The organism is Pseudonocardia sp. C8 (assembly GCF_014267175.1).
Classification (GTDB): domain Bacteria; phylum Actinomycetota; class Actinomycetes; order Mycobacteriales; family Pseudonocardiaceae; genus Pseudonocardia.
The window spans coordinates 5,053,057-5,966,815 of the sequence record NZ_JACMTR010000002.1; the positions used below are offsets into that span (position 1 = coordinate 5,053,057).

General features: G+C 73.7%; 857 protein-coding genes, 12 tRNA genes, 1 other RNA gene, 6 pseudogenes and 2 riboswitches (2 of these 878 running past the window's edge). Of the genes and pseudogenes, 444 read left to right on the plus strand and 432 right to left on the minus strand.

Going from position 1 to position 913,759, the window contains the following annotated elements:
• Positions 1–1,825 carry the 5' portion of an acetate--CoA ligase gene (acs, locus tag H7X46_RS24025; RefSeq protein WP_186361521.1) on the minus strand. 152 nt of this gene lie to the left of the window's left edge, so the window shows 1,825 of its 1,977 coding nt (coding positions 1–1,825); it begins with the start codon at positions 1,823–1,825; the stop codon falls past the left edge of the window.
• A 342-nt stretch (positions 1,826–2,167) separates the two neighbouring features.
• Between acs and H7X46_RS24030 the strand changes: the two genes are divergently transcribed.
• Entirely contained in the window at positions 2,168–2,920 is a 753-nt protein-coding gene (locus H7X46_RS24030) for an oxidoreductase (RefSeq protein ID WP_186361522.1), read from the plus strand.
• A gap of 435 nt (positions 2,921–3,355) precedes the next feature.
• On the opposite strand, the gene H7X46_RS24035 is transcribed toward H7X46_RS24030, so the two are convergent.
• Genes H7X46_RS24035 through H7X46_RS24045 form a run of 3 tightly spaced genes read right to left on the minus strand, consistent with a single transcriptional unit; the run spans position 3,356 to position 8,029 of the window.
• Entirely contained in the window at positions 3,356–3,973 is a 618-nt protein-coding gene (locus H7X46_RS24035; protein WP_186361523.1) for a TetR/AcrR family transcriptional regulator, read from the minus strand.
• Positions 3,974–4,025: 52 nt separating this feature from the next.
• The gene (locus H7X46_RS24040; RefSeq protein WP_186361524.1) at positions 4,026–6,506 is read right to left on the minus strand and encodes a PEP/pyruvate-binding domain-containing protein; all 2,481 of its coding nucleotides are present in this window, start codon (positions 6,504–6,506) and stop codon (positions 4,026–4,028) included.
• A complete protein-coding gene (locus H7X46_RS24045) occupies positions 6,503–8,029 on the minus strand; it encodes an MFS transporter (protein WP_186361525.1) in 1,527 nt (508 codons plus the stop codon). Before H7X46_RS24045 ends, H7X46_RS24040 begins: the two co-directional genes overlap by 4 nt.
• Positions 8,030–8,256: 227 nt before the next feature.
• Between H7X46_RS24045 and H7X46_RS24050 the strand changes: the two are divergent.
• Positions 8,257–8,458: pseudogene (locus H7X46_RS24050) on the plus strand (ISL3 family transposase); the annotation flags it as partial.
• Between the two features lie 50 nt (positions 8,459–8,508).
• On the opposite strand, the gene H7X46_RS24055 reads toward H7X46_RS24050, so the two are convergent.
• Positions 8,509–9,018, minus strand: a complete 510-nt coding sequence (locus tag H7X46_RS24055; RefSeq protein ID WP_186361526.1) for a DinB family protein — start codon at positions 9,016–9,018, stop codon at positions 8,509–8,511.
• A 162-nt stretch (positions 9,019–9,180) separates the two neighbouring features.
• Here H7X46_RS24055 and H7X46_RS24060 point away from each other — a divergent pair.
• Positions 9,181–9,656, plus strand: a pseudogene (locus H7X46_RS24060) (ISL3 family transposase); the annotation flags it as partial.
• 154 nt (positions 9,657–9,810) lie between these two features.
• Here H7X46_RS24060 and H7X46_RS24065 read toward each other — a convergent pair.
• Positions 9,811–10,686, minus strand: coding sequence for an HAD family hydrolase (locus H7X46_RS24065; RefSeq protein ID WP_186361527.1), 876 nt, complete (start codon positions 10,684–10,686; stop codon positions 9,811–9,813).
• 964 nt (positions 10,687–11,650) lie between these two features.
• Between H7X46_RS24065 and ssd the strand changes: the two genes are divergently transcribed.
• The 7 genes from ssd to H7X46_RS24100 all read left to right on the plus strand — a co-directional run bounded on the left by ssd (position 11,651) and on the right by H7X46_RS24100 (position 16,660).
• Positions 11,651–12,742, plus strand: a complete 1,092-nt coding sequence (gene ssd / locus H7X46_RS24070) for a septum site-determining protein Ssd (protein WP_186361528.1) — start codon at positions 11,651–11,653, stop codon at positions 12,740–12,742.
• The gene (locus H7X46_RS24075) at positions 12,739–13,893 is read left to right on the plus strand and encodes a TadA family conjugal transfer-associated ATPase (protein WP_186361529.1); all 1,155 of its coding nucleotides are present in this window, start codon (positions 12,739–12,741) and stop codon (positions 13,891–13,893) included. Before ssd ends, H7X46_RS24075 begins: the two co-directional genes overlap by 4 nt.
• Positions 13,887–14,732 carry a type II secretion system F family protein gene (locus H7X46_RS24080; protein ID WP_370588932.1) on the plus strand — a complete coding sequence of 282 codons (846 nt, stop codon included), beginning with the start codon at positions 13,887–13,889 and terminating at the stop codon, positions 14,730–14,732. Before H7X46_RS24075 ends, H7X46_RS24080 begins: the two co-directional genes overlap by 7 nt.
• A complete protein-coding gene (locus tag H7X46_RS24085; RefSeq protein WP_186361530.1) occupies positions 14,729–15,439 on the plus strand; it encodes a type II secretion system F family protein in 711 nt (236 codons plus the stop codon). The genes H7X46_RS24080 and H7X46_RS24085 overlap by 4 nt, the downstream gene beginning before the upstream one ends.
• Positions 15,440–15,505: 66 nt before the next feature.
• Positions 15,506–15,700 (plus strand): DUF4244 domain-containing protein, encoded by a 195-nt coding sequence (locus H7X46_RS24090; RefSeq protein ID WP_186361531.1) that lies wholly within the window; start codon positions 15,506–15,508, stop codon positions 15,698–15,700.
• Positions 15,678–16,259, plus strand: a complete 582-nt coding sequence (locus H7X46_RS24095) for a TadE family type IV pilus minor pilin (protein ID WP_186361532.1) — start codon at positions 15,678–15,680, stop codon at positions 16,257–16,259. Before H7X46_RS24090 ends, H7X46_RS24095 begins: the two co-directional genes overlap by 23 nt.
• Complete coding sequence (locus H7X46_RS24100) at positions 16,256–16,660, plus strand: Rv3654c family TadE-like protein (protein WP_186361533.1); 405 nt, start codon at positions 16,256–16,258, stop codon at positions 16,658–16,660. Before H7X46_RS24095 ends, H7X46_RS24100 begins: the two co-directional genes overlap by 4 nt.
• A gap of 379 nt (positions 16,661–17,039) precedes the next feature.
• Here the strand turns inward: H7X46_RS24100 and H7X46_RS24105 are convergent, their stop codons facing one another.
• The gene (locus H7X46_RS24105) at positions 17,040–19,493 is read right to left on the minus strand and encodes a DEAD/DEAH box helicase (protein ID WP_186361534.1); all 2,454 of its coding nucleotides are present in this window, start codon (positions 19,491–19,493) and stop codon (positions 17,040–17,042) included.
• 358 nt (positions 19,494–19,851) lie between these two features.
• Here H7X46_RS24105 and H7X46_RS24110 point away from each other — a divergent pair, with 358 nt between their 5' ends.
• The 5 genes from H7X46_RS24110 to topA all read left to right on the plus strand — a co-directional run bounded on the left by H7X46_RS24110 (position 19,852) and on the right by topA (position 27,372).
• Positions 19,852–22,152, plus strand: a complete 2,301-nt coding sequence (locus H7X46_RS24110; protein WP_186361535.1) for a sodium-translocating pyrophosphatase — start codon at positions 19,852–19,854, stop codon at positions 22,150–22,152.
• Between the two features lie 121 nt (positions 22,153–22,273).
• Positions 22,274–22,882, plus strand: coding sequence for a hypothetical protein (locus H7X46_RS24115; protein ID WP_186361536.1), 609 nt, complete (start codon positions 22,274–22,276; stop codon positions 22,880–22,882).
• Positions 22,883–22,963: 81 nt separating this feature from the next.
• Positions 22,964–23,566, plus strand: coding sequence for a hypothetical protein (locus H7X46_RS24120; RefSeq protein WP_186361537.1), 603 nt, complete (start codon positions 22,964–22,966; stop codon positions 23,564–23,566).
• Positions 23,567–23,617: 51 nt separating this feature from the next.
• On the plus strand, positions 23,618–24,265 hold the full coding sequence (locus H7X46_RS24125; RefSeq protein WP_222131410.1) for a hypothetical protein: 648 nt from the start codon (positions 23,618–23,620) through the stop codon (positions 24,263–24,265).
• Positions 24,266–24,597: 332 nt separating this feature from the next.
• Positions 24,598–27,372: a type I DNA topoisomerase gene (gene topA / locus H7X46_RS24130; protein WP_186362871.1), complete on the plus strand. Its 2,775-nt coding sequence runs from the start codon at positions 24,598–24,600 to the stop codon at positions 27,370–27,372.
• Between the two features lie 100 nt (positions 27,373–27,472).
• Here topA and H7X46_RS24135 read toward each other — a convergent pair whose 3' ends face one another.
• Positions 27,473–27,946, minus strand: a complete 474-nt coding sequence (locus H7X46_RS24135) for a GatB/YqeY domain-containing protein (protein WP_186361539.1) — start codon at positions 27,944–27,946, stop codon at positions 27,473–27,475.
• 38 nt (positions 27,947–27,984) lie between these two features.
• On the opposite strand from H7X46_RS24135, the gene H7X46_RS24140 reads away from it, so the two are divergent.
• Positions 27,985–28,935 carry a metallophosphoesterase gene (locus tag H7X46_RS24140; RefSeq protein WP_186361540.1) on the plus strand — a complete coding sequence of 317 codons (951 nt, stop codon included), beginning with the start codon at positions 27,985–27,987 and terminating at the stop codon, positions 28,933–28,935.
• 38 nt (positions 28,936–28,973) lie between these two features.
• A tRNA-Pro gene (locus H7X46_RS24145) sits at positions 28,974–29,050 on the plus strand.
• An 88-nt stretch (positions 29,051–29,138) separates the two neighbouring features.
• Here the strand turns inward: H7X46_RS24145 and xerC are convergent.
• The 11 genes from xerC to H7X46_RS24200 form a co-directional block, all read right to left on the minus strand.
• Positions 29,139–30,302: a tyrosine recombinase XerC gene (gene xerC, locus H7X46_RS24150; RefSeq protein ID WP_186361541.1), complete on the minus strand. Its 1,164-nt coding sequence runs from the start codon at positions 30,300–30,302 to the stop codon at positions 29,139–29,141.
• On the minus strand, positions 30,286–30,504 hold the full coding sequence (locus H7X46_RS24155) for a helix-turn-helix domain-containing protein (RefSeq protein ID WP_186361542.1): 219 nt from the start codon (positions 30,502–30,504) through the stop codon (positions 30,286–30,288). The genes xerC and H7X46_RS24155 overlap by 17 nt, the downstream gene beginning before the upstream one ends.
• A complete protein-coding gene (locus H7X46_RS24160; RefSeq protein ID WP_186361543.1) occupies positions 30,501–31,859 on the minus strand; it encodes a replication initiator in 1,359 nt (452 codons plus the stop codon). Before H7X46_RS24160 ends, H7X46_RS24155 begins: the two co-directional genes overlap by 4 nt.
• Before the next feature lie 101 nt (positions 31,860–31,960).
• Positions 31,961–32,617, minus strand: a complete 657-nt coding sequence (locus tag H7X46_RS24165; protein WP_255426207.1) for a hypothetical protein — start codon at positions 32,615–32,617, stop codon at positions 31,961–31,963.
• Complete coding sequence (locus H7X46_RS24170; protein WP_186361545.1) at positions 32,614–32,829, minus strand: hypothetical protein; 216 nt, start codon at positions 32,827–32,829, stop codon at positions 32,614–32,616. The genes H7X46_RS24165 and H7X46_RS24170 overlap by 4 nt, the downstream gene beginning before the upstream one ends.
• Entirely contained in the window at positions 32,829–34,277 is a 1,449-nt protein-coding gene (locus H7X46_RS24175; RefSeq protein ID WP_186361546.1) for an FtsK/SpoIIIE domain-containing protein, read from the minus strand. Before H7X46_RS24175 ends, H7X46_RS24170 begins: the two co-directional genes overlap by 1 nt.
• Before the next feature lie 101 nt (positions 34,278–34,378).
• Positions 34,379–34,567: a hypothetical protein gene (locus tag H7X46_RS24180; RefSeq protein ID WP_186361547.1), complete on the minus strand. Its 189-nt coding sequence runs from the start codon at positions 34,565–34,567 to the stop codon at positions 34,379–34,381.
• Between the two features lie 2 nt (positions 34,568–34,569).
• Positions 34,570–34,914, minus strand: coding sequence for a hypothetical protein (locus H7X46_RS24185; protein ID WP_186361548.1), 345 nt, complete (start codon positions 34,912–34,914; stop codon positions 34,570–34,572).
• A gap of 3 nt (positions 34,915–34,917) precedes the next feature.
• A complete protein-coding gene (locus H7X46_RS24190) occupies positions 34,918–35,106 on the minus strand; it encodes a hypothetical protein (protein WP_186361549.1) in 189 nt (62 codons plus the stop codon).
• Positions 35,107–35,394: 288 nt separating this feature from the next.
• Positions 35,395–35,658, minus strand: coding sequence for a hypothetical protein (locus H7X46_RS24195; protein ID WP_186361550.1), 264 nt, complete (start codon positions 35,656–35,658; stop codon positions 35,395–35,397).
• Complete coding sequence (locus tag H7X46_RS24200) at positions 35,655–36,074, minus strand: hypothetical protein (protein ID WP_370588933.1); 420 nt, start codon at positions 36,072–36,074, stop codon at positions 35,655–35,657. The genes H7X46_RS24195 and H7X46_RS24200 overlap by 4 nt, the downstream gene beginning before the upstream one ends.
• A gap of 150 nt (positions 36,075–36,224) precedes the next feature.
• Here H7X46_RS24200 and H7X46_RS24205 point away from each other — a divergent pair, with 150 nt between their 5' ends.
• Together H7X46_RS24205 and H7X46_RS24210 are read left to right on the plus strand one after the other, a co-directional pair.
• A complete protein-coding gene (locus H7X46_RS24205; protein ID WP_186361551.1) occupies positions 36,225–37,004 on the plus strand; it encodes a GntR family transcriptional regulator in 780 nt (259 codons plus the stop codon).
• Between the two features lie 2 nt (positions 37,005–37,006).
• Positions 37,007–37,651 (plus strand): 2'-5' RNA ligase family protein, encoded by a 645-nt coding sequence (locus H7X46_RS24210; RefSeq protein WP_186361552.1) that lies wholly within the window; start codon positions 37,007–37,009, stop codon positions 37,649–37,651.
• A 206-nt stretch (positions 37,652–37,857) separates the two neighbouring features.
• On the opposite strand, the gene H7X46_RS24215 is transcribed toward H7X46_RS24210, so the two are convergent.
• A complete protein-coding gene (locus H7X46_RS24215; RefSeq protein ID WP_186361553.1) occupies positions 37,858–39,747 on the minus strand; it encodes an ATP-dependent endonuclease in 1,890 nt (629 codons plus the stop codon).
• A gap of 855 nt (positions 39,748–40,602) precedes the next feature.
• On the opposite strand from H7X46_RS24215, the gene H7X46_RS24220 reads away from it, so the two are divergent.
• Positions 40,603–41,286 (plus strand): class I SAM-dependent methyltransferase, encoded by a 684-nt coding sequence (locus H7X46_RS24220; protein ID WP_186361554.1) that lies wholly within the window; start codon positions 40,603–40,605, stop codon positions 41,284–41,286.
• Between the two features lie 489 nt (positions 41,287–41,775).
• Here H7X46_RS24220 and H7X46_RS24225 read toward each other — a convergent pair whose 3' ends face one another.
• The 5 genes from H7X46_RS24225 to H7X46_RS24245 form a co-directional block, all read right to left on the minus strand.
• Positions 41,776–42,315: a pyridoxamine 5'-phosphate oxidase family protein gene (locus tag H7X46_RS24225; RefSeq protein ID WP_186361555.1), complete on the minus strand. Its 540-nt coding sequence runs from the start codon at positions 42,313–42,315 to the stop codon at positions 41,776–41,778.
• Between the two features lie 123 nt (positions 42,316–42,438).
• Positions 42,439–43,110 carry a hypothetical protein gene (locus H7X46_RS24230; protein ID WP_186361556.1) on the minus strand — a complete coding sequence of 224 codons (672 nt, stop codon included), beginning with the start codon at positions 43,108–43,110 and terminating at the stop codon, positions 42,439–42,441.
• A 2-nt stretch (positions 43,111–43,112) separates the two neighbouring features.
• Complete coding sequence (locus tag H7X46_RS30925) at positions 43,113–43,835, minus strand: DUF2306 domain-containing protein (protein ID WP_222131412.1); 723 nt, start codon at positions 43,833–43,835, stop codon at positions 43,113–43,115.
• Complete coding sequence (locus tag H7X46_RS30930; RefSeq protein ID WP_186361557.1) at positions 43,832–44,515, minus strand: hypothetical protein; 684 nt, start codon at positions 44,513–44,515, stop codon at positions 43,832–43,834. Before H7X46_RS30930 ends, H7X46_RS30925 begins: the two co-directional genes overlap by 4 nt.
• Positions 44,516–44,689: 174 nt before the next feature.
• A complete protein-coding gene (locus H7X46_RS24245; RefSeq protein ID WP_186361558.1) occupies positions 44,690–45,133 on the minus strand; it encodes a nuclear transport factor 2 family protein in 444 nt (147 codons plus the stop codon).
• A 51-nt stretch (positions 45,134–45,184) separates the two neighbouring features.
• On the opposite strand from H7X46_RS24245, the gene H7X46_RS24250 reads away from it, so the two are divergent.
• On the plus strand, positions 45,185–45,859 hold the full coding sequence (locus tag H7X46_RS24250) for a TetR family transcriptional regulator (protein ID WP_186361559.1): 675 nt from the start codon (positions 45,185–45,187) through the stop codon (positions 45,857–45,859).
• A 114-nt stretch (positions 45,860–45,973) separates the two neighbouring features.
• Here the strand turns inward: H7X46_RS24250 and H7X46_RS24255 are convergent, their stop codons facing one another.
• From H7X46_RS24255 to H7X46_RS24265, 3 genes are read right to left on the minus strand one after another with little or no spacing between them, the layout of a single operon-like run.
• Positions 45,974–47,176 carry a cytochrome P450 gene (locus H7X46_RS24255; RefSeq protein WP_186361560.1) on the minus strand — a complete coding sequence of 401 codons (1,203 nt, stop codon included), beginning with the start codon at positions 47,174–47,176 and terminating at the stop codon, positions 45,974–45,976.
• Positions 47,173–47,859 (minus strand): maleylpyruvate isomerase family mycothiol-dependent enzyme, encoded by a 687-nt coding sequence (locus H7X46_RS24260; RefSeq protein WP_186361561.1) that lies wholly within the window; start codon positions 47,857–47,859, stop codon positions 47,173–47,175. The genes H7X46_RS24255 and H7X46_RS24260 overlap by 4 nt, the downstream gene beginning before the upstream one ends.
• Positions 47,856–48,434 (minus strand): TetR/AcrR family transcriptional regulator, encoded by a 579-nt coding sequence (locus H7X46_RS24265; RefSeq protein WP_186361562.1) that lies wholly within the window; start codon positions 48,432–48,434, stop codon positions 47,856–47,858. The genes H7X46_RS24260 and H7X46_RS24265 overlap by 4 nt, the downstream gene beginning before the upstream one ends.
• 156 nt (positions 48,435–48,590) lie before the next feature.
• On the opposite strand from H7X46_RS24265, the gene H7X46_RS24270 reads away from it, so the two are divergent.
• Positions 48,591–49,322: an MBL fold metallo-hydrolase gene (locus tag H7X46_RS24270; protein ID WP_186361563.1), complete on the plus strand. Its 732-nt coding sequence runs from the start codon at positions 48,591–48,593 to the stop codon at positions 49,320–49,322.
• 12 nt (positions 49,323–49,334) lie between these two features.
• On the opposite strand, the gene H7X46_RS24275 is transcribed toward H7X46_RS24270, so the two are convergent.
• Positions 49,335–49,817 carry a quercetin 2,3-dioxygenase gene (locus tag H7X46_RS24275; RefSeq protein WP_186361564.1) on the minus strand — a complete coding sequence of 161 codons (483 nt, stop codon included), beginning with the start codon at positions 49,815–49,817 and terminating at the stop codon, positions 49,335–49,337.
• Positions 49,818–49,871: 54 nt separating this feature from the next.
• Between H7X46_RS24275 and H7X46_RS24280 the strand changes: the two genes are divergently transcribed.
• Complete coding sequence (locus H7X46_RS24280; protein ID WP_186361565.1) at positions 49,872–50,534, plus strand: helix-turn-helix domain-containing protein; 663 nt, start codon at positions 49,872–49,874, stop codon at positions 50,532–50,534.
• A gap of 168 nt (positions 50,535–50,702) precedes the next feature.
• The gene (locus H7X46_RS24285) at positions 50,703–51,062 is read left to right on the plus strand and encodes an MmcQ/YjbR family DNA-binding protein (protein ID WP_186361566.1); all 360 of its coding nucleotides are present in this window, start codon (positions 50,703–50,705) and stop codon (positions 51,060–51,062) included.
• Here H7X46_RS24285 and H7X46_RS24290 read toward each other — a convergent pair.
• Positions 51,029–51,430, minus strand: coding sequence for a DUF6223 family protein (locus H7X46_RS24290; RefSeq protein WP_222131413.1), 402 nt, complete (start codon positions 51,428–51,430; stop codon positions 51,029–51,031). The two genes, H7X46_RS24285 and H7X46_RS24290, sit on opposite strands and share 34 nt — an antisense overlap.
• Positions 51,431–51,627: 197 nt before the next feature.
• Here H7X46_RS24290 and H7X46_RS24295 point away from each other — a divergent pair, with 197 nt between their 5' ends.
• Positions 51,628–52,743 carry a sensor histidine kinase gene (locus H7X46_RS24295; protein WP_186361567.1) on the plus strand — a complete coding sequence of 372 codons (1,116 nt, stop codon included), beginning with the start codon at positions 51,628–51,630 and terminating at the stop codon, positions 52,741–52,743.
• Positions 52,740–53,402 carry a response regulator transcription factor gene (locus H7X46_RS24300; protein ID WP_186361568.1) on the plus strand — a complete coding sequence of 221 codons (663 nt, stop codon included), beginning with the start codon at positions 52,740–52,742 and terminating at the stop codon, positions 53,400–53,402. Before H7X46_RS24295 ends, H7X46_RS24300 begins: the two co-directional genes overlap by 4 nt.
• On the opposite strand, the gene H7X46_RS24305 is transcribed toward H7X46_RS24300, so the two are convergent.
• The 6 genes from H7X46_RS24305 to H7X46_RS24330 form a co-directional block, all read right to left on the minus strand.
• Entirely contained in the window at positions 53,403–54,242 is an 840-nt protein-coding gene (locus H7X46_RS24305; RefSeq protein ID WP_186361569.1) for an SMP-30/gluconolactonase/LRE family protein, read from the minus strand.
• A gap of 56 nt (positions 54,243–54,298) precedes the next feature.
• A complete protein-coding gene (locus H7X46_RS24310) occupies positions 54,299–56,347 on the minus strand; it encodes a hypothetical protein (RefSeq protein WP_186361570.1) in 2,049 nt (682 codons plus the stop codon).
• A 55-nt stretch (positions 56,348–56,402) separates the two neighbouring features.
• Positions 56,403–57,644, minus strand: coding sequence for an acetyl-CoA carboxylase biotin carboxylase subunit family protein (locus H7X46_RS24315; RefSeq protein WP_186361571.1), 1,242 nt, complete (start codon positions 57,642–57,644; stop codon positions 56,403–56,405).
• Between the two features lie 76 nt (positions 57,645–57,720).
• Positions 57,721–58,656: a DNA-binding protein WhiA gene (gene whiA / locus H7X46_RS24320; protein ID WP_186361572.1), complete on the minus strand. Its 936-nt coding sequence runs from the start codon at positions 58,654–58,656 to the stop codon at positions 57,721–57,723.
• Between the two features lie 113 nt (positions 58,657–58,769).
• On the minus strand, positions 58,770–58,973 hold the full coding sequence (locus tag H7X46_RS24325) for a hypothetical protein (RefSeq protein ID WP_186361573.1): 204 nt from the start codon (positions 58,971–58,973) through the stop codon (positions 58,770–58,772).
• A gap of 128 nt (positions 58,974–59,101) precedes the next feature.
• A complete protein-coding gene (locus H7X46_RS24330; protein WP_186361574.1) occupies positions 59,102–59,797 on the minus strand; it encodes a TetR/AcrR family transcriptional regulator in 696 nt (231 codons plus the stop codon).
• Between the two features lie 227 nt (positions 59,798–60,024).
• On the opposite strand from H7X46_RS24330, the gene H7X46_RS30115 reads away from it, so the two are divergent.
• The 3 genes from H7X46_RS30115 (at position 60,025) to H7X46_RS24345 (ending at position 62,197) form a co-directional block, all read left to right on the plus strand.
• On the plus strand, positions 60,025–60,918 hold the full coding sequence (locus H7X46_RS30115) for an excalibur calcium-binding domain-containing protein (protein WP_186361575.1): 894 nt from the start codon (positions 60,025–60,027) through the stop codon (positions 60,916–60,918).
• A 140-nt stretch (positions 60,919–61,058) separates the two neighbouring features.
• The gene (locus H7X46_RS24340; protein ID WP_186361576.1) at positions 61,059–61,487 is read left to right on the plus strand and encodes a DUF1707 domain-containing protein; all 429 of its coding nucleotides are present in this window, start codon (positions 61,059–61,061) and stop codon (positions 61,485–61,487) included.
• A 113-nt stretch (positions 61,488–61,600) separates the two neighbouring features.
• On the plus strand, positions 61,601–62,197 hold the full coding sequence (locus tag H7X46_RS24345) for a TetR/AcrR family transcriptional regulator (protein ID WP_186361577.1): 597 nt from the start codon (positions 61,601–61,603) through the stop codon (positions 62,195–62,197).
• Between the two features lie 3 nt (positions 62,198–62,200).
• Here the strand turns inward: H7X46_RS24345 and H7X46_RS24350 are convergent, their stop codons facing one another.
• On the minus strand, positions 62,201–62,611 hold the full coding sequence (locus H7X46_RS24350; protein ID WP_186361578.1) for a hypothetical protein: 411 nt from the start codon (positions 62,609–62,611) through the stop codon (positions 62,201–62,203).
• A gap of 75 nt (positions 62,612–62,686) precedes the next feature.
• On the opposite strand from H7X46_RS24350, the gene H7X46_RS24355 reads away from it, so the two are divergent.
• Positions 62,687–64,528 carry a prolyl oligopeptidase family serine peptidase gene (locus tag H7X46_RS24355; RefSeq protein ID WP_370588937.1) on the plus strand — a complete coding sequence of 614 codons (1,842 nt, stop codon included), beginning with the start codon at positions 62,687–62,689 and terminating at the stop codon, positions 64,526–64,528.
• 16 nt (positions 64,529–64,544) lie between these two features.
• Here H7X46_RS24355 and arsC read toward each other — a convergent pair whose 3' ends face one another.
• From arsC to H7X46_RS24370, 3 genes are all read right to left on the minus strand, one after another.
• Positions 64,545–64,889 carry an arsenate reductase (glutaredoxin) gene (arsC, locus tag H7X46_RS24360; RefSeq protein ID WP_186361580.1) on the minus strand — a complete coding sequence of 115 codons (345 nt, stop codon included), beginning with the start codon at positions 64,887–64,889 and terminating at the stop codon, positions 64,545–64,547.
• A 75-nt stretch (positions 64,890–64,964) separates the two neighbouring features.
• Complete coding sequence (locus H7X46_RS24365) at positions 64,965–66,458, minus strand: catalase (protein ID WP_186361581.1); 1,494 nt, start codon at positions 66,456–66,458, stop codon at positions 64,965–64,967.
• Positions 66,455–66,922, minus strand: coding sequence for a Fur family transcriptional regulator (locus tag H7X46_RS24370; RefSeq protein ID WP_186361582.1), 468 nt, complete (start codon positions 66,920–66,922; stop codon positions 66,455–66,457). Before H7X46_RS24370 ends, H7X46_RS24365 begins: the two co-directional genes overlap by 4 nt.
• A 91-nt stretch (positions 66,923–67,013) precedes the next feature.
• On the opposite strand from H7X46_RS24370, the gene H7X46_RS24375 reads away from it, so the two are divergent.
• Complete coding sequence (locus H7X46_RS24375) at positions 67,014–68,243, plus strand: MFS transporter (protein WP_186361583.1); 1,230 nt, start codon at positions 67,014–67,016, stop codon at positions 68,241–68,243.
• A gap of 76 nt (positions 68,244–68,319) precedes the next feature.
• Positions 68,320–69,342: an endonuclease/exonuclease/phosphatase family protein gene (locus tag H7X46_RS30935; RefSeq protein WP_186361584.1), complete on the plus strand. Its 1,023-nt coding sequence runs from the start codon at positions 68,320–68,322 to the stop codon at positions 69,340–69,342.
• Positions 69,343–69,374: 32 nt separating this feature from the next.
• Here the strand turns inward: H7X46_RS30935 and H7X46_RS24385 are convergent, their stop codons facing one another.
• The 3 genes from H7X46_RS24385 to H7X46_RS24395 all read right to left on the minus strand — a co-directional run bounded on the left by H7X46_RS24385 (position 69,375) and on the right by H7X46_RS24395 (position 72,259).
• Positions 69,375–70,457 carry an aspartate-semialdehyde dehydrogenase gene (locus tag H7X46_RS24385; RefSeq protein WP_186361585.1) on the minus strand — a complete coding sequence of 361 codons (1,083 nt, stop codon included), beginning with the start codon at positions 70,455–70,457 and terminating at the stop codon, positions 69,375–69,377.
• Positions 70,458–70,463: 6 nt separating this feature from the next.
• The gene (locus tag H7X46_RS24390) at positions 70,464–71,729 is read right to left on the minus strand and encodes an aspartate kinase (RefSeq protein WP_186361586.1); all 1,266 of its coding nucleotides are present in this window, start codon (positions 71,727–71,729) and stop codon (positions 70,464–70,466) included.
• 224 nt (positions 71,730–71,953) lie between these two features.
• Entirely contained in the window at positions 71,954–72,259 is a 306-nt protein-coding gene (locus H7X46_RS24395) for a hypothetical protein (RefSeq protein WP_222131414.1), read from the minus strand.
• Positions 72,260–72,542: 283 nt separating this feature from the next.
• Between H7X46_RS24395 and leuA the strand changes: the two genes are divergently transcribed.
• A complete protein-coding gene (leuA, locus tag H7X46_RS24400) occupies positions 72,543–74,339 on the plus strand; it encodes a 2-isopropylmalate synthase (protein ID WP_186361587.1) in 1,797 nt (598 codons plus the stop codon).
• A 57-nt stretch (positions 74,340–74,396) separates the two neighbouring features.
• Here leuA and H7X46_RS24405 read toward each other — a convergent pair whose 3' ends face one another.
• Positions 74,397–75,290 (minus strand): helix-turn-helix transcriptional regulator, encoded by an 894-nt coding sequence (locus tag H7X46_RS24405; RefSeq protein WP_186361588.1) that lies wholly within the window; start codon positions 75,288–75,290, stop codon positions 74,397–74,399.
• 232 nt (positions 75,291–75,522) lie between these two features.
• Here H7X46_RS24405 and H7X46_RS24410 point away from each other — a divergent pair, with 232 nt between their 5' ends.
• The gene (locus tag H7X46_RS24410; RefSeq protein WP_186361589.1) at positions 75,523–75,726 is read left to right on the plus strand and encodes a hypothetical protein; all 204 of its coding nucleotides are present in this window, start codon (positions 75,523–75,525) and stop codon (positions 75,724–75,726) included.
• 82 nt (positions 75,727–75,808) lie between these two features.
• On the opposite strand, the gene recR is transcribed toward H7X46_RS24410, so the two are convergent.
• Both recR and H7X46_RS24420 read right to left on the minus strand, forming a co-directional pair.
• The gene (gene recR / locus H7X46_RS24415) at positions 75,809–76,426 is read right to left on the minus strand and encodes a recombination mediator RecR (protein WP_186361590.1); all 618 of its coding nucleotides are present in this window, start codon (positions 76,424–76,426) and stop codon (positions 75,809–75,811) included.
• A gap of 1 nt (position 76,427) precedes the next feature.
• The gene (locus H7X46_RS24420; protein WP_222132378.1) at positions 76,428–76,742 is read right to left on the minus strand and encodes a YbaB/EbfC family nucleoid-associated protein; all 315 of its coding nucleotides are present in this window, start codon (positions 76,740–76,742) and stop codon (positions 76,428–76,430) included.
• A 128-nt stretch (positions 76,743–76,870) separates the two neighbouring features.
• Between H7X46_RS24420 and H7X46_RS24425 the strand changes: the two genes are divergently transcribed.
• Positions 76,871–77,650 carry an N-acetylmuramoyl-L-alanine amidase gene (locus H7X46_RS24425; RefSeq protein WP_370588938.1) on the plus strand — a complete coding sequence of 260 codons (780 nt, stop codon included), beginning with the start codon at positions 76,871–76,873 and terminating at the stop codon, positions 77,648–77,650.
• A gap of 3 nt (positions 77,651–77,653) precedes the next feature.
• Here H7X46_RS24425 and H7X46_RS24430 read toward each other — a convergent pair whose 3' ends face one another.
• Entirely contained in the window at positions 77,654–79,942 is a 2,289-nt protein-coding gene (locus tag H7X46_RS24430; RefSeq protein WP_370588939.1) for a DNA polymerase III subunit gamma and tau, read from the minus strand.
• Between the two features lie 67 nt (positions 79,943–80,009).
• Positions 80,010–80,104, minus strand: an RNA gene (gene ffs / locus H7X46_RS24435) — signal recognition particle sRNA small type.
• 80 nt (positions 80,105–80,184) lie between these two features.
• Between ffs and H7X46_RS24440 the strand changes: the two genes are divergently transcribed.
• A tRNA-Ser gene (locus tag H7X46_RS24440) sits at positions 80,185–80,272 on the plus strand.
• Between the two features lie 255 nt (positions 80,273–80,527).
• A complete protein-coding gene (locus tag H7X46_RS24445; RefSeq protein WP_186361592.1) occupies positions 80,528–81,247 on the plus strand; it encodes a dienelactone hydrolase family protein in 720 nt (239 codons plus the stop codon).
• Between the two features lie 12 nt (positions 81,248–81,259).
• On the opposite strand, the gene H7X46_RS24450 is transcribed toward H7X46_RS24445, so the two are convergent.
• The 6 genes from H7X46_RS24450 to H7X46_RS24475 form a co-directional block, all read right to left on the minus strand.
• On the minus strand, positions 81,260–81,904 hold the full coding sequence (locus H7X46_RS24450) for a dihydrofolate reductase family protein (RefSeq protein ID WP_186361593.1): 645 nt from the start codon (positions 81,902–81,904) through the stop codon (positions 81,260–81,262).
• Positions 81,905–81,948: 44 nt separating this feature from the next.
• Positions 81,949–82,488, minus strand: coding sequence for a putative immunity protein (locus H7X46_RS24455; protein ID WP_222131416.1), 540 nt, complete (start codon positions 82,486–82,488; stop codon positions 81,949–81,951).
• Positions 82,489–82,724: 236 nt separating this feature from the next.
• Entirely contained in the window at positions 82,725–83,840 is a 1,116-nt protein-coding gene (locus H7X46_RS24460; protein ID WP_255426211.1) for a DUF222 domain-containing protein, read from the minus strand.
• A 151-nt stretch (positions 83,841–83,991) separates the two neighbouring features.
• Positions 83,992–84,852: a metal ABC transporter permease gene (locus H7X46_RS24465; RefSeq protein WP_370589086.1), complete on the minus strand. Its 861-nt coding sequence runs from the start codon at positions 84,850–84,852 to the stop codon at positions 83,992–83,994.
• Positions 84,852–85,574, minus strand: coding sequence for a metal ABC transporter ATP-binding protein (locus H7X46_RS24470; RefSeq protein WP_186361594.1), 723 nt, complete (start codon positions 85,572–85,574; stop codon positions 84,852–84,854). Before H7X46_RS24470 ends, H7X46_RS24465 begins: the two co-directional genes overlap by 1 nt.
• Positions 85,571–86,461 carry a metal ABC transporter substrate-binding protein gene (locus tag H7X46_RS24475; RefSeq protein WP_370588940.1) on the minus strand — a complete coding sequence of 297 codons (891 nt, stop codon included), beginning with the start codon at positions 86,459–86,461 and terminating at the stop codon, positions 85,571–85,573. Before H7X46_RS24475 ends, H7X46_RS24470 begins: the two co-directional genes overlap by 4 nt.
• A 100-nt stretch (positions 86,462–86,561) precedes the next feature.
• Between H7X46_RS24475 and H7X46_RS24480 the strand changes: the two genes are divergently transcribed.
• Both H7X46_RS24480 and H7X46_RS24485 read left to right on the plus strand, forming a co-directional pair.
• Complete coding sequence (locus H7X46_RS24480) at positions 86,562–86,897, plus strand: YnfA family protein (RefSeq protein ID WP_186361596.1); 336 nt, start codon at positions 86,562–86,564, stop codon at positions 86,895–86,897.
• Between the two features lie 57 nt (positions 86,898–86,954).
• Positions 86,955–87,021, plus strand: a riboswitch (guanidine-III (ykkC-III) riboswitch).
• Positions 87,022–87,041: 20 nt separating this feature from the next.
• Positions 87,042–87,356, plus strand: a complete 315-nt coding sequence (locus H7X46_RS24485; RefSeq protein ID WP_186362880.1) for an SMR family transporter — start codon at positions 87,042–87,044, stop codon at positions 87,354–87,356.
• Between the two features lie 132 nt (positions 87,357–87,488).
• Here H7X46_RS24485 and H7X46_RS24490 read toward each other — a convergent pair whose 3' ends face one another.
• The 9 genes from H7X46_RS24490 to H7X46_RS24530 form a co-directional block, all read right to left on the minus strand.
• Positions 87,489–87,806 (minus strand): hypothetical protein, encoded by a 318-nt coding sequence (locus H7X46_RS24490; protein WP_186361597.1) that lies wholly within the window; start codon positions 87,804–87,806, stop codon positions 87,489–87,491.
• Between the two features lie 28 nt (positions 87,807–87,834).
• Positions 87,835–88,305, minus strand: a complete 471-nt coding sequence (locus H7X46_RS24495; protein WP_186361598.1) for a (2Fe-2S)-binding protein — start codon at positions 88,303–88,305, stop codon at positions 87,835–87,837.
• A 14-nt stretch (positions 88,306–88,319) separates the two neighbouring features.
• Positions 88,320–90,644 (minus strand): molybdopterin cofactor-binding domain-containing protein, encoded by a 2,325-nt coding sequence (locus H7X46_RS24500; protein WP_186361599.1) that lies wholly within the window; start codon positions 90,642–90,644, stop codon positions 88,320–88,322.
• 313 nt (positions 90,645–90,957) lie between these two features.
• Positions 90,958–91,947 (minus strand): electron transfer flavoprotein subunit alpha/FixB family protein, encoded by a 990-nt coding sequence (locus H7X46_RS24505; RefSeq protein WP_186361600.1) that lies wholly within the window; start codon positions 91,945–91,947, stop codon positions 90,958–90,960.
• Positions 91,947–92,753 carry an electron transfer flavoprotein beta subunit/FixA family protein gene (locus tag H7X46_RS24510; protein ID WP_186361601.1) on the minus strand — a complete coding sequence of 269 codons (807 nt, stop codon included), beginning with the start codon at positions 92,751–92,753 and terminating at the stop codon, positions 91,947–91,949. The genes H7X46_RS24505 and H7X46_RS24510 overlap by 1 nt, the downstream gene beginning before the upstream one ends.
• 1 nt (position 92,754) lies before the next feature.
• On the minus strand, positions 92,755–95,271 hold the full coding sequence (locus H7X46_RS24515; protein ID WP_186361602.1) for an FAD-dependent oxidoreductase: 2,517 nt from the start codon (positions 95,269–95,271) through the stop codon (positions 92,755–92,757).
• Between the two features lie 23 nt (positions 95,272–95,294).
• Positions 95,295–96,989: a formate--tetrahydrofolate ligase gene (locus H7X46_RS24520; RefSeq protein ID WP_186361603.1), complete on the minus strand. Its 1,695-nt coding sequence runs from the start codon at positions 96,987–96,989 to the stop codon at positions 95,295–95,297.
• 33 nt (positions 96,990–97,022) lie between these two features.
• Positions 97,023–97,874, minus strand: coding sequence for a methylenetetrahydrofolate reductase (locus tag H7X46_RS24525; RefSeq protein WP_186361604.1), 852 nt, complete (start codon positions 97,872–97,874; stop codon positions 97,023–97,025).
• 5 nt (positions 97,875–97,879) lie between these two features.
• Positions 97,880–99,088: a glycine cleavage T C-terminal barrel domain-containing protein gene (locus tag H7X46_RS24530; RefSeq protein ID WP_186361605.1), complete on the minus strand. Its 1,209-nt coding sequence runs from the start codon at positions 99,086–99,088 to the stop codon at positions 97,880–97,882.
• A gap of 245 nt (positions 99,089–99,333) precedes the next feature.
• Here H7X46_RS24530 and H7X46_RS24535 point away from each other — a divergent pair, with 245 nt between their 5' ends.
• From H7X46_RS24535 to H7X46_RS24545, 3 genes are all read left to right on the plus strand, one after another.
• Positions 99,334–100,188, plus strand: coding sequence for a LuxR C-terminal-related transcriptional regulator (locus H7X46_RS24535; RefSeq protein WP_186361606.1), 855 nt, complete (start codon positions 99,334–99,336; stop codon positions 100,186–100,188).
• A 146-nt stretch (positions 100,189–100,334) separates the two neighbouring features.
• A complete protein-coding gene (locus H7X46_RS24540; protein WP_186361607.1) occupies positions 100,335–101,234 on the plus strand; it encodes a hypothetical protein in 900 nt (299 codons plus the stop codon).
• Entirely contained in the window at positions 101,234–103,018 is a 1,785-nt protein-coding gene (locus H7X46_RS24545) for a GMC family oxidoreductase N-terminal domain-containing protein (RefSeq protein ID WP_186361608.1), read from the plus strand. Before H7X46_RS24540 ends, H7X46_RS24545 begins: the two co-directional genes overlap by 1 nt.
• A 47-nt stretch (positions 103,019–103,065) precedes the next feature.
• Here the strand turns inward: H7X46_RS24545 and H7X46_RS24550 are convergent, their stop codons facing one another.
• From H7X46_RS24550 to H7X46_RS24570, 5 genes are all read right to left on the minus strand, one after another.
• On the minus strand, positions 103,066–103,686 hold the full coding sequence (locus H7X46_RS24550) for an isochorismatase family protein (RefSeq protein WP_186361609.1): 621 nt from the start codon (positions 103,684–103,686) through the stop codon (positions 103,066–103,068).
• 64 nt (positions 103,687–103,750) lie between these two features.
• Complete coding sequence (locus H7X46_RS24555; RefSeq protein WP_186361610.1) at positions 103,751–104,686, minus strand: VOC family protein; 936 nt, start codon at positions 104,684–104,686, stop codon at positions 103,751–103,753.
• Positions 104,687–104,721: 35 nt separating this feature from the next.
• Positions 104,722–105,603, minus strand: coding sequence for a fumarylacetoacetate hydrolase family protein (locus H7X46_RS24560; protein WP_186361611.1), 882 nt, complete (start codon positions 105,601–105,603; stop codon positions 104,722–104,724).
• Between the two features lie 40 nt (positions 105,604–105,643).
• Positions 105,644–106,099 carry a nuclear transport factor 2 family protein gene (locus H7X46_RS24565; RefSeq protein ID WP_255426212.1) on the minus strand — a complete coding sequence of 152 codons (456 nt, stop codon included), beginning with the start codon at positions 106,097–106,099 and terminating at the stop codon, positions 105,644–105,646.
• A 6-nt stretch (positions 106,100–106,105) separates the two neighbouring features.
• Complete coding sequence (locus H7X46_RS24570; protein WP_186361612.1) at positions 106,106–107,884, minus strand: FAD-dependent monooxygenase; 1,779 nt, start codon at positions 107,882–107,884, stop codon at positions 106,106–106,108.
• Positions 107,885–108,083: 199 nt separating this feature from the next.
• Between H7X46_RS24570 and H7X46_RS24575 the strand changes: the two genes are divergently transcribed.
• A complete protein-coding gene (locus tag H7X46_RS24575) occupies positions 108,084–108,800 on the plus strand; it encodes a GntR family transcriptional regulator (RefSeq protein ID WP_186361613.1) in 717 nt (238 codons plus the stop codon).
• Positions 108,801–108,928: 128 nt separating this feature from the next.
• Here H7X46_RS24575 and H7X46_RS24580 read toward each other — a convergent pair.
• The 3 genes from H7X46_RS24580 to H7X46_RS24590 all read right to left on the minus strand — a co-directional run bounded on the left by H7X46_RS24580 (position 108,929) and on the right by H7X46_RS24590 (position 110,027).
• Positions 108,929–109,016, minus strand: a tRNA-Ser gene (locus tag H7X46_RS24580).
• Between the two features lie 21 nt (positions 109,017–109,037).
• Positions 109,038–109,511 (minus strand): nucleoside deaminase, encoded by a 474-nt coding sequence (locus H7X46_RS24585; protein WP_186361614.1) that lies wholly within the window; start codon positions 109,509–109,511, stop codon positions 109,038–109,040.
• On the minus strand, positions 109,512–110,027 hold the full coding sequence (locus tag H7X46_RS24590; protein ID WP_186361615.1) for a tRNA adenosine deaminase-associated protein: 516 nt from the start codon (positions 110,025–110,027) through the stop codon (positions 109,512–109,514). It lies immediately after the preceding gene.
• A 111-nt stretch (positions 110,028–110,138) separates the two neighbouring features.
• Here H7X46_RS24590 and H7X46_RS24595 point away from each other — a divergent pair, with 111 nt between their 5' ends.
• From H7X46_RS24595 to H7X46_RS24605, 3 genes are all read left to right on the plus strand, one after another.
• Positions 110,139–111,362 (plus strand): M20 family metallopeptidase, encoded by a 1,224-nt coding sequence (locus H7X46_RS24595; protein WP_186361616.1) that lies wholly within the window; start codon positions 110,139–110,141, stop codon positions 111,360–111,362.
• An 18-nt stretch (positions 111,363–111,380) separates the two neighbouring features.
• Positions 111,381–112,679 (plus strand): amidase, encoded by a 1,299-nt coding sequence (locus H7X46_RS24600; RefSeq protein WP_186361617.1) that lies wholly within the window; start codon positions 111,381–111,383, stop codon positions 112,677–112,679.
• A gap of 91 nt (positions 112,680–112,770) precedes the next feature.
• Entirely contained in the window at positions 112,771–113,721 is a 951-nt protein-coding gene (locus H7X46_RS24605; protein ID WP_186361618.1) for a prephenate dehydrogenase, read from the plus strand.
• A 13-nt stretch (positions 113,722–113,734) separates the two neighbouring features.
• On the opposite strand, the gene H7X46_RS24610 is transcribed toward H7X46_RS24605, so the two are convergent.
• A complete protein-coding gene (locus tag H7X46_RS24610; RefSeq protein WP_186361619.1) occupies positions 113,735–114,328 on the minus strand; it encodes a putative glycolipid-binding domain-containing protein in 594 nt (197 codons plus the stop codon).
• 41 nt (positions 114,329–114,369) lie between these two features.
• Complete coding sequence (ligD, locus tag H7X46_RS24615; RefSeq protein WP_186362882.1) at positions 114,370–115,305, minus strand: non-homologous end-joining DNA ligase; 936 nt, start codon at positions 115,303–115,305, stop codon at positions 114,370–114,372.
• A gap of 28 nt (positions 115,306–115,333) precedes the next feature.
• On the opposite strand from ligD, the gene H7X46_RS24620 reads away from it, so the two are divergent.
• Entirely contained in the window at positions 115,334–116,404 is a 1,071-nt protein-coding gene (locus H7X46_RS24620; protein WP_370588942.1) for a Ku protein, read from the plus strand.
• Between the two features lie 7 nt (positions 116,405–116,411).
• Here the strand turns inward: H7X46_RS24620 and H7X46_RS30420 are convergent, their stop codons facing one another.
• Positions 116,412–117,728, minus strand: coding sequence for an LCP family protein (locus H7X46_RS30420; protein ID WP_304633492.1), 1,317 nt, complete (start codon positions 117,726–117,728; stop codon positions 116,412–116,414).
• Positions 117,729–117,885: 157 nt separating this feature from the next.
• Between H7X46_RS30420 and H7X46_RS24630 the strand changes: the two genes are divergently transcribed.
• Both H7X46_RS24630 and H7X46_RS24635 read left to right on the plus strand, forming a co-directional pair.
• Positions 117,886–118,689 (plus strand): nucleoside phosphorylase, encoded by an 804-nt coding sequence (locus H7X46_RS24630; RefSeq protein ID WP_186361620.1) that lies wholly within the window; start codon positions 117,886–117,888, stop codon positions 118,687–118,689.
• Positions 118,686–119,051, plus strand: coding sequence for a PH domain-containing protein (locus H7X46_RS24635; protein ID WP_186361621.1), 366 nt, complete (start codon positions 118,686–118,688; stop codon positions 119,049–119,051). Before H7X46_RS24630 ends, H7X46_RS24635 begins: the two co-directional genes overlap by 4 nt.
• A gap of 6 nt (positions 119,052–119,057) precedes the next feature.
• On the opposite strand, the gene H7X46_RS24640 is transcribed toward H7X46_RS24635, so the two are convergent.
• Positions 119,058–119,477 carry a HepT-like ribonuclease domain-containing protein gene (locus tag H7X46_RS24640; RefSeq protein WP_186361622.1) on the minus strand — a complete coding sequence of 140 codons (420 nt, stop codon included), beginning with the start codon at positions 119,475–119,477 and terminating at the stop codon, positions 119,058–119,060.
• Complete coding sequence (locus H7X46_RS24645) at positions 119,474–119,857, minus strand: nucleotidyltransferase domain-containing protein (protein WP_186361623.1); 384 nt, start codon at positions 119,855–119,857, stop codon at positions 119,474–119,476. The genes H7X46_RS24640 and H7X46_RS24645 overlap by 4 nt, the downstream gene beginning before the upstream one ends.
• Positions 119,858–119,937: 80 nt before the next feature.
• Here H7X46_RS24645 and H7X46_RS24650 point away from each other — a divergent pair, with 80 nt between their 5' ends.
• The 3 genes from H7X46_RS24650 (at position 119,938) to H7X46_RS24660 (ending at position 125,195) form a co-directional block, all read left to right on the plus strand.
• Complete coding sequence (locus H7X46_RS24650; protein ID WP_186361624.1) at positions 119,938–121,233, plus strand: geranylgeranyl reductase family protein; 1,296 nt, start codon at positions 119,938–119,940, stop codon at positions 121,231–121,233.
• 483 nt (positions 121,234–121,716) lie between these two features.
• A complete protein-coding gene (locus tag H7X46_RS24655; RefSeq protein ID WP_186361625.1) occupies positions 121,717–123,036 on the plus strand; it encodes a serine/threonine-protein kinase in 1,320 nt (439 codons plus the stop codon).
• A gap of 125 nt (positions 123,037–123,161) precedes the next feature.
• Positions 123,162–125,195 (plus strand): cytochrome c oxidase assembly protein, encoded by a 2,034-nt coding sequence (locus H7X46_RS24660; RefSeq protein WP_186361626.1) that lies wholly within the window; start codon positions 123,162–123,164, stop codon positions 125,193–125,195.
• 8 nt (positions 125,196–125,203) lie between these two features.
• On the opposite strand, the gene H7X46_RS24665 is transcribed toward H7X46_RS24660, so the two are convergent.
• The 3 genes from H7X46_RS24665 to H7X46_RS24675 all read right to left on the minus strand — a co-directional run bounded on the left by H7X46_RS24665 (position 125,204) and on the right by H7X46_RS24675 (position 129,003).
• Positions 125,204–126,004 (minus strand): SRPBCC domain-containing protein, encoded by an 801-nt coding sequence (locus tag H7X46_RS24665; protein ID WP_186361627.1) that lies wholly within the window; start codon positions 126,002–126,004, stop codon positions 125,204–125,206.
• Entirely contained in the window at positions 125,997–126,611 is a 615-nt protein-coding gene (locus H7X46_RS24670; RefSeq protein WP_186361628.1) for a helix-turn-helix domain-containing protein, read from the minus strand. The genes H7X46_RS24665 and H7X46_RS24670 overlap by 8 nt, the downstream gene beginning before the upstream one ends.
• A 73-nt stretch (positions 126,612–126,684) precedes the next feature.
• Entirely contained in the window at positions 126,685–129,003 is a 2,319-nt protein-coding gene (locus H7X46_RS24675; RefSeq protein ID WP_370588943.1) for a heavy metal translocating P-type ATPase, read from the minus strand.
• A 113-nt stretch (positions 129,004–129,116) separates the two neighbouring features.
• Here H7X46_RS24675 and H7X46_RS24680 point away from each other — a divergent pair, with 113 nt between their 5' ends.
• Complete coding sequence (locus tag H7X46_RS24680) at positions 129,117–129,803, plus strand: thioredoxin domain-containing protein (protein WP_186361629.1); 687 nt, start codon at positions 129,117–129,119, stop codon at positions 129,801–129,803.
• A 157-nt stretch (positions 129,804–129,960) separates the two neighbouring features.
• On the opposite strand, the gene H7X46_RS24685 is transcribed toward H7X46_RS24680, so the two are convergent.
• Entirely contained in the window at positions 129,961–130,155 is a 195-nt protein-coding gene (locus H7X46_RS24685; RefSeq protein WP_186361630.1) for a hypothetical protein, read from the minus strand.
• A gap of 223 nt (positions 130,156–130,378) precedes the next feature.
• Here H7X46_RS24685 and H7X46_RS24690 point away from each other — a divergent pair, with 223 nt between their 5' ends.
• A complete protein-coding gene (locus tag H7X46_RS24690) occupies positions 130,379–131,239 on the plus strand; it encodes a helix-turn-helix transcriptional regulator (RefSeq protein WP_186361631.1) in 861 nt (286 codons plus the stop codon).
• A 2-nt stretch (positions 131,240–131,241) separates the two neighbouring features.
• On the opposite strand, the gene H7X46_RS24695 is transcribed toward H7X46_RS24690, so the two are convergent.
• Positions 131,242–131,436 (minus strand): DUF397 domain-containing protein, encoded by a 195-nt coding sequence (locus H7X46_RS24695; protein ID WP_370588944.1) that lies wholly within the window; start codon positions 131,434–131,436, stop codon positions 131,242–131,244.
• A gap of 148 nt (positions 131,437–131,584) precedes the next feature.
• Positions 131,585–132,544: a DMT family transporter gene (locus H7X46_RS24700; RefSeq protein WP_186361632.1), complete on the minus strand. Its 960-nt coding sequence runs from the start codon at positions 132,542–132,544 to the stop codon at positions 131,585–131,587.
• Between the two features lie 40 nt (positions 132,545–132,584).
• On the opposite strand from H7X46_RS24700, the gene H7X46_RS24705 reads away from it, so the two are divergent.
• A complete protein-coding gene (locus H7X46_RS24705; protein WP_186361633.1) occupies positions 132,585–133,157 on the plus strand; it encodes a CGNR zinc finger domain-containing protein in 573 nt (190 codons plus the stop codon).
• Between the two features lie 9 nt (positions 133,158–133,166).
• Here the strand turns inward: H7X46_RS24705 and pcaD are convergent, their stop codons facing one another.
• The gene (pcaD, locus tag H7X46_RS24710; RefSeq protein ID WP_186361634.1) at positions 133,167–133,937 is read right to left on the minus strand and encodes a 3-oxoadipate enol-lactonase; all 771 of its coding nucleotides are present in this window, start codon (positions 133,935–133,937) and stop codon (positions 133,167–133,169) included.
• A gap of 27 nt (positions 133,938–133,964) precedes the next feature.
• On the opposite strand from pcaD, the gene H7X46_RS24715 reads away from it, so the two are divergent.
• Positions 133,965–134,390, plus strand: a complete 426-nt coding sequence (locus H7X46_RS24715; protein ID WP_186361635.1) for an MmcQ/YjbR family DNA-binding protein — start codon at positions 133,965–133,967, stop codon at positions 134,388–134,390.
• Positions 134,391–134,399: 9 nt separating this feature from the next.
• On the opposite strand, the gene H7X46_RS30130 is transcribed toward H7X46_RS24715, so the two are convergent.
• The 9 genes from H7X46_RS30130 to H7X46_RS24755 form a co-directional block, all read right to left on the minus strand.
• Entirely contained in the window at positions 134,400–134,525 is a 126-nt protein-coding gene (locus tag H7X46_RS30130; protein ID WP_255426213.1) for a hypothetical protein, read from the minus strand.
• A gap of 347 nt (positions 134,526–134,872) precedes the next feature.
• Positions 134,873–135,775 carry a DUF6529 family protein gene (locus H7X46_RS29190; protein ID WP_222131420.1) on the minus strand — a complete coding sequence of 301 codons (903 nt, stop codon included), beginning with the start codon at positions 135,773–135,775 and terminating at the stop codon, positions 134,873–134,875.
• Between the two features lie 110 nt (positions 135,776–135,885).
• A complete protein-coding gene (locus H7X46_RS24725; protein WP_186361636.1) occupies positions 135,886–136,818 on the minus strand; it encodes a hypothetical protein in 933 nt (310 codons plus the stop codon).
• Positions 136,815–137,855, minus strand: coding sequence for a DUF4142 domain-containing protein (locus H7X46_RS24730; protein WP_186361637.1), 1,041 nt, complete (start codon positions 137,853–137,855; stop codon positions 136,815–136,817). The genes H7X46_RS24725 and H7X46_RS24730 overlap by 4 nt, the downstream gene beginning before the upstream one ends.
• Positions 137,856–137,882: 27 nt before the next feature.
• Positions 137,883–139,265: a ferredoxin reductase family protein gene (locus H7X46_RS24735; protein ID WP_186361638.1), complete on the minus strand. Its 1,383-nt coding sequence runs from the start codon at positions 139,263–139,265 to the stop codon at positions 137,883–137,885.
• A complete protein-coding gene (locus tag H7X46_RS24740) occupies positions 139,262–139,447 on the minus strand; it encodes a hypothetical protein (protein ID WP_186361639.1) in 186 nt (61 codons plus the stop codon). Before H7X46_RS24740 ends, H7X46_RS24735 begins: the two co-directional genes overlap by 4 nt.
• A gap of 290 nt (positions 139,448–139,737) precedes the next feature.
• A complete protein-coding gene (gene trpA / locus H7X46_RS24745) occupies positions 139,738–140,532 on the minus strand; it encodes a tryptophan synthase subunit alpha (protein ID WP_186361640.1) in 795 nt (264 codons plus the stop codon).
• Positions 140,529–141,794: a tryptophan synthase subunit beta gene (gene trpB, locus H7X46_RS24750; protein WP_186361641.1), complete on the minus strand. Its 1,266-nt coding sequence runs from the start codon at positions 141,792–141,794 to the stop codon at positions 140,529–140,531. Before trpB ends, trpA begins: the two co-directional genes overlap by 4 nt.
• A 157-nt stretch (positions 141,795–141,951) precedes the next feature.
• A complete protein-coding gene (locus H7X46_RS24755) occupies positions 141,952–143,193 on the minus strand; it encodes a CynX/NimT family MFS transporter (RefSeq protein WP_370588945.1) in 1,242 nt (413 codons plus the stop codon).
• A gap of 49 nt (positions 143,194–143,242) precedes the next feature.
• On the opposite strand from H7X46_RS24755, the gene H7X46_RS24760 reads away from it, so the two are divergent.
• Positions 143,243–143,992, plus strand: a complete 750-nt coding sequence (locus H7X46_RS24760; protein WP_186361642.1) for an FCD domain-containing protein — start codon at positions 143,243–143,245, stop codon at positions 143,990–143,992.
• Positions 143,993–144,048: 56 nt separating this feature from the next.
• Positions 144,049–144,453: a large-conductance mechanosensitive channel protein MscL gene (mscL, locus tag H7X46_RS24765; protein WP_186361643.1), complete on the plus strand. Its 405-nt coding sequence runs from the start codon at positions 144,049–144,051 to the stop codon at positions 144,451–144,453.
• Between the two features lies 1 nt (position 144,454).
• On the opposite strand, the gene H7X46_RS24770 is transcribed toward mscL, so the two are convergent.
• Both H7X46_RS24770 and H7X46_RS24775 read right to left on the minus strand, forming a co-directional pair.
• Positions 144,455–145,972 (minus strand): multicopper oxidase family protein, encoded by a 1,518-nt coding sequence (locus tag H7X46_RS24770; protein WP_370588947.1) that lies wholly within the window; start codon positions 145,970–145,972, stop codon positions 144,455–144,457.
• Positions 145,956–146,480, minus strand: a complete 525-nt coding sequence (locus H7X46_RS24775) for a hypothetical protein (RefSeq protein WP_186361644.1) — start codon at positions 146,478–146,480, stop codon at positions 145,956–145,958. Before H7X46_RS24775 ends, H7X46_RS24770 begins: the two co-directional genes overlap by 17 nt.
• A gap of 193 nt (positions 146,481–146,673) precedes the next feature.
• Between H7X46_RS24775 and H7X46_RS24780 the strand changes: the two genes are divergently transcribed.
• Entirely contained in the window at positions 146,674–148,086 is a 1,413-nt protein-coding gene (locus H7X46_RS24780) for an APC family permease (RefSeq protein ID WP_186361645.1), read from the plus strand.
• Positions 148,087–148,120: 34 nt separating this feature from the next.
• Here H7X46_RS24780 and H7X46_RS24785 read toward each other — a convergent pair whose 3' ends face one another.
• Together H7X46_RS24785 and H7X46_RS24790 are read right to left on the minus strand one after the other, a co-directional pair.
• Positions 148,121–149,110, minus strand: coding sequence for a TIGR03557 family F420-dependent LLM class oxidoreductase (locus tag H7X46_RS24785; RefSeq protein WP_222131422.1), 990 nt, complete (start codon positions 149,108–149,110; stop codon positions 148,121–148,123).
• Positions 149,107–150,504: an amidase family protein gene (locus H7X46_RS24790; protein ID WP_186361646.1), complete on the minus strand. Its 1,398-nt coding sequence runs from the start codon at positions 150,502–150,504 to the stop codon at positions 149,107–149,109. The genes H7X46_RS24785 and H7X46_RS24790 overlap by 4 nt, the downstream gene beginning before the upstream one ends.
• A 285-nt stretch (positions 150,505–150,789) precedes the next feature.
• Here H7X46_RS24790 and H7X46_RS24795 point away from each other — a divergent pair, with 285 nt between their 5' ends.
• Both H7X46_RS24795 and H7X46_RS24800 read left to right on the plus strand, forming a co-directional pair.
• Positions 150,790–151,206, plus strand: coding sequence for an anti-sigma factor antagonist (locus H7X46_RS24795; protein ID WP_186361647.1), 417 nt, complete (start codon positions 150,790–150,792; stop codon positions 151,204–151,206).
• 53 nt (positions 151,207–151,259) lie between these two features.
• Positions 151,260–152,063 carry a GntR family transcriptional regulator gene (locus H7X46_RS24800; RefSeq protein ID WP_186361648.1) on the plus strand — a complete coding sequence of 268 codons (804 nt, stop codon included), beginning with the start codon at positions 151,260–151,262 and terminating at the stop codon, positions 152,061–152,063.
• A 22-nt stretch (positions 152,064–152,085) separates the two neighbouring features.
• On the opposite strand, the gene H7X46_RS24805 is transcribed toward H7X46_RS24800, so the two are convergent.
• From H7X46_RS24805 to H7X46_RS24815, 3 genes are all read right to left on the minus strand, one after another.
• Positions 152,086–152,247: a hypothetical protein gene (locus tag H7X46_RS24805; RefSeq protein ID WP_186361649.1), complete on the minus strand. Its 162-nt coding sequence runs from the start codon at positions 152,245–152,247 to the stop codon at positions 152,086–152,088.
• Between the two features lie 223 nt (positions 152,248–152,470).
• The gene (locus tag H7X46_RS24810) at positions 152,471–153,589 is read right to left on the minus strand and encodes a cysteine--tRNA ligase (protein WP_186361650.1); all 1,119 of its coding nucleotides are present in this window, start codon (positions 153,587–153,589) and stop codon (positions 152,471–152,473) included.
• A gap of 32 nt (positions 153,590–153,621) precedes the next feature.
• Complete coding sequence (locus H7X46_RS24815) at positions 153,622–154,029, minus strand: hypothetical protein (RefSeq protein ID WP_186361651.1); 408 nt, start codon at positions 154,027–154,029, stop codon at positions 153,622–153,624.
• Positions 154,030–154,233: 204 nt separating this feature from the next.
• Between H7X46_RS24815 and H7X46_RS24820 the strand changes: the two genes are divergently transcribed.
• Positions 154,234–155,067, plus strand: a complete 834-nt coding sequence (locus tag H7X46_RS24820; RefSeq protein WP_186361652.1) for an SDR family oxidoreductase — start codon at positions 154,234–154,236, stop codon at positions 155,065–155,067.
• An 8-nt stretch (positions 155,068–155,075) separates the two neighbouring features.
• Positions 155,076–156,734 carry an NAD(P)/FAD-dependent oxidoreductase gene (locus tag H7X46_RS24825; RefSeq protein ID WP_186361653.1) on the plus strand — a complete coding sequence of 553 codons (1,659 nt, stop codon included), beginning with the start codon at positions 155,076–155,078 and terminating at the stop codon, positions 156,732–156,734.
• Between the two features lie 7 nt (positions 156,735–156,741).
• On the opposite strand, the gene H7X46_RS24830 is transcribed toward H7X46_RS24825, so the two are convergent.
• Complete coding sequence (locus H7X46_RS24830; RefSeq protein WP_186361654.1) at positions 156,742–157,002, minus strand: hypothetical protein; 261 nt, start codon at positions 157,000–157,002, stop codon at positions 156,742–156,744.
• A gap of 123 nt (positions 157,003–157,125) precedes the next feature.
• Between H7X46_RS24830 and H7X46_RS30940 the strand changes: the two genes are divergently transcribed.
• Both H7X46_RS30940 and H7X46_RS30945 read left to right on the plus strand, forming a co-directional pair.
• Positions 157,126–157,905 carry a GAF domain-containing protein gene (locus H7X46_RS30940; RefSeq protein ID WP_186361655.1) on the plus strand — a complete coding sequence of 260 codons (780 nt, stop codon included), beginning with the start codon at positions 157,126–157,128 and terminating at the stop codon, positions 157,903–157,905.
• Between the two features lie 99 nt (positions 157,906–158,004).
• Positions 158,005–159,762 carry a helix-turn-helix domain-containing protein gene (locus H7X46_RS30945; protein WP_186361656.1) on the plus strand — a complete coding sequence of 586 codons (1,758 nt, stop codon included), beginning with the start codon at positions 158,005–158,007 and terminating at the stop codon, positions 159,760–159,762.
• A 9-nt stretch (positions 159,763–159,771) separates the two neighbouring features.
• Here H7X46_RS30945 and putP read toward each other — a convergent pair whose 3' ends face one another.
• Both putP and H7X46_RS24850 read right to left on the minus strand, forming a co-directional pair.
• Positions 159,772–161,283, minus strand: coding sequence for a sodium/proline symporter PutP (gene putP / locus H7X46_RS24845; RefSeq protein ID WP_186361657.1), 1,512 nt, complete (start codon positions 161,281–161,283; stop codon positions 159,772–159,774).
• Between the two features lie 34 nt (positions 161,284–161,317).
• Positions 161,318–164,779 carry a bifunctional proline dehydrogenase/L-glutamate gamma-semialdehyde dehydrogenase gene (locus H7X46_RS24850; RefSeq protein WP_186361658.1) on the minus strand — a complete coding sequence of 1,154 codons (3,462 nt, stop codon included), beginning with the start codon at positions 164,777–164,779 and terminating at the stop codon, positions 161,318–161,320.
• A gap of 115 nt (positions 164,780–164,894) precedes the next feature.
• On the opposite strand from H7X46_RS24850, the gene H7X46_RS24855 reads away from it, so the two are divergent.
• Positions 164,895–165,788, plus strand: a complete 894-nt coding sequence (locus H7X46_RS24855; RefSeq protein WP_186361659.1) for a LysR family transcriptional regulator — start codon at positions 164,895–164,897, stop codon at positions 165,786–165,788.
• A gap of 52 nt (positions 165,789–165,840) precedes the next feature.
• On the opposite strand, the gene H7X46_RS24860 is transcribed toward H7X46_RS24855, so the two are convergent.
• The gene (locus tag H7X46_RS24860; RefSeq protein WP_186361660.1) at positions 165,841–167,271 is read right to left on the minus strand and encodes an MFS transporter; all 1,431 of its coding nucleotides are present in this window, start codon (positions 167,269–167,271) and stop codon (positions 165,841–165,843) included.
• Positions 167,272–167,505: 234 nt separating this feature from the next.
• The gene (locus tag H7X46_RS24865) at positions 167,506–171,036 is read right to left on the minus strand and encodes an indolepyruvate ferredoxin oxidoreductase family protein (RefSeq protein WP_186361661.1); all 3,531 of its coding nucleotides are present in this window, start codon (positions 171,034–171,036) and stop codon (positions 167,506–167,508) included.
• A 151-nt stretch (positions 171,037–171,187) separates the two neighbouring features.
• Between H7X46_RS24865 and H7X46_RS24870 the strand changes: the two genes are divergently transcribed.
• The 4 genes from H7X46_RS24870 to H7X46_RS24885 all read left to right on the plus strand — a co-directional run bounded on the left by H7X46_RS24870 (position 171,188) and on the right by H7X46_RS24885 (position 174,747).
• Complete coding sequence (locus tag H7X46_RS24870; protein ID WP_186361662.1) at positions 171,188–171,625, plus strand: Lrp/AsnC family transcriptional regulator; 438 nt, start codon at positions 171,188–171,190, stop codon at positions 171,623–171,625.
• A gap of 446 nt (positions 171,626–172,071) precedes the next feature.
• Positions 172,072–172,260 carry a hypothetical protein gene (locus H7X46_RS24875; RefSeq protein ID WP_186361663.1) on the plus strand — a complete coding sequence of 63 codons (189 nt, stop codon included), beginning with the start codon at positions 172,072–172,074 and terminating at the stop codon, positions 172,258–172,260.
• A gap of 4 nt (positions 172,261–172,264) precedes the next feature.
• A complete protein-coding gene (locus H7X46_RS24880; RefSeq protein ID WP_186361664.1) occupies positions 172,265–173,401 on the plus strand; it encodes a CdaR family transcriptional regulator in 1,137 nt (378 codons plus the stop codon).
• Positions 173,402–173,487: 86 nt separating this feature from the next.
• Positions 173,488–174,747, plus strand: coding sequence for an FAD-binding oxidoreductase (locus tag H7X46_RS24885; RefSeq protein ID WP_186361665.1), 1,260 nt, complete (start codon positions 173,488–173,490; stop codon positions 174,745–174,747).
• Between the two features lie 39 nt (positions 174,748–174,786).
• Here the strand turns inward: H7X46_RS24885 and H7X46_RS24890 are convergent, their stop codons facing one another.
• The gene (locus H7X46_RS24890; RefSeq protein WP_186361666.1) at positions 174,787–176,424 is read right to left on the minus strand and encodes an alpha-keto acid decarboxylase family protein; all 1,638 of its coding nucleotides are present in this window, start codon (positions 176,422–176,424) and stop codon (positions 174,787–174,789) included.
• A gap of 102 nt (positions 176,425–176,526) precedes the next feature.
• Between H7X46_RS24890 and H7X46_RS24895 the strand changes: the two genes are divergently transcribed.
• The gene (locus H7X46_RS24895) at positions 176,527–176,994 is read left to right on the plus strand and encodes an Lrp/AsnC family transcriptional regulator (protein ID WP_186361667.1); all 468 of its coding nucleotides are present in this window, start codon (positions 176,527–176,529) and stop codon (positions 176,992–176,994) included.
• Positions 176,995–177,003: 9 nt separating this feature from the next.
• Here H7X46_RS24895 and H7X46_RS24900 read toward each other — a convergent pair whose 3' ends face one another.
• The gene (locus H7X46_RS24900; RefSeq protein ID WP_186361668.1) at positions 177,004–177,156 is read right to left on the minus strand and encodes a hypothetical protein; all 153 of its coding nucleotides are present in this window, start codon (positions 177,154–177,156) and stop codon (positions 177,004–177,006) included.
• Positions 177,156–178,172, minus strand: a complete 1,017-nt coding sequence (locus H7X46_RS24905) for a TerC/Alx family metal homeostasis membrane protein (RefSeq protein WP_370588948.1) — start codon at positions 178,170–178,172, stop codon at positions 177,156–177,158. The genes H7X46_RS24900 and H7X46_RS24905 overlap by 1 nt, the downstream gene beginning before the upstream one ends.
• Positions 178,173–178,452: 280 nt before the next feature.
• On the opposite strand from H7X46_RS24905, the gene H7X46_RS24910 reads away from it, so the two are divergent.
• The gene (locus H7X46_RS24910; protein WP_186361669.1) at positions 178,453–179,961 is read left to right on the plus strand and encodes a potassium/proton antiporter; all 1,509 of its coding nucleotides are present in this window, start codon (positions 178,453–178,455) and stop codon (positions 179,959–179,961) included.
• Positions 179,962–180,042: 81 nt separating this feature from the next.
• A complete protein-coding gene (locus H7X46_RS24915; RefSeq protein ID WP_186362892.1) occupies positions 180,043–180,474 on the plus strand; it encodes an acyl-CoA thioesterase in 432 nt (143 codons plus the stop codon).
• 45 nt (positions 180,475–180,519) lie between these two features.
• Here the strand turns inward: H7X46_RS24915 and H7X46_RS30950 are convergent, their stop codons facing one another.
• The gene (locus H7X46_RS30950) at positions 180,520–181,914 is read right to left on the minus strand and encodes a histidine kinase (RefSeq protein ID WP_222131425.1); all 1,395 of its coding nucleotides are present in this window, start codon (positions 181,912–181,914) and stop codon (positions 180,520–180,522) included.
• A 130-nt stretch (positions 181,915–182,044) separates the two neighbouring features.
• Positions 182,045–182,734, minus strand: coding sequence for a response regulator transcription factor (locus tag H7X46_RS24925; protein WP_255426852.1), 690 nt, complete (start codon positions 182,732–182,734; stop codon positions 182,045–182,047).
• 110 nt (positions 182,735–182,844) lie between these two features.
• On the opposite strand from H7X46_RS24925, the gene H7X46_RS24930 reads away from it, so the two are divergent.
• The 7 genes from H7X46_RS24930 (at position 182,845) to H7X46_RS24960 (ending at position 189,505) form a co-directional block, all read left to right on the plus strand.
• The gene (locus H7X46_RS24930; protein WP_186361672.1) at positions 182,845–183,234 is read left to right on the plus strand and encodes a response regulator transcription factor; all 390 of its coding nucleotides are present in this window, start codon (positions 182,845–182,847) and stop codon (positions 183,232–183,234) included.
• Positions 183,235–183,375: 141 nt separating this feature from the next.
• A complete protein-coding gene (locus H7X46_RS24935; protein WP_186361673.1) occupies positions 183,376–184,977 on the plus strand; it encodes a multicopper oxidase family protein in 1,602 nt (533 codons plus the stop codon).
• Positions 184,974–185,450: a hypothetical protein gene (locus H7X46_RS24940; RefSeq protein WP_186361674.1), complete on the plus strand. Its 477-nt coding sequence runs from the start codon at positions 184,974–184,976 to the stop codon at positions 185,448–185,450. Before H7X46_RS24935 ends, H7X46_RS24940 begins: the two co-directional genes overlap by 4 nt.
• Positions 185,417–185,965, plus strand: a complete 549-nt coding sequence (gene lepB, locus H7X46_RS24945) for a signal peptidase I (protein ID WP_186361675.1) — start codon at positions 185,417–185,419, stop codon at positions 185,963–185,965. Before H7X46_RS24940 ends, lepB begins: the two co-directional genes overlap by 34 nt.
• Complete coding sequence (locus H7X46_RS30955) at positions 185,962–187,011, plus strand: CopD family protein (protein ID WP_186361676.1); 1,050 nt, start codon at positions 185,962–185,964, stop codon at positions 187,009–187,011. Before lepB ends, H7X46_RS30955 begins: the two co-directional genes overlap by 4 nt.
• 43 nt (positions 187,012–187,054) lie before the next feature.
• Positions 187,055–187,684 carry a copper resistance CopC family protein gene (locus H7X46_RS24955; RefSeq protein WP_186361677.1) on the plus strand — a complete coding sequence of 210 codons (630 nt, stop codon included), beginning with the start codon at positions 187,055–187,057 and terminating at the stop codon, positions 187,682–187,684.
• 153 nt (positions 187,685–187,837) lie between these two features.
• A complete protein-coding gene (locus tag H7X46_RS24960; protein ID WP_186361678.1) occupies positions 187,838–189,505 on the plus strand; it encodes a heme peroxidase family protein in 1,668 nt (555 codons plus the stop codon).
• Between the two features lie 49 nt (positions 189,506–189,554).
• Here H7X46_RS24960 and H7X46_RS30155 read toward each other — a convergent pair whose 3' ends face one another.
• Both H7X46_RS30155 and H7X46_RS30160 read right to left on the minus strand, forming a co-directional pair.
• Positions 189,555–191,135 (minus strand): lytic transglycosylase domain-containing protein, encoded by a 1,581-nt coding sequence (locus tag H7X46_RS30155; RefSeq protein WP_370588949.1) that lies wholly within the window; start codon positions 191,133–191,135, stop codon positions 189,555–189,557.
• 1,266 nt (positions 191,136–192,401) lie between these two features.
• A pseudogene (locus H7X46_RS30160) lies at positions 192,402–192,770 on the minus strand (C40 family peptidase); the annotation flags it as partial.
• Positions 192,771–193,384: 614 nt separating this feature from the next.
• Between H7X46_RS30160 and H7X46_RS30960 the strand changes: the two are divergent.
• Together H7X46_RS30960 and H7X46_RS24980 are read left to right on the plus strand one after the other, a co-directional pair.
• Entirely contained in the window at positions 193,385–195,349 is a 1,965-nt protein-coding gene (locus tag H7X46_RS30960) for a fibronectin type III domain-containing protein (RefSeq protein WP_186361679.1), read from the plus strand.
• Between the two features lie 306 nt (positions 195,350–195,655).
• Positions 195,656–196,588, plus strand: a complete 933-nt coding sequence (locus tag H7X46_RS24980; protein WP_186361680.1) for a glycoside hydrolase family 16 protein — start codon at positions 195,656–195,658, stop codon at positions 196,586–196,588.
• 57 nt (positions 196,589–196,645) lie between these two features.
• Here H7X46_RS24980 and H7X46_RS24985 read toward each other — a convergent pair whose 3' ends face one another.
• From H7X46_RS24985 to H7X46_RS24995, 3 genes are all read right to left on the minus strand, one after another.
• Positions 196,646–197,887 carry a sigma-70 family RNA polymerase sigma factor gene (locus H7X46_RS24985; protein ID WP_186361681.1) on the minus strand — a complete coding sequence of 414 codons (1,242 nt, stop codon included), beginning with the start codon at positions 197,885–197,887 and terminating at the stop codon, positions 196,646–196,648.
• 1 nt (position 197,888) lies between these two features.
• The gene (locus H7X46_RS24990; RefSeq protein ID WP_186361682.1) at positions 197,889–198,236 is read right to left on the minus strand and encodes a YciI family protein; all 348 of its coding nucleotides are present in this window, start codon (positions 198,234–198,236) and stop codon (positions 197,889–197,891) included.
• 108 nt (positions 198,237–198,344) lie between these two features.
• Positions 198,345–201,176 carry a LuxR family transcriptional regulator gene (locus tag H7X46_RS24995; RefSeq protein ID WP_255426857.1) on the minus strand — a complete coding sequence of 944 codons (2,832 nt, stop codon included), beginning with the start codon at positions 201,174–201,176 and terminating at the stop codon, positions 198,345–198,347.
• 43 nt (positions 201,177–201,219) lie between these two features.
• Here H7X46_RS24995 and H7X46_RS25000 point away from each other — a divergent pair, with 43 nt between their 5' ends.
• A complete protein-coding gene (locus H7X46_RS25000) occupies positions 201,220–202,227 on the plus strand; it encodes a nitronate monooxygenase family protein (RefSeq protein WP_186361684.1) in 1,008 nt (335 codons plus the stop codon).
• Positions 202,228–202,261: 34 nt separating this feature from the next.
• Here the strand turns inward: H7X46_RS25000 and H7X46_RS25005 are convergent, their stop codons facing one another.
• Both H7X46_RS25005 and H7X46_RS25010 read right to left on the minus strand, forming a co-directional pair.
• The gene (locus H7X46_RS25005; protein WP_186361685.1) at positions 202,262–203,683 is read right to left on the minus strand and encodes an FAD-binding oxidoreductase; all 1,422 of its coding nucleotides are present in this window, start codon (positions 203,681–203,683) and stop codon (positions 202,262–202,264) included.
• Between the two features lie 44 nt (positions 203,684–203,727).
• Positions 203,728–204,429, minus strand: coding sequence for a Crp/Fnr family transcriptional regulator (locus H7X46_RS25010; protein WP_186361686.1), 702 nt, complete (start codon positions 204,427–204,429; stop codon positions 203,728–203,730).
• 161 nt (positions 204,430–204,590) lie between these two features.
• Between H7X46_RS25010 and H7X46_RS25015 the strand changes: the two genes are divergently transcribed.
• Together H7X46_RS25015 and H7X46_RS25020 are read left to right on the plus strand one after the other, a co-directional pair.
• Positions 204,591–205,550 (plus strand): helix-turn-helix domain-containing protein, encoded by a 960-nt coding sequence (locus H7X46_RS25015; protein WP_186361687.1) that lies wholly within the window; start codon positions 204,591–204,593, stop codon positions 205,548–205,550.
• A gap of 123 nt (positions 205,551–205,673) precedes the next feature.
• Positions 205,674–206,693, plus strand: coding sequence for a carbon-nitrogen hydrolase family protein (locus H7X46_RS25020; RefSeq protein WP_186361688.1), 1,020 nt, complete (start codon positions 205,674–205,676; stop codon positions 206,691–206,693).
• Here the strand turns inward: H7X46_RS25020 and H7X46_RS25025 are convergent.
• Positions 206,668–207,597 (minus strand): LysR family transcriptional regulator, encoded by a 930-nt coding sequence (locus H7X46_RS25025; protein WP_370588950.1) that lies wholly within the window; start codon positions 207,595–207,597, stop codon positions 206,668–206,670. The genes H7X46_RS25020 and H7X46_RS25025 overlap by 26 nt on opposite strands.
• Before the next feature lie 86 nt (positions 207,598–207,683).
• On the opposite strand from H7X46_RS25025, the gene H7X46_RS25030 reads away from it, so the two are divergent.
• The 3 genes from H7X46_RS25030 to H7X46_RS25040 are packed head-to-tail and all read left to right on the plus strand — an operon-like array spanning position 207,684 to position 210,809.
• Positions 207,684–208,880, plus strand: a complete 1,197-nt coding sequence (locus H7X46_RS25030; RefSeq protein ID WP_186361690.1) for an acyl-CoA dehydrogenase family protein — start codon at positions 207,684–207,686, stop codon at positions 208,878–208,880.
• Complete coding sequence (locus tag H7X46_RS25035; protein WP_186361691.1) at positions 208,877–210,055, plus strand: CaiB/BaiF CoA-transferase family protein; 1,179 nt, start codon at positions 208,877–208,879, stop codon at positions 210,053–210,055. Before H7X46_RS25030 ends, H7X46_RS25035 begins: the two co-directional genes overlap by 4 nt.
• Positions 210,048–210,809, plus strand: a complete 762-nt coding sequence (locus H7X46_RS25040) for an SDR family oxidoreductase (protein ID WP_186361692.1) — start codon at positions 210,048–210,050, stop codon at positions 210,807–210,809. Before H7X46_RS25035 ends, H7X46_RS25040 begins: the two co-directional genes overlap by 8 nt.
• Before the next feature lie 61 nt (positions 210,810–210,870).
• On the opposite strand, the gene H7X46_RS25045 is transcribed toward H7X46_RS25040, so the two are convergent.
• Both H7X46_RS25045 and H7X46_RS25050 read right to left on the minus strand, forming a co-directional pair.
• Entirely contained in the window at positions 210,871–212,796 is a 1,926-nt protein-coding gene (locus H7X46_RS25045) for a maleylacetate reductase and hydroxyquinol 1,2-dioxygenase domain-containing protein (protein ID WP_186361693.1), read from the minus strand.
• A 205-nt stretch (positions 212,797–213,001) separates the two neighbouring features.
• Complete coding sequence (locus H7X46_RS25050) at positions 213,002–214,003, minus strand: LysR family transcriptional regulator (RefSeq protein WP_370588951.1); 1,002 nt, start codon at positions 214,001–214,003, stop codon at positions 213,002–213,004.
• Positions 214,004–214,012: 9 nt separating this feature from the next.
• Here H7X46_RS25050 and H7X46_RS25055 point away from each other — a divergent pair, with 9 nt between their 5' ends.
• Complete coding sequence (locus H7X46_RS25055; RefSeq protein ID WP_222131426.1) at positions 214,013–214,609, plus strand: hypothetical protein; 597 nt, start codon at positions 214,013–214,015, stop codon at positions 214,607–214,609.
• Between the two features lie 46 nt (positions 214,610–214,655).
• Here the strand turns inward: H7X46_RS25055 and H7X46_RS25060 are convergent.
• The 4 genes from H7X46_RS25060 to H7X46_RS25075 all read right to left on the minus strand — a co-directional run bounded on the left by H7X46_RS25060 (position 214,656) and on the right by H7X46_RS25075 (position 217,767).
• Positions 214,656–214,728, minus strand: a tRNA-Arg gene (locus tag H7X46_RS25060).
• A gap of 56 nt (positions 214,729–214,784) precedes the next feature.
• Positions 214,785–214,874: transfer RNA gene (locus H7X46_RS25065), tRNA-Ser, on the minus strand.
• Between the two features lie 97 nt (positions 214,875–214,971).
• On the minus strand, positions 214,972–216,969 hold the full coding sequence (locus H7X46_RS25070; RefSeq protein ID WP_186361696.1) for an acetoacetate--CoA ligase: 1,998 nt from the start codon (positions 216,967–216,969) through the stop codon (positions 214,972–214,974).
• Between the two features lie 102 nt (positions 216,970–217,071).
• Positions 217,072–217,767 carry a dienelactone hydrolase family protein gene (locus H7X46_RS25075; protein ID WP_186361697.1) on the minus strand — a complete coding sequence of 232 codons (696 nt, stop codon included), beginning with the start codon at positions 217,765–217,767 and terminating at the stop codon, positions 217,072–217,074.
• A gap of 60 nt (positions 217,768–217,827) precedes the next feature.
• On the opposite strand from H7X46_RS25075, the gene hisC reads away from it, so the two are divergent.
• Entirely contained in the window at positions 217,828–218,892 is a 1,065-nt protein-coding gene (gene hisC, locus H7X46_RS25080; protein WP_186361698.1) for a histidinol-phosphate transaminase, read from the plus strand.
• Here hisC and H7X46_RS25085 read toward each other — a convergent pair.
• Entirely contained in the window at positions 218,877–219,602 is a 726-nt protein-coding gene (locus tag H7X46_RS25085) for a response regulator transcription factor (protein WP_186361699.1), read from the minus strand. The two genes, hisC and H7X46_RS25085, sit on opposite strands and share 16 nt — an antisense overlap.
• Before the next feature lie 283 nt (positions 219,603–219,885).
• Here H7X46_RS25085 and H7X46_RS25090 point away from each other — a divergent pair, with 283 nt between their 5' ends.
• Positions 219,886–221,655 (plus strand): glycoside hydrolase family 16 protein, encoded by a 1,770-nt coding sequence (locus H7X46_RS25090; protein ID WP_186361700.1) that lies wholly within the window; start codon positions 219,886–219,888, stop codon positions 221,653–221,655.
• Positions 221,656–221,752: 97 nt separating this feature from the next.
• Here H7X46_RS25090 and H7X46_RS25095 read toward each other — a convergent pair whose 3' ends face one another.
• Positions 221,753–222,250 carry a GNAT family N-acetyltransferase gene (locus tag H7X46_RS25095; RefSeq protein WP_370588952.1) on the minus strand — a complete coding sequence of 166 codons (498 nt, stop codon included), beginning with the start codon at positions 222,248–222,250 and terminating at the stop codon, positions 221,753–221,755.
• Positions 222,251–222,293: 43 nt separating this feature from the next.
• Positions 222,294–223,778: a mycofactocin system GMC family oxidoreductase MftG gene (mftG, locus tag H7X46_RS25100; RefSeq protein ID WP_222131428.1), complete on the minus strand. Its 1,485-nt coding sequence runs from the start codon at positions 223,776–223,778 to the stop codon at positions 222,294–222,296.
• Positions 223,779–223,797: 19 nt separating this feature from the next.
• Here mftG and H7X46_RS25105 point away from each other — a divergent pair, with 19 nt between their 5' ends.
• Positions 223,798–225,054, plus strand: coding sequence for a M18 family aminopeptidase (locus H7X46_RS25105; protein WP_370588953.1), 1,257 nt, complete (start codon positions 223,798–223,800; stop codon positions 225,052–225,054).
• A gap of 12 nt (positions 225,055–225,066) precedes the next feature.
• On the opposite strand, the gene H7X46_RS25110 is transcribed toward H7X46_RS25105, so the two are convergent.
• On the minus strand, positions 225,067–225,471 hold the full coding sequence (locus tag H7X46_RS25110; protein ID WP_186362895.1) for a YccF domain-containing protein: 405 nt from the start codon (positions 225,469–225,471) through the stop codon (positions 225,067–225,069).
• 157 nt (positions 225,472–225,628) lie between these two features.
• On the opposite strand from H7X46_RS25110, the gene H7X46_RS25115 reads away from it, so the two are divergent.
• From H7X46_RS25115 to H7X46_RS25125, 3 genes are read left to right on the plus strand one after another with little or no spacing between them, the layout of a single operon-like run.
• Positions 225,629–226,813 (plus strand): FAD-dependent monooxygenase, encoded by a 1,185-nt coding sequence (locus tag H7X46_RS25115; RefSeq protein WP_222131430.1) that lies wholly within the window; start codon positions 225,629–225,631, stop codon positions 226,811–226,813.
• Positions 226,814–226,830: 17 nt separating this feature from the next.
• Positions 226,831–227,238: a hypothetical protein gene (locus H7X46_RS25120; protein WP_186361702.1), complete on the plus strand. Its 408-nt coding sequence runs from the start codon at positions 226,831–226,833 to the stop codon at positions 227,236–227,238.
• Positions 227,235–227,666 (plus strand): glyoxalase/bleomycin resistance/extradiol dioxygenase family protein, encoded by a 432-nt coding sequence (locus H7X46_RS25125; protein ID WP_186361703.1) that lies wholly within the window; start codon positions 227,235–227,237, stop codon positions 227,664–227,666. The genes H7X46_RS25120 and H7X46_RS25125 overlap by 4 nt, the downstream gene beginning before the upstream one ends.
• Here the strand turns inward: H7X46_RS25125 and H7X46_RS25130 are convergent.
• A complete protein-coding gene (locus tag H7X46_RS25130; protein WP_186361704.1) occupies positions 227,638–228,039 on the minus strand; it encodes a pyridoxamine 5'-phosphate oxidase family protein in 402 nt (133 codons plus the stop codon). The genes H7X46_RS25125 and H7X46_RS25130 overlap by 29 nt on opposite strands.
• Positions 228,040–228,115: 76 nt before the next feature.
• Between H7X46_RS25130 and H7X46_RS25135 the strand changes: the two genes are divergently transcribed.
• The 3 genes from H7X46_RS25135 to H7X46_RS25145 are packed head-to-tail and all read left to right on the plus strand — an operon-like array spanning position 228,116 to position 229,352.
• On the plus strand, positions 228,116–228,568 hold the full coding sequence (locus H7X46_RS25135; protein WP_186361705.1) for an SRPBCC family protein: 453 nt from the start codon (positions 228,116–228,118) through the stop codon (positions 228,566–228,568).
• A 55-nt stretch (positions 228,569–228,623) separates the two neighbouring features.
• Complete coding sequence (locus H7X46_RS25140; protein ID WP_186361706.1) at positions 228,624–229,091, plus strand: DUF2975 domain-containing protein; 468 nt, start codon at positions 228,624–228,626, stop codon at positions 229,089–229,091.
• Positions 229,092–229,352, plus strand: a complete 261-nt coding sequence (locus tag H7X46_RS25145; RefSeq protein WP_186361707.1) for a helix-turn-helix transcriptional regulator — start codon at positions 229,092–229,094, stop codon at positions 229,350–229,352.
• Positions 229,353–229,372: 20 nt separating this feature from the next.
• Here the strand turns inward: H7X46_RS25145 and H7X46_RS25150 are convergent, their stop codons facing one another.
• The 5 genes from H7X46_RS25150 to H7X46_RS25170 all read right to left on the minus strand — a co-directional run bounded on the left by H7X46_RS25150 (position 229,373) and on the right by H7X46_RS25170 (position 234,241).
• Positions 229,373–230,137: an SDR family NAD(P)-dependent oxidoreductase gene (locus tag H7X46_RS25150; protein ID WP_186361708.1), complete on the minus strand. Its 765-nt coding sequence runs from the start codon at positions 230,135–230,137 to the stop codon at positions 229,373–229,375.
• Positions 230,134–231,126: a transketolase family protein gene (locus H7X46_RS25155; RefSeq protein WP_186361709.1), complete on the minus strand. Its 993-nt coding sequence runs from the start codon at positions 231,124–231,126 to the stop codon at positions 230,134–230,136. The genes H7X46_RS25150 and H7X46_RS25155 overlap by 4 nt, the downstream gene beginning before the upstream one ends.
• Positions 231,123–232,013, minus strand: a complete 891-nt coding sequence (locus tag H7X46_RS25160; RefSeq protein ID WP_186361710.1) for a transketolase — start codon at positions 232,011–232,013, stop codon at positions 231,123–231,125. Before H7X46_RS25160 ends, H7X46_RS25155 begins: the two co-directional genes overlap by 4 nt.
• A 24-nt stretch (positions 232,014–232,037) precedes the next feature.
• The gene (locus tag H7X46_RS25165; protein ID WP_370588954.1) at positions 232,038–233,360 is read right to left on the minus strand and encodes an MFS transporter; all 1,323 of its coding nucleotides are present in this window, start codon (positions 233,358–233,360) and stop codon (positions 232,038–232,040) included.
• 218 nt (positions 233,361–233,578) lie between these two features.
• Positions 233,579–234,241, minus strand: coding sequence for a GntR family transcriptional regulator (locus tag H7X46_RS25170; protein WP_370588955.1), 663 nt, complete (start codon positions 234,239–234,241; stop codon positions 233,579–233,581).
• 90 nt (positions 234,242–234,331) lie between these two features.
• Here H7X46_RS25170 and H7X46_RS30965 point away from each other — a divergent pair, with 90 nt between their 5' ends.
• The 3 genes from H7X46_RS30965 to H7X46_RS25185 all read left to right on the plus strand — a co-directional run bounded on the left by H7X46_RS30965 (position 234,332) and on the right by H7X46_RS25185 (position 237,384).
• A complete protein-coding gene (locus H7X46_RS30965) occupies positions 234,332–234,820 on the plus strand; it encodes a GNAT family N-acetyltransferase (protein ID WP_186361713.1) in 489 nt (162 codons plus the stop codon).
• Positions 234,821–235,028: 208 nt separating this feature from the next.
• On the plus strand, positions 235,029–235,430 hold the full coding sequence (locus H7X46_RS25180; protein ID WP_186361714.1) for a helix-turn-helix transcriptional regulator: 402 nt from the start codon (positions 235,029–235,031) through the stop codon (positions 235,428–235,430).
• The gene (locus H7X46_RS25185; protein WP_186361715.1) at positions 235,423–237,384 is read left to right on the plus strand and encodes a cation-translocating P-type ATPase; all 1,962 of its coding nucleotides are present in this window, start codon (positions 235,423–235,425) and stop codon (positions 237,382–237,384) included. Before H7X46_RS25180 ends, H7X46_RS25185 begins: the two co-directional genes overlap by 8 nt.
• A 719-nt stretch (positions 237,385–238,103) precedes the next feature.
• On the opposite strand, the gene H7X46_RS25190 is transcribed toward H7X46_RS25185, so the two are convergent.
• A tRNA-Ser gene (locus H7X46_RS25190) sits at positions 238,104–238,189 on the minus strand.
• A gap of 31 nt (positions 238,190–238,220) precedes the next feature.
• Positions 238,221–238,934, minus strand: a complete 714-nt coding sequence (locus H7X46_RS25195) for a class I SAM-dependent methyltransferase (RefSeq protein ID WP_186361716.1) — start codon at positions 238,932–238,934, stop codon at positions 238,221–238,223.
• A gap of 84 nt (positions 238,935–239,018) precedes the next feature.
• Here H7X46_RS25195 and H7X46_RS25200 point away from each other — a divergent pair, with 84 nt between their 5' ends.
• On the plus strand, positions 239,019–239,894 hold the full coding sequence (locus tag H7X46_RS25200; RefSeq protein WP_255426215.1) for an AraC family transcriptional regulator: 876 nt from the start codon (positions 239,019–239,021) through the stop codon (positions 239,892–239,894).
• A gap of 99 nt (positions 239,895–239,993) precedes the next feature.
• Positions 239,994–240,926: a neutral zinc metallopeptidase gene (locus H7X46_RS25205; RefSeq protein WP_186361717.1), complete on the plus strand. Its 933-nt coding sequence runs from the start codon at positions 239,994–239,996 to the stop codon at positions 240,924–240,926.
• A gap of 1 nt (position 240,927) precedes the next feature.
• On the opposite strand, the gene H7X46_RS25210 is transcribed toward H7X46_RS25205, so the two are convergent.
• Positions 240,928–241,611, minus strand: coding sequence for a GNAT family N-acetyltransferase (locus tag H7X46_RS25210; protein ID WP_186361718.1), 684 nt, complete (start codon positions 241,609–241,611; stop codon positions 240,928–240,930).
• Positions 241,612–241,667: 56 nt separating this feature from the next.
• Between H7X46_RS25210 and H7X46_RS25215 the strand changes: the two genes are divergently transcribed.
• From H7X46_RS25215 to H7X46_RS25240, 6 genes are all read left to right on the plus strand, one after another.
• A complete protein-coding gene (locus H7X46_RS25215) occupies positions 241,668–242,660 on the plus strand; it encodes an NAD(P)H-quinone oxidoreductase (protein ID WP_186361719.1) in 993 nt (330 codons plus the stop codon).
• Between the two features lie 34 nt (positions 242,661–242,694).
• Positions 242,695–243,252 carry a bacterial proteasome activator family protein gene (locus H7X46_RS25220; RefSeq protein ID WP_370588957.1) on the plus strand — a complete coding sequence of 186 codons (558 nt, stop codon included), beginning with the start codon at positions 242,695–242,697 and terminating at the stop codon, positions 243,250–243,252.
• Positions 243,253–243,337: 85 nt separating this feature from the next.
• Positions 243,338–244,207: an ABC transporter permease gene (locus H7X46_RS25225; RefSeq protein WP_186361720.1), complete on the plus strand. Its 870-nt coding sequence runs from the start codon at positions 243,338–243,340 to the stop codon at positions 244,205–244,207.
• A 5-nt stretch (positions 244,208–244,212) separates the two neighbouring features.
• Positions 244,213–244,977: an ABC transporter ATP-binding protein gene (locus H7X46_RS25230; RefSeq protein ID WP_186361721.1), complete on the plus strand. Its 765-nt coding sequence runs from the start codon at positions 244,213–244,215 to the stop codon at positions 244,975–244,977.
• Positions 244,974–245,891: a glycosyltransferase family 2 protein gene (locus H7X46_RS25235; RefSeq protein ID WP_186361722.1), complete on the plus strand. Its 918-nt coding sequence runs from the start codon at positions 244,974–244,976 to the stop codon at positions 245,889–245,891. The genes H7X46_RS25230 and H7X46_RS25235 overlap by 4 nt, the downstream gene beginning before the upstream one ends.
• A 165-nt stretch (positions 245,892–246,056) precedes the next feature.
• Positions 246,057–247,007 (plus strand): type IV toxin-antitoxin system AbiEi family antitoxin domain-containing protein, encoded by a 951-nt coding sequence (locus tag H7X46_RS25240; RefSeq protein WP_186361723.1) that lies wholly within the window; start codon positions 246,057–246,059, stop codon positions 247,005–247,007.
• Between the two features lie 103 nt (positions 247,008–247,110).
• Here the strand turns inward: H7X46_RS25240 and H7X46_RS25245 are convergent, their stop codons facing one another.
• Positions 247,111–247,563: a GtrA family protein gene (locus tag H7X46_RS25245; RefSeq protein WP_186361724.1), complete on the minus strand. Its 453-nt coding sequence runs from the start codon at positions 247,561–247,563 to the stop codon at positions 247,111–247,113.
• 177 nt (positions 247,564–247,740) lie between these two features.
• Between H7X46_RS25245 and H7X46_RS25250 the strand changes: the two genes are divergently transcribed.
• Genes H7X46_RS25250 through H7X46_RS25270 form a run of 5 tightly spaced genes read left to right on the plus strand, consistent with a single transcriptional unit; the run spans position 247,741 to position 252,323 of the window.
• Entirely contained in the window at positions 247,741–248,952 is a 1,212-nt protein-coding gene (locus H7X46_RS25250) for an ABC transporter substrate-binding protein (protein ID WP_186361725.1), read from the plus strand.
• Positions 248,949–249,839 carry a branched-chain amino acid ABC transporter permease gene (locus H7X46_RS25255; protein ID WP_186361726.1) on the plus strand — a complete coding sequence of 297 codons (891 nt, stop codon included), beginning with the start codon at positions 248,949–248,951 and terminating at the stop codon, positions 249,837–249,839. Before H7X46_RS25250 ends, H7X46_RS25255 begins: the two co-directional genes overlap by 4 nt.
• Positions 249,836–250,858 carry a branched-chain amino acid ABC transporter permease gene (locus H7X46_RS25260; RefSeq protein WP_186361727.1) on the plus strand — a complete coding sequence of 341 codons (1,023 nt, stop codon included), beginning with the start codon at positions 249,836–249,838 and terminating at the stop codon, positions 250,856–250,858. Before H7X46_RS25255 ends, H7X46_RS25260 begins: the two co-directional genes overlap by 4 nt.
• Positions 250,837–251,625, plus strand: a complete 789-nt coding sequence (locus tag H7X46_RS25265) for an ABC transporter ATP-binding protein (protein WP_222131432.1) — start codon at positions 250,837–250,839, stop codon at positions 251,623–251,625. The genes H7X46_RS25260 and H7X46_RS25265 overlap by 22 nt, the downstream gene beginning before the upstream one ends.
• On the plus strand, positions 251,622–252,323 hold the full coding sequence (locus H7X46_RS25270) for an ABC transporter ATP-binding protein (RefSeq protein WP_186361728.1): 702 nt from the start codon (positions 251,622–251,624) through the stop codon (positions 252,321–252,323). Before H7X46_RS25265 ends, H7X46_RS25270 begins: the two co-directional genes overlap by 4 nt.
• 112 nt (positions 252,324–252,435) lie before the next feature.
• Here H7X46_RS25270 and H7X46_RS25275 read toward each other — a convergent pair whose 3' ends face one another.
• The gene (locus tag H7X46_RS25275; protein WP_186361729.1) at positions 252,436–253,038 is read right to left on the minus strand and encodes a DUF1707 domain-containing protein; all 603 of its coding nucleotides are present in this window, start codon (positions 253,036–253,038) and stop codon (positions 252,436–252,438) included.
• A gap of 29 nt (positions 253,039–253,067) precedes the next feature.
• Positions 253,068–254,885, minus strand: coding sequence for a hypothetical protein (locus H7X46_RS25280; protein ID WP_186361730.1), 1,818 nt, complete (start codon positions 254,883–254,885; stop codon positions 253,068–253,070).
• A gap of 75 nt (positions 254,886–254,960) precedes the next feature.
• Here H7X46_RS25280 and H7X46_RS25285 point away from each other — a divergent pair, with 75 nt between their 5' ends.
• The gene (locus tag H7X46_RS25285; RefSeq protein ID WP_186361731.1) at positions 254,961–256,367 is read left to right on the plus strand and encodes an FAD-binding oxidoreductase; all 1,407 of its coding nucleotides are present in this window, start codon (positions 254,961–254,963) and stop codon (positions 256,365–256,367) included.
• A 16-nt stretch (positions 256,368–256,383) separates the two neighbouring features.
• Entirely contained in the window at positions 256,384–257,139 is a 756-nt protein-coding gene (locus H7X46_RS25290; RefSeq protein WP_186361732.1) for a decaprenylphospho-beta-D-erythro-pentofuranosid-2-ulose 2-reductase, read from the plus strand.
• A 4-nt stretch (positions 257,140–257,143) separates the two neighbouring features.
• Here H7X46_RS25290 and H7X46_RS25295 read toward each other — a convergent pair whose 3' ends face one another.
• From H7X46_RS25295 to H7X46_RS25305, 3 genes are all read right to left on the minus strand, one after another.
• Positions 257,144–257,794, minus strand: coding sequence for a nitroreductase family protein (locus H7X46_RS25295; RefSeq protein ID WP_186361733.1), 651 nt, complete (start codon positions 257,792–257,794; stop codon positions 257,144–257,146).
• Positions 257,795–257,888: 94 nt separating this feature from the next.
• Positions 257,889–258,557, minus strand: a complete 669-nt coding sequence (locus tag H7X46_RS25300) for a hypothetical protein (protein WP_186361734.1) — start codon at positions 258,555–258,557, stop codon at positions 257,889–257,891.
• 265 nt (positions 258,558–258,822) lie between these two features.
• A complete protein-coding gene (locus H7X46_RS25305) occupies positions 258,823–260,844 on the minus strand; it encodes an acyltransferase (protein WP_186361735.1) in 2,022 nt (673 codons plus the stop codon).
• Between the two features lie 191 nt (positions 260,845–261,035).
• On the opposite strand from H7X46_RS25305, the gene H7X46_RS25310 reads away from it, so the two are divergent.
• Together H7X46_RS25310 and H7X46_RS25315 are read left to right on the plus strand one after the other, a co-directional pair.
• Positions 261,036–264,269: an arabinosyltransferase domain-containing protein gene (locus H7X46_RS25310; RefSeq protein WP_186361736.1), complete on the plus strand. Its 3,234-nt coding sequence runs from the start codon at positions 261,036–261,038 to the stop codon at positions 264,267–264,269.
• Positions 264,270–264,313: 44 nt separating this feature from the next.
• Positions 264,314–266,212 carry a glycosyltransferase gene (locus H7X46_RS25315; RefSeq protein ID WP_186361737.1) on the plus strand — a complete coding sequence of 633 codons (1,899 nt, stop codon included), beginning with the start codon at positions 264,314–264,316 and terminating at the stop codon, positions 266,210–266,212.
• Here H7X46_RS25315 and H7X46_RS25320 read toward each other — a convergent pair whose 3' ends face one another.
• The 4 genes from H7X46_RS25320 to glf form a co-directional block, all read right to left on the minus strand.
• Positions 266,213–266,908 carry a hypothetical protein gene (locus H7X46_RS25320; protein WP_186361738.1) on the minus strand — a complete coding sequence of 232 codons (696 nt, stop codon included), beginning with the start codon at positions 266,906–266,908 and terminating at the stop codon, positions 266,213–266,215.
• A gap of 290 nt (positions 266,909–267,198) precedes the next feature.
• A complete protein-coding gene (locus tag H7X46_RS25325) occupies positions 267,199–270,177 on the minus strand; it encodes an arabinosyltransferase domain-containing protein (RefSeq protein WP_186361739.1) in 2,979 nt (992 codons plus the stop codon).
• The gene (locus H7X46_RS25330) at positions 270,174–272,183 is read right to left on the minus strand and encodes a glycosyltransferase (protein ID WP_186361740.1); all 2,010 of its coding nucleotides are present in this window, start codon (positions 272,181–272,183) and stop codon (positions 270,174–270,176) included. Before H7X46_RS25330 ends, H7X46_RS25325 begins: the two co-directional genes overlap by 4 nt.
• 292 nt (positions 272,184–272,475) lie before the next feature.
• Entirely contained in the window at positions 272,476–273,681 is a 1,206-nt protein-coding gene (gene glf, locus H7X46_RS25335) for a UDP-galactopyranose mutase (RefSeq protein ID WP_186361741.1), read from the minus strand.
• Between the two features lie 143 nt (positions 273,682–273,824).
• Between glf and H7X46_RS25340 the strand changes: the two genes are divergently transcribed.
• The 4 genes from H7X46_RS25340 (at position 273,825) to H7X46_RS25355 (ending at position 280,986) form a co-directional block, all read left to right on the plus strand.
• Positions 273,825–275,945, plus strand: coding sequence for a DUF6541 family protein (locus H7X46_RS25340; RefSeq protein ID WP_186361742.1), 2,121 nt, complete (start codon positions 273,825–273,827; stop codon positions 275,943–275,945).
• Between the two features lie 139 nt (positions 275,946–276,084).
• Positions 276,085–278,283 carry a DUF6541 family protein gene (locus tag H7X46_RS25345; RefSeq protein ID WP_186361743.1) on the plus strand — a complete coding sequence of 733 codons (2,199 nt, stop codon included), beginning with the start codon at positions 276,085–276,087 and terminating at the stop codon, positions 278,281–278,283.
• 49 nt (positions 278,284–278,332) lie between these two features.
• A complete protein-coding gene (locus H7X46_RS25350) occupies positions 278,333–279,112 on the plus strand; it encodes a methyltransferase domain-containing protein (protein WP_186361744.1) in 780 nt (259 codons plus the stop codon).
• Positions 279,113–279,168: 56 nt separating this feature from the next.
• Positions 279,169–280,986: an arabinofuranosyltransferase gene (locus tag H7X46_RS25355; RefSeq protein WP_222131433.1), complete on the plus strand. Its 1,818-nt coding sequence runs from the start codon at positions 279,169–279,171 to the stop codon at positions 280,984–280,986.
• Between the two features lie 9 nt (positions 280,987–280,995).
• Here H7X46_RS25355 and H7X46_RS25360 read toward each other — a convergent pair whose 3' ends face one another.
• A complete protein-coding gene (locus H7X46_RS25360; protein ID WP_186361746.1) occupies positions 280,996–281,394 on the minus strand; it encodes a VOC family protein in 399 nt (132 codons plus the stop codon).
• Positions 281,395–281,491: 97 nt separating this feature from the next.
• Here H7X46_RS25360 and H7X46_RS25365 point away from each other — a divergent pair, with 97 nt between their 5' ends.
• A complete protein-coding gene (locus H7X46_RS25365; protein WP_186361747.1) occupies positions 281,492–283,057 on the plus strand; it encodes a hypothetical protein in 1,566 nt (521 codons plus the stop codon).
• 438 nt (positions 283,058–283,495) lie between these two features.
• Here the strand turns inward: H7X46_RS25365 and H7X46_RS25370 are convergent, their stop codons facing one another.
• Positions 283,496–284,383, minus strand: coding sequence for a glycosyltransferase family 2 protein (locus H7X46_RS25370; RefSeq protein ID WP_370588958.1), 888 nt, complete (start codon positions 284,381–284,383; stop codon positions 283,496–283,498).
• A 137-nt stretch (positions 284,384–284,520) separates the two neighbouring features.
• Here H7X46_RS25370 and H7X46_RS25375 point away from each other — a divergent pair, with 137 nt between their 5' ends.
• A complete protein-coding gene (locus tag H7X46_RS25375; RefSeq protein ID WP_186361748.1) occupies positions 284,521–285,603 on the plus strand; it encodes a hypothetical protein in 1,083 nt (360 codons plus the stop codon).
• Positions 285,604–285,635: 32 nt separating this feature from the next.
• Here the strand turns inward: H7X46_RS25375 and H7X46_RS25380 are convergent, their stop codons facing one another.
• Genes H7X46_RS25380 through pseB form a run of 3 tightly spaced genes read right to left on the minus strand, consistent with a single transcriptional unit; the run spans position 285,636 to position 289,155 of the window.
• Complete coding sequence (locus H7X46_RS25380) at positions 285,636–287,048, minus strand: lipopolysaccharide biosynthesis protein (RefSeq protein ID WP_186361749.1); 1,413 nt, start codon at positions 287,046–287,048, stop codon at positions 285,636–285,638.
• Positions 287,045–288,175 carry a DegT/DnrJ/EryC1/StrS family aminotransferase gene (locus tag H7X46_RS25385; protein ID WP_186361750.1) on the minus strand — a complete coding sequence of 377 codons (1,131 nt, stop codon included), beginning with the start codon at positions 288,173–288,175 and terminating at the stop codon, positions 287,045–287,047. Before H7X46_RS25385 ends, H7X46_RS25380 begins: the two co-directional genes overlap by 4 nt.
• The gene (pseB, locus tag H7X46_RS25390; protein ID WP_186361751.1) at positions 288,175–289,155 is read right to left on the minus strand and encodes a UDP-N-acetylglucosamine 4,6-dehydratase (inverting); all 981 of its coding nucleotides are present in this window, start codon (positions 289,153–289,155) and stop codon (positions 288,175–288,177) included. Before pseB ends, H7X46_RS25385 begins: the two co-directional genes overlap by 1 nt.
• A 38-nt stretch (positions 289,156–289,193) precedes the next feature.
• On the opposite strand from pseB, the gene H7X46_RS25395 reads away from it, so the two are divergent.
• The 7 genes from H7X46_RS25395 to H7X46_RS25425 all read left to right on the plus strand — a co-directional run bounded on the left by H7X46_RS25395 (position 289,194) and on the right by H7X46_RS25425 (position 296,313).
• The gene (locus H7X46_RS25395) at positions 289,194–289,952 is read left to right on the plus strand and encodes a cytidylyltransferase domain-containing protein (protein ID WP_186362901.1); all 759 of its coding nucleotides are present in this window, start codon (positions 289,194–289,196) and stop codon (positions 289,950–289,952) included.
• Between the two features lie 4 nt (positions 289,953–289,956).
• The gene (locus tag H7X46_RS30180) at positions 289,957–291,618 is read left to right on the plus strand and encodes a bifunctional UDP-2,4-diacetamido-2,4,6-trideoxy-beta-L-altropyranose hydrolase/GNAT family N-acetyltransferase (RefSeq protein ID WP_186361752.1); all 1,662 of its coding nucleotides are present in this window, start codon (positions 289,957–289,959) and stop codon (positions 291,616–291,618) included.
• A gap of 199 nt (positions 291,619–291,817) precedes the next feature.
• On the plus strand, positions 291,818–292,399 hold the full coding sequence (locus tag H7X46_RS25405; protein ID WP_186361753.1) for a biotin transporter BioY: 582 nt from the start codon (positions 291,818–291,820) through the stop codon (positions 292,397–292,399).
• Positions 292,396–293,913 carry an AMP-binding protein gene (locus tag H7X46_RS25410; RefSeq protein WP_370588959.1) on the plus strand — a complete coding sequence of 506 codons (1,518 nt, stop codon included), beginning with the start codon at positions 292,396–292,398 and terminating at the stop codon, positions 293,911–293,913. The genes H7X46_RS25405 and H7X46_RS25410 overlap by 4 nt, the downstream gene beginning before the upstream one ends.
• Entirely contained in the window at positions 293,910–295,013 is a 1,104-nt protein-coding gene (locus H7X46_RS25415; protein ID WP_222132561.1) for a thiolase family protein, read from the plus strand. Before H7X46_RS25410 ends, H7X46_RS25415 begins: the two co-directional genes overlap by 4 nt.
• On the plus strand, positions 295,010–295,687 hold the full coding sequence (locus tag H7X46_RS25420; RefSeq protein ID WP_186361754.1) for an energy-coupling factor ABC transporter ATP-binding protein: 678 nt from the start codon (positions 295,010–295,012) through the stop codon (positions 295,685–295,687). Before H7X46_RS25415 ends, H7X46_RS25420 begins: the two co-directional genes overlap by 4 nt.
• On the plus strand, positions 295,684–296,313 hold the full coding sequence (locus tag H7X46_RS25425) for an energy-coupling factor transporter transmembrane protein EcfT (protein ID WP_186361755.1): 630 nt from the start codon (positions 295,684–295,686) through the stop codon (positions 296,311–296,313). Before H7X46_RS25420 ends, H7X46_RS25425 begins: the two co-directional genes overlap by 4 nt.
• A 90-nt stretch (positions 296,314–296,403) precedes the next feature.
• Here H7X46_RS25425 and H7X46_RS25430 read toward each other — a convergent pair whose 3' ends face one another.
• From H7X46_RS25430 to H7X46_RS25440, 3 genes are read right to left on the minus strand one after another with little or no spacing between them, the layout of a single operon-like run.
• Positions 296,404–297,849, minus strand: a complete 1,446-nt coding sequence (locus H7X46_RS25430) for a hypothetical protein (protein WP_186361756.1) — start codon at positions 297,847–297,849, stop codon at positions 296,404–296,406.
• A 9-nt stretch (positions 297,850–297,858) separates the two neighbouring features.
• The gene (pseI, locus tag H7X46_RS25435) at positions 297,859–298,917 is read right to left on the minus strand and encodes a pseudaminic acid synthase (RefSeq protein WP_186361757.1); all 1,059 of its coding nucleotides are present in this window, start codon (positions 298,915–298,917) and stop codon (positions 297,859–297,861) included.
• A gap of 15 nt (positions 298,918–298,932) precedes the next feature.
• Positions 298,933–299,931, minus strand: coding sequence for a putative sugar O-methyltransferase (locus H7X46_RS25440; protein ID WP_186361758.1), 999 nt, complete (start codon positions 299,929–299,931; stop codon positions 298,933–298,935).
• 114 nt (positions 299,932–300,045) lie between these two features.
• Between H7X46_RS25440 and H7X46_RS25445 the strand changes: the two genes are divergently transcribed.
• From H7X46_RS25445 to H7X46_RS25455, 3 genes are read left to right on the plus strand one after another with little or no spacing between them, the layout of a single operon-like run.
• Positions 300,046–300,723 (plus strand): glycosyltransferase family 2 protein, encoded by a 678-nt coding sequence (locus H7X46_RS25445; RefSeq protein ID WP_370588960.1) that lies wholly within the window; start codon positions 300,046–300,048, stop codon positions 300,721–300,723.
• Positions 300,720–301,175, plus strand: coding sequence for a DUF2304 domain-containing protein (locus H7X46_RS25450; RefSeq protein ID WP_186361760.1), 456 nt, complete (start codon positions 300,720–300,722; stop codon positions 301,173–301,175). The genes H7X46_RS25445 and H7X46_RS25450 overlap by 4 nt, the downstream gene beginning before the upstream one ends.
• A 34-nt stretch (positions 301,176–301,209) precedes the next feature.
• The gene (locus H7X46_RS25455) at positions 301,210–302,157 is read left to right on the plus strand and encodes an NAD-dependent epimerase/dehydratase family protein (protein WP_186361761.1); all 948 of its coding nucleotides are present in this window, start codon (positions 301,210–301,212) and stop codon (positions 302,155–302,157) included.
• Between the two features lie 158 nt (positions 302,158–302,315).
• Here the strand turns inward: H7X46_RS25455 and H7X46_RS25460 are convergent, their stop codons facing one another.
• The 3 genes from H7X46_RS25460 to H7X46_RS25470 form a co-directional block, all read right to left on the minus strand.
• On the minus strand, positions 302,316–303,386 hold the full coding sequence (locus H7X46_RS25460) for a decaprenyl-phosphate phosphoribosyltransferase (RefSeq protein ID WP_255426219.1): 1,071 nt from the start codon (positions 303,384–303,386) through the stop codon (positions 302,316–302,318).
• Positions 303,387–303,390: 4 nt separating this feature from the next.
• Complete coding sequence (locus H7X46_RS25465) at positions 303,391–303,981, minus strand: phosphatase PAP2 family protein (protein WP_186361762.1); 591 nt, start codon at positions 303,979–303,981, stop codon at positions 303,391–303,393.
• Positions 303,982–304,210: 229 nt separating this feature from the next.
• Positions 304,211–305,032: an HAD family hydrolase gene (locus H7X46_RS25470; RefSeq protein ID WP_186361763.1), complete on the minus strand. Its 822-nt coding sequence runs from the start codon at positions 305,030–305,032 to the stop codon at positions 304,211–304,213.
• Positions 305,033–305,086: 54 nt separating this feature from the next.
• Here H7X46_RS25470 and H7X46_RS25475 point away from each other — a divergent pair, with 54 nt between their 5' ends.
• From H7X46_RS25475 to H7X46_RS30970, 3 genes are all read left to right on the plus strand, one after another.
• A complete protein-coding gene (locus H7X46_RS25475; protein ID WP_186361764.1) occupies positions 305,087–306,214 on the plus strand; it encodes a nucleotide disphospho-sugar-binding domain-containing protein in 1,128 nt (375 codons plus the stop codon).
• A gap of 777 nt (positions 306,215–306,991) precedes the next feature.
• Complete coding sequence (locus tag H7X46_RS25480) at positions 306,992–307,636, plus strand: endonuclease (protein WP_186361765.1); 645 nt, start codon at positions 306,992–306,994, stop codon at positions 307,634–307,636.
• A 269-nt stretch (positions 307,637–307,905) separates the two neighbouring features.
• Positions 307,906–311,193, plus strand: coding sequence for an SNF2-related protein (locus H7X46_RS30970; RefSeq protein ID WP_370588961.1), 3,288 nt, complete (start codon positions 307,906–307,908; stop codon positions 311,191–311,193).
• A gap of 19 nt (positions 311,194–311,212) precedes the next feature.
• Here H7X46_RS30970 and H7X46_RS25490 read toward each other — a convergent pair whose 3' ends face one another.
• From H7X46_RS25490 to H7X46_RS25500, 3 genes are read right to left on the minus strand one after another with little or no spacing between them, the layout of a single operon-like run.
• A complete protein-coding gene (locus H7X46_RS25490) occupies positions 311,213–311,665 on the minus strand; it encodes a DUF350 domain-containing protein (protein ID WP_186361766.1) in 453 nt (150 codons plus the stop codon).
• A 30-nt stretch (positions 311,666–311,695) separates the two neighbouring features.
• Complete coding sequence (locus H7X46_RS25495; RefSeq protein WP_186361767.1) at positions 311,696–312,859, minus strand: glutathionylspermidine synthase family protein; 1,164 nt, start codon at positions 312,857–312,859, stop codon at positions 311,696–311,698.
• Positions 312,860–312,862: 3 nt separating this feature from the next.
• The gene (locus H7X46_RS25500; protein WP_222131434.1) at positions 312,863–313,600 is read right to left on the minus strand and encodes a hypothetical protein; all 738 of its coding nucleotides are present in this window, start codon (positions 313,598–313,600) and stop codon (positions 312,863–312,865) included.
• Positions 313,601–313,839: 239 nt separating this feature from the next.
• Here H7X46_RS25500 and H7X46_RS25505 point away from each other — a divergent pair, with 239 nt between their 5' ends.
• Together H7X46_RS25505 and H7X46_RS25510 are read left to right on the plus strand one after the other, a co-directional pair.
• Positions 313,840–315,168 (plus strand): septum formation family protein, encoded by a 1,329-nt coding sequence (locus H7X46_RS25505; RefSeq protein ID WP_186361768.1) that lies wholly within the window; start codon positions 313,840–313,842, stop codon positions 315,166–315,168.
• Between the two features lie 2 nt (positions 315,169–315,170).
• Positions 315,171–315,521 (plus strand): metallopeptidase family protein, encoded by a 351-nt coding sequence (locus H7X46_RS25510; RefSeq protein ID WP_186361769.1) that lies wholly within the window; start codon positions 315,171–315,173, stop codon positions 315,519–315,521.
• Between the two features lie 14 nt (positions 315,522–315,535).
• Here H7X46_RS25510 and H7X46_RS25515 read toward each other — a convergent pair whose 3' ends face one another.
• From H7X46_RS25515 to H7X46_RS25525, 3 genes are read right to left on the minus strand one after another with little or no spacing between them, the layout of a single operon-like run.
• Positions 315,536–316,282, minus strand: coding sequence for a histidine phosphatase family protein (locus H7X46_RS25515; RefSeq protein WP_370588962.1), 747 nt, complete (start codon positions 316,280–316,282; stop codon positions 315,536–315,538).
• Complete coding sequence (gene pheA, locus H7X46_RS25520) at positions 316,279–317,226, minus strand: prephenate dehydratase (RefSeq protein WP_186361770.1); 948 nt, start codon at positions 317,224–317,226, stop codon at positions 316,279–316,281. Before pheA ends, H7X46_RS25515 begins: the two co-directional genes overlap by 4 nt.
• A 5-nt stretch (positions 317,227–317,231) precedes the next feature.
• Positions 317,232–318,140: a hypothetical protein gene (locus H7X46_RS25525; RefSeq protein WP_186362908.1), complete on the minus strand. Its 909-nt coding sequence runs from the start codon at positions 318,138–318,140 to the stop codon at positions 317,232–317,234.
• A 138-nt stretch (positions 318,141–318,278) separates the two neighbouring features.
• Here H7X46_RS25525 and H7X46_RS25530 point away from each other — a divergent pair, with 138 nt between their 5' ends.
• Positions 318,279–319,055, plus strand: coding sequence for a DUF2470 domain-containing protein (locus tag H7X46_RS25530; RefSeq protein WP_186361771.1), 777 nt, complete (start codon positions 318,279–318,281; stop codon positions 319,053–319,055).
• Between the two features lie 3 nt (positions 319,056–319,058).
• Here the strand turns inward: H7X46_RS25530 and H7X46_RS25535 are convergent, their stop codons facing one another.
• On the minus strand, positions 319,059–319,382 hold the full coding sequence (locus H7X46_RS25535) for a DUF3817 domain-containing protein (protein WP_186361772.1): 324 nt from the start codon (positions 319,380–319,382) through the stop codon (positions 319,059–319,061).
• The gene (locus tag H7X46_RS25540; protein ID WP_255426872.1) at positions 319,379–319,903 is read right to left on the minus strand and encodes a hypothetical protein; all 525 of its coding nucleotides are present in this window, start codon (positions 319,901–319,903) and stop codon (positions 319,379–319,381) included. Before H7X46_RS25540 ends, H7X46_RS25535 begins: the two co-directional genes overlap by 4 nt.
• 115 nt (positions 319,904–320,018) lie before the next feature.
• Here H7X46_RS25540 and H7X46_RS25545 point away from each other — a divergent pair, with 115 nt between their 5' ends.
• Both H7X46_RS25545 and H7X46_RS25550 read left to right on the plus strand, forming a co-directional pair.
• Positions 320,019–320,840, plus strand: coding sequence for a CPBP family intramembrane glutamic endopeptidase (locus H7X46_RS25545; protein WP_186361774.1), 822 nt, complete (start codon positions 320,019–320,021; stop codon positions 320,838–320,840).
• Between the two features lie 190 nt (positions 320,841–321,030).
• Positions 321,031–321,564: a ferritin gene (locus tag H7X46_RS25550; protein ID WP_186361775.1), complete on the plus strand. Its 534-nt coding sequence runs from the start codon at positions 321,031–321,033 to the stop codon at positions 321,562–321,564.
• Positions 321,565–321,628: 64 nt separating this feature from the next.
• Here the strand turns inward: H7X46_RS25550 and H7X46_RS25555 are convergent, their stop codons facing one another.
• A complete protein-coding gene (locus tag H7X46_RS25555) occupies positions 321,629–322,555 on the minus strand; it encodes a DUF5926 family protein (protein WP_186361776.1) in 927 nt (308 codons plus the stop codon).
• 21 nt (positions 322,556–322,576) lie between these two features.
• On the opposite strand from H7X46_RS25555, the gene H7X46_RS25560 reads away from it, so the two are divergent.
• From H7X46_RS25560 to H7X46_RS25570, 3 genes are all read left to right on the plus strand, one after another.
• Positions 322,577–323,788, plus strand: a complete 1,212-nt coding sequence (locus tag H7X46_RS25560) for a cytochrome P450 (protein WP_186361777.1) — start codon at positions 322,577–322,579, stop codon at positions 323,786–323,788.
• Between the two features lie 151 nt (positions 323,789–323,939).
• Positions 323,940–324,602, plus strand: a complete 663-nt coding sequence (locus H7X46_RS25565) for a hypothetical protein (RefSeq protein ID WP_186361778.1) — start codon at positions 323,940–323,942, stop codon at positions 324,600–324,602.
• A gap of 143 nt (positions 324,603–324,745) precedes the next feature.
• Complete coding sequence (locus tag H7X46_RS25570; RefSeq protein WP_186361779.1) at positions 324,746–325,171, plus strand: hypothetical protein; 426 nt, start codon at positions 324,746–324,748, stop codon at positions 325,169–325,171.
• Positions 325,172–325,890: 719 nt separating this feature from the next.
• On the opposite strand, the gene H7X46_RS30975 is transcribed toward H7X46_RS25570, so the two are convergent.
• The 12 genes and pseudogenes from H7X46_RS30975 to H7X46_RS25630 all read right to left on the minus strand — a co-directional run bounded on the left by H7X46_RS30975 (position 325,891) and on the right by H7X46_RS25630 (position 339,063).
• Positions 325,891–326,934 carry a DUF4328 domain-containing protein gene (locus H7X46_RS30975; protein ID WP_186361780.1) on the minus strand — a complete coding sequence of 348 codons (1,044 nt, stop codon included), beginning with the start codon at positions 326,932–326,934 and terminating at the stop codon, positions 325,891–325,893.
• 9 nt (positions 326,935–326,943) lie between these two features.
• A complete protein-coding gene (locus H7X46_RS25580) occupies positions 326,944–327,273 on the minus strand; it encodes a rhodanese-like domain-containing protein (RefSeq protein WP_186361781.1) in 330 nt (109 codons plus the stop codon).
• Positions 327,274–327,676: 403 nt separating this feature from the next.
• Positions 327,677–329,266: pseudogene (locus H7X46_RS25585) on the minus strand (cation acetate symporter); the annotation flags it as partial.
• The gene (locus tag H7X46_RS25590; RefSeq protein WP_186362909.1) at positions 329,263–329,607 is read right to left on the minus strand and encodes a DUF485 domain-containing protein; all 345 of its coding nucleotides are present in this window, start codon (positions 329,605–329,607) and stop codon (positions 329,263–329,265) included. The gene H7X46_RS25590 and the pseudogene H7X46_RS25585, both read right to left, overlap by 4 nt.
• 204 nt (positions 329,608–329,811) lie before the next feature.
• Positions 329,812–331,572: a cation acetate symporter gene (locus H7X46_RS25595; protein ID WP_186361783.1), complete on the minus strand. Its 1,761-nt coding sequence runs from the start codon at positions 331,570–331,572 to the stop codon at positions 329,812–329,814.
• Positions 331,569–333,491, minus strand: a complete 1,923-nt coding sequence (locus H7X46_RS29200) for a hypothetical protein (RefSeq protein WP_222131437.1) — start codon at positions 333,489–333,491, stop codon at positions 331,569–331,571. The genes H7X46_RS25595 and H7X46_RS29200 overlap by 4 nt, the downstream gene beginning before the upstream one ends.
• Positions 333,488–334,342, minus strand: a complete 855-nt coding sequence (locus tag H7X46_RS25605; protein WP_186361784.1) for a LytTR family DNA-binding domain-containing protein — start codon at positions 334,340–334,342, stop codon at positions 333,488–333,490. Before H7X46_RS25605 ends, H7X46_RS29200 begins: the two co-directional genes overlap by 4 nt.
• 162 nt (positions 334,343–334,504) lie before the next feature.
• Positions 334,505–335,398 carry a S49 family peptidase gene (locus H7X46_RS25610; protein WP_186361785.1) on the minus strand — a complete coding sequence of 298 codons (894 nt, stop codon included), beginning with the start codon at positions 335,396–335,398 and terminating at the stop codon, positions 334,505–334,507.
• 100 nt (positions 335,399–335,498) lie between these two features.
• Complete coding sequence (locus H7X46_RS25615; protein WP_370588963.1) at positions 335,499–336,734, minus strand: sensor histidine kinase; 1,236 nt, start codon at positions 336,732–336,734, stop codon at positions 335,499–335,501.
• Positions 336,735–336,761: 27 nt separating this feature from the next.
• The gene (locus tag H7X46_RS25620) at positions 336,762–337,640 is read right to left on the minus strand and encodes an Fpg/Nei family DNA glycosylase (RefSeq protein ID WP_186361786.1); all 879 of its coding nucleotides are present in this window, start codon (positions 337,638–337,640) and stop codon (positions 336,762–336,764) included.
• 8 nt (positions 337,641–337,648) lie between these two features.
• Complete coding sequence (locus H7X46_RS25625; protein ID WP_186361787.1) at positions 337,649–338,089, minus strand: hypothetical protein; 441 nt, start codon at positions 338,087–338,089, stop codon at positions 337,649–337,651.
• A gap of 176 nt (positions 338,090–338,265) precedes the next feature.
• On the minus strand, positions 338,266–339,063 hold the full coding sequence (locus H7X46_RS25630) for a cupin domain-containing protein (protein ID WP_186361788.1): 798 nt from the start codon (positions 339,061–339,063) through the stop codon (positions 338,266–338,268).
• Between the two features lie 186 nt (positions 339,064–339,249).
• On the opposite strand from H7X46_RS25630, the gene H7X46_RS25635 reads away from it, so the two are divergent.
• Complete coding sequence (locus H7X46_RS25635) at positions 339,250–339,753, plus strand: MarR family winged helix-turn-helix transcriptional regulator (protein WP_186361789.1); 504 nt, start codon at positions 339,250–339,252, stop codon at positions 339,751–339,753.
• Positions 339,754–339,755: 2 nt separating this feature from the next.
• A complete protein-coding gene (locus H7X46_RS25640) occupies positions 339,756–342,443 on the plus strand; it encodes an MFS transporter (protein WP_186361790.1) in 2,688 nt (895 codons plus the stop codon).
• A 64-nt stretch (positions 342,444–342,507) separates the two neighbouring features.
• On the opposite strand, the gene msrA is transcribed toward H7X46_RS25640, so the two are convergent.
• From msrA to H7X46_RS25655, 3 genes are all read right to left on the minus strand, one after another.
• The gene (gene msrA, locus H7X46_RS25645; protein ID WP_186361791.1) at positions 342,508–343,164 is read right to left on the minus strand and encodes a peptide-methionine (S)-S-oxide reductase MsrA; all 657 of its coding nucleotides are present in this window, start codon (positions 343,162–343,164) and stop codon (positions 342,508–342,510) included.
• Between the two features lie 54 nt (positions 343,165–343,218).
• A complete protein-coding gene (locus tag H7X46_RS25650; RefSeq protein WP_370588964.1) occupies positions 343,219–345,030 on the minus strand; it encodes a gamma-glutamyltransferase family protein in 1,812 nt (603 codons plus the stop codon).
• Positions 345,031–345,458: 428 nt separating this feature from the next.
• A complete protein-coding gene (locus H7X46_RS25655) occupies positions 345,459–347,312 on the minus strand; it encodes a TM0106 family RecB-like putative nuclease (protein ID WP_186361792.1) in 1,854 nt (617 codons plus the stop codon).
• 167 nt (positions 347,313–347,479) lie between these two features.
• On the opposite strand from H7X46_RS25655, the gene H7X46_RS25660 reads away from it, so the two are divergent.
• Positions 347,480–348,367, plus strand: a complete 888-nt coding sequence (locus H7X46_RS25660; protein ID WP_186361793.1) for a DUF6474 family protein — start codon at positions 347,480–347,482, stop codon at positions 348,365–348,367.
• Here H7X46_RS25660 and H7X46_RS25665 read toward each other — a convergent pair whose 3' ends face one another.
• From H7X46_RS25665 to H7X46_RS25685, 5 genes are all read right to left on the minus strand, one after another.
• The gene (locus tag H7X46_RS25665) at positions 348,368–349,774 is read right to left on the minus strand and encodes an NAD(P)/FAD-dependent oxidoreductase (protein WP_186361794.1); all 1,407 of its coding nucleotides are present in this window, start codon (positions 349,772–349,774) and stop codon (positions 348,368–348,370) included.
• A gap of 31 nt (positions 349,775–349,805) precedes the next feature.
• On the minus strand, positions 349,806–350,465 hold the full coding sequence (locus H7X46_RS25670; protein WP_186361795.1) for an NAD(P)H-binding protein: 660 nt from the start codon (positions 350,463–350,465) through the stop codon (positions 349,806–349,808).
• A gap of 10 nt (positions 350,466–350,475) precedes the next feature.
• Positions 350,476–350,949 (minus strand): DUF4442 domain-containing protein, encoded by a 474-nt coding sequence (locus H7X46_RS25675; protein ID WP_186361796.1) that lies wholly within the window; start codon positions 350,947–350,949, stop codon positions 350,476–350,478.
• 115 nt (positions 350,950–351,064) lie between these two features.
• Positions 351,065–352,210, minus strand: a complete 1,146-nt coding sequence (locus H7X46_RS25680) for a 5-methyltetrahydropteroyltriglutamate--homocysteine S-methyltransferase (protein ID WP_186361797.1) — start codon at positions 352,208–352,210, stop codon at positions 351,065–351,067.
• Between the two features lie 143 nt (positions 352,211–352,353).
• On the minus strand, positions 352,354–353,139 hold the full coding sequence (locus tag H7X46_RS25685; RefSeq protein ID WP_186361798.1) for an enoyl-CoA hydratase/isomerase family protein: 786 nt from the start codon (positions 353,137–353,139) through the stop codon (positions 352,354–352,356).
• Positions 353,140–353,278: 139 nt separating this feature from the next.
• Here H7X46_RS25685 and H7X46_RS25690 point away from each other — a divergent pair, with 139 nt between their 5' ends.
• The gene (locus H7X46_RS25690; RefSeq protein WP_186361799.1) at positions 353,279–353,905 is read left to right on the plus strand and encodes a uridine kinase; all 627 of its coding nucleotides are present in this window, start codon (positions 353,279–353,281) and stop codon (positions 353,903–353,905) included.
• A gap of 294 nt (positions 353,906–354,199) precedes the next feature.
• Here the strand turns inward: H7X46_RS25690 and H7X46_RS25695 are convergent.
• Positions 354,200–354,282 (minus strand) — tRNA-Leu (locus H7X46_RS25695).
• Between the two features lie 238 nt (positions 354,283–354,520).
• Between H7X46_RS25695 and H7X46_RS25700 the strand changes: the two genes are divergently transcribed.
• The 10 genes from H7X46_RS25700 (at position 354,521) to H7X46_RS25750 (ending at position 366,292) form a co-directional block, all read left to right on the plus strand.
• On the plus strand, positions 354,521–355,819 hold the full coding sequence (locus H7X46_RS25700) for a DUF3662 and FHA domain-containing protein (protein ID WP_186361800.1): 1,299 nt from the start codon (positions 354,521–354,523) through the stop codon (positions 355,817–355,819).
• A 109-nt stretch (positions 355,820–355,928) separates the two neighbouring features.
• A complete protein-coding gene (locus H7X46_RS25705; RefSeq protein WP_186361801.1) occupies positions 355,929–356,402 on the plus strand; it encodes an FHA domain-containing protein in 474 nt (157 codons plus the stop codon).
• A gap of 123 nt (positions 356,403–356,525) precedes the next feature.
• The gene (locus H7X46_RS25710) at positions 356,526–357,884 is read left to right on the plus strand and encodes a protein phosphatase 2C domain-containing protein (protein WP_186361802.1); all 1,359 of its coding nucleotides are present in this window, start codon (positions 356,526–356,528) and stop codon (positions 357,882–357,884) included.
• Positions 357,884–359,359 carry an FtsW/RodA/SpoVE family cell cycle protein gene (locus tag H7X46_RS25715; RefSeq protein ID WP_186361803.1) on the plus strand — a complete coding sequence of 492 codons (1,476 nt, stop codon included), beginning with the start codon at positions 357,884–357,886 and terminating at the stop codon, positions 359,357–359,359. Before H7X46_RS25710 ends, H7X46_RS25715 begins: the two co-directional genes overlap by 1 nt.
• Positions 359,356–360,825, plus strand: a complete 1,470-nt coding sequence (locus tag H7X46_RS25720) for a penicillin-binding protein 2 (RefSeq protein WP_186361804.1) — start codon at positions 359,356–359,358, stop codon at positions 360,823–360,825. The genes H7X46_RS25715 and H7X46_RS25720 overlap by 4 nt, the downstream gene beginning before the upstream one ends.
• A gap of 49 nt (positions 360,826–360,874) precedes the next feature.
• Positions 360,875–362,557, plus strand: coding sequence for a serine/threonine-protein kinase (locus H7X46_RS30980; RefSeq protein WP_370588966.1), 1,683 nt, complete (start codon positions 360,875–360,877; stop codon positions 362,555–362,557).
• Positions 362,558–362,660: 103 nt separating this feature from the next.
• Positions 362,661–364,691, plus strand: a complete 2,031-nt coding sequence (pknB, locus tag H7X46_RS25735) for a Stk1 family PASTA domain-containing Ser/Thr kinase (RefSeq protein WP_186361806.1) — start codon at positions 362,661–362,663, stop codon at positions 364,689–364,691.
• 17 nt (positions 364,692–364,708) lie between these two features.
• The gene (locus tag H7X46_RS25740) at positions 364,709–365,344 is read left to right on the plus strand and encodes an aminodeoxychorismate/anthranilate synthase component II (protein WP_186361807.1); all 636 of its coding nucleotides are present in this window, start codon (positions 364,709–364,711) and stop codon (positions 365,342–365,344) included.
• Positions 365,345–365,509: 165 nt separating this feature from the next.
• The gene (crgA, locus tag H7X46_RS25745) at positions 365,510–365,770 is read left to right on the plus strand and encodes a cell division protein CrgA (protein ID WP_093341293.1); all 261 of its coding nucleotides are present in this window, start codon (positions 365,510–365,512) and stop codon (positions 365,768–365,770) included.
• Positions 365,771–365,833: 63 nt separating this feature from the next.
• Positions 365,834–366,292, plus strand: a complete 459-nt coding sequence (locus tag H7X46_RS25750) for a PH domain-containing protein (protein ID WP_186361808.1) — start codon at positions 365,834–365,836, stop codon at positions 366,290–366,292.
• A gap of 242 nt (positions 366,293–366,534) precedes the next feature.
• Here the strand turns inward: H7X46_RS25750 and H7X46_RS25755 are convergent, their stop codons facing one another.
• Entirely contained in the window at positions 366,535–367,224 is a 690-nt protein-coding gene (locus H7X46_RS25755; RefSeq protein WP_370588967.1) for a rhomboid family intramembrane serine protease, read from the minus strand.
• Between the two features lie 346 nt (positions 367,225–367,570).
• Complete coding sequence (locus tag H7X46_RS25760; protein WP_186361810.1) at positions 367,571–368,116, minus strand: peptidylprolyl isomerase; 546 nt, start codon at positions 368,114–368,116, stop codon at positions 367,571–367,573.
• Positions 368,117–368,156: 40 nt separating this feature from the next.
• Between H7X46_RS25760 and H7X46_RS25765 the strand changes: the two genes are divergently transcribed.
• Positions 368,157–368,534, plus strand: a complete 378-nt coding sequence (locus H7X46_RS25765) for a hypothetical protein (RefSeq protein ID WP_186361811.1) — start codon at positions 368,157–368,159, stop codon at positions 368,532–368,534.
• Positions 368,535–368,540: 6 nt separating this feature from the next.
• Here the strand turns inward: H7X46_RS25765 and H7X46_RS25770 are convergent, their stop codons facing one another.
• Positions 368,541–369,689 (minus strand): alpha/beta fold hydrolase, encoded by a 1,149-nt coding sequence (locus tag H7X46_RS25770; RefSeq protein ID WP_186361812.1) that lies wholly within the window; start codon positions 369,687–369,689, stop codon positions 368,541–368,543.
• 217 nt (positions 369,690–369,906) lie between these two features.
• Between H7X46_RS25770 and H7X46_RS25775 the strand changes: the two genes are divergently transcribed.
• Complete coding sequence (locus H7X46_RS25775) at positions 369,907–370,701, plus strand: hypothetical protein (protein WP_186361813.1); 795 nt, start codon at positions 369,907–369,909, stop codon at positions 370,699–370,701.
• 97 nt (positions 370,702–370,798) lie between these two features.
• Here the strand turns inward: H7X46_RS25775 and H7X46_RS25780 are convergent, their stop codons facing one another.
• From H7X46_RS25780 to folP (H7X46_RS25790), 3 genes are all read right to left on the minus strand, one after another.
• Positions 370,799–371,359 carry a GNAT family N-acetyltransferase gene (locus H7X46_RS25780; RefSeq protein WP_186361814.1) on the minus strand — a complete coding sequence of 187 codons (561 nt, stop codon included), beginning with the start codon at positions 371,357–371,359 and terminating at the stop codon, positions 370,799–370,801.
• 71 nt (positions 371,360–371,430) lie between these two features.
• Positions 371,431–372,195 (minus strand): dihydrofolate reductase family protein, encoded by a 765-nt coding sequence (locus H7X46_RS25785; RefSeq protein WP_186361815.1) that lies wholly within the window; start codon positions 372,193–372,195, stop codon positions 371,431–371,433.
• On the minus strand, positions 372,192–373,058 hold the full coding sequence (gene folP, locus H7X46_RS25790) for a dihydropteroate synthase (protein WP_186361816.1): 867 nt from the start codon (positions 373,056–373,058) through the stop codon (positions 372,192–372,194). Before folP (H7X46_RS25790) ends, H7X46_RS25785 begins: the two co-directional genes overlap by 4 nt.
• A gap of 179 nt (positions 373,059–373,237) precedes the next feature.
• Here folP (H7X46_RS25790) and H7X46_RS25795 point away from each other — a divergent pair, with 179 nt between their 5' ends.
• A complete protein-coding gene (locus H7X46_RS25795; RefSeq protein WP_370588968.1) occupies positions 373,238–373,639 on the plus strand; it encodes a PaaI family thioesterase in 402 nt (133 codons plus the stop codon).
• A 7-nt stretch (positions 373,640–373,646) separates the two neighbouring features.
• Here the strand turns inward: H7X46_RS25795 and H7X46_RS25800 are convergent, their stop codons facing one another.
• Positions 373,647–374,390: a TetR/AcrR family transcriptional regulator gene (locus tag H7X46_RS25800; protein WP_186361817.1), complete on the minus strand. Its 744-nt coding sequence runs from the start codon at positions 374,388–374,390 to the stop codon at positions 373,647–373,649.
• 173 nt (positions 374,391–374,563) lie between these two features.
• Between H7X46_RS25800 and H7X46_RS25805 the strand changes: the two genes are divergently transcribed.
• Positions 374,564–375,916, plus strand: coding sequence for an MFS transporter (locus H7X46_RS25805; protein WP_186361818.1), 1,353 nt, complete (start codon positions 374,564–374,566; stop codon positions 375,914–375,916).
• Positions 375,913–377,871, plus strand: a complete 1,959-nt coding sequence (locus tag H7X46_RS25810) for an alkyl/aryl-sulfatase (protein WP_370588970.1) — start codon at positions 375,913–375,915, stop codon at positions 377,869–377,871. Before H7X46_RS25805 ends, H7X46_RS25810 begins: the two co-directional genes overlap by 4 nt.
• 30 nt (positions 377,872–377,901) lie before the next feature.
• On the opposite strand, the gene H7X46_RS25815 is transcribed toward H7X46_RS25810, so the two are convergent.
• Together H7X46_RS25815 and H7X46_RS25820 are read right to left on the minus strand one after the other, a co-directional pair.
• The gene (locus H7X46_RS25815) at positions 377,902–379,110 is read right to left on the minus strand and encodes an acyl-CoA dehydrogenase family protein (RefSeq protein ID WP_186361819.1); all 1,209 of its coding nucleotides are present in this window, start codon (positions 379,108–379,110) and stop codon (positions 377,902–377,904) included.
• Between the two features lie 31 nt (positions 379,111–379,141).
• On the minus strand, positions 379,142–379,699 hold the full coding sequence (locus tag H7X46_RS25820; RefSeq protein ID WP_255426222.1) for an SCP2 sterol-binding domain-containing protein: 558 nt from the start codon (positions 379,697–379,699) through the stop codon (positions 379,142–379,144).
• 70 nt (positions 379,700–379,769) lie between these two features.
• Between H7X46_RS25820 and H7X46_RS25825 the strand changes: the two genes are divergently transcribed.
• Positions 379,770–380,399, plus strand: coding sequence for a TetR/AcrR family transcriptional regulator (locus H7X46_RS25825; RefSeq protein WP_186361820.1), 630 nt, complete (start codon positions 379,770–379,772; stop codon positions 380,397–380,399).
• Positions 380,400–380,407: 8 nt separating this feature from the next.
• Here the strand turns inward: H7X46_RS25825 and H7X46_RS25830 are convergent, their stop codons facing one another.
• Positions 380,408–381,892, minus strand: coding sequence for a hypothetical protein (locus tag H7X46_RS25830; protein WP_186361821.1), 1,485 nt, complete (start codon positions 381,890–381,892; stop codon positions 380,408–380,410).
• A gap of 67 nt (positions 381,893–381,959) precedes the next feature.
• Positions 381,960–382,682: a deoxyribose-phosphate aldolase gene (gene deoC / locus H7X46_RS25835; protein ID WP_186361822.1), complete on the minus strand. Its 723-nt coding sequence runs from the start codon at positions 382,680–382,682 to the stop codon at positions 381,960–381,962.
• A 120-nt stretch (positions 382,683–382,802) separates the two neighbouring features.
• Between deoC and H7X46_RS25840 the strand changes: the two genes are divergently transcribed.
• Positions 382,803–383,273 carry an STAS domain-containing protein gene (locus tag H7X46_RS25840; RefSeq protein WP_186361823.1) on the plus strand — a complete coding sequence of 157 codons (471 nt, stop codon included), beginning with the start codon at positions 382,803–382,805 and terminating at the stop codon, positions 383,271–383,273.
• A gap of 77 nt (positions 383,274–383,350) precedes the next feature.
• Here the strand turns inward: H7X46_RS25840 and H7X46_RS30205 are convergent, their stop codons facing one another.
• The 5 genes and pseudogenes from H7X46_RS30205 to H7X46_RS25860 form a co-directional block, all read right to left on the minus strand.
• Positions 383,351–383,686, minus strand: coding sequence for an AmiS/UreI family transporter (locus tag H7X46_RS30205; protein WP_370588971.1), 336 nt, complete (start codon positions 383,684–383,686; stop codon positions 383,351–383,353).
• 100 nt (positions 383,687–383,786) lie between these two features.
• Positions 383,787–383,984: pseudogene (locus tag H7X46_RS30210) on the minus strand (AmiS/UreI family transporter); the annotation flags it as partial.
• A 3-nt stretch (positions 383,985–383,987) separates the two neighbouring features.
• Entirely contained in the window at positions 383,988–385,241 is a 1,254-nt protein-coding gene (gene fmdA / locus H7X46_RS25850; protein WP_186361824.1) for a formamidase, read from the minus strand.
• Between the two features lie 79 nt (positions 385,242–385,320).
• The gene (locus H7X46_RS25855) at positions 385,321–385,608 is read right to left on the minus strand and encodes a zinc ribbon domain-containing protein (protein WP_186361825.1); all 288 of its coding nucleotides are present in this window, start codon (positions 385,606–385,608) and stop codon (positions 385,321–385,323) included.
• Between the two features lie 243 nt (positions 385,609–385,851).
• Positions 385,852–386,937, minus strand: a complete 1,086-nt coding sequence (locus H7X46_RS25860; protein ID WP_186361826.1) for a substrate-binding domain-containing protein — start codon at positions 386,935–386,937, stop codon at positions 385,852–385,854.
• A gap of 65 nt (positions 386,938–387,002) precedes the next feature.
• On the opposite strand from H7X46_RS25860, the gene H7X46_RS25865 reads away from it, so the two are divergent.
• The gene (locus H7X46_RS25865) at positions 387,003–387,455 is read left to right on the plus strand and encodes a MarR family winged helix-turn-helix transcriptional regulator (RefSeq protein WP_186361827.1); all 453 of its coding nucleotides are present in this window, start codon (positions 387,003–387,005) and stop codon (positions 387,453–387,455) included.
• 7 nt (positions 387,456–387,462) lie between these two features.
• On the opposite strand, the gene H7X46_RS25870 is transcribed toward H7X46_RS25865, so the two are convergent.
• Positions 387,463–388,401, minus strand: coding sequence for an AraC family transcriptional regulator (locus H7X46_RS25870; protein WP_186361828.1), 939 nt, complete (start codon positions 388,399–388,401; stop codon positions 387,463–387,465).
• Positions 388,402–388,539: 138 nt separating this feature from the next.
• On the opposite strand from H7X46_RS25870, the gene H7X46_RS25875 reads away from it, so the two are divergent.
• A complete protein-coding gene (locus H7X46_RS25875) occupies positions 388,540–389,775 on the plus strand; it encodes a cytochrome P450 (protein WP_186361829.1) in 1,236 nt (411 codons plus the stop codon).
• A gap of 1 nt (position 389,776) precedes the next feature.
• Positions 389,777–390,802: a 2Fe-2S iron-sulfur cluster-binding protein gene (locus tag H7X46_RS25880; RefSeq protein ID WP_186361830.1), complete on the plus strand. Its 1,026-nt coding sequence runs from the start codon at positions 389,777–389,779 to the stop codon at positions 390,800–390,802.
• Between the two features lie 135 nt (positions 390,803–390,937).
• Here H7X46_RS25880 and H7X46_RS25885 read toward each other — a convergent pair whose 3' ends face one another.
• The 6 genes from H7X46_RS25885 to H7X46_RS25910 form a co-directional block, all read right to left on the minus strand.
• Positions 390,938–392,083 (minus strand): RNA polymerase sigma factor, encoded by a 1,146-nt coding sequence (locus H7X46_RS25885; RefSeq protein WP_186362916.1) that lies wholly within the window; start codon positions 392,081–392,083, stop codon positions 390,938–390,940.
• 8 nt (positions 392,084–392,091) lie between these two features.
• On the minus strand, positions 392,092–392,499 hold the full coding sequence (locus H7X46_RS25890; RefSeq protein ID WP_186361831.1) for a YciI family protein: 408 nt from the start codon (positions 392,497–392,499) through the stop codon (positions 392,092–392,094).
• Positions 392,500–392,619: 120 nt separating this feature from the next.
• Entirely contained in the window at positions 392,620–392,880 is a 261-nt protein-coding gene (locus tag H7X46_RS25895; protein ID WP_186361832.1) for a hypothetical protein, read from the minus strand.
• Positions 392,881–393,093: 213 nt separating this feature from the next.
• Positions 393,094–393,558, minus strand: coding sequence for a hypothetical protein (locus H7X46_RS25900; protein WP_186361833.1), 465 nt, complete (start codon positions 393,556–393,558; stop codon positions 393,094–393,096).
• A 147-nt stretch (positions 393,559–393,705) separates the two neighbouring features.
• Positions 393,706–394,140, minus strand: coding sequence for a DUF3592 domain-containing protein (locus H7X46_RS25905; protein WP_186361834.1), 435 nt, complete (start codon positions 394,138–394,140; stop codon positions 393,706–393,708).
• The gene (locus tag H7X46_RS25910) at positions 394,137–394,583 is read right to left on the minus strand and encodes a DUF3592 domain-containing protein (RefSeq protein ID WP_186361835.1); all 447 of its coding nucleotides are present in this window, start codon (positions 394,581–394,583) and stop codon (positions 394,137–394,139) included. The genes H7X46_RS25905 and H7X46_RS25910 overlap by 4 nt, the downstream gene beginning before the upstream one ends.
• A gap of 326 nt (positions 394,584–394,909) precedes the next feature.
• Between H7X46_RS25910 and H7X46_RS25915 the strand changes: the two genes are divergently transcribed.
• Positions 394,910–395,638 (plus strand): glycoside hydrolase family 16 protein, encoded by a 729-nt coding sequence (locus tag H7X46_RS25915; protein WP_186361836.1) that lies wholly within the window; start codon positions 394,910–394,912, stop codon positions 395,636–395,638.
• 74 nt (positions 395,639–395,712) lie between these two features.
• On the opposite strand, the gene H7X46_RS25920 is transcribed toward H7X46_RS25915, so the two are convergent.
• The 8 genes from H7X46_RS25920 to H7X46_RS25955 all read right to left on the minus strand — a co-directional run bounded on the left by H7X46_RS25920 (position 395,713) and on the right by H7X46_RS25955 (position 403,073).
• Positions 395,713–396,135 (minus strand): hypothetical protein, encoded by a 423-nt coding sequence (locus H7X46_RS25920; RefSeq protein WP_186361837.1) that lies wholly within the window; start codon positions 396,133–396,135, stop codon positions 395,713–395,715.
• 107 nt (positions 396,136–396,242) lie between these two features.
• Positions 396,243–397,124 carry a MurR/RpiR family transcriptional regulator gene (locus H7X46_RS25925; protein ID WP_255426223.1) on the minus strand — a complete coding sequence of 294 codons (882 nt, stop codon included), beginning with the start codon at positions 397,122–397,124 and terminating at the stop codon, positions 396,243–396,245.
• Positions 397,121–397,999, minus strand: coding sequence for a carbohydrate ABC transporter permease (locus tag H7X46_RS25930; protein ID WP_370588972.1), 879 nt, complete (start codon positions 397,997–397,999; stop codon positions 397,121–397,123). The genes H7X46_RS25925 and H7X46_RS25930 overlap by 4 nt, the downstream gene beginning before the upstream one ends.
• Positions 398,000–398,012: 13 nt before the next feature.
• A complete protein-coding gene (locus tag H7X46_RS25935) occupies positions 398,013–398,963 on the minus strand; it encodes a carbohydrate ABC transporter permease (RefSeq protein WP_186361839.1) in 951 nt (316 codons plus the stop codon).
• On the minus strand, positions 398,963–399,808 hold the full coding sequence (locus tag H7X46_RS25940) for a metallophosphoesterase (RefSeq protein ID WP_186361840.1): 846 nt from the start codon (positions 399,806–399,808) through the stop codon (positions 398,963–398,965). The genes H7X46_RS25935 and H7X46_RS25940 overlap by 1 nt, the downstream gene beginning before the upstream one ends.
• Positions 399,805–400,563, minus strand: coding sequence for a tyrosine-protein phosphatase (locus tag H7X46_RS25945; protein WP_186361841.1), 759 nt, complete (start codon positions 400,561–400,563; stop codon positions 399,805–399,807). Before H7X46_RS25945 ends, H7X46_RS25940 begins: the two co-directional genes overlap by 4 nt.
• A complete protein-coding gene (locus tag H7X46_RS25950) occupies positions 400,560–401,927 on the minus strand; it encodes an ABC transporter substrate-binding protein (RefSeq protein ID WP_186361842.1) in 1,368 nt (455 codons plus the stop codon). Before H7X46_RS25950 ends, H7X46_RS25945 begins: the two co-directional genes overlap by 4 nt.
• 36 nt (positions 401,928–401,963) lie before the next feature.
• Positions 401,964–403,073 (minus strand): ABC transporter ATP-binding protein, encoded by a 1,110-nt coding sequence (locus tag H7X46_RS25955; RefSeq protein WP_186361843.1) that lies wholly within the window; start codon positions 403,071–403,073, stop codon positions 401,964–401,966.
• 305 nt (positions 403,074–403,378) lie between these two features.
• Between H7X46_RS25955 and H7X46_RS25960 the strand changes: the two genes are divergently transcribed.
• Positions 403,379–404,758, plus strand: a complete 1,380-nt coding sequence (locus H7X46_RS25960) for a metallophosphoesterase family protein (protein WP_186361844.1) — start codon at positions 403,379–403,381, stop codon at positions 404,756–404,758.
• 32 nt (positions 404,759–404,790) lie between these two features.
• On the opposite strand, the gene H7X46_RS25965 is transcribed toward H7X46_RS25960, so the two are convergent.
• Positions 404,791–405,543: a DUF402 domain-containing protein gene (locus H7X46_RS25965; protein WP_186361845.1), complete on the minus strand. Its 753-nt coding sequence runs from the start codon at positions 405,541–405,543 to the stop codon at positions 404,791–404,793.
• A 108-nt stretch (positions 405,544–405,651) separates the two neighbouring features.
• Positions 405,652–405,927 carry a hypothetical protein gene (locus tag H7X46_RS25970; RefSeq protein ID WP_186361846.1) on the minus strand — a complete coding sequence of 92 codons (276 nt, stop codon included), beginning with the start codon at positions 405,925–405,927 and terminating at the stop codon, positions 405,652–405,654.
• 509 nt (positions 405,928–406,436) lie between these two features.
• Between H7X46_RS25970 and H7X46_RS25975 the strand changes: the two genes are divergently transcribed.
• The gene (locus H7X46_RS25975; protein WP_186361847.1) at positions 406,437–406,700 is read left to right on the plus strand and encodes a hypothetical protein; all 264 of its coding nucleotides are present in this window, start codon (positions 406,437–406,439) and stop codon (positions 406,698–406,700) included.
• Positions 406,701–406,757: 57 nt separating this feature from the next.
• Entirely contained in the window at positions 406,758–411,116 is a 4,359-nt protein-coding gene (locus tag H7X46_RS25980) for an HAD-IC family P-type ATPase (RefSeq protein ID WP_186361848.1), read from the plus strand.
• Between the two features lie 313 nt (positions 411,117–411,429).
• Here the strand turns inward: H7X46_RS25980 and H7X46_RS25985 are convergent, their stop codons facing one another.
• Positions 411,430–412,299: a MurR/RpiR family transcriptional regulator gene (locus H7X46_RS25985; RefSeq protein ID WP_186361849.1), complete on the minus strand. Its 870-nt coding sequence runs from the start codon at positions 412,297–412,299 to the stop codon at positions 411,430–411,432.
• 124 nt (positions 412,300–412,423) lie between these two features.
• Here H7X46_RS25985 and H7X46_RS25990 point away from each other — a divergent pair, with 124 nt between their 5' ends.
• Both H7X46_RS25990 and H7X46_RS25995 read left to right on the plus strand, forming a co-directional pair.
• Positions 412,424–413,605, plus strand: coding sequence for a cobalamin-independent methionine synthase II family protein (locus H7X46_RS25990; RefSeq protein ID WP_255426224.1), 1,182 nt, complete (start codon positions 412,424–412,426; stop codon positions 413,603–413,605).
• Positions 413,602–414,438 carry a YmdB family metallophosphoesterase gene (locus tag H7X46_RS25995; protein WP_222131439.1) on the plus strand — a complete coding sequence of 279 codons (837 nt, stop codon included), beginning with the start codon at positions 413,602–413,604 and terminating at the stop codon, positions 414,436–414,438. Before H7X46_RS25990 ends, H7X46_RS25995 begins: the two co-directional genes overlap by 4 nt.
• A gap of 69 nt (positions 414,439–414,507) precedes the next feature.
• On the opposite strand, the gene H7X46_RS26000 is transcribed toward H7X46_RS25995, so the two are convergent.
• The gene (locus H7X46_RS26000) at positions 414,508–414,948 is read right to left on the minus strand and encodes an ester cyclase (RefSeq protein WP_186361851.1); all 441 of its coding nucleotides are present in this window, start codon (positions 414,946–414,948) and stop codon (positions 414,508–414,510) included.
• An 88-nt stretch (positions 414,949–415,036) separates the two neighbouring features.
• Here H7X46_RS26000 and H7X46_RS26005 point away from each other — a divergent pair, with 88 nt between their 5' ends.
• Together H7X46_RS26005 and H7X46_RS26010 are read left to right on the plus strand one after the other, a co-directional pair.
• Entirely contained in the window at positions 415,037–416,092 is a 1,056-nt protein-coding gene (locus tag H7X46_RS26005) for a LuxR C-terminal-related transcriptional regulator (protein ID WP_186361852.1), read from the plus strand.
• 176 nt (positions 416,093–416,268) lie between these two features.
• Positions 416,269–416,973: a GntR family transcriptional regulator gene (locus H7X46_RS26010; protein WP_186361853.1), complete on the plus strand. Its 705-nt coding sequence runs from the start codon at positions 416,269–416,271 to the stop codon at positions 416,971–416,973.
• Between the two features lie 3 nt (positions 416,974–416,976).
• Here H7X46_RS26010 and H7X46_RS26015 read toward each other — a convergent pair whose 3' ends face one another.
• From H7X46_RS26015 to H7X46_RS26025, 3 genes are read right to left on the minus strand one after another with little or no spacing between them, the layout of a single operon-like run.
• A complete protein-coding gene (locus H7X46_RS26015) occupies positions 416,977–417,396 on the minus strand; it encodes a hypothetical protein (RefSeq protein ID WP_186361854.1) in 420 nt (139 codons plus the stop codon).
• Positions 417,393–418,979, minus strand: a complete 1,587-nt coding sequence (locus H7X46_RS26020) for a GMC family oxidoreductase (RefSeq protein ID WP_186361855.1) — start codon at positions 418,977–418,979, stop codon at positions 417,393–417,395. Before H7X46_RS26020 ends, H7X46_RS26015 begins: the two co-directional genes overlap by 4 nt.
• Entirely contained in the window at positions 418,976–420,310 is a 1,335-nt protein-coding gene (locus tag H7X46_RS26025) for an MFS transporter (protein WP_186361856.1), read from the minus strand. Before H7X46_RS26025 ends, H7X46_RS26020 begins: the two co-directional genes overlap by 4 nt.
• 182 nt (positions 420,311–420,492) lie before the next feature.
• Here H7X46_RS26025 and H7X46_RS26030 point away from each other — a divergent pair, with 182 nt between their 5' ends.
• Positions 420,493–421,992, plus strand: coding sequence for an aldehyde dehydrogenase family protein (locus H7X46_RS26030; protein WP_186361857.1), 1,500 nt, complete (start codon positions 420,493–420,495; stop codon positions 421,990–421,992).
• Between the two features lie 170 nt (positions 421,993–422,162).
• On the opposite strand, the gene H7X46_RS26035 is transcribed toward H7X46_RS26030, so the two are convergent.
• From H7X46_RS26035 to dnaN, 10 genes are all read right to left on the minus strand, one after another.
• Positions 422,163–422,235, minus strand: a tRNA-Ala gene (locus H7X46_RS26035).
• A 35-nt stretch (positions 422,236–422,270) separates the two neighbouring features.
• Entirely contained in the window at positions 422,271–422,381 is a 111-nt protein-coding gene (locus tag H7X46_RS29205; RefSeq protein ID WP_222131440.1) for a DLW-39 family protein, read from the minus strand.
• 38 nt (positions 422,382–422,419) lie between these two features.
• Positions 422,420–422,493: transfer RNA gene (locus tag H7X46_RS26040), tRNA-Ile, on the minus strand.
• A 79-nt stretch (positions 422,494–422,572) separates the two neighbouring features.
• Positions 422,573–423,400 (minus strand): DUF3566 domain-containing protein, encoded by an 828-nt coding sequence (locus H7X46_RS30985; protein WP_370588973.1) that lies wholly within the window; start codon positions 423,398–423,400, stop codon positions 422,573–422,575.
• A gap of 112 nt (positions 423,401–423,512) precedes the next feature.
• On the minus strand, positions 423,513–426,023 hold the full coding sequence (gyrA, locus tag H7X46_RS26050; protein WP_186361858.1) for a DNA gyrase subunit A: 2,511 nt from the start codon (positions 426,021–426,023) through the stop codon (positions 423,513–423,515).
• Positions 426,024–426,078: 55 nt separating this feature from the next.
• Positions 426,079–428,175 (minus strand): DNA topoisomerase (ATP-hydrolyzing) subunit B, encoded by a 2,097-nt coding sequence (gene gyrB, locus H7X46_RS26055; protein ID WP_370588974.1) that lies wholly within the window; start codon positions 428,173–428,175, stop codon positions 426,079–426,081.
• Between the two features lie 332 nt (positions 428,176–428,507).
• Entirely contained in the window at positions 428,508–429,218 is a 711-nt protein-coding gene (locus H7X46_RS26060) for a DciA family protein (protein WP_370588975.1), read from the minus strand.
• 63 nt (positions 429,219–429,281) lie between these two features.
• Complete coding sequence (recF, locus tag H7X46_RS26065; protein ID WP_186361859.1) at positions 429,282–430,481, minus strand: DNA replication/repair protein RecF; 1,200 nt, start codon at positions 430,479–430,481, stop codon at positions 429,282–429,284.
• Between the two features lie 7 nt (positions 430,482–430,488).
• On the minus strand, positions 430,489–431,424 hold the full coding sequence (gene gnd / locus H7X46_RS26070) for a phosphogluconate dehydrogenase (NAD(+)-dependent, decarboxylating) (protein ID WP_186361860.1): 936 nt from the start codon (positions 431,422–431,424) through the stop codon (positions 430,489–430,491).
• A gap of 164 nt (positions 431,425–431,588) precedes the next feature.
• A complete protein-coding gene (gene dnaN, locus H7X46_RS26075; RefSeq protein ID WP_186361861.1) occupies positions 431,589–432,743 on the minus strand; it encodes a DNA polymerase III subunit beta in 1,155 nt (384 codons plus the stop codon).
• A gap of 1,159 nt (positions 432,744–433,902) precedes the next feature.
• Here dnaN and H7X46_RS26080 point away from each other — a divergent pair.
• The gene (locus H7X46_RS26080) at positions 433,903–434,052 is read left to right on the plus strand and encodes a hypothetical protein (protein WP_186361862.1); all 150 of its coding nucleotides are present in this window, start codon (positions 433,903–433,905) and stop codon (positions 434,050–434,052) included.
• 800 nt (positions 434,053–434,852) lie between these two features.
• Here H7X46_RS26080 and dnaA read toward each other — a convergent pair.
• Positions 434,853–436,553 carry a chromosomal replication initiator protein DnaA gene (gene dnaA / locus H7X46_RS26085; RefSeq protein WP_186361863.1) on the minus strand — a complete coding sequence of 567 codons (1,701 nt, stop codon included), beginning with the start codon at positions 436,551–436,553 and terminating at the stop codon, positions 434,853–434,855.
• Positions 436,554–437,074: 521 nt separating this feature from the next.
• Between dnaA and rpmH the strand changes: the two genes are divergently transcribed.
• The 9 genes from rpmH (at position 437,075) to H7X46_RS26130 (ending at position 444,871) form a co-directional block, all read left to right on the plus strand.
• On the plus strand, positions 437,075–437,212 hold the full coding sequence (rpmH, locus tag H7X46_RS26090) for a 50S ribosomal protein L34 (RefSeq protein WP_186361864.1): 138 nt from the start codon (positions 437,075–437,077) through the stop codon (positions 437,210–437,212).
• Positions 437,213–437,240: 28 nt separating this feature from the next.
• Entirely contained in the window at positions 437,241–437,627 is a 387-nt protein-coding gene (gene rnpA / locus H7X46_RS26095) for a ribonuclease P protein component (protein ID WP_186361865.1), read from the plus strand.
• Entirely contained in the window at positions 437,624–437,992 is a 369-nt protein-coding gene (gene yidD / locus H7X46_RS26100) for a membrane protein insertion efficiency factor YidD (RefSeq protein ID WP_186361866.1), read from the plus strand. Before rnpA ends, yidD begins: the two co-directional genes overlap by 4 nt.
• 45 nt (positions 437,993–438,037) lie before the next feature.
• On the plus strand, positions 438,038–439,156 hold the full coding sequence (yidC, locus tag H7X46_RS26105) for a membrane protein insertase YidC (protein ID WP_186361867.1): 1,119 nt from the start codon (positions 438,038–438,040) through the stop codon (positions 439,154–439,156).
• Between the two features lie 105 nt (positions 439,157–439,261).
• A complete protein-coding gene (locus tag H7X46_RS26110) occupies positions 439,262–439,792 on the plus strand; it encodes a protein jag (RefSeq protein WP_370588976.1) in 531 nt (176 codons plus the stop codon).
• On the plus strand, positions 439,789–440,466 hold the full coding sequence (rsmG, locus tag H7X46_RS26115) for a 16S rRNA (guanine(527)-N(7))-methyltransferase RsmG (RefSeq protein WP_186361869.1): 678 nt from the start codon (positions 439,789–439,791) through the stop codon (positions 440,464–440,466). The genes H7X46_RS26110 and rsmG overlap by 4 nt, the downstream gene beginning before the upstream one ends.
• Entirely contained in the window at positions 440,466–441,419 is a 954-nt protein-coding gene (locus H7X46_RS26120) for a ParA family protein (protein WP_255426225.1), read from the plus strand. Before rsmG ends, H7X46_RS26120 begins: the two co-directional genes overlap by 1 nt.
• Position 441,420: 1 nt before the next feature.
• Entirely contained in the window at positions 441,421–442,401 is a 981-nt protein-coding gene (locus H7X46_RS26125; protein ID WP_186361871.1) for a ParB/RepB/Spo0J family partition protein, read from the plus strand.
• Positions 442,402–443,947: 1,546 nt separating this feature from the next.
• Positions 443,948–444,871 carry a phosphotransferase family protein gene (locus H7X46_RS26130; RefSeq protein ID WP_186361872.1) on the plus strand — a complete coding sequence of 308 codons (924 nt, stop codon included), beginning with the start codon at positions 443,948–443,950 and terminating at the stop codon, positions 444,869–444,871.
• A gap of 22 nt (positions 444,872–444,893) precedes the next feature.
• Here H7X46_RS26130 and H7X46_RS26135 read toward each other — a convergent pair whose 3' ends face one another.
• Positions 444,894–445,847: a D-alanine--D-alanine ligase gene (locus tag H7X46_RS26135; RefSeq protein ID WP_186361873.1), complete on the minus strand. Its 954-nt coding sequence runs from the start codon at positions 445,845–445,847 to the stop codon at positions 444,894–444,896.
• Positions 445,848–445,928: 81 nt separating this feature from the next.
• The gene (locus tag H7X46_RS26140) at positions 445,929–447,296 is read right to left on the minus strand and encodes a PLP-dependent aminotransferase family protein (RefSeq protein ID WP_222131443.1); all 1,368 of its coding nucleotides are present in this window, start codon (positions 447,294–447,296) and stop codon (positions 445,929–445,931) included.
• Between the two features lie 221 nt (positions 447,297–447,517).
• Between H7X46_RS26140 and H7X46_RS26145 the strand changes: the two genes are divergently transcribed.
• Positions 447,518–448,225: a GNAT family N-acetyltransferase gene (locus tag H7X46_RS26145; RefSeq protein WP_186361874.1), complete on the plus strand. Its 708-nt coding sequence runs from the start codon at positions 447,518–447,520 to the stop codon at positions 448,223–448,225.
• 64 nt (positions 448,226–448,289) lie between these two features.
• Here H7X46_RS26145 and H7X46_RS26150 read toward each other — a convergent pair whose 3' ends face one another.
• From H7X46_RS26150 to H7X46_RS26185, 8 genes are all read right to left on the minus strand, one after another.
• Positions 448,290–449,450, minus strand: a complete 1,161-nt coding sequence (locus tag H7X46_RS26150) for an N-acetylmuramoyl-L-alanine amidase (RefSeq protein ID WP_186361875.1) — start codon at positions 449,448–449,450, stop codon at positions 448,290–448,292.
• Between the two features lie 205 nt (positions 449,451–449,655).
• The gene (gene trxA, locus H7X46_RS26155) at positions 449,656–449,979 is read right to left on the minus strand and encodes a thioredoxin (RefSeq protein WP_186361876.1); all 324 of its coding nucleotides are present in this window, start codon (positions 449,977–449,979) and stop codon (positions 449,656–449,658) included.
• Positions 449,980–450,013: 34 nt separating this feature from the next.
• A complete protein-coding gene (gene trxB, locus H7X46_RS26160; protein WP_186361877.1) occupies positions 450,014–451,018 on the minus strand; it encodes a thioredoxin-disulfide reductase in 1,005 nt (334 codons plus the stop codon).
• A 186-nt stretch (positions 451,019–451,204) separates the two neighbouring features.
• Positions 451,205–451,741: a hypothetical protein gene (locus tag H7X46_RS26165; protein ID WP_186361878.1), complete on the minus strand. Its 537-nt coding sequence runs from the start codon at positions 451,739–451,741 to the stop codon at positions 451,205–451,207.
• Between the two features lie 248 nt (positions 451,742–451,989).
• Complete coding sequence (locus H7X46_RS26170) at positions 451,990–452,508, minus strand: sigma-70 family RNA polymerase sigma factor (protein WP_186361879.1); 519 nt, start codon at positions 452,506–452,508, stop codon at positions 451,990–451,992.
• A gap of 74 nt (positions 452,509–452,582) precedes the next feature.
• Positions 452,583–454,292, minus strand: a complete 1,710-nt coding sequence (locus tag H7X46_RS26175; protein ID WP_186361880.1) for a protein kinase family protein — start codon at positions 454,290–454,292, stop codon at positions 452,583–452,585.
• 214 nt (positions 454,293–454,506) lie between these two features.
• Entirely contained in the window at positions 454,507–456,795 is a 2,289-nt protein-coding gene (locus H7X46_RS26180; RefSeq protein ID WP_186361881.1) for a DUF6049 family protein, read from the minus strand.
• Positions 456,792–457,298, minus strand: coding sequence for an NUDIX hydrolase (locus tag H7X46_RS26185; protein ID WP_186361882.1), 507 nt, complete (start codon positions 457,296–457,298; stop codon positions 456,792–456,794). Before H7X46_RS26185 ends, H7X46_RS26180 begins: the two co-directional genes overlap by 4 nt.
• A gap of 212 nt (positions 457,299–457,510) precedes the next feature.
• On the opposite strand from H7X46_RS26185, the gene H7X46_RS26190 reads away from it, so the two are divergent.
• Positions 457,511–458,968, plus strand: a complete 1,458-nt coding sequence (locus H7X46_RS26190) for a CCA tRNA nucleotidyltransferase (protein ID WP_186362923.1) — start codon at positions 457,511–457,513, stop codon at positions 458,966–458,968.
• Positions 458,969–459,008: 40 nt separating this feature from the next.
• On the opposite strand, the gene H7X46_RS26195 is transcribed toward H7X46_RS26190, so the two are convergent.
• Positions 459,009–460,523 carry an MFS transporter gene (locus tag H7X46_RS26195; protein WP_186361883.1) on the minus strand — a complete coding sequence of 505 codons (1,515 nt, stop codon included), beginning with the start codon at positions 460,521–460,523 and terminating at the stop codon, positions 459,009–459,011.
• Positions 460,524–460,567: 44 nt separating this feature from the next.
• On the opposite strand from H7X46_RS26195, the gene H7X46_RS26200 reads away from it, so the two are divergent.
• Positions 460,568–461,164 carry a YqgE/AlgH family protein gene (locus tag H7X46_RS26200; protein ID WP_186361884.1) on the plus strand — a complete coding sequence of 199 codons (597 nt, stop codon included), beginning with the start codon at positions 460,568–460,570 and terminating at the stop codon, positions 461,162–461,164.
• An 858-nt stretch (positions 461,165–462,022) separates the two neighbouring features.
• Here H7X46_RS26200 and H7X46_RS26205 read toward each other — a convergent pair.
• Positions 462,023–462,502, minus strand: coding sequence for an SdpI family protein (locus H7X46_RS26205; protein ID WP_186361885.1), 480 nt, complete (start codon positions 462,500–462,502; stop codon positions 462,023–462,025).
• Positions 462,503–462,750: 248 nt separating this feature from the next.
• Here H7X46_RS26205 and leuS point away from each other — a divergent pair, with 248 nt between their 5' ends.
• Entirely contained in the window at positions 462,751–465,645 is a 2,895-nt protein-coding gene (gene leuS / locus H7X46_RS26210; protein WP_186361886.1) for a leucine--tRNA ligase, read from the plus strand.
• Positions 465,646–465,687: 42 nt separating this feature from the next.
• Here the strand turns inward: leuS and H7X46_RS26215 are convergent, their stop codons facing one another.
• Both H7X46_RS26215 and H7X46_RS26220 read right to left on the minus strand, forming a co-directional pair.
• Positions 465,688–466,122: a DUF1707 domain-containing protein gene (locus H7X46_RS26215; protein ID WP_186361887.1), complete on the minus strand. Its 435-nt coding sequence runs from the start codon at positions 466,120–466,122 to the stop codon at positions 465,688–465,690.
• A gap of 19 nt (positions 466,123–466,141) precedes the next feature.
• Entirely contained in the window at positions 466,142–467,077 is a 936-nt protein-coding gene (locus H7X46_RS26220) for a DMT family transporter (RefSeq protein ID WP_370588977.1), read from the minus strand.
• A gap of 82 nt (positions 467,078–467,159) precedes the next feature.
• Between H7X46_RS26220 and H7X46_RS26225 the strand changes: the two genes are divergently transcribed.
• The gene (locus H7X46_RS26225; RefSeq protein WP_186361888.1) at positions 467,160–468,086 is read left to right on the plus strand and encodes a LysR family transcriptional regulator; all 927 of its coding nucleotides are present in this window, start codon (positions 467,160–467,162) and stop codon (positions 468,084–468,086) included.
• Here H7X46_RS26225 and H7X46_RS26230 read toward each other — a convergent pair.
• The 4 genes from H7X46_RS26230 to H7X46_RS26245 form a co-directional block, all read right to left on the minus strand.
• A complete protein-coding gene (locus H7X46_RS26230; protein WP_186361889.1) occupies positions 468,055–468,807 on the minus strand; it encodes an SDR family oxidoreductase in 753 nt (250 codons plus the stop codon). The genes H7X46_RS26225 and H7X46_RS26230 overlap by 32 nt on opposite strands.
• A 122-nt stretch (positions 468,808–468,929) precedes the next feature.
• Positions 468,930–469,517 carry a C40 family peptidase gene (locus H7X46_RS30990; RefSeq protein ID WP_370588978.1) on the minus strand — a complete coding sequence of 196 codons (588 nt, stop codon included), beginning with the start codon at positions 469,515–469,517 and terminating at the stop codon, positions 468,930–468,932.
• A 355-nt stretch (positions 469,518–469,872) separates the two neighbouring features.
• Positions 469,873–470,952: an inositol-3-phosphate synthase gene (locus H7X46_RS26240; protein ID WP_186361890.1), complete on the minus strand. Its 1,080-nt coding sequence runs from the start codon at positions 470,950–470,952 to the stop codon at positions 469,873–469,875.
• Position 470,953: 1 nt separating this feature from the next.
• Positions 470,954–471,580 (minus strand): PadR family transcriptional regulator, encoded by a 627-nt coding sequence (locus H7X46_RS26245; protein WP_186361891.1) that lies wholly within the window; start codon positions 471,578–471,580, stop codon positions 470,954–470,956.
• Positions 471,581–471,756: 176 nt separating this feature from the next.
• On the opposite strand from H7X46_RS26245, the gene H7X46_RS26250 reads away from it, so the two are divergent.
• From H7X46_RS26250 to H7X46_RS26265, 4 genes are all read left to right on the plus strand, one after another.
• Complete coding sequence (locus tag H7X46_RS26250; protein ID WP_186361892.1) at positions 471,757–472,155, plus strand: DUF5318 family protein; 399 nt, start codon at positions 471,757–471,759, stop codon at positions 472,153–472,155.
• A gap of 450 nt (positions 472,156–472,605) precedes the next feature.
• Positions 472,606–474,912: a transglycosylase domain-containing protein gene (locus H7X46_RS26255; RefSeq protein ID WP_186361893.1), complete on the plus strand. Its 2,307-nt coding sequence runs from the start codon at positions 472,606–472,608 to the stop codon at positions 474,910–474,912.
• A gap of 113 nt (positions 474,913–475,025) precedes the next feature.
• Positions 475,026–476,429: a glycosyltransferase family 87 protein gene (locus H7X46_RS26260; RefSeq protein WP_370588979.1), complete on the plus strand. Its 1,404-nt coding sequence runs from the start codon at positions 475,026–475,028 to the stop codon at positions 476,427–476,429.
• A 51-nt stretch (positions 476,430–476,480) separates the two neighbouring features.
• Complete coding sequence (locus tag H7X46_RS26265; RefSeq protein WP_186361894.1) at positions 476,481–477,158, plus strand: CoA pyrophosphatase; 678 nt, start codon at positions 476,481–476,483, stop codon at positions 477,156–477,158.
• 1 nt (position 477,159) lies between these two features.
• On the opposite strand, the gene H7X46_RS26270 is transcribed toward H7X46_RS26265, so the two are convergent.
• A complete protein-coding gene (locus tag H7X46_RS26270) occupies positions 477,160–477,930 on the minus strand; it encodes a deoxyribonuclease IV (protein WP_186361895.1) in 771 nt (256 codons plus the stop codon).
• Between the two features lie 245 nt (positions 477,931–478,175).
• On the opposite strand from H7X46_RS26270, the gene rpsF reads away from it, so the two are divergent.
• The 5 genes from rpsF (at position 478,176) to dnaB (ending at position 481,878) form a co-directional block, all read left to right on the plus strand.
• Positions 478,176–478,490 carry a 30S ribosomal protein S6 gene (gene rpsF, locus H7X46_RS26275; RefSeq protein ID WP_186362927.1) on the plus strand — a complete coding sequence of 105 codons (315 nt, stop codon included), beginning with the start codon at positions 478,176–478,178 and terminating at the stop codon, positions 478,488–478,490.
• Between the two features lie 11 nt (positions 478,491–478,501).
• Positions 478,502–479,065 (plus strand): single-stranded DNA-binding protein, encoded by a 564-nt coding sequence (locus H7X46_RS26280; protein WP_186361896.1) that lies wholly within the window; start codon positions 478,502–478,504, stop codon positions 479,063–479,065.
• Positions 479,066–479,116: 51 nt separating this feature from the next.
• A complete protein-coding gene (gene rpsR / locus H7X46_RS26285) occupies positions 479,117–479,353 on the plus strand; it encodes a 30S ribosomal protein S18 (RefSeq protein WP_186361897.1) in 237 nt (78 codons plus the stop codon).
• A gap of 19 nt (positions 479,354–479,372) precedes the next feature.
• Entirely contained in the window at positions 479,373–479,819 is a 447-nt protein-coding gene (gene rplI / locus H7X46_RS26290) for a 50S ribosomal protein L9 (protein WP_186361898.1), read from the plus strand.
• Positions 479,820–480,462: 643 nt separating this feature from the next.
• Positions 480,463–481,878, plus strand: a complete 1,416-nt coding sequence (gene dnaB, locus H7X46_RS26295) for a replicative DNA helicase (RefSeq protein WP_186361899.1) — start codon at positions 480,463–480,465, stop codon at positions 481,876–481,878.
• Positions 481,879–481,995: 117 nt separating this feature from the next.
• Here the strand turns inward: dnaB and H7X46_RS26300 are convergent, their stop codons facing one another.
• On the minus strand, positions 481,996–482,379 hold the full coding sequence (locus tag H7X46_RS26300; RefSeq protein ID WP_186361900.1) for a hypothetical protein: 384 nt from the start codon (positions 482,377–482,379) through the stop codon (positions 481,996–481,998).
• Between the two features lie 191 nt (positions 482,380–482,570).
• On the opposite strand from H7X46_RS26300, the gene H7X46_RS26305 reads away from it, so the two are divergent.
• Both H7X46_RS26305 and H7X46_RS26310 read left to right on the plus strand, forming a co-directional pair.
• Positions 482,571–483,422: an alpha/beta fold hydrolase gene (locus tag H7X46_RS26305; RefSeq protein ID WP_222131445.1), complete on the plus strand. Its 852-nt coding sequence runs from the start codon at positions 482,571–482,573 to the stop codon at positions 483,420–483,422.
• Between the two features lie 111 nt (positions 483,423–483,533).
• Positions 483,534–484,760, plus strand: a complete 1,227-nt coding sequence (locus H7X46_RS26310) for a TerC family protein (RefSeq protein ID WP_186361902.1) — start codon at positions 483,534–483,536, stop codon at positions 484,758–484,760.
• Between the two features lie 22 nt (positions 484,761–484,782).
• Here the strand turns inward: H7X46_RS26310 and H7X46_RS26315 are convergent, their stop codons facing one another.
• Positions 484,783–485,088, minus strand: coding sequence for a DUF3040 domain-containing protein (locus H7X46_RS26315; protein ID WP_186361903.1), 306 nt, complete (start codon positions 485,086–485,088; stop codon positions 484,783–484,785).
• Between the two features lie 188 nt (positions 485,089–485,276).
• Complete coding sequence (locus H7X46_RS26320) at positions 485,277–485,825, minus strand: dTDP-4-dehydrorhamnose 3,5-epimerase family protein (RefSeq protein WP_186361904.1); 549 nt, start codon at positions 485,823–485,825, stop codon at positions 485,277–485,279.
• A gap of 180 nt (positions 485,826–486,005) precedes the next feature.
• On the opposite strand from H7X46_RS26320, the gene H7X46_RS26325 reads away from it, so the two are divergent.
• Both H7X46_RS26325 and H7X46_RS26330 read left to right on the plus strand, forming a co-directional pair.
• On the plus strand, positions 486,006–487,148 hold the full coding sequence (locus tag H7X46_RS26325; protein ID WP_255426227.1) for a class I SAM-dependent methyltransferase: 1,143 nt from the start codon (positions 486,006–486,008) through the stop codon (positions 487,146–487,148).
• Between the two features lie 61 nt (positions 487,149–487,209).
• A complete protein-coding gene (locus H7X46_RS26330; protein ID WP_186361905.1) occupies positions 487,210–487,572 on the plus strand; it encodes a BlaI/MecI/CopY family transcriptional regulator in 363 nt (120 codons plus the stop codon).
• A gap of 14 nt (positions 487,573–487,586) precedes the next feature.
• Here H7X46_RS26330 and H7X46_RS26335 read toward each other — a convergent pair whose 3' ends face one another.
• Together H7X46_RS26335 and H7X46_RS26340 are read right to left on the minus strand one after the other, a co-directional pair.
• Positions 487,587–489,128 carry an SDR family oxidoreductase gene (locus H7X46_RS26335; RefSeq protein WP_186361906.1) on the minus strand — a complete coding sequence of 514 codons (1,542 nt, stop codon included), beginning with the start codon at positions 489,126–489,128 and terminating at the stop codon, positions 487,587–487,589.
• A gap of 39 nt (positions 489,129–489,167) precedes the next feature.
• On the minus strand, positions 489,168–490,577 hold the full coding sequence (locus tag H7X46_RS26340; RefSeq protein WP_255426228.1) for an AI-2E family transporter: 1,410 nt from the start codon (positions 490,575–490,577) through the stop codon (positions 489,168–489,170).
• Positions 490,578–491,111: 534 nt separating this feature from the next.
• On the opposite strand from H7X46_RS26340, the gene H7X46_RS26345 reads away from it, so the two are divergent.
• Both H7X46_RS26345 and H7X46_RS26350 read left to right on the plus strand, forming a co-directional pair.
• Positions 491,112–491,591, plus strand: coding sequence for a hypothetical protein (locus H7X46_RS26345; RefSeq protein ID WP_186361907.1), 480 nt, complete (start codon positions 491,112–491,114; stop codon positions 491,589–491,591).
• A gap of 575 nt (positions 491,592–492,166) precedes the next feature.
• On the plus strand, positions 492,167–493,378 hold the full coding sequence (locus H7X46_RS26350; protein WP_186361908.1) for a D-arabinono-1,4-lactone oxidase: 1,212 nt from the start codon (positions 492,167–492,169) through the stop codon (positions 493,376–493,378).
• Here H7X46_RS26350 and H7X46_RS26355 read toward each other — a convergent pair.
• Together H7X46_RS26355 and H7X46_RS26360 are read right to left on the minus strand one after the other, a co-directional pair.
• Positions 493,375–494,706, minus strand: a complete 1,332-nt coding sequence (locus tag H7X46_RS26355; protein ID WP_186361909.1) for an amidohydrolase family protein — start codon at positions 494,704–494,706, stop codon at positions 493,375–493,377. The genes H7X46_RS26350 and H7X46_RS26355 overlap by 4 nt on opposite strands.
• Positions 494,706–495,350 (minus strand): NYN domain-containing protein, encoded by a 645-nt coding sequence (locus H7X46_RS26360; protein WP_186361910.1) that lies wholly within the window; start codon positions 495,348–495,350, stop codon positions 494,706–494,708. Before H7X46_RS26360 ends, H7X46_RS26355 begins: the two co-directional genes overlap by 1 nt.
• 65 nt (positions 495,351–495,415) lie before the next feature.
• On the opposite strand from H7X46_RS26360, the gene paaI reads away from it, so the two are divergent.
• Complete coding sequence (paaI, locus tag H7X46_RS26365) at positions 495,416–495,922, plus strand: hydroxyphenylacetyl-CoA thioesterase PaaI (protein WP_370588981.1); 507 nt, start codon at positions 495,416–495,418, stop codon at positions 495,920–495,922.
• Here paaI and H7X46_RS26370 read toward each other — a convergent pair.
• The 4 genes from H7X46_RS26370 to H7X46_RS26385 all read right to left on the minus strand — a co-directional run bounded on the left by H7X46_RS26370 (position 495,862) and on the right by H7X46_RS26385 (position 500,262).
• Positions 495,862–497,085: a nitric oxide synthase oxygenase gene (locus H7X46_RS26370; RefSeq protein ID WP_370589087.1), complete on the minus strand. Its 1,224-nt coding sequence runs from the start codon at positions 497,083–497,085 to the stop codon at positions 495,862–495,864. The genes paaI and H7X46_RS26370 overlap by 61 nt on opposite strands.
• Before the next feature lie 389 nt (positions 497,086–497,474).
• The gene (gene trmB / locus H7X46_RS26375; RefSeq protein ID WP_186361912.1) at positions 497,475–498,239 is read right to left on the minus strand and encodes a tRNA (guanosine(46)-N7)-methyltransferase TrmB; all 765 of its coding nucleotides are present in this window, start codon (positions 498,237–498,239) and stop codon (positions 497,475–497,477) included.
• Entirely contained in the window at positions 498,232–499,236 is a 1,005-nt protein-coding gene (locus H7X46_RS26380; protein WP_186361913.1) for a glycosyltransferase, read from the minus strand. The genes trmB and H7X46_RS26380 overlap by 8 nt, the downstream gene beginning before the upstream one ends.
• A gap of 60 nt (positions 499,237–499,296) precedes the next feature.
• On the minus strand, positions 499,297–500,262 hold the full coding sequence (locus H7X46_RS26385; protein WP_370588982.1) for a glycosyltransferase family 2 protein: 966 nt from the start codon (positions 500,260–500,262) through the stop codon (positions 499,297–499,299).
• Between the two features lie 241 nt (positions 500,263–500,503).
• On the opposite strand from H7X46_RS26385, the gene H7X46_RS26390 reads away from it, so the two are divergent.
• Positions 500,504–501,337 carry a hypothetical protein gene (locus H7X46_RS26390; protein WP_186361914.1) on the plus strand — a complete coding sequence of 278 codons (834 nt, stop codon included), beginning with the start codon at positions 500,504–500,506 and terminating at the stop codon, positions 501,335–501,337.
• Positions 501,327–501,704, plus strand: a complete 378-nt coding sequence (locus H7X46_RS26395) for a DUF6802 family protein (protein WP_186361915.1) — start codon at positions 501,327–501,329, stop codon at positions 501,702–501,704. Before H7X46_RS26390 ends, H7X46_RS26395 begins: the two co-directional genes overlap by 11 nt.
• 9 nt (positions 501,705–501,713) lie before the next feature.
• On the opposite strand, the gene H7X46_RS26400 is transcribed toward H7X46_RS26395, so the two are convergent.
• The gene (locus tag H7X46_RS26400) at positions 501,714–502,169 is read right to left on the minus strand and encodes a hypothetical protein (RefSeq protein ID WP_186361916.1); all 456 of its coding nucleotides are present in this window, start codon (positions 502,167–502,169) and stop codon (positions 501,714–501,716) included.
• A gap of 79 nt (positions 502,170–502,248) precedes the next feature.
• Positions 502,249–502,821: a TetR/AcrR family transcriptional regulator gene (locus H7X46_RS26405; protein ID WP_186361917.1), complete on the minus strand. Its 573-nt coding sequence runs from the start codon at positions 502,819–502,821 to the stop codon at positions 502,249–502,251.
• A 126-nt stretch (positions 502,822–502,947) separates the two neighbouring features.
• Here H7X46_RS26405 and H7X46_RS26410 point away from each other — a divergent pair, with 126 nt between their 5' ends.
• The 6 genes from H7X46_RS26410 (at position 502,948) to H7X46_RS26435 (ending at position 512,617) form a co-directional block, all read left to right on the plus strand.
• Positions 502,948–504,525 (plus strand): MFS transporter, encoded by a 1,578-nt coding sequence (locus H7X46_RS26410; RefSeq protein WP_186361918.1) that lies wholly within the window; start codon positions 502,948–502,950, stop codon positions 504,523–504,525.
• Positions 504,526–505,114: 589 nt separating this feature from the next.
• Complete coding sequence (locus H7X46_RS26415; protein ID WP_186361919.1) at positions 505,115–505,468, plus strand: hypothetical protein; 354 nt, start codon at positions 505,115–505,117, stop codon at positions 505,466–505,468.
• Between the two features lie 362 nt (positions 505,469–505,830).
• Complete coding sequence (locus tag H7X46_RS26420) at positions 505,831–507,654, plus strand: phosphoenolpyruvate carboxykinase (GTP) (protein WP_186361920.1); 1,824 nt, start codon at positions 505,831–505,833, stop codon at positions 507,652–507,654.
• Between the two features lie 177 nt (positions 507,655–507,831).
• Positions 507,832–510,030, plus strand: coding sequence for a carbon starvation CstA family protein (locus H7X46_RS26425; RefSeq protein WP_222131446.1), 2,199 nt, complete (start codon positions 507,832–507,834; stop codon positions 510,028–510,030).
• On the plus strand, positions 510,027–510,206 hold the full coding sequence (locus H7X46_RS26430; RefSeq protein ID WP_186361921.1) for a YbdD/YjiX family protein: 180 nt from the start codon (positions 510,027–510,029) through the stop codon (positions 510,204–510,206). The genes H7X46_RS26425 and H7X46_RS26430 overlap by 4 nt, the downstream gene beginning before the upstream one ends.
• A 323-nt stretch (positions 510,207–510,529) precedes the next feature.
• The gene (locus H7X46_RS26435) at positions 510,530–512,617 is read left to right on the plus strand and encodes a hypothetical protein (RefSeq protein WP_186361922.1); all 2,088 of its coding nucleotides are present in this window, start codon (positions 510,530–510,532) and stop codon (positions 512,615–512,617) included.
• Positions 512,618–512,625: 8 nt separating this feature from the next.
• Here the strand turns inward: H7X46_RS26435 and H7X46_RS26440 are convergent, their stop codons facing one another.
• The gene (locus H7X46_RS26440; RefSeq protein ID WP_186361923.1) at positions 512,626–512,970 is read right to left on the minus strand and encodes a hypothetical protein; all 345 of its coding nucleotides are present in this window, start codon (positions 512,968–512,970) and stop codon (positions 512,626–512,628) included.
• Between the two features lie 63 nt (positions 512,971–513,033).
• Between H7X46_RS26440 and H7X46_RS26445 the strand changes: the two genes are divergently transcribed.
• The 10 genes from H7X46_RS26445 to H7X46_RS26490 all read left to right on the plus strand — a co-directional run bounded on the left by H7X46_RS26445 (position 513,034) and on the right by H7X46_RS26490 (position 524,728).
• A complete protein-coding gene (locus H7X46_RS26445) occupies positions 513,034–513,612 on the plus strand; it encodes a peroxidase-related enzyme (RefSeq protein ID WP_186361924.1) in 579 nt (192 codons plus the stop codon).
• A 130-nt stretch (positions 513,613–513,742) separates the two neighbouring features.
• Positions 513,743–514,093 carry an antitoxin gene (locus H7X46_RS30995; RefSeq protein WP_186361925.1) on the plus strand — a complete coding sequence of 117 codons (351 nt, stop codon included), beginning with the start codon at positions 513,743–513,745 and terminating at the stop codon, positions 514,091–514,093.
• Positions 514,094–514,296: 203 nt separating this feature from the next.
• Positions 514,297–515,481 (plus strand): thiamine pyrophosphate-dependent dehydrogenase E1 component subunit alpha, encoded by a 1,185-nt coding sequence (locus H7X46_RS26455; RefSeq protein ID WP_186361926.1) that lies wholly within the window; start codon positions 514,297–514,299, stop codon positions 515,479–515,481.
• Between the two features lie 3 nt (positions 515,482–515,484).
• Positions 515,485–516,459 (plus strand): alpha-ketoacid dehydrogenase subunit beta, encoded by a 975-nt coding sequence (locus H7X46_RS26460; RefSeq protein ID WP_186361927.1) that lies wholly within the window; start codon positions 515,485–515,487, stop codon positions 516,457–516,459.
• 12 nt (positions 516,460–516,471) lie between these two features.
• Complete coding sequence (locus H7X46_RS26465) at positions 516,472–518,220, plus strand: dihydrolipoamide acetyltransferase family protein (RefSeq protein WP_186361928.1); 1,749 nt, start codon at positions 516,472–516,474, stop codon at positions 518,218–518,220.
• Between the two features lie 56 nt (positions 518,221–518,276).
• Positions 518,277–518,870: an FxsA family protein gene (locus H7X46_RS26470; RefSeq protein WP_370588983.1), complete on the plus strand. Its 594-nt coding sequence runs from the start codon at positions 518,277–518,279 to the stop codon at positions 518,868–518,870.
• A gap of 937 nt (positions 518,871–519,807) precedes the next feature.
• On the plus strand, positions 519,808–520,998 hold the full coding sequence (locus H7X46_RS26475) for an ATP-binding protein (RefSeq protein WP_186361929.1): 1,191 nt from the start codon (positions 519,808–519,810) through the stop codon (positions 520,996–520,998).
• Between the two features lie 194 nt (positions 520,999–521,192).
• Positions 521,193–521,513: a co-chaperone GroES gene (locus H7X46_RS26480; protein ID WP_186362934.1), complete on the plus strand. Its 321-nt coding sequence runs from the start codon at positions 521,193–521,195 to the stop codon at positions 521,511–521,513.
• Positions 521,514–521,587: 74 nt separating this feature from the next.
• Positions 521,588–524,212, plus strand: coding sequence for a VanW family protein (locus tag H7X46_RS30425; protein WP_186361930.1), 2,625 nt, complete (start codon positions 521,588–521,590; stop codon positions 524,210–524,212).
• Between the two features lie 90 nt (positions 524,213–524,302).
• Entirely contained in the window at positions 524,303–524,728 is a 426-nt protein-coding gene (locus tag H7X46_RS26490; RefSeq protein ID WP_186361931.1) for a CBS domain-containing protein, read from the plus strand.
• A 69-nt stretch (positions 524,729–524,797) separates the two neighbouring features.
• Here the strand turns inward: H7X46_RS26490 and H7X46_RS26495 are convergent, their stop codons facing one another.
• Positions 524,798–526,624 (minus strand): acyl-CoA dehydrogenase, encoded by a 1,827-nt coding sequence (locus H7X46_RS26495; RefSeq protein ID WP_186361932.1) that lies wholly within the window; start codon positions 526,622–526,624, stop codon positions 524,798–524,800.
• A gap of 365 nt (positions 526,625–526,989) precedes the next feature.
• Between H7X46_RS26495 and H7X46_RS26500 the strand changes: the two genes are divergently transcribed.
• Positions 526,990–528,153 carry an N-acetylmuramoyl-L-alanine amidase gene (locus H7X46_RS26500; protein WP_186361933.1) on the plus strand — a complete coding sequence of 388 codons (1,164 nt, stop codon included), beginning with the start codon at positions 526,990–526,992 and terminating at the stop codon, positions 528,151–528,153.
• 37 nt (positions 528,154–528,190) lie between these two features.
• Positions 528,191–529,414, plus strand: a complete 1,224-nt coding sequence (locus H7X46_RS26505) for a class I SAM-dependent methyltransferase (protein WP_186361934.1) — start codon at positions 528,191–528,193, stop codon at positions 529,412–529,414.
• Between the two features lie 13 nt (positions 529,415–529,427).
• Here the strand turns inward: H7X46_RS26505 and H7X46_RS26510 are convergent, their stop codons facing one another.
• Positions 529,428–530,060, minus strand: coding sequence for a 2-C-methyl-D-erythritol 4-phosphate cytidylyltransferase (locus tag H7X46_RS26510; protein WP_222131447.1), 633 nt, complete (start codon positions 530,058–530,060; stop codon positions 529,428–529,430).
• A gap of 91 nt (positions 530,061–530,151) precedes the next feature.
• Between H7X46_RS26510 and H7X46_RS26515 the strand changes: the two genes are divergently transcribed.
• Entirely contained in the window at positions 530,152–533,115 is a 2,964-nt protein-coding gene (locus tag H7X46_RS26515) for a LuxR C-terminal-related transcriptional regulator (protein ID WP_186361935.1), read from the plus strand.
• A gap of 629 nt (positions 533,116–533,744) precedes the next feature.
• Here H7X46_RS26515 and H7X46_RS26520 read toward each other — a convergent pair.
• From H7X46_RS26520 to H7X46_RS26535, 4 genes are all read right to left on the minus strand, one after another.
• The gene (locus tag H7X46_RS26520; protein ID WP_186361936.1) at positions 533,745–535,229 is read right to left on the minus strand and encodes a dynamin family protein; all 1,485 of its coding nucleotides are present in this window, start codon (positions 535,227–535,229) and stop codon (positions 533,745–533,747) included.
• A complete protein-coding gene (locus tag H7X46_RS26525; protein WP_186361937.1) occupies positions 535,226–537,031 on the minus strand; it encodes a dynamin family protein in 1,806 nt (601 codons plus the stop codon). The genes H7X46_RS26520 and H7X46_RS26525 overlap by 4 nt, the downstream gene beginning before the upstream one ends.
• 177 nt (positions 537,032–537,208) lie before the next feature.
• The gene (locus H7X46_RS26530) at positions 537,209–537,997 is read right to left on the minus strand and encodes an IniB N-terminal domain-containing protein (RefSeq protein ID WP_186361938.1); all 789 of its coding nucleotides are present in this window, start codon (positions 537,995–537,997) and stop codon (positions 537,209–537,211) included.
• A 121-nt stretch (positions 537,998–538,118) separates the two neighbouring features.
• Positions 538,119–538,925, minus strand: a complete 807-nt coding sequence (locus H7X46_RS26535) for a hypothetical protein (protein WP_186361939.1) — start codon at positions 538,923–538,925, stop codon at positions 538,119–538,121.
• Between the two features lie 268 nt (positions 538,926–539,193).
• Here H7X46_RS26535 and H7X46_RS26540 point away from each other — a divergent pair, with 268 nt between their 5' ends.
• The 7 genes from H7X46_RS26540 (at position 539,194) to H7X46_RS26570 (ending at position 545,041) form a co-directional block, all read left to right on the plus strand.
• Positions 539,194–541,311 carry an Hsp70 family protein gene (locus H7X46_RS26540; protein ID WP_186361940.1) on the plus strand — a complete coding sequence of 706 codons (2,118 nt, stop codon included), beginning with the start codon at positions 539,194–539,196 and terminating at the stop codon, positions 541,309–541,311.
• A 261-nt stretch (positions 541,312–541,572) separates the two neighbouring features.
• The gene (locus H7X46_RS26545; RefSeq protein ID WP_186361941.1) at positions 541,573–541,914 is read left to right on the plus strand and encodes a hypothetical protein; all 342 of its coding nucleotides are present in this window, start codon (positions 541,573–541,575) and stop codon (positions 541,912–541,914) included.
• 66 nt (positions 541,915–541,980) lie between these two features.
• A complete protein-coding gene (locus tag H7X46_RS26550; RefSeq protein WP_186361942.1) occupies positions 541,981–542,808 on the plus strand; it encodes a hypothetical protein in 828 nt (275 codons plus the stop codon).
• A gap of 9 nt (positions 542,809–542,817) precedes the next feature.
• A complete protein-coding gene (locus H7X46_RS26555; protein ID WP_186361943.1) occupies positions 542,818–543,540 on the plus strand; it encodes an alpha/beta fold hydrolase in 723 nt (240 codons plus the stop codon).
• Between the two features lie 43 nt (positions 543,541–543,583).
• Complete coding sequence (locus tag H7X46_RS26560) at positions 543,584–543,919, plus strand: MmcQ/YjbR family DNA-binding protein (protein ID WP_370588984.1); 336 nt, start codon at positions 543,584–543,586, stop codon at positions 543,917–543,919.
• 55 nt (positions 543,920–543,974) lie between these two features.
• A complete protein-coding gene (locus H7X46_RS26565) occupies positions 543,975–544,613 on the plus strand; it encodes a pyridoxamine 5'-phosphate oxidase family protein (RefSeq protein ID WP_186361945.1) in 639 nt (212 codons plus the stop codon).
• A 65-nt stretch (positions 544,614–544,678) separates the two neighbouring features.
• Positions 544,679–545,041 (plus strand): hypothetical protein, encoded by a 363-nt coding sequence (locus tag H7X46_RS26570; RefSeq protein WP_186361946.1) that lies wholly within the window; start codon positions 544,679–544,681, stop codon positions 545,039–545,041.
• Positions 545,042–545,239: 198 nt separating this feature from the next.
• Here H7X46_RS26570 and H7X46_RS26575 read toward each other — a convergent pair.
• Positions 545,240–545,310 (minus strand) — tRNA-Gly (locus tag H7X46_RS26575).
• Positions 545,311–545,475: 165 nt separating this feature from the next.
• On the opposite strand from H7X46_RS26575, the gene H7X46_RS26580 reads away from it, so the two are divergent.
• Genes H7X46_RS26580 through H7X46_RS26590 form a run of 3 tightly spaced genes read left to right on the plus strand, consistent with a single transcriptional unit; the run spans position 545,476 to position 548,204 of the window.
• Positions 545,476–546,645 carry a UDP-N-acetylglucosamine 2-epimerase gene (locus H7X46_RS26580; RefSeq protein ID WP_186361947.1) on the plus strand — a complete coding sequence of 390 codons (1,170 nt, stop codon included), beginning with the start codon at positions 545,476–545,478 and terminating at the stop codon, positions 546,643–546,645.
• Between the two features lie 23 nt (positions 546,646–546,668).
• Positions 546,669–547,253, plus strand: coding sequence for a dCTP deaminase (gene dcd / locus H7X46_RS26585; RefSeq protein WP_186361948.1), 585 nt, complete (start codon positions 546,669–546,671; stop codon positions 547,251–547,253).
• A 36-nt stretch (positions 547,254–547,289) separates the two neighbouring features.
• Positions 547,290–548,204, plus strand: coding sequence for a hypothetical protein (locus H7X46_RS26590; RefSeq protein WP_186361949.1), 915 nt, complete (start codon positions 547,290–547,292; stop codon positions 548,202–548,204).
• A 66-nt stretch (positions 548,205–548,270) separates the two neighbouring features.
• Here the strand turns inward: H7X46_RS26590 and H7X46_RS26595 are convergent, their stop codons facing one another.
• Complete coding sequence (locus H7X46_RS26595) at positions 548,271–550,721, minus strand: (Fe-S)-binding protein (protein WP_186361950.1); 2,451 nt, start codon at positions 550,719–550,721, stop codon at positions 548,271–548,273.
• Between the two features lie 566 nt (positions 550,722–551,287).
• Here H7X46_RS26595 and H7X46_RS26600 point away from each other — a divergent pair.
• The 6 genes from H7X46_RS26600 to H7X46_RS26625 are packed head-to-tail and all read left to right on the plus strand — an operon-like array spanning position 551,288 to position 558,751.
• Positions 551,288–551,563 carry a hypothetical protein gene (locus H7X46_RS26600; protein WP_186361951.1) on the plus strand — a complete coding sequence of 92 codons (276 nt, stop codon included), beginning with the start codon at positions 551,288–551,290 and terminating at the stop codon, positions 551,561–551,563.
• A gap of 3 nt (positions 551,564–551,566) precedes the next feature.
• The gene (locus H7X46_RS31000) at positions 551,567–552,283 is read left to right on the plus strand and encodes a hypothetical protein (RefSeq protein ID WP_186361952.1); all 717 of its coding nucleotides are present in this window, start codon (positions 551,567–551,569) and stop codon (positions 552,281–552,283) included.
• Positions 552,261–555,233, plus strand: coding sequence for an ATP-binding protein (locus H7X46_RS26610; protein ID WP_370588985.1), 2,973 nt, complete (start codon positions 552,261–552,263; stop codon positions 555,231–555,233). The genes H7X46_RS31000 and H7X46_RS26610 overlap by 23 nt, the downstream gene beginning before the upstream one ends.
• Entirely contained in the window at positions 555,230–557,137 is a 1,908-nt protein-coding gene (locus H7X46_RS26615) for a hypothetical protein (protein WP_186361953.1), read from the plus strand. The genes H7X46_RS26610 and H7X46_RS26615 overlap by 4 nt, the downstream gene beginning before the upstream one ends.
• Positions 557,127–557,726 (plus strand): hypothetical protein, encoded by a 600-nt coding sequence (locus tag H7X46_RS26620; protein WP_186361954.1) that lies wholly within the window; start codon positions 557,127–557,129, stop codon positions 557,724–557,726. Before H7X46_RS26615 ends, H7X46_RS26620 begins: the two co-directional genes overlap by 11 nt.
• On the plus strand, positions 557,723–558,751 hold the full coding sequence (locus tag H7X46_RS26625; RefSeq protein WP_186361955.1) for a C40 family peptidase: 1,029 nt from the start codon (positions 557,723–557,725) through the stop codon (positions 558,749–558,751). Before H7X46_RS26620 ends, H7X46_RS26625 begins: the two co-directional genes overlap by 4 nt.
• A 42-nt stretch (positions 558,752–558,793) precedes the next feature.
• Here H7X46_RS26625 and H7X46_RS26630 read toward each other — a convergent pair whose 3' ends face one another.
• The 6 genes from H7X46_RS26630 to H7X46_RS26655 form a co-directional block, all read right to left on the minus strand.
• Positions 558,794–559,591, minus strand: coding sequence for an ESX secretion-associated protein EspG (locus H7X46_RS26630; RefSeq protein ID WP_186361956.1), 798 nt, complete (start codon positions 559,589–559,591; stop codon positions 558,794–558,796).
• Entirely contained in the window at positions 559,588–561,234 is a 1,647-nt protein-coding gene (locus H7X46_RS26635) for a hypothetical protein (RefSeq protein WP_186361957.1), read from the minus strand. The genes H7X46_RS26630 and H7X46_RS26635 overlap by 4 nt, the downstream gene beginning before the upstream one ends.
• Before the next feature lie 11 nt (positions 561,235–561,245).
• Positions 561,246–561,623 carry a hypothetical protein gene (locus H7X46_RS26640; protein ID WP_186361958.1) on the minus strand — a complete coding sequence of 126 codons (378 nt, stop codon included), beginning with the start codon at positions 561,621–561,623 and terminating at the stop codon, positions 561,246–561,248.
• Between the two features lie 80 nt (positions 561,624–561,703).
• Positions 561,704–562,261: a DUF3558 family protein gene (locus H7X46_RS26645; protein ID WP_186361959.1), complete on the minus strand. Its 558-nt coding sequence runs from the start codon at positions 562,259–562,261 to the stop codon at positions 561,704–561,706.
• A gap of 285 nt (positions 562,262–562,546) precedes the next feature.
• Positions 562,547–562,711: a hypothetical protein gene (locus H7X46_RS26650; RefSeq protein ID WP_186361960.1), complete on the minus strand. Its 165-nt coding sequence runs from the start codon at positions 562,709–562,711 to the stop codon at positions 562,547–562,549.
• A 74-nt stretch (positions 562,712–562,785) separates the two neighbouring features.
• Positions 562,786–564,240, minus strand: a complete 1,455-nt coding sequence (locus tag H7X46_RS26655) for an MFS transporter (RefSeq protein ID WP_186361961.1) — start codon at positions 564,238–564,240, stop codon at positions 562,786–562,788.
• A 150-nt stretch (positions 564,241–564,390) separates the two neighbouring features.
• Here H7X46_RS26655 and H7X46_RS26660 point away from each other — a divergent pair, with 150 nt between their 5' ends.
• Positions 564,391–564,774: a DUF6632 domain-containing protein gene (locus H7X46_RS26660; RefSeq protein ID WP_186361962.1), complete on the plus strand. Its 384-nt coding sequence runs from the start codon at positions 564,391–564,393 to the stop codon at positions 564,772–564,774.
• On the opposite strand, the gene H7X46_RS26665 is transcribed toward H7X46_RS26660, so the two are convergent.
• Both H7X46_RS26665 and H7X46_RS26670 read right to left on the minus strand, forming a co-directional pair.
• The gene (locus H7X46_RS26665; protein WP_186361963.1) at positions 564,740–565,108 is read right to left on the minus strand and encodes a DoxX family protein; all 369 of its coding nucleotides are present in this window, start codon (positions 565,106–565,108) and stop codon (positions 564,740–564,742) included. The genes H7X46_RS26660 and H7X46_RS26665 overlap by 35 nt on opposite strands.
• A gap of 16 nt (positions 565,109–565,124) precedes the next feature.
• Positions 565,125–565,496 (minus strand): DoxX family protein, encoded by a 372-nt coding sequence (locus H7X46_RS26670; protein WP_186361964.1) that lies wholly within the window; start codon positions 565,494–565,496, stop codon positions 565,125–565,127.
• A 111-nt stretch (positions 565,497–565,607) separates the two neighbouring features.
• On the opposite strand from H7X46_RS26670, the gene sigJ reads away from it, so the two are divergent.
• A complete protein-coding gene (sigJ, locus tag H7X46_RS26675) occupies positions 565,608–566,537 on the plus strand; it encodes an RNA polymerase sigma factor SigJ (RefSeq protein WP_222131448.1) in 930 nt (309 codons plus the stop codon).
• On the opposite strand, the gene H7X46_RS31005 is transcribed toward sigJ, so the two are convergent.
• Positions 566,418–566,942, minus strand: coding sequence for a DUF3558 family protein (locus tag H7X46_RS31005; protein ID WP_370588986.1), 525 nt, complete (start codon positions 566,940–566,942; stop codon positions 566,418–566,420). The genes sigJ and H7X46_RS31005 overlap by 120 nt on opposite strands.
• Before the next feature lie 269 nt (positions 566,943–567,211).
• Between H7X46_RS31005 and dnaK the strand changes: the two genes are divergently transcribed.
• The 4 genes from dnaK to H7X46_RS26700 all read left to right on the plus strand — a co-directional run bounded on the left by dnaK (position 567,212) and on the right by H7X46_RS26700 (position 571,548).
• Complete coding sequence (dnaK, locus tag H7X46_RS26685) at positions 567,212–569,080, plus strand: molecular chaperone DnaK (RefSeq protein WP_186361966.1); 1,869 nt, start codon at positions 567,212–567,214, stop codon at positions 569,078–569,080.
• Positions 569,081–569,115: 35 nt separating this feature from the next.
• Complete coding sequence (gene grpE, locus H7X46_RS26690) at positions 569,116–569,799, plus strand: nucleotide exchange factor GrpE (protein WP_186361967.1); 684 nt, start codon at positions 569,116–569,118, stop codon at positions 569,797–569,799.
• An 88-nt stretch (positions 569,800–569,887) separates the two neighbouring features.
• Complete coding sequence (gene dnaJ / locus H7X46_RS26695; protein WP_186361968.1) at positions 569,888–571,108, plus strand: molecular chaperone DnaJ; 1,221 nt, start codon at positions 569,888–569,890, stop codon at positions 571,106–571,108.
• Positions 571,109–571,113: 5 nt separating this feature from the next.
• Complete coding sequence (locus H7X46_RS26700) at positions 571,114–571,548, plus strand: heat shock protein transcriptional repressor HspR (RefSeq protein WP_186361969.1); 435 nt, start codon at positions 571,114–571,116, stop codon at positions 571,546–571,548.
• 23 nt (positions 571,549–571,571) lie between these two features.
• Here H7X46_RS26700 and H7X46_RS26705 read toward each other — a convergent pair whose 3' ends face one another.
• Positions 571,572–572,846: an MDR family MFS transporter gene (locus H7X46_RS26705; RefSeq protein WP_370588987.1), complete on the minus strand. Its 1,275-nt coding sequence runs from the start codon at positions 572,844–572,846 to the stop codon at positions 571,572–571,574.
• A 157-nt stretch (positions 572,847–573,003) separates the two neighbouring features.
• Between H7X46_RS26705 and H7X46_RS26710 the strand changes: the two genes are divergently transcribed.
• Genes H7X46_RS26710 through H7X46_RS26725 form a run of 4 tightly spaced genes read left to right on the plus strand, consistent with a single transcriptional unit; the run spans position 573,004 to position 577,259 of the window.
• Complete coding sequence (locus H7X46_RS26710) at positions 573,004–574,551, plus strand: ABC transporter substrate-binding protein (protein ID WP_186361970.1); 1,548 nt, start codon at positions 573,004–573,006, stop codon at positions 574,549–574,551.
• Complete coding sequence (locus H7X46_RS26715) at positions 574,548–575,489, plus strand: ABC transporter permease (protein WP_186361971.1); 942 nt, start codon at positions 574,548–574,550, stop codon at positions 575,487–575,489. The genes H7X46_RS26710 and H7X46_RS26715 overlap by 4 nt, the downstream gene beginning before the upstream one ends.
• Positions 575,486–576,391: an ABC transporter permease gene (locus H7X46_RS26720; RefSeq protein ID WP_186361972.1), complete on the plus strand. Its 906-nt coding sequence runs from the start codon at positions 575,486–575,488 to the stop codon at positions 576,389–576,391. The genes H7X46_RS26715 and H7X46_RS26720 overlap by 4 nt, the downstream gene beginning before the upstream one ends.
• Positions 576,392–576,449: 58 nt before the next feature.
• Positions 576,450–577,259: a TauD/TfdA family dioxygenase gene (locus tag H7X46_RS26725; RefSeq protein WP_186361973.1), complete on the plus strand. Its 810-nt coding sequence runs from the start codon at positions 576,450–576,452 to the stop codon at positions 577,257–577,259.
• 87 nt (positions 577,260–577,346) lie between these two features.
• Here the strand turns inward: H7X46_RS26725 and H7X46_RS26730 are convergent, their stop codons facing one another.
• Positions 577,347–578,519: a globin domain-containing protein gene (locus tag H7X46_RS26730; protein ID WP_186361974.1), complete on the minus strand. Its 1,173-nt coding sequence runs from the start codon at positions 578,517–578,519 to the stop codon at positions 577,347–577,349.
• Between the two features lie 315 nt (positions 578,520–578,834).
• On the opposite strand from H7X46_RS26730, the gene H7X46_RS26735 reads away from it, so the two are divergent.
• Entirely contained in the window at positions 578,835–579,617 is a 783-nt protein-coding gene (locus H7X46_RS26735) for a pyridoxamine 5'-phosphate oxidase family protein (protein WP_370588988.1), read from the plus strand.
• Here the strand turns inward: H7X46_RS26735 and H7X46_RS26740 are convergent.
• Together H7X46_RS26740 and H7X46_RS26745 are read right to left on the minus strand one after the other, a co-directional pair.
• A complete protein-coding gene (locus H7X46_RS26740; RefSeq protein ID WP_186361976.1) occupies positions 579,614–580,657 on the minus strand; it encodes a tetratricopeptide repeat protein in 1,044 nt (347 codons plus the stop codon). The two genes, H7X46_RS26735 and H7X46_RS26740, sit on opposite strands and share 4 nt — an antisense overlap.
• Positions 580,654–581,949: an ATP-binding protein gene (locus tag H7X46_RS26745; RefSeq protein WP_186361977.1), complete on the minus strand. Its 1,296-nt coding sequence runs from the start codon at positions 581,947–581,949 to the stop codon at positions 580,654–580,656. The genes H7X46_RS26740 and H7X46_RS26745 overlap by 4 nt, the downstream gene beginning before the upstream one ends.
• A gap of 193 nt (positions 581,950–582,142) precedes the next feature.
• Here H7X46_RS26745 and clpB point away from each other — a divergent pair, with 193 nt between their 5' ends.
• The 6 genes from clpB (at position 582,143) to H7X46_RS26775 (ending at position 588,104) form a co-directional block, all read left to right on the plus strand.
• Positions 582,143–584,767, plus strand: a complete 2,625-nt coding sequence (gene clpB / locus H7X46_RS26750) for an ATP-dependent chaperone ClpB (protein ID WP_186361978.1) — start codon at positions 582,143–582,145, stop codon at positions 584,765–584,767.
• A gap of 51 nt (positions 584,768–584,818) precedes the next feature.
• Positions 584,819–585,142 carry a YbaB/EbfC family nucleoid-associated protein gene (locus H7X46_RS26755; RefSeq protein WP_186361979.1) on the plus strand — a complete coding sequence of 108 codons (324 nt, stop codon included), beginning with the start codon at positions 584,819–584,821 and terminating at the stop codon, positions 585,140–585,142.
• Positions 585,139–585,456, plus strand: coding sequence for a type VII secretion target (locus tag H7X46_RS26760; protein ID WP_186361980.1), 318 nt, complete (start codon positions 585,139–585,141; stop codon positions 585,454–585,456). The genes H7X46_RS26755 and H7X46_RS26760 overlap by 4 nt, the downstream gene beginning before the upstream one ends.
• Positions 585,453–586,301, plus strand: coding sequence for a WXG100 family type VII secretion target (locus H7X46_RS26765; RefSeq protein ID WP_186361981.1), 849 nt, complete (start codon positions 585,453–585,455; stop codon positions 586,299–586,301). Before H7X46_RS26760 ends, H7X46_RS26765 begins: the two co-directional genes overlap by 4 nt.
• A 96-nt stretch (positions 586,302–586,397) precedes the next feature.
• On the plus strand, positions 586,398–587,045 hold the full coding sequence (locus H7X46_RS26770) for a hypothetical protein (protein WP_186361982.1): 648 nt from the start codon (positions 586,398–586,400) through the stop codon (positions 587,043–587,045).
• 48 nt (positions 587,046–587,093) lie between these two features.
• Entirely contained in the window at positions 587,094–588,104 is a 1,011-nt protein-coding gene (locus tag H7X46_RS26775; protein ID WP_186361983.1) for an adenosine deaminase, read from the plus strand.
• A gap of 4 nt (positions 588,105–588,108) precedes the next feature.
• Here the strand turns inward: H7X46_RS26775 and H7X46_RS26780 are convergent, their stop codons facing one another.
• A complete protein-coding gene (locus H7X46_RS26780; protein WP_186361984.1) occupies positions 588,109–589,707 on the minus strand; it encodes an NAD(P)/FAD-dependent oxidoreductase in 1,599 nt (532 codons plus the stop codon).
• A 146-nt stretch (positions 589,708–589,853) separates the two neighbouring features.
• Here H7X46_RS26780 and H7X46_RS26785 point away from each other — a divergent pair, with 146 nt between their 5' ends.
• Genes H7X46_RS26785 through H7X46_RS26795 form a run of 3 tightly spaced genes read left to right on the plus strand, consistent with a single transcriptional unit; the run spans position 589,854 to position 591,828 of the window.
• Positions 589,854–590,627 (plus strand): SDR family NAD(P)-dependent oxidoreductase, encoded by a 774-nt coding sequence (locus tag H7X46_RS26785; RefSeq protein WP_370588990.1) that lies wholly within the window; start codon positions 589,854–589,856, stop codon positions 590,625–590,627.
• Positions 590,624–591,184: an orotate phosphoribosyltransferase gene (gene pyrE / locus H7X46_RS26790; protein ID WP_186361985.1), complete on the plus strand. Its 561-nt coding sequence runs from the start codon at positions 590,624–590,626 to the stop codon at positions 591,182–591,184. The genes H7X46_RS26785 and pyrE overlap by 4 nt, the downstream gene beginning before the upstream one ends.
• On the plus strand, positions 591,181–591,828 hold the full coding sequence (locus H7X46_RS26795) for an RNA methyltransferase (protein WP_186361986.1): 648 nt from the start codon (positions 591,181–591,183) through the stop codon (positions 591,826–591,828). Before pyrE ends, H7X46_RS26795 begins: the two co-directional genes overlap by 4 nt.
• Positions 591,829–591,870: 42 nt before the next feature.
• Here the strand turns inward: H7X46_RS26795 and H7X46_RS31010 are convergent, their stop codons facing one another.
• The 3 genes from H7X46_RS31010 to H7X46_RS26810 all read right to left on the minus strand — a co-directional run bounded on the left by H7X46_RS31010 (position 591,871) and on the right by H7X46_RS26810 (position 593,981).
• Positions 591,871–592,884: a DedA family protein gene (locus H7X46_RS31010; protein WP_370588992.1), complete on the minus strand. Its 1,014-nt coding sequence runs from the start codon at positions 592,882–592,884 to the stop codon at positions 591,871–591,873.
• 81 nt (positions 592,885–592,965) lie between these two features.
• Positions 592,966–593,319 carry a hypothetical protein gene (locus H7X46_RS26805; RefSeq protein WP_186361988.1) on the minus strand — a complete coding sequence of 118 codons (354 nt, stop codon included), beginning with the start codon at positions 593,317–593,319 and terminating at the stop codon, positions 592,966–592,968.
• Positions 593,316–593,981 (minus strand): RNA polymerase sigma factor, encoded by a 666-nt coding sequence (locus H7X46_RS26810; RefSeq protein ID WP_370588993.1) that lies wholly within the window; start codon positions 593,979–593,981, stop codon positions 593,316–593,318. Before H7X46_RS26810 ends, H7X46_RS26805 begins: the two co-directional genes overlap by 4 nt.
• A gap of 178 nt (positions 593,982–594,159) precedes the next feature.
• On the opposite strand from H7X46_RS26810, the gene fbaA reads away from it, so the two are divergent.
• The 4 genes from fbaA to H7X46_RS26830 all read left to right on the plus strand — a co-directional run bounded on the left by fbaA (position 594,160) and on the right by H7X46_RS26830 (position 597,689).
• The gene (gene fbaA / locus H7X46_RS26815; protein WP_186361990.1) at positions 594,160–595,191 is read left to right on the plus strand and encodes a class II fructose-bisphosphate aldolase; all 1,032 of its coding nucleotides are present in this window, start codon (positions 594,160–594,162) and stop codon (positions 595,189–595,191) included.
• 54 nt (positions 595,192–595,245) lie between these two features.
• Positions 595,246–595,659 (plus strand): DUF3151 domain-containing protein, encoded by a 414-nt coding sequence (locus H7X46_RS26820; protein ID WP_186361991.1) that lies wholly within the window; start codon positions 595,246–595,248, stop codon positions 595,657–595,659.
• 55 nt (positions 595,660–595,714) lie between these two features.
• On the plus strand, positions 595,715–596,872 hold the full coding sequence (locus tag H7X46_RS26825) for an aromatic acid exporter family protein (protein ID WP_370588994.1): 1,158 nt from the start codon (positions 595,715–595,717) through the stop codon (positions 596,870–596,872).
• Between the two features lie 139 nt (positions 596,873–597,011).
• Entirely contained in the window at positions 597,012–597,689 is a 678-nt protein-coding gene (locus H7X46_RS26830) for a lysophospholipid acyltransferase family protein (RefSeq protein WP_186361992.1), read from the plus strand.
• Positions 597,690–597,692: 3 nt separating this feature from the next.
• Here the strand turns inward: H7X46_RS26830 and H7X46_RS26835 are convergent, their stop codons facing one another.
• Together H7X46_RS26835 and H7X46_RS26840 are read right to left on the minus strand one after the other, a co-directional pair.
• On the minus strand, positions 597,693–598,310 hold the full coding sequence (locus tag H7X46_RS26835) for a GyrI-like domain-containing protein (protein WP_186361993.1): 618 nt from the start codon (positions 598,308–598,310) through the stop codon (positions 597,693–597,695).
• A gap of 14 nt (positions 598,311–598,324) precedes the next feature.
• Positions 598,325–598,894: a hypothetical protein gene (locus H7X46_RS26840; RefSeq protein WP_186361994.1), complete on the minus strand. Its 570-nt coding sequence runs from the start codon at positions 598,892–598,894 to the stop codon at positions 598,325–598,327.
• 218 nt (positions 598,895–599,112) lie between these two features.
• Between H7X46_RS26840 and H7X46_RS26845 the strand changes: the two genes are divergently transcribed.
• A complete protein-coding gene (locus tag H7X46_RS26845; RefSeq protein WP_186361995.1) occupies positions 599,113–600,387 on the plus strand; it encodes an adenylosuccinate synthase in 1,275 nt (424 codons plus the stop codon).
• A gap of 162 nt (positions 600,388–600,549) precedes the next feature.
• On the opposite strand, the gene H7X46_RS26850 is transcribed toward H7X46_RS26845, so the two are convergent.
• From H7X46_RS26850 to nth, 5 genes are read right to left on the minus strand one after another with little or no spacing between them, the layout of a single operon-like run.
• Positions 600,550–601,731: an MFS transporter gene (locus tag H7X46_RS26850; protein ID WP_370588995.1), complete on the minus strand. Its 1,182-nt coding sequence runs from the start codon at positions 601,729–601,731 to the stop codon at positions 600,550–600,552.
• A gap of 60 nt (positions 601,732–601,791) precedes the next feature.
• Positions 601,792–602,991, minus strand: coding sequence for a MarP family serine protease (locus H7X46_RS26855; protein ID WP_186362942.1), 1,200 nt, complete (start codon positions 602,989–602,991; stop codon positions 601,792–601,794).
• A 2-nt stretch (positions 602,992–602,993) separates the two neighbouring features.
• Positions 602,994–603,749: a CoA pyrophosphatase gene (locus tag H7X46_RS26860; RefSeq protein WP_370588996.1), complete on the minus strand. Its 756-nt coding sequence runs from the start codon at positions 603,747–603,749 to the stop codon at positions 602,994–602,996.
• The gene (locus H7X46_RS26865; RefSeq protein WP_186361996.1) at positions 603,746–604,399 is read right to left on the minus strand and encodes a TlpA disulfide reductase family protein; all 654 of its coding nucleotides are present in this window, start codon (positions 604,397–604,399) and stop codon (positions 603,746–603,748) included. The genes H7X46_RS26860 and H7X46_RS26865 overlap by 4 nt, the downstream gene beginning before the upstream one ends.
• Positions 604,396–605,196 (minus strand): endonuclease III, encoded by an 801-nt coding sequence (gene nth, locus H7X46_RS26870; RefSeq protein ID WP_370588997.1) that lies wholly within the window; start codon positions 605,194–605,196, stop codon positions 604,396–604,398. The genes H7X46_RS26865 and nth overlap by 4 nt, the downstream gene beginning before the upstream one ends.
• A gap of 226 nt (positions 605,197–605,422) precedes the next feature.
• Here nth and H7X46_RS26875 point away from each other — a divergent pair, with 226 nt between their 5' ends.
• The 3 genes from H7X46_RS26875 (at position 605,423) to H7X46_RS26885 (ending at position 607,844) form a co-directional block, all read left to right on the plus strand.
• Positions 605,423–605,671, plus strand: a complete 249-nt coding sequence (locus H7X46_RS26875) for a hypothetical protein (RefSeq protein WP_186361997.1) — start codon at positions 605,423–605,425, stop codon at positions 605,669–605,671.
• 171 nt (positions 605,672–605,842) lie between these two features.
• A complete protein-coding gene (locus H7X46_RS26880) occupies positions 605,843–606,517 on the plus strand; it encodes a Crp/Fnr family transcriptional regulator (protein WP_186361998.1) in 675 nt (224 codons plus the stop codon).
• A 64-nt stretch (positions 606,518–606,581) separates the two neighbouring features.
• Positions 606,582–607,844 (plus strand): MFS transporter, encoded by a 1,263-nt coding sequence (locus H7X46_RS26885; RefSeq protein WP_186361999.1) that lies wholly within the window; start codon positions 606,582–606,584, stop codon positions 607,842–607,844.
• Positions 607,845–607,929: 85 nt separating this feature from the next.
• On the opposite strand, the gene H7X46_RS26890 is transcribed toward H7X46_RS26885, so the two are convergent.
• Positions 607,930–608,718 (minus strand): MBL fold metallo-hydrolase, encoded by a 789-nt coding sequence (locus H7X46_RS26890; protein ID WP_186362000.1) that lies wholly within the window; start codon positions 608,716–608,718, stop codon positions 607,930–607,932.
• Positions 608,715–609,518: an NUDIX hydrolase gene (locus H7X46_RS26895; protein WP_222131449.1), complete on the minus strand. Its 804-nt coding sequence runs from the start codon at positions 609,516–609,518 to the stop codon at positions 608,715–608,717. Before H7X46_RS26895 ends, H7X46_RS26890 begins: the two co-directional genes overlap by 4 nt.
• A gap of 52 nt (positions 609,519–609,570) precedes the next feature.
• On the opposite strand from H7X46_RS26895, the gene H7X46_RS26900 reads away from it, so the two are divergent.
• Positions 609,571–610,476, plus strand: coding sequence for a Gfo/Idh/MocA family protein (locus tag H7X46_RS26900; protein ID WP_186362002.1), 906 nt, complete (start codon positions 609,571–609,573; stop codon positions 610,474–610,476).
• Here the strand turns inward: H7X46_RS26900 and H7X46_RS26905 are convergent, their stop codons facing one another.
• Genes H7X46_RS26905 through H7X46_RS26920 form a run of 4 tightly spaced genes read right to left on the minus strand, consistent with a single transcriptional unit; the run spans position 610,477 to position 615,023 of the window.
• Positions 610,477–613,758, minus strand: coding sequence for a hypothetical protein (locus tag H7X46_RS26905; protein ID WP_186362003.1), 3,282 nt, complete (start codon positions 613,756–613,758; stop codon positions 610,477–610,479).
• A 40-nt stretch (positions 613,759–613,798) separates the two neighbouring features.
• Positions 613,799–614,353, minus strand: coding sequence for a hypothetical protein (locus tag H7X46_RS26910; protein WP_186362004.1), 555 nt, complete (start codon positions 614,351–614,353; stop codon positions 613,799–613,801).
• Between the two features lie 47 nt (positions 614,354–614,400).
• Positions 614,401–614,856, minus strand: coding sequence for a RidA family protein (locus H7X46_RS26915; RefSeq protein ID WP_186362005.1), 456 nt, complete (start codon positions 614,854–614,856; stop codon positions 614,401–614,403).
• A complete protein-coding gene (locus H7X46_RS26920; protein ID WP_010241690.1) occupies positions 614,853–615,023 on the minus strand; it encodes a DUF4177 domain-containing protein in 171 nt (56 codons plus the stop codon). Before H7X46_RS26920 ends, H7X46_RS26915 begins: the two co-directional genes overlap by 4 nt.
• Positions 615,024–615,191: 168 nt before the next feature.
• Between H7X46_RS26920 and H7X46_RS26925 the strand changes: the two genes are divergently transcribed.
• Positions 615,192–616,244 carry an ArsA-related P-loop ATPase gene (locus H7X46_RS26925; RefSeq protein ID WP_186362006.1) on the plus strand — a complete coding sequence of 351 codons (1,053 nt, stop codon included), beginning with the start codon at positions 615,192–615,194 and terminating at the stop codon, positions 616,242–616,244.
• Entirely contained in the window at positions 616,241–617,374 is a 1,134-nt protein-coding gene (locus H7X46_RS26930; protein WP_186362007.1) for an ArsA family ATPase, read from the plus strand. The genes H7X46_RS26925 and H7X46_RS26930 overlap by 4 nt, the downstream gene beginning before the upstream one ends.
• A 34-nt stretch (positions 617,375–617,408) precedes the next feature.
• Here H7X46_RS26930 and H7X46_RS26935 read toward each other — a convergent pair whose 3' ends face one another.
• The gene (locus H7X46_RS26935) at positions 617,409–618,101 is read right to left on the minus strand and encodes a class I SAM-dependent methyltransferase (protein ID WP_186362008.1); all 693 of its coding nucleotides are present in this window, start codon (positions 618,099–618,101) and stop codon (positions 617,409–617,411) included.
• An 18-nt stretch (positions 618,102–618,119) separates the two neighbouring features.
• On the minus strand, positions 618,120–618,407 hold the full coding sequence (locus H7X46_RS26940; protein WP_370589088.1) for a WhiB family transcriptional regulator: 288 nt from the start codon (positions 618,405–618,407) through the stop codon (positions 618,120–618,122).
• Between the two features lie 226 nt (positions 618,408–618,633).
• On the opposite strand from H7X46_RS26940, the gene H7X46_RS26945 reads away from it, so the two are divergent.
• The 5 genes from H7X46_RS26945 to H7X46_RS26965 all read left to right on the plus strand — a co-directional run bounded on the left by H7X46_RS26945 (position 618,634) and on the right by H7X46_RS26965 (position 625,131).
• Positions 618,634–621,045: a penicillin-binding protein gene (locus H7X46_RS26945; protein WP_370588998.1), complete on the plus strand. Its 2,412-nt coding sequence runs from the start codon at positions 618,634–618,636 to the stop codon at positions 621,043–621,045.
• A gap of 172 nt (positions 621,046–621,217) precedes the next feature.
• Positions 621,218–621,703, plus strand: coding sequence for a hypothetical protein (locus tag H7X46_RS26950; RefSeq protein ID WP_186362010.1), 486 nt, complete (start codon positions 621,218–621,220; stop codon positions 621,701–621,703).
• A gap of 144 nt (positions 621,704–621,847) precedes the next feature.
• Positions 621,848–623,812: a dTMP kinase gene (locus tag H7X46_RS26955; RefSeq protein ID WP_186362011.1), complete on the plus strand. Its 1,965-nt coding sequence runs from the start codon at positions 621,848–621,850 to the stop codon at positions 623,810–623,812.
• The gene (locus H7X46_RS26960; RefSeq protein WP_186362012.1) at positions 623,809–624,960 is read left to right on the plus strand and encodes a DNA polymerase III subunit delta'; all 1,152 of its coding nucleotides are present in this window, start codon (positions 623,809–623,811) and stop codon (positions 624,958–624,960) included. Before H7X46_RS26955 ends, H7X46_RS26960 begins: the two co-directional genes overlap by 4 nt.
• 94 nt (positions 624,961–625,054) lie before the next feature.
• A tRNA-Thr gene (locus tag H7X46_RS26965) sits at positions 625,055–625,131 on the plus strand.
• 54 nt (positions 625,132–625,185) lie between these two features.
• On the opposite strand, the gene H7X46_RS26970 is transcribed toward H7X46_RS26965, so the two are convergent.
• The gene (locus H7X46_RS26970) at positions 625,186–625,770 is read right to left on the minus strand and encodes a TetR/AcrR family transcriptional regulator (RefSeq protein ID WP_186362013.1); all 585 of its coding nucleotides are present in this window, start codon (positions 625,768–625,770) and stop codon (positions 625,186–625,188) included.
• A 96-nt stretch (positions 625,771–625,866) separates the two neighbouring features.
• Between H7X46_RS26970 and H7X46_RS26975 the strand changes: the two genes are divergently transcribed.
• Positions 625,867–627,126, plus strand: coding sequence for an NADH:flavin oxidoreductase/NADH oxidase family protein (locus H7X46_RS26975; RefSeq protein ID WP_186362014.1), 1,260 nt, complete (start codon positions 625,867–625,869; stop codon positions 627,124–627,126).
• Positions 627,123–627,827, plus strand: a complete 705-nt coding sequence (locus H7X46_RS26980; protein WP_186362015.1) for a type 1 glutamine amidotransferase domain-containing protein — start codon at positions 627,123–627,125, stop codon at positions 627,825–627,827. Before H7X46_RS26975 ends, H7X46_RS26980 begins: the two co-directional genes overlap by 4 nt.
• A 99-nt stretch (positions 627,828–627,926) precedes the next feature.
• Here H7X46_RS26980 and H7X46_RS26985 read toward each other — a convergent pair whose 3' ends face one another.
• Both H7X46_RS26985 and H7X46_RS26990 read right to left on the minus strand, forming a co-directional pair.
• Positions 627,927–629,078 (minus strand): M14 family metallopeptidase, encoded by a 1,152-nt coding sequence (locus tag H7X46_RS26985; protein ID WP_186362016.1) that lies wholly within the window; start codon positions 629,076–629,078, stop codon positions 627,927–627,929.
• Complete coding sequence (locus H7X46_RS26990; protein WP_186362017.1) at positions 629,075–629,353, minus strand: hypothetical protein; 279 nt, start codon at positions 629,351–629,353, stop codon at positions 629,075–629,077. Before H7X46_RS26990 ends, H7X46_RS26985 begins: the two co-directional genes overlap by 4 nt.
• A 308-nt stretch (positions 629,354–629,661) precedes the next feature.
• Here H7X46_RS26990 and H7X46_RS30235 point away from each other — a divergent pair, with 308 nt between their 5' ends.
• The 3 genes from H7X46_RS30235 to H7X46_RS27000 all read left to right on the plus strand — a co-directional run bounded on the left by H7X46_RS30235 (position 629,662) and on the right by H7X46_RS27000 (position 632,236).
• A complete protein-coding gene (locus H7X46_RS30235; RefSeq protein ID WP_255426231.1) occupies positions 629,662–629,787 on the plus strand; it encodes a hypothetical protein in 126 nt (41 codons plus the stop codon).
• A complete protein-coding gene (locus tag H7X46_RS26995) occupies positions 629,784–630,830 on the plus strand; it encodes a methyltransferase (protein ID WP_186362018.1) in 1,047 nt (348 codons plus the stop codon). The genes H7X46_RS30235 and H7X46_RS26995 overlap by 4 nt, the downstream gene beginning before the upstream one ends.
• A gap of 104 nt (positions 630,831–630,934) precedes the next feature.
• Positions 630,935–632,236 (plus strand): erythromycin esterase family protein, encoded by a 1,302-nt coding sequence (locus H7X46_RS27000; RefSeq protein ID WP_370588999.1) that lies wholly within the window; start codon positions 630,935–630,937, stop codon positions 632,234–632,236.
• Between the two features lie 349 nt (positions 632,237–632,585).
• Here H7X46_RS27000 and H7X46_RS27005 read toward each other — a convergent pair whose 3' ends face one another.
• Both H7X46_RS27005 and H7X46_RS27010 read right to left on the minus strand, forming a co-directional pair.
• Positions 632,586–633,761 carry a serine hydrolase gene (locus tag H7X46_RS27005; RefSeq protein WP_186362019.1) on the minus strand — a complete coding sequence of 392 codons (1,176 nt, stop codon included), beginning with the start codon at positions 633,759–633,761 and terminating at the stop codon, positions 632,586–632,588.
• Positions 633,762–633,914: 153 nt separating this feature from the next.
• The gene (locus tag H7X46_RS27010) at positions 633,915–634,394 is read right to left on the minus strand and encodes a hypothetical protein (RefSeq protein ID WP_186362020.1); all 480 of its coding nucleotides are present in this window, start codon (positions 634,392–634,394) and stop codon (positions 633,915–633,917) included.
• A gap of 59 nt (positions 634,395–634,453) precedes the next feature.
• On the opposite strand from H7X46_RS27010, the gene H7X46_RS27015 reads away from it, so the two are divergent.
• Complete coding sequence (locus H7X46_RS27015) at positions 634,454–635,083, plus strand: TetR/AcrR family transcriptional regulator (protein ID WP_186362021.1); 630 nt, start codon at positions 634,454–634,456, stop codon at positions 635,081–635,083.
• A gap of 66 nt (positions 635,084–635,149) precedes the next feature.
• Complete coding sequence (locus H7X46_RS27020) at positions 635,150–635,626, plus strand: SSI family serine proteinase inhibitor (protein ID WP_222131450.1); 477 nt, start codon at positions 635,150–635,152, stop codon at positions 635,624–635,626.
• An 18-nt stretch (positions 635,627–635,644) separates the two neighbouring features.
• On the opposite strand, the gene H7X46_RS27025 is transcribed toward H7X46_RS27020, so the two are convergent.
• Positions 635,645–636,100: a carboxymuconolactone decarboxylase family protein gene (locus tag H7X46_RS27025; protein WP_186362022.1), complete on the minus strand. Its 456-nt coding sequence runs from the start codon at positions 636,098–636,100 to the stop codon at positions 635,645–635,647.
• Positions 636,101–636,175: 75 nt separating this feature from the next.
• Here H7X46_RS27025 and H7X46_RS27030 point away from each other — a divergent pair, with 75 nt between their 5' ends.
• The 3 genes from H7X46_RS27030 to H7X46_RS27040 all read left to right on the plus strand — a co-directional run bounded on the left by H7X46_RS27030 (position 636,176) and on the right by H7X46_RS27040 (position 638,333).
• The gene (locus H7X46_RS27030) at positions 636,176–637,036 is read left to right on the plus strand and encodes a sigma-70 family RNA polymerase sigma factor (protein ID WP_186362023.1); all 861 of its coding nucleotides are present in this window, start codon (positions 636,176–636,178) and stop codon (positions 637,034–637,036) included.
• 243 nt (positions 637,037–637,279) lie between these two features.
• The gene (locus H7X46_RS27035) at positions 637,280–637,621 is read left to right on the plus strand and encodes a hypothetical protein (protein WP_370589000.1); all 342 of its coding nucleotides are present in this window, start codon (positions 637,280–637,282) and stop codon (positions 637,619–637,621) included.
• Positions 637,622–637,937: 316 nt separating this feature from the next.
• Positions 637,938–638,333: a hypothetical protein gene (locus H7X46_RS27040; protein ID WP_186362024.1), complete on the plus strand. Its 396-nt coding sequence runs from the start codon at positions 637,938–637,940 to the stop codon at positions 638,331–638,333.
• Between the two features lie 67 nt (positions 638,334–638,400).
• Here the strand turns inward: H7X46_RS27040 and H7X46_RS27045 are convergent, their stop codons facing one another.
• Genes H7X46_RS27045 through H7X46_RS27055 form a run of 3 tightly spaced genes read right to left on the minus strand, consistent with a single transcriptional unit; the run spans position 638,401 to position 642,237 of the window.
• The gene (locus tag H7X46_RS27045; protein ID WP_186362025.1) at positions 638,401–639,120 is read right to left on the minus strand and encodes an alpha/beta hydrolase; all 720 of its coding nucleotides are present in this window, start codon (positions 639,118–639,120) and stop codon (positions 638,401–638,403) included.
• Positions 639,121–639,130: 10 nt separating this feature from the next.
• Complete coding sequence (locus tag H7X46_RS27050) at positions 639,131–641,677, minus strand: cation-transporting P-type ATPase (RefSeq protein WP_186362026.1); 2,547 nt, start codon at positions 641,675–641,677, stop codon at positions 639,131–639,133.
• On the minus strand, positions 641,674–642,237 hold the full coding sequence (locus tag H7X46_RS27055; protein ID WP_186362027.1) for a Chromate resistance protein ChrB: 564 nt from the start codon (positions 642,235–642,237) through the stop codon (positions 641,674–641,676). Before H7X46_RS27055 ends, H7X46_RS27050 begins: the two co-directional genes overlap by 4 nt.
• Positions 642,238–642,325: 88 nt before the next feature.
• Here H7X46_RS27055 and H7X46_RS27060 point away from each other — a divergent pair, with 88 nt between their 5' ends.
• On the plus strand, positions 642,326–643,288 hold the full coding sequence (locus tag H7X46_RS27060) for an aldo/keto reductase (RefSeq protein WP_186362028.1): 963 nt from the start codon (positions 642,326–642,328) through the stop codon (positions 643,286–643,288).
• A 52-nt stretch (positions 643,289–643,340) separates the two neighbouring features.
• Here H7X46_RS27060 and H7X46_RS27065 read toward each other — a convergent pair whose 3' ends face one another.
• Positions 643,341–644,300 (minus strand): helix-turn-helix domain-containing protein, encoded by a 960-nt coding sequence (locus H7X46_RS27065; RefSeq protein ID WP_186362029.1) that lies wholly within the window; start codon positions 644,298–644,300, stop codon positions 643,341–643,343.
• Between the two features lie 124 nt (positions 644,301–644,424).
• Here H7X46_RS27065 and H7X46_RS27070 point away from each other — a divergent pair, with 124 nt between their 5' ends.
• Together H7X46_RS27070 and H7X46_RS27075 are read left to right on the plus strand one after the other, a co-directional pair.
• Positions 644,425–644,985, plus strand: a complete 561-nt coding sequence (locus H7X46_RS27070) for a hypothetical protein (protein ID WP_186362030.1) — start codon at positions 644,425–644,427, stop codon at positions 644,983–644,985.
• Positions 644,986–645,134: 149 nt separating this feature from the next.
• On the plus strand, positions 645,135–645,974 hold the full coding sequence (locus tag H7X46_RS27075; RefSeq protein ID WP_186362031.1) for a hypothetical protein: 840 nt from the start codon (positions 645,135–645,137) through the stop codon (positions 645,972–645,974).
• 22 nt (positions 645,975–645,996) lie between these two features.
• Here the strand turns inward: H7X46_RS27075 and H7X46_RS27080 are convergent, their stop codons facing one another.
• From H7X46_RS27080 to H7X46_RS27100, 5 genes are all read right to left on the minus strand, one after another.
• The gene (locus H7X46_RS27080; RefSeq protein WP_186362032.1) at positions 645,997–646,467 is read right to left on the minus strand and encodes an Asp23/Gls24 family envelope stress response protein; all 471 of its coding nucleotides are present in this window, start codon (positions 646,465–646,467) and stop codon (positions 645,997–645,999) included.
• Positions 646,468–646,573: 106 nt separating this feature from the next.
• A complete protein-coding gene (locus H7X46_RS27085) occupies positions 646,574–647,047 on the minus strand; it encodes a hypothetical protein (protein WP_186362033.1) in 474 nt (157 codons plus the stop codon).
• Between the two features lie 109 nt (positions 647,048–647,156).
• On the minus strand, positions 647,157–647,993 hold the full coding sequence (locus H7X46_RS27090; protein ID WP_186362034.1) for a class I SAM-dependent methyltransferase: 837 nt from the start codon (positions 647,991–647,993) through the stop codon (positions 647,157–647,159).
• Between the two features lie 106 nt (positions 647,994–648,099).
• Positions 648,100–648,645 (minus strand): L,D-transpeptidase, encoded by a 546-nt coding sequence (locus tag H7X46_RS27095; protein WP_186362035.1) that lies wholly within the window; start codon positions 648,643–648,645, stop codon positions 648,100–648,102.
• 112 nt (positions 648,646–648,757) lie between these two features.
• On the minus strand, positions 648,758–649,081 hold the full coding sequence (locus H7X46_RS27100; protein ID WP_186362036.1) for a putative quinol monooxygenase: 324 nt from the start codon (positions 649,079–649,081) through the stop codon (positions 648,758–648,760).
• Positions 649,082–649,229: 148 nt separating this feature from the next.
• Here H7X46_RS27100 and H7X46_RS27105 point away from each other — a divergent pair, with 148 nt between their 5' ends.
• Positions 649,230–649,745, plus strand: coding sequence for a PadR family transcriptional regulator (locus H7X46_RS27105; protein WP_186362037.1), 516 nt, complete (start codon positions 649,230–649,232; stop codon positions 649,743–649,745).
• Between the two features lie 10 nt (positions 649,746–649,755).
• Here the strand turns inward: H7X46_RS27105 and H7X46_RS27110 are convergent, their stop codons facing one another.
• Positions 649,756–650,541, minus strand: coding sequence for an SDR family NAD(P)-dependent oxidoreductase (locus tag H7X46_RS27110; protein ID WP_186362038.1), 786 nt, complete (start codon positions 650,539–650,541; stop codon positions 649,756–649,758).
• A 53-nt stretch (positions 650,542–650,594) separates the two neighbouring features.
• On the opposite strand from H7X46_RS27110, the gene H7X46_RS27115 reads away from it, so the two are divergent.
• From H7X46_RS27115 to H7X46_RS27130, 4 genes are all read left to right on the plus strand, one after another.
• The gene (locus H7X46_RS27115; RefSeq protein ID WP_186362039.1) at positions 650,595–650,984 is read left to right on the plus strand and encodes a hypothetical protein; all 390 of its coding nucleotides are present in this window, start codon (positions 650,595–650,597) and stop codon (positions 650,982–650,984) included.
• A gap of 36 nt (positions 650,985–651,020) precedes the next feature.
• Positions 651,021–651,653, plus strand: a complete 633-nt coding sequence (locus H7X46_RS27120) for a class I SAM-dependent methyltransferase (protein WP_186362040.1) — start codon at positions 651,021–651,023, stop codon at positions 651,651–651,653.
• 63 nt (positions 651,654–651,716) lie between these two features.
• Positions 651,717–652,100, plus strand: a complete 384-nt coding sequence (locus H7X46_RS27125) for a hypothetical protein (protein WP_186362041.1) — start codon at positions 651,717–651,719, stop codon at positions 652,098–652,100.
• Between the two features lie 389 nt (positions 652,101–652,489).
• On the plus strand, positions 652,490–652,894 hold the full coding sequence (locus tag H7X46_RS27130) for a transglycosylase family protein (RefSeq protein ID WP_370589002.1): 405 nt from the start codon (positions 652,490–652,492) through the stop codon (positions 652,892–652,894).
• A 51-nt stretch (positions 652,895–652,945) separates the two neighbouring features.
• Here H7X46_RS27130 and H7X46_RS27135 read toward each other — a convergent pair whose 3' ends face one another.
• The gene (locus H7X46_RS27135) at positions 652,946–653,956 is read right to left on the minus strand and encodes a TIGR03617 family F420-dependent LLM class oxidoreductase (protein WP_186362042.1); all 1,011 of its coding nucleotides are present in this window, start codon (positions 653,954–653,956) and stop codon (positions 652,946–652,948) included.
• Positions 653,956–654,831: an alpha/beta hydrolase gene (locus tag H7X46_RS27140; RefSeq protein ID WP_186362043.1), complete on the minus strand. Its 876-nt coding sequence runs from the start codon at positions 654,829–654,831 to the stop codon at positions 653,956–653,958. Before H7X46_RS27140 ends, H7X46_RS27135 begins: the two co-directional genes overlap by 1 nt.
• Before the next feature lie 139 nt (positions 654,832–654,970).
• Between H7X46_RS27140 and H7X46_RS27145 the strand changes: the two genes are divergently transcribed.
• Entirely contained in the window at positions 654,971–655,681 is a 711-nt protein-coding gene (locus H7X46_RS27145; RefSeq protein WP_186362044.1) for an alpha/beta fold hydrolase, read from the plus strand.
• Positions 655,682–655,708: 27 nt separating this feature from the next.
• Here H7X46_RS27145 and H7X46_RS27150 read toward each other — a convergent pair whose 3' ends face one another.
• Positions 655,709–657,799 carry a chorismate-binding protein gene (locus H7X46_RS27150; RefSeq protein ID WP_186362045.1) on the minus strand — a complete coding sequence of 697 codons (2,091 nt, stop codon included), beginning with the start codon at positions 657,797–657,799 and terminating at the stop codon, positions 655,709–655,711.
• A 106-nt stretch (positions 657,800–657,905) separates the two neighbouring features.
• A complete protein-coding gene (locus H7X46_RS27155; protein ID WP_186362046.1) occupies positions 657,906–658,553 on the minus strand; it encodes a nuclease-related domain-containing protein in 648 nt (215 codons plus the stop codon).
• A gap of 460 nt (positions 658,554–659,013) precedes the next feature.
• Here H7X46_RS27155 and H7X46_RS27160 point away from each other — a divergent pair, with 460 nt between their 5' ends.
• Positions 659,014–659,502: a DUF1992 domain-containing protein gene (locus H7X46_RS27160; RefSeq protein WP_370589003.1), complete on the plus strand. Its 489-nt coding sequence runs from the start codon at positions 659,014–659,016 to the stop codon at positions 659,500–659,502.
• A gap of 186 nt (positions 659,503–659,688) precedes the next feature.
• On the opposite strand, the gene H7X46_RS27165 is transcribed toward H7X46_RS27160, so the two are convergent.
• Positions 659,689–660,081 carry an SRPBCC domain-containing protein gene (locus H7X46_RS27165; RefSeq protein WP_186362048.1) on the minus strand — a complete coding sequence of 131 codons (393 nt, stop codon included), beginning with the start codon at positions 660,079–660,081 and terminating at the stop codon, positions 659,689–659,691.
• A gap of 258 nt (positions 660,082–660,339) precedes the next feature.
• Between H7X46_RS27165 and nthB the strand changes: the two genes are divergently transcribed.
• From nthB to H7X46_RS27185, 4 genes are all read left to right on the plus strand, one after another.
• Positions 660,340–661,038, plus strand: coding sequence for a nitrile hydratase subunit beta (nthB, locus tag H7X46_RS27170; protein ID WP_186362049.1), 699 nt, complete (start codon positions 660,340–660,342; stop codon positions 661,036–661,038).
• A gap of 13 nt (positions 661,039–661,051) precedes the next feature.
• Positions 661,052–661,669 carry a nitrile hydratase subunit alpha gene (nthA, locus tag H7X46_RS27175; protein ID WP_186362050.1) on the plus strand — a complete coding sequence of 206 codons (618 nt, stop codon included), beginning with the start codon at positions 661,052–661,054 and terminating at the stop codon, positions 661,667–661,669.
• On the plus strand, positions 661,666–661,977 hold the full coding sequence (locus tag H7X46_RS27180) for a nitrile hydratase accessory protein (protein ID WP_370589004.1): 312 nt from the start codon (positions 661,666–661,668) through the stop codon (positions 661,975–661,977). Before nthA ends, H7X46_RS27180 begins: the two co-directional genes overlap by 4 nt.
• A gap of 603 nt (positions 661,978–662,580) precedes the next feature.
• Complete coding sequence (locus H7X46_RS27185; RefSeq protein WP_186362051.1) at positions 662,581–663,030, plus strand: MarR family transcriptional regulator; 450 nt, start codon at positions 662,581–662,583, stop codon at positions 663,028–663,030.
• A gap of 549 nt (positions 663,031–663,579) precedes the next feature.
• On the opposite strand, the gene H7X46_RS27190 is transcribed toward H7X46_RS27185, so the two are convergent.
• A complete protein-coding gene (locus tag H7X46_RS27190) occupies positions 663,580–664,263 on the minus strand; it encodes a DUF1707 domain-containing protein (protein ID WP_304633509.1) in 684 nt (227 codons plus the stop codon).
• A 166-nt stretch (positions 664,264–664,429) separates the two neighbouring features.
• On the opposite strand from H7X46_RS27190, the gene H7X46_RS27195 reads away from it, so the two are divergent.
• From H7X46_RS27195 to aroQ, 3 genes are read left to right on the plus strand one after another with little or no spacing between them, the layout of a single operon-like run.
• Positions 664,430–665,755, plus strand: a complete 1,326-nt coding sequence (locus tag H7X46_RS27195; protein WP_186362052.1) for a sensor histidine kinase — start codon at positions 664,430–664,432, stop codon at positions 665,753–665,755.
• The gene (locus H7X46_RS27200) at positions 665,752–666,420 is read left to right on the plus strand and encodes a response regulator transcription factor (RefSeq protein WP_186362053.1); all 669 of its coding nucleotides are present in this window, start codon (positions 665,752–665,754) and stop codon (positions 666,418–666,420) included. Before H7X46_RS27195 ends, H7X46_RS27200 begins: the two co-directional genes overlap by 4 nt.
• A gap of 17 nt (positions 666,421–666,437) precedes the next feature.
• Positions 666,438–666,902: a type II 3-dehydroquinate dehydratase gene (gene aroQ / locus H7X46_RS27205; RefSeq protein ID WP_186362054.1), complete on the plus strand. Its 465-nt coding sequence runs from the start codon at positions 666,438–666,440 to the stop codon at positions 666,900–666,902.
• Positions 666,903–666,963: 61 nt separating this feature from the next.
• Here the strand turns inward: aroQ and H7X46_RS27210 are convergent, their stop codons facing one another.
• Entirely contained in the window at positions 666,964–667,371 is a 408-nt protein-coding gene (locus H7X46_RS27210; RefSeq protein WP_186362055.1) for a VOC family protein, read from the minus strand.
• 128 nt (positions 667,372–667,499) lie between these two features.
• Between H7X46_RS27210 and H7X46_RS27215 the strand changes: the two genes are divergently transcribed.
• Positions 667,500–668,489 (plus strand): Gfo/Idh/MocA family protein, encoded by a 990-nt coding sequence (locus tag H7X46_RS27215; RefSeq protein WP_186362056.1) that lies wholly within the window; start codon positions 667,500–667,502, stop codon positions 668,487–668,489.
• A 606-nt stretch (positions 668,490–669,095) separates the two neighbouring features.
• Positions 669,096–669,566 (plus strand): hypothetical protein, encoded by a 471-nt coding sequence (locus H7X46_RS29215; protein ID WP_222131452.1) that lies wholly within the window; start codon positions 669,096–669,098, stop codon positions 669,564–669,566.
• Between the two features lie 113 nt (positions 669,567–669,679).
• Here H7X46_RS29215 and H7X46_RS27220 read toward each other — a convergent pair whose 3' ends face one another.
• Positions 669,680–669,961, minus strand: a complete 282-nt coding sequence (locus H7X46_RS27220; protein WP_186362057.1) for a hypothetical protein — start codon at positions 669,959–669,961, stop codon at positions 669,680–669,682.
• Positions 669,962–670,082: 121 nt separating this feature from the next.
• Entirely contained in the window at positions 670,083–670,553 is a 471-nt protein-coding gene (locus tag H7X46_RS27225) for an anthrone oxygenase family protein (RefSeq protein ID WP_186362058.1), read from the minus strand.
• A gap of 134 nt (positions 670,554–670,687) precedes the next feature.
• Here H7X46_RS27225 and H7X46_RS27230 point away from each other — a divergent pair, with 134 nt between their 5' ends.
• Positions 670,688–671,668, plus strand: a complete 981-nt coding sequence (locus H7X46_RS27230; RefSeq protein WP_370589005.1) for an AraC family transcriptional regulator — start codon at positions 670,688–670,690, stop codon at positions 671,666–671,668.
• 634 nt (positions 671,669–672,302) lie between these two features.
• Positions 672,303–672,680, plus strand: coding sequence for a hypothetical protein (locus H7X46_RS27235; protein ID WP_222131453.1), 378 nt, complete (start codon positions 672,303–672,305; stop codon positions 672,678–672,680).
• A gap of 253 nt (positions 672,681–672,933) precedes the next feature.
• Here H7X46_RS27235 and H7X46_RS27240 read toward each other — a convergent pair whose 3' ends face one another.
• From H7X46_RS27240 to H7X46_RS27255, 4 genes are all read right to left on the minus strand, one after another.
• Positions 672,934–675,276: a glycoside hydrolase family 65 protein gene (locus tag H7X46_RS27240; RefSeq protein ID WP_186362061.1), complete on the minus strand. Its 2,343-nt coding sequence runs from the start codon at positions 675,274–675,276 to the stop codon at positions 672,934–672,936.
• Entirely contained in the window at positions 675,273–676,280 is a 1,008-nt protein-coding gene (locus tag H7X46_RS27245; protein ID WP_186362062.1) for a carbohydrate kinase family protein, read from the minus strand. The genes H7X46_RS27240 and H7X46_RS27245 overlap by 4 nt, the downstream gene beginning before the upstream one ends.
• Position 676,281: 1 nt before the next feature.
• Entirely contained in the window at positions 676,282–677,760 is a 1,479-nt protein-coding gene (locus H7X46_RS27250) for a sugar porter family MFS transporter (RefSeq protein ID WP_186362063.1), read from the minus strand.
• Positions 677,761–677,947: 187 nt separating this feature from the next.
• Positions 677,948–679,117 carry an ROK family transcriptional regulator gene (locus tag H7X46_RS27255; protein ID WP_186362064.1) on the minus strand — a complete coding sequence of 390 codons (1,170 nt, stop codon included), beginning with the start codon at positions 679,115–679,117 and terminating at the stop codon, positions 677,948–677,950.
• A gap of 94 nt (positions 679,118–679,211) precedes the next feature.
• Between H7X46_RS27255 and H7X46_RS27260 the strand changes: the two genes are divergently transcribed.
• Both H7X46_RS27260 and H7X46_RS27265 read left to right on the plus strand, forming a co-directional pair.
• The gene (locus tag H7X46_RS27260) at positions 679,212–679,949 is read left to right on the plus strand and encodes an SDR family oxidoreductase (protein ID WP_186362065.1); all 738 of its coding nucleotides are present in this window, start codon (positions 679,212–679,214) and stop codon (positions 679,947–679,949) included.
• Between the two features lie 80 nt (positions 679,950–680,029).
• On the plus strand, positions 680,030–680,575 hold the full coding sequence (locus H7X46_RS27265) for a bifunctional nuclease family protein (protein WP_186362066.1): 546 nt from the start codon (positions 680,030–680,032) through the stop codon (positions 680,573–680,575).
• Positions 680,576–680,624: 49 nt separating this feature from the next.
• On the opposite strand, the gene H7X46_RS27270 is transcribed toward H7X46_RS27265, so the two are convergent.
• The 4 genes from H7X46_RS27270 to H7X46_RS27285 all read right to left on the minus strand — a co-directional run bounded on the left by H7X46_RS27270 (position 680,625) and on the right by H7X46_RS27285 (position 686,485).
• A complete protein-coding gene (locus tag H7X46_RS27270; RefSeq protein WP_186362067.1) occupies positions 680,625–682,493 on the minus strand; it encodes an ABC transporter ATP-binding protein in 1,869 nt (622 codons plus the stop codon).
• Positions 682,494–682,517: 24 nt separating this feature from the next.
• Positions 682,518–683,753: a multidrug effflux MFS transporter gene (locus H7X46_RS27275; RefSeq protein WP_370589006.1), complete on the minus strand. Its 1,236-nt coding sequence runs from the start codon at positions 683,751–683,753 to the stop codon at positions 682,518–682,520.
• A 90-nt stretch (positions 683,754–683,843) separates the two neighbouring features.
• Positions 683,844–685,796: an acyl-CoA dehydrogenase gene (locus H7X46_RS27280; protein WP_186362068.1), complete on the minus strand. Its 1,953-nt coding sequence runs from the start codon at positions 685,794–685,796 to the stop codon at positions 683,844–683,846.
• Complete coding sequence (locus tag H7X46_RS27285) at positions 685,793–686,485, minus strand: TetR family transcriptional regulator (RefSeq protein WP_370589007.1); 693 nt, start codon at positions 686,483–686,485, stop codon at positions 685,793–685,795. The genes H7X46_RS27280 and H7X46_RS27285 overlap by 4 nt, the downstream gene beginning before the upstream one ends.
• Before the next feature lie 93 nt (positions 686,486–686,578).
• Here H7X46_RS27285 and H7X46_RS27290 point away from each other — a divergent pair, with 93 nt between their 5' ends.
• The 9 genes from H7X46_RS27290 (at position 686,579) to H7X46_RS27330 (ending at position 697,374) form a co-directional block, all read left to right on the plus strand.
• Positions 686,579–687,880 (plus strand): acetyl-CoA C-acetyltransferase, encoded by a 1,302-nt coding sequence (locus H7X46_RS27290; protein WP_186362070.1) that lies wholly within the window; start codon positions 686,579–686,581, stop codon positions 687,878–687,880.
• Complete coding sequence (locus H7X46_RS27295; protein ID WP_186362071.1) at positions 687,877–689,238, plus strand: 3-oxoacyl-ACP reductase; 1,362 nt, start codon at positions 687,877–687,879, stop codon at positions 689,236–689,238. Before H7X46_RS27290 ends, H7X46_RS27295 begins: the two co-directional genes overlap by 4 nt.
• A gap of 1 nt (position 689,239) precedes the next feature.
• Positions 689,240–690,100, plus strand: a complete 861-nt coding sequence (locus tag H7X46_RS27300) for a MaoC/PaaZ C-terminal domain-containing protein (RefSeq protein WP_186362072.1) — start codon at positions 689,240–689,242, stop codon at positions 690,098–690,100.
• An 84-nt stretch (positions 690,101–690,184) separates the two neighbouring features.
• A complete protein-coding gene (locus H7X46_RS27305) occupies positions 690,185–690,325 on the plus strand; it encodes a hypothetical protein (RefSeq protein WP_186362073.1) in 141 nt (46 codons plus the stop codon).
• A gap of 140 nt (positions 690,326–690,465) precedes the next feature.
• On the plus strand, positions 690,466–691,635 hold the full coding sequence (locus H7X46_RS27310) for a pyridoxal phosphate-dependent aminotransferase (protein ID WP_186362074.1): 1,170 nt from the start codon (positions 690,466–690,468) through the stop codon (positions 691,633–691,635).
• 47 nt (positions 691,636–691,682) lie between these two features.
• Positions 691,683–693,308, plus strand: a complete 1,626-nt coding sequence (locus H7X46_RS27315; protein WP_186362075.1) for an adenylate/guanylate cyclase domain-containing protein — start codon at positions 691,683–691,685, stop codon at positions 693,306–693,308.
• Positions 693,232–694,875, plus strand: coding sequence for an acyl-CoA synthetase (locus tag H7X46_RS27320; protein WP_186362076.1), 1,644 nt, complete (start codon positions 693,232–693,234; stop codon positions 694,873–694,875). The genes H7X46_RS27315 and H7X46_RS27320 overlap by 77 nt, the downstream gene beginning before the upstream one ends.
• A 118-nt stretch (positions 694,876–694,993) precedes the next feature.
• On the plus strand, positions 694,994–696,502 hold the full coding sequence (locus tag H7X46_RS27325) for an NAD(P)/FAD-dependent oxidoreductase (RefSeq protein WP_186362077.1): 1,509 nt from the start codon (positions 694,994–694,996) through the stop codon (positions 696,500–696,502).
• A 71-nt stretch (positions 696,503–696,573) separates the two neighbouring features.
• Positions 696,574–697,374 carry an alpha/beta fold hydrolase gene (locus H7X46_RS27330; protein WP_186362078.1) on the plus strand — a complete coding sequence of 267 codons (801 nt, stop codon included), beginning with the start codon at positions 696,574–696,576 and terminating at the stop codon, positions 697,372–697,374.
• Between the two features lie 32 nt (positions 697,375–697,406).
• On the opposite strand, the gene H7X46_RS27335 is transcribed toward H7X46_RS27330, so the two are convergent.
• The 4 genes from H7X46_RS27335 to H7X46_RS27350 are packed head-to-tail and all read right to left on the minus strand — an operon-like array spanning position 697,407 to position 702,171.
• On the minus strand, positions 697,407–699,413 hold the full coding sequence (locus tag H7X46_RS27335) for a prolyl oligopeptidase family protein (RefSeq protein WP_186362079.1): 2,007 nt from the start codon (positions 699,411–699,413) through the stop codon (positions 697,407–697,409).
• 15 nt (positions 699,414–699,428) lie between these two features.
• Positions 699,429–700,202, minus strand: coding sequence for a putative hydro-lyase (locus tag H7X46_RS27340; protein ID WP_186362080.1), 774 nt, complete (start codon positions 700,200–700,202; stop codon positions 699,429–699,431).
• Positions 700,199–700,960, minus strand: coding sequence for a LamB/YcsF family protein (locus tag H7X46_RS27345; RefSeq protein WP_186362081.1), 762 nt, complete (start codon positions 700,958–700,960; stop codon positions 700,199–700,201). The genes H7X46_RS27340 and H7X46_RS27345 overlap by 4 nt, the downstream gene beginning before the upstream one ends.
• The gene (locus H7X46_RS27350) at positions 700,957–702,171 is read right to left on the minus strand and encodes an NRAMP family divalent metal transporter (protein WP_186362082.1); all 1,215 of its coding nucleotides are present in this window, start codon (positions 702,169–702,171) and stop codon (positions 700,957–700,959) included. Before H7X46_RS27350 ends, H7X46_RS27345 begins: the two co-directional genes overlap by 4 nt.
• Positions 702,172–702,273: 102 nt before the next feature.
• Between H7X46_RS27350 and H7X46_RS27355 the strand changes: the two genes are divergently transcribed.
• Positions 702,274–702,990, plus strand: coding sequence for a GntR family transcriptional regulator (locus tag H7X46_RS27355; protein ID WP_370589008.1), 717 nt, complete (start codon positions 702,274–702,276; stop codon positions 702,988–702,990).
• Between the two features lie 69 nt (positions 702,991–703,059).
• Here the strand turns inward: H7X46_RS27355 and H7X46_RS27360 are convergent, their stop codons facing one another.
• The 6 genes from H7X46_RS27360 to H7X46_RS27385 form a co-directional block, all read right to left on the minus strand.
• Positions 703,060–703,872: an rRNA methyltransferase gene (locus tag H7X46_RS27360; RefSeq protein WP_186362083.1), complete on the minus strand. Its 813-nt coding sequence runs from the start codon at positions 703,870–703,872 to the stop codon at positions 703,060–703,062.
• A 134-nt stretch (positions 703,873–704,006) separates the two neighbouring features.
• Positions 704,007–704,291 carry an HPr family phosphocarrier protein gene (locus H7X46_RS27365; protein ID WP_186362084.1) on the minus strand — a complete coding sequence of 95 codons (285 nt, stop codon included), beginning with the start codon at positions 704,289–704,291 and terminating at the stop codon, positions 704,007–704,009.
• A 40-nt stretch (positions 704,292–704,331) separates the two neighbouring features.
• Positions 704,332–705,852 (minus strand): fructose-specific PTS transporter subunit EIIC, encoded by a 1,521-nt coding sequence (locus H7X46_RS27370; protein WP_186362085.1) that lies wholly within the window; start codon positions 705,850–705,852, stop codon positions 704,332–704,334.
• Positions 705,849–706,298: a PTS sugar transporter subunit IIA gene (locus tag H7X46_RS27375; protein ID WP_186362086.1), complete on the minus strand. Its 450-nt coding sequence runs from the start codon at positions 706,296–706,298 to the stop codon at positions 705,849–705,851. The genes H7X46_RS27370 and H7X46_RS27375 overlap by 4 nt, the downstream gene beginning before the upstream one ends.
• The gene (gene pfkB, locus H7X46_RS27380) at positions 706,295–707,242 is read right to left on the minus strand and encodes a 1-phosphofructokinase (protein ID WP_186362954.1); all 948 of its coding nucleotides are present in this window, start codon (positions 707,240–707,242) and stop codon (positions 706,295–706,297) included. Before pfkB ends, H7X46_RS27375 begins: the two co-directional genes overlap by 4 nt.
• Before the next feature lie 35 nt (positions 707,243–707,277).
• Positions 707,278–708,039: a DeoR/GlpR family DNA-binding transcription regulator gene (locus H7X46_RS27385; RefSeq protein ID WP_186362087.1), complete on the minus strand. Its 762-nt coding sequence runs from the start codon at positions 708,037–708,039 to the stop codon at positions 707,278–707,280.
• Positions 708,040–708,136: 97 nt separating this feature from the next.
• Between H7X46_RS27385 and H7X46_RS27390 the strand changes: the two genes are divergently transcribed.
• The gene (locus tag H7X46_RS27390; RefSeq protein WP_186362088.1) at positions 708,137–709,792 is read left to right on the plus strand and encodes a phosphoenolpyruvate--protein phosphotransferase; all 1,656 of its coding nucleotides are present in this window, start codon (positions 708,137–708,139) and stop codon (positions 709,790–709,792) included.
• Between the two features lie 309 nt (positions 709,793–710,101).
• Here H7X46_RS27390 and H7X46_RS27395 read toward each other — a convergent pair whose 3' ends face one another.
• Entirely contained in the window at positions 710,102–710,419 is a 318-nt protein-coding gene (locus H7X46_RS27395; protein WP_186362089.1) for a metalloregulator ArsR/SmtB family transcription factor, read from the minus strand.
• A gap of 99 nt (positions 710,420–710,518) precedes the next feature.
• On the opposite strand from H7X46_RS27395, the gene H7X46_RS27400 reads away from it, so the two are divergent.
• Positions 710,519–712,459 carry a heavy metal translocating P-type ATPase gene (locus tag H7X46_RS27400; protein ID WP_186362090.1) on the plus strand — a complete coding sequence of 647 codons (1,941 nt, stop codon included), beginning with the start codon at positions 710,519–710,521 and terminating at the stop codon, positions 712,457–712,459.
• Between the two features lie 13 nt (positions 712,460–712,472).
• On the opposite strand, the gene H7X46_RS27405 is transcribed toward H7X46_RS27400, so the two are convergent.
• Positions 712,473–713,069: a TetR/AcrR family transcriptional regulator gene (locus H7X46_RS27405; RefSeq protein ID WP_186362091.1), complete on the minus strand. Its 597-nt coding sequence runs from the start codon at positions 713,067–713,069 to the stop codon at positions 712,473–712,475.
• Between the two features lie 91 nt (positions 713,070–713,160).
• On the opposite strand from H7X46_RS27405, the gene H7X46_RS27410 reads away from it, so the two are divergent.
• A complete protein-coding gene (locus tag H7X46_RS27410; protein ID WP_186362092.1) occupies positions 713,161–715,374 on the plus strand; it encodes a HAMP domain-containing sensor histidine kinase in 2,214 nt (737 codons plus the stop codon).
• Positions 715,375–716,044: 670 nt separating this feature from the next.
• Here H7X46_RS27410 and H7X46_RS27415 read toward each other — a convergent pair.
• Positions 716,045–716,734, minus strand: coding sequence for a response regulator transcription factor (locus H7X46_RS27415; protein WP_186362093.1), 690 nt, complete (start codon positions 716,732–716,734; stop codon positions 716,045–716,047).
• A 103-nt stretch (positions 716,735–716,837) separates the two neighbouring features.
• Between H7X46_RS27415 and H7X46_RS27420 the strand changes: the two genes are divergently transcribed.
• From H7X46_RS27420 to H7X46_RS27445, 6 genes are all read left to right on the plus strand, one after another.
• Positions 716,838–718,415, plus strand: a complete 1,578-nt coding sequence (locus H7X46_RS27420) for a carboxyl transferase domain-containing protein (protein WP_370589089.1) — start codon at positions 716,838–716,840, stop codon at positions 718,413–718,415.
• A gap of 19 nt (positions 718,416–718,434) precedes the next feature.
• Complete coding sequence (locus tag H7X46_RS27425) at positions 718,435–720,624, plus strand: biotin carboxylase N-terminal domain-containing protein (protein ID WP_186362955.1); 2,190 nt, start codon at positions 718,435–718,437, stop codon at positions 720,622–720,624.
• The gene (locus H7X46_RS27430; protein WP_186362095.1) at positions 720,621–721,772 is read left to right on the plus strand and encodes an acyl-CoA dehydrogenase family protein; all 1,152 of its coding nucleotides are present in this window, start codon (positions 720,621–720,623) and stop codon (positions 721,770–721,772) included. The genes H7X46_RS27425 and H7X46_RS27430 overlap by 4 nt, the downstream gene beginning before the upstream one ends.
• A 25-nt stretch (positions 721,773–721,797) precedes the next feature.
• Positions 721,798–722,817 (plus strand): NADP-dependent oxidoreductase, encoded by a 1,020-nt coding sequence (locus H7X46_RS27435; RefSeq protein ID WP_186362096.1) that lies wholly within the window; start codon positions 721,798–721,800, stop codon positions 722,815–722,817.
• A gap of 9 nt (positions 722,818–722,826) precedes the next feature.
• The gene (locus H7X46_RS27440) at positions 722,827–724,287 is read left to right on the plus strand and encodes a fused MFS/spermidine synthase (protein ID WP_186362097.1); all 1,461 of its coding nucleotides are present in this window, start codon (positions 722,827–722,829) and stop codon (positions 724,285–724,287) included.
• A gap of 158 nt (positions 724,288–724,445) precedes the next feature.
• Positions 724,446–724,874 (plus strand): hypothetical protein, encoded by a 429-nt coding sequence (locus H7X46_RS27445; RefSeq protein ID WP_186362098.1) that lies wholly within the window; start codon positions 724,446–724,448, stop codon positions 724,872–724,874.
• On the opposite strand, the gene surE is transcribed toward H7X46_RS27445, so the two are convergent.
• Both surE and H7X46_RS27455 read right to left on the minus strand, forming a co-directional pair.
• Positions 724,871–725,668: a 5'/3'-nucleotidase SurE gene (gene surE, locus H7X46_RS27450; RefSeq protein WP_186362099.1), complete on the minus strand. Its 798-nt coding sequence runs from the start codon at positions 725,666–725,668 to the stop codon at positions 724,871–724,873. The genes H7X46_RS27445 and surE overlap by 4 nt on opposite strands.
• Before the next feature lie 19 nt (positions 725,669–725,687).
• Entirely contained in the window at positions 725,688–726,518 is an 831-nt protein-coding gene (locus tag H7X46_RS27455; RefSeq protein ID WP_222131454.1) for a transglutaminase-like domain-containing protein, read from the minus strand.
• A gap of 232 nt (positions 726,519–726,750) precedes the next feature.
• Between H7X46_RS27455 and H7X46_RS27460 the strand changes: the two genes are divergently transcribed.
• Positions 726,751–727,203: a MaoC family dehydratase gene (locus H7X46_RS27460; protein WP_186362100.1), complete on the plus strand. Its 453-nt coding sequence runs from the start codon at positions 726,751–726,753 to the stop codon at positions 727,201–727,203.
• Positions 727,204–727,215: 12 nt separating this feature from the next.
• Positions 727,216–728,430, plus strand: coding sequence for an acetyl-CoA C-acetyltransferase (locus H7X46_RS27465; RefSeq protein ID WP_186362101.1), 1,215 nt, complete (start codon positions 727,216–727,218; stop codon positions 728,428–728,430).
• 52 nt (positions 728,431–728,482) lie between these two features.
• On the opposite strand, the gene H7X46_RS27470 is transcribed toward H7X46_RS27465, so the two are convergent.
• On the minus strand, positions 728,483–728,980 hold the full coding sequence (locus H7X46_RS27470; protein WP_186362102.1) for an inorganic diphosphatase: 498 nt from the start codon (positions 728,978–728,980) through the stop codon (positions 728,483–728,485).
• Between the two features lie 232 nt (positions 728,981–729,212).
• On the opposite strand from H7X46_RS27470, the gene dacB reads away from it, so the two are divergent.
• The 4 genes from dacB to hpt all read left to right on the plus strand — a co-directional run bounded on the left by dacB (position 729,213) and on the right by hpt (position 733,669).
• Entirely contained in the window at positions 729,213–730,625 is a 1,413-nt protein-coding gene (dacB, locus tag H7X46_RS27475; protein ID WP_186362103.1) for a D-alanyl-D-alanine carboxypeptidase/D-alanyl-D-alanine-endopeptidase, read from the plus strand.
• A 139-nt stretch (positions 730,626–730,764) separates the two neighbouring features.
• A complete protein-coding gene (locus tag H7X46_RS27480) occupies positions 730,765–731,865 on the plus strand; it encodes a zinc-dependent metalloprotease (protein ID WP_186362104.1) in 1,101 nt (366 codons plus the stop codon).
• Positions 731,866–731,897: 32 nt separating this feature from the next.
• Positions 731,898–733,052: a tRNA lysidine(34) synthetase TilS gene (gene tilS, locus H7X46_RS30240; protein ID WP_370589009.1), complete on the plus strand. Its 1,155-nt coding sequence runs from the start codon at positions 731,898–731,900 to the stop codon at positions 733,050–733,052.
• Between the two features lie 59 nt (positions 733,053–733,111).
• Positions 733,112–733,669, plus strand: a complete 558-nt coding sequence (hpt, locus tag H7X46_RS27490) for a hypoxanthine phosphoribosyltransferase (protein ID WP_186362106.1) — start codon at positions 733,112–733,114, stop codon at positions 733,667–733,669.
• Here hpt and H7X46_RS27495 read toward each other — a convergent pair.
• A complete protein-coding gene (locus H7X46_RS27495; protein WP_186362107.1) occupies positions 733,666–734,601 on the minus strand; it encodes a trypsin-like peptidase domain-containing protein in 936 nt (311 codons plus the stop codon). The genes hpt and H7X46_RS27495 overlap by 4 nt on opposite strands.
• Positions 734,602–734,937: 336 nt before the next feature.
• Here H7X46_RS27495 and ftsH point away from each other — a divergent pair, with 336 nt between their 5' ends.
• The 17 genes from ftsH to H7X46_RS27580 all read left to right on the plus strand — a co-directional run bounded on the left by ftsH (position 734,938) and on the right by H7X46_RS27580 (position 753,804).
• On the plus strand, positions 734,938–737,406 hold the full coding sequence (ftsH, locus tag H7X46_RS27500) for an ATP-dependent zinc metalloprotease FtsH (RefSeq protein WP_186362108.1): 2,469 nt from the start codon (positions 734,938–734,940) through the stop codon (positions 737,404–737,406).
• 20 nt (positions 737,407–737,426) lie between these two features.
• Positions 737,427–738,053, plus strand: coding sequence for a GTP cyclohydrolase I FolE (gene folE / locus H7X46_RS27505; protein ID WP_186362109.1), 627 nt, complete (start codon positions 737,427–737,429; stop codon positions 738,051–738,053).
• Between the two features lie 58 nt (positions 738,054–738,111).
• Positions 738,112–738,942 carry a dihydropteroate synthase gene (gene folP, locus H7X46_RS27510; RefSeq protein ID WP_186362957.1) on the plus strand — a complete coding sequence of 277 codons (831 nt, stop codon included), beginning with the start codon at positions 738,112–738,114 and terminating at the stop codon, positions 738,940–738,942.
• The gene (folB, locus tag H7X46_RS27515) at positions 738,939–739,307 is read left to right on the plus strand and encodes a dihydroneopterin aldolase (protein ID WP_186362110.1); all 369 of its coding nucleotides are present in this window, start codon (positions 738,939–738,941) and stop codon (positions 739,305–739,307) included. Before folP (H7X46_RS27510) ends, folB begins: the two co-directional genes overlap by 4 nt.
• On the plus strand, positions 739,304–739,819 hold the full coding sequence (folK, locus tag H7X46_RS27520; protein WP_186362111.1) for a 2-amino-4-hydroxy-6-hydroxymethyldihydropteridine diphosphokinase: 516 nt from the start codon (positions 739,304–739,306) through the stop codon (positions 739,817–739,819). The genes folB and folK overlap by 4 nt, the downstream gene beginning before the upstream one ends.
• Positions 739,816–740,346 (plus strand): DUF3180 domain-containing protein, encoded by a 531-nt coding sequence (locus tag H7X46_RS27525; RefSeq protein WP_186362112.1) that lies wholly within the window; start codon positions 739,816–739,818, stop codon positions 740,344–740,346. Before folK ends, H7X46_RS27525 begins: the two co-directional genes overlap by 4 nt.
• A gap of 28 nt (positions 740,347–740,374) precedes the next feature.
• On the plus strand, positions 740,375–742,051 hold the full coding sequence (locus H7X46_RS30430) for a PrsW family glutamic-type intramembrane protease (RefSeq protein ID WP_304633510.1): 1,677 nt from the start codon (positions 740,375–740,377) through the stop codon (positions 742,049–742,051).
• A 112-nt stretch (positions 742,052–742,163) separates the two neighbouring features.
• Complete coding sequence (locus H7X46_RS27535) at positions 742,164–743,801, plus strand: helix-turn-helix transcriptional regulator (RefSeq protein ID WP_186362113.1); 1,638 nt, start codon at positions 742,164–742,166, stop codon at positions 743,799–743,801.
• Positions 743,802–743,949: 148 nt separating this feature from the next.
• Positions 743,950–744,651 (plus strand): hypothetical protein, encoded by a 702-nt coding sequence (locus H7X46_RS27540; RefSeq protein WP_186362114.1) that lies wholly within the window; start codon positions 743,950–743,952, stop codon positions 744,649–744,651.
• A 191-nt stretch (positions 744,652–744,842) separates the two neighbouring features.
• A complete protein-coding gene (locus H7X46_RS27545) occupies positions 744,843–745,757 on the plus strand; it encodes a DUF2520 domain-containing protein (protein ID WP_186362958.1) in 915 nt (304 codons plus the stop codon).
• On the plus strand, positions 745,754–746,665 hold the full coding sequence (gene panC, locus H7X46_RS27550) for a pantoate--beta-alanine ligase (RefSeq protein WP_186362115.1): 912 nt from the start codon (positions 745,754–745,756) through the stop codon (positions 746,663–746,665). Before H7X46_RS27545 ends, panC begins: the two co-directional genes overlap by 4 nt.
• A gap of 16 nt (positions 746,666–746,681) precedes the next feature.
• Positions 746,682–747,092 (plus strand): aspartate 1-decarboxylase, encoded by a 411-nt coding sequence (panD, locus tag H7X46_RS27555; protein ID WP_186362116.1) that lies wholly within the window; start codon positions 746,682–746,684, stop codon positions 747,090–747,092.
• The gene (locus H7X46_RS27560) at positions 747,092–747,901 is read left to right on the plus strand and encodes a type III pantothenate kinase (RefSeq protein ID WP_186362117.1); all 810 of its coding nucleotides are present in this window, start codon (positions 747,092–747,094) and stop codon (positions 747,899–747,901) included. The genes panD and H7X46_RS27560 overlap by 1 nt, the downstream gene beginning before the upstream one ends.
• Before the next feature lie 114 nt (positions 747,902–748,015).
• Entirely contained in the window at positions 748,016–749,473 is a 1,458-nt protein-coding gene (gene lysS, locus H7X46_RS27565; RefSeq protein ID WP_186362959.1) for a lysine--tRNA ligase, read from the plus strand.
• Between the two features lie 268 nt (positions 749,474–749,741).
• Positions 749,742–750,086 carry an Lsr2 family protein gene (locus H7X46_RS27570; RefSeq protein WP_186362118.1) on the plus strand — a complete coding sequence of 115 codons (345 nt, stop codon included), beginning with the start codon at positions 749,742–749,744 and terminating at the stop codon, positions 750,084–750,086.
• An 80-nt stretch (positions 750,087–750,166) separates the two neighbouring features.
• Positions 750,167–750,991 carry a siderophore-interacting protein gene (locus H7X46_RS27575; protein WP_186362119.1) on the plus strand — a complete coding sequence of 275 codons (825 nt, stop codon included), beginning with the start codon at positions 750,167–750,169 and terminating at the stop codon, positions 750,989–750,991.
• A 266-nt stretch (positions 750,992–751,257) separates the two neighbouring features.
• Entirely contained in the window at positions 751,258–753,804 is a 2,547-nt protein-coding gene (locus H7X46_RS27580) for an ATP-dependent Clp protease ATP-binding subunit (protein WP_186362120.1), read from the plus strand.
• Between the two features lie 115 nt (positions 753,805–753,919).
• Here H7X46_RS27580 and H7X46_RS27585 read toward each other — a convergent pair whose 3' ends face one another.
• Complete coding sequence (locus H7X46_RS27585; RefSeq protein WP_370589090.1) at positions 753,920–754,582, minus strand: nucleoside/nucleotide kinase family protein; 663 nt, start codon at positions 754,580–754,582, stop codon at positions 753,920–753,922.
• A gap of 336 nt (positions 754,583–754,918) precedes the next feature.
• Between H7X46_RS27585 and adh the strand changes: the two genes are divergently transcribed.
• Both adh and H7X46_RS27595 read left to right on the plus strand, forming a co-directional pair.
• Entirely contained in the window at positions 754,919–756,442 is a 1,524-nt protein-coding gene (gene adh, locus H7X46_RS27590) for an aldehyde dehydrogenase (RefSeq protein WP_186362122.1), read from the plus strand.
• Positions 756,442–756,825, plus strand: a complete 384-nt coding sequence (locus tag H7X46_RS27595) for a DUF779 domain-containing protein (protein ID WP_186362123.1) — start codon at positions 756,442–756,444, stop codon at positions 756,823–756,825. Before adh ends, H7X46_RS27595 begins: the two co-directional genes overlap by 1 nt.
• 152 nt (positions 756,826–756,977) lie before the next feature.
• On the opposite strand, the gene H7X46_RS27600 is transcribed toward H7X46_RS27595, so the two are convergent.
• From H7X46_RS27600 to H7X46_RS27615, 4 genes are all read right to left on the minus strand, one after another.
• Complete coding sequence (locus tag H7X46_RS27600; RefSeq protein WP_186362124.1) at positions 756,978–757,727, minus strand: Sir2 family NAD-dependent protein deacetylase; 750 nt, start codon at positions 757,725–757,727, stop codon at positions 756,978–756,980.
• Between the two features lie 101 nt (positions 757,728–757,828).
• Positions 757,829–758,146, minus strand: coding sequence for an antibiotic biosynthesis monooxygenase (locus H7X46_RS27605; RefSeq protein WP_186362125.1), 318 nt, complete (start codon positions 758,144–758,146; stop codon positions 757,829–757,831).
• Positions 758,147–758,232: 86 nt separating this feature from the next.
• Positions 758,233–758,712, minus strand: coding sequence for a universal stress protein (locus H7X46_RS27610; protein WP_186362126.1), 480 nt, complete (start codon positions 758,710–758,712; stop codon positions 758,233–758,235).
• Between the two features lie 149 nt (positions 758,713–758,861).
• Positions 758,862–759,260: an MmcQ/YjbR family DNA-binding protein gene (locus H7X46_RS27615; RefSeq protein ID WP_186362127.1), complete on the minus strand. Its 399-nt coding sequence runs from the start codon at positions 759,258–759,260 to the stop codon at positions 758,862–758,864.
• A gap of 22 nt (positions 759,261–759,282) precedes the next feature.
• Here H7X46_RS27615 and H7X46_RS27620 point away from each other — a divergent pair, with 22 nt between their 5' ends.
• Positions 759,283–760,083, plus strand: a complete 801-nt coding sequence (locus H7X46_RS27620) for an alpha/beta fold hydrolase (RefSeq protein ID WP_186362128.1) — start codon at positions 759,283–759,285, stop codon at positions 760,081–760,083.
• A gap of 55 nt (positions 760,084–760,138) precedes the next feature.
• Here H7X46_RS27620 and H7X46_RS27625 read toward each other — a convergent pair whose 3' ends face one another.
• Entirely contained in the window at positions 760,139–760,633 is a 495-nt protein-coding gene (locus tag H7X46_RS27625; protein ID WP_186362129.1) for a 2'-5' RNA ligase family protein, read from the minus strand.
• Positions 760,633–761,496, minus strand: a complete 864-nt coding sequence (locus tag H7X46_RS27630; protein ID WP_370589011.1) for an A/G-specific adenine glycosylase — start codon at positions 761,494–761,496, stop codon at positions 760,633–760,635. Before H7X46_RS27630 ends, H7X46_RS27625 begins: the two co-directional genes overlap by 1 nt.
• Before the next feature lie 367 nt (positions 761,497–761,863).
• On the opposite strand from H7X46_RS27630, the gene H7X46_RS27635 reads away from it, so the two are divergent.
• Positions 761,864–762,658, plus strand: coding sequence for a MucR family transcriptional regulator (locus H7X46_RS27635; RefSeq protein ID WP_186362130.1), 795 nt, complete (start codon positions 761,864–761,866; stop codon positions 762,656–762,658).
• 53 nt (positions 762,659–762,711) lie between these two features.
• Here the strand turns inward: H7X46_RS27635 and radA are convergent, their stop codons facing one another.
• A complete protein-coding gene (gene radA / locus H7X46_RS27640; RefSeq protein ID WP_186362961.1) occupies positions 762,712–764,088 on the minus strand; it encodes a DNA repair protein RadA in 1,377 nt (458 codons plus the stop codon).
• Positions 764,085–764,819, minus strand: coding sequence for a copper chaperone PCu(A)C (locus tag H7X46_RS27645; protein ID WP_186362131.1), 735 nt, complete (start codon positions 764,817–764,819; stop codon positions 764,085–764,087). Before H7X46_RS27645 ends, radA begins: the two co-directional genes overlap by 4 nt.
• Before the next feature lie 358 nt (positions 764,820–765,177).
• Between H7X46_RS27645 and H7X46_RS27650 the strand changes: the two genes are divergently transcribed.
• The 3 genes from H7X46_RS27650 to ispF are packed head-to-tail and all read left to right on the plus strand — an operon-like array spanning position 765,178 to position 766,867.
• Positions 765,178–765,669, plus strand: a complete 492-nt coding sequence (locus H7X46_RS27650; protein ID WP_186362132.1) for a CarD family transcriptional regulator — start codon at positions 765,178–765,180, stop codon at positions 765,667–765,669.
• A gap of 8 nt (positions 765,670–765,677) precedes the next feature.
• Positions 765,678–766,403: a 2-C-methyl-D-erythritol 4-phosphate cytidylyltransferase gene (ispD, locus tag H7X46_RS27655; protein WP_186362133.1), complete on the plus strand. Its 726-nt coding sequence runs from the start codon at positions 765,678–765,680 to the stop codon at positions 766,401–766,403.
• Positions 766,400–766,867: a 2-C-methyl-D-erythritol 2,4-cyclodiphosphate synthase gene (gene ispF, locus H7X46_RS27660; protein ID WP_186362134.1), complete on the plus strand. Its 468-nt coding sequence runs from the start codon at positions 766,400–766,402 to the stop codon at positions 766,865–766,867. Before ispD ends, ispF begins: the two co-directional genes overlap by 4 nt.
• Here ispF and H7X46_RS27665 read toward each other — a convergent pair.
• Positions 766,858–767,286 (minus strand): glyoxalase/bleomycin resistance/extradiol dioxygenase family protein, encoded by a 429-nt coding sequence (locus tag H7X46_RS27665; protein WP_186362135.1) that lies wholly within the window; start codon positions 767,284–767,286, stop codon positions 766,858–766,860. The two genes, ispF and H7X46_RS27665, sit on opposite strands and share 10 nt — an antisense overlap.
• A 93-nt stretch (positions 767,287–767,379) precedes the next feature.
• Between H7X46_RS27665 and cysS the strand changes: the two genes are divergently transcribed.
• Both cysS and rlmB read left to right on the plus strand, forming a co-directional pair.
• A complete protein-coding gene (gene cysS, locus H7X46_RS27670) occupies positions 767,380–768,771 on the plus strand; it encodes a cysteine--tRNA ligase (protein WP_186362136.1) in 1,392 nt (463 codons plus the stop codon).
• Positions 768,772–768,776: 5 nt separating this feature from the next.
• Positions 768,777–769,748 (plus strand): 23S rRNA (guanosine(2251)-2'-O)-methyltransferase RlmB, encoded by a 972-nt coding sequence (gene rlmB / locus H7X46_RS27675; RefSeq protein ID WP_186362137.1) that lies wholly within the window; start codon positions 768,777–768,779, stop codon positions 769,746–769,748.
• A gap of 40 nt (positions 769,749–769,788) precedes the next feature.
• Here the strand turns inward: rlmB and H7X46_RS27680 are convergent, their stop codons facing one another.
• The 3 genes from H7X46_RS27680 to H7X46_RS27690 are packed head-to-tail and all read right to left on the minus strand — an operon-like array spanning position 769,789 to position 772,595.
• Complete coding sequence (locus H7X46_RS27680) at positions 769,789–770,634, minus strand: metal ABC transporter permease (RefSeq protein WP_186362138.1); 846 nt, start codon at positions 770,632–770,634, stop codon at positions 769,789–769,791.
• A complete protein-coding gene (locus H7X46_RS27685) occupies positions 770,634–771,485 on the minus strand; it encodes a metal ABC transporter ATP-binding protein (RefSeq protein WP_186362139.1) in 852 nt (283 codons plus the stop codon). The genes H7X46_RS27680 and H7X46_RS27685 overlap by 1 nt, the downstream gene beginning before the upstream one ends.
• Before the next feature lie 24 nt (positions 771,486–771,509).
• Positions 771,510–772,595, minus strand: coding sequence for a metal ABC transporter solute-binding protein, Zn/Mn family (locus H7X46_RS27690; RefSeq protein WP_186362140.1), 1,086 nt, complete (start codon positions 772,593–772,595; stop codon positions 771,510–771,512).
• A 150-nt stretch (positions 772,596–772,745) separates the two neighbouring features.
• Between H7X46_RS27690 and H7X46_RS27695 the strand changes: the two genes are divergently transcribed.
• Entirely contained in the window at positions 772,746–773,849 is a 1,104-nt protein-coding gene (locus H7X46_RS27695) for a LacI family DNA-binding transcriptional regulator (RefSeq protein ID WP_186362141.1), read from the plus strand.
• Between the two features lie 49 nt (positions 773,850–773,898).
• Here the strand turns inward: H7X46_RS27695 and otsB are convergent, their stop codons facing one another.
• Genes otsB through H7X46_RS27710 form a run of 3 tightly spaced genes read right to left on the minus strand, consistent with a single transcriptional unit; the run spans position 773,899 to position 777,641 of the window.
• Positions 773,899–774,657, minus strand: a complete 759-nt coding sequence (gene otsB, locus H7X46_RS27700; protein ID WP_186362142.1) for a trehalose-phosphatase — start codon at positions 774,655–774,657, stop codon at positions 773,899–773,901.
• Positions 774,654–776,105: a trehalose-6-phosphate synthase gene (locus H7X46_RS27705; RefSeq protein WP_186362143.1), complete on the minus strand. Its 1,452-nt coding sequence runs from the start codon at positions 776,103–776,105 to the stop codon at positions 774,654–774,656. The genes otsB and H7X46_RS27705 overlap by 4 nt, the downstream gene beginning before the upstream one ends.
• Positions 776,106–776,156: 51 nt before the next feature.
• The gene (locus H7X46_RS27710; protein ID WP_186362144.1) at positions 776,157–777,641 is read right to left on the minus strand and encodes a threonine/serine exporter family protein; all 1,485 of its coding nucleotides are present in this window, start codon (positions 777,639–777,641) and stop codon (positions 776,157–776,159) included.
• 146 nt (positions 777,642–777,787) lie between these two features.
• On the opposite strand from H7X46_RS27710, the gene H7X46_RS27715 reads away from it, so the two are divergent.
• Both H7X46_RS27715 and H7X46_RS27720 read left to right on the plus strand, forming a co-directional pair.
• Positions 777,788–777,859 (plus strand) — tRNA-Thr (locus tag H7X46_RS27715).
• A 341-nt stretch (positions 777,860–778,200) separates the two neighbouring features.
• A complete protein-coding gene (locus tag H7X46_RS27720) occupies positions 778,201–778,758 on the plus strand; it encodes a hypothetical protein (RefSeq protein WP_186362145.1) in 558 nt (185 codons plus the stop codon).
• A gap of 57 nt (positions 778,759–778,815) precedes the next feature.
• On the opposite strand, the gene H7X46_RS27725 is transcribed toward H7X46_RS27720, so the two are convergent.
• A complete protein-coding gene (locus tag H7X46_RS27725) occupies positions 778,816–780,042 on the minus strand; it encodes a M48 family metalloprotease (RefSeq protein ID WP_186362146.1) in 1,227 nt (408 codons plus the stop codon).
• Entirely contained in the window at positions 780,039–780,632 is a 594-nt protein-coding gene (locus H7X46_RS27730) for a hypothetical protein (protein WP_186362147.1), read from the minus strand. Before H7X46_RS27730 ends, H7X46_RS27725 begins: the two co-directional genes overlap by 4 nt.
• Positions 780,633–781,067: 435 nt before the next feature.
• Between H7X46_RS27730 and H7X46_RS27735 the strand changes: the two genes are divergently transcribed.
• From H7X46_RS27735 to H7X46_RS27750, 4 genes are all read left to right on the plus strand, one after another.
• Positions 781,068–782,105 (plus strand): LysR substrate-binding domain-containing protein, encoded by a 1,038-nt coding sequence (locus H7X46_RS27735; RefSeq protein WP_186362148.1) that lies wholly within the window; start codon positions 781,068–781,070, stop codon positions 782,103–782,105.
• 38 nt (positions 782,106–782,143) lie between these two features.
• Positions 782,144–783,121, plus strand: coding sequence for a class I fructose-bisphosphate aldolase (locus tag H7X46_RS27740; protein ID WP_186362149.1), 978 nt, complete (start codon positions 782,144–782,146; stop codon positions 783,119–783,121).
• 92 nt (positions 783,122–783,213) lie between these two features.
• Positions 783,214–784,197 (plus strand): fructose-bisphosphatase class II, encoded by a 984-nt coding sequence (locus tag H7X46_RS27745; RefSeq protein ID WP_255426232.1) that lies wholly within the window; start codon positions 783,214–783,216, stop codon positions 784,195–784,197.
• 39 nt (positions 784,198–784,236) lie between these two features.
• Complete coding sequence (locus H7X46_RS27750; RefSeq protein WP_186362150.1) at positions 784,237–785,370, plus strand: dipeptidase; 1,134 nt, start codon at positions 784,237–784,239, stop codon at positions 785,368–785,370.
• A 63-nt stretch (positions 785,371–785,433) separates the two neighbouring features.
• Here the strand turns inward: H7X46_RS27750 and pqqE are convergent, their stop codons facing one another.
• The 4 genes from pqqE to pqqB are packed head-to-tail and all read right to left on the minus strand — an operon-like array spanning position 785,434 to position 788,424.
• Positions 785,434–786,543 carry a pyrroloquinoline quinone biosynthesis protein PqqE gene (pqqE, locus tag H7X46_RS27755; RefSeq protein ID WP_186362151.1) on the minus strand — a complete coding sequence of 370 codons (1,110 nt, stop codon included), beginning with the start codon at positions 786,541–786,543 and terminating at the stop codon, positions 785,434–785,436.
• Complete coding sequence (pqqD, locus tag H7X46_RS27760) at positions 786,540–786,815, minus strand: pyrroloquinoline quinone biosynthesis peptide chaperone PqqD (RefSeq protein ID WP_186362152.1); 276 nt, start codon at positions 786,813–786,815, stop codon at positions 786,540–786,542. The genes pqqE and pqqD overlap by 4 nt, the downstream gene beginning before the upstream one ends.
• Positions 786,812–787,516: a pyrroloquinoline-quinone synthase PqqC gene (gene pqqC, locus H7X46_RS27765; protein ID WP_186362153.1), complete on the minus strand. Its 705-nt coding sequence runs from the start codon at positions 787,514–787,516 to the stop codon at positions 786,812–786,814. The genes pqqD and pqqC overlap by 4 nt, the downstream gene beginning before the upstream one ends.
• Positions 787,513–788,424 carry a pyrroloquinoline quinone biosynthesis protein PqqB gene (gene pqqB, locus H7X46_RS27770; RefSeq protein ID WP_186362154.1) on the minus strand — a complete coding sequence of 304 codons (912 nt, stop codon included), beginning with the start codon at positions 788,422–788,424 and terminating at the stop codon, positions 787,513–787,515. Before pqqB ends, pqqC begins: the two co-directional genes overlap by 4 nt.
• Before the next feature lie 275 nt (positions 788,425–788,699).
• Here pqqB and hxlA (H7X46_RS27775) point away from each other — a divergent pair, with 275 nt between their 5' ends.
• Genes hxlA (H7X46_RS27775) through H7X46_RS27795 form a run of 5 tightly spaced genes read left to right on the plus strand, consistent with a single transcriptional unit; the run spans position 788,700 to position 794,573 of the window.
• A complete protein-coding gene (gene hxlA / locus H7X46_RS27775) occupies positions 788,700–789,407 on the plus strand; it encodes a 3-hexulose-6-phosphate synthase (RefSeq protein WP_370589013.1) in 708 nt (235 codons plus the stop codon).
• Positions 789,408–789,444: 37 nt separating this feature from the next.
• A complete protein-coding gene (gene tkt, locus H7X46_RS27780; RefSeq protein WP_222131456.1) occupies positions 789,445–791,550 on the plus strand; it encodes a transketolase in 2,106 nt (701 codons plus the stop codon).
• A 27-nt stretch (positions 791,551–791,577) separates the two neighbouring features.
• Positions 791,578–792,162 carry a 6-phospho-3-hexuloisomerase gene (hxlB, locus tag H7X46_RS27785; protein ID WP_186362155.1) on the plus strand — a complete coding sequence of 195 codons (585 nt, stop codon included), beginning with the start codon at positions 791,578–791,580 and terminating at the stop codon, positions 792,160–792,162.
• Between the two features lie 55 nt (positions 792,163–792,217).
• Positions 792,218–793,159 (plus strand): class II fructose-bisphosphatase, encoded by a 942-nt coding sequence (gene glpX / locus H7X46_RS27790; protein WP_186362156.1) that lies wholly within the window; start codon positions 792,218–792,220, stop codon positions 793,157–793,159.
• A 28-nt stretch (positions 793,160–793,187) separates the two neighbouring features.
• The gene (locus H7X46_RS27795; RefSeq protein ID WP_186362157.1) at positions 793,188–794,573 is read left to right on the plus strand and encodes an ATP-dependent 6-phosphofructokinase; all 1,386 of its coding nucleotides are present in this window, start codon (positions 793,188–793,190) and stop codon (positions 794,571–794,573) included.
• Positions 794,574–794,668: 95 nt separating this feature from the next.
• On the opposite strand, the gene H7X46_RS27800 is transcribed toward H7X46_RS27795, so the two are convergent.
• From H7X46_RS27800 to hxlA (H7X46_RS27810), 3 genes are all read right to left on the minus strand, one after another.
• Complete coding sequence (locus H7X46_RS27800) at positions 794,669–795,883, minus strand: sodium:calcium antiporter (protein ID WP_186362158.1); 1,215 nt, start codon at positions 795,881–795,883, stop codon at positions 794,669–794,671.
• A gap of 222 nt (positions 795,884–796,105) precedes the next feature.
• A complete protein-coding gene (locus H7X46_RS27805; RefSeq protein WP_370589014.1) occupies positions 796,106–796,360 on the minus strand; it encodes a hypothetical protein in 255 nt (84 codons plus the stop codon).
• 36 nt (positions 796,361–796,396) lie between these two features.
• Entirely contained in the window at positions 796,397–797,104 is a 708-nt protein-coding gene (hxlA, locus tag H7X46_RS27810) for a 3-hexulose-6-phosphate synthase (protein WP_370589015.1), read from the minus strand.
• A gap of 74 nt (positions 797,105–797,178) precedes the next feature.
• On the opposite strand from hxlA (H7X46_RS27810), the gene rpe reads away from it, so the two are divergent.
• A complete protein-coding gene (rpe, locus tag H7X46_RS27815; protein ID WP_370589016.1) occupies positions 797,179–797,937 on the plus strand; it encodes a ribulose-phosphate 3-epimerase in 759 nt (252 codons plus the stop codon).
• On the opposite strand, the gene H7X46_RS27820 is transcribed toward rpe, so the two are convergent.
• Positions 797,872–799,248: a LytTR family transcriptional regulator DNA-binding domain-containing protein gene (locus tag H7X46_RS27820; protein WP_370589017.1), complete on the minus strand. Its 1,377-nt coding sequence runs from the start codon at positions 799,246–799,248 to the stop codon at positions 797,872–797,874. The two genes, rpe and H7X46_RS27820, sit on opposite strands and share 66 nt — an antisense overlap.
• A 478-nt stretch (positions 799,249–799,726) precedes the next feature.
• Here H7X46_RS27820 and H7X46_RS27825 point away from each other — a divergent pair, with 478 nt between their 5' ends.
• Positions 799,727–801,121 carry a DNA-binding protein gene (locus H7X46_RS27825; RefSeq protein WP_186362161.1) on the plus strand — a complete coding sequence of 465 codons (1,395 nt, stop codon included), beginning with the start codon at positions 799,727–799,729 and terminating at the stop codon, positions 801,119–801,121.
• A gap of 19 nt (positions 801,122–801,140) precedes the next feature.
• On the opposite strand, the gene H7X46_RS27830 is transcribed toward H7X46_RS27825, so the two are convergent.
• The 4 genes from H7X46_RS27830 to katG all read right to left on the minus strand — a co-directional run bounded on the left by H7X46_RS27830 (position 801,141) and on the right by katG (position 806,155).
• On the minus strand, positions 801,141–801,338 hold the full coding sequence (locus H7X46_RS27830; RefSeq protein ID WP_186362162.1) for a recombination activating protein 1: 198 nt from the start codon (positions 801,336–801,338) through the stop codon (positions 801,141–801,143).
• A 112-nt stretch (positions 801,339–801,450) separates the two neighbouring features.
• The gene (locus tag H7X46_RS27835; protein WP_186362163.1) at positions 801,451–803,133 is read right to left on the minus strand and encodes a PQQ-dependent dehydrogenase, methanol/ethanol family; all 1,683 of its coding nucleotides are present in this window, start codon (positions 803,131–803,133) and stop codon (positions 801,451–801,453) included.
• 16 nt (positions 803,134–803,149) lie between these two features.
• On the minus strand, positions 803,150–803,605 hold the full coding sequence (locus H7X46_RS27840; protein WP_186362164.1) for an MSMEG_3727 family PQQ-associated protein: 456 nt from the start codon (positions 803,603–803,605) through the stop codon (positions 803,150–803,152).
• A gap of 348 nt (positions 803,606–803,953) precedes the next feature.
• Positions 803,954–806,155, minus strand: a complete 2,202-nt coding sequence (gene katG, locus H7X46_RS27845) for a catalase/peroxidase HPI (RefSeq protein WP_186362165.1) — start codon at positions 806,153–806,155, stop codon at positions 803,954–803,956.
• 372 nt (positions 806,156–806,527) lie between these two features.
• Between katG and H7X46_RS27850 the strand changes: the two genes are divergently transcribed.
• On the plus strand, positions 806,528–807,985 hold the full coding sequence (locus H7X46_RS27850) for an amylo-alpha-1,6-glucosidase (protein ID WP_186362166.1): 1,458 nt from the start codon (positions 806,528–806,530) through the stop codon (positions 807,983–807,985).
• On the opposite strand, the gene H7X46_RS27855 is transcribed toward H7X46_RS27850, so the two are convergent.
• The 3 genes from H7X46_RS27855 to H7X46_RS27865 all read right to left on the minus strand — a co-directional run bounded on the left by H7X46_RS27855 (position 807,951) and on the right by H7X46_RS27865 (position 811,856).
• Positions 807,951–808,361 carry a PPOX class F420-dependent oxidoreductase gene (locus H7X46_RS27855; protein ID WP_186362167.1) on the minus strand — a complete coding sequence of 137 codons (411 nt, stop codon included), beginning with the start codon at positions 808,359–808,361 and terminating at the stop codon, positions 807,951–807,953. The genes H7X46_RS27850 and H7X46_RS27855 overlap by 35 nt on opposite strands.
• A 140-nt stretch (positions 808,362–808,501) precedes the next feature.
• On the minus strand, positions 808,502–809,761 hold the full coding sequence (locus tag H7X46_RS27860; protein WP_186362168.1) for an MFS transporter: 1,260 nt from the start codon (positions 809,759–809,761) through the stop codon (positions 808,502–808,504).
• Between the two features lie 88 nt (positions 809,762–809,849).
• Entirely contained in the window at positions 809,850–811,856 is a 2,007-nt protein-coding gene (locus H7X46_RS27865) for a glycoside hydrolase family 3 protein (RefSeq protein WP_370589018.1), read from the minus strand.
• 141 nt (positions 811,857–811,997) lie between these two features.
• Here H7X46_RS27865 and H7X46_RS27870 point away from each other — a divergent pair, with 141 nt between their 5' ends.
• The 4 genes from H7X46_RS27870 (at position 811,998) to H7X46_RS27885 (ending at position 816,572) form a co-directional block, all read left to right on the plus strand.
• Complete coding sequence (locus H7X46_RS27870) at positions 811,998–812,678, plus strand: TetR/AcrR family transcriptional regulator (RefSeq protein WP_186362169.1); 681 nt, start codon at positions 811,998–812,000, stop codon at positions 812,676–812,678.
• Positions 812,679–812,844: 166 nt separating this feature from the next.
• Positions 812,845–814,293, plus strand: coding sequence for a mercury(II) reductase (gene merA, locus H7X46_RS27875; protein ID WP_186362170.1), 1,449 nt, complete (start codon positions 812,845–812,847; stop codon positions 814,291–814,293).
• A 25-nt stretch (positions 814,294–814,318) separates the two neighbouring features.
• A complete protein-coding gene (locus H7X46_RS27880; RefSeq protein ID WP_186362171.1) occupies positions 814,319–814,873 on the plus strand; it encodes a TetR/AcrR family transcriptional regulator in 555 nt (184 codons plus the stop codon).
• Between the two features lie 301 nt (positions 814,874–815,174).
• Positions 815,175–816,572: an MFS transporter gene (locus tag H7X46_RS27885; protein WP_370589019.1), complete on the plus strand. Its 1,398-nt coding sequence runs from the start codon at positions 815,175–815,177 to the stop codon at positions 816,570–816,572.
• A gap of 16 nt (positions 816,573–816,588) precedes the next feature.
• Here the strand turns inward: H7X46_RS27885 and H7X46_RS27890 are convergent, their stop codons facing one another.
• The 4 genes from H7X46_RS27890 to H7X46_RS27905 all read right to left on the minus strand — a co-directional run bounded on the left by H7X46_RS27890 (position 816,589) and on the right by H7X46_RS27905 (position 819,980).
• Positions 816,589–817,311 (minus strand): FadR/GntR family transcriptional regulator, encoded by a 723-nt coding sequence (locus H7X46_RS27890; protein ID WP_186362172.1) that lies wholly within the window; start codon positions 817,309–817,311, stop codon positions 816,589–816,591.
• A gap of 54 nt (positions 817,312–817,365) precedes the next feature.
• On the minus strand, positions 817,366–818,043 hold the full coding sequence (locus H7X46_RS27895; RefSeq protein WP_186362173.1) for a hypothetical protein: 678 nt from the start codon (positions 818,041–818,043) through the stop codon (positions 817,366–817,368).
• A complete protein-coding gene (locus tag H7X46_RS27900) occupies positions 818,040–818,669 on the minus strand; it encodes an MBL fold metallo-hydrolase (RefSeq protein WP_222131457.1) in 630 nt (209 codons plus the stop codon). Before H7X46_RS27900 ends, H7X46_RS27895 begins: the two co-directional genes overlap by 4 nt.
• Before the next feature lie 582 nt (positions 818,670–819,251).
• A complete protein-coding gene (locus H7X46_RS27905) occupies positions 819,252–819,980 on the minus strand; it encodes a FadR/GntR family transcriptional regulator (protein ID WP_186362174.1) in 729 nt (242 codons plus the stop codon).
• 333 nt (positions 819,981–820,313) lie between these two features.
• Here H7X46_RS27905 and H7X46_RS27910 point away from each other — a divergent pair, with 333 nt between their 5' ends.
• The 4 genes from H7X46_RS27910 (at position 820,314) to H7X46_RS27925 (ending at position 824,767) form a co-directional block, all read left to right on the plus strand.
• Positions 820,314–821,501 carry a mandelate racemase/muconate lactonizing enzyme family protein gene (locus H7X46_RS27910; RefSeq protein ID WP_186362175.1) on the plus strand — a complete coding sequence of 396 codons (1,188 nt, stop codon included), beginning with the start codon at positions 820,314–820,316 and terminating at the stop codon, positions 821,499–821,501.
• Between the two features lie 66 nt (positions 821,502–821,567).
• Positions 821,568–822,494: a ketopantoate reductase family protein gene (locus H7X46_RS27915; protein ID WP_186362176.1), complete on the plus strand. Its 927-nt coding sequence runs from the start codon at positions 821,568–821,570 to the stop codon at positions 822,492–822,494.
• 149 nt (positions 822,495–822,643) lie between these two features.
• The gene (locus tag H7X46_RS27920; RefSeq protein WP_222131458.1) at positions 822,644–823,924 is read left to right on the plus strand and encodes an MFS transporter; all 1,281 of its coding nucleotides are present in this window, start codon (positions 822,644–822,646) and stop codon (positions 823,922–823,924) included.
• A 66-nt stretch (positions 823,925–823,990) separates the two neighbouring features.
• The gene (locus H7X46_RS27925) at positions 823,991–824,767 is read left to right on the plus strand and encodes an MBL fold metallo-hydrolase (protein WP_186362178.1); all 777 of its coding nucleotides are present in this window, start codon (positions 823,991–823,993) and stop codon (positions 824,765–824,767) included.
• Between the two features lie 86 nt (positions 824,768–824,853).
• On the opposite strand, the gene H7X46_RS27930 is transcribed toward H7X46_RS27925, so the two are convergent.
• Complete coding sequence (locus H7X46_RS27930) at positions 824,854–825,579, minus strand: helix-turn-helix domain-containing protein (RefSeq protein ID WP_186362179.1); 726 nt, start codon at positions 825,577–825,579, stop codon at positions 824,854–824,856.
• 358 nt (positions 825,580–825,937) lie between these two features.
• Between H7X46_RS27930 and H7X46_RS27935 the strand changes: the two genes are divergently transcribed.
• Positions 825,938–826,687: a sulfite exporter TauE/SafE family protein gene (locus H7X46_RS27935; protein ID WP_186362180.1), complete on the plus strand. Its 750-nt coding sequence runs from the start codon at positions 825,938–825,940 to the stop codon at positions 826,685–826,687.
• 5 nt (positions 826,688–826,692) lie between these two features.
• On the opposite strand, the gene H7X46_RS27940 is transcribed toward H7X46_RS27935, so the two are convergent.
• Genes H7X46_RS27940 through H7X46_RS27950 form a run of 3 tightly spaced genes read right to left on the minus strand, consistent with a single transcriptional unit; the run spans position 826,693 to position 831,074 of the window.
• Positions 826,693–827,340 carry a TetR/AcrR family transcriptional regulator gene (locus H7X46_RS27940; RefSeq protein WP_186362181.1) on the minus strand — a complete coding sequence of 216 codons (648 nt, stop codon included), beginning with the start codon at positions 827,338–827,340 and terminating at the stop codon, positions 826,693–826,695.
• A 21-nt stretch (positions 827,341–827,361) separates the two neighbouring features.
• Positions 827,362–829,821 carry a glycoside hydrolase family 3 protein gene (locus H7X46_RS27945; protein ID WP_186362970.1) on the minus strand — a complete coding sequence of 820 codons (2,460 nt, stop codon included), beginning with the start codon at positions 829,819–829,821 and terminating at the stop codon, positions 827,362–827,364.
• 5 nt (positions 829,822–829,826) lie between these two features.
• Positions 829,827–831,074, minus strand: coding sequence for an MFS transporter (locus tag H7X46_RS27950; protein WP_222131459.1), 1,248 nt, complete (start codon positions 831,072–831,074; stop codon positions 829,827–829,829).
• 460 nt (positions 831,075–831,534) lie between these two features.
• Between H7X46_RS27950 and H7X46_RS27955 the strand changes: the two genes are divergently transcribed.
• The 3 genes from H7X46_RS27955 to H7X46_RS27965 are packed head-to-tail and all read left to right on the plus strand — an operon-like array spanning position 831,535 to position 836,244.
• Positions 831,535–832,920, plus strand: coding sequence for an ABC transporter substrate-binding protein (locus H7X46_RS27955; protein WP_222131460.1), 1,386 nt, complete (start codon positions 831,535–831,537; stop codon positions 832,918–832,920).
• 13 nt (positions 832,921–832,933) lie between these two features.
• Positions 832,934–833,911 (plus strand): ABC transporter permease, encoded by a 978-nt coding sequence (locus H7X46_RS27960; RefSeq protein WP_186362183.1) that lies wholly within the window; start codon positions 832,934–832,936, stop codon positions 833,909–833,911.
• Between the two features lie 2 nt (positions 833,912–833,913).
• On the plus strand, positions 833,914–836,244 hold the full coding sequence (locus H7X46_RS27965) for an ATP-binding cassette domain-containing protein (protein ID WP_186362184.1): 2,331 nt from the start codon (positions 833,914–833,916) through the stop codon (positions 836,242–836,244).
• Here the strand turns inward: H7X46_RS27965 and H7X46_RS27970 are convergent.
• A complete protein-coding gene (locus H7X46_RS27970) occupies positions 836,198–837,010 on the minus strand; it encodes an MOSC N-terminal beta barrel domain-containing protein (protein WP_186362185.1) in 813 nt (270 codons plus the stop codon). The genes H7X46_RS27965 and H7X46_RS27970 overlap by 47 nt on opposite strands.
• 442 nt (positions 837,011–837,452) lie before the next feature.
• On the opposite strand from H7X46_RS27970, the gene H7X46_RS27975 reads away from it, so the two are divergent.
• From H7X46_RS27975 to H7X46_RS27990, 4 genes are all read left to right on the plus strand, one after another.
• Positions 837,453–838,103 (plus strand): DUF1326 domain-containing protein, encoded by a 651-nt coding sequence (locus tag H7X46_RS27975; RefSeq protein ID WP_222131461.1) that lies wholly within the window; start codon positions 837,453–837,455, stop codon positions 838,101–838,103.
• A gap of 65 nt (positions 838,104–838,168) precedes the next feature.
• Positions 838,169–838,951 carry a DUF2182 domain-containing protein gene (locus H7X46_RS27980; protein ID WP_255426950.1) on the plus strand — a complete coding sequence of 261 codons (783 nt, stop codon included), beginning with the start codon at positions 838,169–838,171 and terminating at the stop codon, positions 838,949–838,951.
• Between the two features lie 146 nt (positions 838,952–839,097).
• Positions 839,098–840,057, plus strand: coding sequence for a PDR/VanB family oxidoreductase (locus H7X46_RS27985; protein ID WP_186362187.1), 960 nt, complete (start codon positions 839,098–839,100; stop codon positions 840,055–840,057).
• 142 nt (positions 840,058–840,199) lie between these two features.
• Positions 840,200–840,883 (plus strand): helix-turn-helix domain-containing protein, encoded by a 684-nt coding sequence (locus H7X46_RS27990; protein WP_255426951.1) that lies wholly within the window; start codon positions 840,200–840,202, stop codon positions 840,881–840,883.
• A gap of 6 nt (positions 840,884–840,889) precedes the next feature.
• Here the strand turns inward: H7X46_RS27990 and H7X46_RS27995 are convergent, their stop codons facing one another.
• A complete protein-coding gene (locus H7X46_RS27995) occupies positions 840,890–841,954 on the minus strand; it encodes a substrate-binding domain-containing protein (RefSeq protein WP_370589020.1) in 1,065 nt (354 codons plus the stop codon).
• A gap of 413 nt (positions 841,955–842,367) precedes the next feature.
• On the opposite strand from H7X46_RS27995, the gene H7X46_RS28000 reads away from it, so the two are divergent.
• Positions 842,368–843,573: an acetamidase/formamidase family protein gene (locus tag H7X46_RS28000; protein WP_186362190.1), complete on the plus strand. Its 1,206-nt coding sequence runs from the start codon at positions 842,368–842,370 to the stop codon at positions 843,571–843,573.
• Positions 843,574–843,842: 269 nt separating this feature from the next.
• Here the strand turns inward: H7X46_RS28000 and H7X46_RS28005 are convergent, their stop codons facing one another.
• Positions 843,843–844,286, minus strand: a complete 444-nt coding sequence (locus H7X46_RS28005) for a MarR family winged helix-turn-helix transcriptional regulator (protein WP_186362191.1) — start codon at positions 844,284–844,286, stop codon at positions 843,843–843,845.
• Between the two features lie 497 nt (positions 844,287–844,783).
• On the opposite strand from H7X46_RS28005, the gene H7X46_RS28010 reads away from it, so the two are divergent.
• From H7X46_RS28010 to H7X46_RS28060, 11 genes are all read left to right on the plus strand, one after another.
• Positions 844,784–845,479 (plus strand): energy-coupling factor ABC transporter permease, encoded by a 696-nt coding sequence (locus H7X46_RS28010; protein WP_186362192.1) that lies wholly within the window; start codon positions 844,784–844,786, stop codon positions 845,477–845,479.
• The gene (locus H7X46_RS28015) at positions 845,476–845,766 is read left to right on the plus strand and encodes an energy-coupling factor ABC transporter substrate-binding protein (protein WP_186362193.1); all 291 of its coding nucleotides are present in this window, start codon (positions 845,476–845,478) and stop codon (positions 845,764–845,766) included. The genes H7X46_RS28010 and H7X46_RS28015 overlap by 4 nt, the downstream gene beginning before the upstream one ends.
• A complete protein-coding gene (cbiQ, locus tag H7X46_RS28020; RefSeq protein ID WP_186362194.1) occupies positions 845,766–846,497 on the plus strand; it encodes a cobalt ECF transporter T component CbiQ in 732 nt (243 codons plus the stop codon). Before H7X46_RS28015 ends, cbiQ begins: the two co-directional genes overlap by 1 nt.
• Complete coding sequence (locus tag H7X46_RS28025; protein ID WP_186362195.1) at positions 846,494–847,381, plus strand: ATP-binding cassette domain-containing protein; 888 nt, start codon at positions 846,494–846,496, stop codon at positions 847,379–847,381. Before cbiQ ends, H7X46_RS28025 begins: the two co-directional genes overlap by 4 nt.
• A gap of 189 nt (positions 847,382–847,570) precedes the next feature.
• Positions 847,571–848,638 carry a substrate-binding domain-containing protein gene (locus H7X46_RS28030; RefSeq protein WP_186362196.1) on the plus strand — a complete coding sequence of 356 codons (1,068 nt, stop codon included), beginning with the start codon at positions 847,571–847,573 and terminating at the stop codon, positions 848,636–848,638.
• A gap of 410 nt (positions 848,639–849,048) precedes the next feature.
• Entirely contained in the window at positions 849,049–849,573 is a 525-nt protein-coding gene (locus H7X46_RS28035; protein ID WP_186362197.1) for a hypothetical protein, read from the plus strand.
• Positions 849,574–849,945: 372 nt separating this feature from the next.
• Positions 849,946–851,451, plus strand: coding sequence for a tubulin-like doman-containing protein (locus H7X46_RS28040; protein WP_186362198.1), 1,506 nt, complete (start codon positions 849,946–849,948; stop codon positions 851,449–851,451).
• Between the two features lie 20 nt (positions 851,452–851,471).
• Positions 851,472–851,771, plus strand: coding sequence for a hypothetical protein (locus tag H7X46_RS28045; RefSeq protein WP_186362199.1), 300 nt, complete (start codon positions 851,472–851,474; stop codon positions 851,769–851,771).
• Positions 851,772–851,786: 15 nt separating this feature from the next.
• Positions 851,787–853,487 carry a tubulin-like doman-containing protein gene (locus H7X46_RS28050; RefSeq protein ID WP_186362200.1) on the plus strand — a complete coding sequence of 567 codons (1,701 nt, stop codon included), beginning with the start codon at positions 851,787–851,789 and terminating at the stop codon, positions 853,485–853,487.
• 131 nt (positions 853,488–853,618) lie between these two features.
• Positions 853,619–854,095, plus strand: coding sequence for a sigma factor-like helix-turn-helix DNA-binding protein (locus tag H7X46_RS28055; RefSeq protein WP_186362201.1), 477 nt, complete (start codon positions 853,619–853,621; stop codon positions 854,093–854,095).
• Between the two features lie 62 nt (positions 854,096–854,157).
• Positions 854,158–854,481: a hypothetical protein gene (locus H7X46_RS28060; protein ID WP_186362202.1), complete on the plus strand. Its 324-nt coding sequence runs from the start codon at positions 854,158–854,160 to the stop codon at positions 854,479–854,481.
• Between the two features lie 74 nt (positions 854,482–854,555).
• Here the strand turns inward: H7X46_RS28060 and H7X46_RS28065 are convergent, their stop codons facing one another.
• Both H7X46_RS28065 and H7X46_RS28070 read right to left on the minus strand, forming a co-directional pair.
• Positions 854,556–855,140 (minus strand): hypothetical protein, encoded by a 585-nt coding sequence (locus H7X46_RS28065; protein WP_186362203.1) that lies wholly within the window; start codon positions 855,138–855,140, stop codon positions 854,556–854,558.
• A gap of 3 nt (positions 855,141–855,143) precedes the next feature.
• The gene (locus tag H7X46_RS28070) at positions 855,144–855,437 is read right to left on the minus strand and encodes a hypothetical protein (protein ID WP_222132514.1); all 294 of its coding nucleotides are present in this window, start codon (positions 855,435–855,437) and stop codon (positions 855,144–855,146) included.
• 336 nt (positions 855,438–855,773) lie between these two features.
• Here H7X46_RS28070 and H7X46_RS28075 point away from each other — a divergent pair, with 336 nt between their 5' ends.
• The 4 genes from H7X46_RS28075 to H7X46_RS28090 all read left to right on the plus strand — a co-directional run bounded on the left by H7X46_RS28075 (position 855,774) and on the right by H7X46_RS28090 (position 858,841).
• A complete protein-coding gene (locus H7X46_RS28075; RefSeq protein ID WP_186362204.1) occupies positions 855,774–856,250 on the plus strand; it encodes a MarR family winged helix-turn-helix transcriptional regulator in 477 nt (158 codons plus the stop codon).
• Positions 856,251–856,523: 273 nt separating this feature from the next.
• A complete protein-coding gene (locus H7X46_RS28080) occupies positions 856,524–857,177 on the plus strand; it encodes a response regulator transcription factor (RefSeq protein WP_255426953.1) in 654 nt (217 codons plus the stop codon).
• Positions 857,178–857,437: 260 nt separating this feature from the next.
• Positions 857,438–857,911 (plus strand): VOC family protein, encoded by a 474-nt coding sequence (locus H7X46_RS28085; protein ID WP_186362206.1) that lies wholly within the window; start codon positions 857,438–857,440, stop codon positions 857,909–857,911.
• Between the two features lie 60 nt (positions 857,912–857,971).
• The gene (locus H7X46_RS28090) at positions 857,972–858,841 is read left to right on the plus strand and encodes a pyridoxamine 5'-phosphate oxidase family protein (protein ID WP_370589021.1); all 870 of its coding nucleotides are present in this window, start codon (positions 857,972–857,974) and stop codon (positions 858,839–858,841) included.
• On the opposite strand, the gene H7X46_RS28095 is transcribed toward H7X46_RS28090, so the two are convergent.
• Positions 858,834–859,991 (minus strand): MFS transporter, encoded by a 1,158-nt coding sequence (locus H7X46_RS28095; protein ID WP_186362208.1) that lies wholly within the window; start codon positions 859,989–859,991, stop codon positions 858,834–858,836. The two genes, H7X46_RS28090 and H7X46_RS28095, sit on opposite strands and share 8 nt — an antisense overlap.
• 318 nt (positions 859,992–860,309) lie before the next feature.
• Positions 860,310–861,185 carry an alpha/beta fold hydrolase gene (locus tag H7X46_RS28100; RefSeq protein WP_186362209.1) on the minus strand — a complete coding sequence of 292 codons (876 nt, stop codon included), beginning with the start codon at positions 861,183–861,185 and terminating at the stop codon, positions 860,310–860,312.
• Between the two features lie 192 nt (positions 861,186–861,377).
• On the opposite strand from H7X46_RS28100, the gene H7X46_RS28105 reads away from it, so the two are divergent.
• The 4 genes and pseudogenes from H7X46_RS28105 (at position 861,378) to H7X46_RS28120 (ending at position 864,838) form a co-directional block, all read left to right on the plus strand.
• Positions 861,378–861,932, plus strand: coding sequence for a CGNR zinc finger domain-containing protein (locus H7X46_RS28105; protein ID WP_186362210.1), 555 nt, complete (start codon positions 861,378–861,380; stop codon positions 861,930–861,932).
• A 57-nt stretch (positions 861,933–861,989) separates the two neighbouring features.
• Positions 861,990–862,198: pseudogene (locus H7X46_RS30255) on the plus strand (transcriptional repressor); the annotation flags it as partial.
• 229 nt (positions 862,199–862,427) lie between these two features.
• On the plus strand, positions 862,428–862,565 hold the full coding sequence (locus H7X46_RS28115; protein WP_186362211.1) for a hypothetical protein: 138 nt from the start codon (positions 862,428–862,430) through the stop codon (positions 862,563–862,565).
• Positions 862,566–863,134: 569 nt separating this feature from the next.
• Entirely contained in the window at positions 863,135–864,838 is a 1,704-nt protein-coding gene (locus H7X46_RS28120) for an alpha/beta hydrolase (protein ID WP_186362212.1), read from the plus strand.
• 36 nt (positions 864,839–864,874) lie between these two features.
• On the opposite strand, the gene H7X46_RS28125 is transcribed toward H7X46_RS28120, so the two are convergent.
• Together H7X46_RS28125 and H7X46_RS28130 are read right to left on the minus strand one after the other, a co-directional pair.
• A complete protein-coding gene (locus H7X46_RS28125) occupies positions 864,875–866,017 on the minus strand; it encodes a hypothetical protein (RefSeq protein WP_186362213.1) in 1,143 nt (380 codons plus the stop codon).
• A gap of 58 nt (positions 866,018–866,075) precedes the next feature.
• Entirely contained in the window at positions 866,076–867,392 is a 1,317-nt protein-coding gene (locus tag H7X46_RS28130) for an MFS transporter (protein ID WP_186362214.1), read from the minus strand.
• 175 nt (positions 867,393–867,567) lie between these two features.
• Between H7X46_RS28130 and H7X46_RS28135 the strand changes: the two genes are divergently transcribed.
• A complete protein-coding gene (locus tag H7X46_RS28135) occupies positions 867,568–868,800 on the plus strand; it encodes a M20 family metallo-hydrolase (protein WP_186362215.1) in 1,233 nt (410 codons plus the stop codon).
• Positions 868,801–869,079: 279 nt separating this feature from the next.
• Entirely contained in the window at positions 869,080–869,982 is a 903-nt protein-coding gene (locus tag H7X46_RS31015) for a helix-turn-helix domain-containing protein (RefSeq protein ID WP_186362216.1), read from the plus strand.
• 39 nt (positions 869,983–870,021) lie between these two features.
• Here H7X46_RS31015 and H7X46_RS28145 read toward each other — a convergent pair whose 3' ends face one another.
• The 3 genes from H7X46_RS28145 to H7X46_RS28155 form a co-directional block, all read right to left on the minus strand.
• A complete protein-coding gene (locus H7X46_RS28145; protein ID WP_370589022.1) occupies positions 870,022–870,861 on the minus strand; it encodes an aldo/keto reductase in 840 nt (279 codons plus the stop codon).
• A gap of 4 nt (positions 870,862–870,865) precedes the next feature.
• Positions 870,866–871,297, minus strand: a complete 432-nt coding sequence (locus H7X46_RS28150; RefSeq protein WP_186362217.1) for a CBS domain-containing protein — start codon at positions 871,295–871,297, stop codon at positions 870,866–870,868.
• Positions 871,298–871,364: 67 nt separating this feature from the next.
• The gene (locus H7X46_RS28155) at positions 871,365–871,988 is read right to left on the minus strand and encodes a carboxymuconolactone decarboxylase family protein (RefSeq protein WP_186362218.1); all 624 of its coding nucleotides are present in this window, start codon (positions 871,986–871,988) and stop codon (positions 871,365–871,367) included.
• Positions 871,989–872,013: 25 nt separating this feature from the next.
• On the opposite strand from H7X46_RS28155, the gene H7X46_RS28160 reads away from it, so the two are divergent.
• The 7 genes from H7X46_RS28160 (at position 872,014) to H7X46_RS30435 (ending at position 880,058) form a co-directional block, all read left to right on the plus strand.
• Positions 872,014–872,550: a MarR family winged helix-turn-helix transcriptional regulator gene (locus H7X46_RS28160; RefSeq protein WP_370589024.1), complete on the plus strand. Its 537-nt coding sequence runs from the start codon at positions 872,014–872,016 to the stop codon at positions 872,548–872,550.
• Between the two features lie 92 nt (positions 872,551–872,642).
• The gene (locus H7X46_RS28165; protein WP_186362219.1) at positions 872,643–873,605 is read left to right on the plus strand and encodes an MBL fold metallo-hydrolase; all 963 of its coding nucleotides are present in this window, start codon (positions 872,643–872,645) and stop codon (positions 873,603–873,605) included.
• A gap of 3 nt (positions 873,606–873,608) precedes the next feature.
• Positions 873,609–875,234: an FAD-dependent monooxygenase gene (locus H7X46_RS28170; RefSeq protein WP_370589025.1), complete on the plus strand. Its 1,626-nt coding sequence runs from the start codon at positions 873,609–873,611 to the stop codon at positions 875,232–875,234.
• Positions 875,209–876,408, plus strand: coding sequence for a homogentisate 1,2-dioxygenase (locus tag H7X46_RS28175; RefSeq protein WP_186362220.1), 1,200 nt, complete (start codon positions 875,209–875,211; stop codon positions 876,406–876,408). The genes H7X46_RS28170 and H7X46_RS28175 overlap by 26 nt, the downstream gene beginning before the upstream one ends.
• A gap of 17 nt (positions 876,409–876,425) precedes the next feature.
• Positions 876,426–877,622 carry a 4-hydroxyphenylpyruvate dioxygenase gene (gene hppD / locus H7X46_RS28180; protein WP_186362221.1) on the plus strand — a complete coding sequence of 399 codons (1,197 nt, stop codon included), beginning with the start codon at positions 876,426–876,428 and terminating at the stop codon, positions 877,620–877,622.
• A gap of 328 nt (positions 877,623–877,950) precedes the next feature.
• The gene (locus tag H7X46_RS28185) at positions 877,951–878,937 is read left to right on the plus strand and encodes a DUF222 domain-containing protein (protein WP_186362222.1); all 987 of its coding nucleotides are present in this window, start codon (positions 877,951–877,953) and stop codon (positions 878,935–878,937) included.
• Positions 878,934–880,058: an HNH endonuclease signature motif containing protein gene (locus H7X46_RS30435; protein WP_186362223.1), complete on the plus strand. Its 1,125-nt coding sequence runs from the start codon at positions 878,934–878,936 to the stop codon at positions 880,056–880,058. Before H7X46_RS28185 ends, H7X46_RS30435 begins: the two co-directional genes overlap by 4 nt.
• A 178-nt stretch (positions 880,059–880,236) precedes the next feature.
• Here the strand turns inward: H7X46_RS30435 and H7X46_RS28195 are convergent, their stop codons facing one another.
• The 3 genes from H7X46_RS28195 to H7X46_RS31020 all read right to left on the minus strand — a co-directional run bounded on the left by H7X46_RS28195 (position 880,237) and on the right by H7X46_RS31020 (position 883,803).
• Complete coding sequence (locus H7X46_RS28195; protein ID WP_186362224.1) at positions 880,237–881,634, minus strand: amidase; 1,398 nt, start codon at positions 881,632–881,634, stop codon at positions 880,237–880,239.
• A 49-nt stretch (positions 881,635–881,683) separates the two neighbouring features.
• On the minus strand, positions 881,684–882,709 hold the full coding sequence (locus tag H7X46_RS28200) for a 6-phosphofructokinase (RefSeq protein ID WP_186362225.1): 1,026 nt from the start codon (positions 882,707–882,709) through the stop codon (positions 881,684–881,686).
• A 191-nt stretch (positions 882,710–882,900) separates the two neighbouring features.
• Positions 882,901–883,803 carry a LuxR C-terminal-related transcriptional regulator gene (locus tag H7X46_RS31020; protein ID WP_222131462.1) on the minus strand — a complete coding sequence of 301 codons (903 nt, stop codon included), beginning with the start codon at positions 883,801–883,803 and terminating at the stop codon, positions 882,901–882,903.
• A 186-nt stretch (positions 883,804–883,989) separates the two neighbouring features.
• Between H7X46_RS31020 and H7X46_RS28210 the strand changes: the two genes are divergently transcribed.
• The 4 genes from H7X46_RS28210 to H7X46_RS28225 all read left to right on the plus strand — a co-directional run bounded on the left by H7X46_RS28210 (position 883,990) and on the right by H7X46_RS28225 (position 888,402).
• Positions 883,990–885,336, plus strand: coding sequence for an MFS transporter (locus H7X46_RS28210; RefSeq protein ID WP_186362226.1), 1,347 nt, complete (start codon positions 883,990–883,992; stop codon positions 885,334–885,336).
• Between the two features lie 51 nt (positions 885,337–885,387).
• On the plus strand, positions 885,388–886,305 hold the full coding sequence (locus tag H7X46_RS28215; RefSeq protein WP_186362227.1) for a MoxR family ATPase: 918 nt from the start codon (positions 885,388–885,390) through the stop codon (positions 886,303–886,305).
• Between the two features lie 65 nt (positions 886,306–886,370).
• Entirely contained in the window at positions 886,371–887,243 is an 873-nt protein-coding gene (locus H7X46_RS28220; protein WP_370589027.1) for a VWA domain-containing protein, read from the plus strand.
• A gap of 79 nt (positions 887,244–887,322) precedes the next feature.
• The gene (locus tag H7X46_RS28225; RefSeq protein WP_222131463.1) at positions 887,323–888,402 is read left to right on the plus strand and encodes an alpha/beta hydrolase fold domain-containing protein; all 1,080 of its coding nucleotides are present in this window, start codon (positions 887,323–887,325) and stop codon (positions 888,400–888,402) included.
• A 24-nt stretch (positions 888,403–888,426) separates the two neighbouring features.
• On the opposite strand, the gene H7X46_RS28230 is transcribed toward H7X46_RS28225, so the two are convergent.
• Entirely contained in the window at positions 888,427–889,047 is a 621-nt protein-coding gene (locus tag H7X46_RS28230) for a VTT domain-containing protein (protein WP_186362229.1), read from the minus strand.
• 143 nt (positions 889,048–889,190) lie between these two features.
• On the opposite strand from H7X46_RS28230, the gene H7X46_RS28235 reads away from it, so the two are divergent.
• On the plus strand, positions 889,191–889,331 hold the full coding sequence (locus H7X46_RS28235) for a hypothetical protein (protein WP_186362230.1): 141 nt from the start codon (positions 889,191–889,193) through the stop codon (positions 889,329–889,331).
• Here H7X46_RS28235 and H7X46_RS28240 read toward each other — a convergent pair whose 3' ends face one another.
• Positions 889,332–889,784 (minus strand): MarR family winged helix-turn-helix transcriptional regulator, encoded by a 453-nt coding sequence (locus H7X46_RS28240; RefSeq protein WP_186362231.1) that lies wholly within the window; start codon positions 889,782–889,784, stop codon positions 889,332–889,334.
• An 82-nt stretch (positions 889,785–889,866) separates the two neighbouring features.
• Here H7X46_RS28240 and H7X46_RS28245 point away from each other — a divergent pair, with 82 nt between their 5' ends.
• The 3 genes from H7X46_RS28245 to H7X46_RS28255 are packed head-to-tail and all read left to right on the plus strand — an operon-like array spanning position 889,867 to position 892,072.
• Positions 889,867–890,964: an LLM class flavin-dependent oxidoreductase gene (locus H7X46_RS28245; protein ID WP_186362232.1), complete on the plus strand. Its 1,098-nt coding sequence runs from the start codon at positions 889,867–889,869 to the stop codon at positions 890,962–890,964.
• Entirely contained in the window at positions 890,964–891,581 is a 618-nt protein-coding gene (locus tag H7X46_RS28250; RefSeq protein WP_186362233.1) for an FMN reductase, read from the plus strand. Before H7X46_RS28245 ends, H7X46_RS28250 begins: the two co-directional genes overlap by 1 nt.
• Positions 891,578–892,072, plus strand: coding sequence for a VOC family protein (locus tag H7X46_RS28255; protein ID WP_186362234.1), 495 nt, complete (start codon positions 891,578–891,580; stop codon positions 892,070–892,072). Before H7X46_RS28250 ends, H7X46_RS28255 begins: the two co-directional genes overlap by 4 nt.
• A 12-nt stretch (positions 892,073–892,084) precedes the next feature.
• On the opposite strand, the gene H7X46_RS28260 is transcribed toward H7X46_RS28255, so the two are convergent.
• Together H7X46_RS28260 and H7X46_RS28265 are read right to left on the minus strand one after the other, a co-directional pair.
• A complete protein-coding gene (locus H7X46_RS28260) occupies positions 892,085–893,185 on the minus strand; it encodes a HAMP domain-containing sensor histidine kinase (protein WP_186362979.1) in 1,101 nt (366 codons plus the stop codon).
• Between the two features lie 11 nt (positions 893,186–893,196).
• The gene (locus H7X46_RS28265) at positions 893,197–893,907 is read right to left on the minus strand and encodes a response regulator transcription factor (RefSeq protein WP_186362235.1); all 711 of its coding nucleotides are present in this window, start codon (positions 893,905–893,907) and stop codon (positions 893,197–893,199) included.
• Between the two features lie 89 nt (positions 893,908–893,996).
• Between H7X46_RS28265 and H7X46_RS28270 the strand changes: the two genes are divergently transcribed.
• A complete protein-coding gene (locus H7X46_RS28270) occupies positions 893,997–894,701 on the plus strand; it encodes a M15 family metallopeptidase (RefSeq protein ID WP_186362236.1) in 705 nt (234 codons plus the stop codon).
• 217 nt (positions 894,702–894,918) lie between these two features.
• On the opposite strand, the gene H7X46_RS28275 is transcribed toward H7X46_RS28270, so the two are convergent.
• The 5 genes from H7X46_RS28275 to H7X46_RS28295 form a co-directional block, all read right to left on the minus strand.
• Complete coding sequence (locus H7X46_RS28275; RefSeq protein WP_186362237.1) at positions 894,919–895,503, minus strand: hypothetical protein; 585 nt, start codon at positions 895,501–895,503, stop codon at positions 894,919–894,921.
• Positions 895,504–895,552: 49 nt separating this feature from the next.
• Positions 895,553–896,209, minus strand: coding sequence for a maleylpyruvate isomerase family mycothiol-dependent enzyme (locus H7X46_RS28280; RefSeq protein ID WP_186362238.1), 657 nt, complete (start codon positions 896,207–896,209; stop codon positions 895,553–895,555).
• Positions 896,210–896,266: 57 nt separating this feature from the next.
• Positions 896,267–896,974, minus strand: a complete 708-nt coding sequence (locus H7X46_RS28285) for a hypothetical protein (RefSeq protein WP_186362239.1) — start codon at positions 896,972–896,974, stop codon at positions 896,267–896,269.
• A 132-nt stretch (positions 896,975–897,106) separates the two neighbouring features.
• Positions 897,107–898,114 carry an NAD(P)-dependent oxidoreductase gene (locus H7X46_RS28290; RefSeq protein WP_186362240.1) on the minus strand — a complete coding sequence of 336 codons (1,008 nt, stop codon included), beginning with the start codon at positions 898,112–898,114 and terminating at the stop codon, positions 897,107–897,109.
• 7 nt (positions 898,115–898,121) lie between these two features.
• Positions 898,122–898,397 carry a hypothetical protein gene (locus tag H7X46_RS28295; protein WP_186362241.1) on the minus strand — a complete coding sequence of 92 codons (276 nt, stop codon included), beginning with the start codon at positions 898,395–898,397 and terminating at the stop codon, positions 898,122–898,124.
• Between the two features lie 323 nt (positions 898,398–898,720).
• Here H7X46_RS28295 and ectA point away from each other — a divergent pair, with 323 nt between their 5' ends.
• From ectA to thpD, 4 genes are all read left to right on the plus strand, one after another.
• Positions 898,721–899,320 carry a diaminobutyrate acetyltransferase gene (gene ectA, locus H7X46_RS28300; RefSeq protein WP_186362242.1) on the plus strand — a complete coding sequence of 200 codons (600 nt, stop codon included), beginning with the start codon at positions 898,721–898,723 and terminating at the stop codon, positions 899,318–899,320.
• Positions 899,317–900,570, plus strand: coding sequence for a diaminobutyrate--2-oxoglutarate transaminase (gene ectB, locus H7X46_RS28305; protein ID WP_186362243.1), 1,254 nt, complete (start codon positions 899,317–899,319; stop codon positions 900,568–900,570). The genes ectA and ectB overlap by 4 nt, the downstream gene beginning before the upstream one ends.
• A 7-nt stretch (positions 900,571–900,577) precedes the next feature.
• Positions 900,578–900,973 (plus strand): ectoine synthase, encoded by a 396-nt coding sequence (locus H7X46_RS28310; RefSeq protein ID WP_186362244.1) that lies wholly within the window; start codon positions 900,578–900,580, stop codon positions 900,971–900,973.
• A gap of 144 nt (positions 900,974–901,117) precedes the next feature.
• The gene (gene thpD / locus H7X46_RS28315; protein ID WP_186362245.1) at positions 901,118–902,032 is read left to right on the plus strand and encodes an ectoine hydroxylase; all 915 of its coding nucleotides are present in this window, start codon (positions 901,118–901,120) and stop codon (positions 902,030–902,032) included.
• A 92-nt stretch (positions 902,033–902,124) separates the two neighbouring features.
• On the opposite strand, the gene H7X46_RS28320 is transcribed toward thpD, so the two are convergent.
• Complete coding sequence (locus tag H7X46_RS28320; RefSeq protein WP_370589028.1) at positions 902,125–902,895, minus strand: SGNH/GDSL hydrolase family protein; 771 nt, start codon at positions 902,893–902,895, stop codon at positions 902,125–902,127.
• Positions 902,896–903,050: 155 nt separating this feature from the next.
• Between H7X46_RS28320 and H7X46_RS28325 the strand changes: the two genes are divergently transcribed.
• On the plus strand, positions 903,051–903,719 hold the full coding sequence (locus tag H7X46_RS28325) for a DUF3159 domain-containing protein (RefSeq protein ID WP_186362247.1): 669 nt from the start codon (positions 903,051–903,053) through the stop codon (positions 903,717–903,719).
• 158 nt (positions 903,720–903,877) lie between these two features.
• Positions 903,878–905,125: a hypothetical protein gene (locus H7X46_RS28330; protein WP_186362248.1), complete on the plus strand. Its 1,248-nt coding sequence runs from the start codon at positions 903,878–903,880 to the stop codon at positions 905,123–905,125.
• A gap of 121 nt (positions 905,126–905,246) precedes the next feature.
• On the opposite strand, the gene thiE is transcribed toward H7X46_RS28330, so the two are convergent.
• Entirely contained in the window at positions 905,247–905,930 is a 684-nt protein-coding gene (gene thiE, locus H7X46_RS28335; protein ID WP_186362249.1) for a thiamine phosphate synthase, read from the minus strand.
• Positions 905,931–905,965: 35 nt separating this feature from the next.
• Positions 905,966–906,052: riboswitch (TPP riboswitch) on the plus strand.
• 16 nt (positions 906,053–906,068) lie between these two features.
• On the opposite strand from thiE, the gene thiO reads away from it, so the two are divergent.
• Genes thiO through H7X46_RS28350 form a run of 3 tightly spaced genes read left to right on the plus strand, consistent with a single transcriptional unit; the run spans position 906,069 to position 908,181 of the window.
• Positions 906,069–907,217: a glycine oxidase ThiO gene (gene thiO, locus H7X46_RS28340; protein WP_186362250.1), complete on the plus strand. Its 1,149-nt coding sequence runs from the start codon at positions 906,069–906,071 to the stop codon at positions 907,215–907,217.
• 2 nt (positions 907,218–907,219) lie between these two features.
• A complete protein-coding gene (gene thiS, locus H7X46_RS28345; RefSeq protein WP_186362251.1) occupies positions 907,220–907,420 on the plus strand; it encodes a sulfur carrier protein ThiS in 201 nt (66 codons plus the stop codon).
• A gap of 2 nt (positions 907,421–907,422) precedes the next feature.
• Entirely contained in the window at positions 907,423–908,181 is a 759-nt protein-coding gene (locus H7X46_RS28350) for a thiazole synthase (RefSeq protein WP_186362252.1), read from the plus strand.
• Between the two features lie 21 nt (positions 908,182–908,202).
• Here H7X46_RS28350 and H7X46_RS28355 read toward each other — a convergent pair whose 3' ends face one another.
• From H7X46_RS28355 to H7X46_RS28380, 6 genes are all read right to left on the minus strand, one after another.
• Positions 908,203–908,805: a hypothetical protein gene (locus H7X46_RS28355; RefSeq protein WP_186362253.1), complete on the minus strand. Its 603-nt coding sequence runs from the start codon at positions 908,803–908,805 to the stop codon at positions 908,203–908,205.
• Between the two features lie 51 nt (positions 908,806–908,856).
• Positions 908,857–909,564, minus strand: a complete 708-nt coding sequence (locus H7X46_RS28360; RefSeq protein WP_370589029.1) for a response regulator — start codon at positions 909,562–909,564, stop codon at positions 908,857–908,859.
• The gene (locus tag H7X46_RS28365) at positions 909,561–910,955 is read right to left on the minus strand and encodes a GAF domain-containing sensor histidine kinase (RefSeq protein ID WP_370589030.1); all 1,395 of its coding nucleotides are present in this window, start codon (positions 910,953–910,955) and stop codon (positions 909,561–909,563) included. Before H7X46_RS28365 ends, H7X46_RS28360 begins: the two co-directional genes overlap by 4 nt.
• A 10-nt stretch (positions 910,956–910,965) precedes the next feature.
• The gene (locus H7X46_RS28370) at positions 910,966–912,240 is read right to left on the minus strand and encodes an iron-containing alcohol dehydrogenase (protein ID WP_370589031.1); all 1,275 of its coding nucleotides are present in this window, start codon (positions 912,238–912,240) and stop codon (positions 910,966–910,968) included.
• 145 nt (positions 912,241–912,385) lie between these two features.
• Positions 912,386–913,513 carry an XdhC/CoxI family protein gene (locus H7X46_RS28375; protein WP_186362254.1) on the minus strand — a complete coding sequence of 376 codons (1,128 nt, stop codon included), beginning with the start codon at positions 913,511–913,513 and terminating at the stop codon, positions 912,386–912,388.
• Positions 913,506–913,759: the final stretch of a VWA domain-containing protein gene (locus H7X46_RS28380; RefSeq protein WP_186362255.1), read on the minus strand. The gene runs 883 nt beyond the window's last position; the window shows 254 of its 1,137 coding nt (coding positions 884–1,137); its start codon lies off the right edge, out of view; the stop codon is at positions 913,506–913,508. The genes H7X46_RS28375 and H7X46_RS28380 overlap by 8 nt, the downstream gene beginning before the upstream one ends.

Genomic DNA, 913,759 nt, shown 5'->3' on the forward strand with positions numbered 1-913,759 from the left:
CGACGACCATGATCTGGCGCGGCTTCGCGATCGGGCCGATCTCCTTGGCGACGTGGTCGCGCAGCGCCTTGATCGCCTCCTCGCCCTTCGCCGCGTCGGTCGCCGACCCCCCGCGGAGGATCACGAACGCCACGATGCCCTGGCCGGTCGTCTCGTCGGACGCGCCGACGACTGCGGCCTCGGCCACCGACGGGTGGCTGACCAGCGCGGACTCCACCTCGGTGGTGGAGATGCGGTGCCCGGAGACGTTCATGACGTCGTCGACCCGGCCGAGCAGCCAGATCGCACCGTCCTCGTCGTACTTCGCGCCGTCGCCGGCGAAGTAGTAGCCCTGCTCGGCGAACCGCGACCAGTAGGTGTCCTTGTAGCGCTCGGTGTCACCCCAGATGCCGCGCAGCATCGACGGCCACGGCTTGTCGATGACCAGGTAGCCGCCCTCGCCGTTGCCGACCTTGTTGCCCGCGTCGTCGACGACGATCGCCGAGATCCCCGGCACCGGGCGCATCGCCGAGCCGGGCTTGGCGTGGGTGACGCCGGGCAGCGGCGCGATCATGGTCGCGCCGGTCTCGGTCTGCCACCACGTGTCGACGATCGGGCACCGCCCGCCGCCGACCTTCTCCCGGAACCACATCCAGGCCTCCGGGTTGATCGGCTCGCCGACCGTGCCCAGGACGCGCAGCGACGACAGGTCGTACTTGGCGGGGATGTCGTCGCCCCACTTCATGAACGTCCGGATCAGCGTCGGTGCGGTGTAGTAGATCGTCACGCCGTACTTCTGGACGATCTCCCAGTGCCGGCCCTCGTGCGGGGTGTTCGGCGTGCCCTCGTAGACGACCTGGGTGGCGCCGTTGGCCAGCGGGCCGTACACGATGTAGGAGTGCCCGGTGACCCAGCCGATGTCGGCGGTGCACCAGTAGACGCTCTCGCCGGGCTTGTGGTCGAAGGTCACGTGGTGGGTGTACGCCGCCTGCGTCAGGTACCCGCCGGAGGTGTGCAGGATGCCCTTCGGCTTCCCGGTGGTGCCCGAGGTGTAGAGGATGAACAGCGGGTGCTCGGAGTCGAAGGACTCCGGGGTGTGCTGGTCGGACGCGGCGTCGACGACGTCGTGCCACCACAGGTCGCGGCCCTCGGTCCACGGGACCTCGGTCTCGGTCCGCCGGACGACCAGGACCTTCTCGATCGTGGTGCCCTCGACGGCCTGGTCGGTGTTCTCCTTCATCGGTGCCGGCTTGCCCCGGCGGAACTGGCCGTCGGAGGTGATGAGGACCTTCGCCTCGGCGTCCTCGATGCGGGCCTTCAGCGCGCCCGGCGAGAACCCGCCGAACACCACGCTGTGCAGGGCACCCAGCCGGGCGCAGGCCAGCATCGAGAAGATCGCCTCGGGGATCATCGGCAGCTGGATCGCGACCCGGTCGCCCTTGCCGACACCGAGCCCGGCCAGCGCGTTCGCGGTCTTGGAGACCTCGCGCTGGAGGTCGGCGTAGGTGATCGTGCGGCTGTCACCGGGCTCGCCCTCCCAGTGGATGGCGACCCGGTCGCCGTTGCCGGCCTCGACGTGCCGGTCGGCACAGTTGTAGGCGACGTTCAGCTGCCCGCCGACGAACCACTTCGCGAACGGTGGCTCCCATTCCAGGACGGTGTCCCACTGCTTCGTCCAGTCCAGGCGGTTCGCCTGCTCCGCCCAGAAGCCCTCGCGGTCGGCGTCGGCACGGTCGTACCAGTCGGCCGTGGCGTTGGCCTGTGCCGCGAAACCCTCCGGCGGAGGGAACGACCGGCTCTCGGTGGACAGTGCGTCCAGAGCGCTGCTCTTCTCGGACTCGGCCATGTCCTCGTGTCCTCCTCGACGCGGCGGTGTTACGGGCCGTGATCACGGCCACAGGCGCACTCGGTGTGCGCACACGTGTGCGGACCGACGCTAGTGAACACGGTCCGTCTCCGCACCGTCTGAGGGGACAGGACGGCCGGTCGCCGGTGCAGGTGGGGATCGCGGCGGAGGCACGGCCGGTGCGTGCGGATCGCCGACCGCCCGGACCGGTGGCCGACGGGCGGTCGACGATCGGCCGACGAGCGGTCCCGCCGCCGGATCGGGCCCTCACCGGAGGGTGGGGTGGCGCGGCGGCCGCGGACCGCTACCCGACGGTAGGGCACCGGCTGCGACGATGACGCCATGGCCGGCACCTCCACCGACGATCCGCTCGCCCCGCTCGCGGCACTGCCCGGCGTGCCCGAGGCGGTCGCCCGGGCCAGGGACGCCGCGACCGAGGTGCACAACCAGCCCGTGAACCGGCGGGGCTGGCCGGCGACGGCGGCCGAGGCGGCCCTGCGCGCGGCCCGGTCGTCGGCGGCGCTCGACGGTGCGCCGCTGCGCCCGGCGACCTCCGACCACGTGTCCGACCCGGTCCTCGCGGGCGCGGTCCGGATCGCCGACGAGCGGGCCAAGCTCCTGGAGGTCTGGGGCCGTGCCCCGCTGCAGGGGCTGGCCCGGCTGCACGTGCTGGCGGCGACCGACCTGGTGCCGGTCGAGGCGCACGAGACCGACCTGGGCCGACCCCGTCCCGGCACGGCGGCGCGGCTGTCGCTGCTGGCCGACCTGCTCGGCGGCGGGACGTCGGTGCCGGCCCCGGTGCTCGTCGCGGTGGTGCACGGTGAGCTGCTGACGCTGCGCCCGTTCGGCACCGCGGACGGGGTGGTCGCCCGCGCCGCGGCCCGGCTGACGGCCATGTCGTCGGGCCTGGATCCGCGCGGCTTGTCGGTGCCCGAGGTCGGGTTCCTTCGCCGGGCCGCCGAGTACCGGGCGGCGGCCGAGGCGTTCGCGACCGGGTCCCCGGAGGGGCTGGCCCGGTGGATCACGCACACCTGCGCGGAGTGGGAGGCCGGCGGGCGCGAGGGGCTGTCGATCGCGGCCGCCCGGTCGGGCTGAGCCCGGTCGTCACCCCACAAACGAGAGCCGGGCGGCGCCCCCGAGAGAGCACCGCCCGGCTCGACGCGAGATCCGGCTCCTAGCGTGCACTACGTGTCGTGTCCGGTGGCCTCGGCGCCCGGCGTCCCGGTGCGCAGGCCCACGACGACATGCCTCCCGCGGCGTGCTCGGCGTTGGAAGTACCCGGCTCTCGCGTACGGAGCCCGGACGGGGGAGGCGGGCTCTTCTCTTCCGAACCGCCCCTGGCCTGACCGGGGTCCGTGCCTTCGTTCCTAGTCCCTGCAGTGTGGCCTGAGCAACCCTTCCGAACGGCTGCATCGATTCAGCCTCGGTGGGTGATCGGGCGCCGTCACCGTCCGGACCTGCGATAACGCCCGGACGGCGGTCGCGGACGGGTCCGGAGCGGTCCGTCCCGGGGCGGTGGCGGGTGTCCCGTCACCGGGGCGGGGCGTGCAGCAGCGGCAGGACGACCTCGTCCACGATCTCCACGATCGCCGCGTCCGTGATCGGGGTGCCGGCCATCAGGAACCGGTGACGCATCAGCGCCACCCCCGCCTCCAGCCGGCACGGCGTGACCGAGGTCGCGTCGATCTCGCCGCGCTCGACGGCGCGGCCGGCGACCACGCGCATCACCGCCACCCCGGTGCCCCGCGCTCCCGCCCGCACCTCGGCGGCGGTCTCCGGGGAGGTCAGCACCTCGCTGAGCAGTCCTCGGAAGGCCTCCCCGGCGGGCCCGTCGAGGCTGCCCGCGATGCTGCGGAACAACGCGAGCAGGTCGCCGCGCAGGCTGCCGGTGTCCTCGGGGTGCTCCGGCGAGGGCAGCAGGTGGTAGACGGCGTCCATCACCAGGCCGGCGCGGTTCGGCCAGCGCCGGTAGAGCGACGCCTTGCCCGCGCCCGCACGCTCCGCGACGCGCTCCATGGTGAGCCGCGCGTAGCCGCCGGCGGCCAGCTCGTCCAGGGTCGCCTCGAAGATCGCCGCGTTCAGCGCGTCGCCGCGGCGCCGGGTCCTCCGGGCCGCCGCACCACCCGGCGGGGTGCTCCGGTCGTCCACGCTCGGTGTCCCTTCCCGTCGTCGGGCGATCCGGCCCGGTCGGCGGAGGAGTCTAGGCGGGCCGCACCGTGCCGGTGTCGCCGTCGACCCGCACCCGGAGGCCGTCGGCGAGCACCGCGGTCCCGCGGCCGGTCCCCATGATCGCCGGGATGCCGTACTCGCGGGCGACGATCGCGGCGTGCGACCCGACCCCGCCGGCGTCGGCCACGACCGCGGCCGCCCGCTGGAACAGCGGCGTCCAGGACGGGTTGGTGTACGGGCAGACCAGGACGTCGCCGCTGCGCATCCGGTCGAACTCGTCGGCCGAGCGGATCACCCGGACCGGTCCCTCGGCGCGGCCGCCGCAGGCGGGGGTCCCGGCCACCAGCGCGTCCCCCGGGACGGTGCGGGTCGCGCCGAGGGCGTGCAGGTTCAGCATCGGGACGCCGGCCAGCTCCTCGCGGGCGGCGGCGCGGCGGGTCACGGTCGCGCGCAGCCGTGCGCGGCGCTCCGGGGTGAGCCCGGGCAGTCGCTCGATGCCCTCCAGCTCGTCGAGCCGCAGGTGGAAGACGTCGTCGGGGACGTCCAGCACGCCGTCGCCGGCGAGCCGGTGGCCGATCTCCAGCAGGGCATCACGCAGCGGCGGCAGCAGCCGGGTGAAGTGGAAGTGGGTGTCCTCGCGCAGCTTCATGCCCTCGCGCACCCGACCGACCAGCCGGCGCACCCGGCGCCGGGCACGCTCGCTGCGGAGCAGGGGGTGGCCGAGCAGCCGGTCGAGCGCCTTCCCGGCCCGGTCGGGCCGGGCGGCCGGCGGGTCGGAGGCGAGCAGCTGGACCAGGCTGAGCACGGTCTCCGGGCTGTCCCGCCAGGTCGGCGCGGAGACGTAGAGCGCGCTGAGCGTCTCGCGGTGCCCGTACTCGGTCAGGAACCCGCGGAACGCGGCGGCGAAGCCCGGGTGCTCGTCCAGCGCCGCGGCGAGCTCGCCGGGCGTCCGCGCGGCGAACGCGCCGGCCAGCTCCCGGTCGTCGCGGACCCGGCCGGCCAGCGCCTCCAGCCCCCGGTTGGCGTCCTCGGTGCGGGTGACCGCGCCGAACATCAGGTCACCGAGGTCCGCGCCGCGGTGCAGGACGGCCAGGAGCAGCCGCAGCTGCGCCATCGGCACCACCCAGCCGGCCAGGTAGTCCACCCGTAGCGCGGTCATGCCGGGCAGCAACGCCAGCACCGCGGCCGGGCGGCGGCGCAGCTCGACCCAGTCCAGGTCGGTGGCGGGCCGCGCGGCGAGCCCGGCGAGGTCGCGCTCGAACGCGGCGAACCGCGGGTCCTCGGTCCAGCGGGCCGGGTCGAACCTGCGGCTGCGCGCGTACAGCTGGAACGGCCGGGCCGGGGTGAGCGCGGTCGGCCGCGGGGACGGTGGCACGAACCGGGTGACCACCCCGTCCCGCTCCGGCAGCACGGCGCCGACCGGCGGGAACCGCGCGCCGGCCAGGCCGTGCAGCATCTCCGCGACCATGCCCAGCAGCGCGCCGGTCCAGGTCGTGACGTCCAGCGGGTACGGGCGGCCCTGGAACATGTCCAGCAGGATCGGCGCCACCCGCCGCTGGATCGGGTCGAGCCGCAACGGTTCCGGCGGCACGGCCGTCATCGGCCGGGCCTGCAGCAACAGCACCCGGTCACCGGCGGACGCCCACTCGACGTCCATCGGCCGCGCGTAGTGCTCGGCCACGGCCCGGCCGAGCCGGACGAGCTCGGCCAGCAGCGCGGCCGGCGGCCCGCCGGCCGGCCCGCCCTCACGGTGCGCGACACCGCCGCCCTCGACGGCGCCGACCACCACCTCGCCGCGCCCGGCGACGTGCTCGAGCACCGCACCGGCCGGGTCGAGCTCGTAGTGCTCCGGGGTGACCAGGCCGGACACCACCGCCTCGCCGAGCCCGCGCCCGGCCTCCACCACCAGCCGCTCGCGGTCGCCGGTCACCGGGTGCGCCGTGAACAGCACCCCCGCCCAGTTCGCCGCGGCCATCACCTGCACCGCCACCGCGATCCGCACGCCGGCCGGGTCGATCCCGATCCGCCGGCGGTAGGCGACCGCCCGGTCGGTCCACAGCGACCCCCAGCAGCGGCGGACGGCGTCCAGCAGGGCGGCCTCACCGGCGACGTTGAGGAAGGTGTCCTGCTGGCCGGCGAACGCGGCACCGGGCAGGTCCTCGGCGGTGGCGCTGGAGCGCACGGCGACCGGTCCGCCGCCCAGCGCGGCGTAGGCGTCGAGCAGGTCCTGCCGCAGGTCGTCCGGGATCTCGGCGCGGGCGAAGCCGTCCCGCAGCCGCGCCGCCGCATCCGGTGCCCCGGCGCGGGCCAGGTCGTCGAGCCCGTTGTGCGCGGCGACCCGCGCGTAGGCCGCGGTGGTCACGGCGAACCCGTCCGGCACCGGTAGCCCGGCCCGGATCAGCTCGCCCAGGTTGGCGGCCTTGCCGCCGACCGCCGGGAGATCCTCCCGGCCGAACGCGGCCAGCGGGGCGACGGCCCGCTCGGGGGTCGGGGCGGGACGCAGGTCGGTCATCTCGGCTCCTCCGGTCCGGTGGCGGGCGCGTGGGCGGTCTCGCGCAGCGGGCGCGCGGGCAGCAGGAGCGCCAGCACGAACGCCAGCGCCATGAGCGGGGCCGCGTAGCCGAGCAGCGGCGTGAACGCGTCACCGAACGCCGTGCCGACCGCCGCGCGGTCGCCGGGGTCCAGCCCGGCGAGCTCGTCCGGGGCCAGCCCGGCCGCACCGCCGACCGCGACCTGGTCGGGCGCCCGGGCCGCGAAACGCAGGTTCAGCAGCGCCCCGAAGATCGCGACGCCGGCCGTGGCCCCGATCTGGCGCAGGAACGTCACCGCCGCGGTCGCGGCGCCCAGGTCGCGGTAGTCCGCGGCGTTCTGGGCCACCAGGACCATCACCTGCATCACCAGCCCGATCCCGAGGCCGAGCAGCGCGAGCAGCGCGGCGACCAGCGACGCGGGCCCGCCGGCGCCGACGGACGCCAGCAGCACCAGCCCGATCGCCGCGACCGCCGTCCCGGCGATCGGGTAGGGGCGGTAGCGGCCGGTGCGGGTGATCAGTCGTCCGGACAGGATCGTGGTCAGCAGCACGCCGCCCATGAGCGCGGTGATCGGCAGCCCCGCCCCGGTCGCCGTCGTGCCGAGCGAGATCTGCAGGTAGGCGGGCATGAAGCTGATCGCGCCGAACAGGGTGAACCCGATCAGGAACGCGGTCGCGGCGGAGACGGCGATCGCCGGGTCCCGGAACAGCCGGCCGGGCAGCACCGGGTCCGCGGCGCGGCGGGCACCGAGCACCCACCCCGCGGCCCCGGCCAGCAGCACCGCGGCGGCCACCGGGACCAGCCAGCCGGGCGCCCCGTCCCGGCCCGGCGCCGTGCCCAGCACCGCCACCCCGGCGGCGACCGCGGCCAGCCCCGCGGCGCCGAGCACGTCCAGCGGGAGGCGCGTCCCGGCCGGTCGCGGCAGCCTCAGCGTGGCCGTGACCAGGACCAGCGCCAGCAGGCCCAGCGGCGGGTACAGGGCGAAGATCCATCGCCAGGACAGCGCGTCCACGACCAGCCCGCCGAGCAGCGGCCCCGCGACCGCGGCGACGACGTAGGCGGCGCCGATCACGCCGAGGTAGCGCCCGCGCTCGCGCGGGCTCACGATCTCGCCGATCACCGCCTGGGCCCCGATCATCAACCCGCCGCCACCGGCGCCCTGCACCACCCGGGCGGCGATCAGCCAGGTGATCGAGCCGGCGACCGCGCTCCCCACCGCGCCGGCGACGAACACCACGATCGCGGCCTGCAGCAGCGGGCGGCGGCCGTAGCGGTCGCCGAGCTTGCCGTAGATCGGCATCACCGCGGTCGCCGACACCAGGTACGCGGTCACGATCATCGACATGGAGTCGAGCCCGCCGAGATCGGCGGCGACGAACGGCAGGGCGGGGGCCAGGACGGTCTGGTCCAGCGCGCCCATCAGCATGACGATCAGCAGGCCGAGCACGGCGGCGCCGCGCGGCCGGTCTGCGCCCGGCGCGGCGGGTGGCGTGTCGCCGGGCATCGGCGCCCCCGAGGTGAACGGACCCCAACCCGGCCCGACGGCCGGGTTCACACCCGAAGCTAGACCCGCGCTGTAGTGAACGCAACGTTTCTTATTTCGATAGGCTGCCTGCTCACCCCGGAACGGCCGCGCGGGCCTTACCGGCTCCTCGCAGTTGAGGGTGTAGTCCGGTCGGCGCGTCGGTGGCCGGGTAGGGGTCGAGGTCTCCCGAGGATGGGGGTGACCATGATCTCGGGCTCGAAGTGCTCGCGCAGCGGTTGGAGCCCGATCGGGCGATTCTCCGGTGCCGGGTTGTCGAGCCCGACAAATGGTGTCGTCGCTGCGGATACCAGGGCGCGGCCAGGGACACGGTGGTCCGGCGGTTGGCGCACGAGCCGTTCGGGTGGCGGCCCACGGTGTTGGAGGTCAGCCTCCGCCGACACCGTTGTAACGCCGCCTCCGACGACCCGGAACACGGACCGACGACGCGCCGCGAGCCGTCAGTCGCCGACGCTGCCGTCGATCATCTCGCGCAGGACGTCCGCGTGGCCCGCGTGCCGGGCGGTCTCCACGATCACGTGCAGGTACATCCACGTCAGCTCCCTGCCCCGCGGGGTGGTGCCGGCGTAGTCGAGGCTGTGCTGGGCGGCGATCTCGCGGGAGCGGTCGCACTCCGCCTGGTAGGCGGCGATGACGTCGTCGAGCTTCTCGTTCGGCTCCAGCCGCAGGTCGGCCTCCGGATCTGCGTCGGTCCACGGCGGCGTGGGCAGCTCCGCGGCGGGGATCTGCCCGATCTGCTCGGCGAACCCGCCCAGTTCCACCCACCGCAGGTGTTTGATCAGGCCGCCGAGGTTGGTGCCGGTCGGCACCGGGCTGCGCCGGGCGTCCTCCTCCGACACCCCGCGGGCCTTGCGCACGACGGCGTCGCGCAGATAATCCAGGAACGTCTCGAGCTGCTCGCGCTCGCTGGCGGCGACCACGCTGCCGAGGATCTCACCGGGCCTGGTCATGGCCGGAACATAGCACGCGGGCCGACCCTCGCACCGGGGCCATTCTTGGGCTCTTCGCAGTCGCAATTGAGGGTGTAGTCCGGTCGGCGCGTCGGTGGCCGGGTAGGGGTCGAGGTCTCCGAGGATGGAGGTGACTATGCCGTCCATCTGGAAGACCTCGACGTGTCTGACGCTACCTTCGCCCGCCCTGACCTGACCACGTCCGCTCGTCTTGATGATCTCGGGCTCGAAATGCTCGCGCAGCGGTTGGAGCCCGATCGGGCGATTCTCCGGTGCCGGGTTGTCGAGCCCGACAAATGGTGTCGTCGCTGCGGATGCCAGGGCGCGGCCAGGGACACGGTGGTCCGGCGGTTGGCGCGAGCCGTTCGGAGTGGCGGCCCACGGTGTTGGAGGTCAGCCTCCGCCGATATCGGTGCACCGGGTGCGGTCACGTGTGGCGCCAGGACACGTCGCGGGCCGCCGAGCCGCGGGCGAAGCTGTCGCGACGTGGCCTGTGGTGGGCGCTGGACGCCCTGGTGCGCCAACACCTGAGTGTCGCCCGCGTCGCCGACGCTCTGGGGGTCTCGTGGAACACCGCCAACGACGCGGTCCTGGCCGAGGGTCGCCGGGTCCTGATCGACGAGGCGTCCCCAGCCCGTTCAGCGAGTGCGAGCACGTCGGCGGCGCGCTTGGTCAGGGTGCGGCCGAACACCTCCGCGGCTCCGCCCTCTCGATTGTGAAGAGCCGCTTTACCCTGCGCCGACCACCCCGGCACACGTCGCGGGCGGCGGTCGCGGGCGGGTCCGCCGGCGGTCAGCGCCGCGAGCGGGACACGGTCACCCCGACGGCGAGCACCGCGAGCACCCCGCCGGTCACCGCGGCCGCCCGCAGGACGGAGTTCGCGCCGCCGGAGAACCGGTCGGACAGCCGGTCGCGGAGCCGGAACAGCCGGTCCCGCCGCGACGCCGCCCGGACGAAACCGAGCACCGGCCACCCCCGCTCCCGGGCGACCGCGCGGAGCTCCCGGTCCGGGTTGACGACGGCCGGCATCCCGACCGCCTCCAGCAGCGGCAGGTCGGTGATCGAGTCGGTGTAGGCCGCGCACCGGGCGAGATCGAAGCCGCACTCCGCGGCGATCTCCCGTGCCGCCCGCGCCTTGCCCTCGCCGTAGCAGTAGAAGTCGATCTCGCCGGCGTAGCGGCCGTCCACGACCCGCATGGTCGTCGCCCGGAACCGGTCGACGCCGACCAGCGCGGCGATCGGCTCGACGACCTCCAGCCCGGACGCCGACAGCAGCACGACCGCCGAGCCCCGGGCCCGGTGGCGCTCGATCAGCCGCACCGCCTCCGGGTAGACGAGCGGGCCGATCACCTCCTGGAGGGTCCCGGCGACGATCCCACGGACCCGCTCGACCTCCCAGCCCTCGCAGACCAGGGTCATCCGCCGGCGCAGGGTGTCCATCGTGGCGGCGTCCGCGCCGGACAGGACGAGCAGCAGCTGCGCCCACGCGCCCCGGAGCACGGTGGCCCGGTCGATGAGGCCGTGTGCCGCGAACGCGCGGGCGAACGCCAGCGCGCTGGACCCCGCGATGATCGTGTTGTCCAGGTCGAGGAACACCGCCTGCGGCGCCTCGGCGGGACCGGGGGACGGTTCGGCGGCGGGATCCGCCGGGGCGGGGTCGGCAGGCACGCGCCCAGCGTGCCCGAGCCGCGGCTCCCCACCGGAACCGCCCCGGCCCCGGGGTCGCGCCCGGCCCGGACACGACCGCCGCGGAGGCGCTGCCGGGCCGGAACCACCGCCCGCACCGTCCGTCCCGCCGCACCGGCGGGGACGGCGCGGTGACCGGTGTGCGGGCCGATGCACAGCGTGACCGGCCGTACGCGACCGGTCGCCCGGACGCGCTCACCGGTGGCGGCGCCGATTCACCCGCCCGGGCCGGGTCTGCACGCCCCGCCCGAGACCGGTCGGCGCAGGCCACGGCCGGAGTATGGGCGGGAACGCCGGATTGCGGCTACAGTTGGGTGAGCTCGGACTTGGTCCGGGCGGGTTCAGCTCGACCCCCCGGGGCTGAACCAAACGACGGCCCCCGCCAATCCCCCCTGGCGGGGGCCGTCCCATGTCCGCACCGGCCGGCTGCCGCTCGGCCGCCGTTCGGCTCCCGCTCGGCCCACCGCCGACGCCGCTCGCCCGCGCCGGGTCCGGGGCCACGTGCCGGTCCGGGGGGCACGTGCCCCGATCTGCTCGCGCTCGGTCGTCGCGCTCCGTGCCCGCGCTCCGTACCCCACTCGGTGCCTGCGCTCCCCGCCGGCGCTCCGTGCCGCACTCGGTGCCCGCACTCCCCGCCGCGCTCCGGTGCCCGCACTCCCCACCGCGCTCCGGTGCCCGCACTCCGTGCCGGCGCCGGGTGCCCGCGCTGCGCTCCGTGGCCCGCGGTCGCAGCGGGTGTGGTGCCCGCGCGCGAGGGCCCACCCTCCTACCCGATCGTCCCGCACGGGACCGACGTCCTCGCCCGCCGACGGCCCGGTTGTCCACAGCCGCGGCAGTTGTCCACGAGTTGTCCACAGCCGGGAGAACTCGTCGTCGCACCGGGTCGTTCCGGCCCCACGCTGGTCCCCGGGGCCCGCGCCGGCGGGCCGGTGGGAGGTGCACCGCGATGGACCGGCACTGCCTGATCGTGGCCGACGACCCGGACCTGCTCGACGCGCTGCTGCGGCTCGCCGCCGCGGCCGACATCGACGCCCAGCGTGCGGTCGACGCCGCCGACGCCCGGCGCGCCTGGGCGGCAGCTCCGGTCGTGCTGCTCGACCGGGCCGGTGCGGTCCGGTGCCGGGACGCCGGCTTCCCCCGCCGGGAGTCGGTGGTGATCGTGGTGTCCGGTGAGCCCACCGGCGACGACTGGCGGACGGCGGTGACCCTCGGTGCGGACCGGGTGGTGCAGCTGCCCCTCGGCGAGGCCGGGCTGGCGGCGATGCTCGCCGACGTCCGGGAGCGGGCCGCCGCAGGTGGCCGGCCCGGGCGGGTGCTGGCCGTGGTCGGCGGCTGCGGTGGGGCGGGCGCGTCGGTGCTGGCGACCGCGGTCGCGGTGGCGGCCGCCCGGGGCGGTGCGGCGGCGCTGCTGGTCGACTGCGACCCGCTCGGCGGCGGGCTGGACCTGCTGGTCGGTGTCGAGCAGGAGGAGGGTCTGCGCTGGCCCGAGCTCGCGATCGGTGACGGCCGGGTGCGGGCGGCGCCACTGCGGGCAGCGCTCCCGCGGGTGGTGGCCGGGCGGGCCGAGCTGTCGGTGCTGTCCTGCGCCCGCACCCCGCACGGCCCCGAACCGGCGGCCGTCACCGCCGTGCTGGAGGCCGGGCGCCGGGCCGGCGGGGCGGTCGTCTGCGACCTGCCCCGCTACCCGACCGACGCGGCGCTCGCCGCGCTCGGGGCGGCCGATCTCACGGTGCTGGTCGTCCCCGCCGCACTGCGGGCCGGTTCCGCGGCCGGCCGGGTCGCCGACGTGCTCGCCGAGCACGCCCGCGCCGTGGAGCTCGTCGTGCGCGGCCCCTCCCCCGGCGGTATCACCCCGGAGCAGGTGGCGACCTCGCTCGGGCTGCCGCTGCTGCACGCGATGCGCGCGGAACGCGACCTCGCCGGCGCGCTCGACCGCGGCCGCACCCCGGGGTCGGGCCGCGGCCCGCTGGCCACCGCCGCACGTACGGTCCACGACCGGCTGGTCGCGCTCGACCGTCCCCGCCGGGCCGCGTCGTGAACCCGCTGGTGGACCGGGTCCGCGCCCGGCTCGCGGACGGTGGCGGCGGGACCGGGCCGGCCGCGGTCGCCGCGGCGGTGCGCGCGGAGTCCGGTGGCGTCGCCTCCGACCTCGACGTCCTGGCCGCCCTGCGGACCCTGCGCCAGGAGTTCACCGGCGCGGGGCCGCTCGACACGCTGCTGCGGGACCCGGCCACGACCGACGTGCTGGTCACCGCGCCGGACGCGGTGTGGGTGGACCGCGGGGACGGGCTGCGGCGCAGCTCCGTCACCTTCCCGGACGAGGCCGCCGTCCGCAGGCTCGCCCAGCGACTGGCCCTGGCCGCGGGACGGCGCCTGGACGACGCGAGCCCGTGCGTCGACGGCCGCCTCGCCGACACCGGGGTCCGGCTGCACGCCGTGCTGCCCCCGGTCGCCGCGGGCGGCACCGCGATCTCCCTCCGGGTGCTGCGGCCGGCGAGCCACGACCTGGCAGCGCTGCGCCGCACCGACACGGTCGACGCGACCGGGGAGGCACTGCTGCGGGCGATCGTGGCTGCGCGGCTGGCGGTCCTGGTCGCCGGCGGCACGGGCACCGGGAAGACCACCGTGCTCAATGCACTGCTCGGTGCCGTCGACCCGGGCGAACGCATCGTCACGGTGGAGGACGCCGAGGAGCTCCGGCCCCGCCATCCGCACGTCGTGCGGCTGGTCGCCCGGCCGCCGAACATCGAGGGCTCCGGTGGTGTCCCGCTCCGCGAGCTCGTCCGGCAGGCGCTGCGCATGCGGCCGGACCGCCTGGTGGTCGGTGAGGTCCGCGGGGCGGAGGTCGGGGACCTGCTGGCCGCGATGAACACCGGCCACGACGGTGGCGCGTGCACCGTCCACGCGAACTCGGTGCGCGAGATCCCGGCGCGGATGCGTGCCCTCGCCGGGCTGGGTGGCATGGCCCCGGCCGCACTGGACGGGCAGCTCACCGCGGCCGTCCAGGTCGTCCTGCAGATGCGCAGGCGCCCCGGCACCGGCCGGGTCCTCGACGAGATCGGGGTGCTGAGCCGCGGCGACGACGGCGGCCCGCGGGTCACGGCCGCGTGGACCCGCGACGGCGGCGGCCCGGGACTGGCCGAGCTGCGCGCGCTGCTGCACGACCGCGGGGTGGGTGCGCCGTGCTGACCCTGGCCGGCACGCTCCCGCTGCCGGCGACTGGCCGGTGGCCCTCCGTCGCCGCGCTCGCGCTCCTGGCGGCCGCGGTGCTCGCCTCCCCCGCCGCGAGTGCGCGACGGCGGCTGCGCGACCTCCCACCGGTCACGGCCCGGCCGCGGACCGGGCGTCTCCGGGCCGGGGTGCTCGGGTTCCCGGCCGCGGCCGGTGCCGGGCTCCTGGTGCTCGGTCCGGCCGGGGCCGCGTGCGCCGCCGGTGCCCTCTGGTTCGCCCGGCGCCGGTTCGCCGCCCGGCAGGCGGCAGCCCGGGACGCCGAGGCCGCCACGGAGCTCGCCGACGCGCTCGCCCGGATCAGCGACGAGCTGCGGAGCGGGGCTCACCCCGCGGCGGCGCTCGCCGGGCACGAGCACGACGGCCCGCTCGCCCGCAGGTTGCTGGAGCCCGCGGCCGCCGCCGCCCGCATCGGCGAACCCGTGCCCGACGCGCTGCGCCGGGCCGCGGCCGGTCCGGCCGGCGACGACCTCGGGCGGATCGCCACGGCGTGGGAGCTGGCCGACCGGCACGGGGCACCGCTCGCCACGCTGCTGGGCGCGCTGCGCGACGACATCCGGTGGCGGGTCACCCACGGCTCCCGGGTGCGCGCACAGCTGGCCGGGCCACGGGCCACCGCGTCCGTCCTGACCGCGCTGCCGCTGGCCGGGATCGGACTCGGCCAGCTGATGGGGATCGCGCCGCTGGCGGTGCTCCGTACCGGGGTGCACGGCCCCGCGCTGCTGGTCGTCGGGGTGTTGCTGACCGCGGCCGGTGCGGCGTGGTCGGACCGGATCCTGCGTGCGGCGGTGCCGTCGTGACCGCGGTGGCGCTCGGCCTGGCCGCCGGGGCGATCCTGCTCGGCGGTGCCCGGCCGGCGGCCGGACGGCTGCGCAGGTTGCGCGGCCCCGTGCCCGACCGGTCCGCCGGGCGTCCCCGGGCGGCGGTGCTCGCCGTCCTGCTCCCCTCCGGCGCGGCGCTCGGCTGGGTCCTGGGCGGCACGGCCGGTGCGGTGGCCGGCACCGCGGTGGGTGCGGGCTTGATGGTGCTGGTCCGGCGGGTGCCCGGGACGCACGCGCCCCGGGCCGACGACGCCGATCTCGCGGCCGCCTGGGACCTGCTCGCCACCTGCCTGGCCGCCGGGCTGACGGTCCCGGACGCGCTGGAGGCCGCCGGCCGCAGGCTGTCCGGCCGGGCCGGGGCGACCTTGCGCCGGGTGTCGGGGCTGCTCGCGCTGGGCGCGTCCGCGGAGGATGCCTGGTCGGCGGCGGCCACCGTCCCCGGTCTCTCCGGTGTCGCCCGCGCGGCCGGGCGCTCGGCCCGCACCGGCGCCGCGCTGGGCCGGGCCGCGTCGGCCGAGGCGGCCCGGCTGCGGACCGGCCTGGCCGACCGGGCCGAGGAGCGGGCCCAGCGCGCTGCCGTCCGCATCACCGCCCCGCTGGGGCTCTGCTTCCTGCCCGCTTTCCTGGTCCTCGGCATCGTGCCGGTCGTGATCGGGCTGGCCGGGGAGGCGTTCGCCCGATGGTGACCCCGATGGCGTCACCGGGCGACGACGGATCCGCATCCCGCGGGTCCCCGACCGAGGAGAACTTCGATGACCCGAACCGTCCTGCAGCACCGCCTGGCCACGCTCGTCACCTCCGACGACGGGATGTCCACCGTCGAGTACGCGGTCGGGACCGTCGCCGCGGCGGCGTTCGCCGCCCTGCTGTACGCGATCGTCAGCGGGGGCGAGGTCACGACCGCGCTCACCGGGATCGTGCAACGTGCGCTGTCCACGACGTTCTGATCTCCGCGGCGACACCGGAGCCGTCACCGTCGAGGCGGCCCTGGCGCTCGGCACCCTCGTGCTCGTCACCGCGGCCGCGGTGGCGGCCGTCGCCGCGGTGGCGGCCGCCGTCCGGTGCACCGACGCCGCCCGGGAGCTGGCCCGCCAGGCCGCACGCGGTGACGCCGACCGCGGTCGCGCCGCCGCCGCGGCGCTGGCCCCCGCCGGGGCGGAGGCCGACCTCCGGATCGACGGCGACCACGTCGTCGCGACGGTCCGAGCCCGGCCGGTGGCGCTGCTGCCGGTGTCGATCAGCGGCAGCGCGACCGCCGTCGCGGAGCCCGGGGTGTCCGCGACCGGACCCACTGCGGGCGGGCCCGCCGGGCCCGGGCCTCTCGGGTCCGCGTCCGCCGGGAGCGAGACCGCCGGGCCCCGGCCAGCCGGGCCCGCGTCCGTCGGGCCCGCGCCCGCCGGGGCGGGATCCGCCCGGTTCACGGGCCCCGAGGCCGGTCCGGCCGGAGCCGACCCGCCGGCCGGTGGTGGGCAGCCCGGGGCGGCGGCACCGGAGCCGGCGGGATGACTCCCCGGGCCCCCCGCCGGATCCGGCACGACGACGCCGGCGTCGCCTCGATGTGGGCCGCGACCGCCGCCGCGGTGCTGCTGCTCACCGCGACGGCGGGTGTCGACCTCGCGGCCGCCGTCCGGGCCCGGCACGTGGCCGGCGCAGCCGCGGACCTCTCGGCGCTGGCTGCCGCCGCGCACGTCGTGGAGGGACCCGCCACCGCCTGCCGGGTGGCGACGGAGCTCACCGCACGCAACGGCGCGGTGCTCACCGGATGCCGGCTCGACGGCTGGGACGCGCTGGTCGAGACGGAGGTCCGCTGGTCCGGCCTGCTGCCCACCCGCGGCCCGGCGACCGGGCGTGCGCGGGCCGGCCCGGCACCGGTCACCGACGCTCCCACCCGGCCCGCACCCCGTTGACGACGACCAGGAAGTGATCATGATCTCGGTGAGCGGTATCAGGCTCCGGATGAACGGACGGGTAACACCACAGCACGCGGCCATCACGGGCGGCCCGGCCGCACCGTCCGTCCCGGCGGCGCTTCGTCGTCGGGGCGGGACCGATCACCGACGTCGGCGCGCCCGGCTCTGGTCACCGGCGGCGACCTCGGGCCTACTGGAGGTCGTCGAGGGCACGGGCAGGGTCCGGCCCGCCCCGATACGCCAGACCACGCTCCCCAGACCGCGGTGGAGCCGGAGCGCGACGCGCATCCCCGTCCGGCTCCATCGCACGTGGTCGCCACCGGCCCGCCCGGTCCCCCGGCGGGCGGGCCGGTGGTACCTCGCAGCCCGCCGGACCTCAGCGCGCGTCGTCGCCGCCCTCGGCCAGTGCGCCGAGTACGAGATCGAGCACCTGCACCGCCCCCGCCTTGTCCAGCGGGTTGTTGCCGTTGCCGCACTTCGGCGACTGCACGCACGACGGGCACCCGGTGCGGCACTCGCAGTCCCGGACGGCGGCGCGGGTCGCGGCCAGCCAGCGCGCCAGTACCGCGTGCCCGCGCTCGGCGAGCCCGGCACCGCCCGGATGCCCGTCGTGCACGAACACCGTCGGCAGGCCGGTGTCCGGGTGCAGGGCCGTCGACAGGCCGCCGATGTCCCAGCGATCGCAGATCGCGAACAGCGGCAGCAGGCCGATCGCGGCGTGCTCGGCGGCGTGCAGGGCACCGGGCAGGCGGGCGTCGTCGATCCCGGCGGCGGCGAGCGCGTCCGGGTCGATCGTGTACCAGACCGACCGGGTGTCGAGGCTCTGCGCCGGCAGGTCGAGGGCGGTCTGGTCGAGCACCGTGCCGTCCGGTGTGCGCCGCCGGTAGGCGACGACCTGGCTGGTCACGGTGGTCCGCCCGAAACAGACGTGCACCGGCCCGTGGCGGCGGGCCTCGAGCACCTCCAGCACCGTCACGTCGGAGACCGACTGCGCCTCGGTCCGCCAGTCCGGGTCCTCCGGGTGCACCAGCGCGACACCACCGTCGAGATCGAGCTCGTCGACGACGTAGCTCTCCCCCCGGTGCAGGTAGACCGCGCCGGGATGCACGGTCCCCGGGGCGGCACCGCCGTCCACGGTTCCGAGCATCCGGGCGGTGGCCGCCTCGACGACCGCGACCTGGCCGAGCCCGGACCCGCGCAGGTCGACCTGCGCGGCCGGGGCGTCACCGGTGTCCGGCCAGAACCAGCCGTGCGGCCTGCGACGCAGCACCCCGTCCGCGACCAGCTCGTCGAGCACCTCCACGGCCGGCTGCCCGCCGAAGACCTCCTCGGCGTCGACCGTGGTGAGCGGCAGCTCGGCGGCCGCGCAGGCCAGCTGCGGCGCGAGCACGTACGGGTTCACCGGGTTGAGCACGCAGCTCTCGACCGGCGCCCCGATCAGGGTCTGCGGATGGTGCACCAGGTAGGTGTCCAGCGGGTCGTCCCGGGCCACCAGGACGACCAGCGCCTCGTCCGCGGCCCGGCCGGCGCGCCCCGCCTGTTGCCAGAACGAGGACCGGGTCCCCGGGAAGCCGGCGAGCACGACCGCGTCCAGCCCGGAGATGTCCACGCCGAGCTCGAGCGCGTTGGTCGTCGCGACCCCGAGCAGCTCGCCGGACATCAGCGCGGCCTCGAGGGCCCGGCGTTCCTCGGGCAGGTAACCGCCGCGGTAGGCCGCGACCCGGTCGGCCAGCTCGGGCGCGACGTCGGCGACCTGGCGCCGGGCTCCGAGCGCGGTCAGCTCCGCGGCCCGGCGGGACCGCACGAACGCCAGCGTCCGCGCCTCCTCCAGGACGAGGTCGGCGAGCATCCGCGCCGCCTCGCCCCCCGCCGAGCGGCGCACGGGCGCCCCGTTGTCCCCGGTGATCTCGGTGAGCAGCGGTGGCTCCCAGAACGCGACGGTCCGCCCGGCGTGCGGGGACCCGTCCTCGGTGAGGGCGACGACGTCGCGGCCGGTGAGCCGGGACGCGAACTCGGCCGGGCGGGCCACGGTCGCCGAGGCGAGGACGATCGTGGGCCGGGCACCGTAGCGGGCGGCGACCCGCAGGAGCCGCCGCAGCAGCAGCGCCACGTGCGAGCCGAACACCCCGCGGTAGGTGTGGCACTCGTCGACCACGACGAACTGCAGCCGCCGCAGGAAGGTGGACCACCGGCGGTGCCGGGGCAGCAGGGAGCGGTGCAGCATGTCCGGGTTCGAGAACATCCAGCGGCAGTGCCGGCGGATCCATTCGCGCTCCTCCATGGGGGTGTCGCCGTCGAACGCCGCCGGCCGGATCCCGGCCGGGGCGACGCCGTCGAGGGCGCGCAGCTGGTCCGCGGCGAGCGCCTTCGTGGGCGCGAGATAGAGCGCGGTGGCCCGCGGATCCTCGACCAGCCCGGCGAGCACCGGCAGCTGGTAGACCAGCGACTTGCCGGACGCGGTCCCGGTCGCCACGACGACGTCCGCCCCCGACCGGACCAGCTCCGCCCCGTCGGCCTGGTGCGCCCACGGCCGCTCGATGCCCCGCCCGGCCCAGGCCGCGCGGAGCTCCGGCGGAGTCCAGCTGGGCCAGTCGGCGGTACGGCCGGGTCGCGGCGGGATCCGGACGACGTGCCGCAGCGGGTCGTCGGGTGCCAGGTCCCCCCGTGCCGGGTCGCCCGATGCGTGGTCGCCCGGCTCCGGGTCCGTCCCGCCCGGCCCGAGCCACGTCGTCTCCGCCCGGTCCGGATCGACCTGCGAGCCCGCGAGGACCCGGCGCAGCAGCTCGACGCCACGCCGCGACCCGTCCACGCACTCCCCGGCCGATCCCACGACCACCACGTTGGCACAGACGTTCGAACGCGGCGCCGGCACCTCCCGGAACACGGTGCGTGGCGGATCCGGGCACAGGCCCGCGGCCGAGCAGCGTTGCACCCCAACCGAACCGGGCGTTCGCGCCGGGCACCGCGGGAAGTGTGTGTGTTCGATCACTTTGGGCGGATCGTTACGTCTTGTGATCCCTCTCGCACTGAGCGGTCGGACACACTTCTACACTGCACACCCGCCCGGTCACGGTCCCCACCGCCCGGGCCCAGTCGACGCCAGTGCCGTCGTCGGCGGCGAGGCACCCCACCGGTGCCCTCCCGCCGCGTCGGACCTGGTCGAACTTTTCGCTGAACCAGGAGGACGGATGTCCCAGTCCACCCTCGCCCAGGGCCTCGAGCTCGGTGCGGGAGACCTCACCGTGGTCGGTGTGGTCGCGGTGGTCGCCCTCGTCGCCCTGGCCGTCGGCGGTCTGCTGCTCAAGGAGGTTCTCGCCCACGGCGAGGGGACCTCCAACATGCAGGAGATCGGCCGCGCGGTTCAGGAAGGCGCGTCGGCGTACCTCAACCGCCAGTTCCGCACCCTCGCGGTGTTCGCCGCCGTCGTGTTCGTCCTGCTCTTCGCGCTCCCCGCCGAAGACCTCGGTGAGCGCATCGGCCGATCGATCTTCTTCGTGGTCGGCGCGGTCTTCTCCGCGATCATCGGCTACCTGGGCATGTGGCTTGCCACGCGCGCGAACATCCGGGTCGCGGCGGCCTCGCGCGAGCCGGGCGGCCGCGACAAGGCCACCAAGATCGCGTTTCGCACCGGCGGCGTCGTCGGCATGTTCACGGTCGGTCTCGGCCTGTTCGGCGCCGCCGTCGTCGTGCTCGTCTACGCCGGGCAGGCGCCCCGCGTGCTGGAGGGCTTCGGCTTCGGTGCCGCGCTGCTGGCGATGTTCATGCGTGTCGGCGGCGGCATCTTCACCAAGGCCGCAGACGTCGGCGCCGACCTCGTCGGCAAGGTCGAGCAGGGCATCCCCGAGGACGACCCGCGCAACGCCGCGACGATCGCCGACAACGTGGGCGACAACGTCGGCGACTGCGCCGGCATGGCGGCCGACCTGTTCGAGTCCTACGCCGTGACCCTGGTCGCCGCGCTGATCCTCGGCACCGCGGCGTTCGGCCTGCAGGGCCTGCTGTTCCCGCTGATCGTCCCGGCGATCGGCGTCATCACCGCGATCCTCGGCGTCTACCTGACCAAGGCCCGGGAGGGCGAGAACACGCTGCGGGCGATCAACCGCAGCTTCTACCTGTCGGCGCTGTTCGCCGGCGGGCTCTCGGTCGCCGCCGCCTACGCCTACCTGCCGTCGTCGTTCGGTGACCTCGTCAACCCGACCGACGGCGAGGTCGCGGGCCTCGCCGGTGACCCGCGCCTGGTCGCCGCGGTCGCGGTCGTCATCGGCATCGTCCTGGCCGCGGTGATCCTCAAGCTGACCGGCTACTACACCGGCACCGAGGACCGCCCGGTCCGCGACGTCGGCGAGTCGTCGCTGACCGGCCCGGCCACGGTGATCCTGTCCGGGATCTCGATCGGCTACGAGTCCGCCGTCTACACCGCGATCGTCATCTCGGCCGCCGTGTACGGGGCGTTCCTGCTCTCCGGCTCGGTCGTCGTCTCGCTGTTCGCGGTCGCGCTGGCAGGGACGGGCCTGCTGACCACGGTCGGCGTGATCGTCGCGATGGACACCTTCGGCCCGGTCTCGGACAACGCCCAGGGCATCGCGGAGATGTCCGGCGACGTGGAGGGCGACGGCGTCGACATCCTCACCGAGCTCGACGCGGTCGGGAACACCACCAAGGCGATCACCAAGGGCATCGCGATCGCCACCGCCGTGCTCGCCGCGACCGCGCTGTTCGGCTCCTACCGAGATGCCATCAACCACGCGCTCGGGGACGCCGGGGTTACCCTGGCCCAGGCCGGTTCGGCGTTCGCCTACGAGGTGTTCAGCCCGAACACCCTGGTCGGCGTGATCATCGGCGCCTCGGTCGTGTTCATGTTCTCCGGCCTGGCGATCAACGCCGTGACCCGGGCCGCCGGCGCGGTCGTGTTCGAGGTGCGCCGCCAGTTCAAGGACAAGCCCGGGATCATGGACCGCACCGAGCGGCCCGAGTACGGCCGCGTGGTCGACATCTGCACCCGGGACTCGCTGCGGGAGCTGGCCACCCCCGGCCTGCTCGCGATCTTCGCCCCGATCGCGGTCGGCTTCGGCCTCGGCGTCGGCCCGCTGGCCGGCTACCTGGCCGGTGCGATCGCGGCCGGCACGCTCATGGCGATCTTCCTGGCGAACTCGGGCGGCGCCTGGGACAACGCCAAGAAGCTGGTCGAGGACGGCAACCACGGTGGCAAGGGCTCCGACGCCCACGAGGCCACGGTCATCGGCGACACCGTCGGCGACCCGTTCAAGGACACCGCCGGCCCGTCCATCAACCCGCTGATCAAGGTGATGAACCTGGTCTCGGTGCTGATCGCCCCGGCGATCGTGCTGCTGTCGACCCCGGACGCCAACCCGGTGATCCGGATCCTCATCGCGCTGGTCGCGGTGGGCATCATCGCCGCAGCGATCGTGGTGTCGAAGCGCCGTACGTCGGCGATCACCGACACCCCCGCGGAGAGCTCGGTGGGCTGACCGCCGACCACCGACCGCGACGGCCGCTCGTCCCACCGGGGCGAGCGGCCGTCGTGCGTCGTCACCCGATTCGGCTACCCTGCCCCGGCCGGACCACGAAGATCGTCCGGCGGGAGGTGCCATGCGGACGGGTCCGGCGGTGCGTGCGGTGCTGGCCGCCTGGTCGGCGCTCCTGCTCGCCGGCTGCGGGTCCTCCGGCCCCACGCCGCAGGAGTGGACCGACGCCACGTGCACAGCGGTCCTCCCGTTCGTCCGGACGGCCGTCGAGGGCCCCGGTCTCGCCCCGGGGGCCGATGCCCGGCAGCGGGCGCTCGGCGACTACCTGGGCCGCACCACGGAGGCGCTGGACCGGACCCTGGGCGACCTGGACCGGCTCGGCCCTGCTCCGGTCGACGACGGCGACGTGCTCGCCGGGAACCTGGCCGGCGGGTTCGGCGAGCTGCGGTCCGCCTTCTCCACGGCGAAGGGCCGGGTGGACGCGCTCGACCCGGCCGACCCGGCGGCCGTCGAGCGGGGCCTGCCGGGCGCGCTGGAGCCGGTCTCGCGGCTCGGCAGCGTGACCGGCCCGCTCGCCCACGTCACCGGCAACCCGGATCTCGCCGCGGCGTTCCGGGCCTCGCCTCCGTGCACCGACCTGACCCGGCTCGCCGATGCCACCCGCGCGCGCCCACCGGACGGCGTAACTGGCACTGGTCCGAACGGGTCAAACAACGAGGGCGGCGGCGGCTGACCGGGATCCGCGTCCTACCGTCGTCATCCGTCCGTTATCTCCCGGGCCCGCTCCCACGGCCCCCGACCCTGGAGCCCGACGATGGCCACCCCCCGCCCGGCGCGTGCCGCACGGGTCCTGCTCCCCACGCTGCTCGCCGCCCTCCTGGCCGGCGGTTGCGCCCAGACCGTCGCCGGCACGCCGGCGCCGGACCCCGCGCCGCGCCCCACCGAGGGCGTCGGTGCCGACCCGGTCGCCTGGGGCGACAAGGTGTGCGGCGCGCTGCTGTCCTACTATCAGCCGCTCAGCGCCCGCCCCGACTACGGCGGCGCCGACCTGCCCGGCATCAAGTCCCGGCTCTCCGGGTACCTGGGCAACGTCAAGGGCGGGATCGACGCCGGCCGCAAGCAGCTCGCCGCGGCCGGGGCGTCCCCGGTCACCGGCGGCGAACAGTTCAAGTCGTCGATCAACGACCTGCTCACCCGCACGGCGCCGACCATCGACCAGGCCAAGGCCGAGGTCGACCAGGCCAACCCCGACGACGTCCCCGGTTTCCAGGCCCGGCTTAAGTCCGCCGAGGACAAGCTGCGCTCGATCGGAACCGCCCAGGGGCTCGACAAGCTCGGCGCCACCCCGCGGCTCGACAAGGCGGTCGCGACGGCGCCGAAGTGCAAGGAGCTCACGACGCTGACCAAGCCGAGCTGACGCCCGTCGGGCGCGCCGGGCTTGGGCGCCGTCGAACATCAGTTCTATGCTATGCGGGTGCCGCAGTTGTCGCTTTTCTCCGCGGAGGCCCGGCCGGCCGGTCTGACCGACCTGGTCGGGCTCCTCTGCGGGCCCGGACGGATCGAGCGGTTCGGTGCGGGCGACACGGCACGGTTCGACGTGCCGCTGCCGTTCGCGGGCCGCGAACGCGCCCTGGCCGCGCTGGCCGCCGCCCGCGGTGTCATCCTCACGCCGGCCGGGGCGGGCAGCGCCTCCGGCGCCGACCCGGCCGCCCCGGGTCCCGCCGGGATGCGCAGTGCCTTCCGCAAGGACCTGGCACCGCTGGCCCGGGCCTGGTGCACACCCGACGGGCGCAAGCAGGTCCCGCCCGACTTCCAGCTGGACGGGTCCGCGCTGCGGCTCTGGGCGCTCGCCGCCGGCCGAACCGACCTGCGCGGCGGCCACCTGCTGCTGCTCGACCCGGACGCGCCGTGGACGCACGGACCCCTGATCGCCGCGGCGACCCGGGCCGGGCTGCCGCCGGCCCGGGTCGCGGCCGGGGAACACGGGGCGCCCGGTCCGGCGTTACGGGTGCACGGAACCCGCCGCATGGCTCGCCTGGTCGAGCTGGTGGGCCCGCCACCCCGTGCGGTGATTTCCTCCGAATGGCCGTGCCATCGCAGCCGACCGGCCGCCTGACCTGCCGAACAGCGGGTACGGCTACGCTGTCGGCTCGCCCGGCCCAGGTGGTGCAACCCACGGCGGGGGATGGCGACGGTGTGAGATCGTGCGATCGTCGGCCGGGTAACGACGCGGAGAGCGACCGTTCCGGCACGCTCGAGATGCACCGCAGGATCGGGCAGGACGGGGCAGCCGGCACCAGCGCGATCGCACGCAGCGCGGCCGGAGAGATGAGGTAGGACCACGTGGCAGCAGCGACAACGGGAACGAGTTCGGCACGCACGTCGGGGGGCAGCACGCGGCGGCCCACCTCGGCGACGAGCGCGTCCGGCCGCCCGGTCCGCCGCCTGGTGATCGTCGAGTCGCCGAGCAAGGCCAGGAAGATCCAGCCCTACCTGGGCAGCGACTACGTCGTGGAGTCGTCGGTCGGTCACATCCGCGACCTCCCGCGCGGCGCCGCGGACGTGCCCGCCAAGTACAAGGGTGAGGCGTGGGCGCGGCTCGGCGTCGACGTCGACAACCAGTTCAGCCCGCTCTACATCGTGACGCCGGAGAAGAAGGGCACCGTCTCCGAGCTGCGCGAGGCCCTCAAGTCGGTGGACGAGCTGCTGCTCGCCACCGACCCCGACCGCGAGGGCGAGGCCATCGCCTGGCACCTGCTGGAGACCCTCAAGCCGAAGGTCCCGGTCCGCCGGATGGTCTTCCACGAGATCACCGAGTCGGCGATCCGGGCCGCCGCGGAGAACACCCGCGAGCTCGACCAGAACCTGGTCGACGCCCAGGAGACGCGCCGCATCCTGGACCGGCTCTACGGCTACGAGGTCTCCCCCGTGCTGTGGAAGAAGGTCATGCCGAAGCTGTCGGCGGGCCGCGTGCAGTCGGTGGCGACCCGGCTGATCGTGCAGCGCGAGCGGGACCGGATCGCGTTCCGCTCCGCCGAGTACTGGGACATCGCCGCCACGCTGGACGCCGGCGCCGAGGCCACCCCGCGGACGTTCGGCGCCCGCCTGGTGCAGGTCGACGACAAGCGGGTCGCGACCGGCCGCGACTTCGACTCGCTGGGCCGGCTGAAGAAGGCCGCCGACGTCGTCGTGCTGGACGAGGCCGCGGCCCGCCGGCTGGCCGACGGCCTGGAGGGCCGTGACCTCGCCGTCTCCTCGGTCGAGTCGAAGCCCTACACCCGCAAGCCGTACCCGCCGTTCATGACCTCCACGCTGCAGCAGGAGGCCGGCCGCAAGCTGCGGTTCTCCTCGGAGCGCACGATGCGCAGCGCGCAGCGGCTCTACGAGAACGGCTACATCACCTACATGCGGACGGACTCGACCACGCTGTCCGACACCGCGATCCAGGCCGCCCGTGCGCAGGCCCGCGAGCTGTACGGCGACGCCTACGTCTCCGACAAGCCGCGCCAGTACACCCGCAAGGTCAAGAACGCCCAGGAGGCCCACGAGGCGATCCGGCCGGCCGGCGAGTCGTTCCGGACCCCCGGCGACATCGCCCGCGAGGTCGACGGCGACGACTTCCGGCTCTACGAGCTGATCTGGCAGCGCACGATCGCGTCCCAGATGAACGACGCCCGCGGCACCACGGTGAGCGTCCGGATCTCCGGGACGGCCGGGACCGGCGAGGACGTCGTGTTCGCCGCGTCCGGCCGCACGATCACCTTCCCGGGGTTCCTCAAGGCCTACGTGGAGACCGTCGACGACGGCTCGTCCGCCCAGGCCGACGACGCCGAGTCCCGGCTGCCCGAGCTCACCGAGGGCCAGGCGCTGACCGCCGAGCAGCTGACCCCGGACGGCCACTCGACCAGCCCGCCGTCCCGCTACACCGAGCCGGCCCTGGTCAAGGTGATGGAGGAGCTCGGGATCGGGCGGCCCTCGACGTACGCGTCGACGATCAAGACGATCCTCGACCGCGGCTACGTCTGGAAGAAGGGATCCGCGCTCGTCCCGTCGTGGGTGGCGTTCGCCGTCGTCGGGCTGATGGAGGCGCACTTCGGCCAGCTCGTCGACTACGACTTCACCGCCGAGATGGAGGACGACCTCGACTCCATCGCCTCCGGTGACGACTCCCGGGTGCACTGGCTGAACGGCTTCTACTTCGGCGCCCACGACGGCGACGAGGGCTCCATCGCGCAGGCCGGCGGGCTGAAGAAGCTGGTGGGCTCGAACCTGGAGGAGATCGACGCCCGCACGGTCAACTCGATCCCGATGTTCACCGACGCGCACGACCGCGAGGTCGTCGTGCGGGTCGGCCGGTACGGGCCGTACCTGGAGCGGATCGTCGACGGCGAGTCGCAGCGCGCGAACCTGCCCGACGACCTGCCGCCGGACGAGCTGACCGAGGAGATCGCGGAGAAGCTGTTCTCCGTGCCGCAGGAGGGCCGCAAGCTCGGCACCGACCCGGTGACGGGGAACGAGATCGTGGCGAAGGAGGGCCGGTTCGGCCCGTACGTCACCGAGATCCTGCCCGAGCCGGAGGCACCGGAGGATGGCAAGAAGAAGCCGGCGAAGCCGAAGCCGCGGACCGGGTCGCTGTTCAAGTCGATGTCGGTGGACACCGTCACGCTCGAGGACGCGCTCAAGCTGCTGTCGCTGCCCCGGGTCGTCGGCAAGGACCCCGAGTCCGGTGACGAGATCACCGCGCAGAACGGCCGCTACGGGCCGTACTTGAAGAAGGGCACCGACTCGCGGTCGCTGGCCGACGAGGAGCAGCTGTTCACGGTGACGCTCGAGGAGGCCCTCGAGATCTACAAGCAGCCCAAGCAGCGCGGGCGGGGCCGGGCCACCGCCACGCCGCCGCTGCGCGAGCTGGGCGAGGACCCGTCGACGAAGAAGAAGATGGTGATCAAGGACGGCCGGTTCGGGCCGTACGTCACCGACGGCGAGACCAACGCCAGCCTGCGCAAGGGCGACTCGGTCGAGGAGATCACCGACGAGCGGGCGTCCGAGCTGCTGGCGGAGCGCCGGGCGAAGGCCCCCGCGAAGAAGAAGCCGGCCACGCGACGGACCGCGGCGGCCTCGAAGAGCGGGGGCACGACCGCGCGGAGCAGCGCCGCGAAGAAGACCGGGACCACGACGAAGAAGACGACGACGTCGCGGACCCGCAAGACGCCGACGACCTGACCCGCCGGACACGAGGGCCCGCCCGGAACGGAGCGGGCGGGCCCTCGCCGTCCGACACGGGCCGGCTTGCCTCGCGCCCGGTTCCCACGAGGGCGGGCGCTCAGCCGCCGGAGAGCGCCTTCTTCACCGCGGCAGCGACCCGCCCGCCCTCGGCCCGCCCGGCCGCGGCGGCGTTCGCCTTCTTCATGGCCTGCCCCATCTGCTTCATGCCCGGCTGCTCCCCCGTCTCGGCCGCCACCTCGGCGACGGCGGCGCGGGCCAGCTCGGCCACCTCGTCGTCGTCGAGCTGGGTCGGCAGGTACCGGGCCAGGACCTCGCCCTCGGCCCGCTCGCGGGCGGCCTGCTCGTCGCGGCCCGCTCCGGCGAACGCCTCGGCCGATTCGGCGCGGCGCTTGGTCTCCTTGGTGAGGACGGCGCGGACCTCCTCGTCGGTCAGCTCCCGCGCCGTGTCCCCCGCCACCTCGGCGTTCCCGACGGCGGTCAGTGCCGAGCGCAGGGTGGTCCGGACCAGCTCGTCCTTGGCCTTCATCGCGGCGGTGAGGTCGGCCCGCAGCTGCTCCTTGAGTGTGCTCACGGCTCGCCACGATAGCCGCGGGCCGTAGGCTGAACGGTGTGAGTACCGTCCGCGCCCTCGCCCGCCTCGCCACCGGAACCGTCGCGACCGGGGCGGCCGGGCTCGGCTACGCGGCCGGTGTCGAGCGGCGGCACTGGACGCTGCGCCGGGTGGAGCTGCCGGTCCTCGCCCCGGATGCGCGGCCGCTGCGGATCCTGCACCTCTCGGACTTCCACCTGACCCCCGGGCAGCGCAGCAAGATCCGCTGGATCGCCTCGCTGGACGAGCTGGACCCGGACCTGGTGATCGACACGGGGGACAACCTCGCCCACCCGGACGCCGTCCCCGGCGTGCTCACCGCGCTGGGCGGCCTGCTGGACCGCCCCGGCGCGTTCGTGTTCGGCAGCAACGACTACTACGGCCCGACGCCGAAGAACCCGGCCCGCTACCTGCGCCGCGGCAGCACCCGGCGGATCCACGGCGAACCGCTCCCGTGGACGGACCTGCGCGCCGCGTTCCGCGAGCGCGGCTGGGTGGACGCCACCCACAGCCGTCACCTGCTGGAGGTGGACGGGCGGACCGTCCGGATCGCCGGCGTCGACGACCCGCACCTCCACCGCGACCGCTACCCGCGGATCGCCGGGCACGACCCCGACGCGGACCTGCGCCTCGGCCTGACCCACTCCCCCGAGCCGCGGGTGCTGGACGGGTTCGCCGCCGACGGCTACGACCTGGTCCTCGCCGGCCACACCCACGGCGGCCAGCTGCGGCTGCCCGGCTACGGCGCGATCGTCACCAACTGCGGCATCGACCGCTCCCGGGCCCGCGGCGCGAGCCGGTGGGGCAGCCACACCCGGTTGCACGTGTCCGCGGGGCTCGGGACCTCGCCGTACGCGCCGGTCCGGTTCGCCTGCCCACCCGAGGCGTCGCTGCTGACCCTCGTCCCGAGGCCGACCAGTGCCGACGCGGGGAAGGGAACCCCCGCGCAGGCGGTCAAGGGCGTCGGGTAGAGTACTCAACGGCTCACGGGGAGACCGTGACAGCCACTCGGGGTGTGGCGCAGCTTGGTAGCGCGCTTCGTTCGGGACGAAGAGGTCGCAGGTTCAAATCCTGTCACCCCGACCACACAAAGGCCCTGGTCGGAGACTCAATCGAGAGTCCGAGACCAGGGCCTTCGTCATGTGCTGGACGCCCTGCGTGACTATCTGAGTGACTACGGCTCTGCGCGCGGGAACAGGCCGTCCATCGCGGTCGCGCCGTCGTCGATCACCGGGCGGATTTGCTTGCGGTAGATGAGTTCGGTGACCGTGCTGCCGCCGGTATGTCCGACCAGCCGCGCGATCTGGTCGATGGTCATGCCGCTGTCCGACAGCAGGGACACGAAGCTGTGCCGCAGCTCCCGCGGCGTCCACTCCCCCGCGTCCAGCCCGGCCGCCTTGAGCACGGTCCGGAACCCGCGCCGGACGTTGGCCGCGTCGAGTGGTGTGCCGGTCTCCGAGGCGAAGACCAGGCCGTGTTCCTGCCACTCGGCTCCCGCCCGTGAGCGGTGCCGGAGCTGCCGCTCGCGTTGGCTACGCAGCACTTCCACGGCGCGGCCCGGTAGGGCGATCGTCCGGCGGGACTTGCGAGTCTTGGTGTCCCCGTCGAGCCGGACCGAGCGCCAGACCTTCATGTGCGGCGGCACCGGCAGGTCTGTGTCCGGTTGTCCGAGGAGGTCGACGTCGTCCCAGATCAGGGCCCGCAGCTCCTCGGTCCGCGCGCCGGTCAGCAGGCCCACCACCACATACGCCCCGTAGGTGGTCGTGACGTCGAGTTCGAGTAGCGCTTGCGCCTGTGCGTAGGTGAGAGCTTTGGAGGGCCGGCCACGCTGCCCGGTCGGCGTGCTGCACAGCAGGACGACGTTGCGACGGACCTTGTCCCGGGCCTGCGCCCGCGTCACCGAGCGCAGCAGGATCGACCGGATGTCCTGCAGGGTCCGGGTACTCAGTGTGCGGGCCTTCCGGGCCAGCCAGCGGTCCACGTCCTCGGCGGACAGCTCGCGCAGCTTCCGCGCGCCGAGGGCCGGGATGACGTGCTGCTCGGCGAGGATGCGCCGGGTCTCGATCGTCGCGGGCGCGCGCCCGGTGAGCCCGTAGGTCAGCCAGTCCCGGACGGCGTGCTCGACGGTGTAGCCGTGTTCGGCGACGGCGTGTCCGTCCTCGACCGTGCGGACGATCTCGCGCAGCTTCTCCTTGGCCGCCGTCTTGGTCTTGCCACTCGCGCGCCGCACGATCCGCTTGCCGTCCGGGGTGTAGCCGGTCGTGACCGAAGCGATCCAGCGTTGCCGGCGCTCGTCCCAGTGCAGGCCGCCATCCCCGCGGCTACGCCGAGCGCTCATAACGGCCTCCGGTCTCGTCGGTGAGAAGTTGGACGTACTCGGCGATGGCCGAGGCAGGGATGAGCCGGGCCCGGCCCTGGTGGACCGAGCGCAGCCGCCCGGATCGCAGCTGCTCGTAGATCACCGAGCGGCTCATCGAGAGCAGCACCATTGCCTCGGAGACCCGGAACAGCCGCCACGGCGGGACCTCGTCGAGCTTCATGACGACCTCCCAGGCTCGGATCGGATGCGCCGTTGGGCGCGTTGGCGTTCGGCGATGCCGAGGGCGATCTCGCGTTCGGCGTCGTTGCGGTGCCCGAACGCGACGACCTGCCAGTCGTTGACCACCAACACCGACCCGGCATCAACCGGGGCATCCAAGGCGGCGAGAGTTTCACCGAGCCGGTAGGTGCGGCGTTCGCCGCGGATGGCGCCGAAGGTCGTGGAGTAGGCGCGGGACTTGGTCAGGAAGTGGCCGCGGAAGCCGAGCATGTGCGCCCACCGGCGCAGGTTCAGCCCCTCGTACTCGGCCAGGCCGCCGAGCTCCCACGCGGTCTCGATCAGCCGCCGGTGATGCTCGGTGAGGTCCAGGTGCCGAAGGTGGCTGATGTCGCGGATGGGCCGGTCAGTGGCCTCGCTCTTGCCGGTGCCCTTGGTGGCGTACTTGGCCACGTAGGCGGCGAGGGCGGTGTCGGTGATCTCGCCGTCGTCGTCCTCGAGCTGCGCGGCCGTGGTGGAGGTGATGGGTCGGACGTCGACCTGCCGCCCCCACGTGAGCGGCAGCGGTGTCCCGTCCGGGCGGTCCACCGTCAGCACCACCGAGCCGGCCGCCTCCCGGATCGCGGCATGGAGCCCGTCGGTGGTGATCCCGGCCGGGGCGCCGGTGGTCGGTCCGTCGGGTCCGTCGAGCCGGACCACGGCGTGGAAGTGCACCAGCCCACGGCGTTGGTACTCGGCGACCTTGGCGTAGGAGAGCCGGGCGTGGTGGCGGACGTCGCGGACCTTGACCCCGAGCACCTGTGCCAGCAGCCGCCGCAGCCGGATCGCGAAGCGGTTCCAGAGCTTGCCGGCGTGGGCCTGCCAGAGGATCGCCCCCTCGTAGTCGTGGCCGTCCGGGTCCAGCGCGGTGCCCACCCGGGGGTCGTCGCGGTGGTGCTTGTCCCCGCACACGCAGGGCACGACCAGGCCGCGGGCGGTGACCCGGCGGGTATGCACCGGCCCGAACGACGGCGCGGTGAGCGTGACGAACACCCGCGGATGCGCAGCCGCCGACTCGGGGACGCCCTTGCCGCCGGCCATCCCCGCGCGGATCAGGTGGTAGGCGTCGGAGGCGTAGCGGTCCGAGCAGGCCGGGCACACCGACGCCCGCCGGTTCCCGCACGGCGCCAGGATGTCGCCTGCCCGCTCGGCCAGGACGGTGCCGTCCCCCGTGACGATGCGGGACGAGCCGGTCAGATGGATCGGGGCCGCGCAGCCGCCGATGGCGGTGACCTCCCGGCGCCACTCCTGGAAGCCAGGCGATCGGAGCAGGTGCGAAAGATCGTGTTCGTGCTGGTCGTGCGGGGTTGTGGTCGTCATGACGGCATCCCTCCCGGGGATACGAAGCGTGGGGGCGGGTGGCGCCGGCCCCGCCGGGAGCCGGACTCACAGGCGGCGGGGCCGGGCCGGACCGGCCGGGGTCAGCGGCGCGGATAGGTGCGGTGTTCGTGCTCGATCTCGACCGGGCCCGGTGTGAACCCGTGGTAGCGGGCCAGCAACCTTGCGGCGGCCCGGTAGGAGCTGGCGTGGCCGACGAGGGCGCCGTGGTCGTCCTCGACCCGGTAGCGACCGCCGTCGCGCAGCACGGTGCCGCCGTGGCCGGTGGCGCCAAGGGTGACCAACGCCTTGCCCGGTTGGACGACGTCCACGCCGATCAGCCCGGTGGTCCGCTGCGGTTCCGCCCGGTCCGGTGCGGGCCGCGGGGCCGGGATCGGCCGGAGGTGGTCCCAGCGGGTCACCATGTCCCGGGTCAGCTTCGGGACCAGCACGGAGCGGGCCGGGCCCTCGTGGCCGGCGTGGTGGACGTGGTGGGTGCCGCCGAGCTTGAGGTGCCCGGAGTCGAGCAGCTGGGCCACGGTGTCGCCGTCGTGGCGCGACACCGCCTCGGCGCAGCCGGGCCGGGCCGGATCCGCCCGCAGGACCCGGCCGGTGCGCTCGATGACCAGGAACCCCGGATCCTGGGCGGTGGTGACGATGCGGGCGACCTCCCGCGGATCCTGGGTCGCAGCCGGACCGGGGTCGCAAGTCTCGACGACGGCCGGGTCACCGAACAGCGCCCCCTGGACGGTGCCGGTCATGCGGACCACCACCAGGTGGCGCGGGCCTCCCAGGACCATTCCCGGGCGAGCTGCCGGACGATGTACCACTCCGCCAGCAGCGCACCGCCCACGGCGACCCAGAACCAGCCCGAGCCAGTGCCCAGGTAGAGCCACGCCCCGCCGACCAGCAGCCCGAGCAGCAGGGTGAGCTTGGCCCAGGTGCGCAGCGCCCACAGGGTGGTCGTGCCCATCACGCGGCCCCCCGCTCGGCGTCGAGGTCGATCACATCGCCACCGGCATCGGTGTCGGTGTCGGCGGTTGGGGTGCAGCGGCAGACGAGTTCGGTGATGTCGTCGTCGCCGACGTAGGCGGCCCGGAACCGCACCGGCAGCCGCGAGCCCTTGTCGATGACGAACCCGATCCCGGCATGCCGGTCATCGCCGGGGATCTCGTCGGCCAGCGCGCCGCGTTCCCGGGCGCCATCGCCGAGCACCATGTCCACATGGCTAGCGGCGGTGACGCCGAGGCAGATCCGTTGGGTGAACAGCTCGCGGACGTCCAGGACATCCTTGGACGGTTCCTGGAGGTAGCCGTGGACGGCGAACAGGGATGCCCGTCCTTGGGTCATGATCTCGGCCAGCAGCCGCAGGGCGTCGCGGACCGCCGAGCGGTCGCCGTAGGCGGTGAGCATGGCCATCTCGTCGATCACCAGCAGCTCCACCGGCGTCCCCACACTCGGAGTGCAGGCGCGGATGCCCTGTTCGCGCATGTCGTCCTGCCGGTCTCGCATGGCGTCCCGGAACTCGGTCAGAAGCTCCAGGGCGTCGGGCATGGTGGTGGCGTAGCGGTGGAACAGCGGGGCGCCCTGTTCGGTCTCCACCCCGCCCTTGAGGTCGACCATCCACACCCGCACCACCCCGTCCCGCAGGCACGGCCCGATGCCGCGCAGGGTCGACCACAGCAGCGAGCCCTTCCCGGAGCCGGACGCGCCGGCCACGAGGCGGTGCCCGCCGATCACGGGGGCGGTGAACGGTTCGCCGCGTTCGTTGTCGCCGATCTCCACCGCGCCCAGGTCGACGTCGTCGACGTGGTCGGGGATGTCCGGGGCCGGGATGGTGCGGGTGAACGGCAACTCCCACTCGATCACGACCGCGACCACGCCGGGACGGTGGCGGGTGATCGCCACCCGGTGCGCGATCAACGCCTCCCACAGCACCGAGGCCTTCTCCTGCCAGAAGGTGACGTCCTGGCCGCGCACCAGGCGCACGTACACGGTGTCGATCGACGGCGAGCACGACCGCACCCGCAGCACCCGGGGCACCAGCGTCTCCCCGGTGTGCCGGTGCTCCCGGGAGAGCCCGCAGTCGGCCATCAGCCGCGCCCACCGGCGGCCGCGGTAGACCGTCCAGCGCCGCCAGGACGCGCGCAGCCACGGGCCGGCGAACCGGTCGAAGCTGGCCGGGTGCGCCCGATGCCACACCACGACAGCCAGGGCCAGGCCGCCGAGCAGCGCGGCCGTGGCCAGCGGGCCCACGGTCAGGGCCAGGCCGAGCACGAGCAGGGGGCCGGCGACGAAACCGGGATGGCGGGCCAGCCAGGCCAGGGCCAGGAACTCCCGGCCCGCCGGCCGGGTCGCCCGACCTCGATTCTGGCGAGCCGGGCCGTTCATCCGGGTCGCAGAACTACTACGCTTGGTCATTGCTACCAGTCCTCACGAGAGTTTGGGATCGGGTAGCGGGGCGCCCGCCATGTGTTTCCGCCAAGAATCGCCGCGGCGGGCACCCCACCACCCGAGATGGGTCATTTCTGTTCGCGCAACGCGCCCCGCGCCGAATCCAGATGCACCGTCAGCACCGCGACATCGCGGGCGAGATTGTCGTGGGTGTTCTTGAACCCGCCCGTCCGATACGGAATCCCGTGCAACGAGCGCTTGAGTTCACGCATGGCGGCGTCGAGTTCCTCCACGGTGCGATCCACGGCTTTCGACATGGCTACTTCCTCCACTCTCGGGAGACCAGCTCGGCCTCCCACTTCTTGGCCGAGGACGCCATCACCCGTAGCGAGCCGTGGGCCTTCTTCGCCGCCCCCGCGATCTCGTCCGGCGACGCCACCGACCAGTGCTGTCCATCGGCGCCGGCCTTCGCCGACGCCCCCTTCCCGCCCCGCCGGCCCTTGGGGGCGTCGGTGGCTTTGGCGGCGACCTTCTCCGCCTCGGCGAGGGCGTCGCCGACGAGCTGCAGGGCGCGCCAGAACTCGCCGTACTTGCGCAGGGCACGCCGGTTGACCTTCGGCAGGGTCTTGATCCGATCCCGGGCCCCGAGACTGAGGGTCGCCACGGCTCACACCCCCTTGCGGATCGCGATCTGCGCCAACCGCAGGCCCTCGGCGACCCCGGCCCGCCACGCCCGCTCGGTCGGCACCACCGGGTGCTCGTGGCGGGTCCAGCGGCGCCGCTCGATCTCCAGGCGGCGCACCAGCCGGCCCACCCCGGTCGTGACCCGGGGCCGGGTCTTCGTGCTCGTGTTCATCGGATTGCCTCCACGTCGTTCGGGTCCGGTTCGGTGGTCAGATCGACATGACCCCAGCAATGCGGGCACACCCCCGACCCACCGCATTCGGCGCATTCCAGGCCAAGAATCGAGTCGCCGTAACCACCGCACTCGTCACAGGCCCGACTGCCGCCGCATTCCACACACCCCATCGGATGCTCACCCCTCTTGGTTCGGGACACACGTGTCCCCGACTCGGAATTACTCACGGATTACTCAAGGACTGCCGGAAACGATCCGGCCGAGAGAAAAAAGTGCCGCGAAAAGTTACGCGGCCGGCCCGCGCACCACGCGAGGCCCGTTCTCAGTGTTCTGACGGGCGGTCAGCTCCCGCTCGGCCTGCTCCAGCACCCCGCGCAGCCGGGCGATCTCCGGACGGTCCAGGAACAGCACCACCGACCCGCCCGAGCCGTCCGCGTCGACGGTGACCCGGTCCTCAGCCGGATAGAAGCTGACCCGGTAGGCGGTCGTCTCGAAGACGTGCAGGTTCACCGACACCGTCGAGGACGGGAGCCAGTCCGGGCGACTCACTGCCCGCCCTCCCCGTCGTCCTTGCCACGCCGCACCGGCGCCGGGGCCGGGGCCGGGGTGGCGTGCTTGAGGCCCATCGCCTTGAACGAGATCCCCGAGACGGTGCGCCCGTCGGGGGTCTCGAACGAGTACGGGCTGACCTGCGGGTCGATCAGCTGCACCCGGGTGCCCTCGTCGAACCCCTCACCCGGGTCGCTCGCCAGCGTCACCTTGATCTCCTCGCCCTTCGGCGCCCGCTGCCCCGCCGGCACCAGCAGCTTGCAGAACAGCGACACCACGAACTGCATCACCCCGTCCTTGTCGATCACCGGCACCTCCGCACCGTTGGCGTCCTGCCGCGTCTTCGGTGCCGGCGGATCCACCACCGTCAGCTTCCGGCCGTCCAGCAGCACCGGAATATCCCTCATGCTCGTCATCGCTCGCCCCTCCTCAGGCTGTCACGTCCTCCACTCCTCATTAGGAGTATCACGAGTGTGCAACGTCACGCCCACGGTGTCAACAGGTCCTCATGAGGACTACAGTGGCGGCCGCGACGCTTGCCGGAACGAGCAAGGGAGAGAGCAAGCATGACGAGCGGTCTCGGTGCACGAGCGCCGAAGTACCAGCGGATCGCGGACGAGCTGCGGCGCGAGATCAGCGAGCGGGTCTACGCGCCGGGCAGCCGCATGCCCGCCGAGACCGACCTGACCGCCCGGTTCCACGTCAGCCTCCCGACGATCCGCCAGGCGCTCGGCGTGCTGCGGGCCGAAGGCCTGATCGAGTCCCGGCATGGCATCGGCACGTTCGTCCGCGAGAACCGGAAGCTCCAGCGGCGCTCCCGGCACCGCTACGGCCGCGCGCGTTCCGACAAGCAGCTCCTGACCTCGCACCTCGCGCACGAGATCCTCAGCGCCGGCCCGGAGGAGACCCCGCAGCACATCGCCGACGTCGTGGCCGACGCCCCGGCGTTCGTCGTGCGGCGCCGTCTCCTGCGCGACAAGGACACCGGCAGGCCCGAGGAGATCGGCGCCAGCTACGTGCCCGCCGAGTTCGCCGCCGGCACCTACCTGGAAGAGGCGACCGTCGTGCCGAAGGCCCTGTTCCTGTGCGTCGAGGAACTGTCCGGCAAGACCTACGCGTTCGCCCGCGACCGCTGGGACGTCCGCATGCCCAACCACCACGAGGCCGACCTACTCGACCTCGCCCCCGGCGCGGCCGTCGTACACCTGATCCACACCGCGCTCGCCGAGGACAGCACGCTCCTGGAGGTGTCCGAGTCGATCTGGCCGGCCGACCGCATCCAGATCCTCGACGAGTACGAGATCACCCCCGACAGCGACACCGGCCCCCGCGCCTCGGAGGTCTAACCATGCCCACCGACGCCCCGACGCTGCGCGATCACTGGTGGCCCCGCCCCGGCTGGCACCCCGGACGGCTGGTCTACACCTGGCACCTGACCTTCGACGACGCCCCCGAGCTCCACCGCCTCGCCGCCGCCTATCAACGCCAGCTCGCAACCCTGCCGGGCCTCAACCTGGTGCCGCTGGAATGGCTACACCTGACCGTGCAGGGCGTCGGCTATACCGACGAGATCGACGACGACGCCCTCCGTGCGGTCGTCACCAGCGTCCAGAAGCGCCTCGCCGGCGTCCCCGCCTTCGACGCCCGCTTCAGCCAGCCCACCATCTTCGCCGAAGCCATCGTCCTGACACCCGAGCCGAGCGAGCCCTTCCACGCCATCCAGACAGCGATCCGCGACGGCATCGCCGATGCACTCGGCGCCGACGCGGTCAACACCGGGCCCGCACAGTCCGCCCAATTCCGGCCGCACGTGTCCCTCGCCTACAGCGCAGCCGAGCACGCGTCCGAGCCGTACCGGGCTGCGCTCGACGCCATCGAGCCCGCGCCGGCTAGCACCCGCATCGCCCGCGCCACCCTCATCACCCAGAACCGCGTCCTCGCCCCCGAGTGGGTCTACCGCTGGACAACCGAGGCCGACGCCCCATTGCGCTGAGGCCGACCGCCCGACTGTCGCGTCTCCCCCGCTGGCGAACGTCAAGTATCAGCCGGGACACGACAACGACGCCCGAGCGCACTGTGTCTAGATTCTCCACTCAGTATCAAGGCGGCGCCTCCGGCGCCGCGCCGCTTGCGCCGCCCGGGGCGTGCGGCCTCCGGCCGGTCCCCGCTCGGCGCGCGGCTGCTCGACAGTCCGACTGGCTACGCCTGGCTCATCCCTCGCATCTTCTCAAGGCGAAGATTTAACATCGCTAACCCAGGCGGCATCGTCGTGGGCTCCTCTCGTATTGTGTGCGTAAGGGCCGATACGAGGTCGGCCGTGTTTCTGTATGGCGTATACTTGATAATTTCACCCAATGCACGTTTTCCGTCCATTAACTTAAACCAATCGCTGTCCCAGCGCTCGTCAAGCGATCCCTCGATATCGCGCGCGACTTCATCAAATAGGCCAAGCCGGCTCTGCGCTGACGCAATTTGCGCCCTCAGGTAGGCCCGTCGCTGCTCCAGCGGCGTATTGCTCTTGTCGAGTTCATAGGGAAAGCGTCGCTTGAGCTCAAGCTCGATTAGATCGGCCGTGATCTCATCGCGGTGACCGTCAGCTATGCGACGGAGAACATCTCTGACTTGGTCAACGTCAACCTCCCTGCCAGCGCGACTCAATGTGCGCGTTAGCAGGTCGGGGTCGAGCAATTCATTCTCAAGGGTACGGAAAGGCCAGACAAACAGGCGGGGTGATTGTCGGGTCATACCGGCGACGTCATCGTCGGACAGTAGGTCTCTATCCCGAATTGCAATCCAGGGGATTAGCGCGTTTCCGGACTCGAGGGATCGCGCCGTCGCTTCAACTCCCGAGCCGTTCCCGGCGACGTATATGGTTGAGCGGCTTAGTGCAAGTGCCAGTGCTGACAGAAGTCGGCGAGCATCGACCGATCCTTCGACCACGACAATCGAATCACTTTGAAGGACGTCCACTGGATGAACACCGAGATCGGACAGTAGGCGCCCGCGCAACTCCTCGTCGGACGCCTTCACAAGTTGGTTCGAGTCAGTCCCGTCCGTTGGAGACATATGCAGGACTGCGCTCAGTGGTGCGGAAGTCACGAGCTTTGGTGCGTGTGTAACGATCCAGACCTGGGCGCGTTCCGCAACTCGCTCCATCACCGAGAAAAGTAGTTGCTGGAGAGATGGATGAAGATGCAGCTCGGGCTCGTCTACGAGCAGTAGGCCGCCGCTTGCGTTCAGGCGGCGCACGAAGAACATCAGTGAGAGGACTTCCTGCTCACCACTTGAGAGCTGGTCCAATTCGTGTGTCGAACCAGAGGGGGTGTCGACTCGAAGCGAGGCACCGAACGGTGCCAGCGGGTCAATTATTGGACGATTGATCTTCTTGCGCGTCGCCGTCTCGAATGGGTCAGTAATTGCCTCGAAGTCGCCGCTGCGGGGCCGGCCTTCGCGATCCGCGAGCATGTCCAAGTAGTCGAGTGAGGCTAGGAACGGTTGAACGCCCGTCAGCGTCAGGATGGAGCGTTGTTGAACAAACGAATTGAAGACCTGCTGTCGAAGGCCTTCCGTCTGCTCGGCACTGAGCATCGCTGGGTTCACCTGAGCCTGCTCACCGCGCTGAATGCTTCGGTCTGCTGGCAAATAGTCGAGATGAGCAAAAGAGTGCGACGGGGCAAAATCCGCACTCCAGAAGATCTGCCCCCATCTACTGTCAACGACTGGCTCGATCGTACCGAACTGTCCTTCACGGCTAATTCGAGTATGGAGACTCATGGAACTGGGAGCATCTCCGTGCTCCGAATCAACCTTGTCAGCTCCAAAGGTTTGCAGTGCGGCTTGCTCCTCGGAGGTAAGGGAGAATACGGCCTTCAACTCGGCGCTGTCGCTCCATGGCCCGACTAGGCGCTTTACGTCAAGCTGCCCCCATGGAGTAGTGGAACGCCAGAGGACGGTCAGGGCTTCGAATAGCAGACTCTTGCCAGCACCATTTGGGCCAGAAACCGTCACAATCGACGCATCTGCCAGGTCGGAGATTTCCGCGTAGCGAATTCCGCGGAAATTTCTGATGTAGATGCTATCAATCCGCATTTGCTCACTCCCGATGTCCGCTGCAGTTGAACTTACACGGTGTGCACGGGTGCGAAGCACAAGAGCAGTGCGTGTCAGTCAAGATGTCAGGCGTCCAGGTCCAGTGCCTAGGGAACGGCCCTCGTCGCGCGGGCAGGTCTCCGGGATGGCCAGGGTGTGGCATCGCGTCGACCTCCCGGAGGGGCTACCACACGTACTCACCGATGGCGTCGTGGAGGGGACCGAGCGCGAGCCAGAGCGGGAGCTGTCAACTCCGGCTGAACCCTGACCTGCCTGGCCGTGCCAGACATGTACTCCCGGGTTCCTGGGGCGCAAGTGATTGACCGCGCGCCCTCGCCGGGCGGGCTGGTCTCCGGGATGGTGGGCGTGCCATCCCGCCGACCTCCCTCCGGGCTACCACACAGCCGACCGTGGGCGGAGCTCGGCACGGTTGACCTGCGGTTGCGTCGAGGGCCGCCCACGGCCGTCCGCGCGGTCGGCTTGCAGCAGGTCGACGGGATGGCACTCAGCAAGCGCAGGGGAGCGGGCCGCACCGGGGCACATCTGGGGCACATCCGGCCCATGACAGCCCGATATCCGCTGACACGGCGTGGCAGCGGTTGGGCTGGTGATCGCGGGTCCCGGAGCAGACGCGCAGGCTGCAACAGGGCGTGGTTCGCGTTAGGAGAGCGAGGGTCATTCGTCACTGCAGCCTGGTTTCACGCCGAGTCAGATGAGGCGGGGGTTCATCGTCACACCGACCAAGCCGATGACCAGCACGAACGGGAACGTGACGGCAGGCGGATGGTTGAACAGACCCAGGATGACCCCGCGCGCGGCGCTTCGGTGTCCGTGCTGTGCCCTACTGTCCGCCCCATGAACGAGCACGAGGCCGTGGAGCGAACACGCCGGGACTACGATGCCGTCGCCGAGCTCTACGACTCCATGGTGCGTCAGGGCGACGACGACGCCGGAACGCTGGCCAGGGCGATGATCAATGCGTTCGCCGGCCTCGTCCACGCCGGTGGGTCGGACAGCGCCGTGCTCGACGCTGGCTGCGGCCCCGGACAATGGGTCGACCACCTGGACCGGAACGGCACACGGGCCTACGGGATCGATGTGTCACCGGCCATGATCGAGATCGCCCGCCAGTATCGCCCCGACCTGTCCTTCGAGGTCGCGTCCATGCTCCAACTCAAGGCACCAGATGGGTCGATTGCCGGCATCCTGGCTCACTTCTCCCTGATCCACACACCGCCGGCCCTGCTGCCAGCTGTCCTGGTCGAGTTCGCCCGGGTGATCGAACCGGGCGGACCCCTGCTCGTCGCCGCGCAGATCACCGACTCCCCAGGCGACGAGGGCTGGACCCCTTACGACCACAAGGCCTCACCTGCCTACGTGTGGAGCCTTGATGCGCTCACTGAACAACTCCGAGCACACAACTTCAATGAGCTCGGACGAATGCGCATCGCCGCTCCAGTCCAAGGCAAGCCGCCGGCCGGCTACCTCCTGGCACGCCACGACGCCCACGGGGCTGCTCAGATTTCAGGTGACTCCTGACCTGTGAGGATGTGGCCGCCGGTGGAGGCCTGTGGACGTCGAGAACCCTTTACCTGCACAGAACCTGGCGCCCGACCACGCGGCGGCCCGGGGCGGCACGGAGCATCGACGGGATGCGACACGAACACCGGGCGCGGGTGCGTGACGAACTGAGTGACGATCGGTCCATACGGACCCGGAACACCGCGGACCTCCACGGACACCCGGACCCGCCTGAACAGCTGGTTCGATCTGCTCAGTCGGTTCCTCTCGTTGCTTCGGGACGAAGAGGTCGCAGGTTCAAATCCTGTCACCCCGACCACGAAAATCCCTGGTCACAGGCTCGGAACACCGAGCCGGACCAGGGCCTTCGTCGTTCCACCTCCCCGCATCGAGCCAGGCGGTCCCGAGCACGGTCCGGAACCCGCGGTGGACGGAGGTGCCGCGTCGAGCCGCCTGCCGGTCTTGGCCCCAGAGTGACGGCCCGGGATGGACCCGCGCGAACTCGCCTCAGACCGATGGTTGTTGGTCGAGCAGGCCGACGGGGTCGGCGCTGTAGGCGACCATCCAGCTGGGGTCGATGCGGTACCAGACGCTCTCGTCCCAGAACGGGTTGTCGCCGTCGTCGTCGTAGTGGTTGACGAGGTAGGCGCGGACGGCCGGCCAGGCCGGGTCGCTGCTCGTCCCCTCGGGGTTCAGCGGAACGGCGTGTCCATGCGTGAAGATGCCGAGCTGCTCGCCGCGCAGGAAAGTCGCGCTGATGCCGGGCCGCGCCGCGAGATGACGGGCTTTAGCGGCCTGGCGGTGGGTGCCGACGATCCAACGGCCGTGCAGGAGGTGCCCGTCGGCGCCGCTGATGCGTGGCTCACCGCGCCGGGTGACCGTGGCGATGGCCAGCGTGCACATGCCTTGACAGACGCGGACGACCTGCTCGGCGTCCAAGGCACTCTCACCTGGCCGGATGATCGACTTGAGGTGGCTGCTGGAGCCGGCCCACGACGTGTCGAGCAGGACTTGGAGGCTGTGGAGCTCGTCGGGAGTTTCGAACATTCGGCTAGCTAATCAGCTCCCACCGACAGCATCGGCTCGGTGCGCAGTCGCCGACTGCGCGTGGACGAGCCACCTGTAGAGCCGGAGGCATCGGCGGGGCTTCCGGCACCGCACGTGCCGATCTCAATGCGGTTCTCGTGCGGTCGTGCGGGGCAGCCGGATGGCTATGACGACTGCGGCGACCGCCAAGGCGGCTGCCGCGACGGGCTGCGCGAGGCTGAACAGGAATCCGGTCACGGCAAACAGCGGAAGCAGCACGGCGTAGCCGATCCCAGCCCAGCACACATCGCGTGCCGCGCGCGCAATCGCCGAGCCGAGGCAGATCGCGCCTGCGATGAGCATGAGGAGACCCACGCCGACCGTGGCCAGAAGCGGAGTGCCGTAGATGTCGTCGTACATCGCGGACGCGCCTGGCGTTCCGTTCAGGTAGGCACGACCGAGTGCCGGCTGCGCGAAGGCCGCAACGCCGAACACGGCGGTGGTGAGCACGTTTCCCGTGATGGTCAGGACCACCCCTGCCACAGCGGTGCGAACCGCGGGGCCGCGGAGAAGGAAGGCCAACGCGGCGACGGCTCCGATGGTCCCGAGCGCGGCACCGGCGATGCTCGCAAGCACGTGACTGACGAGAAAGATGTCGGTCGTGACGTAACGGGCGAACGCGTCGAAGTCGGTGCCGGGGTCGGGCTGATGGGTGAGTGTGCTCAAGGCGAGCAACACTGCGTAGACCGGCAACAGCCACAGTCCGGCACGAGCGGCGCTCACGGTGCCGCGCCCCTCTGAGCTCTTCGTGGTCATGCTCATCCGCCTCCCGGGAGGGATCGGCCGACCATCGAGCGACGAATGACCCATTCCGCGACGACGAGGTTGATCAACCAGCCCGCTCCGGTCAGCAGCGCCGCGCTCGGCTCGCCGGTGCCGAACGCGGCGCCGCCGAAACCGAGGGTGAAGATCTGCGTGCTCGCGCCCAGACCGATCGCGTAGGCGCGGATCATCCACGCTCGGTGCCGGTCGACGTCGTGCCGCCGGATCGCGATGAACCCCGCGAAAATGCTCGCCACCATCACGACGCCGAAGATCAGGCGGAGGACGTACAGCAGCTGCTCGGTGCCGTCGGCGTGGGAGTGGAAGAGCGTCAGCCAGAGCGCCGAGAGTGCCGCGGTCAGCCCGAGGGGCACGAGGACGCGTCCGATACGGGGATGCCAGCCGGAGCCGCGACCGCGCCGTCGCGACGCCGTCGGGAACTGGAACGCACCGAGCGCCGTGAACAGGGTTCCACTGGCCGCGTGCACGATCAGTGGCACCGACGCGACGGAGCGGGCGTCCACCGCAGGATCCGCGGCCAGTTCGACCAGCAGCCGGGCCAGAACTGGGAGGAGAGCGAAGAGGGCCAGCGTGGCCGACAGCAACCAGAGCCGTATGGCGCCGGCCGGCGTCGGCCGGTTCCGGTGGCCGCGGGCCCGGTCGACCGTCACCGGTGGTCGCCGCCACCGGTCCGCCTCCGGCCGCCTGCTCCTGGTCACGTCGCCGTGGACAGATCGAGCCGTGGGTCGGAGGAGCGTTGAGCAGCGACGGTGCGGCGCTCGGTCGCCCACAGGGAGTACCCGAGCCAGATCATGGCCAGCCCGACCGGTATGGCGGCGAAGCGCCCGATGGCGTGCGGGAGCAGGGAGACCACCGGCGTCAACAGCGCTCCGAGTGCGAGGAGCAGTGCGGCCCAGCGGTCGAGGACGCGAGCCCGGAAGGTCGCGAACCCGAACAGCGCGCCGCCGAGCACGTAGAGCACACCTGCCACCGGGTTGAGGGCAGGGAGCAACCCGAGGTCGACCTGAGCGCCGGCGCCGCTGAAGATGCCCAGGAAGCTGTCGACGAACCGGGGGGACTCGGCTGCCAGCGGCGGCATGATGAGCGTCTCGGCGAACGTGAATGCGGTGACGAGAAGGAAGAACAATCCGAACAACACGAGGCCGATCAGACCCAGCAGTCCCGACTCCGTGACCTGGCGCAGGTAGATGCCGGTCACTCCGATCAGCCCTAGGACAGCCATGGCGATCGTCATGTACCCGACGATCGCCCAGGCGTTTCCGGTGACCGTGGCGACGTTCTCCGCCGGATGGACGAACTGAATGATGATGTACAAGACCCCCGAGACCACGGCAAAGAGGCCGGCCGCCCGGGTGAGATGCGCGGCGGAAATGGTCACGCTCGGCCTCCTTGATCGAACATTTTCCGAGCATGTTCCGAGGAACGACCACACACGTTCCTCCAGGCAGGGGGTAGCCGCTATCGTCACTCTTGGGGAACCGACAATCGCCGGTATTGACGACCCGTCACGACCAGGATCTTCGTCGTCCGCAGCGCGGCGACGGGCCGCCGGTCAGACCGTGTCCGGACCGGACGTGACCGGGAAGTCCTCGCGGCTCGGGGGGAAGTCGCCGTGGCGGTGGACGATCCGCCACTCGCCGTCCTCCCGGCGGAAGACGTGGGTCGTGCGCAGCGTGTACGTCACCGGCTCGCCGCCACCCTCGGCGTACACGGTCTTGTGCTCGAACGCGACGGTGTAGGCGAGGTCGCCGGACGCCCCGGCCGCGACCAGCTCCTGCTTCTCGTCCACGAGCCCGGCGAACCGGCCGGCCACCCAGCTCTGGACCCGCCGCACCTCCTCGTGCCCGCTCGCCGACCCCGCGGCACCGAACAGGCTGACCGGGTCACGGGTGGACCAGATGGCCGCCCAGGGCTCGACGTCGCCGTTGCAGAGCGCCTGGTACGCGTGTTGCCAGCGTGGTCGCAGCTCCTCGAGGAACGCGTCGACCTGTGTCATGACGACCTCCGGTACAGTCACACTGTTTTCAATATAAGAAGGGTGGACCGAATGTCCGACGGCGTCAAGAGGCGCTACGACTCGTCCCGGCGGCAGGAGCAGGCCCGGGAGAACCGGCGGCGGATCCTGGCGGCCGCGCAGACGCTGTTCATCGACCAGGGGTACGGGCGCACGACGATCGCGGACATCGCCGGGGCGGCCGGGGTCGCCGCCGAGACCGTGTACGCGGCCTTCCGGAACAAGCCCACCCTGCTTCACCGGGTGTGGGATCTCGCCGTCGGCGGCGACGAGCAGGACGTGCACCTGCTCGACCGCCCCGAGCTGCGCGCCGTGTTCGCCGAGCCGGACCTCGTCACCCGGCTGACCCGCTTCGCCGAGGTCAACACCGCGATCATGCGCCGCACGGCCCCGCTGCTGCTCGCGCTTCGGGGCGCCGCGGCGAGCGATCCGGCCGCGGCCGCACTGGTGGCGCGGGCCGACGACGCCCGGCTGGAGGCGATCGGCACGCACGCGGCCGCGGCCGCCCGCACCGGCCGGCTCGGGGTTTCCGAGACCGAGTGCCGCGACGTGCTGTGGTCCACGACGGACGGGACGCTGTGGCACCGCCTGGTCGCCGAGCGCGGCTGGAGCGACGCACGCTACGCCGGCTGGCTCGGCCGGATGTGGGTGTCCGTGCTGGTCGCGGGGCACGAAGTCCCCTCGGCAGACCCGGGCGGCAGCCGGTAGCACCGGCCCTGGGCGATCACCGGACCGGCGCGGCGTGCTGGGCCAGGGCGCGCCCGCGTCGACCCCTCACCACCGGTGTCGTGGCGTCGTCGAGCGCGGCGGCCCTGGGTTCCCTCACCACACCACCCGCAGGCCGGACAGCCCGTGGATGAGCCCCACCGGCCGCAACGGCGCCTCGGCCGCCGGGTCGGCGAGCCGCAGCCCCGGGAACCGGCGCAGCAGCGCCAGCAGCGCGATGCGCAGCTCCGCCCGGGCCAGTGCCGCACCCACACAGTGGTGGACGCCGTGCCCGAACGCGAGATGGCCGATCTCGCCCCGGCACAGGTCGAGCTGCTCGGGGTCGGTGATCCACGCCGGATCGCGGTTCGCGGCCGACAGCGACACCATCACCAGCTCGCCGGCCTCGATGCGCTGACCGGCCAGCTCGACGGTCTCGGTGGCGACCCGGGGCGTGGCGGCGTTGACGATCGTGAGCCAGCGCAGGAGCTCCTCCACGGCGGCGTCGACCCGGTCGGGCCGCTCCCGCACGACGCGCAGCTGGTCGGGGTGGCGCAGCAGGGCCAGCGTGCCCAGGGCGAGCATGTTCGCGGTGGTCTCGTAGCCGGCCAGCAGCATCAGGTGGCCGATGGCGGCCAGCTCGTCGGTGGTGAACTCTGCGCCGTGCTCGCGGACCAGGTCGACCAGGAGACCCTCGCCGGTGCCGGGCCGGGTCGCGAGGTCGGCCATGTAGGCGCGGATCCGGCGGAAGTACGCCGCTCGTTCGTGCGGCGACAGCGACAGGTCGAGCGAGCGGTTCGCGAGGTGCTGGAACCGTTCCCGGTCCTCGCCGGACACCCCGAGCAGCTCGCCGATCACCAGTGACGGGATCGGGAGGGCGAACGCCGGGACGAGATCCGCCGGAGCACCCGCGCGTTCCATGCGGTCCAGATGGTCGTCGACGATCCGCTCGATCCACGGTTCCAGCCGGCGGACCTGGCGCATCCGGAACGCCCGGGCCACCGCCGCCCGCAGCCGGGTGTGCTCGGGCGGGTCCTGGGACAGCAGGTCGCCGGCGCGCTCCCGCCTGATGTCCTCGTCGGTCATGTCCTCGCCGGCGAGTCGGCGGGAGAAGTCGAACGGCTTCACGACGCTGAACCGCCGCGCGTCGGAAAGCACCTCCCGCGCGTCGGAGTGCCGGGTCACCAGCCAGGCGTCGTAGCCGAGCGGGGTGCTGACCTTCCCGATCCCGTCCTCCGACTGCAGTTTCAGCAGGCGCGGGTCGGGGTGGAACTCGGCGTGCCGGCACAGGTACGCGGGCGCGGCGGGCGCCGCGGTCACGACGCGTCCTCGGAGCGGGCCGTCGGCGCGGTCGCGGTGAGGCGGGCGGTGAGGGCGGCGGCGCCCTCACCGGACAGCTGCGGCAGCGCGACGAGCCGCCCGCAGATCACCAGCAGCAGTGCGGCCACGGGACCGCGCACCTCCGGGCCCTCGCCGGCCGACCAGGTCGTGTCGGTGGCGACGAGCCGGAAGCCGGCCGTGCTCCGGACCGACGCCGGGGGCGGCGGCATCCGCATCGACAGGTTCCGGTCGGCGGCAGCGGCCGCGGCGTCGGGGTCCATGTCGAGCCGGCGGCCGAGCGGGACGGCGATGTCCTGGCTGTGCACCAGGATGTCGGTGAGCGTCTCGAGGTGGGTCACGCCGAAGTTGCGCCGGCGCGAGCCGATCGTGCCGCGGATCTCCGCGACGATCTGCCCGGTGGTCAGCTCGGCGGCGCGCAGCCGGGCGACGTGCTGGATCGTGCGGTCCATGCTGCCCCGCCACTTGAGCAGTGTCCGCAGCACGTCACCGGGACCGAGCTGCTGGAGCGTCAGGTGGGCGGCGACGTCCCGCACCGTCCACCCCGGACACAGGGACGGCTGCTGCCACTCGTCGCCGGAGAGGTCCTCCAACACGGCGGCCAGCGCGGTGCGCTGCGCGTCGATCGCCTGCCAGACCCGGTCGCGGTCGAGGGAAACGGTCATGACGGAACCTCCGCGGATCGTGGCCGGATCACGGTCGTCACGAGCGCCGTGATCTGGTCGGTCGGGTCGAACGCCGGGTCCGGGATCGCGAGTTCGTGCAGGACGAGGCCGGTGAAGTGGTTCATGATGATCGGTGCGTCGCGCTCGGGATCGGTGGAGCCGGCGACCCGCAGCCACTGCAGGAACCACGCGTTGACCTCCGCGCCGGTGGCGGAGAGCTGCGCGCGCAGGGACGGGTGGATCCCGGACTCGACGAGGATCGCGTAGCGGGCCAGCGTCAGCGTGCGGTGCGCGCCGGTGGCCTCCCGGGCCGCGAGGACCAGCACCCGGGCCAGCTCGTGCGGTGTCGTCGGGTACGTCCGCCTCGCGAGGTCCTCCCAGGCCGCGCGCTCGCGGGCGGCGAAGCGCTCCACCACGGCGTCGAGCAGCGCGTCCCGGGTGCGGAAGTGGTTGGACGTGGAGCCCACCGGCAGGCCGGCCGCAGCGTCGACCGCACGGTGGGTCAGCGCACGGATCCCCCGCTCACCGAGGACGGTGATCGCTGCGTCGAGGAGCTCGTCCCGTCGCGTCCCCATGGCTCATACTACGACTGTAGTGATACAGACTACAAGTGTTGTTCCTGCCGACGATCATGGTGGAGCACGGTCATCCGCCTGCCCCTGGTCCCGGCTCGTCGTCCGGCCTAGCCTTGGCGCCCCGCCGGGTTCGCCGGCGACGAGAAGGGTCGTGCCATGGCCACTGTCGACGAGATCGCGCCCGACATCTTCCGGATCAATCTGGGTGCGATGCCGGGTGACCCGATCACGACGAGCTTCTTCCTCATCCGGGACGAGCAGCCGACGCTGGTCGAGACCGGGTACCGGAAGACCTTCGACGAGGCCTGGGAGGCCGTGAGTCGCCTGCTCGATCCGACCTCGTTGCGCTACGTGGTCGTACCGCACCTCGAAGGCGACGAATCGGGCGCGCTCAACCACTTCCTGGAGCGCGCACCGCACGCGCGTGCCGTCGGCAGCCCGATCGGGTCCGCGGTCAACCTGTCCGACTTCGCCGTCCGCGAACCCCTCGCGGTCGACGACAGCGACGCGTTCGACCTCGGGGCGCACCGGCTGCGCTTCCTCGTCACGCCGTACGTCCACCAGTGGGATTCGATGCTCGCCTACGACGAGACGACCCGAACGGTGTTCTGCTCCGACGTCTTCATCTCCCTCGGAGGCGGCCCGGCGATGACCGATCACGACGAGAGCGACGCGATGCTCGACGCGTACCGGATGATCGGCATCTTCCCGTCGAAGCGGCACCTCGATTCCGCGTTGGACAAGATCCAGGCCACGAACCCGGCGACGCTGGCCTGTCACCACGGCAGCGTGAAGGGCGGCCGCAGCGTTCAGGGCTACCTGCGCGCCATGCGCGAGAACGACGTGACCGGGCTGACGGAGTGGAACCCGATGGTGGAGGCCCGCTAGCGCGTCGGCCCGCTACGCGGCCGGCGGCGGACCGAGCAGCTCGATGCCGTGGCGGTGCGCGGCGTGCCCGAGCGCCACCGGGTCGATCGGACCCGGTTCGGGCAACCGCCGCTCCCGCGCCGGCTCGCCGACCTCGGCGGCGAACTCCTCGAAGCCCGACGGCGTGGTGATCTGGAGGGTGCGCAACGGCTCGGACCCGACGACGAAGGTGTGCGGCTCCCCGGCGGGCAGCAGCACGAAGTCACCCGGCCCGGCGTCGAGCACCGCCTCGCCGCACCGGAACTGCACGGTGCCGTCGAGCACGTAGAAGGCCTCGTCCTCGACGAGGTGACGGTGCAGCGGCGGCGCGAATCCGGGCGGGTTGACGATCTCGACCACGGTGAGCCTGCCCCCGGTCCGGTCCCCCGCCGCCTTGACGGCGACCAGGCTGCCGAGGAACCAGAGGGCCTGACCCTCGTCCGGTCGGGTCAGGTACGGGGCGACGGAGGCGGTCATGCCCACTCCTTTGATAGACACTGTCTACTGAATAGACGCCAGTATGATACCGGCGTGGGAGAAGTCAAGGAGCCGTCCGCGCGGCGCCCGTACCGGTCGGCGGTGCGGGAGGAGAACGCCCGCCGGACCCGCCGGGCGATCGTGTCGGCCGCCGGGCCGTTGTTCGTGGAACGCGGCTATGCCGCGACCTCGCTGGCCGAGGTGGCCCGTGCGGCCGGGGTCGCCCGCCCGACCGTCGCCGCGGCGTTCGGGTCGAAACCGGCGCTGTTGCGGCAGATCCTGAACGAGGCACTCGCCGGTGACGACGAGCCCGTCCCGGTGGCCGAACGGCCGTGGTTCGCCCCGGTCTGGCAGGCCGGGACGGCCGGCGAGGTGCTCGACGCCTACGCCGGGATCTGCACGCTCATCGGGCGGCGGGCCGCGCGGGTGTTCGAGACCGTGCGGCGCGCCGCGGACTCCTCCGCCGAAGTCGCCGAGCTCTGGGCCACCGCGCAGCGCAACCGCCGTGCCGGGGCCGAGATGGTGGTGCGCCGGGCGGCCGGGTTCGGCGCGCTGCGCCCAGAGCTCGGCCCGGCGCGCGCGGTGGACGCCCTCTGGACGCTCAACGACCCGGCGCTCTACGGTGCGCTCGTCCTCGACAGCGGCTGGCCCGAGGACGACCACCGCCGCTGGCTGGCCGGTCAGATGCGCACCGCGGTCCTCGCCGACGACCGCTGAGGACGGCCGTTGAGCACGCCCGGGCACCGGCGGGGCGTCACCACCGGCGGCGGGCTCCGGGACCACCGATGACTCCCGCACCCGGCCGCGGTCGACCCTGCGACGCGGTGCACGGCCCGGATGCCATGACGGGTCCACCCGCGCGTCACGACTGGGAGGAGGCCGGCGATGGCCGTGATCGAGGACGTCCGACCGCTGGGCACCGAGCTGGAACGCTCCTACGAGGCGTACGTCCGCGGAGCGCTGCGGTTCCGCGTCAAGCAGATCGTCTACGTGGCGTTCTCCCTCGACGAGACCGTGATGGGCTTCGCGTTCCCGAAGGAGGAACGGGCCGGGCTCGTCGCGAGCGCCCCGCACACGTTCCGGATGCCGTCGGCGTCGGAGATGCGCTTCAACTGGGTGCACGCCGACCTCCCGGCCCTGGACCCGGCCGAGGCGCGCGAGCTCGTGGTCGACGCGTGGCGCATGGTCGTGCCGAAGAAGCTCTCCTGCGCCTACGACCTCGCCCATCCCGAGGGTCCGGGCTGAGCCCGGCGGAAGCGGGCCAGGGCGAGCCCGGCGAGCACCGTGGCGGCCAGCCCGACGACGAGGGACACGTATCCGCCGACGATGCCGTAGCCGGTGCCGGGGCCACCCTCGGCCGCCGCCACGACCAGGCCGCCGACGACCGCACCGGTCACACCCGCGACGAGGGCGGCGACGCCGCCGCGCCGCCCGGTGCCGGGACGGCGGGCGGCGCGGGCCAGGGCCCACCCGCCGGCGGCGATCCCGGCCAGGCCGAGCACCGCGCCCACCAGGGACCAGACACGGCCGGAGGTCAGGGTGTACGCGTCGGCGGCATGCTGCATCGGAGCGACGGTCTCGAACGGCACCGCGGCGGCGAGGAGGAGGGACATGGCGTTCTCCCATGGTGAGGTTCCTGCGAGATCACCGGAGGATGCCCGCTCCCCCGGCCGCCGGTCGTCGTCCCGGCGCAGGCACTTCGGCGCTGCCGCGCCCGGCGCAGGCGTCGCGCACCTACTGCGCACGCGGTAGCCGACTGATCATCCGTGCGCAGGAGTCGCTCCGGCCCGCATCCGGCTAGGTTCTGCGCATGGGCAGCGGCCGGGCCGGGGACTGGGCGATCGCCGGTGCTACGGCGGCGGTCGTGCTGGCCACCGAGCTGTCCCCCGGGCAGCACGTCCCGTCGGCGCTCGACCCGCTGGGCTACTCCCTGCTCGCCGCCTCCGGCCTGGTGCTGGTCGCGCGGCGCCGGTTCCCGATCACCACGCTCGCGGTGGCCGGGGCGTGCGTGCTGACCTACCAGGCTCTCGGGTTCACGGCCCCGGCGGTCGCGTTCCTGGTCGCGGTGTACGCCGCCGTGCGGGCAGGGCACCACGTCGCGACCGCCGCGGTGTCGCTGGTCATGCTGGCCGCCGTGCCGCTGGCACTCCTGGCCGCCGCGGACGGCCGGCTGCTGGGCGAGGCGCTGCTGCAGTCCCGCGACGTCCTGCCGCTGGCCTGGCTGATCGCGGCCGCCGCGGCGGGGGAAGCGCTGCGGCAGGCCGAGCGCCGCGCCGACGAGGCCGAACGCACCCGCGAGGAGGCCGCACGGCGCAGCGCCGACGAGGAGCGCCTGCACATCGCGCGGGAGCTGCACGACTCGCTCACCCATCAGATCTCGGTCATCAAGGTGCAGGCCGAGGCAGCCGTCCACCTGGCCCGCAAGCGGGGCGAGCAGGTGCCCGAGTCCCTACTCGCGATCCGCGAGGCCGGTCGCGAGGCGGCCCGGGAGCTCCGCGCGACCCTGGAGACCCTGCGCGACGACGACCGCGATCCCGTGCGCGGCCTCGACCGGGTCGCGGACCTGGTGCAGCGGGTCCGGACGACCGGGCTGGACGCCACACTGACGGTCGGGGGCCGCCCGCGTGCGCTGCCGGCCGCCGTCGACCGCACCGGGTACCGGATCGTGCAGGAGTCGCTGACCAACATCGCCCGGCACGCCGGCGCGGGTACCGCGTCGGTCCGGATCGACTACCGGCCCGACGCCCTGGTCATCCGGGTCGACGACGACGGCCGGGCCACCGCGGACACCGCCCCGGTCCCCGGCGTGGGCCTGCTCGGGATGCGCGAACGCGTCACCGCCCTCGGCGGCCACCTGCAGGCCGCGCCCCGCGACGAGGGCGGGTTCACCGTCCGGGCCGAGCTGCCCGCGGAGCAACCGTCGTGATCCGGGTGCTGCTCGCCGACGACCAGCCGCTCATCCGCAGCGGTTTCCGCGCGCTCCTCGAGATCGAGGACGACATCGAGGTGGTGGCCGAGGCAGCGGACGGCCGCGAGGCCGTGGCGCGGGCCGCCGAGCACCGGCCCGACATCGCGCTCGTCGACGTCCAGATGCCCGTCATGGACGGGATCGAGGCCACCCGGCGGATCGCCGCGGACCCGGCGCTGACCGGCGTGCATGTCGTCATCCTGACGAATTACGGTCTCGACGAGTACGTCTTCCACGCGTTGCGCGCCGGCGCGGCCGGGTTCCTCGTCAAGGACGTCCAGCCGGACGACTTCGTGCACGCCGTCCGCGTCGCCGCCCGCGGGGACGCGCTGCTCGCGCCGTCGATCACCCGCACGCTGATCGACCGCTACGTCTCCCAGCCGCTCCGTCCCGCACCTGGCACCGGCCTGTCCGAGCTGACCCGGCGGGAGCGGGAGGCCGTCGCGCTGGTCGCGCACGGCCTGTCCAACGACGAGATCGCCGCACGCATGGTGATCAGCCCGCTGACCGCGAAGACGCACGTCAACCGGGCCATGGCCAAGGTGCACGCCCGCGACCGCGCGCAGCTCGTCGTGCTGGCCTACGAGTCCGGCCTGGTGTCCCGGCGCGCGCCGTGACTACCCGATCTCGGTGACCAGGATCCGCGCCGAGCGCCGCTGCTGCACGCTCACCAGCTGATCGACGCCCTCGAACTCGTTGCAGAGCAGGAACAGGTGCCGGCCCTCCGGGCCGCCCACGGCGCACGAGAAGCAGGGCAGGTCGGTCTCGACCCGGTGCGTGATCTCGCCGCCGTCGAGGACGCGCACGCAGGCGCCGGCCGGGGCGTCGGGGTCACCGGTGTGCGCCGCGACGTCCGCGGTCTGGGTCCAGATCGCCGGCCCGTCGACGCAGATGCCGTCCGGGCCGAGCCCGTCGGCCCAGCTCCGCCGGTTGCCGAGCGTGCCGTCCGGGGCGAGGTCGAACGCGGTGAGCCGCCCGGCGAACGACTCGGCGACGACCAGGGTGGCGCCGTCGGGGGTGACCACCATCCCGTTCGGGAAGTCGATGTCCCCGGCGACCTGCACGGCCGTGCCGTCCTCGGCGATCCGGCGGATCCAGCCCGGCTCGGGCGCCCCGCCACCCACGAAGTCGAAGTCGGCGCCGTTGACGAACACGTGCCCCCGCGGGTCGACGACGAGCTCGTTGCCCCCTTGCGGGTTCCAGGTCCGGTGGCCGCCGGGCTCGTGCACGACGGTCTCCGGCCCGGAGGTGAGCAGGCGCCCGTCGGGCAGCCAGTCGATCGCCCAGCCCATCTGCGGCGGGCCGGGCGCGACGACCTCGGCGTTGCCGTCCAGGTCGACGGCGACGACCTCGCCGGCACCCCAGTGGGCGAACCACAGGCGTCCGTCGTGCCAGCGGGCGGACTCGACCATCGCGAGCCCGGTGAGCAGGGTCCGGGGCGGGGGCAGGTGTTCCATCGGCACTCCTCGAGGACGGGGTCGTCGCTGTGGTCGACCGTCCGCGAGCGCGGAACTCACCGGACGGGGCCGCTCCCGGTGTCCGGGGTGGAAGGCTCGCGGGACGCCTGGAGCCCGCCGGCGGGCAGCCGGTCGGCCCCCCAGCTCCGCTCGATGTAGCCGACGATCCGCGCGATGTCCTCGTCCGGCACCCGGTCCGGATGTCCCCGCTCGAGCGGGTCGACGTGGAAGATGTAGAGCCGCGACGCGAACTGGTCGAACGGCAGGGACGCCTCGCCGAAGCGCTCCCCGTGGCCCGCCGTCGAGACGACGACACCGTCGCCCCAGTCCTGCCCGCTGTCGTTGTTGGGGTTGTAGAAGTACACCCGCATCACGTCCTGCGGGTCCGGGGCGACCCGCAGGATCGTGATCGCGTGCCAGCCGACGTAGCGGGCGGCGCTGTCGGTGACCGCGATGCCGGCCGGCTGCGGGTGGATCAGGGGCTGCCCCCCGTTGTACGACGGGTGGTAGCCGGCGTGGAACTGCCGCAGGAAGTCGTCGAGGTCGACCAGGTTCCCGGTCTCGACGTCGACGTCGATGTGGAACCCGCGGGCCGCCCACCAGCCGTGGAACTCCGGGTTCACCCACCGGTGCGGGTCCCCGGGCCGGCCGGCGCACCGGCGTCCCATCTCGACGTAGATCCGGTCCAGGTGCGGCACGACGACGAGCGACACCGGGTCGAGGTCGATCGGCAGCGTCTGCGCGACCCCCGCCGAGGTCTCCTGCGAGGAGATCCGCTGCCCCTCGAAGTGCATGATGATCTCGTCGTCCCGGGCCGCCCAGACGACCATCTGCAGCAGGTAGTCCGGGTCGTTGTAGGCCCACATCGACAGCGCGCGGGCCGCCTGGCAGGTGGGGTTGTCGCCCTGCCCGATCCCCAGGGGCTGGCCGAGCATCGCGAGCACGCCGGCCAGCAGCCGGACCTCCGGCCCCGGCTCGTCACCGAACGCCGCCACCAGCCGTTCCCGGGCCGCGGGTGACAGGTCGAGCGCGATCTGGCGCCACAGCGACGGGACGACCGGCGGTTCGTAGAGGATGCCCCGGTCGAGCAGCAGGGCGAGCCCGTAGATGCACTGGGCGGTCTGCGGGGTCACCGCCTTCTCGATCAGCCGGTGCACGAGGTCCCGGTAGCGGAGCAGGCAGTTCTTGCCGGTGTCGGAGAGGCCGAGCGCCTCGGCGACCAGGTAGTCGCTCTCGTGCCGGAGGAACTGCAGCAGCTCCGCGTGGTACGGCGAGACCAGCCCGGTGTCGTGCATCGCCCGGGCGAACCCGGAGGCCTCGTACTGCAGGCCGCCGGTGTCCATCGCCTCCAGCCGGGTCCGGAACACGTCGAGCCCGGGGTCGTCGCGGCAGGCCTCGGTGGTCCCGAACAGGGCCGTGATCAGCCGGTCCAGGCCGTGGCCGGACGACAGCTCGACGTCCGGGTCGCCGCGCCACACCGACAGCCGGGTGATCAACGATGTGACCTGGTCCACCTGGATGGGGCGCTGGCGCAGGATCCGCCAGATCTCCTCGACGAGCTTGTCCCCGACGACGTCGTATCCCACCTCGTCGGCGATGTGTCGGAACAGGTCCCGGATCAGCTGGGCGGTCCGGCCCTGCCGGGTCCGCTCCGCCTCGGTGGGCGGGGCGAACAGCAGCTCCAGGTTCATCGCCAGCACCTGGGACAGGAACTGGCGCGCGTCCTCGGCCGAGATCGCCGGGTGCTCGTACTCCCCGAGCGCGACGGCGAGCATCCGCAGCTCGCTCGTCGCCTCCATCACGACGGTGTCCGGGTCACCGCTGTGCAGGCCGGGCCCGACGAACGCCGGGACGAGGATGTCCGGGGAGGCCCAGTCCGTCCCGAGGAACAGGCCGGCCTCCTCCAGCGTCCGGGCCCGGGCCTGGACCGCGGAGGCGCCGCCCGGCTGCAGCAGGACCCGCCGCAGCTGCTCGAGGACCCGCCGCAGCTTCGTCGTCTTGCCGAAGTCGGCGGTCCGGTCCAGGTCCCGGGTGGCGTCGTCGAGCGAGGCCAGGCGCTTGTCCAGCACCGAGGCGCAACTCGCGGCGTCGGCGGTCGGTTTCACAAAGCTTCCCTCGTTCGGGTCTCCGGACGTCCCGTGGTTCCCGCCGGCGGGCACCTCAGACGTAGAAGTCGAGTTCTTCCTGCTGCTTGAGCAGGTCGCGCATGCGGTACGGGTCGTCGCCGAAGAAGTACAGCAGGCCCCAGTGGGTGCCGAACGCGGTCCGCTTCGTGACCGTCTCCTCGAGCGGGGCCGAGAGGTCGTGCGACTCGTAGTAGTCGTCGTCCTCGGTCTGCTCCGGGATCTCCAGCTTGCTCACGACCCGACGGCGCGGGTACACGCCGAAACAGCCGGCGACCCCGGTCGCGTCCTCGACCTCGGTCGGGAAGAACGCGTCGATCTCCTCCTCGGTGGTCTTCGGGTCGAAGGCCAGCACGAGGGCCTGGTAGGCGTTGAAGCCGTACGCCCGCTCGAGCAGCTCGAAGACCTTGAAGCCCGGCGGCCGGTAGGCGACCTCGCCGAAGTACATCTCGCCGTCGGAGGTGACGAAGTACTCCGGGTGCACGAAACCGAAGTCGATGTCGAACGCCTTGATCAGCTTCTCGATCTGGGCGGTGATCTGCGGCCGGTACCGCTCGAGTTCCGGGGTCGCCGGCACGAACACCGAGTACCCGAGCGTGACGTACTCGGAGATGTTGAGGAACTTGATCTTCCCCTTGTGGATCCAGGCCTCGACGGCGAATTCCCACCCGTCGAGGTGGGACTCCATCAGGACCGGGAACTCCTCGTCCGGGATCGTGTCGACCTCGTCCGGCGTCCGGATGATGCGGTGCCCGAGGCACCCGGCCTTGTCGAACGCCTTGAGATGGATCGGGTCGTTCGGGTCACCGTCGAGCTTGAGCAGGGTCTGGTTGACGCGCTTGAGGAACCGGATGACGTCGTCCCGGTCGTGGGCCTCCTCGAAGATCCCCACCCGGATACCGCCGAGCTGGGCCCGGCGCTTCATCAGCGCCTTGTCCCGCAGAAGCATGGCCTGGCCGAAGAGCCGCGGGTTGTCCATCAGGACGGAGTTGATGGCGCCGGCCCACTCGACGGTCTCCTCGAACAGCGGGATCGCGACGTCGACACCCATCTCCTGCAGCGTCTCGGCGATCTCCATCGAGCGGTCGTTGAGCCGCTCGAAGTTCCACGGGACGTACGGGATGCCGTGTTCGGAACAGTATTTCTCGGCCCAGTCCGGCGCGACGACGACGTACCGCCGATCGAAGCGGTCGAGTGCCTCGACAGCGGGCAGGCTCCAGCCGAGCAGCGCGACGAACCCCTTTTCGGGATCCTTCCGGACCGGTTCCGGTCGAGGCATACAGTAATTCCTCCCACGACGGTGCATTCACATTCGAATTCGGGCTCCGCGCCGACCCTACCTCGAATGGTGCCCGTCAGGCCTGCCCGGCGTGCTCCTCGGCGTAGGCGACGAGCCGCCGCAGCCGCCCGGCGACCGCGTCCTTGGACAGCGGTGGGTCCGCGAGCAGCCCCAGCCGGGACAGCGAGAGCGTCGTGTGCTCGACCCGCAGCATCCCGGCGGCACGCAGGTGCTCGGGCGCCTCCGGGCCCAGCACGTCGAGCGCCCACCGGACCCGGGCGGTCGTCCGGTCGGCCGCCTCGGCGGCCCGCCGGGAGTTGACCGACTCCAGGGTGGCGCTCGGCGCCGCCCGCGGTGCCGCCGTGCCCCCGCAGCGGCGCAGCGCGTCGGCGACGCCCGAGGCACCGGTCGCGCGCAGCAGCGTGTCCATGCTGTCCGGGTCCCGGACGAGCACCCGGTGCTCGGTCGCCGTCTCCTGGGCGGCCGCCAGCACCCCGAGCCCGCGGGCGGCTCCGACGAGCGCGAGGACGACCGCGGGCCCCGGACAGGGCACCTGGATCCGAACCCGCCCGGACGGGCGGACGATCCGGCCGCGGGCCAGCAGCGCACCGCGCCAGACCCCGGCGGCGACCGCCGCGCCACCCCCCACCACCGCCGGGGGCAGGCCGAGCACGGGCCGGCCGAGCCGGTCGACGAGCCCGGTCGCCCGTGCCAGGTCGGTGCCGTTGGCCGTCATGCGGAGCAGGTAGCGCAGCGGGCGGCCGTTCACGGCGACGACCTCGGCCCGGACCGGCATGCGGCCGTACAGATCGCCCATCTCGCGGCGGAGCCGGACCGCGGTCTCCGGCACGGCGAACTCGGCCCGCACGACCGTCCGGCCGCCGGTCGCGGCGACGTCGCCGGCGAGCCGCAGCTGGGTCACGACACCGGCGTGCCGGACGGCGGGCCGCTCCTCGCGGACGGCGCCGAGCTCGCGGTGCAGCTCCGTGGTGATGCGCTCGGGATCGAACACGAACCTCTCCTGCAGGTGCGCACGAGTGCGGGATGGGGCCACGCATCCCCCGAGGTGACCCCATCCCGCCGGCCGGACGTGGGCCGTGGGAAGGCCCCGTCGTGGTCGTGGGATCAGGCCGGCCCGTCCGGGCCGGCATGCATGGGACACCGCGGGTCGATCGAGGGATCCTCGACCGCCCCGGAGCGGTACGCGGCGTTCGCCAGGACCGAACACAGGCAGCCCTGGGCCTTCGCCCGTGGACCGCCCGGTGCCATGTCGTCCGGTGCGTCGCGTTTCGGCCGCTCGGCCTCCTGCCCGCTCGTCGCCTCCGTCATTGGTCCCCCTCCGGACACGGCGCGCCCCGGAGGAGCACGCCGCGTGTACGCGCAGTGACCGAATTGCGCCGTGACGTGGCGCATCGTGCCGGTCGGTCACGGAGGGTACCGTATACGTCGAGTAACGCCTATTTCGGCTCGACACCCGGCGGTAGCGGAGCGTCCGGATCGAGGACGACGCCGAGCTGCCGCGACAGGCCGTCGACCTGCGCCCAGATCAGTCTGACCAGGTGCTCGGTGACGACGTCGCGGTCCAGGTCGCGGTGCACCAGCCACCACTCGGCCGTCGTCTGGACGGCCCCGACCAGCGACTGCGCCCACACCTGGACGAGCTCGGGCTCGTGGATGCCGAACGACCCGAGGTGGTCGTCGAGCACGCTCGCCAACGCACCGGCGATGAAGTCCCGGCCGGCGTCCACGACCTCGTCGCCCTGGCCGGGCAGCCGGTGCCGGAACAGCAGGTGGACGTTCGGCGAGTCGTCGAGGAAGCACATGAACGCGTCCACCGAGGCACGGACGCGCTGCCGGAGGCCCACGTCGGCGTACAGCACGGGCATGAGCCGTTCCATCAGCCGGTTCGTCGCCCGTTCGGCCATCGCGTCGAGCAGCGCAGACCGGTCCCCGAAGTACCGGTAGATCACCGGCTTGGTCACCCCGGCCGTGAGCGCGACCTGGTCGAGGCCCCAGTCCCGGCCGTCGCTCCCCAGGACGGCCAGCGCCGCGTCGACCAGCTGTTCCCGGCGGCGGGCGCGGTGGGCGTCCCAGCGGGTGGAGCGGCCGTCGGTCGGAGCGGGTCGCTTGCCGGGATGGTCGACGTCGGACACGGTCGCGCTGACCCTCCATCGTGCCTCGGCACTGAACAGACAGTATCGCAAAGATGACGGGCGTGGCCGACAGTTGATCACGTCACCGCGCGCGGGCGACGACCGGGGGCGGGGCGTGCTCCCCCTCATCAACCCTGATGACGTGGGGTAACGGGTCGAACACGGTTCGCGAATACGCCGTTCGCCGGTGCGCTGCAGCGCCGGGAGGACGAACTCGTGAGGACAGCATGACCGCGACGCGGCCCTGGGCCACCGTTCCCGAACCTCCGCGCGACCGTCGCGGAAACGTCCCGGCGACCGTCGGGTTCTGGCTGGGCATCGCCGGTCTGGCCGTCGGCTTCCTGCCGCTCGTCGGTCTGCTGGTGACCGTGCCGGCCGCCGCGCTGTCGCACGCCGGCCGTGCGCGGTTCCGGACCGGTCGGGCACCCACGGCCGGCCGGTCGACCGCGGGGGCGGTGCTGGGCTGGACCGGGACGGCGATCTGCCTGCTGATGTCGGTCCTCGTGATCGTCGGCGCCGCGAACATGCCACCGCCGAGCGTCCAGCCGGCCGCCGCGCCCGCGCCGACGCTGTCGTCCGTGCCGAACGTGGTGGGGATGAGCGGCCAGCAGGCCCGCGACGTCCTTCGCGCCGCCGGCTTCACCAACGTCATGGCCGGCCCGTCGACCGGATCGGTCGCGGGCGTGGCGGCAGGGACCGTGACGACGCAGCTGCCCGGTGCGGCGGCACTCGCTTCGCCCACCGACCCCATCGTCCTCGGTGAGGCTGCGGCACCACCTCCTCCGCCGGCACCGGTGACACTCCCGCCGCCGGCCGCCGTCCCGCCGGCACCGGTCGCCGTCCCACGGGAGCCGGCTCCGGTGGCCGAGCCGGCACCGTCGACCGTCGAGCCCACTGCGGACGTGGACCTCGACCGTCCGTACGTGCCACCCGCACCGCGGCCACCCGCACAGCAGGCACCCGCGCCGCAGCCGCTCGTCTCGGCGCCGTCCGATGGCGGCTCGGCGTACTACCCGAACTGCGGTGCCGCACGTGATGCGGGCGCGGCGCCGTTGCACCGTGGGGATCCGGGCTACAGCAGCAAGCTGGATCGGGACGGGGACGGTGTGGCCTGCGAGTGACCGCCGTCCGGCGGTCGCCGTGCGACGGAGCACGGAACAACGCCCGCGAAGCCGCGACGGATCGACCGCCGGTGCCGCAGGCGTGGCCGAGTGGTGGAGTTCCTGGCCGGACCGGGTCCGGGCCGGGCATAGTCGGTGTGGTGAACGAGCCGGCGCACCCCGACGAGGTCCGGATCTCCGACGCCGACCGGAAGGCGGTCGCCGACCGGCTGCGCGCCGCGCACGACGAGGGCTACCTCGACCTGGCCGAGTTCGACGAGCGGGTCACCGAGGTCTGGCGGATGCGCACTCGCGGCGACCTCGCCCGGGTGACCCGCGACCTGCCGGCACCGCGGACGCCGCGCCCCGACGGGCTGCTGTTCGCGGCCTCGTCCGGCGGCGTCGCGATGCGGGTGCTGTCGATCATCTGGCTCTGCGTGACCGCCGCGACCGCGGCCGGATGGGGCGTCATCGCCCTGCTGACCGAGGCCTCCCCGTGGTGGTTCCTGGTGGTCGCCGCACCGCCCGGGGCGGTGCTGCTGGCGCTGTGGCTGGCCGGGGTCGGCCGCCCCCGGCGGCGCGACCGGTAACCCGCCGTACGGGCCGTCGGCCCACGTCACGGCCGTGCCCCCACCGGGTGACCCCGGCCGGGCGAGGAACGGCCGGTGTACGGGCGTCCGTTCCGACCGGATAGGTTCCGATCATGGGACACCGCGAGGAGCTGCTGGCCGGGGCAGCGCAGTGCCTCTACGAGAAGGGCTTCGGGCGCACGACCGCACGGGACGTCGTCGCCGCCTCCGGCACGAACCTCGCCTCGATCGGCTACCACTTCGGGTCCAAGGACGCGCTGCTCACCGAGGCCCTGCTGCAGGCCACCGCGGCGTGGGGCGAGGAGCTGGACCGCGCGCTGGGCGAGCCCGACGGCGTCGCGACGTCCGACCCGGAGCGGCGGGTGGAGGACACCTGGAGCCGGGTCATCAGCCTGTTCACCACCCAGCGGCGGCTGTGGGCGACCCACGTCGAGGCCCTCGCCCAGGCCGAGCGGCTGCCCGAGCTGCGGGCGCGGCTCGCCGAGGCGCAGCGGGAGGTCCGGGAGGGACTCGCCCTCACCTTCCACACCCTGCCCGACGACGACCCGGTGGCGGCCGACCGGCGGCTGCACGTGCTCGGGTCCGTCTACCAGGCTGTGCTCACCGGCGTCATGGTCCAGTGGATGCTCGACCCGGACACCGCCCCGAGCGGCGTGGACGTCGCCGAGGGCCTGCGCGCGATCGCCGAGCGCGCCGACGCGTTCGTGTGAGGGTCAGCGGCGGGGCTGGACGATCCCGATGACGGTCCCGCCGCGGTCCGCCCCCGGCTCGGCGACCCGCACCGACAGGGTCCCCAGCGCGAGGAAGCGGATCGTCACCGTGCCGCCCGCGGTCACGTCCACCGTGCGGCCCTGCTCCAGGACGAGCACGCGGCGGGCGATGTCGCTGCCGACGGTGAGCACCACCGTCGTCCCGCGCGGGACGATCACGGTGGGCACCGCCTCGACCGGGTCGGTGGAGCGGAAGTCGAACCGCACCGGGGTGAGGCCGTTCGCGTCGGTCGTCGCGGTCACGGTGGGCCCGGCCGGCCCGGACGGTCCCGCCCCCGCGACCGCGCCGCAGCCGGCCGCCGCCGGGGTCGCGACGAGCGCCGCGGCGAGCAGCAGGCCGACCCCCTTCCCCATGCCTCCATGCTGCCGCAAGGGGACTTGCGACCCCCAACGGGAACAGCCGATCGTGGCATTCGGCACGATCGCAGCGTGACCTCGCATCCCACCGCACCCGTGCCCGAGCGGCTCTTCGACGACGAGCGCGAGCAGCGCTGGCGGTCCCGGTTCACCGCGGTCCGGATGTCCCGGCCGTCCTGGGCCCGCGACGCACCCCGGCGGACGGTGTACGTCTCCAACGCGACCGGCACGTTCGAGATCCACGTGTGGGACCGGGACTCCGGGGACCACCGGCAGGTCACCGCCCGCCGCAACGGCACCACGTCGGCCGTGCTGCCGCCGGACGGCGAGCAGGTGTGGTGGTTCTCCGACACCGACGGCGACGAGTTCGGGCACTGGGTCGCCCAGCCGTGGTCGGCGGGTCCGGGCGCGGAGACCATGCCCGCCGTCCCGGGCGCCGGGGACGGCTACCCGGCCGGCCTGGAGATCGGGCGGCGGCGCAGCGCGGTCGGCGTGTCCACCGACGACGGCACGACGCTGCTGGTGCACGAGCGCGGGTCGGACGCACCGGCCCGCGTCGTCTACCAGCACACCGAGGACGCCGCGGTCGGTGCCCTGTCCGAGGACGAGACGCTGCTCGCGATCTCGCACTCCGAGCACGGCGACTCCCGGCACCCCTCGCTGCGGGTCCTCGACCTCGACGGCGGCACCACCGTCGCCGAGCTGCACGACGGGCCCGGCAAGGGCCTCGTCCCGCTGGAGTTCGCGCCGGTCGCCGGCGACCAGCGGCTGCTCGTCGGGCACGAGCGCCGCGGCCGCGACGAGCTCCTGATCTGGGACCCGACCACCGGCTCCGTCACCGAGCTCGAGATCGACCTGCCCGGGGAGCTGGTCGGCGGCTTCTACCCGGACGCGTCCGCGGTGCTCGTCGCGCACACCTACGCGGCCCGGACCCGGCTGTTCCGCTACACGCTGTCCGACGGCGCGCTCACCGAGCTCCCGACCGCCGAGGGCTGTGTCGGGTCGGCCGAGGTCCGCGACGACGGCACCGTCGAGTACTCGGCCTCCTCGGCCGCGGAACCGTCCCGGATCCGGGCCCTGCGCCCGGACGGCACCGACGACGTCCTGGTCACCCCGCCCGGCGAGCGGGCACCGGGGTCGCTGCCGGTCCGCGACGTCTGGACCGACGGCCCGGGCGGCCGGGTGCACGCGCTGGTCACGGTCGCGCCCGCGGTGGACGGGCGGCCCGCCCCGGCGGTGTTCGTGCTGCACGGCGGCCCGCACGCCGCCGACGAGGACCGGTTCGACGCCTCCCGTGCCACGTGGGTGGACGCCGGATTCACCGTCGTGGAGGTCAACTACCGGGGGTCGACCGGGTACGGCTCGGCCTGGCGGGACGCCATCGAGGGACGCCCGGGCCTCACCGAGCTGGCCGACGTCGCCGCCGTCCAGGACGCGCTGGTGGCCGAGGGCGCGGTCGACCCGGCCCGTTGCGCCGTCGACGGCTGGTCCTGGGGCGGGTACCTGGCCCTGCTCGCCGCGGGCACCCAGCCGGAGCGGTGGGCGGCCGCCGTCGCGGGGGTGCCGGTCGCCGACTACGTGGCCGCCTACGCCGACGAGATGGAGCAGCTCCGCGCGTTCGACCGGGCCCTGTTCGGAGGCTCCCCGGACGAGCTGCCCGACCTCTACCGGGAGGCGTCCCCGCTGACCTACGTGGACGCCGTCCGGACGCCGGTGCTGATCCTGGCCGGGGAGAACGACCCGCGCTGCCCGATCCGGCAGATCGACAACTACCTGGACGCGCTCGCCGCCCGCGGCGACGTGGCCTACGAGGTCAGCCGGTTCGACGCCGGGCACGGCTCGCTCGTCGTCTCCGACCAGCTGGACCTGATCGCCACCGAGGTCGACTTCGTCCGCCGGGCACTGGCCCGCTGACGCCGGTGGCCAGCAGTTAGCCCTCCAGCAGCGGCAGGACGTTCTCCGGCGGCCGGCCCAGGACGGCGCGGTCGCCGGAGCGCACCAGCGGGCGCTCCAGCAGCTTCGGCTCGGCCGCCAGCGCGTCGAGCAGGGTGTCCCGGTCGGCGCCCTGCAGGCCCTGCTCCCGGAACGCGGCCTCGCCGGTCCGGGTGATCGCCAGCGGGTCGTCGGTGCCGAGCGCGGCGAGGGCGTCCTCGAGCTCGGCCCGCGTCGGCGGGTCGTCCAGGTAGCGCCGCACCGTCGGCTCGACGCCGTGCTCCTGCAACAGGGCGAGGGTGGCGCGGCTCTTGGAGCAGCGCGGGTTGTGCCAGATCTCCACGGGAGGAGCGTAGGACTCGTGAGTGGTGACGAGGGCCCGGGGATTCACAGAGCCCTCGTCACCACTCACGACGGCCTAGTCGAACCGGCCGCCGCCCTTCACCGACTCGCCCTCGCCCCGCAGTTCCTTGATCGCCGCCTCGATCCGGTCGCCGATCGCCTTGTCGATGTTCTTCCAGTACTGGTAGACGCGCTCGCGGATCTCGTCGGACCGCACGCCGGCTGCCGCGCCCGCGACGTTGTGGACCAGCCGCTCCCGCTGACCCTCGTCCATCACCTCGTTGATCAAGGTGTTGGGCTGGCCGTAGTCGTCGTCGTCGGCACGCAGCGTGTAGGCCTGGCGCACCATCTCCCCGTCGACGGCGTACATGTTCGAGTAGACGGCGCGGGCCGGGTCGGCCGCCGGGCCGCCCGTCGAGTTGGGTGCGTACACCGGGTCGGTGACGTTCTCGACCCGCATGACGCCGTCCTTCGAGTAGCTGTGCACGGGCACCCGTGGCCGGTTGACCGGGATCTGCTGGTAGTTCACGCCGAGCCGGGCGCGGTGCGCGTCGGCGTAGGAGAAACCCCGGGCCAGCAGCATCTTGTCCGGCGAGAGCCCGGTGCCGGGCACGATGTTGTTCGGCTGGAACGCCGCCTGCTCCATCTCGGTGTGGAAGTCGGTGACGTTGCGGTCCAGCGTCATCCGGCCGACCTCGATCAGCGGGTAGTCGGCGTGCGGCCAGACCTTGGTGAGGTCGAACGGGTTGTACCGGTAGGTCTTCGCGTCCTCGAACGGCATGATCTGCACCTTGAGCGTCCAGCTCGGGTAGTCGCCGCGCTCGATCGCCTCGTACAGGTCGCGCTGGTGGGCGTCGCCGTCCTCGCCGGCGAGCTGGTCGGCCTCGGACTGGGTGAGGCACTCGATGCCCTGGTCGGTCTTGAAGTGGTACTTCACCCAGAACTGCTCGCCGGACGCGTTCACCCAGGAGTACGTGTGGCTGGAGTAGCCGTTCATGTTCCGCCACGTCTTCGGGATGCCGCGGTCGCCCATCAGCCAGGTCACCTGGTGGGCCGACTCGGGCGAGAGCGTCCAGAAGTCCCACTGCATGTCGGCGTCGCGCAGGTTGTTGCGTGCCAGCCGCTTCTGCGAGCGGATGAAGTGCTGGAACTTCATCGGGTCCCGGATGAAGAACACCGGGGTGTTGTTGCCGACGATGTCGAGGTTGCCCTCGGACGTGTAGAACTTCAGCGCGAAGCCACGGGGGTCGCGCCAGGTGTCCGGGCTGCCGCGCTCGCCCGCGACGGTGGAGAAGCGCGCGACCATCTCGGTCTCGGTCCCGGGCTGGAACACCGCGGCCCGGGTGTAGGCGCTGACGTCGCCGGTGACCCGGAACGTGCCGAACGCGCCGCCGCCCTTCGCGTGCGGCTGCCGCTCGGTGATGCGCTCCCGGTTGAACTGCGCCATCTGCTCGATCAGGTAGTTGTCGTTGAGCAGGATGGGGCCGTCCGGGCCGACGGTGAGCGAGTGCTCGTCGCTGGAGACGGGGTTGCCGGAGTCGGTGGTGGTGTACGGCTGCGAGTTGGTCACTGCCGTGCCTCCTCGTGGTGGGTGGGTGCGTTCGGGTCATCCCCGGTCCGGCAGCCGGCGCAGCGGCCCCAGAACACGACCTCGGCCTCCTCGACCGCGAAGCCGGCGACGTCGTGCGGGGTCAGGCAGGGCCGGGCGCCGACGACGCAGTCGACGTCGACGGTCCGGCCGCACTCCCGGCAGACCAGGTGGTGATGGTTGTCCCCGGTGCGGGTCTCGAACCGCGCCGGCGAGCCGGCCGGCACGATCCGCCGGACCAGCCCGGTGTCGGCGCAGGCGGCGAGGACGTCGTAGACCGCCTGCGTCGACACCCGGCCGAGACGCGCGCGGACCAGCCCCGTCACGGTGTCGGCCGTGGCGTGCGGGTGCTCCGCGAGGACCTCCAGGACGGCGACCCGCGGGGCGGTGACCCGCAGGCCGACGCCCCGCAGCCGGCCCGCCGCCGCGCTGCTCCGGTGTTCCATCACCGGTGGACTTCCCGGCTTTTCTGGAACCAAACCAGATTCTCCCCGGGCCGGCCGGAATCCGGTGGACGCGGCGTCGCAGGATGGACGGGTGTCCGACGCCGTCCGCACGACCGCACCGGCCCGCACCGGGATCGGGGCCTTCGCCGACGTCCTGCGCCGCCCCGGGATCGGGGCGGTCACCGGTATCGGGATGGCCGCCCGGATCCCGGCGACGGCCGTCGGCGTCACCCTGACGCTGCACACGGTCCTGACCCTCGGGTACGGCTTCGGCGCGGCCGGGCTGGTCGCGGCGGCCGTCCCGACCGGGATGGCGATCGGCGCCCCGCTGCTCGGCTCGGTGATCGACCGCTACGGGCTGCGGCCGGTCGTGGTGCTGACGACGGCGGCCGGGGTGCTGTTCTGGACGGTCGCGCCGCTGCTCGGCTACGCCGGGCTGCTCGGCGCCGCGTTCGCCGCCGGGGTGCTGTCGCTGCCGGTGTTCACCCTGGTCCGGCAGGTCATCGCGGCGGTCGTGCCGGCCGGGCAGCGGCGGCCGGCGTACGCGCTCGACTCGATGTCGGTGGAGATCTCCTACATGACCGGCCCGGCAGCCGGCGCGCTGCTGACCGTGTGGCTGGGATCCGCGGTGTCGATGCGGGTGATCGGGTCGGGGTTCGTGCTGGCCGGGCTGGCGCTGTGGTGGCTGAACCCGCCGGTCCGGGCGGGCGGCGCCGCGTCCGGGCCCGCGCCGGCCCGGCCGCCGGTGCGCACCTGGCTGTCCCGCCCGCTGGTGGGCGCGCTGCTGACCGTGACGGCCGCCGTCGTCGCGATCATGGGCACCGAGTTCGCGTTCGTCGCCGCGCTCACCGAGGCGGGCCAGGCGTGGGCGATCGCGCTGGTCAACGCGGTGTGGTGCCTGGCGTCGCTGGTCGGCGGGTTCCTCTACGGCGCCGCCCGGCGGGCCGTCCCGCTGCCGCTGCTGCTCGCGGTGCTGGGGCTCGCGACGCTGCCGGCCGCGCTCGCCGGGTCCTGGTGGAGCCTGCTGCTCCTGCTCGTGCCCGCGGGGCTCGCCATCGCCCCGACGCTGGCCGCCGGCAGCGACGCGATCGGCGAGCTCGCCCCGGACCGGGTCCGCGGGCTGGTCACCGGCCTGCAGGGCTCGGCGACGACGCTCGGGATCGCGCTCGCCGGCCCGCTGTCCGGTGCGCTCGTCGACGCCGCCTCCCCGGCCCTGGCGATCGTCGTGTGCGCAGCCGTGGCCACGGTGGTCGCCGGGGTCGCGGCGGTGCTGATGCGGTCACGGGGACCGGAACGCACCGGAACGCAACCCGGTGCCTGAGAGCCTCCACAGGCGATCGGCGCAGCGCGTGTCCCGCCGCCCCGCCGGGGCCCCGCGCTCCGGCAGACTGGACCGGGTGAGCGCCCCGCCCCGCCCCGACGCCGAGACCACCCCGATCCGCGGCGGCCGTGCCCGTCGCCGGTTCGGCCCGGTCCGGTGGGCGGTCGCGCTGCTGCTCGCCGCCGGTGCGGCCGGGGTGACCCTGCCCGACCTGGCCGGGCTGGACGCCCACTCGCCGTTCGCGCAGATCATCGCGTTCCGCCCGCTCGCGGTCGCCGTGCTGGCTGTCTTCGTCGTCCTCGGCCTGCTGGTCACGGCGTTCGTCCGGCGGTTCTGGCCGGTGCCCGTCCTGCTCGCGCTGGTCGCCCTGGTCGGGGCGTCCCTGGTGCTGCCCCGGACCACGGCCGAGGCCACCCCGCCGCCGGGGGGCACGCCGCTGAAGGTGCTCGCCCTCAACGTCTACGAGGGCGAGGCGGACGCCGACTCGGTGGCCGCGCTGATCGCCGCCGAGCAGCCGGACGTCGTGTCGATCCCCGAGTCCGGGGCTCGCTACGAGTCCGAGCTCGCCCCGCTGCTCGAACCGCTGGGCTACCGGACGGCCGCCAGCGTCGGGCCGTGGAAGCCCGACGTCCGCGGCAACACCGTCGCCTGGGCCGAGCGGCTCGGCGACGTGCAGACCCGGATCGGCGACGACGTCCAGTTCCCCTACATCGAGGCCACCGGCGGCCGCCTGGGCGAGCTGCGGTTCGTCGCGTTCCACTCGGTGGCGCCGGTGCCGCGCTCGGTCGGCCAGTGGCGCTCCGACCTGGCCACGGTGCGGGAGTGGTGCGCCGGGGAGGGCCCCGCGGTGATCGCCGGGGACTTCAACGCCAGCTTCGACCACTCGGTGTTCCGCGAGGCGGTCGCCGGGTGCGGCGACGCGGCCGCGCAGACCGGCAACGGGCTGCAGGGGACCTGGCCGACCTGGGCGCCGCAGTGGCTCGGCCCCCAGATCGACCACGTGCTCTCGACCGGCGGGATCACCGCGGAGTCGTTCGGGACGCGGGCCGTGCCGGGGACCGACCACCGGGCGATCGTCGCGACGCTTCGCGTCCCGTGAGTGGTTAGCGGGGTCAGGACCCCGCTAACCACTCACGGGGCCCGGAGGGCCACTGTCTCGGCGACCTCGTAGGTGTTCAGCGCGGCACCCTTGCGCAGGTTGTCGCCGCAGACGAACAGCTCCAGGGTGTTCGGGAAGTCCAGCGACTGCCGGATCCGGCCCACCACGGTCGGGTCCCCGCCGACGGCGTCGGCCGGGGTCGGCCACTCACCGGCGGCCGGGTCGTCCTTCACGACGATCGTCGGCTGCTCGGACAGCACCTTGCGGGCCGCCTCGACCGACACGTCCCGCCCGAAGGTGGCGTGGACCGCCAGCGCGTGCGTGGTGACCACCGGGACCCGGACGCACGTCGCGGACACCTTCAGGTCCGGGATGCCGAGGATCTTGCGGGACTCGTTGCGGACCTTCAGCTCCTCCGACGACCAGCCGTCGTCCTTGAGGGAGCCGGCCCACGGCACGACGTTCAGCGCCAGCGGCGCCGGGAACGGCGAGCCCGCCGCGGACCCGACCTTGACGCCGGCCTCGGTGAGCGTCGCGGCGACGTCACCGGAGACGTTGCCGACCTGCTTGCCGGCCAGCGCCTCGATCTCCGCGTAGAGCTGGTCGATGCCCGGCTGGCCCGCACCGGACGCGGCCTGGTACGAGGACACGACCAGCGCCTCGAGCCCGAACTCGCGGTGCAGCGCGCCCATCGCCGCCATCATCGACAGCGTCGTGCAGTTCGGGTTGGCGATGATGCCCTTGGGCCGATCGGTGACCTTCTCGGCGTTGACCTCGGGCACGACCAGCGGGACGTCCGGGTCCATCCGGAAGGCCCCGGAGTTGTCGACGGCGACGGCACCGCGGGCGGCCGCGATCGGCGCCCACTCGGCGCTGATCTCGTCCGGGACGTCGAACATCGCGATGTCGACGCCGTCGAAGACCTCGGGGGTGAGCTCGAGGACGGTGATGTCCTCGCCGCGGACCCGCAGCACCTTGCCGGCGCTGCGCGCCGAGGCGATCAGGCGGATCTCGCCCCACGGCACCGACTCGCGGCCGTCGATGATCTCGATCATGGTCGTGCCGACGGCACCGGTGGCGCCGACGAGCGCCAGTACGGGCTTGTCCATGGCCATGTCAGCTCACCGGCCCGTTCCCGCGGCGACCACCGCGTCGTCCTCGGCGCCCAGCTCGAACGCCTCGTGCAGGGCCTGCACCGCGGTGTCCAGCTGGTCGGAGCGGCAGATCACCGAGATCCGGATCTCGGAGGTGTTCATGGTCTCGATGTTGATGCCGGCGTCCGAGAGCGCCTCGCAGAACTTCGCGGTGACGCCGGGGTGGTTCCGCATGCCGGCGCCGACCAGCGACACCTTGCCGATGTCGTTGTCGTAGATCAGCTCGGAGAAGCCGATCTCGTCCTTGACCCGCTCCAGTGCCGCGACGGCCGCGTCCCCGTTGGACCGGGGCAGCGAGAACGTGATGTCGGTCTTCTTGTCGGCGACGTTGGAGATGTTCTGCAGGACCATGTCGATGTTGATCTCCGCGTCGGCGACCGTGCGGAAGATCTTCGCCGCCATGCCGGGGGTGTCCGGCACGCCGGTCACCGTGATCTTGCCCTCGGACCGGTCGTGCGCGACGCCGGTGATGATCGGATTCTCCAACGGGATCTCCTCGATCGAGCCGGAGACCAGCGTGCCCGGCTTGTCGTTGTAGGAACTGCGCACCCGCAGCGGGACGCCGTAGCGGCGGGCGTACTCCACGGCGCGCAGGTGCAGCACCTTCGCGCCGGACGCGGCGAGCTCGAGCATCTCCTCGTAGGTCACCGTCTCCAGCAGGCTCGCCTTCGGGACGATCCGCGGGTCGGCGGAGTAGACGCCGTCGACGTCGGAGTAGATCTCGCAGACGTCGGCCTCCAGCGCGGCCGCGAGCGCGACGGCGGTGGTGTCCGAACCGCCCCGGCCCAGCGTGGTGATGTCCTTCGAGTCGGCGCTCATCCCCTGGAAGCCGGCGACGAGGACGATGTGGCCCTCGGCCAGCGCCTCCCGCAGCCGGTAGGGGTTCACCTCGGTGATCCGGGCGTCGCCGTGCTTCGAGGTGGTGATCATGCCGGCCTGCGAGCCGGTGAACGACCGCGCCTCCGCCCCGAGGGCGTGGATCGCCATCGCCACGAGCGCGTTCGAGATCCGCTCGCCCGCGGTGAGGAGCATGTCCATCTCACGCGCCGGCGGCTTCGGGGAGATCTGCTCGGCGAGATCGGTCAGCTCGTCGGTCGTGTCCCCCATGGCGGACACGACGACGACGACGTCATGGCCCTCCTTGCGGGTACGGACGATCCGCTCGGCGACCTTCTTGATGCGCTCCGCGCTCTCGACCGACGATCCGCCGTACTTCTGCACGACGAGGGCCACGCCGACCTCCTGTCCCGGCTCCGCGAACCGGAGCCGTCGGGTGCTCTCATGGCCGCGGGAGGCGTGGACGACCGGCCCGCAGCGCTGGTCGGAACGGCACACTACCGCCGACGGGCACCCGATTTCAGGCCCTGGCCCGGCCTCGATGACCGATGCCACACGGGCGGGGCCGTCCGGCCGCCGCTCGCGTATCGCGCGCCGCGCGCGGGCCCGCGGGCCGCGGGCTACACCCGCCGCAGCAGGCGGACGACCACCGTCGTCACGACCAGCCACAGGACCGCCGCGACGCCGTAGTTCAGCGTCACCGCCAGCTTCGGCTCCTCGGGGGTGAACAGGTCACCGAGCCCCAGGTTGAACCGGGCCGCCCAGCCGGCGACGAACTCGGTCAGGAAGTTCTGCGGGTTCGCGTCGAGGAGCGTCAGCACGATGTGTGCCACGAGGATCCCGACGATCACCAGGCCGACGATCCGCACGATCGTCGCGATGATGCCGAGGCCCCGCCGCACGGTGGTCCCCACGGTTGCCGCCATCACACATCCCTCCGAAGTGACGGGCACCATGGTCGCACCCCCGGCGCCCTCGCTGCCCGTTCAACGAGGCGGAACGCCCGCAGTTGTGATCCCTTCGTTGCGGCCCGGTCTCGATCCGTTCGCCGCACCGGGTTGCCGGAACACGGGGGGTCGGCGCTACCGTGGACGCATGGCGCGCCTGCTCCTTCGCCGCCGCGGCGGGGTCTGACCGACCGGCCCCTCGTCGCGGGGTCTCGCGTGTCCGCCGGTCGACGACCGTCCGACACCCCCAGGAGCACCTTCCGTGACCACGTCTCCCGACGCCTACTCGTCCCGCGCCAGCAGCAACGTCCGCACCCCCGTGGGCCCGGCGCACCCGTCCCAGCCCGCGTGGAACCGCCAGCGCGGCTCGCAGATGCCGGTCCACCGGTACAAGCCCTTCGGACAGCTGGTCGAGCCGGTGTCGCTGCCGGACCGCACCTGGCCGGACACGGTGATCGACAAGGCCCCGCTGTGGTGCGCGGTGGACCTGCGTGACGGCAACCAGGCCCTGATCGACCCGATGAGCCCGCTGCGCAAGCGGCGGATGTTCGACCTGCTGGTACGCATGGGCTACAAGCAGATCGAGGTCGGCTTCCCGGCGGCGAGCCAGACCGACTTCGACTTCGTCCGGGAGATCATCGAGCAGGACGCGATCCCGGAGGACGTCCAGATCCAGGTCCTCACCCAGGCCCGGCCGGAGCTGATCGAGCGCACCTTCGCCGCCTGCGAGGGCGCGCACTCGGCGATCGTCCACCTGTACAACTCGACGTCGATCCTGCAGCGCCGGGTCGTGTTCCGGTCCGACCGGCCGGGCATCACCAAGATCGCCACGGACGGCGCCGAGGACGTCTCGCGGTTCGCCGAGAAGTACCCGGACACCGACTGGACGTTCCAGTACTCGCCGGAGTCCTACACCGGCACCGAGCTGGAGTACGCCGTCGAGATCTGCAACGCGGTCAGCGCGATCTGGCAGCCGACGCCCGAGCACCCGATGATCGTCAACCTGCCGGCGACGGTGGAGATGGCGACCCCGAACGTGTACGCCGACTCGATCGAGTGGATGCACCGCCACCTGGACCGCCGGGACGCGCTGGTGCTGTCGCTGCACCCGCACAATGACCGCGGCACCGGCATCGCGGCCGCCGAGCTGGGCTACCAGGCCGGCGCGGACCGGATCGAGGGCTGCCTGTTCGGCAACGGAGAGCGCACCGGCAACGTCGACCTGGTCGCGCTGGGCATGAACCTGTTCACCCAGGGCGTCGACCCGCAGATCGACTTCTCGGACATCGACGAGATCCGACGGACCGTCGAGTACTGCAACCAGCTGCCGGTGCCCGAGCGCCACCCGTGGGGCGGCGACCTGGTCTACACCGCCTTCTCCGGCTCGCACCAGGACGCGATCAACAAGGGCTTCGCGGCGATGGAGGCCGACGCCGCCGACGCCGGGCGCCCGGTCGCGGACCACCCGTGGGAGGTGCCGTACCTGCCAGTCGACCCGAAGGACATCGGCCGCACCTACGAGGCCGTCATCCGGGTCAACTCGCAGTCCGGCAAGGGCGGCATCGCCTACATCATGAAGACCGAGCACCACCTGGAGCTGCCGCGCCGGCTGCAGATCGAGTTCTCGCACGTCATCCAGGCCTTCACCGACTCCGAGGGCGGCGAGGTCGAGCCGAAGGCGATGCGCGACGCGTTCGACCTGGAGTACCTGGGCCGGGAGACGCCGCTGAAGCTGGTCCGCCACCGCGTCACCAGCGACGGCGAGGGCCGGGACGAGATCGTCGCGACCGTCCGGGTGGAGTCCGACCTGCACGAGATCACCGGCTCGGGCAACGGGCCGATCGCCGCGTTCGTCGACGCGCTGGCCGGGATCGGGTTCGACGTGCGGGTGCTCGACTACCACGAGCACGCGATGGGCGGCGGGGACGACGCCCGCGCCGCCGCGTACGTCGAGTGCGCCGTCGAGGACAAGGTGTTCTGGGGCGTCGGGATCGACAGCTCGATCACCAGCGCCTCGCTCAAGGCTGTCGTGAGCGCGATCAACCGCGCGATGCGGTAGCAGCGCGCCGGGGCGGTCCGGCCGCCCGCGTGGCGGCCGGACCGCCCGGTGCCGGGCTCACGCGCCGTGGCGGGACGCCGAGCGGTAGCGGTCGCGGTAGCCCGCGATGACGGCCCGGGAGGCGTCCGGCTCGAGGGCGAGCCCGCGGACGTCGGCGAGCACGGCCCGGTAGGTCTCCAGGTCCCCGGGCGAGTCCAGGAACGTCTCCCCCGCGTGACCCTCGGTGTGCACGAGGTCGGAGCCGAGCTCGTCGGGGATCTCCAGGACGGCGAGCCGCCCGGTGTGCGCCCGGTGCACGCCGGTCGAGAACGGCAGCACGAGCAGGATGACGTTCGGCAGCCGGGACAGCTCCAGCAGCAGGTCGAGCTGCTCGGCCATCACCTCCGGCCCCCCGCTGCCCCTGGCCAGCACCGACTCGTCGATCACCGACCGGAACCGCAGCGGCGGCGTGCCGGTGAGTGCCTCGTGCCGGCGCCGGCGCAGGTGCACGAGCTGGTCGATCTCCCAGTCGTCGTGTCCGGGCAGCCGCGCGCGGAGCACCGCACGGGCGTACTCGGGGGTCTGCAGCAGCCCGTGCAGCACGGACAGGTCGAACGCGTCGATGCCGGTCGCGTCGGTCTCGACCGCGGTGTAACGGCCGGGCGCGGGGAGCACGTAGCGGTCGGTGCGGAGCCCCTCGGTGAACGGTTCCCACCAGCCGCGGGTGCGGCTCTGCGCCACGAGCCGGTGCAGCATGTCGGCCTCGACGTCGGCGACCCCACCGTAGAGCGCGAGCAGGGCGTCGACCTCGGCGATCCGGGGCACCGCCTTGCCGTTCTCCAACCGGCTGATCTTGGACGTCGAGCAGCCGAGGCCACGTGCGGCGTCCTCCAGCTTCAGTCCCGCGTTGCCGCGCAGGCGACGCAGCTCCGCACCGAGACGCCGCCGCGCGCCGACCGGCTCCTGCTCCACCACGCCCTCCCGCAATCTCGCTCGTTATGCAAGTTTCATCGATTCTGCAATTGCAGGGCACCCCCCGGTCCGGCATCCTTGAGGTGTCCGGACGTGACGGGCACCACATCGCCCGGGGCGGCCGGGTGGGACCGGAGGATCAGCAGCGCAGGAGGGGGAACGAGATGATCCGCAGGGCACGGGTTCCGCACGCCGGCAAGCACGAGCGCGCCCGCACGGGGCGGTGGACACCGTGATCACGCTGGTGACGCTGGTCCTCGCCGGGCTGGCGGTGATCGTCCTGACGGCGATCGTGATCGGGGTGACCGACGCCCGGCAGCGCACGGCGTGGCGCCGGATCGCGGCCGAGCGGCGGCGGGCGTGGGAGCGGCGGCAGCGGCAGCTGCACGGCGGCCCGCACCACGTCGACGCCTGGGCCGACGAGGACACGGACTGACGACGCGCCCGGGCCACGGCCCGGGCGGGGACGGTCGGCGTGGCAACGGGGGGTTGCTGCGCCGCCCGGCCGGGCCGGTCCCCTACAGGGACCGGCGCCCGGCGAGCGCGCGGCCGAGCGTCATCTCGTCGGCGAACTCCAGGTCTCCGCCCATCGGCAGGCCGGAGGCGAGCCGGGTGACGGTCAGCCCCGGGAAATCACGCAGGAGCCGGACCAGGTAGGTCGCCGTCGCCTCGCCCTCGGTGTTGGGGTCGGTGGCGATGATGACCTCGGAGATGGCGGTCTCGTCCTCGGCCGGCCCGGTGCCGCCGAGCCGGGCGAGGAGCTCGCGGATCCGCAGGGTGTCCGGCCCGACACCGGCCAGCGGGTCCAGCGCGCCGCCGAGCACGTGGTAGCGCCCCTTGAACTCCCGGGTCCGCTCGACGGCCAGGACGTCCTTGGGTTCCTCGACCACGCACACGAGGGACGGGTCCCGGCGGGAGTCGGAGCAGTACCGGCACCGGGTGCCGGCCGCGACGTTGCCGCAGACCTCGCAGAACGCGACGCCCTGCTTGACGGTCTGCAGGACCTCCTGGAGCCGGGCGATGTCCGCCGGGTCCGCCGCCAGCAGGTGGAAGGCGATGCGCTGGGCGCTCTTCGGACCGACGCCGGGCAGGCGGCCGAGCTCGTCGATCAGGTCCTGGACCGGTCCCTCGAACACCTCAGGCGCCCGGGAGTCCCAGGCCGCCCATGTCGAGGCCGCCGGCGAGCGGGCCCATCTTCTGCTGCTGCAGCTCCTGCGCGCGCCGGACGGCGTCGGCGAGCGCGCCGGTGACCAGGTCCTGGAGCGTCTCGACGTCCTCGGGGTCGACGACCGTCGGGTCGATCTTCACCGAGCGCGGTTCGAGACCGGCGGTGACGGTGACCTCGACGAGGCCGTTCCCGGCCTGGCCCGTCACCTCCGCGGCGGCGAGCTCCTCCTGCACCTGCTGGAGCTGCTGCTGCATCTTCTGCGCCTGCTGCAGGATCGTCTGCATGTCGGGCTGACCGGGTTGCACGCGTACCCCTCGCTGTCGGTCCCGGCTCACGCGTCCAGGGGGCTTCCCCCGACACGGCCGGTGCGGGCGTCTCCCCCTCCAGCGTAGCCGTGTCAGGCTGTCCCACCGTGCACGCCCCGATCCGTTCCGCCGCCGCGCTCCTCGCAGCCACCGCCCTGTGCAGCGCCTGTGCCGCCGTGCCGGGCGCGTCGGCGACGCCACCCGCCCGGGCCACCGTGCAGTCGGCCGCCGCGACGGCCCCGGCCGCCCCGGTCGTGCTGCTCGACCCCGGGCACAACGGCGGCAACCGGGCCGCTAGGGACGCGATCGACCGCCCGGTGCCGGACGGTCGCGGCGGCACGAAACCGTGCAACACGACCGGGACCGCCACGGCGGCCGGCTACCCCGAGCACGCCTTCGCCTGGGACCTCGCCCAGCGGGTCCGGGCCCGGCTGGAGGCCTCCGGGGTGCGGGTGGTGACGACCCGCGGCGCCGACGACGGAGTCGGGCCCTGCGTCGATGCGCGCGGCGCGGCGGGCGGCCGGGCCGGCGCGGTGGCCGCGGTGTCCCTGCACGCCGACGGGGCCGCGCCGTCGGCCCGGGGCTTCCACGTCGCGCACGCCGACCCGCCGGTGCACGGCACCGGGCCCGCGTCCCGGCGGCTGGCGACCGCGCTGCGGGACGCGCTGCGCTCGGGCCGGTTCAGCCCGGCCGGCTACATCGGGCGGGACGGTCTCGACGGCCGCGACGACCTCGCCGGGCTGAACCTGTCCACGGTGCCGACCGCGCTGGTCGAGGCGGGGAACATGCGCAACGCCGAGGACGCCGCCGTGCTGGCGAGCGCCGCGGGCCGGGACCGCTACGCCGCGGCGATCAGCGCCGGCGTGCTCGCCTACCTCGGGCGGTGACCGTCACCGGGGTTCGATGGTCCGGGCGCCCAGCTGCTCCTTGAGGATGCCCAGCGCGGCGGCCTCCGGGTCCCGCCGGGCCGCCGGCGAGGCCGCCTCGGCAGCCGCCTCGGCGAGCATCGCCTCCTCCTCGTCGGCCTGGCTGGCCGGTGACGACCGGGCCGCGTCCCCGTTCCCGGACGGGCGCCGGGGCCCGGGCTCGTCGAGGTCCGGTGGGGCGTCCTCCGGCGGCGGTTCGGGCGGCAGCGGGATGTCGCCGTCCGGGGCCGGGGACCGCCGCGCGGGCCCGGCCTGCGGCGGAGGGGTCTGCTGCCGGCCGGGCTGCTGCGAGGGCCGCTGCGGGACCGGGCGCTGCGGCCGCTCCGGGGCGGCCCGGCGAGGCGGCCCGGCCGCCTCGCCCTGGTCGCAGCGCACCCGCCACTGCACGCCGAGCACCGCCCGCAGCGCCTCGCTGATGACGTCGGTGTTGCGTTGCTCCGAGAGCCGGCGCGCCAGCGGCGGCGCCGCGATGGCCAGGACGAGGGTGTCCCCGTCGACCGCCCGCACGGTGGCGTTGACCAGCAGCGCCTCGGTGCTGCGGCTGCGCTGCCGCACCGCGGAGAGGATCTCCGACCAGACCCGGCGGACGGCCGTGGCGTCCAGCGACCCGGCCGCCGGCGCGGGCTGCGCGGACGCCGGCGGGGCCGCGTCGGGGGGCGCACCGTCCCGGGGTGGGGCCGGGCGGGTGCGCTCCGGTGGGGTGGGTGCGGCCGCCTGCGCCTCGGGCGCCGTGGCCTCGCGTGGCCGGCCCTGCCCGGGCGCGTCCGCCGGGTGGGTGCCCCCGTCACCGGGGACGGGCCGGGTGGACGCCGGCGGGGTCGCCTCCTCGGACGGAGTGGTCGCGGCGGAGCCGTCGCCGCCGGGCCCTCCGCCGTCCGCGGCCGCACCGCTCGCCGCCTCGGACCCGGAGGCCGCCGGGCCATGCCCGGTGGCCGCGGCGCTCGCCGCCTCGGACGCGGCCGGTCCCGCACTCCCGGAATCGGCCGCCCCGGTGTCCCCGGGCGGTCCCGGGTCGGCTGGGCCGGCCGCCCGCTCGCTGGGGCGCACGAACCGCTTGGCGGGTGCGCCGCCGTCGTCGGCGCCGTCGGAGACGATCGCGTTCCGGCGTTCGATCCGTTCCAGCCGCTCGAGCAGCCCGCCGTCCGAGGTGGTGGCGGCGGGCAGCAGCATCCGGGCGCACAGCAGCTCGAGCAGCAGCCGCGGCGCCGTCGCACCTCGCATGTCGATCAGGCCCTGGTGCAGGATCTCGCCGTACCGGGTGAGGGTGGCCGCGCCGAGCCGGGCCGCCTGGTCCGCCATCCGCGACAGCTCGTCGTCCGCGCCGTCGACGAGGCCCTGCTCGGCGGCGTCCGGGACGGCCTGGATCAGCATCAGGTCCCGGAAGCGCTGCAGCAGGTCGCTGGCGAAGCGGCGCGGATCGTGCCCGGCCTCGACCAGGCGGTCCACCGCGCCGTAGACGGCGGCGGAGTCGGCCGCGGCGAGCGCGTCCACCGCGTCGTCGATGAGCGCCGAGTCGGTGACGCCGAGCAGGGCGACCGCCCGGTCGTAGGTGACGCCCTCCGGCCCGGCCCCGGCCAGAAGCTGGTCCAGCACCGACAGCGTGTCCCGGGCGGAACCCCCGCCGGCCCGGATGACCAGCGGGAACACCGGCGGCGCGACGGTGACGTGCTCCTCGCCGCAGATCCGCTCCAGCAGCGAGCGCATGGTCCCCGGCGGGATCAGCCGGAACGGGTAGTGGTGGGTCCGCGACCGGATCGTCGGGAGGACCTTGTCCGGCTCGGTCGTCGCGAACACGAAGACCAGGTGCTCCGGCGGCTCCTCGACGATCTTCAGGAGCGCGTTGAAACCCTGGTTGGTGACCATGTGGGCCTCGTCGACGACGAAGACCCGGTAGCGCGACTCGGCGGGCGCGTAGAACGCCCGGTCCCGCAGCTCGCGGGCGTCCTCGACACCACCGTGCGAGGCCGCGTCGAGCTCGACGACGTCGATGCTGCCCGGCCCCTCGGGTGCGAGCGCCACGCACGACGCACACTCCCCGCAGGGATCGGGTGTCGGCCCCTGCTCGCAGTTCAGCGAACGGGCGAGGATCCGGGCCGACGACGTCTTCCCGCAGCCACGCGGCCCCGAGAACAGGTAGGCGTGATTGATCCGCCCCGCGGACAGGGCCGTGGCCAGGGGCTCGGTGACGTGCTCCTGCCCCACGACGTCGGCCAGCTTGGCCGGGCGGTACTTGCGGTACAGAGCCAGAGCCACGGACGCGAGGCTACCGATGACCCCCGACTGTTCCCGACGACGGCAGGAACTCGAGAGGGCCCGGGACATGAGGGGACCCCGCGCACCCGCCAGAGCCTGCTGACCCTTGCTGCCTTCCGGCCCTGGGGGAGTTCACAGGATGGACGCCGCACGGGGTCCACGGACAGTGTGCCACGAACACCGCGCCGCGGGGACGAGGGGGCGGTGCCGCACCGCGTGCCACGGCGGGTAGCCTTGTTCGCGGAGGATTCGCCTAGTGGCCTAGGGCGCACGCTTGGAAAGCGTGTTGGGAGCAATCCCTCACGGGTTCAAATCCCGTATCCTCCGCCAGCCCGAACGGGCCGAGCGCCGGACACTCCACCGCGGGGTGCCCGGCGTTCGTCGTTTCCGGGCTCGTGCGCGGCCTCCGCAAATCCGTTGACGGACCGCGGGCGGCCGCTGCTAGCTTCCCGGAGGCCGTGCGAGAGATCGAGGAGGTGGTACCCGTGAACGCATCGACATGGGTGCTCCCCTCCGGGGTCACGGTCGGACGATAGGCAGGTCGTCCGGGAGCGCCGTTCGCGAGCACTCCCGAGAGGCACGACCATGCATGTCATTTCCGAGCAGCGGCTCGACGACACCGTTCTCGAACGCGAGTTCGTCCTCGGCGAGGTCCCCGGCACCCTGTGGACGCCGGGATCCACGGCGGCCCCGCTGATCCTCATGGCCCACAACAACGGCCTGCCCAAGAGCGACCCCCGGCTCGTGGCCCGGGCCCGGCAGTTCGCGACGCGCGGGTACGCGGTGGCCACCATCGACGCCGCCGGGTGCGGTGACCGGCCCCGGTCGGCCACCGAGGAACGGGCCCGCGCCGACCTCCGCCGGGCGGTGCAGGCCGGCGGACCGGTCGACGAGGTCTTCGAGTCCGTGGTCGGCCCGCTGGTCGAGCGGGCGGCACCGGAATGGCGGACCACCCTCGACACCCTCCTGTCGCTTCCCGGGATCGCCGGCCCGGTCGGGTACTCGGGGTGGACCGCCGTGGGCATCCGGCTGGCGGTGACCGAACCGCGAATCGCGGCCGTCGGCCTCTTCGCCGGGGGGTTCGTGCCCCGCACCCAACGCGAGGAGGCCCGCCTGGTCACCGTTCCACTGCTGTTCCTGCTGCAGTGGGACGACGAGGGGAACCCCCGGCAGCGGGCGCTGGACCTGTTCGACGCCTTCGGCAGCACGCAGAAGACGCTGCACGCCAACATGGGCGGGCACGTCGGCACCCCGTGGTTCGAGGTGGAGGACGCGGGTCGGTTCTACGACCGGCACCTGCGGTGATCGGGTCAGGGGTCACTTCCGCCAGAAGAGGTGGTGCGTGACCCCGCTCGAACTGGGCACGACGTCGAGGTGGAAGCGGTCACGGAGCTCGTCGGGAGACTCCCAGAGCCGTACCCCGGATCCGAGCTTCACCGGTGCGACCACGACGTGCATGGTGTCGACGAGGTCCGCGTCGAGGAACTCGCGGATGACGGAGGTTCCGCCGCCGAGACGGACGTCCTTGCCGTTCGCGGCCGCTCGTGCCCGTTCGAGGACCGTTGCCGGGTCACCCTGCACGAAGTGGAACGTCGTGTCGCCGAGGCTGAACGACGGACGCTCATGGTGGGTCAGCACGAACACGGGGGTGTGGAACGGCGGCTCGTCGCCCCACCAGCCGCGCCAGTCGTGGTCCGCCCAGGGACCACGCTGGGGGCCGAACTTGTTGCGCCCCATGATCTCGGCCCCGATGTTACGGGTGAAGTCCCGGGTGAAGTAGTCGTCGAGGCCGCGGCTTCCACCGGGATCCGTGCGGTTGGGCCAGCTCGCGGTGGCGCCGGCCCACGCGAACATCTCGCCGGGGTCGGCATGCCCGAACGGTCGCTCGAGGCTCTGGTTCTCGCCGGCGCCGAACCCGTCGCTGGAGACGGTGAAGTTCTGGACTCTGAGCATCTGGGTCACAGGGGGTACGACTCCCGGTGCCGCGCAAACTCATCGCCGCCCGCTCAGCGGGTGCGCAGCGCCGTGTCCAAGGCCGTCATGAGCCGGGCGACGCGGTTCACCCCGTCAGGCGGCGGTGGGTACCGGCGGACGATGTCGGCGAGCGCAGGCGTCGCACGCAGCCGGGCCCGCTCGATGTACAGGTCTCCGGTGGCAGGATCGCGCCCGGCAGCCAGCTCCGTAGCGCGCGCCGCGTGCGCGGCGGGGCGCAGGATGTGCCCGACCTGGGACGTCCGGGCCCGGATTGACGTCCACTCCCACACCGCCCCGGGTGGATGGAGGTACGCCGCCGCGGCCGCATCGCCGGCCGCGCGCGCCGAGTGCACAGCCGCCTCGATCGTCGCCTCCTTCGCGGCCCGGTGCGCGTCGAGAGAGGTGACGCGCTGCAGCCGGGATCGTGCCGCGCCGCCGACGAAGGCTCGCGCCGCGTCGATCGCCGCGCGCGGGCGTCGGTCGTGCGGATGCGGGTCCTCGAAGATCGGCAGGACGTCCTCGGCGCACTCGACGGCATAGCGGGTGACCACGCGGAGGTCCTCCGTCGTCAACCCGGCATCGTCAGGTCCGGCCTGCACCACGGGTGCATTGTGTCGGGCGGCCCCGTGACCGGTCAGGGTCCGGCGCGGCTGGTGTAGGTGTGCCCGGTCGGGGTGGTGGTCCGCACGGTGTGCGGCTGGTCGCCGAGTCCGTCGTGGATGACCTCGGCGGTCCAGCCGGGTAGTTCCTTGATCTGGTTGCCGCGTACGCAGGTGCCGCGGCCGTTGGTGTAGCTGGTGGGACCGCCTTATGCGTCGGGGTGGATGTGGTCGATGTTGCGGCACGGTGCCCCGCAGTAGGGGTCCCGGCAGCGGTCGTCGTCCCGGATCCGGATCAACGCCGCGAGCACGCCGTCGAAGTAGCGGCGCCGGGGGTCGGCGCCGATCAGCGGTCCGCCGGCCGGTCGGGTGAACAGGCGTCGCCACCAGCGGCGGCCCTTGGTGCCGGCCAGGACCTCGCGGGCGAGGCAGGCCGGGATCGGGCCGTGCCCGACCACCTGCGCGGTGGCCGGGGAGCGGGGGTCGACCAGGGCGTCGACCGGGATGACGATGCCGACCTCGACGTTCACATCGGCGGCTTCGGTTTGCCCGGTGAGGCGTTCGACCAGGGTGTCGGCCATGACCTGGTCCCGGTTACGGGGTTCGTCGCCGACCCCGACCGTGGTGTCGGCGTGCCGGCGCAACGCGGCCAGCGCGGCGACGCCTTGTTCGACCGGCACCAGGGCGGAGAGCACGGCCATGGTGTCCGGGGCCGGCCGCAGGGTGACCCGGCGATCCTTACGCGCGGTACGGCCCCGCTGGACATAAGCGGCCTTGTCCGCCCGGTAGGCGAGGTCGCGGACCTTCAACGCGGCCTGGCGCGGGTTCAGGTCCTCGATCCGGGTGGCGACGATCTGGGTGTCCACCTGCCGGCGCAGCTCCGCGGTCAGGTGCCGGGTCTCGGACACCACCTGGGTGGCGATGTCTTCGGAGATCCGCCCGGCCACCAGCAGGCCACGCACGCCGGGCAGGTCGGCGCGCAGGGTCCAGGCGGTGTTCAACCGCCGCGACCCGGCGGTGGGCGAGATGCGAGAAGCGAGGGCGATCTGGTCGGCGATCCCGCGCTGCACCTTGCTGGGGTGGATGTCGCCGCGGGCGAGCGTGTCTTCGACCTGGGCGCGGGCGAACCCGATCGCCTCGGTGTGCTGGGCCGCGGCGACCGCGCCACGGAGTTTCTCCAGCAGCGCGATCCGGTCGATCCGGGTCGCCGCGGTCACCCCGCCGGTGGGGTCGGTGTCGGTGTCGGCGAGCGTGGACAGCTGGTCGAGCATCGCCGACAGCGCGGCGGTGACCGGGTCCCCGCCGTCGCTCGACTTCGCTCGCATGTTCGAATTCTATCGTGTGGCCACGCCATCTTCTGGCCGTTCGGCGCACCGAAGGACCGCTCGCCGCAGGCTCACGGGGCGGTCCGCCACCTCCGACGAGGGCGGCACTCCGCGATCCGTGCCACCAGCGGGCCGTTCGTGGCAACGGTTCTCACGACGTCCGCGCGGACGGCGCCCTCGCCGCGAGCCGCCGCCGGCCCAGCAGCCCGTGTCGCGGGCCGAACAGGTACGCGAGCGTGAACTCCACCGTCAGGCAGACGACGACCGACCCACCGGTGGAGACGTCGAGGTGGTAGCTGAGGTAGGTGCCCGCCACCGCCGCAGCGACCGCGACCAGCACCGCGATCAGCAGCATCCGTTCCATCCGGTCGGTCAGCAGGTACGCCGTCGCCCCCGGCACGATCAGCACCGCGACGACCAGCACGATCCCCACCGCCTGCAGCGCGACGACGACGGCCAGCGCGAGCAGCCCGAGCAGCACCGCCTCGGTGCGGCGCGGGTCGATCCCGACCGCGTGCGCGTGCGTGCGGTCGAACGCGACCAGGGTGAAGTCGCGGTGCTTGACCGCCACGATCAGCACGGTCAGCGCGCCCAGCACGAGGATCTGGACGACGTCCGCCCCGGAGAGCCCGAGCAGGTTGCCGAACAGGATGTGGGCGAGGTCGGTGTCCGACGGCGTCGTCGAGATCAGCACCAGCCCGAGCGCGAACAGGCCGGTGAACACGACGCCGATCGCCGCGTCCTCCTTCACCCGCGACGTCCGCCGGACCACCCCGATCAGCGCCACCGCGCCCGCACCGAACACGAACGCGCCCACCCCGAACGGGATCCCGATGATGTAGGACAGCACCACCCCGGGCAGCACCGCGTGCGAGACGGCGTCGCCCATCAGCGACCAGCCGACCAGGGTCAGCCAGCAGGACAGCAGCGCCCCGACCGTCCCGGCGACCACGGCGACCAGCAGCGCCCGCTGCATGAACCCGAACTGCAGCGGCTCGACCAGCCAGGCGATCACGACGCCCCCCGCAGCCCGAACACCCGGCCGAGCACGTCGGGGGTGAGGACCTCGTCCGGGGTCCCGTCGGCGAGCAGCTGCCCGGCCAGCAGCGCCACCCGGTCGCACAGCCGGGACACCCCGCCGACGTCGTGCGTGGACACCAGGACCGTGCAGCCGGCGTCGCGCAGCTGGTGCAGCACGCCGGTCAGCTCGGCCTGCGTGCCGTGGTCGACGCCGGCGAAGGGCTCGTCGAGCAGCAGCAACGGCGCGTCCTGAGCGATCGCCCGGGCCAGGAAGACGCGCTTGCGCTGCCCGCCGGAGAGCCGCCCGATCTGCCGGTCCGCCAGCCCGGTCATGCCGACCCGGTCCAGGGCGGCCGCGACCGCCGCCCGGTCGGCCGGCCGTGCGCGCCGGGCGATCCCCATGCCGGCGTACCGCCCGGTGAGGACGACCTGGTGGGCGACGATCGGGAAGTCCGGGTCGATCTCCTCGGCCTGCGGCATGTAGGCGACGGCCGCCCGGCGGCGGGCTCCGGCCGAGGTCGTCCCCAGCACGCGGACCGTGCCCCGTTCCGGCGCGACCAGGCCCATCACCGCGCGGAACAACGTCGACTTGCCGGAGCCGTTGGGGCCCATCAGCCCGCAGACCGTGCCCGGGTCGAGCCGCAGCGAGACGTCGTCGAGGGCGAGCACGTCACCGTGCCGGACGGTCAGCCCGGTGACCTCGAGCGCGGTCATCGGCGGACCCCGGTGAGGCCTTCGGCGATCGTGCGGGCGTCGTCCCGGAGCAGGTCCAGGTACGACGGGACCGGGCCGCCCGGACCGGTCAGCGAGTCGACGTGCAGCGTCCCGGCCAGCCGCGCGCCGGTCTCCTCGGCCACCCGCCGCTGGGCGGAGTCGTTCACCGTGGACTCGCAGAACACCGCGGGGACCCGGTTCGCCCGGACGAACGCGACGACGTCGGTGATCTGTCGCGGGGTGCCCTCGCCCTCGCTGTTGACCGGCCACAGGTACGCCTCGCGCAGGCCGGAGTCGCGGGCGAGGTAGGAGAACGCGCCCTCGCAGGTGACCAGCACCCGCTGCGCCGGCGGGATCGAGGCCAGGTCCGCGGCCAGCTCGTCACCCACCGCCCGCAGCTGCGCGGAGTACCGCGCGGCGTTGGCGGCGTACGCGGCCGCGCCCTCCGGGTCCAGCCGGGTCAGCGCGGCCCGGATGTTCTCGACGTACCGGATGCCTGCGGAGGGGGACATCCAGGCGTGCGGGTTGGGCCGGTCCCGGTACTCCCCCGCCGCGATCGGCACGGGTGGCACGCCCTCGCTCGCCACGACCGAGGGCACCTCGGCCCGGTCGACGAACCGCTCGAACCAGCGCTCGAGCCCGAGGCCGTTCTCGATCAGCAGGTCCGCGCCCGCCCCGCGGACGAGATCGTCCGGCGACGGCTCGTAGTCGTGGATCTCCGCACCCGGACGGGTGATCGACTCCACCCGTACCCGGTCACCCGCGACCTGGCGGGTCATGTCGGCCAGCACGGTGAACGTCGTGAGCACGACCGGGCGCGGATCGTCGTCCGGCCGGGGCTGCCCCGAGCAGCCGGCGGCGAGCAGGCCCGCGACCAGCACGACCACTAATGTTCGCCATACCGAAGTCGAGCCGTTAGGCATAGCTAAACCATGCCGGAGAGCCCGGCCGTCGCACAACCCGGGGGCACGACGGCAGGATGCGGCCATGACCGTTCTGCGCTCGATCGTCCTGTTCGCGATCGCCGCCCTGTGCGAGATCGGCGGCGCCTGGCTGGTCTGGCAGGGCGTGCGCGAGCATCGCGGGTGGCTGTGGATCGGTGCCGGGGTGGTCGCGCTGGGCCTCTACGGGTTCGTCGCGACGCTGCAGCCGGATGCCCACTTCGGCCGCATCCTGGCCGCGTACGGCGGTGTGTTCGTGGCCGGGTCGCTGGCCTGGGGCGTGCTCGCCGACGGCTTCCGGCCGGACCGCTGGGACGTGACCGGTGCCCTGATCTGCCTGGCGGGCGTCGCGGTGATCATGTATGCGCCGCGTCCGGTGTAGACCTGGTCGGACCGGTCACCATCGCTTGCCCGTGCGCGCGGATCGCGCATCATGGGAGGTGGGCCGCCGCCCGGCGGCACCCCGGACGAGACGCGCCGTACCCGGAACGCCAAGACGACGCACTCGCCGGAAAGGGGTGTCATCGTGGCCTGGGTCTACCTGGTCGTCTCGGGTGTGCTGGAGACCGTGTGGGCGGCTGCCCTATCGCAGAGCAAGGGGTTCAGCCGGCTCGGACCGTCGGTCCTGTTCGCGGTCGCGCTGTTCTTCAGCATGGCCGGGCTGTCGCTGGCCCTGCGCGAGCTGCCGGTCGGGACCGCGTACGCAATCTGGGTCGGCATCGGCGCGGTCGGCGCCGCGATCTACGGGATGGTCGCGCTCGGCGAGCCGGCGACGACCGCGCGGCTGCTGTGCCTGGTCGCGATCGTCGGTGGCGTCGTCGGGCTCAAGGTCCTCCACTGAGGCCCGGCGGTCGAGGGCCGAAGCAGCCGCACTGAGGCCCGGCGGTCGAGGGCCGAAGCAACAACACTGAGTGCGGACGAGGACGGTGGGGCCGGCACCGTGGCGCCGGCCCCACCGCCTCCTGGGAGCCCCTTACTCGAAGGGTCCGTTGAGGAGCCCGCCGGCCGGGCCCTCGACGTATCCGGGGTTCAGCGCCGGGAACTCGGTCTCGGTGCCGTTGACCCCGTCGGGGCGGTTGCCCGGGAGGTGGCTGTCGGCCGCGTCGGCGAAGCCGCTCCCCGCGGTGCCGGTGAGGCCCTCCACCGCGCCGACGACCTGCGTCGGGCTCTGCGTGCTCGGGTAGCCGTGCCCGTCGCCCTCGTCGGCAGCGGCCGCGACCCCGGCCGGAAGCAGTCCCACGGCGCCCAGGGCGCCGGCGGCGATCAGCGAGCGCCGCGTCCGGTTCTTCATCAATCCGTCCTCTCCTCCAGCGACACCGTCACATGTTGTCGGCGCCGGCCTTGATCGCCTCGCGGATCCGGTTGTAGGTGCCGCACCGGCAGATGTTGCGGATCTCGTCGAGGGCGTCGTCGTCGATCGACCGGCCCTCCTCGGCGCACCGCTTCACCAGCGCCACCGCGGCCATGATCTGGCCGGGCTGGCAGTAGCCGCACTGGGCGACGTCGTTGTCGATCCAGGCCTTCTGCATCGGGTGCAGCTCGTCGCCGTCGGCGAGCCCCTCGATCGTGGTCACCTCGTCCGACTCGGAGAGCGCACCGACCGGCACCGAGCACGGGTTGAACGCCTTGCCGTTGATGTGCGACGTGCAGGCCTTGCAGACGTTGATCCCGCACCCGTACTTGGGGCCCTTGACCCCCAGCAGGTCACGCAGGACCCAGAGCAGCCGGACGTCGTCCTCGACGTCGACGGAGACGAGCTCGCCGTTGACCTTGAACGTGTGTGTCGACATGGACGGTCTCCTTCTCAGCGGGCGTAGTCGAGGCCGTTGGTCGGCGACGGCGGGACCGGCGGCACCGTCGGGTACGGCTCGAACGGGAGCGGCTCCTTGTGCAGGATCGGGAAGTACTCCGGCACCGTCCCGGTGGCACGGGCGTAGGCGTTGGCCACCGCGCCGCAGGTCGGCGCGACGCCGAGCTCCCCGACGCCGCCGGGCTCCGGCCGCCCGTTGTCGACGATGAAGATCTGCATGTCGAGCGGGGTGTTCCACTGCCGGGTGTAGAAGTAGTTGTCCCAGCTGGCCTCGATGAAGTGACCGTCCTCCAGGTGCAGGCCGGAGGTCAGCGTCATGGCGATACCGTCGTTGATCCCGCCCATGAGCTGGGCCCGGTACCCGAGCGGGTTGATGATCAGGCCGCCGTCACTGGCGAAGACCACCTTCGTGACGCGCGGGCCGGTGCGGGCCGAGCGGACCTCGCGGTTGACCGTCTCCGGCCGGCAGTCGATCTCGACCAGGCACGCGGCGTAGCTCTTGTACTCGACGTGGAAGCCGAGGCCCTGGGCGGTGCCCTCCTCCATGGAGCGGCCCCAGTTCCCCTCCTCCGCGACCTTGTCCAGCACCGCGCGCATGGCGTCGTTGCGCAGGAACTCGCGGCGGAACTCGTAGGAGTCCTTGCCCATCTTCGCCGCGATCTGGTCGACGATCAGGTCGCGCGCGGTGCACACGTCCGGCGAGTACACGTTGCGCATCGAGCAGGTGTTGAACCGCAGGTCGACCTCGGTGAGCGTCCGGGTCTGGGCCCCGAAGTCGTAGGGCGTGTTCTGGGTGAGCTCCCAGATCGCCTCGGAGACCCCGACCTGGCCGAGCGGCGCCTTGGCCGCCGCCGCGGTGACCGCGTCGCCGAAGCCGTGCCCGAAGTCGGTGGTGACGCTCGTGTGCCGCTGCTCGAAGCTGACGACCGACTCGCCGCTCACGACGGCCCGGATCCGGGAGGTCGCCATCGGGTGCGTGCGGCCCTGCCGGGAGTCGTCGGCCCGGGTCCAGACCAGGCTCACCGGCTTGCCCATCTTCTGCGAGACCTCGGCGGCCTCCTTGGCCGCGTCGCCGAACAGCCGGCGCCCGAACGAGCCGCCGCCCTCCACGACGTGCAGGGTCACCGCGCTGACCGGCATGCCGAGCAGCTCGGCGATGTCGTGCTGGACGGTGATCGGGATCTTCAGGGCCGACCAGATCTCGGCGGAGTCCTCGCGGACGTCGGCGATCGCGGCGTTCGTCTCCAGCGCGGAGTTGCTGCGGAAGTAGAACGCGAAGTCACCCTCGACGGTCTCGCCGGGCACGGACGGCACGGCCAGCGGCAGCTCGGCGGCGCGGACCTTCTCCAGCACGGACTCGTCGTTCTCGCCCTCGACGGTGCCGCCGTCCCACTGGACGCGCAGCGCGTTGACCCCGTCGATGGCCTGGCCGGTGGTCTTGGCCCGGACCGCGACGCCGGTGCTCACCATCTCCACGTCGGTGACGCCCGGCATGTTGCGGACCTCGTCGGCGTTCTCGACGCTCTGCGGCTCCGAGTTCAGGTACGGGCCCCGGCAGATCACGGTCGGCAGCGCGTCCGGGACCTGCATGTCGGCGAGGAACTCCTTCTTGCCGGTCACGATCGCGCGGGCGTCCGCCTTGGTCCGCTCGGTGCCGATGACCGTGAACTCCTCGCGCGGCTTGAGCGCGACCTCGACCTGCTTGGTCACGTCGCTGGCCGCGGCCTCGGTGAGGTCGGAGAACGGGATCGCGCTGCCGCCGGCTCCGGTGATCAGCCCGGAGCGGCTGGTGAGAGTGTCGACGTCCTGCCCGAGCATGTGGGCCGCGGCGTCGAGCAGCCGGCCCTTCGCGATGGCGGCGGCCACCCGGATCGGCGTGAACGTCGAGAACGTCGTGCTGGACCCGCCGGTGAGCTGGTTGAACACCAGCTCGGGGCGCGAGTCGGCCAGCGTGACGTGCACCTGGTCCGGGTCGAGGTCCATCTCCTCGGCGATGATCATCGCGGTGGAGGTGATGATCCCCTGGCCGTTGTCCGAGCGGGGCAGCGCGAACGAGACCGTGCCGTCCCGGTTGACCTCGACCTTGATCAGGTTGGCGGTGGGCCGGGACGAGTCGCGGATCGCGTCCAGCAGGTCGTAGACGTCCGCGGTCTGCGGCGGCGACGGGATCGCCGCCGCCGAGGCGTCCGGCGGGGCGAACAGCTGCTGGCGGCCGAGTTCGGCCGCGACCACCAGCGTGGGCGCGGCGACCAGGTATCCGAGGAAGCGGCGGCGGCTGACGTCGCGGCGCTTCTCGCGTGCACGTGTCGGGGCAGACATCGTCGTCCTCTCATCTCCTCCGGCGGCCCTGGTTCGGGGGAGCTGCCTGCCGGAGTCCGTCACGGGCAGAACGAAGCCCGGTGCGGCGGGATGCGGCGCCGGGACCGGCCCCGGCGAGGGCGCCGGTTCCGCACCGCGGACGGTGAGATGAGGGAGAACTGCAGGTCGGAGCAGCTGAGGTGAGGCACACTTCATCCGCAGATGCGGATGAATCCCGTCACGTTAATCCGTATTAACACGTTGTCCCGACAACATTGCGACGACCCGATCGGGTGAGTGCGGGCACCCCCGTCGGTGGGTAGTGGCGCGGGGCTCACGTCTCGGAGCGCGCGCTCACCCCCGCCGGCGGGGCGTGGCCGGAGCCGCGCACGCGCGCCCGCAGGGCGTCGACCAGCGCCGGGAGGACCTCGTGGAGGTCCCCGACGACCGCGTAGGTCGAGCGCGTGACCATCGGCGCCTCCGGATCGGTGTTGATCGCGAGGATGGTCCGGGCGTTCATGCAGCCGACCCAGTGCTGGGTCGCGCCGCTGATGCCGCACGCGATGTAGAGGTCCGGGGCGATCCGGGTGCCGGTCAGCCCGACCTGGTCCCGGTGCGGGCGCCACCCGTTGTTGGTCGCCACCCGGGAACAGCCCACCGCGCCACCGAGGAGGTCGGCGAGCTCCTCCAGCACGGCGTACCCCTCGGCGCTGCCCACCCCGCGCCCACCGGAGACGACGACCGGGGCGGTGGCCAGCGAGACGCCCTCGGCCCGCGGGACTCGCTCGACCACCCGGGTGCGGGCCAGTGCCGGGTCCAGCTCGGGGGTGAAGTCGACGATCTCCGGTGTCCCGGTGGCGGCAGGCGTCTCCGCTCCGGCGGCCGCGCCCGGTGCGACGGTCGCGAACGCGACCGGCGCGCTCAGCTCGGCGTCCTCGAGCAGGACCCCGCCGCTGCGCAGGCGGGTCAGCGACCACGGATCACCGGGCCGCAGCGCCACGCAGCGCGTGGCCAGCGGCACCCCGGCCCGCGCCGCGGCCTGGGCCAGGACCTCGTCGCCCCGCTCGGTCGCCGCGGCCAGGAGCCCCGCGGGGCCGGCCCGGGTCACGAGCTGGGCCAGGCTCTCCCCGTACGCCTCGGGGGCGTAGCCACTCAGCAGGTCGTGCCGGATCCGGTGGACGCACTCGGCGGGCAGCCCGTCCGGCACGGTCCCGATCACGACGGCGTGCACCGGCAGCCCGGTGCCGTGGGCCACCGCGAGCAGGTCATCGGTGCCCGGACCGGGCACGCCGTCCTCGTCGGTGTCGATCAGTACGAGCAGCATCAGAGCACCCCGAGCTCGGTCAGCTTCTCCACCACTGCGGGCACGGCCGCGGCCCCGGTGCCGAGCACGACGGTCTCCGGCCGGTCCTCGCGGGGGCACCGCAGCCCCACCGTGCGCAGCCCGCCGGGCTCCGTCCGGCCCGGGACGGTGCGCAGCTCCGCCTTCCGGGCCCGCATCCTGCCCTTGATCGTCGGGTAGCGCGGGAGGTTGATCCCCTCCTTCACCCCGACGGCCGCCGGTAGCGGCACCCGGTACACCTCGTTGCCACCGGGGGTCTCGCGGTGCAGCACGACTCCCTCACCGTCGATCTCCATGCCCTTGATCCCGGTGACCATCGGCAGCCCGAGCGCGCGCGCCACCCGGATCCCGGCCTGCGCGTTCCCGGCGACGGCCGAGTCGGTGCCGAACAGCAGCAGGTCGTAGCGGGTGCCCCCGTCGGCCGCCGCCCGCACGGCCGCCGTGATCGACGCCGCGGTCGGCTCCGGGGCCAGCTCCTCGGTGGGCACCTCGACGAGCACCCCGTCGTCGGCGCCCATGGCGAGCGTGTACCGGAGCTGCTCGGCGGCGTCCGGCGGCCCGACGGTCAGGACGGTGACCCGCGCGGTGCCGCCGCCGGCCCGGTGCTCCTCGGCGATCCGGACGGCGGCCTCGACCGCGCACTCCTCGTGCGGCCCGACGGTGAACCCGAGGTGGCGGGTGTCGATCGCCATCCGGTCCTCGGTGAGCGTGATCCGCGCGCCGACCGCCGGGGTGCGCTTGACGCACACCAGCACGTCGCGCCGGGCCGGGTCGTCGGCCGTGCTCATGTCAGCCCCGCATCCGGCTGTCGTCCGGGTCGAACAGCGGGGTCCGCCCGACCCGGGCGACGGTCACCGGATGGTCGTGGTTCATGTAGCGCACGGCCAGCCGGGTCCCCTCGACGGCGCGTTCCCGCGGCAGGTACGCCATCAGCAGGTGCCGGCCCAGCGAGGGGGCCGCGCCCGCGGTCGTCACCACGGACGGGCGGCCCATCCGGTCGACGAGCCGGTCGCCCTCGAGGGTCACGACGGGTTCGCCGCCCTGCGGGACGCGTCGCGTGCCGTCCGCGCCGGTGTGGTCGTCGACGGTGAGGGTGCACAGGATCGCGGCGGGGGCCTGCTCGCGGGCCCGCAGGTAGGCCTGTCTGCCGATGAAGTCGTGTGCCTTGACCCGCGGCAGCGCCAGCCCGGCCTCCACCGGGTCGTGCTCGGAGTCCAGCTCCGCGCCCATCAGGCGGTAGCCCTTCTCCAGCCGCCCGGTCGTGCCGTAGACGCCGATCCCGGCGGCGACGACGCCGAGCGGCTCCCCGGCCGCCCACAGCACGTCCCACAGCCTGCGGCCCTGCTCGAACGGGGCGTGCAGCTCCCAGCCCAGGTCACCGACGTAGGACACGCGCAGGGCCAGTACCGGGACGCCGTCGATCGTGATCCACTTCGCCCGGCCGAAGGGGAACCCGCCCGCCGAGACGTCGTCCGGCGTGACGGCCGCGAGCAGGTCACGGGCCCGCGGGCCCCAGACGCCGACCGTGCACACCCCGGAGGTGATCTCGGTCAGGCTCGCCGCGCCGTCGGTGGGCAGGTGGGCGGTGAACCAGGCCAGGTCGCGCGGCCCGTCGGCCGCCCCGGTGATGACCCGGAACCGGTCGCGGCCGAGCCGCACCACCGTGAGGTCGGAGCGGAAGCCGCCGTTCGGCGCCAGCACCGGGGTGTAGATCATCCGGCCGTCCGGCCTGTCGACGTCGGCCACCGTCAGGCCCTGCAGGTACCGGCACGCCCCGGGGCCGGTGACCTCGAACTGGGTGAACGCGGACAGGTCGATCATCGCCACCCGCTCGCGCATGGCCAGGTGCTCGGCGTCGATGATCGGGGACCACCACCGGGCGTCCCACTCGTGCGGCCGCTCGGAGATCCGGCCCGCGAACTCGGCGAGCAGCGGCCGGTTGGCCTCGTACCACTGTGGCCGTTCCCACCCGCCGACCTCGAAGAACTCCGCACCGAGCGCGGCCTCGGCTGCGTGGAACGGCGACAGCCTGCGGTCCCGGTCCGCGCTCCACTGCTCGCGCGGGTGCACGATCCCGTAGGTCTTGTTGAACCCCTCGGACGTGCGCGCCCGGACGTGCGTGGCCGCGCGCTGGTGCGGGCCGAACCGGGCGATGTCGGCGGCGTGCAGGTCGATCCCGGGGACGCCGTCGGTCATCCACTCGGCGAGCCTGCGGCCCACACCGGGCCCCTCCTTGATCCAGACCGCGGCGGCCGACCACAGCCCGCCCACCTCGGGCACCGGGCCGAGCACCGGGGCGCCGTCCGGGGTCAGCGAGAGCAGCCCGTTGATCGCGTGCCGGATCCCGGCGTCCGGCCGGGAGAGGATCTCCGGGAACGCCGCCAGCGCCTGCTCCAGCTGCGGGTCGAAGTCCGCCTCGGTGAACGGCAGCTGGGTCGGCGACAGGGCGGCGGCCGCGAGCGAGGGGATCTCGTCGGGCTCGTGCAGGATCGGCCGGTGGGCGTAGGAGCCGATCTCCAGGTCGGCCCCGGACTGGCGCTCGTACATCAGCGCGTCCATGTCCCGCACGATCGGGTAGGCGATCTCGCAGCCGGTGGCTTCCAGCTCCGGGATCGGCCCGACGTCGATCATCTGGTGCACCGCGGGGGTGAGCGGGATGCGGGCCCCGGCCATCGCCGCGATCCGCGGGCTCCACACCCCGCAGGCGACGACGACGGTGCCGGTCTCGATGTCGCCGCCGTCGGTGCGCACCCGGACGACCTGCCCGCCCTCGGTGTCGATGCCCAGGACCTCGGTGTTCGCCCGGACCGTGAGCGCGCCGAGCTCCTGGGCGCGCTCCCGCATCAGTGCCCCGGTGCGCAGCGGGTCCACCACGGCGACCGACGGCGTGAAGAACCCGAGCAGCACGGTGGAGGTGTCGAGGAACGGCATGCGCTTCGCGATCTCGTCCGGCCCGATCAGCTCGGCCGGGATGCCCCACGCCGTGGCCGAGGACATGCGGCGGTGCAGCTCCTCCACCCGCTCGGGGGTGCGTGCGAGCTCGATGCCGCCGCAGGTGGTGAGCGTGCCGAACTTCTCGTACTGCCGCATCGAGTCCAGGGTCAGCGCGGTGATCTCCTGCGAGTGGTCGACCGGGAACACGAAGTTCGACGCGTGCCCGGTGGAGCCGCCGGGATCGGGCAGCGGCCCCTTGTCCAGCAGCACGATGCCCCGCCGCCCGCGTTCGGCGAGGTGGTGGGCCAGCGAGTTGCCGACGATGCCGGCGCCGATCACCACGACGTCGGCCCGTTCCGGTGGTGTGGTCATGACGTCCTCCTAGGACGGTCCGGTTAGGACAGCCCGACGATCTCGCCGTCGTCGTCGATGTCGATGCGCTCCACGGCGGGCGACGACGACAGCCCCGGCATGGTGCGCATGTCGCCGCAGATCAGGTAGACGAACCCGGCGCCCGCCGAGAGCCGGACCTCGCGGACCGGCAGCCGCCAGCCGGTGGGCGCCCCCGGCCGGGAGGGGTCGGCGGTGAGCGACAGGTGGGTCTTCGCGATGCACACCGGGAGCCGGCCGAACCCGTTGCGCTCGCAGGACTCCAGCTGGCGGCGCGCGAGCGGGGTGGGGTCGACGCCGTCGGCGCCGTACATCCGGCGGGCCACCGTGTCGACCTTGTCCAGCAACGGCAGGTCGTCGTCGTAGAGCATGCGGAAGCCGTCCGCGCGCTCGGTGCAGGCGTCCTCGACCGCCCCCGCCAGGTCGGCGGCCCCGATACCGCCCTTCGCGACGTGGTGGGTCACCGCGGCGCGGGCGCCCTCCTCCGCCGCGACCTGCATGATCGCGCGGCGCTCGCTGTCGAAGTCGGACGGGAACGCGTTCACCGCGACCACGGGCGGCACGCCGTGCGCGCGGACGTTCGCGATCTGGCGGCGCAGGTTCGCGGCCCCCTCGAGCACGTGGTCCGGGTTCTCGCGGAGCATCTCCTCGGGCAGCGGGCGCCCGGCGACGACCCGGTACCGGCCGGAGTGTGCCTTGAGCGCCCGCACCGTGGCGACGACGACGGCGGCGTCCGGCACCAGGCCGGACGCCCGGCACTTGATGTTGAAGAAGCGCTCGGCACCCATGTCGGCGCCGAACCCGGCCTCGGTGACCAGGTAGTCGCCGCTCCGGATGCCGATCAGGTCCGCCACCACCGACGAGTTGCCGTGCGCGATGTTGCCGAACGGTCCGCAGTGGACGAATGCGGGTGTGTGCTCCGCCGTCTGCATGAGGTTCGGCTTGATCGCCTCGCGCAGCAGCACGCACATCGCGCCCGCCGCCTTCAGCTGCTCGGCGGTGACCGGGTCACCGCCGCGGTCGGTGCCAACGACGATCCGGCCGAGCCGCGCGCGCAGGTCCGGCAGCGAGTCGCACAGCGCGAGCACCGCCATCACCTCGCTGGCGGCCGTGATGTCGAAGCCGGTCTCGCGCGGGTTGCCGTCGTCCCGGCCGCCGAGGCCGGTCACGACGTGGCGCAGGTTCCGGTCGCAGACGTCGAGCACCCGGCGCCAGCTGATCGACCAGGGGTCCAGGCCGGAGGCGTTGCCGCGGTGCAGGTGGTTGTCCAGCACGGCGGCCAGCAGATTGTGCGCGGCGGTGACGGCGTGCAGGTCCCCGGTGAGGTGCAGGTTGACCGTCTCCATCGGGACCACCTGCGAGTAGCCCCCGCCGGCGGCGCCGCCCTTGATCCCGAACGTGGGTCCCATCGACGGCTGCCGGATCGCGATCACCCCGCGCCGGCCGAGGTGCCGGAACGCCTGGCCGAGCCCGATCGTCGTCGTGGTCTTGCCCTCGCCGAGCGGGGTCGGCGTGATCGCGCTGACCACGACGTAGCGGCCCCGCGGCCGGTCGGCCAGCTCGGAGGCGGCGTCGAGGGAGACCTTGGCGACCGAGTTCCCGTACGGCTCCAGGTGGCGCGGGTCGATCCCCGCCTCGGCCGCGATCTCCGGCAGCGGCCGCGGTGCGACGCTGCGGGAGATCTCGATGTCGGTCGGCATGACCCACCCCCTTGTGGTGCTCGCGACCGCGGATCACGCGGCGACGCGACGGTGCGCCAGCTGCAACCAGCGCAGCGTGGCCTCGACCTGGTTGAACGTGTAGACGTGCAGGCCGTCGAGCTCGCACCGGCCCGCCGCGACGTGCGCGCCGAGCCGGCGCACCAGCCCGTCCGGCCGGTAGCCGTTCGGCCGCAACAGCTTTCCCGCCAGCGACCGGTGCCCGCGGAGGAAGCGGGCCGAGGACCCCACCCCGATCCGCAGGCTCACCCGGAGCAGCCGGCCGGCGTCGACGGCGCCGGGGATGCCGGCCACGACCGGCAGGGTGACCCCCCGTTCCCGGGCCCGGGCGGCGAACGTGCACACGGTGTCGGCGTCGAAGCAGAGCTGGGTGACCGTGTAGGTGGCGTGCTCCTGCTTCTCGCGCAACAGCTGCCACAGGGTGTCGCCGGGCAGCCCGCGCAGCCCCTCCGGGTACGACGGCACGCCGACCGAGGTCATCGGGTGCCCGAGCTCGGCCATGGCGCGCAGCAGCGACAGCCCGTCCGGGAACTCCCCCGCCGGCTCCGGGGCGTCCCCCGCCACCACGAACACGTCCCGCACGCCGGCCCGGTCCAGCCGGTCGAGCACCCCTGCGAGCTGGGCACGGCCGGTGAACTGGCGGGCCGCGAGGTGCGGGACCGCGCGGAACCCCCTGCCGGACAACGCCTCGGTCAGCTCGACGGTGGCGTCGACCCCCTGCCGGGGCGACGCCGTGACCGTCACCGTCGCGCCGGCCGGCAGCGCGGCGGTCGCGTCGAGCGCCCCGCGCAGCGGGAGCAGCTCGAAGCGGGGCCGGGCGAGCAGCCGCGCCGTGGCGCGGCGGCTGCCCGGTGTCGATCCCCCCATGCCACTCAGCCCTTCGGGGTCGCCTTGGTGGGGTCCACGAACGGCTTCGGCACGACGACGGCCCGCCGCACGCCCTGCGGCGTCACCACCTTCAGCTCGGTGCCGATCCCGGTGAGCGGCACCGGCAGCATCGCCAGCCCGATGTTCCGGTCCAGCCGCGGCGACCAGCACGCGCTCGTCACCCGGCCCACCTCGACGCCGTCCGACTCGACCGCGAACGGCTCGATCATCGACCCGTCGTTGAAGGAACCGAGCCGCGGACCGTCCATCTCGACGCCGGCGATCTGGCGGCTCACGCCCTCGCTCCGGATCCGGGCCAGGGCCTGCTTGCCGACGAAGTCGGCCTCTTGGTCCAGGTCGACCATCCAGTGGTAGTCGTAGCCGACCTCGAGCGGGTTCGTGTCGAGGGTGATGTCGCAGCCGTAGGCCAGCATCCCGCCCTCGATCCGCCGGATGTGGCAGGGACCGATCGCCCGCATGCCGTGCGGTCGCCCGGCCTCCCAGATCCGGTCCCACAACGCACCCGCGTTGCGGGTCGCCTCGAACAGGTAGATCTCGTAACCGATCTCGGCGCTGTAGCCGGTGCGGCTGACCACCACGTCGATGCCGTCGAGGGTGTACCGGCGCATCCCGTAGTAGGGGATGTCCAGCACGTCGCTGCCGAACAGGTCGGTCATCACCGGTTTGGCGAGCGGTCCCTGGACCTGGACCGGGGCCACGTCGACCTCGCGGACCGTGACGTCCCAGCCGCCGGCGTGCGCCAGGCCCATCGCCCACAGCCCGGCATCGCTGTCCGCAAGGGACAGCCAAAACCGGTTGTCCTCCAGGCGGAGCAGGACCGGGTCGTTGATGATGCCGCCGTCCGGCGCAGTCATGAACACGTACTTGCACTGCCCCACCGCACACCGGTGCAGGTCACGGGGGACGAGGTAGTTGGTGAAGTCGAACGCCTGCGGCCCCGAGATCTCGAGCTGCCGTTCGACGCCGACGTCCCACAGCGTGACCCCGGTCAGCAGCGCGTGGTACTCGCCGATCGGATCACCGTAGTGACGCGGGTGGTAGGTGTGGTTGTACACGCTGTACATCGCCACGCCGTGCTCACGCGACTTCCAGAAGTACGGCGACTTCCGCAACCGGCTGTAGAGCAGGATGCCGGGTGCGCCGACGACCGGGGTTTCTCGCGAGGACTGCTGTGGCTCAAGTACGTCCGTCATCCGGATCGCCTCGCTCCGAGAGTTGCGTATCACGCAATGGATCTGGCGTGACGCAACGAGTGTGCGCGTCGTCACACCGGCCCGTCAAGAGCCGAATTCGACGATCCTCCAGGGGATTCCGGCCCGTGATCGTGCTGGCCACGGCGGGACGGGGTAACCAGGACTCGAGTGGCTCGTTGCAGGTGCTACGCGAACGGCGGTACGCCGTCCGTGCAGTTCCAGCCGACGGCAAGGGCGCTCAGGTGATGGAAACGGCCACTGCGGAATCCACGGGTCTGCGACCACTGCTCGACCAGCTCCGGGAGGTCGTCCCGGTGAACGTCCTCGGGGCGGGCTGGGCGGCTCGGCCGACCGAGCCGGTCAGCCTGACGGAGTTCTCGGGCACGAGGACCGAATCCCTGAGCGGGCTCCGGATCGATCGGGGGCGCGGGATCGGGGGGCGTGCGCTCGCGCTGCGCAAGCCCGTCAAGGTGCGGGACTACACCACGGCGTCGAACCTCCCTCGGGACTACACGCGCGCGGTGTCCGCCGAGGGCCTGCATGCGATGTACGCCCTGCCGATCAGCGTGCTCGACGGCCCGACCGGCCTGGTCTACGGCGCGTTCCGCACCGAGGTGGAGATCTCCGACCGGCTCGTGGCGGCGACCGCCGCCGTCGTGCGCAGGTTCGAGTTCGAGTGCTCGGTACACGTCGCCGCGCGGCGGCAGGTCGAGGAGCTCCGCGCACGTGCCGAACGGCTGACCTGCGGCCCGCGCGCCCCCGAGGCGGCCGCAGGCAGGCTGCGCGAGCTCTACGCCGACCTGCGTCACCTGTGCGCGACCGCGGACGACAGCCCCCTGCGGGACCGGCTGGAGGATGTGCTGAACGACGTCGAACGCCGCTTCGGCTCGAGGTCGTCGCCGGTGCCGCGGCTCGCCCGCCGAGAGATCGACGTTCTGGCGCAGGTCGCGGCCGGGCACAGTGCCGCGCACGCCGCCGTCCGGCTGGGGCTGGCCCCGTCGACGGTGAAGGCCTACCTCCGTTCGGCCTACCGCAAGCTCGGCGTGCACAACCGTGTCCAGGCGGTCGCGGCGGCCCGCGCGCTCGACGTCGTGCTCTGACCGACACCTCCTTTCGGACGGTCAGCCCCCCGAGCGGTCCTACCGTCCCGGGCACCGGCCGCATCTGTGGCGCGTGGTGGCGATTCGCCCCGACCGGCGTGGCCTTCCCGGCCGCCGGCCCACCGTTCGAGAGGAACCGAATCGACGTGCAGGACAAGGTAGTCGGCCGCCGGGCCTTTCTCGCCCGTCTGGGCGTGCTCGGTGCGGTGGTGGCGACCGGCGGGCTGTTCGCCGACCGTGCCGTCGCCGCCGTCGGGCTCGAGCCGGACGGCTCGGCGCTCGACCAGATCGTCGAGGACCTGCAGCCGGTCCTCGCCGAGCTCGCCCGGGACACGCTGAACGGCCTGGTCGTGATGGTCTGCCCGGGCCCGGACGAGTACTCGCGGGCACAGGGCACGCCGCGCCCCGAGGACGGCGCGCTCGAGGCCCGCGCGACGGATTTCATGATCGCTTCGCTGGACGGCTTCGTCCCGTTCCCGGACCAGCTCGGCACCGCGCTGGCCGGGGGCCTGGCAAGCGGCCTGGAAGGAACAGGCATCACGTTGCCACCGGCGCAGGCCGCCCTGCCGATCGGTCAGGTCGGCACGGTGGACCGGGCCCTCACCACGTTGTTGCGCAACGACGCGACGCTGCCCTTGTCGGCGGTGGTCGCGATGCTGCTGAACCTGGTGGCCACCCAGGTCGACCCGGCCGCGGTGCACGGCCCGTTCCTCTCGCCGTTCGCCCGCCTGTCCTACGCGGGCAAGTGCGCCGTGTTCGAGCGGCTCGAGGGGCCGGACCCCGCCCTCGTGTCCGTCCTGGACTCGAAGGCGCCGGAGCCGTTCACCGGGACGCTCTCCGGAATGCTCCGGTTCCTCGCCGGCGCGCTGCTGGAGTTCGCGGCCTACGGCAGCTACGGCGAGTGGGGCGTGTTCGACCCCGACCAGAAGACGCTCTCCGAGCAGCCGGTCGGGTGGCGCCTGACCGGGTACCAGCCCGACGGCGTCGTTCAGGGATGGGACGAAATGATCGGCTACTACCAGGACCGGGAGCGGGTGAGCGCCTGATGCGCGACGTCATCGTGGTGGGCGCCGGCGGTGGGGGCGCCGTGGTCGCCAAGGAGCTCGCCGCCCGCGGCCTGGACGTGCTGCTCCTGGAGGCAGGCCCGCGGCACGCCGACATCACCGAGGAGTGGACGCACTACGAGAACGACGCGAACAACCCGCTGACCGGGTTCCTGCGGTTCGGGCCCTCCGACCGGTCGCAGCCGGCCTGGTACCGCGAACTTCCGCAGAACTCGTTCCTGTGGCAGCTCTCCGGCGTCGGTGGCACCACCCAGCACTACTTCGGCAACTGCCCGCGGGCCTATCCCGGTGTGTTCGCCGGCTACGACGGTGCCGACCGCGACGCCTACGACACCGCCCACCTGTTCCCGTTCGGCTACTCCGAGCTGGTGCCCTACTACGAGTGGGTCGAGGCGACGCTGCCCGTGCAGACCGCCGCGATGGGGCGCAAGGAGGAGGTGTTCTTCCGCGGCTGCGAGCAGCTCGGACTGCCGGTGCAGACCGCGAAGACCACCACCGAGGACTCCTACCGACCGCAGGAGAACGCGATCCTGCAGCCCGGGGGCGCCGCTGGCCGGGTGTCCGGCTACGAGGGTGAGCCGCGGCTGCTCTACCCGGAGGCGACCGGGTGCACGTTCTGCGGATACTGCTTCCAGGGGTGCTCGCACCCGGCGAAGGCGCCGCGCAACCTGATCGCGAAACGGTCCACCGACAACAGCTACGTGCCGATGGCGCTGACCGCGGACCGGTGGGCACCGGGCGGCCGGCCGGTCACCCTGGTCACCGACGCGTTCGTCACCCGGGTGCACACCGAGCAGCGCGGTGGCCGGACGGCGGCGAGCGGGGTGACCTGGCGGGAGGGCGCCACGGGCGATCACCAGCGCGAGGACGCCAAGGTCGTCGTGCTCGCCGCCGGCTGCACGGAGAACCCCCGGCTGTGGTTCAACAGCGGGCTGCCCGACCCCAACGACTGGGTCGGTCGCGGCTACACCGACCACTACTTCGACTGGATCATCGCGAGCTTCGACTCCTACACCGGCTCCAGCAAGGGCACCGGTTCCTCGGCACGGTCGGACTGGCCCGGGCGCGGCGGCGTGATGAACGTGGGCCTCCCGCCGGCGTTGAAGGCCTTCACGATGACCTTCTCGGACAGCGGGATCCGCGGGCAGTACGGGAACGGCCGGGGCGAGGCCGGCCCCTGGGACGGCCCGGCCGGTCGGCTGATGGGACCGGAGCTGAAGGACATGATGATGGGCGGCATCGACCAGATGTTCTGCATGCTGGTGATGACCGACGACGACGTGGAGCGGCAGAACCGGGTCACGCTCTCCGCGCTACCGGCCGACGAGCACGGCTCGGTGGCCAAGGTGGAGATGCACCAGCGGCAGCGGTCCCGGCGCACCGTGGCCAATCGCGAGTTCCTGGTCCGCAAGGGTGTGGAGATCGCGCGGGCGGCCGGGGCGCGCACGGTGCACCGGATGGACTGGCCCCCGCTGATCCTGCACGTCCAGTCCACCATGCGGATGGGCGAGTCGGAACGGAACTCGGTACTCGACGCCGACGGCCAGGCCCGCTGGGTCGACGGGCTCTACGTCGCGGACAACTCCGCGCTGGCCAACTCGGCCGCCGGTGTCAACCCGACCCTGACCACGCAGGCGGTGGCGACCCGGACCGCCGAGAAGATCTTCACCAGCCGGTTCGGCGGGGCCGCGTGGGTGCGCTCCGAGGCCCCGGTCGTCTCCACCGACGACCGGGTCGCCCAGGGCATGGACGACCTCGGCCTCTAGAGGCCGGCGGGTCCGCGTCCGTCCGGCGCTCGTGCCGCGAGCACCGTTCAGGCGGTGATCTTGTCGAGTTCCGGGAAGTACCAGCGCAGGATCGACCGGAGCCGGTCGGCACCCGGCCGCCCCCAGTCGCGCTGCAGCTCGGCTGCCAGCGAGATGGCGGTGACCGGCTGGGCTCCCGCCCGGATCATGCGCTGCATCGCGCGCTCGTGGGCGTCGACGCTGACGCCGCCGATGGCGTCGGAGACGGGGTGGACCTCGTAGCCTTCGCGCAGCATGTCCAGGGTGGGGAACGCGACGCAGACCTCGGTCCACAGCCCGGTCATGATGATCTTCTTGCGACCGGTGGCCTCGACCGCGGCCCGGAAGTCGGGGTCCTCCCAGGAGTTGAGCGTGGTCCGGTCGATCTCGGGGACGTCCGGGAGTTCGGCGCGGAGTTCCTCGATCGTGCCGGTGTTGACGCCCATCTCGACGCCGACCGTGCTCAGCACGACCGGCAGCTCGAACGCCCGCGCGGCGCGGGCGACGGCGGTGGTGTTGAGCATCATCAGCTCGGGGCTGGTCGAGCGGACCGTCTGGACCTGCTCGGGCTGATAGTCGATCAGCACGAGGGCCGCGTTGTCCGGGGAGATCAGGTGGTCGTCCGGACGTACCGGGGTCTGGCCTGCCATGGCGTTTCCTCCGTGGTCGCGGTTCGTCGGTGCGCGATGTCGATGGTCGCGGTGATCGCGGGGATCAGCGCGAGGCGTTCGCCGGCGCGTGGGTGCCGGTCATCAGCTCGGCGAGGTCGTCCGGCTCGAGGAACGACGGCGGCGGGGGCGGCCCCCAGGAGTAGAGACCGGCTAGCCCGTGCAGCACGTCCGGGTCCCAGAGCTCGTCCTCGGGGATGGTGTCCATGTCGGAGTAGTACTCGGAGAAGTTCCCGGCGGGGTCCTTGAGGTAGTAGAAGAAGTTGGCACCCGCGTAGTGGCGACCCAGGCCCCAGACGTGGCGTTCGGGGTGACCTTCGAGCATGGCGTGGGCGCCGCGCCCGACCTCGTCGACGTCGTCGACCTGCCAGCTCGTGTGGTGCAGGAAGTTGACCGGGGCGGCCATCACGAGCACGTTGTGGTGATCGACCGAGCAGCGCAGGAACGCGGCCTTGTCGCCCATGTAGTCGCTGACCTTGAACCCGAGTCCGTCGGTGAAGAACCGCATGCTCGTCTCCAGGTCGGTGCTGCCCAGCACCGCGTGACCGAGCTTGCGCGGAGCCACCGGCTCGGCGCGGGACAGGAACGGTGCCCGGCCCCAGCGGTCGATGCGGCCAGGACCGTTGTACGGGGTCGGGGGCGGCACCGGGTCGGCCGCGACGCGCGGTCGCACCGCCACCCGGACCCTCGTGCCGGTCACCGGCTCGACGGCCCGCGCCGACGTGCCGTCCCGGTCGACCGGAACCCCGAGCCGTGCGAGGTCGCGGCCGACCGCGGCGATGTCGTCCGGGTCGTCGGCGGCGACCGTCAGCTCGACCAGCCGCCGGGTCGGGCTGTGCACGATCTCGAGCTGCTCGCCGCCGTCGCGGGTGGCGAACACGCCGCCGCCGCGATGGCTGAGCCCGAAGTCGGTGTAGTACGCGATGGTGTCCTCGACGTTCGGGACACCGATGGTGGCCTTACCCAGTCCGTGCAGTGCCATGGTCGTACCCTCCGTGCTCGGCGGCGATCCTTCTCTTACTCGGCGCGGGTGGTGGTGGTGAAGCGCTGGTGCAGCTCGCCGATCCCCTCGATCCAGCTGTCGAGCCGTTCGCCGTCCTGCAGGTACCGCGGGGGCTTACGACCGAGTCCGACACCGGCCGGGGTGCCGGTGAAGATCACGTCGCCGGGGTGCAGCGTCACGATGGCCGACAGCGCGGCGACCAGCTTCGGGACCGAGTAGATCAGGTCGCTGGTGCGGCCCTTCTGGACGTCCTCGCCGTCGATCGCACACCCGAGCTCGAGGTCGTCGGGGTCGGCGAGCTCGTCGGGCGTCACCAGGTAGGGCCCCTGGGGGGAGAAACCGGGGAAGGACTTGCCGAGTCCGAACTGCGGGGCGGGTCCGGCCAGCTGGGAGACCCGCTCGGAGATGTCCTGACCCGCGGTCAGGCCGGCGACGTAGGACCAGGCGGCGGCCTCGTCGACCCGGCTCGCCTCCGCCCCGATCACCGCGACCAGCTCGACCTCCCAGTCCACGTTCCCACCCGGCGGCAGCGCGACGTCGGTGTCGGGCCCGGTGAAGCTGGAGACGTACTTGGTGAACACCGGCGGTAGCCGCGTCGGGGCCTCGAAGCCGGACTCCGCGGCGTGGGTGCCGTAGTTCAGTCCGATCGCGAAGACCTGCGCCGGAGCAGGCGACGGGGCACCGAGCCGGGCCCGATCGATCGGCACGGCACCGGTCGCCACCGCGGCCGGGTCGAGGCCCGTCCACCAGGCCTGCACGTGGGCCCAGTCCCGGTAGACACCGGGAAGATCGGGGCCGAACCGCCCGTCCGAGGCCGTGGCGAGGTCGACGGCGGCGTCGGCGCCCGCGGCGTCGACGACGAGAACGGCGCGCTGGTCGAGGTTGGCGATCCGCATGAAGGTTCTCCAGGGTCGGGCCCGGTCGGAACGGGTGGGTTCAGGCTCGGGCGAGCCACGGGTAGCGGGCGGTGTCGGCGTCCGCGTAGTCGGGGTCGAGGTAGATGAACAGGCGCTGGATCCGGTTGTCGCGGATCTCGAAGACGTCGCACCAGCGTCCGGCGTGAGTGACACCGGCTCGCCATTCGGTGCCGTCGGTCGTCCGTCCGCTGGAGGTGCCCTCGACGACGAGGGTGTCGCCTTGCCCGATGACGTTCAGGTACGCGTAGTCATGGGTGACGGCCGCGACGATGCTCCCGATGCCGGCGAACAACGCGCCGATCTCGTCGTGGCCGACGGCCAGCGGGCACTTCGGGAAGTAGACCTGGGCGCGCTCGTCGAAGAGCTCCAGGATGTCGCCGCCGGTGTCCAGGCGCTTGAGGTACTCCAACGCGAGCTGCTTGCGCTGGTCGTCGGTCATCGTGGCCATCTCGGCGATGCGTGCAGGTGCGTCCATCGGGTATCAGCCTCCGGTGGCGGTGAGGTGGGGCAGCGTGGCGGGATCACGGCGAAGCACCGAGTTCAGCGCGTCGCGCAGGGCAGCGCCGGGGTCGGTGGCGAGTTCGTGGTGCCGCCACGCGACGTGGCCGTCGGGCCGGACCAGCAGCGCTCCGGTTTCGGCGGTACCGCGCAGCCGGGCCCAGTCGCCGTAGACGTCGCGGTAGGCGCAGCCGAGGCCGATCGTGCAGGTGTCGAGCGGGATCCCCAGCTCGTCGGCGAGCTGGTCGGCGGCAGTGCACCAGGGCTCGCCACCGTTACCGGTGAGCAGCGTGAACCGGCCACGACCGCACAGGTCCAGCGTGGACTGCGGCTGGTCACCGTGCTCGAGCCGGGCGTGCGGGAGGCGGGCTCCGGGACGGGTGGTCGGCTGGTAGTACAGCTCGGGGTCCCGGTCGGGTTCCGGCCAGGCGGTCCCGTCGTCGACGACGGCGCAGGACTCGTAGCGCTGACCGAGCTCCACGCCGTGGCAGTTGAACTGGTAGTTCTGCAGCTCGACCGCGGCGGCCAGCTCGTCGCGGCGGCGCCGCCCCTCGTCGGTGGGGGCCAGGAGCCCGTCGAGGGCCGCCCAGCCCTCCTCGGCCGTCTGTCCCGGCCGGAACCCGAATGCCGACGTGATGGGGGCCATGTCCGCGACGCTCTTCATGGCGCGGTCGACGACCTGCTTGCCGACCGGCCGACGCTCCGCGTCGTAGGAGTCGAGCAGCTCCTCGCCCGCCGCACCGCGCAGCACCGCGGTGAGCTTCCAGCACAGGTTGTACGAGTCCTGGATCGAGGTGTTGGTGCCCAGCCCGTTCGCGGGCGGGTGCCGGTGCGCGGCGTCACCGGCCAGGAACACCCGGCCCTGCCGGAACCGGGTGGCCACCACGCGATTGATCTGCCAGGTGCTCACCGCCTTGATCCGGATGTCGACCCCGGGATCGCCGATCGTGGTGCGCGCGCGTTCGAGCACCGCCTTCTCGCCGAGGTCGGGCTCGTCGGCCGGGTCGTACATGAACAGCAGGACCCACTCCGTCCACGGCGTGACGCAGATCCAGGTGCCGCTGCCGACCCAGTAGTCGTTGCCGGGCCGGCACATCCAGTACAAGGTGCCGGGCCGGTGGGCGCAGTAGCGGGTCAGATCCGCCTCGAGCCAGACGTTCGCGGCCGCGCCGAGGCCGGACTCGCCTTCGAACGGGAACCCGAGCTGCTCGGCGACCGTGCTGCGGCCGCCGTCGGCGCCGATCGCGTACCGGGCGCGGACGGCGGTCCGCTCACCGGTGTCGCGGTGCCGGACGACGGCGCGGACGCCGTGCTCGTCCTGGGTGATCGAGATCAGCTCGGTGGAGAAGCGGATGTCGGCACCGAGATCGAGCGCCCGGTCCAGGACGACCGGTTCGAGCAGGTGCTGGGGGATGTTGCACATCCGGCTCGGGCTGGCCGCCGTGTAGTCCGAGACCCGTTCGACAGCGGTGCCCCACGTGGACAGCCGCGCCAGCTCCGGTGCGGCGAAACTGGTCGACCACACGTTGTTGCCCATGAGCTCGTTCGGTGTGGCGACCGCCCGCACCGCGTCCTCCATGCCGAGGTCGCGGAAGACCTCCATGGTGCGCTGGTTGGTGATGTGGGCCCGCGGCGAGTGCGCGGTGCCGGGGTACTTGGTCACGGTGAGGGCGTCGACGCCGTCGCGAGCCAGCAGGGCCGACGCGGTGAGGCCGGCCGGGCCGGCTCCGACCACCAGGACGTCGGTGTCGATGGTCTGCATCGTGTGTGCGCCTCTCTGCGCGGTCGGCCGGTGGCCCGGTCGACAGGGGTTGAGCGGTCGACGAGCGGCGCTCCGGAGTGCGCCGGTGGCGGAACCGGACACCCGTCGCCGACAGGCTCAGTTGTACGCAGTAGAACATTCACAAGTCAACAAAAAATCCATATTTGGATAGATGATCGATACAGGTTACGATGCTGGCATGTCCGCACGAGGGGCGCCGTCGCTGACCGAACGCACGTATCGAGCGCTGCGCGCCGACATCCTCGGCGGGCGCCACACCCCCGGACAGCGCCTGCGTCCGACCGCGCTGGCGGCCGACCACCAGGTGAGCCTGAACGTGGTGCGCGAGGCACTGAACCGGCTCTCGGGAGAGCGGCTGGTGCGGGCCTCCCCGCAGCAGGGGTTCGCCGTGGCTCCGGTGACCGCCGCCGACCTGGCCGATCTCACCGACGTCCGGGGGCTGGTCGAGACCGCGGCCCTGCGCCGCTCGATCGAGCGCGGTGACCTCAACTGGGAGGCCGAGCTCGTCGCCGCCCACCACCGCCTCGCCGGCACGCCGATGACCACAGCCGAGCAGCCCGAGATCATCAGCCCGGAGTGGGACCGGGCGCACCAGGCGTTCCACCTCGCCACCATGTCCGGGTGCGGCAGCCCGCGGCTGCTCGAGGTCGCCGGAGGCCTGACCGAGTGCGCGGCGCTGTACCGGCACTGGTCACACCGCTACGACCAGGGTCACCGTGACGTGGCCGGCGAACACAGGGCGATCTTCGAGGCGACCGTCGCCCGGGACGCCGACCTCGCCTGCCGGCGCCACCTCGACCACATCGGGCGCACGGCCGAGATCGTCCTCGCCGCCCTGCAGGACGAGGAGGGCATGTCCGGAGCCGGTCCCGGGGCGGCGTCCTCGCCGGCGTGAGCCGCACCGGCCGGGCTCCGTCCCGGCGCTCCGATCCGCCCCGGGCGCGAACCGGTCGTGCGCCGGAGAGGCGCGGCCCCGACACGGAAACGCCGGGCCTCCCCGATCGGGAGGCCCGGCGTCCGGGTTGGCGGTAGCGGTGGGATTTGAACCCACGGAGGCGTGAACCTCACGCGCTTTCGAGGCGCGCTCCTTCGGCCGCTCGGACACGCTACCGCCGAAAAGGCTACTAGACCGCTAGCCGGCGTCGACGGACGGGGGGCGCCCGAAGAACTCCTGCAGCAGCGCGGCGGCCTCACCAGCGCGGACCCCGCCGACGACCTCGGGCCGGTGCGCGAGCCGGCGGTCCCGCAGCACGTCCCACAGCGATCCGGCCGCCCCGGTCTTCGGCTCCCAGGCCCCGAAGACGACCCGCTCGACCCGGGCCAGCCCGATCGCGCCCGCGCACATCGTGCACGGCTCGACGGTCACGGCCAGAGTCGTGCCGATCAGCCGCCACTCCCCCACCACGGCGGCCGCGGCACGTAGTGCCAGCAGCTCGGCGTGCGCGGTGGGGTCGCCGAGCGCCTCGCGGGCGTTGCAGGCGGCGGCCAGCTCGGTGCCGTCCGCCGCGAACACGACCGCGCCGATCGGGATGTCACCGGTGGCCGGCGCGGCGCGCGCCACCTCCAGGGCGCGGGCCAGCGCCCGCTCGTCGGCCGGCCGGAACACTCAGGAGTTGACGAGCTCGTCCAGCTGGGCGGCGAACCCGCAGCGCCGGGCGATCGTGTCGAGCTGCTCGTCCGGGTAGAGCTCGAGGTCCTCGACCAGGACCTCCAGCTCGTCGGCCGGCAGCCCGAGGTCGGACAGGATGCCGAGGTCGCCCTCCGGCCACGGGTCGTCCAGCGCGTCGTCGTCCGGCGGGAGCTCGACCCGCAGCAGGTCCAGGACGTCGGCGGCGACGTCGTAGTCCAGCGCCGCGGCGGCGTCGGAGAGCAGCAGGCGCACCCCACCCGGGGACGGGCGCAGCAGGACGAAGAACTCGTCGTCGACGTCGAGCAGGCCGAGCACGGCCCCGGTGGACCGTTGGGCGCGCAGCGCGGTGATCGCCGCGTCGAGGTCGACCAGGGCGACCGGGTCGAGCTGGACGCAGCGCCACTTCCCCTCCTCGCGGATCGCGGCGACCGCGAATCCGGGGAGGGCGGCATCCCGGGTGTCCGGGGCGGCCTCGACGCTCTGGGTGGGCACGACGACAACGGTACGTCGCGAACGCGCTGTGAGCCACGCCACGACCAGGTATGCGTGGTCACATCGGTGCCGCCGGTCGCCGGGCGGCCGGTCGTGGGCGACGATCGGTTGATGGCGACCCCCGTGCCGATCACCCCCGCGTCCGTCGCCGGGCTGCCCCGCGGGCTGCTGGCGGCCGCTCGCCGGCTGCAGCCGCGCACCGTCGCGCTGCGCCGGGCGCTGCACCGGGTGCCCGAGCTCGGGCTCGACCTGCCCCGCACCCGGGACGCCGTCCTCCGGGAGCTGGCGGACCTGCCCGTGACGGTCCGCACGGGGCGGTCGTGCAGCTCGGTCGTCGCCGTGCTGGAGGGGGCCCGGCCGGGCCCGGCGCTGCTGCTGCGCGGGGACATGGACGCGCTCCCGCTGCAGGAGGACACCGGGCTGGAGTTCGCATCGGAGGTCGACGGCGCCATGCACGCGTGCGGCCACGACACGCACACCGCGATGCTCGCCTCCGCCGCCCGGCTGCTGGCCGGCCACCGGGAGCGGATCGCCGGCCGGGTGCTGCTGGCCTTCCAGCCGGGCGAGGAGGGGTTCCACGGCGCCCGGCACATGCTCGACGAGGGCCTGCTGGACGACGGGCCGGAGCTGGCCTACGCGCTGCACATCTCCTCCACCGTCCCGAGCGGGGAGCTGCACCACCGGCCGGGCCCGATCATGGCGGCGGCCGACGTGCTCGCCGTGACCGTGACCGGGCGGGGCGGGCACGCGTCGGCCCCGCAGGACGCCTGCGACCCGGTCCCGGCGGCCGCGGCGATGGTCGGCGGCCTGCAGGCCCTGCTCACCCGCCGGGTCGGCCCGCACGAGTCCGCGGTGCTCACGATCGCCCGGATCCAGGCCGGGACCACCGACAACGTCATCCCCGAGACGGCGGAGCTGACCGGAACGCTGCGGACCCTGTCCGAGCCCGTGCGGGCACTGCTGCACCGCGAGGTCGCGACGCACTGCCGGCACGTTGCCGAGGCCTACGGATGCACCGCCGAGGTGGTGATCACACCGGGTTACCCGGTGACGGTGAACGACGCCGAGGCGACGGCGGCGCTGGTCCGGGTGGGCGAGAAGGTGCTCGGCGACCGGGCCTGCGTGCCGATGCGGGACCCGCTGATGGGCGCCGAGGACTTCGCCTACGTGCTGGAGCGGGTGCCGGGGGCGCTGGCGTTCCTCGGCGCCCGGCCGCCGGCCGTCCCGCAGGCCGGGGCCCCGCCGAACCACTCGAACCGGGTGGTGTTCGACGAGGCGGCGTTCCCGGCCGGCGTCGCCGTCCACGCCGGGCTGGCGCTGGCCGCGCTGTCCTGACACCGGCAGGCTGGGCCCGTGCTGCCGCTCACGGACCTGTTGCGCGCCCTGGCCACCGGTGATCTGTCGCCCCGTGAGCACGTCGACGACGTGCTGGCCCGGCTGGAGGCCGACACCACCAACAGCGTGATCGTCCTGGACGCCGAGCGGGCCAGGGCCCGGGCCAGGGAGCTGACCGCGCTCGCCGCCCGCGGGGAGCGGGCCGGGCCGCTGCACGGCGTCGCCGTCGGGATCAAGGACCTGATCGACGTGGCCGGGCTGCCGACCCGGTGCGGGTCGCGGCTGCTCGACGACGCGCCGCCGGCCGCCGCGGACGCCCCGGTCGTGGCGATGCTGCGGGCGGCGGGCGCGGTCGTCGTCGGGAAGCTGCACACCCACGAGTTCGCCTACGGGCCGGTCGGGGACGTCGCAGCGACCGGCCCGGCACGCAACCCGCACGACCACGGGCGGGTGACCGGCGGGTCCTCGTCCGGGCCGGCGGCGGCGGTCGCGGCCGGGCACCTCGCCCTCACGGTCGGCACCGACACCGGGGCGAGCGTGCGCACCCCGGCCGCGATCTGCGGGGTGGCGGGGCTCAAGCCGCGCCGCGGCGCGCTGCCCGGTGGGGGTGTCTTCCCGCTCGCGGAGTCCTTCGACACGGTCGGGCTGCTCGCCGCCGACGCCGGTTCGCTGGCCGCCGCCCGGTCCGCACTCGGGGGCGGGACGGACGGCCCGCCCGGCGGTGCCGCGCGGCCGCGGGTCGGGGTGGCGTGCGACGACTGGTGGCGCCCGCACGATCCGGTGATCGCCGGCGCGGTCCGCGCCGCGGCCGACGCGCTGGCCGGGCTCGGCGTCCCGGTGGCCGAGCAGGACACCCCGGGGATCGCGGAGCTGACCGCGGCCTACCCGGTAATCACCGGGAGCGAGGCGTACACGACGCACCGGCACTGGTTCGCCACCCGGCGCGGGGAGTACCAGCAGGCCACCGCCGACCGGCTCGCCCCGCACGCCGACGCCCCGGCGTACGCCTATGTGGACGCGCAGCGCACCCGGTCCCGGCTCGGCGCCGCGCTGCTCGACCACCTCGGGTGCGACGTGCTGCTCTGCCCGACGACGCGGTTGCGCGCCACCCCGATCGGCGTGTCCGAGGTGGAGGGCCATCCGGTCCGGGCGTCCTTCCTGGACCTGACCTCGCCGTTCAACCTCACCGACCGCCCGGTCGTGGCGCTGCCGGTCCCGGTGCCGGGACTGCCCGCCGGGATCCAGCTCGTCGGGATCACGGTCGGCGAGGACGTGCTGCTGGGGCTGGCCCGCGCGCTCGAGGGAGCCCTGCGGTGATCCTCCCGGCGCGGGGTGCGGCGTTCCCGGCGGCCGGAGCCCGGCCGGACGGGTGATCGCGGCCCCGCCGGACGGCTCTACGCTGCGGGGCATGCGAGCGGTGTGCGTGCTGGGGACCGGTCTGATCGGCGGGTCGCTGATGCGGGCCGCGGCCCGTGCCGGGCGGGAGGTCTGGGGCACCGCCGCGTCCGACACCACGGCGGCCGCGGCCGTCGCCGACGGGTTCGACGTCACCACCGACACCGACGCCGCGCTGGCCCGGGCGGCGGAGGCCGATGCGCTGGTCGCCGTCGCCGTCCCGCTCCCGGCGCTGGAGCCGGTGCTGCGCCGGGTCGACGCGGTCGCCCCCACCTGCCGGCTCACCGACGCGGTGAGCGTGAAGGTCGCCGTCGCCGACGCCGTCGCCGAGCTCGCACCCCGGGCCCGCTACGTCGGCGGGCACCCGATGGCCGGTACCGCCGAGTCCGGCTGGGCCGCCGGGGACGCGGAGCTGTTCACCGGCGCCGCCTGGGTCGTCGCGGCCGACGACGGCCTCGACCTCGACGTCTGGCGGGACGTCGCCGAGCTGGCCTGGGCCTGCGGGGCGCGGGTCGTGCCGGCCGCGGCCGACGAGCACGACATCGCCGTCGCGCGGATCTCGCACCTGCCGCACCTGCTCGCCGCCGTGCTCGCCTCGGTCGGCGCGGGCGAGCAGGGCGACGACCTCGCCCTGGCGCTGTCCGCGAGCTCGTTCGCCGACGGCACCCGGGTCGCCGGGACCCGCCCGGAGCTGGTGCTCGCGATGTGCGAGGGGAACCGGGCCGCGCTGCTCGCGGCCGTCGACGACGCGCTGGGCCGGCTCGGCGCGATGCGCGGGGCGCTGGCGTCCACCGGCGGGCTGGCCGCCACGGTCCGGGCCGGTCACGCGGCCCGGATGCGGTGGGCCTCCACCCGCGAGCCGCTGGAACAGCCGGTCTCCTTCGACGGCGACCCCGCCGCGGTGCTCGCCGAGCTGCGCGAGCTGGGCCGCCGCGGCGACGTCGTGGAGCCCGGGAAGGGCTGAGGAGCCGGCGGGGTCAGCGCAGCTCGGCGCGCGCGGCGATGCCCGGGTGGTCGAGCACGAAGCCGTCGGCGTCGACGGTCAGCTCCGCGGAGAACTCCCCGGCCTCGAACCCGACCACGGCGGGCTCGGCCCCGGTCCCCGTCCGTACGGTGCGGTAGGTCTGCTCGGCCGCCTCCACCGTCAGCGTCGGCAGGTCGACGACCACGACGGTCAGCACGTGCTCGGCCGGTTCCCGGTGCAGGCCCAGCCGGCGGATCGGCAGGGCGTTGAACACCGGGCTGAAGGCGAGGTCGACGTCCCGCGCGTCGCCGAACGCGCGCTGGGTGCCACCGGATCCGTCGTCGACCAGCCAGACGCCCTCGGCGCTGCGGCTGATCGTCACCTGCTGCTCGCCTGCCGCGGTCGCCACGTCCACGGCCAGACGCGACGGCGTGCCGTCCCCGGCCACGACGAGCCGGTATGACGCGGTCAGCACGCCCTCGGCGGTCCCGCGGATCATCCGGCCGACCGCGCGGAAGCCGTCACCGGACGTCGTGATCCGGGCCGACTCCAGCCCGGTCGCGCCGTCGGTGTCCGGGTCGGACCGCCAGCTCAGCATGAGTGCCATGCACACACCACCCGATCGAGGATCTCCGGGTGGAGATCGTGTCATCCCGCCGGTTCGCGGCGGACGTCGGTGGGGTCGACGTCGTCGCGCACCCCGCGGAACACCGGCTGGCGGAGCCGGGCGGCCGCCGTCCAGCCGAGGTGGGCGACCTCCACGACGACCGACGGCGTGCACCAGACCGCGCCGTCGGCGTCGGCGCGGGCGAGCGGCGCGGCGAACGGCGGCCCCTCCTGCCGGAGCGGCCCGAGCCGCTCGACGAGCACCTGCTGCACGGCCGCCCCGGCCAGGCCGGACCCCACCCTGCCGGCGAACTCCAGCCCGTCCGGGCCCGGGACGCCCAGCAGCAGCGCCCCGATCCGGGACGATCCGCCCCGCTCCGGCCGCCACCCGCCCACCAGGCAGCTCTGCGAGTGCCGGTGCGCGACCTTGACCCAGTCCGGGCTGCGCCGGCCCGGCCGGTAGCGCGAGGACTCCTTCTTGGCGACGACGCCCTCCAGGCCGCGCTGGGCGGTGACGGCCAGCAGCGCAGCGCCGTCCGGGTACAGCGGTGAGCTCTCGACGTGCGCGAGCCCGGCCAGGTCCAGCCGTTCCAGGGTGGCGCGGCGCTCGGACAGCGGCCGGTCCAGCAGCGACACCCCGTAGAGGCGCAGCACGTCGAACACCATGAACGTGACCGGGCGGCGCTCGGCGGCGGCCGGGGCGACCACCCCCTGCATGCGGTGCGCGAGCGCGGCGAAGCTGGGGACGCCGCCGTCGAGCAGCACGATCTCGCCGTCGAGCACGACGTCCGGGGCCAGGTCCACCAGATCGGCGAGCTCCGGGAAGTTGGCGGTGACGTCCCGGCCCGAGCGGGTACGCAACCGGAGGGCCGGGCCGTCATCACCGTCGGCGACCTCGGCCAGCACGCGCATGCCGTCCCACTTGACCTCGAACGACCAGCCGGGACCGGTCGGGAGCGGTCCGGGGGTGGCGAGCATGGGCAACACACCGTCATGCTGTCACCGAATGCCCGGCGCGCCACGCGGTGAACGCGCCGAACCGGCGGAGGGGGAACGCCTCATGCGGGCGATCTGGAGCGGGGCCGTATCGTTCGGCCTGGTCAGCGTCCCGATCAAGGTCTACTCGGCGACGTCCAACCACGACGTGCGCTTCCACCAGGTGCACGGCGAGGACGGCGGCCGGATCCGGTACAAGCGGGTCTGCGAGGTGTGCGGCGAGGAGGTGTCCTACGCCGACATCGTCAAGGGGTTCGAGACCCCCGAGGGCGAGCTGATCACGCTGGACGAGAACGACCTCGCGTCGCTGCCGGTCTCGACCGGGCACGAGATCGACGTCATCGAGTTCGTGCCGAACGAGCAGATCGACCCGATGCTGTTCGACAAGAGCTACTACCTCGAGCCGGAGACGAAGGCCGCGAAGCCCTACGCGCTGCTGCGCGAGGCGCTCAACGAGACCGACCGCACGGCCGTGGTGAAGGTGGCGTTGCGGCAGCGCGAGACGCTCGCGCTGCTGCGGGTGCGGGACAAGGCGATCGTCCTGCAGACCCTGATCTGGCCGGACGAGGTGCGCGAGCCGGAGTTCGACGTCCTCGACTCCGACGTCGAGCTGCGCCCGCAGGAGCTGCAGATGGCGTCGTCGCTGGTCGAGAGCATGGGCGCGGACTTCGACCCGGCCGAGTTCCACGACGAGTACCGCGACGCGATGGTCGACCTCATCGAGGCGAAGAAGACCGACGGCGACGCCCGGCCCGCCCCGGCCCCGGAGAAGGCCGACGACTCCGACTCGATGAGCGACCTGCTCTCCGCACTGCAGGCCAGTGTGGACGCGGCGCGGTCGTCCGGCGGCAAGGCGGAGGCCGGCACCGCGAAGCGCTCGTCGTCGAGCCGGTCCTCGTCCGCGCGGGCCGGTGGCTCGTCCGGATCGTCCGGGTCGACCCGGAAGGCCGCGTCGGGGTCGAGCACCCGGTCGCGGTCGAAGAAGGCGACCGAGGAGAAGGAGCCGGCGGCGACCGGCACCGAGGGCGGCCGGACGAAGTCCACCACCACCCGGCGCCGGTCGACCAAGAAGACCGCCTGAGGCGGAGCTACGGCCCGAAGCTGGACTCCGGCGGCGCCTCGTCCTGCTGCAGGGCGCCGAACAGCGCCTGCGAGCGCTGCCTGTCCCAGCGCAGGGTGGACCCGCTACCGGTCCCGGAGATCGGCACGGTCGTCTGGATGCCGTCCCCGCCGGACACGCCCTTCATCCCCCAGGCGAGCCCGGCCAGGTGCCAGAGGTGGTCGGAGTCGTCGACGGTGATCGTGTCGGTGACCGCCGACGCGAGCGGGACCATCCGGAACGGGTTGATCAGCGTCAGCGGGCTGGTCGCCTTCCCGAGCAACGCCGACAGGAACTCACGCTGGCGCTTGACCCGGTCGAAGTCCGAGCCGGGCGTGGCCCGGGTGCGGACGTAGCCGAGCGCGGTCTGGCCGTCGAGCTCCTGGCAGCCCGCCTGGATGTTCAGGCCCGCCAGCGGGTCCTCGATCGCCTGCGGGACGCACATGTCCACCCCGCCGACCGCGTCGACCGCGCCGACGAACCCGCCGAAGCCCACCTCGACGTAGTGGTCCATCCGCAGACCGGTGGCCGCCTCTATGGTCTTCACGAGCAGCTGGGGGCCGCCGATCGCGAACGCAGAGTTGATCTTGCCGGTGCCGTGCCCGGGGATCGGGACCGTGGAGTCGCGCGGCAGCGAGACGAGCACGCTGCCCGAGCTGCCGGTGTGCAGCAGCATGATCGTGTCGGTGCGCTGACCGGCCGCGTCACCGGTGGCGAGCCGTTCCTCGTCCTCGGCGGACAGGCCGTCGCGGCTGTCCGATCCGACGATCAGGTAGTTCGTCCCGGACGACGACGCCTCCGAGTCGGCGGGCAACGCCTCGACCCGGGTCATGTTCTGGTCGAGGTAGACGCCGAACCCGAGGACCGCGACCACCAGCACGATCGCGATCGCCTTCCACCGGCCGCGGCCGGCGCCGCGCAGCCGCCGCCAGTCCGGCAGCGTCGGCCCCTTGGTGATCCTCCCGTCCCGGGGTGCCCGGGTCGCAGGGTGCGCCGGTGGGCCGGCCCCGGCACCCCCGGCCGGACGCGGCAGGGCCTCCTGGCGGGTCCGTGGCGGTCCCTGCGGCGGCGGCCCGGCGGCCCGGCCGGGCGGGGGCTTGCGCAGCGGACCCCCGCGACCCTGCGACGGCGGCCGGTTCGGCTGCTGGGGAGGTGACGGCGGCGGCAGCGGCCGGCCGCCGTGCCCCGGGAGCGGGCCTCGCGGGGGTTGCCTCGCCCAGCCCGGGCTACCGCCGCGCCGCGGCGGGCGCCCACCCTGCGGAGGCCCACCACCACGCGGGGGCGGGCCGCGGAAGTCTCCGGCCATGCCTGCTCCACCGTCCCGACCGGCCCTCGGGTCTGCGGGCCGGACCCCGACGATACTGCCGCCGTTCCCCCGGGTGGAGGACCCGGGGGAAGGCGTACCCCCGGCGGGGTCACGCCGCGTGTCGGCGAACCGGTCGCCACCGGGCATGATCGTCCCGGTGGACCTCCCCGCGCTCCCGCTGTTCGAGGACGACCTGGACGCCGAGGGCGTCATCCGGGCCACGGCACTCGTGCGCCGCCCGGACGACATGCCGGACGCCGCCGTCCTCTGCTGGTTCCCCGAGGTCGTCGACGCGGTCGGCGCCGGCGAGGCCCGCGCGCTGTCCGTGCTGCGCACCGAGCTGGGCCGCACCCCGGTCTGGCAGGCGCGCGGGCCGGCCGGGCGGCCGGTCGCCGTCCTGCATCCCGGTGTCGGGGCGCCGCTCGCGGCGATCTTCCTGGAGATCCTGGTGGCGCTGGGGGTGCGCACGGTCGTCGGCGTCGGCGGGGCCGGGGCGCTGCGGCACGAGCTGACGCTCGGGCACGCGGTGATCCTGGGCAGCGCGCTGCGCGACGAGGGGACGTCGTTCCACTACCAGCCGCCGTCGCGCACGCTCGACGCCGACCCGGGCGGGATCGCTGTCCTCGAACGCGTGCTCGGCGGCGCCGGCATCCCCTGGGTGGTCGGCCGGGCCTGGACCACCGACGCCGTCTACCGCGAGACCCCGCAGCGGGTCGCGCGGCGCCGGGAGGAAGGTTGCGCGGTCGTCGACATGGAGGCCGCCGCGCTGGTGGCGGCCGCGCGACGGCTCGGCGTGCGGTACGGCCAGCTGTTCCTGGCCGCCGACTCGCTGGCCGGCCCGGAGTGGGAGCACCGCGGCTGGATGACGGCGCGGGCGGCCCGCTCGGGCCTGTTCGACCTGGCCCTCGCCGCGGCCGAGCAGTGGGCCGCGGCACCCGCCACGGCAGGATGGGAGGCATGAGCGAACCCGTCTTCGACAAGCGCGACCAGCTGGACAAGGTCGCGGCCGGCCTGCTGGAGGGCGAGCGGATCGTCGCGGTGCTCGACGCTGTCGGGGCCGGGACCGGGTTCCTCGGCCTCACCGACCGGCGGGTGGTGCTGCAGGACAACTCGTTCGCCCGGAAGAAGACGGCGATCACCTCGATCCCGTACTCCCGGATCAGCACCGTCTCGTTCGTCGCGGACCGCAACGTGCTGGGCCGGTTCGCGAGCTCCAGCACGATCTCGGTGACGGTCGGGACGCAGTCCTACGAGGTGCAGTTCCGGGGCGACGACAAGGTCAGGCTGGCCCACGACGTCATCCTCGGGCACCTCACCCGCTGAACGGGCTCAGGCGTCGCGCAGGGCGGCGAGGAAGGCGAGCAGGTCGGCGGGCCCCTCGGAGGCGATCGCGTGGACCCGCCGGAGGTCGAGGTCGCCGTAGGCGTGGACCAGGAGGTTGCGGAACGCGGCCGCCCGGGCGAGCCGGTCGGCGAGGCCCTGATCGAGTACGCCGTGCCGCCCGAGGGTCCGGAACGCGTCACCGTAGGTCGGCGGGGAGCCCAGTCCCAGGGCGACGCAGGACGAGACCGCCATGTCGATGACCACCTGGATCGCCTGCCAGAGATGCAGGACGACGGCATCGGTCACGTCGGTCATCGGCCTGAGCGCCTCCGGGTCCTCCGGCAGCCGGTCGGCGACCCGGGTCAGGTGCCGCCGGACGGTCGCCGCCCGCTCGGCGAGGAGCTCCGGACGGATCGCCCCGCTCACCGGCCGAGCTCCGCGAGGACCTCGTCCTGGGCCCGGCGGATGACGGGGCCGGCGTCGCACCAGAACGTGGTCGCGTCGACGACGAACCGCCGGTGGGACCCGGCGGTCTCGTGGATGCAGACGCCGTCCCGCGCCGCCTCGAACCGGAGCAGGGCCGTGGCCCGGGCGAGGTCGACGAGGTCGACGCGGTTGGTCCCGAGCGCGCTCGCGACCGCGTCGAGAAGACGGGCGGGGTCGACCTCGCCCAGGTAGCCGAGATCCCAGTCCGAACCGGGATGTGCCTCACCGCGGCTGCGGGAGCCGTGCAGCAGCAGGAGGTCCAGTCCCGGGGTCCGTGCGGCGGCAGCACGCAGGGCGTCGGGCACATCCGGGCCGGTCATGGCCCCACCGTAACGGGACCCGCCGTGACCGGGCGCACGCTCGGCGGCGGGGTCGCGCGTCCGGTTGCGACACTGGTCGCATGACCACCGCCTCGCCGCCGAGCACGCCCGCCCCGGAGAGCACGGACGTGCTCGTCGTCGGGGCGGGGCCGGCCGGGTCCGCGGCCGCCGCGTGGGCGGCCCGGCACGGGCTGGACGTCGTGCTCGCCGATGCGGCCACGTTCCCCCGGGACAAGGCGTGCGGGGACGGGCTGACCCCGCGGGCGATCGCCGAGCTCCACCGGCTCGGGCTCGGCGCGTGGGTGGACGGGCACGGCACCAACCACGGGCTGCGCGCGCACGGGTTCGGGCAGGTCCTGGAGCTGCCCTGGCCGGGCGGGTCGCTGCCGGCGCACGGCTCGGCGATCCCCCGCACCCGGCTCGACGCCGGGATCCGGCAGGCCGCACTCGACTCCGGGGTGACGCCGGTCGAGGGGGCCAAGGCCGTCGACGTGACCTACGCCGGGGGCCGCGTCGAGTCGGTGACCTTCGCCGACGGCCGGTCGGTGCGGTGCCGGCGGCTCGTCGTCGCCGACGGGGCCCGCTCCACGCTGGGCCGGGTGCTCGGCCGCGAATGGCACCAGGACACCGCGTACGGCGTCGCCGCCCGCGGCTACGTCGCCTCCGGCCGGCACGACGACCCGTGGATCAGCTCGCACCTGGAGCTGCGCGGCCAGGCCGACGAGGTGCTGGCCGGCTACGGCTGGCTGTTCCCGCTCAACGACGGCCGGGTCAACATCGGCGTCGGCACCCTCGCGACCGACCGGCGCCCGGCCAACATCAAGCTGCGCGGCCTGATCGAGCACTACGCGGCCGCGCGCCGCGACGACTGGGCGCTCGACGGGAAGGTCGAGCTCGTCCGCTCGGCGTTGCTGCCGATGGGCGGCGCCGTCTCCGGGGTCGCCGGGCCGAACTGGGCGCTGATCGGCGACGCGGCCGGCTGCGTGAACCCGCTCAACGGCGAGGGCATCGACTACGGCCTCGAGACCGGACGGCTGGTGGCCGAGCTGCTCACCGCGGGCGCCGACCTCGCCCGCGCCTGGCCGGCCACCCTGCGGTCGCACTACGGCCTGGCGTTCTCGATCGCCCGCCGGCTCGCCGGGCTCATCACCATCCCGCGCCTGCTGCCGCTGGCGGGGCCGGTCGGGATGCGCTCGCGGGCCCTGATGACGGTCGCGCTGCGGGTGATGGGCAACCTCGTGACCGACGAGGACCGCGACCTCACCGCGCGGGCGTGGCGGGCCGCGGGGAAGCTGTCGGTGCGGTTCGACGACCGCCCGCCGTTCCCGGCCGCCGACCTGCTGAACCGGGTCGCGGGCCCGTCCGTCGCGGGGTGATCGACCGTTGTGGAGTGCGGCGTTCGCGAAACGAGCGCCACACTCCACAACGGGTGATCACGCGTCCCGCCCGCGTGCCGTCCGGATCAGCGCGGTGGCGGTGGCGGTACGGTCGGCCGACCTTTCCGCCACCAGGCGGACGGCCGGCTCCCGCTTGCCGCGGACCGGCCGGGACACCGACCACCGGGAGGGCCCGTGCAGCGGGGGGACGATCAGGACCGCACCCGCCGGGGGACGCCCGGTCCGTGGCAGACCGGGAACCACCGGCGGGGATCCGTCCGCGCCGACGAGAACCCGAGGAACCGCCCCGGACAGCCGGGCCCGCCCGGGCCCGCCCCGCACGGTGCCCCGCCGGCACCGGGCTCGCGGCCGGGCCACCCACCGCCCCCGGGCGCGCCGCACGGCCCGCCGCCGCACGGTGCTCCGCGCGGCGGCCCGGCCGCCGGTGCGCAGCACGGCGGCCCGCCGGACGGCACCCGCCGGATGGGTCCGGGCGAGGACGCGACCCGGCACGTCGGTCCGCCGCCGACCGCCGCCTACGGCCCGCCGCGGCAGCACCGCCCGGACGCGACCCGGATGATGCCCGCCCCGGTCACCGAGCCTGAGCTGCTCGGCGGCCGCTACCGCCTGGAGGGCCTGATCGGCCAGGGCGGGATGGCCGACGTCCACCGCGCCACCGACACCCGGCTCAACCGGCCGGTCGCGGTCAAGATCTTCGGCGCGGCCGACGACCCGACCGCCGACCAGCGGTTCGAGCAGGAGGCGCAGGTCATGGCGAACCTGCGCCACCCGGGTCTGGTCGCCGTGCACGACTTCGCCGTCGAACCGCAGCGGGCCTACCTGGTGATGGAGCTGGTCGACGGCCCGTCGCTCAAGGCCGTGATCGCGGCCGAGGACCTGCCGCCCGAGGAGATCCGCCGGATCGGCGCCGAGGTCGCCCGGACCCTCGACTACGTGCACGGCCAGGGCGTCACCCACCGGGACGTGAAGCCGTCGAACATCCTGATCGACGCCGAGGGCCGGGCCCGGCTCGCCGACTTCGGCATCGCCGCGCTGCTCGGCGCCGACGGCCACACGGCGGCCGGCGAGATCCTCGGGACGCCCGCGTACCTGTCCCCCGAGCAGGTGCAGGGCCGGGACGTCGGCCCGCCGACCGACGTGTACGCGCTCGGCCTGGTGCTGCTGGAGGCCTGGACCGGCCGGCAGGAGTACCAGGGCGAGGGGCTGCAGGGCGCCGCCGAGCGCGTGCACCGCGCGCCGGTCGTGCCCTCCGACGTCCCGGAGCCGCTGCGGTCGGCGATCACCGAGGCCACCGCCACCGACCCGCGGCGGCGCCTGGACGCCGGCCGGGTCGCCGAGATGCTCGCCGCCGCCCCGGCACCCGTCGCCCCCGAACCCGAGCCGGAACGCGAGGATCTCGGCTCCTCGGGCGCCGGGAAGTGGATCGCGATCGGCGCGTTCCTGGTGGCGTTGCTGGTGCTGCTGATCGGGTACCTGCTGTTCGGCGGGGACGACTCGCAGACCCAGGCCCCGCCCCCGACCACCGAGTCGAGCGCGCCCGCGACGACCGAGGCGCCGCCGTCCGAGGAGGGGGGCGGTGGTGGCGGGTTCCCGATCCCCTCGCTGCCGTCGAACATCCCGACCGAGCTGCCGTCGCTGCCGTCGAACATCCCGACCCAGCTGCCCTCGCTCCCGTCGAACCTCCCGGACCCGGGCGAGATCGGGCAGGACGCGCAGGGCTGGTGGAGCACGCTGCAGGACTGGTGGTCGACCGTCTCCGGCGGCGGGAGCGGCGGGAACTGACCCCCGCGGTGGTGTCCGCTACCCGGGGCGGCGTGCGTCCCGGGTCATCGGGGACCATCGTGGGGAGAGCGCGGGCCGGCCCGATGTGACCGGCGCGCCCGGTTCGACCTGCGGAGGAGCCACCGGTGAGCGCGAGCACGGAGCCGGCAGCGGCACAGGGACCGCGGCCGGACGACGCCCCGGTCGCGGTGCGACGCGACCGCCGGGCGCTCGCCACGGCGGCGACCGTGCTGCTGGTGGCGGTCTGCGGCGGGGTCGCCGTCGCGGCCGCCCTCGGCGACGACGGCTTCTGGCGGCAGGGCGGCCTGCCCGTCCCCGCCGACGGGGTCCGGATCGCCGGGCTCCTGGCCCGGGTCGCCGCGGTGGCCGGGACGGCGCTGGCCGCGGGCTCGCTGCTGGTGGCCGGGTTCGTCGCCGCGCCGCAGCCGTCCGGGACGGTGGACGTGCACGGCTACCGGGCGGTGCGCCGCGGTGCGCTCGCCGCGCTGCTCGGCGGGGTCGCCGCGATCGCGACCGGCTGGCTGTCGGTCGCCGAGACCACCGGCACCGGGCTCGGTGACCTGGCCGGGGCCGGCCCGTTCGGCTGGCTCGGCGCGGCGGCCACGCTCGAGGAGCCGATGGGCTGGACGGTCGCCGGGGTCCTGCTGCTCGCGGTCTCCGCCGGTGCGGCGGTCGCGCTCGGCTGGCGCACCGCGGCCGCGCTGGGCCTGGTCGCGGCGGCGACCGCCGTCGTCCCCGCGGCGGTGCACCCGGCCGCCACCGGCATGGCGCACGACTGGAGCGGCGACGGCGTGATGCTGCGGTCCGCCGCCGGGGTCGTGTTCCTCGGCGTGGCCTGCGCGCTGGCCGCGTACCGGCTCCACGGCGGGACCCTCGCCGGGGCGCCCGGCCGCCGGGGCCGCGCGCTGCTGGCCGGGTCCGGATCGCTGTACCTGGTCGGGGAGGCCGTGTTCCAGGCCGTCGCGTTCTGGGGCGGGCCGCTCACCGGCTCGGCCTACGTCCGCGCGGTGGCCGGGTCCGCGGTGCTGCTGGTGCTGCTCGTCGCCGGAACCGGGCTGCTCGCGCGGGTCCTGTCCGCCGCCCCGGACGGCCGTGGCGCGACCCGGCTGCTCGCCGCGCTGGCGGTGGGTTGCGGGCTGGTCGCGGCGCTGGGCGTCGCCGGGACCCGGCTGGTCCCGCCCCGGTTCGTCGCCCGCTCCGACTCCGCGCTGGAGACGCTGATCGGCTGGGACGTCACGCGGCCGTTCTCCGCGCTGACCCTGCTCACCGAGTGGCGCTGGAACATCCTGTTCGGCACCGGCGCGCTGCTGCTGGCCGGGCTCTACGCGGCCGGGGTACGGCGGCTCGCCGCCCGCGACGTCCGCTGGCCGACCGGGCGGACCTGGGCCTGGATGCTGGGCTGCGCGGCCCTGCTGCTCTCGACGTCGTCCGGGCTGGGCTTCTACTCCCCGGCCATGTTCAGCGTCCACATGATCAGCCACATGACGCTGAACATGCTCACCCCGATCCTGCTCGCGCTGGGCGGCCCGGTGACGCTGGCGTTGCGGGTGCTGCGCCCGGCCGGCCGCGGCAACCCGCCGGGGCCCCGGGAGTGGCTGCTCGCCGCCGTGCACTCGCCGGTGGCCCGGGTGCTCACCCACCCGGCGTGCGCCGCGGTCCTGTTCGTGGGCTCGTTCTACGTCCTGTACTTCACGCCGCTGTTCGACGTCGCGTTGCGGTTCCACTGGACGCACCAGCTGATGAACGTGCACTTCGTGCTCGTCGGCTACCTGTTCTTCTGGCCGCTGATCGGCGTCGACGCGAGCCCGCACCGGCTGCCGCACCTGGGCCGGCTCGCGTTGCTGCTGGCGACGATGCCGTTCCACGCGTTCTTCGGGATCGCGGTGATGAGCTCGTCGGCCGTGCTGGGGCGCGACTTCTACGGCCAGGTCGGCCTGCCGTGGCTGGACCTGCTCGACGACCAGAAGGTCGGCGGCGGGATCGCCTGGGCCACCGGCGAGATCCCGATGCTGCTGGTGATGGTGGCGCTCGTGGTCCAGTGGTCCCGGGACGACTCCCGCGAGGCCGCCCGCAAGGACCGGCAGGCCGAGCGGGACGACGACGCCGAGCTGCGGGCGTACAACGCGATGCTGGACCGGCTGCGCCGCGGCGGCGGCTGACCCGCGGATCAGCCCGTGGCGGCCACGGCCCCGGCGAGCCAGGCCGACCAGGCCTCCCGCTCCCGGTCCCGCACCTCGGGACCGTGCTCGCCGTAGAGGTGCCAGCCGACGACCGCCCAGGCCCCGCCGTAGCGGATCGTGGCGACCTCGGCGATGCCGGGGCAGGGCTGCACGGTCCGGACGACCACGGAGTCGTCGTCACGGTGCTCGACGACCCCGGACAACGCGGGCGCGGGTGGCGCGGTGGTGATCTCGTCGCCGGGCCGGGCGGACCGCAGGCCGGCCGCGGCGAGCACGTCGCCGGCGTCGTCGGGCAGCTGGTGCGTCACCCACAGGGTCGTCACCGGGAGCCCGGCGAAGTGGGCCTGGTAGAGGTACAGGTTGCGCAGCGCACCGGTCCAGCCCCGGCGGGTCCCGTCGATGACGTCGTGCCACGCGTCGCCGCCGGCGAGGAACCCCGACGAGAGCCGGACCACGCAGGTGTCCCCGGAGACGGCCTCCACCAGGATCTCGGTGTTCCAGGTGGGGACCGGGGTGTCCGGGCCCTGCCAGCCGGCCTCGTCGTAGGCGATCCGGTGCGGCGGCTCCCAGGCCGTGACCACGCCCTCGGAGTCGCCGAAGTCGCCGTGGTGGGTGACGATGCGGCCGCCCTCGCGGGGCTCGACCTCGGCGGGCACGAACCAGGCCTCCACGCCCGGACCGGTCGCGATGAGCTCCCAGATCCGGTCGGGCGTCCCGGGGACCTCGACCTCGACGACCGCGCGGTAGCGGCCGTCCTCGTCGTCGGTGAAGGCGCGGATCTCAGGCATCGGGCTGCTCCTCACGGTCGTGCACGAGTAGTGGGTAGGCCCCGACGACGAGGCGGTGCCGGCGGCCGCCGGGGGTCCGCTCGTCGTGGTGGCGGGCGACGACACCGGTGACGGCGTCGGCGAGGTCGCGGGCGAACGCGGCCCGCGCGTCGGGCGTGGCGAAGGTGATCTCGACGTCGAGGGTGAACGTCTCTGCGCGGGCCCCGGTGGCGCGCGACCGGCGCAGCAGCGCGCCGACCTCGCGCAGCGCCCGCCCGGCGACGGCCGCCAGGTACGCCGCGGACAGCCGGTCCGGGCGGCGGTCCGGCCCGCCCGAGCCGGCCGGCCCGAGCGCCTCCGGCGAGACCAGGTAGGCCCGCGCGGTCGCGACGAGCAGCCGCTCGGTGAGGCCGCCCCAGCGGCGCTCACCGGCGCCCTCGACGAGCCCGTGCTCCTCGAGGCGGCGGACGTGGTAGTTCACCCGCTGCCGCGGAAGGTCCAGTGCCCGGGCGAGCTCGCTGGCCGAGCGCGGCTCGGCCAGCTCGGCGAGCAGCCGGGAGCGGGTCGGGTCGAGGGCCGCGATCGCCGCCCCGGAAGTGGCGATGACGTCGACGGCATCGGTGGGCACGCGCCCAGGACAGCATTGACAGGATTTTTTGTCAATGCGGGTTCGGCACGCTGCGAGCGGGGGAACCGGAGGATCAGGCGCGGGCCTCGACGTAGCGCGTCTCGTCGTCGGACACCGGGGCGCGGACGGCGCCGAGGGCCCCGTCCGCCCAGCTCGCCGCCTTGCGCAGCCGCAGGCTGTTCGTCACGACGAGGAACGACGACACCGCCATCGCCGCGCCGGCGAGCAGCGGGTTCAGCAGGCCGGCCATCGCGACCGGGATCGCCGCGGTGTTGTAGCCGAACGCCCACCACAGGTTGCCGCGGATCGTGCTCATCGTGGACCGGGCGAGCTCCACGGTCGCCGGGAGCACCCGCAGATCGTCGCGCACCAGGACGACGTCGGCCGCCTCCAGCGCGACGTCGGTGCCCGACCCGACCGCGATGCCCAGGTCCGCGGCGGCGAGCGCGGCGGCGTCGTTCACGCCGTCGCCGACCATCGCGACCGTCCGGCCCCGGGCCTGCAGCGCCCGGACGTGCTCGACCTTCTCGTCGGGCAGCGCCCCGGCGACGACGTCGGTGATTCCGCAGGCCCGGCCGACGGCGTGCGCGGCGGCCGGCCGGTCACCGGTGAGCAGCACCGGGCGCAGGCCCATCGCGACCAGCTCGGCGACCGCGACCGGCGCGGACTCCTTGACCGGGTCGGACAGCGCGATCGCCCCGGCGAGGACGTCACCGGCGTGCACGGCGACGACGGTGTGCCCGAGCTCCTCCCAGGCCGCGATCCGCCCGGCGAGCGCGCCCGCGTCCTCCGGAGGGCGGCCGACGGTCACCACGGTCCCGTCGACCCGGCCGCGGGCGCCGAGACCGGGCAGGGCCACGAAGTCCTCGACCGGCGGGACCGCCGCACCGGCCTCGCGAGCGTGGTCACGGATCGCGGCGGCGATGGCGTGCTCCGAGCCGGCCTCGACGGCGGCGGCCCGGCCCAGCAGGACGGCCGGGTCGGCCCCGCCGGTCACCGCGACGTCCGCGACGCTCATCCGGCCGGCGGTCAGGGTCCCGGTCTTGTCGAGGACGACGGTGTCGGCGGCCCGGGTGGTCTCCAGCGCCCGGTAGCCCTTGACGAAGATGCCCAGCTCGGCGCCGCGGCCGGTGGCCACCATCAGCGCGGTCGGCGTCGCCAGCCCCAGCGCGCACGGGCAGGCGATGATCACCACGGCGATCGCCGGCCCGATCGCCCCGGTCCACCCGGCCCCGGCGAGCAGCAGCCAGCCGAGCAGCGTGGCCGTGGCGAGCCCCAGCACGACCGGCACGAACACCGACGACACCCGGTCGACGAGCCGCTGGGTCGCGGACTTCTCGGTCTGGGCCCGCTCGACGGCGGCGATCATCCGGGCCAGCCGGGTGTCCGCACCGACCTGCTCGGCGACGACGACCAGGCTCCCGCCGGACGGGATGGTCCCCCCGATGACCCGGTCCCCCGGCCCGGCCTCGACCGGGACCGGCTCGCCGGTCATCGCGCTGGTGTCGACCCCTGCGCGCCCGGTCTCGACGACCCCGTCGGCGGCGATCCGCTCGCCGGGCCGGACCAGGAAGCGGTCACCGGCCCGCAGGCGTCCCACCGGGACCCGCTTCTCGGCCCCGTCGACGACCACGGTGACCTCGTCGGACTCCAGCGCGGCCAGCGAACGCATCACCCGGCCCGCGGTGCGCCGGGCGCGGGCCTCGAAGTAGCGCCCGGCCAGCACGAACGTCGTGACGCCTGCGGCCACCTCCAGGTAGAGCGGCCCGGAGGGGTGGAGCACCGCGTCCCAGCCGGTGAGCGTCGTGCGGGTGTCGAGGAACGCCATCTCCCCGAGCGACCACGCGGACGCCGCGATCACCCCGAGCGACACGAGGGTGTCCATCGAGGTGGTGCCGTGACGCAGGTTCACGAACGCGGTCCGGTGGAACGGCCACGCCGCCCACCCCACGACCGGCAGGGCGAGCGCGACGACCACCCACTGCCAGAACGGGAAGCGCAGCGTCGGGACCAGCGACATCGCCAGCGACAGGTCGGCGAGCGGGATGAACAGCAGTAGCGCGACGGCCATCCGCAGCCGCAGCCTGCGCAGCGCGGTGTCGTCCTCGGTGGCCTCGTCGCCGGTGTCGGCCGGACCTGCCACCTCGGTGGCGCCGTAGCCGGCCTTCCGGACGGTCTCGACGAGCGTGGCGACCGACGTGCCGCCCGGGTACTCGACGAGCGCGCGCTCGGTCGCCAGGTTGACGGTCGCCCGGACCCCGTCGAGCTTGCCGAGCTTGCGCTCGACCCGGTTGACGCAGGCGGCGCAGGTCATACCGTCGATACGCAGCTCGACCGTGCGGACGGCCCCGCTGTGGTCGACGCGGTGTTCGACGTGCCCGGCGATGCTCACGCCTCCATGGTTCTACACGACGTCACACGACGCCGCCCCTACCCCGGGGCGCGGCCGGACGCAAGAGGCCAGTACAACAGAGACGTGACGACCACCCCCGAGGAGGACCGATGATGGCCGGTAAGAGGAAGGCACCGCCGACCAAGAACCCGCTCACCACCAAGCAGGGCCCCTCCCAGGCGACGGTGATCGGCATCATCGTCGTGGTCGCCTTCGCCGCGCTCGTCGGCTTCGGGGTGTACTGGAACAGCCAGCCGGGCGAGTTCGTGGTGCCGAGGAACGCGACCGCGCAGGGCGTCCCGACCGGGAACGAGGCCGCCCCCAACAAGATCGACATCTACCTCGACTTCCAGTGCCCCGCGTGCAAGCAGTTCGAGGAGATCTCCGGGACGGCGCTCGACGAGCTGCGCGACACCGGCCAGGCCCAGATCATCTACCACCCGATCGCGATCCTCGACCGGGTGTCGCCGGACCAGTACTCGTCCCGCTCGGCCGCCGCGTCCGGCTGCGCCGCCGACGCCGGCGTGTTCCGCCAGTTCGAGAAGCTGCTCTACGCGAACCAGCCCACGGAGGGCGACCCGGGCCTGACCACCGAGCAGCTCACGCAGTTCGCCCAGCAGGCGGGCGCGGGCCCGGACATCGGCCAGTGCATCTCCGACGAGCGCTACGAGCCGTGGGCGCAGGGCATCACCCAGCAGGCCTTCCAGGCCCAGGTGCAGAGCACCCCGACCGTCCTGGTCAACGGCCAGAAGGTCGACAACCCGACCCCGGACGGCCTGCGGCAGGCACTCGCGCGCTGAGCTCGCGCCCTCGGGCGATGATCACCGGTTGTGGAGTGCAGCGCTCGCCACGCGAACGCTGCACTCCACAACCGTCGATCTCGACTCCTCCGTCGCGGGCCGGGGCACGTTCCGCGGAACGGGGACCGGGTCGCGGCGCAGGCGGGGTGCCGGCGTGTCACCGGCGGAACGGACAGTCCGCGCAGAGCCCGCCGCCCTCGAGCGGCCGCCCCTCCTCCCGCAGCGCGCGGCGCTCGCGGGCCACCCGCCGCCACTCGCGGCGCTGAGCCTCGGTGTCCATCGAGATCCCGATGAGCACGGCGAACCAGACGAGAAGGAGCATCCCGCCGCCGACGACGAGGGAGGCGGTCATCTCTCCCCGCCTCCCCGGCCTGCGGCACCGGCTGTGGTGCCGTCATGGTCGTGCATGGCGCACCCCCTTCAGCGGCGGTGACCGCTGCTCAGGTGTCGGGAACAGAGTATGGGTGGCGACGTCACCAGATGCAATCTCGCATCGATGCAAACCCACTCGAACGCAATTGCATCGCCCCGGTGCGTGAGTACTCTGATCGTCGAGGTGGCGCCGAGGAGGAGACATGACCGTCACACACGGTCCCGTGGTGATCCGGCGCCGGCTCGGTCACGTCCTCAAACAGCTCCGGACCGCCAAGAGCCTCCAGCTGGGGGAGGTGGCCAGGGACCTGGAGATCTCCCCCTCGAAGCTGAGCCGGATCGAGACCGGTCAGGTCGAACCGAAGTTCCGCGACGTGCGCGATCTCCTCGACCGGTACGAGGCTGCCGACGACGTCCGGTCCCAGGTCCTCGACTGGGCGAGCGAGGCCAAGTCACCGGGCTGGTGGCAGCCGCTGAGCGCGACCGTCGCCGGCGCGGACCTCAACCTGCTGATCTCGCTGGAGGCCGAGGCATGCAGGAAGCGGACCTTCTGCATGCCCGTCACCGGACTGCTGCAGACCGAGGCGTACGCACGCTCGCTGTTCGCCGTCGGGGACGTCGGACTGTCCGCCGTCGAGATCGAGAACCTCGTCGAGATCCGCCGGCGGCGGCAGGAGGTCATCTCGCCCGGGCGGTCGGACGCGCCGCCCCTCGAGCTGCACGTCGTCCTGGACGAGGCAGCGCTCCATCGCATCAACGACCCCGGCGTCATGCGCGACCAGATCCGCCTCCTGCTCGAACGGTCCGAGCAGCCCAACATCACGCTGCAGATCCTGCCGTTCTCGGCCGGCTGGACCAGCGCGATCAGCACGTTCTCGATCTTCACGCCGCGCCACCCGGAGACCGACTGGCCGGTCGTCAACCTGGAGAGCACGGAAAGCGACAGCTACTACGACAGCGAGTCCGCCGTCGCCGGCTACGAGGCCGTCTGGAGGAACGTGCTCGCCCACGCGCTGGACGTCGACGCGACCGGGCGAGTGCTCCGCCGACAGTACCGCGCCTGAGCTCAGGCGTTCAACGCGGCAAGATCGAACTCGCCGTTGCGGACTCCGGCCAGGAATGCGGTCCACTCGGACTCCGAGAACGCCACCTCGGCGCCGCTGACCGTGGAGCGGACGACGACACCGCCCCCGGATGGCGCGACGGCGACACAGTCACCACCGAAGCAGAACGAACTGGTGACGAAGCGGGGTTCGGACACGGATGGCCTCGTTCTCTGGATCCGGAGGGAGCGGCACGCGATCGGGGAGCGCGCGTGGCGGCACGATAGTGCACCTGCCCCCGGCCCGGCGAGGAAGCCACCCGGTCGAGGACTCCGCACTCCCGGTCACACCGGCGGCCTCGTTCCCTCACGCCTCGGCGGCGGCCTCGGCCGGCGTCGCCACCGCCCGGTTCTCCGCGCGGCGGATCAGCACGATGCCACCGAGGATCAGCCCGCCGCCGAGCGCCTGCATGAGCGTGGGCCACTGGGACACCAGCAGCCAGGCGGCGATCACCCCGAACAGGACCTCGGACAGCCCGACGAACGACGCGACCCGGGTGTCCAGCAGCCGGATCCCAATGACACCCGTGACGTAGGGCAGCGCGGTCGCGAGCACGACGAGCATGCCCAGCAGCAGGGGCCAGTCGAGATCGGCACCGGCGAGCGTGCCGCTGCCGGCGCCGGCCGTGGCGGGCGTGAGACCCGACAGCGTCGTCGCCCCCAGCACGGCCGCGCCGACGACCATCCCGCCGGAGATCATGAGCAGCGGCGGGAGCCTGCCCTCGCCGCCGCCACCGGGCATGGCGAAGTACACGCACACGCACACCGCCGAGGCCAGGCCCCACAGCACCCCGACCAGGTCGACCCGCTGCGGGCCGAACGGGTCGACGACGCACACCAGCCCGGCCAGCGCGACGACGCAGCCGGCCAGCGTGATCGCCGACGGTGTCCGCCGCGTGGTCAGCCAGGTCCACAGCACCAGCAGCACCGGTGCGAGGAACTCCAGCAGCAGGGCCACCCCGACCGACAGGTGCTGCAGCGCGCTGAAGAAGCAGAACTGCACGCCGGCAACAGCGAACAGCCCGAAGAGAACGATCGTGCGGAGCCCGCCCCGGTCGAGCCCGTGCCGGTACCCCAGCACGATCGCCACCGGCAGGAGCAGCAGTGCCGCCCCGGCGATGCGCAACAGCGTGGTGAGGCCCGAGGACCACCCCGCCTCCAGGAACGCGGCGCCCAGCGGCCCGGAGAAACCGAACCCGGCCGAGGAGACCGTCAGCCACGCGAGCCCGCGCAGGGTGTGGCCCCGTGTCACGACCGAAGTACTCATAGACTCCTGACACTAGGAACCGACGATGTCAGGGGTCAACATGGAATTCGCCCATGACACGCAGATCACGCTGTCCGCGGCCGCCTCGCTGGTGAACACCGCGCTCTCCGGGCCCGACGCGCTGGCCGACGCCGAGGGGTTCGAGGCGTGGATGGACGCCCAGCCCTACACCGGCCGGCGCGCGCACACCGACGACGAGCGTGCCGCCGTCCGGGCGCTGCGCGAGCGGCTCGTCGCCCTGTGGCCGCCCGCCGACCGGCCCGACCGGGTGCCCGACCGGGACCGGACCGTCGAGCTGGTGAACGCGCTCCTCGCCGAGACCGACGCCCGCCCGCACCTGGCCCGGCACGACGGCTGGGACTGGCACCTGCACGTCACGCCGCGGGACGCCCCGCTGGCCGACCGGATGGGTGCGGAGATCGCGATGGCGGTGGCCGACCTGGTCCGCGGCGACGACCTGTCCCGGCTTCGCCGGTGCGCGGGCGAGGACTGCGACGCCGTGCTCGTCGACCTGTCCCGGAACCGCTCGAAGCGGTTCTGCGACACCGGCAACTGCGCGAACCGGGCGCACGTCGCCGCCTACCGGGCCCGGCGCGCCCGGGAGGCGGGGTGACCGGCAGGCTCAGCGCCGGGCGTCGAGGTGCTCGGCGAGCAGCGCGTTCACCTCGTCCGGGCGCTCGTAGTTGAGCAGGTGCGCCGACGCGGGGACCTCGGCGTAGCGGGCGCCGGGGATGCCGTCGGCGATCTCGCGCACCACCGGCGGCGGGGTCGCCGGGTCGTCGGCGCCGGCCACCACCAGCGCCGGTACCGACACCGACGCCAGGTCGGCGCGGATGTCGAACGCGCCGATCGCCGAGCAGCAGGCCGCGTACGCCTCCGGCTTCGTGGCGCGCAGCATGTCCAGCAGCCGCTTCTCCCCCGCCGGGTCGCGGCGCGCCCAGTCCTCGACGTACCAGGTGCCGGGCCGGGAGGCGACCATCGCCTCGGTGCCCTGCTCCCGCACGGTGGCCGCGCGCTGCGGCCACGAGTCCGGGTTCGGGAACCGCGCCGCCGTCGCCAGCACCGCGATGCTGCGCACCCGGTCGCCGCCGTGCGCCCCCAGCCACTGCCCGATCGCCCCGCCGATCGAGACGCCGACGTAGTGGAAGCCGGTGACCCCGGCGGCGTCCGCGGCGGCCAGCGCGCCCCGGGCCAGGTCCTCGATCGTCAGGTCGCCGGTCACGTCCGGTGAACCACCGTGGCCCGGCAGGTCGAACCGCACGCAGCGGAACCGGTCCGCGAGCGCGGCCACCTGCGGGTCGAACAGGTGCAGGTCGGTCCCCAGCGAGGGACCGAAGAGCACGGCGGGGGCATCGGCGGGGCCGTCGACGACGTGATGCAGGTCCAGAACCATGCCCCCATCCTGGCCTACGCTGGCGCCATGCCGGCGCAGCCGCCACGGGCCAGGGTCGAGGACGTGCACGAGCTGGCGGCCGGGATGCCGCACGTCACCGTGGAGTACGGGCCCGCCGGCAACCCCGTCTACCAGGTCGGGCGGAAGTCGTTCGTGTTCTTCCGCACCCCGCGCCCGGACGCCCGGGACCCGGAGACCGGCGAGCGCTACCCGGACGTGATCGTGTTCTGGGTGGGGTCGGAGGACGAGAAGCTCGCGCTCGTGCAGGACGCGGGCACGCCGTTCTTCACCACGCCGCACTTCGACGGGCATCCCTCGGTGCTCCTGCGCGCGAGCCGGATCGGCGAGCTGGACCGCGAGGAGCTGGCCGAGATCGTGCAGGACGCGTGGCTGTCGCGGGCCTCGGCCCGCCGCCGCACGGCCTGGCTCGCCGAGCACGGCATCGACGGGTAGGCCGGCGGGTCAGCCGACCTCCTCCCAGCCGAGCCGTTCGACCCAGCTCTCGCCCCGCCCGGTCCGGCGCGGCGGCGGGACGGCGACGGCGTCCTGGTCGGGCTCCGCTTCGGTGGTCTCGGTGTTCGTGGTCACGGGGGTACCTCCGGGGGGCGATGGTGTCCCCGCCGTGCCCGGGTCTGGGGTCCCGGGCACGGCGGGCCTCGGCGGTACCGCAGCTGCGGCGGACGACGGCGCCGCGCGGGCCGCGTCCGGCGTCGGGGAGCATCGCCGGACGGTGCGGGCGCCGTCGTCCGCGGACCGTGGGTCGGGGGAAGCGGGCCGCGGTACCGACGCTGAGCGACGGTACGAGTCCCGCGGCGGAGGAGCCACCCCCTGAGACGCCGTTCCGGTGGACGGGATCGGACGCACGGTGAGCGGGGCGATGTTGGGCAATTCGGAGTAGTCGGGACCGCCGAACACGCGACCCGGCTTCTCAGTTCTCACCCGAGCACCACGCGGTCGGCGAAGAACCACAGGGCCGAGGTCAGCCAGACTCCGGCGAGGACCGCGAGCAGCACCCCACCGGCCAGGGCGAGCACCCAGCCGGGCACTCCCGGGCGGCGCAGCAGCAGCATCTTCGTCACGAACGCGCCGTAGAACACGCAGCCCAGCGCCGAGTGCAGCAGCGCCGACGGCGTCGCCCCGGACCAGCCGAACGCGTACAGGCACTGCACGGCGACCGGGACGGTCACCAGGACGGCGGCGCGCCCGGACCAGCGGTGCACGGCGGCCGTCGCCGGGGACGCGGTGCCGCGGTGCAGCCGGTGACCGGTGACGCCCTGGACGACCGCGAGCAGCAGGGCCAGCGAGCCGAGCCCGGCCTTCACGGCGCCGCCGGAGAACCCGGCGAGGCCCACGACGACGCCGGTGCCCTCGTGCTGGCGGGCCCAGACGCCCAGCGCCACGGCGACCAGCGAGCCGGCCACGACCGGGACCAGCACGGCCCGGATCGACGGTCCGCCACCACGACGGCGGCCGGCCGGAGCGTCCGGCCCGGCCGGGCGGCGGCCGGCCCGGTGCGCCGGCTCGTGCACCCCGGCCCAGGAGCGCGCGTCGGCCCGGACCGGGGCGGTGCCCCACGGGTCGGTCCGCAGGTCGGGCGCCGCCCACCCGCCCGTGGCCGCGAGCAGGTCCTCCGGCCCGCCACGCCTGCGGGGCACCGAGTCCGGCCAGCGCTCGGCGACCTCGGGAGCCGGGGCGTCCCAGTCGTCCGCGGCGGAGCGTTCCGCCCACCCGCCGCTGCCGTCGGGGCGGCGCGGGTGCGGGACGGCCGATGCCGGCACCGGCGGGAAGCCGACCGGGTCGGTGGTGTCCCGGTCGGCGTGCCGCGCGCGGGAGCTCATCGGTGACCGTCCGCGACGGCGGCCGGGGTCGGCACCGGTCCGGTGGTCCTCATGTCACCCGACCTCGATCCGGACGGAGTCGAACGCCGGGGTCTGGTTGGCCCGCTGCATCATCGGGGTGCGGTGCGAGCCGTCCCCCGCCCAGGACGAGCACTGCAGCTCGCCCGCCTGCTCGATCCCGGGACCTCGATCGTGACCTCGTCCGGGGTGCTGCCCCCGCCGCCGTCCTCGGTGGCCTCGAAGAACGCCGGGTCGGGCGCGGAGTCCGGGGCCTCGTCCGGGTTCGGCAGCGTCCGGCACGCGGTGTGGAAGTGGCCGCGCTGCAGTCCCTCCCCGTTGAGCAGGGACGCCTCGACGTAGTAGCCGCCCTGCGCGGCGGCCAGGAACCGGTCGCGGACCAGGTTCCGGGTGCTGACCTTCAAGGTGAACGGCTGGCCCGGCGCGACCCGGTCCGGGGCGTCGGTGATCAGCAGGGACGGGCTCTGGTCGGCGGCCGCGACCTCGCCGAACGCCGTCGACACGCAGCGCGGGGCCTTCTGGAAGCCGTCGTGCGGGGCGAGCCGGCTGCCCGAGCAGTCGGAGGCGAGCACGTCGAGCCCACCGGGGGCGGCGGCCTGGTCCGGGCCGTCGCCGCGGCCGGGCTCGTCGTCCTGGCCGTTGCCGTCGTCCTGGGCCTCGCCGCCGTCCTGGGCCGTGGTGTCGTCCGGGGCACCGCCGTCCTGGGCCGGGGCGGCGCCCGGGTCGACGGCCTCCTGACCGCCGGAGGCGTCCGGGGCGGTCGCCTCCGCCGAGGCAGGTGCGCTCCCGGAACCCTCGGCGGTGCCGGTGTCCGGTCCGGCCGACGCCGAGTGGTCGTGCCCGCCCGCGCTGCCGGTGATCCCGGCACCCGGTTCGGCGGGGCTCTCGGTGCTCACGTTGCCGGTGTCCTCCTGGTCCGCGGTCGCCGCTCCCGCGGCGTAGGCGGCCGGGCCGGCGACGATCAGGCAGGTGGCGAAGGCGGCGGCCGCGACCATCCGGCGGCGGCGGGCTGGGGTGGGGTTCATCGGTGACGGCTCCTCCGTGTGGTCCGCGCTCGGCGCGGGCCGGTGGGTCGGGTGTGGGGGGTGTGCGCGGTGTCGTGGCGGGCCGGACGAGTGTCCGGACCGGGGTCGGGGACCGCGGTCCCGAACGGGTCCGGGGCCGCGGGGCCGTCGCGTTCGCGGTGGCCGGTCCCGTCCGGCGCCGGGTGGACCGGCGGGACGTGCGCGAGCTCGTCCCAGGGGTCGGGCGGGCCGACCGGCAGCGCGGTCCGGGACGGGACGCGCGCGGCGTCGTCGCGGGCCCGGCGCGGCCGCGGGATCAGCCCGCCGGCCGGCAGCAGCGGCCCACCGCGGTCCGGGCGGCCACGCCGGTAGAGGGTCATCAGCAGGCCGCCCGCGGCGAGCAGCGCCACCCCGACGACGAGGGCCGGGACGACCAGGTCGGTCATGGGGCGCGGGGCCGGGTCGGGCGGGGCCGGCAGCGCGGCGTAGTCGACCAGCCCGGTGGACTCCAGGTAGCCGATGTGCCGGGTGACGTAGGCGTCGGCCTCGGTCGCGAACCGGCGCACCAGCTCGTTCCGGGTGCCCACCCGCACGTCGGTGATCACCGGGAGGACGGAGCCGTGCGCGCCGCGCAGCAGCTGCACGAACTGCCGGTCGTAGTCGGTGCCGGTCCGCGCGGTGAGGTCGTTCATCCAGCCGATCTGCTGGTCGCTGGGCCGGCTGGGCAGCGGCACGCCCAGCTGCGCGGCGGTGGCGCGGACGCTCTCGTCGAGGGCGTGGTGCTCGACACCGAGCTTGCGGGCGACCTCGCGCACGGCCGGCGAGCTGGCCTGCTGCTCGCCCTGCTGCCCGGTGGGGGCCTCCCAGAGACCGGCGAGGCGGACCTTCTCCAGCAGGTCGCGGTCGGCGGGGCCGAGCGGCCCCCATCGGGTCTGGGTCCACCCCTGGGCGGCCGCGACGGGCACGGAGACCCAGGACTGGGCCAGCGCGGCGACCGCGACCGCGGCGAGCGCGGCGAGGATCGACCAGCGCAGCGGGCCGGGTATCCGGCGGGGCATGCGGTAACTCCTTGCGGGGTACGGGGGTCAGACCTGGGCGAACCGTTCGGTGTGCACCCGGTCCTCGGGGACACCGAGCGCGCCGAGGGTGTCGAGGACGTCGGCGACCAGCTGCGGGCGACCGCAGACGAAGTAGTCGTGCCGGCACTCCGCGGTGCCGATCCCGCCCAGGTCGGTCAGGACGGCCGACAGCAGGGCCGTGTCGATCGGCCCGGTGGCGCCGTCCCAGTCCTCGGTGGGGCGGCGCAGCACCTCGGTGACCTGCAGGTCCAGCCGGGTGCGCAGGTGCGCGAGCTCGGCGCGGAACAGCAGGTCGGCGGGGTCGCGGGCGTGCACCACGAGCCGGTACGGCCGCGGGTCGCCCCGGTCGGCCGCGGTGCGGAGCATGCTCATCATCGGGGTGATCCCGACCCCGCCCGCGATCAGGACGAGCCCGGTGGACGGCACCGCGTCCGGGGTGAACGCGCCGTACGGGCCGTCCACCCAGACCGGGTCGCCGCGGCGCAGCTCGCGCAGCCGGGCGGCGAAGTCGCCGGTGTGCCGGACGGTGAACTCGACCCGCCCGCCGTCGGCCGCGGACGAGGCGATGGTGAACGGGTGCTCCTCCACCGACATGCGTTCCAGCCGCAGCCACGCGAACTGGCCGGGCCGGAACCACGGGCCGGCGTGCCGGCCGCGGCGCACCAGCACCAGCGTCGAGACCGTCGGGCTCTCCGGCCGCACCACGCGCACCCGGAACTCCCCGGCCGCGGCGCGGGCGCCCCAGCGCAGGACGAGCACCGCCACCAGCACCATCCCGAGACCGGCCAGCACGGGCCCCATGACGGCGTCGGTGACCAGGTTGTCCAGCCAGAACACGTGCAGCGCGGACGCCCCGACGACGAGCGCGGCCAGGCTCAGGTGCACCCAGCGCCAGACCTCGTGGGAGCCGGAGCGCACCCCGCGCACCGCCAGCACGAGCAGCAGCCCGATCGCGGCGGTGGCGATCGTGGCCGCCTGCCCGCGGGCGGGTGCGGCCATCGGGACCAGCAGCCCCACCCGTTCGGGCCGGTCGGCGACCACGCAGGCCAGGTGCAGGGCCACCAGGGCGCCGGCCAGCATCCCGAGCCTGCGGTGCAGACCGAGCAGGGTCTCCAGGCCGAGCGCGCCGGACAGGCCGCGCACCCGGGACGGGAGCACCGCGACGATCACCATCGCGGACAGCGCCAGCAACCCGGTCAGCACCGACATCTGGTGCAGCGGCGGCTGCGGGCCGGAGCGGAGCATCCAGATCACCGACGGGCCCACCAGGACGGCGACCAGCACGGACCCCCAGAGCAGGCGGGCACGGCGGTGCGCCAGCCAGGCGTCGGGGGGACGGTCGTCCCGGCGGACGGGTGCGGTGACCGGATGCGGCGCCGGGCGGCTCACCGCACGCCGGGCGGGCGCCCGGCGGTGGTCGCGGCCCGGAGCGGGCCGGGGTGCCCGGTCCGGGACCGGAGCGGGCGGAACGGGACGGTGCGGGTGCGCACCGGGCGGGGGTGCGCGGTGCGCACCCCGCTCGCCCGGACGCCGGGGGCGCGTCCGGGCAGCACGAGGCCTCGACGGGTCATCGGGTCACTTCCGGTTCGGGGAGCCGGCCGGGCGGGGAGTTCCCGGCCGCCGCGCCGCGGCTCGAGGGGAGCGGGCCGTGACGCGGTACCGACGACGATAGGAACCCGGGCGGAACCGGAGTTGCGATCCTGAGAGGCGGCACCGCCGTCCGGCAGCGTCCCGGGGCCGAGCGGCACCCGATCGGTCCACTCGGAGTACAGACGTCCGTCCATCCGGATCGCCCGTTCTCAGGCGCTGCCGCTCACCGCTGCGCGGCTGCGACGAGCGCGCCCCGCCGGCGCCCCGGCGATCAGGCGCCGGCCGGGGCCGCCGAACGCACGCCCTCGGACAGCTCCTCGGCGAGTGCCCGCACCGCGGACGGCCCGCCGGTCTCCAGCGCCTGCACGAACGCCGTCCCGACGATGACGCCGTCGGCGTAGGAGGCGGCGGCCGCCGCCTGCTCCGCGGTCCGGACGCCCAGCCCGACGCACACCGGGATGCTCGCGACCTCCCGGGTCCGGGCCACCAGGTCGCGGGCCTCCGCACCGATCGAGCGCACCCCGGTGACCCCCATCAGCGAGGCCGCGTAGAGGAACCCGCGGCTGGCCTCGGCGGTGAGCCGCAGCCGCTCCGGCGTGCTCGTCTGGGCGACCAGGAAGATCCGGTCCAGGTCGTGCTTGTCGGACGCGGCCAGCCACTCCTCGGCGTCGTCGGGCAGCAGGTCGGGCGTGATGAGCCCGGACCCACCCGCCTCGACCAGGTCGGCGGCGAACCGCTCGACGCCGTAGCGGTCGACGAGGTTCCAGTAGGTCATCACGACCGCGGGCGCGCCGGCCTCGACGACCCCGCGGACCGCGGTGAACGCGTCCCGGGTGCGGGCACCGTTGTCCAGGGCCTGCTGGGTGGCGCGCTGGATGACCGGGCCGTCCATCAGCGGGTCCGAGTACGGCAGCCCGACCTCCACGAGGTCGACGCCGCCGGCGACCATGGCCCGCATCGCCTCGACCGACCCGGCGACGTCCGGGAACCCGACCGGCAGGTAGCCGACCAGTGCCGCCCGGCCCTCCGCCCGGATCGCCTGCAGCCGCTCCGCCACGCCGGTCATCGGACCTCCCCGTCGGTCACCGCGTTGCCCTCGTCGTCGACGAGCCCGAAGTACTTCGCCGCGGTGTCGACGTCCTTGTCGCCGCGCCCCGACAGGTTGACGAGCACGACCTTGCCGGCGCCGAGGCGTCGCCCCTCGCGGAGCGCACCGGCCAGCGCGTGCGCGCTCTCGATCGCCGGGATGATGCCCTCGGTCCGGCAGAGCAGGCGGAACGCGTCCATCGCCTCGGCGTCGGTGACCGACTCGTAGCGGGCCCGGTGCATGTCGTGCAGCCACGAGTGCTCGGGCCCGACCCCGGGGTAGTCGAGCCCGGCGGAGATGGAGTGCGAGTCGCGGGTCTGGCCGTCCTCGTCCTGCAGGATGTAGCTGCGGGAGCCGTGCAGCACGCCGACGTCTCCCCCGCCGATCGACGACGCGTGCCGCGGGGTGTCGACCCCGTCGCCGCCGGCCTCGAAGCCGACGAGCTCGACGCCGACGTCGTCCAGGAAGGCGTGGAAGATCCCCATCGCGTTCGAGCCGCCGCCGACGCAGGCGCACACCAGGTCCGGCAGCGCGCCGGTGAGGTCCTGGACCTGCTGCCGGGCCTCGACGCCGATGATCCGCTGGAAGTCGCGCACCATCGCCGGGAACGGGTGCGGTCCGGCGACCGAGCCGATCAGGTAGTGCGTGTCGGCCACGTTGGTGACCCAGTCGCGCATGGCCTCGTTCATCGCGTCCTTGAGCGTCCGCGTGCCGGAGGCGACCGGGTGGACCTCGGCGCCGAGCATCCGCATCCGGGCCACGTTGAGCGCCTGCCGCCGGGTGTCGACCTCACCCATGTAGACGGCGCACTCCAGGCCGAGCAGCGCGGCCGCGGTCGCCGACGCGACGCCGTGCTGGCCGGCCCCGGTCTCGGCGATCACCCGGGTCTTGCCCATCCGCTTGGTGAGCAGCGCCTGGCCCAGCACGTTGTTGATCTTGTGCGAGCCGGTGTGGTTGAGGTCCTCGCGCTTGAGCAGGATCCGCGCGCCGCCGGCGTGCTCGGCGAACCGGGGCGCCTCGGTGAGCAGGCTCGGGCGGCCGGAGTAGGTGCGGTGCAGCTCGGCCAGCTCGGCCTGGAAGGCCTCGTCGGTCATCGCGGCGTGGTAGGCCTGCTCGAGCTCGTCCAGGGCGGCGACCAGCGCCTCCGGGACGTAGCGGCCGCCGAAGCGGCCGAAGTACGGGCCGGTCTGGTCCACCAGCCGCGCCGAGCCCCCGGACGGGGGAAGGGCGGTGTCGGTCACGAGAACTCCTGACGGATGTGCAGGCTGCCGGATGTGCAGGACCCGCGATCGGGGATGCGGGTGCGTCGGCCACGGCCGCCCGCCGATCGGGTGTCCCATGACGGTACACCGCCGCCACCACCGGGTTTGCGGCGCACGGACGCCACGGCGCGGCGGTTCAGACGAAGCGCGGGCGCCCCGCCACCCAGCCGAGGACCATCTCGACGGCGATCACCGCACCCAGCAGGACCAGCGACGCCGTCCAGGTGCCGGTGAACCCGTGCAGCATCCCGAACAGGAACGGCCCGCAGGCGCCGACCAGGTAGCCGAAGCCCTGCGCCATCGCGGACAGGTCGGTCGTCTCGGACGCCTCCCGGGTCCGCAGCGCGATCACGCCCAGCCCGAGCGGGAACACCCCCATGCCGGTGCCGAGCAGCACCGTCCACAGCCAGGGGGCCGCGGCCGGGGCCACGGCCAGCCCGACCACCGCGGCCAGCGAGCAGGCGGCGAGGCCGACGATCCAGCCGGACTGCGAGCGCCGGTTCAGCGCGATCGGCGGGATGACGAAGCTCAGCGGGATCCCGATCAGGTTGATCACCGCGAGCATCAGGCCGGCGTCGGTGCGGGAGATCCCCTCGGAGACGAACAGCTCGGACAGCCAGCCCATCGCGACGTAGGCGACGCAGGCCTGCAGCCCGAAGAACGCGGTGACCGCCCAGGCCAGCGGCCGGCGCAGCATCGAGCGGCGCTCGTCGGACGCCGCGGAGGGCGCGTCCGCCGCGGAGCCGTGCCGCGCCCCGCACGCCCAGACGACCAGGGCCGCCGCGGACAGCAGCGCCCAGGCGCCGACGGCGCCGCGCCAGCCGCCCAGCAGCGCCTCCACCGGCGGGGTGAGCGCCGCGCCGATGCCGCCGCCCGCGGCCAGCGCCGCGGTGTAGATGCCGGTGACCCGGCCGACGGCGCCCGGGAACGACTCCTTGACCACCACCGGGATGAGCACGTTGCCGACCGCGATGCCGGCGGCGGCGACGAAGGTCCCGCCGAGCACCACCCACGGCCCGTCGACGATCCGGAGCAGCAGGCCCGCGGTGAGCACGGCGAGCGCGAGGCCGACGGCGCGGGCCATGCCCAGGCGCCGGCCCAGCCACGGCGCGGCGATCGCGGCGAGCCCGAAGCAGATCGTCGGGACGGCGGTGAGCACGCTGGTCCAGGCGGTGGAGGCACCGAGGTCGTCGCGGACCTCCCCGAGCACCGACGCCATGCTGGTGACGGCGGGGCGCAGGTTCGTCGCGGCCAGGGCGACACCCACGACGAGCAGGGGCGTGCCGATCAGGGCGGCGCGGCGCGAGCGGTCCACCCGCTCCGCGGTCGTCGTGGCGATGGTCCCCTCCGTGCGCGTCTCATGTTCAGCAATGCTCACGAGATACTATTCTTACAGACGTAGGATGTTCGGATGGAAGGATGATTCGGTGCCCCTCATCACGGCGCGCCGCGGCGGCCTGGTCGACCAGGTCATCGACCAGCTCCGGACGGCCATCTCCACCGGGGAGTGGCCGGTGGGGCGGCGCATCCCGCCGGAGTCCGAGCTGGCCGCGACGCTCGAGGTGGGCCGGAACACGGTCCGGGAGGCCGTCCGGGCGCTCGCCCACGGCGGGCTGCTCGAGGTCCGCCAGGGCGACGGCACCTACGTCCGCGCGACGACCGAGCTGTCCGGTGCGCTCCGCACCCTGTGCGGCACCGAGCTGCGCGAGGTCCTGGAGGTCCGCCGGACCCTCGAGGTCCAGGCCGCCCGGCTGGCCGCGGCCCGCCGGACCGACGACGACCTGGTCGAGCTCCGCGCGGCGCTCGCCGAACGCGACGCCGCCGTGGCCGCGGTCGTGGCGATCACCCGCCGCGGCGGCGAACCGGCCCCGGCCGACACCGAACGCGCCGCCCGCGCCGACGCCGACTTCCACCGCACCGTCGTGCGCTGCTCGGGCAACGGCCTGCTCACCGAGCTCTACCGGGGTGTGGTCGAGGCGGTCGCGGGCAGTGTCGCGGCGACGATGCCCGCGACCGTCGGGACCGACGACGACGTCTCGCACACCGGGCTCGTCGAGGCCATCGCCGACGGCGACGTCGAGCGGGCGGCCCGGGAGGCCGGCGACTTCCTGGACCGGCTGATCGCGCAGCACCGGCCCGGCCGCACCGCCCGGCACCGCGGATCACGGCCGGGTTAGCCTGCCGGGCCGGACACGATCCAGCCCCGAACCCCCGACCCGAGGAGTGCTCCGGCGTGCTGAAGGGCTTCAAGGACTTCCTGCTGCGCGGGAACGTCATCGACCTGGCCGTGGCCGTCGTGATCGGCACCGCGTTCACCGCGGTGGTCACGGCGTTCACGAAGTCGTTCCTCGAGCCGCTGCTGCGGCTGTTCTCGGGCGGCGAGAACGCGGTCCCGCCGGGAACCATCCCGCTCACCGACGACGTCCAGCTCGACTACGCGGCGTTCCTGAACTCGATCGTCCAGTTCCTGATCACGGCCGCCGTCATCTACTTCCTCGTCGTGTACCCGATGAAGTGGCTGCAGGAGCGCCGCAAGCGGGGCAAGGAGGAGGAGACCCCGGAGACCGACAGCGAGCTGCTGACACAGATCCGGGATCTCCTCCGGGAGCAGGCCGAGCGCGAGCGCGAGCGGAGCTGACTCAGTCCGGGTGGTTGCCGGTCCCGATCCGGAACGGCGTGTCCACCCCCCGGTACATGAGGTGGGCGATCAGCCCGTTTTTCGCGTGCTCCAGGTTGTGGCAGTGGTCGGCCCACAGACCCGGGTTGTCGGCCACGAACGCGACGTCGAACTCCACGCCGGGTGCGACGTCCAGGCTGTCCGTCCACCAGGGGCTCCCGGTGGCGGGCGCCCCGTCCCGGGCGAGGACGACGACGTGGTGCCCGTGCAGGTGCATCGGATGCACCTCCGAGGAATCGTTGCGGACCCGCATCCGGACCACGTCGCCCTCGTCGACGACGTACATCGGCACGTCCGGCCACATCCGCCCGTTGACCGTCCACCACACACCCGGGACGCCGTCGACGAAACCGGGCCGCCGGCCGATCACGTAGTCGAAGCGCCGCTGCGCGGCGTCCGGGTCGAACCCGATCGGCGCGGGCGCGCCGTAGGTCAGCAGGTCGAGATCGTCGCGTGGCCGGGGCGAGGGCGGTGGGCCCGCCGAACCCGGTGGTGCGAGCACCAGCGCCGCTCCCCCGCCGACCTCGATCCGGGCACCGCCCGCGGGGACCTCGACCTCCAGGTCGGCGCGGCCGCCCGCGGGCACGGACACGGCGAGCCCGGCGACGGGTGCGGGCCCGCGGACCTCGGCCCCGTCCACGGCGCGCAGCCGGAAGCCGGCGCCGGTCACCCAGGCGGGCACGGCACCCTCGTCGGAGTTGATCACCCGTACCCGGACACGCTCACCCGCCGCGGCGGGCACGATGACACCGTCCTCCTGGCCGTTCACCGTCCGTGCCCCGGCGAAGGTGTGCGAGACGGCGGTGACGTCCCCTTCCGGCGCTCCCGCCGGGGGCTCCACCACGAGCGCGCCGAACAGGCCCTGCCGGACCTGGACGTGCGAGACCTGGTGGGAGTGGTACCAGTAGGTGCCGCTGTCCGGTGCCCGGAACCGGTAGACGAACTCGCCGCCGGGCCGGACGGCGTCCTGGGTGATCCCGGCGACGCCGTCGTCACCGTTCGGGACGTCGACGCCGTGCCAGTGCAGGGTCACCCCGTCCGGGACGGACTCGTTCCGCAGCCGGATCTCGACCAGCTCACCCTGCCGGGTCCGGATCTCCGGGCCGGGACTGGTGCCGTTCAGCGTGTAACCGTCGACCGTGCGGCCGCTCGGCAGCCGGAACACCTCGCGCCGCGCGGTGAGCGTCACGGTCACCGCGGCCGGCCCGGTCGTGGCATCCCGCAGCTCGGGCACCCCGACCGCCGGGTGCCCGGCGTGCCCGCCGTGGGCGTCCTCGGTGCCGGGGCCGCCACCGAGGTCGACCGTGCCCATGTCCATCGCCGAGTACCCGGCCGGCATCCGGCTGTCCCACCACAACCATCCGACCGGGACGAGCACGGCGAGGGTGGCCAGCACGGCGAGGGCCGTGCGCCACCGGGCCCGCCGCACCGGGGTGGCGGGCCCGGCGGCGCCGGCCGTGGGTTCAGCCGACGTCAGCACGTGAGGCCGGCGGCTGCTGCCCGGACAGGCCCGGGGACGGCTCGCGCGGCGGCGCGGACATCGCGCTGGTCGACGCCGCGATCGCGCTGGCCCGCCGCGCCGCACCGGCGGCGGCGAGGGCCAGGCCGAACACCAGCAGCGCGTTGGCGCCGTGGAGCAGCCCGGCGATCGCGATCCCGTGGCCGAGCAGGCCGAGCGTGACCTGCAGCGCGACGGCCACGGTGAGCCCGCCGGCAAGCATGATCCCGCGCGGGACCTTCGCGAAGAACGAGACGATCAGCAGGATCAGGGTGACCGCGGGGATGACCATCATCCCGTTCATGCCGTGCACCATGAAGCCGGTGACCTCGGCGAACGGGGCCGCCTCGCCCTCGATGGCGGCGGCGTCCAGCACGCCCCCGTTCATGATCCAGATGAACAGCCCGGCGTCGCCCCATGCCAGGGCGGCGGCCTGGACGACGACTCCGAGTGCGACGAGCAGGGCGAGTACCTGGTAGGCGATACGCACGACGACCTCCCACGGTCCGAACGGAACGACAGGAGTGTTCCGAGTCACACGACCGTGGTCATCGACAAGCGTGATGAACCACGCCGCGTGCCGGTACCGACACGCGCGCCGCCCGGCTCGACAGCGCGCCGCGTGCCGAGCAGGCTGTCCGGGTCGCGGCGGGGGGTCCGCCGCAGGAGGGGGACGTTCTCGGATGGCGGAGGCCACCACGTCGGCCGGGGAGCACGAGCCGGCGCTCAAGCGGGTCCTGGGCCCGAAGCTGCTGTTGCTGTTCATCGTCGGCGACATCCTGGGCACCGGCATCTACGCGCTCGTCGGCCAGGTCGCCGAGGAGGTCGGCGGGGCGGCGTGGCTGCCGTTCCTGGTCGCCTTCGCGGTCGCGATGATCACCGCGTTCTCCTACCTGGAGCTCGTCACCAAGTACCCCGCGGCGGCCGGGGCCGCGCTGTACACGCACAAGGCCTTCGGCGTCCACTTCCTCACGTTCATGGTCACGTTCGTGGTGATGAGCTCGGGGATCACCTCGGCGTCCACGGCGTCGCGGGCGTTCGCGTCGAACCTCAACGAGGGTTTCGGCCTCGACCTGGGCAACGGCGGGATCGTGCTGATCGCGCTGGGCTTCATGCTGCTGGTCGCGGCGGTCAACTTCCGGGGCGTCGGCGAGAGCGTCAAGCTCAACGTGGTGCTCACGCTCGTCGAGCTCTCCGGCCTGCTGCTGGTGATCCTGATCGGGGTGTTCGCGATCGCGGGCGGGAACGCCGACTGGTCCCGGGTGGTCGCGTTCGACACCCCCGAGGACAAGGGCGTGTTCCTGGCGGTGACCTCGGCGACGTCGCTGGCGTTCTTCGCGATGGTCGGCTTCGAGGACTCGGTGAACATGGCCGAGGAGTGCCACGAGCCGCGCCGGATCTTCCCCAAGATCATGATCACCGGCCTGACGCTCACCGGGATCATCTACGTGCTGGTCGCGATCTGCGCCGTCGCGCTGGTCCCGGTCGGCGCGCTGGCGGAGAGCGAGACACCGCTGGTCGAGGTCGTCCGGGCCGGCGCCCCGGGGATCCCGGCGGACGCGGTGCTGCCGTTCATCTCGATGTTCGCCGTCGCCAACTCGGCGCTGATCAACATGCTGATGGCGTCCCGGCTGCTCTACGGCATGGCCAACCAGGCGGTGCTGCCCAAGCCGCTGGCCCGGGTGCACCCGTTCCGCCGCACCCCGTGGGTGTCCATCCTGGTCACGACGCTGGTCGCGTTCATGCTGATCATCTACGTGTCGCTGGACTCGGACTCCGACGTCGTCTCCGCGCTCGGCGGGACGACCTCGCTGCTGCTGCTCGCGGTGTTCACGATCGTCAACATCGCGGTGCTGGTGCTGCGCCGCGACCGCATCGACGCCGACCACTTCCGGGCCCCGGCCGGGCTGCCGGTCGTCGGTGCGGTGGCCAGCGCCTACCTGGTCCTGCCGTTCTCCGGCCGGGACGCGATCCAGTACGAGCTGGCCGGGCTGCTGCTCCTGCTCGGGCTCGTCCTCTACGGGATCACGATCCTGCTCAACCGCAGGCTCGGCGTGAAGCAGACGGTCCTGGATCCGACCAAGCTGGACGGCTGACGCCTCGTGAGTGCGTAGGAGGGCCGGAGCCCTCCTACGCACTCACGAGCCGATCGGCCAGCTCCTTCTCGAAGAACGTGAAGAACCCGTCCGGGTCCGGGCCGGCGTTGATCAGCGCGAGGCGGTCGTAGCCGGCGTCGGCGAACTGCCGGGCGACGGCGACGTGCGCCTCCACGTCCGGGCCGGCACCGAACAGCGCCGCCATGTCCTCGACCCGCACGAACTGCGTGGCGGCCTCGAAGTTGCGGACGTTCGGCAACTCGGACTGGATCTTCCATCCGGTCGGGCCGAACCGGAACTTCTCGTGCGCCGCGGCGAGCGCCTCCTCCTCGGTGGGCGCCCAGGCCAGCGGCACCTCGGCGTAGCGGGCCCCGGTGCCGCCCGCCGCGGTGTAGGCCTCGACCAGGTCGGAGCGCGGCTCGGTGGTGAACAGGGCGTCGCCGAGCTCGGCGGCGATCCGCGCGGCCTTCGGGCCCCCGGCGGCCACCGCGATCTCCGGCGGTGTCTCCGGGAGGTCGAACACCTGGGCGTCCTCGATCGTGAGGTGCCGGCCGCGGTAGGTGCGGTAGCCCCCGGACCACAGCAGGCGGATGATCTCCAGCGCCTCGCGGAGCATCTCGTGCCGCACACCGACGACCGGCCACTCGGCGCCGGTGACGTGCTCGGAGAGCCGCTCCCCCGAGCCGATGCCGAGGGTGAACCGGCCGTCGGACAGCAACGCGGTGGTGGCCGCGGCCTGGGCGACGATGGCCGGGTGGTAGCGGATCATCGGGCAGGTCACGCCGGTGGCGAGCCCGATCCGCTCGGTCCGCGCGGCGATCGCCGCGAGGATCGACCAGGCGAACCCCGAGTGGCCGTGGCTCTGCAACCACGGGTGGTAGTGGTCGGAGATCTCGACGAAGTCGAAACCGGCCTCCTCGGCGCGGACGGCCTGGCGGACCATCTCCTGCGGCGAGAACGCCTCGGCGAAGAGCTTGTATCCGATGTGCACGGCCGCCGGGTACCCGCGCACCGCAGTCGTCATGCCCCCCGCAGTGCCTCGACGGCGGCCGCGACCTCCAGCAGGAACCGGTCGGCGCCGTGCCGGGCGACGAGCTGGATGCCGACCGGGAGCCCGTCCGGGGTCCGGCCGAACGGCACCGAGATCGCCGGGCAGCCGGTGACGGTGATCAGGTACGCCGAGCGCATCCAGTCCAGGTAGGACTCCATCGGGCGGCCGGCGACGGTGGCCGGGAACTCCTGGCCGGCCGGGAACGGCGGCACCTGCGACACCGGCAGCACCAGCACGTCGTGGTCGGCGAGGAACTCGCGCATCCGCTGCGCGAGCGCGGTGCGCCGCTGGTAGGCGAGCGCGACGTCGGCGCCGGTCAGCGGCGCGCCGGCGCGGATGTTGGCGGCCAGCGAGGGCTTGAACTCGTCCGGGTGCGCGGCGAGCAGCTCGCCGAGCTTCGCCTGGAACAGCCAGGCGCGCAGGGTGCGGAAGCACTCGTCGGCGCCGTCCAGGTCGGGCACGTCCGCGGTGACCCGCGCGCCGGCACCGGCGAGCGCGATACCGGCGGCCTCCACCACCGCCGCGACGGGCTCCTCCACGGCGAACGCACCGCCCAGGTCGGTCGAGACCGCGACCCGGAGCCCGGCGAGCGGCGCGGGCTCGACCGGTGGCGCGAACGCGGACCCGGGATCGCCGAGGGCGTGCGGCGCCCGCGGGTCCGGCCCGGCGATCACCGACAGCAGCAGGGCCAGGTCGCCGACCGTGCGGGCGATCGGGCCGGCCGTGCAGAGGGCCTCCCACATGTTCGGCGACGGCCACTCCGGCACCCGGCCCCAGGACGGCCGCAGCCCGACCACCCCGCAGAACGACGCCGGGTTGCGCAGCGAACCGCCCATGTCGGAGCCGTCGGCCAGCGGCACCATCCCGGCCGCGACCGCGCACGCCGCCCCGCCGGACGAGCCACCGGCCGAGCGCGACGGGTCGTGCGGGTTGACCGTGGTCCCGAAGACCCGGTTGAACGTGTGCGATCCGGCGGCGAACTCCGGCACGTTGGTCTTGCCGATCGGCACCGCGCCCGCGGCGCGGATCCGCTCGACGACCAGCTCGTCGGTGTCCGGCACGTGCTCGGCCAGCAGCGGCGAGCCGTAGGTGGTGCGCCAGCCGGCCACGTCGTGGGTGTCCTTGAACGCGAACGGCAGCCCGTGCAGCGGGCCCGGTTCGGTGCCGGCGGCGAGTGCCTCGTCGGCTGCGGCCGCGCCGGCCCGGGCCCGGTCGGTGTCGAGCGAGACGATCGCGTTGAGCTGGGGGTTCCGCTCCGCGATCCGGTCGAGGTGCAGGTCGAGGAGCTCGCGCGCCGAGATCTCCTTGGCCCGCAGGGCGGCGGCCTGGGCGCGGGCGGTCGAGTCGACCGAGACCCCGGCGGTCACCGGCGCCCTCCGGGCACCGCACCGGCCGTCCCCGGCCCGCCGGCCGCCGTCACCGTCGTCTCCATCGACCCGTCACTCCCTCGCTCGGACCCCGCGTATCGACCGACGACATGATCCCCGGTCGGCCCCCCGGCGGGGAACACCGCGACCGACCGCGCCCGCCCCCCTGTTCGGGCAATGGACTTCGGCCCCGGCACCGGTACGGTGAACCGGTCACGGGCCCCGCCGCACCGGACCGGTCCGCCGGGGTCCTTGCGTCGTCCCGGTCGGCGGGAGGTGGGTTCCGTGAGTGCCGTCGATCCTGCCCGCACGCCCCGGCCGGTGCCCGGCCGTCCGCCGCCGTCGAAGGCCCGGCTCCGCGAGCACACGCCGCGGCCGGGGGTGACCGTCCTCGAGGTCATCGGCGAGATCGACCTGGTGGAGGCGGACGCGATCCGGATCCGGATGACCGAGCTGCTGCACCGGACGCACCCGGAACGGGCCGTGCTGGACCTGTCCGGCGTCGCGTTCCTGGGCTCGCACGGGCTGACCGCCGTCGTGCGGGCCTCGCGCGCGGCCGGCGCCGCCGGCGTCCCGCTCGCGGGAGTGACCGGGCCGGACAACCGGGCGGTGATCCGGCCGGTCCGGATGACCGGGCTGGACCGGGTCATCACCTGGTTCCCGGACCTGTCCAGCGCCCTGGACCCGGGCCCGCGGGTGTGACGGTGCATGCTGCGCGCTTGCACCGGGCCGCACAGCAACCGCACATTGGCCGGATGAGCGGTACCGTCACGCCCGGCCCGGCCCCGCTCCACCGCGCGCCCGGCCGGCTGCTCTGGCAGCAGCTGCTCGCCGACCTCCGGCGCCGGCTCGACGCCGACGAGTTCACCCACGGCTTCCCCGGCGAGCTCGCCCTGGTCGAGGAGTACGGCGTCAGCCGGCACACCGTGCGCCAGGCCGTGAAGGTGCTCCGCGAGGAGGGCCTGGTCGTCGGCAGCCGGGGCCGGCCGTCGAGGCAGGCCGCGCCGGCCGAGATCGTCCAGCGGCTCGGCGCCCTCTACAGCCTGAACGAGTCGGTCCGCGCCATGGGCCTGGAGCAGCGCAGCGTGGTGCGGGCGCTGGACGTCCGCGCGGACGGCGTCGTCGCCGCCCACCTCGGGCTGGAGGAATCCACCCCGCTGGTCCACCTGGAACGGCTGCGGCTCGCCGGCCGCGATCCGCTCGCGCTGGACCGGGTGTGGCTGCCGTACGAGCTGGCCGCCCCGCTGCTGCAGGCCGACTTCTCCACCGGCGCGCTCTACGAGCGCTACGCCGAGCTGTGCGGGGTCGTCCTCACCGGCGGCGAGGAGACGATCCAGCCGATCCTGCCGACCCCGGCCGAGCACCGCCTGCTCGGGGGCAGCCCGTCCACCGCCGCGTTCGCGATCCGCCGGCTCGGCACGGCGAAGGGCCGCCCGGTGGAGTGGCGCCGGACGCTGGTGCGCGGCGACCGCTTCGTGCTCCGCGCCGACTTCGCCGGGCGCGACGGCTACCAGCTCGACCTGCTGGGGTCCCCGGACCGGCGGGATCCGCGGCGGTGAGGGCCGCCCCGGTCGTGCCGACCTAGAACGGCACGCGGGCGGCGTGCGCGGCCCGGACGGCCGCTGCGACCCGGGCGAGCAGCCCGCGACCGCCCTCGCCGGCGGGCTCGGGTTCCGCGGGCGGGGCCGGTTCGGCAGGTGCGGGCGTGGACGGCGCAGGGCGCGGCGACAGGGCGGGGTTCACGGCGGATCGGCTCCGGGCGTCGGGCGGCAGGGGCGACGGGAGCGGGCCGGGTCGCCGACCCGCTCAGGAACCCGGGCGACAGTGCCGGTCGTCGATCGACAGCTGGTCGGTGGCGATCAGGCACACGACGAACGTGCGATCGACCGGCGAGCTGGCGGGAGACACGCGTCCACTGCACCATGCCGGGCCGCCGCACCGCAACGGCCGGAGGATCGCCGGATCGTCACTGCAGCGCGAGGGTGCCGATCGCCAGCCGGGCCGCGTCACCGCCCTCCTCGAGCGCGGTCGCCAGCGCGGTGGGCACGTCCAGGTCGGTGAGGAGCGCGTCGCGCACCGCGTCGACGGCCGCGGACGAGCCGGGCTTGCGGCCGGCGGCGACGTAGAGCTCCTCCAGCCGCCCGCCCGCGGTGGCGACGTCCTCCGGCCGGTACTCCCACGGCTGCGACCACGGCCGGTCCAGCAGCAGCAGGCGCACCGCGGCGCCGGGTGCCGAGCCGAGCAGGTCCTGCACCAGGACGAGGTTGCCGGTCGACTTGGCCATCTTCGCCCCGTCGACCGAGACCACACCGGCCCGGAAGCCGCGCCGGGCGAACAGGCCGGCACCGGTGGCCGCCGCGGCCATGGCCGACTGGTAGGCGTGGTGCGGGAACTCCAGGTCGGCGCCGCCGGCGAGCACGTCGACGACCCCGCCGAGCGAGGCCAGCGCCATCGCCGCGCACTCGGCGTGCCATCCGGGCCGGCCCCGGCCCCACGGGCTGGGCCAGGCCGGCTGGCCGCCGTCGGACGGCTTCCACAGCGGGACGTCGAACGGGTCGTCGCGGCGCGGGTCGTCCGGCTCGTCGCCGTACTCGGCGGACCGGGCCAGCGCGGTGTCCCGGTCGAGCCCGGCCGCCGCGGGCACCCGGGCGCCCCGGAAGTAGACGGTGCCGTCGCGCTCGTAGGCGTCGCCGGTGACGAGCAGCGCGCCGGCCAGGGCGATCACGTGCCGGACGTGGTGGCGGGCGTGCGGCGTGTGGTCCGGGGCGCGCACCTGCAGGTCGGCCATCGTGCGGTCGAACCAGAACTCCTGGCGCAGGCCGAACTCGTCGTAGGCGACGTCGCGCTCGACGGCGGTGCGGGTCAGGACGTCGTCGACGTCGGTGACGTTCCGGGTCACCTCGGTCGCGGTGCCCGCCATCCGGATCACCCGGGTCAGCACGTCGGCCCAGACGAAGGTGGCCGCGTGCCCGAGGTGGGTCACGTCGTACGGGGTGATGCCGCAGACGTAGACCCGGGCCGGGGAGGTCAGCGGCAGCGGGCGGCCGGCGAGCACCAGCCCGGCCCCGGCGTCGAACGAGTCCATACCCGGATCGTGCCAGTCCCCGGGCGGACGGTTCAGCGGGTCGTCCAGGTGCAGCCGCCGGTGAACGTCACGGTCTCGCGGTCGACCAGCCGGGCAGCGGCCGGGCCGCGCACCGCGGCCCGGGAGACCTCCGCGCCGTCCGGGCCGGTGCGCAGGTACCCGCAGGTCCCGCCCGGCGGCGGGCCCTCGGTGGCCCAGACGCCGGGCAGCAGGCCGGGCCCGACCCGGTGCCGGCCGTCGCTGGCGTGGGACGCCGCGGTCGCGACGGCGGCGGACTGCAGGACGGCGGTCGCGTCGGCGGGTTCCCCGGACACGACGAAGGCACGCACCACGAGCAGCGGCACGACGGCCGCGAGGAACAGCCACGGCCACCACACGGTTCGCTTGCCCTCCGCGGCGCGCTCCGCGTAGTACCGCTCGTAGGGTCCGCTGACGCTCATCCACCCGCCCGTCCCGCTCGACTCGCTTGTCCATCGAGGCAATGGGACGCGCGTTACACCACGTGTCCGCCATGTGAGCGACCGCCGTTCGGCCGGACCGGGGCACCGCCGGGCGCGCCGCCGGTTACCCGCGAGTAGCGAATCGCCTAGGCTGGCGCCCGACAGGTTCGACCGCCACCGCCGTCCGCACCGGGAGCCCGGGAGATGAAGACCTTCACCGACCGCACCGCCGCGATCACCGGCGCCGGATCCGGCATCGGCCGGGCGCTCGCGCTGCGCCTGGCCGGCGAGGGGTGCCACCTCGCACTCGCCGACCGCGACGCCGCCGGACTCGCCGAGACCGCGGCGCTGGCCGGGCCGCAGATCCGGGTGACGACCAGCGAGCTCGACGTCGCCGACGAGAAGGCCGTGTTCGGCTGGGCCGACGAGGTCGTCGCCGACCACGGCGGGGTGCACCTCGTCGTCAACAACGCCGGCGTCGCCCTGTCCGGCACCGCGGGATCGCTGTCGCTGGACGACTACCGCTGGATCATGGACATCAACTTCTGGGGCGTGGTGTACGGGACCAAGGCGTTCCTGCCGCACCTCGAGGCCGCGGGCGAGGGCCACGTCGTCAACCTGTCCAGCATCTTCGGTGTCGCCGCCCAGCCGCTGATGAGCGGCTACAACGCGAGCAAGTACGCGGTCCGCGGCTTCACCGAGTCGCTGCGCCAGGACCTCGAGCTGACCGGGTCGGCCGTGTCGGCGACCTGCGTGCACCCGGGCGGCATCCGCACCAACATCGCGAAGTCGGCCCGGGTGCACGCCAGCGTCACCGCGGCCACCGGCAAGGCCACCGACGCCGCCACCGCCGAGTTCGAACGCATGCTGAACACGACGCCGGACCGGGCCGCCCGCACGATCCTCGACGGGGTGCGGCGCAACCAGCGCCGGGTCCTCATCGGACCGGACGCGTGGGTGATCGACTCGATGGTGCGGCTGCTCCCGGCGACCTACCAGCGGATCGTCACCGGGGTGGTCCGGTCGCGCCGGGGCTGAGCCGCCCGATGGACGCCGAGCGCCCGGTCACCGCGTTCGGACCGGACTTCCCGTTCCCGTTCGACGAGTGGGTCGCCCACCCGGCCGGGCTCGGCCGGGTCCCGGACGACCGGCTCGGGACCGAGGTCGCGATCGTCGGTGCGGGCGTGGCGGGGCTCGTCGCGGCCTACGAGCTGATGCGGCTGGGCCTGCGGCCGGTGGTCTACGAGTCGTCGCAGTTCGGCGGGCGGCTGCGCTCGCAGCCGTTCGAGGGCGCCGACGGGATCGTCGCCGAGCTGGGCGGCATGCGGTTCCCGCGCTCGTCCACGACGTTCCACCACTACGTGGACCTGCTCGGGCTGCGCACCGAGCCGTTCCCCAACCCGCTCACGCCGGCCGCCGGCAGCACGGTGATCGACCTGCACGGCGAGACGTACTACGGCCGCACCCTGGCCGACCTGCCGCAGTTCTTCACCGAGGTCGCCGACGCGTGGACCTCCGCGCTGGCCGAGCGCGCCTCGTTCGGACCGCTGCAACGGGCGATCCGGGAGCGGGACGCGGCCACCGTCAAGCGGCTGTGGGACGCGCTGGTGCCGCGCTGGGACGACCGGACGTTCTACGACTTCGTGTCGACGTCGACGGCGTTCTCCGACCTGTCGTTCCGGCACCGGGAGGCGTTCGGGCAGGTCGGGTTCGGCACCGGAGGGTGGGACTCGGACTTCCCGAACTCGATGCTGGAGATCCTGCGGGTCGTGCTGACCGGGTGCGACGAGGACCAGCTGCTCGTCGTCGGCGGGGTGGAGCAGCTCCCGCAGGGGCTGTGGCGGCGCAGCCCGGACGGCCTCGCGCACTGGCCGGCCGGGACGAGCCTGTCGTCGCTGCATGGGGGCGCGACCCGCCCGGGTGTGGCCCGGATCCAGCGGGTGGCCCCGGGGACGATCCGGGTCACCGACGTGTACGGCGTCGCCCGCGACTACGGCTGCGTGCTCACCACCTGCCAGAGCTGGCTGCTGTCCACCCAGATCGACACCGACGAGTCGCTGTTCAGCCAGGAGCTGTGGATGGCACTCGACCGGACCCGCTACATGCAGTCGACGAAGACGTTCGTGATGGTCGACCGGCCGTTCTGGCGCGACGTCGACCCGGCGACCGGCCGGGACGTCATGAGCATGACCCTCACCGACCGGCTCACCCGCAGCACCTACCTGTTCGACAACGGCGACGACCGGCCGGGCGTGATCTGCCTGTCGTACTCGTGGATGAGCGACTCGCTGAAGATGCTGCCCTACCCGGTGACCCATCGCGTCGAGCTGGCGCTGCGTGCCCTGCGGCAGATCTACCCGCAGGTCGACATCGCCTCGCACGTCATCGGTGACCCGATCACCGTCACCTGGGAGTCCGACCCGCACAGCCTCGGCGCGTTCAAGGGGGCCCTGCCCGGCCACTACCGCTACAACCGGCGGATGTACTGCCACTTCATGCAGGACGGCCTCCCGCCGGCAGAGCGCGGGATCTTCATGGCGGGCGACGACGTGTCGTGGACGCCGGCCTGGGCCGAGGGCGCGGTGCAGACCGCCCTCAACGCGGTCTGGGGGATCCTGCACCACCTCGGCGGGGCCTGCGCCCCGGACAACCCCGGACCGGGTGACCGGTTCGGCGAGCTCGCGCCGCTGGCGCTGCCGGACTGACCGCCGGTCAGCCGGCGAGGCCGACGACGACGCCCAGCCCTGCGAGCGCGCACCCGGCGAGGGTGACGGCGATCGACGCCCGGAGCCACAGGTCGGCCGGGGCGCTCGCGGTGGAGCCCGCGTCCACCGCGCCGTGCACCTGGGCGACGGCCTGGCGGCGCCGCAGCGCCCGCGCCGCGGCCAGGTAGCCGGCGGCGTCGCGGGTGGCGAGCCCGGCCCTGCGCCGCACGTCGACGTGCGCGTTCAGCTCCGCCGCGTCACCGGTCATGGCCGCTCCTCCCGCGTCCGGTCGGTGGCTCCAGGGTAGCCGAGGCAGCGGCCCCCGGACGACCTGATCACGCGACCCCCGGATCCGGTACGGTCCGCCGGTCGGACGAGTCGAGGGGGGTCGGTGGCAGGACGGCGACGGTGGCTCCCACCGGCTGCCTGGTGGAACCTGCCGCTGCCGGCGGTCGCGTCGTCGGCGGCGTGGATCACGCAGGTCTACTTCAGCGAGAACCTCTCCGGGGTCACCCAGGCGTCGCTGGTCACGATCGGCGTGCTCGCGTCGGCGCTGACCGTGCTGCTGCCCGCGCTGGAGATCCGGCGCGAGCGCGGCCGGATCGCCACCGCCGAGCGGATGGCCGCGGAGAAGCTCGCCGAGTACAAGGTGACCACCAACGACATGCTGATCCCGCTGTCGCTGGCCGTGACCGACGTGCTCACCGCGCCGACCGCGATCGCGCGCCGGGAGGCCCGCCAGTCGCTGCGCCAGATGACCGTCGGCTTCGCCGCCGAGTACGTCGGCCCGGAACGCAGCCGGTCGTGCTTCTACGGGCTGGAGGACGACCCGGAGACCGGCGGCCGGACGCTGCGGCTGCGTGCCTGGCACGGCCGCAACAAGCCGCCGCGGGCCCGCTTCGATCCGGCCGACCCGGCGGAGGCGCAGGTGTTCGCGCTGGTCGACAGCCTGGACTCGATGATCGTCACCGACGTCCAGGCGATCCACCTGCTGGGCTGGACCGACATCGCCGAGTACCGGACGTTCATCGCGGTCACCGTCGCCGCCGGGGAGCGTCCCCTCGGGCTGCTGACCCTGGACTCGCTGCACCCCGGCGACCTGAGCGACGAGGACCTGGACCTCGTGCGGCTGTTCGCGCAGCTGCTGGCGGCGGGCCTGTCGGTCCGCTGAGCTCCGCCGGCCGCCGCTCCGTGTCCGAAATCCGGACACCCCGCGGCCTTGACCCGGGGCGCACGATGTGACCGACGACACGAGGAGGTGCCTTCGCCGGTGACGGACATCGCGGACCGCCGGTTCCAGCTCGCCGCGGCGCGCGCGGACTTCCTCGAGGGAGGGCTCGACCCGGGGCGCGGTGCCGTCCCCGGCCACGTGGTCGCGTCCTGGCGGCGCAGCCTCTCGTGCGGCGTGCAGCCCTCGGCCGTGGAGAGCCCCTACTTCACCGGGCTGGACTTCGGGTCCCGGCTCGTCCGGTGCGCCGAGCCGGTGATGGACCAGCTCGTCGAGCAGCTGGGCGCCCTCCCGATGTGCGTGGCCCTGACCGACGGCGACGCGCGCATCCTGGTGCGCAAGGACGGCGCCCCGTCGTTCGCCCGCGTGGCCGACCGGCACTCGTTCGCGCAAGGATTCGGCTACGCCGAGCGGTCCGTGGGCACCAACGGCGTCGGCACGGTCCTGGAGTCGGGCCGGTCGGTCGAGATCTTCAGCGCCGAGCACTTCGTCGAGTCCCTGCAGCCGTTCGCGTGCACCGGGGCCCCGGTGCGGGACCCGTTCACCGGACGCATCGAGGGCGTGCTCGACATCAGCTGCTACGCCGAGCACTCGACGCCGATCCTGCACTCGCTGGTGCGGAGCGCCGCGGCACGGATCGAGCAGGACCTGGTCGCCGACCGGAACCAGGGCCAGCAGGCGCTGTTCGACCTGTACTCGCGGGTCGAGGCACGCGGCCGGGGCGCGGTCCTCGCCGTCGGCCCCCGGATCGTCATGGCGAACACCCGGGCCCAGACCGCGATCGACCAGTCCGACCAGGCCGCACTGCACGACCACGTGCGGTTCCTGATGGTCCACCACGCCCGGGTCGACGACCGGATCGACCTGCCCTCGGGCACCCGGGTCCGGCTCCGGGGCTCGACCGTCACCGCGGGCGACGAGGTCGCCGGGATGGTGTGCCTGCTGACGGTGCTCGACGAGCCCGGCACCACGACGGCGGAGGCCCCGCCGCGGGTGGTCGACAGCGGTACCCCGGCCTGGTCCGCCGCCGCGGCCGCGGCCGGGGCCGCGGTGGACCGCGGCGAGCCGGTCCTGGTGCTCGGCGAGCCCGGCAGCGGCCGGTCGGCGCTGCTGCGGGAACGGTTCCGGGCACGGCACCCGCGCGGCACGGTCGTCGCCGTCCCGGCACGGGAGGTCGCCGACGACCCGCACGGCGTCGCCGCCCGGCTGGCCACGCCCCCGGCGACACCGACCCTGCACGTCCTGCAGGAGATCGAGCGGGTGCCCGGCGCGGCGATGGGCGAGCTCGTCGGCGCCCTGCAGCCGGACGGCACCCGGATCGGGACGCTCGGGGCGACCGCGTCCGGGACGGCGGAGTTCGGCCCGTTCCACCAGGCACTGCTGGGCCTGTTCACGACGTCGGTCGTCGTGCCACCGCTGCGCCATCGCGGCACCGACCTCCCGGCGCTCACGGCCGCGCTGCTGGCGGAGCTGGCGCCGCACCGGGAGGTGCACCTGTCCCGGGAGGCGCAGCGGGTCGTCGCCGGCTACCGCTGGCCCGGCAACATCCGTGAGCTGCGGGACGCGCTGGCCGCGGCGCTCCGGGCCCGGCCGGTCGGGCCGATCGAGGCGGCCGACCTGCCGGCGTACTGCCAGAGCGTGCCGCGCAGCGCGCTGCGTCCCGTGGACCAGGTCGAGCGGGACGCGATCGTGGCCGCGCTCCGGGAGGCGAACGGCAACCGGAAGGCCGCCGCCGCGGCGCTCGGCCTGGCCCGCTCGACCCTGTACCGGAAGATCCGCCAGTACGGCATCAGCGGCTGAGCCGGGCGGTCAGGACGCCGTCGCCCTCGAGGCACCGGCGAGCTCGACCGCCGCGTCGAACTCGCGGTCGATCTCGGCGTCCGCGGACCAGGTCCACCGGCTCACCACGACGGCGACCAGCACGTTGACCAGGAAGGCGGGCACGATCTCGTACAGCTCGACCCCGCCGATCAGCGGCCCGTAGGCGTCCCAGACGAACACGGTGACCGCGCCGGCGACCATGCCGGCCAGCGCGCCCCAGTTCGTGAGCCGGCGCCAGAACAGGCACAGCAGGATCGCCGGCCCGAACGAGGCCCCGAACCCGGCCCAGGCGAACCCGACCAGGTCGAGGATGGTGTCGCTCGGGTTGATCGCGAGCAGGCCCGCGATCACGGCCACGGCCAGCACGCACACCCGGCCGAGCGTCATCAGGGCGCGCGGCGAGGTGTCCCGGCCGACGACCTTGTAGAGGTCCTCGACGAACGCCGACGAGCAGACGATCAGCTGGCTGGACACGGTGCTCATGACCGCCGCCAGCACCGCGGCGAACACGAAGCCGGCGACCAGCGGGTGCAGCAGGATCTCCGACATCGCCAGCACCACCAGCTCCGGGTTGTCCAGCGGGTGCCCGGTGCGGTGGAAGAACGCGATGCCGACGGCGCCGCACGTGACCGCGCCGACCAGCGACACGATCATCCAGCTCATCCCGATGCGGCGCGCGGCGACGGCCGACGCGGCGTCGCGCATGGCCATGAACCGCACGATGACGTGCGGCTGGCCGAAGTAGCCCAGCCCCCACGCCGCGGCGGAGACGATGCCGAGGACGCTCGCCGCGGACAGGCCCGCACCGCCCAGCACCGACAGGCGCTGCGGGTCGACCTCCCGGATCCCGGCCGTGGTCTCGGCCGGGCCGCCGACCACGGCGATCGCGATGACCGGCACGACCACCAGCGCGATCATCATCATCACGCCCTGGGCGACGTCGGTCAGCGACGCGCCGAGGAACCCGCCCATCGTCGTGTAGAGCAGGGTCACGGCGGCGACCAGCACCATCCCGGTCAGGTACGACCCGCCGAAGGTGAGCTGGAAGAACTCGCCGCCCGCGACCATCATCGACGACACGTAGAACGTGAAGAACACCAGGATGATCAGGCCGGAGACCACGCGCAGCGCCCGCGAGGTGTCGCGCAGGCGGTTCTCGAAGAAGCTCGGGATCGTGATCGAGTTCTGCGCGACCTCGGTGTAGGACCGCAGCCGGGGGGCCACGTACCGCCAGTTCAGGTACGCACCGGCGGTCAGGCCGATCGCGATCCACACCTCGACCAGGCCCGTCGCATAGATCGCCCCGGGCAGGCCCATCATCAGCCAGCCCGACATGTCCGACGCGCCCGCGCTGAGCGCGGCCGCCCAGGCCGGGAGCCGGCGCCCGCCCAGCAGGTAGTCCTCGTGGTCGGTGGTCCGCCGGTAGGCGTACCAGCCGATGCCGACCATCGCCGCGAAGTAGGCGACCAGCGCGGCGATCTGGAAGGTCTGGTCCGACATGACGGAGCTCCTTTGCTCGTGGCGGGAGGACGGTCTACGAGGCGGCCGGCACGACGGCCGGGACATCGTAGGGATGCGGTGTCCCGAACCGGTGCGCGGTCACGGAGACGGCCTGCTCGCGCAGGAAGGTCAGCAGCTCGACCCGCCCCGCGGAGACGACCGGGCCGTCGTAGACCGCCAGCGCAGGCGATCCGCCGGTCGCCGTGACGACCTCGTCGGCTCCGGCCCCGACGAGCCGGAGCCGCCCGCCCCGGACGCCGAGCTCGCGGGCGTGGGCCCGCCAGGCACCGGTGTCCTCGTGCCGCACCGACGCGCCGAGCGCGACGAGCCGGTCGTGCAGCGGCGCGGGCAGCGGCGCGGCCGTGCTCACGGTGACCGGCGCCGTGGCCCGGGCACCGGCGGCGACGATCCGCAGCAGCTCCACCGGGCGGTCACCGGCGTAGCGGACGGTGACCGGTGTTGGGTGGTAGCGCAGCACGTTGTGCTCGCAGGTCAGGCCGGTGGCGTCGCGGGCGACGCCGAACTCGTCCCGCCAGGCCGCGGCGTCGGTGGCCAGCGCGCCGGCCAGCCAGGCCAGGTCGTCGTCGCCGATCCCGGCCGCCCGGGCGCCGTGCAGCACCTGCCGGGCGAGCGGGTCGTCGTCACCGGTGGAGCGGACCGGGGCGTCGGTCCAGCTCCCGAGGCCGACCAGGTAGTTCGGCCCACCCGCCTTGGTGCCGGCGCCGACGCATGACTTCTTCCACCCGCCGAACGGCTGGCGCTGCACGATCGCGCCGGTGATGCCCCGGTTGACGTAGAGGTTGCCCGCCTCGACCGTGCGCAGCCAGGTGTCGATCTCGTCCGGGTCGAGCGAGTGCAGGCCCGAGGTGAGCCCGTACTCGATCCGGTTGACCAGGGCGATCGCCTCGTCGAGGGTCTCCGCGGTCATGATCCCGAGCACCGGTCCGAAGTACTCGGTGAGGTGGTACTCCGACTCGGGGCGCACGCCCTCCCGGACCCCGGGCCGCCACAGCGTCCCGGCCTCGTCGAGGCGCTCCGGGGTGATCACCCAGCGCTCCCCGGGGCCGAGCGTGGTCAGCGCCGATGCCAGCTTGCCCCCTGCCGGGCCGATCAGCGGCCCGACCTGGGCGCCCTCCTCCCACGGTCGCCCGACCCGCAGCGAGGACACCGCGTCCAGGAGCTGGCGGCGGAACCGCTTCGAGGTGGCGACCGATCCGACGAGCACGACCAGCGACGCGGCCGAGCACTTCTGCCCCGCGTGCCCGAAGGCCGAGCGGGCCACGTCCCGGGCGGCCAGGTCGAGGTCGGCGCTGGGCGTCACGATGATCGCGTTCTTGCCGCTGGTCTCGGCGAGCAGCGGCAGGTCCGGCCGCAGCGAGCGGAACAGCTCGGCGGTCTCGTAGGCACCGGTGAGGATCACCCGGTCGACGTGCGGGTGCGCGATGAGCTCGGGCCCGAGGTCGCCCTCGTCGAGCTGGACGTAGCGCAGCACGTCGCGCGGGACCCCCGCCGCCCAGAGCGCCTCGGCCACCACCGCGCCGCAGCGCCGGGCCGGCTCCGCCGGCTTGAACACCACCGGCGAGCCCGCGGCGAGCGCCGCCATCGTCGACCCGGCCGGGATCGCCACGGGGAAGTTCCACGGCGGGGTCACCACGGTCAGCTGCGACGGCGTGAACCGCGCACCCTCGACGGTCTCGAGCCGGCGGCCCGCCTCGGCGTAGTAGTGCGCGAAGTCGATCGCCTCGCCGACCTCCGGGTCGCCCTGCTCGAGCACCTTGCCGCACTCCGAGCCCATGACCTCCAGCAGGTCCGCGCGCCGGGCCGCGAGCTCCTCGCCGGCCCGGTGCAGGATCTCGGCCCGCTTGTCGGCGCCGAGCGCGCGCCACTGCTCGCCGGCCGACCGGGCACCGGTCACGACCTGCTCCAGCTCGTCCCGGGAGGTGATCGTGCCCTCCGCCGCGGTCCGCTCGCCGAGCACCGAGTCCCGCATCCGGGCCCGGATCGCCGCCCCCCACCCCCGGTTCACCGCGACCGCGGTGTCGGTGTCGGGGGTGTTGGCGAACCCGTGCAGCGGCGCCGGCGGCTCCGGCCGGGTGCGGTCCTGCACCCGGTTCGGGGCGGGCGGCTCGGCCGGCATCGCGGCGACCGAGCCGAGGAACCGCTGCTTCTCCCGCTCGAACAGGCCCGGGTCGGAGTCGAGGTCGAAGGCCGCCGACATGAAGTTCTCGTGCGAGGCCCCCTCCTCGAGCCGCCGGATCAGGTAGGCGATCGCGACGTCGAACTCGTCCGGGTGCACGACCGGGGTGTAGAGCAGCAGCGAGCCGACGTCGGCGCGGACCGCCTCGGCCTGCGCGGTCGCCATGCCGAGCAGCATCTCGACCTCGATGCCGTCGGTGCAGCCCCGGCGGGAGGCGAGCAGCCAGGCCAGCGCGATGTCGAACAGGTTGTGGCCGGCGACGCCGATGCGCACGGCGGCGGTGTGCTCGGGGCGCAGCGCGTGGTCGAGGACGGCCTTGTAGGAGGCGTCGGACTCCTGCTTGCTGCCGCACGTCGCCAGCGGCCAGCCGTGGAGCTCGGCGTCGACCTGCTCCATCGGCAGGTTGGCCCCCTTCACCACCCGGACCTTGATCGGCGCGCCGCCGCGGGCGACCCGGGCGGCCGCCCACTCCTGCAGCCGCACCATCACCGACAGGGCGTCGGGCAGGTAGGCCTGCAGGACGATCCCGGCCTCCAGGTCGTGGAACTCCGGCCGGTCGAGCAGCGCCGTGAAGACCGCGAGGGTGAGGTCGAGGTCCTTGTACTCCTCCATGTCGAGGTTGAGGAACTTCGGCCCGCCGCGCGCCGTCCGGGCCAGCCGGTACAGCGGCACGAGCGCCTCGACGGCGTCGGTGACCGCCCGGTCGAACGACCACGGGTCGTGCGGGGCCACGGTCGACGACACCTTGATCGACACGTAGTCGACGTCGTCGCGGGCGAGCAGCGCGCGGGTGCCCTCCACCCGCCGGGCCGCCTCGTCCTCGCCGAGGATCGCCTCGCCGAGCAGGTTGATGTTGAGCCGGGCGTCCTGGCGGGTGCGGCGGATCTGCCGGAGTGCCGGCCCGAGCCGGCGCTCGGACGCGTCGACGACCAGGTGGCGGACCATCCGGCGCAGGGAGGCCCGGGCGACCGGGACGACGACGCCCGGCAGCACCTTCCCGACGAGCGCGCCGGTGCGGACGGCGGCCCGCAGCGGCAACGGCAGGAAGCGCGGGATGATCGGCACCAGCGACGCCAGGTGCCGGGCCGCGGCCCGCGGGTCCTCCGGGCGGATCACGCCGTCGACGAACCCGACCGTGAACGCCAGCCCGTTCGGGTCGCGCAGCACGCCGGCGAGCCGGCGGGCCGAGGCGTCCTCCGGCTCGTTGCGGCTGGCCTCCAGCCAGCGCCGGGCGAGGGCGACGGCGTCGTCCGCCAGCGCCTCGTCGATGACCGTGGCGGTCGGCTGCTCGGTGCCCATGCCGTGCTCCCCTCGTCGAGCGTGCCTGTCGTTCCGAGAACGGTCGCAGCCCGCACGTTTCGAGAAAAGCGGCAATAATCGAAGACCGTCGTTCGGATCTGCCGAAAGGTGTGCCATGTGGGACCTGCACCGGCTCCGGCTGCTGCACGAGCTGCGGCTCCGGGAGACCGTCACGGCGGTGGCACGCACGCTGAACTACAGCCCGTCGAGCGTGTCCGCGCAGCTGGCGAAGCTGGAGGACGAGGTCGGTGTCCCGCTGTTCGAGCCCGACGGCCGGCGCATCCGGCTGACCGCCCACGGCCGGCGCATCGCCCGGCACGCCGCCCAGGTCCTCGACCTGGAGGAGGGCGTGCGCAGCGAGCTGGAGTCCACCCGGCCGATCGAGGAGACCGTGCGCGTCGCGACCCTGGAGACGGCCGGGCGCGCCCTGCTCCCCCGGGCCCTGACCCGGCTGCGCGGCACGGCCCCGCACCTGCGGGTGGAGGCCGCCGTCGTGCCGCCGGAGACCGGGCTGACCGAGCTGGAGGCCCGCGGGTTCGACCTGGCCGTCGCCGAGCAGTACCCGGGGCACACCCGGGCCCACCGCGACCGGCTCGACCGGGAGGCCCTCGGCACCGACCCGGTGCGGCTGACCGTGCCGGAGGGTTCGGGCATCCGCCACCTCTCCGAGACCGCGGGCCTGCCGTGGATCATGGAGCCGGAGGGCACCGCGGCCCGTTACTGGACGGTGCAGCAGTGCCGGGCCGCCGGGTTCGAGCCCGACATCCGGTTCGACTCGGCCGACCTGGAGATCCACGTCCATCTCGTGCGGGCCGGGCACGCGGTCAGCCTGCTGCCGGACCTGGTGTGGACCGGCAACACCGACGGGATCCGGCTGATCGGGCTGCCCGGGCCATCGCACCGGGAGCTGTTCACCTCGGCCCGCCGGGCGGCCGCGTCACGGCCGGCGATCCGGACCGTGCGGACCGCGCTGCGGGAGGCGTTCGCCGACGTCAACACCCCGGCATGACACCCCCGCACCACCCGCCCCGGCCACACCCGGGGGCCCGCTCACGAAACGCTCACCGAACCCGGGGACGCTCACCCGATCGCGCGAGCGCGGCCGAGTTCCGTGAGCGTTTCGGGAGGGTGCGCAGCGCGGCGCCGGTCCCGGCCCGCCGGCCGTGCAGGATGCCGTTCGCCAGGTGGATGCCCCGGGGGACGTCCGTGATGAGCGCGGCGACGTCGCCGAGCGGGCTGTCGTCGGCGTCCGCCCGCCGGTGGACGCGGCCGCCCGCGGTCGAGACCATCCGGGTCAGGCACCAGGCGGCGGCGGTCGCGGCGAGCAGCAGGCCGGCGAGCGCACCGGTCGCGACGCCGAGCGGCACGACCGTGGCGAGGACCCCGACGGCGATCGTCGGGATGCCCGCGCCGAGGTAGTAGACGACGTAGGCGGTGGCGGTGAGGCCGGCCGCGCGGTCGCCGACCGCGATCGTCTCGACGACGCCGTGGGCACCGCCGTAGGCCAGGCCGTGGCCGAGCCCGGCCACGACCGCGGTGGCGAGCACCAGCGGGAGCGGACCCACCGCACCCGAGGTCACGAGCACGACGAGGCCGCCGCCGAGCAGGGCCAGCCCGGCCAGCTGTGCCCGGCCGGCCCCGAGCCGGGCCAGCAGGGCCTGCGCCGGCAGGGACGCGAGGACCACGAGTGCCGCCACGGCCCCCAGCACGGTCGTCCCGACGTCACCGGAGGCGCGGGTCAGCACGCTCGGGACCAGACCGAGGAACAGGCCGACCACCGCCCAGGAGACGAACCCGTTCGCCATCGCGGCGAGGAACGGCCCGCGGTCGCGGGTCGGCAGCTGCGGGACGGCCGTCGGCCGGCCCCGGAGGACCACACCGGGCGCCGGCCCCGGCACCGGCCCGAGCCAGGCGTACACGGCGGCGACGAGCCCGGCGTGCACGAGGTGCGGGGTCGCGTACGGGGCCGGGACGAGGTCGGCCAGCAGCCCGGTCAGGCCCGGCCCGGCGGCCGTCCCGACGAGGAAGGCCAGTGCCCCCGCCGCGGCCACCCGGCGCCGGCGGGTGCGGGACGGCGTACCGGCCAGCACCGCCATGCCCGCCCCGGTCGCCGCGCCCAGCGCGACGCCCTGCAGTACCCGGCCGACGACGAGCCACGCCGTGGCGTCCCCGATCGCGAAGCACACCGATCCGAGCGCCGCGACGGCGAGGCCGGCGCGGACCATGCGGACCCGGCCGATCCGGTCCCCCAGCGGGCCGAGCACGAGCAGCGCCGGGACGCTCACCGCGGCGTAGACCGCGTAGATCAGCGTCAGGGTGAGGTCGTCGAAGCCGAGGCGCTCCTGGTAGCCGGGGTAGAGCGGGCTGGCCATGTTCGCACCGAACGCGAGCAGCGCCAGCGCCGCCGCCATCGCGAGCGGGCGGGGCTCGGCGGGCCGGCGGCCGCGCGCGAGCGTCGCACGGAGGGAACCGGGGGCGGCGATCGACTGCATGACCCCAGGCTCGGCGACCGGATCGACTCACAACATCGAAAGATCGAACGAAGAACCGTGTACGTTCCGAACACGGACCATCATTGCAGCTCACCCACCGACCCCCCACCGCACCCTCGCCGCCCCCGTGACGCACCCCACCGGGGCACTCATGGAGCTTTGGTCCTGTGGCACAGGACCAAAGCTCCATGAGTCGGGCAGGGAGGGCAGGGAGGGCAGGCGGGAGTGCCGGGGTCAGCCGGCGACGCCCAGCCCGGACCGCAGCTCCGCCACCCGGGCACGGAACCGCTCGACGTTGGCCAGCTTGATGTCCTCGTACCCCCGGACGAGGTCCGCCGCCTCCGCCAGCTCGACGACGGTGCCGGCGTCGACGCCGGGAGTGCCGAGCCGGTCGCAGGCCGCGCGCACGGCGGCCTGGTACTCGGCGACGAGCGCGCGCTCCACCTTGCGGACGCCCGCGTAGCCGAACACGTCCAGCGGGGTGCCGCGCAGCGTGCGGGCCGCGCGCAGGGCGCGGAAGGCGGCACCGGCCGCCCGGGACCCGAGCTTGATCTTGCGGTTCAACCCCAGCGCGCGCAGCGCCGGCGGGTGCAGCATGACCGACACGGTCGCGTCCGGCCCGTACTCTGCCTCGCGGCGCTGCACCTCGACCGGGTCCAGGTGCAGCCGCGCCACCTCGTACTCGTCCTTGTAGGCCATGAGCTTGTGCAGGCCGCGGGCGTAGGCGGCGCCGATCCGGTGGCCCGCCTCGGCCCCGGCCAGGTCGGTCGCGATCCGCGTGACCCGCCGGACCTCCTCGGCGTACCGGTTGGCGTAGCCGCGGTCCTGGTAGCCCGCCAGGTCGGCGATGCGGGTCGCCAGCACGTCGACCAGCTCGGTGTCCGTGCCGGCGGCGATGCGCGCGGCGGTCTCGGACATGGTGTCGACCTCGACGACCTCCGGTTCCTCGGTGGTCAGCGCGGCGAGCACGGCGGCGTGGTCGACCGCGGCGGCCCGGCCCCAGCGGAACGCAGCCACTGTGGCCGGTACGGCGGAGCCGTTGAGCCGGATCGCCTCCTCGATGGCCTCACCCGAGACGGGCAGGACGCCGTGCTGGTAGGCGGCACCGAGCAGCAGCATGTTCGTCGGCAGGTGGTCGCCGAACAGCGCCTCGGAGATCCACTGGGCGTCCACGTGGAGCGCGGCGTCGGCCCGGGTGGCCGCCGCGATCCGCTCCAGGGCGTCGTCGGTGGACCCGGGCAGCACGACCTTCCCGGTCACCATGGCCGCGGTCGGGACCAGCGAGGTGTTGATGACCGCGACCGTGTGGCCCGGCCGGGCGACGGCGAGGTTCGCGCTCGTGGCCGTGCCGACGAGGTCCATCCCGACCAGGACGTCGGCGGTCGCGGTCGTGGCGCGCAGGATGCCGTCGATCGGCTGCTTGGAGATCCGGATGTCGGACACGACCGGGCCGCCCTTCTGGGCGAGCCCGACCTGCTCCAGCCCGCTGGCGTAGCGCCCGTCGAGGTGCGCGGCCATCTGCAGGATCTGCGACGCGGTGACCACGCCGGTGCCGCCGATCCCGGGCATCCGGATCAGCAGGGCGTCGTCGTCGAACCTCGGCTGCGGGTCGGGCAGCGCGACGGGCAGCTCCGGGATCTCGCGGCGCGGCACGGTGCCGGGCTCGACGAGCAGGAACGACGGGCAGTCGCCCTTCAGGCAGGTGAGATCCGAGTTGCACGAGGCCTGGTGGATCCGGGTCTTGCGGCCGAACTCGGTGTCCACCGGCAGGACCGACAGGCAGGTCGAGACGTCGCCGCAGTCCCCGCAGCCCTCGCACACGCGCTCGTTGACCACGACCCGCTCGGTCGGTGCCGGCAGCACGCCCCGCTTGCGGAGCCGGCGCTCCTCGGCGGCGCAGCGGTCGTCGTGGATGAGGACGGTGACGCCCTCGACCTCCTTCAGCTCGCGCTCGGCCTCGGCGAACCGGTCGCGGTGCCGGACCGAGGCGATCGGGTCGAGCTCCACCCCGCGGTAGGACGCCGGGTCGTCGGTGGTGATGACGATCCGCCGGACACCCTCGACCGCGAGCTCGCGGACGATCGACGGGACGTCGAGCCTGCCCTCGGCGCGCTGCCCGCCGGTCATGGCGACGGCGTCGTTGTAGAGCAGCTTGTAGGTCATCGACACCCCCGCGGCCACGGCGGCGCGGACGGCGAGCGAGCCCGAGTGGTGGAACGTCCCGTCGCCGAGGTTCTGCACCATGTGCCGGTCGTCGGTGAAGGGCGCGAGCCCGATCCACTGTGCACCCTCCCCGCCCATCTGGGTGATGCCGATCTGGCGCCCGCGGTGGTGGCCGTCGAGCGCGACCATGGCGTGGCAGCCGATGCCCACGCCGACGAGCGTGTCGTCGTCGGTGCGGGTGGAGGTGTTGTGCGGGCAGCCGGAGCAGAAGTACGGGGTCCGGCTGCCGAGCTCGCTCGTCGAGGACCCCGTCACGGTCGGCAACGGGATCCGCGACGGCCGGGGCGGCCGGATCGCGTCGAGGTGCCGGACGGCGCGCTCGGGCAGGCGGTCCGGGCCGGCCGTGGCACCGATCCGGGCGGCGATCGCCCGTGCGACGTCCTCCCCCGTGAGCTGGCCGCGCGCGGTCAGCAGCGGCCGGCCGTCCGGGTCGCGGCGGCCGACCACGACCGGCGCGCGGTCCCGCCCGTACAGCGCCTGCTTGAGGTGGCCTTCCAGGAAGGGGACCTTGTCCTCCACGACGAGCACCTCGTCGAGCCCGTCGGTCATCGTGGCGAGCACGGCGTGGTCGACCGGGTAGGGCATGGCGAGCCGGATCAGGCGGACGCCGAGCGCGTCGAGCTCGGCCGCGCCGAGCCCGAGGTCGTCGAGCGCACGCTGGACGGTCGCGTAGCCGGTGCCCGAGGCGAGGATGCCGAGCCGGGCCCGCTGCGCGTCGAAGACGACCCGGTTCAGCCCGGTCTCCCGGGCGTACTGCACGGCGAGGTCGAGCCGGCGGGTCAGCATGTCGAACTCGGCGTCGAGCGCGGCCGGGCCGAGGAGCGCCGGCTGGGCGGGGCGCTCCTGCCGCGGCGGGTGCGGGATGCCGAGGACGTCGGGGTCCAGCGCGCCGAGGTCGATCGTCGCCGAGGCGTCGGCGACATCGGCGATGATCTTCAATCCGGTCCAGAGCCCGGTCGCGCGGGACAGCGCGACGGCGTGCAGGCCGTGCTCGACGACCTCGGCGACCGAGCCGGGCGCGAGCAACGGCATCGACAGGCCCTGCGCCATCGGCTCGCAGGAGCTGGGCACCGTCGACGACTTGCAGGACGGGTCGTCGCCGATGATCGCGACCGCGCCGCCGAGCCGGGAGGTGCCGGCCAGGATGCCGTGCCGGATCGCGTCGGCCGCCCGGTCCAGGCCGGGGTTCTTGCCGTACCAGAAGCCGGTGACGCCATCGTGCCGCCGGCCCGGGACCGCGTCGAGCAGCTGCGTCCCCGCGACGGCCGTCGCGGCCAGCTCCTCGTTCAGCCCGGCCCGGAAGACGACGCCCGCCTCCTCCAGGTGCCGGCCGGCGCGACCCAGCTCGCTGTCCAGCCCGCCCAGCGGGGAGCCCTGGTAGCCGGAGACGAACGCCCGGGTGTCCAGACCGCGCCGGGCGTCGAGCCGCCGCTGCTCGAGCACGAGCCGCACGAGCGCCTGGATCCCGGTGACCAGGGCACGGCCCCGGGTCGCGACGTACTTGTCGTCCAGGGACACGGTTCCGGTGATGGATCCCGGCATGGTGGTGGCTCCTCTTCGAGTCGTCCGGACGCCTCCGCCATATGACAGCCAGCACACCGGTCCCGCGCAATCAACTACTGCGATATCGGGGCAAAGTCGGCAATATCCGGAGCACATCCGTCTGATACCGAGAATTTCTTGTGAGCGTGACATGGCTGACATCGACCGGATCGACGAGCAGCTGCTGCGCATGCTCGTCGAAGACGGGCGCCGGACCTTCTCCGACATGGCCCAGGAGGTGGGGCTGTCGGTCGGCGCGGTCAAGCGGCGGGTGGACCGGCTCCGGGAGACCGGCGTGATCACGGGGTTCAGCGCCCAGGTCGACCACGCGAAGCTGGGGTGGCCGGTGGAAGCGTTCACCGAGGTGCGCTACACCGGCAGCACCCAGGTGTCGGAGATCGTCGCCACCGCCGCCGGCCTGCCCGAGGTGCAGGCGCTCTACACCATCGCGGGTGATCCGGACGCGCTCGTGCAGATCCGGGTCCGGGACGTCACCCACCTGCAGGACGTCATCGACCGGCTGCGGAAGACCGGCCAGGTCACCGGCACGAAAACCCTCATGGTCGTGGGGCGCTGGGTGCGGAACTGACCGAGGCCCGCCGGGGCGAGCGCGCCGCTCGGGGTGAGTCGCACGCTCTCTCCCCGGTAGGGGCGGATACGCGCACGTCGACCGGCTCTCCCCTGGCGATGAGCACGTTCCCGCCCCGTCGACGGCGAAAACGTGCGCATCGACCGACCGCACCGGCGTGACCAGCACGTTCTCGCCCCAGGCAGGGCGGATACGTGCGCATCGATCGACCGCCCCCTGGCGATCAGCACGCTGTCGCCCCGATCGGGACGGAAAGGTGTGCCTCGGCCGGACGGCGGCTCGGCGGCTGAGGAGCTGAGCGGCACGTTCCCGCCCCAGCTGCGGCGGGATCGTGCGAGTCGGCGCGCCACGCGCTCGACCGGGGTGGCTCGCTGCCCCGCGAACTACCGGGTCCCGCCGCCGACGCCCGCCCCGACCGGGCTGCGGGCCCGGCCTACGCTGGGTTCGTGACGACCGACACGCTCGCAGGCGCCGCGCCCGCCCCGGACCGTACGTCCGGGGGGACGGTCGCCTCGGCCTGCCCGTCGTCGTCCCCGGGCCTCGGCGTCGGCGAGCGGCCGCACGTGCCCCGCGGCGATGTCGGCGATGTCGTCGGTGTCGTCGATGTCATCCCGTGCACCCTCGGGCGGCCCTGAACCCATGTCCGAGAGCAACCTGTTCGGGCTGGCGCACGACCTCGCCGAGCTGCTCGGCTGCCCGATCACCATCGAGGACCCGGACACCGTGGTCGTCGCACACGCGGGCGACCACGCCACCGCGGACCGGGCCCGGGTCGAGACGATCCTCAACCGCCAGGTTCCGCTGGAGGTCCGCCGGGCCCTGGGCCGCAAGGGCGTGTTCGACCGCCTCCGCTGCGCGGACGACGTCATCGTCGTCGAGCTGTCCGAGCTGGAGATGCGCCCGCGGGCCGTGGTCGCGGTGCGCAGCGACGGTGAGCTGCTCGGATCCATCTGGGCGGTCACCGGGGGCCCGCCGACCCCGGAGCAGGAGGCGGCGCTGCGGGCCGCCGGCCCGGCCGTCGCGCACCACCTCCGGGTGGCCCGGCGGGAGTCGGACGCCGCCCACCGGACGCGCGGCGACCGGCTCGAACGGTTGCTGTCCGGGGGCGAGACGGCGGTCGAGGCCGCCACCGATGCGGCGCTGCCCGGACAGCTGGCCGCCGTCGCGGTCCGCGGCGGCGACCCCGGCCGGCTCGAGCGGGTGGGCAGCGCGCTGACGCTGCACCTCAACGCCGTGGCGCCGCGCTCGGTGTGCGCGGTCCGCGACGACACCCTGTACTGCGTGCTGGCCGCGTCGTCGGCGCGCCGGATCCTGACCGACTTCATGGACCGGGTGGCGGGGCGGGCGGACGTCGTCGCGGGGATCGGCGACACGGTGCCGGCCCACGACCTCCCCCGCTCGGCCGCCACCGCCGGCGACGTGGTCGCGGTCCTGCTCCGGCGGGAGGCCGGCTCCCGGGTCGCCGACCTGCGCGACGTGTTCGCCGACGTGCTGGTGGACCGGGTGCGCGGGTTCCTCACCACGCACGACGATGCGAGCCCGCTGGTCGCGCTGGAACGGCACGACGCCGAGCACCGGACCGAGCTCGCCGGGACGGTGGACGCGTACCTCGCCGCCGCCGGCAGCGTCGCCCGGGCGTCCCAGCTGTTGCGGGTCCACCCGAACACGGTGCGGAACCGGCTGCGCCGGGTCCGGGTGTCGTGCGGGCTGGATCCGGACGACCCGGCCACCCGGTTGGCGCTGATGGTGCACCTGGCGGCCCGGCGGTCCCCGTAGGGGGTTGTGAGATCGCACAACCCCACCGGCGGGGACGTGGCCGAAACACCACATCGAAAACCGCAGGTCAGGGCCACACTCGGGGCATGCGGAACCAGAAGATCGTCGTGGTGGGTGGCGGCATCGTCGGGCTCGCCACCGCGTGGCACCTGCAGCGCGGCGGGGCCGAGGTCTCGGTCGTGGAGCGCCACGGGGTGGCGGCGGGCGCGTCGTGGGGCAACGCGGGCTGGCTCGCGCCCGCCCTCACGCTCCCCCTGCCCGAGCCCGCGATCCTGGCGACCGGGATCCGGGCGCTGCTGAGCCCGAAGTCCCCGGTCTACGTGCCGCCGCGGCTCGATCCGCGGCTGCTCGGGTTCCTCGCCGGGTTCGCCCGGCACTGCACGGACCGGCGGTGGCGCGCCGCGCTGCAGGTCTTCATCGAGGCGAACGCCTCCGCGCTGGACGCCTACGACGAGCTCGCCACGGCGACCGGCGCCGGGGTCGAGGAGCCGATCCGGTCGGCGACCCCGATGCTGGCGGCCTTCGCCTCCGAGACCGACCGCGAGGTGCTGCTCGACGAGTTCCGGCGGGTCAACAGCGACGGCGGGCGGACCGACTACGCCCTGCTCGACGACGCGGCGGTGCACGAGCTCGAACCGGCGCTCGGCCCCGGCGTGCGCTGCGGGCTGCGGATCGACGGCCAGCGGTTCATCAACCCGGGCCGGTTCGTGCACTCCCTCGCCGACGCGGTGAAGGAGGCCGGCGCCGAGATCGTCACCGGCCGCGAGGTGAGCGACGTCGCCGGCGACGGCGGGCGGCCCCGCGTGCGGTTCACCGACGGCGACGCCCTCGAGGCGGACGACGTCGTGCTCGCGAACGGCGCCTGGCTCGGCCGGCTCGCCCGGCAGCACGGCGTCCGGCGCCTGGTGCAGGCCGGCCGCGGCTACAGCTTCACCGTGCGGCCCGACGCGCCGCCCCGGAACCCGATCTACTTCCCCACCCAGCGGGTAGCCTGCACGCCGCTCGGCGGGCCGGAGGACGGCCTGCGGGTCGCCGGGATGATGGAGTTCCGCGACCCGGACGCGCCGCTCGACCCGCGCCGGGTGGACGCCATCGTGGAGGCGGCCGGGCCGATGTTCACCGGGATCGACTTCGCGGCCCGCCGCGACGAGTGGGTCGGGTCGCGGCCCTGCACGACCGACGGGCTGCCGCTGGTCGGCCGCACCCGCACCCCGGGCGTCCACGTGGCGGGCGGGCACGGCATGTGGGGGGTCGCGCTGGGCCCGCTCACCGGCCGGCTGCTCGCGGGCCAGATCCTGCGCGGCGAGACCGGATCGGTGCTGCGCCACTTCGACCCGCTGAGGTGACCGGGGCCGGGGCCGCCCGGTGATCGGGCGGCCCGGGGCTCAGCGCCCCTGGTACTTGTCGGCGAGCCCGCGCAGCCCGGCCGGCACGTCGAGCGGGTGTATCCGGACGTGCAGCACCGCGCACCGTTCCGGGGTCCGGACGGCCTCGGCGAGGGCGGCGTCCAGCTCGGCCGGGGTGCCGGGCTCGGCGGTGAGCAGGTCGACCCCGGGGGCGAACGCGCGGGCGAGCGCGCACCAGTCCCAGGGGGCGACGTCGTTGTACACGGCCTGCGGGCTCTGCAGCGCGCGCTCGATGGTGTAGCCGGCGTTGTCGACGACGATCACGATCGGCGGGTGCGGCAGGCGGGCCAGCGCGCCGAGCTCCTGGACGGTCATCTGGGCGGCGCCGTCGCCGATCACCAGGACCGGGCGGCGGGACGGGTCGGCCACCGCGCAACCCAGGGTCGCGGGCAGCGCGTACCCGATCGACGACCACACCGGCTGGGCGACGACGTCGGTGCCGGCGGGCAGGGTGATCCCGGCCGCGCCCCAGAACGTGGTGCCGATGTCGGTGACCAGGCGGTGCCCGCGGGGCAGCAGGCGCTGCAGGTGCGCCCACAGGGCCGCCTGGTCGAGGGTCTCCCCCGGCTCCGGCCCGCGGGCCGGGACGTCGGGCAGCTCCCGGCGCAGTACCCGGCCGTCGACCAGCCCGGTCAGCACCTCCAGCGCGGTCGCGAACGGCACGCCCTCGAACACCCGCCCGGCCACGGTCGCGGCGTGCACGCCGAGGTGGATCGTGTGGGCCGGGTCGTCGCGGTGGGAGAACATGCCGGTCACGGCGTCGGCCATCAGCGTCCCGGCCTCGATCACGACATCGGCCGTGTCCACGGCGAGGACGGCGCGCTTGGCCCCGAGATCACCGCAGTAGACACCCGCGTACTGCGGTGCGCCGGGGTCGATGGCGCCGCGGGCGGAGGTGAGCGTGACGACCGGGGATGCGGCCGCGGCGGTGAGCCGGGCGAACGCGTCGACCGAGCCGGTGCGCTCGACGAGGTGCCCGGCGACCAGGACGGCGCTGCGGGCGCCGGCGAGCAGGCCGGCGGCGGCGTCGCGGAACCGGTCGACCGCCCGCGGGTCCGCCGCGCCGACCGGCAGCGGGGCCGCCGGGGGCTGCACCGGCGCGGTGGCGACGTCGACCGGCACCGCCAGGTAGACCGGCCGCATCTCCCGCACGGCGGTCGCGAGCACCTCGTCGATCCGGGTGGCCGCGCCGGCGGCGGTGAGCACGGCGCCGTCGGCGGTGACCTCGGCGTAGGCGCGGGCGAAGTGCCCGAAGTCGCCGTCGCCGAGGGTGTGGTGCACCAGCGCGCCGCGCCCGGCCACGGCGGTCGGCGGGGCGCCGGTGATCTGGACGAGCGGCACGTTCTCGGCGTAGGCGCCGGCGACGGCGTCGATCGCGCTGAGCTCGCCGACCCCGAACGTGGTGACCAGGGCGGCCATGCCGCGCGTGCGGGCGTAGCCGTCGGCGGCGTAACCGGCGTTCAACTCGTTCGGCGATCCGACCCACTGCTGGCGTCCGTCGGCGAGCATGTGGTCGAGCAGGGTCAGGCTGAAGTCGCCCGGGACGCCGAAGAGGTGCTCGACGCCCAGCTCACCCAGCCGCCGGGCCAGGTACTGCGCAACGGTCACGGTCTGCATGGACCCCAGAGGACGCCGATGCGGCGAAACGCGCAATACTTTCCTCTACCATTGAGCAGACTGCGCAGTCAGCTGTCGAACCGCAGGCGGGGAGTGGTCATCATGCGTCCCCTCGACCGGACCGACGCGCGGATCCTGCTGGCCCTCGACGACGACCCGGCGGCGACGGTGGTCGCGCTCGCGGAACGGCTCGGGCTGGCCCGCAACACCGTCCACGCCCGGCTGCGCCGGCTCGAGGCCGACGGTGCGCTCGCACCCCCGAGCGTCCGGGTCCGGCCCGGGCACGCCGGGCTCCCGGTACTCGCGTTCCTCACGCTCGCGATCAGTCAGGGCGACGCCGACGCCACGATCGCCGAGATCTCCGCCGTCCCCGAGGTGTGCGAGATGCACGCGATCACCGGCGACGGCGACCTGCACGTCCGGGTCGTCGCCGCGGACAACGCCGACCTGCACCGGGTCACCGGCGTGCTGCTCGGCTGCACCGGCGTGGTCCGCTCCAGCACGGTCATCTCGATGGTCGAGGTCGTGCCGCTGCGCACCGCGCCCGTGCTGGCCGCCCTGACCCGCTGAGCACCTCCCTCACCGGTGCGGGCCGCCCGGGTGCCGCCGCGGCCGATGGCCCGGGTGACGCCGGCGCCACGGCGGCGGAACGATCAGCACCAGCACGAGGCAGGTGATGACCAGCGAGACGAACAGGATCACCGCCGCCACGAACTGCAGGATCTCGAGCATCAGGATTCACCTCCCCGTGCGGATCTCGCAGGAGCGGTCCGGGTCGCCCACAGGCTGGCCACCGTCACGACCCCGAGGATCACGACGACGGCGACGAGGGACGCCGCGGTGGGGATCTCCGGTACGCCCGGCCAGACCGTGTGGGCCCAGTGCAGCACCAGCTTCACCCCGATCAACGCGAGGATCAGCGCCAGCCCGTGGTTGAGGTACACGAGCGCGCTCAGCCCGGACTTCAGCACGAAGTACAGCGCGCGCAGGCCGAGCAGCGCGAACGCGTTGGTGGCGAACACGAGGTACGGGTCCGCGGTGACGCCGTAGACCGCGGGAATCGAGTCGACCGCGAACACGACGTCGGTGGCCAGCACCGCGACGACGACCACGATCAGCGGGGTGAGCGAGAGCCGCCCGCCGTCGCGCACGCACAGCCGCACGCCGTGGTAGCGGTCGGTGACCGGCATCAGCATGCGCAGCAACCGCACCGACCGCATCCGCGACACGTCCGGTTCGCGGATCTCGTCCGTGCCGGTGACCAGCCCGTACAGGAGCTTGGCCGCCGTGACGAACAGGATCCCGCCGAACACCAGGAAGGCCCACGTGCCGGCCTGCACCATCGCGGCCCCGAGTGCGATCAGGACACCGCGCAGCACCAGGGCACCGGCGATCCCGAACAGCAGCACGCGCTGCGCGAGCTCCGGGGGGACGGCGAACGCGGCCAGCAACAGGATGAACACGAACAGGTTGTCCACCGACAGCGACTTCTCCATCAGGAAGCCGGTGACGAACTGCAGTGCCGGCAGGCCGCCGTAGGTCGCCCACAGGAACGCGGCGAACAGGAACGGCAGCGCGAGGTAGAAGGCCGACCAGGCGAGCGCCTCGCGCATCTGCACCGCGTGCGGCCGGCGGGTCAGGAGGAAGTCGGCGGCCAGCAGCGCGACGAGCACGGCGATGCTCGTCGACCACAGGACCGGGGAGCCGACGGACGGTGCCACCGCGGCGCCCGGGACGGAGCCGGGCACGAGACCTCCTCGAACGTACGTACGTTCGAGGTCTCCTTCGCCCTGCGGGAGGACGGCGACCCGGGGACGCCACCAGGCGTCCGTCCTGACCGAGCCGGCCCGACGGAAGTACTCCCCTCGACGAGGTCAAACAGTGTGATCCCCGGACCGGCCCGGGTCAAGACGGGCTCGCGCCACCGGGCACCCGGTCCCGGCTTGCGAGGCCCGGCCATGATGGCGCCAGTCAACGTCGACCACATCGCGGAGGCGCACCGGTGAGGACACGAGCGCGGGGCCGCGGATGACGCTGGCCGAGCTCTACGTCGCCCTGCTGGCGGGGGCGGCGGTCGTGCTGGCCAGCATCGGCGCGGCCCGCGCCGCCGCCCGTCTCGGCCTGCCCAGCCTGCTGCTGTTCCTCGCCCTCGGCGTCGCGATCGGCGAGGACGGGCTGGGGCTGGAGTTCGACGACGCGCAGCTCGCCCAGAACCTCGGCACCGCCGCGCTGGCGGTGATCCTGGTCGAGGGTGGCCTGACCACCAAGTGGGCCAGCACGCGGGCGGTGCTCGCCCCGGCGTCGGTGCTCGCGATCGGTGGCGTCGGCGTCAGCGTGCTGGTCACCGCGGCCGGCGCCCACCTGCTGCTGGGCATGGACTGGCAGCCGGCGCTGCTGCTCGGGGCGATCGTGTCCTCCACCGACGCGGCCGCGGTGTTCTCGATCCTGCGCACCGTGCCGGTGTCGCGTCGCACGGCCGGGCTGCTCGAAGCCGAGTCGGGGTTCAACGACGCCCCCACCGTCATCCTGGTCCTGCTGTTCGCCACCACGTCGCTGCACGAGACGAGCGTCGTGACCGTCGGGATCAACCTGCTCTTCCAGCTCGCCGCCGGCGCGGCGGTCGGGCTGGCGGTCGGGTACGCCGGCACGGCGGCCCTGCGCCGGATCGCCCTGCCCGCGTCGGGGCTGTATCCGCTGGCCACGTTCGGGTTCGGCCTCGTCGCGTTCGCCGCCGCCGGCACCGCCCAGGCCAGCGGGTTCCTCGCCGCCTACCTGGCCGGCATCGTGATGGGCAACGCGGGCCTGCCCCACCGCGGCGCCACCGCGTCGTTCGCCGAAGGGCTGGGCTGGCTCGCCCAGATCGGCCTGTTCGTGCTCCTCGGGCTGCTGATCACCCCGAGCGGGCTGCCCGGGCACGTCGTACCCGCACTGCTGATCGGTGGGGTGCTGCTCCTGCTCGCCCGCCCGCTGTCGGTGCTGCTGTGCCTGATCCCGTTCCGGGTGCCGTGGCGCCACCAGGTGTTCGTGTCCTGGGCCGGGCTCCGCGGCGCGGTGCCGATCGTGCTCGCCACGTTCCCCATCGTCGCCGGCGTCCCCGGCAGCGAGCAGATCCTCGACATCGTGTTCGTCGTCGTCGCCCTCTTCACCCTGGTCCAGGGTCCACCGCTGCCCGCGGTCGCCCGGTGGGCGGGCCTGCTGCCCCCCGGCACCGCGCGGGAGCTGCAGGTCGAGGCGGCACCTCTCGACCGGCTCGACGCCGAGCTGCTCACCCTCGTCGTCCCGGCCGGCTCGCGCCTGCACGGCGTCCGCGTGTTCGAGCTGCGCCTGCCGACCCCGACCGTGATCAGCCTGATCGTCCGGAAGGGACGGACGATCGTCCCGCGCAGCGACACCGAGCTCCGGGCCGGCGACGAGCTGCTCGTCGTCACCACCAGCCAGGGCCGGGAGGCCACCGAACGCCGGCTGCGCGCGGTCAGCCGCCGGGGGCGGCTCGCCCACTGGTTCGACGAGTACGGCGATCCCGAGCCCTCCTCCTGACCCGTCCCGGATGATGGAGCAGCCCGCCCTCCCGCATCCCCGAGGAGTCCCGTGCCCGACGACGAGCGCCACCGGCTGTCCATGACCGTCCTGATGACCCCGGACCTGTCGAACTTCTCCGGCCACGTCCACGGGGGGCAGGTCCTCAAGCTGCTCGACCAGGTCGCCTACACCTGCGCCGCCCGGTACGCGCAGGGCTACGTCGTGACGCTCTCGGTCGACCGGGTCGTCTTCCGCGAGCCGATCCACATCGGCGAGCTCGTCACCTTCGAGGCCGCGGTCAACTACACCGGACGGTCCTCGCTCGAGGTCGGCATCCGCGTGACCACCGAGGACATCCGGCGCCAGCACGTCCGGCACACCAACAGCTGCTACTTCACCATGGTCGCGGTCGACGACCAGGGCACACCGATCCCGGTGCGGACGCACGTGCCCCGCACCGACGAGGAACGACGGCGCTGGCGCGAAGCCGAGCAGCGCCGGGCCGTCCGCCGGGCCGAGGACGCACCGTGACGGCGGCCGGCGCGCCGGCTCCCCGTGGCCGCGGGTGCGGGGCGGCTACCGGGGTGCACCCGAGCCGGTAGCACGCCCGTGCGGAGGATGGAGGATCGGCAGCTCCACCCGGAACCGGGCGCCGCCCCCGGGACGGTTCGTCAGCTCCAACCTGCCGTTCAGGTCCGACACGCTGTCGCGCAGCAGGGCCAGCCCGAGATGCCCCTCCGCACGCCGGTCGGGGTGTTCCGTGCTCGGCCCGACACCGTCGTCGTCGAGCTGCAGCGCCACGGCACCGTCGTCCTGTTCCACGGTCAGCCAGGCGTTGGCCGCCCCGGCATGCTTCATGACGTTCTGCATGGCTTCGCGGGCGGACCGGTAGAGCAACGTGGCGTGCTCCTCGTCCATGTCGTCGACGGCGCAGGTCACGGCGACGTCGACGCCGGTGGCTTGGACCCGGCCGGCCAGTTCCGCGAGCGCGTCGGGCAGCCCGCCGCGGCCGACGCTCGGCGGGTAGATGTCGACCATGAGATTGCGCAGGGTGGCGATCGAGTCACGGACCAGCGACGACGCCGTGGTGATGCCCTGGCGTGCGCGAGCCGCATCGCCCTCGTCCGGCGGGTCCGGCCACGAGCGTTCGAGGGAGGAGAGCAGGTAGCCGACGCCCGTCAGCTGCTGGACGACACCGTCGTGCAGTTCGGCGGCGATCGCGCGACGTTCGCGGTCCGAGGCGAGCATCGCCCGGCGCTGCAGCCGTTCGCGCTCCGCGCCGTGCTCGCCCATGCGCCGGATCATCGACACCGCGATCGGCATGTTGGCCAGCTGCAGGACGGCCAGGATGACCACCGAAGCGGGCACCAGCACGCTGGTCAGGAAGATCGTGGCCTGCTGGACGCGCGCGTCGCTGGAGTAGATCTCGACGGCGAACCGGCGCCCGTCCGGGGCGGTCAGCGGCGCGTAGGTCTCGACGATGCCCGGCCCGGTCGAGCCGCCCTGGTCGCTGTCGAGGGTGCTCAGCTCGGCCGAGGCCCGATCGCCGTCGATCGCGGCGCGGACCTCGTCGGGCAGCGGCAGCGTGACTCCGTCCAGCACCGGCTCGGTCGACCAGACGATCCTGCCGTCGGCGCCCCAGAGGTTGGCCCGGATCACCGCGCCGTCGTGGGACCGGTCGTACATGCTGCGCGCGAGCGCCTCCCGTGCGGCACGGTCCCCGGCGACCACTCTCCCGACGGCGGGCTCGAACACACCGCTCGCCAGTGCACGGGCGCTGCGCTCCGCCTCGCCCAACGCGTCGACACGGGCGAAGACGAACGCCAGGAGGGTGGACACCCCGGCGGTCAGGATCAGCGAGACGACGGCGACGAGGACCATCCGGCGCGCCGCGCGCCGCCCGAACGCGTCCTGGGCCGGCACGCGGCGCTCGGCCTCATGGGTCTCGCGAAGCTCCGACTCCGATGTCACCACGGGTATCGATCACAACCAGTGCACGTATGAGGGCGCCACTCGGCTCGACGGACCACTTACCGTAGGCCATGTGGCAAACGACCGCAGGCCACTCGCCGGGGGGCGGTACGTCCGTTCAGGCGATGGGCTACCGACCGTCGTCGTCCGGGTACGTCGGCGGAGAGGTGTCGTCGATGATGCCCAGACGCTGGGCCTTGACCACGGCCTCGAGCTGGGAGCGGACCCCGAGCTTCGCGTGCAGCGACTTCACGTAGCCCCGCACGGTGTGCACGCTCAGGTGCAGGACCTTGGCGATCGCGGTGGGGTTCATGCCCAGCCCCAGGTGGGCGAGGATCTCGCGCTCGCGCTCGGTCAGCTGCGGGATCTTCTCCCCTCCGGCCGGCATCGACACCGGTCCGGCGGTGAACACCGACGGTGCCACGAGCATCGCGCCCGCCCGGGCGTCGCGCAGCACGCCGAGCAGCTCCGGCAACGAGCCGTCCTTGGGCGCGAAGGCGCTGGCCCCGACCTGCGCCGCCTTGGTGACCCAGGTCGGGTCACGATGGGCGGACACGACCACCACGACCGAGTCGGGGCTGACCTGGTGCACCCGGCGGGTGGTCTCCAGCCCGTTCTCCGCGGCCAGCTGGATGTCCATCACGACCCGGTCGGGCCGGTGCTCGGCCGCCAGGCTGACCGCCGTGCGGGTGTTCGAGGCGGTGCCGACACAGGTGAAGTCGGGCTGGGCATCGAGCGCCATCGCCAGCAGGCCGGAGAACACCTGGTGGTCGTCCACGATCAGAACCGTGGCCGGCTCGGTGTTCGGCGGCTGTTCCATCGACACCTCGACACTCCTGTGGTGAATGTTCCGACACACCCGGATATCGGGGGTGCACACCGCCCCCAACGGGGTACCGCTGCGGCGGCGCCGCCGCGACACTGTGCCGCATGATCCGGGTTCTGGTTGTCGACGACAACCGCCTCATCCGCGAGACGGTCGGCGAGCTGCTCGACGCCGAACCCGATGTGCAGGTCGTCGGCAGGTGCGCGGACGGTGACGAGGTGCTCGACGCCGTACGGGCCGCGCAGCCCGACGTGGTGCTGATGGACCTGTCGATGCCACGCATGGGCGGCGTCGAGGCCACCGAGCTGCTCAGGGCACACGCACCGCAGGTCCGGGTCGTCGTGCTCACCGCGTCCGTGGACCGGAAGCAGCTCGCTGCGGCGCGCCGCGCCGGCGCGGTCGCCGAGGTGTCGAAGAACGCCGATCCCGTCGCGGTGATCGACGCGGTGCGGACCGCCGGTGGCCCGGACGTGCCGGACCGGACGCCCGCCTGACCGCACCACGGAGTGCCACCGACCCCTCAAACAGGGTGCGCCACGGGCCTCAGCTGGGGCTGAGGTCGACCACCCTGTCACCCGCACAGTCACACCCAGTCGTCGCGTGTCGTACGCGGTAACCGGCGTGGGGGAAATGTCATGGGCGATGCGGCCGGGTTCGGGAAGGGACTGTCGCGGCGGGACCTGCTCAAGGTGTCGCTGCTGGGGGCGGCGGCGTTGACGTTGCCGTTCGAGCGGACCGTCAGCGCCAAGACCGTCTCGGAGATCGCCCCGAGCAAGCTGCCCAGGCCGTTCACGGTGCCGTTCGCGACGCCTCCGGTGCTGGCACCGGTGCGCAGCACGGGCACCACCGACTACTACGAGATCGTGCAGAAGCCGGGGGTCGCCGAGATCCTGCCCGGCGTCCGGAGCCCGATCTTCGGCTACAACGGCATCGCCCCCGGCCCGACGATCAAGGTCGCGCAGGGCCGCGAGACCGTGGTTCGCCAGATCAACGCGCTGCCCGGACGGCACCCGAAGCTGCGGTACGAGCCGTGGACCTCGACGCACCTGCACGGGTCGGCGTCGTTGCCCGAGTTCGACGGTTACGCCAGCGACATCACGCGCCCGGGCCAGTACAAGGACTACCGCTACCCGAACACCCAGCCGGCGCGCACGCTCTGGTACCACGACCACGGCCTCCACCACACCGGCGAGAACGTGTACATGGGACTGGCCGGGCTCTACCTGTTGACCGACCCCGTCGAGCAGGCGCTGCCGTTGCCGACCGGTCGCTACGACGTGCCGCTGGTGCTGCAGGACAAGATCTTCGCCCGGGACGGGTCGTTCCTCTGGGACGACAACGGCCACTCCGGACTGTGGGGGGACGTCATCCTCGTCAACGGGCGGCCGTGGCCGGTGATGAAGGTGGAGCGGCGCAAGTACCGGTTCCGGGTGCTCAACGGATCGGTGGCGCGCGGGTTCCGCTACCGGCTGAGTACCGGCGACCCGATCACGGTGATCGGCTGCGACGGCGGCCTGATGACCGCCCCGCAGCAGGTCTCGGAGCTGCGGCACGGCATGGCCGAACGCTACGAGATCGTCATCGACTTCGCGAAGTACCGGGTCGGGCAGCGGGTGGTCCTGCAGAACCTCGGTGTGCCGAACTCGCGCGACTACGACACCACCCGCAACATCATGGCGTTCGACGTCGCCTCCGAGGCCACCGACACCTCGAACAACACCGTCCCCCCGGTCCTGAACCCCGGGGCGGTCGCGATGGACCTCACCCCCGCCATGTCGAAGCGGACCCGGCGCCTCGTGGTGTCCCGCACCGGCGGCGAGTGGGTGATCAACGACATGACCTGGGAGAGCGTCGTGAGGTCACGGTACGAGGCGGTGGTCGCCGACCCCGGCCCGGGCGACGTGGAGATCTGGGAGATCGTCAATGCGTCCGGGGGCTGGTTCCACCCCGTGCACGTGCACCTCGTCGACTTCAAGATCCTCGACCGGAACGGGAGGCCGCCCCGGCCGGAGGAACGCGGGCCGAAGGACACCGTCTACGTCGGTGAGAACGAGACCGTGCGGATCATCATGCGGTTCGAGCACCAGGTCGGCCGCTACATGGTCCACTGCCACAACCTCCCGCACGAGGACCACGACATGATGACCCAGTTCCGGGTCGGTCCCCCCGGCGCCGGGCACGACCCGATCACGACCGCTCCGGCACTGCCCTACACCAGCTCGACGGCAGCGCTGTGAACGTCCCGGTGACCGGTGCCGCCGCACCGGGGGCGGTGATCCGGACCGCACGGGCCGGCGCTGCCGCCACGGTCCTGGCCGGGGCACTGCATCTCGTGGCCGGTGCCCTCCACGCGCACCACGGTCCGCTGGTCGGGGTGTTCTTCCTCGCCGTCGGCGGGGTGCAGATCTGGTTCGGCCTGGCGGCCCGCCGCGGCGTCGGTGAGCGCGTCGCCACGGCCGGGATCGCGGCCACCGTGGGCCTGGTGGTCCTGTACCTGGTCAGTCGCACGGTGACGCTGCCGATCGGGGCGCACGCCGACCGCCCCGAGGACGGTGACCTGCTCGGGTTCACCGTGGTCGTCGCCGAGCTCGCCATGATCGTCACCCTGGCGGCGCCGCTGGGGCCGCGGTGGCGGGCCCGGGCGCTGAACGGGGTACTCGCGGCCGGGGCGGGGGTGTGGACGCTGTGGGCGACCGGGCTGCTCGGCTGAGGGCGGCCGCCGGGACCGCGGCCCGGTTGCGTGTCCGCGCCCCGGGGGTCGTCACGGTCGTGGTGATCCTGGGCGTGCTCGGCGTCCACCTCCTGCCGTTCGAGGTGGTGCGGGTGCCCACGGCGAGCATGGCCCCGACCCTCCGGCCAGGCGATCACGTGCTGCTCGACCGGCGCTCCGTGCCGGTCGAGCGCGGTCAGCTCGTTGTGCTGCCCGACGTCGAGGACCTCGACAGCCTCATGGTCAAACGCGTCGTCGCGATCGGTGGCGACACCGTCGAGTTCGACGACGGGTTCCTGGTGGTCAACGGCATCCGGCCGGCCGAGCCCTACGCCGAGGGAGGGCGGGTCCCCGGGGTGTACTTCGCCCCGGTGACGGTGCCCGCCGGAGCCGTGTACCTGCTGGGTGACGACCGGGGCGACTCGGTCGACTCCCGCACGTTCGGACCGCTGCCGGCCGACCGGGTCGTCGGCCGTGTCACGTTCCGGGTCTTCCCGCGGCCCGGTGCGCCGTGACCGCGCGCCCGTGCACCGCGATCGCCCCGCACCGCGGACGGACGTGGCACGGTGTCGGCCTGGTCGCCGCCGTCCTCGCCGGGGCCGGGGTGGTCGGCGCGGTGGCCGCCACCGCCGGCACCGCGGACCCCCCGGTACCCGGGATCGCCCCGGTCGCGTCCGTGGTCACGTTCGGTCTCCCGGTCCTGCGGGCGCTGGCCGGCGTCGCCGCGGTGATCACCGTCGGCCTGTCGCTGCTGCCCGTGCTGGTCCGGGAATCCGGCAGCACGACCGTACCGGAGGGTGCGGCGATCGCGCGACGGACCCGGACGGGTGCGCTGGTCGCCGCGGTGGCGTGGTCGGTGTCGGCTGTCGCTTCGACGGGGTTGCAGGCCGCCGAGCTCGACCCCACCGTGCCGCTCACCGCCGGCGCGGTGGCCGATCTCGTCCAGCGGTCCGGCACCGGGCAAGGGCTGCTGGTCACCGCGGGTGCGGCGCTGGGCTGCGCGTCGCTCGCCGCGTACGGACTCCGCCGTGGCCGTGCCCTTCCGCCGGAACCGCAGCTCGGGCTGGCGCTCGTCGGGGTGCTTCCGGGCCCGGCGTTCGGCCACGCGTCGTCCACGGTGTCGTCAAGTGCCCACGCGGTGATGCTCCTGGCCACCGAGATCCACGTGCTGGCCGCGACGGCGTGGGTCGGCGGCCTCGCCGCTCTGGTCGCGTTCGCCGCGCGGCGACACGGGCTGCTGGCCGTGGCGTTGCCCCGGTTCTCCCGGTTGGCCGGGCTCTGCCTGGCCGGAGTCGCGGTCAGCGGCGTCGTCGCCGGCGCCCTGGGACTCGGCACCGCATCACCGTCCGCACTGCTGTCCACGACCTACGGCGGGCTGATCCTGGCCAAGATCGGGGTGACGGCCGCCGTCGCCGTGATCGGGGCCCACATGCGCAGGCGGCTGGTGCGCCGGGCACTCCAGGGCCGTCCCGAGCGGTTCGCCGCCTGGGCCACGGCCGAACTCGCCCTCATGGGGGTCGCGTTCGGGATCGCCGTCGTCCTCGGTCACTCCGGCGGGTGACCGTCCGCCCCTTGCCGTCTGCCGCGTCCCGAGAGGACCTCCGATGTCCACATCCCTTCGCTCACGTCCATGCCTGCGAGCGCTGGCCGTCACGACCGCGCTCGTCGCGGCCCTGCTGGCCGGCCTGCTCGGCGCCGGTCCCGCGCAGGCCCACGAGGATCTCGTCGCCAGCGATCCGCCCGACGGTTCGTCGGTGACCGCCGCGCCCACGGAGATCCGCCTGACGTTCTCCGGGGCCGTGCGCCCGGGTACGAGCACGGTCGCGGTCACCGGGCCCGGCGGGCGCCGCTGGGAGGCCGGGGCCGCGAGCACGGCGGGCGACACCGTGACCGTCCCGCTCCGGCGACTCGCGGAGGCCGGGACCTACACGGTCGGATATCGCGTGGTGTCCGGGGACGGCCACCCGGTCACCGGCAGTACCACGTTCATCCTGGACGTCGCCCCGCAGGAAGCGCCCTCGACGACGCCGTTCCCGCTGCCCGCACCGGATTCCGCAGCAGCGACGGTCCCGCCGAGCCCCACGACCGCGCATGAGCCCACCGCGACACCGGCCACCGGGCCGGCCCGGACGGCCGCCGCCGACGCCGCCGCCGTGCCGGCATGGATGTTCTTCGCACTCGCGGCGGTCGTCACGCTGGCGGCCACGACGACGCTCGCCCGGCGCCGCCGCTGACCCCCGGTTTTCGGGGGTGGGTTCCGACCCATGTCGGTCTGCTGGCCGGCGGTACGAACGGGCAGGCTCGGGCCGACGCCCGGACGACCGTCCGGTGGCGACCATCCGGACCGGCCACGAACCCGCGCCCGGGGACACGACGGGGACGACGGCATGCAGCACGACGCGGACCGGACCGGTGGGGGCTGCCCCTTCAACGCGGCCGGCACGCCGGCCGTGTCACGGCGACGGGTGCTGGCCGGCGCCGGGCTGGCCGCGCTGGCGGCGCTCACCGGGTTGGGCGGGACCGCGGCGGGCGCGACACCGGGTACCCGGCGCGCACCGCTTCCCGGCCGTCCGCGGCGGGCGCGCCGGGGAGTCCGCGGCGGTCACGCCCAGGGCGACCCGCGGGGCAGTGACATCGCCGTCCGGGTGGGGCGGGACAAGGAGGCCCGCTTCGGGCTGATGTTCAAGCAGCTCCCGGCCTTCCTGCCCCCGGACGCGCTGCTGCTCGGCCTGGCCCGGCAGATGGTCGACCCGACCCCACCGGTCAGCGACGTGAAGGACAGCCAGGACGGGTTCAACAACCTGGCGATGCCCGCCGGCTACATCTACCTGGGGCAGTTCATCGACCACGACATGACCCGCGATACGACACCGATCGAGGTGGCGCGCTCCGATCCCCGCGCCCTGGTCAACTACGACACCCCGCGGTTCGACCTCGGCAGCATGTACGGGAACGGACCGATCGCGAACCCCGAGCTGTACGACCCGGCCGCTCCGGGGAAGCTCCTGCTCGTCCAGCGGGACGGCGTGGTCGACCTGCCCCGCGACGAGGTCGGCGCGGCCTTCCTCGGCGACCCGCGCAACGACGAGAACCTGATCATCGCCCAGCTGCACACCGCGTTCATGCGGCTGCACAACCGTTTCGTCGACGACGGCCGGTCGTTCGCGCAGGCCCAGGAGCTCACCCGCTGGCACTATCAGTGGGTGATCGTCAACGACTTCCTGCCCAGGATGGTCGGGCGCGATCTCGTCGACCGGCTGCTCAGCCGGCCCGCGCGCGGCCCGGCCCGGTTCCTCGGACGCCACTACCGCCCGCGGAACCCCAAGCGGCCGTACATGCCCGTCGAGTACTCGGGGGCGGCCTACCGGTTCGGCCACAGCATGATCCGCGCCGAGTACGAGGTCCACGACGCGCGCACGGTGCCGATCTTCGCCCCGGACGGCCACGAGGACCTGCGCGGTTCCCGCCCGATCCCGCCGTCGCTGGCCGTCGACTGGAACTACTTCTTCGACATCCCCGGCCTCTCACGGCCCGACGACCGCAACATGGCGCGGCTGATCGACACGAAACTCTCCCTGCCGCTGTCCACGCTCCCGTCCACCGTGGTGACCCCCGCCGTCGGGGCGATCACGGCACTGGCCGAGCGGAACCTGCTGCGGGGCAAGCGGCTCGGCCTGCCCGCCGGCCAGGACGTCGCACGAGCCATGGGTGTCGCGCCGCTGACGAACGCCCGGCTCGGTCTCACCGATCCGGGCTGGGGCGGTAAGGCGCCGCTGTGGTTCTACATCCTCAAGGAGGCCGAACTGGGTGGTGGCCACACGCTCGGACCGGTCGGCGGGGGGATCGTCGCCGAGGTGATCCTGGGCCTGCTCGCGGCCGACCGCACGTCATACCTGAACGGCTCGGGTTTCACCCCGGTGATCCCGCACTTCGGGATGGGTGAGCTCCTCACCCTCGCCGGGGCCGTCGACCCGAGGTTCCGGCCCGCGGAGCCCGAGCCGGCCGAGCCCGCCCACCCCGAGGCACTCCCGGAGCCGGCCGGCCCGACCGTGTGATCCCGCGGTCTCGGAGCGCCGGGGGCCCGCGCCGCACCAGAGGTGCGGATCACAGCAGGCGCCCGACCCGGCCGGCGAGGGGCGTCGGGTCGCCCGTGGCTGCCTCGAGCGCCACCACCACCGAGCCGTGGACCTCGACGAGGCCCGGCAGGTCCGCCGCGACGCGGCGTGCCTCCGCGGGGCTCGCGTGGGAGGAAACCGTCACGGTCAGGACGACCACGCCGTCGGTGTCGGCGACCGTGCACGTCGTGCGGGTTCTCGTCGACGAGGCGGTGGTGCGCAGCTTCGCGCCCGGCTCCAGCACCGCGGCGACCGCGTCCGGCGGGAATCCCTTCGTGCACAGGTCGCGGGGCAGGGCCGGGGCAGGCGACACCGGCGCGGGACCGGTCGGGCCCGGCGCTGTGGGCGTCGGCTCCGGATCAGCCGGCTTCGAGGTGGTCGATTCGGGGACGTTCGGCTCGGGGGTGGTCGGGGTCGGGTCGGTCGGAATCGGGTGGGCCGGGGTCGGGCCAGCCGGAATCGGACCAGCAGGATCCGGGCCGGCCGGATCCGGGCCGGCCGCACCCGGCGCGGCCGGCCCCGGGGTCGGCTCGGGGATCGTCGACACCGGGGCGGTGGGCCGGACCGGAGCGGGAGGCGGAGCCGGTGTGGTGGGCGGGGCCGATGCGGGCGTCGTCGTGATCGGGGATCGGGGCTTCTGCCTCGTGGGCCCAGGAGCCTGCGGGCGGGCGGGGGCCGGTGCCTCCGGTCCCGGCGCCGTCGCCGCCGATGACGACCTGCCGGGCGTCGCCGGAGACGTCATCGGGCCGGCGGGCAGTGCGGGTGCCGCCGGCCCGAGCGGGCGGTCCGCGGCGCCGGTCGGGGTGGCTGCGGCGAGCGCGGCGAGCGGTGAGGTGAGGATCGTGCGCCGCGACGGAGCGCCGGACCGGTCGGGCAGCACGCTCGTTCCGGCGGCGTAGGCCCGGGCCCAGCCGAGTACGGCCTCCACATAGGTCTCGGAGTGGTTGTACCGGAACACGGCGTCGTGCAGCTGGGCGGGATCGACCATGTCCAGCCCGCCCGCACACATGTAGAGGCCGGTGGCCGCGGCGGCGTCGAAGACGTTGTGCGGGTCCGAGCGGCCGTCGTCGTTGCCGTCGGCGCGGTAGATCTCCCAGGTCGACGGGATGAACTGGGTCGGCCCGATCGCGCGATCCCACACCGGGTCGCCGTCGAGCGTGCCTCCGTCGGTGTCGACGATCGACGCCGTGCCGCCGGAGCCCGTCAGCTGCGGTCCCAGGATCGGTGACAGCGTGTTGCCGGCCGCGTCGACGTCGCCGCCACGTGCGTGCTCGGACTCGACCTTCCCGATGCCGGCCGCCAGGTACCAGGGGAACCGGCACCCCGGCGAGACGGCCGCCATCTGCGATTCGGCCCCGCGGTAGGCAGCGAGGACCGTGGCCGGGATACCGGTCGCATCGGCGCCCGGGTTACCGGGTGCGAGCGGGACGGGACCGGGCGCGGCCGGGTCGTCGGTGGGCAGCTCGCCGGTCGCGCCGTACGGGTTGGTGTCCGGCGGTGGCTGGACGGTCCCCGGAGCGGACTGCAGCGTCGGTGCCGGTACCACCGTCGTCGCGAGCCAGGCGGCCACGAACAGCGTGAGTGCGCGGCTGCACCAGCGCGCGGAGGGCCACGCGTCTCCGGGCGATGCCGTGCCGGCCGACAACCATCGGTCGTCGACCGGCATCCGGTGGAGTGGAGCCGGTCTGGGGCGCAGGACGTGCGGGACGCGCCGCCACCGCCCTCGGCGTCGGGAGACGGGCACTGCGGATCACCTTCCGGATCGACGTCGTTGCGGGTGCGGGTCCGAGCGGCGCGACAGCAGACACGGGTGTGGGGCACCGCCACAGCACGCCGTGACCGGCGGCGCCCCGCCCGTCCACGGCCGGCGCGCGCTCGCCCGGGTGGCGTCGGCACGCTCCCGGGGCGCGGCACGCGTTCGCGCCGGCCCGTGCGGGGCCGGGGCTGCCGGCGTGTCCCGTCCCGGGGCATCGGTGTGGCCTCACGGGCAGGGCCGCGGGGCGGTCGCGGGCACGGGGACCGGTTCAGTGCGGTGCCCGGGAGGGAGGCACGTCGGCGTGGCCGTCCCGGCGACCGCCGATCCCGGCGCCGGTTCGGCCGTCGGCTGCACGTCGACCGCCGGCGCCGGTCCCGTCGCCGTCGGCGGAACGGTCGGGGCCGCTCCGGTCGTCCTCGGTGACGCGGCCGGCGTAGGTGGCGCGGTCGGCGTCGGCGGCGCGGTCGCTCTCGCCGGCGTGGTCTCCCTCGGCGACGCGCTGGTTGGCGGCTGCGCAGTTGTCGTCGGCGGCACCGTTGCCGGGGACGGCGCGACGCGACTGCCACCCCCCGACGGCGCCGAGGTCGGCGGAGGTGTCGGCCGGGGCTTCGTGGCGGGCCCGCCGGCCGGAGGCCTCGTCCCTGGTGGGTCGCTCGGAAGCTCGCCCCCCGGCATCGCGGCCGGGGTCGGGGCCGGTCGCGGCGTCGCGAACCCTGGGGTGGGCAGGACGCTGGCCGGTGGTGAGACCGGCGACGGTGGGGCTCCGGGCGCCGGTCTCACGGCCGGGGCCGTGGTGCGAGCCGGCGGCCGAGCGGTGCTCGGGTCCGCCGGGACGGGCCCGGGAGGCGGCGGGGTGGCCGGCGCGACGGGGATAGGCGGTGCGGGCCGGCGGGACGGTCCGGCCGCTCCCGGTCGCACGACGGGTGCCGGCACGGCACGCAGCGTCGTGAGCGGGTCGACTGTCGGGAGGTCTGCGCGTGGCGCGTCGAACCGCTCGGGCACCGGCGCGGGGCGGACCGGGGTTCCGGGGGATGACACGACACCGGGCAGCAGCCCGACCCGCACGGAGCCCGGCACGGCGGCGGGCCGGGTCGCGCCCAGATAGCTGTCACCCGGGTACCGGACGTGCGCGACCTGCACCGGTTCGCCGAAGGTCGGCGCGTTCACCATGCGTCCCTCGCCGAGGTACAGCCCGACGTGGTGAACGCGCTCCACCGTGCCGTAGAACACGAGGTCCCCGGGCAGCAGCACGGCGTTTGTCGGCACGTGCGGCCCGGAGTGGAACTGGGTGTGCGCGGTGCGCGGCATCCCGACACCGGCCGCGGCGTAGGCCGCGGTCGTGAGCCCGGAGCAGTCGAATCCGGCGTGGCCCGCGGCCGGACCGTTGCCGCCCCACACGTAGGGAAGGCCGAGCTGCTGCAGCGCGAAGGCGATCGCGCTCGCCGCCACGCGGACGTCCGGTGCGGCGTCGGTGGTGGGTACGGGGCCGACCGGACCGCCCTGCCCGACCGCGCCGGCGAGGGTCACCGAACCGGCGGGCGAGCCCGGGGCGGCCGGAACGACCGGGCCGACGCCCGGCGCGTGCACCGCAGCGCCGGAGACCGCGGGCACGACCCGTCCGGTGCCTGCGTGCACCGCCGGCTCCCATGCCTGCCGGTACTCGCCGGCCGGGACCGGGCGCACGGTGCCGGACACGAGCACCAGCGCACCGAGGGCCGCGCCGCCGGCGAGGACGAACGTGTGGCCCGCGTGGAACCGCCGGGTGCGACGCGTCGTCATGATCCCCCTTCCCGAGACTGCGGCCAGCGTCTCGGCGGTCCGGACACGCGTAGGAGCCCAAGGGGGAGGGTCCGCGGCCCCCAATCTGGGGGTCGGACGGCCGGCACCCCCGGTTGTGGGGGGTCGGCCTCCACCAACCACGGCTGGTGACCGCCCGGCCGCCCGGATGACGCTGCCCCCGGCAATGACCGCCCGCCGAACGGGCACCGACACGACGGGGGACGTAGGACATGACGACGCAACGCGTGCGGCCGGCAACCGCACCGAGGACGCGGCGGACGGCGGTGGTCGGCGCATTCGGCGTCGTCCTGCTGTCCACGGGACTGGTGATGGCACCGAGCGCGCTCGCGGCCGTCCCGACCGCTCCGGACAACATCACGATCTTCCCGGACCGGGACTTCATCTCCGTCGAGGGTTATGCCGACCACGCGGGCCAACCGATCACCATCGAGGTCACCCGCCCCGGCCAGGGCGTGATCGGATCGGCCACCGGCACCGCCGCGACCGCCGACGAGATCGCGGCCGGGAACCCGACCATCGAGGTCAACCACCCCGGCGGGCTCTGCTGGGGCGCCGGCGGCGGCGTGCAGGTGACCCCGGACATCCGGCCCGGTGACACCGCGGTCGTCAAGTTCGGCGGTACGGCCGCCGGGGACACCACCACCCAGGACATCGCGGTCACGGACTCGGTCCTCGAAGGCAGCCGGCTCACCGTGAACGGGCGCATGGGGACCGGCGTGGACCCGGCGAACATCGAGCAGCGGATCGTCCAACCCGATCTGAAGGACGACCCCGCGGTCGGGCGACGCGACGTGCGCGCGCTCCCGGGCCCGCTGACCCCGTCGGACCAGGGGACCTACAGCTCCGGCCTGACCGTGAACGGGCAGGGCTTCACCGCCGTCTACGAGTTCCCCACCCCGGAGACGGCCCTCACCGCGTCGAAGGGACAGCTGCGGGCGATGGCCTGGCAGAACACCGACGGCGACGGCAACCGGCAGGGCCTCACCATCTCCGAGTTCGGCGAAGCCGGGGGCCCCGGCATGGGTGGCTGCCCGGCCCCGGCCGCCGGGCAGGGCCCGCTGTCGCCGACCGCCGTCACCGCGGTGCAGAACGGCGACGCCGTCGACGTCACCTGGACGCCGGCGGCCCAGAACCCGGGCACCGCGGCGATCCAGGGCTACACCGTCCGGGCCGTGGACATCACCGCGACCGGTGGTGTGCGGAACGAGATCGGCAAGCGCACCAGCGACCCGGCCGCGACCACGATGTCGCTGCCGACCACGCTGGCCGGCAAGCGCGTCGAAGTGCGGGCGATCACCCAGGCCGGCGAGTCCTGGCCGCCCGCGCTGAACGGCACCACCGCCCCCGGCGGCGGTGAACCGGGGGACACCACCGCACCGGCCGCCTCCGCCGCGCCCGCCGGCGGGACGTTCACCGACGCCCAGACCGTGACACTGACCGCCGACGAGCCGGGCAGCCAGATCTACTACACGCTCGACGGGACCGACCCTCTCGAAGGGTCCGACCAGGCGAGCCTGAAGAGCATCGCGTACACGGCACCGGTCGAGATCGCGCCGTCGCCGACCCCGGTGGTGCTGCGCTACGTCGCCTTCGACCCGGCCGGCAACGCCTCGCTCGCCCGGACCGAGACCTACACCTTCGCGACCGTGACCGGGCCCGGCGCACCGACCGCCGTGACCGCCATCGGCGGCGACCGGTCCGCGACCGTGGGCTGGACCGCCCCGACGCTGCCGCCCGGTGCGGCACCCGTGACCGGCTACCAGGTCACCGCCACACCGGCGGGGCCCGAGGGCGGGGCGCCGGTGACCGCGAACGCGGGTGCCGCGGCGACGACGCAGCTGGTCTCCGGCCTGACCAACGGGGTCACCTACTCCGTCACCGTCGCGGCCACCAACGCCCAGGGGACGAGCGTCTCGGCGCCGGTCTCGGTGACACCCGCCGTACCGGCGGTGGACCGGCTGACCGTGACCGGCGCCCGGTGGCGGTCGGACGACTTCCGGGTCGACGGCACCGGCACGGTCCCCGGAGCGGTGCTCACCCTGCACACCGGCTCGTTCACCGGGCCGGCCATCAACACCGGGACCATCACGGTGAACCCGCCGGCGGCAGGGGCGGCAGCCGGCACGTGGTCGGTCCGGTTGCGCAACGGCGAGCCTCCGCGCCACCCGGGCACCATCTACGTCACCTCCGACAAGGGCGGCCGGATCGGTCCGGTGACCGTCCGCTGACCTGACACCACCATCAACCCTCGAGGGCACGTTCCGCGTTCCGCGGAACGTGCCCTCGCGCGTCCGTGCCACGGCTCCGGCCCCGCCGACCCGGCGCCCGATCAGGCAACCCCCAGCTCAGGGGGATGAACGACCCCCTCGCTCGGTCTGCCGTCGCGGACGCCGGGCGAGCACCGTCAACGGTCGACGCCCCGGTCGCGGGGCCACGACGGGGAGAGATCGATGATGATCAGATTGGCAGTCGTCACGGTGGCCGCCGCGACGTGCTGTGTCACGACCGGTGCCGGAATGCCCACGACGGCAGCGATGGTCGTACCTGCCGGAAGCTGCGCGTCGGCGGACGCCACGTCCCCCACGGACGCCGTGCCGTCGGCCGACGCCACGTCCCCGCCGGAGGCCGCCGGAAAGCACGGCCCCGGCGGGCGCCGAGGCGACGACCACGCGCGGCACGAGCGGCCGGCAGCGTCGCCGGGGGCCACGACGAGGACCGGCCACGACCGCACGGGGTCGACCGGCAGGTCGACCGGCCCGGCGACGAAGCACTCGCGGGGCTCCACGACCTCGGCTCCGGCGGTCACCGTCACCTCGACCCCCGGTGTCACGGCCGCCGAGAAGCACGGCTGGGGGGCACCGGCTCGTAGCGACGACTTCGACGGGGACCTGGACCGGTGGAACCTCTATGACGGTCCCGGTCACGCCGGCAACGGCCGGCGCAGCCCCGACGCGGTGTCGGCCCGCGACGGCGTGCTGACGATCACCGGTGACAGCTCCGGCACGACCGGCGGGATGGCCTGGGGTGAGGGCGCCAAGTACGGCCGCTGGGAGGGGCGCGTCCTCGCCCCTGCGAGCGACCCGTCGTACAACGCGCTGCTGCTGTTGTGGCCGGACGCCGAGAACTTCCCGGTCGGCGGAGAGGTCGACTTCATGGAGATGACCGACCCGGCGCGGCAGGAGACCAACATGTTCCTGCACTACGGGGCCGACAACTCCCAGCTCCACGGCAAGGTCGGGATCGACGCCACCGAGTGGCACAACTGGGCGGTCGAGTGGACCCCCGACCACATCGTCGCCTACGTCGACGGCCAGGAGTGGTTCCGCACGACCGACACGAGCGTTCTGCCTCCCGGACCGATGCACCTCACGATCCAGCTCGACTGGTTCCCGAAAGGCGGTTCGGTGCGGCCCTCGGCGATGCACGTCGACTGGGTGCGGTACTACCCGTTGACGGACAACGGCTGACCGCACCCGGCGGGAGTAGCCGGCGCCCTGGTGAGCCGCCTGTCGACGGCCGGTGGCTCACCGCGGGAGCTGCGCGAGCCGGGCGGCGAGGTACTCGCGCTCGACGGCGTTCTCGGTGAGCAGCAACGCCTCCTGGTAGGCCGGCCCGGCCTCGGCGGTGCGGCCGAGCCGGGCGAGCAGGTCGGCCCGGGCCGCGGGGAGGTAGCCGTAGCCGGCGAGCTGCGGCTCGTCGCCGAGGGCGTCCAGGGCGGTGAGCCCGGCCGCCGGGCCGTCGGCGAACCCGACGGCGACGGCCCGGTTGAGCGCCACCACCGGCGACGGCCAGATCGCGACGAGCAGGTCGTAGAGGGCGACGATCTCGCGCCAGTCGGTCTCGACGAAGCTGCCGGCCTCGTCGTGCACCGCGGCGATCGCGGCCATCAGCGCGAACCGCCCGGGTGGGCGCCGGCGCAGCGCCTCGCGGACCAGCCCGGCGCCCTCGCCGATCGCGCGCCGGTCCCAGCGGGAGCGGTCCTGGTCGGCGAGCAGCACCAGCCGGCCGTCCGGGTCCACGCGGGCCTCGCGGCGGGCGTCGGTGAGCAGCACGAGCGCGAGCAGGCCGGCGACGTCCGCGTCGTCCGGCAGCAGCGCCCGCAGCATCCGGGCCAGGTCGACGGCCCGCTCGACGAGGTCGCGGCGGACCAGGTCGTCGCCGGCCGGTGCGGCGTGCCCGGTGGTGAACAGCAGGTGCACCACGGTGAGGACCGCGTCCACCCGGGCCGGCAGCTCCGCGCGCGGCGGCACCCGGTACGGGATCCGCGCGGCGGCGATCTTCTTCTTGGCCCGGGTGATCCGCGCGGCCATCGTCGGCACCGGGACCAGGAACGCGCGTGCCACCTCCGCGGTGGACAGCCCGCACAGCAGCCGGAGCGTGAGCGCGACCTGCGCGTCCCGGGCGAGTGCGGGGTGGCAGCAGGTGAACACCAGCCGCAGCCGGTCGTCGGCGATCTCCGGGGCCTCGGTGGCCCGTTCCGGTCCGGGGACGGCCTCGTCGTCGACCAGCAGCGGCTGCGCACGGTGCGCGGTGGCGCGGCGCCGGTGCAGGTCCAGCGCACGGCGGCGGGCCGTGGTGGTCAGCCAGGCGTCCGGGTTGTCCGGAACGCCGTCGGCGGCCCAGGCGGTCAGCGCCCGGGCGTAGGCGTCCTGCACGCACTCCTCGGCCAGGTCGAGGTCACGGGTGACGCGCACCGTCGCGGCGAGCACGAAGGCCCAGCCGCGCCGGTGCGCGTCGGCGACCGCGGCGGGTACCGACGGGTCCACGTCAGTCGAAGGTCCGCACGGGGCGGACCTCGACCCCGCCGAACGGGGCCGGCACGTCTCGCGCGATCGCGACCGCGGCGTCCAGGTCGGGCGCCTCGACCACGTAGAAGCCGCCCAGGGCCTCCTTGGTCTCGGCGAACGCACCGTCGGTCACGGCGTGTCCGCCCGACTGGTCGCGGCGGATCGACGTGGCGGTCCCCGTCGGGTGCAGGGCGTGCCCGCCGACCAGCGACGCGCGGTGGCGCTCGCCGAACGCGGCGTGCCGGTCCAGGATCCGGCCGGCCTCGTCCTCGCTGGTGGCCGCCCACGCCTGCTCGTCCTCGTAGATGAGGATCACGTACTTCGACATCGGTCCGTCCTCTCCTCGTCGAGCCCGCGGAGGATGGGCTCTCATGTCTACCGACGCGCAGCCGGCGGCGGAATCGACAGCGGCGGGTTCCCGTCGCCGCGACACTCCCTAGGCCCCGCGGTCCTCGGGCAGCGCCGCAGCCAGCCCGCTGCGGGAGCGGACGCCGAGCTTGCGGTAGGCGGACGTCAGGTGGGTCTCGACGGTGCGCCGGGTGACGAACAGCGCCTGCGCGATCTCCCGGTTGCCGTGCCCCGCCGCCGCGAGCCCGGCGACCCGCCGCTCCGCGCCGGTGAGCGCGTCCGCGCCGGTCAGGGCGGCGCGCCGCGGCCGGTACCCGAGCTCGACGAGGCGTGTCCTGGCCTGCTCCTCCAGCCGGCCGGCACCGGTGCGATGCGCCACGTCCAGCGCCGCGCGCAGTTCCACCCCCGCCTCCGAACGCCGGCCGAGGCGCGCCGACGCGACACCCAGGTCGTGGCGGATCCAGCCGGCGTCCGACACCAGGGGCCCCACGGCGAGGGCTTCCCGCAACGTGCCGACGGCGTCACCCGGCGGCTGGGCGGCGGCGACGGCGTGCAGCGCCCGCGCCCGCGCGCCACCGGTACCCCAGGCGTCCGCGGCGGCGGTCGCCGCGCGGGCGCAACGGAGGGCCTCGGCCCGGTCGCCGACGGCGGCGTGGGCATGCGCGAGCGCGACGTGCCGGGGAGTGCCCGGCGTGGCCAGGACGTGACAGGACTCCTCGCGCCGGTCGAACTCGGCGAGGTCGGCGAGCGCGTCCACCGGCCGCCCGGCGGCCAGCCGGAGCAGCCCGCGGCCGTACAGCAGGAGCCGGTACGGCGTGGAGTCCGGCAGCGCGGCCGCGGGCGGATACCCCCGGGCGAGCCGCTCGGCGTCGGCGAGCCCACCCCGCTCACGGTGCACGTCCAGTACGCCGGCGACGACGGCCGGCACGTGGAACATCGGGTCGGGGAGCGTGGTGGCCGCCGCGAGCGCCGAGCCGGCGTGTTCCTCCGCCGCCCGCAGATCACCGCACATCAGGTCCAGATAGGAGCGGAACAGCGAGGCCAGTACGAACCCGACCGCGGAGCCACGCCTCGCCGCGTCCTCGTGGGCCACGTCGAGCAGCCGGGCGGCGGCCGCCCAGCGCTCGGCCTGCAGCAGCACCCACACCACCTGGTAGACGGCCAGCGCGTCCGCGGTCTGCTCACCGACCAGGGCACCTCCGGCGGCGGCGCGCGCGGCCAGGTCGGCCGCGGCCTCGGCGCTCCCCCCGTCCAGCGCGACCTGGGTACCGAGGTTGGCCAGCAGCAGCCGCTCACCGGCGGTGGCCCCCGTGAGCCGCCCGGAGAAGCGCCGGAGCCGGTCGGCCCGCCACACGCCGACGGCGATCGAATGCCGGGAGGCCGAGAGGATCTCCGCCTCCACGGCCAGGGCCTGCTCCGGATCCGCAGCGGCGAGGGCCGCCAGCTCGCCGTCGATCTCGGTCGCGGTCTCGGCGAGCCGGTCGCCGGTGAGCAGGGCCCCCACCAGGTCCCGCAGCGCGGTGCGGCGCGTGGCCAGGTCGGTGGCCAGCGTCAGCGCCTCGCGCAGCGCGGCCGCTGCATCGGTGAGCGCGCCCTGCGCCACCGCGGCCCGCCCGTCCAGGATCAGCAGCTCGGCCCGCTGTCCTGGGGTGGGCGGCTCGGCGAGTGCGCGGGCCACACGGGCCCGGACCGCCGCGACGTCGCCGTGCGCCGCGGCGTCACGCGCGGCGTCGAGCAGCAGGGCGGGTACGGCGGGGTCGCCCAGTGGCGGCACCGCCAGCAGGTGGTGGGCCACCACACCGGGCTCAGCCCCGTCCCGGGCGAGGCAGCGGGCGGCGGCGCGGTGCAACTGCATGGCCCGGGCCGGAGGCACGGTCGCCGCGACGGCCTCCCGTACCAGCGGGTGCCGGAACCGCGCCGGGGCGGCCTCGGCGAGCAGCGCCGCCGTGAGCAGCTCTCCCGCGGCGCCGAGCGCGTCGTCCCCGGACAGCCCGGCGAGCTCGGCGGCGAGGGCCAGCGATGCACCGTCGTCGAGCACCGAGCAGGCCTCGGCGAGCACCCGCGCGTGCTGACCCAGTGCGGCGAGCTGGGTCGCAACCCAGCCTTCGAGCCGGGCCGCGGGCCGCCCACCGGCGAGGAGCTCGGTGACCAGCAGGGGGTTCCCGCCGGTCAGGCGGTACCAGTCGGCCACCTCACCCGGTGCCGGCTCGGCTGGGCCGCGGCGGCGCATCAGCTCGGCGACCGCGGCCTCGGACAGGGGCGCCGGACGCAGCACGCGGGCCCGGGGCGCGCCGGCGAGCCGGCGCAGCGCGTCGGTGGCGGGCGCGTCCCGCGCCGTGACACCGAGGACCACGGGCAGGTCGCACACGCGGTGCGCGAGGTAGGCGAGGAACTCCAGCGACGGCGGATCGGCCCAGTGCGCGTCGTCGACGACGAGCAGCAGCGGGGCGCGCTCGGCCAGACCGGCACACAACCAGTACAGGCCCAGCCTGCGCGCGGCGTCGTCCCGCCCCGGATCGGCCGGTGTCAGGCCGAGCGCATCCGTTCCCCAGCCGGCCGCGCCGCCCAGCAACGCCTCCCGTTCGGCCGCCGGCGCGGCACCCACCCGGTGGGCCAGCAGCTGACGCACGACGCCGAACGCGGCCCCGGACTCGGCGACACCGCCCCGAGCCACCAGGACCTCCATCCCGGCGGCCCCGGCCAGGGCGGCCAGCCGGTCCGCCAGCACGGTCTTCCCGATACCCGGCATGCCCTGGACGACGACCGTGCCACCGGCACCGGCGGTCGCAGCGGCCTCGACCAGCTCAGCGAGCGCGGCGAGCTCGGCCCGGCGCTCACACAGGGCGCCCCCGATTCCTGTGGTCGCACCGGCGAAATCCCGTGGTGGCTCCACGGCGCCGACCGCGTCCCCCGCGGGCATCGTCACCGGCACAGGATGGACCCACCCACCCAGGGAGAACCAGATGTTGCACACCAGGCTCTGCGACCTGCTCCGCATCGAGGTCCCGATCCTCTGCGCGCCGTTCGGCCCCTGGCCCGAGGTCGAGCTCGCCGCGGCCGTGTGCTCGGCCGGTGGGCTGGGCAGCCTCGGCACCGCCGCGGCGCCGCTGCCCGTCCTCCGGGAGCGGTGGTCCCGGCTGCGTGACCTCACCGACCGGCCCTTCGCCGTCAACCATGCGGTGCGGCCGTTCGACGAGGAGGCGTTCGACGCCACGCTGGCCTTCCGGCCGGACGTGATCAGCTTCCACCAGCTGGTCTGCCCGGATCTCGTCGCCCGCGCGCACGAACGCGGCATCCTCTGGGTTCAGCAGGTCATGCACCGCGCCCAGGCGGAGGAGGCCCTGCGCGCCGGCGCGGACGTGATCGTCGCGCAGGGCGGTGAGGCCGGCGGGCACAGCGGCTCGGTCGCCGGCATGGTGCTGCTCGCGCAGGTGCTCGACCTCGCCGGGGACGTTCCCGTGGTGCTGGCCGGTGGGGTCGCCGACGGGCGCGGGCTGGCGGCCGCACTGGCCATGGGTGCCTCGGGAGTCTGCATGGGGACCCGTTTCCTCGCCTCCACCGAGATGGCGGTGCACGCCGACTGGAAGCGCCGGATCGTGGAGGCCGACGCGCTCGACGCGGTCAAGGTGGCCAACGACGATCTGATCATGCCGCCCTACACCAGGCCCGGCGCACCGCCCCACCGGCCGCGGGCGCTCCGCACCCCGCTCGTCGACGCGCTCGCCGACCGCCCCGGGACCGTGGACGGGGCGGCGGTCGGCGCCGAGTTCCTCGGAGCCGTCGCCCGCGGCCGCGGCGACGAGTACCTGCCGTTCGCCGGCCAGACCGTCGGGCTCGTGCACGACGTCCGTCCCGCCGCCGAGATCATCCACGAGGTGACGGCGGGTGCGGCAGCCGCGCTGCAGGCGGCGGCCGCCCTGACGGCACCGCCGGCGCGGGAGCACCAGCCCACCCACCGGCCGTCGACGTGACGGCTCCCGCCGTCCCGCCGACGGACCGGTCAGGTCACGCCCTCCGCCCGGACGGGCGCACGTTCTGGTTCATGCGGAATACGTTGCCCGGGTCGTACTCGTCCTTCACCGCGACCAGCCGCCGGTACTTGTCCGCGCCGAAGGTGCGGCGCACCCGATCGTCGTCGACCTGGGAGAAGAAGTTGAGCGCCATCCCCGCGGCCGTCCACGGGCGCAGGGCCGCGGAGGTGTCCTTGACCCACCCGACGTGGTCCCGGTCGTCGCCCCCGGTCCAGATCCCGTAGCAGTGGTAGAACCAGCGCGCCGACCGGCCGCCGACCGGGACGGCGTCCTCGGCCACGTCGGCCACGGCACCGCCGTAGGGCGCCAGGATCGTGACGCTGGCCGGGGAGGTCGCCGCGTTCGCCCGGTCGACGGCCGCGGCGATCGCCTCGTCGGGCAGGTCCGTGAACAGGTCCGAGGTCCAGTAGTTGCGCCGCCCCGGCGGGTTGCCGGGATCGGTGAGCGCCTGCAGCGCCAGGTAGGGCATCGGCCCGACGGTGTCGACCACCGGGCTGCCGTGCCCCCGCAGCGCGGCCAGCGCCTCCGGGCCGTGGTCGAGGTCCCCGAAGTAGGCCGTGATGACGGTGACCGCCGGTCGGCCACGGAGGGTGGGGGGCACGAACGGTGCCGGCGGCGCCGTCATGAGGATCGCCCCACCGGCGACCTCCCGTGGTGCCTCCTGCATGACGTCGCGGAAGTGGCGGCAGACGTCGGCCGCGTGCTCGCGCGGGTACATGAGCATGCCGCCGTAGATGGTGGGGCCGACCGGGTGCAGGCACAGCTCGAACTCGGTCACGACGCCGAAGTTCCCACCGCCGCCGCGCAGGCCCCAGAACAGCTCGGGGTGCTCGTTCTCGCTCGCCGTCACGATCCGGCCGTCCGCGGTGACCACCCGGGCGGAGACCAGGTTGTCGCAGGCGAACCCGTGCATCCGTTCGAGCCAGCCGCTGCCGCTGCCGAGCACGAAGCCGGCGACCCCGGTGGTGGTCATCCGGCCGCCGGTCGTGGCCAGACCGTGCTCCTGGGTGGCCCGGTCGAGCTCGCCCCACGTCACGCCCGGGCCCACCCGCACGCGCCGGGCCACCGGGTCGACGGATATCTCCTTCATGGGCCGCAGGTCGAGCAGCAGGCCGTCGTCGATCGCGGAGTAGCCGGCCGCCGAGTGGCCGCCCGCGCGGACGGCGACCGGTAGCCGCTCGGACTGGGCGAACAGCAGCGCCGCGACGACGTCACCGTCGCAGGTGGCCCGGGCGATGACCGCCGGGCGGCGGTCGAACATCGCGTTGAAGACGGCCCGGGCCTCGTCGTACCGCTCGCCGTCGGCGCGGGTCAGGATCTCGCCGGCGAAGCCGGCGCGGAGCGGTCCGAGGTCCGTGCCGCGGACCGTGCTCCGGGGTGCTGATGTCTGGGTCATGCCAGGACGGTGCTCCCGGCCGCCCCGGCCGGCAGTGCTGCACGTCACAGGCCCGCGTCGGTGGTCTGCGCCGCCCGTTCGAGTGCGGTCCGGTCACGGATGTAGAAGTGGCCGTCGCGCTGGCTGATGACGCCGGCCCCGATCAGCGTCGACAGGGCGCGGTTGACGTTCTCCCGGGTGGCCGCCACGTGCGCGGCGAGCTCGCCCTGCGACAACCGGAACCGGAGCCGCACCCCGTCGGGGGTCACCTCGCCGTACTCGTCGAGCAGGGAGAGCAGCAGGCCGGCGACCCTCTTGCCGATCCTGCCGAACGCGACGTCACTGAACAGGTAGGCCGCTCGCACGGCGGTGATGCTCAGCTGCTCCAGCATCCGCTGCATGGCCGCGGGGTGCCGGGACATGAACGCCAGCAGCGGCGCCCTCCGGATCAGCAGGCAGGTGCTGGCCGTCATGGCGGTCAGGCCGAGCCACCGGGTACCCCTCGGGTGGAACAGCCCGACCTCGCCGGTCATGCTCACGGCCGGGAAGACCGCCATGATCACCTCCCGGCCGTCGACGCTGACGCGGTGCGCCTTGAGCTGGCCCTCCGCCACGATCACCAGGTCGTCGGCGCGGTCGCCCTCGAACCAGAGCGACCGGCCGCGACCGTAGGTGTGCCGGCGCACATCGGGCAGCAGCTCCGCGATGTCCTGTACCGACAGGTCACGGAAGATCGGGGTCTGACGCAGGATCCCGGTCGGGTCCATCCCGGGAGCGTAGCGCCGGGCGCGAGGGTCGGTCGGCCGTTGCGACCCGCGGACGCCGCGGCAGGTCCCGGCAGCCCGAAGGGGACGACGCTGGGCAGCGCACCCCCGGGCTGGCAGGCTGGCCGTCGTCCGGGCTGCCCCTCGCCGAGGAGGTTCGTGGCATGCGCGCGGTCCTCGATCACCGCTCCTACGCCGAGCTCAGCACGTCGACGGTCGCGGACGACGAGGCCTTCGCGTACTGGCGTGAGGTCATCTGTGCGGCGTTCGTGCGCCTGGCCGCGGAGCCGATCGACGAGCACGGGTTCCGGGGACGCATCGAGCACCTCCCGGTCGGCCCCCTGGAGCTGTCGACCGTCACCGCCGGCAGCCAGCACGTGCGACGCACGCGGTCGCTGGTCGCGGCGGGTGAGGGCGAGTTCCTGCTGGCCAGCATCCAGCTCGCCGGGCGCGGCCGGGTCGAGCAGGACGGCCGGACCGCCCTCCTCGGACCCGGTGACATGGCGTTCTACGACAGCACCCGGCCCTATGTCCTGCACTTCGACGACCCGTTCCGCCAGCTCGTCGTGATGGTCCCCAAACCCGAGCTGGCGCTGACCGACACCCGGGTGCTCACCGCACGACGCCTCGGCCGGGGCGATCCGGGGGCGGTGATCTCCACGTTCTTCGTCTCGCTGACCGACACGGCACGGAACTCACCCTCGGCCGCCGCCACGCTCCTGCCGCACGCCCTCGGCCTGCTCGCCGCCGGCGCCTGCTTGCCCGGCACCGGATCCACACCGGACGCACACGACGCGTTACTGCGCGAACGCGTCGACTCGTTCCTGCGACGCCATCTCGACGACCCGGCACTGAACGCCGGCTCGATCGCCGCCGGATGCGGGGTCTCGCGCAGCACCCTCTATCGCCTCGTCGGCCACGAGGGGGTCGCCACGCGGCTGCGCCGGATGCGCATCGAGCGCGCGAAACAGCTCCTGATGCAGGACCGGTCACGCCCGGTCGGCGCGATCGCGGCAGCCTGCGGCTTCGACAGCGAGTCGGGCTTCTACCGGGCCTTCCGGGCGGCCACCGGCCACAGCCCCGGCGGCTACCGGAGCGGAACCGGACCCGATCCGGGCCACTGACGCCCGGTCACGGCCGAGCTGGCACGTCCGGTCAGCCGCCGAGGAACGGCCGGTCAGCCGGGACGCCCACTCCTGCTCGATCATCGGGGCCATCGGGCAACAGCCGGGCGTCAAGGAGGACCCATGGACAAGACCGTTCGAGTGGCTGCCGTGCAGGCCGAGCCCGCGTGGTTCGACCTCGCCGCCGGCGTCGACAAGGTCGTCGACCTCATCGGACAGGCCGCAGCCCGGGGCGCGCAGCTCGTCGGCTTCGGAGAGACGTTCGTCCCCGGCTACCCGTGGTGGATCTGGCTCGACTCACCGGCCGCGGGTATGCAGTTCGTGCCCCGCTACGCCGCCAACTCGATGACCCGCGACGGCGCCGAGATGGACCGCATCCGGCGGGCCGCCGCGCAGCACCGCATCCACGTCGTGCTCGGCTTCAGCGAACGGGCCGGGGGCAGCCTCTACATGGCACAGGCGTTCATCTCCGACACCGGCGAGCTCATCGCGGTGCGCCGCAAGCTCAAGCCCACCCACGTCGAACGCTCGGTCTACGGCGAAGGTGACGGCAGCGACCTGCAGGTCCACGACACCACGCTGGGCAAGCTCGGCGGGCTCAACTGCTGGGAGCACTTCCAGCCGCTGACCAAGTACGCCATGTACAGCCTCGGCGAACAGATCCACGTCGCGTCCTGGCCCAGCTTCTCGGTCTACCGCAGCGCCGCCCAGGCACTCGGCCCGACGGTCAACACCGCGGCCAGCCTCATGTACGCCGTCGAGGGACAGACCTTCGTCGTCGCGCCCTGCTCGACGGTCGGCCGGGCCGGCCAGGAGCTGTTCTGCGACACCGACACGAAAAAGCAGCTCCTGCGCACCGGCGGCGGCTTCGCCCGCATCTACGGCCCCGAGGGCTCCGAGCTCGCCACCCCGCTCGCCGAGGACGAGGAAGGCCTCCTGTTCGCCGACCTCGACCCCGCGCTCATCGCCATCGCCAAGTCCGCGGCCGACCCGGTCGGCCACTACTCCCGCCCCGACGTCTTCCGCCTGCTGGTCAACCGCAACCCCGCTCCGCGGGTGGTCGAGACCTCCGCCGAACAGGTCACGACGCTCCCGGCACATCACGACGACGAGTCGCTCACCGCGCCGATGTCCCCGGTCTGACCGACGCCGTTCCGGCCCCCGGCAGCACCTCGTCCGAGGTCTGCAGGACCCGGCGCAGGACGGCCGACTCGTCGTCGTGCCGCCACGCGAGGACGACGTCGATCGGCGGGAGCGGGTCGCTGATCTCCTGGACGCACACGCCGTCGAGCGGGAGGTGGGTGACCGCGCTCGCCGTGGTGAAGTGCAGACCGACCCCCGCCGAGACCAGCGCCATGCAGGTCCACGAATCGGGGGCGGTCTGGGCGAACCGGGGCGCGAACCCGGCGGCGTGACACTGCTCGACGAGGGTGGCCCGCACCGCGGAGCCGAACGACTCCGGGAAGGCAACCAGCGGCTCGTCGCGGAAGTCGCCGATGGAGACCGTCGTGGCCCGGGCGAGCCGGTGCCCGGTCGGCACCGCGACCACGCACCGCTCGCGGGCGACGACACGGCTCGCCACGCCGACCGGCGGCCGCACGAACCGGGCGAGCGCCAGGTCGGCGTCCCCGTCGAGCAGCTCGGTGAGCGCGGTCGCGCCGTAGCGGCCGGGCAGGAACTCGAGGTCGACGAGCGGGTGCTGCTCCCGCACCGCGCGGGCGAGCTGGCCCACCGCGGCGTGCGCCGACGGGCCCGCGAAGGAGATCCGGACCCGGCCACTGCGCCCGTCCCTGGCGGCGGTGACCGCGGCCCGCGCCTCGTCCGTGCGGGTGAGCAGGGCGCGGGCGTGCGGGAGGAGTGCGAGGCCGGCCGGGGTCAGCTCGACGCGGCGCGTGGTGCGCCGGAACATCTCGGCGCCGAGCTCGGTCTCCAGCGCCCGTACGGTCCGGCTGAGGTGCGGCTGCGCCAGGTGCAGCCGCGCGGCCGCCCGCCCGAAGTGCAGCTCCTCGGCGACCGCGACGAACACCTGAAGCTTCTGCGTGTCCACACCCACCATCCTTTGATGCCTCGACCGAATCAATATGCCAGAGACTGGTATTGGACAGGCGATGGATTTCGCCGGACGATCGGGACATGAGCCAGACAGCGTCGTCGACGTCCGAGGTGTCTGCCGAGGACTTCGAGTTCATCCGCCGGCAGGTCCGCGACTTCATCCGGTCCACGGTCGTGCCCCGCGAGAACGAGATCATGCGCACCGACCGGATCCCCGACGACCTGCGCGCGGCGGCCGCCGAGATGGGCCTGTTCGGCTACGCGATCCCCGCGCAGTGGGGCGGGATCGGGCTCGACCTGACCCAGGACGTCGAGCTGGCGATGGAGTTCGGCTACACCACGCTGGCCCTGCGCTCGATGTTCGGCACCAGCAACGGCATCGCCGGCCAGGTGCTGGTCGGATTCGGCACCGACACCCAGAAGAAGCAGTGGCTCGAGCGCATCGCCTCCGGCGAGGTGGTCGCCTCGTTCGCCCTGACCGAACCCGGCGCCGGCTCGAACCCGGCCGGCCTGCGCACCCGCGCCCGCCGCGACGGCTCCGGCGACGACGCCGGATGGGTGATCGACGGCCAGAAGCAGTTCATCACCAACGCGCCCTCGGCGAGCCTGTTCGTGGTCTTCGCCCGCTACGCCGACCCGGAACCGGGCAACCCCGGCATCGCGGTGTTCCTGGTACCCGCCGACACCCCCGGGGTCACCGTCGGCCCGAAGGACGCCAAGATGGGCCAGGAGGGGTCCACCACCTCCGACGTGCACTTCGACGGCGTGCGGGTGCCGGCCGACGCACTCGTCGGCGGCGACCCCGCGGCCGGCTACAAGGCCGCGATGACCTCGCTCGCCCGCGGCCGGGTGCACATCGCCGGACTGGCCGTCGGCACCGCGCAGCGGGCACTCGACGAGTCGGTCTCCTACGCCGTCCAGAACACCCAGGGCGGGCAGCGGCTCGGCGACTTCCAGCTCGTCCAGGCCCACCTCGCCGACATGCAGACCGGGGTGTTCGCCGGGCGCGCCATGGTCCGCGACGCCGCCCGCGCCTACGTCGACGGCACGGACCGGCGGATCGCGCCGTCGGCGGCGAAGCTGTTCTGCACCGAGATGGTCGGCCGGGTCGCCGACCTGGCCGTGCAGGTCCACGGCGGCGCCGGCTACATGCGCGAGGTCCCGGTCGAGCGGATCTACCGCGACGTCCGGCTGCTGCGCCTCTACGAGGGCACCAGCGAGATCCAGCGGCTCATCATCGGCGGCGGGCTCGTCAAGCAGGCGGTGGCCGGCTCGTGACCCTCCCCCTGGCCGGCTACACCGTCGTCGCCCTCGAACAGGCCGTCGCCGGACCGATCGCCACCCGGCACCTGGCCGACCTCGGGGCGCGCGTCATCAAGATCGAACGCCCGGGCGAGGGCGACTTCGCCCGCCACTACGACACCGCCGTGCACGGCCTGGCCACCCACTTCGTGTGGCTCAACCGCGGCAAGGAGTCCCTGGCCGTCGACCTGAAGTCCGCGCCCGGCATCCGGGTGGTGCGCGAGCTCATCGGACGCTCGGACGTGTTCCTGCACAACACCGCCCCCGGTGTCGTCGAACGTCTCGGGCTCGACGCCGACACGCTGCGCGCGGCGGACCCGCGCCTGGTCGTGGTCAACATCTCGGGCTACGGCAGCAGCGGGCCGCGCCGGGACCGCAAGGCCTACGACATGCTCGTGCAGGCCGAGTCGGGCATGGTCTCGGTCACCGGGACCCCGGACACCCCGGTCAAGACCGGGGTGCCCAACGCCGACATCGCCGCGGGGCTCTACTCCGCCGTGTCGGCGCTCGGCGCCCTGCTGCGCCGGGAACGCAGCGGCGAGGGCGCGACCGTGGACGTGTCCATGTTCGACGCCGCCGTCGAGTGGATGGGCCACCCGCTGTACATGCAGCTCTACGGCGGGACCCAGGTCCCGCGCATGGGGCTGAGCCACGCAGCGATCGCGCCCTACGACACCTACCCCACCGCCGACGGCGAGATCCTCATCGGCGTCCAGAACGACCGCGGCTGGCGCATGCTGGTCACCGACGTCTTCGCCGACCCCGGGCTCGCCGACGACCCCCGCTTCGCCACGAACGTCGCCCGCGTCCGGAACCGGACCGCCTGCGACGCCGCCGTCGCCGGGCACACCGTCCGCTGGGACACGACCGAGCTCGACGAACGCCTGGCCGCGGCCGGGATCCCGGCCGCCCAGGTCAACGGCACCGCCGAACTCGTCGAGCACCCGCAGCTGCGCGAGCGCGACCGCTGGCGCACCGTCGCCACCGAGGCCGGCGCCGTGCGCGGGGTCCTCCCACCGATGACCTTCCGCGACGTCGAGCTGCCCATGGGCACGGTGCCCGCGCTCGGCGAGCACACCCGCACGATCCTCGCCGAGCTCGGGCTCGACGAGGACGCCCTCACCGACACCGTGGAGTCCACCCGTGCCTGAACCGTCCCCCACCGTCGCCGTCGTCACCGGTGCTGCCCGCGGCATCGGCGCCGCCACCGCGCGACGCCTCGCCGACGACGGCCTGCACGTCGCGGTCCTCGACCTCGACGAGCGGGCCGCCAAGGCCACCGCCGACACCATCGCCACCCGGGGCGGCGTCGCCGTCGGCGTCGGCGCCGACGTCTCGGACACCGACGCCGTCACCGGTGCCGTGGCCCGGATCGCCCGCGAGCTCGGGCCACCGACCGTCCTGGTGAACAACGCCGGCATCACCCGGGACAACCTGCTGTTCAAGATGGCCGACGCCGACTGGGACGCCGTGATGGGCGTCCACCTGCGCGGAGCGTTCCTGATGACGCGCGCGGTGCAGCACCACATGGTCGACGCCGAGTGGGGCCGCATCGTGAACCTGTCCTCGACCTCGGCCCTCGGCAACCGCGGACAGGCGAACTACTCCACGGCCAAGGCCGGCCTGCAGGGCTTCACCAAGACGCTCGCGATCGAGCTCGGGAAGTTCGGCGTGACCGCCAACTGCATCGCCCCCGGGTTCATCGCCAGCGACATGACCCGCGCGACCGCCGAGCGCATCGGCGTCCCCTGGGAGCAGTACGTCCAGGACCGCGCGAAGGCGATCCCCGTGCAGCGCGCCGGCCAGGTCGACGACATCGCCCAGGCGGTCTCGTTCTTCGTGGACCGGCGCTCCGGGTTCGTGTCCGGCCAGGTCCTGTACGTGGCCGGTGGCCCGCGCGGCTGACCGGTCGCCGGCCGGGTGCCGGTGCCGCGGTGCGGATTCCTCTCCGGACGGCCGGTCCATCTCATGTGTCCGGTTGCAGCCGGAACGTGAACTGCAGGTGCCGCCACTCCCCGCCGGTGTCCGTGCCGTCGGGCATCGGCCCGGTGCGGGGCGCGAAGTCGACGATCAGGTCGTCCTTCACGCCGAAGACGGCGTCGGAGTCGAGGTAGCTGCCGCCGCGCACGAACAGCTGGGTGATCAACTGGCGGTGTCCCTCGGCGGCGAGGAGGAAGTGCAGGTGCGGCGCCCGGTAGGGGTGCCGGCCGGTGGCCGTCAGGAGCTCGCCGACCGGCCCGTCGGCCGGGATCGGGTACTCGGAGGGGAGGATCGACCGGAAGGTCAGGTGCCCGCCGGCGTCGGTGCGCAGGCGGCCGCGGAGCACCGGTCCGTCGAGGTCGGGCAGCTGGACGTCGTAGAAGCCGTCCTCGTTGGACTGCCAGACGTCGACGACCGCGCCGGCCACCGGCTGCCCACCGGTGCCGGTGACGGACACGTCGACGTACAGGGGGGTGCCCGGCAGGCCGGCCGAGATGTCGGTGCCCTGGGGCAGCTCCGGCGGCCCGTCGACGTAGAAGGGGCCGAGCACGGCCGACGAGGTCGCCTCCGGCGTACGTGAGTTGGTGAGCAGGTCGACGACGCTGGACAGCCCGAGCGTGTCGGACAGGAGCACGAACTCCTGCCGGGTGTCGGTGGTGATGTGCCCGGCCCGGGTCAGGAAGTCGATCCCGGCCTGCCACTCCTCCTGCGTGAGGTCGTTGTCGACGGCGAACTCGTGCAGCCGGCGCGCCAGGTCCTGCATCAGCGCGGCGAGCCGCGGCCGGGACGCGTCGTCGAACGACCGCACGACCTGGCCGGTGAGCGTACGGATCGCGGCCTCGACGCCCGGTTCGGCTCCTGGCCGCTCACCGTCGAGCGCCCGGCCCAGGAGGGCCCGGATGCCGTCCCGGGTCACCGGCTCGGGGTTCGGGTACGGGCTCGCCGTCGCCAGCTCGGCGGCCCGGTCGAGCCCGTCCTCGGACATCCCGATCTGCCGCAGCGAGGTGGGGCCGCCCGCCGCCGCGACCAGGTCGTACACCGCGCCCGGGGCGTCGGTCACCCCCAGCCGCCGGGCGATCCGCTCCATCACGTCCGGCGTCGCGGCCGCGTTGTAGGCCATGGCGTACGGGAGGACGACGGTGTGGGTGGGGGCGTGCGGCAGGTCGAAGCTGCCCCCCAGGGTGTGGCAGAGCTTGTGATGGAGGCCCATCCCGACCGAGCCGAGGCAGGTCCCGGCGAGCCAGGCGCCGCGCAGGAGGTCCGCGCGCACGTCGCGGTCGTCGGTCCGGTCGGCGAGCGCGCGCAGGCCCCGGGCCAGGTGCTCGATCGCGTCGAGCGCCATGCCGTCGACGACCGGGTTGGCCTGCGGCGAGTAGAGCGCCTCGACGGCGTGCGCCATCGCGTTCACCGCGCTGGTGACGGCGAGTGCGCGAGGCAGCCCGGCCGACAGCTCGACGTCGTAGATCACCGTCTCGGGCAGGATCGCCGGGTCGGAGCGCGTGGTCTTGACCCCACCGGCGGTCTCCCCCAGCACCGGTGTCACCTCGGAGCCGGCGTAGGTGGTGGGCAGGACGACCTGATCGACCCCGGTGCGGGCGGCGAGTGCCTTGGACAGCCCGGTCGTCGAGCCGCCACCGACGGCGACCACGCAGTCGGCGTCGAGCCGCGTCAGCTCGGCCAGCGCACGGTCGGTGACCTCGACCGGGGTGTGCATGGTGGCACCGTCGAAGCGCCCGGCGAGGAGCCCGCCGAGCACCTTCCCGACGCGGTCGCCGGCCGCGGCGAGCTCCGGGCTCGCGAGCAGCAGGACGCGGGAGCGGCCGAGCCGGCTCACCTCGTCGGCCGTCCGGTCCAGCGTGCCGTGACCGAAGACGATGCGGGCCGGCCAGGCCGTGTAGTCGAACTGTTCCATCGTGGTGCTCCTTCGGTCCGGATCGGTCGCGGGCGAGCACGTGGTCGAGGCGGCTGTGCCGAACCCCGCCGGCCCGCACGGGCAGGTCGGCCGGTCGCCTCGGGCGGCTCGTCGACCGGAAGCCGGGTGGGGCGGCCGACATCATGATCATCGCTGCCATGGGAGGCCGCGTCGCCGGTGGCGGTGGGCTCCCGAGGAAGAACGATCATGCTGTCTGCAGGACCGGGGAATCGTCGACGGGCCCGGTGTGAGCGGTGTGCCGGAGAGCCTGCAGGCCGAGGGCGATACGAGGGTGGTCGCGGCTGCCGCGGCGCAGGCTGGCGAACAGGCGCCGGTGCGGGATGCCGGGGCCGCGCAGCGGGATCACCCGGAGCGCGGGTTCGGACGGTGTGGGTACCAGCCGGGGTTTGAGGGAGATGCCGAAGCCGTGGCCGACCATCGCCGCGACGAGTGGCCAGTCGGTCACCTCGTGGGCGATCCGGGGGCTGAATCCGGCGGTGAGGCAGGCGGCGGTGACGAGGTCGTGCTGGTCGCAGCTGCCGGGTGCGGCGAGCACCCACGGTTCGTGGGCGACGTCGTCCAGGGTGGCGCCGGCCTGGCCGGCCAGGGGATGGTCGGCGGGGACGATCAGGTCGAGCGGGTCGTCGAGCAGGTGGACCTGTTCGTAGCGGGTGTCGTCGACGCTCGGGCCGGTCCGGGTGGGCAGGGTGACGGCGAGGTCGAGCTGTTCGGTCAGCAGCCGCGGGAACGCCTCGGCCGATTCCACCTGCGTGATGCGCACCTCCAGTCGGGGGTGGGTCCGTCGCAGGCGGCGGGCGGTCGGCAGGACGAGCAGGTCCAGGCTGGACGGGAACCCGGCCAGCCGCAGCGGACCACCGGCCAGATCGGCGTCGGACTGCAGTTCGGCCCGGGCGCGTTCCCAGCCGGCGGCCAGGTCGTCGGCGTGGCGGAGCAGGACGTGCGCGGCCGGGGTGAGCCGGACGCGGCGACCGTCGGGTTCGAGCAGGGGGACGCCGAGTTCCTGGGCGAGCCCACGGAGCTGCTGGGAGACCGCGGACGGGGTCAGGTGCAGCGAGGTGGCGGCCGCGGTGATCGTGCCGAGCGCGTGGACCACGCGCAGGACCTGGATCCGGCGATCCATCATGAAGTCAGAATAGACGTTCTTCTCCACGAATGTGAAATGGACCTGCTGCTTGGACGGGGTCACGCTGGTCGCATGCACACGATCTGCGCCCTGCACGAGGTCTCCCGTCACCGCACCAGCGAGGGGCTGGTCAGCTACCACCGATGCCGGTGCGGCCGCCTGGAGGTTCGCCGGCAGGACGTCACGATTCTCAGCAGCGCCGGCGACACGCAGCCTGCGCCGCCGGTACCAGGTCGGACCCCCGTCACCCCGGCGGGCGGCCGGGCGGGTGGGACGCGGATCGCCGCCGCGCTCGGCGACCGGGTCGTCGCCCCGCTGGTGCTGGTCCTGATGCTCGTCGCGGCGACCGCCGTACCGCCGGCCGCGCTGGTCGTCGAGGTGGGGCTGGGCCTGTTCGTCGGCGGGTTGGCCGGGGTCGGCGCCGGGTTCGTCGCGGCGGACCCGGGCCGGGGGGTGGCGGTCGCGGTGCGGACCGCCGCGGTGGCGATTCCCGTCGTGGTCGTGAGCTCGGGACTGGTCGCGGCGCTCGGCCCGGTCAGCGTGATCGCGCTGCCTGCGATCTATACCGTCGCCGGCCTCGCATGGTGGGCCACGCGGAGCGGTGCCGGGGATACACGTGCGGCAGCCCGCACTCCGTCCAGGGGAAGCCGTCGGGCGACGCGAGCCTGAGCCTTGCCGACCCCGACCGGCCGGGCGGAGGCCGGGGGCTGTAGTGCGCGCCCGAAGGGATTCGAACCCCTAACCTTCTGATCCGTAGTCAGATGCTCTATCCGTTGAGCTACGGGCGCATGCGCGTTCTTCAGTTGTCGACCGGCGGGGCCCCGTGAGGCCCGCCGTGCCGGCGCGGAGGCTCCGGGATTTGAACCCGGGATGGGGGGTAACCCCAAACCGCATTAGCAGTGCGGCGCCATAGACCAGACTAGGCGAAGCCTCCCCGGTGCCTCACGGCCACCAGCGGGGACAACAGTACACGGCGCCTCAACCGGTTCCCCACCGGGGTCCCCTCGCACACGGGACCCCGGCGCGCCCCCTCAGGTCCCCGCGAGCTCCACGAACGGGGCCAGCGAGTCCGGGTTCTGCAGCGCCCCGGCCGAGACGGCCTTCTCCGGCGCCGTCCCGGAGAGGATCTTCTTGACCGGTACCTCGCACTTCTTGCCGTTGAGCGTGCGCGGCACCGAGTCGACCACGACGAACCGGTCCGGCACGTGCCGGGGCGAGAGCTCCTTGCGCAGCCGCGTCCGCAGCGTCGGCTCGACGTCGTCGAGGGACACGCCGTCGTCGAGCACCAGGAAGCAGAGCAGCGCGCCCTCCTCGCGGGCGCCCAGCGCGGTGGTGTCGATCACCAGGGAGTCGGCGACGCCGTCGACGGTCTCGACGACCGAGTAGAAGTCCGCGGTGCCCATCCGGACGCCGCCGCGGTTCAGCGTCGAGTCCGACCGCCCGTAGATCACGTACGAGTCGCGCGGCGTCCGCCGGACCCAGTCGCCGTGCCGCCACTTCCCGGGGAAGTCCTCGAAATAGGCCTCCCGAAGCCGGGTGCCGTCCGGGTCGTTCCAGAACATCACCGGCATCGACGGCGTCGGGGTCGTGATGACCAGCTCGCCGACGTCGTCGAGCAGGTCGGTGCCGTCCTCGCCGTAGGACCGGACGTCGGCGCCGAGCGCCGCGCAGGACAGCTCGCCCAGCCAGACCGGGACGGTCGGGGCGCTGGTCAGGAACGCCGCGCAGACGTCGGTGCCGCCGGAGACCGAGCAGATCTGGATGTGCTTCCCGGCCGCGTCGCCGATCCAGCGGAACCCCTCCACCGACAGCGGCGCGCCGGTGGAGCCGAGCGCCCGCATCGCGGAGAGGTCGTGCTCGTCGCCGGGGCGCAGGCCGGCCTTCATGCAGGACTGCACGTACGGCGCGGACACGCCGAACAGCGACACCCGGTGCCTCGCGGCCAGCGCCCACAGCGCGTTCAGGTCGGGGTGGCCGGGGCTGCCGTCGAACATCACGATCGTCGCCCCGACGAGAAGCCCCCCGGCCAGGAAGTTCCACATCATCCAGCCGGTGGTGGTGAACCAGAAGAACCGCTCCCCCGGCCCGAGCCCGTGCTGCAGCCGCATCGCCTTGAGGTGCTCGAGCACGATGCCGCCGTGGCCGTGCACGATGCCCTTCGGCAGCCCGGTCGTGCCGGAGGAGTAGAGCACCCACAGCGGGTGGTCGAACGGGACCGGGGTGAACTCCAGCGGGCCCGGTTCGGCGGTGAACTCGCTCCACGGGGTCGTGCCGTCCAGCGTGGCGTCCGCGTCCAGGTACCCGACGAGCACGGTCTGCCGCAGCGACGACATCTGCTCCTGCAGGGCGGTCACGTTCGCGCGGATGTCGAAGCCCTTGCCGTTGTAGCGGTAGCCGTCGACCGCCACCAGCACGGTGGGCTCGATCTGGGCGAACCGGTCGTGCACCGCACGGGCACCGAAGTCCGGCGAGCACGACGACCAGATTGCGCCCAGGCTGGCCGTGGCCAGGAACGCGACCAGGGTCTCGACCGAGTTCGGGGCGAGCGCGACGACCCGGTCCCCGCGGCCGACGCCGGCCCGGACCAGCCCGGCGCGGGCCCGCCCGACCTGCTCGCGCAGCTCGCGGTGGGTGACGGTCCGCTCCAGGCCGTCCTCCCGGACGAACTCGACGGCCACGTCGTCGTCGGCGCGGCCGGGCCCCGGGGTCAGCGCATGCTCGGCGTAGTTCAGCGTCGCGCCGGGGAACCACTCGGCACCCGGCATGTCGCGCGAGCCGAGCGTCGCGGTGGGCCGGTCGTGGAAGATCACGCCGCAGTACTCGGCCACCGCCGACCAGAAGCCGTCGAGGTCCGAGACCGACCAGGCGTGCAGCTGGGCGTAGTCGCTGACGTCGGTGACCGGCGCGCCCCGCTCGTCACGGGCCCACGTGGCGAACTTGACGATCTCGGTGTGCGGCACCTGCTCCGGGTCCGGAGTCCACAACAGCTCGGGCACGTCCGGGTCGGTCACGGTCTGCGCTGACGACATGCGGTCAGCTTCCCCGACCGCACCGGCCACGCACCAGTGCTGAGGTTCGTTCCGCACGCTTCTCTCAGTGGTCCCGGCCACAGCCGGGTCAGCGCAGCCGGGTCAGCGCAGGTGCGAGTCGAACCAGTTGAGCACCCGCGCCCAGGCCTCGGCCGCGGAGTCGGGGTCGTCGTCGAACCGGTAGCCGGTCGACGGGTAGACGACGACGTCGGTCGCCACCCCGGACTTCTCGGCCGCCCCGCGCAGCCGGTCGACCGCGGCGCTGTCCGTCGCCTCCGAGTAGATCCCCAGCCACGGGCAGGTCAGCTCGGGGGCCGTCTCGACCAGCGCCGGGACGCTGCGGGACGGGGAGCGCTCGATCCCCTCCCCCGCGACGGTGACCGCGGCACCGAGGGTGCGGTTGGCGGCCACGTGCAGCGCCACCGTGCCGCCCAGGTCGAACCCGAGCACGCCCATCCGGTCGGCCTCGACACCGCAGTCGGCCAGCCAGCCGAACGCGGTCTCGCAGTCGTCCATGACCTGGTCGGGTTCGAGCCGCTCGAGCTGCGCGGCCACCTCGGTGTCGGTGCCGGAGCCGAGGTCGTCGGCGTGGTCGCGGTGGTAGAGGTGCGGCGCGACGGCCAGCCAGCCGTCGCTGGCCAGCCCGGTCACCAGCAGCCGCACGGAGTCGGTGACCCCGCGTGCCTCCTGGAGCACGACGACGCCGCCGCGGGCCGGCCCGTCCGGCTCGGCGACCGTCAGTCGCAGCTCGCTCCCGTCGGTCAGCGGCACGCCTTCGGTGCGGGTCCCCGTGGTCATGCCTTCACTCAACCAGAGCAACCGCCGACGTTTCGACCCCCGGGGGATACCGTTGCCCGCATGACGCTGATCCGTCCCGATCTGGACACCCTGCCGGCGTACGTGCCGGGCCGTACCGTCCCCGGGGCGACCAAGCTGGCCAGCAACGAGGTCGCCGAACCGCCGGCGCCCGCCGTGCTGGAGGCGATCGCCCGGGCTGCCGCGAACGGCAACCGCTACCCGGATCTCGGTGTCGTGGAGCTGACCGCCCGGCTTGCCGACGTCCACGGCCTCGCCCCCGAGCGGATCGCCGTCGGCTGCGGCTCGGTGACCCTGTGCCAGCAGCTGGTGCAGGTCAGCTGCGTCGGCCCGGGTGACGAGGTGCTGTTCGCGTGGCGCTCGTTCGAGGCGTACCCGATCGTCGCCCGGATCGGCGGGGCGGAGATCCGCACCGTGCCGCTCGGCGAGGGCTTCCGGCACGACCTCGACGCGATGGCGGCCGCGATCACCGAGCGGACCCGGCTGGTCTTCGTGTGCAGCCCGAACAACCCGACCGGGCCGGCCGTGGGCCGCGACGAGTTCGTGCGCTTCCTCGACGCCGTGCCCGCCGACGTCCTCGTGGCCCTCGACGAGGCCTACGCCGAGTACGTCACCGACCCGGACGCGGTCTCCGGCCGGCCGCTGCTCGACGCGCACCCCAACCTCGTGGTGCTGCGGACGTTCTCGAAGGCGTACCGGATGGCCGGGCTGCGGGTCGGCTACGCGCTGGCGTCGGCCGAGGTGGCGACGGCGCTGCGCAAGGTGGCCCCGCCGTTCGGTGTCAACTCGGTCGCGCAGGCCGGGGCGATCGCGGCACTGGAGCACAGCGCGGAGATCCTCGCCGGCTGCGCCGACGTCGTCCGGGAGCGGCAACGGGTCGCCGCCGCCCTGCGCGACCTGGGCTTCCCGGTGCCCGACACCCAGGCCAACTTCGTCTGGCTGCCGCTCGGCGAGCGGGCCGACGAGTTCGCCCGGCACTGCGGTGAGCGGAAGGTGATCGTGCGGCCGTTCCAGGGCGACGGCGTCCGGGTCACTGTGTCCACGCCGCAGGAGAACGACCTGCTGCTGGACGTCGCCTCGTCGTTCCCGGCTCAGCCCTCCAGCTGATAGCCGGTGCCGCGGACGGTCCGGATCCGATCCGGACCGATCTTGCGGCGCAGGTAGGAGATGTAGACCTGCACCAGGTTCGCCGAGACCGGTTCCGACCAGGCGCGGCGGGCGAGCTCGTCGTGCGTGACGACGTCGCCGCCCCGTTCGGCCAGCGCGACCAGCAGGGCGTACTCGGTCGGGGACAGCGCGACCCGGTGGCCGTCGACGTAGACCTGGCCGGCGTCGACGTCCACCGACACCCCGCCGTGCACCAGCACGGTCGGCGCGGGCAGCCCGGCCGCGGCCCGCAGCCGCAGCCGGATCCGGGCGGAGAGCTCGTCCGGGACGAACGGCCGGATGAGGAAGTCGTCCCGGTCGCCGCGGAGCAGGCCGAGCAGGCCGGCCCGCCGCTCGCGGGGGACGACGGTGATCACCGGGGTCAGCGGCGACTCGGCGTGGATCGCGCCGAGCAGCACCGAGGGGTCGGGCCCGGGCAGTTCCATGTCCAGGACCAGGAGGTCCGGGACGCCGGCGCGGACGGCGTCGAGGACCTCGATGCCGTCGGAGGCGACGGCGAGGTCCACACCCTCCGCGGCGAGGTCCTTGCCCAGGCTGCGGCCGAGCGAGGCCGAGGTCGTCGACGGCGGCAGGGCGAGGACCACCGTGAGCGACCGGGCCGGGGTGCGGGGAAGCGGGACCGGGAGGGAAGGTGGGGCGCGGTCGTTCACGGGTCCTGGGGCACGGGCGGTGTTCGGGGAGCCACGGGGAGCATCGGGCCACTGTCGCGCGGCGGACAGTCGGTCACAATCGGCTAACGGTGCGATGCGGTGCATCCGTGTAGATCGAATGGAGCAGCCCGGGAGTTCCGTTGCTCCGTTCGGCGCAGCGGTTCTACCGTTTTGGTCGGAACCTGCTGATCGTCGCGCGGCGGCGACCTGTCGGCGCGGGAAGGCAACCACCCTTCTCAGCGAGGGTGTTCACCCACGGTCACGCTACCTAGAGTCGCTGACCATGCGACGGAAGAGTTCCGCTGCGGCTGATCGGATCGACCCCCGGGATCTGATCGAGCGGGTCGCCGCAGAGCACAGCTCCCCCTCTGTGCCGTCCCCCCGGGCCGGGCGCTCCGCGTCCGCCGCCGTCCCTGCGACGACCCTGCTGCAGGGTGCGGTGACCGCCTCCGGGCGGCACCGGCGCGCACGGACCGACGACGACAGCGGCGCCTTCCCCGCCGATGACCTCGTCCAGGCGGACGCTGCCCCGGCCGGTACGGCGACCGAGGACCGGGTGTCCGCGACGGCCCTCGACACCGGCGCCGGCGAGGTGAGTCCCTGGGCGCCGCGTCCGGCGGGACCCTTCTCCTCCGGCGAGGACCACGCATCCCCCGGCGAGGCGACCGCGGACGGTGCGGTCGGTGGAGACGGCTCGGAGGGTGTGGCCGCCCCGGATGCGGTGCCCGGCAGCGGACCGGACGCGCTGTCCGGAACCGGTCCGGACCGTTCCGACCGGGCCGGCCGCGGGATCCGCGGGATCACCGGGTCCGCTCTGGCCGGGACCGCGCTGGCCGGCATGCACGGGCCGGGTGCCGGGTCGGCGTCCGGGGCCGGGTCGACCCGCGAGCTGACCAGCGGACCGGACGGCAGCCCGGTCGCCGCACCCGGCGGCGGACCGGACGCCGAGCCGGCAGCGGCGGGGACGACGGGCGAGTCCGCGCTCGTGGAGATCGACCGGGCCGCGCCGGCCCGCCGGTCCACCGTCCGCCGGTTCGCCCCGCTCGGCGTGGGCGCGGCCGCGGTCCTCGCCGCCACGCTGGTCGTGACGCTCCTGCAGCCCGGCGCCGAGGACCCGTCGCTGAGCACCACCCTGGTCGATGCCTCCCGCCGGTCGGTCCCGGACGCCCCCGGATCCGCGGCCGCCGGTATCGGGGACGGCGGCGGGTCCGCGCTCGCCGACGCCGCCCAGGGCGCCTCCGGCCAGGTCGGCCCGGCGGTCGCCGCCGCCGAGCGGCGCACCGAGGAACGTCGCCGGCAGGCCGCGGCGGCGGAGCAGGAGTCCGCGGAAGGATCCACGGCCGGGTCCGGAGAGGAGCCGTCCGGGTCGGGGCCGGCGGCGGCTGCTGCACCGGCCGCGGGCGCCGCCCAGGTCGCCGGCGAGGGCATCCAGGCCGCGCTGGCGAAGGGCTGGCAGGCGGTCGGCGGGGACGAGTTCACCGGCTCGTCGCTCGGCGAGAACTGGACCGCCTACGACGGACCCGGCCACGACGGCCAGGGCCGCCGCACCCCGGACGCGGTGTCGGTGGAGAACGGCAACCTCGTGATCCGCGGCGACTCCGAGGGCAACACCGGCGGCATCGCCTGGGGCACCCCGCGCAAGTACGGCAAGTGGGAGATGCGCGCCCAGTTCCCGGCCGGCGACAAGCAGTACCACCCGGTGCTGCTGCTGTGGCCGAGCGAGGTGTCCTGGCCGGAGGGCGGCGAGGTCGACTTCGCCGAGACCAACAGCGCCGCCGACGACGTCTCGTTCTTCCTGCACTACGGCTCGTCCAACTCGCAGGAGCACGCGAAGAAGGCCGTCGACATCACCAAGTGGAACAACTACGCCGTCGAGTGGACCCCGGACGCGATCGTCGGCTACATCAACGGCGAGGAGTGGTTCCGGTCCGAGGACCCGAACACGCTGCCGCCCGGGCCGATGCACGCCACGGTCCAGCTGGACTACTTCCCCGACGGCGGGTCGCCCCAGCCGACCGAGATGCGGGTCGCCTGGATGCGCCAGTACTCGTGACCCACGACCGGCCGCGCCGACGCGCGACCGCGTGACGACCGCCCGCCGCCCGGCGCTCCCCACCGGACGGCGGGCGGTGTCGTGCCGGCACCCGGGATCAGCCCAGGTCACGCCGCATCGCGAGCCGCGGCCGGGCGTCCAGGCCACGGGCGATCTCGTCGTCCCGGATCGCCCGCAGCCCGGGGGTGAGCTCGACCAGCTCGCGGAACCCGAGCCGCACGTAGTAGGGCGCGTTCCACGGCACGTGCCGGTAGGTGGTCAGCGTCAGCGCCGGTAGCCGCCGGTCCCGCGCCCACCCGGCGAGGTGCTCGACCAGGCCGGCACCGATCCGGCGGCCGCGCATGCGGGGCAGCACCGAGACCTGCTCGAGGTGCGCGCAGCCGTCGACGATCTCGGTGATGAGGTAGGCGACCGGCACGCCGTCCCGCTCGTCGACGAAGGCCCGGCCCGCGGCCGCGTAGGCGGCGAGCACCGCGGCGGGCGGCGGCTCGTCGTCGGCGACCACGGCCAGCCCGATCTCCCGGTACAGCTCACCCGCGGCACGTTCGATCTCCCGCATGGCCGCGACGTCCGCGGCGGTCCCCCGCCGGATCACCCCGCGACCGTACGGCGGGACCCCGGCGGCCCGCCAGGGCCGGTCACCCCGAGAACACCAGGTCGGCGGCCCGTTCCCCGATCATGACGGCGGTGGCCGCCGGCCCGCGCCGGGGCACCGACGGCAGGATCGAGGTGTCCGCGACCCGCAGGCCGTCCAGCCCGTGCACCCGCAGGTCCGCCCCGACGACGGCGTCCGGCCCGGTCCCCATCGCGGCGCTGCCGGACAGGTGCACCGACGTCGTCAACCGGCCGTGGATCCACTCGTCCAGCCGGGTGTCGTTGCCGAGCTCCCAACCGGCCGGGCCGCCGTCGTCCGGGCCGGCCCGGTCCCACCCGGCGGCCCGCAGGATCTCCGCCGCGACCCGCACCGCGGCCCGCATCCGGTGCCGGTCCGAGGGGGTGCGCAGGTAGCGGAAGTCCAGCCGCGGCGGGTCGGCCGGGTCCGGGGAGGTGATCGCGAGCATCCCGCGGCTGTCCGGGCGCTGCACCGCGCACATCAGGTGCGCCGGCCCGCCCGGGGCGAACGGGTGCGCGAACAGCAGGACCTCCAGGTCACCGGCCGGGTCGGTCCCGGAATCGAGGTTCAGCGCGGCCTGCCCGGCGACGGCGTCCGGGTGCGGGTCGGGCAGGCCGCTGCGCAGCGGCAGGAACACCGACGGGTGGTCCGACCAGCCCCGCCCGACCCCGGGCAGCTCGTGCCGCGGCGGGACGCCCGCGACGCGCAGCGTGTCCTCCGGCCCGATCCCGGAGCGCTGCAGCAGCGCCGGGGTGCCCACCGCGCCGGCGCACACGACGACCTCGCCGGCGTGCAGCTCGGTGTCCCCGGTCCGCACGCCGTGCACCCGGCCGCGGTCGAGCAGCAGCGTGTCGGCACGCCGGTCGCCGTACACGGTCAGTGCCTCCTGCCACTCGGCGCTCCCCCACGGCGGGGGCAGGTAGGCGGCCGCCGCGCTCACCCGGCGCCCGTCGACGGCGTTGGTCGGGACGGGCCCGGCACCCGGGGGGCCGCCGGCGTTCTTGTCCGGCTCCTCCGGGTAGCCGAGCGTGGCGCAGGCCTGCAGGAACGGGTCGGTGACCGGGGCCAGCAGGTGCCCGGCCGGCCGGGAGATCCGCAGCGGGCCGTCGTCGCCGTGCACCCCGGACGTGCAGAAATCCATGTCCCGCTCGAGCCGCCGGTAGTAGGGCAGGACGTCGTCGTAGGACCAGCCGGGGACCGCCCAGTCGGCGAAGTCGGCCGGCACCGCGCGGACGAAGTAGCCGCCGTTGATCGCACCGGAGCCGCCGAGCACCCGCCCGCGCGGCACCGTGCACTCGCGGCCCTGGCACAGGGTCGCGCGGTAGGCCCAGTTGAGCACGTGTCCCGGGGTGGTGGCGGCGAGCGAGGCGATCGGCGTGGCGTCCGGCGGGACGACCACGTCCCCGGCCTCGACCAGCGCCGTGCGGACGCCCCGCGCGGCGAGCCGGCCGGCGAGCGTGCACCCGGCGGAGCCCGCGCCGACCACCACCACGTCGAAGCTGTCCGTCATCACTGCGAGGATGCCTCATGTGACCGACGCAGCTCGTGACCTCGCCTCGTTCCTGACCGCGAGCCCGTCGCCGTACCACGCGGTGGCCGAGGCCGTCCGCCGGCTGAGCGCGGCCGGATTCGTCGAGCAGCCCGACGACGGGCCGTGGGCCGATGGTGCCGGTGGCCGCTACCTGGTGCGGGACGGCACGATCCTGGCCTGGTGGCAGCCGGAGGCACCCGGCGGGAAACCGCTGCGGATCTTCGCCGCGCACACCGACTCGCCCGGGTTCAAGGTCAAGCCGAACCCGGACGTCGGTGCCGCCGGGTGGCGGCAGGTCGGCGTCGAGGTCTACGGCGGCGCGCTGTGGAACTCCTGGCTGGACCGTGACCTGGGGCTGGCCGGGCGGCTGGCGCTCTACGACGGCCGGGTCGTCCCGGTCCGGGTGGACCGGCCGCTGCTGCGCATCCCGCAGCTCGCGATCCACCTCGACCGCAACGTCAACCAGGGCCTCACCCTCGACCCGCAGCGGCACCTGCTCCCGGTCTGGGGCCTGGGCGAGCCGTCCGAGGGCGGTCTCCTCGAGTTCCTGGCCGTGGGGGCCGGCGAGTCCCCCGAGGACGTCGCGGCGCACGACCTGTTCACCTGCGACCTCACCCCGCCCGCCACGCTGGGCCGCGACGACGAGCTGCTGGCGGCGCCGCGGCTGGACAACCTGGCGTCGGTGCACGCCGGGATCACCGCGCTGGTCGAGGCGGCCGAGCAGGACCCGGACACGGTCCCGGTGTTCGTCGGGTTCGACCACGAGGAGATCGGCTCCGACACGGCGACCGGCGCGGCAGGCCCGCTGCTGGAGACGGTCCTGACCCGGCTCGCCGGCGGGTTCGACGCCCGCGGCCCGGTGTTCGCCCGGTCCCGGTGCCTGTCCGTGGACGTCACCCACGCGGCGCACCCGAACCACCTGGACAAGCACGATCCGGACCATCTCGCGGTGCCGAACGGCGGCCCGGCGCTGAAGGTCAACGCGGTGCAGCGCTACGCCACCGACGCCCCGGGGGCGGCCGCGTGGAAGCGGGCCTGCCGCACCGCGGACGTGCCGAGCCAGGTGTTCGTCTCGAGGAACACGGTGCCCTGCGGGTCGACCGTCGGACCGATCATGGCGACCCGGCTGGGGATCCGGACGGTGGACGTCGGCATCCCGGTGCTGTCCATGCACTCGGCCCGGGAGCTGTGCGGGGTGCACGACCCCGGCCTGCTGTGCCGGTCGGGGGTGGAGTTCCTCGCCGACCCGGTGTGAGCCCGGCGCAGCTCAGGCGGCGATGCGGGAGCCGGGCACGTAGGCGTCGGTGTCGACGATCTGCGAGCCCAGCGGAAGCAACGACACCGGGATCAGCTTCAGGTTCGCCCAGGCCATCGGCAGGCCGATGATCGTGATAGCCAGAGCGATCGCGGTCACGACGTGCCCCAGGACCAGCCACCAGCCGAACAGCAGGATCCACAGCACGTTGCCGATCGTGGACGCCGCGCCCGCGGTCGGGCGGCGCACGACGTCCCGGCCGAACGGCCACAGCGCGTAGAGGCCGATCCGGAACGCGGCGACACCGAACGGGATGGTGACGACCAGCAGGCAGGCGACGATCCCGGCGACCAGGTAGCCGAGGAACAGCCAGAAGCCGGAGAGCACCAGCCAGATCACGTTCAGGACGAGCCGCACCATGCCTCCAGGGTGCCCGTTTCGTCCGGGGCGCACTCCGGGTTCACCCCGAGATCTCTCAGGGTCGGTCCGGCCGTCGCGGACACAGCCGTACCCGGTCCCGATCCAGACGCAGCGCGTCCGAATAGGGCCCCGGATTGCGTGCCACGATCCTGGAATGGACGGATCGGTGGCGATCGTCGGAGCCGGGATCGGCGGGCTGACCCTCGCCCTCTCGCTGCACGCGCGCGGGATCCCGGTGACCGTGTTCGAACGCACGGACGAGCTGCGCGAGGTCGGCGCCGCGGTGGCACTCTCGGCGAACGGGTTGCGGCCGATCGACGAGCTGGGCCTGCTCGGCCGGCTGGAGGCCGTCGCCACCCAGCCGACCGAGCTGATCCACCGCAGCTGGCGCACCCACGACCGGATCACCGCGTTCCCGGTCGGCCTCGACGGCTCCTACCGCGCCCGGTTCAAGGCCCCCTACCTGGGGGTCCACCGGGCCGAGTTCCAGCGGATCCTGTCCGGAGCCTGCCCGCCCGGGATGATCCGGCTGAGCAGCGAGGTCGTCTCCGTGACCACCGACGGCACGCTGACGCTCGCGTCCGGCGAGACGGTCCGGGCATCCGTCGTCGTCGGCGCGGACGGGGTCCACTCGCGGCTCCGCGCGCTGGTCGACCCCGACGCACGTCCGGTCTACACCGGCACGTCCGGGTTCCGCGGGATCGTCCCGGTGGGCAGCCTGCCCACGCTGCCGGACCCGGGCGCGATCCAGTTCTGGATGGGCCCGGACGCCCACCTGCTGCACTACGCCATCGGCCCGGGCGGCGAGCACGTCAACTTCCTGGCCGTGCTGGAGGGCCCCGGCACGTGGAGCGCCGGGGCCGGCCCGGCCACCGCGGACCCGGGCACGCTGGCACGGGCGTTCGAGGGGTGGGCACCGGCCGTCCGGGAGATGGTCGCGGCCGTGCCCCAGTCGGCGCAGTGGCCGCTGTACACGCTGCCGCCGCTGTCCCGCTGGACCGCGGGCCGGGTGGTCCTGCTCGGCGACGCCGCGCACACCATGCTCCCGCACCAGGGCCAGGGCGCGAACCAGGCCATCGAGGACGCCGCCGTGCTGGCCGACCTGCTCGCCACGCACGACGACCACGCGGCCGCGTTCGCCCGCTACGAGCGGCTGCGCCGCGCCCGCACCCGGCAGGTCCAGCGCAGCTCGCTGGTCACCTCGAACCTGCTGCACCTGCCGGACGGACCGGCGGCCGCCGCCCGTGACGCGCGGCTGGCCGGGCTCGACCCGTGGCTGGCCTGGATCCACGGCACCGACCCCCGCGCCGCGACCCGGCCGTCGGCCGTCCCGGTCTGAGCCCGGAGGATGGGCGCGTGGAGTTCCCCCCGACGCGCCGGACGCCGCTCGTGCGGACCTGCCCCGACAGCGGCGAGGGCCCGTGGAACGAGCTGCTGGGCATCCTCGCGCCGGCCGGCACGCCCCCGCCTTTCGACGTCGTCGAGGAGGACCTGTTCGGCGGCTGGCCGGTCGAGCGCGTCGTCGCGGTCGCCCTCGAGGACGGGCTCGCCGGGCGGCACCGGCTGCTCTACGTCGTCGACGAGCCGACCCTGACCGACCACGGCTTCCCGGTCGTCGCCGCGGACCTGCGCGACGAGCCCGGCCGCACCTTCCGGATCGCCGCGGCGGCCCTGGCCCGGCTGCCGGGGGACGGCCCGCCGTTCGGCGCCTTCGCCGACCATGCCGAGCTGCAACCCGACCGCGTTTTCCGAGGTTTCCCATGAGCTCGACCGTCTGGCCGATCCTGCACTACGACGACCCGGGCGCCGCGCTGCGCTTCCTCACCGGAACGGCCGGGTTCACCGAGGTCGTGACGATCCGCGACGACGCGGGCGACGTCGTGCACGCCGAGGTCTCCTGGCCGGGCGGGGGCACGGTCCTGTTCGGCGGCACGGCACACGACGACGGCGTCCACGCCGGTCTGCGCGGCGGCGCACTGTACGTCGTCGCCTCCACCGAGACGGAGATCGACGCGGTCCACGAGCGGGTCACCGCGGCCGGCGGGACGGTTGTGCGGGCGCCGCACCGCACGGAGTTCGCGGCGGGCGGTCCCACCTACGCCTGCACGATCGCCGACCCGGAGGGCAACCTCTGGACGTTCGGGACCTACCGGGGCGGCGGGGTCACCAACCCCAGGTCCGGGTCGGGGTGATCCGCACCAGGGCGTGGTAGGTGGCGTCGAAGCTCGCCCGGTCGAGCCCCACCCCGGCGTACTGCGGCTCGTACTTGTCCAGGTAGGCCGGGAACGACGACGGCACGGCCTCCTCGACGGTCGCCTTCCCGTCGACGACCCGCACGCTCGCCGCGGCGGGGTCGCTCGGGAAGGTCACGACGACCTGCGGGTTGTGCCGGACGTGCCGGACCTTGGCCGCACCCGGTTCGCTGAACACGAGCAGGTCACCGCCCTCGTGCAGGAACCAGACGGGGCGGATGGTGGGCCGGCCGGACGGGGTCACCGTCCCGAGCCACAGCACCTGGTCGGCCGCGCGCGCGGCGAGGGCGTCCTGGACGGTCGTGTCGCTCATGCCCCGGACGGTAGAACCTCGAGCGAGGTCGAGGTCAACGGTGTTCCCGGTGCCGCACCGTGGTTGACTCGGGGCCGTGACCGAGCAGCCCCCGACCGTCGTGACGAGCAGCCGGGAGATCGCCGCGCCCGCTGAGACGATCTTCGAACTCATCGCCGATCCCGCGCAGCAGCCCCGCTGGGACGGCAACGACAACCTCGCCGAGGCCGACCGCGGACAGCGGGTCCGCGGCGTGGGGGACGTCTTCGCGACGACCCTCACGCTGGGCAGCGTCCGGGAGAACCGGGTGACCGAGTTCGCGGAGGGCCGGCTGATCGCCTGGCTGCCGTCGGAGCCGGGGAACCCGCCGCCCGGGCACCTGTGGCGCTGGGAGCTGGAGCCGCTCGACGACGGCCGGACGCTCGTCCACCACACCTACGACTGGTCCCGGCTGACCGACGAGAACCGTCTCGCCCGGGCGCGCGCGACCACACCCGAGCGCCTCCTCGCTTCCCTCGACCGGCTGGCCGAGCTCGCCGAGGCCCTGTGACGACGGCCGGCCGACCACTATTGACGATCGACAGGTATCTATCGATACTCGATACATGTCACCTCTCGTCACCACCGCGCTGCGCGTCGCGTTGATCGTGCTCGCCCTCGGCGCGCTCGGTGCCCAGGTCGTGATCGTCGTCGCCACCGTGATGTCGGTGGCCGGAGGGCACCCGCCGTACCCGACCCTGCTGCACTCGGGGGCGGCCGTCACGGCACTCGCCTGCTTCGAGGTCGCGTTCGTCGCGATCTGGGTGCTGCTGTCGATGGTGCGCCGCGATGCGATCTTCGACGAGCGCGCGTTCCGCTGGGTTCCCGTGCTCGCCGGGGCCGGCCTGCTCGCCGCGTTCCTCGTCGGCGCGGTCTGCGCGCACGTCGGCGAGCTCGACGACGCGCCCGGCCTGGTCCTGATCGGCGGCGGCATCGGCCTGGCCGGGATCGCGTTCGCGCTGCTCATGACGGTCATGCTGGGCCTGCTGCGCAACGCCACCCGGCTGCGCCGCGAGCTCGAGCAGGTCGTGTAGATGGCCATCGTCGTCGACATCGACGTCATGCTGGCGCGGCGCAAGATGTCGGTCGGGGAGTTCGCCGACGCCGTCGGGATCACCCCGGCCAACGTGGCCGTCCTCAAGAACGGACGGGCCAAGGCCGTCCGGTTCGCGACCCTCGACGCCGTCTGCCGCGTCCTCGGGTGCCAGCCCGGCGACATCCTGCGCTGGGTCCCCGACGGCGAGGACCCGGCCGCGCAGCAGAGCCCGGCGACCACCCACTCCCCCGGCGGGTGATCGACCGGCTCGGCCGGCGGTCAGTGGATGTGCGAGCCGCCGTTGACGTCGTACGTCGCCCCCGTGATGTAGCCCGACTCGGGCCGGCACAGGTACGTGATGAGGTCGGCGACGTCGGCGACCCGGCCGTTGCGGCCGACCGGGATCCCGGCGAGCAGCGCCTCCTTGCGCTCGCCCTCCAGCGCTCCCCCGGTGATGTCGGTGTCGATCAGGCCGGGGGCCACCGCGTTGACCGTGACACCCTGCGGGCCGAGCTCGCGGGCCAGTGCCCGGGCGAACCCGAGCTGGCCGGCCTTGGCCGCGGAGTAGGCGACACCGCCGAACACGCCTCCGCCCCGCTCGGCGGACACCGAGGACAGGAACACGATGCGGCCGAAGCCGCGCTCGGCCAGCCCGGGCGCGACCCGGCGGGTGACGGCGTAGGCGCCGCGGATGTTGACGGCGAACACCTTCTCCCACTCGGCGTCGGTGACCTCGAGGAAGGGCACCGGGGAGGTGATGCCGGCGTTGTTCACGAGGGCGCCGACCGGCGGGAGCTCGGCCTCGAGGACGGCGAGCGCGGCGTCCACCGACACCGGGTCGGTGACGTCGCAGGCCACGCCCACGGTCCGGACGTCGTGCGCGGTGGCGACCTCGTCGGCGGTCTCCTTCGCACCGGCCTCGTCGAGGTCGAGGACGGCGACGTTCCACCCGGCCGCGGCGAGGGTGTGGGCGGTGGCCCGGCCGATGCCGCGGCGCGACCCGGCGCCCGTGACGATCGCGGTGAGCTCGGAGGTGCGGATCATGCGAGGGACTCCTTGATGCGGGCGACGATCGCGTCGGTGGACAGGCCGTAACGGTCGTGCAGGGTGGGAAGGGCTCCGGCGGCGAGGAACTCGTCGGGCAGGCCGATCCGCCCGAGGCGGGTGCCGATGCCGGCGAGGGCGATCTCGGTGGCGACGGCCTCGCCGAGCCCGCCGATCACCGTGTGGTTCTCGCAGGTCAGCACGAGGCGGTCGGTGTCGGCGGCGGCGACGATCGCGTCCCGGTCGAGCGGCTTGATCGTCGGGACGTGCAGGACGGCGACGTCGACGTGGTCGGCCTCCAGCCGCTGCGCCGCCTGCAGCGCGCGCATGGTCATGAGCCCGGTGGAGATGAGGACGACATCGCGGCCGGTGCGCAGCTCGGCGGCCCGACCGAGCTCGAACCGGTAGTCGTACTCGTCGAGCACGGTCGGGACCTGGCCGCGGAGCAGCCGCAGGTAGGTGGGGCCGTCGTGGTCGGCGAGCGCGGGCACGGCGGCAGCGATGTCGACCGAGTCGCACGGGTCGACGATCGTGAGGTCGGGGCAGCCGCGCAGGATCGCGAGGTCCTCGGTGGCCTGGTGGCTGGGCCCGTACCCGGTGGTCAGGCCGGGCAGCGCGCCGACGACGTTGACGTTCAGCCCGGGCTCGGCGATGTCGAGGCAGAGGAAGTCGTAGGCCCGGCGGGTCGCGAACACCGAGTAGGTGGACGCGAACGGGACGAGCCCCACCTCGGCCAGGCCGGCCGCGGCACCGAGCATGACCTGCTCGGCCATGCCCATCTGGAAGAACCGCTCCGGGTGGGCCGCGCGGAAGACGTGCATGTCGGTGTACTTGGCGAGGTCGGCGGACAGGCCGACGATCTCGGGGCGCTCCTCGGCGAGCGCGGCGAGCGCGTGTCCGAACGGGGCGGGGCTGGTGCGCTGGCCCGGGTCGGCGAACGACGCGATCATCGCCGAGGTGGTCAGGCGGGGCTTCGCGGACGTGGTCATGCCTGGGCTCCGGTCTCGTGCTGGCGGTCGAGCTGGTCGCGGGCGATCTGCCACTCGTGGGCCTCGACCCGCATGAAGTGCGCCTTCTCCCGGGTCTCCAGCAGCGGTACGCCGCGGCCGATCCGGGTGTCGCAGATCAGGACGGACGGCGCGCCGGTGCCGGGCCGGAGCTCGTCGAGCGCGCCGAGCAGGGCCGGGACGTCGTTGCCGTCGACCCGGCGGACGGTCCAGCCGAACGCCTCCCACTTCTCGACCAGCGGCTCGGTCCGCAGCACGCCCGCGGTGGGGCCGTCGGCCTGCAGCGCGTTGACGTCGACGACGGCGAGGACGTTGTCGAGGCCGTGGTGCGCGCACGCCATGGCGGCCTCCCAGGTGGAACCCTCGTCGAGCTCGCCGTCGGAGAGCAGGTTCACGACCCGCGCGGGGTTGCCGAGGTGGCGCAGCCCCAGGGCCATGCCGGTGGCGACGCCCAGGCCGTGCCCCAGTGACCCGCCGGAGATCTCCATGCCCGGCGTGTAGGACGCCATCGCCGACATCGGCAGCCGGGACTCGTCGGAGCCGTAGGTCTCCAGCTCGGCGACCGGGATGATCCCGGCCTCGGCGAACGCGGCGTAGGCGGCGATCGCGTAGTGGCCGATCGAGAGCAGGAACCGGTCGCGGCCGTCCCACCCGGGGTCGTCGGGCCGCTGGTTCAACTGGTCGCCGAACAGGACGGCGAGCACGTCGGCGACGCCGAGCGCCTGCCCGATGTAGCCCTGGCCCTGCACCTCGCCCATGTCCAGCGCGTGCCGGCGGATCCGGTACGCGGCGCCGCGCAGCCGGTCCACCCGCTCGGTGAACGACTCCTCGGTCCCCGGGCGGGACCCTGCGGTCGTCGTGGAGCTCATGTCGTCTCTCCTCGGTGGTGGGGGTCAGGACGCCTCGAGCGGGCTCGCCGGCACCTGCTCGGGGGCGGTGCGGGCGAGCTCGTCGACCCGGGCCCGCTCGGCGGGTCCCCAGGTCTCGCGGGTCAGGACGGTGGCGATCACGCCGCAGACGCCGTAGAAGGTGATCAGCACGGCCGGGCCGGCCCAGCCGTAGCCGGCGAACAGGGCCGTGGCGACGAGCGGGGTGAAGCCGGAGACGACCGCCGAGAGCTGGTAGGCCAGCGACGCGCCGGTGGTGCGGGTGCGGGCGGCGAACAGCTCGGAGAACCAGGCGCCCTGCACCCCGGCCAGCATGTTCTGGCAGACGGCGTAGCTGACGACGAACGCGGCCACGATCGCCAGTGCGGTCCCGGTGTTGACGACCAGGAACAGCGGCACGCCCCAGGCTGCGGTGACGGCGGTGCCCAGCAGGTACACCGGCTTGCGGCCGATCCGGTCGGTCAGCGCACCCCAGAGCACGGTGGCCGCGATACCCACCGCGGAGGCGATCATCGTCGCGGTCAGGGTGGTGGTGCGGTCGGAGATGTCCTCCGAGGTCAGGTAGGACACGACGAAGGTGATGGTGACCGCGTAGCCGGCGGTCTCGGTCGTCCGCAGGAAGAACGCCCGGACGATGTTGCGCCAGTCGTCACGCAGCACCTCGAGCAGCGGGTTCTTCGAGACCTCGCCCTCGGAGCGCAGGTCCTCGAACTCGGGTGACTCCTCGACCTTCAGCCGGATCACGATCCCGACGACGATCAGCACCGCGGACAGCAGGAACGGCACCCGCCAGGCCCACTGCTCGCCGAGCGGGACGCTGGCCAGGAACGCGAGGTTCGCCAGGAGCAGCCCGACCGGGAACCCGGCCTGGGTGATGCCGGTGTAGAGCCCGCGTTTGCGCCAGGGGGCGTGTTCGAAGGTCATGAGGATCGCCCCGCCCCACTCGGCACCGAAGGCCAGGCCCTGTACGACCCGGACGGCGACGAGCAGGAAGCCCGCCCAGACCCCGATCTGCTGGTAGGTGGGCAGCAGGCCGATCAGCACGGTCGCCACGCCCATCAGGAGCAGCGACCCGACCAGCACCGGCTTGCGGCCGATCCGGTCGCCCAGGTAGCCGCCGATGATGCCGCCGAGCGGGCGGACCGCGAAGCCGATGCCCAGCGTCGCGAACGACAGCAGGGTCCCGGACAGCGGGTCCTCGGCGGGGAAGAACACGGTGTTGAAGTACAGGGCCGCGGCGACACCGAAGCCGATGAAGTCGTAGGTCTCGATGGTGGCGCCGATCGAGGAACCGATCGCGACCCGCTTGCGGGCCTCGGTTCCCTCCACGGGATGCCTCCCCGCCGGGGCGGCGGGCGCGTGCCGTTCAGTCATGGTGATCTCCGCTGATCGTGAGGACTCGCCGAGGAGGTCGCGCGCATCCACCATCCCCAACAGTCGGCTGTTAACAGTCGACGTACAGAGATAGTGACGGCGGCTCTGTTGTCTGTCAACAGTGAGTTCGGATGTGCGCGGCCCGGCTTCCTCGACCCCTCGCGGGGGTGGTGTCAGCCCGTGATCTGGCCGGCGAAGTGGTCGGCGGCCGAGGCCATGTGCGACTCGACGATCGCGACCGCAGAGGCCGTGTCCCCGGCCTCGATGGCGTCCACGATCGGGGCGTGCCGGTCCCCGGCCATCATGACCGGCGAGTTCTCCGGGCCACCGTTCATGATCGTGACCCGGATCCGACCCTCCAGGTGCCGCCACGAGTCGACCAGCATCGTGTTGCCGGACTCGCGGCACAGCAGCAGGTGGAACCCGAGGTCCGCCTCGACCCGGGCGGCGAAGTCGTGCTCGGTGCCGGCCAGCGCGGCGACGGACCCGCGCAGCGCGGCGACCGAGCTCGCCCGGTGGTCGGAGGCGATGATCTCCGCGACGGCGAGACCCTCGAGCGCCGCGCGGACCCGGAACAGGTCGCGCACCTCCCCCGCGGACAGCCGGTTCACGCGCAGCATGCCCCGGGCACCGGCCGTGACCAGCCCCTCCTGCTGGAGATGGCGCAGGGCCTCGCGGACCGTCCCGCGGCTCACCCCCAGATGGGAGGCGAGTTCGACCTCGCCCAGGTGGTCGCCGGGCCGGTAGCGTCCCGTGACGACCGCGGTCCGCAGCGCGTCGAGGGCTCGCTCGCGCAGCGTCGTCCGATCCAGGCTCGCCAGCGGTTCCAGGGTCACCGATTCCTCCTCGCGCCGAGTCAAGGTTACCTGTCGACTGCCGACACAGGTACGGGCGCGATCACGGCCCTGCGCCGCTAGCGTGCCGTCGTGCCGAGGATCGCGCCGTACACCGGTGAGCATCGCGCTGCGGTGCTCGAGCTCTCCCTGCGAGCCTGGGAGCCGGTCTTCCCGCGGACCCGGGAGGCGGTGCCCGGCTTCGTGTACGAGTCGTTCTACCCCGCAGGCTGGCGCGCCCGGCAGCTCGCGGACCTGGCCGCCGTGCTGGACGGCGAGCCGCAGAACGTGGACGTGGCGCTCGTGGACGGCACCGTCGCGGGATGGGTCTGCACCCGTCTGCACCCCGAGGACGACATGGGCGAGATCCACGTCCTGGCCGTGGACCCGAGGTTCCAGCGGCGAGGCATCGGCACGGCGCTCGCCGCCCACGCGTTCGGCCGGGTGCGGGCCGCCGGCCTGCGGATGGTGATGGTCGAGACGGGCGACGACCCGGGCCATGCGCCGGCGCGGGCCGCGTACGAGGCCCTCGGCTTCGCCCGCTGGCCGGTCGCCCGCTACTTCAAGCACCTCCGCGAGTAGGTCCGCGACGGTGTCGGCACGGCCGGGCACGACCGGGCCACCGACCTGCTCGCAGCCGTCTGCGGCCGGGCTGCGTTGCTGGACCGCCTCGACGGTCCGGCGTGCGATCCTGCGGTCCCGGGCCCGGCGGGCGACCACGACGGGATCCGGCTGATCTGCCGGCCGGTCATGCCCCCGATCCATCGCCATCCGCTGTTAGCATCGCCGTATGGCGATGAATAGCGCGGAGGGATGCCTGGCGTCGAACCTGCCCGCCGCGAGCCTGGACCCGGCCGTGGCGCTGTTCCACAGCCTCTCGGACGCCACCCGGCTGGCGATCGTGCAGCGCCTGGCCGGTGGGGAGGCCCGGGTCGTCGACCTGATCGCCGAGCTGGGACTGGCCCAGTCGACGGTGTCGGCACACGTCGCGTGCCTGCGGGACTGCGGGCTGGTCCGGGGACGCCCGCAGGGCCGGCAGGTCTTCTACAGCCTGACCCGCCCGGAGCTGATGGACCTGCTGGCCGCCGCGGAGACGCTGCTGGCCGCGACCGGCAACGCGGTCGCGCTGTGCCCGAACTACGGCACCGGCACCGGTACCGCCGGGGCCCCGGAGAGACTGCCCAATGAGTGACGCCTGCGGATGCGGCGGCGACGAACACGAACCGGACCGTCCGTGGCAGGTCACCGAGCTCCGCGCGGCGGCGGTGGCCGGCGTGCTGCTGGTCGCCGGGTACACGGCCGAGTGGTCCGGCGCGGGGCCGCTGCCGGTGCTGGCCCTCAAAGCGCTGGCCCTGCTGGCGGGCGCCTCCACGTTCGTGCCGACGACCCTCCGGCGTCTCGTCCGGGGCAGGATCGGGGTCGGCACGCTGATGACGATCGCCGCGATCGGCGCGGTGTTGCTGGGCGAGGTCGGCGAGGCCGCGATGCTGGCCTTCCTGTACTCGATCAGCGAGGGCCTGGAGGAGTACTCGCTGGCGCGGACCCGCCGGGGGCTGCGCGCCCTCCTGTCGCTGGTGCCCGACCAGGCCACGGTGCTGCGCGGAGGCCGCGAGGTCGCACTGGCCCCCTCGGAGCTGCGGGTCGGTGACCGGATGCTGGTCCGGCCCGGCGAGCGGGTCGCCACCGACGGGGTGATCCGGGCCGGACGCACCGCACTCGACGTCTCGGCGATCACCGGTGAGTCGGTCCCGGTCGAGGCCGGCCCCGCCGGCGAGGTGTTCGCCGGGTCGATCAACGGCACCGGTGTGCTCGAGGTCGAGGTCACCGCCACCGCCGAGGACAACTCGCTGGCCCGGATCGTGCGCATCGTCGAGGCCGAGCAGTCCCGCAAGGGCGCCGGCCAGCGACTCGCCGACCGCGTCGCGAGGCCCCTCGTCCCCGGGGTCATGCTCGCCGCCGTCCTCATCGCCGGGATAGGCAGCCTGCTCGGGGACCCGCTGACCTGGATCGAGCGGGCCCTGGTCGTGCTCGTGGCGGCTTCCCCGTGCGCGCTGGCGATCTCCATCCCGGTCACCGTGGTCGCCGCCATCGGCGCGGCCAGCAGGTCCGGCGTGCTGGTGAAGGGCGGCGCGGCTCTCGAAGCGCTCGGCCGGGTGCGGGCGGTGGCACTCGACAAGACCGGCACGCTGACGCGCAACCAGCCGTCCGTGGTCGAGGTCGCCACCGCCGACGGCGCCACCCGCGACCAGGTCCTGCACGTGGCCGCCGCCCTGGAGGCGCGCAGCGAACACCCCCTGGCCCGGGCGATCCTCGCCGCCGTCGACACCGACACGATCACGCCGGCCGCCGAGGTCGAGGCGGTCACCGGGGCCGGGCTGGCCGGCCAGGTCGAGGGGCGCACCGCCCGGCTGGGTCGCCCCGGCTGGCTCGAACCCGGCCCGCTGGCCGCCGACGTCGACCGGATGCAGCACGCCGGAGCCACCGCGGTCCTCGTCGAGAACGACGGGGTGGTCATCGGGGCCGTCGCCGTCCGTGACGAGCTCCGGCCGGAAGCGAGCGAGGTCATCACCCGGCTGCACGCCGGCGGTTACCACGTCGCGATGCTCACCGGCGACAACCACGCCACCGCCACCGCCCTGGCACGCGAGGCCGGCATCGACTCCGTGCACGCCGAACTGCGCCCGGAGGACAAGGCCCGCATCGTCAGCGAGCTGCGGCGCGAGCGCTCCACGGCGATGGTCGGTGACGGTGTCAACGACGCCCCCGCCCTGGCCACCGCCGACCTCGGCATCGCCATGGGCGCGATGGGCACCGACGTGGCCATCGAGACCGCCGACGTCGCCCTCATGGGCGAGGACCTCCGCCACCTGCCGCACACCCTCGACCACGCCCGCCGAGCCCGGCGCATCATGCTGCAGAACGTCGGCCTCTCCCTGGCCATCATCACCGTCCTGATGCCGCTGGCCCTGGTCGGCGTCCTCGGCCTCGCCGCCGTCGTCCTGATCCACGAGGTCGCCGAGGTCGTGGTCATCGTCAACGGGGTCCGCGCCGGCCGGGTCACACCCCTGCCCGGCGAGACCCGCGCGCTCCCGAGGCGGTCCGGCCGGCCTCCACCCGCCGATCGGAACGCCGGCGCGATCCACTGAGCCGGCGGCTCCCCGGGGTGGCTGGCGCACGGAGCTCGACACTCCTGCGCCATCACGGTCCGCCCGGCGCTGATCAGCGCGTTTCGGCCGTGCCGGGGGCAGGTTCGTGCGTGTCGATCGCCGGCCGCGGGTCGACCAGCACGCTTCCGCCGCACCCGGGGCGAGATCGCGCGACTCGACCGCCGGCCGCGGGTCGACCAGCACCCTTCCGCCGCACCCGGGGCGAGGCCGCGCGACTCGACCGCCGGCCGCGGGTCGACCAGCACGTTTCGGCCGCACCCGGGGCAGGTTCGTGCGTGTCGATCGCCGGCCGCGGGTCGACCAGCACGATTCGGCCGCGCCCGGGGCGAGATCGTGCGTCCCGACCGCCGGCCGCAAGTTGACCAGCACGTTTCCGCCGGGCGCGGGGCGGGTTCGTGCGTCTCGACGGTCCGCCGGGCGCTGATCAGCGCGTTTCGGCCGGGCCCAGGGCGAGATCGTGCGTCCCGACCACCGGTCACAAGTTGACCAGCACGTTTCCGCCGCGCCGGGGGCGAGATCGTGCATCCCGACCGACGGTCGCAAGTTGACCAGCACGCTTCCGCCGCACCCGGGGCGAGATCGTGCGTGTCGCCGGTCGCGGGGCGATGAGCATGTTTCACCGGTGGGTTGCGGTCAACTGGTGAGGCCAACGGCACGACCGGCCACCAGTCATGATCGCCGATCATGCCTCTGACCTGTGGCGGAAGCGGGGGGATTCGAACCCCCGGTCCTTTCGGACGCCCGCTTTCAAGGCGGGTGCATTCGGCCGCTCTGCCACGCTTCCGCTGGGCAGGGTAACGCGTGCGCCGAGGCCCTCAGCGATCCGCGCGGTAGTAGGTCACCGCGCCCATCCGGGTGCGCCCGTGGCCCACGACGACCGGCTCCGCGAACCCGGCGTCGGCCAGCACCTCGAGCACCGGGCGCGGCTCACCGTGCCCCCCGTGGCCGTGTCCGTGGCCGTGCCCGCCGTGGCCGTGGCCGGACCCGAAACCCAGCCGGCGCGCCGCCGGATCGAGCCGGTTCAGCAGCGAGAACGCCCGGTGCAGCACGTTCATCGGCCCCCCGGCGCGCGGGTCGACGTCCATGTCGACGAGGTGCAGGCTCCCACCCGGCGCGAGCACCCGCCGTACTTCCCGCAGCGCCGGGACCTGCTGGTCTGCGGCCAGGTGGTGCAGCATCAGCGAGGACAGCACCCGGTCGACGCCGGCGTCGGCGTAGGGGAGGTCCTCGGCCCCGCCCTCGTCGAACCGCACGTCGAGACCCTCTCCTGCGGCCTTGCGCCGGGCGATGCCGAGGGCCTCGGCGTCCGGGTCCAGCCCGATCACGGTCGCCCCGGGCACGGCCCGCTTCGCGCGCAGCGCCACGTTGCCGGTCCCGCAGCCGATCTCCAGCACGGTCGCGCCGGGGAGGATCCCCGCTTGCGCGACGAGGCGCCAGTACATCCCGGTCGCCCCCATCAGGGCGGCGAAGCCGTCGTAGCCCGGGAGCAGCCGTGGGTGCACGAGCGCGGGCAGGTAGTCCGTCGACATGACGCCTCCGTAGGACGAAAATCGTGTACTGACACCAGCGTCCGGGCGCGCTGACCTCTGCACAATGAAGGAACTTCCGTGAAGATGGGACGATCTTCCGATGTCCCGCTGATGCGGTTCGCGCACTCGCCGACGCCGATCGCCGTCGAGCACGTCACCGGGGCCGGGACCACCGGCGATCCACGGGCACGCGGGGTGCACGCCCACGACTTCCTCACCCTGCACTACGTCGTCGACGGCCGCTGGGCCCGCCGGGTCGACGGCCGGATGTGGGAGGGCACGGCAGGGGACGTGCTGGTCGTCGCGCCGGGAGCCGTGATCGGTGCCGCCGACGACGCACCACCGTCGTCCGGGGACGCGTACACGGTGCTGTTCCCCGCGGAGGCCGTCGACCCCGGCGCCGCCACGCCGCTGGCGTCGTGGCACGGGCATCCGCTGCTGGCGCCGTTCGTCGGTGGCCATCGCGGCGGGGCGCAGCGCCTCACCGTCCCGGTGCCGGACCGGCCGGGCTGGCTCGACCGGCTGCGCGCGCTGGACGCCGAGCTCACCGACCGCCGTGACGGCTACGCCGAGGCCGCCCGGGCCCATCTCACCCTGCTCCTCGTGGCGCTCGGCCGGCTCCAGGAGGACGTGCCGGCCGAGGCGGCGGACCCGCTGCTCGCCGCGGTGTTCGCGCTGGTCGAGGACCGGTTCCGGGAGCCGGTCTCGCTGCGCGACGTCGCGGCGGCGCTCGGGCTGACCCCGGGACACCTGACGACCGTCGTCGGCCGGGCCACCGGGCGCACCGTCCAGCAGTGGATCACAGAGCGGCGGATGCGCGAGGCCCGGCGGCTGCTGGTCGGCACCGACCTGACGGTGACCGAGATCGGCCGCCGGGTCGGGTACCGCGATGCCGGGTACTTCGTGCGCCGCTTCCGCGCCGCGCACGGGACGAGCCCGGCGGCGTGGCGACGCGGCTGAACGGACTTCGGCGCGTCCGGCCGCCCGCCGGTCGAGTCCGGGGTGTGGCCCGGCACGGGTTGTGGTGGGATCTTCCCGATTCGTTCGGGGGAGGTCGGGGTGCGGTTCGACGAGAACGCCCAGCTGGACACGTCCGGTGTGGACGACCTGCGCGGCTCCGGCGGCGGCGGAGGAGGCATCGGTGGCCGGGTCGCGGGCGCGGGCGGCGGGCTCGGCGTCGTCGGCGTGATCATCTACCTGCTGCTGTCGAACTTCGCGGGCGTCGACCTGGGCGGGATGACGGCCGGCGGGGGCTACCCGAGCCTCGACCAGGTCGGCGCCGGCCAGACCGCCGACAGCTCGTCGCTGGCCCAGAACTGCGCGACCGGCGCGTCCGCGAACAACTCGACCGACTGCCGGATGGTCGCCGTGGTGAACTCGCTGGACGACTTCTGGGCGGGCCAGTTCTCCTCGGGCTTCGTGCGGCCGCGGACGAACTTCTTCTCCGGCGGTGTGAGCACCGACGGGTGCGGGTCCGCGACTTCGGACACCGGGCCGTTCTACTGCCCGGCCGACTCCGAGATCTACATCGACCTCACGTTCTTCGAGGAGCTGCAGACCCGGTTCGGCGCCCAGGGCGGCCCGTTCTCGCAGGCGTACGTGATGGCGCACGAGTACGGCCACCACATCCAGAACCTCCTGGGCACCAACCGCCGGGTCGGCAACGACACCGGCCCGACGTCCGGCTCGGTCCGGCTGGAGCTGCAGGCCGACTGCTACGCCGGCGTCTGGGCCCACCACGCGACGACCGTCCCCGGTGACTCCGGCCGCCCGCTGATCACCGAGCTCACCCGGGCCGACATCGACGCGGCGCTCGACACGGCCGAGAAGATCGGCGACGACCACATCCAGACCCAGCTCGGCGGCGGCCAGGTCGACGAGTCGCAGTTCTCCCACGGCAGCTCCGCCCAGCGCGAGCGGTGGTTCACCACCGGCCTCGACACCGGTGACCCGCAGGCCTGCGACACCTTCGCCGCCCGCGACCTGGGCTGACTCAACGAGGCGGGTCCGCGGCGAGGAACCCGGCCAGCTCCGCCGTGTAGCCCTCGACCCGCAGCTCCCAGCCCGGGCGGACGAACGCGCCGGCCGTCAGGAGCAACCGGTGCTCCACGACCCGGGGACCGCGGGCGACGGTGAGCGCCGTCCCGTCCGGCCGGTACCCGAGCCGCCGGGACACGCGCGCGGAGCTCTCGTTGCCCTCGAGGTAGGCCGACCGGGCGGTCGTCGCACCGAGCCGGTCGAAGGCGAACGCGAGCACCGCGGCCCGCATCTCGGTGCCGTAGCCGCGCCGCTGGAACCGTCGTCCCAGGTAGGAGCCGGTGCGCACCTCGCGGAGCACGTCGAACCGGGTCGCCGCGAGCTCCTGGAGCCCGGCCACCTCGCCGTCCACCCGCACGATGAAGTGGATCGACCAGTCCTCGGGTGAGCACGCGGCCCGCCTGCCCCACAGGTACTGGGCCATGCCGCGGCCGAGGTAGCGCGGATCGGCGTCGGTCCAGGGCATCGCGAACGGCATCTCGTCGGCCGGGTGGACCCCGGCCGCATGGACCGTCACGACGAGCTCGCGGATCGACGGGTCGTCGTCGGGCCGCAGTTCCAGGCGTGGGGTGCGCAGCACCAGGCCGTGCAGCGGCCACGGATCCGGGACCGGGTCGATCGGGGCGGGCAGCCGGCTCACCCCTCCGGAGGCTGCCGGATCGCTTCCGCCGGCGCGACGCAATACCGTCCGGGGTCATGAAGGCGATCACCTTGGCGGAGTACGGCGGTCCGGAGCAGATGGCCTGGGAGGAGGTCGCCGACCCGGCTCCGGCGGCGGGCGAGGTCGTGATCGACGTCGTCGCGTCCGCGGTGAACCGGGCCGACCTGCTACAGGTCCAGGGCAACTACCCGGTGCCGCCGGGTGCCTCGGAGATCCTCGGCCTGGAGTGCTCCGGGCGGATCTCCGCGCTCGGTGAGGGCGTGACGTCCTGGAAGGTCGGCGACGAGGTCTGCGCGCTGCTCGCCGGCGGCGGCTACGCGCAGAAGGTCGCCGTGCCCGCGCAGCAGCTCCTCCCGATCCCGGACGGCGTGTCGCTCGCCGACGCGGGCGGGCTGCCCGAGGTCGCGTGCACGGTCTGGTCGAACGTGTTCATGGAGGGCCGGCTCGCCGCGGGCGAGACGTTCCTGGTCCAGGGCGGTTCCTCCGGCATCGGCACGCACGCGATCCAGGTGGCGACGGCGTTCGGCGCCCGGGTCGCCGCGACCGCCGGGCACCCCGACCGGCTGCGGTTCTGCCGGGAGCTCGGCGCGGACATCGTGATCGACTACCACGACGACGTCGCCGAGGAGCTGAAGAAGGCCACCGACGGCCGCGGCGCCGACGTGATCCTCGACAACATGGGCGCCAAGGGACTGGCGAACAACCTGTCCGCCCTGGCCCGGGACGGCCGCCTGATGATCATCGGCATGCAGGGCGGGGTGAAGGCCGAGCTCAACATCGGCGCCCTGCTCGCCAAGCGCGGGCACATCTCGGCGATGGGCCTGCGTGGACGCCCGGTGGAGGGCCCGCACTCGAAGGCCGACATCGTCGCCGGGGTGCGCGAGCACGTCTGGCCGCTGTTCGCGGCCGGCACGGTCCGCCCGGTCGTCTTCGAGCGGTACTCGATGGCCGACGCCGCCGACGCGCACCGGCGGCTCGCCGACGGCGGCGTCGTCGGCAAGCTGCTCCTGCTGAACCCGGACGCCTGATCCTCCCTGCGGCCCCGGCCACGACCACGTCAGAATGGCGGCCATGAGCGACGAGCAGGGGACCCCGGACGAGCGGGTCATGGTGGTCGGCGCCGACGGCCGCCCGGTCGGCATGGCCAAGGTTCCGTCCTCCGACGAGGAGGCCGAGCAGCAGGGCCCGGCGGCGATGGTCGAGCAGCCGGCCAAGGTCATGCGGATCGGCACGATGATCAAGCAACTGCTCGAGGAGGTGAAGGCGGCCCCGCTGGACGAGGCGTCCCGCGAGCGGCTCAAGGAGATCCACGAGAACTCCGTGAAGGAGCTCGAGGAGGGTCTCGCACCCGAGCTGCGTGAGGAGCTTCACCGGCTCAGCCTGCCGTTCACCGCCGATGCGACGCCGTCGGAGGCCGAGCTGCGGATCGCGCAGGCCCAGCTCGTGGGCTGGCTGGAGGGGCTGTTCCACGGCATCCAGACGGCCCTGTTCGCCCAGCAGATGGCCGCACGGGCGCAGCTGGAGCAGATGCGACGGGGGCTGCCGCCGGGCACGGGCGCCGCCGGTGAGCACGGCGGGATCCCGGAGAACCTGGGCCGGGGCACCGGGCAGTACCTCTGAGACGCCTGCGACCTGCGGTTTCCGCGCGACCCGGCGGGGCCCTCCCCTGCCCGGTCGCGCGGAACCGTCTGAGTACCCTCGTCGGGTGGCCGTGACCGTGACCGACAACGAGCCGGGCGACGTCGTCGACCCGTCCGAGGTGTCGAGCCCGCGCAGCTGGCGCCGGGCGTTCGCGGATCTCGCCGCCGGCTGGCGCCAGCGGCCGCTCTGGGGCTACCTGGGCTGGCAGGACATCAAGCAGCGCTACCGCCGTTCGGTGCTCGGGCCGCTGTGGATCTCGATCAGCATGGGCGTGATCGCGCTCGGGCTCGGGATCCTGTACTCGGCGCTGTTCGCCATCCCGCTCGCGACGTTCCTGCCGCACGTCGCCGTCGGCCTGCTGATCTGGAACTTCGTCTCCGGCTGCATCCTCGAGGGCAGCGAGGTCTTCATCTCGAACGAAGGCCTGATCAAGTTCCTGCCCGCGCCGCTCAGCCTGCACATCTACCGTCTCGTGTGGCGGCAGACGCTGTTCTTCCTGCACAACCTGGTCGTCTGGGTCGTGCTGATGGTCGTCTTCCCGCATCCGCTGGGCTTCTCGACCCTGCTGGCGATCCCGGCGCTGGGGCTGCTCGCGGTCAACGGGGCCTGGGTGGCGATCCTGTCCGGGATCCTCGCGACCCGGTTCCGGGACATCCCGCCGATCATCGCGAGCATCACCCAGCTCGTGTTCTACCTGACCCCGATCGTCTGGTCGGTGGACATCCTGGAGGGCAACGAGGCCGCCAAGGAGCGCGCCGGCCTGGTCGAGTTCAACCCGGTCTTCCACTTCGTCGAGATCGTCCGCCAGCCGCTGCTGGGCCAGGAGATCGTCGGCCGGTACTGGCTGGTCACCGGCATCATCACGGTCGTCGGCTGGGCGGCAGCGCTCGTCTGCCTGCGCAACTACCGTTCCCGCGTCGCGTACTGGGTGTGAGCTCCGTGTCCGAACCCCGCATCCGGATCGACCGCGCCGCCGTCGACTTCCCGATCTTCGACGCGAAGACCCGGTCACTGAAGAAGGCCGTGCTCGGCAGGGCAGGCGGACGCATCGGCACCGAGGCCAAGGTGCCGATCATCGAGGCGCTCCGGGACATCACGATCAAGCTCGACCGGGGTGCCCGGGTCGCGCTGGTCGGGCACAACGGTGCGGGCAAGTCCACGCTGCTACGCCTGATGGCCGGCATCTACGAGCCCACCCGGGGCCGGTCCGCGGTGCACGGGAAGGTCGCGCCGATCTTCGACCTGGCCGTCGGGATGGACCCGGAGATCTCCGGGTACGAGAACATCATCATCCGCGGGCTCTTCCTGGGTATGACCAAGAAGCAGATGGAGGCCCGGATCGACGACATCGCCGAGTTCACCGAGCTCGGCGACTACCTCGAGATGCCGCTGCGGGCGTACTCGACGGGTATGCGGGTGCGGCTGGCGCTCGGCGTCGTCACCTCGATCGACCCGGAGATCCTGCTGCTCGACGAGGGTATCGGCGCCGTCGACGCCGAGTTCCTCGCCAAGGCGCGCGGCCGGCTGCACGAGCTGGTCGAACGGTCCGGGATCCTGGTCTTCGCCTCGCACTCCGACGAGTTCCTCGCCGATCTCTGCGACACCGCGCTGTGGATGGAGCACGGGATGATCAAGGAGTACGGCCCGCTGCGGGACGTCCTCGACCACTACAAGGGCCGGACGCCGTACGAGGGCACCGCGTGACCGCTCCGCTGCCGCCCGGCTCGGTCGTCGGCGTCATCGTCACCCGGCACCGCGCCGACCTGCTGGTCGACTCGCTGGCGGCGATGGCGAAGCAGACCCACCCGATCGCACACCTGATCGTCGTCGACAACGGGCCGGACCGCCCGGCCCGCGAGGCCGTCGAGGCGTGCCCGCTGCCCACGACCTGGCTGCCGTCGTGGACCAACCTCGGCGGCGCCGGCGGGTTCGCGCTCGGCATGCTGCACGCGCTCGCCCTCGGCGCGGAGTGGATCTTCCTGGCGGACGACGACGGCCACGCCGCCGACGAGTCCACCCTCGCGACCCTGCTCGACCTCGCCACCCGGCGCGGGCTGGCCGCCGTGTCCCCGGTGGTCGCCGACAAGGCCGACCCGGACCGGCTCGCGTTCCCGCTGCGGCGCGGGCTGACCTGGCACCGCACGCGCTCGGCGCTCCTCGCCGGCGACGGTGACCCGGAACTCCTGCCGGGCATCGCCTCGTTCTTCAACGGCGCGCTGTTCCGTGCCTCGACGCTCGAGGTCATCGGCGTGCCGGACCTGCGGCTGTTCGTCCGGGGCGACGAGGTGGAGATGCACCGCCGGATGGTGCGCTCCGGGCTGCCGTTCGGGACGGCGCTGCACGCGGCGTACCTGCACCCGTACGGGTCGGACGAGTTCAAGCCGATGCTCGGCGGGCGGCTGCACGCGCAGGACCCGGGCGACGCCGTCAAGCGCTACTACACCTACCGCAACCGGGGCTACCTGATGGCCCAGCCCGGGATGCGGAAGATCGGGCTGCTGGAGCTGCCGAGGTTCGCCTGGTACTTCCTGGTCACCAAACGCGACCCCCGCGGCTTCCGGGACTGGCTCCGCCTCCTGAACCAGGGCCGCGCGGAGCGCTTCCACCGCGCCCCCTGACCCGGCCCCGGACTGCTGCATCCCGTGTCGGCGTGCCGCACCTTCCCGGGAGGGTGCGGCACGCCGACACGGGGTGCAGCGCGAACTGTCCACAAGTGCGCCGAGTTGTCCACAGGGACGAGATCTACCGGTGCAGGTGCGGGTTTCCGGTGGAGTGTGGTCGGTGTGGACCTCGACTCGATTCCTCCCGGCTCCGACGAGCTGTTCCGGCGCACGGCGCTGAAGGACGCCGGGTTCAGCGACGCCGAGATCGACCAGATGCGCCGCAGCGGCCTGCTCGTCGCGGTCCGGCGCGGCGTCTACCGCCGTGCCGACGCCGCGGAGCTCGCGTCCACCGACGCCCACGTGCTGCGGTGTCGTGCCGTGATCCCGTCCCTCTCCCCGGACGCCGTGTTCCGCCACGTCACTGCCGCGATCTTGCTCGGCCTGCCCCTCTGGCTGGTGCCGCTCGACCGGCTCCACGTGATCCGCGACCGTCCGGGAGGCGGCCGGCTCCGTCCCGGGCTGCACGTCCACACCGCCCCTCTTCCCGACGACGACGTCGTGCAGCTCGATGGGATCCGGCTGACCTCCGCGGCCCGGACCGTCGCCGATCTCGCCCGGACCCTGCCCACGGAGCAGGCCTTGATCGCAGCGGACGGGGCGTTGCACCGGGCGGTGAAGGCGCGCCGCGCGAACCGCCACGATCCGGGCGCGACGACGAAGGACGAGGCGACCGCCGTGCTCGCGCGGTTCGCCGGTCGCCGTGGGAGCGCGGCGGCCGGGCGGCTGGTCGCCTCCGCGGATCCGCTGTGCGAAAGCCCGGGCGAGACCCGGAGCCGCTATCGCATGCACCTGGCCGGCCTGCCGCCCCCGGTCACCCAGTGGATCGTCCCCGGGACGGGCCACCGGACCGACTTCGCCTGGCCCGAGCTCGGGGTCGTGGGCGAGTTCGACGGCCGGATCAAGTACACCCGTGGCCTGCTCCGACCGGGCGAGACGCTGGAAGAGGTCGTCTGGCGGGAGAAGCGCCGGGAGGACGAGATCCGGGACACCGGCCGGACGGTCGTCCGGTGGGTCTGGAGCGAGATCGGTGAGGCGATGATCGCGCGGCTGCGCCCCCGGCTCGTCGGCTGACCACACCCGCCGCACCCCGTCTCGGCGTGTCGCACCCTCCTGGTGGGGTGCGGCACGCCGAGAAGGGGTGCGGCACGCCGGAGAGGCGGCGCGAAGAGGGCGGTCAGGCCTTGAAGACGACCGTGCGGAGCATCACGAAGTTGATCGCGGTGGCGGTGCCCTGGGCGACCAGCCAGGCCAGCGACTCGGCGTGCGGGAGCGTCTCCGGCAGCAGGCTCAGGACCAGGGAGTTCACACCGACGTTCACCGCGAACGTCGTCGCGTAGAGCGCCACGAACCCGGCGAAGCGGCCCTTGCCTCCCGTGCCGGCCGAGTCGAAGGTGAACCGCTTGTTGAGCAGGTACGCCGTCGTCGTGCCGAGGATGAAGCTGATCCCCTTCGACACCGGGACCCACAGGCCGAGGTTCAGCAGCAGGTGGTAGAAGCCGAAGTCGACGACGGCGGCCAGCGCGCCGATGACGACGAAGCTGCCGAGCTGACGGACGAGACCGTTGCGCGGCGCGGCGGCACCGTCGGGAGCCGGGCTCTCGGCCCGCGGGGGCTCGGTGGCGGTCACACGTCGAGGGTAACGGCGCGCCACGCGGCGCCCGACCCGGGCCCGCCGCAAGCCCGACCGCGATGCCCGGATTCGGAACTGTTGACCCCGTTCGTGTACCTCGACAGGATCAGGGCCCTCCGACACCCAGCTGTAGCACGTCGGTCCCACCACATCGTTCGACGAGGAGCGATCCCGATGGCGGAGTACACCCTGTCCCGGCGCGCACTGCTCATGCTTCTCGGCGCGGGTGCCGCCGCGCCCGCACTCGCGGCCTGCGGCAGCAGCGTCGGCGGCGGGTCCGGCTCCGGCGGCGAGGCGGGCGGGCCGGTCAAGGTCGGCCTGGTGATCCCGCAATCCGGGGTGTACGCCCCGCTCGGCACGGACATGCAGCGCGGCTGGGACCTCTGGCTCCAGCAGCACGGCAACCGGCTCGGCGGCCGGGAGGTCACCACCGTCGTCGCCGACGAGGGCGAGACCCCGCAGACCGGTGTCCCGGCGGTGCAGCGGGTGCTGCAGTCCGACCAGGTCGACATCGTGGTCGGGATCGTGAGCTCCGCGGTCGCGCTCGGGGCCGCGCCGCTGGTGAGCGAGGCCCGGAAGATCCTCGTCGTGGCGAACGCCGGCGCCGCCGACATCACCGGGAAGGCCCGCACGCCGTACGTCTGGCGGACCTCGTTCCAGAACGCCCAGGTCGCCGCCGCGGCCGGGCCCCACCTCGCGCAGCAGAACATCCGCGGCGGCGTGTTCCTCATCGCCCCCGACTACGCGGCGGGAACCGAGGTGCGGGCCGCCTTCAAGAAGGCCTACGAGGCCGCGGGCGGCCGGATCGCCGGTGAGGCCGCGCCGCCGTTCGGCACCACCCAGGACTACCAGCCGTTCCTCGCCCAGATCCGGCAGTCCGGGGCGGGCGCGGTGTTCTGCTTCTTCGCCGGCGCCGAGGCCGTGCGCTTCGTCAAGCAGTACGCCCAGTTCGGCCTCAAGAACTCCGTCCCGCTCTACGGATCGGGTTTCCTCACCGAGGGCGGCGTGCTGGACGCCCAGGGCGAGGCGGCGATCGGCGTCCGCACCTCGCTGTTCTACACCGACCGGCTCGACAACCCGGCCAACCGCGCGTTCGTCGACGCCTACCGCGGCGCGCACAACGCCGCCCCCACCTGCTACTCGGTGTCCACCTTCGACGCCGCCGCCGTGCTGGACCGGGCGCTGCGTTCGGCCCCCGCGCTGGACGGCGATGCGGTGAGCGCCGCGCTCGGCGGCATCGGGACGATCGAGGACAGCCCGCGCGGCCCGTGGACGTTCGACGGGCAGAACCCGCGGCAGATGATGTACCTGCGCACGGTCGAGGGCACCCCGGGCCGGCTCAGCAACGTCGTGACCGCCGAGCTGGGCGAGACGACGCAGGTATGACCGGGTGGATCGCGGCGAACCTGCTCAGCGTCCTGAACGGCCTGGCGATCGGCGCGCTGCTGTTCGTGCTGGCGGTCGGCCTGTCGCTGGTGTTCGGGATGATGGACGTGCTCAACCTCGCCCACGGCGCGCTGTTCCTCGCCGGTGCCTACCTCGCCGCCGCGCTCGCCGGTGGCGGCGCGTCGTGGGGGGCGTTCCTCGGCGCGCTGGGCCTCGCCGCGGTGCTCGGCCTGCTGGCCGGCGGCGCACTATCGGCCATGACCGAGCCCCTGCGCCGCCGGTCGCACCTGGACCAGGCCCTGCTCACCCTCGGCATCGCGTTGATCGTCGCGGAGCTGCTGCAGATCGCGTTCGGCGACGACCCCCTCGCCGTGCCCGCCCCGCCCGGGCTCGACGGTTCGGTGTCGCTGCTCGGGGCCGCCTATCCGGTCTACCGGCTCGTGCTGATCGGCGTCGGCGCGGTGCTGGCGGTCGCCGTCCACGTACTCGTCGAGCGGACCACGGTGGGGGCGCTGATCCGGGCCACGGTCGCCGACCGGGAGATGGTCGCGGCCCTCGGGGTCGACAACCGCCGGGTGAAGATCGCCGTGTTCGCGGCGGGCTCGCTGCTGGCGACGGTCGCGGGGGTGCTCGGCGGCCCGGTCTACGGGGCCAGCGTCGGGCTGGACTCGACCGTGCTGATCCTCGCGCTCGTCGTCGTGGTCATCGGCGGGCTCGGGTCGGTGCGCGGGGCGCTGGTCGGCGCCCTCGTCATCGGGCAGATCGAGACGCTCGGCCGGGCGCTGCTGCCCGACCTGGCGTCCTTCGTGCTGTTCGGCACGCTCGCGCTGGTGCTGGTGCTGCGCCCGCAGGGGCTGTTCGGCAGCCGGGCGGGGGCCGCCGCATGAGCGAGGCGTCACCGCGGACCGAGCTGCCGGGCGGTGCCCCGGACGGCGTGCCGGCCGGTTCCGGGCCGCCGCGCGCACCGCGGCGGTTCGTCGCCGTGCCGGTGGTCGCCGTCGTCGTCGTGCTGGCTGCGGTGCCGCTGTTCCTCGCCCCGTTCGCCACGACCACGCTGACCCGGCTGCTGGTGTTCGGCCTGCTGGCCGTCAGCCTGGACCTGCTGGTCGGGGTGACGGGCCTACCGTCGCTCGGGCACGCCGCCTACTTCGGGGCCGGCGCCTACGCCGCGGGCTGGGTGTCGATCCACGTCACGGCCGCGATCCCGGTGCCGCTCCTGGTCGGGGCGGCCGTCGGCGGGCTGACCGCCGCGGCGACCGGCTGGGTCGCGGTGCGCTCGTCCGGCGTGTACTTCCTGATGCTGACGCTGGCGATCGGGGAGGTGCTGGCCCAGGTCGCGCACAGCTGGGACGGCGTGACCGGCGGCGCCAACGGCCTGGCCGGGATCCCGGCCGCGCGGCTCGGCGCCGAACCGCTGGTCAACGCGGGACTGCTGTACTGGTACGTGCTGGCCGTCGGGCTGCTCGCGTTCGCGGCCGTGTGGCTGCTGGCGCGGTCGCCGTTCGGTGCGGCGCTGCGCGGGATCCGGGACAACGAGCCGCGCATGCGCGCCATCGGCTACCCCACCACGCTCTACAAGTACGGCGCGTTCGTCGCCGCCGGCACGGTCGCCGGCGCGGCCGGGTCGCTGCTCGCCGCCCAGCAGCGCCTGGTGACCCCGGCCGACCTCGGGTTCACCACGGCCGCGATCGTGCTGCTCGCCGTGGTGATCGGCGGGGTGGGGTCGCTGTGGGGCCCGGTCGTCGGCGCCGCGATCGTCGTGCTCGTCCGGGACGCGCTCGGGCCCGGCCTCGGCGGGCACGGGGAGCTGGTGCTCGGGATCGTGTTCGTGCTCGTGGTGTACCTGCTCCCCCGTGGCGCGGCCGGGCTGGCCACGCTGCACCCGTGGCGGAGGGGTCGCTCGTGAGCGCGCTGGCCTGCCACGGTCTGAGCCGGTCGTTCGGCGCGCTGCGCGCCGTCGACGACGTCGACCTGACCGTCGAGCCCGGCGCCCGGCACGCCCTCATCGGCCCGAACGGTGCCGGCAAGTCCACCCTGTTCCGGCTGCTCACCGGCCGGATGCGGCCCGACGCCGGCACGGTCCACCTCGGCGAGCAGGACGTCACCGGGCTCTCCGAGGTGCGCCGCAACCGGCTCGGCATGAGCCAGACACTGCAGCACGCGAGCCTGTTCGCCTCGCTCACCGCGGCCGAGACCGTCGCGCTCGCCGTGCGCCGGCACGGAACCACCGGTGGCGGGGCCCGGATCGTGCCCTGGCCGCGCCGGCAGCCCGAGGTCGACGCCCGTGCCGGCGAGCTGCTCGACCGGGTCGGGCTCGCCGACCGGGGCCGGCAGCCGGTCCCCGCACTCGCCCACGGCGAGCGCAAGCAGCTCGAGGTGGCGCTCGCGCTGGCCTGCTCCCCGACCGTCCTGCTGCTCGACGAGCCGGCGGCCGGGATGTCCCCCGCCGAGAGCGCCCGGCTGCTCGCGCTGCTCGCCGACCTGCCGGGCGAGGTGACGGTGCTGTTCGTCGAGCACGACCTGGACCTGGTCTTCGACCTGGCCGACCGGGTCACCGTGCTGCACCTCGGCCGCGTGCTGCTGACCGGCACGCCCGACGAGGTCCGGGCCAGCGACGCCGTCCGCGAGGCCTACCTGGGCACCGGCCGCCGCGAGGAGCTGTTCACCGGATGACCGCCGTCGACGTGCAGGCCCTGACCGCGGGCTACGACCGCAGCACCGTCCTCGACGGTGTCGACCTGTCGATCTCCACCGGCGGTGCGCTCGGCGTGCTCGGGCGCAACGGCGTCGGCAAGTCGACGCTGGTCATGACGCTGATGGGCCTGGTCACGCCCACGTCGGGCCGGGTGCTGCTCGACGACCGCGACGTCACCGGGCTGCGGCCGGACCTGATCGCCCGCGCGGGCGTGGGGCTCGTCCCGCAGGGTCGGCGGATCTGGGCACCGCTGACCGTCGCCGAGACCCTCGCGCTCGCCACCCGCGGCCACGGTCGGCGCTGGACCGTCGACGCCGTCCTCGACCTCCTCCCCCGGCTCCGCGAGCGCCGGGGGCAGCCCGCCGGGCAGCTCTCCGGCGGGGAGCAGCAGATGCTGGCGATCGCGCGGGCGCTGCTCACCGACCCGGCCGTGCTGCTGCTCGACGAGCCGTCGGAGGGTCTCGCACCGGCGATCGTCGACCAGATCGCGGCGCTGCTGCAGACGTTGCGCGGCGAGGGCGTGACGCTGCTGCTCGTCGAGCAGGACCTGCACCTCGCGTTCGCCGTGTGCGACGAGATCGCGGTGATGGCGAAGGGCCGGATCGTCCACCGGTGCACCACACCGGAGTTCCGGGCCGACCGGGCGACCGCGCACCGGCTGCTCGGGGTGGCCTGAGGCCCGGCGGTCGAGGGCCGAAGCAGCAGCACCGAGGCCCGGCGGTCGAGAGCCGAAGCAGCGGCACCGAGGCCCGGCGGTCGAGGGCCGAAGCAGCGGCACCGACTCCAGGTCAGAAGTTCCGGCCCGCGAACGTGTAGCGGGTCCGGACCGTCACCGACCCGGCCGAGGTCCGGCCGTAGACCCGGAAGTGCGGGCGGCCGTGCACCGACCGCGACGGCACCTTCGACCGGATCGAGCCGTAGCTGGAGACCAGCCCGTCGACGTCGGCGGTGGCGTTCTCCGGGACGAGCAGCCGGGCCGACCCCGCACCGAGCTCCAGCTCGACCTCGACGACGGGCATCGGCAGCTCGGCGTCGCAGAAGTCGAGCAGCACCGGCCCGATCGAGCACTGCACCCGCAGCCGCGGCGGCACGCTCCAGTTCCCCCGCCGCCGGATCCCGCCGACCCCGCCGCGCAGCACGGTCGGCGGCCCGACCGGGGTGGCGAGCACGTCGGCGCTGAGGTTCAGCGGGTCACCCGGCAGGTCGGACAGCACCGGCACCAGGTCGGAGCCGAACCGGGCCGCGTAGACGGTGGTCAGCCGCTCCTGGAGCTCCTCGACGGAGATCCGGCCCTCGGCCATCGCCCGGTGGAGCCGTTCGGCGACACGCTCGCGGTCGGCGTCGGAGATCCTGATCTCGCGACGCTCGCCGGGAAGCCGCGGGCTGGTCACGTACTCCAGGGTAGTCAACGCGGACCGGCTCAGCCGACGGGAGCGGAGGCGGGCAGCCGGAACAGCCACACCCCGCCGTCGAACCGGCCCGGGTCGCCGGTCACCCGCCGGGTCCAGTCGAGGACGCGGGCGTCGTCGCCGCCCTCGACGTCCCGGCCGGGCACCAGCACGACGGCGGTGATCCCGAGGTCGCGCAGCTCCCGGGACGCCCGCGCGGCGTAGTCGTCGCCGGGTTCGTTCTTGCCGTCGGCGACCCACCGGGCGCCGACCTGGTACAGGTTCCAGCGGGACTGGATCACCAGGTCGTCGTCCGGGTCGGAGGCGATGAAGTAGCCGCCGCGGATCCGGAACGCCGGCCCGGACGCGGCCTGCCAGCGCAGGCCCTGCGCGCCGTCGTTCCAGGTGGCGGTGACCCGCGGGTAGATCTCGACGACGTCGGCCGGCCCGAGCGCGCCGCGGGAGTCGGTGAAGAACGGCGGGACGGGCGCAGGCCGCACCTCCTGCGCGTCCGCGGGAAGCCAGCTGACCAGCGCGAACCCGGTCAGCGCGAGCGCAGCGACGGCGGTCGTCGGCGGCGTGAGCGGCATCCGGTCGATCCACATCGCGACGACAGCGGCCACGCACAGCGCGGTGACCACCTGGATCCGCACCGGCTCGATGTCCGACAGCAGCGGAACCTGCGCGACCCCCAGCCACGGCAGCGGGACACCGGTCTGCTGGCCGAACAGCACCACGCCGGTGCCCAGCGACGCCACCCAGGACAGCGCACCGACCACGGCCACGACCCGCAGTGCCGTCGACCGGACCACCACGACCGCGACGACCACCAGCGCCAGCATCGCGATCCCCACGTAACCGCCCTGCTCGCCGATGTGGCCGGCGAGGCCGTCCGCGGTGTCGTCGGGGGTGAACCGGACCGCCGTCATCCGGGTCGGGACCAGCAGGTTCGCGAGGTCGGCACCGGTGGCGTGCACGTTGCGGATCGCCGACCGCGGCCGGTCCGGCCCGGCCAGGACGAGGTAGAGCGGGTAGGCGCCGAGCACGACGAACACGCCGACGCAGCCGGCACCGGCACGGAGCAGCCCGGGCAGGTGCGCCCGGACCCGCCCGGGGAACCGCACCGCCAGCGCGACCGCCCCCACCACGAGGAAGATCACGCCGACGGCGAGGGTCTGGCTGTAGAGGACGAGCTGGCCGAGCAGGGCGAGCCCGGTCAGGCCACCGAGGCGCCACGGCCGTTCGAGGGGCCCGCGCCCGAACAGGTGGTGGGCCAGCAGCAGGAGCAGCGGCGGCAGCACCGACCAGGTGAGGTTGAGGTGCCCGGCGACCGCGTGCGCGAGGTGGAACGGGGAGAACGCGTAGAGCCCGCCGGCGATGCCGCGGGCGATCCGGCCGCGGGTGGTCGCGCCCACGTACGGGCGCAGCGCCACGGCCAGCAGCAGCCCGGACACGACCGGGCCGAGGACCACGGCGGCGTTGTACGCGGCCACCGGCCCGGCCGTCACGGTGACCGGGGCGAACGCGGCGGCGAGCAGCGGCACCGCGGTGTTCCACAGCACGTTCAGCCCGTGCGGCCAGTGCATCCAGTCGGTGAGCAGCGGGTTCTCGCCGTGCGCCACGGCGAACGGGAACCAGTTCAGCCACCAGGCGAACATGTCGGCGTCGGCGGTGACGTGCCCGATCAGCAGGCCGCCGGGGTCAGCGAGGACCCGCCGGTGCAGCCACAGCGAGACGAGCAGGTAGCCGAGGCCGAGCAGCCCGTACCGGCCGGCGGTGCGGGCCCGCGACCGGGGCCGCACCGCCGGGACGCGGGCGTGCCGGGGCCCGGACCGGGTTGCTTCCAGCATGGCCCTCCGGGCTCGTGAGTGGTTATCGCGGTCCCGGCCACGGTATCCACTCACGGGGCGCTAGCCTCTCCCCCGATGACGGACACGACCGTTCCCACCAGCATCCGGACCGACGCCCCGGAGCGCCGGACCGCGTCCCTGCACGGCTGGGGACGGACCGCGCCCACCATCGCGCAGCTCGTCACGCCGCGGGACGCCGAGGACGTCGCGGCGGCGGTCCGCACCGCCGGCGAGCGTGGGATCATCGCCCGCGGCCTCGGCCGGTCCTACGGCGATCCGGCGCAGAACGCGGGCGGTGTCGTCCTGGACATGCCGGGCCTGAACCGGATCCACGCGATCGACCCGGACACCGGTGTCGCCGACGTGGACGCCGGGGTCAGCCTGGACCAGCTCATGCGGGCCGCGCTGCCGCACGGCCTGTGGGTCCCCGTGCTGCCCGGCACCCGCCAGGTGACGATCGGCGGTGCGATCGGCGCCGACGTCCACGGCAAGAACCACCACACCAAGGGCAGCTTCGGCAACCACGTCGAGTGGCTGCAGCTGGTGACCGGCGACGGTTCGGTCAAGGAGCTGACCCCGACGGGCCCGGACGCGGCCCTGTTCTGGGCCACCGTCGGTGGCATGGGGCTGACCGGTGTGATCGTCCGGGCGAGGGTGCGGCTGCACCGCACCGAGTCGGCGTACTTCGTCGTCGACACCGACCGGACCGACGACCTCGACGGCCTGCTGGAGCTGCTCACCGACGGCTCCGACGACACCTACGGCTACTCCGCCGCCTGGTTCGACACCACGACCACCGGCGCGAAGCTGGGCCGCTCGGTGCTCACCCGGGGATCGCTCGCGACCGTCGACCAGCTCCCCGAGAAGCTGCGGTCGGACCCGCTGAAGTTCGACGCCCCGCAGCTGCTGACCTTCCCGGACGTCTTCCCGAACGGGCTGGCCAACAAGCTGTCGCTGACCGCGTTCAGCGAGCTGTGGTTCCGCAAGGCCCCGAAGCGCCAGCGGGGCTCGGTGCAGAACATCACCGCCTTCTACCAGGTGCTCGACGTGTTCGGGGACTGGAACCGGGTCTACGGGTCGAAGGGCTTCCTGCAGTACCAGTTCGTCGTCCCGATGGGCGAGGAGGTGGCGCTGCGCCGGATCGTGGAGCGGATCGCGCACTCGCCGCACAAGTCCGGGCTGAACGTGTTCAAGCGATTCGGTGCCGGCAACCAGGCGCCGCTGTCGTTCCCCACCGAGGGCTGGACGATCACCGTCGACTTCCCGATCGCGAACGGCCTGTCCCGGTTCTGCACCGAGCTGGACGAGCTGGTGCTCGCCGCCGGCGGGCGGCTGTACCTGGCCAAGGAGTCGCGGACCTCGCCGGAGGCGTTCGCCGCCGGCTACCCGCGGTTCGACGAGTGGAAGGCGATCCGCGACGCCGCCGACCCGGCCGGGGTCTTCGCCTCCGACATGTCCCGCCGCCTCAAGCTGACCCTCTGAGTCCGGAGCTCCCCTGATGATCGACGCCGTAGGCAACCCGCAGAGCATCCTGCTGCTGGGCGGTACCTCCGAGATCGGCCTGGCCACCGTCCGCGCGTTCGCCGCGGACCGCCCGCTGCGCGTGGTGCTGGCCGCCCGCCCCGGGCCGCGCCTGGACGCCGCCCGTACCGAGCTCGAAGGGCTCGGCTGCGGGGTGGAGACGATCGAGTTCGACGCCGCCAAGATCGACACCCACGCCGAGGTCGTGAAGAAGGCCTTCGCCGGCGGGGACATCGACGTCGCCGTCGTCGCGTTCGGCCTGCTCGGCGACAACGAGCGCGGCTGGACCGACGTCGACCACGCCGTCGAGCTGGCCCAGGTCAACTACACCGCGACCGTCTCGACCGGGGTCACGCTGGCCGAGCGGTTCCGCGAGCAGGGGCACGGCTCGATCGTCGCCATCTCCTCGGTCGCCGGGGAGCGGGCCCGCCGCTCCAACTTCGTCTACGGCTCCACGAAGGCCGGGATGGACGCGTTCTACACCGGGCTGACCGAGGCGCTGCGCGAGTACGGCGTCGCCGTCACGATCGTCCGGCCCGGGTTCGTGCACTCGAAGATGACCGAGGGCCTGGACCCGGCGCCGCTGGCGACGACACCGCAGGCGGTCGCGGACGTGATCGTCGACGCCGTCCGCAACCGCAAGGAGCTCGTCTGGGCGCCGGCGCCGATGCGGTTCGTGATGAGCGCGCTGCGGCACGTGCCGCGTCCGATCTTCCGGAGGCTGCCGATCTAGTGCCTCACCAGCCGTCGACGTGCAGGACGTCGTCGAGCGGCTGGCGCTTCGCGGGCTTGAAGGTGTCCCCGGTGTAGTAGGCGACGGGCAGCAGGACGCCCTGCCGGACGTCGTCGGGGACGCCCAGAAGCTCCGAGATCTCCTTCTCGTACTTCAGGTGCAGCGTGGTCCACGCGCTGCCCAGCCCGCGGGCGCGCAGGGCCAGCTGCAGGCTCCACGCGGCCGGCAGCAGCGACCCCCACAGGCCGGCCTGGTTGCTCGCCGGCAGCTCGGCCGCGGCCTTCAGCGCGCCGATGACCAGCACCGGGACCTCGCCCATCCGGTCCGCGAGGTACTGGGCGCTGTCCGCGACCCGGTTCTGGGTGGCGTCGCGGTCGGCATCGCCCCACGAGCGGTTCGCCGGGTACGCCGACGAGTTCCGGTACGCGGTGAACGACTCGCGGTAGTACTCGCCGATCGCCTTCCGCTTGTCCGCGTCGGTGATCACCAGCCAGTGCCAGCCCTGCTGGTTGGAGCCGCTCGGTGCCTGCAGCGCGACGTCGAGGCTCTCCCGGATCACGTCCAGCGGGACGTCGCGGGTGAGGTCGAGGCGCTTGCGCACGGACCGGGTGGTGGTCAGCAGCTCGTCGGGGCCGAGGGGAAGCACGTCCGTCATACCCGCATCCTGCCTCGCCGGACCCCAGGGCTGGTGCTTCGGCCCTCGAACGGCGGGCCTCAGTGCCCATGCTTCGGCCCTCGACCGCCGGGCCTCAGGCCGGCTTGCGGACCACCAGCACGGCGCGTTCTCCGGCGCCGACCTCCAGCGTCAACCAGCCCGACGACCGCTGGGTCCGTGCCGGGGCCGTCCGCGGGTCGAGCAGGGCGGGGACACCGCCGTAGGGGCCGCGGGTGAGCCCGTCGGACCCTTCGCGGACGACCTCGAACCCGGCCGCGACCAGGATCTCCCGGATCCGCACGTGCCCCCGCGGGACGCGCGGCGGGACCCACCGGGCCCCGGTGAGCTCGCGGCCGCGGCCCTCGGCGTCGGCGGCGACGACGAGCGCGTGACCGCCGGGCTCGAGCGCCCGGAACCAGCCGCCGGGACCGGTGTCCCCGCCCAGTGCCGCGTCGGGCAGCCGGTCCAGCACCTCGATCGCGGTGATCGCCGCGACGGGACCCGGGAGCTCGTCGACCCGGGTGTGCACCGGGCAGCCGGGGGCGCCGGCCCGGATCGCGGCGGCCTCCTCGTCGGACGCCGCGAGTCCGGCTGCCGGGCCGAGCCGGGCGAGCCCGGCCAGCAGCCCGCCGCCCACGCCCGCGACGTCCAGGTACGGGCCACGGCCCAGGTACTGGCGGACCAGGCGCAGGTACCACTGGCGGGCCGCCCGGTCCGGCGGTGCGGTGCCCGGCAGGTCGGGCGGCGGGGTCGTCGGAATCATCGGTCCATGGGGGTCGGCGACGCGGGGTGCCATTCTGACCCGCCGCGTCGAGGGCCCGGCGCCGTACCCCGGCGAGCTCGTCCGGTGCGGCGCGTCCGGGCGGGGCGCACGGCAGGGGATGCACACTGCGGTGATCGACCGTTGTGGAGCGCGGCGTTCGTGAGGCGAGCGCCACACTCCCCAACGGTCGATCATGGCGGGTTCCGCCGCACGCCGGTGGCGACGACGGCCGTCACGCGGGGCGGCGGGACGGACGAAGCCGGGGTCAGGCCCCGTGCGCCGGACGCTTCCGGCGACGCCGCCCCGCCACACCCGACGCCGCGACGATCGGTGTCGCGGCGCTGGCGTGCGCGTCGCGGTGCCGGCCACCACGACCGCAGTTCTCGACACCGCTGCGGGTCCCGGGAAGCGCGGACGCGGAGCGGATCGCACGCGGGGCCGGCACGACGTGGCCGGCGCCGTCGGCGACCGGGCGCACCGCGTTCCGGAGCGCGTGCAGCCGCTCGGCCCGCTCCGCGTCGGCGACGGCCAGGTCACGCCTCCGGGCAACGGCGGCGAGGTCGGTGGCCACCCCGCTGCCCGGCGCCCGGGTACCGGCGGAGCGGGCCGCCGCGAACCGGTCCCCGGGCCCGGACGCGGCCGGGGCCACCGCCGGCTCCTCCCGGCGCCGCGGATCCCGGATCGGCACGGCCGGCGCGGGGACGACGACGGGCTCGTCCGGCGCCGGTTCGGACGCCGGCGTCGTCGGCTCCGGCTCGGCCACGGGCGCCGTGGGCTGCGGCTCGGCCACGGGCGCCGTGGGCTGCGGCCCGGTCCCCGGCCCGCTCGACCGCTGTCCGGCCGCCGTCGCCGGACCGGTGCCGGACGACGCGAACGATGCACCCGACGTCGCCCGTGCGAACGACCCGGCCGGCGCGAACGACGCGGCCGGTGCGAACGACGGCGAGGACGGGGACGACGTGACGGACCCGATCCTCGGCAGCACCGCCGTCACCGGGTCGCACCGCGCGTCGTCGGTGGCGACCGGCGCGCTGTCCACAGACCTGTCCACAGCCGTGCGCACCGCGGCGCCTGCGACCGGCCGCGCCCGCATCCACCGCCGGGCCGGGCACTCGACCAGCGCGTACAGCAGGTGCGCCGCCGGCAGCGTCCCCGCGAGAACGGCCAGCGCGATCAGGTGCCCGGTCACGCCCCCGTCCGGGACGAGCCCCCGATCCCCCAGGAACCAGAGGATCTCGAACATCGGGATGTGCACGAGGTAGAGCGCGTACGAGATCCGCCCGCCGTGCACGACGGCGGCGCGGGTGAGCAGGTGGTGCACCGGCCCCCGGTCGGCGAGCGCCAGCGCGCCGACCAGCACCGGGAACAGCAGCACGGCCGCAGCGGCGCCGTACCCGGAACCGGGGACCAGCAGGACCGGGATCGCGACGGCGGTGAACGTGGCCGTCCACGACGCCGCCGCGGCGACCGGCCGGCCCGCGACCCGCGGTTCGGCAGCCCGCGTGGCGGGCACCCAGCCGGCCGTGCCGCGCAGCCGCCGTACGGCCAGCATCGCCAGCACCCCCGCGGAGAACCCGCCGAGGATCCGCACCAGCCAGCTGTACGGGTAGTACGGCGACCCGACGACCACGAACGCCGCCGCCACCGGGGCCACGCACAGCAGCGACCCGGCCGCCAGGGCCGCGAACGGCAGGTTCCGCAGCCGGTGGAAGGCCACGGCGAGCAGGGGGAAGAGCAGGTACGCCAGCCACTCCGCGCTGATCGACCAGGTCGGGCCGACCCAGGACGCGCCGTCCAGGTACGGCTCGTCCCACATGTGGACCAGGAGAAGCTGCTGCAGCCACGTGCCGGCGTCCAGCGACGGCTGCACCGCCTGGTAGGCGATCCGGCCGTCCGGGCCGAGCACGGCGCGCGCCACCAACCACACCCCGAAGAGGTGGAGCACGACCGCGTAGGCGGGCCACATCCGCGCCGCGCGCGCCCACAGGAACCGGCCCGAGTCGCGCACCCGCAGCCGCGGGCCGAGCCGGTCCAGGTGGGTCCAGGCGATCACGAACCCGCTCAGCACGAAGAACAGGTCCACGCCGAGTGCACCCTGAGTGATCAGCGGGCCGAGCCGGTCGGCCACCTCGGCGACCCCGGGCAGGGCGGTGAAGTGGAAGTGGAACACCACCACCCACACCGCGGCGACGATCCGCAGTCCGGTGAGCGCCCGCACCTCACCGGCGGCGGACGGGGCCCGGACGGTGGGATCGGCCGCGGGACGCGTAGGGGCGCTGATGCTCACGACGGCCCCAACGAGAGCCGATCACCACCGTCACCGGTGACACCTGAAGAGGGCCCGAATGTCGCATCCCGTGACACAGGGTGACGACCGGCCCCCGCGGCCGGACTTGAGATCCCGACGGGGCGAACCGCGTCCCGCCCGATCACGGGGGCGTCACAGATGATCTTCGGTACCCGTCTAGCCTCGGCAGGGTGCTGACCGCCGACACGGAGCCCGACCATCGGGCCGGGACCCGGTCCGGCGACCGCGGTTCCCGCCCTGCCGACCGCCTGCTGGCCGCGGGGCTCGGTCTGGTCTCCGCGTTGCTGGCGCTGGCGATCCCGTTCCTCCCGGTCGTGCAGAACACCGCGACCGTGACCTGGCCGAACGCGGAGACCGGGACGTCCCCGGTCAACGCGCCGCTCGTGGCGTACCGCCCGGAGTCCTTCTCGGCGACGATCTCCTGCGACGCCGTCCGCAGCCTCGACGCCCGCACCCCCGGCACGGCCACGGTGCTGTCCACGACACCGGACGCGGCACCGACCGGTGACGAGGTCGGGATGCGCCTGACCGTCACCGACGGCACGCTGGCCCTCGACGACCGCGGCCTGCGCGTCGCCACGACCGCGCTCCCGCCGCCGGGGGCACCGTGCACGTTCGGCTTCGAGTCGGACAGCGGATCGACGACGTCCACGCTGGCCGGCGAGACCGTCCACGAGACCACCCGCGACGACCGGCCGCAGGTCGCGGGCATCTACTCCGATCTCGACGCCGGCCTCGACCCGATGGGCGGGACCACCGTCCGGTTCGACACCGACAACCGCTACGACGGTGATGCGTCCGCGCTGAAGGTGGTCGCCGGCACGGTCGCGGTGCTCGCGCTGCTGGGGTCGCTGTTCTTCCTGCGCCGGATCGACGACCTCGACGCCCGCCGGGTCGTCCACGGGCGACGGCTGGCGGTCGGGCTGCGCGGCCGGGACACCGCACGCGACGCCGTCGTCGTCGCCGTCCTGGTCGTGTGGGCGCTCATCGGCTCGATGACCCCCGACGACGGCTACATCCTCGACATCTCGCGCGGCAACGACTCGAGCGGCTACATCGGCAACTACCACCGCTGGTTCGGCGTGCCCGAGGCACCGTTCGGCTGGTTCTACCAGCTGTACTCGCTGTGGAGCGGGATCTCGGACGCCGTGCTGTGGCTGCGGGTCCCGGCCCTGGTGATGGGCATCGTCTCCTGGTTCCTGATCAGCCGGGCGCTGCTGCCGCGGCTGGGCACCCGGGTCCGGCGCAGCCGGTCCGCGGGCTGGGCGGCTGCCGGGGTGTTCCTGTGCTTCTGGCTGCCGTTCAACAACGGGCTGCGCCCGGAGACGGTCGTGATGATCGCCGCGCTGGTGTCGTTCGTGATGCTGGAGCGGGCACTCGCCACCCGACGGCTGCTGCCGGTCGCGGGCGCGCTGGTGGCCGGGGCGTTCGCCGTCGCCGCGACGCCGACCGGCCTCATCGCCCTCGCCCCGTTCCTCGCGGCCGCGCGGCCACTGCTGACCCTGCTGACCGAGCGGATCCGCCGTTCCGGTCCGCTGACGACCCTCGCCCCGCTGGCGGCCGCCGGCCTGATCGTGCTCACCGCCGTGTTCGGCGACCAGACCTGGGCGACGATCGCCGAGGCGACCCGGGTCCGGACGGCCATCGGGCCGAGCCTGTCCTGGTACGAGGAACTCTCCCGCTACGAGCTGCTGTTCAGCGAGACCCGGGACGGGTCGGTGCAGCGCCGCTTCCCGGTGCTGCTGCTGTGGCTGTGCACGGCCGTGTCGACGGTCGTGCTGCTGCGCCGGGGCCGCATCCCGGGTGCGGCGCTGGGCTTCTCCCGCCGGCTGCTCGCCAGCACGGCGGTGTCGTTCGCGGTCCTCGCGCTCACCCCGACGAAGTGGACCCACCACTTCGGGGCGTTCGCAGCGCTCGGGGCCGGCGTCGCGGCGCTGGCCGCGCTGGCCACCAGCACGGGGGTGCTCCGGTCGCGGCGCAACCAGGCGGTGTTCCTCGCCGCCGTGCTCGCCGTGACGGGTCTGGCGTTCACCGGCCCGAACACCTGGTGGTACGTCTCCGACTGGGGCGTGCCCTGGTTCGACAAGCCGGTCTCGGTCAGCGGCATCCGGGCGACCTCGCTGCTGCTGGCGGCCGCGTTCGTCTCGCTGATCGTCGCGGCGGTCGAGCACCTGCGGTCGAAGTCGGGTGTGCCGCGACCGGTCCGCCAGACCGTCGGCCGGCGGCGGGGCCGGATCGGCCAGGCCCAGGCCGTCCGGCTGGGGTCGGCCCCGCTCGCGGTGATCTGCGCCTGCATGGTGCTGTTCCAGGTCGCGTCGCTCGCCAAGGGCATGGAGAAGCAGGCGGGCTCGTACTCGCTCGGCGCGGACGTCCTGACCGACCCCACCGGCTCCGAGTGCGGCCTGGCCGGGCGGATCCTGGTGGAGACCGACCCCGCGGCGAACGTGCTGCCGCCCGCGCCGCGCACCGGTGGTGCCGGCGCGGAGCCGCCGGTCGCCGAGGGCTTCGTCCCCGACGGCCTGCCGCCGTCCGGACCGGGGTCGTTGCGGGACACCGGCGGTGACGGTGCCCGGCGGGCCGGGATCACCGGGACCGGCCCCCTCGGCGGGCCGGTCGTCGGCAGCTGGTCGTCGGACCCGAACACCGTCGGCGACTACCGGTCCGGCTGGTACGCGCTCCCCGACGCCGCCCGGGACGGCGCCGCACCGCTGGTGCTCGGGATCGCCGGCATCGTCGGCGGCGGGAACTCGCTGACCCTGGAGTTCGCCCGCGACGGGCAGGTCGTCGACTCGGTCGAGCCGTCCGGCAGCGCCGGAACGGTGACGACGACCTCCGACCACGCCGGCGGCGCCGCGGGTGGCATGGGCTGGCGGGACGTGCGCCTGCACCTCGCCGGGCGGGAGGCCGCGAACGCCGACTCGGTCCGCGTCGTCGTCTCCGACCGCGGGCTCGGGCCCAACTCGTGGATCGCCGTGGCGCAGCCGCGGGTCCCGCAGCTCACCGCGCTGACCGAGGTCGTGGCGGGACGCCCCGGTTACCTGGACTGGGCGACGTCGTTCGTGCACCCGTGCCTGAGGCGGTTCGACGTGCACCGCGGCATCGCCGAGGTCCCGGCGTTCCGGATGCTTGCCGACATCCAGCAGCGGACGGTCGCCGACGAGTGGGGCCGCGCGTCCAACGGCGGCCCGCAGGGGTGGCTCACCCAGGTCGGCGCCCAGCGCTACGTGCCGACCTACCTGCCGGGCGCGTGGGACTTCGACTGGGGCCAGATCCGGCTGATCGACCCCTACGAGCCGCGGGCGGTGCCGGCCCCGGTCGAGCACGGGGAACGCACGATGTGGGGCTGGCAGCAGGTCGGTGAGGCGGGCAGCCCGCCCCCGAACCCGGCGCCGCTGCCGGGCTGACAGACTCAGCCGAGCCCGAACCGACCGAGAGGCGACTGCGAGACATGCTGGACACCGCCGGTACGACCCGCGACGGCGCCCCCGCACCCGCCGCACCGTGGGCCGGTGACGCACGGCCCGGCCGGCTGGTGGTCCAGCGTGGACCGTTCACCGGGCCGAGCGCGCTGGTGCCGGAGGACCTCTACGCGGAGGTCCTGCGCGGGGCTGCCCGCCGCGAGCGTGGCCGCATCGAGCTGGCTCCGGCCTCCCTGGTCACGACGAACACGTACTGGGGGCGGCTGCACGCCACGTACTGGCAGCGCTGGACCGCGGTCGACGAGGTGCGCGTGTCCCTGCGCGCGAGCGGGCGCGGCCGGATCTGGCTGATGGCGTCGGACACCAACAAGGTGGCCCGCGCGGTCGCGGTGTCCGATGTCGACGGGGACACCGCCGTGGAGCTCACCGGGCGGATCGACCGGTTCGTCGACGGCGGCGGGCTCTGGCTGGAGCTGGGCACGGACACCGGGTCCATGACGGTGTCCGATGTGGAGTGGTCGGTCCGGGCTGCCGGTCCGGCCCGGCCCACGACGGTCACCATCTGCACGCACAACCGGGTCGAGGACTGCCTGAACACGCTGCAGTCCCTGGTGGACGACACCGAGGCCCGTGCCCGGGTCGCGCTGGTCCGGGTGGTCGACCAGGGTAGTGACCCGCTGGAGTCCCGGGACCGGTTCGCGGCGATCGCGGACGCGTTCGGCACGCAGCTCGTCTACCAGCGCCAGCCGAACCTGGGCGGCGCCGGCGGGTTCACCCGCGGCCTCTACGAGGCCACCGCCGGGGACCCGGCCGACGACCACGACGTCCTCCTCATGGACGACGACGTGCTGCTCGACCCGGAGATCGTCGTGCGCCTGACCGGGTTCGCCGCGTGCACGGCGACGCCCACCATCGTCGGCGGGCAGATGCTCAACCTGCTGCACCCCGGCCACGTGCACATCACCGCCGAGTACGCCGAGCCGGAGCGGCTCCGGGTCGGCCGGCCGGTGCCGGGCGCACTCGAGGAGGGCTTCCTGCTCGGCCGCGACGACCGGGACCTGCCGACCGTGCAGGACCGGCGGGTCGACACCGAGTACAACGGCTGGTGGTCCTGCCTGATCCCGGCGCCGATCGTGCGCGCGATCGGCTACCCGCTGCCGCTGTTCTTCCAGTGGGACGACGTGGAGTACGGCTACCGCGCCCGCGAGCACGGCTACCCCACGGTCTCCCTGCCCGGCGCCGGCGTGTGGCACGCCGACTTCGGGTGGAAGGACTGGGACGAGTGGCACCGTTACTTCAACCAGCGCAACGGCCTGATCACCGCGGCGCTGCGCACCGGGTTCGACCGGCGCACGGTCACCACCACGATCGTCGAGCTGCTGGCCCAGTACCTGGTCGCGATGCAGTACGGCCTGGCCGCGACCCTGCTGACCGCGGTCGAGGACTTCCTGGAGGGCCCGTCGGTCCTCGACGACGGCTCGGCGGCCGCCGCCGCCCGGATCCGCCGGATCCGGGCCGCGTACCCCGAGACGGCGGCCGTGCCGATCTCCGGTGCCGCCCTGGACCCGCGCGAGTCCGTGGTGCACCTGGCCGGGCCGAAGCCGAGCAAGATGGTCCGGACGTGGCTGAAGCGGGCGGTCCTGCAGGCGTCCGGCCGGCTGCCGTTCCGGTCCGGGATGGTGCCCGCCGGCGAGGCGCACTGGTGGCACGTGGCGCTGTTCGAGCGGGCGGTCGTGACCGACATGGCCGAGACCGGCGTCCGGGTCCGGACCCGGGACCGGGAGCATCTGCGCGCGCTCGCCACCCGCGGTGTGCGGACCGTGCGCAGGCTCTACACCGAGGGCCCCGCCGCGGCCCGGACCTGGAAGGCGGCCGAGCCCCGGCTGACCGCCCGGGAGACGTGGACCCGGCTCTACTCCACCCCCTGATCACCGACCGGGGAGCGACCGGGTAGCTCGCGTCCGCTCCGGTCCCGGTGCTCGTCCCGGATCGCCGGACCGCCGCGCCCGGACCCCGATCAGGACGGCCGGCAGCACGGCCACCGCGGCCACCGGCATCGGCGCGCCGAGCACGAACCCGACCGCGAGATCGACGACGACGGCCGCGCACGCCGCCGCGAACATCCACCGCGGCCCGGTTCCCGGCTTCGGGCGGCCGGGCGTCCACGGCGTCCGGCCCCACGGCTTCGCGATCGACACCCAGGCCTGGAACGCGATCGCCGACACCATCAGCAGGGTCGTGGTGAGCAGCGCGGCCGGCGGGGCGGACGCCGGGGCGACCCGTGCGCCGTCGAGCATCCCGGACAGCACGAAGATCCCCAGGTACAGCTGGACCAGGGTGATCCCGAACTTCACCGTCACCCACCAGTGGTGGAACAAGCCGTACGGCGTCGCGGCGGCGAGCACGATCCCGGTCAGCGCCGATCCGGTGGCGAGCGGGGCGAGCAGCACGGCGTCGAGGTGGTGCGCGGCGAGCACCGCGGAGGCGCGGGCGGCCGGGTCGGCGGCGGCCAGTGCGAGCAGGACGGCCAGCGACGCGGCGAGCGCCATCCAGCCCACCGAGGTGAGCACGTGCAGCCAGACGGTGAGCCGGCGCCAGGTCCGGGTCGAGGGCAGCGAGAGCATGGGTCCAGCCCACCGGACGCGGGGCCCGGCGCCCTCGGTGACGGCCCCGGGGTCACCCGGGGGACGGTGTCGTCGTTCCGGCGTACCGGCAGCCCGTGGAACCGGTCCCGGTTCGCCGCACGGCGAGCCGCCCGGGGCGACCCGCGCGCCCGCCGGTGTTCGGTGCTCCGCCCCGGGCCGCCCCGCCGACATGCAGCTGAGCGCGAATTGTCGATCTTCTCGGAACCGAGAGCTGCATCTCGGCGGGGGCCGGGGGTGCGCACCCCGGCCGCCCGCGCGGGACGTGCCGCTCAGCCCAGGAAGTCCCGCCCGGTGTACGCCTTGTTCGCCAGGCTCGGCTTCCCCTGCCAGCCCCACCGTCGCTCGGTGCCGACCTCGAGGTGGTAGCGGCCGGGCGGGTGGTCGTACTCGACCCGCTCGACGTGCCCCCAGCCGTCCATGGCCCGCCCGGGCGGCGGTTCCAGGCGCGACGGCAGCTCGTCGAACGTGGCGGTCCGCTCGATCCCGGCGAGCGTCCCGCCGTTGGCGAAGAAGAACGCGTTGTCCTCGGTGGCGCCCTCCATCCCGTCGCCGGCGCGGAGCCGCCACCGCGGGGCCTCCGCGATGCCGTGCCGCACGACGATCTGGTCCTCGCACGGCCACAGCAGCGCCGAGGCCTGGTCGGCGTACACCGGGTCCCCGCGCACGACCTCGGACGCCGGGCGTTCCCGGGCGGGCACCGGCGCGCCCGCCGCCAGCCAGCTGTCGGGCCCGTCGAGCGTGTCCTCGACGACCAGCCGGACCTGGGTGACGGGCAGCCCCGCCGCCGCGAGGCCGGCCTGCAGGTCGGTCCACTCGGCGGTCTTCTCACCGGGCAGCTCCAGGGGGATCCGGGCGGTCGCGGCCGGCTCACCCGGCGGTCCGGTCCCGGCCTCGACGGTGACGGACTGCCCGGACCGCAGGTCACCGGTGGCGGGCACGAGCACGCTCGGCGTCCCCGCCGGCACGGGGGCCCAGCCGGTGGTGAGCGTGCCGGTGCCGGCGTCGTCGGTGTGCCACACCGGGCCGGGCAGCGCGGGCCGGTCCCGCGGCGGCCCCTCCCGCATGACGCCCGTGAGCCGCGACGGACCGGACGCGAGCGGCCCGCCGTCCGGCACCTGGACGACGACGGCGTCGGCGAGCCCGCACGGCTTCCCGGTGAGTGCGGCCAGGTTCATCGAGGCCACCGACGGGCCGGGGGCCTGCTGCACCGGCGCGAGCACGAACACGAGCAGCATCAGCGCGACACCACCGGCTGCGGCCGTGCGCAGCACCGCACCGTCCGGGCCGGGGCCGGACGGCCGGCCCGCACGTCGCCGCCGGTGCGCCCACCACAGCGCGGCGACCGCGACCAGCAGCCACAGCAGCGGGCTGCGCAGGTACAGCGGGCCGAGGTGCGGGGCGAGGACCTGCTGGTGGACGGGTGCGTCGACGACCGAGTGGTTGCCGAACGGCTGGCCCCAGTCCCCGTACGGGCGCCACAGGTTGGGGCCCGCGTAGATCACCGCGGCGACGACGCCGAGCACCGCCGTGCCGACGGCGACCAGCCGGGCCGGTGCGCGGCGCGGCAGCGGCCCGCGGGCCAGTGCGATCCCGAGCAGCAGGGTGGCCGGGGCGGCGACGGCCCCGAAGTGGTTGACCCACTTGGTGGGGCTGAGCGCCAGCGCGACCAGCGCGAACGCGGTCACGGTGAGCGCGAACCCGTGGGCCCGCCCGAGCGGACCACCGGTGCCGCGCCGGGTCGCGAGCCGCGCCGCGCCGAGCGCGAGGACGGCGACGGTCAGCAGGACCGGCAGCCGCCGCCCCCACACGCCCTGCTCGTCGGGCAGCAGCAGGTTGGCGTAGTGGACGAGCTCGGAGTACCAGGCGTACTGGAAGTAGTACCAGCGGTGCACGGCGACGGACTGGCGCACGTCGGCGAGGGTCTGGTCGGCCAGCCCCAGCGGGACGACGACGCTCGCCGCGGCGAGCGCGACCGCCGCCGTCGCGAGCCGGGCCGGCCACCGCGAGTGCACGAGGTGCCACCACACCAGCGGCGACGCCAGCAGCAGTGGGGCGGCCGCGGTGAGCGCGGCCGGCGCGGTCGTCACCCCGAGCACGGCCACCGCCGTCGCCGGGGCCAGCAGCCCGACCGCTCCGGTGCGCAGCGCGACCGCGACCAGGGCGAGGACGCCGGCGGCGGCGAGCGTCCCGGCGGGCTCGGGGCGCAGCGAGATCCCGTACGGCAGGAACCACGCGAGGTGGGCGACGGCGAGCGCGGCGACCACCCCGGGCCGGGCACCGACCCGGCCGGCCAGCGCGACCAGCGCCAGCCGGAGCAGCACCCACGTCCCCAGGCCGAGCACGACCGGTACCACCCGCATCGGGAGCAGCCCCCAGCCGGCGACGCCACCCCAGAACTGCAGCAGGTACTGGCTGGACGCGAACGGCGCCTCGGTGACGTTGAACTGGTAGATCGCGTTGCCGATCGTCCCGGTCTCCGCGCCCTGGCGGGCCATCAGCGCGTACCACGAGTCGTCGATGTTGACCGGCCCGAGCACGGCCCAGGCGAGCGTCACGACGAGCACGACGGCGTCGGCGATCCCCGGCCGCGGCCGCACGGCGAGTGCGCGGCGGGTGCCGGTCCAGGTCCGGACGGCGACCGCGAGCGTCGCCGCCAGCGCGACCAGGTGCGCGACCAGCAGCGCGACCTTCAGCGGGGTCGGCGACGACTCGTAGCGGGCGTCGGTGTGCAGCTGCACCCCGAGCCCCTCGGACGCCGGCCCGGTGACCGCGGTGGACAGCTGCGCGACCTGCGGCGGGGCGAGGTCGGGGCGCTCGGCGAGGGTGGCACCGTCACGGGTCACGACGGTGCCGTCGGCGCCCGCCGTGACCCGGTAGACGCAGCTCCCGCCGACCGGTCCGGTGTGCAGCACCTCCGGTCCGGAGCGGATCGTCAGGGTCCCGCCGGAGACCGTCGCGGACAGCCCGGGAGCGGTGGCCGGGTCGTCGGCCGCGGCCGGCATCGTCCGCAGCACGTCGCCGTCGCCGACGGCGGCGGCCGCGGCGCACGGCACCGAGGCGGTGAACTCCAGCGGCCGGTACGGCGACAGCGGCAGCACCGTCGGCTCCGGTGCCGCACCCGGCCGCGGCCAGGTGACCACCGGGTCGTCGGCGTCGACCGGTGCCAGCGCCGCGGCCAGGCCGAGCAGGCAGGTCAGGCCGCCGAGCAGCAGCAGGAGCCACCCCCGGCGAGCGGGGGCGGTGCTCACTCGAAGATCTGCTTCCAACCGTCCTTGCCGGTCAGCGTCGGCTTCGCCGCCCGGTAGCGTCCACGCAGGACCTCCCAGTCCGCGGCGACCGCACGGTGCAGCCGGAGCGACTCGCGGATCATCTCCGTGAACATCCGCGGGTCACGGCGCCGGAACGTGACGCCACGGCCGTCCGGGGTGGACACCGTCGCGGAGTCCAGTCCGGCGAGGACGAACCACTGGGCGTTGGCCCACGGGACGTTGCGCTGCGGCCGTTCCCGCAGCTCCGGGTCGGGGGTACGCAGGTTCCGCAGCACGCCGCGGGCCAGGCCGAGGGCGACCTTCGCCTTCCCGACCGGGGGCTCCGGGAACAGCTGGGATCCCAGCGCGTCCAGGTCGGACAGCGGGACCTGGGTCTTGGAGTCCAGCGGGCGGCCGTCGTCGTACCGGCTGCGGAGCTCGCGGATCTCGTCGAGCACCACCGGCAGCTTCGGGAACAGCGCCTCCGGGCCGGCGAGGAAGTCGGTGAACGCCTTCAGCTGCAGCGCGACGGCCGAGTACTCCATGAGCATCAGGTGCCGCAGCGTGCGCTTGAACGTCTCCTTCAGCATCGCCTTCGGGTCGTCGGGTCCGTGCAGGGCGGCGGCGACGAGCCGGTTGCGGTAGTGGAAGTAGGCCTGCCAGTCCGACGAGTCGTCCTTCTCGATGAACGACATGTGCCAGATCGCGATGCCCGGGACGGTCGCGGTGCGGTAGCCGGCGGCGCGGGCGCGCAGGCCGTACTCGGCGTCGTCCCACTTGATGAACAGCGGCAGCGGAAGCCCGAGGTCCTCGGCGACCCGCCGCGGGATCAGGCACATCCACCAGGCGTTGTAGTCGACGTCGACCCGGCGGTGCAGCCACGGGGTCTGCCGGAGCGTGCGCTCGGCGAGGTCGTGGTGCGCCTCGGTGCGCGGTGCGGGCCGCCACAGGAACTGGTTGCGGTCGACGACCTCGCCCATCGTGGACAGCTGCGAGCGGGCCTGCAGCGACAGCATCTGGCCGCCGACCAGCATGGGCTCGCGGGCGAACCGGGAGAACGCGATGGCGCGGAGCATCGAGTCGGGCTCGAGCAGGATGTCGTCGTCCATGTAGAGGATCTGCTCGCAGTCGATGCCCCCGGCGTGCGGGCCGGTGCCGTGCAGGACCTCGTACATGATCCGGGCGTAGCCGCCGGAGCCACCGAGGTTGGGCTGGTCGACGATCCGCAGCCGGTCACCGAGTGCGGCGGCGACCTGCTCGTAGCCGGCCTCGTCGCGGACCTTCCGGGTGCCCTGGTCGGGCAGGATGATCGCGGTGACGGCGTCGAGGACCTGCGGGTCGGAGGCGAGCGCGGTCAGGGTGGCGACGCAGTCGGCGGGCCGGTTGAAGGTCGGCATCCCGACGACGACGGCGGCCCGGCCGGGTGCGTCGTGCGGCGCGTGCCAGCCGCCGCTGTGCAGCGTCAGGTCCCCGTCGTCGGTGGACAGGTCGAACCAGTACCAGCCGCCGTCCTCGAACGGGCGCAGGTCCAGCTCCGTCGTCAGCCGGCGGCGCCCCTCCACGACCTCGCCGGCGACGAAGATCTGCGAGCCGTCGGCCTTGGTGCGGTAGACGTCGACCCGGCCCGAGCCCTCCAGGTCGAGCCGCAGCTCGATGCTCGACAGGGTCGACCAGGCCCGCCAGTAGCCGGCCGCGAAGGCGTTGAAGTAGGCGCCGAACGAGACCTCGGTGGCCGGCGGGACGGTCGCGCTGGTCCGGTCGGTCACCCGGGTCCGGCGGCCGCCGGCCGTCGACACGGTCAGCGACAGCGAGCGGTCCCGCTGGCCGGTCGTCGGTTCGACCGGGGTGAGGACGGTGCCCGGGCGCTCGTCGAGGTAGAGCGCACGCACCGCCAACGGGTCCGCGGGGCGGGGCAGGATGACCCGCTGCAGCAGCGTCTCGCCGGTGGTCGGGGACTGCTCGATGTCGGGCACCTGGCCTCGCTGGTCCGTGGGGACGGTGGTCATCGCAGGATCGGCCTCGGGGGTCGGCGGGTCGCGGTCGTGTCCCGCGCCGTGGACGGCGGCGTCGCCGGTCCGCCCGGGCCCGGGAGGAGTCCGGACGAGAGTAACCGCGCGTCACACCCCGGCCGGGAGGCGGGCGGGCGCGCCGCGCAACCGGGGTGGTACGTCCGGTTCGGCGTGCCGGACCGGACGGCGTGACCAGCACCGGGCAGCGCCCGCGGGCCGCCGGGCGCACCGGGAGTTCCTGGACGCGATGCGGAGCCGGGATGGTCGATGAGGCCCGGCTCGCCCGATGTCAGTCCTCGGCCTCGGTCCCGGACAGCGGCTTGCCCTCGGTGAAGTGCGGGACGAGCCGGTTGGTGTACATGGTCAGCGCCGACCCGATGGCCATGTGCATGTCCAGGTACTTGTAGGTGCCCAGGCGCCCGCCGAACAGCACGTTCCGGTTCGCGGTCTCCTTGCGGGCCAGCTCGCGGTAGCGCTCGAGCTTCGCCCGGTCCTCCGGGGTGTTGATCGGGTAGTACGGCTCGTCGCCGGACTCGGCGAAGCGGGAGTACTCCCGCACGATCACGGTCCTGTCCGTCGGGTAGTCGCGCTCCGGGTGCATGTGCCGGAACTCGAGGATCCGGGTGAACGGCACGTCGGCGTCGTTGTAGTTGATCACCGAGGTGCCCTGGAAGTCGCCGGTGTCCTCCACCGAGAGCTCGAAGTCCAGGGTCCGCCAGCCCAGCTCACCCTCGCTGTGGTCGAAGTAGCGGTCCAGCGGGCCGGTGTAGACGACCGGGGTGTCGGCCGGGATCCGGTCCCGGACCTCGAAGAAGTCCGTCTCCAGCACGACGTCGATGTTCTCGTGGTCCGCCATCCGCTCCAGCCACGCGGTGTAGCCGTCGACCGGCAGGCCCTCGTGGGTGTCGTTGAAGTAGCGGTTGTCGTAGGTGTAGCGGACCGGCAGCCGCGTGATGATCGAGGCGTCGAGCTCCGTCGGGTCGGTCTGCCACTGCTTGGCGGTGTAGCCCTTGACGAACGCCTCGTAGAGCGGCCGCCCGACCAGCGAGATCGCCTTCTCCTCCAGGTTGGCCGCCTGCGCGGTGTCCACCTCCGCGGCCTGCTCGGCGATCAGCGCCCGGGCCTCGTCGGGGCTGTGCGCCCGCCCGAAGAACTGGTTGATCAGCGCCAGGTTCATCGGGAACGCGTAGACCTGGTCGCCGACCCGGGCGAACACCCGGTGCTGGTAGTTCGTGAACTCGGTGAACCGGTTGACGTACTCCCACACCCGCTCGTTGGAGGTGTGGAACAGGTGGGCGCCGTAGCGGTGGATCTCGATGCCGGTCTCCGGCTCCGGCTCGGAGTAGGCGTTGCCGCCGATGTGGTCCCGGCGCTCCAGCACCAGGACCCGCTTGCCGAGGCCTTCCGCCACCCGCTCGGCGACGGTCAGGCCGAAGAAGCCGGACCCGACGACGATCAGGTCGTAGCTGCCGAGGTCGTACGCGTCGAGACTCACGGCACCCGAGGGTAGGGCAGCCGTGATCGGGGGCACCCGGCGGCTTCGGTACCCTCCTTGACGGGCCGTGGAAGCGGACGTATCCGGCATTCCCGCTGCGGACCGGCCCCGGCGCCGGGCATCCGAGGAAGGAGTCGGCCCGCGTGAGCTGGTTCGCCGCCGTTCCCCTCGTGCTCCTGGCGGCCGCCTGGGTGACGCTGCCCGGCCTGCTCGTCGGGGTGGCCGCCGGGCTGCGCGGCATCGCGGCGTGGGGGGCGGCCCCGTTGCTGTCGGTCGGCCTGATCGCCGGCTCCGCGGTGGCCGGGGGCGTGCTCGGCATCCCGTGGAGCGGGGCCGTCCCGGTCGCGACGGCACTGCTGTTCGCGCTGGTCGTGGTGGGTACCCGGCGGCTGGTGCTCCGCCGGCCGCTGGTGCCGGGGTGGGCCCGGGTCCGGGCCGGCGCCGCGGCACGCCGGGCCGTGCTCGTGCAGGGCGGGCCGGATCGCCGGTGGACCGGGCTCGCCGCAGCCAGCGGCCTGGTGCTCGCCGGGATGCTCGGCTTCCGGGCCGCGATCCGCGGGATGGACCGGCCGGACGCGCTGTCCCAGACGTTCGACGCGAACTTCCACTACAACGCGGTCGCCCGGATCCTGAACACGGCGGACGCGTCGTCGCTGACCGTCGGCGGGCTGGTGAACTCCCCCGGCTTCTACCCGGCGGCCTGGCACGGTGTCGTCTCGCTCGTCGTGCCGCTGGCCCCCGGCCCGGGCGAGATCGTCGTCGCGTCCAACGTGGTGGCGCTGGTGACGACGCTGCTGGTCTGGCCGCTCTCGGTGCTGCTGCTGGTCCGGACGCTGGTGGGGCGCTCGGCGGGGGCCGCGCTGGCGGCGCCGGTGCTGTCGCTGGGCTTCGTCGCGTTCCCGTGGACGCTGGTCACCTACGGTGCGTTGTGGCCGAACCTGCTCGGCGTCGCGCTCGTCCCGGCCGCGCTGGCGACCGTCGCGCTGGCCGCCCGGCCCGGGCTCGGACCGGGAGCCGCGGTGCGGCGGGACCCGCCGGCAGACGCGGTACCGGCGGGGCCCGCCCCGGACGGCCCGTACCCGCCGGGACGGGTGGCGCGCTGGTTCCCGGTCACCGGCGCCGTGCTCGCGCTCGGGCTCGCGCACCCCAACGCGCTGTTCGGCGCGGTCGTGCTGGCCACGCCGCCGGTGCTGTGGGGCCTGGCCGGTGGGGTGCGCCGCGGGCTGCGCGCCGGCGGGTGGCGGGCGGCCCGGGCGCTGGCGGTGGCGCCGGTCGTCCTCGGCTCCGGCGCGGTCGTGGGCTGGCTGATGTTCGTCTCCCCGGCACTCGACGGCGTCCGCGGCTACTACTGGGAACCGGAGGTCACCACCGGCGAGGCGGTGCTGAACACGGTGCTGCACAACCCGGGCGGCCACGACCCGGCGTGGTCGGTCGCGGTGCTGACGCTCGCCGGCGCGGTGTGGGCGCTGCGCCGGGCACGGACGTCCTGGCTGGTCCCCGCACACCTCCTGGTGTGCGTCCTGTACGTCGTCGGCGCGAGCACGTGGTCCTCGGTGTGGACCGGTGTCTGGTACAACGATGCGCCCCGGATCGCGGCGCTGGTCCCGGTGACGGCGGCGCCGGTGGCCACGCTCGGGCTGGTCGCGCTGTGCTCGCTGGCCCGCAGGCTGGCCTGCGTCGCCCGCGACGCCCTCACCCGGGCCGCGCCCGCCGTGCGGCTGTGGCCCCGCCCCCGGGCCGCGGTCCTGGTCGCGGCCGGGGTGGTCGCCGTCGTCGTCACCTCGGGCGGGCTGTACCAGCGGGCACACATCGATGCGCTCGCCGGGATCTACCAGACACCGGAGGAGGTGCTGGTCGGCCCGGAGCAGGCGCAGTTCCTGCGTTACGCCGGTGAGCTGCTGCCGGCCGACGCCGTCGTCGCGCAGAACCCGTGGGCCGGCACCGCGATGCTGTGGCCGCTGACCGACCGGAAGGTGCTGTTCCCGCACCTCACCGGGGTGTGGACGCCGGACCAGCAGGTGATCGCCGAGCGGCTGCGGTACGCCGGGTCCGACCCGGCCGTCTGCGCGGCGGTCGCCGAGACCGGTGTGGGGTACGTGCTCACCGCGCCGCCGACGTTCTGGGAGCCCGACCCGCACGCCGACGACTGGCCGGGACTCGACGACCTCGCCGACGCCGACGGCTTCGAACTGCTCGCCGAGGAGGGCGAGAACGCGCTCTGGCGGATCACCGCGTGCGACGCCGGCCGGGTCGTCGGCTCGTGATCCGTACGGTGGGTACACGTCCGGCGACGGAGCTCGCACACCGGTAAGGTCCGCCCCGGTCTCCGCCGTGTCGTGCCCGGCCGGCGGTGCGGTGAACGGGACCGGGCGGCGGTCGCCGGGAGAGGAGCTGGGACCCGCGATGGCCGCCCCCACCTGGCTGTCCGCGCTGCCCGTCGCGGCCGTGGCCGTGTTCTGGGTCCTCGGGCCCGGCCTGCTCGCGACCCGCGCGGCCGGTCTCCGCGGCGTCACCGCCTGGGCGCTCGCCCCCCTAGTCTCCGTCTCGACGATCTCGGTGTCGGCCGTGCTCGGCACGGCACTCGGCATCCCGTGGGGGCCGTGGGTCCCGGCGGTCGCGGTCCTGCTGCTGGCCGTGGCCACGCTCGTCTTCCGGGGTTTCGTCGCCCGCAGGCCCGCCGGCAGCGCGCTGCACCGGGGCTGGCGGACGGCACTGGCGACCTGGGAGCCGGGCCGCCGGCTGCGGGCCTTCGTCGTCCGGCTGCGCACGCCCAGCGGGATGTTCGCGAAGGGCCCCGACCCGCTCACGACGGCGCTGCCGCAGCAGCTGGGGCGGCCCACCGACCGGTCCGGTGTGGACGGTGACCGGGCCGGCCGCGCCGCCGCGCTCGGGACGCTGGTGGCCGCCGTGCTGGCCTGGGTCACCGTCGTGCTCGGCTTCGGTCCGGCGGACGCGCTGTCGTCCACGTTCGACGCCGTCTTCCACTACAACGCCGTCGCCCACGTGCTGCACGCGCAGGACGGCTCGTCGCTGACGCTCGGTGTGCTCACCAACCCGACGTCGGAGACCGCGCTGTACCCGGCCGCGTGGCACGACCTCGTCTCGCTGGTCGCGATGCTGTCCGGGGCCGGGGTGCCGGTGGCGACGAACGTGACGGCGTGGGCGGTCGCCGCGCTGGTCTTCCCGCTGTCGGCGCTGGCGCTGACCCGGCAGGCGCTGGGGCCGTCACCCGGTGCCGCGTTCGCCGCACCCGTCCTGGCGACCGGGTTCAGCGCCTTCCCGTGGGCGCTGATGTCGTTCGGTGTGCTGTGGCCGAACCTGCTCGGCGTCGCGCTGCTGCCGGCCTGCCTGGCCGCACTGCTGGCGGCCGTGCGGGGAGCCGACCGCGGCGTCCTCGGGCCGGGCGGCGCGCTCGTCCTGCTGGCCCTCACGGTGCCCGCGCTGGGGCTCGCGCACCCGAACGCGGTGTTCAGCCTGGCCGTCCTCGGGCTGTTCCCGGTGCTGTGGGGGATCGCCCGGCTGGCCCGCGCCCGCTGGGGGACCCGGCTGCTGTGGCAGCCGGTGCTGGCGGCCGCCGTGCTGGCCGCGCTGGTGTGGACGCTGCTGTGGTTCATGACCGCCTCCCCGCTGACCGATGGGGTCCGCAGCTTCGACTGGAAGGCGTTCGTCGACACCCCGGGCGCGGTGGCCGACGTGGTGTGGAGTGCGACGAACCGCCGCCCGTACCTGATCGTGCTGTCGGTGCTGGTCGTCGTGGGCGCGGTCGCCGCCCTGCGCCGGGCCGCGACGTCCTGGCTGGTCCCCGCCCACCTGCTGTCCGGGGCGCTGTACGTGCTCGCCGCGTCCAGCGAGAGCGAGCTCAGCGCCGCCCTCACCGGAGCCTGGTACAACGACTCCTACCGGCTGGCCGCGATGCTCCCGGTGACCGGTGTGCCGCTGGCGGTGCTCGGCCTGCTGACCGTGGCCGGTGCCGTGCGGGTCCTCCTGGTCCGCCGGGTCCCGGCCGTCGCGGCGCGGCTGCAACGCGACGACGGCCCCACGGTCGCCCTCGCCGGGGTCGCCGCGCTCGTCGTCGCCGTGACCGGCGGGCTGCACGTCGTGACGCACTCCTCGGTGCTCGCCGGGACCTACCGGCACCCGTCCGACCAGCTCCTCGACCCGGGCCAGCGCGAGTTCCTGGTCCAGGCAGGCGAGATCGTGCCGCCGGGTGAGGTCGTGGCCGCCGACCCGTACACCGGCAACGCCCTGCTCTACCCGCTGACCGGCACGGAGGTGCTGTTCCCGCACATGACCGGGAACTGGACGCCGGACCAGCGGCTCGTCGCGACCCGGATGCGGGACGCCGGGACCGACCCCGCGGTGTGCGCGGCCGCGGAGGCGACCCGGGTCCGCTGGGTGATCAGCGGGCCGATCACCTTCTGGCCGTGGCACGGCGGTGCCCGCTGGTACCCGGGCCTGCACGACATCGCCCCGGTCCCCGGCTTCGAGCTGGCCGCCTCCGGTGGTGGCCAGGAGCTGTGGCGGCTCACGGCGTGCGACCCGGAGCCACCGGCCCGCCCCGGCACGCAGGCCATGCCGCCCGTCCCCGGACCACCGCGCTGACTCTCGTACGGTGAAACCTCCCGACCGCCCGAACGGAGACCTCCCCGACGTGGACCCGAACGAGCACACCGCCCTGCCCGAGTACGAGCGCTCGCTGCGGATGGTGGAGCGCAGGCGGCTCGCGACCGGGTTCGCGAAGCAGATCGCGCTCACCACCGCCCCGTTCCTGGACCGCCCGTTCGCCGACTGCCGGGTGGCCGACCTCGGCTGCGGCTACGGCTACACGGCGCTCGAGCTGGCCGGCATGTGCCGCGAGGTCGTCGGCATCGAGCCGAACGCGGCGCTCGCCGCCGAGGCGACCCGGCTGGCGGAGGAGGGTGGCGCGGACAACTTCACGTTCCGGGTGCAGGGCATCGGCGAGTTCGGGCACGGACCGGACTCCGGCGCGTTCGACGTCGCGGTGCTCGACAACGTCCTCGAGCACCTCGACGACCAGCCCGACGCGCTGGAGCGGATCTCGTCGTGCCTGCGCCCGGGCGGGGTCGCCTACATCCTGGTGCCGAACCGCTGGTGGCCGATCGAGGCGCACTACTCGCTGCCGTTCCTGGCGTGGCTGCCGCTACCGCTGGCGAACCGCTACCTGCGGCTGTCCGGGCGCGGGCAGGACTACACCGACGCCAGCTACGCCCCCGGCTACCTGCGGATGCGGAAGCTGCTGGCGCAGCGGCCCGAGCTGGACGCCCGGTTCACCGTCCCCGGCGACGTCAGCCTCGCCGAGGGTGGCGGGTCGAGGCTCTACGCGGCCGGGGTCGCCGCGCTGCGCCGCTTCCCGCTGCTGTGGGCGATCTCGAAGGCGTTCCTGGTCGTCGCGGTGAAGAAGCCGGCCTGACGATCGTGCCGGGCGAGCAGCGGATCGGGTGGGGGCCGGGCCGGCGCCTCGCCGCAATGGCCGACCTGACCCTCGGCCCGGTGGTCGCCGTCGCGGTGGCGGTGCTCGCCACCGTGCTGGCCGAGCGGCTCCCGATCCCGGCCGGGTCGAACGTCGGCCTGGCGCTCACCGCGTCCGGCGGGGCGCTGGTCGCCGCCGTGCTGGCGGCCGCGGCGTGGACCGGCCGGCCGTGGGCCGCCGCCCCGCTGACCTGGGCCGGGCTGGCCGCGGTCCCGGCGCTGCCGCTGTCGCTGTTCCTCGCCAACACCCCGCACTACCTGTTCGGCGTCTCGGGTGACCAGCAGTTCCGGGTGCAGTTCCTGACCCGGTTCGCCGACTCGGCGCGGCTCGCCGACTTCGCCTACGCCGACCTGCCGCCGTACTACCCGGCGGCCTGGTTCTGGGTCGGTGGCCGCGCGGCCGCCCTGCTCGGGGTGGACGCGTGGGCGTTCCACAAGGTCTTCTCGATCGCGACGCTCTCGGTGACGGCGGTGCTCGCCTACGCGCTCTGGGCACTGGTCACGACGCGTCGCCGGGCGCTGGCCGCCGCGGTGGCGACCACGCTCGCCGGGCTGGCGACGCTGGCGGCGTACACGCCGTACTCCTGGCTGACCGGGGCGCTGGTGCCGCCGCTGGCGGTGCTGGGGCTGCGGCTCGTCGGCCGGGGCGGTCCGTGGGCGCGCACCGCGCTGCTGGTCGGCCTCGTGCTGGGCCTGGCCGCGATCACCCACACCCAGATCCTGATGTTCGCCGGCCTCGTCCTGACCCTGCTGGCGGCCGGGGAGCTGCTCACCGGCCGCGCCCGGCCGGTGCCGCTGCTCGCGACGATCGGCGTCGTGGTGGCGGTGGCGCTGCCGCTCGCCCTGGTGCACTGGCTGCCGTACCTGCTCGCCGCAGCCGGCGCGCCGTCGTACGGCGCGGGCCAGCATTTCCTCGCCGAGTCGGGGTCCCGCTGGCCGCTGCCGATGCTGGAACCGACCGCGCTCGGCGGGCTGTGCCTGGCCGGGACGGTCTGGATCGTGGCCCGGTTCGGCCGCTCGGCGGTGGCCCGCGCGCTCGGCGTGACCGCGGCCTGCGGCTACGCCTGGTACCTGCTGTCGACCCTGGCCCTCGCGGCCGGGACGACGTTGCTGGCCTTCCGGATCGAGCCGATCCTCACCGCGGCGCTCGCCTGCGGTGCGGTGGGCGCGGCGGCCGAGCTGCTGGCACTCGCCCGGGCGCGGGGGATCGCGCGGCCGGCCGCGGCCGTCGCAGGCGTGATCGCCGCGGCCGCCGTCCTCGCCCAGGTCCAGACCGTCCCGGAGACCTACGCGTGGGCCAGCACCGCGCAGGACCACCGGCCCGACGGGACGAAGCCCGACGGCTCCGGCGACCCGGCCGACGCGAACGCGTGGCTCGGCGAGCTCCGCGCCACGATCGACGGGCTCACCGGCCGCCCACCGCGGGAGGTCGTCGTCGCGAGCGCGAACCCCACGCTGCTCAGCTACACGCCGTACTTCGCGTTCCAGGCCTCGTCCGTGCAGTACGCGAACCCGCTCGGCAACTACCCGGCCCGCACCGAGCAGCTCCGCCGGTGGTCGGTGGCCGCCGGGCCGGCCGAGCTGCTCGGCGCGCTGGACGGCGGCCCGGTGCGGCCCCCGTCGGTGTTCGTGTTCGAGCGGGCCCCGGACGGCGCCCTGCAGCTCCCGACGTCCGAGGACCGGTTCCCCGACCCGCGGTCGGGTGCGCCGCCGGCGCGGTTCGCACCGCAGCTGTTCGACGATCCGGCGTGGCAACGGCGGGACGTGGGCCCGTACGCGGTGCTGGTGCGGGCCGGTGTCCCGCCGGTGCCGTGACCGGGCGCCTCAGACCTGCACGACGGTGACGACGTTGCCGTCCGGGTCGCGGAGCATGAACAGCTTCGGCGCGCCGGGGGTGTCGTCGGCCGGCAGCGGCTCCATGTCGATGCCGCCGATGGCGGACAGCCGGGCGTGCTCTGCGGCCAGGTCGAGGGTCTCGACGCCGATCGCGCTGCCGCCGGGCTCGTCGAACATGGGCGGGTTCAGCGCGAGCCGCGCGGTCGAGCCGGGCGGTGCGACCTCGAGCCAGCGGTGCTCGCCGTTCTCCCCGAACCGGGAGTCGCTGCGTACCTCGAAGCCGAGCGTGCGCGTGTAGAACTCCAGCGCCGCGTCCTGGTCGGCGACGGTGAACATGACGACCCCGATGTTGTTGACGGTGGTCGGGGCCTGCGTCTCAGTGCTCATACCGGGTACGACCGCGGTGGCGGGCGGAAGTCATCGGTGCATGTGACGTGTTTCCGCGGACGCCCCGCCACGACGCTCCGGGCGCAAGACTGCACGCATGCTCCGCGCAGCTCGCCTCCGCATCGAGCGCGACGGCGATGCGACATCCTCCGCCGGACGGTCCCGCCCCGCCCTGCTGGCCGCTGCGCTGCTCGTCCTGGCCGTAGGGCTCTGGTCGTGCTGGTCGGTGACGGTCGACGACGCGTACATCACTTACCGCTACAGCGAGAACCTCGCGCGCGGATTCGGGCCGACGTGGAACCCGGGTGCGGACCCGGTCGAGGGGTACACGAACTTCCTCTGGATGCTCTGGCACGTGCCCTGGGTGTGGGCCGGGGCCCCGCTTCCGGTGGTGTCGAAGGTGACCGCTGCGCTGTGTGCGAGCGCGATCGTCTGGATTCTCGTCACCGAGCCGGGAACGCGGTCCGGCGCGGTCACCGCCACCGGGGCATTCGTCGTCTTCCTGCCCACCTGGGTGCACATCGACGGCGGGCTCGAAACGGCGCCGTTCGCGCTCGTGGTGCTGCGGTCGGTCGTCGTCGTCGCTCGGGTCCTCCGTGATCGCTGTGCGGTCGTCCGGCCCTGGGAACTGCCCGCGCTGCTCCTCGTGGCGGGGATGCTGCGCCCCGACGGGATCCTGGCGGTCGGGCCGCCGCTGGTGGTGTGGGCGGTCCTCCGGCGCCGCGACCGCCGGACGTGGCTGTGGCTCGCCGCCGCAGCTGCCGCCGGCGGGCTCTATCTCGGGTGGCGATGGGCCTACTTCGGGTACCCGCTGCCGAACACCTTCTACGTCAAGGTCGGTGTCGAGGCGGCAACCGATCTCCGCTGGATCAGCACCACGGTGGCGCTCCTGCTGCCGCTGCTGCTGCTCGCCACCGCCGGTCTGGCGCGGCGGACGACGGCGCCTCGCGCCGCGCTCATCGTCGCGACCGGCGTCGCCCTGTACGCGATCCCGGCGCTGACTGCTCCGGCGATGGACTACCTGTCCCGGTTCGCCTGGCACGGGCTGCCCCTTCTGTGCCTGGGAGCCGCGTGGACCCTGGACGTGCTGGACCGGCGACTGCTGGCCGCGGGTACCGGCGTCGTCGTCGTGGGCTGGACGAGCGTCGCCGGGTTCCTCCAGCCGGACGGGCCGACGATGGTGAACTACGGCGACGACCTGCGCCGGGCACATGTCGCGATCGGACTCGCACTGGCCGACACCGGCCTCCCCACGGACCGGCGCACGGTCGCCGTCACCGACGCGGGCGCGATCCCCTACTTCTCGGGCTGGACGACGACCGACTACATCGGGCTCAACGACGAGCGGATCGCCCACGGAGCGAGCCCGACCGACGTGCTGCTCGCCGACGACCCCACCGTCCTGGTCGTCACCAGCGCGTCACCCGAGCCGCCGCCCGCGTCCTGGCGGACCGACCTGCCGCGGGTGCGTGGCGACCGGGAGCTGGTGGGCGTGGCGCAGATGCGGCCCGCGTACTTCCAGCTCGTGTTCGCGAAGCCGGACGTCGCCGGTGAGGTACGGGCGGCGCTGGACCGGCGGCTGGCCGAGGGGCGCGAGGTCAGCGACGCGCGGCTCGACCAGGGGTACTCGCGGTGGCTGGAGCGGTTGCTCGGCCGAGGGTGACCAGCGGGCGGATCGGCTCACCTCCCGACCCCGGCAGGCACGATTCCGCCCCGGACCGGGCGAGCTCGTGCAGATCGACTCACGGCTCGGCGGCGAGGTGCACGATTCCGCCCCACGGAGGACGGTCGCGCGCAGATCACCACGCACCGCGGCATCGAGAAGCGCGTTCGCGCCCCCTGCGGCGCCACGACGTGCAGATCGACACGCACCGCGGACGTCAGGTGCACGCTTCCGCCCCACACGGGGCGACTCCGTACTGATCGACGCGGAGCGCGCTGTCGAGGCGCGCGATCTCGTCCCGCCGAGGGCGGCACCGCGCTGATCGACCCGCGGGCCGCGGCGCACAGCGGGAGACATCGGCATGTCGAGGCGCGCGATCTCGCCCGGTTCCGGGCACCGTCGTGCCGATCGACCGGTGGTGCGACGCAGGCCGAGGGGTCAGCGGGTGAGCAGGTGCGTCCCGAGGGCACGCAGGGCGGCGCCGTCGCGGCGGGCCAGCGCCCCCGGCAGCTGGACGGCCGCGTTCAGCCGGGACGAGACGTGCCGGCGGGCCGCCCGGGCGGCCCGGTGCCAGCCATGCGCGTCCATCCGGGCCGCCTCGGCGGCGAAGTACCGGCGTTCCTCGGCGAACCGGTTCCCGGCGGCCGCGCCCGAGCCGGAGTCGCTGGACCGGTGCCGCCGGTAGCGGAAGCAGACGTGGTCGTCGACGACCATCGTCCCGCCGTCCGCGATCACCGCGACCGGCAGCGCCAGGTCGAAGACGTCCGCCGACGCGGGCAGCTCCTTGAGCGCCGCCGTCCGCCAGCACAGCGACGGGTTGTACAACCAGTTCCCGCGCAGCAGGCTCACGACGAGGTCCTCGCCACCGACCTCCCGCGGGCCGGCGCCCTTCGGGGCGAGCATCGCCTTCACCCGGTCGGCGAGCGGGCGGACCGGCTCGTCGTGCTCGTCCATGACGGACACCCCGGGCTGGACGACGGCCGCGCCCGGCCACCGGTCGTGCAGCGCGAGGACCGTGGCGAGGTAGTCGGGGAGCATGAGGTCGTCGGCGCCCATCATCACGAAGTACGGCAGCTCGACCTGCTCGATGCAGTACCGGTTGTTGGGCTGCGCGCCGAGGCGCTGCCGGTTGCGGCGGTAGCGGATGCGGTCGTCGCCGAGCCCTGCGAACCAGGGCTCGATCGAGTCGTCGGGGTAGCCGTCGTCGACGACGGTCAGCCGCCAGTCGGCACGCTCCTGCCGCTGGACGCTGCGCACCGCCCGGCGCAGCAGCTCCGGGTCACCGTAGAACGGGAGCATCACGTCGACGACCGGCGCAGCAACCACGGACCCGACCGTAGCGACGCACGATCACCGGACCGCCACCGGTGGTCGTCCGGTCGTGCGCCACGGGCGGCAGGCCCCGGCCCTCGATACGATCACCCGGCCTCGCCAGACCACGACGCCAGCCCCGGAGCCCGGCCTTGGACATCCAGAACCACTACTACGGCCACTCGGCCGTCCTGGCCGCCTACGCGGGACTCCCCCGCCCCCGGCACATCGCGGGCCTGCTCCAGCACGGCTGGACGGCCGTCTCCCCGGTCGCCGCGCACTTCGCGGACTTCCCGCGGGTCGGCACCGACCCGCGACGGCGACGGCTGCTGGTCTGGTCGCACGGCTGCCGCGGCTGGTCGCCGTCGGGCGAGGACCGCGAGACCACCCCGGTCGGCGCCCCGCTGCTCTACCTCGAACGCCTCCTCCGGCAGCACGGCTGGTCCCGGTCGGACCGGCTCGGGCCGGTGTTCATCCCGTTCCACGGCACCCGGCTGGTGCGGGTCACCGGTGAGCACGCCGACCTCGCCCGCCACGTCGCGAAGGTCGACGGCCCCTCGACGGTGTGCCTGCACCACGAGGACATGACGGATCCGGAGATCACGACGGCGTGGGCGGACGCCGGCCACACCCTCGTCACCGCCGGCCGGCGGGACGACCCGCACTTCCTCCTACGGATCATGCACCTGATCGGGAACGCGAGCCGGGTGTCGTCGAACCGGCTGTCCACCGCGGTGCTGTACGCGGCCGCGATCGGCACCCCCGCGGCCGTCTGGGGGGATCCGCTCACGTTCGGGAACCAGGGCGCGGACGCGGTGGCGGAGCTGCGCGCGCGGTGGCCGGAGTTCCACACCGACGGGGCGGACGGGGACGGCACGGACGGGTCGCGGCCGGAGACCGGTGCCGCCGAGGCCGACGCCGCGGCCACCGCGCTGGCCCGCCGGGAGCTCGGTGCCGACCACCTGCGGGAGCCGGCCGAGCTGCGCGCGGTCCTCGGCTGGGGCCGCACGCCGAGCATCGGGCCGGCGGTCCAGTACTACGCGGCGTCCCCGCTGGCCAAGGCGGCGATGGTCCTGGGACTGACCAAGCGGTCCGAGGCCTCCACCCGGGCGATGTCGGCGGGCAGCTCCAACCCCCTGCTGTGGCTGCGCCACCCGCTGGCCGCCCTGCCCCGGCCGCTGCCCGAGGGCCTCCCCACCCCCGTGTCGACCGAGGAGCCGCTCCGCGGCTCGTGAGTGGTTATCGCGGTCCTGGCCGTGATAACCACTCACGGGCGCAGGATGCGCCGGACCAGCCACACGAGGGCCACGCCGAGCGCCGCCGCGAGCCCGAACCGGACCGACAGCCACAGGGCGCCCTCGGCCGGGAGCAGCACTCCCGCCCCGCAGGCGACGAGCCCGGCGGTGAGCGGCCCGATCAGGACGGGCTCGCGCCAGCGCGTCGGCGACACCCGGCGGCGCAGCAGCGACGTCCCGACCGCGAGCGCCAGGTAGATCAGCGGGAACCCGACGGCGACCGCGGTCAGCGAGCCGGTTCCGGCCAGCAGCACGGCCGCGACCAGGCCGACCAGCAGGCTGAGCGGGCTCGCGAACGCCAGCCCGCCGCTGCGCCCGGACGCGAACACCAGGTGCACGTTCGCGAGGTAGGCGACGCTGATCACCGCACCGATCGCCGTCACGGCCGACACCGGCACCAGCTCGGCCGGCTCGAACCGGGCCGGGGCGAGGACCCACAGCAGGAACGGCGCGAGCAGCGCGACCCCGCCGGACAGCGCGGCCGTCACGGCGGCGACGTCCCGGGCGGTCCGTTCGAGGGCGGGCCCCCGGGAGGCCGGGTCGGTCCGGTACACCACCGGCGCCCACGCGTTGTTCAGCGCGGAGACGATCATCGCCGGCGCCGAGCCGAGGAGCAGCGCGATCTGCATGCGGCCGCCGTCGTCGACGCCGAAGTACCGGGTCACGATGAGCACCAGCGCGTTCTGCACGAGCAGCAGCGCGACCAGGTGCGGGACGGCCGGGAGCCCGACCTTCAGCGCCGTGCGGAGGTCGCCGCGTTCGGTGCGCGGCCACCCGCCCCGCAGCGCCAGGGCGATCCCGGCGAGTCCGGCGGCGAGGTAGCCGGCGAGCAGGCCGAGCAGGTAGTCGTCGGCGTCACCGGCCCGCAGCAGCACCAGCACCAGCCCGGTCACCGGCCCGCCCAGCGTGGCGACCGCGGACATGACCACGAACGGCACCGGCCGGTCCTGGACGCGCAGGAAGGCCTGCGCGTTCAGCACCGCGGCGAACCCGGCCGCGGCCAGCGCGGCGAACGCCAGCCCGGCCCGCCAGGACACCGACAGCACCGGTTCGCTCCACAGCGGACCGGCCAGGACCGCGGCGACGACCAGCACCGCCGACAGCGCGCTGCCCTGCAGCACGAGCGCGCGGGCACCGTCCACGCCGGACCGTTCGAGGATCCCGTGCCGGGTGATCGACGCCGCCAGCCCGAGCCCGGCGATCATCGCCCCCACCTGGAGGAGGATCAGCCCGACCGCGACGACGCCGTACTCCTCGCGGCCGAGCAGGCGGGTCACGACCGGGGTGACCGCGGTGTTCGCCAGGATCGGCGCGACGCTGCCGAGGGTGTAGAGCGAGCCGCGGCCCAGGACGTCGCGGCTCGCGTTCCCGGCCACCGTGCTCACACCGAGTATCCGAAGAACTCCCGCACCAGGCCCGCGACCCGGTCCACGTCGGCGTCGGCCAGGTCCGGGAACAGCGGGAGGGACAGCTGCTGGGCGTAGTAGGCCTCGGCGTTCGGGCACAGCCCGCGCCGGTAGCCGAGGTCGGCGAACACCGGGTGCCAGTAGGCCGGGATGTAGTTGACCTGCACCCCGATCCCGCGCTCGCGGAGGAACTCGAACAGCGCCCGGCGACGGCCGTCGAGCACCCGCAGCGGGTACAGGTGCCAGGCCGGGTCGGCGCCCTCGCGGGTCACCGGCGTGCGGACCTCGGCGACGTCGGCGAGCGCGGCGTCGTAGCGGGCGTGGATCTCGCGGCGGCGCGCGGTGAAGGCGCCGAGCCGGGCCAGCTGGGACGATCCGAGCGCGGCCAGCAGGTCGGGCAGCCGGTAGTTCAGCCCGAACGCGTGCACCTCCTGGTGCCACGGGCCCTCGTCGGGGAACCGCTGGGCGTCCCGGTCGCGGACCAGGCCGTGGTTGCGGAACGACCGGGCCCCCGCGGCCAGCTCGGGGCGCGGCGAGACGACCGCGCCGCCCTCGGCCGTGGTCAGGTTCTTCGTGGGGAAGAAGCTCAATGTCGTCAGATCGGCGAGATCACCGACCGGGCGGCCGTGCCAGGTCCCGCCGACCGAGTGGGCGGCGTCCTCGAGCAGCAGCGCACCCGCCTCGTGCGCGATCCCCCGCAGCACTCCCGCGTCGATCGGGTGCCCCGCGTAGTCCACACCCGACACCACCGTGGTGTGCGGGGTGACGGCGGCCTTCGCGGCGTCCGGGTCGATGTTGCCGGTGTCCTCGCAGACGTCCGCGAAGACGACGTTCGCGCCGAGCAGCGCGGCCGTGCTCGCGGTCGCGACGAAGGTCAGCGGTGCGACGACGACGTCCTGCCCCTGCCCGACGCCGGCCGCCGCGTAGGCGACGTGCAGCGCCGCCGTCCCGCTCGTGACGGCGACCGCGGGATGGCCGCAGACGGCCGCGAGATCGTCCTCGAACCGGGTGACCGCCGGCCCGGTGGTGAGCCAGTCCGTGCCGAGGACCGCGGTGACCGCCTCGACGTCGGCCGCGGAGATCGACTGCCGTCCGTAGGGGAGCACTAGTCGAGCGCCTCGACCATCTCGCGCAGCTGCTCCGGGGACAGCCACAGGTCGTTGGTGTCCGACCGGTACGCCTGCCCGTCCGGCACCGGCTCCCCGCCCGGCGAGGTGTAGCCCCAGCCGGCGATGTAGGGCTCGACGACGTAGCGGTCGGCCAGCCTGCGGGTCCGCCGCGAGTCGTCCGCGGCGATCATCTCCTCGTGGAGCTTCTCCCCCGGCCGGATGCCGATCTCGTGGGTCGCGCAGCCCGGCGCGATTGCCTCGGCCAGGTCGGTCATCCGCATCGACGGGATCCGCGGGACGTACAGCTCGCCGCCCTGCATCTGGTCGAAGGAGTCGATCACGAACTGGACGGCCTGCGGGAGCGTGATCCAGAACCGGGTCATCCGCTTGTCGGTGATCGGCAGCGAGGCGCCGTCGGCAGCCAGCTTCTTGAACAGCGGCACCACCGAGCCGCGGCTGCCGAGCACGTTGCCGTACCGGACCACGGCGAAGCGGGTCTCGTAGGCGGCCGCGTAGTGGTTCGCGGACACGAACAGCCGGTCGGCGCACAGCTTGGTGGCGCCGTAGAGGTTGATCGGCGACGACGCCTTGTCCGTGGACAGCGCGACGACCTTCTTCACGCCCGAGTCGATCGCGGCCTCGACGACGTTCTGCGAACCCTCCACGTTGGTCCGGATGAACTCGAACGGGTTGTACTCGGCGGTGTCGACCTGCTTCAGCGCGGCGGCGTGCACGACGTAGTCGACGCCGTGCATGGCCCGCCGCAGCCGGGCCTGGTCGCGGACGTCGCCGAGGAACCAGCGCAGCCGCGGGTCGTCGCCGAACATCGCGCGGCACTCGTACTGCTTCAGCTCGTCACGGGACAGGATCACCAGCCGGCGCGGGTCGTACCGGTCCAGCAGTGCGCGTACGAAGGCCTTGCCGAAGGACCCCGTCCCGCCCGTGACCAGGACCGACGAGCCCTCGAGTACCGACATCACGCCTCCATATCAGCGACTGTTCCCCGCCCGGCATGATGGCACGCAGCCAACCGGACGAAAGGAACCAGGTGCTCGTCAACGCGGTGGTCCAGGCCCGGACGGGGTCGACCCGGCTGCCCGGGAAGGTGCTGCGTGAGCTGGGCGGGCGTCCGGTGCTGGACCGGGTCGTCCACGCCGCCCTGGCGGCGCCGGGGATCGACGAGGTGCTGGTCGCGACGTCGACGGCGGCCGGGGACGACGCCGTCGCCGAACGGGCCACCCGGCTGGGTGTGCCCGTCGTGCGCGGATCCTCCGACGACGTGCTGGCCCGCTTCGTGCAGGCCGTCGACGCGCACCCGTGCGACGCCGTGGTGCGCCTCACCGCCGACTGCCCGCTGCTCGATCCCGCCCTGGTCGGCCTGGTCGCCGGCACCTGGCGGACCGCGCCCGGGCACGACTACGTGGCGACCACCCTGGTGCGGACGCTGCCCCGCGGCCTCGACGTCGAGCTGGCCCGCACCGACGCGCTGCGGACCCTCGCCGCGACCGCCACCGGGTACGACCGGGTGCACGTGACCTCCGGGCTCTACGGCGACCCGGAACGGTTCCGCTGCCTGGGCCTGGTCGTCGCCCCGGCCGCGGACGACCTGCGGGTCACCCTGGACACGGCGGACGACCTGCACGCCCTGGAGGGCCTCGTCGACGCGCTCGGCGACCGCACCGACTGGCGCTCGGTCGTGTCGGTGCTGCGGGCCCGGCCGGATCTCGTCGCGCGGAACGCCCACGTCCGGCAGAAGACGCTCGCGGAGGGCTGAGCGGGTGCGGTTGCTGCTGCGTTGCGACGCCGGCCCGTCGACCGGGGTCGGGCACGCCGTGCGGTGCGCCGCCGTCGCGGAGGCGGCGGCGTCGTCCGGGCACGAGGTGTTCTGGTCGGGGCGACTGGACGGGCTCGGCTGGCTGTGGGCGGGCCTCCACGACGGCGGGCCCCCGCCCGGCACGGTGCTCCCCCCGGCCGACACCGCGGAGGACCTGGCCGCACTGGCACGGGCGCACGCCGCCGACGCCGTGCACGTCGACCACTACCTGCTCGGCGCCGACCTGCGGGACGCGGTGAACCGGGCCGGGGCCGTGCTGTCCACGGTGGAGGACTTCGCCACCGGGCGGCGGCCCGGTGACGTGGTCGTCGACCCGAACCTGGGCGCGGACACCCGGCCCCGTCCGGACGACGGGTCGCCGGTCCTGCTCCGGGGCCCCGGCTACGCGCCCCTGCGGACGGCGGTCCGGCGCGCCCGCCAGGTGCGCGCGCTCCGGGACGCCGGCGGTTCGCGTGCGCCGCTCCCGACCGGCTCGCCCGGCGGGATCGGCACGGCGGGTGCGACCGGCGTACCCGTCGAGACAGGTGGGGCCGGCGGGATCGGCGCGCCCGGGACCGGGGGGGCCGGCGAACCCGGCACACCCGGCGATACCGGTGGGGCCGGCGCGGCAGGGCCGCGGGTCCTCGTCGTCATGGGCGGCACCGACGCGGCCGGGCTGCTCCCCCGGGTCGTCGCTGCGCTCGCCGGGGCGGGCGCACCGGCCGACGTCGAGGTCGTCGTCCCGGAGGGCCGGGCGGTGGACCTGCCCACCGGCGGCCCGGCCCGGTTCCGGGCGATCCCCCCGGTGCCCGACCTGCCGGCCGCGATGGCGGAGACGGACCTGGTGGTCAGCGCGGCCGGCACGACGGTGTGGGAGCTGTGCTGCGTCGGCGTCCCGATGGCGCTGGTTCAGGCCGCGGACAACCAGGCCGACGGCTACCGCGCGGTCGTCGCCGCGGGCGCCGCGGCCGGGTTGGGTGGCGCCGGCGACCTCGCCGATCCGGGGCCCGCTGCCGCGGTGCTGCACACGCTGCTCACGGTCCCCGCTCACCGGGCCGGCCTCGCGGCCCGCGCCCGCGGCGTCGTGGACGGCGAGGGCGCCCGTCGCATCGTCGACGCGATCGCGGTCGCGGCCGGCGGCAGCGGCGAGCATCCGCTCCCGGGGAGCGCCCTGCACGCCCGCCCGGCCACGCTCGACGACGCCGAGCTGCTGCTCGCCTGGCGCAACGACCCGGAGACCCGCCGCTGGTCCCGCAGCACCGCCGGGATCGACCTCGACACCCACCGCCACTGGCTCGCCCGCTCCCTCGAGCGGGACGACCGCCTGCTCCTGGTCGTCTCGGACGCCTGCGGCCCGGTCGGCACGGTCCGCTGGGACCGCACGGAACCGGGCTGGGAGGTCTCGATCACCGTCGCGCCGGAGCGGCGCGGCTCCGGCCTCGCAGCGCCGCTGCTGCGGGCCGGCGAGCAGGCGCTGCGGGCCGTCACCGGCCGCGGGACCCCGGTGACCGCCGTCGTGCACACCGGCAACGCGGCGTCGGCCCGCCTGTTCACCCGCGCCGGCTACACCGACGACGGCACCGGCCCCGACGCCGACGGCTTCCGCACCCTCCACCGCACCCTCTGACCCCGCCGCCCACCACGCCCGCCGCCCGTGCCTCCCTGAACGCTCACGGAACCCGGAACTGCTCACGCGATCGGGCGAGCGGCTCCCGGATCCGTGAGCGAGGCCGGTACCGCTCCGGCAGGGGCTCGAGCGGGGCGGGTACGAGTGATGCCGTGCGCATCCGGTGTCCCGACACGCGGGGGTGACCTAGTCTTCGCGCGTGTCCGGATCCCGCTCCGCGCTGCCCGCCGCCGCACTGGCGCGGGTCGTCGTGTTCGCCGCGTTCATCGCCGTGCTCGGCCTGTTCCCCGGTATCGGTGGTGTCGCCGGCGTCCCGATCGTGGTGCAGAACATCGGGCCCCTCCTGGCCGGCGCGATCCTCGGCTGGAAGCTCGGCACCGCGTCGGTGGGCCTGTTCCTCGTACTCACGGCGATCGGCCTGCCCCTGCTGTCCGGCGGACGCGGCGGCCTGGCGCCGTTCGTCGGGCCGAGTGCCGGGTTCGTGCTGGGCTGGCTGCTGTCCGCGCTGGTCACCGGGCTGATCGTGCAGCACGTCCGCTCCCGGGGGCTGCCGGTGCTGCTGCTCGCCTGCCTGGCCGGGCTGCTCGCCGACTACCTGATCGGCATCCCGGTGATCGGCCTGTTCGTCGGCGACCTCGGGGCGGGACTGCTGCAGTCGCTGGTGTTCGTCCCCGGTGACCTGATCAAGGTCGTACTGGCCGCGGTGATCGCCGGACTGGTGCACCGGGCGCTGCCCGACCTGCTGCCCCCACCGGCGTCGGCCGAGTTCCGGGTCCGGTGACGGCGGGTCGGTCCCGGACCGCGCCGCGGGCCCGGCCGCGGCGAGGGGTTGCAGCACCCTCCGGGCCCGACGCTCCGGCCGCGCCCGACCGGGCGTCCGAGGCCGGTGGTCCGGCGCCGATCGTCCCCGCGGAACGGCTGCCCCGGGCACTGGCCGACGCGGTCGCCGGCGCGGGCACCCACCTGCGCCGGCTCGGGGTCCGGGACGGCGACCGGGTCGTGCTGGACGCGGTGCCCCGGTCCCGCTGGGACGTGCTGCCGTACCTGCTCGCCGCCGACCGGATCGGCGCCGCATCCCTGGTCGCGGACCCCGGCTGGTCGGGGCGCGAGCGGGCGGCGGTCCTCGCGGACGTCGCTGCCGACGTGGTCGTGCCGGTCGACGGGATCGACGTCCCGGAACCGAGCGGGACGGGCACCGGGCCGGCGGCCGCACCCGCACGCACCGCCGTCGCCGCAGCGGGCCGAGTACCCGGCCCGTTCCTGTTCCCGACGACCTCCGGCAGCACCGGCACCCCGACCGTCCTCGCCCGCACCCGCCGGTCCTGGCAGCTAGGGTTCGACGCGCTCGGCGCGCTGCCCGGCCCGGTCCTCGTGCCGGGCCCGCCGTCGTCGACGCTGTACCTGTTCGGTGCCCTGCACGCGCTGCACCACGGGATCGGCCTCCTCACCCGCGGCCGGTTCCAGCCCGCCGACGCGCGCACGGCCGGCACCGTCCACCTCGTCCCGGCCCAGCTGTCCGCGCTGCTCGACGAGCACGAGCGCCGGCCGGGTCCCGCGCCCGCGGTGATCGTCTGCGGCGGCGCGCACGTCGCGCCGTCGGTCCGGGAACGCTGTACCCGGTTGCTCCCGGACACCACGCTGGTCGAGTACTACGGCTCGGCCGAGCACTCGCTGATCGCGACCCGGTACGACGGCGGCCCGCTCCGCCCGGTCGACGGCGTGCGGCTGGAGCTGCGCGACGGCGTGCTGTGGGTGGACACCCCGCAAGCCGTGCTCGGGCGGCTGCGGGCCGGCGTCCTGGAACCGGCGGGGCCCGGGGCGACGACCGTCGGCGACCGGGCCGAGCTCGGCGCCGACGGGGCGCTGACCGTGCTCGGACGGGCCTCGGCGACGATCTCCTCCGGCGGTGCGCTGGTCGGCGCCGAGGAGGTGGAGCAGGTGCTGCGCACGGTCCCCGGCGTGGCCGACGTCGTCGTGGCCGGGACCCCGCACCCCTCACTGGGGATGCTGGTCACCGCGGTCGTCGAGCCGGCCCCCGGTGCCACGGTCACCCGGCACGCCCTGCGCGCCGCCGCCCGGGACGCGCTGTCCCCGGCGAAGCGGCCGCGGCGCTGGCTGGTCACCGCCGCGTTGCCCCGGCTCGGCTCCGGAAAGCCGGCCCGCGCGGCCGTCGACGCCGGGCTGCGGGACGGCGGCCTCGACGCGGTCCCGTTCGACGCCCCGGGCTCCGGCGCGCGGCGCGGGACGGGTGCCGCTCCACCGGACGCGCAGACCAGCGGACGGAGCCACCGGTGATCCCCGACGACACCCCGGTCGTGGTCGCCGCGTACCGCACCCCGATCGGCACCGCGGGCGGGTCGCTGCGCGAGCACACCGTCGACGCCCTCGCCGCCCCGGTGCTCGCCGCCCTTGCGAAGGAGGCCGACACCCGGATCGACGACGTGCTGCTCGGCAACGTGTTCGGCCCCGGCGGCAATCCCGCCCGGGTCGCCGCGCTGGCGGCGGGGCTCGGCGACACCGTCCCGGGGATGACCCTGGACCGGCAGTGCGCGAGCGGGCTCGCCGCGATCGTCGCCGCGGCCACCGCGATCCGGGCCGGCGACGGGGCCGCGTACCTGGCCGGTGGCGTCGAGTCGCCGTCCACCGCCCCGGCCCGGACCCGGCCGGACGGGACCACCTACACCCGCGCGCCGTTCGCCCCGGCCGGGCACCCGGACCCGGACATGGGACCCGCCGCCGACGCCGTCGCCGCCCGGTCCGGGATCACCCGGGAACGGCAGGACGCGTTCGCCGCCCGCAGCCACGCCCGCGCCGTCGCCGCCCAGCTCGCCGGCCGGTTCGCCGGCGAGATCGTCCCGGTCGGGACCGCCGACGGCGACGAGCGCCCCCGCGACCGGTTCACCCCGGAGCGGCTGGCCCGGTTCCGGCCGGCGTTCACCCCGGACGGCACCCACACCGCCGCGAACTCGTGCGGGGTGAACGACGGCGCCGCCGCCGTCCTGCTGGTGTCCGAAGCCCGGCGCCGCGCGCTCGGCGTCCCCGGGCTCGCGCTGGAGGCCGCCGCGACCCGCGGTTGCGCGCCGGAGTGGCTCGGGCTCGGCGCCGTCCCCGCGATCTGCGCGCTGCCCGGGGACCCGCCGGACGCGGTCGAGTTCACCGAGGCCTTCGCGGGCCAGGTCCTGGCCTGCCTGGACGCGACCGGCGTCGACGAGCACGCCGTCAGCCCGGACGGCGGCGCGATCGCCCTCGGCCACCCGTGGGGCGCGTCCGGCGCGGTCCTGGTCGTCCGGCTGTTCCACCGGCTCGTCGTGCAGGGGCACGGGACGACCGGGCTGGCCGCGCTCTCCTCGGGCGGCGGGCTGGGCGTCGCCACCCGGTGGAGGGTCGTCCGATGATCGAGTTCGCCGGGGTCGGGCACCGCTACGGCGAGCGGGTGGTCCTCGACGGCATCGACCTCACGCTGCCCGAGCGCCGGGTCGCGCTGATCGGCGCCAACGGTTCCGGCAAGTCCACCCTGGCCCGGACGGTGAACGGCCTGGTCACCCCCACCGCGGGCACCGTCCGGGTGGACGGCCGCGACCCGGCCCGGCACGGGGCGGCGGTCCGGCGCCGGGTCGGCTTCGTGTTCACCGACCCCGACTCGCAGATCGTGATGCCGACCGCGGGCGAGGACGTCGCGTTCTCGCTGCGCCGGACCGTCCGGGACAAGCGAGAGCGCGCCCGGCTCGCGGCCGAGGCCCTCGCCGGGTTCGGGCTCGGCGACCACGTCGAGCACCCCGCCCACCAGCTCTCCGGCGGGCAGAAGCAGTTGCTCGCGCTGTGCGCGGTGCTGGTGCTCGACCCGGACGTCCTCGTCTGCGACGAGCCCACCACCCTGCTCGACCTGCGCAACAAGCAGGCGTTCGCCGAGCGCCTGGCCGGGCTGCGCCAGCAGGTCCTGCTCGCCACGCACGACCTGGACCTGCTCGAGGGCTTCGACCGGGTCGTCGTCCTGGACGGCGGGCGCGTCGTCGCCGACGACGAGCCGGAGCCGGCCGTCACCTACTACCGGAAGCTCTGCGCACAGTGACGCTCCTCGGCCTGCACGAGCCCGGGACGAGCCCGCTGCACCGGCTGCCGGCCGGGCCGTCGCTGCTGGTCGTGCTCGCGTTCGTGACCGGCACCGTGCTCACCGCCGACCCGCGCGTGCTCGGGGCGGCGTGCGGGCTGGTCGCGCTCGGCTACCTCGTCGCCCGGATCCCGTGGCGGCGGGTCCGGCCGCTGCTGCGCACGCTGGCGGTGCTGCTGGTGCTGATCGGTGCCGTGCAGTGGTGGTTGCTCGGCCCGGAGCGGGCGCTCGTGATCGCGCTGCGGCTGGTCGCCGCGATCGCCGCGGCCTCCCTGTTCACCCTGACGACCCGGGTGGACGACCTGGTCAGCGCCGTGCAGCGGGGCCTCGGCCCGCTCCGGCGGTTCGGCGTCGACCCGGAACGGGCCGGACTTCTCGTCGGGCTGACGATCCAGTCGGTGGGGACCCTGGCGGCCATCGCCGGCCAGGTCCGCGCCGCCGCGCGGGCCCGCGGGGCCGGCGGCTCGGTCACCGCGTTCGCGGTCCCCTTCATGATCCGCACGCTGCGGCACGCCGAGTCGCTGGGCGAGGCACTGGCCGCCCGCGGCTGGGGGGACGACGACGAGCCCGGCCGGCGTGCCCGCTGACCGTGCCTCGCAGGCTTGGGCCGGAACAGGTCCGGCCGGGCGCGGACGGCTCGGCCGGGACTTCGTGATCGACACTGGTCGGTGATCCGGTCAGCGGGCGGGGCTCACGGTCACGACACGGACCTTCCGCGTGAACAGCGACGTCCACTCCCCGCCGGGCGTCCCGGGCGGGGCCAGCCGGGTGTCGATCCGCAGGTCCAGCGGCACGGCCTGCGGGCGGGTGAAGCGGGCGTAGTTCGCCTCCAGCAACGCCCTGGTCACCGGGCCCGCGGTCGCGAGCCGCTCCTCCAGCAGCGGCGTGAACCGCCCCCGGTCCGCGAACTGGTCGACGACCCGGCACTCGCAGAACCAGGCGAGCGTGCCGATCTCCCCCGGCGACAGGACGGTCGCCCCGGCCGGGAGCCGCGCGGCCAGCGCCGCGTACTGCGCGGGCGTGGCCCAGTTGAACGAGATCGGCGCGAACTCCCCGCGGGGCAGGCCGTCGTTGATCCCGGTCCAGGCGGTGCCGAGCAGGTACGCAGCGGCGAGCGTGCCCGCCGTGACGCCGGCGGGACCGCGCCGCGCGACACACCGGGCGACCGCGGTCGCGCCGAGCAGGCCCAGGCCGCACAGCCAGAACGTGCTGTGCCAGAAGAACGGGCCCGGGTGCAGGAGCGACATCGTCACGTAGTGCACGACGGCCGCACCCGCCCACACCCACGCCAGCCGCTCGCGCCACCACCACGCCCACGCGACCAGGCCGGCCGCGGCAGGCACCACGGACAGCGCGACCGGGCCCGGGAGGATCGACCAGTAGTGCGGGACGCTGTTCCAGAACGAGGTGCCGCCCCACGACTCCGGCCCCTTGATGACCACGGTGTCCGGGACCGCCGAGCCCAGCCACCACCAGGACACGGCGAACCACGGAACCGTCACCGTGAGCGCGGCCCCCGCCGCACGCCACCGCCCCGCACGCAGGGCAGCGACGACGACCAGCGCGGACGGCCCCAGGTCGGGCCGGGTCAGCACGAGGAGCCCCGCGATCAGGCCGGCCGCGGTGGGGCGCCCGGTCACGACCGCCCACCCGGCACCGACCAGCAGGGTCAGCGCGAGCTGGCTCTCCAGGCCGTACGCCGACATCAGCATCGGGTTCACCGCGAGCATCGCCAGCGCGAGCAGCGGGAAGGAGTACCTGCCCAGCCGGAAGGCGCGTGCGATGCCGTGCAGCCAGTACCCGGCGAGCGCGAACTGGGCGGTGGTGGCGACGGCGAGCGCGAGCGGCGCGTCCCGCAGGACCGCGGTCAGCCCGCCGAGCAGCAGCACCGACAGCGGGCTGGTCGCGGTGTTCGACTGCAGGCCGTCGACCATGCCCCAGTTGCCGTGCAGGCCGAGCTGGCGGGCGTAGTTCAGGACGATGTAGGCGTCGTCCACCGGCACCCGGTGCATGACGAACGCGACGCCGGCCCCGAGCACCGCCCCGGTGAGCACGGCGGCCGTGGCCCCGGCCCGCCAGGTGTCAGCCCGCGTGGCGACACCGGGTCGCCGGAGAACCTCCATGCCGGCGGATCAGATCAGATCCCAGGTCAGCGGCGTCCCGCGGGGCACGTCGCGGGTGAAGGTCCGCCCGAGCACGGTCCCGATCGTGTCGGTCGGCAGCCCGCCTGCGGGACGGATGGACCGGACGTTGGCCTCGGTGACCTTCTCCCCGGCGGCGACGTCGGCGACGACGTACAGCGAGCGGCGCAGCGCCAGCGTGTCCCGCTCGGACTCCCGCGGGCCGAACCGGGCCGGGCCGATCGCGCGCCGGGCCACGTCGGTCTCGGTCACCAGGGAGGCCAGCTCCGCCGGTTCCAGGGAGAAGTCCGAGTCGACGCCCCCGTCCGCGCGTTGCAGCGTCACGTGCTTCTCGATCGCGACCGCGCCGAGCGCGACCGCCGCGACCGGGACGCCGATGCCCGGCGTGTGGTCGGACAGCCCGACCGGGAGCCCGAAGGCCTCGCGCAGGGCCGGGATCGTCTGCAGGTTCGCGTCCACCGGATCGGCCGGGTACGACGCCGTGCAGGCCAGCACGACGATCTCGGTCGCCCCGGCCTCGCGGGCGGCCGTCACCGCGGCGTCGATCTCGGCCAGCGTCGCCATGCCGGTCGACATGACCAGGGGCTTGCCGGTCGCCGCCATCCGCCGGATCAGCGGCAGGTCGACGAGCTCGGCCGAGGCCACCTTGTACGCCGGGGCGTCCAGCGACTCGAGCAGGTCGACCGCCGTCGGGTCGAACGGACTGGAGAACGGGACCAGCCCGTGCTCGCGGGCCCGGGCGAACAGCGGTTCGTGCCACTCCCACGGCGTGTGCGCCTGCTCGTAGAGCTGGTAGAGGTTCCGGCCGCCCCACAGCCCGTGGTCGTCGCGGATCCGGAAGGCCGGGCCGTCGGCGTCGATGGTGATCGTGTCGGCGCGGTAGGTCTGGAACTTCACCGCCTGCGCCCCGGTGCCGGCGATCGCGTCCACGATCTCCAGTGCCCGCTCCAGGGACCCGTTGTGGTTGCCGGAGACCTCGGCGATGACGAAGGGCCGCTCGCCGGGGCCCACGCGGTGGCCGCCGATCTCGATCGGGTCCGGGGTGCGCATGACCGGAGAGGCTAGTCACCTCCGCGCCAGCACCATCACCTCGGACACCGTGCCCTCGGAGTCCTGGCCGAACAGCCCGGCGTCGGAGGCGACGAGCTCGAAGCGGTCGAACATCTCCAGGTAGCGATGCCGCAGCATCGGCTCCCGCACCCCCGGCTTGCCGGTCGGCGAGTTGCGCAGCAGCAGCCACCGCGCGCCCAGGCAGGTGACCAGGTTCGCGTAGTTCTCGACGACACCGGGCTCCATCTCCTGGAACGAGATGAAGTTCGCGAACAGGTCCACGGTGCCGGTCAGCTGCGGCAGCTGCCACGAGCACAGCACCGTCGCCGGGTGCTCGATCCCGTCGATCGCGATCGTCTCCTGCGCGCGGGTCGCCGCGTAGTCGAGCACCCGGTGTTCGCCGAGCACCCGGCGCAGGTAGTAGGTGGCGACGGCGGCGACCGGCGGGATGTCGACGTCGATGTAGCGCATGCCCTCGTTGCGGCCCAGCAGGATCTCGCCGAGGGTCCCGAACCCGCCGCCGATCTCGAGGACGGTGGACACGTCCAGGTCCGGCACCGCGCGTTTGAGCAGCACGAGACCGCGCAGGTAGTTGAGCGAGGACCGGCTGAACCGGCGGCCGTCGAACACCAGCTGCTCGGCGGGCGCGCCCGCGGTCGACTCCGAGAACCCGTTCAGGAACGGCGGCCGGTCGGCCGGGTCGAGGGCCCGCACGCAGGCGTGGTGCCCGCGCGCCACCGGGAGCTGGTCGATCCGTTCGCGCAGGAGCGTGCCCGGGCTGCCGGCCAGGCCGAACGCCGCCGACAACGCCGCCGCCGGGCGGGACACCGGGGCGTACTGCGGGGCGTAGAAGTAGCGGGCCGACGGGTGCCGCCGGAACTCCGCGAATCCTCGTTCCCGCAGGTCGGCGACCACCTTCTCCAGGCCGGTCCGCCAGAAGTCGGTCGGCCGGTACCGTTCCGGTGCGTCCTCCAGGTCGGACAGCATCAGTTCGAGCAGCTTCCTCTCGTCCACCTCGCCGACCGTAGAAGAACGTCACGTTCGTCCGAATCGCGCCCCTCCGGCCGAGGTGCCGGGCGGGGGAAGCGATAGCCTGCATTCGGCGGACGGAACGACGAGGGAGTGGGTGTGGTCGCCGACAGCGGCACCTGGGTGGTGGTCCCCGTGTACAACGAGGACACCGTCATCGCCGACGTCGTCGCCGAGATCCGCACCTGCTTCCCGAACGTGGTCTGCGTCGACGACGGCAGCCGCGACGCCTCGGCGGACCGCATCGCCGGGACCCCGGCGCACCTCGTCCGGCACCCGATCAACCTCGGACAGGGCGCGTCCCTGCAGACCGGGATCGACTACGCGCTGCGGCGCGGCGCCGAGCGGATCGTCACCTTCGACGCCGACGGCCAGCACGACGTCGCCGACGCCGTGCGGATGGTCGACATCGTCCGCTCGGGCGAGGCGGACGTCGCACTGGGCTCCCGGTTCCTGGCCGCCACCGAGCCGGTCCCGCCGCTGAAGCGACTCGTGCTGCGCAGCGTCGCGGCGCTGTCGCCGGCGAGCCGGAAGCTGAACCTGACCGATGCGCACAACGGCCTGCGGGTGCTGTCCCGGCCGGTCGTCGAGCAGCTGCGGATCTCGATGAACGGGATGGCGCACGCGTCGGAGATCGTGGCCGCGCTGGCCAGGTCGTCGTGGCGGATCGTCGAGGTCCCGGTGACGATCCGCTACACCGAGTACTCCCGTTCGAAAGGGCAGTCGTTGTTCAACGGGGTGAACATCCTGTTCGATCTGTCGGTGCGGCAGCGATGACCCAGGAGGCGCACACCGTGATCCTGCAGATCGTCCTCGTGGCCGCGGCGCTGCTCGCACTCGTCTACTTCGTCCGCAGCGGACAGAGTGTCGGCATCCGGGCCAGCAAGCGACTGGCCTTCGGCGCGTTCGTCGTGCTCAACATCTACGCCGTCCTGCGGCCCGACGACGTCACGGTGGTCGCCCGCGCGCTGGGCATCGGGCGCGGCACCGACCTGATCGTCTACCTGCTGGTCGTGGCGTTCGTGTTCGGGATGCTGAACACCTACCTGCGGGACCGGGAGATCAGCCAGCACCTGACGAACCTGGCCCGCCAGATCGCCGTCCGGGACGCCGAGCTGAGCCGCCGCGAGCAGGAGCTGGCGGAGCGCCTGGACGCCCTCGCCGCGCGCGAGGCGGCGGAGCGGAACGGGCACCGGCGCGACGCCGACGACACCGTGCACAACCCCTGACCGGGCACCCACCCGCCCGGCACGGAAGGACCCCATGCGCGCGCTCGTCACCGGCGGTGCCGGTTTCATCGGATCCACCCTGGTCGACGCCCTCGTCGCCCGGGGCGACGACGTCCTGGCCGTGGACGACCTGTCCGCCGGGACCCGGGACAACCTGGCCTCCGGCGTCGAGCTCGCCGTGCTCGACATCCGGGACACCGCCGGGCTGGCCGCGGCCACGGCCGCGTTCCGGCCGGACGCGGTCTACCACCTGGCCGCCCAGATCGACGTGCGGACCTCGATGGACGACCCGCTGCACGACGCCTCGGTGAACGTCCTCGGGACGCTGTCGGTGCTGCAGGCCGCGCACGCGGCGGGCGCCCGCGCGGTCGTCGTCTGCTCCACCGGCGGTGCGATCTACGGCGACGGTGCCCCGCTCCCGACGACCGAGGACGAGCCGCCGGAGCCGGAGTCGCCGTACGGGCTGAGCAAGCTGGCCGCCGAGCGCTACACCCGGTTCTTCGTGCGGGCACACGGCCTGCCGGCGCTGGTGTTGCGGTTCGCGAACGTCTACGGCCCGCGCCAGCACCCGGCAGGCGGGGCCGGCGTCGTGTCGCTGTTCTGCGACCGGGCCCGCGCCGGCGGGCGTCCGACCGTGTTCGGTGACGGCGAGCAGACCCGGGACTTCCTCTACGTGGGCGACGTCGCCCGGGCCGCGCTCGCCGCGGCCGACCGGCTCGTGGCCGGGGAGCTGGCCGGGGCGGTGTTCAACGTCGGCACCGGCACCGAGTCGACGATCACCGAGCTGGCCGGGACGATCGGGGAGGTCGCCGGGCTGGGCGCCGGGGAGTTCGCCCCGGAGTTCGCACCCGCCCGGCCCGGGGAGCTGCGCCGCAGCTGCCTGGACCCCTCGCGCGGGATCGCCGCGCTCGGTCTCCCGGCCCCGACGCCGTTGCGCGAGGGGCTCGCCGCCACCTGGGCGTGGCACACCGCCCGCGGCTGAGCTCTCACCCGTCGCACCGGCACCACTCGCCCCGCTGGCCCCATCCGCCCCATCCCCGTGACGCACTCATGGCCCTTTGGTCCCGTGGCACGGGACCAAAGGGCCATGAGTGGAAAAGGGTGGGGGTGTCGCGGATGTCGCAGCCGGCCGCGCCGCGGTCAGCTGTAGACGGCGAGGGTCAGCATCGCGACCCAGGCCACCGCGAGCACCTGCAGCGTCCGGTCGGCCAGCGCGATCTCCTCCGGCTCGCCACCGGTGCCGCGGTCGACGTCCACCGAGTACCGCAGCACGGCGATCACGAACGGCACGATCGACAGCACCGACCACACGGTGTTGTGGTGGGCCTCGCGGATCTCGAACGCCCACAGCCCGTAGGTCATGATCATGACCGTGGCGGACAGCGACCAGATGTAGCGCAGGTACGAGGCCGAGTAGCTCTCGAGCGACTTCCGGATCTTCGCGCCGGTCCGCTCGGCGAGGCGGATCTCGGCGTACCGCTTGCCGGCCACCATGAACAGCGAGCCGAAGCCGGTGACCAGCAGGAACCACTGCGACAGCGGGATCTCGGTCGCGACACCGCCTGCGATGGAGCGCATCAGGAAGCCGGAGGCCACGATGCAGATGTCGAGCACCGGCTGGTGCTTGAGCCACAGGCAGTACGACAGCTGGACCGCCACGTACACGGCGAGCACCACGATCAGCTGCCAGGTGACCAGGATCGACAGCGCGATCGAGGCGGCGAACAGCACCGCGGCCGCCGCGTAGGCCAGCGGGAGCGGGACCACGCCGGCCGCGATCGGGCGGCGGCGCTTCGTCGGGTGCGCCCGGTCGGCCTCGACGTCGAGCGCGTCGTTGACCAGGTACACGCCGGACGCGGCCAGCGAGAACGCGGCGAACGCGATCAGGCAGTCCAGCAGGACCGGGAGGCCGAACAGCCCGCCGCCGACGAACGGGGCGGCGAACACGAGGACGTTCTTCACCCACTGCCGCGGGCGCATCGTCTTGAGCAGTCCCCGGGCGACCATCCCGGTGGTCCGCTCGGACGGGTCCAGCGGGATGTGCGGGGCCGGGGTGTCCGGCGACTCGGCGGCCTCGGCCTGGTGCCCCTCGGGGGCGCCGGCGTCGTCGGGGACGTCCGGCGCGACCGCGGTGCCCGGGTCGGCCACCTCGGCGACCTTCTCGGTGGAGGACTTCTCCTCGTCGATCTTCGTGGGATCGGTGCTGGTCATGCGCTCACCCTCCGGTGGTGGGGTTGCGACGGATCACACGACGGGCGCCGGTGGCGACGGCCGCGCCGAGCGCGGTGCCGGTGGCGACGTCGCTCGGGTAGTGGACGCCGAGCACGAGACGGGACAGCGCCATCAGGCCTGCCGTGGCCGTGGCACCTGCCCGCGCCCGACGGCCGAGCAGGCCGCCGTAGAGCACGGCGGCCGCCGTCGTCGACGTGGCGTGCGAGGACGGGAAGCTGAGCCGGCTCGGGGTGCCGACCAGCACCCGGACCGACGGGTGGTCCGGGCGGCGGCGCCGGACGACGCGCTTGACGCCGATCGACGTGCCGTGGGCCAGCGCGACGGCGGCCGCCGACCCGAGCCACTCGCGTCGCCGCGGGCGGTCCAGGACGGCGCCGGCGATGCCGAGCGCGAGCCAGCCGGCGGCGTGCTCGCCGAACAGCGACATGCCGCGCGCGACCCGCAGGACGGGGTCGCCGGCAAGCGTGTCCTGCACGGTCACGAGCACGGCGATCTCGCCGGTCGCCGGGGTGTCGGTCGGGGCGTCGACCTCGGCGGTCGGTTGCGGACCGGGACGGTCCAGGGTGTCTGCCACGGGGTGGGGCCCTCCTGGCGTGCCGCTGGCACCCGGCTCGACCCGGGCGATGACAGCCGGTCATGGTACGCCGGGGCGGGTCCCCGGCCGGGGCCGGGGCACGTCGACACGCCCGGGGCGACGTTCCGGTGAACGTCCGGCGGCCGCCCCGTGGACGCCTCCCGGCGGCCCGGGATACGCCCGGAACGGGCCGTCCCGAGCGACCGGGTGCGGCGCCGCCGGGCCCCGCTCAGAACCAGCGCTCGAGGATCTCCGCGATGCCGTCGCGGCTGTTCGGCGCGGTCACGACGTCCGCCAGCCCGACGAGGTCCGGGTGCGCGTTGCCCATCGCGACACCGGTGCCGGCCCAGCGCAGCATCTCCCGGTCGTTGGGCATGTCCCCGAACGCGATCGTCTCGGCCGCCGCGACACCCAGGTGCGCGGCGACCTCGGCCAGCCCGGTCGCCTTGGTGATCCCCGGCGCGGAGGCCTCCAGCAGGCCCGACGGGTGCGAGAACGTGAGGTCGGCCAGGTCCTCCACCTTCGGTGCGAGCTCGTCGAGCATCTGCTCGCTGGTCAGCTCCGGGGCGCGGATCAGCAGCTTGGTCACCGGGCGGGCGAAGAGCTCGTCGTGGCTGGCGTCGCCGCCGTCGTGCGCCCCCCAGGCGTGCACGTAGCCGGGTCCGGTGAGGAACTCGTCGACGGTGCCGGGCGACGCCGCCACCCGCTCGACGCCGATCCCGCAGCCCGGGAACAGCTCCCCGGCGAGCCTCGCCAGGGTCCGGACGGCTGCCGTGTCGAGGGTGTGCTCGCCGAGCAGGACGCCGTCGGCGGCGTCGTAGAGCACGGCGCCGTTCGCGCACACGCACAGCCGGACCAGGCCCGGGGGCAGCTTCGCGACCACCGGCGGGATCCACCGGGGTGGACGCCCGGTGACGAGCACGAAACCGGCGCCCGCCTCGACCAGCCGGGCGATGACCGCGGCGGTGCGCGGGGAGACCTCGTCGCGGTCGTCGAGGAGTGTGCCGTCCACGTCGGTCGCGACCAGCCGGGGTGCGTTCTCGGCGATCACCTCGCCGAGACTACGTAACCCACGTCCCGGCGGTGGCGCGGTTACGCTCGTCCGGTGCGCGTTCTGGTGGTCGCGGCCCCGCTGCCGGGGCACCTGACGCCGCTCCTGCCGTTCGCGCACGCGCTCTGGGACTCCGGCCACGAGGTGCTCCTCGCCAGCGGCGGGGACGCGTTCGCGCACGGCGCCGCCGGCCCGGGCGGGCGGGCGCTGCCGTTCATCGACGTGGCCCGCAACCTGCGGCTCGGCCGGCTCGCCGCCCGCTCGCTGGTCACGCACCCGGTCACGACCCACGCCGAGCTGACCGGGCGCGGCGGGGACGCCGGGCTCCGGTCGATGTTCGGCCCGGTCAACGAGGAGCTGACCGACGCGCTGATGACCGTGGCCGAGCAGTGGCGGCCCGACGTCGTCCTGCACGAGCCGTTCGCGGTCGCGGGGGCGCTGACCGCGGCCCGGCACGACGTGCCCGCCGTGCTGCACGAGAACGGCCTGCTCGACGGGCTCGCCGCGGCCGCCACGCTGCTGGACTCCCGGCCCCTGCAGCGCGCCCGGGCCCGGTACGCGGTGCGCGGGGTGCCGCCGCCCGCCGTCGTCCTCACGATCGCGCCGGCCAGCCTCGTCGGGGCGCGCGACGCGCTGGCCGTCCGGCCCGCCCCGGTCACGGTCGGTGGCCCGCTGCCGGGCTGGCTGAAGGTGCCGTCGGTGCGGCCGCGGATCCTCGTGCTGCGCGGCGGCGGCCCGGTGCGGGGTGACCTGCAGACCTCCGCGCTGCGCGTCGTGCGGGCCGCGGCCGGGGGCCTCGACTGCGAGCTGGTCCTGGCACGCCCGCCGGCCCGGCTGGCCCGCCGGCTCGGCTCCGGGGTGCGCTCGGTCGGCCGGGTCGCGCCGGCCGAGCTGCTGCCGGTCTGCGCCGCCGTGGTGCACGGCGGCAGCTCCGGGCACGTCCTGTCCGCGCTGGCTACCGGGATCCCGCAGCTGGCCCTGCCCGGGCCCGGCGACCGCCGGCACAACGCCCGGCTCGTCGACGCCCGCGGTGCCGGGATCGGCGGGCCGGTCACCGAGGACGCGCTCCGGCGCCTGGTCCACGACGGCGAGCTCGCCGCCGCCGCCCGGGAGGTACGCGCGGAGATCGCCGAGATGCCGCCGCCGCAGGCCCGGGTCGACGTGGTCGCGGCCCTGGCGTAGCCGGCGCTCCGGATGCCCGGGGGCGTGCCACTCGGGGATCGCAGGCCCTGGTCGTCCCCGACGCCGCGGCCCACGACCTGCTCCTGGCAGCCGGCGGCCCCGCCGTACTCCCTGGGGCATCCCGGCGGTACCCGGTCGATCAACGCGAATCGGCCGCACCCGGGGCAGAAACGTGCGCACCGCCCACAGGCCAGATGTCGATCAGCACGAACCGGCCACACACGAGGCGAGAACGTGCGGCTCGACCACGCATCGCCAGTCGATCAGCACGAAACGGCCACGCCCGAGGCGAAAGCGTGCGCCTCGACAGCACGCGGCCGGTCGATCAGCACGGAACGGCCGCGCCCGGGGCTACAACGTGCGACTCGACCACCCACCGCGCGCCGATCAGCACGAAACGGCCGCGCCCAGGGCGACAACGTGCGACTCGACAACCCACCGCCAGTCGATCACCACGAAACGGCCGCGCCCGGGGCTACAACGTGCGACTCGACCACCCACCGCGCGCCGATCAGCACGATCACGCCCCCATGACGGCACGAACGTGCACGCCGACCACCCACCGCCGGTCGATCACCACGGAACGGCCGCGCCCGGGGCGACAACGTGCGACTCGATCACGCGCCGGATCGGTCGATCAGCACGCTCGTGCCGCGCCGGGGGAGGGAACGTGCACCTCGACCGGGCGGCGGGGTTCCGCAGGCGGGTGCGCGCTGCCACGGGCGCCGAGTCCCGGCCGGACGCGTCGGACATGCCCGGCCCGGGTACCCGCATCCCATGACCGATCACGACGCGACCGTCGCCGCGCTGCTCGACCGCGCCGGGACCACGTACGCGGCGGAGGCGGGCATCACGCTGAAGGACACACCGGCCCCGCTGTACCGGGTGCTGGTGCTCGGCACCCTGCAGGCCACCCGGGTCCAGGCGTCGCTGGCCGTCGCCGCCGTCCGGGAGCTCGTCGACGCCGGGATGGGCACGCCGGAGAAGATGCGGGACGCGTCCTGGCAGGAGCGGGTCGACGCGCTCGACCGGGCCCACTACACCCGGGTCGACGAGCAGACCGCGACCGCGCTCGGTGAGGGCGCCCGGCAGCTGCTCGACGACTACGACGGAGACCTGCGGAACCTCCGCGCACGGGCGGACGGCGACCCGGGCCGGATCCGGGACCTGTTCACCGAGTTCCCCCGGCTCGGCCCCACCGGAGCCTCGATCATCGCCCGGGAGCTCCAAGGGGTGTGGCCGGAGCTGCGCCCCGCCCTGGACGGCAAGGCGCTCGACGGCGCGAAACGGCTCGGGCTGCCCACCGACCGCGACGAGCTCGCCGGCCTGGTCGACGGCGACCGTCTCACCGAGTTCGCCGCCGCCCTGACCCGGGCCGGCCTGGACAAGAAGCTCGCCGAAGAGGTCACGGCCGGCAGCTGACCGCTCCGGTGAGACGGCCCGCCCCCAGGCCACCGTGGCAGCACGCCCGTAGGCGGGTACGGCCCTTCTCCGGTGCACCTGCGGAGCGGTGATCACGGATCGGGAGCAGATGCGGTCGCATCTGGCCGGATCGCCTCCCGATCCGTGATCACCCGGGCGGCGGTGCCCGGCCGCGCCTCACGACTCCCGACTCGCCCGCCCGGAACTGTCGGGGGTCCGCTCTAGCGTCGTTCCCGGCGACACCCCGACCGCCGACCGAGGGAGCGACCGTGCAGATCATCGTGGAAGGCCTCGACGTCGGCGGGCTCGAGGCCACCGTGGACCCCCGGACCCATGATCGCGGCGTGGAGCTCGCGCGGCGCGGTGCGGTGCGCGACGTGGCGTGGAACCGGGCGACGGCCTCGCTGACCGCGCTCGTGCATGACGACACCGGCGACTTCGCGACCACCCTCGTCCTGGTCCGGGGTCGCCGGGGGCGCTTCGTGGTCGGCTTCGGGGACTGCCCCTGCCCGGTCGGGTTCAACTGCCGGCACATCGTCGCGGTCGCGCTCACCGCCGCCGGGCTGGCGGCGCCGGCGAGCGAGGAGACCCCACCGGGGACGGACTGGGAACAGGGGCTCGGCGCGTTGATCGGCCCGGTGGGAGCGGGAGCACCGGCCGACGAGGGCGGTGTCCCGCTGGCGATCGAGCTGTCGGTGTCGCTGTCGGCGGCGGGCGCCCTGCGGTACGGGCGGCCCGCGGCACCGCGGCTGCTGGCCAGGCTCGTCCGGCCGGGCCGCAACGGCTGGGTCGGGGGCAACCTCAGCTGGGGGCGCCTGGAGACGCCGTGGATGCTGGGCGACGCCCGACCGGCGCACGTGCGCCTGCTCCGCGAGCTCTACGGTCTCTACCGCGCCGACCCGCTTCCCGGGTCCTACGCCCGCGACGACAAGACGATCGACCTGGCCGCCTGCGCCAGCCGGCGGTTGTGGTCGCTGCTGGACGAGGCCGCCGACGCCGGGGTGGAGCTGGTGCACCAGCGCAAGCGCCTGGGTGCGGTGACGCGGGATCGGAGTGCCGGGCTCCGGCTCGACGTCACGGCCGGTACCGAGCCGGGCTCGCTGGTCATCGCGGCCCGGCTGGCCACGGAGGAGATCACCGATCCGGTGCCCGTGACGTTCCTGGGTGCCGAGGCGCACGGCGTGGTGTACGTGTCGCGGCGCGATCAGGCCGGTGAGCCGGACCCGTCACGGTGGCGCCTGCGGCTCGCCGAGCTCACCCCCTCGGTCCCGGCGGCGCTGCGGGCGATGGCGCTGCAGGGCAGCACGCTGCTCGTCCCGCCGGGACAGCACGAGCGTCTCGCCCGCGAGTACTACCCGAGGCTGCGCCGGCTCGCCCTGGTGGAGTCCTCGGACGGTGCCTTCGTCCCACCGACGATCTCCGGGCCGACGCTCGTCCTGCACGCCGAGTTCGGTGACGAGCACGACGTGACGCTGGACTGGGAGTGGGCCTACGAGGTCGCCGGGGAGCCGGTGCGGGCACCGCTCGCCCCGCCGGGCGACGACGACGCGTTCCGCGACGCCGCCGGGGAACGTGCGCTGCTGGACCGGCTCGACGTCCCGCTGGAACGGCTCGGCCTCACCCGCGCGACCGGTCGCGCGACCCGGCAGCGCCTGACCGGCATGGCCACCGTGCGCTTCAGCACCGAGGTGCTCCCACTGCTCGCGGACGTACCGGGCGTCCAGGTGGAGTGCATCGGGGAGCCCGCCGACTACCGCGAGGCGGGCGACTCGGTGCGGATCGGGGTCTCCACCCGCTCGCTGTCCGGGGATACGGACTGGTTTGACCTCGGGGTCACCATCACCGTGGAGGGAACCGAGGTCCCGTTCGCCACCGTGTTCGGCGCGCTGGCCGCCGGTGAGGAGTACCTGCTGCTGCCCGACGGCGCCTGGTTCTCGCTGCTCAAGCCGGAACTCCAGGCCCTGCGCGCGCTGATCGAGGAGGCCCGGCAGCTGCAGGACCGGACCGGGGACGGGTTGCGGATCAGCCGGTTCCAGGCCGGGCTGTGGGAGGAGCTGGCCGCCCTGGGGGTGATCGATCATCAGGCGCGTGCGTGGCAGGAACAGGTCAGCGGCCTGCTGGCGCTCGACGGGAGCAGAGGCACGCCGCTGCCCGAGGGCCTGACCGGGCAGCTGCGGCCTTACCAGCGCAGCGGCTTCGGCTGGCTGGCCTTCCTGTGGCGGCACCGGCTCGGCGGCATCCTCGCCGACGACATGGGCCTGGGAAAGACCCTCCAGACGCTCGCCCTGATCTGCCACGCCACGGAGGCCGACCCTGCGCTGCCGCCCTTCCTGATCGTCGCCCCGACCAGCGTGGTCGCGAACTGGGCCGGCGAGGCCGCGCGGTTCGCGCCCGGGCTCTCCGTGGTCACGCTGACCGACACCCTGCGCCGGCGCGGGCAGGACCTCGCCGACGCGATCGGCGACGCCGACGTCGTGATCACCTCGTACACCCTGTTCCGGATCGACGCCGACGCGCACGCGGCCGCGCGCTGGGCCGGCCTGGTGCTCGACGAGGCCCAGTTCGCCAAGAACCACCAGTCGAAGGTGCACCAGTGCGCCCGGAAGCTGCCGGCGCCGTTCAAGCTGGCGATCACCGGGACCCCGATGGAGAACAACCTGATGGAGCTGTGGTCGCTGCTCTCGATCACCGCACCGGGCCTGTTCCCGTACCCGGCCCGGTTCAAGGAGACCTACGTCCGGCCGATCGAGCGTCAGCACGACGTCGAGCTGCTTGCCCGGCTGCGCCGCCGGGTCCGGCCGCTGATCCTGCGCCGGACCAAGGACCAGGTGGCGGCCGACCTGCCACCCAAGCAGGTCCAGCGCGTGGAGATCGACTTGGATCCGGCCCACCGCCGCATCTACCAGCGGCACCTGCAGCGTGAACGCCAGAAGGTGCTCGGGCTCCTGTCGGACGTGGACCGCAACCGGTTCACGATCCTGCAGTCGCTGACCCTGCTGCGCCAGCTCAGCCTGCACCCCGGGCTGACCGACCCGGAGCACGCCGACGCGGGCAGCAGCAAGATCGACGCGTTGGTGGCGCAGCTCGCCGAGGTGTCCCAGGGCGGGCACCGGGCACTGGTGTTCAGCCAGTTCACCGGGTTCCTCACCCTGGTCAAGGCGCGGCTGGATGCCGAAGGCATCGTCCATGCCTACCTGGACGGCTCGACCCGCGACCGCGAGGCGGCCGTGCGCAGCTTCACCGATGGCACGGCCCCGGTGTTCCTGATCAGCCTGAAGGCGGGCGGGTTCGGGCTGAACCTGACCGAGGCCGACTACTGCTTCCTGCTCGACCCGTGGTGGAACCCGGCGGCCGAGGCCCAGGCGATCGACCGGGCCCACCGGATCGGGCAGACCCGCACGGTGATGGTCTACCGGATGATCGCCCGGGACACGATCGAGGAGAAGGTCGCCGCCCTCGCCGAGCGCAAGGCCGAGCTGTTCCGGGGCGTGATGGACGCCGGCGACTTGTTCAGCGCCCCGCTCGGCGCCGACGACATCCGGACACTGCTGGAGTGACGGCGCCGCCGGCCGGTGCTCAGAAGACCGCGACCGCCACGATCAGCCCCAGCGCCACGTGCGCGGCGGCGACGACCTTGGCGGCGTCGCGCGGCTCCTCGGCCTGGATGACCTCGCCGATGTCGATGCCGGTCACCCACTCCAGCAGCCGCACCGCGGCAACCTGGACGACGATCCCGATGAGGCCGAACACCAGCGACGAGATCACGCCCTGCAGCAGCGACCCGTACGAGGCGTAGATGGCGAGCACGATGATGAACGCCATCGAGATCATCCCGGCGGCGGTGATCGTGACGGCGTTCGGGAGGCCAGCGCGCACCATCTGGGGCAGCTTGCCGGGCGTGGTCAGGTCGATCGCCCAGAAGCCGATGAGCATCATCAGGGTGCCGATGACGGCGTAGAGCAGGATCGCGCCGATGCCACGACCGAGGAAGGCCCAGTAGGTGGCGTCGAGCGCCTGGGCGAGGATCACGGATGCCTCCGGGGAAAGTGCGGGGAGCGGTCAGGAAGGGATGCGGTGCGGCACGAAGGCCGCGCCGTCGTCGGTGATCAGGCCGGCGGTCTCCCGGATGCCGAGTCCGGCGGAGGTGTCCCCGACCAGCCAGGCGCCGAGGCACGGGCGGTAGCCGTCGAACTCGGGCAGCGGGTCGAACAGCTGGTAGACGAAGCCCTCGTCGCCGTAGACGCCGCCGGTCGCCGTCTCGTAGCCGGGCGCGACGATCTGGATGTTCGCGCCCTCCCGGCCGAGCAGGGGCTTGCGCACGTACTCGGTGAGCAGGCCGGGGTTGCCCAGCGAGGCGGGCAGCAGGTTCGGGTGCCCGGGGTACATCTCCCAGAGCACCGCGAGGAGTGCCTTGTTCGAGAGCAGGGCCTTCCACAGCGGTTCCAGCCAGAGCGTCTCCGGCAGGCTGCGGGTGACGTGCTTGCCGAACTGGTCGGACAGCACCCACTCCCAGGGGTAGAGCTTGAAGATGCACCCCATCGAGACCTCTTCGAGGTCCACGAAACGGTCCAGCGCCGAGTCCCACCCGATGTCCTCGATGGACAGCCCGACGGTGTCGATGCCGGCCTCGGCCGCGGTCTCCTGCAGGTACCCGACGGTGATGTGGTCCTCGCCGGTGGACTCCGCGCCGGACCAGGTGAAGTGCACCTCCGGCGACGGCAGCGCGCCCCGGATCTCACCCCAGCGCTCGACGAGCTTCTCGTGCAGCGAGTTCCACTGGTCGTCACCGGGGTGGGTGTCCTGCAGCCAGTACCACTGCAGGATGGAGGCCTCCAGCAGCGACGTCGGGGTGTCCGCGTTGTACTCCAGCAGCTTGGCCGGGCCGGAGCCGTCGTAGCGCAGGTCGAAGCGGCCGTAGACGTGCGGGTCGGACCGCTTCCAGGAGTCGGTGACAGCCTGCCAGCTCCACTCGGGCAGCGCGAAGTCCCGGAACCGCTCGGTGGTGACCACGTGGTCGACGGCGGCCAGGCACATGGACTGCAGGACCTCGACGTCGGCCTCGAGGGAGAGGATCTCGTCCATCTCGAAGACGTAGTGCACCGACTCGTCCCAGTAGGGCCGCTCGCCGCCGGAGCCGTCCCGGCCGGGCGTGCCGAACACCAGACCCTGGTCGGCGACCGTGCGCTGCCAGTCCGGGCGCGGGGCGCCCCGTTCGCGTCGCACCCGTCAGCTCCCGCTGGACGAGCCGGACGAGCCCGACGAGCCGTAGGACGAGCTGCCGCCCACCCCGAGGCCGCCGCGGGAGATCGTGCTGCCGGAGGTGCCGCTGCGGACCGTCGTCCCGCCGCTCGACACGCCGGGCGGCGGGGAGACCGTTCCGCCGCTCACCCGGGTGCCGATCGGGCTCGTGCTGCCGTAGTTGTAGTGGTACTGGCGCCCGCCGCCGCCCAGGAAGATCGGCACGAACGCGAACCCGCCACCGTGGCTGACCTGGCCGTCCCGCGACGGCCCGGAGCAGTTCTCGTCCGGGACGACGACGCCGGACTCGTCGACGCACTGCGCGACGACTTCCTCCTCGTCCGGGCTGGACGCGGCGTAGACGGCGGCGATCAGCGCGACGACGCCGATCGTGGCCCCGGCCCCGATCAGCACCCGCTTGGTCGTCTTCGAGCGGGCCTCCTTGAGCCGCACCGCCTCGCGGTCGGCGCGCAGCTTCTGCTCCCGCGCCCGCTTCTCGGCGAGGGTCGGCTCGCGCGGCGTGGTGCTCGCGGGGTCCTGGTGGCGGATCCGGCCGGTCGGCGCCGTGCCGGCATCCGGCTCGCCTCCGGTGTCCGGCCCACCGGCCTGTGGCGTCCCGGTCGGCGGCGTGGCGTCGTCCGCCCCGCCCGAACCCCCCGCAGGCTGCGAGAACCAGTTCGAGCCGTGCTCCGGCCGGTCGTCCGCCGAGTGGCGCCCGTCGCTCATCGATGATCACCCATCACGTGAATCCCCCCACGTCGAACCGTACCGGGCGCCCCACGCGCCCCGGGACGAAGCCCGGATTTCGATTCGGCTGCGGTTCGGCGCATCCCGCTCCGACGAGTGGTCGGTACCGCCCCCGCACCGCCGTCACCTGCACGTTCACAGCACACCGCCGACCGATGACCGCCGCGGCCCCCGGTCGGGCGAAGCATCTACGCCGCGGGCTGCATCATGGGTGGGCCATGGATCCCAGCTCCGCTCCCCTCCGGCCCGCCCGGTCCGGCCCCGACGGGACCGACGACCAGGCCCACGACGGGCACGCCGGCGACTCCGCGCCCACCGTGGGCGGCGGGGCGACGTCCGTGCTGACCCGCCCGGAGCCGCCGACGACGGCGGTCCCGGCCGGCCCTCGCCACGGCGCCGGCGACGCCAGCGACGGTGGCGACGTCCCGGCCGGCCACGGGCTGCGCGGCGCACGGCGGGTAGGGATCGGGATCCTCATCGGCGCGTTCCTGATGTTCGCCGTGGCGTCGCTGGACTCGGTGCTCGGCGCGGAGGTCCCGGTGCTCGGGTCGTTCGCGTCGTCCGGCGTGCCGCCGCGGGCCGAGGAGCCGCCGCCGCTGCCGCCCCCGCCGGACACCCCTGGCACCTGCCTGACCTGGAACCGCGCCGACGGAGCCGACACCGCGCCGGTGGACTGCTCGCAGCCGCACCTGTTCGAGCAGGCCGGGCGGGTGGCGCTCGCCGACCAGCCGGTGTTCCCGCCCGACGCCGCCTGGCAGGACCTCGTCGCCGAGCGCTGCACGCCGGTCGTGACCCGCTACCTAAACGGCAAGTTCGACCCGAACGGCAAGTTCCGGGTCGGTGCGCTCAAGCCGACCGAGCAGCGCTGGAACGAGGGCGACAAGGGCATGCGCTGCGGGCTGCAGGGGGCCTCGCGCAGCGGCGCGATGCTCCCGATCACCGGAAAGGTCGCCGCGCAGGACCAGTCCGCGGTCCACCCGCCGGGGACCTGCCTCGCCCTCGACGGCCGCACCGTCGGCGACCCCACCGGCTGCGCGGGCCCGCACGCCGTCGAGACCGTCGGCGTGATCGACCTCGGCACCCGGTTCAAGGAGGAATGGCCCTCGGTGGAGGACCAGGACGGTTTCCTGCAGCCCGCGTGCACCGAGGCCGCCACCCGGTTCGCCGGCAACGACCGGGTCATCCGCGAGAAGGGGCTGACCGTCTACTGGGGCAACCTCGAGCAGGAGTCCTGGAACGCCGGCAGCCGCAAGGTGAACTGCAACGTCGGCACCCTCCTGCCGGACGGCAGCGGCTTCGCCGCCCTCACCGGTTCGGTCAAGGGCAACCTCGTCGTCGACGGCCGGTCGGCACCGGCGGCGCCCGCTCCTCCCGGGGCCCCGGCGGCGCGGTCCGCCCGGCCGGCACCCTCCGGCTCGCCGAGCGCCACGCAGGGTTCGCCCGGCACCGCCGAGCAGCCCGACGGCGAGCCGTCCGAGGGACCGGGCGCCGGGCAGGCACCCGACCTGAACATCCCACCCGGCCTGCCCGGGCTCACCGACGGCTGACGGTGCCGGTGCCGATGCCGCCGGACCGGTTCGACGAGCTGGTCGGCGACGCGCTCGACCTCGTCCCGGAGCAGCTCGCGGCGGCCATGGACAACGTCGTCGTGCTGGTCGAGGCACGCCACCCGGAGGAGCCCGACCTGCTCGGGCTGTACGAGGGCGTGGCGCTGACCGAGCGGACCGCCGACTACGCCGGCGAGCTGCCGGACCGGATCACGATCTACCGGGACGCGGTGCTCGACGTCTGCGAAGGCGAGGACGACGTCGTCGACGAGGTCGCGATCACCGTCGTGCACGAGATCGCGCACCACTTCGGCATCTCCGAGGAGCGGCTGCACGAGCTCGGCTGGGGGTAAGCCCCGTGGTTCCCCTAGTGCGGGGAGCGGCTGCGGTCCGGCATCGGGTCCCACAGCTCGCGGGTCCAGCCGTCGGGGTCCCGGCGCAGGACGACGCGCCCGGTGTTCGGGATCGGCTGGTCCCGGCCGGCCCCCGCGTCCGGGCGGGCGGGCCCGGACCCGTCCCGGCCCCCGAGCAGCGCGAGGGTCATCAGCCGGATCGCCGCGCCGTGGCTGACCACGACCACCGCCCCCGAGGAGACGCCGTCCACCGCGGTCGCGACGTCCGGCAGGAACCGGTCCCAGAGGTCCCGGGCGGACTCGCCGCCGGGCATCCGGCGGTCGACATCGCCGTCCCACCACGCGTCGAAGATCTCGTCGAAGAGGCGGCGGGCCTCGTCGTCGGTCCGGTCCTCGAGGTCGCCCACGAAGATCTCGTGGGCGCCGGGCAGCAGCCGCACGTCGAGGCCCAGCGCGGCGCTGATCGGTGCCGCGGTCTCCCGGGCCCGGGTCGCCCGGGAGGCGTACAGGGCCCGGACCGGCCAGCCGACGAGCAGCCCGGCGATCTCGCGGGCCTGCGCGCGGCCGTGCTCGTCGAGCGAGGGACCGGGCAGCGCCGTGTCCAGCGCGTGCCGGACGTTGGACGGCGTGCGGCCGTGCCGGACGAGCACGAGGCGGACCGCGCCGTCGTCCGGCGGGATCTCCGGGGCGCGTACCCCGGCTCCGGCGTCGGTGAACGAGGCGGCGCCGTCGTGCTCGTCGTGCGGGTCGCCTCCGGTCACGTGACCGACCCCGCGCGGATCGCCGCGAGCCAGCGCTCGGAGGCCGCGTAGTCGTCGGCGGTGGCGGCACCGAGCGGGACGACCGGGCTGCCCGCCCCGGCCGCCGGCGCAGCGGGGGCATCCGACCGGGGGAACGACCCGAGGTAGATCAGGCGGTCGCAGCGCCGGTGCAGGGCGGCGAGCGCCTCGCCCATCGCCGGGTCGGCGACGTGCCCGGAGCAGTCCAGGTGGAACCAGTACTCGGCGTGCCGGTCCTTGACCGGCCGGGACTCGATCCGGGTCAGGTCGATCCCGCGGACGGCCAGCTCGGTGAGCAGCCCGAGCAGGGTGCCGGGCCGGTTCGTGGTCGTCGCGGCGAGCGTCGTGCGGTCCCACCCGGTCGGCGCCGGCGGCGGGCCGGGCCGGGTCAGCAGCACGAAGCGGGTGACGGCGCCGGGGTTGTCGGCGATGTCGTCGGCCAGCACCGCGAGCCCGTGCTGGGACGCGGCCAGCGGCGCGGCGACGGCCGCGTCCACCTCCCCGCGGGCCGCCTGCGCAGCGGCCTCGGCGGTGGAGGAGCTGACCCGCACCTCCGCGTCGGGCAGGTGGGCCGCGAGCCAGCCGCGGGTCTGGGCGATGCCGTGGCCGTGCGAGGCGACCGTCCGGACCTGGCCGAGCCCGGTGCCGGCCCGCCCGAGCAGGCAGAACCGCACCGCGATCCGCGCCTCCCTGGCGATCACCAGCGGCGGGTCCTCGACCAGCCCGTCGAGCACCGGCGGCACGGCGCCCTCGACGGTGTTCTCGATCGGCACGCAGCCGGCGTCGACCGACCCGTCCCGGACGGCGGCCAGCACCGCCGGGGCACCGGGCAGCGGGACGAGCTCGGCGTCGTGCGACTCGGGCAGCGTGCGCAACGCCTGCTCGGTGAACGTGGCGTGCGGCCCCAGGAAACCGATCCGGGACATGCTGCTCAGTCCAGCAGCCCGAGCGCGACGAGATCGGCGATCGGAACCGGGTCCGGGTCGACGCCGCAGCGCGGCAGCACCGTGCGGACCTGCTCGACGGCGGCGTCGGGCAGCTCGTCGAGCTCGCGGGCGAGCGCCTCGCCGTCGGTGCTGGCCAGCGCGTCCTCCGCCGGGTCCGCGGAGGCGCTGACCCCGGTCATCCGGGCGACGGCGACGATCAGGTTCAGCAGCCCGTGGCGGCCGCGGGGGCAGGACTCGGAGGCGTCCTCGCGGACGATCCGGTCGAGTCCCTGCGCCGAGATCCCGCCGGAGCCGCTCTCCAGGCCGGCCTGCAGGAACCGGTGCACGTCGGAGATCGTCGGCACGTCCGACGGCCGCGGCCCGCCCATCCGGATCTTGGGGGTGCAGCCGTGCTCGGCGACCTTGCGGACGGCGGCGAGCCAGGCGTCGGTGCCGTCGTCGTCGCCCTCGACCGGGCGGCGCGGCTCCACGACCGGCGTCACCTCGTCCGGGACGAACTCGGACACGCGCTCCAGCCAGACGCCGTCGACGTCCGGCGGTGCGGCGCACTCCACGGTGCTCGGCGTGAGCAGGCTGGAGCGGGAGAAGACGGTCGAGAGGGCCTTGGGCACCGCACCCAGGCCGGTGTCCACGACCAGGGCGAGCTCGGCCGGCCGGCTCGGCGCGGACCGGGCCAGTTCGGTGACCACGGCGGGCAGTTGGGAGGCCGGGCAGACCAGCCGTCCGACGAGGCCTCCGTAGTGACCGTCGCGGGCGGCGAGGTAGCGCGACACGACCGCGTCGACGCCCGGTGCGACGGTCCGCGGCTGCAGGAGGCTGGTGTCGTCGACCAGCGCGGCCAGCAGCGGACGGATCGGCCACGGGTCGGCGGCGGAACCCGAGGGCACGGTCATCACGCCGAGAGACGCTAACGGTCGGGTCACGGCTCGTGGACAACGGGGCTCCCCCTCTCCGCGCGCACCCGCGCGTGCCAGGGGTGGACAGGGGACGCTCACTCCTGATTAGGTAAGGGTTACCTAATGGAGGTGAGAGTGGGAACCACCCGCACGCGCCGCCCGCCGACGCCCGCCGTCGCCGAGCGCGCCCGCAGCCTGATCACCCGTGGCGGCCGCGCCGCACTCGTCGGAACGGGCGAACCGGAGCCGTGCACGCCGCTGATGCATCACGCGTGGCCGGACGGGACGACCGACCTGTTGCTGCCCGACGACCACGTGGTGCGCCGGCACGCCCGGCTGGCACCCGACGGCCTGCCGGTCATGCTGGAGCTGACCGGGACCACCCCGGTCCCGCTCGCGGAGCCGGTGCGCGAGCTGATGTGGCTGCTCGGGCGGCTGCACGAGCCGGACGACCGGATCGGGCGGGAACGCGCGCTGCGGCTCGCCGAGAAGGCGCCGCACCCGAACCTGCTCGACGCCGGCCGCGGCGCCACCCTGCTGCGGTTGCACCCGTCGTCGGGCGTCTACTCCGACGCCGAGGGCTGCGCGCCGGTCTCCCCCGCCGAGCTGGCGGCCGCCGCCCCGGACCCGTTCTGCACGGTCGAGCAGGCCTGGCTGGAGCATCTGGACCGGGCCCACCCGGACATGCTGTCCGCGCTGCGCCGGCACCTCCCGCCGGCGCTGCGGGACGCCGCCGAGACGGCCGGGCGGATCCGGCCGATCGGCGTCGACCGGTTCGGGATGCGGATACGCGTACCGGTGGCCGGCGGGACCCAGGACGTCCGGCTGGCGTTCTCCGCCGAGGCGGCGACCCCGGCCGAGTTGCAGAAGCGGTTCACCGAGCTGGTCGGCTGCCCGGTCCGGCAGGCGTAGCCCTCAGGAGCCGGCGGCGGGCAGGTGCTCGGCCTGCACCTTCCGGGTGACCTTGCGCTCGGCGACGAACGAGGCGATCGGGATCGTGCCCGCCGCCAGGATCACGACGGCGAACACCGGCTTCCAGCGGCACCGCTCGGCCAGGATGAGCGTGCACACGATGTAGATCATGTACAGGAAGCCGTGCACCATCCCGATCATCGCGACCGGGCGCGGGTCGCCGAAGAGGTACTTGGCCGGCATCGCGTAGAAGGTCAGCAGGAGCAGGCCCACACCGGTGACCCAGGCCGAGATCCGGAAGGCCTTGAGCGCGCTGGCGACGGTCATGAGGTCGTCTCCTCCTGTCGGGCCGCCAGTCGGGCCAGTTCCTCGTTGTAGGCCTGCAGCTGCGGGTCGGTGCTGCGGGGCGGGGTCACGCCGGCCGGGCGGGCGGTGAACGGCGACGGCCGCTCGGGGCCGGTGCCGGAACCGCCGTTCGCGCCGGGTTCACGCGGCTCGCCACCGCGGTCCGCCGCGGATGCGGTGTCTTCGGCTGCGGGTGCGGCGTCGCCGGCCGGACGTGCGGGGCCCTCCGGGACGTCCGGCGGCACGGCCCTGCCGGCGCTCTCCGCGGTCCCGGCCTCCCGGGCGCGCATGGTCGTGATCTCCATGCGCAGGAAGCGCCACCACATCACGCCGAAGAACACCGCGAACAACGGCCACTGCAGGCCGTAGCCGATGTTCAGGGCGGACCCCATCGCCGACCCGGCCCGCCCCCACTGCCAGGCGGCCAGGAATCCGCAGGTGACCATCGCGCCGAGGGTGAGCACGTGCCAGGCCATCCACTTCGGGGACAGCAGCAGCCGCATCACGCGAACCAGGGTACGCACCTCGGCCCGGGCGGCATCCAGGCGAGTCGGCCGGCACGCCCCGCCGGGGACCGGCGTCGACACCGGCGGCACAGAGGTTGGGAGGATCCCCCTCGTGACGACGACCGGTGGCCGACCCACGCTGCGCGGCTGGCTCGCCCCGGACCGGCCGGCCGAGCCCGCGACCGTCACCGACCCCCGGGAACGACGGCTGATCGGCCTGGAGATCGCCGTCGTCCTGACCGTGACGCTCGGGCTGTCCGCGCTCCGCAGCGCGCTGTCGCTGCTGGAGGCGCTGCTCGCGCCCGCGCCCCTGTCCGACCAGCAGGTGGCGCTGAACGCACCGGCGTCCACCGACACCTGGATCGACCTGGCGTTCCAGCTGGTCCGCGCGCTGCAGCTGGCCGGGTGGGGCGCGCTGGCCGCCTACCTGCTGCTGCGCGCCGGGTTCGCGCTGCGCCGGGTGGGGCTGGACCGGCGGCGGCCGGGCCGCGACACCCTGCACGCGGCCGGGCTGGCGGCGCTGATCGGCATCCCCGGGCTCGGGCTGTACCTGCTCGGCCGGGCGGCCGGGATCACCCCGGACGTCGCACCGAGCACCCTCACCGACGCCTGGTGGCGGATCCCGGTGCTGATCGTCTCGGCGGCCGCGAACTCCTGGGCCGAGGAGGTCGTCATGATCGGCTACCTGCTCACCCGGTTCCGGCAGCTGGGCTGGTCGGAGAACCGCTCCGCGCTCGTCGCCGCCCTGCTGCGCGGGTGCTACCACCTCTACCAGGGGGTCGGGGCGTTCGCCGGGAACGTCGTCATGGGTGTGGTGTTCGCCCGCTACTGGCAGCGGTCCAGCCGGCTCTGGCCGCTCGTCGCGGCCCACCTGCTGATCGACGTCGTGGCGTTCGTGGGCTACGCGCTGCTGGTGGACGTGCTGCCGTTCTGACCTGCTCGCGCGCGGGCCGGACGGATGGCGCGGTGGAGGCTCGAATCCGTCCGGGACCACGCTCGTCCGGCCACACCGGACAGCCCGGAAAAGCGCCCCTCACCAGGGGAAAGGTAACCCTCGCCAACTGAGATCGAACTCAAGTCTGGAATGGTTCAAGAAAACGCTGGACGTGGCTACCCTCGATGCCATGACCGACGAGACCAAGTTCCACGCCCTGCTCCGCGACCAGGTCCGGAGCGAGCTCACCGCGAGCCAGCAGTACCTCGCCGTGGCCGTCTGGCTGGACGGCCAGGACCTCCCCCGGCTGGCGGCGCACTTCTACGCCCAGGCCCTCGAGGAGCGCAACCACGCCATGAGCATGGTCCAGTACCAGCTGGACAACGACCTGACGGCCACGATCCCGGCCATCGACGCGGTCCAGAACGAGTTCACCTCCGTCGAGGAGGTCGTGCAGCTCGCGCTGACCCAGGAGAAGCAGGTCACCGAGCAGATCACCACGCTCGCCCGGACCGCCCGCGACGAGGGCGACTACCTCGGCGAGCAGTTCGTGCAGTGGTTCCTCAAGGAGCAGGTCGAGGAGGTCGCCTCGATGTCGACCCTGCTCACCATCGTCCGGCGGGCCGAGGGCAACCTCTTCAACATCGAGGACTTCGTGGCCCGCGAGATGACGTCGGAGGGTGCGGACCCGACCGCGCCCGCGGTCGCCGGCGGCCGCGTCTGAGCGACCCTTCCGTCGGTCCGTCCCGGTGCCACCCTCCACGGGCGGTACCGGGACCGCGGGACCCCTACCGGAGGGTGATCTGCTTTCCGGCGAGCACCTCGCGGGCCCGGTGCTCGGCGTCGGTGAGCGGCGTGTCCGCCAGCCCGGCGAGCACCTCGTCGAGGCGCTTCGCGAACTCCGCGGCGGGGCCCGCCCACTCCGACGAGTGCATCTCCCGGTCCACGTCCCAGACCGGGACGAGCAGCCCGTGCGCCCGGAACGACCCCGCGTAGCGGGACCCCTCCCCCAGCTCCAGCCCACCCTGGTGGGACAGCCGGGCCAGCGCGCCCATCAGGACCGTCTCGTCCTCGGTGCGCACCCAGCGGACGTGCGCCTTCGAGCCCGTGTCCACCCAGTACGCCCCGCGCACGCCCGGTGCGGCGACCGCCTCGGTCGGCATGATCACCGCGTTGGCGCGCTCCAGCATCGCCTGCGCCTCCGGGTCCGGGGTGTCCCCGGGCAGCCACCAGCCGAAGTCGGCGTGCACGGTCGGCTCGAGCGGCGTCTCCGGGTCGAGCACGTCCTGCAGCCGCTCCCCGGTGCGCCGGTCCGGCCCGACGACCGGCAGCGACGAGCCGGGCTCGGCCGACCGGGCCCAGGCCAGCGCGCCGGCCAGGTCGGCGGACAGGTCCCCGGAGCGGGTCTGCACCTGCATCCCGAGCAGGATGTCGCCGTTGTCGCGGACGATCGCCGCGGACGCGCCGGGCAGCACCGACGCCAGGGTCACCGGACCACCCGAGCGGACCGGCAGCGCGGCCGTCGCCGACGGCAGGAACTCCCGCATCGCGACGAGGTCCGGTTCGGCGGCCAGGCCCTCGAACGGGCGGATGACGATGACATCGTCACCGGCCCCGTGGCAGACCTTGTACCGCTTGCCGGATCCGCACGGACACGGCCGGCGGGGGTTGTCGCCCTCGGACCGGGTGGCACGGTTGCGCGTCTTCTTGCCCATCACCGGGCAAGGTAGCGGGTCGTGCCCCTCTTCGATCCGGCAGACCCCGGTTTCCTCGCCGACCCCTATCCCGCCTACGCCGAGCTGCGGGCCGCCGGCCCGGTGCACCACCACCCCGGTCTGGGCCTGCCGGTCGCGGTGACGCACGCGGCCTGCTCGGCGGTGCTGCGCGACCGCGGCCTGGGCCGGATCTGGGCCGACGCCGAGCCGTCGTCCGAGCTCGCGGCGTTCAACCTGCTCCACCACAACTCGCTGCTGGAACGGGAGGGCGAGCCGCACACCCGGCTCCGCCGCCTGGTCGCCTCGGCGTTCGCCCGCGGGCACACCGAGCGGCTCGCCCCGCTGGTCCGCGCCCGGGCCGAGCACCTCGTCGGCGAGCTGGTCCGCCGGGTGCACGACGGCGAGCCGGCGGACCTGGTCGAGCTGGTCGCGGAGCCGCTGCCGGTCGCCGTGATCGCCGACCTGCTCGGGGTGCCGGAGGACCGGCGGGCGCCGCTGCGGGACTGGTCGGACGCGATCGTCCGGATGTACGAGCCCGACCCGGGCGAGGACGGTCGCCGCGCCGCCGAACGGGCCTCCGCGGAGTTCGTGGCGATGCTCCGCGACCTGGTCGCCGAGCGCCGCGCCAGCGGCACCACCGCGATCCCCACGAGCGGGAGCGACCTGGTCGCCGACCTCCTCGCCGTGCGGGAGGCGGCGAGGAGCATCTCGGACGACGAGCTCGTCGGCACGGCGGCGCTCCTGCTCATGGCCGGGCACGAGGCGACGGTGAACGTGATCGGCAACGGGGTGTACGCGCTGCTGGAGCATCCGGATCAGTGGCGACGGCTGCTGGCCGACCCCGGGCTGATCCCCACGGCGGTCGAGGAGTTGATCCGGTTCGACGCGCCGCTGCAGCTGTTCGAGCGGACGGCCATGCGCGACACCACGATCGCCGGACACCCGGTCCCCGCGGGGACCCGGATCGGGGCCCTGCTGGGCGCCGCCGGGCGCGACCCCGCGGCGTTCGGCGCGGACGCCGACCGGCCGGACGTCACCCGGTCCCCCAACCCGCACCTCGGCTTCGGCGCCGGCGTGCACTACTGCCTCGGCGCGCCGCTGGCCCGGCTGGAGATCGCCGAGGTGCTCCGCGCGCTGCTGCTCCGGTTGCCGGACGCCGCCGCCCACGGGACCCCGTCCCGGAGGCCGCGCTTCGTCATGCGTGGCTGGGCGGAACTACGACTCACAAGATAGACCGAACGGACGCATTTCCACTCGACCGGACATCGCATTTCCCAGGGCCGTACGCCCAATTCTGGTGCCGCGTTCCGCCCTCCACCGGAATCGGGTGCGAATCGTCGGGCTGCCGGTACGGCACACCGGGATCCATGGTGGAATCGCGCGGGTGGAATCGTGGTCGGAGGTGCTTCGCGGCGTCCTGGACGCGCCCGGCGTGCGCTACACGTGCCTGGCCGACCCGGCCACCGGCGCGGTCGTCGCCGCCCACGGCCGGGCGGGCCCCGGCGACCCGGCGGGCGCGGTCCCCGACGAGGCCGCCGCCGTGCTCGGCTGGGGCGCGGCCGAGCTCGGGCCGGGTGCGGCCGGCATCGGGTTCCAGGACGGCGTGATCACCACCGGTGCCACCTACCACCTGGTCCGCACCCTGCGCCGGGACGGCACGACAATGCTCGCCTACCTGCAGGTGGATCGCGTCCGCGGCAACCTCGCGCTGGCCCGCCGCGCCCTGCTCGCCCTGCCCACCGATGACCAGGTCCCCGTTCCACACCCGCGCCGGCCTGGGGAGACCCCGGAGCCGGCCGGCCGGTCGGCGGCGGATCGGGCGCCCGCCGTCCCGCTCCCCCGCCGGGAGGCCGGTCCGGGCGGGGCGCCACCGTCCGCCGTCGCCCCGAGCACGAGCCCGTCCGGCGCGACGGGCGAGGTACCGGCCGTCCCGCTGTCCGCACCACCCGGCCAGCCCGGTGGGCGCTGGGCCGACGATCTCCGGACGATGGCCCGGATCCTCGCCGGACTACGCCGGCTGGACGAATACCCCACGGCCGGGAGTTGACGATTCCACGGGCGTGGTTATCGTGGGCGCTCTCCCCGGAAATCCGCGGAGAACCCTTTCCGGCTCCCCACCGGAATGGGCACGAGCGCAGCTCCCCCATTCGGACGAACACGGCGCGCGGTGCGTGCCGCGCGGAGGCAACAATGAACAACATCGATCGTTCGCTGGACATGGCCGCCAACATCAAGGGCGCGTTCGCGGTCGCGGTCGTCGACTTCGACAGCGGCATGACGCTCGGCTCCCGCGGTGGCAGCCCGGAGTTCGACCTCGACGTCGCCGCGCCCGGCAACTCCGAGGTCGTGCGTACCAAGCTCGAGGTCATGCAGAAGCTGGGCCTGCGTGAGTCCATCGAGGACATCCTGATCACGCTCGATTCCCAGTACCACCTGATCCGGATCATCCGGGGCACCGACGAGCAGCTGTTCTTCTACCTCGTGCTCAACCGCGCCCAGGCCAACCTGGCGATGGCCCGCCGCGACCTGCGCGTCATCGAGCAGCAGTTCGCCATGACCTCGCCGCAGGCGGCCCCGCAGGCCGGCCAGGCGTTCTACCCCGCCCAGCAGCGCTGATCGGAGCGGACCGGACCACCACATGGCACGTCACCGGCACGCCGTCTCGGTCCGCACCGACGGTCTCTCCGCGGTGCTCGGTCCGCTGCTCGGCGACGCCAGGATCCGCTCCGCGGCGCTGATCGACGTCGACAGCGGCATGGTGCTCGACGTCTGCGGCCCGGACACCGCGGCGGGCCGCTCCGGGCGGGGCCGGGCCGCCGAGCACGACCACCGTGACGAGGTCCGGGGCGCCGCACACGCCGAGCTGGTCCGGATCGGCCTCGCACTGGCGCCCGGCTGCGGCGGGGTGCTCGGGCTCGTTCTCGAGGCCGGGCCGGACCGGCACCTGCTGCAGACCGTCCCGGACCCGCACGGCGGCGGGCTGGTCCTGTCGGTCGTCGTCCGCGGGTCGGACCGGGCACTGGCGCGGGTCCGCAAGCGGCTCCGCGCGGTGTCCGAGGAGGCGTTGACGGCCGGGCCGTCGACCGCCGTCCGGCCCGGCACGGCCGGCTGGGCGCTGCCCGGACCGGCCGGTCGACAGCCGCCCCGGGAGACGCCGGATCGACCACCCGGCCCGTGGCCGGCCGGACCCGCCACGGGTGCCACGCCACCGCACACCGCCACTCCGCACGGGTGGTCGGCGGGCGGTGGGCCGTCGGTGCCGGCCGCGCTCCCGTCCGGCGGCGTGGATCGGAACACCGAGCGGGACGTCGAGCGGACCGAGCCGCAGGCCGCCGTCACCGGTGTGCCGGCGCCGCCTCCGCAGGACCGGGCGCGTCCGGGCCCGGCGGTGCCGCCGGCGGCGATGCTGCCGGCGCCCCGGGTGCCGCCACCCGCACCAGCAGCTCCCGCGGACCCGGTGGATCCGGCTCCAGCAGAACGGTGATCCAGCGGACGACGCGGATCGTCCGGTACGCGGTGACGGCGGCGAGCACGTCCGCCCAGGCGTGCAGGACCACACCGTCGGCGAGGGCCTGGGTGCCGGTGCGGAACCGCCAGACCAGCGAGAGCGCCGCCAGGAGCACCGAGGCGACCCACAGGCCCCACCAGATCAGCAGCCCGCGCGACGGCGCGGGCCGGCGCTCCGGGGGAAGCTCGAGCGCGGCGTGCTCGGTCTCGGCCAGCAGCGATCCGGGCGCGACCAGGTTCCACCCGGGCACCAGCCAGCCGGCGACGATCCGCCGCCGGCTGCGCCACGGTCGCGTCCCCGACCGGGCCGCCGCGGCCCGGTGGGCCCAGATGCTCCACGAGATCGTCAGCACCCCGGCCGCCACCTGGGCCGCGACCGAGGACCAGCCGCCGAACCAGACCGCCGCGTCCGACCAGCCCACCGCCACCGGCGACAGCGCGTCCGACCGGCTGACCAGCAGCAGGCCGTACCGCCACACCTCGGCAGCCGCGGCGACCGCGCTCATGACGACGACCACCCACAGCACCGGGATCAGCTGCCCGGCCAGCGCGCGGGCCCGCTCGAGCGGCGGGCCCGGGCCGTCGTCCGCGAGCGAGTAGCGCCGGCTGATCGCATCCGGGAACTGCGACGGCGCCCGCCACGGCCCCACCGGCAGCCCCCACCGGGGCACGGAGCGGTAGCGGGGCGGGCCGGCGTAGCGCACCGGCCCGCCGGGCGGGCGCGGCTGCGCGGCGGTGCCGGGCCCGGGGGGTGTGGCCACCCACTCCAGGGCCGCGAGGTAGCGGCCGCACCACGGGCAGAACACACCGCTGCCCGGCGGCGCCTGGCGCCCGCAGCGCGGGCACGGCGGCAGCGCGGGTCCGGGCGGCACGGCGGGGCCTCAGGCGATCCGGGGCGCGCTGCCGTCGTCGGTGATCACGTCGCGGCCGGCGGCCGCCCAGTCCTGCATGCCGCCGGCGACGTTGACCGCCGGGTAGCCCTGCTGGGCCAGGTAGGCCACCACCCGCGCCGAGCGGCCCCCGGAGCGGCAGACGACGTAGAGCGGGTCGTCGGCGGGCAGCTCGGACATCCGGCCCGGCAGCTCGGACATCGGCAGGTGACGGGCGGTCGGGGCGTGCCCGGCGGTCCATTCGTCGGGCTCGCGGACATCCAGCAGCGGGGCGTCGGCGGGCAGGTCGGGCACGCGCACGGTCGGCACCTGGTCGGACATGGCGCCATCCTGCCACGCGACACCGTCAACCCCCGGTGAGAGCGCCCGCCCGCCGTCACTCCCGCCGGCCGTCGCGAGGCAGCGATCCGTGCGGGAGCGTCACCTCGTTCGGGTCCTCCGGCGGTGCGGCCCGGTAGCCGCCGGTGGCGTGCACGGGCCGGTACCCGCCCGTGCCCTGCCGCCGGCCGGGCCGCACCGGATACCCGGACGGCCGGACCGCGGGCTGGGTTCCGGTCAGGCCGGTGTTCCCGAACAGCTCCGCGCCCGGACGTCGGGCGCCGTCGCTCCCGACGGCGGGCGCGGGCCGCCGCGGCTGGTCGCCCACCCCGGCCGTGACCGGGTGTGCTGCCGGCGTGGCGGCCGGGACCGCGGCCGGCCGGGGCTGCTCCTTCGGCGGTGTGGTGGCGCGCACGGCACCGGCACCGGTCAGCGAGCGGACCTCCATCTCGGCGTGCCGGGCGGCGTCGAACCGGTCCCGGCCGCCGGCGATCGTGCCGACGATCCCCAGCAGGAACGACGCGGGGATCGACACCAGGCCCGGGTTGGACAGCGGGAAGATCGCGAAGTCGGCGCTCGGGATCATCGCCGACGGCGAGCCGGACACCGCGGGCGACACCACGATCAGCACCACGCAGATCAGCACCCCGCCGTAGATGCTGCACAGCGCGCCGGTCGTGTTGAACCGCTTCCAGAACAGCGAGAACAGGATCGTCGGCAGGTTCGCCGATGCGGCGACGGCGAACGCCAGCGCGACCAGGAACGCGACGTTCTGGCCGTTCGCCACGATCCCACCGATGATCGCGACGAGGCCGATGACCAGCGCCGTCGTCCGCGCGACCCGCACCTCGGAGTCCGGGGAGGCCGTCCCGCGGCGCAGCACGTTCGCGTAGACGTCGTGCGCGAAGGAGGCCGACGCGGTGATCGTCAGCCCGGCGACGACGGCGAGGATCGTCGCGAACGCGACCGCCGAGATGAGGCCCAGCATGAGCTCGCCGCCGAGCGCGTACGCGAGCAGCGGCGCGGCGTCGTTCTGGTTCTCCCGGGTGATCGTTCCCGGTGGCAGCAGCGCCGTCGCGCCGTAGCCCAGGACCAGCGTGAACAGGTAGAAGATCCCGATCAGCCAGATCGCCCAGACCACCGAGCGGCGGGCCTCCCTGGCCGACGGCACGGTGTAGAAGCGCATCAGGATGTGCGGCAGCCCCGCCGTGCCCAGCACCAGGGCGAGCCCGAGCGAGACGAAGTCGACCTTGTTGGTGAACTGCAGGCCGGGCCCGAGGATGGCCGCACCGTGCGCGGAGTTCTCCGTCGCGCGCTCCAGCACCGCCGAGAGGTTGAACCCGTACCGGCCGAGCACCCAGGTGGTCAGCACCGCGGCGCCGACGAGCAGCAGCCCGGCCTTGATGATCTGCACCCAGGTGGTGCCCTTCATGCCGCCGAACAGCACGTAGACGATCATCAGGGCGCCCACGACGACGATCACCATCGCCTGGGAGAACGCGTCGTCCTTCGGGATCTGCAGCAGCAGCGAGATCAGGCCGCCGGCACCCGCCATCTGCGCGATCAGGTAGAACAGCGAGACGACCAGGGTCGACGTCGCCGCGGCGGCGCGCACCGGGCGCTGGCGCATGCGGAACGCCAGCACGTCGCCCATCGTGAACCGGCCGGTGTTCCGCAGCAGCTCGGCGACCAGCAGCAGGGCCATCAGCCAGCCGACGAGGAAGCCGATCGAGTACAGGAACCCGTCGTAGCCGTAGAGGGCGATCGCCCCGGCGATCCCGAGGAACGACGCCGCGGACAGGAAGTCACCGGCGATCGCGGTTCCGTTCTGCGGCCCGGTGAAGGCGTGCCCGCCCGTGTAGTAGTCGGCACGGGTCGCGTTCGTGCGGCTGACCCGGAGCACGATCATCAACGTCACGATCACGAACAGCAGGAAGAAGCCGACGTTCGCGGTGAGGCTGCCGACCGACTCGGCCTGCGCGAGGACGGTGGTCATGCGCGCACCTCCTGGGCGGCCTCGACCCGGGCACGCAGCTCGGCGGCCGGGCCGTCGAGCTCACGCTCGGCGAACCGCACGTACAGGGTCGTGATCAGGAACGTGCTCACGAACTGACCGATGCCGACGAGCAGGCCCACGGTGATCGTCCCGGCGACCCGGGTCGACATGAACCCGGGCGCGTAGGTCGCGAGCCCCACGTAGGCCAGGTACCAGGACAGGAAGATCACCGTCATGGGGAAGACGTAGCGGCGCAGCCGGACACGGAACGCCTGGAACTCCGGACTCGCCTGGACCTGTTCGTAGATGGTGCCGGTCGAGCGCTCGGCGTCGGGGCTCATGGCGCTGTTCACCGGTCCTTTCACGTCGTGCTGGTGGGGAGCCGGGGCGCGCGACACCGCGCCCTGCGGGGGAACTCTTCCCCGGGAACAACGAGCGCCGTCGGGACCGGCGACGTCGTCGGGCCGGGAGCAGGCGAAGAACCCCGATCCGGAGCAATCAGCGCGCCGATCTGGTCACCGTACGTAGCGGTACGGCGATGCCGGTCAGCTCCGGTCGTCCAATCGGTCACGCATCAGGCCCAGTCGTTCGGGTGCGTGCAGTCGCAGGAGCACCTGGCCGGCGTCCGCGGGGCGGCGCGCCCGGGTGAACCGGGAGACGGCGACCATCGTCAGGAACGCCAGCGGCACGCTGACGATCGCCGGCCGGTAGAGCAGGACCTCGACCCAGCCGTCGGTGCCGCCCGGCAGGACCGCGCTGAGACCGGCGAGCGCGGCGACGACGGCCCCGGCCGAGACCACCCCGCCGACGATGACGCCCGCGATCGCGCCGACGTCGGTGAGCCCGCGCCACCAGATCCCCAGGACCAGCAGCGGGCAGAAGGTGGACGCCGCGACCGCGAACACCAGCGCCACCGCCTCGGCGAAGTTCAGCCCGGTGGGGGCGAGCGCGACGACCGTGGGCGGGATCCCGGCCAGCACCGTGGCCACCGGGAACCGCCGGGTCATCAGGCTCTTCCGGGGCAGCACGTCGGTGGACACGACGCTGGCGAGGCTCACCAGCAGGCCGGACGCCGTCGACAGGAACGCCGCCCACGCACCGGCCGCCACCAGCGCGCCGACGAGCGTCCCGAGCAGCCCGCTGCCCAGGATGGCCGTCGGCAGCAGCAGCACGGCGGCGTCGCTGCGACCGGTGACCAGCAGCTGCGGCGTGTACACCCGGGACAGCACGCCCATCAGCGTCACCAGGATGTAGAAGCCGCCGAGCATCCCGACGACGACGGCGGCGGTGCGCCGCGCCGCGCGCCCGTCGGAGTTCGTGTAGAAGCGGCCGAGCACGTGCGGCAGGCCCATGGTGCCGAGGAAGGTCGCCAGGATCAGCGAGTACGTGGCGAGGAGCTGGTGCTCCTCGGCCCCGCTGAACGGACGCAGCCAGCTCTCGTCGTCGGCGGGGGCACCGCTGGTGACGGGTACGGGTTCGCCCGCGGCGAAGCCCAGCCGGGTGCCTTCCGCGATCTCGTGCGACGACCCGGCGTCCCACCGGAGCGGGCCGTCGACCCGCTGCCCGTCGACGGTGCCGTGCGCGGTGACGTCGACCGGAAGCCGCACGTCCAGGGTGACCGGCGTGGTCACCGAGACCGTGGTCGGCTCCCGGAACGCCGGCGGCTCGTTGGCCCGGGCGAACGAGGCGCCGTCACCGAACCACACCGCGAGACCGATGATCACCGGAACGGCCAGCGCGGAGAGCTTGAACCAGTACTGGAACGCCTGCACGAACGTCACCGACCGCATGCCGCCGAGCGCGACCGTGGCCAGCACGGCGACGCCCGCGACCGCGGCGCCGATCCAGTCCGGCAGGCCGGTGACGATGCCCAGGGTCAGCCCGGCACCCTGGATCTGCGGGAGCAGGTAGAGCCAGCAGATGACGATGACGATGACCGTGCACACCCGCCGCAGTGCTGGTGAGGCGAGCCGGGCGTCGGCGAAGTCCGGGACCGTGTAGGCGCCCGAGCGGCGCAGCGGGGCGGCCACGAACAGCAGCAGCAACAGGTAACCGGCGGTGTAGCCGACGGCGTACCAGAGCGCGTCGACGCCCTGGACGAGGATCAGGCCGGCGATGCCGAGGAACGACGCCGCGGACAGGTACTCGCCGGAGATCGCGCCCGCGTTGAGCCGGGACGGCACCGACCGCGAGGCGACCAGGAAGTCCGACGTGAGACGGGTGCGGTGCCCGATCGAACCGATCACCGCGGACACCACGGCGACCAGGAGGATCGCGATCAGCGAGACGATCGCGGTCGCGCTCATCGATCGGTCACGTCCTCCGCGAACTCCTGCTCGGCCGCCTCGGCCGACCGGACGTACCACCATCCCAGGCCCAGCAGGAACGGGTAGACGAGCAGCCCGAGCACCAGCCAGGTCAGCCGGATACCCAGGATCTCGATCGCGCCGAGCGCGGGCACCGCCATGAACAGCGCCGGGAGCATCCCCAGGCCGAACAGCGCGACCAGGCTCACCCGCAGCGCGAGCAGGAGCTGGGTGCGGACCAGCGAGTTGCGCAGCAGGGTGCCGACGGCCCCCGGGTCCTGCACGTCGGACAGGCCGCGCGACGAGTGGGTGGTCGAGCGGCGCTCGGACAGCACGATGCGCACGCGGCCGGGACCGGGGCCGTCCGCCGCCTCGTCCGGTCCGGCGGCGGCCGGGGCGTCGGTGGGGGCGGCCGCGAACCGGCGGGGCAGGGCACCGGTGTAGGGCTCGGGCTCGGAGACGGCCATGTCCCCGGACGCCTCCGCGTCGTCCGCCGGGGACGGCGCCGGGCCGACCGGGGCGTCCAGGCCGGGCGCACGCCAGATGACCTCGGTGCGCTCGACCGCGGTCTCGTCCTCGGGGTCGTCCAGGTCGGCGAACTCGTCGTCCTCGTCGAGGTCCCGGTCGATCACCGGGTGCGGGCCCGGCACCGCGGCCGGCCCGGGGATCGAGACGACCTCCTCGTCGTCCGGCGCGGGCGGGGCCGGTGTGCCGCGCCGGCCGGTGGTGGTCCACCGGGTCGGGACCGGGCGGGTCTCGGTGTGCTCGCCCGCCTCGCTCTCCGTGGTGGCGGCGCCGGCGTGGAGGGCGTCGGGATCCGGCGACCAGCGGCGTGCCCAGGACGACGACGTGGCCCCCGGCACCCGCCGGGGCAGGCCCGAGCCGCCGGTGACGGGCGGCCATTCCTTGCCGCTGTCGGTGGGGCCCGGCCGCACCCCCTCCGGGGCGTACGGGTCGGGCTCGAAGGCCGGGCGGGGGCGTGGACCGCCGGGCCGTGGCCGGGGGTGGCGCGGCCAGACCTGGCCGTCGGCGTCGTCGTCCTCGTCGGCCGTGTGTCCGGCGGCGACGGCACGGTCCGCGGGCGCGGCCGGGCCGTCGGAGGTGGAGGGGGGCGTGGCGCCGGTGGGCGCGGTGTCGCTCGGCGCGGTGCCCTCGGCGGGCTCGACGCGGGCGTGCCGGCCGGACTCCCCGGACCGGCCCGCGATCCGGCGGGCGATCTCCTGCTGGAGCCAGTCGGAGCCACTGCCGCCGGCGTCGTCGTCCCGCCGGGCCCGGCGTCCGGCCCGGCCGGTGCTGCGCTCCGCCGGCGTGGGATCGGGGGGCACGGTTCCGCCCCGGGCAGGGCCGGAACGTGCTTCTCGCGTGGTACCGGGCGGGTCGGCGGGCACGATGTCGCCCTCGGCGGGGCCCGAACGTGCATCTCGCGGCGGGCCGGGCGGGTCCTCCGTGGACCCGGAGCCGGCCGCCGGCCCGCCGTCCTGTGCAGACCCGGCACCGGTCACGGACCCACCGTCCTCCGCGGCCCCGGAGCCGGGCACCGCCGACCGGCCGCCGTGCGGACCGGCCGGCGTCGGCGGGGTGGCGGGGCGCGGGTGCCCGCCCGAGAAGTTCGGGCTGCGCGGGCGCGGTGGGACCGGGCCGGGCACACCGTCCTGCGGATCGTGCCCGTTCGCCGCACCGTCGGCATGCCGGGCCGGCTCCTCGGAGCTCCCGGCGGGGCGGGCCGAGCCGTTCGTCGCGGTGGTTCCGTGCTGCGCCCCGGCGGGTGCGGCACCGTTCACCGGTGCGCGGCCGTTCGGCCGGGGCTCGTCGCCGCGCCGCGCATCGCCGCCGCGGCGGGAAGCGGGCCCGTCGTCGTCCGGCGCACCGCCGGACGCCGGGCGCACCGACGGCTGGACGCCGCCGGCGGGCCTGCTCACCTCTGGCTCCACGCCTGCTTGGTCGCGCGGACGAGGCGGTCCTTCAGCTCACGGGTGTGCCGGCGGCTGACCGGGAGCTCGGCGGTCTCCGGCCCGGACCCGATCCGGACGACGTAGCCGGATCCGGCCAGCCGTAGCTCCGTCACCAGCGGCAGCGCCACCAGGAACGACCGGTGGATCCGGACGAAACCGGCGTCGCGCCAGCGGTCCTCCAGCACCGACAGCGGGATCCGGACGAGGTGGCTGCCCTCCGTGGTGTGCAACCGGGCGTAGTCGCCCTGGGCCTCGACGTAGCGCACCGCCGACCGTGGGACGAGCTTCGTGGTGCCCGCCAGCTCGACCGGGATCACCTCGTCGTCCCCGCCGGACTCGTCGCGGACCGGTTCGGCGGGGCCGGCGCGGCGGGTCGCGAGGATGCGGTCCAGCGCGGCGGAGAGCCGCTCGGTGCGCAGCGGCTTGAGCAGGTAGTCGATGGCGCCGACGTCGTAGGCGTCGACGGCGCGGTCGTCGTGCGCGGTCACGAACACGATCGCCGGCTGCACGGCCATGTTCTTCAGCACCCGGGCCAGTTCCAGGCCGTCCAGACCGGGCATCCGGATGTCGAGGAAGACGGCGTCGATGTCGGTCTGCTCGGCGACGTCCGCGCCGCCGCCGGGACCGGCCGGGCCCCCGGCGGGTGCGCCGGCCCGGCGTCCGTTCAGGATCCGCAACGCCTCGGTGGACTCACCGGCCTTCAGGACGGTCGCCACGCGCGGGTCCTCGTCGAGCAGGAATGCCATCTCCTCGAGCGCGGGCTGCTCGTCGTCCACCGCGAGCACGACCAGTCCCCGAGTGGTGTCGTTGCTGTCCACGATCTCCTCATCCTGCTTCCGGGCCGGGGCCGGGCCATCGATGATCGCCCGACGCCGCGACCATGGTGACGTGCGAACGCGCCGGATGCCAGGGCACGAACCGGATCGGTGACCGTCCGGACACGCCGGGGAGCCCCGGGCCCCGCGCGGCCGTCGACCGGGTCACAGCCCGTACCGGGCCCAGGCCGCCCTCGCCTCGGCCGCCGACATCAGCTCGAACGCCAGATCCGCGGCGTCACCGAACGGGTGAGCCCGGGCCGCGCCGCCGGCACCCAGCCGGGCCAGCAGCGGCTTGCGCTGCTCGACGGGGTGGCGCTCGGCGTCCGGGAACCGCTCGGCGAGGACGTCCTGGGCGGTCCCGATCCCGTCGACCAGGCCCAGCTCGCGGGCCCGCTCACCCAGCCAGACCTCGCCGTCGAACAGCTCGGCCCCGGTGGCGAGCCGGTCACCGCGGCGTTCGCGCACCCAGCCGACGAACCGCTCGTGCAGCTGTTCCTGCAGGTCGGTGAGCCAGGCGACGTCCTCCTCCTTCTCCGGGAGGAAGGGGTCCAGCCGGGATTTCGCCCCGCCCGCGGTGTGCAGCCGCCGGGTCACGCCCCACTTCTCGATCAGCCCGTCCAGCCCGAACCCGGCACTGATCACACCGATCGAGCCGACGATCGAGGTGGTGCAGGCGTAGATCTCGTCGGCGGCGCAGGCCAGCCAGTACCCGCCGGAGGCGGCGACGTCCTCGCAGAACGCCAGCACCGGTACGCCCTTCTCCCCGGCCAGGCCGCGGATCCGGTCGGCGATCAGCTGGGACTGGGTCGGCGACCCGCCCGGCGAGTTGATCACGAGGGCGACGGCGGCCAGCCGGTCGGGCGCGAACGCGCGCTCCAGCACCTTGTCCAGCGCAGACGCGTTGACAACGTGCCGGGGCACCGGCGCGGCCTGCGCGCTGATCACACCCTGCAGGCGTACGACCGACACCACGGGAGTGCCGACGGCGGCGACGGTCTCACCGAGCTTGCCGGGCAGCCGCGAGGTCACCGCGGCGGGAATGCGCAGGACGTCCATGCGACACCACCGTACGCGCGAGCGCAGCGTGACGAGCTGTGACCGGGTCGGCACAGCAGGTGTCCGCCCATGTCAGCCGGGTGGAGCAGTGCCGGGTGGGTCAGGCCCGGATCCCGGCACGGAACTTGGGCACCCGCAGGGTGATCTTCATTCCGGCGCCGATGTTGGTGTCGACGACGAGACCGAAGTTGTCCCCGAACGCCGAGCGCATCCGGTCGTCGACGTTGCCCAGCCCGACGTGGGCACCGGACAGGTGGGCGTCGTCGAGGTCCTCGTTGAGCCGGGCCGGGTCCATGCCGACGCCGTCGTCCTCCACGACGATCACGCACTCGGACCCGGCGTTCTCCGCCCGGATCGTCACGGTGCCCCCGTTCGGCTTCCCGGACAGGCCGTGCCGGACGGCGTTCTCCACCAGCGGCTGCAGCGCGAGGAACGGGAGCACGACGTTCTTGATCTCGTCGTCGATCTGGAGCCGGATGTTGAGCCGGTTGCCGAACCGGGCCTTCTCCAGCTGCACGTAGCGCTGGATGTTGTCGAGCTCGTCGGTCAGCGTCGTGTACTCGCCCGCCGAGCGGAACGAGTACCGGGTGAAGTCCGCGAACTCGATCAGCAGCTCGCGGGCCCGTGCCGGGTCGGTGCGGATGAACGACGCGATCGTGGTCAGCGCGTTGTAGACGAAGTGCGGGGAGATCTGCGCCCGCAGCGCGCGGACCTCGGCCCGGTTCAGCCGGGCCCGGGAGTCGTCGAGCTCGGCGAGCTCCAGCTGGCTGGACACGTACCGGGCGACCTCGCCGGTGGCCCGCAGGACGGGCGGCCCCGCGGTCGTCGGGGTGAGCGCCGCCAGCGTGCCGATGATGTTGCCGTCGCTCTCCAGCGGGACGACGACGATGCCCCGCACCTCGCACCCGGGCTGGTTGCACTTGATGGAGGTGTGGCTCATCAGCTCCATGCGACCGGTGGAGACGACCCGGTCGGCGAGCGTCTGGACGTCCTGCTGGTGCTGGTCGGCGGTCCCGTCCCAGCCCAGGACGGTGCCGCGGGCGTCGGTCATCGCCATCGCGGTGGTCTCCAGCAGCTGACGCAGGTACGGCAGCGCCTGCGACGCCGAGCGCGACGACAGCCCCTCCCGCAGCACCGGCGCCGCGAGCGCCACCGTGTGCAGGGCCGAGAACGTCGCCTTGGCCAGCGGCGACACCATGTTGTTGCGGCGGTTGCGCTGCCACAGGAAGACGAAGACCGTCCCCGCCAGCACCACGCCCGCGATCGCCAGCAGCAGGACCAGCGACGGCGAGATCCCCGCCGGACCGTCGACGACGGCGGGAACCGCGGTCCTCACAGCGCTGCCCCCCGACACCACGTGCACCTACCTCACCAACCGGGACAGCCTGCGGTCGGCGAGCGGCTTGCCGCCGGTCTGGCAGGTCGGACAGTACTGGAACGATCTCTCGGCGAACGAGACCTCCCGGACGGTGTCGCCGCAGACCGGACACGGCAGCCCGGTGCGGGCGTGCACCCGCAGCCCCGACCGCTTCTCGCCCTTGAGCTCGGCGGCGCCCTGGCCGACCGACCGCGTAACGGCGTCGGCGAGCACCGCGTGGACGGCCTCGAACAGCGCGGCCCGCTGCGCGTCGCCCAGCCGGGCCGCGGTGGCGTAGGGCGAGAGCCGCGCCGTGTGCAGGATCTCGTCGGAGTAGGCGTTGCCGATCCCGGCGATCGTCGCCTGGTCGGTGATCAGCGTCTTCAGCCGGCGGGTGTCGCCGTCGAGGATGCCGTCCAGGTCGTCGCGGGTCAGCTCCAGCGCGTCCGGCCCGAGCTTGGCGATGCCCGGCACCTGCGCGGGGTCGTCCACCAGGTACACGGCGAGCCGCTTCTGGGTGCCGGCCTCGGTGAGGTCGAAGCCCGGGCCGCCGACGGCGTCGAGATGGACCCGCAGCTGCAGCGGACCCCGACCGGGCTTCGGCGGGGTGGCGCTCGCCGTCGCGTGCCAGCGCAGCCAGCCGGCCCGGGACAGGTGGGTGACCAGGTGCAGCGTCGGCTCGTCCGGGCGGTCGGCGAAGTCGACGGACAGGAACTTGCCGTACCGGGACGCGCCGGTCACCACCCGCCCGACCAGCGCCGACACCGGCGGCTGATGGGTCTTCAACGCGCTCATCGACGCCAGGTCCACCCGGGCCACCGGGCGGTACACGGCGTGCTCGCGCAGGTGATGGGCGAGGGCCTCCACCTCGGGCAGTTCCGGCACCGGGACTCCTAGTTGATCGGCTGCAGCGGGCTGTCCGCGTGCCCGGGAGTCGACCGGTTCTTCAGGCTCCGGATCACCACCCGGGTCTCCTCCCTCGCGGTGGCGAGCCCGCGGACCATGCCGGTCCACTTCTCCGGCGGGAGGTCGTACCCGCCCTGGGTCTTCGCGGTGATCGTGAACGGCCGCCGCAACAGCCAGCGGACCGGGAAGAACCCGAGGCCGATGACCACGACCACCCAGTAGAACCAGGGGAAGACCACCTGGTCGGGCGCCCAGATCAGCAGCATCAGCCAGAAGAACGCGAGCGCGGACAGGATCAGCACGACCGCGCCGCTACCGGCGTCGACGTCGTGCTCGAACTCGTCGCCCACCGCGGGTGTGGTCCACTCGATCCGCCGCTGCACCTGCCACTCGCGGTAGTCCGCCGCGATGACCGTCTTCGTCCCCAAGGTTTCCGCTCCCTGCCCCGTGCCGCCGTCGATGTTCCCACAGCGCACCGACAGAACCGAGTCTCCGCGCGGGGCGGGGCCCGCGCCTCGGCCGCCGCGCCGTCGCGCACGCTCACCGGTCCCGGGACCGCTCACCCGGTCCCGCGAGCACGGGGCCGGGTCCGGTGAGCGGCCGGTCAGCAGGCCGGGGTGGTGGGTTCCCGCTCGGGGGCGCCGGGGGCGAGCAGCTCCGACCGGGTGAGGACGACCGGGTCCGGCCCGTCGTTGCGCAGCAGGTTCGGCTCGCCGTCGCCGAGGAAGAACGCCTGCCCGCTGCCGAAGCCCTGTGGCTCGCAGCCACCGGCCCGCTGCACGGTGACGGTGCCGGAACGCACCGCGGAGGTCACCGTCCCGGGGTGGCGGACCCAGCCGGTCGCCTGGCCGGGCTGCAGCACCTCGGTGCGCACGAGCAGCTCCGCCGGGCCGGGGGTCCGGATGTCGACGGGCCGGTCCAGGGATCCCCGGGCGTCCGACCCGGCCTGGGCGACCGGTGGAGGGACGCCCGGGCCGCCGGGCCCGGCGCCGTCCGCAGGCGCCGGTGCGCCGGGGGCGCCCGGGGTGGCGGCGGGTGCCGCGGGGTCGGCCGGGGCGCCGGGTCCGCCCGCCCCCGGAGGCACGGCAGGTGGTGCGCCCGCCCCCGGAGGCACGGCAGGATCACCCGGCCCGGCCGGCGACGCGGGATCACCCGGCGCCCCCGGTGCCCCGCCGGGCGGCGCGGGCGCACCCGGTGCATCGGTGGCCCCGCCGGGCGGCGGCGCGGGCGTTCCCGGGTCGGTGTCCGCGGCGCCCGGCGACCCGGGAGCCGGTCCGGTCGACGTCGAGGACGGCGGCGTGGTCGCGGCCTCGTGGCCGAGCTGGCCGGGCTGGGCGCAGCCCGCGAGCAACGCACCGGCCGTGACGAGCAGGGCGACACCGGTCAGGGGCGAGGTGCGCACAGACGGTCCTCCCGGGGAGCGAGACGGATCACCGCGAGGCTAGTGCGCGCGGGCCGTACCGGCCGCAGCCGGGTGATCGCACCCGGTGACGCCCGAGGCCAGGCGGCCGGTGCGCACCACCCGCCGTTGCCGTGCTCCGCGCACCGGAGCATACTTGCATCGACCAACTAGTTGCGTGATACACGCATGATCGAGAGGGCCGCGATGAGCACCGCCGAGCCCGCCACGACCGAGCCCGACGAGGCCGAACTCGAGCTCGCCGACGCCGTCGTCCGCGAGCTGTTCCTGCTGATCCGGCAGGTCAAGCGCTCGGCCGAGCGGCACCGCCCGGAGACGATCGTCGACATGGCCGCCTACCACGTGCTGGCCCACCTGCACTTCGGCGGCGCGCAGCGGGCGACCGAGATCGCGGCGACGTTCCACTCCGACCCCTCGACGATCAGCCGTCAGGTCTCCGGCCTGGTGAAGGCCGGTCTCGTGGAGCGCCGCGCCGACCCGGCCGACGGCCGCGCCTCGCTGCTCGCCGCCACCGACGAGGGCGTCCGCGTGATGGAGGCCGAACGACGCCGGCGGGCCCGGCTGATCGCGAAGGTGCTCGGAGCCTGGGACCCGGCCGACCGGCAGACCCTCACGAGGTTGCTCGGCCGGTTCCTCGACGACTTCCAGACCTACGACGCACAGGAGTCCTGACCGTGTCCACCGCCGCTGCCGCTCCGCAGCCCGCCGCCCCGCGGGCGGACGGGGAACTGACGCACCGGCAGATCCTGACCGTCCTGGGTGGACTGATGCTGGGCATGTTCCTGGCCGCCCTGGACCAGACGGTCGTCTCGACCGCCATCCGCACCATCGCCGACGACCTGTCCGGGCTGTCCCTGCAGGCCTGGGCGACCACGGCGTTCCTCATCACCAGCACGATCACCACACCGCTCTACGGCAAGCTGTCCGACATCTTCGGCCGCAAGCCGCTGTTCATGGCCGCAATCTCGATCTTCCTGATCGGGTCGGTGGCCTGCACGCTGGCCTGGTCGATGTACTCGCTCGCGGCGTTCCGCGCGCTGCAGGGGCTCGGCGCCGGCGGGCTGATGTCGCTCGCCCTGACCATCCTCGGTGACATCGTCCCGCCCCGGGAGCGGGCCCGTTACCAGGGCTACTTCCTGGCCGTGTTCGGCACGTCCAGCGTGGTCGGCCCGGTCATCGGCGGCCTGCTGTCCGGTGTGGACACCTTCTTGGGGATCGACGGCTGGCGCTGGATCTTCCTGGTCAACGTCCCGGTCGGGCTGATCGCGCTCGTCGTGGTCCAGCGGGTGCTGAACATCCCGCACGTCCCGCGGCCGGCCCGGATCGACTGGCCCGGCGCGCTGGCCCTGACCCTGGGCCTGGTGCCGCTGCTGATCGTGGCCGAGCAGGGCCGCGAGTGGGGCTGGACCTCGGTGTCGTCGATCGTCTGCTACGCCGTCGGCGCGATCGGCCTGGTGCTGTTCCTGCTGGCCGAGCGGGCCTACGGCGACGCGGCGCTGCTCCCGCTGCGGCTGTTCCGGACCGGCATCTTCTCGCTGTCCGGCGTGATCAACCTGCTGATCGGCATGGCGATGTTCGGCGGGATCGCGATGCTGCCGCTGTTCCTGCAGATCGTGCACGGCGCGACGCCGATCGAGTCCGGCCTCATGATGCTTCCGCTGATGGCCGGGATCATGGTCGCGTCGGTCGCCTCGGGCCAGCTCACCGCCCGCACCGGGCGCTACAAGATCTTCCCGGTGCTGGGCACCGCGTGCATCACCGGCGCGATGCTGCTGCTCTGGGCCACGGTCACCCCGCAGATCCCGCTCGGGCAGCTGTTCGCCACGATGGCGCTGCTCGGGCTCGGCCTCGGCCTGTGCATGCAGACCCTGGTCCTGGCCGTGCAGAACGCGATGCCGGCCCGCGACATGGGCGTCACCACCTCGACGGTGACGTTCTTCCGGCAGATGGGCGGCACGCTGGGCACGGCGGTGTTCCTGTCGGTGGTGTTCTCCACCGCAGGCGACCGGATCGGCGAGGCCGTCCGCTCCGCGGCCGGCACCGACGCGTTCCGGTCCGCGCTCACCGACCCGGCCGTGCTCGCGAACCCGGCGAACGCGCAGGTCGTGGCGGGACTCCGGGACGGCGGGCTGACCTCGTCGGTGCTGAGCGACTCGTCGTTCCTCCAGCACATCGACCCGCGGCTGGCCGCCCCGTTCCAGGACGGGTTCACCAGCTCGATGACGCTGGCGTTCCTCATCGCGGCCTGCGTGATCGCGCTGGCGTTCGTGCTCGTGCTGTTCGTGAAGGAGCTGCCGCTGCGCACGATGTCCGGAGCGCAGGCCGCGCGGGCAGAGGCCGAGGCCGGTACGGCCTCCGACGCCACGACCGGCAGCACCGTCGCGGTGACCGGCGCCGCCGTGCCGGCCGCGGCGGCCCTGCCGGCGGCGACCCCGGCGGACACGTCGGGAACCGCTGCGGTCCCGGTTCCCGGTCCGTCCGGGGAGACCCCGGCCGTCCCGGCGGACCGCTCCAGCACCGCCGCACCGCACCGGCCCGGGCACGCCGGCGGGCCGGCCGTCGCCGGCCAGGTCCGGGACGGGGACGGCGCCCCGGTCGCCGGCGCCACCGTCACCGTCACGCGGCTGACCGGCGACCAGGTCGGCCGGGCGAGCACCGGTGACGACGGTTGCTACCGGGTCGCGGTCGACGGGCCGGGGCGGTTCGTCGTCGTCACGGCCTGCGGGACGCTGCCGCCGCACGCGGCCACCGTCCCGGTCGGCACCGGGCCGGTCCGCCACGACGTCCGGCTGCCCGGCGGCAGCGGGGTCCGCGGAACGGTGCAGGACACCGCCGGGCACGGCGTCGGCGGCGTCACCGTCTCGCTGATCGACGCCGGCGGTGACGTCGTCGCGTCCGGCCGGTCCGGCGACGACGGCGGCTTCGCCCTCACCGGCGTGCCCGCCGGGCGGCTCACGCTCACCGGTGCCGGTGTGGGTGTGGACCCGGTGGCCGTCGGGGTGGACGTCCCGGTGGCCGGCACCGTCACCCAGGACCTGCGGCTGCCGCAGCGCTCGCGGCTCACCGGACGGGTCACCGCGGCTCCGGACGGCATGCCGGTGGCGCACGCCGTGGCCACCCTGATCGACGCCGACGGCGCGGTCGTCGGGTCCCGGCTGTCCCGGGCCGACGGCACGTTCGCCTTCGACGGCCTGGCCGCGGGCAGCTACACGCTCGCGACCAGCGGCTATCCGCCGGTGGCGACGGTCGTGGCGCTGGAGGCGGGCCGGGTCACGCACTCGGACGTGGAGTTCCCGCACCCGCTCGAGGGGTCGGGTGCGGAACCGCCGGACGTCGAGGCGGGGAACGGGTCCCGGCCGTGATCCCGCCGGGTGGATGTTCCACGTGGAACGGCCCGGTGTTCCGCGGGTACGCCGGGCCGGTGGGTCAGTCGGCGTGGACGCCCGTGCCGATCGGGCAGCTCACCCCGGTGCCCCCGATGCCGCAGTAACCGTCGGGGACCTTGGCCAGGTACTGCTGGTGGTAGTCCTCGGCGTAGAAGAACTGGGTCAGCCGGGCGACCTCGGTGGTGATCTCGCCCCGGCCCGCGGCGGCGAGGGCCCGCCCGTAGGTGTCCGCGGACGCGGCGGCCGCCTCGGCCTGCGCGTCGTCGACCGTGTAGATCGCGGACCGGTACTGGGTGCCGACGTCGTTGCCCTGGCGCATGCCCTGGGTCGGGTCGTGGCCCTCCCAGAAGACCTTGAGCAGCTGGTCGTAGCTGATCCGGTTCGGGTCGTACTTCACCATGACGACCTCGGTGTGCCCGGTCAGGCCGGTGCACGTCTCCTCGTAGGTCGGGTTCTCGGTGAAGCCCCCGGCGTAGCCGACCGCCGTCGAGTACACGCCGTCGAGCTGCCAGAACAGGCGCTCGGCACCCCAGAAGCAGCCCATGCCGAACACGGCCGTGGCGATGCCATCGGGGAACGGCGGCACCAGCCGGTTGCCGTTGACGAAGTGCGTCTCGGGGACCGGCATCGCGGACGCCCGCCCGGGCAGCGCGTCCTCGGCCGTCACCATGTCCGTCTTGCGACCCCAGCCGAGCATGGCGACCACGTTACGCGTCCCGCGGGCGGGTCACGAGCCGTGGCCGGACCGGGGCTACAGCGCGATCGCCGCGCCCACCCCGGACCGCGGGTCGACGGCCGCGTGCAGCGCGCCCGGCCCGCCACCACCCGGGACGGCCTCGCCCCGCCCGACCGCGCACATCCGGCCCAGCGCCCACGCACCGGCATCGGTGACGTCGTGGCCGCGGCGCCGCAGCCCGGCGAGCGTGTCCGCACCCAGCCGGGACTCGACGACCAGCCCGTGCGGCTCCCAGCCGCGAGGGGCGAACGAGGCGGGGAAGGCCGTCGAGTGCCAGGCCGGGGCGTCGATCGCGGCCTGCAGGTCCAGGTCACCGTGGACGACGGCGAGCAGCAGGCACAGCTGCCACTGGTCCTGCTGGTCGCCGCCCGGGGTGCCGAGCGCGATCGCGGGTGCGCCGTCGCGGAACGCGAGCGTCGGGCTCAGCGTGGTCCGCGGGCGGCGGCCGGGGGCGAGCGAGCTGGGCAGGCCCTCCTCCAGCCAGAACATCTGACCGCGGGTGCCGAGGCAGAACCCCAGTGACGGGATCGTCGGCGACGACTGCAGCCACCCGCCGGACGGCGTCACGGAGATCATGTTCCCGGCCGCGTCGACGACGTCGACGTGCACGGTGTCGCCGCGCGCGACCCCCTCCCGGCTGACCGTGGGCTCGCCGGTGCCCGGGCCCTCGACGCCGGTGCCGCGCCCGGCGCCCGGGCGGGCCGCGTAGGCGCCGATCCGCGGCTCCCGCCCGCCGGGTGAGCCGGGACGCAGGCCGCCGTCCGACACGGGGCCGATCAGGGCCTGCCGGGCCGCCGTGTAGCGGTCGGACAGCAGGTCGGTGATCGGGACGTCACCCTCGGCCGGATCGCCGTACCAGGCCTCCCGGTCGGCGAACGCCAGCTTCGCCGCCTCGGCCGCGGCGTGCACCGTCTCCTCGGTGGCGACCCCGCCGGGCAGCTCGACGTCCACACCGGACAGCAGGCGCAGCTGCTGCAGCAGCACAGGGCCCTGCGACCACGGCCCGCACTTGGCAACCGACCAGCCCCGGCCGGCGTCGGCGACCAGGGCGTCCTCGTAGTGCGACGACCAGCCGGCGAGGTCGTCGGCGGTGAGCAGGCCGGCGTGGTCGAGGCCCGTCTCGTCCCGCACCGGTGTCGTGCAGAACCGTTCGATCTCCTCGGCGACGAAGCCGCGGTACCAGGCGTCCCGGGCGGCGTCGATGCGTGCCTCCCGGCTCGGGCCGGTCGCGGCGTCGAGCAGCCGCTGCCAGGTCGCGGCCAGCGCCGGGAGCCGCACGGTCTCTCCGGGGCGGGGGACGCGGCCGTCCGGCAGCCAGGTGACCGCCGACGTCGGCCAGTGCGTGCGGAAGTGCTCGGCGACCGTGCCCAGCGCCACCGGGATGCGCGGGACCAGCGGGAAGCCGCCTGCCGCGTAACCGAGCGCCGGTTCCAGCACGTCGGCGAGCTCCCACCTCCCGTGGTCGCGCAGCAGGGTCAGCCAGCCGTCCCAGGCACCGGGGACGGTCGCCGGGAGCAGCCCGGTCCCGGGGACGATCCCGCAGCCCTCGGTCCGGAGACGATCGATCGTCGCGGCCGCCGGGGCGACCCCCTGCGCGCACAGGACCTTCGGAGCCGGGTCGTCCGCGGTGACGAACACCGCGGGCAGCTCGCCGCCGGGCCCGCACAGGTGCGGTTCGACGACCTGCAGCACGAACCCGCAGGCCACGGCGGCGTCGAAGGCGTTCCCGCCGCGTGCGAGGACGGTCGCCGCGGCCGCGGTGCCGAGATGGTGGGTGCTGCTGACCGCGCCGCGCGGCCCGATCCGGTCGAATCCACGGGGTGCCACGCCCGCATCCTCACACGGCCGCGACACCCGGACGCCTCGCCCGGCCGTAGCGGCGACCCGGTGCGCCCGCTGCACCCCTCCGGTGCCTGCTGCACCCTCCGCGACGGGTGCAGCAACCGCACGCGGGGTGCAGCAGGGACCGGAACGTGCAGATCGACAACGCCACCCCCGCCGAACGGCACGATTCCGCCCCACCGACGGCCAGAACGCGCACATCGACAGCAGCCCACCCGCCGAGTCGCACGATCCCGCCGTCCCGAGGGCGAAACCGTGCAGATCAACAACTGCGCGCCCGGCGAGCGGCGCGTTCCCGCCCACCCCGGGGCGATGCCGTGTAGATCGACAGCGCGTGCTCACCGGCCGGCACGGACGTACCTGGAGGGTCCCCGCGGGGTCCGGCGAATCCGGCCGGCGGCGGCGTGCCCGGCTCAGGGCGCGTCGCGCAGCTCGCTCACCAGCGGAACCTCGAGCACCCGGTCCGAGGACATCCACTCCCGCAGCGCCTGCGTGGCGAGCACGTCGTCGGTGTTGTACCCGAGCAGCCGCTCGCGCTGCACCGGGTCGGGCTCGCCGCCCTCCAGCGCGACCGCGTCGCGGTACCAGCGCATCGAGTTCTCGCCGCCGGCCTCCGGGTCGCGCCACGCGAACCCGGCGGCGGGGGCGATCTTCTTCAGCCCCTTGCCCTGGGCGCACAGGAACCAGGTGGACACGACGCCGTACAGGTCGACCCAGCACGGATCGGCGATGAACTCCTGCACCTGTGCCTCGGTCGGGACGCCCGGCACCCCGGCGAACCGCTGCGCCGACGACAGCATCCAGCGGTTCTCGGCCTGCTCGTTGTAGCAGTACGCGGCGAACGTGCGCCCCGACCCGAGCGCGGCCGCGCGGATCCCGGAGAACCACGTCCAGAACTCGCCGAACGAGCGGGCCTCGTCCGGGGTGGGCAGCGGCTCCCAGGTCGCGAACGCCCGGTAGCCCGGCGCGGGGTCGCCGGCGCGCCGACCGCCGGGATACGAGAGCAGCACCCCCCACAGGTAGGCACCGGACTCGCCGAAGCTCTCCATGTCGACGTCGACCTCGACGTCCGCCCGCGGGACCGGTACCCGCGGCACCCGGCGGGCGACGGCGAGGCCGTGCCGGCGGGCCCGGGCGAGCGCCACGAGGTCGCCGAACGGCGGTCCGGGCAGCGGTGCGGCGAGCGCGGCGGGCGGCGCGGCCGGATCGAGCGCGGCGAGCTCCGCGACGGTCGCGACCCCGGCCTCCCGCAGCAGCCGGGCGGTCTCGCCGTGGGCGACCAGGCTGACGTCGTCGACCTGCTCCAGCTCGGCCTCGCAGGTCGGCCACCAGGGACAGCGGCGGCACTCGGTGATCCGGGACGGCGCGGCCAGCGCGGGCCCGTCGCTCGCGGCGGCCCGGGCGACGGCGGAGCGGTCGGCGAACCGGGCGTCGTACTCGTCGAGTGTGGACCGGCCGCCGGGCCAGTGCCCGGTCCGCAGGTCGTGCCAGACGACGACGTCCGCGTCCAGCCCGATCACCCCGCCCAGCCGGGGCGCGGACTCCGGCGGCGCCCAGCCCGCCGCCTCGAGCAGCCGGGTCAGCTGGGCCAGCGCGAGCAGGTCGCGGGGCTGCGAGCGGACCTTGCGGTCCGGGTCGTGCCGGGCGCGCTGCGGCCACGGGTCGGTGACGGCGGTGGTGCGTGCGCCCTCGCCCGGATCGGTGATCCGCCTGCGCACGACGAGCAGCGGCACGTACCCGCCGCCGGGGGCGCGGACCAGCAGCTCGGCGGTGCCCCGGCGGTCGCCGTCCGGCGGGAGGACGGCGCCCCAGATCATCGGCGCGCCCGCCGCGACCAGCTCGGCGGTCCGGGCGGCCCGCTCGGCCCGCGACCCCGCAGCCGGCCCGGACGCACCCTCCGCGGCCGCACCGGCGCCGGCCGGGACCACCGGAACGGCACCCGCCCCGTTCGACGGCCCCGCCACGGACACGGCACCGAGCCCGCGCGGATCCGCGGCGCCCGGTTCGGCGTCGCTTGGTCCGGCGCCGCCACCGGGCCAGGCGCTCGCCCAGTCCGCGCCCCAGGTCTCGGCGAGCAGCTCGCCGATCCGGACCCGGTGCGCGGCCGCGTCGGCCCGGCGCTGCTCGATGGCCGGATCGGGCAGCGCGCGCGGCGAGCCGACCGCGGACGGGGCGTGGTCCAGGTGCACCCGGCGCCGGCACCCGCTCAGCGCCGCGGCGTCCAGCAGGACGCGCGGTGCGGTGCGGGATCCGGTCGAGGTGCTCACGGGAGGAGAGGGTAGAGACCACCCCCGACACTTCCGACGGGTGCCGATCTCCGACACGAGTCGGTCACTCCCCGGTGTCGGACGGGCGTGTGCGGTGGCGCGGGCTCTAGGCTGCGGCGACGATAAGGCGATCAACTGTGGTCGGACGGACCCCGGGAGGGCACGACATGGGACTGCTGCGCAGGAAGCCGGGCGCCGGCGAGCGCGCCGCCGCGGCGACCAGGGAAGCGGCGGTCGACGCGTCCGAGTGGGTGCAGGACGCCGCGAAGCACACCCGCGAGACCGCCGACCGGACCACCGAGAAGCTGCACCGCAGGGCGGTGAAGGCACGCAAGCGCGCCGAGGCGGCGAGCCGCCGCGCCGAGCGGGCCGGGCGCAAGGCGGCCCGCAGCACCCGCCGGGCGGTCGGGTCGGGCTCCGGTTCGGTCACCGCCGTCGCGTCCGGCCTGCTCAGCGAGGCCGACCTCAAGGACCGCTCGGCCGACCGCAAGGTGACCAAGGCCGCGGCGAAGGCCGACGCGAGCGCCCGCAAGGCCGAGGCGAAGGCGGCGCAGGCCGCGGAGAAGGGCCGGCTCAAGAGCGAGGCCCGGGCCGCGAAGGATGCCGAGCGCGAGCGCGCCGCCCGCGAGTGGAACGCCAAGCGGGTCCAGCGCTACCTGGGGATCGCCAAGGTCCTGGCCCCGCTGGCCGCTCCGTACGCGATGGCCGCCGCCGGGTCGCTCCGGCACCGGCTCGACGACCACCGGTCCCGCAAGCTGGGCGTCTCCCCCGACGAGCTGGGCGGCTACTCGGGGCCGGGCGGCAAGCTGCACGCCCGGATGTCCCGGATCTCCCGGACGATCATCGAGCTGCGCGAGGACGGCACGACCGACCGGGACGCCCGGGCGAAGCGGTTCGCCGACGAGACCGAGCCGCGGCTGCACGACCTGGCCGCCGCCGTCCGGGCCGCGGAGAACATGCCGGCCTCCCGGCGCAGGGCCGCGTTCCGGACGGTCTCGCACGACCTGGACCGCATCGAGGTCGAGCTGCTGGACCACCTCGGCGTCCGGTCCTGATCACCTGGCCCGGTAGGCCTCCAGCAGGCGCAGCCACACCTCGCTGACCGTCGGGAACGCCGGTACGGCATGCCAGAGCCGCCCCAGCGGCACCTCCCCGACGACGGCGACGGTCGCGGCGTGCAGCAGCTCGGCGACCCCGGGCCCGACGAACGTCACCCCGACGAGAACCTCCCGCCGGGTGTCGACGACCGCGACCACCCGGCCCGACCAGCCGTCCGCGGTGAGCGCGGACCCGGCGACCGCGATGTCGAGCTCCACGACCCGGACGTCCAGCCCCGCCTCCTCCGCGGCGTGCGCCGTCTTCCCGACCCAGGCGACCTCCGGGTCGGTGAACACAACCTGGGGGACGGCGTGGTGGTCGGCGGTCGCGGCGTCCTCGCTCCACGGCTCCGGGTCGGGTTCGCGGCCGGCGGCCCGCTCGGCGATCGCGTGCGCGGCGATCCGGGCCTGGTACTTGCCCTGGTGGGTGAGCAGGGCGCGGCCGTTGACGTCACCGACCGCGTAGAGCCAGTCGGAGTGGGCCAGGCCGGTGTCGTCGGCCTCGACCGCGCCCCGGCCGGTCGTGGTGACGCCGACGGTGTCCAGGCCCAGCCCGCCCGTCGCCGGACGGCGGCCGGTCGCCACCAGCAGCCGGTCGACCTCGAGGGGGTCGCCGCCGCCGTGCAGCACGGTGGTGTCCTCCTCACCCCGCTCGACCCGGTCGAGTCCGGTCTCCAGCCGCACGTCGACACCCGCTTCCCGGAGCCCGTCGGCGACCCGCTCGGAGGCCACCGGCTCGGCGTTCGGCAGCACCCGCGGCCCGCGGTGGAACAGCGTCACCCGCGAGCCGAGCCGGGCGAACGCCAGCGCCATCTCGCACCCGACGACCCCTCCGCCGAGCACGCCGAGCCGGCGCGGCACCTCCGTCGCCGAGGTGGCCTCCCGTGACCCCCAGTACGCCACCCGGTCGAGCCCGTCGACGTCCGGCGTGACCGGGACGCTGCCGGTCGCCAGCACGACGGCCCGGCGGGCGGTCAGGGTGGTGCGTTCGTCGCCGTGCCCGGTGACGAGCACGGTCCGTTCCCCGGTCAGGTGCCCGCGCCCGCGCAGGACGGTCGCCCCGGCGCCTTCGGCCCACTCGACCTGCGCGGAGTCGTCCCACCCGGAGGTGAACGACGTCCGGCGTTCCAGCACCGCGGCCGGGTCGAAGCTCGCGCTGACCCCGGGCAGCCGGCGGGCGTCGGCGACCGCCTGCGGGGTGCGGAGCAGCGCCTTCGACGGCATGCACGCCCAGTAGGAGCACTCCCCGCCGAGCAGGGCCGACTCGACCAGCGCGGTGGAGAGTCCGGCATCCACCGCGTACCCGGCGGCGTTCTCGCCGACCGGGCCGGCTCCGATCACGACCACGTCGTACTCGTTGTCCATCGCCCCAGCATTCCCTGCCGGGGCGGGTCCCTCACCTCGCGGCGGCGACCGCGTCGGCGACGGCGACGTCACCGGCCCGCAGCTCCAGGGTCGCGCCGATCGTGTGGCCGGCGGTGAGCAGCGCGGCCAGGGTCGCTGCGGTGTCGTCGCGGGTCACTTCGGCCCGCTCGACCGGCGGCGGGCCGAGGGAGATCCTGCCGGTCCCGGGGTCGTCGGTCAGGCGGCCCGGGCGCAGGATCGTCGCGTCCAGCCGGTCGTCGGCTCGGATCGCCTGCTCGGCGGCCCGCTTCGCCCGGACGTAGGCGGCCCAGACCTCGCCGCGCTCCGGGTCGGGCTCGGCGTCCACCCCCGTCGCGGAGACCAGCAGGTAGCGGCGGATCCCGGCGGCCGCGGCGGCGTCGGCGAGCAGCACCGCGCCGGCCCGGTCGACGGTCTCCTTCCGCGCCGCGGTGCTGCCCGGCCCGGCGCCCGCCGCGAAGACGACGGCGTCGGCGCCGCCGAGGTGCCCAGCGAGCTCCGGGGCGGTGATCGCCTCCAGGTCGGCGAGCACGGGCGTCGCCCCGGTCGCCGACACGTCCGCGGTGTGGCCCGGGTTGCGCACGAGCGAGCGGACGGTGTGCCCCTGCCCGGCGAGCAGGGTGGACAGCCGCAACGCGATCTGCCCGTGGCCTCCGGCGATCACCACGTCCATGGCGGTGAGCCTAGGAGCGAGCCGGCTCCGGCGCGCGGTTCGGCTTCAGCGTCCACACGATCGTCATCGCCCCGGTCTGCACGCCGCCGGCGTCGGTGATCGTGACGTCGACCGTGAACTCCGGGCGCGTCCCGGCGTCCAGCTCGGCGAGGACCTCGTCCGCCGGCCGGGTCAGGACCGCCTCGGCACGCAGGTCACCCCTGGCGAGTTTCAGGTAGCGGATCTCGGACCGGACGACGAGCGGGACGGCCCGGTCCCCGGCGGCGGCGAAGGCGGCCAGGCCGACCGCGCCGGACGCCGTCTCCCCCAGCCCGAACATCACCGCGGCGTGCGGGCCGCCGACGTGGTTGTGCTGATCGGAGCGGTCGGGCAGGAACGCCTCCACCCGCTCGGTGGTGATCTCGCCGAACGTGATCCCCGCCGTGCTCACCCACGGCACGGCCTGCGTCATCGCCCCGGCCACCCAGCTCGCGTCGTCCGCCATACCCCGATGCTACTCACGAGTAACACGCGCGCCACCCCTCCGGGACGCACTCATGGAGCAAAAGTCCCGTGGCACCGTGCTCTTGGTACATGAGTGTGAGCCGGGGTGGGGCGAGTCATCGGCCCCAGATGTCGTCGGCGACCGCGACTATCAGCTCCAGCTTGCGCTTCTGGTCGTCGGCGGTCAGCTCGTTGCCCTCCACCGTGGACGAGAAACCGCACTGCGGGGACAGGCACAGCTGGTCCAGCGGGACGTACCGCGCCGCCTCGTCGATCCGCCGCTTCAGCAGGTCCGGGTCCTCCAGCTCGCCGGTCTTGGTGGTGACCAGCCCGAGCACGACCTGCTTGCCCGGCGGGACGAACCGCAGCGGCGCGAACGTGCCGGAGCGCTCGTCGTCGAACTCGCAGAAGAAGCCGTCCACGGCGAGCTCGCCGAACAGCGCCTCGGCGATGTGGTCGTACCCACCCTCGGCGGCCCACGCCGACCGGTAGTTGCCCCGGCACATGTGCGTGGTGACCTGCAGGTCGGTCGGCCGGTGGGCGATCGCGGCGTTGATCTGGCGGATGTAGCGCAGGTGCTGGGTGTCGGGGTCGTCGCCCTTCTCGGCGAGCTCGGCGCGGTGCGCGGGGTCGTTCAGGTAGGCCAGCGCGGTGTCGTCGAGCTGCAGGTAGCGGCAGCCGCGCTCGTACATGGCGGCCAGCTCGTCGGCGTAGGCGGCGGACAGGTCGGCCCAGAAGAGCTCGAGGTCCGGGTAGACGGTCTTGTCGATCACCGCGCGGCCGCCGCGGGCGTAGACCATGCTCGGCGACGGGAGGGTGAGCTTCGGCGTCGCCGTCGTGACCTGTGACCGGAGGTAGTCGAAGTCCGGGCCGAAGACGGGCTCGTCGAGCCGGATGCGGTCGTCGACCGCCATGCCGGCGGAGGTGAAGCTGGTCCTCCCGTGGCGCCCGCGCATCTTCACCTCGACCGTGCCGGAGGTCCGGCTGACCCCGCCGAGGCGGTAGATGAAGTCCATGTGCCAGGAGGTGCGGCGGAACTCGCCGTCGGTGGCCGAGCGGAGCCCGACCGACTCCTGCAGCGCGACGACGTCGGAGATCGCCGCGTCCTCGGCGGCGCGCAGCCCCGCGTCGTCCAGCTCGCCGGCGGCGTGCCGCTCGCGCGCGGCGAGCAGTTCCGGCGGCCGGAGCAGGCTGCCGACGTGGTCGGCACGGAACGGCGGGACCGTGCGGGCGTGCGACGACTGCGGCTGCTGCTCGGTCATGCCCGCGAACGTATCGCCGGGCGCGCATGTCCGCTCGCCGCCGACCGGGTCGTCAGCACCCCCGCCACGTCTCCCGTCCGGTCGCCAGCGACCCGCCACGTCCCCGCCCGGTCGTCAGCGGCCGCCACGTCTCCGCCCGGCCGTCACCGGCCCCGCCACGACGGGGCGCGCCGCTCGCGGGCCGCCGCGGCGCCCTCGGCGGCGTCCTCGGTGGCGGTCACGACCTTGCGCATGGTCTCTCCGAAGCGGATCGCCTCGGTCGCGCCCATCTCCGGGCCGCGCACGGCCATCTCCTTGATCGCCCGCTGGGCCAGCGGCGCCCCGGCCGTGAGCCGGTCGGCCAGCGAACGCGCGGCCGGCATGAGCTCCTCCGGCGGGACCACCCAGCCGGCCAGCCCGATCTCGTGCGCCCGCCGCGCGTCGATCGTCTCCCCGGTCATCAGCAGCTCCATCGCGTACTGGCGGTTGATCATCCGGGGCAGCCGCAGCGCGCCCACGATCGTCGGCATGCCCAACCGGACCTCGGGGAACGAGAACGTCGCCCCCTCCGCGGCGATCACGAAGTCGCACCAGGTGAGCAGGGTGACGCCGTACCCGACGGCCGGGCCGTTCACGGCGGCGACGATCGGCTTGAAGATCTCCCAGCCGCTCTCGAGGGAGTTCACCGTCGGCCGCTCCCAGAAGCTTCCGGGGAAGTCACCTGCCGGGTTGCCGGTCGTCGAACGCATGTCCGCGCCGGCGCAGAACGCCGTCCCGGCGCCGGTGACGATCGCCACCCATGCCTCGTCGTCGGTGCGGAACCGGTCCCACGCCGCGTTGATCGCCCGGCGCATGTCCCCGTCGATCGCGTTGCGCTTGTCCGGCCGGTCGTAGGTGATCGTGACGACGTGCCCGTCCCGCTCGTAGCGGACGCCTCCCGGTGAACCCATCGGCCCATCCTGGCGGGTCGGCCCGGCGCGGCGACCCCGGACGCGCCCGCGCGCCGTCGCACCGGCCGTCCCGGTGCCCGACACCACGCGCCCTAGTCTCGCGGCCGCACACCATCGGCCGCAGCAACCGGGAGGACGAGTGGCAGGTGACTTCCGGCCCGTCGACCGCGACGGGCTCGCCGCGCACCTGGCCGAGCGGGTCGACGCCCGGCCCGGACGGCTGCGGGTGATCGTCGACGGCCCCCCGCCGGCGGGTCCGGTGGAGCTGGCCCGCGCGGTCGCGGACCTGCTCCGCGGGCGGGGCCGGGCGGCACTCGCCGTCGACGCCGACGACTTCCTGCGCCCGGCGTCGGTCCGCCTGGAGTTCGGCCGCACCGACCCGGACATGTTCCTCGACGGGTGGCTGGACGAGCCGGCGCTGCGCCGCGAGGTGCTGGCCCCGATGGCCGCGGACGGTTCGGGCCGGGTGCTGCCACGGCTGCGGGACCTGGCGCGGGACCGCGCGTTCCGGGACGACCCGGTGCCGCTCGGCACCGGCGGTGTCGTGCTCCTGGCCGGCGGGCGGCTGCTCGGGCGCGGGCTGCCCGCCGACCTCACCGTCCACCTGAGGATGAGCCGGGCCGCCCTGGAGCGGCGGCTGCCGCCCGAGCTGGCCTGGACGGCGGACGCGTACGACCGGCACGCACGCGAGGGCGATCCGGGCGGGTACGCCGACGTGCTGGTGATGGCCGACCATCCCGACCGCCCCGCGCTCCGGAAGTCCTAGCCGGCGCCCGTCCCGGCCCGGTCGGGGGATGCTGCGGAGCCCGCCGCACAGGTTCCGGTGGCGCCGCACAGGACCGGTCCTGTGCGGGGCCCGCACGACCTGTGCGGCGAACCGTGAACCTGTGCGACGTCGATCCCGCCGGCGGGAGCCCCGACCTGTGCGGCGCGGGGGTGGGTGCACGCGGAGTGCCGGAACGCGGACGCGGGACCGGATCGGGTGACACCCGATACCGATCTCGCGATGGCGGTGGTGACCCTCGGGGAGGGACAATCTCCCTCAGGAGGTGATCATGTGTGGGCGAGGAGGGAGTTGAACCCTCACGTCCTTACGGACACACGGACCTGAACCGTGCGCGTCTGCCATTCCGCCACTCGCCCTGAGCGACGGGAGGAAAGTTAGCACCCCGTCCGCGAGCCGTTCACAGGGGGGTCCCCACCGGCCCCGGGCCCGGGCGGCGGAGCGCGGCGGGCGCGATGCGCGTACACCGGAGGGAGCGCGGGTGCGGCTCCACGAGGGGCGCCGGCCCGTTGGGTCGGGCGCCGCCGGGTCCGGCAGATAGCACAGATACGATCGGCCGCACACGACCGACACGCCGATGCGGACGGAGGAGATCTTTTGGGCCGCGTGGATCGCTTCGAGCGCCGTCTCCAGGGGTTCGTCGGCGACGCCTTCGCGCGGGTCTTCGGGGGCAGTGTCGTCCCACAGGAAGTCGCACAGGCACTGCTGAGGGAAGCCGAGGACAACGTCGAGCAGCTCGCGGGAGGTCGCCTGCTGGCGCCCAACCGGTACACCGTGCTGCTCAGTCCCTCCGATCTCGACCGGATGGCGGGTGACGAGGACGGGGTCGCCCGATCCCTCTCGTCGCACGTGGCGAAGGAACTCACCGACCAGGGCTGGGACACCTACGGTGAGGTCGTAGTCTTTCTGGAGCGCTCCGAGGCGCTGCACACGGGACAGTTCCGCACCCGCTCCGCTGTCGACCCCGACGCTTCCCGTCGGGCCGCCACCAGAGCACGCACCGCAGGAGAAGCACCCATGAGCCAGCAACCGGGCCACCCCGAGGAGAACGGGCAGTACGGATACGACCGGGGCGCACCCGGCGGGTACGGACAGCAGACCTACGCGCCCCCGGGGTACGACCAGGAGCAGGGCCAGCAGGGCTACGGCCAGCAGCCGGGCGGGTACGGCCAGCAGGGCGGCTACGGACAGCAGCCCGGCGGGTACGACCAGTACGGCCAGCCCCAGGGCTACGCCCAGCCGGGCTACGACCAGTACGGCCAGCCCCAGGGTGGCTACCAGCAGGCGGGTTACGGCCAGCCCCAGGGCTACGCCGACCCGAACCAGGGTTACGGCGGCTACGGCCAGCAGCCCGGATACCCGCCGCAGCAGGGCTACGACCAGGGTTACGACGGCTACGGCCAGCCCCAGGGCTACGGCCAGCCGCAGCCGGGCTACGGCCAGCCCGGCTACGCCCCGCAGCCGGGCTACGACCAGGGCTACGACGGCTACGGCCAGCCCCAGGGCTACGGCCAGCCGCAGCCGGGCTACCCGCCGCAGGGCGGCTACGACCCGGGCTACGACGGCGGCGGCTACGGCGGCCAGGGCGGCTGGGGTGCCCCGCAGCAGCTCACCGCGATGCTGATCCTGGACGACGGCTCGAACCGCAACTACCAGCTGACCGAGGGCACCCACGTCATCGGCCGTGGCCAGGACTCCCAGTTCCGGCTCCCGGACACCGGCGTCTCCCGCCGGCACCTGGAGGTCACCTGGGACGGTCAGGTCGCGACGCTCAACGACCTGGGCTCCACCAACGGCACCACGGTGAACAACTCGCCGGTCCAGTCCTGCCAGCTCACCGACGGCGACGTGATCCGCGTGGGCCATTCCAGCCTGGTGTTCCGGACCCAGGGCTGAGCCCGCTGGAGCCGACACGTCAGACTGGACGCGACATCGACGGCGCGCCCGCCCGGCGACGATCCGGGTGGGCGTTCCGTGCACGGACACGAGAAGGCGAGCGGGCGAAGTGCCGGAACTGGTACTGCAGCTGACCAGAGGTGGCTTCCTGGCCCTGCTCTGGCTGTTCGTCCTGCTCGCCCTCCAGGTGGTCCGCTCCGACCTGTACACGGCGGCCGGCCTCAAGGCCTCCGTCCCCGGGCGCCGCTCGGGCGGCAAGGCCCCCCGGTTCCGGGGTGGCGGCCGCGGCAAGGTCGCCCGCCAGCTCGTCGTCACCCAGGGGCCGCTGGCCGGTAGCCGGATCACCCTGGACTCGCGGCCGATCCTCATCGGCCGCGCCGACGACTCGACGCTCAAGCTCGACGACGACTACGCGTCCACCCGGCACGCCCGGATCTCCCAGCAGGGAGACGACTGGTACGTCGAGGATCTCGGGTCGACGAACGGCACCTATCTCGAACGTAATAAGGTCACCGGGCCCACCCGGGTCCCGCTGGGGACGCCGGTCCGCATCGGCAAGACGGTGATCGAGCTGCGATCGTGACGGGTCTGGAACGACCATGACGAACCTGCCGCGCCCGCCCGCTCCCCCGGCGCCGCGGCCGCTCGACCGGTCCCGCGGCGCGGGATCGCCCCGACGTGCCCCGACCGAAGCCGGAGCCGCCCCGTGACACTGGTGCTGCGCTACTCGGCCCGCAGTGACCGCGGACTGGTCCGGCAGAACAACCAGGACGCCGTCTACGCAGGTCCGCGCCTGCTCGCCCTCGCCGACGGCATGGGCGGCCACGCCGCGGGCGAGGTCGCGTCGTCGCTGGTGATCTCCGCACTGGCCCCGCTCGACGACGACGTCCCCGGCGACGACCTGCTCGCCGAGCTCCGCGCCGCGACCCACGACGGCAACGACGCGATCTCCCGGCACGTCGCCGAGGCCCCCGACCTGGAGGGCATGGGCACCACCCTGACCGCGATCCTGTTCGCCGGCTCGCGGCTGGGCATGGTGCACGTCGGCGACTCGCGCTGCTACCTGCTGCGCGACGGCGAGTTCACCCAGATCACCAAGGACGACACGTTCGTCCAGTCGCTGATCGACGAGGGCCGGATCACCGAGGAGGAGGCGCACACGCACCCGCAGCGGTCGCTGCTGCTGCGCGCCATCACCGGCCAGGACGTCGAGCCGTCGCTGTCGATCCGGGAGGCCCGCGCGGGCGACCGCTTCCTGCTCTGCTCGGACGGGCTGTCCGGCCCGGTCAGCGACGACACCCTCAAGCAGACGCTCGAGGACTACCTCGATCCGCGCGAGTGCGCCGACCGGATGATCGAGCTCGCGTTGCGTGGTGGCGGCCCGGACAACATCACGTGCATCGTGGCGGACGTGGTGGACGTGGACTACGCCGACGACGCGCCGATCATCGGCGGGTCGGCAGGGCGCAACCCGCGTGCCGGCGACGGCGACTACCGGCACGACGGGCGCAGCCCGCACACGTCCGCGCAGCGCGCCGCCGCCACCACCCTCCCCCGGACCGAGCCGGTGCGGCTCGAGCCCGCGGGGGCCGAGCCGCCGCGCCGCCGGCGCGGGCTGCGGCCGGCGCTGGCCCTGCTCGGCGTGCTCGTGGTGCTGGGAGCCGGGATCCTCGTGGCCCGCTCGCTGGTGCTGCAGCAGTACTTCGTGGGCGTCGACCAGGCCCAGGTCGCGATCTACCAGGGCGTGCGCGGGAGCGTGCTGGGGCTCCCGCTGCACCGGGTGACCGAGCGCTCCGAGATCGACCTCGACGACCTGCCGCAGTCGGTGCGCACCCAGGTCACCAGCGGGATCGTCTCCGACGAGGGCGAGATGGGTGCTCGCAGCACGCTGGACCGGCTGCGCGCCCAGATGCTGCCGCTCTGCTCGACGCTGAACCCGCCGCCCCCGCCGCCGGCCGTCGCCCCGCCGCCCGCGCCCGGAGCGCCGCCCGCGCCGCTGGTGACGACCACCCCGCTGCCGACCGTGACCCCGGAGCCGGGCCGGAACTGCCGGCTGGACGGCTGATGGCCGGCGACAACGGCGCCGCGGAGCCGACGACGCCCACCGGCCGCGGCATCGAGCTGCTGATGCTCGGGCTGGCTGCGGTGCTGACGACCGGTGCCCTGGTGCTGGTCGAGGCCAACCAGGAGCAGTCGCTCACCACCGACCTGCTGTTCGTCGGGCTCGCCTACCTGGTGCTGTTCACGCTGGCGCACCTGGCGGTGCGCAAGCTGGCGCCCTACGCCGACCCGCTGATCCTCCCCTCGGTGGCGCTGCTCAACGGCATCGGCCTGGTCATGATCCACCGGCTGGACCTGGCCCGGGCCGCGCGGGCGGAGCTGCTCGGCCGGGAGGTCCCGGACGGGCTGATCACCGCGCAGATGACGTGGACGGTCGCCGGCCTCGTGCTGTTCGGGCTGGTTCTGTTCTTCGTGCGCGACCACCGCACGCTGGCCCGCTACGGCTACACCTCGGGCTTCGTCGGGCTGGTGCTGCTCGCGCTGCCCGCCCTGCTGCCGTCGTCGATCTCCGAGGTCAACGGCGCGAAGCTGTGGATCCGGATCCCCGGCGGCCCCGGCATCCAGCCCGGCGAGTTCGCCAAGATCCTGCTGATCGTCTTCTTCTCGGCCTACCTGGTCCAGAAGCGCAACCTGCTCTCGACCGCCGGCCGCCGCTTCCTGGGCATGGAGCTGCCGCGGGCCCGTGACCTGGCGCCCCTGCTCGTCGCGTGGGGGCTCTCGGTCGGCATCCTGGTGTTCCAGCGCGACCTCGGCAGCTCGTTGCTGATCTTCGGGCTGGTGCTGGTCCTGCTCTACACGGCGACCGAGAAGGTCTCCTGGATGGTGATCGGGCTGTCCGCGTTCGCGGTCGGCGCGACGGTCGCCTACCAGCTGTTCAGCCACGTCCGGGTCCGGGTGCAGATCTGGCTGGACCCGTTCCAGGACTACGACGGCGGCGGCTTCCAGCTCGCCCAGGCACTGTTCGGCCTCGGCACCGGCGGTGTCGGCGGCACCGGCCTGGGTGCCGGGCGCCCGGATCTCGTCCCGTTCGCGGAGTCCGACTTCATCTTCTCCTCGCTGGGCGAGGAGCTCGGCCTGATCGGCCTGTCCGCGATCATGATCGTGTACCTGGTCCTGATCACCCGCGGGCTGCGCTCGGCGCTGGCCGTGCGGGACTCCTACGGCAAGCTGCTCGCGACCGGCCTGGCGTTCTCGGTCGCGCTGCAGATCTTCGTGGTCATCGGCGGCGTGACGAAGCTGATCCCGCTGACCGGCCTGACCCTCCCGTTCCTGTCGTACGGTGGGTCCTCGCTGCTCGCGAACTACGCGCTGGTCGCGATCCTGCTGCGCATCTCGCACGTCGCCCGCGCCCCGCTGCCGCAGCGACCCGCACAGCCGCGGGCACCGATCGCCGAGGCCAGCACCGAGCTGGTCCGGCGCCCGGGTGGCGGGACCACCCCGACGCCCGCGACGCCCGACACGGAGAGGAGTGACACGTGAACCGCCCGGTCCGCCGCGTCGCCCTCGCCGTGATGGTCATGGTCGTCGTGCTGCTCGGGAACATCACCTACGTCCAGGTGGTGATGGCCGGCCAGTACCGCGACGACCCGCGCAACCAGCGGTCCCAGATCGACGAGTACTCCCGCCAGCGCGGCCAGATCACCGCGGGCGGGCAGGTGCTGGCGCAGAGCGTGGAGAGCGGCGGCCGGCTGCGCTACGCCCGGCAGTACCCGGAGGGCCCGGCATTCGCCCCGGTCACCGGCTTCCTGTCCACGGTCTACGGCAAGGGCGCGCTGGAGCGCTCGGCCGACGAGGTGCTCACCGGCACCGACGACCGGCTGTTCGTCCGGCGGCTGTCCGACCTGATCACCGGGCGCGACCCGGCCGGCGGCAACGTCGTCACCACGATCGACCCGGAGGTCCAGCGGGTCGCCTACGAGGGCCTGGAGCGCCGCGGCTACACCGGCGCCGTCGTCGCGCTGGAGCCGCAGTCGGGCAACATCCTGGCGATGGCGTCCACGCCGTCGTACGACCCGAACCGGCTGGCGTCCCCGGACGCGGCGCAGCAGCAGGCCGCGTGGCGGGAGTACAACAACGCCGAGCTGAACCCGCTGACCAACCGCGCGATCAACGAGATCGAGCCGCCCGGCTCGACGTTCAAGCTGGTCACGACGGCGGCCGCGCTGCAGAACGGCTACACCCCGGAGAGCCGGCTGACCGCGGCCCGCAACATCCAGCTGGCCGACTCCACGACGACGCTGGAGAACTACAACGGCACGCAGTGCGGCAGCGGGGACACCGCGTCGCTGCGCGAGGCGCTGGCCCGCTCCTGCAACACCGCCTTCGCCCAGCTCGGCGAGGAGCTCGGCGCGGACAAGCTGCGGGCACAGGCCGAGGCGTTCGGGATCGGCCGGTCCGACCTGCAGATCCCGATGCCGGTGACGGCCTCGCAGATCGGGCCGATGTCCGACGTGCCGTCCACCCAGCAGTCCGCGATCGGCCAGCGCGACGTCCGGCTGACCCCGATGCAGCTCGCCATGATCGGCGGCTCGATCGCCAACGGCGGCCAGACGATGGCCCCGCACCTGATCCGGGAGATCCAGAGCGCCACCCTGGACGTCGTCGACACCACCGCCCCGGACCGGATGGCCCGCTCGATGCCGGCGGACGTGGCGGGCACGCTGACCGACATGATGCTCGGCTCGGAGGAGCGCACCCAGGGCGGCGGGAAGATCACCGGCGTCCGGATCGCCTCCAAGACCGGCACCGCCGAGCACGGCACCGACCCGAAGAACACCCCGCCGCACGCCTGGTACGTGGCGTTCGCGCCGGCCGAGAACCCGAAGGTCGCGGTCGCGGTGCTGGTGGAGAGCGGTGGCGACCGCGGCGCGGAGGCCACCGGTGGTTCGGTCGCCGCCCCGATCGGCCGGGCCGTGATCGCCGAGACGCTCCGGGACGCCCAGTGACGCCGGGGATCGCGGCGCGCGCGGCGCCACACAGGCCCCCGGCGGGCCCGTGAGCGGGCTGGCGGCCGGTCAGCTGATCTCCGAGCGCTACCAGCTGGACCGGCGGATCGCGGTCGGCGGGATGGGCGAGGTCTGGGAGGCCTCGGACACCCGCCTGGGGCGCAGCGTCGCCGTGAAGGTGCTCAAGGCCGACCTGTCCGACGACCCCGAGTTCCTGCACCGGTTCCGGATCGAGGCGCGCACGGTCGCGTCGCTGGACCACTCCGGCATCGCCGCCGTCCACGACTACGGCGAGGACGACGGCCCCGGCGGCGACGGGCGGACCGCCTACCTGGTGATGGAGCTCGTGCGCGGCGAGCCGCTGTCGACCCGGATCGGGCGCGGCCCGCTGCCGACCGACGAGGCGCTGGACATCATCGAGCAGGCGGCCCGCGCGCTGCACGCCGCCCACGAGCGCGGGTTCGTGCACCGCGACGTCAAGCCCGGCAACATCCTGCTGCGCACCGACGGCGTCGTGAAGCTGACCGACTTCGGCATCGCCAAGGCGGCCGACGCCGTCCCGGTCACCCGGTCCGGGATGGTCATGGGCACCGCGCACTACATCGCGCCCGAGCAGGCCTCCGGCGAGGAGGCGGGCCCGTCCGGGGACGTCTACTCGCTGGGCATCGTCGGCTACGAGTGCCTGGCCGGTGTGCGGCCGTTCCGCGCCGAGAGCGCGGTCGCCGTGGCGATGATGCAGGTCCGCGACGACCCGCCGCCGCTGCCCGGGGAGATCCCGGAGCGGATCCGCGAGCTGATCTCCTCGGTGCTGGTCAAGGACCCCGAGCACCGGTACGCCGACGGCGCCGAGTTCGCCGAGGCCGTCGCCGCCGTCCGCCGCGGGCACCGCCCGCCGCCCCCGGGCATCCCGGCGCCGGCCGGGTACGCGCCGGGCTTCCACCGCGGCGACGAGCCGGCCGGTGGGCCGCGCCGGCACGCGCGACGGGCCGCCGAGGGCGACGCCGGGGGCGACGCCCCTCATCCACCGGAGCCGTCCGGCCGCCCCACCCGGCACGGCGCCGACGCCACCGACGGCGGCCCCGGCGGGCGGCCGGCCACCGGGCCGGGCACGTCGCACCGGGCCGACGAGCCGGGCCCCCCGGGCGCCGGTTCCCCTGGCACCGCTGCTCCTGGCGCCCCTGGTGCCGCCGCCCCGGGTGGCGGTGGTCCGGGAACCCCGCCCGGGGCCCGTACCCCGGGCGGGGTGAACCGGCCGCGTTCGGGCCCGCTCCCGGTCCCGCCGGCGTCCCCGGCGCACGGCCGCGACGCGGCCCGCGACCCGTACCGCCCGGGGGCCCCACCCGGCCGGCCACCGGCGCACGGGCCCGCGGGCGCCGGCGCGCCCGGTGCCCAGCGGCCGGCACCGGCCCGGCCCCCGGTCCGCCGGCACGCCGCCGACCGGCTGCCGGAGCAGCACCCGTCCGGCCCCCTCGATCTGACCCCGAAACGCTCCGGGCGGACGAAGGCGTGGCTGGCGGTGCTGTTCGTGCTGCTGAGCGTCGCCGCGGTGCTACTGGCCGTCATGATCCTTCGGGAGACGTCGCCGGGCGGTAGCCGAACCGGCTCGCTCGGCCCCGCCCCCGGTACGGTGGCCGTTGCCGCCGGACGGGAGGCCGGCGGTGCGGGACCGGCGGCCGTCCCCCGTCCGGTCGTCGCCGTACCGCTCCGCACGGAACCGGACACCGTCCGGTGACCCCACGCAACCGGCGGTCCGGCGCACGTGCCGACCGCCCGCCCATGATCACGCCCGCCGACCGGCATGATGAGTACGCCTCCGACCCCGGGAACCTGAACCGATGACGACACCGCGACTGCTGTCCGAGCGCTACGAGCTGGGCGACCCGCTCGGCTACGGCGGCATGTCCGAGGTCCACCGCGGCCTCGACACCCGGCTCGGCCGGGACGTGGCGGTGAAGGTGCTGCGCGCCGACCTGGCCCGGGATCCGCAGTTCCAGCTCCGGTTCCGCCGGGAGGCGCAGAACTCCGCGTCGCTCAACCACCCGGCGATCGTCGCGGTCTACGACACCGGCGAGGTCGAGTCCGAGTTCGGGCCGCTGCCGTACATCGTCATGGAGTTCGTCGACGGCCAGACGCTGCGCGAGATCGTCAAGACCCAGGGGCCGCTGTCCCAGCAGCGGGTGGTCGAGGTCATGGCCGACGTCTGCGCCGCGCTCGACTTCTCGCACCGGCACGGGATCATCCACCGCGACGTCAAGCCCGCGAACGTGATGATCAACAGCGTGGGCGCGGTGAAGGTGATGGACTTCGGCATCGCCCGCGCGCTCGGCGAGGGCCAGAACGTCACCCAGACCGCCGCCGTCATCGGGACCGCGCAGTACCTGTCCCCGGAGCAGGCCCGCGGCGAGGCCGTGGACGCCCGCTCGGACGTCTACGCGGCGGGCTGCGTGCTGTTCGAGCTGCTCACCGGGGAGCCACCGTTCACCGGTGACACCCCGGTGGCCGTCGCCTACCAGCACGTCCGGGAGGACCCGCGGGCGCCGTCCGAGCTCAACCCGTCGGTGCCGCCGGCACTCGACGCGATCGTGCTCAAGGCACTCAGCAAGAACCCGGCCAACCGCTATCAGTCGGCCGGCGAGATGCGCGCCGACCTGGTGCGGGTGCGCAACGGCGAGCCGGTGCACGCCCCGCTGGTGATGAGCGAGTACGAGCGCACCCAGATGATGGCGCACGACGACGCCACCGCGGCCGTCCCGACCCGCCGGCTCGATGCCGGGGCCGCCGGGCCGCCGACCGGCCGGCACACGATGCCCCCGGGCCATCCGGGCTACGACGACGAGGAGCGGGGCGGCCGCGGGAAGAAGGCCGCCCTCTGGGTGGCCGCGCTGGCCGTGCTCGGCCTGCTCGGGTTCGTCGGGTTCCAGATGTTCTCGAACTCGTCGCCGGAGCAGGTCACGGTCCCCGACGTGCTGGGCCAGACCCCGGAGCAGGCCCGCGCCTCGATCACGAACGCCCGGCTGCTGGTCGACATCCAGAACCAGCCCTCGGACGTCGCGCAGGTCGGCCGGGTCGTGCGCACCGACCCCGGCGGCGGCAACCAGGTCGCGGAGAACAGCCGGGTGACGTTGTTCGTCGGAACCGGGCCGGCCCAGGTGACGGTCCCGTCGCTGGTCGGGCGCACCCCGGAGGAGGCGGCGACCTTGCTCCGCGACGCCGGGCTGCAGCTCGGCGGCACCACCCAGCAGGACACGACCGATTCGAGCCAGGTCGGCCGGGTCCTCTCCTCCAGCCCGGGGCCGGGCGAGAGCGTCGCGGGCAACTCCCCGGTGGCGATCGTGGTCGGCCGCGAGCAGCAGACGATCGCGGTGCCGGACGTGGCCGGCCGGTCGCCCGAGGAGGCGCGGAGCACGCTGCAGGGCGCCGGGTTCAGTTCGGTCTCCGTCAGCCAGGTCGACGGCGGCGGGCAGGCCGGTCAGGTGGTCGGCACCGACCCGGCCGCCGGCACCCGGGTGCCCCGGGACCGCACGATCACCATCCAGGTGAGCCGGGGCAACCAGGCCGAGGTCCCGAACGTCACCGGCCAGCGGGTCGAGAACGCGGTGAACACGCTGCGCGAGGCCGGCCTGTCGTTCCAGATCCGGACCACCGACGTGTCGGACCCCTCGCAGAACGGCGTGGTGCTGAACCAGAACCCGTCGGGCGGCTCCCGGGCGTCGGACGGCCAGCAGGTCCAGCTGACCGTCGGGCGTCACTCCGGCGGCGGCGGCAACGGCGGTGGCGGCAACGGCGGCAACGGCGGGGGCGACGGCGACGGTGGTAACAGCAGCGACTCGAGCGAGACGTCCGACAGCGGGTTCCCCTTCAACTGATCTGGAAGGATGGCGGCGTGCGGGTTCTCGTCGTCGACAACTACGACAGCTTCGTCTACAACCTGGTCCAGTACCTGGCCCAGCTCGGTGCGGAGCCGGTCGTCCGCCGCAACGACGAGGTCGAGCTCGACGAGCTCGACGAGGTCGGTGCCGTGCTCGTCAGCCCCGGACCGGGCACGCCGGAGCGGGCCGGGCGCAGCGTCGAGGTCATCCGGCGGGCCGCGGACCGCGGCACCCCGCTGCTGGGCGTGTGCCTGGGCCACCAGGCGCTCGCGACGGCCTGGAACGGCGTCGTCGAGCGTGCGCCCGAGCTGCTGCACGGGAAGACCTCGCAGGTGTTCCACGACGGCGTCGGCGTGCTCGGTGGCCTGCCCTCGCCGTTCACGGCGACCCGCTACCACTCGCTGACGATCGCGCCGGACGGCCTGCCGGGCCAGCTGGAGGTCACCGGGCGGACCGAGACCGGTCTGATCATGGCCGTGCGGCACCGCGAGCTGCCGATCGAGGGCGTCCAGTTCCACCCGGAGTCGGTCCTCACCGAGGGTGGTCACCGGATGCTGGCGACCTGGCTGGGGCAGGCGGGGTTCGCCGTCCCCGACGAGATCGTGAACCGGCTGTCCGACGAGATGGCCGCGCTCGTCGCCGGGGTCTGACCCGTTCGATGGGCCTGCGTGACGCCGGTGGGCGCTGATCCGCGCTACCGTGGTGGTGGATCCGGGCCGGTCGCTCCCCGGTGCGCCGGACCGCGGATCCCGCCCCCGGCCGGCGCAGCGGCCGGACGACGTGTCCGCAGCGACAGCCCGATGAGGTCGTAGACCATGCCGAAGTCGAAGGTCCGCAAGAAGGCGGCGTACACGCCGCCGCCGGTGAGCCGCACCCCGCAGAAGGTCGCCGGCCCGACACATCCCGCCTACATCGCGGTCATGGTCGCCATGTGGATCCTCGGCCTGGCCTGGCTGGTCGTGAACTACCTCGCCGGCCCGTCGATCCCGTTCATGGCGGCGCTGGGCAACGCGAACTTCATCATCGGCTTCTCACTCATCGTGATCGGCCTGCTGATGACCATGCGTTGGCGCTGACCTGCAGAAACACATTGATGTCAGCTTATCCTCACTGTGGACTGCGGCTGTGGACAACCGCGGATGAGCACCCTGAGTGATCAGGACGGGCGGTCTTCCTGGTCGGCACCGGCCGGTGCCGTCGTCGCGTTGTGGGTCCTGGCCCTCGCCGCGGCCGGCTGGCTGACGACGCTCGTCGTCAGCGGTGGTGACCCCGCCGGGCAGCTGATCGCGGGCCTCGCCGCGCTGGGCCTGGCGCTGGCCGCCGCGTCCGGCACCCGGGCGCGGCCACGGCTCGAGGCGGGGCCGGACGGCCTCACCGTCCGGCGGCTGACCTGGACCCGCCACGCGCCCTGGGCCCGGGTCGACGACGTCCGGGTGCTCCGGACCCGCCGCTTCGGCCGGGAGTCCGCGCTGCTGGAGCTGGACCTGCGCGACGTCGACGGCGGCGAGCGCCTGGTGATCCTGGGCCGCCCCGAGCTCGGAGCGGACCCGGAGGACGTCGCCGAGGCCCTGGCGGCCCTGCGCCCGCCGCGCCCCTGAGCCGCGCTGCACGCCCACCCCGCCCCGCGACCACGCCGCACAGGCTGCCCCGCACCGCACAGGCTGCCCCGCACCGCACAGGCTTCCCGCGTACCGCACGGATTACCCGCGCACCGCACAGGTCCGGTCTCGTGCGGCGACCGGCGAACCTGTGCGGCGTCGGCATCGGGGCGGCGCGCGGCACCAGCATCGGGAGCGGCGCGGGAGCGGGTGGGCACGGGGCGGGAACGGGCGGGCGTGGGTCAGATCAGCGTGACCGCGGCACCGATCAGCGCCAGGGCCGCGACGGCGGCAGCGGTGACCGCGACGATCTGGATCTGCCGCCGGTGCGCCGACCCGGCGCCGAGGTAGAGCAGTGCGGCCGTGACGGCGGCGCCGAACACGAGGCCGCCGAGGTGCCCCTGCCAGGAGATCTGGGGGACGGTGAAGCTGATGACGACGTTGAGCGCGATCACGCCGATGACCTGCCCCGCCGGCAGCCGCAGCCGGCGCAGCAGCACGAACAGCGCCCCCATGAGTCCGAACACCGCGCCGGAGGCGCCCGCGGTCGCGCCCGCCGGGTCGCTGAACAGCATCACGGCGGCGGCCCCGCCGAGGAGCGAGACGCCGTAGACCGCGACGAACCGGGCCCGGCCCAGCACCGTCTCGACCTCGCGGCCGATGACCCACAGGGCGAACATGTTGGCCACCAGGTGCAGGGGGCCGATGTGCAGGAACCCGGACGTGACGATCCGCCAGTACTCGCCGCTCGCGACGAGCGCGGGGACCAGGGCCCCCTCGGCGAACAGGGCGGAGCCGGAGTTCCCGTTGAGGCTGCCGGCGGTGACGACCGTCAGCACGAAGACCGCGACGTTCGCGACGACGAGGCCCTGCATGATCACCGGCCGGCCGCCGGTGCGGCTGGCCCCGGCGACGTTCCGCCAGCGGGGCACGGCTCGCGACGACTGCGCCAGGCAGTCGACGCAGTGCTGCCCGACCGGTGCCGGGCGCAGGCATTCCGGGCACGCCGGTCGCCCGCACCGGGTGCAGGACATCCGGGTCGGCCGGTCGGGATGCCGGGCGCAGACCGGCCGGCTGCCGGTGCCCGCGGGTGGCCCGCCGGCGGGCGGTGGTGCCGCTCCGCCCGGCCGGGGTGTCCCGCCGGCGCCGGGTGTGCCGGGCCACGGGCTCTGGGGTCGCGGGTACGGCGGCCCGTCCGCGCCGTCGGGCCGCGGGGTGTCGCGCGGCTCCCGGGACGGCCCGGATCCGGTGGGGTCAGGTGGTTCGGTCAGGGCGGGGTCAGCTCCGCTCGATGTCGACCTTCTCGATGACCACGTCGCTGAGCGGGCGGTCGGCCTGCCCGGTGGTGGTGTTCGCGATGGTGTCGACGACGGCCCGCGACTCGGCGTCGGCGACCTCACCGAAGATCGTGTGGCGCCGGTTGAGGTGCGGGGTCGGGCCCACCGTGATGAAGAACTGCGAGCCGTTGGTGCCGGGCCCGGCGTTGGCCATCGCGAGCAGGTAGGGCCGGTCGAACTTGAGCTCCGGGTGGAACTCGTCGCCGAACTGGTAGCCGGGGCCACCGCGACCGGTGCCGGTCGGGTCGCCACCCTGGATCATGAAACCGCTGATCACCCGGTGGAAGATCGACCCGTCGTAGAACGGCCCGGAGTCACCGCCGCTGGAGTTCGGCCCGGTGTAGTCCTTGGTGCCCTCGGCCAGGCCCACGAAGTTCGCCACCGTCTTGGGGGCGTGGTCGGCGAACAGGTCGATCCTGATGTCGCCCACGTTCGTGTGCAGGACGGCCGTCGTCTTGGCGTTTCCTGGTTCCGTCACGGCTACCATCGTGCCAGTACGCAGCCGCATCAGTGGAAAGCAGGTCCCGATGACGAGCATCGAGCGCAAGCGGGCCAAGGCCCGCAAGGACGCCACCGAGGCCGTGCACGCGTTCGCCGACGCCGGCCGGATCGCGGGTGGTACTGCCGTCTCCACTGTGTCCGACGCGGTCGCGCATGGGGTGGAGGACGCCCGCCGCACGCTCGCCGCCGCCATCGACCCGGACCCCGCGCCGCGGACCCGCCGCCTGCCGTGGATCCTCGCGGTGCTGGTGCTGACCGGGCTCGCCGCCTACGCCTGGGCGGCCCTGCTCCGCCGGGAGCGCGCGGTCGACCCGGGGACGCCATCACCGACGACACCGCCGTCCGAGGAGCAGATCCACGGCAAGCCGGTCGGCCAGGGCCCGGCGTCGAGCAACCCGAGCTGACCGCGGTCAGAGCACCGCGCCCAGGAACCCGGTGACGGTGGCGGCGTAGCCGTCCGGGTCGGCGTTCCAGCTGCCGGTGTGCTCGGTGCCGGCGAACTCCTGGTAGGTCACCGGCCAGTCCAGCCCGGGCGCTGCGGCCGCGAGGTCGCGGCTCAGCGACACGGGGACGGCGGTGTCGCCGTCGCTGTGCAGCAGCAGGGTCGGCGGGCGGACCGCGGGCGGGTTGCGGAGCAGGTCGAACCGGTCGAGGTCGATCCCGATCCGGCGCTCGGTGAACCGGGCCGCCACCCCCGCCAGCGACGGCGGCAGCACCCGGTTGCGGGCCTGCTGGCGCAGGGTGCGGCGCCAGTCGAGCAGCGGTGCGTCCCAGACGACCGCCGCGACCGCACCGGCGTACCCGGAGCGGTCGAGGAACGCGCCGCCCACCGCGGCCCCCATCGACCACCCGACCAGCACCAGCCGGGTGGCGCCCCGGTCGAGCGCGTAGGCCGCCGCCGCGGCCACGTCACGCCACTCGGTGTCCCCGAGGTGGGACCGGCCGTCCGGCGGGTCCGGGGCGGCGCCGTCCCCGCGATAGCTGATCACCAGCGACGTCAGGCCGGCCGCGTGCAGCGCGGGCAGCGCCCGCAGCGACTCCCGCCTCGTCCCCCCGCGACCGTGCACGCACAGCGCCCAGGTGTGCCCGCCCGCGTCCGCCGGGGCCGGGACGAGCCAGGCCGGGGCGGGGCCGAGCTCGGTCGGGACCGCGACGTCGTCGAACACCAGGCCGCGTGCCCCGGGATCGGGGTCGAAGGGGCCCGCGTCGAGCACCGCCGGGCCGGTCGCCGGGACGGGGCCACCCCGCAGCTCGCGCACCACCCGCCGCCGGCCGCACTCGAGCACCGGCCCGACCACGCTCAGGCCGGCCGCGCCGCGCAGCCCCCACACGCCGGGCTGGGCGGCCAGCCTGCTGCGGGCCAGCTCGACGATGCCGGACCCGGCCTCGAGCACCCGTTCGGGGAGGCCCGGGTTCTGCGCCGGGTGGAGCAGTACGGTCGAGTACCGCCAGGAGACCGCCGCGGCGGCCGCTCCCCCGGCTCCACCGAGGGCGCCGGCCAGGACGCCGGCGACGTAGCCGGTGCCCGGCCGGGCGGACGGGGTCGGGACTGCGCGCACGCCGTCATCCTGCTCCCCGGTCCGTGAGCGGCGCACCCGGGATCGACTACTCCATGGTGACCACAGCTGACAGCCGGCTCTCACCTCGCCACCCGTCCGAGTGAAGTTGCCAACCATGATCGCTCCGAAGCGCAACAACTCACCTGATGGGTCGTTCCCCTTTCGGAGGCACATGTGCCTCGCTCCCCAACCCCCATCAGTTCGAAAGGACGCGCGAATGAACTCGCTCGCCCGTAACGCGCTCCGGTTCTCCCTGGCCGGCGCTGGTGTCGCCGTGCTGGGCGCCGGTGTGGCCGGCCAGGCTTCGGCCGCCGAGCTCCCGGACCTGCCGGAGGCCCCCGACGCCTCGGCGTTGACCGACGCCGTGCCGGCCCCCGGCGAGGACGGCACGGTCTCCACCCCGGAGAGCTCGGTGACGTTCGGCCAGCTGCAGGCCCCGCAGGCGGAGGCGTCCGGCCTGCCGGAGCTGCCCGCCTCCGACGGGCTCCCGGGTCTGCCGGAGCTGCCCTCCGCCGACTCGCTGCCCTCGGCCGACGCGCTCCCGTCCGCCGACTCGCTGCCCTCCGCGGACGCGCTGCCGTCCACCGACGCCCTGCCGTCCGCCGACGCCCTGCCGGGCGCCGACTCGCTGCCGGGCGCGAACGCGAAGGCCGAGGCGGGCACGCACCAGTCCGACCACGAGGACGAGTCCTCGGAGGACGAGGAGTCCGAGGAGGGGGCCGGCTCCCCGCTCGACGCGCTCCCGATCGACACCCCGGAGCTCCCGAGCGCCCCGCAGCTCCCCGGCGCCGACGCGCTGCCGACCGCGACGACGCTCCCGGCCCCGGCCGGCCTCCCGAGCGCCGGCGACCTGCCGGTCGACCAGCTGCCGTCCGCGGACGCGCTGCCCTCCGCCGACGCGCTCCCGCTGCCCTCCGCGGACGCGCTGCCGCAGCCGAACCCCGAGGCGCTGCCGACCCTGGACATCCCGGGTGTCATGTACGTCGAGGCGCCGTCCGTCAACGCCGGCTGACGCACCGGTCCCACCGGCACGCCCGGCCGGCCGCCCCGCCCGCTCCCTCCCAGCCTCGAGCGGGCCGGGCGGCCGCCGACGCGTGCGATCCCGACCGTCAGCACCACCCGTGGCGGGGCTGCGGCGGCGGGGCCGGCACCACCGGCGCCCGCACGATCAGCTCGTAGCGGTCGAAGTCACCCTCGTCGTCCTGCACGTGCCGGACGAACCGGAACCCGGCCCGGCGCGCCACCCCGATCGACGGCACGTTGTCCGGGTCGACGTCGATCGAGATCCGGTCGACGTCGCCGCGCTCCCCGAGATAGCGCGCTGCCAGCCGCACCGCCCGTGTCGCGAGACCCCGCCGGCGGTACGCCGGGTAGATCCCGTAGGCCAGGCCGGCGCGCCGGGCCGCAGGATCCAGATCGGCGTCGATGGTCCCGGCGAGCACCGCACCGCCGGTGATCCGGATGCCGAAGCTGAGTTTCGGGCCGTCGTCGGCCCAGCGTTCGATCGCCCGGCGGACGTGCGCCCGCACGGTCGCGAGGTTCCCGGGTCCGCCGTTGAGCCAGCGGATCAATTCGGCGTCCTCACCGGCGAGGTGCGGCTCCACATCGTCCCAGCGCAGCGGGCTGAGGACGACCACACCGTCCGCCAAGGTGTTCGAGGGCCGGGCCACGCATCCATCCTGCCGCACCCGTCGCGGTCCGTGACCGGGCCCTCCGTCCGTGGTGACCCCGGACGGTGGACTCACCTTCCCGGTGACGTCCCGACCCGGTAGCGGACGAGCAACGTGTCGTCGCCGGTGACGACGCTGACCAGCTCGAGGCGCTCCGGGTCCATGCCGGCGCCGCGGGCGATCCGGGCGGCGTCGCCGGAGACGAGGAACGGCGCGACGGTGAGCCGCAGCTCGTCGACCAGGCCGGCCTCGGCGAGGCTGCCGAACAGCGCGGGCCCGCCCATGCAGTTGATCCGGTGCAGCCCGCGGCGGCCGAGCTCGGCGACCACGGCGGCCAGGTCCACCGACCGGTCGCCGACCAGCACGACGTGCGCGCCCGCGGCCGCCCAGCTCGCGCGCAGCCGCTCCGGCGCCGCGGCGCAGGTGAACACGATCGTCGGGACCAGCGTGTCGGTGAGCACCGGCGCCGACGGGCCCAGTGACCGTCCGGTCGAGGTCACCACCGCCGTCGCCGGTACCGGCTCCAGCCCGAAGCGGTGCCGCCGGTCGGCCATCCGCTCGTCCGGTTTCACCCCGGTGAAGCCCTCCACGGTGGCGGTCCCGGCACCGACCAGGACGACGTCGGCGAGGTCGGTCCCGAGGTCGAGCACGACCCGGTCCGGGGGCGTGGACAGGCCCGCGGCCAGCCCGTCGACCTCGACGGCGCCGTCCGCGCTGGACACGAAGTTGACCGCGACGTAGGGGGCGCCGGCCGGGTAGGCGTAGAGCCGCTCGAGCGCCTCCACGGACAGCGGCCCGGCACCGGCCGTGGGGAAGATCTGCTGGATGCCGGTCATGCGAGCAGCCTCACCGCGCGCGACGGGGCCCGCTCGCCGCGGACCGTGGCGACCATCTCGCAGGTCTCGCGGGTCGCGCGGGCCTGGTGTGCGCGGACCATCGCGACCCCGCGGTCCGCGGCGATCGCCGTCGCCGCGAGCGTGCCGGTGAGCCGCTCGGAGAGCGGGACGTCGAGCGACTCGCCGACGACGGTCTTGTTCGACATCGCCAGCAGCACCGGCCAGCCGGTGGCGACCATCGCGTCGATGCCGCGCAGCACCTGCAGGCTGTGCAGCGTGTTCTTGGAGAAGTCGATCGCCGGGTCGATCAGGATGCCCTCGGCGGGCACGCCGGCGGCGACGGCCTTCTCCGCCAGCGCGACGGTCTGGGCGATCACCGTGCCGAGTACGTCGGTGTAGCGCGGCCGGTGCGGCTCGGTCCGCGGCGTGACGTGGTCGGTGTGCGCGCTGACGTACCCGGCGCCGTACCGCGCCGCGACCTCGAGGATCCCGCCGTCGGCGGCCGCCCAGTTGTCGTTGACGAGATCGGCCCCTGCCGCGCAGACGGCGTCGGCCGGACCGGCACGGAAGGTGTCCACCGAGATCACGACGTCCGGGAACTCCCGGCGCGCCCACTCCACGGTCGGGACGACCCGGTCGATCTCCTCCTGCTCGGTGACCTCGGTGCCCGGGCTGGCCGGCACGCCCCCGATGTCGATCACGTCGGCGCCCTCCCGGACGACGGCGGCGATCCGGTCCCGGGCGGCCTGCTCGGCGAACGTGACCCCGTGGTCGTAGAACGAGTCGGGGGTCCGGTTGACGATCGCCATCACCATCGCACGGTCGCGGTTCCAGGTGCGTCCGCGGAACGTCAGGCTCGGCACGGGTCCTCCTCGCAGCACGACACCGGGGTCCACGTCCGGACCCGGTCCGTGATCCATCTTCACCGCAACCCGACGGGCCCGGCCACCCGGCCGCCGTCCCGCCATGACCTCGCAGGTCATGGCGATGCGCGCCGCCGTCGGCGAGGATCGGCGGCGACCCCCACGACCTGGAGGACACCGTGCCCGCACCGGACCCCGCCGTGCTCGTCGCCGCCATGCCGTTCGCGGAGCTGCTCGGCATCACCGTCACCGACGCGACACCCGAGCGTGCCGTGGCGACGCTGGCGTACCGGCCGGAGATCTGCACGGCGGGCGGGATCGTGCACGGCGGGGCGCTGATGACGCTGGCCGACTCGACCGGTGCGCTGTGCGCCTTCCTCGGCCTGCCCGAGGGCGCGACGACCGCCACGACCAGCTCGCACACGGTGCTGCTGCGGGCGGCCCGTGGCGGGACGCTCACCGCCACCGCGCGGGTGGTGCACCGGGGGCGCCGTGACGTCGTCGTCGACACCGAGGTGACCGACGACGGCGGACGCCCGGTCTCCCGCACCACCCAGACCCAGGCGGTGCTGGGTCCCTGACCGGCCGTCAGCCGACGGGCTCGGGACGCGGCTCCCCGTCGCCGGTCCGCGGCGCCCGCGGGGGCGGTGGCTGCTCCAGTGGCGCGGTGAGCACGGCGACGCAGGCGTCGATCAGCCGGGTCGCCCACTCGGTCCGCGGCGGGTGGGAGTCGTCCTTCTCGTGGTCGGCGATCGTGTGGATGAACAGGTGGGTGACCATCCGCCACCGTTCCGCATAGACCTCGGCGGGCAGGTGGTCCAGTGCCCGCTGCAGTCCCTCGCGCACCGCGCGGAGGCTGGATGCGATCTGCCAGCTGTCGGAGACCCGGTAGTTCGGGGAGGCGGACAGCTGGGCGAGGAAGCGCGCGTAGTGGCAGCCGGGTTCGCCGACCGCCTCCACCAGTGGCCGGACCAGTGCCTCGACGAGCGTGCGGGGGTCGGCCGCCCGTCCGCTCGCGTACACCTGCGCCAGGTGCTCGAGCCGTCGTTCGTTGATCTGGCCCATCCGGTACTGGAAGACGGCGGTGACGAGATCCGGCCGCGGACCGAAGTGGTACTGGATCGCGGACGCGTTGCGCTGCCCGGCCGCGGTGACGATGTCGCGCAGCGGGACCGCGGCGATCCCGCGTTCGGCGAACAGCCGCTCCGCCGCGAGCACGATCTTGGTCCGGGTGTCCGAGGGGCCGGCGCCGGCCGCCGTTCCGGTCCCGGCCCCGTCGGCGTCGGTGCGGCGCGGCGTCGCCCGGCCGGGGCGGGCTGATGGACCTGACACGGAATCGAGTATACGGCGAGCCTTGACTATTGATGCCAGTTCATTAATTCTTGTGCGCAGCGCATCAGTGGTCCGGGTCGACCGGGCCAGCACCACACCGCGGTGGGACGCCCGCTCCACCGGACGGTTCGACGATCAGAGCGGGCTTCGCATCGCACCGGAGCGAGGTGCACATGCCTCAGGGGAACCGCACCGACACCGATGGCGGTACACCGTCACGAGCACTCGCATGGACGATCACGGGCCTGCTCCTGGTCTTCATGCTGATCAATTTCGCGGACAAGGCGGTGCTCGGGCTCGCCGCCGTGCAGATCATGGACGAGCTGGACCTGACCGCCGGCGAGTACGGGGTCGTGGCGAGCAGCTTCTTCCTGCTGTTCAGCCTGGCCGCCCTGGTCGTCGGCTTCGTCACCAACCGGGTCCGCACGAAATGGATACTGATCGCGATGGCGGTCGGGTGGTCCGCGGCCCAGCTGCCGATGATGGTGCCGATCGCGGGCTTCTGGACGTTGCTCCTGACCCGCGTGCTGCTCGGGGCCGCCGAGGGGCCGGCCTATCCGGTCGCGAACCACGCGGCCCACTCGTGGTTCCGGGATCAGGACCGGGACCTCGCCAGCGGTGTGCTGACGATCGGCGCACCGATCGGCGTGATCCTCGGGGCGCCGGTGCTCGGGTGGATCATCGGCGCGCACGGATGGCGGACGGCGTTCGGGGTACTGGGTGCGGTCGGTCTCCTGTGGGCGCTGGTGTGGGCGTTCGTGGGCCGGGAGGGCCCGGTCACCGACACGCTCGGCGGCTCCCGGGCCACCGCGGACGACCCGGCCGGCAGCGCCGACGACCGTCTGGTGCCCACGTGGCGGATCCTCACCACCGGGACCTGGCTCGCCAGCGTCACCGGCGCCTTCGCGGCGTACTGGGCCGTCACGATCCTCGTTGCCTGGGTTCCGCCGTACCTGACCAGGGTGCTGGGGTACGACGCCGGCAGGACCGGGGCGGTCGTCGTCCTGCCCTGGGCCGCCGGTGCGCTGTCCATCATCGGCGTCGGGCTCCTGGCGAAGCTGCTGCTCCGGCGCGGCGTCTCCAGCCGGTGGGCCCGCGGCGGGCTCGGTGGGGCCTGTGTCGTCACCGCGGGCGTGGCCATGCTCGGGATCCCGCTGGTGGACGTCGACTGGGCCAGGATCCTGCTGCTCACCGTCGCCTTCAGCGTCGGCGGGGTCGTGATCCCGATCGGCCAGGCCACCTCGGCCGAGATCTGCCCGAGCAGCAGGCGCGGCGGCGTGCTCGGCACCTGGGCCGCGGTCTACTCCCTCTCCGGGATCGTCGCTCCGGCCCTGACCGGGTCCTTCATCGGGTCCGCGGCCACGCCCGCCGCCGGGTTCGGCGTCGCCTTCACCGTCAACGGCCTGCTGCTCGTCGCGGCGGGTCTCGTCTTCGCGCTCTTCGTGCGGCCGGGCCGGGACCGCGCCCGCCTCGCCGCACTCACCGCCCACCCGCAGCGCACCCTTCGAGAGAGGAAACCGGCGTGACCCTGATCGACACGAACGACGTGGCCGAGGACACCGCGCCCCGCGCGGCGAGCGCCGCGACCCGCACCGCCAACGCGACGGTCCGCGAGACCCTGCCGTTCGACGACCGGCAGGCCTTCGAGGACGCGGCCCGGGGGTTCGTCGCCACCATCGACCCGCCGACCATCCGGAACGAGCGGGGCACGGTGGTGTGGGACCTGACGCCCTACGACTTCCTCGACGCCGAGGCACCGGACACCGTCCATCCGAGCCTGTGGCGGATGGCGCAGCTCAACCGGCATCACGGCCTGTTCCGGGTCAGCGACCGGATCTACCAGGTTCGCGGTTTCGACATCTCCAACATGACGGTGATCGAGGGTGACACGGGCTTCATCGTGATCGACCCGCTGACGTGCGTGGAGACCGCGCGTGCGGCCATCGACCTGGTCCGCGCGCACCTCGGCGACCGGCCGGTCACCGCCGTGATCTTCAGCCACAGCCACGCCGACCACTTCGGCGGGGTGAGGGCCGTGGCCGCCGAGGCCGACGTGCGCGCGGGCCGGATCCCGGTCGTCGCTCCGGCCGGGTTCTACGAGCACGCGGTCAGCGAGAACGTCCACGCCGGCGTCGCCATGCGCCGCCGCGCCGAGTTCATGTTCGGTGCCCGCCTGCCGCGCGGACCCCGGGCGCACGTCACCACCGGCCTCGGGGTCACCCTGCCCCGCGGCACGACCACGCTGATCGAGCCCAACGACGTGATCGCGACGACGGGTACCGAGCGGGTCCTGGACGGCGTCCGGTTCGTCTTCCAGTTCACCCCCGGCGCCGAGGCACCGGCCGAGATGAACTTCCACCTGCCCGACCTGCGGGCGCTGTGCATGGCCGAGACCGTCTCGCAACAGATGCACAACCTCTACACCCCGCGCGGCGCGCAGGTCCGCGACGCGCTGGCCTGGAGCAACTACCTCGACGAGGCCATCCGGCTCTTCGGCGCCGACTCCGACGTGCTGTTCATCAGCCACCATTGGCCCACCTGGGGCTCCGAGCGGATCGTGCACCAGATCGGGATGCACCGCGACCTCTACCGCTACATCCACGACGAGACCTTGCGGCTGGCCAACCACGGCTACGGCCCGGTCGAGATCGCCGAGCTCGTGCAGCTGCCCGAGCAGCTATCGACCTTCTGGGCCAACCGCGGCTGCTACGGCGCGCTCAACCACAACGTCAAGGCCGTCTACCAGCTCTACCTGGGCTGGTTCGACGGCAACCCGGCCAACCTGCACCCCCTCCCCCCGGCCGAGACCGGTGGCCGGTACGTCGAGCTCATGGGTGGACTGGACACCGTGCTCGACCGGGCCCGCGAGGCCGCCGACGCCGGGGACCATCGCTGGGCTGCCGAGCTGCTCAAGCACGCCCTCGCCGCCGACCCCGGGCATCGGCCCACCCGCGAGCTGCAGGCCGACGTCTTCGAGCAGCTCGGCTACCAGTCCGAGAGCGGTCCGTGGCGCAACTTCTTCCTGCTCGGCGCCGAGGAACTGCGCAACGGCACCCGCCGTCCCCGGTCGACCGAGGCCGGGAGCTCGGACGTCGTCTCCGGCATGAGCAGCGAGCTGCTGCTCGACTACCTCGCCATCCGGCTCAACGGGCCCGCGGCCGCCCGCGTGCACCTCCGGATCGGGCTGCACCTGACCGACACCGGCGAGAGGTTCCTCCTCACCGTGCAGAACGGCCTCCTGCGCCACTCCCGCGGCAGCACCACCCCGGATACCACCCTGCACCTCGAGCACCGCACGCTCGCGGCCCTCGCCCACGGCGGCACGACGCTCGAGGCCGCCGAGCGGAACGGTGCCACCCGGGTGGACGGGCGCCGGGACGACGTCGGACGGCTGTTCGCGCTGCTCGACACGTTCACCGGGTCGTTCGACGTCCTCGCGCCGAACCCACCGCCCGCGGCCGGTGGCCCGGGGACGGCCTGACCGGCGGGTCGTCCACCGTCATGTGTCGTCTCAGGTCAGGTGCATCCCGGAGATGGCGCGGGCGATGACGAGCTGCTGGATCTGCTCGGTGCCCTCGAAGATGTCGTAGATCTTCGCGTCCCGGTGCATCCGCTCCACCGGGTGCTCCCGCGAGTAGCCGGCGCCGCCGAGGATCTGGATGGCCCGCTCGGTCGCCCACACCGCGACCCGACCGGCCTTCAGCTTCGACATCGAGCCCTCACCCGCGGTGAACGGGACACCGTTGCGCCCCATCCAGGCGGCCCGGTGCACGAGCAGGCGCGCCGCGTCGATCTCGGTCTTCATGTCCGCGAGGGTGAAGGAGATCGACTGGTTCTCGATGATCGGCCGGCCGAACGCGACGCGGTCCTTGGCGTAGTCGAGGGCGTACTCGTAGGCGGCCCGCGCGATGCCGAGGGCCTGCGCGCCGACGGTGGGGCGGGTCAGCTCGAAGGTCTGCATCGCCGCCGAACCGGTGGCCTTCTCCCCCGCCCGGGCGCGGGCGAGCCGCTCGTCGAGCTTCTCCTTGCCCCCGAGCAGGCAGCTGCCGGGGAGCTTGACGTCGTCGAGGAAGACGTCGGCGGTGTGCGAGGCGCGCAGGCCCATCTTCTTGATCTTGCGGGTGTACTCCAGCCCGGGCGTCCCGGGCGGGACGACGAACGCGGCCTGCCCCTTGCTGCCGAGTTCCGGGTCGACGACGGCCTGCACGACGTGGATGTTCGCGATGCCGCCGTTGGTGGCCCATGCCTTCTGCCCGGTGAGCGTCCAGGTGTCGGTCGCCTCGTCGTACACCGCGCGGGTGCGCATCGCCCCGACGTCGGAACCGGCCTCCGGCTCGGACGAGCAGAACGCGCCGACCTGCGGCTCGTCGGCGTCGCCGTAGCACTGCGGGATGAACTCGACCATCTGCTCGGGGGTGCCGGAGGCGAAGATGCCGGCCACCGCGAGGGTGGTCCCGAAGATCGCCAGGCCGATGCCGCCGTCGCCCCAGAAGAGCTCCTCGTTGACCAGCGGCATGGACAGCCCGGTCTCGTCGCCCCAGAACGACGCGAGCGTCTCGAAGTTGTAGAGCTCGATCTTCGCGGCCTCCTGGAGGATCGGCCAGGGGGTCTCCTCGCGCTCGTCCCACTCGGCGGCGGCCGGGCGGACGACGTCGGCGGCGAAGCCGTGCACCCACTCCCGGAGCTCCCGGTGCTCGTCGGACATCTCGAAGGAGGTCATCTGTCTCTCCGCAGGTCGGCGCCGGTTGTCGTCAGGCGGACGGGATCCGGAACATGTTCGGCAGGGCGGTCGCGAAGCCGACGTCACCGGAGACCTTGAGCTTGCGGGTCATGAAGAGCGTCACCGGGTTGGCGTTGTTCGTGACGATCTTCAGGAACTCGGTCCCGGGCATGGTGAGCGCGGTCCGCGGCTCCTCGTCGGTGCCCGCGGTGACGGTGCAGGTGCCCTCGTGCAGGACCGTCTGGAAGCTGTCGACGGTGTCGCCGTCCTTGATGTGCCAGTGCACGACCTGCCGGTTCCCGCTCGCTCCCTTGGACGAGTAGAACTCGCTCATCCGGCCGAAGATGGCGTCGAGCACCGGCCGGCGCACGTCGGACGACATGATCGTCGCCAGCTGCTGCTTCGACGCGCCCTTGACCAGCCGTGCGAACAGCGACGGATCGACGGCCTTCGGGTCGCCGTCGCGCAGGGCGGTCCCGAGGGTCGCGAGCAGGTCCTGGTCGGACAGGGTCTTCGGGTCCACGCTGCGGCCCAGCTCGTTGATGTCGATCGTCCCGGTCATCGCCTGCTCCACCTCGCCGTGGTCCATGAAGTGTCCGGTACTACGAGTACCGCTTCGGGTTCAGCCTACTTTACGCGCGAGTAGCTAGACTGTCGAGATGGCACCCTCCGCGAGCGCGCCCCGCCGTCGCCTGCCGGCGGAGGAACGCGAGAAGCAGGTCCTCGACGCGGCCGTGCGCGTGTTCTCCCGGATCGGCTTCCACGACGCCTCGATGGACGACGTCGCCGAGCAGGCCGGGGTGTCGAAGCCGATGGTGTACACGCACGGCGGCGGTTCGAAGGAGGAGCTGCTGCGGCGCTGCATCCGGCGCGAGTCCGACCGGCTGCTGCGGTCGGTGTCCGGTGCGGCCGGCGGGCCGGTGGTGGGCGCCGAGGAGCGGCTCCGGCGCGGGCTGCGGGCGTTCTTCACCACGCTCACCACCCATCGGGACGGGTGGTCGGTGCTCTACCGGCAGGCCCGGACCGGCACGTTCGCCGACGAGGTGCACGCGGCCCGGTCCCGGATCGTCGAACGGGTGGCGGAGCTGCTCGCGGACGAGCTCGACGTCCCGCCCGGCACCGACCCGCTGGCCGTCACCGGGCCGGTCGCCGCCGCGCTCGCCGGTGCCGCCGAAGGTCTCGCCGACTGGTCCGGTGGGGCGGGCGGGCCGGACGACCCGGACGTCCTCACCGAGGCGCTCTTGACCCTGGTCTGGCCGGGGCTGGAACGCCTCCGCCGCGGTGGATGACCCGCCGCTCAGGTCTCCGTGGCGGGACGCGTCACCATCCGCCGGGTCCGGTCCGGCAGCCGGTCGACGATCCGGCCGATGCGCTCCGTGGTCCCCTGCAGCGGGGCGAGTGCGTCGGCCAGCACCCCGATCTGCCGGTCGAGGGCGTCGATCCGGGCCGCGACCGACTTCAGGTCCGGTGCGACGGCGGTGAGCCGGTCGGCGGCCTGGGCCAGGTTCGTGTCGAGGGCGACGAGCCGGGGCGTCGCGCTGTCGTCGTCGGTGGCGGGGTCGCCGACGACGGTCGCGAGCCGATGCACCGCACCGCCCTCTTCGATCGCGGCGGCGAGCGCAGCCAGGTCGGCCCGGACGTGCCCGAGCTGCTGCAACGGCTCGACCGCTCCGGACAGCCGGGCGAGGTCCTCGCGGGTGCGGGCGAGCTCGCGCAGCGGCTCCACCGCACCGGCGAGCACGGTGAGGTCCGCCCGGGTCAGCGCGAGCTCCTGCAACGGTTCGACGGCGCCGGCGAGCGTCGTGAGGTCCCCCCGGGTCCGGGCCAGCTCCCGCAACGGCTCGACCGCACCGGCGAGCACGGTGAGGTCCGCCCGGGTCAGCGCCAGTTCCTGCAGCGGTGCGACCGCCTCGGCGAGCCGGGCGAGGTCGTCGCGGGTGGCGGCGAGGTCCTGCACCGACGGCACGGCCGCGGTGAGCGTCTCCAGGTGCTCCCGGGCCGACGCCAGCTGGCGCAGCGGCGGCACGGCGCCGGCGAGCTCGGCGAGGTCACCCCGGGTGCCGGCGAGCTCCTGCAGGGGCCCGACGGCCTCGGCGAGCCGGTCCAGGGCCGCGACCGCACCGGCGAGGGCGGCCAGATCGTCGCGGGCGCCGGCGAGGTGGCGCAGCGGCTCCACCGCCGACGACAGCTCCGACAGCGGTTCGACGGCCGACGCGAGCTCGGACAGCGGCCCGACCGCGGAGGCCAGGTCTCCGAGCGGCCCGACCGCGGCCGCGAGCTCGTGCAGGTCCGCCCGCACGCCCGCGAGCTCGTGCAGGTCCGCCCGGACCCCTGCCAGCTCGTGCAGGTCGTCGCGGAGGGCGGCGAGCTCCCGCAGCGGCTCGACCGCACCGGCCAGGGTGCCGAGGTCGCGGCGCGCCCCGGCGAGCTCCGTCAGCGGGCCGGCCGCACCGGCCAGCTCGACCACGGCCTTCGTCAGCTGGTCCACCCGGGCGACGGTCTCCGGGTCGTCCCAGAGCGCGACGACCCGGCCGAGGACGTCGTCGAGCACCGGAGCGAGCCCGGTGAGCGCGGACTCGACACCGCCGATCCGGCGCGGCAGCGACGTCAGCTCGCCCGCCACCGCCGGCACCGCCTCGGCCGCGCGGGGTGCCTCGGCGAGCCATCCCGGCAGCCGGCGTCCGATCTCGACCGCGGCACCGACGGTCCCGAGCGCGGTCCCGATCAGCGTCCCGGTGATCCCCGCGGGCGACCACGGGGACGGGACGGGCTGCTCTGCCATCGGTCTCCTCCGGTTCGCTCCGAACGTCGCGGCGCAAGCTTCTCAGATCGGACCACCGGCGTACCGGTCAGTAGGACGTGTCGTCCACCCGGGCCGCACCGGTGCCGCCGGCCTCGCGGGCCGCGGCGTCGTCGAGGATCGTCGCGGTGCCGCTGGTGCCGAACCGGGTCACCCCCGCCGCGTGGAACGCCAGCACGGTGTCCAGGTCCCGCACCCCGCCTGAGGCTTTCACCTGCACGGACGGCCCGACCGTCCGCCGCATGAGCGCGACGTGCCCGGGGGTCGCTCCACCCCCGGCGAACCCGGTGGAGGTCTTCACGAACGCCGCTCCCGCCCGCTCGGCCGCCGTGCAACCGGCGACGATCTCGTCGTCGGACAGCAGCGCCGTCTCCAGGATGACCTTCACGACCCGGCCGCCTGCGGCCTCGACGACGGCCCGGATGTCGGCCTCGACGTCGTCGAGCAGGCCGCTGCGCAGCCGTCCCACGTTGAGGACCATGTCGAGCTCGGCCGCACCGTCGGCGATCGCCTGCCGGGACTCCGCGACCTTGGCCGCGGTGCTGGTCGTGCCGTGCGGGAAGCCGATCACGGTCCCGACCGCGACGCCGGTACCGGCCAGCCGAACGGCCGCGTGCGCGACGTCGCTCGGCCGCACGCACACGCTGAAGATCCGGTATCGAGCAGCGAGGTCGAGCTGTGCGTCGACGTCGTCCCTGGTCAGCTCGGGTTTCAGGATCGCGTGGTCGATCATCCCGGCGATCTCGGCGGCGGTGAGGGTCGAGGCGCTCACGGCGGTCCTCCTCCGGCGGTGCTGCTGACGTGGGCCGAAGGCTACGCGTCGCGCACGCCCCGTTCCGCTGCGATGCTGGGCCGGTGTACCGGAGGCACCGGTACCGGGAAGGGACGGCCGATGACGGACGACCACCGGCAGCGCCGGCCGGATCCGGTCCGCGTGGCGCGTACCGGGCCCGTCCTGCGGTTCGAGCGCTCGCGACACCCCTCGGGCACGGTGGTGCTGCGCGCGATCGGCTCCGTCGACGACGAGACCGCGCCCGACCTGTGCACCGAGCTCGGCCTCTGCGCAGAGGAGGGTTCCGATGTGGTCCTGGACCTGTCCGGTGTCGACTTCCTCGGCACCGCCGGGCTGACGTCGCTCGTCGAGGCCCGGGACCTGCTCGCCGCCGAGGGCACCCAGCTCCGCATCCTGTGCGGCGGCAGCAGGCCGGCCCGGCGGGCCCTGCAGGTGACCGGCGCGATGGAGCTGTTCGAGGTCGTCGACCGCGTGCCCGGCGGGCCAACGCGCGGCGGGCTGTTCGGGGTCCCCGACCCCGACGTCCGGCTGGACGGCCGGCCCCGGAACAGCGGTCGACCCCAGCCATGATCGACCGTTATGGAGTGCAGCGCCCGCCTCGCGAACGCCACACTCCACAACGGTCGATCACCGGCGGTAGAGCGCCGTCAGGTCGCCGCCTGCGACTCCGGGGCAGGCGCGACCCCGTCGCGGCGCCGGGTGAGCACCGGGTACATGCCCGCGAACGCCACCACCCCGGCCACCGCGAGGACCACGGCCACCGTGCCGGCCAGAGCGGTGTAGGACCCGGTGAGCAGCAGCAACGCCGGGAGCCAGCCCGTCACCCAGCCCTGGATCGCACAGACCGCCCCGGTGTAGCGGCCGAGCCGTTCCCGCTTGAGGCCGAGCAGCAGGAAGAACAGCAGCCACAGGAACGCCCAGTACAGCCAGATGACGCCGAACCCCGGATCGGCGAACCGGGTGAAGTTCAGCCAGGAGAACACCAGCGCCGAGACGAAGACGAACAGGCAGAAGTAGCCGAGCCCCGGTGCCGTCCAGGTCGAGCGTGATGTTCAGCGCGACGTAGAGGTACGTGAACGCGAACAGGTAGAGGCCGGACGCGGCGACGATCGTGTCCGCGTCCCCGTTCGCCGTGAAGATCAGGTACGTCGGTGTGACGATCTGCAGGCCGCCGACGAAGAAGTTCATCGGTGCGGCGGACCGCGTGTCCACCCAGCCCAGCAGCATCGCCCCGTTGATGAACAGCACCGCACCGACGAACAGCAGGCCGACGGCGTCCATCGGTCAGGCCCTGGCCACCGGGACGCCCTGCCCCGGGTCGATCCGGGCCGGGCCGTCCTTGCCGGGCCGCACCTCGAAGTCGAAGATCTCGGTGGGGAGGTAGACCGTCGAGCAGGAGTTCGGGATGTCGACGACGCCCGACAACCTGCCCTCGATCGGCGCGGCACCGAGGATCATGTAGGCCTGGATGTCCGAGTAGCCGAACTGCTGCAGGTAGTCGATCGCGTGCAGGCAGGCCCGCTGGTACGACAGGTGCGAGTCGAGGTAGCGCTGCTCGCCGTCGAGGGTCACCGACGTCCCGGAGAACGCCAGCCACTCGCTGTACTGCGGGTCCGTCCGGCCCGGCATGAAGATCGCGTTCTCGGACACGCCGTACTTGTCCATGCCTCCCTTGATGACGTCGACGTGCAGGTCGATGAACCCGCCCATCTCGATCGCCCCGCAGAAGGTGATCTCGCCGTCGCCCTGCGAGAAGTGCAGGTCACCGACCGACAGCTTCGCGCCGTCGACGAACACCGGGTAGAACACGCGGCTGCCCCGGGTGAGGTTCTTGATGTCCTGGTTGCCGCCGTTCTCCCGGGGCGGCGCGGTGCGCGCACCCTCCCCGGCGACCCTGTCGAACTCGGCACCGGTGAGGCTGCCGAGGATCGCCGAGTCCGGGTTCGGCGGCAGCGCGAGCGCCGGTACCCGGTGCGGATCGGTGTCGATCAGTGCCTGCTCGCGGGCGTTCCAGGTGCGCAGCAGCTCCTGTGACGGCGCGGTCCCCATCAGTCCGGGGTGGACGATGCCGGTGAACGACACGTGCGGGACGTGCCGGGAGGTGGCCACGCCGCCGCGGAAGTCCCAGACGACCTTGTACGCGTCCGGGAACTGCTCGGTCAGGAAGCCGCCGCCGTTGCGGGTGGCGAACACACCGGTGTAGCCCCAGCCCTGACCGGCCAGCGGCCCGGAGTCCTCCTGCGGGATCGGGCCGACGTCGAGGATGTCGACGATCAGCAGGTCACCCGGCTCGACACCCTCGACGTGGATCGGCCCGGAGAGTGCGTGCACGCTCGCGAGCGGGGCGTTGAGGATGTCGTCGGCGGAGTCGTCGTTGCGGATGGCGCCGTCGAACCACTCGCGGCAGTCGACCCGGAACACGTCGCCCGGCCGGACCCGCACCTGGGCAGGGATGTCCGGGTGCCAGCGGTTGTGACCGACGATCGGCTGGTCGGTGAACTTCTTGCGGGAGTCGAGGGGGAACACGACCTCGGGCATGACGACACGACCTCTCGTGAGGTGGGTGACCCGCACCGGCCCGGCGGGACGGTGCGGAGCGCGACGGAGGGTGAAGACGCTAGGGGCGCGGCAGTCCGCGGGTGCGGGGCTCGAGCGCGGGCGCCGGGCGGGCCGGCCGGCCGGTCCCCGGCAGGGAGGTGACGACCTCCGGCTCGGTCCGCGACCGCTCGGCCCGGTCGATCACGGCCATCCGGCCGCGGTCACCGAGACCGAGCATGGGTGCGGTGATCACGCGGGGTGACGCCGTGCCGCAGCGCGGGCACGGGACCGACGCCGGGGCGGTGCCGATCGGCCGCTGCACGTCGACGGAGCCGTCGGTCGCGCAACGATACGTGTAGGTCGCCATGTCCGCCCATCCCGCACCGGAAATAGTTTCTCAGGAAATCTACTGTGGCCCGCGCATGCGTGTCAACGATTCGTGCCGTTGCTTCGACCCTCGACCGCCGGGCCTCAGTGCCGTTGCTTCGGCCCTCGACCGCCGGGCCTCAGTGCCATGCTTCGGCCCTCGACCGCCGGGCCTCAGAGCCCATGCTTCGGCCCTCGACCGCCGGGCCTCAGTGCCGTTGCTTCGGCCCTCGACCGCCGGGCCTCAGAGCTCCTGGATGACGTCCCAGGTCAGCCCGTCCGCCGCGGCGAGGAAGACCCGCTGGCGCAGGTGCCGGTCACGGACCTCGACGGTCCCGCGGGGGCTGTCGTAGGACAGGCCGTCGGACACCGCGGTCATCGGGCCCACCTCCGGCGACCCGGCCCGGCGCATCAGGGCCGTCAACAGGCGCACGCCCTCGTAGCAGGACTCGCCCAGGCTGTTGAGCACCGGCGCCTCCGGGCCGAACCGGCGGGAGTACGCCGCGGCGAAGTCCAGCCCCGCGGTGGTGGCGAGGTCCTCGAAGTAGCCGGCCGACGTCATGAGGCCGCGGGTGTTGTCGGCCCCCGAGGCGAGCAGGACGTTCTCGTCGATCAGCGAGCTGAACCGCAGGATGTCGCGGTCCATGCCGGCGGCCGCGAACGCGCGGTTGAACTCGACGGCGTCGTCGCCGATCAGCAGCATCAGCACGGCCTCGCAGCCGCTGCGCTCGACCCGGCGCAGGACGCCGTCGAACCGGCTGGTGCCCAGCGGCACGTACATCTCGTCGCAGACGGTGCCGCCGATCCGGCGCAGGTAGCGGCGCGCGGTGGCGGCCGAGCGGCGCGGCCAGACGTAGTCGTCCCCCACGATCGTCCAGCGGCGCACGCCGACGGTCTCGGCGAACCAGTCCAGCGTGGGGCCCAGCTGCAGGTCCGGGGTCTCCCCGGTGAGGAACACGCCGGGCCGGTGCTCGCCGCCCTCGTACAGCGCGGTGTAGGCATACGGGACACGGCCGTCGATCGCCGGCGCGACGGCCTCCCGGACCGCGGAGATGTGCCAGCCGGAGACGGCGTCGACACTGCCGGCCCGGACCAGGGCCGCCACCTCGCGGGCGACCTCGTCGGGCGACGCGCCGCCGTCCACCGGGAGCAGCCGCAGCTCGCGGCCCAGCACACCGCCCTCGTCGTTGATCTCCTCCATGGCCAGCGTGCCGCAGCTCTCGCAGGACGGCCCGAAGATCCCCGCCGGTCCCTGGAGCGGGATGACGAGGGCCATGGTGATCGCATCGCGCCTGCGCGCGGGTGGCAACGAGAGACGCGATGGCGCCATCCGGCTACGCTAGTGCTGATCCACCTGCGAGAGCACTGGTTCGTTCGGAGGGATAGTCGTCGTCGATGTCACCACCGGGTCCCGCTGAGACACTGCGGCTGCTCTCGATGGCCGAACGCACGGCCACCCAACGGCTCGACGAGGCCCTCCGCGCCGCCGGCGCCGACATCGACCAGTGGCGGATCCTGTCGTTGCTCGTCGCCCAGGGCGGGTGCCCGATGAACGTCGTCGCCGAGTACGCGCTGCTGCTCCCGCCGAAGTGCACCAAGCTCGTCGACCGGATGGTGTCGGCGAACCTGGTGCTGCGGCGGCCCGACGAGCTCGACCGCCGCCGGGTACTGATCTTCGCCTCGGCGCGGGGCCGGGAGGAGCTGGCCCGGTGGGACGCCGCCGTCGCCGCGGTCCGGGAGCGGTTCGACGAGGTGCTCGGCCCGGACGCGGCCGCCCTCGACGACCTGCTGCGCCGGCTCACCGTGGGGCTCCGGGTCGATCCCGCCACGGCGCCGCCTGCGGGCTGACGGCGGGTCAGCGGCGCGACTGGGACGGGGCGCACCCGTACCGCCGGCGGTAGGCCGCGGCGAACCGGCTCGCGCTCGAGAACCCCCACCGCGCGGCGACCTCGCTGACCGAAGCGCCCCGGCCGGCGTCGAGCTCGGCGCGGGCGTGCTGCAGGCGCACGTCGACGAGGTACTCGGTCGGCGAGCACCCCATCCACTCGCGGAAGCCCTCCTGCAACCGCCGGACGCTGGTCCCGGCGACCGCGGCCATGTCCGCGGCCCGCCAGGCCCGCGCCGGGTCGTCGCGCACCGCGTCCACCACCCGTGAGATCGACCGCGGACGCGCCACCGGCCCCCGCCCCGCGTCCGGGCAGCCGGCCAGCAGGAAACCGGTCGCGACCGCCCCCGCCAGCTGCTCGCGCACCACCGGCTGGTCGGCGAACAACCGCGGCTCGCGCAGGTGCGCGGCCAGGCCCCCGACGAGCGTGCGCCAGTCCCGCAGGGCACCGGAACCCAGCTCGAGCTGCTCGGGGAGCACGACCGACGTCCGGACGGGTCCGGGGCCGAGCACCCGCTCCGCCTCCCGGTCCAGCCAGGCCCGGTCGAACTTGACGCCGAGCACGGTGCAGGTGGCGTCCCAGTGGCTGATCAAGGTCGGGGTGTCCGCCCGGAACACGGTCGCCTGGCCGGACACCGAGGTGACGACGCCGTGCCGCCCACGGCTGACGAGATGGCCGGTCAGCGGCATGTTGACCTCGTAGGCACCCGGGTAGTCGCACTCCACCTGGACGTCGGCGCCCCACCCCACGTAGCCGATCAGGACCGGGCCCAGGTCGAGCGTCCGCAGCGTCAGCCGGGGCTCGCGCCGGCCGCCGGGAACGGTCAGCTCGTGCGGGAAGTACGCATTCGCCACGGCCTTCGAAACCTGTTCCCAGTCGCGGGCGGTCGCACTGCGCCGTGCGGGCATGGCGCGATTCTACCCGAATTGACGGTGGCGGAAATCTCCCGCGCGATCCGTACCGCCGCCGCGCACATCGTGTCGTCGGCGCCGATTCCGGCGATCTACCTTTCGCCTCCCGGACACCCGCGACGAGGAGGACCGTCGATGACGACGACCCGCGACACCACGACCGCGCCCGATCTCGCCTGGCTGGCCGACATCACCATGACCGAGCTGGAGCGCAACCCGTACCGGGCCTACGAGCGGCTGCGGGCCGAGGCCCCGCTCGCGTACGTTCCCGTACTCGGCTCGTACGTCGCGTCCACCGCGGAGATCTGCCGTGAGATCGCGACCAGCCCGGACTTCGAGGCCGTCATCACCCCGGCCGGCGGACGGACGTTCGGCCACCCGGCGATCATCGGCGTCAACGGGGACATCCACGCCGACCTGCGGGGCATGGTCGAGCCGGCCCTGCAGCCGGTGGAGGTGGACCGCTACGTCGACGACCTCGTCCGGCCCATCGCCCGCCGCTACCTCGAACGGTTCGAGGACGACGGGCACGCGGAGCTCGTGTCGCAGTACTGCGAGCCGGTGAGCGTGCGGTCGCTCGGTGACCTCCTGGGTCTGCAGAGCGTCGAGTCAGACAAGCTCCGCGAGTGGTTCGCCAAGCTCAGCCGCTCGTTCACCAACGCAGCCATGACCGAGGACGGCGAGTTCGCCAACCCCGAGGGCTTCGTCGAGGGCGACGAGGCCAAGGCCGAGATCCAGGCCGCGGTCGACCCGCTGATCGACAGGTGGATCGTCGAGCCGGACGACAGCGCGATCTCGCACTGGCTGCACGACGGCATGCCGCCCGGGAAGACCCGCGACCGCGAGTACATCTACCCGACGATCTACGTCTACCTGCTCGGCGCCATGCAGGAGCCCGGCCACGGGATGGGATCGACGCTGGTCGGGCTGTTCAGCGAGCCCGAGCAGCTCGAGGCGGTCGTCGACGACCCGGCCCTCATCCCGCGGGCGATCTCCGAGGGCATGCGCTGGACCTCGCCGATCTGGTCGGCCACCGCACGCATCTCGACGAAGCCGGTCACGGTGGCCGGTGTCGACCTGCCGGCGGGGACACCGGTGATCCTCTCCTACGGCTCCGCCAACCACGACACCGGCGTGTACGAGGCGCCGACCCGCTACGACCTGCACCGCCCGCCGCTGCCGCACCTGGCGTTCGGCGCGGGCGACCACGCGTGCGCGGGCATCTACTACGCCAACCACGTCATGCGGATCGCCCTCGAGGAGCTGTTCGAGTCCATCCCGAACCTGCGCCGCGACACGTCCTCGGGCGTCGAGTTCTGGGGCTGGGGCTTCCGCGGGCCGACGAGCCTGCACGTCACCTGGGAGGTCTGACATGGGCTTCACCGCGACCGTCGGCGACCGGCGGGTGCCGTGCGGGGACGACCAGGCGGTCCTCGACGCGTTCCTCCGGGCCGGCGTGTGGATGCCGAACTCCTGCAACCAGGGCACGTGCGGGACCTGCAAGCTGCGGGTGGTCAGCGGTGAGGTCGACCACCGGGACTCCCCCGCGGACACCCTCACCGCGCAGGAGCGCGCCGGCGGGCTGGCGCTGGCCTGCCAGGCCCGGCTCCGCTCGGACGCCGTCGTCGAGCCCACCGGCGGCGCCGCCGGGCGGACCACCCACCCGCTGCGCGACCTGACGGCGACCGTCCTGGAGATCGCCGACATCGCCCGCGACACCCGGCGGCTGCGGCTCGGCCTGCCCGAGCCGCTCGCCTTCGACGCGGGCCAGTACGTCGAGCTCACCGTGCCCGGCACCGACCTGCGGCGGCAGTACTCGCTGGCCAACACCGCGGACGAGGACAAGGTCCTGGAGCTGCACGTGCGGTCGGTCCCGGGCGGGGCCGCCACCGAAGGCTGGATCTTCGACGGTCTCGCCGCCGGTGACCGGGTCGCGGTCACCGGGCCGCTCGGCGACTTCGTCCTGCCCGGCGAGGAGGAGGACACCGGCGCACCGATGGTGCTGATCGGGGGCGGGACCGGGCTCGCGCCCCTGCTCGGGCTGGTGCGCACGGCGCTGGCCCGCGACCGGGACCGGCAGGTGCTGCTCTACCACGGGGTCCGCGGGGCGGCGGACCTCTACGACCTCGACCTGATCGCCGAGATCGCCGACGCGCATCCGGGGTTCTCGTTCGTCCCGGCGCTGTCCCACGAGGCGCCGCCTGCGGGGACGGCCTACCGCGCCGGGTTCCCGACCGACCTGTTCGTCGACGACGTGGCGAGCGCCCGCGGGTGGTCGGGCTGGCTGTGCGGCCCACCGGCGATGGTGGAGGCGGGCGTGAAGGCGTTCAAGCGCCGGCGGATGGCGCCGCGCCTGATCCACCGCGAGAAGTTCACACCCGCCGACGCCACCGGATGAGCCCGGCCCGGACGGGATTCGACTCGATTGTTCGGGAATCGGTCCGGATCGACGGCCGCGACATTCCGGGCGGCCCGTTCCGCCCTTTTCCGCCGGTCGACGGAAATCGCTCGCGCAATCCAGCGGGCCGGGCCGTCACGGCCCTCGCCGGGCGTTGAGCCGGGCGGCCTGGCGGGTCAGGTGGTCGCGCTCGGCGGCGTTGGACGCCTTCCGGGCGGCCTCGGCGTAGAGCCGCGCCGCCGTCGCCGGGTCACCGTCGCGCTCGTGGAGGTACGCGGCCACCGCGGTGTACCGGGGCAGCGAGTCGTCCAGCTCGGCGAGCGCGGCCAGGCCGGCGCGCGCCCCGTCCGCCTCGCCGACGGCCACCGCGCGGTTGAGCCGGACGACCGGGCTGGCGGTCAGGCGCACCAGCTCGTCGTACCACTCGACGATCTGCACCCAATCGGTCTCCTCCGCGGTCGGCGCGTCGGCGTGCAGCGCCGCGACGGCGGCCTGCGCCTGGAACTCGCCCAGCTGGTCCCGGGCCAGTGCCGCCTGCAGGATCGCGATGCCCTCGGCGATCGCCGCGGTGTCCCACCGGCCGCGGTCCTGCTCGGCGAGCGGAACCAGGCTGCCGTCGGGCGCGGTCCGGGCCGCCCGCCGGGCGTGGTGCAGCAGCATGAGGGCGAGCAGCCCCGCCACCTCCGGGTGGTCGATCGCCGCGGCGAGCCGGCGGGTGAGCCGGATTGCCTCGGCGGCGAGGTCGACGTCGCCGGAGTAGCCCTCGTTGAAGACGAGGTAGAGCACGCGCAGCACGGTCGCGACGTCGCCGGGCTGGTCGAACCGCACGCCCGCGACGGTGCGCTTGGCCCGGCTGATCCGTTGCGCCATGGTCGCCTCGGGCACCAGGTAGGCCTGGGCGATCTGGCGGGTGGTCAGCCCGCCCACGGCGCGCAGCGTGAGCGCGACCGCGGACGACGGCGTCAGCGACGGGTGGGCGCACAGGAAGTAGAGCTGGAGCGTGTCGTCCACCGCGGGCGCCGACCCCGGCTCCGGCTCGGCGTCCACCAGGTCCTCCCGGCGGCGGCGGGTCGCCTCCGAGCGGGTGGCGTCGAGGAACCGGCGCCAGGCCACGGTGACCAGCCAGCCCTTCGGGTCCCGCGGCGGGTCGCCGGGCCAGGCCCGGATCGCCTCGACCAGCGCGTCCTGCACGGCGTCCTCGGCCGCCGCGAAGTCGGCTCCGCGGCGGACGAGGACGGCGAGCACACCCGGGATGAGGCTCCTGAGCAGGGCCTCGTCCATCTCGGAGGTCACTCCGTGATGGTGGGCGGCTCGGTCAGGAACGGGCGCACCTCGAGCCACTCGTGGATCGGCTCCCCGCCCGCCCCGGGGGCGGCCGACAGCTGCCCGGCCAGCTCGACGGCGCGCTCGTAGCTGTCGACGTCGATCACCATCCAGCCGGCGATGAGGTCCTTGGTCTCCGCGAACGGGCCGTCGGTGACCGGCGGGCGTCCCTCGCCGTCGTACCGGACCCAGACGCCCTCGGGTGCGAGCGCCTGCCCGTCGACGAACTCGCCGGTCCCCTCGAGCTTCGCCGCGAAGTCGTTCATGTACTGGATGTGGGCCGAGACCTCCTCGGGTGTCCACCGGTCCATCGGCACGTCGTTGACCGCCGCAGGGGCGCCACGGTAGTGCTTGAGCAGCAGGTACTTGGCCATCGTCGTTCTCCCTCTGTGCCGGCGCGACCCATCTTCGTCGCGCTCACCCCGGGGACGGAGCCGGACGCGGGTTCTCGACATCACCGCCCGAGATTTTTTCGCCGGGATCACCGGTCCGCGTCAGCGGCCCGGCTCGGCGGGCCGATCGGACCGCGTGGCCAGGACGGCGGTGGTGAGGCGCGGGATCAGCCCGTCGTCCGCGATCCGGTAGCCGAAGTCGGCGTACGCGCGCAGCTCGCGGAACACCAGTTCCCCGAGCGGGCCCGGGTAGATCCTGCGGGCATGTGCCGCGGCGGCGCGGACCCCGGTTCGCTCGTGCATCGGCATCGCCGTGGCGTTGCCCTGGATCGGTGGGGGCGACGGGAACAGCTTGATGGTCACGGTCGGCTCCTGGTGATCTCCGTGCCCTCGGCGTCGAGGCTGCGGGGAACCTAGTGAGCACGGCGTGAGCGGGGCCGGACACGACCGGCCTCCTCGTCGATGATCACCTGCTCGCCGAGGAGCGAGATGCGCAGCATCGCACCGCGCCTCCCGGTCGGGAACGGTACTCGGGCAGCACCGGCACGCACCCGTCCAGCAGCCCGGCGCGGCATCTCAGAGTTCGACCACCAGGTCCGGGTCGAGCCGCCGGAGCGCGGCGACCAGGTCGTCACGCTCCGGCCTCGGGTGGATCAAGTACGCCCACCCGTCGGCCGTCTCGATGACGGTCGGGGTGAAGCTGGATCGCAGAGCCGAGCGTCGCAGGCGTCGGACGCGCACCACGTGCGTCCGCACCACACCCCGCTGACGTCGCAGGACCACAGTGCCGTCCGCGTCCAGGGTCACGTCGACGGCGGTGCTGGCCAGCTGCCAGCCGATCACCCCGGCGAGCCCGACCAGCACCACGGCGACACCGAACGTGACCGACGCTCCGGGTCCCGGCCCACCGACGGCCAGCACGACGACACCGCCAGCGAACAGGACAACGGAGATCACCCAGGAGGTCCAGAACCATGCGAGCCAGAAGCCGTGCAATCGCCAGTGCCGCGACGCGATGCCGTGGCCGCCGGTCGTCTCCATGCTCGGATGCCCACCCTCCGTGCCGGGGCGGCATCTCGGCGGTGGCGCCGCGTCCCCACACCGTCCGGCACGCCGTCCTCGCCGCCGGTGTGGACGGCGTTACCGCCGTACTCCTCGTCGCCGGCGGCCGCGCGGGCGCCTGCGGTGTCAGGTCGGGAACACCCGGGCCAGCCCGGACAGCAGGGCGGCCAGGCCGGCGACGCCGAGGGCGCCGCAGAAGACCGTGAAGCCGATGACGACGCCGCGCGGTGCGGCCACCGGCCGCGACTGCGCGGGGTCGCGCGGGTTCACCTGGACCCGGACGGCCTGACCGGCCTCGACGCTCCGGTCGGTGCGCAGCGGTGCCCGGCCGTCGCGCTCGTCGTCGTTCCCGTCCCGGTAGCGGTAGTGGACGGTGAGCTCCCGGCGTGCCCTCCCCGGACGCGCCGGGTCCTCGTCCCGGGACAGGCCGGTGACCTCCCCCGTGACGGCCGGCCAGTCCGGCATGTCCCGCAGCTCACGCAGCATCCTGCCCGCGCCCACCACGGCGACGATGCACAGCAGGACACCGATCGCCACCTGCGCCGATCCGTACAGGTTCATGATGCGCTCCCCCACAGCAGTGCCCCGATGCAGACGGCGACCGCACCGAGGACGACGAACACCACGCCCGAGCAGCCGTGCCCGGCGGAACCGCGGCACCGGTACTGCGAGCGGGTGGGATCGTCCGGATCGACGTGGACCGTCGCGGTCGTCCCGGGAACGGCGATGTCACTGTCCGAGAGGTCGGCCTCGGCCTCGTGCAGCGGTCCGCCGTGCGGCAGCCGGTACCGGTAGGTCACCACGGTCACGGTGATCGAGCGAGCACGGTCCCCGGTGCGGACGCGTCTGTCCTGCCGGACGGCGACGACGTCGGCCCGGACCGGCGTCCACCGACGGGCACGCCGTTCCCGCAGCACGGGACGGAGGACCTGCCCCAGACCGGCCACGACGAAGACCACGCCCATCGCAGCGAACGCGCCCGCCACCCCGCCGATCGCGGTCATGACCACCCGTCCCGCCACGACGTCGCATCGGTCATCGCGGTGACCCCGATGCCCGGTGACGCTGCACCGACCGGCCGAACCCGGCGCACCGACATCCGGTGCGACGCACCCGCACAATGGGGGCGATGGGCTCACGGGGGACAGCATGACGGGCGGCGCGGAGACGGTGGGGCGCCGCGGGTTCCTGCGGGCGGCCGCCGCGGTCCTGGGGGCAGGCGCCGTGCTCCCGGCCGCCGGTGGGTGCACGCCCGGCAGCGACCGGGCACCGGCCGGGCGAACGGACCGGCCCGACCTTCCGCCGGAAGACCGACCGGCCCTCCCACCCGGTGAGTGGACGATCGACCCGGCCCGCAGACGAGTTCGACGGCGACGCGTGGGACCCGTCCAGGTGGGCCACCGACCACTGGACGAGCGGCGGTGGGGGCCTCCACTTCGAACCCGACCGGGCGACCGTCCACGGCGGACGCCTCCACATCGAGGTCCGGCGGCCTTCCGGATCGGGTCCCTGGCGTGCCGGGCTGTTGCACTCCGCGTTCGCCATCGGTGCCGACACCTACCTCGAGGTGCGGGCGAAGATGATCCCGTTCGCGGCGAACGTGAACTCGGCGATCTGGGTGCAGCAGGAGACCGGCCCCGGGCCGGACGGCGACCTGAACGTCGAGATCGACCTGCAGGAGTACCACCAGGACAACCGGCACGCCGGACGGCAGAACGTGCGCAGCAGCGCCCACCTGTGGCGGTGGACGCCGTCGCCCCCACCGCACGCGGATCTCACGCCGAAGCTGGGCCGGTCGTTCCCCACCGGGGCCGACCTCGACCGGGGATTCCACCGGTACGGCCTGGAACGCCGCAACGGCGAGGTGAACCTCTACTTCGAGGGAACCCTGCTCCGGCAGCTGCACCGCGAGATCGAGAACCCGGAACACCGCGAGCTGCTCGCCACCCAGGACCGCCGGCTCATCCTCGCCTGCAACGGCCTCGCCCCGGGTCTCCCGGAGGCCGAGGGCGATATGGAGATCGACTACGTCCGGGTGTACACGGCCGGCCGGACCTGAGGGGCACGGTCGACCCGGACGGCCGATCTCGTTCCCGCCGACGTCGTCGGGCGCGGGAATCGCCGACACGTTCCCTACTCCCCCTGCCCCACACCCCGCTCGTGGAGGGCCTCGGCGATGGCGCTGCTGATCCTCGCCGTCCCGGTGACCGCCTTCGGCGAGTAGATCCCGAGGAACCCGCTCGGTTCCGGGCCGATCAGTTCCGCACCGGCACTCGCGTCGGCGGCGATCTGCTGCAGCTCCCGGTGGAGGTTGCCCAGTTCCAGGACGCCGAAGACGTACACCGAGGTGGCGTCCGTACGGAGCTCGACCGTCCGCGTCCTGGTGAGCCGGGCGGTCACCGCGCCGACGGGGGCATCGAGATCGACGGCTCCCTGCCGTCCCAGGATGCGGACCCGGCCGTCCCGTACGGTCAGCACGCGGTGCCGCCCGGCCATGGCGAACCTGCTGCGCTTGCATCCGACGAGCGCCACGAGCGGCGCGGGTGCCCGACTCATTCCCGCAGGCTAACCACCGGAACCGCGCCGGAGGCACGATCCTTACGCGATCCGAACACACGGCGCCGGGGGCATGCCCGACCTAGGCGGTCGCCCCCGGACGGGTGTCAGAGCGTCCACGCGTCCCTGTGGTCGCGGGGGGACTCCGCGGCGAGCCCGTCCAGCAGCCCGGCGAGCTTGGTCTGCGCATGCCGGCTGACCCCCGGTGCGCTCCGGGCGATGCCGACCTGCAACGCGTGGAGCAGGAGGACGTGCGAGACCCGGCCGGTCACCACGTCGGTCCCCATCGGGCCGACGGCCGTGCCGGCGACGAGCGGGACGTCGACCTGCTGGATCAGCGCCGAGTCGGCGAAGCTGGAGATCCCGATCGTCGTGGCACCGGCCTCCCGGGCGGCGGCGACGGCGGCCAGCGTGGGCCGGTTCGCGCCGCTGTGGCTCACGGCGAGGCACACGTCGTCCGGGGCGAGCAGGCGGGCGGTCAGGAGCTGGGCGACGTTGTCGGCCGGCGCCTCCGTCGGCCACCCGGCGCAGACGAAGCGGAACGCGGCGTCCTGCACCGGCGGTGCGGAGGCTCCCGTGCCGACGAACAGCCGCCGGTTCGCCGCGGCGAGCGCCGCCACGGCGCCGTCGACCTGGGCCTGGTCGATGGTGTCGGCGCCGAGGCGCAGGCTCTCGATCGCGGTGGCGAAGACCGCGGCCACCGTCGCCGGCTCCGGCGGGGGGCGGTCGGGGACCTCCCGCGCGAGCGCCAGCCGCAGCTGCTGGAGCCCGGTGAAGCCGAGGCTCTTGCACGTCCGCACGACGGTCGCCGTGGAGGTGCTCGCCGCGTCGGCGATCTCGGCGACCGACCAGTGCAGGACCTGCTCGGGGTGGTCGAGCAGCACCGTGGCGACCCGCTGCTCGCTGGCCACCAACCTGCCCAGCATCGCGCGGATCCTGGGCAGGGCTTCCGAGGGTCCTGGTGCCGGGCGGTTCACGGGCAGGATCATCGCAGTCCCGAGCGGACGAAGGCGTCGACGACCTGCCGCTGCAGCGCGAAGTACAGCGCGAACACCGGCAGGCAGGCCAGTCCGGACGCGGCCATCAGCGCTCCCCAGTCGTTCCCCTCGGAGGTGAGGAACGAGCGGATCCCGACCTGGATCAGGTCGTCGCTGCGGCGCAGCACCATCGTCGGCCAGAAGTACTCGTTCCACGCCCCGATGAAGGCGAGGATGGTGACCGCCGCGATCGCGGGCCGGATGTTCGGCAGCAGCACGCTGACCAGGGTGCCGAACGGTGAGCGACCGTCCATCGTGGCCGCGTCGAACAGTTCCCGCGGGAACGCGCTGACGTGCTGGAAGAGCAGGAGCACCGCGACCGCCGTGACGAGCTGCGGCAGCACGACGGCGGTCAGCGTCTCCAGCAGGCCGAGCTGGGAGATCAGGACGTAGTTCGGCAGCATCGTGGCCTGCACCGGGACCAGCCAGGTGCACACGATCAGCAGCATGATCAGGCGTTTGGCCGGGAAGTCCCACCGGGCCAGCGCGTACGCGGCCAGGACGCTGGTCAGCACCGTGCCCGCGGCCACGGCGGCGGCCATCAGGAACGTCCCGACCAGCATGGAGCCGAACGGCAGGCTCGCCAGCACGTGGGCGTAGTTGTCCAGCGTGACCGACGCGGGCACGAGCCGCCGGTCGAGCACGTCCTCGGACGGCTTCACCGACGTGGCGTACATCCAGTACACCGGGAACGCGCTCGCCAGACCCGCGACGGCGAGCACGACGTGGCCACCGATGCCGCGCCACCACGGCGGCCGGTGGCCGGTCGGTTCCGGCATCGTCGTCGGGGCCGCCCGCCCGGGCGGCGGTTCGACAGGAGTCAGCACCGTGTGAGTCCCCTCAGTTGTCGTAGAAGCTGAAGCGCCGGAGCAGCGCGAGCAGGCCGGCCGCCAGCACCCCGAACGCGGCGAAGAACACGACCGAGGCGGCCGACGCGAACCCGACGTCGAAGTTCGTGAACCCGAACTTGTAGAGCAGGTAGTAGACGTTCATGGTCGTCCCGGAGGGGCCGCCCTGGGTGAGCAGGTCGATCAGCGCGAACGACCACTGTGCCGAGAGCAGGACCGTCATCAGCGTCATGAACAGCACGGTCGGCGAGAGCAACGGCAGCGTGATCGTCCCCAGGATCCGCCGGCGGGAGGCGCCGTCGAGGGCGGCCGCCTGGACGTACTCGCCGTCGATGCCGGCCAGCCCGGCCGCGAACACGAGCACCGCGAACCCGGTGATCTGCCAGCCGGTGATGAGGATGATCGCGACGAGCGCGGTGTCGACGTTGCGGAACCAGTTGCCGGCATCGGCGCCGACGACCCCGAGCACCTGGTTGACGAGGCCGTCCTGGGTCAGCATCCACCGCCACACCGCGGCGGTCGCGACCGGCGTGACGAGCATCGGCAGGAACACCAGCGCCTGGTACACGGTGCGTGCGCGACCGCCGACCCGGCGGGAGAGCAGGGCGATCGCCATCGGGACCGCAACCGCGAACGGCAGCAGCCCCAGCACGTACCAGCCGGTGTTCACCACCGCCTGGTGCATCTCGGGAAGCGCCATCACCTCGGCGTAGTTCTGCCAGCCGACCCAGGTGGCCGGCGTGGTGGGCAGCAGGTTCCAGTCGTAGAACGACCACTCGACGGTCTGCACGAGCGGCCGGTACACCCAGACGACGAGGCCGGCGACGGCCGGCAGCAGGTAGAGGTAGGGCCGCACCCATCCCCACCCCCGCGCCGCGGCCGGAGCCGCGGCGGGGGTGGGGACCGGGCCGGCCACCGGGAGCGGGGCGGCGTCGACGAGCATCAGCGGGCGTCGGACAGGGCCCGCACGGCGGCGGCCATCTCGGCAGCGGTCATCTCGTACACCGGCTGCTCGTCCTCGTCCGGGAGCTGGACGGAGGTGACGGTCAGGTTCCCGTCCTGCACCTCGACCCGGCTGAACGCGGAGGCGGGCCGGCCGCGCAGGGTGCCGGCGGCCGCCGTCGGGTCGAAGCCGTAGGCGAGCGCACCGCCGACCCACAGGAACGTCGAGCCGATCACGCTCGCCGCCGGGACGTGCGTGTGCCCGGCGAGAACCGCGCGGACGTCGGTGCCCTCCAGCACCTCGTGCAGCACCTCCGGGGAGCGGAAACCGACGACGGCGTGCAGCTCGTCCCGCGCCGGGACCGGCGGGTGGTGCAGCACGACGACGGTGCCCTCGGGGGCCGGGGTCGCGAGCTGCGCCCGCAGCCAGGCGTACTGCGCCTCGTCGATCTCGCCGTGGTGGTGGCCGGGGACGGTCGTGTCCAGCACGACCAGCCGCAGGCCGCGGATGTCGTGGACGGTGTCGTGGCTGCGCCGGCCCGCGCCGGGATCGTCGAGCAGCTCGGCGTGGAACGCGGAACGCTCGTCGTGGTTGCCCATCACGTAGACGATCTCGGCGCCGAGCATCTGCGCGGCGGGCTCGACGAGGCTCCGCAGCCGCCGGTAGGCGGCGGGCTCGCCGGCGTCCGCCAGGTCCCCGCTCAGCACGATCGCGTCCGTGGGCACGCCGCTGACGATCGCCGCGTCGAGCGCGCGGCGCAGGTTGTCGTAGCTGTCGACGCTGCCGTGCAGCAGCCGGTCCTCGGGGACGATGTGGGTGTCGGTCAGGTGCAGCAGGCTGGTCACGATTCCTCCTGGGTGACGTCGAGGGCGGCGACGAGCGCGTCCAGCTCGTCGCCGGTCATGCCGTGGTCGAGCAGGTAGGCACGGGCGCCGCCGTACTCGGTGCGCAGGGTCCGGAGCAGCCCGTGCATCACCTCGGCGGGGCTGTCCCGGTAGATCGCGTGCAGCGCGGTGAGTGCCGCCTCGCCGAGGTGCTCCGGTACGGGCAGCCCGGCGAAGAACGACTCCGGCAACCGGGCCGCGGTGAGCGCGTAGTCCGCGGCGACGACCTCGTCGGGCACACCGGTCGCGGAGAGGACCAGCGCCACGACGATCCCGGTCCGGTCCTTGCCCGCGGCGCAGTGCACGAGCGCGGGCAGCGCGCCCGGCCGGGCCAGCTCGCGGACCGCGGCGACCAGGCCGGTCGCGCAGCCGGACAGCATCCGCTCGTAGAGCCGGGCGAGGGTCGGCACGTCGCCGTCGTCGACGAGGCCGGTGCCGCCCTCGTGGACGGGCCGGTCGAGCACCGTGATCCCGGTGCCGGCCAGCGCGCTGGGCGCCGCCGTGCGCTCGGCACTGCTGCGCAGGTCGACGACCGTGCGGAGGCCGAGTGCGACGAGCGCGGCACGCCCGTCCGCGCCGAGGTGCTGCAGGCCGGCGGAGCGGTAGAGCAGCCCCCGCGCGACCTGCCCGGTCGCGGTCGGGTAGCCGCCCGCGTCGCGGACGTTGTACGCCCCGGGCACGTCCTGGTCGCGCGGCGCGTCGAGCCCGGCGGTCACGGGACGAGCCCCTGGGCCCGCTCCTGGGATGCCCGCATGGTGGCGGCGGGATCGGCCCCGCGGTAGACGACCTCGGTCGCCGAGTCGGTGAGCAGCGTGAGGATCTGCTGGTACTCGTTGCCCGGGTAGGCGACGGTGGGCTCCAGGCGGTCGAGCTGGGCGAGGTTGGGGCGGATCAGCGGGTTCTTCGCGGCCCAGTCCTTCAGCCCGGCCGGGTCGTCGACCAGGCCGACCCGCAGCGGCAGGTAGCCGATCCCGCTGGTGATCTTCGTGTACGCCGTCTCGCTCGTCATGAACTTGATCAATTCCCAGGCCGCGGCCTGCTTCGCCGGGTCCTTCGAGAACGAGTAGAGCGCGGACCCGGAGTTCGTCGGCACGACCTCGTGGCCGGTGAAGGCCGGCATCGGGGCGGCCCGCAGCTCGAAGCCCGCCCCCTTCGCCCCCTTGATCAACGCGCTCTGGACGGCGCTGGTCTGCAGGAACATTCCCAGCTTTCCGGCCGAGAAGGCCTCCTGGGCGTCGTTGGGGTCCATGTCGGGCGAGGCACCGGACCGGACGATGTCCTGCCAGGCCGCCAGCGCGTCGACCGCGCCGCCGTCGCCCCAGCTGATCGTCTTCCCGTCCTCGGCGAGCACCCGCCCGCCCGCGGAACGGACGAGGCCCTGCAGGCACCAGTCGGCGGCCCCGGTACCGAGGCAGGAGATGTAGCCGCCGTCGGCGTCGGTCCGGCCGGTGAGGGCGAGGCCGGCCTGCTTGAACTCGGCCCAGGTCCGGGGCGGCCGGTCCGGGTCGAGACCGGCGGCGCGGAACAGGTTCGCGTTGTAGAACAGGACCGGCGTCGAGAACACGTACGGCATGCCGAACGTGGAGCCGTCCACGTCGCCCATCGTCCGGGTACGGGGGTGGAACGGGTGCTGGCCGTCGGAGCCGTCGAGGTGGGCCGCGACGGCGTCCGCACCGAACGTCTCGGTGAGGTTCACGGCGCCGAGCGAGCGGGCGGCGAACTGCCGCTCGCCGAACCCGAGCTGGGCGACGTCCGGCGGGTTGCCCGCGACGATCTGCTGCTGGACGCTGCCCGCCAGGTTCGCGATCCCGCCCTGGGGGGCCTGCGCGGTCACGTCGATGTTCGGGTGCTGCCGTTCGAACTCCGCGACGAGACCGTGGACGGTCTCGGTCCACGGCCCGGCGGTGAGCAGGTTGTAGGTCTCGAAGGTGATCGCGACCTTCTGGTCGGGAGCCAGCGCGGGGGCGGCGCCCCCTCCGGAGGCCGTCGCGGTGGTGGGTGGCCCGCCGCAGGCGGCGAGGGCCAGGCCGGCCACGGTGAGGACGGCCGGGAGCAGCCGTCGGCGGAGTCGGGGGAACATCGTGGGGGTGCTCCGTTCTCGGGTTCGGTCGGGGGGTCAACCGACTGCGACGGCGCGGTCGGCGGGCTCGTCGGCCCAGCGCAGGCGGCGCCGGGTCGTGGCGTCGAACAGGTGCAGGTCGGCCAGGGCACAGGTCAGCGCCACCCGGTCACCGGGGGCGAGCCGCAGCGGCCGGGGTCCGCGCATCGCGACCGGCGCGCCGCCGACGCGGCACTGCGCCACCTCCTCGCTGCCGAGGTTCTCGACGGCCTCGACCACGGCGTCGAGCCGCAGGGCCGCGTCGTCGGCGGCGCGCACCAGGTGCTCGGGGCGGATGCCGAGCAGCACCTCGTGCTCCGGGGTGCGGCCCGGCCACAGGTGGGCCGCCACGCCGTCGCCGTCGGCGCGGACACCGGCCTCGTCGCTGGTCACGGTGGCGGGCACGACGTTCATCGGCGGGGCGCCGAGGAAGGTGGCGACGAACACCGAGGCGGGTGCGTCGTACACCTCGGCGGGGGTTCCGACCTGCTCGACCCGACCACCGTTCATGACGACGATCCGGCTCGCCATCGTCATCGCCTCGACCTGGTCGTGGGTGACGTAGACGAACGTCGCACCGAGGTCGCGGTGCAGCGCGGCCAGCTCCGTGCGGGTCGCGGCGCGCAGTTTCGCGTCGAGGTTCGACAGTGGTTCGTCCATGAGGAACGCGGCGGGTTCACGAACCATCGCCCGACCGAGGGCGACGCGCTGGCGCTGACCACCCGACAGTTCCTTGGGCCGCCGGTTCAGGTACGGCACCAGCTCGAGCCGTTCGGCGACCGCCGTCACCCGCGCGGTGATCTCCGTTCGCCGCATCCCTTTGCAGCGCAACGGGTAGGCCAGGTTGCGGGCGACGGTCAGATGCGGATACAGGGCGTAGCTCTGGAACACCATCGCGACGTCCCGGTCCGACGGCGTCGCGGCCGTGATGTCCTTGCCGTCCAGGCTGATCCGCCCAGTGCTGGGCGGGATCAGCCCGGCGAGCATCCGCAGCAGCGTGGTCTTCCCGCAGCCGCTCGGGCCGAGCAACGCGACGAACTCACCGTCCTCCACGGTCAGGTCGACGGCGTCGACGGCGACGGTCGTGCCGAACCTCCTGCCGAGCCCTTCGATCTGGATCCTGGCCACGTGTACGTCTCCTCGTTACCCCGTGACGACCCATTCGCGTCACGTCGTTACACGGCAACGATGGCGGGCGCGACCGACGAGCCGATGCCTCCGGCATGGACGGAAAGTGACGGCCGGGCGGCGAAGTCGCGTGATCGGGTGACGCGTCCGGCCGGCTCCGTGTCGCGCCGCGGCCTGGTGCGCCGCGTGGCCCCTCCGTTTACGCACTCCGAGTGAACAGATCATGATCAGTTCACCCGTTCGCCCTACTGTCCGGCTAACCTGCCGCGGCTTCCGCTCCCCCACAGCACGACGGAGACACGACCGTGACCGACCAGGTTTCCCCCACCCCCACCCGCACCAGTCGCCGCACCGTCTTGAAGGCGGCTGCCGTCGCCGGCGGCGCCCTCGTCGGCGGGCCGATGCTGTGGACCCCACCGGCCCGCGCCGCGGGAGCTCCGGCCGGTGCCCACCTCACCTTCGGTGCGGACCCGGCGCGCGCGATGGCCCTGTCCTGGTCGACCCCGCAGCCGGTCCGCGGGGCGGTCGTCGATCTCGGCCTCGACCGGACCTACGGACTGACCCTGCCGGCGGAGTCGACCGGTGCGCCCCTGGTGGACACCATCTACCACCACGTCCGCGCGGACTCCCTCGAGCCGGGACAGCTGTATCACTACCGGCTTCGCCACGACGGCGGTGAGCCGTTCACCGGCACGTTCCGGACGGCCGCCGCCGAGTCCGGCGGGTTCACGTTCGTGGCCTTCGGCGACATGGGAGTGGGCGCGGCGGCGCAGTCGCACATCACCCGGATCGCCGCGGCCGACCCGGCGTTCGCCTTCGTCGTGGGCGACCTCTGCTATGCCGACATGTCCGGCGGGACCGCCCTGCCGGCCCAGCAGGACCCCGCCCGGTGGGACGCCTGGCTGGCCCAGATCCAGCCGAGCGCCGCCCGGGTGCCGTGGATGACCACTGTGGGCAACCACGAGATGGAGCGGGGCAGCGGCGAGCTCGGGTACCAGGGATACCTGTCCCGGTTCACGCTGCCGGGCACGGGCGCCCCCGACGGCCCGGCCACCTACTCGTTCCGCTACCAGAACGTCGGCCTGATCTCCCTCGACGGCAACGACGCCTCCTACGAGATCGACCGCAACCGCAACTACCTCGGCCACCACCAGGACACCTGGTTCGCCGAGACCCTGTCCGCGATGCGCGCCGACGAACGGATCGACTTCATCGTCGTCGGCTTCCACAACTGCATGTACTGCACCAACGCGGTGCACGGCTCGGACGGCGGGATCCGGGACCGCTGGGGGCACCTGTTCGACGAGCACTCGGTCGACCTGGTCGTCAACGGGCACAACCATTGCTACGAGCGCACCCATCCGATGCGGTCCGGCCGGCCGGTCGCCGAGGCACCGGTCGGGGCGACGGTGGACAGCGCCTCCGGCACCACCTACCTGACCGCGGGCGGTGGCGGCCAGGCCGAGTACCCGACGAGCACCCGCCCGGCCTCGTACGTCGTCGACGAGAACGGCGTGCGCGTCCCGGAGACCGCCGAGTGGTCGGCCGTGCCCTACATGGGCCACTCGATCGCCGTGATCGACGTCGAACCGGCCGGCGACGGCCGGCCCGCGACGATGACGATCACGGGTGTGGCCGTCGACGGCACCCGGTTCGACACCGTCACCCTGCAGCGGACCCGGTAGCCCCACCTCGGGCCCGGGCCGCGGCGGGTGAGTCAGCTCCGGGTGGCGAGCAGGCCTGCGCCGACGGTGCCGAACGGTTCCCGCCGCTCGCTGACCGCCGCGTGCAGCCACCGGGCGGTGGCCACGGCGTCGTGGACCACCGGCCACGGGTAGCCCATCTCGATGCGGCGTCGCGCGAACTGCTCCTGGTCGACGACCGCGGTGCGGCCGTCGTGATAGCGGACGACGTCGAGGTCCAGGTCGACCGCACGCACCGCGTCGGCCTCGACCACCGGCCGGGTGGTGACGTCGCAGTAGAGGTCCACGTCCCCGTCGGCGCCCCACCGGGCGGTCCAGCACCCCGCCGCCGGGACGAGGTGGACGAAGTCGTGGTCGTAGGTTCGCGGGGGCCCCGACCGGGGCAGCACGGGCTCCCCGGCAGGCCACAGGTACCAGTGGCCGAACTCGTCGCGGCGCAGCGGTCGCACCGGGGTCCGCCGGCCGGGCGAGCCGTCCCACTTGCGCATGCGCAGCTCGTAGGGCGTGCGCCGGATCCAGCGCGTCCGGGCCACGACGTCGGGGCGGGCCAGCTCCCGGCGGGCGGCGCGCTCGACGAGCACGGCGATGTAGCAGCGTACCGGCGCGTCCGCGAGCCCGGCGGCGGCCTCGCGGACGAAACCGGGCACCAGCTCGGCACGGGGGTCGTCGGCGCCCAGGTCGGCACGGATCCGCTCGATGACGGTGTCGAGCGCCGGCTCATCGCAGTCACGGTCGCGGATCGGGCTACGTGCGGGTCGTGAAGTCATCGGCAGGGTCCATGGGTTGCCGCCCGGGTCTGGAGCGGAGTGGCGAGGAGTGTGGCGCAGGCGGTGGCCGCGACGCCAGTGCGGCCGTCGCTCGCGACTCCGCAGCAGCTACCCGTTCGCCGGCGGGTCGGTCCGGGCCGGTGTGGAGCGCGGGCCGGGCAGGCGACCGAACCGCTGCTGGACGGCCTGCTTGCTGGTCCCGTACAGGGCACCGATCCGGGACCACGTGACCCCCGCGGCGCGGGCGTCACGGGCGGACTCCCACTCGATCTGCTCGGCCGCCTCACGGAGCTGCCGGGCGGCGTCCAGCACCTCCAGCGGGTCCGCCGATCGGGTCATCGCCCCGAGAGCCTTCTCGATGTGCCGCCGGGGACCCCGCGTCATTCGTCAACCATATCTTGACACCTCGGGTGCGGCTGTTACGGTCGTCCGCCGTCAAGGTTTTGTTGACACTCGGAGGCGAGGGGGTGGGCCGCGTGGGCAAGAAGAAGAAGGACAAGAAGGACAAGAAAAAGAAGAAGTAGCAGGTGAGGCCGCCACGATGATCGGCGGTGGCGACGGTGGCGCCCGGCCCTGCGGTCGGGCGCCACCGTCGCACGAGACACCGGTCGATCCCTCCCACCGGGGATCGTCCACGACGTCGCCCGACCGCTCCCTCGGGTTGCCTTCCGGCGACGAGGAGACGAGCATTGTCCGGCATCGATGTGGCGTCGGACACAGTGAGGTGCGTTGTGGCGGGCAGGACGAGGACTTCGGACACGCAGGCCGACGACGAGGACACGAGAAACGGATCGAGCCGCTCCACCGGGAAGTCCGACGGCGGCGCGAAGGAGCGGCAGGGCGGTTCGCGTGGGTCCACGGGGCAGCGCACCGCGACGCTCGATCTTCCGTTCGTGACGGCGGAGTTCCGGGCCCCGAATCTTCATGTGCCGAACCGCGGCGACCTCGACGCGGCGGCCCGAGGAGCGTGGTCGATGCTGCCCTCCCGCAAGTCGATGCTGTTCCTCGGCGGGCTGGCGGCCACGGTGGCCGTCGGGATGATCGAATGGCCTGTGGCCGCGGCGATCGGGGTGGGAACCGCGCTGGCCGGTCGCTCCGGCTCCGAGCGGGAGGCCTCGTCCACGTCGTCCACGTCCGGTTCGGGCGACAAGGCCTGACGCGTCGAGCACGGTGTCGAGGTTCGTGACCGGCTTCCCTGCGACGGCGGACGCCGTATGTGGCAACGCCTGATCGACGCGGCCGCCGGCACGATCGGCACCGTGGTCGGCGTGGCCGCGGGAGCGGCCGAGCTCGTCACCACCGCCGCCACCGGCGCCGTCTCGGCGGCACCCGGCCGGGTCCACGTCCGGATGCGCGGCGTGCACCTGCCCGGGGCGGCGGACCGGGTCGAAGAAGTGCTCCTCGCCCACGAGGCGGTGCACCGGGTCGAGGTGAACGCGGTCCTGGGCGACGTCCTGGTCGAGTTCGACCCGGAACGGGTCGACGGCGCCGCGGCGATACGGCTGGTCCGGGACGCCGAACGGACATGCGAGCTCACCACGGCCCCCCACGCGAGCCCGGACCATCCCGCCGACCCGGGCACGGTGCTCCGGGAGGCGACGCTGGCCGGGCTGAACGCAGTGGGAATGCTGGCTGCGGCGGTCGGCACGCCCCGGGTGCGGGCGCCGATCGGGTTTCCGCTGTCGGTGCTCCCGCACGTCGACGCGTCTCCGGCCCTGCGCGCGGCGTTCACGAAGGTACTGGGCGAACCCCTGGCGGATCCGCTGCTGGGCGGGATCGCGGCGTTCTCCAACACGACCGGCCGCCGGCCGGTCGGCCTGCTCGTCGACGGTGTCCACCGCGCTGCCCGCCACACCGAGGCACGGGCCCGCCGCCGGTCCTGGACGGAGTGGGAGACCGGACTCGCCGGCCGGGCCGGATCCCATCGCGCCACGGCAGTGCCGGCCGGTCCCCGCCCCGTCCCGCTACCGCCCGGCCCGGTGGAGAAGGTGGCCGACCGGGCTGCCGTCGCGACCCTCGCCGGGTCGGCCGCTCTGCTCGCGGCGACCGGCGCCACTCCCCTCGTCGACGCCGCACTGAGCGCCGGCCTGCCCAAGGCGGCGCGGGCGGGCCGGGAGGCCTACGCCGCCCGGCTCGGCCGTGATGCTGCCGTCCGGGGGTGCCTGGTCCTGGACTCGTCGGCGCTGCGCCGGCTCGACCGCGTGGACACGATCGTGCTCGACGCCGGGATCCTGCAGACCGGACGCCACGCCGTGGACGCGGTACTGCCGCTGACCGAGGACTCCGGCGCGGAACACTCCGAGCTCGTCGAGCGGGCGCACGACCTCGCCGATCCGCACCGCCCGGGACGGCGCCGCGGCCGGGACGGCTGGAGCATCGGGCCGATCGGCCGGGCACCGGCCGCGGCGGTGGCGGCGCGAGCCGCGGAACTCGCCGACCGGTCGTCCCGGGTGCTCGTGCTGCGCCACGGGGACGAACCCGTCGCGGTCGTGGGGGTGTCGGAGACGCTCGATCCGTTCGCCGAGGCCGTCGTGGCGGCGGCCGGTGAGTCCGGGCTCGTGCTGATCGGGGGCCCGGCCGATCTCGTACGACGCTCGGGGGGCGACGGTGCGGTGCCCGGCGGCGCAGCACTCGCCGGCTCCGTCCGCGAGCTCCAGCGCACCGGGCACGTCGTCGCCCTGATCGGTGGGAGGGACGCCGCACTGGCTGCCGCCGATGTGGGGATCGGCATCGGCACGCCCGGATCCCGGCCGCCGTGGGGCGCCGACGTGCTGGTCCGGGACCCCGGCGAGGCGTGCCTGCTGCTGGGTGCCGTGGGCCCGGCCCGGCAGGCGAGCCTCCGGGCCGCGCAGCTCGCCGTGGCGGGCTCCGGGCTGGGTGCCCTGCTCGCCGTGCTCGGTCCACCGGGGCGCGCCGCCGCCCGGGCCGCCGTCGCCGTGCACGCGGCCGCACTGTGCGCGCAGGCCCTCGGGACCTGGTCGGCCATGGCGGTGGCCCGCCGCCCGGCGCCGATAGCGGCGGACCGGACGCCGTGGCACGCCATGTCACCCCGGGTCGTGCTGGACACGCTGAACAGCTCCCGCACCGGACTCGCCGAGGCCGAATGGCGGCGCCGCAGCCGCGAGCGCCCGCGGCAGGTCGGTCCGGAGGAGCTCGGGCTGGTCAGGGCCTCCGTGGACGAGCTGGCCAACCCGATCACCACGACGCTGACCGCCGGCGCCGGGGTCTCGGCCGCGACCGGGTCGCTGCTCGACCCGATGCTGATCATCTTCGTGCTCGGGGTGAACGCCCTCATCGGCGGCGTGCAGCGGGTCAGCGCCGACTCGGCGCTGCGCACCCTGCACCACAGCAGCGCCACCCGGGTCCGGGTGCGGCGCGGCGCGGCCGACGAGGACCGCACCACCGACGAGCTCGTGGACGGCGACGTGATCCGGCTGCAGGCCGGTGACTCCGTACCCGCGGACTGCCGGGTGCTGTCCGCGCACGACCTGGAGGTCGACGAGTCGTCGATGACCGGTGAGTCGGTGCCCGCGGCGAAGTCACCGCAGGCGACCGGCGCCCGCACGGTCGCCGACCGCCACTGCATGCTCTACGAGGGCACCACCGTCGCCGCCGGACGCGGGGACGCGGTCGTCGTCGCGACCGGGGACCGCACCGAGGCCGGCCGGGTGCTCCGCGCGAACGGCGACCAGGCCCCGCCGACCGGCGTCGAGACCAGGCTGCGCGAACTGACCGCCCGCATCCTGCCCGTCTCGGTCGGTGCCGGACTCGCGTTGATCGTGGTCGACCTGCTGCGCCGGCGACCGGCCACGGCCGCGCTGACCCGGGCGGTGAGCCTCGCGGTCGCCGCGGTCCCGGAGGGGCTCCCGTTCGTCGCGACCGTCGCCGAGCTCGCGGCCGCCCGCCGGCTCTCCCGGCGCGGCGCGCTGGTGCGCAACCCGTCGACCATCGAGGCGCTCGGACGGGTGAACGTGCTGTGCTTCGACAAGACCGGAACCCTCACCGAGGGACGGATCAGCCTGCGCCGGGTCTCCGACGGGACCCGCACGGCGACCGTCGACGAGCCCCTGCCACCCGGCCTGCAGGACGTCGTCGCCGCGGCAGTGCGGGCCAGCCCGTTCCGGGCCGACCCGGCGCGGGTCCCCCACCAGACCGACCGGGCGGTCCTGCGCGGCGCCCACACGCTCGGCATCACCGCCGACCACGGCCAGACCTCCGTCGAGCTGCTCGACGAGCTGCCGTTCGAATCGCATCGTGGCTACCACGCCGTGCTCTGGCGGGGCCGCGCCGGCAACCGGATCAGCGTCAAGGGCGCACCGGAGGTCGTCCTGCCGCTCTGCAGCACCCGCCACCGGCACGACGACGGCACGCGGCCGTTCGGCACCGACGACCGCGGCACGATCGACGCCGAGATCCACCGGCTCGCCGGGGAGGGCCACCGCGTGCTCGCCGTGGCCGAACGACCCGCCCCCGACCACACCCGGCTCGCCGACGCCGACGTCGAGCAGCTCGAGTTCCACGGGCTCGTCGCGATGGTCGATCCCGTCCGCCCCACGGCCGCGCAATCCGTCGCCACCCTGCGCGGTGCCGGCGTCGAGACCGTCATGATCACCGGAGACCACCCGAGCACCGCCGAGTCGATCGCCGCCGAGCTCGACTCCGTCAACGGGCGCACCGTCGTCACCGGCCCCGACCTGGACGAGATGAGCGACGCCGAGCTCAGCGAGGCGCTGCCGCGCATCGCCGTCTACGCCCGGGTCAGCCCCGCCCAGAAGGCCCGCATCGTCCGCCTGTACCAGGCGGACGGCCACCCGGTGGCGGTCACCGGTGACGGCACCAACGACGCTCCGGCGATCCGGCTCGCCGACGTCGGCATCGCACTGGGCACCCACGCCACGCCCGCCGCCCGGGAGGCCGCGGACCTCGTCGTCACCGACGACCGGATCGAGACCATCACCGACGCCATCGTGGAGGGCCGCGGCATGTGGTCCTCGGTCCGCGACGCCCTGTCCATCCTGCTCGGCGGCAACCTCGGCGAGGTCGCCTACACCGTGGGCACCGCACTGTTCGGCGGGACCGCCACCCTCAACGCCCGGCAGCTGCTGCTGGTCAACCTGCTCACCGACGTCCTGCCCGCCATGGCGGTCGCCGTCCGGCCGCCGCCCGACACGAGCCCCGCGGAACTGCTGGCCCACGGGCCGGAGGCCTCCCTCGGCACGTCCCTGACCCGGGACATCCAGGTGCGGGCGGCCATCACCGCGACCGCGGCTGCCGTGGCCTGGTTGCTGGCCCGGCCGGTGAGCACCCCGGGACAGGCCAGCACGACCGGCCTGGTCGCGCTGGTCGGCGGCCAGCTCGGCCAGACGCTCGCCGTGCGCGGACGCACCCCGCTGGTCGCCGTCGCTGTCGTCGTCTCGCTCGGGCTTCTCGCCGCCACCGTCCAGCTCCCCGGCCTCAGCCGGATCGCCGGCTCCACACCCCTGCTCCCCCACCAGTGGGCCATCGCGCTCACTGCCAGCACGGCCGCGGCCGCGGCCCAGCTCGTGGCCCAGCGCCTGCTCACCACCGGCTGAACACGGTCGTCATCCCGTCGCAACCCGGTGTCCAACTGCCGCGCCCCCGACGCTCACCGGAACCGGCGACGCTGACCGGAGTCGACCGGAAGGTGGAAGCCATGAACGAGATCCTGGGCGCGGTACTGGTCGCAGTGGCAGCGAGCCTGCTGGAGCGCGTGGCGGTCTACCTCGCGCAGACCCTGTGGGGTTCGGTCCGTCCCGCCGCCACCTGACCACCCGCGCGGCGGCGACGGCTCCGGACGTCCCCGTGCAGCGTCCGGGGTGCGCGCGCCGTCGTCGTGACCGGAGCTCGTGCTGACCGGCGCCCGGTTCACAGCCGGTGTTCGGCGACGATGTGGGCGGCGTGTCGTGCTGCGGTGTCGGGTCGGTTCCGGGCGATGGCGGCGTGGACGGCGTCGAGGACGGCGCTGTGCACGAGCCGGCTGGCGCGGGCCTCGACGTGGTGACGGGTCTCGTGCGAGCCGGCCACGAGGGCGTGGTCGCAGACCTCGGTCAGCGGGGACCGGTGAAAGCTGGTGATGCCGACGGTGGCCGCGCCGGCGTCCCGGGCCGCGGTGACGGCGGCGAGTGTCTCGCGGGTCTGGCCGGTGTGGCTGATGGCCAGGCATGCAGCGTCCGGCCGGAGGAGGGCGGCGCCGACGTGCTGGACGTGAACGTCCGGGGGCGCTTCGGCGAGCAGCCCGATCGACCGGAACCGGTAGGCACAGTCCTGGGCCAGCGGCGCCGATGTGCCGACCCCGACGACGAGGACGTGCCCGGCCCGGCCGAGGACGTCGACGACCGCGGTGAAGATCTCGGGGTCGACGGTGGACGCGGCGGTGGCGAGGGCGTCGGCGCTCGATCGCAGTACCGAGCTGAGGATCCCGCTCGGGCCCTCCACCGGCTCGGACACGGTCTCGGCGGGGCGGGCCGACTCGGCGGCCAGGCGCAGCTTCAGGTCCCCGAACCCGCGGAGGTCGAGGTCCTGGCAGAACCGGACCACGCTGGCCATCGAGGTACCGCTCTCGACGGCCAGGTCGGTGACGGTCAGCTCGACGATCCGGGCGGGGTCGCGCATCACGACCTCGGCGATGCGCCTGCCGGTCGGTGACAGGCTCGGGCTCAGTCCCCGGATCCGTTCCCGCACCGACCCGCTGAGCCGTTCGCCCGGCTCGCCGGTCTCCGTCGTCGAGGTGCTCACACCGACGACGATAGCCGCCACGGAAATCATATCCATCGGCACTCGCAAGAACGGCTGGATGTTCCATCCATCGTTCATCTTGCATGCGGCTGCCGTTTCCAGGTCGTGGCTAGCGTCGGCCCCCATGAGGACCAGCAGCAGCGGCGACATCCTGACCACCCACACCGGGAGCCTGCCCCGCCCACCGGAGCTGGCCGAGGCGATGGTCGCCCGGGAGAACGGCACCGCCGGCACGGCGACACTGCAGGAGCTGCCGGACATGGTTCGCGCGGCGACCGTCGAGGTGCTCCGCCGGCAGGGCGAGACCGGCATCGACGCGGGGAGCGACGGCGAGCAGGGCAAGATCGGTTACAGCACCTACGTCAAGGAACGCCTCAGCGGGTTCGACGGTGAGGCCGGCGCGCTCTCGCTGGCCGACCTCGACGACTACCCCGAGATCACCGAGCAGGCACTGGCCGGGCTGGTCACTGCCACCCCCGCCTGCACCGGCCCGGTCCGCTACACCGGCGCCGACGCCCTCACAGCCGAGCTGGACGGGCTGCGGGCCGCGGTGAACACCGTCGGCACGGCGGGTCCGGCCGAGATCGTGGTCCCGGCCGCGTCCCCCGGCGTGATCTCGATCTTCCTGGCCAACCGGCACTACGACTCGCACGAGGACTATCTCGGCGCCCTGGCCGACGCGATGCGCACCGAGTACGAGGCCATCGTGGACGCGGGCTTCCTGTTGCAGATCGACTGCCCCGACCTGGCCATGGGACGCCACGCCCAGCACACCGACGCGACCGTCGACGAGTTCCGCCGGGCGATCGCCGGTCACGTCGAGGCCCTCGACGCGGCCACCGCCGGCATCGATCCGGACCGGATGCGCATGCACCTGTGCTGGGGCAACTACGCGGGCCCGCACCACCGCGACGTCGACCTCGCCGACATCATCGACATCGTCCTGCCGGCCCGGCCCCGCGCACTGCTGCTGGAAGCGGCCAACCCCCGCCACGCCCACGAGTGGCAGGTCTTCGAGGATCACCCGCTGCCCGACGACAAGATCCTCGTCCCCGGTGTGATCGACACCTGCACCAACTACGTCGAGCACCCCGACCTGGTCGCGGAACGCCTGGCCCGCTACGCCCGCACCGTCGGTGTCGAACGCGTCGTCGCCGGCACCGACTGCGGGTTCTCCACCTTCGCGTCCTTCACCCCGGTCCGCCCGCGCATCGCCTGGGCCAAGCTCGCCTCCCTGGTCGAGGGCGCCCGCCGCGCCGGTGACACCCTGCGCCGTCCGACCACCGCGCTCGGGGCCCACGCATGAGCCCGGCCGGGCACCGGACCGCGCCGATGACCGTGCTCGCCGTCGGCGATGTCGTCGGTTCCGACGCCGCGGGCTGGCTCGCCGACCGGCTGCCCCGGCTCCGGGAGGAGCACGAAGCCGACTTCGTCGTCGTCAACGCCGAGAACTGCGCGGTCACCGGCCCGATCCCGATGGACGGGTTCGGCATGACCGTCGAGGTGATCGACCGGCTGCTCGACGCCGGCGTCGACGCCATCACCGGCGGCAACCACTCCTGGGACGGCCCGGACGTCGACGACGTGCTCGCCTACCCCCAGGTCGTCCGCCCGGTCAACCTGGACGAGACCCGGGGCCGGGGACTGATCACCCTCACCCGGGGCGACCGCACCCTGACCGTGATCAACCTGCTCTCCCCGACCGCCGCGCTGCCCGGGATGAAGGCGCCGCAACCGGAACCGCTCTGGCCGTCCTGGACCGCCCTGGCCGCCGCCGAGGACCTTCCGGGAGCGATCCTGATCGACCTGCACGGCGAGTCGCCCTGGGAGAAGGCCTCACTCGCCGCCGCACTCGACGGTCAGGTCAGCGCGCTCGTCGGCACCCACACCCACGACCCCACCCTGCGCGGACACCTCCTGCCCGCCGGCACCGCCTACGTCGCCGAACTCGGCATGACCGGCCCCCTCGGCTTCACCGGCGGCGGGTTCGATCCCGCCCACTTCGCCGCCCGCCTCCGCGGTGAGGACCACACGGCGCTACCGCCCTACGAGCTCGCCACCGGCCCGATGAGCCTCGGCGCGGTGCGCGTCGACATCGGTGCCGACGGCTCGGCCACGGCCATCGACCGGATCACCTGACACCGACCGGGCGAGCACCGATCCCGGGAACCCCGCGGCGCGTGATCTGGGCGAGCGGCCGCTGCGGCGCTACGTGTTCGCCCCTTCGCTCGCCGAGGGAACGAGACCGAGCTGGCGAAGCAGGCCGAGCTCGTCCAACCGGCCCCAGCGCTCGACGATCCGGCCGTCGGCGATCCGGAAGACGTTGATGCCGGCCAGCACGATCGTCCGGCCGGACGCCGGCACGCCCATCAGCGGAGCGCTGGTGTGCGTGCCGCGGGCCGTGAACCGCTCCACGACGAGGTCGTCCTCGGCCACGAGCTGATGGAGGTCACTGCGCCAGTCGGGCAGCGCAGCGCGGAACATCGCGGCAGCCTGGCGGAGCCCCTCCGGGCCGTCGGGGGCGCCGGGGAACGGCGGGTCGTGGTTCACGAACGACGGTGCCACGTAGTGGTCGACCGCGTCGAGGTTGCCCTTGCTGAACAGGTCCTGGATGAAGTCGTCGACGAGCTGCTTGTTGTTGGTTGTCATGGACGGCAGCCTCGCCCCGCCGGGCACCGGCCTCCATCCCAGAACCATGGGGTATCCGGGTACCCGCGTGCGGGTCGACACTGTGCGGATGGTGCGCCGGCAGAACGCGGCGGAGGCGGAGCGGGACCTCGTGCGCGTGTGCCACACCACCGCGGACCCGACGGTGGTCCAGGACCGGGTGCTGCACCACCTGCGCCGGCTCCTGACCGCGGACGCCGCGTTCTTCGCCACCGCCGACCCGACGACGCTGCTGTTCACCGGCGCGCGGACGGAGGAACCGCTCACCGGGTCGGCATCCCTGTTCCTGGACAACGAGTTCGGCGGCGGCGACGTCAACGCGTTCGCGTCGCTGGCAAGAGCACCCGTACACGTCGCCACGCTCGACGACGCCACCCGTCACGACCGCCACGCGAGCGCCCGGTACCGCGACATCATGCGTCCGCTGGGCCTCGGGGACGAGCTGCGGGCCGCGTTGGTGGTCGCCGGGCAGTGCTGGGGCTACCTGTGCCTGCACCGCACCGAGTCCCCGCGGGGCTTCAGTACGCGCGAGGTGGCGCTGCTCGAACGGGTCGGGCCGCACATCGCCCACGCCCTGCGCCGGGCCGTGGCGCTCTGCCGGGCCGAGCAGGACACCGTCGTGAACCGGCCCGGCGTGCTGCTGCTGGCCGACGACCTCAGCGTCGTCGCGAGCACCCCCGAGGCCGAGCAGCTCGTGGACCTCATCGGGCGGAACCCGAGCGGCTTCCCGCTGCCCGCGGCAGTGTGTTCCGTGGCCGCCGCGCTGCACGCCGTGCAACGCGGGGTCCCGCTCGACCCGTCCGCCACGGTGCGGGCCCGCAACGGACGGTGGATCTCCCTGCACGCGGCCCGCCTGCAGGGCCCGGCCTGGCAGGGCACCATCTCCGTGGTCCTCGAGCCCACCGATACTCGGGGCACCCCGTCCGTGCTGCTGGGCGCGTACGCGCTCACCCCGCGGGAGACCGAGGTGGCCACGCGGGTCCTCCGTGGCGAGTCCACCCGGACGATCACCGACGGGCTGCACATCTCGGCCCACACCGTCCAGGACCACCTCAAAGCGATCTTCGACAAGACCGGCGCGCGGAGCCGGCGAGAGCTGGTGGGCCTGGTGTTCGCACCTCGCTGACCCCGCAGTCGTGCGGGTCGGGCAGCGCCCCCCGGGGGTGCGCCGTTGCCGCGTCATGTCAACGCGCGGGCCACGTCGAATGACGTCGATGCGGTGGGACACCGCCGTTGACACCGCGCCCTGCATGTGGCCCGGGCTGCCGTGCACGGGCGGTACCGTGAGATCGAGGAGGTGCGATGGCCGACCAGGATGCCGCCGCCGACCGCGTCTACCAGGAACTGCGGCGGAGGATCGTGAGCTGGGAGACCCCGCCCGGATCAGCGCTGCGCGAGGTCGGGCTCGCCGAGGAGCTGCAGGTCAGCCGCACACCGGTGCGCGAGGCCCTGCAGCGGCTCAAGTCGGACGGGCTTGTCGTCGCGCGCGGGCGCCGCGGGCTCGAGGTGCCGCGCTGGGATGCCCAGCACCTCGAGGACTCGTACCGGTTGCGCGCCGATCTCGAGGCGTGGTCGGCCAAACGCGCGGCCGAGCGGCTGTCGCTGCGCGACCTCGAGCGGCTCAGGGAGCTCGCGGACGAGATGACCCGGGTCCACAGCGGCGACTGCGGGGCCGGGGAACTGGAGACGATCGCCGAGCTCAACGCGGACTTCCACGAGACGATCCGGGTGTGCGCGGGCAGCGAGCGGCTGCACCAGATGACCTCGGCCGTCGTGCATCTGCCTCTACTGCACCGGGTGTTCCACGTGTTCACGGCGGCCGAGGTCACCATGACACTGGCCGAGCACCACACGATCCTGCGCGCGTTCGAGGCCCGGGACCCGGACTGGGCCGAGTCGATCTCCCGCGCCCACATCCTCGCCGCGCTGCATGCCCTCAAGCGTTCGCTCCGCGAGGAGGACGAGGGTCGACGGACCACCCCGTCCGTTCTGGGCGTGGTGTCCTGACCATCATGTGGGCCGGTAGATCGGTCCGCGCCTACGGACGGCGTCGAGCAGCCCACCCGGCGCGTACTCCGGTTGCGGGGAGCCGTCCTGGAACTCACCCTGCTGGCCCTCGTAGTGCAGCCAACGCTTCGCCTTGGGACTCAACAGGTACGCACCGGCGAGCACGAAAGTGAGCCGGCCGAAGGCCGCCGGGTCGCTCGCCTGCAGCTCGTCGCAGTACTCCCGCACGTCCCGACCTCGGACGTCGGCAAGCCGCGCCCTGAACTCGTCGACGAGATCCGGCCGCAGCTCGAGGGCCTTGTCGATGAACGTCGACGCCAGCCCCGCCTCGTCGGCCGACGGCCCGCGCTCGTGCTGGGGGATCAGGGTGTCGCCGAGCAGGTAGACGGCCTCTCGCTCCTCGTCGGTGAGCTCCGGTGTCAATGCGGTCCCTCCTCGAGCAGGCGCGTGGACGACCGCAGCGCCAGGGCTGCCTGGGTGGCGGCCGGGTTCACGCCGCCGCAGGTCACCCAGGTGCTGGAGTCGAAGATGTAGAGGTTCGGGACGTCGTGGCAGCGGCCCCAGCGGTCGGTCACGGACCTGGTGGGGTCGTTCCCCATCACGGCCGTGCCCATCAGGTGCCAGCCGCTGGACCGGATCATCGGCCCGACGACCGTCTCGACGGCCCCGGCCGCTTCCATCGACTCCACCGCGCGGGCGACGTGGAAGTCGAGCATGATCTTGGAGTTCTCGTCGACCCGGTACTCGATGCGCGGCGCGGGCAGCCCGTCGGAATCGACGAGGTCCGAGGAGAGCGACACCGCGTTCCTCTCGTACGGGAGGTCCTCTGCCACGATGCTCCACATCGGAGAGTGTCCGAGCCGGGCTTCCAGGGTGTCGTGGAAGCTGTCGAACCACAGCGGACGTCCGGACTCCGACCACGGGTAGGAACGGGTCAGTCCGAGCGGGCCACCGGTGGGCTGCAGGCCCCACTTGGCGCCGCGCACGAATCCTCGATCGGCGTCCGTCTCGTAGAAGTGCATGGACTGGATCTGCTGCCCCCAGGAGCCATGGGTGGTACCGAGGTCCTCGTCGAACACCCCGGCCACCGCGGCGAAAGGGTGCATCATCAGCCGCTTGCCCACCAGGCCGGACGAGTTCGCCAGTCCCCCCTCGGCGGACATCAGCAGGAGTCGCGGGGTGCCGATGCCGTTCGCGCAGAGGATCACTGTGCGAGCTCGCACCTCGTGGTCACGCCCCTGCGCATCCCGGTACAGCGCGCCGGTGGCCCGCCCTGCCTTGGTCAGGACCCGGCTGACGCGGCAGCGGGTCCGCAGATCGGCCCCCGCGCGCAGGGCACGGGGCCAGTGGGTGATGTCGGTGGAGGCCTTGGCTCCCTCCGGACAGCCGGACATGCACGCGCCGCGCTGCCGGCAGGGCTTCAGGTCGCGATAGTGGGTGGTGGAGATGGCGTTGCTGCCCGGCCACCAATGCCAACCCAGGTCGTTGAGCGCGCGGGCCAGCCGCCGGCCGGACTCCCGGATCGGCACCGGCGGGTTCGGGGGTCCCTCGCCCGCGGGGTAGGCGGGATCCCCGGCAAGCCCGGACACGCCCATCTGCCGTTCGGCCTCGATGTAGAAGGGCTCCAGCTCCTCGTAGGTCAGCGGCCAGTCATCGGCGACCCCGTCGTGCGAACGGACCCGGAAGTCGCTCGGAGTCATCCGGTGCCATTTGCCGGAGTAGAGGACCGTGCCGCCACCGACCCCGTTCCACATCAACGCCGAGATGTCCGATGCGGTGTCGTCCACCGGATAGTCCGCGACACCCAGGCGGGCGTTCGGATCGCGCGCCCAGTGCCGGCCGATGGTGAGCTCGTAGTCGTCGAAGTCCGCCCGGGCGTTGGCGTAGTCGGGCCAGTCGCCCTGGTCCAGGCAGACCACCCGCACGCCGGCCTCGACGAGGGTGGCGGCGGTGATCCCGCCGGACAGGCCGGCGCCGATGATCAGGACGTCCGTCTCGTCGGTCACGCCGGGTCCTCCAGACGGCGGGGGGCGGCCTGTTCGTGATCGAGAACGAAGCCGTCGTCGTGGAGGTCGCCGCGGCGCAGTACGAACGCGGTGGCGGCGGCCGCGACGGCAAGTGCGAGCAGATACCAGGCCGGCGACGCAATGTGCCCGGTCTGCTGGATCAGGAACGTCGCGATGAACGGCGCGCTGCCGCCGAACACTGCGTTGGGAACGTTGAACCCGATGGCCACCCCGGTGCCCCGCACCGGGGCCGGGAACAGCTCCGGCATGGCCACCGCGGACGCAGCGAGGTAGAAGCCGGCCAGCACGCCGAGCAGCAGTTGCCCGATCATCGCGACGGCCGGCACACCGACGGTGATCAGCATGAACACCGGGTAGACGGCCGCCGCGAACGCGACCGATCCGCCGAGCAGCACCGGCTTGCGGCCGATCCGGTCCGACAGCGTTGCAACCACGGGCAGCGTGATCATCACCGCGACCGCCGTGATCAGGGTGGAGACCAGGGCGAACGTGGCGCCGTACTTGTTGACGGTCCCGATGTAGGTCGGCAGGTAGGTGAACACGCCGTAGAAGGAGGCCGTGTGGAAGGCGCCGATTCCGACGATGATCCACAGTGGCCGGCGCTCGGCGAACATGGTGCGCACCGGGTTCGGGTCGAGGGTGCCCTCATCCGCCATCGCGGTGAACTCGGGAGTGTCCTCGAGCTTGATCCGGATCCAGAACGCGACTCCGGCCAGGGGCGCGGCCAGCAGGAACGGGATCCGCCAGCCCCACTCGGCCATGGCCTCGGCGCCCACCGCTGCGCTCACCCCGGTCACGGCGAGAGTGCCGATCGCCAAGCCGAGGGTGGTGGCGAAGGTCAGCCAACTCATCCCGAACGCGCGCCGACCCCGGCCGGCGTACTCCAGCAGGAACGCGCTGCCACTGGCATATTCGCCACCCGCCGAGAAGCCCTGCAGGCAGCGCAGCACCACGAGCAGGACCGGCGCCCAGAGGCCGATGCTCGCGTAGGTCGGCAGCAGGCCGATCAGGACCGAGCAGACGGACATGAGGGTCAGGACCAGGACCAGGACTCTCTTCCGGCCGATCCGGTCGGCCAGGGGACCGAAGACGAAGCCGCCGAGCGGGCGGGCGAAGAACGCCAGGCCGAACACCGCGAAGCTGGACAGCAACTCGGCCGTCGCGTCCCCGGACGGAAAGAACAACTTGCCGATGTAGACGGCCAGGAAGCCGTACACGGTGAAGTCGAAGAACTCGATGGCGTGGCCGATCGTGCCGCCGACGATCGCGCGGCGCCGCCCGAGTGGAGCGGAAGGGGACGACGGTGTCATTCGGGTGGTCTCCTCGAGCGACGGTGGTGACGAGGTCGGCCGCCGCGCCGGCGACCGTGGCGGTGTTCCGCGACACGCGGAGACTAGATAGTGCATGCAATAACTGCAAGGCTGGTGTCAAACCTGCACGTGGTCACCTTAGACTGCATACATACTGAACCTGTGACGCCGGAGGCACCCCGATGTCCACCCCCTCCATCCCGATCGCCTGGCCGCGGGCCCTTGACCTGTTGCGCAGCAGCGCGGCTACGGGGCCGCTCATCGTCGCGGGGCGGCCGCGGACCGAGGGTGCGATCTGGGAGCTCCCCTCCCCCGCCGATCCCGGCGATCTCATTCGTGTGCACGCGGCCACAGCCGAGTTCGTCGCGGAGGCCTGTGCCGCCGCGGACGCCGCGCGCCCGGCATGCGCCCGGCTGAGCCGCCACGCCCGCGCTGGGATCCTCCGCCGCACGGCCGATGCCGTGGAGGCCCAGGCCGGCCCGCTCGCCGAACTGCTCACCCGCGAGGTCGGCAAGGCGCTACGGGACTCGGTGGGCGAGACCACCCGCGCCGTGGCCACGCTGCGGGCCGCCGCGGATGCAGTGACCGCGCTCGCCGGCACCGAGGTCCCACTCGACGCCGTCCCGTCCGGCGACGGCCGGATCGCCTACAGCACCTGGGAGCCGGTCGGGGTCGTCGCAGCCGTCTGTGGGTTCAACTTCCCGCTGCTGCTGGCCGTGCACAAGGTCGCGGCGGCGATCGGCGCCGGCTGCCCGGTCGTCGTCAAGCCGAGTGACCGCACCCCGCTGTCCGCGCTGGTCCTCGCAGATGCCGTGGTCGAGGCTGGTTGGCCCGCCGAGGCGATCAGCGTGCTGCCCGGCGGCCCTCAGGTCGGCGAGGCGCTGGTGGCCGATCCGGTGGTGCGGCTGGTCTCATTCACCGGCAGCTCGCGGATCGGGGCGATAATCGCCGGGGCCGCCGGAAGGACACTCAAGCGAAGCGTCATGGAGCTGGGTTCCAACACCGCGACGGTCGTCGCCGCCGACGCTGATCTCGATCTCGCAGCCGAGCGCTGCGCCGCCGGGGCAATGAGCGCGTCCGGGCAGTCCTGCATCTCCGTCCAGCGGGTCTTCGCCGAAGCGCACGTTGCCCGCGCGCTGGCCGAGCGGATCGCCGCCCGGGTCGGCGCGCTGCGCACCGGCGACCCCTACGACCCGGCGACCGAGGTCGGGGCGTTGATCTCTCCCGACGCGACCGAGCGCGTCTCTGCACTGGTCGCCGACGCAGTGGAGCACGGCGCGGAGGTTCTCGCCGGCGGGGTGGCCGAGGGCTCCCTGCGGCCCACGGTCCTGTGGAATCCCGGACCGGACGCACGGATCTGCGTCGACGAGGCATTCGGACCGGTCCTGGCCGTGCACCCGGTCGCCGATCTGGACGAGGCCGTCGCCCGGGCCAACGCGACGGACTACGGGCTGATGGCGGGGGTGTTCACCGCCTCGCTCGACACCGCGCTCTCGGTCGCCAGCCGGCTGGAGGCCGGCGGTGTGCACGTCAACGATTCGTCGAACTTCCGAGCGGACAACATGCCCTACGGCGGGGTCAAGCACAGCGGTTTCGGTAAGGAAGGCCCGGCCTCCGCCATGCGGGAGATGTCCGTGGAGAAGATCGTGACGTTGCGGGTCGCGACCGGGCGACGGGCCTAGCTGCGCAAACCGGCGGCTGCAGCGGGTCGACAGCGCCACCTCACCGCGATCCCGAGCGCAGGTACGAGCACCGACGATCTCGCACCCAGGACGTTCATCCGATGCCGCGATCGCCACTGTCGATACCGATGGTGTGGTCGACACGACCAGCATTCGGACCGGTCAATCTGTGGAGACGAGGGGAATCGAACCCCTAACCCCCGCCTTGCAAAGGCGGTGCTCTGCCAATTGAGCTACGTCCCCGGGTGGGCGCCGATCAGACTACCCGGGCGGCCGGGTCAGCGGGTCGTGGCCTCGTGCCAGAGATCGTCGGAGCCGACGCCGCGGAAGCGGGACCAGCCGACGTAGGCGGCACCGGCCAGCACGACCAGTGCGAGCAGCTTCTTCATCGACGGTCTCCTCACGAGGACTTCGGAGGGCGAAGGTGTGGGCCTAGCTGGATTTGAACCAGCGACCTCATCGTTATCAGCGATGCGCTCTAACCAACTGAGCTATAGGCCCTTGCGACGTGGAGAAGACTACCGCACGGGGCCGGGCGGGCTCCGAGGGGGTCCCCGGCGCCCGGCCCCGTGCGGACGGGTCAGTCACGCTCGGACAGCGTCACCTCGATGCCGCCGACCAGGTCGGCGGCCACGTTGTAGACGAAGGCCACGATCGTCATGGCGACGGCGAACAGCAGGCTGTTGACGGCGCCGACGACGGCAGCGAGGCCGAAGACCCGGCCGGCGCTGATCAGCGTCCCGGTCGTGTCCTGCTGTCCGGTGACGAGGTCGGCGTAGGTGCCGTTCAGCCGGTCCCAGACGCCCATCCCGCCGAGCACGCCGTAGAGCACGCCGGCGGCCACCATCCACACCAGCCACAGGACGACCGCCAGCGCCAGCGCCATCTTCAGCACCGACCACGGGTCGAGCCGCTTGAGCTGGAGCAGGGCCTGCCGGGGCGGGCGGTTGCGCACCGAGGCCCGCGGGGTCTCGGAGCCGGTGTCGCGCTGGTCCGGTTCGCGGACCGCGGTGGCCGCGGCCCCACCGGCGGCAGCACCTCCGGCGGCCGCCGCACCGGCACCGGGTGCGGTGAGGAACGCGGTCGGGGCCTCGCTGAGCAGCGAGTCCGCCACCGACCCCTGGTCGCCGTCGCGCGGGCCGTCCTGGGCGTCCGGAACCCGGCGCCAGGGCGGCGGAGCGGCGCCGGCCGGGTCGGCCACCGGTTCCTCCTCCGACGCGGGTTCGCCGGTCCGCGGCGTCGGGCTCGGCGGAACGTCCGATGCGGTCGCGGTCCGCGGTGTCGGGCTCGGCGGGGCGTCCGAGGCGGACGCGCCCGACGACGAGGTCGCCGGCTCGGCCGCCTCCTCCGCGTCGGTCGCGACGCTGCGGCCCTCGCCCTGCGACGGGGTGCGGTCGTCGGTGCTCACGAGCTGGAGCTCTCCTCGCTGGTCGTCGCTCAAGGTCCTGCTACGGACGACCCGTGCCACGCCGGAGGCGTCACGGGTGGCCGGCCCGTCCCGGCCGGCCACCCGCCACGGCCTACGCCTGCTGGCCCGGGTCCTCCTCGGTCTCCTCCGCGTTGCGGGCGACCGCCAGCAGCGTGGAACCCTCGCCCAGGTTCATCAGGCGGACTCCCTTCGTCTGCCGGCCGGCCTTCCGCACCTCGCGGGCGGAGGTCCGGATGACCCCGCCGGTGGAGGTGATCGCGTACAGCTCGTCGTCGATCCCGACGATGAGTGCACCGACCAGCGTGCCACGGCGGCGGTCGTACTGGAGGGTCAACACTCCCTTCCCGCCGCGACCCTGGACCGGGTAGTCCTCGATCGGGGTCCGCTTCGCGTAGCCACCGGTGGTGGCGACGAGCAGGAACGTGTCCGGCCGGACCACGCCCAGAGCCAGCAGCTGGTCGCCGTCGTTGAACCGCATCCCCAGCACGCCCGACGTGGCCCGGCCCATCGGGCGCAGGGCGTCGTCGGTCGCGGTGAACCGGATCGACTGGCCCTCGGCGGAGACGAGCAGCAGGTCGTCGTCGGCCGAGCACAGCACGGCGCCGACCAGCTCGTCGTCGTCGCGCAGGTTGATGCCGATCAGGCCGCCGGTGCGGTTGGAGTCGAAGTCGGTCAGCCGGGACTTCTTCACCAGACCGTTTCTCGTCGCGAGGACGAGATACGGCCGTGCCTGGTAGTCCTTGATCTGCATGACCTGGGCGATCTCCTCGTCCGGCTGCAGGGCCAGGAGGTTCGCCAGGTGCTGCCCGCGCGCCGTCCGGTTCGCCTCGGGCAGCTCGTAGGCCTTGAGCCGGTAGACCCGCCCGCGGTTGGTGAAGAACAGCATCCAGTCGTGCGTGGAGCAGACGAAGAAGTGGTTGACGATGTCGTCCTGCTTCAGCTGCGCGCCCTGCACACCCTTCCCGCCGCGCTTCTGGGCGCGGTACAGGTCGGTCTTCGTGCGCTTCGCGTAGCCGGTGCGGGTGATCGTGACGACGACGTCCTCGACCGCGATGAGGTCCTCGTCGGTGACGTCGCCGTCGTAGCCGATCAGGCGGGTGCGGCGGTCGTCGCCGTGCTTCTCGACGATCTCGGCGAGCTCGTCGCGGACGATCGCGCGCTGCCGCTCGGGCCGCTCGAGGATGTCCTTGTAGTCGGCGATGATCTCCTCGAGCTCGGCGAGCTCATCGATGATCTTCTGGCGCTCCAGGGCGGCGAGCCGGCGGAGCTGCATGTCCAGGATCGCCTGGGCCTGGTCGGTGTCGATGTCGAGCAGGTCGATCAGGCCGGCCCGGGCGATGTCGACCGTCTCGGAGGCCCGGATCAGCGCGATGACCTCGTCGAGCGCGTCGAGCGCCTTGACCAGGCCGCGCAGGATGTGGGCCCGCTCCTCGGCCTTCCGCAGCCGGTAGCGGGTCCGCCGGACGATCACGTCGATCTGGTGCCGCACGTAGTGCCGCACGACCTGGTCCAGCCGCAGGGTGCGCGGGACGCCGTCGACGATCGACAGCATGTTCACGCCGAAGCTGTGCTGCAGCTGGGTGTGCTTGTACAGGTTGTTCAGCACGACCTTGGCGACCGCGTCCCGCTTCAGCGTGATCACGATCCGCATGCCGATGCGGTCCGAGGACTCGTCGACGATCTCCGCGATGCCGGCGATCTTGCCGTCGCGGACCATCGTCGCGATGGACTCGATGAGGTTGTCCGGGTTGACCAGGTACGGCAGCTCGGTGACGACGAGCGTGGTCCGGCCCTTGGGGTCCTCCTCGACCTCGACGACCGCGCGCATCCGGATCGAGCCGCGCCCGGTCCGGTAGGCGGACTCGATGCCGTCCCGACCGACGATGAGGCCGTGGGTCGGGAAGTCCGGCCCCTTGATCCGCTCCATGAGCGCTTCGAGCAGCTCGTCGTCGGTCGCGTCCGGGTGTTCGAGACACCAGGTGACGCCGGCGCCGACCTCTCGCAGGTTGTGCGGCGGGACGTTGGTCGCCATCCCGACCGCGATACCGGAGCTGCCGTTGATGAGCAGGTTCGGCACTCGCGACGGCAGGACGACCGGCTCCTGGGTCTTGCCGTCGTAGTTGTCGAGGAAGTCGACGGTCTCCTCGTCGATGTCCTGCAGCATGGCCATCGCCAGGGGCGAGAGCCGGCATTCGGTGTAACGCATTGCGGCGGCCGGGTCATTGCCGCGGGAGCCGAAGTTGCCCTGCCCGTCGATCAGCGGGTAGCGCATCGACCAGGGCTGGGCCAGCCGCACCAGGGCGTCGTAGATCGCCGAGTCGCCGTGCGGGTGGTAGTTGCCCATCACGTCGCCGACGACGCGGGCGCACTTGACGTAGGAGCGCTCCGGGCGGAACCCGTTCTCCCCCATCGAGTACAGGACGCGGCGGTGGACCGGCTTGAGGCCGTCCTCCACCAGCGGCAGGGCGCGCCCGACGATCACGCTCATCGCGTAGTCGATGTAGGAGCGCTGCATCTCCTGCTGGATGTCGACCGGTTCGACCCGGCCGCCACCTTCGCCGCCGCCGGCCGCGAGGTCGGCGGGGTCGATCGTGTCCGTCACGGAGTGATCCCCTCGTGGTGTTCAGACGTTCGTGTAGGACAGACGTACGAGTGGTTCACACGTCCAGGAAGCGCACGTCCTTGGCGTTGCGGGTGATGAAGGAGCGGCGGGACTCGACGTCCTCGCCCATCAGGACCGAGAACAGCTCGTCGGCGGTGGCGGCGTCGTCCAGGCTCACCTGCCACAGCAGCCGGTTGGTGGGATCCATCGTCGTCTCCCACAGCTCCTTGGCGTTCATCTCGCCGAGGCCCTTGTAGCGCTGCACGCCCTCGTCCTTGGGCAGCTTCTTGCCGGCCGCGCGGCCGGCCTCGATCAGGCCGTCCCGCTCGCGGTCGGAGTAGGCGTACTCCGGCTCGGCCCCGCGGCCACTCCACTTGATCTTGTAGAGCGGCGGCTGGGCCAGGAAGACGTGCCCGTTCTCGATCAGCGGGCGCATGAACCGGAACAGCAGCGTGAGCAGCAGGGTCCGGATGTGCTGGCCGTCGACGTCGGCGTCGGCCATGAGCACCAGCTTGTGGTACCGGAGCTTCGCGAGGTCGAAGTCGTCGTGGATGCCGGTGCCCATCGCCGTGATGATCGACTGGACCTCGGTGTTCTTGAGGACGCGGTCGATCCGGGCCTTCTCGACGTTGATGATCTTGCCGCGGATCGGCAGGATCGCCTGGTGCATCGAGTCGCGGCCGGCCTTCGCCGAGCCGCCGGCCGAGTCACCCTCGACGATGTAGAGCTCGCAGCTCTCCGGGTCGCGCGACCGGCAGTCCGACAGCTTGCCGGGCAGGCCGCCGATGTCACCTGCGCTCTTGCGCCGGACCAGCTCACGGGCACGCCGGGCCGCCAGCCGGGCCTGGGCAGACGAGACCGCCTTGTTGACGATCGTCTTGGCCTCGGTGGGGTTGCGCTCGAACCAGTCGGCCAGCCACTCGTTGGACACCCGCTGGACGAACGACTTGACCTCGGTGTTGCCCAGCTTGGTCTTGGTCTGGCCCTCGAACTGCGGCTCGGAGATCTTCACCGACACGATCGCGGCGAGGCCCTCGCGGATGTCGTCCCCGGACAGCGCCGGGTCCTTCTCCTTGATCAGCTTCTTGTCCCGGGCGTACCGGTTGACGGTCGCGGTGAGCGCGTGCCGGAAGCCCTCCTCGTGGGTGCCGCCCTCGTGCGTGTTGATCGTGTTCGCGAACGTGTAGACCGACTCGGTGTAGCCGGAGTTCCACTGCATCGCGACCTCGACCTGGTGGCCGGGCCCCTCGCCGGTGTAGGACACGATCTTGCGGTGGATCGGGTCCTTGGACTTGTTCAGGTGCGCGACGAAGTCCGCCAGCCCGTTCGGGTAGTGGAAGACGTACTCCTTGGGCTTCGCGACGTAGCCCTCGGCGTCCGGTTCCTCGTCGGCGTCGGCTACCGGGGCGTCGACCGGGTTGCCGTCGGCGTCGGAGGTGTCGGAGGAGGGCACGCCTGCCGCGTGCACGTGCCTGCGCTCGTCACGCAGGACCATGGTCAGGCCCTTGTTGAGGAACGACTGCTCCTGCAGCCGGCGCCGGATCGTCTCCAGCGTGTACTCGGTCGACTCGAAGATCGTCGGGTCGGCCCAGAAGGTGATCGTGGTCCCGGTGTCGGACTTCTTCGTGGTACCGGCCTCGACCAGCTCACCGGGCTTGGCGTGGTCGTACCGCTGCTTCCAGATCTTGCCGTCCACCCGGACCTGCACGTCGAGCGCGGTCGAGAGGGCGTTCACGACCGAGACACCGACACCGTGCAGACCGCCGGACACGGCGTAGGACTTGTCGTCGAACTTGCCGCCGGCGTGCAGGCTGGTGAGGACGACCTCGAGGGTCGGCTTCTTCTCCACCGGGTGCATCTCGACCGGGATGCCCCGGCCGTCGTCCTCCACGCGGACGCCGCCGTCGGCCTGCAGGGTCACGACGACCTTCGTGGCGTGCCCGGCCATCGCCTCGTCGACCGAGTTGTCCACCACCTCCCAGATGAGGTGGTGCAGGCCGCGCTCACCGGTGGAGCCGATGTACATGCCGGGCCGCTTGCGGACCGCCTCCAGGCCCTTGAGGACCGTGATGGACGACGCGCCGTAGGCGTTCTTCGCTGCCTTGTCCTGAGCCACGAGTAGCTGGTTCTCCTCGCCACGTGAACCGGCCACGCGCACGCCGCATCCCGAGGACGCGGACGGCCGCGGAGCCGGTTCCACCGACCGGGCGCTCTGGTCATGTCGGGGAGCCGCCCGGGAACACCACTGCCGATTCTACCCGCCGGGGGCGACAGAAAGGCGGTCAGGACCCACCCAGAACCGTCACAGACGGGCGAACGGCGTGCGGTGCGGGACCGGACGTACCCGAGTGGGGGTGAACGGCGCCGCGGCCGTGTCATCTCGCGCTCACCGGCGACGAGAGCCGTCCGGCCCCCTGACCTCGGCTCCCCACCCGATCCTGCCCCCTCGGGGCCGGGACGGCGCCGTGACGCGCCGGGACCGTGTCAGCCGTAGGTGTCGCGCGGGCCCCGGCCGCGGACGTGCCGCGGCCCGTGCCGCCAGCTGGGCCCGCTCGGGCCCACCACCCGGATCCGGCGGACGACGTCCGGCCCGACCGCGGCCGCCAACCGGGTCAGCAGCTGCCGCTGCAGCGTGCGCAGCTGGGTCGCCCAGGCGGTCGACTCGGCCTGCAGGGTCAGCTCGCCGTCGCGCAGCGACACCGGCGTGCAGTGGTCGGCGACGTCGGACCCGACCAGCTGCGCCCAGCGGCCCAGCACGGTCGCGTCGGTCAGCCGGGACGACCAGCCCCGGTCCATCGACACCCGCGACACGACCCGGCCGAACGGCTGCGGGTCCCGGTCGTCGGGCCCGGCGCCGGACCAGCGGCGCCGCTTCCCCTTGCCGGAGACGACCCGCAACTTCGGGCGGGCCTGCTCGGCACGTTCCTCGGCCTTGCGGGCGGACGCCTCCCGGGCGGCGCGCAGCGCGTCCCGGGCGAGATCGGCACCGCGCAGCCCGGCACGCTCCCCCGACAGCAGGTCGCCCTGCTCGCCCGGGACCCCGCCGCCCGTGACCGGCTCGTGACCGGAGTCGGGGGCCGCTCCGTCCCCAGGCCGGGCGCCGTCCCGACCGGCGCGGCGAGCCCCTGTCCGGCGGTTCCCGGTTCCGCGGCGGCTTCCGTCCCCGGCGCCTCCGGAGTTATCCACAGTATCCACAGGCTTGTCCCCAGATTCCCGTGATGCGGTCGAGATCTGCTCGGTGCTGCGTGGCCGGCCCGGTCACGACGGTTCCCCACCGGGTGCCGTTCCCTCCCGGACGACCTTCCCGTCGCCGACCGCGAACCGGACACCGTCCAGCTCGGGCGGCACGTCCTCACCGACGGCGGCGGTCACCAGCACCTGCTCGGCGCCGGCGACCAGCCCGGCCAGCGCCCGCCGGCGGGCGGAGTCCAGCTCGGCGAACACGTCGTCGAGCACGAGGACCGGCTCGACGTCGTCGGCGTGCAGCAGCCGGTACGACGCCAGCCGCAGGGCCAGCGCGAACGCCCAGGACTCGCCGTGGCTGGCGTAGCCCTTCGCCGGGCCCTCCCCGAGCGCGAGCTCCAGCTCGTCGCGGTGCGGGCCGACCAGGCACACCCCGCGTTCGATCTCCTGCGGACGGACCTCGGCCAGGCGCTGCAGCAGCAACGCCTCCAGCTCCTCGGCCGTGGACGGCAGCTCGGCGACCCCCGCCGTCCCCAGGCTGGAGCGGTAGTCCAGGCCGATCGGGTCCGACGACGGGGCGATCTGCCCGAACGCCTCCCGGGCGTACGGCGCGAGCGCGACGACGAGCTCGCGCCGACCCGCCAGCAGCGCGGCCCCGGTGCGGGCCAGGTGCCCGTCCCAGACCTCGAGCGTCGTGAGGTCGTCCGGGAGGTCGGGATCCGACGGTGGAGCCGGCCGGGACCGGCCACGCGGCCCCCGCAGCGCCGGCTTCGCCGTCTTGAGCAGCGCCGACCGCTGGCGCAGCACCTTGTCGTAGTCCGCGCGGATCCCGGCGTAGCGCGGGAAGCGGGCGACGAGGAGCTCGTCGAGGAACCGGCGCCGCTCAGAGGGATCACCGCGCACCAGCGCCAGGTCCTCCGGCGCGAACAGCACACTGCGCAGGATCCCCAGCACGTCCCGCGGGCGGGACACCGGCGACCGGTTCACCCGGGCCCGGTTCTGCCTCCCCGAGTTGATCTCCAGCTCGACGCCGAGCTTCCGGCCGTGGTGGTGCACCTCGCCGCGGAGCAGGGCCTGCTCGGCCCCGCGCCGGATCAGCGGTGCGTCCGACGACACCCGGTGCGAGCCCAGGCTGGCGAGGTAGCCGATCCCCTCCACCAGGTTCGTCTTGCCAGCGCCGTTCGACCCGATCAGCACCGTGACACCGGGATCGAGATCGAGCTCGGCCTCCGGCCAGGACCGGAAGTCGGTGACCGAGAACCGCCTGAGGTACACCGCCCGGTCAGCCTCCCTGCCCGGTGCCCGGGCCGGCCTTGTCGCCGGGGACGCCGGACGGGCCGGACGCCTTCACCGCGTGCCCGCCGAACTGCTGGCGCAGCGCCGCGACCGCCTTCATCGCCGGGGACTCGTCCTGCCGGGACGAGAACCGGGCGAACAGCGCCGCCGAGATCACCGGCAGCGGGACGGCGTGGTCGATGGCCTCCTCGATCGTCCAGCGGCCCTCGCCGGAGTCGTCGACCCAGCCCTCGATGCCGGCGAGCCCCGGGTCGTCCTTGAGCGCGTCGACCAGCAGGTCGAGCAGCCAGGACCGGACGACGGTGCCCCGCGACCAGGCCTGGATCACGCCGGGCACGTCGGTGATCAGCTTGCTGGCCTGCATGAGCTCGAAGCCCTCGGCGTAGGCCTGCATGAGGCCGTACTCGATGCCGTTGTGGACCATCTTCGCGAAGTGGCCGGCGCCGACCGGGCCGGCGTGGGCGAAGCCCTCCTCGCGCAGCCCCTCCGGCCGGAGCGCGTCGAAGATCGGCATCGCGCGTTCGATGTGCTCGCGCTCGCCGCCCGCCATGAGGCCGTAGCCGTTGTCCCGGCCCCAGATCCCACCGGAGACGCCGCAGTCGACGTAGCCGATGTCGTGCGCCTCGAGCAGGGCCGCGTTGGGCGCGTCGTCGGTGTAGCGCGAGTTGCCGCCCTCGATGACGAGGTCGCCCGCCTCGAGGGTGGTGGCCAGGGTGGCGATCGTGTTCCGGGTCGGCTCACCGGACGGGACCATCACCCACACCGTGCGCGGTGCCTCGAGCGCGTCGGCGAGCTCCCGGAGCGACGCGACGTCGCTGACCTCCGGCCGGGGGTCGTACCCGACGACCTCGTGCCCGGCCGCGCGCAGCCGCTCACGCATGTTGCCACCCATGCGGCCCAGGCCGATCAGACCAATCTGCACTGCGGTGCCCCCTTCGAGTCGCGTGTCGCCGGCCCGCACGCGCGCGGACCGCGGCGACGTTCGTCGATCACGCCGGGGGCGAGTCTTCCCCTCCGGCACCGGGTGCGCCCGGCGGGGTCCGCTCCGGGCCGTGGCCCGGCCCGCGACCCGCCGGACGGGCGCGGTCAGCCGGGCAGGCGCACGGGCATCAGCAGGTGCAGGTAGCCGGCCTTCTCCGGGGTGGGTGCCTCGGCCGCGTCGTCGGTGGCGGGCTTCGGCACCGGCCGGACCAGCGCGGGCCGGTTCGGCGTGGTGAACGTCAGCTGCGCGCGGTCGGTGTGCAGCGCGCCGAGCGCGTCGAGCAGGTAGCCCGGGTTGAACGCGATGGTCAGCGGGTTGCCGTCCAGCGCGCAGGGCAGCTCCTCCTCCGCGGACCCGACGTCGTCGCCACCGGCGGCCAGGCGCAGCCCGTCCTCGCCGAACTCCATCCGGATCTGGGCGACCCGGTCGGCCACGAGCGACACGCGCTTGATCGCCTCGACGAGCATCGCGACGTCGAGCTCGACCGCCGTCGTGTGCTCGGCCGGGATGAGCTGCCGGAACCGCGGGAACTCCGCGTCGAGCAGCCGGCTCGTCGAGCGGCGGCCGCCGCCGGTCAGGCCGAGCATGCCGTCACCGGCCGACAGCGCGATCTCCACCGTGCCGGAGCCGGCGAGGGTCTTGGCGACCTCGGCGAGGGTCTTCGCCGGGATGAGCACCGCGGTCGAGATCGAGGCGTCCTCCGGGGACCACTCGAGCTCGCGGACGGCCAGCCGGAACCGGTCGGTCGCGGCGAGGGTCAGCTGGGAGCCCTCGATCTCGAGCCGGATACCGGTCAGCATCGGCAGCGTGTCGTCCCGGCCGGACGCCACGGCCACCTGGGCGACGGCGGCGGCCAGCGCGTCGGCCGCGACGGTGCCCGCCTTCTGCGGCATCTCCGGCAGCTGCGGGTAGTCCTCGACCGGCATCGTCGGGAGGCTGAACCGGCTGTTGCCGCAGTTGATCGTGGCCCGGGCACCGTCGACGACCAGGTCGACCGGCTTGGACGGGAGGGCCCGGGTGATGTCGGCGAGCAGCCGGCCCGACACGAGGGTCCGGCCCGGCTCGCCGACGGTCGCGTCGAGCTCGACCCGCGCCGAGGTCTCGTAGTCGAAACCGGAGACGGTCAGCTTCTCGCCGGCATCGGCGTCGGACTGGATGAGCACCCCGCCGAGCACGGGCACGGGTGGGCGCGCCGGAAGGCTGCGCGCCACCCAGGCGGCCGCGTCCGCGAGGACGTCGCGTTCGACCCGGAACTTCATCAAGGACCTTCCCCGGTAGCGCCCGGCCCCGGCCGGGGCCGTGGCGGGACGGCGATGCGGTGTTGCGTGTGGTGTGCGGCGGCCCCCGGATCCCTCCCCGGTGACGGCCGGGCCGGACGCCCGGAGCGGGCGGCGGCGGATCGGCCGGAACGAGATCGGAATCCCGGGTTCGCCGGGACCGCTCACGGTAGAGCCTCGCCCCGACAGTTTCCACGCCCACCCCGGGCGGTGATCGGCTCCCGTCCGGCGACGCCGCGTGCCCGGATCGTGGGCCCCCTCGTGTCCCCTCCACACACCTTGTCTTGGGGAAGAAGTAAGAGAAAGAGAAGACCAGTCGTAGAGACAGGTGCTGTGCACAGTGTGGATGGACGCCATCGGTGCTGGTCAGCAGGCCGCGTCGACTGGGGACGTGACCGTGGGGGCGTCGGTTGACAGCTCGGGCCGGCGGTGGACGGGTGGCGTCGACGGCCGTCCGTCCCCGATTCATCCCGGGTTCACCACAGAGTTGTCCACGGATCGCGGGCCGTCCGTCCACGGGCCCGGCGCCGTCCATCCACAGAGTTGTCCCCAGATGTGGGTGGAAACGTGGTGGATCGGAGACCCAGGGTGAGCGGGATCGCGCCGCGGACTGCGTCGGCGCGTCCCACGAACAACCCACATGCGTCTCACGCGTCTCGTGGTCGTCGACGGAGGGTGACGGCAATCCGGCCGCGGATGATCGATCGTCCGGGTCGCGCTGCGCCGAACGCCCGTTACCGGACGACGAGCGGGACGTCCGGGAGCGACACGCGGAGCGCGCCACGCCGAACCCGATCGGGATCCGCCGTCCCGCCGGTGAGGCGGAGCAGCCCGGCCGGAGAGCGGGGTCGCGGGGGTCCCGACCATCCCCGGTCGGCCTCGATCGCGCCGCAGAAGGGATCTGAGCGGCGTTGTCCGTGTGGGTGCGGCGGAATCGGTACCGGTGCGGGACGTGACGGGGGCTGCCCGGGCCGGGTGCGCCCCGGACCGGGGCGGCGGGCTGTGGAGAACCGGTCGCGGGCGTGGACAACTCCGTGACCGGCACGTCCGTGCCCCGCCCGGGGCGTGCTGATCGATCCGGGCGAGCCGGTGAACGACAGCTTCCGGTCGCACGCTGCTGCGTCAGGCCGCCGAGCGCGGCATGTCGTCACCCGGAGAGGGCGGGACGGTGCTGGTCGAGTCCGGCGCGGTGTTCGAGTTGCCCGTGGTCGCCCTTGATCTGGGCGACGACGTGCGGAGCGCCCCGGGTGCGGTGTTCGAGCTGCACCTTCTCGCCCCGCCAACGGCATGAACGTGCTGATCGACTCGAGCGCATCCGCCGAGACGCACGTTGTCGCCGTGCCGGGGGCCGGAGTGTGCTGATCGAGTTGGGGGCGTGCGGCGAGGTGCACGTTGTCGCCCCGCCCGAGGCAGGAACGTGCTGATCGACCCGCGACCGACGCTCGACGTGTGCGTTGTCGCCCCGGCCGGGGCGACAACGCGCTGATCGATCCGGGCGTGGCGGGTGAGGTGCCCGTTGTCGTCCTGGAGTGGGCGGCAGGGTGTTGATCGATCTGGGTGCGGGGCTCGAGTTGCGCGTTGTCGCCCTCCTCGGGGCGACAGCGTGTTGGTCGATCTCGGCGCGGCGTTCGAGTTGCGCGTTCGCGCCCTGCCCGGGACAGGAGCGCGCTGATCGATCCCGGCGCGGGGCTCGGCACGCACCTTCTCGCCCTTCCAGCGACGGAAGAGTGCAGATCGATCCTGCCGCAGGGATCGATAAGCACGTTGTCGCCGTGCCTGGGGCGGGAGGGTGCTGCTCGACACTTGGTGCGGGCTCGATGCGCGCGTTGTCGCCCTGCCTGGGGCGGGAGCGTGCTGCTCGACGCCGGCGCGGGGCTCGGCACGCACGTTCTCGCCCTTCCAGCGGCGGAAGGGTGCTGCTCGACACTTGGTGCGGGCTCGATGCGCGCGTTGTCGCCGTGCCGGGGCGGAAGGGTGCTGCTCGATGCCGGCGCGACGCCGATACGCACGTTGTCGCCCGGCCCTCGGCGCGATCGTGCCGATCGCGGGGCGCAGGCGCCGGGCTGTGGATCACCCGGCGCACGGTGTGGATCAGTGCCGGGCGCGCAGCTTGATCCGCGCGGTCAGCTCCTGCACCTGCTCGAAGGTCTTCCGCCGGAGCGAGATCTCGTTGCGGATCTTCTTGTCGGCGTGCATGACGGTCGTGTGGTCCCGCCCGCCGAAGGTCTGCCCGATCCGCGGCAGCGACAGGTCGGTGAGCTCGCGGCACAGGTACATCGCGATCTGCCGGGCCTGGGCGAGCGCCTTGGTCTTCCCGGGCCCGGAGAGGTCGTCGAGCGTCACGCCGAAGAACTCGGCGGTGACCGCCATGATCGTCGGAGCGGTGATCTCGGAGGCCGCCGAGTCCGGGATCAGGTCGCGCAGCACGATCTCGGCGAGCTGGGTGTCGACGGCCTGCCGGTTCAGCGACGCGAACGCGGTGACCCGGATCAGCGCGCCCTCGAGCTCGCGGATGTTGCGCTCGATCCGCTCCGCGATGAACTCCAGCACCTCGCCGGGGACGGCGAGCCGGTCCTGCGCGGCCTTCTTCCGCAGGATGGCGATCCGGGTCTCCAGCTCGGGCGGCTGGATGTCGGTGATCAGGCCCCACTCGAACCGGGTGCGCATCCGGTCCTCGAGGGTCTCCAGGCGCTTCGGCGGCCGGTCCGAGGAGACGACGATCTGCTTGTTCGCGTTGTGGAGGGTGTTGAAGGTGTGGAAGAACTCCTCCTGGGTCCCCTCCTTGCCCTCCAGGAACTGGATGTCGTCGACGAGCAGGACGTCGACGTCCCGGTAGCGCCGCTGGAACGCGACCTTGCGGTCGTCGCGCAGGGAGTTGATGAAGTCGTTCGTGAACTCCTCGGTGCTGACGTAGCGCACCCGCATCCCGGGGAACAGCCGCTGGGCGTAGTGCCCGACGGCGTGCAGCAGGTGGGTCTTCCCCAGCCCGGACTCGCCCCAGATGAACAGCGGGTTGTACGCCCGCGCCGGCGCCTCGGAGACCGCGACCGCGGCCGCGTGGCTGAACCGGTTCGACGCGCCGATGACGAAGGTGTCGAACGTGTAGCGCTCGTTGAGCCGGGTCTGCGACCGCGGCGCGACCGGGTCACCGGCCTGCGGGGCGGTGTAGGCGGGCCACGAGGTGCCGCCGCCGTTGTCCCGGGACGCGGGTTCCGGCGTCGCGGACGGGGTGGGCGCCCACCCCCCGGTCGACGCCGGCGCCGGCTCGGCCGGGTAGCTGCGCTCCGGGCCGGGATCCGGGGCTACGTCGGGGGTCTCGTCGTCGGGGGCGGTGTCCGCCTCGACGTCCGCGGGGCTCGCGGCCGGGTCCACGCCGCCGTCGAGCGCGGTGGACCCGCCGACCTCGACGGTGCGGCCGCTGCCGGTGTCCCGGGCGCTGTCCCCGGCGGTCGCGACCCGCGGCAGGCCGAACCCGGGCGGGTCGGGCACCTCGGTGCCGCCCGAGGCGGCGGAGGCGTCGACGACCACGGCCAGGTTGACGGCGACGCCGAGGTGCCGGCCCAGCGCGTCGCTGATCGGCCGCCGCAGGATGCGCTCGATGGCGTCCTTGGCGAACTCGCTCGGTGCGGCGAGCAGCGCGGTGCCGTCCAGGAGGCCGAGCGGCCGGGTGAGACGGAGGAACGCCCGCTGCTGCGGGGACAGCGACGGTGTCCCGGATTCCGCCGACGATCCCGACAGGTCGGCGATGACCCGGTTCCAGACCGCGCCGAGATCGCCCGGCTGGTCGGTCATCCGCCGTTCCCCCTCCCGCTCGACCGCGGTCCGCGGCAGTTCTCCCGCGGAGCACGCCGCGCTCTCCGTCCGGACGCGTCCGCTACTACCGGGGGTCGAAGCATCCCCAGAGTTGTCCACACTTGTGCGTAAAGGTACGCAGCCGCGTCCGCCCGGCGCGCGGTGGGGCGGCCGGGCGGGATCGTGTGTGGCGTCGGTCGTGGTGCGGACGGTCACCCGCCCGCCGGTGACGGGCGGCCCGGCGACGCTAGCAGCACCGGCCGGGCCGGCCGGGCGCCGGGGAGGTGCCGCACGGAGGGGCGGATCGACGAGGGCGGGGGCGGTTTGACCCTCTCGAAACGCGCTGCGTACCCTTGACGACCGGACACTGGTCGGAAGGGCGTGTCGCGCCCGGCCGCCACGGCCTCGTGCTCGCACGCGGGGCCGGTGCGACGACCGGTGACCCACGAACCCCGTGCCAGTGACCGCAGAGATCTCGGCGTCGCAGGGTGCCTGCGAGCCGCCGACCAGGAGAGCCGACCGTGAGCAAGCGTACTTTCCAGCCGAACAACCGCCGCCGGGCCAAGACGCACGGCTTCCGGCTGCGCATGCGCACCCGTGCCGGCCGCGCGATTCTCGCCGCGCGCCGCCGCAAGGGGCGCACCAACCTCTCGGCCTGACCGGCCGGCGCCCCCACCGGCCCGCGCCGTGCTGCCGGCACGCGCCCGGCTCACCCGCCGGCCCGAGTTCGCCTCGACGATCCGGCGTGGCCGGCGCGCCGGCCGGCCGAGGCTGGTGGTGCATCTCGACCTGACCCGCCCCGGCGGCGTGCCCGAGCACGCCTCGCCGCGGGCGGGTTTCGTCGTGAGCAAGGCCGTGGGCAACGCGGTCGTCCGGCACCGGGTGACCCGCCGCCTGCGGCACCTGGTGGCCGACCGGCTGGACACGCTCCCGGCCGGGGCGGAGCTCGTCGTCCGGGCGCTGCCGGCGGCGGCGGACGCCACCTCGGTCGAGCTCGGCGCGGATCTCGACTCGGCACTGCGGGCGGCCCGCCGGCCGCGCCGGCCGAAGCCGGCCACGGACGGCGCGCGATGAGCGCGCCCGACGCGGACGTCGTGGAGGAGGACCCGGTGGACGACCCGACGCCACCCCGGACGCTCGGTGCCCGGGCCGCGGTCGCGGCCGTCCGCTGGTACCAGGTCTGGATCTCTCCCAACCTGCTGCCCAGCTGCCGCTTCCATCCGAGCTGCAGCGCGTACGCCGTCGAGGCGTTCACCGTCCACGGGCTGGTCCGCGGCGCGGGTCTGACCGTGTGGCGACTCCTGCGCTGCGCACCGTGGCACCCTGGCGGGTGGGACCCGGTGCCACCACGGGGCGGCCGGAGACGCCGCGGGTCCGCGCCCGCCGGCGTGGACCCGGACGCGGCACCCACCGACCCGCCCCGAACCGAAGGCCTCTAGAACGGCGCGCGGACCGACCTGACGACCCCGAGGAGCAACACACCCGTGCTGGACTTCATCTACTACCCCGTCAGCTTCATCATGTGGGTCTGGCACAAGGTGTTCGGCTTCGTGCTGGGCGAGGCGAGCGGCTTCGCCTGGGCCCTGTCGGTCGTCTTCCTGGTCTTCACCCTCCGGCTGATCCTCTACAAGCCGTTCGTCAGCCAGGTCCGCTCCATGCGCAAGATGCAGGAGATGGCGCCGGAGATGCAGAAGCTCCGGAAGAAGTACGCCAACGACCGGCAGAAGCTCGCCACGGAGATGCAGAAGCTCCAGCAGCAGAACGGCGCCAACCCGCTGATGGGCTGCCTGCCGATCCTGGTGCAGATCCCGGTCTTCATCGGCCTGTTCCACGTGCTGCGGGAGTTCAAGCCGGGCAAGACCGAGAACTACTTCTTCAACGCGCAGGAGAACGCGTCGTTCGTCGACTCGAGCCTGTTCGGCTCGAAGCTCGGCTCCGCGATCTGGCCGCTGCAGAACACCGCGTCGGTCGAGGCACTCGGCGGCAACTACGTCTCGCAGTGGCTCGTCATGATCCCGCTGATGATCATGGCCGGCATCTTCACGCACATCACCGCCCGCCACTCGGTGGCCCGCCAGCAGGCGCAGGTCGCGGCCGGCACCGTCGCGTCCAACCCGCAGACCGAGATCATGCAGAAGCTGATGCTCTACGTGTTCCCGATCGGCGTCGTCGTCGGTGCCCCGTTCCTGCCGCTGGCCGTCCTCGTCTACTGGGTCTCCAACAACCTGTGGACGCTGTGGCAGCAGCACCACGTCTACAAGAAGATCGACGCCGAGGACGCGGAGAAGCAGGAGAAGGCCGCCGAGTCGGCCCGCGCGCTCGCGCCGCGGCCCGGCCAGAAGCCGGTCCGCAAGAACGACACCCCGCCGGCGAAGAGCGACGCAGGGAAGACCGACGAGCCGCAGGACGGCGACGGGACCGCGACCGGCTCCGACGGCGCCTCCGCGGGCACGCCAGGTGCGAGCGGCCCGAGCAGCGCGAACGGCGCGACCCCCGCGGCGGGTCCGGCCCGGAACGGATCCAAGAACGGTGCCAAGAAGCCGGGGGCGAAGCCGGTGCAGCGCCGTTCGGGAACCAAGTCCAAGCGCGGCAAGCGCCGCTGAGCCACGCCGAGTCAGACTCGGGCGCCACGAGGCCGCCGGCGGACCCCGACCGCCGCGCCGCCCGGGTGCCGCGAACCCGCGTTCCGCAAGGGAGAGGAGATGCCCGTGCCCGCCACTGCGAAGGGCCCTGCAGAGGGTGCAGACGTGCAGGACAAGCCGTCCGGTGAGGACCTGCTGATCCAGGAGGGCGATGTCGCAGGCGACTACCTGGAGCGCCTGCTCGACATCCTGGACTACGACGGCGACATCGATCTCGACGTCGAGGGCGGCCGTGCCGTCGTCAGCATCGAGGGCAGTGAGAACGACGCGGACCTGCAGAAGCTGGTCGGTGAGAAGGGCGCCGTCCTGGAGAGCCTGCAGGAGCTGGCCCGGCTCGCCGTCCAGCAGCAGCTCGGCTCCCGCAGCCGGCTGATGCTGGACATCGGGGGCTGGCGGCGGCGTCGCCGGGACGAGCTCACCGAGCTCGGGTTGGAGACGGCCAAGGAGGTCAAGGCCTCCGGCGAGGCGGTCCGGCTCCGTCCGATGACGCCGTTCGAGCGCAAGGTCGTCCACGACGCCGTCGCGACGGTGAAGGGCGTGGTGAGCGAGAGCGAGGGCGAGGAGCCGCGCCGCCAGGTCGTCGTGCACAAGAAGTGAGCGGCCCCGACCAGCTCCCGACCCCGGAGGTCGCGCGGAAGGTCTTCGGCGAGCGGACCGAGCCGGCCGCCCGCTACGTCGAGCACCTCGCGACCTCCGGGATCGAGCGCGGCCTCATCGGGCCGCGCGAGCGGGACCGTCTGTGGGACCGGCACGTCCTCAACTGCGCGGTGCTCGCCGAGGTGGTACCGCCCGACGCGAAGGTCGTCGATGTCGGCTCGGGCGCGGGCCTGCCCGGGATACCGTTGGCCCTGGCCCGCCCGGACCTGCGGATCGTGCTGATCGAGCCGCTGGCCCGGCGGGTGGACTGGCTGGACGAGGTGCTCGACGACCTCGCCCTCGACGTCACCGTCGAGCGGGGGCGCGCCGAGGAGCCCGCCGTTCTGCGACGATGGGAGGGCGCGGACGTGGTCACCGCCCGGGCCGTCGGGCCGCTCGCCCGGCTCGCGGGGCTCTGCCTGCCCCTGCTGCGGCCCGGAGGTGCGATGCTGGTGCTCAAGGGTGCCTCCGCGCCGGACGAGATCGCGCGTGACGCCGCGGCGGTCCGGACGCTCGGTGGCGGTGAGGCCCGGATCCACGAGGTGGGTGCCGGAGTCGTCGAACCCCTGACCACGGTGGTCGAGATCCCGCGCATCGGCGTGCCCCGCCGTCGAGGGAGGAAGGAACGGCGATGATGAGCAGGACACCGTCCTCGGCTGTTCCACGTGAAACATCGACGGAGAGAGGGTCGCGCGTGAGTCTCGGATGGACCCCCATCGCGGACGAGGCCGAGAGGGCCGCCCGCGTGCTGCACCCTGATCGTCACGGCATGCCACGACCCGCCGAACGACGTGTCCTGACCGTCGCCAACCAGAAGGGCGGCGTCGGCAAGACCACCAGCACCGTCAACCTGGCCGCGGCACTCGCGATGCACGGCATCCGGGTGCTCGTCATCGACCTCGACCCGCAGGGCAACGCCAGCACCGCGCTGGGCGTCGAGCACCGGACCGGGACACCGTCGGTGTACGAGGTGATGCTCGGTGAGATCCCGCTCGAGGAGGCGGCCGTCGCGAGCACCGCCTCGCCGAACCTCCTCTGCGTCCCGGCCACGATCGACCTGGCCGGCGCCGAGATCGAGCTGGTGAGCATGGTGGCCCGCGAGTCGCGGCTGTCCCAGGCGCTGAACGACGAGACGCTCGCGAACCTCGACCTCGACTACGTCCTCATCGACTGCCCGCCCTCCCTCGGGCTGCTGACGGTGAACGCGCTGGTGGCAGCCTCCGAGGTGCTGATCCCGATCCAGTGCGAGTACTACGCGCTGGAGGGCCTCGGCCAGCTACTGTCCAACATCGACCTGGTCCGGTCGCACCTGAACACGTCGCTGCACGTGTCGACGATCCTGCTGACCATGTACGACGGTCGCACCAAGCTGGCCGACCAGGTCACGTCCGAGGTCCGCCAGCACTTCGGACCGACGGTGCTGCGTACCGTCATCCCCCGCAGCGTGAAGGTTTCCGAGGCACCCGGCTACAGCCAGACGGTGCTCGCCTACGACCCCGGGTCACGTGGGGCGATGAGCTACATCGACGCCGCCCGGGAGATCGCCGAGCACGGCGCGACCGGGGCGTATCGCGCGGGTGGGCGCTGACATGGCGGAGCGCAAGGGTGGCCTCGGCCGTGGCCTCGCTGCGTTGATCCCGACCGCGCCGCCCGAGCCCGAGCCGGAGGCGCCGCCGGCCGCCGAGAGCGGCAACGGTGCCCCGCAGCACCGGCCGGTGGCGTCGGTCCGGCGCGCGGATCCCGAGTTCGAGACCCCGGTTGTCGACGGCGGTGCGGAGTACCGCGAGATCCCGCTGAAGCGGATCGTCCCCAACCCGAAACAGCCGCGGACCCAGTTCGACGAGGAGCAGCTCGCCGAGCTCGAGCACTCGATCCGCGAGTTCGGCTTGCTGCAGCCGATCGTCGTCCGGCGGGCCGGCCGCGACTACGAGCTCATCATGGGTGAGCGCCGGTGGCGAGCCGCCCAGCGGGCCGGGCTCGAGACCCTGCCCGCGATCGTCCGGCACACCACGGACGACGTGATGCTCCGGGACGCGCTGCTCGAGAACATCCACCGCGTCCAGCTCAACCCGCTCGAGGAGGCGGCCGCCTACGAGCAGCTGCTCGACGAGTTCGGCGTGACGCACTCGGAGCTCGCCGACCGGCTGGGCCGGAGCCGCCCGGTCGTCACGAACATGATCCGGTTGCTGAAGCTGCCGGTGACCGTGCAGCGCCGGGTCGCTGCGGGTGTCCTGTCCGCCGGGCACGCGCGCGCGTTGCTCGGGCTGGAGGACGCCGGGCAGCAGGAGGAGCTCGCCACCCGGATCGTCGCGGAGGGCATGTCGGTGCGGGCGACCGAGGAGGCCGTCGTGCTCGCCCGGCAGGAGGGGCCGGCCCGGGAGCGGCGTGCCCGCCGCCGGGCCGAGCAGCGCCCGGAGTTCACGGAGATGGCCGACCGGCTGTCCGACACCTTCGACACCCGGGTGAAGGTGGAGATGGGGCAGCGGAAGGGCCGGATCGTCGTCGAGTTCGGTTCGGTCGAGGACCTGGAGCGGATCACCGGGATGATGGGGCTCGACGGGCAACGCTGACCCTCCCCTCCCCTGCGGCCGCCGTCACTCCGGAGACGGCGGCCGTTGCCGTACCCGGGCCCCGGGTCCGGTGCGCCGGGCGGAACGGCAGAGGCGATCTGAGGGCGCTCTGAGAGCGCCGCTGACGGGGTGAACCTCCATCGGTGGTGCGTGTGGCCGGAGGCCCGTTCAGGCGAGGTCTCCGGGCCGATGAGGCCCGCTCCTCCGCTACTTGATCGTGTCAGTCCGCGGTGGACCGGTTTCACGTGGAACATGTTTCGGTGCATCAGGTCGGCGATGGCCAACCGGTCGCGCCGGGCTCGGTGGTCCCGGTGCGCGGCCGCGGCCGCCTGACTGTGCTGATCACGGATCGGGAGCAGATGCGGCCATCGTTGGCCGGATCGCCTCCCGATCCGTGATCAGCGCGGGGCTGGTTCGCGCATGCCCGGCGCGAGACGGTGTCCAGCGGGGCCGGTCCCGGAGCTCGGCCGGCAATCCGTCGGGACATCGAGCCGGCGCTGCCCGCCGTCTCGATGACGACGGCGGGCTCACGGCGGCGTTCAGGACCCGGCTCGTGCCTCGCCGACCCGGCGTGTGGTCCGTCCCGAGCCTGCTGCCGCCGAGCCCTGCCCTCGGCGACGAGGCCTTCGGGGCTCCCAGCCCACGGCACCGCCGAGGACGAACGCGAGTGCCACCCCGGCAGTGCCCGCAGCGGTCACTAGCTGAGTCGAGCGCGGTTCGGATCTCGCCCGTGCGGTCGGCCGGTCTAGCTCACGTTGCCGGTGTCCTCGTGGTCCGCGGTCGCCGCTCTCTCGCGGCGTCCGGTGCGCCGCGGACGGAGTGAGGGGCGCCCGCGTGCCGAGGCGAGATCCGCCCGGAGCTCGGCCGGCGCAGTATGCGCTCGATGGCCCGAGGTGGCCTCCGCCGCCGGCGGCCGCCCCGAGCACCCAGAGCTGTCGCGAACGGGCGAACGGCGTCCCGTGCGGGACCGAGAGATCGTGTCCTCCCGCGTCATCGGGTGGGGGCTGCTTCACATGGAACCCGGCAGCGCTTCCGAGGCGAACGCGCCGGTTTCACGTGAAACGGCACCGGGTGCGCCGACGGCCGTGCCGAGGCCGAGGCCACCACCCGCAGCTGCCCGCGTGCAGCGTGAACCCGGTTTGGGCACGCCCCCGGACGCTCGGTGCCACGGACGCGCGGCCGGTGTCATCGTTCCGTGCCGCCCGCCGCGGTGGGCGGTAGGTCCGTCCTGCGACCTCGCTGATCGGGACAGCGAAGTCGTGACCCCGGCAGTTCCCCCGCGATCCCCGGCCCCGCCGGTCCTCTGGTCCGGTCGGTGACCATCGGACGGTCCGGCGGGTCCCGCCGCCCGTCCGGGGTGGCACCGCGCGGGTTTCACGTGAAACGAGGCTCGCCGGGCTGCGGCTGCGTCGACGGCCGGCGCCGGCGACGGTTCCGCGGTGAGTGTCGCGCCGGCGGTGCCGATGGTTCCCGCGCCGGCGCTCGCCCCCGACCGAGTTTCGTGTTTCACGTGGAACACGCGCGCCGATCGCGGGAGCATCGTCCGATGCTGACCGATGCGGACCGCGCCGCCCGCACGCAGTCCGCCGTCGACGCGGCGGTCGGTGCGGCGCGCAGGCTCGGGTACTCCCCCGGGACCCCGGAGGTCCTGCACGACCTGTTCTCGGTCGTCGTCGCGCTCGACCCGGAACCGGTTGTGGTCCGGGTGCCGACGGTTCTCCCGCCCGGTCACGACCCGGAGCGGCAGCGGGCCCAGCAGCGCCGGGAGGTGGCCGTGTGCCGCTGGCTCGCCACGTCGGGACACCCGGTCGTGGCGCCGATCTTCTCGGACCAGCCCGTGGCCGAGGGCGGGTTCTCGATGACCTTCTGGACCCGCGTGCACACGCTCCCGCCCCCGGAGCCGTCGCCGGCTGCGGCCGGTGCCGGCATCGCCGCGATCCATACCGCACTCCGGTCCTGCCCGCTCGAGCTGAACTGGATGCAGCCGATGGACGACACGATCCCGGCGATGCTCGACGCGCTCCGCGCCGACCCGGCCTACGTCTCCCCTGACGACCGCGAGCGTGCCGTGCGGGAGTGGGATGCGCTCGCCCCGGTGCTCGGGGACCGGGCGGGTTTCGTGTCCCGGTTCCCCCGGGCACACCTGCAACCGCTGCACGGGGACGCGCCGGCGCACAACGTCCTCACGACGCCCACCGGTCCCGTCGACTCGGACTTCGAGCACGTCTCGCACGGACCGGTGGAGTGGGACCTGACCTTCGTCGGTCCGGAGGTCGTCTCCGCCTACGAGGACGCCGCCGGACACGCGGTCGAGCCGGAGGTGCTCGCGCTCTGCGAGGCGGCCCGGCTGGTGCAGCTCGTCGCGTGGTTCGCGATGGTGCCGCAGCAGCCGTCGCTCGGTGAGGGCATGCGGCCGCTCCTGGAGCAATGGCGGGACTCCCCGCCGTGCGGCGGCGTCCTCGACGAATGATGTTCCACGTGAAACCGCGCCCCTACCGGGCGGCCGCGCGCTTCACGAGGGCCTGGTAGACGGTAGCGAGATCCGTGCCGTCGGCGGCGACCGCCGTCGGCAGCAGCGACGTGTCGGTCAGTCCCGGTGACACGTTCATCTCCAGGACGTGCACCGCACCGGCCGGGTCGACGATGGCGTCCATCCGGGAGACGTCCCGCATGCCGAGCAGCTGGTGCGCGGCGAGCGCCGTGTCCGCCAGGACCGCCAGCACGTCGTCCGGTAGCCGGGCCGGGCAGTGGAACGCCGCGGCGCCCGGGGTGTAGCGGCAGGTGTAGTCGTAGAAGCCGGACGGCACCTCGACCTCGACCGGCGGCAGGGCGCGCGGCTCGCTGTCGCTCCCGCCGTCGTGCACGATCGAGACCGCGACCTCGGTGCCCTCGACGAAGCGCTCGACGAGGACGGTCTCGGCGTAGGCGAAGCTGCTGACCATCGCGGCCGGCAGGTCCTCGGCGCTGCGGACGACCTGCACGCCGAGCGCCGACCCGCCCTGGTCGGGCTTCAGCACCAGCGGGAGGCCGAGCCGGTCGACGATGGCGCGCAGCACCCCCTGCGCGCCCAGCTCGCGGAACGTCGAGTGCGGCAACGCCACCCAGTCCGGCGTCGTGAGCCCGGCCCGTACCAGCTCGGCCTTCACGCTCGGCTTGTCCCAGGCCCGACGGCACGCACCGGAGGGGGTCCCGATGAACGGGATCCCCAGCAGCTCGAGGACCTGCTGCACGGCCCCGTTCTCGCCCTCGCCGCCGTGCAGCGCGACCGCGACGACGTCCGGCCGGTCGGTGTGCAGCCGATCCAGCAGGGCGCTGTCGACGTCCCACTCCCGGACGTCGACACCGTTCGCACGCAGCGCGCCCGCCAGGCGTCGCCCGGATCGCAGCGACACCTCGCGTTCGTGGGACAGGCCTCCGGCCAGCACGGCCACCGTTCGATCGCTCACCCGGGCATTCTGCGGCATGCCCGGAGACGGGAACGCCCCGGACCGTCCGGCCCGGGGCGTTCCACGTGAAACATGCGTCGATCAGGTGGTGTCCGGCGACGGCGTCTGCGGTCCCCGCGCCAGCTCGGTGCGCGCCGACGTGCCGAAGGTCCGGACGACGTCGAGCTCGGCCTCCAGCACCGCCGCGAGCCGCCGCACGCCCTCGGTGATCCGCTCCGGGGTCGGGTAGCAGAACGAGAGCCGCAGCTGCCGGCTGCCGAACCCGTCGGCGTAGAACCCGGTCCCGGACGCGTACGCCACCCGCGCGGTTACCGCGCGCGGCAGCATCGCCTTGGTGTCGACGCCCTCCGGCACCGTGAGCCAGACGAAGAACCCGCCGTCCGGCACGGTCCAGCTGCACCCCTCGGGCAGGTAGGTCTCCAGCGCGGCGAGCATCGCGTCCCGGCGCTCCCGGTAGTTCTCGCTGAACGTCTTGATCTGGCTGCGCCAGTCGTGGTGCGACAGGTACCGCGACACCAGCATCTGCGTGAACGACGGCGGGCACAGCGTCGCCGACTCCGCGGCGAGCACGAGCCGGTCCCGCACCAGCGGCGGCACGAGCGCCCAGCCGACCCGCAGCCCCGAGGCGAACGTCTTCGAGAACGACCCGAGGTAGATGACGTCGGCGTCGTACGACCGCAGCGCCGGATGCACCTCCCCGGTGAACCCGAGCATCCCGTACGGGTTGTCCTCGATCACCATGACGCCGTAGCGGCGGCACAGGTCGAGGATCCGCGGGCGCCGTTCGTGGGCCAGCGTCACGCCGGCCGGGTTGTGGAAGTTCGGGATCGTGTAGAGGAACTTCGGGGTGATTCCCTTGCGGGCCAGCGAGTCCAGCGCCTCGTGCAGCCGCTCCGGCACCAGTCCGCGGGAGTCCATGGCGACATGCACGACGCGCGCCTGGTAGGCGGCGAAGCTGCCGAGCGCGCCGACGTACGACGGGCCCTCGGCCAGCACGACGTCACCCGGGTCGACGAAGATCCGGGTCAGCAGGTCGAGCGCCATCTGCGAGCCGACGGTCACGACGACGTCGTTCGGGTCGCCCTCGATCCCCTCCTCCCGCATGACCTCGCAGATCTGCTCGCGCAGCTGCGGGACACCCTGGGCCGAGCCGTACTGCAGCGCGGTCATGCCGTCGACACCGACCAGCTCGGCGACCTCGGAGGCCAGCGACTGCAACGGCAGCGCCGCCAGGTTCGGCATCCCACCCGCCAGCGAGACGACCTCGGGCCGGCTGGCGACCGCGAACAGCGCCCGGATCTCCGACGCCGTCATCCCGGCCGTGCGGGTGGCGAACCGCTCGGTCGGGGGCAGCAGGGCCGGATCGATGCCCTCCCCTGCCGCTGCGGCCGCCGCCCCGGCCGCGGTGCGGCGGGCGTCGGGCTGCTGCGGGCGGTCGGGCGAGGCCATCGGCGTGCTCCCCTTCGACGAGATCAATGGTGCTGCGAGTGTAACCGCGCCGGGTGATCGCCCTGCCCTTCGTCGTGACGAACGTACCGGTGAGCCGTTCCGGGGTGACGCAATTGCGGGAACGCGCCTACGCTCGGACCCAGGCGGGGCGAGATCATGGGGTGCCGTTCCGCGCACGTGCGCGTCTCCCGCGCGACTACGACAGCCGGAGGTCGGTGTTCGTGTCCTGGCATGTGGCCGCGCTCAATCTGGACAACCTGGGCGATCTTCCCAAACGGTGCCGGAACTGCGTCTACTGGGAGCTGTCGCCTGCGCTGGCCGAGCAGGCCGACGGCTACGGCACGACCGACCTGGAGAAGGAGGCGTGGCTCTCCGAGGTGCTCCTCGAGTGGGGCTCCTGCGGCCGGGTGGTCTACGTCGGCGGCGCGCCAGCCGGGTACGTGCTGTTCGCCCCGCCGGCGTCCGTCCCCCGGGCCGCGGAGATGCCGACCGGGCCGGTCAGCGCGGACGCCGTCCTCCTGACCACCATGCAGGTGCTTCCGGAGTTCGCCGGTGAAGGGCTCGGCCGGGCACTGGCCCAGGCCGTCGTCAAGGAGCTCATCCGGCGCGGGGTGAAGGCCGTCGAGGCGTTCGGTGACGCCCGACCGGGCACCGAGGCCGACTGCGTGGTCCCGGCCGACTTCCTGCGCTCGGTCGGGTTCAAGACCGTGCGGCCGCACCACCGCTGGCCGCGGTTGCGGATGGAGCTGCGTTCCGGGCTGGAGTGGAAGTCGGACGTCGAGGCCGCGCTCGAACAGCTGTTCAACACGGTGACGATCCCCATGCAGAACCCGGCCCCGCTCCCGACCGCCACCCCGGCCCGCGCCGGCCGGTGCCAGGGTGCGGGCGCGCCGGTGGCGGAGCACAGCGGCGATCTCAGGGCGCCCTGAGCGGGTCGATGATCGACTGGGAGACCGGGTCCCGGGTGCGGGGCCCGGGACCCCCGGAACCGGCCTAGACGGCCCGGATGTGGTCCCGGCCGTACTCCCGGGCCAGCACGTCGTTGAACGTGAACGTGCCGGTGGGCTGGTCGTCCTGCCCGAGCAGGTACAGCCGCTTGACGGCGACGAGGATGCCCTCGGCGACGACGTCCCGGAAGCCCGGGTCGAGCAGCTTGCCGCGGTCCCCGAGGTGGGTCAGGTAGCCGGTCTCGACCCGCACCGCCGGCATCCGCGTGCGACGCACCAGCTCCCAGGTGCACGGCTGGCTGCGGCAGTCGAGCATCGACGTCCGGGTGAGCAGCTCGCGCTGGATCAGGCCGGCGAGCGCCTCGCCCACGTTCGAGGTGGTGCCCGAGCCGTTGCCGAAGTAGTAGGTCGCGAGGCCCTGAGCGTGCGGGCTGAAGCTGGCGTCGGTGTGCAGCGACACGACGAGGTCGGCGCCGACGTCGTTCGCGAACTGGGCGCGCTCGGTGTCCGGCGGGTTCCCGGCCTCCGGGCGGGACAGCAGCGCCTCCATGCCGGTGGCGGACATCCGCCCGACCAGGCGGCGGGCCAGGTCCCACATCAGGTCGGCCTCGGTGACGCCGGCGACCTCGACACCGCGGTCGGCGCCGCCGTGCCCGGGGTCGATGACGATCCGCTTGCCCCGCATCCGGGGGCCGGCGCGGCGGAGCAGCTCCTCCTCGCGCAGCAGGTGCGGGCGGCCGCCGGTGACCTTGCGGCCCAGCTGGCGCAGCGCGCGCAGCGTCTCCGGGCCGCACACACCGTCCGGGACCATCCCGTAGTCCCGCTGGAACCGCATCAGCGCCTGCTCGGTCTGCTGGTCGAACAGCCCGCTCGGGCGGCCCGGGTTGTAGCCGAGCTCGAGCAGCCGCTCCTGCAGGGTCGCGACGTCGTCACCGGTGGTCGGGGTGGACAGCGTGAACGACAGCATCCGGTCGCCCAGCGACCAGCCCGCCTCGCGGAGAGCGCGGGCGGTGTCCGGGCCGACGATGCCGTCGGTGATGAGCCCCCGGCCCTGCTGGAAGACGCGGACGGCGTGGTCCACCTCGTCGTCGAACACGGGCCGCTCCGGACCGCCCGCAGGCATTTCCGGCAGCAGACCGAGCTGCCGCAGCGTCGCTCGGACCTCGCGTACGGCAGGACCGGAGTCCCCGCGCCGGAGCAGCTGCATGCACCCCTCGCTCGCAGTCGACAGGCGCCGCGGGCGCCCGGTGATCGGTCGGTCCACTCGGTGACCCGAGCGGGTGGCCGGGTCCCATTGTGCCCTGCTGAGCTCACGGCGCAGTGCAGCGGGGCAGACACGCGCGTGTCCCGGCTGTGATCAACCGGGACACGCAGCGTGATCTCGGTGCGCTATCCGCGCACGAGCGAGGGGATCAGAGGTGGTCGGCGAGGTCCGCCAGCAGCGCGGCCTTCGGCTTGGCACCGACGATCTGCTTCACCGGCTTGCCACCGCTGAACAGGATCATGGTCGGGACCGACATCACCTGGTAGTCGCGAGCGACCTCCGGGTTCGCGTCGATGTCGAGCTTGGCGACGGTGAGCTTGTCGGGGTTCTCGCCCGCGATCTCGTCGAGCACCGGGGCGACCATCTTGCAGGGGCCGCACCAGGTGGCCCAGAAGTCGACCAGAACCGGCTTCTCGCTCTTCAGGACGTCCTTGTCGAACGAGCTGCTGGTGACGTCGATGGTGTTGGCCATGGGTTCTCCTTCGGGTGCGAAGTCCGGGGGACGGTCAGTGCGCGGCCTGGGCGACCTCGGCCACGGGGGCGTCCCCGTACCCGCCGCCGGCCAGCTCGGAGCTCACCGGGTGCCCGGCGAGCCACCGCTCGGCGTCGATCGCGGCCGAGCAGCCCGAGCCGGCCGCCGTGATCGCCTGCCGGTAGGTGTGGTCGACGAGGTCGCCGCAGGCGAAGACGCCGGGGAGGTTGGTGTAGGTGCTGCGGTCGGTGACCTGCACGTAGCCCTCGTCGTCCAGCTCGACCTGGCCGCGGACGAGCTCGCTGCGCGGGTCGTGTCCGATCGCGACGAACATCCCGGTGACGTCGAGGGTGTCGGTCGCGCCGGTGACGGTGTCCCGCAGCTGCAGCTGCTTGACCGCGCCCTCGCCGACCACCTCGGTGACCTCGGCGTTGGTGCGCCAGCGCATCTTCGGGTCGTTCTGCGCGCGCTCCAGCATGATCTTCGACGCCCGGAACTCGTCGCGGCGGTGGATGATCGTGACGGTCTCGGCGAAGCGGGTGAGGAAGGTGGCCTCCTCCATGGCCGAGTCGCCGCCGCCCACGACCGCGATGTGCTGGTCACGGAAGAAGAACCCGTCACAGGTCGCGCACGAGCTGACGCCGCGGCCGAGCAGCTCCTGCTCGCCGGGGACGTGCAGGTAGCGGGGCGCGGCACCCATCGCGAGGATCACGGCACGGGCGCGGAACGTCTCCCGCCCGACGCGGACCTCCTTGATCTCGCCGTCGAGCCGGACCTCGTCGACGTCCTGCGGGCGGAGGTCGGCGCCGAAGCGCTGGGCCTGGCCGCGCATCTGCTCCATGAGCTCCGGGCCCATGATGCCGTCGGTGAAGCCCGGGTAGTTCTCCACGTCGGTCGTGGTCATCAGGGCGCCGCCGAACTGGCTGCCCTCGAACACGAGCGGGGCGAGCTGGGCCCGTGCGGCGTAGACCGCCGCGGTGTAGCCCGCGGGCCCGGACCCGATGATGATCACGTTGTGCACCGTGTCGTCGGTGGTCACCAGTACTGATCCCTCCTGGCGCGACCCGGTCGACGGGCGCGATGACGGGGCAGGTGCGGGCCCGGCCGGGCGGCCGGCCCGCATCGTGGCTGTCGTAAGGCTCGAACGCGATCCTAGACAGCGGCATTCCCGGCCGCCCCCGCGCCGGACGCGCGCTGCGTCACCTCCGGTGGCAGCCGGGCCCCGTCACGGGACGGTGGTCTCGGCGAGGACGCGGCCACACCCCGCCGCGACGACGACGACCCGGTAGCGGCCGGTCTGCGGTGTCCCGAGGACGAGCAGGACGCCCGGCTCCCCCGCCACCGGGTACGGGCGGGACGCGACGAGCGGGGCCGCCGCGCCGGGGTCCCGGGCGGTGGTCAGGCAGGCCCGCACCCGGTCCGGATCGGCGGCCGCGCCGTCGGCGACGGCCCCGGCGGCCGCGGCGCGCAGGGCGTCCGGAGTCGTGGCGGCGATCGGTGCGGGTCCGGGCTCGGGACGCCCCAGCACCGGGAGCGCGACGAGGGCGCCGACGACGGCCGCCGCGGCCAGGACGACGCCCGCGCGCCGGGCCCGGTGCGGGATCCGGGCCGGGGCGGACGCGTTGCGGCCGCCGCACGACCGGCTCGCGTTCCGGTCGGCCGCGGTCCTTGTCGCGGCGTGTGCGGTCCGGTCCGGGTGGGCGCTCCCCGCGAGCGCCGCGGCGAGCTGCGCGCGGAGCCGGGCCGAGACGTCCGCGGGCATGGGGACCGGGGCGAGCGCGGCGGCGACGGCCTCCCGGAGCTCGTCCGGCGGGGCGCCGGCAGGGGTCGGTCCGGTGTCTCCGGCCGGGGCCCGGCCGGATCCGGCGCCAGGGTGGCCCGTGCGCGCCGGATGGATCCCCGTCGCATTATCGTCAGAGATACTGTTATTGGTTTCCCCAGGTCTCCGCCTATTGCCGTCAGTTTCACGAGAACCTGCTGAGTTGTTCTCGTCATTCGGACAGGAACCGTTCACCGCGCCTCCTCCCGGAGCGGACCGAGTTCCCGGGCCAGCCGCGACCGCCCGCGGGCGCAGCGGCTCTTCACCGTCCCGGCCGGCACCCCGACGATCTCGGCCACCTCCGTGACCGGGTAGCCGAGACCGTCCACCAGCACCACCGCGACCCGCTGCTCGACGGGCAACCGGGCGAGCGCGTCGCCGACCGCCAGCCGGGTCACCAGCCGTCCCGCCGGGTCGGCGGTGACCGTCGGGCCGGCGGGGCGGGCGTGGCCGCGCCGGCGTCCCGCGGCCCGCATCCGGTCCACGCAGCCGTTCACCAGGATCCGGTGCAGCCACGTCCCGGCGGCGGCGTCCCCGCGGAAACCCGGTGACCGCAGCGCGGCGAGGAAGGCCTCCTGGACGGCGTCCTCGGCCTCGGCGGGGTCGCCCAGCATGCGCAGCGCGACCGACCAGAGCCGGTCCGCGTGCAGCCGGAAGACCTCGTCGAGGTCGGGCGGCCGGGCGCGCAGGCTCCGGTCGAGGGCGGTCACCGGCGCACGGTAGGCCGGCCGCTGGGCCGGCCGCGGGCGTTCCGGGCGTGCCGGACGCGATCGCGAACGCCGGCCTACTGGACGGCGCGCTCGAAGGAGATCTCGCCGATCCGGCTCTGGTTGTTCGGGCCCAGGGTGGTGATCCAGAGCAGCACGTGCTCGGTCGGCCGCGCGGCGTCCAGCGGGACGACCGTCCGGCCGTCCTGCACGGTCACGGTGGTGATCGGGCTGGTCTGCGCGAGGCCTGCGTCCGCCGAGGGGGCCGAGCGGACCTCGACGACGGTGCCGGGCGTCGCCCCGGCGATCGTGAGCCGGTTGACCGGCTGCGGGGAGCCGAACGACGCCATGACCCCGATCCCCGGCTTGAGCGCGGGGAACGGCTGGAAGTACCGGCTGGTGCTCCAGGCCGTGGCCGGGTCGCCGTCGACGACCTGACCGACGCTGTCGGCGTTGTCAGCGTCGCCCGACGGGTCGAAGACCTGCACCGACACGTCCGGGACGGGAGCGGCGGCGGCCGGCGGGGGCGCCTGCGGGCTCGGCGGGGCCGTCGCGGCCGGCGGGAGCACCACGGGAGGAGCACCGGTGCCGCCGAACAGGGCACCCACCTGGACGCCGAGGTAGCCGAGGACGATCAGCACCCCGACCGCGAGCACGGACAGCCCGATCCGGAGGTTGCGCCGGCGCTGCGGGTCGTTGCGGGTGTCGGGCAGCCGGTCGGAGTCCTGCCAGACGTCGTCCGGGTCGGCGGGGGCGCCGTCGCGTGCCGGTGGGAAGAACGCGTGCTCGGCGTCCTCGGCGAGGATGTCGGCCAGCATCCGGTGCAGCGCCGCGGCGGTGTGCACCCGGCCCAGGCCGTCCCCGGCCTGGCCGAGCGCGCCCATGCACACGGTGTCCAGCTCCAGCGGAACCCCGGGACGCAACTGGGCCGGCGAGCGCAGCCGGCCGGCGGGCGTCCGCTCGGCGGCGACCAGACCGGCGCGCGCGGCGTCGGCGACCGACAGCGGCCAGCGGCGGGTCAGCAGGCAGTACAGCAGCCCGCCGAGGCCACGGACGTCGTCCGCGGCGGACACCGACGGCCGCGGCAGCAGGAACGCGAGCATCGCGCGGCCGTCCGGCGTGATCCGGACACGCTGCGGGTGGTCGCAGCCGAGCACGAGGCCCTGCTGGTGCGCCTCGGTCGCCGCGGCGGCCAGGTTCGCGACGGCCTTCGCCGCCCGGTGCGCCCGCACCGGTCCCTCGGCGACGGTCTCGGCGAGCGAGCGCCCGGGCACCCACTCGGCGACGGCGGCGCCCAGCACGTCACCGGGCAGACCGTGCGAGCCGGGTGAGAGCACGTCCAGCAGCCGTGCGCTGCCGGCGTGCTCGAAGCACCCGGACCGCAACGCGCGGACGATCATCTCGCCGGCCCGGGCCGTGCCCTCGGGGTCGTCCGAACGGTCGTCGGCGGGAAGCCTGCGGAGCAGCGTGACACCGACCGGACGGCGCAACACGGTGTCCTCGGCGCGCCAGAACTCGGCACCGGCCGACGTGTCGGAGCCGATCCGCTGACGCAGCACGTAGCGGTCGGTGAGCTGGGATCCGGCGGCCGTGCCCATCGCACCCTGCGGTGCGGGGAGTCGCTCGGTCGGCCGGCTCTGAGCGGGCACCCGCGAGGTGACCTGCTCGGTCGGCGGCTGGTCGGACGGCTCGGCCGGGTCGAACGACGGGTGCGGTCCGGCCGCAGCCGGCTGCGAGGCGGGGTGGACGTCGGTCCGGGCAGCGCGCTGGTCGATCTGCCCGCTCAACAGCCTCGCCCTCCCCCTTGGCGCTGGTGTCAGTCGATCCCCAGCCTACGTCACCCGGTTGATCCGGACGACCCGAGGAGCCGGGGTCACACCTGACCTTGTTGTGATCGACCACGGGCCCAGTAGGGTTTACCTCGGAGCGGCCGGGATCGCCCAACGGTCGATTTCGTGCGACGAGCGGTCGAAATCCGGCGGAGAGTGGAACCCAGTCGTGTCATCGCCGGTCGCCGACCGGTCGGGTCGGCAGTCCGCCGGTGGGTCCGGCCGGTGGCGCGCCGCCCGGCCCGTGCGGCCCGTCCCGCCCGTCCGGGTCGTCCGGCCCGGCCGGGCCACCGGGGCGGTCCGGGCCGCTCGGCCCGCCGCGCCCCGGCCCTGCGGAGGCCGATCGGGCGGCCCGGATCCGGCGGACGACCCGGCGCACGACGAGCACCACCAGCACCGCACCGGCGATCGCCGTCAGCCACACGGTGACCGTCCCGTAGACCGTCGAGCGGACCCGCAGCCGCGTGTCCGGGCCGAGGTCCGCGCCGTCCGGCGTGCGCAGGCCCGCATCGACGCTGAACTGGCCGGACCGGGTCACCTGCGTGTTCACCCGCACCTGGACCCGGCCCAGCGGCGGCACGGCCTGGACCGGGATCGGGTCGACCCGCAGCCCGGTCGTGCTCGACAGCACGACCCTGACGTTCATCGTCACGGGCAGCCCGTTCGCCACCGTGACGAGCAGGGGGGCGTTGCTCGTGCCCAGCGAGTACGGGCTGGGCGGCTGGACCACCCGCACCGAGGAGCGGATCTGGTCGATCCGCCCGGTGACGACGCCCGCCTCCCACACCGCCCGGGCCGGGTCGCCCCGCCACCACGAGGACGCGGCCCGCAACGTCCCGCGGACCAGCGGGTCGAACACCTCGGTGGGGGTGGCGCCGATACCGGTGCGGGCCTCGGCGGCCCCCCGCAGGCCCTCGATCGACCGGACCTGGTCGGCGATCGTCGCCACCACCTCGCGGGGGATCTCCGCGCCGCCCGCCTCGGGCGGGTAGAACAGCTGCGCCGACTCCTCCGGGGCGGTGGCGGCACCGGGCAGGCCGACCGGCCGGAGCCGGCCGTCGCCGATCAACGCCGACAGCGCGGACAGGACGCCCGCGGCCGCGTCGCCGCCGGCCGTCCACCGGTGGGGCGGCGCGACGAGCAGCGGCCCGGCGCCGTCCCCGCCTTCGGCGGCCCGGAACGCCAGCGCGGCGGCGAGGTTCTGCCCGGCCAGTCCCCCGGGCGGTGGCGCGGCCCCCCGGCCGGGCGCGACCTCGGTCAGGAGCGGGTCGGCGAGCACGGCCCGGGCCGGGTCGGCCTCGTCGCCGAGCGCGACGACGCCCGAGTCCCTGCCGGCGCTCACGCCGTCCGCCGACAGCAGCAGGCGGGTGCCGCCACCCAGGGCCTGGAGCGTCGGCTCGTCGAGCACGCCGTCGGCGGGCCAGACGACGTCGTCCAGCACCGGGGTGCCCAGCTGCTCGGCGAGCGCCTCGCGGCCCTGCTGGAGCGTCCGGCGTGCGAGGTCGGCCTCGCCGCCGCGGACCAGCGCGACGAGGTCGGCGTCCGAGGGCGGCAGGGCGATCACGCAGGTGCCCCGGGCCACCGCCTGCAGCGCGGTCAGCCACTGGCCCGCCGCCTCGGCGCCCCGCCCGGGGGCCGTCGCACCGTCCGGGCCGGTGACGACCTCGTAGCCGCCCCGCATCGCGACCGCGGTCGCGACGAGCTCCGGGTCGACGGCCAGGCAGACGGCCGACCGGGCCGGCGACCCGGCCGGGGCACCGGCGCCCAGGGCGTCCACCAGGCCGCGGAGCCGCCCGCCCGCCGCGAACGACGCCGCCAGGTCGTCGTCGGTGAGGACCGGGACCTGGCCGGGGACCGGCGGGATGCGGCGGGGCGCATCGGTGATCGGGTAGAGCATCGACACCGGTGTCGCGGCGGCCGGTTCCGCCGGCGGGCCGCCCGGGAGCGCGGACACCGGCAGCACGGTGCGGATCCCGGCGAGGCGGGACACGGTGCCGCCCACGTTGCCGTTGAGGTTCACCAGCAGCGGGTAGGAACCCGGGCCGGGCAGCGCCAGCGAGGTCCCCGGCGGGCCGGTCAGCGGCACCACGTACCGGAACGGCACCGACGCCCCCGGCGCGAGCGGGCCCAGCTCGACGAACGGCGGGACGGCGTCGTCGACGGCGGCCTCCCCGTCGAACGCGCTCCGCAGGCCTGCCTCCCCCGAGACGGCCGCACCGCGCTGCACGCGCAACGAGAGCGCGTCGACCGGGTCCGGGCCCGTGTTGGTGACCGTGCCGGTGACGACGAGCTCCGGCGCGCCGGCCGCGGTGACCACCTGCGGTGACATGGCGGCGACGTCGAGCCGGACGGGGCCCGGGGCCGGCTCCTGGGCGGCCGCGGGCACCGGGAACGCCGCCGGGGCGAGCGTCCCCGCCAGGGTGACCAGCAGGATCGCGACCAGGGCCGCGACCCGTCTCACGCCGTCTCCTCCAGGAGGTTCGCCGCGTGCCGGATCAGCCGGCGTTCGTCGGCGTAGGCGAGCCTGCTCTCCAGCTCGCCCAGCGGCACCCAGGCCACCTCGGCGACCTCGACGTCGGCGTCGGAGAGCTCGCCGCCGAGCGCGCGCATGAGGTAGTGGTGCACGGTCTTGTGCACGCGGCGGTCCTCGGCGACGAACCAGAAGTCGATGGTGCCCAGTGGTGCCAGCACCTCACCGATGATGCCGGTCTCCTCCTCGACCTCGCGCACCGCCGCCTGCTCCGCGGTCTCACCGGCCTCGATGTGCCCCTTGGGAAGTGACCACAGCAGGCGTCCCCGGCGGTCGAGGCGTCCGATCAGCGCGGCCGCGCCGGTGACCGGGTGCACGACGAGCCCGCCGGCGGACGTCTCGTCCACCGTGCGCAGGCGGCGGCGCCGGTCCGGGGAGCGTCGCGCCCGTCCCGCGCTCCGCCCGGCGGAGGAGCGGCCGCGGGAGGTGGACATGTGGCGATGGTAACGAGGAGGTGGCGCCTCGGGGCGGTGACGAGCCGTCGCGGTCGGGTCCGTCGTCCGGGAGGTCCGGGGGTGATCTGCGGCGGGGTTCCGGGCGATCGCACCGTGCCCGGGGCCCGGCCCGGGCGCGTTGCCTACACTGGCCGGTCGTGTCCTCGCCGTCCGCGATCTCCCGACCGCACCGACCCGCGCCCCGGACCTCCGTGGCCGGACCGGACCCGGACGAGCTGCAGCGCTCCCAGGAGAACGCCGTGGTCCAGATGCTCGACGTGCCCGCCGTCGCCGACGAGCTGGCGGCCCGGTTCGCCGCGCGCGGCCACCGGCTCTACCTGGTCGGCGGCAGCGTCCGTGACGCGGTGCTGCGCGGGACCGGCGCGTCCGACCGCGACGCGGGCGATCTCGACTTCACCACCGACGCCCGGCCGGAGACGATCCTGCAGATCGTCAAGGGCTGGGCCGACGCCGTCTGGGACACGGGCATCGCGTTCGGCACCGTCGGGCTGCGCCGGGGAGACCACGTCCTCGAGGTGACGACGTTCCGCGCCGACACCTACGACGGCGCCTCCCGCAACCCCGAGGTCCGCTTCGGCGACACCGTCGAGGGTGACGTGGTGCGCCGGGACTTCACGGTGAACGCGATGGCGGTCGAGCTCACCGGCTCGGAACGGCGCTTCGTGGACCCGCACGGCGGGTTCGCCGCGCTGGCCCAGGGCGTCCTCGACACCCCGGACCTGCCGGAGCGCTCGTTCGCCGACGACCCGCTGCGGATGCTGCGCGCGGCCCGGTTCGTCTCCCAGCTCGGGTTCACCCCCGCCGAACGGGTGACGGCCGCGATGACCGAGATGGCCGGCGAGCTGGCCCGGATCACCGCGGAACGGGTGCAGGCCGAGTTCACGAAGCTGATGCTCGGTGCCCACCCGCGGCGCGCGATCGAGCTGCTCTGCGACACCGGCCTGGCGAAGCACGTCGTGCCCGAGGTGCCGGCGATGCAGCTGGAGACCGACGAGCACATGCAGCACAAGGACGTGTACACGCACTCGCTGGTCGTCATGGAGCAGGCGATCGAGCGGGAGACGGACGGCCCGGACCTCACGCTGCGGCTGGCGGCGCTGCTGCACGACATCGGCAAGCCCGCGACCCGGCGCAAGGAGCCGGACGGGCGGGTCTCGTTCCACCACCACGAGGTGGTGGGCGCGAAGATGACCCGCAAGCGGATGCGCGCGCTGAAGTACCCGAAGGCGCTGATCGACGACGTGTCCCAGCTCGTCTACCTGCACCTGCGGTTCCACGGGTACGGCAAGGGCGAGTGGACCGACTCCGCGGTGCGCCGCTACGTGACCGACGCCGGCCCGCTGCTCGACCGGCTGCACAAGCTCGTCCGGTCCGACTGCACCACCCGCAACCGCCGCCGGGCCGCGGCGTTGCAGCGCAACTACGACGGGCTGGAGGAGCGGATCGCCGCCCTGCGCGAGCAGGAGGAGCTCGACGCGATCCGGCCGGACCTGGACGGCAACCAGATCATGGAGCTGCTCGGCATCGGGCCGGGGCCCGCGGTCGGGAAGGCCTACAAGCACCTGCTCGCGCTGCGGATGGAGCAGGGCCCGCTCGGACCGGAGCGGGCCGAGGCGGAGCTGCGTGCCTGGGCGGCGGAGAACCTCTGACGGACGGATGTCCTGGACGGACGTATGAACCCGTCGTCGTTCAGGTGACGGCCGGCTCGGACGTCCGTACAGGACGCACGTTCAGGTAGGCGGTGTGCGCGAGCAGCCCGGCGGCGTAGATCCCGGCGGCGAGCCCCAGCAGCCCGGGTGACCAGCCGTCGGTCGGCCCGGCCACCGCGGCGAGGGTCACGGCGGCGACGTAGCAGACGCTGAACACGGCGTCGAACAGGGCGAACACCCGGCCGCGGACGTCGTCGCCGGCCGCGGCCTGCACGCCGGCGTCGGCGCACAGCTTCACGACCTGCCCGAGCACGCCCAGCAGGAACGCGCTCACCAGCACGGTCGGCAGCGCCAGCCAGAGCGCGACCGCCGCCTGGGCCAGCACCGCGCCACCCAGCGCGAGCCGCACCGCCCGGACCGTCCCGACCCACCGGACCAGCGCCGGCGTCACCAGAGCGGCGACGGCCAGCCCGGCTGCCGTCAGCCCGGCCACCACGCCGACACCGGGCAGACCGCCCGCGCCGGGGGTGCCGTCCGGGGTGAACACGTACCGGAACAGCATGAGCAGCAGCAGCGTGTTGATCCCGAACGCGAGCCGGTGTGCGACCAGGCCGAGGAACGGCGCGCAGACCGCCGGGGTCGTCACGGTCGCGCGGGCCCCGGCAGCGAACCCGCCGAGCACGTCGCGGAGCACCGGAGGGTGCCCGGCCGCCTGCGGTGTGCGCCGCTCGCCGGGGCCGGGCGGGTGCCCCGCGCCGGGGACGCCCGGCTCCGGGCCGGGCCGGCCGGGGTGCGCGGCCGGCCGCCCGGTCGGGACGTCGCGGGCATCGACCGGGGCGTCCGTGGCGGGGGCGTCCGTGGCCGAGGCGTCCGGCGCCGGGTCCGGCCCGAGCGCGCCCCGGCCGAACCGCGCCGCCAGCAACGCGGCCACCAGCGAGCCCAGTGCGGCGAACAGGACGGTCGTGGCCGAGCCGGTGTCGCCGTCACCGAAGACGGCCCGCAGCCCGACCGCGCAGCCGGCGCCGACCGCGGCCACGCCCGCGCCGACCGTCACCGACAGCGTGTTGGACGGGACCAGCCGCGCGATGCCCGGCACGACGTGCGGCAACGCCGCCGACAGCCCGGTCAGCACGAACCGGTTCACCCCGGTCACCGCGAGGGCCAGCACGAACAGCGGGGTGCCCGCCCAGCCGGCGGCGATCGCCGCCGCGACGCCCAGGACCAGGCCGGCCCGCAGGAGGCTCGCCCAGGCCAGCACGCGCCGCCGGTCCCAGCGGTCGAGCAGGGAGCCCGCGAACGGCCCGAGGATCGAGTACGGCAGCAGCAGCACCGCGAGTCCGGACGCGACGAGGAGCGGGTCCGCCTCGCGTTCCGGGTTGAACAGCACCGCCCCGCCGAGCGCGGCCTGGAACAGCCCGTCGGCCCACTGCGCGGACAGCCGTACGGAGAACAGCCGGGCGAACGGCGCCCGGCGCAGCAACGCGATTGCGGCACCCAGCCCAGCGCTCTCGCCCGGCCGTGCGGGGGCGGCGGTCCGGCTCGGAGTACTGGGCACGGGTACCGAGCCTACGTCCGACAGGCAGGTGCGAACATGGGGTCGTGCGGGATCACCGCGCCACCCGAGGCGCCGCTCTTCCCCCGGTCACACCGGGGAGCCTGCTCGTCGCCGCTCCTGCTCTGGGCGACCCGAACTTCGCCCGGACGGTCGTCTACATGATCGAACACCGGCCGCACGGCAGCCTCGGAGTCGTGCTGAACCGGCCCGGGTCGGCGGCCGTCCGTGACGTGCTGCCGCGGTGGGCCGGGGTGACGAGCGATCCGGGGACGATGTTCGTCGGCGGGCCGGTGGAGGAACGGACCGCGCTGTGCCTGGCCGCGCTGCGGACCGGCGAGTCGGGACACGGGCTGCCCGGCCTCATGCCGGTCCGGCCCCCGGTCCAGCTGGTCGATCTCGACTCCGACCCGGCCGCACTCGCGCCGCGGCTGCGCGGCCTGCGGATCTTCGCCGGGTACTCGGGATGGGACGCCGGCCAGCTCGACGGGGAGATCGCCCGCGGGGACTGGTTCGTGGTTCCCGGCCTGCCGGACGACCTGCTGACGGTCGCGCACGAGCGGCTCTGGGAACGGGTGCTGCGCCGGCAGGGCATCCCGCTGGCCCTGCTCGCGACCTTCCCGCTGGATCCGGCCTACAACTGACCGCGATCCCGGCCGCGGTGGGGCGGGATCGTGCAGCGTCGGCCTCGTGTTCGCGCTCGAGGTGCACGATGTCGCCCGTACCGGGGCGGGGTCGCGCTGGTCGACTTGTGCCCGGTCCCCGAGGCGCGCGGTGTCGCCCGTGTCGGGGCGACGCCGTAGCTGATCGACGTGGGCCCTGTGCTCGAGAGGCGCGTTGTTGCCCGTCCTGGGGCGGATTCGTGTTGATCGAACCTTGCCCGGTCCTCGGGATGCGCGGTGTCGCCCCTTCCCGGGCGGATTTCGTGCTGATCGACATCGGGCCGGTGCTCGAGGTGCGCGTTCTGGCCGGAGCCGGGGCGGATTAGTGCTGATCGACCCGGATCCTGTGCTCGGGAAGCGCGTTATCGCCTTCCCGTGGGCGGATTCGTGTTGATCGACGTCGAGCGGGTGTTCGAGGTGCGCGTTCTGGCCGTTCGAAGGGCGGGATCGTGCTGATCGACCCGCCGTCGGCGCCCGAGGCGCACGATGTCGCCGTGCGGGGGCGGGATGGTGCTGATCGAGTTGTGCCCGGTCCCCGAGGCGCACGATTTCGCCCGTGCCGGGGCGACGCCGTGCTGATCGACGTGGGCCCTGTGCTCGAGAGGCGCGTTGTTGCCCGTCCTGGGGCGGATTCGTGTTGATCAACACCGGGCCGGTGTTCGAGGTGCGCGTTCTGGCCGTTCGTGGGGCGGGATCGTGCTGATCGACCCGCCGTCGGCGCCCGAGGCGCACGATGTCGCCCGTGCGGGGGCGGGATCGTGCTGATCGAGTTGTGCCCGGTCCCCGAGGCGCACGATGTCGGCCGTGCCGGGGCGGGATCGTGCTGATCGACCCGGTGCCTCAGCCCGCGGCGGCGTCCTCGTTGCGCGTCCCCGGCGCGGTGCCGGTCGAGTCCCGGCAGCCCGCGATCAGGTCGCACCCGCTGCAGACCCCGCCGCAGGTCGCCTCCGGGGCCGGGGTCTGCTCGGCGATCGTGACCTGCGCCGCGCGGGCACCGAGCGAGCCGCCGAGGCCGGCCAGCACGACCGTCCCCACGAGCGCGATCACGCCGAGCACCCACGGCAGCGCGCCACCGCGGTCGCCGAACACCAGCGCCGTCCCTCCGGCCAGCCCGACCAGGCCCGCGGCGCCGAGCGGGGCGGCGGCGACCCGGTTGGCCAGCACGAACGCGTCGGCGGTGCGGAGGCTGTCCGGGGTGCGCACGCCGACGAACCGGTTGCGTGGCAAGCGGCCGGTCGCGCCGAGCACGGCGAGCACGACGAGCGCCGTTCCGGCCAGCAGGAGGAGGGCGGCGAGGATCAGGCGCACGGTGGTGGGCACGTGACCAGGGTAGAACCCGGCTGAGACGGACCGCCCGCCCCGGCTACCCTGGTCACATGTGCACGGCCCGGCGGCCGCTGCCCCACTGGCAGCACCGACTTCCCGGCGCCGCGCCGCGGTGACTCCGCCGGCGAGCGGATCTTCGGCGGTGCGGCGACGACCCCTCCTGCTCCTCGGCGGAGGGGTCGCAGCGTGTTCCGGGCCCTCGACACGGGCCGTCGCGACAGGTTTCCCGAGGTGAGACGGACATGAGCACCGAGACCAGCACCGCCCCCGAGACCAACGGGGAGCGCGCTGCGTCGGCAGACCGGCCGGCGTTCCGCTACGACGCCGAGATGGCCGGCCGGATCGAGCGCAAGTGGCAGGACCACTGGGAGGCCGAGCAGACCTTCCACGCCCCGAACCCGGGTGAGCCCGGCTCGGAGAAGCCGAAGTTCTACCTGATGGACATGTTCCCGTACCCGTCCGGGGCGGGCCTGCACGTCGGGCACCCGCTGGGCTTCATCGGCACCGACGTGCTGGGCCGCTACCTGCGCATGACGGGCCACAACGTGCTGCACCCGATGGGCTTCGACGCCTTCGGCCTGCCCGCCGAGCAGTACGCCGTCCAGACCGGGACGCACCCGCGAACGACCACCGAGGCGAACATCGAGCGGTACCGGGCACAGCTGCGCCAGCTGGGCCTGGGCCACGACCCGCGCCGCTCGGTGTCGACCACCGACATCCCGTTCTACCGCTGGACCCAGTGGATCTTCCGGGAGATCTTCGAGGCCTGGTACGACGCCGACGCCGGCCGGGCCCGCCCGGTCGCCGAGCTGCGGGCCGAGTTCGAGAACGGCACCCGCACCACTCCGGACGGCCGCCCCTGGGCGGAGCTGTCCGAGGGCGAGCGCCGGGCGCTGATCGACGGCCACCGCCTGGCCTACATCTCCGAGGCCCCGGTGAACTGGTGCCCCGGCCTGGGCACCGTGCTGGCGAACGAGGAGGTCACCCCCGAGGGGCGCTCCGAGCGCGGCAACTTCCCGGTGTTCCGCCGCAACCTGAAGCAGTGGATGATGCGGATCACCGCCTACGCCGACCGGCTGGCCGACGACCTGGACCGGGTCGACTGGCCCGAGTCGGTCAAGGCGATGCAGCGGAACTGGATCGGGCGCTCCGAGGGCGCCCGGGTCCGGTTCCCGGTCGCCGAGAGCAGCGGAGGCGGAACGAGCATCAGCGCCGCCGGCGCCGGCGAGATCGACGTCTTCACCACCCGCCCGGACACGCTGTTCGGCGCCACCTACATGGTCCTGGCCCCGGAGCACCCGCTGGTCGACGAGATCGTCCCGGCCGCATGGCCCGCGGGTGTCGACGGGCGCTGGACCGGCGGCGCCGCGACCCCGGCCGATGCGGTCGCGTCCTACCGGGCCGAGGCCGCCCGGAAGTCCGAGCTGGACCGGCAGGAGAGCAGGGACAAGACCGGCGTCTTCACCGGCGCCCACGCCGTCAACCCGGTGAACGGCCAGGAGATCCCGGTCTTCGTCGCCGACTACGTCCTGATGGGCTACGGCACCGGCGCGATCATGGCGGTGCCCGGCCAGGACCAGCGTGACTGGGACTTCGCGACGGCGTTCGGGCTGCCGATCGTGCGCACCGTCGACCCGGGCGAGGGTTTCGAGGGCGAGGCGTTCACCGGCGACGGGCCGGCGATCAACTCCGCCAACGACGAGGTCAGCCTGAACGGGCTGGGCGTCGAGGACGCCAAGCGGACGATCACCGACTGGCTGGCGTCGAAGGGCGCCGGCGAGGGTGTGGTCCAGTACAAGCTGCGGGACTGGCTGTTCTCCCGGCAGCGGTACTGGGGCGAGCCGTTCCCGATCGTCTGGGACGAGCACGGCCCGGTCGCGCTGCCCGCCGACCAGCTGCCGGTCGAGCTGCCCGAGGTCGACGACTACTCGCCGAAGACCTACGACCCGGACGACGCGAACACCGAGCCGGAGCCGCCGCTGTCCCGGGCGACGGACTGGGTGAACGTCGAGCTGGACCTGGGCGACGGTCCGAAGGCGTACCGCCGCGAGACGAACACGATGCCGCAGTGGGCCGGGTCCTGCTGGTACTACCTGCGCTACCTGGACCCGGAGAACGACGACCGGTTCGTGTCGGCCGAGGCCGAGCAGTACTGGCTGGGCAAGGACCCGGCGCAGGCGGCCGACGACCCGGGCGGCGTCGACCTGTACGTCGGCGGCGTCGAGCACGCCGTGCTGCACCTGCTGTACTCCCGGTTCTGGCACAAGGTGCTGTTCGACCTGGGCCACGTGAGCAGCGAGGAGCCGTTCCGCAGGCTGTTCAACCAGGGCTACATCCAGGCCTTCGCCTACACCGACGCCCGCGGCACCTACGTGCCGGCCGAGGAGGTCGTCGAGACCCCGGACGGTTTCACGTGGAACGGCGAGCCCGTCACCCAGGAGTACGGGAAGATGGGCAAGTCGCTGAAGAACGTGGTGACACCCGACGAGATGTGCGAGCGCTACGGCGCGGACACCTTCCGGCTGTACGAGATGTCGACCGGGCCGATGGACGCGTCGCGGCCGTGGTCCACCCGGGACGCGGTCGGCTCGCAGCGGTTCCTGCAGCGGGTCTGGCGCAACCTGGTCGACGAGGAGACCGGTGAGACCACCGTCGTCGACGGCGAGGCGGGCGAGGAGATCCGGCGGGCCCTGCACAAGGCGGTCGCCGGCGTCCGCGAGGACGTGTCGGCGCTGCACTACAACACCGCCGCGGCGAAGCTGATCGAGCTGAACAACGCGCTGACCAAGCGCGGTGCCCCGGTCGAGCGCGAGATCGCGGAGCCGCTGGTGCTGATGCTGGCCCCGTTGGCCCCGCACATCGCCGAGGAGCTGTGGCAGAAGCTGGGCCACGACGGCTCGCTGGCCTACGCGCCGTTCCCGGAGGCCGACGAGCGCTACCTGGTCGCCGACACCGTCGAGTACCCGATCCAGGTCAACGGCAAGGTCCGGTCCCGGATCACCGTCGCCGCCGACGCCGGGCAGGACGAGATCCGCACGGCCGCCCTGGCCGACGAGAAGATCGCCGCGGTCCTGGACGGCGGCGAGCCGAAGAAGGTCATCGTCGTGCCGGGCCGCCTGGTCAACGTGGTGCGCTGACGCCCCGTGAGTGGTTCGGAGGGCTCGGGCCCTCCCGACCACTCACGGGCGCTCGTCGCCCCAGAACAGCTGGGCGACGAGGATCGCGCCCCAGATCCCGATCGGGAAGACCGGCCAGAAGAACGGCCAGCCGTCGTCCGAGGCGATCGCCGTGACCAGCCAGATCCCGGTCAGCAGGACCGCCACGCCGGCCCAGGAGCGCCACTCGCCGAGGTACTCCGCCTTCTTGACCTCGGCGGTCTCGGCGCGCACCGTGGGCAGCGCCGACCGCGGCACCGCCGGAAGGTCGGCGACCAGCGCGTCGAGCTCGCTGCGGACGGTGGCGGCGTAGGCGTCCTGCAGCCGCTGGTCGTACTCGATCAGTGACAGCCGGCCCTCGTCGTGCGCCAGCTTCAGCCGTTCCGCGGTTTCCTGGCGTTCGGCGTCGGACACCCGGACCAAGGCCGGGCCGTCGCCCGCCTCGTTCTGCTCCCCCATGTCATCCGAGAGTAGCCACTCAGCGGCCCGCGGGGATCCGACTTCCGACCGATGCCGGCGTGGCCGCCCGGGGCCGGGTGGCCACGGCGACGCCGGCCAGGCAGAGCGCCCCGCCGGCCAGCGCGAGCAGCGCCGGGACCTCGCCGAGCAGCAGCCAGGACAGCAGCACGACGATCGGCGGGGCGGCGTAGGTGGCGGAGGCCAGCCGGCCGGCCGTCGTCCGGGACAGGGCGTAGCCCCAGGTCAGGAACGCGATCGCGGTCGGGAAGACGCCGAGGTAGGCGGTGCCGGCGACGGCCGTCACCGGTGCGGTGGCCAGCTCGGCCAGCAGCGACGGCAGGTACGGCAGCAGCGCGACCGTGCCGGCGACCGCGCCGATCCAGGTGACGGTCAGCGCGTCGACCCGGACCAGCAACCGCTTCTGGGCGACGGCGGCCCCGGCGTAGACCAGTGCCGCCAGCAGGCCCAGGAGCACTCCCGACACGTCGGTGCCGCCGGCCGACGTGGTCGTCGCGATGAGGACGACGCCGGTGAAGGCGATCGCCATCCCGGCCAGCAGCCGGGCCGGGAACCCCTCCCCGAGCAGCAGCCCGGCCAGCACCGCGACGATCACCGGCGCGACGTTCACCAGCAGTGCGGTGGTCCCGGCGTCGATGTGCCGCTCGGCCGCGTTCAGCGCCAGGTTGTAGAGCCCGAACCAGGCCGCACCCCACAGCGCGACGGCACCCAGCAGCCGCCCGCGCGGAAGCCGGGGCCCGCCCCGACGGGCCCGCACGACCAGCACGATCGCGGTCAGCGTGAGCGCGCCGACCAGCATCCGCCCGAGCGCCAGCGCGCCGGGCGAGAGGTCGTGCCCGACGGCCCGGATGCCGACGAACGCCGACGCCCAGAGCACGACGGTGGTCATCGCGGCGGCGAGCGGGAGGAGCGAGCGGGAGGTCTGCGTGCCGGTCACGACACCAGCTTGTCCGTGACGGACGGTTCAGCACCAGTGATTTCCGCTACGCCAGGATTCAGTACGGCTGTATGGTCGGGTCGTGCTGGACACCCACCGCCTGCGCATCTTCCGTTCCGTCGTCGCCAGTGGGTCGGTCCAGGCCGCCGCGGCGAACCTCGGGTACACGCCGTCGGCGGTGAGCCAGCACGTGACCGCGCTGCAGCGCGAGACCGGCCTGGCGCTGTTCGAGCGGGCCGGCCGGGGGCTGCGCGCGACGGCGGCCGGCCTGGTCCTGGCCGAGCAGGCCGACGCGATCCTCAACCGGCTCGGTGAGGCCGAGTCCCTCGTCGCGGACCTGCGGGCCGGCCGGACGGGTGCGCTGTCGCTGTCGTACTTCGCCTCGGTCGGCGCGGCCTGGCTGCCCCGGGTGGTGCGCCGGCTGACCGGTGAGTTCCCCGGTGTGCGGCTCGACCTGGCGTTGCGCGAGTGGCTCCCCGACGACCCGGCCGAGCGCTCGGACGTGCAGATCGCCGTCGCGGGTGGCGCCGGACGGACGGGCCACGAGGCCTGGCCCGGGTTCACCGCGCACCACCTCCTCGACGACCCGTACGTCGCCGTGCTCCCGCAGGGGCACCCGCTGGCCGACCGGGACGAGATCGAGCTGGCCGAGCTGGCGGGCGAGCGCTGGGTGGACAACGACTTCGCCCGCGGCTGGTGCCGGCGCAACCTGGTCGAGGCGTGCACCGCGGCCGGGTTCCGGCCGCCGTTCCACGTCGAGGCGCACGACTACCCGACCGCGCTGGCGTTCGTGGCGGCCGGGATCGGGATCACCGTGCTGCCCGAGCTCGGGGCCGCCCGCCTCCCGCCCGGGACGTGCGCGGTGCCGGTCGTGCGGCCGGTGCCGGTGCGGTCGATCGTGGCCGTGGTGCGGGACGCCGTCGCCGACACGCCGCCGGTGGTCGCGACGCTGGCCGAGCTGCGCGCGGCCGCGGCGCTCAGCCCCGCGGCCGGAGGACGATCTCGGTGAGGTGCGCGTCCGGGGTGGTGGTCAGGGCGGCCTGCACCGCGGCCGCGACCGACTCCGGCCGCAGGAACCGGGAGCCGTCGTACTCGCCACCGCTGAGGCCGATGCTCGCTCCGCCTGCGCTCCGCTCGTGCGCGACGACCCGCTGCTGCATGTCGGTGTCGACCCGGCCCGGGTGGACGGAGGTGACCCGGATGCCGTGGCCGGCCTCCTCGGCGCGCAGCGCGTCGCCGAAGGCCCGCAGCGCGAACTTGCTCGCCGCGTAGGACCCCCACCCGGCCCGCGCGGTGATCCCGGATCCGGAGTTGACCAGCACGACGTCCGCACCGGTGTCGGCACCGGCGCCCCGCAGCGCCGGTAGCAGCAGCCGGGTCAGCTCCGCGACGGCGACGACGTTGACGTCGAACTGCCGCCGCCAGGTGGCGGCGGGGGTCTCCTCGACGGTGCCGAGCTCGCCGATGCCGGCCGAGTGCACCAGCGCGTCGAGCCGGTCGATCCCGGAGACCGCCTCCGCGAGCGCGGCGTCGTCGGTGAGCTCCACCGGCAGCAGCTCTGCGCGCAGCGGGCCGGCGGCCGCCAGCTCGTCGCGCAGGGCGGCCAGCAGCTGCTCGTCGCGGCCGCCGAGGATCAGGTCGTGGGTGGACGCGAGCCGCCGCGCGACGGCGGCGCCGATGCCCCGGGAGGCGCCGGTGATCAGGGCCGTGGGTCGGTCGGGAGCGTTCATGTGCGCGAACCTACGACGCCCGGCCCCGTCCCGCGGGGGCGGGACGGGGCCGGGTGCCGGGGAGCGACGGCCGGGCGGCACGTCGGTCGGGGGGTGCGCCGCTCGGCCGGGCCGGTCTCGGGTCAGACGCGGCGGGCGGAGTTGAACGGCATCGCGTCGACGGCGGAGACCTTGACCGGCTCACCGCTGGTGGACGCGTGCACGATCTTGCCGCCGCCGATGTAGATGCCGACGTGGCTGACCGGGCTGTAGAAGAAGACCAGGTCACCGGGCCGCAGGTCGGACTTCGCGACCTTGGTGCCGACGGTCGCCTGGGCACGGCTGGTGCGCGGGACGTCCTTGCCGGCCTTCGAGTAGGCGTAGCTGATCAGCCCGGAGCAGTCGAAGGCGCTCGGGCCGGTCGCGCCCCAGCGGTAGGGCTTGCCGAGCTGGGCCATGGCGGTGGACAGCGCGCTGCTGCGCACGGCCGCGGCCTGGGCGGCCGGTGCGGCGGCCCGCGCGGCGTCGGCGGCGGTCTGCGCGGCCGGGCCGGGAGCGGCGGGGAGGACGTTGGCGGAGGGCACGACGTCCCGGGTCACGGTCGTGGCGGGGGCCGGGGCGTCCGCGGCGGGCGCCGCGATGGCGGCGGGGAGCGCGGACAGGGCTGCGGCCGCGGCGGCGGTGGCCACGACGGCGACGCGGAGCGCCGGAGCGGTGGGACGCTGGGGCACGGGTTGTTCCTCGGGGTCGCACCGCCGGGATCGCAGTGGGGGCGGGTGCGGGCCTCGTGCTGGGGAGTTCGCGCGTCGCGGGGACGACGTGCCGGCCGTTCCACCCGCCCGCGTCGTCGCCCGGCGGAGACCCTGCGCCCGACACCCCGGATGGGCGGCGGTCGCGCAAGGCCGTACGGCACATTACGAACAGATATCGAGGAGATAAATGACCCAGCGCACATTCAATGCATGACTGCGCTCACGGGAAATTCCGAGAAGATTCCGGATCGGGAACTTCCTGGTCCGGAAAGCACGACGGCCCGGCGGTGACCTGGGTGGTCACCGGCCGGGCCGGCGGTCGTCGGGCGGAAGGTCAGTGGTCGATCTCGCCGCGAATGAACGCCTCCACCTTGTCCCGCGCCTCGGAGTCGCGGTACTGCTCCGGCGGGGACTTCATGAAGTAGCTCGACGCCGACAGGATCGGCCCGCCGATACCGCGGTCCTTGGCGATCTTGGCGGCGCGGACGGCGTCGATGATGATCCCGGCCGAGTTGGGCGAGTCCCAGACCTCGAGCTTGTACTCCAGGTTCAGCGGCACGTCGCCGAACGCGCGGCCCTCCAGCCGCACGTAGGCCCACTTGCGGTCGTCCAGCCAGGACACGTAGTCCGACGGGCCGATGTGCACGTTGCCCCGCCCCATGTCCCGCTCCACCTGGGAGGTCACCGACTGGGTCTTCGAGACCCGCTTGGACTCGAGGCGCTCCAGCTCCTTCATGTTCAGGAAGTCCATGTTCCCGCCCACGTTGAGCTGCATCGTCCGGTCCAGCTGCACGCCGCGGTCCTCGAACAGCTTCGCGAGCACCCGGTGCGTGATGGTCGCGCCGACCTGGGACTTGATGTCGTCCCCGACGATCGGGACGCCGGCGGCCCGGAACTTCTCCGCCCACTCCGGGTCCGAGGCGATGAACACCGGCAGGGCGTTGACGAACGCGACCCCGGCGTCGATCGCGGCCTGGGCGTAGTACCGGTCCGCGTCCTCGCTGCCGACCGGCAGGTAGGAGACCAGCACGTCGGCGCCCGAGTCGCGCAGCGCCTGCGCGACGTCGACCGGCTCGTCGTCGGACTCGGTGATCGTCTCGCGGTAGAACCGCCCGAGCCCGTCGAGTGTCGGCCCGCGCTGCACGGTCACCCCGAGCGGCGGCACGTCCGCGATCTTGATCGTGTTGTTCTCGCTGGCCGCGATGGCGTCGGCGAGATCGTGGCCGACCTTCTTGGCGTCGACGTCGAACGCGGCCACGAACGTCACGTCCCGGACGTGGTAGCCGCCGAAGTCCACGTGCATCAGGCCGGGGACCTGGGCCGACGGGTCGGCGTCCGCGTAGTAGTGGACGCCCTGGACCAGCGACGCCGCGCAGTTGCCCACGCCGACGACCGCGACCCGAACCTGGCTCATGTCAGGCTCCTCCTGTTGTCTCGTGTCGTTCCCGGTGTCCCGGGTCTTGAGTCCGTTCCGGCCTCGTCGCCGGCGGTGTCCGGTCCTGGCTTCCGGTGTCCGCGGCGTTCTCGGCCGCGATCAGCTCGTTCAGCCAGCGCACCTCGCGCTCGGAGCTCTCCAGCCCGAGCCGGTGCAGCTCTCGGGTGTAGCGGTCGATCTGCTCGCCGGTCCGGGCCAGCACGCTGCGGAACCCGTCCCGGCGTTCCTCCACGGTCCGCCTGCGGCCCTCGAGGATCCGGATCCGGATCTCGGCCGGGGTCCGGGAGAAGAACGCCAGGTGGACGCCGAAGCTGCCGTCCTCCCAGGCCTGCGGGCCGGCGTCGGCAAGCATCTCGGCGAACCGCTCCTTGCCCTCGGCCGTGATCCGGTATACCCGCCTGCCGCGTCGCGACCAGCCCGTGCCCGGGAGATCGTGGTCGGTGGTCTCGGCGATGAGCCCCGCCCGGACCAGGCGCCGCAGTGCCGGGTACAGCGAGCCGTAGGAGCACGCCCGGAGGCCACCCAGTCGACGGCCGAGCTGTTTGCGCAGCTCGTAGCCGTGCAGCGGGGCCTCCTGGAGCAGGCCGAGCACGGCGAACTCCAGCACGGGCGCACCTCCTCGTCACCGTGGCCCGGACCGCCGGACAGGTCCGTCGCAGCATATCGCTCCGATACATCGGGCGCGCGACGAATGATGGTGATCACAGGGTCGCGGCGCCCGGCCGGCGATCCCCGCCCGGGACGGCCATGGGTGCGGGTCGCGCTCGTGCGTACCCTGGAACGGTGCTCAACCCGCGACAGGTGGTGGACTACGCCCTGCAGCGCCGCGCGTTGCTGGCCGATGTCCGCACCGGTCGGGTCGGCCCGGACGAGGTGTGCGACGCGGGTGCGTACCTGCACCGCGCCGCCCGGTTCCACGGCACGACCGTCGACGAGCCCTGTCCGATGTGCCGCAAGGAACCGCTCGCCCAGGTCTCCTGGGTGTTCGGTGAATCCCTGCGGCACGTTTCCGGTTCCGCCCGGTCCGCGGCGGATCTGGAGCAGCTGGCCGGCCACCACCCCGAGTTCACGGTGCACGTGGTCGAAGTGTGCCGGACCTGTGGCTGGAACCATCTGGTCCGGTCGTACGTCCTCGGCACCGGCCGCCGCCCGCGCCGCGGACGCAGGACCGCCGGTGGATGAGCCCGCCCCCGAACCTCGCCACGATCCGGGCCGTTCCGGCGGCACCGGAGGGCGAACGGACCCCCGCCGCTCCGGGCATCCCCGGCCCGGTCCCCGGCGGACCAGCGAGACCGCACCCCACGGAGCCGCCCGGTGAACGACGAGCGTGACCCCCGGCGCACCCCGCCCCCCGGCCCCCCTCCGCCCCCCGGCCGCCCGCTCCCCCCGCCGGCACCCCGCCCCGGCGGCGCGGGTCCGCGGCGGCCCGGCCCGCCCCCGCCGCCCCCGGGGCAGGGGGACGGCCGTACGGTCCCGAACCCGCCGCCGGGTCCCCCGCGGCCGGTCCCGCAGTCGCCGCCGCCGCTGCTGACCCACGAGGAGTCCGGCGTCGGCCACTTCGGACCGGTCCGGCAGGCGCAGCAGCCCGGTGCCCCGCAGCGGCGCGGTGACAACCGGACGGACACCCGGACGGTGCGCGCGCCCGCCGACCCGGACCGGCCGCGTCCCGCCGGCGGCGGACCGCCCGGTCCACCCGGCCGCACCGACGGACGGCGTCCCGGCGGTGGAGACGGCGGTGACGGCGGCGACGGGCACCCTCGGGCGTCGCGCCGCCGGCGGATCCGGAAGTGGGTCCTCGGCGCCGCCGGGGTCGCCGTGCTCGGCCCGCTGATCGCGTTCGCGATCGGCTGGCTGGTGTTCCCGGTGCCCAGCGCCGACGACATCGCGGTCACCCAGGTCGCGACGTTCAGCTACGCCGACGGCAGTCCACTCGCGACCGTCCGGCCGGACAACGTCAACCGCACCAGCGTCTCGCTGGACCAGGTGCCGCTGCCGGTCCAGCAGGCGGTGCTGTCCGCGGAGGACCGGACGTTCTACTCCAACCCCGGCTTCGACATCACCGGCATCGGCCGCGCCGTGGTCAACCAGCTCACCGGCGGCATCGGCGGCGGCTCGACGATCACCCAGCAGTACATCAAGGTGACGACCGGCAACGACCAGTACTCGCTGTTCCGGAAGTTCCGCGAGGTCGTGCTCGCGGCGAAGATCTCCAAGGAGATGACCAAGGAACAGATCCTGGAGAACTACCTCAACGCCATCTACCTCGGCCGCGGCGCCTACGGCGTGCAGGCCGCCAGCCAGGCGTACTTCGGCAAGAACGTCTCGGACCTCGGCCCGTCCGAGGGCGCGGTGCTCGCCGGGCTGATCCAGTCGCCGTCGCGCTGGGACCCGGCGAAGAACCTCGAGATGTCCCAGCAGCGCTGGAACTTCGTGCTCGACGGCATGGTGGCGCAGGGCTGGATGTCGCCGGCCGAGCGGGCGCAGCAGCGGTTCCCGCAGTGGCGGGAGGGCACGGCGAACGAGGGCGGCGGGATCCCCGGTGACGACCGGGCCCACGTCTACAAGGCCGCCCGTGCCGAGCTGGAGAAGCTGGGCATCTCCGAGACCGAGATCAACACCCAGGGGCTGACCGTCACGACGACGATCGACCCGAAGGCCCAGGAGCAGGCCGCCGAGGCGGTCCGGAAGGCCATGGAGAGCGAGCCGGAGAACCTGCGCTCGTCGCTGGTGTCGGTGAACCCGAAGACCGGCGCGGTGCTCGCCTACTACGGCGGCGAGAACGGCGTCGGACTGGACTACGCGTCGGTGCTCAAGCAGCCCGGGTCGTCGTTCAAGCCGTTCGTGCTGGCCGCAGGCCTGCAGGCGCCCGAGCCGATCGGGCTGGGCGCGACCTACGACGGGTCGTCCCCGCAGATGCTGGCCGGCACCAGGGTCGCCAACTCCGAGGGCCCCGGCTGCGACCGCTGCTCGGTGAAGGAGGCCATGACGAAGTCGGTCAACACCGTCTTCTACAAGATGGGCCTCGACATCGGGCCGCACAAGGTCGCCGAGGCCGCGCACCAGGCCGGCATCCCCGCCGACCTGCTCCCGAACCCGACCGGCGGCATCTCGCTGGGTGACCGGGAGGTGCACCCCGAGGACATGGCGGGCGCCTACGCGACCTTCGCCGCGGACGGCATGCGGCGCGAGCCGTTCCTCGTCGCCAAGGTCACCGCCAGCGACGGCCGGGTCATCTACGACCGCGGCAGCACCGACAACGGCCAGCAGGTCATGGACCCCCAGGTCGCGCGGAACGTCACCGAGTCGATGACCGACGTCGCGGACTCGGCCCGGATCGGCCTGAACGGAGGCCGCCCGGTCGCCGCCAAGACCGGCACCGTGCAGAGCGGCATCGAGGGGCAGAACAACGACGCCTGGACCGTCGGGTACACGCCGTCGGTGTCCACGGCCGTCTGGGTCGGGACCGACGACAACACCCCGATCCAGGACTCGTCGGGCAACCCGATCTACGGCCGGATGCTGCCCGGTTCGATCTGGCAGTCGTTCATGAACGACGTGTTGCGCGGTACCCCGGTCGAGCAGTTCTCCGACTTCGAGCCGATCGGCCAGGCGCCGGCCCGCGAGGTCTCCAACGCCGGCCAGGCGCCCCCGACGCCGGCGAGCACGCCGAACCCCGAGCCGAGCCGCCGACCCGAGGAGGACCGGGGCGGCGACTCCGGCGGTGAGGGCGACCGCGGGAACTCCGGCGGCGACGACCGCTCGGGCGGTGACGACCGTTCCGGCGGCGACGGCGGTGGCGACAGGTCGTCCGGCGGGGACGGCGGGTCGCTGCTCGGCAACGACGGCGGCAACTCCGACGGCGACGGCAACCCCGACGGCGGCGGCAACTCCGACGGCGGGGGCAACGACGCCGGCAACCCGGACGAGGGGGGCAACTGACCGCAGCCGGCCGTTCCCGCGGCGTCTCCCGCGCCGAGCCGCCGCCCGGGGACGGCCCGACCGGACGGGTCGTCCCGACCTGGACCGAGCCGCTCGCCCGCTCGGCCAGCGGGGTGATCGGCGGCCCGCTCGGCCGGCACGCGCTGGTCGGCCGCGCCCGCTACTGGACCCCGCTGCGGGTCGTGCTGCTGTTCGCGGTCGCCGTCCTGGTGCTGGCCTGGCTCGGCAAGGCCGCCTGCCTGCAGCAGTACCGCACCCAGGACGGTGTGCTCGCCCTCGACTGGCGCAACGACCGCCAGTACGTGGCGATGTGCTACTCCGACACGGTCCCGCTGTACGGGCTGGAGGGCCTCGCCGACGACGGCGTCCCCTACCGCGACGCCTGGTACGAGACCCGCTCGGACGGCTCCCGCGCGGAGCGGTTCATGGAGTACCCGGTGGTCACCGGGTTCTTCCAGTACCTGAACGCCCAGCTCACCGACGGCTGGCTGTGGCTGGCCGAGCGGTTGCCGCTGCCGACCGCGCTCGACGTCGTCGTCTACTTCGACGTGACGGCGTTCTGGCTGGCGGCCGCGTGGCTGACCGTCGTCTGGGCGGTCCTCGTGCTCCGTCCGGAACGCCCCTGGGACGCCGCGCTGGTCGCGCTGTCCCCGCTCGCGCTGGTGCACGTGTTCACCAACTTCGACGCGCTCGCCGTCGCGCTCGCCACCGGCGGGCTGCTGGCGCTGCGCCGGGACCGCCCCGGCTGGGCGGGGGTGCTGCTCGGGCTCGGTACCGCCGCGAAGCTCTACCCGGCGCTGTTGCTGCTGCCGATCGTGCTGATCGGCTGGCGACGGCGGTCGTCCGGCGGGCTGGTCCGTGCGGCGTGGGCGGCCGGGGCGGCGGTCGCGACCTGGCTGGCGGTGAACCTGCCCGTCGCGCTGGCCTGGCCGCGCGGCTGGTCGGAGTTCTTCCTGCTCAACCGGACGCGCCCGGCCGACCCGGACTCGATCTGGTACGCGCTGTCCTGGTTCACCGGCTGGGCCGGCTTCGACGGTCCGCTGGCGCCTGGCGCCGCCCCGACGGTCCTCAACGCCGTCACGTTCGTGCTGATGGCGCTGGCGTTCGCCGCGGTCGCCTGGCTCGCCCTGCGCGCGCCGCGCCCGCCGGCGGTCGCGGAGCTCGGGTTCCTGGCCGTCGCGGCGTTCCTGCTGGTCAACAAGGTGTGGAGCCCGCAGTACTCGCTGTGGCTGGTGCCGCTCGCGGTGCTGGCGCTCCCGCGGTGGCGGCTGCTGCTCGGCTGGATGGCGGTCGACGCGCTGGTCTGGGTGCCGCGGATGTACCAGTACCTGGGCGTGGCGGACAAGGGCCTGCCGATGGAGCCGTTCCTGATCACGGTGCTGGTCCGGGACGCCGTGGTCGTCGCGTTGTGCGTGCTCGTGGTCCGGCAGATCCTCCACCCGGAGCCCGAACCGGGGCGCGCCCCGGACCCGGTGTGGCCGCGCACCGCGCCGGCCCCCGTCGCCCGGCACGGGTGACGCGGGTCTCGGCCGGGCCCCGCCGGGCGCGGAGTGCGCGACGATCACCCCATGGGCGACGACGCGGTGGTCCCGGACGGCGTGCAGCAGCGGCTCCGGGAGCGGGTCCGGGCCGCCCTGTCCGTGCTCCCGGCGGAGCGGCGGCAGGCCGCGTCCGACGCCGACCGGGCCGGCAAGCGGGCCGCGGCCGTCACACTGACCCTCCTGCCGGTCCCCGGTGCCACCGGTGACGGCCCGCTCGCCGACGAGGTCGCGTTCGTCCTCACCCGGAGGGCCCGGTCGCTGCGGGCGCACTCCGGGCAGTGGGCGCTACCCGGTGGCCGGATCGACGCCGGCGAGACCGCCGAGCAGGCCGGCCGCCGCGAGGTCGCCGAGGAGATCGGGCTCGCCCTCGGCCCGGAGCGGGTCCTCGGCCTGCTCGACGACTACCCGACCCGCTCCGGCTACGTCATCACGCCGGTCGTGCTGTGGGCGGGCGGTGCCGGGGAGCCGGTGCCGAACCCCGACGAGGTGGCCGTGCTGCACCGCCCACCGCTCGCCGAGATCGACCGCGAGCCCCGGTTCCTGACCATCCCGGAATCCGAGGCCCCGGTGATCCAGGTGCCGTTGTTCGACCGCTACGTGCACGCCCCGACCGGTGCGGTGCTCTACCAGTTCCGGGAGGTCGTGCTGCACGGCCGGCCGACCCGGGTGGCGCACCTCGAGCAGCCGGTGTTCGCCTGGCGCTGAGCTACGGCGCGTGCTCGCGCAGGTAGGCGATGTCGCGGGCCTGCCCGTCCGCCGGTGTCTCGACCACGACCGGTGCCCCCGCCTCGGCGACGACCGCCGCCAGCTCGTCCGCCGGGATCGTGCCGGACTCGATGTTGGCGTGCCGGTCCCGCGCCGAGTCGAACGGGTCGCGGGAGTTGTTGAGGTGGATCAGGTCGATCCGTCCGGTGATCGCCTTCGCGCGCTCCACGATCCCGGCGAGCTCCTCGCCGCCGGCGTACGCGTGGCAGGTGTCCAGGCAGAACCCGACACCGAACTCGCCGACCGCGTCCCACAGCCGCGCGAGCGCGTCGAACCGGCGGGCCATCGCGTTGTCCCCGCCCGCGGTGTTCTCGATGAGGATCGGCACGTCGAACCCGTGCTCGCCGGCCTGCCGCTCGACGAACTTGCGCCAGTTGTCCACGCCGACCGCCGGGTCGTCGTCCTTCGTGACGTGCCCGCCGTGCACGACCAGGCCGAAGGCGCCGACCGCTGCCGCGCCCGCCATGTGCTGCTGCACGATCTTGCGGGACGGGATGCGGATCCGGTTGTTCGTCGACGCGACGTTCGCGGTGTACGGGGCGTGCACCACGACCGCGACGTCGGACGCCGACAGCTCCGCCGCCCGCGGGTGCGGCGGCGGCTTCTTCCAGCCCTGCGGGTCGGACAGGAAGATCTGGACCACCTCGGCGCCCACCTCGCCGGCCGCGGCCAGCGGGTCCTCGGCGTCGCGGACGTGCGCTCCGATCTGCATGCGGGAACGGTAGCGAGCACCCCCGACAGCGCGCCCCGGGGCCGGTCGGCCACCCGGCGATCCGGCCGGCGCGTACCCGCAGGTCGGACCCCGGATCGTCGTTGCTAGCCTGGGTCGGTCATCCCGCAGTTCTCCCGCCCGGCCGCCGGCCGGTGAACGCGAAACTGTCGGGGTGCGCTGAGAACCTCCTGTCACGGCCGTCCGGGCCGTGACCGTTTCGAGTCCATAGGAGGTGAGTGGTTCTCATGCGTCACTACGAGGTCATGGTCATCCTCGACGGCAGCCTGGACGAGCGCACCGTGCAGCCGTCCCTGGAGCAGTTCCTCTCCGTCGTGAAGAGCGACGGCGGATCGATCGAGAAGATCGAGGTCTGGGGCAAGCGCCGGCTGGCCTACGAGATCAAGAAGCAGGGCGAGGCCATCTACGCGGTCGTCGAGATCACCGCGGAGCCGGCCACCGTCGCCGAGCTGGACCGCCAGCTGGGCCTGAACGAGTCCGTGCTGCGCACCAAGGTGCTGCGCAAGGACATCACCCGCACGCCGGCGCCCGCCGCCGGCTGAGAGGGGCACTCATGGCCGGCGAGACCGTGATCACCGTCGTGGGCAACCTGACGGCGGATCCCGAGCTGCGGTTCACCCCCTCCGGCGCCGCGGTCGCCAACTTCACCGTCGCGTCGACGCCGCGCACCTTCGACCGCCAGACCGGCGAGTGGAAGGACGGCGAGGCGCTGTTCCTGCGCTGCAACATCTGGCGCCAGGCGGCGGAGAACGTCGCCGAGTCGCTGACCCGCGGTGCGCGGGTGGTGGTGCAGGGGCGCCTCCGGCAGCGGTCCTTCGAGACCCGCGAGGGTGAGAAGCGCACCGTCGTGGAGCTGGAGGTCGACGAGGTCGGCCCCTCGCTCCGGTACGCGACCGCCAAGGTCAACAAGGTCAGCCGGGGCGGTGGTTCCGGCGGCTTCGGTGGCGGTGGCGGCGGCTACGAGGGCGGTGGCGGCGGCTTCGGCGGCGGCCCCCAGAGCGGTGGTCCCGGCGGCGGCTCCGGCGGGGGCAACTCCGGCGGCGGCTATGACGACCCCTGGGGTTCGGCCCCGCCCGCGGGCAGCGGCGCGGCGTCCGACGACGAGCCCCCCTTCTGATCCACGTCCCCTCCGCCCACGACGGGCGGTAGACACTCCAGGAGCACCACCATGGCCAAGGCCATCGTGCGCAAGCCGAAGAAGAAGGTCTGCGCGTTCTGCAAGGACAAGGCCCAGCTGATCGACTACAAGGACACCGGTCTGCTGCGGAAGTTCATCTCCGACCGGGGCAAGATCCGTGCCCGCCGGGTGACCGGCAACTGCCGGCAGCACCAGCGGGACATCGCCGTCGCGGTGAAGAACTCCCGCGAGGTCGCACTGCTGCCCTACACCTCGACCGCGCGCTGACACGAGGAGGAGAACGCAGATGAAGCTCATCCTCAACGCCGACGTCCCGAACCTGGGCGCGCCGGGCGACATCGTCGAGGTCAAGGACGGCTACGGCCGCAACTACCTGCTGCCGCGCAAGCTCGCGGTCGTCGCCACCCGCGGTGCCGAGAAGCAGGTCGAGCAGATCCGCCGGGCGCAGAAGTCCCGCGCGATCCGCGACCTGAGCCACGCGCAGCAGGTCGACTCGCAGCTGCGGAACCTGAACGTGACGGTCCCGGCGAAGGCCGGCGCCAACGGCCGCCTGTTCGGGTCCGTCACCCCGGCCGCGGTCGTCGACGCCGTGAAGGCCGCCGGCGGGCCGGCGCTGGACAAGCGCTCCGTCGACGTCCCGGGGCACATCAAGACCCTCGGCAAGCACCAGGTGCAGGTCCGCCTGCACCCGGAGGTCACCACCGAGCTGCCGATCGCGGTCGTCGCGAGCTGAATACGTGACAGGTGGTCGCGCGACCACCGAGCGTAGTCAGGGCGGTGACCGGAGCCCCGTGCTCCGGTCACCGCCCTTTCGCATGTCCGGAGCCGGTCCGGGGAGCGGGACGAGCGCGCTCCGGAGTCGGGAGTGGACAGTGCGACCCGTTCGTGGGACCCGGTCGCGGGATGTGTTGTCACGCAGCCGACACGCCACCGGTGACGGCCCGCTCGTCGGGCGGACCTGTGGATGCGCCGAGCGGCGAACGGTCCCCCGGGCGGTCCGACACGCCGATCGCGGGCCTGCGCCGACACGCCCGAGCAAAGTTGTCCACACCCGTCCCCATGGCCCTGACCAGCGATTTCAGGGGGAATTGGGCGGTTGTCCCCAGGGTTTCCACAGCACGGTCCCGGGACGGACGGCGTTCGTGCACAGTTCATCCCCAGGTTGATCACCATGCCCGTTCGCGTGCGGGGCTCGCCCGGCCTAGCCTCGGCCGCACCGGCCCGGCGAGGGGCTCCCGTACGCACCCGCGCGAGGCGCGGTCCGGCGGGGTGCCGCCACGGCCGGAGATCACGGGAGATCCGCGCGGGTCGGCGAACCGCCACTCGCGCATCGAACGTGTGTTCGGGTATGCTGTCCATCGGGGGTGACGCTGCGTATGGCTCTGACAGACGACCGTCCAGCCGGACGGCCTCGGGCCGTTCGCGACGGCGACCAGGCCGGTGGATCCTCCGACGGCGCGAGCGGAGCCTTCGACCGGCAGCCTCCGCAGGACCTGACCGCGGAACAGTCGGTGCTCGGCGGGATGCTGCTGAGCAAGGACGCGATCGCCGACGTCGTCGAGGTGCTGCGGCCGGAGGACTTCTACCGGCCCGCGCACCAGACCGTCTACGAGACGATCCTGGACCTCTACGGCCGCGGTGAGCCGGCCGACGCGGTGACCGTGTCGGCGGAGCTGCAGCGGCGCGGCGAGCTGGTCCGGCTCGGCGGCGCCCCCTACCTGCACACGCTGATCGCGACGGTGCCGACTGCGGCGAACGCGGCGTACTACGCCGAGATCGTCGGTGAGAAGGCGATCCTGCGCCGGCTGGTCGAGGCCGGTACCCGGATCGTGCAGCTCGGCTACCACGGCAACGAGGGCGGCGAGGTCGACGAGGTCGTCGACCGGGCCCAGGCGGCCGTCTACGAGGTCACCGAGCGCACCACCACCGAGGACTACACCGTGCTGGAGGAGCTCCTCCAGCCGACGATGGACGAGATCGACGCGATCGCCTCCCGGGGCGGCCTCGCGGCGGGCGTCCCGACCGGGTTCGCCGACCTCGACGCCTGCACCAACGGACTGCACCCCGGGCAGATGGTCGTCGTGGCGGCGCGCCCGGGTCTGGGCAAATCGACCCTCGGTCTGGACTTCGCGCGCTCGTGCTCGATCAAGAACGGCATGACCAGCGCGTTCTTCTCGCTCGAGATGAGCAAGTCCGAGATCGTGATGCGCCTGCTGTCGGCGGAGGCGCGGATCCGGCTGGCCGACATGCGCGCGGGCCGGATGTCCGACGAGGACTGGACCCGGATGGCCCGCCGGATGTCGGAGATCTCCGAGGCTCCGCTCTACATCGACGACTCGCCGAACCTCACGCTGATGGAGATCCGGGCCAAGGCGCGCCGGATGAAGCAGCGCAACGACCTCAAGCTGATCATCCTGGACTACCTGCAGCTGATGACCTCGGGCCGCAAGGTCGAGTCCCGGCAGCAGGAAGTGTCGGAGTTCTCCCGGCAGATCAAGCTCCTCGCGAAGGAGCTCGAGGTGCCGGTGGTCGCGATGAGCCAGCTGAACCGTGGCCCGGAGCAGCGCACCGACAAGCGGCCGATGCTGTCGGACCTGCGCGAGTCCGGATCGATCGAGCAGGACGCCGACATGGTGATCCTGCTGCACCGCCCGGACGCGTTCGAGAACGACGACCCGCGGGCGGGCGAGGCGGACCTGATCCTGGCCAAGCACCGGAACGGGCCCACCACGACGATCACGGTCGCGCACCAGCTGCACTACAGCCGGTTCTCCGACCTCGCCCACGGGTAGGCCACCACCGCTCGCCGGGGCGGGGCGCGATCGCGCGGAGCCGCCCCCGGGAGCCGCCCGCGGCCCGGACGGGTGTGCGGGGCACCGGTCGGCCACCGGTACCCCGCACCCCACCCGTCAGCGGTCGCCGGGCGGGGTGAGCAGCGCTTCGAGGAAGCGGCGCTGCTCGGCGATGAGCCGGTCGACGAACTGGCGCTGCCCGGCCAGGAGCTGCTCGAACAGGTCGTAGCTGCCGCGGACGGCGGCACGGGCCGCCGCGGGGTCGGGTCCGAACGGGAGGGGCAGACGCCCGGCCTCCTTGCCGCTGCCGAACATCGCGAGGGTGGCGTCCTCGCCGGAGCGGACGACGCGCAGTACCGAGTCCTGGATCTGCCGGTAGCTCTCGGCGGTGGCCTCGCGGACGGTGTCGGTCATCGTCGCGGTCGCGGTGGCCGTGTCCTCGGTGCCGGGCTCGTCGGTCGCGTTGTTGCGGCTGCGCGGCTGGGCGTTGGACTGGGGCACGATCAGACCTCCGAAGTGGTGTGCGGACGGGAGCGGTATCGGAGGTCGCCACTCTGCGCGCGGCGGGTGCGAGCAACAACCGCCACCCGGGGCTCACTCGAATGGCGCCCCATCCGCCACCGGGGGGCAGCACCCGGACACGGCGTCTCGTGCCGTGCCGTGCGCCGACCGGATGTGCCAGGCTCCTCGGTGTGACATCCCCGGACGGTCTGCTGCCCGCCCTGACCTTCGGTGACGGCCCGCGGCTGGCCGTCGCGGTGCACGGCATCACGGCGTCGGCGATGGAGTGGCCGGCCGTCGCCCGGTGCCTGCCCGCGGACTGGACGCTCGTCGCGCCCGACCTGCGCGGGCGGGGCGCGGCGGCCGGCCTGCCGGGCCCGTACGGCCTGCAGCGGCACGTCGAGGACGTCTGCGCGCTCGTCCGGGCCCGCCGGCCCCGGGAAACCGTCCTGGTCGGGCACAGCATGGGTGCCTACGTCGCCCTGCTCGCCGCGGTCGCCGAGCCCGGCCTGTTCGACCGGCTCGTCCTCGTCGACGGCGGCCTGCCCCTGCCGCCGCCACCCGAGGGCGTGTCCGTCGACGAGGTCCTCCAGGCCACCCTCGGCCCGGCGATCGCCCGGCTGAGCCGGACGTTCGAGTCCGAGCAGGCCTACCTCGACTTCTTCCGCGCGCATCCCGCGCTCGCCGACGCCTGGAACGAGGACGTCGCCGGCTACGTGCGGTACGACCTCGCCGGCCCGTCGGGGGCGCAGCGCTCGCGGGTCGTCGAGGAGGCCGTGCGCGCCGACGGCCGCGACGTCCTGGTCCGGGCGGGGGACTTCGCGGCGGCGTGGGAGGCGCTCACCGTGCCGGGCGTGCTGCTGCGGGCGCCGCTGGGGCTGTTCGGGGAGGCGCCGGGCCTGCTCGGCGACGACGCCGTCGCGGAGGCGGGCCGGCGACGTCCCGACATCGTCGTGGACACCGTGGACGGCGCCAACCACTACACGATCGTGCTGGACGAGCAGTTCGCCGCGCGGGTCGCGCGCCGCATCGCCGGGGAGTGACGCCGGGCGGCCCACGCTTTGCGCTCCCGCCCCCGGTCGGCAATGGTCGGGGCGGGCGCGAACCGGTGCACGGCCCGCCCGCGACACGGTCCGAACAGGACGGGGGACCTCATGGATGTGCCGGCCGGGATCTGGTGGCTGACGATCGCCGCGATCGTCGGGTTGCTGGCGTTCGACTTCGTCTTCCACGTACGCAAGGCCCACGTGCCCACGCTCAAGGAGGCCGGCGTCTGGTCCGCGCTCTACATCGGTGTCGCGATCCTGTTCGGGATCGCCGTCCTGGTGTTCGGCGGGACCGACATGGGCGTCGAGTACTTCGCGGGCTACGTCACCGAGAAGGCGCTCTCGGTCGACAACCTGTTCGTCTTCCTGGTGATCATCTCCAGCTTCAAGGTACCCCGCGCGGACCAGCAGAAGGTGCTCCTGTTCGGGATCGTGTTCTCGCTGATCGCCCGGACCGGGTTCATCTTCGCGGGCGCAGGCTTGATCAACTCTTTCGCGTGGGTCTTCTACCTGTTCGGTCTCGTCCTGATCGTCACCGCCGGGCACCTGCTGAAGCCCGGTGACTCCGAGAGCCGGCCCGCGGACAACCTGGTGATCAGGCTCGCCCGCCGGATGTTCCGCACCTCCGACACCTACGACGGCGACAGGCTGTTCACCGTCCGGGACGGCCGGCGGGTCATGACCCCGATGCTCCTGGTCATGGTGGCCATCGGCGGGACGGACGTGATGTTCGCGCTCGACTCGATCCCGGCGATCTTCGGTCTGACCCAGAACGTGTACCTGGTGTTCACGGCGACCGCGTTCTCCCTGCTCGGGCTGCGCCAGCTCTACTTCCTCATCGACGGGCTCCTCGACCGGCTCGTCTACCTCAGCTACGGCCTCGCCGTCATCCTGGCGTTCATCGGCGTGAAGCTGATCCTGCACGCGTTGCACGAGAACAACGTGCCGATCATCAACGGTGGCGAGCCGGTGGAGGTGGTCGAGATCAGCACCGGTCTGTCCCTGGTGGTGATCCTCAGCGTGCTGGCGGTGACCGTCCTCGCGTCCGTGCTCAGCCCGCGCGGCCGCGGCCAGAACGCGGTCTCCGGCGCCCGGCGCCATGCTGCCGAGTACCTCGATGTCGAGACGGACCCGGAGCAGCGCGAGAGCATCTTCCGCAAGCTCCTCGCGGAGGAGGCGGTCATCCGGGGACTCCCCGAGAAGTACCGCGCGCGCATCCGCGAGGAGGACAAGCTCATGGACCTGCTCCGGCGTGCGCACGCGGCGCACGATGCCCGTGAGTCCCCGCCGGGTGGCGGCGCCGATGCGGCCCGGACGGCGCCGCCGCGCAGCTGACCCGCCCGCGTCCGCCCGCCGGTCAGGCGGTGTCGGGGCGGGAGCGTGAACCGACCGTCGCGGCCAGGCCCAGGGACACCGCGGCGAGCACGACGCCGGCGATCACGGTCGGGACGCTCACCGCGACAGCGCCGACCAGCAGTACCAGGAGGGAGAGTCCGAGCAGCAGGGAGTGCAGCGGCCCCGCGCCGTGCAACGGCCGTCCGGCACCATTCCGGCGCCGGTCCCCGGCCTGCAGCGCGGCGAAGCGCCGGACGAGGCGCGGGTCGGTCAGCCGCAGCTGCACCTCCATCTCGTGCAGCCGCCGGATCTCGCGTTCGCTGAGCACTCCCCTACCTCTCCACGGGTCTCGACCGGCACGGAGGCGGGCCGGCGGGGCCATCGGGGTGGCCGGACCGATTCCGACCTTACGTGATCGGATCGTGATGTTCGTGGTGTGGCGGACGGCGTCACACGTGCCGGTGCTCACGCGGGGTCACCGGAGCGCGGTGTGCGACGAGCACCGGCCCGGCCGGATCACCAGAGCGTGACACGGTCCCGCCGGGGGCCGGCCGGCGCGCCGAGCCGGGCGCACAGGGCCGCCCAGGACCGGTCGTCACCGGGGGTGCGGGTGCGGCGGGGACGCAGCCACCGGATCTTGAGGTCCGGATCGTCCGGGTCCGCGGTCCACCGCTCCCGCGTCGACCCCCGGTCCGCCGAACGCACCTCGACCAGCACGCCGTCCGTGACGGCCTGCACGCCGTAGAGGCACCCGGGAGGGACCAGGACCAGCTGCGGGCCGTCCAGCAGCGCCACCGCGAGCCGCCCGAACGTCTCGGTGCACGGCCGCGCGTCGATCACCACCGCGTAGCCGGTCCCCTGCGGCACACCGATCACGACGGTGCCGTCCGGGTCCCCGGCGAGGCCGTGGACGTCGTCGCGGGCGGGGCGGTACCGGCGCCGGACCGGGAAGGCGTCGAGATCGACGGCGGCCGGTGTCCCCGGCCCCGACGGCGTCACGGGGTCCAGCAGCAACGCGCCCGGCACCACGGTCCGCTGGACGTGCACCGGCGCTCCCCTCGTCACGACCGGTCACACCGTGCGACGAAGCGGCGGGCCGACCTGTGTCTCGTATCGGAAACGACAACGAGCGAGCCGGGTCGTGGTGACGCTGCGCGAGGCGATGCTGCTCCGAACGGGTTCACAGCATGTCCACAGCGGCGCTCACTACTATCGGCGATAGTGGATCCGCGAAGGGGGAGACGGATGGCGGAGGACATGCGCTGCCGCTCCTGCCGCGGTGGCCGGGGCACGACGATCCTGGACCTCGGTGAACAGCCCCCGTGGGACCGGATGCCGTGGGCCGGCACCCCGCTGCCCGACCCGGCGTTCCCGCTGCGCATGTGGCTGTGCGCGGACTGCGGTCTGGCCCAGCTGGAGACCGACGCCGAGGTCGCCGAGGAGCTCCCGGGCGTCGAGGCACGGGCGGTGGCCGAGCACAGCGACCGCGCCGTCGGCCGGCTCGCCCGGGAGGGCGTGGTCCGGCCGGGCGCGACCGTCGTCGAGTTCGGCAGCCCGCACGGCGAGTCCTGGCTCTCCCGGCTGACCGCCCGCGGCATGGCGGCGGCCGGGCACGACGCGCCGACGGGCCACGCCGACCTGGTGATCGACTTCTACGGCCTGCTGCACGAACCGGACCAGGACGCCGCGCTGCGGCGCCGGGCCGAGCTCCTGGCCCCCGGAGGGACGCTCGCGCTGCAGCTGCTGCCGCTGGGCACCCTGCTGCGCGACGGCCAGTGGTACGACCTGCGGCACGGCCACTACGCGTACTGGTCGCTGCCGGCCCTGGACGCCGCCCTCCGCCGGCACGGCCTGGGCGTCCACCGCGCGTGGTGGTACCCGATGGCCGGCGGCACGCTGCTCGTCACGGCCCGGGCCGGAGCCGAGCCGGACGGCGAGACCCGCCGGCTGCTGCGCGAGGAGGACGAGCTCGGCGTCACCGACCCGGCCCGGCTCGCCGGCCTGCAGGCCGCCGCCGACCGTGCCCACGACCTGCGGGACTGGCTGGGGGCCGAGCGCGCGGCCGGGCGGACCGTCGCCGGCTACGGGGCCGCGTCCCGGGCCGTGCCGCTGGTCTGCCACGCCGGGCTGCGGGCGGACCTGTTCGCAGCGGTCGGCGACGCCTCCCCCGCCAAGCAGGGCCGGCGGATGCCGGGCACCGACGTCCCGATCGTCTCGCCGGCCGAGCTGGCGGAGCTCCGGCCGGACCGGGTCGTGCTGTTCCTCGCCGAGCTGGCCGGCGAGGTCCGCGCCGCCCTACCGGAGATCGAGTCCGCCGGGGGCCGCTGGGTCGTGCTCGATCCCGGCCCGCGCCTCCTCACCCCGGAGCCCAGCCTGTCCACCGGGTGAGCCCGGCCCGGGGCGCATGGGGGGTTGCGGTCTGCCGTTACCCTCTGGTCCGGGAGGCAACATGCGAGGTCGACTCGGCGAGCTCGAGGCCGCCGTCATGGATGTGCTGTGGACCGGTGATACGCCGTGCCGGGTCCGGGACGTCCGCCGCCACCTCGCCCCGACCCGCCCGCTCGCCTACACGACCGTCATGACCGTGCTGGACAACCTGCACCGCAAGGGCTGGGTGCAGCGCGAGCTCGACGGCCGGGCCTACCTGTACCGCCCCGCCGCCAGCCGCGAGGAGGAGACCGCGCGGGCGCTGCGCGACCTGCTGGACGCCGCGGGCGACACCGAGGCCGTGCTGCTGCACTTCGCCCGGTCGGTGTCCGAGCGGGAGTCCGCGGTGCTGCGCGACGCGCTCGCCGGACCGGAAGCCGGGTGACCGCGGAGTGAGTCTCAGGCCGCCCGGTCCGGGCTGCGGCGGCGCGCCCGGAGCCGGGACGCGCGGTGCCGGACCGGCCCGTGGCCGGCCCGCTCGGCGGCCCGCGTGATCGAGCGGACCATCCCGCCGAACACGATCCCGTGGAACGGCGCGACCGACCACCAGTACAGCCGGCCGGCCACCCCGTGCGGGATGAACACGGCCCGCTGCCGGTAGGTCGAGCCGCCGCCCCGCGGTGCCACCGACATCTCCAGCCAGGCCCGCCCCGAAACCTTCATCTCCGCGCGCAACCGCAGCAGCCCCCAGGCCGGGGGCAGGTCGTCGGCCGGTGGCCGGTGCCCGCCCGGTTCGCGGACCCGTTCCACCCGCCACCAGTCCACGGCGTCCCCGGTGCGGACGGTGTCCGGGTCACGGCGGCCGCGGGTGAGCCCCACCCCGCCGGCGGCGCGGTCCATCCACCCGCGCACCGACCAGGCGAGCGGGAACGAGTACCAGCCGCGCTCGCCGCCGATCCCCGCCACGACCTGCCACAGCCGCTCGGGGGACGCCGCGCAGTCCCGGGCACGCTCGTCGAGGTAGACCGGTTCGCCGCCGAGGTCGGCGGGCAGCGGGTCGGACGGCACGCCCGGCGCCGTCGCGTCCGACCAGCGGGTCTCCACGTCGCCGTCGACCGTCCGGGCCAGCGCGAGCTCGACGGTGCGCCCGAAGCCGAGTAGCCCTCCGGGCGGGTCGGGCACCGCGGACCGGATGTCGTCCTCGGTGCAGACGGCCCCGCGCGCCGGCGGCTCGATCAGGGGACGCGCGACCGACGCCGGCACCGGCGACACCACGCCCGCCCAGTGCGCGGCCGGCGCCGGGGACCGTCCCGGCAGCGGCAGGACCCGGCGGGGCGGGAGACCGGCGACGGCCGCGTAGCGACGCATCATCTCGAGGTAGGTGAGGACGTCCGGGCCGCCGACGTCGAACGTCCGGTTCGGCTCCCCGGGAAGCTCCGCGGCCCCCACGAGGTAGTCCAGGACGTCCCGCACCGCGATCGGCTGGACCGGCCGGTCCGCCCACCCCGGTGCGAGCACCGGCAGCCGCTCGGTCAGGTGGCGCAGGATCTCGAAGCTCGCCGCACCCGGCCCGAGGACCATCGCGGCCCGCAGGACGACCGCCGGAACCTCGGCGCGCAGCAGCGTCTCGGCCACCGGCGCGGCACCGGGATGCAACCGTCCCAGGTGGACGATCCGGTGCACCCCGGCGTCCCGCGCGGCGCCCGCGACGATCGGCGCGGCCCGCGCGGTGACGGCCTCCGGGGCCAGGAGGTGCACGACGTCGACGTCCGCGCAGGCCGCCCGCACGCTCTCCGGGTCGAGCAGGTCACCCCGCACGATCTCCACGTCGTCGGCCCAGGCCCGGCCGGCGAGCGCGTCCGGGTAGCGCACGAGGCAGCGGACGTGCGTGGGACCGGTGTCCGGGGACGGTACGCGGCCGGTGTCCGGGCCGTGGCCCAGCAGCCGCGGGGCGAGCCGTCCGCCGATGTAGCCGGTCGCTCCGGTGACGAGGTGGCGCACGCCGGTGATCGTCCCACCGGCCGGCGCGCACGGCAGGGCTCACGGGCCGGCGGTGGCGTTCCCGTGGCGGGGGAGCAGCGGGTTCACCTGCCCGGGCGCCACCTCGTGCGGGGCGACCAGCGACCGGACCGCGGCGGTCACCACGGCCAGCAACGGCACGGCGAGCAGCGCACCGGTGATCCCGGCGATCACCACGCCGGCGGCGACGGCGAGCGCGATGGCGAGCGGGTGCAGCCGGACCGCCCGGCCCATCACCACGGGCTGCAGCACGTGGCTCTCCAGCTGCTGCACCCCCAGCACGATGCCGAGCACGATCAGCGCGGTCCCGAGCCCGTTCGCGACCAGCGCGATCAGCACGGCGACCGCACCGGTCAGCACCGCCCCGACGATCGGCACGAACGCGCCCACGAACACCAGCGCGGCCAGCGGCAACGCCAGCGGCACCCCGGTGATCGACAGGCCGAGGCCGACGCCGATCGCGTCGACGATCGCGACCAGGACCGTCGCCCGGACGTAGCCGACCAGCGACGCGAACGCCCGCCGTCCGGCGACGTCCACCCGTTCCCGGCGCTGCGCCGGCGCGAGCAGCCGCAGGAAGGCCCACAGCCGGCGGCCGTCGTACAGCATGAAGATCAGCGCGAACAGGCACAGCGCGAACCCGGCCAGCACCTCCCCGACCGTCGCCGCGGTGCTCACCGCCCCCGAGGTCAGCGTCTGCCGGTTCTCCTGCAGGGTCTGCAGCAGCTGGGTGCCGACCTGCTCGACGTCGACGTCGAACGGGGTCGCGTCCACGAGGCCCTGCAGCGACGCGACGCTGATCGTGAGCTGGCCGACCAGGTCGGCGGTGCCGTCGACCAGAGTGTTGATCACCAGTGTGAGCAGCCCGCCGAGCGCGGCGAGGCCGCCGACCATCACCAGCCCGGTCGCCAGGCCGCGCGGGACCCGCCGGTCGTGCAGCCACTGGACGAGCGGCGCGAGGAGCGCGGCCAGGAGCACCGCGATCGCGACCGGGATGACGACCACCCGGAGCTGGATCACGACGAAGATCATCAGTGCGACACCGGCCGCGATGACCAGCAGGCGGGCGCACACCTCGGACGCGATCCGCAGCGGGGCGGGGACCTCGGAGCGCACGACAGGCCGGCGGCGGGGGACGCGGGTTCCGCTGCCGTCCGCCGCGGGCGGGCGGCCGGTCCCGCCCGGGACCGGGGCGCGACCGGCGGAGGCCGCACCGATCGCGGTGGCGTCGTCGGTGGCCGGGCTGTCGCCCTCCGGAACCGGCGTGCCGCCGTCCGGGTGGCCCGCCGGGGTCGGGACACGGCCGTCCGTGGCGTCCGGCGCGGGCCGGGGCGCCGGCGTGTCCTCCGGGGGCGACACGCCGTCGGGCTCGTCCGGCGGCCGGCCCTCCCCCGATGCCGGGACGCCCGCCGCCCCGCTCCGCTCCGCCATGGAACCGACGCTAGCCGGGTCGGCCCCCGACGGCGCGTCGCCGGATCCGGGCCACCCCGACGACCCCTCGGACGGCCCAGCGCCGGGCGCGGACGGAGCAGCATCCGCCGCCGATGATCACGCATCGTCGAATGACACTCCTGTAGTGGACACCCTGTCGGCCGATCCGGCCACCAGCGGGTGGCCACGCCGTGACGGCATGCGCTCCGGCGGTCCGGACGTGCCGATCCCGGGCCGGCCACGGCAGGCCGCAGCGGCGGTCCCGGCGCGGTCCCGGGCCTTCCGCGTCAGGATGACGATTACTGAATGCTCCAGGAGGGCGTGAATCGTCACTGTGCGTCGATGACGCGGAGGGTGACGGCATGGCTACGCCACCCGTACGAGCGGACCTGCGAAGGCTGCTGTAACCGCCGTTTCCCCGCTCGTGTGTCACCCGTTGACCGGACGAGTGGGCCGCACGGCGGTACGCCGAGCACCAGGTCGGGTGAGACGCCGGAAGCCCGCGACGGACATGGGGAGCAGGAGGTACGGCGGGTGCACGAGTTCGATCACGCGTTCAGCAACGGCAGGGGCCTCGAGCCGTCGATCCGGCATCGGCGGGAGGCGGGGGCCGGCTGGCCGTTCCCCGGCCGGCACGAGTCGCACGCGGAGATCCGGGAGGAGACCCCGATCTTCCATGCGCTGACCGTCGGCGGGTGGCGCGAGCGGCAGCGCTCCGGCGGAGCCGGGGAGGGCGTCCGGCGGGTGCACCGCGGGACCGTCCGCACGACCCGCCGCACCGCCGACGCGGGCCCGCGTCGCGTTCCCGACGCGCTCGCCGGCCTGCACCACGGTGGCTCCGCACCGGTCCCGGAGCAGTCCGAGCCGGGCGACCGGTTCGACCGGAACGACCCGGACGCCGCCGCGACGGCGATCCTGCGCCGGCGCCGGGACGCCGCGCGGGCCGCGGACCGGGCCGCGATCGCGGGGCTCCTCGGCGGCTCCGGGCGGCACCGCCTGACCCGCAGCGCGTGACGGGCCGGGAGCAGGCAACCCGGAGGCGTCCCGGGCGTCGATGAAGGTGCGCGCAGCGCGCCACGCGAGGGGTGCGGCGGGTGGGGACCCGCCGCGACCCGCGGCCCGATCCGGTGGGGACCGGATCGTCGGGCCGACCTGATCGTCCCGTGGTGACCTCGGTGCCGCGGGATGGATGACGACCGGCTGGGGAGCGGGTCGTCAGCAGTGCACGGCGAGGGCCGGGCCGGGGGTCGGAGGGAGCCGACACCCGTCCCGGCCCTCGCGTGCGCGCACACGACCGGAGCGGTCGTGGTACCGGGTTGCGGTCGCGCCGGCACCCGGAGCCGTGGGGAGCGCGGTTCCGGGCAGGCGACCGTCGAGAGAGCGGGACGGCGTCGGCCCGGCCTCGGGTGGCGCAACGTGATCGCCACGGAGTGTGACCGTATCGGGCCGCCGTCCGGGTCACAAGGGGGCGACGCGGGCGAGTCACGCGCCACACGGAGCACCCCGGCCCCGCCGGCCCCGGCCGCACCGGTGTCGATCCGCACGGAATCGATCCGCACGGTGACGCTGCGCGCTCTACCCTGCATGTGATGAGCACCGATGCCGCGGCGACCGGTCCGCGTCGTACCGACCGCCCGCTGGACGAGGCCGGCGTGGTGACCGCCGTACGGCGGGCCGCCGAACGCGGTGCCACGGTGCGTCCGACCGGCACCGGGGCGGGCGCGCCGGGACCGCTCGTCCGGACCGACGACGTCCAGCTCGACGCCTCCGCCCTGACCGGGGTGGCCGAGATCGTCCACGACACCGTCCGGGTCCGCGGCGGGGAGACCGTCGCCGACCTGTGCACCGCGCTGGCCGCCGACGGGCGGGCGCTGGCCGTCGTCCCGGACGCCCCGCGCGCGACGATCGCCGGCGCCACCGGGCTCGGGATGTACGGCGGTGCGCCCGGCGAGGGATCGCTGTCCGACCAGGTCCTCGCCGTCCGGCTGGTCGACGGGGGCGGCCGGGTGCGTGAGGTCATCGGGCCGGACCTGGACGCCGCCCGCTGCGGGCTCGGCGCACTCGGCGTCATCACCGCGGTGGTGCTGCGCACGGTCCCGCTGCGCCGGCTGCGGGTGCACGAGGAGGCGATGCCGGTCGCGGAGGTGCTCGGCGCCGGCCGCCTGACCCGGCACGCCTGGACCGAGTGCGACGTCGCGGTCCACACCGGACAGGCGATCCTGCGGTGGGCCGACCCCGAGTCCGACGAGGACGTCCCGCCGGAGCCGGCGGGCTGGGGCCATGCGGTGTCCCGGCTCGCGTCGTCGTGGTGGTCGTCGCGGTCGTCCTGGCCGCCGCCGCAGCGCTGGGCACCCGGCACCGCGGGACCCCCGCACGAGGTGCTGCCGGACCCGCAGCCGTGGGACCCGGACCTGGCCGAGTGGGCGGTGCCCCGCGAGGGGCTCGGGACGGTGCTCCGCGAGCTGGGTGCGGCGGTGGCGGCCCGCGGGCACGAGCTCCGCCCGGTCCGGGTGCGAACCGGCCGCGCCGAGACCGGGTTCCTGCACCCGGCGTCCGGTCGGGACACGGCATACCTGCGGATCCGGACCCGGGGCCCGGCCGAGGAGCCGGTCCGGCGGCTCGCCTGCGCCGTCCTGGAGGACGCGGGCGGGCGCCCGTGCTGGACGACCCGGCACGAGTGGGGCCCGGACGAGCTCGCCGTCGCCTACCCGGGCTGGGCCGCGTTCGCCGAGGTCCGCGACCGGTTCGACCCGGACCGCCGGTTCACCGACCCCCACCTGGCCACGGTGCTCGGTCCCTAGGCCGCCAGGTCCCGGCGCAGCCGGGCGGAGATCGCGCGGACCGAGGCGAGCGCCTCCCGCCGGTCGGCCATCGTCGGCTCGCCACCGGCGACGACCTGCTCGCCGCCCACCCACACGTCGCGCACCAGCCGCGACCCGCCGGCCCAGACCAGGTTGGACACCAGCTGGGCGTCGTCCTCCGGGGCGACGAACGCGGTGTCGTCGGTGTCGACGTGCACCACGTCGGCCCGGCGGCCGGCCTCGAGCACGCCGAGGTCGTCGCGCCCGATCGCGTGCGCCGCGTCCGCGGTCGCCATCAGCAGCACGTCGGCGGCGGTGAGCGCGGCGGCGTCCCCGGCGCCGATCCGGGCCAGCAGCCCGGCCAGGCGGGCCTGGTGCCACAGGTCCAGGTCGTCGCAGGACGCCGGCCCGTCGGTCCCCAGCCCCACCGGCACCCCGGCACGGCGCAGGTCCAGCAGCCGCGCGGTGCCGGCGGCGAGCTTCGCGTTCGAGCCCGGGCAGTGCGCGACGGCCACGCCGTGCCGGGCGTAGGTGGTGATGTCGTCGTCGGACAGGTGCACCGAGTGCGCCGCCAGGAACCGCCCGCCCAGCGCGTCGCCCGCGGCCAGCATGGCCGGGACCGAGCCGTGCTCGGCCCGCAGCTGCTCGTCCTCGCCGCGGGACTCCGCGACGTGCGTGTGCACCAGCGCCCCCCGTTCCCGGGCGGCCGCGGCGATCGTCTCCAGCGCGCCGGGCGGCAGGGTGTACGCCGAGTGCGGCCCGTAGCCCAGCTCGATCCGGCCGTCGCCGTCCGGGAGCACGCCGTGCGCGTCGATCCGGGCCGAGACGTCGTCGCGCATCTGTTCCCAGGTGCCCAGCCGGTCCCAGCCGGGCGCGGCGATGATCCCCGGGGTGAGCACGGCGCGGGACCCGGCGGTGCGGACGGCGTCGATCAGGGCGTCGGTGAAGAAGTACATCTCGACGCTGGTGGTGCAGCCCGTCCGCAGCAGGTCGAGGCAGCCGGCGAGCATCCCGGCGTGCACGTCGGACTCGGTGAGCAGGCCCTCGGCCGGCCACATGACGTCGGTCAGCCACGGCATGAGCGGCAGGTCGCCGCCCATGCCGCGCAGCAGCGACATCGGGGTGTGGCAGTGCGTGTTGACCAGACCGGGAAGCAGCAGGCCGGGCAGCGGCCGGACGACGGCGTCGGTCGGCGGGGCCGCCGCGGCCGGCCCGAACCAGGCGATCCGGCCGGTGTCGTCGACGTCGAGCACCGCGTCCCGCACGATCGGGAAGCCCGGGGCACAGCTCAGCGCGACCGGGGCGGTGAGCCGCTGCAGCACCGTCATCAGCGGCGGTCCAGCAGGGAGCGCAGGGACCGGAACGGCGGCAGCCAGGCGCCCTCGTCGGGCAGCGTGTCGAGCGAGACCCGCGGCAGCGGCTCCCGGAACACGCCCTCGATGTCCTCGAGGTCCAGGAACGAGATGACCTCGGACGACAGCGCGAACCCGGCGTACTCCCGGAAGCCGATCACCGTGACGTCGGCGCCGTCCCCGATGAGCTTCTCCAGCGGCTCCTTGAACGCCCGCCCGTCCCCGGACGCGACGACCACGTGCCGCAACCGGCCCTCGCTCGCGCGGAGCTCGATGTGGGCGAGCATGTCGTCGTCGACGTCGGAGTCCTCGCTGGTCTTCGGCTTGGCGAAGACGGCGAAGCCGACGTTGCGCAGTGCCTCGACCCACGGGCGGACGATCTCGATGCTGCCCGGGGCGACGTTGGTGAACACGCAGGCCTCGGCCTCGGCGTCCGGGCCGGCGAGGTCCAGGAGCCAGCGGCCGACGGCGTCGAACCGGGGCCGGTAGGCCGAGGTCGGCCGGGCCCCCAGCAGCGAGCCGAGGCTCATGTCCATGTTCGGGGCGTCCCAGACCAGCAGGACCCGCTCCAGGGGACCCGTCGGCGCGCCCCGTGCGTGTTGCCCCGCGCCGCTGTTCATGGGGCGAGCCTAGGGCAGACCCTGTGAGTGGTAAGCGCGGCCTGAGCCGTGCTAACCACTCACAGGTGGACGAACAGCGGATCGCGGACGAGACGGCAGCGACGATGCGTGCGGGCGACCGGGCGGCGCGGTCCGCCGGCGTCGAGGTGACCGAGGTCGGTCCCGGCCGCGCCGTCGCGACGATGACCGTCGCCGAGGAGCACGCCAACGGGCACGGCGTCTGCCACGGCGGCTACCTGTTCCTGCTCGCCGATTCCGCGATGGCCTACGCGAGCAACTCGCACGGCATCTCCGCGCTGGCCACCGGCGCGGACATCGCGTTCCTGCAGCCGGCCCGGACGGGTGACGTGCTGCACGCCGAGGCGGTGGAGCGCTCCCTGGCCGGGCGGTCCGGGTTGTACGACGTCACCGTCCGGACCGGTGACGGCACGGTGGTCGCCGAGTTCCGCGGCCGGACGCGGCAGGTGCCGGGGCTGCGCCCCGTGAGTGGTGAGCAGGGTCAGGGCCCGCTTCACCACTCACGGGGCGGAGCCAGGAACGCCGGTCGCAGCGCCGGGTCCGGCTCGTCGTAGTAGCGGTGGAAGACGGGGGTCTGCGCGCCGGACATCGGCGGCACGATCCAGCTCCAGTCGGTCGGGCAGCTGCGCCCCGCGGCCTCCTCCCGCGCCAGGTGGCGCAGGAACCGCTCGGACTCGGTGTGGTGGTCGGCCATCGTGACGCCGTCGGCGTCGAACGAGTAGGTCACCGCGCGGACCAGCTCGACCAGCGCCCGGTCCCGCCACATGGTCCGCTCCGAGCGGGTGTCCAGGCCGAGCCGATCGGCGATCTCGGGGAGCAGGTCGTACCGGTCCCGGTCGGCGAGGTTGCGGGCGCCGATCTCGGTGTCGAGGTACCAGCCGTTGAACGGCGCGGCCGGGTACACCACGCCCCCGATCTCCAGCGGCATGTTGCTGATCGCCGGCACCGCGTGCCAGCGCAGCCCCAGCCGGGCGAACCAGGCGTGGTCCGGGTGCCGCAGCGGGACCTCGTGCACGGCGTCCGGCGGGACGTCGAAGAGCCGGGACCGGCCGTCCCCGCCGGTGATCAGCAGCGGCAGCACGTCGAACCGGCCCGGCGGCTGCGGCCGCGGCCAGCCCAGGCCGGCGACGCGGTCGGTGAAGTCGGCCTGTCCGGGGTCGCCGATGACCGAGCCGTCCGCGGCGCGGTGCCCGGCGTAGCGGACGAGCTGGTCGTTGCGGATCCGCGGGCCGGGCCGCCCGGGGGCGTCCGGGGCGAACACCGTCATCGTGGAACGGATCTTCCCGTCGCGGGTGGCGGCACGCAGGTGCGCGACGCACTCCTGGGCGACGTCCGCCGGGTCGTGCAGGTGCCGCAGGTCGCGGACCTGCAGCGACTGCCAGTACAGCCGTCCGATGCAGCGGGCGGAGTTCCGCCACGCGACCCGGGCCCCGAAGACTAGCTCGTGCGCGGTGTGCCGGTAGGTCCCGGACCGGTCGATCTCGGCCCGCACCTGGCGCAGTCGCTCGGCCAGCGGGGTCTCCGGCTCGGTCTCGGCGTACACCTGGTGCAGGAACTCCTCCGCGGCTGCCGGGTCGACCGGCTCCGGGCGGCGCTCGTCGGCGACACCGGGAGGCGGCGGGTGGCCTCCGGAGCGGCCGTACCCGGTGACCGGGCAGCCGGTCCGGGCCGCCGGGACGGCGGTCGTCGCGCCCGCCGCCTCGACCTGGTTGGCCACGGTGACCGGTTCGGGCCGCGGCACCGCGACCGTCAGCTTCTCCGGGCGTGGCGTGGCGACCGTGGCCTGCTCCCGGTGATCGTGAGCCGGCTGCGGCCGCTCGTCGACGGCGGCGCCGGCCTCGGCCCGACCGGCCGACGGGACGACGACGACCGCGCGGGTCGTGGGGTCCCGGCCCTCGGCCGGTGTGGGCGCGGTCCGGTCCGCGGGACCGCCCCCGGACGGCGGCGACGGCCGCCCCGGTGGGGCGCCGGTCCGCGGGCGGGGCGTCGGGCTGGGCCGGAAACCGGCCGGTCGCCGGACCGGCCGCGCGGGCGGGGCGGGGTGCGTGCCCGGGTCGTGCTCGGCCGTCGTCACGGGTGTCCTTCGGGGGTCACTCGGGCGGGGGTTCATCGACAGCGCTGTTCCGGCGGGGACGGTGGGCTCTCGGCGGGGCCGTGGTCGGCGACGTGGAGGAGGTCGCGCACCGGCCGCCCCTCCAGCTGGGCCCGGTCCTCGAACTTCGTGACCGGGCGCCAGGCGGGCCGCGGCTGCCAGCCGTCCGGCCCGACCGGGAAGGCGTCGTCCGGGCGCAGGGACGGCTCCGCGGTGACCACGCGGCGCATCTGCTCGGCGTAGTGCGGCCAGTCCGTGGCGAGGTGCAGGCGTCCCCCCTGGACGAGCCGGGACGCGGCCAGCCGGACGAAGTCGGGCTGGATCAGCCGCCGCTTGTGGTGCCGCCGCTTCGGCCACGGGTCCGGGAAGAAGATCCGGATGCCGTCGAGCGACCGGGGCGCGATCGCGCGTTCCAGCAGCTCGACGGCGTCACCGCGGAGCAGCCGCAGGTTGGTCAGCCCGGCCTGCTCGATCCGCATCAGCAGCTGCGCCAGCCCCGGCTCGTACACCTCGACGGCCAGGTGGTCGATCTCCGGCTCGGCCGCGGCCAGCAGCGCGGTCGTCTCGCCCATCCCGGAGCCGATCTCGAGGATCAGCGGGGCGGTCCGGCCGAACGCGGCGTGCGGGTCCCAGGACGGCTCGCCCTCGCCGGGCAGCAGGTCGGCGACCTCGCGGCCGAGTTCGGGCCACAGCCGGTGCCATGCCGACTCCTGGCCCTCGGAGAACCGGACGCGCTGGTGGACGTAGGAGCGGATCCGCCGGTCGCGGAGCTCAGGCACCGGGGGTGTTCGGGTCGGCCGCGGGCAGCCGGACGTGCGCGGTCGCGCCGGGGAGCCGGCCGCGGACGTACCCGGCGGCGGTCACGCCGAAGCAGGCGACGATGGCCGCGGCGGAGGCCGGGTTGCGGTCCTTCGCCTCCCGCAGGACCCCCTTGGGCAGCACCTTCATCGTGTAGCTGCTCTCGGTGGACAGCGAGTCCCCGGTGCCGACGACCTTGGAGACGGCCGCCTTGGAGATGCCCTCGGCCCAGCCGCGGCGCAGCAGGTAGCGCCACGAGACACGGTCGTCGGAGACGCGGTGGTCGACCGCGGCCTTCGGCTCGAACAGGATCCGGGGCGTCCGGCCGTCGGCGGTGTAGGCCTGCCGGGCCCGGATGCAGAGCTCGGTCTCCTCGCAGCCCAGCGGGTTCTTCCCGATCCGGCCCATGTCCTCGGCGAAGCCGCCGACCCGCTTGAACACCTCGGCGCGCAGCGACATGTTGCAGCCCATCAGGTTGCGCATCTCGGCGCGCTCGGTGGGCTGGCCGGTGTAGGTGCAGCCGACGACCCAGTCGAGCTCGCCGGTGGCGTCCGGGTCGGCGGGCGCGGCACCGGGCAGGGTGCGCGGACGGCCGTCCGGCCACTTCGGATGGGCGATTCCGCCGACGCCGATGACGTCCGGGTCCGCGTAGGGCGCCAGCAGCGCGGTCAGCCAGCCGGGACGCGCGGCGGCGTCGTCGTCGAGGAAGACGACGACCTCACCGGTGGCGGCGGCGACCGCGGTGTTGCGGGCCCCGGACAGGCCCTGGGTGCGCGCGTTGGCGAGGACCGTCACCCCGCGGGGGGCGAACTCGCGCTCGGCGCGCTCGCGCAGCGCCTCGTTGTGGTCGACGACGACGAACGTCTCGACCGGCGTGACGTCCTGGGCGGCCACCGACTCGACGGCGGCCTTGATGTCGTACCAGCGCTTCTCGGTGTAGACGCAGACGACCACGCTGGCGGTCGGCAGGGCGCTCACGGTGTACTCGCTCCTCGTGCCGGGATGTCGGGGGCGGTGCCGTCCCGCGGGCCGGGGTGCCTAGCGGGCGTACCCCGACGCCTTGCGGCGCTGCTCCATGCGACGGTGCTCGGCCATCAGGGTACGCAGCACCCGGGTGCCGTCCGCGAAGGTCCGCAGGTTGGTCTCGCCGAACATGCGCTCTCGCTCGACCGACGGGACCTCCTTGATGGTGAGGTCGGCCGCGGCGACCCGGCAGTTCAGCACGGTCTCGATCTCGAAGCCGTCGCCCCAGAGCATCGAACCGTCCTCCGGCTGCGGCGCGCCCGGGTCCGGGAGCTCGAGCTGCGGGAGCAGGTCGGCCCAGAAGGCGTTGTAGCCGTAGCAGAGGTCGGTGTAGTGGGTGCCGAACAGGCGGTTCGCCACACCGTTCAGGCCGGCGTTGCCGGTCTTGCGCAGCAGCGTGATGTCGTCCGAGCCGCCGCCCTTGCGGAACCGGCTGCCCTTGGCGAAGTCGGCGCCGGCGACCAGCGCCTCGACGAAGGCCGGGATCTCGTTCGGGTCGGCCGAGCCGTCGGCGTCGAACATGACCAGGACGTCGCCGGTGGCGGCGGTGAAGCCGCAGGCCATCGCGTTGCCCTTGCCCTTGCGGGTCTGGGTGATGACCCGGGCCCAGGGCAGCGTGCGGCGCGCGACGGCGACGGTGTTGTCGGTGGAGTTGCCGTCCACGACGATGACCTCGTGCACGGCCGGGCGCACCGCGGCGATGGCCGGCAGCACGATCTCCAGGTTCCGGGCCTCGTTGCGGGTCGGGACGATCACCGACACGGCCGGGTTCGGGCTGCGCCGCGGCGCGGGCCGCGGGCGCGGCCGCCGGAAGCCCTCGGGGCCCTCCGGCTGCGGGGCACGGGCGGACCCGTTCGTCGACCGGGCAGGGCTGGCCGGGAAGGGCGTCTGTCCCACGCCGGAGCCGGTCTGGTGCCCCGGGCGCGTAGGCGCGACGGCGTCCGGGTCGACGGCCGGGCGGGCGGGAGTAACGGCGCTCACACTTCCTCCATACAGGTCCGCTCTACACGTCCAACGACGGTGTCACGGTCTGGTTGCGGTTCTGGTGTCGGGCAGCTTCCTCGGCCCCGACAACGCAGACGCCCGGGACACCGTGGGGGTTGCCCCGGGTGGCGATCCGTCCGCATCCGGCGCCCGGGCCGGCCGGGCGGGCAGCCCCGGGCCGGCCGGTTTGCGCAGTCCTACGCATCCCTGCCCGGCCGGGCCCGCCGAGACTGGGTCCATGGGATCCGACGGCGCCGCGGGTGATCTTCGGTCGAGGCTGGTGCTGGCCGGGATGGACTGCGCGGAACGGCTGTCGTCGCAGGTGGACGGCGTGATCGAGCGCGCGCTGGTGTGCCCGGACCGGGTGGCCGACCCGGCCTGGTGGGCGGCGGCCCTGGAGGGCCCGGCACGCGAGTTCGACGACGGCTGGGACCGCCGCTGCGGGCCGGTGCTGCGCCGGACCGCCGCCACCCGGTCGTTGCTCCACCGGAGAATGATCGTGATGGAGATCACTCACGCTCCGTCACGGTCCGCGGGGCCGGTCCTCGCCGCCGCGGCCGCCGCCGCGCTGCCGCGGAGCGGTGCCCGGGCGCGCCGGTCCGCGTCCGGCCGGACCGCACCCGCTGCGAGCCGCATCCCGTACCCGACGGGGCCTCGCGCCCGCGCCGGACGTCGCGCCCGCGGGGCGGCTCGTCCTGCCCGGTCGGCGGGCGGCCGGGTGCCGGGCGCAGGGATCACCGGCGCAGTGGTCTCGGGAGCGGTGGTGCTGCCGGGCGGTCTCGCGTCCGGCCCGGTGCTGTCGGGGTCGGTGCTGTCGGGGTCGGTGCTGTCCGGCCTCGCCGGTGCCGGGCGGGTCCTGCCGGCCGCGGGGCCGGGCCTGCTGCTCGTGCTCGCGGGCCTGGTGCTGCTCGCCGGCGCCGGGATCGCGGCCCGGCTCCGGGCGGTCCGTGCGGCCCGGGCCCGGGCGATCGCCGTGCGGGTGCGGGCGGCGGTGCTGGCGGCCGCGGACCGCGAGCTGATCCGGCGGACCCTCGACGCCGAGCGCGCCGCCGGGACCGGCCGTGCGGGGTGACGGCGGCCGCCGGGCCCTCCATCCGCGCCCGATCCCCTACCCGCGCCCCGTCCGCTGGCCGTGGGGCGCGACCGGCACCGCCGCCGCGACGGCGGCGGCCGGGACGGAACCCTGGTGGCGGTCGGTGGCGGTCCCACGGGCGCGCCGGCCCGAGGACCTGCTCGGTGGAGGATCGGCCGTCCCGGTCACGGGGCCCGCCGCCCGGGACGGCGACGGCGACGGCGTGCCGGACACCCTGGTCGTCGACACCCCGGCCGGGACGTGGTTCTGGACCGACCTCGACGGCGACGGCCTCGCCGACCGCGTCGTCACTGCCGGGGATCCGGTGGACGACCTGCTCACGGCCGTGCTCGACGGCACCCGCTGACCTCCGGGGTCAGTCCCCCGGCTGCTCCGACGGCGCCCGCGGCTCCGGGTCCGGGGACCCGCCGCGGCGGAACCGGCCGGGCCCGCGCCGCTGCTCGGCGATCTTCTCGTCGATCTCGGCGGACACCGCCTGCTGGCGGCGCCGCTCGCGGATCCGCAGCAGCACCAGCATGGAGATGCCGTAGGCGATCCCCACGAGCAGCAGCACCACGCCCAGCTTGAACACGATGGTCTGCGCCGGCCCGGCGTTCTCCGGAACGTCGATGATCGAGATCATCCCGAGGACACCGAGCGTCAGCAGGTGGAACAGCACCACCAGCAGCCGGTTCACCGAGTGTGCACTCTCGTTGTTCCGGAAGACGTCCTCGAGGAACGGCTGCCCGGAGCGCAGCAGGATCTGTCCGACACCGACCGTGACCAGCACACCGATCACGACCAGCGTCAGGTAGGTGCCGGTTCCCTCCACAGTGGGCCCCTCCCCGTGCGTGAGCAGGGTTCGAGCCTACCCTGAGCAACCGGTTCGACGCGCTCTGCGCGGGACGGGTTCACCCGGCCCGGGAACGGGTACCGAGCAGCCCGGTCAGCCGGTCGTGCAGCTCCTCGGGGGACACGCCGCCGGTCAGCGGTGCACCGGTCAGCGTGCGCAGGTAGAGGCCGTCGCCCACGAGCTGCACCAGCCAGGCCAGCACCGGGTCGTCGATCTCCTCCCGGAGGGCGGCGAGCCCGTCGGCGTCGACCGCGGCGAGGGTGTCCCGCGCGTTCGTGCCGGCCGTGCTGCCGTCGGCGATCCGCAGCGTCGCCAGGTAGGTGCGGGTGAGCCCGGCCGGCGACTCGCCGCCGGGGACCGAGGTGCGCAGGTAGTAGGCCACCGGCCCGGCCGGGTCCGCGCGCATGAGCTCGGCGTCGCGCGTGCTGCGTTCCCGCAGCCGGTCGAGCAGCCCGGCGACGAGCGCCTCCTTCGAACCGAAGTGGTAGAGCAGCCCGCCCTTGGAGACCTCGGCGCGCGCGGCGACGGCGTCCAGCGTGGCGGCGCCGGGCCCGTGCTCGATCAGCACCGTCTCGTACGCGTCGAGCACCCGGTCGCGGGCCGACCGTCCTGCGTTCCGCTGCTCGGCCATCGACGCAGCCTACCGGCGGTGCTCGGTCTCACAGCCGCCCCCGGGAACGAACTGCACCGTCTGGACGGTACTAGAGGTGTACCGACCAGACGGTCAAGTTCCCCGCGGAGACGAAGGAGACGAGTGATGTCACGGCCCGAGGTCACCCACCGGGACGCGGCGCCGGCCCGGCCCGGGCCCCGCGCCTGGCTCGCACTTGCCGTGCTGGCGATCCCGACCGTGCTGGTCTCGATCGACAACACGGTGCTCGGCGTGGCGCTGCCCGAGCTGAGTGCCGCGCTCCGCCCGGACGCGGCGACGCTGCTGTGGGTGGTGGACGTCTATCCCCTGGTGCTGGCCGGGCTGCTGGTCACCATGGGCACGCTCGGCGACCGGGTCGGGCGCCGCAGGCTGCTGATGATCGGTGTCGCCGGGTTCGGTGCGGTCTCGCTGGCCGCGGCGTTCGCGACGTCGGCCGCCCAGCTCGTCGTCGCCCGTGCCCTGCTCGGGGTGTTCGGCGCGATGCTCATGCCCTCGACGCTGGCGCTCCTGCGCACCGTGTTCGTCGACCGCACCCACCGGCGGCTCGCGCTCGCGATCTGGGCGACCGGGTTCGCGGCCGGTGCCGCGCTCGGCCCGATCGTCGGCGGCCTGCTGCTCGAGTACTACTGGTGGGGCTCGGTCTTCCTGCTGAACGTGCTGCCGATGGCGCTGCTGCTGGTCGTCGCGCCGGTGCTGGTGCCCGAGTCGCGGTCCGAGCGGCCCGGACGGCCGGACCTCGCCGGCGTCGCCCTCTCGCTGCTGGCGATGGGGCCGCTGGTGCTGGCGGTCAAGCTGGTCGGCAGCGACGGGTTCACCTCGGCCGCCGGGCTCGCCGCGTCCGTGGGCACCGGCTCGGCCGTCGCCTTCGTCGTGCACACGCGGCGTCGCGCCCGGAGCGGGCGGGCCCCGCTGATCGACCTGGACCTCTTCTCCCGGCCGGTGCTGCGCCACAGCGCACTCGCCAACGCGACGACGATGTTCGGGCTGACCGGGCTGCTGTTCTTCTCGGCGCAGTACCTGCAGCTCGTCGGCGGGTTCTCGCCCCTGCAGGCCGGCCTGTTCCTGGTGCCGGGCTTCCTGGTGACGAGCGTGGCCGGGCTGGTCGCGGCCCGGCTCGCCCGGCGGTTCCCGCTGCACCGGCTCGTCGCGGCCGGGCTGGCCCTGGTCCTGGCCGGTTTCGTGACCGGCGGGTTCCTGCCGGCCGAGCCGGCGGTCGTGCTGCTGATGGCGGCCACGGTGCTGGTCGGTGCCGGCATCGGGCTCTCCGAGACGGTGACCAACGACGCCATCCTCGCGGCCGTCCCGCCGCAGAAGGCCGGGGCCGCCTCGGCCGTCTCCGAGACGGCCTACGAGGTCGGTGCGGTGCTCGGCACCGCGGTGGTCGGGGGCGTGCTGTCGGCGGTCTACCGGGCCGGGGTGTCCGTGCCCGAGGGAGCACCGCCCTCCGCCGGGGAGACGCCCGGCGGCGCGCTCGCCGCCGCACCCGGGCTCCCGGGCGGGGCCGGCGACGCGCTGGTCGCGTCGGCCCGGGAGGCGTTCGTGGCGGGGGTCGGCGCCGCCGCCGGGGTGGGCGCCGCCGTCGTCGCGGTGGTGCTCGTGGTCGCGGGTCGCGGGCTGCGGCGGGCCCACCGGGACGTGCCGGCCACCGGTGCGGCCCGGGTCCCGGCCCCGCGCCGTCCCTGACGCCCGCCGGCACCGGCCCACCCACGGCGACAACGTGCACCTGACCCGACAGCACGTGTCGATCAGCACCCTTCCGCCGATTCGAAGGCGGGAACGCGCACCTCGACCACCGTCCCGGGTCGGCCCCGCAGTCGATCAACACATTCTCGCCCCGCCCGGGGCGGGAACGCGCACATCGACCCGGCGATCCCGATCGACCCGCACGAATCCGCCCCACCCGCGGCGAGAACGTGCACCCCGAGCCGCCACCACCTGTCGATCAGCACCCTTCCGCCGAGTCGAAGGCGGGAACGCGCAGGTCGACTGCGGCGCGGGGCGGCTTCGCCGTCGACCAGCACACTTCCGCCCGAGCACGGCGACGACGTGCACCTCGACCGAGCCGCCCGGCCGTCGACCAGCGCACGTCCGCGGCGGTGGTCACCCGTCGTGGTGACGGGTGACCGTCCGCCCGCCCGGACGGGTGGTTCCGGCGACGCGCCGCCGTGGCGGATCCCCGATCGGCCGGGCCGGGGTCCCCCGGCTGGTTCACTACCGGTGACCGCGACGGTCCCGCCGGGCCGTCGGTGCCGATGTCACACGGGAGCGTGCCGTGCCCTACGAGGTGGTCAGCGCCTACACCCTGGTCCTCGGTGACGCGTGTGCGGACGACGGCAGCACGACCGGATCCCGGCCGGAGGTCTCCGTGCACTCCACCGCCGAGGACGCCTGGCGGGCGCTCGACGCCGGCATCCGTGCCCGGTGCGGGATGCGCCCGCGGCCGCGCCGCCGGGTCGACCCGGATGCCGTCGTCCGGCTCGCCGACGCCTGGCGGGCGGCGGACCCGACCGCGCGCTACTGGCAGGTCACCGCGCACCGGTTGCCGATCATGCTCCCGGAGCTCGCGCGGCCGGTCCCGCCCCCGGCCGTCGCGCCACGCGCCCCCTTCCGCACGGCGAATGCGTAAGGCCTTCCGAAAAGTACATTGGATCCGAGTGTTCCGGCCTGAGGGAGTGTTTCTCCGGCGCCGGCCCGCACATTTCCGGAGTATCGTCACCGGGCATCACCGAATCCGTCACCGCAGGCAGGTTGCGTTCGTGTGACAAGGCCGTCACCAGCGACGACGTCACACCGCGGGAAAGGTGTACTGGATCGATTTACCTGATCGGTGCTGTGCCTGACCTCTCAAGAAGGGCCATGGGTAGGCGCGATTTCCGCGGGTAGCCTCGGCGTACACCCTTTCCCGTCTGGGCCCGGGCCGCATCGGCCACGGGCTCGCAGTGGTTCCCCCGGGCGGCGGGCCGGGGCCGGCGAGGAGAACAGGACGACATGACTGCAGCGACCGTTCCGGGCACCGACCGCGCACCGACCACGAACCAGGGCGTCGTGGCCTGGGTTCAGGAGATCGCCGATCTGGCCGCCCCGGACCGCGTCGTGTGGTGCGACGGGTCGGAGGAGGAGTGGACCCGGCTGACCGACCAGCTGGTCGACGCCGGCACGCTCACGCGGCTGGACCCGGACAAGAAGCCCAACTCGTTCCACGCCGCCTCCGACCCGGACGACGTGGCGCGGGTCGAGGAGCGCACCTTCATCTGCACCGAGACCGAGCGCGGCGCCGGGCCGACCAACAACTGGATGGCCCCGGCCGAGATGAAGCAGACCATGACCGAGCTGTACCGCGGCTCGATGAGGGGCCGGACCATGTACGTGGTCCCGTTCTGCATGGGCCCGACCGACTCGGACGACCCGATGCTCGGTGTCGAGATCACCGACTCGGAGTACGTCGTGATCTCCATGAAGATCATGACCCGGATGGGCTCGCGCGTCGTCCCGCTGCTCGACGCCGCCGGTGACCGCTGGGTGAAGGCGCTGCACTCGATCGGTGCCCCGCTCGAGCCCGGCCAGGCCGACGTGCCGTGGCCGTGCAACGAGACCAAATACATCAGCCACTTCCCGGAGACCCGGGAGATCTGGAGCTTCGGCTCCGGCTACGGCGGCAACGCCCTGCTCGGCAAGAAGTGCTACGCCCTGCGGATCGCCTCGGCCATCGCCCACGACGAGGGCTGGCTCGCCGAGCACATGCTGATCCTCAAGCTCATCAGCCCGGAGGACAAGGCGTACTACGTGGCCGCCGCGTTCCCGAGCGCCTGCGGCAAGACCAACCTCGCCATGCTGCAGCCGACCATCCCGGGCTGGCGCGCCGAGACCGTCGGCGACGACATCGCGTGGATGCGGTTCGGCAAGGACGGCCGGCTCTACGCGATCAACCCCGAGTTCGGCTTCTTCGGTGTCGCGCCGGGCACCAACTGGAAGACCAACCCGAACGCGATGCGCACCATCGAGCAGGGCAACTCGCTGTTCACCAACGTGGCGCTGACCGACGACGGCGACGTCTGGTGGGAGGGCCTCGAGGGCGAGCCGGCCCACCTGACCGACTGGAAGGGCAACGACTGGACCCCCGAGTCCGGCGTGAACGCCGCCCACCCGAACTCCCGCTACACCACGCCGATCGCGCAGTGCCCGGTCGTCGCGCCGGAGTGGGACGACCCGAACGGCGTCCCGATCTCGGCGATCCTGTTCGGTGGCCGCCGCAAGACCACCATCCCGCTGGTCACCGAGGCCCGCGACTGGCAGCACGGCACGTTCATGGGCGCGACCATGTCCTCGGAGAAGACCGCGGCCGCGGCCGGCAAGGTCGGCGAGGTGCGCCGGGACCCGATGGCGATGCTGCCGTTCCTCGGCTACAACGTCGGCGACTACTTCGCGCACTGGGTGAACGTCGGCAAGAGCGCCGACGCCGGCAAGCTGCCGAAGATCTTCTACGTGAACTGGTTCCGCCGGGGCGACGACGGCCGGTTCCTGTGGCCGGGCTTCGGCGAGAACAGCCGGGTCCTGAAGTGGTGCATCGAGCGGATGGAGGGCAAGGCGGCCGCCGTCGAGACCCCGATCGGCTTCGTGCCCACCGCGGACCAGATCGACCTCGAGGGCGTCGACGCCGACCCGGCCGACGTCGCGGCGGCGCTGGCCGTCGACGTCGAGGAGTGGAAGGCCGAGATCCCGCTGATCGAGGAGTGGTTCACCACGATCGGCGACAACCTGCCGAGCTCGGTCCGCGACGAGTTCGAGGCCCTCAAGCAGCGTCTCGGCGCCTGACCGATCCCCGCGCGAGCCCCCGTCCCCGGCCCGGTGGCGGGGGCTCCGCCGTGTGGTGTCGAGACTCCATAACGTCACGCCCGGCGGCGGTGACAGGGCGGTTCGCCCGCCGTAACGTCCCCGTCCGGATCGGCACACCGGTGCCGGTCGCGCACGGTGCACGAAGCTGGGGGCGGGATGGTCACGACGGAGCGGCCGAAGGAACCCGAGGGACGCGGCGGAGGCCCGACCGCCCGCCGCCGGGACCCGAAACAGATCGCGCTCTGGGCCGCGGTCGCGGTGCTCGGCGCGGTGGCCTGGGGGATCGTCGCGTTCACCCGCGGCGAGCAGATCTCGGCGGCCTGGCTGGTGTTCGCCGCCGTCGCGTCGTACGCGATCGCCTACCGGTTCTACTCCCGCTTCATCGCCTACCGGGCCCTGCTGGTCGACGACACCCGGGCCACCCCGGCCGAGCGGCTCGACGACGGGCAGGACTACCAGCCGACCGACCGCCGGGTGCTGTTCGGGCACCACTTCGCCGCCATCGCCGGTGCGGGACCGCTCGTCGGTCCGGTGCTCGCCGCGCAGATGGGCTACCTGCCCGGGACGATCTGGATCATCGTCGGCGTGATCGTCGCCGGCGCGGTCCAGGACATGGTCACGCTGTTCTTCTCCACCCGCCGCGGCGGGCGCAGCCTCGGCCAGATGGCCCGCGAGGAGATCGGACCGGTCGGCGGCGTCGCGGCCATCATCGCCGTGCTGGCGATCATGATCATCCTGCTGGCGGTGCTGGCGCTGGTCGTGGTCCAGGCGCTCGCCGACTCGCCGTGGGGCACGTTCTCGCTCGCGATGACGATCCCGATCGCGCTGTTCATGGGCTTCTACCTGCGCTACATCCGGCCAGGGAAGATCATCGAGGGCTCGGCGATCGGTGTCGCGCTGCTGCTGCTCGCGATCGTCGCCGGTGGCTGGGTGCAGAACTCGTCCTGGGGCGAGGTGTTCCACCTGAGCGCGAACCAGCTGACGCTGGCGCTGGTGATCTACGGCTTCGCCGCCTCGGTGCTGCCGGTGTGGATGCTGCTGGCCCCGCGCGACTACCTGTCGTCGTTCATGAAGATCGGCGTGATCGTGCTGCTGGCCGCGTCGATCCTGCTGGCCTGGCCGACGCTGCAGATGGCGCCGCTGACCCGGTTCGCCTTCGACGGGCTCGGCCCGGTCGCGGCGGGCTCGCTGTTCCCGTTCGTGTTCATCACGATCGCCTGCGGTGCGCTGTCCGGCTTCCACGCCCTCGTCTCCTCGGGCACCACCCCGAAGCTGATCCAGAAGGAGTCGCAGGTCCGGGTGATCGGCTACGGCGCCATGCTCATGGAGTCGTTCGTGGCGGTCATGGCCATGGCCGCGGCCTGCATCCTGGACCCGGGCCTGTACTTCGCGATGAACATGCCGAGCACGGTGCTCGGCCCGACCGTCGAGTCGGCGTCGGCGGCCGTCCAGCAGATCGGGTTCACGATCTCCCCGGCCGACCTCACCGCCGCTGCGGCCGCGGTCGAGGAGCAGAGCCTGGTCGGCCGCTCCGGCGGCGCCCCCACCCTGGCCGTGGGGCTGTCGACGGTGTTCTCCGAGATCTTCGGCGGCGAGGCGATGCGGGCCTTCTGGTACCACTTCGCGATCATGTTCGAGGCGCTGTTCATCCTCACCACGGTGGACGCCGGCACCCGGGTCGGGCGCTTCATGCTGCAGGACACCGTCGGCAACATGTGGCCCCGCTTCAAGGACACGAGCTGGCGCCCGGCCGCCTGGACGGCCAGCGCCGTCATCGTCGGGGCCTGGGGCTACCTGCTCTACGCCGGCGTGAACGACCCGCTGGGCGGCATCTACCAGCTCTTCCCGCTGTTCGGCATCGCGAACCAGCTGCTCGCCGCGGTCGCGCTGGCCGTCTGCACCACCTTGCTGATCAAGACCGGCCGGGCCCGGTACGCGTGGATCACGCTGGTCCCGCTCGCGTTCGACGCGGCGGTCACGCTCACCGCGAGCTACCAGAAGATCTTCTCGGACAACCCGAAGCTGGGCTTCTGGGCGCAGCGCACCCAGTACCAGGAGGCGCTGGACGCGGGGAAGACCAGCCTCGGCACGGCGAAGTCGGTGGAGGACATGCAGCAGGTCGTGTTCAACACGACGCTCGACACCGCGCTGACCGCACTGTTCGCCATCCTGATCGTCATCGTGCTGCTCGACTCGATCCGGGTGTGGGTCGCGGCACTGCGCGGCCGTCCGCTCGGTGGCGGGTCGGAGGACCCCTACGTCGAGTCGCGGCTCTGGGCGCCGTCCGGGCTGATCCCCACGAAGGAGGAGCGCGCCAAGCAGCGCGAGCTCGCCGGCTCCGGGACGTCCGGATGACCCGGCTGCGGGCGGTCTGGCAGTTCCTGCGCGAGCTCGCGGGGGAACGGGACTACGAGCGCTACCTGCAGCACCGGGCCGCGCACCACCCCGGCGAGCCGGTGCTGTCCGAGCGTGAGTTCTGGCGGGAGCGGACCGACCGGCAGGACCGGCAGCCGTCCGCCCGGTGCTGCTGAGATCTCGGTTCCACTCCGATGGAGTAGTGCTGCCTGCCGGGTCGTCACTCAGGGTGGACGCCGGAGGTCGCCCGTGTGGCGTCGTTCCGCGATGCCGCGAGATCGGCCCAGCGTAGCGATGTGACGGGTAGCCTCCGAGGGGGACCGATCCGCCGCAGCCGAGTGCCCGTTCGGGACGAAGGTCGTCGCGCACCGTGAGGGAACGTGGTGTCGGCCGAACGGGGCACCGGAGTGGCGGCGGAACGCCGAGCGCGCCACGGCGATACACACCGTGGGCGCCGTCCCCGGTACGGCGTAGCTGGCACGGCGGAGGTGTAGGCGAGATGCTCGATGTACGGGTGTCCGAGGGCACGGACCCGGAGACGCTCGTCGGGTTCGTCGAGCGGCTGGCGGGCAGCGGCCGGGGCGGGCCGGCGACGCGTGCGGCCACGTCCCGGATCGTGGGTGACATCCGCGCCGGCCGGGTCCCGGCCGGGCTGCGCTCGCTGTCCGCGGCGCTGGAGTCACCGGCCCGCCGCCCCCGGCCCGGCGACGAACCGGAGACGCTGCCCGGCGTGGTGGCGGAGGAGCCGCTGGCCGTCCTGTCCGACACCGCCCCGGACGAGCTGGCCCGCGCGCTGGCCGAGCTGACCGGCTACGGCATGCGGATCCTGCTCACCGGTGCCACGACCGACCGGCTGGCGAGGGTGTGCGCGGCCCTGCCGGACGCCGTCGCGGGGAGGGTCGTCGACCACCTGCCCGAGCTGTCGCCCGCCGAGCTGCGCCGGCTGCGCAGGCTGCTGGCCACAGCCGGGGCCGACCGCTCCGCCCGCACCGACCAGGAACTGCCACCGGAGTCCGCGCTGCCGGCCCCGGCCTTCGTCGCCGGCTGCTGCGCGCGGGCCGGCCGCACGGTCGACGGCGCCGAGACCGGCGAGGCCCGGGTCGTCCCCGACCTGCTGCGTGACCTCGACGCCGACCGGCGCGCCGCCGTCACCCAGGTCGCCCGGTGCGTGCTCGGCAAGCTCGACGCGCTGGCCGAGGCCCCGGACGCCGACCGGCTGCGCACCCTGCTCGCCCGGCTGGTGCACGGCGGCCTGCGCACCGAGTTCGAGGCGCTGCAGGGCCTCGCCCCCCGCCAGCGGGACGACCGGGCGGCCCGGGCCGAGTCCGGCCCCCGGATCGAGGCCGTGGAGGCGCTGCCCCAGGGCGGCGCCGAGGCGATCCGGCGCTACCTGGACTTCCTGGACAACGGCGGCCGCAGCCGCTCCTACTTCAAGCCCCCGGAGCAGAAGGACGCCGAGCCGCTGCTGCGCGCGTTCCGGACCGACGGCGAGGTGCCGCAGACCTACGACGAGGTCCTCGCGGTCGCCCACCACCTGCACCTGGCCCAACGGGACGACGAGATCGCCCGCCTCTGCTCGGTGCTCGGCCTGCCGGTCCCGCGGTCCGAGCACGAGCTGCCCGCGCTGATCGACTCGCTGGACCGGGTCGCCGCGGCGGCGCGGTCGGTGGCCGGGCTGCGGCACGACGTGCTGTTCCTGCAGCACGACTCGCCGGTGTCGGTGCCCGACCTGGACGCGACCGAGCGGGTCGCCCGGGCGATCGTCGACTACGACGAGCACGGTGACCCGGCGGAGGCCGCCGACGAGCTCGAGCGGCTGGCGGCGGCGTGCGAGTCGTCCGTGCCGTTCGGTGCCGCGGGGCCGGAGCACACCGCGGCGGTCGCGGCCCTGCGGGCACACGACCCGGAGGCCTACGCCGGCGCGCTCGACGAGCTCGGCCGGGCCCGCCGCGAGGTGGCCGACCGCGCGGAGCTCGAGCGGCTCCTCGGCGAGCTGGCCCGGAACCACCCGGACCTGGCGCGGGCCTGGTCCGAGGACGCCGCGCGCGGCGTCCCGGGGTTCGGGCTGCTGCGGGTGATCGGGAGCGACGCCCTGCTGTCCGCGCTGCCGCCCGCCGACGCCGCGGACCTCGTCGTCGTCGTGGGCGCCGGGGCGCTGCAGGCCGACGCCCTGCTGCTGACCGCGGCCGCGCCGCGGATGGTGGCCGTCGTCGGGGACGAGCCGCGGGCCGCGTCGTCCGGGACGACGCTGATCGAGGTGCTGAACCAGGCGTCGGCCCGCTTCCTGCGCGGCACCGGCCTCCCGGAGAGCGTTCCGGAGAGCACGGGCCCGGACACCACCGCCGCCGAGCCCGCCGCCGAACCGGTGGTGCCCCCGGAGACCCCGGTCCCGGCCCAGGCCGGCCCGGTGGACGAGCCCGCACCCCCGGCGGCGCCCGCCACGTCCGGAGAAGCCACGTCCGCAGAACCCGCCGCGCCCGCGGTCCCCGCGCCGCGGACCGCGTCACCGGCCGCCGGCGAGGACGTCGACCGCCGCCCGGCGGCACCGTCGGCGATGGCTCCCGCCCGCGGCGCCCGCGAGAAGTAGGGCCGGGCTCAGCCGGAGCCCACCGCCCGGATGCCGTCCGCCACCCGTTCCAGCAGCACGAACGGGTCCTCGGCGGGCGGTGTCACGCGTTCCCACCGCGCGCCCGACTCGGGGGCGGCCGGGACGTAGAGCGTCCAGATGCCCTGGTCCGGATCGTCGGCGCGCAGCTGCGCCAGCGGCGTCGACGACCAGGCCGCGCCCAGCTCCGGGAACGACGGCGGGCGCCGGTCGAGGATCGTGACGGTGCGCCCGGCGGTCGTGTAGCCGATCCGGCGCCGGTCGCGTTCGGCTTCGGGCACGAGCTCCGCGCACCACGTCGCGAGCCGCTCGCGCACCTGCTCCGGGACTCCCATGCCGCGAGATGGTCCCGGATCCGGCCTGCCCCGCCAAGCCCGCAACGGGCTAACGTCGCGGCCATGGCAGAGCACGAGGTGAGCCGGTTCGGGCACGTCGATCTCGACGGGCTCCCGCCGGACCTGGCGGAGCGCATCGGGGCAATCGCCGAGAAGTCCGGGTTCGTCCCGAACGTCTTCCGGGCGCTCGGTCGCCGGCCCCGCGAGCTGCGGGCGTTCCTGGACTACCACGACGCGCTGATGGACTCCGACGACGGGCTGTCCAAGGCCGAGCGGGAGCTCGTCGTCGTCGCCACCTCGGGGGCGAACCACTGCACCTACTGCGTCGTCGCGCACGGCGCGATCCTGCGGATCCGGTACAAGGACCCGGAGATCGCCGAGAAGGTCGCCACGAACCCGTACGCGGTGGAGCTGTCGGAGCGCGAGCGGGCGATCGTCGATCTCGCCCTGCTGGTCGCCCGGCAGTCCGAGGCGCTGACCGAGGCCGACCTCGACGACGCCCGGGCCGCGGGCCTGACCGACGACGAGATCTGGGACGTCGGCGCGATCACCGCGCTGTTCGCGATGTCGAACCGGCTCGCGCACCTGACCGCGCTGCGACCCAACCCGGAGTTCTTCCTGATGGGCCGGCAGGCCCGGTAGCGGATCGCGTCCGACCTGCCCACCGACGGGGAACTCCCTGCCGGACCGGGTGCGTTCCCCTACCGTGGGTCCTTGCGACTCACGAGCTGCGGCTCACCGAGAAGCCGCGCACGTCACGGAGGTCCTCGACATGGCACACCTGTTCCGCCGGCTCACCGTCCTCGCCGGGGCGGTCGAGGCGGCCCGCCGCTACGCCAGGTCCAACCCGGACAAGGCCGGGAAGGTCCTGGACTCCGCCGCCCAGTTCGTCGACAAGCAGACGAAGGGCAAGTACACGAACCAGATCAGCGGTGCGGCCCGCAAGGCGAAGGACGCGGCCGGGATCCCCCAGCCCGGCTACGGCTACGGCACCCCCGGCACCACCCCGCCCACCCCCGGCCCGGCGACGGGCACCCCGCGGGGCGACGGCGGTCCGACCACGCCGAACACGCAGCAGCCGCCGGCGTTCCCGCCACCCCCGGGGACCCAGCAGGGCTCCTGAGGTCCCCGCCCGGCCCCGGTCCACGACCGGGCGCCGGGCGTCGCGTGTGGACACCGCGGCACTCGGCTGTCCGACCGCACGCCGGCGTGCCAGGATCGGCGTCGACGCACCGACGCGTCCCTGGCCCGCCCACCCGTGCGGGTCACGGCGGGACAACGCCCCGCGACCGCCACCCGGTCCGGGCGACACCGAGGAGGTACGCCGTGGACAAGCCGCAGGCATGGGTACCGACCGACCCGCGGTCGCGCCCCAGCCAGTCCCAGGTCGTCGCCGGCCTCAAGGGGGTGGACGCGGGAGGGCCCGAGCTCGTCCAGCTGCTGACCCCCGAGGGCGAGCGGGTCCCGGACGAGCGGTTCGACCGCTACGCCGACGTGTCCCTCGACGAGCTGAAGTCGCTGTACCGCGACCTGGTCCTGGTCCGCCGGGCCGACCGCGAGGGCAACTCGCTGCAGCGGCAGGGCGAGCTGGGCATCTGGGTGCCGCTGCTCGGGCAGGAGGCCGCCCAGGTCGGGTCCGGGCGTGCGCTGCGCCCCACCGACATGTGCTTCCCCAGCTACCGCGAGCACGGGGTCGCCTGGTGCCGCGGCGTCGACCCCGCCGAGCTGCTCGGGATCTTCCGCGGCACCGACCACGGGTCGTGGGACTTCACCGGGAAGCGGTTCCACCCGTACACGATCGTCATCGGCAACCAGTGCCTGAACGCGGCCGGCTACGCGATGGGGCAGCGCTTCGAGTCCAAGGTGGGCGACCCGGACACCGGCGAGGCCACCATCTGCTACTTCGGTGACGGCGCGACCAGCCAGGGCGACGTCCACGAGGGCTTCGTGTGGGCCGCTGCGTACGACGCGCCGCTGGTGTTCTTCTGCCAGAACAACCAGTGGGCGATCTCGGTGCCGCTGAACCGGCAGACCCGCGTTCCGCTCTACCAGCGGGCCCGCGGTTACGGCTTCCCCGGCGTCCGGGTGGACGGCAACGACGTGCTGGCCTGCCTGGCCGTCACCCGCTGGGCGCTCGAGGAGTGCCGGACCGGCAACGGGCCGGTCCTGATCGAGGCGTTCACCTACCGGATGGACGCCCACACCACCTCGGACGACGCCACCCGCTACCGGCTCGCCGGCGAGGTCGAGCTGTGGAAGCTGAAGGACCCGATCGAGCGGGTGCGGGTGCACCTCGCCCGGCGGCACGGCGTCGAGCCCGAGTTCTTCGACGGCGTGGAGGCCGAGGCGAACGAGCTCGGTGAGCGGTTGCGGGCGTTCTGCCGGGCGATGGCGCAGCCCGGCCCGGAACGGATGTTCTCCGAGGTCTACGCGGACCCGTCACCGCAGGTCGAGGCCGAGCGGGCGGAGTACCTCGCCTACCACGCGTCCTTCGTCGACGGGGAGGGCTGAGCCATGGCGACCACGCTGGCCAAGGCGCTCAACGACGGCCTGCGGGCCGCGATGGAGCGTGACCCGAAGGTCCTGGTCATGGGCGAGGACGTCGGTAGGCTCGGCGGCGTCTTCCGGATCACCGACGGGCTCCAGAAGGACTTCGGCGAGCAGCGCGTGCTGGACACGCCGCTGTCCGAGTCCGGGATCATCGGCGCCGCCGTCGGGCTGGCGGTGCGCGGCTTCCGGCCGGTCTGCGAGATCCAGTTCGACGGGTTCGTGTTCCCCGGCTTCGACCAGATCGTGTCCCAGCTGGCGAAGCTGCGGTACCGGACCCAGGGCGCGGTGCCGGTGCCGGTCGTCGTCCGGATCCCGTTCGGCGGCGGGATCGGCGCGGTCGAGCACCACTCCGAGTCCCCGGAGTCGCTGTTCGCGCACGTCGCCGGGTTGAAGGTGGTGGCGTGCTCGAACCCGGCCGACGCCTACTGGATGATCCAGCAGGCGATCCTCACCGACGACCCGGTGATCTTCTTCGAGCCGAAGCGGCGGTACTGGGAGAAGGGCGAGGTCGAGGCCGACCTGGATGCGGCGCCGCCGCTGCACAGCGCGCGGGTGGTGCGGGCGGGCTCGACGCTGACCGTCGCGACCTACGGCCCGATGGTGAAGACCTGCCTGGACGCGGCCACCGCGGCCGCCGAGGACGGTCACGAGCTCGAGGTCGTCGACCTGCGCTCGCTGTCCCCGCTGGATCTCGAGCCGGTCGCCGAGTCGGTGCGCCGCACCGGGCACCTGGTCGTGGTGTCCGAGGCGCCGTCCGAGGCGTCGATCACCGCCGAGGTCGCGGCGCGGATCCAGCAGGAGTGCTTCTTCTCCCTCGAGGCGCCGGTGCTGCGGGTGACCGGGTTCGACACCCCGTACCCGCCGTCCCGGCTCGAGGACGACTACCTGCCCGACCTGGACCGGGTGCTGGACGCCGTCGACCGATCACTGGCCTGGTGAGGACCTGTCAACATGCGTGAACTGTTCAAGCTGCCCGACGTGGGCGAGGGGCTGACCGAGGCCGAGATCGTCGCGTGGCGGGTGGGGCCGGGCGACACGGTCGCGGTCAACGACGTGATCGTCGAGATCGAGACGGCGAAGGCGGCGGTGGAGCTCCCCTCGCCGTGGGCCGGGACGGTCGGTGAGCTGCTGGCCGAGCCGGGCTCCACCGTCGAGGTCGGGACCCCGATCATCGCGATCGACACCGCCGGCTCCGGTGGTGGGGCGGCCGGCGAGGACGGCGGCGCGAAGATCGGTGAGGCCGGCAAGGACGGGCGGATCGCCACCCTCGTCGGCTACGGGCCCCGGCAGGGCCCGGTGAAGCGGAGGCCGCGTCGCGGGACGGCGGCCGGCGGCGGTGACGCCCCGGCGGCGCACGGTGCGACCGGCCCGTCCGGGGCGACCGGGTCGCCTGCGGGGACCGGCGCGGAGGGGCCGGCCGGGGTTGCTGCGGACGGGCCCGGCGCGACCGCCGCGGACGGGCCCGCCGGGGTTGCCGCGGCCGGCGCGGTGGGGCCCGCGGAGGCGGCCGAGGTGCGCACCGAGGTGCCCGGCCCCGCCCCGGGTGACGCCTCCCCCGACAGCCCGGCACCCGTCGACGCCTCCGGAGCCGGCGGCAGCCGCCGGAGCGCCGACACCAGCGGCGGGACCACCGGTGCGCCGGGGTCCGGGCCGGTCGGCGGGCTCGTCCCGCTCGCGCCGCCGCCGGTCCGGTTGCTGGCCCGGGAGCTCGGCGTCGACCTGCAGACCGTGACCGGGACCGGGGGGGACGGCCGGATCACCCGGGAGGACGTCCGGGCGGCGGCCGAGAGCGCGGCCGGGGCCGCGGGCACGCCGGCCCCCGCTGCGGGGTCCGTGGCATCGCCGAGTGCCGGTGGTGTGCCGGCGGGCGGCGCCGCCGGTGTTGCTGCCGCCGCAGGTGCTGCCGGTGCTGCGGGCGCGGCCGCGGGTCTCGCCGGTGGGGCCCCCGGGAGCAGCGCGGCGCCCGCCGCGGCCGCCGCGGGCCCGGCGACCGCCCGGCCGGCCGGGGACCGGCGGGAACCGATCCGCGGCGTCCGGAAGGCGACCGCGGCCGCCATGGTGTCCAGCGCGTTCACTGCACCGCACGTCACCGAGTTCCTCGACGTCGATGTCACCGCCACCATGGCGCTGCGGGACCGGCTGAAGGGTTCGCGGGAGTTCGCCGACGTCAAGCTGACCCCGCTCGCGTTCGTCGCGAAGGCGGTCTGCCTCGCCGCGGCCCGCACGCCCGCGGTGAACGCCAGCTGGGACGAACGGGCCGGCGAGATCGTCTACTACGAGCACGTGCAGCTCGGGATCGCCGCCGCCACCCCCCGCGGCCTGGTCGTCCCCAAGATCCGCGACGCCGACCGGCTCGGCCTGCACGAGCTGGCGGTCGCACTGGGCGAGCTCACCGAGACCGCCCGGGCCGGCCGGACGGCGCCCGCGGACCTCGTCGGCGGGACGCTCACGATCACCAACGTCGGCGTGTTCGGGGTCGACAGCGGCACCCCGATCCTGAACCCGGGCGAGTCGGCGATCCTCGCCGTCGGCTCGATCAAACCGGCGCCGTGGGTGGTGGACGGCGAGCTGGCCGTCCGCACGGTCTGCCGGCTCGCCCTCTCGTTCGACCACCGGGTGGTCGACGGGGCCGAGGGCTCCCGGTTCCTGGCCGACGTGGGCGCACTGTTGGAGGATCCGGGGGTCGCCTTCACCTGGTGAACGGGTGGCCAGCTGGTCGGTTGCGGGGAATTCGGTCGATCCGGGAGCAGAACGGCGTGCTCGCGCGTTCTCCCCACATGCCGTTCGTGCTGCTCTACGTCGTGCTCGAGGTGGCGGCGATCGCCGCGCTGGTCGCGTGGATCGGGCTGGGCTGGACCCTGCTGGTCCTGCTCGCCGGTTCGGTCCTCGGCCTGCTGCTGGCCCGCAGCGAGGGGGCCCGCGCCGCCCGCGCGCTCGCCACCGCGATGCAGCGCGGCAGGCTCGCGCACGAGGAGGCGACCGACGGCCTGCTGATCGCGATCGGCGGTGTCCTGATCTTCCTGCCGGGGCTGATCTCGGACGTGCTCGGGCTCGCGCTCGTGTTCCCGCCGACCCGGGGCATCGCCCGCCGCCGGATGGTGCGTGCCGCCGAGCGTGCCGCCCCCGGCCTGCGGACGGCGCGGATCCGGTACGGCGCGACCGTGGTGGACGGTGAGGCGGTCACCGAGCCGCGGCCCGGCTCCTCACCGTCCGGGCAGCCGCCGCTCATCACCGGATCGGGCGTGTCCGGGGCCGCGGGCCCGGCCGGCCGGGAGCGGCCCGGGCCCGGCGGCGGTGGCCCGGTGGTCGACGGCGAGGTCGTCGACGACCCGGACCGGCGCGACCGCTGAGCGGTCCCCCTCCGGAGCCCCGTCCGAGATCACCCGACCTGCGTCCGCGCTGCTGACCGGCGACCTGGGGCACCATCGTGCTGATCGATCTCGGTGCGGGGCTCGAGGTGCACGTTGTCGCCCGGTCCGGGGCACCATCGTGTTGATCGAACCCGGCGCGGTGGTCGAGGAGCACGTTGTCGTCCGGTCTGGGGCGGGATCGTGCTGATCGGGCGCGGCGCGAGGGTCGAGATGCGCGTTGTCGCCCGGGCTGGGGTGGGATCGTGTTGATCGATCTCGGCGCGGTGGTCGCCGTGCACGTTGTGGCCTCGTTCGCGGCGCCGACGTGCTGATCGACCTGGGCTCGGTGTGCCGATCCGTCCCGGGGGACGCGCTCGGTCGCGGCGACGGTGCGACCGAGCGCCGCGGACCGCGGGACGGGCGCGGCTGTGCCCCCGGAGCTCACCAGCCCGGGCGCGCCCCCGAGAGCAGGTTCCGCAGCCCCGCGCGGACTCCGCGACGCTGCGTGATCGGGCGCATGCGCAGCGTCGAGTGGTGCATCTCCGCGGCGCGATGCCGTCCACGGTGTCGGATCACGGCACTTCCTCCCGGGCGTCAGCGTCGACAGGGGTGCTTTCCGTGACGAAGTGTCGCTGGTCGATGCCGGTGGTGGAAGGAGAACCCGGCGAGGCCACCGGATCGTGACGACATCGATGTCATTCACCGCCGGGACGCGCACCGACCGTTCCCGGAGGTGCCGCGCGACCGTCCCCGACCCCGGGATCGCACCCGGAGGTCGCCACGCTCCGTGACGGCCCGCGCGGGTGCGCCGGTGGGGTCCGGGTCCCGCGGCCGGGGGTGCGGATCGTTGGGCCGGCCGGGTGGATCGCCGCGACACGCCGCGCCGCCGATACCGCCGTCTACGGAATCCGGAAGATCGCCGGATAGCGTCGTGGGCATGGATCCGGTGCGCAACCCGTTCGCCCCCGGCGCCGGGCAGCGCCCGCCCGAGCTTGCCGGGCGGGACCGCGAGGTGGATGCCTTCGAGATCGTCCTGGAACGCGTCGCGCGAGGCCGGCCGGAACGCAGCCTGGTGCTCACCGGCCTGCGCGGGGTCGGCAAGACCGTGCTGCTCGGCGAGCTGCGCTCGATGGCGATGCACGCCGGCTGGGGCGCGGGCAAGATCGAGGCCCGCCCGGACGCCGACCTCCGCCGCCCGCTGTCCGCCGCGCTGCACCGGGCGATCCGCGACCTCGCGGTCCGGCACCGCGCACCCGAGCGGATCGACGAGGTCCTCGGCGTGCTGAAGGCGTTCGCGCTGCGTTCCTCCCCGGACGGGACCAAGCTGCGGGACCGCTGGCAGCCCGGCATCGACGTCCCGGTGAAGAACGGGCGTGCCGACTCCGGGGACATCGAGATCGACCTCGTCGAGCTGTTCACCGAGGTCGCCGAGCTGGCCCAGGACGTCGGCTCCGGCGTCGCCCTGCTCGTCGACGAGATGCAGGACCTCAAGCCGGACGACGTCTCGGCGCTCTGCGCCGCCTGTCACGAGCTGTCCCAGGCGCGGGCGCCACTGGTCGTGGTCGGGGCCGGGCTGCCGCACCTGCCCGCCGTCCTGTCGGCGTCGAAGTCGTACTCGGAGCGGCTGTTCAAGTACTCGCGGATCGACCGGCTCGACCGCAAGGACGCGGACTTCGCCCTGCTCGCCCCGGCGGAACGCGAGGACGCGACGTTCGACCAGGACGCGCTCGACGACCTCTACGTCCGCTCGGGGGGCTACCCGTACTTCGTCCAGGCCTACGGCAAGGCGGCCTGGGACGCGGCGCCCACGAGCCCGATCGGCGCCCAGGACGTCGAGATGGCCGCGCCGGAGGCCGAGGCGGAGCTCGCCGTCGGATTCTTCGGGTCCCGCTACGAGCGGGCCACCCCCGCCGAGCGGGAGTACCTGCGGGCGATGGCAGAGCTCACCGACGGCGAGGACCTGCCCGTCGAGACCTCCGGCGTCGCCAAACACCTGGACCGACGGGCGTCGTCGCTGTCCCCGGCCCGGGACAGCCTCCTGAAGAAGGGACTGGTGTTCTCGGCCCAGCGGGGGCAGATCGCGTTCACGGTGCCGCACTTCGGGCGTTACCTGCTCGCCAACGCCTGAGTCCTGTCCCCCGGACGGGTGAAAACCGGTTGCGGTGTAACGGAACACCGTCCGTGCTCGACAGGCCGGTCGAGCCCCGCGACGCCACCGGACCCCCGACCTGGTGGTGGCGCGGGGCCTTCCACGTTCCGGGCGTGGTCGCGGGGCGCCGGGCGCTGCCGGAGGCGTCGTTCCCTGCCCGTAGCATCTGGCGGGTGGTCGAGCCCAAACTCGAGATCCAGATGCTCCACGACCGGGTCATGATCAAGAAGGTCGAGGGGGCCGGTGAGCGACGGAGCTCGGCCGGAATCGTGATCCCGGCAACCGCACAGGTCGCCAAGCGTCTGGTCTGGGGAGAGGTCGTGGGGGTGGGTCAGCACGTGCGAACGGTGAAGCCGGGCGACCGCGTCCTCCTCGCCCCCGAGGACCAGTACGAGGTCGAGATCGGCGGGGTCGGACACCTGGTGATGCGCGAGCGGGACCTGCACGCGGTAGCCACCGAGGCCACCCAGCACGGAACCGGTCTCTACCTCTGACCCCTGCCTGGCCCGCCGCCCGAGGGCGTGCGGCCCTCCAGGTCGACGGCAGTGCGGAAAGGAAGCCCCACGTCATGCCCGAGCGTCAGTCCCCGCCCGGCGAGGCCACCGAGCACGCGGTGACGCCTGCACCGGATCCGGGAACGGGAGACCGTGGCACCGCCGCCGGGGTCGACACGCCCCACGCGTCGCCGGGCCGCCCGGTGATGCCCGCCCGCCGCCCGTCGCCCGGCCCCCGGAGCGGTGACGCCGCGCCCGACGCCCGGCCCACGCCATCGCCGCGGCCCACCAGCCCGGCCGGGAGCGCCGACGCGCGCCCTGCTCCCTCGCCCCGGCCGACCGGGAACGCCGAGCAGGTCACCCGGCCCTCGGCCGCCGCGGGGAGCTCCGAGCAGGCCGCCACCCGGCCGGCCGGCCCCGGCGCGAGCTCCGAGCAGGCCTCCGCGACGAAGCAGACGACGCCGGTCGCGCGCAGCGAGCAGCCTCACGCCACCCGGCCGGTGGATCCGGGCGGGAACGGCGAGCAGGCGTCCGCCGCCGGGCAGGGGGTCGCGGTCGCGGGTGCGGGGCAGTCCTCGGCCACCCCACCGGCGCCCGGCGGCACCGCGCCCGCATCGGCGCCCGGTGGTACCTCGCCCGGATCCGCGTCCGGTGGCACCGCGCCCGCATCGGCGTCCGGTGGTGCGCCCGCATCCGCGCCCGGCGGTACCGCGCCCGCATCGGCGCCCGGCGCCACCGCGCCTGCATCGGCGCCCGGCGCCACCGCGCCTGCATCGGCGCCCGGTGGCGCCGCCCCGTTGAGCGAGCAGCGCACCCACGTCCTGCCGCGCGTCCCGCCGGTGTCCGCGCAGGGTGCCGGCAACCCCGCGGAGCGGACCGAGCGGATCCCGGCCGGTGGCCCCGCCGCGTTCGGTGGTGCCGCCGGTGCCACCGGGCCGGGCGGGCCCGGCGGACCGGGTGGCCCGGACGGCCCCGGCCCGGACGGCGGTGAGTCCGGAGGTGACGGAGGCGGCGAGGGTGGTTCCGGTCGCAAGCGGCCGACCGGCCTGATCGTCGCTGCCGCCGTGCTGGGCGTGCTCGTCCTCGCCTACGTCGGCGACCTGGTGCTCTCCTCCGGCAGCGTCCCGCGCGGGGTCACGGTCGCCGGTCAGGAGATCGGCGGCATGTCGCGCGCGGCGGCCACCGACAAGCTGAAGGCGGCCATCGAGCCGCGCTCCTCGGCACCGGTGCAGGTGCAGGCCGGTGAGGTCCACAGCCAGATCGACCCGAAGGCCGCCGGCCTCCAGGTCGACTACCGGCGCACCCTGGACGAGGCGGGCGAGCAGCCGCTGAACCCGATCACCCGCGTCTCGTCGTTCTTCACCCAGCGCGAGGTGCCGGTGGTCGACTCCGCCGACGACCGCGCCGTCCGCACCGCGCTGGAGCAGATGGCCCCGCTGGTGCTGCGGGAGCCCAAGGAGGGCTCGGTCGAGTTCCAGGACCTGAACCCGGTGCCGGTGGCACCGAAGCCCGGCCAGACGCTCGACGTCGACGCGGCCGTCGGCGTCGTGTCGCAGCAGTGGGCCACCGGCCGGCCCGTCCAGCTGCCGCTGATCGTCGAGCAGCCCGTCACCACCCCCGCCGACGTGCAGCAGGCCATCGACGAGGTCGCCCGCCCCGCGGTCTCCGCCCCGCTGACCGTCACCGGTGAGGGCGCGAACGCCACCATCGAGCCCGAGGACATCGCCAAGGCGCTCAGCTTCACCGCGGACCCGGAGGGCACCGCGAAGCTGAAGCCGGTCATCGCGAACAAGATCCTCGAGGAGGCGGCGAAGCCGCAGCTCGCGAGCACCGAGAAGCCCGGCATCGACGCCCGGCTGGACTTCGCGTCGACCCCGCCGAAGGTCATCCCGTCCCAGGACGGCCGCGGCATCGACTACAACGCGACGTTCGCGAACGTCCTGCCGGTCCTGACCGGCCCGGGCCCGCGCCAGGTCCCCGCTGTCTACGCGCAGAAGCCCGCGGAGATCAGCACCGCTGATCTGCAGTCCCTGGGCAACGCGGTCGAGATCGGCTCGTTCACGACCGGCGGGTTCGCCGCGGACTCCGGCCAGAACATCAAGCGGGCCGCCGAGGCGATCGACGGCGAGATCATCCAGCCGGGCGAGACGTTCAGCCTGAACGGGGTGACCAACCCGCGGAACCTGGCCAACGGCTACGTCGAGGCCGGAGTGATCGAGGACGGCCACCCGGCCCGCGGCGTCGGCGGCGGTGTCTCCCAGCTCGCGACGACGCTGTACAACGCGTCCTACTTCGCCGGCATGACCGACGTCGAGCACAAGGAACACAGCTACTACATCAGCCGCTACCCGGTCGCCCGCGAGGCGACCGTGTTCAACAACCTGATCGACGTCAAGTTCCGCAACGACGGCCCGACCGCGGTGCTGATCAAGACGTCCTGGACGCCCAGGAACGTCACGGTGAAGTTCCTCGGCCAGAAGATGTACGAGGTCTCGTCGTCGACCGGGCCGCGGACGAACCCGACCGAGCCCCAGGTCGTCAACATCCCGCCCGGCCAGCCGTGCAGCCCCAGCAAGGGCTCCCCCGGCTTCACCGCCACGGACACCCGGACGCTGCGCAACGTGCAGACCGGGGAGACCAAGAGCGAGACCCGCACGGTGAAGTACAACCCGCAACCGATCGTGCACTGCGGCGGCTGATTCGGTGATCATCGCGGTCAGGTACTGACGAGGCCTGCCTCACATTCGTACCCTGATCCCTCTGGCGGCGAGCGAGGGATCGGGGTACGCATGCGGATCGCGGACGTTCTCAAGGCCAAGGGAAGCGCGGTGACCACGGTGTCGCCGGCCGACCCGGTGACCGTGGTGCTGCGCTTCATCACCGAGGGGAACCTGGGTGCGCTGCCGGTCGTCGACGGCGACCGGCTGGTCGGCATCATCTCCGAGCGGGACGTGGTGCGCCGCCTGCACCAGCAGGGCAGCGCGCTGCTGAACGCCCCGGTGTCCGAGGTGATGACGGCGGACGTCGTCACCTGCTCGCCGGACGACAGCGTCGGCGACCTCGCGAAGGTCATGACCGAACGCCGCGTCCGGCACCTCCCGGTGCTGGTGAACGGCGCCCTGACCGGGATCGTCTCGATCGGCGACCTGGTCAAGGCCCGGATCGACATGCTGGAGGAGGAGCGCAAGCAGCTGGAGAGCTACATCGCCCAGTAGCACGAGCCCAGCGGCAGGAGAAGGCCCCGGGCGGGGAGTCCGCGCCCGGGGCCCATCGCGGGAGGATGGTCAGAACGCGGCCTCGTCGAGCTCCATCAGCGCGTTGTCGGCGTTCTCGATGATCGCCTTCTCCGAGGTGAGGCGCGGCAGCACGGCCTTCGCGAAGAACGACGCGACGCCGACCTTGCCCTCGTAGAAGCTGCGGTCCCTGGCGGGCACCCCGTCGCCGCCCAGCGCCTCGAGCGCAACCGTCGCCTGGCGCAGCAGCAGCCACCCCACGAGCAGGTCACCGACCGCCATCAGCAGCCGCACGGTGTGCTGGCCGACCTTGTAGAGGTTCGTGACGTCCTCGGCGGCGGTGTACAGGTAGCCGGTCAGCGAGCCGAGCATCCCCTGGACGTCGGTGAGCGCGGTCGCGAGCAGCGCGCGCTCCTCCTTCAGCCGGCCGTTGCCCGCGTCGGAGTCGAGGAACGCCTGGATCTCGCCGGCCACGTGCGCCAGCGCCTGGCCGTTGTCCCGGACGATCTTGCGGAACAGCAGGTCCAGGGACTGGATCGCGGTCGTGCCCTCGTACAGCGAGTCGATCTTCGCGTCCCGGATGTACTGCTCGATCGGGTAGTCCTGCAGGAAGCCCGAGCCGCCCAGGGTCTGCAGCGACTGGACCAGCTGCTCGGTGGCGCGCTCGGAGCCGACGCCCTTGACGATCGGCAGCAGCAGGTCGTTCACCTTGTCCGCGAGCTCCGCGTCCGCACCGCCGAGCCGCACCTTGTCCTGGAACGTGGCGGTGTAGGTGTAGACGGCGCGCAGGCCCTCCGCGTACGCCTTCTGCAGCATCAGGCTCCGGCGGACGTCCGGGTGGTGCGTGATCGTGACCCGGGGCGCGGTCTTGTCGGTCATCCGGGTCAGGTCGGCGCCCTGAACCCGCTCCTTGGCGAACTCCAGCGCGGTCAGGTAGCCCGCCGACAGCGTGCCGATGGCCTTGGTGCCGACCATCATGCGGGCGTACTCGATGACCTGGAACATCTGGGCGATGCCGTCGTGCACGTCGCCGAGGAGCCACCCCACCGCCGGGGTGCCGTGCTGGCCGAATGTCAGCTCGCAGGTCGTGGACGCCTTGAGACCCATCTTGTGCTCGACGTTGGTCACGAAGGCGCCGTTGCGCTCGCCGGGCTCGCCGGTCTCGGGGTCGAAGTGGAACTTCGGCACGAGGAACAGCGACAGGCCCTTGGTGCCCGGCTTCGCACCCTCGGGCCGGGCGAGCACCAGGTGCATGATGTTCTCGGTGAAGTCCTGCTCGGCCGAGGTGATGAACCGCTTGACGCCCTCGATGTGCCAGGTGCCGTCGTCCTGCTGGACGGCCTTGGTGCGGCCGGCGCCGACGTCGGACCCCGCGTCCGGCTCGGTCAGCACCATCGTGGCGCCCCAGCCGCGGTCGATCATGAGCTCGGCCCAGCGCTTCTGCTGCTCGGTGCCGTTGCGGTGCACGATCGAGGCGAAGTTCGGCCCCGCCATGTACATGAAGACCGCCGGGTTGGAGCCGAGGATCATCTCGGCGGCGGCCCACTGCACCGACGGCGGGATGCCGTAGCCGCCCAGCTCGGCGGGCAGGCCGAGCCGCCACCACTCGCCGTCCCACAGGACCTGGTAGGCGTCCTTGAGCTCCTGCGGGGTGGTGACCGAGAAGGTCGCGGGGTCGAAGAGCGGCGGGTTGCGGTCGATCGTCGCGTAGTGCTCGGCGAGCGGGCCGGTGCAGACCGCGGAGAGCTCGGACAGCACGCCCTTGGCGGTGTCGATGTCGACGCCCTCGAACGGGCCCGTGCCCAGGTGGTCCTGGATCCGGAAGACCTCGAACAGGTTGAACTCCAGGTCGCGCAGGTTGCTCTTGTAGTGGCCCATCTGCTCTTCACCGCCGTTCCTGCCAGGGCCGATCCGCTTACCGGCCGGTAACTGACTCCAGAGTATTACTCGTCGGTAACCAGGGCAAGGTGCGGTGTGCCGTCCGGCGCACCGACACCAACGGGTGACGCGCGATCCGGCGCGCCCGGATCGGGTGACCGCCGTCGGCAGCCGACAATGCGCGGTGACGCCAGTGGCGCACGAGGCGCATGTGGCTGGGGGGACGGCCGGGTACCGGTCGGAAGGGCAGGGCGGGCATGGGGGGACCGGGCAGCTGCTCCGGTACGGGAGCGGGTCCGGACGGTTCCGGACCGGATCGGACGCCGTGGCGGCCGAGCCGCCGCCGGCTGCTGATCGCCGGGGCGGTGGCCGGGGCCGGCCTCGTCGTCCCCGCGCCGGACGGCACGGCGCACGCCGGGGAGCCACCGCACCCGGGGGACCCGGCACCACCGCCCCCGGGGCCGCGGCGACCGGCCGGGGGCGTGCCGGCGCCACCGTCGCGGGTGCCGGGGCCGCCGGGCATGCCCGGGCCGGTCGCCGGCGCGGGGGCCCGGGCGGAGGGGGTCCGCGCGCCCTACATCGCCCGCTGCTTCGAGTGGGGTGCCCGCCGTCCGTCGTCGCCGCCGCGGATCTGGGACCGGCGACCGATCCGGATCCTGGTGCACCACACCGCCGGGGGGAACACCCCGGACTTCAGCGTCGCGGCCGCGCACCGGATGGCGCGGGGCATCCAGGCGTACCACATGGACCGCAACGGCTGGCTGGACTCCGGCCAGCACTTCACGATCTCCCGTGGTGGCCACGTCATGGAGGGCCGCCTGTGGAGCCTCGGCGAGCTCAACGGCGGGCGCCGGGTCGTCGAGGGCGCGCACTCCCCGGGGCAGAACGTGATCGCGATCGGGATCGAGAACGAGGGCACCTACATCGGGGCCGACCCGCCCGCACCGCTGTGGAACTCGCTGCGCGCGACCTGCGCCTACATCTGCGCGCAGTACGGCATCGCCCCCACCGAGCTCTACGGCCACCGCGACTTCCGCAACACGATCTGCCCCGGCGACCGGCTGTACGGCATGCTGCCGCGGCTGCGGCGGGAGGTGGCCGGCCTGCTGGGGCGGCGGCTGTCCCGCACCGAGGCGACCAGGGCGAGCTGGCCGTTGCTGCACGAGGGCGACACCGGGCCGCTGGTGGAGGCGGCCCAGTACCTGCTGCGGGACGCGGGGACGCTGCGCGGGAACGCGGACGGCCGCTTCGACGACCGCACGCGCGCCGCCGTCACCGAGTTCCAGGTCGCCCACCGGGCCGACGACGTCAACGGCATCCTCGGTGGGGAGTCCTGGCCGGAGCTCGCCCGCACGGTGCGGGCCGGGACCGAGGGCGATGCCGCCCGGGCGGTGGAGGTCCTCGCCCGGTACCGCAGGACCGAGAGCGTGCCCGACGTCGTGGACCACCCGGTCTGGCAGCGGCTCCTCGGCACCGGCGGCCCGCCGGTGCCGTCCACCGAGGACCCGCCCGGCACCCGGAACCGCTGAGCCGCGCGCCGCACGGACCGGTCGCTAGGCTCGCCGCGTGCTCGACCGCTGCCCCGCCTGCGCCGCGCCCGCCGGAGACCCGTTCTTCTCGGTGACCGGCCTCCCGGTCCACGGGACCGCGGTGCTCCCCGACCCCGGGTCGGCCCGCGCGGTCGGCGTCGGCGACCAGGTCCTGGTGCTGTGCGAACGCTGCGGCACCGTGTTCAACCGGGACTTCGACGAGGGCCTGCTCGACTACACCGGCGACCACGAGGAGTCCCAGCACCACTCCCCCCGCTTCGCCGCCTACGCCGAGGAGATCACCGCGGACTGGGTGGCCCGGTTCGGGCTGGCCGGGGAGCACGTCGTCGAGGTGGGCTGCGGGTCCGGTGACTTCGCCGCCGAGCTGCTCGCCGCGGGCGTCGGCCGGGTCACCGGCATCGACCCGCACTTCGGGCCGGACCGGGTGCGGCCCCGGCTCGCCGGCCGGTTGACCGCCGTCCCGGACGTGTTCGCCCGCGACCAGGTCGAACCGGGCACCGCCGCGCTGGTCTGCCGGCACACCCTCGAGCACATCCCCGCGCTGGCGGACTTCGGGGCCGAGCTGCACGCGGGGCTGGTCCGCGGCGGCGGCCGCGCGCTGCTGGCCGAGGTGCCCGACCTGGGCCGGATCCTCGACGAGGGCGCGTTCTGGGACCTGCAGTACGAGCACTGCTCCTACTTCACCCCGGCGACCCTGCGGGGCTTCCTGGCCGGCAGCGGCTTCGGCGGGGTGGACGCGGGCGACGTCGCCGTGCGCCTCACCTACGCCGACCAGTACGTCGTCGCCGAGGCCGGCCCGCGCGGCACGCCCGGCACGCCGGAGCTCGCCCCGCACCTGCGCGACGCCCTGCACGCGGCCTGCCACGACTTCGCCGCCCGGGCCGGCCGGCAGATCGGGCACTGGCGTGGCTGGCTGGGCGAGCGGGCCGCGGCCGGCGACGACGTCGTCGTGTGGGGTGGCGGGGCGAAGGGGCTGACCTTCCTCAACGTCGTCGAGGGCGGCAGCCGGGTGTCCGGCGTGGACGGCGGCGCGCCCGGCGCGGTGCGGGCCGTCGTCGACATCAACCCGGGCCTGCAGGGCCACCACATGGGCGGGCTCGGGCTGCCGATCCGCGCCCCGAAGGATCTCGTGGACGCGCCGCCGCGGTCGGTGCTGCTGATGAACCCGGTCTACGCCGGCGAGGTCCGCGCCACCCTGGACGGCCTGGGCCTGACCACGACCGAGCTGCTGACGGTCTGACCCCGATCCGTGCTCAGCAGGCCAGCCGGCGCACCACGGCGAGGTCCTGCTCGGTGGCCACGTGCAGGTTCGCCGGGTCGCCGGGCACGGTCACGACCCGGTGGCCGAGCGCGGCGAGCATTCCCGAGTTCTCCACCGGCCGCGGCGCACCGGCGTGCGCGGCCCGCAGCACCTCCGCCCGGAACGCCTGCGGGGACTGCGCGACCCAGGTGTCCTGCTTGGGCAGCGTCTCCTGCACGACGCCGTCGACGACCCGCTGCACGACCTCCAGCATCGGGATCGCCGGTACCGCACCGTCCGCCCCGCCGCGGACGGCGGCGATCACGTCGGTGAACAGCCGGTCCGCGGCGAGCGGGTGCGCCGGGTCGGCGAGCACCAGGATCCCGGCCCGCTCCGGGACGACGGCCAGCGCGTTGCGCAGCGACGCCGACTGGTGGTCCCCGCCGGTGGCCAGCATGTCGACCGGCTCGCCGTCCCACCCGACACCGGGCGGCAGGACCAGCGCGACCCGGTCGCAGGTCCGCCGGGCCGCGGCGACCGTGTGGTCGACCAGCCGCGCCCCGGCCAGCTCTTCCAGCTGCTTGAGGCGTCCGTACCGGGTCCCGGTCCCCCCGGCCAGCACGACCGCCCACACCTCGTCCACCACGGGGGTGATCCTGCCGGGACCCCGGCCGGACCCGGCAGCCGCACCCGATAACCTCGGTGCCCCCTGGTCGGGGGCGGGCGAGGGAGGGTGCGTGGGCGCAGCGGCTCCGGCAGGTGCGGCCGCCGTCGGCCTGCTCGACGGCGCGCCGGCGTCGATCGCGCTGGTCCGGGCGGTCTCGGAGGATCCGGCCGCGCCGCGGGCCGTCGCCGTCACCGGGCCCGCCGGATCCGGCAAGTCCACGGTGCTGCAGGCACTCCTCCGGGCGTGGCGCGCCGCGGGAGCGGACGTCGTCGAGAGCGTCCCGGGCGGGCCCGCCGCGGACGCGGTGATCGTCGTCGACGACGCGCACGACCTGCCGGGCGACGAGCTCGACCGGCTCCGGCTGCTCGCCGACAGCCCGGGTGCCCGGATCGTGGTCGCGTTCCGGCCGTGGCCGCGCGGGCGCGCACTGGCGCGGCTGGCGGCGGTGCTCGCCGCGTCCGCACCGCCGCTGGTCCTGGGCGCCCTCGACGCGGCCGGGGTCGCCGCGCGGGCCGTCCGGATCACCGGGCACCGGCTCGGCGACGACGCGGTCCGTGCCGTCGCCGAGCGCACCGCCGGTTCCCCGGTGCTCGTCGACCGGCTGCTCGGTTCCGGGACGACGACCGGCGTGGCACCGGCGGCGCTCGCCGAGCAGATCGGCTACGCCGTCGACGCCGAGGACCGCCGGGTGGTCGAGCTGGTCACCGCGCTCGCGCTCGGCGCGCCGTCGGACAGCGAGGTGCTCGTCCCGCTGCTCGGCCTGAGCGACACCGCCGGCAGCGGGATCGACGAGGTCGACGAGCTCGTGCAGCGTGCGGTCGCCGCCGGCCTGTGCACCCCGGACGGCGCCGTGGTGCCGCTGGTCGGCGAGGCCGTCCGGACGCGGGTCCCGCCGGCCCGGCGCACCGAGCTGCGGCGCACCCTGGCCGAGATCGAGCTGGAGCGCGGGGGCAGCGTGCTCGCCGTCGCCCGCACGCTACGCGGATCGGGAGCGACCGGGGACCGTGCCGCCGCGGTGTTCGTGGCCGCGGCCGCGGAGGCCGCCCGCTCCGAGCACCCGGACGCCGTCCGGTTCTACGCCGAGGCGGTCGCGGCCGGGACACCGCCGCTGTCCGTCGCCGCCGGCCGCGCCGAGGCGCACCTGGTCGCCGGGGACCTGGACGGGGCGCTGACGCACGCCGACGCGGTGCTGTCCGCGACCGACGCCGTCGAGGCCGACGACGCCGTGCGCGCCGGCTCGGTGGCCGCCGCCGTGCTGGCCCGCCGTGGCCTGCTGGCCCGCAGCGCCGAGCTGTACCGCTGGACGGCAGCGGTGTCCGGGGAGCGCCCGCCCGCCGCGGCCGTCCCGGTGCTGATCGGTACCGGCGCGCTGGAGGAGGCGCGCGAGCTGCTGGGGCCCGGCGGGTTCGTGCCGGGCCGGGCACCGACGCTCGTCGACGGCGCCGACGACCTCACCGCCCGCGGGATGCTCGACTCGGTGCAGGGCTCGCCGACCGCGGCGCTGTCCGGGCTGGCCCGCGCCGCCGGGCTGCTGGAGAGCGCCCACGGCGCCGCGCTGCTGCCGGACACCCCGGCCGCGCTCGCCGCGCTGGTCGCGGTGCACACCGGCGAGTTCGACGTCGCATCGTCGGTGCTGGACCGGGCGCTGCGGACCGGGCTCGGCGGTGCACCCGCCCGGCCCCGGCACCGGCTGCTGCTGGGCTGGATCGCGCTGCTGCGCGGCGCCACCGGCCCGGCCGAGGACCGGCTCGCGGCCGTCGACGCGGACGCCGGTGGCCGCCCGCTCGAGCCGCGCGACGAGTTCCTCGCCGCCGCGCTGCAGGTGGCGATCGCCCGCCGCAACTCCGACCTCGGCGCGCTGATGCGGGCCTGGACCCGGGCCCGGCAGGCGATCGTCCGGCACCCGGTGGACCTGTTCGTGCTGCAGCCGCTCGGTGAGCTCGTGACCGCCGCGACCCGGTTGCGCGAGGAGAGCTGGGTGGCGCCGCACCTGGACGAGGCGACCGCGCTGCTCGACCGGCTCGGCAGGCCCGCGCTCTGGGCGGCCCCGCTGCACTGGGCGCAGCTGCAGGCCGCCGTGCTGGTCGACGACGTCGAGGCCGCCCGTGCCCACACCGCCGCGCTGGAGGCGGCGGCCTGCGGCAGCCGGTTCGCGCATGCGATGGCCGTCGCCGCGCCGCACTGGGTGGGGGTGCTCGAGAACCGGGTCGACCCGGCGGCCGTGGAGGACGCGGCCCGCGGGCTGCACGCGGTCGGGCTGTCGTTCGACGGCGGCAAGCTCGCCGGGCAGGCCGCGCTGCGCGCCGACGACCGGCGGGCGGTGTCGGCGCTGCTGGCCTGCGCCCGGGCCCTGCAGGCCGCGGGCGCGGAGGTCCGGCCCGACGTCGGCGGGACCTCCGCGCACGGGTCCGCCGGCGGCGGGGCCTCGACCGGTACGTCCGGTCACGGGGACGCGGCGACGACCGACGGCCCCTCCGCGGGGCCGGGGCGTGCGGGCACCGGAACGTCCGCGGGTGCGACGTCCGGCGGGCGCCGCGCCGGTACGCCCGGGGTGCGGCCCGCCCCGGCCGGGACCGGTGCCGCCGGGCGCCCCGCCGACCCCGGTGGGGCGGATGTCGCCGGGCACCCGGCCGGCGCTGGTGGGGCGGGTGTGCCCGGGCGCCCGACCGGCGCTGGTGGGGCGGGTGTCGGCGGGCACCCGGCTGGTGCCGGTGGGGCCGGTGTTGCCGGGCGCCCGGCCGGTGCCGGTGCGGCGGTCCCCACGCGGGCGGATCCGAACGGGGCGGCGGCCCGGTCCGAGCGGGGCGGCCCCGGCGAGGGTGCCCGCCCGGCCGTGCCGTCGTTGCTCTCGGAGCGGGAGCGGGAGGTCGCCGAGCTGGTCGTGCAGGGCCGTACCCAGAAGGAGATCGGCGAGGCGCTGTTCATCTCCGCGAAGACGGTCGAGCACCACGTGGCGCGGATCCGGCAGCGACTCGGCGCCGGCAGCCGCAGCGAGCTCCTCGACCAGCTGCGCCGGATCCTCGACGAGCGCTGAGCTCGCGCGCGCCGCGGGCAGCGAGGACGTCGGCGGCCCGGCGGTGGCTCGTCGGCGGCCCGGCGGTGGCTCGATCGGTCGCGCGATGGGCGCGCCCCGCCCGGGCCGCCGAGCCTCCGGTCCCCGGGGCTCGCCACAGGTTCGCGCCGTGTCACCGCCGGCCCACCGGGTTCACCGCCCCGGGCACTGTCGATCTGCACCATCCCGCCCGGGAAGAGGCGGAAACGTGCGCCTCGACCGGGCGAGATCTGTCGATCTGCACCCTTGTGTCCCGGAAGGGGCGCGAACGTGCGTGTCGACGGTGGGGGCGGTGTCGATCTGCGCGCTCTCGCCTCGGTGGGGGCGGGATCGTGCGCCTCGACGGTGGGTGCGGTGTCGATCTGCGCGCTCGCGCCGCGGTGGGGGCGGGAGCGTGCGCCTCGGCCGCGGGTGTCGGGTCGATCTGCACGAATGCACCCGGGTGGGGGCGAGAACGTGTCTCCCGCGACCTCCGACCCCCCGTCGATCAGCACGTTCCCGCCGCAATCAGGGCGGCGGCGCGCAGATCGACGGCACCGCGGCCGAGCCCACCCGCGATCGACCCGGTTGAGCGCCTGCGCGAGCCGTCCGGGGCCGCGCGAACCCCGCCGTCAGTGGTGGGCGTGGTGCCGGGCCGGGGCGGCGAGCAACCCCTCGCAGCTGCGGACGACGACCCGGGCCGCCTCCGCGGACGCCCGGCCGGTCAGCGGGCTCTCCGCGCGGCGCCGCCAGCGGCGCAGCGCGTCGGCGGCGGTGTCGTGCACGTCGCGGGGGCCGGCGTCCTCGGGGAGGCCGAGCCGGGCGGGCGCCGAGCCGCCGTCCCCGCCGAGCAGGCGCTCGGCCTCGGCCAGCGCCTCCGGCGGAAAGACGATCTTCCCGGCACGCAGGTCGGCCAGCGCCCGAAGCTCGACGAACTCGTGCGCCCCGGCCAGGATCCGTTCCACCTCGGCGCGCAGCCGGGCCCCGGCCGGGCGCGGCTCGCGGGTCAGCACCAGGTCCACGGCGAGCAACGCCGAGCGGGACTTCAGCAGGTCCCGGCGCTCGGAGAACTGGATGTCGAGCACCCGCCGCAGCTCGTCCAGGCCGGACCGGCGGACCAGGTCGTCGGCCAGCGCGGTCGGGTCGGTGACCCCCTGCCGGATCAGCGTGGTCGCCAGCCGCACCCCGAACAGCCCGAACCGTTCCAGCAGCCGGATCCGGGTCGCGGAGTCCGGGCGGGCCAGGTCGCCGCGGCCGAACCGGTCCGCCGAGAGCAGCAGCGCCTCGACGTCGTCCCGCGGCAGCGCGGCCAGCTCGGAGAGCGCGACGAACTCGTCCTGTCGCATCGTCCGGGCGGTCTCGGCGAGCAGCCCGGCGACGGCGACGACGGTCTGGCACAGCCCGCGCAGCTTGTCGTCGCCGCGGTAGCGGCGGGCGATCCGGCGCGCCGAGGTGAGCGCGTCGAGCCGGCCGACCCCGATCTCGTCGGCCCGGGACAGCACCGCGATGGTGTTCACCGGGGTCGCGCGCGCGACGCCGCGGTCGTGGAAGGACTCCAGGAACCGCACGTCCCCGGCGTGCAGGTGGCGCATGAGGTAGACGACCGCGTCGGCAGGGGACGGCGCGTCCTCGGGGGTCAGGAACTGCCCGGCCCGCGCCGAGGTGTCCGCCGACAGCGACGCGATGCCCGGGGTGTCGATCAGGTTGGTGCGCCGCAGGTGCTGCGACGGCCAGTCGACGAGCAGCCGGTCGACGTCCTCCACCGGGGTGCCCTGCAGGTCGATCCGCAGCGCGCCGTCCCGCCGGGTCAGCGTCAGCGGCCGCTCGGGACGGGCGGGATCGCGCAGCCGCATCCGGACGCCGGGGGCCGGGGCGTCGGCGTACCAGGTGACGATCCGGGTGCACTCCCCGGCGTCGGTGGGCGCGATCCGTTCCCCGACCAGCGCGTTCAGCAGGGTCGACTTGCCGGCCTTCACCTTGCCGGCGATCGCGACCCGCAGCGGCTCGTCGAACCGGTCCAGGTGGTGGCGCAGCCAGCCGGCCGCCTGCGGGGAGTCGCCGTAGACGGCCAGGGCGTCCCGCAGCAGCGCGCGGGTCTGTTCGGTCAGCGCGCTCACGACCCCTCCGCCGTCTCCACGGCCGCCGCCAGCTTCCGGGCCCGCTCGGCCAGCGCCTCGACGCGTTTCAGCTCGGCCTCCAGGTCCGCGACCCGCTTCTGCCGGACCGCGTCGTCCTTCACGGCGGTCTGGGCCGCGGAGACCGACTCCTTCAGCGCCTCGGAGAGCTCCTCGGCGAGGACGGTGAAGTGGTCGCGCAGCTCCCGCTGGATCTGCCGCAGGTTGTCCCGGGAGTCCTTGCCGACCTGGAAGGTCACCTCGTCGATGTGCCGGCGGACGGCGTTCTTGGCGTCGGCCTGGCGGCGCTGCACGAGCCGCTTCTTCTCGTCCCGCACGGTCTTCGCCCCGAACAGCAGGCCGGCCCCGATCGAGAGCGGGTTGAGCAGCGCGAACCCGGCGACCGTGGACGCCAGGCCGATCATCAGCAGGCCGCCGTACCCGCCGCGCATGCCGACGAACAGCTTCTGCCCGACCCCGAAGCTCTCCCCGACCGGCATCTCCAGCGCGTCGACCTTGCCGGCCACCGCGCCGCCGGCGATCCGCAGCTCGGGGAGCTGGACGTCGACGTCCTCCGCGAAGTGCTCGGCCACCCGCTCGGCGAGCCAGCGGGCCCGCTCGGTGGTCCACACGAAGTTCTGCGCGACCGCGTGCGAGACCTGCTTGTGGAACCACTCGGCGAACTGTTCCCAGATCTCGGCCGGGTCGGCGTCCTCCAGCAGCTGCTCGCCGTCCCGGGCGACGGCGCGGAGCCGGTCGCGCAGGTCGTAGTCGATGTCGGCGATCAGGTCGGCGACGCCGTCGTTCAACGTGGTCTGCCAGCGTGCCGACCGCTGCCGCAGCGCGTCCACACGGGACTTGGCGGCCTCGAGGTCCTTCGCCAGGGCGCCGGCCTTCTCCGGGTCGTTCTGCGACATCAGCTCGGCGCGCATCGTCGCCTCGAGCGCCTGGCAGGTGACCAGGACGTCCTGGCTGGTGGACCGGCGGCTCAGGTCGTCGGCCCGGGAGACGACCTTGCGGAGCAGGAAGCCGACCAGCGCCTGGAACCCGGACTCGGCGATGAGGTCGAGGTCCTGGGTGCGTGCCGCGTGCAGCCGCAGCGCCGACGACACCGGCAGCACCTGCGCGTCGATCCGGGCGCGGGCCAGGTGGGCCTCGTCGAGCTCGACGATCCGCCGCCAGTGCGGGTACAGGTCGGTCTTGGTGACCACGCAGGCGACGTTCGGGCAGAGCTTGCGCGCGGCCTGCAGGAAGTCGATCTCCGGGGCGGTGTACTCCTGGCTGGCGTCGGAGACCAGCAGGACGGCGTCGGCGGTCGGCAGCGCGGACATCGTCGCGGCCCCGTGCGCGGACCCCAGCCCGCCGACACCGGGGGTGTCGACGAGGACCAGGCCGCTCTGCAGCAGCTTGCGGGGCAGGGTGACCTCGGCGCGGGCGAGGCCGGCCCGGTTGCCGGGGTTGCCGCCCTCGGAGACGTGCTCGGCCAGCTGCTCGAGCGGGACCGTGGTCCGCTCGCCGCCGCCGTCCTCGCGCACGAGGGTCACCGTGGTGTCCTCGCCGTAGCGCACGACGGTGGGGACGGCGGTGGCGATGTCGTCGTCGACCGGGCAGACCCCTGCGTTGACCAGCGCGTTCACCAGCTGGCTCTTGCCCTGCTTGAACTCGCCGACGACCAGCACGCGCACGGCCGGGTCGGTGAGGCGCGCCTTGGCCTGCTTCAGCCGGGGCGCGAGGTCCGGGCGGTCGTAGGCGTCGACCGCCTTCAGGGCCAGATCGACCAGGCCCATCGCCTCCGGCACTGCCACGTGCGCCCCGCCCCCCACATCGCTACGGAGCGGTCCGGACACCGCTCGTCACGTTCCTGTCATGGATACACGAACGCCATCGGCCCCGGTCACCCACGGGTGGGTGACCGGGGCCGATGGGCCACGCGGTCCAGCCGGCTGCTCCGCGGAGCAGTGGCGAGATCGTCTCGCGAAAACTCAGGCCACGTCGAGGGACGTGTCGTTGTGCGACTGGTCGTGGGTGACGGTCTCGCTGTTGTCGGTCACCGAGACGTCGTTGTCCTCGCTGCTGTCCACGTTGTGCGAGTCCGAGACGTCGGTCGTCGTGGTGGTCGTGTTCTCGGTGTCGTTGAACGAGCCGGAGGCGTCGTGCGAGCCGGCCGCGTTGCCGCCCACCGAGGCCGCCGAGCCGTCGTCGGCGGCGATGTCGCCGGTGCTGGTGGCGTCGCCGTCGCCGAACGCGACGGTGTTGTCGTCGCCGCGCACCACGTCGTTGTCGTCACCGACGACGTTGTCGTCGCCGGTGGTGACCGTGGAGTCCTCGATGTCGTCGCCCGCGGCCACCGCACCGTCGCCGGACGCGACGACCGAGTTCGTCTCGATGTCCTGGTTGAAGTCGCCGCCGCCGGTGTCGATGTTCTGGTTGATCGAGTTGTCCACGATGGTGTCGCGGTCGTCCACGTTGTACGTGTAGTGGTTGTTCGTCACGTACCGCTCGATGTACTCGGCCGGGTCCTCGCCGGGCTTGGGGTGCTCGACCGGGGGCGGCGGGGCGTGGTGGCCACCGCCGGTGTTGTAGTCGCGGTCGAACGAGACCTCGTCGTTGTCCTGGACCAGGACGATGGCGTCGCGGACGTCCTCGGCGCTGGCCTCGGACAGGCCGCAGGAGGCCAGGACCCCGTGCGGGTCTTCCTTGAACTCGGCGAGCAGCTGCGGGTCGCGCAGCAGGTCCAGGATGAACTGGATCAGCGACTTCTCGGCGGACATGGCGTTCTCCTCAGGAGGTGCCGTCGCGCGCGGTCGGGCGACGGGTGCGTGGAGGGGGGGAAGGAGGTCACCGGGCCGGGGCGGGGACCCGGCCCGGTGACCGGTCGTGCGAGCCCGACGATCAGGCGTCGACCTCGAGGTTGTTGTGCGAGTTGGTGTCGGTGTGGGTCTGGCTGTTGTTCTCGAACGACGAGTCGTTGTCCTGGCTGCTGTCCTGGTTGAACGAGTCCTCGATCTCGGTCTCGTTCGTCGTGGTCGTGGTGGTCTCGTTGAACGAGTCGGTGGCGTCGTGCGAGCCGCTGGCGTTGCCGCCCACGGAGACCGCGGAGCCGTCGTCGGCGGAGATGTCGCCGGTGCTGGTCGCGTTGCCGGATCCGAACGCGACCGTGTTGCCGTCGCCGTCCACCACGTTGTTCCCGTCGCCGACGATGTTCCCGTTGCCGGTGGTGACCGTGGAGTCCTCGATGTCGCCGCCGGCGGCCACGGCGCCGTCGCCCGAGGCGGTGACCGAGTTGGTCTCGATCTCCTGGTCGAAGTCGCCGCCGCCGGTGTCGACGTTCTGGTTGATCGAGTTGTCCACGATGGTGTCGCGGTCGTCCACGTTGTACTCGTAGTGGTTGTCCTTGACGTGGACGGTCTCGTGGTGGCCGCCGCCGTCGTGGCCGCCCTCCTTGCCGCCGTCCCAGTTCCAGCCGCCCTTGCCGCCGTCGTAGCCGGTGTCGTAGTTCCGGTCGAACGAGACGGTGTCGTTGTCCTGCATCAGGACGATGGCGTCGTGCACGTCCTCGGGGGTGTACTCGTCGAGGCCGTAGTAGTGCAGGACCGCCTGCGGGTCCTTCTCGAACCAGTCCCGGATCTGGATGCTCTCCGAGTCGCCGGCCAGCAGCTTCTTGATGAACTCGATCAGGGTGAGGGGCTCGGTGGCCATGGTGTCCTCCGCGGGGGCTCGGTGGTGGTTACCGGTCGAGGGCCTCGGCCGGTGCTGCAACGAAAGCTAGGGGTGCCGGCCGCGCCGGCCATCGGGGATCGCTCCGGGTCCCGATCGGGGGCATTAGGGGATCCGCCCCCCATCGCGGATCGCTGCACGGCACGGGTTAACAAAGGGGTGTCGCGGACCGATGCCATCCCCGAAGCACGCCACCGCCCGCCGGTGGTGTCGCCACCGCACACGCGTGCCGCCGACGAGGGGACGGAGCATGTCCTACCTGCTCGGGATCGACCTCGGTGCGACCGTGGTGACCGCCGCGGTCCTGCCGGACGGCGGTGCCGCCGGTCCCGACGGTGTCTCCGCGCTGCCGGCGGTCCTGGTCGCGACGCCGGACGGCGACCTCCTCTGTGGTGACGCCGCCCGCAGGCGGGCACCGTCCGAACCGGACCGTGTCGCGCGCGGCTTCCTCGACCGGGTCGGTGACCCGACCCCGCTGTCGCTCGGCGACGTCCCGTACCGCCCCGAGGACCTCTGTGCCCGGCTGGTCCGCCGGCTGGTGGACGACGTCGTCGCCCGGTACGGCACGGAGCCGGCGCGCATCGCCGTGACCCACCCGGTCGCCTGGGGACGGCACAAGAAGGACCTGTTGGCCGGGGCGCTGGCCCGGCACGGGCTGACCGCCGCACTGGTGGCCGCGCCGCAGGCCGTCGCACTGGCCCACCGGGCGGCGCACCCGGGCGGGGCCCCGGTCGCCGTCGTGGACCTGGGCGGCAGCGGCACCACGGTGACCGTCCTGTCGCCGGCCCCGTCCGGGGGCATGCCGGTGCCCGCCGGGCGGGCCGTGGTGTTCGCCCGCGGCGGCGCCGACGTCGACGACGCGGTGTTCGCCTTCGTCCGCCGGGCCACGCCGGCGTTCGACACCCTGGACGTCGACGACCCCCGGGTACTGGTGGCCCTCGCAGAGCTGCGCGACACGTGCCGGACGGCCAAGGAGGTGCTGTCCGCCGACACCGTGGTGACCGTGCCGGTCGACCTGCCGGGGGTCCGCACCTCGGTCCGCATCCACCGCGCGGATCTCGACGAGCTCGCCCGCCCGGTCCTCGAGCCGGTCGCCGACCTTGTCGCGGACGTCGTCGCGGAGGTCCCGGACGCCGAGGTGCTCCTGGCCGGCGGTTCCGCGCGGATGCCGGTCGCCGTGCAGGTCCTCTCCGCCGGGCTCGGGCGGCCGCTGGCGGTGTGCGCCGATCCGGTGCACGACGCCGCCCGCGGCGCGGCGCTTGCCGTGGCCCCGGTGGCCGGGACCGTGCGGCCGGCCGGCGCCGCGAGCGGGACCGCGCGTGCGGCCGGGGCCGCCCGGCCGGCCGGCGCCGCCATGGGGACCCCGCCCGGTGGGGTCCCGGCCGGGTCGTGGGCGGCGCCCCGGATCCCCGCGCCTCGCGAGCCCGGTACCCCGCCCGGTGGTGTTCCGGCCGGGCCGCGCGCGGTGCCGTGTCGCCCCGCGGCCCGCGCGCCCGAGCCGCGCCGGGCCGGATCGGACCGGACGGCCGGCGTGCTGGCGGCGCCGCCGGCCGCCGTACCGGCCCCGCGGGCCGGTGGCGGTGCCGCCGTTGCGCCGGAGGCGGCCGAGCAGGCCACGGCCGCCTCGGGCGCCGGTCAGCGCCCGGTCCACCCCCGCGGGGACGGTGCGTCCCCCGCCGGGACCGCACAGGCCTGGCCGGTCCGGCCCCGCCGTTCGCCCCCCGCGCTGCAGGCCGCGGAGCTCGGCGCGCCCGCCGCGGACACGGTCGTCACGCAGGACACCGGCCGGGCCGCCACCCTCCGCGCCCCGGCCCGGCGTGTGCTGGCCGGCGCGGGCGGGATCGCCTGTGCGGCGGTGGTGGCGGGTGCGCTGCTGCTCTGGCCGTCCTCGCCGGCGTCGATCGGCGAGCTCAGCGCCGCGCCGACGATGCCGGCCACCTCGGTGCCCGCGCCGGTACCGGTTCCGCCTCCGGCGGCGGAGCCCGGAGCCGCCCCGGTGGCGGTCACGGACCCGGCCGTCCCCGCGTCCGCCCCCACCCGGGCGGCCACGGCACCCGGCCGGGCGGGCACCGCGGACGCGACCGTCACCGCCCGGAGCCGGACCGCGGCTCCCGCGCCCGACCGCATCCCGGGGGCCCGCCCCCGGACGACCACGCCCGTTCCGGGCCCCGTCGTTCCCCCCGCGACCCCGAACCCCACGCCGGCAGCGGCCCCGGACGAGACCCCGGTCACACCGGAGCCAACCACGGGTGCCCCCCGGACGTCTTACCCGGTGTCGCCGGAGCCGTCGACCCCGCCGTCACCGGCGACGGAAGCGGCACCACCGGCCGGCTCGCCCCCACCCACGACCCCGGGAGCGAGCGCGTGAACCTCGATCACCCACTGCGCTGCAACGACAGCGGCGAGTGACCCCCGCCCCTCCGGCACCGCGCCAGGGACGGGATGATTCGGACCGCCGGGTCGGCGTGGAACCGGGAGCCCCCACGCCGGCTCGGCCCCTCACGGCCGTCGCCGCACCCGGTGCACGAAGGTGTGACGGCGGCGGTGCCGTGCCGTGCTCCCGCATCCCTTCCGACGTGGTAGAACGTCAGAGGGTCACGGGGTGGGCACGGTCTGAGGGGAGCTCGTGGTGACACGGTTGGCGGGGGCGGTCATCGGCATGTCTGCGGTGGCCTTGTTGATGGCCTACCTGGCTTTCGACTGGCCGGTCCTTCTGGTCGGCGGGCCCCTGTTCGTGGGCGTCACGTTCACGGTGCTGGCGCTGGCGCTGACCGAACGTCCCCGGGCGCTGCTCCGCGAGCGCCGGGCGTCCGGAACCGGAGCGTCGCCCTGGAAGGGTGCCGCCGAGCGTGGCGAACCCGCGGCCGGCGGCCTGATGAGCGGGTTCTTCGAGGTCAGCCCACAGCCCGGTCCGCTGCCGGAGCAGCGCACCGCACCGTCGACCGGCGCCCGCCCGGCAGGAGCCCGCTAGCGGCAGGGACAATCGGGCGGTGCCGAGCTGCGTGACCGCCCGTATCCGGAGTCCCCGGGGGCGCGCGTGCTGATCGGGATGTCGTTCGCCGTGCTGGCGATGCTGTGCAGCACGATCGCGGCGATCCTCCAGGCCGACGCGGCGCAGCAGGGCGGCCGGGTCAGCACGGTGCTCGCCCGGCCCCGCTTCGTCGGCGGGCTCGCGATGGACATCGTCACCTGGCTCTGCATGGTCGTCGCGCTGCAGTTCGTCCCGATCTTCGCGGTGCAGGCGACGCTGGCCGGTGCGATCGCGATGACCGCCCTCTACGCCCGGTACGCCCGCGGCGAGTGGCTGCGCCCGGTGCACCGGCTGGCGATCGGCTCCAGCATGATCGGGCTCGCCCTCGTCGCCGGCAGCGCCGGGGCCGAGCGCAAGGACGCCATGTCCTCCGGGCACTGGACGATCGTCACCGTGCTCGTCGCGGCACTGGTCCTGTTCATGGCGGCGACGCTGGCGACCAACCGGGTGACCCGGCCCTGGCCCTCGGCGTTGCTCGCCGGGCTCGGCCTCGGCGGCGGCGCGGTCTGCATCCGGGCCATGCACCTCACCGACGGTGTCACGGTGTCCGGGGTGCTCGCCGACCCGCTGATCTACGTGCTGGCCGGCATGGCGCTCACCGGGCTCTACAACTACGCACGCGCGCTGCAGCTCGGCGACGTCGCGACCGTCACCGCGCTCTACATGGTGGTGCAGGTGGTCGTGCCGGGCATGGTCGGCATCACGCTGCTCGACGACACCGTGCGGCCCGGGTTCACCTGGATGCTCCTCCTCGGCCTGGCCCTGGTCGTCTACGGCACCTCGATCCTGGCCCGTCGCCGTTCGGTCAAGCGGACCTCGCCCCGGGTGTCCTAACGTTCTGGCATGCCGACTTTCCAGCGCCCCGGCGTCACCCTGCACTACGAGGAGCACGGCTCCGGCTTCCCGGTGCTGCTGATCGCGCCCGGCGGGCTGCGGTCGACCATCGCGGCCTGGGACAAGGCTCCGTGGAACCCGGTCGACCACCTCGCCGACCGCTATCGCGTCATCGCGATGGACCAGCGCAATGCCGGCTCCTCGGTCGGCGAGGTGCACGGAACCGACGGCTGGTCCACCTACACCGCCGACCAGCTCGCGTTGCTGGACCACCTCGGCGTCGACGAGTTCGCGGTGCTCGGCATGTGCATCGGCGGCTCCTACATCGCGAGCCTGCTGGCCACCTCCCAGGATCGGATCCGGGCCGCCGTGACGCTGCAGCCGATCGGCCGGGCGGACAACCAGCACCGCTTCGAGGAGATGTTCGACGGCTGGCGGGCCGAGATCGCCGCCGACCACCCCGAGGCCTCCGACGACGACTGGGCGTCGTTCAAGGCCAACATGTACGGCGGTGGCGGGATGCTGTTCTCGGTCCCCGACGAGGCGCTGGCCCGGTTCACCACGCCGTGGCTGGTCCTGATGGGCGGCGACGAGTTCCACCCGGAGCAGGTGTCCCGGCGGCTCGTCGAGCTTGCACCCGGTGCCGAGCTCGTCGAGCGGTGGAAGGCCGACGAGTACGTCGCGGACGGCAAGGCCGCCGTCGACACCTTCCTGGCGAAGCACCTGGTCTGATTCCTCCACGACCCGGCACACCGGGCCCGGCACGATGGGCGGCATGAACTGGGACGACGTCGTGCGTATCGCGTCCGCGCTACCGGAGGTCGAGGAGTCGACCTGGTTCCGTACCCCGTCGCTCAAGGTCCGGGGCAAGGGCTTCGCCCGGCTGCGCACCGAGGCCGAGGGCCTGCTCGTGCTGATGTGCTCGCTCGAGGAGAAGGAGGCGCTCCTGGCCTCCGGTGACCCCGCGTTCACCACCACCCCGCACTACGACGGCTACGGCGCGATCCTCGTCGACCTCGACCGGATCGACCCGCAGCAGCTCGCCGAGCTCGTCGAGGAGGCGTGGCGGCGGAAGGCTCCGGCCACGGTCCGCCGGAAGCACGACACGTGACCGGGTCTCGCCGTACCGGCGACAACCGTGGCCCCGGCTGCCTACCGTGGGTGCCATGACCAGCGCACCGGACCGTACGGCGACCGAGATCCGCACGCTCGCCGACCTGCAGGAGATCACCGGGGAGCCGATGGCCTCGGCGATCGCGAAGGAACGCGACCGCATCGGGCCGCTGCACCGCGAGTGGCTGGCGGTGTCCCGGTTCCTGCTGCTGGCGACCTCCGGTGCCGACGGCACCTGCGACGTCTCGCCGAAGGGCGACCCGGCGGGCTTCGTGCACGTCCTCGACGACCGCACGGTCGTGGTCCCGGAGCGCCCCGGCAACGGGCGCGTCGACGGCTGGCGCAACGTCCTGGAGAACCCGCACGTCGGGTTGATCTTCCTGGTCCCCGGCCGCACCGACACGCTCCGGATCAACGGCCGGGCCCGCCTCGTCCGGGACGCGGACTACTTCGACGCGCTCGCGGTGAAGGGGCGCCGCCCGCTGCTCGCCTGCGAGGTGGCCGTCGACCAGGTGTTCTTCCACTGCCCCAAGGCGTTCATGCGCTCCGAGCTGTGGAACGCGGAGACCTGGCCGGCGAAGGACAGGTTGCCGTCGATCGCCGTCATCGCGAAGGAGCTTGCCCGGCCCGACGAGCCGCTGGAACGGATCGAGGAGTACTACGGCCCGTCCTACGCCGACCGGCTCTACTGAGCCCGGCGGCAGGGTCACGCAGATTACATCGAAACCGCTGGTCAGTCGGTGAACAATGGGATCACGTGAGCACCCCTGTCCCGCCGATGCGGCGGTCCCTGCGCGCCCTGCTGTACGCCGTCCTGACTGCACTCGCGATCCCGGTCGCGCTCGCGGTGGGCGCCGCGCTGCCGCCGTCCGCGGCGGTGTCCGGCATCGTGCTCGCGGTGTTCGTCGGCGCGGTGGTCCGCACGCTGTCCTGGGTGGCCGGGACGCCCGGGGGTGACCGGGCGACCGCGCTCGCGGTGGCGGCCGGGCTGGGTGCCGGGGCGGCGGTCGTCGTCCTGGGGGCGTTCGCCGTCATGGCCGGGCCGGTGGCGCTGCTGCTGGTCCCGGTGGTGACAGCCGCCGGTGTCGTGATGTGGTGGGCCGGGCGGCCGGCCGTCTGAGCCCGCGGCCTGCAGGGACCCCTGATCCTTCCCACGAGCGGGCCGTTCGTGGGAAGGAGCTCGACGAACGGCCCGCTCGTGTCAGGCGCTGCCCCGGCAATGACCGTCCGGCGATTTCGATCGACCACCGGCCGCGCGCCCGCCCAGGCCGAACGACGAAGGCCCAGGTCCCTGCGGGACCTGGGCCTTCGGTATGCGAGCGGATGACGGGAATCGAACCCGCGTATTCAGCTTGGGAAGCTGATGTTCTACCATTGAACTACATCCGCATGGCGTGAGATCACTTTAGCAGCCCGGTGCGACCCGCTCGCCAGGGGTCACCCATCGTCCGGTCGTCGCAGGAACCGACCACCCGGCGCGGGTTCCTCGACCGGTCCGCAACCCGCGGAGGACACTCGCTCCCGTCGGTCAGCTCCGCGACCGGAAGGGACCAGATGAGCGCGTTCGAGCCGCTGACGGGCGGTGATGCCGCCGCGTTCCCGGAGCACGAGCACGATGTCCTCATCGTCGCCGGGAGCCGTCCCGAGGTCGCGCGGCTCGCGCCCGTCGCGGCGGCCGTCGCCGCCGCCGACCGGATCCGCGGGATCACCGTCGCCACCGGGCCAGACCCGATGGCCGTGCACGAGGCGTTCGAGGCGCTCGGTGTGCCGGCCGACATCACGGTCCTGCTGCCCGGCGGGGTCGGGCCGGGCATGGCCGACGTCGTCGCGGCCCTGCTGACCCGCCTGGACCGGCTGATGGTCGACCAGGACCCGTCCGCGGTGCTGGTCCACGGCGGCGGCACGGCCGCCGCGGTCGCGGCGAGCGTCGCGTTCTGGCGCCGGATCCCGATCGTCCACATGCAGGCCGGCATGGCGACCGACGACCTGCTGTGCCCGTTCCCGCAGGAGGCACACCGCCGGGTGATCGGCCAGCTGGCCTCGCTGTTCCTCACGACGAGCGGTGCCGCGCTCGGCAGCCCGCTCGGCCCGAACGTGCTCACCATCGGCGACACGATCAACTCGCTGCCCGGGCCGTCGGATCCCGTCTGCGCCGAGGTGCTGCAGCGGGTGCACGCCGAGCGCCGCAGGCTGGTGCTGGTCGACCTGGAACGGCCGTCGTCGTGGCCGGTGCTCGACGGGATCGCCGACCTGCTCGAGCGCTACCCGCGGGTCGAGTTCGTCGTGACGGGACCGCTCGTCGCCGGGGAACCGGCCCGGTCGCCGGCCCGGCACCCGCGGGTGGCCGTCGTCCCCGAGCTGAGCCTGCCCGACGAGCTGGCCGTGCTGGCCGCCGCGACCGTCCTGGTCAGCGATGACCACGAGCTCGTCGCCGACGCACCCGGCCTGGGCACCCTGGCCGTGCGGGTCGACGGGCCGAACATCCCGCAGCCGGGCGACTCGATCCGCAGCATCGCCGCGCAGGATGCGGCCACCGCCGTCGCGCAGGTGATGGACTGCGACCACGGCCGCCGCCCGCCCCCGTCCGACGGTGTCGAGGCCGCCCGCGCCGAGCAGGCGATGGCCTGGATGTTCGGCCTCTGCAGCTCGCCGCAGCTCCCCGATGACCGCGCCGGCGGCTGCACCTCCGACTCCTCCGACGAGGAGGAGTCGTCGGAGGCATGACGCCCGCTCGCTAGGGTGTCCGGGTGCTGCTCTCCGACGGCGACCTGCGCAAGGAGATCGAGTCCGGCCGGCTCGTGCTCGACCCGTGGGACGTCGAGATGCTCCAGCCGTCCAGCGTCGACGTCCGGCTGGACCGGTACTTCCGGGTCTTCCAGAACTCCCGCTACACGCACATCGACCCGGCCCAGCAGCAGGACGAGCTGACCACCCCGGTCGAGACCCCGGACGGCGAGTCGTTCGTGCTGCACCCGGGCGAGTTCGTGCTCGGGTCGACGTTCGAGCGGGTCGGGCTGCCCGACGACCTCGCCGGACGGCTGGAGGGCAAGAGCTCGCTCGGCCGGCTGGGTCTGCTCACCCACTCCACCGCGGGGTTCATCGACCCCGGCTTCACCGGGCACATCACCCTCGAGCTCTCGAACGTGGCGAACCTGCCGATCACCCTCTGGCCCGGGATGAAGATCGGCCAGCTGTGCCTGTTCCGGCTGTCCAGCCCGGCCGAGCGGCCGTACGGCAGCGAGGGCGTCGGCTCCCGCTACCAGGGCCAGCGCGGGCCCACGCCGTCGCGGGCGTTCCGCAGCTTCCACCGGACGGACACCCGCCGGATCTGACCCGGTCCCGAGGCACGCTGGCTACCCTGGTCGGCGATGGACGCCGACCGCAGCTCATCGGAGCACGCCGACCCGTGGGCGACCGGGCGGCGCCGCCCCGAGCCCCCCGACCGGGCGGCGTCGCCGGACGACGACACGGACCCCTGGAAGCACTGGCGCCGGCTCCGGCCGCGCAGCATCCGCGGCGCGAGCGCGCTCGGCCTCGCCGGCGCGGCGGTCCTGCTGTTCCCGTTCCTCGACGACCCCGACCGCTGGTGGATCCCGGCCGGGCTGGGTCTCGGGACGCTCGTCCTGCTCGCGTTGCTGCGGCTCGACCGGCTGCTGAACGGCTGGGCGCCGCACGTCGCGGGCGTGGTCCTGGTCGGCGCGCTGGTCCAGGGGACCGCGCGGAACCCGTGGGCGTGGGGGCTCGCGCTCGGGGTGGGCGTGGTCGTCGCCGGGCTGCTCCTGCTGCCCCGCTGGAAGGTGCTCGCGGTCGGCGCAGCGCTGCTGGCGGCCTCGGGAATCGGCTACACCTTCCGCTCGGTGGAGCTGGCCGAGGAACGGGCCCGGGTCGACGCCCAGGCCGGCGCCCAGATGCGGGCCGCGCTCGGGGTCGACCGCCCGCAGCTCGCGCTGGTCGCGCTGGACACCGGCGTGGCCGGCGGGAACCCCGCCCGGGTCTGCCGGGTCGCCCAGGACCCGGCGATCGACCAGCTGCGGGCCGCCACCGGCGCGGCGACCTGCGAGGACGCCGTCGCCGTCCTGCACTCCCGGGTCCCGCCCCGCGCGGAGATCACCCGTCCGGACCGGGAGTCCGAGCCGGACGTCCCGCCCGGCGGCACCCTCACCGTCGACGGCTGCGGCTCGGCCTGGGGCGCGGCTGCCGGACGGGAGCTGGGCCGGGTCGTGCTGACCCGCACCGACGCCGCCACACCGACGTACCAGGTCAGCGGGTTCGCCCCCTGCTGAAATCGGGACTCATGGAGCTTTGGTCCCGTGGCACGGGACCAAAGCTCCATGAGTGTGAGCTGGGGGTTAGTTCTCGCCGGACTTCTCCGGCGACACCTGTTCCGGGGTGGACCCGTTCGACGAGCCGTTGCCCGAGGATGTCGCCGTCCCGGTGCTGGCCGCGCCGTCCGACCCGGCGGGCGTGCCGGACGGGTCCTGGGTCGCGGCCTCCGCAGCGACCTCGCTCCCCGGGGTCGCGACGGCCGGGGTGTCGGTGGTCGGCGCGTCCTCCGCGGTGACCTCGGCGGGCTCCTCCGGCTCCGGGGCGGGGTCGCCGCGGCGGACGGCGGCGAGCAGCATCTGCGAGACGTCCTGGACCTTGACGGCCTCGCCGACGGTCTGGTTGACCCCGTCGGTCATCATCGTGCGGCAGAACGGGCAGCCGACCGCGAGGGTGCCGGAGGGTTCGCCGTTCCGCCCGGCCTGGGTGAGGGTCTCGGCGGCCTCCTCGGCGCGGGTGAAGTTGATCCGCTTGCCGATCCGCTCCTCCATCCACATCCGGGCGCCACCGGCGCCGCAGCACATGGACCGGTCGGCGTGCCGGGGCATCTCCGACAGCGTCGCGCCGGAGGCGCCGACCAGGGCGCGGGGCTCTTCGTAGACCTCGTTGTGCCGGCCCAGGTAGCAGGGGTCGTGGTAGGTGACCGGGCCCGAGTCCTCCCCGGCCGGCGCGGAGACCGGCACCAGCTTCTTGTCCCGCACCAGCTTGTTCAGCAGCTGGGTGTGGTGCACGACCTCGTAGTGCCCGTCCAGCTGCGGGTACTCGCGGCCCAGCGTGTTGAGGCAGTGCGGGCAGGTCGTGACGATCTTGCGGGTGCCCGGCTCGCGCCCGGAGAAGACCGTGTTGAGCACCTCGACGTTCTGCTGGGCCAGCATCTGGAACACGAACTCGTTGCCCGAGCGCCGGGCCGGGTCACCGGTGCAGGTCTCCTCCGGGCCGAGCACCACGAACTTCGTGCCCGAGCGGTGCAGCAGCTCGGCGGTGGCCTGGATGGTCTTCTTCTGGCCGTCGTCGAACGCGCCGGCGCAGCCGACCCAGAACAGGTACTCGGTGTCGGGGGACAGTTCGCCGTCGAAGACCGGGACCTCGAAGTCCAGGCCCTTGGTCCACTCCAGGCGGTCCTTGGCGTTCTGCCCCCAGGGGTTGCCCTTGTTCTCCAGGTTCTTGAACAGCGAGTTGAGCTCGGTCGGGAACTCCGACTCGATCATGACCTGGTAGCGGCGCATGTCCACGATGTGGTCGACGTGCTCGATGTCGACCGGGCACTGCTCGACACACGCCCCGCACATGGTGCAGGACCACAGCACGTCCGGGTCGATCACCCCGAGCACGTCCTGGCCGCCGACCAGCGGCCGCTCGGCCTCCTTGCGCGCCGACTCCGGGATCGCGGCCAGCCGGGCCTGCGCGTCGTCGCCGGTGATCCCGACCTCGTCACCGGCCATGTCCGTGGACCCGCCGGCCAGCAGGTAGGGGGCCTTGTCGTAGGCGTGGTCACGCAGCGCGTTGACCAGCAGCTTCGGGCTCAGCGGCTTCTCGGTGTTCCAGGCCGGGCACTGCGACTGGCACCGGCCGCACTCGGTGCAGGTGGTGAAGTCCAGCAGCCCCTTCCAGGTGAAGTCCTCCACCCGGCCGGCACCGAACACGTCGGTGTCCGGGTCGGCCTCCTCGAAGTCCAGCGGCTGACCACCGGACATCATCGGCTTCAGCGCGCCGAGGGCCTTGTAGCCGTCGTCGTTGCGCTTGAAGTAGATGTTCGGGAACGCGGTGAACCGGTGCCAGGCCACCCCCATCGTCGGGGTCAGCGCCAGCACGATCAGCCACACCGTCGCCGAGAGCACCTTCACCGTGGCGAACACCGTGACCAGCGTCGGCGAGGCCGGCAGGACCGCCCCGAGCGCCTTCGACAGCGGCGCCGACCAGGTCGGCACGTCGAACACCCCGAGCGCCTCCTTGGCGCCCCGCACCACCAGGATGCCCAGGCCCTCGAGGAACACGATCGCCTCGACGAAGTACGCCCGGCCCTGGTGCGAGCCGTAGAACCGCGACATCCGCCCCTTGATCCGCGGGTTGTTCAGCTGCCGGATCGCGATCAGCACGGCGATGCCGACCACGGTGCCCACACCGAGGATCTCCACGAACAGGCTGTACAGGCTCCACTCGCCGATCAGCGGCAGGTGGTACGTCGGGCTCCACACCTCCACGAACGCCTCGACCAGCGCCAGGAACAGCCCGCCGAAGCCGACCATCACCAGCCAGTGGAACACCCCGACGTGGCTCCACTTGAGCATCCTGGTGTGCCCCAGGGTCTCCTTCAGCATCGTCGCGAACCGCGGCCCGAACGGGCCCGTCCGCGTCGGGTCCGGCTGGCCCAGCCGAATGATCGACACCATCTTCGCGACGGTGCGTGCGATCAGCACCACCGCGACGATCGCCGACACCACCGTGACAGTGCCCAGCGTGTACTGCACCCAGGTCATGTGGAGAAACCTCCCTTGAGAGCACCCGGCCCGAGGGCTGTCCGGGGCCGTGCCTGCCTGGGACGGACGCCTCCCGGGGCGCGGTCGTCGCGGCGGAACGGGACGGGAACCATGCTTCGTTCGCGGAGGGACGTCCGGTGGCGCGCACGCGGCCGCGGGCAGGGCGAACCGTGCCCCCGGGACCGGGCGGGCCTCTCCATCGCAGTGCCTCCTCGGACGTCGCCGTCGCGTTGATGTGGTGGGACGCGACGGCGGTCGGGGCGAAGAGTAGTGCTCCCGGCCGACGTGCGCCCCGCCCCGTCGGGGACGGCCCGTGCTTGTTACCGAACAGTAGCCTCTGCTGACCATGACATCTCGCCCCTGGCGGGTCCCACTGCAGGACGCGAGGTGAGGCGCGAGTCACGCTCCTCGGTGCGGTACACGATTCGGCCGACCGTGTCGATTCGACCGCGGTGCGTGGCGTTCACACCGGGCGTACGGACCACTCCTCTACTATCGCCGTCGGGTCTCGTGGTCTACTCGCCTGCGGGAGCGACCGGGAGAAGCGGATTCCGCAAGGAGGAGCTGTGAAGACCTCGTTCGAGGCGATCCAGCTGGTGCTCGCGCAGGGCGAGCTCACGACCGTCAACCTCCGCGACTGGATCACGAACAACATCGTGCCGCTGATCCTGCTCGCGATCGCCGTCATGCTGCTCTGGATCGGCGGACGGGGAGACAACGCCGGGGTGGCCCGGCGCAGCGTCGGGCTGCTGGTGGGCCTCGTCGCCCTGGGCATCGCCGTGACCGGCAACGGTCCGGCCGTCGGTCAGGCGCTGGCGAACCTGCTCGTGTCCACGGGCTGATCCGTGCTGGTTCGCACGGACGACGAGGTGTACCGCGTCGACGCGGTCTGGCTCGGGCCGCCGCGGGCCACGTTCCCCTGGCGGGCCCGGTACGTCAGCTACGGCGTCGGGCTGCTCGTCATGATGCTGATCATGATCGTCCAGCGGCGGCTGGGCATCGGACTGGACTTCTTCTCGGTCGCCTGGGCGCTGGTGGGGACCGTCGCGATCACCCGGTTCCTCGGCAAGAAGATCGACTACGAGCGCCCGCTGGGGCAGGTCCTGGCGCATTTCTGGGCCGAGGTCACCGGACCGCGTCCCGGACGCAAGCCCGCCCACGGCTCGGTGCGTGCCGGGCACGTCCGGGTGCACGCCTCGTCCCGTGGCCGCCCGGGGTCCCGGGGGGCGCGGCCCTGGAAGGCCCCTGCCCGCGAGGGCGCCGTCGCGGCGCGCGACCGCGGCGCCCCCGTCACGAGCGGGCCGTTCGGCAAGCCGGTTCCCACGAAGGGCCCGCTCGTGGGAGCGCCGTCGGGTGCGACCGTCGCGCCCGCCGTGGCCGGGACGCCGGATGCGGGGCCGGCGCGCGTCGTCCCGCCGCTGCCCGAGCCCGGCAGCGCGCCCCGCAAGCGCGGCCCGTTCCGCATCGCACGCGGCCGGACCCGCGGTCGCGGCGCCACCGCGCCGGCCCGCATCAGCCGTCCCGATCCCTGGCACAGGGGTGGCCACCGTGGCCGCGCCTGAGAAGACCTCCCGCCGGGCCGGCAGGCGTGGCCGTGCCCGGGCCGGCGAGGGTGGATCGGACTACACGCCGTCGATCGCGCTGCGCTCCATCGACGGTCACCTGACGCGCACCGGCACCCAGGTCATGGCCTGGTACCGGCTCGCGGCGCAGGCGTGGAGCTTCCGCAGCGACAACCAGCGCGAGGTGCTGATCCGCCAGATCGCCGCCCAGCTCGGCGAGCTGCAGGGCCGCTGGCTGCACCTGCGCGTCACCACCCGGCCGTACCCGGTGCACATGTGGGCCGAGTCGTTCGACCAGAACGCGATGGGCCGGATGCCCGACGTGCCCGGCGCCCTGGGCTGGGACGGGTTCCTGGAGGGCGAGCAGCGCCACCTCATGGGGCTGTCGATGGCCGACAAGGAGGTCTTCCTCGGCATCGAGGTCTCCGGCCGGGGCCTGCTCGACCGCTGGGTCGAGCGCGCCGCGCCCGTCCTCGACCGGATCGCACCGTCGGCCGTGCGGGCCGAGCTCGCCGCGCTGGAGTCCGAGGTCAACCACCTCGACGTCCTCGTCGCCGGGTCCGGGCTGGACGCCGTCCCGGCCACCGCCGAGGACATGGCCTGGCTGATGCACCGCTCGGTGGCGCTCGGCCTGCCGGCACCGCGCGGGCTGTCCTCGGTGCCACGCGGGGTCTCCACCTGGGAACCCGAGGATCTCGCCGCCTTCACCGAGGGCGTCGACCTGCACCAGGAGCCGTACGCGCCGACCGTGCAGGTCGTCGGGCGGATGCGGTCGCAGGCGGTGTCCCGCAACGTCGCGGTGCTGTCCGTGGGGCTGATGGAGGGCCTGCGCATCCCCGAGGTCGACGACCCGTGGATGCAGCACTCGGACCGGCTGCCGTTTCCCGTCGAGTGGTCGGCCCGGATCTACGTGCGCCGCCCGGAGGACGTCACCGGCGAGCTGCAGCGCCAGATGGGCAAGGTGCGCAGCCAGATCCGGCACTACACCCACGACCACGACCTCGACCCGCCGATGTCGCTGGCCCGCCAGGCCGACCGGGTGCTGGAGGTCGAGGACGAGCTCACCACCGGGCTCACCCAGCTCAACACCCGGCTCTACGGCTGGTGGCGGATCGCCGTGTCCGGCCGGGACGAGGCCGAGGCCACCACCCGTGCCCAGCAGGTCGTCGACCTGTACCGGCCCAAGGTGCAGATCGAGCACCCCGAGGCCCAGTACCGCTACGCCCGCGAGTTCATCCCCGGCGAACCCCTGGCGTCGACGGCGTACCGGCGGCGCGGCAGCGTCACCTGGGCGGCGGCCGGGGTGCCGGCCGCGACCGCGTCCGTCGGTGACCGGCGCGGGATCATGCTCGGCGAGACGTGCACGGCGACCCGCCGCCCGGTCGCCTGGGACCCGTGGCTCGCGCAGGAGGTGCGCCGCGCGTCCGGCCTGACCGCGATCGTCGGCGGCCTGGGGTCCGGAAAGTCCTTTTTGACCGGTTTGGTGGTGTACAAGACGCTGCGTGCCGGGGCCCGCTGGACGGTGCTCGACCCGTCCGGCCCGCTGTCGGAGCTGACCCGGCTGCCGGAGCTCACGCCGTTCTCCCGGCACATCAACCTGCTGCGCGCCGACCCGGGCATCCTCAACCCGTACCGGGTCGTCGCCGAGCCCCGCCCGGACCACTTCGCCGACGACGAGGACCCCGAGCGGGCCTGGAAGCGGGAACGCTCGCTGGCCGCCGCCACCCGTCGCCGGCTGGTGCTGGACGTGCTGTCCGGCCTGCTGCCGTACGAGATCTCCCGGCAGCCGCACACCCGGATCGTGCTGCTCCGGGCGGTCCGCGAGGTCGGCGGCTCCCCGGACCGGCACCCCGGCATGGTGATCGACGTGCTGCGCCGGCACGCGGCCGACGGCGAGGAGCACGCCGGCGTCGTCGCCGACTTCCTCGACGAGCGCCGCGAGCTGCCGCAGGCCGCGCTGCTGTTCCCGGACGCCACCCGCGACGACCCGTGGCACGCCGACCGCGACTACCGCCTCACCGTGCTGACCATGCAGGGGCTGTCGCTGCCCCGCCCGGGCAGCCCGCGCGAGGAGTGGACCGACAACGAGTCGCTCGGCGTGGAGCTGCTCAACCTGGCGTCCTGGCTGACCCAGCGCACCATCTACGACGCCGACCGGAACCTCCGCAAGGGCGTCGCGCTCGACGAGACGCACTTCCTGTCCCAGGTCCCCACCGGCAAGGTGCTGATCGACCGGCTGGCCCGCGACTCCCGCAAGTTCAACGTCCGGGCGCTGTTCGCCTCCCAGCTGGCAGGTGACCTGCTGCGGGTGTCCGGGTTCGCGTCCCTGGTCAACGCGGTGTTCGTCGGCCGGACCGACGACGAGGAGGCCCAGTCGGAGGCGCTGCGGCTGCTGCGGGTGCCCACCGACGTCGGCTACGAGGAGATGCTCGGGACGCTCTCGCCGCGGCCCCGGCACGACGACCGGCCCGACGACACCCCGCGCCAGTTCGTCTTCGCCGACGGCCACGGGGGCGTCGAGAAGATCCGCATCGACCTGGAGGCCCCGCACCTGGAGCACGTCCGGGACGCGCTGGACACCAACCCGGACGCCGCCCGCGCGACCGCGCCCCGGGCGTCCGGAGCGGAGATGAACGCCCCGGACGAGCCGACCCCGCTGCCGGCTGCGCCGCGCCAGGCGCTGCCCGCGGTCCACCCCGACCTGGACGGCGACGACCTCGACGTCGACACCCGGATCGGGCCCGGGGACGCCGACCCGGTCCTGGCCGGGGACGTGCGGGCCGCCGGGGTGCAGGTGGTCCCGGCCGGCGGGCCGGAGGACGCGGAGCTGTACGACGACGAGCAGATCGACCTGCTCGACGAGTTCGACGAGGACTGGGTGGTGGACGAGCCCGCCCCCGCCACGCGCAACGGGCACCGGCCGGACGACCCCGGAGGACACGGGCGGTGACCGGTGGGCTGGACCCGTCCGGCGGTGCCGGTGCGTGGGTCGTCCTGGGCGTGCTGCTCGCGGCCGTGGTCGTCGCGGTCCGGCGGGGACGCCGCCGGGACGCGCCGGCCCGGCCGCGGCGCCGGGCGGTGCTCATGGTCGCGGCGGTGGCCGTCGGCACGATCCTGATCGGCTCGCCGGCGATGGCCCAGGCACTGGACTGCAAGACGCCGCCGGAGCCGGACCGTCCCGGGACCGGGCTCGTCGGGTCGCTGGACCGGCCGTCCGCGTTGCACGGCGAGGCCGGCAGCGTCTACGAGGAGGTCGGCTACGCCGGCCTGGTCTGGCACAACTACGACCTGGGCTGCGCGGCGTCCGGGGTGCTGAACCCGTCGGTCACCACCGACACCTGGCTCGGCAACCAGGTGTTCAACCTGGCCAAGCTCACCGTGGGCGGCGTCAACTGGGCGCACTACCTGATCGCCGACGGTGGCGCCCTGTTCGAGCCGCTCGACACCGTCATCACCACCGCCACCCGGGCCATGTACGAGACCGTGTTCACGACGTGGGTCGGGCTGGCCCTGCTCGTGTTCGCGGTCATCATCCTGCTGCTGGCGATGCGCGGCGACCTTGCCCGGCAGGCGCAACGCACCGGGATGGCCGTCTTCGCGCTGATGCTCGGCTCGGCGGCCTACCTCGCCCCGGTGGACTGGTCCCGGGCCGCCGACGACCTGCTGCTCGACGGTGTCACCCAGATGCAGGAGGGCTTCCTCGGGCAGGTCGGGCTCGGTACCCGGGACACGCTGCCGACCGTGCTCGTCGACCAGGTCGCCTACCAGAACTGGCTGCGCGGGACCTTCGGCGCGCCGGACGTCCCCCAGGCCCGTGACCTGGGCCGCGACCTGCTCCGGGCGCAGGCGTTCACGATCGACGAGGTCGACCAGCGCCGGGACACCTCGGAGACGGCGGAGCGGAAGAAGGCCGACTACGGCGCGATCGCCGACCGCATGGGCGACCGGTACCCGTACTTCACCGGGGCGGCCGGCAGCCGGATCGGCGCCGGGACGCTCGCGTTGATCCAGGCCGCCTGCATCGCGCTGTTCCAGCTGCTGGCGAAGGTGCTCCTGCTGGTCGCGCTGCTGATCATCCGGCTGCTGGTGGTGTGCGCGCCGGCCGTCGCCGTCGTCGCCCTGCTGAAACCGGACGTCATCCCGGCCGTGTTGCGGATCGCCGGGGCCGCCGTGGTGAACACGATCGTGGTCGGCGCGCTGGCCGGGCTGCACGCGCTGCTCGTGGTGTCGCTGTTCGCGCCCGGCGCCGGTATCGACCTGTGGCTGGCCCTGCTGGTCACCGGCGTCGTGACGCTGGTGCTGTGGGCGGTGGCGCGGCCGTTCCGGCGGCTGGTGTCGATGGTGTCGCTGACCCGCGAGCAGTTCGGCGGGATCGTCCCGGGCGTCGCCGACGGTCCGATGTCGAAGGTGTGGAACCGGATGCGCGGCCCCGTGCCCGGGGAGGAACGGCAGACCCGCTGGTGGGCGGAGCGCGGCACCGGGTCCGGGTCGGGTGACCCGGACAGTGCCCGGCCGGAGGCCGAGACCGTCGCCGGGCCGGGGGCCCGGCCGTGGCGGCGCCGCCCGCACCCCGAGCTGCCGGAGGCCGACGAGCACGCCCGGATCGCCGAGCCGCGGCGGGGCGCGCTGCCGGTCGGACCGTCCGGTCGCCCGGACACCGGTTCCGGGATCCCCGGGCGCGCCGGACCCGGCGAGATCGACGACCGGTCGATCTACCGGCGGGCCGACGCCGGCCGGCGCCGCCCCGGCGACCCCGCGCCGGTGACCCCCGAGCTGGTGGACGGCGTTCCGGTGTACAAGATCTACCGGCCGCGGGCCGCACGGGCCGAGGGTTGGGGGGACCGTGCCGATTAGGTCGCCCCGCGGCCGGGCCGCCGCCTACCGCGCGGTGTGGCAGTGGCCGCTGCGCTCCCCCGCCCGGCTGGCGTTCTCGGTCGTCGTGCTCGGTGCGCTGGTCTTCGGCCTCGTCTACGTCGGCGGGCAGGTCGGCGGCGGCAGCTCCTCCGGTGGGCTGCTCGCCGGGGGCTCCGACGGGCAGCGCTGGGACCCCGGCGGCTCCGGCGTGTCCGCGACGCCGACCCCGACGATGCTGCCGCCGGTCCCCGCCCTGACCCCGCAGGCGCTGCCGCCGGACCGGGCCCCGCGCCAGGCGCTCGAGGTCGCGCGGGTGTGGGCGTCGGCGTGGGTGAACCACCCCGAGGGGATCACCCCGGAGCAGTGGCTCGCCGGCCTGCGGCCCTACACCACCGACGAGTTCCTCGGCGTGCTCGGGGGCGTCGACCCGGCGAACATCCCGGCGTCCCGGGTGACCGGGCCGGCGACCCCGACCCGGGCCGCGCCGAAGAGCGTCGAGGTCGAGGTGCCGACCGACACGCTCCGGCTGCGGATCCTGGTCGTCGACACCGACGCGGGCTGGAAGGTGTCCCGCTACGACCGGGCATGAGCACGCCCGTCACCCGGGCCCTCCGACCGCTGCGGCTGCTCCTGCCGTTCGTGGCGATCGGGATGGCGCTGGTGCTGTTCCTGACCATCGGGTTCCTGGCGTTCAGCCCGAACATCGGTGGGGGCCGGCAGCCGTCCCAGTGGTGCGACACCGGCATCTCGACGGAGACCAGCGGCCGCGGCGGCGGTGGGGGCACCACCATCGAGACGCTCAGCGAGGAGCAGAAGCGGAACGCGTCCGCGATCATCTCGGTGGCCAAGGACATGGACCTGCCGCCCCGGGCCTGGATGGTCGCGCTGGCCACCGCGATGCAGGAGTCGACCCTCAAGAACCTCGACTACGGCGACCGGGACTCGCTCGGGCTGTTCCAGCAGCGGCCGTCCATGGGCTGGGGGACGCCCGAGCAGGTCACCGACCCCGCGTACAGCAGCCGGATCTTCTACGAGCGGTTGCTGGAGGTGCCGGGCTGGGACAGCATGCCGGTCACCGTCGCCGCCCAGACGGTGCAGCGCTCCGCGTTCCCGGACGCCTACGCCAAGTGGGAGACCCTCGCCGCGTCGATCGTCGAGCAGATCGGCGACGTCGCGAACCCCACCGGCTGCGAACCCGGGACGACCGGTGCGCTCCCGCCGGGGGCGGCCGGCGCGGCGATCGGGTTCGCGCTCGGGGAGCTGGGCAAGCCCTACGTCTGGGGGGCGACCGGCCCGAACGCCTACGACTGCTCCGGGCTGCTGATGCGGGCCTACGAGGCGGCGGGGATGACGATCCCGCGGGTGTCGCGGGACCAGTACCACTCCGGCGGGCACCTGCCGGTCCGCGAGGTCCAGCCGGGGGACTTCCTGTTCTACGCCCACGACCCCTCGGACCCGTCGACGATCTACCACGTCACGATGTACATCGGCGACGACAAGATGGTCGAGGCGCCGAACAAGGACCACCCGGTGCGGGTGCAGCCGGTGCCCTGGGACTTCGGGGACCTCGTCCCGCTGGCGACCCGCCCGGGGACGACGAATGCGGCGGCGTAGCCACCCGTGAGTGGTTAGCGGTGCTGGAACCCTCATAACCACTCACGAGCGCCGGAGGCGCGCGGAGTCGGCCAGCCGGTCCAGCTCGGCGGTCAGGGCGTCGGCGTCGACCGGTCCGGCGTGCACGGTCGCGCCCTCCGGCAGCGGGCCGCCGACGGAGTCCGGGACGGGTCGGCGCTGGTAGAAGCAGCCCTCCGCGGTCGCGTGCACGAGCAGGAGCGCCGGTGCCCGGCACGGATGGGTGCCCTTGCGGCCGGCGCCGAGCTGGGCCAGCCCGTCGACCCGGCCCATCCGGCGGGCCAGATCCGCCTCCGTCCCGGTGCAGCCGCGCCGGAGCAGCTCGGGGACGAACCGGTCGGCGTCGTCGCCGGCAGCCTCGACCGCGTCCGCGAGCACGGTGGCCGGGATCCGCACCGCCGGTCCCGGCCCGGGGACGACGTCACCGAGCAGCTCCACCAACGCCGCCGCGGCCCGGTGCGGGCGGACGCGGACCAGCGCGACGTCGTCGCCGATCCGGGTGGCGAGCACCGCCCGCCCGGCGCGCTGCCCGACCAGCGCCCGCTGCCGGTGCGGCGGCGCGACGACCAGGTCCTGCTGGAGCTCCGGGGCGACGACCGTGCGCAGGTCGTCGGCGAGGGACGGCAGGAACGCGCCGTGGGCGAACAGCCCGCGCGCGCCCATCGAGACCAGGGCCCCGCGCACGGTCCGCGCCCGTTCGACGTCGGTGGCGCCCGGGCTGAGCAGCTCCAGGACGGCCGGGTTCGGTCCGAGATCGAGCAGGTCCCGGGCGACATCGAACTCGGTCGCGCTCAGGACGGTCGCCCGCCGCCAGTCGATCATCGCTGGTCCTGGTCGGGCCCGAGGACCGGGTCGGTCGCCGTGACCTCGACGTCGAACACCTCGCCGGTGGGGACGACGTAGCGGTTGCGGTGCTCCTGCCCGTCGCGCGGGCCGGCCCCCATCATCGGGCCGTAGCCGGGGATGCCGGACCCGCGGCCCGCCTCGGTGGTGCGGCCCGCGTAGCCGCCGGGTTCGCCGGCACGGACCCCGGACGTGCGAGGGTCGGTGGCGGCCCATGCTCCGGATCCCCGGCCGCCCGGGCCGTGGGGATCGCCGGAGCCCCGGCCGAGGACGCCGTGCGGGTCGCCGGAGCCGCGGCCGGCCGGACCGTGCGGATCGCCGAGCCCCCGGCCGAGGACACCGTGCGGATCGCCGGAGCCGCGGCCGATGCCGTGGGGACCGCCGATGCCGCGGCCGCTGCCGTACAGCTCGCCGGGGACCCGGCCGTACGCGCCGCCCGGGAACGGGGCCGGTGGGCGGGCCATCTGCTGCTGCCGGGCGCCGTCGGCGAACCTGCGGGCGAGGTCGTCCCGGACCCTGCCCGCGTCGGGCCCGGGCACGGTGGGGATCGGCGCGGCGACCGGCCGGTCGTACGACGGGTACGGCGATGCCGCGCCCGCCCCGGGCCCGCGCTCGGGGCCGGGGGTGTACGGCCCGCTCGGGGCCGAGCCGGCCGGGGAGGGCCCGGAGTCCTGCGGGGCCGTCACCATCGGTGCGGGCCGGTCCGCGCCGCCTGCGGGCGGACCGTCGCCTGCACCCCCGGGGCCCCGTGGGTCGCCGGGCCGGCCGTCGGGTGACGGTCCGCCCGGCCCGCCGCCCGGGATGCCGGCCGGCGGGCCCGGAACTCCCGGTGCCGGGGCGGTTCCGCCCGTGGTCGTCGGGCCGCCGGCGCCGCCGGGGGCCACCGGCCCACCGGCCCCGCCCGGAACCACCGGCACACCGGCACCGCCGGGTGCCGACGGCACACCCGTCCGACCCGGCAGCCCGCCCCCGCCCGGCAGTGCCGCGACGCCGGGGTGCGAGGCAGCGCCGTCGCCGGAGCTCGCGCCCGCCGTCGCCGGAGCGGCGGAGCCGCCGTGCCCCGCACCACCGGACGGTGCCGGAGGCGGTGCCACCCCGGTCGTGAACCGGTCGTCGGTCGCGGAGGTCTGGGTGGCGTACTGGTGCAGCGCGCGGTTGGCGACCTCGTCGTTGGCCTGGTTGTGCTCGGCGATCGTCACGTGGTCGGTCCCGTTGCCCCACACCGAGTGCCACGCCTCGCCGAGGTTGTCCCCGGCCCGCTGCAGCCACGAGAACTCCGCCGGATCCAGGTACTCGATCTGCCGGCGCATCGCCTCGAACGAGTGGCCGTGGTCGATCATGCGGTCCGCGCCGTTCCGGGCGATCGTCGCGGAGTCGGAGACACCGTCCGCGGTCGCGGTCAGCGACGTCTGCGCTGCGTCCGCGGCCGGGCCCTGCCAGGCGATGCCGAGGCGTTTCGACGCGCCGTCGGTGGCGTCGCGGGCGGCCCCGAGATTGTCGGTCAGCGACGTCAGCCCGTCCGAGACCTGCTGGGCGGCACTCATTCCCGGCTGGCCTTTCACCCAGGCGAACTTCGTCGCCATGTCGAAGGCCTCGAACGCGTAGCAACGTGGGAGGGCCATGTCAGCGGCCGTCAGCTCTCGGCCAGCGGGCCGCGGAAGCCCGGTGTACCCGCGCGGAGCGATGTCTCGACCTGGTCCTCGGTGAACCCGTACTGCAGGGCGGCCTTCTTCAGCCTGTCCCGAGCCTCTCTGACCTCCTCGAGGTGGTCCTGGTGCACAGCCAGAATCCGATCGATCTTCGACTGGAACAGCGCCTGGGCGTCGGCCGAGACGATATCCTTGCCGCATGCCGGAATGTTCCGGAGGAGTGCGGAATTCTGGATCGCGCGCTGCATGGACGTGACCTGCTCGTCGAAGATACGACAGGCCTGCATGACGTTGTCGATATTGATCTGCGTTATCAGGCTGTCGGAAGCGCTGCCCCGTGGGTCGTGCGCAGAGGTGCTCATGCGGCGGAGAGTAGGTCTCGGCCGAACGGCCGCGTCGCAGATCGGTGCGCGAAGTTCACCAACGCGAACTCGTGCGGATTCTAGCGTGCCCCGTTCCGGATGTTGCCCATGACCTGGGACGCGACCGAGGAGGTCACGGCACACACCTTCTCCAGCGGCTTGGCCGAACCGTCGGGGTCGTCAGCGGTGGCCTGTACCTGGACTCGGATGCTCCGGTCGTCTGCCGAATCGACGTACAACTCGCACAACGGGGCCGAGCCGGCGAAATCGGTGACGCGGACCGCACCGAAACCGCCCACCGTGTCGACGGATGTTCCGGGAGCTCCGACAGCAGCCGTCGCGCTCTCGTCGATCACCTGAACGGTGTAGTTGAATCCGTCATCGACATTGCTCCACATGCAGGCACGGCTGGGTCCGCTCGGCAGGGTGAGGACTCTGACCTCGCCCGGACCGACTCCTAGCACATCCTGCTGGTCGCGGGTCAGCGTGCTGCACGGGTCGAGCGTCGAGACGTCGATGTCCACCGGACGCGGCGGGAACGGGCTGGCCGGCTCTCCACCCCCGCACCCGGCGAGGACAAGTCCACCGACGACCGCGGCGAGCACCGCGGACGTGCCGCGCCGGACCGGTCGTGCCACGGGGCACAGGCTAGTGCCCCGTCAAGCAACGTTTCGGCACGGAACTCGGCGGCCCAGGCGCCCGCCGGCGGCGTTGCCGACCGAGCCGAGTACCTCCGGTACTGGGCCCGGCCGGCGCCTTGCCGGCGAACCCCTGGATCCACCGATTTCCGCACCAACGTTGCTTGACGAGGCACTAGTCATCCTGGCCCTGCACCGGGCCGGATCACGGGAACGCGGGCGACCGTGCGGGTCGGTCACCTCCACTCCCGGTGATCTACGGGTCGTCCTGGTTCGGATGGGCGGTCACCGTCTGCAGTGCACGGCGTCGTCCGTGCTGCCGGACGCATGGATGCGACCGGAGAGAGCCTTGATCGCGCACCCGAGCAGGCAGCGCACGACGCCGCGCAGCGCGGGGGAACCGGCGGCGGTGGCGACCATTCCTCGCAGGCGTCGGTCGTTCTCGTTCATGGTCGGTCCTCCTGCTCGGACGGCGGATCGGCCCCGGCGGTCGTGCCCGCCGGGCCCGATCCGGAGAAATCAGGTCACGCGGATGCCGGATCCGCGCCACCGGTGCCGGCCGGGTCCGGCTCACCGGCGCCGCCCGCCGACGATCGGAGCGTGACGGCGGCGAGCAGGGCACCGGCCAGGGCGACGACGGCGGCACCGACGAACGCGGCCGAGAAGCCGGTGGTCAGGGCGGTCGGATCCCCGAGCTGGTCGGCGCCGTAGGCGGCGGCGACGGCGGTCATCGCAGCCAGGCCCAGGGCGGATCCGACCTGGTAGCTGGTGTTGACGATGCCGGAGGCCAGTCCCCCTTCCTCGGGCCGGGCCGAGGAGATGGCGGTACCGAGGGAGGGAATGAAGGCCAGCGACATGCCGAGTGCGGCCACGAGGGAGGCCGGAAGTACGTCGACCCAGAAGTTCCCGTCGGGACGAGCCAGGGACAGCCACCCCATGCCGAGGGCGAGGATCGCCATTCCCAGGACGATCGGGCGTTTCGGCCCGAACCGGCCGATGACCCGCGGCGCGAGCGCGATCATGCCGATCATGATCAGGACGGTCATCGGGAGCAGCGCGGCCCCGGAGGGAAAGGCGGTGTAGCCGAGCACCTGCTGCAGGTAGAGGTTGAGGAAGAACCACATCGGGATCCACGCCCCGCCCAGCAACACCTGGGCCAGGTTGGCGGCGCCGAGGTCGGGCGTGCGGAAGATCGACAGGCGCATCAGCGGCTGGCGGCTGGCAGCCTGTGAGATCACGAAGGCCACGAGCAGTGCGGCGGCGATGCCGATGGCGGCCCAGGTCTCACCCGCACTCCAGCCGACCTCGGGTGCACGCACGATCCCGTAGACCACGGCGGCGAGTCCGAGGGTGACCGTCAGTGCGCCGACGAGGTCGACCGATCCGCGACCACTCACGGCACCGGCCGGCATCAGCGCACCGGTTCCGACCAGGGCGATCACCGCGATCGGGACGTTGATGTAGAACACCCACGGCCACGAGATGTACTCGGTGATCACGCCACCGAGGAACACCCCGGCGGTGCCACCGGCAGGGGCTGCGGCACCGTAGAGCGCCAGCGCCTTCGTGAGTTCCTTCGGATCGGATCCGAACAGCATCATCAGCAACGTCAGTGCCGAGGGTGCGACGAGTGCGGCGCCGGCACCCTGGACGGTCCGACCGATCAGCTCGACGGCGACGTTGCCGGCCAGGCCTGCGACGAGCGAGCCGCCGAGCAGGATGAGCCATCCGGCGCCGAACAGCCGCCGGGCTCCGAAGAGGTCGGAGAGCCGGCCGCCGAGCAGGAGCAGGCCCCCGAAGGCGACGACGTAGGCGTTGAACACCCAGGACAGGTTGCTCTGGGTGAACCCCAGGTCGGCCTGCATCTGCGGCAGCGCGACGCCGATGATCGAAGTGTCCATGATGACCATGAACTGGGCGGTTGCGATCAGGGCGAGTGCCCACCAGCGAGTGCTGGAGCGGGTTGTTGTCGTACCCATGGTCATACTCCGTACTAGTAGGGGGTATGTGTCGATACCGTAGGGGGGTACCGTGTGCGGCGCAAGGACTTGACACCCGCAGGAGCGCGGCCCCGACCGCTGAGGGGGAGAACGTCAGATGCCCTGGATCGCCAGCGATAGGCCGACGTCGTGAGTCGGGAGCGCCTCCTCCGCGCGACCGTGGTCGTGGCAGGGGTCGGTTTCGTCGCCGTCTACCCGATGACCAAGCTCTGGCCCGCGGGATTCCGCTGGCAACCGCATCAGAGCGAGTACGAGCACATGATCGCCGCGATCTGCGTGGTACTGGGCCTCTTCCTGCTCCGGGCGGCGCGCGACCCGTACCGGCACCTGTCTCTGATCTGGTTCACCGTCTGGTCGAGCCTGGCGCACGCTGCGGTCATGGCCGGGCACGTCGCCGTGGATCCCCAGGAGTGGGTCCACCTCGTCGGCGACGTCGCCGGACTCTTGATCATCGGGATCGCCCTGGCGGCGTTCACCCTCATGGCCCGAGGTACGGGCCGACGTTCACCGTGACCGCGGCGACCGCGGTGGCCAGGAAGGCGAGAGCCAGCCAGAACTGGGGTGCGTAGTCGCCGGCCAGTATGTGGGTGTGGACGGCGCAGACGAAGAAGAGCGTGAGTCCAACTGCGGCGGCGAGGCCGACGTGCGGTACTCCGGCCAGACCGAGCAGGAGACCCGCGGCTCCGGCCGTCTTGAGCGTGCCGATCGGGAAGGTCATCCAGCTGCGGGGTACACCGGCACGGTCCATGGGTCGGAGGGCGGCCTTGATGTGGAGCAGCGCTCCGATACCGGAGAATCCGTTGGCCAGGATGGCGACGAGCATGACGGCCAGGTACGTGGTGGGCATCCGTGGTCTCCCCGGCTCAGTACAACTGTGCGAGCCGACCGGCCGCGACGAACGCGGCCACGCCGAGCAGGCCCAGGTTCACGGCCACCTGCTTGGGCTCACCCAGTGAGGCATGCGAGATCGCGGCGCCGGCCATCACCACGCACAGGCCGACAGCGGCGGCCGGTGTGAGGGCCGGGGCGACTCCCGTGAGCCACGGAGCGAACAGCCCGATCCCCGCGGCGATCTCGCACAGTGCGGTCAGCCGGACCACCGGCATGGGGAACGGCGCGATGCCGCTCTGGCCGGTGGCGAGCAGGCGGTCTCGGGACATGGTGGACTTGGCAAGGCCCGAACCGATGAAGATCACCGCGAGGATTCCGCTGGCGATCCACAGCGCAGTGGACACGTCGATACGCTCCGTTCGTCGGGGTCGTGACGATGTCCCTGACGAGATGGCGTCGCCGGCTGTGACGGCGCCCGTCACGGGAAGCGGGGCTGCACCGTCAGAATCGCTGTGATGGGCATGGCCGACGACCGACTCGAACGCGCGTATCAGCAGCACCGAACGGCGTTGCTGGCGCTGAGCTATCGCATGCTCGGCAGCTTCGTGGACGCCGAGGACGTCGTGCAGGAGGCGTTCATCCGTCTCGAGCGCGCATTGGCTCGCGGTGAGCAGGTGGATTCGGAGCGCGCCTACCTCACGACGGTGACCACGCGGCTGGCGATCGACCATCTCCGCTCCGCCCGGGTGCGCCGGGAACAGTATGTCGGCCCGTGGTTGCCCGAGCCCGCAGTGGAAGGGCTGACCGATCTGGCAGATGCCGCGGCCTGGTCGGATTCGCTCTCCACCGCGTTCCTGCTCCTGCTGGACCAGTTGACCCCTGAGCAGCGAGCGGTGCTGTTGATGCGGGACGTCTTCGCCTACGAGTTCGACGAGATCGCCGCGACGATCGGCAAGTCCCCGGCGGCCTGTCGCCAGCTCGCGGTGCGGGCGAGGCGCGCCGTTCGCGTCGGCCGGCCACGACGGGCTTCAGACCTTGCAGAGCGGCGGCGCCTGGCGGACGCCTTCTTCCGGGCGGCCCAGCACGGTGACCTGGAGGTGCTGACGACCCTGCTGGCAGAGGATGCCCGATTCGTCGGGGACGGTGGTCGGAGCGGGCGCGGGGTCAGCCGCCCGGTCCACGGTCGCGGTCCGGTGTCGATGCTGGTCGGCAACCTGATGTCGCGGATGGCCGGCGCCGGCATCCGGGTCGAGCTGACCGGTGTGGGGGCCGAGCCGGCCGCGTTGCTGATCGACCCGGAGGGCCACCTCATCGGCGTGTGGTCACTAGTGCTTGCCGAGGACGCCTCGGTGCAGGCGGTGCACGGGATGGTCAACCCTGACAAGCTCGGTCACCTGGGCCTGCCGCTGACGACCCTGACCCGTGGTGACTGGCGGGGCCGATAGGCCCGCGGCCCGTATCGAGGCGGACGGCCCGAAGCTCGTCGCCTCGACGGCCCCGAAGCCCGACACCTGGGTGAGCCGGGTCTGGTCGGCCCCGGCGGACTCGATCGCGCCCGTAGGGAGTGTCTGCACGGTGTAGTTGTAACCACCGGCAAAGTCGCTCCAGCCGCATCCGCGTGAGCCGGTCGGGGTGAGTGTGATCGTCGGCGGTCGCCCGTGCGAGAGGCCGAGCGTGCGGCGTTGCGACTCGGTGACGACCGCGCACGGGTCGAGGCGGTCGACGTCGACGGTCGTGGGCCGCGGCGGGAACGGGCTCGCCGGCTCGCCACCCCCACACCCCGCGAGCGCGGCCCCGCCGACGACCAGCGCGAGCAGCACGGACGTCCCGCGCCGGACCGGTCGTGCCACACGTCACAGGCTAGCCGTCCGCGGCCCGCTCCGGCGGCGATCACGGGACCGGGAGGCGCCGCCGACGTGCTGGTCATCGATGGTCTGCCGAGGCGCCGGGAAAAAGTTGAGCCGGGTGGGAACAACTCTGGCGGGGTGCCCGTTGTCCCCGGTGAAGGCAAGTTGAGCAAGCCACACTCAAGGGCGGCGCGCGCCGCGCTCCCCGGCCTGATACAACTTGCGCCGGACGCACTCACATACGTACCCAACGCTCAACGGAGGCAGTCACCATGGCTCGTACGGTCGGTATCGACCTCGGGACCACCAACTCCGTCGTCGCCGTCCTCGAGGGTGGCGAGCCGACGGTGATCGCGAACTCGGAGGGGTCCCGCACCACGCCCTCCGTGGTCGCGTTCGCACGTAACGGCGAGGTTCTCACCGGCCAGTCGGCGAAGAACCAGGCCGTCACGAACGCCGACCGCACCTTCCGCTCGGTCAAGCGCCACATCGGCTCCGACTGGAAGACCCCGGAGATCGACGGCAAGACCTACGCGGCGCAGGAGATCAGCGCCCGCGTGCTGCAGAAGCTGAAGCGCGACGCCGAGGCCTACCTGGGCGACGAGGTCACCGACGCCGTCATCACCGTCCCCGCGTACTTCGAGGACGCCCAGCGGCAGGCGACCAAGGAGGCCGGCCAGATCGCCGGCCTGAACGTGCTCCGTATCGTCAACGAGCCGACCGCGGCCGCGCTGGCCTACGGCCTGGACAAGGGTGAGAAGGAGCAGACCATCCTGGTCTTCGACCTCGGTGGTGGCACGTTCGACGTCTCGCTGCTGGAGATCGCCGAGGGTGTCGTCGAGGTCAAGGCGACCAACGGCGACAACCACCTCGGTGGTGACGACTGGGACGAGCGGATCGTCACCTGGCTGGTCGACAAGTTCAAGTCGTCCCAGGGCATCGACCTGACCAAGGACAAGATGGCGATGCAGCGGCTCCGCGAGGCCGCCGAGAAGGCGAAGATCGAGCTGTCCAGCTCGTCCTCGACCAGCATCAACCTGCCCTACATCACGGTCGACGCCGAGAAGAACCCGCTCTTCCTCGACGAGACGCTGACCCGCGCGGAGTTCCAGAAGATCACCTCTGACCTCCTGGAGCGCACCCGCCAGCCGTTCCACCAGGTCATCAAGGACGCCGGCATCTCGGTCAACCAGATCGACCACGTCGTGCTCGTCGGCGGTTCCACCCGGATGCCCGCCGTCACCGAGCTGGTCAAGGAGCTGACCGGCGGCAAGGAGCCCAACAAGGGCGTCAACCCGGACGAGGTCGTCGCCGCCGGCGCCGCCCTGCAGGCCGGTGTGCTGCGCGGCGAGGTCAAGGACGTCCTCCTGCTGGACGTCACCCCGCTGTCCCTCGGCATCGAGACCAAGGGCGGCGTCATGACCAAGCTGATCGAGAAGAACACCACGATCCCGACCAAGCGCTCGGAGATCTTCTCCACCGCGGACGACAACCAGCCGTCGGTGCAGATCCAGGTCTTCCAGGGCGAGCGGGAGATCGCCGCGTACAACAAGAAGCTCGGCATGTTCGAGCTGACCGGCCTCCCGCCGGCCCCCCGCGGCGTCCCGCAGATCGAGGTGTCCTTCGACATCGACGCCAACGGCATCGTCAACGTGTCCGCCAAGGACATGGGCACCGGCAAGAGCCAGGAGATGACGATCACCGGTGGCTCGGCGCTGTCCAAGGACGACATCGACCGCATGGTCAAGGAGGCCGAGGCGCACGCGGACGAGGACCGCAAGCGCCGCGAGGAGGCCGAGACCCGCAACCAGGCGGAGACCCTCGTCTACCAGACGGAGAAGTTCGTCAAGGAGAACGACGAGAAGCTCCCGTCCGACGTCAAGGACTCGGTGAACGCCGCACTGGGCGAGACCCAGGAGGCGCTCAAGGGCACCGACACCGAGGCCATCAAGTCCGCGATGGAGAAGCTCGCCACCGAGTCCCAGAAGATGGGGTCGGCCCTGTACTCGCAGCCGGGTGCCGAGGACGCTGCGGGTGCCGGTGCGTCCGGCGCGTCCGGTGCCGCCTCCGGTGACCAGCAGCAGGACGACGTGGTCGACGCCGAGATCGTGGACGACGACAAGGACAAGGGCAGCAAGTGACGGCCGACGGCCATCCAGGAGACGGGACGGTCGACATGGCAGACGAGAAGCAGCAGGAGGAGCCGGTGACCTTCCGGGACCGCCGCAAGGTGGACCCGGAGACCGGCGAGGTCCGCACCGCGGGCGGGGACGCCACCGGGAACGGGGCCGCCGAGCAGGCGGCCCCGGCCGGGACTGACACCGACCCGGTCGCGGGTCCGGCCGACGGGGTCGACCCGGAGGTCGAGAAGCTCACCGCCGAGGTCGCCGAGCGCACCGCGGACCTGCAGCGCGTCACCGCCGAGTACGCGAACTACCGGCGCCGGGCGGACCGGGACCGCGAGGAGGCCAAGCTCGCGGCGAAGGTCTCGTTCGTCGGCGACCTGCTGACCGTGCTCGACGACTTCGAGCGCGCCGAGCAGCACGGTGACCTCACCGGTGGGTTCAAGGCGGCGGCCGACAAGGTCGTCGGCGTGCTCACCAAGCTCGGCCTGGAGCCGTTCGGGGTCGAGGGCGAGCGGTTCGACCCGCAGCTGCACGAGGCCGTCCAGCACGAACCGGCCGACGGCCCCGGCCCGACGGTCACCGTGCTGACCACGGTGCTGCGCCGCGGGTACCGGATCGCCGACCGGGTCCTCCGGCCGGCGATGGTGACCGTGCAGGACCGCCCCGAGGCCGAGGCCCCGGCGGCGGAGGAGACGGGCGAACCCACCCCGGGCGAGCCCGGCAACCCGGCCTGACCGGGGCGTACAGGGACGTGGCCGTGCGGTACGGCGGGGTGCGGGTGCACTCCCGCCGTACCGCTGGCGTGAACGGGAAGGAGGCGGAATGACCCAGCGCGACTGGATCGAGAAGGACTACTACCGCGAGCTGGGCGTCTCCTCGACGGCGTCCCAGGACGAGATCAAGAAGGCGTACCGCAAGCTCGCCCGCGAGCTGCACCCGGACGCGAACCCGGGCGACGAGAAATCCGAGCTGCGGTTCAAGGCGGTCTCCGAGGCCTACGGCGTGCTCGGTGACGAGAAGAAGCGCAAGGAGTACGACGAGACCCGCGCGATGTTCGCGGGCGGCGGCGGCTTCGGCGGGTTCGGCACCGGCGGCGGCTTCCCCGGCGGGGCCGGTGGCGCAGGCGGGCCCGGCGGCTTCGACATCAACGACCTGTTCGGCCAGGCCGGACGCTCCGGCGGCGGGGCCGGCGACTTCAGCGACATCCTCGGCGACATCTTCGGCCGGGCGGCCCGCAACAGCGGCGGTGCCGGCGGCGGCTACGGCCCCACCGGGGCGCGGCGCGGCCAGGACGTCGAGAGCAGCCTGACCATCTCCTTCGCCGACGCGGTCAAGGGCGCCACCCTGCCGATCACGCTGTCGTCGCCCGGACGCTGCGAGCGCTGCGGCGGCACCGGGTCCCGGCCCGGCAGCACGCCGCGGACCTGTCCCACCTGCAACGGTGCCGGCCTGGTGACCCGCAGCCAGGGCGCGTTCGCGTTCTCCGAGCCGTGCCGCGACTGCCGCGGGACCGGCCGGATCATCGACGACCCGTGCCCCGAGTGCCACGGCGACGGCGTGGCCACCCGGACCCGCTCGCTGTCGGTGCGGGTGCCGGCCGGCGTCGACGACGGCCAGAAGATCCGGCTCCCCGGGCAGGGCGAGCCGGGCCGGGGCGGCGCGCCCGCCGGTGACCTGTACGTCACGGTGAGCGTCACACCGCACAAGGTCTTCGGGCGGTCGGCGAAGAACCCCGACGACATCACCGTCACCGTTCCGGTGACCTTCACCGAGCTCGCCCTCGGTGCGACCCTGACCGTGCCCACGCTCGACGGCACCGTCTCGTTGAAGATCCCGCCCGGGACCGCAAGCGGGCGCACGTTCCGGGTCGCCGGGCGCGGGGTCGAACGGAGGAACGGGAAGAAGGGCAACCTGCTGGTCACCGTCGAGGTGGCGGTGCCGCAGAAGCTGGACCAGGCGGCGACGGAAGCGCTGCAGGCGTACGCCGAGGCGACGAAGTCGTTCGACCCGCGGGCCGACCTGCTCGGGAACGCCAGGAGGTGAGTGCGGTGGCCGGACGACCTTCGGACGGGAACGCCGACGTCGGGCACGACAGTCCGGTGTTCGTGATCTCGGTGGCCGCGCAGCTCTCCGGTCTGCACGCCCAGACGCTGCGCAGCTACGACCGGCTCGGGCTGGTGAGCCCGGGTCGCGCCGCCGGTGGCGGCCGCCGCTACTCGCAGCGGGACATCGCGCTGCTCCGCGAGGTGCAGCGGCTCTCCCAGGAGGAGGGCGTCAACCTCGCCGGGGTCAAGCGGATCATCGAGCTCGAGCAGCTGGTCGACGAGCTACGGGCACGGCTGGAGGAGACGACCGCCGAGCTCGAGGCGGTGCGTGCGGCGGCGGCCCAGGCGGCTGCCGCCGTGCATCGCTCCTACCGCCGGGACCTGGTCCCGGTTGACCGCCGCCAGGCCGTCGTCCGGTGGCGGCCGAACCCGCAGTAGCGGGTCCCGGACCGACCCCGGCGTCACGCGGGAACCGGGGCCATACCGCCCCGGCGGGCCAGCAACCCCAGCACGGCCGCGCCGGCCAGCGGGACCGCGGCCAGCACCACGAACGGCACCGCGGGCGGGAACGCCGGATCGAGCAGCGCGCCGGCACCGGTCGACCCGACGAGCACCATCAGACCGCCGAACGAGGCGAGCACCCCGAAGTGCGCGCCCAGCCGTCGCTCGCCGGCCAGCCGCGGCACCAGGTCCTGCGCGACCGGCACCGCGAGCATCTCGCCGAAGGTCAGCAGCACGACCATCGCCACGGCCGGGGCCGGCGCCCACCACCCCGGCAGGGCGGGCAGCAGCCGGGCGACCGCGACGACCCCGAACGACGCCGCCATCAGGCAGAACCCCAGCACCACCGAACGCCCGGCACCGATCCGTCGCGACCAGCCCGTCACCCGTAGCTGCAGCGTGATGACCAGCACCGACATCAGCACGAACAGGAACCCGAGCGCCGCGGTCCGGTCGACGCGTTCCAGCTCGGCGGGCAGCGCCAGGTAGAGCTGGTTGTAGGAGAGCAGCCAGCCGGAGTAGCCCGCCGCGAAGACCATGAACCGGCGGTTGCCCAGCACCTCGCCCCAGCCGGCCAGGATCGGCCGGCCCGCCTGCTCGGCCGCCCGCCACGGCAGCCACCGCCAGTGGGCCAGCCCGATCAGCACGAACCCGAGGGCCGCGACCAGGCAGGCGGTACGGAAGTCGACGAGCAGCAGCGCCGTCCCGACCAGCGGGCCGGTCACCGTGCCGACCTGGCCGGCGACGGCGAACAACGCGAAGACCTCGGTGCGGGCCGGGCCCTCCCCGGCCCGCTCCCGCACGCCCGCCTCGCGGGCCAGCGACGACTCGACGGCCGGCGAGAACAGCGCCGCGGCGAACCCGGTGAGCAGAGCCCCGCCGATCACCGCGGGCAGCGTGCCGGCCGCGCCCAGCAGGATGAACCCGATCACGCGGAGGGCGCAGCCGGCCAGCACGACGGGTTTCGCACCGAACCGGTCGGTGAGGGCGCCGCCGACGACGAACATGCCCTGCTGGCTGAACGTCCGCAGCCCCAGCACCAGCCCGACGGCGGCCGCCGCCAGCCCGAGGTCCTCCGCGAGGTGCGTCGCCAGGTACGGCAGCACCATGTAGAAGCCCACGTTGAACGCCAGCTGCGTCGAGATCAGCAGCTTCATGACCGGCGGCAACGCGGTGAACCGGGCCCACCGGGCGGCGTCGGGTCCGGTGGGCCGGTGGCGGAGACTGCGATGCACCTGGCCGTACTACCAGGTTTGAGTTGCAGTCGCGACTTTATGGCAGTAAGCACATATGCGCACTCGGCTTGTTCCTTGACCGGTTGCTCACTCTTTCAGAGGATCTTCCGGGTGCCCGCGGGATCCTCCGCCGGTGCCGGAGAGGAGTGCCCTGTTGATGCCCGCCGCCGTCCCACCGCGCCGCCGTTCCCGGCTCCGGATCGCCGCCGCCCTCGCCGTGAGCACCGTGCTGCTCGCCGCCTGCGGCGGCTCCGGTGAGGGCACCGGCCGGATCGTCCCCGACGGACGGCTGACCATCGCCATGGCGTTCGGGCCCGGCGCCGGCTACGCGATCGACACCGACGACGCGTTCGTGCTGTCGCAGCTGGGCGTCACCGAGCCGCTCGTCGCCTCCGGCGCGGACGGGCGGCCGCGTCCCGCGCTGGCCACCGAGTGGGCACGGACCGACCCGCGGACCTGGCGGTTCGCGCTCCGGCCGGGCGTCACCTTCCAGAACGGCGAGCCGCTCACCGGCCACGCCGTCGCGACGGCGCTCAACCGGCTGGCCGGCGTCGAGGCCCCACCGCGCGCGGTCCGGGGCATCGGGCTCACCGCGGCCCCGGACGGCGCGACCGCCGTCCGGGTCACCACGACCGCGCCCGACCCGATCCTGCCGCTGCGCCTGAGCAGCGCGAACACCGCGATCCTCGCGCCGTCGGCGTACGCGTCGGACCCGCCGGCGGTGCAGGGCACCGGCACCGGACCGATGACGATCACCCGGCTCGACGGGACCCAGTCGGTCGAGCTGCAGCGCAACGAGACCTACTGGGGGGAGCGGCCGCAGCTCGCCGGCGTCACGGCGAACTTCGTGCCCGACCCGGCGGCCCGCGCGCTCGCCCTGCGCGCCGGGGACGCCGACATCGCCCAGGAGCTCCCCGAGGCGACCGCCCTGGAGTTCACCGGCGACGGCTACGTCAACGAGTCGGTTGCCGCGCCGCGGACCGCGTCGCTGCTGCTCAACCAGTCCCGGGCCCCGTTCTCCGACATCCGGGTCCGGCAGGCGGTCGCCGCCGCCGTCGACCGGGCCGCCCTCGGCGAGCAGGCACTCGCCGGGTCCGCGGTGCCGGCGTCCGAGCTGTTCGGCCCGGCCGTGAGCTGGGGCTCCCAGGAACCCCCGCCGCCCGCCGACCCCGCCCGGGCCCGACGGCTGCTCGCGGAGGCCGGGTTCGGCCCGTCCCGCCCGCTGCGTGTCGAGCTGGGCACCTACGCCAACCGGCCCGAGCTGCCGACGCTGGCGACCGCCGTCCAGGAGATGCTGCGGGCCGCCGGCATCGAGGCGACCATCCGGGTCGGCGACTACGACGCCCGCGAGGCCGACCTGCTGGCCGGCAGGTACGACATGTACCTGGCGTCCCGCAGCTACCTGCTCGACGTCCCGGACGCCGGCGCCACGCTGAGGACCGACTACACCTGCCGGGGCTCGTACAACATCAACCGGTACTGCTCGCCGGAGTTCGACGCGCTGCTCGCGCCGCTGACCGCCCGGACCGACCCCGCGGCCCGCCAGGAGGTCTTCACCCGGGCGGCCGCGAAGCTGAACGCCGACGTCGTCGGGGTTCCCCTGGTGCACACCCGCGCCGGCGGGGTCGGCAGCCAGGTGGCGGGCTACACCGTCGATCCGCTGGCGAAGACGCTCGTCGTCCCCGGGCTGGCGAAGACCGGGTGACCGCCGTGCTGCTCCGGCGGCTGCTGGCCCTGCCGGTGGTCGTCGCGGCCGGGGCGGTGCTGGTGTTCCTGCTGCCCCGCTTCTCCGGTCAGGACACCGCGCTGGCGGTGCTGCGCAGCCGGACCGGCGAGGCCGACCCGGACCCGGTGGTGCTCGCCGCCCTGCGCGCGCGGTACGGCCTCGACGGCAGCTGGTGGGACCAGTTCACCGCGTGGGCGGGCGCCGTTCTGGCCGGTGACCTGGGCATCTCCTACGCCAGCCGGACCCCGGTCGCCGGGCTGCTGTGGCCGGCGCTGGGCGTCTCGCTCGTGCTCACCGTGGCCTCGCTCGTCGTCGCCGGGGTGGTCGGCGTGCCGGCCGGCGTGCGCGCCGCGCGGCGGCCCGGCGGCACGTTCGACCGGGCGTTGAGCACCGGCGCCGTGCTGGGCGTCGCGGTGCCCGAGTTCGTGCTGGGGACGGTGCTGGTGCTGACGTTCGCGGTCACCCTGCCGCTGCTGCCCGCGACCGGCTGGGGCACGCCCGCGCAGGCGGTGCTGCCGGTGGTCACGCTCGCGGCCTTCCCGGCCGCCCTCGCCGCCCAGCTGGTGCGGGCCGAGACGATCGACGCCCTCGGCCGGTCCCACGTGACCGTCGCCCGGGCGAAGGGGCTGTCCGGGCGGGCCGTGCTGTGGCGGCACGGCGGCCGGCTCGCCCTGACGTCGGTGACGGCGATGTCCGGGCTGTTCCTCGGCGGGCTGCTCGGCGGATCGGTCGTCGTCGAGGTGCTCTTCGCCGTGCCCGGTCTCGGCCGGCTGCTCTACGACGCCGTCCTCGGTCAGGACCTCCCGGTGATCCAGGCCGGGCTGCTCGCGGTCATCGTGGTGGCCGCGCTCGCCGGCATCCTCGCCGAGCTGGTCGCGCTCGCCCTGGACCCGGTCGCCCGGGGAGAGGCCCGGTGAGCGCCGGGAGGCTCGCCCTCCGCCGGCCGGAGCGTGGCCCGGTGAGCGCCGGGGTCGTGGCGGAGCGCCGCCCGCTCGCCGCGGGGCGGGCGGCCCGGCTGCGCCGCCCCCTGCAGGTCGGCGCGGTCGCGCTCCTCGTCGTGCTGGTCGGGTGTGCGGTGCTGCCGCTCGACCCGACCTCGAACGACCTGGCGCACCGCTTCGCCGGACCCTCGCTCGAGCATCCGCTCGGCACCGACCAGCTCGGCCGGGACGTGCTCGCCCGGCTCGCCGGCGGGGCCCGGATCTCGGTCGGCTTCACGCTCGTCGTCCTGGCGATCTGCGCGGTGACCGGCACCGTCCTCGGCGTGGTCGCCGGCTGGGCCGGCCGGGTCGTGGGCCAGCTGTTCCAGCGGGTGATCGACGTCCTCGTCGCGATCCCTGCGGTCCTGGTCGGTCTCGTCGTCGTCGCGGCGGCGGGCGGCGCACCCGGACTGTGGTCGCTGCTGGTGGCGATCGTCGTCACGGGCTGGACCCCGTTCGCCCGGCTCACCTACCAGCTCGTCGTGCGGGAGCGGTCCCGGGACTACGTCGAAGGGGTGGTCGCGCTCGGCGCCGGGCCGGGGCGCATCGCGTTCCGGCACGTGCTGCCCAACCTCACCCGGCCGCTGCTGGCACACCTGTGCCTGCGGTTCGCGAACGTCCTGCTCACCGTGGCCGGGCTGTCGTTCCTCGGGCTCGGACCGCAGCCGCCGACGCCGGAGTGGGGCGCGATGCTCGCCGAGGGGCGCCAGTACCTGTTCAACGCCCCGCAGCTCGTCGTGCTGCCCGCTCTCGCCGTCGTGGGGACGGCCCTGCTGGTGAACGGGCTCGGCCGCGAGCTCGAGCGGCGCCGGACGACCGGCCCGTCCGGAGAGTTCTGAGAGACGGTAGTTCCTGCCAGTATTGTGCGAGTACAGACGTGAGGCAGGAGGGCGTGACGTGGCACGGACCGGTGCGGACGGACGGCGGCAGGGCGAGGCCCGGCCCGAACTGAAGGGCCTGGTGGACGAGACCGGCGTGGTGCCCCGGGCGGCGGCGTTCGACGACGCACGGTCGGTGCTCGCCGAGGACGGCGTGGTCCGGATCCCGGACGCCGGTGCCGACCCGGAGGTGCTGGTCGTCGCGGCCGCCCGGCTGCTGGGCGGGCGGCTGCGCGAGCTGTTCGGGATCCGGCCACAGGGCGGCACCGACTCGCCGGTGCTCGGCCTGCACAACGACGGCGCGTACCTGCAGGGCGACGTCCACGGGCACACCGTGCGGCTGCGCGACCCCGACGAGGACTACCTGCTCATGCACTGCTCGGAGCCGGCGCCGTCCGGCGGGGACTCGGTGCTCGTCGACGGCTACGCGCTCGTCGACCGGCTGGCGGGCGACCACCGCGGGCTGCACGCGTTCCTGCGCGAGGCCGACGTCGACTTCTTCGGCAGCCGGGTGAACCCGCCGCGCGGGGTGCCCGACACCCCGCTGCTGCGCCGGATGGTCGAGTTCACCCGCGGCGGACGGCGGGCCGTCCGGGCCAGCGACTACGCCCTGCCGGTCCCGCGGGTCCCGGAGTGGGACGAGCACCTGGCGCGGATCGAGGAGTACGCCGACCTGCTCGCGACGGCGTTCGAGGCGGCCCCACGGTTCCGGATGGAGGCCGGTGACCTGCTGGTCCTCGACAACTACCGGTTCCTGCACGGCCGGGACGCCTTCCGCGGCTCCCGCACCCTGCACGTGCTGTCGGTCCGGACCGTCGACGCCTTCTGATCCCCTACCCCTTCCCACTCATGGAGCTTTAGTCCCGTGCCACAGGACTAAAGCTCCATAAGTGTGCGCCGGGGGTGAGCGGCCGGCTCAGTCCATCGTGAACGGGTCGTAGGTGATCCGGTCCAGCGGCGTGCCCGCCACCAGCATCCGGGACACCGTCGAGCGGATCATCGCCGGCGAGCCGCAGACCAGCACGTCGTGGTCGTTCCACGCGCCGAAGCGGGTCACGACGTCGGCCAGGGTGCCGGTCTCGGCCCCGGAGGGCTCGTCCTCGTGCTCCACGACCGGGATCACGTCCAGCCACGGGTAGCTGAACGACAGCTTCCGCAGCGCGGTGAAGTCGTAGAGATCGTCCCAGGTGCGGCCGCCGACGAATACCTGCGTGCGCGGCGGGCGCCGCCGCTGGCGCACCTCGTCGAGCAGGGCCTTCATCGGGGCGACGCCGGTACCGCCCGCCACCATCAGCAGCTCGCGGTCGGTGTCCTGCGGGACGGCCATCCGCCCCATCGGCGGGCCGATGCGCCAGGTCTCGCCGACCCGGCTGTGGGCGACGATCGCCCGGCTGACCCAGCCGTTGTCGACCGCGCGGACGTGGAACTCGATCGTGCCGTCGGGGCGCGGCGCGTTCGCCGGGGAGAGGTAGCGCCACAGCCGCGGGCGGTGCGGGGTCTCCACCGAGACGTACTGGCCGGCCTGGTAGGGGACCGGCTGGTCGGCCGCGACGGTGACGACGGCCAGGTCCCAGCCGATCCGGCGGTGGTCGACGACCCGCCCGAGCCAGGACGCCGGGCCCCGCTCGGCGGCCGCGGCCTGCTGCATCGCGTCGGCGACGATCCCGTAGGCGCTGTTCCAGGCCCGGTCGACCTCCGGGGTCCAGTTCGCGCCGGAGTAGGCGGCGATCGAGGAGATCAGTGCGTACCCGACGGCGTCGTAGTGCTGGGAGAGCACGCCGAACTTGCGGTGGTCGCGCCCGAGCTGCTGGAGGAACGGGACGAGGTCGTCCGGCTGGTCGATCATCTGGACGACGTGCACGAGGGCGCGCAGCAGGCGGCTGCGCTGCACCTCCATGTTCACCGGGAACAGGTCGCGGGTGTCCGGGGCCCGGGTGAACAGCGTGGCGTAGAAGTGCTTGCCGACGTCCTCGATCTGCGGCTCGACGTGCGCGAAGCTGGTCCGGATGAGCTCGACGGTCCGGTCCGCCTCCGAGGCGGGGCGTCGCGGCGGGGCGACGTCGCCGGCGATCAGCTGGTCAGCAGTCATGCCTGGCGGACACTCTCCTCGGTCGTGCTCCGTGCCGTGGTGACACCGGCCATCAACGCCTGCTCACCGCCGGTTAGGGTACGCGAGAGACTCCGTTTGCTCGAACGGCGTACGACGGCCGGCGCACTCGACGACAGCCAGCGGGTACGCATGGTCAGGAATCATCCGTTCGGGGCCGGAGGTCACTCGTGATGGCGTGGGTGGCGCCGCACTGAGGATAGCGCCCGGCCGTGACATGCCCGACATGGCGGGGCGGTGTGTGGCATTCGGGCGGTCGGTTTGGTCCTGCGCTCCGCGGATGGCACGGTGGTGGTCGTGCCGCTGCGAACCCCCGTCCCGGTGCTTCCTGGCCGGGAGCGTCCCGTCACCGATCCGGACACCCCTTCGCACGGCGACGCACCCCCGGACGTGATCCGGCCGGGTTCCGCGGGCGAACACGTCTTCCAGGACCAGGTCGGCAGCACGGACCGCGCGGACCGCTTCTACGGCGACCAGCTGCGTGACCGCCTGCTCCCCCGGATGGTCGAGTTCATCGGCCGGATGGAGATGGCGTTCATCGCCACCGCGGACGGCCACGGCGAGTGCGACAGCTCGCTGCGCGCCGGGCCGCCCGGGTTCGTCGAGGTCATCGACGAGCACACGCTGGCCTACCCCGAGTACCGCGGCAACGGCGTCTACGCCAGCCTCGGCAACCTCGTCGAGAACCCGCACATCGGCCTGCTCATGGTCGACTTCACCGAGTCGCTGATCGGGCTGCACGTCAACGGCCGGGCCCGGATCATGGACGACGACGCCTTCCGTGCCGCCTTCCCCGGTCACGCCCGGGACCGGGCGGCCGGGCGGCGCGCGGAGCGCTGGGTGGTCGTCGAGGTCGAGGAAGCCTACATCCACTGCCGCAAGCACATCCCGCGGATGGAGCGGGTGACGCAGCGGCGGGCCTGGGGCACCGACGACCCGGCCCGCAAGGGCGGCGACTTCTTCGGGGCGAAGGGGACGCCGCAGCGGGCGCCGCGGCCGGCCCGGCGCCGGTTCCCGAGCACGACGCACCTGGGGGCGGGCGCTTCCCGGGCGCTGCGCCGCCGCCCGCACCAGGCCTAACGCCGCCGCCGGGTCCGGACCAGGCCCACGACGACGGCGATCACGGCCAGCAGCAGGAGCACCGCCCACACCCCGGCCGCGAGGAACCCCACCCCGGTGACGGCGACCGCCAGGTAGAGCAGCAGCGCGATGCCGAGCCCGGCCGTGGTGACGGCGAGCGGCCCGTCGCCGCGCACCGCGGCCCGCAGCACCGCTCCGCTGCCGGCCGGCACGGTCCGGGTCTCCCACCGCATCAGCGCGGCCGCCGCGACCAGCACCCCGGCCGCGGCGATCCGGGTCGGCACCGCCGCCGCACCGGTCCCGGACCACACCCCGATCACGACGAACACCCCGAGGAGCAGCAGGATCCGCAGCCGCCACGCCAGCTGCCACAGCACGGCGGCCACGTTCTGCAGGACGAGCGGCTCGTCCGGGGCCAGCCGGCCGGCGTCGATCAGCCCGCGCAGCGCCCGCGCCGGGTGCCGCTCGTGGGAGTCGAGGACGGCGAGGTCGTGCCGGGCCGCGGCGTGCCCGGGATCGAGGCGCAGCGTCTCGGCGTAGGCGTCCCGGGCGAGCCGGCGCCGGCCCAGGTCGCTCGCCACGTCGGCCAGCAGCGCGTGCGAGGCCGCCTGCTGCGGTGCCAGCGCGACGACCCGGTGCGCGACCTGGAGCGCGTCGTGGAGCCGGCCGGACCGTTGCAGCACGCGGGCGTAGCCGGTGGCGGCGCCGGCGTCGTCCGGGGCGAGCGTCACCGACCGGAAGCCGGCCTCCACGGCCTCGGCGTGCCGGCCCAGCCCGGACAGGTGCAGGGACCGCAGCCGGTGCCCGTCCTCCCGCCCGGGTTCCAGCGCGCACACCTGCTCGGCCGCGGCCAGGCCCTCGACCCGGTCGTCGTCGGTGGCGTCACGCAGCAGCACGGCGGACAGCACCCGCAGCAGCGTCACATGCTGCGGGTGCTCGGCCAGCGCGGCCCGCAGGTGCCGTTCGGCGTCGGATCGGCGGCCGGTGTCGGCCAGGTGCGCCGCGCTCGACGCGACCTGGTCCGGGGACGCGGTGGTCACAGCTTCCGGTTCCGCTTCAGGTAGGCGGCCAGCTCGTCGTAGCTGCCGTCGACGTTGCCGAACAGCGCCACGTTGCGGGCGGTCGCGAACCACGGCCCGGTGCTCGGGCCGGTCTCCTTGGCCGCCCGCAGCAGGTCCCGGGTGCTCAGCGGCCGGATCCGGCCGTCCCGCACGGACGCGGCCATCGCCCGCTCCGCGGCGGTGTCGACCACGTGGGCGAGGTCGGCCCCGGAGAAGTGCTCGGTCGCCCGCACCACCTTGTCGAGGTCGAGCTCGCCGGTCGGGCGGTCGCGCAGGTGGTGGCGGAGCACCCCGGCCCGGGCCGGTGCGTCCGGCGGGAGGACGAGCAGCATGCGGTCGAACCGGCCGGGCCGGCGCAGCGCCGGGTCCATGTCCCACGGGTGGTTGGTGGCGCCGAGCACGTAGACGCCCTCGTTGCGTTCCGCCCAGGAGTCCATCTCGGACAGGAGCTGGTTGACGGTGTTGCGCAGCCCCCCGGAGTGGCTGAGGTGGGCGCGCTTCTGGCCGAGCGCGTCGACCTCGTCGAGGAACAGCACGCACGGGGCCCGGCTGCGGGCGGCGGCGAACAGGTCGGCCAGGTTGCGCTCGCTGCGGCCGATCCACATGTCCAGGACGTCGGCGATCCCGATCTCGGTGAACGCGGCCCCCAGCTCCCCGGCGACGGCCCGCGCGAGGAACGTCTTCCCGCAGCCGGGCGGCCCGTACAGCAGCAGACCGCCGCTGGTCCGCGAGCCGAACGCCTTCGCCAGCTCCGGGTTGCGGGCCGGCCCGAGGAACTGCAGCTCCAGGCGCTCCTTGACGTGCTCCATGCCGGCGACGTCGGCGAGCCGCAGGCCCGGGCGGGACGTCTCGCCGAGATCCCCGGCCCCGGACGGGACCTCCTGCAGCGGGGCGGGCTCGAGGCCGGCGAACTCGTCCTCGGCGCGGTCCCAGTCGAACGGCGCGGGCCCGGGCGGGTCCGGTTCCGGCCCCGAGGGGGTGGCTGCCCGCCCGCTCCCGGGGCTGCCGCCGGCCGGTGCCGCAGGGCCGTCCGCGGGCCCCTCGGCGGGGGCCGCCGCCCCGCCGGCGAGCTCGGCCGTCACCCGCTGCAGCAGCGCCAGCCCGTCCGGGTCCCCCGGCGCCGCGGCCAGGGCTGCGCTGACGTGCGGCAGCGCCTCCCCGGCCCGCCCCGACCGGGCGAGCATGTCGGCCACGTGCAGCCGCAGCGGCACGTCCCCGGGGGCGGCCTCGACGGCGGCGAGCAGGCTGCGGAGCAGCGGATCGTCCGGCACGCCGCGCAGTATCCCAGCCGGCCCGGACACCGCCGGAAAAAACCTGCCCTGAGTGGAATGGACTCAACTTTCCTGACGTTGTAGCTGTCGAGAGCGCACCGGCCGGGCAGACTGTGCGACAGCCGGCCGCGGTGCCGCTTCCCCACGACAGAGCCACTCATCGAAGAAGGAAGGACCGGGAGGAACGCGGAGCATGGACTCCTTCAACCCCACCACCCGTACCCAGCAGGCCATCTCCGCCGCCGTCCAGGCCGCGACGCTGGCCGGCAACCCCGACGTCGGGCCGACCCACCTGCTGGGCGCGCTGCTGGCCCAGGGGGACGGCATCGCCGCGCCGCTGCTCGCCGCCGTCGGTGCGGACGCCGACGCCGTCCGGAAGGAACTGACCGAGCTCGGGAACCGGCTGCCGTCGGCGTCCGGCTCCTCGGTCAGCGCGCCGCAGCTGTCCCGGGACGCACTCGCCGCGATCACCGCCGCCCAGCAGCTCGCCACCGAGATGGGCGACGAGTACGTCTCCACCGAGCACCTGCTGGTCGGGCTCGCGCGGTCCGGCGGCCAGGTCGCCCAGCTGCTGCAGCGCCACGGCGCCACCCCGGACGCGCTGCGCGACGCCTTTGGCAAGGTCCGCGGGTCGGCCCGGGTGACCAGCCCGGACCCGGAGGGCAGCTACCAGGCCCTGGAAAAGTACGGCCAGGACCTGACCGCCCGGGCCCGGGACGGCGAGCTCGACCCGGTCATCGGCCGGGACACCGAGATCCGCCGCGTCGTGCAGGTGCTGTCCCGGCGGACCAAGAACAACCCGGTGCTGATCGGCGAGCCGGGTGTCGGCAAGACCGCGATCGTCGAGGGGCTCGCCCAGCGGATCGTGGCCGGTGACGTGCCCGAGTCGCTGCGCAACAAGCGGGTCGTCGCGCTCGACCTGGGCTCGATGGTCGCCGGCGCGAAGTACCGCGGCGAGTTCGAGGAGCGGCTCAAGGCCGTCCTCAAAGAGATCACCGACTCGGCCGGCGAGATCATCACGTTCATCGACGAGCTGCACACGATCGTCGGGGCAGGCGCGTCCGGTGAGGGCGCGATGGACGCCGGCAACATGATCAAGCCGATGCTCGCCCGCGGCGAGCTGCGGATGGTCGGCGCCACCACGCTCGACGAGTACCGCCAGCACATCGAGAAGGACGCGGCCCTGGAGCGCCGCTTCCAGCAGGTGCTGGTCGGGGAGCCGAGCGTCGAGGACACCGTCGGCATCCTGCGCGGCCTCAAGGAGCGCTACGAGGTGCACCACGGCGTCCGGATCACCGACGCCGCCCTGGTCGCCGCGGCGACCCTGTCGGACCGCTACATCACCGCCCGGTTCCTCCCGGACAAGGCCATCGACCTGGTCGACGAGGCCGCGTCCCGGCTCCGGATGGAGATCGACTCGCGCCCGGTGGAGATCGACACCGTGGAGCGGGCCGTGCGCCGGCTGGAGATCGAGGAGATGGCACTCGAGAAGGAGTCCGACGCCGCCTCCGCCGACCGGCTGGTCGCGCTGCGCGCCGAGCTGGCCGAGAAGCGCGAGGAGCTGTCCGCGCTGACGGCGCGCTGGCAGAACGAGAAGGGGGCCATCGAGGCGACCCGCGAGCTCAAGGAGCAGCTCGAGCAGCTGCGCGGCGAGTCCGAGCGGGCCGAGCGCGACGGTGACCTCGGCCGGGCCGCCGAGCTGCGCTACGGGCGCATCCCGGCCCTGGAGAAGGAGCTCGCCGAGAAGACCGCCGTCGTGGAGGAGAAGCACGAGGAGGTCATGCTCAAGGAGGAGGTCGGCCCGGACGACGTCGCCGACGTCGTCAGCTCCTGGACCGGCATCCCCGCCGGCCGGATGCTGGAGGGCGAGACCGCCAAGCTGCTCCGCATGGAGGAGGAGCTGGGCCGGCGCGTCGTCGGCCAGGAGGAGGCCGTCCGGGTCGTGTCCGACGCGGTCCGCCGGGCCCGGGCCGGGGTCGCCGACGAGAACCGGCCGACCGGCTCGTTCCTGTTCCTCGGCCCGACCGGTGTCGGCAAGACCGAGCTGGCCAAGGCGCTCGCCGAGTTCCTGTTCGACGACGAGCGGGCGATGGTCCGCATCGACATGAGCGAGTACTCCGAGAAGCACTCGGTGGCCCGCCTGGTCGGCGCCCCGCCCGGCTACGTCGGCTACGACCAGGGCGGCCAGCTCACCGAGGCGGTGCGGCGGCGGCCGTACACCGTCGTCCTGCTGGACGAGGTGGAGAAGGCCCACCAGGACGTCTTCGACACGCTCCTGCAGGTGCTCGACGACGGCCGGCTCACCGACGGCCAGGGCCGCACGGTGGACTTCCGCAACACCATCCTCGTGCTGACCTCGAACCTCGGCAGCCAGGCGATCGCCGACCAGTCGCTCGACGACCAGGGGCGCAAGGACGCGGTCATGGCCGTGGTCCGGAGCCACTTCAAGCCGGAGTTCCTCAACCGGCTCGACGACGTCGTGGTGTTCCACGCGCTGTCGACCGACGAGCTGACCCACATCGTCGACATCCAGATCGGCGTGCTGGAGCGGCGGCTCGCCAAGCGGCGGCTGACCCTGGACGTCACCGACGCGGCCCGCGAGTGGCTGGCCATGAACGGGTTCGACCCGGTCTACGGCGCCCGCCCGCTGCGCCGGCTGGTGCAGAGCGCGATCGGCGACCAGCTCGCCCGCGAGCTGCTCTCCGGCGCGGTCCGCGAGGGCGACACCGTGCGGGTCGACCTGGACCCGGCGGCGGCCGGCGGCACCGGCGCCCTCGTCGTCGGGAAGGCGCCGGACCCGGTCGCGATCGCGAACTGATCCGCGCCTCCGGGCGTGGGCCGGGACGGTGAGGAGTCATCGTCCCGGCCCATGGAGCGCATCACCCCCACCGCGGCCGAGACCTGGCTGGACGAGTACCGCGCACGCATCACCACGATCCGGGCCCGGGCGGACCACGCCCGGGCCCGGCTCGCTGCGGTGACCGCGACCGCGCGGACCCGGGACGGGGCGGTCGCGGTCACCGTCGACGCGTCCGGGGCGCTCACCGACCTGCGGTTCGGCGTCCGCACCGACGAGCTGCCCCGTGCCCGGCTGGCCGAGACCGTCCTGCGGCTCGCCGGGGAGGCCGCCGCCGACGCCCGCACCCAGGTCGAGGCGATCATGGAGCCGCTGACCGTGGAGGCCGGGCGGTGACCGGCTTCCGGGTGGACCCGGACCGGCTCGACGGCCTCGCCCGCCGGGCCGGGGAGGCGGCGGCCGCCGTCGGCGGGGCCCGGACGGAGCAGGCCGTCGCCGGGGACGCGTTCGGTGTCGTCGGCGCGGCCTTCGCCGGCGTGGTGATCACGGCGACCGGTGCGGGCGCCGACGCCGTGACCCGGCTGGCCCGGCGGCTCGGGGCCACGTCCGAGGCCCTGGCCGCGGCCGCCGCCGGCTACCGCACCGCGGACACGTCGGCGGCACGGGCGTTCACGGAGCTCGACGTCCCCCGCGGTCCGGAGCCGGCGTGACGACCGCAGGGCCCGCCGCGCCGACGGTGCCGATGGTGGCCGCCGAGGACCTCGACGCGCGGACCGACGCCGCGTTCGAGGGCAGCGGGATCGTCTCGTCCTACTACGACGTCGGTGAGGCACTCGACGAGCAGGACGCCGGGGGCGTTGCCTGGGCGGCCGCGGCGGCCGGCCTGGACACCCTCGGCGCCGTCGCGGACCCGCTCGGCACCCTCGTCTCGGCCGGGGTCGGGTTCCTCATCGAGCACGTGGGGTTCCTGCGGGAACCGCTCGACGCGCTGGCCGGCGACCCCGAACAGGTCGCGGCGGCCGCCCGGACCTGGCAGGACGTGTCGCGGACGGTGACCGCCGGTGCCGGGGAGCTCCGCGCGGCGGTGACGTCGGCCCGGCCGGCCTGGGACGGGGACGCCGCCGCCGCGTTCGCGGCCGGGGCCGGCCGGATCGACGCCTCCGCCGCCGAGGTCGCCGCGGAGGCGCTGCGGCTCGCCGATCTCGTGCTGCGGTCCGGTGCCGCGGTGGGCACGGTCCGGGCGCTGATCCGGGACGCGGTCGCCGACTTCGTGGCCGGGGTGATCGCGAAGGCGGCGGTCACTCTGCTCACCGGCGGCACCGCGGCCCCGGCGACGCTGACCGCCGTCGTCCTCGACGCGGTGGCGCTGGCGTACCGGCTCTCCGACCGCGTCGAGGACGCGATCCGGATGCTCCGCACCGCCGGCGAGCACGCCGAGCGGGTGCGGGCGGTGTTCGAGGCGGTGCCCGGGACGGCGGCCGGGGTCGAGTCCGGGAAGCAGGAGGCCGCGGCCCGGGCGGCCGCGGCGGAGGGCCGGCCGGCCCCCACCGGCTGACGACCGCGGGCCCGGGCCGCGGCACACCCGGTCGGGTGGACACCGGGGTCGTGGCGTTACCACGGCGTGAGGCGGATCGGTACTACGCTCCGCGGCATGTCGGTCTGGTTCGTCATCGCCCTCGTCGCGGTCGTCCTCGGCGTCGGTCTGCTGGTCTTCGACCGGTTCCGCGGGGGCGCGACCCGCGACCGGAAGCGGTGGGCGGCGCTGCGCGAGTGGGAGTTCCTCGACTCCGATCCCGTGCTGCCCAGCCGCTGGCGCTACGGGACGATCCACCAGGGCGGCCCGGGCGTCGCCCGCAACCTCGTCTCCGGCGACGTCCCGACCCCGGACGGCCCGCGCAAGGCGCACGCCTTCGACCACGAGCAGGCCGGCCGGATCAGCTCCGTGCTCTGCGCCGTGCAGGTGCAGGAGTCGCTGCCGGCGGCGGTCGAGCTGCGGCTGCCGTCCGCGCCGCTGCCCGACGACGCCGGCCTGGACCTCCTGGAGCCGGTCGGTGAGCGCTACGCGTTCGTCAGCGACGCCGACGCCGTCCGCCCGCTGCTCACCCCCCGCCTGGCCGACGCCAGCGACGCGATCGGCGAGGACGTCGAGCTGCTGTGGGCCGAGGAGGCCTGGGTGCTCGCCGCCGCGCCGGTCGGGATCTCCTCCGACCGGATGCAGGACCTGCTCGCGGACCTCGCCGAGGTCGCCACCGCCCTGGAGGAGGGGCTGCACGCGCGGCGGTCCCCGGTCGAGTCCTGACCCGGCCCGCCCGCGGCGTGCGGCGGCGGCCGCAGGGATGATCGAGGGATGACGACGACCGGGACCCCGCCGCTGCCGAAGGCCGAGCTGCACCTGCACATCGAGGGCACGCTCGAACCGGAGACCGTGTTCGCGCTGGCCCGCCGCAACGACGTGGCGCTGCCGTACGCGTCGGTCGAGGACCTGCGGGCCCGGTACGAGTTCACCGACCTGCAGTCCTTCCTCGACATCTACTACGCCAACATGGCCGTCCTGCGCACCCGCGAGGACTTCGCCGAGCTCGCGTCGGCGTACCTGCGGCGCTGCCCCGGGCAAGGGGTGCGGCACGTCGAGATGTTCTTCGACCCGCAGGCCCACACCGCCCGCGGCGTCCCGATGGCCGACGTCGTCGGCGGGCTCACCGACGGGATCGACGCGCACGCCGCCGACGTCTCCGCGGGGCTGATCCTCTGCTTCCTGCGCGACCAGCCGGCTGCCGACGCCGAGGCGACGCTGCGCGCCGCCGAGCCGTACCTGGACCGGATCATCGGGGTCGGCCTCGACTCGGCGGAGGTGGGGCACCCGCCGTCGAAGTTCACGGCCGTGTTCGACCGGGCCCGCGCGCTCGGGCTCAAGCCGGTCGCGCACGCCGGGGAGGAGGGCCCGGCGTCCTACGTCCGGGAGGCGCTCGACGAGCTCGGCGTGCTCCGCGTCGACCACGGCATCCGTTCCCTGGAGGACGACGACCTGGTCGCCCGCCTGCGCCGCGACCGCACCCCGCTGACCGTCTGCCCGCTGTCGAACGTCCGGCTGGGGTGCGTGCCGGGGATCGGGCTGCACCCGCTGCCGGAGATGCTCGACGCCGGCCTGAACGTCTCGGTGCACTCCGACGACCCGGCCTACTTCGGCGGGTACGCCGACACCAACTACGCGGCCGCCCGCGACGGCCTGGGCCTGACCACCGACCAGCTGCGCACCCTGGCGGAGAACTCGTTCGCCGCCTCGTTCCTCGACGAGGCGACGAAGACCATGTTGGCCCTCCGGGCTCGTGAGTGGAAACCAGGGCCGGGGCCCGCGTAACCACTCACGCGGTGGTTGCCAGCCGCACCGGGCGCAGCGGTTCCAGGGGGCGGCCGGCCCCGGTCCGGCCGCGCTCGGCGTGGAACGGCGCGAGCCGGAACCGGCGGGTCCGCAGCTGGTACTCGGCGGTGTTCGCCGGCCACATGACGACGTTGTGGCCCTCGTCGTTCTGGTAGTAGCTGGTGCAGCCGCCGATCTCGTACACGGTGCGGGCCGAGCGCCTGCGGATCCGGCGGGTCCAGCGCTCCTCGGCCTCGGGCCGCACGTCGAGGGCGCGGATCCCCTCGCCGGCCATCCGGCAGACGGCGTCGGCGACGTAGCGGGCCTGGGCCTCGGAGAACAGCAGCGTCGAGCTGGCGCCGCTGGTGGCGTTCGGGCCCTGCATGAGGAACAGGTTCGGGAAGCCCGGGTAGTTCATCCCCAGGTAGGCCCGCGGGTAGGCGCCCCAGTGGTCGTGCAGCGAGCGGCCGGCGGCGTCGAGGATGCGCTGCGCGATGGGTGCGGTCGCGCCGACCTCGAACCCGGTGGTGAGCACGAGCGCGTCCACCTCGGCGGCGCTGCCGTCCCCGGACACGACCGTGCGGCCGTCCACGTGGGACAGCCCTCCGGTGTGGAGCGTCGCGTTCGGCGCGCTCATCGCGGGCAGGTAGGTGTTGGACACCAGCGGGCGCTTGCAGGCGTAGTCGAAGTCGGGGGTGAGCCGCTGCCGCAGCTCCGGGTCGGCGACCTGGGCGGCGAGGTGCCTGCGGCCGACCCGGGTCAGCGTCTCGCGCAGCAGCCGGGACCGGCGGGTCGTGGCCAGCAGCTCCGCGCCGGCGTAGAGCAGGTCGAACTGCATCCGGCACAGCACCGGGTTCGCGGCGAACGCGCGCCGCGCCCGCTCCCCGACCGGGCGCTCCGGCTTCGGCATGATCCAAGCCGGGGTGCGCTGGAGGACATGCAGCTCGGCGACCCGGGGCTGCAGCTCCGGGACGAGCTGGACCGCCGTCGCGCCGGTCCCGACGACGGCCACCCGGCGGCCGGCCAGGTCGACCGAGTGGTCCCAGCGCGCGGAGTGGAACACCGGGCCGGGGAACTCGGCCAGGCCGGGGACCTCCGGGACCTTCGGGTCGGCGACCAGCCCGGCCGCGCTGACCAGGACGTCCGCGGTGAACTCGCCGGCCGGGGTGTCGATCCACCAGCGGGCGCCGTCGGGATCCCAGCGGGCGGAGCGGACGTCGGCGCCGAACCGGACGTGACCCAGGAGCCCCGTCGAACGGGCGAGCCGCTGCGCGTAGTCCTGCACCTCGTGGCCCGGCGCGTACAGGTCGGACCAGTCCGGGTTGGTCATCGCCCGTAACTGGTAGAGCGGCGAGGGTGTGTCCACACCGACGCCCGGGTAGGTGTTGTCCCGCCAGACCCCACCGACGTCGTCGGCCCGTTCCAGCAGCACGAAGTCGTGCACGCCGCGGCGCAGCAGCGCCAGGCCCACGGCCAGACCGGTGAAGCCGGCACCCACGACGGCCACCCGCGAGTGCCGTGCGGGCGGCCCGGTGGGGAGCTCGTCGGCGTCCGGCGTGTGATGGTCGGCCGGTCGCTGGATCGGCAGCGCCTCGGACGTCATGTCCTCGACGGTAATTGCAACGTATGAGACGGGGCACCCGAGAGCGGCCGGTCTCACGGTGGCCGATCCCGTCGCCGCCGTCACATCCGGCGCCGGTGGCCGCGCCGCGGATCGTGCGCGCACCGGTGACCGACTACGCTCGCCCCGTGCCCTCAGTGATGATCACGGGTGCGTCGTCGGGAATCGGGGCCGCCTTCGCCGACCGGCTCGCCGCCGACGGCCGCGACCTGGTGCTCGTGGCGCGCAACACCGACCGCCTGCAGGCCGCCGCGAACCGGTACCGCGACCTCGGCGTCGCCGTCGAGGTGCTGCCGGCGGACCTGGCCGACCCCGGCGAGCGCGAGCGGGTGACCCGACGGCTCGCGGACCCGGACGTCGCCCCGGTCGACCTGCTGGTCAACAACGCCGGCCTGTCCCTCGGCGCGTCGTTCCTGGACAACGACCCGGCCGACCTGAGCCGGCAGCTGCAGGTCAACGTGGCGAGCGTGCTGGAGCTGACCCGGGCCGCGCTGCCCGGGATGGTCGACCGCGGCACCGGGGCGGTGCTGAACGTGGCCAGCGTCGCCGGGTTCGTGCCCGGCCGCGGGTCCACCTACGCGGCCGACAAGGCGTGGGTCATCGCCTTCACCGAGGGCGCGGCCGCGTCGCTGCAGGGCACGGGGGTGCACGCGATGGCGCTGTGCCCCGGGTACGTACGGACGGAGTTCCACGAGCGGGCCGGGATCGACGTCGGCGCCCGGCGCGGCCCGCTCTGGCTGGAGGCCTCGCAGGTGGTCGACGAGGCCCTGGCCGATCTGGACAGGGGACGGGTGGTGTCGGTGCCCTCGAGGCAGTACAAGGCGATCGTCGGGCTGGTCGGGGTGCTGCCCCGCGGGCTCATGCGCCGGATCACGGCGACCTTCGACCGGGACCGCGCATGAACACCGCGCACGCCGACCGGGCCCGGCTGGCCGCGCTGGTCCGGGAGCTCGCCGTCGTCCACGAGAAGGTCACGCTGTCCTCGGGCGCCGAGGCGGACTACTACGTCGACCTGCGCCGGGTCACGCTGCACCACGAGGCGGCGCCGCTGATCGGGCGGCTGCTGCGCGAGCTCACCTCGGACTGGGAGTACCGGTCGGTGGGCGGGCTGACGCTGGGCGCCGACCCGGTGGCCGCCGCGGTGCTGCACGCCGCCGCGCAGGACCCGGACGCCGACCCGGTCGACGCGTTCGTCGTGCGCAAGGAGACCAAGAAGCACGGGCTGCAGCGGCTCATCGAGGGCCCGGACATCACCGGGCGACCGGTGCTCGTCGTCGAGGACACCTCCACCACCGGTGGCTCGGTGCTGACCGCGGTCCGGTCGGTGCTGGCCGGCGGCGCGGACGTCGTCGGTGTCTGCACGGTCGTCGACCGGGACACCGGAGCGCGGCAGGCCGTCGAGGCCGAGGGCGTGCCGTACCGGGCGCTGCTGGGCCTGGCGGACCTGCAGCTGGGATGACCGACCCGGGGCCCAGCGAGTGGTCGGTCCCCGGCCAGGTCGGGGTCGGCCCGTGGGCCGGGCCGCCCCCCGAGGGTGACCACTGGGACCCGGAGCTGCTCGAGCACGGCGACCGGCGCAACGTCGTCGACGCCTACCGGTACTGGCGGCGGGACGCGGTCGCGGCGGACCTGGCGCGGCGGGCGCACCCGTTCCACGTCGCGATCGAGAACCTGGGGCACGACCACAACATCGGCACGGTCGTCCGGACGGCGAACGCGTTCGGCGCCGCCGGGGTGCACATCGTGGGGCGGCGGCGGTGGAACCGGCGCGGTGCGATGGTCACCGACCGCTACCTGTCGGTGCACCACCATCCGGCGGCCGACGGTCTCGTGGCGTTCGCCCGGTCACGCGGCCTCGCCCTGGTGGCGGTGGACAACCTGCCGGGCGCGGTGCGCCTGGAGGAGACGGTGCTGCCGCGGGAGTGCGTGCTCCTGTTCGGGGCCGAGGGGCCGGGGCTGTCGGCCGCGGTCCGGGACGCCGCCGACCTCGCCGTCTCGATCGCCCAGTTCGGCTCCACCCGGTCGATCAACGCCGGGGTGGCCGCCGGGATCGTCATGCACGCCTGGGTGCGGGAGCACGCCGACCTGGCCGGCGCCTGGTGAACCGGCGCCGGGTTCGGCGTTGCGCGCGCGGTGGTGCCGGGGTCAGCGGTCCCGGCGCGGCGGCATCGCCGGGCGGCCGGTGTCGTGCCGGTACGGCGGCTCCCCGCCCTGCGGTCCCTGCGGCGCGCGGGGCGGCTGCGGCGGCCGGGGGTTCCCGGGCTGCGGACCGGCGTGCCCGGCACCCACCTGCGGACCGGGACCGGCGGCGCCGATCTGCGGGCCGGGGTTGCCGGGGGTGCCGGCACCGGTGTTGCCGACGCCCGGCTGCGCCCCCGGGGCGCCGACGGCCGGCATCCGGGTGGTGACGGCGGCCGGGTCGTCGTCGGCGCCGGCGTCCCCGGTGACGGTCGCGGCGGCGGCGCCCGCGGCGGTCGCGCCGACCGCCTCCACGCCGCTCGCCGGGGCGCGGCGGGCCAGCGCCTTCGCCCGGACCACCTCGAACACGATCGGCAGCACCGAGAGCAGCACGATCGCGACCAGGATCAGGTCGATGTTCTCCCGGACGAACGTGAACTGGCCCAGGAAGTAGCCGAGCACGGTGACCCCGGCCGCCCACACGATCCCGCCGACCAGCGAGTAGGTGAAGTAGCGCTTCGGGTCCATCCGCGCGACGCCGGCGCTGACCGTGATGAAGGTCCGCACGATCGGGACGAACCGGCCGAGCACGATGGCCCGGTTGCCGTACTTCTCGAAGAACTCGTGGGTCTTCTCCACGTGCTTCGGGTTGAACAGCTTCGACTTCGGCTTGTCGAACACCGCAGGCCCGGCCCGGTACCCGATGGCGTAGCCGACCACGTTCCCGACGAACGCGGCCACGACCAGCACCACGCACACCAGCCACAGCGGGACGCCGATCGCGCCCTGCGCGACGAACAGGCCGGCGGTGAACAGCAGCGAGTCACCGGGCAGGAAGAAGCCGAGCAGCAGCCCGCACTCGGCGAAGATGATCGCGGCCACCCCGACCAGGGCCCACGGGCCGAGGGACTCGATGATCACGGCCGGGTCCAGCCAGTCGGGACCGAGGGCGAGCGTCTGGGTCGCGGCGAGAACCGTCACGCGGTCCAACGGTACCGGTCGGGTGAGCGCGACCGGTCGGCGCCGTCGCCGCCGGCGGGACGCACCCCGCCCCGCACCGGATCAGCCGAGTGCCGGCAGCGCCCCGGGCAGCAGCACCGACACCAGCGCGATCCCGCCTCCGAGCAGCGCACCGACCAGCAGGACGATCAGTGCGGACCACAGGATCTGCCCGGTCGGCGATCCCGCGGGCCCCGGCGCGGGAGCGGCGGTCGCCGCGGGGCGGTGCTGCGGCGGCCGCGGGCGCGGCTCCGGTGGCGGCCCGGCCCGGCCGGGGCCCCGCGGCGGGGCGGGCGCCGGCCCGGGTGGGCGCTGCGGCGGCATCGGACGCCCGCGGGCCTGCGCGTGCAGCGCCTCGCCGATCCGACGGGCGGCGTCGTCGCGGTAGGGGACGTCGGGGTGGTGCGGCCGGGTCATCGTGGCTCCCCCGAGCGGCGGGCGGCGGAGGCGCCGGCCCGCTCCTCCATGATCCGGGCGACCGCGTCGAGCGCCCGGCTGGCGGTGGACTTCACCGTGCCCCGGCTCATCCCGGCCGCCTCGGCGATCTCCGACTCGGTCAGCCCGCCGTAGTAGCGCAGCACGAGCACCTCGCGCTGCCGTGGCGGGAGCTGGGACAGCGCGTCGACCACGGCCTGGTGCTCGGCGGACAGCATCGCCAGCGACTCCGCCGAGCGGGCGTTGGCCGCGTGCGGCGGGACGTACTCCCGGGCGGTCCGGCGGCGGCGCAGCACCGAGCGGGAGCCGTTCACCACGGCGGCCCGCAGGTAGGCGACCGCGGCGGACTCGTCCCGCAGCCCGGACCAGTGCCGGTGCAGGCCGGCGAACGCCTCCTGCACGACGTCCTCCGCGGTCGCCGGGATGTCCACGAGCAGCATCGCGAGCCGCATCAGGCGCAGCCGGTGGTCGCGGTAGAGGTCGGCGAGGGTCAGCGGGCGCTCGCCGGGCGGGCCCGCCGCGGCCGGCTCCGCCGGGAACGGGCTCGGCTGCGGGCCGGTGCCCTCGGGCGCCGGTCGGCTGTCGATGGCGCGCAACCGGCCCAGCGTCCGGTCGACGGCGTTCTCGGCCCGCTCCTCCTCCACGCACACCAGCCTAGCGACCATCCCCGACACCGTTCACGGCGTTACCGGTCGCGCCGGACGTCACGGGTGATCAGACGCATCCACCCGGATGACTGCCGCCTCACGCCGGGTACGTGATACTCAGCGACGAGAGAGCGCTGCGGCCCGCAGCGACTGCCGACGACGAGGAGGGCCGGCCGTGCCGATCGCCACGCCCGAGATCTACAACGAGATGCTGGACCGCGCCAAGAGCGGCGAGTTCGCCTACCCGGCGATCAACGTGACCAGCACCGAGACCCTGAACGCCGCGCTGCGCGGGTTCGCCGAGGCGGGCTCGGACGGCATCGTCCAGGTCTCCACCGGCGGTGCCGAGTTCCTCTCCGGGACCCGGGTCAAGGACATGGTCACCGGCTCGGTGGGCCTGGCCGAGTTCGCGCACGTCGTCGCGGACAAGTACCCGGTCAACATCGCGCTGCACACCGACCACTGCCCGAAGGACAAGCTGGACGGCTTCGTCCGGCCCCTGCTGAAGATCAGCCAGGAGCGCGTCGCCAAGGGCGAGAACCCGCTGTTCCAGTCGCACATGTGGGACGGCTCCGCGGTCGAGCTCGAGGAGAACCTCCAGCTCGCCGCCGAGCTGCTCGACGAGGCCGCCAAGGCGAAGATCATCCTCGAGGTGGAGATCGGCGTCGTCGGCGGCGAGGAGGACGGCGTCGCGCACGACATCAACGAGAAGCTCTACACCGCCCCGGGCGACTACGAGCGGACCGTCGAGGCCCTCGGCGCCGGTGAGAAGGGCCGCTACCTGCTGGCCGCGACGTTCGGGAACGTGCACGGCGTCTACAAGCCGGGCAACGTCAAGCTGCGCCCGGAGATCCTCAAGCAGGGCCAGGACGTGGCCGTCGCCAAGCTGGGCCTCGAGTCCGGCAGCAAGCCGTTCGACCTGGTCTTCCACGGCGGCTCCGGCTCGCTGCTCGAGGAGATCCACGAGGCGGTGTCCTACGGCGTCGTGAAGATGAACGTCGACACCGACACCCAGTACGCGTTCACCCGCCCGATCGCGGCGCACATGTTCGAGAACTACGACGGCGTGCTGAAGATCGACGGCGAGGTCGGCAACAAGAAGGTCTACGACCCGCGCTCGTACCTGAAGAAGGCCGAGGTCGCGATGAGCGAGCGGGTCGTCGAGGCCTGCGAGGCCCTGAAGTCGGCCGGTACCGCGCTGAAGTGACCCGGGCGCCCACCGGCCGGCGACGGCCGGTGGGCGGTCGAGGAGGATGAGCACATGAGTCTGCACGGCAACCTGCTCGAACCGGACGCCACGCACCTGCCCGCCGATCCGGCGGCGGCCGAGCTGGCCGGCGGGACGGACCCGGCGACGGTGGCCGCGGCCAGCCCGTCGTCGTCGATCGTGTGGGCGGCGCTGGCCGAGCGCGCGCTGGCGGGCGGCGAGACGGTCGCCGCGTACGCCTACGCCCGGACCGGCTACCACCGCGGCCTCGACCAGCTCCGCCGCAACGGCTGGAAGGGCTTCGGGCCGGTGCCGTGGTCGCACGAGCCGAACCAGGGCTTCCTGCGGGCCTGCGGCGCCCTGCTGCGCGCCGCGGAGGGGATCGGCGAGACCGCCGAGGTGGAGCGGCTGCGCACGCTGATCTCCGACTCGGACCCGGAGGCGCTCGCCGCCCTCGGCATCGCCTGACCCCGGTGCCGGCGCCGGATCCGTGCCGCGAGCGGGCCGCCCCGGGGCGACGGGCGTGACACCGGGCAGCGGGTCGTGGCGCCGCGCCGGTGCGCGGCTGCGCGCCCGGGGCCGGGTCGGCGGCCGCCGGCTGCGGGCGTCCTGGCTGCCGATCCTGCAGTGTTCGGTCGCGGCCGGGCTCGCCCTGTACGTGGCCGGTGACCTGGTCGGGCACCCGCGGCCGTTCTTCGCCCCGATCGCCGCGGTGATCAGCCTGGGGCTCTCGCTGAACTCCCGGTTGCGCCGGGCCGCGGAGCTCGTCGTCGGGGTCAGCCTCGGCGTGCTCGTCGGGGACCTGCTCATCGCCGAGATCGGCAGCGGCGTCTGGCAGCTGATGCTCGTCGTCGCGCTCGCGATCGCCCTCGCCACGTTCTTCGACGGCGGCAACCTGATCGTCGGCCAGGCCGGGGCGTCCGCGGTGCTGGTGGCGACCCTCCTGCCGCCCGGCGAGTCCGGTGGCATCGACCGCTGCGTGGACGCCCTGATCGGCGGCGCGGCCGGGATCCTGGTCGCCGCCGTGCTGCCGGTGCACCCGGTCCGGATCGTCCGCCGGGAGGCGCGGCGGGTGCTCGACGACCTGGTCACCGTGCTCACGGAGGTCGCGGGAGCGCTCCGCGAGCACGACCCGGCGGGCGCGTCCCGGGCGTTGCGCCGGGCCCGGGACACCCAGCCCGCGATCGACCAGCTGCGCACCGCCGTCCGGTCCGCGGGCGAGGTCGCCGTGGTGTCGCCGCTGCACCGTCCGCGCCGCCGGGTGCTGCGCCGGTACCGCGAGCTGGCCGAACGGGCCGACTACGCCCACCGCAACGCGCGGGTGCTCGCCCGCCGGGCACTCACCGCCATGGAGGACGGCGAGCGGGTCCCGCCCGAGCTCGCCGACGCGATCACCGACCTCGCGACGGCGGTCGGCGCGTTGATCCGCGAGCTGGCCCAGGACGGCGACCGCGAGCACGCCCGGCCGGCGATCCTGGAGGCCGTGCACGGCGCCGCGGTGCTCGCCGACCGGCCGATCCCGCCGCCGACCTGGGAGGACCCGGTGCCGCCGCGGTCGCTGCCGGTGCTGGTCGCCCAGGTCCGCTCGATCGCGGTCGACCTGTTGCAGGCGACCGGGATGGCGCGTTCGGAGGCGTTGCACGCGCTGCGCGAGGAGCTGGCAGATCCCGGCATCGGCTGAACGGGCGAGACGGGGTTCCGGCACGGCCCGGTCCCGGAGCAGAATCGGGTCCTGATCGGCGCCGGGACGGAGCCGTCCCCGGCACGGTGTGGTGTCGCCGTCCGCCTCGCAACGCTCCGCTCAGATCGGGGAACCGTACGTGCAGCTGCTCATCCGGTATGTCCTTGCCCCACTCGTCCGACTGATCTGGCGCCCGCGCGTGCACGGGGCCGGCCGCATCCCGGCCGCCGGCCCGGTGATCATCGCCGCGAACCACCGGGCCGCCGTCGACACCGCGTTCATCCCGCTCGTCGCGCCCCGGAAGGTCGCGTTCCTGGGCAAGTCGGAGTACTTCACCGGCCGTGGCCTGCGCGGACGCCTGATGGCCGCGTTCCTCGGCGCCCTCGGCTACATCCCGGTCGACCGCGGCAACGCCCGCGCCGGGCTGGCCGCGCTCGACGCCGGCCGCAGGGTTCTCGAGGCGGGAGGCGCGTTCGGGATCTACCCCGAGGGCACCCGCTCGCTGGACGGGCGGCTGCACCGCGGGCACACCGGGGTGGCCAGCCTGGCGCTGTCGACCGGGGCCGTCGTCGTACCGGTGGGGTTGCGCGGCACCGACCGGGTGCAGCCGGTCGGGCGGCTGCTCCCGCGCCTGGCCCGGGTGGAGATCCGGTTCGGCGCGCCGCTGGAGTTCAGCCGCTACGAGGGGCTGGAGGGCTCGCCCGCGATCCGCCGGGCGGTCACCGACGAGATCATGGACGCCATCGCCGACCTGTCCGGGCAGGTCTACGTGGACTCCTACCACCGCCGCCCGGACGAGCTGCGGGACGCAGCCTGACCGCTACCCGTCGGACGTGACCGGCTGCCGGAGGATCGTGCGCTGCCTCCCGGGGGCGACCCTGCGGACGTCGCTGAGGTAGATCTCGTGGTGCCGGCCGGCCATGCGCAGCCCGTTGCCCGGGATGAACTCGTGATGCAGGCGTGCGAGCACGGCCGCCTCGTCGTCGAAGGAACCGACGTGCAGCGTCTGCACGCACCGCCCTTCGGCCAGGCCCTCGAGACGGAGGTCCTCGATGCGGGACGGCCGGTGCGCGGCCGCGGCCCGTTCGGTGGCGGTGGCGACCATGGCGGGGCCGATCCAGTCCGGGACCATGATCATGAGCGTCCAGTCCCACCGTGACTTGTCGCGCGCCGCGGTGAAGACGTCCATGTCGTCGGCCCACCACAGCCCTTCCAGGGGCGGGACGACGTAGTCGCGGCCGAGTTCCCGCTTGCTCGCGAACTTCAGCGTGTACGCGACCGGGTAGAGCGCGCGGAGCGCAGCGGCGAAGGCGGGCGAGGTGTTCGGATCACCGTGGCCGTCGATCATGAGGTACTGCATCGCGGGCACGTCAACGATCCGGAACCGGCCCCGGGGTGCCCGGTAGGCGTCGTGCTTCTTGACGTCGGTCCTGTCCATCGTCTCCCCCGGCGTCAGTGCGGAAGCACCGGATGCCACGGCTCGGTGTGCCGGTACCACGCCCAGCGGGTGATCTCCCGGGGGAACGGCTCGCCGTCGCGGACGGGGGTCGCGCCGGTCGTCCCGATCTGGACGGCCCGCCCGCGCGCGGCCCGCACCCCGCGCCCGCCGCGGACCCGCAGGCCGTCCGGGCCGGCGTCGACCACCAGCCGCGGGACCCGCCCGCGGAACACCCGGGTGGCATCGCAGTAGGCCTCGCCGTGCAGGTCGGGGACCACCCCCCGGCCCGCGAGGACGCCGCCGTTGTCGTCGCGCAGCAGCGGCTGCGGCCGGGCCGTCCCGGTGCGGGCCAGGTCGGCGGCGGCGGTGAACGACCGGGGCAGTCCCCAGTTCGCGGCGGCCGCCGACCGCCGGGACACCGGGAGGTAGCCGACCTCGGTGGCCAGCGCGTCCCTCCGCAGCAGCCGGACCAGCACGGCGGCCAGGTCGGCGTCCTCACCGTGCACGATCAGGCGCCGCGTCCCGCCGAGCAGCGGGTCGACCGCGTCCTTGCCCGGCCGCGGGCCGACGGTGACCGACCGCACCGCCGGGTCGTCCAGGAGAGACGACGGTGGCCGTTCACGGCGTGCGCCCGGGCGGATACCGTGGAACGGAAGACGGTGTCGCTCCGGCAGCACGCAGCTGAGCAGCACTGCTTCGGGATCGGTCGAACCCACTGATCGAGTACCCTTCCCGCCGCGGAATCCGGAAACCACGCCCGGGTCCGCGGCCGTGACGAGCGTGTTGAACTGGAGTCTCTTACATGCCCGCAATCGTGTTGATCGGCGCCCAGTGGGGCGACGAGGGCAAGGGCAAGGCCACGGACCTGCTGGGCGGCGAGTACGGCTGGGTCGTCCGCTACCAGGGCGGCAACAACGCCGGGCACACCGTCGTCACGCCCGACGGCCGGGACTTCGCGCTCAAGCTCATCCCGTCCGGGATCCTCTCGCCGGGGGTGAAGAACGTCATCGGCAACGGCGTCGTGGTCAACCCCGAGGCGCTGATCGAGGAGAAGGCCGGGCTGGAGAAGCGTGGCGTCGACACCTCGGGCCTGCTGATCTCCGCCGACGCGCACCTCATCATGCCGTACCACGTGGCGATCGACCGGGTCACCGAGCGCTACCTCGGCAAGGCCAAGATCGGGACGACCGGGCGCGGCATCGGCCCGGCCTACCAGGACAAGGTGGCCCGGGTCGGCGTGCGGGCCGCGGACCTGCTCGACGAGAAGATCCTGCACCAGAAGGTGGAGGCGGCCCTCGAGCTGAAGAACCAGATCCTGGTCAAGGTCTACAACCGGCGGGCGCTGGACTTCCACGAGGTCGTCGACACGGTCCTGGAGCAGTCGCGCGAGTTCGCCGACAAGATCGTCGACACGCGGCTGCTGCTGAACCAGGCCCTGGAGCGCGGCGAGACGCTGCTGCTGGAGGGCTCGCAGGGCACCCTGCTCGACGTCGACCACGGCACGTACCCCTTCGTGACCTCGTCGAACCCGACCTCGGGCGGCGCATCGGTGGGGTCCGGCATCGGGCCGAACAGGATCACTCGCGTGATCGGCATCCTGAAGGCCTACACCACCCGCGTGGGCTCGGGACCGTTCCCGACCGAGCTGCACGACGAGATGGGCGAGCGGCTCCGCAAGACCGGCGGCGAGGTCGGGGTGAACACCGGCCGGGCCCGGCGCTGCGGCTGGTTCGACGCCGTCATCGGCCGGTACGCGGCCCGGGTCAACGGGATCACCGACTTCTTCCTGACCAAGCTCGACGTGCTGTCCGGCCTGGAGACCGTGCCGATCTGCGTCGGGTACGAGGTCGACGGGCACCGGGTCGACGAGATGCCGATGACCCAGACCGGGTTCCACCACGCCGTCCCGGTGTACGAGGAGATGCCCGGCTGGTTCGAGGACCTCTCCGGGGCCCGGGCCTGGTCCGACCTGCCGGACGCGGCGCGGGCCTACGTCGAGCGGATCGAGGAGCTCACCGGGGCGCCGGTGTCGGCGATCGGCGTCGGCCCCGGGCGGGACCAGACGATCACGCGCTGACGGCGCGGCGCCGCACACCCGTTCCGGGCGGACGCTCACGAAACCCGGGAGTGCTCGCTCGATCGGGTGAGCATCGCCGGGTCCGGTGAGCGTGTGGCGGTGGGTCGAGGTGCGCGTTGTCGCCGTGCCCGGGCCGGGGCGGGGCGCGGCCGGTGGAGCGGCTCAGGGTCGGGCCGGTTCGTCCCGCACCGGCGTCACCGCCACCGCGACCAGCGGGGCGAGCGCGGCCAGGGCGAACCCGGCGCCGTACCCGGTCACCCCGACCAGCGCACCGAGCACGACCGGGACGGCCGAGGCGAACGCGTTCTGCCCGGTGTTCTGGATCCCGAGCGCCCGCCCGGACCACGCCCGGCCGGCGAGCTCGGCGGTGCTGGTGAAGGCCAGCCCGTTGTCGGCGACGGTGACGACCGCGCCGACCGCCAGCATCGTCACCGCCAGCCACCCCGCGACGGCGTCGCCGAGCGCGAACAGCAGCAGGACGACCGCGGCCGCCACCGCGATCTGGCGCATCGGGCGCAGCCGGGACCCGACCCGGTCCGACCACCAGCCGGACCCGATCCGGCCGAACGCCCCGGCCACCTGGCCCGCCGCGACGAACGCGCCGGCCGCCGTGACCCCCCACCCCTGCTCGCGCACCAGGTACTCGGTGCCGAACGCGGCGATCGCGAACTGCGGCACGACCAGCAGCGCGGACGCGGCGTGCACCCGCCACAGCGTCGGCGTCCGGTACGGCGACGGCGCCGCGCCCGCCGGACGCGCGGTGCGCGGCGGATCCGGGGCCAGGACCAGCACGAGCAGTACGGAGGCCAGGCACAGCCCGGCGGGCAGCAGCAGCGCGGACCACGGCCCCACCGCCGCGCCCAGCGACGGCAGGGTCAACCCGGCCAGCGCGACGCCGAGCGGCTGCGCGGTCTGCCGGATCCCCATCGCGGTGCCGCGCTCGTGGGCCCCGAACCAGCCCATCACCATCCGGCCGTTGGCCGCGAACACCGAGGCCGCCCCGGCCCCGCCGAGCACGAGCAGGACCGGTGTGGCCGGACCGGGCAGCAGGGCCGCCGCGCCGACCGCCGCCGCGCACACCGCCAGCCCGGCGGCGATGACCCGCCGCTCCCCGGTGCGGTCGGCCACCGCGCCCCAGGCGATCAGCGTGAGCAGCAGCCCTGCGGTCGGGGCGCCGACGTAGGCACCGGCCCCCGCCAGCGACAGGCCGCCCGTGTCACGCAGCAGCGGGACCAGGAACGGCATCCCGTAGACGAACGAGCAGGCGGCCGTCTGGGCGAGCACGCCGACGCCGAGCACCACCCAGCGACGGCGGCTCCGCGTGACGTCAGGCGTGGTGGACACCGGCCCACGCTAGGCCGCCGTCTCAGTCCATGACCACCTGGTTCCGGATCGTGGGAACCCTCAGGCGGCGCACTCCCCGGTGTCGACCGGATCCGACGCGGTCCCGGCGGCGACGTTGAGCGCCTCCGAGACCTGCTCGGCGGTCAGCACGAAGCCGGTCTCGGAGTCGTCGAGCGCGGCACCGAACACCACGCCGACCACCCGGCCGTCCGGGGTGATCATCGGTCCGCCGGAGTTGCCGGAGCGGACCACGGCCCGGACGGTGTAGACGTCGCGGACCACGCTGCCCTGCTCGTAGATGTCCGGCCCGCGCAGCCGGATCCGCTCGCGGATCTTGCCCGGCGTCACCGTGTACGGCCCGTCCAGCGGGTACCCGACGATGATCACGTCGTCGCCGACCCGGGCCGGGTCGGGGGTGAACTGCAGCGGCTCCTCCTCCAGCGCCGGCACGTCGAGCACGGCCACGTCGACCTGCGGGTCGTAGTGGATGACCTCGGCGTCGAGCTGGCGGGTGCGCCCGCTCGCGGTGGTAACCTCGACCGTCGTGCTCGACGTCCCCGCGACGACGTGCGCGTTGGTCATCACCCGCTGCGGTGCGACGACGAACCCGGTGCCCTCCAGGGCCCGGCGGCAGGAGGTCGCCCGGCCCCGGACCTTCAGCACGCGGTCACGGACCTCGGTCACGACCGGGGACCGGGCGAGGGCCGAGTCCGGGGGCCCGACCGCGGCGACCGGAGTGCGGGAGAACGGGCTCACGACGTCCGGGAAGCCGGAGTCGTCGAGGATCTGCCGGAGCTCGGCGGGCAGCTGGCGCGCCGCGTCGGGCATCACGCCGTCGACCGCGGCGAGCACCCGGGAGTCGCGCAGCCCGGACGTCAGCGTGGCGAAGCTGGTCGACGCCAGCGGCAGCGCGATCAGCCACGCGGCCACCACCACCGCGACGGCCTGCACCCCGGCGCCGAGCGTCGAGTCCACCCGCAGCGTGCCCTCGCGCCGGATCCGGTCCCGGATGAACCGTCCGAGATAGACACCGGTGGCCTCGCCGAGCGCCACCAGCAGCACGACCGCGCCGATCCCGAGCAGCACCTTGGCCTGCTGGGACTCCACCTGGGCGGCCAGCAGCGGCGCGAGCCGCAGGCCCAGCACGGCCCCGGTCAGGACCCCGAGGAACGACAGCAGCGCCACCGCCACCCCGTGCCGCCAGCCGGACGCCGCCGCCAGCAGCGCCAGGATGACGACCAGCACGTCGACCCAGCTGATGCTCACCGGCCCACCTCGTCAGACACGTCGACGGGGTCGGTCACGCGTTCTCCTCGCAGCTCGTCACGGTCGCGGTGGTGCGCCCGGGCGGCGGCCCAGGCCTCGTCGAGGTCCTCGATCCGGGTGGCGTCCCAGGGGCGTTCCCAGCCGGACCGGTGGAGCAGGGCGGACAATAGGCCAGCGGTGAATCCCCAGATCAACAACCCCGAGGCGCGGAACGCGGGGCCGGTGTACCCGCGCGGGCCACGGACGCTGATCCGGTTCGCCGGGTCGGCCAGGTCCGTGACCGGCACCCGGATCACCCGCGCCACCTCGGCCGGATCGATCGCGCGGACCGGGGCCGGGTCGGCCCAGTGGGCGAGCACCGGTGTCACCAGGTAGCCGGTCGGCGGGATGAACAGGTCGGGGAGCACGACCAGCGGGACGACGCCGCCGGGGTCGAGCCCGGTTTCCTCCTCCGCCTCGCGCAGTGCGGCGTGCACCGGACCGGTGTCGGTCGGGTCGACCCGGCCGCCGGGGAACGCGACCTGGCCCGCGTGCGAGCGCAGCGTCGACGCGCGCTCGGTGAGCAGCACGTCCGGCCCGTGCGCGCTGTCGGCGAACAGCATGAGGACGGCGGCCCGGTGCGCCCCCGGTGCCTGCCCGGCGGGGTCCATCCGGGCCCCGAACCAGGCCGGGTCGAGCCCGAGCGCGCCCTCGACCAGCGGTTTCAGCGAGTCCGGTGCGGCGCGGGGGTCCGGCTCGGGCACGGCGGTCACCGGAGCTTCTCCACGGCCGCCGCGACGTCGTCGGCGGACCGGAACGGGATCGGCGGGGCGACGGCGGCCGGCGTGCCGTCGGCCCGGACGACGTAGCTGTACGGCAGCACCGGCGGCGTGCCCAGCGCCCCGCGCAGCTCGCCGCGCGGGTCGGCGAGTGCGGGCAGAGTGACGCCGAGTTCGGCGGCCAAGCGGAGCGCGGCGACCGGGTCGTCCTGCACGTCCACGGTCACGACGGGCACCGAGCCGGGCCGCCGGGCGTACTCGGCCAGCGCCGGCAGCTCCTCGCGGCACGGCACGCACCAGGACGCCCAGAAGTTGACCAGGGCGGGGCGGCCGGCGAGCGCCGCGCCGACGTCGACGGTCCCGTCCGCGCCCAGGCACGGCACGGTGATCCCGGCCAGCGGGCCGGCCGGCAGCGCACCGCTCGGGGCCGGGCAGGGCTGCAGTCCCGCTGCGCCCCGGGCCGCCGCGAGCGCGGCCGGGTCGGCGCTGGCCGGATCGGACTCCGGCCGGGCCGCGGCCGGCGGTGCGGCGCCGCCCGGCGGCTCGGGGGACGACGGCCACAGGGCCCACACCGCGAGCCCGACCAGCACCACCACGGCGACCGTCGAGACGATCTCCGAACGGGTGGCGCCGGTCCGGCTCACCGGCCGTCCCCGCTGATGCCGGCCAGCTCCAGCAGGTGGTCCCGCTCCGGACCCTTGACCAGCGCGGCGGCCTCACCCGGATCGGTCGGCCCCAGCCCGTACGACGGGCAGTCGACGGCCAGCGAGCAGGCCCCGCACGCCGGCTTGCGCGAGTGGCACACCCGGCGGCCGTGGAAGATCACGTAGTGCGAGACGATCGTCCAGTCCCGGCGGGGGACGAGCTCGCCGACCGCGTGCTCGACCTTCACCGGGTCCTCGTCGGTCGTCCAGCCCCAGCGCCGGACCAGGCGTCCGAAGTGGGTGTCGACGGTGATCCCCGGGATGCCGAACGCGTTGCCGAGGATGACGTTGGCGGTCTTGCGGCCGATGCCCGGCAGCCTGACCAGGTCGGCCAGCGACGCGGGCAGCTCCCCGCCGTGCCGCTCGACGACCGCGGCGCCCAGCCCGATCAGCGAGGTCGCCTTGTTGCGGTAGAAGCCGGTGGGGCGGATCAGCTCCTCGAGCTCGGTCCGGTCGGCCGCGGCGTAGTCGGCCGCCGTGGGGTAGCGGGCGAACAGGGCCGGTGTGACCTGGTTGACCCGCTCGTCGGTGCACTGCGCCGACAGGATCGTGGCCACCGCCAGGTCGATCGGCGTGGTGAAGTCGAGCTCGCAGTGCGCGTGGGGGTAGGCCGCGGCGAGGGCGCGGAGGATCCGGTTCACCCTGCGCGCTCGCCCGATCGGGTTCTCCCCGGCTGCGACACGCGCGGCGAGACCGGCCGCGGCGCGTCGCGTGGGCCGCCGGACGGAGGTGCTCACATCACCGAGCGTACGGGGAACCCCTGACGGTTCCGCACGGTGTCGCACGGCGGCCGCACGACCCCGTTGCCGCCGCTCGCCGAGCGTGCACGACGCCGAACGGTCCATCCCCGCCGGTCGGTGTCCGGCGGGCGGTTCACGAGGTCACGAACGCGTCACGAACCCGGCGGGTCGGCCACCCCCGGCGCGGCGTGCCTCGAACCCGTGAGGGAGGATCAGGGGTGCCATGACTGCCTGGTTGAGCGTTCTCGTCCCGCTGCTCGTGATGTTCTTCGCGCTCGGTATGGAGCGTGTCGAGTCCCGCCTGCGGGAGTCCACCGTGCGGCAGGACGAGCTGGACGAGATGCTGGAGCAGCCTCGCCCGGACGAGGTGCGCGCCCTGTTCCGGTCCGGCACCAGCCGGGCGCTGGAGCTCTTCCGGCTGCGCAACCGCCGTCGGCGGAGCGCTCGGCGCAGCCAGGTTCCGTCGGCGTGACCGGGATCTGACAAGATCGTAACGGGGGCTGTGGCGCGCCCCTCGGCCGAAACAGGCCCGATCGGACGAGTCCCCGATCGGCCCGTGGTGCGCACGTGTGTGGCGAAGGCCTCTACACTGACGCGCCGACGACCCGCCGTGACGCTCGCGGCCGGTGAACGAGGAGTTGCAGTGGACGAGGTTCTGATCCGGGCCGGGATCTTCCAGGGCGTGGAGCCCCAGGCAGCCGAGGCGCTGGCCGAGGCGCTGGAAGCCGCCGATTTCTCCCGTGGGCAGGTCATCTTCTCCGAGGGCGAACCGGGTGACCGCCTCTACATCGTCGCCGGTGGCAAGGTGAAGCTCGGCCGCAAGTCGCCGGACGGGCGGGAGAACCTGCTGATGGTGGCCGGTCCGTCCGACATGTTCGGTGAGCTGTCCATCTTCGACCCGGGCCCGCGCACGTCGTCGGCCACCGCGGTCACCGAGGTGCGGTGCTACACGATGGACCGTGCCGCGCTGCGGGAGTGGATCGGCAAGCGCCCGGAGATCGCCGAGCAGCTGCTGCGGGTGCTGGCGCGTCGCCTGCGCCGCACCAACAACATGCTGGCGGACCTGATCTTCACCGACGTCCCGGGGCGCGTCGCGAAGTCGCTGCTGCAGCTCGCCCGCCAGTTCGGCTCCCAGGAGTCCGGCCTGCTGCGGGTGACCCACGACCTCACCCAGGAGGAGATCGCCCAGCTGGTCGGTGCCTCCCGGGAGACCGTCAACAAGGCGCTCGCCGACTTCGCGCACCGCGGCTGGCTGCGGCTCGAGGGCAAGAGCGTGCTGATCCTGGAGCCGGAGCGCCTGGCCCGCCGGGCCCGCTGAGCCCGGTCCCGCCCCGGGGAAACCGGCTGGTACGCCCGTACCAGTTCGTGTGATCCTGGGTGGCGTGGCCGCTTCCCTCACCGACTACCGGGCCGTCCTCGGTGCGCCGGGGGCCGTCGCGCCGGTCTGCGCGTCCGCGATCGGGCGGTTCCCGCTCGCGATGCACAGCCTCGCCACGTTGCTGTACGTGCGCGAGACAGGTGGTTCCTACACGGTCGCCGGCGCCGTGTCGGCGGCCCTGCTCGTCGGGACGGCGGTCGGCACGGTCGTCCAGGGCCGGCTGCTCGACCGGCTCGGTCCGACCCGCCCGATGCTGGTGCTGGTCGCGGTCTATCTGGCTGCGGTCACCGGCCTGGTCGCCTGCATCGAGGGCCGCGCCGCACTCGGCGCCACCCTCGCCGTGGGTCTGCTGGCCGGGCTCGCCACCCCCGCGCTCGAAGGTTCGTCGCGGGCGCTCTGGTCGGACCTGACGCCGCCGGGGCCGCGCCGCGAGGCCGCCTACACCTACGAGGCGATCAGCCTCGAGACGTTCTTCGTCCTCGGCCCCGCACTGGCCGCGCTCCTGGTCGTGGCGACGCCGTGGCCGGGGACCGCACTCGTCGTCGCGGCGTCCGCCGAGCTGGTCGGGACCACCTGGTTCGCGCTGACCGCGGCGGTCCGGCGGCGCTCGTCCCGGATCCGCGCGGCGCGGGCGGCCGGATCGCTGGCCCGCGAGGCCGGCCTGCTGGGCGTGTTCCGGCGGCCGGGCCTGCGGACGGTCGCGGTGGCGTCGCTCGGGTTCGGCCTGGTCATCGGCAGCGCGGAGGTCGGCGTGCTCGCGGCCGCCCGGTTCGCCGGAGCGCCCGCGGCCGGCGGGATCCTGCTGTCCGCGTGGTCCGTGGTGTCGGTGCTGGCCGGGGTGCTCTACGGGATGCGGCCCTGGCCGCGGCCGCTGCACCTGCGGCTGCCGGTGCTGCTCGGCGGCTTCGCCCTGCTGGTGACGGTGATGGGCCTGCTCTCCCCGCTCGGCTCCCTGGTGGCCCTCGGCGGAATCATGATGGTGGCCGGGGCGCTGATCACCCCGCAGGTCACCGCGCACTCGCTGGGTGTGGAGCGGACGGCGCCCGCGGACTCGGCCACCGAGGCGTTCAACTGGATGGTCATGGCCGCGGTGCTGGGGGTCTCGGCCGGGCAGGCCGCCTCCGGGGCGATGATCGACGTGGCCGGGCCGGCCGGGTACGCGGCCGGTGGGGTGCTGGGGCTGCTGGCCGCCGGGCTGCTGTGGCTGCGCCGCGGCACGGTCGCCGCCGCGGACGCGTCACGCGAGCCCGCCGGCAGCCTCGCCTAGGAGGCGCACCCTCCCCACGCCGCACTCATGGAGCAAAGGTCCCGTCGCACGGGACTTTTGCTCCATGAGTGGGTTCGCGGACCGGTCAGCCGCGGAGGTGGTCCAGCTGGGCGCGCACCGACAGTTCGGCCGCGTCCCACAGGGAGGTGTCGACGTCGGCGTACACGACCTCGACGACGTCGCGCGGGCCGGCGTCCGGGCCGAGCTGCTCCAACGCGGCCCGGACCTGGTCGAGCCGCTGCTCGCGGTGCGCCAGGTAGGCGTTCGCGATCTCCGCCGCGTCCGGGAGCTCGGGGCCGTGCCCGGGCAGCACCGGGGTCCCGGCGGGTAGCTCGGCGATCCGGCGCAGCGAGTCCAGGTACGGGCCGAGCGCGCCGTCCGGATGCGCGATGACGGTGGTCCCGCGGCCGAGGATCGTGTCCCCGGACAGCAGCGCCGGGCCGTCCGCGCCGGGGCCGGTGAGCAGCAGCGACGTCGAGTCGGACGTGTGCCCGGGAGTCGCCATGACCTCCAGCTCGACGCCGGCCGCGGTGATCACCGTGCCGTCGGTGAGCGGGTCGGTGCCGATGGTCAGCGCCGGGTCGGCGGCGTACACCGGCGCGCCGGTCAGCTCCACGAACCGGCCGACGCCACCGGCGTGGTCCGGGTGCCGGTGGGTGAGGACGATCGCGGCCACCGGCACGCCGTCGGCGAGCGCCTCGAGGTGGCTCCCGTCGTCCTCCCCGGGGTCGACGACGATCCGCTGGCCGGAGTCCGGTACCGAGATCACCCAGGTGTTGGTGCCGTCGAGGGTCATCGGGCCGGGGTTGTCCTGCAGCAGCACCGACGCCAGCGGGTGCACCGACCGCATGCTGCCGTAGAGCGGGTGGCTCACGTCCGCACCTCCTCGTGTCGCCAGTCCGGGTCGCCGGGCAGGGTGATGGTGACGACCCGGCCCTCGCTGCGGGCCTCGGGCGTGATCGGGTCGATGTCCCGGCGGGCGGCCGCGTCGAGGACGGCGGCCGCATCGTCGTACCGGGCGAGCGCCTGCAGCGTGTGCAGGGTGGGCGCCATGAGCCGCAGGTCCCCGGCCGCGTAGCTGTCGAGGGCGTCCTGCGGGGCCCACCATCCGGCCTCGACGGCCTCGGTGGTGGCGTCGTCGGCGACCTGCCCCTCGGGGACGCGGGCGACCAGGAACGCCGTGTCGTAGCGCTTCGGGTTCCGGGTCGGGGTGATCCAGCGCGCCCAGGGGACGAGCAGGTCGGCGCGCAGCTCGAGGCCGTGCTCGGCGAGCAGCCCGGGCAGGGTCGCGCGGCGTCCGACCAGGTCGGACCGCCATGCCTCGGCCCCCGGGAGCGGCCCGGGCTCGCTGCCGGGGTGCGCGGGCAGCAGCACGCCGCACTCCTCGAACGTCTCCCGGACGGCCGCCGTCACCAGTGCGGCGGCGAGCTCGGGAGGCTGCCCGAGCCGCGCGCCGAACCGCGCAGGCCCGGGTCCGCGCCAGCGGTCCGGATCCGGGATGTCGTCGGGCGAGACCCCGCCGCCGGGGAACACCGTCATCCCGCCCGCGAACGCCATCGCGGCGACACGTCGCTGCAGGAACACCTGCAGACGGCCGTTTCCGGGCTCGTCGCGGACGAGCAGGACGGTGGCGGCCGGTTTCGGCTCCACCGGTACCGGAGCTGCGGGGGTCATGGCCACCGACCCTAGGTCACGATCGGCCGTCGTCGATGGTGAGAATGCCCGCATGCGGATCGGACTCGTCGGTGCCGGGCCGTGGGCGCGCAGCGTGCACGCGCCCGCGATCGCCGCCCACCCGCGCTGGGCGGCCGCCGGGGTGTGGGCGCGCCGGCCGGAGGCGGCCGGCGAGGTCACGGCGATCAGCGGTGGCTCGGCGTACGCGTCGTTCGACGCACTGCTGGAGGCCTGCGACGCCGTGGCGTTCGCCGTCCCCCCGGAGGTCCAGGCCACGCTCGTCCCGTGGGCCGCGGCCGCCGGGAAGCACGTGGTGCTGGAGAAACCGCTGGCGGTGGGCCTCGCGGATGCCGAGCGGGCCGCGGCCGCGGTCGACGCCGCCGGGGTCTGCTCGGTGACCGTGCTGACGCTGCGGTTCGCTCCCGAGGTCCGGGACTGGCTCGCGGCGATCGGGGACGGTCCGTGCGGCCCGGAAACGGTCGGGACGGCCCGCTGGCTGTCCGGGGCACTGCTCGGCGGCCCCTTCGCGTCGGCGCGGTGGCGGGCCGAGCACGGGGCGCTGCTCGACGTCGGCCCGCACGTGATCGATCTGCTGGACGCCGCGCTCGGTCCGGTCGACGCCGTCGAGCAGGCCCGGCGCGACGAACCGGACCTCTGGCGGATCGGGCTCCGCCACGCCGGTGGGGCCCGCAGCTCGCTCGTGCTGTCGTTGCGGACGCCGGTGGACCCGACCGAGTTCGAGGTGGCCGTCGTCGGCGGGGTCGGGCCGGACGGGCGCGGCCGGTTCCGCCTCGACCGCCGTCCGGCGGATCCGGTGGCCGGCTACACGAGCATCCTCGACGACCTCGCCGCCGCGGTCGACGCCGGCGACCGGTGCCACCCGGCCGGCGTGCACCGCGCACTGCACCTGCAGCGGATCATCGAGGAGATCCGGCGGCTGGCCGCCGTCCCGGCCTGATCAGGACCCGTCGGGGCGGGCGGTCCCGTTGCGGGGCGTCGGGTCGCTGCCGTTCTCCCGGGCGGCCAGCTCCTCGTGGAGCCGCTGCAGCAACCCCTGCTCGGTCGGGGTGAGCCGGTCGGCGAGACCACCGGACGCCCGCGGGAGCTCGGTGTCGTCGGGAGCGGCCACGTCCTCCTCGGCGGCGTCGTCGCCGGTGTCCTCGGTCAGCAGCAGGTGCCGGGGACGGCGCGACGGACCCGGGTGCGGTGTCACCGGGACCCCCGGGGCGTCCGAGATCGGTACCCCGGCCGTCGGGTCGCCGTCGGGGCCGGGTGAGCGCGCCCCGTCGTCGGTGGTTGCGTCGACCTGGCTCGCCCGGTCGGTCGGCAACGCGCGTGTCCGGTCGGCCGCCGGCGTGCTCGCCTCGTCGGCGGGGGTGTTCGCGTGGCCGGTCGGCAGCGCGCCGGTCGGGTCCGCGACCGTGCTCACCTCGTCGACCGGGACGCTCGTCCGGTCGGTCGGTAGTGCGCCGGTCGGATCCGGGATGGGTGTGCTCGCCCGGTCGGTGAGTGCGCTCTGCCGGTCGGCGGGTGGTGCGTTCTCCCCGGCGACGGTCTGAGCACCCGTCCCGGTGGCGGCCGGCGACGCCACGTCCCCGGCCCACGTGCCGGACGCCCAGTCCTGCAGCCAGGCGTCCTCGTCGGCCGCGGGGACCGCGGACGGGCCGACAGGGGCGTCGCCGGCAGGGACGTTCCCCGGCCACGATCCGTCGACGGTCCGGGGCGTGAGCGGGACGCTCGAGGTGCTCGGCTCGCCCGGGGGCCCGGCGTGCGGCGGTGCGGGGTGGGCCGGCCCGGGGACACCGTTCACCGGTTCCGGGAAGGTGCGATCGCGGCCGGCCGGGACCGTGCCGTGGGACGGGCGGGGCGGCTCCGTGTGCGAAGGCCCTCGACCGTCCGGGCCGCCAGCAGGGTTCGGGTATCGGACCGCCGGTGTGCCGTCCGGCTGCCCCGTACCGGCGGGCGGCCCGGTGCGGGGCCGACTGCCCGGCCCGGAGCCTGGCTGACCCCCGCCCGGCCGGGCGTCCGGGCCGGCCGGTCCGATGCCTGCTTGACCGCCGGCCGGGCTGGTGCCCGGGTGGACCCCGGCCCGTCCGGTGCCTGCCCGGTCCGGTCCGCGTCCGGGCCGTCCGTGCAGGTCAGGTCCGGTCCACTCGCCCGGCGCCGCGAACAGCGGGGGCGGCGGGCCACCGCGGTGATCCGGAACGCCCGGGCGGTCCGCCGCCGAGGTGGGCGCGCCCGCCGGGCCGGGAGCCGGGAATCCCGGCTCGGGGTCCCGTGGGGTCCGGTCGATTCCGGGCCGCTCGTGGCCGGCCGCCGGGTTCGGGAGCCCGCCCGCGTCGTCCGGCTCCGGTCGCGGTCCCGGGCTGCTGAACGGCGCCGTGGACGCGTCCTCGTGGGAGTCGGCGTCGAACCAGTCGCCCGCCGTCGTCCCGGCCGGGGGCTCCGGCAGGGACGGGGGCCGGCGGTCGAAGGGAGGCGGGGCGCCGAAGGCGTCCGCGCGACCGCGCGGGAACGGTGCCGGGTCCTGCCCCTGGGCGGCCGCGCCCCCGTTGACGTGCCGTCGGGGGAGGCGCTCGGCGCCGTTCCCGGCCGGGTGCGCCGCCGGACCGGTCGCTCCGGGGAGTCCCGGGTACGGCGGTGGTCCCGAACCCCAGGACCGTCCGTCGGCGGGTGCTCCGGCCGTCGCCGGCGGGGCCGCCGTCACCGGCGGGTCCGCCGGGGCGTCGGTGGTGGCCCGGAGACCGGACTCCGCGGGGCCGGCGCCGTCGGGGTCTGCCGAGCCGACGTGGGGTCCGCCAGCACCGGTGCTGCCGCTGCCCGCATCACCGTCGTCGGCGACGTGGCGGGTCTCGTCCGCGGCGGCAGCGGTCGAGCTGCCCGTTCCGTCGACGCCGCCTGCTCCGGCCGGGTCACCTGGACCGGTGGGGCTGCTCGGGCCGACCCCGCCGCCCGGCTCGGCCGCCCGGCCGCCGGAGGGTGCTCCGTCGGGCCCGTCCGCGCTGCGTGCTCCGGCGGCACCGAGCGCCCCGGCCGCACCGGCGACACCGAGGGCACCGGCGACCCCGAGCGCCCCCGACACCCCGTATGCACCGGCCGCGCCCGCTGTGCGGGCGCCACCGGCCGTGTCAGCAGCACCGGTCGGCGAGGTATCACCGGCCGTGCCGGGAGCGCTGGTCGTCCGGGCGTCGCTGGTCGTGGCGGGTGCGGTGGTCGTCCGGGTGTCGCTGGTCGTGGCGGGTGCGCCGGTCGGCGGTGCATCACCGGCCTCAGCAGCACCGGTCGTCCGGACATCGTCGGCGGTGGCGGCCGCCGGGCGGGCTTCGGCCGCGTGCTCGGCTGCGGTCGCGCGGGTGTCCTCGGCGGTGCCGGCAGCTCCGGTAGCCCGGGTATCGCCGTCGGCGGGGACGGCTCCGGTCGCCCGGGTATCGCCGTCGGTGCCAGCTGTTCCGGTCGTGCCGTCGGCTCCCGCCGCGCCGGCGCCACCGGACATGTCATCGGCCGCGACACCCGGGTCACCCGCACGGGATTGCGCGCCGCCCTCGCCGGTTCCGGCCGGGCGCGCGGACCCGGTCGCGGCAGACCTCACCGGTCCGCGGTCATCAGCCCGCAGGCCGCGGCCCTCCCGGCCGGCCGGCGCCGGCGCACCTCCCTCCGGCGCGCCCGCGGAGGGCAACGGCCGGGCGGCGTCCCGGGCGGCCCGGTGGTACGCCGTGTCGGGATCCGCACCGTCGCGCACCTCCACCGATGCCGCGAGCCCGGCAGCGGCCAGCGCCGACTGCGCCCGGTAGGTCAGCACCTCGGCCGACCCGTCCGCGGTGGTGCCGAGCAGTACCGGGTGCGGCAGCGGGCCCGGCGCGGATCCGGCCGGGGTGACGCGCCAGGCGAGCGTCCAACCGTCGTCCGGGGCGGACGCCGTGGTCAGCGCGCCGGCGAGCTCCGCGGCCCGGCCGTCCGGACCGTCGGCGGTGAACCGGTGCGGGCAGCCGCCCCGGGGCTCGGCACCGGGGGGCAGGCAACGGTCGGCGTCCGGCTGGACGCGGCGGGCGTCGGCCTCGCTGACCAGGTCCCGGCGCACGGCCGGAGGCAGCGCCACCCGGCCCGCGACGAGCTCCGCGACCAGCAGCTCGAGCGCGTGCCCCTCCTCGCCGACGGCGACGAGCTCCCGCGCGGTGGCGAGCAGGTCGTCGTCCACCCGGCCGGCCAGTTCCAGCAGCAACCGGTACGTGGGGTCGGACATGAGGCCTCCTTCGCGGGGCGCGGGGCGGACCCGCGGGACGTCAGCCGGTGGGCACCGGGGTCCGGTTCCACAGCGACACGGCGGCCGCGCATGCCGCCTCGTGGTACGGGGTAGGGGCGTCGGCGCCGGCCCAGACCTCGACCCGCGGGACGCGCTCGCCGTGCACCCGCAGCAACCGCTGCAGGGCGGCGGTCAGCAGGTGGGGCCGATCGGCGCCCCGGACCAGCAGGACCCGGGCGCCGTCGTCGCGAGCCGCGGCCAGCAGCTCCCTGGCCTCGCCCTGCACGACGGACGCGGCCGACCACGCCGCCAGGTCGGGCTCGACCGGGCCGAACGTCGGCGGGGCGGGCACGGAGCCGGCCTGTACCGCGTCCACGAGCCGCCGCGACGGCGACCCGGGTTCGACGAGCTCCGCGAGCAGGGCACGCTCGTCGTCGGTCAGGCCGATGCCGTGCCGGAGCAGCGTCCGCGGCAGCACCGTGCCCGCGGCGCTCCGGTCCCCACCGGCGACCCAGTCCCGCAGGCGCCACAGCAGCTCGTCGGGCACCCGCCCGGCGAGCCGCAGGAGCAGCTCGTGGCCGGCCGGCGCACTCATGTCAGCGGGCTCATGGTCAGCGGTGCTCACGGTCGTTCCGCTGGCTCTCAGCCGACCTCGACGACCAGCTCGACCTCGACCGGCACGTCCAGCGGCAGGACGGCCACGCCGACCGCTGACCGGGCGTGCGCACCGGCGTCACCGAAGATCTCGCCGAGCAGGTCGGACGCGCCGTTGACGACACCGGGCTGGCCGGTGAACGACGGGTCGGAGGCCACGAAGCCGACGACCTTCACGACGCCGGTCACGCTGTCCAGCCCGACCAGGCCGTCGACCGCGGCCAGTGCGTTCAACGTGCAGATGCGGGCCAGGTCGTAGGCCTGCTCGGGGGTCACCGCGGCACCGACCTTGCCGGTCGCCGCGACCTTGCCGTCGACGAACGGGACCTGGCCCGCGGTGAAGACCAGGTCCCCGCTGCGGCGCGCCGGGATGTAGGCCCCGGCGGGGGTCGCGACCGGGGGCAGGGTCAGCCCGAGCTCCTTCAGGCGGGCGAGCGCGCTCACTGCTGCACCGGCCGCTTGAAGAACGCGACGAGCTGCTCGGCGTTAGCGCCTGCCGTCACGGTGACCAGTTCCCAACCGTCCTGGCCGAAGTTGTCCAGGATCGCCTTGGTGTTGTGGATCAGCAGCGGGGCGGTCAGGTATTCCCACTTCACGACCGGGGAGCTCATGGCCGGACTCTAACCCGGACCACCGACGGCGCAACGAACTCCCGCGGCGGGTGGCCGTCCCGCTGCGACGGACGTCCCGAGAGAAGCTTGCGGAACGAGCATCGAGGCTGTGTGTGTCCCGCCTCGTCACCGAGCAGACCCGCCGACCCGCTCCGTACGCTTGATCGCGTGACGACGACCGTCCACCCCGACACAGCGGCCCGACCCGCACCCTGGCCGGACGCACTGGCCCAGGCCCGGCTGCACGTGGTCTCCGGCAAGGGCGGCACCGGCAAGACGACCGTGGCCGCGGCCCTCGCGCTCGCCCTCGCCACCGGTGGGAAGCGGGTACTGCTCGTCGAGGTCGAGGGCCGGCAGGGCATCGCGCAGGTCTTCGACAGCGCCCCGCTGCCCTACGAGGAACGGAAGATCGCGGTCGCGGCGGGCGGCGGCGAGGTGCGGGCGCTGGCTGTCGACACCGAGGCCGCGCTGCTCGAGTACTTCGAGATGTTCTACCGGCTCGGGGTCGCGGGCCGGACGCTGCGCCGGATGGGCGCGATCGAGTTCGCGACCACGCTGGCCCCCGGCCTGCGCGACGTCCTGCTCACCGGCAAGGCGAAGGAGTGCGTCACCCGGACCGCGGCCGACGGCCGCCCCGTCTACGACGCCGTCGTCCTCGACGCCCCGCCGACCGGCCGGCTGGTGACCTTCCTCGACGTGACCAAGGCGATGGCCGACCTCGCGAAGGCCGGCCCGATCCACGGCCAGGCCAAGGGCGTCGAGTCGCTCATCCACTCCCCGCGGACCGCGGTCCACCTGGTCACGCTGCTGTCCGACCTGCCGGTCACCGAGACCCTGGACGCGGCCGCCGAGCTGGACCGGGCGGGCATCCCGGTGGGGACGCTCGTCGTCAACCGGATGCGCGAGCAGTGGCTGCCGGACCGGTCGGTGACGGCGGCCGCCGGCGGCCGGGTGGACGCCGGCCGGATCCGCAACGGCCTGCAGAGCGCCGGGATCGAGCTCGGCCGCGACGAGATCGACGGCCTGGTCGCCGAGACGGTGGAGCACGCCGTCGCCGTCGCAGGCGAGTCCGCGGCGCTGGGCAGGCTGGACAGCGAACCGGACCCGCCGCTGCCCCGGCTGACCCTCCCCAACCTGCTCGGCGGGGTCGACCTGGGCTCGCTCTACGAGCTGGCGGAGTCGATGACCGCCCAAGGCGTGTACCTGGAGGCCCGTCGGTGAGCGAGCTGGAGATCGACGCGCTGGTCGACGACCCGGACACCCGGGTGATCGTCTGCTGTGGTGCGGGCGGGGTGGGCAAGACCACGACGTCCGCGGCGCTGGCCCTGCGGGCCGCCGAGCGGGGACGTCAGGTGGTCGTGCTGACCATCGACCCGGCCCGCCGGCTGGCCCAGGCGCTGGGCCTCGACGAGCTCTCGAACGACCCGGCGCCGGTGGCGGAGGCCGGGGGCGAGCTCGCGGCGATGATGCTGGACATGCGCCGCACCTTCGACGAGATGGTGCAGGGCCACGCGCCGCCGGAGAAGGCCCGGAGGATCATCGAGAACCCGTTCTACCAGGTCATCTCGTCGTCGTTCTCCGGCACGCAGGAGTACATGGCGATGGAGAAGCTGGGCCAGCTCGTGGCGGCCGGGACGTGGGACCTCGTCGTCGTCGACACCCCGCCGTCGCGATCGGCGCTGGACTTCCTGGACGCCCCGCAGCGGATGTCCCGGTTCCTGGACGGCCGCATGATCAAGCTGCTGGCCGCGCCCGCCCGGGCCGGCGGCCGGGGCCTGCGCCGGATCGTGGAGGCGGGCTTCGGGCTGTTCGCCAAGGCCGTCGGGACGATCATCGGCGGCCAGATGCTGCAGGACGCGTCGGCCTTCGTGCAGGCGTTCGACACGCTGTTCGGCGGGTTCGCCGAGCGGGCCGAGAAGACCTACGCGCTGCTCCGCTCGCCCGGCACCGCGTTCCTCGTCGTCGCCGCGCCGGAGCCGGATGCGCTGCGCGAGGCCGCGTACTTCACCGACCGGCTGTCGGCCGAGGACATGCCGCTGGCCGGGCTGGTGCTCAACCGGACCCACCCGGTGCTGGCGCCGGTGTCCGCGGCCCGGGCCCGGGCGGCCGCCGAGCAGGTCGGCGGGCCGGGCTCGCAGATCGCCGCGGCGGTGCTCCGCCTGCACGCCGACCGCGTCGACCTGCACGAACGCGAGGAGCACCTGCTGACCCGGTTCTCCGCGGCGCACCCGTCGGTGCCGGTCGTGCGGGTGCCCGCGCTGGCCGGTGACATCGCCGACCTCGACGGGCTCCGGCAGGTCGGGGACCTGCTGGCCGGGGAGGTCGAGCCGGGCGCCACGGCCACCGGCTAGCGCCCCGTGAGTGGCGAGGAGGGCCAGGACCCTGCTAACCACTCACGGGCGGCATCGCGAAGAAGATCATCGGGTTCGTCGTCGTCCCGCGTGCCCCGGTGATGCCCACCTCGGCCCGCACCGCGTCCAGCGCCCGCAGGTGCTCGCGGGCCGCGGGCCGGGCGGCGGTGAACCACGGCACCCCCCGCGCCCGCAGCCACCGCAGCACCTCGGCGCCCTCGGTGAACGGCCGCGCCCATCGCAGGTGGAACACGTCGTGCACGCTGGTGGGGGTGCCCGGCGCGATCCGCGGGAACAGGTTGGCCAGGTACCAGCGGCCGAACCGGCGCCCGTGGTCGGCGTCGACGAACAGGTAGCCGGTGCCGGCCGGGACGTCGCCGATCGTCTCCCGCAGGTCCCCCCGGTGGAACGTCCAGCGGTCCCCGGCCAGCGCGGGCGGGACCGTGCGGCGCACGTGGTCCACCCGGTCGAACGAGTGCAGGTGGCCGTGGCCGTTGTCGCGCAGCGCCGACAGGATCCAGGTCGTGGACCAGCCCCAGTACGTGCCGATCTCCACCACGTGCGACGGCCGGTGGTGGCGGAGCAGCAGGTAGGTGAGCTCGGCCTCGACGTCGTCGAGCTGCGGCGTGACGGTGGGCGACCCGGCCAGGAACGCCCGCTGCTGCGCGACCACCTGGGCGAGGTCGCCGGCGTGCCTGCGGTAGAGGCCGGAGAGGAACTCGAGCACGGGGCGAAGGTAGCCGGGTCAGGCCCCGCGCCGCCGTCCGGCGTAGTGGTCGCTGCGGGCCCGCCCGAGCAGCCCGGCCCAGTCGGTGACCTCGGGGCGCCTGCGCAGGACCGCGCGGCGGTCCCGCTCGGTCATCCCGCCCCACACCCCGAACTCGATCCGCTGGTCGAGGGCGTGCGCGAGGCACTCGGTGCGGACCGGGCAGGCGTAGCAGAACGCGCGGGCCCGGCGCTGGTCGGCTCCGGTGACGAAGAGGGCGTCGGCGTCGTCGGTGCGGCACCGCGCCGCGACACGCCAGTTCCAGATCGGACCTGACGGCCGGCGCCCGGCGGGGCGCAGCCGGGGCTTGCCGGTGCGCCGGGCGTCGATCGAGGAGACGTTGTGCTGCTCGGACATCGGTGGCCTCCCGGGGTCTGCGGCTGCTGACGATTCTCGGGAGGCACCGGGGCCCGGGGCAGCGCGCAAAACTACGCAACCCGGGGGACCCCGGACCTGACGGGTTCCTGACTCCGTGGCCCGTACGCTTGGCCGCGTGAGGTTCCCCCGGCGCCTGCTCCGCCCGATCGGCGTGCTCGCGGGTTTGTGCGTCCTGCTCGGCGTGGTCTCCGCGGGAATGCTGTTCCCGGTGGTCGGAGGCCTCGGGATCCTGTCGAACGAGGCCGGTGACAGCGTCACCTCCAGCTCGGTCGACCTGGTCAACAACCCGGCCCCGCGGACGACGACCCTCACCGACTCCGAGGGCCGCCCGATCGCCTACCTGTTCGACCAGAACCGCACCGAGGTCACCAACGACCAGATCTCGCCCGCGATGAAGGCGGCGATCCTGGCGATCGAGGACCGCCGGTTCTACGACCACCAGGGCGTGGACTGGCAGGGCACGCTGCGCGCGGTGGTCGCGAACTCGGCGTCCGGCGACGTCGTGCAGGGCGCATCGACGCTCACCCAGCAGTACGTCAAGAACTACATGCTCTACGTCGACGCCCAGACCGAGGCCGAGCGGCTCAAGGCGACCGAGCAGACCCCGGCGCGGAAGCTGAAGGAGGCCCGGATCGCCCTGCAGCTGGAGCGCCAGCTGTCCAAGGACGAGATCCTCAACCGCTACCTCAACATCGTCTTCATGGGCAACGGGTCGTACGGCGTCGCGGCCGCCGCGCGGACGTACTTCAACACGACCCCGGACAAGCTGACCGTGCCGCAGGCGGCGCTGCTGGCCGGCATGGTCCGCTCCACCACCCAGTTCGACCCCATCCAGAACCCGCAGACGGCGATGGAGCGGCGCAACCTCGTCATCGAGGTCATGCGGATCCAAGGCATGATCAACGACCAGCAGGCGCGGGAGGCCGCGGCGTCGCCGCTGGGTGTCGCGAACCCGCTGGTCCGGGTGCCGAACGGCTGCATCGGCGCCGGGGACATGGGCTTCTTCTGCAAGTACGTCGTCCAGTACCTCACCGAGGCCGGCTTCTCCGAGGAACAGATCAACCGGGGCGGCTACACCATCCGGACGACGCTCGACCGCCGGGCGATGACCGAGGTCAAGCGGTCCCTCGACAAGGAGGTGCCGCCGCACACCCGCAACGTCGCGAACGTGATGTCGCTGGTGCAGCCCGGGCAGGAGAAGCACCGGGTGCTGGCGATGGGCTCCAGCCGGACGTTCGGGCTCAACGGCGACGCCGAGGAGACCAGCTACGGGTTGCCGTACCAGCCGGTCAACCTGGGTGCGGGCTCCACGTACAAGATGTTCACCGCGGCGACGGCGCTGGAGAAGGGCCTCGGCATCAACTACTCGATGCAGGTGCCGCCGTCCGGGTACGCCTCGCCGATCTACGTCGACGGCAGCGGCCGGCCGATCCCGGTCGCCAACGCCGGCGAGGGCCTGCCGGCGCGGATGAGCATGACCGACGCCCTCGCCCAGTCGCCGAACACCGCGTTCATCAAGCTCGAGGAGTTCACCGGCGTCCCGGACGTCGTCGACATGGCGGTCCGGCTCGGCATGAAATCGCTGGCGACGACGCCGTTCGTCGATCCGGGCTCCGGTGAGCGCACCGACCGCTCGATCGCCGAGGTGATCAAGGAGCAGCAGCTGGCGTCGTTCACGCTGGGCGTGACGCCGACGTCGGTCCTGGAGCTGGCGAACGTCGGGGCCACCTTGTTCTCGCAGGGCAAGTGGTGCCCGCCGACGCCGATCGACTCGATCACCGACGCGAACGGCCAGAAGGTCCCGATCACCGAGGAGCCGTGCCAGCAGGCCGTCGACCCGGCACTGGCGAACACCATGGTCCACGGGCTGAGCAAGGACGACATCAACGGCACGGCCGCAGCCGCCGCCCGGGCCGCGGGGTGGAACCGGCCGATGGCCGGCAAGACGGGCACCACCCAGCAGCACAAGTCCGCGGCGTTCATGGGCGCGATCCCGGAGATGTCCGGCGCGGTCATCACCTTCGACAACTCGAACTCGCCGCGCCCGCTGTGCGACGGCGGCGGCGCCCCGTTCCCGTGCGGTGAGGGCAACATCTTCGGCGGCAAGACACCGGCCCGGACCTGGTACGGCGCGGTGTCCCCGCTGGTGGCGGGCACACCGCCGACGCCACTGCCGCCGGCCGACCCGCGGTACCTCGAGGGGGGCGCCGAGTCCCGGATCCCGGACGTCGTGGGCCGCTCGGTCGACGACGCCCGCGCCGAACTCGAAGGCGCCGGCTGGCAGGTCACGACCCGGACGGTGGACAACCGGGCCACCGAGGGGACGGTCGTCGGGCAGGACCCGCGGGGCGCGGCGCTGCCGGGCGAGCAGGTGACGCTGCAGGTCAGCAGCGGTACCGTGCCGGCACCGCCCCCGCCGCCGGGGCAGCCGACCCCGGGCCGGCCGACGCCGGGTGGCCCGCCGCCTCCGGACGGGGCCGGGCCCCCGCCCGGGGAGAACGGCGGTGATCGGCCCGACGGCGGCTGACCCGGCCCCGGGGCCGTCTGCGGCACGTGCCGCCGGGGCGAGGCGGCGGGCGGCCCCGCGCCGTCGTCCGGTCGCCGGATGCGCTCCGACCCGGTCACCCGGGTGGGGATGGTTCCGCGGCAGGCCGTCGCGGGAGGCGGCGGTCGGCGCCGGTCCGCCCTAGCATGCGGCAATGGCCGTGCGGTGGAGGACCAGGCGTACCGCGCTGGCCCGCGCCGACGACGGGCGCTGGGGCGTGGCGCGGCTCGTCGCGCAGCGCGAGGCGGCTCGGTGCGCCGCTCGCTCCGCGGTCCCCGGGCCGGCCACCGGCGAGCCGGACGCCGCGGACCCGCCGGGGCAGCAGCCCGAGGACACCGTTCCGGACCCCCGCACCCCACGGCCCGCGTCACCGGGCAACCCGGTCCCCCCGAGCCCCCGGCGCGCCCCGGCCGGGCCCGCTCCCGACCTGCCGGTTCCGCGCCGCCCGCAGCGGCCGTCGGACGAGGGCCCCGTCTACCGTCCGCCCGCGGTGTCCGCACGCCCGCCGGTGGACCTCGAACCCGGCCTGCTCGGGTTCTCCCGGCTCACCCGCAGCCGCACGGGAGCCCGGGCGTTCACCCTGTTCTTCGTGGCGATCTACCTGGTCATCCTGGTCCAGACGCTGTTGACGATCGTCTGACCCCGGGCCGGGTGTCGCGGGCGGCGTGTGGTGGTACGCCGGGCTGTCGGTGGCCCCGACTATCCTCGTCAGCGGACCGGCCGCCGTCGTGTCAGGGGGTGAGCAGCGATCGCGTCATCGCAGCCCACGTCGACCGCGCATCGCGTGTCGTCGGTCCTGGCGATCCCTGCGTTCCGCCGCCTCTGGTCGGTCACCGCGCTGACCGCGACCGGCGAGTGGATGTCGCTGCTCGCGCTCACCTCCCTGGCCACGCACCTGACCGCGGAGTCCGGCTACACGGCGCAGAGCTTCGCGCTGGGCGGTGTCGTCGCGACCAAGCTGGTCCCGTCGCTGGTGTTCGGTCCGCTGGCCGGGGTGCTCGCGGACCGCTTCGACCGGCGCAAGGTGATGGTCACCTGCGACCTGCTGAAGTTCGGGCTGCTGGCGTCGATCCCGTTCGTCGAGTCGCTGTGGTGGCTGCTGGCGGTCACGCTGCTCATCGAGCTGTGCACGATGTTCTGGATCCCGGCGAAGGACGCGGCGGTCCCCAACCTGCTGCGCCGCCCGGATCAGATGGAGGCCGCCGCGCAGCTGGGTCTTGTGGTCACCTACGGCGTCGCGGTGATCGGCGGCGCCGGGCTGTTCGCCCTGGTCACGAAGTTCGCGCCGCTGATCGACGAGGGTCATCCGATCGCCGCGGTGAACGCTGCGCTGTTCCTCAACTCGTTCGTGTTCCTGTTCGCCGCGCTCGTGGTCTTCTTCCGGATCCCGGAGATCTCCGGACGGTCCGCGGCCGCGGACCGGCGGGAGGCCTCGCCGTCGATCCTGTTCCTGCTCCGGGACGGCTTCCGGTTCGTGGTCGACACGCCGCTGGTCCGCGGGCTGGTCGTCGGTATCATCGGCGCGTTCGCGGCCGGGGGTGCTGTGATCGCCACCGCCAAGCTCTACGCGTCCAGCCTCGGCGGCGGTGACGCCGCGTACTCGGTGCTGTTCGTGTCGGTCTTCGCCGGGCTGGCGCTCGGGATGGCCATCGGCCCGCGCCTGGCGCAGCGGCTGCCGCACAACCGGCTGTTCGGCACGGCGATCGTCGCGGCCGGGCTGTCGCTGGTCGTCGTCGCCGTCGCGGTGCACCTGTTCATGGCGATCGCCGCGGTGATGCTCGTCGGCGCGTTCGCCGGGATCGCGTTCCTCACCGGGCTGACGATCATCGGAACCCAGGTCGACGACCGGATCCGCGGCCGGATCAACGCGTTCGTCCAGTCCCTGGTGCGGCTGGTGCTGCTCGGGTCGATGTCGCTGGTGCCGGTCGTGGTGGGTGTCGTCGCCACCCGGACGATCACCATCGGTGACGTGCCCTTCGTCGTCGACGGCACCCGGTTCGTCCTGGCCGGAGGCGGGCTCGTCGCCGCGGTCGTCGGCACGATCGCCTACCGGCAGATGGACGAGCGCGGCCTCGAACCCCTGGTCAAGGACCTGGTCTCGGCCCTGCGCTCGGGCGAACGGCGGACCGGTGCGGGCGTGCTGGTGGCGGTCGAGGGCGCGACCCCGGAGGAGACGGTCACCCAGGCCCGCCGGCTCGCGGCCACGCTGCGCGAGCACGGGTACCGGGTCGCCGAGCCCGGCCCGGGCACGCACGACGCCGCCCGCTGGATCGCCGCGACCCGCGAGGCCGACCTCGCCGGCCTGCGCGCGAAGGCACTCGCCGCGGCCGCCGTCCGGGCCGATCTCGTGGAGCGGGAGGTGCGCCCCGCCCTGGACGAGGGCGCGGTGGTCGTCATGGACCGCTTCATGGCCAGCCCGCTCGCCCGGTTCGGTGCCGCTGCCGAGCAGATCGGCGCCGGGCCGGACGACGGCGAGCTCGAGGACCTCGCCCGCTGGGCCACCGGCGGGCTGCGGCCGGACCTGTCCGTGCTGCTGGACCGGGCGCCCGCGTCCCGCCCGGACCCGGGTGTCGCGGGGGTCGAGCACGCCCGGGTGCAGCGGCTGCTGGCCCGCACGCTGGCCACGCAGGGCCCGCAGCGTTCGGTCGTGGTCGACGCCGACGGCAGCGAGGACGAGGTCGCCGGCCGGGTCCTCGAGCGGGTGCTGCCGCTGCTGCCGCCGGCCGGGATGCGGGAGGGCGCGTCGTGACGGTCTGGGCCGACGTCGTCGGGCAGCCGGCCGCCGTCGCGGAGCTGTCCGCCGCGGCCGCGGACCCGACCGCGATGACGCACGCGTGGCTGTTCACCGGCCCGCCCGGCTCCGGGCGGTCCAACGCGGCCCGGGCGTTCGCCGCGGCGCTGCAGTGCCGCTACGACGGGTGCGGCGAGTGCGCGGCCTGCCGGACCACGCTGGCCGGCACCCATTCCGACGTCCGGGAGATCAACCCCGAAGGCCTCTCGATCAAGGTCGACGAGATGCGTGCCCTGGTCCAGCTGGCGGCCCGCCGCCCGGCCACCGGCGCCTGGCAGATCGTGATCATCGCCGACGCCGACCGGCTCACCGAGGGCGCGTCGAACGCGCTGCTCAAGGCGGTCGAGGAGCCGGCGCCGGAGACGGTGTGGCTGCTCTGCGCCCCGTCCGACCATCCCGAGGACGTGCCGGTCACGATCCGCTCGCGCTGCCGCCCCGTCCACCTGCGCAGCCCGTCCCCCGATGCGGTCGCCGGGGTGCTCCGCGACCGCGACGGGATCGAGCCCGAGCAGGCGCGGTGGGCGGCGTCGGTGTGCGGCGGGCACGTCGGCCGGGCCCGGCGGCTCGCCCGCGACGCGCAGGCCAGGGCGCGGCGCGAGGAGATCCTGGCCGTGCCGACGAAGCTGCGCCGGCTCGGCGACGCGTTCTTCCACGCCGACGTGCTGATCCGGTCCGCGGAGGCGGAGGCCGAGGAGCTCCGGGCGTCCCGGGACGAGTCCGAGCGCGAGGAGCTCGCCGTCGCGATGGGCGCGGGCGGCACCGGCAAGGGTGCCGCCGCGGCGGCCCGGTCGGCGAAGGCGGCCGAGCGCGACCTGGAGAAGCGGCAGAAGAGCCGGGCCACCCGCACCCAGCGCGACGCGCTGGACCGGGCCCTGGTCGACCTGGCCGGGTTCTACCGGGACGCGATCGTGGCCGCGTCCGGGTCCGGGGTGCCGCTGACCAACCCGGACCGGGAACGGGAGGTCCGGGTCGCGGCCGCGGAGTGGGGGCCGGAGTCGTCGCTGCGCCGCCTGGAGGCCGTCCTGGCCTGCCGGGACGCCCTGGAGCAGAACGTGAAACCCCGGATCGCCGTCGAGGCGATGATGACCGCCCTGTACCGGGGGTGACCGGCACCGACGCGGCCCGCGACCGCGCGGCGCCGTGATCCGGTGGGGGTCGGCGAGGCCGCGGCGGGCGGTCGCTACACTTGCCACGCACCACGCCGCCTTAGCTCAGTCGGCCAGAGCGACGCACTCGTAATGCGTAGGTCGCGGGTTCGATTCCCGCAGGCGGCTCCACGAAGCCCCTGGTAGCACACCGCGCCAGGGGCTTTCGCGTGTCCGGGTCGTCGCTCAGTGCGGTGCCGGGGTTCCGAGCACCGCGGCCACCGACGCGCGGACCGTGCGCTCGACCGCCGAGGGGTCGGCGGCGTCGAACTTGCCGTCGAGGTGGAGGAAGGCGAGGCCGTGCGCGAGCGCCCAGAGCGTCCTGGCCATGGTCCCGGGCGCCGTCGTGGCGAGCACGCGGGCGACGGTCGCGTGCAGGTAGTCGTTGATCGCGGTGGCCGCGGCGACCCGCTCGGGACTGTTCGGGTCGCACGGCTCGGCGAACATCACCCGGAACATCGCCGGGTGGTCCAGGGCGAACCGGACGTAGGCGACCGCGATGTCGGCGAGGTCGCCGGGGCGTGCGGGTTCCGGGTGGGCGGCATCCAGGGCCGCGGCCAGCTCGCGGTAGCCCTCGGCGGCGACGGCCGACAGCAGGGCCTCGCGGTCGTCGAAGTGGCGGTACGGCGCGGTCTGCGAGACACCGGCCCGCCGGGCCACCGCCCGGAGTGACAGCCCGGAGTCCCCGGTCTCCTCCAGCAGCTCCCGCGCCGCGCGGATGCAGGCGGCGCGCAGGTCGCCGTGGTGGTACGAGGCGGTCGCCTGCGACACGGATCACGCTCCCAATGTTTACAGCGCTCACGCACCGTCGGTAATGTGTGCGGTGCACACATCGTCTCACGTCGGTGACCGAGTATGGAGGACCGCATGCCGTCCGAACTGTTCTCACCCCTGCACCTCCCCTCGGGGGCGGTGCTGCGCAACCGGATCGCCAAGGCCGCGATGGAGGAGAACCTGGCCGGGGAGGGTCAGCTGCCCGATCACCGGTTGTTCGAGCTGTACCGGCGCTGGAGTGCCGGCGGTACCGGGCTTCTCATCACCGGCAACGTCATGGTGCACGCCGAGGCGCTGACCGGCCCGGCCGGTGTGGTGCTCGACGACGCCACGCCGCTGGAGCCGTTCCGCGAGTGGGCACGCGCCGGGCGCTCCGGCGGCGCCGCGGTGTGGATGCAGGTCAACCACCCGGGGCGGCAGATCGAGGCGGACATGCCGGGCGTGGTGTGGGGCCCGTCCGCGGTCGGTGTCGACCTCGGCCGGCAGAGCAGCCGGTTCGGCAGCCCCCGGGCGATGACGGCGCGGGAGATCGCCGACACCGTGCAGCGGTTCGCCGTCACGGCCGCCCGCGCGGAGGAGGCCGGGTTCGACGGCGTCGAGATCCATGCCGCGCACGGTTACCTGCTCTCGCAGTTCCTCTCCCCGCTGGCGAACCGGCGTACCGACGAGTGGGGCGGTTCCCTGGAGAACCGGGCCCGGATGTTGCTCGACGTGGTGCGGGAGGTCCGCTCCGCGGTGTCGCCGTCGTTCGCGGTGGCGGTGAAGCTGAACTCCGCCGACTTCCAGCGGGGCGGGTTCGACGCCGACGACGCGCGCCGGGTCATCGGCTGGCTGGACCCGCTGGGCGTGGACCTGGTCGAGCTGTCCGGGGGCAGCTACGAGAGCCCCGCGATGACCGGGCGCCCGGCCGACGAGCGCACCCGTTCCCGCGAGGCGTACTTCCTCGACCTGGCCACGGATCTGGTCGCGACCAGTCCGCTGCCGTTGATGCTCACCGGCGGGATCACCCGCCGCGCCACCGCCGAGCAGGTGCTCGCCGGCGGCGTCGCCGTCGTGGGAATGGGCACGTCCCTGGCCGTCACCCCGGACCTGCCGGACCGCTGGCGCCGCGGACAGGAGGCCGGCCGCGCGCTGCGGCCCGTGACCTGGTCGAACAAGCCGCTGGCCTCCGCCGCGAGCATGGCCCAGGTCCGGCGCCAGCTGCGGCGACTCGCCCGCGGAGCCCCGACCGCACCGGGCGTGTTCCCGGCCTACGCTCTGGCCGTCGAGCAGGTCCGGCGGCGACACGCCCTGCGCCGCTACCGCAGCTGGCTGGCCGCCCGGCCGTCCGCAACGAAGGAGTACGCACGATGACCTCGGTCCTGTTCGTGGTCACCGCGGCCGACCGCTGGACGCTCTCCGACGGGACCGTCCACCCGTCCGGGTTCTGGGGTGAGGAGCTCGCCGTCCCGCACCGGATCTTCACCGGGGCCGGCTGGGAGGTCACGATCGCGACCCCCGGCGGGATGCCGCCCACACTGGACAAGCTGAGCATGTCCCGTACCGCGGGACGCCCGTCGAAGATCCGTGAGGTCGCCGCGTACCTCGAGTCCATCCAGGACCGGCTCGACTCGCCCCGCTCCCTCGACGACGTCGACGAGGCCGCGTTCGACGTCGTGTTCTACCCGGGCGGGCACGGCCCGATGGAGGACCTCGCGGTCGATCCGGTATCCGGTGCCCTGCTGACCCGGCGGCTGCGTTCGGGCCTGCCGCTGGCCCTGCTCTGCCACGCGCCCGCCGCGACGCTGGCCGCTCGCGACGACGACGGCGGCTGGCCGTTCGCGGGCTACCGGATGACCGGGCTGTCCAACGTCGAGGAACGGCTCAACACCTTCGGTTGGAAGGCGCCCTGGTACCTGGAGGACCGCCTCAGGGAGAACGGCGCCGACTACTCCAAGGCGCTCGTTCCGCTGCGGCCGCACGTCGTGGTCGACCGCAACCTCTACACCGGACAGAACCCGTTCTCGTCGGAGAGGCTCGCCGAGCGGATCGTGGCCGACGTGACCGGGCGCTGAGGGGCGGCCGGCCGACGACGAGACGGCCCATCGGCGGGAGTGCCGGCTGTTCCGTTCCTCGCTGAGGCCCGTGAAAGCACACCAGCCGCGGCTGAAGCGCTACTCCGAGACTGGTGACGGCTGCTTGTCGAACACGTGCCCGATGAACTGCAGCGCCGCGGGCAGGTTCTCCTCCCAGGTCGGCTGGATCTGGTCGGGTGGCAGGATGAAGCCACCTTCGGCCTGGGTGTCGGGCCGGAGCTCGATGGTGAACGAGGGCACCCCGTACTCGCCGTAGGTCCAGTCGGTGGTGTCTCCGGCGGTCGGGTAGAGCGCCGACGACTGCTGGACGGTGTAGGTCTCGCCGTGGACCTGCCGGATCAACCGCGCCATGTCCTGGCCGAGGCCCTGCATCTCCCGCCGGTCGTGGGCGTCGGCGATCTGCGTGGAGGTGTAGCCCCACGGGTAGAGGATCAGCTGCGAGTAGCTGTGGTAGGTCAGCACCCCGGCCGGCAGTTCGCGGGCGACGAGGTTGCGCACCGCGCGGACCTCGGGCTCGGAGAACGCCCTCGGCCCGACATAGGTCTCGTCGCGGGGTACGTGACTGGACGTGCTGATGTTGAGCGTCCCCCACATGTAACCGTAGTTGCGGTTCGGGTCGACGCCGCGGCTACCGTCGGGGTTCAGCCGTCGGTTCTTGCGCCACAAGCGGTCCTGGGTGCGGGTGTGCTCGTGTCCGTCCGGGTTGACCATGGGGGCGACCCAGATCTCGCCCTTGCGCAACCACTGCTGAACCGGGTCGGTGCCCGACCGGGTCACCAGGTGCTCGGCGAGCAGATACGGCACCTCGACCGCGATCCACTCGCGAGCGTGATGGCAGCCCAGGAACACCATCTTGAGCGGGTTGCCGCGTCGTTCTCCGATCCGCAGGGCCCAGATCGGCCGGTCCTCCACGCTCCGGCCGATCTCGTGCAGCTCGGCGACGTCGGGATGGTCGTCCGCCAGCCGTTGCAGGTCCGCAGTGAGTGTCTCGACGGTGTGGAAGCCGGCCAGTGCCTCGTCGGTGGCGAAGGTCGACAGGTAGGCCTGCGTCTGCTGCAGCTCCTCGACGGCGTAACCCATGTGTTCGAGCCGCTCGGCCTGCGCCGGAGCGGCCTGCAGGACCAGGTGCTCGGGTTTGACCTCCCACACGTCGAGACCCAGCGGCGAGGACAGCAGGTGCTCCAGTGGAGCCCGTGGACTGTCCGAGGTCACCTTCACGATCACCGTCATCTCGGCCCGCCTTCCTGGTTGTCGTTGTCGCCCTCGCCGGTACCGGCGGCCCGACGCCGGGCCCGTTCCACGAACTCCGACTGGCGTGAGATCCGCACGACGACGGCCAGTCGCCGCCGCTCCACCTCGGACAGCTGGTTCTCGGTCGCGGCCACCACCAGCGAGTCGCCGTGGCGCTCCCACACGTCCAGGCCCGCCGAGGACGCGAGCACGTCGTCGACGCTGCCCTCACCCAGGGGGGTGAGCCGGGCGATCCAACGATCTTCCGCGATCATGACCTCCCCCGACGGCTCGGTGAGTGGTCCGTGTTTCCGCCTGCCACGTCGAGCGGGACCCGCGGGAACGGGATCTCTGCATCGAGACGCTGCTGGGACGAGCCGCGACACCGTCGGTTACGGATCGGTTCACCCGGATCCCTCGGTAGCCACTCGAAGCCGGAGCGTGACCATGCAGGTTCGCAATGGTCGCAGCCACGGGCGGTGTGACGCATCCATCGCATTGGGTATCGACAGGGCGGACGGGTCGAGCGGGAGTGCCGATTCGTCCAAGCCACACCCGCCACGGCAGGCCTAGCGTCCCGCCCATGAGCACCGATCCGATCGTCCGTGACCCCAACTCCGAGCCACCGTTCCCGATCACCGCGCCCGGACCCGCCGGGACCGTTCCCGGCCGGCAGGGCGGGACCGACCGGGCGCAGGAGTCACCGTGACCGCCGCCGGGACGGCCGAGGCCGGCGCCGAACGTGAGCGGCTGTTCGGGCTGCTGTGGGGGTTCTTCCCCGCGCAGCTGCTCCGCACGCTGGCGCAGCTGGGAGTTCCCGACGCGCTCGCGGACGGGCCCGCCGACGTCACCACGCTCGCCGCGCGGACCGGGACGCACCCGCCGTCGCTGCGCCGGCTGCTCACGGCCGGCGTGGGGCTGCAGCTGGTGACCGCGGCCGGCGACGACCGCTACGAGCTCGCCCCGGCCGGGCACCTGCTCCGCACCGGGGCCCCCGGTTCGCTGGGCAACCTGGCGCAGCTGTTCTGCGGCGACGCCACCTGGCGCGCCTGGGGCGAGCTCGGGTGGAGCGTGCGAACCGGTGCCCCGTCGTTCGAGAAGGTGACCGGCCGGACGGCGTTCGCGCACATCGCGGCCGACCCGACGCTGTCCGCGGTGTTCACCGAGGCGATGGCCGAGGGCACCCGGGCCGGCGCGCCGGCGATCGTCGCCGCCTGCGACCTCGACGGCGCCGGCACGCTCTGCGACGTCGGCGGCGGCAACGGCACGTTGCTGGCCGCGTTCCTCGCCGCCCGGCCCGAGCTGCGCGGCGTCCTGTTCGACACCGCGGACGGCCTCGGGGACGCCGCCACCGTCCTCGCCGGCGTCGCCGACCGCTGCCGGATCGAGGCCGGTGACTTCTTCGCCGAGGTCCCGAGCTGTGATGCCTACGTCGTCAAGAGCGTCGTGCACGACTGGGACGACGACCGGGCGACCGCGCTGCTGGCCAGGATCCGGGCGGCCGCGCCCCCGAACGCCGCGTTGTTCCTGGTCGAGCCGGTGCTGCCCGCCGATCCGGCCGAGCTCACGCAGGTGCCGACCATGCTGATGAGCGACCTGAACATGCTCGTCTGCACCGGGGGCCGTGAGCGCACCGCGGCGGACTTCACCGCGCTGCTCGTCGCGGCCGGCTGGCGGCTCGTCGACGTGGCCCCCACCGAACGGCACGGCTACTCGGTGCTGCGCGCCGCGCCGGACCGTCCTCGCGAGTAGCCGCGCCGGGTCGCGGGTAGGCGCCCGGCACGCGACGACCGAGGAGGAACGATGCCGGAGCCGGGCAGGACGAACGGCGCACGGCCGGCAGGTGGGTGCCGTACGTGAGCCGCCGCGACATCGACGCGGTGCGGGCGCTGGCCCGGCCCCTGCGCACCGACGCCGACCTCGACGACCTGGTCGAGCGCATCGGGGACGCCCGGCTGGTGCTGATCGGGGAGGCCTCGCACGGCACCCACGAGTTCTACGCGTGGCGGGACCGGCTGACCCGCCGGCTGGTCGCCGAGCGCGGCTTCGGGTTCGTCGCCGTGGAAGGCGACTGGCCGGACAGCCGCCGCGTGCATCGCTACGTCGTCGGCGACCCGGAGGCTCCCGCGGACGCGGACCGCGTGCTGCGCGGTTACGACCGCTGGCCGACCTGGATGTGGGCCAACACCGCGGTGTCCGCGGCCGCACGGTGGCTGCGTACGCACAACGCGGGCCTGCCGGCTGCCGAGCGGGTCGGCTTCCACGGGCTCGACGTCTACAGCCTGTACCGGTCGATGACGGCGGTGCTGGACTGGCTGTCCGAACACGAGCCGGAGCTGGCCGAGGCGGCGCGGGCCGCCTACGCGTGCTTCGAGCCGTTCGGGACCGACCCGTTCGAGTACGCGCGGGCGACCCGGTGGGTGCCGGAGAACTGCGAAGCGCCCGTCGTCGACGTGCTGACCGCGCTGTGCGAGCGGGGCGCCGCGGCCGACGGCGGCGAGGACCGGTTCGCCGCAGAGCAGAACGCCGCCGTGGTGGCCGGCGCCGAGCGCTACTACCGCACCGCGGTGCGCGGCGGGGCCGCGTCGTGGAACGTGCGGGACGAGCACATGGCCGACACCCTCGACCGGCTGCTCGAGCATGCCGGCCCGGGTGCGAAGGGCGTGGTGTGGGCGCACAACACCCACATCGGCGATGCCGCGGCCACCGACATGGTCGCGTACGGCATGACCAACCTGGGCCGGCTGGCCCGCGAGCGGCACGCCGACGACGGCGTGGTGCTGGTGGGGCAGGCCGGCCACCGTGGCGAGGTGATGGCCGGCGACCACTGGGGCGCCCCCGCCTGCCGGCTGCCGGTGCCCGCCGGCCGCGCGGGCAGCGCGGAGGACCTGCTGCACGACGCGCTCGGTGACCAGGCCTCGGTGCTGTCGTTCCCGCCGTCGCCGGACCAGCCGTCGTGGCTGCGGAGCCCACTGGGGCACCGCGCGATCGGCGTCGTCTACCACCCGGAGCGCGAGCACCGGGGCAACTACGTGCCCTCCACCCTGGGCGACCGATACGACGCGCTGCTCTGGTTCGGCGACACGACGGCGCTGCAGCCGGTGCGCGCCGAGCCGGCCGACGACCCGGAACCGGAGACGAGGCCGTCCGGGGTGTGACCCGCGGGCTCGGGTATTGATCAGCGCGATTCCGTCCCGGGCTGGGCGAAAGGTGCGGGTCACCGTCCGACGGGGGTCGATCAGCACGTTGTCGTCTCGCCTGGGGCGGAAGCGTGCGGCTCGACGCTGGGTGAGGTGTTGATCAGCCGCAGAAGCAGGACCTGCAGGCGCAGCTCGACAGCCGTCCGGTCGTCCCGGTGCCCGCCCCGGTGGCACCGGCCGCACCGGTCGAGACCGGGCCGGCGAGGACCGCGGTGGGAAGCCCCGCCGGCGACCGCCCACCGCGCCCCGGCTCCAGGTCGACACACCGGGGCGGGACGGGCGGCGGCCGCGACGGTGCCCTCCCCTCCTACAGCGACGCGTACAGCGCCGCCTCGAAGTCGCCGTACACCTTCCACGCCTCGTCCTTGGGGATGAACGGCAGCGAGTTCGTGTAGAGGGAGGCGCAGATTCCCGTGGTGCGGTCGACGAAGAAGTGCGTGTTGAACAGGCCGGCCCACGCCCCGGTCCACGCCCGCCGTGCACCGGGGAGGTCCAGCGTGTTGAGCAGGAGCCCGTAGCCCCAGGTCCAGCCGGGGCCGAGGGTGAGCGTGTCGGTGATCGGCGGGTCGACGGTGCGGATCTCGGTCGGCATCGGGATGCCACCCAGCTGGTCGGAGAACGCCGCGTCGACGGTCTCCTGAGTCAGGATGCGGGTGCCGTCGAGCTCACCACCGCGCAGCAGTGCGCGCTCGAAACGAATGAAGTCGCGCGGGGTCGAGTGCAGCCCGTGGCCACCGGGCCACCACTGCGGGTCGTCCGGGAGGACGTTGCCGGCCGAGATCCACCCGCCGTCCTCGCCCTTGACGTGCACCGGGGTCTTGTTCGCCTGCCGGGCCTCGTCGAGGGCGAACATCGTGTCGTCCATGCCCAGGGGCTCGGTGACGTTCTCCTTGATCACGACGTCGAGCGTGGTGCCGGCGACCGCCTCGACCACCCGGCCGAGCCAGTCGGTGTTGATGCCGTACTCGAAACGGGTGCCCGGGTCGGCGACCATAGGCGCCTTGAACGCGGCCATGTCCCCGGGCACGACGTTCGGCAGGCCGGTGACCTCTTCGTACTTCTTGAGCTCGGCGTTCCAGAACCAGTAGCCCAGGCCCGAGGTGTGCGTGATCAGGTGCTTGACGGTCGCCGGTGTCTTCGGAGCCCGCAGCCTCGGGGTGTCGCCGTCGAAGCCCTCGAGAACCTGGACCTCGGCGAAGTCCGGGACGTAGCTCGCGACCGGGGCGGCGAGGTCGAGCGCACCGCGCTCGACTTGCTGGAGCGCCGCGACGGTCGCGACGATCTTGGTCATGGACATGATGCGGAAGTGGGTGCCGGTGCTGACCGGCTGCGGCCCGCTGTCCGTGTGGCGCACCCCGGCCGCGCCCTCGTAGACGACGCCGTCGGCGTCCGCGACGATCGCGGCCACGTGCGGCACCGCGCCGTTGTCGACCGCCTCCTGCAGCACCGTGTCGATCCCGCTCCCGTCGATCGTCCTCGCCATCGAGCCTCCTCCGGTTCGGTGCGCCCGCCACCGCGGACGTGGGGTGGGCGCGCGTTCCCGATCATTGTGACCGGGAACACGAGCGGCGGGAACTGGCGCGAGGGCGGGGTCCGGGTTCCTGGAGCCGCCGCCGGCTGGCGCCGGCCGGACCGATCACGCCGTCACGGCCGTCCGGAGTCGGGCGCGGACGCGGCAGCGCCGCGCGGCCGGGGCGCCCGCCGCCCAGCGGGCCGGCACGTGCTCGGCGTGCAGCGGTGCACCGGCGAGACCGGACCGGGCCCGGTCGACCACACGGGCGTCCCGGACGGCCGGGTGGTCGGCATACCGGCGCAGGACCGCGTGCAGGGCCGGTAGCCGCCCGGCCAGGTCGGCGGTGATCCGCGCGGCCGCTCGCTCCCGGTCGTCCGGGGCCAGGTCGAACACGGGGTCCAGCACGGCGGCCAGCGTGCGTGACCAGCGTGCGGCCAGGTGGGTCAGCACGGCGTGGTCGTCGGCGAAGTCCTCGGCCAGCGCGGGCAGGGCGCGCCACGGGATCTCCGGGTGGCCGGTTGCCTCGACGTGCCGCAGGAGCTCGTCCACCAGACGGCGCTGGCGCCGGTACTGCTCGGGCGTCGGACGCGGGGTCGGATCCATACTCGCCTCCTTGAACATACTCAGAGTACGTACTGCGAGTATGTAATATCCTAGGCGTCATGGAACCCGTCAAGTCGCGGCGCACGGAGTACACCGAGACGACCCGCGACGCGGTGCTGGACAGCGCGGCCGAGCTGTTCATCCGGCGCGGGTATCCGAAGACGTCGCTGGACGAGGTCGCGGCGGCCGCGCGGGTGACCAAGGGCGCGATCTACCACCACTTCTCCAACAAGGCCGCGCTCATGAAGGCCCTGATCGAACGGCTGGAACAGCGTGGGAACGACCGGATCCGGCAGACGTTCCTGCAGGTCCGGGAGGAGCACGGGGCCGCAGCCGGTGCACTGGCGGCGATCGACGCGTTCCTGGACCAGTGCGCGGAACCGGTCTACAGCGGGCTGGTGTTCCGGGAGGCGCCGCTGGCCCTGGGCTGGCAGGAGTGGCGGGCGTGCGAGGAGCGGTACGCGGTCGCGGTGATCGAGGAGATCCTGCGCGTGCTGGCCGACGACGGTGTGATCCCGCGCCCGCTGATGACGCCGACGCTGGTCTCGGTGGTCTTCGGGATGCTCGGCACCGCCGGGCAGGAGATGGCCGGGGCGGGCGAGGCCGATCGGCCGCGGGTCCGGTCCGAGCTGCAGGCCACCTTCGGCGCGCTCCTGTCCGGCCTGCTCACGGCCGGTCCGGGGGCATGACCCGCGTGCAGGACGGCGGACGAGACGACGGTCGTCGCGGCCGGAACCCCTGAGTACCGTCGGGTCATGCGCACCCGGGGTGGCGCACGAGAACCCGGCCGGTCGCGCCCGTACGCGGCCGCCGCGCTGGGCGGTGCCGTCCTGGTCGCGCTGGTGCTCTCCGTCGTCGCCGTCGCGATGGGTGGGGCGGCCGGCGCGGCGCCGGGCCCGGCCCACACCCTCTCCGTGACCCTGGCGGGTACCGGGAACCCGTCGGCGGACCGCACCTACCAGCTGAGCTGCGAACCGCCCGGCGGCGACCTCCCGGACGCCCCGGCGGCCTGCGCCCGGCTGGACGAGCTCGCGCGCGCCGGCTGGTCGGACGCGTTCGACCCGGTGCCGCCGGGCACGATGTGCACCGAGATCTACGGCGGGCCGGAAACCGCCCGCGTCACCGGCACCTGGGGCGACCGGCCGGTCGACGCCCGATTCAGCCGCGTCGACGGCTGCGAGATCGCGAGGTGGGACGCGCTGGACCCTGTCCTGCCCGCCCCGGTGTCGTGACGACCCCGCGCGGTCGGCTCACCCCGCGGAGCCGACCGGCTGCCGGGTGGCCGCGTTGAGCCGGTTCCAGGCGTTGATGGCGGCGATCGACACCAGCAGCGAGGCCAGCTCCTTCTCGTCGTAGATGTCGGCGGCCGCGTTCCACACATCGTCGGGGACCGGGTCGGAGCCGTCGGCCAGCCGGGTCACGCGCTCGGCCAGCTCCAGCGCGGCCCGCTCGGCGTCGGAGAAGTGCGGCGACTCCCGCCAGGCGCCGACGGCCCAGATCCGCTCGTCGGGTTCGCCGGCCTGCTTCATCTCGCGCGCGTGCATGTCCACGCAGAGGCTGCAGCCGTTGATCTGGCTCACGCGCAGGTGCAGCAGGTGGTGCGTCGACGCCGGGACGGTGGTGGCGGCGGCCGCCTTGCTGAACTGCAGCAGGCCCGTCATCGCGTCCGGCAGCACCATCACGGGGTTGGTCATCCGCGGGTCCATCGTGTCTCCTCTCGTCACGACCGCGCGTTCCGGGCGGTCATGGAGGTGACCCACCGGAACGGGAAGGTGTGACAGATGCGGGACACGGATTTCTGGGCGGCCCGGTTCGACGAGCACCGGCCCCGGCTGCGCGCCGTGGCCTACCGCATGCTCGGCTCGCACGCCGAGGCGGACGACGCCGTGCAGGAGGCGTGGCTGCGGGTGACGAACGCCCGCGACGAGGAGATCGACAACATCGGCGGCTGGCTGACCACGATCGTGTCCCGGCAGTGCCTGAACATGCTGCGTTCGCGCAGCACGCGGCGCGAGGAACCGCTCGACGTGCGGGTGCCGGACCCGGTCGTGGTGACCGGCGACGGCGTCGACCCCGCGGAGCAGGGCGAGCTCGCCGACACCGTGGGGCTCGCCCTGCTGGTCGTGCTCGACGCGCTCGACCCGGCCGAGCGGCTGGCGTTCGTCCTGCACGACATGTTCGCGGTGCCGTTCGACCGGATCGCACCGATCGTGGGCCGCAGCCCGGCGGCGGCGCGGCAGCTCGCGAGCCGGGCCCGCCGCCGCGTGCAGGGCACCGTGCCGGACGGGCCGCCGGACCGGGCCCGGCAGCGCACGGTCGTCGAGGCGTGGCTGGCCGCGTCGCGCAGCGGCGACTTCGAAGGGCTGCTCGCCCTGCTCGACCCGGACGTCGTGCTGCGCGTCGACGCGGGCGGGCCGGCGTCGAAGCTGGTCCGCGGCGCGGAGGTGGTCGCGGGTCAGGCGCTCACCTACCGCGGTGGAGCGACCCGCGCGGGGATCGTCTCGGTCAACGGCCTGCCCGGGATCGCCTCCTGGGCCGGGGACCGCATGGTGGCGGTGCTCGCGTTCACCGTGGTGGACGGCCGGATCACCGAGATCGACATCCTGGCCGACCGGGACCGGCTGGCCTCGGTCGTGCCGTGACGCCGCCCGGGCCGGGCGCCGGAGCCCGCTCGGCGCGGCTGCCGTGCGCATTCACCGAACTGCCCCGAAAAGATGAACAACCACACGGAAAGTAATGTCGCCGCACGATGGTGGCACGGGTTTGAAATCGGCCGATTTCCGCAGTTACGTTGGCGCACAGCCGGCACGGGCTCCCCCGTTGTCGACGTGCCGGAAGGTGCCGGGTCCACGGATCGTGGGCCTGTGACTCATCAGGAGAGAACTGTGCTGAAGAAGAAGGTCGGCCTCGTCGCTGCCACGTCCGTCGCGGGTCTGCTCGCCCTGTCGCCGATGGCGTTCGCGGGTGACGACGGCAACGCCATCGACAAGGACGCCAAGGGCGTCGTCGCCGGCGGCAACGGCAACAACATCAACACCCCGATCCAGGCGTGCAACAACAACGTCCCGGTCAACGCGCTGGGCGTGCAGGTCCCGGTCGAGGACGCGGCCGGCGGCAACGGCCTGACCGGTGCGGTCAACGGCAAGGCGAAGTCGGGCGACTCGACCACCGACCAGTCCGACAACTGCGCCCAGCAGGGCAACGCCGGCGACGCGATCGCCGACTGATCCACCCGGATCTCGACGCGCCCCGGGACCCCACGGGTCCCGGGGCACGTTCGTGTCGGCACCCGGCCACGGCCGGTCACCCACCGTGGCCGTCCCGGCGCCGGCCGACGATTCCCACGGAATCAGAACGACCCGATCGTGGGAATAACGGAACGGAAAGTGATTTCGCCACCCGATGGTGGTAGCGAAATTGTTTCGCCGCCGTGTGACGGTTAGATTGCAGGGCAGCCGGTGCGGGCTCCCCCCCTTTGTCGACGCCCCGGCAGGTAGCCGAGCCGTCCGTGCGCGGGCTCGAGACTCAAACAGGAGAAGGACTGTGCTGAAGAAGGCTGGAATCATCGTCGCGGCGTCCGCCGCGTCCCTGCTCGCCGCCTCCCCGCTCGCGTTCGCCGGGGACTACGCCGCCGACAGCTCCAAGAGCGGCGACCACCAGGGCTCCGACGAGGGCGGCCACATCCACAAGAGCTCGGAGGGCCTCCTCGGCGGTGTCGCGAGCGGCAACAACGTCAACGTGCCGATCCAGGTCTGCAACAACAACGTGCCGGTCAACGCGCTCGGCGTCCAGGCGCCGATCGAGGACCTCGGCCTGCTGAACGGCCTCACCGGCGCGCTGGGCGTCGCGGGCAAGGGCGAGGCCAAGTCGGGCGACTCGACGACGAACCAGTCGGACAGCTGCGCCCAGGGCTCCGGCTCGGGCGACTCGATCAACTGATCGTCGCGCCGCCCCGTGCCCCCGCCGACCGCCGGTCGGCGGGGGCACGCGCGTTCTGCAGGCCCCCTCAGGGCGTGGTCGACCCGGCGATCTCCGCGACGACCGCCTCCCACGCCGCGGACCGCGGGTCGACGACGGCGAAGTGGTCCACCCCCGGCAGCACCACGAGCCGCGTGGCCGGGTGCCGCGCGACGTAGGACCGCGCGTTGCCGACCGGGACGCGGTCGTCGGCGTCGCCGTGCACGATCGTCACCGGGCCGGGCGGCGTGGCCAGCAGTGCCGGGTCCAGCTCCGGGTGCGCGGCGGCCGGCCCGCCGAGGTAGGCGCGGACCGCGCCGTCACCGAGGTTCTCGGCCTCGCCGCGGGCGAGGTCGGCGACCGGGGCCAGCGCGACCGTGCCGCGGACCAGGTCCGGCGCGGTCGCCGCGGCGTGCAGGACCAGGTGCCCGCCCGCCGAGTGCCCGACCGTGACGACCGGCCCGGAGTGCTCGTGCGCGGCCCGCAGCCCGGCCAGCACGTCCGCCGTCGCCGCCGCCGGGTCGCCCGGGACGCGGCGGTACTCCAGCGACGCCACGGGCCAGCCGAGCCCGTTCAGCTCCGTCGCCATCGGACGGAGGTGCGTCCGGTCGAACCGCGGCCGCCAGAACCCGCCGTGCACCAGCACGACCAGCGGGCGCCCGGGCGCGCCGTCCGGCCACAGCTCCAGTACCTGGTCGGCGTGCTCGCCGACGGCGACCGTGCGCGGCGGCTCGGGCGCCGGCCGGGTCAGAATCGAATCCGCATCCACACCGACAGGTCTACCGCGCGCGCAACAGCTTGCGCACCTCGATCCACGCCACCGCGACCACCGGCACCAGCACCGCCGCCACCCACTGCGGCGCGGTCAGCGGCACCAGACGGAGCGCCTCCCGCAGCACCGGCACCGTCATGATCACGACGACGGCGACCGCGGTGACCGCCGTCCACGCCGGCAGGAACCGGTTGGCCAGCAGCCCGGCCCGCAGCAGCGGTGTCCGATCGGTCCGCATCACCCAGGCCAGGGCCAGGTAGCCGGAGAGCCAGCCGACGAACGCGACCGTCTGCGAGCCGGTGACCAGGTACAGCCCACCGACCGCGACGAACAGCGACGCCCCGCCGGCCAGCAGGTCGGTCACGAGCGCCCGGTTCAGGAACCGGGCCGTCGGGTCACGCGGCGGCCGGTCCATCGCGTCCCGCTCGGCGGGCTCGACGGCGAACGTCGCGCTGCCGGCGATGTCCATGAACATCTCCAGGACGACGATGTGGATCGGCGCGAACGGGATCGCCAGCCCGGCGACGACACCGGTCGCCGCCGTCGCCACCAGGCCGACCTTGCAGGCCAGGTAGTAGGTGACCCCCTTGCGCAGGTTGTCGTGCAGCGTGCGGCCCTCGCGCAGGGCCCGGGTGAGGGTGGTGACGTCGTCGTCGGCGAGGACGAGATCGGCGGCGTCCCGCGCGACGTCGGTGCCGGAGGCGCCCAGCGCGACGCCGACGTCGGCGCGGGCCAGCGCCGGGGCGTCGTTCACCCCGTCACCGGTGACCGCGACGACCTCGCCGCGGGCCTGCAGGGCCTCGACCAGCCGCAGCTTGTGCTCGGGCGTCACCCGCGCGAACAGCGAGGTCGTCGCGACGGTGGCGGCCAGCTCGTGGTCGTCGAGCCGTTCCAGGTCCCGGCCGGTCAGCAGGGTGCCGTCGCCGATCCCGAGCCGGGCGGCGATCGCCCGGGCACACGCCGGGTGGTCGCCGGTCACCATCACCACCCGGATCCCGGCCCGGTGCGCGGCGGAGACGGCCTCGGCGGCCCCGGCCCGCGGCGGGTCGGAGAGCCCGACGAGCCCGGCCGGGACCAGGTCGCGCTCGGCGTCGTCGACGTCGGCCGGGATCCCGGACGCCTGCCGGGTCGCCACCGCGATCACCCGCAGGCCCTGCTCGGCCATCCGCTCGGCCCGGTCGAGCAGCGGCCGGTCCGCCGGGCGGCAGCGGGCGAGCACGGACTCCGGCGACCCCGTGGTGATCACGGTGTTCATGCGCGATCCGCCGGCGCTACTCGCTGTGTTCATGCGCGATCCGCCGGCGCTACTCGCTGTGCCGCCGTCGAGCACCACCGTCATCGTCTCGCGGGCCGGGTCGAACGCGAAGCGCTGCACCGGTTCCCCGGGCACGGTCAGCCCGCGCTCGCGGGCCGCGACCAGGAACGCGACGTCGGTCGGGTCGCCGGACCAGCCGCCGTCCGGCTCCGGGCTGGTCTCGGTGCAGGCCGCTCCGAGCGCGATCAGCTCGTCGTCGCAGACCCCGGCCGGGACGGTCCGGGCGACCGCCATCCGGTTCTCGGTCAGCGTGCCGGTCTTGTCGGTCGCGAGCACGGTGACCGTGCCCAGGGTCTCGGCCGCCCGCAGCCGCCGGACCAGGCCGCGGTGCTGCGACAGCCGGTAGGCGCCGAGGCCGAGGACCAGGCTGATGATGATCGGCAGCTCCTCGGGCACGGTCGCGAACGCGAGCGTCAGCCCGGTCAGGACCATCTCCCGCCACGGCTCGCCGGTGAGCGCGCCGACCAGCGGGACGAGCACGCTGAAGCCGATCGCCACGCTCGCCAGCGCCTTCGAGAGGTCCCGCATGGCCTGCTGCAGCGCCGTACGCGGCGGCCGCGCCGCGAGCACCAGCCCGGTGATCCGGCCGATCTCGGTGTCCGTCCCGGTGGCGACGACGACGCCGCGGCCCCGCCCGGCGGCCACCGTCGTCCCCGCGAAGGCCAGGTTCGCACGGTCGCCGAGGTCCGCGTCGTCGTCGACGACCCGGCGGGCGTCCTTCGGCACGGTGACCGACTCCCCGGTCAGCGCGGCCTCGTCGACCCGCAGCCCCCAGGTCTCGGTGAGCCGCAGGTCGGCGGGGACCCGCGCCCCCGCCGCGAGCGGGACGACGTCGCCGGGCACCAGCTCCTCGGACCGGATCGACCGGGTCCGGCCGTCGCGCAGCACCGGCGTGGTCGGGGCGGTGAGCTCGCCCAGCGCGGCGATCACCGACTTGGCGCGGAACTCGGCGAACACCTCCACCAGCACCACCGCCGCGATGATCACGACGATCGCGACCGTGTCCGACGGGGTGCCCCAGAGGCCGTAGAGCACCGCCACGGCGACCAGCAGCAGCATCATCGGCTCGGTGATCTCGTCGGCGAGCACGTGCCGGAACGTCACCCGGCGCGGTTCGACCCGCCGGTTCGGGCCGTGCCGGACGAGCCGGTCGGCCGCCTCCGCGCTGCTCAGCCCGGCCGCCGGGTCGGTGCCGTACTGTTCCGCGACCGCGTCCGCGGCCGCGGCGTGGGCGTTCATCCGGCGGACGGCGGGACGTCGGGAGCGACGCCCTCGGCCTGGTAGACGCCCGCGGTGAAGGCCTCGAGCGCCCGGCGGCAGCGGTCGAGGAGCTCCTCGGCCTCCTTGAGCCGCTCGTCCGGGAAGAAGTCGCGCGCGGAGATCTTGGTGAACCAGGCGGCGAGCCGGTCGAGGCCCTGCTCGTTCTCCTCCAGCTCGGCGAAGGAGAAGTTGTCCCGCGCGGTCTCCTTCTCCAGCTCGGCCAGCAGGGCCCTGCCCCGTTCCTCGAACTCGGCGAACTCCTTGGCGCGCTCGGCGCGGAACCGGGCGACGATGTCGCCGCCTGCCCGGTCGTCGCGGTCGGTGACCTCGAGCGCGTAGGCCGTGCCGCCGTGCTCGCGCACGTACTCGGCCAGGCCCTCGAAGAACTCCCGGTGCTCGCGCGTGCCGGGCAGCACCCAGGCGCCGTTCTGCAGGCCGACGGCGCCCGCGGCCCTGGCCCGCCGCCAGAGCGTCACCCGCGGGCTCGACGGCGACGCCGGCAACTGGGCGAGCAGGAGGGCCCATCCGTCCGACGGCATGCCGGCACGCTACCCGGAACCGGGGCCGGGTGAAACACGTGTTTACCCAGCCGGGCGGGTTCGGGCACGGGCGGGCAGGCTGGGGCCCATGCCGCACGCCGTCTCCCGGCTGGGCCTCGGCCTGGCCGCGGTCGCCCGCCCCGCCTACATCACCGCCGGTCGCGCGTCCGCCCTCGGCGCGACCCGGGACGTCGAGACGCTCCGTACCCGCACCCGCGAGCTGCTCGACGCCGGGTACGCGGCCGGCATCCGCTACCTCGACGTCGCCCGCAGCTACGGCCGGGCCGAGGAGTTCCTCGCCGGCTGGCTGGCCGACCACCCGGAGGCCGACGACGTCGAGATCGGGTCCAAGTGGGGCTACCGCTACGTGGGCGGCTGGCGGATGGACGCCGAGCGGCACGAGGTCAAGGACCACTCGCTGGAGGCGTTCACCGAGCAGTCCGCGCAGACCGGCGAGCTCCTCGGCGACCGGCTCGCGATCTACCACGTGCACTCGGCGACCGTGGCCACCGGCGTGCTCGACGACGGGGCGGTGCACCGCGCGCTGGCCCGCCTCCGGGACGGCGGTGTCCGGGTCGGGATCTCCACCTCCGGCCCGGCGCAGGCCGAGGCGGTCCGGCGCGCCCTCGACGTCCGGGTGGACGGGGAGCCGCTGTTCACCTCGTTCCAGTCCACCTGGAACCCGCTCGAGCCGTCGGCCGGGCCGGCGCTCGCCGAGGCCGCCGACGCCGGCGCCCGGGTGATCCTCAAGGAGGTCTTCGCGAACGGGCGGCTGGCCCCGGGCGGCGAGGACGGCACCGGCGGGGCCCGGGCCGCCGCGGCGCTGGCCGACCGGGTCGGCATCTCGCTGGACCGGATCGCCGTCGCCGCCGCGCTGGCCAACCCCTGGGCCTGGCGGGTGCTGCTCGGTCCGGTGGGGACGGACCAGCTGGAGTCCCATGTCGCTGCCGCCGGCCTCGTGCTTCCGTCCGGTGTGGACGGCGAGCTGGCCGCGCTGGCCGAGGAGCCCGAGGAGTACTGGGCGACCCGCTCGGCGCGGCCCTGGGCCTGACCCCCAGCACCGGGGGCCGGGCGACGGCACCCGAGCCCGGCCGCCGGGGCGGTCAGCGCCGCCAGGTCGCCCGGTACCGCGACGGCGACAGGCCGTACCGCTCCACGAACGCCGCCCGCAGCGTCTCCGCCGACCCGAGCCCGGACCGGCGGGCGACCTGGGTCAGCGGCAGGTCGGTGGTGCTCAGCAGCTGGGCCGCCGCCTCGACCCGGATCCGGCGCACGACGCGGGCGGGGGTGTCCCCGAGCTCGGCGGTGAACAGCCGGGCCAGGTGCCGGGTGCTCACCCCGGCACGGGCGGCGAGCGCCGGGGCGCCGAGGTCGGCGTCCGGGTGCGCGGTGGCGTGCTCGACCAGCCCGCGGACCAGCGCGTCGTCGGTGCGGCGGACCGAGGTGAACAGGCTCGCCTGGGCCTGGTTCCCCGGGCGCTGCAGGTAGGTGACCAGCTCCCGGGCCACCCGGCGTGCCAGCTCCGCCCCGTGGTCCTCCTCGACGAACGCCAGCGTCAGGTCCAGCGCCGAGGTCACGCCACCGGAGGTGACGACCCCGCCGTCGCGCAGGAAGATCGGGTCGGGGTCCACGGTGACCCGGGGGAACCGCTCGGCGAGCTCGGCGGCGAACCGCCAGTGGGTGGTCGCCGTCCGCCCGTCCAGCAGGCCGGCCGCGGCGAGCAGGGTCGCCCCGGTGCACACGCTCGCGGTGCGCCGGGCTCCGCAGGCGACCCGCCGCAGGTGGTGCAGGCTCGCCGGGTCGGCCGCGGCGTCCCGGTGGCCGGTGCCCCCGGAGACGACGACGGTGTCCACCGGTGCGTCCCAGTCCGCGAGCCGGGTCCGTGCGACCAGCTCGACCCCGCCGTCGCAGCGCACGACCGGGCCGGTGAGCGCCGCGACGGTCACCCGGTACGGCGGCCGGACCCGGTGCCGGTTCGCCATGGCGAGCGTGCTGGTCACCGAGCTGACGTCGAGCGGCTCGACGTCGTCGTAGACGACGACCAGCACGGCCCGCTCCTCCACGTCCGCAGGGTAGGTCGTTGCGGACGGGAACCCCAGCGATCCGGACGGACCGGCCGGGCGGGGGCGCGCCCGTGACCCCGGCCACGGTACCCCTGAGGGGTATCTACGTCGGAGGGGGAACGTCATGACCGACACCACCGCGCCCGGCCGCCGCCCGCTCGCCCGCCAGGTGCTGGACCGCTGGCCCGCGGCGGCCGGCGTCGTCGTCGCCGTGCTGAGCGCCGCCGCCGGTGACGGGGCCGCGCCGGTCCTGGTGGCGGCGGGCTTCGTCTACCTGGGCGCCGCCGCGGTGCGCCGCCGGGCAGCGGCGTGGCCGCTGTTCTGGGTGACCTTCGTGCTGATGGCGGCGTCCCGGTTCGTGCCCGGGCTGGACCCGGCCGGGGCGATGCTCGCGGTGGCGGCGGTGCTCGCCGTCGCCGGTCTCGCCCGGGGTGCGGCGCGGCCCGCGTACGGCCTGCCGCTGCAGGCGGCCGTGCTGCTGGTCATCGGCGCCGCCGCGCTGGCCGCTTCGGCGGCGTCGCCGCAGGTCGCGGCGCTGATCGTCGCGGCGGGACTGTTCGGGCACGCCGGCTGGGACCTGTGGCACCACCGGACCGGGCGGGTCGTCTCCCGGTCGCTGGCCGAGTTCTGCGGGGTGCTGGACGCGCTGCTCGCCGTGCTCGTCCTGTGGGCGACGTTCGGGTGACCCCCTTTCCGGCCGAGGGCCCCGCGTTTCCCGCGGGACGGACGCTCGTTTATCTTCCAGTCACCTGACGGCCACCGGCCCGATGTCCACCGTGTACCCGGCGGACGCGGTCGACCGGCTCGGTGATCGGCAGCGCAGAAGGAGGGGACATGACCGCCCAGCACCGCCTGGACCGGCAGCATTCGCACAGGGCGGACGACGACCCGGCCACCGAGGTGATCCCGCGCGTCCAGGAGTCCCCGTCCGCGGCCGCACCGGCCCCGGAGGAGCCCTCGCCGGAGCCCGAGGCGCCGGCCGGCGTGCCGCACCTCGCGCTGCTGCGCCCGGCGAGCGTCGTGAAGGTCGCGGCCGGGATCGCGGCGGTGCTCGCGCTCGCGCACTTCGCCGCCGCCGTCTACGGCCTCGGCCGTCCCGGGTTCCAGGTCCCCGCGGCGATCCGCCTCGGCAACGAGCTCAACGTCTCGACCTGGTTCAGCTCGGTGCTGCACCTGACCAACGCCGCGATCCTCGGCCTCATCGCGGCGAACTCGGTCCGCCGGGAACGGTGGAAGTGGGTCCTGCTGAGCGTCTCGTGCGCGGTCGTCGCGATGGACGAGGTCGCCGCGAACCACGAGCACGTCGGCTGGATCATCCACACCACGTTCGGCACGACCGGGTTCCTCACCTACGCCTGGATCATCCCCGCGGTGGTGCTCGTGCTCGTCGTCGCGGCCCTCTGCCTGCCGACGCTGCTGCGCCGGCCGGGTGCCGTGGTCGTCGTCGTGGGCGCCGCGGTGTTCCTGTTCGGCGCGGTCGGCCTGGAGTCGGTCGGTGGCGCGCTCTTCGAGCGGACCGGCGACGTGCAGGCCTTCGCCTACAACGTCCTCGCCGGCACCGAGGAGACCTTCGAGATGGCCGGCCTGGTGATCGCGATGGCCGGGCTGCTGCGGATGGCCGGGGGTAGCGGGCTGCGGCTCGCCGGCGAGCGCTTCGTCGACGGGGCCCGCTGAGCCCGGTCATCCCACCCGCGGGTCACTCCACCCGCGAGGAGCCCTCGATCCGCCTGCGGTCCGTGCGCTCCTCGGGCTCGGAGTCGGAGGGCAGGTGGACGTCGTCGACGGCGATGTTGACCTCGACGATCTCCAGCCCGGTCATCCGCTCCAGGGTGGTGATGACGTTGCGCCGCACGGCCCTGGCCACCTCGGCGATCGGGACGCCGTACTCGACGACGACGTTGAGGTCGACCGCGGCCTGCTTCTCACCGACCTCGACGTGCACGCCTTGCGCGACGTTGCTGGTGCCGCCCGGGATGCGCTCGCGCAGCGCGCCGAGCGCGCGGGCCGCGCCACCGCCGATGGCGTGGATCCCGTCGACCTCGCGGGTGGCGAGGCCGGCGATCTTCGAGACGACGGCGTCGGCGATCCGGGTGGTGCCGTGCTCGGACTGCAGGGCGGACGGGGCGCCGGTGGCCGTGGTGTCCTTCTGCTCGCTGCTGGTGCTCATGGGTCGTTGCGCCTCCGAGTGCGTGGCCCGGGTTCCTCCGGGGTGGGTCCACAGGTGGGAGGCGCCGACCGGACGGATCCTCACGCGCCACCGGGTGTGATGCTCGTCACTCCGGCGGCAGGCCGATCGTCCAGGCGGTGACATCGCGCAGCGCCACCTGCCAGCACGCCGGCTCGACGTAGTTCGGTGCGGCCGCCTGGATCGGGACGATCAGCGCCTCGGTGAAGTAGATCCACCGGATGTCCTCGGGCCGGACCGCCCCGCCCGGCTGGTCCTGGGCCCACCGGTCGGCCATGTCGAAGAACATCTGGACCGTCGCGTCGACCGACGCGTTCGGCGTGTGCCCGAGGGTCAGGTGCCGGAGCTGCTCGCCGAGCCGGCGCAGCCAGGTCGCCGGGTGCACGGCGTTGCCGAAGACGAGGCCCGCCGGGGTCGCGACGGTCAGCGGCACGCTGTTGGGCTCGTCCTGGTACGCGGCCGCCAGCACCGCCTGCAGGTAGCTCGGTGCGATGAGCCCGGGGGGCGGCGTCACCGGCTGGGCGTTCGTCGTCCCGGTGGGCCCCTCGGCGTCGACGGTCATGACCGGTGACGCTAGCCCTGCCGCCCGACGCGCGAACAGGTCCACGTCGCCCTGACGAGAACCCCCGTACGGGGCAATGGCCTGTCGACCGTATGGGGGTATGCGGGTCTCAGGAACGCGGTGACGGTGCCGGGGTCCCGGTCACCGGACGGCGCGGCTCGGGCACGCCGGTCACCGGCCGGTCGCCGACCGGTGCCGGCGCGACGACCACGTCGAACCGGGCACCGGCCGCGCCCGGGCCGACCCCGTCCCGGGTCTCGTGCCGGGACACCACGTGCCCGCGCGCGGTCGCGGCGGCCCGCAGTGCCTCGTGCACGCGGTCGGCGGTGCCGGCCTGGCCGAAGTCGCCGCGGTAGTGGTAGGCCAGCAGCGTCCCGCCCGGACGCAGCCGGTCCAGCAGGGCCGCGATGCCCACCCGCAGGGTGACCGGCTCCCAGTAGTACAGGACGTCCGTGCAGACGATCAGATCGAACGTGCCGTCCGGCATCTCCCGGGGCAGCGTCCGCCGGGCGAACGTCGCTGACGGCACCCGGCGCGCGGCCCGCTCGACGGCGGCCGGGCAGATGTCCACGCCCACGAGCGCGTCGGTGTGCCCGGCCAGCCGGACCGAGAGGTCGCCCTCCCCGCAGCCGACCTCCAGGGCGCGGGCGAACCGGTGCCCGGCCAGGGTGTCCATCACCGTGCCGTACTTCTGCTGCTCGTACGGGCTCAGCCCGATGCCGTAGGGGTCGGGGCGCCGGTAGAGCCGGTCGTGTGCACCACGGCCCCAGCCCGGCTGCCACAGCCAGGCCGCCGCCGGCCAGCGCGGGTCGCTGTCGGGACGGCCCAGGCGGGCGAGGGCACGCAGCGGGGCGGTGGTCGTCCGGGCCGTGGCGCAGACGGTCAGGCGTGCGGTCCGGCGGGCTCGGTCGGACGGCGACGGTCGAGCGGGCTGCGGGTCGGCCATCAGGCACTCCGGGCGGGGTGGGACGGGATGTGTGCTCCGTCCATCGCGCCGGCAGCCCGTTCGTTACTCCGGTCGTCCGAGCAACCCCGGATGCGGGGTGCGGTGGTCAGCCCGCCCGGCGGGCCGCGGCCTCCTCCGAGGCCCGGACCACCTGGACCTGATCGCCGATCTGGAGGTTGTCGAAGTACGCCTTGGCGTCCGCCTCGGGCAGGTGGATGCACCCGGCCGAGGACCGGTTCGGGTCGCCGCTGTGGAAGGCGATGCCGCCGTCGTCGAAGAACACCGACCACGGCATCGGCGCCGGACTGCCGTCGCGCCGCCGCGATTCCTGGCTCTTGTGGTCGGCCTCCTTGCGGTAGACCCGCAGCGAGTGCCCGACCGGGGTCTCCTGCCCGTTGCCGCCGGAGGAGATGCGGATCGGGCCGCGGATCACCTTGCCGTCCTGGATCAGCCAGGAGCGCTGGGACTCGAGGTCCACGCAGGCGCGCGCGCTGACCGAGCACGGCGTCCCCGGGACCTGCGGCTGGGAGCGCGCCCGGTCCGCGGCCGGTGAGTCCGCGACCGCGGGCCCGGCCAGGGCGAGGCCGGCCGCGACGGCGAGGGCGAGGCCGGCTGCGGCGATCCGCCGCGGTCGCTGCCGGTCGGTGTCCATGGGTCGTGCTCCCTCGGTCCGCGCCGGCCGGTGGGCACGGCGCGTGGTCGGTCCGTCACTCTCAGGGACGCACCGGGTCGGGCGGGGTTGCGTGGAGGGCGGCCGGATCGCCCTACTGGGGGGTCACCTCGGCCATCTCGTTCCAGACGTCGCCGTCGACGTCCTGGTAGTTGATCTTCGGCTTCTCCGCGACGACGGTCGACATGAACGGGAAGAAGCGCTGGGCGTGGTCGGTGTTGACGTGCTCCTCGCCGGCCTTGCCGTCGCGGAACACCTCCACGATCACGAACTCGTTCTCCTTCTCGAGGTTCTCGTGGTAGTCGAAGGAGATGTTGCCGGGCTCCGAGTTGACGTTCTTCTTGTACTCGGAGATGCCGGCCAGCCACTCGTCGCGCTTGTCCGGGCGGATCTGCGCCTTGAGGACGATGAGGATCACGGAGGCCTCCGGTTCGCGGTCGTGGGGTCGTCGGTGCGGATCCTGCCACGGGCGGTGGGGTGTCGCGGGCGGGAGGGCGTCGTGTCCGGCGGGACCCGGTGCGTCCGCTGTGGACGGGCCGTGCGGCGCGCTGACCTAGGCTGGCCCGATGCGACACGCCGAGACCCGGCTCGGTCTGGCCGAGTGGACGGTGCTGGCGGTCACCGGCGAGCGGCCGGTGCACGGGTTCGCGATCGCCGCGCTCACCGCCGCGGACGGCGAGCTCGGCCGGGTCTGGCAGATCCCGCGCCCGGTCGTCTACCGGGCGATCGGGCGGCTGGTCGACACCGGACTGATCACCGCCGAGGCCGTCGAGAGCAGCGGTGGCCCGCCGCGCACGCTGTACGCCGCCACCGCGGAGGGCCGCAGGCGGGTCGATGCCTGGCTGGTCACGCCGGTCCCGCACGTGCGGGACCTGCGGTCGGAGTTCCTGCTGAAGCTGGCCGTGACGCACCGGCGCGGCGCCGACCCCGGCCCGCTGGTCGCCGCCCAGCGCCGGGAGCTGGAGCCGATCGTCGAGGCGCTGCGGGCCGAGCAGGAGGGCGCCGACGAGTTCGACCGGATGCTGGCCGCGTGGCGGCGGGTGTCCGCGGAGGCGGCGCTGGCGTTCCTCGACGAGCTGTGAGGGCCGGCCGTCACGTGTCGCCGTGCACCAGCGGGCGCAGGTCCGGGTAGTTCGAGATCTCCCACCCGCCGTCGACGACCAGGCTGGTACCGGTCACGTAGCTCGCGTCGTCGCTGGCCAGGTACAGGCACGGGCCGGCGATCTCCTCCGGCTCGGCGGCGCGGCGCTGCGGGATCCGGGACAGGAAGTCCGCGTTGAGGCCGGTGTGCGCGCGGAACTCGGCGGTCAGCGGGGTGGCGACCAGGCCGGGCAGCACGGCGTTCACCCGGATCTGGTCGCCGGCCAGCTCCAGCGCGGCACTGCGGGCCAGGTTCTCGGTGCCGGCCTTCGCGGCCGCGTACGAGCTCGCGCCGTAGAGCGGCACGTGCGCGTTCAGCGACGACACCAGCACCATCGCGCCGCCGTCCCCGGTCTCCCGGATCGCCCGCGCGGCGTGCCGGACGGTCAGGTAGGACCCGTGCAGCACCAGGTCCACGGTCCAGCACCAGTCCGCGGTGTCGCCGTCGGCGATCGTGCCGAACCGGGCCGCGCCGGCGACGGCGAACGCCACGTCGAGGCGGCCGAACCGGTCCACCGCGGTCGCGACGGCGGAGCCCACCGCGGCCTCGTCGGTGACGTCGGCCCGCACCGCGACCACGTGCTCGTCGGAGTCCGGGGCCGGATCGGCGATGTCGGCCAGCACCACCCGCGCGCCCTCGGCGCGCAGCCGCCGGACGATGGCCGCCCCGATCCCGGACGCCCCTCCGGTCACCAGCGCCACCTTGCCGTCGAAGCGCCCGCCGTCCACCCGCTGCATCGTGGCCTCCCCGAAGATGTGGTGAACCCGACGGTAAGGGGTATGACGGCAGCATGGCCCGATGTGACCTGACCTGGATCCCGCGCCTGCTCGGCGCGGCCACCGCCGCCTGCGGAGCGGTGATCACCGCGCGGCCCGACCTGGTCGTGGGCGCCGTGGCCCCGGCCGCAGGCGACGCCCGCGCCGAGTCCGGGCGGCGGGCGCTGGCCGTGCTGCTCGGCACCCGGGACCTGGCCTCCGGCCTCGCGATGCTGCTCGTCCCGGCCGGCGCCCCGCTGAGGACGGCGATCGCGATGCGGGTGGGCGCCGACGTCGCCGACGTCGCCGTGCTCGGCTCACGGCTGCCCGGGCAGGACGCCCGGGAGAAGGTGACGATGGCCGCGGCGGGCCGGGGCGCGCTCTGCGCGCTGGCGGTACTGGCCGCCGACCGGGCGACGCGTTGACCTGACAGGCGCCCCGATCTCCACGATGATCGGCGGATGGCCACGAGTACCGGGGGCGACCCCCACCTGGAACGCGCCTACACGCTGAGCGGCCCGGACGACGCCCGCGACTTCTACGACGAGTGGGCGCCGACCTACGACGCCGACCTCACCGGGGAGACGCAGGGCTACGTCGCGCCCTCGGTCACCGCGGACGCCGTCGTCGCCGCGGCCGGGACCGGCGGCGGGATGCTCGACGCCGGCTGCGGCACCGGTCTGGTCGGCGTGGAGCTGGCCCGGCGCGGGGCCGGCACGATCGACGGGCTGGACGTGTCGCCGGGGATGCTCGAGCGCGCCCGGGCGACCGGTGTCTACCGCGACCTGCGCGAGGCCGACCTCACCCAGGTGCTGGACCTGCCGGACGACCGCTACGACGTCGTCGTCTGCGTCGGGACGCTGACCCACGGGCACCTCGGGCCCGCGGTGCTGTCCGACTTCGCCCGGGTGATCCGGCCCGGCGGCTTCCTGGTCGCGACCGTGCTCGACGACGTCTGGGAGTCGGGCGGCTACCGCGCCGAGGTCGACCGGCTGTGCGCCGGTGACGTGCTGGAAGCCGTGTCGATCGAGGTCGCGCCGTACCGCGCCGGGCAGGCGGTGGACTGCCGGCTGCTGGTCCTGCGGGTGCGGTGAACCGCTCGTGAGTGGAAAGCAGGGCCCTGGCCCTCGTTTCCACTCACGGGCCAGACTGGCCCGATGGGTAACGAGCGCGGCCCGGTCGTCGGGCGCCGCATCCTGATCGCGCTGCTGGTGCCGGCCGTGGTGGTGCACGCGCGGCTGGCCGTCGGGACCACGTGGCCGCTGCTCGCCGTGCTCGAGGTGGCCGTGGCGATCGCCGCCGTCGCCGCGCTGGCGCTGGTCGTCCGGCGGGCCGACGGGCGGGCGTTGCTGGCCGCCGCCGTCGCCGGAGGGCTCGGGGTCGCGCTCTTCCTCGTCCCGGGTCTCGTCCGGCTCGTCCAGGGACAGGACGCGGCGGGGTGGCTGGACCCGTGGGCGTTCGGTGCGCTGCTGGTGGACGCGATGGTGGTCCGGATCGCGTTCTTCACACTGCGCAAGCTCGATGAGCCCTCCGTCACGTGACGCCTTGCACGACGGGCTCGGAAACCTCTCCGGATCGGAAGCAACAATCGTCGCCATAGATCGTTCGTAACCTTCGAAATTGGCCTCCGACCTGCGGCAACGTCTGTTACCGTTATACGGGTGTGATAGCTCACCGGCTGTCGTCTTGACCCGATCTCGGTCTTTCGGCGAGCTTTGGAGTCGCTCTCGGCCGTCCACGGCCGGGGCGCGCACCGAAGCGCCGGAACCGCCACGCCAGCACGGCCCCGTCCCACGGTTTCCGGCCAGTCGACCTGCACGGACGGGACGGGGCCGCGGGCTGCGAGGACCACCTCGCACAACAACCGGACGGCGCTCCCCGCGCGGCCGGCCGCCCGGAAAGTCGTGGGTCCGGAACCAGGTGAGAACAGATGAGCAGCACGCGCATGTCCATCCGTGGGCGTTTTGTCGGGACTCTGACCGCCGGCATCCTGGCGTTCGGGGCTCCGCTCGCCCTGGCCGGCACCGCGAACGCCGCCCCCGAGACCTCCGCGCCGGTCGCGCCGACCGCGGCCGTGGCGCCGACCCAGTCCGTCTCCACCGCGACGTGGGAGAAGCTCGCCGAGTGCGAGTCCGGCGGGGACTGGAACATCAACACCGGCAACGGCTTCGGCGGTGGCCTGCAGTTCACGCAGTCCACGTGGAAGGCGTTCGGCGGTAAGGGCAAGCCCCAGAACGCCAGCAAGGCCGAGCAGATCCGCGTCGCGGAGAACGTGCTCGAGGGCCAGGGCTGGGACGCCTGGCCGGCCTGCTCCAAGAAGCTGGGCCTGCAGTAAGACCCTCGACGGCGGGCGGCGACCCTGGTGGTCGTCGCCCGCCGCCGCGTGTCAGGCCGCCCGCAGCCGGGTGACGACGTCGAGCACCAGTGCGGGGTCGGCGTCGTACGGCGTGTTCAGCGAGACCCGGTCCACCAGGTCGCCGTAGCGGGCTGCGATCCCGGTGGCGACCTCCTCCGGCGAACCGGCGACGGCGAGCACGTCGAGGAGCTCGTCGTCGACCAGGCCGGCCATCTCGTCCCAGGCCTGCTGCCGGGACAGCGCGTTGAGCCGGTCCGCGAGCTCGCCCCGGCCGTGGAGGTCCAGCACCGGCCGGTACGGCGGCGTCGAGGCGTAGAACGCGATCTGCCGCCGCACCCCGGCCTCCGCGGCGGCGCGGGCCTCGGCGTCCGCACCGAGCACGGTGAACACCGGCAGGCAGACGTCGAACCCGGAGAGGTCGGCACTCCCGCGTCCGCGGCGCAGCGCGGGCAACGTCACCTCCGCGAGGTACGACGGCGAGGTCAGCGAGTGCGCGAGCAGCCCGTCGGTGACCCGGCCGGCGACCTCCGTCATCCGCTCACCGACCGCCGCCAGCATGACCGGCGGCGGACCGTGCGGGTTCGGCCCCGGCGAGAAGAACTCGGTCATCAGCGTGTGCGAGTAGAACTCCCCCTGGTGGCGGAGCCGCTCACCGGTGGCCCACGCGTCCTGGATCGCGCGCAGTGCCCGGACGAAGTCCTCCATCCGCGCGGCCGGGCGGCTCCACGGCATCCCGAACCGCCGCTCGATGTGCGCGCGCACCTGCGAGCCGATGCCGAGCTCGAACCGCCCGCCGGAGATCAGCTGCACGTCGTTGGCCTGGTAGGCCAGCGTCATCGGGTTGCGGGCGAAGGCCACCGCGATCGCCGACTGGAGCCGGATCCTGCTGGTCGCGCGGGCGGCGAGGCCGAGCGCGACGAACGCGTCGTGCGCGGTCTCCGGGACCGAGACGGCGTCGTATCCGTCCTTCTCGGCCGCGACCGCGGTCGCCTCGGTCTCCAGCGGGTCGGCGGAGAACGGCCCCGTGGTGTCGACGCGCATCAGGCGTTCCCCGCCGGCACGACCCGGTCCAGCCAGGCCAGCAGGTCGGCGACGACCTCGTCCCGGTTGGTCTCGTTGAACACCTCGTGCCGCGCACCCGGCCAGATCCGCAGGCTGACGTCCTCCAGTCCGGCCGCCGCGTAGCGCTCGGTGAGCGGCCCGACGAGCTGCAGGCCCGCGTTCACCGGGTCCTGGTCGCCCACGACGATGTAGACCGGGAGGCCGGCCGGGATCGGCTTCAGCGTCGCGACCTCGGCCAGCGGCCGGGCGGCGGCGAACATCGCCTGCGACCCGGGCAGGTCGAGGCCGAACCCGCAGCGTGCGTCGGCGACGTACGCGTCGACCTGGGCGGGATCGCGGGAGAGCCACTCGAACCCGGTGCGCTGCTCGAACCGCTCGTTGAACGACGACAGGTCCAGCGGCCCGGACAGGTCCAGGCCCTGCTCCATCACGTCGAGCGCGGCCGTCCCGGACAGGACGACGGCGTCCGGCGGGGTCCCGTCGGCGACCAGGTGCTGCTGGACGGCGAACGACCCCATGCTGTGCCCGAGGAGCACCAGCGGGACGCCCGGGTGCTCGGCCCGGGCCAGGCCGGAGAGCACGCCGATGTCGGCGACGAGCTGGCCCCAGCCGTCGTCGCCGAGCACGCCGTGGTTCTCCGGGCCGCCCGCGGTGGCGCCGTGCCCGCGATGGTCCTGGGCGTAGACGGCGAAACCGCGCCCGGTGAGCGCGCCGGCCAGCGCCTCGTACCGCAGGGCGTGCTCGCCCATGCCGTGCGTGAGCTGGACGATCCCGCGCGGCGGCCCGTCCGGGAGCCAGCGGTAGGCGGTGACGGCGGTGCCGTCGCGGCCGGTGAAGGTGAACGTGTCGGTCATGCGCTGCACCGCCAGTGGTGTCGGTCGATCTTCGCCCGGATCGTCCGGCACGGTGTCACGGGCGGTCAATGCCGGGCTCGGCTCCCGCCGGCGCGGTGCCGCGGTCGGCCGTGGCCGACGGGCGTGCCAGGCTGCCGGCATGACGACGTTCGTGCTGGTCCACGGCGCCTGGGGTGGCGCGCACGGGTTCCACCTGCTGCGCCCGCGGTTGCGGGCGGCCGGGCACGAGGTGGTGACACCGGCGCTCACCGGGATCGGCGAGCGCTCGCACCTCGCCGGGCCGTGGATCGGCCTGTCCGTGCACGTGCGCGACGTCGTGAACGCGGTGCTCTACGAGGACCTGCGCGACGTGGTACTGCTCGGGTTCTCCTACGGCGGCATGGTCGTGACCGGGGCGCTCGACGCGATCGGCGACCGGGTGGCCGAGCTGGTGTACCTGGACGCGTTCGTCCCGTCCGACGGCGACACCGTCGTCGCGCTCGCCCCGGGGATGGGCCGCGCCGTCCCGCCGCCGGGTGTGGACGGCCTCGGCGCGTCCTGGCTGCTGGCCGGCCCGGAACGGCACTACGACGATCCGGCCGAGGCCGCCTGGTCGGCCCCGCGGCGTTCGCCCCAACCGGTGCGGACGTTCACCGAGCCGGTGGCCCTGTCCCGGCCGCTGGAGGAGTGGCCGTTCGGGCGGACCTACGTGCGGGCCACTCGGGAGGACGTCACCGGCGGGGCGTTCACGGCCGCCGCCCGGCGGGCCGAGGAATCAGCGGCCTGGCGGTACGCCGAGATCGACTCGACGCACCTGGTGCCGCAGAATCGGCCGGACGAGCTGGCGGAGATCCTGCTCGACCTGGCCTGAGCCGAGGTCGCAATGGCGGGCGGCGGATCACCGGTGTCGCCGGGTGCCTCGGCCGGCGAGCCGGGTGGCGAGCACGCGGGTCAGCGGATCCGGTGCGACCCAGCTCCCGGCCAGGGTGCCGCCGTCGTGCACCTCCCGCACCCACTCGATCCCGCGCAGCGCGTTGACCAGGAAGAACCCGTCGGCGTCGGCGAGCGCGCCGACCGGCAGCGGTGCGATCCGGACCGCGCCGGGCCCCAGCAGGTCCAGCACCGCCCGCCGCCCGGTCCCGGGAAGGATGCGGCCGTCCAGCGGGGGCACCCACAGCCGTCCATGGTGGACGGCCGCGATCGCGGAGCGGGTCGTCTCCCGCAGGAGCCCGGCCGGGTCGGCGAGCAGCGGGGTGCGGTCCGGACCCGTCGCGGCCTCGTGGGCGTCCAGCCAGCGCCGGTCGGCGAACTTGTGGGCCTCGGCGTCGGTACCGCGGCGGACCTCGAGGACCAGCCCGGGTTGCTCGTCGAGCGGGACCGCTCCGGGCCATGCCGCGATCCGCACGTCCACCCGGGACGGATCGCGCACGTCCGCCTCGACCCGCATCCGGTGGTGCCCGGTCAGGCCGGCGGCGGCCCGGGCGACCGTGCTCTCGACCGGGGCGGTCAGCACCCGGCCGGTCACCGCGAGGTAGGAGCGCCGCAGCCGGGCCGCGTGCTCGCCGACCCGGGCCGGGACGCCGTCGGTGCAGGCCAGCGTCTCGAACAGGCCGGCGTCGCGGTCGGCGGGCCGGGTCACGGCGGGCGACGGTGGCCGCCCGGGGCCGTCCAGCGCGGCGAGCACCGGGGCGGCCTTCGTGAGGCACTCGCCGTACTCCTCGGCCGGGTCGGAGTCCACGGTGATCCCGCCACCGACCCCGAGCCGCCCGTCGCGGGACCCGTCGGGGCGCACCGGACCCAGGTCGAGGGTCCGGATGGCGACGTTGAACTCCAGCCCGGCAAGCGGGCTCACCCCACCGACGGCCCCGGTGAACAGGCCCCGCTCGCGACCCTCGCAGTCGGCGATCACCTCGCAGGCCCGGACCTTGGGTGCGCCGGTGACCGAGCCGGGCGGGAACGCGGCGGCGAGCAGGTCCCCGTCGGTGACGTCGTCGCGCAGCGTGGCGTGCACCCGCGAGACCAGGTGCCAGACCCCCGGATGCGGCTCGACCGCGAGCAGCCGGCCGACCCGCACCCCACCCGGGACCGCGACCCGGGCCAGGTCGTTGCGCATCAGGTCGACGATCATCACGTTCTCGGCGGCGTCCTTCACCGACACGGCCAGCTGGCCGCGCTGGTGCTCGTCACGCTGCGGGTCGCCCGTGCGCGGGCGGGTCCCCTTGATCGGCGCGGTGCCGACCTCGGTGCCGGCACGGTGCAGGAACAGCTCCGGGCTCGCGCTGACCGCCGCCCGGTCCGGCCCGGCGACGAGCGCGGCCCGCGCGGGTGGCACGGCGGCGGTCAGCCGTGCCCAGGCCTCGTGCGCGTCGCCGTGCAGCCGAACGTCCAGCCCGGTGGCGATGTTGGCCTGGAAGATCTCCCCGCGCCGGATCTCGGTGACGCAGCGCTCCACGGCGGCCAGGTGCGTGTCCCGGTCCGGCCACCGCAGCACCTCGAGCCGCGCCGCCCGGCGGGGCGCCGGGCGGCCGAGGTCGCGCCGCAGGTCGGCGAGCCGTTGCTCGGCCGAGGCGACGTCCGGGTGCACCGGCAGCTCCGCCGGCCGGCCGGCGCCGGCCACCAGGGCCTCGAACCACCAGCGCTCGCCGTCGTGCCGCAGGACGTCGCGGTACCAGGCGAGCACCGCGCCCGGCCGGGTCTCCGGCAGCGCGTGGTCGAGGAACCCGAACCAGCCGCCGCCCACCGCGCCGGGCCGGGCCGGGTCGGCCGGCAGCCGGGGGACCGCCGCGAGCAGCGCGAACGGGTCGGAACCCGACGGCGCCACCCGCACCGGGTCACAGGTCACCACCGCCCCCCACGCCCATCCGCCGGCGAACGCGGCCACCCGGTCGCGGTGCGCGAGCCGGCGCACCAGCTCGCCGGGTTCGCCGCCGGTCGCGAGGGGCACGGCGTACAACCGGGGCCGGACGGGTGCGGAGGCGGTCGACGTCACCGGCAGAGCATGCTGATCCCGGCCGTTGCCGGGAAGGGGCCGGTGGCGTAGTGCACGTACGGGCCCGCCGCGCCGCGGGCACGGTCCCGCTATTGACAAGATCCCCTCAGGTCCAGGCCTCGGGGCGGCGGGCGACCCCGTGGATCCGCTCGACCTCGGCGGGGTCCAGGACGGCTGCCAGCCCGCGCAGGGCGTGCACCAGCGCGCCCTCGGTCGCGACCACCACGTCGTCCGGCCAGCGCCGGACCCGCATCGGCGCCCCGATCACCGCGATCACCGGCCGGACCGGCACCCGGGCCCCGTCCGCACCGAGCCGGGGTAGCAGCAGCTCGCGCACCCGCTGCGCCTCGAGCCGAGCCCGCGGGACCGCGTCGGTGGACACACCGGACACGACCAGCCGGTCGCCGTCCAGCAGCACCGGGCGGCGCCGGTGGTGCCGAGAGTTGATCACGCAGATCCCCGGTGGCCCGACCAGGACGTGGTCGAGGTCGGCCGCGCCCCCGTCGAGTGGCACGGAGTGGAGCACCCGCCAGCGTGGCGGCCGGCCGAGCAGCCGGTCACGGCGGGTCCGGCCGGTCAGGGACGCCAGCAGTTGCGCGGTGCGCAGCTCGCCGTCGGCCCCGAGGCGCCAGTTGCGGTCCGGGCCCCCGGCGCCGCGGACGTGGGCGGCCACGTGCCCGGCCCGGCGCCCGGGATAGTGCCGGGCGAGGTCCAGGGTGCGGGAACGGTCGACGGTCTCGTCGGTGCGTGTCATGGACGGAGTGTGGACCCGGCCACCGACAGGAACGGGCGGCCACGTGCCTCTCACCCGCGCTCCGATCGATCAGCACCTTGTGGCCCCGGGCGGGGCGGGAACGTGCGCGTCGAGCGTCGCTGGTGGGTTGATCAGCGCGTTCTGGCCCCGCGTGGGGCGAGATCGTGCGTGCCAGAGGCTGTGGCCGGGTCGATCAGCAGGTTGGCGCCGTCGGTGGGGCGTGAAGGTGCGTCTCGAGCAGCGCACCGGGGGGTGATCAGCACGTTCTCGGCGCGAATGGGGCGGGAACGTGCGCGTCGAGCGTCGCTGGCGGGTCGATCAGCGCGTTCTGGTCCCGAGCTGGGCGAGATCGTGCATGCCGGGCGCTGCGGCCGGGTAGGTCAGCACGTCGTTTCCCAGAATGGTCGTGCGCCGGCCGGGCGCCGGTAACCTCGGCCGGGGGTGAGCGGTGATGAACCCGGTGGATCCACGTTTCGAGTCCCCGGTCGACCGGGCGATCCGGGAGGCCGCCGAGCGCGGGGAGTTCGACGACCTGCCCGGCAAGGGCCGCCCGTTGCCGGGAGCCGGCACCATCGGCCCGGTCGACGAGAACTGGTGGGTCCGCGGCTACCTGGAGCGTGAGGGGCTCTCCGGCGAGGCGCTGCTTCCGCCGTCGATCCAGCTGCGCAAGGAGCTCGACCGGGTCGACGCGACCGTCGCGCGGTTCCCCGACGAACGTCTGGTCCGGGAGCACGTCGACGAGGTGAACTCCCGGGTCGTCGACCACATCCGGAACCCGGTCGGGCCGCGGGTCCCGATCCGCAAGCTGGACGCCGACGAGGTCGTCGGGCGCTGGCGGGCAGCTCGGGAGCGGCTCCGGTCCGGGGCGCCGGGTCCCGCGGAAGCAGCGCCGGTGCTGCGGCAGCGGAACCGCCGCAGCTGGTGGGCCCGTCTCCGCCGTCGACGGTGAGGCCGGGCTCGGATGAAGCCCTCGACGTGCCGTCGCCCGGAGCGGCATCGCCCCGGCGTCGCCGGAGCGCGGCCCGGCCCGGCGGTGCCCCACGAGCGGGTCGTTCGTGGCGTTCCTTCCGACGAAGGGTCCGCTCGTGGGACAGCTGCAGCGCCCCTGACGCCGCCCGGGCGGCGCGTGTCCGGATCAGCTCCGGGCCGGGATCCGGGGCGCGAAGTGGCCCGGGGCGGCCAGCGGCCGGTCGGTCTCCAGCAGGGTCTTGAGGGCCGCGAGGATCGCGGGCCAGCCCTCGCCGACGTCGCTGCGGTCCTGCTCGCCCTGTGCGTCGTCGGTGAAACCCGTGTGCAGGACCTGCAGTTTCACCGCCTCGTCGCCGAACGGGGAGATCGTGAACTCGACGACCGTCGGAGGCCGCCCCGCGGCTTCCTCTGCCCGGCCGGTGAAGGTGTACGACAGCCGGGCACCGTGCAGCCCGCACGGTCGAGTGGGCCGGTGGCCTCGACAGCCTCGGGGAACGGTCAGCATGTCGCAGCAGACGACGAGCACGTCGCGCACGCCGCGGTTGAGCACGGAAGGCACCCCGCGCCACTCCCTGCCGACCCCACGACATGACATAGTTCCATGTGGAAGCGAGAGTGGGTCACACGCCACAACCGATGGCACCCGGACATCCCACCGCTCTACGAGTGGGGCCCCGGTGATGAGGTCATTCCCACTGACATCTTGACCAGGACATGATGCCGAAGTGACAGGGGCGAGCGTAGCCGTCTCGCTCGGCGAGATCAGCGCCGATGGACAAGCAGCAGAACCCACTCTTCGAAACCTTTGGAGGCAGTAATGGATGGCGTCCATGACGCTGGCGGAATGCATGGATATGGGTCCGTGCCGTACCAGAAGGACGAGCCCTACTTTCACCATGAATGGGAAGGTCGGGTGCTGTCCATTCTCACCTGGATGCACCTCAAGGGGATCTCCTGGTGGGACAAGTCCCGAATCTACCGGGAGAAGATGGGAAACGAGAACTACGTCAACGAGCTCCGGAAATCCTACTACACGCACTGGCTGAGCGCGGCAGAGCGTCTGCTGGTCGACTCGAACATCTTCACCGAGCAGGAGCGCCGGCATCGAGTGGGCGAAATTCTCGACGGCACCTACAGGGATAGGGTTCCGACCAAGGAGTTCGATGAGTCTGAGATCGAGGCGGCGATCTCGACCATGCACGAGCCGCACTCACTGGTTCTGCCGGGACCGACGCCGTCCTACGAGCCCGGGGATCGAGTTCTGGTGAAGAATATGAATCCGAGCGGACACACTCGCTGCCCGAAGTACGTTCGTAACCGGGTCGGCGAGGTAGTCATGTCTCATGGACCCCAGATCTATCCAGAGAGCAGCTCGGTCGGAGCGGGCCCGGACCCCAAGCCATTGTACACCGTCGGGTTCAAGTCCAAGGACCTCTGGGGAGACGACGGGAATGAGAACGATGTCGTCTATGTCGATCTCTGGGAGCCCTACCTGTCCTCGCCGAATGCGGCCTGAAAGGAAATAAGGCATGAGCGAGCACGTCGAAACGTACACCGAGTACGAGGCCCGCACGAAGGCAATCGAGACCCTGCTCTACGAGCGTGGCATCGTGTCGCCGAAGGCGGTCGATCGAGTGGTGTCCTACTACGAAAACGACCTCGGGCCCATGGGCGGCGCGAAAGTCGTGGCGCGGACGTGGGTAGACCCCGAGTACCGCGACTGGGTTGCGCGAGACGCGACCGCGGCCATGGCCTCACTGGGCTACGCCGGGGAACAAGCCCACCAGATCACGGCGGTGTTCAATGACAGCAGCACCCATCATGTCGTCGTCTGCACCCTCTGCTCGTGCTATCCGTGGCCGGTGCTGGGACTTCCGCCTGCCTGGTACAAGAGCATGGAGTACCGTTCCCGAGTGGTCGCTGATCCGCGAGGGGTGCTGGGTCGTGATTTCGGTCTGAAGATCGTGGACGACGTCGAAGTCAAGGTGTGGGACAGCAGCTCCGAGATTCGCTATATCGTGATCCCGGAGCGCCCGGCAGGAACAGACGGTTGGACCGAGGAACAGCTCATCAGGCTGGTCAGTCGAGACTCCATGATCGGCGTCAGTAAGGCCCTCTCCCCGGACGACATTGGAGCGTTGGCGTGAGCGGGGTGTCGGTAGAACTTCCCATCTCAGGAGAGGAGGCGCCGCCGCGGGACAATGGCGAACTCGTGTTCACTGAACCGTGGGAGGCCACTGCCTTCGGAGTTGCCGTAGCCCTCTCTGACCAAGGTAGCTACACCTGGGAGCATTTCCGTCAGCGGTTAATGCGGGTTATCGCGGCATCCGAGGGGTGCGAGGCGTACTATGAGAGCTGGGCGAAGGCACTCGAGGCGAGTGTGATCGATGCTGGGCTGATCAGCGAGTCGGATGTGCGAGCGCGGATGGACACGCTGCTCCACCACCACGATTGATCCCGCCCGGGCTGGTGCTCTAGCTGCGCAGGACCAGCAGGTCGCGGTCCGTCTGTCTTCCGTCCTCTGAGGGCGGACCGCGATCTCGGTCCGGTATTCAACTGCTTCGTCGTGACACGAGATGTCGACAAATCTGGTCGGCGCTCGGGGGTGAAGATGGTACGGATCGGACAGGACTGCTACGAGCTGCGTGCGATAGTTTCGTTTGCTAATGCGGTGAAGGAGGTCGTCGCGACTTCACCGCAACTCAGACTGCTTCCGCTTGGTCACGGGCTCGCCATCGTACTGCTAGTTGATGATCTGGCCGAGACCGCGTTCTGTACGCGCACGACGTCCCGGAGCAGATGCCGGATTACCCCATCTTTGAGCATCTGCTCGTCGGCCACGATGGTGTCCGGGTAACTGTCCGGTCCAGCCCTCTCGTCAGTGTCGACTCGAGCACCCTCGACACAATTTGCACACTTGAAGGAATCAGACTCCGAGTGGCCGAAACGATGACCGAACGACTGGAAGATCGTCCCCGCTCTCGGCGATGACCACAGGAACGCACTGTTGGCCGCTCCCGGGTCACGTAATTTCCGAATGGACTACCGGGGGTGGTAAGTGTTGGAGGCGAGCGAGCCGCTCTCCCTGCTCCTCACGACGCTGGAGCGCTTCGCGAATCAGCGGATCAGAACGACGGTGCTGGCATCTGAAGGATTATCAGTCGACCAGTGGCGAGTGATGTGGTCCATTTATCGTGGTGGCGGTTGCTCGATGAGTGAGGTCGCCGAACGGGCCGTCGTTTCGACCACCACATTAACACGAATAATCGACAAGCTCACCGCGCAGTCGGTTCTCTATCGGCATGTCGACACCAGTAACCGGCGCCGTACGCCGCTCTATCTTTCGGATCGTGGTGCCAGGCTGACGGAACGTGTCCGGGCAAGGGTTGACGAAGTGGAAAGTGAAATCTTCGGCAATGGCGGCAACTCACCTGAGTGCCTACAGGGTGTGATGCGACGTGCAGGCGCGGCGTGGTCGCAGTCGTTCGAGAATTCACATCTCTCTTAGTTCGTCATTGTGTTCCTCCGATCGCGGACGATCGCCCGGATCATCTTCGAGACCGGCGCCCGCCGCAGCCTGCCGACCTAGCCATCCCTGCCTCGCCGTGTTTGCGGTAGCGGTCGGACCACGGTCTGTCGTCGTCCAGGCCACCTGGAACCGCTCGGCGGCCTGCGCTACCGCCGCAGGCCGTTCTCGACGGTCAGGCGGGCAACGGTGCAGTCGGTCCTTCTGGGCCGGCGGTTGGCGTAAGCACGATGACACCTCCTGTGGTTGTGGTGCGGTTGCCTTCGACAGCTTCACACCTTCCGCAGGAGGTCGTTCCCATTCGAGATCAGTCAGATCGTGCCGTCACACGACATCGACCAGTGTCCATGGTCGGTACAGCCACAACCCGCGGGCGCGGTCCACCACGAGCAGTCCGCTCGTGGCGAACGTGCGGGACCGCCGTTGCGCACCGGTCTCGTCCCGGCTGCGCTCCTGCGGGTCAGTGGCGCCGGCCCGGTGGGTTCGCCCCGGAATGGTCGTCGGCTGCGACGGGCCGGGTGGCGGAGGCGGTCATCGCAGCTCGTCGGGGACGGTGTCGTCGGGCGACGGCTCGCGCTCGGCCCGTCGCGAGTGGACGAACAGGAGCAGGCCCAGCCAGAACGCCGGTCCGATCGGCATGAACAGCGGCGCCGGTCCCAGGATCGCCACCACCATCAGGAACAGCAGCACGGCGGCGGTCACCCCGGCGTGCACGGCGAGGTTGCGGCGGGCCCGCGGGGTCAGCGGCCCGCGGTGGGGACGGCGTGGCCGCGGCGGCCGGGGCAGGCCGGCCAGCAGCGGGACCAGTTCGGTCCGGGTGCGGGCGGCGTAGGCGGCGGCCTGCCGCTCGTCGGCCTCGTCCAGGGTCAGCCGACCCTCGGCCGCCGCCTGGCGGAGCCGGCCCGCGACGTGCTCGCGCTCGGCGTCCGAGGCGAGGACGGCGTCGTCGCCGGGCGGGATCGTGCGGCGTCGCGCCGGGGGCGACACCGAGGCCGGGACCGGCGGGGTGTGCGGGGCCGGCGCGGTGTCCGGGGTTGGCGGGGCGCTCATGGTGAGCGGCGTGGTGGCGGTGTCGATGGCGGTGGTGGCGTCGGCTCCGGTGGCGTCGGCAGCGCCAGTGGCGCCGGTGGTGGTGGCCCCGGTCACGCCGGTGGTGTCGGCGGCGGTTGCCCCGGTGGTAGCGGTGTCGGTGGTGGTGCCGGGTGTGGTCGTCATGCCGGAAAGCGTGTCCGCCCACGCGCCCTCGCGCGTCCGCCCGCGGTCGGCGGTTCCGGTGCCGCCCCGGTGGCAGCGCTTCGCCCCGTCGTACTCCCGGGGCGGTACCCCGCCCGCCTCCGCGCGGAGGACGTCGGTTGTCGGTGCCCCGGTCTACCGTGGCGCCGTGCGCACCGAGAGCAGCCCGAGCTGGTGGGGCGGGGTCCTGCGGACCCTCGTCCTGCCGGCCGTCGTCGCGCTGCTCACCGTGGGCGGGACGGCGTTCGGCCTGGCCCGCCGGTACTGGGGGCCGGGGCCGCCACCGGCGGTCCCGCCCGAGATCCCGTTCGACGGCCTGGCCGTGGCCCTGCTCGCGGTCGGGCCCCTCGCGCTGGTGTTCCGGCGGGCGAACCGGATCGCGGCACTGGCGGTGATGGCCGGCGCCGTCGTCGGCTACCTGGGGCTCGGCTACCCGCCGACACCGCCGGTGGGGCTCGCGCTCGCCGTGGCGATCGTCTCCGCGGTGGCCGCCGGCCTGCACCACCGGGCGTTCGCGGTGGTCGTGGTGGCTGCGGTCGTGCTGGCCGGCTGGCTGCTGGTGGCCGGGCGCCCGGTGCCGTGGAGCGCCACCGGTCCGGCGCTGGCCTGGCTGGTCGCGTTGTTCGCCGCCGGTGCGCTGTGGCGGGTGCGACGGGAGCGGATCGAGCAGGTCCGCCGCGCGGCGGAGGAGGAGCGACGGCGACGCGCGGGCGAGGAGCGGCTGCGGATCGCGCAGGAGCTGCACGACGTGCTCGGCCACCACGTCTCGTTGATCAACGTGCAGGCGGGGGTGGCGTTGTTCCTGATGGACGACGACCCGGAGCAGGCCCGCACCGCGCTCACCGAGATCAAGCGGGCCAGCCGGGACCTGCTCCGGGAGATGCGCTCCACGCTGGGTGTGCTGCGCGGGGTGGACGAGCAGGCACCGCGGCTGCCCACGCCGGGCCTGGACCGCCTCGACGCGTTGCTCGACGAGGTTCGCGCGGCCGGGCTGCCGGTGGATCGCCGCACCGACGGGGCACCGCGGCCGCTGCCGACCGGGGTGGACCTGGCCGCGTACCGGATCGTGCAGGAGTCGCTGACCAACACCCGCCGGCACTCGGGGGCGGCGGCCGCGGTCGTCACGCTGCGGTTCGGTGCGGACGAGCTGGAGCTGACCGTGGACGACGACGGCAGCGGCCCCGCCGACGGCGTGGCCGAGGGGGCCGGGCTGACCGGGATGCGGGAGCGGGCCCGGTCGGTGGGCGGCACGCTCGAGGCGGGACCCGGCCCGGAGCGGGGCTTCCGGGTGCACGCCCGGCTCCCCGCGCCCCCGACGGCCGGTGGGCCGGAGCCGGCGGCCGCGGCGCCGCCGGACACTGCCCCGGCCGCCGGCGCGCCGGTCCCCGCCCCGTCCCCGACCGGCGCCCCGGTACCGGACGCGCCGGGAACCGCCCCGCCGACCGGCCCGGACGACGGGACGGTGGAGCGGTGATCCGCGTGCTGCTCGCCGACGACCAGGCCCTCGTCCGTTCCGGGTTCCGCGCGTTGCTCGGTTCCCAGCCCGACCTCGAGGTCGTCGCCGAGGCCGCCGACGGCGCGGAGGCGCTGGCCGCGACCCGCGAGCACGCGCCGGACGTCGTGCTCATGGACATCCGGATGCCCGGCACCGACGGCCTCACCGCCACCCGGTCGATCACCGACGATCCCGCGCTGGCCGGCACGAAGGTGATCGTGCTGACCACCTTCACCGACGACTCGTACGTGTTCGAGGCGATCCGCGGCGGCGCGAGCGGGTTCCTGGTGAAGGACTCCGAGCCCGGTGACCTGATCCACGCGATCCGGGTGGTGCACGGCGGCGAGGCGCTGCTCGCGCCGGCGGTCACCCGCACGCTGATCGCCGAGTTCGCGGCCCGTTCCCGGGGTGGCCCGGCCGGCGCGGCGCGGCTCGACGTGCTCACCGAGCGGGAACGGGAGGTGCTCGCCGAGGTGGCCGCCGGGCTGTCCAACGACGAGATCGCCGTCCGCCTGCACATGAGCCCGACGACGGCGAAGACGCACGTCAGCCGCACGATGACCAAGGTCGGTGCCCGGGACCGGGCCCAGCTGGTGGTGCTGGCCTACGAGTCCGGCCTGGTCCGGCCGGGCTGGGCGGGCTGAATGGGAGGATCCGGCGGGTGACGACCGTCTTCGTGTTCAACGGCCCGAACCTCAACCTGCTCGGCACCCGCAACCCCGAGGTGTACGGCACGAAGGTCCTCGACGACGTCGAGGCCCTGTGCCGGGACTCCGCCGCCGGGCACGGACTGGAGCTGGACTTCCGGCAGACCAACCACGAGGGCACCCTCGTCGACTGGATCCATGAGGCCGGGGCCGCGGTCAAGCGGGGCGAGGCGCTCGGCCTGGTGCTCAACGCGGCGGCCTACACCCACACCTCGGTGGCGCTGCACGACGCGATCGAGGGCACCGAGCTCCCGACCGTCGAGGTGCACATCTCGAACGTGCACGGCCGGGAGACGTTCCGGCACCACTCGTTCGTCTCGCCGGTGGCCATCGGGATCGTCGTCGGCTTCGGCGTCGACGGCTACGCCCTGGCGATCGACGGGCTGGTCCGGAAGCGGCGCCCGGCACGGTCCGTCTAGATTGCGCCGGACGACACCGGGCCGCCGCGGACCCCTCGCGCGCGGCGGCCCGGGAGCCTGCTCAGCCCTCGACGGCCGACGGGTCCATCCAGACGAACTCCCAGCGGTGACCGTCCGGGTCGTCGACGCTGCGGCCGTACATGAAGCCGTGGTCCTGGGTGTCCCCACCCTGGGTGCCGCCGGCGCCCAGGCCGGCCTCGGCGATCCGGTCGACCTCGTCCCGGCTCTCCACGCCCAGCGCGTTGATGACCTCGCGGGCGGTGCCGGTGTCGGCGGTGCCGGACTGCTTGGTGAACTCGGTGAACCGCTTCTCGGTCATGACCATGACGACGATCGCGTCGCTGATCACGAAGGACGCCGTCTGCTCGTCGGAGAACTGCTCGTTGAGCGTGAACCCGAGGGCGGAGTAGAACGCCTTGGAGGTGTCGAGGTCGGCGACCGGCAGGTTCACGAAGATCATGTTCGGCATGTCTGGCTCCTGGGTTGTGGTGTGGCGCCGGGGTTCCGGTGCCGTTCGAGAGGGGTGACCGCAGGCCGGGCGAGAACTCATCGCCCGGCCCCCAGGTTCGTCCCGGGCGTCCGGCAGGATCACCGTCCATGACCGTGAAGTGGGGAATCATCGGGCCGGGCCGGATCGCCGGGAAGATCGCTCCGGACTTCGGGCACGTTCGCGACGCCGAGCTGGTCGCCGTCGCGTCCCGGTCCACCGAGCGCGCCGAGGCCTTCGCCCGCAGCCACGGCATCGGGCGGGTGCACACCGGCTACCGGTCGATCATCGACGACGACGGCGTCGACGTCCTCTACATCGCCACCCCGCACCCGCAGCACCGCGCGCTCGCACTGGCCGCCCTCGAGGCCGGCAAGGCGATCATGGTGGAGAAGGCGTTCACGGTGAGCTCGGTCGCCACCCGGGAGATCGCCGCGGCCGCGCGCAACCGTGGCGTCTTCGCGATGGAGGGCATGTGGACGCGGTTCTTCCCGGCCGTCGTCCGGCTCCGCGAGCTGCTCGCCGAGGGCGCGATCGGCGAGGTCCGCTCGGTGCAGGCCGACCTCGGCGTCCGGAACCGGTCCGCCGTCGACGACCGCTTCTTCTCCCCGCAGCTCGGCGGCGGCGCCCTCTTCGACGTCGGCGTCTACGTGATCTCGTTCGCCCAGATGATCCTCGGCAGCCCGTCGGTGATCGCCGCGTCGGGCGCGCTCGCGCCGTCCGGTGTGGACCTGGAGGAGTCGATCCTGCTCGGCTGGCCGGACGGGCGCAGCGCCGCCCTGCAGGTCAGCCTGCAGTGCGCGATGCCCGGCTCGGCCCGGGTGATCGGCACCGAGGGCTGGATCGAGGTCCCGCCGCGCTTCCACCACCCGGACCGGATCGTCGTGCACCGGTTCGGTGCCGAGCCCGAGGAGATCGTGCTGCCGGCCACGGGCGCCGGGTTCACGCACGAGATCGAGGAGGTCACGCGCCGGGTCGCGGCCGGCGAGACCGAGAGTCCGGTGATGCCGCTGGCCGACACCGTCGCTGTCCAGGACGTGATGGCTGCGGTCGCCGACCAGGTCGGGATGGTGCCGGAGGAGGGGCCGGCGATGCTGTGACCATTCCCGGATTTCACCTGATCGTACCGCCGGTGCCTCTTGACGGGGGTTTCCGAAATTGGTTCCGTGTGAGAGGCAGCTGAGATTCAAATGAGCCTCCGTGAGCGTTCTTGTGGACGCGCGGGTGCGTATTCGAAGGAGAGTAAGTTGCTTGTCACCAAACCCATGGCTGGCGCGATGACGTTACTGGCCGTTGCCGCATTCATAGTCACGCTATTCGGAGGCGTGGCGTCGGCCGGGCCTTCCTATCCTCCCATTCCGAGCGACCTGTTGAGGAGTCACTGCACGGTGGAGTCGGTCGCGGGGGTGAGCAGTGGTGTCAAAATTACTTGCAATGGTCTTCCGGTGAAGGAGCGCGAGTTCCGTGCTATTGCAGTATGTAACTCCCCGAAGAAGTCTAAGGTATATGGGTTTGGGAACTGGGCGCCGACGGGGAGTGGGGCGTCAACTGCGGTATGTCCGGTTGGCTTTGGTTTCCAGCTTTTTGAAACTGGGATGCGCTGAGCGTAGACCCAACCTTCGTACCGGGAACGGGGTCGGCCGGGTTCCGCTGCCACGCATGTCGGGGCAGGTCGCCGGCATCCTGGTCGGCGCGCATCAGGCCGTTTGGGGGTCGGGATCCGGTGGGCCCAGGTTGGTCGCCAGCATGTAGCTGATCCGATAGTACTGCTCTCCGCGCGCAGGTCGGGATCCAACGGCAGTGGGCTCCTGCAAGCCGCCGCACTCGATGTCGTCACCCAGCCCGGCTGGCAGACCCATCTGCGCGCCCTGCGCAAGCAGCTTCGCGCTCGGCGCGATCTCCTCGTCGGCGCGATCTCGACACACGTTCCCAGCGCCACGGTCTGGGCAGTACCGCCCGGCGGGCTCAACCTTTGGGTGCGGCTGCCCGATGCGGTCGACCTCGATCGGCTCACGAAGGATGCCGAAGCCAGGGGTCTCGTCCTCGCTGGTGGCGATGAATGGTTCCCCGCGGAGCCCACCGGCCGCTACCTACGCCTCAACTTTGCCGGACCTGTCCCCGCCGCCTACAAACAAGCCGCCACACTACTCGACGAGTCGCTTCGGGCACAGCAGTAGCCGGCAACAACCTTCTGGCCAGCAACAGCTGGCGTTCTTTCGAACGCGGGTTCGAGTTGTCCCCAGCGCCGTCCACACCTGTGGACAACTCGCCGTTCCTGTGGACGGATCCGTCACCGGCGACGGGTGCGCCGGACCGTGGGCCGGTCCATCCCGTCGCCGGTCATCTCCCGGGCGATCCGCACGACGTGGTCGCGGACGTGCGGGTCGAGGTCGGCGGTCCGCAGTGCGAGCAGCTCGAGGATCGACGCCATGCCGAACGCCTGCTCGGGGCGGGCCAGCAGGCCGGTGTGGTGCGCCTGGATCGCGTCCCGGCGCAGCGCCGCCGCGGCCGCGAGGATCGTCTCGCGATCGGCCCGCAGCGCGGAGAGCCGGCGTCGTTCGTGAGCGTTCATGGTCCCCCGGGCGGTCGGGCGGTCGGTCGGTCCGCCCGGGGGAGCGGGCGCGGGACCAGGGTGCGCCCTGCATCCGCCCCGGGGCCAGCGGAGTCCCCGAGATGTCGCACACATGTTCGACTCAGAGGTACAGCAGCACGACGGTGAGTACCGACGTCGCGGCCCGCACGTGGTTCGCCACCGTCCACCGCGGTGCGAACGAGTCCCACTCCCCGCCCCGGTCGAGGGCGGTGTTGAGCGGGATGTTCACCGCGACCGTCACCACGAAGGCGGTCAGTCCGGTCACCGCGCCGGCGATCCGGAGCGGGTCCCCGGCGAGCACCCCGGCGAGCAGCAGCGCGGCACAGGTGAGGGCCGTCCCGGCGAACAGGGCCCCGAACACCGGGTTCAGGATCACCCGGTTCACCTCCCGCATGGTCGCGGCCGCCTCGCCGGCCGGTCGCCGGCGCAGCGCCGGCAGGACCGCGACCGAGAACGCCAGGTAGATCCCGCCGAGCAGGCCGGACCCGATGCCGGCGACGCCACCGAGGACCCCGCCGCTCGCCGCCCAGTCCACCGCGATGCCCTGGAACCCGTCCCGAGCAGTGGTCATGTCGCGCTCCCGTCGTCGATGGTCCATCCATCGTGGCGCGACAACGCTGGACGCAGAATCATTCGTCATCCACAATCATTGCTCGATCATCCACAGCTGGGGACGAGCTGTGGATCGGCTGGCATGCTGTGCCCGTGCCCGCCCCGCCGTTCCCGGTCGCCGACCCGCTCGGCGAGGCGCTGCACGTCCTGCGGATGGACGGCGTCTTCTACTGCCGGTCCGAGCTCGGCGAGCCGTGGGGGATGACGCTGCCCGCGACCCCGGGCTGCCTCTGGTTCCACGTCGTCACCTCCGGTGGGTGCCGGCTGACCGTGGACGGCGGCGAGCACGTCCTCCGCCCCGGGGAGCTGGCCCTCGTCCCGCACGGCACCGGGCACGTGCTGCGCAGCGCGCCGGACGCCCTCGCGCCGGACATCCGGGCGATCCCGCACGCGATGCTCGACGGCCGCTACGCCCTGCTCCGGCACGGCGGCGCGGGCCCGGCGACCCGGATGGTGTGCGGCGCCGTGCGCTTCGGGCATCCCGCGGCGCGCGACCTCGTCGACCGGCTGCCGGAGCTGATCAGGGTCGAGCCGTCACCGCTCGGCGACCGCGTCCAGGACACGCTCCGGCTGATCGCCGCCGAGGTCGAGGACGGCAGACCCGGCAGCGATGCGGTGATCACCCGGCTGGCCGACGTGCTGGTCATCCAGGCCGTCCGCGGCCGGCTGGAGCGCGACGCGGGCGCCCGGACCGGCTGGCTCGGCGCGCTGGCCGACGACCGCATCGGCCGCGCGCTCGCCGCGGTGCACCGTGAACCGGAGCGCGACTGGACGGTCGCGTCCCTCGCCGCGACCGCGGCGATGTCCCGGTCGGCGTTCGCGGCGCGGTTCACCGAGCTGGTCGGCGAGCCCGCGATGGCATACGTGACGCGGTGGCGGATGCAGGCCGCCGTCGACGTCCTGTCGGGGGGAGATGCGACGGTGGCCGAGGTCGCCCGCCGGTTCGGCTACCGCTCCGAGGCGGCGTTCACGCGGGCCTTCACCCGGGTCGTCGGCGAGCCGGCCGGCCAGGTACGGCGGCGGGCCACGGCGCGCGGCCCGGCCGGGCTGGAGGCGTTCGCCGGGCCGGGATGACGACACCCGAGGGCGTCGTACGCATGTTCGACCCAAGGGTGGTACGCTGCGACGACAGCACAAAGAGTCGCCTCGATGTTCTCGTATCGAGCACCATCGTGGCAGCGCAAGAGATCGGTAGACGACGTCATGGACGGGTATCGATGGCGTCGTATCGAGCATGCTCGGAAAGGAGCTAGAAAGCGGTAGACGGGCCGATCGGGGCCCGGCGATGCCGCGGTATCGGCGTGTCTCGGGGTCATCCGAGATTCCGGTAGACGGCGGCATCGATCGGTCATGGCGTTGTATCCCGCCGTCTAGCCGATGGGCGAGACGGGTGGAGACATCAGGATGGCCCCGTGCCCGCTCGGGCTCTCTGCTGCGCTCTCGCGAATTTCCTAGAACGGCGGAGACAGCCGGATCGTGCGTGCTCACGGCCCTTGCCCCGCGGCCTAGTCTGGCTGTGGCCAGGGAGGGGCGACCGATGGGCGGGAGACGTGCGGCGAGCGGCGCAGCGGCGGCGGTGCTGCTCGCCGTCCTGACCGGGTGCGGGGAGCCGGCGCCACCCGCCGCGCCGGCCGCACCACCCGCGCCCGCCGCACCGGCAGCACCGCCCGCCCCACCCCCGGCACCCGGTAGCCCGACATCGGCACCGGTGCCGACCGGAACGGTCGTCATGCTGGGCCCCAGCCAGTTCGGCGACGTGCTGTTCGACGGGGACGGACGGGCGATGTACATGTTCGCGCCCGAGAAGGGGGCGGCTCCCGCCTGCTACGGCGAGTGCGCCGCCGCCTGGCCACCCGCCGTCACCGACGGCCCGCCGCAGGCCTCCGGCGGGACCCGGCAGGAGCTGCTCGGCACGACCCTCCGCACGGACGGCACGACCCAGCTGACCTACGCCGGTCATCCGCTCTACGCGTACCGCGGCGAGCCGCCCGGGGTCGTGCGCTGCCACAACGTCGACCTGCACGGCGGGCTGTGGTACGCGCTCACCGCGTCCGGCGAGATCGCTCCGCTGGAGCCACGCTCCTGAAGGGCGAGCACCGCGGAGCGATCCACCGCACGGTGGTTCGGGGCACGAGGCAGCAGCCCGTTCCGCCGAACCCACGCTCCGGCCCGTTCCCGCCGAGATGCAGCCCAGGGTTCGGTAAAGACCGAGACAATTCGCGCTGAGCTGCATGTCGGCGGGGGTGATCCCGGCACGGACCGTTCGCGTCGGGCGCGAGGGGCCACCGTCGCCGCGCCGGCGGTGGCCCCCCGCGACACCGCGCCGGAAAGCGAACGGATCAGTGCTTGGTCGGGACCGTCACCGGGTCCCCGGCGACCAGCAGCACCTCGGCCCCGTCGACGAGGATCCCCTGGGTGGTCCCGGGGCTCGCGTCCAGGACGAACGACGACTCGTCGTGCCCCAGGTCGACCCGCACCGGGTGGCCACGCCACCGGACGGTGAACCGCAGCCGTTCCCACCGCTCCGGCAGCCGGGGCGCGAACGTCAGGCGGCCGCCCAGCATCCGCATCCCGCCGAAGCCGTGCACCGCGATCTGCCAGGTCCCGGCCGCCGCGGCGATGTGCATGCCCTCGATGGTGTTGCCCTGGTTGTCGTCGAGGTCGACGTAGGCCGACCGCTCGAAGTAGCGCACGGCCATCGTCGGGTCGCCCACCTGCAGGCCCAGGATCGCGTGGATCGACGGGCTCAGCGACGACTTGTGCAGCGTCCGGGCCTCGTAGTACTCGAAGTTCGCCCGCTGGGTCTCCGGCGGGTACTCGTCGGGCAGCAGGTACATCAGCATGAGGACGTCGGGCTGCTTGAGCAGCTTCGTGTCCTCGCAGTTGAAGTGGTGGTAGCCCGGTGGATAGCGGGGCATGTCGTTCTCGTCCCACGACTCGATCGGCACGTCGAGCCGGTCGAAGTAGCCGTCGAACTGCTCGATGACCCCGTCGGGGCGGGCGACGGGCCGGCGCACCCGGTCGGCCACGTCGGCCCAGCCGGCGACCTCGTCCGGGTCGAGGCCGATCGCGTCCCCGATGCCGGCGAGCCGGTCGGGCGCGGTCGCGGCGAGCGTGCGGTGCACGTCCACGGCCTCGGTCAGGTGCCAGCGCACCAGCCGGTTGGTGAACGCGTTCTCCGCGACGTGGCTGTGGAACTCGTCCGGGCCCATGACGTTGCTCAGTCCCAGCGAGCCGTCCGCACGTTCCTCGAGCCGGGACACCCAGAACCGCGCCGTCTCGAAGAGGATCTCGGCTCCCGCGTCGAGCAGGAACCGCTCGTCACCGGTCACCGCGACGTACTCCCGGACCGCGTAGGCGACGTCGGCGGTGACGTGCAGCTCCTCCTCCCGCGTCCAGAACCGGTCCTTGCCGTCGGGGGTCCACCGCGGGCACTCCTCGCGACCGGTGTCGGCGGCCTCCCAGGCGTAGCGCGCGCCGCGCGTCCCGTTCTCCGCGGACAGTGCCCGGGCCCCGGGCAGCGTGTGGTGCCGGTAGCAGAGCAGCGACCGGGCGGTCTCCGGCCGGGTGTAGAGGTAGAAGGGCAGCAGCAGGATCTCCGAGTCCCAGAACACGTGGCCCCGGTAGCCCTCCCCGGAGAGCGACTTCGCCCCGATGCTGACCGTCGGGTCGTCCGGGTTGGCGGCGATCAGCAGGTGGTAGGTCCCGAACCGCAGCGCCAGCGCGTCCTTCTCGTGCCCGACGACCTGCAGCTCGCTGTCCCGCCACAGCTCCGCCCAGGCCTCGGTGCTGGCCCGGACGGCCCCGTCGACGCCGCCCGCGGCGTGCGCCGCGACGGTCGCCGCCGCCCGCGCGCCCGGATCGTCCGGCCGGCCGGGGTCCCGGGACGTCGCGATGCCGACGAGCTTGTCGACCGTGACCGTCTCCCCGTCCGGCACCCGGAACTCGAGCCGCCGCGCCACCCGCTCACCTTCGACGAGGTCGGTGCTGCGGTCCGCGGCCCGGCCGGCCGTCACCGCGAAGGCGAAGGCGAGCCGGGTGCCGCGGTCGATCGTGTCGGCGTGCAGGAACCCGGTGCCGTCCGCGGCGAACCCGAGCTCACGGACGTCGAGATGCGTCGAGCGGGCCCACTTGTCCCACCGGCGCTGCGGCGGGAGGTCGAGGCCGTCCGGGTAGCGGGGCAGGCGGTCGAGGTTGCGCCGGTGGCCGTCCACCCCGGCCACGACCACGACCTCGGCGTCGTGGCCGAGCGGGGTCACCTCGACCCGCAGGGCGCACAGGTCCCGGTCGGCCATGCTGGCCAGCCGCACGCTGCGCAGCCGGGTGCACCGGCCGGCCCGGTCGGCGAACGTGGTGCTGCGGTGCAGCAGCCCGGTGCGCAGGTCGAGGACGCGCTCGTGCTCGACGATCTCGGCCGCGTCCGGGTCGAGCCGGACGCCGTCCACCCACACCGCGGTGTGCAGCCAGTCCGGGGCGTTGACCAGGTCGATCACCGGCGAGTCGTGGGCGTCGTAGACACCGGCGAGGTAGGTGCCCGACAGCGCCCCGAGGTGGCCCTCCTCGAGGGAGCCGCGGGTGCCGAGGCGGCCGTTGCCGACGGTGAAGACCGTCTCCCGGTAACCGGCCCGGGCCCGGTCGAAGCCGTGCTCGACGAGCGTCCACTCCGGATCGTGCCCGCTCATGCCGTCGCCACCGGGCCGTAGGCGTCCTCGATCTGCTTCGCGGTCCGGTCGAACGGCAGGTAGACGCTCAGGTCCGAACCGGACGCGCGCTGGGCGCCCATCGCGTTCCCGTAGTACGCGGCCGTCACGAAGTCCCCGAACTGGAGGTGCCCGAACGCCATCCCGGCCGCGAACGAGTCGCCGCAGCCCGTGGTGTCGACGACGTGCTCGACCGGGATCCGGGGCACGAGGTGCTCCTCCACGGACCCGTCCGGGCCCGGGAAGTACAGCGCGCACCCGTCCTCGTCGAGGGTGACGCAGACCGCCTGCACGCCCCGGTCGATGCAGTGCGCGGCCAGCTCGGGCAGCTGCTCGCGGTCCAGCGGGCGGCCGATCGCGTCCGGGTCGCCGCCCGGGGGCGGGAACCAGGTGCAGCCGGCCTCCTCCAGGTTCATCTTCAGGATGTCGATGTTCGGCAGCCAGGCGTCGCGGTCGATCCAGAGCCGCTTGGTCCGGACCCCGCGGGGCGCCAGGCTGACGCACGGACCGTGCGCGTCGAGCAGGATCGTGCCCGTGCCGTGGGTCTTGAGGTACGCCAGCGTCGTCGCCGGGACCTCGTAGTCGGTGATGGGGACGCAGACGAACGCGTCGGCGTCCACGACCTCCTCGACGTCCCCGGGCACGATCGGGTGCATGAACCCCGACTGCCGCTCGTTGCGGACGTTCTGGTCGACGTAGGTCAGGTCGATGACATCACCCCGGTCGGTGTGCGACCGGACCAGGGACAGGTCGACGTTGCCGAGGTGCCCGAGCAGGGCCTCGATCGGCTCCCGGTCCCGCTCGCGCACGTGCACGACCGGGACGACGACGTCGTCGTCGCCGAGCAGGGCGGCGAGCGCGGCCGTCGTGTAGAGCACGCAGCCGTACTTGTCGAAGACCTCGCCGCGGTGGGTGGTGATGTGGTCGCGGGGGATCGGGCCGAGCACGGCGACCTTGCGGCCGGTGGCCGGGTTCGTGGAGGTCATCTCAGCTCGCCTCCGGGGTCGGCTTCGGGTTCCGTGGGGCGATCTCGCCGCCCATGCTCTCGAGGTCCATGCCCTTGGTCTCGCGGACGAAGCGGCTCACGAACAGCAGCGACAGGACCGCGAACAGCGTGTAGAGGCCGTAGGCGAACCCGAGCGAGAACGCGGCCAGTGCGGGGAACGACACCGTGATCACCCAGTTCATCGCCCACTGGCCCGCGGCGGCGAGCGAGAGGGCCGCGGCCCGGATGCGGTTCGGGAACATCTCCCCGAGCAGCACCCACACGATCGGTCCCCAGGACATGCCGAACCCGATCACGAACACGTTCGCGGCGACGAGCGCGATCGGCCCGGCGACCCCGGACAGCACGAGGTCGCCTTCGGCGTCGACACCGGCGGTCACGAAGCAGAGGGCCATCGCGCCGAGCGAGAACGTCATCGCGGTCGAGCCGATGGTCAGCAGCGGCTTGCGCCCGAGCTTGTCGACCAGCGCGATCGCGATCAGCGTCGTCAGGATGTTGATGACGGAGGTGAAGACGCTGATGCCGAACGCGGCGCTCTCGCCGAACCCGACGGCCTGCCACAGGTCGTTCGAGTAGTAGAAGATGACGTTGATGCCGACGGCCTGCTGGAAGATCGACAGGAACAGGCCCACCCAGACGATCGGCCAGATCCCGCCGGTGGGCCGCCGCAGGTCGCTCCAGGACGGTTTCGTGCTGGCCTCCAGGGTCGCGCGGATCCGCTCGATCTTGATCTCGAGGTTCCGCTCCCCGAGGAGCGCCGTGAGCACCTTGCGCGCCTCGGGGATGCGCTGCTGCGCGACGAGGAACCGCGGGGACTCGGGGATGGTCGTCGCGAGCACGCCGTAGACGACGGCCGGCACGGCCATGGCCAGGAACATCCAGCGCCAGGCGGCCATGCCGAGCCACAGCTCGTTGCTCGCGCCGCCCGCCAGCTCGGCCAGCACCCAGTCGACGAGCAGCGACAGGAAGATGCCGGTGACGATGGCCAGCTGCTGCAGCGAGCCGAGCCGGCCGCGGATCCGGGCCGGGGAGGTCTCGGCGATGTAGGCCGGTGCGATCACCGAGGCGATGCCGACGCCGAGCCCGCCGATGATCCGGCCGATCACGAGGAGCTCGAGGTTCGTGGCCGCCCCGGTGACCACCGCGCTGGCGAAGAACAGCACGGCGGCGATCTTCATGACCTGGAGCCGGCCGATCCGGTCGGCGATGCGGCCCGCGGACATCGCCCCTGCGGCGGCGCCGAGCAGCGCGGACGCGACGGCGAAGCCCAGCCCGGCCTCGCTGGTGCCGAACACGTCCTTGATCGAGCTGGTCGCCCCGTTGATGACGGCGCTGTCGTAACCGAACAGGAGCCCGCCGAGTGCGGCGACCGACGCGATCCGGATGACGCCGGAACCGCTGCCCTCCTCGTCGTCGTCGAAGACGGACGGCACGTCGTCGACTGGACCGTGTTCGCTCATCGGTGGCCCCCTTCGGCCCGGGCCCGGACACGCCGCGGCCGTCCCGGAGCGAGGCTCCGGGACGTGCGGAGTGGCGCGGGCTACTCGTGGAGGGCCGCGACGGTCGGCCCGGTGTGACCGTAGACACACGCGAAGCAATAAACAAGACTGCAGCGGAATGCAGTTTATATCTCTATTGCTTGAACAATCAGTGGTCGATCGTGATGACCGAGTCCAGCGCCGCAGCGACCGCGCCCAGCACGGGGGCCTGCGCGCCCAGCGACGCCGTCGCGATCCGCAGGCCCTCGACGGCGCCCGGGATGCCACGGCGGGCGACGGCCCGCCGCATCGGGACGAGGAGGAGCTCGCCGGCCTGCGCGAGCTCGCCGCCGACCGCGACCAGCTCCGGGTTGAAGACGTTGCACATGTCCGCGATGGCCCGCCCGGCCTCCTCGCCGGTGTCGGCGAGCACCCGGGCGCACCCGCGGTCCCCGTCCCGGGCCCTGGCGACGATCTCGCCGATGGTCAGCTCGCGGCCGACGACCGGCCGCAGCAGGTCGACGACGTGCCGGGCCGCGACCCGGGTCTCCAGGCAGCCCCGGTTGCCGCAGCGGCACAGCGCGCCGAGCTCGTCGACGGTCGTGTGCCCGAACTCCCCCGCGGTGCCGGACGGGCCCCGGAAGAGCCGGCCGTCGGTGATCAGGCCGGCCCCGACGCCCTCCGACAGCTTGACGTAGATCAGGTTGGAGACCTCGGCCCCGGAACCCCACCGCAGCTCCGCGAGCGCCCCGAGGTTGGCGTCGTTGTCGACGACGACCGGCCGGCCCAGGCTCTCGCTCGCGACCTCCGCGGCCGGCATGTCCACCCAGCCGGGCAGGATCGTCGGGGAGCCGACCCGCCCGGTCCGGCTGTCGAGCGGGGCGGGGATGCCCATGCCGACGGCGGCGAGCTCGTCCACCGTGGTGGCCGCGGCCGTGACGAGCTCGTCGAGCAGGCCGGTGGCGATCCGCAGCCCGTCGCGGGCCGGGAGGCCGGCCGGAAGGTCGGCCCGCCGCTCGGCGTGGACCACCCCGTCCGCGCCCGCCAGTGCCACGGTGACGTGCCGGTGGCCGTAGTCGATCCCGGCGACGAGCCGGCCACCGGTGGGGTCGAGCCGGACCCGGCGCGCGCGGCCGGTCCCCTCGATCACCACGATGCCGTCCCGCTCGAGGTCGCGGACGATGTTCGAGACGGTCGCGGGTGCCAGCTCCGTCATCCGGGCCAGGTCTGCCTGGCTCGGATGGCCGCCCCGCCGCAGCTCCGCGACGATGCGGGCGCGGTTGGCCCGCCGCAGCGCGCCCTGCGAGCCGGGGTTCCTGCTGTCGTCGTGATCCTTCATTCGAGGCCTCTCCGCGAGCCGCGCCGCTGTGCCGGGACTCTACCCGCGAGTGTTCATGAAGTGAACGGTCGGGGGTCGTGCGAGGCTGATCGGCATGAGCGGTGTGGCAGTGGTGACCGGGGCGGGCTCGGGCATCGGCGAGGCGGTGACCCGCGAGCTCCTCGACGCCGGCTGGCGGGTCGCGCTGGCCGGCAGGCGGACCGACCGGCTGGACGCCGTCGCGGGCGGCCGCGCCGGTGCGCTCACTGTCGCCACCGACGTGGCGGACCCGGAGTCGGTCGCCGGCCTCTTCGCCGCGGTGCGGGAGCGCTGGGGGCGGGTGGACCTGCTGGTCAACAACGCCGGCACGTTCGGGCCCGGCGGCACCGTCGACGAGATCGCCGTGGAAGACTGGGACGCCACCGTCGCGACCAACCTGACCGGGGCGTTCCTGTGCGCCCGGGAAGCGTTCGCCGCGATGCGCGCGCAGGACCCGCAGGGCGGGCGGATCATCAACAACGGCTCGATATCGGCGCACGTCCCGCGCCCGGGTAGCGCCGCGTACACCGCGACCAAGCACGCGATCACCGGGCTGACCAAGTCGCTGTCGCTGGACGGCCGGCCGTTCGGCATCGCCTGCGGGCAGATCGACATCGGCAACGCGGCCACCGACATGACCGCGGGGATCGCGACCGGGGCGCGGCAGGCCGACGGGTCGGTCCGGCCGGAGGCGACGTTCGACGTGAAGCACGTCGGCGAGGCCGTGCGCTACATGGCCGAGCTGCCGCTCGGGGCGAACGTGCAGTTCCTGACCATCGCCGCGACGACGATGCCGTGGCTGGCCCGCGGCTGATCGCCGTCCACTCTCCGGGGCTCCCCGATCAACGCCCGGTGGTGGGACACTCACCCCACCCTGGCACCCGGGAGGCGTCGATGGCCCGGCCCATGCACGTCCTGCGACTGATCGTGCACGCCCGCTCGCGGCAGCCGGTGCTGCTCCTCGCCGAGGACGGCGGGGACCGCTGCGTACCGGTGTTCCTGCGGCCGCCGCAGGCCGAGGTGATCGCCGCGGGCCGCCGGGACGCCGGCACCGCCCTCACCCAGGACGTCCTGCGCCCGGTGGTGGAGGCGCTGGGACGTGCCCTGGAATCGGTGGAGATCAGCGACCTCCGCGAGGGCGTCTACACCGCCGAGCTGGTGTTCGACCGCGGCACCCGGCTGATCGTGACGCCCTCCGACGCGCTGTCGATCGCCGTCCGGGAGGGCCTGCCGATCCGCATGGCCGATCACGTGCTCGACGAGGTCGGCCAGCCGGTCGAGGAGATCCTGCCGCCGGACTCCCCGGACGCGGCCGGGTTCACCCCGCCGGCGCACCCGGCGGCCGGGGTGGCCCCGGCCGATCCCCGGGAGCCGCCGGAGCAGCAGCTCCGGCAGTTCCGCGAGTTCATCGACGAGGTCACCCCGGACGACTTCCGCTGACCCGTGAGTGGTTGCGAGGGCCCGAGCACGCGTCACCACTCACGAGCCGTCAGGCCGCGGCCAGGCGGGTGCCGAACTGGGTGTGGTGCAGCTCGGCGTAGCGGCCGTCGCGGTCCAGCAGCGACGCGTGGTCGCCGCGCTCGACGATCCGGCCCCGCTCCAGCACCAGGATCTCGTCGGCGTCCCGGATCGTGGACAGCCGGTGCGCGATCACGAGCGCTGTCCGGCCCTCGAGCGCCTCGGCCAGCGCGGCCTGCACGGCGGCCTCGGAGGTCGAGTCCAGGCTCGCGGTCGCCTCGTCCAGCACGACCACCCGCGGCCGGGCCAGCAGCACCCGGGCGACGGTCATCCGCTGCCGCTCCCCGCCGGAGAGCCGGTACCCGCGCTCGCCGACGACCGTGTCGAGCCCGTCCGGCAGGGCCGCGACCAGCTCGTCGAGCCGGGCCCGGCGCAGCGCGTCCCACAGCTCGTCGTCGGTCGCCTCCGGGGCGCCGATCCGCAGGTTCGCGGCGACCGTGTCGTGCAGCAGGTGCCCGTCCTGGGTCACGAACCCGACGGTCCGGTGCACCGAGTCGAGGGTCAGCTCGCGGACGTCCTGACCGCCGAGCCGGACCGCCCCCGCGGTGACGTCGTACAGGCGCGCGACCAGCTGCGCGACCGTGGACTTCCCGGCACCGGACGACCCGACCAGCGCGACCGTCCGCCCGGCCGGGACGGTGAACGACACGTCGTGCAGCACCTGCTCGCCGCCGCGGGTGTCCAGCGTCGCGACCTCCTCCAGCGAGGCCAGCGACACCTGGTCGGCGGTCGGGTAGGCGAACGACACGCGGTCGAACTCCACGTCGACCGGGCCGTCCGGGACCGGCCGGGCCCCGGGCGCGTCGGAGATCATAGGCTTCAGGTCGAGCACCTCGAAGACCCGCTCGAAGCTGACCAGCACCGTCATGATCTCCATCCGGGCGCCGGCCAGCGCGGTCAGCGGCTGGTACAGCCGGGTCAGCAGCATCGCCAGGGCGACGACGTCGCCCGCGGACAGCGCGCCCGCCAGCGCGAACCCGCCGCCGACGCCGTACACCAGCGCCACCGCCAGCGACGAGGCGAGGGTCAGCGCGGTCACGAACACCCACTGCAGCATCGCCGAGCGCACCCCGATCGTCCGGACCCGGTCGGCCCGCTCGGCGAACTCCGCGGACTCGCGCTCCGGGCGCCCGAACAGCTTGATCAGGGTCGCTCCCGGTGCCGAGAACCGCTCGGTCATCCGGGTGCTCATCGCCGCGTTGTGGTCGGCGGCCTCCCGCTCCAGCGCGGCCAGCCGGCGCCCCATCAGGCGGGCCGGGAAGAGGAACGCCGGCAGCAGCAGCGCCGCCAGGACCGTCACCGGCCAGGAGATCGCCAGCATCACGCCGAGCGTGAGCAGCAGGGTGACCAGGTTGGACACCACCCCGGCGAGGGTGTCGGAGAACGCCCGCTGGGCGCCGAGGACGTCGGAGTTCAGCCGGGACACCAGCGCGCCGGTGCGGGTGCGGGTGAAGAACGCGACCGGCATCCGCTGCACGTGGTCGAACACGGTCGTCCGCAGCTGGTGGATCAGGCCCTCGCCGAGGTTCGCCGACAGCCACCGGGTGACCAGGCCGAGCCCGGCCCCGGCGACCGCGGCCACCGCGATCAGCCCGGCGATGGCCACGAGGTCCGACAGCGGGGCGGCCGAGGTGATCGCGTCGGTGGCCCGCCCGGCCAGGACCGGGGTGACGACGGTGAGGACCGCGCCCGCCGTGCTGGCGGCGAGGAACCACGCCATCCGTCTGCGGTGCGGCCGGGCGAGCCGCAGTATCCGTCTCGTCGTCTCCCCGGCGGGCCGGCGCTGCCGCCCCGGCTCGGAGGCGGCGTTGCGCATGGCCATGTAGATGCTCGAGTCCATGACGGCGACGCTAGACCTTGAAGTTCACTTCAGGTCAACAAGTTCGTCGTCGAGGTCGGGCAGCGTCCACGGCCGCACGACCAGCACCAGCGACAGCCCGGCCAGCGTGATCGCGCCGAACATCGAGATCCCCAGCGCGGCCGCGTCGTTGCCGAGCAGTCCGACCACCGGCGAGGTCGCCGCGCCGATGCCGAACTGCAGCGCCCCGAGCAGCGCCGACGCGGTCCCTGCGGTCTCGCCGTGCCGCGCGAGGGCCAGCGCGGGCGCGTTCGGCAGCACGAACCCGCCGGCCAGCAGCAGCGCCCACACCCCGCCGAGCACGGCGGCCAGCCCGCCGGCGCCGGTCACCGTCAGCACCGCCAGCGCCGCCCCGGCCAGCACGGCCACGGCGAGGGCCCCGGTCATCACCCGTCGCGGCTCCAGGTACCGCAGCAGCACCGGGTTCAGCTGGGTGCCGACGACCAGCCAGACCGCGCCGGCGCCGAAGGCGACCCCGAACGTCTGCTGGTCCATCCCGAACTGCTGCTGGAAGACGTAGGCGGCGCCGGAGACGTAGGAGAACAGCGCGCCCATCGTGAGGCCGGCGACGAGCACCAGCCCGACGAACGTCCGGTCCCGCAGCAGCATCCCGTAGGTGCGCACGGTCGCGCCGATGCGGGCGCTGCGCCGGCGGGACACCGGCAGCGTCTCGGGCAGCCCGGCCGTCACCACGGCCAGCATGAGCAGGCCGTACCCGGCGAGGAACAGGAACACGCCGCGCCAGGAGACCCAGGTGAGCAGCGCGGCCCCGAGCGTCGGGGCGAGCACCGGGGCGGCGCCCATCACCAGGATCAGCCGGGACAGCATGGTCGCGGCCGCGCGCCCGGTGAACAGGTCGCGGACGATCGCGAGCCCGACCACCGCGCCCGCCGACGCGCCGACGCCCTGCAGCACCCGCAGGACCGCGAGCACCTCGATGGACGGCGCCACCGCCACGAGCGCGGAGGCCAGCACGTGCAGGCCCGCGCCGAGCAGCAGCGGCAGCCGGCGGCCGTAGGCGTCCGACAGCGGTCCGATCAGGATCTGCCCCAGCGCGAGCCCCGCGAGGGTGCCGGTCAGGGTCAGCTGCACCGTCGTGCCGGACGCGGCCAGGTCGTGCCCGACGTCCGGCAGCGCGGGCAGGTAGGTGTCGATGGTCAGCGGGCCGAGCGCGATCAGCCCGCCCAGGATCAGCGCGAGCCGTAACCGGCTCGGTGTCTCGACGGTGTTCAGTGCCGGCACCGGTTCCCCCCTCGTGTGGCCACGCCAACTCCTCAACTCACGAGGGGTGACCGGGATTCCACCGGGTTCTCACCGGTCCGGTGACCGGTCTCACATCGCCACGGGGTCGACCGGGGCCCAGGCCTCGTCGTCGAGCATCGGGCAGGCCAGGCGGTTCTCCGGGATCCGGAAGGCGTCGACCAGCGTCCGGGCGTAGGGCCGCAGCTCGGCGCACAGCACGTCGACCAGCGGCCGGAGCGACCGGGACTCGGCGGCGGTGAGCCGACCGGTCTCGAGGTACCAGGCCCGCTCACGGTCGATCACCGACAGCACGTGCAGGTCGTACACGCGCTCGAGCAGGGCCCGCACCCCGGCGTCCTCGACGCGGTCGAGCGCGTCGGCGAACGACCGTTCCACCAGCGTGTCGACGTGTGCCCGGGCCGCCGTGAGCAGCAGGTCCTGCGCGGCGTTGAACACGGTGAACTCGTCGGTGCCCTTCCGCAGGGCCGGTGCCAGTGCCCGGACCGCCGCGGCCAGCGTGTCGTCCCGGCGGACCTGCAGCAGCGTGCGGCGCCGCGCCCGGTCGGTCAGGTCCAGGCCGCGGAACGGGAGCCGCCGGGCCAGCGACGCCGCCCCGGTCCGCTCGGCGAGCACCCCGGCCAGCTGGCGGCCGGCGAGCGGGGCGATCTCCAGCGGGTTGCCCTTCCGGATCGTCCGGCCGTAGTCGGCCAGCAGCTCCTTGGCCAGCAGCTGCAGCAGCACGGTGTTGTCGCCCTCGAAGGTGGTGAACACGTCGGTGTCCGCCTTCAGCCCGGGCAGCAGGTTCTCCTCCAGGTAGCCGGCTCCGCCGCAGGCCTCCCGGCAGGTCTGGATGGTGTGGGTGGCGTGCCAGGTGGCGATCGCCTTGATCCCGGCGGCGGACTGTTCCAGGATCCGCTGTTCGCGGGCGCCGGCCGGTGCCGCGCCGGGCGCCTGGATGGCGTGCATCCGGGCGACCAGGTCGTCCTGGGTGAAGTGCAGCGCGAAGGTCGTCGCCAGCGCGGGCAGCAGCTTGCGCTGGTGGGCGAGGTAGTCGAGGACGGCGATCTCCTCGCCGGTCGACGGGTCCGCGAACTGGCGGCGGCGCTCGCCGAACCGGATCGCGAGCGCCAGCGCCTTCTGCGCCGCGCCGCCGGCGCCGCCCGCGACCGAGATCCGGCCGCGGACCAGGGTGCCGAGCATGGTGAAGAACCGGGCGGTCTCGTTCTCGATCGGCGAGGAGTACGTGCCGTCCTCGGCGACGTCGGCGAACCGGTTGAGCAGGTTCTGCCGCGGGATCCGGACGTGGTCGAAGCTCAGCGAGCCGTTGTCGACGCCGTTCAGGCCGGCCTTGCGGCCGTCGTCGCCGATGGTGACGCCGGGCATCGGGTGGCCGGCGGCGTCGCGGACGGGGACGAGGAAGGCGTGCACGCCCCGCCGCTCGTCACCGGTGACGAGCTGGGCGAACACCACGGCCATCCGGCCGTCCCGGGCCGCGTTGCCGATGTACTCCTTGCGTGCCTGCGGGTAGGGCGTGTGCACCACGAACTCGCAGGCCGCCGGGTCGTAGGTCGCGGTGGTGTGCAGGTGCTGCACGTCCGAGCCGTGCCCGGCCTCGGTCATCGCGAAGCACCCCAGCAGCTCGCCGTCGATGATCCGGCGCAGGTACTCCTCGTGGTGCCGCTCGGTGCCGAGCACCTGCACGGCGCCGCCGAACAGCCCCCACTGGACACCGGCCTTGACCAGCAGCGAGAGGTCGCCGTAGGCGAGCATCGCGAACGCGGTGACGACGCCGCCGACGTCGCCCCGGCCCCCGACGGACGGGTCGAAGCCGCTGAGCGGGCGACCGGAGGACGTCAGCAGCTTGAGCGCGTCGGTGATGTGCGCGCGGTACTCGGCCGACGACAGGTCGGGGTCGGTGTGCATCTCGGTCGCGGCGAGCTGCTCGCGGGTCTCCTGCCGGACGCCGGCCCACCGCCCGTCGACGACGGCGCGCAGCGCGGCGGCCGGGATGCGGTCGGGGGCCGGGATGGTGCCACGGGTCATGACGGAGCCTCCTGCACGTGCGATGCCAGGCCGGAGAGCCCGGACCAGGCCAGGTCGGTGAGGTGGGCGGTGAGCTGGGCGCGGGTGGTGCCGTCCGGGCGGGCGAGCCAGTCGTCGGCGGCACCGCGGACGAGGCCGACGATCGCGTGTCCCCAGAATCGGGCGGCGGACGCCCCGGCGGGGCCCGGCGCGCGCAGGTTCGTTCCGATCACGGCGGCGACCTCGTCGCCGATCACCGTGACCAGGTCGTTGACCGGGTCGGTGCCGGCGTCCTCGGCGGCGGTGCCCCGCCGGCCGCCGTGGCCCTGGGCGAGCAGCGGCCGGTGCACCACGAACCGGTACAGCTCGGGGTCGGTCTCGATCAGCTGCAGGTAGGTGTCGATGCCGGCGGCGACGGCGGCCCGCGGCCCGCGCGCCGGGTCGGCGAGCGCCCCGGCGGTCGCGCGCCGCACCTCCGCGAGCAGCACCCCGGCCACCGACTCGCAGATCGCGGTGTAGAGGCCCGTGCGGTCGCCGAAGTGCCGGTAGATGACGGTCTTGCTGGTGCCCGCCGCGGCGGCGATCTCGTCCATGCCGATGCCTGCGCCCTGGCGGCGGATGGCCACGATGGCGGAGCCGACGAGCTGGCCGCGCCGCTGCTCGCGGTGCGCGTCCCACCGGCTGTCCCGCTTGTCCCGTCCGACCTTCACGGCACTCACAGTACCGTGTACCTTAAGTATCGGCTACCCGGTGGTAACGACGGGAACCACACCCCGTCCGATTCGACCCCAGGAGGGACGACCATGCCAGCCAGCCCCCGGCGCGCCGCCGTCATCGGCGGCAACCGGATACCGTTCGCGCGGGCCAACGGTGCCTACGCGAGCGCGTCCAACCTCGACATGCTCACCACGGCGCTGGACGGCCTGGTGGCCCGGTTCGGCCTGGCCGGCGAGCGGCTCGGCGAGGTCGTGGCGGGTGCGGTCCTCAAGCACTCGCGCGACTTCAACCTCACGCGCGAGGCCGTCCTGGGCTCGCGGCTCGACCCGGCCACGGCCGCCTACGACGTCCAGCAGGCCTGCGGCACCGGCCTGGAGGCCACGATCGCGGTCGCCAACAAGATCGCTCTCGGGCAGATCGAGTCCGGCGTGGCCGGCGGTGTCGACACCGCCTCCGACGCCCCGATCGCGCTCAACGACGACCTGCGCCGGCTCCTGGTGAAGCTCAACGCGGCGCGGACCACCGTCGACCGGCTGAAGCTGGTCGGCCGGCTGCGTCCGGGCCAGATCGTCCCGGAGATCCCGGAGAACTCCGAGCCGCGCACCGGCCTGTCCATGGGCGAGCACGCGGCCCGGACCGCGCTCGAGTGGGGCATCGGCCGCGCCGAGCAGGACGAGCTGGCCGCGCGCAGCCACCGGAACCTGGCCGCCGCCTACGATCGCGGGTTCTTCGACGACCTCGTCACCCCGTACCTGCGGCTGACCCGGGACGACAACCTGCGGCCCGACTCGTCGGCGGAGAAGCTCGCGAAGCTCAAGCCGGTCTTCGGCAAGGGACCGGACGCGACGATGACGGCCGGCAACTCCACCCCGCTCACCGACGGGGCCGCGGCGGTGCTGCTCGGTTCCGACGAGTGGGCGCAGCAGCACCGGCTCCCGGTGCTCGCGCACGTGGTCGATGCCGAGACCGCGGCGGTGGACTACGTGCACGGTCACGAGGGTCTGCTCACCGCACCGGTGTACGCGGTGCCGCGCCTGCTGGCACGCAACGGCCTGTCGCTGCAGGACTTCGACCTGTACGAGATCCACGAGGCGTTCGCCTCGGTCGTGCTCGTCCAGCGCAAGGCCTGGGAGGACGCGCGGTTCTGCAAGGAGCGCCTCGGCCTCGACACCCCGCTGGGCGCGATCGACGACGACCGGCTCAACGTGGCCGGGTCCTCGCTCGCGGCCGGGCACCCGTTCGCCGCGACCGGGGGGCGGATCGTCGGCACCCTCGCGAAGCTGCTGCGCGAGAAGGCCGACACCGAGGGGCGCGACCAGCGCGGGCTGATCTCGATCTGCGCCGCGGGTGGCCAGGGCGTCGTGGCGATCCTGGAGGCGAAGGCATGAGCAACCGCACTGATCTTCTGGCGACGCTGTCGCACAACCCGATCGCCAAGCAGCTGGGGCTGCCCACGGTGCCGGTGCTGCGCCGGCACCGACCGGGCGACCCGCTGCTGCCCGGGCCGGTCCTGGTCACCGCGGTCGGTGACGGCCGGTTCGCGGAGCCGGTCGCCGCGTTCGTCGAGGAGCACGGCGTCGCCGCGCCCCGGGAACCGGGCGAGGACAAGCTGCACGGCGCCGTCGTCGACCTGTCCGGCGCGCGGACCCTCGCCGACCTCGCCGCCGCACAGCAGATCCTCACCCCCGCGGTGCGCAGGATCGGCCCGTCCGGCCGGCTGCTGCTGATCGGCGCCGAGCCCGGCGAGGCGTCCGGTGCGGAGGCGGCCGCGGTCGCGCAGGCGCTCGACGGGCTGGTCCGTTCGATCGCCAAGGAGCTGCGGTACGGCGCGACGGCGAACCTGCTCATGGTCGCGTCCGGCGTGACGTCCGCTGCGGTCGACTCGTCGCTGCGGTTCTTCCTGTCCGCCCGCTCGGCCTACGTCGACGGGCAGGTCGTGCACGTGACCACGCCCGTCGGGACCCCGCGCGAGCCGGGTGAGATCGACGACCCGGCTGCCGAGGACCGGCCGCTGGCCGGGCGGGTCGCGGTCGTCACCGGGGCGGCGCGCGGCATCGGCGCCGCCATCGCCGACACCCTGTCCCGGGACGGCGCGACGATCGTCGCCGTCGACGTCCCGGCCGCCGGCGAGGGCCTGGCGAGGACCGCCAACCGCACCGGCGGCACCGCGCTGCAGCTCGACATCACCGCCGCCGACGCGGCGGACCGGCTGCTCACCCACCTGTCCGACCGGCACGGCGGGGTCGACCTCGTCGTCCACAACGCCGGCATCACCCGGGACAAGCTGCTCGCCAACATGAGCCCGGAGCGGTGGGACGCCGTGCTGGCGGTGAACCTCGGCGCCCAGCTGACGATCAACGAGGCGCTGCTCGGCGACGGCTCCCCGCTCCGCGACGACGGGCGGGTCGTCTGCGTGTCGTCCCAGTCCGGCATCGCCGGCAACCGCGGCCAGACCAACTACGCCGCGTCCAAGGCCGGTGTGATCGGGATGGTCCGCGCGCTCGCCCCGCGGTTCGCCGGGCGCGGCGCGACGATCAACGCCGTCGCCCCGGGGTTCATCGAGACCGAGATGACCGCCACGATGCCGCTCGCGACCCGCGAGGCCGGCCGCCGGGTCAACTCGCTCAAGCAGGGCGGGCTGCCGGTGGACGTCGCCGAGGCCATCGGCTGGCTCGGCCGCGCCGAGTCCGGCGGGCTGAACGGCCAGGTCGTGCGGGTCTGCGGCCAGTCGATGCTGGGGGCCTGACATGACGGTCACGGAGCTGTCCGGGCCGCCGTCGCTGGGCCCGCTCTACGCCTCGGCGGCGCTGCGGGCGGCGCTGCCGGGGCGGGCGACGACGCTGCCGGACACCCGGCTGGTCCGCCACGGGGTCACGGTCGACCCGGCCCACCTCGCCGGCTACGCCCGGGTCTGCGGGTTCCGGGTCGGCGACGCGCTGCCGGTGACCTACCCGCACGTGCTGACGTTCCCGCTGCAGGTCGTGCTGATGGCCGGCCGGTCGTTCCCGCTGCCGCTGCCCGGGATGGTGCATCTCGCCAACCGGATCACCGTGCACCGGGCGATCGCGCCCTCCGAGACCCTGGACGTGCAGGTGCACGCCGAACGGTTCACCCCGCACCCCAAGGGAGCCCAGGTGGATCTCGTCGGTGTCGTGTCCGCGGCCGGCGAGCCGGTGTGGGAGGGGCGCAGCACCTACCTGTCCCGGGGCGCGACGGCACCCGGCGGGGCGGCCGCCGAGGACGTCGCGGAGCCGGTCACCCCGACCGGGCCGGCCGGGGCGCTGTGGCGGGTCCCGGCCGACATCGGGCGCCGCTACGCCGCCGTGTCCGGGGACGTGAACCCCATCCACCTGCACCCGCTCACCGCGCGGGCGATGGGCTTCCCGCGGGCGATCGCGCACGGCATGTGGACGGCCGCGCACGCCGCCGCCGCGCTGGCGGGCCGGGTCCCGGACGCCGTCACCTACGACGTCGTGTTCCGCAAGCCGGTGCTGCTGCCGTCGACCACGGAGCTCGTCACGGAGCGGGACCCGGAGGGCACCTGGCGGCTCGCCGTCCGCAGCGCCCGGAACCCGGAGAAGGTCCACCTGGTCGGTCGCCTCTCCTGATCCACACGCCCGGCCGGGCGGGGCCACTCGCCCGGCCGGGTGATTCTGGATCGGTCCACAGGCCGGTACAGCAACGTTTTCCCGGTGACCGACGTCCATCTCTACGTCCACCATTCTTCACCTGAGGACGGGGAGGAGGTCACCGTGAACACCGACGAGATCACCCGCAGCGCCGAGATCGAGGACGGCGAGGACGAGGCGAACATCGTCCGCGGCCTCGACTAGCCGAACCGCGAGCCGGTCACAGCCCGCCCGGCGGTGGTGGAACCCACCGCGCCCACGGGCGGCACGGGGTGCGCGCAGACCCTCGATCAGGAGCTGCGCCGCCCGCCGACCGCGGTCGGCGAACACTAGGCTCGGCCACCATGCTGGTCGAGCGCATGCGCCCGTTCACGTCCACGATCTTCACCGAGATCTCCCGCCTCGCGGTCGAGACCGGTGCGATCAACCTCGGCCAGGGATTCCCGGACACCGACGGCCCCGCGTCCCTGCTCGCCGACGCCGCCGCCAACATCACCGAACGCGGCGCCAACCAGTACCCGCCCGGCCCGGGCGTGCCCGCGCTGCGGCAGGCCGTCGCCGACCACCAGCGCCGCTTCTACGGCCTCACGGTGGACCCGGCCGACGTCGTGGTCACCACCGGCGCCACCGAGGCGATCGCCGCCACCCTGCTGGGCCTGTGCGGCCCCGGGGACGAGGTCGTCGCCTTCGAGCCGACCTACGACTCCTACGCCGCGTCCGTGGCGCTCGCGGGCGCCACCCTGAAGCCGGTCCCGCTGCGTCCGCCGCACTTCGGGTTCGACGACGCCGAGCTGGCCGCCGCGTTCTCCGAGCGCACCCGGGTGGTGCTGGTCAACACCCCGCACAACCCGACCGGAGCGGTGTTCAGCCCCGACCGGCTGACCCGGATCGGGGAGCTCGCGGCCGCCCACGACGCCGTCGTCGTCACCGACGAGGTGTACGAGCACATGACCTTCGACGGCGCCGCCCACGTCCCGATGGCCACCCTGCCCGGCCTCGCCGACCGCACGCTGACCATCTCCTCGGCCGGCAAGACCTTCTCGGTCACCGGCTGGAAGGTCGGCTGGGTGCACGGCCCGCCGGAGCTGGTCGCCGCCCCGCGGGCGGTGAAGCAGTTCCTCACCTTCCACGGCGGCGCCCCGCTGCAGCCGGCCGTGGCGAACGCGCTCGCGCTCGACGACGGGTTCTACTCCGGGATCGTCACCGACCTGACCCGCAAGCGGGACCTGCTCGCCGGCGGGCTGCGGGCCGCCGGGTTCGACGTCCTCACCCCGCGCGGCACCTACTTCGTGGTCGCCGATCCCCGCCCGCTCGGCTTCGACGACGGCGTCGACCTCGCCTGGAAGCTGCCCGAGCTGTGCGGTGTCGCGGCCGTGCCGGTGTCGGTGTTCTGCTCCTCCGAGGCGGGCGCGGCCGCCGTGCGGCCGCTGGTGCGGTTCGCGTTCTGCAAGCGCGACGAGGTGCTCGTCGAGGCGGGTGAACGGCTGGCCGGGCTGCGCGGACGCGCTGCGTGAGCAGAGCCCGCCCCGTGCGGGTCACCCTTTCGGCCTAGGATCCGGCCATGACGGATCAGCGCCCGGCCCGGCCGGGACGCCCGGTCGTCGGCCTACCGGTCCGCGCCCTGCTCACGCTCGTGGTGGTCGGGGCGAACCTCGCCGGCGCCGCGGTCGTGCTGGTGATCGCGGCGTTCGTGCTGCCCCGCGAGCAGTTGCTCGACGTCGTCGAGATCCGGCTGGTCAACCTGGCCGTCCTGGGTATCTACCTGGCCGTGGCGATCCCGCTCGGCATCGGGTTCGGCCGGCGCAAGCTGACCGTGCGCCGCTCGGCCCGCGACGTGGAGCAGGCGGAGCGGCACCTGGTGCTGGCCGCACCGGGCCGGATCAGCCGGATGATCGTCGTGCTGTGGTTCCTGGCCGCGGGCGTGTTCGCGGTCCTCAACCTGCGCTACTCCGGCCGGCTGGCGTTCTCGGTGGCGGCCACGGTCGCGATCGGCGGCGTCACCACGTGTGCGTTGTCCTACCTGCTGGTCGAGCGGATGTTGCGGGGCGCGGCGGCCCGGGTGATGTCCGGTCGGCCGCCGCGGCGGCACCGCGTGGTGACCGGGGTGATGCTCCGCTCGGTCGGGTTCTGGGCGCTCGGCACCGCGGTCCCGGTGGCCGGGGTGATGCTGGCCGGGCTGGTCACCCTGGTCCACGGCGACGCCTCGCCCACCCAGCTGGCCGTCACCATGCTGGCGCTCGGCGGGACGGCGATCGGGACCGGCCTGCTCACCACGGTCGGGGCCGCCCGCGCCATCGCCGACCCGGTGCTGACGGTGCGCCGGGCACTGGCCCGGGTACAGGACGGCGACCTCGACGTGCGCGTCCCCGTCTACGACAACACCGAGCTCGGGCAGCTGCAGGCCGGCACGAACAGCATGGTCGAGGGGCTGCGGGAGCGGGAACGGATCCGGGACCTGTTCGGCCGGCACGTCGGCCGCGACGTCGCCGAGGTCGCCGCCGCCCGCCCGGACGAGATCCGGCTCGGCGGCGAGGTGCGGCCGGTCGCCGTGCTGTTCGTCGATCTCGTCGGGTCGACGGCAATGGCGGCGCGCCGTCCCCCGGAGGAGGTCGTCACGGTCCTCAACCGCTTCTTCGGCGTGGTCGTCGAGTGCGTGGAGCGATGCGGCGGGTGGATCAACAAGTTCGAGGGTGACGCCGCGCTGGCCGTCTTCGGTGCCCCGCAGGACCTCGACGACGCCCCCGGCGCCGCGCTGGCCGCCGCCCGCAGGCTCGGTGAGCGCCTCACTGCCGAGATGCCGGAGATCGAGGCCGGGATCGGCGTCTCGGCCGGGGACGCCGTCGCGGGCAACGTCGGCGACCCGCGCCGGTTCGAGTACACGGTGATCGGGGACCCGGTGAACGAGGCCGCCCGGCTGACCGAGCTGGCCAAGTCGGTGCCCGGCGGGGTGGTGGCGTCCGCTCGCACGGTCGGGGCGGCCGGGCGCGAGGCCCGGCACTGGCGGCCCGCCGACGAGGTCGTCCTGCGCGGCCGGGACGAACCGACCGCCACCTGCGTCCCGGACCGCCGGACCCGTGACCGTGACCCCGGCGTGGGGCAGGATCCCTCCCATGAGCAGCGCCGCCACGACGTTCAGCGAACGGACGACGACCACGATCACGCGGGCCCGACGCCACTCGATCGGTGACCTGCTGCACCGGACGGCGCGCCGCGACCCGGACAAGCTCGCCGTCGTCGACGGGGTCACCCGGTGGACCTTCGCCGAGTTCGACGCGGCCGTGAACCGCTGCGCGGCCGCGCTGGCCGGGCAGGGCCTGACCAAGGGCGACCGGCTGGCCCTGCTGTCGCACAACTGCCACCAGTTCGGGGCGCTGGCATTCGCCACCGCGCGGCTCGGCGTCGTCCTGGTGCCGGTGAACTTCATGCTCGGCCCCGACGAGATCGCCTACATCCTCGACCACTCGGGGGCGAAGGCGCTGGTCACCGAGGACGCGCTGGCACCCACCGCGGAGAAGGCGATCGCCCGGTCATCCGCCCCGGTGGCGGTGCGCGCCCGGATCGGGGGCCGGGGACCCGCGGGCGACTGGGCGGACGCCGACGCCTGGATCGCCGGCGACGACGACCCGGGCCCGCCGGACGTGCACGTCGGCGACGACGACCCGGGCCCGCCGGACGTGCACGTCGGCGACGACGACCCGCTGCGCCTCATGTACACCTCGGGCACCGAGTCCCGGCCCAAGGGCGTCATGCTGTCGTCCCGCTCGCTGATCACCCAGTACACGAGCTGCATCGTCGACGGCGGGATGACCCGCGACGACGTCGAACTGCACTCGCTGCCGATGTACCACTGCGCGCAGCTGGACTGCTTCTTCTCCGTCGACGTGTACCTGGGCGCGACCAGCATCATCCTGCCCGGCCCGGACCCGGCGACGCTGCTGGCGACGATCGCGGCCGAGCGGGTCACCAAGCTGTTCTGCCCGCCCACGGTGTGGATCTCGCTGCTGCGGCACCCGGACTTCGACACGACCGACCTGTCGTCGCTGCGCAAGGGGTACTACGGCGCGGCCGCGATGCCGGTCGAGGTGTTGCAGGAGCTGTCGCGCCGGCTGCCGGAGGTGCGGCTGTGGAACTTCTACGGCCAGACCGAGATGGCGCCGCTGGCCACCATCCTGCGGCCCGAGGAGCAGCTGGAGCGCGCCGGCTCGGCCGGCCGGGCCTGCCTCAACGTCGAGACCCGGGTGGTCGGCGACGACGGGGCCGAGCTGCCGGCCGGCGAGGTCGGCGAGATCGTCCACCGGTCCCCGCACGCCACGCTCGGGTACTACGGCGACGAGGAGAAGACCGCGGAGGCGTTCGCGGGCGGCTGGTTCCACTCCGGGGACCTGGGCGTGATGACCGCCGACGGCTACCTGTCGGTCGTCGACCGCAAGAAGGACATGATCAAGACCGGTGGGGAGAACGTCGCGTCCCGGGAGGTCGAGGAGGCCCTCTACCTGCTCGACGGCGTCGCCGAGGTCGCGGTGTTCGGCGTCAGCCACCCGCACTGGATCGAGGCCGTGACCGCGGTCGTCGTCCCGAAGGACGGCGTGACGCTCACCGAGGAGCAGGTGCACGCGCACGCCCGGGAGCGGCTGGCCGGCTACAAGCGGCCCAAGTACGTCGTGTTCGCCGACGCCCTGCCGAAGAACCCCAGCGGGAAGATCCTCAAGCGGGAGCTGCGGGCGGAGCACGCCGACATCGCGAAGAACGGGTGAGATCCGTCCCGGCCGGTCAAGGGGCCACGGTGTCCGACTTTGGGACACCAGCGGCAGCGGTGCGGTGATCTAGCGTCGGCGGCGTCCCCGATCAGTGCCGACCAGGGAGGCCAGCGCCATGACCGGAGCCGCCACCACCGAACGCAGCCGGTCCGCGACCGGCGACGCCGGCCACGTCGACGTCCTCATCGTCGGTGCGGGGGTGTCCGGCATCGGCACCGCCCACCACCTGCGCGCGCGGTTCCCGGACCGCAGCTTCCTGATCCTGGAGGCCAAGGAGGCCCGCGGGGGCACGTGGTGGACGCACCGGTTCCCGGGCGCGCGCTCGGACAGCGACCTGTTCACCTACGGCTACCGGCACAAGCCGTGGCGGGGCCCGTCGATCGCGGCCGGCGACAAGATCCTGGAGTACCTCGACGAGGTCATCGACGAGGACGGCCTGGCCGACCACATCCGCTACCGGCACGAGGTCACGGCGCTGGAGTGGTCGTCCGACGACCACCGGTGGACGGCGCAGGTCACCCGCACCGACACCGGCGAGCAGCTCCGGTTCACCGCCGACTTCCTGTGGATGTGCCAGGGCTACTACAACCACGACGAGCCGTACACGCCCGAGTGGCCGGGCACGGAGCGCTTCGAGGGCCGGATGGTGCACCCGCAGGCGTGGCCGGACGACCTCGACCACGCCGGCAAGCGCGTGCTGGTCATCGGGTCGGGGGCGACGGCGGCGACCGTGGTGCCGGCGATGGCCGAGACCGCGGCGCACGTGACGATGCTGCAGCGCTCGCCGTCGTACTGGTTCCCGGCGCCGACGGTGCACGAGCTGGCCACGATGCTGGAACCGCTCGACCTGCCCGACGAGTGGGTGCACGAGATCCTGCGCCGCACCTACGTCCAGCAGCTCGACTGGCTGGCCACCACCGGGCTCGAGGACCCCGAGCAGCTGCACCAGTTCCTGATCGAGACGATCCGGCCGCTGCTGCCCGAGGGCACCGACGTCGAGAAGCACTTCACGCCCCGCTACCGGCCCTGGCAGCAGCGGATCGCGTTCGTGCCGGACGGAGACTTCTTCGCGGCCATGCGCGAGGGGAAGGCCTCGGTCGTCACCGACGAGATCGCCGAGTTCACCGAGAAGGGCGTGCAGCTGTCGTCGGGCGAGGTGATCGAGGCCGACATCGTGGTCACCGCGACCGGGTTCAACCTGGCCCCGTTCGGGGACATCCCGTTCCGGACGGACGGCGAGCCGGTCGACTTCAGCCGGCGGGTCACCTGGCGCGGGCTCATGATCAGCGGAGTGCCGAACATGGCGTACGCCTTCGGCTACTTCCGGCACAGCTGGACACTGCGCGTGGACCTGGTCAACGACGTCGTCGGGCGGATCCTCGAGCACATGGCCGAGCAGGGCGCGACGACGGTCGTGCCGCAGCTCCGCCCCGGGGACGCGGACATGCCGCTGCTGCCCTGGAGCGACCCGGAGAACTTCAACCCCGGCTACGTGATGCGCTCGCAGGACCGCATGTTCAAGCAGGGCGACCGGGATCCCTGGACCCACATGCACGAGCACGACCACGACCGCCGGGTGCTTCCGGAGGCCGACATCACCGACGGGCTCGCCTACGGCCCGTGAACACTTCGGAGGGTTCCCGCCCTCCTACCCACTCACGACGTCCACTCACCACGCACCGATGAGGAGTCCCCGTGCCCCAGACGTCCGTCCGCACCGGAGTCACGCTGAACTACGAGATCAGCGGCAGCGGCGACCCGCTGCTGCTGATCATGGGAACGTCCGGCTCGATCCCGCTGTGGGGCGAGATGGTCTCCCGCCTCGCCGAGAACCACCAGGTCATCGCGTTCGACAACCGCGGCCTCGGCGGCAGCGAGCGCGGCACCGGCCCGATCAGCGTGGCCTCGCTGGCCGAGGACGCGTCCGCCCTGCTGGAGGCGCTCGAGATCCCCCGCGCGCACGTGCTGGGCTGGTCGCTCGGCTCCGCGATCGCCCAGGAGCTCGCGCTGGCCCACCCGGAGCAGGTCGCCTCGGCGATCCTGTACGCCACCTGGGGCCGCTGCGACGGGTTCCAGCGGTCCGTGCTCACCGCGCTCCGGCTGCCCTACGTGCACCGGGACATGGAGTCCGCGCTGGCGGTGGCCGGGATCGCGTTCTCCCCGGAGCTGCTCGACCGCCCCGACTTCGGCGAGCTGCTCGAACCGATGCTGCCCGCCTTCCCGCAGAACGAGGCGCAGATGCAGGTCACCGTCGAGCAGTGGGACGCCGACCTCGCCCTCGACACCCTGGACCGGCTCGGCGGGATCACCGCGCCGACCCTGGTCGTGGTGGGCGAGCAGGACCTGCTGACGCCGCCGTGGCAGGCGAAGAAGGTCGCGGACGCGATCCCCGGCGCGCGCTACGAGCTCGTCACCGGGCCCGGCTCGAGCCACGGCCTGCACATCGAGCGGCCCGAGGACCTGACCAAGTTGGTGGCCGACTTCGTCGGCTCGTGAGTGGTTAACAGGGTCCTGGCCCTGTTAACCACTCACGGGCGGCGCAGCCGCCGATGAAGGAACGCGTACGCCAGCGCGGCCATCCGGGCCGCCTGGGCGTTGTCCGCGGCGCCGCCGTGGCCGCCCTCGACGTTCTCGTAGTAGGTGACGTCGTGGCCGGCCTCGGCGAGCGCCGCCGCGAACTTGCGCGCGTGCCCGGGGTGGACCCGGTCGTCCCGGGTGGACGTCAGCAGGATGACCGGCGGGTAGTCGGCGGACCCGTCGATCAGGTGGTACGGCGAGAAGGTCCGGATGAACTCCCAGTCCTCGGTGTCCGGGTCGCCGTACTCGGCGACCCAGGACGCGCCGGCGAGCAGGTGGCTGTAGCGCTTCATGTCCAGCAGCGGCACCTGGATCACGACCGCTCCGAACAGCTCCGGGTGGCGGACCAGCATGTTCCCGGCCATCAGGCCGCCGTTGCTGCCGCCCTGCACGGCGAGCCGCGCCGGCGAGGTGATCCCGCGGTCCACCAGGTCGCGGGCGACGGCGGCCATGTCCTCGTAGGCGCGCGGCCGGTTCTCCCGCAGCGCGGCGCGGTGCCAGCGGGGGCCGTACTCGCCGCCGCCGCGGAGGTTCGCGACGGCGTACACGCCGCCGCGTTCCAGCCAGGACCGGCCGATCCCCCCGGAGTAGGCGGGGGTCAGCGCGATCTCGAAGCCGCCGTAGCCGTAGAGCAGGGTGGGGGCGGTGCCGTCGAGGTCGAGATCCTTCGGCCGGACCAGGAAGTACGGGACGCGGGTGCCGTCGTCGCTGGTCACGAAGTGCTGCTCGATCACGTGCCCGGACGCGTCGAAGAACGCGGGTGAGCTCTTCAGCACCTCCGGCTGCTCCCCGACCGTCGCGATCGCCAGCGTCGACGGCGTGAGGTAGTCGGTGACGGTGAGCCAGACGTCGTCGCAGGTGTCGGCGTCCACGGCGGACACCGAGACGCTGCCGAACTCCGGTGCCCCGGTGAACGGCGCGCGGGACCAGCCGTCGTCGCCGGGGGTGAGGACGGACAGCCTGTTGACGACGTCGTCGAGCACGTTCAGCACGAGGTGGCGCCGGGTCCAGGTGTAGCCGGCGAGCGACGACGACGCGGTCGGCGCGAACAGCACCTCCCAGCTCGGGGTGCCGGCCATGACGTCGTCGAACCGGGCGGCGAGCAGCGCCCCGGCGCCGAACCGCCCCCAGTCCTCGCGCAGCTCCAGGACCAGCCACTCGCGCTCGACGTCGGCGATCGCCGAGTCCGGGACCGGCACCTTGCGCAGCATGTCGCCCTCGACCAGGAACAGCTCGTCGGCGTAGAAGTCGATCGCGCGCCGCACGAAGTCGCGCTCGTAGCCGGGGGTCTGGTCGCGGAACGCCGACACGGACAGGTCCTCGACCGTGCCCTCGAACACGACCGGGGCCTCGGCGAGCGGGGTTCCGCGCCGCCACCGGTGGGCGATCCGCGGGTAGCCGGAGCTCGTCGTCGTCCCCTCACCGAGGTCGGTGGAGACCCACAGGGTGTCCCGGTCGATCCAGCCGGCGCCGCCCTTGCCCTCGGGCCGGAAGAAGCCGTCCGGCACCCAGTCCCCGGTCGTGACGTCGAACTCGCGGGTGACGTCGGCGTCGGCGCCGCCGCGGGACAGGTCGACCAGGGCCCGGTCCAGGTCGGGGCGCAGGAACCGGGCACCGTGCCACACCCAGTTCTCGCCCTCGGCCGCGTTGAGCGCGTCGAGGTCGAGCAGCACCTCCCACTCCGGGCGTTCCTTGCGGTACTCCTCGGGTGTCGTGCGCCGCCACAGGCCGCGCGGGTTCCGCTCGTCGGTCCAGAAGTTGTAGTAGTACCCGCCGCGTGCGGTGACCCACGGGATGCGCGCGTCCGAGTCCAGCACCTCGCGCAGGCCCGACTCCAGCTCGGTGAACAGCGGGGTCCCGGTCAGCTGCTCCTCGGTGCGGGCGTTGCGCTCGGTCACCCACCGCAGGGCGTCGCTGCCGGTGACGTCCTCGAGCCAGGCGTGCGGGTCGTTCGTCATGCCCCCGATCATGACTCAGATCCGGTGGTCGGTGTCCCGGGTGTCGGTGATGAGCATCTGTCCGGGCTCGTGGGTGATCGCCAGCGGCAGCCGGGACTCCAGCACGGCGGCCTGCGGGGTGACCCCGCAGGCCCAGAACACCGGCACCTCGCCCTCGGCCATCGGGACCGGGTCGCCGTAGTCGGGCCGGTCCAGGTCGGCGATCCCCAGGGCCGCCGGGTCCCCGGTGTGGACCGGGGCGCCGTGCACGGCCGGGTACCGCGCGGTGACCGCGACCGCGGTGTCGACGAGCTCGGCCGGGACCGGGCGCATCGACACGACCAGCGGCCCGGACATCCGCCCGGCGGGGCGGCAGCGCTTCGTGGTCCGGTACATCGGCACGTTCGTCCCCTGCGCCAGGTGCCGCACCGGCACACCCGCCGCGAGCAACGCGCTCTCGAAGGTGAAGCTGCAGCCGATGAGGAAGGCGACCAGGTCGTCGCGCCAGTGCTGCACGACGTCCGTCGGCGCCTCGACCAGCTCCCCGTGCGCGTACACGCGGTATCCGGGCAGGTCGGTGCGGATATCGCCCTCCAGGATGGCCCCGTCGAACTCGCCCGGTTCCAGGACCTCCAGCACCGGGCACGGCTTCGGGTTGCGCTGGGCGAACAGCAGCACGTCCCACGCGAACCCGGCCGGCACCGCGATCAGGTTGGCCTGGGTCCAGCCGGCGCACCAGCCCGAGGTCGGGGTGGACAGCCCGGCGCGGAACCGCTCCCGGGCCTGCGCCGGGGTGAGCTCGGCGGTCATGGCGCGAACGCCCGGATCTCGACCCCGGCCCGGGTCAGCGCGTCCCGGACCTGCCGCGCCATCGTGACGGCGCCGGGCGAGTCCCCGTGCACGCAGGCGGACTCGGCGCGGACGGCGACGTCGGTGCCGTCCACCGCCCGGACGACGCCGTCCTCCAGCATCCGGACCACCCGGTCGGCGGCCGCGCCGGGGTCGTCCAGCAGGGCGCCGGGCTCGCGGCGGGACACCAGGCCGCCGTCGGGGGTGTAGCCGCGGTCGACGAAGAACTCCGGCACCGCGCGCAGCCCGGCGTCCTCCGCGGCGGCCAGCAGCTCCGAGCCGGGCAGACCCAGCAGCGGCAGCGACGGGTCGTAGGTCCGGACCGCCTCGACGACGGCGCGGGCCTGCGCGGTGTGCGCGCGCGTGGCGTTGTAGAGGGCGCCGTGCGGTTTCACGTAGCGGACCCGGATGCCGGCCGCCCGGCACAGCGCCTCGAGCGCACCGATCTGGTAGAGCACGTCGTCGGTCAGCGCGGACGGCTCGATGTCGACGAACCGCCGCCCGAACCCGCGCAGGTCCGGATAGGACACCTGGGCGCCCACGGTGACGCCCGCCGCCGCGGCACGCCCGGTCGTCGCCCGGAGCGTCGACGGGTCGCCGGCGTGGAAGCCGCACGCGACGTTCGCCGAGCTGACCAGCCCGAGCATCGCGTCGTCGTCGCCGAGGGTCCACTGGCCGTAGGACTCGCCGAGGTCGGCGTTCAGGTCGATGTGCGTCATGCCAGCTTCCCCAGGTTGTCCGCCACGAACTGGTAGCCGACGAACAGCGTCACCAGCCACCCGGCGACCCCGGCGCCGAGCAGCCAGCGCGGGTAGCGGTACCCGCCCAGCAGGTCCCGGCGCCGCCAGGCCACCCACAGCACGATGGTGAAGCCGATCGGCAGGATGAGCCCGTTGAAGGCCCCGGCGAAGATCAGCAGCGTGACCGGCGTGGTCCCGGCGATCAGGAAGACGGCCGTGCTCAGCACGATGAACCCGATGGTGAGCAGGTTGGTGGTGCGCTGCCGGGTCGCGGTGGAGGTCAGGAACGTGACCGAGGTGTAAGCGGCGCCGATGACCGAGGTGATCGCGGCGGCCCACAGGATCAGGCCGAACAGCCGCAGCCCCACCTGGCCGGCGGCGGCCTCGAACGCGGTGGCGGTCGGGTTGCCGGACCCGGCGAGGTTCACCCCGCCGGCGACGACGCCGAGGATGGCCAGGAACAGCAGCACCCGCATGACGGCGGTGACCAGGATGCCCTGCACCGAGCTGCGCGTGACCTGACCGGCGTTCTCCGGCCCGGACAGGCCGGAGTCCAGCATCCGGTGCGCTCCGGCGTAGGTGATGTAGCCGCCGACCGTGCCGCCGATCAGCGTGGTGATCACCAGCCAGCTGACCTGGCCGGGCAGCACCGCCTGGCGCAGCGCCTCGCCGACCGGCGGGCCGGACACGACCGCGACGTAGGCGGTCAGCCCGATCATGAGGACGCCGAGCACGACGACGATCCGGTCCAGTGCCACCCCCGCCCGGCGGATCGTGAAGATCGCGATCGCGAGCACGGCGGAGAGCGCACCGCCGATCCGGGCGTCGAGCCCGAGCATCGCGTTCAGCCCCAGCCCGGCGCCGCCGACGTTGGCGATGTTGAACACCAGCCCGCCGACGACCACCAGCGCGGTGAGCAGCCAGCCCGCGCCCGGTGCGATCCGGTTCGCGAGCTGGTGGGCCCGCAGCCCGGACACACCCACGACCCGCCAGACGTTCATCTGGATCGCGATGTCGACCAGGATCGACACGAGGATCGCGAAGGCGAACGCCGCGCCGAGCTGGGCCGTGAACTGCGTGGTCTGGGTGATGAAGCCGGGGCCGATGGCGCTCGTCGCCATCAGGAACATGGCCCCGAGCAGGGCACTTCGGGTGGACGTCCCGGCCGGTCGTGCCGTGTCCTCGGTCATGCCGCCTCCCGGCTGTCACGCGGTGCAGGTCGGAAGAGTGTGATGGATTGTCCTACGATCCGGCAATCCCAAGAGCAGTCATTTCCCATCTAGGATGTGGTCGTGACCGACGCGAACACCGCCGTGCAGGACGCGCTGGCCTCCCTGGCCGCGTCCCGCGCGGTCGTGGTGCCCGCCGCGGAGCGGGTCGCCGACCAGATCCGGGTGGAGGTCGCCGAGGCCCGCCTGCGGGTCGGGGCGCGGCTGCCCGAGCAGGCCCTGTGCACGGCGCTGCAGGTCTCCCGGAACACCGTGCGCGAGGCGCTGTCCCAGCTGGTGGCCGAGCGGGTGCTGGTCCGGGTCCCGAACCGGGGCGTGTTCGTCGCCCGGCCCGGGGCCGACGACATCCGGGACGTCTACTCGGCCCGGATGGTGATCGAACCCGGGGCGATCCGCTACGGCGCGCGGGTCACCGACCCGGTCGCGCTGTCCGCCGTCCGGGGCGCCTACCTGGAGGGGCGAGCCGCCGCCGACGTCGCCGACTGGACCGGCATCGCCGACGCCAACCAGCACTTCCACCGCGAGATCGTCGCGCTGGCCGGGAGCCCCCGCCTGGAGCGCGAGATGGGGAGGCTGCTCGCCGAGATGCGGCTGGTGTTCCAGCGGATGCCCGAGGTGCGCGAGTTCCACGAGCCCTACCTGGCCCGCAACGGCGAGATCGCCGCGATGCTCACCGACGGGGAGGTCGAGAAGGCCGCCGACGAGCTGGCCCGCTACCTGGTGTCCGCCCGGGACCAGCTCCTGGACGCCTACGCCCGGCTCCCGGCCCCCTCCGGCTGACCCGTCGGTTCCTCCGGCCGCCGCCCACAGGACCTCCGCCGCGGGCTCACAGGCGGGCGGTGCGCCGGCTCATCGGTGCAGGTCGCGGGCCCGGACGAGGGCCGCGGCGCGGTGCCCGGCCCGCACCCGCTCCAGTGCCCGCACCCCTTCGGGCAGCGGCACCGACCGTCCCCGCCCGACCGCGACGACCACGGCCTCCGGTGCGAGCACCGCGCCGACCGCGGTGAGGAACGCGGCCTCGGGCGGGAGGGCGCCGGCCGGGCCGTCCGTCGCCGGGTGCGCGGCCCCGGGTGTCGGCCCGCCGTCGCCGGCCGCAGGATCCGTGGGCCCGGCGCCGTCGTCCGAGGCATCCGACCGCGCCCACGTCGTCTGCCGGCCGTGCGGCAGGTCCGCGAGCACCACGTCCGGGGCCACCCCGCCGAGCGCGGCCCGGGTGGCGGCCGGGTCGAGCGCGTCCGCCGCCTCCACGGTCCACTCCGGACGGCTCAGCGGGTCCAGGGCCCGGACCGCGCGGGCCGCGCCGGCGTAGGACTCCTTGCCGTGCCGCGCCGCCATCGCCTCGAGCTCGGCCGCGCGGGCCGCGGGCCCGCCGGGCCCGAGCAGCGCGAGGTTCCGCCGGGCCAGGCCGAGCGGGTCCGGGTCGGCGTCGGTGCCGGCCAGCGCCGTGATGCCGGGGCAGAGCAGCCCGAGCACGGTCAGGGTGACGCCGGCCCCGCAGCACGGGTCCCACACGGCGACCGTCGCCGGGGAGCCGAGCCGCGCCCGTGCCCGCCCGAGCAGCTCGACGGTGAGCCGGACCGGCAGGGTCGGGCGCCCCGGTGCGGACACGAGGACGGCGTCGAGGGCGGCGAAGTGCCCGTCCGGCGCGTGGCGGTACTGCACCCCGCCAGTGTCCCCGACCGTGATCACCCGTCGTGGAGCGTGGCGGACGCCACGCTCCACGACGCGCGACCACGCCCGGACGAGGGACGCCCCCGCCGTAGGGAGCACGGCGGGGGCGTCCGGGGTGGTGCGGGTCAGGCGGGTGTGGCGTCCAGGTCCTGGGCCAGCAGCTCGGCCAGCTCCGCGACGGCGGCCTCGCCCTCGGCGCCGTCGGCCGCGGTGAGCACGACCTCCTCGCCGGACTGCACGCCCATGCCCATCACGGACAGGATGGACGCGGCGTCCACCGGCCCGCGGGTGCCGTCGGCGGTGGCGATCTGGACCTTGACGGGCTGCTGCTTGGCGGCACTGCAGAACAGGTTGGCGGGGCGGGCGTGCAGCCCCACGGACGAACCGATCTTCACACGACGCTCGGCCATGTCGGTGCTCCTCTTCCTCGGTCTTCTCGGTGGACGGGGCTCAGCCCGCGACGGGGGTGGTGGACGGGGTGGACCCGGCCGGTGCGGTGTCGCCCGTGGCCGGTGTGCGGCGGGCACCCTTGAGGCCCACCACCAGTGCCGCCGAGACGACCGTGCCGGCGACGATCGCCAGCAGGTAGGCGAACGGGTTACCGATCAGCGGGACCACGAAGATCCCCCCGTGCGGGGCCCGCAGCGTCGAGCCGAAGGCCATCGACAGCGAGCCGGTGACCGCGGAGCCGGCCATGATCGACGGGATCACCCGCAGCGGGTCGGCCGCGGCGAACGGGATCGCGCCCTCGGTGATGAACGAGGCGCCCAGCAGCCAGGCGGCCCGGCCGTTCTCCCGCTCGACGCCGGTGAACAGGTTCTTCCGGACGGCCGTGGCCAGTGCCAGCGACAGCGGCGGCGTCATGCCCGCCGCCATCACCGCAGCCATGATCATCAGTGCGGTCTCGGAGCCGGTCGACAGGCCGGCGACGGCGAAGGCGTACGCGGCCTTGTTCACCGGGCCGCCCATGTCGAAGGCCACCATCAGGCCGAGCAGCGCGCCGAGCAGGACCGCGTTGGCCCCGGACAAACCGTTCAGCCAGTTGGTGAGGCCGGTGGTGGCGGCGGCGAGCGGCTGGCCGAGGATCAGGAACATGATCGTGCCGACGACGGCGGTGCCGATCAGCGGGAGCACCAGCACCGGCATTATGCCGGCCAGCGCGCGCGGCGGCTTCCACAGCTTGAGGCCGTAGATCACCGCACCGGCCAGCAGGCCGGCGACCAGGCCGCCGAGGAAGCCCGCCTGGGTGTTGACGGCGATCATGCCGCCGACGAACCCGGGCACCAGCGCCGGCCGGTCGGCGATGGCGTAGGCGATGAAGCCGGCCAGCACCGGGACCAGGAAGCCGAAGGCCAGATTGCCGATCTGGAACGACAGCGCGGCCCACGACGCCAGCGAGCCCGGATCGAAGTTGATCGACGCGACGTTGTCGTCGCCGATCGAGACGATGTCCGGCGCGTCGGAGATCTGGTACCCCCCGAGCGCGAAGCCCAGGGCGATCAGCAGGCCGCCCGCGGCGATGAACGGGATGACGTAGGAGACACCCGTCATCAGCCACCCGCGCAGCTTCGCGCCGAAACCGGGCCCCGCGGCCGGGCGGGCGTCCGCCTCGTCGTCCGCGGCGGCCGGGGCGGCCGTGGCGGCGGCCGGGGTGCCCTTGGGCTGCTCGGTCGCCTTCGCGACGGCCTGCTCGATCAGGCCGGGCGCGCCGCCGATGGCCTTCTTGACCGGCGCGGTGACGGTCGGCAGGTGCGCGAAGCGCTCCTTGTCCCGCACCTCGACGTCGGCGGCCAGGATGATCGCGTCCGCGGCGTCGAGCTGCTCCTGGGTGAACGGGGTGGAACCGGCCGAGCCCTGCGTCTCGACCACGATCTCGTGGCCGGCCTCGTCCGCGGCGACCTCGAGGGCCTCCGCGGCCATGTAGGTGTGCGCGATGCCCGTCGGGCACGCGGTGATGGCCAGGAGCTTCACGCTCCCACCTCCTGCTGGATGAACGTCGCGACGGCGGCGGGGTCGGTGGCGCCCAGGAGCTCGTTCTTGAAGGAGGCACGGACCAGGCGGCGGGCCAGCGCGGCCAGCACGGTCATGTGGTCGGTGCTCCCGCCCTCCGGGGCGGCGATCATGAAGATGAGGTTGGCGGGGCCGTCCTCGGCGCCGAAGTCGACTCCGCTGCTGCTGCGGCCGAACGCGAGGCTCGGCTCGGTGACGGCGGCCGACCGGCAGTGCGGGATGCCGATCCCGCCCTCGAGGCCGGTCGGCATCTGGGCCTCGCGGGCCTCGATGTCGGCCAGGAACTGGTCCAGGTCGGTGACCCGGCCGGCATCCACCAGGCGCTGGGCCAGCGCCGTGACGGCGGCCTTGCGGTCGGCCGACGGCACGTCGAGGTCGACCAGATCGGCGGTGATCAGTGCAGTCATGCGGCATCTCCCGAGAGGGCGAGGGTGGTGTCCGGCGTGGGTGCCAGTTCGACGTCGTCGATTCGGATGTCGGCCGGGCCCGGCGTGGCCGAACCGGGCAGGCGGCAGGCGGCGGCGCCGTAGGCGACGGCCTGCCGGAGGGCGTCCGGGCCTTCCCCGCCCGCGGCCAGGAACCCGGCCAGGGTGGAGTCGCCGGCGCCGACCGTGCTGCGCACGGTGATCGGAGGGGTCCGGGCGTGGTACTCGCCGGACCGGTCGACCAGCAGGGCACCGCCGGCGCCCAGGCTGACCAGGACCGCGCCGATCCCGCGGGCACGCAGCTCGCGGGCGGCCAGCAGCACGTCACCGAGGTGGCCCAGTGGGCGCCCGACGAGTTCGGCCAGCTCGGCGTGGTTGGGTTTCACGAGGTCGGGTACGGCCGCCACCGCGTGGTGCAGCGGCGTGCCCGAGGTGTCGACGGCGATCCGCAGGCCGGGCCTGCGGCAGCGCCGCACGAGCTCGGCGTGGTAGTCGTCGTCGACCCCGGCCGGCAGCGAACCGCAGATGACCAGCCAGGTCGCGCCCGCACCCAGGGCGTGCGCCCGGTCGGTCAGCGCGCCGGACTCCGCGGCGGTCAGCCGCGGGCCCTGCTCGTTGACCTTGGTGGTGACGCCGTCCGGTTCGACCAGCGTGATGTTGACGCGGGTCGCCTCGGCGATCGGGACGGTCACGGTGGTGACGTCCGTGGGTTCCAGCAGCGCGGCCAGCCGCTCGCCGGGGGTCATCCCGGCGGGAAGCAGCGCGACCGCGCGGTGCCCGGCCGCGGCGAGGGCGCGGGCGACGTTGACGCCCTTGCCGCCCGGGTCGACCCGGACCGAGGTCGCCCGGTGGACCTCACCGCGGGCGAGGTGCGGCAGCTCGATGGTGCGGTCCAGGCTCGGGTTCGGCGTGACCGTCACGAACAGCGGCGGTGTCGCGGAACGCTCGTGGGCGTGGCGGGTCATGCGCGTACCACCTTGGGTCCGGCGGCCTCCAGCGCCGCGACGTGCGCGGGGTCGAGGCCGGTGTCGGTGATGAGTGTGTCGACCGCGGCCAGCGTTCCGAAGCGGACGAACTGGTCGGAGCCGAACTTGCTCGCGTCGGCGAGGACCACGGCGCGCCGGGACGCGCGGATCATCGCCCGTTTGGTGGCCCCCTCGTCCGGGTCCGGGGTGGTGAGCCCGCGGGCGACCGAGTAGCCGTTCGTGCCGAGGAAGGCGACGTCGACGGTGAGGCCGGCGAGCAGGCTGACGGCCCAGTCGTCGACGGTGGCCAGCGTCGTGCCGCGCACCCGCCCGCCGAGCAGGCGCAGACGCACGTTCGGGCGCCCGGCCAGCGACGACGCGATCGGCAGCGAGTTGGTGACGACGGTGAAGTCCCGCTCCCGCGGGAGCACGTGGGCGAGCCGGGCGGTGGTGGTGCCGGCGTCGATCAGGACCGTGGCGGCGTTGCCCAGCTCGGCGAGCGCGGCCTTGGCGATCCGCTCCTTCTCCGCGCCGGACTGGGTGTCGCGCTGACCCACGCCCGGCTCGAAGTTGAGCAGGTCCGACGGGATGGCCCCGCCGTGGACCCGGCGGACCAGGCCCTGGCGTTCGAGCACGCCCAGGTCCCGCCGGATGGTCTCGGGGGTGACATCGAGCTCCTCGGCGACGGCGGCCACGTCGACCCGGCCCCGGTCCCGGGTCCGGTCGAGCAACCACTGCTGACGCTCCGCTGCGTACATCTTTGTTCGCTCCCGCTTCGATGCTTGCTTGTATCCGAGTATGTGGGTTTTACTGTGTTTGTCAACGGGTCACGCCGAAGTAACCCAGGGAGCCCCCATGCCGAGCACGTTGAACGGAATCCCCGCCAGCCCCGGCCGCGCCGGTGGTCGCGTCGTGCGCGTCGCCGAGCCGCCGGGCGAGCCGGCCGCCGGGCCCGCCCCCGCGGACCCGGACGCCGAGGCCGCCCGGATCGCGCCCGCCGTCGAGCTCGTGTCGCAGCGCCTCACCGCGCGCGCCGCGACCGTCTCCGGGGACGCGAAGGAGGTGCTCGAGGCGACCGTGACGATGGTCGGCGACCCGGCACTGCTGGAGAACGCGCAGGGCCTGGTGACCACGAAGGGCTACCCCGCCGCGCGCGCGGTGTGGGAGGCCGCGAACCAGTTCGCGGAGATGCTCTCCTCGATGGGCGGCTACATGGCCGAGCGCGCCCGCGACATCCACGACGTCCGGGACCGGATCGTGGCCGAGCTGCTGGGCCTGCCCGCCCCCGGTGTCGCCGATCTCGACGCCCCGGCCGTGCTCGTCGCCTCCGACCTCGCGCCCGCCGACACCGCCGGTCTGCGGCCGGGCGTCGCGCTCGCGCTGGTCACCGAGCAGGGCGGCCCGACCAGCCACACCGCCATCCTCGCCCGCTCCCTGGGGATCCCGGCCGTGGTGGGCTGCGCGGGGGCGCGGACGCTCGCCGAGGGCGCCGCCGTGACCGTGGACGGCGGCACCGGTGAGGTCCGCGAGGTCGCCACGCTCGACGAGGCGACCGCGTTCGCGGCCGCGGCGGCGGTGACCGCCGAGTGGGACGGTGCCGGCCGAACCGCGGACGGCCGCGTCGTCCCGCTGCTGGCCAACGTGGGCGACGGCCCGGGCGCGGCCAAGTCCGCGGCCGCCGGTGCCGAGGGTGTGGGGCTGTTCCGGACCGAGCTGGCGTTCCTCGCCGCGACCGAGGAGCCCTCCGAGGCCCGGCAGCGCGAGGTCTACACCGAGGTGCTGTCCGCGTTCGCCGGGAAGCCGGTCACCGCCCGCACCCTGGACGCCGGCGCCGACAAGCCGCTGCCGTTCCTGTCCCTCGACGGCGAGCCCAACCCGGCGCTCGGCGTGCGCGGCCTGCGCATCGCCCGGGTCGCCGGGAACGGCGCGGGCGTGCTCGACCGCCAGCTCGCGGGGCTGGCCGCGGCCGCCAAGGAGACCGGTGTCGCGCTCAAGGTGATGGCGCCGATGGTCGCCACCGCCGAGGAAGCCGCCTGGTTCGTGGAGCGCTGCCGGGCGCACGGCATCACCCAGGCCGGCGTCATGATCGAGATCCCGGCGGCGGTCCTCACCGCGGACGAGATCATGCGCGAGGTCGACTTCGTCTCGGTGGGCACGAACGACCTGGCCCAGTACCTGTTCGCGGCGGACCGGCAGTCCGGGCCGGTGGCGGCGCTCAACGACCCGTGGCAGCCGGCGCTGCTGCGGCTGATCGGGATGCTCGGCGAGGCCTCGGCCCGGACCGGGACGCCGGTCGGCGTCTGCGGGGAGGCCGCGGCCGACCCGGAGCTGGCCCCGGTGCTGGTCGGGCTGGGCGTCGCGACCCTGTCGATGGGCTCGGGCGCGCTCGCCGCCGTGGGGGCCCGGCTGGGCGGGCTGACCGTCGACCAGTGCCGGGAGCGGGCCCGGGCGGCCTGCGCGACGGCCGACCCGATCGCGGCCCGGCGGGCGGTGGCCGCGCTGGGGCGCTGAGAGGAGCTTGCGGAACGAACATCAGCGCTGAGAGGAGCTTGCGGAACGAACATCAGCGCTGAGAGGAGCTTGCGGAACGAACATCAGCGCTGAGAGGAGCTTGCGGAACGAACATCAGCGCTGAGAGGAGCTTGCGGAACGAACATCAGCGCTGACAGAAGCCTGCGTCCGTCCCGGCCGGGTGACCGGCCGGGCGGACCTCGCCGGGCCCTTGCCGCCGAGGGCTCGGAGCTGCGAAGGGGCACCCCGCCCGGGCGCGTGCCGCCCCGGGGTGTCCCTCGCAGTGCGTTCCCGGGCCCGGTGGCCGGGTCAGCGGCCGGCGGGCTCGCGCCGCAGCACCCGTTCCAGCACGGCGCGCACGGTCGGGTCGTCGACGGTGTAGTAGACGAACGTCCCCTCGCGCCGGTTCTCGACCAGCCCGGCGAGCCGCAGCTTGGCGAGGTGCTGGCTCACCGCGGTGGGCGCCGCCCCGACGAGCTCGGCCAGGCAGGCCACCGAGGACTCGCCCTGCAGCAACGCCCAGAGGATCTTGATCCGGGTCGGGTCGGACAGCATGCGCATGGCGTCCGCGGCACGGCGGACGTCCTCGTCGGGCGGCATGGCGAAGCCGGGGATCGACTCGTGCACGCGGCCAGGATACCTGAGTAACTGCGCGGATGGACGTGCATCTCGCTGAGTGGATGCCTGCTTGCCTATCTTCGTGCATACGCAGATAAGCTCACCGGCATGCGCACCGCACTGACCCTGCCCGAGGTCCGCTGGGCCGGGGCCTCCCTGCTGGCGTTCCTCGCCGCGGTGGGGCTCGACCTCGCCGGCACCCCCGCCCCGGTCGTGGTCACGGCCTACCTCGCCTGCTACGTCCTCGGCGGCTGGGAGCCCGCCGTCGAGGGGATCCGGGCGCTCGCCGAGAAGCGGCTCGACGTCGACCTGCTGATGGTCGTCGCGGCCGGCGCCGCGGCCTCGATCGGCCAGTGGTTCGACGGGGGCCTGCTGATCGTCATCTTCGCGACCTCCGGCGCCCTGGAATCGGTGATGACCGCCCGGACCCGGGCCAGCATCGACGCGCTGCTGGACCTCGCCCCGGAGACCGCCACCCTCGTCGAGGACGGCGGCGAGCGGCAGGTCCCGGCGGCCGAGCTGGTCGCCGGGCAGACCGTCGTCGTCCGGCCCGGCGAGCGGATCCCCGGCGACGGCCGGGTGCTCGACGGCGTGTCCGAGGTGGACACGGCCGGGCTGACCGGGGAGCCGGTGCCGGTCCGGCGGGCGGCGGGCGACGACGTCCTGGCCGGGACCGTCAACGGCACCGGCGTGCTGCGGGTGCGGGCGCTGCGCGACGCCGCGGACACCGTCGTGGCCGGGGTCGCTGCCCAGGTCGAGCGGGCCGCCGAGACCAAGGCGCACCGCCAGCTGTTCATCGAGAAGGTCGAGCAGCGCTACTCCGCGATCGTCGTGGCCGCCACCGTGGCGCTGCTGGCGGTGCCGCTGCTGTTCGGGGCGCCGTTCGAGGAGACGCTGCTCCGCGCGATCGTCTTCATGATCGTCGCGTCGCCGTGCGCGATCGTGCTGGCCACCATGCCGCCGCTGCTCGCGGCACTCGCGGTCTCCGGGCGGCGCGGGACCCTGGTCAAGGACGTCACCGTGCTCGAGGCGCTCGCCGAGATCGACACGGTCGTCCTGGACAAGACCGGCACGCTCACCTCCGGCCGCCCGCAGGTCGTGGACGTGACCCCGCTCGGCGACCGGTCCGCCGGCGACGTCCTCGCGCTGGCGGCCGCGGCCGAGGAGGGCAGCGAGCACGTCCTGGGCCGCGCGGTGCGGCGGCACGCGCTGGAGCGCGGCCTCGACCTGCCCGCCGTGTCCGGGTTCGAGGCGATCCCGGGCGAGGGGGTACGCGCGGTCGTCGACGGCCACGAGGTCGCGGTCGGGCGGCCCGAGCTGCTCACCGAGCCCGGCGAGCGGGTCACCGCGCTGGTCGACGCGGTGCAGGACGGGGGGCGCACGGCCGTCGTCGTGCTGGTGGACTCCGAGCCGGCCGGCGTCGTCGCGCTGTCCGACGAGCCGCGGCCGGGCGCGGTCGAGGCGATCGAGGAGATCCGGCGGACCGTCGGCACGCCGGAGGTCCTCACCGGTGACGCGGCGCGGCCGGCCCGCATCCTCGCCGACCGGCTCGGCCTGCCCGACGTGCGCTCCGGGCTGCTGCCCGCCGGCAAGGTGGAGGTCGTCGGCGAGCGGCAGGCGTCCGGACGGCGGGTGCTGGCCGTCGGGGACGGCATCAACGACGCGCCGCTGCTGGCCTCCGCCGACGTCGGCCTGGTCGTCGGCGAGGGAGCGGGGGCGCTGTCGCTGGAGGCGGCGGACGGCGTCCTCACCCGGGACCCGCTGGGCTCGCTGGCACCGGTGGTCGAGCTCGCCCGGCGGGCCCGCCGGATCGCCCGTGCGAACCTGGCCTTCGCCGCCACGGTGATCGTCGTGCTGGTGGCGTGGGACCTGATCGGGACGTTGCCGCTGGTCGTCGGCGTCGCCGGGCACGAGCTGTCGACCGTGCTGGTCTGCCTGAACGGGCTGCGGCTGCTGGTCGGCGCGCGCCGCGGGGACCGGCGGAGCCGTGCGGCGGCCGGTGCGGTGGTCCCGGCCGGGCGCGAACCGGTCGGAGCGGGCCGCCGGTAGGCCCGGCGCGGCGTCAGGCCGGCGCGGCGTCCAGGGCGGCCAGCGCCATCCGGCGCAGCACGGCGGCGCGCGCGTCGGCCCCGCGGGTCGGCGGCTGCTCCGCCCGCGGGGCGTACGGGGTCGAGTTGAGCAGCCCGAACACGCCGTGCGCGACCGTCCGGGCGTCGGTGGGCGGGACGTCCGGATGGACCCGTCGCAGGGTGTCCACCCACAGCTCGACGTAGGTGCGCTGCAGCCGCCGGACGGTGCGCCGCGGCTCGTCGGGCAGGTTCGCGAGGTCCCGGTCCTGGACGACGATCAGCTCCGGCTCCCGCGTGGTGAACTCGATGTGGAAGTCGACCAGGTCGGCGAGCGCGGCCCGCGGGTCGTCGTGCCGGACCCGCGCCCGACCGCCGGCGAGGAGCCGCTCGCTGATGTCGATCAGCATCTCCGCGAGCAGCGCCTCCTTTCCGGGAAAGTGCCGGTAGAGGGCCGGCCCGCTGACGCCGACGGCCGCGCCCAGCTCGGCGATGCTCACCCCGTGGAACCCGTGCCTGGCGAACAGCCGGGACGCCTCTGCGAGGATCTGCTCGCGCCGGGTGGGTCCGGCGGTGTCCGGGGCGGCGGCCATCTCCCGATCGTACCCGGCTCGGTTAATGATTGTTAACACCGCGGTGGTCGTCTCAGGCTGTGCACAGGACGTCGGCGATACCCTCGTCGGTGTGAGGAGCCTCCTGCGCCGGCTGCGCGAACGCACGGGCGTCCGCGCGGCGTCGGCGCTCGCCGCGGCGGCCGCCGTCGCGGTCGTGCTCGTCGTCGCCGGGGTCGCGCTCGTGCTCGTGCTCGACCAGACGCTCAAGAGCAACACCCGCGCCGCGCTCGAGGAGAACGCCCGGCAGCTCGGCACCCGGGTCGAGGCCAACTTCTCGGGCACCGGCGACCCCAAGCGCAACGCGATCGACGCGACCGGCAAGCGCACCGACATCGTCCAGGTCGTCACCGCCTACAGCGACGAGACCAACGCGCCGGACTGGATGGTCGGCTCCAACGGGAGGCAGCAGGACGTCCAGATCATCGGATCGTCGGACCCGCTGAGCGGCCAGGGCCGGATCGTGGACTGGCTGCTGGCGCCCGGGGAGACGAACTACCAGCTCGACGTCCCGATCACGTTCCGCAGCGGCTCGGGGCAGAACGGCGTGGACGAGACCACGACCGAGACCATGATGGTCGTCGGCGTCGGTGACCGGGCCCAGGGCCGTCCGATCACGATCTACGCCGCGCAGGAGCTCGGGCCAGTGCACGACGCCGTCGAGACCGTCGGCTGGCTGGTCGCAGGCGGCGTCCCGGTCCTCGTCCTGATCGCCGGGTTCTTCACCTACCTGTTCGCCGGGAGCGCGCTGCGCCCGGTCGAGCAGATGCGCGCCCGGGTCGCGGGCATGACCGACAAGGACCTCTCCCAGCGGGTGCCCGAGCCTGCGGCCCGCGACGAGGTCGGGCGCCTGGCCCGGACGATGAACCAGATGCTCGGCAGGCTCGAGTCGTCCCAGGCCACCCAGCGCCGGTTCGTCGCCGACGCCAGCCACGAGCTGCGCAGCCCGCTCGCGACCGTGTCCACCGGCCTCGAGCTGCTCGGTACCGGGATGCCGGAAGGGTCCGCGGACCGCGCGACCGTCGACACGCTGCGCGGCGAGACGACCCGGCTGACCGGCCTCGTCGAGGGGCTGCTGTTCCTGGCCCGGGCCGACGAGCGGGGGCTCGTACCGCGCCGGGAGGAGGTCGACCTCGACGAGATCGCCGAGGCCGAGCGGGTCCGCCCGTCGGGCGAGACGGCCGTCGCCGTGCGGGTGACGACCGAGCCGGTGCGGGTCGTCGGCGACCGTGGCCAGCTGGTCCGCGTCGTGCGGAACCTGGTGGACAACGCCAAGCGGCACGCGCGGTCGACCGTCGCCGTGTCGGTGCGGGCCGCGGACGGCGTCGCGGTGATCGACGTCGACGACGACGGCAACGGCGTCCCCGAGGCCGACCGGAGCCGGGTGTTCGAGCGGTTCGTGCGGCTCGACGAGGCCCGCTCGCGCGGTGACGGCGGTTCCGGGCTGGGACTGTCGATCGTGTCCGAGCTGGTCGCCGCGCACGGCGGCACCGTGGCTGCCCTCGAGTCGCCGGAGCTCGGGGGCGCCCGGTTCCGGGTGACCGTGCCGGCCACGGCACCGGATCCGGACGGCGCCGGGAACCGGGCGCCGGCCGCCGTGGACGGGGCGCCGGTGGACGAGCCCCGCCCGGCCGCCGGGGCCGGGCAGTCCCCGGCCGGAGCGGACGACGCGGCCGCGGCCGGGCTGGACGGGTCGCGAGGGCCGGCGGTGTCCGCTTCGCGCGGGTCGCAGGGCTCGGTCGCGCCCGGTCCGGACGAGCCGCGGGGATCGATCCTGCCCGGCTCCGACGGCTCTCGGGGGTCGGCGGTGTCCGGCTCGGAGGGGTCTCGGGGGTCGGCGCTGCCCGGCTCGGACAGGACCGGGGGACCGGCCGTGGCCGGCCCGGACGGCTCGCGGGAACCGGCTGCGCCCGATCGGAACTGGTGGGCGGAACCGCCCGCCCCCGGCCCGAACGGTTCGGGGGTACCGGCCGCGCCCGGCCAGGCGGGCGGACCCGCGCACCGGCCCGACCTCGGCCGGTCGTCGACGGTCGCCGACCACGAGGGCGGCGGGCCGGCGCGCCCCCCGAACCGCAGGCCGGACCCCTCGACCGGTCCGCTGCCGATCCGCCCCGACACGGTCGGCAGCCCGTACGACGAGAACGCCACCCGCCCGATACCGGTCTCCGGTGCCCGGGCGGCCCGCCACGGCACCGCCGTCGCGAACCGGGAACGCACCGGTGAGCAACCGACCCGCCCCACCGCGGCCGGTCGCCCGCCGGTGCCCCGCGGCCACGGCAGGACCTGATCCGGTCCGGTCCCGGGCAGTCGCGTTCCGCGGAACGCGGCGGCACCGTCGCGCCGAGCTGCTGCTGCCAAGGACGCCGACCTGCACCGGGCGTGGAACGGTGCCGGCCGCGCACCAGGAATCTGGGGCACGTTCGCCGTCGTCGCCGCCGCGGCGGGCCCGTGCGTGTCGACCGGTTGCTCAGCAGCACGTTCGCGCCGCCGTGCAGGCGGGAGCGTGCGCGCCGACGCTGCGCTCAGGGTCGATCAGCACGCATCGGACGTGGCGAGGGTGAGAACGTGCTTCTCGACGGCCCGCCGCGGGTTGATCAGCACGTTTCGGCCGCGCGCGAGGCGGGATCGTGCGTGTCGACGGCGCGCCGGAGGTTGATCAGCACGTGTGGGCCGTGCGTGGGGCGGGTTCGTGCGTGTCGGTCGCGGGTCGCGGTTTGATCAGCGCGTTTCGGCCGGACCGGGGGCGGGATCGTGCGTGTCGACGGCCCGCTGCGGGGTGATCAGCACGTTCCAGCCGTGCCCGGGGCGGGATCGTGCTGCTCGACGATCCGCCGGGAGATGGATCAGCGCGTAATTGCCGGCCCCCAGGGCAGGAACGTGCGTCTCGGCGCCGGCGCGGGACGTCCCGCTGCGACCCCGTCCGCGACGGCGAGCCGGTTCCGGCCCGGAACGGCGCGTCAGTGCGGGGACGCCGAGGCCGGCTCGGACATGCGGTACCCGACCCCGCGCAGGGTCTCGATGCTGTGCGTCCCGAACGGCGCATCGATCTTCCGGCGAAGGTAGCCGACGTAGACCTCGACGACGTTGACCTCGCCGTCGTAGTGCGCATCCCACACCGATCGCAGGATGTCGGTCTTCGTGACGACCTGCCCGGTGTGCTGCATGAGGTGCTCCAGCACCCCGAACTCGCGCGGGGTCAGCGAGATCTCGACGTCGCCGCGGTGCACCCGGTGCGTTCCCGGGTCCAGGGTCAGGTCCCCGACCCGCAGCACCGCGGGCGCGGTCTCCCCGGCCCGGCGCAGCAGCGCGCGCAGCCGGGCCTGGAGCACGACGAACGAGAACGGCTTGGTCAGGTAGTCGTCGGCGCCCAGGTCGAACGCGTCGGCCTCGTCGTACTCGCCGTCCTTCGCGGTGAGCATGAGGACCGGCGTCCACACGCCGCGGTCGCGCAGGTGCTGCAGGATCCGGTAACCGGACAGGCCGGGGAGCATGATGTCGAGCACGATGACGTCGTGGCGCCCGGAGAGGGCCTGCTGGAGGCCGGTGTTGCCGTCGTGCGCGACCTCGACCTCGTGCCCCTCGCCGGCCAGGCCACGGCGGACGAGCTCGGCGAGCGGTTTCTCGTCCTCGACCAGTAGGAGACGCACGCACCCACCGTAGTGACCCGTGGCTGTGACGATCCTGAGGCCTGGACGACGGCGTTAACGACCGCTAACGTGTTAATGGTCATTAACAGGGAGGGTGTGCATGATGCTCCAGGAGGCGGCGCCGAGGCTCGGTACCGCGGTCGACCCATCCGGTGCGCAGTTCGCGGCGAACGCCGCGGCGCATCGTGACCTGGTGGCGGACCTGAACGCGCAGCTGGCGACGGCGCGCCTGGGTGGTCCGGAGAAGGCCAGGGCACGGCACGTGGAGCGGGGCAAGCTCCTGCCGCGCGACCGGGTCGACGCGCTGGTGGACCCGTCATCGCCGTTCCTGGAGCTCTCCCCGATGGCCGCCCACGGCATGTACGACGGCCGGGCCCCCGGCGCCGGCATGATCACCGGGGTGGGGCGGGTGGCCGGCCGCGAGTGCGTGGTCGTCGCCAACGACGCGACCGTCAAGGGCGGCACCTACTACCCGATGACGGTCAAGAAGCACCTGCGCGCCCAGGAGGTCGCGCTGCAGAACCGGCTGCCGTGCATCTACCTGGTCGACTCCGGCGGCGCCTACCTGCCCGAGCAGGAGCAGGTGTTCCCGGACCGGGAGCACTTCGGGCGGATCTTCTACAACCAGGCCACGATGTCGGGCCTCGGCATCCCGCAGATCGCGGCGGTGCTGGGGTCGTGCACCGCCGGCGGCGCCTACGTCCCGGCGATGAGCGACGAGGCGGTGATCGTCCGCAACCAGGGGACGATCTTCCTGGGTGGCCCGCCGCTGGTGAAGGCGGCGACCGGCGAGGTCGTCACCGCCGAGGAGCTCGGCGGCGGGGAGCTGCACTCGACGACCTCGGGCGTCACCGACCACCTCGCCGCCGACGACGCCGACGCGCTGGCGCGGGTCCGCGCGATCGTCGGCACGCTGGGCCCGCGGGCCGACCGGCCCTGGGAGGTCGTGCCGACCGAGGAGCCGGTGGTCGACCCCGCCGAGCTGTACGGCGCGGTCCCGGTCGACTCCCGGACCCCCTACGACGTCCGCGAGGTGATCGCCCGGATCGTCGACGGCTCCCGGTTCCACGAGTTCAAGTCGGAGTACGGCACGACGCTGGTCACCGGGTTCGCCCGGATCCACGGCCACCCGGTCGGGATCGTGGCGAACAACGGGATCCTGTTCGCCGAGTCCGCGGTCAAGGGCGCGCACTTCGTCGAGCTGTGCGACCAGCGCGGCATCCCGCTGGTGTTCCTGCAGAACATCTCCGGGTTCATGGTCGGCCGCGAGTACGAGGCCGGCGGGATCGCGAAGCACGGCGCCAAGATGGTCACCGCGGTCGCCTCGACCCGGGTGCCGAAGCTGACCGTGATCATCGGCGGCTCGTTCGGGGCCGGGAACTACGCGATGTGCGGGCGGGCGTACTCGCCGCGGTTCCTGTTCATGTGGCCGAACGCCCGGATCTCGGTGATGGGCGGTGAGCAGGCCGCCACCGTGCTGGGCTCGGTCGGCTCGGGTACGGATCCGGACGCGATCCGGGCCAAGTACGAGGCCGAGGGCCACCCGTACCACTCGACGGCCCGGCTGTGGGACGACGGCGTCATCGACCCCGCCGACACCCGCACCGTGCTCGGGCTGTCCCTGTCCGTCGCCGCCAACGCGCCCCTGGCCGAGCAGGCCTTCGGCGTCTTCCGGATGTGAGGCCGTGATGACGCACCGCATGTTCGACACCGTCCTGGTCGCCAACCGCGGCGAGATCGCCGTCCGCGTGCTGCGGACCCTGCGCGCGCTCGGCGTCCGCAGCGTCGCCGTGTACTCCGACGCCGATGCCGACGCCCCGCACGTCCGCGCCGCCGACGAGGCGGTCCGGATCGGCCCGGCCGCCGCGGGCGAGTCCTACCTGTCGATCGAGAACGTGCTGGCCGCGGCGCGGGCGACCGGCGCGCAGGCGATCCACCCCGGCTACGGCTTCCTGTCCGAGAACACCGCGTTCGCCGCGGCCTGCGAGGCCGCGGGCATCACGTTCGTCGGGCCGCCGTCGTCGGCGATCGACGCGATGGGCGACAAGATCCGGGCCAAGCAGACGGTCGCGAAGGCGGGCGTCCCCGTGGTGCCCGGCTCGGACGGCGCCGGGCTCTCCGACGACGACCTCGCCGCGGTGGTCGCCGAGATCGGCTACCCGGTGCTGCTGAAGCCGAGCGCCGGGGGCGGCGGCAAGGGCATGCGCGCGGTGCACCGGCCCGAGGAGCTCGCCGACGCGATCGCCGGGGCGCGCCGGGAGGCCCGCGGCTCGTTCGGCGACGACACGCTGCTCGTCGAGCGCCTGGTCACGACGCCGCGGCACATCGAGATCCAGGTGATGGCCGACGGCCACGGCAACGTCGTGCACCTCGGCGAGCGCGAGTGCTCGCTGCAGCGCCGCCACCAGAAGATCATCGAAGAGGCACCGTCGGCGTTGCTCACGCCCGAGCAGCGCGCGGAGATGGGGCGCGCGGCCTGCGAGGCCGCCCGTGCAGTCGGCTACACCGGCGCCGGCACGGTCGAGTTCATCGTCTCGGGCGATCGAGCCGCGCATCTGGAGACGGGTGTCGGGGGGCCGACGGGGGGCGGAGCCCCCCGTCTGGAGTTCTTCTTCCTCGAGATGAACACCCGCCTGCAGGTCGAGCACCCGGTCACCGAGGAGGTCACCGGCCTCGACCTGGTCGAGCTGCAGCTGCGGGTCGCGGCCGGCGAGCCGCTGCCGGTCCGGCAGGACGACGTCGCGCTGTCCGGCCACGCGATCGAGGCCCGCGTCTACGCCGAGGCCACCGCGGTCTCGGGAGAGACGCTGACCTTCCTGCCCTCTGGCGGCCCGGTCCTCGACTGGACCCCGCCGGACGGGGTGCGGGTCGACTCCGGCATCGAGACCGGCACCGTCGTCGGCTCCGACTACGACCCGATGCTCGCCAAGATCATCGCGCACGGTGCCACCCGCGACGAGGCGCTGCGCCGCCTGGACACCGCGCTGGGTGCCACGACCCTGCTCGGCCTGGACACCAACATCGGGTTCCTGCGGTCCCTGCTGGCCGACGACGACGTCCGCGCCGGCCGGCTCGACACCGGCCTGATCGCCCGCCGCGGGGCCGCGCTGGTGGAAACCGGCGTGCCCGACGACGTGCTGGGCGCCGCCGCCGGGCTGGCGCTGCTGCGGCTCGAGCCGGACACCGCCGTCGTGGACCCGTTCGACGTCCCCGGCGGCTGGCGGGTCGGGGAACCCGCCTGGCTGGTGCGTCGCCTGGTCGCCGGCGGCGACGACGCCGTCGAGGTCCGGGTCCGTGGCCGCGCCACCGGGTTCGAGCTGGCGCTGCCCGGCGGCCGCGCCGCGGTGCCGCCGCCCGACGCCACCGGCGGGCCGGCCGCCCTCACCGGCACGGCACCCGGGGCGCAGCCGGCCTGGGCCGCGGCCTCTGCGGCACAGCCGGCCTCGGCCACGGCCGCCGCACCGTCCGTGCACTGCCGCACCGTCGCCGTCGCGCCCGGGCTGATCGCGCACACCCACGACGGCCGCACCCGCCGCTACGCGGTCGCCCACGCCCCCGACGGCGTGGTGTGGATCGGGCGCGACGGCCGCACCTGGGGTCTGCGCGAGCAGGAACCCCTGGAGGCGGCCCGCACGGCGTCCGGCGGGGACGGCGGCCCGGTCCGCTCGCCGATGCCGGGCACCGTGACCGTCGTCGGCGTCGCCGACGGCGACGCCGTGACCGCCGGCCAGACGCTGGTGGTCGTCGAGGCCATGAAGATGGAACACGTGCTCACCGCCCCCGTCGACGGGACGGTGCGCGAGCTGAGGGCCCGCCCCGGAGCCACCGTCGCCAAGGACGCCGTGCTGCTCGTGGTGGACGCCCCGGAGAGGCAGGAGGAGTCCGCATGACCACCACCACCGGTGCCGAGGAGTACGAGGCCCTGCGGGCCTCGGTCGAGGACTTCGCGCGCAAGGAGGTCGCCCCGGTGATCGGGGACCTCTACATCCGCGAGGAGTTCCCGTACGACATCGTCGCCAAGATGGGCCGGATGGGCCTGTTCGGCCTGCCCGTGTCCGAGGAGTACGGCGGCATGGGCGGCGACTACTACGCCCTCTGCCTGGCCCTGGAGGAGCTCGCCCGGGTCGACTCGTCGGTCGCGATCACCGTCGAGGCCGGGGTGTCGCTGGGTGCGATGCCGATCTACCGGTTCGGCACCGAGGAGCAGAAGGCCCGCTGGCTGCCCGACATCGCCGCCGGCCGCGCGCTGGGCGCGTTCGGGCTGACCGAGCCCGGCGGTGGTTCGGACGCCGGTGCCACCCGCACCACCGCGCGCCTGGAGAACGGCGAGTGGGTGATCAACGGGTCGAAGTGCTTCATCACCAACTCGGGCACCGACATCACCTCGGTCGTCACCGTCACCGCCGTCACCGGGGAGAAGCCCGACGGCGGCAAGGAGATCTCGGCCATCCTCGTGCCCTCGGGCACTCCCGGGTTCACCGTGGCGGAGAAGTACTCCAAGGTCGGCTGGAACTGCTCGGACACCCGCGAGCTGTTCTTCGACGACGTCCGCGTGCCCGAGAGCCACCTGCTCGGCGAACGCGGCCGGGGTTACGCCCAGTTCCTGTCCATCCTGGACGAGGGCCGGGTCGCGATCGCCGCGCTCTCGACCGGCCTGGCCCAGGGCTGCGTCGACGAGTCGCTGCGCTACGCGCACGAGCGCGAGGCGTTCGGCAGGACCATCGGCTCCTACCAGGCGATCCAGTTCAAGATCGCCGAGATGGAGGTGCGGGCGCACACCGCCCGGCTGGCGTGGCAGCACGCGGCCCGGCTGATGCTGGCCGGGGAGTCGTTCAAGCACGAGGCCGCGATCGCGAAGCTGGTCGCGTCCGACGCGGCGATGGACAACGCCCGCGACGCCACCCAGGTGTTCGGCGGCTACGGCTTCATGAACGAGACCCCGGTCGGGCGGTTCTACCGCGACGCGAAGATCCTCGAGGTCGGCGAGGGCACCTCCGAGGTGCAGAAGATGGTGATCGCCCGCCACCTCGGCCTCTGATCCGGCCGGGGCGTAGAACTGGGGCATGGCACATGACGTGAACCGACAGGTCCGGCTCGCCGCGCGTCCCACCGGGACACCGGGGCCGGACGTCTGGGAGCACACGATCGAGCCGGTGCCCGAGCCCGGTGCGGGCCGGCTCGTCGTCGAGGTCAGCCACATCTCGCTGGACCCGGCGATGCGCGGCTGGATGAACGCCGGCCGCAGCTACGTCCCACCGGTCGAGGTCGGTGCGGTCATGCGCGCGCTCGGGGTGGGGACGGTCCTGGCGTCGCGGCACCCGGACTTCGAGGCCGGGGACGTCGTCACCGGGATGCTCGGCGTCCAGACCCACGCCGAATCCGACGGTTCCGGCCTGCAGAAGGTGCGGCCGTCCGAGGCGGCTCCGCCGGAGCGTCACCTCTCGGTGCTCGGCATGACCGGCATGACCGCCTACTTCGGACTCTTCGACGTCGGGGCGCTGCAGGAGGGGGACACGGTCGTCGTCTCCGCCGCGGCCGGTGCGGTCGGCAGCATCGTCGGGCAGCTCGCGAAGACCCGGGGTGCCCGGGTGATCGGGATCGCGGGCGGCCCGGAGAAGTGCGCCTGGATCGTCGACGAGCTCGGGTTCGACGCGGCGATCGACCACCGCTCCCAGGACGTCCGCACGGAGCTGCGCACGCACGCCCCGGACGGCGTCGACGTGTACTTCGACAACGTCGGCGGCGACATCCTCGACGCCGTCCTGACCCGGCTCGCCCGCGGTGCCCGGGTGGTGATCTGCGGGGCGATCAGCCAGTACAACGAGACCACCGCCCCGCAGGGACCTGCCAACTACCTGAGCCTGCTGGTCAACCGGGCACGGATGCAGGGGTTCGTCGTCTTCGACTACGCCGACCGCTACGGCGAGGCCGCCGCCGAGCTCGCCGACCTGCTGGCGCAGGGGCGCATCCACAGCCGCGAGGACGTCGTCGACGGGACGGTCGACGACTTCCCCGAGGCGCTGCTCCGCCTGTTCCGCGGCGAGAACACCGGCAAGCTGGTGCTCCGCCTCCAGGCCGCCTGACCGCCCGGCGTGCGCCTCGCACTCGCCCGGACCGCCGCCGTCGTCTCCGGGGCGGCGATCCTCGTCGTCGAGACCCTCGCGACCCGGCTGGTCGCCCCGTACGTCGGGCTCACCCTGGAGTCGACCACCGCGGTGATCGGGGTGGCCCTGGCCGGGATCGCGGCCGGTGCCGCCCTCGGCGGGCGGTGGGCCGACCGGCGGAACCCGGCGGCCGTCGCCGCGACGATGCTCGTGGTCGGCGGGCTCGGCGTCCTGGCCGTGCGGCCCGCCGTCCGGGTACTCGGCCCGCTGCTCGGCGCCGGGCCGTCGGCGGCCGTCCTGCTCGTCGCGGCGTCCACACTGGTCTCGGTGACGGCGCTCGCCGCCGTCACCCCCGCGGTCACCCGGGCCCGGCTGACCGGGCTGGAGCACTCCGGGGAGGTCGTCGGCGGGCTGTCCGCCGCCGGGACGCTGGGGTCGCTCGCCGGCACCTTCCTCACCGGGTTCGTGCTGGTCGCGCTGCTCCCGGTGAGCGCGATCCTGCTGGTCACCGCGTCCGCCTGCCTGGTCCTCGGGGTCGTCGTCGCGCCCCGGCCGCGGCGCCGGGACCTGCTCCGCGGCGGGACGGCGGCCGCCGTGCTCGCCGTCGCGCTCGTCGCGGTCCCCGGCCGGTGCGACGCCGACACCACCTACTACTGCGCTTCCGTGCAGCCCGACCCGTCCGACCCGGCCGGGCGCTACCTGGTGCTCGACGACCTGCGGCACTCCTACGTGCGGCTCGGCGACCCCGGGCACCTCGAGTTCTCGTACACGAAGCGGTTCGCCGCCGCGATCGACGCCGCGTACCCGCCGGGGCGGCCGCTGTCGGTCGTGCACGTCGGGGGCGGGGCACTCACCATGCCGCGCTGGCTGGCCGCGACCCGCCCGGGGAGCACGTCGACGGTCCTGGAACTCGACCGGGGCGTGCTCCACCTCGGCGTCCGGGAACTGGGGGCGGGCGGCATCCCGGGGACGGCGGTGCGCGCCGGGGACGCCCGGGTCGGGCTCGCCGCGCTGCCGGACCGCTCGGCCGACGTCGTGGTCGGGGACGCGTTCGGGGCCCGCTCGGTGCCGTGGCACCTGTCCACGGTGGAGTTCCTCGACCAGGTGCGGCGGGTGCTGCGCCCCGGTGGCCTCTACGTCCTCAACGTGATCGACCGCGACCCGATGGACCTCGTCCGGGCCGTAACGGCCACGGTCGACGCCCGGTTCGCGTCCACGCTGCTGGCGGCGTCGCCCGCCGAGCTCGGCCCGGGTGGCGGCGGGAACGTCGTGGTCGTCGCCTCCGACCGCCCGGTCGACCCGGCGGCGCTGGCCACCGCGGTGCGCGCCCGCGGCGAACCCGCCGACGTCCTCGACCCGGCCCGGGCGCGCGCGTTCGCCCGCGGCGCGCCGGTCCTCACCGACGACCGCGCCCCGGTCGACCAGCTCATCACCACGGCGCAGCGCTAGTGCTTGACGGGGCACCAGGAGCACCGGCGGTGACCGGCGGCCCGCTGCCCGGCGGTGGGCACCGGGACCCGCCGAACTCCGCGCCGGCGCTCCGTGGCGAGGCGCTAGGGTCGCGCCCGAGACCGGGTCGCGTGGCCCGGGACACGGGGGGAGGCGACGTGGCGACCTGGGATGACCTGAAGGCCTACGTGGTGGTGCGGTACGAGATCGTCCGGCAGAACGCGGACGAGCTGCGGTTCCGGCTGCCGACCACGGGTGACCGCACCCAGCTCGTCGTCGTGAAGCGGGTCAGCGAGGCCGCCGCCGACGTGACCGACGCGGCCGCGGCCGTCGCGGACCCCGGCCAGGAGTGGGTGCAGATCGAGTCACCGGTCGCCCGGCTCGGCGACGTCGACCTGGCGAGGGCGCTCGAGCTGGCCGGGCCGTCGGTGGTCGGCGGCCTCGCTGCGGAGGAGGGCGTGGTCGTCTACCGGCACTCGATCCCGCTCCGGCCGGCCGCGCTCGACGGCTTCGAGTTCCCGTTCCGGCAGGTCGTGCACCTGGCCGACGAGCTGGAGCACCGCCTGACCGGCCGGGACGAGCACTAGGACCAGGCCCGGCCGTAGCCGGTCGCGCCGGGACGTGACCCGAGCGGGACCAGCTCGGTCACCGTCGGGTGGCCGGCGGCCAGCAGCGCGACGTCGGTCCCGGGCAGTGCCTCCGAGTGGTCCTCCGACACGAACGACCGCAGCCCGCCCGGCCGCACCCCGTCCGGCCCGCGTTCGGGCGCCCGGTGCACCACCCGCACCCGCACCGCACCCGTCGCGCACAGGGCCGCCTCCCGGATCGGCGGCAGCTCCGCGGCGGGGACGTCCGGCACGTTGACCGTCCACGGCGTCCCGGCGGGCCGCGACCGCAGGCGGTCCAGCAGCTCCGGGAGCAGGCCGGTCACCGTCTCCCAGTGCGGCGCCTCGGGGGTGGCGAGCCCGCAGGCCAGCGACAACGCGATCCCGGACCAGCCGTGCAGGGCCCCGGCGAGCACCGCGCCGACCGTGCCGGAGTGCAGGATCTGGGCGCCGGTGTTGGCACCGATGTTGATCCCGGACAGCACGACGTCCGGTGCGCGGGTGAACCAGCCCTGCCCGGTGGCGTGCACGATGTACGCGGGGTCGGCGGCGACCGACCACGCCTCGATCCCGGCGAGCTCGGGGATGTCGTCGTGGGTGAACACGGCGGTGTGCCCGTCGTCGGTGACCGAGCGGACCGAGGCGCCGGCCCCGCTGGCGTCGGCGGCCGGGGCGGCGACGACGACGTCGTAGCCGGCCTCGCGGGCACCCCCGGCCAGCGCGTACAGGCCCGGGGAGCCGATGCCGTCGTCGTTCGTGATCAGCGCGAGGGGCACCGGACCAGCCTAGGCGCGTTCAGTTCAGGTGCGCCCGGTGCCGCCTGGCCTCCAGGCGGACCTCCTCCAGCACCTCGGCCCCCGAGCGCGACCCTCGGCCCGGCCCGTCGACCCAGGACTCCAGGAGCCGGGCCGCCTCGTCCCACCGGGCCTGCGCGGCCAGCACCGCGCCGAGCTCGCGGATCAGCTCCGGCCCCTCGTGGCGCAGCCCGAGCCGCATCCGCAGCACCCACTCCAGGGCGGCGTGGTCCTTCGCCCGGCCGTAGGACGCGCGCAGGTTCTCCAGGATCCGGGCCAGGATCTGGCGGGTGGAGGTGCGCGGCAGCATCCCCGGCCCGAACGGCACGTCCGGCCCGGCGCCGGTGGTCGCCCGGAACAGCGCCTCGCAGCCCGCGGGGTCCAGCCGCCGTCCCCCGTCGAAGGCGTCCAGGTAGCGCTGGGTCCCGGGGACGCGGAGCAGGAAGTGCCCGGGCATCCCGACGCCCTCCAGCGGCACCCCGGCCCGGCGGCCGACCTCGATCGCCACCACCGACAGCGTGATCGGGATGCCGGTGCGGCGCTCCAGCACGTCCGGCAGGAACGAGTTGCGGGGGTCGCCGTAGTCGGCGGTGTTGCCGGTGAACCCGGCCTCGGTGAACAGCCGGTGCAGCAGCGACTCCAGGCCGGTCACGCCCTCGGCCAGCTCGTCGAGCGCCATGAGGGCACGCTGCGTCGCCCGGGCCGCGGCCGCCGGGTCGGGCCGGGCGCCCGCGGCGATCGCCAGCGCGCCGTCGTCCAGCCCGGGCTCCGGTCCGGTGACCAGGCGCAGGAACCGGCTCACCGGGTCGGCGGCCCGGTCGGGCTCGGTCACGGCGGGGTCATCGGTCGTCGGCCTTCCACGTCGAAGCGCGGCCCGTCGTCGGTGCGGGCGACTCCTCGCCGGCCGACGATAACCAAGTCGGCCCGGCCGTGGGCCAGCGGCGTGTGCGGTTCGCGACGTTCACCGGCTCCCGCCCGGTGGGTGCGGTAAGGAAGTGTGGTCGGCGCCGGTGCTCGGCCGCCGGCCGCACGGAGCGACGAACCAGGAACGGAAGTGATACCGGATGCGCGTCTTCAACGGGGTCGACGAGCTGAGAGCGGCGAAGGGCACCGAGGTCGGCACCTCGGACTGGGTCACCGTGGAGCAGGGCCGGATCGACGGCTTCGCCGACGCCACCGACGACCACCAGTGGATCCACGTGGACGCCGGCAGGGCCGCGTCCGGGCCGTTCGGCACGACGATCGCGCACGGCTTCCTCACCCTGTCGCTGCTGCCGAGGCTCGTGCAGGACGTCTACCGCGTCGACGGCGTGAAGATGGGCGTCAACTACGGCCTGAACAAGGTCCGGTTCACCAGCCCGGTGCCCGTCGGCAGCCGGGTCCGGGCCAAGGTCGAGCTCGTCGACGTCACCGACGTCACCGGGGGCGTGCAGCTCACCCTCGGGGTGACGGTCGAGGTCGAGGGATCCGAGAAGCCCGCGCTGGTCGCCGAATGGCTGACCCGCCAGTACGTCTAGGAGGACGGTCGAATGCGTGATGCGGTGATCTGCGAGCCGCTGCGGACCCCGGTGGGGGGCTTCGGCGGGTCGCTGCGCGACGTGCCGGCGCACACACTGGCGTCCACGGTGATCGCGGCGTTGCTGGAACGGACCGGGCTGGACCCGGCCGCCGTGGACGACGTGGTGCTGGGGCACTGCTACCCGACGATGGACGCCCCGGCGATCGGGCGGGTCGCGGCCCTGGACGCCGGGCTGCCGGTGACCGCGACCGGGATCCAGATCGACCGCCGGTGCGGGTCCGGGCTGCAGGCCGTGCTGTACGCGGCGATGCAGGTCCGGTCCGGGGCGGCGGAGGTCGTGCTGGCCGGGGGTGCGGAGTCGATGTCGTCGGCGTCGTTCTACTCGACCGGCATGCGCTGGGGTGTCAAGGGCGGCCCCGGGGTGATGCTGCACGACTCGCTGGCCCGGGGCCGGGTCACCGCGGGCGGGGTGAACCACCCGGTGCCCGGCGGGATGCTGGAGACCGCGGAGAACCTGCGCCGCGAGTACTCGATCCCGCGCACCGAGCAGGACGAGTTCGCGGTGCGCTCGCACCGGCGGGCCGCGGCCGCGCAGCAGGCCGGGCGGTTCGCCGACGAGATCGTCCCGGTGACGGTGAAGGGCCGCAAGGCCGACACCGTCGTGGACGCCGACGAGCACATCCGGCCCGGCTCGACCGTGGAGGCCCTGGCGAAGCTGCGCCCGATCCTGGGCCGCGACGACGACGCCGCCACCGTCACCGCCGGCAACGCGTCCGGGCAGAACGACGGGGCCGCGATCTGCGTGGTGACCAGCCCGGAGAAGGCCGCGGAGCTGGGTCTGCGCCCGCTGGTGCGGGTTGTGTCGTGGGGGCTGGGTGGCGTGCCGCCGAAGACGATGGGCATCGGCCCGGTGCCGGCCACGGCCAAGGCGCTGGCCGCCGCGGACCTGACCCTGGCCGACATCGACCTGATCGAGCTCAACGAGGCGTTCGCCGCGCAGGTGCTGGCCTGCACCCGGGAGTGGAAGTTCACCGAGGCCGACTTCGAGCGGACCAACGTCAACGGCTCCGGGATCTCGCTGGGCCACCCGGTCGGCGCGACCGGCGGCCGGATCCTGGCCACCCTGGCCCGCGAGATGGACCGCCGCGACGCCCGCTACGGGCTGGAGACCATGTGCATCGGCGGCGGGCAGGGGCTCGCCGCGGTGTTCGAGAAGGCGGCGTAGCGCCCGTGAGTGGTTATCGCGGCCCCGGCCGCGATAACCACTCACGAGCACCTCAGTGCCCGTCGTGCCCCTCGGCCTTGGCGCGCTCGTAGGACGCCTTGATCTCGCGCTCGGCGTCGGCGCGGCCGACCCAGGTCGCGCCCTCGACGCTCTTGCCGGGCTCGAGGGTCTTGTAGATCTCGAAGAAGTGCTGGATCTCCGCCCGGTCGAACTCGGCCAGGTGGTGGATGTCGCGCAGGTGCTCCTGGCGGGGGTCGTCGCTCGGGACGCAGAGGACCTTGTCGTCGCCGCCCTTCTCGTCCTTCATCCGGAACATGCCGATCGCGCGCGAGCGGATGACGCAGCCGGGGAACGTCGGCTCCTGGACCAGCACCAGCGCGTCCAGCGGATCCCCGTCCTCGCCGAGGGTGTCGTCGATGAACCCGTAGTCGGCGGGGTACTGGGTGGCGGTGAACAGGGTCCGGTCCAGGCGGATGCGCCCGGTCTCGTGGTCCACCTCGTACTTGTTGCGACCACCCTTGGGGATCTCGATGGTGACGTCGAAGTCCACTGCTCGTTGCTCCTTCGGAAGGGTCACGGTCGTGCAGGACCCGGGCCGGGTCCTCGTGGCACGCCCGCTCCGGCGGTGTCGGTGCTGCCCCCTAGTGTGATGGACCGGGGCCGCGCCGGTGAACGCCGGTGACCTCAACCGGTGTGGATGTGGCCGGGTTCGCACCACCTCCCGGTCAGGGTGGCGGGCGTCGCGGTGGCATCCGGGCCGGGCGCAGCGAGCAGGAGGCGGAGTGGGACGCAGGCATCGCCGGACGGATCGCGCCACGCGGCGGTTCGCGGTCGTCGCCGTGGCGGTCATGGCGCTGGCCTCGCTGTTCGGCGCGGTCGCGCTGGCCGGGCCGGACACCCGCGACCAGCTCGGGCTCGGTGCCGCGGCCGAACGGTTCCCGCCGGTGCCGATGCCGGCCCTGAAGCCGCTCACCCCGACCGCCCCGGTCCCGACCGCCGCCGGGATCACCCAGGCGCTGTCCGGTCAGCTGGAATCCCCGGCGCTCGGCGAGGTGACCGGCGTCGTCCTGGACTCGTCGTCCCCGCGCGGGGCCCCGCCCCTGTGGGAGCGCGACGGCGCCCGGCCGATGGTCCCCGGATCCACGACGAAGCTGCTCACCGCGGCCGCCGCGCTGCTGTCGATGAACCCGACCGACCGGCTCGTCACCCGGGTCGTGCCCGGCCCCACCGAGGACTCGGTCGTGCTCGTCGGCGGCGGGGACCCGTCGCTGACCGCGCTGCCCCCCGGGCAGGACGGCCTCTACCCCGAGCCCGCCCGGATCGCCGACCTCGCGAACGAGGTGAAGCAGGCGCACGGCGGGAAGCCGGTGAACACCGTCTACGTCGACACCAGCCTGTGGAGCGGCCCGGACCGGTCGCCCGGCTGGGGATCGTCGGACATCGCCGACGGCTACGTCGCCCCGATGTCCCCGCTGATGCTCGACGGCGGCCGCACCGACCCGGCCGCGCAGGACGGGCCGCGCTCGTCCGACCCCGCACGGGCCGCGGGGCAGGCCCTGGCCGACGCGCTCGGCGCGTCCGACGTGCGGGAGGGTGCCGCCGCGGCGAACGCCCCGGTGCTGGGCGCCGTCTCCTCCCCGCCGATCGCGAGCCTGGTCGAGTACATGCTCACCGCGTCCGACAACGTGGCGGCCGAGGCGCTGGCCCGTCAGGTCGCCGTCTCCCGCGACACCGAGGCCTCGTTCGACGGCGCCTCCCGGGCCGTCACCGAGGCCCTCGTCCAGGCCGGGTACGACGTGAACGGCCTGCGGCTGGCCGACGGCAGCGGCCTGTCCCGCGACAACCGGATCCCCGCGCGGCTGCTCGGTGCGGTGCTCGCCTCCGCCGCGGCCCAGTCGGACAGCCCCACCGACGTCCAGTTCCTGCGCCCGATCCTGACCGGGCTGCCGGTGGCCGGCGGCGGCGGGACGCTGACCGACCGGTTCGCCGACGGCCCCACCCAGGCCGGGCGCGGCGTCGTCCGGGCGAAGACCGGGACGTTGAGCGGGGCGTCCAGCCTCGCGGGGGTGGTGACCGACGTCGACGGGCGGCTGCTCGTGTTCGCCCTGCTGTCCAACGGCACCTCGCCCGCCGACGCGCGCCCCGCGCTGGACCGGGTCGCCGCGTCGCTGAGCCGCTGCGGCTGCCGGGGCTGAGGGCGCGGCGCCGGCCCCGCGGCGTGCGCCGCTGCGACGGCCGGGCTCGCGGGCCCACGGCGGGGCCCCGCCTGCCGTCGCGCGGGGCACCGGCTCGCGGGCCCGCGGCGAGGACCGGGCCGCAGGTAGCGTGGTTCCCATGCAGCCCGATCCGAGCAGCGGCCCGGCCACGGCGACCCACCCCGAGCCGGTGCGCCCGCGCGAGGGCGGGCGCGGTCTCCCGGTGAACTGGTCGCTCGCCGCGACGACGGCGACGAAGCTCATGCCGCCCGGCCCGCAGACCTCACCGGAGGCGGCCCGGGAGCTGGTCGAACGGCTCCGCGCCGACTCCGCCCGGGCCGAGGGCCACGTCCGCGAGGTCACCGGGATGGGGGCCGGGCTGCCGTTGCTGCCGGCCGATGTGCTGGACCGCTCCGCCTGGGCGCGGGCCGCCGTCGAGGGGATGGACGCGCTGACCTCCGGCGCGGAGATGCCCGCGTCGCCCCGGGCGTTGCGCGCCGTCACCGCGGCCGGCTCGGGGGTCCAGCTCGGGGCGCTGATCGCGTACATGGGGGCCCGGGTGCTCGGCCAGTACGACCCGTTCGGCGGGCCCGGCGGCGCCGGGCGGCTGATCGTCGTCGCGCCGAACGTGCACGCCGCGACCGGGGCCCTCGGCGTCGACGGGGACCAGTTCGGCCTGTGGGTGTGCCTGCACGAGGCGACCCACCGCCTGCAGTTCACCGCGGTGCCGTGGCTGCGCGACCACTTCGCCGGCCTGGTCACGACCCTGCTGTCGCTGCAGGAGCCGGACCCGGCGCGGCTCACCCGGCTGCCGGAGGCGATCCGCGCGCTGCGCGGGGAGGACGGCCGCCGCGGTGACGTCCTCGCCCTCGTCGAGCTGCTCCAGGGGCCCGAGCAGCGCGCGGTGCTCGACCGGCTGCTCGCCCTGTCGACCCTGCTCGAGGGGCACGCCGACCACGTGATGGACGCCGTCGGACCGGACGTCGTGCCCGACGTCGCGGTGATCCGGCGCCGGTTCACCGAGCGCCGCCGCGGGGCCGGCTTCGTCGACCGGCTGCTGCGGGCGCTGCTCGGGGTCGAGGCGAAGATGCGGCAGTACGCCATCGGCGCCGCGTTCTGCCGGGAGGTCGAGCGGGAGGCCGGGATGGCGGGCCTCAACCGTGCCTGGGAATCCCCGGAGACCTTGCCGACCCGGGCGGAGCTGACCGACGCACCGGCATGGTTGCGCCGCGTCGGCTGAGCCGCCCCGCGTCCCGTGCGCCCGGGACCTCCGTGTCGCCCGGGGCGCGCACCGCCGGTGCGGCGACCCGGCGCCTGCACCGGGCGGTGCAGGCCGCGTGGGAGCTGCTGCCGGAGCACGTGCGCACGGCGCCGCCGGTCGTGGGGTGCTCGGGCGGTGCCGACTCGACGGCGCTGGTGCTCGCGGTCCGCGCCGCGCTCGACGGGCCGGTGCACGCCGCCGTGGTCGACCACGGCCTGCAGGCCGGCTCCGCGGAACGCTCCGCCGCGCTCGCCGCCCGGCTCCGCGAGTCCGGTGTGGACGCGGCTGTGCACCGGGTCGAGGTGGGCGCGGGCGGTGGCCCGGAGGCCGCGGCCCGCCGGGCCCGCCGGGCCGCGCTGCTCGACGCGCGCCCGCACCCGTCGTCGCCGGTGCTGCTCGCCCACACCCTCGACGACCAGGCCGAGACCGTCCTGCTCGGGCTCGCCCGCGGGTCCGGGGCCCGCTCGCTCGCCGGCATGCGCGCGTGGGACGAGCCGTGGCTACGCCCGCTGCTCGGGCTGCGCCGGGCCGACACCGCCGCGGCCTGCGCCGAGGCCGGAGCGGAGGTCTGGGACGACCCGCACAACAGCGACCCGCGGTTCACCCGGTCCCGGCTGCGGCACGAGGTGCTGCCACTGCTGGAGGAGATCCTGGGCGGGGGTGTCGCCGGGGCGCTGGCCCGGACCGCGGACCAGCTCCGCGACGACGACGACGCCCTCGCCGGTCTGGCCGCCCGGCTGCGCGCGGACGTCGGAGCGACCACGCCCGGCACGCCACCCGGTGCCGGTCCGGACACGCTGCGTGACGAACCGGTGCAGGCCGCCGCGGCCGGAGCAGGTGATTCGCGCGACAACCACCCCGGCGCCGACCCCGCGCCGACCGCGCCGGCCGACGCCACGGACCCACCCGGCGACGCCGTCGCACCGCCACTCGACGCGGCCGTCCTCGCGGCGGCGCCGGCCGCCGTACGGCGCCGGGTCCTGCGGGAATGGCTCGGCACGCACGGCGTCCGGGGCCTGACCGACGCCCAGCTCCGGGCCGCCGACGCCCTCGTCGGCCGCTGGCGCGGACAGGGCGGGCCCACCCTCGGTGGCGGCTTGGAGCTGATCCGCACGCGTGGCAGGCTCGTGCTGCGCCGCCGCAGGTGGGGGCGTGACCGGGCGTGACGACGCCGCCCGGTTCCGGAGTCGACGGGGCCGCGTCGCGGCCCGCGCGAGGGGGTCGGGTGTACGACGGGGACATCTCGTCGGTGCTGGTCACCGAGGAGCAGGTGCGGGAGAAGACCGCGGAGCTGGCCGGCAAGGTCGCCGAGGACTACTCCGACGTCGTACGGGACGGCCGGGAGGACCTGCTGCTCATCGGCGTGCTGAAGGGCGCGGTCATGTTCATGACCGACCTGGCCCGCGCGCTGCCGGTGCCGACCCAGCTCGAGTTCATGGCGGTGAGCTCCTACGGCTCCGCCACGTCGTCGTCCGGGGTCGTGCGGATCCTGAAGGACCTCGACCGCGACATCGCCGGACGGCACGTGCTGATCGTCGAGGACATCATCGACTCCGGGCTCACCCTGAACTGGCTGCTGCACAACCTGGAGACCCGCTCGCCCGCGTCGCTGGAGGTCATCACCCTGCTCCGCAAGCCGGACGCGGTGAAGGTCGACGTCCCGGTCCGCTACGTCGGCTTCGACATCCCGAACGAGTTCGTCGTCGGGTACGGCCTCGACTACGCCGAGCGCTACCGGGACCTGCCCTACATCGGCACCCTGGACCCGAAGGTCTACGCCTAACCGGTGACGCCGGGACCCGCGGGCGTCGCGAGGTCACGTGGGTCCACCCCGGACGGTTCCGGGTCGAAGGCGGGGCCGGTGGCCGGGGTCAGGCCGGCCGGGCCGTCGGTGCGCGCGGCGTAGTCCAGTGCCCGGCCGAGGTCGGTGTACTCGATGCTCGGCCGGTCGGCGGTCGCGGACAGGCTGGACAGGACACCGACCGCGCGGCCCTCGCCGTCCAGCAGCGGGCTTCCGGACTCGCCCGCGACGCCCGGCTCCATCGTGTACACCGCGTGCCCCCAGCCGCCGCCGACGGTGTCGGCGACCGTCCCGGCCCGCACGGTGAGGCCCCGGGTCCCGCCGGGGCCGGGCGCGTTGGCCAGCCCGTACACCGGGGTCCCTGCCGGCAGCGAGGTCTCGCGGACCGCCGTGGGGCCGCCGAAGAACGGCACGGCGGAGCCGGTCGACGCCGCGGCATCGCGGGGAAGCTCGACGAGCGCGAAGTCGTTGTAGGCGCAGGTGTCCGGATCGGTCTCGCCGCGCGCCTGCATCGTGTTCCAGGAGCTCCAGGCGAGCCGCCCGGTCACGGTGCGGTCGCTGCCCCGCACGGTCACCGGGGTGCCGAGCGGGACGGCGGCCGAGGTGCAGCCGTCGGTCTCGGTCTCGTCGCCGGTGCCGCCGCAGTGCGCGGCCTGCGCGAGGAAGGTGCGCTCGCCCGCGGTGAGGACGTACCCGGCGGTGCACAGGCCCGCCCCCGTGGTCTCGGTGACCACGCCCGGCCCGAACGACGACGGCCCCGGCACGACGGCCGGGCGGGCCGCCGGCGCCGTGGGCAGCGCCCGGGCGGTGGTGGTCACGCCGGGGCCCGCGGTCCCCGGATCGCGCACGCCTGCCGGGGCGGTGAACAGCGTCAGGACGGCCGAGGCGGCCAGCCCGATCGCCAGTGCCGTCACCGTCCGACGGGGCCCCCGCCCCGCGCGCTGCGCCATCAGCTCCGCCTCCCCGACACGCACGCGACCCCGGCCGTCACCGAACGTGCCCCACAGTTCTCCCACATCGGCGGCGCGCGGTGTGCGGCGGGACACCCCGGACGGGGAACCCGGCAGGTCGGCCGTACGTTCACCCGGTGGACGGCCGCACCTGGCCGTCCGGCCCGATCCGCCCGGCGCGCTCGTTCCTGCGGGCGGCTATCCTGGCGGGTCAGGGCCGTCCGGCGGGGCGGTGTTCCGTCCGCCGCCGCTGCCGCGAACCACTCTCGGGAAGGTGAAGGCCACCCAGGCCGACGTTGCATGGACCGCAAGCGCCTGCTCCGCAACCCGCTGATCTGGATCCTCCTCGCGCTCCTGATCTACCTCGGGTTCAGCTCGCTGCTCGACGACACCCGGGGCTACACCGAGGTGCCGACGTCGGTCGCGCTGACCCAGGTCGAGTCCGGGAACGTCAAGGACGCCCTGATCGAGGACCGGGAACAGCAGCTCCGGCTGACCCTGAAGACCCCGATCAACGGGGACGTGACGCAGGTCATCACGCAGTACCCGGCGCAGCTCTCCGGGCAGATCTTCGACCGGCTCCGCGAGGTGCCGGGGGTCGGCACGATCGACACGAGCGCGCCGCCGGACTCGTTCCTGTCGTCGCTGCTCGTGATGATGATCCCGCTGGCGCTGGTCCTGGTCATCCTGTTCTGGTTCCTGAACAACGCCCAGGGCGGCGGGAACCGGGTGATGAGCTTCGGCAAGTCCAAGGCCAAGCAGCTCAACAAGGACATGCCGAAGAACACGTTCTCGGACGTGGCGGGGGCCGACGAGGCCGTCGAGGAGCTCTACGAGATCAAGGACTTCCTGCAGAACCCGGGCCGCTACCAGGCCCTGGGCGCGAAGATCCCGAAGGGTGTCCTGCTCTACGGCCCGCCCGGCACCGGTAAGACGCTGCTGGCCCGTGCCGTGGCCGGCGAGGCCGGGGTGCCCTTCTACACGATCTCCGGCTCGGACTTCGTGGAGATGTTCGTCGGTGTCGGCGCCTCCCGGGTGCGTGACCTGTTCGAGCAGGCCAAGCAGAACGCGCCCTGCATCATCTTCGTCGACGAGATCGACGCCGTCGGACGCCAGCGCGGCGCCGGCCTCGGTGGCGGCCACGACGAGCGCGAGCAGACGCTGAACCAGCTGCTGGTCGAGATGGACGGTTTCGACGCCCGCGGCGGGATCATCCTGATCGCGGCCACGAACCGCCCGGACATCCTCGACCCGGCGCTGCTGCGCCCGGGCCGGTTCGACCGGCAGATCCCGGTGGCCGCGCCCGACCTCGCGGGCCGGCTCGCGATCCTCAAGGTGCACTCCAAGGACAAGCCCTTCGCCGAGGACGTCGACCTCCACTCGCTGGCCAAGCGCACCGTCGGCATGTCCGGCGCCGACCTGGCGAACGTGATCAACGAGGCGGCGCTGCTGACCGCGCGGGAGAACGGCTCGCTGATCACCTCCGCGGCGCTGGAGGAGTCGGTCGACCGCGTCGTCGGCGGGCCGAAGCGCAAGTCGAAGATCGTCTCCGAACGCGAGAAGAAGATCACCGCGTACCACGAGGGCGGGCACGCGCTGGCCGCGTGGGCGATGCCCGACCTCGAACCGGTCTACAAGCTCACGATCCTGCCGCGCGGCCGCACCGGCGGGCACGCGCTCGTCGTCCCCGAGGACGACAAGGGCCTGATGACCCGCGCCGAGATGATCGCCCGGCTGGTGTTCGCGATGGGCGGCCGTTCGGCCGAGGAGCTGGTGTTCCACGAGCCGACCACGGGTGCGTCCTCGGACATCGACCAGGCGACCAAGATCGCCCGCGCGATGGTCACCGAGTACGGGATGAGTGCCCGGCTGGGCGCCGTCCGCTACGGCCGTGAGCAGGGCGACCCCTTCCTCGGGCGCTCGATGGGCAACCAGGCGGACTACTCGCTGGAGGTCGCCCACGAGATCGACGAGGAGGTGCGCAAGCTCATCGAGGCCGCCCACACCGAGGCGTGGGAGATCCTCAACACCTACCGGGACGTGCTCGACGAGCTCGTGCTGGAGCTCCTCGAGAAGGAGACCCTGAACCGCAAGGACCTCGAGCGGATCTTCGGGGAGGTCGAGAAGCGGCCGCGGATCACCGCGTTCAACGACTTCGGCGAGCGCACGCCGTCGGAGAAGCCGCCGATCAAGACCCCCCGCGAGATCGCCCACGAGCGCGGCGAGGCCTTGCCGGAGGACGAGGAGCGGACCCCGGCCCCGGTGGCGTCCGCCGCCAACGGTTACGGCGACGCCGCCGGGCTGCCCGGCGCGTCCCCGTTCCCGGCCGGTGGCTCCACCCAGGCCCGCCCGGACGCCCCGAACGACGGTGGCTACGGCTCCGGCTCCGGCAACGGGAACGGGGCGAACGGCGGGACCCCGAACGGCGGGGCACCGAACGGCAACGGCACCCCGAACGGCAACGGTGCGTCGCCCGGCAACGCGCCGCAGGACGGCAGGCCGCAGGCCTACCAGGGCAGCTACCCGCCGCCCCCGCCCGCCGTCGCCCCGAACTACGGTGCGCCGCCGGGCTGGCGGCCCGCCACCACCCCGCGCGGCCAGGGCTGGCCGCCGGCCAACTGGGGCGGTCAGCAGGGACAGCAGCCCGAGCAGGGCCAGGACCGGAACGCCCCGTCGTCCGGGCCGACCGGCGGTGACGCCGGAGACGACCGTGAGCCGGAGAACCGCCGGGACGAGCGGCGGACGCAGGACCCGGAGGCAGGACACTGAGCACGTCGACGACGAACGGGATGCCCCCGGCGGTGCGGTCCGCCACGGTGGCGGCCGGGGTGACCCAGGCCGTGCCCGAGGGCGTGGACCTGGACCGTGCCGAGCGGGCGGTCCGCGAGCTGCTGATCGCCGTCGGGGAGAACCCCGACCGGGAGGGCCTCAAGGAGACCCCGGCGCGGGTCGCGCGGGCCTACGGCGAGATCTTCGCCGGGCTGTTCGTGGACCCGGACTCGGTGCTGGAGAAGACCTTCGACGAGGGGCACGGCGAGCTCGTGCTGGTCAAGGACATCCCGATGTTCTCGACCTGCGAGCACCACCTCGTGCCGTTCCACGGGGTGGCGCACGTCGGCTACATCCCGGCGGTGGACGGCCAGGTCACCGGCCTGTCCAAGATCGCCCGGGTGGTCGACCTGTACGCCAAGCGCCCGCAGGTGCAGGAGCGGCTGACCGCCCAGATCGCGGACGCGCTGGTGCGCAAGCTCAACCCGCGCGCGGTGATCGTGGTCCTGGACGCCGAGCACCTGTGCATGTCGATGCGCGGCATCCGCAAGCCGGGCTCGCGCACCACCACCTCGGCGGTCCGCGGGCTGTTCAAGAGCTCCGCCACCTCGCGCGCGGAGGCGTTGTCGCTGATCAGGGAGCGGTGACGTGCCCGCCCCGGACGCCGCGCTGGGTGGCCCGCCGGACCCGGGCCGCTGCGCGGTCATGGGCATCCTGAACGTCACCCCCGACTCGTTCTCCGACGGCGGCCGCTACCAGGACCGCTCGCAGGCGATCGCGCACGGCGTCGCGATGCGGGCGGCCGGTGCCGACCTCGTCGACGTCGGCGGGGAGTCGACCCGCCCCGGTGCCGCGCGGGTGGACGCGGGCACCGAACGCGAACGCGTGCTGCCCGTCGTGCGGGAGCTCACCGCCGCCGGCGTGCGGGTCAGCGTGGACACCACCCGCTCCGAGGTCGCCGCGGCCGCGGTCGAGGCCGGGGCGGTCATGGTGAACGACGTCTCCGGCGGGCTCGCCGACCCGCGGATGGCCGCGGTCGCCGCCGAGCTGCAGGTGCCGTGGGTGCTCATGCACTGGCGCGGGCACAGCTCCACGATGCAGCAGCTCGCCGAGTACACCGACGTCGTCACCGAGGTGCGCCAGGAGCTCGTCGCCCGGGTGGACCACGCGGTGATGGCCGGGGTGGACCCGGGCCGGATCGTGCTGGACCCCGGGCTGGGCTTCGCGAAGACGGGTGCCCACAACTGGGAGCTGCTGCGCCGGCTCGACGTGCTGATCGACCTGGGCTTCCCGGTGCTCGTCGGTGCCTCCCGCAAGCGGTTCCTCGGGGACCTGCTGACCTCCGCGGACGGCGAGCCCCGCCCCCCGGCCGAGCGGGACGTCGCGACCGCCGCGGTCAGCGCGATCGCCGCGAACGCCGGTGCCTGGGGCGTCCGCGTGCACGACGTCGAGTCCACGATGGACTCCGTGGCGGTGGGCGCGGCCTGCCGGCTCGGTGCGTCCCGGGTCCGGTCGTCCCCCGGGGGCGGTCGGTGAGCCGGGACCGGATCGAGCTGCGCGGGCTGCGGGTGCACGGCCGGCACGGCGTGTTCGACCACGAGAAGCGCGACGGCCAGGAGTTCGTGCTCGACCTCGTCGTGCACACCGACCTGTCCGCCGCGGCCGCCTCCGACGACCTGGCCGACACCCTCGACTACGGGGCACTGGCCGGCCGGGCGGCGGCGATCCTCGGCGGCCCGCCGCACGACCTGATCGAGTCGGTGGCCGGGGCCGTCGCCGACGACGTCCTCGCCGCCGACGAGCGGGTCCGCGAGGTCGAGGTGACGCTGCACAAGCCCTCCGCGCCGATCCCGCTCACGTTCGACGACGTCGCGGTCGTCCTGCACCGGAGCCGGCCGTGACCCGCGCCGTGCTGTCCCTGGGATCGAACCTGGGGTACCGGCTCGGGCACCTGCGCACGGTCGTCGACGACCTGGGGCCCGCGCTGGTCGCGGTCTCGCCGGTGTACGAGACGGCGCCGTGGGGCGTCACCGACCAGCCGGACTTCCTCAACGCCGTCGTGATCGCCGACGACCCGGCCGTGGACGCCTGGGGGTGGCTGCGCCGCGGGCAGGCGTGCGAGGACGCGTCGGGGCGGGTGCGCGAGCAGCGGTGGGGGCCGCGGACGCTGGACGTCGACGTCGTGCAGGTCGTCGACGACCGCGGGGAGCCGGTGTTCTCCGACGACCCGGAGCTGCTGCTCCCGCACCCGGGCACGCCCGAGCGCGGCACCGTGCTGCTGCCCTGGCTGGACGCCGACCCGGACGCGGTGCTGCACGGGCACGGGCCGGTCGCGGAGCTGCTGGAACGGCTCGGCCCGCCCGGGCGCGCGGGCGTGCACCGCCGGGACGACATGGTGCTGGTGCCGCCGTGACCGCGCCCGGTCCCGGCCGCAGGCGACCGCCGCCCGGCGAGGACCCCAGGCCGACGGTCCGGCCGACCCGCTACCGCGACCTCGCCGGGATCGCCGTGGTCGCGGCCCTGCTCGGCAACGTTCTCGTCCAGCTGACGTATTCGTGGCTGCCGCCGCTGCCGATCGCCGCCGGCGCCACCGTCGGGCTGCTCGGGATCGCCGAGATCGGCGGCGGGGTCGTGCTGCGCCGCCGGATCGAGCGGCGCGACGGTGCCCCGCCGGTCCCGGCGCTGGTCGCCGCGCGGGCGGTGCTGCTGGCGAAGGCGTCGTCGGTCGGCGGGGCCGTGCTCGCCGGGCTGTGGGCGGGGATGCTGCTCCACACGGTGCCGCGTGCCTCGGTCGTGGTGGCGGCCGTCCGGGACGGGATCGCCGCCGGCATCGGGCTGGGGTGCGCGTTGCTGCTGGTCGGCGGCGGGTTGTGGCTGGAGCACTGCTGCCGGGCACCCGACGACCCGGACGACGCCGACGGGGGCGCCAGCCCCACCTGAGCCCGCGGGTTCTCTACGCTCCCGGGCCATGGCCATCCCCGCCAGCCCGACCGGCCGCCACCCGTCCGCGCCGGTGCCGGCCCGCGAGGCGAAGCGGCGCGGGGTCCTGCTCCCGGTCGTCGGGCTCGTCGCGCTCGCCCTGCTGACCGTCATCACGATCGGGGTCCTGCAGCGGGCGATCGGGACCGGCGGTGTCGTCGTCGGGACCTTGACCGCGCTGCTGCCGGTCGTGCCGGTGGTGGCCGCGTTCCTGTGGGTGGACCGCTGGGAGCCCGAACCGCCGCGGATGCTGCTGGGCGCGTTCCTCTGGGGCGCCGGGTTCTCCGCGCTCGTGTCGCTGCTGATCAACACCAGCGCGTCGGCGGTGCTCGACGCCGCGGCCGGCCGCGGCGCCGGGGACATGGTCGGCCCGATCCTGGTCGCGCCGGTCGTCGAGGAGTTCGCGAAGGGGCTGTTCCTGGTCGGCCTGCTCGTCTTCCGGCGCCGCGAGTTCGACGGCATCGTCGACGGCATCGTCTACGCCGGCATCGTCGCGGCCGGGTTCGCGTTCAGCGAGAACATCCTCTACCTGGGCCGCGCCGTCTCCGACCCGCAGGCGGCCGGGGTGCTCGCGACGCTGTTCGTCCGCGGGGTCGCCTCGCCGTTCGCGCATCCCCTGTTCACCTGCATGATCGGGATCGCGGCCGGCCTGGCGGCGGCGCGCCGCGGCGCCGGCGCCCGCGTGCTGGCGCTGGCCGCCGGCTACCTGGCCGCGGTGGTGCTGCACGCGCTGTGGAACGGTGCGTCGGTGCTGGCCGCGTCGCCGGGCGCGTTCTACCGGGTGTACCTGTTCGTGATGCTCCCGATCTTCGTCGGGATGATCCTGCTGGTGGTCTTCGCGCGCCGCCGCGAGGCGCGGATCGTCGCCGCCCAGCTACCCGGGTTCGCCGCCGCCGGCTGGATCGCGCCGAGCGAGGTGCCGCTGCTGTCCGAGCTGTCCCGGCGCCGGGGGTGGCGGGCGCTGGTCCGCAGGCGGTCCGGGAAGGCCGCGGCGAAAGCCGTCGCCGAGTACCAGGCGGCGGTCACCGAGCTCGCGTTCATGCGCAACCGGATCGCCCGCGGCGCGGTGAGGGACAGCGCGCACGCCCGGCACGACGAGACGCTGGCCGCCCTGCTGCGGGCCCGGGCGGTCGCCGTCGGCGTGCCGGAGGCCCTGGTGGCGGCCTGGGCCCGGCAGCGTCCGTCCGGCTGGGAGCCGCCGCCCCCGGCCGCGCCGGACGGCAGCTTCTCCGGAGCGCACAAGATCCCCGGCTTCCCGGACACCCCCGGCGGCGGGTCGGGCGCCCCGGGGCGGACCGGGCCCGGCGGGGCTCAGCCCGGGCGGCACGAGGCGGCGCGCGGGCCGGGCGGCCCGGCCAGCGGGCAGGCCGATCCGGCTCCGCGGCCGGGCCCCGGGCCGTCCGGCGGCCCGCCCTGGGGAGCCGGCGCCGGGCAGCACGAGGCGGACGCCGGTACGGGGCCGCCCGGGCGCGCCGCGGCACGGCCGAGGGGCGACGCGCCACGGCCCGGCCCCGCTGCACCCGGATCCGCAGCACCCGGCTCCCCTGCGGAACCGACGCACCCGGTCCACCGGCCGGGCGGCCCCGGCCCGCACCCCCGCGGCCGTCACCACGACGACCCCGGCGACCCCGGCCCGACCCGCCCCCTGCGTCGCCCGGACCGGTAGCGCCGCGGCGGTACCCGCCGCCCGCCACACCCGGGGCGCGCTCGGTCTTGTGAAGGAAGGGCGGCAGGCCGGCGCCGGAGTACGGTGTGCATCCCGCCACGCAGGAGACCCGATGCACGCAACCGACGCAGTGACGCGCGGCCGTGAATCGTACGCACGCCGTGCCTGGGACGACGCCTACGAGGACCTGGTGGCGGCCGACGCGCAGGCCTCGCTCGACGCCGCCGACCTCGAGCGGCTCGCGATGGCCGCGTACCTGACCGGGCGGGACGACGCCGCGGTCCGGTGTCTCGAGCGGGCCCATCGCGCGTTCCTCGACGGCGGTGCGGCCGGCCGCGCCGTCCGGTGCGCGTTCTGGGCCGGCCTCTTCCTGATCCAGCGCGGCCGGCACGCCGAGGGCGGTGGCTGGCTGGGCCGTGCCGGCAGCGTCCTCACCGAGCAGGCACCGGACGGCGCCGAACGCGGCTACCTCCTCATCCCGGTCGCGGTGCAGGCGCTGGCGTCCGGGGACCCGGCCCGGGCGTACGCGGTGTTGCGCGACGCCGCGGCCATCGCCGACCGCTTCGGTGACCCGGACCTGGTCGCGCTGAGCCGGCTGGGCCGCGGTCAGGCACTGGTCGCGATGGGCGAGGTGCGCCGTGGGGTGGCGCTGCTCGACGAGGCGATGCTCGCGGTCACGACCGGGGACGTCTCGCCCGCGGCCGCCGGGATCGTCTACTGCGCGCTCATCATCACCTGCCGGGACGTCTTCGACTGGGGACGGGCCCAGGAATGGACGGCGGCGCTGAGCCGCTGGTGCGCCACCCAGCAGGCCCTCAAGCCCTACCGGGGGCAGTGTCTGGTCCACCGCTCGGAGATCATGCTGCTGCGGGGCGAGTGGTCGGACGCACTGGCGGAGGCCGGCCGGGCGTGCGACCACCTCGCCGAGCCGCCGGGCGACCCGGTACTCGGCATGGCGCAGTACCAGCTGGGCGAGCTGCTGCGACTGCGGGGTGAGTTCGCGCGGGCCGAACGGGCCTACCGCAGGGCGGGCGAGTCCGGCCATGCCGTGCACCCCGGCCTGGCCCTGCTGCGGCTGGCCCAGGGCCGCGTCCGGGACGCCGAGGCGGCCGTGCGCCGGGTCGCCACCGAGCTCGAGGGCGACCGCGTGAAGCGGGCCCGCGTGCTCGCCGCGTTCGTCGAGATCGTGTTGAGCGCCGGCGACGTGGACGCGGCCCGCCAGGCCGTCGGCGAGCTGGACGAGCTCGGCCGCGACCTCGACGCCCCGTACCTGCGCGCGGTCGCGGGGTCGGCCCGCGGCGCCGTCCTGCTCGCCGGCGGCGACCCCCGCGCGGCGTGCGCGGTGCTGCGGCGGGCCTGGACGGCCTGGCAGGAGATCGGCGCACCGTACGAGGCCGCACGGGTCCGCCTGCTGATGGCCCGGGCGTACGCGGAGCTGGCCGACCACGACACGGCGCGCATGGAGCTGGACGCGGCGCGCCGGGTGTTCGAGCAGCTGGGAGCCGCCCCGGCACTGGCGCGGGTCGCCGAGCTGTCCGGAGGACCGGCACCCGCGCCGGGCGGACTGACCCCCCGGGAGGTCGAGGTGCTCCGCCTCGTGGCCACCGGAGCGACCAACCGCGAGGTCGCCGACAAGCTGGTCATCAGCGAGAAGACGGTGGCCCGCCACGTCAGCAACATCTTCACCAAGATCGGGGCGCCGTCGCGGTCCGCCGCCACGGCCTACGCCTTCCGGCACGAGCTGGTGTAGCCGCGGGCTCCCGAGGGACGGCTCCGCAGGAATACCCACGACCGCCACCGACGGGATGGGCGGTTCGCCCGAAGAGGCGGCCCCTCGATCGGCCCGACCCTGTGTCCCCCGGACGTGCGGAGCCGGGACCGATCGAGGGGAGTCCGCCATGACCACGCGACAGGTACCGGGTGACGCGCAGATCCGTGACGGACGGGACGGCGTCCCGGGGGCGAGGGCACGCGCCGGGGCCGCCGCCGTGGCCGTCGCACCGCTGGTGATGCTGGTCGCGTTCGTGACGCATCCGTTCATCGCGCGGTTGCCCGATGCGGGTGCGGTCGCCGCCGCGGCCGGCGCCGACCCGACCTGGTGGGCGGCCGTGCACCTGCTCACCGCGGCGGGCTCCGCGCTCGTCGCACTGGCGTTCCTCGCGGTCCGGGCACACCTGCGCGACGCCGGCGAGGACCGTTTCAGCGCGTGGGGGTTGCCGTTCGTGATCAGCGGGAGCGCGGTGTACGGGCTCCTCCCGGGGCTGGAGTTCGCGCCGATGGCGGCGGTGCTCACCGGAGGGGATGCCGCGGCCGCGCAGGACGTGCTGCAACCGTGGTTCGTCGCCGTCCTGGTGACCAGCGTGGTCCTCTTCGCGATCGGCGTACTCGGCTTCGCCCGGGCCGTCGCGGCCGGCCGGATCCTGAGCCGCCCGCTCACCCGCCTGGTCGTCACCGGACTCGTCGTGCTTGCCGTGGCCCGGATGGTGCCGCTCGGCGCGGTGCAGTTCCACGTCCAGGGGCTGGCCGGCCTCGTCGCCCTCTGGCCACTGGCCTTCCGGATGTGGCGAGGCCCGCGGGCGGGGGCGGGATCGGCGGCCTGACCGGGTCCTCGCCGCCGCTCGTGGCGGGAAGGGACGGCCCGGCGCGGTGAGGCCCGTCATAGGCGGGCACCCGGGATGTCGATCGGCGTCTACCCTCGCTCGGGCGCGGCCGGTGAAGGCCGTGCACGACCGCGGATTGCCCGACCGGTACCGAGCACGGACCGGAGCGGGAGGAAACGGACCTGACTGTGATCGATGCCGGCCGTCCTGCGCGGCTCGCCGTCGGCGTGATCTCCACCGGACGTGTCGGTTCGGTGCTGGGAGCAGCGCTGGCTCGGGCGGGCCACCACGTCGTCGCCGCCTCCGGGGTCTCCCGGGCCTCGGTGCGGCGCGCCGCCGAACTGCTCCCCGACGTTCCCCTGCTCCCGCCGGACGAGGTCTGCACGCGGGCCGACCTGGTCCTGCTCGCCGTGCCCGACGACGTCCTGCCGGGTCTGGTCCGCGGCCTCGCCGCCGCCGGCTGCTTCCGGCCGGGCCAGATCGTCGTCCACACCGCGGGGTCGCAGGGCACCGCCGTGCTGGGGCCCGCCGCGGAGCACGGGGTCCTGCCGCTCGCGCTGCACCCGGCGATGACGTTCACCGGCCGCCCCGAGGACGTCGAGCGCCTCGCCTCCTGCTGCGTCGGCGTGACCGCCCCCGGTGACGCCGACGACGCTGCGGATCCGCGGGACGCGGCCGGCTGGAGCGTCGCCGAGGCCCTCGTCGTGGAGATGTCGGCCGAGCCCGTGCGGGTGCCCGAGGCGATGCGCCCGCTCTACCACGCCGCGCTCGCCCACGGTGCGAACCACCTGATGACCCTGGTCGGGGACTGCGTCGAGCTGCTGGAGACGGCCGGCATCCGGCCCGCGGGGCGGCTGATCGCCCCGCTGCTCTCGGCCGCGCTGGACAACGCGCTGCGGCACGGCGACCGGGCGCTCACCGGCCCGGTGGCCCGCGGCGACTCCGGCACCCTGCGCACCCATCTGGACCGCATCACCGCCGCGGACCCGGACCTCGCGGACGCCTACCGGGCGCTGGCCGGGCGGACGGCCCGCCGCGCCGCTGCGGCGGGGCTGCTGGACCAGGCCGCCCTGACCGACGTCGAGAAGACCCTGGAGGAGAAGTGAGCGGCCGTACGAACCCCCCCGGCTCCGCCGCCCCGGTCGGCTCGACCCGGAACGGCTACGCGGCCGGCCGGCTGACGGTGCACTCCGACCCGGCGAAGCTGGCCCCGGTCACCCGGGCGCTGCGCGGCGCCGGTCGCAAGATCGTCCTGATCCCGACCATGGGGGCCCTGCACGACGGGCACCGGGAGCTGATCCGGCACGCCCGCCGGATCCCCGGCTCGGTCGTCCCGGTCGTGTCGATCTTCGTGAACCCGCTGCAGTTCGGTGCGGGGGAGGATCTCGACCGGTACCCGCGCCCGCTGGAGGCCGACCTCGAGGCCTGCCGTGAGGAGGGTGTCGAGCTGGTGTTCACCCCCGGGGTCGAGCACATGTACCCGCCGGGCTCCGAGACCCGGGTCGCCGCCGGGGCGCTCGGTGACGAGCTGGAGGGCGCGACCCGCAAGGGGCACTTCGACGGTGTCCTCACCGTCGTCGCGAAGCTCTTCCACATCGTCGGCCCGGATGTCGCGGTGTTCGGCGAGAAGGACTACCAGCAGCTCACCCTGGTCCGCCGGATGGTGCGCGACCTGGACTTCCCGCTGCAGGTCGTGGGCGTCCCGACCGTGCGGGAGGACGACGGCCTGGCCCGGTCCTCCCGCAACGCCTACCTCGACCCGGAGCAGCGCCGTGCCGCCGCCGCGCTCTCCCGGGCGCTGGCCGCAGGCGCCGCGGTGTCGGCGCAGGGCCACGACGCCGTCCTGGCCGCCGCCCGCGCCGAGCTGGCGGCCGAGCCGGCGATCGACGTCGACTACCTCGAGCTGCGCGACGCCGACCTCGGCCCCGCCCCGGCCTCCGGCACGGGACGGCTGCTGGTCGCCGCCCGCGTCGGCACCACCCGCCTGATCGACAACGTCCCCGTCGCGCTGTAGGAACCAGGAGACCGCCGTGTACCGCACGATGATGAAGTCCAAGATCCACCGGGCGACCGTGACCCAGGCCGACCTGCACTACGTCGGCTCGGTGACGATCGACGCCGACCTGATGGCCGCCGCCGACCTGCTCGAGGGAGAGCAGGTCACGATCGTCGACATCACCAACGGCGCCCGGCTGGAGACCTACGCGATCACCGGCGAGCCCGGCTCGGGGATCATCGGGATCAACGGCGCCGCCGCCCACCTGGTGCACCCCGGCGACCTCGTCATCCTGATCTCCTACGGGTCCTACGACGAGGCCGAGCTGCGCGAGTACACCCCGCGGGTCGTGTTCGTCGACGCCGACAACCGGGTCGCCGACCTCGGCGCCGACCCGGGCGTCGCGCCGGAGGGATCCGGCCTGCTCACGTCCGCCGCCCGCTAGTGCTGCTCTGCATCGACGTCGGCAACACCCACGTCGCGCTCGGGCTCTACCCGGAGACCGACCCCGGAGCCGACCCGTCGACGTTGACCCCGGAGCCGGAGCACCGCTGGCGGATGCGTACCGACACGCGGGCCACCGCCGACGAGCTCGACCTGATGATCACCGGGATGCTCGGCAAGTACTTCGCCGAGGTGGACGCGGTGGCCGCGCTGTCGACGGTCCCGGGCCCGTCCCGGGAGCTGCGCACCCTGCTGGCCCGGTGGTCGGACCGGATGCGGACGCTGGTCGTCGGGCCGGGGGTGCGCACCGGCGTCCCGCTGCTCGTCGACCACCCGCGCGAGGTCGGCGCCGACCGGGTGGTGAACAGCCTCGCCGCGCACCACCTGTTCGGCACCACCTGCATCTGCGTCGACCTGGGGACCTGCACCAACATCGACGTGGTCTCCGCGAGGGGCGAGTTCCTCGGCGGGGCGCTCGCCCCGGGGATCGACATCGCGATGGAGGCACTGGCCGAGCAGGCGTCCTCGCTGCGGCCGGTGGATCTCGTCGAGCCGCGGTCGGTGATCGGCCGGACGACGGTGGAGGCCGTCCAGGCCGGCGTGCTCTACGGCGCCGCGGGCCAGGTCGACGGCCTCGTCCGGCGGATACTGGCCGAGCTGGGGCCGGGTGCGCGGCCGGTGACCGTCGCCGTCACCGGAGGGCTCGCCGAGCTGGTGTACGGCCGGGCGGACACGGTCACCCACCACGTCCCGGACCTGACCCTGCACGGGCTGCGCCTGACCCACCTGCGCCACCACCGGCCGCGCTGACCATCGCCAGGGGGTGAGACCCGGACCGCTCCGGGGCCGCCGATAGCCTGACCTGCCGTGAACACTCCCGGCACCCCGACCGACCGCGGATCAGAGGCGGACCTGCCCGAGCAGATGCGGGTGCGCCGGGCCAAGCGCGCGGAGCTGCTGGCCGCCGGCAGCGAGCCCTACCCCGTGGAGGTCCCCCGCACGCACACCCTGCGCCAGGTCCGCGACGCCCACCCGGACCTGCCGCCGGACACCGCGACCGGCGAGCAGGTCGCCGTCGCCGGCCGGGTGATCTTCGTGCGCAACACCGGGAAGCTCTGCTTCGCGACGCTGCGCGAGGGCGACGGCACCGAGCTGCAGGCGATGCTGTCCCTGGACCGGGTGGGCGCCGACGAGCTGGCCCGCTGGAAGTCCGTCGTCGACCTGGGGGACTTCGTGCTCGTCCGGGGTGAGGTCATCACCTCGCGACGCGGCGAGCTGTCCGTGCGGGCCGACGAGTGGTCGATCGCCTCGAAGTCGGTCCGACCGCTCCCGACCGCGCACAAGGAGCTCTCGGAGGAGAACCGGGTCCGGCAGCGCTACGTCGACCTGATCGTGCGCCCGCAGGCCCGCGAGACCGTGCGCGCCCGGTCCACGGTCCTGCGGACGGTGCGCGACTCCCTCGCCGGGCGCGACTTCGTCGAGGTCGAGACCCCGATGCTGCAGCTGCTGCACGGCGGCGCGACCGCGCGCCCGTTCGTGACGCACGCGAACGCGCTCGGCTCCGACCTCTACCTGCGGATCGCGCCGGAGCTGTTCCTCAAGCGCTGCATCGTGGGCGGTATCGAGAAGGTCTTCGAGCTGAACCGCGTGTTCCGTAACGAAGGCATCGACTCGACGCATTCGCCCGAGTTCGCGATGCTCGAGGCCTACCAGGCCTACGCCACCTACGACGACATGGCGGTCCTGACCCGCGAGCTCATCCAGGAGTCCGCGCGGGCACTGTTCGGATCGACGGTCGTGCGTCACCACGACGGCACCGAACACGATCTGGGCGGCGAGTGGCGTTCCGTGACGATCTACGGGTCGGTCTCCGAGGCCGTCGGGCGGGATGTGACACCGGACACCGAGCTGTCCGAACTCCAGGAGATCGCGGCGAAGCACGACGTCGACGTCACCGATTACCCGTCGCCCGGCCAGATCGTGCTGGAGCTGTTCGAGAAGCTCGTCGAGCACACCCTGATCGAGCCCACCTTCGTGCGCGACTTCCCGGTCGAGGTGCGGCCGCTGACACGGGCCCACCGGGACGACCCGAGGCTGTCGGAATCGTGGGACCTCGTCGTGTTCGGGGTGGAGCTCGCCACGGCGTACTCCGAGCTCGTGGACCCGGTCGAGCAGCGGGAACGCCTGCAGGCGCAGTCGCTGCGCGCGGCTGCGGGCGACCCGGAGGCCATGCAGCTCGACGAGGATTTCCTGCGGGCCATGGAGTACGGCATGCCGCCCACCGGCGGGATGGGGATGGGCGTCGACCGGCTGTTGATGACCCTGACCGGCCTCGGTATCCGCGAGACGATCCTCTTCCCACTCGTCCGGGGCGAGTCCTAGGCCGGTCGAATTGTCGTCCCCGGCCCGCTCGGTGGCGGCCCGGGGACGGCGGGTATCGGGGCCCGATCGAGTGGCATTCGGCTCGTTTCCTCTTTGGAGTCACCCCCAGGTCGACGCCGCCGACATTTCTGTATAGTCTCTGGAATCGAGTCGGTTCCGGTGATCCGGGCGGCCTCGCCATTGCGTCCGGGTATTGCCGTATGCGTGCGGGCAGCCGCCGGACCGGTTCGCCCGTAAACGTGTACGGCCATTCAGGGAGGCTGCGGCGATGGCGCAGATCAAGGAGGTCCGGCTCGTCGACGATCTGACCGGCGACGCGGCGGACGAAACGATCGAGTTCGGTCTCGACGGCCGCAACTACGAGATCGACCTCACGAACGAGAACGCGAAGAAGCTGCGCGACGTGCTCGCCGACTACGTCGCCGCGGCCCGCCGCGCGACCGGCCCGGCCCGGCGCCGCGGCGGATCGTCGGCCTCGGCCGCGCGCCGCCCGTCGGTGGACCGCGAGCAGAACCAGGCGATCCGCGAGTGGGCCCGCAAGCGCGGGATGAAGGTCTCCGACCGTGGCCGGATCCCGGCCGAGGTCCTCGAGGCCTACCACCAGGAGAACTAAGGGTCGCCTCACCTCTCGGGTCGGGGGAGGGGTAGCGTGGCCGGGGCCCCGTCCCCGCCCCGTTCCCGGGAGGTGCCGTCATGGCCCGTCGCGTCACCGAGCTCGAGGTGCTCCGCACCGAACGCCTGAGCCCGCACATGGTGCGGGTCGTCGCCGGGGGCCGCGGCCTGGCGGCGTTCCCGCGGACCGAGCACACGGACCGCTACGTCAAGATCCTCTTTCCGCGGCCCGGCGTCGAGTACCCCGAGCCGCTCGACATGGACGTCGTCCACGCCGAGTACCCGCGCGAGCAGTGGCCGGCCCTGCGCACCTATACGGTGCGATCGCTCGACCACGACGCCGGCGAGCTGGCCATCGACTTCGTGCACCACGGGGACGCCGGCCTGGCCGGCCCGTGGGCGGCGGCCGCGCGGCCCGGCGACCGGCTCCGGATGCTCGGGCCCGGTGGCGCCTACGCCCCCGACCCGGACGCGGACTGGCACCTGCTCGTCGGCGACGAGTCCGCGCTCCCGGCGATCTGCGCCGCGCTGGAGCGGATCCCGGCGGGCCGCCCGGCCGTCGCCGTCCTGCAGGTCGACGGCACCGGGGACGAGCTGAAGCTCCCCGGCGAGGCCGAGCTGACCGTGCGGTGGCTGCACCGCTCGGAGGCCGGCGGCGACCCGGACGGCCAGCTACCCGGCGCCGTCCGCGCACTGGACTTCCGGCCGGGACGGGTGCACGCCTTCGTGCACGGCGAGGCGATCGCCGTCCGGGAACTCCGCCGTCACCTCCTGCGCGAGCGCGGGATCCCCAAGGACGACCTGTCGATCTCCGGGTACTGGCGCCGAGGCCGGGACGAGGAGGGATTCCGCGAGTTCAAGGCGGAAGAGCGGGCCCGCGAGGACGCCGGTCAGGAGGCCGGCTGAGCGGTGCCGCCTCGGGTGAACGCCGCCACGTCGCCCGGCCGCGGGAACACCCGCGGCCGGCCGGGTGTTGAGCCGGGAACGCCCGACGGTGCGGCTCCGGCGGAGGCGCCGGATGCCCTTCGACCGATACAGTGGTATGAGGCCCGCCCGCGAGGGTCGGCCTGGCGCGGTGTCACGCGAGGGCGCAGTGTCGGACCCGGCGCGCCGGGGACGGACGGAGATGCTGGTCGCGCCGTACGTGAGGCGCAGCAGGCAAGGAGTGCGAATTGTTCGAGAGGTTCACCGACCGAGCACGACGTGTTGTCGTCCTGGCCCAGGAAGAGGCCCGGATGCTCAACCACAACTACATCGGGACCGAGCACATCCTCCTTGGCCTGATCCACGAGGGTGAGGGTGTCGCCGCGAAGGCACTCGAGTCGCTCGGTATCGCTCTGGAGGGCGTGCGGCAGCAGGTCGAGGAGATCATCGGCCAGGGCCAGCAGGCCCCGTCGGGGCACATCCCCTTCACGCCCCGGGCGAAGAAGGTGCTGGAGCTGTCGCTGCGCGAGGCGCTGCAGCTCGGGCACAACTACATCGGCACCGAGCACATCCTGCTCGGCCTGATCCGCGAGGGCGAGGGTGTCGCGGCGCAGGTGCTCGTCAAGCTGGGCGCCGACCTCAACCGTGTGCGCCAGCAGGTGCTCCAGCTGCTCTCCGGCTACCAGGGCAAGGAGCCGGCCGAGAGCGGCACCGGTGGCCGGGGCGAGGGCACGCCGTCGTCGTCGCTGGTGCTGGACCAGTTCGGTCGCAACCTCACCCAGCAGGCCCGCGAGGGCAAGCTGGACCCGGTCATCGGCCGGGAGAAGGAGATCGAGCGGATCATGCAGGTCCTCTCCCGGAGGACCAAGAACAACCCGGTCCTGATCGGTGAGGCCGGCGTCGGCAAGACCGCCGCCGTCGAGGGCCTCGCGCAGGCGATCGTCAAGGGCGAGGTCCCGGAGACGCTGAAGGACAAGCAGCTCTACACGCTCGACCTCGGCTCGCTGGTCGCAGGCTCCCGCTACCGCGGTGACTTCGAGGAGCGCCTCAAGAAGGTGCTCAAGGAGATCCGCACCCGCGGGGACATCATCCTGTTCATCGACGAGATCCACACCCTGGTCGGTGCGGGTGCCGCCGAGGGCGCGATCGACGCCGCGTCGATCCTCAAGCCGATGCTGGCCCGCGGCGAGCTGCAGACCATCGGGGCGACGACGCTCGACGAGTACCGCAAGTACGTCGAGAAGGACCCGGCCCTGGAGCGCCGCTTCCAGCCGATCCAGGTGTCCGAGCCGTCGGTGCAGCACACCATCGAGATCCTCAAGGGCCTGCGCGACCGGTACGAGGCGCACCACCGCGTCACGATCACCGACGACGCGCTGGCGTCGGCCGCCACCCTGGCCGACCGCTACATCAACGACCGCTACCTGCCGGACAAGGCGATCGACCTGATCGACGAGGCCGGTGCCCGGATGCGCATCCGCCGGATGACCGCTCCGCCGGACCTGCGGGAGTTCGACGAGAAGATCGCGAACGTCCGCCGGGACAAGGAGTCGGCGATCGACGCGCAGGACTTCGAGCGGGCCGCGCACCTGCGCGACCAGGAGAAGACCCTGCTCGGCGAGAAGGCCGAGCGCGAGAAGCAGTGGAAGTCCGGGGATCTCGACGTGGTCGCCGAGGTCGACGGCGAGCAGATCGCCGAGGTGCTGGGCAACTGGACCGGCATCCCGGTGTTCAAGCTGACCGAGGAGGAGACCACCCGGCTGCTGCGCATGGAGGACGAGCTCCACAAGCGCATCATCGGCCAGGAGGACGCGGTCAAGTCGGTCTCGCAGGCGATCCGCCGTACCCGGGCCGGCCTGAAGGACCCGAAGCGCCCGTCCGGCTCGTTCATCTTCGCCGGCCCGTCCGGTGTCGGTAAGACCGAGCTGTCCAAGGCGCTGGCCAACTTCCTGTTCGGCGAGGACGACGCGCTCATCCAGATCGACATGGGCGAGTTCCACGACCGCTACACCGCCTCGCGGCTGTTCGGTGCCCCGCCCGGGTACGTCGGCTACGAGGAGGGCGGCCAGCTCACCGAGAAGGTGCGGCGCAAGCCGTTCTCGGTGGTGCTGTTCGACGAGATCGAGAAGGCGCACCAGGAGATCTACAACACGCTCCTGCAGGTGCTCGAGGACGGCCGCCTCACCGACGGCCAGGGCCGCACGGTCGACTTCAAGAACACCGTGCTGATCTTCACCTCGAACCTGGGGACCCAGGACATCTCGAAGGCGGTCGGGCTGGGCTTCTCGTCCGGCAACGACGAGGCGTCGAACTACGAGCGGATGAAGACCAAGGTCAACGACGAGCTGAAGAAGCACTTCCGCCCGGAGTTCCTCAACCGCATCGACGACATCATCGTCTTCCACCAGCTCACGCAGCCCCAGATCATCGAGATGGTCGACCTGATGATCGGGCGGGTGGAGAAGCAGCTGGCCAACAAGGACATGGCCATCGAGCTCACCGACAACGCCAAGAAGCTCCTGGCACGGCGTGGGTTCGACCCGGTCCTGGGTGCGCGGCCGCTGCGGCGGACGATCCAGCGCGAGATCGAGGACCAGCTCTCCGAGAAGATCCTCTTCGGCGAGCTGGAGCCCGGCCAGATCGTGCTGGTCGACGTCGAGGGCCTCGACCACGAGGCCGGCGAGGACTCGAAGGCCTGGGACGACAAGGCCCGATTCACCTTCCGCGGGGAGCGCAAGCCGTCGGAGCCCGTGCCGGCCACCGCGCAGTCCGCGCTGGCGAGCGGCGACGAGTGAGCTGATCGCTCGGACCTGACGACAGGGCCCGCCCCGGATCCGTCCGGGGCGGGCCCGTCGTCGTTTCTCGGCCTGGTCTCCGCCGGCGGGCGGCGTCGCCCGTGCGTGCGCCGGCTCAGCCGGGGATCTCCGCGCAGGCGACCACGACGTCCGCCCGGTACCGGGTGGCCGCGACCAGCCGGGCGTTCGGCTCGTCGGTGTCCCGGACCCAGGCCCGGGCGTGCTCCGGCGTCTTGCCGAACCGGACGTGCCGCGCGACCAGCCGCTCCCGGCGCAACTCCTCGTCGGTCTCGTGGAACCAGACCTCGTCGAACTCCGCACGCACCGCGCACCACTCCGGGGTGTCGACGAGCAGGTAGTTGCCCTCGCTGACGACCAGCCGGCACCCCGGGCGGACCGGGATCGAACCCGCGACCGGCTGCTCGATCTCCCGGTCGAACGCCGGCGCGTACACCGGGCCGGTGTCACACCCCGCGCGCAGCCGCCGGAGCAGGGCCGCGTAGCCGGCCGGGTCGAACGTGTCCGGTGCCCCCTTGCGGTCCCGGCGGCCGAGCCGGTCCAGCTCGACGTCGGCGAGGTGGTAACCGTCCATCGGGACGTGGGTGACCCAGCCCGCGTCCATGCCGGCCGGCGGGTCCGCGGCCAGCGCGCGGACCACCGCGAGCGCCAGGGTGGTCTTGCCGGCGCCCGGCGCGCCGGCGATGCCGAGCACGGCCCGGCGTTCCCCGCCCGCGGTGAGCGCCCTGGCCCGCGCCACCAGCTCGGCGAACCGGTCGATCCGCTCCGGCCCGTCCGCCACCGCCGCCCCCTCCGCGTTCCCGGGCCCGGCGCCCGTCGTGGTGGTCATGGTCGCAGCCGGGCGGGCGCTCCCCACCGGCGAGGCGTGCCCGCGCCGGGCCGTCGGCGGGCGCCGGTTGGTCGGGCACCGTCCCCGCCCGCAGCCCCGGCCCTCAGCCAGCGATGTAGCACAGCCTTGCCTGAACCGGATCCGCGATCGGGACTGTCCACACGGTCAGGTTCCGCATCTGCGTGCAACTTTCGCGCAACCCTCGCCTTCCTAGTGTCCGGCGTCACGCACGGTTCCACGAAGCACCCACGGGAAGGACACCCCACGATGGCCATCTACGCGGCCCCGGGCCAGCCGGACAGCGTCGTCTCGTTCAAGCCCCGCTACGACCACTTCATCGGCGGTGAGTACGTCGCACCGGCCACGGGCCAGTACTTCGAGAACCCGACACCGATCACCGGCCAGACCTTCACCGAGATCGCCCGCGGCACCGCCGACGACGTCGAGAAGGCGCTCGACGCCGCCCACGCGGCCGCTCCCGCGTGGGGCCGGACCTCGACGACCGAGCGGGCCAACATCCTGAACAAGATGGCCGACCGCATCGAGGCGAACCTCGAGGCCGTCGCCGTCGCCGAGTCCTGGGAGAACGGCAAGGCCTGCCGCGAGACCCTCGCGGCCGACATCCCGCTCGCGATCGACCACCTGCGCTACTTCGCCGGTGCGATCCGCGCGCAGGAGGGCGGCCTCTCCCAGATCGACGACGACACCGTCGCCTACCACTTCCACGAACCGCTGGGCGTCGTCGGCCAGATCATCCCGTGGAACTTCCCGATCCTGATGGCGATCTGGAAGCTGGCACCGGCGCTGGCCGCGGGCAACGCCGTCGTCCTCAAGCCGGCCGAGCAGACCCCGGCCTCGATCCACGTGCTGCTGGACCTGGTCGCCGACCTGCTCCCGCCGGGCGTGGTGAACGTCGTGAACGGCTTCGGCGTGGAGGCCGGCAAGCCGCTGGCGTCCAACAAGCGCATCTCGAAGATCGCGTTCACCGGTGAGACGACCACCGGCCGGCTGATCATGCAGTACGCGTCGGAGAACCTGATCCCGGTCACGCTGGAGCTGGGCGGGAAGAGCCCGAACATCTTCTTCGACGACGTCGCCGCCCAGCAGGACGCCTTCTACGACAAGGCCCTCGAGGGCTTCGCGATGTTCGCCCTCAACCAGGGCGAGGTCTGCACCTGCCCGTCGCGGGCGCTCATCCAGGGCGGCATCTACCAGGACTTCCTCGAGCAGGCCGTCAAGCGGGTCGAGCAGGTCAAGCAGGGCAACCCGCTCGACACCGACACGATGATCGGGGCGCAGGCCTCGAACGACCAGTTCGAGAAGATCCTGTCCTACATCGACATCGGCCGGCAGGAGGGCGCCAAGGTCCTCACCGGCGGGGAGAAGGCGGACCTGGGCGGCGAGCTGTCCGGCGGGTACTACATCAAGCCGACCGTCTTCGAGGGCACCAACTCGATGCGGATCTTCCAGGAGGAGATCTTCGGCCCGGTCGTGTCGGTGGCCCGGTTCTCCGACTACGACGACGCCATGAAGATCGCGAACGACACGTTGTACGGCCTCGGGGCCGGTGTGTGGAGCCGCGACGCCAACACCGCCTACCGCGCGGGCCGCGAGATCCAGGCCGGCCGGGTGTGGGTGAACAACTACCACGCCTACCCCGCGCACGCGGCGTTCGGCGGCTACAAGCAGTCCGGCATCGGCCGCGAGAACCACAAGATGATGCTCGACCACTACCAGCAGACCAAGAACGTCCTGCAGAGCTACTCGCCGAACGCACTGGGCTTCTTCTGATGGACCGGCCGGAGCGGGTGGCGCTGACGCCGGCCGCGGCCGAACTGCTGGTCAGGCTCACCGGCCTGCACGGTCCGCTGATGTTCCACCAGTCCGGCGGGTGCTGCGACGGCAGCGCGCCCATGTGCTACCCGGACGGCGACTTCAGGACCGGTGGTTCGGACGTCCACCTGGGTGATCTCCGGGTGGAGGGGCTGGAGAAGCCGATCGGTTTCTGGATGTCGGCGTCGCAGTACGAGTACTGGAAGCACACCCACCTGACCGTCGACGTGGTGAAGGGCCGCGGCAGCGGGTTCTCGGTCGAGGCACCGGAGGGCGTCCGCTTCCTGATCCGCTCCCGCCTCTTCACCGACGAGGAGTGGCAGGCCCTCGAGAGCACCTGACCCCACCCGCCGCCCGCCCGCCCGACCCGAACCCACTCATGGACCAAAAGCCCCGTGGCACCGTGCTTTTGCTCCATGAGTGCGTCGGGGCTGGGGCGGGTGGGGCGGTTGGGGCAGGTGTGGCAGCCGGGTGGGCGCGGTCAGGGAGCAGGTCAGCGCGTCGTGAGCGCCACGTCCAGCGCGGCGAGGGTCGCCGCGGCGGGCGCGGGGATGCCGATGCCGCGCCCGTGCCGCACCTCGGGCTCCCGCACGTTGATCCGCACCAGCGCCCCGGTCGCGGCGGAGGCCAGCTCGGAACGGCGGCGCACGGTCGGCAGCGCCGTCCCGGCCCCGATCTCGACGACGGCCACCCCGGACCGGTGCGCCTTCAGCCAGTCCGCGTGCCGGGCGAGCGCGGGTGCGGCGTGCGAGTCGTCCCAGCCGAAGTCGCCGAACATGAGGATCGCCGGCCGGGCGAGCCCGCCACAGCCGGGACAGCGCGGCAGCTCGCCGACCGCCCGCATCGTGTCCTCGTCGATCACCACGTCGACGCCGTCGGCCGGCCACACGCCGTACCCGCACAGCCGCAGGCACTGCAGGTGGTGGATGGAGCCGTGCACCTCGGCGACGTCGCAGGCGGGGAACCCGGCCCGCTGGAAGTGGCCGTCCACGTTGGAGGTGAAGACGCTCGTCGGGACCCGCTCGGACCAGCGCCGCAGGACCGCGAACCCGGAGTGCGGCACGGTCCGCCGGTACAGGTGCAGCCGGTGCCCGTAGAAGCCCCACGCCAGCTGCGGGTCGTCGGCGAAGTGCTCGGGGTCGGCGAGCTCCTCGAAGCGCAGGCCGAGCCGCGCGTACGGCGGATAGGCCCGCCAGAACCCCTCGCCGCCGCGGAAGTCCGGCAGCCCCGAGTCGACGCCCATCCCGGCCCCGGCGGTGACCAGCAGTGCCTCCGCGGAGCGGACGACGTCCGCCGCCGCCGCGATCTCCTCGGGGTAGGCGGCGGCGACCCCGGCGGGGTCGATCAGGACTCCGCGGCGATCTTCTCGAGGTCCACGACCTCGAACTCGAGCAGCGAGGCGCCCGTGGACACCGGCTTCGGCGAGCGCTGGCCGGCGTGCGCCTCCGCGGCCGGTCCGTCGCGCCAGGCCTGGAACGCCTCCTCGGTCTCCCAGTGCGTCACGACGAAGTACCGGTCGTCGCCGGCGACCGGGCGCAGCAGCTCGAACGAGATGAATCCCGGCTGCCCGTCGACGGCGTGCAGGCGGTGCGCGAACCGCTTCTCCAGCTCCGGGCCCGCGTTCTCCGGCACCTCGATCGCATTGATCTTCACAACGGCCATGGGTCCACGGTAGCCCGGCCGGGCGTGACCGGTGCCGATCGGGCGCGCGCACCGGCGCCGACGGGCCGCCCCGCCGCCGCGCTTTGTCAGCCGACCGCCTCGGCGCTGCTGTGGCGGGCCCGCCCGCGCTGCCGGTGGGGCAGCGGCAGGATGACGACCGGGCAGGTCGCGGACCGCACGCACTTCTCACCCACCGAACCGAGGGTGGCGTGCCGGAACCTGCCGTGCCCGTGACTGCCGAGCACCAGCATCTCGGTGCCCTCGGCCGCACGGACCAGGACGTCCGCCGGCGAACCCTCGGCGATTTCCCGCCGGAGCGGCGGTGGTTCGTCCGGCCACTCGGCGAGGGCGAGGTCGATCTCCCTGTCCAGTGTCCGCCGGGCGTCGTCCTCCGCCGCCCGCCGTCCGGTGGGGTCGAGCAGTCCTTCGTCGAACTCCTCCCAGTGCCAGGCGGCGACCGCCTTGATCGCGTCGCCCCGGTACCGGGCTTCGCGGAGCGCCCAGCGCAACGCCAGCCGGCTCCCTTCCGAGCCGTCGACGCCGACGACGATGCATCGATCTTCCATGGCTGCATGCCTCCTCACGAGGTCGTGAGCGAAGCCGTTGCCACCGACCGAACGTGAGTCCTGGCGTCCCGAAAACCTGGCGACACTCGTAGACCTTGGGAAAGAGCTTGCCCGCGGCCCCGCCGATGTCAACCCTTCCCGGCCGCCGCTCAGCGCCCGGGCCCGCGCCTGCGGGCCGTGCGGGGGCGCGGCGCCTCGTCCGGTGCCGCCTCGTCGACCCGCATGCGCCAGGCGTCCCCGATCAGCTCGGCCAGCCGGCCGCCGTCCACCTGGTCCAGCCGCACCAGCACCAGCGGCCACGGCTCGTAACCGGGCGCGGTGAAGAACAGCTCGGGCTCGCCGAGCAGCAGGGCCTGCTTCTCGGCCTCGTCGCCCACGTAGAGCACGGCGACGTCGGTCCGGATCACCCGGCGCCGCCCGGGCACCCGCTCCGGGTACGACCAGACGAACCCCTTGCCCCGCACCCGGAAGTCGAACCCGTCACTGGGGATCTCCTCGACACCGTCCAGCCCGAGGGCGATCCGGCGGACGTCGTCCTCGCCTGCCATACGGGCAGCCTAGGGTCGGGCCGTGCGGGCGTCGGACGGAGTGGACCTGGCCGTCACCGGGCTCGGCGGGTCCGGCCGGCCGATCGTCCTGCTGCACGGCCTGATGAGCTGCGCGGCGAGCTGGCGGCCGCGGGCCACCGACCTCACGCCCACCGGCCGGGTACTGGCCCCGGACGCCCGCGGGCACGGCCGCTCCGGGCGCCCCGTCCCCGCGGAGCCGGAGGCCTGGTCACCGCGCCGGCTCGCGGCCGACGTCGTCGAGCTGCTGGAACGCACCGGCCCGGCCGCGCTGGTCGGCCATTCGATGGGTGGGATCTCGGCGCTGCTGGCCGCGGTCGCGCGGCCGGAACTGGTGACCGCGGTGGTCGTGGAGGACTCGCCGCTGGACCTCACCGGCTCCCCGCCCGGCCTGCTCGACGACATGCGGTCCTGGTTCGGCGTGGTCGCCGGGCCGCACCCGTCGCGCGCCGCCCTGGAGCGGGTGACCGGCCACCCGCGCCCGGAGGTGGGCATCCACATGGGACGCTGCGCGGTCCGGCGGGACGACGGCTGGTGGCTGGCCTGCGACGTCGGCGACGCGCTCGAGATCGCCCGCCACTGGACGCGGGCGCCGCTGCTCGACGAGGTGTCGCGGGCGCGGGTGCCGCTGCTGGTGATCGAGGCGGGCGAGTCGGCCGTCCCGCCCGGGCAGCTGGAGCTGCTGGCCGCCCGCGTCCCGGGGGCCCGGCACGTGCGGCTGCCCGGCACCGGCCACCTGGTGCACGACGCCGACCCGGTCACGTGGGCGGCGGAGGTCACCGCCCACCTGGCCCGGACGGCCTGACCCCGCCCGGGAGTTCCCTCGTCACCCGGGCCGGCGCCACCCCTGACCGTTGCGCTCAGGAGGCGAGCACCTCGGTCTCCCCGCTGCGCGTGTCGTGCAGCTCGACGGCCACGATCCGCGCCCGCACCGGCTCGGCCGGGTGCAGCAGCGCGAACGCCTCCGCCGGACGCCCGGTCGCCAGCACCACGTGCGGCAGCCAGGACCCGGGCAGGTGCGCCGCGTGCGCCCCGCGGGCCCGGCCGGCCAGCGCGTCGTGCACCGCGGTGTGCACCGCGAGCACCTCCGGGTCGGTGACGGCGGCGAGCACCAGCGCGTCGTCGTCCCCGGTGACGGAGCCGAGCGTGGCCAGCCACAACGCCGGCAGCGCGACCGTCCGGAGCTCGGCGGCGAGCGCGTCCCGGGCCGGGCGCCCGATCGTGCCCGCGGCCGCCGCGACGACGTCCGGGGTGCCGGTGGCGGTGGGCAGGCCGGCGGCACGGAGCCGGGACCGCAGCGCACCCAGGCCGGCCACGGCCTGCGGGTCGAGCCGGAACCGGACGGTGCTGGGCATCAAGCCGGGAGGGCGAAACGGCCGTCGTCGGTCTGCTCGGCGAGGCCGTCGACGAGCAGCGAGTCCAGGCAGCGGTCGCGCTGGCCCGCGTCGGACCAGACGGCGTCGAGGGCGGCCCGCTCGACCGGGCCGGGAGCGCTGCGGAGCACGTCCAGCAGCTTGCCGCGCACCTGCCGGTCGGTCCCGGCGAACCCCTGCACGGGCCGCCGCGGGCCGTCGTAGGCGGGCCGTCCGGCGGCCACCCAGGCGCAGGCGTGCGCCACCGGGCACCGCGGGCAGCGCGGGGTCCGGGCGGTGCACACGACCGCGCCCAGCTCCATCAGCCCGGCGGACACGGTGGCCGCGCCGGCGTCGTCGGGCGGGAGCAGGGCGTCGACGTCGGCGAGGTCGGCCTTCGTCCGCGCGGGCCCGGCGTCGCCCCGCCCGTGCACGGCACGGGCCACGACACGGCGCACGTTGGTGTCGACGACCGGGGCGCGCCGGCCGTACCCGAACGCGGCCACCGCCCGCGCGGTGTAGGAGCCGATGCCGGGCAGGGCCTCGAGCGCGTCGACGTCGGCGGGCACGACGTCGCCGTGCCGCTCGGCGATGGCCGCGGCGGCCTCGTGCAGCCGGATCGCGCGGCGCGGGTAGCCGAGCTTGCCCCAGGCCCGCAGGACGTCCGCGCGCGGCGCGGCGGCCAGCGCGGACGGGACCGGCCAGCGCTCCATCCAGGCCGGCCAGACGGGTTCGACCCGGCTGACCGGTGTCTGCTGGAGCATGAACTCGCTCACCAGCACGCCCCACGGCGTGGTGCCCGGGCGGCGCCACGGCAGATCGCGGGCATGCGCCCGGAACCACGGGGAGATCAGCTCGGCCAGCACCCGCCCAGTGTCGCCCGGGCGCCCGCGGGTGCGGCCGCCGGGCCGGGATGCGCCCCCGCGACGGCGGCGCACTACCGCGCCGGCGGTCCGGGCGCGCGCATCGGCGGGGCCGCGTCGGAGGGAGATCCACCGGCCCGGACGGGCGGCGGGATCACCGGGCGTCGACCGGACCACCCGGCGGGGACGCCGCAGGACTGCCCCGTCCGGTGGAATCCGCACCGCCGGTCCGCGACCGTCACGCGTCCGCGGGACGGGCTCACCCGCCCGGGAGCGCGACCCTCCCTCACACGGGTCGACCTGCTCCGGACCGCCCGGACACGGCGCGGCGACGACGACACCAGGTGATCGCAGTTCTACGGTGAGTGACATGTTGGACCCGGTGGGACCGCTGCCGGCGTCGGTCTACTGGCGTCGGCGCGCAGTCGCGGTCGGCCTCGCCCTCCTCGCGCTCGCCGCGGGGCCGTGGCTGGCGGCGTGGCTGCTGGCCCCCGGGGACTCCGACGTGCCGACCGACCCCGCAGCGCAGTCCACACCGGACATCCGAGCGGCGGCTCCCCCGCCCGCGGCCCCGGCACCCCCCGCCCCGGGCCCCGCGCACGCGCCGCTCCCCACCCCCGCCGGTCCCGGAGCTCCCCCCGGGACGACGGGTGCGTCCCCCGGGCCCGCGGCCCCGAACGCGGGCCCGGGGGACGAGACGGTCCGCCCCGACGACACGCCGCGGCCGTCGGTCCCGGTGCCCGAGGGCGCGCCGTCGCCGCCGACCGGACCGGTCCCGTGCTCGGACGGGATGATCGAGGTGCGGGCCGAGGCCGGGCAGCCCGCCTACCCGCCCGGGGCCCGGCCGGAGCTGCGGCTGGTCGTCACCAACACCTCCGGGCAGCCGTGCGTGCGCGACCTGGACGGCACCGAGCAGGAGATCGCGGTCTGGAGCGGCGACGGGGCGCGGAAGCTGTGGTCGTCGAACGACTGCGCCAACCCGGCCACCGACGACCTGCGGACGCTGGTCCCGGGGCAGCCGGTCGCGTTCGCGGTGACCTGGAGCGGGCTGGCGTCCGAGCCCGGCTGCGGGGCCGAGCGGGAACGGGTGGCGGCCGGCGGCTACCGGGTGCTGGCCCGGCTCGGCGCTGTCGTCAGCGAGCCGGTCCCGCTGCTGATGGGCTGACGCCTCGTGAGTGGTTACGCGGGCCCTGGCCCTCGTAACCACTCACGGGCGCGTCAGCGCACCCTTGCCATGATCTCCCGCAGCGACGACGCCTCGGTGATCCGCATCCCGGTCGAGCCGACCTCGGCGCCCGCCGGGACGATCGCCTTGGTGAACCCCAGCCGGGCCGCCTCGGCCAGCCGCCGCTCGACGCCGTGCACTCGGCGCAGCTCCCCGGCCAGGCCCAGCTCGCCGAGCACGACCAGGTCGGCCGGCAGCTGGACGTCACGCCTGGCCGAGACGACGGCGAGCGCGACCGCCAGGTCCGCGGCCGGCTCGGTGATCTTCATGCCGCCGACGGTGGCCGTGTAGACCTCGGCGTCGTGCAGCTTGAGCCCGCCGCGGCGCTCGACGACGGCCAGCAGCATCGGCACCCGGGACGCGTCCAGCCCGGTCACCGCGCGCCGCGGGCTCGGGATGTTCGCCCCGGCCACCAGGGCCTGCACCTCGGCGAGCAGCGGTCGCCTGCCGTCCATCACGACGGTGACGGCGGTGCCGGGCTGCACGCCGTCGGCGCCCTGCCCGAACCGCCCGACGAACAGGCCTGACGGGTCGGGCAGCCCGACGATGCCGGAGTCCCGCAGCTCGAAGCAGCCGACCTCGTCGGCCGGGCCGAACCGGTTCTTCACCCCGCGGACCATCCGCAGCGCCGAGTGCTTGTCACCCTCGAAGTGCAGCACCACGTCGACCAGGTGCTCCAGCACCCGGGGGCCGGCGATCCCGCCGTCCTTGGTCACGTGGCCGACGAGCAGCACGGCCAGGCCGCGTTCCTTGGCGAGCGCGGTCAGCCCGACGGTGACCGCCCTGGTCTGGGTGACCCCGCCCGGGCTGCCGTCCACCGTGGCCGTCGACATGGTCTGGATCGAGTCGACGACCAGCAGCGACGGCTGCAGCGCCTCGACGTGGCCGAGCACCGACTCCAGGCCGGACTCGGCGGCGAGGTACAGCTCGTCGTGCACGCCGCCGGTGCGCTCGGCCCGCAGCCGCACCTGGCCCGCGGACTCCTCGCCGGACACGTACAGCACCCGGGAGCGGGCCGCCACGCGCGCCGCGACCTCCAGCAGCAGCGTGGACTTCCCGACGCCGGGCTCCCCGGCGAGCAGCACCACGGCGCCCGGGACGAGCCCGCCGCCCAGCACCCGGTCGAGCTCCTCGACCCCGGTCGGGCGGGCCCGCGCCGAGTCCAGCTCGACCTCGGCGATCCGCTGCGCCGGCGTGCTCGGGGCACCCGCGACGACGGTCCGGGGGCCCGCCGCGCGCGGGGCCTCGACCTGCTCCAGGGAGCCCCACGCCTGGCAGCCGGGGCAGCGCCCGACCCACTGGGCGGTGCGCTGGTCGCACTCGGTGCAGCGGTAGCCGCCCGAGCGGGCGGCCCGGCTCCGGGGTGTCAGTGGCCGCCGCCCGAGCCGGTGCCCTCGTTGCCCGGGGCCGGCGCACCGCCGTGCGGCGGCTGGCCGTGCTCCTGCCCGGGCGCCGGGGTGCTGTGCGACTCGCCGCCGCCGTGCCCGCCGACGCCGGTCTCACCGCTGCCGTGGCCGCCGCCGTGCCCGCCGCCCTCGGCGGCGACCCGCTCCGGCTCCGCGCCGGGACGGCCCTCGGCCGGGATCGCGGTCGGCACGTCCACGGTCACCGACCCGGCCCGCTCGAACACGAACGTCATCGGGACGGTCCTGCCCGCCGCGACCGGCTGGGTCAGCCCCTCGGCGACGAGCTGGATCTCGCGGGTCCCGGTCGCGGTGATCGGCGTGTTGCCCTTCGACACCAGCGCGACGTCCTGCGGCATGGCGGTGTCGCCCTGGATCCGGACGCTCGTCGCGGCCGGGGTGCTGACCGAGACCAGGCGGTCCGCGGTCGCACCGCTGTTGACCAGCGTGGCCCGGATCGGCGCGGAGCTGCCGCGGGCGTACAGCGCGGCCGGGCTGGCCGGGGCCGCGGGGTAGGCGATCTGCACGTCGCGCAGGTCGACGGCGCCGACCGAGCCGTTGAGGCCGTTCGTGGCGGCGACCTGGCCGGCGGTCTGCGAGAGCTGCCCGGTCCCGCATCCGCTCAGCAGCAGACCGGACAGGGCGACGGCTCCGGCGACCCCGGCCAGGGTCCGGAGGGGGCGGCGGTTGCGGCTCACGGTCGGCGTGTCCTTCCTGCCGGCCGGGAACGGCTCCCGGCGCGCGTACGGCTCTGGCGGACGGCGCGTGGTCCCGCGGCGCGCCGGTCCGGTCGGTACCGTCCGGGCGTCGGGGATCGCGCGATCCGACCCAGAGCCTAGTCTCGTGCCGCCGGTGGGTGCGCGGTCGGGCGTCCCGACCGGGCGTCCGGGACGTGACGGCGCGGCGACGGGCACGTGTCCACGCGCCGACACACCTGCGGGGAACACGTTTTGCCGGCGTTGTCAACCCCCTGACCTGCGACGACGGCGAAAGCCGGTCTCCGGCCCGCGCGGACGACGTGTTAATCTGGACCCAGCGAAAGGGGCCAGAGGACACATGGTTTTCAAGGTCGGAGAGACCGTCGTCTACCCGCACCACGGTGCCGCTCTCATCGAGGCGATCGAGACTCGGACGATCAAGGGCGAGGAAGTCCAGTACCTCGTCCTGAAGGTCCAGCAGGGTGATCTGACGGTCCGCATTCCCGCTGACAATGTCGAGGTCGTCGGCGTCCGGGACGTCGTGGGGCAGGAGGGCCTGGATCGGGTCTTCGAGGTGTTGCGCGCGCCGCACACCGAGGAGCCGACCAACTGGTCCCGCCGGTACAAGGCCAACTGGGAGAAGTTGACCTCCGGTGACGTGAACAAGGTGGCCGAGGTCGTCCGCGACCTGTGGCGCCGCGAGAAGGACCGTGGCCTGTCCGCAGGCGAGAAGCGGATGCTCGCCAAGGCGCGGCAGATCCTGGTCAGCGAGCTCGCCCTGGCCGAGGGCACCGACGAGGAACGGGCCGAGGTCCTGCTCGACGAGGTGCTCGCCACCGCGGTCGCCTGAGGGCGTCGGTGAGCGGACCGTCCTCCGGGGCGGCCGTGGTCGCCGTGCTGCCCGCGGCCGGGTCCGGGGTGCGCCTGGGGGCCGGCGTGCCCAAGGCGTTCGTCGAGCTGGCCGGCGTGCCGATGCTGGTCCGGGCCGTCGACGGGCTGCTGGCATCGGGCGTGGTCGACCACGTGGTCGTCGTCGTGCCGGTCGACGAGGTCGACGGCGCCGCGGCGCTGCTGCCGGCGCGGCCGGTGACCGTGGTCGCCGGTGGTGCGGACCGCACCGCGTCGGTCGCGGCCGGGCTGGCCGCCATCGGGCCGGACGTCGAGATCGTGCTGGTGCACGACGCCGCGCGCCCGCTCACGCCGGCCGGTGTCGTGTCCCGGGTGGTCGCCGCCGTGCGCGCCGGCGCGCCCGCGGTGGTTCCGGTGCTCCCGGTCGCGGACACGATCAAACAGGTGGACCCGGCGGGCGTCGTGGTGTCCACCGTGGACCGCTCCGCGCTGCGCGCGGTCCAGACGCCGCAGGGGTTCCGGGCACCCGACCTGCGGCGGGCCTACGCGGGCGAGCCCGACCCGCGGACCGACGATGCGGGGCTGGTCGAGGCGCTCGGCGACCCGGTCGCGACCGTGCCGGGAGATCCGCTGGCGTTCAAGGTGACGACGGCGTGGGACCTGCGGATCGCCGGGCTGCTGCTCGCCGGTGCCGCGGCCGGGTGCGCGGACAGGGACGGGGTGAGGGCCGGATGAGGGTCGGGATCGGCACCGACGTCCACCCCGTCGAACCCGGCCGCGACTGCTGGGTCGCCGGCCTGCTCTGGGACGGCGCCGACGGCTGCGCCGGCCACTCCGACGGCGACGTCGCCGCGCACGCGCTGTGCGACGCGCTGCTGTCCGCCGCCGGGCTCGGCGACCTGGGCGCGGTGTTCGGCACCGGGCGCCCGGAGTGGTCCGGTGCATCCGGCGCGACCCTGCTCGCCGAGGTCCGCCGGCTGCTCGAACGGGACGGCTGGACCGTCGGGAACGCCGCCGTCCAGGTGATCGGCAACGACCCGAAGATCGGTCGCCGCCGCGGCGAGGCCGAGAAGGTGCTGTCGGAGATCGTCGGCGGGCCGGTCTCGGTCTCCGGGACCACCACCGACGGCCTCGGCCTCACCGGCCGCGGCGAGGGCCGCGCCGCCGTGGCGACGGCACTGCTGCTGGCTCACGGATAGGCGTCGGCCGTCCGCCGCTGGATCTCCTCGGGCGTGAGGTCCGCGGAGCGGGAAGCGATCATCCAGCTGTGCCCGAACGGGTCCGCGAGCCGGCCGCCGCGCTCGCCGTAAGGATGGTCGGCGACCTCGAAGATCACGCTGCCGCCGCCGTCCAGCATCGCCGCGGCCGTCGCGTCCGGGTCGTCGACGTAGATGGCCATGATCACGCTGCCGCCGGGTCCGCCCGGCGGCGGGTCGACGGCGTCGCCGTCCTTGACCGCCCAGACCGCGCTCCCGGCGCGGAGCAGGGCGTGCACGACGTTGCCGGAACCGTCGGTGTAGCGCTCGACGAGCTCGGCGCCGAACGCCGCGGTGTAGAAGGCGATCGCCGCGTCGGCGTCGGCCACGACGAGGCGCGGGTACAGCTGCTGAATGCTCATGCCCGAACCTTGTCACGCGGGCCGCGCCGGTGTAGTGGACGAATCGGAACGCCCGGCGCGAGGCCGCCGGTACCGCCTCCGTACCCTGGTGATGTGAGCCTCAGACTTCTCGACTCAGCGACCAGGGAGCAGCGTGCCTTCACGCCGCTGCGGGCCGGAGCCGTGTCGATGTACGTCTGTGGGGCGACCGTGCAGGGCCTGCCGCACATCGGCCACGTCCGCTCCGGCCTCGACTACGACGTCCTGCGCCGCTGGCTCGCGCACAGCGGCTACGACGTCACCCTGGTCCGCAACGTCACCGACATCGACGACAAGATCCTGCGCAAGTCCGAGGCCGCCGGCCGGCCCTGGTGGGAGTGGGCGGCCACGCACGAGCGGGCCTTCACCGCCGCGTACGACGCGCTGGGCTGCCTGCCGCCGTCGGCCGAGCCGCGGGCGACCGGGCACATCACGCAGATGATCGAGCTGATCGAGCGGCTGATCGAGCGCGGGCACGCCTACACCGCCGGCGGGGACGTCTACTTCGCCGTGCGCACGCTACCCGAGTACGGGTCGCTGTCCGGCCAGAAGGTCGACGACGTCCACCAGGGTGAAGGCGACCCCTGCGCGAAGAAGGACCCGCTGGACTTCACGTTGTGGAAGGCGGCGAAGCCCGGCGAGCCGAGCTGGCCGACGCCGTGGGGGCACGGCCGCCCGGGCTGGCACCTGGAGTGCTCGGCGATGGCGACCGCCTACCTCGGCCCGGAGTTCGACATCCACGGCGGCGGGCTGGACCTGGTGTTCCCGCACCACGAGAACGAGCGGGCCCAGTCCCACGCGGCCGGGGACCCGTTCGCCCGGTTCTGGCTGCACAACGCCTGGGTGACCATGGGCGGCGAGAAGATGTCCAAGTCGCTGGGCAACACGCTGCAGATCGAGGCGCTGCTGCAGCGGGTCCGGCCGGTGGAGCTGCGCTACTACCTGGTCGGGCCGCACTACCGGTCGGCGATCGAGTACTCGGACGCCGCCCTCGACGAGGCCGTCGCCGCGTACCGGCGGGTCGAGTCGTTCGTGAACCGGGTCCGGGAGCGGCACGGGCTGCCCGAGCCGTCCCCGTCGGTGCCGGCGGAGTTCACCGCAGCCATGGACGACGACCTCGGCACCCCGGCCGCGCTCGGCGTCGTGCACCGGCTGGTGCGGGAGGGCAACTCCGCCCTCGACGCCGGTGACGCCGCGGCCGCCTCGCAGGCGGCGTCGGCCGTGCGCGCGACGACCGGCGTGCTCGGCCTGGACCCGCTGGCCGCAGGCGGACCGGCCGACCACACCGCCGACACCGCCCGGCAGGCACTCGCCACCCTGGTCGAGTCGATGCTGGAGCGCCGCCAGGCGGCGCGCGCCGAGCGCGACTTCGCCACCGCGGACCGGCTCCGTGACGAACTGCTGGCTGCCGGGATCGCCGTCGAGGACGGCGCCGGCGGCTCCACCTGGACCCTGAAGGACGCGTAGGACCGATGGCAGGAAATTCCAAGCGGCGCGGTGCCGTCCGCAAGGAGGGCACGAAGAAGGGGATGGTCGTCGGCTCCGGCGGCCAGTCCCGGCGCGCGCTGCGCGGCAAGGGGCCGACCCCGCCCGGCGAGATGCGGCCCGGGCACCCGAAGCAGAAGGCGGCCGCCCGCCGCGCCCAGCAGGAACAGCAGCAGCGGCGCCGCCCGGTCGCCGGCCGGCGCGGCGACGAGGAGGGCCCCGAGACCGTGCTCGGCCGCAACCCGGTCGTCGAGTGCCTCCGGGCGGGTGTCCCGGCGACGGCGCTGCACGTCGCCACCGGGATGCCCGCCGACGAGCGGATCGCCGAGGCCGTCGCGCTCGCCGCGGAGCGGGGCATCTCCATCCTGGAGGTCCCCCGCAACGACCTGGACCGGATCACCGGCGGGGCGCTGCACCAGGGCGTGGCGCTGCAGGTGCCCCCCTACGAGTACGCCCACCCGGACGAGCTGCTCGAGGCGGCCGCCGACTCCGGACGGCCGGCACTCGCCGTCGCGCTGGACGGGGTGACCGACCCGCGGAACCTTGGCGCGGTCGTCCGCTCGGTGGGGGCGTTCGGGGGGCACGGCGTCGTCGTCCCGCAGCGGCGCTCCGCCGGGATGACGGCGGTGGCCTGGCGGACCTCCGCCGGAACCGCGGCCCGCGTCCCGGTGGCCCGGGCCACCAACCTCACCCGGACGCTGCGCGAGTACGCCTCGGCCGGGCTGATGGTGGCCGGGCTGGCCGCGGACGGCGACGTCTCGCTCGACGAGTTCGACCTCGCCGGCGGCCCGCTGGTGCTCGTCACCGGGTCCGAGGGCAAGGGCCTGTCCCGGCTGGTTCGCGAGACGTGCGACGTGACCGTGTCGATCCCCCTCGCGGGCGAGGTCGAGTCGCTGAACGCCTCGGTGGCGACCGGGGTGGTGCTGGCCGAGGTGGCCCGGCGGCGCCGGCAGCTCTGACCCGGGGTCGGCACCGCCGGCACCGTCCGGCCTCGGCGGGTCAGGCCCGGACCGGCGCCCGCCCGCGCAGCCGGGCGACGCCCCGGCACAGCAGGTAGGCGACGAACCCGAGCGCCGCCACGTACGCCGACACCGGGAGCCCCGGAGCGAGCGACAGCACGGTCCCGCCGACCAGGGCGATCTCGGCGATGATGATCGCGATCACCGTCGCGCGCACCGGGTTCGCCGTGACCCGGTTCGCCGCGGCGCCCGGCACGATCATCACCGCCAGCACCAGGATCGCCCCGACGATCGGCACCGCCAGCGCCGTGACCAGCCCGATCAGCACCGCGAAGACCAGCGACAGCGCCCGCACCGGGACGCCGCGGGCGAGCGCGACGTCCGGGTCGGTGCTGGCGAACAGCAGCGGCCGGTAGACCACCAGCAGCGTCGCCAGTACCAGCACGGCGACCGTCGCCAGCACCCACAGGTTGGTGCCGTCGACCGCCACGATCGAGCCGGTGAGCAGGCCGAACCGGTTGGAGGAGCGGCCGTCGTACAGGGACAGGAACAGCACGCCGAGCCCGAGCCCGAACGCCATCACGACGCCGATCACCGAGTCCCGCTCGCGCTGCCGCAGCCCGAGCACCCCGAAGATCATCGCTGCGATCACGGCGCCGGCCACCGAGCCCAGCCCGACCTCGAGGCCGACCAGCAGCGCGGCGGCGCCGCCGGTGAAGGCGAGTTCCGCGGTGCCGTGCACGGCGAACGCCATGCCCCGGCTGACGACCAGCGGGGTGAGCAGGCCCGCGACGAGGCCGAGCACCGCGCAGGCGATCAGCGCGTTCTGCACGAACGGCTCGCCCAGCAGCTCGAGGGTGCCGTCGAACGAGATGATCCGGTCCATCAGGCACCCCCCACCGGGAGCGGCTCGTGGTGCGGCTGGTCCTCGGCGCCGACGACGACCAGCCGGTCCCGCACCCGCAGCACGTCGACCTCGGTGCGGTACAGCTCGGAGAGCACCTCGGAGGTCATGACCTCCTCGGTCGGGCCGATCCGGAACCGGCCGTCGACCAGGTAGAGCACCCGGTCCACCAGCGGCAGAACCGGGTTGATCTCGTGGGTCACGAACATGACGGCGGTGTCGCGGGCCCGCCGCCGGTCGTCGATCAGCCGGGTGACGGTGCGCTGGTGCGAGAGGTCCAGGGAGAGCAGCGGCTCGTCGCACAGCAGCACGGCCGGGTCGCCGACGAGTGCCTGGGCGATTCGCAGCCGCTGCTGCTCACCGCCGGACAGCCGGCCGATCGGGGCGTCGGCGTAGCCGGTGCCGCCGACCTGGTCCAGGGCCCGGGCGATCCGTGCCCGGCGCTCCCGGCGCCGGCCGATGCCGGGGCCGAACCGGTGACCGTCGAGCCCGAGCCCGACGAGGTCCCGCCCGCGCAGCGGCAGGTCGGGGTCGAGCGGCTGCTGCTGGGGCACGTAGCCGATCTCCGGGCTGCCCCGCCGCGGCGCGTGGCCGGAGACCCGGACCTCGCCCTCCGACAGCGGCAGCAGGCCCAGCAGGACCCGGACGAGCGTCGTCTTGCCCGAGCCGTTGGGGCCGAGCACGGCGACGAACTCGCCGGGCGCGACGTCGAGGTCGAGACCGGACCACAGGGTCCGGTCCCCGAATCGCAGGCCCGCCCCGCGCAGCGAGAGCGCGCCGCGAGTAGCGCCAGCGGATCGCGCATCGGCGGGGCGGGCGGCGGGATCGCTCATGCGAGCAGTCTCCTCCGTCGTCGGTCAGCGGTTGAGGGCGCCACCGAGCGCGTCGAGGTTGGCGTTCATCCACTGCACGTAGTCGGTGGTCCCGTCCGGCAGCGTCTCGGACATCTCGATCACCGGGACCCCGGCCTGCTCGGCCGCGGCCCGGACCTGGTCGGTGCCGGGCGAGGAGGTCTGGCTGTTGACGATCAGCGCGTCGACCGGTGGCCGGGTGCGGAACAGGTCGAGCATCCGCGCGACGACGGCGGCAGGCGGGTCGGTGCCCTCCTCGACCGCGACGGAGAACTCCCGCGGGGTCACGTTGTGCACGCCGGCGGCCTCGAGCAGGTGGTTCGCCACCGGCTCGGTGGCGGCGACCCGGGCGCCCGGGTGGGTGCGGCCGATGTCGGTGGCCTTCGAGGTCAGCTGCTGGATGCCGCCGCGGACGGTCTGGGCGTTGGTCCTGTAGTAGTCGGCGTGCGCCGGGTCGATCGTCGCCAGCTGCTGGGCGACGGCGTCGGCGACCTTCTGCACGGCCGGCGGGCTGTACCAGACGTGCTCGTTGAACGAGCCGTGGTCGTGGCCCTCGTGGCCGGCCTCGCCCTCGGGAGCCCCGCCGTGGGCGGCGTGCGGGTCCTCCGCGCCGTGGCCGGCCTCGCCGTGCCCGGCCTCGTTGTGGCCGGCCTCGTTGTGGCCGGCCGCAGCGGGTGGGGCCGCGGCGGGCGCGGACCCGGCCGCACCCTCGATCCCGGACGACGCGACGGCGTCGATCACCGGGGCCCGGTTCCCGGAGGCCTGGACCAGGCCGGTCATGAACGCGTCGTAACCGCCGCCGTTCATCACGACCAGCTTCGCGTCACGGACCTTGGTCGAGTCCTGCGGGGTGGCCTCGTAGCCGTGCGGATCACCGCTCGGCGAGTCGATGATCGACTGGACCTGGACGAAGTTGCCGCCGACGGCCCGGGCGACCGAGCCCCAGGCGTCGGTGGAGGCGACGACGGGGACCTGTGGCGGGGCGGGGGTGCTCGGCGCCTGGGTCTGGCCGGACCCGCAGGCGGACACGCCCAGGGTCAGCGCGGCCAGGCCGGCCACGAGCGCGGCGGGCCGGAGCGGGGATCGGGACACGGACGTTCTCCTATCAACGTATCGGCATACCTTTATCGAAAACCGTTCTCAATTCACTCTACCGTCGGATGGCGGTGCTGCCGATGTGATCCGTGCGCTGCAGGCGGGGCCGACTTGGACGCCCGTGACCCCGCCGCTACCGTTCGGAGCATGTCCGGTCCCCAGCATCCGCGGCGCCCGGCGACGCTCGCGTCGCTGGCCGCCGAGCTCGGCGTGTCCCGGACGACCGTGTCGAACGCGTACAACCGGCCCGACCAGCTGTCCGCGCCGCTGCGGGAGCGCGTCCTCGAGGCCGCCCGCCGGCTCGGGTACCCCGGCCCGGACCCGGTCGCCCGGTCCCTGCGCACCCGCCGGGCCGGGGCGGTCGGGCTGCTGCTCACCGAGGCGCTGAGCTACGCGTTCCGCGATCCCGGCGCGACCGGCTTCCTCGAAGGACTGGCGCTGGCCTGCGAGAAGGCCGGGACCGGCCTGCTGCTGGTGCCGGTGAGCCCGGAACACTCCGACGTGGACGCCGTCTACCAGGCGGGTGTCGACGGCTTCGTCGTCTACTCGGTCAGCGAGGACGACCCGCACTACCGGGCCGTGCTGCAGCGCCCGGTGCCGACCGTGGTGTGCGACCAGCCGGCCGACGTCGAGGGCGTCGACCGGGTCGGGGTGGACGACCGCGCCGGCACCCTCGCACTCGGGCGGCACATGGTCGAGCTCGGCCACCGGAGGATCGGCGTGCTCTGCATGCGGCTCGGGGCACGCCGGCACGACGGTCCCGCCGATCCGGCCCGCCAGGAGGGCAGCTCCTACAGCGTGCAGCGCGAGCGGCTGGCCGGGCTGCGCGCGGCGTTCACAGAGGCCGGGGTCGACTGGTCGACCGTGCCGGTCGTCGAGCGGTTCGAGCACACCCCGGAGGCCGGCGCCGACGGGGCGGCCGCACTGCTGGAGGCGCACCCCGGGATCACCGCCCTCATCTGCACGTCCGACATCCTCGCCCTCGGCGCGCTCCGCGAGGTGCGCCGGCGCGGGCTGCGGGTGCCCGAGGACCTGTCGGTCGCCGGGTTCGACGGCGTTCCCGAGGCCGAACGGGCCGGGCTGACCACCGTCCGCCAGCCGTTCCGGGAGAAGGGCCGGGAGGCGGGCCGGCTGCTGCTGGAACGCGGCGAGCGGAACGTCCCGGAGCACGTCACCCTCCCCACCGAGCTGGTGATCGGTACGACGACGCGGGCGCTGCGCCAGTCGGGGGAGTTCTTCTCCGGCTGGTAGGCGCTCCGCGCCCGTGAGTGGTTAGCAGGGTCCTGACCCTGCTAACCACTCACGGGCGCGCAGCGCCCAGCCTCGCGAGGACGCCGGCCAGCTCCTGCGGGTCCGCGACCCGGTGGGCGGCCGCGGTGGCCCCGGGGCCCACCTTGATCCCGACGTCGCCGTCGCGCAGCACCCGGAACACGGTCTCGTCGGTGACGTCGTCGCCCGCGAACAGCACCGCGTCGGCTCCGAGCGCCGCGCGGAGCAGCTCGATCGCCGAGCCCTTGGTCGTCTCGAGCACCGCCAGGTCCAGGACGTCCTTGCCGGCGGTCGCGTCGATGCCCGCGCGCCCCCACTCGGCCTCGACCCGCTCCAGGAGCGCCGCCCCGGCCGCGGGGTCCATCCCGCGGACGTGCACCGCCGCCCCGGCGGGCTTGGCCTCCAGGCGCGCCCCGGGGGCCTGCTCGACGAGCTTCTCCAGGCCTTCGACCAGCTCGGCCCGGCGCCGGGCCTGCTCCTCGGTGAGGAACCCGTCCTTGCCGAGCAGCCCGGCGAGCTGCTCGTCGAACTCGGCACCGTGGCTGCCGACCAGCCCGACCGGCGGGACGAACCCGGACACGGTCGCGAGGTCGTCGCGGCCGCGCCCGGACACCATCACGACCGTGGTCGCGGGGTGCGCGGCGAGCCGGCGGACCGCGTCGGCCGACTCGGGGAGCGGGCGGGACGTCGCCGGGTCGTCCACCAGCGGCGCGAGCACGCCGTCGAAGTCCAGCGCGACCAGCAGCCGGCGCACCCGCCCGATCCGGTCGAGGTCGTCGTCCAGGCTCATTCGGCCACCTTCACCCCGAGGGCCGCGAGGAAGGAGCGGGCCCAGCGGTCGACGTCGTACTCCAGGACCTGGCGGCGCAGCGTCCGCATCCGCTTGCGGCCCTCGTCGGGGTTCATGGTCAGCGCGGCGTACAGCGCCTCCTTGACCCCGTCGGTGTCGTGCGGGTTGACGAGCAGCGCGCTGGTCAGCTCGATCGCGGCACCGGTGAACTCGGAGAGGACCAGCACGCCGCCGTCGTCGTGCCGGCAGGCGACGTACTCCTTGGCGACGAGGTTCATGCCGTCCCGCAGCGGCGTCACGAGCATGACGTCGGCGGCGAGGAAGAACGCGACCAGCTCCTCCCGCGGCAGCGAGCGGTGCAGGTAGTGCACCGCGGGGTGGCCGACCCGGGCGTACTCGCCGTTGATCCGCCCGACCGACAGCTCGATCTCGTCGCGCATGTGCTGGTAGTGCTCGACCCGCTCGCGGGACGGCGTCGCCAACTGGATCATGACGGTGTCGATGGCCGACTCCGCTCCGCTCCGCGACGTGTCGCCGCCCGTGACGCGACCCTCCTCGAGCAGCTCGTGGAAGGCGCGCAGTCGGACGTCGATGCCCTTGGTGTAGTCCAGCCGGTCCACCCCGAGGATGATCTTCGACGGGTTGCCGAGCTCCTCCCGGACCTGGGCGGCCCGCCGTACGACCGCATCGGAGCGGGACAGCTGGTCGAGTCGCTTCGAGTCGATCGAGATCGGGAAGGCGCCGAGCCGGACCCGCCGGTCGCCGTACTGCACCGACTCCGGGTCGCGGTGCTCGGAGGCGCCCGCCAGCTCCTGGGCGAGCCAGTGGAAGTTGCGGACGCCGCCGTCGGTGTGGAAGCCGACCAGGTCCGCCCCCAGCAGGCCCTCCAGGATCCGGGTCCGCCACGGGAGCTGGCGGAACAGCTCCACCGGCGGGAACGGGATGTGCAGGAAGAAACCGATCCGCAGGTCGGGGCGCAGCTCCCGCAGCCGCCCCGGGACGAGCTGGAGCTGGTAGTCCTGCACCCAGACCGTCGCGCCGTGCGCGGCGACCTTCGCAACCTCCTCGGCGAACCGCTGGTTGACGTTCGTGTAGGTGCGCCACCAGTGCCGGTGGAACTGCGGCTGCGCGACGACGTCGTGGTACAGCGGCCACAACGTGGCGTTCGAGAAGCCCTCGTAGTACTCCTCGACCTCCCGGGCGGACAACCGCACCGGGTACAGCGACAGGCCGTCGGAGACCAGCGGGTCGACGTCGACGTCCGGGACGCCGGGCCAGCCGACCCAGGCGCCCTCCCTCGCCCGCAGGGTCGGCTCCAGCGCCGTGACCAGGCCGCCCGGGCTGCGCCTCCAGCCCGTGCTGCCGTCCGGACGTCGTACGTAGTCCACCGGAAGCCGGTTGGCCACCACAACCAGGTCTGCCGCGGTCACCGGTTCGCCGCTGGTCACATGCCCTCCTCGCCGTGCGTCCCGGGTCCGCCCCGGGCCCCGCGGCCGAGCCTACTTCGGTTCGGAGGACCCGGCCGGGGCGTCGCCGTTGTCCCCGAGGTCGGGCGCCTGCATGAAGCCGGAGCCGGTGGCCGACGCCTCGTTGTTCCCGTGCTTCTCCTCCGGCGTGCGCTGCGGGCGGGTGATGAACTGGCCCAGCGCCACGCCCGCGGCCAGCGCGAGGCCGATGGCCAGCGCGACCGTGACCGTGACGAGCCCCTCGGAGACGCCCTCGACGGCCAGCTGGTAGAAGCCGCGATACGCGGCCAGACCGGGCAGCAGCGGCGTGACACCGGCCAGCGTGATGACCATCGGCGGGGTGTCCGTGCCGCGGCGCAGCAGGCCGGCCGCGAGACCGACGACCAGGGCCGCGGCACCGGTCGAGGGCACCGGCCCGATCCCGAGGACCTGGGTCATGACGCCGTAGACGGCCCAGCTCGCCCCGCCGACGACACCTGCGATCGGCAGCGACTTCAGCGGGGAGTACCCGGCGAGTGCGTAGAACGCCGCGGCCAGCGCACCGGACACCACCGACAGGCCGAACTGGCCCACGCTGGACGGGAGGTCGCCGGACACCTCGATCGTCAGGTCGAACTGAAACCCGACCTGCAGGCCGATGACGACGCCGGTCAGCAGGCCCGCGGACAGCAGCGAGATCTCCACGATCCGGGCCGCGGAGGTCAGGTAGTAGCCGGTCAGGGCGTCCTGCACGGTGCTGACCACGCTCAGCCCGGACAGCAGCACCGTGATGCCCGCGGCCACGATGAACGACGGTCGTGTCCCGGCCGGGAACAGGCCGATCGAGATCAGCACGATCGTCGACCCGGTCACGAGGAACCCGCCGAGTGCCTGCTGGAAGAACGCGGCGACGCCCCACCGGGACAGCACCCGGCCGATCCGGTCGATGCACGCGGTCGTGACGAACGCGGCCGCAGCAGTGATCGGCCCGCCACCGAGCAGCAGGGCGATGGACGCGGCCAGGCCGGCCCAGCCGAACGTCGCGACCCAGCGGGGGTACGGGTGCGGGCTGCGGATCACATCGGAGACCCGGGCGGACGCCGCGCGGACGTCCAGCCGCCCGGCCTCCAGCTCCCGGACGATCTGCTCGGTCTCGGCGAGCCGGGACAGGTCGAGCGTGCGGTAGCGGACCAGGCGCATCGTGGTGACCGGCTGGGCGGCGTTGCCGCGGTGGCAGCACATCGTGATCGAGGTGAACGTGATGTCGACGTCGACGGCGGGCAGGCCGGCCGCGTTGGCCAGCCGCAGCATCGTCGCCGTCACCTCGTCGACCGACTCGCCGGACGACAGCTCGATCTCGCCGATCCGCATGCAGAGGTCGAGGACCTCCTGGACCCGGGCGTCGTCGGGCACCTGCGGCCCGAGCATCAGCATGGGCACCGTCGACGGGCCCGGGGTCAGCAGCCGCTTCGCGTCCCGCCGCAACGCACCGCGCAACCGCCGCGCGAACCGGTCGGCGGTCGGCGTGTCCTCGGCCACGACCCCGTCACCTCCATCTCGATGTCGTCGGCTACCCCCACCAGGCTAGGGCTGGACGCCCGGGCGCCCGCCGGGGCTCGTCCCGTTCGACGGGTGGCCGGGGCGGGGGGTTGCGAGACACGCGGGACGTTAGGCTGGGATCACCCGCCGGTGTAGCTCAGTGGTAGAGCAACTGTCTTGTAAACAGTAGGTCGTCGGTTCGATCCCGACCATCGGCTCCGCGCCTGACCAGTATGAACGCGTTCACCGTCCGGCCGTCGACGGTCCGGGCCCTCGGCCGGTGGTCGCACGCTGCACGCGACGCTCGGCCGCGGCGGCGTCCAAGGACGGATCTCTGGTGATACCGACCTGCGAGTACCGCAGCATCGACGACGCGACTGCCAGTGCACTCGGAAGCGATCATCGGCGGCCTTTGCGGTGAGCGGCTGAACCCGCCGCACGGCGGGTCGATCCAGCTCATCAACTCTGACGACGTCCGGAAACACGCCGGTGACCGTGCTCGACAGGGCGGCTGAACGGGCCATTACCGGCTCGTCCGGTCAGTGGAGAGGTCGGGGACGTGGATAGGGAGACCTGGGAGTCGATGGCGCAGGCGGACCGCGAGGAGTGGGTTCGTTTCCAGGCCTGGAAGCAACAGCGTGACGGCGATCGACAGGCGGTCGCTCGTGACCAATCCGGACACGGGCAGCTCCGCCATTCGACATCCCGCCGCGTCGTGCTCGTCGGTGTGATCGCGCTGCTCGTCGTGCTCGGCGTGCTCGCATCATTCGGTGCGAACACGACCATGACCGGGCGAATCACTGTAGCCACGGGCACGAGCGCGTTGTCGTCGAGCTACAGCAGCTACGGCTCCAATGGGGGCCGCTGTGTCACCTACCGTGGGTATGACGACATCGCTGAAGGCGTCTCGGTGACAGTCCGCGATTCCGGTGGCGCGATCGCGGGGGTCGGCCACCTCGGCGCGGGCCGACCCGAGCCCTATGGGTGTACGTTCCCGTTCACCGTTGCTGACCTTCCGAGTTCGGAGTTCTACACGGTCGAGATCAGCCACCGCGGTGAGGTCACCTTCACCGCAGACGATGTAGCAGCTGGCGACGTTCATCTCAGCCTCGGCTGAGCCCCTTGTCGAAGCGCTGACGACCTGCGGCGACCGCAGGGACCTGCTGCACTCGGATCACGCCGTAACGGTCACCAGCGATCCGAACAGGACCAGAACAGTGGCCGCCACAGCCAGGTACAGCCTCGTCGGAATCCCGACGCCGGCCGTGGTGGCCCCGCTCCACCAGGCTGTCCAGGCGCGGCCGAGCACCGGCCACAGGGCCAGCAGCACGATCGCAGGCACCCAGAGACGAGCGCTGTCCCGCAGGAACCCTCCCGAGTTCGTCATCGCTTGCTCGAGAAGCGTCGGTGCCTGCCCGATCAGCAGCCATGCCGGCACCGCCCCGACGAGGATGACGACGAGCAGCAGGATGAGGCTCAGCGGCCAGCCGGCGAGGAGGGCGACATCTCCCCAGCGTCCGCCGAGCAGGACCGCTCGCCTCATCCCCGGCGGCGGGTGCGACATCCCCAGCAACATCCGCTGATACCGCCCGGTCCGCGTGGAGACGCCGTGCTGCAGGACCCGGATCAGGTCATCGGAACGACCGAGCCGGGCGGTGTGCCGGTCGGCAGCCAGCTCGGCGGCCCAGAGCGCGGCGACCGGTAGCAGGAGCTGCCGTGGGAGCTCGGTGACCAGGAGAGGCAGCTGTCCGGCCAGCACCCACGCAGTCGGTTCGTCGGACAGGGCAAACACAACCCATGGCAGGACGCCGCCGAGCAGCAGCAGCGGCAACCAGACGTTGAGCAACGCGACGAACGGGCTTCCGATCCCGAGGAGCAGGTGGTCGCCGGTGCGCAGGTGCGCGATCTCGTGCAGCAGTACCGCCTCGGCTCCCGCCCGGTCTGCGCGCCACTGCTTGACGAAGGGCGCGAAGACGGCGACGCGTGCCCGGCGCAGACCGGCCGGGTACACGCGCACCAGCCGACCGCTGCGTGTCAGGTTGGCACGTACCTCGACGGCAGCGCCGTGCTCCCGCATGAACGTCTCGATCTCGTACAGGACGCCGCGGTCCGGTGGCGTCAGGCGGAAGCGCCGTTCGACGTAGCGCCCCCGCAACCCGGGCAGCAGGACACCCAGCACACCCGCCAGCAGCAGGAGATCCGGCACGAGCGAGAGCACGGCATACGCGAGAAGCAGCCACGACGACGGTGACTCGCCGGAGAGCCCGGCCCCGTCGAACAGGTTGAACGATGCCACCCACCCGGAGATCGTTGCGGGCAACGCGACCGCGTAGGTCACCAGCCAGAGCAGCGGCCAGGGCGGCATCGCTGCGGCCGGCTGGTCAAGCCCGACCGAGGTCACGGTGCTGCGTTCCGGGCGCGGTCGAGGAACGCGGCCGCCGCGGCCGGGTCGGCCGCCACGACCTCCATCGCCGCCGCCGCTGTGGCGGTTGCGGCCGGATCGGAACCAGTGCGGTCGAGCCGATCGCGGACGTCCACGACCGCCGTCGCGGCCCGCTCGACCACCTCGGATGGCGCCTCGGTTCCTCCAGTGTCGTCGGGGCGTCTCGCAGCGACGGACGGCTGTTGATCCCCGAGGCTGTCGTTCGATGAAGTCGGGGTGGGCCTCGACGCGCGCAGGCTCCGCAACGCCACACCCAGGCTCGCGCTCGCCACCAGGGTGTTGATCGCCGGATCTCCGATGAATGCCTTGATGGTGATGTAGGACGCGTGGATTACGTCGAGAACGGTTGGCAGGAACAACGCCGTTCCCGCGCCGAACGCGCCCGGGTCCGCGCGCACCCCGGCGAACAGCTCTCGGCGCGCCGAACCGCCTTCGACATAGGCCGCGATGAGATCAGGGGCCAGGTCCACCTCGTCGGGGGCGACCCGGTCGGCGAGGCGCTCAGCCCAGCTCGTGAGCTGATCGGAGCCCGAAGGCAGCGCGGTCACGGAATCGACTCCCCTCGGTGGCCCGGTGTGGTGCCGAGGCACACTCGTTCGAGGGGCTCTGAACGTTGCACGGGTGGGCCGCCGTGCTGGCACGTCCGCCTGCCCCCGGGGCCCTGGACGCTGCCATGCCGAGTCACGCTGCTGTCGCGACCGGGGGTGCCGCCGACGTTCCGGCGACGTCGCCGACACCGCGGTGGAGCCGGATCGGACGAACAGCGGTCCACCGGCGACGAACGGCACCTCCGGTGTCACGAAACGGGACGTGAACCCCGTCACTGCGCGCCGATTTCCGTCCCGGACCGCAGATGGCCCGGTGCGCGCCGTTCATGCGCGCGCAACGTGTGTTCGTCTCGGGCGGCTTGACCACACATGCCGCCGTGTCCAAATCTCGCCGGGTACCGCGAGTCGCAGGTCCAGCGCGAGAGGATGAAATCAATGGTGCTTCCGTCCAAGATGCCCCAGCTCGCCGACCTCGACTTGCTGCTGTCGGTCGAGCGTTACGGCAGCGTGGGAAAAGCGGCGCAGGCGCACAGCCTTTCCCAGCCGGCCGCCAGCATCCGGATCAGCGCCATGGAACGCCGGCTCGGTCTCCGGCTGCTGGAGCGCTCTCCCGCGGGCTCGAAGCTCACCGAGGACGGGGAGATGCTCGCGAAGTACGCCCGCAACGTGATGCAGGCGGCGCGGGAGCTGCTGGAATTCGGCTCCGACGCCCGTTCCTCCGAGGCGAGACGGCTCCGGGTCGCGGGTAGCCCGGCGATCTCCGAGCACCTGGTTCCCGAATGGCTGAACCGTTCCCGGTCCTCGTTCGGTGATGTTCGCGTCGAGGTGCAGACCGGCAGCGTCGACGCGCTGCGCCGGCTGGTCCTGGCGAGGCACGTCGATCTCGCGTTCATCGACGGCTGGTGCCGGGCGGGCCACCACGGACAGCAGCAGTATCGCGACGACCTGGCGACCCGGCACATCTGCGACGACGAGCTGGCCGTGGTGGTCGGCCCGGGCCATCCGTGGGCGGTGCGGGGCACGCCGGTGACGGTGCCGGAGCTGGCGGCCGCGCCCCTGGTGCTGCGCGAGCGCGGCTCCGGGCTCCGGGAGTTCACCGACGAGCTGCTGGGAGCCGCACCCACCCCACGGGGTTACGTCGAGCTGCCGTCCAGCGCCGCGATCAAGCAGGCGGTCGCGACCAGCCGGCGGGTGACGGTGCTGAACGTCTCCACCGTGCGCGCCGAGCTCGCGGAAGGGCGGCTGCACCGGGTGGACGTCGACCAGGAAATGCCCGCGAAACCGGTCTACGCAGCGTGGAACGAACGCAGGGGCCTTCCGGAGCTGGCGCAGGAACTGGTCGAGGTCGCCGCGTCGAAAGGCTCTCCGGTGCCCGTCATCGGGCCGGGCCAGAAATCGAGAAAGGCCGGCTCACGAACGCGGCCGAGGCCGCGGAAGGCGGTGGCGGTCGACGTCCACGAGGCGATCGCCTGATCGTCGAACCCGTAGCGAATACAGGAGGATCAATCACAGTGTCAGCCCTGAACAAGATCGCACGGACCCTCGTGTCCGACAGGCGCGGCATTCTCGCTGCCGACGAGAGCATCGGGACCATGTCCGCCAGGCTGGAGACCGTCGGCGTCGAGCCGACCGCGGAGAACCGCCGGGTGTACCGGGAGCTGATCGTCACGACTCCGCGGCTCGCCGAGTCGATCAGCGGCATCATCCTCGCGGACGAGACGTTCCACCAGAAGCTGAGCAACGGGCGCACCTTCCCGGAGTACCTCGAGGACATCGGCATCCTCACCGGGATCAAGGTCGACACCGGGGCGAAGCCGCTGGCGGGAGCACCGGACGAGAAGGTCACGGAGGGCCTCGACGGGCTTCGGGAACGCGTGGCGGAGTACGTGCGGCTCGGCGCGACGTTCGCGAAGTGGCGCGCAGTGATCACGATCGGCGAGAACGCGCCGTCGGCTCGCGCGGTGCGCGCGAACGTGCACACGCTGGCGCGCTACGCCGGCCTCTGCCAGGAGGGCGGCCTCGTACCGATCGTGGAACCCGAGGTGCTGATGGACGGCGACCACTCGCTGGAGCGCTGCCGGCAGGTGTCGACCGCCGTGCTGAGGTCGCTGTTCGAGGAGCTCGACCTGATGCAGGTGCAGCTCGACGGGATCGTCCTCAAGCCCAACATGGTCGTCGCCGGGAGCGGCAGCGCGGATCGGCCCGGCGTGGAGGAGGTCGCCCAGGCCACGGTGGACACGCTTCGGGAGACGGTTCCGGCGTCCGTGCCGGGGATCGCCTTCCTCTCCGGCGGGCAGCGTCCGGAAGTGGCGACCCAGCACCTCGGGGCGATGCAGAAGCTCGATCCCCTGCCCTGGGAGCTCACCTACTCCTTCGGCCGGGCGCTGGTCGGGCCGGCGCTGGAGGCCTGGCGGGGCGACGAGAACAACCGGGTCGCCGCGCAGAACGCGCTCTCCGAGCACGCCGTCGCGAACGCCGCCGCACGCTGAGCTCCGACCGGTGAGGGGCGGCCGGAACCGCCGAGGCCGGCCGCCCCGGCGTCCGGCGCAGTTCGTGCCCGTGCCGTTCGAGCGGATCGAGGATGATGACTACCCAGGAGCGGTTCGCCACCACGGTCGTCCCGGGGCCCGATCAGGCCCTCGCGCTGGAACTCGTGCGGGTGACCGAGGCCGCCGCCATCGTGGCCGGCCGCGGGGGCGGACGGCGGAACGGTGGCACGGCCGCCGCCGTCGCGATGCACGAACGCCTCATGTCCGCGCCCGTGCGTGGCACCGTCGTGATCGGTGAGGGCGAGCGGACCGGCGCACCCGTCCTGTCGGCGGGCGACGCCGTCGGCGCCGGTGACGGGCCGGTGTGCGACCTCGGCGTCAGTGTGGGCGGCGGCCCCGCACCGGCCACGGGCGAGCCGATCCCGCTGGTGGCGATCGCCGTGGCCGGGGGCGGTGCGCTGTACGCACCGCCCCCGGCGGCCCTCGTGGAGCAGCTGGCCGCCGGCCCCGACTGCGCCGACGTCGTCGACATCACCCGGCCGGTGGCGGAGAACCTGCGCGCGGTCGCCGCGGTCAGGCGCGTGCGGGTGCCGGACCTGGAGGTCGCCGTGCTCGGTGGGGCCCGGCACCCGGAGGCGGCGAACGAGGTCCGCGAGGCCGGGGCCCGGGTCCGTGCCCTGCAGGGAGGCGGCATCGCGGGAGCGATCGCCGCGGCACGTCCCGAGAGCCCGGTGGACCTGCTGCTGGGCACCGGGGGAGCGGCGGAGGGGGTCATCGCCGCGGCCGCCCTGTCCTGCCTGGGTGGGTCGCTCCAGCTCCGGCTGTGCTCCGACGGCGTCGACGAGGTCCTCCACACCCGCGACCTGGTGCGCGGCGGGCGCGTCCTGTTCTGCGCCACCGGGGTCACCACCGGCGAGCTCCTGCACGGCGTCCGGTACCACCCGGGCCGTGCCACCACCTGGTCCGTGGTGCTGAGCTCGGAGCCGGACACGGTGCGGATGGTGGAGTCCGAGCACCGGCTCGCCCGACCGCCGTACTGCCCGAACGAACGGCTGGTCGACCTGCCCCAGGGGTGATCTGATGATCTCCTGTTGTCACGTCCCCGAAGGAGTGCGATGACCGTGCATCCCGGCGACGGCGTCCGGTCGCTTCTCACCGAAGCACCGCTGATCGACGGCCACAACGACATGATCTCGAAGATCCGCGACCGGGCCGGGATGGACTTCGGCACGCTCGACATCTCCGTCGCGCAGCCCGGCACGCTCCAGACGGACCTGATCCGGCTCGGCGCAGGCGGGGTGGGTGCCCAGTTCTGGTCGGTCTGGATGCCGTGCTCGACGACCGGTGAGGCGCTGGCGGCCGGAACGCTCGAGCAGTTCGAGGGGATTCACCGCATCCAGGCGCTCTACCCGGACCGGACGGCCCTCGCACTGACCGCCGACGACATCGAGAAGATCAACCGCGAGGGGCGGATCGCGTCGTTGATCGGCGTCGAGGGCGGGCACCAGATCCTCGGCTCGCTCGACGTCCTCCGCCTGTTCCACCGGCTCGGCGCCCGGTACCTGACGTTGACGCACACGAAGAACACCGGCTGGGCCGACAGCTGCACCGACGTCGTCGACACCGGCGGCCTCAGCGACTTCGGGCGGGCGGTGGTGACCGAGCTCAACGACCTGGGGATGCTCGTCGACCTGTCCCACACCTCGCACGCCACCATGGACGCGGCGCTCGACGTGTCGCGCGCGCCGGTCTTCTTCTCCCACTCCGGGGCCTACACCGTGTGCCGGCACGCCCGGAACGTGCCGGACCCCGTGCTCCGACGCGTCCGATCGACCGGCGGCATCGTCATGGCCGTGTTCCTGCCCACCTTCCTGAGCGAGGAGGTCCGGCGCTGGGACGTGGCCAGGAAGGAGGTCCGCGCCGACGTGACGCGTGCGGGCGCGCCGGCGTCCTCGGCCGACGACGCCGTCACCGAGTGGGAGCGGGAGCATCCGCGCCCCGCGGCCGGGATCCCGGACATCGTGCGGCACATCGAGCATCTCCGCGACCTCATGGGGGTCGACCACGTCGGGATCGGCAGCGACTTCGACGGCATGACACCGCCGCCCGACATCCCGAGCGTCGACTACTTCCCCCGCCTGTTCGACGCGCTCTGGTCCCGCGGGTGGAGCCGTGGCGACCTGCGGAAGCTCGCCCGCGACAACGCCCTCCGGGTCCTGCGCGACACCGAGGACGCCGCACGCGCCTGAGCGCCGGGTCGTGACACGTCGTGAGCCCGGGCAGTGGCCGTTCCGGTCGGGACCGCGCCGGGTTCAGCGGTTCCGGGTCGGCACCGTCGGCCGGCGGTGGACGAGCTGCCCGTCCGGCCCGGCGCCGTCCTGGTTGGCCCGGTCCAGCGCGTCCTGGATCAGGTGGTGGTCCGGCGAGTGCTGGCACACCGGGTCGGTGCGGCCCGCGTCGCCGGTCAGCGCGAAGGCCTGGCAGCGGCAGCCGCCGAAGTCCAGCTCCTTGCGAGCGCAGCTGCGGCACGGGTCGGGCATCCACTCCGTGCCCCGGAACGCCTCGAACGCGGCCGACCTCGTCCAGATCCAGTCGAGGTCGTGGTCACGCACCGACTCGAACGCCATGGTCGTGATCTCCGCGGCCACCGGGCAGGGGTACACCACGCCGTCCGGGGCGACGGTCAGTGCCGTCTGCGCCCAACCCCCCATGCACGGCTTCGGGTAGGGCTCGTAGTAGTCCGGGAGGATCCAGAGCAGCTCCATCCGCCCGGCCAGCTGCTCCTTCCGGCGTCGGTAGATCTCGACCGCCTCGTCGAGCTGGGTCTTGCCGGGCATGAGCAGCTCGCGGTTGCGCAGCGCCCAGCCGTAGTACTGGGCGTTGGCGAGTTCCAGCCGTTCGGCACCCCACCGCACGCAGACGTCGATGATCGCGTCCAGGCGGCCCAGGTTCAGCCGGTGCAGGACGACGTTCATGTTCAACGGCAGGCCGGCGTCACGGATGATGCGTGCGGCGGCTTCCTTCTTGTCGAACCGCTTGCTCGCCGCGACCAGGTCCGTCGACTCGGCGGCGTCGCCCTGGATGCTCAGCTGGGCACTGTTGAGCCCCGCGGCGACCAGCGCTTCCGCCCGGCGCTCCGTGAGCCCGAGGCCACTGGTGATCAGGTTCGTGTACAGGCCGAGGCGGCGGCACTCGGCGACCAGCGTCTCCAGGTCGCCGCGGACGAGGGGCTCCCCGCCCGAGAGATGGACCTGCACCACACCGAGAGCGGCGGCCTGGTCGATCACCCGCAGCCAGTCGTCGGTGTCGAGCTCGTCCTGGCGTTCGAGCAGCGCCAACGGGTTCGAGCAGTAGACGCAGTGCAACGGGCATCGGTGGGTGACCTCGGCCAGCAGGCCGAAGGGCTGCGGAGCCGCGCTCACCGGACCACCACCCAGCCGCGCCCGCTGGCGTCGGCGAGGAACGACATGACGTCGTTCAGCAGGTCGGTCGCCTCGAAGTCGTGCTCGAGCTGCTCGACCAGCTGCTGCACGGTGCGGCTGCCGTCGCACAGGCTCAGGATCGCCGCGCCGGACTTGTTGAGGAGCACGACGCGCTCGGGCAGCAGCAGCAGCTCCACGTCCCTGACGTGGTCGTGCTTGAGCATCGCCTTGGTCGCCAGCGTGGGGGTGGCGGTCAGATCGTCGTCGGTCATCGCCCGCTCCTGCTGCCGTACGCGAGTTCCACGGCGTCGAGCAGGGTCCAGAGCACGTCGCACTTGAACTCCAGCGCCCGCGCGCACGCCTCCTGCTGGTCCCGGGTCCTCGCGTGGTTGAGCACCAGTTCGAGCAGGTGCTCGATGTCCTTGGGTTGTTGGGTGAGCCGTGCCCGGAAGTACTCGAGCCCTTCCGTCGCGATCCACGGGTAGTGGTGCCGGACGTCGGTGATCCGCCGGCTGAGCAGGTCGGGCGCGAACAGCTCGGTCAACGCCGACGCCACCGACTCCAGCCACGGCTTCCGGCGGCAGAAGTCCACGTAGGCGTCCACCGCGAACCGGGCGCCGGGCAGCACCGTGTCGTCGTCGAACAGCTGCTCGCGGGTCAGGCCGACGGCCTCACCGAGGCGGATCCATTTCTCGATGCCGCCCTCGTCGCCGGCGCGCCCGTCGTGGTCGATGATGCGCTGGATCCACCGGCGCCGGTCGTCCCGCCCCGGGAGCTTGGTCAGGATGAACGCGTCCTTCACCGGCAGGTTCACCTGGTAGTAGAAGCGGTTCCGCACCCATCCCCGGAACTCCTCCTCGGTCAGCGAACCCGCGTGCATCCGTTCGTTGAACGGGTGGAGGTGGTGGTACCGCTTCTCTCCGATGGACCGCAGCCGCGCTTCGAACTCCTCCATGGACCAGGCGGCGTTCATACCTCCACCTCCATACCGGCGTGACCGACCTCGATGCCCAGGCTCGTAAGCCACTGCCGTTCCCGGGACTCCTCGTCGAGGATCGGGTTCGTGTTGTTGACGTGGGTGTAGATCTTCCGTCTCGCCGGGAGCGCGGCCAGCGCGCGAGCGGACCCGTCGGCGCCGCCGACCGGCATGTGTCCCATCGAGCGTCCGGTCCGGCTGCCCGCGCCCTGGCACGCCATCTCGTCGTCGGTCCAGAAGGTGCCGTCGAGGAAGATGCAGTCGGCCGAGGCGACCTGCCCGGCGAACTGCTCGTCCCACCGGGGCAGCGTCGGCGCGTACACCACGGTCCCGCCCGTGACGGTGTCCTCCAGGCGGAATCCCACCTCCCACGTCGACGGTGGGTCCTCGGGCGGCGCGTGCCGCGTACGCCCGACGTAGCGCGGGGCCTTGGTACCGGTGTGGAACGCCGTGACGCGCAGCTGGTCGTCCAGGTCCAGCGGCCTGCCGGGCTCGATCCGGGACCAGGAAATGCGCGCATAGTCGCTCAGCAGGTCCCGGACCGGGAACCACGTGGTCAGCGCGTCGAGCACCGGGGACGTTCCGTACACCGTGAGCGTTGATTCCTCGCGCAGCATCAAGAGGCCGATCGTGTGGTCGAACTCCGCGTCGGTCAGGAGCACACCGGCCACCGGTGTCGCGCGGATCTCCGGCCCGGGATGCAACGAGGAATCCGCGGCGATCTGATGGTGGACGTCCGGGGTCGCATTCAGGAGAAACCACCGATCGCCGTTTCCGGAGACCGCGATCCCGGCGTGGTGGGAGGCGACCTCGGGTTTGGCGCGGGCCTTCCGGCACCCGGCGCACGCGCAGTTCCACTGCGGGAACCCTCCGCCGGCCGCGACTCCGAGGCAATGGACGAACACGGCGTCAACGCCCGACGGAGGTGGTGTCGGGCCGAGCCTCGCCGGCCGCGGAACCGGGCGTTTCCCACCTCATGGCTTCCTCCCGCACGTTCGACCCCTGCCGTGGACTTCCTCGCCACCTTCTTCGCCCGGGCCCGGACCTGGCAACCGATCGCGAACGACCGGTGCCGGACCGCGGACGAACGGCGACCGGCCCGCCACGAGCGGCCCGGGACCGCCGCCCGGGCTCGGCGCGGCTATTCGTGGTGGGTATAGGGGATTGTTGTTCTGTATGTGTGGGGGTGTTGTCGGGTTCTGCGGGGGCGGGTGATGGTGGTGGGGAACCTTCGCTGAACTCGTGTGAGGAGATTGTCGTGCAGTTGCAGGTGGCGCTGGATGTTCTGGACCTTCCGTCGGCGTTGTCGCTGGCGAATCAGGTGGCGGAGTCGGTGGATATTCTCGAGCTGGGGACGCCGTTGGTGAAGTCGGCGGGTATCGGTGCGGTGAGTGCGATCAAGGCGGCGCATCCGGGCAAGCTGGTGTTCGCCGATCTGAAGACCGCGGATGCGGGTGCGTTGGAGGCGGAGCTGGCCTTCGAGGCGGGTGCGGATCTGGTGACGGTGATGGGTGCGGTCGACGACGACACGATCCGGGGTGCGGTGGCGGCCGGTGACAAGCACGGCAAGCAGGTGGTGGCGGACATGATCAGTGTGGTGGACGGGCGGGTGGCCCGGATCCGGGAGGTCGCCAAGCTGGGGGTGGCGTTCGTGGAGATCCATGCCGGTCTCGACGAGCAGGCGCGTCCGGGGTACTCGATCGAGCGGCTGCTCGATGACGGTCGTGAGGCCGGGGTGGCGTTCTCGATCGCCGGTGGGGTCAAGGTCGACACGATCGCCTCGGTGCGGGAGGCCGGTGCCGTGGTCGCGGTCGCGGGTGGGGCGATCTACAACGCCGCCGAGCCCGCTGCTGCTGCGGCCGAGCTCAAGAAGCGCGCCACCGCCTGACCGACCCACCCCGGCGACACCCAGGGAGACCCCGTCCATGTCACCACCACACCGATCCGCAGACGAGATCGTCCGCCTGACCACCTGGCGAGCGCCCGGCGACTGGTCCGATCTGGACCGGCGCGCGGTCGACACCGCCCGGGTGCTGGCCGCGGACGCGGTCGAGAACTGCGGGAGCGGGCATCCCGGCACGGCCATGAGCCTCGCGCCCGTCGCCTACGCGCTGTTCCAGCGCGTCATGCGACACGACCCCGGCGACGCGGGGTGGATCGGGCGGGACCGGTTCGTGCTGTCCGCCGGGCACTCGAGCCTCACGCTGTACGTCCAGCTGTTCCTCTCCGGCTACGGCCTGGAGCTCGACGACCTGAAGGCGCTGCGCACCTGGGACTCCCTGACACCGGGGCACCCCGAGTACGGGCACACCGAGGGTGTGGAGACCACGACCGGCCCCCTCGGCCAGGGCCTGGCCAACGCCGTCGGCATGGCGATGGCCGCCCGCCGGGAGCGCGGGCTGTTCGACCCGGACGCCGAGCCGGGCGCGAGCGTGTTCGACCACCAGATCTACGTGATCGCCTCCGATGGTGACATCGAGGAGGGCGTCACGTCCGAGGCGTCCTCGCTCGCGGGTACCCAGCAGCTGGGCAACCTGACGGTGATCTACGACAGCAACGAGATCTCGATCGAGGACGACACGCGCATCGCCCTGTCCGAGGACACCGCCCAGCGCTACGAGGCGTACGGCTGGCACGTCGTCACGGTCGACGGCGGCGAGAACGTCACCGGGTTCCTCGAGGCGGTCGAGGAGGCCAGGTCCGAGACGGCCCGCCCGACGCTGATCGTGCTGCGCACCGTGATCGGCTACCCGGCGCCGACCGCGATGAACACCGGCAAGGTCCACGGCGCCGCACTGGGCGGCGACGAGCTCGCCGCGGTCAAGCGGGCCGTCGGCCTCGAGCCCCGGACGAGCTTCCAGGTCGACGACGACGTCCTGCGGCACACCCGCGCGGTGGCCGAGCGCGGCCGGGCCGACCACGAGAAGTGGCAGCTCGAGTTCGACGCCTGGGCGCAGGCCAACCCGGAGCGCAAGGCGCTGCTGGACCGCCTCGCCGAGCGCGAGCTGCCGGCCGCGTGGGCCGAGGGCCTGCCCACCTGGGAGCCCGGTGGCGGTGTCGCCACCCGCAAGGCCTCGGCCGCGGTGCTCGCCGCGCTCGGCGAGGCGCTGCCCGAGCTGTGGGGAGGGTCGGCCGACCTGGCCGAGAGCAACAACACCACGATCAAGGGTGCGGACTCCTTCGGCCCGGCCGGCATCTCCACCGCGACCTGGACGGCCCAGCCGTACGGCCGCACGCTGCACTTCGGGATCCGCGAGCACGCGATGGCGTCGATCCTCAACGGCATCGCGCTGCACGGCGGCACCCGGCCGTACGGCGGGACCTTCCTCATCTTCAGCGACTACATGCGCCCGGCGGTGCGCCTCGCCGCGCAGATGCAGCTGCCGGTCGTCTACGTGTGGACGCACGACTCGATCGGCCTCGGCGAGGACGGCCCGACCCACCAGCCCGTCGAGCAGCTGGCGTCGCTGCGCGCCATCCCCGGCCTGTCCGTGGTGCGCCCGGCGGACGCGAACGAGACCGCGCACGCCTGGAAGGCCGTGCTGGAGGACACCGACGGCCCGGCCGGGCTGGCGCTCACCCGCCAGAACGTGCCGACGCTGGAGGGCACGTCCGCCGAGGGGGTCGCCCGCGGCGGGTACGTGCTCGTCGAGGCGTCCTCGAACCCGCCCGAGGTCGTACTGGTCGGAACCGGTTCCGAGGTCCAGCTGGCCGTGGAGGCCCGGGCGAGGCTCGAGGCCGACGGGATCGCGACCCGCGTGGTGTCGATGCCGTGCGTGGAGTGGTTCGACCGGCAGGACCGGAGCTACCGGGACGAGGTGCTACCGCCCGCGGTGCGGGCGCGGGTGATCGTGGAAGCCGGTGTGGCGCAGCCGTGGCACCGGTTCGCCGGTGACGCCGGCGAGATCGTGTCGCTGGAGCACTTCGGGGCCTCGGCGGACTTCACGACCCTGTTCCGGGAGTTCGGCATCACCACCGAGGCCGTGGTCGACGCGGCCCGGCGCAGCGCGGATTCCGCACGGCGGGGATGAACCCCCGTTCACGAGAAGGAGATTTCGTTGACCCAGACAGCGACACAGCTCGATCCCGGCCTGTTCTCGGACGCCACCCGCGCGGTCGTGGGCGAGGTGGACAAGGTCACCGCCGCGATCCAGCCCGACGCCTGGACGCGGGCGGGGGCGCTGCTGCTCTCGGCACCGAAGGTGTTCACCCTGGGGACCGGGCGCAGCGGGCTCGCCCTGCAGATGGCGGCGATGCGGTTGATGCACCTCGGGCTGCCCACCCACGTCGTCGGCGAGGTGACGGCCCCGGCGATCGGCCCGGGTGACGTCCTGGTGGCGGCGTCGGGCTCGGGCAGGACGGCCCGCGTGGTGCGTGCCGCCGAGACGGCCCGCGAGCAGGGCGCGGACGTGATCGCACTGACCACCTCACCCGGCTCGCCGCTGGGCCGGACCGCGACCGAGGTGCTCGTCATCCCGGCTGCCGACAAGCAGGACTTCGACGGTTCCACGTCGGTCCAGTACGCCGGCAGCCTGTTCGAGCAGTCCGTGCTGGTGGTGACGGACGCGCTGTTCCACACGCTGTGGAAGAGCGGCGGCAGCCAGGCCCGCGAGCTGTGGCGCCTGCACGCGAACCTCGAGTGATCGGGTGACCGCCTCGCCCTCCCCGTCCCGACGTTTCCCTTCAGAGGAGCCCGACATGCAGGCCGCCGACATCAGCACGTTGGAATCGGTAGCGCTCGACGCCACCCGCGACGCCGCGGTCGCGGCCTACGCCTGGGTCGGCCGGAACGATCAGGATGCCGCCGACGCGGCGGCGACCTCGGCCATGCGCGCGGCCCTGGCCGAGGCGCCCGGCCGGGGAACCGTCGTGATCGGGGAGGGCGAGAAGGACGACGCCCCGATGCTGTTCAACCGCGAGGTGCTCGGCAACGGCCACGGACCCGATTTCGACATCGCCGTCGATCCCCTCGAGGGAACCTCGTTCTCCGCCCGGGACCTGCCGGGCTCGCTGGCGACGATCGCGTTCGCCGAGTCCGGGACGATGTGGTCACCGGGGCCCGGGTTCTACATGGACAAGATCGTCGTGTCCGCGGCGGCCGAGGGGGTCGTCGATCTCGACGACCCCCCGGAGACCACCCTGGCCAAGGTCGCGGAGGCGCTCGGCAAGAAGGTCGCCGACCTGCGCGTCATGATCATGGACAAGCCGCGGCACGAGGAGCTCATCGCCCGCGTGCTGCAGGCGGGTGCGGCGGTGCAGACGCCGGCGGGCGGCGACGTCGGCGGCAGCCTGGCGGTGCTGCTGCCGGACCACGACGTCGACCTCCTCCTCGGGGTCGGTGGCACGCCGGAGGGAGTCATGACGGCCGCGGCGGTCCGCGCGCTCGGCGGCGGCATGCTGGGCCGCCTGGCTCCCCAGCGCGACGAGGAGGCGGAGGCCATCCGCGCGGCGGGCATGTCGCTCGACCGCATCTACGACCGTGACGAGCTCGTGGCGGGTGACGCGTTCTTCGCCGCCACCGGGGTCAACGGCGGGGCCCTGCTCGGCCGGCCGCGCGTCGGGGACGGCATGACCATCACCGAGTCACTGCTGATCACCCGAGGCCAGATCCGCCACATCACGCACACCACGTTCGACTGATCCCACCAGGGACGACCAAGGAGATTCGGTGACTCTGCACCTGGACGACCTCCGTGTCCGCGCACTCGGCGAGTGCCGCTTCGACTCGCCGTTGTCGGCGCTGCTCTCCACCAAGCAGACCTCGCCGCACTACGTCGCCGAGGGCGACCGGGTGCTGCTCGAGGACACCGTGTCGATGCTGGCCGAGCACGGTCTCCCGTCCGACCGGGCGCCCAGCTTCGAAGCGGCCGGACCACGCCGCAAGATCTACTTCGACCCCACGGAGGTGACGGCGGGCGTCGTCACCTGCGGCGGGCTCTGCCCCGGCCTGAACAACGTCATCCGCGGTCTCGTCAAGGCACTCGCCGTGCACTACGGGGTCCGGCGGATCGTCGGCTTCCGCAACGGCCTCCGGGGACTGACGGCCGCGCACCGCGACGACACCGTCGAGCTGACCGTGGAGGGCGTCCGCGACATCCACCACGCCGGCGGCACCGTGCTGGGCAGCTCGCGCGGCGGGCAGGACGCCGGCGAGATGGTCGACACGCTCGTGCTGCGCGGCATCAACATGCTGTTCGTCATCGGTGGCGACGGCGGGATGCGCGCTGCGACCTACATCAGCGAGGAGATCCGGGCGCGCGGTCTCGACATCGCGGTCATCGGGGTACCGAAGACCATCGACAACGACCTGCCCTTCACCGATCAGTCCTTCGGGTTCCAGAGCGCGTTCGCCCGGGCCACGGAGTTCATCTCGGCGGTCGCGGTCGAGGCCGCGGCCAGCCCGAACGGTGTCGGGCTCGTGAAGCTGATGGGGCGCCACTCGGGGTTCATCGCCAGCTACGCGGCGCTGGCCTCCAGTGCCGCGGACGTCGTCCTGATCCCCGAGGTCCCGTTCGTGCTCGAGGGCGACGACGGCGTGCTGGCCCACGTCGAGCGGCACGTGCGGACCAAGGGACACGTGGTGGTCGTCGTGGCCGAGGGGGCGGGCCAGGACGTCCTGAAGCACCTGGGTGCCCCGCAGCACAACGGCCACGCCACCGATGCGTCGGGCAACATCAAGCTCGGCAACATCGCGGAGTTCCTCAAGGAGCGCATCACCGCCCACCTGACCGCGGTCGGCCTCGCGCCCACGATGCGCTACATCGACCCGAGCTATGCGGTCCGCACCATCGCCGCGAACGCCTACGACAGCGTCTACTGCCTGCGGCTGGCCCATGCCGCGGTGCACGCGGCGATGGCCGGTCGTACGGAGGCCGCCGTCGCCCGCTGGCGGCGACGCATCGTGCACGTTCCCCTGCCGCTGATGACGAGCCGCCGCAACGAGGTCGACCCCGACGGTGACATGTGGATGTCGGTGCTCGAGACCACCTGCCAGCCGGCCGAGTTCGGATCGGTCCGGGAGCGCGGGAAGGTCCGCGCGGCCTCCTTCTGCTGAGCACGCGGACGGTGCGACATCGAGCGGTGAGGAGCACCCGCCTCCGGCGGGTGCTCCTCACCGCCCCCTCGAGCAGAGCGCTGCGGCTTGTCGGGTCAGCCGTGGACCGTGTCGCCCGGGTCGTGCGCGGCGGCACCGTCGTCGTCATCGTCCGGTGGACCCGGGACGGCCGGCGCTCCGGCCGCCGGCGGGGACACGTCGTCGTCACCGCCGGCGTCGTCCACCGGGACCAGGCCGAACACGGAGAAGCTGATGGCCCAGTAGGCGACGTAGCCGGCCAGCAGCGCGGCCCCGTGCCAGCGACGCAACCTGCCCGTGAACAGGGCGAACGCCGCGAGCCCGTTGATCACGATCAATGCCGGCAGATGCCAGCCGAACACGTCGGGGGTGATCACGATCGCCCCGCCGGCCAGCACGATGATGCCGAGCTTGGCCGTCACCGAGAACACGACGCTGCCCACGACGTTCCCGACGCCGATCGCAGGCGCGCCCCGCCGGGCCGGTTCGACGGTCAGGAAAATGTCCTCGAGGGCGAGCACGAGGGTCGCGATCGTCGCACCGAAGACGGTGCCGCTGATCTCGAAGTTCTCCAGGATCCCCTCGGTGCCCTCGGACATCGCCCAGGCGCCGACGACGAGGCCGGCCAGCGCCAGGATCGCCAGGAGCAGGAGCATCCCGCCGGGGCGGCGGTTCTCCTTCGCGACCGCGAGGGAGCCGGTCTCGTAGAGCCCTCCGGCGCCCCCGTCACCGGGGAGGCTCCCGGGGCCACCGCGGTCGGTGACGTCGAAGCGGTTCCCGGTGACCGCCCGGGCCTCCTCGTCGTCCAGCGACTCGAGCACCTCGGCACTGCGGAACGTCGGCATCGCCCGGTGGTACTCGCGGTAGGTGACGTAGCCGACGAACGCCACGAACAGCAGGATGAGCACGGTCGCGGACAGGACACCCAGCTCGCCGATCAGGGCGACCGGGATGAGGATCAGCGGGGCGACCGCGAAGATCGCGATGTAGTCCCGGGGTATCTCCACCCGGCAGGGCGCGATCAATGCGGCGAGGCCCAGCACCAGACCGGTCATCGACAGGACGGTCCCGAAGATGACGCCGATCGCGACGTCCTCCAACCCCTCGAGGTTCAGCACCATGCCGAACGCGAGGTCGTCGAACTCGATTCCGGTGAACAGAATCGCCAGCAGGAACAGGGAAACCGTGAGACCACGGGCCGCGCCGACCAGATAGGTGATCAGCTTCTCGGCGCTGTAGACGAGCACCGCCGCCCCGGCGGCGAAGACGATGAGCGACGTTATCGGGTCCATGCTGCGAGTGCTCCTCCACGAGTCGAGGTCGGTCCGGTCACCGTTCCCCCTGGTGGGTGACGAATTGTGTGACGGGTTCTCGGGGCCATTCGCGTTCGTTCTGCCGCACGCTCCGGGCACCACGTGAATGCCACCGGGTGGGCGGCGACGGGCGCGCCCACCCGGTGGCTGCTCGCGTCGCGACGGCCGCGCCGGGAGATCTGTGAGATCACGGACGGCCACTCACGGCGTCCGGGGCCACAGTCTCGACAGCTCGGGGTTGTCGTCGTCGAGCAGGCGATGCGCCAGCGCGATCGCCTCGTTCGGGTCGATCTGGTCGAAGGCGGGATCCCCGTAGGAGAGGCTCTCGAAGATGTCCGCGAGCTCGTTCGCCGCGGCGGGGGACAGCCCGCGGTCCTGGTCGCAGTTCACGTAGCGCAGCCGGAGCACGCCGGCGGCCTGCAGCATCAGGGAGCCGTAGGCGGTCGAGGGAGTCACCCTCCGGAGTTGCTGGTCTTCCACCCGGCTCCCCTCTCAGGCGGTGGCGCGCTTCTTGAGCTCGGCCGCAGCAGCAGCGGGCTCGGCGGCGTTGTAGATCGCCCCACCCGCGACCGCGACCACGGCACCGGCCTCCCGCACCGAGGCGATCGTGTCGACCTTGACCCCACCGGCGATCGAGAACGCCACCCCGGCCTCACGACCGTCATCGAGCAGCCGCTCGATCGAGTACCCCGGACGCGCCTGCTCGTCGAGACCGGCATGGATCTCCACGAACGCCACCCCCAGCTTGGCGACCTCCCGGATCCGGGCCACCCGCCCGTCCACCACACTGATCATGTCCGCCACCACCTGCTTGCCGTGCTTGTCACCGGCCGCCACCGCACCCCGGATCGTGTCGTCGTCGACCGCACCCATCACCGTCACCAGATCCGCACCCGCCTCGAAGGCCAGCTCCGCCTCCAACGCACCCGCATCCGCGGTCTTCAGATCGGCGAACACCAGCTTGTCCGGATGCGCCGCCTTGATCGCACTCACCGCACCGATACCCGCCGACTTCACCAACGGCGTCCCCAGCTCGAGAATATCCACCGACTCCGCCACCTGATTCGCCAGCGACAACGCCGACGGAAGGTCCAGAACATCCAGCGCCACCTGCAACTGCACGACAATCTCCTCACACGAGTTCAGCGAAGGTTCCCCACCACCATCACCCGCCCCCGCAGAACCCGACAACACCCCCACACATACAGAACAACAATCCCCTATACCCACCACGAATAGCCGCGCACGGCCCCCGCTGTCCTACGCTCGGAGCCGTGTCGAATCCGCCGTTGATTGCGCCGTCCATCCTTTCCGCCGACTTCGCCCGGCTCGCCGACGAAGTGGCCGCCGTGCGCGGGACGCCGGGCCGTGGCGCGGACTGGCTGCACGTGGACGTGATGGACGCGCACTTCGTGCCGAACCTGACCCTCGGCCTGCCGGTCGTGACGTCGCTGCTGGCCGCGACGGACCTGCCGGTGGACTGCCACCTCATGATCGAGAAGCCGGACCGGTGGGCGATCGGCTACGCGGAAGCGGGCTCCCACAACGTCACGGTGCACGTCGAGGCCGCCGACGATCCGGTCATGCTCGCGAAGAACCTGCGCGCCGCCGGCGCTCGAGCCGGGCTGGCGATCAAGCCGAACACACCGCTGGAGCCCTACCTCGACGTGCTCACGCACTACGACACCCTCCTCGTGATGTCCGTGGAGCCCGGCTTCGGTGGCCAGGCGTTCATCGCCGACGTCCTCGGCAAGGTGCGCACGGCACGGACGCTCGTCGACACCGGTCACCTGAACCTGATGGTGGAGATCGACGGTGGCATCAACTCCGACACGATCGAGCAGGCGGCCGAGGCCGGCGTCGACTGCTTCGTCGCCGGCTCGGCGGTCTACGCGGCCACGGACCCGGCACGGGCGGTGGAGGGACTGCGCAGCCAGGTGGAAGCGCTGTCCCGGCCACCGGCCCGATCAGACACCGAGCATGCGCCGCAGGTCCGGGGCGTGGCGGCGGGAGACGGGGACGAGCTCCTGTGACCCCCGGGAATCCATGATCAGGAACAGCTCCCCCTTGATCCCCCGCTCGATCTCCGCCACCCGGCGCAGGTTGACCAGGTATCGCCGGTGCACCCGGCGAATCCCGTAGGGCGCCAGCGACCGCTCGACGTTGTCCAGGCCGCGGGTCGCGGCCTGGATCCGGCCGCGCTCCGTGATCAGCCAGACGATGCTCCGGTCGGCCTCGGCATAGCGGATCTCCGACGGTGCCAGCAGAACCAGCCGGTCGTTGCGCATCCCGATGACGCACCGGGGTAGCGGGCCGACCGCCGTGTCGTCGCCCGGCTCGTAGGCCTCGCCCTCCTGTACCCCGAACGCACACAGCATGCCCACCACGTGGTTCGCGTCGACGACCGACCGCATCGTCAGCGGAACCGGCTCCTCGCCGGGACACACCGGCAGCCGCGCGTAGCCGCTCCATTCCGCGTTCCCCCGTGCCCGCTCCGCGGCCCAGCGCACCACGTCCGGCAGCCCGATGATGTCCGGGATCCAGCGGTCCGCCGGCTCGGTCGCCCCCGCCACGATGGGGGTTTCACCGGCCAGCCCGAGCAACGCGACCGCGGCGTCGTTCGCGGCGATCACGTTCCCGCCGCGGTCCATCGCCATGAACGCACCACGGGCCTGCGCGGACCGGTTGGTGAACTCGGTGATCACCTTGTCGGCTTCGTAGATGGCGCGCCGGTAGATCTCCTGCTCCACGCACGCGACCGCTTTCGTCAGCCACGGCGGCACGAGCTTGGGCAACGACGCGTTCCACCGCGAGATGTTGATCGACGCGACCGGCGCGCCGGTCACCACGTCACGGACGGAGATGCCCGCGCACGCCCACTGGTGGAACGCCTGGCACCAGTGTTCCGGCCCCGTCACGGTCACCGGGCCGGACACCTCGAGCGACGTGCCCATCCCGTTCGTGCCGGTGCACTCCTCCGACCACGACGACCACGGCGCGAGATTGTGCAGCTCGGCGCGCCGCTGCGCGGAGGGGTCACCCCAGGCGCCGAGGACGCGCCCGACCCCGTCCGTCACGGTGACGACGGCGCCGTCGCGTTCGACCTCCTTGCCGGCCAGCGCGCCCACCCCACCGAGCGCGGTGAAGATCACGCCGTTGTCGACCCCCTGTGCCTCGTCGCCCCGGGCGCCCGGTGCAGCGTCCAGCGTGCGGTCGACGTCGTACCGGTCGCGGCACCGGTACCACGAAGCCAGGATCTCGGGCCGCACGCCCGTCTCGATGTCCTCGCCCGCGGCGAAGTCCTCCCATGCGCGGGCCACCTCCTTGGCGGACGAGGTGGCCACGAGGGAGCCGTCGGGTCCTCGATCACGTCCGCTCGGCCGGCTCGGTGTGAGCACCAGCGGCGGCACTCTCCCGGTCATCGCGACCTCCTTGTCGCCCGGTGCACCGGAAGTCCCGAGGACCTCCGGGCACTGACGGAATTGGCAAACTATCTGGACGCGGCAAAACAGTTCAAGGCATGCTCTCGGCGCTCGGCCGCGTCGTTTGTAGAACTCACCAATCGGGTAGGGCTGCGAACCTGGCCGAAAGGAGAGGTGGCCCGAGAACCGCGCAGATCAGGTGAACGGCGAACCTACACGTCCGGAGCTTCCCGGGGCAGTCCCGACCGCTGGTGGGCAGATCGCTGCCGCTGATCCGCGATTCACCACCATTCGTCAATGGTCGACACCGTGCTGCTTGCCCTCGATTCGAGGCACCTCTAGCGTGCGAGGAAGACCACATCGCCGTGCTCCGGCCCGACGGACCAAAGGCGGTCTTCCAATGGCACAGGTACAACGGCTCGACCCGAGCTCTCGCAGCCGCGCCGACGCGGCAATGCGCCAGGCGTGGGAGCGGTTCGCGGGGGGCGATGACGAACTCAGCGGCGTGCGGCCGGAGATAGCGATCTCGTGGCACCGGTGCCGGGATCAGTACCGCGTCGATCCCCGCCTCACCAAGGCACCGGCGGCGGTCGCCGAGGTCGACCACGCGCTGGAGCACGACGTCGTGATCGCCGAACTCGGCTTCCGCGCGGCTGCGATGGCGCACGAGGTCAGCACCGTCGGCGGCATCGTGACCATCACCGACGCCTCCGGCCGGGTGCTGGCCCACTGGGGAGACCACGGCACGCGCGCCGTCGCCGCCGAGGCGAACCTGACGCGGTGGTTCTGCTGGTCCGAGGGTGCCACCGGGACGAACGGCATGGGTACCGCGTTGATGTCCTACACCCCCGTGCTGATCCGCGGCGCCGAGCACTGGTGTCAGGCCTTCCACGACTGGACGTGCGCCGGTGTGGCGGTCCGGGACGTGGTGACGAAGAAACCGGTCGCGGTGCTCAACATCTCCTGCTGGCGCAGCGAGCTTCCCGGAGTCGTCGGCACCTGGCTCGGCAACGCCGCCACGATGACCCAGCGCATCCTGCGCCGGCGGGCCAAGGACGACGGCGTCGAGCTGATGGCCGCCCTCAACCACATGAGATCGGGATCGAACACACCGCTCGCGGCCGTGGATCCCGCGGGACGGGTCGTCCTCGCCGACGACACCGCGGGTGTGCTCCTCGGCATCCCGGGCTCCACACCCGCACCGGATCCCGCGGTGCGCTGGAAACCGGAACTGCCCGAGTTCATCCGGGCCGCCAGGTACGCCGCCGAGCAGGCGGCGCGCAATCCCGACTGGGCGGGCTCGACGCAGATCTTCACCCGGCTCGCCAACGAACCGACGTCGATCAGCTTCCGGCCGGTGTTCCTGTCCGGGCACCTGGTCGGCAACGTCGTCGCGTTCGGTGTGTCGGAAGGGGACCCGCTACCCCGCGCGGGCGAGGACGGACCGTCCCGCGCGCAGCCGCGCCGGATCGTCGCGACGCGCGAGAACCGTATGGTCCTGCTCCAGCACCCCGAGGTCTCCTTCGCGCAGTCGGACGGCAACGACGTGTGGCTGTCCACCGACGAAGGGATGTTGCGGTCCGCCTCGCTCGGCCTCGACCGGCTCGAAGCCGAGCTCGACGGTTCCGGCTTCCTGCGGGTGCACCGCCAGTACATCGTGAACCTCGGCCGTGTCCGGGAGGTCGAGCGCCGGGACAAGGGCGAGCTGGTCCTGGTCATGGACGACCCGGCCGGGACGATGGTGCCGGTGTCCCGGCGGAACACACCGACGGTCCGCCGGGCGCTGGGGATCTGAGCCGGCGCGCCGGGAGCCTTCAGCCCCGGTACCGGTGCACCTCGCAGACGCAGTACATGAGACGGCAACTGAAGCACTCGGGCTTGTCGACGCACGTGATACAAGGCCCGCAGTGCACCGGCTCGGTGTGCCGCGCGAACTCGTCCGGCCCGTAGCGCTCCCCGCAGTACGAGCACGGCAGGACCTCGCCCTGCCCGGCCACTGAGGACTGGGTCATCACATCACCACCGTTTTCCGTACGCAGGCCGTGGACACACCGACCGGTGGCCGAGCCGTTCGCCGGAACGGCTCGACCACCGGTCGGTCCCTCCATCAGAGGGACGTGCCCGTCACAGGGAGAACACGATCAGCGCAGCACCGTGGCCCTGGCCGGACATGCCGGGGACAATGCCCTCCAGCCAGCCACCCCAGCCGACCGGTACCGCGATGTACTGCTTGCCGTCGACCATGTAGGTGCTCGGGCTGCTGTGGTGTCCGCTGCCGCACTGGAAGCTCCACAGCTTCTCGCCGGTCTCGGCGTGGAGCGCCAGGAACTCGCCCTCCGGGGTGCCGGCGAACACGACGTTGCCCGCGGTGCTGAGGGTCGACGCGGCCATCGGCATGTTGTTCATCCGGTAGCGCCACTTCTCCTCACCGTGGGAGTCGAAGGCGCTGACCGAGCCGGCCATGTTGTCGACGTCGACCTCGACGGCCGCACCCCAGTAGGGCATGCCCTCCTTGAACTCGCGACGCCGCCGGGTGGCCGTGGCGCCCACGTCGGCGACCGGGACGTAGAACAGGTCGTGGTCGGGGTTGTACGACGCGTGGGTCCACTCCTTCGCGCCGGCGGGGCCGGGGAAGAAGTGGCAGGGCTCGCCCTCCTTGTCCGGGTACTTCCGCGGCGTCACCTTGCCGTCGCGGGTGATGACGCCCCAGTCGATCCGGTCGACGAACGGCGTGACGTGCTGCAGCTCGCCGTTGGTGCGGTCGAGGACGAACATGTACCCGTTCTTGTCGAAGTGAGCGAGCAGCTTCTTGCCGTCCCGCTCGAACAGGGTCATCTCCATCGTGGAGTCGTAGTCCCACAGGTCGTGCGGGGTGAACTGGTAGTGCCACCGGATCTCGCCCGTGTCCACGTCCAGGGCGACCACGCTGTCGGTGTAGAGGTTGTCCCCCTCGCGGACCTCGCCGTCGAAGTCGGGAGCCGGGTTCCCGGTACCCGCGTAGTAGAGGTTCAGCTCCGGGTCGTAGGTGCCGGTGACCCAGTGGTTCGCACCGCCGCGCTGCCACGCCTCACCGTCGGCGGGCCAGGTCTCCGACCCGGGCTCGCCGGGCTTCGGCACGGTGTAGGTGCGCCAGCGCTGCTCGCCCGTCTCCAGGTCCCAGGCGTCGATGTGGCCGCGGACGCCGTACTCGCCACCGGCGGAACCGGTGATGAGGAAGTCCTTGACGACCAGCGGGGCGATCGATGCGCTCTCGCCCGCGCGCACGTCACCGATGGTCTTCTGCCAGATCTTCCGGCCGGTGGTGGCGTCGAGCGCGACCAGCTGCGCGTTCTGGGTCACCATGTAGACCTTGCCGTTGGCGACGGCACAGCCGCGGTTCACGTTGGCGCAGCACAGTGTCACGTCGATGGGGATCGCGTGCTTGTACCGCCACAGCTGCTCGCCGGTCTTCGCGTCGAGCGCCCAGAGCCAGCCGTCCCAACCGGTCACGAACATGACGCCGTCGACCACCAGCGGGCAGGCCTCGAACGCGTATGTCGAGGTCGAGGCGATCATTCCGGTCGCGCTCGCCTGGAAGATCCATGCGACCTTCAGGTCCTTGGCGTTCCCGGCGTTGACCTGGTCGAGCAGGCTGTGCCGCTTGCCGTCGTAGTCGCCGTAGTACGTGATCCAGTTGTGGGACTCACTGCGCGCCTGGAGGATCCGCTCGTAGTCGATCCCACGCGTCACGTCCGGCGCGCTGTGCGGCAGGTTGGAGAGATTGCCGTGGTTGAACGCCTTGCCGGCGTCGACGTATTCGATGGTCATTGCGGTTCCTGCCCTTCTACGGCCGCGGCTGGGCGGGTCGGTCGAGCTTGGCCTCCGGCGGCACCTCGCCGGTCACGACGATGGCAGCGGTCAGGCCCCGGCCCTCGTCGTTACCGGCCGGCGAGCCGTACCAGTAGCAGCCGGGACCGTCCAGCTCGAGCGTGGCGCTGCCCTTGGAGTGGTTCACCAGGCCGATGAACTGCTTGTCGCCGTTGCTGGGCAGCAGGCAGGCGTGGGTGTTCTTGTCGTCGTTGATGATCGTCAGCTCGATCGTGCCGGCATGCGGCATGATCAGGATCGCCGGCTCCCACACCATCCCGTCCTCCGGGATCCGGATGGTCGCCTCCATCGTCCCGTCGGCGCGCTCGGTCGCCTTGCCGATCGAGCCGGTCCCGAGCACGGCACCGATGGTCGCCTTGTTCTGTCCGCCGAGTTCGGCCAGAAGGTCTTCTCGTTCCTGGGCGATCGTCATCGGACTTCACCTCCTCGTCATCGAGAAATGAGCACATCTGCTGGTTCGGCGGAAATCGCCTGCGCGCGCAGGCGTCACGCTACGGACCAGCTGGATGCGGCACGTCGGTCACAGGTGCGGATTCCGTGTCGTCTGCGTTGCAGAGCCTGTGACCGAGGTCGCACGCTACCCGGGGGCAAGTCGTTCTGGAATCGTTTGCCGCTGACCGGTCGGGGTCCGCCGTTCGCCCGGAACGAGATACCGTTCGTACGCGCCGTGCCGGTGGCCGGAATCGCTCGGAACGACCAGATGCCGCACGGCGGGAATCGGACCCGGGACCGGTGGAGCACCGCCGGGCACGCATCGACGTCAGTCCAGATCGAACCGGTCGAGTTCCATGACCTTCACCCAGGCCGCGACGAAGTCCCGGACGAACTTGCCGCCCGCGTCGTCACTCGCGTAGACCTCCGAGAGCGCCCGTAGCTCGGAGCTCGAGCCGAAGATGAGGTCGACGCGGCTCGCGGTCCACCTCAGCTCACCGGTGCGCGCATCGCGGCCCTCGTAGATCGCCTCGGGGGAGTCCCCGTGCCGGCCCGGTTCCCACTGCGTTCCCGGGTCCAGGAGGTTGACGAAGAAGTCGTTCGTCAACGACCCGGGTGCCGAGGTCAGTACCCCCACCGGGGAACCTCGGTGGTTGGCTCCGAGCACCCGCAGCCCGCCGACCAGCACCGTCATCTCGGGTGGGGTCAGTGTCAGCAGGCTCGCCCGGTCCACGAGCAGATGTTCCGAGGGCACGGTGCAGCTCTCGCCCAGGTAGTTCCGGAAGCCGTCCGCCCGGGGGCGCAACGCCTCGAACGACTCGACGTCGGTCCACTCCTGGGACGCGTCGGTACGTCCCGCCCGGAACGGAACGTCGATCGCGTGGCCACCGGCCGCCGCGGCGCGCTCCACCGCGGCGCACCCGCCGAGCACGATCAGGTCGGCCATGGAGATCCGCGTGTCTCCCGTCCGGGAGGCGTTGAACCGCTCCCGGATCGCTTCCAGCGCGGGCAGGACGACGCCCAGCTGCTCGGGATCGTTGACCTCCCAACCGCGCTGCGGCTGGAGCCGGATCCGCGCCCCGTTCGCCCCGCCGCGCTTGTCGGTGTCGCGGTACGTCGAGGCAGACGCCCACGCCGTGGCGACCAGCTGGGCCACCGTCAGCCCGGATCCGAGGAGCTCGCGTTTGAGGGCGGCGACGTCGTCGGCGTCGACCAGGTCGTGGTCGACCTCCGGCACCGGGTCCTGCCAGATCAGCCGTTCGGCCGGGACGAGCGGACCCAGGTACCGCTCGATCGGACCCATGTCGATGTGCGTCAGCTTGAACCATGCCCGCGCGAACGCGTCCTCGAACTGGTCCGGATGCTCCAGGAAGCGCCGTGAGATCGCCTCGAAGGCCGGGTCCTCCCGCAGTGCGAGGTCCGTGGTGAGCATGACCGGGTGGTGTCTCGTGTCCGGGTCGAAGGGGTCCGGCACGGTGCCCTCACCGACGCCGTCGCTCGGGATCCACTGCCACAGGCCTGCCGGGCTGAGCTCGACGTCCCACCCGGACATGAAGAGCGTTTCGAAGAACGTGTGGTCCCACCGGACGGGCGTGCGTGTCCACATGCCTTCCAGCCCGCTGGTGACCGTGTCCGGCCCGATGCCGCTGCCGTGACCGCCGAGCCAGCCCAGGCCCTGCGCGGTGAGCGGCGCGGCCTCCGGCTCGGGCCCTCCGGTCACGTTCGGGTCCGCCGGCCCGTGTGTCTTGCCGAACGTGTGCCCGCCCGCGATGAGCGCCACCGTCTCCTCGTCGTCCAGCCCCATCCGTCGGAAGGTCTGGCGGATGTCACGGGCGGCGAGCACCGGGTCGGGATTGGTCGCCGGGCCCTGCGGATCGACGTAGACCAGCCCCATCGCGCTGGCCGCCAGCGGCTCGTCCAGCTCGTGCAGGCCGCGGTAGCGTTCCTCGGCCAACCACGTCCGTTCCGGCCCCCAGTACGTCTCGTCGGGCTCCCACACCTCCGGGCGGCCGCCGCCGAACCCGAAGGTCGTGAAGCCCATCGACTCCAGGGCCCGGTTGCCGGCGAACACCATCAGGTCCGCCCAGGAGATCCGGCTCCCGTACTTCTGTTTCACCGGCCACAGCAGCCGGCGTGCCTTGTCCAGGTTGCGGTTGTCCGGCCAGCTGTTCAGCGGGGCGAAGCGGAGCATGCCGGCACCGGCACCACCTCGGCCGTCACCGACGCGGTAGGTACCGGCGGAATGCCAGGCCATGCGCAGCACGAGCGGGCCGTAGTGCCCGAAATCGGCAGGCCACCACTCCTGCGACGTCGTGAGCACCTCGTCGACGTCCCGGGCCAGCTCGTCGAGATCCAGTGACCGGAACCGGTCGGCGTAGCCGGCATCCGCGGGGCGCCGCCTGCGCATCGGCGTCAGGTCGACCCGGTGCGGCCACCAATCGCCGGCACGGCCGCTGTCCGCCTGCTTCCGGCGGCTCCCCACGATCTGGTCGTAGGTACGGTAGACGTGCGTGTCGGGATGCTCGGGCACCGGTGTCCTCCCCTGACGCCCTCGGACCACGTCCGGATCGACGCAAGGCCGGCGCCTTGCGTCGATCCGGACGAGCAGAAGGAGCTGGAGCCGTGCCGTCAGCCCCGGTGGAAGTAACCGGTGGCCTCAGCGCACACCTCGACGACCGTGTACTTCGGAGTTTCCCACTTCATTTTCTTCCTCCTCACTGTCGTGATCCGCGCGAATCGAGGATTCCGCGGTCTCGACGAGCTTGCTCGGCCTCACGAAGCCGTCGCAACAGACCTCGAATCAGTGGTCCACAACCGGTGCCGAACGGTGGCCCGGGCCACACGAGTGGAGCGGGCACCCCGGCTCCGGCCGGCCGGCGGAAGGATCAGGTGGCACCTGCAGATGAGCCCGCCCGACGTCGCCGCCCAGCTGTGGCCCGGTGACAGGGTGGTCCGTGTGGAGCGGACGTCGCGCCACTCCCCGGCCCGCCCCCTCGCCGCTCTCCGGTCGCTCGGACGGCTCACCCCGCAGGGCGAGCGGACACCCCTGAACCGCTCCGGCCCGGTCGTCGCGGCCGGCGCGATGACGCGCGAGAGCGGCGACCCACCGGAGCACCTGCGACTGTTCGAGGCGCTGTTCGGCCGGGACGCGCTGACCTGCGCACGCATCCTCCATCCCTGGTATCCCGGCCTGACCCGGCGCACCGTGCTCGCGCTCGCCGCCCTGCAGGGCGTCCGCGACGACGTCGCGTCCGAGGAGGAGCCCGGCCGCATCCCGCACGAGGTCCGCGAGCCCGGCGACCCGGTCGCGGCCCGCATCACGGCCGGGAACGGGTGGGCGTGGCCGTACTACGGCTCGGTCGACGCCACCTGCTCGTGGATCGTGCTCGCCGCCACGCTCGCCCGGTCCGACGTCGCCCTCCCGGACGCGCCGGTGGTCCGCCGGGACGGCCGGACCGTCACCCTCCACCGGTGCGTCCGGGACGCGGTCGACTGGCTCCTGCACCGCATCCGGACGAGCCCGTCCGGGCTGGTGGAGAGCGTGCCCCGGTTCGCCGGGTCGATCGAGAACCAGGTCTGGAAGGACTCGCGGGACGCCTACGTCCACGCCGACGGCACCCTCGCCCGGGTCGGCACCGTCGCGAGCGTCGAGGTCCAGGCGCTCGCGCACGACGCGCTCGTCGCCGCGAGCGACCTCCTCGGGCCCGGCGCGCGCCTGCTCCGGACCGCGCGGACGCTGCGGGACCGGGTGCTCACCGACTTCTGGGTCGACGGCGGCGACTGCGGGTTCTTCGCGCTCGGCCTCGACCGGGACCCCTCCGGCCGGGAACGCCGGATCGCGGTCCGCTCCTCGAACATGGGGCACCTGCTCGACAGCGGGATCCTGGACGGGCCGGACGCCGCGGTCGCTCGCCGGCGCGATCTCCTCGTCGCCGAACTCGGGCGGCCCGACCTGCTCTGCGCGGCCGGTGTCCGCACGCTCGCGTCCAGCGCCCGGGGCTTCCGGCCGGACGGCTACCACACCGGCAGCAGCTGGCCGTGGGACACCTACGTCGTCGCCTCCGGGCTGCGGCGGCACGGCGCCCGGGCGATGGCCGACGACCTCTGCCGGCGGATCATGGCGGGCTACCGGGCGACCGGTCACTTCCCGGAGTTCTTCTCCGGGGACGACGAGCCGGTACCGCACGTCGGCGATCTCGTGGTCGACGTGACCGACGAGCAGGGCCACCCCCACCGGATCTGCCAGCCACCCCAGGAGGTCCAGGCCTGGACCGCCGCGACGGTCCTGGCCGTCAAGCGGTGGACCGCTCCGGCCACACCGGCAGCTACGACCCCGGGGCGACGTCGCGGACCGCGCTGAGCTCGTAGTGCAGCGTCTCGGTACGCAGGAGCCGGTGGATGAGGGGCACGACGACACCCTGCAGCACCGGATGCTTCCGGCCGATGAGCCGTGCGGCGTGCGCCGACTCCGCTCCGTCCAGGCGCCGGGTGACCGCCTGCACGGGTGGCCCGGTCGGCCGTCCGAACCAGGTGCACGGGGCGAACCGGACCTCCGGGAAGTTGCGGAGCCGCTTGACCTTCGACGCCATGCCGGGGGTCCGGAAGTAGGCTCGGTCCCCGCCGACGGCGATGTTCACCGGTGTGCCGACCCAGCTCCCGTCCCGCTTGCGCGTGTGCAGGAGCACGACCTTCTCCGTCACGAACCGCTGCAGCACCGGCGGCGTCGGCTCCGTCATGGCGCCTCCCCCACGGACACCCACGCAGGGTAACGGGAGCCGCGGGATCGGAGGTGAACCTGGCCGACGATCCGGAGCGATCCCGTAGCCGGGACCGGCGACGGTAGGCCGACGGAAGCCGCTACGGCGTCAGCCCTCGTTCAGCGGACGCCCTTGACCTTGAGGATGGCGAGGGCGCCGATGATGGTCGCCACGCCGGCGACGACGAACAGCATCGAGTAGTTTCCGCCGCCCAGGAAGAGGATGGTCGGCGCGATGGCCGGCGCGATGGACTGGGGCAGGGCGCTGGCGATGTTGAACACCCCGAGGTCCTTCGCCGCGTCGTTGGGGTTCGGCAGGACGTCGGCGACGAGGGCGAGGTCCACGGCGAAGTAGATGCCGATGCCGGCACCGGTGATCGCCATGGCGACCAGGAAGACCGTCATCTCCGACGAGAGCGCGACGACCAGCAGGCCGGCGCCGTACACCAGCGCCGAGCCGAGCACGAAGGCCTTCCTGCGGCCGGTTGCATCGGAGAGCTTCCCGCCGGCGAGGCTGAAGACGATCCAGAAGAACGACGAGACCACGGTGGCGATGAAGACGCTGTCCGGTAGCTGGGTTTCCGAGACGCCGATCTTGTTGAGCAGGTAGTACGCCTGGTAGGTGAGCAGGAACGCCTGCCCCAGCACGAAGAGGAAGCGGCTCACCCATGCCCAGGCGAAGTCAGGTGCCTTCCGGGGGTTGATGTAGAAGCTCGAGAGGAACTCGCGGAACGACCACGCGGGGCGGTCCTCGGGCGCGAGCCGGCGGTCCCGGAGGACGACCATGAAGGCGATCACCAGGACGGCTGTGATCAAGAGGGGGAACAGGAACATCGCGAGCTGGCCGAGCGGGGCCACGAGCTGCACGACGTAGGTGCCGATCACGAGCGCGATCGGCAGGCAGATGCCGAGGACACCGGAGACGGCGCCGCGCTGCTTCTCGGGAATCTGATCGGCGATGATCGCGACCACGGCGGCGAGCAGTGCGTTGAGGGAGAGCTGGGTGACCGCCCAGCCGATGGCCACCAGCCAGATGGCCGGTGCGATCGCAATGGTGACGAGGCCGACGGTGCCGCCGACCAGCCCCGCGACCATCCACGGCCGTCGCATGCCGAACCGTGACGTGGTGCGGTCACTGAGGCGCCCGAAGAAGGGATTTCCGAAAAGGGCGAGCAGCGCGCCGATGCCGGTGACCAGGCCGAGCGCCCCCGGTGCCTCGGCTGCTCCGACGAGCTCATTGATCTTCAGAGGCAAGGTCACCATCACCGGCGCCATGAGCGCGAGCCAGAGCCCCATGTACGCGAGCACGTACAGGGTGATGAAGCCCGCACCGACGCGCCGGACGACGGCAGAGGGTGAGGAAGGGGGCGCGTCGGACATGTGGGTCTTCCTTTCAGAGTTCGCTGGGGGCGGGGCGCTGCACGCCGGAGGTGGACCGGCCCTACCTCGCCGTGCGCCGGTGCGCGTACTACAGCGCCGTCAGACGCGAGAAGAGCCGTTCCCGCGCGTCGTCGTCCAGGTCACCGCCGACCATGGCGACCGCGGTGGGGAAAGCCATTCCGAGGGAGACGTTCAGCATGGGGTGGCTGAACAGTTGTGGAAGATCCTCGGTCAGGATCGCCTTCGCGTCGGGATCCTTGAGGAGCTGCCCGACGCCCGTCCGGTGGAGCCGGTACCGGTTGCCGTTCGGACGGACGAGCGTCGTCGCCGCCTTCTCCTCGTCCGTCGGATGAGGCTGCGGGACCCAGTTCGCGTAGCGGAGCCCGACCCCGAACTCGAAGGCAGGGTCTGCGGTGTCGGACGGGACGTCGGGGCGGCTCGCAGCGACGGCCTCCGTCGAGGACGGCAGCTCCATCGGCAGCCGTCCGCGGGGTTCGGCTTCACCGAAGAGCACGCGCGCGAACGCCTCGTCGCTCGCCCCGAAGTCGACCAGGACCGAGTCGGCGTGCGGGAGGATCGGGGTGAGGATCGTGCCGCGGTCGAGGTAGACGTCGACGACGGTGGGAGCGGCTCTGCTGATCTTCTCGATGTGCTCGACGTCGTCCACGGGGAACTCGAGCGAGCCGGCGTGGAAGAAGGACTCGAGCTCGCCCGGAACTCCGCGCTGCTCGAACGGCGCTGCGAGGCGCACGATGGCGACGTCGGCTTCCTCGGGGGAGGCCACGACGTTCGCCCGCCCCGCGAGCGCAACGGGGTCCATCCCGTCGACGTAGACACGGATCCCCTTCCGGAGAGGTAGCTGCGCCGGGCCCTCGTCGTTCCGGAGCAGGGTGTGCGCAGCAGCTTGTGCCGCGAGACCTTCCGCTCGTACGGCGGCCGTGCCGACGGTCCGCTCCGCCTCGGCGACGTCGACGAAGGGGTTGTCGAAGAGGCCGAGCGCGAACTTCTCCTTCAACAGGCGGCGAGCCGACCGGTCGATGCGGTCTTCGCTGATTTTCCCGTCCTGAACGAGCTTGATCAGGTACTCCGGCCGCGCCTCACCGCCCAGCTGGTCGATTCCGGCTTCGATCGCCCGGGCCATGCGTTCCTCGAAGCTGAGGTGCTGAACTCCCCAGGGAGTGGCGCTGAGAATTCCCCAGTCGCTGCAGACGATGCCGTCGAACCCGAGCTGTTCACGCAGCAATCCCGTGACGATCTGCTTGTTGAAGCTGAAGCCGACTTCCTCGTACTCGGTGTCGATCGGCACCCCGTAGTAGGGCATGATCTGTGAGAGCCCTGCGGCGAGGACGTCCTTGAAGGGCTGGAGGTGCATGTCCCAGAGGCCGCCCGGGTAGACCTGCTCCTGGCCGTACTCGAAATGCGGGTCCTCGCCGTCGAGCTGTGGTCCACCGCCCGGGAAGTGCTTGCCCATGGCCGCGACCGAGGTCGGTCCCAGCTGATCCCCCTGCAGCCCTCGCACGTAGGCCACGGCGAGGCGACGGGTAATCTCGACGCTCTCACCGTAGGTGCCGCCGGCACGCGACCAGCGCGGCTCGGTCGCCAGGTCGATCTGAGGGTGCAACGCCAGGGCGATGCCGACAGCGCGGTACTCCCGGCGGACGGTGTCGGCGAAGCGCGCAACGAGGTCCGGATCGTCGAGCGCGCCGAATCCGAGCTGCTCCGGCCACTGCGAGAAGGGGCCGGCCGACAGCCCGGTGCCGGGGTTGTTGCCGAAGCCGTGTCGCGGATCGCTCGAGATCGTGACCGGGATCCCGAAGGGCAGCTTCCGCGCTTCTTCCTGGACCGCGTTCGCCCACTCTGCCATCTCGCGAACGCTGAGAGCCTGGAGCGTATTGAAATGGTTGATACGCCGTTCGAGCAGGGTACGGGTGGACGGATAGCCGATCGGCCCGGGAGCGTCGAAGTCACCGATCCCGGCGAGCGGCTGGAACATGAGACCGGCCTTGACCTCGAGCGGCAATCTGCTCAGCAGGTCCTCTGCGCGCTGGGCGGGGCCGAGTGTCGGATCTTGATACGGGTAGCTCGCATCGCTCACAGGGCACGACCTCTCGAAGTTCTACGACCGAAGGCTCTGCCGGGATGCGCGCGAACACTGTGGTTCCGATCTCTGCGGCCACTGAGCCGCCGAAACGTTACATGTGTGTCACGTTTCGGCGCAAGGTCCTATCCTCGATGCGTGGCAGCATCGACGGAGACCGGTGGTCGCGCGCGCCCGGACGGCTACGCGAACGGCCGTGCCCGCAGGCGAGCCATCGTGCGGGCGGCCGCGGAGCACTTCGCCGTGAGCGGCTTCATCGGTGCCACGATGAGGGACATCGCCCAGGCCGTCGGCATCTCACGCGCTGGGCTGGCCCGTCACTTCGCGACGAAGGAGGCGCTGCTGCAGGCCGTGCTGGAGGAGCGGGATGCCAGCGATCGGTGCCACTTCGTCCGTTACGCCGGCATCTCCGGCGGCGTCGGAGTCCTCCGTGGAATGATCGACCTGGCGCAACAGAACGAGCGCCGTCCCGGGGTGATCGACCTGTTCGCCCGCGTCTCGACCGAAGCGGTCGACCCGGCACACCCTGCTCACGAGTACTTCCGCAGGCGGTACGAGACCATAAGGTCGGGAACCGCCCGCGTTCTCCGGGCCGCGTCGGACGCGGGCTATCTTCGTCCCTCGCTGGATCCGGACGACGAGGCGGTCCTCCTCACTGCGGTGATGGATGGTGTGCAGGTGCAGTGGATGCTCGACCGGCACCTCCCGATGCACGATCTCGTCCGCACGGCGATCGAGAAGCTCCTCACGCCGGAGGGGCTCCGAGCGCTCCGCGGTGTCGAGTCAGCGCCCCTCCGGGCTGCTGCCGGCGGACCGTGACGATCGCCCTCCGGGCAGCAGGTTCTCGGCGGCGTCCCTGCGCGACCGTCTGTTGGCAGGGTGAGACCTGACCGCAGGAGGTGCCGGTTGCCACGCGTAACCCGTGCCTTGACGCATCAGACCGACCTGTCTAGCGTGTGTCGCGGCAGACAGACCTGTCTGTCTAATGACGGTGTCTCAGGAGACGATCGTGAACAGCAACAGCGCGGGCCAGGTCTACGACCTGGCCGTCATCGGGGCCGGCTCGGCGGCCAAGGCTGCGGCGACGGAGGCGCGCCGGCTCGGGAAGTCCGTCGTCATGGTGGAGCGGGATGCTCCCGGCGGCACCTGCCTGAACGTGGGGTGCGTGCCCTCGAAGTCCCTGCTGGCCGCGGCGGCGGTCCGGGCGACGGCTCAGGGAGGGCGCTTTCCCGGGGTGGTCACCTCGGCCGAGCCGGTCGACCTGGAGCTGCTGGTCAAGGACAAGGACCGGCTCCTCGGCGAGCTGCGGGAGCGAGACCACGTCGAGGGGACCGCGCAGGCGGGCATCGTACTGCTGCGTGGGGCGGCGTCGTTCGTTCCCTCCGAGGAGGAGCACGTGGAGCTGGTCGTCCACGGGGTCGAGGGCGAGGTCGCGCGGATCGGTGCGGAGCACGCGCTGATCGCCACCGGTGCCCGGCCCTACGTCCCGGACGTGCCCGGCCTGGGCTCGGTCGACTACCTGACGTCGTCGACCGCGATGTCGCAGGAGCGGGTGCCCGAGTCCCTGCTTGTCGTTGGGGGGAACGCCATCGGCCTGGAGCAGGCGCAGCTGTTCGCCCGGCTGGGGGCACGGGTCACGGTGGTCGAGCTGGCCCCGAGGATCGCTCCGTTCGAGGATCCGTCCATCTCGGCCGCCCTGCAGGAGGCGCTGGCCGACGAGGGCATCGAGTTCCTGACGGCGGCGACGCTCGAGGGGGTCGAGCCGGACGGGACGGGGATAGTCGCGGCGGTGGTCGCCGGTGGCGAGACCCTCTCGGTTCCCGCGGAGAAGATCCTCGTCGCGACCGGACGCCGGCCGGTGACCGACGGCCTGGGGCTGGACGCGGTCGGCGTGATCACGGGATCGCGGGGCGAGGTCGTGGTGGACGAGTTCCTGCGGACCGCCCACCCGCGGATCTGGGCGGCCGGTGATGTCACCGGCGGGCGGCAGTTCGTCTACGTGGCGGGCGCGCAGGGTGCCGCCGCGATCGGCAACGCCTTCGACGACACGCCCAGGGCCCTCGACTACACGACGGTGCCCCGGGTCACGTTCACCTCCCCGGCGCTGGCCTCGGTCGGAATGACTCCCGCGGAGGCCGAGATCGCCGGACAGCCGTACGAGACCCGTGAGCTGCCACTGGCATCGATTCCCCGGGCGCTGGTCAGCCGCCGCACCGGCGGCCGGCTCACACTGGTGTCCGACCCCGGGTCGGGACGGGTGCTGGGCGTCCACATGGTGGGCGAGGAGGCCGGAGAGGTCATCACGGCGGCCACGTACGCGCTGTCGGCCGGGTTCACCGTCCAGCAGCTGGCCACGACCTGGGCACCGTTCCTGACGATGGCCGAGTCGCTCAGGATCGTGGCTCAGCTGTCACCTCGGGAGCGAGCCCAATAGACAGAACCGTCTGTATCATACGGTGATGCGACACGGATCAGCGGTGCAGGACCGGATCCTGGATACGGCAGCCCGGCTCTTTTACGCCCACGGGGTGCGGGCCGTCGGTGTCGATCGGGTGATCGCCGAGGCTGGTGTGGCCAAGGCGAGCCTGTACGCGCACTTCGGGTCGAAGAACGAGCTCGTCGTGGCGTACCTGAGGCGCCAGGCGGACCTGGTGCATCAGGGGTTGCGGCACGTCGAGGGCGAGGCGGAGACCGGTCCGGCCCGGGTTGCCGCCCTGTTCGACCACGCAGCGGCCGCCTGCGGCCAGCCGGGCTACCAGGGCTGCCACTTCCTCAACGCGGCCGCCGAGCACCTCGACCCGGACAGCGGGGCGGCCGAGGTTCTGGCCGAGCACCGGGCGTTCGTGCTGGCCTACCTCGAGCGGAACGTCCAGGGGTCGACTCGTGCGGAACGCGCCGAGGTCGCCCGAATCATCCTGACGCTGTACGACGGTGCGAAGGTCGCCTCGATGGACGAGGGCAGCGCCGCTTTCGCGCGGGTCAAGCCGGTGGCGGTGTCGATGGCCGGCGAGTGACGTGCGGGGGGCGCCCCACCGACGTCGTCAGTATCCGTGCGACCACATCCGTGGCGGTGCCGTCGGCAGCGCCTAGTTGCTCCGGCGCGGGACGTCGGCGACGAGGCTGCACCCGGCGGCGTCGTGGGGCGGTGGGTGACCTGTGCGTCTCCCCACCGTCGGCGGAGCTTGTGTTGCGAACGTTGTCGATGTACCCCTACGGGGGAGGGGTATCACCCCTCGGGCCGAAGAGCTGCAAGAACCCCTGTCGTGCAGAGGAGATGACGTGGCGAGGACAGTGGTGGGACGATGGAGCGGTCTTGTGCCGTTGTTGGTGATCGCGACCGCGCAGCTGATGCTGGTGCTGGACGACTCGATCGTGAACATCGCGCTGCCCAGCATCCAGAGCGCGCTGGGCGTGGATGCCGTGCATCTGCCCTGGATCGTCAACGCCTACATCCTGGCGTTCGGTGCGCTCCTGCTACTGGGTGGTCGCATCGGTGACCTGTGGGGTCGTCGGCGCACCTTGCAGGTGGGTTTGTGGCTGTTCGTGCTGGGCTCGCTGGCCGGTGGGCTCGGGCAGAGCGCCGGGATGCTGATCGCGGCGCGGGCGGTGCAGGGCGCGGGTGCGGCGCTGACCGCGCCGAACGCGCTCGCGTTGATCGCGACGACCTTCTCCGAGCGCAAGATGCAGGACAAGGCACTGGCGCTCTACGGGGCCATGTCCGGGCTGGGGATCGTGGTCGGCCTGCTGCTCGGTGGCGTGCTCGCCGACACCCTGGGATGGCGGTGGGTGTTCTTCATCAACGTCCCGATCGGTCTGCTGGTGCTGCTCGGCAGCCGCACCCTGGTCGCCGCCGGCCGGCACCACGGGCAGCTGGGTGGTCTCGGCGCGGCCCTGGGTACCGGCGGCATGGTCGCGCTCGCCTACGCGATCACCCGGTTCGGCGAGGACGGCTTCACCGACCCGGTCGCGCTGTCCCTGCTGGGCGTGGCGGCCGTGCTGGTCACGGCGTTCGTGCTCACCCAGGCACGCAGCCGGAACCCGCTGCTGCCGCTGTCGCTGTTCGGTGACCGCAACCGCGCCGGCGCCTACGCCAGCATGCTGCTGCTGGCCATCGGTCCGATGGGGACCCTGTACGTGATCACCCTCTACCTGCAGCAGGTGGAGCGGTTCACGCCCCTGCAGACCGGCGCGGCATGGCTGCCGTTCGCCGCCGGGATCATCCTGGGGGCCGGTACGGCGCCGAAGCTGCTGCTGCGGACCGGTCCGCGCTACGTCACCGCAGCCGGTGCGCTGCTCAGCGCACTGGCCGCGCTGTGGTTCTCCGCGATCGGTGTCGGAACCAGCTACTGGCTGCACCTGGCGCCGGCGATGCTAATGCTCGCCCTCGGTTTCGGGCTCGGGGTCATGGCGCTGACCCAGGCGGCGGTCTACCGGGTCGACGCGGACAAGGCCGGTATCGCCTCGGCGATGCTCAACACGGCCCAGCAGACCGGCGTCGCACTCGGCCTGGCCGCGCTGGCCGCGGTGGCCACCACCGTCACCGCACGGCCCGAGCACGCCGACATCGCCCACGAGGCAGCGCTCGTCGCCGGGTACAGCTCGGCCATGTCGTTCGCCGCCGGGGTACTCGTCCTGGCCGGGGTACTTGCGCTGGCCACCCTCACCGGGCGCCCGACCGGCGAGCAGGTACCGGCCGGCGCGCTGGACGGCTGAGATGGTGGCGACGTGTTCACCCCGTACGTCGATGCGCCGGGCTCGGTGCCGGCGCATCGACGCCACGGATGATGCGCTGTAGCCGGGCACGGGTGTGCTCGAGATGCTCCCGCATGGCCGATGCAGCCCGATCTGCGTCGCGATCCTGGACCGCAGCGATGATCCGCTCATGGTCTACCGCCGTCTCGTCGACGAGGTCGTCGACGGGCAGCAGGTCGTGCGGATCGAACAGCTCGCAGCGGGACGTCTGGATGGCGTCCGCGAACCGCTCGCTGCGTGCTGCGCGGGCGAGCCCGAGGTGGAACCGCGAGTCCACCCGGCGGAGCCCGGCCCTGTTGCCGACGCCTCGGAGAGCGGTGATCGAGGCGCGCAACGCCTCCAGGTCCTCGGCCGAGCGACGGCGGGCGGCGTGCACAACCGCCCCCGTCTCGAGCGCGATGCGGAAATCCACCATGTCCTCGAGCTCGCCGGCCTGCCCGCGCATCCGGGCACACCAGGCTTCGGCGGGCTGTTGCAGCTCGGTGACGTAGGTGCCTCCCGATGGTCCCGGCCTCACCTCCACGTAACCGTCGGCACACAGCTGCGTGATCGCCGATCTGAGACTCATCCGAGCGATGCCGAGCTGTGACGCCAGCTCACGCTCCGCCGGCAGGGACTCTCCGGCGGAGACCTCCCCGCAGTGGATGATCCCGCGCAGGTGGTTGGCGACTGCCTGCGCCAGAGATGTCGACGTCACCATGCGTCAAGTCCCAGCACCGGGTTCCGCACGCTCGGCAATCTCGTCCAGGCCGTCCTACGCCACGGCGATGACGGTCCCGCCGACGGGGAAGTGGTTGGCGAACACACCTGGTCCACCACGGCTGAACGGCTCCTCGTCCGGAACGGGTTCGGGGTCGGGATCCGGTTCTGGCAGGTGCGCATGGGAGAGTTCGGTCATCCGTGGGGCGATCTCGGCGAGGTCGATCCGGCGCCCCATGAACTCGAAGGGCTCACTTTCGAGGATCACGTAGTCGACCCTCGTGTCGAACACTTCGGCACGGGTGTTGACCTGGAAGAACTCTTCGGCCGAGTAGGTCGCGACGAGCGTGCCCCTCATGAACGATGCCCGGTCGTCGAAGGATCGTGAACCATCGGGGTGCGGATCGAAGTAGACCCGCCAGCGCGAGTTGATCGATCCCCGTCCTACCGTCTGGCCGACCAGCTCGGGCGAGCTCGTGTCGAAGCCTTCGACCGTGTAGCCACTACGGACAGCCACGAAGTGGGCGCTCTGTGGCCCGCGACCCAGCCGGGCGACCACGTCGGAGTCGAACAGTGACACGTCCTCTCCGAACAGCGGCCCCTTGTCGTCCGCCATCGCGTAGATGACGAATCGACCTTCATACCGTGCGCCGTCGGGCTGACCGGGCGGGTGGTCCTCCATGCGTCCCCGCCCTGCTACCTGAACGGCCAGCCGGGCCGCCGCGCCGGTCATCGGGGGTTCTCCGCGCTCGGAGCGAACGCCGGGCCGTGGCCGGGCACGATCAGCGCCGGATTGAGGGCCAGGATGCGCTCGCGGTTCTTGTGGAAAGCCGGCTGGTCGAGTGCGACCGGGTCGTCGGGTGCAGGAATCGTGTCGGTCCACCAGAGATGGGTGAACGTGACGAGCCCCTTCGGTGTCGCCACCAGAGTCGAGATGTCCGACTCGGTGTGGCCCGGGGTGTGAATCAGACGGATACCCGGTGTGACGTCGAAACCGTCCGTCGTGGCCCGAAGCGACCACTGGTCGCCCTTGTAGGTGCCCCACATGTCCTGCAGCACCGCGTTCGGGAAGAGTGCGACGTTGATGCAGTGGTCGGGGTGGTGGTGGCTGATGATCACATCAGTGATATCGCCCGCCTCGTAGCCAAGTTCGTTGAGCGGTTCCAGGATCGAAGCCGCGCTCGGGACCGTTCCCGGGTCGTAGACGATCTTGCGGTCACCGTCCCGGATAAATGCCACGGTCGGCGCTACGCCGGCTGTGGTGCCCCACGGCGTCGGGAACGGCCAAGGAACATATCCCGTGAAGAGGATCTCGAACTCGTCAACTGCCTCGGCAGGCAGAACTTCAGATCCGGACAATCTCGGTCTCCGTCCACTCGATCAGAGCGAGTGCTCTGATGCGTCCGGGTGCGGGCGTCGTCGAACTCACGTGCGCCAAGGCCCGCGTCGACGGCGTCACGCTATCTGCGGGGCGCCGTGGGCGGGCAAGTCCAGAAGTCGCACTTGACCTTCTCGGTCCGGTGTGATAGCTCTCACTCGGAAGGCAGAGGCCTGTCCGGCCGTCCCCCGGCCGGATCGGCCGAGCGCTGCGAGCGGCTGTTCACGATACCCCTCGTTTCCGGGACACCAATGGTTGCCGTCGACGAACGGTTCTTGTCCGCGGTGGAGCCTGCTCGGCGCGAGATCGGGAGTGATCCGACCGGTCTGAGTGGTCCCGGGATACAGGCAGGACTTGAGCGAGCTGCCGCAGCCTGTCCCGTCGTTCGGGGGCTGCCAGGGCTGCCGTAGCCGGCAGCGGTACCGGCGGTCGGCGTCGACCGGGCGGGGAGCGTGCTGGTCACCGAGCCGGCTTCAGACCCCCGGCACCCGCGGTCCACTCGCACGGGATCCGAGAGGGCGACGGCCGGTCGGCAGACCCCGCACGCCGGCACACGCGTCGTGCTACCCCTCCGACTCCGTCGCGGCCATATCCACGGTATCAGGGTTGTTGACGATCGAGTCAATTATTGCGAGAGCGCCTGATGCGTCTCGACGCTGTACTGTCTGCGAGAAGAGGAGGTGCGTTCGTGCGCTGGCCTGCAAGGCGTTCGGGTGTGTAGCGGCAGTCTTCTCGAGGTTTGCGCGTATGCTGAGCCGGAAGAGCTCACGAATGCTCCCGTAGATCAACTCGAGAAGCGGGTTGTGGCTGAGCCTGCATAGTGCGAGATGGTAATTGTAGTCGCACTCGAGATACTTCTCGACGTCGCCTGTTACGGCGACCCGTTCGAGTTCGCCGGCCAGCTCCACGAACCGATCGAGTTCGGAGTCCGACGCGCGCTCGATCGCCAACGCCGTCGATGCCTTCTCGACGACGTCACGAAACTCGGCAACGAAGGGTGTCATCGACTCCTGCGCCACCAGGAGGCTCACCTCCCGCATGAGGTTGTCGAAGGACCCTTCCCTGACGAAGGTGCCCTCGCCGGCCCGGCTCTCGACCAGGCCGAGCGTCCCCAGTTTCTGTAACGCCGCTCGCACGGAGGCGCGGCTGACTCCGTAGTCCGCTGACAGGGAGTGTTCCCCGGGAAGCTTCTGGCCGACCGTGAACTCGCCGGTCAGAATCCGATCCTTGAGGTCGCCGAACACCTGGTGCGCGACACTGTCGCGATTGATCTTCTCGATCGGCCGTGCCAAAGTCCTGTACCTCCAGGTCCGGTCATCCCGACCGAGCAGTCCGAGCCGAGACGGCCAGAGCCATCTCAAGGAAGCATGTCGGTTGTCCGACAGAAGGATACCTCTCGAGCTGGGGTCCGGTGAACGATCTGCCTGTTGAGGGAGGGCGTGGTCCCCACGCGCGGGGCACGGGGCGCGGTTCCGCGCGGGTGCGGTCGGACCGGAGCTCGGAGGGCCGGCCGTGCCATGTCCAGGTCACTCAGCAGCCTGCCGCCGGTGTACTGCTTGACACGACGTGACGGCGACCATACTCTCCTGTCAGTTGTCGGACAGCAGACAGGTGAGGACGCAAAGATGCGGATCACGGGCGTGCGGATCATCCAACCGAAGACGCCGGGCCTGGGGGACCTCGGTATCCCATGGAATCCCACGGTGCTGCGGATCGATACGGACGAAGGTGTCTACGGCATCGGCGAGATCGGCCTGCCCATGGGGCACGCGGCACACGGGCAGGTAGGACTCGCCAGGGACTATGCCCCTCTCGTCCTCGGCATGGATCCATTTCAGACGACGGCGATCTGGGAGAAGCTCTACCGCCACACGTTCTGGGCACTGGGCGGTGGCATGATTATTTTCGGCGTCATCAGCGCGATCGACAACGCGCTGTGGGACCTCAAGGGCAAGGCGCTCGGAGCTCCCGTCCACCAGCTCCTGGGCGGCAAGACCCACGATCGACTGCGCGCCTACGCGTCCCAGATCCAGTTCGACTGGACCACGTCGCTGGGCGCCATGGTGACGCCCGCCGACTATGCGGAAGCCACCAGGAAGGCGCTGGCGGACGGATTCGACTGCGTGAAGGTGAACCCGATCGGGTTCGACCTCGACGGACGTTGGATGACATGGAACACGCGCGGCACGCTCACCCGCCAGCAGGTGCGGACCGCGGTCGAGCGCGTCGCCGCCGTCCGCGAGGCAGGTGGCGACGAACTGGACATCATCGTCGAACTCCACTGCCACACCGACGCCGGCACGGCCGTCCAGCTGGGACGTGAACTGGAGCAGTTCCGGATCCTGTACTACGAGGAAGCCACCGCGCCGATGAACTGGAATGCGATGAAGGAGATCGGGCAGCGGATCAGCATTCCGATCGCGGCCGGCGAGCGTCTGTACACCCGATTCGGCTTCCGTCCTTATATCGAGCAGCAGGTGGTCAGTGTGATTCAACCGGACCTTGGCACCTGCGGGGGATTCACCGAGTGCCGAACCATTTGCGATATGGCATCGACCTATGACATCGGTGTCCAGCTCCACCTCATCGGGAGCCCGATCTCGACGGCTGCCGCGCTCCAGATGGAAGCCGTTCTCCCGAATTTTGTGATCCATGAGCACAACAACACCAGTCTGCTCCCGGCCAACATCGGCCTCTGCGTCAACGACTACCAGCCGAAGGATGGCTGGTTCGAAATTCCGGAAGCACCCGGGATCGGGCAGGACCTGACCGAGGAGGCGTACGCCAGCGCAGACACCATTACCGTCAACTGAACGGAACGTCCGTCCGGACGTCCACGTCACACACGAGACACTCGGCCAAGCCTTGAAGGAGCTACAATGAAGTATCTCATCGTTGGTGGCGGTGCCATCGGTTCGGTCCTCGCCGCGTACATGACGCGGGCCGGTAAGGACATCACCCTCCTCACTCGGGGCGCACACCTCGACGCGATCCGCAGGAACGGGGGGATGAAGCTGCATTATGCTCCTGAGAATGCGGACCATCTCGTACCGGTCAAGGTCGCGGCCGAGGCCGACTACGACGACAAGCCGGATGTCGTCATCGTCACGGTGAAGGCCTACTCGCTCGACTCCATCTATCCGCTGCTCAATCGTGTGTGCCAGCCGAATACGATCGTCGTGCCGTTGATTAATGCGCTGGACATCGGACACAGGATCGACGCCGGAATCGCTGGGGCTGCCATCGTTGCCCAAGGCGAGGCCTATGTTGCGTGTGAGCTCGTCGCGCCCGGGGAGTGCAAGCACAAGCTCGACTTCTTCCGTATCGTCTTCGGGCCCCGGCTCGGGTGTCCGCCGTTCGACGGCGCGACCGAGATCCGCCAGGATCTCATCGACTGCGGCTGCACCGCGGAGATCTCCGACCACATGTTGCAGGCGGCCCTCATGAAGTTCTGCAGGGTGTCCGCACTTTCCGGGGCGATGGTCTACTACAATGTTCCCCTGGGCACGATCGTGGCCGACCCAGAGAAGCGGGCGTTCCTCGTCTCGCTGTGCGAGGAGCTGGTCGCCATTGCCGATGCAGCCGGCTGCCCCTTCCCGCCTGAGTTCGATGCGGTCGATGATCTGCTCACTCTCTCACGCTCGATCGACCCGAACTACAAGACGTCGTTGATGTACGACTTCCTGGCCGGCAAGACGATCGAGTCCGAGACCATGTTCGAGGATCCTTACCGCCTCGGTCGCCAGCACGGACTGGAAATGGCGTCCTACGCCAAGGTCTGCAACCTCTTCGGTCACGCGTCCTGATCCAATCGACTGCAACGGTCAGGGCTTCGGCACCCCACATGTGCACCTCCGGACCGTTGCTCGAACGACCGCTGGAGGTCGCCATGAACTTATCGTCATCCGTGCCGCGGAACTACGCCCGATGGACCCGGGTCGGATTCCCGCTGCTCGTGATCTACTTGCTGACCATGGTCGATCGCACGAATATCAGCATCGCCGCACCTGATATTCTTGCCCGGCTCGAACTCACGGGGGCTGCGACCGGCGTCGTCCTGTCGGCATTCTTCTGGGGCTACGTCGTCACGATGGTCCCCGGTGGGGCGCTCGCGGACCGCACCAGTGCCGTGCGGGTCATATCGTGGGCGCTCGCCGTCGTGGGCATCACGGCGGCTCTGACCGGGATCGTTCAGAGCTTCACGCTCCTGCTGCTGGTCCGAGTCGCACTCGGTCTCGCGGAAGGAGTCATCTTCCCGGCTTTTGCCGTCCTTTTCCTGAAATGGTTCCCGAGCCGGGAACGCGGTCGCGCAGTAGCCGCCACGACCTTCGCAGTTCCCCTGTCGACTGTCATCGCCGCGCCGCTCGGTGGTTGGATGATCGACCAGTGGAACTACGAGACCATGTTCATCCTGCAAGGCCTGCCGGCCGTCATCGTAGCGATCATCTTCGCGCGCATCGCGTCCGATGATCCGGCCACCGACTCCCGCATCAGCAGCGCGGAGCGCGAACTGATCATCTCGTCGCGCGAGGCGGAGACCGAGGCCGAGGGCCGGTTCCGTGATGTGATCGGCCGACCCCTGGTGTGGATCGTCGGAGTCACCTACTTCCTCTGGCTCAGCGGGATGTACGGCTTCAATCTGTGGATGCCGAGCCTCATCAAGACGTTGTCGCAGAGCGGGATCGGCGCGGTGGGCGTCCTTTCGGCGATCCCGTTCGCACTCGGTGGGCTCGGCCTGTTCGTCAATTCCTGGATGTCCGACCGCTCCGGCCTGTCCCGCGGATGGTTCATCGCTACACCGTTGACGCTCGGTGGCATCGCGCTGGTCGTCCAACACTACCTGGACTTCGGCCTCGTGGTCGACATGGCACTGCTGAGCCTGGCCGGTGTGGGACTGTTCGCGGGAACGGGCCCGTGGTGGTCATGGATGGTGTCACTGTTCCCCAAGAACCAGGCCGCGACGAGCGCCGGCCTGATCAATGTACTCGGCAATTTCGGCGGCGTCGTCGCGCCGGTGGTTCTCGGACTCCTCGGCGGATCCAGTGGTGGCGGCAGCAGCTTCTACGTACTGGGCTTCGGCCTCCTGGTCGCTGCTGCACTCGTGCTCGGCCTGTCCGGTCGCCGTGGCGTGCGTACCGCACGCCCCGAGGACGGCGCGGCGGCTCCTTCCTCGGCGCCGGGGGCGCCCGTCGCGGCGAGCCGGGGCGGACTGGATCGGAAAGGCGCGCGGCCGTGAGCCGTTCGGCGGCATGGTCGTTCCGAGTTCCGGTCGAATCATGCCTGACAATGAAAAGGAGGACAAATGAGTGTCACGTATACGCTTGTCGGAGGGGCGACCGCGATCGTGGAGATCGCCGGGATCCGAATTCTCGTGGACCCCACGTTCGATCCACTGCGGACCTATGATCTCGATGGAATCGACTTGGTCAAGACCAAGGAGCCGGCCATTCCGGCTGATGAGATCGGAGCGATCGACGCAGTGCTGATCACTCACGACCATCATCAGGACCACCTCGACGAGCTCGGGAAGGAGATCGCCCTGGGCGTCCGGACGGTCGTCACCACGACCGCCGGAGCCGGCAGGCTCGGTTCCGGGGTGATCGGACTCGCTCCCTACGAGACGACGCAGGTTCCGCTCCCGGACGGCGACGTCATGTCGATCACCGGGCTCCCGGCACAGCACGGTCCGGCACCGTTCTGCGATGTCGCCGGACCGGTCCTGGGCTTCCTACTCGAAGCCCCCGGTGCCCCCAAGGTCTACCTGACCGGTGACAACTACTCCCTCGAGGTGGCGAAGGAGATCGCCGACCGCATCGCCCCGGTCGACATCGTGGTCATGTTCGGCGGTGGAGCACGGTTCGCCGAGATCATGGACGGCGAGATGATCACGATGCCGAACGAGGGCATGGTCGAAGTCGTCAGACTCGTCGGTGCTCGGCGCGTCGTACCGTGCCACACCGAAGGGTGGCGGCACTTCACCGAAGGAGCCGAACTGCTGCACCAGGCGCTGCAGGCGGAAGGTCTCGGTGACCGGTTCATCCCCGTCCAGCCAGGGGAGACCGTCACCGTCGAGGTGTGAATCGAGCGGACAAGCAGGCGTCGCCCGGTCCCGGTCGTACCGGGACCGGGCGACGCCCGTTCATGGCTCCCGAGGCCGGACTCACGTCAATCCGTCCGCTCCGCGAACGGGCTGAGCCGGAACCAGCTCGGCGCCTGCCGGACCAGTGCGGGAGGCCCCTCGAACCTGATCAGGCCCCGGCTTGCGGCCTCCGCGTACGGTATCTGCCCGAACCACAGGGCCAACAGCGTGCGCGGGTTCGCCGTGATGACCACGTCCGCTTCGTGTTCCGGAGCCCCGATGCACGCGGAACGCCGGGCACCCCTCCCGCTTATCCGGATGTAGCCCCGGGCCGGATCCGCGTCGAGGAACCGGAACTCGACACACATGTCCGGGCGGGGCAGGGATGCCGTGTCGATCCCCTGGGAAATACGCCACAAGAGCAAGGACAGGTCTACATCAGATTCTTCGGGCGGCGGGAGCTTCCACTCGACTGCCCACCGGCCGATGGCTTCGATCAGCGGCCAGAGGGCGGCCCCCGATTCGGTGAGGACGTAGTCTTTCCGCCCGCTTCCTTCCGGTGTCGGGCGTCGCGTGACCAGCTGCAGGTGCTCGAGATGTCTCAGGCGGCCCGCCAGCAATGTCCGGGATATTCCCGGCAGTCCGCGGAGGATGTCGTTGAACCCGGACGCCCCGACCAGGAGCTCTCGGATGACGAGGAGTGTCCACCGGTCGCCGATGAGGCGAGCTCCGATCGATACCGGACAGTACTCGGCTGGGGGAATCGATTGCCTCGGCGCATCGCTCCCGCCGCGTGCGATCTCGTACGACATTCCGGCTCACCAGTCCCCGGAGGTTGTGCGGACGTAGAATACTATCACCGGCATGCAAATCTGCTCCCTTGCAGCTGCGGAGTCGAGTCGAATGGGGGTGGGTGACCGTCGGTGGAGGGTCGGCGCGAATTCCGGCGGCCTCGTCGACCTCGGCGGAGGGTAATGGTAGCCGAGCGGTCAGCGGGCCGACGCTCCGCGCGGCCGCATCGCGCGGACCCGGCTGCGCCCGGCGGCCGGGGCCCGGAGAGCCGACCGTGAGTTCCCGATGGAGCAGCGGGTGTGCCGCACGGCTCATATACCGACCGAGCGCACGGTCGGTACGATACTCTGGAACGAACGGTGAGCACCGGGAGGGCGCATGCTGCTGGTCGCGACCGTCGTGCTCGGTCTGCTCATCGGCGGCCTGACGGGGCTCCTGGGCGCCGGGGGCGGCATCCTCGCGGTCCCCGCCCTGGTCCATGTCGTCGGCGTCCCGCTCGAGACGGCGATCTCGACCTCGCTGGTCCTGGGTGCCGTCGGGCCCGTGGCCGCAGTGGCTCCGCGGCTGCGCGGGGGGGTGGAGTGGCGGACGGTTCTCGCCGCGAGCGCGGCCGGGATGCCGGCGGCATTCGGAGGGACCGCTGTCGGCACGCTCCTGCCGGACGACGTGGTGATGCTTGCCTTCGCCGGGCTGATGGTGGCCTCGGGTGTCCAGATGCTCCGCTCCGGGCCGCGACCCGACGGCGTGGGCGAGCGGCCGCGGTCCTGGATCCTGCGAGGCCTGGCGGTCGGGGCGCTCGTCGGCTTCCTCACCGGTCTGCTCGGCGTCGGGGGAGGGTTCATCACGGTGCCCGCGCTCGTGCTCGGACTCGGTCTGCCCGTCCGGCTGGCGATCGGGACGTCGCTCGTTCTCGCCGTGGTCAATTCGGTCGCGGGGCTCGCCGCCCACGCCGGGGTCACCGATCCGGACTGGGCGGTCGCCCTCGCGTTCGTCGGGCCGTCGATGCTTGCCGCGTTCGGTACGGCGTTCCTCGCGACGCGGCTCGACAACCGGACCGTGCAGCGGTCCTTCGCCGGACTCGTCCTGGTCGTCGCGGTGTTCACTGTCGCGCGCGTGTTCCTCGCCTGAGGGGCTCACCCGCCGGGGTGGGGCGCGGACCAGGCTGCCTTCAGCCCGTCGACATGGGCACGGATGCGGCGGACCATGTCGATACCGGGACGGTCGAGGAGCCACTGTTGCTGCAGCCCGTCGAGCACGGCGATGGTGTTGTCCGCCACCAGTTCCACGGGGACGTCCGCGCGGATGGTGCCGTCGCTCTTGCCGTGCTCGAGGGCGTCGGTGAGCCAGCGCCGGGTACTGGTGTAGTGGCGGCGCAACCAGTCGTGTGCGGGGTGGTCGGACTCCGTGGCTTCAGCCGAGACGCGGACGAACACGCCCACCCATTCCGGCCGCGTCGCGTTGCGCGCCCCGAGCGAGACGAGTGCGTCGAAGGCGTCCCATCCGAGCGGCACCGTGCCGTCACCGAAGAGGAACTCGTTGTCGTCGCGTTCCCGGCGTTCCAGGACCGCGGTGAGGAGCGCGGCCTTCGACGGAAAATGGTGCAGGAGACCGGACTGCGAGATCCCGCTGGCAGCCGCAACCTCGGCGATCGACATCTTGTGGAACCCGACGTCCGCGATGTGCTCGACGGCGGAGTCGACGATCTGCTGCTGGGTCTCCTCGGCGCGGCGTCTCGGGCGGCGCTTGTGCGACTCGAGGGTGTACCTCGGGGGGAACGACAAGGATCCGCCTCTCGTCTCGCGTCAGGATTCCACGTGGTCCGCATCCGTTCGGGCGCTCACCGGAATCGTAACGCGGACGTCCCCGAGTCCTCGGGCGATCACGATCACCCCGTGCCGCAACGGGATCCAACTCCGGGTCTCCTCGTCCCACCGGCGCTGGAACCGGGGGTCGCAATGCACGCGGACGGCGGCGGCCTCGCCCGGTGCCACGTCCGCCCGGGCCCAGCCGATCAGCCTGATGGGTTCCCCGGCCCGGTCGGGGTTGAGATAGACCTGCACGGTCTCCCGTCCTGGCCGTCGGCCTGAGTTGCGTAGCGTGACGTCCACCTCGGTGACGCCGGTTTCGTCCGTGCCGGAGACGCAGCCGGAAAGGTACTCCCACGTGGCGTAGCCGAGTCCGTGACCGAACCAGAATGCGGGTTCCGCGCCGTCCGCGTGCCAGCCGCGGTACCCGATGAAACATCCGTCGACGTATTCGAGTACGCCGTTCCTCGGGGCGGTGTTCCACGCCGGACCCTGCTTGTTGCGGCGGGGGAAGGTCGTGACCAGCCGCCCTTCGGGGAGCACGTCCCCGAGCAGCGCGGCCGCGACCGCATCTCCGGCCTCCTGCCCGGGCAGGCCGGTGAACAGTACGGCGTCGACGTCGTCGATCCAGGGCATCAGTACCGGGGTCGCCGCGTTGACGACGACGACCGTCCGGTCCGCGGCTGCCGCGACGGCGGTGACCAGCGCGTCCTGGTCGCCGGGCAGGGCGAGCGTCCTCTTGTCCTCGCCCTCGGTCTCCTGGTCGGTGGTGAACCCGACCACGACGACCGCGACCGCGCGTCCGGTAGCCGCCGCTGCGGCGTCGGCGATGGCCGGCGCCGAGGAGCGTGCGGCCTCACTGACGACGAAGCCGAGGATGCGGGGCAGCTCGTCGCGCTCCACGGTCGCGGTCACGAGCTGGCCCGGCACGACCCGTACCGTCGCGGCGTGGCTCTTGGGCCGGAAGAAGCCCCCGCCGGGGCCCGGGTGGTAGTCGACCCGGTAGTCCTCCTCGTGCCCGGCCGTGGCGAGGTGCCAGTTGCCGGGACCGCGGGTGCCGAGCTGCACCGGCATCGGGCCCGGAACGTCGAGCGTCGCCGACAGTTCGATCCGTGCAGCGCCCGCCAGCCATTCGTTCTGGCTGTCCTCGAGCTCGGCGACGTCGAGGTGCCTGCTGTGTGTGAGCCGGCCGGCGTCGTCGAACACCCGGACGCGGATGCCGTGCTCACCCGTCTCCGGGTCGCGGACCAGCGCGGGGCGCGCGGTGGGGAGGGTCCGGCGGGTCTCGACGCCGTCGGCGAACGTGACGTTCGCGGAGCCGAGTCGGGAGCGTAGCCCGTCGACGACGGACACCACGTGTGGCGCGCGGACCTGAGCGGAGCCGCCACCCTGCGCGATCGGGTCCGATGCGTGCCGGCCGACGAGGGTGATCGGGTTCCCGGGCCGCAGGGGCAGCGTGTCGCCGTCGTTCTTGAGGACGACCATGCCACTCGCGGCGAGCCGGCTCAGCTGCTCCCGGCGGCGAGGACCCGCGGGATCGGGCAGGTCGGAAGGCCAGCTCCGCCGCTCCGGGAAGGCCCCGACGCGGTGCGCGAGCCGGAGTAACCGACGAACGTGCTCGTCGACGGTCTTCTCGGTCACCTCACCGGCACGCACCGCGTCGAGGAGGCCCCGGGTCCACGGCGTCTCGGGCCCCGGCATGACGAGGTCCAGCCCGGCGTTGGCGCTCTGCGCCGCGGTCGTGGTCGCGTACCAGTCCGACACGACCACGCCGTCGTATCTCCACTCGTCCCGGAGGATCTCGGTCAGCAGCTCGTGCTGCTCGGTCGACGGGTAGCCGTTGACGTCGTTGTAGGCGGCCATGACCGTCCACGGGTTCGCGTCCTCGATCGCCACCTCGAAGGGAGCGAGGTAGACCTCGCGGAGGGTCTTCGGGGACATGCGCACGTCGACCGTCGTGCGTTCGGTCTCGGACTCGTTGCCGAGGAAGTGCTTCACGCTCGCCCCGATCCCGCGCTCCTGCAGGGCGCCGACGTAGGCCGCGGCGAGGTGGCCGGTCAGCATCGGGTCCTCGCTGAACGCCTCGAACAGCCGTCCACCGAGCGGCGAGCGGTGGAGGTTGATCGTGGGGCCGAGGACGACGTGCGTCTGCTGCGCAGCCGCTTCGTCGACGAGGACGGCCCCCGCCTCGGCGACGGCGTCCCGGTCCCAGGTCTGAGCGAGCAGGCTCGCGTTCGGCAGCAGGCAACCCTCTCGCCCGCCGACGACGACGTGGCCACGGACGCCCGTCGGGCCGTCGGAGAGAACGATCTTGTCGAGCCCGATGCCCTCGTCGCCGTGGAGGGAGAAGCCGTCGGCGCCGGAGACGAGCCGGATCTTCCTCTCGAGCGTGAGGGTGGCGATCGCTCGGTCGATGCGCTCGTCGAGATCGCTCGGCGGGCCGGCCGGGTCGGTCATGGTGGTCACTTCACCTTCCGCACGGGAATGATCAGCAGCGCGCCGACGACCGCGATGGCGGCTGCGACCCCGAGCATGACGTCGTAGTTCTGACCGCCGCTCAGCCCGATGATCCACGCCGCCAGACCAGGGGCGAGGACCTGCGGGCCGGCCATGGCGATGTTGAACACGCCCAGGTCCTTCGCCGCCTCCTCCGGGTCCGGGAGCACGTCGAGCACGAGGGCGAGGTCCACGGCCACGTAGACGCCGAAGCCGATGCCGATGATCGTCTCGGCGACGTAGAACGACAGGGCCGAGGTGGACTGGACCAGCATGAACGTCCCGGCCGCGAACACCAGCGCGGAGCCGATGATGAAGATCTTCCGCCGGCCGACGACGTCCGAGAGCCACCCGGCCACCTGGCCGCTCACGACGAGGGCGACGGTGAAGCAGAGGACACCGGTGGCCATGATCTTGGTGGCCTCGTCGGGCGGGAGGCCCATCTCGTGCTGGATCCACAGCAGCCGGAACGTGGTGAACATGAAGTTCGCGAGCACGACCAGGAACCGTGACCACCACGCCAGCCCGAAGTCCGGGTTCTTGATCGGGTTCACCCAGAACGTCTTCAGCACCATCGCCAGGTCGCCGCTGGACGGCGGCGGGGACTGGCGGGGCTGGTCGGGGAGCACGAGGGTGTAGAGGAACACCAGGACGAAGCCGATGAAACCGGGGACGAGGAACAGCAGCAGCATCTGCTGGCTGAACAGCTGGGCCGCGTAGGCGGCGCCGAGCGAGGAGGCCTGCTGTGCGACACCGATCGCACCGCTGACCTTGCCGCGCTGGAAGGGAGGTAGCTGGTCGGCGATGGACGCGGTGTGCGCGGCGACGGCGGCGTTCGCCGCGATCTGCCCCAGCACCCAGCCGATGGCGAGCACGATGGCCGAGGGCGCCAGCGCCATGATCAGCAACGCGGCCAGCAGGCCGGTCATGCCGATGACCAGCCAGGGGCGGCGGCGACCGAACCGGCTCATCGTCCGGTCACTGATGCGACCGAACACCGGATCGAAGAACAGCGCGGCGAACGCGCCGAGAGACGTGGTCAGCCCGAGCGTCGGCACGACCTCCGTCTGGGGCAGCACGGTCTGCAGCTTCAACGTCAGCGCCGCGGACAGCACCGTCATCAGCGGCAGCATGGTGCCGAGGCGGGCCAGCACCATCGTGACGACGACCGTGGGGCGGGCAGGCACCGTCGGCCCGGCAACGGTCGGTGTCATCGGTGGGCCCTGTGACGTCGTGTCTCTCTCGGTCACGCCCATCCTCCTCCTTGAGGTCCCTACAGACCGAGCGCTCGGTCTGTAGGGACGGTAGCCCGGGCGCTCGACCTGAACAAGGGGTGGGCGATCCGTGAGCGGTGTCAAGCGTCCGGCCCTCGTGGTCACTCACGAGCGCGCCAGTGCCTCCGGTCGCGGCTCGGAGTGTTGTCAATGTGTCAGAAATCACTTTATAATTGAACAGTTGCTCATGTATCAAGTTCTCATGGTGGTTGCCGGGACGGAGTGCGCGAGAACGGTGCTCTCGCGGCGCAGTGCGTTGCTGGGGGCGATGGGGCTTGCCGGAGCCGTCCTGCTGCCGGGGTGCGGCGCGGTCGGTGGTCAGGCGGCCGTCGACCCGGGTCCGCCCCGACACGGCGGTCGGCTCCGGGTCGCGCTGGCAGGGCAGTCGCCGTCCGCGGACGTGCTGGATCCGCATGTGGCCGGGTCGGCGGCGGCCGGGGCGATCGGGAAGAACGTCTGGGACCGGCTCGTCGCCTACGACAACGATCTCAGGCTGCGCTACCGGCTGGCCGAGTCCCTGCAGCCGAACGGTGACGGCACCGAGTGGCGCATCACGCTCCGCCCCGGGGTGCGGTTCAGTGACGGGAGTCCGCTGAGTTCTCGCGATGTCCTGTGGAGCTTGCGGCGGATGCTGGAGCCGGCGAAGCCGTCCTCGGCTGATCTGTCGATGGTGGATATGAGTCGGACCCGTGCCGAGGGCGACGGCACGGTCGTGGTCGCGCTGTCCGAGCCGCTGGCGGATCTCGGGTCGGTGCTGGCCGGCTGGTACGTGTACGTGGTCAAGGACGGCAGCGACGTGTTCGACGCGACCTCACTGCCGGTGGGGACCGGGCCGTTCGTGCTGAAGGAATGGTCGCCCGGTGACCGGGCGCTGCTCCGGCGCAACCCCCTGTACTGGGAGAGCGGCCTTCCTCGGGTCGACGAGGTGGAGATCCTCCAGATCGCCGAGCCCGAGGCCCGGGTCAACGCGCTGCGCTCGGGTGTGGTGGACATGATGGACCAGATGCCGGTGGTGCACGCCCGCACGCTCGCGCAGGATGGCGGCTTCCGGCTGGTCGAGCCGCGGCACGGGACCATGGCCGCGTTGCAGATGCGTGCCGACACCCCGCCGTTCGACGACGTCCGGGTCCGGCAGGCGATGCGGCTGGTCGTCGACCGGCAAGCCATGGCCGACACCGTCTACCTCGGCTTCGCAGAGCTCGGCAACGACCTCTACGGGCGCGGCGCTCCGTTCTATGCCGATCAGATCCCGCAGCGGCGCCACGATCCGGCCGCGGCGCGGGAGCTGCTCCGGCAGGCCGGCAAGGAGAACCTCTCGGTCACCCTCACCACTGCCGACGCGTCGCCCGGCCAGCTGGACTCGGCGACCCAGTTCGCCGAGCAGGCTCGGCAGGCCGGAATCGTGGTGAACCTCGAGACGGTGCCGGCCGACAACTACGCGGCTCAGGTGTCCGGGCAGCGGGCGCTCACCCACAACAATTGGTGGAACTACAGCCTGGACTACTTCTACGGTCAGACGACCACCTCGGACGCGCCGGGGAACACCGGCTGGCGGGACCCGGAGTGGGACGCGAAGTTCGCACGTGCCCGCGGGACGCTCGACACGACGACCCGGGCCGTCCTGTACGCCGAGCTGCAGCAGCAGCTGTGGGAGGAGGGCGGGTTGATCGTCCACAACTTCGTCAAGCAACCGGCCGGGGTCGCCGCGCGGGTCCAGGGCGTCCCCGAGTTCGTGCTCGGTAACGACGACTGGGCCAACTACCGCGGCGTGTGGCTGTCGGCGTGAGGTCCGGGCTGTCGTGACCGGCTATGTGCTCGGTCGGGTCGCCGGCGCGGTCGGCGTGCTGCTGGTGGTCGCGACCGTGGTGTTCGGCCTGTTCGAGCTGCTCCCCGGCGACGCCGCCGAGACGATCCTGGCGCAGGGCGGGCGGTCCGGGGCGCTCCCGCCCGAGCAGCTCGCCGTGCTGCGTGCGGACCTGGGCCTCGACCGCAGCGCGCCGGAACGGTTCCTGGGCTGGATCGGGGGGCTGCTGCACGGAGATCTCGGCACCTCGATGCTGTCCGGTCGGCCGGTCGCCGAGGTCCTGGGTGGCCGGATCGGCAACAGCCTGGTCCTGGGGGTGGTCACCGTGGTCCTGCTCTTCCCGCTGGCCACCGTGTTCGGGGTGCTCGCCGGTGCGCGCGCCGGGTCCCGGACCGATCGCGGGGTGAGCACCGCAGCGCTCGTGTCGGAGGCCGTCCCCGCGTTCGTCGTCGGGGTTGTGCTGATCGCGGTGATCGCCCTGGGCTGGCGTGTCCTGCCTGCTGTCTCGCTGGTCCCGACGGGCACCAGCCCACTCGCCCGACCGCAGGTGCTCGTCCTCCCGGTGCTGACCCTGCTCGCGGGTCTGGCCCCGCACCCGGTGCGCGTGATCCGGGCCCGCACCGCGGAGCTGGTCGCCGGCGAGGCCTTCCGGACGCTCACCGTGCACGGGGTCAGCCGGCGCCGGCTGCTGTCCCGCTACGTGGCACCGGTCGCGATCGCTGCGGCGCTGCCGCCACTGGCCGGCTCGGTGGCCGGGCTCGTCGGCGGTGTCGCCGTCGTCGAGACGGTGTTCGGCTATCCAGGGCTGGCACAGGAACTGGTCCGGGCGATCGCATTGCGCGACTTCCCGGTCGTCGCCGCGGCGGCCGTGCTGATGGCCGTCTTCGGCGTGACGGTTCACCTGCTCGCCGACCTCGGGGCGCTGGCCATGAGCCCGGTCGCCCGTCGCGCGGTCCTGAGCGGGCGGAGGTGAACGTGCGCGGGGTCGCCGGCCGGATCGCGCTCGCCGTCCTGCTGCTGGTCGCGGGCTCGGTGATCGCCGGACCGTTCCTCGCTCCCTGGGATCCGGCGGCGAGCGTCGGCGTGCCGTACGACCTCCCGTCGGCGGCGCACCTGCTGGGGACCGATCGGCTGGGCCGCGACGTGCTCTCCCGGCTGCTGCACGGCGGCTGGAGGCTGATGCTGATCACCGCGGCTGCGCTGGGTCTCGCCTATGCGGTCGGGTTCCCGGCTGGGTTGGTGGCCGGGCTGCGGCGGGCCGTCGACGGCTGGGTGATGCGCCCGGTCGACGTGCTCGTCGTCGTGCCGTGGTTCCTGCTGCTGGCGGTGCTCGCGACGGTCGCCGGTCGCGGTGCCCCCGCCCTGGTCGCGGCCGGTGCGCTCACCGCGTTGCCCTGGGTGGTGAAGGTGGTCCGTGGCGCGACCGTGGAAGAGGCCTCGGCCGGGTATGTCGAGGCCGCAGAAGCCCGGGCGGAACCGCTGTGGCGCGTTGCCGTCCACGAGGTCGCTCCGAACGTGGCGCCGGTCGTCGTCGCCGATGCGGGAATGCGGCTGACCGCCACGCTCTCGGTGGTCACGGCCGGGGGGTACCTCGGGCTCGGTCTGCCTCCGAACACCCCGGACTGGGCGCTCGAGATCGCCGCGAACCAGGGCGGGCTCACCGTGCAGCCGTGGGCCGTGCTCGGCCCGGCATCGATGATCGTGCTGCTCGTGGTCTCCGTGAACCTGGTGGCCGACTCCAGCCCGGTACGCCGAGCGGCCCAGCGGCCGGCTCGGCCGGCGGGTCCACGGGTGACCGGAGGACCGGACGCCCTGGTGGCGGAGCTGCTGACGGTTCACGACGAGGACGGGAACGAGCTGCTGCGCGGGGTGGATCTCGCCGTCGGGCCCGGCCGGGGACTCGCCGTGGTCGGCTCGTCGGGCTCGGGCAAGAGCACCCTGGTCCGTGCCGTGGTGGGCGCGCTGGCTCCCGGACTCCGTACGGGTGGCCGGGTCCGGATGAGCGCCGTGCCCGGCAGGAGAACGGTCGGGTGGGTCCCGCAGGACCCTGCGCTCGGCCTGAGCGCAGGGATGCGGATCGGAACCCAGATCCGGGACGTCCTCCGCGCGCACGGTCAGCCCGTCACCCGGGCCACGGTGTCCGCGACGCTACGCGGAGTCGGGCTACCGGACGATCCGACCTTCGCCCGCCGGTACCCGTACCAGCTCTCCGGCGGTCAACAGCAGCGGGTGATGGTGGCGCTCGCGCTCATCGGCGACCCGGGCCTGCTGGTACTCGACGAGCCGACGACCGGGCTGGACCCGGGTGCCGCGGAGCGCATCGTCGACCTGATCCGGCAACGCCGCACCCGAGGTACGGCGCTGCTGATCGTCACCCACGACCTGGAGCCGGTGCGTCACCTGGTCGACGACGTGCTCACCGTCGACGACGGTCGCGCGTGCCGGCGGCCGCCGACCGCGCTCGAGATGCGGCCGGTCGCCGGGAACACCAACCGCCCGGGCCTCCCGTTGCTCCGGGCACGCGGCCTGGCCGCCGCATACGGCCGGCAGCCCGTCCTCGACGGGGTGGACCTCGACATCGGGGTCGGGGAGTGCCTGGGGCTGATCGGCAACTCGGGGGCGGGCAAGTCGACGGTGGCGCGCTGCCTCGTCGGACTGCATCGACCGCTCAGCGGCACGATCAGCCTCGCCGGCGAGGCGCTGGCTCCGCACGCCAGCGGGCGGACACCGGCTCAGCGGGGCGCGATCCAGTACGTGTTCCAGAACCCCGCCCGCTCGTTGAACCCCCGCCGGACCGTGGCCGAGGAACTCGCGGCGCCGATCCGAACCTTCGGAACGGCCGTCACACCGGGGGACCTGCTCGACCGGGTCGGCCTGAGTACCGGGCTGCTCCACCGGCGCACCGACCAGCTCTCGGGCGGGCAGCAGCAACGGGTGGCGTTGGCCCGGGCACTCGGGACCGGACCGACCCTGCTGATCTGCGACGAGATCGTCTCCTCGCTGGACCCGGCGAACCGCCGGGCGATCCTGGACCTCCTGCGCACACAGCTCGACGCCGGCGGGCCGGCCGTGCTGTTCATCAGCCACGACCGAGAAGCCGTCGACACGCTCACCGACAGCGTGCTGGTCATGACCGGGGGACGGCCGGTCTCGGGCGTGTCGCCGGAAGGGTCGGCAGATGCCCGGGAGAGCTTCATCAGTGTCTCGGACTGCACCACTGACGACCCCGTGGGTGCTGATCGCTTCGGGGCCGCGCCGCCTACAGGACTTCCACGGTCGCCGAGTGATGCACGGTGCCGGGGGTGACGACTCCGGCATAGACGCCCGCACAAGGGAGAGTCCCGAAACCGGGAACATCGACCAGATTGTCGGCGATCAGCTTTCGGGTCGCGTGGGGTGCTCGCGGCAATTCACCGTGTTGCAGCGTGGGGACTGCGCAGCGCGGTGTCGGGATGAGGCCGGTGAGTACGGTTGTGCATCCACGACTGCTGATACGCAGTTCTCGCCCTGGCCAGTCGTTCTCGATGAACGGCCGGGTACCGTGCGGTGTTTCCAGCACCAAGTTGGGCCGGTACCGATCCATTTCCGTTCCGATGGCCTCGAGGGTCGCGGTCGTGATGAGATGCACCGGCGCGTAGTCGACGAAGTTCGTCCCGGTGGTCCCTTGACCGATCTCCAAGGTCTGGGCGTCGACCTCGGCATCGAGGCCGTGGTCGAGGACGTCCTCCGGTGCCGGCCGTTCCACCGACCCGCCGGCAGGGCGCTCGGACGCCATCCGCACGGACCGTCCGAGCGCCGAGGACAGTTCTGCGTCGGCTTCGGCGCTCCCCACTTCCAGCTCGTACCCGGCCGGAGACGTCATCACGGCTCGCCCGTCGCGGACCGCGGCAGAATAGAGCAGGAGGTCGCGCCAGTACCGGGGCTGCTTGGCGGTCGCCACCATGCCGGTTTCGGTGTCGATCAGAGCGAACTCACGATCGTGCTCGATCCCCGTGGCCGTGAGGACCGCGTGTTCGAGGTCCTCGCCGAGCATCGACTTCACAGGGTAGCGCCGAATAGCAATGACCTTCACAGTACCTCCTCCGCGCACCGCGTATTTCAACTGCACGAACAGATCCCCGGTGCACACGTGGGCCGGCCGGACGACACCAGCTGCTGGTACGTGGCGACGTCGACTGGTGTCCGCCCGGTTCGGACGTTTGGACTAGTCGACCAGATGCCGACCGACCCTGCTGGTACAAGTTTTGTACCAGCTGCGGTCCGGTCGTTCTCGTACCGTGTACCGGTATGCGCTGCGGGCACGCAGGGAAGGCAGGCCGAACGAACCTCGCTCCTGCCGGACGCGTGGCCGGGCCCCGCCAGGGTCGATCCCGGGTAGTGGCCGAACAGGCGAAGCTCAGCGATCTCTTCGTCCACACGAAGATCCAGGAAACGACCCGTCAAGAGTTGTGCCAACGCCTCGTTCCGGATCCATCTCTCGCGAGGTGTAAGGCCACGAGATTCGGAGGCAGTCCATGACCGCTACGGAAGCCCGGACCCGCTGGCACATCAAGGGGCAGTGGTTCGACATTTGCAGCTGCAACATGCCGTGTGGCTGCACGATGGCGCAACCGCCGACCGACAACGTGTGTTACGGAACGCTGGTCTACCAGATCGACGAAGGTCACTTCGGTGACGTCGACATGGCGGGTCTCACCGTCGTCACGGTAGGCAAGATCGAGAGTGAGAATCTGTGGGACGATTCCAAGCCCAGGAACGGAACGTACGACCTCATCGTTCCAGATCGGGCGACACCCGAACAACGTGATGCCATCGAGCGTCTGTGGACCGGTCGAGAAGGCGGCTGGATCGCCAACCTGGTCGGAATCCTCGGAACGCTGCGCAACAAGTTCGTGGCTTCGGTCGAGTCTCGCATCGAGGACGACTTGGGGCGCTGGACCATCGATGTGCCAGGCCTGGTCAGTGGCGCCGTCGTAGCGCTGACGGGCCCGACGACCCCACCGGGTCAGCGGGTCCAGACGTTCAACCCACCCGGAGCCGAGACCGGCGGCTCGCCTGCCACCTGGGGCGTGCCGACGAAGATGGAGCTCATCGATTTCGGTGTTCTCGGCGAGTGGGAGGCAAGATCGAGCAAGCACATCCCGTTCGACTGGTCCGACGGCTGATGGGGCAGCCTCCCGCACGGTCTCGACCGAGGGGCACGACCGGCAGGACGACCAGCTACGTGGCCATGATGTCCGTACTGGTCGGCTTGGCCGCGGTCTCCGGGCTGGCCTGTTGGTGGTATGTCACTGAACAGCGCCACGCTCATGGTACCGAGCTGTCCCTGGCCGCGTTGGGTCGATATCTCATCATGTGGTCGACGATGATGGCTGCAATGATGCTGCCCACGGTGCATCGCACGACGATCCTCTATGTTCGCGCGATTCGTGACCAGACTCCATCGAAGGCATGGTCCGTCCGACTCGGTGCCTTACTGTTCGGATACCTGGTCATCTGGTCGCTGATCGGTGTGCCGGTCTACTTCGTCAACGTCGTCGTCCAGAAAGTGATCCCCAACGACACCCACGCGATGGCGTGGTTCACCGCGGCCCTCCTCGTTGCCGGGGGACTCTTCCAGTTCTCGACGCTCAAGGAACGCTGCTTGAGGCATTGCCAGTCCCCGGTCGGCTTCGTGGCCGAGTACATGACGCGAACCAGCTGGGATCGCGATCTTCGCGCCGGGATCGCACACGGTGTGACGTGCCTGGGATGTTGTACGGCGATGGTCGTCGTGCTGATCGCCGTCGGTACCATGTCCCTGCCCGCGATGATCGTTCTGGGGGTCATCGCCATGATCGAGAAGACGTGGGCCAGGGGAGCCGCATTCAGCCGGATCATGGGTGTGGGTCTGATCCTCTACGCCGCCGTCATCGTGGTGAACCCGCAATGGTCGCCGGCGCCGTTCGGGGACACCGGCGATCACGCTCCGGTGTCCGTCGGTCACCACCACCATCAGAATGGCTACGGATGATCGTCGACGTGACAATGGCCGTGCCGGGCCGTTGACGGGATGGGGCCCGCGTTACAGGCCGACAGCGATGAAACGAAGCACGAGATCTCGGTTTGGGTCGGCGGCGATGGTCCGTCCTGGCGTCGACCACCGGTGAGGAAAAGCGAATGACCGCACGCGAAGCGAATTCTGGCGAGCTGGAACTGGTCATCTCCGAGAAGTCCGTACCGGCGCACGGGGTGGTCGGACTGACATTGGAGAGTCCCGATCGTGGCATCCTGCCGGAGTGGTCCGCGGGCGCACACATCGACGTCCTCCTGCCCGGAGGTGTCGTGCGTCAATACTCGCTCTGCGGGGAGCCCGGCGATCGGACACGGTGGCAGATCGCAGTTCTGCGCGTACCTGACGGGCGCGGAGGTTCGGCCGTCGTGCATGATGAGCTCGCCGTGGGGGACCGGCTGCAGGTTCGTGGGCCTCGAAACAACTTTCAGCTGATCGCGGCCGACGAGTACGTCTTCGTCGCGGGTGGGATCGGTATCACGCCGTTCCTGCCGATGCTCGCCGATGTCGCCAGCCGTGGTGCGGCGTGGAAGATCATGTACGGCGGGCGGACCCGCGCGTCGATGGCGTTCCGCGAGGAGCTACGTGCTCGCTACGGCGAGCACGTACAGCTCCACCCGCAGGACGAGTGTGGAATGCTCGATCTCGATTCGATCTTCGAGAAGATTCCGAGCGGAGCGGCTGTGTACTGCTGTGGCCCGGAAGCGCTCATTGCGGCCACGGAGGAGCGGGCAGCAGATCGGCGTGACGTCGTCCTCCGCACCGAGCGATTCTCGGCCCTGGCTGCCGAAGGAGAGCATGGGGAGTTCGAGGTGGAGTGCACCCAGTCCGGGGTGACGCTGACAGTCCCTCCCGGCCGATCCATTCTCGATGTCGCCGAGGAGGCCGGCATCGCGGCGTTCTCGTCCTGCCGGGAAGGTACGTGTGGTTCCTGCGAGACTCCGGTGCTCAGCGGAACCGTCGAGCACCATGACGTCATTCTCACCGATGACGAGCGCGCGGCGAACGACAGAATGATGATCTGTGTGTCCCGGGCTACCGGGGACAGGCTCGTCATCGACCTCTGAGAGCCGATGCGGCGGGCGGGCCCGGAACGGATCACCGGGAATCCGGTCCACTGCGGCCGAGGCCTTCACGACGGCGCACGTCGGCGTCGGTGAACTGAGCGTCTCCGACACGCTCACAATCATGTACGATCATCCGGTGAGCATGTCCCCGGAGTATTGCCCCATCTCGATCGGTTCTGCAATTCTCGCCGAGCGATGGAACATTCTGATTATTCGCGAGTTGCTGGCGGGTCATCATACGTTCAACAGCATCCACCGTGGCTTACCCGGATTGTCCCGGACGTTGCTCAGTAGCCGGCTGCGTTCCTTGCAGCGGAGCGGGCTCGTCGAGCCGCTCGCCCCAGGTGAACCAGGCGAGCCAGGTCGTACCGGCTATGCGCTGACCAGGGCCGGCGCGGAGCTGGAGCAGATACTGGACGAGATAGGGCGCTGGGCCGTGCGATGGCATTTTCCGGAGCCTCGGCCGGACCAGCTGAGACCTCACCTGCTTCTGTGGAGAATTCGGAACAGCCTTGCCCACGAGTGCCTTCCCGGCCGGCGGGTCGTCGTCGAGTTCATTTTCGACGGGGAGCGTGAAGAGCGAGGCTGGTTGATCCTGAACGGAGCGGACTCGTCCGCCTGCGTCTCGGCCCCGATGTTCGATGTCGACATCTATGCCCGCGGACTTTCCAGCGTGTGGCACGAGGTGTACAACGGACACCGTAACCTTCATGATTCGCTGGAAGACGGGAAGATCGAACTTCTGGGTGACGCCTCCCTGCTGGATGAGTTCCCGAAATGGATTCAGGTCGGCCGGTTCGCCGATTATGTGGCGTCGCAGCGTTGACTCGTACTACAGCGTGGTGAGGACGTCGAAGTCGTAGCCGTCGGCGCGGGCGAGGTGGACGGCCTGGCGGCCCTGGTCGAGGGTTTCACTGCTGAGGGTCACGGTGCCGCGGGGGCCTTCGTAGGAGACCGGGGTTTCCGCGTTCGCCGCTGCGATGTCCGCGGTCCGGGTGGATCCGGCCGCGGCGGTGAGCGAGACGAGGGCGAGGACGCCTTCGTAGCAGGACTCGGCGGCGTTGTTGAGCGCGGGCGCGTCCGGGCCGTGGCGGTGGATGTAGGCGGACATGAAGTCGAGTGCCGAGGCGGTGGCCAGGGAGTTGAAGTAGGCGGCGGCGACGTAGAGGTCGGCGGTGCCTTCGGCGCCGGTGGCGAGCAGCATGTTCTCTTCCATGAGCGGGGTGAAGCGGGGCATGACGGTGTCGAGGCCGGCTTCGGCGAACTGGCGGTTGAACATGACGGCGTCCTGGCCGACGAGCAGCATGAGGACGCCGTCGGCGTCGCTGCGGGCGATGTCGACGAGGGTGGTGGTGAAGTCGCGGCAGCCGTAGGAGACGAAGGCTTCGTGGACGACCTCGATCCCGGCGGTGCGGGCGTAGTCGCGGATCCGGGTGGCGGTGCGGCGGGGCCAGACGTAGTTGGCGCCGACCAGTGCCCAGCGGTGGACGGCGGCGTGGTCGCGCATCCAGGTCAGGGCGGGGGCGATCTGCAGGGCGGGGACCTCGCCGCTGGTGTAGACGCCGGTGGGGATGGGGCCGCCTTCGTAGAGGGAGGTGTAGACGTAGGGTGCGCGGCCGCGCAGGACGGGGGCGAGTGCCTCGCGGACGCTGGAGATGTGCCAGCCGGTGACGGCGTCGAGGCGGCGGCGTTCGAGCAGGTCGTGGACGGTGCGCCGGATCTCGGGCAGGGGTGCGCCGGCGTCGACGACCTCGAACACGAGCTCGCGGCCGAGTACGCCGCCGGCGGCGTTCACCTCGGCTGCGGCGAGCTCGGCGACCGCCTCGCAGGACGGTCCGAAGATCCCGCCGGGTCCCTGAAGCGGGATGGCGAGCCCGACGCGAAACGGCTCCTCCACGCGGACCTCCTCGTCCTGGCGAGTGAGCTGGAGACGTTCGTCTCCATATCGAACTATTGTACTCCGCGCATGAGATCGCAAGTCTGCGAGTGGCCTCGAGCGACCGACCCATGGCGGGGCCGTGATCGATCCCCGTTCGACCGATCGCGGAGGCGGGTTCACGTGCGACGGAGCCGTCCACGAGTCGTGTCGTCGCCTCACCTGGCAGTCGAGCAGTGATGGAGCATGCGCGACCCCGGGAGCCGACGCGGTGCGTCGGTCCCGGACCTCGGGCGCGCCTGGCGTGCGCCGGCTCCGAGCACGGCGCGGGACGTCGTGCAGAACGACGTAGAGCCGTGTTGACATTATTCCATCTGGAAGTACTCTGTGGCTCAGCCGTGCGCACCCACACCGCACCCCTACGGAGGACGACGATGTCTGCAGGTCCCATCGATTTCACGAAGTCCGGTGTGTCCCGGTTCCCGGACCGGGATCTGGGTGTGCCGCGGTATCGCTGCGAGGTCGGCGTGCCGTTGGCCGAGCAGCGGGAGCTGGGGCACAACCGGTGGCACCCGGACATTCCGCCGCTGCACGAGCTCGGTCCCGGGGACGAGATCATCCTGGAGGCCGGTGGTTACGACGACTACCAGCTGCAGGATGTCGATGATGATCAGGACATCCGGGACTTCGATCTGACCCGGACCCATCCGATGGCCGGTCCGGTCCGGGTGGACGGGGCCGAGCCGGGTGATCTGCTGGTGGTCGACGTGCTGGATGTGCAGCCGTTGTCGGGGATCGGTTACTCGAACATCCTGCCCGGGATGGGTGGGCCGCTCGCGTCGTGGTTCCCGCAGGGCTACAAGACGGTGTGGGATCTGCACGGGTTGTTCGCGACCAGCCGGCAGATCCCCGGTGTGGAGATCCCGGCGTTGTCGCATCCGGGGGTGATCGGGGTGGCGCCGTCGATGGAGCTGCTCGAGACCTGGAACGCGCGGGAGGACCCGCTGGTCGCCGAGGGGCTGGCGGCTCCGCGGGCGGAGGCGACCTCGACCGCGGTGCTGCGGACCCTGGAGGGGGCGGAGTGGGAGCGGGTCGCGGCGACCGCGGCCCGGACGGTGCCGCCGCGGGAGAACGGCGGGAACCTCGACATCAAGAACCTCTCGCGCGGGTCGCGGGTGTACTTCCCGGTGTTCGTCGAGGGTGGGTTGTTCTCGACCGGTGACTTCCACTTCGCCGAGGGCGACGGTGAGATCACCTGGAACGCGATCGAGATGGACGGTGCCGGCTGGTACCGGTTCAACGTGATCAAGGACGGGATGGCGCGCTACGGGGTGCGGACGCCGATGCTGCGGCCCTCGCCGGTGGATCCGAACCTGGGTACCCGGTATCTGAGCTTCACGGGGCTGTCGGCCAAGGGGACCGAGCAGAAGTACATCGACGCCACGATGGCGGCCGTCGACGCCGTCGAGCAGGCGATCGCCTACCTCGGCACGTTCGGGTACTCGCCGGAGCAGGCGTACACGATCATCTCGGTCGCGCCGTGCGAGATGCACATCGGGGGGATCGTCGACATCCCGAACGCCGCGGTGACGTTGAAGGTCCCGCTGGACATCTTCGACAAGGACATCCTGCCCCGATAGGAGGTCGTGGGCGCGTCCGGCCGGATTTGTTCCGTCCGGAGTCGGGTGGTCCTGCACCATCTCTCAGTGAGTAATCAGATTCCGGAGTGCGGGGCGACGACCCCGCCTCCCCGTTGAACGACGATCAAATCGACACGAGAGGTTTCTCCGTGTCGAAGCCCGCAAGGGTTTGTGAGCCGCCGGCCGCGGTTTGACCCGTCACCCCAGTCGCTCGACCACTTGGGGACTGTTGGCGCCGCGGCCGGCGGCCGCCAAGAAATGCTGCGTCCTCAGTCGTTGCACGCGTCGGACGGAAACGTCTGGGCGAGCCTGCCGAGGGCTGCCTCGAACCTCTCGGTGTCGGAGTCCAGCGCCCTCCGGTAGCCTTCGACGACCTTGGCGACGGATGAGTTCCACTCGTCCAGTACCGGTAAGCTGGCCGGTAAGGCGTACACCACGACCTTACGTCGATCGCCAGCGTCGACACGCCGCTCCACCAGGCCGGATTCCGCCAGTCGGGCAACGAGCTTGCTGGCCCTCGGCGCAAGTAGCATGGCGTCGGCTGCGAGTGCGCCCATCGTGAATTCGCCTCTGTGCACCAGCAGGTTCAGTATGCGCCATTGATCGAAGTCCGAGCCGCAGGCACGCAACGCAAGGTCCAGGTTCTTGGCCAGGCACTGTGCTGCGACCGTGAACGATCTGACCGACTCGAATACGTTCGGCTCGATCGTCATCTGGGCCGCGCAGCTGTTCGGACGTGCGCCCCGCACGGTGCCGGCGGGGAGGGCTCGTCGACGGATCCTGGTGCGCTCATCTTCTTCCTGGCTTCTCGATCGAAACACTGTCCCGGCACTGTAGCAATCGGCGAAGCTTCTCGCCCAGGTTCGGAATGAACACGTGGTGCGAGGGTCGACGGTGTGCCGGCGCGGGCGTGATCGGCCATTCTGCTGTCCGGGTTCGACGGTAATCGGCATCGATTCTGCCGTTCTGCGTGACGTCGTGCTCCGGGGACTCTCCGCACGAGGTGGTGGGGGACAGGGACTCGTCCTCCAGTTGTGGGGCTCGGGTGCGAGGCGGCGGGCGCTCGCTCCCGGCGGGTGGCGACCTCCCCGGCGGGGCTGCCGGCGCGACCGGGGGCGGCACGTGCCTGCCTGCGGCCCGACGCGGCAAAACATCGATTGTGAATAGTTCATTCTTGCATCGACTGGGGGCGTGGCCGTATCTTCCGGTCGTGCACATCGCCGAGGGGTACCTTCCACCGCTGCATGCGGCCGCGTGGACCGTGGTCGCCGCGCCGTTCGTGGTGCACGGCGCGCGTGCGGCCGTCCGCCGGGTCCGCGAGGAACCCGATACGAAGCTCCTGCTCGGGGCAGCAGGCGCGTTCACGTTCGTGCTCTCGGCACTGAAGATCCCGTCGGTGACCGGTTCGTCGTCGCATCCGACCGGGACCGGGCTCGGCACGGTCTTGTTCAAGCCCCCGGTCATGGCGTTGCTCGGCACGGTCGTTCTGGTCTTCCAGGCGGTGCTGCTCGCCCACGGTGGCCTGACGACGCTCGGGGCGAACGCGTTCTCGATGGCGATAGCGGGCCCCTGGATCGCGTACGGGGCGTACGCCCTGGTCCGGGCGGTCGGGGGCAGCCTCGGCCCGGCCGTGTTCGCTGCGGCGTTCCTCAGCGACCTGGGGACGTACACGATCACCAGCGCTCAGCTGGCCCTGGCGTTCCCGGATCCGACGTCCGGGTTCCTGGGCGCTCTCGTCACCTTCGCGTCGATCTTCTCGTTCACCCAGATCCCGCTCGCGGTGGCCGAGGCGCTGCTGACCGTGCTCGTCATCCGGCTGCTCGTGCGGATCACACCGGACGAGCTCCGCCGACTCGGGCTGCTCCGCCCGGCGGGCCCCCGCGAGACGAAGGAGGTCGCCTCGTGAACCGGTCCACGTTGATCACCGTGTTCCTGGTCGTCGCGATCGTGGCACTCGTCGCGATTCCGGTCCTGTTCGTGCCCGGTGAGTACTCGGGGTCGGACGGTCAAGCAGGGGAGGTCGTCGAGTCGACCGGTTACGAGCCCTGGTTCGAGCCGGTGTGGGAGCCGCCGTCCGCCGAGATCGAGTCGGGAATCTTCGCGTTGCAGGCTGCCGCGGGTGCCGGGGTGCTGGGCTACTGCATCGGCGTAGCGCGTACCCGGTCGAAGCAGAAGGCCACGAACCAGAACTGATGTTGCTCATCGACGAGGTTGCGCACACCAACCGTTGGCGGGCGCGGCATCCGGGGGAGAAGGCATTGCTTTCCCTCGGCCTGCTGGCGCTGGCCGTCGGCCTCCCGCCGTGGCCCGGGGCCGTGCTCACGGCCACGGCGTCGCTCGCACTGCTGGTGGTCGGTGCCCGGATCCCGCCACGAACGGTGCTGCGGCTGCTGCGGCTTCCGCTCGGGTTCGTCGTCGTCGGCACGATGCCGCTCCTGATCACGCTGGGCGGAGATCCGTGGATCGCGCTCGCGCCCGACGGACCGTTTCGCGCTGCCGAGTTGCTGGGGCGTTCGATGGCCGCGGTCAGCTGCCTGATCCTCTTCGCTGCGACCACGCCGCTCGCCGATTCGCTACCCCGGCTGCGGTTCCTGCCGCCGGCCGTCACCGAGATCACGCTGCTCGTCTACCGGATGATGTTCCTGCTGCTCGACACGTTGTGCGTCGTTCGCGACGCACAGGCACTCCGGATGGGGTTCAGGGGACGCCGCGCGACGTATCGCTCCTTGGCCTGCCAGGGGAGCACCGTCTTCATCCGTGCGTTCGAGCGGGCGCGGCGGATGGAGTCCGGCCTCGGCGCTCGTGGTTACGACGGGACCCTCCGCGTTCGGGTCGCCGAGCGGAAGTCGTCCCCGGCATTCATCGCGGCAAGCTTGCTGCTGCTGGGAGGAGTGGTGCTGGTGACACTGGTGATGATCCCGTGACCCCGGCCGTCCTGGAGGCCCGCGGTCTGTCCTTCTCCTTTCGAGACGGACCCCTGGTGCTCGACGACGTGGACATCGCGGTCCATGCCGGCCGCAAGCTGGCGGTTCTCGGGCCGAACGGTGGCGGGAAGACGACACTGTTCCGGCTGCTGCTCGGCCTGCTCGTCCCGGCGCGCGGTGAGGTCCTGCTCGACGGGGAGCCGGTGGACCGCTCCCGGCGGGGGCTGACCCGCTTACGGCAGGCGGCCCAGATCGTCCTGCAAGATCCTGACGACCAGTTGTTCGCCGCCGACGTCGCTCAGGACGTGTCGTTCGGTCCACTGAACCTCGGTCTGCCGGTCGACGTCGTCGATGCTCGCGTCGCCACCGCACTGGCTGCTGTCGGGGTGACCGACCTCGCTGACCGGCCGACCCACCACCTGTCCTTCGGACAGCGAAAGAGGGTGGCGATCGCCGGTGCGCTGGCGATGCACCCCCGCGTGCTGGTGCTCGACGAACCGACCGCCGGGCTGGACCCGGCAGGCGTCGAGGAACTGATCGCCGTCCTGGGCCAGTTGCACGACGCCGGTACCGCGATCGTGCTCTCGACGCACGATGTGGATCTTGCCTACCGTTGGGCCGATGAGATCGCCCTCGTGGAGCGGGGTCGAGTGCGGCTCGGCCCCGCGAGTTGGATCGTCGACCACCCGCACGCGCTTGCTTCCGCACGACTGGGGCCGGCCTGGGCGCCTGCCGTCGCCCAGCTCCTGGAGATGACCGGCTACCGAGGACCCGCCCCGCGCACGGCTGCCCAGCTCCACGAGCTGATCGGAGTTCCGGGCCCGCAGGGAACGTCCCGCATCTGGGCCGACGACGCGGCTCCGGAGTGGGCGCTCGAGCGGTAGGGTCTCGGAGGTAACGTCACGATCAGTGCGTCGATGAGCGCGCGGGGTTACGGGAGTGCGACGGTGTTGTGCCAGGGCTCCCGGACAGGGAACACTTGGCGTCCGGCAGGCCCAGGTGCTGAGAAGTCGATCTGCTCCACGGACCCGCGAGTACGCTGATGATCCTCGAGCGATGGTGCGGAGGACCGTATGGCAGGTGACGACGTCCTCGACATCGCCTTCGTCGTCCCCGAGAGCGGGCCGTCGGGTATTTACGGCCCGTCCTGCCAGACCAGCGGCCGCCTCGCCGCCATGGAGATAAACGAAGCCGGCGGGATCCTGGGCCGGGAGGTTCGCCTCCGTACCGTCGACGGTGGCCAGGAGCCGTCGCGGGTCGCCGCCGCAGTCGAGCAGCTGGTCGTGACGGGCCGGGTCGAGGCGGTCACCGGGTGGCACACCTCTGCCGTACGGGAGCAGCTGGTGCCACGGGTGTGCGGCCGAGTGCCCTACATCTACACCGCGGTGTACGAGGGCGGGGAGCACACTCCGGGCGTGTTCCTGACCGGTGAGACGCCGTCGAACCAGGTGTTCCCTGCGATGCGATGGATGTCGGAGGAGCTGGGAATCAGGAGCTGGGCGATCGTCGGGAACGACTACGTCTGGCCCAGAATGTCCGCCCGGGCGGCTCGTGGTTATGCCGAGCAGGTACGGGCGGAGGTCCGGGACGAGATCTTCGTGCCGGTGGGCTCGGAGAACTTCGGCGGGGTCGTGCGGCGCCTCGAGGACTCGAAGGTCGACGGAGTGTTGATGTTCCTGTTGGGCTCGGACGCGGTCCGGTTCAACCGCGCGTTCACCGCGAGGGGGGCCCACGAGCGGTGCGTGCGGTTGAGCCCGCTGATGGACGAGAACATGTTGATGGCAACGGGAGCCGCCAACACCCACGATCTCTTCTCGGCGGCCGGCTTCTTCGAGACACTCGGGACCGCCTACGGGCTTGATTTCGAACGGCGGTACATGAACCTGGCGGGACCCAGCGCGCCGGCGGTCGCGTCGCCGGGGGAGTCGTGCTACGAGGGTGTCACCCTGCTTGCAGAGCTCGCGTCCGCTGCCCGTGCGACCGACGTCGGTCGGATCAGCCGGGCGTCCGATGTCGTCTCGTACGAGGGGCCGCGCGGGCCGGTGCGGATGTGTAACCAGCATCTGCTCCAGCCGACCTACCTGGCGCGTGCCGACGGCCTGGAGTTCGATGTCCTCACCGAACTCCACGGCGCAGGGTGAGTACCGTCCTGCAGTCCGACAGCTCGTCCGGTTCGCTCCTCATGCGGACGGTTCACCGGTCTCGGCTCGCCGACGGCCGGTAGCTCCGACCGGGGCGGGGGGCGTGCCGATGTGACGCCCCGCGCCGACTGCGTGCGCAGTGCGGACGCGCAGGCGCTGGTCGAATCGATCGGCTCCACGATCCGGCGACGGGGCCGGCGGACCGGTCCGATCGGATCAGGGCGTCGGTGTCCGCGCTTTCGTGGTGCGCGGGCGCCCGGACCGGGATCGAAGCGGACCGATAACTTCGGCTTGACAAACTACCGATCTGAAGTAATTCTGGGTCCAACGTCGGCCCCCGACCGGACGAGCGGTCGAGGAACGGGGTGTCGGCGCGGGACCGTGGGACGTCGAGGTCTGCGGGGTCGGACATGGAGGGCACGGTCGAGGACCTGTTCGAGCTACGTGCGCTCGTGGCCTGTCACGATGTGCTGCTCTCGATCGCCTGCCGGGCCGCACGAGTCGCGGCACTCCGTGATGACCTCTACGTGCTTCCGCTGCCGAAGATGCTGGATGCCGGAGTGCTGGGCGTGCAGGGTGTCCCGGTTCCCCCGGAGACCGGTTTCCGGTGGATGACCCCGGCGATCTACGAGGTGATCGGACACGCGTCGTTCGTCGGGCCGGTCGGGTACCTGGAGATCCATTGCACGGTGACGTCGGCACGGCAGGCCGCAGCGGTGTGGGTGAACGGCTCTGCCGCCTACGGGCCCGACTACCTGCTGCCGTCCCGCGCGCATCCCGTGCGCGAGCCGACGCCGGTCGGTGAGGCTTTGAGCCGCCTCGGTCTCCTGACGGACGGACTCTCGGAGGAGCTCGCAGTGTCCGGGCTCGATCGATGCCGTAGCACCGACGACTGGTTCGCGATGGCCGACCAGGTCGTGAGGCAGCGGACATGACCTGCGCGTGGGAGGTGATCGGGCTGCGCTCGCCGTGCCGAGCGATTCGTTCCGTTCGGATGTATTGCATTCTGGCTCTTTTCCAGTAGGTTACATCTGTCGGCCACACGCCCGGACCGGGCAGCGTCATCGGTCAACCCGAGGAACGAAGGAGGTACCGACTCCGACCCGGTCCCGACCGAGGAGCCGGGCGGAGGCTTCCCGACTCCCTCGGTCTCGTTCGGGACGGGGTCAACGGGCCACGAACCCCTCCGTCCGGAGCAAGGAACCGCGCTCGAAGCGTTTCGGGCCCGGGGATCAGCGGCTGTTGCCGCTTTCGCTAGCGGGACCAAGGCTGCGCTCCGCTAGGCAACACGAGATTGGAGATCGAACATGACAGGTGCGAACGGCCACGGCCACGGCCACGGCCACGCCACGTCGGGTGCGGACGCCTCCCGGGTAGAGGACCTGGTGCAGCGCCGGGTCCACGAGGCAGGTGAGCATGAGGGCCCCTTCTCCATCCACGTGCTCGGTATCGGCAAGACCGGCGCCAACGTGGTGGAGAGCTTCGTCCGTGCGGCAGCGGATTCTCCGTTGGCCGACAACGCGAACGGGTTCAGCGCGCTCGCGATCGACATCGGTGACGCCGACCTCGCCGGCGCCCGCGCGGCCGGCAAGAAGGCACCGGCCGGTTCGGTCCAGACGGTGGCGCTGCCGGCGCTGGACTCGACGACGCTGTTCAGCGGGCTCCGGCGGTATCGCGAGTTCCTCAAGGCCGAGTTCCCGCGCTACTACTGGAACCCCAACTACGAGCCCTGGGTGCCCAACGACCTCGAGATCCCTGCGGCGGACGAGCACTTCCCCCGCGCCCTGGCCAAGGCCATCTACGGTGTCGAGTACTACCAGGGCCACGAGGTCGCGCAGGAACTCAACAAGTTCGTCGCCGGGATCCTGAACAGCCCCGCGACTCCGATCGTCTGCGTGGCGTTCAGCCTGGCCGGCGGCACCGGTAGCGGCATCGTGGTCGACCTCGCGCGGCACCTGTCGAACATCAAGCTGGGCCGGCGGCCCTGGGTCCTGGGCATGGGCGTGCTGCCCTGCGAGGGCGACACCGACGAGGTGTGGGACGGCCGCCTGTTCCCGTCGATCAACGAGCTGGACTGCATGGTCGACGGGGAGAAGAACCAGGGCGTCATGACCGTCTGGGGGGACCTGTACAAGAACCCCTTCACCGCAGGCTTCTTCGCCGTCCCGCAGAACGCCGTCTACGAGCGAACCGGTGACATCGAGGCGACCCATCGGATCATCGACGACGGACTCGCCGCATTCCTGGTGCGTGACGGAGGAAAGCACGTCTATGAGTCGATCAAGGCGCTGAACTGGCTGAATGTCGATGCCAGCAGCTGGCACCCGGCCATTCGCAGTGATCAGACCGACCGGTGGATCAACCTGCTCGCCGTCGACGCGCCCGAGCACACCCCGGGGGTGAGCGGCCGTGAGCTCGTCGATGGAGCCGAGCCGCGGTTCGCGGAGGTTCGCCGGTTCGGGGCGGCGGCCGCGGGCGACAACTCCGAGATCCAGCTGCCGGCGGCGCAGGCCGGCCCGGCAGTCGCCACCTACCCGGAGGCGAAGCTCGAAGGCACCACCGCATTCGTCGCCAAGCTCAGCAAGCTGGACCTGCGCTGGTTCGTTCCGACCCGGGACGCCTACGACAGCTTCGACTGGGAGCAGAAGCTGATGGCCCACTCCTGGATCCTCGACCTCGGCGTCATGCTGTGTGAGCCGTCCACGCGGTTCGAGTCCATGGGTGGAGAGTGCCTGCTGGGCTGCGCGTGCTGGGTCGTCGTGCCCCATGCCGCGATCCGCGGCGAAGAGCCCGCCGACATCCAGCTCGCCTGATCGCCGGGGGTGGATCACAGATGCCTTTGGACTGGGCCCGAGTCATGGAGCGCTACCGGGACGGTGCCGAGGTCGACTCCCTCCCCGGCACCGCGACGTTGTCGGTGAGCGGTGCCGACGAGGAGAAGATCTACGTCAAGCACCGCCTGTGGAAGGCATCGTTGAGCCGCGAGAATCTCGAACGGGCGATCGACCTGGTCGACAAGGGAGAGATGACCAGGGACGCCGCCGACTTCATCGACCAGTACCGCACGGCCGTGGCCGACGAACGGCCCACGACCGCAGCCACGGTCCTCAAGGACCTCGGCTATCTCGACTAGGAGCGTAGACCCGACATGAGTGGACTCTCGCTTTACCACAGTGCTACCGGAAAGCAGGCGCCGCACTGCATCCACGCTGTGGGAATCGGCAAGACCGGCGCTCAGATGATCGACGCACTGATGCGCACAGGCGAACTCGAGGACATGCTCGACGATCCGCGTGCGCGCTTCACCGCGCTGGCCGTCGACATCGGCGACGCCGACATGCGGCAGATGCGACAGTACGGGGACTCGTTCCTCGACCGGCTCCGCGAGCGGGAGATCCCGACCGACCGGGCCCAGATCCGTTCGGTCGACCTACCCGTTCCCGGCGCGGACGAGCTCTCTCGGTCGCTCGAGCGATACCCCGAGTGGCTCGCCGAGGAGTACCCCCGGTTCGACTACCGCCCCGCATTCGTGCCGTGGCTGCCGCCGAACGTGACGCTGCCGACGGCCGACAAGAACTACGTCGGTCAGCTGGAGCAGCCTGCGCAGGAGGAGCATTTCCCCCGGGCGGTGGCGAAGGCCATCTACGGCCACGCCTACTACGGCAGCGACGGGACGCTCAGGAAGGAACTCGACGACTTCGCCCGTAGCGTCGACCAGACCCGCCTGCCGTCGATCGTCCTGGTGTTCTTCGGAATCGGCGGCGGCACCGGAAGCGGCATGGTGGTCGATCTGGCTCGCCACCTGACCAATGTCCGGCTGGGCCGGCGCGTACCGGTTGTCGGTGTCGGCTCCCTGCCGTGCTCCGGAGACCCGGAGTACCAGCGCGGAGCGAGCGTGTACGCCACGCTCAACGACCTCGACTGCATGCTCGACGAGACCAAGAACGCGGCGATCACCTCGGTGTGGGGCGACCTGTACAAGAACCCGTTCAACGGCGGTTTCCTGGCCCTGCCCCAAGAGCAGTCCTGGGAACGCCTGCACCGCTACACCACGATCACCAAGGGCGTGCTTCCCGAGGTCCGGCACTACCAGGCGCTGCACGTCACGAACAAGTTCGTCGACGACTCGTTCTGCCGATACGTGCTCAACGACTACGGGCGCGAGCTGTTCCGCGTGCTGCGTCCCTCGGGCTACACCGGCGCGCCGCACGAGCGCATCAGCCCCGGAGCCCGGACGTGGACGTTGTTCAACGTCGCAAAGCTGACGCACCCGGGTGTGCAGGTACTGCCCGGGGAGCCGATGAGCAAGTGGCGGGACATGATCGGAACCTGGGTCGGCTACCTGCCGAAGTGGATGGGTGTGCGCGAGGGTTTCAAGACCGACTACATCGAGGCGCACACGTTCTCTGCCCGGTCGCGCTGGAACGACCGGCTGCAGAAGAAGCTGGAAGAGACACTGAGCCGGTACCTGCTTCCAGGTGACGACGGGACACTGCGCACCTCGGTCGGTGAGTTCTTCGACGAGCTCACCGTCTACACCAACATCATCATGACGGGGGTGGCCCGGCCCGATCTCGTGGCCTTCCAGGAGAGCCGCGCCATCTACGACGCTCTGCCCGAGCAGGATCGGCTCGCACACCATTCGTTCCTGCTCGAACTGGGGATCGCCCTCAGTGAGCGGAACCAGGAGTTCGGGGACTACGCCGGTAAGGCGCTGGGAGAGGGCGCGGTCCCGACGACCATCAGCTACGACGACATCCGCGGCGAGGCCGCTCTGCCCTCGACCGGCGTGGAGATCCAGACCGCCAACATCTCCGCGGCGGTCACGACGGTGGTCCCCACCCCGTGACCGGCGGTTGACCCCAGCAGCATCGGGTCGACGCCGCCCCCTCGCCACCTGGTGGCGAGGGGGCGGCTCGCCGTGGGAACTGGTGCAGTGAGACTCCCGGCCGTTCACCCGAGACCATCCCGAGGGGCACGATGACGCAGCCATCCACGCTGGAGCCGGACGAGTACGACGAGTGGCTGGACCGCGTCCGATCCACCTACGAAGCCGTGCGCTTCACCTGCCACCATCGACTGGGGGACCGGCTGCTCGCCAGCCGGGTCAGCGCACAGGTCGTCGCCGGCATGCTCGCCCGGCCAGGCGTCTTTCGCTTCTTCGGGATGCCCTTCTCCGCCCGCGTCGGCCACCTGGCCGAGGAGCAGATCGCCGCTGCCCGGAGGGGCGAGCTACAGGGCTCGGCCGTCTGGCCGGAGCTGGAACGGCGACTCCGAGAGCTGACCGAGCAGCAGCGGCGTGTGTTCGTCCTCAGCTTCGTGCACGGAAGCGGCACCGAGGAGACCGCCAGGAAACTGGGCGTACCGGAAGAGGTCGCTCATGATCTCCGCGACGACGTGCTGCGTCTCGTGCGCGGCATCGCGGGTACGAACGAGATCCCTGGCGACGGCACCTGACGGTGCGGATCCATCCATCCATCGGTCCGTGACGAGATCTGCGACGGTGAAAGGAGATCGCGATGATCGAGTGGTCGGACTTGATCGAGAGGCTCGAACCGGGAGACGTCCTGCAGCCACTCGCGGGCAGTTCTCGTCTCCGGGTCGAGAGCATCGACTCGGAGCAGCTCTGCCTCCGCCAGCAACTGTGGCGAGCCTGCCTGACACCGGACGATCTTCGAACGGCCGTGGCCGTCCTCGAGCAGGCACCGGCGGGGACCACACCCCTCGAGCTCGCGGAGCAGATCAGGGCCCGCTATTCGTCGGGATCGGAGGTGACGGTGGGCTGCAGCCGAGTGCCCAACCTCAGCGCCGTCGTGCTGCACCATCTGGGTGCGATCGTCTGATTCGAATGCCGGCGCTCGATCGGGCTTGCCCGCTCCGCAGCTGCGACGCGGGCAAGCCGAGCTCAGGTGCAGTGCTACGCCCCGTTGTCGGTACGCACGTCCAGCCAGTCGGATGTTCGACGGTGCCGGTGCAGGCCGACGACGAGGAACGGGTCGTAACGGGGGTCTCCCCGAACACCGAGGGCACGGAGCGCCACCGAAATGGGCGCGCTCGACGGGTGGAACACCTCGTGTGGTCCGAGCAGGAGCGGGCCGGTCACGAGCCCGCCGCCCGTCCACACGGCCGCGGCCTGGCGGCCACGTGACTCGGAGTACTCCGCCTCGGCGTAGGCCACGCTCCCGTCGGCCGACGCGAGCTCGATGAAGTCGAGGAGGCAGCGGGTGAGTCTGGTGAATCCGGACTCAGGACCGAGCAGCATCGTCCTACTGCGGTGGGCGGGTGCAGCTTCGTCCCCTGGCCCTCCGCCGGGGTTTCCCGGTCGGTCCGGCACCCCGGCGGACCGCTGTAGCACCGGGACGAGGCAGAGGTCGGCCGCGTCGAGATCGAGAACCGGGATGGCAGGCCCGTCGGGCTCCAGAGCCCATGTCAACCGATCGATCCGACGCCGCGCGCCGATCACGGCTGCGAGCTCGTAGTGCTGCCAGCAGTCGGGCTCCACACGTCACTCCAGCACACCGAGGTCTTTGAGAACATGAGCGACGGATGTCGCGCGGACGTCAGCGACCATGACCCGGTACTCCTCGACGAATCGGCCCGCGTCGCGGCTCATCCGTCCGGCGTCGATCAACTCGACGGCCTTCTCGAGGTCCGTGCGACGCAGGACGTCACTCCAGAGCGGGTTGCGGATGTGGACACCTTCATCGTCCACATCGGTGACGTGGAGGGTTCGCCCGCCGGCGACGGTCGGGATGTGCGCACCGCCCTCGTACCGACGTTCCACATCGGTCCATGTCATCGGCACCGTGTCGGCTCCCTCCGGGCAGGTTCGCGTAGCGAGGCCGTCAGGGGTCGGTCTCCGGGACTCGGCTGGCGGACCTCGATGGCTCTCGAAGAACCTTATCATGTGCAATACTCTCATTGGGAAGCGAAAGTTGGTCAGTGGCACGCCGTCGCCCGACGCCGTGCAGGTTGACGGGCGACGGGTCGTACGAGCGATATGTCACGAACCTGTCGAGCGTGCACTGCGAGGCAGGTACCTTCATCATGGCAATGTTCAGTTCGACAGCATGGGCGCCGCGCACCTCGGTTCGCGCCGCGTCGGAGCCCGCTCTGGGCGGACGGGGGAAGTGCGATGGAGTCTGACCGAAAAACGCTGCGCGTCGTCCGACGGGCGGCTGAGGGGCCACCCCTCGGGCGCCTCCTGGGGCAGGTCGATCGAGAGCTGGCGCGGCAGACCGAGGTGGAGGTGCTCGTCGACCACCGGCTGTCGATCGATCAGTGGCGTGTCCTCGACATCCTCGCCGACGGCAACGGGCGCCCCATGTCGGAGCTCGCAGCCGCGATCGTGGTCCCGGGTGCGACGTTGACGAAGATCGTCGACAGGCTCGTCGACGCCGCTCTCGTGTATCGCTTGGTCGACGACCGAGACCGGCGTCGTGTGTTGGCGTTCATCTCCGACAAGGGCCGCGAGGTTCACCACGACGTCGCGGCGAAGGTGGAGGCCATCGAGGTGGACGTCGTCACCCGTCTCGGCCGGGACGGTCCCCTCCTGCTCGATCTGCTCGCCTCGCTTGCGCAGGGCCCGGTCACCGAGGACTCGCGGGGCTGATCGTGTGACGCCGGGCCGGTTGCCCGTCCCGCCGGCGACGGTCCGCGAGGGCTGCCCGGGGGCGAGCTGCGGGGACGGTAGAGGCCGGGAGCCTGCGGAGCTCGACGAGCGCTGGCTCTAATTACTTCCGTTTGGTATCGTCTCTAACGGAAGTAATTGCCTTGGTCGTTCCTGCTGCGGCCGCCGCACCTCGCCGCGCTGAGCGGTGCCCGCGCCGTCGCGACCGGTGCGCGGGTGGTAGCTGCGGCTCGGCACCGCACCCCGGGATGGGTGATGATCGACGTCTTTGTCATCGCAGACAGGCCTCTGATGAGGTCCGGTTTGCGTCACTCGTGCGCCGGCTTCTTCGACGTGGTCGGTGAGGCTGCTGCGGTCGGTGACGGCGTACGTCGCGTTCGGCTCCTCCGGCCGCAGGTGACGATCGTCGACCTGCCACGACCTGTCGTCGAACCCGAGGCCGACGATCAAGGGAACGACGAAAGAGGGGTCGACGCCGACCTCCTCGACCTCGTCGCGCAGGACACCGCGATCATCCTGCTGCTCAACTCGTTGTCGGTGGCTCCTGCACTGGCGACGAACGGTGCCATCAGCGTGGTGAGCTGTCGAGCCGATGGCGCCGAGATCCGTCGTGCCGTCCGCCATGCGGCAGCCGGGCGCGTGCACGGCTCGGTGTCCGAGGATCCGGTTCGACGCGGAGTCGAGCAGTGGACGGTCCCGAGGTTGACGGTGAAGGAATCGGAGGTCCTTCCGCTGGTCACGCTCGGCCTGACCAACCGCGAGATCGCCGAGCGTCTGTCCGTCAGTCAGACGACGGTCAAGTTCCACATCGCCAACCTCATCCACAAGTACGGGGCGAACCGACGGACGGAACTCGCGTACCTCGCTGCCTGGCACGGTGCGCCTGAGCTGAAAGCGAGTCCGGGCTGACGCCGACTCGTCCGTCGTGGCTCTCGGACGTGCGGATCGGGTCGTGGCTGCAGTGGTCCGGAGTTGACACCAGATCGATCAACCGGTCACTCGCGACCAGCACCGTGTTGCCCAGGTCGAGCGCGATGTTGCCGGCCAGGAAGTGGGAGCGATGCACCCTGGCCTCAGGTCGTGGAATCGAGGACTTGACATCCATGACTAACTGGCAATACTAGATCTAGCCGGTTAGTTTCGGCGACTGGAGCCCGGGAGGCAGCGACATGGCACTTCGTACCGGACACATCGGACTGAACGTCACAGATCTGGAGCGGTCGAGCAGGTTCTACGAGGCGACGTTCGGGCTCGATGTCCTCGGCCGGTCCACCGAGCACGGACGGCGGTTCGCCTTCCTCGGCAATCCGGACGTGACCTCCGAGCGCTTCCTCGACAAGCTGGCCATCACCCTCTGGGAACAGAGCACCGGGAGCTTCTCCGGCCAGAACCCCGGACTGCACCATCTGGCTTTCCATGTCGACTCGGCCGAGGAGGTTCTGCGGATCCGCGACCAGGTGCGCGCTCAGGGGGTCGAGTTGCTGTACGATGGCGAGATCGTTCCGCACAGCAGTGATTTTGATTCAGGTGGCTTCTTCTTCCTCGATCCTGACGGGCTGCGGCTGGAAATCTGCGCTCCCGCGGGTATCGCGAAGGAACACGCGGTGGCCGGCGAAGCGCCATCCTGTGGATTCTTCGAGTAGATCCGTTTCCTGGAGCCAGGGTTGACATCCCGAGACGGCCTTCACGAGGGCGAGCTGCAGGTGCAGCACAAGGCCGGTCTGACGGCTGAAGCGGCACGCCTCGTCGGAATACTGCACAACGCGAACATCAGTGACGGGATGCGCAGGTTCCTCGCCGACCAAGATTTCGCGGTCATCACGTCTCGTGCTGCCGACGGCAGGCTGTGGACATCGCCCCTCTACGGGGTGCCAGGATTCTGCGCCGCCGACGGCGCCGCGCTGAGGGTGGCCGGCCGCCCGCGACCGGGCGACCCTCTGCATGGCCTGCAGCGTGGGAGCCTGGCCGGGATGCTGGTACTGGACTTCCAGCGCCGCAGGCGACTGCGGGTGAACGGCCTCGTGGGCGACGTCGGCGGAACCGGATTCGAACTCGCTGCCGACCAGACGTTCGGTAACTGTCCGCAGTACATTCAGCAGCAGGTCGTCGAACCGGTCGGAGAATCGGGGAATCGCTTCTCGGTCACGCACCACACACGGCTCGAGGCCGAGCATGCGGCCCAGGTGAAGCGCGCAGACACCTTCTTCCTGGGCACGGCGCATCCGACACACGGCATCGACGCGTCGCATCGTGGTGGTAGCCCGGGGTTCGTCCGCGTGGAGGCCGATGAACTATGGTGGCCGGACTATCCCGGCAACAATCTCTTCAACAGCATGGGGAACATCGCCGTGAACCCCGAGGCGTCCCTGCTGTTCATCGATTTCCACGAGGGAACGAGTCTTCAGTTCTCCGGGGAGGCGTACCTCGACTGGCATCCACCTGGTGTGCCGGGTGACGACTCCGGGACTGGGCGCCGAGTCCGCTTCCTCCCGCTGGAGGTCGTCCGTACCGTGGGAATTCCGTTCCGCTCGGTGTCGCACGAGGGCTACTCCCGGAACCCGGCGATCACGTAGTGTCGGTTTCCCGGTCCGATGGATCTCCGTGCGATTGCCGGTGAACCAGCCTCGCGTGAGTCGCCACACCGGCCCAGGCCACTGCGGCCACGACGAGGAAGCCCTGGAAGACGCCGGTGAAACCGACGCGAGAGGCCAGTTCCGCTGACGTCACCGGCGCAAGGAGACCTGCGACGCCCCATCCGGTGAACACGAGCCCGTACATCGTGCCGAACTGATGGCCGGGCACGGCATCGGAGGTCGCCGCCGGTGCCAGTGTGGACAGTGCACCGTACTGGGTCCCCAGGAGGAGAAGGGCGGTCAGCGCGAGGAATCCGGTCGTACCGATCGCCAGGGGCAGACACGCGAGGATGAGCAGCACGGAGTTGGCGTGGAGTGCTGCAATTCGCCCGACCCGATCAGACAGTGGGCCGGCCAGGAGCCGGCCGACGAAGTTCCCGACGTTCAGCAGCATGAGCGCGAGCGTGCCGGTGGACGGTGCACCGGCCAGCGACCCGGCTTGTGCGAAGGCGGCCAGGGCAGGCGCGCTACCGAGCCCGAACGCCACCCACAGTGCGACGAGCGGACCCCGCGGGTGAACGCGAACGGGCGTCCCCCCGCTTGCACGGCGGTGCCGCGCCGGCCGCGTGTCGGCGGTGCGCCCCGGAACGAGGACTGCCGCAACGGACAGGATGCCGGCGACGGACACCGCGAGCAGGACGAGTGTCCAGCTTCGCCCGACAGCTCGGAGCGACACGGCCGTCACCGGGGCGAGGACGGCGGTGCCGACGGCGTAGGCGCTGACCACAAGGCTCAGCGCGAGGCCTCGACCGGATCCGACGGTCCCCGCGACACGGACCGCCGTGGCGTACCCGAGCCCGGTCGCACCGCCGAGCAGCACGCCGAAGGTACCGATCAGGGCGCCCACGGACGACGCCGCCGCGCTGCCGAGCAGCCCGGCCGAGCAGCCGGCGGCACTGATCAGCGCGAGCGACCGAGGTGGCACCGAGTCGGCGAGCCGGCCACCGACGATAACGCCGACCATGAAGACCAGCAGGCCGACCGAGAACACGGTAGCGAGCTGGGCTTGCCCGGCCGCGGTCTCATGCCGAAGGGTCGGGGTGAACACGTCCCAGACGAACAGCGGACTCACAGCGAGATCGAGCAGCACCGCACCGGTGACCGCCCGCCTCCTGCTCACGGTTGGCGGCCCTCGGGGATCGGCCGGGACTCCACTGCTCCTCGAGCGTCGCCGATCACCATCGTCGTGTCCTTCTGTACCGCGGGATGGCACCTGCCTCCCGCCGCCGATGGTGCAGCGTGACGAAAACGCTGCTGCGACGTCAATCACGTCGTCGTTCGGTGCTCGCCCTCGACCTCGTGAACGGCGACGACGAACGTTCACCCCGGTGTGTCGGCACCGGGCTCGCCGGCCCACCCGCGCAGCCCGGCACGGAGACCACATCTGCGGGTAGGTCGGCGGTTCTCGTCACCGGGGACCGGACGTGCGCCGATCCAGGAAGTCGCGAATCAGCGGGACGACCTCGTCCATCGCGCTCTCCAGGAGGAAGTGCCCGCCGTCGAGGAGGTGGATCTCGGCGTTCGGGCTGTCGGTGGCGAACGCGCGCGCGCCGTCCGGCCCGAAGATCTCGTCGCCGCGTCCCCACACCGCCAGCACCGGAACCCCGCTGTCACGGAAGTACTCGTGCACCCGCGGGTACAGGGGCGGGTTGGTGGCGTAGTCCCGGAACAGCTGGAGCTGGACACGATCGTTGCCGGGTCGGGAGATCATCGCGTGGTCGTGGTGCCAGGTGTCCGGGCTGACGACCGACGGGTCCGACACGCCCTGCGTGTACTGCCAGCGGATCGCCTCGAGAGTCAGTGCGCCACGGACCGCCTCCTCGGTCTCAGGTGTCCAGTCCTGCTGGAAATCCCACACCGGGCGCCAGAACTCCTCGACGAAGCCGGCGTCGTAGGCGTTGCCGTTCTGGCTGATCACGGCGGTGACGGCTTCCGGGTCGGCCAGCGCCAGCCGCCATCCCACCGGCGCCCCGTAGTCCTGCACGTAGATCGCGTACCGGTGCACGCCGAGCTGATCGAGCAGTCCTGCGGTCACATCGGCCAGCGCATCGAAGGTGTAGTGGAACTCGTCGACCGACGGCGCGTCCGAGAAGCCGAACCCCAGGTGGTCGGGGGCGATGACGTGGTATCGGTCGGACAGCCTCGGGATCAGGTCCCGGAACATGAACGAGCTGGTCGGAAAGCCGTGCAGCAGCACGACCGTCGGCGCGTCGGCCCGTCCTGCCTCCCGGTAGAAGATCTGGTGCCCGCCCACAGTGGCGTAACGGTGATGCGTCACGGTCATGTCCTAACTCCTTATTTGATCGACGACGGTTACGACCGTAGGCGAGCCAGGCTAACCGGTAAATGTTGACTTGAGGGTTAGCATGGCGGGGCGCCGGTGTGGCGGACGCCTGGCACCTGCGACCGGTGTCAAACCAGCCATCGACGTGCCACTGGTTAGGATGGCGCCGGACCGCGAGCATCTGGAGGGGACATGGCAGCTCCGAGGCCCTTCGCCGATCCTCGGCCGTTGCGCAACGAGCCGTTGCCGTTGGATCTGGTCAACACCCGGTGGGTCGACCCGTCCGGTCCGTGCGACCTGCTGGAGAGCCTGGACGGGCTGGCGACCTGGCTGGAGACCAGTTGTCTCGCGGAGCGCGTGTCGGCCGACGAGGCGACGCTGGAGGCGGTGCTGTTCGCCAGGGCGGCGCTGGACGCGGTTCTGGCAGAAGGTCCCCGATCGCAGCGCGCCCAGCGGGACCTGAATGCGGTGCTGGATCACGGACGCGTCCGCCGGACCCTGGCGGCCGGACGGCCACACGACCTCGAGGAGGTCGACGCCCCGTGTTGGCTGCCCGCCTGGTTGGCCGCAGCGGAGTACCTGCGGCTGTTGACGACGGCGCCGGATCGGATCCGGCGCTGTGCCGATCCTCGGTGTGTCCTGTACTTCTACGACGTCTCCAGGAACGGAGCTCGTCGCTGGTGCTCGATGACCACGTGCGGCAACCGGTCCAAGGTGGCTCGCCACTACGCACGGCACACGCCCTGACGGATCGGTGATATCCCCTTTCCGTGACTCACTCCAGAAAACTGGCAGGCGTTAGGTATGCCATCCATCGATGCCGTCGCCCTGCTGGAGGGGGCGTCGTTGCGCGTGACCCGTCCCCGGGTCTCCGTGCTGACGATGTCTCGGCCCATCCCCACGCCGACGCCGAGACCATCGCGACGGCCGTCCGCCGCGACCTGGGGTCGGTGTCCACCCACGGGGTCTACGACGTGCTGCGCGCGCTCACAGCGGCCGGCCTGGTCCGTCGGGAGTCGTGACCGTGCTCCGCACCGCGGGAGCCGACCTCGACGCCGGCGTCCCCAGCGCCCGCGCCGCCGCCGCGATGTTCGGCCGCGAACATCTGCTGGCGGACTGAACCGCCACGGCGGGGGCACGATTCGAACCCGTGGCCGGGGGTATGCCGGCGTCATGACTGAAGAACGGACGGCAGCCGCGCGACTGGCCACCTGTACGTGTTGCCAGCGTCCGGGGTGCCGCGTGCTCATCGTGGTGAACGACGACGACGGCGGCGACGAGCGGGGCTTCGTCGCCTTCTGCCCCGACTGCGACGCCGCGGGATCGGAGGTGGACCTGGCCGACGATCCGGAGCGATCCGGCCAGGACCGGCGACGGTAGGTTCCGGCTCCCGCCGGCGGGCCCCGAGCCCATGTCGGCGCCGGCTCGACGATTCGATCCCGAGTCCGCGGGTACGCCTGGCTTCATGACCGAGGAACGCATAGCGGTGGTGCGGTCGTACACGTGCACATGTTGCCGACGCCGCGGAGCCCGCATGATGATCATGTCTGACGCCGGGAAGCCGAGCTACGTGGCCTTCTGTCCGGAATGCGACGGGCGCGGTTCGGACACCAGCCCGCCCGAGGAGCCGGACCGGCCTTCCGGGGACGCCCAGCGGTAGGGCCGTCGAGCGTTCCCGTCCGGACGGGCCCGCCGGTACCCCCGGCTGCACGCTCGCCCCGGCGGCCCGGGCGTACCAGGATGGTCAGGGCGGTCAGACCTGCTCGGAGCGATCGTCGTCGAGCAGTGCCGCCGTGCCGTTCCATCCGTCGACGAAGCCGGAGAACGCCCATGGACACCTCCTGCGCCCCCGGGCCGCCCGCCCGCACCGCGCGGACCCGCCGTCGGGGCACGGCGCCGAGGCACCCCGTCCTCCGTACCCCCGGCGAGCTCGCCGGGCACGCCCGGTGATGGCCGCCCGGCAACCGGCCGGCCCCGGCCGCGACGAGCAGGGCGGCGCGGACCCGCAGGACGCTGCTCCGGTCGGCGGCGAGGTGGTCGGCATGCCCTCGCTGGGCGAGGCGGTCGGTGGGCTGGCCGCGGCGCTGGGCCAGGGCGGGGTGGTCGCCCGGGAGGCCGCGGTGCTGGGCGGGGAGCTGGTGCGGGTGGCGCTGGGCCGTTCCTCGGTCGCTCTGGCCAAGGGCGACCGGCGGTTCACCGACCCGGCGTGGTCGCAGAACCCCGTCTACGACCGGATCGGGCGCGGCTACCTCGCTGCGGCCCGCGCGGTGGACAACGTGACCGACGCGCTGGCCGAGCGCGGCACCGAGCCCCGCCGGGTCGAGCAGGCCCGGTTCGCCACCGGCATCCTGACCAGCGCGCTGGCACCGACGAACTACCTGCCCACCAACCCGGCCGCGCTCAAGCGCGCCTTCGACACCGGCGGGTTGAGCCTGCTGCGCGGGCTGCGCAACGCCGTCGACGACCTCCGGCACAACGGCGGGATGCCGTCGATGGTGGAGCGCGACGCGTTCGAGGTCGGCCGCGACCTCGCGGTGACCCCCGGTGCGGTCGTGGACCGCGAGCCGGTGGGTGAGTTGATCCAGTACCGGCCGAGCACCGACCGGGTACGCGCGCGGCCGATCCTGATCGTGCCGCCGCCGATCGGGCGGTACTACTTCCTGGACCTGCGGCCGGGCCGCAGCCTGGTCGAGTACACGCTCGCGCAGGAGATGCAGACGTTCCTGCTCAGCTGGCGCAACCCGACGCCCGAGCAGGGCGACTGGGACCTGGACAGCTACGCCGCCCGGGTGTCGTCCGCGATCGACACCGTCCGCGAGATCACCGGCAGCGACGACGTGAACCTCGTCGGGTTCTGTGCCGGCGGGATCATCGCCACCACCGTGCTCAACCACCTGGCCGCGACCGGCGACCGGCGGGTGCACAGCATGAGCTACGCGGTGACCCTGCTCGACTTCGGCGAGCGGGCCCCGATCGCGGCGTTCCAGAACGCCGGCCTGCTGCGCCTGGTCGGCGAACGCTCGCGCCGGACGGGGATCATCACCAGCCGGCAGATGGGCGCGGCGTTCACCTGGATGCGCCCCGACGACCTGGTGTTCAACTACGTGGTCAACAACTACCTCATGGGCGACAAGCCGCCCGCGTTCGACGTGCTGGCCTGGAACGCCGACGGCACCAACCTGCCGGGGGCGCTGCACTGCCAGTTCCTCGACATCTTCCGGGACAACCTGCTGGTCGCCCCCGGCGGGATCACCGTGCTCGGCAGCCCGGTGCACCTCAAGGACATCACCGTGCCGACGTTCGTGACCGGGGCGGTCACCGACCACCTCACCCCGTGGAAGGGCTGCTACCGCACGACCCAGCTGCTCGGCGGCGAGAGCACGTTCGTGCTCAGCTACTCCGGGCACATCGCCAGCCTGGTCAACCCGCCCGGGAACCCGAAGGCGCACTACTGGACCGGCGACCCGCCCGGACGGGACCCGGACGCCTGGCACGACGGCGCCACCCGCCACCAGGGCAGCTGGTGGGAGGCCTGGACGGCGTGGCTCGAGCCGCACGCCGGCGAGCGCGTGGCCGCCCCCACCGAGCTGGGCAGTGCCACGCACCGGGTCCTCGACCCGGCACCGGGCCGCTACGTGCGCGACCTGACCTGACAGCGGCGGGGCGGGGCCGGGGGCAGGGGCGCGGGGTCACTCGTCGGTGGATGCGCGTTCGTCCTCCCGGTCCAGCCGGGCACGGCGTTCCCGCTCCCGGCGGCTGTAGGCGGCCTGCCGGACGGCGCCCTCGTCGGCGAACCCGGAACCGAGCGCACCGGCGACGGTGCCCATCGACGTCGACAGCCAGGCGACCATCACGTAGTCGTCGAACCCGGCCGGCCGGGACAGCAGGGACCCGAGGTAGTGCGGCGGGATCACCAGCGCCGCCGCGACCAGGGCGAGCGCGAGCAGCAGCGCGAACATGATCAGGACGCCGCAGGCGACCGTCAGCACCGTCGACAGGTTCGACAGCACCGTCTCCTCGCGCAGCGAGCGGCTGTGCCGCGACTCCCACAGGCCGTTGTCGACGATCAGCCAGGCGGTCATGCCCACCAGCGCGACCAGCATGACCGTCACCTGACGCCCGATGCCCAGCGCCGTCGCGAGCTGCCAGATGTTGGAGTAGAAGATGCCGAACGCGGCGCCCGCGGCCGCCGCGGCGATCGCGGGCGACAGGCTCGGCACCAGCCGCCACGGCCGGTTCGCGCGGACCAGCCCGGCGAGCAGGCGCAGCCGCCCACGCTGCCCGGTGAGCGCGAGCCGGACGTCGACCCGCTCCTCCACCCCGGCGCTGCCGGACTCGGTTTCCCCGGACGAGCGCTGCTCGGGATCGAGCCGGGTCAGCGGTCCCGCGTGGCCGTACTCCGCGTCCTCACCCACCGCGGCGCCGTCCCCGGCGGGCAGCAGGTGCCGGGTGACCAGGAAGACGACCGAGTCGCGGCAGCGCCGGTACTGGTTCCACGCACCCAGCGCGGGCAGCGACACCAGGCCGACCCGGTCCGCGACGCCGCCGTCCGCGACGACCGCGTTCGCACCGGCCCGCCGGGGCAGGTCGGTGATCAGTACGACGGCGTCGGCGCCGTCCCGCTCCCGGGCCCGCCGCCCGACCTCGATCATCGGTAGGGCCCCGCGCTCGTCCAGGGAGATCGGCTGGTCGGAGACCCGCACCTCCCAGCTCCCGCCACCGCTCGACTCCAGGACGGACGGCAGCTCCCCGGCCAGCCGCCGGGCCAGCTCGGCGGGGAGGCCGGGATCGGCGACGAGCCCGAGGACGGTCGGGCGGGAGGAAGCGGTCACGGCGCGGGACGCTAGGACGGCCCGGCGGCGGCCGCATCCCGGAGATCCGCCGGTGCGCTCAGCCTCGCGTCGTGACCGGGTCCTGCTCGGCGAACATCCTGGGTGCCACGGCACCGGCCCCTGCCGTGACCAGTGCGATCCCGACCAGCAGCAGCGCCGGCAGGAGCGAGCTGCCACCACCGGCGGCGAGCAGCGCGGTCGCGGCCAACGGGACGAAACCGGAGACGACACCGGCGAGGTTCGCCGAGAGCGCGACCCCGGAGTAGCGCAGGTGCGGCGGGAAGAGCTCGCTCAGCAGCGCGCCGGAGACGGCGTAGGGCACCGACAGCAACGCGGTCGCCAGCGTGACCCCGACGACGACCGCCACCGCCGATCGGGTGTCGATCAGCCAGAACGCCGGGAACGCGGTCAGCGCCGACGCGAGCCCGCCGCCCACGGTCACCCGCCAGGCGCCGTAGCGCTCGGCGAGCCGGCCGCCGGCGACCAGCACGCCGATCTCCACGGCCGCGGCGACCAGCGTCGCGCCGAGCATCAGCGAGCGCGGCAGGTCGAGCTGCGTCGTTCCGTAGCTGATGGCGAACGTGGTGATCAGGTAGAAGCCTCCGACGCCGAGCAGGGTGCTGCCGGCGCCGACCGCGAGCTGCGGCCACGCCCGGACCAGCACCTCGCGGACCGGCGACGACGCCCGCGCGTCCTCTTCGAGGAGCTTCTCGAACAGCGGGGACTCCTCGACCCGCCTGCGCAGCCACACCGCGATCCCGAGCAGCGGGAACGCGGCGAGGAACGGGATTCGCCAGCCCCACGCGTCGAAGCTGCCAGGCGGAAGCTGGGCGACCGCGAGGAACGCGCCCGACGACAACAGCGTCCCGACCGGCGAACCGATCTGGGGCATGGCGGCGTACCGGCCACGGCGCTCCGGCGGCGCGTGCTCGACGGCCAGGGTGACCGCACCACCCCACTCGCCACCGACCGCGACGCCCTGCAGCAGCCGCAGCAGCGTGAGCAGCAGCGGCGCGGCCAGCCCGATCGTCGTGAAGTCCGGGAGCACGCCGATCAGCCCGGTCACGATCCCGATCATGGTGACGGTGACGACGAGGCAGCGCTTGCGGCCGATCCGGTCGCCGAGGTGACCGAAGATCACCGCGCCGAGCGGACGGGCGACGAAACCGACCGCGAACGACGCGAACGCGGCCAGCGTCGCGACCACGGCGTCGTCGGTGGCGAAGTACAGCCGGTTGAACACCAGCGCGGCCGCGGTGCCGTAGAGGAAGAAGTCGTACCACTCCAGTGCGGTGCCGACGAACGCGCCGAACGCGACCTTGCGCGCGTCGGCGGCGGTCACCGTCGCCGCACCGTCCTTCCGGTCCTCGGCCATGCCGCCTCCCCGGATCGTCGTCTGCGTCGTGCCAGCATCGAGGGCCCGGGCGCCGAGCGGAACGCCCGATCGCCGCGATCTCCCGCGCTCGTGTTGTGCAAATGCACAGTTCGGGTGGCGCAGCCGGTGTCGTTGCGCCGATGACGGCCCGGCCGCTGCGTGCTGCGATGGGCACATGACCGCAGGCGGGTTCCTCGACGACTTCGCGACCCTGTCCACGTTCGGCGCGACCGAGCGGGGCGGGGTGCACCGCGAGGCGGCGTCGGCGGCCGACGAGGCCCAGCGCAACTGGTTCGCGCGCCGGCTCGGGGACCTCGGCTTCACCGTCCGTTACGACCGGGTCGGCAACCAGTTCGGACTGCGGGAGACGGTGCCGGATGCGCCGTACGTTCTCGTCGGGTCGCATCTGGACAGCCAGCCGTACGGCGGCCGGTACGACGGCGCGTACGGCGTCCTCGCCGCGGCACACGCTGTGCACCGGGCGGCGGGCACGGACGGGCTCAGGTACAACCTCGCCGTCGTCAACTGGTTCAACGAGGAGGGCTCCCGCTTCACCCCGAGCATGTTCGGCAGCGCGGTGTTCACCGGCGCGCTCGACCTGCACGCGGCGCTGGACACCCGCGACCCGGCGGGCGTCCGGGTCGGCGACCGGCTGGAGGCGATGGGGCACATCGGAACCGACGCCCCGGAGCTGGCCGGTGTCGCCGCCTACGCGGAGATCCACATCGAGCAGGGCCGGGTCCTGGAGGAGACCGGGACGGCGATCGGCCTGGTCGTCGACACCTGGGCCGCGCGCAAGTACGACCTGCGGGTGCTCGGGGACCAGTCACACACCGGACCCACCCCGATGGCCGACCGGCAGGACGCGCTGCTGGGCGCCGCGCACCTCGTCGTCACGGCCCGGGAGCTCTCCGACGAGCTGTCCACACCGGAGACACCGCTGCACACGTCGGTGTCCAGGATGGCCGTCGAGCCCAACAGCCCGGTCACCGTCGCCCGCGAGGTCACGCTCAACCTCGACCTGCGCAGCCCCGACGAGGATCTGCTCGCCCGCGCGGACGCCGTGCTGCACGAGCGGATCCCGGCGATCGAGCGGGCAGCCCGGGTCGGCGTCGAGGTCGCCGGGTCGCACCGCTGGGGCGTCCGGCCGTTCCCGGCCGCGGGCGTCGAGCTGGCCCGCCGGGCCGCCGACGACCTGGGGCTGTCCCACCGGCCGGTCTCCACGGTCGCCGGGCACGACTCGGTCAACCTCAACGGGCACGTCCCCACCGTGATGCTGTTCGTTCCCAGCGTGGCCGGGATCAGCCACAACGAGGGCGAGCTGACCCACGACGACGACGCGCTGGCCGGCGTCGAGCTGCTCACCGCGGTCGTGCGCCGGCTGGCGGCCGGGGAGCCGGCCGGCTGACCGCACCGCCCGGCGTGCCGGCCGGAGATGACGGGCGCGCCGGTCACGGACCGGCCTGGCAGGCTGGCCCGGTGGACTCCGGCGGGGCCTGGGCGCGGACGGTGGCGCGGCTGCGCCGGCGGGTGCCGGAGCTGGCGTCGGCGTTCCTGGCGCGGCTCGACGACGACGGTCACTACGCCGACCAGCCGGTGTCCCGCGCGGACCTGCGCGAGACGGCCGAGGCCTCGCTGGCGCTGCTCGTCGACCAGCTCGCCCGGACCGACGGCCGGATCGATCTCGGTGACCTCCCGGCTCGGGCGGCACCGGGCCCGGCAGGGCGTCGACCTCGACGACCTGGTCCGGGCCGTCCGGCTCGACTTCCCGGTGCTGTGGTCGGCGCTGCTGGACCAGTCCGACGACCCCGCCGCGCTGGCGTCACGGGCCGACCGGCTGTGGGCCGTGGTCGACGCCTACGCCCGCGAGGTGCACTTCGCGTTCCTGAGCGAGCAGGCCGTGCTCGCCGAGCAGCAGCGCGACGACGAGCGCCGCCTGCTCGACCTGCTGTTCGGCCCGGCCGCCGCCGACGAGCACCGGGACGCGCGGCTCGCGGCCGGGCTCGGCGTGCGCGCGGACGGGACGTTCGGGGTCTGCGCCGCACTCGCCGACCACGCGGCCACGCTGCGCGGGCGGGCCGCCCGGGCCGGCGGCGTGCACCTGCGGGAGGTCGAGTTCGGGGTCGTCGCGTTCTGGCCCGCCGACGGTCCCGCGGCGGAGCGCCTGCGGGACCGGCTGACCGCGGACGTCGCCTGCGTCGTCGACGACCGGGTGACCGGGCTCGGCGCGGTGCCCGCCGCCGCGGCCGCCCTGACCCGGATGGCGCACCTGCTCCCGCCGGACGCCGCCGGGCCGCGGGAGCCACGCGGGATGTGGCCGCTGGTCGCCCGCCGGGCCCTCGACGACCACGCCGGGCTGGCCGCCCGGCTGCTGTCCGGCCTGGAGGCGGCCCGCCCGGACGAGGTGGAGCTGCTGCGCGGGACCGCGCTGACCTACCTGGACTCCGGCAGTGTCACCGAGGCCGCGGCCGCGCTGTACTGCCACCGCAACACGGTGCTGAACCGGCTGCGGCGGTTCGAGCGGCTCACCGGGCTGGACCTGACCCGCCCACGGGACGCGGCGCTCGCCGTCGTGCTGCTGGAGCGGTAGCGCCCGCCGGTCCGGTGCGGGAGACGGTCCGGCCGGGGTTCAGGCCGCGATCCGGTCCACCCGGCCCGGAACCGGGCCGATCCGGCCCGCGCCGCCGGGGACGTCCAGCCCCGCGATCGCGTGCAGGTCGCCGGGGGTGAGCGCGAACCCGGCGAGGTCCCGGTTCTGCGCGATCCGCTCGGGCGCGTCCGACTTCGGCACCGCGACCGTGCCCTGCTGCAGGTGCCAGCGCAGCACCACCTGCGCGGGCGTCACACCCAGCCGGGCGGCGATCCCGCTCAGCACCGGCTCGCCGAGCACCGCCCCGCGCCCGAGCGGGCTCCACGCCCCGGTGACGATGCCGAGCGCGTCGTGCACCTGACGCAGCTCGCGCTGTTGGTGGTGCGGGTGCAGCTCCACCTCGTTGAGCGCCGGAGGCGTGCCGCCGAGCCCGCGCAGCCGTCGCAGGTGCGACGGCCGGAAGTTCGACACGCCGACCGCGCGGGTCGACCCGTCGGCGAGGAGCTGCTGCATCGCCTCCCAGGTCCGCAGGCACGGCCCGAGGTCGTCGTTCGGCCAGTGCACGAGCAGGAGGTCGACGTGGTCGAGGCCGAGCAGCTCCAGGCTCTGCCGCGCGGAACGCAGCGCGTCGGCGCGGTCGCGGCCGACGTTCCAGACCTTGGTGGTGACGAACAGGTCGGCGCGGGGCAGGCCGGACGCGGCGAGCGCGGCGCCGACCCCGGCCTCGTTGCCGTAGGCGGCGGCGGTGTCGATGCTGCGGTAACCCTGCGCGAGTGCCTCGGTGACGGCGGCGCGGGCGTCGCGTGACTCCGAGACCCCGAAGCCGATGCGGGGCATCGTGACGCCGTTGTTCAGGGTGATCCTGCTGCCGGGGTGCACCGGCTCACCGCTCCGCGGCGGCCCGCTCGTCGATCCGGGCCTGGATGCCGGAGTCGGAGCAGAACCCCCGCCCGGAGCTCTTCAGGCAGAGCAGCCCGACCAGCCGCCCGGCGTCGTCGGCGACGGCGACCCGGCGGCGTCCGGCCCGCGCCATCGCGGCCCGGGCGGCGTGCAGGTCGTCGCCGGGGGCGGCCACCCGGTCACCGAGGCGGCCCGCGGGGGCGGCCGGCTCCGGGTCGTCGTGGCCCTCCAGGTCGCCGCGCTCCACGACCGAGACGAGCACGCCGCCGTCGACCACCAGCAGGGCGTGGACCTTCGGGTTCTCGAAGAACGCGCGGGCGTCGGCGACGGTCGTCGCCGGGCCGCAGGTCTTCGGGAACGTGTGCATCGCGCCGGCGACCGAGGTGTCCGCGACGGTGTCGATCGGGCTGTCCATCGGTCTCCTCCCTGCTCGGCGGCCACCCCCAGGATCCGGGAGGTGGGTCGTGCGGGCAACGTGCGCCTCATCGCGGGCGGAACACGGCCAGCGCGGTCGCGAGCATCGCGTAGTACCCGGTGAGCCACACGAGCGCGGCGAGGGTGTCCCGGCCGAGCGCGGCCAGCGCCGCCGCGTACCGGTCGTCGTCGAGGTCGTGGCCGGTCAGCAGGGTCCGGACGACGTCGAGGGCGGTCCGCTCGGCACCGTCCAGGCCGTCCGGGACGGCGCCGTCCAGCAGTGCCTGCAGCTGCGGGCCGGACAGCCCGGTCTCCCGGGCGAGGCCCTCGTGCGCGGCCCACTCGAACGCGCTGCCGTGGTGCACCGCGACGGCGAGGACGGCGATCTCGCGCAGCCGGGGCGGCAGGTCGTCGTCGAACCGCAGGGCCGCGCCGAGCTGCTGGACGGCGTCGCCGATCCGCGGCGAGAACAGCATTACGCCGAACGGCCCGAGCAGGCGGCCGCGGTCGTCGACGAGCGGGACCCGGGCCTGCGCCGCCCGCGGGCCGGTCGCGATGCGGGCGTGCAGGGCGGCGCGCTCGCCGTCGAGCCCGGCCGGGTCGAGCGGGGCGGTCCGCGGGGGACCGGACGGCCGCGGGCGGCCGCGCAGGTCGTCGCCGGTGGCCTGCGCGGTCGGGTCGTCGGTCGTCACACCGGCGGAGCCTACGATCGGCACCGTGCCCACGAGCCCCGATCCCGTGCCGGAGGGGTTCCTGTCGTTCGCCGAGACGGCGCTCGACCGGACCGGGGAGCGGCTGCCGGGCACCGACCGGTCCGCGATGGCGATGGTGCTGCTGCTGCACCGGGTCGCGTCCGCGATCGTGTACGACCTGGAGTCCACCGTGCACCGGCCGGCCGGCTGGAGCTGGTCGGCGTTCCGGCTGCTGTTCACGTTGTGGGTCTCGGGGCCGCAGGAGGCGGCCCGGTGCGCCGAGCTGGCCGGGATGAGCCGGGCCGCGGTCTCCAGCCTGGCCAAGACCCTGGAGGCGGCCGGGCTGGTCGAGCGCGCCGACGACCCCCGGGACCGGCGGACCGTGGTGCTCGGCCTGACCGCCTCGGGCGCCGCACGGCTGCAGGAGACCTTCGGCGTGCACAACAAGCGCGAGGCGGACTGGGCGGGGCTGCTCACGGCCGACGAGCTCGCCACGCTCAACGGGCTGCTCGCCAAGCTGGCCGCGGCCGCCCAGGAGCAGGACTGGATCCGCCGCCGCTGACCCTGGCGTTCCGCGGCACGACGTCGTACCGTACGAAGGTAGTAAAAGGTTTGATCGTCTCCTGACAATGCCGTCCCGGAGGTTCTCCCACCATGGCCAAGCCGTTCGCCTCGTCCGCCGACACCGCGGCGAAGGAGCAGACCCTGGAGGTGCTCGCCGACGGCGTCTACGCGCTGACGGCCGAGGGCGACCCGAACATCGGCGCGATCGAGGGCGAGGACTTCCTGGTCTGCTTCGAGGCCCTCGCGACGCCGGTCGCCGCGGCGAAGTGGCTGGAGCGGCTGCGCGAGCACACCGACAAGCCGATCCGCTACCTCGTCCTGTCGCACTACCACGCCGTCCGCGTCCTGGGCGCGAGCGCGTTCGACGCGCAGACGATCGTCGCCCACGAGACCACCGCCGCGCTGATCGCCGAACGCGGCCTGCAGGACTGGGAGTCGGAGTTCGCCCGGATGCCGCGCCTCGCCGAGGGTGCGGACTCCGTGCCCGGGCTGACCTGGCCGACCATGACCTTCGCCGACCGGCTCACGATCGACCTCGGCGGCGACCGCGGCGAGCTCGTCCTGGCCCACCACGGCCGCGGGCACACCGAGGGCGACATCACCGCGTGGCTGCCCCGGCACAAGATCCTGTTCGCCGGTGACCTGGTCGAGGCGCAGGCCGCGCTCTACACCGGCGACGCGTTCCACCGCGACTGGGCGGGCGGCACGCTGGACGCGGTGGCGGCACTCGGCGCGGAGCAGCTGGTCGGCGGGCGGGGCGCGGTCAGCCGCGGTCGCGCCGAGGTCGACGCCGCGATCGCCCAGACCCGGCACTTCCTGCAGGCCATGATCGCCGAGGTGGGTGCGGTGCAGCGGCGCGGCGGGACGCTGAAGGAGGCGTTCGAGGCCACGCACGCCGCACTGGTCGACGACTACGGCCACTGGCCGATCTTCGAGCACTGCCTGCCGTTCGACGTCTCCCGGCTGTGGGACGAGCTGTCCGGGGTCGAGCGGCCGGTGATCTGGACGGCCGAACGCGACCGGGAGGTCTGGGCGCAGCTGCAGGGAGCCTGAGCCGTGTGGGCACACGATCCCGTCGTCGTGATCGGTGCCGGCCCGGTCGGGCAGACGACGGCGCTGCTGCTGGCCCGCTGGGGTGTGCCGTCGATCGTGCTCGACCGCCGCCCGGAACGGGACGCCGTCGGCTCGAAGGCCATCTGCCAGCACCGTGACGTGCTCGACGTCTGGGAGGCGGTCGGCGCCGGCCGCCGGATCGCCGACGAGGGCGTCACCTGGACGACGGCGCGGACCTACCACCACGGGGCGGAGCTGTTCTCGCAGACCATCGCCGACCCGGGCCGCTCGGCGTTTCCGCCGTTCGTGAACATCTCGCAGTGCCGGACCGAGCAGGTGCTCGACGAGCGCATCGCGGCGCAGCCGCTGATCGAGGTCCGCTGGGGCCGCGAGGTCACCGGGATCTCCCAGGACGACCACGGGGTCACCGTCGACGCGGGCGGCGCGGTCCGCGGCTCCTACGCGGTGGTGTGCGCCGGCGCCCGCAGCGATCTCCTGCGCCGCGGGCTCGGGGTCTCCTTCGAGGGTCACAGCTTCGACGACCGCTTCCTGATCTGCGACATCCGCGCCGAGCTGCCGGGCTGGGCGAACGAGCGGCGGTTCCACTTCGACCCGGAGTGGAACCCGGGCCGGCAGGTACTGATCCACCCGTGCCCGGACTCGACGTTCCGCATCGACTGGCAGGTCCCGGCCGGCTACGACCTCGACGCCGAGACGGCGTCCGGCGCGCTCGACGCCCGGATCCGGCGCATCATCGGTGACGTGCCGTACGAGGTCGTGTGGTCCTCGGTCTACCGCTTCCACTCGCGGGCGGTGGACCGGATGCGGTGCGGCCGGGTGCTGCTCGCCGGCGACACCGCGCACCTGGTGTCGCCGTTCGGCGCCCGCGGGCTGAACTCCGGTGTCGCCGACGCCGAGAACGCCGCCTGGAAGATCGCCTGGGTCGGGTACGGGCGCGCGCCCGAGGCGCTGCTGGAGACCTACCACGACGAGCGGCACGCCGCCGCCGTGGAGAACATCGAGGTCACGACGGCGACGATGGACTTCCTGGTCCCGCCGGACGCCGAGCGGGCCCGGTACCGGGCCGACGTGCTGTCCCGCGCCGCGTCCGATCCCGAGGCCCGGGCCCGGGTCGACTCCGGCCGGCTCTCCGAACCGTTCTGGTACGTCGACTCGCCGCTCACCACCCCGGACCCCGACCGCCGGTTCGCCGGGCGGCCGCCGCGCGGCCAGGCGCCGCCGCCCGGCCCCGGGGTGCTGGTCCCGGACGGCCCGGCGACCCTGCCCGACGGCACACCGACCCGGCTGCGGGCGCTGGCCCGCGACGGGTTCCTGCTGCTGCTCGGCACCGGCGCCGACGACGCGGCGGCCCGCGCCGTGGCGCAGGAGCAGCCCGGCCCGGTCCGGGTGCTGTCCCTCGACGCCCTGGACGGCGAGGAGGCCGGCCCGGCGGAGATCCTCGGCGCCCGCCCCGGCGAGGTGTGGGTGGTCCGCCCGGACGCGCACGTCGCCGCCGTCCTGCACCGGCCGTCCCGCGACGACCTCGCCGCCGCACTCGCCCGCGCCACCGCGCGGACCGTCCGTCCCAGGGAGGAGAACCCCGATGGCGTACTACCGGCACGTCGGTGACGTCCCGCCGAAGCGGCACACCCAGCACCGCAGGCCCGACGGGACGCTCTACTACGAGGAGCTGATGGGCGAGGAGGGGTTCTCGTCGGACTCGTCGCTGCTCTACCACCGCGGCGTGCCGTCGGCGGTGGTCGACGCGACCCCGTGGGAGCTGCCCGACCAGTCGCTGGCCGAGAACCGGCCGCTGATCCCGCGGCACCTGCGGCTGCACGAGCTCGGCGCCCGGGACTGGAAGGCCGTCGACCCGGTCACCGGGCGCCGGCTGGTGCTGGGCAACGCCGACGTGCGGATCTCCTACGTCGTGGCCGGAGAGGCGAGCCCGCTCTACCGCAATGCCGTCGGCGACGAGTGCGTCTACGTCGAGTCCGGCTCGGCCACCGTCGAGACCGTGTTCGGCATGCTCGCGGCCCGCCAGGGCGACTACGTGTTGCTGCCGCGCTCGACCACCCACCGGTGGGTGCCGGAGGGCTCGGACCCGCTGCGGCTCTACGCGATCGAGGCCACCTCGCACATCGCGCCGCCGAAGCGCTACCTGTCGCGCTACGGCCAGCTGCTCGAGCACGCCCCGTACTGCGAGCGCGACCTGCACGGCCCGGGGGAGCCGCTGCTCGCCGAGGGCACCGATGTCGAGGTCCTGGTCAAGCACCGCGGCGGCGAGCACGGCATCACCGGCACCCGCTACGTCGTGCCCACCCACCCGTTCGACGTCGTGGGCTGGGACGGCTGCCTGTACCCGTACACGTTCAACGTCGCCGACTTCGAACCGATCACCGGGCGGGTCCACCAGCCGCCACCGGTCCACCAGGTCTTCGAAGGCAACAACTTCGTGATCTGCAACTTCGTGCCGCGCAAGGTCGACTACCACCCGCTCGCGGTGCCGGTGCCCTACTACCACGCCAACGTCGACTCCGACGAGGTCATGTTCTACTGCGGCGGCGACTACGAGGCCCGCAAGGGCTCCGGGATCGGGCAGGGCTCGATCTCCTTGCATCCCGGCGGGCACAGCCACGGCCCGCAGCCCGGCGCGGTCGAACGGGCGCTGGGCGCCGAGTACTTCGACGAGCTCGCCGTCATGGTCGACACCTTCCGCCCGCTCGCCCTCGGCGAGGGCGGCACCGCGAGCGAGGACCCCGCATACGCCTGGACCTGGGCCGGTCGCGGCCCGGCGTCGTGAGCTGAGGGAGACCGGACATGGAGATCCTCACGGACACCGAGCGGCTCGCCGAGCTCGATGCCGACGCCCTGCACCGCCTGGTCGGGCTGGTCGAGCACGACGACTCCCGGGACCCGTTCCCGGTCACCGGCTGGGACGCCGTCGTGTGGGCGGTCGGCAACGCCACCCAGGCCTCGCTCATGTTCCAGAACGTGTACGGCATGGAGCTGGTCGCCTACTCCGGCCCGGAGACCGGCAACCGGGACCACCACGCGTACGTGCTGCGATCCGGGGCGGTCCGGTTCGAGCTGCGCGGCGCCGTCGACCCGGCCAGCCCGGTCGCCGACCATCACCGCGCGCACGGCGACGGCGTCGTCGACATCGCCCTCGAGGTGCCCGACGTGGACCGCTGCGTCGCCCACGCCCGGGCCCAGGGCGCGACCGTGCTCGTCGAGCCGCACGACGAGTCGGACGAGCACGGCACCATCCGGACCGCCGCGATCGCCACCTACGGCCAGACCCGGCACACCCTGGTCGACCGGTCCCGCTACGCCGGCCCGTACCGGCCCGGCTACGTCGCCCGCACCTCCACCGTGGTGCGCCCGGAGGGCACCCCGAAGCGGCTGTTCCAGGCCCTGGACCACGTCGTCGGCAACGTCGAGCTCGGCCGGATGGACGCCTGGGTGGACTTCTACCACCGGATCATGGGCTTCACGAACATGGCCGAGTTCATCGGCGACGACATCGCCACCGAGTACTCGGCGCTGATGAGCAAGGTCGTCGCCTCCGGCAACCACCGGGTGAAGTTCCCGCTCAACGAGCCCAGCCCCGGCAAGCGCAAGTCGCAGATCGACGAGTACCTGGAGTTCTACGGCGGCCCCGGCGTCCAGCACCTCGCCCTGGCCACCGGTGACATCCTCACCACCGTCGACGTGCTGCGTGCCCGCGGCGTGGAGTTCCTCGACACCCCGGACGCCTACTACTCCGACCCGGAGCTGCGGGCCCGGATCGGGAAGGTGCGCGTGCCGATCGAGGAGCTGCAGGAGCGCGGGATCCTCGTCGACCGCGACGAGGACGGCTACCTGCTGCAGATCTTCACCAAGCCGGTCGGGGACCGGCCGACGCTGTTCTTCGAGTTCATCGAACGCCACGGCTCGCTGGGCTTCGGGAAGGGCAATTTCAAGGCCCTGTTCGAGGCGATCGAGCGGGAGCAGGAGCGGCGCGGGAACGTCTGACGGCTGTGCCGGCCCGGTCTGCAGGTGTTCTCGGGTCCGGGATCGGGCTTGGCATCGGCCGGCCGCCGTGTCGACGCGAGTAGGTCGTGGCGGGACCGGCGACGTCCCGACCGGGCGGGCGCGGCCAGCTCCTCGACCCGTTCGGCCCGGTGCCGGGTTCGAACAGATCCCGCTCCGCCGCACCACCGGGCAACGGTGCCTTGCAGGCGCGTCTCCCGGAGGTGCCGCGCCGGCCGACGCGTCGACACCGTTGGGCCGTCCGAGTGAACTTGCGCGGAGGGGTGCATCACGACCCGGTCTTGTCGGGGGTCGCACGTATGTTCGATTCATGGCCGAGGTGGTGGAGCTGATCGACCGGGCAGCAGGATTGCCGCCCGGCCCGGAGCTCGCCACCGTCCTGGCCGAACTACCGTGGGAGAAGCTGCCCAACGACCGGCTGGTCGAGGTGCTGCAGGCCCGCGACCGGCAGCTGGCCCACGAGAACGCCGGGTTCTACGCCGGGCTGGTGGAGATCAGCCACGCGGCCGCGGTCGCCGACCTGCCCGAGAACACCGCCTCTCGGGCCGAGGCCGTTGTGCGGTCGGAGGACCAGTTCGAGTGGGCGGCCGGGGAGATCGCGGCCGGGCTGACCTGGACCCGGGCTCGCGCCGAGCGTGAGCTCGGGTTCGCCACCACCCTGTGCCAGCGGCTGCCGTGGGTGTTCACCGCGCTCGAGGAGGGTCGGATCGACCTGGCGAAGGTCCGGGTGCTGGTCGACTACCTCGACCCCGGCACCGGGGACCTCACCGCCGAGCAGGCCCGGAAGCTGTGCGATCGGTTCCTGCCCCAGGCGCCGGGGTGGACCACCGCCCAGCTGCGCGACCGGCTCTACCGGGCCCTGCTGCACCTGAACCCGGCCCTGCGCCGGCGCCGCTACCAGCGCGCCGTGCAGGCCCGCGGCCTGGCGCTCTACCTGGACCCGCACACCGGCACCGCCACCCTGACCGGCACCGGGCTGCCCGCCGACGAGGCCGCCGCCGCGGCCGCCCGCCTGGACCGGCTGGCCGCGGCCTGCCGGCGGGCCGGACACCCCGGCACCCTGGCCCAGATCAGCACGGACCTGTATCTGGGGATGCTCGACGGCGCCTTCCACGGCCTGACCGAGGCCGAGATCATCGACCGGCTCCTGGCCTCCCCCGCCCCGAAGACCAGCCCACCGACACCACCACCACCGCGGACGCCGTCACCGCCGACACCGCGACCAGCGGCACCGCCACCGGCACCGACGACGGCGAGGTCGGCGCGGGCGAGTCCGGCCCCGGAGAATCCGACGTGAGTGAGTCCGGCACCGGCACCGGCACCGGCACCGGCACCGGCACCGGCACCGGCAACGGCGACTCGGCCGGCACCGGGACCGGGTCGAGTCCTGCGGGCAGGCCGTCGACCGGCCCGGCCGGGGACCCGCCCGCGGCCGAACAGCCGGCCCAGGACCGGTGGGCGCACGACCGGGTCGCCACCCGCGAAGGCATCGAACTCCGCGTCGGACTCGGCACCCTCGCCGGCCGCGACGACCGCCCCGGCGACATCCCCGGCCTCGGCCCGATCACCGCCCACACCGCCCGCACCGCCGCCACCACCCAACACCGCGGCGCCCGCTGGATCTTCGCCATCACCGACCCCGACGGCTACCTCCTGCTGGCCGGACCGCTGCGCCGCCGCCCCCGCACCCGCGCCCCGAACAACCCGAACGCCCCGAACCCGCCCGGCACCCCGCCCGGTGCGCCGCCGGTGCGCGGCGGAGTCGTCGAGCTCCACATCAGCCTCGACGAGCTCGACCGCTACGCCACCGACCCCCAACTGGCCGACTGGCACCCACTGCTCGCCGAGATCGCCCACGCCTGGGCCGACCGCGACACCCGGCACGCCCGACTCGACGCCGACCCCACCGCCCGGTTCGCCCGCGGACCCCTGGCCACCCACATCCAGGTCCGGGACCACACCTGCATCGGCCCCGGCTGCACCCGCCCGGCCCGACGCTCCGAGCTCGACCACACCACCGACCACGACCACGGCGGACCGACCGTGCCCGCCAACATCGGACCCTGCTGCGGCCGCCACCACACCGACAAGGACCGCGGCTGGACCCTGACCCAACCCGAACCCGGCCGGTTCTGCTGGAAGAGCCCCTTGGGGCGCACCTACCGCACCCGCGGCGAACCCGTCCGCCCCGACCTCCCCGGCCCCGACCCGGCCGACCCCGGCCGGGCCGACTCCGACCCGCCCGACCCGGACCCGCAGGAGCACGAGGAGCCGGGCGAACAGACCGCCGCCGAAGTCGACCGGGACCTGCGGAAGCACGACACGCTGCTACTGCAACGCCCGGCGACCAACCCGCCCCTGCCACCACCACCACCGAAACCGCAAACGAAGCCGGACGACGAGCCGCCGCCGTTCTGACCGTCTCGGGCACGTCGAATCCGGGCTCGCCACTGTGCCCGGGTGCGGCTCGCGCACGTACTCGGTGCCCTCCCGGACGGCGGCGGCGACCCGGTCCCGGGCGGCCTGCACGGCGAACGTGCCGGTGCAGCGGGCTCGGGGGGGGGGGCGTGGCCCGCGCCCAGCCCGCGGAGGCCGATCAGTCCCAGATCCGGCGCCACGGCCGGTCGGACTCGAGCGCGAACGCCAGCTCCAGCAGCGTCCGCTCGTCCCCGACCGCGGTGGACAGGTGCACCCCGACCGGGAGCCCGTTGCCGGCCGCCCCGGCCGGCAGGGAGATCGCCGGAGCGCCGGCGACGTTGCACAGCGGGGTGAAGGCGACGTAGTCGAGCAGCCGGGAGATCAGCACGTCGAACGGGAGCGTCGGGCTCAGCCACCCGATCTCCGGCGGGGTGTGCGCGAGGACCGGGGAGAGCAGCACGTCGTGCCGGGTGAAGAGCTCGGCGTAGGTGTGGGCGACCCGGCGGAGCCGGTGCAGGAACACCGGGGTCCGGGCCATCACCTTCTTGTAGTGGTCGGCGAGGCCGTGGGTGAGCGCATCGAGGCGGTCCGGGTCGAACGTGCGGCCGTGCAGCCACCGCCCCCCGGTGACCACGGAGAACGCCAGCAGCCCCCAGTAGTCGAGGAAGTCGTCGACGAACCGGGTGGCGACGCCGGTGCCCGCCTCGCTGACCTCGTGGCCGTGCTTGCCGAGCAGCTCCGCGACCTCGGTGACCCGCGCGCGGGTGTCGGCGTCGACGGACGCGCCGGTCGGCGAGTCGAGGACCAGGCCGACCCGCAGCCGTCGCCGGGCCGGCCCCTCGATCAGGCCGACCGGGGGCAGCGCCGGGTTCCGGCGCTGCCGGTCGGCGGCCGCCAGGAAGGTCGCCGTGTCGCGCACCGACCGGGAGAGGACACCGTCGGCGACCAGGTCGATCGGCATCCGCGCCCCGTTGGCGTTCGGGGCGAGCCGGCCACGGGACGGTTTCAGCCCGACCAGCCCGCAGGCCGCGGCCGGGATGCGGATGGAGCCGCCGCCGTCATTGGCGTGCGCGATCGGCACCACGCCGGCGGCCACCAGCGCCGCCGCCCCGCCGGAGGAGGCCCCGGCGGAGAACCGCGTGTCCCACGGGTTGTGGACCGGGTCGGCGTCGGCGTACTCGGTGGACGCGTTCAGCCCGTACTCCGGCATCCGGGTCAGGCCGACGACGTCGAGGCCGGTCGCGAGGAGCTGGCGGGTGACCTCGGCGTGCTCGCGGGCGGGCACCGGGGTGTACGCGGTGGTGCCGTTGGCGACCGGCCAGCCCCGGACGTCGGTGTTGTCCTTGACCAGGGTGGGGACACCGGCGAACGGCCCGGACGGGTCCCCGGTCACCGGCTCGGCGATCCGGTCGAGGGCCAGGCCGTGCAGCTCCGGCTCGACCTGCGCGGCCCGCGCGGCGACCGCGGCCCGCAGCTCGGCCGCAGACACCTCGCCGCGGTGGAGCCGGTCGGCCACCCCGACGGCGTCGTCGTCACCGAGAGCGTCGTCCGCGAACGCGTGCACCCGTGTGCCCATGGACAGATGATGCTCGCCGGGGTCCGACCACCGGAGAGGGACCCGCCGCCTACCCGAAGAACACCTCGGCCTCGGCGTACAGGGACGGGTCGACGGTCTTGAGCTTCTCCGTGGCCTCGGTCAGCGGGCAGGTGACGATCTCGGTGCCGCGGAGCGCGACCATGCTGCCCCACTTCTCGTCGTGCACGGCCTCGATCGCGTGCAGCCCGAAGCGGGTGGCCAGCCAGCGGTCCCGCGCGGTCGGCGTGCCCCCGCGCTGGACGTGCCCGAGCACGGTCGTGCGGGCCTCCTTGCCGGTGCGCTGTTCGATCTCGTGGGCCAGCCAGTCACCGATCCCGCCGAGCCGGACGTGCCCGAACGCGTCGGTCTCGCCGGACTGCAGGTACTCGTCGCCGCCCTTCGGCTTCGCGCCCTCGGACACGACGATGATCGGCGCGTAGTCGCTGCGGAACCGGCTCTCCACCCACTTGCAGACCTGGTCGATGTCGAACTCGACCTCCGGCAGCAGGATCGCGTTCGCGCCCCCGGCCATCCCGGCGTGCAGCGCGATCCAGCCCGCGTGCCGGCCCATCACCTCGACGATCAGCGCCCGGTGGTGCGACTCGGCAGTGGTGTGCAGCCGGTCGATGGCCTCGACCGCGATCTGCACCGCCGTGTCGAACCCGAACGTGTAGTCGGTGCCGGACAGATCGTTGTCGATCGTCTTCGGCACGCCCACGACGTTCACCCCCGCCTCGTGCAGCTTGGCCGCGACGCCCAGGGTGTCCTCGCCGCCGATCGCGACGAGCGCGTCGATCCCCTTGTTCCGCAGCGTCTCGCGGATCCGGTCGACGCCGTCGGGGAGCGCGAAGGGGTTCGTCCGCGAGGAGCGGAGGATGGTGCCGCCGCGTGGGAGCAGCCCGCGCACGGCGGGGATGTCGAGGGTCATGGTCAGGCCTTCGAGCGGGCCCCGCCAGCCGTCCCGGAACCCGACGAACGAGTACCCGTACTCCGGGACCCCCTTACGCACGACGGCTCGGATGACAGCGTTGAGACCGGGGCAGTCGCCCCCACCGGTGAGTACTCCGACGCGCATCCCTGCTGTCCTCTCTATCGATCAAGTTGACGCCTGCACGGCACCGCGGTCGGCAGTGACGCACATCGCACACAGTAATCGGTGTCACGCCGGCCGTCGTCGTGCACCCGGGCGGAGCGGTGGCTGCGCAGGGTCGGCGGGTGGCGGTGTGAGGACGTTCGCAGCGATCGGGCGATGGCCCGGGGCCGCGGTCAGAGCAGCCCGGCGGTCTTGGCGGCGAGGACGGCCTTGGTGCGGTTGTGCACTCCGAGCTTGCGCATGGCGCTGCGCAGGTAGGTCTTGACCGTGTCCAACGCCAGGCCCAGGTCGGCGGCGATCTCGGCGTTGCTCGCGCCCAGCGCGACCAGGCGCAGCGCCTCGGCCTCCCTCGGGGCGAGCAGGGTTCCGGCGGGGGCCGGCGGCGTCGTGCGCGGCCCGGCGAGCGTGCGGTGGATCCGGTCGAGCTGCTCCCGCAGCGCCGGGTCGGTCGTGGACCGGGCGAGCGCGGCGAGCTCGTCGAGCGCACCCTCCCGGCCGCCGCGGCCCCGCTCCGGCGCGGACGGCGGCGGCTCGACCAGCGCGCTCACCTCGCGCGCGACCTGGGTCGCCAGCGCACCCGTCCGGCGGACGGCGACATCGCCGATCGGCCGATCCTCCCGAACGGCGCCGTAGACCATCCCGCGGACCGTGCCCCCCAGCATGATCGGGTAGGCGAGGATCGAGGTCAGCTTCTCCTGCCCGACGACGAACTGGTCGTAGTCGTGGGTGATGCCGCTGGTGGACGCGTAGTCGTTCACCCGGCACGGCCGCTTCCGCACCATGGCGACGCCGCCCAGCCCGCGGCCGCTGACGACGTCGAGCTGACGCAGCGAGTCGCCGAGCGTCCCGATCAGCCGGCTGATCGTCACCTTCTGCCGCCCGTCCGCGGCCTGCCGGGCGGCACCGCCGAACACGACCGGCAGCCCGGTGGTGCGGTGCAGGTCGCCGATCCGGCGGGTCAGCACCGTGTCGAGTGCCCGCCCCACGGCGTCGTCGGGGGGCGGCCCCGCCGTGCCGCTGGGGGTGTACCACGCAGCGTTGCTGGTGGCGCACCGCGCCGTGTCGCCGTCGACCACGCGCGTCCTCCCTCGGTCCGCACGAGTGGGAGATCACTCGTCTCTGGGTACGGTTTGTCGCACGCGGCCCGGTCCGCGTCAAGAAACCGCAGGCCACGGTACCCACCCAAGTGGGTAGCGGCGTTCCTCCCCGCTCGGCAGGCTTCGGCCACCTTTCCGGAACCAGCTCGACGAGGAGCACGTCCGATGTCCACTTCGCCCCCGATCGGGCAGAAGAGCACCCAGGTCCCGTTGGCCCGGGTCGCCGCCGCCAGCTGCGCCGGCACCACCATCGAGTTCTACGACTTCTTCATCTACGGCACCGCCGCCGCCCTGGTCTTCCCCAAGGTGTTCTTCCCGGCGCTCGGGGCGACCGCCGGCACCGTGGCCTCGTTCGCGACGTTCGCGGTGGCGTTCTTCGCCCGCCCGGTCGGCGCGATCATCTTCGGGCACTACGGCGACCGGATCGGCCGCAAGCGCACCCTGATCTCGACGCTGCTGCTGATGGGCGTCGCGACCGTCCTGATCGGGCTGCTGCCGGGGGCGGGGACGATCGGCGTCGCCGCGCCGCTGATCCTGGTGTTCCTGCGGTTCTGCCAGGGCTTCGCGGTCGGCGGCGAGTGGGCGGGCGCCACCCTGCTCACCGCCGAGTACGCCCCCAAGGAGAAGCGCGGGCTCTACGGGGTGTTCCCCCAGCTCGGCCCGGCGATCGCGTTCGCGCTGTCGTCGGCCACGTTCCTGATCACCGGCCTGGTCATGGGTGACACCGACGAGGCGTTCCTGACCTACGGCTGGCGGATCCCGTTCCTGCTGTCGATCCTGCTGATCGCGGTCGGGCTGTGGGTGCGCCTGTCGATCGAGGAGACGCCCGCGTTCCGGGCGGTCGCGCAGGCCCGGGCCACCGCGGACGCGGCGACGCCCGGTGGGTCGCGGCTGCCCTTCCTGGAGGCCATCCGCGCCCAGCCGCGCGAGGTGCTGCTCTCGGCCGGGGCGCTGACCATGCTGTTCGCGTTCTTCTACATGGGCACCGCCTACCTGACCGCCTACGGCACCAAGCCCGAGGGTGCGGCGCTGCCCCGGCCGGTCGTGCTGAGCCTGGGGATCGTCGCCGCGGTCATCTTCGCGGCCGCGATCGTGATCTCCGGGATCCTGTCCGACCGCTTCGGCCGCCGGAACGTCATCCGGGTGTCCTGCGTCGCCGCGATCGTCTGGGCGCTGGTGCTGTTCCCGTTGCTCGACACGGGCAGCGCGCTCGCGTTCGGAATCGGCCTCTCGGTCACCCTGGTGATCTTCGCGGTGTCCTACGGCCCGGCCGGGTCGTACCTGCCCGAGCTGTTCTCGGCCCGGCACCGCTACACCGGCGCGGGGCTGGGCTACAACCTCGCCGGCGTCCTCGGTGGCGCGATCCCGCCGCTGCTGGCGCCGGGGCTCGCGGCGGCCTACGGGTCGATCGCGATCGGTGTGATGCTCGCGTTCACCGGTGTCCTGTCGCTGGTGTGCGTGTCGCTGCTGCGCGAGACCCGCAACCACGCGCTCGAACACGAGACCGCCTGACGTGCGCCCGGGGTACCGTCGCGGGAGCTGCCATGATCAAGGAGGTCGGTGATGGCCGTCGCCACCCCTGCTCCCGCGACGGTCCCGGTCGTCGGCCGGTCCCGGGAGGTCGAGCTGCTGGTCGCGGCGCTCGAGGCGGGAGCGCACGTCGTCCTGGAGGGGCCACCCGGCACGGGCAAGACCACGCTGCTGCGTGCCGTCGCCGACGAGGCCCGGCTGTCGTTCGTGTTCGTCGAGGGCAACGCCGAGCTCACCCCGGCCCGGCTGGTCGGGCACTTCGACCCGGCCCAGGTGCTCGAGCGCGGCTACACCCCGGACACGTTCGTCGACGGCTCGCTGGCCGAGGCGCTGCGGTCCGGGGCCCTGCTCTACGTCGAGGAGATCAACCGGATCCCGGAGGAGACCCTCAACGTGCTCATCACCGTGATGAGCGAGGGGGAGCTGCACGTCCCGCGGCTCGGCCGGATCGTCGCCGCCGAGGGGTTCCGGCTGGTCGCGGCCATGAACCCGTTCGACGCCGTCGGGACGGCCCGCATCTCCGCGGCCGTCTACGACCGGGTCTGCCGGATCGCCATGGGCTACCAGAGCGCGTCCGACGAGGCCGCGGTCGTCGCCCTCCGCGGCCCGGACGTCGACGAGCAGTGGCGGGCCAAGGTCGTCTCCCTGGTGCGCCGCACGCGGGAGCACCCGGACGTGCACGTCGGTTCGTCGGTGCGCGGCGCGATCGACGTCGTCCGGATCACCGCGGCCCTGGCTGCGCGGCGGTGCTGCGGGATCACCGACTGGCGGACCGGGCTGGACGCCGCGCTCGTCTCGCTGTCCGGCCGGATCCGGCTCACCGAGTCCGGCTCCCGCACCGCCGAGGACGTCGTCCGGGAGCTGTACCGGGCCGAGTTCGGCGAGGAACCCGCCCCCGACGACGACGGTGACCCCGGTGAGCAGGGGGGTGGTGCGCCGGGGGGAGCCTGAGCCCGCCACCGGCGGGCGGTACCCGGCCACGCGGCCGGCCGAAGATGCGTCCGGAGGACCGCACGGTGTCCCGCGGCTCCCTGGCGGGACACCCGGGGTTCGCCGAGATCTCGCCGGAGGTCGGCGTGCTCGACGCGGACGCGTTCGACGCCGCGCTCGCCGAGCGGCCCGACGAGACCCTCGAGCTGCTCGTGGAGATGACCCGGGCGACCGACACGGCGCTGCGCACCGCGGCGCGCCGCCTCGCCGGCCGGGTGGTACTGGACATCGGCCGCAGCGGCCGGGTCACCCGCCGCGGGATCGGCAGGCTGCGCGCGGTCCCGGCCGACCGCGGCGGTGACCTCGACCTGGACGCCTCGCTCGGTGCGGTCGCGGACGCCCGGGCGGCCCGGCGCCCGCTCGGCCTCGACGAGCTCACCGCCCGCACCTGGGCCCGGCCGGCGCTGGCCCTGTGCCTGGTCGTGGACGCGTCCGGGTCCATGAACGGGAGCAGGCTCGCGACCGCGGCGCTGACCGCGGCGGCCTGCGCGTTCCGGGCCCCCGGCGACCACGCCGTGCTGTCGTTCGCGGCGGAGACCCAGGTCCTGCGGGACATGGACTCCGGCCGGCCGGCGTCCGCGGTGGTCGACCGGGTCCTCGGCCTGCGCGGGCACGGGGTCACCGCGCTCGCCGGGGCGCTCCGCGCGGCCGCGGCCCAGCTGGAGCGGACCCGGGCCCAGCGGAAGGTCGTCGTCCTGCTGTCGGACTGCCGGGCCACCGACGACCAGGACCCGGTCCCGGTGGCCCGCCGGATCCCGGAGCTGGTCGTGCTCGCGCCCGGCGACGACGCCGAGCAGGCCGCCGACCTGGCGGCCCGGGCCGGCGCGCGGTGGGCGCCGGTCGCGGGGCCGTCGGACGCGCCGGAGGCCCTGGTCTCGCTGCTCGGCGGCGGGTCCTGAGCGCCCCCTTCCGCGGTAGCCCGGTGCACTGCATGATCGACGCACGTCCCCGCACCGGCGCGGGTTCGAGGAGGAACCGATGACGGCTTCGACCGGTACGCCCACACTCCCGGGGCGCCTCGGTGACCCGGGGATGACGATCGGGACCGATCCGCGGGCCGACCCGCGGATGCTCGCCGTGCTTCGCGAGTTCGGGCTGACCGACCATCCGGCTCCCGCCCCATTGGGCCCGGCCGCGGGCCGGCCGGCGCTGCTCGGGTTCGCGGATGCGGCGGAGGAGGCTTTCGAGGGGCTGTTCGCCGCCCTCGCCTCGTCGTGGGCGCCGGTCGCCGGTGTCACGCGCGAGGTCCGGACCGTGGAGGGCGATGGTGGTCCGGTCACCCTGCACGTGCACCGCCCGGACAGGGTGGACGGCCCGCTGCCGTGCCTGTACCAGGTGCACGGCGGCGGGATGGTGATGCTGGCGACCGAGGGGCCGCTCTACCGGCACTGGCGCGATGAGCTGGCGGCCGCGGGGGCCGTGGTCGTCGGGGTCGAGTACCGCAACGGCGGCGGCCGGCTCGGCGCGCACCCCTTCCCGGCCGGGCTCGACGACTGCGTCACCGGCCTGTGCTGGGTCGCCGACCATCTCGGCGAACTCGGTGCGAGCCACGTGGTGGTCACCGGGGACTCCGGCGGGGCGAACCTGTCACTGGGCCTGGCGCTGCGGGCCAAGTGGGACGGGTGGGTGGACACGATCGCGGGGGTCTACGCGCAGTGCCCGTACATCCTGGGCGACTGGGTGGACCCGCCGGCCGAGCTCGGTTCGCTGCGGGAGTGCGACGGGTACTGGCTCGACCGGATGCTGTTCCCGTTGCTCGCCGAGATCTACGACCCGGGGGCCGCGCACGCCGACGATCCCACCTGCTGGCCGCTCGCGGCCCGGCCGGACGACCTCGCCGGACTGCCGCCGCACGTCGTCACCTGCAACGAGCTGGACCCGCTCCGGGACGAGGGGCTCGCCTACCACCGGAAGCTGCTGGCAGCGGGCGTGCTGTCGGTCGGGCGGATCAACCCCGGGCTGTGCCACGTCGGGGAGCTGTTGTTCCGGCAGGCGATGCCCGAGGTGTACGCGGCCGCGGTCCGGGACGTCGTCGGGTTCGCGCGATCGGTGGGGTAGCGGCCGGCGGGCCGCACCGCCGGGTCAGCGGATCGGCTCGCGCCGCCGCGCCGCCGTCGCGCGGACGATCACGAGCCTGCCCACGAGCAGCGCGACCCCGACGGCGACACCGCCGACGACCAGCAGCCACGGCCGCGACTCCAGGTCGGCCGCGAGCCGGTCGCCCGCCGCGTACCCGATCCCGACGAGGACGGCGGTCCGCACCGCGGCCGCGGGCGCGATCCAGGTGAGGAACCGTCGGTACCCGACGTTCGCGAGGCCCGCGGCCAGGTAGGCGGGGATCGCCCCGATGTCGACGAGCTTCGCGCCGATCACGATCCGCGGCAGGTGGGCGCGCACCTCGCGGGTGAGGCTCTCGCGGCGGGAGTCGGTGAGCCCGACCCGGGCCAGCACGCGGGCCACCGCGGGCCGCTCACCGTGCCGGCCGAGCGCGTACAGCACGGTGTCCCCGACGACGTCGGCCATCAGCGCGGCCAGCCACACCCCCCACCAGGGCAGCTGCCCCGCGCCGGCCAGCGCGGCGGCGGCGACCGTGACGACCGGGCCCTCCAGGAACGCGCCGAGCCCGATCACCATCAGGGAGCGGACCGGTGCGGCCGGGATCGCGGCCAGCAGCGCGGCCACGGCGTCCGACAGTCCCGTCACACGTCCTCCGATCAGCTGGGTCACCGGACATGGTGCCCCGCACCCCGATGCGCCCCGGACACCGGTAGGTGTCGCCGTCCTCCCGAGGGACGTTTCACGACGCCGCCCGGTTCCCCGGGCCGGCCGGCAGGCATGCTGGGAGCGTGATCTGGCTCCAGCTGGTCCTCGCCGCGCTCGTGCTCGCCGCCGGGGTGGCCCTCCTGGTCGTCGGCGCGTACGTGAGCGGCGCCGTCGTCGCGCTGGCCGGCGGGGCGTGGGTCGGGTTCTGCGTGCGGCGGCTGTAGTCACGCCCCGCCGAGGCGGGCCAGCACGGCGGCGGAGATGCGGGCGAGTGCGGCCACGTCGTCGTCGGGCAGGGCGTCGAAGACCAGCTCGCGCACGGTCTCGACGTGCGCCGGCGCGGCCGCCTCGATCGCGGCCCGCCCCTCCCGGGTGAGGACGACGACGTTGCCCCGGCCGTCCTCGCCGCACTCCTCACGGCCGATGAGCCCGCGCTTCTGCATCCGGGCCAGGTGGTGCGACAGGCGGCTCTTCTCCCACTCCAGTGACGTCGCCAGCTCGAGCACCCGCGCGCGCTCGTCCGGCCGGTCGGTGAGCGCGACGAGCACCTCGAAGTCGGCCAGCGAGAGCCCCGAGTCCGCCTGCAGCCGCCGGTGTAGCTCGGCCTGGAGCCGGGACTGCATGCGCAGATAGCTCCGCCAGGCCGTCTGCTCGCGCTCGTCCAGCCACCGTGTCACGCGGCCAGGCTACCGGAATAGTTGACGCATCATCTACGTTGGCGCAGGATGTAGATGACGGATCAACCATTCGGAGGCAGACGTGCAGTTCGGCATCTTCTCGGTCAGCGACATCACGACCGACCCGACGAACGGCCGCACGCCCACCGAGGCGGAGCGGATCAAGAACGTCGTCACCATCGCCCGCAAGGCGGAGGAGGTCGGGCTGGACGTCTTCGCGCTCGGCGAGCACCACAACCCGCCGTTCTTCTCGTCCTCGCCGACGACGACGCTCGGCTACCTCGCCGGCGTCACCGACACCCTGCAGCTCTCGACGGCCACGACGCTGATCACCACCAACGACCCGGTGAAGATCGCGGAGGACTACGCGATGCTGCAGCACCTGGCCGACGGCCGGGTCGACCTGATGCTCGGCCGCGGCAACACCGGCCCGGTGTACCCGTGGTTCGGCCAGGACATCCGCAACGGCCTGCACCTGGCGATCGAGAACTACGCGCTGCTGCGCAAGCTCTGGGACACCGAGGTGGTCGACTGGGAGGGGAAGTTCCGCACCCCGCTGCAGGGCTTCACCTCGACCCCGCGCCCGCTGGACGGCGTCGCGCCGTTCGTCTGGCACGGCTCCATCCGCAGCCCGGAGATCGCCGAGCAGGCCGCATACTACGGCGACGGCTTCTTCCACAACCACATCTTCTGGCCGGCGTCGCACACCCGGCGGATGGTCGAGTTCTACCGCACCCGCTGGGAGCACCACGGGCACGGACCGGCCGAGCGCGCGATCGTCGGCCTGGGCGGCCAGGTGTTCATGCGGCCGAACTCGCAGGACGCGGTGGCCGAGTTCCGCCCGTACTTCGACAACGCCCCGGTCTACGGGCACGGGCCGTCGCTGGAGGACTTCAGCCGGGAGACGCCGCTGACCGTGGGGAGCCCGCAGCAGGTCATCGAGCGGACCCTCGGGTTCCGCGAGTACGTCGGTGACTACCAGCGCCAGCTGTTCCTGATCGACCATGCGGGGCTGCCGCTGAAGACGGTGCTGGAGCAGCTCGACATCCTCGGTGAGGAGGTCGTGCCGGTGCTGCGTCGCGAGTTCGCCGCGCTGCGCCCGGCGGGTGTGCCGGACGCGCCCACCCACGCGTCCCTGGTCGCGGACCGGGACGCCCGCAAGGAGCAGGAGGCCGCCTGATGACCCGCAGGATCGTCGTGGTCAGCGCCGGGCTGTCGACGCCGTCGTCGACCCGGCTGCTGGCCGACCGGCTGGCCACGGCCACCGGGGACGCCCTGGTGCGCCGGGGTGAGCAGAGCGAGGCCGAGGTGATCGAGCTGCGCGAGCACGCCCGCGACCTCGCCGACCACCTCGTCACCGGGTTCCCGAACACCGCGCTGCGGCCGGTGCTGGAGGCCGTCGAACGGGCCGACGCGGTGATCGCGGTGACGCCGATCTTCTCGGCGTCCTACAGCGGCCTGTTCAAGACCTTCGTCGACGTGCTCGACCGGGAGGCGCTGGCCGGGACCCCGGTGCTCGTCGCCGCCACCGGCGGCACGGCCCGGCACTCGCTCGCCCTGGAGCACGCCATGCGCCCGCTGTTCGCCCATCTGCGCGCCACCGTCGTCCCGACGGCGGTGTTCGCGGCCCCCGAGGACTGGGGTGCTACCGATGCCACCACCTCGCTGGAGGGGCGGATCGAGCGTGCCGCCGACGAGCTGGCCGGCATCGTGGCCGCCCGCCCGGCGGCCGCACCGACCGACGAGTTCACCGACGTACCCGACTTCACCGCACTGCTGGAGGGATCCCGATCGTGAGCACCGACACCGCCGCCCTCGACGCCGAGCGCGACCGCATCCGCGCGACCCACCTCAAGCCGGTGGGCGAGCGGCCGGCCTCGACCGCCCGCGGGCTGCACCACACGGCCCTGGTCAGCTCGGACGTCGAGCGGACCGTACGCTTCTACCAGGACGTCCTCGGCTTCCCTCTCACCGAGCTGATCGAGAACCGGGACTACCCGGGGTCGTCGCACTTCTTCTTCGACATCGGCAACGGGAACCTGCTCGCGTTCTTCGACTTCCCGGGCCTCGACATCGGCCCCTACGCCGAGGTGCTCGGCGGGCTGCACCACATCGCGATCAGCGTCGAGCAGTCGACCTGGGACGAGATCGTGGCCCGGCTGACCGAGGCCGGGGTCGAGCACGAGGTGCACTCGGGCGTCTCGGTGTACTTCCGCGACCCGGACGGCGCCCGGGTCGAGCTGATCGCCGACCCGCTCGGCGAGATGTACGGCCACCACGTGCTCTGACCCTCCGGTTCGTCACCTGCGTGGTGGTGCGGCAGGCAGTCGTACCGTGACGCGGAGCCCGCCGGCGGCCCGTGGGGCGAGGGTAAGGGTTCCGTCGTGCGCCCGGGTGATGCTCTTGACGATCGCCAGGCCGAGGCCGGCGCCCGCGTGGTCGGTGCCGACGCGTGCGGTGCCGCGCTGGAACGGCTCGGTGAGCGTCGACACCAGCTCCGGTGCGAGCGTCTCGCCGGTGTTCTCGACGGTGAGCACCACGGTCCGGCGGCTGCCGCTGGTCGTGACCCGTACGGTGCCCCGTGCCGGCAGGTTGTGGACGGTTGCGTTGTGCACGAGGTTCGTGGCCAGCTGCAGCAGCAGCGCGTGCGATCCGAGCGTGGGAGTGATGGCGCCGGACGTCTCGATGGTGACGCCGCGCTTCTCCGCGAGCGGGAGGAGTGTCTCGGCCGCCTCCTCCGCGACGAGGGACAGGTCCACGCGTTCCCGGGTGAACGACCGCCGGTCTGCCCGGCCGAGCAGGAGCAGCGCCTCGGTGAGGTCGATCGCCCGGGTGTTGACGGCATGCAGGCGGTCGACGAGTTCACCGGTGTCGTGGTGCGGATCGGTGCGGGCGACGTCGAGGAGCGCTTTCGAGATCGCCAGCGGGGTGCGCAGCTCGTGCGAGGCGTTGGCGGCGAACCGCTGCTGTTCGGTGACGTGTGCGTCGAGCTGCGCGAGCATGCTGTCGAAGGCGTCGGCGAGCTCGCGGAACTCGTCCTTGCGGCCCGGCAGCCGGATCCGGTGGGTGAGCGATCCGTTCGAGGCCATGCGGGCGGCATCGGTGATACGGGTCAGCGGGGCGAGCATGCGGCCGGCGAGGATCCAGCCGCCCACGAGACCGAACATCAGTAGGAACGCCAACACGGTGACCGCGGCCGGGCCGAAGACGGCTGGGCCGAAGCTGCCTCGTTCGAAGACGAGCGGGAGGTTGGAGAGGTCGGGAACGAGGTAGCCGGCAGGCGTGCCGCGCAGCAGGAACACCCACACCGCAGCGAGTAGCAGGCCACCCGCGAGCATGAGGAACCCGGCATAGCTGAGGGTCAGCCTGAGGCGGACGCTCACCCCGGGCTCCCGGTCCACGGCCTGCTCACTCACGCCAGGGAGCCGGGTGCCGAGCTGTCCGCTCGCTCCGGCGAGCCCCGCTCGGTGTCGATGCGGTAGCCGACGCCGGCCACGGTGGTGATGATCCCGGGCTCGCCGAGCCGCTTGCGCAGGGCCGAGACGGTGATACGGACGGCGTTGGTGAACGGGTCGGCGTTCTCGTCCCACGCCCGTTCCAGGAGGTCCTCGGCGCTGACGACGCCGCCCTCGGCCGCGACGAGGACCTCGAGCACCGCGAACTGTTTCCGGGTGAGCGCGACGTGGCGGCCGTCGCGGTAGACCTCGCGGCGGAACGGGTCCAGACGCAGGCCCGCGATCTCGCGCACCGGTGGCCGGTGGTGTGCGCGCCTGCGGTCGAGAGCCCGGAGGCGGAGCACGAGCTCGCGGAGCTCGAACGGCTTGGTGAGGTAGTCGTCGGCGCCGAGCTCGAACCCGGTCGCCTTGTCGTCGAGCCGGTCGGCGGCGGTGAGCATGAGGATCGGCATGCCGCTGCCGGAGGCGACGATGCGTGCGGCGATCTCGTCTCCGGAGGGCCCGGGGACGTCGCGGTCGAGGACGGCGATGTCGTAGGTGTTGATGTCCAGCAGCTCCAGTGCGGTGGCACCGTCACCGGCGAGATCCGCTGCGATCGCGGCCAGTCGCAGCCCGTCGCGGATCGCTTCTGCCAGGTAGGGCTCGTCCTCGACGACCAACACGCGCACAAGTACGCGATGCTACGGGGCCGCGCCTATCGCCGGCGTATCGAGAACCGGATACGTGCCGGCAACGCCACGCGGCCTTGGCTGGAGGCATGACCTCCCCCGCACCGGCACCGACCGCAACCCGCGCCACCCGATCGACGGTCGCCGTCGCCGTGGTCGTCGCGATCGTCGGGGCACTCGGCTACCAGTCGTGGGCGGCCTCGTCCTCGTCGCTCCCGCACGGTCCCCGCGCCGACTCCGTTCCCGCAGCGGGTCCGGAAGGGATCCCCCGGCCGGCACAGGACGGCCCGCGGCAGCACCTTCCCCCGGGCGACGACGACCGCGCCGGCGATGGTGCCGGCGGCGTGGCCGGTGGTGTCGTCCCCGGCGGCGTGACGGTCTTCGACGACGAGTTCCCGGCCGTGTCCGAACTCGACCCGGCACTGCTCACCGCCCTCCATCGGGCCGCGGAGGATGCCGCGCCCGGCGGGGTCACGTTCTACGTCAACAGCGGCTGGCGTTCCCCGGAGTACCAGGATCAGCTGCGTCGCGAGGCCACCTCCCGGTACGGCTCGGAGAAGGAAGCCGCCCGGTGGGTGGCCACGGCGGACACCTCCCGGCACGTCTCCGGGGACGCGGTCGACCTCGGGGGGTCCGATGCCGTGGCGTGGCTGTCCAGCTACGGCGCCGGCTACGGGCTGTGCCAGGTCTACCGCAACGAACCCTGGCACTTCGAGCTGCGCCCCGACGCCGTCGATCGCGGTTGCCCGGGCATGTACGCCGACCCCACACACGATCCGAGGTTGCAGCAGTGACCAGAATGCTCGGCGACCTCCCGCACGCGCCCCGGCCGACCCCGGCCGCCGGCGCGCGGGCGCTGACCACGACCTACGGCCGGGACGACACCGAGGCGCAGGCCCTGCGCGGCGTCGACCTCGACCTCCCCCGAGGCCGGTTCAGCGGCCGGGGTGCTCCCGGCCGCAGGGCTGTCGCGCGACCGACCCGACTCGCCGTGCCGTCGGCGAGTACCAGTCACCGGCGGACGCTGACGTGCACGTGGTCGTAGTGCCCGCCGGTCGCGTCCTGCGGGTCGTAGACGCCGCCGCCGTTGTACGGGCGGCCCCAGCCGGCCCGGCCCTCGCCCTCGTCGCCGGTGCCGCGGTACCAGATCCGGCCCTGCCAGATCACGTAGCGCACCCGTAGCTCGGTGGCGTTCTCCCGCAGCCAGTTCGCGACGGCCCAGCCGTCGTCGAGGTCCTGGCCGGCCGGGAACGCGCCGTACCCGGCCGGGAAGAAGTCGCAGGCCCGCCCGGCCGGGTGGTCGCTGGACGGGTTCCACGCGTGCTCGGACCAGCACGTGATCGCCCGGACCGGGGCGTCCGGGCCGGGCTCGCCGAACCGGGCCACGGCCGCGTCGTGCAGGCGCAGCGCGGACGGGGTGAGGCAGCCCGACGTCGTCGGGTCGTCGGCGGCGCACGCCTCCGGCGGAGGCGGGTCCACGATCTCCCACAGGTCGCCGGTGGTGAACCCCCGGGACGTGGCGAACCAGGCCGCGGCACCACCGAGCAGCAGGAGCACGAGCAGCACGCCCAGCAGCGGGGCGACACGGGTCTTCACCGGCGGGAGGTCCTCCTTCGTGGACCTCCAGCGTACGGAAGATCGCGGTTCAGCCGCCCAGGGTCGCGGCGGCCGCCTCCCGGCCGCTGCCGGTCAGGCCCGCGAGCCCGGCCGGGCGGCCGGTCACCGCGAGCAGCAGGTCCCCGGCCGGTCCGTGGAGCTCGAGCGGGCCGTCACCGGCGCTCCAGTCCAGGTCGGTGGCCACGAACCGGACCGTCCGCAGCCGTCGCCGCACGCCGTACAGCGGGCTGTGCCAGGCGAAGGTGAGCGCGGGGGCGAGCAGCCGGGTGGGTACCGGGTGGGTCCGGCCGAGCGGGCGCAACGCGTCCTGGCCGTGGACGAGCAGGTCGACGTAGGGATCCCAGCGGTTGCTGAGCGGCAGCCGGTAGGTCGAGGACGCGCTGGCCCGCAGCTGCTCGACCAGCTCGGCCGGCGTGTGGCGGGCCGCCCGGGCCCGGGTGCGGACGTCCTCGCCGCCGTCCGGGCCGCCGTGCCGGATCGCCGCCGCGATCCACGCCCAGGTGTGCGGGAACCCGGACTGCGAGACGTGCGCGACGACCTCGTGCACGGTCCAGCCGGTGCACAGCGACGGTGCCCGCCACTCGTCGTCGGTCAGGCCGGCGAGGTCGTCGGCGAGCGCGACGCGCTCCTCGGCGATCGCGGAGCGCAGCTCGGGCTGCGGGACGGTGCGGGGATCGATGCTCATGCCACGGCCGACTCCCCGGCGGCGTGGAACTCATCTGCACGGGCCGTCCCGGCCGGGTCACCCGCCGGGCACCGGCCCCGGCCCGAACGGCGACCCGCCGCCGAACAGCGGGGAGGAGCCCACTGCCGCCCGCAGCTCCAGCCAGGTCAGGACGGCGTACGCCGCACCGGCCAGGAACACCAGGCAGGATACCGACACCAGCACGTAGGTGATCACCCGCAGGACGGTGAGGGTGGCCGGGTCCCTGGCCACGGTGACCGGCCCGGCGGCGGGGCGCCGCCGGTCGTCGTGCTGCGGACCCGTGCCGGGCGCGCCGGCGGTCGCCGAGCCGGCGGACGGCGCTGTACCGGGCGTGGGAGCGGCACCGGCACCGGTCCCGGGAGCGGTCGGAGCGTCGTCCGGTGCGCCGAAGCGGGCCGCGGCCGCCTCGGCGACCGTGGTGGGCCGCCGGCCGGCCTCCGGGGTGCCGCGCTGGGCCGGGACGGGGGCCGCCGGAGCGTCGGCACCGGTCCCGCCGCGGTCGTCCGGGCCGGGACGCGCGGACCGGCCCGCTCCGCCGTAGAGATCGCCGGACGTGACCCCGGCCCGGGGCTGTGGCCGCTCGGTGGGCCGGAGCGTCCGCAGGTCCGGGTAACCGCCCTCCTGTCCGGCCGGGTCGTCCTCGTCGGCACGCCCGTGCCGCGGCCGCGGGGACGGGCGCGTACCGGAGGGGTCGTCGCCCCCGCGCACGGTGGGGCTGGGCCGGGACTGCTGCGGGCCGGTCATGCGGACCTCCGGGCTCGGGACGGCGGTGCGACGCGGTGCGCCGGCACCCGCGTGCTGTGACACCCTTACCGCCGCCCGCACCCGTGGCGTTAGCCCTTGCGTCCTAGAGTCACCTGGTTCGGTGAGGTGAACTCACCGGGTGTACACGCCGGTCGGCTCGGCGTGGTACCCCTTCGTCCCGACGGCGTCGGCCAGCGGGCTGCGGGGTGCGGCACCGTCGCGGACGCGCGCGGCCACGGCCTCGGCGTCCCACACCGGTCTCCAGCCCAGCTCCGCGACCGCGCGGGCCGGCGAGTAGACGCGGTCCACCGCGGGGACGGCCCAGCCGCGCTCGCGCAGCAGCGCCGCCACCCCCGGCGCCCGGCGGGCCAGCACCGGCGCCGGGTTCCGCCCGAGCGCGGCCAGGTCGTCGCGGGTGAACGGCGGCGGCGCGCTGATGACGTACCGCGCGAATCCGAGCTCCGGAGCCCGGCGGGCCGCCGCCAGGTGCGCGGACACGACGTCGGCGACGTCCACCCGGCGGTGGCAGAACTCGACGAGCTTGAGCGCGGTGTCGTCGAACCGCTCCCGGACGTCGTCGCGGTCGTCGGCCTCCGGGAAGAACCGTGAGGTCCGCAGCACCACGACCGGCAGCCCGGGGTCCTGCGCCGCCAGCTCGCACAGCTCCTCGGCCGCGGTCTTGGTGGCGCCGTAGACGTTGCGCACCCGCGGGACGACAGTCTCGTCGATCCAGGTGGCGGGCCCGCCGGGGACCGGGGTGAGGGCCCGCCCGAACGCGCTGGTCGACGACGTGAACACGACGCCGCGCACGCCCGCGGCCGCGGACTCCTCGAGCACCGCGAGCGTCCCGGAGACGTTGGTGTCGACGAAGTCCTGCCGGGTGTGCGAGCCGACGTGCGGCTTGTGCAGGGTCGCGGTGTGCAGCACGTGCGTGACGCCGTCCAGCGCCCGGGCGAGCGCGGCCCGGTCGGTCAGCGAGGCGACGACGTCCGTCCACGGCGAGGGCAGCACGTCCAGCCCGGTGACGGGCACGCCGTCCTGCCGGAGGGTCCGGACCAGCGCCTCACCGAGGTGCCCCGCGCTGCCGGTGACCAGCACTCGTGAGTGGTTGCCGTGGCCAGGGCCCTGCTTTCCACTCACGGGCGCGTTAGCGCCACAACCGCCGGCGCGGCGGGCGGCGGGTCACCCCGGAGGCCTCGGCGCAGAGGATACAGCGCTCGCCGGGGGGCGAGGCCAGCGAGGCCGGCAGCACGATGTGCCCGCACAGGGCGGAGCACTGCCCGCTCCCGGAAGCCAGTGACTCGGCGAGCACGGCGTGCGGGACGACGTGGCTGCGACCGTCGCGGGCACAGGTCACGGCGACACCCGGCTCGGTGCGGCCGGTGGTCGTGGCCTGGCGCGTGCTCGCGGACGGTACCGACACGGCGACTCCTCGCTGTTGCGGCGGAGAGGCCATCGTCGCGCCTGGGTCCGTGCAGATGCAAGTGCATCCGCACGAACGGCCGAATTGGTTGCTTCCTCGTCGCGGAGAGTGGCGAGAACCACTACGGCGGCCGACGCGCCGGTCGCGAGCGCCGGCCGATCATGCCGCGTCGCGGCCCGGAACCCGGCGCTTTCCTGGGGGAACGGCCCGTTCACCCGGCCGGCCGCCGGGCGTGACGCCGATCACCCGAATGCCCACCGGCCGATCGGGCTCGGGGCCGCAGAACCTGCACGCGCACTGCCGTCCCGTTAATCTCGACCGACATGATTGCTCCCGAGCAGGCCGGATCTCCGGTGTCCGGTGCTGCACGCTCCGAGCCGGCCGCCGATGCCGGCGACCCGTCCTACGAGATCGTGGTCCCGGACCCGGCCGACGGGGTCGACATGTGGCGGCTCGCCGTCGAGTCGCGGACGCTGGACGCGAACTCCCGCTACGCCTACGTGCTGTGGTGCCGCGACTTCGCGCGCACCTCGGTGATCGCCCGCCGGGACGACGGCCGCGCCGTCGGCTACGTCACCGGCTACCTGCGCCCGCAGGCCGGGCGCACCCTGCTGGTCTGGCAGGTGTGCGTGGACCCGGTCGCGCGGGGCGCCGGGCTGGCCGGCCGCATGCTCGACGCGGTCTGGGACCGGGCGGTCGCCGACGCGGGGGTGGACCGGATGGAGACGACCATCACCCCGGACAACGAGTCGTCCATCCGGCTTTTCAGCTCCTTCGCCGGACGCCATGACACGTCGATCGAGCGCGAGGACCTCTTCGGTCCCGAGCTGCTCGGCGACTCCCACGAGCCGGAGCATCTGTACCGCATCGGCCCGATCGCACGCTCCGCCGGCGTGCAGGACACAGAGGGTGGAACGACATGACCGTTTTCGAGGATCTCGAGTCACAGGTCCGCAGCTACTGCCGCAACTGGCCGGTCGTCTTCGACACGGCCAAGGGGAGCCGGCTGACCGACGTCGACGGCAACTCCTACCTCGACTTCTTCGGCGGTGCCGGGGCGCTCAACTACGGGCACAACCCCGACGAGCTCAAGAAACCGCTGATCGACTACCTCACGCGCGACGGCATCACGCACGGCCTGGACATGTACACCCGGGCCAAGGGCGAGTTCCTGGACACCTTCCAGGAGATCATCCTGGGCCCGCGCGGGCTGGACTACAAGGTCCAGTTCCCCGGCCCGACCGGTGCCAACGCCGTCGAGTCCGCGCTCAAGCTGGCGCGCAAGATCACCGGCAAGGAAGCGCTGATCAACTTCACCAACGCGTTCCACGGCATGACCCTGGGCGCGCTGTCGGTGACCGGCAACTCGATGAAGCGCGGCGGCGCCGGCATCCCGCTGGTCCACTCGACGCCGATGCCGTTCGACAACTACTTCGACGGCAAGGTGCCCGACTTCCTGTGGTTCGAGAAAGTGCTCGACGACGCCGGGTCCAGCCTGAACGAGCCGGCCGCCGTCATCGTCGAGACCGTGCAGGGCGAGGGCGGCCTGAACCCGGCCCGCATCGAGTGGCTGCAGGGCCTCGAGGACCTGTGCCGCCGCAAGGAGCTCCTGCTGATCGTCGACGACGTCCAGATGGGCTGCGGCCGCACCGGCCCGTTCTTCTCGTTCGAGATCGCCGGCATCAAGCCGGACATCGTCACCGTCTCGAAGTCGATCTCCGGGTACGGCCTGCCGATGGCGCTCGTGCTCATCAAGCCCGAGTACGACCAGTGGGGCCCCGGTGAGCACAACGGCACCTTCCGCGGCAACAACCCGGCCTTCGTCACGGCCACCCACACGCTGCGGACCTGGTGGACCGACGACACCCTCGAGAAGGAGACCCTCCGCAAGGGCGAGAAGATCGAGGAGGGCTTCCAGAAGATCATCGCCGAGAACCCCGGCGCCGAGATGTTCGCCAAGGGCCGCGGCCTGGCCCGCGGGATCCAGTTCGAGGGTGACGGGCTCGCCGAGAAGATCGCCGGCAAGGCCTTCGAGCAGCGGATGCTGCTGGAGACCGCGGGCCCGAACGACGAGGTGCTGAAGCTCCTGCCACCGCTGACGACCACCGACGACGAGATCGACGAGGGTCTTGCGATCATCGGCGAGTCCGTCCGAACCGTCATCGGGAGCTGATAGCCATATGATCGTCCGTACTCTCGACGAGATCACCGGGACCGAGCGCGACGTCGAGCCCGAGCACAAGCAGTGGCGCAGCAAGCGCATCGTGCTCGCCGGCGACAAGGTCGGGTTCTCGGTCCACGAGACCGTGCTCCAGCCGGAGACGGTGAACGACTTCTGGTACGCGAACCACATCGAAGCCGTCTTCGTCACCGAGGGTGAGGGCGAGCTCTACGACAAGGACAACGACGTCACCTACCAGCTCAAGCCCGGCTCGATGTACCTGCTGAACGGGAACGAGCGCCACCAGCTGCGCCCGAAGACGCTCATGCGGACCGTCTGCGTCTTCAACCCCCCGGTGACCGGCCGGGAGGTGCACGACGAGAACGGCGTGTACCCGCTGATCGTCGAGGACTGACCCGGATCCTGCGCCTGCCGGCGTAGCCCAGCTCACTGCGTGGGGCGTTTCCGCTGTGCTACAGCGGGGACGCCCCCGTCGTGGTTTCGAGACCACGACCCGTTCGAAGGGAATGACCGCAACACCGGACGAGGAGGAATGTCCATGACAGCCGTGGTCGGGAGCGACGCCCGCACCCGGGTCGACCGTTACTACACGCGGGTCTCCCGCGAGCCCGCCTTCATCGAGCGGGCGGAGCCCACCGTCTGGGGAGACCGCTCGAGCGCCGGGATGTTCGGGGCGCAGGAGCTCGACGCGCACGAGCGCGACGGCTTCGTGCAGGTCCCCGGCCTGCTCACCGGCGAGGAGGTCGCCTTCTTCCAGGCCGAGCTGGACCGGCTCGCCAACGACCCCGCCGTCCGCTCGGACGAGCGGTGCATCATCGAGAAGTCCTCCGACGAGGTGCGGTCGATCTTCGAGGTCCACCGGATCTCGTCCGCGATCGCGCGCCTGGTCCGCGACGAGCGGGTGCTCTCCCGCGCCCGCCAGATCCTGGGGTCGGACGTCTACGTCCACCAGAGCCGGATCAACTACAAGCCCGGGTTCGGCGGCGGTGGCTTCTACTGGCACTCCGACTTCGAGACCTGGCACGCCGAGGACGGCATGCCGACCCCGCGGGCGGTCAGCTGCTCGATCTCGCTGACCGACAACCACCCGTACAACGGCTGCCTGATGATCATGCCCGGTTCGCACCGGACGTTCGTCTCGTGCGTCGGCGAGACCCCGGAGGACTACTACCGGACCTCGCTCAAGGAGCAGGAGATCGGGACCCCGGACAACGACTCGATCACCGCGCTGGCGAACCGGCACGGGATCGCGATGATGACCGGGAAGGCCGGTTCGGCGACCTGGTTCGACTCGAACTGCATGCACGGCTCCGGTGACAACATCACCCCGTACGCGCGCTCGAACATCTTCCTGGTGTTCAACAGCGTCGAGAACGCGTGCGTGGAGCCGTTCTACGCCCCGAAGCCGCGTCCGGCCTACATCGGTGCGCGGGACTTCACCCCGGTGCGCTGACGCGAGCACGCACCCAACGCGCTAACCACCACAAGCTCATCAGTTGACGGCGGCGCCCGTCCCCGGGAAGCGGGGCGGGCGCCGTCGCCGTTTCAGGCCAGGGTGACCGGCGCGAGCGTCGGACGCTTGGGCCGGTACCCGTCGCCGGTGTGCGCGCCGCGCAGCCGCTTGCGGACGTAGGGCATCACGTGCCGGGTGACCCAGCGCAGGTCCTCGACCTGCCGGGTGCGCCACGGCGTCGGCCCGGCCTCGGGCTCCGGCCACGGCGCCCGCCAGTCCCCGGCCGGCTCGCCGAGCGCCTCCAGCACCCGCCAGGCCACCCGCTCGTGCGCGTGCGGCACCAGGTGCAGCCGGTCCGGTCCCCAGGCCCGCGGGTCGGCCAGCGCGTCCATCGCCCAGAGGTCGACGACGCGGCAGCCGTGCCGCTCGGCCGAGGCCCGCATCAGCTCGTTGTAGCAGGCGATCCGGCCGCGGAGCCGCCGTATGAACGGGTGCATCCGGCGCAGGTCGAACCCGGTGAAGATCAGCACCTCGGCCCCGGTCGCGACCAGCCGGCCCAGGGCGGCGTCGAAGCGCGCGGCGAGGTCGTCGGTGTCGCAGGTCCAGCCGATGATGTCGTTCCCGCCGGCGCAGAACGTGATGAGATCGGGGCGGATCGCCTCGGCGACCGGGATCTGGTCGGCGACGATCTGGTCCAGGACCTTCCCGCGGACGGCGAGGTTGGCGTACCCGAAGCCGGGGTGCCGCGCGGCGAGGGTCTCGGCGACCCGGTCGGCCCACCCGCGTGGCCGGCCGTCCTCGGTGAAGTCGTCGAGGCCCTCGGTGAAGCTGTCCCCGAGTGCGACGTAACTCCGGTGCTGCACGTGCACCGCCCCCCTTCGGCCCTGATCCGTGCCTGCTCCTTGCCTGTTGTTCACCGGACGGAAGTCCTGCGTTACTTCAATGATCACGCCTCGTCGCGGTGCGCGCCAACTCGCCTGCGTCGACCCCGGCACGGGGATAGGGCACCCTGAGCGGGGTGACCCACGATCCCGCCCCGCGTGCCGCGTCCCGGGAGGACCCCGGTCTCGCCGAACTGCTCGGCGGGCGCGGCGGTGCGGTCGACGCGTCCGTGCCCGTGGTCGGCTTCGTGCTGGCGTGGGTCATCGCCGGGTACCTCGGCTCGGCGTACCCGATCAACTGGGGGGCCGCCGCGGCGATCGTGTCGGGGGCCGGGGTCGCGGTCTGGCGGCTGGCCCGCGGCCGTAAGCCGCGGGCGGTGCTGCTCGGGCTGGCGGGGGTGGTGGCCGCCGCCGGCATCGCCCTGCTCACCGGGCGGGCGTCGGACTTCTTCCTGGTCCAGATCGTGTCGAACGTCGGCAGCGCGGTCGCCTGGGCGATCTCGATCGTCGTACGGTGGCCGCTGCTCGGGGTGATCGTCGGGGGGCTGCTGGGGCAGCGGACCCGCTGGCGCCGGGACCCGGACCTGCTCCGCGGGTACCAGCGGGCGTCCTGGGCGTGGGTCGGTCAGTACCTGGTCCGGCTGAGCGTGTTCCTGCCGCTGTGGGCGGCCGATCAGGTCGTGCTGCTCGGGCTGGCGCGGACCGTCCTCAGCCCGGCGCTCGTGGGGCTGAGCGTGCTCGTGTCGTGGCCGTTGCTGCGCACGGCGCTGCCGGACGATCACCCGGGAATCCGTCACCCCCGGTGACGGGACCGGTCCGGGCTGCGACTAGAATCGTGATTTTACCGTGACCTCGATCGGGTGACGTGAAGGTCGTCACTTCCGGTGATCGTCTGATGCGTTTCGCGCCGCTCCGACGTTCTCACCCGTGGAACCGCCGCCCCACGATGCCACTGCAAGGAGCCATGCCACACCAGCGCCCCCCGGAGCCCAGCCGCGGTGATGTCGACCGGCGCGTTCCCGGACCCACCCGCCCCGTCCCACCGGCCACCGGTCGCCCGGTCGCGTCCCCGGACGCCCCCCAGGTCCCGCAGCCGCGCCGCGCCGCACCCGCCCGGCCCCCGCACGCCGGTCCCGGCGTCCCGCCGGCGACCCCGCCGGGCGGCCAGCGGCCGACCCGGGTGGTCCCCGGCCCGGGCGTCCCGCAGGGGACCCCGCCGGGCGGATACCCGCGGACCCGCGCGATGACCTCCGCGGCCGCGCCCACCGAGCTGAGCCCGGCCTCCGGTCCCGGTGGCCCGAACGGGCCGGTCGGAGCCGGCCCCGGAAAGGGATCCGACGCAGGGAAGGGGCCCGGCTCCGCCAAGGACGACGGCTCCGGCGAGACGACCTCGCTGAAGGCCGAGCTGAGCCCGACGAAGATCGCGGCCGGCGCCGGCGCCGCGGTCGTCACGGCGATCCTCGGCTCGTTCCTCGGCGCGGTCGGCACCGTCCTGGGCGCGGCGCTCGGCTCGATCGTCACCACGCTGGCCACCACGCTGTTCACCCGGTCGATCGAGGTGAGCAAGGACAAGGCGGTCGTGCTCAAGCAGAAGGCGGTCGCCCGCAAGGGCAAGGGCGTCGCCGAGGGGACCGTCGCCGCGGCCCGGCAGTCGGCCGGCCGCGGAGCCGCGGGCCCGACCGGTGAGGAGACCGTCCTGCTCGACCCGGCGCACGCGCCCGGCCGGCCGCGCACGGCCGCGGCGTCCGGTGCGGGACTCGGCGGGTTCCGGCGGGTCCGGGTCACCCGCCGGGCGATGATCGTGTCCGCGGTGCTCGGCGTCGTCACCTTCGGTGTCGCGATGTTCCTGATCACCGGCATCGAGGTCGTCAAGGGCTCGTCGCTGGCGGGCCACGGCTCCGGCACCTCGATCGGGAACGTCGTCCGCGGTGCGCCTCCGGCGGAGGCCCCCGACCGGGGCGGCGAGAACGGTGCCACCGACCCGTCGAGCTCGGAGAGCGCCACCTCGACCAGCGAGGCGCCGACCGGTACCTCGGAGCAGTCGACGAGCACGAGCCCGAGCACCGGCGAGTCGGCGCAGCCCGGCAGCGGCTCCGAGTCCGGGAGCAGCAGCGACCCGCTGCAGAACGGGCTCGACCGGATCGTCCCGAGCCAGGAACCGGACTCCGGTCAGCAGTCCGGGGAGGACGGCGGCGCCGCCCCCACCAACTGAGACGGCACGACGCGCGCGGCGCCGGTGGGCAACGGCCCACCGGCGCCGTCGTGTGTGCGGCCCGGAAGTGCGTGCGGAGGCCGGCCCCGACGGAACGGTCCCGACCCCGTTCATACGGGGCTCAGCGGGCGAGGCGGGCCTTCAGCCGGGCGGCAGCAGCCTGGGGGTCGTCGGCACCCGTGATGGCGCGGACGACGACGATCCGGGTCGCCCCGGCCTCGAGCACCGCGTCGAGGCGCTCCTCGTCGATCCCGCCGATCGCGAACCACGGCCGCTCCGGGGCCCGCCCGGCGACCGTGCGGACCAGGTCGAGGCCCGGCGCGGGGCGGCCCGGCTTGGTCGGTGTCGGCCAGCAGGGGCCCACGCAGAAGTAGTCGACGCCGTCCTCGCCGGCGGCGGCCAGGGTCTCGTCCGGGCTGTGCGAGGACCGGCCGACGAGCACGTCGTCGCCCACGATCCGGCGGGCCCAGGCCACCGGCAGGTCGTCCTGGCCGAGGTGCAGCACGTCGGCCCCGGCGGCCAGCGCGACGTCGGCCCGGTCGTTCACCGCGAGCAGCGCGCCGTGCCGGCGGCAGGCGTCGGCGAGCACGTCCAGCGCGGCCAGCTCGGCCCTCGCCTCGAGCGGCCCGTCCGGTCCGCCCTTGTCCCGGAGCTGGACGATGTCGACCCCGCCGGCGAGTGCGGCGTCGGCGAACGCGGCCAGGTCGCCCTGCTCGGTGCGGGCGTCGGTGCAGAGGTAGAGCCTCGCCTCCTGCAGGCGGGCGAGGCGGGTGGAGCGGGTATCGGTGTCGGACACGGCCCGCACGCTACGGCGTACGCTGGAGGTTCGTAGGTGAGAGCCACGGGAGCCCGGCGAACGGGCTGAGAGGGGACCTCGGAAGCGGTCCCGACCGTCGAACCTGATCCGGGTCATGCCGGCGCAGGGAGTGAGGTGGGCAGAACCATGACCAGGCGGCTGGCCGTCGCCGGAGCCGGTGCGATCGGGCTGTCCGTGGCCCGCGAGGCCGCGCACGCCGGATGGGCCGTGACCGTGTTCGACCCGGCCCCGGGCAGCGGTGCGTCCTGGGTCGCCGGCGGGATGCTGGCCCCGGTCACCGAGGCCTGGCCGGGCGAGGAGGACCTGCTGGCGCTCGGGCTGGACTCGGTGGCGCGCTGGCCGGAGTTCGCGGCCGCGCTGTCCGCCGAGGCGGGAACCGACGCCGGGCTGCACCCGGCGGGCACCGTGGTCGCGGCGACCGGCTCCGGTGACCGCGACGAGCTGACCGCGCTCGCCGGGTACCTGGAGTCGCTGGGCCGGCCGGTGCAGCGGCTCACCGGTCGCGAGCTGCGCCGGCTGGAGCCGGCCATCGGTCCGGACGTCCGCGGCGGCCTCTCGGTGCCCGGCGACCCCTCGGTGGACAACCGCCGGCTGCTGGCGGCGCTGCGGGCCGCGTGCGGGCGGGCCGGGGTGACGGTCGACGAGCGTGCGGTCGCCGCGGTGCGCGACGACGGCGCGCGGGTCACCGGGCTCCGGCTCGCCGACGGCACCGAGGTCGCGGCCGACGTGGTCGTGGTCGCGGCGGGGGCGCACTCGTCGTCGTTGCACCCGGTGCTGGAGGGCCTGGTCCGGCCGGTGAAGGGCGAGGTCCTGCGGCTCACCCGCCGGCCCGGTGCGCTGCCGCCGCCGGCCCGCACCGTCCGGGCGCTCGTCGACGGGCGCCCGGTGTACGCCGTCCCGCGGGTCCTGCCGGGGCACGGTGACCTCGTGGTCGGCGCGACGACGGCGGAGAACGGCTTCGACACCGACGTCACCGTGGGCGGGGTGCGCGACCTGCTCCGGGACGCCGAACGGATCCTGCCCGGGATCGCGGAGTACGCGCTGACCGAGTCGGCGGCCGGTCTGCGACCGGGCAGCCGAGACAATGTTCCCCTCATCGGCCGAATCGGGCCGGAGGGGCTGATCGCCGCGACCGGGCACGGCCGCAACGGCATGCTGCTCGTCCCGGTGACGGCGGCCGCGGTCGCCGCCGTGCTGCGCGACGCTGCCGTGCCCGATGCCGTGCGGGCCGCCGACCCGCGCCGCTTCACCTCGGTCGCGGCCGAGAGGAGCTGACGATGGTGATCCTGCTGAACGGCGAGAGCCGCGAGATCGAGGACGGGACCGACCTGGCCCGGGTCCTCACCGACGCCGGGCTGCCCGAGCGGGGCGTCGCCGTCGCCGTGGACGGCGAGGTCGTGCCCCGGGCGTCCTGGCCGGGGTACGTGCCGGCCGACGGCGCACGGGTCGAGGTGCTGACCGCGGTGCAGGGAGGATGACGATGGACAAGCTCGCGTTCGGCGACCACCTGTTCGACTCCCGGCTGGTGATGGGCACCGGGGGTGCCACCAACCTGGAGATCCTGGAGCGGGCGCTGGTCGCGTCCGGCACCGAGCTGACGACCGTGGCCCTGCGCCGGGTCGACGTCGTCGGCGGGACCGGGCTGCTGGACCTGCTGCGCCGGCTCGGGATCCGGGTGCTGCCCAACACCGCGGGCTGCCGGACCGCCGCCGAAGCCGTGCTGACCGCACGGATGGCCCGGGAGGCCCTCGAGACCGACCTGGTCAAGCTGGAGGTCGTCGCGGACGAGCGCACCCTGCTGCCCGACCCGATCGAGCTCCTCGACGCGGCCGAGCAGCTCGTCGAGGACGGCTTCACCGTGCTGCCCTACACCAACGACGACCCGGTGCTCGCCCGGAAGCTGGAGCAGGCCGGGTGCGCCGCCGTCATGCCGCTGGGGTCGCCGATCGGGACCGGGCTGGGCATCCGGAACCCGCACAACATCGAGATGATCGTCGAGGCGGCGGGCGTCCCGGTCGTGCTCGACGCCGGGATCGGCACCGCGTCGGAGGCCGCGCAGGCGATGGAGCTGGGGTGCGACGCCGTCCTGCTCGCCACCGCGGTCACCCGGGCCGCGGATCCGGAGCGGATGGCCCGGGCGATGCGGCTCGGCGTCGAGGCCGGCTGGGACGCGCGGCGAGCCGGCCGGATCCCGCGCCGGTACTGGGCCCATGCGAGCTCGCCGGAGCGGGAGGACTGACAGGGGTGCAGCGGGTCCGGGTCACCGGTCGCGGGGACGCAGACCCAGATCCGACAGTTCCAACGCGGCCAGCCGGGCGACGACGTCCGGGTCGCCGGACCGCCACGCGGCCGCCGGGTCGGGGACGACCCGGGTCAGCGTCCGCACCGGGACCCGGGCCAGTGCGCGGAGCGCGAGCAGGTTCGGCGCGGACCCGCGCGCGGCCACCGCGGCACCGGCGCGGCGGGCGTAGCGCAGCCGCAGCGGCAGCCAGCCGAGCAGCACCGGGAGCAGCAGAACCAGCGGGACGACGACCAGCGCCCCGGTCGCGAGCATGGCCACGGTGTCGCCGAACTCGCGGCCCGCGGCGGCCAGGTCCGCGCCGGCCCCCGTCGCGGGGGCCAGCGCGCGGGCCAGATCCGGCCCGACGAACGGGATCGAGGACACCGCCCCGCCGACCCCGGTGAACGCGCTCGTGACCCGGTCACCGGCCGCGACCAGCGACTCGCCGGGCCCGCGCAGCGCCAGGAGGCCGTCGCGCACGACGACCCCCGCGGTCACCGCCAGCACCGCCCACCCCAGGGCGAGGACGTCCGCGAGGACCTGGCGGGCCAGACGGCCGGGGCGTTCGGCATACCACCGCATCGGCCCTGTCTACCGCCCCGCCCGGTGCCCTGCGCGCCGCGGTCGCTCCCGCTACAGCAGCCCGAGCTTCGTCGCCGCGTAGACGGCCTCGGCCCGCCGGGACACCATCAGCTTCCGCATGAGGTTCCCGACGTGGAACTTCACCGTGGTCTCCGAGATGAACAGCTCGGCCCCGATCGCCCGGTTCGACAGGCCGCGGGCCAGCAGGCGCAGCACGTCCAGCTCCCGGTCGGTCAGCCGTTCCCGGTCCGGCATCCCGCCGGACAGCGACCGGACCATCGCCGACGCGGAGCGGGCGTCGAACGCGCTCTCGCCGCGGGACACCGCCCGGATGGCCCGGACCAGCTCGGTGGTGTCGACGTCCTTCACGACGTAGCCGCGCGCCCCGGCCTGCACCGACTCGACGACGAGGCGGTCCTCGGCGAACGTCGTCAGCACCAGCACCCCGATGCCCGGGTGCTCGGCGCACAGCCTGCGGCAGACCTCCAGGCCGTCGGGCTGCGGTCCGGAGGAGAGCTTGAGGTCCAGCAGCACGACCTGCGGGCGGCCGGCCGCGACGGCCGCGAACGCCTCCGGCACGCTGCCCGCCTCGCCGACGACGCGCAGGTCCTCCTCGCGTTCCAGCACCGCACGCAGGCCCTGACGCATGATCGAGTGGTCGTCGACGAGGACGATCCGGATCTCCCGGACCGCCGGGTGCCCGCCTCGCGGGATCCCGCCGGCACCGGGCGCGCCCGTGGTCCGCAGCGGTCCGTTCACGAGGTCTCCTTCCCCGCCGCCCCGAGCGGGACGTCCACCTGCACCTGCAGCCCGCCCATCCGGGAGCGGCGGAACCGCAGCGTCCCGCCCAGCTCGCGGGTGCGGGTGTCCATGTTGACCAGGCCGCGGTGCTCGCCGTACGGGCCGCGGGCCGTGGCCGCGCGCAGCATGCGGCGGATCTGGTCGGGCGAGGCGCCGCCGTCGTCGGAGACCGACAGGCGGATCCGGTCGGGCTGGTAGGCCAGCCGGACCGACGCCCGGGACGCCGAGGCGTGCATCGCCGTGTTGAACAGCGCCTCACCGGCGATCCGGAACAGCGACTGCTCGTGCTCGTGCGGCAGCGGGACCGGGGTGCCACCGATGGTGACCTCGACCCGCAGCTCGTCCGGCATGTGCACGGTGGAGAGCTGCCGCAGCATCGAGGGCAGGTCCTTGTCGGCGTGGTCGTCGTCGTTGAGCGCGTAGATCGCCGAGCGCAGCTGCTCGACCGCGCGCCGGGTCAGGTCCTTCGCGGTGTCGAGGTGCTCGACCGCGCCGGCGATCGCCGGCCGCCCGGCGATCTCCGAGCGGCACAGCTCGATGTGCATGCCGGCGGACAGCGCGTACTGGGTGACGCTGTCGTGCAGCTCCCGGGCGATCCGGTGCCGCTCGTTGTCGAGCACCTCGCGCTGGCGCGCCGCGCTGAGCGCCTGCTGGGTGGCCATCAGCTCGTCGTTGCGGGACCGCAGGTCCTCGGCCTGGGCGGCGGTGCGGGCGTGCAGCCGCTCGGCGCGGTCGAGCAGGGCGCAGTTCTGCAGCGCCGACGCGGTCTGGCCGGCCAGGATCCGCAGCACCGAGTGATCGGTGTCGTCGATCTCCCGGTCCGGCGGCGTCCAGGCGACGAAGCCGCCGACGATGCGGCCGTCCAACCGGATCGGGACGTGCACGTGAGTGCGGTCGTCGTGGTCGCGGTGCCCGTCGTGGACCGCGCCGCTGCCCATCTGCAGCAGGGCGACGTGCCGGCGCACCTTCTCCGGGACGCGGCGCAGGTCGGGCCACTCGGCACCGTCCGGGCCGAGCACGACGTGCCGCGGCGCCGCGTCGGGCAGCTCGCCGTCGACCAGCCCGAGGATCAGCCAGTCCGCGGACAGGTGGTCTGCTGCGGCGTCGGCGACCGCCCGGACCAGCGCCTCGGAGCCCTCCATCGTGCGGACCAGCGCCGCGGAGATCCGGTCCAGGGCGAGGATGACGCGCTTGAGCCGCTCCAGGTTGACCCGGTACTCGGGGTAGAACGAGGGCTTGCCGGACCGCAGCCCGGTGAGCTGGTCGAGGTCGGGGCGGCCCCGGTGCCCCGGGCCGGTCGCGGCAGGCGGGGCGGGCGTGCGGCGGCCGGGGAACCGGGCGGCGGTCACCGCGCCGGCCTCACAGCGCCCGCCGGAACAGGTCCTCGATCTGCTCCACCGACGCGCTGCGCGGGTTGGTGGTCAGGCAGGCGTCGCCCAGGGTGAGCCGGGCCAGCCGCGGGACGTCGCCCTCCCGGACACCGATCGCGCCGAGCCCGGTCGGCACGCCCACCTCGTCGGCGAGCTTCCGGACCTCGCCGGCGACCATGTCGACGGCCTCGTCACCGGGCATGCCGGGCCGGGCGTCCAGGCCCATGGCCTGGGCGATCGGCACGAACCGCGTGGGGTCACCGGCCCCGTTGAACCGGATGACGTGCGGCAGCAGCACACCGTTGATGAGCCCGTGCGGGAGGTCCAGCATGCCGCCGACCTGGTGGCTCATCGCGTGCGTGGCCCCGAGGATCGCGTTGGTGAACGCCAGCCCGGCCTCCAGGGCCGCCTGCGCCATCGCCGTGCGCGGGCCCTCGTCGGTGCGGCGGAGCATCGTCGTCGGCAGGTTGGTGTGGACGAGCGCGACCGCGTGCAGGGCGTGCGTGTCGGTGAGCGGCCCGTGCGCCAGCGACACGAACGCCTCGATGCCGTGGGTGAGCGCGTCGAGCCCGGTGGCGGCGTTCAGCCAGTCCGGCATGGTCACCAGCAGCCGCGGGTCGATCACCGAGACGTCCGGGACGAGCGCCCGCCCCATGATCGTGAGCTTGGTGAGCCGCTCGGTGTCGGTGATGATGCAGAACTGCGAGACGTCGGCGCCGGTGCCCGATGTGGACGGCACCATCACCAGCGGCGGGATCGGGTGGGTGATCCGGTCGATGCCCTCGTAGTCGCCGATCGTGCCGCCGTTGGTGGCGAGCAGGGCGACACCCTTCGCGGCGTCGATCACCGACCCTCCGCCGATCCCGATCACGACGTCGCAGCCGGAGTTCTCGTAGCGGGCGAACCCGGCGTGGACCTCGTGGTCCTTCGGGTTCTGGGTGATCTCGTTCCACAGCTGCGGGCGCAGGCCGGCCGCGCGCAGGTGGCCCAGGAGCTCGGCCGGCCAGCCGGCCTCGGTCACCCCGGGGTCGGTGACGACGAACGGCCTGCGGGCACCCAGCCGGAGCGCGGCGTGCGCGGCCTCGGGCAGCGAGTCCGCACCGAAGACGATCTCGGGCGCGTGGAACTTGGACAGCCGGGGGCGCTCCGGGTGATCCGGCACCCGGACCGTCCGCTCGCCCGCGCTGCCCGGACGTGCCGCGTCCCCGTCGAGGACGAGGACGGTGTCCCCGCGCGTGGTTCCGGGCACGCCGGTGAGGACCACGCTGCCTCCTCCCGCTCCGCGCCGACCGGTCGCCGCCCGTGCTCGGGTACGGCCCGGTCACGAGCGTGTCGCCCACCGTACAGTGCGATACCCTGTCGCAGTTGCCTCGGCGGGCGAGTACTCCCCGAAAGCACGGGGTGGAGCACTAGGACGCGTGGATGGGTCCCTCGCGCTCGGCGAGCGGGATCCCCGCGCCGCCCCAGTGCTGGGCGATCATCTCCGCGGCGATCGACACGGCGGTCTCCTCCGGGGTGCGGGCGCCCAGGTCGAGCCCGATCGGCGAGGACATCCGGCCGATCTCCGCGTCGGTGAGCCCGCGCTCGCGGAGCCGGGCGATCCGGTCGTCGTGCGTGCGCCGGGAGCCCATCGCGCCGATGTAGCCGATCTCCGGCAGGCGCAGCGCGACCTCCAGCAGCGGCACGTCGAACTTCGGGTCGTGGGTGAGGACGCACAGCGCGGTCCGCCCGTCGATCCGGCCGGCCTCGGCCTCGGCCTGCAGGTACCGGTGCGGCCACTCGACGACGACCTCGTTCGCGCCCGGGAACCGGCTCGCCGTGGCGAACACCGGGCGGGCGTCGCACACGGTCACCCGGAAGCCCAGGAACGAGCCCATCCGGGCCACCGCGGCGGCGAAGTCGATCGCACCGAACACGATCATCCGCGGCGGCGGGGCGAACGACTCGACGAACACCTGCAGGCCCTCGCCGCGGCGCTCGCCGTGCACGCCGTAGGTCAGGGTGGCGTTGCGTCCGGCGTCGAGCAGCCCGCGGACGTCGTCGCGGATCGCGTCGTCGATCCGGTCCGATCCGGTCCCGCCCTCGACACCGTCCTCCGACCCGGCCGGCCGGACCACGAGGCGCTTGCCGAGCAGCTCGACGGGGCCCGCGACGACGGTGGCGACGGCGACCGGTTCCTCGTTGCGCACCGCCTCGGCGATCCGGCCGAGCTGGGGATAGGTCTCCGGGCTCACCTTCTCGACGAAGACGTCGAGGATGCCGCCGCAGGTCAGGCCGACGGCGAACGCGTCGTCGTCGGAGACGCCGTAGCGCTGCAGCACCGGGCGGTCCTCGGCGAGCACCTGCTGGCCCAGCTCGTAGACCGCGCCCTCGACGCAGCCCCCGGACACCGAGCCGACGGCCTCGCCGCCCGGGCCGACGAGCATCGACGCGCCGGGCTGGCGGGGGGCGGACCGGAAGGTGCCGACCACGGTCGCCAGCGCGGCGGGCTCGCCGTTCTTCCACCAGCCCTCGAGCTGATCGATCACGTCACGCATGTCGCACCACTTTCAGCAGCTTCTCCAGGGTGTCCAGGCTGTGCCCGGCCAGCAGATCGTCCAAGTGCGGGAGCGCCGCGACTATTCCGCCCTGGACCGGGGCGTAGCCGGCCTTGCCCGCGTGCGGGTTCACCCAGATCAGCCGGTGGGCCAGCCGGGACAGCTGTTCCACCTGCTCGCCGAGCAGCTCGGTCCCGCCGCGCTCCCAGCCGTCGGAGAAGATCACGACCACCGCGCGGCGGGCGG

Coding starts and splice junctions, on each gene's coding strand:
- H7X46_RS25270 (WP_186361728.1), top strand. CDS start 251,622: ATGACCGCCGTCGACGTGCAGGCCCTGACCGCGGGCTACGACCGCAGC.
- H7X46_RS27825 (WP_186362161.1), top strand. CDS start 799,727: ATGGCACAGGTACAACGGCTCGACCCGAGCTCTCGCAGCCGCGCCGAC.
- H7X46_RS27800 (WP_186362158.1), bottom strand. CDS start 795,883: ATGGACCCGATAACGTCGCTCATCGTCTTCGCCGCCGGGGCGGCGGTG.
- H7X46_RS25185 (WP_186361715.1), top strand. CDS start 235,423: ATGAGTGACGCCTGCGGATGCGGCGGCGACGAACACGAACCGGACCGT.
- H7X46_RS25760 (WP_186361810.1), bottom strand. CDS start 368,116: ATGGTAGCCGTGACGGAACCAGGAAACGCCAAGACGACGGCCGTCCTG.
- H7X46_RS27250 (WP_186362063.1), bottom strand. CDS start 677,760: ATGAGCGAACACGGTCCAGTCGACGACGTGCCGTCCGTCTTCGACGAC.
- H7X46_RS27750 (WP_186362150.1), top strand. CDS start 784,237: ATGACCGTGCATCCCGGCGACGGCGTCCGGTCGCTTCTCACCGAAGCA.
- H7X46_RS27260 (WP_186362065.1), top strand. CDS start 679,212: ATGAGCGGTGTGGCAGTGGTGACCGGGGCGGGCTCGGGCATCGGCGAG.
- H7X46_RS25965 (WP_186361845.1), bottom strand. CDS start 405,543: ATGACTTCACGACCCGCACGTAGCCCGATCCGCGACCGTGACTGCGAT.
- H7X46_RS25250 (WP_186361725.1), top strand. CDS start 247,741: ATGGCGGAGTACACCCTGTCCCGGCGCGCACTGCTCATGCTTCTCGGC.
- crgA (WP_093341293.1), top strand. CDS start 365,510: ATGCCGAAGTCGAAGGTCCGCAAGAAGGCGGCGTACACGCCGCCGCCG.
- H7X46_RS30235 (WP_255426231.1), top strand. CDS start 629,662: ATGAGCACCGATCCGATCGTCCGTGACCCCAACTCCGAGCCACCGTTC.
- H7X46_RS24030 (WP_186361522.1), top strand. CDS start 2,168: ATGGCCGGCACCTCCACCGACGATCCGCTCGCCCCGCTCGCGGCACTG.
- H7X46_RS27735 (WP_186362148.1), top strand. CDS start 781,068: ATGGTGCTTCCGTCCAAGATGCCCCAGCTCGCCGACCTCGACTTGCTG.
- H7X46_RS27685 (WP_186362139.1), bottom strand. CDS start 771,485: ATGAGCGATCCCGCCGCCCGCCCCGCCGATGCGCGATCCGCTGGCGCT.
- H7X46_RS28185 (WP_186362222.1), top strand. CDS start 877,951: ATGGCCGAGGTGGTGGAGCTGATCGACCGGGCAGCAGGATTGCCGCCC.
- H7X46_RS27325 (WP_186362077.1), top strand. CDS start 694,994: ATGACCGGAGCCGCCACCACCGAACGCAGCCGGTCCGCGACCGGCGAC.
- H7X46_RS26755 (WP_186361979.1), top strand. CDS start 584,819: ATGGAGCGCATCACCCCCACCGCGGCCGAGACCTGGCTGGACGAGTAC.
- rplI (WP_186361898.1), top strand. CDS start 479,373: ATGAAGCTCATCCTCAACGCCGACGTCCCGAACCTGGGCGCGCCGGGC.
- H7X46_RS26360 (WP_186361910.1), bottom strand. CDS start 495,350: ATGAACAGCGGCGCGGGGCAACACGCACGGGGCGCGCCGACGGGTCCC.
- H7X46_RS24725 (WP_186361636.1), bottom strand. CDS start 136,818: ATGAACCCCACCCCAGCCCGCCGCCGCCGGATGGTCGCGGCCGCCGCC.
- H7X46_RS28330 (WP_186362248.1), top strand. CDS start 903,878: ATGCCACACCAGCGCCCCCCGGAGCCCAGCCGCGGTGATGTCGACCGG.
- H7X46_RS25715 (WP_186361803.1), top strand. CDS start 357,884: ATGGCCGGCGACAACGGCGCCGCGGAGCCGACGACGCCCACCGGCCGC.
- H7X46_RS27600 (WP_186362124.1), bottom strand. CDS start 757,727: ATGGGCGTCGACTCGGGGCTGCCGGACTTCCGCGGCGGCGAGGGGTTC.
- H7X46_RS27430 (WP_186362095.1), top strand. CDS start 720,621: ATGACCACCACCACCGGTGCCGAGGAGTACGAGGCCCTGCGGGCCTCG.
- leuS (WP_186361886.1), top strand. CDS start 462,751: ATGAGCACCGAGACCAGCACCGCCCCCGAGACCAACGGGGAGCGCGCT.
- H7X46_RS27935 (WP_186362180.1), top strand. CDS start 825,938: ATGCTGCTGGTCGCGACCGTCGTGCTCGGTCTGCTCATCGGCGGCCTG.
- H7X46_RS27635 (WP_186362130.1), top strand. CDS start 761,864: ATGTTGGACCCGGTGGGACCGCTGCCGGCGTCGGTCTACTGGCGTCGG.
- H7X46_RS30425 (WP_186361930.1), top strand. CDS start 521,588: ATGCCCGAGCGTCAGTCCCCGCCCGGCGAGGCCACCGAGCACGCGGTG.
- H7X46_RS25365 (WP_186361747.1), top strand. CDS start 281,492: ATGCTCCGCGCAGCTCGCCTCCGCATCGAGCGCGACGGCGATGCGACA.
- H7X46_RS24315 (WP_186361571.1), bottom strand. CDS start 57,644: ATGCCTCGACCGGAACCGGTCCGGAAGGATCCCGAAAAGGGGTTCGTC.
- H7X46_RS24175 (WP_186361546.1), bottom strand. CDS start 34,277: ATGACCAAGCGTAGTAGTTCTGCGACCCGGATGAACGGCCCGGCTCGC.
- H7X46_RS27105 (WP_186362037.1), top strand. CDS start 649,230: ATGCGACACGCCGAGACCCGGCTCGGTCTGGCCGAGTGGACGGTGCTG.
- H7X46_RS25160 (WP_186361710.1), bottom strand. CDS start 232,013: ATGAGCTCCACGACGACCGCAGGGTCCCGCCCGGGGACCGAGGAGTCG.
- H7X46_RS26780 (WP_186361984.1), bottom strand. CDS start 589,707: ATGACGTCCGAGGCGCTGCCGATCCAGCGACCGGCCGACCATCACACG.
- H7X46_RS24470 (WP_186361594.1), bottom strand. CDS start 85,574: ATGACCGCGCTCGAGGTCACCGGGCTGACCGTCCGGCACGGTGACGTG.
- H7X46_RS25750 (WP_186361808.1), top strand. CDS start 365,834: ATGAGCACCCTGAGTGATCAGGACGGGCGGTCTTCCTGGTCGGCACCG.
- H7X46_RS26530 (WP_186361938.1), bottom strand. CDS start 537,997: ATGTCCGCCGAGAAGTCGCTGATCCAGTTCATCCTGGACCTGCTGCGC.
- H7X46_RS25300 (WP_186361734.1), bottom strand. CDS start 258,557: ATGATTCCGACGACCCCGCCGCCCGACCTGCCGGGCACCGCACCGCCG.
- H7X46_RS26595 (WP_186361950.1), bottom strand. CDS start 550,721: ATGACCTGGGTGCAGTACACGCTGGGCACTGTCACGGTGGTGTCGGCG.
- H7X46_RS28270 (WP_186362236.1), top strand. CDS start 893,997: ATGACCTCCCCCGCACCGGCACCGACCGCAACCCGCGCCACCCGATCG.
- H7X46_RS24575 (WP_186361613.1), top strand. CDS start 108,084: ATGTCCGCACGAGGGGCGCCGTCGCTGACCGAACGCACGTATCGAGCG.
- H7X46_RS24860 (WP_186361660.1), bottom strand. CDS start 167,271: ATGCAGTCGATCGCCGCCCCCGGTTCCCTCCGTGCGACGCTCGCGCGC.
- dnaN (WP_186361861.1), bottom strand. CDS start 432,743: ATGAAGTTCCGGGTCGAACGCGACGTCCTCGCGGACGCGGCCGCCTGG.
- H7X46_RS25920 (WP_186361837.1), bottom strand. CDS start 396,135: ATGAGTCGGGCACCCGCGCCGCTCGTGGCGCTCGTCGGATGCAAGCGC.
- H7X46_RS25360 (WP_186361746.1), bottom strand. CDS start 281,394: ATGAGCACTGAGACGCAGGCCCCGACCACCGTCAACAACATCGGGGTC.
- H7X46_RS27270 (WP_186362067.1), bottom strand. CDS start 682,493: ATGGACTCGAGCATCTACATGGCCATGCGCAACGCCGCCTCCGAGCCG.
- H7X46_RS24325 (WP_186361573.1), bottom strand. CDS start 58,973: ATGACGGAGGCGACGAGCGGGCAGGAGGCCGAGCGGCCGAAACGCGAC.
- H7X46_RS25990 (WP_255426224.1), top strand. CDS start 412,424: ATGAGGACCAGCAGCAGCGGCGACATCCTGACCACCCACACCGGGAGC.
- H7X46_RS26010 (WP_186361853.1), top strand. CDS start 416,269: ATGGCCGACCAGGATGCCGCCGCCGACCGCGTCTACCAGGAACTGCGG.
- H7X46_RS25010 (WP_186361686.1), bottom strand. CDS start 204,429: ATGGACCCGACCGGGATCCTGCGTCAGACCCCGATCTTCCGTGACCTG.
- xerC (WP_186361541.1), bottom strand. CDS start 30,302: ATGAGCGCTCGGCGTAGCCGCGGGGATGGCGGCCTGCACTGGGACGAG.
- H7X46_RS27300 (WP_186362072.1), top strand. CDS start 689,240: ATGACGGTCACGGAGCTGTCCGGGCCGCCGTCGCTGGGCCCGCTCTAC.
- H7X46_RS28005 (WP_186362191.1), bottom strand. CDS start 844,286: ATGACGATCGAGCCGAACGTATTCGAGTCGGTCAGATCGTTCACGGTC.
- H7X46_RS28030 (WP_186362196.1), top strand. CDS start 847,571: ATGGCAGGTGACGACGTCCTCGACATCGCCTTCGTCGTCCCCGAGAGC.
- H7X46_RS28035 (WP_186362197.1), top strand. CDS start 849,049: ATGGAGGGCACGGTCGAGGACCTGTTCGAGCTACGTGCGCTCGTGGCC.
- rlmB (WP_186362137.1), top strand. CDS start 768,777: ATGGCAGGAAATTCCAAGCGGCGCGGTGCCGTCCGCAAGGAGGGCACG.
- H7X46_RS27340 (WP_186362080.1), bottom strand. CDS start 700,202: ATGACCGCCGAGCTCACCCCGGCGCAGGCCCGGGAGCGGTTCCGCGCC.
- H7X46_RS26460 (WP_186361927.1), top strand. CDS start 515,485: ATGGCGACCACGCTGGCCAAGGCGCTCAACGACGGCCTGCGGGCCGCG.
- H7X46_RS27365 (WP_186362084.1), bottom strand. CDS start 704,291: ATGGCCGAGCGTCGTGTGAAGATCGGTTCGTCCGTGGGGCTGCACGCC.
- H7X46_RS26435 (WP_186361922.1), top strand. CDS start 510,530: ATGCTCGATGTACGGGTGTCCGAGGGCACGGACCCGGAGACGCTCGTC.
- tkt (WP_222131456.1), top strand. CDS start 789,445: ATGTCACCACCACACCGATCCGCAGACGAGATCGTCCGCCTGACCACC.
- H7X46_RS24565 (WP_255426212.1), bottom strand. CDS start 106,099: ATGGACGCACCTGCACGCATCGCCGAGATGGCCACGATGACCGACGAC.
- H7X46_RS25550 (WP_186361775.1), top strand. CDS start 321,031: ATGACCGACGAGACCAAGTTCCACGCCCTGCTCCGCGACCAGGTCCGG.
- H7X46_RS27020 (WP_222131450.1), top strand. CDS start 635,150: ATGCGCACCCGGGGTGGCGCACGAGAACCCGGCCGGTCGCGCCCGTAC.
- H7X46_RS24445 (WP_186361592.1), top strand. CDS start 80,528: ATGCATGTCATTTCCGAGCAGCGGCTCGACGACACCGTTCTCGAACGC.
- H7X46_RS24595 (WP_186361616.1), top strand. CDS start 110,139: ATGGCGACCCCCGTGCCGATCACCCCCGCGTCCGTCGCCGGGCTGCCC.
- H7X46_RS30420 (WP_304633492.1), bottom strand. CDS start 117,728: ATGGCCGGAGACTTCCGCGGCCCGCCCCCGCGTGGTGGTGGGCCTCCG.
- H7X46_RS25395 (WP_186362901.1), top strand. CDS start 289,194: ATGGCACGCAGCCAACCGGACGAAAGGAACCAGGTGCTCGTCAACGCG.
- H7X46_RS27575 (WP_186362119.1), top strand. CDS start 750,167: ATGGCCCGTCGCGTCACCGAGCTCGAGGTGCTCCGCACCGAACGCCTG.
- H7X46_RS25950 (WP_186361842.1), bottom strand. CDS start 401,927: ATGTTCCCCCGACTCCGCCGACGGCTGCTCCCGGCCGTCCTCACCGTG.
- H7X46_RS27975 (WP_222131461.1), top strand. CDS start 837,453: ATGACCGCTACGGAAGCCCGGACCCGCTGGCACATCAAGGGGCAGTGG.
- H7X46_RS25145 (WP_186361707.1), top strand. CDS start 229,092: ATGGCCATCGTCGTCGACATCGACGTCATGCTGGCGCGGCGCAAGATG.
- pqqC (WP_186362153.1), bottom strand. CDS start 787,516: ATGAACGCCGCCTGGTCCATGGAGGAGTTCGAAGCGCGGCTGCGGTCC.
- H7X46_RS25195 (WP_186361716.1), bottom strand. CDS start 238,934: ATGTCGACGGACTACCTGCCCGCGCTCGTGCACCCACGGCTGCTCCCG.
- H7X46_RS24665 (WP_186361627.1), bottom strand. CDS start 126,004: ATGCCTGAGATCCGCGCCTTCACCGACGACGAGGACGGCCGCTACCGC.
- H7X46_RS27125 (WP_186362041.1), top strand. CDS start 651,717: ATGGGTAACGAGCGCGGCCCGGTCGTCGGGCGCCGCATCCTGATCGCG.
- H7X46_RS26845 (WP_186361995.1), top strand. CDS start 599,113: ATGCCCGCAATCGTGTTGATCGGCGCCCAGTGGGGCGACGAGGGCAAG.
- H7X46_RS25880 (WP_186361830.1), top strand. CDS start 389,777: ATGGGCTTCACCGCGACCGTCGGCGACCGGCGGGTGCCGTGCGGGGAC.
- H7X46_RS26215 (WP_186361887.1), bottom strand. CDS start 466,122: ATGGGGGAGCAGAACGAGGCGGGCGACGGCCCGGCCTTGGTCCGGGTG.
- H7X46_RS26795 (WP_186361986.1), top strand. CDS start 591,181: ATGACCGACCCGGGGCCCAGCGAGTGGTCGGTCCCCGGCCAGGTCGGG.
- H7X46_RS24530 (WP_186361605.1), bottom strand. CDS start 99,088: ATGACGGACGTACTTGAGCCACAGCAGTCCTCGCGAGAAACCCCGGTC.
- H7X46_RS25090 (WP_186361700.1), top strand. CDS start 219,886: ATGCGACGGAAGAGTTCCGCTGCGGCTGATCGGATCGACCCCCGGGAT.
- H7X46_RS27215 (WP_186362056.1), top strand. CDS start 667,500: ATGACCGTGAAGTGGGGAATCATCGGGCCGGGCCGGATCGCCGGGAAG.
- dnaA (WP_186361863.1), bottom strand. CDS start 436,553: ATGACCGACCAGCCGGGCGATCTCGGCGCGGTCTGGAACCGGGTCATC.
- H7X46_RS27595 (WP_186362123.1), top strand. CDS start 756,442: ATGGACCGGCCGGAGCGGGTGGCGCTGACGCCGGCCGCGGCCGAACTG.
- H7X46_RS26565 (WP_186361945.1), top strand. CDS start 543,975: ATGACCAGCGCACCGGACCGTACGGCGACCGAGATCCGCACGCTCGCC.
- H7X46_RS24915 (WP_186362892.1), top strand. CDS start 180,043: ATGACCGTCCTGATGACCCCGGACCTGTCGAACTTCTCCGGCCACGTC.
- H7X46_RS25315 (WP_186361737.1), top strand. CDS start 264,314: ATGCTGGACACCGCCGGTACGACCCGCGACGGCGCCCCCGCACCCGCC.
- H7X46_RS26140 (WP_222131443.1), bottom strand. CDS start 447,296: ATGGCCTCGCCCGACCGCCCGCAGCAGCCCGACGCCCGCCGCACCGCG.
- H7X46_RS24980 (WP_186361680.1), top strand. CDS start 195,656: ATGGTCGTACCTGCCGGAAGCTGCGCGTCGGCGGACGCCACGTCCCCC.
- H7X46_RS24345 (WP_186361577.1), top strand. CDS start 61,601: ATGGGACACCGCGAGGAGCTGCTGGCCGGGGCAGCGCAGTGCCTCTAC.
- H7X46_RS24635 (WP_186361621.1), top strand. CDS start 118,686: ATGAGCGAACCCGTCTTCGACAAGCGCGACCAGCTGGACAAGGTCGCG.
- pseI (WP_186361757.1), bottom strand. CDS start 298,917: ATGCGCACCCCGGACCCGATCGAGATCGGCGGCCACCGCGTGGGCCCC.
- H7X46_RS25285 (WP_186361731.1), top strand. CDS start 254,961: ATGACGGACACGACCGTTCCCACCAGCATCCGGACCGACGCCCCGGAG.
- trpA (WP_186361640.1), bottom strand. CDS start 140,532: ATGACCGGCGTGGCGGAGCGGCTGCAGGCGATCCGGGCGGAGGGCCGG.
- H7X46_RS24510 (WP_186361601.1), bottom strand. CDS start 92,753: ATGAGCACGGCCGACGACCCGGCCCGGCGCGACGTGCTGGTGTGCGTC.
- H7X46_RS27480 (WP_186362104.1), top strand. CDS start 730,765: ATGCAGCCCGATCCGAGCAGCGGCCCGGCCACGGCGACCCACCCCGAG.
- H7X46_RS24685 (WP_186361630.1), bottom strand. CDS start 130,155: ATGACCGCCTCCCTCGTCGTCGGCGGCGGGATGCTCCTTCTCGTCTGG.
- H7X46_RS27220 (WP_186362057.1), bottom strand. CDS start 669,961: ATGAACGCTCACGAACGACGCCGGCTCTCCGCGCTGCGGGCCGATCGC.
- H7X46_RS24870 (WP_186361662.1), top strand. CDS start 171,188: ATGGCTGACATCGACCGGATCGACGAGCAGCTGCTGCGCATGCTCGTC.
- H7X46_RS24825 (WP_186361653.1), top strand. CDS start 155,076: ATGGACGCCGAGCGCCCGGTCACCGCGTTCGGACCGGACTTCCCGTTC.
- H7X46_RS27315 (WP_186362075.1), top strand. CDS start 691,683: ATGACGGATCAGCGCCCGGCCCGGCCGGGACGCCCGGTCGTCGGCCTA.
- H7X46_RS24225 (WP_186361555.1), bottom strand. CDS start 42,315: ATGTTCGAAACTCCCGACGAGCTCCACAGCCTCCAAGTCCTGCTCGAC.
- H7X46_RS25875 (WP_186361829.1), top strand. CDS start 388,540: ATGACGACGACCCGCGACACCACGACCGCGCCCGATCTCGCCTGGCTG.
- H7X46_RS27210 (WP_186362055.1), bottom strand. CDS start 667,371: ATGCCGAACATGATCTTCGTGAACCTGCCGGTCGCCGACCTCGACACC.
- H7X46_RS26120 (WP_255426225.1), top strand. CDS start 440,466: ATGAGCAGGACACCGTCCTCGGCTGTTCCACGTGAAACATCGACGGAG.
- H7X46_RS28215 (WP_186362227.1), top strand. CDS start 885,388: ATGGCCGTCGCCACCCCTGCTCCCGCGACGGTCCCGGTCGTCGGCCGG.
- H7X46_RS25030 (WP_186361690.1), top strand. CDS start 207,684: ATGAGCCAGACAGCGTCGTCGACGTCCGAGGTGTCTGCCGAGGACTTC.
- H7X46_RS27075 (WP_186362031.1), top strand. CDS start 645,135: ATGACCGCCCAGCACCGCCTGGACCGGCAGCATTCGCACAGGGCGGAC.
- H7X46_RS28085 (WP_186362206.1), top strand. CDS start 857,438: ATGGCACTTCGTACCGGACACATCGGACTGAACGTCACAGATCTGGAG.
- H7X46_RS27890 (WP_186362172.1), bottom strand. CDS start 817,311: ATGGTGACGTCGACATCTCTGGCGCAGGCAGTCGCCAACCACCTGCGC.
- H7X46_RS24160 (WP_186361543.1), bottom strand. CDS start 31,859: ATGACGACCACAACCCCGCACGACCAGCACGAACACGATCTTTCGCAC.
- H7X46_RS28280 (WP_186362238.1), bottom strand. CDS start 896,209: ATGAGCATCGATCCCCGCACCGTCCCGCAGCCCGAGCTGCGCTCCGCG.
- glpX (WP_186362156.1), top strand. CDS start 792,218: ATGCAGGCCGCCGACATCAGCACGTTGGAATCGGTAGCGCTCGACGCC.
- H7X46_RS24820 (WP_186361652.1), top strand. CDS start 154,234: ATGAAGACCTTCACCGACCGCACCGCCGCGATCACCGGCGCCGGATCC.
- H7X46_RS26730 (WP_186361974.1), bottom strand. CDS start 578,519: ATGACTGCTGACCAGCTGATCGCCGGCGACGTCGCCCCGCCGCGACGC.
- H7X46_RS28050 (WP_186362200.1), top strand. CDS start 851,787: ATGAGTGGACTCTCGCTTTACCACAGTGCTACCGGAAAGCAGGCGCCG.
- H7X46_RS24490 (WP_186361597.1), bottom strand. CDS start 87,806: ATGAAGAACCGGACGCGGCGCTCGCTGATCGCCGCCGGCGCCCTGGGC.
- H7X46_RS28310 (WP_186362244.1), top strand. CDS start 900,578: ATGATCGTCCGTACTCTCGACGAGATCACCGGGACCGAGCGCGACGTC.
- H7X46_RS26000 (WP_186361851.1), bottom strand. CDS start 414,948: ATGACAACCAACAACAAGCAGCTCGTCGACGACTTCATCCAGGACCTG.
- H7X46_RS28210 (WP_186362226.1), top strand. CDS start 883,990: ATGTCCACTTCGCCCCCGATCGGGCAGAAGAGCACCCAGGTCCCGTTG.
- H7X46_RS24040 (WP_186361524.1), bottom strand. CDS start 6,506: ATGACCGACCTGCGTCCCGCCCCGACCCCCGAGCGGGCCGTCGCCCCG.
- H7X46_RS24420 (WP_222132378.1), bottom strand. CDS start 76,742: ATGCAGACGATCCTGCAGCAGGCGCAGAAGATGCAGCAGCAGCTCCAG.
- H7X46_RS26490 (WP_186361931.1), top strand. CDS start 524,303: ATGCGGATCGCGGACGTTCTCAAGGCCAAGGGAAGCGCGGTGACCACG.
- H7X46_RS25825 (WP_186361820.1), top strand. CDS start 379,770: ATGGCACCCTCCGCGAGCGCGCCCCGCCGTCGCCTGCCGGCGGAGGAA.
- H7X46_RS26650 (WP_186361960.1), bottom strand. CDS start 562,711: ATGAACGAGAACGACCGACGCCTGCGAGGAATGGTCGCCACCGCCGCC.
- H7X46_RS26410 (WP_186361918.1), top strand. CDS start 502,948: ATGTCACGGCCCGAGGTCACCCACCGGGACGCGGCGCCGGCCCGGCCC.
- H7X46_RS27950 (WP_222131459.1), bottom strand. CDS start 831,074: ATGACACCGACCGTTGCCGGGCCGACGGTGCCTGCCCGCCCCACGGTC.
- H7X46_RS24535 (WP_186361606.1), top strand. CDS start 99,334: ATGGAAACGGCCACTGCGGAATCCACGGGTCTGCGACCACTGCTCGAC.
- H7X46_RS26910 (WP_186362004.1), bottom strand. CDS start 614,353: ATGAGTGCGCCGGCCGGCCACGAGCTGCTCCTGCGGCTCGCCGGGCGG.
- H7X46_RS28175 (WP_186362220.1), top strand. CDS start 875,209: ATGGCGTACTACCGGCACGTCGGTGACGTCCCGCCGAAGCGGCACACC.
- pknB (WP_186361806.1), top strand. CDS start 362,661: ATGACGACACCGCGACTGCTGTCCGAGCGCTACGAGCTGGGCGACCCG.
- sigJ (WP_222131448.1), top strand. CDS start 565,608: ATGGGCATGGCCGACGACCGACTCGAACGCGCGTATCAGCAGCACCGA.
- H7X46_RS27320 (WP_186362076.1), top strand. CDS start 693,232: ATGAGCAGCGCCGCCACGACGTTCAGCGAACGGACGACGACCACGATC.
- H7X46_RS25570 (WP_186361779.1), top strand. CDS start 324,746: ATGAACAACATCGATCGTTCGCTGGACATGGCCGCCAACATCAAGGGC.
- clpB (WP_186361978.1), top strand. CDS start 582,143: ATGGACTCCTTCAACCCCACCACCCGTACCCAGCAGGCCATCTCCGCC.
- H7X46_RS24570 (WP_186361612.1), bottom strand. CDS start 107,884: ATGCAGACCATCGACACCGACGTCCTGGTGGTCGGAGCCGGCCCGGCC.
- H7X46_RS24495 (WP_186361598.1), bottom strand. CDS start 88,305: ATGTCGACACACACGTTCAAGGTCAACGGCGAGCTCGTCTCCGTCGAC.
- fmdA (WP_186361824.1), bottom strand. CDS start 385,241: ATGCCCGAGGTCGTGTTCCCCCTCGACTCCCGCAAGAAGTTCACCGAC.
- H7X46_RS28060 (WP_186362202.1), top strand. CDS start 854,158: ATGATCGAGTGGTCGGACTTGATCGAGAGGCTCGAACCGGGAGACGTC.
- lysS (WP_186362959.1), top strand. CDS start 748,016: ATGCGGGTGCGCCGGGCCAAGCGCGCGGAGCTGCTGGCCGCCGGCAGC.
- H7X46_RS24100 (WP_186361533.1), top strand. CDS start 16,256: ATGACTCCCCGGGCCCCCCGCCGGATCCGGCACGACGACGCCGGCGTC.
- H7X46_RS25260 (WP_186361727.1), top strand. CDS start 249,836: ATGAGCGAGGCGTCACCGCGGACCGAGCTGCCGGGCGGTGCCCCGGAC.
- H7X46_RS26080 (WP_186361862.1), top strand. CDS start 433,903: ATGTCGTCACCCGGAGAGGGCGGGACGGTGCTGGTCGAGTCCGGCGCG.
- H7X46_RS28070 (WP_222132514.1), bottom strand. CDS start 855,437: ATGACATGGACCGATGTGGAACGTCGGTACGAGGGCGGTGCGCACATC.
- grpE (WP_186361967.1), top strand. CDS start 569,116: ATGGCAGACGAGAAGCAGCAGGAGGAGCCGGTGACCTTCCGGGACCGC.
- H7X46_RS26540 (WP_186361940.1), top strand. CDS start 539,194: ATGTCCTACCTGCTCGGGATCGACCTCGGTGCGACCGTGGTGACCGCC.
- rpsR (WP_186361897.1), top strand. CDS start 479,117: ATGGCCAAGGCCATCGTGCGCAAGCCGAAGAAGAAGGTCTGCGCGTTC.
- H7X46_RS24645 (WP_186361623.1), bottom strand. CDS start 119,857: ATGACCGGCCCGGATGTGCCCGACGCCCTGCGTGCTGCCGCCGCACGG.
- H7X46_RS24520 (WP_186361603.1), bottom strand. CDS start 96,989: ATGCCGACCGACATCGAGATCTCCCGCAGCGTCGCACCGCGGCCGCTG.
- H7X46_RS28135 (WP_186362215.1), top strand. CDS start 867,568: ATGACCGCAGGCGGGTTCCTCGACGACTTCGCGACCCTGTCCACGTTC.
- H7X46_RS26280 (WP_186361896.1), top strand. CDS start 478,502: ATGGCCGGCGAGACCGTGATCACCGTCGTGGGCAACCTGACGGCGGAT.
- H7X46_RS24110 (WP_186361535.1), top strand. CDS start 19,852: ATGTCCCAGTCCACCCTCGCCCAGGGCCTCGAGCTCGGTGCGGGAGAC.
- trxA (WP_186361876.1), bottom strand. CDS start 449,979: ATGGCCAACACCATCGACGTCACCAGCAGCTCGTTCGACAAGGACGTC.
- H7X46_RS24165 (WP_255426207.1), bottom strand. CDS start 32,617: ATGACCGGCACCGTCCAGGGGGCGCTGTTCGGTGACCCGGCCGTCGTC.
- H7X46_RS26820 (WP_186361991.1), top strand. CDS start 595,246: ATGAGTCTGCACGGCAACCTGCTCGAACCGGACGCCACGCACCTGCCC.
- H7X46_RS25805 (WP_186361818.1), top strand. CDS start 374,564: ATGCCTCAGGGGAACCGCACCGACACCGATGGCGGTACACCGTCACGA.
- H7X46_RS25075 (WP_186361697.1), bottom strand. CDS start 217,767: ATGACCACGGGGACCCGCACCGAAGGCGTGCCGCTGACCGACGGGAGC.
- H7X46_RS25980 (WP_186361848.1), top strand. CDS start 406,758: ATGTGGCAACGCCTGATCGACGCGGCCGCCGGCACGATCGGCACCGTG.
- H7X46_RS27910 (WP_186362175.1), top strand. CDS start 820,314: ATGCGGATCACGGGCGTGCGGATCATCCAACCGAAGACGCCGGGCCTG.
- H7X46_RS27310 (WP_186362074.1), top strand. CDS start 690,466: ATGCTGGTCGAGCGCATGCGCCCGTTCACGTCCACGATCTTCACCGAG.
- H7X46_RS26875 (WP_186361997.1), top strand. CDS start 605,423: ATGACTGCCTGGTTGAGCGTTCTCGTCCCGCTGCTCGTGATGTTCTTC.
- cbiQ (WP_186362194.1), top strand. CDS start 845,766: ATGTTGCTCATCGACGAGGTTGCGCACACCAACCGTTGGCGGGCGCGG.
- H7X46_RS27945 (WP_186362970.1), bottom strand. CDS start 829,821: ATGACCGACCCGGCCGGCCCGCCGAGCGATCTCGACGAGCGCATCGAC.
- H7X46_RS25905 (WP_186361834.1), bottom strand. CDS start 394,140: ATGAACCTGTACGGATCGGCGCAGGTGGCGATCGGTGTCCTGCTGTGC.
- H7X46_RS24275 (WP_186361564.1), bottom strand. CDS start 49,817: ATGACCGCCTCCGTCGCCCCGTACCTGACCCGACCGGACGAGGGTCAG.
- H7X46_RS26535 (WP_186361939.1), bottom strand. CDS start 538,925: ATGGCCACCGAGCCCCTCACCCTGATCGAGTTCATCAAGAAGCTGCTG.
- H7X46_RS27925 (WP_186362178.1), top strand. CDS start 823,991: ATGAGTGTCACGTATACGCTTGTCGGAGGGGCGACCGCGATCGTGGAG.
- dnaB (WP_186361899.1), top strand. CDS start 480,463: ATGGCTCTGACAGACGACCGTCCAGCCGGACGGCCTCGGGCCGTTCGC.
- H7X46_RS25660 (WP_186361793.1), top strand. CDS start 347,480: ATGGGACTGCTGCGCAGGAAGCCGGGCGCCGGCGAGCGCGCCGCCGCG.
- nthB (WP_186362049.1), top strand. CDS start 660,340: ATGGATGGCGTCCATGACGCTGGCGGAATGCATGGATATGGGTCCGTG.
- H7X46_RS24620 (WP_370588942.1), top strand. CDS start 115,334: ATGCCCGGCGCGCCACGCGGTGAACGCGCCGAACCGGCGGAGGGGGAA.
- H7X46_RS24850 (WP_186361658.1), bottom strand. CDS start 164,779: ATGGGCACCGAGCAGCCGACCGCCACGGTCATCGACGAGGCGCTGGCG.
- H7X46_RS26405 (WP_186361917.1), bottom strand. CDS start 502,821: ATGGCCGAGCAGCGGAACGCAGGACGGTCGGCCCGCGACCGGGTGCTC.
- H7X46_RS26975 (WP_186362014.1), top strand. CDS start 625,867: ATGCCGTCCGAACTGTTCTCACCCCTGCACCTCCCCTCGGGGGCGGTG.
- H7X46_RS24350 (WP_186361578.1), bottom strand. CDS start 62,611: ATGGGGAAGGGGGTCGGCCTGCTGCTCGCCGCGGCGCTCGTCGCGACC.
- H7X46_RS27190 (WP_304633509.1), bottom strand. CDS start 664,263: ATGACGACCACACCCGGCACCACCACCGACACCGCTACCACCGGGGCA.
- thpD (WP_186362245.1), top strand. CDS start 901,118: ATGACAGCCGTGGTCGGGAGCGACGCCCGCACCCGGGTCGACCGTTAC.
- H7X46_RS26980 (WP_186362015.1), top strand. CDS start 627,123: ATGACCTCGGTCCTGTTCGTGGTCACCGCGGCCGACCGCTGGACGCTC.
- H7X46_RS24995 (WP_255426857.1), bottom strand. CDS start 201,176: ATGCCCGCGGGGGACGCGGTCGGCGCCGTGGAGCCACCACGGGATTTC.
- H7X46_RS25680 (WP_186361797.1), bottom strand. CDS start 352,210: ATGACCGAGCAGCAGCCGCAGTCGTCGCACGCCCGCACGGTCCCGCCG.
- H7X46_RS26390 (WP_186361914.1), top strand. CDS start 500,504: ATGGGATCCGACGGCGCCGCGGGTGATCTTCGGTCGAGGCTGGTGCTG.
- H7X46_RS24505 (WP_186361600.1), bottom strand. CDS start 91,947: ATGCTGCTCGTACTGATCGACACCGACGAGGACGGCGTGCCCGGTCCG.
- H7X46_RS25910 (WP_186361835.1), bottom strand. CDS start 394,583: ATGACCGCGATCGGCGGGGTGGCGGGCGCGTTCGCTGCGATGGGCGTG.
- H7X46_RS24305 (WP_186361569.1), bottom strand. CDS start 54,242: ATGGAACACCTGCCCCCGCCCCGGACCCTGCTCACCGGGCTCGCGATG.
- H7X46_RS26430 (WP_186361921.1), top strand. CDS start 510,027: ATGACCCGGCTGCGGGCGGTCTGGCAGTTCCTGCGCGAGCTCGCGGGG.
- H7X46_RS24120 (WP_186361537.1), top strand. CDS start 22,964: ATGGCCACCCCCCGCCCGGCGCGTGCCGCACGGGTCCTGCTCCCCACG.
- H7X46_RS27350 (WP_186362082.1), bottom strand. CDS start 702,171: ATGACCGAGGACACGGCACGACCGGCCGGGACGTCCACCCGAAGTGCC.
- H7X46_RS28375 (WP_186362254.1), bottom strand. CDS start 913,513: ATGCGTGACGTGATCGATCAGCTCGAGGGCTGGTGGAAGAACGGCGAG.
- H7X46_RS24215 (WP_186361553.1), bottom strand. CDS start 39,747: ATGCGGATTGATAGCATCTACATCAGAAATTTCCGCGGAATTCGCTAC.
- H7X46_RS25125 (WP_186361703.1), top strand. CDS start 227,235: ATGAGCTCGACCGTCTGGCCGATCCTGCACTACGACGACCCGGGCGCC.
- H7X46_RS25480 (WP_186361765.1), top strand. CDS start 306,992: ATGACCGATCACGACGCGACCGTCGCCGCGCTGCTCGACCGCGCCGGG.
- H7X46_RS25255 (WP_186361726.1), top strand. CDS start 248,949: ATGACCGGGTGGATCGCGGCGAACCTGCTCAGCGTCCTGAACGGCCTG.
- H7X46_RS27090 (WP_186362034.1), bottom strand. CDS start 647,993: ATGGCCGACCCGCAGCCCGCTCGACCGTCGCCGTCCGACCGAGCCCGC.
- H7X46_RS28055 (WP_186362201.1), top strand. CDS start 853,619: ATGACGCAGCCATCCACGCTGGAGCCGGACGAGTACGACGAGTGGCTG.
- H7X46_RS29205 (WP_222131440.1), bottom strand. CDS start 422,381: ATGAAGAAGCTGCTCGCACTGGTCGTGCTGGCCGGTGCCGCCTACGTC.
- H7X46_RS26655 (WP_186361961.1), bottom strand. CDS start 564,240: ATGGGTACGACAACAACCCGCTCCAGCACTCGCTGGTGGGCACTCGCC.
- yidD (WP_186361866.1), top strand. CDS start 437,624: ATGAGCGCGCCCGACGCGGACGTCGTGGAGGAGGACCCGGTGGACGAC.
- H7X46_RS26425 (WP_222131446.1), top strand. CDS start 507,832: ATGGTCACGACGGAGCGGCCGAAGGAACCCGAGGGACGCGGCGGAGGC.
- H7X46_RS24295 (WP_186361567.1), top strand. CDS start 51,628: ATGGGCAGCGGCCGGGCCGGGGACTGGGCGATCGCCGGTGCTACGGCG.
- H7X46_RS25140 (WP_186361706.1), top strand. CDS start 228,624: ATGTCACCTCTCGTCACCACCGCGCTGCGCGTCGCGTTGATCGTGCTC.
- H7X46_RS27055 (WP_186362027.1), bottom strand. CDS start 642,237: ATGCCGTCGGACGGATGGGCCCTCCTGCTCGCCCAGTTGCCGGCGTCG.
- pseB (WP_186361751.1), bottom strand. CDS start 289,155: ATGTCGGTACTCGAGGGCTCGTCGGTCCTGGTCACGGGCGGGACGGGG.
- H7X46_RS24785 (WP_222131422.1), bottom strand. CDS start 149,110: ATGACGACTGCGGTGCGCGGGTACCCGGCGGCCGTGCACATCGGATAC.
- H7X46_RS26990 (WP_186362017.1), bottom strand. CDS start 629,353: ATGATCGCGGAAGATCGTTGGATCGCCCGGCTCACCCCCCTGGGTGAG.
- H7X46_RS28150 (WP_186362217.1), bottom strand. CDS start 871,297: ATGGACAGCCCGATCGACACCGTCGCGGACACCTCGGTCGCCGGCGCG.
- dnaJ (WP_186361968.1), top strand. CDS start 569,888: ATGACCCAGCGCGACTGGATCGAGAAGGACTACTACCGCGAGCTGGGC.
- H7X46_RS27255 (WP_186362064.1), bottom strand. CDS start 679,117: ATGAAGGATCACGACGACAGCAGGAACCCCGGCTCGCAGGGCGCGCTG.
- H7X46_RS26710 (WP_186361970.1), top strand. CDS start 573,004: ATGCCCGCCGCCGTCCCACCGCGCCGCCGTTCCCGGCTCCGGATCGCC.
- H7X46_RS25785 (WP_186361815.1), bottom strand. CDS start 372,195: ATGACCGGCATCCAGCAGATCTTCCCCACGGCCGGTGCCGGGCCGCTG.
- H7X46_RS27030 (WP_186362023.1), top strand. CDS start 636,176: ATGCGGGACACGGATTTCTGGGCGGCCCGGTTCGACGAGCACCGGCCC.
- H7X46_RS24180 (WP_186361547.1), bottom strand. CDS start 34,567: ATGTCGAAAGCCGTGGATCGCACCGTGGAGGAACTCGACGCCGCCATG.
- H7X46_RS24900 (WP_186361668.1), bottom strand. CDS start 177,156: ATGCTCGAGATCCTGCAGTTCGTGGCGGCGGTGATCCTGTTCGTCTCG.
- H7X46_RS24385 (WP_186361585.1), bottom strand. CDS start 70,457: ATGGCCATGGACAAGCCCGTACTGGCGCTCGTCGGCGCCACCGGTGCC.
- H7X46_RS26025 (WP_186361856.1), bottom strand. CDS start 420,310: ATGACACCGTCGTCCCCTTCCGCTCCACTCGGGCGGCGCCGCGCGATC.
- H7X46_RS27060 (WP_186362028.1), top strand. CDS start 642,326: ATGCCGCACGCCGTCTCCCGGCTGGGCCTCGGCCTGGCCGCGGTCGCC.
- H7X46_RS25150 (WP_186361708.1), bottom strand. CDS start 230,137: ATGATCCGCACCTCCGAGCTCACCGCGATCGTCACGGGCGCCGGGTCG.
- H7X46_RS28105 (WP_186362210.1), top strand. CDS start 861,378: ATGGCAGCTCCGAGGCCCTTCGCCGATCCTCGGCCGTTGCGCAACGAG.
- H7X46_RS27405 (WP_186362091.1), bottom strand. CDS start 713,069: ATGGCCGCCGCCCCGGACACCGCCGGACCCACCCGGCGCGAGCAGATC.
- H7X46_RS27680 (WP_186362138.1), bottom strand. CDS start 770,634: ATGGACCGGATCATCTCGTTCGACGGCACCCTCGAGCTGCTGGGCGAG.
- H7X46_RS25665 (WP_186361794.1), bottom strand. CDS start 349,774: ATGGACAACGAGTACGACGTGGTCGTGATCGGAGCCGGCCCGGTCGGC.
- dnaK (WP_186361966.1), top strand. CDS start 567,212: ATGGCTCGTACGGTCGGTATCGACCTCGGGACCACCAACTCCGTCGTC.
- H7X46_RS27295 (WP_186362071.1), top strand. CDS start 687,877: ATGAGCAACCGCACTGATCTTCTGGCGACGCTGTCGCACAACCCGATC.
- H7X46_RS27880 (WP_186362171.1), top strand. CDS start 814,319: ATGCGACACGGATCAGCGGTGCAGGACCGGATCCTGGATACGGCAGCC.
- H7X46_RS26350 (WP_186361908.1), top strand. CDS start 492,167: ATGAGCACCGATGCCGCGGCGACCGGTCCGCGTCGTACCGACCGCCCG.
- H7X46_RS24395 (WP_222131414.1), bottom strand. CDS start 72,259: ATGGCGGCAACCGTGGGGACCACCGTGCGGCGGGGCCTCGGCATCATC.
- H7X46_RS24460 (WP_255426211.1), bottom strand. CDS start 83,840: ATGCGAGCGAAGTCGAGCGACGGCGGGGACCCGGTCACCGCCGCGCTG.
- H7X46_RS24210 (WP_186361552.1), top strand. CDS start 37,007: ATGCCCACCGACGCCCCGACGCTGCGCGATCACTGGTGGCCCCGCCCC.
- H7X46_RS27245 (WP_186362062.1), bottom strand. CDS start 676,280: ATGACCTCCACGAACCCGGCCACCGGCCGCAAGGTCGCCGTGCTCGGC.
- H7X46_RS27025 (WP_186362022.1), bottom strand. CDS start 636,100: ATGGACCCGCGGATGACCAACCCCGTGATGGTGCTGCCGGACGCGATG.
- H7X46_RS27095 (WP_186362035.1), bottom strand. CDS start 648,645: ATGGACACCGACCGGCAGCGACCGCGGCGGATCGCCGCAGCCGGCCTC.
- H7X46_RS28040 (WP_186362198.1), top strand. CDS start 849,946: ATGACAGGTGCGAACGGCCACGGCCACGGCCACGGCCACGCCACGTCG.
- ectA (WP_186362242.1), top strand. CDS start 898,721: ATGATTGCTCCCGAGCAGGCCGGATCTCCGGTGTCCGGTGCTGCACGC.
- H7X46_RS24715 (WP_186361635.1), top strand. CDS start 133,965: ATGCCGGCGCAGCCGCCACGGGCCAGGGTCGAGGACGTGCACGAGCTG.
- H7X46_RS24930 (WP_186361672.1), top strand. CDS start 182,845: ATGATCCGGGTTCTGGTTGTCGACGACAACCGCCTCATCCGCGAGACG.
- H7X46_RS26150 (WP_186361875.1), bottom strand. CDS start 449,450: ATGCAGCTGCTCCGGCGCGGGGACTCCGGTCCTGCCGTACGCGAGGTC.
- H7X46_RS25670 (WP_186361795.1), bottom strand. CDS start 350,465: ATGGACGTGGTGATCGCCGGAGGCCACGGGCAGATCGCGTTGCGGCTG.
- H7X46_RS25155 (WP_186361709.1), bottom strand. CDS start 231,126: ATGACCACGTCCGCGAAGCCCCGCCTGACCACCTCGGCGATGATCGCG.
- H7X46_RS25180 (WP_186361714.1), top strand. CDS start 235,029: ATGGCGATGAATAGCGCGGAGGGATGCCTGGCGTCGAACCTGCCCGCC.
- H7X46_RS24480 (WP_186361596.1), top strand. CDS start 86,562: ATGACCGTTCTGCGCTCGATCGTCCTGTTCGCGATCGCCGCCCTGTGC.
- H7X46_RS28000 (WP_186362190.1), top strand. CDS start 842,368: ATGTCTGCAGGTCCCATCGATTTCACGAAGTCCGGTGTGTCCCGGTTC.
- H7X46_RS25220 (WP_370588957.1), top strand. CDS start 242,695: ATGGCGGCCATGAGCGACGAGCAGGGGACCCCGGACGAGCGGGTCATG.
- H7X46_RS27335 (WP_186362079.1), bottom strand. CDS start 699,413: ATGACGAACGACCCGCACGCCTGGCTCGAGGACGTCACCGGCAGCGAC.
- H7X46_RS25675 (WP_186361796.1), bottom strand. CDS start 350,949: ATGGCGGACGACGCGAGCTGGGTGGCCGGGGCGATGACGCAGGCCGTG.
- H7X46_RS24960 (WP_186361678.1), top strand. CDS start 187,838: ATGCAGCACGACGCGGACCGGACCGGTGGGGGCTGCCCCTTCAACGCG.
- H7X46_RS26230 (WP_186361889.1), bottom strand. CDS start 468,807: ATGAACGCTCCCGACCGACCCACGGCCCTGATCACCGGCGCCTCCCGG.
- H7X46_RS27570 (WP_186362118.1), top strand. CDS start 749,742: ATGGCGCAGATCAAGGAGGTCCGGCTCGTCGACGATCTGACCGGCGAC.
- H7X46_RS24935 (WP_186361673.1), top strand. CDS start 183,376: ATGGGCGATGCGGCCGGGTTCGGGAAGGGACTGTCGCGGCGGGACCTG.
- H7X46_RS25295 (WP_186361733.1), bottom strand. CDS start 257,794: ATGACGGACGTGCTTCCCCTCGGCCCCGACGAGCTGCTGACCACCACC.
- H7X46_RS24515 (WP_186361602.1), bottom strand. CDS start 95,271: ATGACCACACCACCGGAACGGGCCGACGTCGTGGTGATCGGCGCCGGC.
- H7X46_RS24250 (WP_186361559.1), top strand. CDS start 45,185: ATGTCCGACGGCGTCAAGAGGCGCTACGACTCGTCCCGGCGGCAGGAG.
- H7X46_RS24290 (WP_222131413.1), bottom strand. CDS start 51,430: ATGTCCCTCCTCCTCGCCGCCGCGGTGCCGTTCGAGACCGTCGCTCCG.
- H7X46_RS27625 (WP_186362129.1), bottom strand. CDS start 760,633: ATGCCCAGCACCGTCCGGTTCCGGCTCGACCCGCAGGCCGTGGCCGGC.
- H7X46_RS25500 (WP_222131434.1), bottom strand. CDS start 313,600: ATGAGCGACGGGCGCCACTCGGCGGACGACCGGCCGGAGCACGGCTCG.
- H7X46_RS27855 (WP_186362167.1), bottom strand. CDS start 808,361: ATGACGGAGCCGACGCCGCCGGTGCTGCAGCGGTTCGTGACGGAGAAG.
- H7X46_RS26555 (WP_186361943.1), top strand. CDS start 542,818: ATGCCGACTTTCCAGCGCCCCGGCGTCACCCTGCACTACGAGGAGCAC.
- pyrE (WP_186361985.1), top strand. CDS start 590,624: ATGAACACCGCGCACGCCGACCGGGCCCGGCTGGCCGCGCTGGTCCGG.
- H7X46_RS27085 (WP_186362033.1), bottom strand. CDS start 647,047: ATGACCGTCGACGCCGAGGGGCCCACCGGGACGACGAACGCCCAGCCG.
- H7X46_RS27695 (WP_186362141.1), top strand. CDS start 772,746: ATGTCCGGTCCCCAGCATCCGCGGCGCCCGGCGACGCTCGCGTCGCTG.
- ispF (WP_186362134.1), top strand. CDS start 766,400: ATGAGGGTCGGGATCGGCACCGACGTCCACCCCGTCGAACCCGGCCGC.
- H7X46_RS26625 (WP_186361955.1), top strand. CDS start 557,723: ATGAGCACGCCCGTCACCCGGGCCCTCCGACCGCTGCGGCTGCTCCTG.
- H7X46_RS30115 (WP_186361575.1), top strand. CDS start 60,025: ATGACCGCGACGCGGCCCTGGGCCACCGTTCCCGAACCTCCGCGCGAC.
- H7X46_RS28130 (WP_186362214.1), bottom strand. CDS start 867,392: ATGGCCGAGGACCGGAAGGACGGTGCGGCGACGGTGACCGCCGCCGAC.
- H7X46_RS26665 (WP_186361963.1), bottom strand. CDS start 565,108: ATGCCCACCACGTACCTGGCCGTCATGCTCGTCGCCATCCTGGCCAAC.
- H7X46_RS26340 (WP_255426228.1), bottom strand. CDS start 490,577: ATGGCGGAGCGGAGCGGGGCGGCGGGCGTCCCGGCATCGGGGGAGGGC.
- H7X46_RS26950 (WP_186362010.1), top strand. CDS start 621,218: ATGGCCGTGCGGTGGAGGACCAGGCGTACCGCGCTGGCCCGCGCCGAC.
- H7X46_RS25455 (WP_186361761.1), top strand. CDS start 301,210: ATGCGCGCGCTCGTCACCGGCGGTGCCGGTTTCATCGGATCCACCCTG.
- H7X46_RS27465 (WP_186362101.1), top strand. CDS start 727,216: ATGCGTGATGCGGTGATCTGCGAGCCGCTGCGGACCCCGGTGGGGGGC.
- H7X46_RS25855 (WP_186361825.1), bottom strand. CDS start 385,608: ATGGCGACCTACACGTATCGTTGCGCGACCGACGGCTCCGTCGACGTG.
- H7X46_RS26985 (WP_186362016.1), bottom strand. CDS start 629,078: ATGACGGTGATCGTGAAGGTGACCTCGGACAGTCCACGGGCTCCACTG.
- H7X46_RS25685 (WP_186361798.1), bottom strand. CDS start 353,139: ATGGGTTCACCGGGAGGCGTCCGCTACGAGCGGGACGGGCACGTCGTC.
- H7X46_RS27240 (WP_186362061.1), bottom strand. CDS start 675,276: ATGAGCGGGCACGATCCGGAGTGGACGCTCGTCGAGCACGGCTTCGAC.
- H7X46_RS28120 (WP_186362212.1), top strand. CDS start 863,135: ATGGCCGCCCGGCAACCGGCCGGCCCCGGCCGCGACGAGCAGGGCGGC.
- H7X46_RS24190 (WP_186361549.1), bottom strand. CDS start 35,106: ATGAACACGAGCACGAAGACCCGGCCCCGGGTCACGACCGGGGTGGGC.
- H7X46_RS24885 (WP_186361665.1), top strand. CDS start 173,488: ATGCGGAACCAGAAGATCGTCGTGGTGGGTGGCGGCATCGTCGGGCTC.
- H7X46_RS25450 (WP_186361760.1), top strand. CDS start 300,720: ATGACCCAGGAGGCGCACACCGTGATCCTGCAGATCGTCCTCGTGGCC.
- H7X46_RS27985 (WP_186362187.1), top strand. CDS start 839,098: ATGACCGCACGCGAAGCGAATTCTGGCGAGCTGGAACTGGTCATCTCC.
- H7X46_RS25935 (WP_186361839.1), bottom strand. CDS start 398,963: ATGCTCGTCGACGCCGCCCCGCTCCCGGTGGCCGGCCCGGTCCCCACC.
- H7X46_RS27860 (WP_186362168.1), bottom strand. CDS start 809,761: ATGTCCGACGCGCCCCCTTCCTCACCCTCTGCCGTCGTCCGGCGCGTC.
- H7X46_RS27005 (WP_186362019.1), bottom strand. CDS start 633,761: ATGGCGAGGACGATCGACGGGAGCGGGATCGACACGGTGCTGCAGGAG.
- H7X46_RS28225 (WP_222131463.1), top strand. CDS start 887,323: ATGACGGCTTCGACCGGTACGCCCACACTCCCGGGGCGCCTCGGTGAC.
- H7X46_RS27225 (WP_186362058.1), bottom strand. CDS start 670,553: ATGACCACTGCTCGGGACGGGTTCCAGGGCATCGCGGTGGACTGGGCG.
- H7X46_RS27155 (WP_186362046.1), bottom strand. CDS start 658,553: ATGACACGCACCGACGAGACCGTCGACCGTTCCCGCACCCTGGACCTC.
- H7X46_RS25595 (WP_186361783.1), bottom strand. CDS start 331,572: ATGAGCGCGACCGCGATCGTCTCGCTGATCGCGATCCTCCTGGTCGCC.
- H7X46_RS25635 (WP_186361789.1), top strand. CDS start 339,250: ATGATCGAGAGGGCCGCGATGAGCACCGCCGAGCCCGCCACGACCGAG.
- H7X46_RS26440 (WP_186361923.1), bottom strand. CDS start 512,970: ATGGGAGTCCCGGAGCAGGTGCGCGAGCGGCTCGCGACGTGGTGCGCG.
- H7X46_RS24655 (WP_186361625.1), top strand. CDS start 121,717: ATGGGTCCGGGCGAGGACGCGACCCGGCACGTCGGTCCGCCGCCGACC.
- H7X46_RS24890 (WP_186361666.1), bottom strand. CDS start 176,424: ATGCAGACCGTGACCGTTGCGCAGTACCTGGCCCGGCGGCTGGGTGAG.
- H7X46_RS27420 (WP_370589089.1), top strand. CDS start 716,838: ATGCTCCAGGAGGCGGCGCCGAGGCTCGGTACCGCGGTCGACCCATCC.
- H7X46_RS27980 (WP_255426950.1), top strand. CDS start 838,169: ATGATGTCCGTACTGGTCGGCTTGGCCGCGGTCTCCGGGCTGGCCTGT.
- H7X46_RS24990 (WP_186361682.1), bottom strand. CDS start 198,236: ATGTCGAAGTACGTGATCCTCATCTACGAGGACGAGCAGGCGTGGGCG.
- otsB (WP_186362142.1), bottom strand. CDS start 774,657: ATGAGCCTGGACGACGACCTCGACCGGATCGGGCGGGTGCGCCGGCTG.
- H7X46_RS28100 (WP_186362209.1), bottom strand. CDS start 861,185: ATGACCGTGACGCATCACCGTTACGCCACTGTGGGCGGGCACCAGATC.
- H7X46_RS24895 (WP_186361667.1), top strand. CDS start 176,527: ATGCGTCCCCTCGACCGGACCGACGCGCGGATCCTGCTGGCCCTCGAC.
- H7X46_RS27830 (WP_186362162.1), bottom strand. CDS start 801,338: ATGACCCAGTCCTCAGTGGCCGGGCAGGGCGAGGTCCTGCCGTGCTCG.
- H7X46_RS24855 (WP_186361659.1), top strand. CDS start 164,895: ATGTGGGACCTGCACCGGCTCCGGCTGCTGCACGAGCTGCGGCTCCGG.
- ssd (WP_186361528.1), top strand. CDS start 11,651: ATGGACCGGCACTGCCTGATCGTGGCCGACGACCCGGACCTGCTCGAC.
- H7X46_RS27895 (WP_186362173.1), bottom strand. CDS start 818,043: ATGACCGGCGCGGCGGCCCGGCTGGCCGTTCAGGTAGCAGGGCGGGGA.
- ectB (WP_186362243.1), top strand. CDS start 899,317: ATGACCGTTTTCGAGGATCTCGAGTCACAGGTCCGCAGCTACTGCCGC.
- H7X46_RS24955 (WP_186361677.1), top strand. CDS start 187,055: ATGTCCACATCCCTTCGCTCACGTCCATGCCTGCGAGCGCTGGCCGTC.
- H7X46_RS27425 (WP_186362955.1), top strand. CDS start 718,435: ATGTTCGACACCGTCCTGGTCGCCAACCGCGGCGAGATCGCCGTCCGC.
- H7X46_RS27265 (WP_186362066.1), top strand. CDS start 680,030: ATGGCCCGGCCCATGCACGTCCTGCGACTGATCGTGCACGCCCGCTCG.
- H7X46_RS26005 (WP_186361852.1), top strand. CDS start 415,037: ATGGTGCGCCGGCAGAACGCGGCGGAGGCGGAGCGGGACCTCGTGCGC.
- pcaD (WP_186361634.1), bottom strand. CDS start 133,937: ATGGTTCTGGACCTGCATCACGTCGTCGACGGCCCCGCCGATGCCCCC.
- thiO (WP_186362250.1), top strand. CDS start 906,069: ATGACCAGGCGGCTGGCCGTCGCCGGAGCCGGTGCGATCGGGCTGTCC.
- H7X46_RS26355 (WP_186361909.1), bottom strand. CDS start 494,706: ATGACGGTGCTGCAGCGGCTCACCGCCCCGGTCGCGCTGAGCTGTGCC.
- H7X46_RS27650 (WP_186362132.1), top strand. CDS start 765,178: ATGGTTTTCAAGGTCGGAGAGACCGTCGTCTACCCGCACCACGGTGCC.
- H7X46_RS28165 (WP_186362219.1), top strand. CDS start 872,643: ATGGCCAAGCCGTTCGCCTCGTCCGCCGACACCGCGGCGAAGGAGCAG.
- H7X46_RS26775 (WP_186361983.1), top strand. CDS start 587,094: ATGACGACGACCGGGACCCCGCCGCTGCCGAAGGCCGAGCTGCACCTG.
- H7X46_RS25055 (WP_222131426.1), top strand. CDS start 214,013: ATGCACACGATCTGCGCCCTGCACGAGGTCTCCCGTCACCGCACCAGC.
- H7X46_RS25430 (WP_186361756.1), bottom strand. CDS start 297,849: ATGGAGGTTCTCCGGCGACCCGGTGTCGCCACGCGGGCTGACACCTGG.
- H7X46_RS26590 (WP_186361949.1), top strand. CDS start 547,290: ATGGACGCCGACCGCAGCTCATCGGAGCACGCCGACCCGTGGGCGACC.
- H7X46_RS25115 (WP_222131430.1), top strand. CDS start 225,629: ATGGACGGATCGGTGGCGATCGTCGGAGCCGGGATCGGCGGGCTGACC.
- H7X46_RS30430 (WP_304633510.1), top strand. CDS start 740,375: ATGGCCATCCCCGCCAGCCCGACCGGCCGCCACCCGTCCGCGCCGGTG.
- H7X46_RS28045 (WP_186362199.1), top strand. CDS start 851,472: ATGCCTTTGGACTGGGCCCGAGTCATGGAGCGCTACCGGGACGGTGCC.
- H7X46_RS24270 (WP_186361563.1), top strand. CDS start 48,591: ATGGCCACTGTCGACGAGATCGCGCCCGACATCTTCCGGATCAATCTG.
- H7X46_RS27835 (WP_186362163.1), bottom strand. CDS start 803,133: ATGACCATCGAATACGTCGACGCCGGCAAGGCGTTCAACCACGGCAAT.
- H7X46_RS27915 (WP_186362176.1), top strand. CDS start 821,568: ATGAAGTATCTCATCGTTGGTGGCGGTGCCATCGGTTCGGTCCTCGCC.
- H7X46_RS25970 (WP_186361846.1), bottom strand. CDS start 405,927: ATGACGCGGGGTCCCCGGCGGCACATCGAGAAGGCTCTCGGGGCGATG.
- H7X46_RS27140 (WP_186362043.1), bottom strand. CDS start 654,831: ATGACCGACACGTTCACCTTCACCGGCCGCGACGGCACCGCCGTCACC.
- H7X46_RS26900 (WP_186362002.1), top strand. CDS start 609,571: ATGCGGATCGGACTCGTCGGTGCCGGGCCGTGGGCGCGCAGCGTGCAC.
- H7X46_RS24680 (WP_186361629.1), top strand. CDS start 129,117: ATGGCCGGTAAGAGGAAGGCACCGCCGACCAAGAACCCGCTCACCACC.
- H7X46_RS24560 (WP_186361611.1), bottom strand. CDS start 105,603: ATGCGGATCGCCAACCTCGACCAGCGCGCCGTTCTCGTCGTCGACGCC.
- H7X46_RS26445 (WP_186361924.1), top strand. CDS start 513,034: ATGGCAGAGCACGAGGTGAGCCGGTTCGGGCACGTCGATCTCGACGGG.
- H7X46_RS25840 (WP_186361823.1), top strand. CDS start 382,803: ATGACGGACGACCACCGGCAGCGCCGGCCGGATCCGGTCCGCGTGGCG.
- H7X46_RS24610 (WP_186361619.1), bottom strand. CDS start 114,328: ATGGCACTCATGCTGAGCTGGCGGTCCGACCCGGACACCGACGGCGCG.
- H7X46_RS27535 (WP_186362113.1), top strand. CDS start 742,164: ATGCACGCAACCGACGCAGTGACGCGCGGCCGTGAATCGTACGCACGC.
- H7X46_RS27130 (WP_370589002.1), top strand. CDS start 652,490: ATGAGCAGCACGCGCATGTCCATCCGTGGGCGTTTTGTCGGGACTCTG.
- H7X46_RS24690 (WP_186361631.1), top strand. CDS start 130,379: ATGACCGTCACACACGGTCCCGTGGTGATCCGGCGCCGGCTCGGTCAC.
- H7X46_RS24830 (WP_186361654.1), bottom strand. CDS start 157,002: ATGACCGGTGACGCGGCGGAGCTGAACGCGCACGTCGACGTGCGGCGC.
- H7X46_RS25000 (WP_186361684.1), top strand. CDS start 201,220: ATGTTGCACACCAGGCTCTGCGACCTGCTCCGCATCGAGGTCCCGATC.
- H7X46_RS25610 (WP_186361785.1), bottom strand. CDS start 335,398: ATGGACGTCCTGCGCATTCCCGCCGCGGTGACCTCGCGGCTGCCCGGC.
- H7X46_RS28285 (WP_186362239.1), bottom strand. CDS start 896,974: ATGACCGGCCCGCAGCAGTCCCGGCCCAGCCCCACCGTGCGCGGGGGC.
- H7X46_RS26630 (WP_186361956.1), bottom strand. CDS start 559,591: ATGATCGACTGGCGGCGGGCGACCGTCCTGAGCGCGACCGAGTTCGAT.
- H7X46_RS27080 (WP_186362032.1), bottom strand. CDS start 646,467: ATGAGCACCAGCAGCGAGCAGAAGGACACCACGGCCACCGGCGCCCCG.
- H7X46_RS26130 (WP_186361872.1), top strand. CDS start 443,948: ATGCTGACCGATGCGGACCGCGCCGCCCGCACGCAGTCCGCCGTCGAC.
- H7X46_RS24550 (WP_186361609.1), bottom strand. CDS start 103,686: ATGGCAGGCCAGACCCCGGTACGTCCGGACGACCACCTGATCTCCCCG.
- H7X46_RS25280 (WP_186361730.1), bottom strand. CDS start 254,885: ATGCTGGAAGCAACCCGGTCCGGGCCCCGGCACGCCCGCGTCCCGGCG.
- H7X46_RS24230 (WP_186361556.1), bottom strand. CDS start 43,110: ATGACCACGAAGAGCTCAGAGGGGCGCGGCACCGTGAGCGCCGCTCGT.
- H7X46_RS25130 (WP_186361704.1), bottom strand. CDS start 228,039: ATGAGCGACACGACCGTCCAGGACGCCCTCGCCGCGCGCGCGGCCGAC.
- H7X46_RS27135 (WP_186362042.1), bottom strand. CDS start 653,956: ATGCGCGTCGACACCACGGGGCCGTTCTCCGCCGACCCGCTGGAGACC.
- H7X46_RS25775 (WP_186361813.1), top strand. CDS start 369,907: ATGAACTCGCTCGCCCGTAACGCGCTCCGGTTCTCCCTGGCCGGCGCT.
- H7X46_RS26030 (WP_186361857.1), top strand. CDS start 420,493: ATGTCCACCCCCTCCATCCCGATCGCCTGGCCGCGGGCCCTTGACCTG.
- H7X46_RS26770 (WP_186361982.1), top strand. CDS start 586,398: ATGTCGGTCTGGTTCGTCATCGCCCTCGTCGCGGTCGTCCTCGGCGTC.
- H7X46_RS25525 (WP_186362908.1), bottom strand. CDS start 318,140: ATGACCGTGCCCTCGGGTTCCGCCGCCGACCCGTGGCCGATCCGTCCG.
- H7X46_RS26905 (WP_186362003.1), bottom strand. CDS start 613,758: ATGTCCGACCCCACGTACCGGTTGCTGCTGGAACTGGCCGGCCGGGTG.
- H7X46_RS27665 (WP_186362135.1), bottom strand. CDS start 767,286: ATGAGCATTCAGCAGCTGTACCCGCGCCTCGTCGTGGCCGACGCCGAC.
- H7X46_RS25215 (WP_186361719.1), top strand. CDS start 241,668: ATGAAGGCGATCACCTTGGCGGAGTACGGCGGTCCGGAGCAGATGGCC.
- H7X46_RS27745 (WP_255426232.1), top strand. CDS start 783,214: ATGATGACTACCCAGGAGCGGTTCGCCACCACGGTCGTCCCGGGGCCC.
- H7X46_RS26265 (WP_186361894.1), top strand. CDS start 476,481: ATGGGCGACGACGCGGTGGTCCCGGACGGCGTGCAGCAGCGGCTCCGG.
- H7X46_RS24125 (WP_222131410.1), top strand. CDS start 23,618: ATGCGGGTGCCGCAGTTGTCGCTTTTCTCCGCGGAGGCCCGGCCGGCC.
- H7X46_RS24265 (WP_186361562.1), bottom strand. CDS start 48,434: ATGGGGACGCGACGGGACGAGCTCCTCGACGCAGCGATCACCGTCCTC.
- H7X46_RS25505 (WP_186361768.1), top strand. CDS start 313,840: ATGGATCCCAGCTCCGCTCCCCTCCGGCCCGCCCGGTCCGGCCCCGAC.
- H7X46_RS25045 (WP_186361693.1), bottom strand. CDS start 212,796: ATGGAACAGTTCGACTACACGGCCTGGCCGGCCCGCATCGTCTTCGGT.
- H7X46_RS26805 (WP_186361988.1), bottom strand. CDS start 593,319: ATGACCCGGCCGCACCACCCCGACGTCCCCTACCGCGACGACGCCGCC.
- H7X46_RS27460 (WP_186362100.1), top strand. CDS start 726,751: ATGCGCGTCTTCAACGGGGTCGACGAGCTGAGAGCGGCGAAGGGCACC.
- H7X46_RS27540 (WP_186362114.1), top strand. CDS start 743,950: ATGACCACGCGACAGGTACCGGGTGACGCGCAGATCCGTGACGGACGG.
- H7X46_RS27010 (WP_186362020.1), bottom strand. CDS start 634,394: ATGGATCCGACCCCGCGTCCGACGCCCGAGCAGTACCGGCGCCAGCGC.
- H7X46_RS24910 (WP_186361669.1), top strand. CDS start 178,453: ATGACGCTGGCCGAGCTCTACGTCGCCCTGCTGGCGGGGGCGGCGGTC.
- H7X46_RS24810 (WP_186361650.1), bottom strand. CDS start 153,589: ATGGACTCGTTCGACGCCGGGGCCGGGCTGGTGCTCGCCGGCCGCCCG.
- ligD (WP_186362882.1), bottom strand. CDS start 115,305: ATGCTCGCCACCCCCGGACCGCTCCCGACCGGTCCCGGCTGGTCGTTC.
- H7X46_RS24545 (WP_186361608.1), top strand. CDS start 101,234: ATGCGCGACGTCATCGTGGTGGGCGCCGGCGGTGGGGGCGCCGTGGTC.
- H7X46_RS25860 (WP_186361826.1), bottom strand. CDS start 386,937: ATGGCGCCATCGCGTCTCTCGTTGCCACCCGCGCGCAGGCGCGATGCG.
- H7X46_RS24200 (WP_370588933.1), bottom strand. CDS start 36,074: ATGACGAGCATGAGGGATATTCCGGTGCTGCTGGACGGCCGGAAGCTG.
- mftG (WP_222131428.1), bottom strand. CDS start 223,778: ATGACGGACAGCTTCGACGTGGTGGTGGTCGGCGCGGGCTCCGCCGGG.
- H7X46_RS24285 (WP_186361566.1), top strand. CDS start 50,703: ATGGCCGTGATCGAGGACGTCCGACCGCTGGGCACCGAGCTGGAACGC.
- H7X46_RS24370 (WP_186361582.1), bottom strand. CDS start 66,922: ATGGAACACCGGAGCAGCGCGGCGGCGGGCCGGCTGCGGGGCGTCGGC.
- H7X46_RS24800 (WP_186361648.1), top strand. CDS start 151,260: ATGAGCGGTACCGTCACGCCCGGCCCGGCCCCGCTCCACCGCGCGCCC.
- H7X46_RS25900 (WP_186361833.1), bottom strand. CDS start 393,558: ATGGAGACGACCGGCGGCCACGGCATCGCGTCGCGGCACTGGCGATTG.
- H7X46_RS25200 (WP_255426215.1), top strand. CDS start 239,019: ATGGGACGATCTTCCGATGTCCCGCTGATGCGGTTCGCGCACTCGCCG.
- H7X46_RS24650 (WP_186361624.1), top strand. CDS start 119,938: ATGACCACCGCCTCGCCGCCGAGCACGCCCGCCCCGGAGAGCACGGAC.
- H7X46_RS24205 (WP_186361551.1), top strand. CDS start 36,225: ATGACGAGCGGTCTCGGTGCACGAGCGCCGAAGTACCAGCGGATCGCG.
- adh (WP_186362122.1), top strand. CDS start 754,919: ATGGCCATCTACGCGGCCCCGGGCCAGCCGGACAGCGTCGTCTCGTTC.
- H7X46_RS25020 (WP_186361688.1), top strand. CDS start 205,674: ATGGACAAGACCGTTCGAGTGGCTGCCGTGCAGGCCGAGCCCGCGTGG.
- pheA (WP_186361770.1), bottom strand. CDS start 317,226: ATGTCCCGGATCGGTTTCCTGGGGCCGCACGCCACGTTCACCGAGCAG.
- H7X46_RS24780 (WP_186361645.1), top strand. CDS start 146,674: ATGGCGGAGGCCACCACGTCGGCCGGGGAGCACGAGCCGGCGCTCAAG.
- H7X46_RS28080 (WP_255426953.1), top strand. CDS start 856,524: ATGATCGACGTCTTTGTCATCGCAGACAGGCCTCTGATGAGGTCCGGT.
- H7X46_RS27120 (WP_186362040.1), top strand. CDS start 651,021: ATGGCCACGAGTACCGGGGGCGACCCCCACCTGGAACGCGCCTACACG.
- H7X46_RS25555 (WP_186361776.1), bottom strand. CDS start 322,555: ATGGGCAAGAAGACGCGCAACCGTGCCACCCGGTCCGAGGGCGACAAC.
- msrA (WP_186361791.1), bottom strand. CDS start 343,164: ATGCTCGGCTGGGGTCGCAAGACGGACATGGTGACGGCCGAGGACGCG.
- H7X46_RS27115 (WP_186362039.1), top strand. CDS start 650,595: ATGGCCCGATGTGACCTGACCTGGATCCCGCGCCTGCTCGGCGCGGCC.
- H7X46_RS25815 (WP_186361819.1), bottom strand. CDS start 379,110: ATGACCTCCTTCGAGATGTCCGACGAGCACCGGGAGCTCCGGGAGTGG.
- H7X46_RS26240 (WP_186361890.1), bottom strand. CDS start 470,952: ATGAGCCAGGTTCGGGTCGCGGTCGTCGGCGTGGGCAACTGCGCGGCG.
- H7X46_RS25590 (WP_186362909.1), bottom strand. CDS start 329,607: ATGAGCCCCGACGCCGAGCGCTCGACCGGCACCATCTACGAACAGGTC.
- H7X46_RS28195 (WP_186362224.1), bottom strand. CDS start 881,634: ATGGGCACACGGGTGCACGCGTTCGCGGACGACGCTCTCGGTGACGAC.
- H7X46_RS27375 (WP_186362086.1), bottom strand. CDS start 706,298: ATGACTGCACTGATCACCGCCGATCTGGTCGACCTCGACGTGCCGTCG.
- H7X46_RS27145 (WP_186362044.1), top strand. CDS start 654,971: ATGACGACGTTCGTGCTGGTCCACGGCGCCTGGGGTGGCGCGCACGGG.
- H7X46_RS25005 (WP_186361685.1), bottom strand. CDS start 203,683: ATGACCCAGACATCAGCACCCCGGAGCACGGTCCGCGGCACGGACCTC.
- H7X46_RS25580 (WP_186361781.1), bottom strand. CDS start 327,273: ATGTCCGACCAGGTGCCGACCGTGCGCGTGCCCGACCTGCCCGCCGAC.
- putP (WP_186361657.1), bottom strand. CDS start 161,283: ATGTCGGACCAGACCTTCCAGATCGCCGCGCTGGTCGCCTACTTCGCG.
- H7X46_RS26310 (WP_186361902.1), top strand. CDS start 483,534: ATGGATGTGCCGGCCGGGATCTGGTGGCTGACGATCGCCGCGATCGTC.
- H7X46_RS25995 (WP_222131439.1), top strand. CDS start 413,602: ATGAGCCCGGCCGGGCACCGGACCGCGCCGATGACCGTGCTCGCCGTC.
- H7X46_RS25820 (WP_255426222.1), bottom strand. CDS start 379,699: ATGGACCACGGCGAGGTGGAGCAGGCGATGACCGGGACGATCGACATC.
- H7X46_RS27390 (WP_186362088.1), top strand. CDS start 708,137: ATGCCGAGCACGTTGAACGGAATCCCCGCCAGCCCCGGCCGCGCCGGT.
- H7X46_RS26640 (WP_186361958.1), bottom strand. CDS start 561,623: ATGAGCACCTCTGCGCACGACCCACGGGGCAGCGCTTCCGACAGCCTG.
- H7X46_RS28200 (WP_186362225.1), bottom strand. CDS start 882,709: ATGCGCGTCGGAGTACTCACCGGTGGGGGCGACTGCCCCGGTCTCAAC.
- H7X46_RS24155 (WP_186361542.1), bottom strand. CDS start 30,504: ATGAAGCTCGACGAGGTCCCGCCGTGGCGGCTGTTCCGGGTCTCCGAG.
- ftsH (WP_186362108.1), top strand. CDS start 734,938: ATGGACCGCAAGCGCCTGCTCCGCAACCCGCTGATCTGGATCCTCCTC.
- rpsF (WP_186362927.1), top strand. CDS start 478,176: ATGCGTCACTACGAGGTCATGGTCATCCTCGACGGCAGCCTGGACGAG.
- H7X46_RS25925 (WP_255426223.1), bottom strand. CDS start 397,124: ATGATCCTGCCCGTGAACCGCCCGGCACCAGGACCCTCGGAAGCCCTG.
- hisC (WP_186361698.1), top strand. CDS start 217,828: ATGACGCTGATCCGTCCCGATCTGGACACCCTGCCGGCGTACGTGCCG.
- H7X46_RS24880 (WP_186361664.1), top strand. CDS start 172,265: ATGTCCGAGAGCAACCTGTTCGGGCTGGCGCACGACCTCGCCGAGCTG.
- H7X46_RS26635 (WP_186361957.1), bottom strand. CDS start 561,234: ATGGCCCTCCCACGTTGCTACGCGTTCGAGGCCTTCGACATGGCGACG.
- H7X46_RS25330 (WP_186361740.1), bottom strand. CDS start 272,183: ATGACCACCGTCCCCACGGACCAGCGAGGCCAGGTGCCCGACATCGAG.
- thiS (WP_186362251.1), top strand. CDS start 907,220: ATGGTGATCCTGCTGAACGGCGAGAGCCGCGAGATCGAGGACGGGACC.
- H7X46_RS25320 (WP_186361738.1), bottom strand. CDS start 266,908: ATGCTCTCGCTGCCCTCGACCCGGACCTGGCGCCGGCTCACCGTCTGG.
- H7X46_RS27110 (WP_186362038.1), bottom strand. CDS start 650,541: ATGCAGCGGGTGGACGGCGGGCGCTTCGACGGCAAGGTGGCGCTGGTG.
- H7X46_RS26560 (WP_370588984.1), top strand. CDS start 543,584: ATGAACTGGGACGACGTCGTGCGTATCGCGTCCGCGCTACCGGAGGTC.
- H7X46_RS27435 (WP_186362096.1), top strand. CDS start 721,798: ATGGCACATGACGTGAACCGACAGGTCCGGCTCGCCGCGCGTCCCACC.
- H7X46_RS26580 (WP_186361947.1), top strand. CDS start 545,476: ATGAGCGCGTTCGAGCCGCTGACGGGCGGTGATGCCGCCGCGTTCCCG.
- H7X46_RS27990 (WP_255426951.1), top strand. CDS start 840,200: ATGTCCCCGGAGTATTGCCCCATCTCGATCGGTTCTGCAATTCTCGCC.
- nthA (WP_186362050.1), top strand. CDS start 661,052: ATGAGCGAGCACGTCGAAACGTACACCGAGTACGAGGCCCGCACGAAG.
- H7X46_RS25015 (WP_186361687.1), top strand. CDS start 204,591: ATGCGCGCGGTCCTCGATCACCGCTCCTACGCCGAGCTCAGCACGTCG.
- H7X46_RS24730 (WP_186361637.1), bottom strand. CDS start 137,855: ATGCCCCGCCGGATACCCGGCCCGCTGCGCTGGTCGATCCTCGCCGCG.
- H7X46_RS24740 (WP_186361639.1), bottom strand. CDS start 139,447: ATGACCCGTCGAGGCCTCGTGCTGCCCGGACGCGCCCCCGGCGTCCGG.
- H7X46_RS24815 (WP_186361651.1), bottom strand. CDS start 154,029: ATGAGCGTCAGCGGACCCTACGAGCGGTACTACGCGGAGCGCGCCGCG.
- H7X46_RS26465 (WP_186361928.1), top strand. CDS start 516,472: ATGCGTGAACTGTTCAAGCTGCCCGACGTGGGCGAGGGGCTGACCGAG.
- H7X46_RS24705 (WP_186361633.1), top strand. CDS start 132,585: ATGGAATTCGCCCATGACACGCAGATCACGCTGTCCGCGGCCGCCTCG.
- H7X46_RS25830 (WP_186361821.1), bottom strand. CDS start 381,892: ATGGCAGAGCAGCCCGTCCCGTCCCCGTGGTCGCCCGCGGGGATCACC.
- H7X46_RS27385 (WP_186362087.1), bottom strand. CDS start 708,039: ATGTACGCAGCGGAGCGTCAGCAGTGGTTGCTCGACCGGACCCGGGAC.
- H7X46_RS26420 (WP_186361920.1), top strand. CDS start 505,831: ATGACTGCAGCGACCGTTCCGGGCACCGACCGCGCACCGACCACGAAC.
- H7X46_RS26330 (WP_186361905.1), top strand. CDS start 487,210: ATGCGAGGTCGACTCGGCGAGCTCGAGGCCGCCGTCATGGATGTGCTG.
- H7X46_RS24555 (WP_186361610.1), bottom strand. CDS start 104,686: ATGGCACTGCACGGACTGGGTAAGGCCACCATCGGTGTCCCGAACGTC.
- H7X46_RS27610 (WP_186362126.1), bottom strand. CDS start 758,712: ATGGAAGATCGATGCATCGTCGTCGGCGTCGACGGCTCGGAAGGGAGC.
- H7X46_RS28355 (WP_186362253.1), bottom strand. CDS start 908,805: ATGCGGTGGTATGCCGAACGCCCCGGCCGTCTGGCCCGCCAGGTCCTC.
- H7X46_RS25865 (WP_186361827.1), top strand. CDS start 387,003: ATGTCACCACCGGGTCCCGCTGAGACACTGCGGCTGCTCTCGATGGCC.
- H7X46_RS29190 (WP_222131420.1), bottom strand. CDS start 135,775: ATGAGCTCCCGCGCGCGGCACGCCGACCGGGACACCACCGACCCGGTC.
- H7X46_RS25540 (WP_255426872.1), bottom strand. CDS start 319,903: ATGCGGCTGCTGCTGTCCCCGAAGTGGATGGCCTGGCACGTGCTCACC.
- H7X46_RS24260 (WP_186361561.1), bottom strand. CDS start 47,859: ATGACCGTTTCCCTCGACCGCGACCGGGTCTGGCAGGCGATCGACGCG.
- H7X46_RS26185 (WP_186361882.1), bottom strand. CDS start 457,298: ATGTCCACCTCCCGCGGCCGCTCCTCCGCCGGGCGGAGCGCGGGACGG.
- H7X46_RS27605 (WP_186362125.1), bottom strand. CDS start 758,146: ATGGCCGTTGTGAAGATCAATGCGATCGAGGTGCCGGAGAACGCGGGC.
- H7X46_RS26475 (WP_186361929.1), top strand. CDS start 519,808: ATGGATCCGGTGCGCAACCCGTTCGCCCCCGGCGCCGGGCAGCGCCCG.
- H7X46_RS25420 (WP_186361754.1), top strand. CDS start 295,010: ATGATCGAGTTCGCCGGGGTCGGGCACCGCTACGGCGAGCGGGTGGTC.
- merA (WP_186362170.1), top strand. CDS start 812,845: ATGACGGTGTCTCAGGAGACGATCGTGAACAGCAACAGCGCGGGCCAG.
- H7X46_RS24055 (WP_186361526.1), bottom strand. CDS start 9,018: ATGACCAGGCCCGGTGAGATCCTCGGCAGCGTGGTCGCCGCCAGCGAG.
- H7X46_RS27070 (WP_186362030.1), top strand. CDS start 644,425: ATGACCGACACCACCGCGCCCGGCCGCCGCCCGCTCGCCCGCCAGGTG.
- H7X46_RS27840 (WP_186362164.1), bottom strand. CDS start 803,605: ATGACGATCGCCCAGGAACGAGAAGACCTTCTGGCCGAACTCGGCGGA.
- H7X46_RS25345 (WP_186361743.1), top strand. CDS start 276,085: ATGGCCGCCCCCACCTGGCTGTCCGCGCTGCCCGTCGCGGCCGTGGCC.
- H7X46_RS25890 (WP_186361831.1), bottom strand. CDS start 392,499: ATGGCCAAGTACCTGCTGCTCAAGCACTACCGTGGCGCCCCTGCGGCG.
- H7X46_RS24865 (WP_186361661.1), bottom strand. CDS start 171,036: ATGCCGGGATCCATCACCGGAACCGTGTCCCTGGACGACAAGTACGTC.
- H7X46_RS26325 (WP_255426227.1), top strand. CDS start 486,006: ATGGCGGAGGACATGCGCTGCCGCTCCTGCCGCGGTGGCCGGGGCACG.
- pqqD (WP_186362152.1), bottom strand. CDS start 786,815: ATGACCGACGACGATCTGACCGCCACCCCCACGCTGGCGACCAAGGCG.
- H7X46_RS24090 (WP_186361531.1), top strand. CDS start 15,506: ATGACCCGAACCGTCCTGCAGCACCGCCTGGCCACGCTCGTCACCTCC.
- hppD (WP_186362221.1), top strand. CDS start 876,426: ATGGAGATCCTCACGGACACCGAGCGGCTCGCCGAGCTCGATGCCGAC.
- H7X46_RS24700 (WP_186361632.1), bottom strand. CDS start 132,544: ATGAGTACTTCGGTCGTGACACGGGGCCACACCCTGCGCGGGCTCGCG.
- H7X46_RS28350 (WP_186362252.1), top strand. CDS start 907,423: ATGGACAAGCTCGCGTTCGGCGACCACCTGTTCGACTCCCGGCTGGTG.
- H7X46_RS27015 (WP_186362021.1), top strand. CDS start 634,454: ATGGAACCCGTCAAGTCGCGGCGCACGGAGTACACCGAGACGACCCGC.
- folE (WP_186362109.1), top strand. CDS start 737,427: ATGCCCCCGGCGGTGCGGTCCGCCACGGTGGCGGCCGGGGTGACCCAG.
- H7X46_RS27345 (WP_186362081.1), bottom strand. CDS start 700,960: ATGACGCACATCGACCTGAACGCCGACCTCGGCGAGTCCTACGGCCAG.
- H7X46_RS27400 (WP_186362090.1), top strand. CDS start 710,519: ATGCGCACCGCACTGACCCTGCCCGAGGTCCGCTGGGCCGGGGCCTCC.
- H7X46_RS24925 (WP_255426852.1), bottom strand. CDS start 182,734: ATGGAACAGCCGCCGAACACCGAGCCGGCCACGGTTCTGATCGTGGAC.
- H7X46_RS24605 (WP_186361618.1), top strand. CDS start 112,771: ATGCGAGCGGTGTGCGTGCTGGGGACCGGTCTGATCGGCGGGTCGCTG.
- H7X46_RS26125 (WP_186361871.1), top strand. CDS start 441,421: ATGGCGGAGCGCAAGGGTGGCCTCGGCCGTGGCCTCGCTGCGTTGATC.
- H7X46_RS27850 (WP_186362166.1), top strand. CDS start 806,528: ATGAGCCCGCCCGACGTCGCCGCCCAGCTGTGGCCCGGTGACAGGGTG.
- H7X46_RS26920 (WP_010241690.1), bottom strand. CDS start 615,023: ATGAGCTCCCCGGTCGTGAAGTGGGAATACCTGACCGCCCCGCTGCTG.
- H7X46_RS25355 (WP_222131433.1), top strand. CDS start 279,169: ATGGCCGACCTGACCCTCGGCCCGGTGGTCGCCGTCGCGGTGGCGGTG.
- H7X46_RS24525 (WP_186361604.1), bottom strand. CDS start 97,874: ATGGGGGGATCGACACCGGGCAGCCGCCGCGCCACGGCGCGGCTGCTC.
- H7X46_RS28250 (WP_186362233.1), top strand. CDS start 890,964: ATGACCCGCAGGATCGTCGTGGTCAGCGCCGGGCTGTCGACGCCGTCG.
- H7X46_RS24245 (WP_186361558.1), bottom strand. CDS start 45,133: ATGACACAGGTCGACGCGTTCCTCGAGGAGCTGCGACCACGCTGGCAA.
- folP (WP_186362957.1), top strand. CDS start 738,112: ATGGGCATCCTGAACGTCACCCCCGACTCGTTCTCCGACGGCGGCCGC.
- H7X46_RS25885 (WP_186362916.1), bottom strand. CDS start 392,083: ATGGACGAGGCCCTGCTCAGGAGCCTCATCCCGGGTGTGCTCGCCGTC.
- H7X46_RS25870 (WP_186361828.1), bottom strand. CDS start 388,401: ATGCCCGCACGGCGCAGTGCGACCGCCCGCGACTGGGAACAGGTTTCG.
- H7X46_RS26895 (WP_222131449.1), bottom strand. CDS start 609,518: ATGACCCCCGCAGCTCCGGTACCGGTGGAGCCGAAACCGGCCGCCACC.
- H7X46_RS24220 (WP_186361554.1), top strand. CDS start 40,603: ATGAACGAGCACGAGGCCGTGGAGCGAACACGCCGGGACTACGATGCC.
- H7X46_RS30995 (WP_186361925.1), top strand. CDS start 513,743: ATGGCACACCTGTTCCGCCGGCTCACCGTCCTCGCCGGGGCGGTCGAG.
- H7X46_RS25765 (WP_186361811.1), top strand. CDS start 368,157: ATGACGAGCATCGAGCGCAAGCGGGCCAAGGCCCGCAAGGACGCCACC.
- H7X46_RS27280 (WP_186362068.1), bottom strand. CDS start 685,796: ATGACCCGTGGCACCATCCCGGCCCCCGACCGCATCCCGGCCGCCGCG.
- H7X46_RS26165 (WP_186361878.1), bottom strand. CDS start 451,741: ATGCCCGCGGACGTCTCGGCCCGGCTCCGCGCGCAGCTCGCCGCGGCG.
- H7X46_RS27290 (WP_186362070.1), top strand. CDS start 686,579: ATGCCAGCCAGCCCCCGGCGCGCCGCCGTCATCGGCGGCAACCGGATA.
- H7X46_RS24045 (WP_186361525.1), bottom strand. CDS start 8,029: ATGCCCGGCGACACGCCACCCGCCGCGCCGGGCGCAGACCGGCCGCGC.
- H7X46_RS27930 (WP_186362179.1), bottom strand. CDS start 825,579: ATGTCGTACGAGATCGCACGCGGCGGGAGCGATGCGCCGAGGCAATCG.
- H7X46_RS28075 (WP_186362204.1), top strand. CDS start 855,774: ATGGAGTCTGACCGAAAAACGCTGCGCGTCGTCCGACGGGCGGCTGAG.
- H7X46_RS27615 (WP_186362127.1), bottom strand. CDS start 759,260: ATGGCAGGCGAGGACGACGTCCGCCGGATCGCCCTCGGGCTGGACGGT.
- H7X46_RS27050 (WP_186362026.1), bottom strand. CDS start 641,677: ATGAACGCCCACGCCGCGGCCGCGGACGCGGTCGCGGAACAGTACGGC.
- H7X46_RS25460 (WP_255426219.1), bottom strand. CDS start 303,386: ATGACCAGCACCGATCCCACGAAGATCGACGAGGAGAAGTCCTCCACC.
- H7X46_RS26270 (WP_186361895.1), bottom strand. CDS start 477,930: ATGCAGATCGGAGCGCACGTCCGCGACGCCGAGGACCCGCTGGCCGCG.
- H7X46_RS25535 (WP_186361772.1), bottom strand. CDS start 319,382: ATGACCGTCGCCAGCGCGCTCAAGGCCTTCCGGATCTCGGCCTGGGTC.
- H7X46_RS26495 (WP_186361932.1), bottom strand. CDS start 526,624: ATGGGCCACTACAAGAGCAACCTGCGCGACCTGGAGTTCAACCTGTTC.
- H7X46_RS25070 (WP_186361696.1), bottom strand. CDS start 216,969: ATGTCGTCAGCGCAGACCGTGACCGACCCGGACGTGCCCGAGCTGTTG.
- H7X46_RS26835 (WP_186361993.1), bottom strand. CDS start 598,310: ATGGACAGGACCGACGTCAAGAAGCACGACGCCTACCGGGCACCCCGG.
- H7X46_RS24170 (WP_186361545.1), bottom strand. CDS start 32,829: ATGGGCACGACCACCCTGTGGGCGCTGCGCACCTGGGCCAAGCTCACC.
- H7X46_RS24500 (WP_186361599.1), bottom strand. CDS start 90,644: ATGTCTGCCCCGACACGTGCACGCGAGAAGCGCCGCGACGTCAGCCGC.
- H7X46_RS25290 (WP_186361732.1), top strand. CDS start 256,384: ATGATCGACGCCGTAGGCAACCCGCAGAGCATCCTGCTGCTGGGCGGT.
- H7X46_RS24115 (WP_186361536.1), top strand. CDS start 22,274: ATGCGGACGGGTCCGGCGGTGCGTGCGGTGCTGGCCGCCTGGTCGGCG.